General features: G+C 62.6%; 805 protein-coding genes, 5 tRNA genes, 1 other RNA gene, 18 pseudogenes and 1 riboswitch (2 of these 830 cut by a window edge). Of the genes and pseudogenes, 371 read left to right on the top strand and 458 right to left on the bottom strand.

The window, feature by feature from the left end:
* The 9 genes from DBIPINDM_RS09935 to DBIPINDM_RS09975 all read right to left on the bottom strand — a co-directional run.
* Nucleotides 1–422, bottom strand: partial view of an aldehyde dehydrogenase gene (locus tag DBIPINDM_RS09935; RefSeq protein WP_258585552.1) — the 5' portion only. 1084 nt of this gene lie to the left of the window's left edge; the window shows 422 of its 1506 coding nt (coding positions 1–422); it begins with the start codon at nt 420–422; its stop codon lies off the left edge, out of view.
* 59 nt (nt 423–481) lie between these two features.
* A complete protein-coding gene (locus DBIPINDM_RS09940) occupies nt 482–1444 on the bottom strand; it encodes a dihydrodipicolinate synthase family protein (protein ID WP_258585553.1) in 963 nt (320 codons plus the stop codon).
* Nucleotides 1445–1556: 112 nt separating this feature from the next.
* Nucleotides 1557–2672, bottom strand: coding sequence for an ABC transporter ATP-binding protein (locus DBIPINDM_RS09945; protein ID WP_258585554.1), 1116 nt, complete (start codon nt 2670–2672; stop codon nt 1557–1559).
* Nucleotides 2659–3810 (bottom strand): exo-alpha-sialidase, encoded by a 1152-nt coding sequence (locus tag DBIPINDM_RS09950; protein WP_258585555.1) that lies wholly within the window; start codon nt 3808–3810, stop codon nt 2659–2661. The genes DBIPINDM_RS09945 and DBIPINDM_RS09950 overlap by 14 nt, the downstream gene beginning before the upstream one ends.
* A gap of 42 nt (nt 3811–3852) precedes the next feature.
* Nucleotides 3853–5061: a sialidase family protein gene (locus DBIPINDM_RS09955; protein WP_258585556.1), complete on the bottom strand. Its 1209-nt coding sequence runs from the start codon at nt 5059–5061 to the stop codon at nt 3853–3855.
* A 39-nt stretch (nt 5062–5100) separates the two neighbouring features.
* The gene (locus DBIPINDM_RS09960; protein WP_258585557.1) at nt 5101–6570 is read right to left on the bottom strand and encodes an aldehyde dehydrogenase family protein; all 1470 of its coding nucleotides are present in this window, start codon (nt 6568–6570) and stop codon (nt 5101–5103) included.
* Nucleotides 6567–7433, bottom strand: coding sequence for a carbohydrate ABC transporter permease (locus tag DBIPINDM_RS09965; protein WP_258585558.1), 867 nt, complete (start codon nt 7431–7433; stop codon nt 6567–6569). The genes DBIPINDM_RS09960 and DBIPINDM_RS09965 overlap by 4 nt, the downstream gene beginning before the upstream one ends.
* A complete protein-coding gene (locus DBIPINDM_RS09970) occupies nt 7433–8338 on the bottom strand; it encodes a carbohydrate ABC transporter permease (RefSeq protein ID WP_258585559.1) in 906 nt (301 codons plus the stop codon). The genes DBIPINDM_RS09965 and DBIPINDM_RS09970 overlap by 1 nt, the downstream gene beginning before the upstream one ends.
* Nucleotides 8339–8430: 92 nt before the next feature.
* The gene (locus DBIPINDM_RS09975) at nt 8431–9771 is read right to left on the bottom strand and encodes an extracellular solute-binding protein (protein ID WP_258585560.1); all 1341 of its coding nucleotides are present in this window, start codon (nt 9769–9771) and stop codon (nt 8431–8433) included.
* A gap of 282 nt (nt 9772–10053) precedes the next feature.
* Here DBIPINDM_RS09975 and DBIPINDM_RS09980 point away from each other — a divergent pair, with 282 nt between their 5' ends.
* Nucleotides 10054–11043, top strand: coding sequence for a GlxA family transcriptional regulator (locus DBIPINDM_RS09980; RefSeq protein WP_258585561.1), 990 nt, complete (start codon nt 10054–10056; stop codon nt 11041–11043).
* Nucleotides 11044–11463: 420 nt separating this feature from the next.
* Entirely contained in the window at nt 11464–11730 is a 267-nt protein-coding gene (locus DBIPINDM_RS09985; RefSeq protein ID WP_258585562.1) for a helix-turn-helix transcriptional regulator, read from the top strand.
* On the opposite strand, the gene DBIPINDM_RS09990 is transcribed toward DBIPINDM_RS09985, so the two are convergent.
* From DBIPINDM_RS09990 to DBIPINDM_RS10000, 3 genes are all read right to left on the bottom strand, one after another.
* Nucleotides 11714–12970, bottom strand: coding sequence for a tyrosine-type recombinase/integrase (locus DBIPINDM_RS09990; RefSeq protein ID WP_258585563.1), 1257 nt, complete (start codon nt 12968–12970; stop codon nt 11714–11716). The two genes, DBIPINDM_RS09985 and DBIPINDM_RS09990, sit on opposite strands and share 17 nt — an antisense overlap.
* 293 nt (nt 12971–13263) lie before the next feature.
* Nucleotides 13264–14826: a glutamine-hydrolyzing GMP synthase gene (guaA, locus tag DBIPINDM_RS09995; protein WP_258585564.1), complete on the bottom strand. Its 1563-nt coding sequence runs from the start codon at nt 14824–14826 to the stop codon at nt 13264–13266.
* 56 nt (nt 14827–14882) lie between these two features.
* Nucleotides 14883–15365, bottom strand: coding sequence for a MarR family winged helix-turn-helix transcriptional regulator (locus DBIPINDM_RS10000; protein ID WP_258585565.1), 483 nt, complete (start codon nt 15363–15365; stop codon nt 14883–14885).
* 84 nt (nt 15366–15449) lie between these two features.
* On the opposite strand from DBIPINDM_RS10000, the gene DBIPINDM_RS10005 reads away from it, so the two are divergent.
* Nucleotides 15450–15767 (top strand): hypothetical protein, encoded by a 318-nt coding sequence (locus DBIPINDM_RS10005; RefSeq protein ID WP_258585566.1) that lies wholly within the window; start codon nt 15450–15452, stop codon nt 15765–15767.
* A gap of 11 nt (nt 15768–15778) precedes the next feature.
* On the opposite strand, the gene DBIPINDM_RS10010 is transcribed toward DBIPINDM_RS10005, so the two are convergent.
* The 3 genes from DBIPINDM_RS10010 to DBIPINDM_RS10020 form a co-directional block, all read right to left on the bottom strand.
* The gene (locus tag DBIPINDM_RS10010) at nt 15779–16414 is read right to left on the bottom strand and encodes a 5'-methylthioadenosine/S-adenosylhomocysteine nucleosidase (RefSeq protein WP_258585567.1); all 636 of its coding nucleotides are present in this window, start codon (nt 16412–16414) and stop codon (nt 15779–15781) included.
* Nucleotides 16414–16872: a PaaI family thioesterase gene (locus DBIPINDM_RS10015; protein WP_023686843.1), complete on the bottom strand. Its 459-nt coding sequence runs from the start codon at nt 16870–16872 to the stop codon at nt 16414–16416. Before DBIPINDM_RS10015 ends, DBIPINDM_RS10010 begins: the two co-directional genes overlap by 1 nt.
* Before the next feature lie 137 nt (nt 16873–17009).
* On the bottom strand, nt 17010–18299 hold the full coding sequence (locus DBIPINDM_RS10020; RefSeq protein WP_258585568.1) for an RsmB/NOP family class I SAM-dependent RNA methyltransferase: 1290 nt from the start codon (nt 18297–18299) through the stop codon (nt 17010–17012).
* 308 nt (nt 18300–18607) lie between these two features.
* Here DBIPINDM_RS10020 and DBIPINDM_RS10025 point away from each other — a divergent pair, with 308 nt between their 5' ends.
* A complete protein-coding gene (locus tag DBIPINDM_RS10025; protein WP_258585569.1) occupies nt 18608–19285 on the top strand; it encodes an MIP family channel protein in 678 nt (225 codons plus the stop codon).
* 76 nt (nt 19286–19361) lie between these two features.
* Here the strand turns inward: DBIPINDM_RS10025 and katG are convergent, their stop codons facing one another.
* Nucleotides 19362–21551, bottom strand: coding sequence for a catalase/peroxidase HPI (gene katG / locus DBIPINDM_RS10030; RefSeq protein WP_258585570.1), 2190 nt, complete (start codon nt 21549–21551; stop codon nt 19362–19364).
* 163 nt (nt 21552–21714) lie between these two features.
* Here katG and DBIPINDM_RS10035 point away from each other — a divergent pair, with 163 nt between their 5' ends.
* Nucleotides 21715–22623: a hydrogen peroxide-inducible genes activator gene (locus DBIPINDM_RS10035; RefSeq protein WP_258585571.1), complete on the top strand. Its 909-nt coding sequence runs from the start codon at nt 21715–21717 to the stop codon at nt 22621–22623.
* Between the two features lie 81 nt (nt 22624–22704).
* Here DBIPINDM_RS10035 and DBIPINDM_RS10040 read toward each other — a convergent pair whose 3' ends face one another.
* Together DBIPINDM_RS10040 and DBIPINDM_RS10045 are read right to left on the bottom strand one after the other, a co-directional pair.
* The gene (locus DBIPINDM_RS10040) at nt 22705–23229 is read right to left on the bottom strand and encodes a hypothetical protein (RefSeq protein ID WP_258585572.1); all 525 of its coding nucleotides are present in this window, start codon (nt 23227–23229) and stop codon (nt 22705–22707) included.
* Between the two features lie 12 nt (nt 23230–23241).
* Nucleotides 23242–24051 (bottom strand): class I SAM-dependent methyltransferase, encoded by an 810-nt coding sequence (locus tag DBIPINDM_RS10045; RefSeq protein ID WP_258585573.1) that lies wholly within the window; start codon nt 24049–24051, stop codon nt 23242–23244.
* Between the two features lie 96 nt (nt 24052–24147).
* On the opposite strand from DBIPINDM_RS10045, the gene DBIPINDM_RS10050 reads away from it, so the two are divergent.
* The gene (locus DBIPINDM_RS10050) at nt 24148–25056 is read left to right on the top strand and encodes a LysR family transcriptional regulator (RefSeq protein WP_258585574.1); all 909 of its coding nucleotides are present in this window, start codon (nt 24148–24150) and stop codon (nt 25054–25056) included.
* A gap of 230 nt (nt 25057–25286) precedes the next feature.
* Here the strand turns inward: DBIPINDM_RS10050 and DBIPINDM_RS10055 are convergent, their stop codons facing one another.
* The 6 genes from DBIPINDM_RS10055 to DBIPINDM_RS10080 form a co-directional block, all read right to left on the bottom strand.
* On the bottom strand, nt 25287–26390 hold the full coding sequence (locus DBIPINDM_RS10055) for a calcium:proton antiporter (protein ID WP_258585575.1): 1104 nt from the start codon (nt 26388–26390) through the stop codon (nt 25287–25289).
* A gap of 197 nt (nt 26391–26587) precedes the next feature.
* Nucleotides 26588–28360: an AMP-binding protein gene (locus DBIPINDM_RS10060; RefSeq protein WP_258585576.1), complete on the bottom strand. Its 1773-nt coding sequence runs from the start codon at nt 28358–28360 to the stop codon at nt 26588–26590.
* A gap of 317 nt (nt 28361–28677) precedes the next feature.
* Nucleotides 28678–29376 carry an ATP phosphoribosyltransferase gene (gene hisG, locus DBIPINDM_RS10065; protein ID WP_258585577.1) on the bottom strand — a complete coding sequence of 233 codons (699 nt, stop codon included), beginning with the start codon at nt 29374–29376 and terminating at the stop codon, nt 28678–28680.
* Nucleotides 29373–30494 (bottom strand): ATP phosphoribosyltransferase regulatory subunit, encoded by a 1122-nt coding sequence (locus DBIPINDM_RS10070; protein ID WP_258585578.1) that lies wholly within the window; start codon nt 30492–30494, stop codon nt 29373–29375. The genes hisG and DBIPINDM_RS10070 overlap by 4 nt, the downstream gene beginning before the upstream one ends.
* Nucleotides 30495–30672: 178 nt before the next feature.
* Complete coding sequence (gene hisS / locus DBIPINDM_RS10075; RefSeq protein WP_258585579.1) at nt 30673–32178, bottom strand: histidine--tRNA ligase; 1506 nt, start codon at nt 32176–32178, stop codon at nt 30673–30675.
* A 159-nt stretch (nt 32179–32337) separates the two neighbouring features.
* Nucleotides 32338–33273 carry an IS110 family transposase gene (locus DBIPINDM_RS10080; RefSeq protein WP_258581861.1) on the bottom strand — a complete coding sequence of 312 codons (936 nt, stop codon included), beginning with the start codon at nt 33271–33273 and terminating at the stop codon, nt 32338–32340.
* 404 nt (nt 33274–33677) lie between these two features.
* On the opposite strand from DBIPINDM_RS10080, the gene DBIPINDM_RS10085 reads away from it, so the two are divergent.
* Nucleotides 33678–33929: a hypothetical protein gene (locus DBIPINDM_RS10085; protein ID WP_258585580.1), complete on the top strand. Its 252-nt coding sequence runs from the start codon at nt 33678–33680 to the stop codon at nt 33927–33929.
* Nucleotides 33930–33966: 37 nt separating this feature from the next.
* Nucleotides 33967–34356 (top strand): hypothetical protein, encoded by a 390-nt coding sequence (locus DBIPINDM_RS10090; protein WP_258585581.1) that lies wholly within the window; start codon nt 33967–33969, stop codon nt 34354–34356.
* A gap of 85 nt (nt 34357–34441) precedes the next feature.
* Here DBIPINDM_RS10090 and DBIPINDM_RS10095 read toward each other — a convergent pair whose 3' ends face one another.
* Nucleotides 34442–35080, bottom strand: coding sequence for a DNA-3-methyladenine glycosylase I (locus DBIPINDM_RS10095; RefSeq protein ID WP_258585582.1), 639 nt, complete (start codon nt 35078–35080; stop codon nt 34442–34444).
* A 215-nt stretch (nt 35081–35295) separates the two neighbouring features.
* Between DBIPINDM_RS10095 and DBIPINDM_RS10100 the strand changes: the two genes are divergently transcribed.
* On the top strand, nt 35296–36039 hold the full coding sequence (locus DBIPINDM_RS10100) for a L,D-transpeptidase (protein ID WP_258585583.1): 744 nt from the start codon (nt 35296–35298) through the stop codon (nt 36037–36039).
* A gap of 260 nt (nt 36040–36299) precedes the next feature.
* Nucleotides 36300–37220, top strand: coding sequence for a bifunctional 5,10-methylenetetrahydrofolate dehydrogenase/5,10-methenyltetrahydrofolate cyclohydrolase (locus DBIPINDM_RS10105; protein ID WP_258585584.1), 921 nt, complete (start codon nt 36300–36302; stop codon nt 37218–37220).
* Here DBIPINDM_RS10105 and glcF read toward each other — a convergent pair.
* The 6 genes from glcF to DBIPINDM_RS10135 all read right to left on the bottom strand — a co-directional run bounded on the left by glcF (nt 37187) and on the right by DBIPINDM_RS10135 (nt 43920).
* Entirely contained in the window at nt 37187–38557 is a 1371-nt protein-coding gene (gene glcF, locus DBIPINDM_RS10110) for a glycolate oxidase subunit GlcF (protein ID WP_258585585.1), read from the bottom strand. The genes DBIPINDM_RS10105 and glcF overlap by 34 nt on opposite strands.
* Before the next feature lie 10 nt (nt 38558–38567).
* On the bottom strand, nt 38568–39773 hold the full coding sequence (gene glcE, locus DBIPINDM_RS10115) for a glycolate oxidase subunit GlcE (protein WP_258585586.1): 1206 nt from the start codon (nt 39771–39773) through the stop codon (nt 38568–38570).
* Nucleotides 39770–40354 carry an ASCH domain-containing protein gene (locus tag DBIPINDM_RS10120; RefSeq protein ID WP_258585587.1) on the bottom strand — a complete coding sequence of 195 codons (585 nt, stop codon included), beginning with the start codon at nt 40352–40354 and terminating at the stop codon, nt 39770–39772. The genes glcE and DBIPINDM_RS10120 overlap by 4 nt, the downstream gene beginning before the upstream one ends.
* Nucleotides 40355–40456: 102 nt before the next feature.
* Nucleotides 40457–40972, bottom strand: coding sequence for an endonuclease domain-containing protein (locus DBIPINDM_RS10125; RefSeq protein ID WP_258585588.1), 516 nt, complete (start codon nt 40970–40972; stop codon nt 40457–40459).
* A 3-nt stretch (nt 40973–40975) separates the two neighbouring features.
* On the bottom strand, nt 40976–42472 hold the full coding sequence (locus tag DBIPINDM_RS10130; protein ID WP_258585589.1) for an FAD-linked oxidase C-terminal domain-containing protein: 1497 nt from the start codon (nt 42470–42472) through the stop codon (nt 40976–40978).
* 125 nt (nt 42473–42597) lie between these two features.
* Nucleotides 42598–43920: a DUF3422 family protein gene (locus DBIPINDM_RS10135; RefSeq protein ID WP_258585590.1), complete on the bottom strand. Its 1323-nt coding sequence runs from the start codon at nt 43918–43920 to the stop codon at nt 42598–42600.
* Between the two features lie 211 nt (nt 43921–44131).
* Here DBIPINDM_RS10135 and DBIPINDM_RS10140 point away from each other — a divergent pair, with 211 nt between their 5' ends.
* From DBIPINDM_RS10140 to DBIPINDM_RS10150, 3 genes are all read left to right on the top strand, one after another.
* Complete coding sequence (locus tag DBIPINDM_RS10140) at nt 44132–44935, top strand: FadR/GntR family transcriptional regulator (protein ID WP_258585591.1); 804 nt, start codon at nt 44132–44134, stop codon at nt 44933–44935.
* Between the two features lie 139 nt (nt 44936–45074).
* Nucleotides 45075–46211 carry an alpha-hydroxy acid oxidase gene (locus tag DBIPINDM_RS10145; protein WP_258585592.1) on the top strand — a complete coding sequence of 379 codons (1137 nt, stop codon included), beginning with the start codon at nt 45075–45077 and terminating at the stop codon, nt 46209–46211.
* Between the two features lie 37 nt (nt 46212–46248).
* Nucleotides 46249–47016: a metallophosphoesterase family protein gene (locus DBIPINDM_RS10150; protein WP_258585593.1), complete on the top strand. Its 768-nt coding sequence runs from the start codon at nt 46249–46251 to the stop codon at nt 47014–47016.
* 40 nt (nt 47017–47056) lie between these two features.
* Here DBIPINDM_RS10150 and DBIPINDM_RS10155 read toward each other — a convergent pair whose 3' ends face one another.
* Complete coding sequence (locus DBIPINDM_RS10155) at nt 47057–47197, bottom strand: hypothetical protein (RefSeq protein ID WP_162034344.1); 141 nt, start codon at nt 47195–47197, stop codon at nt 47057–47059.
* 280 nt (nt 47198–47477) lie between these two features.
* Nucleotides 47478–48176, bottom strand: coding sequence for a type 1 glutamine amidotransferase (locus DBIPINDM_RS10160; protein ID WP_258585594.1), 699 nt, complete (start codon nt 48174–48176; stop codon nt 47478–47480).
* An 88-nt stretch (nt 48177–48264) separates the two neighbouring features.
* Here DBIPINDM_RS10160 and DBIPINDM_RS10165 point away from each other — a divergent pair, with 88 nt between their 5' ends.
* Nucleotides 48265–48900 carry a hypothetical protein gene (locus DBIPINDM_RS10165; RefSeq protein WP_258585595.1) on the top strand — a complete coding sequence of 212 codons (636 nt, stop codon included), beginning with the start codon at nt 48265–48267 and terminating at the stop codon, nt 48898–48900.
* A 9-nt stretch (nt 48901–48909) separates the two neighbouring features.
* On the opposite strand, the gene DBIPINDM_RS10170 is transcribed toward DBIPINDM_RS10165, so the two are convergent.
* A complete protein-coding gene (locus DBIPINDM_RS10170; RefSeq protein ID WP_258585596.1) occupies nt 48910–49305 on the bottom strand; it encodes a GFA family protein in 396 nt (131 codons plus the stop codon).
* Between the two features lie 150 nt (nt 49306–49455).
* Here DBIPINDM_RS10170 and DBIPINDM_RS10175 point away from each other — a divergent pair, with 150 nt between their 5' ends.
* The 3 genes from DBIPINDM_RS10175 (at nt 49456) to DBIPINDM_RS10185 (ending at nt 52907) form a co-directional block, all read left to right on the top strand.
* Nucleotides 49456–50190, top strand: a complete 735-nt coding sequence (locus DBIPINDM_RS10175; RefSeq protein WP_258589238.1) for a 16S rRNA (uracil(1498)-N(3))-methyltransferase — start codon at nt 49456–49458, stop codon at nt 50188–50190.
* A 246-nt stretch (nt 50191–50436) separates the two neighbouring features.
* Nucleotides 50437–51810: a glutamate--cysteine ligase gene (locus DBIPINDM_RS10180; RefSeq protein WP_258585597.1), complete on the top strand. Its 1374-nt coding sequence runs from the start codon at nt 50437–50439 to the stop codon at nt 51808–51810.
* A 77-nt stretch (nt 51811–51887) separates the two neighbouring features.
* Nucleotides 51888–52907, top strand: coding sequence for a DUF937 domain-containing protein (locus DBIPINDM_RS10185; protein WP_258585598.1), 1020 nt, complete (start codon nt 51888–51890; stop codon nt 52905–52907).
* A gap of 171 nt (nt 52908–53078) precedes the next feature.
* Here DBIPINDM_RS10185 and DBIPINDM_RS10190 read toward each other — a convergent pair whose 3' ends face one another.
* Nucleotides 53079–53369, bottom strand: a complete 291-nt coding sequence (locus DBIPINDM_RS10190; RefSeq protein WP_095198026.1) for a DUF1127 domain-containing protein — start codon at nt 53367–53369, stop codon at nt 53079–53081.
* A gap of 274 nt (nt 53370–53643) precedes the next feature.
* Here DBIPINDM_RS10190 and DBIPINDM_RS10195 point away from each other — a divergent pair, with 274 nt between their 5' ends.
* Complete coding sequence (locus DBIPINDM_RS10195) at nt 53644–54600, top strand: LysR substrate-binding domain-containing protein (RefSeq protein WP_172233601.1); 957 nt, start codon at nt 53644–53646, stop codon at nt 54598–54600.
* Nucleotides 54601–54606: 6 nt separating this feature from the next.
* Here DBIPINDM_RS10195 and DBIPINDM_RS10200 read toward each other — a convergent pair whose 3' ends face one another.
* Nucleotides 54607–56817 carry an EAL domain-containing protein gene (locus tag DBIPINDM_RS10200; protein ID WP_258585599.1) on the bottom strand — a complete coding sequence of 737 codons (2211 nt, stop codon included), beginning with the start codon at nt 56815–56817 and terminating at the stop codon, nt 54607–54609.
* 118 nt (nt 56818–56935) lie between these two features.
* Here DBIPINDM_RS10200 and xseA point away from each other — a divergent pair, with 118 nt between their 5' ends.
* Both xseA and DBIPINDM_RS10210 read left to right on the top strand, forming a co-directional pair.
* Nucleotides 56936–58501, top strand: a complete 1566-nt coding sequence (gene xseA, locus DBIPINDM_RS10205; RefSeq protein WP_258585600.1) for an exodeoxyribonuclease VII large subunit — start codon at nt 56936–56938, stop codon at nt 58499–58501.
* A 2-nt stretch (nt 58502–58503) separates the two neighbouring features.
* Nucleotides 58504–59640 (top strand): P1 family peptidase, encoded by a 1137-nt coding sequence (locus tag DBIPINDM_RS10210; RefSeq protein ID WP_258585601.1) that lies wholly within the window; start codon nt 58504–58506, stop codon nt 59638–59640.
* Nucleotides 59641–59694: 54 nt separating this feature from the next.
* Here DBIPINDM_RS10210 and DBIPINDM_RS10215 read toward each other — a convergent pair whose 3' ends face one another.
* The 10 genes and pseudogenes from DBIPINDM_RS10215 to DBIPINDM_RS10260 all read right to left on the bottom strand — a co-directional run bounded on the left by DBIPINDM_RS10215 (nt 59695) and on the right by DBIPINDM_RS10260 (nt 70131).
* On the bottom strand, nt 59695–59946 hold the full coding sequence (locus tag DBIPINDM_RS10215) for a hypothetical protein (protein ID WP_258585602.1): 252 nt from the start codon (nt 59944–59946) through the stop codon (nt 59695–59697).
* A gap of 398 nt (nt 59947–60344) precedes the next feature.
* A complete protein-coding gene (locus DBIPINDM_RS10220) occupies nt 60345–61034 on the bottom strand; it encodes an SDR family NAD(P)-dependent oxidoreductase (RefSeq protein WP_258585603.1) in 690 nt (229 codons plus the stop codon).
* Nucleotides 61035–61329: 295 nt separating this feature from the next.
* A complete protein-coding gene (locus DBIPINDM_RS10225; protein WP_258585604.1) occupies nt 61330–62349 on the bottom strand; it encodes an isopenicillin N synthase family dioxygenase in 1020 nt (339 codons plus the stop codon).
* Between the two features lie 250 nt (nt 62350–62599).
* Nucleotides 62600–63645 (bottom strand): annotated as a pseudogene (locus tag DBIPINDM_RS10230) (ornithine cyclodeaminase).
* 24 nt (nt 63646–63669) lie between these two features.
* The gene (locus tag DBIPINDM_RS10235; protein WP_258585605.1) at nt 63670–64299 is read right to left on the bottom strand and encodes an FMN-binding negative transcriptional regulator; all 630 of its coding nucleotides are present in this window, start codon (nt 64297–64299) and stop codon (nt 63670–63672) included.
* Nucleotides 64300–64303: 4 nt separating this feature from the next.
* Nucleotides 64304–65185 carry a branched-chain amino acid ABC transporter permease gene (locus DBIPINDM_RS10240; RefSeq protein ID WP_258585606.1) on the bottom strand — a complete coding sequence of 294 codons (882 nt, stop codon included), beginning with the start codon at nt 65183–65185 and terminating at the stop codon, nt 64304–64306.
* Between the two features lie 5 nt (nt 65186–65190).
* Nucleotides 65191–65895 (bottom strand): ABC transporter ATP-binding protein, encoded by a 705-nt coding sequence (locus DBIPINDM_RS10245; protein ID WP_258585607.1) that lies wholly within the window; start codon nt 65893–65895, stop codon nt 65191–65193.
* A 4-nt stretch (nt 65896–65899) separates the two neighbouring features.
* Nucleotides 65900–67066 carry an ABC transporter substrate-binding protein gene (locus DBIPINDM_RS10250; RefSeq protein ID WP_258585608.1) on the bottom strand — a complete coding sequence of 389 codons (1167 nt, stop codon included), beginning with the start codon at nt 67064–67066 and terminating at the stop codon, nt 65900–65902.
* A gap of 48 nt (nt 67067–67114) precedes the next feature.
* Nucleotides 67115–68950, bottom strand: a complete 1836-nt coding sequence (locus tag DBIPINDM_RS10255) for a branched-chain amino acid ABC transporter ATP-binding protein/permease (protein ID WP_258585609.1) — start codon at nt 68948–68950, stop codon at nt 67115–67117.
* 14 nt (nt 68951–68964) lie between these two features.
* The gene (locus DBIPINDM_RS10260; protein ID WP_258585610.1) at nt 68965–70131 is read right to left on the bottom strand and encodes an NAD(P)/FAD-dependent oxidoreductase; all 1167 of its coding nucleotides are present in this window, start codon (nt 70129–70131) and stop codon (nt 68965–68967) included.
* A 145-nt stretch (nt 70132–70276) separates the two neighbouring features.
* On the opposite strand from DBIPINDM_RS10260, the gene DBIPINDM_RS10265 reads away from it, so the two are divergent.
* The 5 genes from DBIPINDM_RS10265 to DBIPINDM_RS10285 are packed head-to-tail and all read left to right on the top strand — an operon-like array spanning nt 70277 to nt 75288.
* On the top strand, nt 70277–71215 hold the full coding sequence (locus DBIPINDM_RS10265) for a MurR/RpiR family transcriptional regulator (RefSeq protein WP_258585611.1): 939 nt from the start codon (nt 70277–70279) through the stop codon (nt 71213–71215).
* Complete coding sequence (locus DBIPINDM_RS10270) at nt 71212–71874, top strand: cysteine hydrolase family protein (RefSeq protein WP_258585612.1); 663 nt, start codon at nt 71212–71214, stop codon at nt 71872–71874. Before DBIPINDM_RS10265 ends, DBIPINDM_RS10270 begins: the two co-directional genes overlap by 4 nt.
* On the top strand, nt 71871–73193 hold the full coding sequence (locus tag DBIPINDM_RS10275) for a glutamine synthetase (protein WP_258585613.1): 1323 nt from the start codon (nt 71871–71873) through the stop codon (nt 73191–73193). Before DBIPINDM_RS10270 ends, DBIPINDM_RS10275 begins: the two co-directional genes overlap by 4 nt.
* Nucleotides 73193–73975, top strand: coding sequence for an N-formylglutamate amidohydrolase (locus DBIPINDM_RS10280; protein WP_258585614.1), 783 nt, complete (start codon nt 73193–73195; stop codon nt 73973–73975). The genes DBIPINDM_RS10275 and DBIPINDM_RS10280 overlap by 1 nt, the downstream gene beginning before the upstream one ends.
* Nucleotides 73972–75288, top strand: coding sequence for an aspartate aminotransferase family protein (locus DBIPINDM_RS10285; protein WP_258585615.1), 1317 nt, complete (start codon nt 73972–73974; stop codon nt 75286–75288). The genes DBIPINDM_RS10280 and DBIPINDM_RS10285 overlap by 4 nt, the downstream gene beginning before the upstream one ends.
* 119 nt (nt 75289–75407) lie before the next feature.
* On the opposite strand, the gene DBIPINDM_RS10290 is transcribed toward DBIPINDM_RS10285, so the two are convergent.
* Entirely contained in the window at nt 75408–76847 is a 1440-nt protein-coding gene (locus tag DBIPINDM_RS10290) for an FAD-binding oxidoreductase (RefSeq protein WP_258585616.1), read from the bottom strand.
* A gap of 282 nt (nt 76848–77129) precedes the next feature.
* Here DBIPINDM_RS10290 and DBIPINDM_RS10295 point away from each other — a divergent pair, with 282 nt between their 5' ends.
* Both DBIPINDM_RS10295 and DBIPINDM_RS10300 read left to right on the top strand, forming a co-directional pair.
* Nucleotides 77130–77606: a carboxymuconolactone decarboxylase family protein gene (locus DBIPINDM_RS10295; protein ID WP_258585617.1), complete on the top strand. Its 477-nt coding sequence runs from the start codon at nt 77130–77132 to the stop codon at nt 77604–77606.
* A complete protein-coding gene (locus DBIPINDM_RS10300; RefSeq protein ID WP_258585618.1) occupies nt 77606–78463 on the top strand; it encodes a sigma-70 family RNA polymerase sigma factor in 858 nt (285 codons plus the stop codon). Before DBIPINDM_RS10295 ends, DBIPINDM_RS10300 begins: the two co-directional genes overlap by 1 nt.
* Nucleotides 78464–78621: 158 nt before the next feature.
* Here the strand turns inward: DBIPINDM_RS10300 and uxuA are convergent, their stop codons facing one another.
* Entirely contained in the window at nt 78622–79806 is a 1185-nt protein-coding gene (uxuA, locus tag DBIPINDM_RS10305) for a mannonate dehydratase (RefSeq protein WP_258585619.1), read from the bottom strand.
* Nucleotides 79807–79909: 103 nt separating this feature from the next.
* Here uxuA and DBIPINDM_RS10310 point away from each other — a divergent pair, with 103 nt between their 5' ends.
* Complete coding sequence (locus DBIPINDM_RS10310; protein WP_258585620.1) at nt 79910–80695, top strand: SDR family NAD(P)-dependent oxidoreductase; 786 nt, start codon at nt 79910–79912, stop codon at nt 80693–80695.
* A 41-nt stretch (nt 80696–80736) separates the two neighbouring features.
* Here DBIPINDM_RS10310 and DBIPINDM_RS10315 read toward each other — a convergent pair whose 3' ends face one another.
* Entirely contained in the window at nt 80737–81351 is a 615-nt protein-coding gene (locus DBIPINDM_RS10315; protein WP_258585621.1) for an alpha-ketoglutarate-dependent dioxygenase AlkB, read from the bottom strand.
* Nucleotides 81352–81487: 136 nt separating this feature from the next.
* Between DBIPINDM_RS10315 and DBIPINDM_RS10320 the strand changes: the two genes are divergently transcribed.
* Nucleotides 81488–81688 (top strand): KTSC domain-containing protein, encoded by a 201-nt coding sequence (locus DBIPINDM_RS10320; RefSeq protein ID WP_258585622.1) that lies wholly within the window; start codon nt 81488–81490, stop codon nt 81686–81688.
* A gap of 21 nt (nt 81689–81709) precedes the next feature.
* On the opposite strand, the gene DBIPINDM_RS10325 is transcribed toward DBIPINDM_RS10320, so the two are convergent.
* From DBIPINDM_RS10325 to cyoA, 8 genes are all read right to left on the bottom strand, one after another.
* Complete coding sequence (locus tag DBIPINDM_RS10325) at nt 81710–82972, bottom strand: DUF763 domain-containing protein (RefSeq protein ID WP_258589239.1); 1263 nt, start codon at nt 82970–82972, stop codon at nt 81710–81712.
* Nucleotides 82973–83072: 100 nt separating this feature from the next.
* Nucleotides 83073–83609, bottom strand: coding sequence for a response regulator transcription factor (locus DBIPINDM_RS10330; RefSeq protein WP_258585623.1), 537 nt, complete (start codon nt 83607–83609; stop codon nt 83073–83075).
* Nucleotides 83599–84948 carry an ATP-binding protein gene (locus tag DBIPINDM_RS10335; protein ID WP_258585624.1) on the bottom strand — a complete coding sequence of 450 codons (1350 nt, stop codon included), beginning with the start codon at nt 84946–84948 and terminating at the stop codon, nt 83599–83601. Before DBIPINDM_RS10335 ends, DBIPINDM_RS10330 begins: the two co-directional genes overlap by 11 nt.
* A complete protein-coding gene (locus DBIPINDM_RS10340) occupies nt 84945–85757 on the bottom strand; it encodes an SURF1 family protein (protein WP_258585625.1) in 813 nt (270 codons plus the stop codon). The genes DBIPINDM_RS10335 and DBIPINDM_RS10340 overlap by 4 nt, the downstream gene beginning before the upstream one ends.
* Entirely contained in the window at nt 85754–86131 is a 378-nt protein-coding gene (gene cyoD / locus DBIPINDM_RS10345) for a cytochrome o ubiquinol oxidase subunit IV (protein ID WP_258585626.1), read from the bottom strand. Before cyoD ends, DBIPINDM_RS10340 begins: the two co-directional genes overlap by 4 nt.
* Complete coding sequence (gene cyoC, locus DBIPINDM_RS10350; RefSeq protein WP_416361748.1) at nt 86128–86754, bottom strand: cytochrome o ubiquinol oxidase subunit III; 627 nt, start codon at nt 86752–86754, stop codon at nt 86128–86130. The genes cyoD and cyoC overlap by 4 nt, the downstream gene beginning before the upstream one ends.
* A gap of 9 nt (nt 86755–86763) precedes the next feature.
* Nucleotides 86764–88761, bottom strand: a complete 1998-nt coding sequence (gene cyoB / locus DBIPINDM_RS10355) for a cytochrome o ubiquinol oxidase subunit I (RefSeq protein WP_258585628.1) — start codon at nt 88759–88761, stop codon at nt 86764–86766.
* A 10-nt stretch (nt 88762–88771) separates the two neighbouring features.
* A complete protein-coding gene (gene cyoA / locus DBIPINDM_RS10360) occupies nt 88772–89953 on the bottom strand; it encodes a ubiquinol oxidase subunit II (protein ID WP_258585629.1) in 1182 nt (393 codons plus the stop codon).
* A 215-nt stretch (nt 89954–90168) separates the two neighbouring features.
* On the opposite strand from cyoA, the gene DBIPINDM_RS10365 reads away from it, so the two are divergent.
* From DBIPINDM_RS10365 to DBIPINDM_RS10380, 4 genes are all read left to right on the top strand, one after another.
* Nucleotides 90169–91491 (top strand): MFS transporter, encoded by a 1323-nt coding sequence (locus DBIPINDM_RS10365; protein ID WP_258585630.1) that lies wholly within the window; start codon nt 90169–90171, stop codon nt 91489–91491.
* A 194-nt stretch (nt 91492–91685) separates the two neighbouring features.
* Entirely contained in the window at nt 91686–91865 is a 180-nt protein-coding gene (locus DBIPINDM_RS10370; protein WP_258585631.1) for a hypothetical protein, read from the top strand.
* Nucleotides 91866–91872: 7 nt separating this feature from the next.
* Nucleotides 91873–92493 (top strand): helix-turn-helix domain-containing protein, encoded by a 621-nt coding sequence (locus tag DBIPINDM_RS10375; protein ID WP_258585632.1) that lies wholly within the window; start codon nt 91873–91875, stop codon nt 92491–92493.
* A 78-nt stretch (nt 92494–92571) separates the two neighbouring features.
* The gene (locus tag DBIPINDM_RS10380) at nt 92572–93081 is read left to right on the top strand and encodes a hypothetical protein (protein WP_258585633.1); all 510 of its coding nucleotides are present in this window, start codon (nt 92572–92574) and stop codon (nt 93079–93081) included.
* 102 nt (nt 93082–93183) lie between these two features.
* On the opposite strand, the gene DBIPINDM_RS10385 is transcribed toward DBIPINDM_RS10380, so the two are convergent.
* The 5 genes from DBIPINDM_RS10385 to DBIPINDM_RS10405 all read right to left on the bottom strand — a co-directional run bounded on the left by DBIPINDM_RS10385 (nt 93184) and on the right by DBIPINDM_RS10405 (nt 98179).
* The gene (locus DBIPINDM_RS10385) at nt 93184–94203 is read right to left on the bottom strand and encodes an NADP-dependent oxidoreductase (RefSeq protein WP_258585634.1); all 1020 of its coding nucleotides are present in this window, start codon (nt 94201–94203) and stop codon (nt 93184–93186) included.
* Nucleotides 94204–94334: 131 nt separating this feature from the next.
* Nucleotides 94335–95258 (bottom strand): acetamidase/formamidase family protein, encoded by a 924-nt coding sequence (locus DBIPINDM_RS10390; protein ID WP_258585635.1) that lies wholly within the window; start codon nt 95256–95258, stop codon nt 94335–94337.
* A gap of 26 nt (nt 95259–95284) precedes the next feature.
* Nucleotides 95285–96238 (bottom strand): ABC transporter permease, encoded by a 954-nt coding sequence (locus DBIPINDM_RS10395; protein WP_258585636.1) that lies wholly within the window; start codon nt 96236–96238, stop codon nt 95285–95287.
* A 4-nt stretch (nt 96239–96242) separates the two neighbouring features.
* A complete protein-coding gene (locus tag DBIPINDM_RS10400) occupies nt 96243–97268 on the bottom strand; it encodes an ABC transporter permease (protein ID WP_258585637.1) in 1026 nt (341 codons plus the stop codon).
* A complete protein-coding gene (locus tag DBIPINDM_RS10405; RefSeq protein ID WP_258585638.1) occupies nt 97268–98179 on the bottom strand; it encodes an ATP-binding cassette domain-containing protein in 912 nt (303 codons plus the stop codon). Before DBIPINDM_RS10405 ends, DBIPINDM_RS10400 begins: the two co-directional genes overlap by 1 nt.
* Here DBIPINDM_RS10405 and DBIPINDM_RS10410 point away from each other — a divergent pair.
* Entirely contained in the window at nt 98139–98624 is a 486-nt protein-coding gene (locus tag DBIPINDM_RS10410; RefSeq protein ID WP_258585639.1) for an SDR family oxidoreductase, read from the top strand. The two genes, DBIPINDM_RS10405 and DBIPINDM_RS10410, sit on opposite strands and share 41 nt — an antisense overlap.
* Nucleotides 98625–98652: 28 nt before the next feature.
* On the opposite strand, the gene DBIPINDM_RS10415 is transcribed toward DBIPINDM_RS10410, so the two are convergent.
* The 4 genes from DBIPINDM_RS10415 to DBIPINDM_RS10430 all read right to left on the bottom strand — a co-directional run bounded on the left by DBIPINDM_RS10415 (nt 98653) and on the right by DBIPINDM_RS10430 (nt 103370).
* Entirely contained in the window at nt 98653–99474 is an 822-nt protein-coding gene (locus tag DBIPINDM_RS10415) for an ATP-binding cassette domain-containing protein (protein ID WP_258585640.1), read from the bottom strand.
* Nucleotides 99474–100460 carry an ABC transporter permease gene (locus DBIPINDM_RS10420; RefSeq protein ID WP_258585641.1) on the bottom strand — a complete coding sequence of 329 codons (987 nt, stop codon included), beginning with the start codon at nt 100458–100460 and terminating at the stop codon, nt 99474–99476. Before DBIPINDM_RS10420 ends, DBIPINDM_RS10415 begins: the two co-directional genes overlap by 1 nt.
* A 132-nt stretch (nt 100461–100592) precedes the next feature.
* Entirely contained in the window at nt 100593–101609 is a 1017-nt protein-coding gene (locus DBIPINDM_RS10425) for a substrate-binding domain-containing protein (protein ID WP_258585642.1), read from the bottom strand.
* A 159-nt stretch (nt 101610–101768) separates the two neighbouring features.
* Nucleotides 101769–103370, bottom strand: a complete 1602-nt coding sequence (locus tag DBIPINDM_RS10430) for an FGGY-family carbohydrate kinase (protein ID WP_258585643.1) — start codon at nt 103368–103370, stop codon at nt 101769–101771.
* 173 nt (nt 103371–103543) lie between these two features.
* On the opposite strand from DBIPINDM_RS10430, the gene DBIPINDM_RS10435 reads away from it, so the two are divergent.
* Nucleotides 103544–104749 (top strand): ROK family transcriptional regulator, encoded by a 1206-nt coding sequence (locus DBIPINDM_RS10435; RefSeq protein WP_258585644.1) that lies wholly within the window; start codon nt 103544–103546, stop codon nt 104747–104749.
* 39 nt (nt 104750–104788) lie between these two features.
* Here DBIPINDM_RS10435 and DBIPINDM_RS10440 read toward each other — a convergent pair whose 3' ends face one another.
* The 5 genes from DBIPINDM_RS10440 to DBIPINDM_RS10460 all read right to left on the bottom strand — a co-directional run bounded on the left by DBIPINDM_RS10440 (nt 104789) and on the right by DBIPINDM_RS10460 (nt 110123).
* Complete coding sequence (locus DBIPINDM_RS10440; protein ID WP_258585645.1) at nt 104789–105577, bottom strand: ATP-binding cassette domain-containing protein; 789 nt, start codon at nt 105575–105577, stop codon at nt 104789–104791.
* The gene (locus DBIPINDM_RS10445) at nt 105574–106605 is read right to left on the bottom strand and encodes an ABC transporter permease (protein WP_258585646.1); all 1032 of its coding nucleotides are present in this window, start codon (nt 106603–106605) and stop codon (nt 105574–105576) included. The genes DBIPINDM_RS10440 and DBIPINDM_RS10445 overlap by 4 nt, the downstream gene beginning before the upstream one ends.
* Nucleotides 106606–106613: 8 nt before the next feature.
* On the bottom strand, nt 106614–107600 hold the full coding sequence (locus DBIPINDM_RS10450; protein ID WP_258585647.1) for a sugar ABC transporter substrate-binding protein: 987 nt from the start codon (nt 107598–107600) through the stop codon (nt 106614–106616).
* 241 nt (nt 107601–107841) lie between these two features.
* Complete coding sequence (locus tag DBIPINDM_RS10455) at nt 107842–108969, bottom strand: serine hydrolase domain-containing protein (protein ID WP_258585648.1); 1128 nt, start codon at nt 108967–108969, stop codon at nt 107842–107844.
* Nucleotides 108970–109082: 113 nt separating this feature from the next.
* Nucleotides 109083–110123 (bottom strand): proline racemase family protein, encoded by a 1041-nt coding sequence (locus tag DBIPINDM_RS10460; RefSeq protein WP_258585649.1) that lies wholly within the window; start codon nt 110121–110123, stop codon nt 109083–109085.
* A gap of 107 nt (nt 110124–110230) precedes the next feature.
* Here DBIPINDM_RS10460 and DBIPINDM_RS10465 point away from each other — a divergent pair, with 107 nt between their 5' ends.
* On the top strand, nt 110231–111193 hold the full coding sequence (locus tag DBIPINDM_RS10465) for a dihydrodipicolinate synthase family protein (RefSeq protein WP_258585650.1): 963 nt from the start codon (nt 110231–110233) through the stop codon (nt 111191–111193).
* Nucleotides 111194–111260: 67 nt separating this feature from the next.
* On the opposite strand, the gene pldH is transcribed toward DBIPINDM_RS10465, so the two are convergent.
* From pldH to DBIPINDM_RS10500, 7 genes are all read right to left on the bottom strand, one after another.
* A complete protein-coding gene (gene pldH / locus DBIPINDM_RS10470; RefSeq protein ID WP_258585651.1) occupies nt 111261–112007 on the bottom strand; it encodes a pyridoxal 4-dehydrogenase, SDR-type in 747 nt (248 codons plus the stop codon).
* Nucleotides 112008–112044: 37 nt separating this feature from the next.
* Nucleotides 112045–113223 carry a pyridoxamine--pyruvate transaminase gene (ppaT, locus tag DBIPINDM_RS10475; RefSeq protein ID WP_318036948.1) on the bottom strand — a complete coding sequence of 393 codons (1179 nt, stop codon included), beginning with the start codon at nt 113221–113223 and terminating at the stop codon, nt 112045–112047.
* A gap of 26 nt (nt 113224–113249) precedes the next feature.
* Complete coding sequence (pldA, locus tag DBIPINDM_RS10480; protein WP_258585653.1) at nt 113250–114056, bottom strand: 4-pyridoxolactonase; 807 nt, start codon at nt 114054–114056, stop codon at nt 113250–113252.
* Nucleotides 114057–114103: 47 nt separating this feature from the next.
* Complete coding sequence (locus DBIPINDM_RS10485; protein WP_258585654.1) at nt 114104–115039, bottom strand: putative B6 ABC transporter permease subunit 1; 936 nt, start codon at nt 115037–115039, stop codon at nt 114104–114106.
* A gap of 3 nt (nt 115040–115042) precedes the next feature.
* On the bottom strand, nt 115043–116140 hold the full coding sequence (locus DBIPINDM_RS10490) for a putative B6 ABC transporter permease subunit 2 (protein ID WP_258585655.1): 1098 nt from the start codon (nt 116138–116140) through the stop codon (nt 115043–115045).
* Nucleotides 116137–117705 (bottom strand): putative B6 ABC transporter ATP-binding protein, encoded by a 1569-nt coding sequence (locus tag DBIPINDM_RS10495; protein ID WP_258585656.1) that lies wholly within the window; start codon nt 117703–117705, stop codon nt 116137–116139. The genes DBIPINDM_RS10490 and DBIPINDM_RS10495 overlap by 4 nt, the downstream gene beginning before the upstream one ends.
* 77 nt (nt 117706–117782) lie before the next feature.
* Nucleotides 117783–118811, bottom strand: coding sequence for a putative B6 ABC transporter substrate-binding protein (locus DBIPINDM_RS10500; RefSeq protein ID WP_258585657.1), 1029 nt, complete (start codon nt 118809–118811; stop codon nt 117783–117785).
* 99 nt (nt 118812–118910) lie between these two features.
* Here DBIPINDM_RS10500 and DBIPINDM_RS10505 point away from each other — a divergent pair, with 99 nt between their 5' ends.
* Nucleotides 118911–119336 carry a hypothetical protein gene (locus tag DBIPINDM_RS10505; protein ID WP_258585658.1) on the top strand — a complete coding sequence of 142 codons (426 nt, stop codon included), beginning with the start codon at nt 118911–118913 and terminating at the stop codon, nt 119334–119336.
* A gap of 38 nt (nt 119337–119374) precedes the next feature.
* Here DBIPINDM_RS10505 and DBIPINDM_RS10510 read toward each other — a convergent pair whose 3' ends face one another.
* From DBIPINDM_RS10510 to DBIPINDM_RS10555, 10 genes are all read right to left on the bottom strand, one after another.
* Nucleotides 119375–120385, bottom strand: a complete 1011-nt coding sequence (locus DBIPINDM_RS10510) for an ABC transporter substrate-binding protein (RefSeq protein ID WP_258585659.1) — start codon at nt 120383–120385, stop codon at nt 119375–119377.
* Nucleotides 120386–120422: 37 nt separating this feature from the next.
* The gene (locus DBIPINDM_RS10515) at nt 120423–121250 is read right to left on the bottom strand and encodes an ABC transporter permease (protein WP_258585660.1); all 828 of its coding nucleotides are present in this window, start codon (nt 121248–121250) and stop codon (nt 120423–120425) included.
* On the bottom strand, nt 121247–122080 hold the full coding sequence (locus DBIPINDM_RS10520; RefSeq protein WP_258585661.1) for an ABC transporter ATP-binding protein: 834 nt from the start codon (nt 122078–122080) through the stop codon (nt 121247–121249). Before DBIPINDM_RS10520 ends, DBIPINDM_RS10515 begins: the two co-directional genes overlap by 4 nt.
* A gap of 2 nt (nt 122081–122082) precedes the next feature.
* Nucleotides 122083–123012, bottom strand: coding sequence for a 5-formyl-3-hydroxy-2-methylpyridine 4-carboxylate 5-dehydrogenase (gene fhmpcd1 / locus DBIPINDM_RS10525; protein WP_258585662.1), 930 nt, complete (start codon nt 123010–123012; stop codon nt 122083–122085).
* Nucleotides 123009–124640, bottom strand: a complete 1632-nt coding sequence (locus tag DBIPINDM_RS10530; protein ID WP_258589240.1) for a GMC family oxidoreductase — start codon at nt 124638–124640, stop codon at nt 123009–123011. Before DBIPINDM_RS10530 ends, fhmpcd1 begins: the two co-directional genes overlap by 4 nt.
* Before the next feature lie 115 nt (nt 124641–124755).
* On the bottom strand, nt 124756–125478 hold the full coding sequence (locus tag DBIPINDM_RS10535) for a class II aldolase/adducin family protein (protein WP_258585663.1): 723 nt from the start codon (nt 125476–125478) through the stop codon (nt 124756–124758).
* A gap of 72 nt (nt 125479–125550) precedes the next feature.
* On the bottom strand, nt 125551–126009 hold the full coding sequence (locus DBIPINDM_RS10540; RefSeq protein ID WP_258585664.1) for a YbhB/YbcL family Raf kinase inhibitor-like protein: 459 nt from the start codon (nt 126007–126009) through the stop codon (nt 125551–125553).
* Between the two features lie 31 nt (nt 126010–126040).
* Complete coding sequence (locus tag DBIPINDM_RS10545) at nt 126041–126631, bottom strand: amino acid synthesis family protein (protein ID WP_258585665.1); 591 nt, start codon at nt 126629–126631, stop codon at nt 126041–126043.
* Between the two features lie 69 nt (nt 126632–126700).
* The gene (locus tag DBIPINDM_RS10550) at nt 126701–127840 is read right to left on the bottom strand and encodes an FAD-dependent oxidoreductase (protein ID WP_258585666.1); all 1140 of its coding nucleotides are present in this window, start codon (nt 127838–127840) and stop codon (nt 126701–126703) included.
* Between the two features lie 43 nt (nt 127841–127883).
* Nucleotides 127884–128720 carry a 2-(acetamidomethylene)succinate hydrolase gene (locus DBIPINDM_RS10555; protein WP_258585667.1) on the bottom strand — a complete coding sequence of 279 codons (837 nt, stop codon included), beginning with the start codon at nt 128718–128720 and terminating at the stop codon, nt 127884–127886.
* A gap of 65 nt (nt 128721–128785) precedes the next feature.
* Here DBIPINDM_RS10555 and DBIPINDM_RS10560 point away from each other — a divergent pair, with 65 nt between their 5' ends.
* Both DBIPINDM_RS10560 and DBIPINDM_RS10565 read left to right on the top strand, forming a co-directional pair.
* Nucleotides 128786–129574 (top strand): GntR family transcriptional regulator, encoded by a 789-nt coding sequence (locus DBIPINDM_RS10560; protein WP_258585668.1) that lies wholly within the window; start codon nt 128786–128788, stop codon nt 129572–129574.
* 158 nt (nt 129575–129732) lie between these two features.
* A complete protein-coding gene (locus DBIPINDM_RS10565) occupies nt 129733–131277 on the top strand; it encodes a GMC family oxidoreductase (protein WP_258585669.1) in 1545 nt (514 codons plus the stop codon).
* Here DBIPINDM_RS10565 and DBIPINDM_RS10570 read toward each other — a convergent pair.
* Nucleotides 131274–132275 carry a bile acid:sodium symporter family protein gene (locus tag DBIPINDM_RS10570; RefSeq protein WP_258585670.1) on the bottom strand — a complete coding sequence of 334 codons (1002 nt, stop codon included), beginning with the start codon at nt 132273–132275 and terminating at the stop codon, nt 131274–131276. The two genes, DBIPINDM_RS10565 and DBIPINDM_RS10570, sit on opposite strands and share 4 nt — an antisense overlap.
* 93 nt (nt 132276–132368) lie before the next feature.
* Here DBIPINDM_RS10570 and DBIPINDM_RS10575 point away from each other — a divergent pair.
* A pseudogene (locus DBIPINDM_RS10575) lies at nt 132369–133206 on the top strand (LysR substrate-binding domain-containing protein).
* 164 nt (nt 133207–133370) lie between these two features.
* On the opposite strand, the gene DBIPINDM_RS10580 reads toward DBIPINDM_RS10575, so the two are convergent.
* The 7 genes from DBIPINDM_RS10580 to DBIPINDM_RS10610 all read right to left on the bottom strand — a co-directional run bounded on the left by DBIPINDM_RS10580 (nt 133371) and on the right by DBIPINDM_RS10610 (nt 141100).
* Entirely contained in the window at nt 133371–134678 is a 1308-nt protein-coding gene (locus DBIPINDM_RS10580) for an acyl-CoA dehydrogenase family protein (protein ID WP_258585671.1), read from the bottom strand.
* 48 nt (nt 134679–134726) lie between these two features.
* Nucleotides 134727–135497, bottom strand: coding sequence for an ABC transporter ATP-binding protein (locus DBIPINDM_RS10585; RefSeq protein ID WP_258585672.1), 771 nt, complete (start codon nt 135495–135497; stop codon nt 134727–134729).
* A 28-nt stretch (nt 135498–135525) separates the two neighbouring features.
* Nucleotides 135526–136866 carry an ABC transporter substrate-binding protein gene (locus tag DBIPINDM_RS10590; RefSeq protein WP_258585673.1) on the bottom strand — a complete coding sequence of 447 codons (1341 nt, stop codon included), beginning with the start codon at nt 136864–136866 and terminating at the stop codon, nt 135526–135528.
* Nucleotides 136867–136961: 95 nt separating this feature from the next.
* A complete protein-coding gene (locus tag DBIPINDM_RS10595; protein ID WP_416361775.1) occupies nt 136962–138011 on the bottom strand; it encodes a branched-chain amino acid ABC transporter permease in 1050 nt (349 codons plus the stop codon).
* An 11-nt stretch (nt 138012–138022) separates the two neighbouring features.
* On the bottom strand, nt 138023–138904 hold the full coding sequence (locus DBIPINDM_RS10600) for a branched-chain amino acid ABC transporter permease (protein ID WP_258585675.1): 882 nt from the start codon (nt 138902–138904) through the stop codon (nt 138023–138025).
* 7 nt (nt 138905–138911) lie between these two features.
* Nucleotides 138912–139679 carry an ABC transporter ATP-binding protein gene (locus DBIPINDM_RS10605; RefSeq protein ID WP_416361749.1) on the bottom strand — a complete coding sequence of 256 codons (768 nt, stop codon included), beginning with the start codon at nt 139677–139679 and terminating at the stop codon, nt 138912–138914.
* The gene (locus DBIPINDM_RS10610; RefSeq protein WP_258585677.1) at nt 139679–141100 is read right to left on the bottom strand and encodes an LLM class flavin-dependent oxidoreductase; all 1422 of its coding nucleotides are present in this window, start codon (nt 141098–141100) and stop codon (nt 139679–139681) included. The genes DBIPINDM_RS10605 and DBIPINDM_RS10610 overlap by 1 nt, the downstream gene beginning before the upstream one ends.
* Nucleotides 141101–141610: 510 nt before the next feature.
* On the opposite strand from DBIPINDM_RS10610, the gene DBIPINDM_RS10615 reads away from it, so the two are divergent.
* From DBIPINDM_RS10615 to DBIPINDM_RS10625, 3 genes and pseudogenes are all read left to right on the top strand, one after another.
* Nucleotides 141611–143284, top strand: a complete 1674-nt coding sequence (locus DBIPINDM_RS10615; protein WP_258585678.1) for an APC family permease — start codon at nt 141611–141613, stop codon at nt 143282–143284.
* Nucleotides 143285–143481: 197 nt separating this feature from the next.
* Nucleotides 143482–144729: an SfnB family sulfur acquisition oxidoreductase gene (locus DBIPINDM_RS10620; RefSeq protein WP_258585679.1), complete on the top strand. Its 1248-nt coding sequence runs from the start codon at nt 143482–143484 to the stop codon at nt 144727–144729.
* A gap of 36 nt (nt 144730–144765) precedes the next feature.
* A pseudogene (locus DBIPINDM_RS10625) lies at nt 144766–145113 on the top strand (type II 3-dehydroquinate dehydratase); the annotation flags it as partial.
* Nucleotides 145114–145526: 413 nt separating this feature from the next.
* Here the strand turns inward: DBIPINDM_RS10625 and DBIPINDM_RS10630 are convergent.
* The 4 genes and pseudogenes from DBIPINDM_RS10630 to DBIPINDM_RS10645 form a co-directional block, all read right to left on the bottom strand.
* Nucleotides 145527–146719 (bottom strand): annotated as a pseudogene (locus DBIPINDM_RS10630) (IS91 family transposase).
* A 3-nt stretch (nt 146720–146722) separates the two neighbouring features.
* On the bottom strand, nt 146723–147628 hold the full coding sequence (locus DBIPINDM_RS10635) for a tyrosine-type recombinase/integrase (protein WP_258582557.1): 906 nt from the start codon (nt 147626–147628) through the stop codon (nt 146723–146725).
* A gap of 205 nt (nt 147629–147833) precedes the next feature.
* A complete protein-coding gene (locus tag DBIPINDM_RS10640; RefSeq protein WP_258585680.1) occupies nt 147834–148184 on the bottom strand; it encodes a RidA family protein in 351 nt (116 codons plus the stop codon).
* A gap of 66 nt (nt 148185–148250) precedes the next feature.
* Nucleotides 148251–149495 carry an NAD(P)/FAD-dependent oxidoreductase gene (locus tag DBIPINDM_RS10645; protein WP_258585681.1) on the bottom strand — a complete coding sequence of 415 codons (1245 nt, stop codon included), beginning with the start codon at nt 149493–149495 and terminating at the stop codon, nt 148251–148253.
* A 297-nt stretch (nt 149496–149792) separates the two neighbouring features.
* On the opposite strand from DBIPINDM_RS10645, the gene DBIPINDM_RS10650 reads away from it, so the two are divergent.
* Nucleotides 149793–150791: an ornithine cyclodeaminase family protein gene (locus tag DBIPINDM_RS10650; RefSeq protein ID WP_258585682.1), complete on the top strand. Its 999-nt coding sequence runs from the start codon at nt 149793–149795 to the stop codon at nt 150789–150791.
* Nucleotides 150792–150860: 69 nt separating this feature from the next.
* Entirely contained in the window at nt 150861–151937 is a 1077-nt protein-coding gene (locus tag DBIPINDM_RS10655; RefSeq protein WP_258585683.1) for an aminotransferase class V-fold PLP-dependent enzyme, read from the top strand.
* A gap of 6 nt (nt 151938–151943) precedes the next feature.
* Here the strand turns inward: DBIPINDM_RS10655 and DBIPINDM_RS10660 are convergent, their stop codons facing one another.
* Both DBIPINDM_RS10660 and DBIPINDM_RS10665 read right to left on the bottom strand, forming a co-directional pair.
* Nucleotides 151944–152948 carry a LysR substrate-binding domain-containing protein gene (locus DBIPINDM_RS10660; RefSeq protein ID WP_258585684.1) on the bottom strand — a complete coding sequence of 335 codons (1005 nt, stop codon included), beginning with the start codon at nt 152946–152948 and terminating at the stop codon, nt 151944–151946.
* A 150-nt stretch (nt 152949–153098) separates the two neighbouring features.
* On the bottom strand, nt 153099–154400 hold the full coding sequence (locus DBIPINDM_RS10665; RefSeq protein WP_258585685.1) for an amidase: 1302 nt from the start codon (nt 154398–154400) through the stop codon (nt 153099–153101).
* 550 nt (nt 154401–154950) lie between these two features.
* Here DBIPINDM_RS10665 and DBIPINDM_RS10670 point away from each other — a divergent pair.
* The 3 genes from DBIPINDM_RS10670 (at nt 154951) to DBIPINDM_RS10680 (ending at nt 157219) form a co-directional block, all read left to right on the top strand.
* Nucleotides 154951–155736 carry a transporter substrate-binding domain-containing protein gene (locus DBIPINDM_RS10670; RefSeq protein WP_258585686.1) on the top strand — a complete coding sequence of 262 codons (786 nt, stop codon included), beginning with the start codon at nt 154951–154953 and terminating at the stop codon, nt 155734–155736.
* 72 nt (nt 155737–155808) lie between these two features.
* A complete protein-coding gene (locus DBIPINDM_RS10675) occupies nt 155809–156531 on the top strand; it encodes an ABC transporter permease (RefSeq protein WP_258585687.1) in 723 nt (240 codons plus the stop codon).
* A 1-nt stretch (nt 156532) separates the two neighbouring features.
* Nucleotides 156533–157219, top strand: coding sequence for an ABC transporter permease (locus DBIPINDM_RS10680; RefSeq protein ID WP_258585688.1), 687 nt, complete (start codon nt 156533–156535; stop codon nt 157217–157219).
* Nucleotides 157220–158328: 1109 nt separating this feature from the next.
* On the opposite strand, the pseudogene DBIPINDM_RS10685 reads toward DBIPINDM_RS10680, so the two are convergent.
* The 3 genes and pseudogenes from DBIPINDM_RS10685 to DBIPINDM_RS10695 all read right to left on the bottom strand — a co-directional run bounded on the left by DBIPINDM_RS10685 (nt 158329) and on the right by DBIPINDM_RS10695 (nt 165497).
* Nucleotides 158329–159523: pseudogene (locus DBIPINDM_RS10685) on the bottom strand (IS91 family transposase).
* 3 nt (nt 159524–159526) lie between these two features.
* The gene (locus DBIPINDM_RS10690) at nt 159527–160432 is read right to left on the bottom strand and encodes a tyrosine-type recombinase/integrase (protein ID WP_258582557.1); all 906 of its coding nucleotides are present in this window, start codon (nt 160430–160432) and stop codon (nt 159527–159529) included.
* A gap of 262 nt (nt 160433–160694) precedes the next feature.
* Nucleotides 160695–165497 (bottom strand): winged helix-turn-helix domain-containing protein, encoded by a 4803-nt coding sequence (locus tag DBIPINDM_RS10695; protein ID WP_258585689.1) that lies wholly within the window; start codon nt 165495–165497, stop codon nt 160695–160697.
* 181 nt (nt 165498–165678) lie between these two features.
* On the opposite strand from DBIPINDM_RS10695, the gene DBIPINDM_RS10700 reads away from it, so the two are divergent.
* Nucleotides 165679–166530, top strand: a complete 852-nt coding sequence (locus tag DBIPINDM_RS10700; protein WP_258585690.1) for a DUF1194 domain-containing protein — start codon at nt 165679–165681, stop codon at nt 166528–166530.
* 282 nt (nt 166531–166812) lie between these two features.
* Entirely contained in the window at nt 166813–167046 is a 234-nt protein-coding gene (locus DBIPINDM_RS43600) for a GcrA family cell cycle regulator (RefSeq protein WP_416361750.1), read from the top strand.
* A 105-nt stretch (nt 167047–167151) separates the two neighbouring features.
* Here DBIPINDM_RS43600 and DBIPINDM_RS10705 read toward each other — a convergent pair.
* Both DBIPINDM_RS10705 and DBIPINDM_RS10710 read right to left on the bottom strand, forming a co-directional pair.
* Nucleotides 167152–167228 (bottom strand) — tRNA-His (locus DBIPINDM_RS10705).
* Between the two features lie 351 nt (nt 167229–167579).
* A complete protein-coding gene (locus tag DBIPINDM_RS10710) occupies nt 167580–168038 on the bottom strand; it encodes a phasin (protein WP_096454195.1) in 459 nt (152 codons plus the stop codon).
* Nucleotides 168039–168288: 250 nt separating this feature from the next.
* Here DBIPINDM_RS10710 and DBIPINDM_RS10715 point away from each other — a divergent pair, with 250 nt between their 5' ends.
* Complete coding sequence (locus DBIPINDM_RS10715; RefSeq protein ID WP_258585691.1) at nt 168289–172383, top strand: PAS domain S-box protein; 4095 nt, start codon at nt 168289–168291, stop codon at nt 172381–172383.
* A 249-nt stretch (nt 172384–172632) separates the two neighbouring features.
* Here DBIPINDM_RS10715 and DBIPINDM_RS10720 read toward each other — a convergent pair whose 3' ends face one another.
* Nucleotides 172633–174591, bottom strand: coding sequence for an acetoacetate--CoA ligase (locus tag DBIPINDM_RS10720; RefSeq protein ID WP_258585692.1), 1959 nt, complete (start codon nt 174589–174591; stop codon nt 172633–172635).
* A gap of 199 nt (nt 174592–174790) precedes the next feature.
* Between DBIPINDM_RS10720 and DBIPINDM_RS10725 the strand changes: the two genes are divergently transcribed.
* Nucleotides 174791–176644 (top strand): AsmA family protein, encoded by a 1854-nt coding sequence (locus DBIPINDM_RS10725; RefSeq protein WP_258585693.1) that lies wholly within the window; start codon nt 174791–174793, stop codon nt 176642–176644.
* Nucleotides 176645–176698: 54 nt separating this feature from the next.
* Here the strand turns inward: DBIPINDM_RS10725 and DBIPINDM_RS10730 are convergent, their stop codons facing one another.
* The 7 genes from DBIPINDM_RS10730 to DBIPINDM_RS10760 all read right to left on the bottom strand — a co-directional run bounded on the left by DBIPINDM_RS10730 (nt 176699) and on the right by DBIPINDM_RS10760 (nt 184766).
* Nucleotides 176699–177517 carry an ABC transporter permease gene (locus DBIPINDM_RS10730; RefSeq protein WP_019860323.1) on the bottom strand — a complete coding sequence of 273 codons (819 nt, stop codon included), beginning with the start codon at nt 177515–177517 and terminating at the stop codon, nt 176699–176701.
* Entirely contained in the window at nt 177514–178482 is a 969-nt protein-coding gene (locus DBIPINDM_RS10735) for an ABC transporter permease subunit (RefSeq protein WP_258585694.1), read from the bottom strand. The genes DBIPINDM_RS10730 and DBIPINDM_RS10735 overlap by 4 nt, the downstream gene beginning before the upstream one ends.
* A 9-nt stretch (nt 178483–178491) precedes the next feature.
* Nucleotides 178492–179637: an ABC transporter ATP-binding protein gene (locus tag DBIPINDM_RS10740; RefSeq protein WP_258585695.1), complete on the bottom strand. Its 1146-nt coding sequence runs from the start codon at nt 179635–179637 to the stop codon at nt 178492–178494.
* An 81-nt stretch (nt 179638–179718) separates the two neighbouring features.
* Entirely contained in the window at nt 179719–180816 is a 1098-nt protein-coding gene (locus DBIPINDM_RS10745) for a polyamine ABC transporter substrate-binding protein (protein ID WP_258585696.1), read from the bottom strand.
* Nucleotides 180817–181142: 326 nt separating this feature from the next.
* Nucleotides 181143–182096 (bottom strand): DMT family transporter, encoded by a 954-nt coding sequence (locus tag DBIPINDM_RS10750; protein ID WP_258585697.1) that lies wholly within the window; start codon nt 182094–182096, stop codon nt 181143–181145.
* Nucleotides 182097–182269: 173 nt separating this feature from the next.
* The gene (locus DBIPINDM_RS10755) at nt 182270–183169 is read right to left on the bottom strand and encodes a DUF2167 domain-containing protein (protein WP_258585698.1); all 900 of its coding nucleotides are present in this window, start codon (nt 183167–183169) and stop codon (nt 182270–182272) included.
* A gap of 148 nt (nt 183170–183317) precedes the next feature.
* Entirely contained in the window at nt 183318–184766 is a 1449-nt protein-coding gene (locus tag DBIPINDM_RS10760) for a helix-turn-helix domain-containing protein (RefSeq protein ID WP_258585699.1), read from the bottom strand.
* A gap of 237 nt (nt 184767–185003) precedes the next feature.
* On the opposite strand from DBIPINDM_RS10760, the gene aceA reads away from it, so the two are divergent.
* From aceA to DBIPINDM_RS10775, 3 genes are all read left to right on the top strand, one after another.
* Entirely contained in the window at nt 185004–186293 is a 1290-nt protein-coding gene (aceA, locus tag DBIPINDM_RS10765; protein WP_258585700.1) for an isocitrate lyase, read from the top strand.
* Nucleotides 186294–186350: 57 nt separating this feature from the next.
* Nucleotides 186351–186593, top strand: coding sequence for a hypothetical protein (locus DBIPINDM_RS10770; RefSeq protein WP_112625246.1), 243 nt, complete (start codon nt 186351–186353; stop codon nt 186591–186593).
* A gap of 280 nt (nt 186594–186873) precedes the next feature.
* A complete protein-coding gene (locus tag DBIPINDM_RS10775; protein ID WP_258585701.1) occupies nt 186874–187278 on the top strand; it encodes a response regulator in 405 nt (134 codons plus the stop codon).
* Nucleotides 187279–187427: 149 nt separating this feature from the next.
* Here DBIPINDM_RS10775 and DBIPINDM_RS10780 read toward each other — a convergent pair whose 3' ends face one another.
* Entirely contained in the window at nt 187428–188144 is a 717-nt protein-coding gene (locus tag DBIPINDM_RS10780) for an HAD family hydrolase (RefSeq protein ID WP_258585702.1), read from the bottom strand.
* A 143-nt stretch (nt 188145–188287) separates the two neighbouring features.
* On the opposite strand from DBIPINDM_RS10780, the gene DBIPINDM_RS10785 reads away from it, so the two are divergent.
* The 4 genes from DBIPINDM_RS10785 to DBIPINDM_RS10800 all read left to right on the top strand — a co-directional run bounded on the left by DBIPINDM_RS10785 (nt 188288) and on the right by DBIPINDM_RS10800 (nt 192700).
* A complete protein-coding gene (locus tag DBIPINDM_RS10785; RefSeq protein WP_258585703.1) occupies nt 188288–189724 on the top strand; it encodes a glutamine synthetase family protein in 1437 nt (478 codons plus the stop codon).
* A 62-nt stretch (nt 189725–189786) separates the two neighbouring features.
* A complete protein-coding gene (locus DBIPINDM_RS10790) occupies nt 189787–190152 on the top strand; it encodes a four helix bundle protein (protein ID WP_258585704.1) in 366 nt (121 codons plus the stop codon).
* A gap of 89 nt (nt 190153–190241) precedes the next feature.
* A complete protein-coding gene (locus DBIPINDM_RS10795; RefSeq protein ID WP_258585705.1) occupies nt 190242–191528 on the top strand; it encodes an NAD(P)/FAD-dependent oxidoreductase in 1287 nt (428 codons plus the stop codon).
* A 290-nt stretch (nt 191529–191818) separates the two neighbouring features.
* Nucleotides 191819–192700 carry an SH3 domain-containing protein gene (locus DBIPINDM_RS10800; protein WP_258585706.1) on the top strand — a complete coding sequence of 294 codons (882 nt, stop codon included), beginning with the start codon at nt 191819–191821 and terminating at the stop codon, nt 192698–192700.
* A 173-nt stretch (nt 192701–192873) separates the two neighbouring features.
* On the opposite strand, the gene DBIPINDM_RS10805 is transcribed toward DBIPINDM_RS10800, so the two are convergent.
* The 4 genes from DBIPINDM_RS10805 to DBIPINDM_RS10820 form a co-directional block, all read right to left on the bottom strand.
* Nucleotides 192874–193200, bottom strand: coding sequence for a hypothetical protein (locus DBIPINDM_RS10805; protein ID WP_258585707.1), 327 nt, complete (start codon nt 193198–193200; stop codon nt 192874–192876).
* A complete protein-coding gene (locus DBIPINDM_RS10810) occupies nt 193197–194303 on the bottom strand; it encodes an IS5 family transposase (protein WP_258584164.1) in 1107 nt (368 codons plus the stop codon). Before DBIPINDM_RS10810 ends, DBIPINDM_RS10805 begins: the two co-directional genes overlap by 4 nt.
* A 399-nt stretch (nt 194304–194702) precedes the next feature.
* Nucleotides 194703–195785 carry a Mur ligase family protein gene (locus DBIPINDM_RS10815; RefSeq protein WP_258585708.1) on the bottom strand — a complete coding sequence of 361 codons (1083 nt, stop codon included), beginning with the start codon at nt 195783–195785 and terminating at the stop codon, nt 194703–194705.
* A 93-nt stretch (nt 195786–195878) separates the two neighbouring features.
* Nucleotides 195879–196625, bottom strand: a complete 747-nt coding sequence (locus DBIPINDM_RS10820) for an SDR family oxidoreductase (RefSeq protein WP_258589241.1) — start codon at nt 196623–196625, stop codon at nt 195879–195881.
* A 309-nt stretch (nt 196626–196934) separates the two neighbouring features.
* Between DBIPINDM_RS10820 and zwf the strand changes: the two genes are divergently transcribed.
* The 3 genes from zwf to edd all read left to right on the top strand — a co-directional run bounded on the left by zwf (nt 196935) and on the right by edd (nt 200996).
* Nucleotides 196935–198404: a glucose-6-phosphate dehydrogenase gene (gene zwf, locus DBIPINDM_RS10825; RefSeq protein WP_258585709.1), complete on the top strand. Its 1470-nt coding sequence runs from the start codon at nt 196935–196937 to the stop codon at nt 198402–198404.
* Nucleotides 198386–199102 (top strand): 6-phosphogluconolactonase, encoded by a 717-nt coding sequence (gene pgl / locus DBIPINDM_RS10830; RefSeq protein WP_258585710.1) that lies wholly within the window; start codon nt 198386–198388, stop codon nt 199100–199102. The genes zwf and pgl overlap by 19 nt, the downstream gene beginning before the upstream one ends.
* Nucleotides 199103–199172: 70 nt before the next feature.
* The gene (gene edd / locus DBIPINDM_RS10835; protein ID WP_258585711.1) at nt 199173–200996 is read left to right on the top strand and encodes a phosphogluconate dehydratase; all 1824 of its coding nucleotides are present in this window, start codon (nt 199173–199175) and stop codon (nt 200994–200996) included.
* A gap of 64 nt (nt 200997–201060) precedes the next feature.
* Here the strand turns inward: edd and DBIPINDM_RS10840 are convergent, their stop codons facing one another.
* The 4 genes from DBIPINDM_RS10840 to DBIPINDM_RS10855 all read right to left on the bottom strand — a co-directional run bounded on the left by DBIPINDM_RS10840 (nt 201061) and on the right by DBIPINDM_RS10855 (nt 207566).
* The gene (locus tag DBIPINDM_RS10840) at nt 201061–202734 is read right to left on the bottom strand and encodes a vWA domain-containing protein (RefSeq protein ID WP_258585712.1); all 1674 of its coding nucleotides are present in this window, start codon (nt 202732–202734) and stop codon (nt 201061–201063) included.
* 160 nt (nt 202735–202894) lie between these two features.
* Nucleotides 202895–203914 carry a GlxA family transcriptional regulator gene (locus DBIPINDM_RS10845; RefSeq protein WP_010914105.1) on the bottom strand — a complete coding sequence of 340 codons (1020 nt, stop codon included), beginning with the start codon at nt 203912–203914 and terminating at the stop codon, nt 202895–202897.
* A 7-nt stretch (nt 203915–203921) separates the two neighbouring features.
* Nucleotides 203922–204815, bottom strand: a complete 894-nt coding sequence (gene folD, locus DBIPINDM_RS10850) for a bifunctional methylenetetrahydrofolate dehydrogenase/methenyltetrahydrofolate cyclohydrolase FolD (protein ID WP_258585713.1) — start codon at nt 204813–204815, stop codon at nt 203922–203924.
* A 183-nt stretch (nt 204816–204998) separates the two neighbouring features.
* Nucleotides 204999–207566 (bottom strand): GumC family protein, encoded by a 2568-nt coding sequence (locus DBIPINDM_RS10855; RefSeq protein ID WP_258585714.1) that lies wholly within the window; start codon nt 207564–207566, stop codon nt 204999–205001.
* 199 nt (nt 207567–207765) lie between these two features.
* Here DBIPINDM_RS10855 and DBIPINDM_RS10860 point away from each other — a divergent pair, with 199 nt between their 5' ends.
* Nucleotides 207766–209061 carry a lipopolysaccharide biosynthesis protein gene (locus tag DBIPINDM_RS10860; protein ID WP_258585715.1) on the top strand — a complete coding sequence of 432 codons (1296 nt, stop codon included), beginning with the start codon at nt 207766–207768 and terminating at the stop codon, nt 209059–209061.
* Nucleotides 209062–209100: 39 nt separating this feature from the next.
* On the opposite strand, the gene DBIPINDM_RS10865 is transcribed toward DBIPINDM_RS10860, so the two are convergent.
* The 3 genes from DBIPINDM_RS10865 to DBIPINDM_RS10875 are packed head-to-tail and all read right to left on the bottom strand — an operon-like array spanning nt 209101 to nt 211984.
* Nucleotides 209101–210024: a DUF6492 family protein gene (locus DBIPINDM_RS10865; RefSeq protein ID WP_258585716.1), complete on the bottom strand. Its 924-nt coding sequence runs from the start codon at nt 210022–210024 to the stop codon at nt 209101–209103.
* A complete protein-coding gene (locus DBIPINDM_RS10870) occupies nt 210021–210815 on the bottom strand; it encodes a WecB/TagA/CpsF family glycosyltransferase (protein WP_258585717.1) in 795 nt (264 codons plus the stop codon). The genes DBIPINDM_RS10865 and DBIPINDM_RS10870 overlap by 4 nt, the downstream gene beginning before the upstream one ends.
* On the bottom strand, nt 210812–211984 hold the full coding sequence (locus tag DBIPINDM_RS10875; RefSeq protein ID WP_258585718.1) for a glycosyltransferase: 1173 nt from the start codon (nt 211982–211984) through the stop codon (nt 210812–210814). The genes DBIPINDM_RS10870 and DBIPINDM_RS10875 overlap by 4 nt, the downstream gene beginning before the upstream one ends.
* 171 nt (nt 211985–212155) lie before the next feature.
* On the opposite strand from DBIPINDM_RS10875, the gene DBIPINDM_RS10880 reads away from it, so the two are divergent.
* Genes DBIPINDM_RS10880 through proC form a run of 3 tightly spaced genes read left to right on the top strand, consistent with a single transcriptional unit; the run spans nt 212156 to nt 215327 of the window.
* The gene (locus DBIPINDM_RS10880; RefSeq protein WP_258585719.1) at nt 212156–213154 is read left to right on the top strand and encodes a glycosyltransferase family 2 protein; all 999 of its coding nucleotides are present in this window, start codon (nt 212156–212158) and stop codon (nt 213152–213154) included.
* Nucleotides 213123–214451 (top strand): O-antigen ligase family protein, encoded by a 1329-nt coding sequence (locus DBIPINDM_RS10885; RefSeq protein WP_258585720.1) that lies wholly within the window; start codon nt 213123–213125, stop codon nt 214449–214451. Before DBIPINDM_RS10880 ends, DBIPINDM_RS10885 begins: the two co-directional genes overlap by 32 nt.
* Nucleotides 214452–214511: 60 nt before the next feature.
* On the top strand, nt 214512–215327 hold the full coding sequence (proC, locus tag DBIPINDM_RS10890; RefSeq protein ID WP_258585721.1) for a pyrroline-5-carboxylate reductase: 816 nt from the start codon (nt 214512–214514) through the stop codon (nt 215325–215327).
* 4 nt (nt 215328–215331) lie between these two features.
* On the opposite strand, the gene DBIPINDM_RS10895 is transcribed toward proC, so the two are convergent.
* From DBIPINDM_RS10895 to DBIPINDM_RS10910, 4 genes are all read right to left on the bottom strand, one after another.
* Nucleotides 215332–216648, bottom strand: coding sequence for an NAD(P)H-dependent oxidoreductase (locus DBIPINDM_RS10895; protein WP_258585722.1), 1317 nt, complete (start codon nt 216646–216648; stop codon nt 215332–215334).
* An 84-nt stretch (nt 216649–216732) separates the two neighbouring features.
* The gene (locus DBIPINDM_RS10900) at nt 216733–218127 is read right to left on the bottom strand and encodes a multicopper oxidase family protein (RefSeq protein WP_258585723.1); all 1395 of its coding nucleotides are present in this window, start codon (nt 218125–218127) and stop codon (nt 216733–216735) included.
* Nucleotides 218128–218265: 138 nt separating this feature from the next.
* Nucleotides 218266–222075 carry a methionine synthase gene (gene metH, locus DBIPINDM_RS10905; RefSeq protein ID WP_258585724.1) on the bottom strand — a complete coding sequence of 1270 codons (3810 nt, stop codon included), beginning with the start codon at nt 222073–222075 and terminating at the stop codon, nt 218266–218268.
* Nucleotides 222076–222247: 172 nt separating this feature from the next.
* Nucleotides 222248–226111, bottom strand: a complete 3864-nt coding sequence (locus DBIPINDM_RS10910; protein WP_258585725.1) for a caspase family protein — start codon at nt 226109–226111, stop codon at nt 222248–222250.
* Nucleotides 226112–226342: 231 nt separating this feature from the next.
* Between DBIPINDM_RS10910 and DBIPINDM_RS10915 the strand changes: the two genes are divergently transcribed.
* Entirely contained in the window at nt 226343–227113 is a 771-nt protein-coding gene (locus DBIPINDM_RS10915) for an SDR family NAD(P)-dependent oxidoreductase (protein WP_258585726.1), read from the top strand.
* A gap of 12 nt (nt 227114–227125) precedes the next feature.
* On the opposite strand, the gene DBIPINDM_RS10920 is transcribed toward DBIPINDM_RS10915, so the two are convergent.
* From DBIPINDM_RS10920 to DBIPINDM_RS10930, 3 genes are all read right to left on the bottom strand, one after another.
* Entirely contained in the window at nt 227126–228763 is a 1638-nt protein-coding gene (locus DBIPINDM_RS10920; RefSeq protein WP_258585727.1) for a DUF882 domain-containing protein, read from the bottom strand.
* Between the two features lie 208 nt (nt 228764–228971).
* Complete coding sequence (locus DBIPINDM_RS10925; RefSeq protein ID WP_258585728.1) at nt 228972–230114, bottom strand: hypothetical protein; 1143 nt, start codon at nt 230112–230114, stop codon at nt 228972–228974.
* Between the two features lie 979 nt (nt 230115–231093).
* Nucleotides 231094–231357, bottom strand: a complete 264-nt coding sequence (locus DBIPINDM_RS10930; RefSeq protein ID WP_258585729.1) for a hypothetical protein — start codon at nt 231355–231357, stop codon at nt 231094–231096.
* A 530-nt stretch (nt 231358–231887) separates the two neighbouring features.
* Between DBIPINDM_RS10930 and DBIPINDM_RS10940 the strand changes: the two genes are divergently transcribed.
* From DBIPINDM_RS10940 to DBIPINDM_RS10980, 9 genes are all read left to right on the top strand, one after another.
* A complete protein-coding gene (locus DBIPINDM_RS10940) occupies nt 231888–232499 on the top strand; it encodes a cupin domain-containing protein (protein ID WP_258585730.1) in 612 nt (203 codons plus the stop codon).
* A gap of 123 nt (nt 232500–232622) precedes the next feature.
* Nucleotides 232623–233561: a substrate-binding domain-containing protein gene (locus DBIPINDM_RS10945; RefSeq protein WP_258585731.1), complete on the top strand. Its 939-nt coding sequence runs from the start codon at nt 232623–232625 to the stop codon at nt 233559–233561.
* 74 nt (nt 233562–233635) lie between these two features.
* Entirely contained in the window at nt 233636–234433 is a 798-nt protein-coding gene (locus DBIPINDM_RS10950) for an ATP-binding cassette domain-containing protein (protein ID WP_258585732.1), read from the top strand.
* Nucleotides 234434–234498: 65 nt separating this feature from the next.
* Nucleotides 234499–235440 carry an ABC transporter permease gene (locus tag DBIPINDM_RS10955; RefSeq protein WP_416361776.1) on the top strand — a complete coding sequence of 314 codons (942 nt, stop codon included), beginning with the start codon at nt 234499–234501 and terminating at the stop codon, nt 235438–235440.
* 4 nt (nt 235441–235444) lie between these two features.
* Nucleotides 235445–236536, top strand: a complete 1092-nt coding sequence (locus DBIPINDM_RS10960) for a phosphotriesterase family protein (RefSeq protein WP_258585734.1) — start codon at nt 235445–235447, stop codon at nt 236534–236536.
* A 27-nt stretch (nt 236537–236563) separates the two neighbouring features.
* Nucleotides 236564–237334, top strand: coding sequence for a glutamine amidotransferase (locus DBIPINDM_RS10965; RefSeq protein WP_258585735.1), 771 nt, complete (start codon nt 236564–236566; stop codon nt 237332–237334).
* 3 nt (nt 237335–237337) lie between these two features.
* Nucleotides 237338–238246, top strand: coding sequence for a PfkB family carbohydrate kinase (locus tag DBIPINDM_RS10970; protein WP_258585736.1), 909 nt, complete (start codon nt 237338–237340; stop codon nt 238244–238246).
* On the top strand, nt 238243–239085 hold the full coding sequence (locus DBIPINDM_RS10975) for a BtpA/SgcQ family protein (protein ID WP_258585737.1): 843 nt from the start codon (nt 238243–238245) through the stop codon (nt 239083–239085). The genes DBIPINDM_RS10970 and DBIPINDM_RS10975 overlap by 4 nt, the downstream gene beginning before the upstream one ends.
* Nucleotides 239086–240056: 971 nt before the next feature.
* On the top strand, nt 240057–240665 hold the full coding sequence (locus DBIPINDM_RS10980) for a DUF1194 domain-containing protein (RefSeq protein WP_258585738.1): 609 nt from the start codon (nt 240057–240059) through the stop codon (nt 240663–240665).
* Nucleotides 240666–240829: 164 nt separating this feature from the next.
* On the opposite strand, the pseudogene DBIPINDM_RS10985 reads toward DBIPINDM_RS10980, so the two are convergent.
* The 3 genes and pseudogenes from DBIPINDM_RS10985 to DBIPINDM_RS10995 form a co-directional block, all read right to left on the bottom strand.
* A pseudogene (locus DBIPINDM_RS10985) lies at nt 240830–242025 on the bottom strand (IS256 family transposase).
* Nucleotides 242026–242376: 351 nt separating this feature from the next.
* Complete coding sequence (locus DBIPINDM_RS10990; protein WP_258585739.1) at nt 242377–244407, bottom strand: sensor histidine kinase; 2031 nt, start codon at nt 244405–244407, stop codon at nt 242377–242379.
* A 96-nt stretch (nt 244408–244503) separates the two neighbouring features.
* Nucleotides 244504–244869, bottom strand: a complete 366-nt coding sequence (locus DBIPINDM_RS10995) for a response regulator (protein ID WP_258585740.1) — start codon at nt 244867–244869, stop codon at nt 244504–244506.
* Between the two features lie 481 nt (nt 244870–245350).
* Here DBIPINDM_RS10995 and DBIPINDM_RS11000 point away from each other — a divergent pair.
* The 4 genes and pseudogenes from DBIPINDM_RS11000 to DBIPINDM_RS11015 all read left to right on the top strand — a co-directional run bounded on the left by DBIPINDM_RS11000 (nt 245351) and on the right by DBIPINDM_RS11015 (nt 249533).
* Nucleotides 245351–246239: pseudogene (locus DBIPINDM_RS11000) on the top strand (transglutaminase family protein).
* A 55-nt stretch (nt 246240–246294) separates the two neighbouring features.
* Nucleotides 246295–247014 (top strand): annotated as a pseudogene (locus tag DBIPINDM_RS11005) (transglutaminase-like domain-containing protein); the annotation flags it as partial.
* Nucleotides 247015–247559: 545 nt separating this feature from the next.
* Nucleotides 247560–248333: a hypothetical protein gene (locus DBIPINDM_RS11010; protein ID WP_258585741.1), complete on the top strand. Its 774-nt coding sequence runs from the start codon at nt 247560–247562 to the stop codon at nt 248331–248333.
* A gap of 510 nt (nt 248334–248843) precedes the next feature.
* Nucleotides 248844–249533 carry an outer membrane protein gene (locus DBIPINDM_RS11015; protein WP_258585742.1) on the top strand — a complete coding sequence of 230 codons (690 nt, stop codon included), beginning with the start codon at nt 248844–248846 and terminating at the stop codon, nt 249531–249533.
* A gap of 151 nt (nt 249534–249684) precedes the next feature.
* Here DBIPINDM_RS11015 and DBIPINDM_RS11020 read toward each other — a convergent pair.
* From DBIPINDM_RS11020 to DBIPINDM_RS11045, 7 genes and pseudogenes are all read right to left on the bottom strand, one after another.
* Nucleotides 249685–250338: pseudogene (locus DBIPINDM_RS11020) on the bottom strand (transposase); the annotation flags it as partial.
* Nucleotides 250339–250391: 53 nt separating this feature from the next.
* Nucleotides 250392–250856 (bottom strand): MucR family transcriptional regulator, encoded by a 465-nt coding sequence (locus DBIPINDM_RS11025; protein WP_258585743.1) that lies wholly within the window; start codon nt 250854–250856, stop codon nt 250392–250394.
* An 89-nt stretch (nt 250857–250945) separates the two neighbouring features.
* Nucleotides 250946–251130: pseudogene (locus DBIPINDM_RS43605) on the bottom strand (hypothetical protein); the annotation flags it as partial.
* Nucleotides 251131–251259: 129 nt separating this feature from the next.
* Nucleotides 251260–251829 (bottom strand): hypothetical protein, encoded by a 570-nt coding sequence (locus tag DBIPINDM_RS11030; protein WP_258585744.1) that lies wholly within the window; start codon nt 251827–251829, stop codon nt 251260–251262.
* A 31-nt stretch (nt 251830–251860) separates the two neighbouring features.
* On the bottom strand, nt 251861–252865 hold the full coding sequence (locus DBIPINDM_RS11035) for a YihY/virulence factor BrkB family protein (RefSeq protein ID WP_258585745.1): 1005 nt from the start codon (nt 252863–252865) through the stop codon (nt 251861–251863).
* A 610-nt stretch (nt 252866–253475) separates the two neighbouring features.
* Entirely contained in the window at nt 253476–254399 is a 924-nt protein-coding gene (locus tag DBIPINDM_RS11040; protein WP_258585746.1) for a substrate-binding domain-containing protein, read from the bottom strand.
* 266 nt (nt 254400–254665) lie between these two features.
* On the bottom strand, nt 254666–256231 hold the full coding sequence (locus DBIPINDM_RS11045) for an ROK family transcriptional regulator (protein WP_258585747.1): 1566 nt from the start codon (nt 256229–256231) through the stop codon (nt 254666–254668).
* Between DBIPINDM_RS11045 and DBIPINDM_RS11050 the strand changes: the two genes are divergently transcribed.
* The 11 genes from DBIPINDM_RS11050 (at nt 256205) to DBIPINDM_RS11100 (ending at nt 268849) form a co-directional block, all read left to right on the top strand.
* Nucleotides 256205–257038 (top strand): sugar phosphate isomerase/epimerase family protein, encoded by an 834-nt coding sequence (locus tag DBIPINDM_RS11050; protein ID WP_258585748.1) that lies wholly within the window; start codon nt 256205–256207, stop codon nt 257036–257038. The genes DBIPINDM_RS11045 and DBIPINDM_RS11050 overlap by 27 nt on opposite strands.
* Before the next feature lie 79 nt (nt 257039–257117).
* Nucleotides 257118–258242 carry a substrate-binding domain-containing protein gene (locus tag DBIPINDM_RS11055; RefSeq protein WP_258585749.1) on the top strand — a complete coding sequence of 375 codons (1125 nt, stop codon included), beginning with the start codon at nt 257118–257120 and terminating at the stop codon, nt 258240–258242.
* A 161-nt stretch (nt 258243–258403) separates the two neighbouring features.
* Nucleotides 258404–259936, top strand: coding sequence for a sugar ABC transporter ATP-binding protein (locus DBIPINDM_RS11060; protein ID WP_258585750.1), 1533 nt, complete (start codon nt 258404–258406; stop codon nt 259934–259936).
* Entirely contained in the window at nt 259933–260895 is a 963-nt protein-coding gene (locus DBIPINDM_RS11065; protein ID WP_258585751.1) for an ABC transporter permease, read from the top strand. The genes DBIPINDM_RS11060 and DBIPINDM_RS11065 overlap by 4 nt, the downstream gene beginning before the upstream one ends.
* A 104-nt stretch (nt 260896–260999) precedes the next feature.
* Nucleotides 261000–261659 carry a gluconate 2-dehydrogenase subunit 3 family protein gene (locus DBIPINDM_RS11070; RefSeq protein WP_258585752.1) on the top strand — a complete coding sequence of 220 codons (660 nt, stop codon included), beginning with the start codon at nt 261000–261002 and terminating at the stop codon, nt 261657–261659.
* Nucleotides 261649–263289: a GMC family oxidoreductase gene (locus DBIPINDM_RS11075; RefSeq protein ID WP_258585753.1), complete on the top strand. Its 1641-nt coding sequence runs from the start codon at nt 261649–261651 to the stop codon at nt 263287–263289. Before DBIPINDM_RS11070 ends, DBIPINDM_RS11075 begins: the two co-directional genes overlap by 11 nt.
* Before the next feature lie 70 nt (nt 263290–263359).
* Nucleotides 263360–264526 (top strand): Gfo/Idh/MocA family protein, encoded by a 1167-nt coding sequence (locus DBIPINDM_RS11080; protein ID WP_258585754.1) that lies wholly within the window; start codon nt 263360–263362, stop codon nt 264524–264526.
* A gap of 137 nt (nt 264527–264663) precedes the next feature.
* Nucleotides 264664–265424 (top strand): IS5 family transposase gene (locus tag DBIPINDM_RS11085; protein ID WP_258585755.1). Its coding sequence is split into 2 segments (ribosomal slippage): nt 264664–264997 and nt 264997–265424, totalling 762 coding nucleotides; the frame shifts between segments, so codons are not numbered across the junction.
* Nucleotides 265425–266180: 756 nt separating this feature from the next.
* Nucleotides 266181–266681: an exonuclease domain-containing protein gene (locus DBIPINDM_RS11090; protein ID WP_258585756.1), complete on the top strand. Its 501-nt coding sequence runs from the start codon at nt 266181–266183 to the stop codon at nt 266679–266681.
* Nucleotides 266682–266912: 231 nt separating this feature from the next.
* A complete protein-coding gene (locus tag DBIPINDM_RS11095; RefSeq protein ID WP_258585757.1) occupies nt 266913–267992 on the top strand; it encodes a type IV toxin-antitoxin system AbiEi family antitoxin in 1080 nt (359 codons plus the stop codon).
* On the top strand, nt 267980–268849 hold the full coding sequence (locus DBIPINDM_RS11100) for a nucleotidyl transferase AbiEii/AbiGii toxin family protein (RefSeq protein ID WP_258585758.1): 870 nt from the start codon (nt 267980–267982) through the stop codon (nt 268847–268849). The genes DBIPINDM_RS11095 and DBIPINDM_RS11100 overlap by 13 nt, the downstream gene beginning before the upstream one ends.
* A gap of 94 nt (nt 268850–268943) precedes the next feature.
* On the opposite strand, the gene DBIPINDM_RS11105 is transcribed toward DBIPINDM_RS11100, so the two are convergent.
* The 4 genes from DBIPINDM_RS11105 to DBIPINDM_RS11120 all read right to left on the bottom strand — a co-directional run bounded on the left by DBIPINDM_RS11105 (nt 268944) and on the right by DBIPINDM_RS11120 (nt 271790).
* On the bottom strand, nt 268944–269267 hold the full coding sequence (locus DBIPINDM_RS11105; protein WP_258585759.1) for a hypothetical protein: 324 nt from the start codon (nt 269265–269267) through the stop codon (nt 268944–268946).
* A gap of 184 nt (nt 269268–269451) precedes the next feature.
* A complete protein-coding gene (locus tag DBIPINDM_RS11110) occupies nt 269452–269865 on the bottom strand; it encodes an XRE family transcriptional regulator (protein ID WP_258585760.1) in 414 nt (137 codons plus the stop codon).
* 187 nt (nt 269866–270052) lie between these two features.
* Nucleotides 270053–271540, bottom strand: a complete 1488-nt coding sequence (locus DBIPINDM_RS11115) for a tyrosine-type recombinase/integrase (protein WP_258585761.1) — start codon at nt 271538–271540, stop codon at nt 270053–270055.
* A gap of 175 nt (nt 271541–271715) precedes the next feature.
* Nucleotides 271716–271790, bottom strand: a tRNA-Thr gene (locus DBIPINDM_RS11120).
* 160 nt (nt 271791–271950) lie between these two features.
* Between DBIPINDM_RS11120 and DBIPINDM_RS11125 the strand changes: the two genes are divergently transcribed.
* The 9 genes from DBIPINDM_RS11125 to yacG all read left to right on the top strand — a co-directional run bounded on the left by DBIPINDM_RS11125 (nt 271951) and on the right by yacG (nt 277660).
* Complete coding sequence (locus tag DBIPINDM_RS11125) at nt 271951–272127, top strand: hypothetical protein (RefSeq protein WP_258585762.1); 177 nt, start codon at nt 271951–271953, stop codon at nt 272125–272127.
* Nucleotides 272128–272256: 129 nt separating this feature from the next.
* Nucleotides 272257–273549 (top strand): UDP-N-acetylglucosamine 1-carboxyvinyltransferase, encoded by a 1293-nt coding sequence (gene murA, locus DBIPINDM_RS11130; RefSeq protein ID WP_258585763.1) that lies wholly within the window; start codon nt 272257–272259, stop codon nt 273547–273549.
* A 169-nt stretch (nt 273550–273718) separates the two neighbouring features.
* The gene (locus DBIPINDM_RS11135; protein WP_258585764.1) at nt 273719–274150 is read left to right on the top strand and encodes a DUF2948 family protein; all 432 of its coding nucleotides are present in this window, start codon (nt 273719–273721) and stop codon (nt 274148–274150) included.
* Nucleotides 274151–274157: 7 nt separating this feature from the next.
* The gene (gene hisD / locus DBIPINDM_RS11140; protein WP_258585765.1) at nt 274158–275450 is read left to right on the top strand and encodes a histidinol dehydrogenase; all 1293 of its coding nucleotides are present in this window, start codon (nt 274158–274160) and stop codon (nt 275448–275450) included.
* Nucleotides 275451–275456: 6 nt separating this feature from the next.
* Nucleotides 275457–275942 (top strand): UPF0262 family protein, encoded by a 486-nt coding sequence (locus tag DBIPINDM_RS11145; RefSeq protein WP_095198256.1) that lies wholly within the window; start codon nt 275457–275459, stop codon nt 275940–275942.
* Between the two features lie 47 nt (nt 275943–275989).
* On the top strand, nt 275990–276400 hold the full coding sequence (locus tag DBIPINDM_RS11150) for a low molecular weight phosphatase family protein (RefSeq protein ID WP_258585766.1): 411 nt from the start codon (nt 275990–275992) through the stop codon (nt 276398–276400).
* Nucleotides 276401–276597: 197 nt separating this feature from the next.
* The gene (gene infA, locus DBIPINDM_RS11155) at nt 276598–276816 is read left to right on the top strand and encodes a translation initiation factor IF-1 (RefSeq protein ID WP_006200926.1); all 219 of its coding nucleotides are present in this window, start codon (nt 276598–276600) and stop codon (nt 276814–276816) included.
* Between the two features lie 23 nt (nt 276817–276839).
* A complete protein-coding gene (locus DBIPINDM_RS11160; RefSeq protein WP_258585767.1) occupies nt 276840–277466 on the top strand; it encodes a Maf-like protein in 627 nt (208 codons plus the stop codon).
* Entirely contained in the window at nt 277463–277660 is a 198-nt protein-coding gene (gene yacG, locus DBIPINDM_RS11165; protein WP_258585768.1) for a DNA gyrase inhibitor YacG, read from the top strand. The genes DBIPINDM_RS11160 and yacG overlap by 4 nt, the downstream gene beginning before the upstream one ends.
* A gap of 15 nt (nt 277661–277675) precedes the next feature.
* Here the strand turns inward: yacG and DBIPINDM_RS11170 are convergent, their stop codons facing one another.
* The 6 genes from DBIPINDM_RS11170 to DBIPINDM_RS11195 all read right to left on the bottom strand — a co-directional run bounded on the left by DBIPINDM_RS11170 (nt 277676) and on the right by DBIPINDM_RS11195 (nt 286657).
* Nucleotides 277676–279046 carry an alpha-glucosidase/alpha-galactosidase gene (locus DBIPINDM_RS11170; protein ID WP_258585769.1) on the bottom strand — a complete coding sequence of 457 codons (1371 nt, stop codon included), beginning with the start codon at nt 279044–279046 and terminating at the stop codon, nt 277676–277678.
* A 19-nt stretch (nt 279047–279065) separates the two neighbouring features.
* Nucleotides 279066–280733, bottom strand: a complete 1668-nt coding sequence (locus DBIPINDM_RS11175; protein ID WP_258585770.1) for an ABC transporter ATP-binding protein — start codon at nt 280731–280733, stop codon at nt 279066–279068.
* A 10-nt stretch (nt 280734–280743) separates the two neighbouring features.
* Nucleotides 280744–281883 (bottom strand): ABC transporter permease, encoded by a 1140-nt coding sequence (locus tag DBIPINDM_RS11180; RefSeq protein ID WP_258585771.1) that lies wholly within the window; start codon nt 281881–281883, stop codon nt 280744–280746.
* Nucleotides 281884–282891, bottom strand: coding sequence for an ABC transporter permease (locus DBIPINDM_RS11185; RefSeq protein WP_258585772.1), 1008 nt, complete (start codon nt 282889–282891; stop codon nt 281884–281886). It abuts the gene before it with no gap.
* A 116-nt stretch (nt 282892–283007) separates the two neighbouring features.
* Nucleotides 283008–285089 carry an ABC transporter substrate-binding protein gene (locus tag DBIPINDM_RS11190; protein ID WP_258585773.1) on the bottom strand — a complete coding sequence of 694 codons (2082 nt, stop codon included), beginning with the start codon at nt 285087–285089 and terminating at the stop codon, nt 283008–283010.
* 101 nt (nt 285090–285190) lie between these two features.
* Complete coding sequence (locus DBIPINDM_RS11195) at nt 285191–286657, bottom strand: alpha-glucosidase/alpha-galactosidase (protein ID WP_258585774.1); 1467 nt, start codon at nt 286655–286657, stop codon at nt 285191–285193.
* Between the two features lie 246 nt (nt 286658–286903).
* Between DBIPINDM_RS11195 and DBIPINDM_RS11200 the strand changes: the two genes are divergently transcribed.
* Nucleotides 286904–287779 carry an AraC family transcriptional regulator gene (locus DBIPINDM_RS11200; RefSeq protein ID WP_258585775.1) on the top strand — a complete coding sequence of 292 codons (876 nt, stop codon included), beginning with the start codon at nt 286904–286906 and terminating at the stop codon, nt 287777–287779.
* 23 nt (nt 287780–287802) lie between these two features.
* On the opposite strand, the pseudogene DBIPINDM_RS11205 reads toward DBIPINDM_RS11200, so the two are convergent.
* The 5 genes and pseudogenes from DBIPINDM_RS11205 to DBIPINDM_RS11225 all read right to left on the bottom strand — a co-directional run bounded on the left by DBIPINDM_RS11205 (nt 287803) and on the right by DBIPINDM_RS11225 (nt 294010).
* Nucleotides 287803–289831 (bottom strand): annotated as a pseudogene (locus tag DBIPINDM_RS11205) (aldo/keto reductase).
* 35 nt (nt 289832–289866) lie between these two features.
* The gene (locus tag DBIPINDM_RS11210; RefSeq protein ID WP_258585776.1) at nt 289867–290946 is read right to left on the bottom strand and encodes an ABC transporter ATP-binding protein; all 1080 of its coding nucleotides are present in this window, start codon (nt 290944–290946) and stop codon (nt 289867–289869) included.
* A gap of 8 nt (nt 290947–290954) precedes the next feature.
* A complete protein-coding gene (locus DBIPINDM_RS11215; RefSeq protein ID WP_258585777.1) occupies nt 290955–291791 on the bottom strand; it encodes a carbohydrate ABC transporter permease in 837 nt (278 codons plus the stop codon).
* Nucleotides 291788–292648 carry a carbohydrate ABC transporter permease gene (locus DBIPINDM_RS11220; RefSeq protein WP_258585778.1) on the bottom strand — a complete coding sequence of 287 codons (861 nt, stop codon included), beginning with the start codon at nt 292646–292648 and terminating at the stop codon, nt 291788–291790. The genes DBIPINDM_RS11215 and DBIPINDM_RS11220 overlap by 4 nt, the downstream gene beginning before the upstream one ends.
* A 90-nt stretch (nt 292649–292738) precedes the next feature.
* The gene (locus tag DBIPINDM_RS11225) at nt 292739–294010 is read right to left on the bottom strand and encodes an ABC transporter substrate-binding protein (RefSeq protein WP_258585779.1); all 1272 of its coding nucleotides are present in this window, start codon (nt 294008–294010) and stop codon (nt 292739–292741) included.
* Nucleotides 294011–294114: 104 nt separating this feature from the next.
* Between DBIPINDM_RS11225 and DBIPINDM_RS11230 the strand changes: the two genes are divergently transcribed.
* Together DBIPINDM_RS11230 and DBIPINDM_RS11235 are read left to right on the top strand one after the other, a co-directional pair.
* Complete coding sequence (locus tag DBIPINDM_RS11230) at nt 294115–294987, top strand: helix-turn-helix domain-containing protein (protein ID WP_258585780.1); 873 nt, start codon at nt 294115–294117, stop codon at nt 294985–294987.
* A gap of 325 nt (nt 294988–295312) precedes the next feature.
* Nucleotides 295313–295388, top strand: a tRNA-Phe gene (locus tag DBIPINDM_RS11235).
* A gap of 697 nt (nt 295389–296085) precedes the next feature.
* On the opposite strand, the gene DBIPINDM_RS11240 is transcribed toward DBIPINDM_RS11235, so the two are convergent.
* From DBIPINDM_RS11240 to DBIPINDM_RS11255, 4 genes are all read right to left on the bottom strand, one after another.
* Entirely contained in the window at nt 296086–297120 is a 1035-nt protein-coding gene (locus tag DBIPINDM_RS11240) for a hypothetical protein (protein ID WP_258585781.1), read from the bottom strand.
* Between the two features lie 188 nt (nt 297121–297308).
* Complete coding sequence (locus tag DBIPINDM_RS11245) at nt 297309–297728, bottom strand: hypothetical protein (protein ID WP_258585782.1); 420 nt, start codon at nt 297726–297728, stop codon at nt 297309–297311.
* Between the two features lie 45 nt (nt 297729–297773).
* Complete coding sequence (locus DBIPINDM_RS11250; protein ID WP_258585783.1) at nt 297774–298433, bottom strand: acyl-homoserine-lactone synthase; 660 nt, start codon at nt 298431–298433, stop codon at nt 297774–297776.
* Between the two features lie 83 nt (nt 298434–298516).
* Nucleotides 298517–299239: a LuxR family transcriptional regulator gene (locus DBIPINDM_RS11255; protein WP_258585784.1), complete on the bottom strand. Its 723-nt coding sequence runs from the start codon at nt 299237–299239 to the stop codon at nt 298517–298519.
* 346 nt (nt 299240–299585) lie between these two features.
* Between DBIPINDM_RS11255 and DBIPINDM_RS11260 the strand changes: the two genes are divergently transcribed.
* Nucleotides 299586–300026, top strand: a complete 441-nt coding sequence (locus tag DBIPINDM_RS11260) for a hypothetical protein (RefSeq protein WP_258585785.1) — start codon at nt 299586–299588, stop codon at nt 300024–300026.
* A gap of 97 nt (nt 300027–300123) precedes the next feature.
* Here DBIPINDM_RS11260 and DBIPINDM_RS11265 read toward each other — a convergent pair whose 3' ends face one another.
* From DBIPINDM_RS11265 to DBIPINDM_RS11285, 5 genes are all read right to left on the bottom strand, one after another.
* The gene (locus DBIPINDM_RS11265; protein ID WP_258585786.1) at nt 300124–300813 is read right to left on the bottom strand and encodes a sulfotransferase; all 690 of its coding nucleotides are present in this window, start codon (nt 300811–300813) and stop codon (nt 300124–300126) included.
* 150 nt (nt 300814–300963) lie between these two features.
* Nucleotides 300964–301098 (bottom strand): hypothetical protein, encoded by a 135-nt coding sequence (locus tag DBIPINDM_RS11270; protein ID WP_258585787.1) that lies wholly within the window; start codon nt 301096–301098, stop codon nt 300964–300966.
* A gap of 13 nt (nt 301099–301111) precedes the next feature.
* A complete protein-coding gene (locus tag DBIPINDM_RS11275) occupies nt 301112–301900 on the bottom strand; it encodes an alpha/beta hydrolase (RefSeq protein WP_258585788.1) in 789 nt (262 codons plus the stop codon).
* A 21-nt stretch (nt 301901–301921) separates the two neighbouring features.
* The gene (gene fhuB, locus DBIPINDM_RS11280; protein WP_258585789.1) at nt 301922–303970 is read right to left on the bottom strand and encodes a Fe(3+)-hydroxamate ABC transporter permease FhuB; all 2049 of its coding nucleotides are present in this window, start codon (nt 303968–303970) and stop codon (nt 301922–301924) included.
* Nucleotides 303963–304838, bottom strand: coding sequence for an ABC transporter substrate-binding protein (locus tag DBIPINDM_RS11285; protein ID WP_258589242.1), 876 nt, complete (start codon nt 304836–304838; stop codon nt 303963–303965). The genes fhuB and DBIPINDM_RS11285 overlap by 8 nt, the downstream gene beginning before the upstream one ends.
* Before the next feature lie 455 nt (nt 304839–305293).
* Here DBIPINDM_RS11285 and DBIPINDM_RS11290 point away from each other — a divergent pair, with 455 nt between their 5' ends.
* On the top strand, nt 305294–305638 hold the full coding sequence (locus DBIPINDM_RS11290; RefSeq protein WP_244661518.1) for a hypothetical protein: 345 nt from the start codon (nt 305294–305296) through the stop codon (nt 305636–305638).
* A 52-nt stretch (nt 305639–305690) separates the two neighbouring features.
* Here DBIPINDM_RS11290 and ggt read toward each other — a convergent pair whose 3' ends face one another.
* The 3 genes from ggt to DBIPINDM_RS11305 all read right to left on the bottom strand — a co-directional run bounded on the left by ggt (nt 305691) and on the right by DBIPINDM_RS11305 (nt 311237).
* Complete coding sequence (gene ggt, locus DBIPINDM_RS11295) at nt 305691–307430, bottom strand: gamma-glutamyltransferase (protein ID WP_258585790.1); 1740 nt, start codon at nt 307428–307430, stop codon at nt 305691–305693.
* A 308-nt stretch (nt 307431–307738) separates the two neighbouring features.
* Nucleotides 307739–309031 (bottom strand): L-rhamnose catabolism isomerase, encoded by a 1293-nt coding sequence (gene rhaI, locus DBIPINDM_RS11300; RefSeq protein WP_258585791.1) that lies wholly within the window; start codon nt 309029–309031, stop codon nt 307739–307741.
* 103 nt (nt 309032–309134) lie between these two features.
* Nucleotides 309135–311237, bottom strand: a complete 2103-nt coding sequence (locus DBIPINDM_RS11305; protein WP_258585792.1) for a bifunctional rhamnulose-1-phosphate aldolase/short-chain dehydrogenase — start codon at nt 311235–311237, stop codon at nt 309135–309137.
* A 184-nt stretch (nt 311238–311421) separates the two neighbouring features.
* On the opposite strand from DBIPINDM_RS11305, the gene DBIPINDM_RS11310 reads away from it, so the two are divergent.
* From DBIPINDM_RS11310 to DBIPINDM_RS11340, 7 genes are all read left to right on the top strand, one after another.
* A complete protein-coding gene (locus DBIPINDM_RS11310; protein ID WP_013897232.1) occupies nt 311422–312225 on the top strand; it encodes a DeoR/GlpR family DNA-binding transcription regulator in 804 nt (267 codons plus the stop codon).
* 55 nt (nt 312226–312280) lie between these two features.
* Nucleotides 312281–313276, top strand: a complete 996-nt coding sequence (rhaS, locus tag DBIPINDM_RS11315; RefSeq protein ID WP_183456234.1) for a rhamnose ABC transporter substrate-binding protein — start codon at nt 312281–312283, stop codon at nt 313274–313276.
* A gap of 84 nt (nt 313277–313360) precedes the next feature.
* On the top strand, nt 313361–314902 hold the full coding sequence (locus tag DBIPINDM_RS11320; RefSeq protein WP_258585793.1) for a sugar ABC transporter ATP-binding protein: 1542 nt from the start codon (nt 313361–313363) through the stop codon (nt 314900–314902).
* Nucleotides 314899–315876, top strand: a complete 978-nt coding sequence (locus DBIPINDM_RS11325) for an ABC transporter permease (RefSeq protein WP_258585794.1) — start codon at nt 314899–314901, stop codon at nt 315874–315876. Before DBIPINDM_RS11320 ends, DBIPINDM_RS11325 begins: the two co-directional genes overlap by 4 nt.
* Nucleotides 315873–316868 (top strand): ABC transporter permease, encoded by a 996-nt coding sequence (locus DBIPINDM_RS11330; RefSeq protein WP_258585795.1) that lies wholly within the window; start codon nt 315873–315875, stop codon nt 316866–316868. Before DBIPINDM_RS11325 ends, DBIPINDM_RS11330 begins: the two co-directional genes overlap by 4 nt.
* Nucleotides 316868–317185 (top strand): L-rhamnose mutarotase, encoded by a 318-nt coding sequence (rhaM, locus tag DBIPINDM_RS11335; protein WP_258585796.1) that lies wholly within the window; start codon nt 316868–316870, stop codon nt 317183–317185. Before DBIPINDM_RS11330 ends, rhaM begins: the two co-directional genes overlap by 1 nt.
* A complete protein-coding gene (locus DBIPINDM_RS11340) occupies nt 317182–318573 on the top strand; it encodes an FGGY-family carbohydrate kinase (RefSeq protein WP_258585797.1) in 1392 nt (463 codons plus the stop codon). The genes rhaM and DBIPINDM_RS11340 overlap by 4 nt, the downstream gene beginning before the upstream one ends.
* A gap of 444 nt (nt 318574–319017) precedes the next feature.
* Here DBIPINDM_RS11340 and DBIPINDM_RS11345 read toward each other — a convergent pair whose 3' ends face one another.
* The 3 genes from DBIPINDM_RS11345 to galE all read right to left on the bottom strand — a co-directional run bounded on the left by DBIPINDM_RS11345 (nt 319018) and on the right by galE (nt 323197).
* The gene (locus DBIPINDM_RS11345) at nt 319018–320844 is read right to left on the bottom strand and encodes an alanine racemase (RefSeq protein WP_258585798.1); all 1827 of its coding nucleotides are present in this window, start codon (nt 320842–320844) and stop codon (nt 319018–319020) included.
* Between the two features lie 2 nt (nt 320845–320846).
* Nucleotides 320847–322097 carry a D-amino acid dehydrogenase gene (locus tag DBIPINDM_RS11350; protein WP_258585799.1) on the bottom strand — a complete coding sequence of 417 codons (1251 nt, stop codon included), beginning with the start codon at nt 322095–322097 and terminating at the stop codon, nt 320847–320849.
* 104 nt (nt 322098–322201) lie between these two features.
* On the bottom strand, nt 322202–323197 hold the full coding sequence (galE, locus tag DBIPINDM_RS11355) for a UDP-glucose 4-epimerase GalE (RefSeq protein ID WP_258585800.1): 996 nt from the start codon (nt 323195–323197) through the stop codon (nt 322202–322204).
* Between the two features lie 278 nt (nt 323198–323475).
* Here galE and hemA point away from each other — a divergent pair, with 278 nt between their 5' ends.
* The gene (gene hemA / locus DBIPINDM_RS11360) at nt 323476–324753 is read left to right on the top strand and encodes a 5-aminolevulinate synthase (RefSeq protein ID WP_258585801.1); all 1278 of its coding nucleotides are present in this window, start codon (nt 323476–323478) and stop codon (nt 324751–324753) included.
* A gap of 86 nt (nt 324754–324839) precedes the next feature.
* Here the strand turns inward: hemA and DBIPINDM_RS11365 are convergent, their stop codons facing one another.
* Together DBIPINDM_RS11365 and mscL are read right to left on the bottom strand one after the other, a co-directional pair.
* Nucleotides 324840–326006, bottom strand: coding sequence for a pyridoxal phosphate-dependent aminotransferase (locus DBIPINDM_RS11365; protein ID WP_258585802.1), 1167 nt, complete (start codon nt 326004–326006; stop codon nt 324840–324842).
* Nucleotides 326007–326111: 105 nt separating this feature from the next.
* Nucleotides 326112–326534 carry a large conductance mechanosensitive channel protein MscL gene (mscL, locus tag DBIPINDM_RS11370; RefSeq protein ID WP_027043436.1) on the bottom strand — a complete coding sequence of 141 codons (423 nt, stop codon included), beginning with the start codon at nt 326532–326534 and terminating at the stop codon, nt 326112–326114.
* A 266-nt stretch (nt 326535–326800) separates the two neighbouring features.
* Between mscL and DBIPINDM_RS11375 the strand changes: the two genes are divergently transcribed.
* Nucleotides 326801–330289, top strand: coding sequence for a PAS domain-containing hybrid sensor histidine kinase/response regulator (locus DBIPINDM_RS11375; protein ID WP_258585803.1), 3489 nt, complete (start codon nt 326801–326803; stop codon nt 330287–330289).
* A gap of 34 nt (nt 330290–330323) precedes the next feature.
* Here DBIPINDM_RS11375 and DBIPINDM_RS11380 read toward each other — a convergent pair whose 3' ends face one another.
* Entirely contained in the window at nt 330324–330959 is a 636-nt protein-coding gene (locus tag DBIPINDM_RS11380; protein WP_258589243.1) for a TetR family transcriptional regulator, read from the bottom strand.
* A gap of 94 nt (nt 330960–331053) precedes the next feature.
* On the opposite strand from DBIPINDM_RS11380, the gene DBIPINDM_RS11385 reads away from it, so the two are divergent.
* On the top strand, nt 331054–331710 hold the full coding sequence (locus DBIPINDM_RS11385) for an O-methyltransferase (protein ID WP_258585804.1): 657 nt from the start codon (nt 331054–331056) through the stop codon (nt 331708–331710).
* 213 nt (nt 331711–331923) lie between these two features.
* A pseudogene (locus DBIPINDM_RS11390) lies at nt 331924–333094 on the top strand (MFS transporter).
* Here DBIPINDM_RS11390 and DBIPINDM_RS11395 read toward each other — a convergent pair.
* Entirely contained in the window at nt 333091–333999 is a 909-nt protein-coding gene (locus DBIPINDM_RS11395) for a LysR family transcriptional regulator (protein WP_258585805.1), read from the bottom strand. The pseudogene DBIPINDM_RS11390 and the gene DBIPINDM_RS11395 sit on opposite strands and share 4 nt — an antisense overlap.
* 144 nt (nt 334000–334143) lie before the next feature.
* On the opposite strand from DBIPINDM_RS11395, the gene DBIPINDM_RS11400 reads away from it, so the two are divergent.
* Nucleotides 334144–335655: an MFS transporter gene (locus DBIPINDM_RS11400; protein WP_258585806.1), complete on the top strand. Its 1512-nt coding sequence runs from the start codon at nt 334144–334146 to the stop codon at nt 335653–335655.
* A gap of 17 nt (nt 335656–335672) precedes the next feature.
* Here the strand turns inward: DBIPINDM_RS11400 and DBIPINDM_RS11405 are convergent, their stop codons facing one another.
* Nucleotides 335673–336332: a response regulator transcription factor gene (locus DBIPINDM_RS11405; protein ID WP_258585807.1), complete on the bottom strand. Its 660-nt coding sequence runs from the start codon at nt 336330–336332 to the stop codon at nt 335673–335675.
* Nucleotides 336333–336458: 126 nt separating this feature from the next.
* Complete coding sequence (locus DBIPINDM_RS11410; RefSeq protein ID WP_258585808.1) at nt 336459–336893, bottom strand: hypothetical protein; 435 nt, start codon at nt 336891–336893, stop codon at nt 336459–336461.
* Nucleotides 336894–337000: 107 nt separating this feature from the next.
* On the opposite strand from DBIPINDM_RS11410, the gene DBIPINDM_RS11415 reads away from it, so the two are divergent.
* Nucleotides 337001–337351 (top strand): DUF952 domain-containing protein, encoded by a 351-nt coding sequence (locus DBIPINDM_RS11415; protein WP_258585809.1) that lies wholly within the window; start codon nt 337001–337003, stop codon nt 337349–337351.
* Nucleotides 337348–338427, top strand: coding sequence for a quinone-dependent dihydroorotate dehydrogenase (locus DBIPINDM_RS11420; protein ID WP_258585810.1), 1080 nt, complete (start codon nt 337348–337350; stop codon nt 338425–338427). Before DBIPINDM_RS11415 ends, DBIPINDM_RS11420 begins: the two co-directional genes overlap by 4 nt.
* Here DBIPINDM_RS11420 and DBIPINDM_RS11425 read toward each other — a convergent pair.
* Entirely contained in the window at nt 338420–339760 is a 1341-nt protein-coding gene (locus tag DBIPINDM_RS11425; protein ID WP_258585811.1) for an MATE family efflux transporter, read from the bottom strand. The genes DBIPINDM_RS11420 and DBIPINDM_RS11425 overlap by 8 nt on opposite strands.
* Nucleotides 339761–339892: 132 nt before the next feature.
* On the opposite strand from DBIPINDM_RS11425, the gene DBIPINDM_RS11430 reads away from it, so the two are divergent.
* Nucleotides 339893–340795, top strand: coding sequence for a histone deacetylase (locus DBIPINDM_RS11430; protein WP_258585812.1), 903 nt, complete (start codon nt 339893–339895; stop codon nt 340793–340795).
* Nucleotides 340796–340838: 43 nt separating this feature from the next.
* Here DBIPINDM_RS11430 and DBIPINDM_RS11435 read toward each other — a convergent pair whose 3' ends face one another.
* Nucleotides 340839–342269: a Dyp-type peroxidase gene (locus DBIPINDM_RS11435; protein ID WP_258585813.1), complete on the bottom strand. Its 1431-nt coding sequence runs from the start codon at nt 342267–342269 to the stop codon at nt 340839–340841.
* 491 nt (nt 342270–342760) lie between these two features.
* On the bottom strand, nt 342761–343024 hold the full coding sequence (locus DBIPINDM_RS11440; RefSeq protein ID WP_137929516.1) for a DUF6460 domain-containing protein: 264 nt from the start codon (nt 343022–343024) through the stop codon (nt 342761–342763).
* A gap of 442 nt (nt 343025–343466) precedes the next feature.
* Between DBIPINDM_RS11440 and DBIPINDM_RS11445 the strand changes: the two genes are divergently transcribed.
* The 10 genes from DBIPINDM_RS11445 (at nt 343467) to DBIPINDM_RS11490 (ending at nt 352875) form a co-directional block, all read left to right on the top strand.
* The gene (locus DBIPINDM_RS11445) at nt 343467–344084 is read left to right on the top strand and encodes an outer membrane protein (RefSeq protein ID WP_258585814.1); all 618 of its coding nucleotides are present in this window, start codon (nt 343467–343469) and stop codon (nt 344082–344084) included.
* Nucleotides 344085–344272: 188 nt separating this feature from the next.
* Nucleotides 344273–344665: a hypothetical protein gene (locus DBIPINDM_RS11450; protein WP_258585815.1), complete on the top strand. Its 393-nt coding sequence runs from the start codon at nt 344273–344275 to the stop codon at nt 344663–344665.
* Between the two features lie 49 nt (nt 344666–344714).
* On the top strand, nt 344715–345389 hold the full coding sequence (locus tag DBIPINDM_RS11455) for a response regulator transcription factor (protein ID WP_258585816.1): 675 nt from the start codon (nt 344715–344717) through the stop codon (nt 345387–345389).
* Nucleotides 345386–346816, top strand: coding sequence for a sensor histidine kinase (locus DBIPINDM_RS11460; protein WP_258585817.1), 1431 nt, complete (start codon nt 345386–345388; stop codon nt 346814–346816). The genes DBIPINDM_RS11455 and DBIPINDM_RS11460 overlap by 4 nt, the downstream gene beginning before the upstream one ends.
* 127 nt (nt 346817–346943) lie before the next feature.
* A complete protein-coding gene (locus DBIPINDM_RS11465) occupies nt 346944–347969 on the top strand; it encodes a glycosyltransferase family 2 protein (RefSeq protein WP_258585818.1) in 1026 nt (341 codons plus the stop codon).
* A gap of 32 nt (nt 347970–348001) precedes the next feature.
* On the top strand, nt 348002–348457 hold the full coding sequence (locus DBIPINDM_RS11470; RefSeq protein ID WP_258585819.1) for a GtrA family protein: 456 nt from the start codon (nt 348002–348004) through the stop codon (nt 348455–348457).
* A 102-nt stretch (nt 348458–348559) separates the two neighbouring features.
* Complete coding sequence (locus DBIPINDM_RS11475; RefSeq protein ID WP_258585820.1) at nt 348560–350050, top strand: hypothetical protein; 1491 nt, start codon at nt 348560–348562, stop codon at nt 350048–350050.
* A 204-nt stretch (nt 350051–350254) separates the two neighbouring features.
* Entirely contained in the window at nt 350255–352141 is a 1887-nt protein-coding gene (locus tag DBIPINDM_RS11480) for an acyltransferase family protein (RefSeq protein ID WP_258585821.1), read from the top strand.
* Between the two features lie 97 nt (nt 352142–352238).
* Nucleotides 352239–352312, top strand: a tRNA-Gly gene (locus DBIPINDM_RS11485).
* A gap of 95 nt (nt 352313–352407) precedes the next feature.
* Entirely contained in the window at nt 352408–352875 is a 468-nt protein-coding gene (locus DBIPINDM_RS11490; RefSeq protein WP_258585822.1) for a thermonuclease family protein, read from the top strand.
* Nucleotides 352876–352928: 53 nt separating this feature from the next.
* Here DBIPINDM_RS11490 and DBIPINDM_RS11495 read toward each other — a convergent pair whose 3' ends face one another.
* Nucleotides 352929–353249, bottom strand: a complete 321-nt coding sequence (locus DBIPINDM_RS11495; RefSeq protein WP_258589244.1) for a YMGG-like glycine zipper-containing protein — start codon at nt 353247–353249, stop codon at nt 352929–352931.
* A gap of 235 nt (nt 353250–353484) precedes the next feature.
* Between DBIPINDM_RS11495 and DBIPINDM_RS11500 the strand changes: the two genes are divergently transcribed.
* Both DBIPINDM_RS11500 and DBIPINDM_RS11505 read left to right on the top strand, forming a co-directional pair.
* Nucleotides 353485–355050, top strand: coding sequence for a recombinase family protein (locus DBIPINDM_RS11500; RefSeq protein ID WP_258585823.1), 1566 nt, complete (start codon nt 353485–353487; stop codon nt 355048–355050).
* Entirely contained in the window at nt 355047–355910 is an 864-nt protein-coding gene (locus DBIPINDM_RS11505) for a plasmid partitioning protein RepB C-terminal domain-containing protein (protein WP_258585824.1), read from the top strand. Before DBIPINDM_RS11500 ends, DBIPINDM_RS11505 begins: the two co-directional genes overlap by 4 nt.
* A gap of 38 nt (nt 355911–355948) precedes the next feature.
* Here DBIPINDM_RS11505 and DBIPINDM_RS11510 read toward each other — a convergent pair whose 3' ends face one another.
* Together DBIPINDM_RS11510 and DBIPINDM_RS11515 are read right to left on the bottom strand one after the other, a co-directional pair.
* Nucleotides 355949–356410 carry a hypothetical protein gene (locus DBIPINDM_RS11510; RefSeq protein WP_258585825.1) on the bottom strand — a complete coding sequence of 154 codons (462 nt, stop codon included), beginning with the start codon at nt 356408–356410 and terminating at the stop codon, nt 355949–355951.
* A complete protein-coding gene (locus DBIPINDM_RS11515; protein ID WP_258585826.1) occupies nt 356411–356620 on the bottom strand; it encodes a hypothetical protein in 210 nt (69 codons plus the stop codon).
* 132 nt (nt 356621–356752) lie between these two features.
* Between DBIPINDM_RS11515 and DBIPINDM_RS11520 the strand changes: the two genes are divergently transcribed.
* The 3 genes from DBIPINDM_RS11520 to DBIPINDM_RS11530 all read left to right on the top strand — a co-directional run bounded on the left by DBIPINDM_RS11520 (nt 356753) and on the right by DBIPINDM_RS11530 (nt 358608).
* Nucleotides 356753–357445 (top strand): SOS response-associated peptidase, encoded by a 693-nt coding sequence (locus DBIPINDM_RS11520; RefSeq protein WP_258585827.1) that lies wholly within the window; start codon nt 356753–356755, stop codon nt 357443–357445.
* Between the two features lie 193 nt (nt 357446–357638).
* The gene (locus tag DBIPINDM_RS11525; RefSeq protein ID WP_258585828.1) at nt 357639–357902 is read left to right on the top strand and encodes a hypothetical protein; all 264 of its coding nucleotides are present in this window, start codon (nt 357639–357641) and stop codon (nt 357900–357902) included.
* A 250-nt stretch (nt 357903–358152) separates the two neighbouring features.
* Nucleotides 358153–358608 carry a MucR family transcriptional regulator gene (locus tag DBIPINDM_RS11530; RefSeq protein ID WP_258585829.1) on the top strand — a complete coding sequence of 152 codons (456 nt, stop codon included), beginning with the start codon at nt 358153–358155 and terminating at the stop codon, nt 358606–358608.
* A gap of 545 nt (nt 358609–359153) precedes the next feature.
* Here DBIPINDM_RS11530 and DBIPINDM_RS11535 read toward each other — a convergent pair.
* Nucleotides 359154–359471, bottom strand: a complete 318-nt coding sequence (locus DBIPINDM_RS11535; protein WP_258585830.1) for a hypothetical protein — start codon at nt 359469–359471, stop codon at nt 359154–359156.
* 352 nt (nt 359472–359823) lie between these two features.
* Here DBIPINDM_RS11535 and DBIPINDM_RS11545 point away from each other — a divergent pair, with 352 nt between their 5' ends.
* Nucleotides 359824–360981, top strand: a complete 1158-nt coding sequence (locus tag DBIPINDM_RS11545) for an IS91 family transposase (RefSeq protein WP_258585831.1) — start codon at nt 359824–359826, stop codon at nt 360979–360981.
* Nucleotides 360982–361397: 416 nt separating this feature from the next.
* Here DBIPINDM_RS11545 and DBIPINDM_RS11550 read toward each other — a convergent pair whose 3' ends face one another.
* From DBIPINDM_RS11550 to DBIPINDM_RS11600, 11 genes are all read right to left on the bottom strand, one after another.
* Nucleotides 361398–362867: an HlyD family type I secretion periplasmic adaptor subunit gene (locus DBIPINDM_RS11550; protein WP_258585832.1), complete on the bottom strand. Its 1470-nt coding sequence runs from the start codon at nt 362865–362867 to the stop codon at nt 361398–361400.
* Between the two features lies 1 nt (nt 362868).
* A complete protein-coding gene (locus DBIPINDM_RS11555; RefSeq protein ID WP_258585833.1) occupies nt 362869–365031 on the bottom strand; it encodes a type I secretion system permease/ATPase in 2163 nt (720 codons plus the stop codon).
* Nucleotides 365032–365043: 12 nt separating this feature from the next.
* Nucleotides 365044–366147: a dienelactone hydrolase family protein gene (locus DBIPINDM_RS11560; protein ID WP_258585834.1), complete on the bottom strand. Its 1104-nt coding sequence runs from the start codon at nt 366145–366147 to the stop codon at nt 365044–365046.
* Nucleotides 366148–366167: 20 nt separating this feature from the next.
* A complete protein-coding gene (locus tag DBIPINDM_RS11565; protein WP_258585835.1) occupies nt 366168–366521 on the bottom strand; it encodes a hypothetical protein in 354 nt (117 codons plus the stop codon).
* Between the two features lie 137 nt (nt 366522–366658).
* The gene (locus DBIPINDM_RS11570) at nt 366659–373087 is read right to left on the bottom strand and encodes a DUF4214 domain-containing protein (protein ID WP_258585836.1); all 6429 of its coding nucleotides are present in this window, start codon (nt 373085–373087) and stop codon (nt 366659–366661) included.
* 496 nt (nt 373088–373583) lie between these two features.
* Nucleotides 373584–374882, bottom strand: a complete 1299-nt coding sequence (locus tag DBIPINDM_RS11575; RefSeq protein WP_258585837.1) for a tetratricopeptide repeat protein — start codon at nt 374880–374882, stop codon at nt 373584–373586.
* Nucleotides 374883–375653: 771 nt separating this feature from the next.
* The gene (locus DBIPINDM_RS11580; RefSeq protein WP_258585838.1) at nt 375654–377027 is read right to left on the bottom strand and encodes a sensor histidine kinase; all 1374 of its coding nucleotides are present in this window, start codon (nt 377025–377027) and stop codon (nt 375654–375656) included.
* On the bottom strand, nt 377017–377856 hold the full coding sequence (locus tag DBIPINDM_RS11585; protein WP_258585839.1) for a response regulator transcription factor: 840 nt from the start codon (nt 377854–377856) through the stop codon (nt 377017–377019). Before DBIPINDM_RS11585 ends, DBIPINDM_RS11580 begins: the two co-directional genes overlap by 11 nt.
* A gap of 842 nt (nt 377857–378698) precedes the next feature.
* A complete protein-coding gene (locus DBIPINDM_RS43315; protein ID WP_318036933.1) occupies nt 378699–379724 on the bottom strand; it encodes a tyrosine-type recombinase/integrase in 1026 nt (341 codons plus the stop codon).
* Between the two features lie 604 nt (nt 379725–380328).
* Complete coding sequence (locus DBIPINDM_RS11595) at nt 380329–381063, bottom strand: hypothetical protein (RefSeq protein ID WP_258585841.1); 735 nt, start codon at nt 381061–381063, stop codon at nt 380329–380331.
* Nucleotides 381064–381658: 595 nt separating this feature from the next.
* Nucleotides 381659–382708 carry a hypothetical protein gene (locus tag DBIPINDM_RS11600; protein WP_258585842.1) on the bottom strand — a complete coding sequence of 350 codons (1050 nt, stop codon included), beginning with the start codon at nt 382706–382708 and terminating at the stop codon, nt 381659–381661.
* 170 nt (nt 382709–382878) lie between these two features.
* Here DBIPINDM_RS11600 and DBIPINDM_RS11605 point away from each other — a divergent pair, with 170 nt between their 5' ends.
* Complete coding sequence (locus tag DBIPINDM_RS11605; RefSeq protein ID WP_258585843.1) at nt 382879–383373, top strand: hypothetical protein; 495 nt, start codon at nt 382879–382881, stop codon at nt 383371–383373.
* 997 nt (nt 383374–384370) lie between these two features.
* Here the strand turns inward: DBIPINDM_RS11605 and DBIPINDM_RS11610 are convergent.
* From DBIPINDM_RS11610 to DBIPINDM_RS11625, 4 genes are all read right to left on the bottom strand, one after another.
* Entirely contained in the window at nt 384371–385096 is a 726-nt protein-coding gene (locus tag DBIPINDM_RS11610; protein ID WP_258585844.1) for an NYN domain-containing protein, read from the bottom strand.
* A 52-nt stretch (nt 385097–385148) separates the two neighbouring features.
* Nucleotides 385149–385538, bottom strand: coding sequence for a hypothetical protein (locus tag DBIPINDM_RS11615; protein ID WP_258585845.1), 390 nt, complete (start codon nt 385536–385538; stop codon nt 385149–385151).
* Between the two features lie 574 nt (nt 385539–386112).
* A complete protein-coding gene (locus DBIPINDM_RS11620) occupies nt 386113–389496 on the bottom strand; it encodes a DEAD/DEAH box helicase (RefSeq protein WP_258585846.1) in 3384 nt (1127 codons plus the stop codon).
* Nucleotides 389497–390200: 704 nt separating this feature from the next.
* Entirely contained in the window at nt 390201–390377 is a 177-nt protein-coding gene (locus tag DBIPINDM_RS11625; protein ID WP_258585847.1) for a hypothetical protein, read from the bottom strand.
* Between the two features lie 308 nt (nt 390378–390685).
* On the opposite strand from DBIPINDM_RS11625, the gene DBIPINDM_RS11630 reads away from it, so the two are divergent.
* On the top strand, nt 390686–391060 hold the full coding sequence (locus DBIPINDM_RS11630) for a response regulator (protein WP_258585848.1): 375 nt from the start codon (nt 390686–390688) through the stop codon (nt 391058–391060).
* A 51-nt stretch (nt 391061–391111) separates the two neighbouring features.
* On the opposite strand, the gene DBIPINDM_RS11635 is transcribed toward DBIPINDM_RS11630, so the two are convergent.
* The gene (locus DBIPINDM_RS11635) at nt 391112–391594 is read right to left on the bottom strand and encodes a DUF982 domain-containing protein (protein ID WP_258585849.1); all 483 of its coding nucleotides are present in this window, start codon (nt 391592–391594) and stop codon (nt 391112–391114) included.
* A 152-nt stretch (nt 391595–391746) separates the two neighbouring features.
* Here DBIPINDM_RS11635 and DBIPINDM_RS11640 point away from each other — a divergent pair, with 152 nt between their 5' ends.
* A complete protein-coding gene (locus tag DBIPINDM_RS11640) occupies nt 391747–391962 on the top strand; it encodes a hypothetical protein (protein WP_258585850.1) in 216 nt (71 codons plus the stop codon).
* A gap of 373 nt (nt 391963–392335) precedes the next feature.
* Here the strand turns inward: DBIPINDM_RS11640 and DBIPINDM_RS11645 are convergent, their stop codons facing one another.
* The 4 genes from DBIPINDM_RS11645 to DBIPINDM_RS11660 form a co-directional block, all read right to left on the bottom strand.
* Entirely contained in the window at nt 392336–392500 is a 165-nt protein-coding gene (locus DBIPINDM_RS11645; RefSeq protein WP_258585851.1) for a hypothetical protein, read from the bottom strand.
* A 1-nt stretch (nt 392501) separates the two neighbouring features.
* Nucleotides 392502–392993 carry a DUF6894 family protein gene (locus DBIPINDM_RS11650; protein ID WP_258585852.1) on the bottom strand — a complete coding sequence of 164 codons (492 nt, stop codon included), beginning with the start codon at nt 392991–392993 and terminating at the stop codon, nt 392502–392504.
* An 81-nt stretch (nt 392994–393074) separates the two neighbouring features.
* Entirely contained in the window at nt 393075–393587 is a 513-nt protein-coding gene (locus tag DBIPINDM_RS11655) for a ferritin-like domain-containing protein (protein WP_258585853.1), read from the bottom strand.
* A 422-nt stretch (nt 393588–394009) separates the two neighbouring features.
* Entirely contained in the window at nt 394010–394465 is a 456-nt protein-coding gene (locus tag DBIPINDM_RS11660; protein WP_258585854.1) for a MucR family transcriptional regulator, read from the bottom strand.
* A 353-nt stretch (nt 394466–394818) separates the two neighbouring features.
* Here DBIPINDM_RS11660 and DBIPINDM_RS11665 point away from each other — a divergent pair, with 353 nt between their 5' ends.
* The 3 genes from DBIPINDM_RS11665 (at nt 394819) to DBIPINDM_RS11675 (ending at nt 397913) form a co-directional block, all read left to right on the top strand.
* Nucleotides 394819–395757 (top strand): cation diffusion facilitator family transporter, encoded by a 939-nt coding sequence (locus DBIPINDM_RS11665; protein WP_258585855.1) that lies wholly within the window; start codon nt 394819–394821, stop codon nt 395755–395757.
* Nucleotides 395750–396358, top strand: a complete 609-nt coding sequence (locus DBIPINDM_RS11670) for a cation transporter (RefSeq protein WP_416361751.1) — start codon at nt 395750–395752, stop codon at nt 396356–396358. The genes DBIPINDM_RS11665 and DBIPINDM_RS11670 overlap by 8 nt, the downstream gene beginning before the upstream one ends.
* Before the next feature lie 265 nt (nt 396359–396623).
* On the top strand, nt 396624–397913 hold the full coding sequence (locus DBIPINDM_RS11675) for an NRAMP family divalent metal transporter (protein WP_258585856.1): 1290 nt from the start codon (nt 396624–396626) through the stop codon (nt 397911–397913).
* A gap of 327 nt (nt 397914–398240) precedes the next feature.
* Here the strand turns inward: DBIPINDM_RS11675 and DBIPINDM_RS11680 are convergent, their stop codons facing one another.
* Nucleotides 398241–398477 carry a hypothetical protein gene (locus DBIPINDM_RS11680; protein WP_258585857.1) on the bottom strand — a complete coding sequence of 79 codons (237 nt, stop codon included), beginning with the start codon at nt 398475–398477 and terminating at the stop codon, nt 398241–398243.
* 122 nt (nt 398478–398599) lie between these two features.
* Between DBIPINDM_RS11680 and DBIPINDM_RS11685 the strand changes: the two are divergent.
* The 4 genes and pseudogenes from DBIPINDM_RS11685 (at nt 398600) to tnpC (DBIPINDM_RS11700) (ending at nt 402429) form a co-directional block, all read left to right on the top strand.
* Nucleotides 398600–399743: pseudogene (locus DBIPINDM_RS11685) on the top strand (IS30 family transposase).
* Between the two features lie 252 nt (nt 399744–399995).
* Complete coding sequence (gene tnpA / locus DBIPINDM_RS11690; RefSeq protein WP_258580855.1) at nt 399996–400469, top strand: IS66-like element accessory protein TnpA; 474 nt, start codon at nt 399996–399998, stop codon at nt 400467–400469.
* Entirely contained in the window at nt 400450–400803 is a 354-nt protein-coding gene (tnpB, locus tag DBIPINDM_RS11695; protein WP_014761846.1) for an IS66 family insertion sequence element accessory protein TnpB, read from the top strand. Before tnpA (DBIPINDM_RS11690) ends, tnpB (DBIPINDM_RS11695) begins: the two co-directional genes overlap by 20 nt.
* Before the next feature lie 54 nt (nt 400804–400857).
* Nucleotides 400858–402429, top strand: coding sequence for an IS66 family transposase (gene tnpC / locus DBIPINDM_RS11700; protein ID WP_258581801.1), 1572 nt, complete (start codon nt 400858–400860; stop codon nt 402427–402429).
* Here the strand turns inward: tnpC (DBIPINDM_RS11700) and DBIPINDM_RS11705 are convergent.
* Genes DBIPINDM_RS11705 through DBIPINDM_RS11715 form a run of 3 tightly spaced genes read right to left on the bottom strand, consistent with a single transcriptional unit; the run spans nt 402360 to nt 406194 of the window.
* Nucleotides 402360–404108, bottom strand: a complete 1749-nt coding sequence (locus DBIPINDM_RS11705; RefSeq protein ID WP_258585858.1) for a type I restriction-modification system subunit M — start codon at nt 404106–404108, stop codon at nt 402360–402362. The genes tnpC (DBIPINDM_RS11700) and DBIPINDM_RS11705 overlap by 70 nt on opposite strands.
* Entirely contained in the window at nt 404105–405334 is a 1230-nt protein-coding gene (locus DBIPINDM_RS11710) for an AAA family ATPase (protein WP_258585859.1), read from the bottom strand. The genes DBIPINDM_RS11705 and DBIPINDM_RS11710 overlap by 4 nt, the downstream gene beginning before the upstream one ends.
* A complete protein-coding gene (locus DBIPINDM_RS11715; protein WP_318036949.1) occupies nt 405331–406194 on the bottom strand; it encodes a restriction endonuclease subunit S in 864 nt (287 codons plus the stop codon). Before DBIPINDM_RS11715 ends, DBIPINDM_RS11710 begins: the two co-directional genes overlap by 4 nt.
* On the opposite strand from DBIPINDM_RS11715, the gene DBIPINDM_RS11720 reads away from it, so the two are divergent.
* From DBIPINDM_RS11720 to DBIPINDM_RS11735, 4 genes are read left to right on the top strand one after another with little or no spacing between them, the layout of a single operon-like run.
* Nucleotides 406171–407124: an IS1595 family transposase gene (locus DBIPINDM_RS11720; protein WP_258585860.1), complete on the top strand. Its 954-nt coding sequence runs from the start codon at nt 406171–406173 to the stop codon at nt 407122–407124. The two genes, DBIPINDM_RS11715 and DBIPINDM_RS11720, sit on opposite strands and share 24 nt — an antisense overlap.
* Nucleotides 407121–407819, top strand: a complete 699-nt coding sequence (locus DBIPINDM_RS11725; protein WP_258585861.1) for a hypothetical protein — start codon at nt 407121–407123, stop codon at nt 407817–407819. Before DBIPINDM_RS11720 ends, DBIPINDM_RS11725 begins: the two co-directional genes overlap by 4 nt.
* Nucleotides 407816–408406, top strand: coding sequence for a hypothetical protein (locus DBIPINDM_RS11730; protein WP_258585862.1), 591 nt, complete (start codon nt 407816–407818; stop codon nt 408404–408406). The genes DBIPINDM_RS11725 and DBIPINDM_RS11730 overlap by 4 nt, the downstream gene beginning before the upstream one ends.
* The gene (locus DBIPINDM_RS11735) at nt 408381–408566 is read left to right on the top strand and encodes a hypothetical protein (protein WP_258585863.1); all 186 of its coding nucleotides are present in this window, start codon (nt 408381–408383) and stop codon (nt 408564–408566) included. The genes DBIPINDM_RS11730 and DBIPINDM_RS11735 overlap by 26 nt, the downstream gene beginning before the upstream one ends.
* An 8-nt stretch (nt 408567–408574) precedes the next feature.
* On the opposite strand, the gene DBIPINDM_RS11740 is transcribed toward DBIPINDM_RS11735, so the two are convergent.
* The 7 genes from DBIPINDM_RS11740 to DBIPINDM_RS11770 all read right to left on the bottom strand — a co-directional run bounded on the left by DBIPINDM_RS11740 (nt 408575) and on the right by DBIPINDM_RS11770 (nt 417279).
* Nucleotides 408575–409231: a hypothetical protein gene (locus DBIPINDM_RS11740; protein WP_258585864.1), complete on the bottom strand. Its 657-nt coding sequence runs from the start codon at nt 409229–409231 to the stop codon at nt 408575–408577.
* Nucleotides 409232–409352: 121 nt separating this feature from the next.
* A complete protein-coding gene (locus DBIPINDM_RS11745) occupies nt 409353–410198 on the bottom strand; it encodes a hypothetical protein (protein ID WP_258585865.1) in 846 nt (281 codons plus the stop codon).
* Nucleotides 410188–413205 (bottom strand): type I restriction endonuclease subunit R, encoded by a 3018-nt coding sequence (locus DBIPINDM_RS11750; protein ID WP_258585866.1) that lies wholly within the window; start codon nt 413203–413205, stop codon nt 410188–410190. Before DBIPINDM_RS11750 ends, DBIPINDM_RS11745 begins: the two co-directional genes overlap by 11 nt.
* A gap of 300 nt (nt 413206–413505) precedes the next feature.
* Entirely contained in the window at nt 413506–414090 is a 585-nt protein-coding gene (locus DBIPINDM_RS11755) for a hypothetical protein (RefSeq protein ID WP_258585867.1), read from the bottom strand.
* 23 nt (nt 414091–414113) lie between these two features.
* Nucleotides 414114–414842 carry a hypothetical protein gene (locus tag DBIPINDM_RS11760; RefSeq protein ID WP_258585868.1) on the bottom strand — a complete coding sequence of 243 codons (729 nt, stop codon included), beginning with the start codon at nt 414840–414842 and terminating at the stop codon, nt 414114–414116.
* Nucleotides 414843–414880: 38 nt separating this feature from the next.
* Entirely contained in the window at nt 414881–415471 is a 591-nt protein-coding gene (locus DBIPINDM_RS11765) for a hypothetical protein (RefSeq protein WP_258585869.1), read from the bottom strand.
* Nucleotides 415381–417279: an SIR2 family protein gene (locus DBIPINDM_RS11770; protein WP_258585870.1), complete on the bottom strand. Its 1899-nt coding sequence runs from the start codon at nt 417277–417279 to the stop codon at nt 415381–415383. The genes DBIPINDM_RS11765 and DBIPINDM_RS11770 overlap by 91 nt, the downstream gene beginning before the upstream one ends.
* A 152-nt stretch (nt 417280–417431) precedes the next feature.
* Between DBIPINDM_RS11770 and DBIPINDM_RS11775 the strand changes: the two genes are divergently transcribed.
* Nucleotides 417432–417629: a hypothetical protein gene (locus tag DBIPINDM_RS11775; RefSeq protein WP_258585871.1), complete on the top strand. Its 198-nt coding sequence runs from the start codon at nt 417432–417434 to the stop codon at nt 417627–417629.
* Nucleotides 417630–417820: 191 nt separating this feature from the next.
* Here the strand turns inward: DBIPINDM_RS11775 and DBIPINDM_RS11780 are convergent, their stop codons facing one another.
* The gene (locus DBIPINDM_RS11780; protein WP_258585872.1) at nt 417821–418582 is read right to left on the bottom strand and encodes a Stf0 family sulfotransferase; all 762 of its coding nucleotides are present in this window, start codon (nt 418580–418582) and stop codon (nt 417821–417823) included.
* A 334-nt stretch (nt 418583–418916) separates the two neighbouring features.
* Here DBIPINDM_RS11780 and DBIPINDM_RS11785 point away from each other — a divergent pair, with 334 nt between their 5' ends.
* Nucleotides 418917–419180, top strand: coding sequence for a hypothetical protein (locus tag DBIPINDM_RS11785; RefSeq protein WP_258585873.1), 264 nt, complete (start codon nt 418917–418919; stop codon nt 419178–419180).
* A gap of 135 nt (nt 419181–419315) precedes the next feature.
* Here DBIPINDM_RS11785 and DBIPINDM_RS11790 read toward each other — a convergent pair whose 3' ends face one another.
* Nucleotides 419316–420305, bottom strand: a complete 990-nt coding sequence (locus DBIPINDM_RS11790; RefSeq protein WP_258585874.1) for a LysR family transcriptional regulator — start codon at nt 420303–420305, stop codon at nt 419316–419318.
* A 313-nt stretch (nt 420306–420618) separates the two neighbouring features.
* On the opposite strand from DBIPINDM_RS11790, the gene chvE reads away from it, so the two are divergent.
* The 5 genes from chvE to DBIPINDM_RS11815 all read left to right on the top strand — a co-directional run bounded on the left by chvE (nt 420619) and on the right by DBIPINDM_RS11815 (nt 426466).
* Entirely contained in the window at nt 420619–421689 is a 1071-nt protein-coding gene (chvE, locus tag DBIPINDM_RS11795; RefSeq protein ID WP_258585875.1) for a multiple monosaccharide ABC transporter substrate-binding protein, read from the top strand.
* Nucleotides 421690–421854: 165 nt separating this feature from the next.
* Entirely contained in the window at nt 421855–423387 is a 1533-nt protein-coding gene (gene mmsA / locus DBIPINDM_RS11800) for a multiple monosaccharide ABC transporter ATP-binding protein (protein WP_258585876.1), read from the top strand.
* The gene (mmsB, locus tag DBIPINDM_RS11805) at nt 423384–424670 is read left to right on the top strand and encodes a multiple monosaccharide ABC transporter permease (protein WP_258585877.1); all 1287 of its coding nucleotides are present in this window, start codon (nt 423384–423386) and stop codon (nt 424668–424670) included. Before mmsA ends, mmsB begins: the two co-directional genes overlap by 4 nt.
* A 304-nt stretch (nt 424671–424974) precedes the next feature.
* Nucleotides 424975–425967: an AraD1 family protein gene (gene araD1, locus DBIPINDM_RS11810; protein ID WP_258585878.1), complete on the top strand. Its 993-nt coding sequence runs from the start codon at nt 424975–424977 to the stop codon at nt 425965–425967.
* Nucleotides 425968–425995: 28 nt separating this feature from the next.
* Nucleotides 425996–426466, top strand: coding sequence for a hypothetical protein (locus tag DBIPINDM_RS11815; RefSeq protein ID WP_258585879.1), 471 nt, complete (start codon nt 425996–425998; stop codon nt 426464–426466).
* 44 nt (nt 426467–426510) lie between these two features.
* On the opposite strand, the gene DBIPINDM_RS11820 is transcribed toward DBIPINDM_RS11815, so the two are convergent.
* Nucleotides 426511–427605, bottom strand: a complete 1095-nt coding sequence (locus tag DBIPINDM_RS11820; protein ID WP_258585880.1) for a 2'-deoxycytidine 5'-triphosphate deaminase — start codon at nt 427603–427605, stop codon at nt 426511–426513.
* Between the two features lie 97 nt (nt 427606–427702).
* Nucleotides 427703–427780: riboswitch (SAM riboswitch) on the top strand.
* Between the two features lie 56 nt (nt 427781–427836).
* On the opposite strand from DBIPINDM_RS11820, the gene DBIPINDM_RS11825 reads away from it, so the two are divergent.
* On the top strand, nt 427837–429024 hold the full coding sequence (locus tag DBIPINDM_RS11825) for an O-succinylhomoserine sulfhydrylase (RefSeq protein ID WP_258585881.1): 1188 nt from the start codon (nt 427837–427839) through the stop codon (nt 429022–429024).
* A gap of 21 nt (nt 429025–429045) precedes the next feature.
* Here the strand turns inward: DBIPINDM_RS11825 and DBIPINDM_RS11830 are convergent, their stop codons facing one another.
* From DBIPINDM_RS11830 to DBIPINDM_RS11840, 3 genes are all read right to left on the bottom strand, one after another.
* Entirely contained in the window at nt 429046–429372 is a 327-nt protein-coding gene (locus tag DBIPINDM_RS11830; protein WP_258585882.1) for a BrnA antitoxin family protein, read from the bottom strand.
* Nucleotides 429356–429631, bottom strand: coding sequence for a BrnT family toxin (locus DBIPINDM_RS11835; protein WP_258585883.1), 276 nt, complete (start codon nt 429629–429631; stop codon nt 429356–429358). Before DBIPINDM_RS11835 ends, DBIPINDM_RS11830 begins: the two co-directional genes overlap by 17 nt.
* 100 nt (nt 429632–429731) lie before the next feature.
* Nucleotides 429732–430883 carry a ceramide glucosyltransferase gene (locus DBIPINDM_RS11840; RefSeq protein ID WP_258585884.1) on the bottom strand — a complete coding sequence of 384 codons (1152 nt, stop codon included), beginning with the start codon at nt 430881–430883 and terminating at the stop codon, nt 429732–429734.
* Nucleotides 430884–431185: 302 nt separating this feature from the next.
* Between DBIPINDM_RS11840 and apaG the strand changes: the two genes are divergently transcribed.
* Nucleotides 431186–431578, top strand: a complete 393-nt coding sequence (apaG, locus tag DBIPINDM_RS11845) for a Co2+/Mg2+ efflux protein ApaG (protein ID WP_027146773.1) — start codon at nt 431186–431188, stop codon at nt 431576–431578.
* 39 nt (nt 431579–431617) lie between these two features.
* On the opposite strand, the gene DBIPINDM_RS11850 is transcribed toward apaG, so the two are convergent.
* From DBIPINDM_RS11850 to DBIPINDM_RS11860, 3 genes are all read right to left on the bottom strand, one after another.
* The gene (locus tag DBIPINDM_RS11850) at nt 431618–432649 is read right to left on the bottom strand and encodes an Hsp33 family molecular chaperone (protein WP_258585885.1); all 1032 of its coding nucleotides are present in this window, start codon (nt 432647–432649) and stop codon (nt 431618–431620) included.
* Nucleotides 432650–432778: 129 nt separating this feature from the next.
* Nucleotides 432779–433690, bottom strand: a complete 912-nt coding sequence (gene argF / locus DBIPINDM_RS11855; RefSeq protein WP_172234523.1) for an ornithine carbamoyltransferase — start codon at nt 433688–433690, stop codon at nt 432779–432781.
* Between the two features lie 16 nt (nt 433691–433706).
* The gene (locus DBIPINDM_RS11860; protein WP_258585886.1) at nt 433707–434906 is read right to left on the bottom strand and encodes an aspartate aminotransferase family protein; all 1200 of its coding nucleotides are present in this window, start codon (nt 434904–434906) and stop codon (nt 433707–433709) included.
* A 357-nt stretch (nt 434907–435263) separates the two neighbouring features.
* Here DBIPINDM_RS11860 and DBIPINDM_RS11865 point away from each other — a divergent pair, with 357 nt between their 5' ends.
* On the top strand, nt 435264–435785 hold the full coding sequence (locus DBIPINDM_RS11865; RefSeq protein WP_258585887.1) for a GcrA family cell cycle regulator: 522 nt from the start codon (nt 435264–435266) through the stop codon (nt 435783–435785).
* A gap of 100 nt (nt 435786–435885) precedes the next feature.
* Here the strand turns inward: DBIPINDM_RS11865 and DBIPINDM_RS11870 are convergent, their stop codons facing one another.
* The 3 genes from DBIPINDM_RS11870 to DBIPINDM_RS11880 all read right to left on the bottom strand — a co-directional run bounded on the left by DBIPINDM_RS11870 (nt 435886) and on the right by DBIPINDM_RS11880 (nt 439094).
* Complete coding sequence (locus DBIPINDM_RS11870; RefSeq protein ID WP_258585888.1) at nt 435886–436893, bottom strand: magnesium and cobalt transport protein CorA; 1008 nt, start codon at nt 436891–436893, stop codon at nt 435886–435888.
* Nucleotides 436894–436989: 96 nt separating this feature from the next.
* Entirely contained in the window at nt 436990–437715 is a 726-nt protein-coding gene (gene phoU / locus DBIPINDM_RS11875) for a phosphate signaling complex protein PhoU (RefSeq protein WP_258585889.1), read from the bottom strand.
* A gap of 113 nt (nt 437716–437828) precedes the next feature.
* A complete protein-coding gene (locus tag DBIPINDM_RS11880) occupies nt 437829–439094 on the bottom strand; it encodes an ATP-binding protein (RefSeq protein ID WP_258585890.1) in 1266 nt (421 codons plus the stop codon).
* 119 nt (nt 439095–439213) lie between these two features.
* On the opposite strand from DBIPINDM_RS11880, the gene ppk2 reads away from it, so the two are divergent.
* Nucleotides 439214–440122 (top strand): polyphosphate kinase 2, encoded by a 909-nt coding sequence (gene ppk2, locus DBIPINDM_RS11885; RefSeq protein WP_258585891.1) that lies wholly within the window; start codon nt 439214–439216, stop codon nt 440120–440122.
* A gap of 57 nt (nt 440123–440179) precedes the next feature.
* Here the strand turns inward: ppk2 and DBIPINDM_RS11890 are convergent, their stop codons facing one another.
* The 3 genes from DBIPINDM_RS11890 to DBIPINDM_RS11900 all read right to left on the bottom strand — a co-directional run bounded on the left by DBIPINDM_RS11890 (nt 440180) and on the right by DBIPINDM_RS11900 (nt 442403).
* A complete protein-coding gene (locus DBIPINDM_RS11890; protein ID WP_258589247.1) occupies nt 440180–440926 on the bottom strand; it encodes an enoyl-CoA hydratase-related protein in 747 nt (248 codons plus the stop codon).
* Between the two features lie 8 nt (nt 440927–440934).
* A complete protein-coding gene (locus DBIPINDM_RS11895; protein WP_318036934.1) occupies nt 440935–441573 on the bottom strand; it encodes an acyl-homoserine-lactone synthase in 639 nt (212 codons plus the stop codon).
* A 98-nt stretch (nt 441574–441671) separates the two neighbouring features.
* Complete coding sequence (locus DBIPINDM_RS11900) at nt 441672–442403, bottom strand: helix-turn-helix transcriptional regulator (RefSeq protein WP_258585893.1); 732 nt, start codon at nt 442401–442403, stop codon at nt 441672–441674.
* A 260-nt stretch (nt 442404–442663) separates the two neighbouring features.
* Between DBIPINDM_RS11900 and DBIPINDM_RS11905 the strand changes: the two genes are divergently transcribed.
* A complete protein-coding gene (locus tag DBIPINDM_RS11905) occupies nt 442664–443515 on the top strand; it encodes a transporter substrate-binding domain-containing protein (protein WP_258585894.1) in 852 nt (283 codons plus the stop codon).
* 12 nt (nt 443516–443527) lie between these two features.
* Here the strand turns inward: DBIPINDM_RS11905 and DBIPINDM_RS11910 are convergent, their stop codons facing one another.
* Complete coding sequence (locus DBIPINDM_RS11910) at nt 443528–443941, bottom strand: tellurite resistance TerB family protein (protein ID WP_258585895.1); 414 nt, start codon at nt 443939–443941, stop codon at nt 443528–443530.
* 173 nt (nt 443942–444114) lie between these two features.
* Here DBIPINDM_RS11910 and DBIPINDM_RS11915 point away from each other — a divergent pair, with 173 nt between their 5' ends.
* Nucleotides 444115–445761: a lysine--tRNA ligase gene (locus tag DBIPINDM_RS11915; protein ID WP_258585896.1), complete on the top strand. Its 1647-nt coding sequence runs from the start codon at nt 444115–444117 to the stop codon at nt 445759–445761.
* Here the strand turns inward: DBIPINDM_RS11915 and DBIPINDM_RS11920 are convergent.
* From DBIPINDM_RS11920 to DBIPINDM_RS11960, 9 genes are all read right to left on the bottom strand, one after another.
* On the bottom strand, nt 445727–446584 hold the full coding sequence (locus DBIPINDM_RS11920; protein ID WP_416361752.1) for a thermonuclease family protein: 858 nt from the start codon (nt 446582–446584) through the stop codon (nt 445727–445729). The two genes, DBIPINDM_RS11915 and DBIPINDM_RS11920, sit on opposite strands and share 35 nt — an antisense overlap.
* A gap of 9 nt (nt 446585–446593) precedes the next feature.
* Nucleotides 446594–447232 (bottom strand): S24 family peptidase, encoded by a 639-nt coding sequence (locus DBIPINDM_RS11925; protein ID WP_258585898.1) that lies wholly within the window; start codon nt 447230–447232, stop codon nt 446594–446596.
* A gap of 144 nt (nt 447233–447376) precedes the next feature.
* A complete protein-coding gene (locus DBIPINDM_RS11930) occupies nt 447377–447682 on the bottom strand; it encodes a hypothetical protein (protein WP_258585899.1) in 306 nt (101 codons plus the stop codon).
* A gap of 97 nt (nt 447683–447779) precedes the next feature.
* Nucleotides 447780–448325, bottom strand: a complete 546-nt coding sequence (locus DBIPINDM_RS11935) for a thioesterase family protein (RefSeq protein ID WP_258585900.1) — start codon at nt 448323–448325, stop codon at nt 447780–447782.
* A 9-nt stretch (nt 448326–448334) separates the two neighbouring features.
* Nucleotides 448335–450554, bottom strand: coding sequence for a 3-hydroxyacyl-CoA dehydrogenase NAD-binding domain-containing protein (locus DBIPINDM_RS11940; protein ID WP_258585901.1), 2220 nt, complete (start codon nt 450552–450554; stop codon nt 448335–448337).
* Nucleotides 450555–450568: 14 nt separating this feature from the next.
* Complete coding sequence (locus tag DBIPINDM_RS11945) at nt 450569–451777, bottom strand: acetyl-CoA C-acetyltransferase (protein WP_258585902.1); 1209 nt, start codon at nt 451775–451777, stop codon at nt 450569–450571.
* A 33-nt stretch (nt 451778–451810) separates the two neighbouring features.
* Entirely contained in the window at nt 451811–452980 is a 1170-nt protein-coding gene (locus DBIPINDM_RS11950; protein WP_258585903.1) for an acyl-CoA dehydrogenase family protein, read from the bottom strand.
* Nucleotides 452981–453082: 102 nt separating this feature from the next.
* Nucleotides 453083–454894 (bottom strand): acyl-CoA dehydrogenase, encoded by a 1812-nt coding sequence (locus tag DBIPINDM_RS11955; RefSeq protein ID WP_258585904.1) that lies wholly within the window; start codon nt 454892–454894, stop codon nt 453083–453085.
* A 289-nt stretch (nt 454895–455183) separates the two neighbouring features.
* Entirely contained in the window at nt 455184–455645 is a 462-nt protein-coding gene (locus DBIPINDM_RS11960; protein WP_258589248.1) for a MerR family transcriptional regulator, read from the bottom strand.
* Between the two features lie 454 nt (nt 455646–456099).
* Between DBIPINDM_RS11960 and DBIPINDM_RS11965 the strand changes: the two genes are divergently transcribed.
* The 4 genes from DBIPINDM_RS11965 (at nt 456100) to DBIPINDM_RS11980 (ending at nt 463522) form a co-directional block, all read left to right on the top strand.
* Nucleotides 456100–460185, top strand: a complete 4086-nt coding sequence (locus DBIPINDM_RS11965; protein ID WP_258585905.1) for a peptidoglycan-binding protein — start codon at nt 456100–456102, stop codon at nt 460183–460185.
* Between the two features lie 191 nt (nt 460186–460376).
* Complete coding sequence (locus tag DBIPINDM_RS11970; protein ID WP_027043492.1) at nt 460377–461300, top strand: sulfite exporter TauE/SafE family protein; 924 nt, start codon at nt 460377–460379, stop codon at nt 461298–461300.
* Nucleotides 461300–462091: a TIGR02186 family protein gene (locus tag DBIPINDM_RS11975; RefSeq protein WP_258585906.1), complete on the top strand. Its 792-nt coding sequence runs from the start codon at nt 461300–461302 to the stop codon at nt 462089–462091. The genes DBIPINDM_RS11970 and DBIPINDM_RS11975 overlap by 1 nt, the downstream gene beginning before the upstream one ends.
* Nucleotides 462092–462265: 174 nt before the next feature.
* The gene (locus DBIPINDM_RS11980; protein WP_258585907.1) at nt 462266–463522 is read left to right on the top strand and encodes an Hsp70 family protein; all 1257 of its coding nucleotides are present in this window, start codon (nt 462266–462268) and stop codon (nt 463520–463522) included.
* Here the strand turns inward: DBIPINDM_RS11980 and DBIPINDM_RS11985 are convergent, their stop codons facing one another.
* A complete protein-coding gene (locus tag DBIPINDM_RS11985) occupies nt 463523–464425 on the bottom strand; it encodes a LysR family transcriptional regulator (protein ID WP_258585908.1) in 903 nt (300 codons plus the stop codon).
* 278 nt (nt 464426–464703) lie between these two features.
* Between DBIPINDM_RS11985 and DBIPINDM_RS11990 the strand changes: the two genes are divergently transcribed.
* Genes DBIPINDM_RS11990 through DBIPINDM_RS12000 form a run of 3 tightly spaced genes read left to right on the top strand, consistent with a single transcriptional unit; the run spans nt 464704 to nt 469304 of the window.
* On the top strand, nt 464704–467634 hold the full coding sequence (locus DBIPINDM_RS11990; protein ID WP_258585909.1) for a molybdopterin oxidoreductase family protein: 2931 nt from the start codon (nt 464704–464706) through the stop codon (nt 467632–467634).
* Nucleotides 467631–468365, top strand: coding sequence for a 4Fe-4S dicluster domain-containing protein (locus tag DBIPINDM_RS11995; RefSeq protein ID WP_258585910.1), 735 nt, complete (start codon nt 467631–467633; stop codon nt 468363–468365). The genes DBIPINDM_RS11990 and DBIPINDM_RS11995 overlap by 4 nt, the downstream gene beginning before the upstream one ends.
* A gap of 3 nt (nt 468366–468368) precedes the next feature.
* Nucleotides 468369–469304, top strand: a complete 936-nt coding sequence (locus tag DBIPINDM_RS12000) for a dimethyl sulfoxide reductase anchor subunit family protein (RefSeq protein ID WP_258585911.1) — start codon at nt 468369–468371, stop codon at nt 469302–469304.
* A gap of 6 nt (nt 469305–469310) precedes the next feature.
* Here DBIPINDM_RS12000 and pdeM read toward each other — a convergent pair whose 3' ends face one another.
* The 5 genes from pdeM to DBIPINDM_RS12025 form a co-directional block, all read right to left on the bottom strand.
* Nucleotides 469311–470027, bottom strand: coding sequence for a ligase-associated DNA damage response endonuclease PdeM (gene pdeM / locus DBIPINDM_RS12005; protein WP_258585912.1), 717 nt, complete (start codon nt 470025–470027; stop codon nt 469311–469313).
* Nucleotides 470028–470040: 13 nt separating this feature from the next.
* Nucleotides 470041–472575 carry a ligase-associated DNA damage response DEXH box helicase gene (locus DBIPINDM_RS12010; protein ID WP_258585913.1) on the bottom strand — a complete coding sequence of 845 codons (2535 nt, stop codon included), beginning with the start codon at nt 472573–472575 and terminating at the stop codon, nt 470041–470043.
* A 283-nt stretch (nt 472576–472858) separates the two neighbouring features.
* Entirely contained in the window at nt 472859–473719 is an 861-nt protein-coding gene (locus DBIPINDM_RS12015; RefSeq protein WP_258585914.1) for an NlpC/P60 family protein, read from the bottom strand.
* A 29-nt stretch (nt 473720–473748) separates the two neighbouring features.
* Nucleotides 473749–474099 (bottom strand): MarR family winged helix-turn-helix transcriptional regulator, encoded by a 351-nt coding sequence (locus DBIPINDM_RS12020; protein ID WP_010913361.1) that lies wholly within the window; start codon nt 474097–474099, stop codon nt 473749–473751.
* A 76-nt stretch (nt 474100–474175) separates the two neighbouring features.
* Nucleotides 474176–475540: a leucyl aminopeptidase family protein gene (locus DBIPINDM_RS12025; protein WP_258585915.1), complete on the bottom strand. Its 1365-nt coding sequence runs from the start codon at nt 475538–475540 to the stop codon at nt 474176–474178.
* Nucleotides 475541–475669: 129 nt separating this feature from the next.
* Here DBIPINDM_RS12025 and DBIPINDM_RS12030 point away from each other — a divergent pair, with 129 nt between their 5' ends.
* Complete coding sequence (locus DBIPINDM_RS12030; protein WP_258585916.1) at nt 475670–476491, top strand: tetratricopeptide repeat protein; 822 nt, start codon at nt 475670–475672, stop codon at nt 476489–476491.
* A gap of 78 nt (nt 476492–476569) precedes the next feature.
* On the opposite strand, the gene DBIPINDM_RS12035 is transcribed toward DBIPINDM_RS12030, so the two are convergent.
* From DBIPINDM_RS12035 to DBIPINDM_RS12075, 9 genes are all read right to left on the bottom strand, one after another.
* Entirely contained in the window at nt 476570–477595 is a 1026-nt protein-coding gene (locus tag DBIPINDM_RS12035) for a type II secretion system F family protein (protein ID WP_258585917.1), read from the bottom strand.
* Between the two features lie 9 nt (nt 477596–477604).
* Nucleotides 477605–478618, bottom strand: coding sequence for a type II secretion system F family protein (locus DBIPINDM_RS12040; RefSeq protein ID WP_258585918.1), 1014 nt, complete (start codon nt 478616–478618; stop codon nt 477605–477607).
* A 29-nt stretch (nt 478619–478647) separates the two neighbouring features.
* Entirely contained in the window at nt 478648–480153 is a 1506-nt protein-coding gene (locus DBIPINDM_RS12045; protein ID WP_258585919.1) for a CpaF family protein, read from the bottom strand.
* A 23-nt stretch (nt 480154–480176) separates the two neighbouring features.
* Nucleotides 480177–481466: an AAA family ATPase gene (locus tag DBIPINDM_RS12050; RefSeq protein WP_258585920.1), complete on the bottom strand. Its 1290-nt coding sequence runs from the start codon at nt 481464–481466 to the stop codon at nt 480177–480179.
* 53 nt (nt 481467–481519) lie between these two features.
* The gene (locus tag DBIPINDM_RS12055; protein WP_258585921.1) at nt 481520–482257 is read right to left on the bottom strand and encodes a CpaD family pilus assembly protein; all 738 of its coding nucleotides are present in this window, start codon (nt 482255–482257) and stop codon (nt 481520–481522) included.
* 14 nt (nt 482258–482271) lie between these two features.
* Nucleotides 482272–483804, bottom strand: coding sequence for a type II and III secretion system protein family protein (locus DBIPINDM_RS12060; RefSeq protein ID WP_258585922.1), 1533 nt, complete (start codon nt 483802–483804; stop codon nt 482272–482274).
* Complete coding sequence (gene cpaB / locus DBIPINDM_RS12065) at nt 483801–484616, bottom strand: Flp pilus assembly protein CpaB (RefSeq protein WP_258585923.1); 816 nt, start codon at nt 484614–484616, stop codon at nt 483801–483803. Before cpaB ends, DBIPINDM_RS12060 begins: the two co-directional genes overlap by 4 nt.
* Nucleotides 484617–484832: 216 nt before the next feature.
* The gene (locus tag DBIPINDM_RS12070; RefSeq protein ID WP_258585924.1) at nt 484833–485351 is read right to left on the bottom strand and encodes an A24 family peptidase; all 519 of its coding nucleotides are present in this window, start codon (nt 485349–485351) and stop codon (nt 484833–484835) included.
* A gap of 185 nt (nt 485352–485536) precedes the next feature.
* Nucleotides 485537–485713, bottom strand: a complete 177-nt coding sequence (locus DBIPINDM_RS12075) for a Flp family type IVb pilin (protein WP_027043512.1) — start codon at nt 485711–485713, stop codon at nt 485537–485539.
* Between the two features lie 357 nt (nt 485714–486070).
* Between DBIPINDM_RS12075 and DBIPINDM_RS12080 the strand changes: the two genes are divergently transcribed.
* The 3 genes from DBIPINDM_RS12080 to DBIPINDM_RS12090 all read left to right on the top strand — a co-directional run bounded on the left by DBIPINDM_RS12080 (nt 486071) and on the right by DBIPINDM_RS12090 (nt 487879).
* Complete coding sequence (locus DBIPINDM_RS12080; protein WP_258585925.1) at nt 486071–486493, top strand: pilus assembly protein N-terminal domain-containing protein; 423 nt, start codon at nt 486071–486073, stop codon at nt 486491–486493.
* 139 nt (nt 486494–486632) lie between these two features.
* Complete coding sequence (locus DBIPINDM_RS12085) at nt 486633–487220, top strand: TadE/TadG family type IV pilus assembly protein (RefSeq protein WP_258585926.1); 588 nt, start codon at nt 486633–486635, stop codon at nt 487218–487220.
* A gap of 35 nt (nt 487221–487255) precedes the next feature.
* Nucleotides 487256–487879, top strand: coding sequence for a TadE/TadG family type IV pilus assembly protein (locus tag DBIPINDM_RS12090; RefSeq protein ID WP_258589249.1), 624 nt, complete (start codon nt 487256–487258; stop codon nt 487877–487879).
* Nucleotides 487880–487884: 5 nt separating this feature from the next.
* Here the strand turns inward: DBIPINDM_RS12090 and DBIPINDM_RS12095 are convergent, their stop codons facing one another.
* Nucleotides 487885–488808, bottom strand: coding sequence for a phosphate/phosphite/phosphonate ABC transporter substrate-binding protein (locus DBIPINDM_RS12095; protein WP_258585927.1), 924 nt, complete (start codon nt 488806–488808; stop codon nt 487885–487887).
* A 231-nt stretch (nt 488809–489039) separates the two neighbouring features.
* On the opposite strand from DBIPINDM_RS12095, the gene DBIPINDM_RS12100 reads away from it, so the two are divergent.
* From DBIPINDM_RS12100 to DBIPINDM_RS12140, 9 genes are all read left to right on the top strand, one after another.
* Nucleotides 489040–490281: a phosphopentomutase gene (locus DBIPINDM_RS12100; protein WP_258585928.1), complete on the top strand. Its 1242-nt coding sequence runs from the start codon at nt 489040–489042 to the stop codon at nt 490279–490281.
* Nucleotides 490274–491164: a bifunctional DNA-formamidopyrimidine glycosylase/DNA-(apurinic or apyrimidinic site) lyase gene (gene mutM, locus DBIPINDM_RS12105; RefSeq protein ID WP_258585929.1), complete on the top strand. Its 891-nt coding sequence runs from the start codon at nt 490274–490276 to the stop codon at nt 491162–491164. The genes DBIPINDM_RS12100 and mutM overlap by 8 nt, the downstream gene beginning before the upstream one ends.
* A gap of 32 nt (nt 491165–491196) precedes the next feature.
* Nucleotides 491197–491970, top strand: coding sequence for an enoyl-CoA hydratase (locus DBIPINDM_RS12110; RefSeq protein ID WP_258585930.1), 774 nt, complete (start codon nt 491197–491199; stop codon nt 491968–491970).
* Nucleotides 491971–492152: 182 nt separating this feature from the next.
* Nucleotides 492153–492419 (top strand): 30S ribosomal protein S20, encoded by a 267-nt coding sequence (gene rpsT / locus DBIPINDM_RS12115; protein ID WP_095198364.1) that lies wholly within the window; start codon nt 492153–492155, stop codon nt 492417–492419.
* Nucleotides 492420–493275: 856 nt separating this feature from the next.
* Nucleotides 493276–494820: a chromosomal replication initiator protein DnaA gene (gene dnaA, locus DBIPINDM_RS12120; RefSeq protein ID WP_258585931.1), complete on the top strand. Its 1545-nt coding sequence runs from the start codon at nt 493276–493278 to the stop codon at nt 494818–494820.
* A 384-nt stretch (nt 494821–495204) separates the two neighbouring features.
* Nucleotides 495205–496323: a DNA polymerase III subunit beta gene (gene dnaN, locus DBIPINDM_RS12125; protein ID WP_172219783.1), complete on the top strand. Its 1119-nt coding sequence runs from the start codon at nt 495205–495207 to the stop codon at nt 496321–496323.
* 78 nt (nt 496324–496401) lie between these two features.
* Nucleotides 496402–497541 (top strand): DNA replication/repair protein RecF, encoded by a 1140-nt coding sequence (recF, locus tag DBIPINDM_RS12130; RefSeq protein WP_258585932.1) that lies wholly within the window; start codon nt 496402–496404, stop codon nt 497539–497541.
* 31 nt (nt 497542–497572) lie between these two features.
* Nucleotides 497573–498325 carry a molybdopterin-synthase adenylyltransferase MoeB gene (locus DBIPINDM_RS12135; RefSeq protein WP_258585933.1) on the top strand — a complete coding sequence of 251 codons (753 nt, stop codon included), beginning with the start codon at nt 497573–497575 and terminating at the stop codon, nt 498323–498325.
* A gap of 14 nt (nt 498326–498339) precedes the next feature.
* Nucleotides 498340–498816 (top strand): GNAT family N-acetyltransferase, encoded by a 477-nt coding sequence (locus DBIPINDM_RS12140; protein WP_258585934.1) that lies wholly within the window; start codon nt 498340–498342, stop codon nt 498814–498816.
* Nucleotides 498817–498847: 31 nt separating this feature from the next.
* Here DBIPINDM_RS12140 and DBIPINDM_RS12145 read toward each other — a convergent pair whose 3' ends face one another.
* On the bottom strand, nt 498848–499849 hold the full coding sequence (locus DBIPINDM_RS12145) for a 2-hydroxyacid dehydrogenase (RefSeq protein WP_258585935.1): 1002 nt from the start codon (nt 499847–499849) through the stop codon (nt 498848–498850).
* Between the two features lie 148 nt (nt 499850–499997).
* On the opposite strand from DBIPINDM_RS12145, the gene DBIPINDM_RS12150 reads away from it, so the two are divergent.
* Nucleotides 499998–500558: an SH3 domain-containing protein gene (locus DBIPINDM_RS12150; RefSeq protein ID WP_258585936.1), complete on the top strand. Its 561-nt coding sequence runs from the start codon at nt 499998–500000 to the stop codon at nt 500556–500558.
* A gap of 12 nt (nt 500559–500570) precedes the next feature.
* Here DBIPINDM_RS12150 and DBIPINDM_RS12155 read toward each other — a convergent pair whose 3' ends face one another.
* Together DBIPINDM_RS12155 and irrA are read right to left on the bottom strand one after the other, a co-directional pair.
* Nucleotides 500571–500930, bottom strand: coding sequence for a DUF4260 domain-containing protein (locus tag DBIPINDM_RS12155; protein WP_258585937.1), 360 nt, complete (start codon nt 500928–500930; stop codon nt 500571–500573).
* A gap of 10 nt (nt 500931–500940) precedes the next feature.
* On the bottom strand, nt 500941–501408 hold the full coding sequence (gene irrA, locus DBIPINDM_RS12160; protein WP_258589250.1) for an iron response transcriptional regulator IrrA: 468 nt from the start codon (nt 501406–501408) through the stop codon (nt 500941–500943).
* A 242-nt stretch (nt 501409–501650) separates the two neighbouring features.
* Here irrA and fabA point away from each other — a divergent pair, with 242 nt between their 5' ends.
* The 4 genes from fabA to DBIPINDM_RS12180 all read left to right on the top strand — a co-directional run bounded on the left by fabA (nt 501651) and on the right by DBIPINDM_RS12180 (nt 505990).
* Nucleotides 501651–502166: a 3-hydroxyacyl-[acyl-carrier-protein] dehydratase FabA gene (gene fabA / locus DBIPINDM_RS12165; RefSeq protein ID WP_258585938.1), complete on the top strand. Its 516-nt coding sequence runs from the start codon at nt 501651–501653 to the stop codon at nt 502164–502166.
* A gap of 49 nt (nt 502167–502215) precedes the next feature.
* Nucleotides 502216–503436 (top strand): beta-ketoacyl-ACP synthase I, encoded by a 1221-nt coding sequence (fabB, locus tag DBIPINDM_RS12170; RefSeq protein WP_258585939.1) that lies wholly within the window; start codon nt 502216–502218, stop codon nt 503434–503436.
* Between the two features lie 30 nt (nt 503437–503466).
* The gene (gene fabI, locus DBIPINDM_RS12175) at nt 503467–504270 is read left to right on the top strand and encodes an enoyl-ACP reductase FabI (RefSeq protein WP_258585940.1); all 804 of its coding nucleotides are present in this window, start codon (nt 503467–503469) and stop codon (nt 504268–504270) included.
* Between the two features lie 175 nt (nt 504271–504445).
* Nucleotides 504446–505990, top strand: coding sequence for a putative bifunctional diguanylate cyclase/phosphodiesterase (locus tag DBIPINDM_RS12180; protein WP_258585941.1), 1545 nt, complete (start codon nt 504446–504448; stop codon nt 505988–505990).
* 17 nt (nt 505991–506007) lie between these two features.
* On the opposite strand, the gene DBIPINDM_RS12185 is transcribed toward DBIPINDM_RS12180, so the two are convergent.
* The 10 genes from DBIPINDM_RS12185 to rimP form a co-directional block, all read right to left on the bottom strand.
* Nucleotides 506008–507018, bottom strand: coding sequence for a class I SAM-dependent methyltransferase (locus DBIPINDM_RS12185; protein WP_258585942.1), 1011 nt, complete (start codon nt 507016–507018; stop codon nt 506008–506010).
* 70 nt (nt 507019–507088) lie between these two features.
* A complete protein-coding gene (pnp, locus tag DBIPINDM_RS12190) occupies nt 507089–509236 on the bottom strand; it encodes a polyribonucleotide nucleotidyltransferase (RefSeq protein ID WP_258585943.1) in 2148 nt (715 codons plus the stop codon).
* Nucleotides 509237–509644: 408 nt separating this feature from the next.
* Nucleotides 509645–510019 carry a 30S ribosomal protein S15 gene (gene rpsO, locus DBIPINDM_RS12195; RefSeq protein WP_272481095.1) on the bottom strand — a complete coding sequence of 125 codons (375 nt, stop codon included), beginning with the start codon at nt 510017–510019 and terminating at the stop codon, nt 509645–509647.
* Nucleotides 510020–510097: 78 nt separating this feature from the next.
* The gene (gene corA / locus DBIPINDM_RS12200) at nt 510098–511192 is read right to left on the bottom strand and encodes a magnesium/cobalt transporter CorA (protein WP_258585944.1); all 1095 of its coding nucleotides are present in this window, start codon (nt 511190–511192) and stop codon (nt 510098–510100) included.
* Between the two features lie 43 nt (nt 511193–511235).
* Nucleotides 511236–512213, bottom strand: coding sequence for a tRNA pseudouridine(55) synthase TruB (gene truB, locus DBIPINDM_RS12205; RefSeq protein WP_258585945.1), 978 nt, complete (start codon nt 512211–512213; stop codon nt 511236–511238).
* Entirely contained in the window at nt 512213–512650 is a 438-nt protein-coding gene (gene rbfA / locus DBIPINDM_RS12210) for a 30S ribosome-binding factor RbfA (RefSeq protein WP_258585946.1), read from the bottom strand. Before rbfA ends, truB begins: the two co-directional genes overlap by 1 nt.
* Nucleotides 512651–512823: 173 nt before the next feature.
* Nucleotides 512824–515412, bottom strand: coding sequence for a translation initiation factor IF-2 (infB, locus tag DBIPINDM_RS12215; protein WP_258585947.1), 2589 nt, complete (start codon nt 515410–515412; stop codon nt 512824–512826).
* Nucleotides 515409–516059 carry an RNA-binding protein gene (locus DBIPINDM_RS12220; RefSeq protein WP_095198382.1) on the bottom strand — a complete coding sequence of 217 codons (651 nt, stop codon included), beginning with the start codon at nt 516057–516059 and terminating at the stop codon, nt 515409–515411. Before DBIPINDM_RS12220 ends, infB begins: the two co-directional genes overlap by 4 nt.
* A 38-nt stretch (nt 516060–516097) precedes the next feature.
* Nucleotides 516098–517693: a transcription termination factor NusA gene (gene nusA / locus DBIPINDM_RS12225; RefSeq protein WP_258585948.1), complete on the bottom strand. Its 1596-nt coding sequence runs from the start codon at nt 517691–517693 to the stop codon at nt 516098–516100.
* 48 nt (nt 517694–517741) lie between these two features.
* Nucleotides 517742–518389, bottom strand: a complete 648-nt coding sequence (gene rimP, locus DBIPINDM_RS12230; protein ID WP_258585949.1) for a ribosome maturation factor RimP — start codon at nt 518387–518389, stop codon at nt 517742–517744.
* A gap of 290 nt (nt 518390–518679) precedes the next feature.
* Between rimP and DBIPINDM_RS12235 the strand changes: the two genes are divergently transcribed.
* Nucleotides 518680–518844: a hypothetical protein gene (locus DBIPINDM_RS12235; protein ID WP_258585950.1), complete on the top strand. Its 165-nt coding sequence runs from the start codon at nt 518680–518682 to the stop codon at nt 518842–518844.
* A gap of 93 nt (nt 518845–518937) precedes the next feature.
* Here DBIPINDM_RS12235 and trmB read toward each other — a convergent pair whose 3' ends face one another.
* From trmB to DBIPINDM_RS12325, 18 genes are all read right to left on the bottom strand, one after another.
* On the bottom strand, nt 518938–519639 hold the full coding sequence (gene trmB, locus DBIPINDM_RS12240) for a tRNA (guanine(46)-N(7))-methyltransferase TrmB (RefSeq protein ID WP_258585951.1): 702 nt from the start codon (nt 519637–519639) through the stop codon (nt 518938–518940).
* Between the two features lie 27 nt (nt 519640–519666).
* The gene (metK, locus tag DBIPINDM_RS12245) at nt 519667–520932 is read right to left on the bottom strand and encodes a methionine adenosyltransferase (protein WP_258585952.1); all 1266 of its coding nucleotides are present in this window, start codon (nt 520930–520932) and stop codon (nt 519667–519669) included.
* Between the two features lie 167 nt (nt 520933–521099).
* Nucleotides 521100–521519: a helix-turn-helix domain-containing protein gene (locus tag DBIPINDM_RS12250; RefSeq protein ID WP_027047724.1), complete on the bottom strand. Its 420-nt coding sequence runs from the start codon at nt 521517–521519 to the stop codon at nt 521100–521102.
* 139 nt (nt 521520–521658) lie between these two features.
* Complete coding sequence (gene lnt, locus DBIPINDM_RS12255) at nt 521659–523248, bottom strand: apolipoprotein N-acyltransferase (protein WP_258585953.1); 1590 nt, start codon at nt 523246–523248, stop codon at nt 521659–521661.
* A 159-nt stretch (nt 523249–523407) separates the two neighbouring features.
* The gene (locus DBIPINDM_RS12260; protein WP_258585954.1) at nt 523408–523878 is read right to left on the bottom strand and encodes a VOC family protein; all 471 of its coding nucleotides are present in this window, start codon (nt 523876–523878) and stop codon (nt 523408–523410) included.
* Between the two features lie 16 nt (nt 523879–523894).
* Nucleotides 523895–524989 (bottom strand): hemolysin family protein, encoded by a 1095-nt coding sequence (locus tag DBIPINDM_RS12265; protein ID WP_258585955.1) that lies wholly within the window; start codon nt 524987–524989, stop codon nt 523895–523897.
* Between the two features lie 27 nt (nt 524990–525016).
* Nucleotides 525017–525517 carry an rRNA maturation RNase YbeY gene (gene ybeY / locus DBIPINDM_RS12270; RefSeq protein ID WP_258585956.1) on the bottom strand — a complete coding sequence of 167 codons (501 nt, stop codon included), beginning with the start codon at nt 525515–525517 and terminating at the stop codon, nt 525017–525019.
* Nucleotides 525518–525535: 18 nt separating this feature from the next.
* Nucleotides 525536–526528 (bottom strand): PhoH family protein, encoded by a 993-nt coding sequence (locus DBIPINDM_RS12275; RefSeq protein WP_258589251.1) that lies wholly within the window; start codon nt 526526–526528, stop codon nt 525536–525538.
* A gap of 83 nt (nt 526529–526611) precedes the next feature.
* Complete coding sequence (gene miaB / locus DBIPINDM_RS12280; RefSeq protein WP_258589252.1) at nt 526612–527913, bottom strand: tRNA (N6-isopentenyl adenosine(37)-C2)-methylthiotransferase MiaB; 1302 nt, start codon at nt 527911–527913, stop codon at nt 526612–526614.
* Between the two features lie 194 nt (nt 527914–528107).
* Nucleotides 528108–528908 (bottom strand): lysophospholipid acyltransferase family protein, encoded by an 801-nt coding sequence (locus DBIPINDM_RS12285; protein WP_258585957.1) that lies wholly within the window; start codon nt 528906–528908, stop codon nt 528108–528110.
* A 129-nt stretch (nt 528909–529037) separates the two neighbouring features.
* Nucleotides 529038–529532, bottom strand: a complete 495-nt coding sequence (rimI, locus tag DBIPINDM_RS12290) for a ribosomal protein S18-alanine N-acetyltransferase (protein ID WP_258585958.1) — start codon at nt 529530–529532, stop codon at nt 529038–529040.
* 82 nt (nt 529533–529614) lie between these two features.
* Nucleotides 529615–530292 (bottom strand): tRNA (adenosine(37)-N6)-threonylcarbamoyltransferase complex dimerization subunit type 1 TsaB, encoded by a 678-nt coding sequence (gene tsaB, locus DBIPINDM_RS12295; protein WP_258585959.1) that lies wholly within the window; start codon nt 530290–530292, stop codon nt 529615–529617.
* Nucleotides 530293–530388: 96 nt separating this feature from the next.
* A complete protein-coding gene (locus DBIPINDM_RS12300) occupies nt 530389–531492 on the bottom strand; it encodes a DUF1513 domain-containing protein (protein WP_258585960.1) in 1104 nt (367 codons plus the stop codon).
* A gap of 2 nt (nt 531493–531494) precedes the next feature.
* Nucleotides 531495–532574 (bottom strand): imelysin family protein, encoded by a 1080-nt coding sequence (locus DBIPINDM_RS12305; RefSeq protein WP_258585961.1) that lies wholly within the window; start codon nt 532572–532574, stop codon nt 531495–531497.
* Entirely contained in the window at nt 532574–534238 is a 1665-nt protein-coding gene (locus tag DBIPINDM_RS12310; protein WP_258585962.1) for a di-heme oxidoredictase family protein, read from the bottom strand. The genes DBIPINDM_RS12305 and DBIPINDM_RS12310 overlap by 1 nt, the downstream gene beginning before the upstream one ends.
* Nucleotides 534239–534250: 12 nt before the next feature.
* Nucleotides 534251–534736, bottom strand: a complete 486-nt coding sequence (gene bfr, locus DBIPINDM_RS12315; RefSeq protein WP_258585963.1) for a bacterioferritin — start codon at nt 534734–534736, stop codon at nt 534251–534253.
* Nucleotides 534702–535013, bottom strand: coding sequence for a (2Fe-2S)-binding protein (locus tag DBIPINDM_RS12320; protein WP_258585964.1), 312 nt, complete (start codon nt 535011–535013; stop codon nt 534702–534704). Before DBIPINDM_RS12320 ends, bfr begins: the two co-directional genes overlap by 35 nt.
* 64 nt (nt 535014–535077) lie before the next feature.
* Nucleotides 535078–536367 carry an imelysin family protein gene (locus DBIPINDM_RS12325; protein ID WP_258585965.1) on the bottom strand — a complete coding sequence of 430 codons (1290 nt, stop codon included), beginning with the start codon at nt 536365–536367 and terminating at the stop codon, nt 535078–535080.
* 433 nt (nt 536368–536800) lie between these two features.
* Between DBIPINDM_RS12325 and DBIPINDM_RS12330 the strand changes: the two genes are divergently transcribed.
* The 3 genes and pseudogenes from DBIPINDM_RS12330 to DBIPINDM_RS12340 form a co-directional block, all read left to right on the top strand.
* The gene (locus DBIPINDM_RS12330; RefSeq protein WP_258585966.1) at nt 536801–538048 is read left to right on the top strand and encodes an NAD(P)/FAD-dependent oxidoreductase; all 1248 of its coding nucleotides are present in this window, start codon (nt 536801–536803) and stop codon (nt 538046–538048) included.
* A 36-nt stretch (nt 538049–538084) separates the two neighbouring features.
* The gene (locus tag DBIPINDM_RS12335) at nt 538085–538315 is read left to right on the top strand and encodes a ribbon-helix-helix domain-containing protein (protein ID WP_258585967.1); all 231 of its coding nucleotides are present in this window, start codon (nt 538085–538087) and stop codon (nt 538313–538315) included.
* Nucleotides 538315–538431: pseudogene (locus DBIPINDM_RS12340) on the top strand (type II toxin-antitoxin system RelE/ParE family toxin); the annotation flags it as partial. The gene DBIPINDM_RS12335 and the pseudogene DBIPINDM_RS12340, both read left to right, overlap by 1 nt.
* Before the next feature lie 114 nt (nt 538432–538545).
* Here the strand turns inward: DBIPINDM_RS12340 and DBIPINDM_RS12345 are convergent.
* Complete coding sequence (locus DBIPINDM_RS12345; protein WP_258585968.1) at nt 538546–539823, bottom strand: 4-aminobutyrate--2-oxoglutarate transaminase; 1278 nt, start codon at nt 539821–539823, stop codon at nt 538546–538548.
* A 237-nt stretch (nt 539824–540060) separates the two neighbouring features.
* On the opposite strand from DBIPINDM_RS12345, the gene DBIPINDM_RS12350 reads away from it, so the two are divergent.
* Genes DBIPINDM_RS12350 through DBIPINDM_RS12360 form a run of 3 tightly spaced genes read left to right on the top strand, consistent with a single transcriptional unit; the run spans nt 540061 to nt 545365 of the window.
* Nucleotides 540061–541194 (top strand): efflux RND transporter periplasmic adaptor subunit, encoded by a 1134-nt coding sequence (locus DBIPINDM_RS12350; protein ID WP_258585969.1) that lies wholly within the window; start codon nt 540061–540063, stop codon nt 541192–541194.
* Entirely contained in the window at nt 541191–542267 is a 1077-nt protein-coding gene (locus DBIPINDM_RS12355) for an efflux RND transporter periplasmic adaptor subunit (RefSeq protein ID WP_258585970.1), read from the top strand. The genes DBIPINDM_RS12350 and DBIPINDM_RS12355 overlap by 4 nt, the downstream gene beginning before the upstream one ends.
* Nucleotides 542267–545365: an efflux RND transporter permease subunit gene (locus DBIPINDM_RS12360; protein ID WP_318036935.1), complete on the top strand. Its 3099-nt coding sequence runs from the start codon at nt 542267–542269 to the stop codon at nt 545363–545365. Before DBIPINDM_RS12355 ends, DBIPINDM_RS12360 begins: the two co-directional genes overlap by 1 nt.
* Nucleotides 545366–545377: 12 nt before the next feature.
* On the opposite strand, the gene DBIPINDM_RS12365 is transcribed toward DBIPINDM_RS12360, so the two are convergent.
* The 13 genes from DBIPINDM_RS12365 to ffs form a co-directional block, all read right to left on the bottom strand.
* A complete protein-coding gene (locus tag DBIPINDM_RS12365; RefSeq protein ID WP_258585971.1) occupies nt 545378–545716 on the bottom strand; it encodes a hypothetical protein in 339 nt (112 codons plus the stop codon).
* A 37-nt stretch (nt 545717–545753) separates the two neighbouring features.
* Nucleotides 545754–546503 carry an ABC transporter ATP-binding protein gene (locus DBIPINDM_RS12370; protein ID WP_258585972.1) on the bottom strand — a complete coding sequence of 250 codons (750 nt, stop codon included), beginning with the start codon at nt 546501–546503 and terminating at the stop codon, nt 545754–545756.
* Complete coding sequence (locus DBIPINDM_RS12375; protein ID WP_258585973.1) at nt 546500–547333, bottom strand: ABC transporter ATP-binding protein; 834 nt, start codon at nt 547331–547333, stop codon at nt 546500–546502. Before DBIPINDM_RS12375 ends, DBIPINDM_RS12370 begins: the two co-directional genes overlap by 4 nt.
* A 10-nt stretch (nt 547334–547343) precedes the next feature.
* Nucleotides 547344–548270: a nickel transporter permease gene (nikC, locus tag DBIPINDM_RS12380; RefSeq protein ID WP_258585974.1), complete on the bottom strand. Its 927-nt coding sequence runs from the start codon at nt 548268–548270 to the stop codon at nt 547344–547346.
* Between the two features lie 154 nt (nt 548271–548424).
* Nucleotides 548425–549486 carry an ABC transporter permease gene (locus DBIPINDM_RS12385; RefSeq protein ID WP_258585975.1) on the bottom strand — a complete coding sequence of 354 codons (1062 nt, stop codon included), beginning with the start codon at nt 549484–549486 and terminating at the stop codon, nt 548425–548427.
* An 18-nt stretch (nt 549487–549504) separates the two neighbouring features.
* A complete protein-coding gene (locus DBIPINDM_RS12390; protein WP_258585976.1) occupies nt 549505–551148 on the bottom strand; it encodes an ABC transporter substrate-binding protein in 1644 nt (547 codons plus the stop codon).
* A 262-nt stretch (nt 551149–551410) separates the two neighbouring features.
* Entirely contained in the window at nt 551411–552664 is a 1254-nt protein-coding gene (locus DBIPINDM_RS12395) for a lytic murein transglycosylase (protein WP_258585977.1), read from the bottom strand.
* Between the two features lie 26 nt (nt 552665–552690).
* On the bottom strand, nt 552691–553296 hold the full coding sequence (gene recR, locus DBIPINDM_RS12400) for a recombination mediator RecR (RefSeq protein WP_183456002.1): 606 nt from the start codon (nt 553294–553296) through the stop codon (nt 552691–552693).
* Between the two features lie 89 nt (nt 553297–553385).
* Nucleotides 553386–554372, bottom strand: coding sequence for a cell wall hydrolase (locus tag DBIPINDM_RS12405; protein WP_258585978.1), 987 nt, complete (start codon nt 554370–554372; stop codon nt 553386–553388).
* Nucleotides 554373–554601: 229 nt separating this feature from the next.
* The gene (locus tag DBIPINDM_RS12410; RefSeq protein WP_258585979.1) at nt 554602–555009 is read right to left on the bottom strand and encodes a hypothetical protein; all 408 of its coding nucleotides are present in this window, start codon (nt 555007–555009) and stop codon (nt 554602–554604) included.
* A 19-nt stretch (nt 555010–555028) separates the two neighbouring features.
* Nucleotides 555029–555352, bottom strand: coding sequence for a YbaB/EbfC family nucleoid-associated protein (locus DBIPINDM_RS12415; protein ID WP_095198412.1), 324 nt, complete (start codon nt 555350–555352; stop codon nt 555029–555031).
* A gap of 23 nt (nt 555353–555375) precedes the next feature.
* Nucleotides 555376–557205, bottom strand: a complete 1830-nt coding sequence (locus DBIPINDM_RS12420) for a DNA polymerase III subunit gamma/tau (protein ID WP_258585980.1) — start codon at nt 557203–557205, stop codon at nt 555376–555378.
* 104 nt (nt 557206–557309) lie between these two features.
* An RNA gene (gene ffs / locus DBIPINDM_RS12425) (signal recognition particle sRNA small type) lies at nt 557310–557406 on the bottom strand.
* Nucleotides 557407–557561: 155 nt separating this feature from the next.
* On the opposite strand from ffs, the gene DBIPINDM_RS12430 reads away from it, so the two are divergent.
* The 3 genes from DBIPINDM_RS12430 to DBIPINDM_RS12440 all read left to right on the top strand — a co-directional run bounded on the left by DBIPINDM_RS12430 (nt 557562) and on the right by DBIPINDM_RS12440 (nt 559333).
* On the top strand, nt 557562–557981 hold the full coding sequence (locus DBIPINDM_RS12430) for an HIT domain-containing protein (protein WP_258585981.1): 420 nt from the start codon (nt 557562–557564) through the stop codon (nt 557979–557981).
* Between the two features lie 70 nt (nt 557982–558051).
* Entirely contained in the window at nt 558052–558996 is a 945-nt protein-coding gene (gene nudC / locus DBIPINDM_RS12435; protein WP_258585982.1) for an NAD(+) diphosphatase, read from the top strand.
* Between the two features lie 31 nt (nt 558997–559027).
* Nucleotides 559028–559333 (top strand): Dabb family protein, encoded by a 306-nt coding sequence (locus DBIPINDM_RS12440; RefSeq protein WP_258585983.1) that lies wholly within the window; start codon nt 559028–559030, stop codon nt 559331–559333.
* Here DBIPINDM_RS12440 and DBIPINDM_RS12445 read toward each other — a convergent pair.
* Nucleotides 559330–560193 (bottom strand): prephenate dehydratase, encoded by an 864-nt coding sequence (locus DBIPINDM_RS12445; protein WP_258585984.1) that lies wholly within the window; start codon nt 560191–560193, stop codon nt 559330–559332. The genes DBIPINDM_RS12440 and DBIPINDM_RS12445 overlap by 4 nt on opposite strands.
* Before the next feature lie 50 nt (nt 560194–560243).
* Nucleotides 560244–560972 carry a 3-deoxy-manno-octulosonate cytidylyltransferase gene (locus DBIPINDM_RS12450; RefSeq protein ID WP_258585985.1) on the bottom strand — a complete coding sequence of 243 codons (729 nt, stop codon included), beginning with the start codon at nt 560970–560972 and terminating at the stop codon, nt 560244–560246.
* A 193-nt stretch (nt 560973–561165) separates the two neighbouring features.
* On the opposite strand from DBIPINDM_RS12450, the gene DBIPINDM_RS12455 reads away from it, so the two are divergent.
* The 7 genes from DBIPINDM_RS12455 (at nt 561166) to DBIPINDM_RS12485 (ending at nt 570657) form a co-directional block, all read left to right on the top strand.
* Nucleotides 561166–561846 (top strand): c-type cytochrome, encoded by a 681-nt coding sequence (locus DBIPINDM_RS12455; RefSeq protein ID WP_258585986.1) that lies wholly within the window; start codon nt 561166–561168, stop codon nt 561844–561846.
* Nucleotides 561847–562012: 166 nt separating this feature from the next.
* On the top strand, nt 562013–563890 hold the full coding sequence (locus DBIPINDM_RS12460) for an extracellular solute-binding protein (protein ID WP_258585987.1): 1878 nt from the start codon (nt 562013–562015) through the stop codon (nt 563888–563890).
* Between the two features lie 29 nt (nt 563891–563919).
* Nucleotides 563920–565788, top strand: a complete 1869-nt coding sequence (locus DBIPINDM_RS12465; RefSeq protein WP_258585988.1) for an extracellular solute-binding protein — start codon at nt 563920–563922, stop codon at nt 565786–565788.
* A gap of 30 nt (nt 565789–565818) precedes the next feature.
* Nucleotides 565819–566913 carry a microcin C ABC transporter permease YejB gene (locus tag DBIPINDM_RS12470; RefSeq protein WP_258585989.1) on the top strand — a complete coding sequence of 365 codons (1095 nt, stop codon included), beginning with the start codon at nt 565819–565821 and terminating at the stop codon, nt 566911–566913.
* The gene (locus DBIPINDM_RS12475; protein ID WP_258585990.1) at nt 566913–568058 is read left to right on the top strand and encodes an ABC transporter permease; all 1146 of its coding nucleotides are present in this window, start codon (nt 566913–566915) and stop codon (nt 568056–568058) included. The genes DBIPINDM_RS12470 and DBIPINDM_RS12475 overlap by 1 nt, the downstream gene beginning before the upstream one ends.
* Nucleotides 568055–569686, top strand: a complete 1632-nt coding sequence (locus DBIPINDM_RS12480) for an ABC transporter ATP-binding protein (RefSeq protein WP_258585991.1) — start codon at nt 568055–568057, stop codon at nt 569684–569686. Before DBIPINDM_RS12475 ends, DBIPINDM_RS12480 begins: the two co-directional genes overlap by 4 nt.
* 29 nt (nt 569687–569715) lie before the next feature.
* Nucleotides 569716–570657: a 2-hydroxyacid dehydrogenase gene (locus DBIPINDM_RS12485; RefSeq protein ID WP_258585992.1), complete on the top strand. Its 942-nt coding sequence runs from the start codon at nt 569716–569718 to the stop codon at nt 570655–570657.
* Nucleotides 570658–570767: 110 nt separating this feature from the next.
* Here DBIPINDM_RS12485 and DBIPINDM_RS12490 read toward each other — a convergent pair whose 3' ends face one another.
* The 3 genes from DBIPINDM_RS12490 to DBIPINDM_RS12500 all read right to left on the bottom strand — a co-directional run bounded on the left by DBIPINDM_RS12490 (nt 570768) and on the right by DBIPINDM_RS12500 (nt 572801).
* The gene (locus DBIPINDM_RS12490; protein ID WP_258585993.1) at nt 570768–571295 is read right to left on the bottom strand and encodes an AAA family ATPase; all 528 of its coding nucleotides are present in this window, start codon (nt 571293–571295) and stop codon (nt 570768–570770) included.
* Nucleotides 571296–571366: 71 nt separating this feature from the next.
* Nucleotides 571367–571729, bottom strand: a complete 363-nt coding sequence (locus tag DBIPINDM_RS12495) for a hypothetical protein (protein WP_258585994.1) — start codon at nt 571727–571729, stop codon at nt 571367–571369.
* Between the two features lie 154 nt (nt 571730–571883).
* Complete coding sequence (locus tag DBIPINDM_RS12500; RefSeq protein ID WP_258585995.1) at nt 571884–572801, bottom strand: class I SAM-dependent DNA methyltransferase; 918 nt, start codon at nt 572799–572801, stop codon at nt 571884–571886.
* A gap of 151 nt (nt 572802–572952) precedes the next feature.
* Between DBIPINDM_RS12500 and DBIPINDM_RS12505 the strand changes: the two genes are divergently transcribed.
* On the top strand, nt 572953–573960 hold the full coding sequence (locus DBIPINDM_RS12505) for a ligase-associated DNA damage response exonuclease (RefSeq protein ID WP_258585996.1): 1008 nt from the start codon (nt 572953–572955) through the stop codon (nt 573958–573960).
* 4 nt (nt 573961–573964) lie between these two features.
* Nucleotides 573965–575566, top strand: a complete 1602-nt coding sequence (locus DBIPINDM_RS12510; RefSeq protein WP_258585997.1) for a cisplatin damage response ATP-dependent DNA ligase — start codon at nt 573965–573967, stop codon at nt 575564–575566.
* 4 nt (nt 575567–575570) lie between these two features.
* Here DBIPINDM_RS12510 and DBIPINDM_RS12515 read toward each other — a convergent pair whose 3' ends face one another.
* Nucleotides 575571–576716, bottom strand: a complete 1146-nt coding sequence (locus DBIPINDM_RS12515) for a hypothetical protein (protein WP_258585998.1) — start codon at nt 576714–576716, stop codon at nt 575571–575573.
* A 289-nt stretch (nt 576717–577005) separates the two neighbouring features.
* Here DBIPINDM_RS12515 and DBIPINDM_RS12520 point away from each other — a divergent pair.
* Nucleotides 577006–577081, top strand: a tRNA-Thr gene (locus tag DBIPINDM_RS12520).
* Nucleotides 577082–577497: 416 nt separating this feature from the next.
* On the opposite strand, the gene DBIPINDM_RS12525 is transcribed toward DBIPINDM_RS12520, so the two are convergent.
* The 3 genes from DBIPINDM_RS12525 to DBIPINDM_RS12535 all read right to left on the bottom strand — a co-directional run bounded on the left by DBIPINDM_RS12525 (nt 577498) and on the right by DBIPINDM_RS12535 (nt 580523).
* Nucleotides 577498–577878: a RidA family protein gene (locus tag DBIPINDM_RS12525; protein ID WP_258585999.1), complete on the bottom strand. Its 381-nt coding sequence runs from the start codon at nt 577876–577878 to the stop codon at nt 577498–577500.
* A 286-nt stretch (nt 577879–578164) separates the two neighbouring features.
* The gene (locus tag DBIPINDM_RS12530) at nt 578165–579226 is read right to left on the bottom strand and encodes a TadE/TadG family type IV pilus assembly protein (protein WP_258586000.1); all 1062 of its coding nucleotides are present in this window, start codon (nt 579224–579226) and stop codon (nt 578165–578167) included.
* A gap of 808 nt (nt 579227–580034) precedes the next feature.
* Nucleotides 580035–580523 (bottom strand): hypothetical protein, encoded by a 489-nt coding sequence (locus DBIPINDM_RS12535; protein WP_258586001.1) that lies wholly within the window; start codon nt 580521–580523, stop codon nt 580035–580037.
* 494 nt (nt 580524–581017) lie between these two features.
* Here DBIPINDM_RS12535 and DBIPINDM_RS12540 point away from each other — a divergent pair, with 494 nt between their 5' ends.
* The 4 genes from DBIPINDM_RS12540 to DBIPINDM_RS12555 all read left to right on the top strand — a co-directional run bounded on the left by DBIPINDM_RS12540 (nt 581018) and on the right by DBIPINDM_RS12555 (nt 582621).
* A complete protein-coding gene (locus DBIPINDM_RS12540; RefSeq protein ID WP_258586002.1) occupies nt 581018–581920 on the top strand; it encodes an ATP-dependent DNA ligase in 903 nt (300 codons plus the stop codon).
* 79 nt (nt 581921–581999) lie between these two features.
* Entirely contained in the window at nt 582000–582176 is a 177-nt protein-coding gene (locus DBIPINDM_RS12545) for a hypothetical protein (RefSeq protein WP_258586003.1), read from the top strand.
* A gap of 5 nt (nt 582177–582181) precedes the next feature.
* Nucleotides 582182–582403, top strand: a complete 222-nt coding sequence (locus tag DBIPINDM_RS12550) for a hypothetical protein (protein WP_258586004.1) — start codon at nt 582182–582184, stop codon at nt 582401–582403.
* A gap of 11 nt (nt 582404–582414) precedes the next feature.
* A complete protein-coding gene (locus DBIPINDM_RS12555) occupies nt 582415–582621 on the top strand; it encodes a hypothetical protein (RefSeq protein WP_258586005.1) in 207 nt (68 codons plus the stop codon).
* Between the two features lie 747 nt (nt 582622–583368).
* Here the strand turns inward: DBIPINDM_RS12555 and DBIPINDM_RS12560 are convergent.
* The 4 genes from DBIPINDM_RS12560 to DBIPINDM_RS12575 form a co-directional block, all read right to left on the bottom strand.
* On the bottom strand, nt 583369–583464 hold the full coding sequence (locus DBIPINDM_RS12560; RefSeq protein ID WP_258586006.1) for a putative RiPP precursor: 96 nt from the start codon (nt 583462–583464) through the stop codon (nt 583369–583371).
* 253 nt (nt 583465–583717) lie between these two features.
* Entirely contained in the window at nt 583718–584383 is a 666-nt protein-coding gene (locus tag DBIPINDM_RS12565; RefSeq protein ID WP_258586007.1) for a hypothetical protein, read from the bottom strand.
* A 102-nt stretch (nt 584384–584485) separates the two neighbouring features.
* Complete coding sequence (locus tag DBIPINDM_RS12570) at nt 584486–584689, bottom strand: hypothetical protein (protein ID WP_258586008.1); 204 nt, start codon at nt 584687–584689, stop codon at nt 584486–584488.
* Between the two features lie 218 nt (nt 584690–584907).
* Complete coding sequence (locus DBIPINDM_RS12575) at nt 584908–585294, bottom strand: hypothetical protein (protein ID WP_258586009.1); 387 nt, start codon at nt 585292–585294, stop codon at nt 584908–584910.
* Between the two features lie 354 nt (nt 585295–585648).
* Between DBIPINDM_RS12575 and DBIPINDM_RS12580 the strand changes: the two genes are divergently transcribed.
* Both DBIPINDM_RS12580 and DBIPINDM_RS12585 read left to right on the top strand, forming a co-directional pair.
* A complete protein-coding gene (locus tag DBIPINDM_RS12580) occupies nt 585649–586161 on the top strand; it encodes a hypothetical protein (RefSeq protein WP_258586010.1) in 513 nt (170 codons plus the stop codon).
* On the top strand, nt 586059–586727 hold the full coding sequence (locus DBIPINDM_RS12585; protein ID WP_258586011.1) for an NYN domain-containing protein: 669 nt from the start codon (nt 586059–586061) through the stop codon (nt 586725–586727). Before DBIPINDM_RS12580 ends, DBIPINDM_RS12585 begins: the two co-directional genes overlap by 103 nt.
* 136 nt (nt 586728–586863) lie before the next feature.
* On the opposite strand, the gene DBIPINDM_RS12590 is transcribed toward DBIPINDM_RS12585, so the two are convergent.
* Together DBIPINDM_RS12590 and DBIPINDM_RS12595 are read right to left on the bottom strand one after the other, a co-directional pair.
* Nucleotides 586864–587241: a hypothetical protein gene (locus tag DBIPINDM_RS12590; protein ID WP_258586012.1), complete on the bottom strand. Its 378-nt coding sequence runs from the start codon at nt 587239–587241 to the stop codon at nt 586864–586866.
* Nucleotides 587238–587480: a helix-turn-helix domain-containing protein gene (locus DBIPINDM_RS12595; RefSeq protein WP_258586013.1), complete on the bottom strand. Its 243-nt coding sequence runs from the start codon at nt 587478–587480 to the stop codon at nt 587238–587240. The genes DBIPINDM_RS12590 and DBIPINDM_RS12595 overlap by 4 nt, the downstream gene beginning before the upstream one ends.
* A 122-nt stretch (nt 587481–587602) precedes the next feature.
* On the opposite strand from DBIPINDM_RS12595, the gene DBIPINDM_RS12600 reads away from it, so the two are divergent.
* The 6 genes from DBIPINDM_RS12600 to DBIPINDM_RS12625 all read left to right on the top strand — a co-directional run bounded on the left by DBIPINDM_RS12600 (nt 587603) and on the right by DBIPINDM_RS12625 (nt 592049).
* Nucleotides 587603–587848, top strand: coding sequence for a hypothetical protein (locus DBIPINDM_RS12600; protein WP_258586014.1), 246 nt, complete (start codon nt 587603–587605; stop codon nt 587846–587848).
* Nucleotides 587849–587874: 26 nt separating this feature from the next.
* Nucleotides 587875–588624: a hypothetical protein gene (locus DBIPINDM_RS12605; RefSeq protein WP_258586015.1), complete on the top strand. Its 750-nt coding sequence runs from the start codon at nt 587875–587877 to the stop codon at nt 588622–588624.
* Nucleotides 588625–588632: 8 nt separating this feature from the next.
* Nucleotides 588633–589094 carry a hypothetical protein gene (locus tag DBIPINDM_RS12610; protein ID WP_258586016.1) on the top strand — a complete coding sequence of 154 codons (462 nt, stop codon included), beginning with the start codon at nt 588633–588635 and terminating at the stop codon, nt 589092–589094.
* 992 nt (nt 589095–590086) lie between these two features.
* The gene (locus tag DBIPINDM_RS12615) at nt 590087–590287 is read left to right on the top strand and encodes a hypothetical protein (protein ID WP_258586017.1); all 201 of its coding nucleotides are present in this window, start codon (nt 590087–590089) and stop codon (nt 590285–590287) included.
* 135 nt (nt 590288–590422) lie between these two features.
* Nucleotides 590423–590584, top strand: coding sequence for a hypothetical protein (locus DBIPINDM_RS12620; RefSeq protein ID WP_258586018.1), 162 nt, complete (start codon nt 590423–590425; stop codon nt 590582–590584).
* 802 nt (nt 590585–591386) lie between these two features.
* A complete protein-coding gene (locus DBIPINDM_RS12625; RefSeq protein ID WP_258586019.1) occupies nt 591387–592049 on the top strand; it encodes an outer membrane protein in 663 nt (220 codons plus the stop codon).
* A 349-nt stretch (nt 592050–592398) separates the two neighbouring features.
* Here the strand turns inward: DBIPINDM_RS12625 and DBIPINDM_RS12630 are convergent, their stop codons facing one another.
* Nucleotides 592399–592626 (bottom strand): hypothetical protein, encoded by a 228-nt coding sequence (locus tag DBIPINDM_RS12630; protein WP_258586020.1) that lies wholly within the window; start codon nt 592624–592626, stop codon nt 592399–592401.
* A 169-nt stretch (nt 592627–592795) separates the two neighbouring features.
* Nucleotides 592796–593581, bottom strand: coding sequence for a Tim44 domain-containing protein (locus DBIPINDM_RS12635; RefSeq protein WP_258586021.1), 786 nt, complete (start codon nt 593579–593581; stop codon nt 592796–592798).
* A 437-nt stretch (nt 593582–594018) separates the two neighbouring features.
* Between DBIPINDM_RS12635 and DBIPINDM_RS12640 the strand changes: the two genes are divergently transcribed.
* On the top strand, nt 594019–594492 hold the full coding sequence (locus DBIPINDM_RS12640; RefSeq protein ID WP_258586022.1) for a hypothetical protein: 474 nt from the start codon (nt 594019–594021) through the stop codon (nt 594490–594492).
* A 255-nt stretch (nt 594493–594747) separates the two neighbouring features.
* On the top strand, nt 594748–595644 hold the full coding sequence (locus DBIPINDM_RS12645) for a glycosyltransferase family 2 protein (RefSeq protein WP_258586023.1): 897 nt from the start codon (nt 594748–594750) through the stop codon (nt 595642–595644).
* A 230-nt stretch (nt 595645–595874) separates the two neighbouring features.
* Here DBIPINDM_RS12645 and DBIPINDM_RS12650 read toward each other — a convergent pair whose 3' ends face one another.
* The 4 genes from DBIPINDM_RS12650 to DBIPINDM_RS12665 all read right to left on the bottom strand — a co-directional run bounded on the left by DBIPINDM_RS12650 (nt 595875) and on the right by DBIPINDM_RS12665 (nt 597840).
* On the bottom strand, nt 595875–596102 hold the full coding sequence (locus DBIPINDM_RS12650) for a hypothetical protein (RefSeq protein WP_258586024.1): 228 nt from the start codon (nt 596100–596102) through the stop codon (nt 595875–595877).
* A 257-nt stretch (nt 596103–596359) separates the two neighbouring features.
* A complete protein-coding gene (locus tag DBIPINDM_RS12655; protein ID WP_258586025.1) occupies nt 596360–597013 on the bottom strand; it encodes a hypothetical protein in 654 nt (217 codons plus the stop codon).
* Between the two features lie 49 nt (nt 597014–597062).
* A complete protein-coding gene (locus DBIPINDM_RS12660) occupies nt 597063–597536 on the bottom strand; it encodes a terminase small subunit protein (RefSeq protein ID WP_258586026.1) in 474 nt (157 codons plus the stop codon).
* Nucleotides 597520–597840, bottom strand: coding sequence for a hypothetical protein (locus DBIPINDM_RS12665; protein ID WP_258586027.1), 321 nt, complete (start codon nt 597838–597840; stop codon nt 597520–597522). Before DBIPINDM_RS12665 ends, DBIPINDM_RS12660 begins: the two co-directional genes overlap by 17 nt.
* Before the next feature lie 325 nt (nt 597841–598165).
* Here DBIPINDM_RS12665 and DBIPINDM_RS12670 point away from each other — a divergent pair, with 325 nt between their 5' ends.
* Nucleotides 598166–598441: a hypothetical protein gene (locus DBIPINDM_RS12670; RefSeq protein ID WP_258586028.1), complete on the top strand. Its 276-nt coding sequence runs from the start codon at nt 598166–598168 to the stop codon at nt 598439–598441.
* Nucleotides 598442–598507: 66 nt separating this feature from the next.
* Here the strand turns inward: DBIPINDM_RS12670 and DBIPINDM_RS12675 are convergent, their stop codons facing one another.
* From DBIPINDM_RS12675 to DBIPINDM_RS12715, 9 genes are all read right to left on the bottom strand, one after another.
* Nucleotides 598508–598765 (bottom strand): hypothetical protein, encoded by a 258-nt coding sequence (locus DBIPINDM_RS12675; RefSeq protein ID WP_258586029.1) that lies wholly within the window; start codon nt 598763–598765, stop codon nt 598508–598510.
* A 123-nt stretch (nt 598766–598888) separates the two neighbouring features.
* Entirely contained in the window at nt 598889–599293 is a 405-nt protein-coding gene (locus DBIPINDM_RS12680) for a hypothetical protein (RefSeq protein ID WP_258586030.1), read from the bottom strand.
* Between the two features lie 134 nt (nt 599294–599427).
* Complete coding sequence (locus tag DBIPINDM_RS12685) at nt 599428–600348, bottom strand: toprim domain-containing protein (RefSeq protein WP_258586031.1); 921 nt, start codon at nt 600346–600348, stop codon at nt 599428–599430.
* Nucleotides 600345–600950 carry a hypothetical protein gene (locus DBIPINDM_RS12690; RefSeq protein WP_258586032.1) on the bottom strand — a complete coding sequence of 202 codons (606 nt, stop codon included), beginning with the start codon at nt 600948–600950 and terminating at the stop codon, nt 600345–600347. Before DBIPINDM_RS12690 ends, DBIPINDM_RS12685 begins: the two co-directional genes overlap by 4 nt.
* A complete protein-coding gene (locus tag DBIPINDM_RS12695) occupies nt 600950–601501 on the bottom strand; it encodes an HNH endonuclease signature motif containing protein (protein WP_258586033.1) in 552 nt (183 codons plus the stop codon). The genes DBIPINDM_RS12690 and DBIPINDM_RS12695 overlap by 1 nt, the downstream gene beginning before the upstream one ends.
* 1 nt (nt 601502) lies before the next feature.
* Nucleotides 601503–601715 (bottom strand): hypothetical protein, encoded by a 213-nt coding sequence (locus DBIPINDM_RS12700; RefSeq protein WP_258586034.1) that lies wholly within the window; start codon nt 601713–601715, stop codon nt 601503–601505.
* Between the two features lie 11 nt (nt 601716–601726).
* Nucleotides 601727–601945, bottom strand: coding sequence for a helix-turn-helix transcriptional regulator (locus DBIPINDM_RS12705; RefSeq protein ID WP_258586035.1), 219 nt, complete (start codon nt 601943–601945; stop codon nt 601727–601729).
* A 134-nt stretch (nt 601946–602079) separates the two neighbouring features.
* Nucleotides 602080–603063, bottom strand: a complete 984-nt coding sequence (locus DBIPINDM_RS12710; protein ID WP_258586036.1) for a hypothetical protein — start codon at nt 603061–603063, stop codon at nt 602080–602082.
* Nucleotides 603064–603136: 73 nt separating this feature from the next.
* A complete protein-coding gene (locus tag DBIPINDM_RS12715; protein WP_258586037.1) occupies nt 603137–604507 on the bottom strand; it encodes a tyrosine-type recombinase/integrase in 1371 nt (456 codons plus the stop codon).
* A 421-nt stretch (nt 604508–604928) separates the two neighbouring features.
* On the opposite strand from DBIPINDM_RS12715, the gene DBIPINDM_RS12720 reads away from it, so the two are divergent.
* The 9 genes from DBIPINDM_RS12720 (at nt 604929) to DBIPINDM_RS12760 (ending at nt 611583) form a co-directional block, all read left to right on the top strand.
* The gene (locus DBIPINDM_RS12720; protein ID WP_258586038.1) at nt 604929–605621 is read left to right on the top strand and encodes a class I SAM-dependent methyltransferase; all 693 of its coding nucleotides are present in this window, start codon (nt 604929–604931) and stop codon (nt 605619–605621) included.
* A gap of 202 nt (nt 605622–605823) precedes the next feature.
* Complete coding sequence (locus tag DBIPINDM_RS12725; RefSeq protein WP_019863018.1) at nt 605824–606012, top strand: YodC family protein; 189 nt, start codon at nt 605824–605826, stop codon at nt 606010–606012.
* A gap of 217 nt (nt 606013–606229) precedes the next feature.
* Nucleotides 606230–606655: an EF-hand domain-containing protein gene (locus DBIPINDM_RS12730; RefSeq protein ID WP_258587584.1), complete on the top strand. Its 426-nt coding sequence runs from the start codon at nt 606230–606232 to the stop codon at nt 606653–606655.
* A 45-nt stretch (nt 606656–606700) separates the two neighbouring features.
* On the top strand, nt 606701–607237 hold the full coding sequence (locus DBIPINDM_RS12735) for an RNA polymerase sigma factor (RefSeq protein WP_258587585.1): 537 nt from the start codon (nt 606701–606703) through the stop codon (nt 607235–607237).
* A 113-nt stretch (nt 607238–607350) separates the two neighbouring features.
* Entirely contained in the window at nt 607351–607797 is a 447-nt protein-coding gene (locus tag DBIPINDM_RS12740; RefSeq protein WP_258587586.1) for a hypothetical protein, read from the top strand.
* The gene (locus DBIPINDM_RS12745; RefSeq protein ID WP_258587587.1) at nt 607794–608249 is read left to right on the top strand and encodes a periplasmic heavy metal sensor; all 456 of its coding nucleotides are present in this window, start codon (nt 607794–607796) and stop codon (nt 608247–608249) included. Before DBIPINDM_RS12740 ends, DBIPINDM_RS12745 begins: the two co-directional genes overlap by 4 nt.
* Nucleotides 608250–608359: 110 nt before the next feature.
* Nucleotides 608360–608638, top strand: coding sequence for a GCG_CRPN prefix-to-repeats domain-containing protein (locus DBIPINDM_RS12750; protein WP_258587588.1), 279 nt, complete (start codon nt 608360–608362; stop codon nt 608636–608638).
* A gap of 115 nt (nt 608639–608753) precedes the next feature.
* A complete protein-coding gene (locus DBIPINDM_RS12755; protein ID WP_258587589.1) occupies nt 608754–610277 on the top strand; it encodes a DUF1800 domain-containing protein in 1524 nt (507 codons plus the stop codon).
* 46 nt (nt 610278–610323) lie between these two features.
* Nucleotides 610324–611583, top strand: a complete 1260-nt coding sequence (locus tag DBIPINDM_RS12760) for a DUF1501 domain-containing protein (protein ID WP_258587590.1) — start codon at nt 610324–610326, stop codon at nt 611581–611583.
* A 90-nt stretch (nt 611584–611673) separates the two neighbouring features.
* Here the strand turns inward: DBIPINDM_RS12760 and DBIPINDM_RS43610 are convergent, their stop codons facing one another.
* The 7 genes from DBIPINDM_RS43610 to DBIPINDM_RS12795 all read right to left on the bottom strand — a co-directional run bounded on the left by DBIPINDM_RS43610 (nt 611674) and on the right by DBIPINDM_RS12795 (nt 622527).
* Nucleotides 611674–611928, bottom strand: a complete 255-nt coding sequence (locus tag DBIPINDM_RS43610) for a GCG_CRPN prefix-to-repeats domain-containing protein (protein WP_416361777.1) — start codon at nt 611926–611928, stop codon at nt 611674–611676.
* A gap of 153 nt (nt 611929–612081) precedes the next feature.
* Nucleotides 612082–615489, bottom strand: a complete 3408-nt coding sequence (locus tag DBIPINDM_RS12770; RefSeq protein WP_258587592.1) for an acyl-[ACP]--phospholipid O-acyltransferase — start codon at nt 615487–615489, stop codon at nt 612082–612084.
* Nucleotides 615490–615757: 268 nt separating this feature from the next.
* Nucleotides 615758–617344 (bottom strand): indolepyruvate oxidoreductase subunit beta family protein, encoded by a 1587-nt coding sequence (locus tag DBIPINDM_RS12775; protein ID WP_258587593.1) that lies wholly within the window; start codon nt 617342–617344, stop codon nt 615758–615760.
* A complete protein-coding gene (locus DBIPINDM_RS12780) occupies nt 617337–619490 on the bottom strand; it encodes an indolepyruvate ferredoxin oxidoreductase subunit alpha (RefSeq protein ID WP_258587594.1) in 2154 nt (717 codons plus the stop codon). Before DBIPINDM_RS12780 ends, DBIPINDM_RS12775 begins: the two co-directional genes overlap by 8 nt.
* 60 nt (nt 619491–619550) lie before the next feature.
* Nucleotides 619551–620033, bottom strand: coding sequence for a MarR family winged helix-turn-helix transcriptional regulator (locus DBIPINDM_RS12785; RefSeq protein ID WP_258587595.1), 483 nt, complete (start codon nt 620031–620033; stop codon nt 619551–619553).
* Nucleotides 620033–621604, bottom strand: coding sequence for a phytoene desaturase family protein (locus DBIPINDM_RS12790; protein WP_258587596.1), 1572 nt, complete (start codon nt 621602–621604; stop codon nt 620033–620035). The genes DBIPINDM_RS12785 and DBIPINDM_RS12790 overlap by 1 nt, the downstream gene beginning before the upstream one ends.
* Before the next feature lie 131 nt (nt 621605–621735).
* On the bottom strand, nt 621736–622527 hold the full coding sequence (locus tag DBIPINDM_RS12795) for a cyclase family protein (RefSeq protein ID WP_258587597.1): 792 nt from the start codon (nt 622525–622527) through the stop codon (nt 621736–621738).
* A 119-nt stretch (nt 622528–622646) separates the two neighbouring features.
* On the opposite strand from DBIPINDM_RS12795, the gene DBIPINDM_RS12800 reads away from it, so the two are divergent.
* From DBIPINDM_RS12800 to DBIPINDM_RS12860, 13 genes and pseudogenes are all read left to right on the top strand, one after another.
* Complete coding sequence (locus DBIPINDM_RS12800; protein ID WP_258587598.1) at nt 622647–624221, top strand: phytoene desaturase family protein; 1575 nt, start codon at nt 622647–622649, stop codon at nt 624219–624221.
* 111 nt (nt 624222–624332) lie between these two features.
* The gene (locus DBIPINDM_RS12805) at nt 624333–625862 is read left to right on the top strand and encodes an ABC transporter substrate-binding protein (RefSeq protein WP_258587599.1); all 1530 of its coding nucleotides are present in this window, start codon (nt 624333–624335) and stop codon (nt 625860–625862) included.
* Nucleotides 625863–626082: 220 nt separating this feature from the next.
* The gene (locus DBIPINDM_RS12810; RefSeq protein WP_258587600.1) at nt 626083–627090 is read left to right on the top strand and encodes an ABC transporter permease; all 1008 of its coding nucleotides are present in this window, start codon (nt 626083–626085) and stop codon (nt 627088–627090) included.
* A complete protein-coding gene (locus DBIPINDM_RS12815; RefSeq protein ID WP_258587601.1) occupies nt 627083–627925 on the top strand; it encodes an ABC transporter permease in 843 nt (280 codons plus the stop codon). Before DBIPINDM_RS12810 ends, DBIPINDM_RS12815 begins: the two co-directional genes overlap by 8 nt.
* Nucleotides 627922–628800 (top strand): ABC transporter ATP-binding protein, encoded by an 879-nt coding sequence (locus DBIPINDM_RS12820; RefSeq protein ID WP_258587602.1) that lies wholly within the window; start codon nt 627922–627924, stop codon nt 628798–628800. The genes DBIPINDM_RS12815 and DBIPINDM_RS12820 overlap by 4 nt, the downstream gene beginning before the upstream one ends.
* Nucleotides 628793–629629: an ATP-binding cassette domain-containing protein gene (locus DBIPINDM_RS12825; RefSeq protein WP_258587603.1), complete on the top strand. Its 837-nt coding sequence runs from the start codon at nt 628793–628795 to the stop codon at nt 629627–629629. Before DBIPINDM_RS12820 ends, DBIPINDM_RS12825 begins: the two co-directional genes overlap by 8 nt.
* 77 nt (nt 629630–629706) lie before the next feature.
* Nucleotides 629707–630305, top strand: a pseudogene (locus DBIPINDM_RS12830) (VOC family protein).
* A gap of 143 nt (nt 630306–630448) precedes the next feature.
* Nucleotides 630449–632743: a bifunctional salicylyl-CoA 5-hydroxylase/oxidoreductase gene (locus DBIPINDM_RS12835; protein ID WP_258587604.1), complete on the top strand. Its 2295-nt coding sequence runs from the start codon at nt 630449–630451 to the stop codon at nt 632741–632743.
* Complete coding sequence (locus tag DBIPINDM_RS12840; RefSeq protein WP_258587605.1) at nt 632740–633513, top strand: SDR family NAD(P)-dependent oxidoreductase; 774 nt, start codon at nt 632740–632742, stop codon at nt 633511–633513. Before DBIPINDM_RS12835 ends, DBIPINDM_RS12840 begins: the two co-directional genes overlap by 4 nt.
* Nucleotides 633507–633977, top strand: coding sequence for a MarR family winged helix-turn-helix transcriptional regulator (locus DBIPINDM_RS12845; protein WP_258587606.1), 471 nt, complete (start codon nt 633507–633509; stop codon nt 633975–633977). The genes DBIPINDM_RS12840 and DBIPINDM_RS12845 overlap by 7 nt, the downstream gene beginning before the upstream one ends.
* A complete protein-coding gene (locus DBIPINDM_RS12850) occupies nt 633974–634786 on the top strand; it encodes an enoyl-CoA hydratase family protein (protein ID WP_258587607.1) in 813 nt (270 codons plus the stop codon). Before DBIPINDM_RS12845 ends, DBIPINDM_RS12850 begins: the two co-directional genes overlap by 4 nt.
* Before the next feature lie 231 nt (nt 634787–635017).
* Nucleotides 635018–636166, top strand: coding sequence for an acyl-CoA dehydrogenase family protein (locus DBIPINDM_RS12855; protein ID WP_258587608.1), 1149 nt, complete (start codon nt 635018–635020; stop codon nt 636164–636166).
* A 65-nt stretch (nt 636167–636231) separates the two neighbouring features.
* Nucleotides 636232–636627: a RidA family protein gene (locus DBIPINDM_RS12860; RefSeq protein ID WP_258587609.1), complete on the top strand. Its 396-nt coding sequence runs from the start codon at nt 636232–636234 to the stop codon at nt 636625–636627.
* Between the two features lie 283 nt (nt 636628–636910).
* Here DBIPINDM_RS12860 and DBIPINDM_RS12865 read toward each other — a convergent pair whose 3' ends face one another.
* Nucleotides 636911–638017, bottom strand: a complete 1107-nt coding sequence (locus tag DBIPINDM_RS12865; RefSeq protein WP_258587610.1) for an LLM class flavin-dependent oxidoreductase — start codon at nt 638015–638017, stop codon at nt 636911–636913.
* Between the two features lie 124 nt (nt 638018–638141).
* Between DBIPINDM_RS12865 and DBIPINDM_RS12870 the strand changes: the two genes are divergently transcribed.
* The 4 genes from DBIPINDM_RS12870 (at nt 638142) to DBIPINDM_RS12885 (ending at nt 642278) form a co-directional block, all read left to right on the top strand.
* Entirely contained in the window at nt 638142–638903 is a 762-nt protein-coding gene (locus DBIPINDM_RS12870; protein ID WP_258587611.1) for an HpcH/HpaI aldolase family protein, read from the top strand.
* A 410-nt stretch (nt 638904–639313) separates the two neighbouring features.
* The gene (locus DBIPINDM_RS12875; RefSeq protein ID WP_258587612.1) at nt 639314–640111 is read left to right on the top strand and encodes an ABC transporter substrate-binding protein; all 798 of its coding nucleotides are present in this window, start codon (nt 639314–639316) and stop codon (nt 640109–640111) included.
* Between the two features lie 169 nt (nt 640112–640280).
* Entirely contained in the window at nt 640281–640955 is a 675-nt protein-coding gene (locus DBIPINDM_RS12880; protein WP_115144620.1) for an amino acid ABC transporter permease, read from the top strand.
* A gap of 48 nt (nt 640956–641003) precedes the next feature.
* Entirely contained in the window at nt 641004–642278 is a 1275-nt protein-coding gene (locus DBIPINDM_RS12885; RefSeq protein WP_258587613.1) for a cysteine desulfurase-like protein, read from the top strand.
* A 157-nt stretch (nt 642279–642435) separates the two neighbouring features.
* Here DBIPINDM_RS12885 and DBIPINDM_RS12890 read toward each other — a convergent pair whose 3' ends face one another.
* The 5 genes from DBIPINDM_RS12890 to DBIPINDM_RS12910 are packed head-to-tail and all read right to left on the bottom strand — an operon-like array spanning nt 642436 to nt 647674.
* A complete protein-coding gene (locus DBIPINDM_RS12890) occupies nt 642436–643266 on the bottom strand; it encodes a dipeptide ABC transporter ATP-binding protein (protein ID WP_258587614.1) in 831 nt (276 codons plus the stop codon).
* Nucleotides 643263–644114 carry an ABC transporter ATP-binding protein gene (locus DBIPINDM_RS12895; RefSeq protein ID WP_258587615.1) on the bottom strand — a complete coding sequence of 284 codons (852 nt, stop codon included), beginning with the start codon at nt 644112–644114 and terminating at the stop codon, nt 643263–643265. The genes DBIPINDM_RS12890 and DBIPINDM_RS12895 overlap by 4 nt, the downstream gene beginning before the upstream one ends.
* The gene (locus tag DBIPINDM_RS12900; protein WP_416361753.1) at nt 644114–645025 is read right to left on the bottom strand and encodes an ABC transporter permease subunit; all 912 of its coding nucleotides are present in this window, start codon (nt 645023–645025) and stop codon (nt 644114–644116) included. Before DBIPINDM_RS12900 ends, DBIPINDM_RS12895 begins: the two co-directional genes overlap by 1 nt.
* A complete protein-coding gene (locus tag DBIPINDM_RS12905; RefSeq protein WP_258587616.1) occupies nt 645025–646032 on the bottom strand; it encodes an ABC transporter permease subunit in 1008 nt (335 codons plus the stop codon). Before DBIPINDM_RS12905 ends, DBIPINDM_RS12900 begins: the two co-directional genes overlap by 1 nt.
* A gap of 43 nt (nt 646033–646075) precedes the next feature.
* Entirely contained in the window at nt 646076–647674 is a 1599-nt protein-coding gene (locus DBIPINDM_RS12910; protein WP_258587617.1) for an ABC transporter substrate-binding protein, read from the bottom strand.
* 466 nt (nt 647675–648140) lie between these two features.
* On the opposite strand from DBIPINDM_RS12910, the gene DBIPINDM_RS12915 reads away from it, so the two are divergent.
* Both DBIPINDM_RS12915 and DBIPINDM_RS12920 read left to right on the top strand, forming a co-directional pair.
* Nucleotides 648141–650144: a long-chain fatty acid--CoA ligase gene (locus DBIPINDM_RS12915; protein WP_318036936.1), complete on the top strand. Its 2004-nt coding sequence runs from the start codon at nt 648141–648143 to the stop codon at nt 650142–650144.
* 92 nt (nt 650145–650236) lie between these two features.
* Nucleotides 650237–650875 carry a class I SAM-dependent methyltransferase gene (locus DBIPINDM_RS12920; protein ID WP_258587618.1) on the top strand — a complete coding sequence of 213 codons (639 nt, stop codon included), beginning with the start codon at nt 650237–650239 and terminating at the stop codon, nt 650873–650875.
* On the opposite strand, the gene DBIPINDM_RS12925 is transcribed toward DBIPINDM_RS12920, so the two are convergent.
* Together DBIPINDM_RS12925 and pgi are read right to left on the bottom strand one after the other, a co-directional pair.
* The gene (locus tag DBIPINDM_RS12925; RefSeq protein ID WP_258587619.1) at nt 650872–651594 is read right to left on the bottom strand and encodes an HAD family hydrolase; all 723 of its coding nucleotides are present in this window, start codon (nt 651592–651594) and stop codon (nt 650872–650874) included. The genes DBIPINDM_RS12920 and DBIPINDM_RS12925 overlap by 4 nt on opposite strands.
* 5 nt (nt 651595–651599) lie before the next feature.
* Entirely contained in the window at nt 651600–653243 is a 1644-nt protein-coding gene (gene pgi / locus DBIPINDM_RS12930) for a glucose-6-phosphate isomerase (RefSeq protein WP_258587620.1), read from the bottom strand.
* Between the two features lie 301 nt (nt 653244–653544).
* On the opposite strand from pgi, the gene DBIPINDM_RS12935 reads away from it, so the two are divergent.
* Together DBIPINDM_RS12935 and DBIPINDM_RS12940 are read left to right on the top strand one after the other, a co-directional pair.
* Entirely contained in the window at nt 653545–655038 is a 1494-nt protein-coding gene (locus DBIPINDM_RS12935; protein ID WP_172220119.1) for a PLP-dependent aminotransferase family protein, read from the top strand.
* A gap of 179 nt (nt 655039–655217) precedes the next feature.
* The gene (locus DBIPINDM_RS12940; protein WP_258587621.1) at nt 655218–656807 is read left to right on the top strand and encodes a trimethylamine methyltransferase family protein; all 1590 of its coding nucleotides are present in this window, start codon (nt 655218–655220) and stop codon (nt 656805–656807) included.
* Nucleotides 656808–656825: 18 nt separating this feature from the next.
* Here the strand turns inward: DBIPINDM_RS12940 and DBIPINDM_RS12945 are convergent, their stop codons facing one another.
* The 4 genes from DBIPINDM_RS12945 to DBIPINDM_RS12960 form a co-directional block, all read right to left on the bottom strand.
* A complete protein-coding gene (locus tag DBIPINDM_RS12945; RefSeq protein WP_258587622.1) occupies nt 656826–657224 on the bottom strand; it encodes a hypothetical protein in 399 nt (132 codons plus the stop codon).
* A gap of 65 nt (nt 657225–657289) precedes the next feature.
* Nucleotides 657290–658681 (bottom strand): chromate efflux transporter, encoded by a 1392-nt coding sequence (gene chrA, locus DBIPINDM_RS12950; RefSeq protein WP_258587623.1) that lies wholly within the window; start codon nt 658679–658681, stop codon nt 657290–657292.
* Nucleotides 658678–659496 (bottom strand): chromate resistance protein ChrB domain-containing protein, encoded by an 819-nt coding sequence (locus DBIPINDM_RS12955; RefSeq protein ID WP_258587624.1) that lies wholly within the window; start codon nt 659494–659496, stop codon nt 658678–658680. Before DBIPINDM_RS12955 ends, chrA begins: the two co-directional genes overlap by 4 nt.
* A 199-nt stretch (nt 659497–659695) precedes the next feature.
* Complete coding sequence (locus DBIPINDM_RS12960) at nt 659696–661501, bottom strand: IlvD/Edd family dehydratase (protein ID WP_258587625.1); 1806 nt, start codon at nt 661499–661501, stop codon at nt 659696–659698.
* Nucleotides 661502–661646: 145 nt separating this feature from the next.
* On the opposite strand from DBIPINDM_RS12960, the gene DBIPINDM_RS12965 reads away from it, so the two are divergent.
* Nucleotides 661647–662096 carry an SRPBCC family protein gene (locus DBIPINDM_RS12965; RefSeq protein ID WP_258587626.1) on the top strand — a complete coding sequence of 150 codons (450 nt, stop codon included), beginning with the start codon at nt 661647–661649 and terminating at the stop codon, nt 662094–662096.
* A gap of 100 nt (nt 662097–662196) precedes the next feature.
* On the opposite strand, the gene DBIPINDM_RS12970 is transcribed toward DBIPINDM_RS12965, so the two are convergent.
* Nucleotides 662197–663372: an Mrp/NBP35 family ATP-binding protein gene (locus tag DBIPINDM_RS12970; RefSeq protein WP_258587627.1), complete on the bottom strand. Its 1176-nt coding sequence runs from the start codon at nt 663370–663372 to the stop codon at nt 662197–662199.
* A gap of 135 nt (nt 663373–663507) precedes the next feature.
* Here DBIPINDM_RS12970 and DBIPINDM_RS12975 point away from each other — a divergent pair, with 135 nt between their 5' ends.
* The 10 genes from DBIPINDM_RS12975 (at nt 663508) to DBIPINDM_RS13020 (ending at nt 673677) form a co-directional block, all read left to right on the top strand.
* Nucleotides 663508–664407: a LysR family transcriptional regulator gene (locus tag DBIPINDM_RS12975; protein WP_027060889.1), complete on the top strand. Its 900-nt coding sequence runs from the start codon at nt 663508–663510 to the stop codon at nt 664405–664407.
* Between the two features lie 135 nt (nt 664408–664542).
* Nucleotides 664543–665022, top strand: a complete 480-nt coding sequence (locus DBIPINDM_RS12980) for a formate dehydrogenase subunit gamma (RefSeq protein WP_123168802.1) — start codon at nt 664543–664545, stop codon at nt 665020–665022.
* Nucleotides 665019–666575, top strand: coding sequence for a formate dehydrogenase beta subunit (locus tag DBIPINDM_RS12985; RefSeq protein WP_258587628.1), 1557 nt, complete (start codon nt 665019–665021; stop codon nt 666573–666575). Before DBIPINDM_RS12980 ends, DBIPINDM_RS12985 begins: the two co-directional genes overlap by 4 nt.
* Before the next feature lie 10 nt (nt 666576–666585).
* Complete coding sequence (fdhF, locus tag DBIPINDM_RS12990; protein ID WP_258587629.1) at nt 666586–669498, top strand: formate dehydrogenase subunit alpha; 2913 nt, start codon at nt 666586–666588, stop codon at nt 669496–669498.
* Between the two features lie 2 nt (nt 669499–669500).
* Nucleotides 669501–670331, top strand: a complete 831-nt coding sequence (fdhD, locus tag DBIPINDM_RS12995) for a formate dehydrogenase accessory sulfurtransferase FdhD (RefSeq protein WP_258587630.1) — start codon at nt 669501–669503, stop codon at nt 670329–670331.
* Nucleotides 670321–670632, top strand: coding sequence for a formate dehydrogenase subunit delta (locus DBIPINDM_RS13000; protein ID WP_258587631.1), 312 nt, complete (start codon nt 670321–670323; stop codon nt 670630–670632). Before fdhD ends, DBIPINDM_RS13000 begins: the two co-directional genes overlap by 11 nt.
* A 112-nt stretch (nt 670633–670744) precedes the next feature.
* Entirely contained in the window at nt 670745–672298 is a 1554-nt protein-coding gene (locus DBIPINDM_RS13005; protein ID WP_258587632.1) for an alpha/beta fold hydrolase, read from the top strand.
* 109 nt (nt 672299–672407) lie between these two features.
* Nucleotides 672408–672887 (top strand): carboxymuconolactone decarboxylase family protein, encoded by a 480-nt coding sequence (locus tag DBIPINDM_RS13010; protein ID WP_258587633.1) that lies wholly within the window; start codon nt 672408–672410, stop codon nt 672885–672887.
* 75 nt (nt 672888–672962) lie between these two features.
* Nucleotides 672963–673325, top strand: a complete 363-nt coding sequence (locus tag DBIPINDM_RS13015) for a nuclear transport factor 2 family protein (protein WP_056570412.1) — start codon at nt 672963–672965, stop codon at nt 673323–673325.
* Nucleotides 673326–673362: 37 nt separating this feature from the next.
* Nucleotides 673363–673677, top strand: a complete 315-nt coding sequence (locus DBIPINDM_RS13020; RefSeq protein WP_258587634.1) for a hypothetical protein — start codon at nt 673363–673365, stop codon at nt 673675–673677.
* A gap of 134 nt (nt 673678–673811) precedes the next feature.
* On the opposite strand, the gene DBIPINDM_RS13025 is transcribed toward DBIPINDM_RS13020, so the two are convergent.
* The 8 genes from DBIPINDM_RS13025 to DBIPINDM_RS13060 all read right to left on the bottom strand — a co-directional run bounded on the left by DBIPINDM_RS13025 (nt 673812) and on the right by DBIPINDM_RS13060 (nt 681890).
* Nucleotides 673812–675239: a gamma-aminobutyraldehyde dehydrogenase gene (locus DBIPINDM_RS13025; protein WP_258587635.1), complete on the bottom strand. Its 1428-nt coding sequence runs from the start codon at nt 675237–675239 to the stop codon at nt 673812–673814.
* Nucleotides 675240–675339: 100 nt separating this feature from the next.
* Complete coding sequence (locus DBIPINDM_RS13030; RefSeq protein ID WP_258587636.1) at nt 675340–676155, bottom strand: ABC transporter permease; 816 nt, start codon at nt 676153–676155, stop codon at nt 675340–675342.
* Nucleotides 676145–677095 carry an ABC transporter permease gene (locus tag DBIPINDM_RS13035; RefSeq protein ID WP_210266367.1) on the bottom strand — a complete coding sequence of 317 codons (951 nt, stop codon included), beginning with the start codon at nt 677093–677095 and terminating at the stop codon, nt 676145–676147. Before DBIPINDM_RS13035 ends, DBIPINDM_RS13030 begins: the two co-directional genes overlap by 11 nt.
* 14 nt (nt 677096–677109) lie before the next feature.
* Nucleotides 677110–678108 carry an ABC transporter ATP-binding protein gene (locus tag DBIPINDM_RS13040; protein ID WP_258587637.1) on the bottom strand — a complete coding sequence of 333 codons (999 nt, stop codon included), beginning with the start codon at nt 678106–678108 and terminating at the stop codon, nt 677110–677112.
* A gap of 207 nt (nt 678109–678315) precedes the next feature.
* Nucleotides 678316–679470, bottom strand: a complete 1155-nt coding sequence (locus DBIPINDM_RS13045; protein WP_258587638.1) for an ABC transporter substrate-binding protein — start codon at nt 679468–679470, stop codon at nt 678316–678318.
* 213 nt (nt 679471–679683) lie between these two features.
* Nucleotides 679684–680595, bottom strand: coding sequence for a LysR family transcriptional regulator (locus DBIPINDM_RS13050; protein ID WP_258587639.1), 912 nt, complete (start codon nt 680593–680595; stop codon nt 679684–679686).
* A gap of 81 nt (nt 680596–680676) precedes the next feature.
* Nucleotides 680677–681294, bottom strand: a complete 618-nt coding sequence (locus tag DBIPINDM_RS13055; protein WP_258587640.1) for a DedA family protein — start codon at nt 681292–681294, stop codon at nt 680677–680679.
* Nucleotides 681291–681890 (bottom strand): class I SAM-dependent methyltransferase, encoded by a 600-nt coding sequence (locus DBIPINDM_RS13060; protein WP_258587641.1) that lies wholly within the window; start codon nt 681888–681890, stop codon nt 681291–681293. Before DBIPINDM_RS13060 ends, DBIPINDM_RS13055 begins: the two co-directional genes overlap by 4 nt.
* A gap of 292 nt (nt 681891–682182) precedes the next feature.
* Between DBIPINDM_RS13060 and DBIPINDM_RS13065 the strand changes: the two genes are divergently transcribed.
* The 4 genes from DBIPINDM_RS13065 (at nt 682183) to DBIPINDM_RS13080 (ending at nt 685635) form a co-directional block, all read left to right on the top strand.
* Nucleotides 682183–682857, top strand: coding sequence for a response regulator transcription factor (locus tag DBIPINDM_RS13065; protein ID WP_258587642.1), 675 nt, complete (start codon nt 682183–682185; stop codon nt 682855–682857).
* Between the two features lie 10 nt (nt 682858–682867).
* Nucleotides 682868–684229, top strand: a complete 1362-nt coding sequence (locus DBIPINDM_RS13070) for a sensor histidine kinase (protein ID WP_258587643.1) — start codon at nt 682868–682870, stop codon at nt 684227–684229.
* Nucleotides 684230–684296: 67 nt separating this feature from the next.
* Entirely contained in the window at nt 684297–684746 is a 450-nt protein-coding gene (locus DBIPINDM_RS13075; protein ID WP_258587644.1) for an RrF2 family transcriptional regulator, read from the top strand.
* Nucleotides 684736–685635, top strand: coding sequence for an NAD(P)/FAD-dependent oxidoreductase (locus tag DBIPINDM_RS13080; protein ID WP_258587645.1), 900 nt, complete (start codon nt 684736–684738; stop codon nt 685633–685635). Before DBIPINDM_RS13075 ends, DBIPINDM_RS13080 begins: the two co-directional genes overlap by 11 nt.
* Here the strand turns inward: DBIPINDM_RS13080 and DBIPINDM_RS13085 are convergent.
* Nucleotides 685632–686408, bottom strand: a complete 777-nt coding sequence (locus DBIPINDM_RS13085; protein ID WP_258587646.1) for a DeoR/GlpR family DNA-binding transcription regulator — start codon at nt 686406–686408, stop codon at nt 685632–685634. The two genes, DBIPINDM_RS13080 and DBIPINDM_RS13085, sit on opposite strands and share 4 nt — an antisense overlap.
* Before the next feature lie 426 nt (nt 686409–686834).
* Here DBIPINDM_RS13085 and DBIPINDM_RS13090 point away from each other — a divergent pair, with 426 nt between their 5' ends.
* Together DBIPINDM_RS13090 and DBIPINDM_RS13095 are read left to right on the top strand one after the other, a co-directional pair.
* Nucleotides 686835–687722: a phosphotransferase family protein gene (locus DBIPINDM_RS13090; protein WP_258587647.1), complete on the top strand. Its 888-nt coding sequence runs from the start codon at nt 686835–686837 to the stop codon at nt 687720–687722.
* Entirely contained in the window at nt 687719–690172 is a 2454-nt protein-coding gene (locus DBIPINDM_RS13095) for a GcvT family protein (protein ID WP_258587648.1), read from the top strand. The genes DBIPINDM_RS13090 and DBIPINDM_RS13095 overlap by 4 nt, the downstream gene beginning before the upstream one ends.
* Nucleotide 690173: 1 nt before the next feature.
* Here DBIPINDM_RS13095 and DBIPINDM_RS13100 read toward each other — a convergent pair.
* Nucleotides 690174–690807, bottom strand: a pseudogene (locus DBIPINDM_RS13100) (class I SAM-dependent DNA methyltransferase).
* A 102-nt stretch (nt 690808–690909) separates the two neighbouring features.
* On the opposite strand from DBIPINDM_RS13100, the gene DBIPINDM_RS13105 reads away from it, so the two are divergent.
* Complete coding sequence (locus DBIPINDM_RS13105) at nt 690910–691812, top strand: phosphotransferase family protein (protein WP_258587650.1); 903 nt, start codon at nt 690910–690912, stop codon at nt 691810–691812.
* On the opposite strand, the gene DBIPINDM_RS13110 is transcribed toward DBIPINDM_RS13105, so the two are convergent.
* From DBIPINDM_RS13110 to DBIPINDM_RS13120, 3 genes are all read right to left on the bottom strand, one after another.
* Nucleotides 691809–692732 carry a DMT family transporter gene (locus DBIPINDM_RS13110; RefSeq protein ID WP_258587651.1) on the bottom strand — a complete coding sequence of 308 codons (924 nt, stop codon included), beginning with the start codon at nt 692730–692732 and terminating at the stop codon, nt 691809–691811. The two genes, DBIPINDM_RS13105 and DBIPINDM_RS13110, sit on opposite strands and share 4 nt — an antisense overlap.
* Nucleotides 692733–692863: 131 nt before the next feature.
* Nucleotides 692864–693556 carry a hypothetical protein gene (locus DBIPINDM_RS13115; RefSeq protein ID WP_258587652.1) on the bottom strand — a complete coding sequence of 231 codons (693 nt, stop codon included), beginning with the start codon at nt 693554–693556 and terminating at the stop codon, nt 692864–692866.
* The gene (locus DBIPINDM_RS13120; protein WP_258587653.1) at nt 693534–694823 is read right to left on the bottom strand and encodes an amidohydrolase family protein; all 1290 of its coding nucleotides are present in this window, start codon (nt 694821–694823) and stop codon (nt 693534–693536) included. The genes DBIPINDM_RS13115 and DBIPINDM_RS13120 overlap by 23 nt, the downstream gene beginning before the upstream one ends.
* Before the next feature lie 203 nt (nt 694824–695026).
* On the opposite strand from DBIPINDM_RS13120, the gene DBIPINDM_RS13125 reads away from it, so the two are divergent.
* Nucleotides 695027–696781, top strand: coding sequence for an ABC transporter ATP-binding protein (locus tag DBIPINDM_RS13125; protein WP_258589256.1), 1755 nt, complete (start codon nt 695027–695029; stop codon nt 696779–696781).
* A gap of 223 nt (nt 696782–697004) precedes the next feature.
* On the opposite strand, the gene ilvD is transcribed toward DBIPINDM_RS13125, so the two are convergent.
* On the bottom strand, nt 697005–698849 hold the full coding sequence (ilvD, locus tag DBIPINDM_RS13130) for a dihydroxy-acid dehydratase (RefSeq protein WP_258587654.1): 1845 nt from the start codon (nt 698847–698849) through the stop codon (nt 697005–697007).
* A gap of 190 nt (nt 698850–699039) precedes the next feature.
* On the opposite strand from ilvD, the gene DBIPINDM_RS13135 reads away from it, so the two are divergent.
* From DBIPINDM_RS13135 to DBIPINDM_RS13145, 3 genes are all read left to right on the top strand, one after another.
* A complete protein-coding gene (locus DBIPINDM_RS13135; protein ID WP_258587655.1) occupies nt 699040–699384 on the top strand; it encodes an ArsR/SmtB family transcription factor in 345 nt (114 codons plus the stop codon).
* Between the two features lie 72 nt (nt 699385–699456).
* A complete protein-coding gene (locus DBIPINDM_RS13140; protein WP_258587656.1) occupies nt 699457–699984 on the top strand; it encodes an SRPBCC family protein in 528 nt (175 codons plus the stop codon).
* Nucleotides 699985–700022: 38 nt separating this feature from the next.
* Nucleotides 700023–700493, top strand: a complete 471-nt coding sequence (locus tag DBIPINDM_RS13145) for a VOC family protein (protein ID WP_258587657.1) — start codon at nt 700023–700025, stop codon at nt 700491–700493.
* Between the two features lie 51 nt (nt 700494–700544).
* Here DBIPINDM_RS13145 and DBIPINDM_RS13150 read toward each other — a convergent pair whose 3' ends face one another.
* From DBIPINDM_RS13150 to DBIPINDM_RS13160, 3 genes are all read right to left on the bottom strand, one after another.
* On the bottom strand, nt 700545–702137 hold the full coding sequence (locus DBIPINDM_RS13150) for a peptide chain release factor 3 (RefSeq protein WP_258587658.1): 1593 nt from the start codon (nt 702135–702137) through the stop codon (nt 700545–700547).
* 100 nt (nt 702138–702237) lie between these two features.
* The gene (locus DBIPINDM_RS13155) at nt 702238–703167 is read right to left on the bottom strand and encodes a haloalkane dehalogenase (RefSeq protein WP_258587659.1); all 930 of its coding nucleotides are present in this window, start codon (nt 703165–703167) and stop codon (nt 702238–702240) included.
* Nucleotides 703164–703760, bottom strand: coding sequence for a TetR/AcrR family transcriptional regulator (locus tag DBIPINDM_RS13160; RefSeq protein WP_258587660.1), 597 nt, complete (start codon nt 703758–703760; stop codon nt 703164–703166). Before DBIPINDM_RS13160 ends, DBIPINDM_RS13155 begins: the two co-directional genes overlap by 4 nt.
* A gap of 126 nt (nt 703761–703886) precedes the next feature.
* On the opposite strand from DBIPINDM_RS13160, the gene DBIPINDM_RS13165 reads away from it, so the two are divergent.
* Nucleotides 703887–704960 (top strand): NAD(P)/FAD-dependent oxidoreductase, encoded by a 1074-nt coding sequence (locus tag DBIPINDM_RS13165; protein WP_258587661.1) that lies wholly within the window; start codon nt 703887–703889, stop codon nt 704958–704960.
* Here DBIPINDM_RS13165 and DBIPINDM_RS13170 read toward each other — a convergent pair.
* From DBIPINDM_RS13170 to DBIPINDM_RS13180, 3 genes are all read right to left on the bottom strand, one after another.
* On the bottom strand, nt 704954–706327 hold the full coding sequence (locus DBIPINDM_RS13170; protein ID WP_258587662.1) for an amidase: 1374 nt from the start codon (nt 706325–706327) through the stop codon (nt 704954–704956). The two genes, DBIPINDM_RS13165 and DBIPINDM_RS13170, sit on opposite strands and share 7 nt — an antisense overlap.
* Nucleotides 706328–706487: 160 nt before the next feature.
* The gene (locus DBIPINDM_RS13175) at nt 706488–707285 is read right to left on the bottom strand and encodes a class II glutamine amidotransferase (RefSeq protein WP_258587663.1); all 798 of its coding nucleotides are present in this window, start codon (nt 707283–707285) and stop codon (nt 706488–706490) included.
* Nucleotides 707286–707300: 15 nt separating this feature from the next.
* Nucleotides 707301–707549 carry a DUF6356 family protein gene (locus tag DBIPINDM_RS13180; RefSeq protein WP_258587664.1) on the bottom strand — a complete coding sequence of 83 codons (249 nt, stop codon included), beginning with the start codon at nt 707547–707549 and terminating at the stop codon, nt 707301–707303.
* Between the two features lie 113 nt (nt 707550–707662).
* Here DBIPINDM_RS13180 and DBIPINDM_RS13185 point away from each other — a divergent pair, with 113 nt between their 5' ends.
* The 5 genes from DBIPINDM_RS13185 (at nt 707663) to DBIPINDM_RS13205 (ending at nt 711154) form a co-directional block, all read left to right on the top strand.
* Nucleotides 707663–708133, top strand: a complete 471-nt coding sequence (locus DBIPINDM_RS13185; protein ID WP_258587665.1) for an Lrp/AsnC family transcriptional regulator — start codon at nt 707663–707665, stop codon at nt 708131–708133.
* Between the two features lie 78 nt (nt 708134–708211).
* Complete coding sequence (dut, locus tag DBIPINDM_RS13190; RefSeq protein WP_258587666.1) at nt 708212–708697, top strand: dUTP diphosphatase; 486 nt, start codon at nt 708212–708214, stop codon at nt 708695–708697.
* Complete coding sequence (locus DBIPINDM_RS13195; RefSeq protein ID WP_258587667.1) at nt 708697–709356, top strand: HAD family hydrolase; 660 nt, start codon at nt 708697–708699, stop codon at nt 709354–709356. The genes dut and DBIPINDM_RS13195 overlap by 1 nt, the downstream gene beginning before the upstream one ends.
* A 70-nt stretch (nt 709357–709426) precedes the next feature.
* On the top strand, nt 709427–710278 hold the full coding sequence (locus DBIPINDM_RS13200) for a hypothetical protein (RefSeq protein WP_258587668.1): 852 nt from the start codon (nt 709427–709429) through the stop codon (nt 710276–710278).
* Nucleotides 710279–710350: 72 nt separating this feature from the next.
* Nucleotides 710351–711154 carry an isocitrate lyase/PEP mutase family protein gene (locus DBIPINDM_RS13205; RefSeq protein ID WP_258587669.1) on the top strand — a complete coding sequence of 268 codons (804 nt, stop codon included), beginning with the start codon at nt 710351–710353 and terminating at the stop codon, nt 711152–711154.
* A gap of 6 nt (nt 711155–711160) precedes the next feature.
* Here DBIPINDM_RS13205 and DBIPINDM_RS13210 read toward each other — a convergent pair whose 3' ends face one another.
* On the bottom strand, nt 711161–711859 hold the full coding sequence (locus DBIPINDM_RS13210; protein ID WP_258587670.1) for a sulfate transporter family protein: 699 nt from the start codon (nt 711857–711859) through the stop codon (nt 711161–711163).
* 90 nt (nt 711860–711949) lie between these two features.
* Nucleotides 711950–712867, bottom strand: a complete 918-nt coding sequence (locus DBIPINDM_RS13215; protein ID WP_258587671.1) for a DMT family transporter — start codon at nt 712865–712867, stop codon at nt 711950–711952.
* Between the two features lie 248 nt (nt 712868–713115).
* On the opposite strand from DBIPINDM_RS13215, the gene DBIPINDM_RS13220 reads away from it, so the two are divergent.
* Together DBIPINDM_RS13220 and DBIPINDM_RS13225 are read left to right on the top strand one after the other, a co-directional pair.
* Nucleotides 713116–714108 carry an adenosine kinase gene (locus DBIPINDM_RS13220; protein ID WP_258587672.1) on the top strand — a complete coding sequence of 331 codons (993 nt, stop codon included), beginning with the start codon at nt 713116–713118 and terminating at the stop codon, nt 714106–714108.
* 483 nt (nt 714109–714591) lie between these two features.
* A complete protein-coding gene (locus DBIPINDM_RS13225; protein WP_258587673.1) occupies nt 714592–715284 on the top strand; it encodes an MbcA/ParS/Xre antitoxin family protein in 693 nt (230 codons plus the stop codon).
* 97 nt (nt 715285–715381) lie between these two features.
* On the opposite strand, the gene speB is transcribed toward DBIPINDM_RS13225, so the two are convergent.
* Both speB and DBIPINDM_RS13235 read right to left on the bottom strand, forming a co-directional pair.
* Nucleotides 715382–716341, bottom strand: a complete 960-nt coding sequence (speB, locus tag DBIPINDM_RS13230) for an agmatinase (protein WP_258587674.1) — start codon at nt 716339–716341, stop codon at nt 715382–715384.
* Nucleotides 716342–716393: 52 nt separating this feature from the next.
* Nucleotides 716394–717494, bottom strand: a complete 1101-nt coding sequence (locus DBIPINDM_RS13235; protein WP_258587675.1) for a polyamine ABC transporter substrate-binding protein — start codon at nt 717492–717494, stop codon at nt 716394–716396.
* Between the two features lie 132 nt (nt 717495–717626).
* Here DBIPINDM_RS13235 and DBIPINDM_RS13240 point away from each other — a divergent pair, with 132 nt between their 5' ends.
* On the top strand, nt 717627–718517 hold the full coding sequence (locus tag DBIPINDM_RS13240) for a LysR substrate-binding domain-containing protein (protein WP_258587676.1): 891 nt from the start codon (nt 717627–717629) through the stop codon (nt 718515–718517).
* A gap of 28 nt (nt 718518–718545) precedes the next feature.
* Here the strand turns inward: DBIPINDM_RS13240 and DBIPINDM_RS13245 are convergent, their stop codons facing one another.
* Nucleotides 718546–719622 carry a sensor domain-containing diguanylate cyclase gene (locus DBIPINDM_RS13245; protein ID WP_258587677.1) on the bottom strand — a complete coding sequence of 359 codons (1077 nt, stop codon included), beginning with the start codon at nt 719620–719622 and terminating at the stop codon, nt 718546–718548.
* 309 nt (nt 719623–719931) lie between these two features.
* On the opposite strand from DBIPINDM_RS13245, the gene DBIPINDM_RS13250 reads away from it, so the two are divergent.
* Nucleotides 719932–720888 carry a toll/interleukin-1 receptor domain-containing protein gene (locus DBIPINDM_RS13250; RefSeq protein ID WP_258587678.1) on the top strand — a complete coding sequence of 319 codons (957 nt, stop codon included), beginning with the start codon at nt 719932–719934 and terminating at the stop codon, nt 720886–720888.
* Complete coding sequence (locus DBIPINDM_RS13255) at nt 720885–721703, top strand: hypothetical protein (RefSeq protein WP_258587679.1); 819 nt, start codon at nt 720885–720887, stop codon at nt 721701–721703. The genes DBIPINDM_RS13250 and DBIPINDM_RS13255 overlap by 4 nt, the downstream gene beginning before the upstream one ends.
* Before the next feature lie 258 nt (nt 721704–721961).
* Here the strand turns inward: DBIPINDM_RS13255 and DBIPINDM_RS13260 are convergent, their stop codons facing one another.
* A complete protein-coding gene (locus tag DBIPINDM_RS13260) occupies nt 721962–724241 on the bottom strand; it encodes an NADP-dependent malic enzyme (RefSeq protein WP_258587680.1) in 2280 nt (759 codons plus the stop codon).
* A 215-nt stretch (nt 724242–724456) separates the two neighbouring features.
* Between DBIPINDM_RS13260 and mutS the strand changes: the two genes are divergently transcribed.
* Nucleotides 724457–727186, top strand: coding sequence for a DNA mismatch repair protein MutS (mutS, locus tag DBIPINDM_RS13265; protein ID WP_258587681.1), 2730 nt, complete (start codon nt 724457–724459; stop codon nt 727184–727186).
* Between the two features lie 79 nt (nt 727187–727265).
* Here the strand turns inward: mutS and DBIPINDM_RS13270 are convergent, their stop codons facing one another.
* The 3 genes from DBIPINDM_RS13270 to DBIPINDM_RS13280 all read right to left on the bottom strand — a co-directional run bounded on the left by DBIPINDM_RS13270 (nt 727266) and on the right by DBIPINDM_RS13280 (nt 731151).
* Nucleotides 727266–728111, bottom strand: a complete 846-nt coding sequence (locus DBIPINDM_RS13270) for an aldo/keto reductase (protein ID WP_258587682.1) — start codon at nt 728109–728111, stop codon at nt 727266–727268.
* Nucleotides 728112–728198: 87 nt separating this feature from the next.
* Complete coding sequence (locus DBIPINDM_RS13275; protein WP_258587683.1) at nt 728199–728588, bottom strand: DUF305 domain-containing protein; 390 nt, start codon at nt 728586–728588, stop codon at nt 728199–728201.
* A 43-nt stretch (nt 728589–728631) separates the two neighbouring features.
* Complete coding sequence (locus DBIPINDM_RS13280) at nt 728632–731151, bottom strand: heavy metal translocating P-type ATPase (protein ID WP_258587684.1); 2520 nt, start codon at nt 731149–731151, stop codon at nt 728632–728634.
* A 504-nt stretch (nt 731152–731655) separates the two neighbouring features.
* Here DBIPINDM_RS13280 and DBIPINDM_RS13285 point away from each other — a divergent pair.
* The 6 genes from DBIPINDM_RS13285 to DBIPINDM_RS13310 all read left to right on the top strand — a co-directional run bounded on the left by DBIPINDM_RS13285 (nt 731656) and on the right by DBIPINDM_RS13310 (nt 739812).
* Nucleotides 731656–732453, top strand: coding sequence for a glycosyltransferase family 25 protein (locus DBIPINDM_RS13285; protein WP_258587685.1), 798 nt, complete (start codon nt 731656–731658; stop codon nt 732451–732453).
* A 90-nt stretch (nt 732454–732543) separates the two neighbouring features.
* The gene (locus DBIPINDM_RS13290; protein WP_258587686.1) at nt 732544–735345 is read left to right on the top strand and encodes a [protein-PII] uridylyltransferase; all 2802 of its coding nucleotides are present in this window, start codon (nt 732544–732546) and stop codon (nt 735343–735345) included.
* 46 nt (nt 735346–735391) lie between these two features.
* Nucleotides 735392–736999 (top strand): murein biosynthesis integral membrane protein MurJ, encoded by a 1608-nt coding sequence (gene murJ, locus DBIPINDM_RS13295; RefSeq protein ID WP_258587687.1) that lies wholly within the window; start codon nt 735392–735394, stop codon nt 736997–736999.
* Nucleotides 737000–737172: 173 nt separating this feature from the next.
* A complete protein-coding gene (gene trpS, locus DBIPINDM_RS13300; protein ID WP_258587688.1) occupies nt 737173–738240 on the top strand; it encodes a tryptophan--tRNA ligase in 1068 nt (355 codons plus the stop codon).
* Nucleotides 738241–738520: 280 nt separating this feature from the next.
* A complete protein-coding gene (locus DBIPINDM_RS13305) occupies nt 738521–739012 on the top strand; it encodes a universal stress protein (protein ID WP_010913128.1) in 492 nt (163 codons plus the stop codon).
* A gap of 230 nt (nt 739013–739242) precedes the next feature.
* Nucleotides 739243–739812 (top strand): NifU family protein, encoded by a 570-nt coding sequence (locus DBIPINDM_RS13310; protein WP_172220273.1) that lies wholly within the window; start codon nt 739243–739245, stop codon nt 739810–739812.
* Nucleotides 739813–739981: 169 nt separating this feature from the next.
* Here DBIPINDM_RS13310 and DBIPINDM_RS13315 read toward each other — a convergent pair whose 3' ends face one another.
* The gene (locus DBIPINDM_RS13315) at nt 739982–740599 is read right to left on the bottom strand and encodes a L,D-transpeptidase (RefSeq protein ID WP_258587689.1); all 618 of its coding nucleotides are present in this window, start codon (nt 740597–740599) and stop codon (nt 739982–739984) included.
* 227 nt (nt 740600–740826) lie between these two features.
* Here DBIPINDM_RS13315 and cueR point away from each other — a divergent pair, with 227 nt between their 5' ends.
* The 4 genes from cueR to DBIPINDM_RS13335 all read left to right on the top strand — a co-directional run bounded on the left by cueR (nt 740827) and on the right by DBIPINDM_RS13335 (nt 742857).
* A complete protein-coding gene (gene cueR, locus DBIPINDM_RS13320) occupies nt 740827–741249 on the top strand; it encodes a Cu(I)-responsive transcriptional regulator (RefSeq protein ID WP_258587690.1) in 423 nt (140 codons plus the stop codon).
* A 93-nt stretch (nt 741250–741342) separates the two neighbouring features.
* Nucleotides 741343–741675, top strand: a complete 333-nt coding sequence (locus DBIPINDM_RS13325; protein WP_416361754.1) for an SMR family transporter — start codon at nt 741343–741345, stop codon at nt 741673–741675.
* 349 nt (nt 741676–742024) lie between these two features.
* Nucleotides 742025–742192, top strand: coding sequence for a hypothetical protein (locus tag DBIPINDM_RS13330; RefSeq protein WP_258587691.1), 168 nt, complete (start codon nt 742025–742027; stop codon nt 742190–742192).
* Between the two features lie 164 nt (nt 742193–742356).
* Nucleotides 742357–742857: an MmcB family DNA repair protein gene (locus tag DBIPINDM_RS13335; protein WP_258587692.1), complete on the top strand. Its 501-nt coding sequence runs from the start codon at nt 742357–742359 to the stop codon at nt 742855–742857.
* A gap of 256 nt (nt 742858–743113) precedes the next feature.
* On the opposite strand, the gene nhaA is transcribed toward DBIPINDM_RS13335, so the two are convergent.
* The 5 genes from nhaA to DBIPINDM_RS13360 all read right to left on the bottom strand — a co-directional run bounded on the left by nhaA (nt 743114) and on the right by DBIPINDM_RS13360 (nt 750101).
* On the bottom strand, nt 743114–744310 hold the full coding sequence (nhaA, locus tag DBIPINDM_RS13340; protein ID WP_258587693.1) for a Na+/H+ antiporter NhaA: 1197 nt from the start codon (nt 744308–744310) through the stop codon (nt 743114–743116).
* Between the two features lie 202 nt (nt 744311–744512).
* Nucleotides 744513–745076 carry an ActR/PrrA/RegA family redox response regulator transcription factor gene (locus DBIPINDM_RS13345; protein WP_010913121.1) on the bottom strand — a complete coding sequence of 188 codons (564 nt, stop codon included), beginning with the start codon at nt 745074–745076 and terminating at the stop codon, nt 744513–744515.
* Between the two features lie 64 nt (nt 745077–745140).
* Complete coding sequence (locus tag DBIPINDM_RS13350) at nt 745141–746466, bottom strand: ActS/PrrB/RegB family redox-sensitive histidine kinase (RefSeq protein WP_258587694.1); 1326 nt, start codon at nt 746464–746466, stop codon at nt 745141–745143.
* 234 nt (nt 746467–746700) lie between these two features.
* The gene (gene hrpB, locus DBIPINDM_RS13355) at nt 746701–749163 is read right to left on the bottom strand and encodes an ATP-dependent helicase HrpB (RefSeq protein ID WP_258587695.1); all 2463 of its coding nucleotides are present in this window, start codon (nt 749161–749163) and stop codon (nt 746701–746703) included.
* Between the two features lie 47 nt (nt 749164–749210).
* A complete protein-coding gene (locus tag DBIPINDM_RS13360; protein WP_258587696.1) occupies nt 749211–750101 on the bottom strand; it encodes a DMT family transporter in 891 nt (296 codons plus the stop codon).
* 25 nt (nt 750102–750126) lie between these two features.
* Between DBIPINDM_RS13360 and DBIPINDM_RS13365 the strand changes: the two genes are divergently transcribed.
* The 15 genes from DBIPINDM_RS13365 to DBIPINDM_RS13435 all read left to right on the top strand — a co-directional run bounded on the left by DBIPINDM_RS13365 (nt 750127) and on the right by DBIPINDM_RS13435 (nt 763998).
* Entirely contained in the window at nt 750127–750825 is a 699-nt protein-coding gene (locus DBIPINDM_RS13365) for a PIG-L deacetylase family protein (RefSeq protein ID WP_258587697.1), read from the top strand.
* Between the two features lie 233 nt (nt 750826–751058).
* Nucleotides 751059–752390: an ABC transporter substrate-binding protein gene (locus tag DBIPINDM_RS13370; protein ID WP_258587698.1), complete on the top strand. Its 1332-nt coding sequence runs from the start codon at nt 751059–751061 to the stop codon at nt 752388–752390.
* A 126-nt stretch (nt 752391–752516) separates the two neighbouring features.
* The gene (locus DBIPINDM_RS13375; RefSeq protein ID WP_027040434.1) at nt 752517–753464 is read left to right on the top strand and encodes a carbohydrate ABC transporter permease; all 948 of its coding nucleotides are present in this window, start codon (nt 752517–752519) and stop codon (nt 753462–753464) included.
* Nucleotides 753461–754411 (top strand): carbohydrate ABC transporter permease, encoded by a 951-nt coding sequence (locus DBIPINDM_RS13380; protein ID WP_258587699.1) that lies wholly within the window; start codon nt 753461–753463, stop codon nt 754409–754411. Before DBIPINDM_RS13375 ends, DBIPINDM_RS13380 begins: the two co-directional genes overlap by 4 nt.
* Nucleotides 754408–754614, top strand: coding sequence for a hypothetical protein (locus DBIPINDM_RS13385; RefSeq protein WP_416361755.1), 207 nt, complete (start codon nt 754408–754410; stop codon nt 754612–754614). Before DBIPINDM_RS13380 ends, DBIPINDM_RS13385 begins: the two co-directional genes overlap by 4 nt.
* A gap of 2 nt (nt 754615–754616) precedes the next feature.
* Nucleotides 754617–755729, top strand: a complete 1113-nt coding sequence (locus tag DBIPINDM_RS13390) for an ABC transporter ATP-binding protein (protein WP_258587701.1) — start codon at nt 754617–754619, stop codon at nt 755727–755729.
* Nucleotides 755722–756735, top strand: a complete 1014-nt coding sequence (locus DBIPINDM_RS13395; RefSeq protein ID WP_258587702.1) for an ABC transporter ATP-binding protein — start codon at nt 755722–755724, stop codon at nt 756733–756735. Before DBIPINDM_RS13390 ends, DBIPINDM_RS13395 begins: the two co-directional genes overlap by 8 nt.
* 72 nt (nt 756736–756807) lie before the next feature.
* The gene (locus DBIPINDM_RS13400) at nt 756808–758451 is read left to right on the top strand and encodes a dihydroxyacetone kinase subunit DhaK (RefSeq protein ID WP_258587703.1); all 1644 of its coding nucleotides are present in this window, start codon (nt 756808–756810) and stop codon (nt 758449–758451) included.
* 72 nt (nt 758452–758523) lie between these two features.
* Complete coding sequence (gene dhaL / locus DBIPINDM_RS13405) at nt 758524–759126, top strand: dihydroxyacetone kinase subunit DhaL (protein ID WP_258587704.1); 603 nt, start codon at nt 758524–758526, stop codon at nt 759124–759126.
* Complete coding sequence (gene dhaM, locus DBIPINDM_RS13410; RefSeq protein ID WP_010913108.1) at nt 759123–759512, top strand: dihydroxyacetone kinase phosphoryl donor subunit DhaM; 390 nt, start codon at nt 759123–759125, stop codon at nt 759510–759512. The genes dhaL and dhaM overlap by 4 nt, the downstream gene beginning before the upstream one ends.
* An 18-nt stretch (nt 759513–759530) precedes the next feature.
* Nucleotides 759531–759833, top strand: a complete 303-nt coding sequence (locus DBIPINDM_RS13415) for an HPr family phosphocarrier protein (RefSeq protein ID WP_183455737.1) — start codon at nt 759531–759533, stop codon at nt 759831–759833.
* A gap of 41 nt (nt 759834–759874) precedes the next feature.
* The gene (gene ptsP / locus DBIPINDM_RS13420; RefSeq protein WP_258587705.1) at nt 759875–761449 is read left to right on the top strand and encodes a phosphoenolpyruvate--protein phosphotransferase; all 1575 of its coding nucleotides are present in this window, start codon (nt 759875–759877) and stop codon (nt 761447–761449) included.
* A gap of 11 nt (nt 761450–761460) precedes the next feature.
* Entirely contained in the window at nt 761461–761886 is a 426-nt protein-coding gene (locus DBIPINDM_RS13425; RefSeq protein ID WP_258587706.1) for a hypothetical protein, read from the top strand.
* Nucleotides 761887–761918: 32 nt separating this feature from the next.
* Complete coding sequence (gene dhaK, locus DBIPINDM_RS13430; RefSeq protein WP_258587707.1) at nt 761919–762905, top strand: dihydroxyacetone kinase subunit DhaK; 987 nt, start codon at nt 761919–761921, stop codon at nt 762903–762905.
* Between the two features lie 64 nt (nt 762906–762969).
* Nucleotides 762970–763998 carry a nucleotidyltransferase family protein gene (locus tag DBIPINDM_RS13435; protein ID WP_258587708.1) on the top strand — a complete coding sequence of 343 codons (1029 nt, stop codon included), beginning with the start codon at nt 762970–762972 and terminating at the stop codon, nt 763996–763998.
* A gap of 79 nt (nt 763999–764077) precedes the next feature.
* Here DBIPINDM_RS13435 and DBIPINDM_RS13440 read toward each other — a convergent pair whose 3' ends face one another.
* The 4 genes from DBIPINDM_RS13440 to DBIPINDM_RS13455 all read right to left on the bottom strand — a co-directional run bounded on the left by DBIPINDM_RS13440 (nt 764078) and on the right by DBIPINDM_RS13455 (nt 767191).
* Complete coding sequence (locus tag DBIPINDM_RS13440) at nt 764078–765064, bottom strand: serine kinase (protein ID WP_258587709.1); 987 nt, start codon at nt 765062–765064, stop codon at nt 764078–764080.
* The gene (locus DBIPINDM_RS13445; RefSeq protein WP_258587710.1) at nt 765061–765495 is read right to left on the bottom strand and encodes a lasso peptide biosynthesis B2 protein; all 435 of its coding nucleotides are present in this window, start codon (nt 765493–765495) and stop codon (nt 765061–765063) included. The genes DBIPINDM_RS13440 and DBIPINDM_RS13445 overlap by 4 nt, the downstream gene beginning before the upstream one ends.
* Before the next feature lie 6 nt (nt 765496–765501).
* Nucleotides 765502–765798 carry a PqqD family protein gene (locus tag DBIPINDM_RS13450; RefSeq protein WP_258587711.1) on the bottom strand — a complete coding sequence of 99 codons (297 nt, stop codon included), beginning with the start codon at nt 765796–765798 and terminating at the stop codon, nt 765502–765504.
* 547 nt (nt 765799–766345) lie between these two features.
* A complete protein-coding gene (locus DBIPINDM_RS13455) occupies nt 766346–767191 on the bottom strand; it encodes a DUF2259 domain-containing protein (RefSeq protein ID WP_258587712.1) in 846 nt (281 codons plus the stop codon).
* A gap of 155 nt (nt 767192–767346) precedes the next feature.
* On the opposite strand from DBIPINDM_RS13455, the gene DBIPINDM_RS13460 reads away from it, so the two are divergent.
* Nucleotides 767347–769254: a propionyl-CoA synthetase gene (locus tag DBIPINDM_RS13460; RefSeq protein ID WP_258587713.1), complete on the top strand. Its 1908-nt coding sequence runs from the start codon at nt 767347–767349 to the stop codon at nt 769252–769254.
* Between the two features lie 133 nt (nt 769255–769387).
* Nucleotides 769388–770470: an acyltransferase family protein gene (locus DBIPINDM_RS13465; protein WP_258587714.1), complete on the top strand. Its 1083-nt coding sequence runs from the start codon at nt 769388–769390 to the stop codon at nt 770468–770470.
* Nucleotides 770471–770529: 59 nt separating this feature from the next.
* Here the strand turns inward: DBIPINDM_RS13465 and DBIPINDM_RS13470 are convergent, their stop codons facing one another.
* The 6 genes from DBIPINDM_RS13470 to DBIPINDM_RS13495 all read right to left on the bottom strand — a co-directional run bounded on the left by DBIPINDM_RS13470 (nt 770530) and on the right by DBIPINDM_RS13495 (nt 778112).
* Nucleotides 770530–772917, bottom strand: coding sequence for a polysaccharide biosynthesis tyrosine autokinase (locus DBIPINDM_RS13470; RefSeq protein WP_258587715.1), 2388 nt, complete (start codon nt 772915–772917; stop codon nt 770530–770532).
* A gap of 138 nt (nt 772918–773055) precedes the next feature.
* Entirely contained in the window at nt 773056–773952 is an 897-nt protein-coding gene (locus tag DBIPINDM_RS13475) for a UTP--glucose-1-phosphate uridylyltransferase (RefSeq protein WP_258587716.1), read from the bottom strand.
* 74 nt (nt 773953–774026) lie between these two features.
* Complete coding sequence (locus DBIPINDM_RS13480; RefSeq protein WP_258587717.1) at nt 774027–774995, bottom strand: glycosyltransferase family 2 protein; 969 nt, start codon at nt 774993–774995, stop codon at nt 774027–774029.
* On the bottom strand, nt 774985–775935 hold the full coding sequence (locus DBIPINDM_RS13485; protein ID WP_258587718.1) for a glycosyltransferase: 951 nt from the start codon (nt 775933–775935) through the stop codon (nt 774985–774987). The genes DBIPINDM_RS13480 and DBIPINDM_RS13485 overlap by 11 nt, the downstream gene beginning before the upstream one ends.
* Nucleotides 775935–776924 (bottom strand): glycosyltransferase family 2 protein, encoded by a 990-nt coding sequence (locus DBIPINDM_RS13490; protein ID WP_258587719.1) that lies wholly within the window; start codon nt 776922–776924, stop codon nt 775935–775937. Before DBIPINDM_RS13490 ends, DBIPINDM_RS13485 begins: the two co-directional genes overlap by 1 nt.
* Before the next feature lie 15 nt (nt 776925–776939).
* Nucleotides 776940–778112 carry a glycosyl transferase family 1 gene (locus DBIPINDM_RS13495; RefSeq protein ID WP_258587720.1) on the bottom strand — a complete coding sequence of 391 codons (1173 nt, stop codon included), beginning with the start codon at nt 778110–778112 and terminating at the stop codon, nt 776940–776942.
* Between the two features lie 487 nt (nt 778113–778599).
* On the opposite strand from DBIPINDM_RS13495, the gene DBIPINDM_RS13500 reads away from it, so the two are divergent.
* From DBIPINDM_RS13500 to DBIPINDM_RS13515, 4 genes are all read left to right on the top strand, one after another.
* Nucleotides 778600–779889, top strand: coding sequence for a glycosyltransferase family 4 protein (locus DBIPINDM_RS13500; RefSeq protein ID WP_258587721.1), 1290 nt, complete (start codon nt 778600–778602; stop codon nt 779887–779889).
* Between the two features lie 287 nt (nt 779890–780176).
* Complete coding sequence (locus DBIPINDM_RS13505; protein ID WP_258587722.1) at nt 780177–780965, top strand: family 16 glycosylhydrolase; 789 nt, start codon at nt 780177–780179, stop codon at nt 780963–780965.
* A gap of 217 nt (nt 780966–781182) precedes the next feature.
* Nucleotides 781183–782679, top strand: coding sequence for a lipopolysaccharide biosynthesis protein (locus DBIPINDM_RS13510; RefSeq protein ID WP_258587723.1), 1497 nt, complete (start codon nt 781183–781185; stop codon nt 782677–782679).
* A gap of 76 nt (nt 782680–782755) precedes the next feature.
* On the top strand, nt 782756–783778 hold the full coding sequence (locus DBIPINDM_RS13515) for a phosphoribosyltransferase family protein (RefSeq protein ID WP_318036937.1): 1023 nt from the start codon (nt 782756–782758) through the stop codon (nt 783776–783778).
* 51 nt (nt 783779–783829) lie between these two features.
* Here DBIPINDM_RS13515 and DBIPINDM_RS13520 read toward each other — a convergent pair whose 3' ends face one another.
* The 8 genes from DBIPINDM_RS13520 to DBIPINDM_RS13555 all read right to left on the bottom strand — a co-directional run bounded on the left by DBIPINDM_RS13520 (nt 783830) and on the right by DBIPINDM_RS13555 (nt 792314).
* Nucleotides 783830–784909, bottom strand: coding sequence for a glycosyltransferase (locus DBIPINDM_RS13520; protein ID WP_258587725.1), 1080 nt, complete (start codon nt 784907–784909; stop codon nt 783830–783832).
* 73 nt (nt 784910–784982) lie between these two features.
* Nucleotides 784983–785432, bottom strand: a complete 450-nt coding sequence (locus DBIPINDM_RS13525) for a hypothetical protein (RefSeq protein WP_258587726.1) — start codon at nt 785430–785432, stop codon at nt 784983–784985.
* A 13-nt stretch (nt 785433–785445) separates the two neighbouring features.
* Nucleotides 785446–786888, bottom strand: coding sequence for a GMC oxidoreductase (locus tag DBIPINDM_RS13530; protein WP_258587727.1), 1443 nt, complete (start codon nt 786886–786888; stop codon nt 785446–785448).
* Between the two features lie 64 nt (nt 786889–786952).
* Nucleotides 786953–788284: a UDP-glucose dehydrogenase family protein gene (locus DBIPINDM_RS13535; RefSeq protein WP_258587728.1), complete on the bottom strand. Its 1332-nt coding sequence runs from the start codon at nt 788282–788284 to the stop codon at nt 786953–786955.
* Between the two features lie 49 nt (nt 788285–788333).
* Entirely contained in the window at nt 788334–789215 is an 882-nt protein-coding gene (locus DBIPINDM_RS13540; RefSeq protein WP_258587729.1) for a family 16 glycosylhydrolase, read from the bottom strand.
* 190 nt (nt 789216–789405) lie between these two features.
* Nucleotides 789406–789807, bottom strand: coding sequence for a hypothetical protein (locus DBIPINDM_RS13545; protein ID WP_258587730.1), 402 nt, complete (start codon nt 789805–789807; stop codon nt 789406–789408).
* 288 nt (nt 789808–790095) lie between these two features.
* Nucleotides 790096–791118: a glycosyltransferase family 2 protein gene (locus DBIPINDM_RS13550; protein WP_258587731.1), complete on the bottom strand. Its 1023-nt coding sequence runs from the start codon at nt 791116–791118 to the stop codon at nt 790096–790098.
* Nucleotides 791119–791183: 65 nt separating this feature from the next.
* Nucleotides 791184–792314, bottom strand: coding sequence for a nucleotidyltransferase family protein (locus tag DBIPINDM_RS13555; protein ID WP_258587732.1), 1131 nt, complete (start codon nt 792312–792314; stop codon nt 791184–791186).
* Between the two features lie 514 nt (nt 792315–792828).
* On the opposite strand from DBIPINDM_RS13555, the gene DBIPINDM_RS13560 reads away from it, so the two are divergent.
* From DBIPINDM_RS13560 to DBIPINDM_RS13590, 7 genes and pseudogenes are all read left to right on the top strand, one after another.
* Nucleotides 792829–792981 carry a lasso peptide gene (locus DBIPINDM_RS13560; protein WP_010913078.1) on the top strand — a complete coding sequence of 51 codons (153 nt, stop codon included), beginning with the start codon at nt 792829–792831 and terminating at the stop codon, nt 792979–792981.
* A 133-nt stretch (nt 792982–793114) separates the two neighbouring features.
* Entirely contained in the window at nt 793115–793414 is a 300-nt protein-coding gene (locus DBIPINDM_RS13565; protein ID WP_258587733.1) for a PqqD family protein, read from the top strand.
* A gap of 43 nt (nt 793415–793457) precedes the next feature.
* Nucleotides 793458–793913 (top strand): lasso peptide biosynthesis B2 protein, encoded by a 456-nt coding sequence (locus DBIPINDM_RS13570; protein ID WP_258587734.1) that lies wholly within the window; start codon nt 793458–793460, stop codon nt 793911–793913.
* On the top strand, nt 793910–795832 hold the full coding sequence (locus tag DBIPINDM_RS13575; RefSeq protein ID WP_258587735.1) for a lasso peptide isopeptide bond-forming cyclase: 1923 nt from the start codon (nt 793910–793912) through the stop codon (nt 795830–795832). Before DBIPINDM_RS13570 ends, DBIPINDM_RS13575 begins: the two co-directional genes overlap by 4 nt.
* Nucleotides 795829–796845 (top strand): serine kinase, encoded by a 1017-nt coding sequence (locus tag DBIPINDM_RS13580; protein WP_258589258.1) that lies wholly within the window; start codon nt 795829–795831, stop codon nt 796843–796845. Before DBIPINDM_RS13575 ends, DBIPINDM_RS13580 begins: the two co-directional genes overlap by 4 nt.
* 8 nt (nt 796846–796853) lie before the next feature.
* A pseudogene (locus DBIPINDM_RS13585) lies at nt 796854–797669 on the top strand (ABC transporter transmembrane domain-containing protein); the annotation flags it as partial.
* Between the two features lie 22 nt (nt 797670–797691).
* A complete protein-coding gene (locus tag DBIPINDM_RS13590) occupies nt 797692–798699 on the top strand; it encodes an ABC transporter ATP-binding protein (RefSeq protein WP_258587736.1) in 1008 nt (335 codons plus the stop codon).
* A 24-nt stretch (nt 798700–798723) separates the two neighbouring features.
* On the opposite strand, the gene DBIPINDM_RS13595 is transcribed toward DBIPINDM_RS13590, so the two are convergent.
* On the bottom strand, nt 798724–798999 hold the full coding sequence (locus DBIPINDM_RS13595) for an exopolysaccharide production repressor exox (protein ID WP_258587737.1): 276 nt from the start codon (nt 798997–798999) through the stop codon (nt 798724–798726).
* A gap of 600 nt (nt 799000–799599) precedes the next feature.
* On the opposite strand from DBIPINDM_RS13595, the gene DBIPINDM_RS13600 reads away from it, so the two are divergent.
* The 5 genes from DBIPINDM_RS13600 (at nt 799600) to DBIPINDM_RS13620 (ending at nt 803997) form a co-directional block, all read left to right on the top strand.
* The gene (locus tag DBIPINDM_RS13600; protein WP_258587738.1) at nt 799600–800277 is read left to right on the top strand and encodes a sugar transferase; all 678 of its coding nucleotides are present in this window, start codon (nt 799600–799602) and stop codon (nt 800275–800277) included.
* 84 nt (nt 800278–800361) lie between these two features.
* Nucleotides 800362–801621: a polysaccharide biosynthesis/export family protein gene (locus DBIPINDM_RS13605; protein ID WP_258587739.1), complete on the top strand. Its 1260-nt coding sequence runs from the start codon at nt 800362–800364 to the stop codon at nt 801619–801621.
* Between the two features lie 165 nt (nt 801622–801786).
* Entirely contained in the window at nt 801787–802344 is a 558-nt protein-coding gene (locus DBIPINDM_RS13610; RefSeq protein ID WP_258587740.1) for an acyltransferase, read from the top strand.
* 223 nt (nt 802345–802567) lie between these two features.
* On the top strand, nt 802568–803674 hold the full coding sequence (locus DBIPINDM_RS13615) for an IS5 family transposase (RefSeq protein ID WP_258587741.1): 1107 nt from the start codon (nt 802568–802570) through the stop codon (nt 803672–803674).
* The gene (locus DBIPINDM_RS13620; RefSeq protein WP_258582457.1) at nt 803671–803997 is read left to right on the top strand and encodes a hypothetical protein; all 327 of its coding nucleotides are present in this window, start codon (nt 803671–803673) and stop codon (nt 803995–803997) included. Before DBIPINDM_RS13615 ends, DBIPINDM_RS13620 begins: the two co-directional genes overlap by 4 nt.
* Before the next feature lie 44 nt (nt 803998–804041).
* On the opposite strand, the gene DBIPINDM_RS13625 is transcribed toward DBIPINDM_RS13620, so the two are convergent.
* The 5 genes from DBIPINDM_RS13625 to DBIPINDM_RS13645 form a co-directional block, all read right to left on the bottom strand.
* Nucleotides 804042–805376 (bottom strand): O-antigen ligase family protein, encoded by a 1335-nt coding sequence (locus tag DBIPINDM_RS13625; RefSeq protein ID WP_258587742.1) that lies wholly within the window; start codon nt 805374–805376, stop codon nt 804042–804044.
* 186 nt (nt 805377–805562) lie between these two features.
* A complete protein-coding gene (locus DBIPINDM_RS13630) occupies nt 805563–807653 on the bottom strand; it encodes an ABC transporter permease (RefSeq protein WP_258587743.1) in 2091 nt (696 codons plus the stop codon).
* Entirely contained in the window at nt 807650–808711 is a 1062-nt protein-coding gene (locus tag DBIPINDM_RS13635) for a quaternary amine ABC transporter ATP-binding protein (RefSeq protein ID WP_258587744.1), read from the bottom strand. Before DBIPINDM_RS13635 ends, DBIPINDM_RS13630 begins: the two co-directional genes overlap by 4 nt.
* Before the next feature lie 112 nt (nt 808712–808823).
* Entirely contained in the window at nt 808824–809762 is a 939-nt protein-coding gene (locus DBIPINDM_RS13640; protein ID WP_258587745.1) for an ABC transporter substrate-binding protein, read from the bottom strand.
* Nucleotides 809763–809973: 211 nt separating this feature from the next.
* Nucleotides 809974–811011, bottom strand: coding sequence for an alcohol dehydrogenase catalytic domain-containing protein (locus DBIPINDM_RS13645; RefSeq protein ID WP_258587746.1), 1038 nt, complete (start codon nt 811009–811011; stop codon nt 809974–809976).
* A 111-nt stretch (nt 811012–811122) separates the two neighbouring features.
* Here DBIPINDM_RS13645 and betI point away from each other — a divergent pair, with 111 nt between their 5' ends.
* Nucleotides 811123–811761 carry a transcriptional regulator BetI gene (gene betI, locus DBIPINDM_RS13650; protein ID WP_258587747.1) on the top strand — a complete coding sequence of 213 codons (639 nt, stop codon included), beginning with the start codon at nt 811123–811125 and terminating at the stop codon, nt 811759–811761.
* Between the two features lie 62 nt (nt 811762–811823).
* Here the strand turns inward: betI and DBIPINDM_RS13655 are convergent, their stop codons facing one another.
* The 5 genes from DBIPINDM_RS13655 to DBIPINDM_RS13675 form a co-directional block, all read right to left on the bottom strand.
* On the bottom strand, nt 811824–812651 hold the full coding sequence (locus tag DBIPINDM_RS13655; RefSeq protein ID WP_318036950.1) for an SDR family NAD(P)-dependent oxidoreductase: 828 nt from the start codon (nt 812649–812651) through the stop codon (nt 811824–811826).
* A gap of 57 nt (nt 812652–812708) precedes the next feature.
* Nucleotides 812709–813479, bottom strand: a complete 771-nt coding sequence (locus DBIPINDM_RS13660) for a glucose 1-dehydrogenase (protein WP_258587749.1) — start codon at nt 813477–813479, stop codon at nt 812709–812711.
* Between the two features lie 76 nt (nt 813480–813555).
* Complete coding sequence (locus DBIPINDM_RS13665; protein WP_258587750.1) at nt 813556–814041, bottom strand: acetone carboxylase subunit gamma; 486 nt, start codon at nt 814039–814041, stop codon at nt 813556–813558.
* Nucleotides 814038–816242 carry a hydantoinase B/oxoprolinase family protein gene (locus DBIPINDM_RS13670; protein ID WP_258587751.1) on the bottom strand — a complete coding sequence of 735 codons (2205 nt, stop codon included), beginning with the start codon at nt 816240–816242 and terminating at the stop codon, nt 814038–814040. Before DBIPINDM_RS13670 ends, DBIPINDM_RS13665 begins: the two co-directional genes overlap by 4 nt.
* Before the next feature lie 12 nt (nt 816243–816254).
* On the bottom strand, nt 816255–818384 hold the full coding sequence (locus DBIPINDM_RS13675) for a hydantoinase/oxoprolinase family protein (protein WP_258589259.1): 2130 nt from the start codon (nt 818382–818384) through the stop codon (nt 816255–816257).
* A 142-nt stretch (nt 818385–818526) separates the two neighbouring features.
* Here DBIPINDM_RS13675 and DBIPINDM_RS13680 point away from each other — a divergent pair, with 142 nt between their 5' ends.
* Nucleotides 818527–819306 (top strand): helix-turn-helix transcriptional regulator, encoded by a 780-nt coding sequence (locus tag DBIPINDM_RS13680; RefSeq protein ID WP_258587752.1) that lies wholly within the window; start codon nt 818527–818529, stop codon nt 819304–819306.
* Nucleotides 819307–819354: 48 nt separating this feature from the next.
* On the opposite strand, the gene DBIPINDM_RS13685 is transcribed toward DBIPINDM_RS13680, so the two are convergent.
* Both DBIPINDM_RS13685 and DBIPINDM_RS13690 read right to left on the bottom strand, forming a co-directional pair.
* Nucleotides 819355–819630 (bottom strand): type II toxin-antitoxin system RelE/ParE family toxin, encoded by a 276-nt coding sequence (locus DBIPINDM_RS13685; RefSeq protein WP_258587753.1) that lies wholly within the window; start codon nt 819628–819630, stop codon nt 819355–819357.
* Nucleotides 819631–819650: 20 nt separating this feature from the next.
* Nucleotides 819651–819932 (bottom strand): type II toxin-antitoxin system ParD family antitoxin, encoded by a 282-nt coding sequence (locus DBIPINDM_RS13690; RefSeq protein WP_258587754.1) that lies wholly within the window; start codon nt 819930–819932, stop codon nt 819651–819653.
* A gap of 335 nt (nt 819933–820267) precedes the next feature.
* Here DBIPINDM_RS13690 and DBIPINDM_RS13695 point away from each other — a divergent pair, with 335 nt between their 5' ends.
* The 3 genes from DBIPINDM_RS13695 to DBIPINDM_RS13705 all read left to right on the top strand — a co-directional run bounded on the left by DBIPINDM_RS13695 (nt 820268) and on the right by DBIPINDM_RS13705 (nt 825439).
* Nucleotides 820268–822442 carry an alpha-ketoacid dehydrogenase subunit alpha/beta gene (locus tag DBIPINDM_RS13695; RefSeq protein WP_258587755.1) on the top strand — a complete coding sequence of 725 codons (2175 nt, stop codon included), beginning with the start codon at nt 820268–820270 and terminating at the stop codon, nt 822440–822442.
* Nucleotides 822443–822526: 84 nt separating this feature from the next.
* Nucleotides 822527–824089, top strand: coding sequence for an ABC transporter substrate-binding protein (locus tag DBIPINDM_RS13700; RefSeq protein ID WP_258589260.1), 1563 nt, complete (start codon nt 822527–822529; stop codon nt 824087–824089).
* Nucleotides 824090–824209: 120 nt separating this feature from the next.
* On the top strand, nt 824210–825439 hold the full coding sequence (locus DBIPINDM_RS13705; RefSeq protein WP_258587756.1) for an aminotransferase class III-fold pyridoxal phosphate-dependent enzyme: 1230 nt from the start codon (nt 824210–824212) through the stop codon (nt 825437–825439).
* A 34-nt stretch (nt 825440–825473) separates the two neighbouring features.
* Here the strand turns inward: DBIPINDM_RS13705 and DBIPINDM_RS13710 are convergent, their stop codons facing one another.
* On the bottom strand, nt 825474–826211 hold the full coding sequence (locus tag DBIPINDM_RS13710) for a GntR family transcriptional regulator (protein ID WP_258587757.1): 738 nt from the start codon (nt 826209–826211) through the stop codon (nt 825474–825476).
* 131 nt (nt 826212–826342) lie between these two features.
* On the opposite strand from DBIPINDM_RS13710, the gene otnK reads away from it, so the two are divergent.
* Nucleotides 826343–827719, top strand: coding sequence for a 3-oxo-tetronate kinase (otnK, locus tag DBIPINDM_RS13715; protein WP_258587758.1), 1377 nt, complete (start codon nt 826343–826345; stop codon nt 827717–827719).
* Nucleotides 827719–828351 (top strand): class II aldolase/adducin family protein, encoded by a 633-nt coding sequence (locus tag DBIPINDM_RS13720; protein ID WP_258587759.1) that lies wholly within the window; start codon nt 827719–827721, stop codon nt 828349–828351. The genes otnK and DBIPINDM_RS13720 overlap by 1 nt, the downstream gene beginning before the upstream one ends.
* Before the next feature lie 9 nt (nt 828352–828360).
* On the opposite strand, the gene DBIPINDM_RS13725 is transcribed toward DBIPINDM_RS13720, so the two are convergent.
* The 6 genes from DBIPINDM_RS13725 to DBIPINDM_RS13750 are packed head-to-tail and all read right to left on the bottom strand — an operon-like array spanning nt 828361 to nt 835071.
* Nucleotides 828361–829797, bottom strand: a complete 1437-nt coding sequence (locus DBIPINDM_RS13725; RefSeq protein ID WP_258587760.1) for an NAD-dependent succinate-semialdehyde dehydrogenase — start codon at nt 829795–829797, stop codon at nt 828361–828363.
* Between the two features lie 19 nt (nt 829798–829816).
* Nucleotides 829817–831088 (bottom strand): CaiB/BaiF CoA transferase family protein, encoded by a 1272-nt coding sequence (locus DBIPINDM_RS13730; protein ID WP_258587761.1) that lies wholly within the window; start codon nt 831086–831088, stop codon nt 829817–829819.
* 43 nt (nt 831089–831131) lie between these two features.
* On the bottom strand, nt 831132–832172 hold the full coding sequence (locus DBIPINDM_RS13735) for an ABC transporter ATP-binding protein (RefSeq protein ID WP_258587762.1): 1041 nt from the start codon (nt 832170–832172) through the stop codon (nt 831132–831134).
* Nucleotides 832169–833245, bottom strand: a complete 1077-nt coding sequence (locus tag DBIPINDM_RS13740; RefSeq protein WP_258587763.1) for an ABC transporter ATP-binding protein — start codon at nt 833243–833245, stop codon at nt 832169–832171. Before DBIPINDM_RS13740 ends, DBIPINDM_RS13735 begins: the two co-directional genes overlap by 4 nt.
* A 3-nt stretch (nt 833246–833248) precedes the next feature.
* On the bottom strand, nt 833249–834091 hold the full coding sequence (locus DBIPINDM_RS13745; protein WP_258587764.1) for an ABC transporter permease: 843 nt from the start codon (nt 834089–834091) through the stop codon (nt 833249–833251).
* Nucleotides 834091–835071 (bottom strand): ABC transporter permease, encoded by a 981-nt coding sequence (locus tag DBIPINDM_RS13750; protein WP_416361778.1) that lies wholly within the window; start codon nt 835069–835071, stop codon nt 834091–834093. The genes DBIPINDM_RS13745 and DBIPINDM_RS13750 overlap by 1 nt, the downstream gene beginning before the upstream one ends.
* A gap of 219 nt (nt 835072–835290) precedes the next feature.
* Between DBIPINDM_RS13750 and DBIPINDM_RS13755 the strand changes: the two genes are divergently transcribed.
* From DBIPINDM_RS13755 to DBIPINDM_RS13780, 6 genes are all read left to right on the top strand, one after another.
* Nucleotides 835291–836100 carry an IclR family transcriptional regulator gene (locus DBIPINDM_RS13755; protein WP_258587766.1) on the top strand — a complete coding sequence of 270 codons (810 nt, stop codon included), beginning with the start codon at nt 835291–835293 and terminating at the stop codon, nt 836098–836100.
* Between the two features lie 116 nt (nt 836101–836216).
* Nucleotides 836217–836969, top strand: a complete 753-nt coding sequence (locus DBIPINDM_RS13760; protein ID WP_258587767.1) for an SDR family NAD(P)-dependent oxidoreductase — start codon at nt 836217–836219, stop codon at nt 836967–836969.
* Nucleotides 836970–837205: 236 nt separating this feature from the next.
* Complete coding sequence (locus DBIPINDM_RS13765) at nt 837206–838555, top strand: glucoamylase family protein (RefSeq protein ID WP_258587768.1); 1350 nt, start codon at nt 837206–837208, stop codon at nt 838553–838555.
* Entirely contained in the window at nt 838545–840074 is a 1530-nt protein-coding gene (locus DBIPINDM_RS13770; protein WP_258587769.1) for a mercuric reductase, read from the top strand. Before DBIPINDM_RS13765 ends, DBIPINDM_RS13770 begins: the two co-directional genes overlap by 11 nt.
* 168 nt (nt 840075–840242) lie before the next feature.
* Entirely contained in the window at nt 840243–841463 is a 1221-nt protein-coding gene (locus tag DBIPINDM_RS13775; protein ID WP_258587770.1) for a glycosyltransferase family 4 protein, read from the top strand.
* A gap of 119 nt (nt 841464–841582) precedes the next feature.
* On the top strand, nt 841583–843034 hold the full coding sequence (locus DBIPINDM_RS13780) for a glycosyltransferase (protein ID WP_258587771.1): 1452 nt from the start codon (nt 841583–841585) through the stop codon (nt 843032–843034).
* Nucleotides 843035–843104: 70 nt separating this feature from the next.
* Here the strand turns inward: DBIPINDM_RS13780 and DBIPINDM_RS13785 are convergent, their stop codons facing one another.
* Together DBIPINDM_RS13785 and DBIPINDM_RS13790 are read right to left on the bottom strand one after the other, a co-directional pair.
* The gene (locus DBIPINDM_RS13785) at nt 843105–843680 is read right to left on the bottom strand and encodes a DUF1349 domain-containing protein (RefSeq protein WP_258587772.1); all 576 of its coding nucleotides are present in this window, start codon (nt 843678–843680) and stop codon (nt 843105–843107) included.
* 54 nt (nt 843681–843734) lie between these two features.
* Nucleotides 843735–845174, bottom strand: coding sequence for an aldehyde dehydrogenase family protein (locus tag DBIPINDM_RS13790; RefSeq protein WP_258587773.1), 1440 nt, complete (start codon nt 845172–845174; stop codon nt 843735–843737).
* Nucleotides 845175–845448: 274 nt separating this feature from the next.
* Here DBIPINDM_RS13790 and DBIPINDM_RS13795 point away from each other — a divergent pair, with 274 nt between their 5' ends.
* From DBIPINDM_RS13795 to DBIPINDM_RS13820, 6 genes are all read left to right on the top strand, one after another.
* Nucleotides 845449–846108: a TetR/AcrR family transcriptional regulator gene (locus DBIPINDM_RS13795; protein WP_258587774.1), complete on the top strand. Its 660-nt coding sequence runs from the start codon at nt 845449–845451 to the stop codon at nt 846106–846108.
* A gap of 141 nt (nt 846109–846249) precedes the next feature.
* Nucleotides 846250–848661 carry a GcvT family protein gene (locus DBIPINDM_RS13800; RefSeq protein ID WP_258587775.1) on the top strand — a complete coding sequence of 804 codons (2412 nt, stop codon included), beginning with the start codon at nt 846250–846252 and terminating at the stop codon, nt 848659–848661.
* A gap of 82 nt (nt 848662–848743) precedes the next feature.
* Entirely contained in the window at nt 848744–849997 is a 1254-nt protein-coding gene (locus tag DBIPINDM_RS13805; protein ID WP_258587776.1) for a sarcosine oxidase subunit beta, read from the top strand.
* Between the two features lie 71 nt (nt 849998–850068).
* On the top strand, nt 850069–850335 hold the full coding sequence (locus DBIPINDM_RS13810; protein ID WP_258587777.1) for a sarcosine oxidase subunit delta: 267 nt from the start codon (nt 850069–850071) through the stop codon (nt 850333–850335).
* A complete protein-coding gene (locus DBIPINDM_RS13815) occupies nt 850332–853217 on the top strand; it encodes a sarcosine oxidase subunit alpha family protein (protein WP_258587778.1) in 2886 nt (961 codons plus the stop codon). Before DBIPINDM_RS13810 ends, DBIPINDM_RS13815 begins: the two co-directional genes overlap by 4 nt.
* The gene (locus tag DBIPINDM_RS13820) at nt 853210–853743 is read left to right on the top strand and encodes a hypothetical protein (protein WP_258587779.1); all 534 of its coding nucleotides are present in this window, start codon (nt 853210–853212) and stop codon (nt 853741–853743) included. Before DBIPINDM_RS13815 ends, DBIPINDM_RS13820 begins: the two co-directional genes overlap by 8 nt.
* A gap of 9 nt (nt 853744–853752) precedes the next feature.
* On the opposite strand, the gene DBIPINDM_RS13825 is transcribed toward DBIPINDM_RS13820, so the two are convergent.
* From DBIPINDM_RS13825 to DBIPINDM_RS13880, 12 genes and pseudogenes are all read right to left on the bottom strand, one after another.
* Complete coding sequence (locus DBIPINDM_RS13825; RefSeq protein ID WP_027040507.1) at nt 853753–854238, bottom strand: hypothetical protein; 486 nt, start codon at nt 854236–854238, stop codon at nt 853753–853755.
* Between the two features lie 99 nt (nt 854239–854337).
* Nucleotides 854338–854898: an FMN reductase gene (gene msuE, locus DBIPINDM_RS13830; protein WP_258587780.1), complete on the bottom strand. Its 561-nt coding sequence runs from the start codon at nt 854896–854898 to the stop codon at nt 854338–854340.
* A gap of 62 nt (nt 854899–854960) precedes the next feature.
* Nucleotides 854961–856208 carry an SfnB family sulfur acquisition oxidoreductase gene (locus DBIPINDM_RS13835; RefSeq protein WP_258587781.1) on the bottom strand — a complete coding sequence of 416 codons (1248 nt, stop codon included), beginning with the start codon at nt 856206–856208 and terminating at the stop codon, nt 854961–854963.
* Between the two features lie 24 nt (nt 856209–856232).
* Nucleotides 856233–857024, bottom strand: coding sequence for an ABC transporter ATP-binding protein (locus DBIPINDM_RS13840; RefSeq protein WP_258587782.1), 792 nt, complete (start codon nt 857022–857024; stop codon nt 856233–856235).
* Nucleotides 857025–857103: 79 nt separating this feature from the next.
* Nucleotides 857104–858441: an ABC transporter substrate-binding protein gene (locus DBIPINDM_RS13845; RefSeq protein WP_258587783.1), complete on the bottom strand. Its 1338-nt coding sequence runs from the start codon at nt 858439–858441 to the stop codon at nt 857104–857106.
* Between the two features lie 70 nt (nt 858442–858511).
* Entirely contained in the window at nt 858512–859552 is a 1041-nt protein-coding gene (locus tag DBIPINDM_RS13850; RefSeq protein WP_258587784.1) for a branched-chain amino acid ABC transporter permease, read from the bottom strand.
* 3 nt (nt 859553–859555) lie between these two features.
* Nucleotides 859556–860455, bottom strand: coding sequence for a branched-chain amino acid ABC transporter permease (locus DBIPINDM_RS13855; protein WP_258587785.1), 900 nt, complete (start codon nt 860453–860455; stop codon nt 859556–859558).
* Nucleotides 860452–861387: an ABC transporter ATP-binding protein gene (locus DBIPINDM_RS13860; protein ID WP_258587786.1), complete on the bottom strand. Its 936-nt coding sequence runs from the start codon at nt 861385–861387 to the stop codon at nt 860452–860454. Before DBIPINDM_RS13860 ends, DBIPINDM_RS13855 begins: the two co-directional genes overlap by 4 nt.
* A gap of 121 nt (nt 861388–861508) precedes the next feature.
* A pseudogene (gene sfnG / locus DBIPINDM_RS13865) lies at nt 861509–862610 on the bottom strand (dimethylsulfone monooxygenase SfnG).
* Between the two features lie 165 nt (nt 862611–862775).
* Complete coding sequence (locus DBIPINDM_RS13870; RefSeq protein ID WP_258587787.1) at nt 862776–864236, bottom strand: FAD/NAD(P)-binding protein; 1461 nt, start codon at nt 864234–864236, stop codon at nt 862776–862778.
* Nucleotides 864233–865405, bottom strand: coding sequence for an FMNH2-dependent alkanesulfonate monooxygenase (gene ssuD, locus DBIPINDM_RS13875; protein ID WP_258587788.1), 1173 nt, complete (start codon nt 865403–865405; stop codon nt 864233–864235). Before ssuD ends, DBIPINDM_RS13870 begins: the two co-directional genes overlap by 4 nt.
* Nucleotides 865406–865606: 201 nt before the next feature.
* Nucleotides 865607–866335: a GntR family transcriptional regulator gene (locus DBIPINDM_RS13880; protein WP_258587789.1), complete on the bottom strand. Its 729-nt coding sequence runs from the start codon at nt 866333–866335 to the stop codon at nt 865607–865609.
* Nucleotides 866336–866394: 59 nt separating this feature from the next.
* Between DBIPINDM_RS13880 and DBIPINDM_RS13885 the strand changes: the two genes are divergently transcribed.
* From DBIPINDM_RS13885 to DBIPINDM_RS13910, 6 genes are all read left to right on the top strand, one after another.
* A complete protein-coding gene (locus DBIPINDM_RS13885) occupies nt 866395–867330 on the top strand; it encodes a substrate-binding domain-containing protein (RefSeq protein WP_258587790.1) in 936 nt (311 codons plus the stop codon).
* A gap of 11 nt (nt 867331–867341) precedes the next feature.
* Complete coding sequence (locus DBIPINDM_RS13890; RefSeq protein WP_258587791.1) at nt 867342–868841, top strand: sugar ABC transporter ATP-binding protein; 1500 nt, start codon at nt 867342–867344, stop codon at nt 868839–868841.
* The gene (locus DBIPINDM_RS13895) at nt 868834–869799 is read left to right on the top strand and encodes an ABC transporter permease (protein WP_258587792.1); all 966 of its coding nucleotides are present in this window, start codon (nt 868834–868836) and stop codon (nt 869797–869799) included. The genes DBIPINDM_RS13890 and DBIPINDM_RS13895 overlap by 8 nt, the downstream gene beginning before the upstream one ends.
* Nucleotides 869796–870737, top strand: a complete 942-nt coding sequence (locus DBIPINDM_RS13900; RefSeq protein ID WP_258587793.1) for an ABC transporter permease — start codon at nt 869796–869798, stop codon at nt 870735–870737. Before DBIPINDM_RS13895 ends, DBIPINDM_RS13900 begins: the two co-directional genes overlap by 4 nt.
* A 124-nt stretch (nt 870738–870861) precedes the next feature.
* Nucleotides 870862–871878, top strand: coding sequence for a Zn-dependent oxidoreductase (locus DBIPINDM_RS13905; RefSeq protein WP_258587794.1), 1017 nt, complete (start codon nt 870862–870864; stop codon nt 871876–871878).
* 162 nt (nt 871879–872040) lie between these two features.
* Nucleotides 872041–872715: a GntR family transcriptional regulator gene (locus DBIPINDM_RS13910; protein WP_258587795.1), complete on the top strand. Its 675-nt coding sequence runs from the start codon at nt 872041–872043 to the stop codon at nt 872713–872715.
* A gap of 21 nt (nt 872716–872736) precedes the next feature.
* Here the strand turns inward: DBIPINDM_RS13910 and DBIPINDM_RS13915 are convergent, their stop codons facing one another.
* From DBIPINDM_RS13915 to DBIPINDM_RS13945, 7 genes are all read right to left on the bottom strand, one after another.
* Complete coding sequence (locus tag DBIPINDM_RS13915) at nt 872737–873435, bottom strand: 4'-phosphopantetheinyl transferase superfamily protein (protein WP_258587796.1); 699 nt, start codon at nt 873433–873435, stop codon at nt 872737–872739.
* Between the two features lie 266 nt (nt 873436–873701).
* Nucleotides 873702–874604, bottom strand: a complete 903-nt coding sequence (locus tag DBIPINDM_RS13920) for a dihydrodipicolinate synthase family protein (RefSeq protein WP_258587797.1) — start codon at nt 874602–874604, stop codon at nt 873702–873704.
* 10 nt (nt 874605–874614) lie between these two features.
* Complete coding sequence (gene araD / locus DBIPINDM_RS13925) at nt 874615–876327, bottom strand: L-arabinonate dehydratase (protein ID WP_258587798.1); 1713 nt, start codon at nt 876325–876327, stop codon at nt 874615–874617.
* Nucleotides 876328–876342: 15 nt separating this feature from the next.
* Nucleotides 876343–877122, bottom strand: coding sequence for an SDR family oxidoreductase (locus DBIPINDM_RS13930; RefSeq protein ID WP_258587799.1), 780 nt, complete (start codon nt 877120–877122; stop codon nt 876343–876345).
* 24 nt (nt 877123–877146) lie between these two features.
* Nucleotides 877147–878097 (bottom strand): L-arabinose ABC transporter permease AraH, encoded by a 951-nt coding sequence (gene araH, locus DBIPINDM_RS13935; protein ID WP_258587800.1) that lies wholly within the window; start codon nt 878095–878097, stop codon nt 877147–877149.
* An 11-nt stretch (nt 878098–878108) separates the two neighbouring features.
* Nucleotides 878109–879620, bottom strand: coding sequence for an L-arabinose ABC transporter ATP-binding protein AraG (gene araG, locus DBIPINDM_RS13940; RefSeq protein WP_258587801.1), 1512 nt, complete (start codon nt 879618–879620; stop codon nt 878109–878111).
* An 85-nt stretch (nt 879621–879705) separates the two neighbouring features.
* Complete coding sequence (locus DBIPINDM_RS13945) at nt 879706–880695, bottom strand: arabinose ABC transporter substrate-binding protein (RefSeq protein WP_258587802.1); 990 nt, start codon at nt 880693–880695, stop codon at nt 879706–879708.
* A 258-nt stretch (nt 880696–880953) separates the two neighbouring features.
* On the opposite strand from DBIPINDM_RS13945, the gene DBIPINDM_RS13950 reads away from it, so the two are divergent.
* The 5 genes from DBIPINDM_RS13950 to DBIPINDM_RS13970 all read left to right on the top strand — a co-directional run bounded on the left by DBIPINDM_RS13950 (nt 880954) and on the right by DBIPINDM_RS13970 (nt 886567).
* A complete protein-coding gene (locus DBIPINDM_RS13950; RefSeq protein ID WP_416361779.1) occupies nt 880954–881694 on the top strand; it encodes a FadR/GntR family transcriptional regulator in 741 nt (246 codons plus the stop codon).
* A 7-nt stretch (nt 881695–881701) separates the two neighbouring features.
* Nucleotides 881702–882850, top strand: coding sequence for a galactonate dehydratase (gene dgoD / locus DBIPINDM_RS13955; protein WP_258587804.1), 1149 nt, complete (start codon nt 881702–881704; stop codon nt 882848–882850).
* A 634-nt stretch (nt 882851–883484) separates the two neighbouring features.
* Entirely contained in the window at nt 883485–884981 is a 1497-nt protein-coding gene (locus DBIPINDM_RS13960; RefSeq protein WP_258587805.1) for a site-specific DNA-methyltransferase, read from the top strand.
* 72 nt (nt 884982–885053) lie between these two features.
* On the top strand, nt 885054–885491 hold the full coding sequence (locus DBIPINDM_RS13965) for a DUF5681 domain-containing protein (RefSeq protein WP_258587806.1): 438 nt from the start codon (nt 885054–885056) through the stop codon (nt 885489–885491).
* A gap of 2 nt (nt 885492–885493) precedes the next feature.
* Nucleotides 885494–886567: a terminase large subunit domain-containing protein gene (locus DBIPINDM_RS13970; RefSeq protein ID WP_258587807.1), complete on the top strand. Its 1074-nt coding sequence runs from the start codon at nt 885494–885496 to the stop codon at nt 886565–886567.
* 66 nt (nt 886568–886633) lie between these two features.
* Here the strand turns inward: DBIPINDM_RS13970 and tnpC (DBIPINDM_RS13975) are convergent, their stop codons facing one another.
* The 3 genes from tnpC (DBIPINDM_RS13975) to tnpA (DBIPINDM_RS13985) are packed head-to-tail and all read right to left on the bottom strand — an operon-like array spanning nt 886634 to nt 889067.
* Nucleotides 886634–888205, bottom strand: coding sequence for an IS66 family transposase (gene tnpC / locus DBIPINDM_RS13975; RefSeq protein ID WP_258581801.1), 1572 nt, complete (start codon nt 888203–888205; stop codon nt 886634–886636).
* A 54-nt stretch (nt 888206–888259) separates the two neighbouring features.
* Nucleotides 888260–888613 carry an IS66 family insertion sequence element accessory protein TnpB gene (gene tnpB, locus DBIPINDM_RS13980; protein WP_014761846.1) on the bottom strand — a complete coding sequence of 118 codons (354 nt, stop codon included), beginning with the start codon at nt 888611–888613 and terminating at the stop codon, nt 888260–888262.
* Complete coding sequence (gene tnpA / locus DBIPINDM_RS13985; RefSeq protein ID WP_258580855.1) at nt 888594–889067, bottom strand: IS66-like element accessory protein TnpA; 474 nt, start codon at nt 889065–889067, stop codon at nt 888594–888596. Before tnpA (DBIPINDM_RS13985) ends, tnpB (DBIPINDM_RS13980) begins: the two co-directional genes overlap by 20 nt.
* A gap of 109 nt (nt 889068–889176) precedes the next feature.
* On the opposite strand from tnpA (DBIPINDM_RS13985), the gene terL reads away from it, so the two are divergent.
* Together terL and DBIPINDM_RS13995 are read left to right on the top strand one after the other, a co-directional pair.
* Nucleotides 889177–889509: a phage terminase large subunit gene (terL, locus tag DBIPINDM_RS13990; RefSeq protein ID WP_258587808.1), complete on the top strand. Its 333-nt coding sequence runs from the start codon at nt 889177–889179 to the stop codon at nt 889507–889509.
* A 148-nt stretch (nt 889510–889657) separates the two neighbouring features.
* Nucleotides 889658–890005, top strand: a complete 348-nt coding sequence (locus DBIPINDM_RS13995; RefSeq protein WP_258587809.1) for a hypothetical protein — start codon at nt 889658–889660, stop codon at nt 890003–890005.
* 35 nt (nt 890006–890040) lie between these two features.
* Here the strand turns inward: DBIPINDM_RS13995 and DBIPINDM_RS14000 are convergent, their stop codons facing one another.
* Both DBIPINDM_RS14000 and DBIPINDM_RS14005 read right to left on the bottom strand, forming a co-directional pair.
* A complete protein-coding gene (locus DBIPINDM_RS14000; protein WP_258587810.1) occupies nt 890041–890349 on the bottom strand; it encodes a hypothetical protein in 309 nt (102 codons plus the stop codon).
* A 173-nt stretch (nt 890350–890522) separates the two neighbouring features.
* Entirely contained in the window at nt 890523–890849 is a 327-nt protein-coding gene (locus DBIPINDM_RS14005) for a hypothetical protein (RefSeq protein ID WP_258587811.1), read from the bottom strand.
* Between the two features lie 200 nt (nt 890850–891049).
* Here DBIPINDM_RS14005 and DBIPINDM_RS14010 point away from each other — a divergent pair, with 200 nt between their 5' ends.
* From DBIPINDM_RS14010 to DBIPINDM_RS14020, 4 genes are all read left to right on the top strand, one after another.
* The gene (locus tag DBIPINDM_RS14010; protein WP_258587812.1) at nt 891050–891316 is read left to right on the top strand and encodes a helix-turn-helix domain-containing protein; all 267 of its coding nucleotides are present in this window, start codon (nt 891050–891052) and stop codon (nt 891314–891316) included.
* A 520-nt stretch (nt 891317–891836) separates the two neighbouring features.
* Nucleotides 891837–893018: a patatin-like phospholipase family protein gene (locus DBIPINDM_RS14015; RefSeq protein ID WP_258587813.1), complete on the top strand. Its 1182-nt coding sequence runs from the start codon at nt 891837–891839 to the stop codon at nt 893016–893018.
* 53 nt (nt 893019–893071) lie between these two features.
* Nucleotides 893072–893290, top strand: coding sequence for a hypothetical protein (locus DBIPINDM_RS43615; RefSeq protein ID WP_416361756.1), 219 nt, complete (start codon nt 893072–893074; stop codon nt 893288–893290).
* Entirely contained in the window at nt 893229–893468 is a 240-nt protein-coding gene (locus DBIPINDM_RS14020; RefSeq protein ID WP_258587814.1) for a hypothetical protein, read from the top strand. Before DBIPINDM_RS43615 ends, DBIPINDM_RS14020 begins: the two co-directional genes overlap by 62 nt.
* On the opposite strand, the gene DBIPINDM_RS14025 is transcribed toward DBIPINDM_RS14020, so the two are convergent.
* Nucleotides 893438–893740 (bottom strand): pYEATS domain-containing protein, encoded by a 303-nt coding sequence (locus DBIPINDM_RS14025; RefSeq protein ID WP_258587815.1) that lies wholly within the window; start codon nt 893738–893740, stop codon nt 893438–893440. The two genes, DBIPINDM_RS14020 and DBIPINDM_RS14025, sit on opposite strands and share 31 nt — an antisense overlap.
* Before the next feature lie 25 nt (nt 893741–893765).
* A complete protein-coding gene (locus DBIPINDM_RS14030) occupies nt 893766–894449 on the bottom strand; it encodes a hypothetical protein (RefSeq protein WP_258587816.1) in 684 nt (227 codons plus the stop codon).
* A 297-nt stretch (nt 894450–894746) separates the two neighbouring features.
* On the opposite strand from DBIPINDM_RS14030, the gene DBIPINDM_RS14035 reads away from it, so the two are divergent.
* From DBIPINDM_RS14035 to DBIPINDM_RS14045, 3 genes are all read left to right on the top strand, one after another.
* Nucleotides 894747–895307 (top strand): murein hydrolase activator EnvC family protein, encoded by a 561-nt coding sequence (locus tag DBIPINDM_RS14035; RefSeq protein ID WP_258587817.1) that lies wholly within the window; start codon nt 894747–894749, stop codon nt 895305–895307.
* Between the two features lie 89 nt (nt 895308–895396).
* Nucleotides 895397–898633, top strand: a complete 3237-nt coding sequence (locus tag DBIPINDM_RS14040) for a TIR domain-containing protein (RefSeq protein ID WP_258587818.1) — start codon at nt 895397–895399, stop codon at nt 898631–898633.
* 362 nt (nt 898634–898995) lie between these two features.
* Entirely contained in the window at nt 898996–900102 is a 1107-nt protein-coding gene (locus DBIPINDM_RS14045) for a toll/interleukin-1 receptor domain-containing protein (RefSeq protein WP_258587819.1), read from the top strand.
* A 78-nt stretch (nt 900103–900180) separates the two neighbouring features.
* Here DBIPINDM_RS14045 and DBIPINDM_RS14050 read toward each other — a convergent pair whose 3' ends face one another.
* Nucleotides 900181–900483 (bottom strand): hypothetical protein, encoded by a 303-nt coding sequence (locus DBIPINDM_RS14050; protein WP_258587820.1) that lies wholly within the window; start codon nt 900481–900483, stop codon nt 900181–900183.
* Between the two features lie 180 nt (nt 900484–900663).
* Here DBIPINDM_RS14050 and DBIPINDM_RS43620 point away from each other — a divergent pair, with 180 nt between their 5' ends.
* On the top strand, nt 900664–901029 hold the full coding sequence (locus DBIPINDM_RS43620) for a tetratricopeptide repeat protein (protein ID WP_416361780.1): 366 nt from the start codon (nt 900664–900666) through the stop codon (nt 901027–901029).
* 57 nt (nt 901030–901086) lie between these two features.
* Nucleotides 901087–901314, top strand: a complete 228-nt coding sequence (locus DBIPINDM_RS43625) for a tetratricopeptide repeat protein (RefSeq protein WP_416361781.1) — start codon at nt 901087–901089, stop codon at nt 901312–901314.
* Between the two features lie 412 nt (nt 901315–901726).
* On the opposite strand, the gene DBIPINDM_RS14055 is transcribed toward DBIPINDM_RS43625, so the two are convergent.
* Together DBIPINDM_RS14055 and DBIPINDM_RS14060 are read right to left on the bottom strand one after the other, a co-directional pair.
* Entirely contained in the window at nt 901727–909547 is a 7821-nt protein-coding gene (locus DBIPINDM_RS14055; RefSeq protein WP_258587821.1) for a hypothetical protein, read from the bottom strand.
* Nucleotides 909538–918900, bottom strand: the 3' portion of a protein-coding gene (locus DBIPINDM_RS14060; protein WP_258587822.1) for a hypothetical protein. Its footprint extends 2808 nt past the window's final position; the window shows 9363 of its 12171 coding nt (coding positions 2809–12171); the start codon falls outside the window, past its right edge — the gene reads right to left on this strand; its stop codon occupies nt 909538–909540. The genes DBIPINDM_RS14055 and DBIPINDM_RS14060 overlap by 10 nt, the downstream gene beginning before the upstream one ends.

Consider the following 918900-nt stretch of genomic DNA (forward strand, 5'->3'; position numbering starts at 1 on the left):
ACCTTGCCGAAGGACTTGTCGGCAAGCTCGCCATACCATTGGAAGAAGGTGGACACCTCGCGGCCGATCTCATGCAGACAGTCGGTCACGGTCTTGCCGCTGTCGATGCTCTCGAGAACGGCGAGTTCTTCACGATGGGTGCGCACCAGATCGGCGAGCCTGAGCATCACCTCCTTGCGGTATTCGGGCACGGCGCGTGACCAGACGCCGCTGTCGAAAGCCTTGCGGGCAGCCTTGACGGCTTCATCAACGTCAGCCGCGCCGCAATGCGCCACATCCGCTATGACCGCCCCCGTCGCAGGGTTGATCGTCTCGAAGGTTGCGCCATCCAACGCCGGCGCGAAGCGGCCGCCGATGAATGCCAGGCCTTTCGGCACAAGCTTTGCCGCGATGTCATGGGCGCTGTCTCTGGTCAGGGTCACGCTGGCCTCCGGTCAGGTTGGTTGCGGGATCAGGTCGGCTTGCGCCGGGTTATGCATGCTCATCGCGCCACCAGGCGGGGCACGCCCGCGGCCTGCATCATCGCCAGGGTCTTGGCGCGATAGTCCTGACGAATGTCGCGTGTCGGCGGCCGGCATCGGCTCGAAGGCAGACCGATCAGTTCCATGCACAATTTGTCGAGATAGCCGTCGCCGCTGGTGAACTCCTTCTCGATCGCAACCCAGAGCTTGTAGAAGGGCATGGCCTCCTCCACCATCATGCGCGCGATCTCGGCGTAGTTCTGTGCCTTGACCTCGTCGATCAGCTTTATTCCCCATTCCGGCCAGTAGTTGCAGAGATGCACCTCGAAGGCCTGCGCGCCTAGCGACGGCATCGCCGAATAGGGAAAGAACAGATTGTTGTCGATGATCGTGAAGCGCTTGGAAAAATTCGAGGTGACGTCCTCGAATTCCATGGCGTCCGTTCGTGGTGTCGCCCATTTCAGGCCGACCACGTTCTCGATCCTGGCCAGACGATCGATCATGCCGAACGACAGGCTCGTCGATGTCCAGAACGTGTTGTAGACGATGATGCCGATGCGCGGCGCCGCCTTGGCCGCGGCCATGACGAACTCCTCGAAGTCAGCCTCCGTGTGGGTGAAGTAGAACGGGCACGAGACCTGCAGGAAGTCGAACCCCATCGACTGCGCCGCCTGCGCCAGCTTCACCAGTTCCAGCGTGCTGGTCGATTGGCCGCCAAAGGCAAGCGGAACACCTCCCTTGGCCTCGTCGACAACGGTTTCGCCGACGCTGATCCGTTCCTGGAACGACATGGTCGAGAAGTCGCCCGCCGCGCCACCCGCCAGGAGTGTGGCATATTCGGTGGTCAGGCCGTTGTCGATCAGGAAGCGGACATAGGCCCTGATCGCCGCATGGTTGACTGGAAAGTCGGCACTGTCCTCGAATGCCGTCGGTATCGTCACATAGCAGCCCGCCAGACGCGATTTCAATTTTTCAAAGTCCACAGTCGTCTCCCTCATGCAGGCCAGCACCGTCGCCGTCGCCCGCGGCTCTGTATGTTTCGCGTTGACCTTCGCTCGCGCCGTCGGGTTGACGAAGCTGAGCCCAGGGCCAGGATCAGTCCCGCCCCTGGAGTTCCCGTGTGAGCGGTATCGTTCTGCCATCCCGAGCAAACAGATGCGCCTTGCGCCAATCAACCCCGATCTCGCATTTTCCCGTCCCGACGCTTCTCGCTTCCTCATCGCCCTGGCGCATGATCAGCGCGCCTGCCGGATGCGCCGGCGCATGCATGAAGCTCTCGCCGCCGAGCCGCTCGACAAATTCGACGTCGGCCTGCAGCCGCGGACCGGCCGCGCGGTGCGTGTTGAAATGCTCCGGCCTGATGCCGATGGTCACGCTACCGGAAAGCGCCATCGGCTGCGCCAGGTCGACTTCCACACTGTCGCCCGTCGTTCCCGGGATTTGCAGCGTCAGATGCGTTCCGTCCTGCGCCTCCACGAACGCTTCGAGGAAACTCATTTTCGGCGATCCCATGAAGCCAGCGACGAACCGGTTGCACGGCGCATCGTAGATCTGTGCCGGCGTTCCGAACTGTTCGATCACGCCATCGCGCAGCACTACGATCCGGTCGGCCAAGGTCATCGCCTCGGTCTGATCGTGCGTGACATAGATCATCGTGGCACCCAGGCTTCTGTGCAGCTTGGCGAGTTCGAGCCGCATCTGGACACGCAGTTCGGCGTCGAGGTTCGACAGCGGCTCGTCGAACAGGAACACTTCTGGTTCGCGCACGATCGCACGGCCGATCGCCACGCGCTGGCGCTGTCCTCCGGAAAGCTCCTTGGGAAGCCGGGCCAGCAACGGGCCAAGCTGGAGCGTGTCAGCGACGGCAGCGACCCGCTTGTCACGTTCGGCCTTCGGCATGCCCTGCATCAGAAGGGAGAAGGCCATGTTCTCGGCGACCGTCTTGTGCGGATAGAGGGCATAGCTCTGGAACACCATGGCCACGCCGCGATTTGCCGGCGGCACGCCTCGCATCGGCTTGCCACCGATGGCAACCGTGCCGCCACTGATCGGCTCCAGGCCGCAGATCATGCGCAGCAACGTCGATTTTCCGCAGCCCGACGGACCGATGAAGACCAGGAATTCACCATGCTCGATCGTCAGATCGATGCCAGGGATAATGATCTTCTCGCCATATTTCTTGGAGACGCCCGAAAGCTCAACCTTGGCCATAAGCAAGTCCTTCCTGGCGCCAGCCATCAGCGTCGGGCGCGAGAACGCTGGCATGGATGCCTGTGATGCCTTGGGAATCCTGCGCGTAGTAGGTGACGTAGAGGCTGCCATCGGCGCGCAGCGCCAGCGATGGATAGCCCAGATCCCGGTTGGGAAGGCCTGAGCGGACCATGTAGGGACTGGCCAAATTCCAGCTGTTTCCCTTGTCTTGGGAGATGTAGAGCGCAATGCCGAAGGGCGCGCGCCGTCTTCCGGCGACGCAGGCGATGCGGCCGTCGTCGAGTTCCACCATATCGGCCGGATAGTCTTCGATCCCGGTCGGCGACGGGGCGCTCCACGAGACACCACCATCCCCCGAACTGACGACATGCAGGATGCGCGAGACATTGTCGCGCAAGAGCATGACGATCCGGCCGTTGCGCAGCAGGATGGGTGCCGGTTCCTCGAAGGCATGCCCTTCGCCCGCAGCCACCAGACGCGGCTCGGACCAGCTTTGGCCGCCATCGCCCGAGCGCACGGTGAACACGGCGGCATAATTCGGCACGTCGCAAAGCGGCAGCATGATTTCGCCGTCGACCTCGATGCCGCCACGCATGCCGTAGCCGCCACTGAAAGGCGTCGTGTCGATGCGCGTCGACGCGGTGAAGGTGTTTGCGCCGTCGACCGAACGATGAACCCATGTTTGCCCGCCGCCGCGCGCCCAAGGATAGCGTTCCGCAAGCGCGGTTTTCTCCGGCGTCCAGTCTTGAAGTTCGGCCGCCATGGCCTCGGCGCCCAACAGCTCCTCCGGCCGCGTATAGGCGCCAGGCGCAAGATGGGCCTGCGCATAGGCGAGCGTATGCCAGTCGAAGCGCCACTGGTTCAGCAGCACGACGCCCGAGCGCAGTAGGGTGAGGCCGGCGCATTCCACGCCTTGCCAGCCGAAACCGGGGACGATGGAAGGAGTCGACCAGCTTCTCCCCTCATCCGCCGATCGCATCAGCATGTTGCAGTACAGAGGATCCTGCGGTGGATGCAGAACCCCGGCACGGCGGCGCGACTGCGTGAATACCAGCAGCCAATTGTCGTTGGCCGCAACAGCGAGATGCGGATGCGCGCTGTATGCGTGCGGATCGCAATGGATCGTCTGATCATCCATTCGAGGTATCAAGGCTGCCGCGCCGGATTTCATCGTCGGGGCTCAGATCCGGAAGCGCGTGCAACGAACATATTGCAGCGGCTTCGGGTCGTCGCTCCATTCGTGGTACGAGCAGACGATCGCGCCATCCTGCGTCTGGACGACGCTGGGGTAGCCTATGTGCTGGTAGACGCCGGGATGGTTCCAGTCGACGTCGCCGCCCTCGATCTTGCCGGAGGCCGGCGTCATACGGCTCGAACCGGGTGTCTCGGTCACCGTCTGGCCGGGCACGCCGCCTTCGCGGATGACGAACTCGTTCTTCACGTCCCAGGTGACGCCGTCATCAGAGATGATCGCGCGCACGCCATAGGGTGGCCGGCGATAGCCGTAGACCATGAGATAGCGGCCATCCTGAAGGGCGATCAGTTCCGGCGGATAGCCCCAGATGTTGGTCCATTTTGGCGGCGTCCAGCTGAAGCCGTCATCCTCGGAGACCGTCATGACCATGTTCTTGGCATCGCTGGTCGGGTTGACATGCGTACGCATGAAGCAAACCAGCCTGCCGTCCGCGAGCCGGACCAAGCCAGGCTCCTCATAGTCGATGATGCTGGCGGGGTCGAAGCCGAGCGTAGAGAAATACTCCCAATTGTCGCCGCCATCGTCCGAGCGCATCAGCGCCGAGCGCGTGCTTTCGCCTTCACCCTCTTCCTCATAGCCATGGATGCGGCCGTAAAGACCCATCAGCAGCGAGCCGTTCGGCAATTCCCAGCAGCCGAGACGGCAACCGCCATGCTTGAGCGGGCGGACATTGACGGGGATCGGCTGGGTCCAGGTTTCGCCGCCGTCCTTCGACTTGACGACGAAAGTGCCGAGCCAGGCCTGCGTCTTATAGGCCCAGGTCCAGTCGCCCCATTCCTTGGTGTTGGGGTGCGAGCTCCACGACGGCTGTTCGGGCTTGATGCCTCGCTTGAAGAAGCCAGTGATGGTCAGGTTGACGATGAGCGTGCCGTCCTGCGTTTCGCAGATGCCGCAGTCCCAGTTGCCCTGCGTTTCAGACCAGGGCAGGACGACCTTCGGCGGGCTCCAGGTTTTGCCGCCATCCTTGGAGCGGGTCATCAGCGTCTGGCCGCTGTCGTGATGGAAGGGGAAGCGCTCTTCGTTGAACACGGCCAATATATCGCCGTTCTTCAGAAGCCGCGTCGCGATCTGGTTGACGCAATGCTCCTGATCCTTGAAGATCGTGAAGTGCTCAACGTCTTTCATAACAGTCATTCCCTGGTTTCCTCTTTTGGGATGTCTTGATTTTCCGGCCTACAGCCGAATTCCGATGTTCTTGATGCTGAGATAGTTGCGGATGCCAGGCAGTCCGCGCTCACGCCCTACTCCGCTGTCCTTGATGCCGCCGGTCGGCGCCTGCACGCCACCGATGAACCAGCCATTGATCCAGACCGAGCCGGCCTCGACGTCGCGGGCGAATGTCAGGGCGCGGGAAATGTCGCGGCTGTAGACGCCGGCCACTAAGCCAAAGCCGAGACCGTTGGCCATTGCGAGAGCCTCCGTGTCAGTGTCGAAGGAGAGTGCGACGGCGATCGGGCCAAATATCTCCTCGCGCGCCAAGGCGCTGGCCGGATCGACGCCTTCGAATATCGTCGGCTCGACGAAATATCCGGCCTCCAGCCCCCGCGGACGATCGCCACCAAGCCGCACTGTCGCTCCCGATGCGCGGCCCCCATCGATGTAGGATCGAACCTTGGCATGTTGCTCCTTCGAGACCAGCGGTCCGAGATCGCAATTGTCGAGGCCTCTGCCGACGGTCATCCGGGCCGCGCCCTCCGCCAGCCGGTCGAGGAATTCCTCGCGGATCGATCGATGCAGCAGGAATCGCGACGACGAGGAACAGACCTGGCCGCTGTTCCCGAACGCACCGTCGAGCGCGTCGAAGGCTGCCCTTTCCAGATCGGCATCCTCGAATACCACCATTGGATTCTTGCCGCCGAGTTCGAGCACCACGGGCTTCAGCCCCTGTGCCGCGCCAGCGTAGATCTTGCGCCCGGTTTCGACCGATCCGGTGAAGGTGATGCCGCGCACCAGGGGATGCGAAACGAGCGCCGCCCCGGCGTCTTCGCCAAAGCCCGCCACGACATTCACCACGCCATCGGGCAATCCGGCCCTCTGGCACAGTTCAGCGAAGGCCAGCGCCGTGAGCGGCGATTGCTCGGCAGGCTTGATGACGACCGTGCAGCCCGCGGCTAGTGCCGGCGCCACCGAGCGCGCGACCATGCCCAGGGGATAGTTCCAAGGCACGATATGGCCCGTCACGCCAACTGGCTCCAGCATGGTGAAGTCGACGAAGTCGCGACCCAGCGGGATCGTCGACCCTTCCATCTTGTCGGCGGCACCGGCGTTGTAACGCAGCGTCGCGCACACGCCTCTGATGTCGCCGAGCGCCTCCTTGACCGGCTTGCCGACATCTAGCGTTTCGAGCAGTGCAAATCGTTCGGCGTCCGCTTCCAGCAAATCCGCCAGCTTGAAGAGCAGCCGTCCGCGCTCGGCCGGGCTCAAGTTGCGCCAGTCGCCATGCAGCGCGCGGTGCGCGGCCCTAACCGCAGCGTCGATATCGCCAGCGTCGCCGCGCGCCACGATTGCCAACACCGCTTCCGTGCTGGGATCGATCGTTTCGAATGTTCGACCGTCGGCGGATCTTCGCCACTTGCCGTCGATGAAATGCTGGCCTGGCAAAGGATCGACAAGATCGGTGCGGGAATAGGTTCGTGCCGTCATTGCTTCACGCTGCCCTGGGAAAGGCCCTGGATGAAATAGCGCTGCAGGAAACAGAACAGCAGCAGGCTGGGGATGCTCAGGATGGTCACCGCCGCCATGGCAACGCTATAGCCCTCGATCTGGGTCTGCGTTCCGACCACGGGCGTGAAGGCTGCCACGCCGACCGGAAGCGTCTTCATCGACTCGTCGAAGGTGACCAGGAGCGGCCACAGGAAGTTGTTCCAGTTCAGGGTGAAGATGATGACGGAAGCCGCGATTGCCGGCGCCCGGGCGAGCGGCAGCGCAATGCGGAAGAACAGGTTGAACGGTCCAGCACCGTCCATTTTCGCGGCCTCCTCCAGCTCCTTGGGGAACGACAGGAAGAACTGGCGGAAGATGTAGACGCTGAACACATTGCCGATCGATGGCAGGATGAGGGCCTGGTAGCTGCTTGCCCAGCCGATTTTCACAAAGCCAAGCAGCAGCGGGATCACCGAAACCTCGGTGGGTATCATCAGCGAAGCGAGGAAGATGTAGAACAGCGTATCCCGGCCGGGAAACCGCATACGCGCCAACGCGTAGCCGGCCATCGCACCGAACAGGACACAGAGGAAAGTCGATACCGTCGCCTGCACGACGCTGTTGAAGCCCCAGCGTATGACAGGATAGTCGAAGACCTTGATATAGTTGTTCAGGGTGATGCGGTGGGGAAGCCATTCGATGTCCTTGGTCATGACATCGCCCGGAAACTTGAAGGACGTCGACACCATCCAGACGAAGGGCAACGCCCAGAGAACGGCGACGGCCATGCCGAGCGGCCAGATGAAAAGATCCGCTCTCTCGAGGCCGCGCGCCTCGAGCTTTTGGTCCAGCCAGGCGGTCATCATGCGCGCTCCCTGAGGAGAAAGCGCTGGACCACGGTGATCGCCAGGATCAACACGAACAGCAAGAGGGAAACCGCGGCGGCGTAGCCGAACAGGTTTCTGACGATGGCGAGATTGTAGATGTAGTGGATCGGCGAGGACGAAGAGCTGGCCGGCCCGCCATTGGTCATGACATAGACCTGGCTGAAGATGCGCAGCGTTGAGATCAGCTGCAGCGTCACGACCATGCTGATGACAGGTCGCAGATGCGGCAGGATCACATGCTTGAAGCGCTGCCAGCGATTGGCACCATCCACCCGCGCCGCGTCGATGATCTCGCCTGGAATATCCTGCAAGGCGGCCAGGAACAGCACGAAGGCAAGGCCCAGATCCCACCAGACCGAGGCAATGCTGACGCCGATCAGCGACCAGCGCGTGGAGGTGAGCCAGGGGATGTCGTCGAAACCGAGAAAGGACAGGTAGTAGTTGACGAGCCCATACTGGGTGTCGAGCATCCAGACCCATACAAGCCCGATCACCGTCGCGGACACGACCGTGGGGGCGAAGAAGAGCGTGCGTGCCAGGCCCGATAGCGGATAACGCTTGTTGACGAAAAGCGCGAACAGCAAGCCGAGCCCGGTGACGCAGGGAACGATGACGAGGCCGTAGAGGAAGACGTTCTTGAAGGCGACCGCGACCCAGTGGTCGGCGAACGCCTTGTGGAAATTGTCGAGCCCCACCCATTTCGGCGTGCCAACGATGCTCCAGCGCGTGAACGAGACATAGACGCCGAACAGCACGGGAAGGATGTTGAACAGGAAGAACGGCAGCGCGAAGAAAGCGACGAGCAGATAGCCCGCGCGATCCGTCTCGTAACGCTCAGCGCCAAGTGCACTGCTCGCGCCTATGTTTGCAGCCATCGTCATCGTGATCTGTCCGTGATCAGAATTGTACAGCGGTCCGTCGCGGTGGAGGTCGCGACGGACTGACTTCCTATTGCCGGAGGAAGTCGGCAGGATCACCCTTCGTCGAGATCAGCCTGCCACTGCGTCTGGATCTGCTGCATTGCAGCGTCGATCGTCGTCTGCCCCGACCATACGCCCTCGAGCGTCTTGGCGAGAAAATTTCCACCTGAGTAGATCGTGAAGTTTGGACCATTCACCACCGGGATCTCGCCGACGGTGGCTATGCTCATTCCATCGACGAAGGCGCCGCGAATATCCCACGGGCTGCCGGCTGTCTTGTAGTCCGGACGCTCCAGGATGGATTTGCGCGGAGAAGCGCCGCGTCCGACCGTCGTCCACAGGAAGCTGTTGTCCGACAGCCATTTGACGGCCGCCATCGTTGCTTCGTGGCGCGCGGGATCAGCCTGTTTGTAGAATTCCAGGCCGCCCATCTCAAAATAGGTGACGTGCTTGGCGCCTATCTTGGGAAACAGCACCGTCTTGAACGGCAGTTTCTGCGCCACGTAGCCGGCAAGTGTCCAAGGGCCGGTCCAGAATACTGAGCCTTGTCCAGTGCCGAACGCCTTATAACGATCGGTGACGTCGCGGGTCGATACCTTGTGCTTGTCAAACAAGTCGAGCACCCATTGCATTGCCGCCTTGCCGGCTTCGGGGTTCACGCAAGCGGTCTTCAGATCATCACTGGCTCGCTGGAAGCCCATCTGTTCGGCGACGATGCCCCAGGTAACGGTGGGCTGTACGCCCGAGCCAGTCATCATGATCCCCGAGCGCGTGACCTTGTCGCCTTCGCGCTTGGTCATCGCCTTCGCCCATTCCAGTAGTGTGTCGCCATCCATCGGCGGCTTGCTGGCGTCGAGGCCGGCTTCCTTGACGTGATCGAGATTGATTTCAGGCTGCAGGCTCATCAGGTCCATGGGGACCATGAAGACCTTGTTGTCATATTTCGGATAGCGAGCGGCAGCGATCGAGCTCGCGCTGAAGTCGGCAAGATCGAGACCCGCGCCCTTGATGAGATCGTCGAGCGGTATGATGACCTCATCGCGCGCCAGCTGGGCCGACTTGCCCGCAGTGCCCCAGCCGAAGTCTGGCGCCTTGCCGGTGGCCGACGCTGCGAGAATCTTGGTAACATATTGCTCTTCTGGAACCACCTCCATGCGGATCTGGACGCCCTTGTCTTTGTGAGCATCGTTGAAAGCGGCAATCATCTTTGCCCACACCTCGCCGTCCGAAGCCGACAGCCAGCTCCAATGCACGATCTCGATCGGGTCAGCGGCCGAGGCGCGGCCGGTCCAGATGTGCGGAACGGCAAGACCTACCCCAGCGGCCGCAGCCGACCTTAGAAGCGTCCTGCGGTTCAGAGCAAAAGTCGATTTGTTCAATGAAGTCAAATCCATGACAATCTCCCACGCGGCATACGCTAGGCGCGTGCCACGCTCTGTTAGAGCTTATTTTTCTATGTTCCCTCGTCGAGGCGGTCCCAGAACGTGCTCTCGGCGTGGTGACAGTGTTGGCCAATCAGCCGCCCAAGAGTTGATCCACAGCGTCACATAATATATCTGGAACGCCATTGGCAATTTTCTCGGACGCTTGTCGTGGTCACAGATACGAATCCCGTCATAGCAGCCGCCTCCAACCGCCGGCCGCGGTTCGCCTTCCTGCTGCAACCCGAATTTCCCATGAATGCTCTCATCCTGGCGACAGAGTCGCTGCGCATCGCCAACCAGAACAGCGGTCAGGATCTTTTCGAATGGATCATGATTTCGGATTCGGGCGACTCGGTACGTGCGAGCAACGGCATGTGGATTGCCGCGAACCACGATCTGGCCAACTTTCCGCGCTGTGACTTTCTGGTCGTCCTGGAAGGCAATCTGCCGACGCAGAACATATCGGCCAACGTGCGCGGAGCCCTGCGCAATGCGTACCGGCATGGATCGATGATCATAGGCGTCGACACGGGCGCCTTCGCCATTGCGGCAGCCGGCCTCACGGGCGATCGCGAGGCGGTGGTGCACTGGGAGGCCGTGTCGTCCTATCTCGAACATTTTCCGGCGGCCGGGACAAAGAACCAGATTTATATCATCGATCGTCAACTCGCCTTTTGCGCCGGCGGAGTGGCGACGCTCGACATGATGCTGGATCTGATTGGAAGGCTGCGCGGGGCGACCCTCGCCAAGGAAGTCGCCAACGCGCTCATCCATACGCCCCGCCAAGGTATTCATCCGCAACGGACGGACGATGACGGCATTGGCGAGGCGCAGCCTTCGCTATCCCGCAGGATCGTGGCGCTGATGGAAGACAACCTCGATTTCCCGCTGTCGCCGAAGAACCTTGCCCGGCATCTCGGTATTTCCGTGCGGACACTGGAGCGCAGTTGCCTTCGGCAATTCAACCAGACCCCGAACCAGCTCTATCTGCGCTCGCGCCTGCAGGCGGCACGCAACCTGCTTTTCTACGAAGAGCGTGAAATCAAGGATGTGGCCGACGCTTGCGGCTTTTCCTACCCCTCGGTTTTCACCCGGGCCTTCAGCGCCCAGTTCGGCCAATCACCACGCGCGTTCCGCCGGGCGTTTCGCGAAACGCAGGTTACAGTCCGGCCAGAGATCGTCAGGATGTCCCGAAGTCGCCCGCCTAGCATGGAATCCACCGCCGACGAGGTGGGCGCATAGAGGGGGAGCAGAACGGCTATGAAGACGAGAGGCTCGTCACCTTGCTCGGCTTCGAACTGCTTACCCCAGATTCGTAGTTAAATGGGCTCAAATCGCTCAGCCGTAGCAGCGAAGCCGGAACTGGCAGTTCGATGGGTATGGGGAAAGGCGGTAGCGCTCTCCCGACTCGAACCCCCGAAAACTTCTGTAATTTGTTGGCGCACCCGACTGGCCCGAATTGTGAACTCTGCCATCGGCCGCCGGCGATTCGATGTCATCGCTGGCGCGTTTCGACTGCTATGTGAAAACCGGCACTCTGAAACGCGTTGGACCTGTCCCTTTCACAGGTCGAAACCGCCGATAACGCGACACCTGCGCTGGGGCTCTTTTCTAATCGAGGACTATCGCCTTCATTTTCGGCTCATTGTTGAGGAGTACGAGATGACCCGATCGAATGAAGAACCCCTGAAACGCACAATCCGCAGGCATCAACTGCGCGAAATGGTGCCGCTTGCAGACAGTACGATCTACGAAATGGAGCAACGAGGCGAATTTCCGCGACGCTTCGCTCTAACCCCGCGATGCGTGGTCTGGGATCTGAGCGAGGTTCAAGCATGGCTCGCAGCCCGCCGCTCAAAGCCGATCCTGCGCGCTCCAAAACCGGATCTGAAGCAGCGCCGAGCCCTGCTGGTCAGAGAGCCGGATTAGGCTCCAGGAGCGGCATCATCGGCGGGATGAGCGTCGGGACGAACTTCTTGCCGCCGACCCAGGCATCGATGATGTCCGACCATTCCTGCATCATGTGGCGGCGTTGCACCTCATATTCGGCCTTGTTGTAGACACCACGCGACGAGCGCCCGTCCTCGTGGGCCAAGCATTTCTCGATCCAATCGCTGTTGAAGCCAAGTTCATTCAACAGGGTCGAGCCCGTTCGCCGCAGATCATGAACCGTAAACGGCTCTAGAGGCAGTCCGTTCGCCTTCGCCCGTTCGACGACTGCGTAAGTGATCCGATTGAACGTAGCGCGCGACATCGGAGCGTCCGCATCATAGCGCGATGGAAGAAGGTATCTGGAATTTCCCGCACAGGTCTTCAGGGCAATCATGATGTCGAGCGCTTGGCGTGACAGGTAGACGTTGTGCGCCTTCGACCGCTTCATGCGTTCCTTCGGGATCGTCCAGACCGCATTTTCAAAATCGACCTCGTCCCACACCGCGTCTTGCAGCTCGCTCTTGCGCACCATAGTGAGCAGATAAAGCCGCATTCCCAAACGGATCGTGGGAAGTGTGGGGATGTGCTCAAGCTGCTTCAGCATCACGCGAATTTCGGAGGGCGAGAGCGAGCGGTCCTTTGGCACGAAAGTCGCAATCGATGCAGGCCCAACTTCGTCAGCCGGATTGGCAACCTTCTCTCCATGTAGGATCGCAAAGCTGTAAATCTGCTTTACGATATCGCGTACGTGAATAGCTGTCGCTGGAGCACCACGATCAACGATCCCGCCGCATAGGGCCCTTAGATCGTCCGGCGTGATCTCCGGCAGAAGGCGATTGCGCCAGACCGGAAGAAGCTCCCGTTCGAAAATGGCGCGCCGCATGGCGCGCGTGCTGTCGGCCATCGGCGCGGCTGTGAGCCATTTCTCGCCGAATTCGCCAAAACTCTTTGCCTCTTTCAGGCGGCGCTTGTTGCGCTGCTTCTCGATCGCCGGCGATCGCCCCTCGCCAATAGCGCGCTTCGCGTCGAGGCACTTCTCTCGGGCTAACGCGAGCGAGATTCCGTCTCTGCCGTATCTGCCTAGATAGACCGTCTCACGGCGTCCATTCAGCCTGTAATCCAGCCGAAACGAGATCGCGCCACTGGGCATGACGCGGACGTACATGCCGTCACGGTCAGCAATCTTATAGATTTCTTCTCTTGGTTTCAGTGCCTTAAGGGCGGCGTCCGTCAGCATACCCATTGTCTCCTGAAAAGTACCGTCAGTACAATTTCGAGGCTCCGCGGCAGGAAATTCCTTTTTTCTTCAATGCCTTAAGGTACAAAAAAGTACCGTCACGAGCCTCATTTGCTCCGACGGTACTCAGAAAAATTCATGCGGGCAATATGGGGAAGGTCCGTCAAGCGGTCCGTCAAAGCCAATCTCTGCGTGCCGATTGTCGCTGATTGTCCCTGCAAGGATATATTTTTGTTTTCAGTATGTTACGTCGCAGATTGGCGTATTTTCGGCGGCGTTTGAGTGGGTCTGAATCATTCCCACTCGATCGTACCCGGCGGCTTGGATGTGACGTCGTAGACGACGCGGTTGATGCCGCGGACTTCGTTGATGATGCGTGTGGCGGCAGCGCCCAGGAAGGCCATGTCGTAGTGGTAGAAATCGGCGGTCATGCCGTCGACCGAGGTGACGGCGCGCAGCGCGCAGACGAATTCGTAGGTGCGGCCATCGCCCATCACGCCGACGGTCTGCACGGGCAGCAGCACGGCGAAGGCCTGCCAGATGGCGTCATAGAGGCCGGCCTTGCGGATCTCGTCGAGATAGATGGCGTCGGCCTCGCGCAGGATCTCCAGCTTTTCGCGGGTGATGCCGCCCGGGCAGCGTATGGCGAGACCCGGTCCCGGGAACGGATGGCGGCCGATGAAGCTTTCGGGCAGGCCGAGTTCCTTGCCGAGCGCCCTCACCTCGTCCTTGAACAATTCGCGCAACGGCTCGACCAGCTGCATGTTCATGCGCTCGGGCAGGCCGCCGACATTGTGGTGCGACTTGATCGTCACCGACGGTCCACCGGTGAAGGAGACGCTCTCGATGACGTCGGGATAGAGCGTGCCTTGCGCCAGGAAATCGGCGCCGCCGAGTTTTTTGGCCTCTTCCTCGAACACTTCGATGAACAGCCGGCCGATGGTCTTGCGCTTCTTCTCCGGGTCAACCTCGCCTTCCAGCGCCGAGATGAATTTTTCGGAGGCATCGACCAGGATCAGCGGCAGATTGTAGTGCTGGCGGAACATCGCCACCACGCCGGCCGCCTCGTCCTTGCGCATCAGGCCATGGTCAACAAGGATGCAGGTGAGCTGGTCGCCGACCGCCTCGTGGATCAGCAGCGCCGCGACCGAAGAATCCACGCCGCCCGACAGCGCGCAGATGACCTTGCCCTTGCCGACCTGCTTGCGGATCGCCTCGACCGCGTGTTCGCGGTAGGCGCGCATCGTCCAGTCGCCCTCGATGCCGGCGATGTTGTGGACGAAGTTCCTGAGCAGCCTGGCGCCATCAGGCGTGTGCACCACCTCGGGGTGGAACATGATGCCGTACATCTTGCGCTCGATGCTGCCGAAGATGGCGAAGGGCGAGCTTTCCGACTTGGCGAACACTTCGAAGCCTGGCGGCAAGGCGATGACGCGGTCGCCATGGCTCATCCAGACCTGGTGCCTCTGGCCGGTCGCCCACAGGCCCTCGAACAGCGGGCTGTCCTTCTCGATCTCGACGAAGGCGCGGCCGAATTCGCGATGATTGGAGCTTTCGGCGACGCCACCCATCTGCACGCACATGGCCATCTGGCCATAGCAGATGCCAAGCACCGGCACGCCGGCGTCGAAAACGATCTGCGGCGCGCGCGGGCTGCCAATGTCAGACGTCGAGGCCGGACCGCCCGACAGGATCACAGCCTTCGGATTGATGCGCTTGAACGCGGCTTCGGCCGACTGAAACGGCACGATCTCGGAAAACACGCCTGCCTCGCGGATGCGGCGGGCGATGAGCTGGGTAAACTGGCTGCCGAAATCGACAATCAGGACGGTGTCGGGATGATTGGCTGTTTTCATGGCGAGCGTTTAGAGAAAGAAATGAGTCGGCGCAATGGGTTACAAAGCCGCGCCGTTCACTGAACGCCAGCCTTTTTATCGCTGGCGTCCGTCTGCCCGGCATCGAGTGTCCGCAAAGCGTCCATCAGCGCCGCGAACCGCTGCTGGCCGATGCGCTCGATGTAGCCACGCTCGATCTGGAGCTTGATGCGGTCGCCATCGCGCAAGGCATCCAGACCCATGCGCGTGTAGTCGACAAGCTTGCCGCGCCCGTCCCGCGGATCGGGCAGACGCTGCACCACGCCCTCCGCTTCCAGACCGTCGAGCAATTGTTGGACCGCCTGCTTGGAGATTGCCGAGCGCTCGATCAGCGCCGCCTGACGAATGCCGCCGCGGGGGATATGTCCCAGCAGCCCGGCGCGCGCTTCGGTGAACCAGCCGTAGCCGGCGGTGCGCATGGCGGCAGCGAATTCGGCCTGCCAGGCACGGCTTGCCTGCCACAGGCGCCAGCCGACATGGTCGGGCAGCGCTTCGGTTTTTTCGTCAAGCTCCTTGACCACTTTATTGCAACTCCATATAGTCAAGATACTTGACGACTTTCCTTGCGTCGAGCGCTTTCGAACTCAAACCTTTGGGCAGGGACAATGACAATTCTGAACAAGGACATGCTGGCCATTATCATGATCGGCACCACGCATGTCGTCGACATGGGCGGCAAGAGCGCCTTCATCCACTACGAAACCGCGGACCGGGCGCATATGCTGCTGCCGGACGGTACCCGTTTCCATGGACTTTGGACGCTGCAAGACGATGGCTACAAGGTCGAATGGCAGGACGGCCCCACCGGCTGCTGGAAACTCGATCACACACCGGGAGCCATCGACTATGTCGATGCGACCGGCATTGTGCGCGGGCGCATCTCGCGCATCGATTTCGGCGATCCTCAGAGCCTCGCGGCTTGACCTGGTTGCGCTCAGGCGCCGAGCAGGCCGTCACTGACCGCCTGTTCGAGCCGCCCGACCGCGTCCGCCAATTTCTCATCTATGACATGCAGATATTCGGTCCAGTCGCCGACATGCCGCAGATCAGCCGCGCCGTCGGAAATGCCGCGCAGCCCGATCAGGGGCACATCGAACAGCTGACAGGCGCGCAGGCAAGCGAAGGTCTCCATGTCGACCATGTCGGCGGCGATTGCATCATAGGCAGCGCCGGTGACGATGGCGCCGCCGGTCGACAAAGTGGCTTGCTTGATTTCAGGAATACGGAACGGCAGCGGCACGGTGACCGGCAGGTCGAGAAACGGTGTCGCGCCTTTCTCGAAACCCAAGGGCGAGGCATCGATATCGCGATAGCTGACGGAGACGGCCTGATAGATTTCCGTCTGTTCCAGGGTCCGGCTGCCGGCTGAACCGAGCGAGACGACGAGATCGGGCAGCGCCTTCTGCGACTTCAACCAGGACAGTTCGGCGCCGAGCCGGACACCGGCCTCGACCGGGCCGACGCCCGTCATCAGCGGCGTGAACAGTTTTTGCAGATGCGGGCCATATTCGGCCTGCGCCGCCATGACGAAGAGGACATCCTTGCCGCCAATTCGCGTAACGTTGGCCATCAGCCAGCGATCCCATCGCGGCCAACCACCGTCATCATCGTCCCCGTCATGGTGGCGATCAGTTTGGCCTCGCCGTCGGCGGCGAAGGCATAGGCCTGGCCGTCGGCGACGATGATGGTGCGGCCGGGCTTGGTCACCGAGCCACGAAACAGGAAGCGCTCGCCCCTGCCCGGCGCCAGAAGGTTGACCTTGAACTCGATGGTCAGCACGCCGGAGTTTTCCGGCATCAGGGAAAAAGCTGCATAACCGCATGCCGAGTCCAGCGCCGTCGAAATGACGCCGGCATGCAGGAAGCCGTGCTGCTGGGTCAGCGCCGCCGAATAGGGCATCTCGATCTCGATGATGCCGGGGGTCACCAATGTCAGCTCGGCACCGATCGTCGCCATCGCCTGCTGGCGCGCGAAAGACGCCCTGACACGATCCTCATAGTCCGGAGCCGGTACGATCTTTGCTGCCATCGCAATTGCCTTCGTTTGTCTGGCAAAGCTTATTGCAGAGGGATCGGCAGCAGGCAATCTCAATTGCTGCACTGCAACAATCCGTCTCGTCGGCCGTCATGGGTTGAGTGGCCGGCGATATTGGGGATCGGGCAGGCTCAGTTGGTCCGGCGCAGCGCGCAGAAATAAAACCCGTCAGTTCCGCTCAGCAATGGCGACAGTGAAATATCGCCGGCGGAGCCGATCCGCGCGGCCGCCTCGTGGCCCGGAAAATGGCGATCCCACAACGCTCGGTGATCGACCGGGGCAAAACCGCCGCTGCGCTCGCGAAACGCGGCGATCTGCTCGCCATTCTCCTCGTCGAATACCGAACAGGTGATGTAGACCAGCAGGCCGCCGGGTTTGACATACACCTTGGCGGCATCGAGGATCGCCGACTGTTCGCCCTTGCGAGCGTCGAGCTGTCTTTGCGTCAGCCGCCATTTGGCGTCGGGACGGCGCCGCCAGGTGCCGCTGCCGGTGCAGGGTGCGTCGACCAGAACGATGTCCATATGATTGGCGAGCGGCGCGAGTTCGGCGGGCTTGGTGACGACCTGCACATTGCGGTTTTCCGAGCGGCGGATGCGGTCGAAGATCGGCGCCAGCCGCGCGTTTTCGGCATCATGGGCAAAGATCTGGCCGCGGTTGTCCATCGCTGCCGACAGCGCCAGTGTCTTGCCGCCAGCGCCGGCGCAGAAGTCGAGCACCTGCATGCTGGCCTCGGCGCCGGCAAGTGTCGCCGCTATTTGCGAGCCCTCGTCCTGGACCTCGAACCAGCCTTTCTGGAAGGCTGGCTCGGACTGCACGTTCGGGTGCCTGCCGTCGCCGTCGATGGGCGGAATGCGGATACCGAGCGGCGCGATCCGCGCGGCCTGCGCCCCGGTGCCGGCCAGTTCCTTGAGCACCTTGGCGCGATCGGCCTGCAGCGTGTTGACCCTGATGTCGAGCGGCGGGCGCGTCGCCAACGCCGCGCCCTCGCCGACCCATGTCTCGCCAAAAGCCCGTTCGAAAAGCGGTTCGCACCAATCGGGTATGTCGGCCCGCACCGCGGCTGGCGCGTCGGCAAGCCGGCGACCGGCGATCGTCTGCAACTCGGTGGCGCTGAGCAGCGGCGGCGCGAACTTGTCGCCATCGAGCGCGTCGTTGAGCGACTGCGCCGTCTGGTTCCATTCGAGCAGCAACGCGCCAAAGCCGATGGCGCGTGGCGTGTCTTCGCCGAGCAACCAGCCGGCGGAACGCTTGTGGCGCAGCGCGTCGTAGACAATGTTGCCGATCGCCGCGCGATCACCGCCGCCGGCGAAGCGATGCGACAGGCCCCAATCCTTCAGCGCATCGGCCACCGGCCGGTGACGCCGGCCTATGTCCTCCAGCACTTCGATGGCCGCAGCCAGCCGTCCGCCCAGTCGCATTGGTCATTCCATCAAATCGAACACAGATCTTTCGGCCTGCTCTTAGAGCCTTTCGCGTCCGGATTGAACCCCGCTCCGTCTCGCGACGAAGAGGCAGCTTGAAATCTGTCCGATCCATAAATATCCCCGGCCGGCAACAGCAGATCGATCAATAGATGATAGGTCTCTAATGTTCGTAACTGGCGACTGCAAGCACGGCCTGTGGCGCAACCGCTCTGCTTTCCAAGTTTTTGCGTTGGGAATACTCTTCACGCCATGATTCGCGGCGCGGAAAACGCGAACCGGCGGATCGCTACGAGGAGAGGGCAATGAAAACTTATCTGGCGGAAGTTCTAGGCACATTTCTGTTGGTGTTCATCGGCACGGCGTCGGTGGTGACGGGCGGCTTCGGCGGCGCGCTGCCGCTCGGCCAGGAAGGCATTGGTCTGGCATTCGGCATCGGCCTTATCGCGGCGGCCTATGCGATCGGCCCGATTTCGGGCGCGCATCTCAATCCGGCGGTGACACTCGGCGTCTTCCTCGCCGGCCGGCTGCCGGCCAAGGATGTCATCCCCTACTGGATCGCGCAGATCATCGGCGCCATCCTGGCTTCGCTGGCACTGTGGATCATCGTTTCCGGCCAGACCGGCGGCCACACTGGCGGCTTCGGCGCCAATGGCTGGGACGAGACGAAATGGGGCGTGAGTTCGGCGTTCCTGTGGGAGCTGATCGGCACTTTCACCTTCGTCACGGTGATCCTCGGCGTTACCGCCGAAAAGCACTCGACGGCGTTTGCCGGTCTGGTCATCGGCCTGACGCTGGCCGGCATTCACTTTGCCATGATCCCGGTCACCGGCACCTCGGTCAATCCGGCCCGCTCCATCGGCCCGGCGCTGTTCACCGGCGGTGCGGCGCTCAGCCAGCTCTGGCTGTTCATCGTCGCGCCGCTGATCGGCGGCGCCATCGCCGGCGTCGTCGCCAAGGCACGCATCTTCGAGAAGGATTGATCTCGAAAGCCCGAATGCAAAAGGCGCGGGCCACGGCCCGCGCCTTTTTTGTTAGGTGGAGAAATCTTCGCCTTGATCAGCCGGCGATGTCGAAGCGGTCGGCGTTCATCACCTTGGTCCAGGCCCCGACGAAGTCTTTCGCAAACTTCGCCTTGGCGTCCGCGGTCGCATAGACTTCGGCGAGCGCGCGCAGCTGCGAGTGCGAACCGAAGATCAGGTCGGCACGGGTGCCGGTCCACTTGACTTCACCGGTCTTGCAGTCACGGCCTTCGAACACGTCCTTGGCATCCGACGTCGCCTTCCATTCCGTACCCATGTCGAGCAGGTTGACGAAGAAGTCGTTGCTCAACGTTTCCGGCTGCCTGGTGAAGACGCCATGCTTCGACTGCCCGGCATTGGCGCCGAGAACGCGCAGGCCACCGACGAGGACCGTCAGCTCAGGCGCGGTCAGCGTCAGCAACTGTGCCCGGTCGACCAAAGCCTCCTCGACCGTCTGGCGCTGCTTGCCGCTGACATAGTTGCGGAAGCCGTCAATCGTCGGCTCCAGCGGCGCGAAGGAGTGGATGTCGGTCTGTTCCTGCGAGGCATCCATGCGGCCCGGCCAGAACGGAACGTCGACGCTGTGGCCGGCGGCCTTCTCGATGGCCGCATTGCCGCCGAGAACGATCAGGTCGGCAAGCGAGACCTTCTTGCTGCCGGTCTGCGCAGCGTTGAAGTCCTTCTGGATCGCTTCGAGCTTGTCGAGCACCTTGCCGAGCTCGGCCGGCTGGTTAACGGCCCAGTCCTTCTGCGGGCTGAGGCGGATGCGCGCGCCATTGGCGCCGCCGCGCTTGTCGGAACCACGGAAGGTCGAGGCCGACGCCCAGGCCGTCGAGACCAGTTGCGACACCGACAGGCCGGAGGCCAGGATCTTGGCCTTGAGGGCGGCCGCATCCTGCTCGTCGATCAGCACATGATCGACCGCCGGGATGATGTCCTGCCAGGGCAGCTCTTCCTTGGGAACCAACGGGCCGAGATAGCGCACGAGCGGGCCCATGTCGCGGTGGGTCAGCTTGTACCAGGCGCGGGCGAAGGCGTCGGCGAACTGATCCGGGTTCTCATGGAAGCGGCGCGAGATCGTCTCGTAGGAGGGATCGAAGCGCAGGGCCAGATCGCTGGTCAGCATGGCGGGCGCATGCCGCTTGGACGGATTGTGCGCGTCCGGCACGGCGCCGGCGCCGGCGCCGCCCTTCGGCGTCCACTGATGCGCGCCGGCCGGGCTCTTGGTCAATTCCCAGTCGAAGCCGAACAGATTGTCGAAGAAGTCGTTGCTCCACTTGGTCGGCGTCGTCGTCCAGGTCACCTCCAGACCACTGCCGATGGCGTCGCCGCCCTTGCCGGTGCCGAACTTGTTGGCCCAGCCGAGGCCCTGCTGTTCGATGTCGGCGCCTTCCGGCTCGACACCGACCAGTGCCGCATCGCCAGCGCCATGGGTCTTGCCGAATGTGTGGCCGCCAGCGATGAGCGCGACCGTCTCCTCGTCGTTCATCGCCATGCGAGCGAAGGTGTCCCTGATATCGCGCGCCGAAGCCAGCGGATCAGGCTTGCCGTTCGGCCCTTCCGGGTTGACGTAGATCAGGCCCATCTGCACGGCGCCGAGGGGGTTCTGCAGGTCACGGTCGCCGCTGTAGCGCTCGTCGGCCAGCCACTTGCCTTCGGGACCCCAGTAGACGTCCTGCTCGGGCTCCCAGACGTCGGCGCGGCCGCCGGCGAAGCCGAAGGTTTTGAAGCCCATCGATTCCAGCGCGACGTTGCCGGTCAGGATCAGAAGGTCGGCCCAGGAGATCTTGCGGCCATATTTCTGCTTGATCGGCCACAAGAGACGGCGGGCCTTGTCGAGGTTGACGTTGTCAGGCCAGCTGTTGAGCGGCGCGAAGCGCTGCTGGCCGGCCCCGGCGCCGCCACGGCCGTCGGCAATGCGGTAGGTGCCGGCGCTGTGCCATGCCATGCGGATGAACAGCGGGCCGTAATGGCCGAAATCGGCCGGCCACCATTCCTGCGAGTCCGTCATCAGCGCATGCAGGTCCTTGATCACGGCGTCGAGGTCGAGGCTCTTGAATTCCTCGGCATAATCGAACGCCTCGCCCATCGGGTCGGACAGGGACGACTGCTGGTGCAGGATCTGCACGTTCAATTGGTTCGGCCACCAGTCACGGTTGGTCCGGCCGGCGGATCCATGCGCCACAGGGCATTTGCCCGCGCTGCTGTCGTCGGTTTTCGCGTCCATCTTACTGCTCCGATTTTGCCGAGGTTTGATTTTGCCGAGGTTGATTTTTTGCCAGGATTTTGGGGCCGGCCAGCGACCGCACCAATCTGGAACGATTCCAGACTAGGCCGCATTTGCGATAAAAACAAATTGCCTTTCCTGTTCATTTCGATAGGATTTTCTTATGATCGGATTGACAGTTCGCCAGATGCATTATTTCGACGCACTGGCGCAGACACTGCATTTTGGGCGTGCGGCAAAACTTGCCGGTGTCAGCCAGCCGGCGCTATCCTCGCAGATCGCGGAAATGGAGGAGCGGCTGAGCTGCCGGCTGTTCGAACGCGGTGGCAAGTCGGTCCGCATGACCGACGAGGCGATCGCCCTGTTGCCACGCATCGAACGCATCCTGGCCGACATACGCGATGTCGAAACGACTGCCCGGCGTGGTCGCACGGCCATGGAGGGACGCTTCCGGCTGGGCATCATCCCGACCGTCGCGCCTTATCTTCTGCCGTGCGCCCTGCCCGAGTTGAAGAAGCACTTTCCAGCCTTGCTGCTCGAATTGCGCGAGGCGGTCACCGCCTCCCTGGTCGAGGACATCGCGTCGCGAAAGCTCGACGCCTTCATCGCAGCCCTTCCGCTCGACCATCCCGGCCTAGTTACCGAGGCGCTGTTTTCCGACCGGTTCTTCCTCGCCGTGCCGGCTGGCGATCCGGCTTTCGCCTCGCCGCCGGTGCCGCCCGAAAGCCCGGCGCTGGAACGGCTGATGCTGCTGGAGGAAGGCCACTGCCTGCGCGAGCAGGCGCTCGCCGTCTGCGGCAATGTGCGGCCGGTGGCAATGGCAAGCTACGGCGCCACCAGCCTGACCACGCTGTTGCAGATGGTGGCGCACGGGCTCGGCGTCACGCTGATCCCCGAAATGGCGACAGGGCCCGCCGGCACCATCCCCGACCTCAAGATCGTGCCGTTCCAGGAACCGATGCCGCAACGCATGATCTGCCTTGCCTGGCGGCGGAACAATGCGAGGCATGGGGAGTGTGTGGAACTGGCGAAGATCATCCGCAGCCTCGGCACCGCGGTGTTGGCCGCGTGAAGCCAGGCGTCAGAGAACCCGGGACAGACAGGTCGGCGGCAATTTCGGGTTGGCGATCATCGCACGCTCCCAGATGATGACCTAGGAAGCCACAGAATTGTCTGTGATGGCGCGTGTCGCGTTCTGGTGCGGACGTAGCAGAAAATAGAATGCGACGACGTGCGTGATCATCAGCAGCGGCACGTAGATGACGGGAATCGCGTAGGTGGCACCAAACAGGCCCGCATGGGCAGGAAGGTCGGCCTGGATGGCGTGGTAATAGTCGACGATGAGGTCGACTGTGCCTGCGACATTGAAGGCGACGACGAATAACCAGAAGAGCTGGCGGATCCGCACCGTGAGCAGCGCCAGCATGGCCAGCACTCCGGTTGCGAAGTCGCCATAGGCGGCAAAGGTGGCGAAGCTGGCGGGCAGATCGGGGCTGACGACGCCTGGAAGGATGAAGACGAGGCCGAAAAAGCGGAAGCTGTGCAGCGTGGCAATGGCGCGCTGCGCCGCGACCCGATCCATCGAGCTCAACCAGGGCCAGATGTACGCGCGCAAGCAAAGCAGCCACGCGACATAGCCCAGAACGAGATGGGTCTGGAAGAGGATCTCCGTCGACATTGTGGTCTCCTGTCAGCTGTTGGTCGACGCGGCCTCGAACACCGCGGTCAGGATGCCGAGCCGGCCTTCCATGAGATTTCGTCCCAGATTGGCTGCAAGCTCGGCGAAGTCCGGTCCCATCACCACGCCGAGATTTGGCGAAGGCGGCGGACCCGACGCACGTAACTGGGCGAACCAGGCCTTGGCGACCTCGGTATCGTCTTGCCATGCCAGCATGCGGAAGCCGGCCGGTTCGATCGCCTCGCGCGTCGCGTCGATCGTCAGCAGGAAGCTCGTCGCCGGCGTTCGCGCCCAGGGAAGCGGATAGTGCGGCTCGCCGCCGCCCGACACGACGTCGAAGGTGGCAAACCTGCCGCCTGATTTCAGCACGCGGCGAATCTCGCGGTAGAGCTGCGCCCGATCGAAGATGTTCATCGCCACATGCTGCAGCAGCACGATGTCGAAACGGCTGTCATCGAACGGAAGCTCCAGGGCGTTGGCGGCCTGGAACGACAGCTGCCCACCCTGCCCCGTGCGCTCGGTCAGATAGCGCGCGGCATCCACGAAAGGCTCGCTGAGGTCCACACCGGTAACCCGGCAGCCATAGGTCGCGGCCAGGAAGCGCGCCGGCCCGCCGATGCCCGAGCCGACGTCCAGAACCGACATTCCCGCAGCGATGCCCACCAGTTGGGCAAGCTCGGCAGTGGCAGCAAGCCCACGGGTGTGAAACTGGTCGAGGGTACCCAATTGCTGCGGCGTGAGAAGCTGATCCTCCGGGCCAAGGGCAGCCAATACCGTCCTCAGCCGCTCCGTCAGGCCGGTCGCGCGATAATGGTCGCGCACCCCATCAAGTCCATCGGTCATAGCAGGTCTCCAAGGTTCAGCCCTTACTTAAACCCGCTTCCTTAGTTCAACTATCCGCTATAATAATAACAAGCCATGAAGCAGAGCTACACAGTCCGGCACGGGGCGCTGGAGGGCGTCGAGGTGTTCCTGGCTGTCGCCAGGCGCCGCAACTTCCGCCGCGCCGCCGCCGATCTCGGCGTGACGCCGTCCGCCGTGAGCCAGGCGGTGCGCGCGCTGGAGGCCCGCATGGGTGCGGCGCTGTTTGTCCGCACGACGCGGAGTGTCGGCCTGACCGAGGCCGGTCAGCGGTTCCTCGACCGCGCCGGCCCAGCCTTCGAGGAGATCGTCGCCGCCGGCGAGGCCGCGCGTGATGTCGGCCAGCGGCCGACCGGCCTGCTGCGCCTGTCAGTGCCCCGCGCCGTCGTGCCGTTGATCCTGGAGCCGGTGATCGCGTCGTTCTGCCAGGCCTATCCCGAAGTCGAACTCGAGATCGCCGCGAGCGACGAGATGGTTGATCTCGCGACCGGCGGGTTCGATGCCGGCATTCGCCTCGGCCAGTTCATCGCCACCGACATGGTCGCGGTGCGGCTGACCCCTTCGTTCTCGTTCGTCGTCGTCGGCAGCCCTGACTATCTCGAGCGCCACGGCCGCCCCGAGCGTGTCGGCGACTTGCGCCATCATGCCTGCTTACGCCTGCGCCGTTCGAACGGCGCCATCGCGCCCTGGACGTTCGTCGACGGCAACGAGGCGATCGAGGCCATGGTGTCTGGCCCGCTGATCGCGCATGACTACCCTACGCTGCTCGGGGCCGCGATGCGTGGGATCGGGCTGGCGCAAATCCCTCGACCCGTCGCCGAAGCTCCGATTGCCCAGGGAAAGCTCGAGCCTGTGCTGGACACGATCGCCGCGACAACGCCGGGCGTCTTCCTCTATCATCCCGGCAAGCGCCAGATCCTGCCGAAGCTGCGCGCCTTCATCGATCACCTCAAATCCGCGGTCTGAGGCAAGGATGCTGCCCCCCTTGGCGCGCGCCTTCCTCAAGCCGTCTTCTGTGCCACCAGCCCCAGTTCCTCGACCATCGTCTGACGCATCAAAAACTTCTGCGGCTTGCCGGTCACCGTCATCGGCAATTCGGTGCGGAAGCGGATGATTGCTCTCTCGGTAACCCGGTCGGTTTCCTGATCAGCGGGTGCCTCATCCCCGCATCTGATCGCTCACTTGCACAAAAGATTTCATGGTATAAATATCAGAAATATATAAGTAAAAAATACTACAAGATGGACCATTCCGGTCAAGAACGTCGTTCTTTCAGTGCTGAAGCTTACATTGCATATGAAAAGCGCCAAGACCAAAAGGACCGCATCAGCAGCCGGCAGCCCCAGGGTCAGTCCTCTCCCCGTCAGCAGGCTGGCGGCTGCGACTCCCGGTATGGTCAGGCCGATCGTGGCGCAAGCCGAACCCATCGCGACATTCAAGCCGCGCTGCAGCTCGTTGTTGAGTGAAGCGCGCACCGCCGAAATGGCCTCCGGCATCAACACCAGCCCCGCGATCATTGCCCCAACAATGCTGTCAGCCTGGGTCACCTGGTAGGCAACGAGCGTATCTTCGACGCTTGCCGCGACGTGCTCGGCGAGCATGACAATTCCGATCAGCCCGGCCATCAGCAGCAGAGCGCTGGCAGAGATATTCTCGTGAGGGGCAGCGCGCACCGAAACGTCGTGTGGTTGTCCCTGGATAAAGTCTTCCCGGTGCCGGACGGTCTGCGCGAACACGAAGCTTGCATAGAGCAGCACTGAAAGGACGCTGACGAAACCAAGTTGGGCTGCCGAAAACGTGCCGGGATCCGTGGTCTGGGTGTATGTCGGCAGGATAAGCGTCATGACGGTCAGCGCGATCAGAACCGCCAGATAGGCACTGGTCCCTTGCCGCACGATGGCCTGCTTGCGATGACGCCAGCCGCCAAGCGCGAGACACATGCCGACAACGCCGGTGGATGTGATCATCACCGTCGAGAAGACGGACTCCCGTGCCAGCGTCGGGTTGTTCTCTCCATGCAGCATCATGGAAACAATGATCGACACTTCGATTGCTGTGACGGCAAACGTCAGCACCAGCGTGCCGTACGGCTCCCCTACCCGCCGAGCTACCGCCTCGGCGTGGTCGAGCACCACGAAAATGGTGACGAACATGATCGCACTCGACAGCGCACCGACAAGGATCCTGGCATTCAGCGAACCCTGGTCCACCGACAGCCCGCTGGCTCTGACCGCGACAGCCATCGCCAGCGCAGCGAGGGGCATTGCGTAGGAAATCGCCGATCGTCCGAAACCAGTCATTCAAGCCCCCATATGTTTCTGCGAACCTTGCGGAAAGCCTGTGGGGAGCGCCTCAGCCAATGTCATCGCAAAGCCGGCAAGCCCATCGCCCGGCGTTCGACTCCGGCAAACGACACCGAACCGCGGCTCCTGAAGATGCCGCAAGGTCGCGCGACCTTGGCATTATTGAGCGCAACGACAAAATCGAGGCGCCCCCCTCACGCCGTCTTCTGCGCCACCAGCCCAAGCTCCTCCACCATCGCCTCGCGCATAAGGTATTTCTGCGGCTTGCCGGTCACCGTCATCGGCAATTCGGTGCGGAAGCGGATGTGGCGGGGGATCTTGTAGTGGGCGATCTGGCCGGCGCAGAAGTTCTTGATCTCCTGCTCGGTGGCTATCTGGTTGGGCTTGAGCACGATCCAGGCGCACAGCTCCTCGCCATACTTTTGGTCGGGAATGCCGAACACTTGCACCTCCCTGACCTTGGGATGGCGGTAGAGGAATTCCTCGACCTCCCTGGGATAGACGTTCTCGCCGCCGCGGATGACCATGTCCTTGACGCGGCCGACGATGTTGCAGTAGCCCTCGGCGTCGATGGTGGCGAGGTCGCCGGTGTGCATCCAGCCGTCGCTGTCGATCGCTTCGCGGGTCTTGTCCTCGTCGTCCCAATAGCCCTTCATCACCGAATAGCCGCGTGTGCAGAGTTCGCCCGGCGCGCCGACGGCAACGGTGACGCCATCGGCATCGATGGCCTTGACCTCGACATGCGGGTGGACGCGGCCGACTGTCGAGACGCGCTTTTCCAGGGGATCGTCGACGCCACTCTGGAACGACACCGGGCTAGTCTCGGTCATGCCGTAGGCGATGGTCACCTCCGACATATGCATCAGCGACACCACCTTCTTCATCACCTCGATCGGGCACGGCGAGCCGGCCATGATGCCGGTGCGCAGGCTGGAGAGGTCGAAGGTCGCGAAATCCGCATGGTCGAGCATGCCGACGAACATGGTCGGCACACCGTAGAGGCCGGTGCAGCGTTCCTGCGCCACGGCCTTCAGCGTTGCACCGGGATCGAACCCCTCGCCCGGGAAAACCATCGTCGCGCCTTTCGACACGCAGCCCATCGTGCCCATCGACATGCCGAAGCAGTGATAGAGCGGCACCGGGATGCAGAGCCGGTCGTCGACGGTGAGCTTGATTGCCGAGGTGACGAAATTGCCGTTGTTGACGATGTTGTGGTGCGTCAGCGTCGCGCCCTTCGGCGCGCCCGTCGTGCCCGAGGTGAACTGGATGTTGATCGCATCATTCGGTTTCAGCCCCTCGGAGATGCGGTCGAGGCTGTCATGCTCGTCGCGGCCGGCCATGGCCAGCACGTCGGCGAAATTGAACATGCCGGGTGAGTTGTCCTCGCCCATGCGGATGACGATCTTCAGATCAGGCAACTTCTTCGCCTTGAGCTTGCCGGGTGTCGCCGTGGCGATCTCGGGCGCCAGCGTCTCGATCATGCCGAGATAGTCCGAGGTCTTGAAGCTGGCCGCGGTGACGAGCGCCTTGCAGCCGACCTTGTTCAGCGCATAGTCGAGCTCAGTCAGCCGGTAGGCCGGATTGATGTTGACCAGGATCAGGCCGATGCGGGCGGTGGCGAACTGCGTCACCAGCCATTCCCAGCGGTTGGGCGACCAGATGCCGACGCGGTCGCCTTTTTCGAGGCCCAGCGCCAGGAAGCCGGCGGCGAGCGCATCCACCGTGTCCGACAGTTCGCTCCAGGTGAAGCGCTTGTCCTGACCGACAAAGACGGCGGCATCTTGCGTGGCGTATCTGCTGGCGGTGTCGGAGAAAAGTGCGGGAATGGTCTTGTCGAGCAGCGGCACCTTGCGCTCGCCCGAGACATGCGCCCTGCCATCGACGGGTGCGATAAAGACGCTGCCGGCGCGCGCACCGCGGCCGCGCAGATTGGTGGCGTTCTTCAGCTCGTCGAGATTGACCGGCATCGCTGTCTCCTCCCAGGCCGCGACGAGTCTATCAGCCCGGCGGGGCAGTGGAAATCCTGTCGATGGTACTGGGAGGTATAGGGGCGCCTCCGTCCCGGATCCGCTTTTCTGCTTTGCCCGAAGGCAATCGCATATGGCAGCGCCAAGCCCCTCTCCGTCTCGGCTTCGCCGAGCCACCTCTCCCCCACGTCCGTGGGGGCGAGGAACCCAAGCTTCCAAAGGGTGCAACCCCGACAGTTAGCGTTTCCTCGCCCCCATGAAATGGGGGAGAGGTGGATCGGGCGAAGCCCGAGACGGAGAGGGGGATAGCGCCGCCGTTAGGCGACTATGGAAGCCATCTTCGCAGCGATATCGCGCACGAGCGCCTCATCCGCCGCCGAACGATCTTTCTTCGACGCCACCAGACAGGCCTGCGATTTCAGCACGACGCCATCGCCCAACACCTTGAGGTGGTTGGCGCGCAGCGTCGAGCCGGTGGTGGTGATGTCGACGATGACGTCGGCAAGTCCCGCCGCCGGCGCGCCTTCGGTGGCGCCTAGGCTCTCGACGATGCGATAGACCTGGATACCGTGCTTTTGCGAAAAGAATTGCTGCGTCAGCCGCCAGTATTTGGTGGCGATGCGCAACCGCCTTCCATGGCGCTGGCGGAAATCGGCGGCGACATCGTCGAGATCGGCCATGGTATCGACGTCGAGCCAGATTTCTGGCACCGCCACCACGACATCGGCATGGCCGAAGCCGAGACGGGCAACGATTTCCGCGCGGGTTTCCCAGTCGGCGAGGTTTTCGCGGACCAGGTCCTCGCCGGTGATGCCGAGATCGACCGCGCCCTGGCCGATTTCGCCCGATATTTCCGAAGCCGACAGGAAGGCCACCTCGACATTGTCCAGGCCCTCGACGCGGGCGTGATATTTGCGCTCGTCGCCGGGCAGGCTGATGGCAAGGCCGGCATTGGCCAGCACCTCCAGCGCCTGCTCCTTCAACCGGCCTTTCGACGGGATCGCCAGCGTGATCATGATGCCGTCTCCCGCAACGCCTCGATGCGGTCGAGCCAGACGGAAAAACCGACGCCGGGAATGGCGGTCTTGGCGCCAAGCAGCGTCAGCAGCCGGTCGTAGCGGCCGCCACCGGCCAGGGGACGCTCGCCATCCTGTGCCGCGATTTCGAAGACCACACCGGTGTAATAATCGAGCGGACGGCCGAAAGCGGCGTCGTAGCGGATTTTTGCCGCCGGCAAGCCATGCGCCTCGATCGCTCTCGCCCGGGCCGCGAACTTCTCCAGTGCCGCGCCCAGCGACAATCCAGCGCCGACAGCGAAGGTTTCCAGCGCCTGCGTCGCGCCGTCGAGCGGCACGTCGATCGCCAGGAAATTCTTCAGCGCCGCGAAGGCCTCGTTCGACAGCCGCACGCTGCGCAACTCGGCCTTTTCGATCAGCCGCCGCGCAATGTCTGTGGGCGAGCGCCCGCCGGACGCCGACAGGCCGGCTTCTTCCATGCCGCCGGCGATGTGTACCGAAAGACCTTCGAGATCGCCGTCGAGGACAAGCGCCGCGACCTCACCGGAAAGCTGGCCGTTGCGCGGCGGGTTGGCGAGATCGGCAAGCGCCGCCTGCAACATCGGCGCCGAGCCGAAGGCACGCGCCAGCCGCATGCGCCAGCCGCGCGGCAGGCCGAGCGCCGCCAGCACCGCTTCGAAGATGCCCTGGTCGCCAAGCGTGATCGTGAGCGCCTGGCCGGGCAGCACCAGCGACAGCAGCGCATGCGCGTCGGCTACCGAGCGGGCATCGGCTTCAGCCGTGTCGCGGTCGCCGAGATCCTCGATGCCGGCCTGGAAGAACTCGTTGCCGCCTTCGCGGCGCTGGCGAAACACCTCGCCGAGATAGGAATAACGGCGCGGCGTGCCGGCCTGCGAACTTATGTGGTCGAGACAGACCGGAATGGTGAATTCCGGCCGCAGGCACAATGTCTGCCCGGTCTCGCTTTCGGTGAGGAAGATGCGGCGCCGCAGATCCTCTCCGGCCATGTCGAGGAACGGGTCCGCCGGCTGCAGGATGGCGACCTCGACCGCGTGGGTGTTGCGCGTGGCGAAGAGGTTGGTGATGTCGGCTGCGATTGCGGGGTAGCGGGAGGTCATGGATAGGATGGGTGCGAGGCACCCCCCTCTGTCCTGCCGGCCATCTCCCCCGCAAGGGGGGAGATCGGCAGCTTTAGACACGGCGCCTTTTTTCCAACGCCGGAGATTGGCGAAAGCATACACGACATCCGATCTCCCCCCTTGCGGGGGAGATGGCCGGCAGGCCAGAGGGGGGTGTTCAAGCGCCACCTTTCGCGCGATCGGCCGCCTGCGCCGCCAGGATCTTTTTCACCTCTCCAACCAGCTCACCTTCAGCCACCGTAACCTGCGCCGGGCGTGCGGCGCGCCATTCGGCGTTGTCGGTGATTTCGGCCGACATGCGCGCGCCTTCGATCAGGTCCTTGATCTGCAACTCGCCCTTGGCGCGTTCATCCCCACCCTGAATGATTGCGACCGGGCAGCCGCGCCGGTCGGCATATTTGAGCTGCGCCTTCATGCCGGCGCCGCCGAGATACATTTCGGAGCGGATGCCGTCGGCACGCAATTCGCTAACCATCTTCTGGTAGCGGCCGAGGCTTTCCGTGTCCTTGTCCATCACCAGCACGACGACCGGCGCGATCACATCGGCGCTGTCGAGCTTGCCGAGGTTCTTCAGCGCCGTCATCAGCCTCGAAACGCCGATGGAGAAGCCGGTCGCCGGCACCGGCTCCCCACGGAAGCGCGAGACCAGGCCATCATAGCGGCCGCCGCCACCAACCGAGCCGAAACGCACGATCTGGCCGTCCTCGTTCGGGATTTCCGCCAGCAGCTCGGCCTCGAGGACCGGGCCGGTGTAATATTCGAGGCCGCGGACGACCGAGCGGTCCATGGTGATGCGGTCTTCGCCATATCCGGCAGCCCGGACCAGGGCTTCGATTGTCGCGAGTTCGCTGACACCTTCCTGGTAGGTCGCGTTCGAACTGACGCTGGCATCCTGGCCGGCCTGTGCATTTCTCGCTGTTGCTTGAAGAACCGCCTCGGCTTGTCCATTGTTCAGCCCGGCGCCCTTGGCGAAGTCCCCTTCGCCTTCCTTGCCGCCATCCCAGCGCCCCGGCCCAAGCAGGAGCTTCACGCCTTCCGGCCCGAGCTTGTCCAGCTTGTCGATGGCGCGCAGCACCGTCAGCCGGCGCCCAGCATTCTCATCACCCCCAAGGCCGATCGCCTCCAGCACGCCGTCCAGCACCTTGCGGTTGTTGACGCGGATGACGTAGTCGCCGCGCTTGATGCCGAGCGCTTCCATGACGTCGGCCATCATCATCGCCATCTCGGCATCCGCCGCGACGCCCGGCGTACCGATCGTATCGGCGTCGAACTGCATGAACTGGCGGAAGCGGCCGGGCCCGGGCTTCTCGTTGCGGAACACCCAGCCGGAGCGGTAGCTGCGATAGGGTTTCGGCAGGCGCTCGTAATTCTCGGCGACAAAGCGCGCCGTTGGCGCGGTCAGGTCGTAGCGCAGCGACAGCCACTGCTCGTCATCGTCCTGGAAGGAGAACACGCCTTCGTTCGGCCGATCCTGGTCGGGCAGGAATTTGCCGAGCGCATCGGTGTATTCGATCAGCGGCTGGTCGGCCGGTTCGAAACCGTAAAGCTCATAGACCGAGCGGATCGTCGCCATCATCTTCTCGACGGCGCGGATGTCCTCGGCGCTGCGGTCGGCAAAACCGCGCGGCAATCGCGCTTTCGTCTTTTCCGATTTGTCGGCCATGAATTGGGTCTTTTTGCTAAGTAAAGGGTGACTTATTTCCGAGTGCGCGTGTCCTAGCCGAAGCTACCGAGAGCGGCAAGGGTTAGCGCCTCTCCCTTCTCCCCTTGCGGGAGAAGGTGGCCTCGCGAAGCGAGGTCGGATGAGCGACTATCTGAGGTGTCAAGTTGCATTTGCGAATTCGTTACGCGCGTCGCGTGCTTTTGCGTTGAGAATGACGAGCAGCTTGCGGGCGAGCGCAATGCGGATGACCATTTTCTCCTTTCCGGCGGTCTGCAACCGTTGCTTGAAAGCTGCCAGATGCGGATCATATTTGGCAACGATGCTGGCGACGAGGAAGAGGACGCCGCGCGGCCCCGCACGACCACCGCGCACTGGTCTTCGACCGCTGCGCTTGCCGCTGTCATTGGCGATCGGCGCCAGACCGGCCAGCTTGGCGATGGCCTTGTTGGAGAGGATGCCGATCTCGGGCAACTGCGCCATCAGCCGCGCCACGGTGCGAGAGGCAACACCCTTGAGCGAGCGGAAGGCCCGGTCGAGGCATGCCCACAGCGGATCGTCATCGATGAGCGTGGCGATCTCACCCTCGAGCCTGCGGCTTTGGCGCGCAAGCAGCGCGATCACCTCATCAAGGCTGGCGATGGTTTCGGCATCGGCAGTGCTCTTGCGCTGCTTTTGAATGGTGAGGTCACCTCCCACTTGGGAAAGCCGCGCAACCAGCGCCTTGAGCCGCTGCTGGGCCGCGCTCGGCGGCGGCGTCGGCTTGAGCCGCTTGACGGCACCATAACGGGCAATCATGGCGGCATCGATCCCGTCGGTCTTCTCCAGGAAACCCATTGCCTCGGCGAAGTAGCGAACGCTCCTCGCATTGGCCATGCCGCAGGGTTGCCCCATCTCCCACAACAGCAAGAAGGCCAACCGTTCGTAGCCGCCACTGGCCTCCATGACGACGAGTTCGACAGCATGGTTCTGACACCAGGCGGCCAGATCGGCGATGCCTGCCGCATCGTTGGCGAAGCGGTTTGCCGCTCCCATCGGCTCGATATGGGCATCGAGCCAGTCTTTCGAAATATCTATTCCACAGAGGGTCGTGTTCACGGTAACCTGCCTTGTGCGTGCGATTGGAGCCAAGCGACTATTCGGTCGTGCGTGACGAAGGCGAAGATCCCAGGCTCATCCACGGTTGTAGCCGCAGGGGTGTCGGGCGACTTCGCCAAGCCTCGAATCGGATGGCCGTCCGGTTCGAGGCTCAGTCGCTTCCATCGCACAAAGTCTCCTCCGTGCAGATACAAGGGGTGTTCCAGCTTGACGCCGACGGCGCTCCGGCACGCACCCCTCAACCGTCTCGGCGCTGCGCGCCGATCCACCTTCTCCCGCAAGGGGAGAAGGAAAGGCCGTTGAAACAAAAACGCACCGATAATGAAACAATCCCGCCATGGGCGCGGCATTGTGCCGACACAATCGCGGCCGATATAGCGCATCGACACGAAGGGGTTCGGGACATGACCAGCGCAACAAAATTCCACGCCAATAGCGATGCCGGCGAATTGCCAGCGCGCCTGCGCCCGGCCGGCATCCATGCGCCGAAACTGGTTGGCCAGGCTGCCGGACCGTTCGACGTACCGACAGACGCCGGCAAGGGACCGTCCATGCGCGACGCGTTTGTGACCGGCCTGCTGGTGATCTATCCAACCGTGGCCACGGTGGTGGCAATCGTCGCCGGGCTGTTCCTGGCCAGCGTCAACGGCACCTGAAACTTCTTTCCATATTTTCTTGATCGGGCGATTGAGCATGCGACTGGGCTACGCATACGCGCTTGGCTGCGCATTTTTACTCGGGATGGCCAATCCGACCAGTGCCGGCGGCTGCAAGGCGGGCGACGCCGGCCTTGCCGGGCATTACTATCTGCGTGGCGTCATGGAGGTCGGCTCCGAACTGCTGCTCCGGAAAGACGGCAGCTTCGAGTTCATGCTGGCCTATGGCGCCAACGACCAGTACGGCAAGGGCTGCTGGGTGAAGAAGGGATCGACCGTCGAGGTCATTCCGGCCGGTCGCAGTTCGGCATCGACGCACCAGACGCCTGACGACAGCGGCTTCAGCGGCCTGGTGCTGACCATCTCCGGCCGCAGCCTGGTGTGGGACATCAATGGCAGCGGGCATAAGGGACGGTTCGAGAAATAGGGAATGGTAGCGCGAGCATTTGCAGGTTCGCGCCGCCCCTCATCCGCCTGCCGGCACCTTCTCTCCGTGAACGGGGCGAAGGAAGCTACTTCGGCCGCTTGAATGCCTTCCGTTCCTTCTCGACCTCCTTGCGGCAGACACAGCCCTCGAGATGGTCGTTGACCAGGCCCATGGCCTGCATGAAGGCGTAGACTGTCGTCGGGCCGACGAAACTCCAGCCGCGCTTCTTCAATTCCTTCGAAATCCGGGTCGAGACCGCCGTCGTCGGGTTGGCGCGCAGATGCGCGAGGTCGACGATCGCAGGCCGCTCCGCCTTGCCGGGTTCGAACTTCCAGAACCAGGCGGCCAGCGAGCCGAACTCGTCGACCATTTCGCGGGCGCGTTTGGCGTTGTTGATGGTCGAGACGATCTTGCCGCGATGACGGATGATGCCGGCATTGCCAAGCAGGCGCCCGACATCCTTGTCGGTGAAGGCGGCGACCTTGTCGAAGTCGAAGCCGGCGAAGGCCTCGCGAAAATTCTCGCGCTTGCGCAGGATGGTCAGCCACGACAGGCCCGACTGAAACCCTTCGAGGCAGATCTTTTCGAACAGCCTGCGGTCGTCGGCCACCGGCCGGCCCCATTCATGATCATGGTAGTGCAGATAGTCGGGCAGATTGCCGTGCCAGAAGCAGCGCGCGACACCGTCGGGACCGGCAAGCAGGCCGGTGTTTTCATTGCTCATTCCGAAAAATCCATCTGTTAACGCGCTTTTGCGCTGCATTTACTGTGGCTTTACCAGATTCCTGAACCCGGCGGTAACCACACCAAAAGGTTTACTGACACTTCCGCATTTTACGCATTCCGATTCATGTTTCGGTTGCTGCTTGCACGCCAAAGATCGCCGAACCGGGGCGCGTTTCCACCCGGTTGTATCAAGACGATCAAGGTGCGTTCCCGATGAAGAGAGTTTTGTTTTCCGTGCTCGGCGCCATGGCTGTGTTTGCCGGCGTCACGCCTGCAGCTGCTGGCGACCGCTACGCAGACAGGCCGCCGGTGATGGTGAGCCCCGATCTTTCCGCCCCCTGGGTGCTGCAGCTTGGCAATGCGCCCGGCATCGTGCGGCAGAACCGCCAAGTCGTGCAGCAGCAGCCGCGCCTGCATTACGCGCAACCGGCGCAGCCAGACCGCGTGCAGACGGCCGCGGTACAGGCACCGGCCAAGCGCATGGTCATGCGTCCGCAGATCAACCCGATCTACCTGCCGCAGGAAGTCGCCTATGATGGCCCGCAGAAGCCGGGCACGATCGTCATCGATACGACGCAGAATTTCCTCTTCCTGGTCGAGAAGAACGGCAAGGCACGGCGCTATGGCGTCGGCACCGGCAAGCCGGGCTTCGAATGGTCAGGCACGCACAAGATCACCAACAAGCGCGAGTGGCCGGACTGGCGTCCGCCGGCGGAGATGATCAAGCGCGAAGCCGCCAAGGGCCGCTATCTGCCGACCTATCTGGCCGGCGGCATCGAGAACCCGCTCGGCGCCCGCGCGCTCTATCTCGGCACGACCGAATACCGCATCCACGGCACCAACCAGCCATGGACGATCGGTGGCGCGGTGTCGTCGGGCTGCATCCGCATGCGCAACGAGGACGTGGTCGACCTCTATGAGCGGGTCAATGTCGGAACCACGGTCGAGGTGATATGATAGCGAATCACCTCACCGGGAAACACTTGGTTTCCTGAGGTCGGAAGGAATAACGGGGGACGGGCCGTATGGGGATGCGGTCGGTCAAGAAGGGCAGCACGGGAAACCGCGCTGCCCTTCTTTTTTGATCGGCGTCCAGTGCCTGCGACATGGCCCCGCGTCGTTGCGTCGCGCAGAAGGCATGGCGGTTCGCTTTCGTGCTGCCATTTTCGACGGTCTTTTGCTATGTCGGCGCCAACGCAAGAAAAAGAGTCCACCCCATGTCCCTGTCAGACGACAGCCGCCATCTCAAAGGCAGCCCGGTTGCCCAGCGTATCATCGCCGCCGTGCGCGAGGATGCGGCAATTGCCAAAGCCGAAGGTTTTCCGCCCAAGCTGATCTCGATCACCGTCGGCGATACCGATGCGGTCGACGTCTATGTGCGCAACCAGCGCGCCAAGGCGCAACTCGCCGGCATCGATTTCGAGGAACGGCGCTTTCCCGCCACCATCACCTCGGGTGAACTGGAAGCAGCCATCCACGGCCTGAACGCCGACCCGCGCGTCACCGGCATCATCATCCAGCGGCCGGTTCCGGCGCACATTCCGATCAGGATGCTGCAGGCAGCGGTGCATCCGCTCAAGGATGTCGAAGGCATGCATCCGGCCTCGATCGGCAACATCGTCTACAACCAGCTTGATCTGGCGCCCTGCACGGCGGCGGCCTCGGTCGAACTGCTCAAGGAGACCGGGCTCGATCTCAAAGGGCTGGAAGTCGTGATCGTCGGCCATTCGGAAATCGTCGGCAAGCCGATCGCCTTCCTGCTGATGAGCGAAGGCGCGACGGTGACGGTTTGCCACCACATGACGCGGTCGGTCGCCGCCCATGCACGCCGTGCTGACGCGCTGTTCGTTGCCGTCGGCAAGCCGCGGCTGATCAAGGCCGACATGGTCAAGCCCGGTGCGGCCGTCATCGACATCGGCATCAATTCCGAGATCGGATCGGATGGGACGAGCCGCATCGTTGGCGATGTCGACACTGAAAGCGTACGCGAGGTCGCCTCCTGGATCACCCCGGTGCCGGGCGGCGTCGGCCCGATCACGGTGGCAATCCTGCTGCGCAACACCATGGTGGCGCTCAGCCGCCAGCGCGCGCTTTACGAGGCGACTTACGGCACTGCGGACAGGCTGGCGGCGGAATAAACGCCGATCCCCTGCTCCGCGGCGACCAGGCTCCCGTCCAGAACGCCATCCGGCTTCGGCCCACCATAGGCCCAGTCGAGCAATTTGATGGTGTGCACCACTGGCATCCTGGCGGCGGACGCGATCTGCGTGATGCAGCCGATATTGCCGGTGGCAACGATTTCAGCGCCCGTCGCCTCGATGTTTTTCACCTTGCGGTCGCGCAGCCTGGCCGAAATCTCGGATTGCAGGATGTTGTAGGTGCCGGCCGAGCCGCAGCACAGATGGCCCTCGCGCGGCTCGCGCACGACGAAGCCGGCCCTGGCCAGCAGTTCCTTCGGCTGGCGCGTGATCTTCTGGCCATGCTGCATGGAACAGGCCGAGTGATAGGCAACGATGGTGCCTGGCTTGCGCACCGGCTCGGGCAGGTCAAAAGCGGCCAGATATTCGGTGATGTCCTTGGCCAGCGCTGACACGCGCGCGGCCTTGTCGGCATAGGCCGGATCAAGCCGCAGCATGAAGCCATAGTCCTTGATCGTCGTGCCGCAGCCGGATGCGGTGATGATGATGGCATCGAGCCCGCCTTGCTCGATGGCGCGCGTCCAGGCATCGACATTCCGCCTGGCCGAGGCAAGTGCGGCTTCTTCGCGGCCCATATGGTGGACCAGCGCGCCGCAGCAGCCCTCGCCCGGCGGCACCACCACCTCGACGCCGAGGCGTGTCAGCAGCGAAATCGTCGTGTCGTTGATGGCGGGATCAAGCACCGATTGCGCGCAGCCGGTGAGGATGGCGACTCGGCCTTTCTTGGCGCCCTGCCCGGCATGGACGCCCGGAGAGCCCATCGGCGAGGCTGCCGGGATCGAGGCCGGCGCGAGCTTGAGCATGGCGCCAAGCGGTTTTAGGGCCGGGACTTTTTCGAGCAGGCCGATGAACGGCTTGCCCAGCTTCGCCAGTTTGAGAGCGGCGCGAAAACGCTGGGGATAGGGCAGGACGAAGGCCAGCATGGCGCGGGTCAGCCGGTCGAGCAGCGGCCGTTTGTAAGTCTCCTGGATGTGAGCGCGGGCATGGTCGACCAGATGCATGTAGTTGACGCCCGACGGGCAGGTGGTCATGCAGGCAAGGCACGACAGACAGCGGTCGATATGGGTGACGATCTCCTTGTCAGCGGGACGGCCATTCTCCAGCATATCCTTGATCAAATAGATGCGCCCGCGCGGCGAATCGAGCTCGTTGCCAAGCGTCACATAGGTCGGGCAGGTGGCGGTGCAGAAGCCGCAATGCACGCATTTGCGCAGGATCTTTTCCGATTCCGCCACATGCGGATCGGCAAGCTGGGCAAGTGAAAAATTGGTCTGCATCGCTGATTTCCTAAGCCATGCGGCCGGGATTGAGGAGGTTCCTCGGGTCGAACTCCTGCTTCAGCCGTTGGCTGAGCGCGGCCAGTGCCGGCGCCTGCGGCTCGAACACCGGCAGGGCGGCGCGATGGGCGGGGGCGGCGCGCACCAGCGTCGCATGGCCGCCGCCATGTTTGCGCAACAGCCCGCGCAGCAAAGCAGCCTCCGGGTCGCCCCCTTCCATGCGCAACCACACCAGCCCGCCCTGCCAGTCGTAGAAGGCACTGACGGCGGCCTGCATGCGCAAGGTCAGAAGCATCTGATGCGCCTGAGAGGGTGCCATCGACACGCGCCAGACCGGTTTCTCGGTGCCGTCGGCGAACGGCCTGATATCGCGCACGTCGCGCCAGATCAGTTGCGAGGCCTCGCCGGCAATCTCCTCCAGCGGCCCGGCCTTGCCGAGCAGCGTCTTCAGCGCGGCGATGCGGTAGGCAACGGACGGACCAAAACCTTCGACACGCAGCAGCGTGGCGGCTTCACTGCCGAGCACGCCATCAGCGACGCGCGCGGCAATGCGCTCCGGCAGATGGGCAGCACTCGACACTTCCGCGCTGGAGCCGAGCGCCAAGGCCATGGCACTTGCAGCGACATCGTCGAGCAGTCCACGGATGGCGAGCGTGACTTCAGTCTCGGCGGCGGGCAGCACCTTGAAGGTGACGTCAGTGAAAACGGCCAATGTGCCCCAGCTGTTTGCCATCAGCTTCGACATGTCATAGCCAGTGACGTTCTTGACCACGCGGCCACCTGACTTGAAGGCCTCGCCGCGGCCGGACACGACATTGATGCCGAGGATATGATCGCGCGCCGCACCCGCCTTCAGCCGGCGCGGACCGGAGAGGTTCGCGGCGAGCACGCCGCCGATGGTGCCTTTACCGGGCTCGCCACCGAACAGCGGGCCGTAGTCCATCGGCTCGAAGGCCAGTTGCTGGCCGTTCTCCGCCAGCAGCGTCTCGATCTCGGCCAGTGGCGTGCCAGCCTTTGCCGAAAGCACCAGTTCGGAGGGTTCGTAAAGCGTGACGCCGGTGAGTTTCGACAAATCAAGCGTGTGCTCCGTCTGCAGCGGACGGCCAACGCCACGCTTGGAGCCGTGACCAAGGATTTCGATCGGCGTCTCTTCCACCACCGCCCACGTAACGGAGGACAGGACTTCGTCTGACGTGGTCGGGGTGAACGTCGTCAAAGCCTGTGCTCCCTGAGTTTTTCGAGCACGGCTTCGCCTCTCGGCGACAGCCGGTAACCGATCTCGAGGCTCTCGGTGAGGCCGAGTTCCTTGAGCTTGCGGACATCCTGCTTGAACTTCAGCGTTTCAACATTGGCCATCGCAGCCAGATCAGCCGCACGTATTTCCGGATGGGCACCAATCGTGCGCAGGATCGACGAGAAGTAGCCGGGCGCGGTCTTGTCCCACCGGGCAAACCTTGCGGTCAGGACATGCCAATCCGTATCGGAAAGCGTGGCGTCGCCACGCAAGGCGACGCGTTCGTCGGGCTCGATGCCTTTGAGTTCGATGCGATAGACTGGTGTGCCGTCATCGGCTCCAAGCATCTCCCGAAGGGCTCCGAGTGTCGGAAAGCCAGCCGCGCTCGCGTCGCTCTCGGTCAATGCGGACATGTCCACGATCGCGATGCCGCCGATCTGCACGACACCCGACGCCGTCCTCTCCCGCCCACCAGCCTTGACCGTCGGCCGCTTCCAGCGGCGAAAGGCGAGCGTCACTTCCTTGCGCGCGATCTTGTCCAGCGAGGATTGTTTGAACAGCAACTCAGACCCCACTGGCGCTAAGGGCTTCAGGACCTGGGTTCCTCGCCCCCGCGAAGCGGGGGAGAGGTGGCTCGGGCGAAGCCCGAGACGGAGCGGGGGCCATCATAGAGCGCCACCTCCGAACTTCTTGGCTGCGAAAACGAACCTCAGATCTGTGGTGACCACGTCTTCTGCCAATCGTCCCTCAAGTGCCGCAAGAATGGTTTCGCAGACACTCCGGGGGCTCCTGAGAACATCGACGTTCCAGAAGCGCAGCACTGAAAACCCCTCGCCGCGCATGAACTCATCGCGTCGCCTGTCATAGGAGCTCACGGCGTGCTGACTTCCATCCAGTTCGACGACCAGCTTTTCGCTGCGACAGGCAAAGTCTGCGAAATACGAGCCAATCGGCATTTGCCGAACGAATTTGTAGCCGCCCAGCCTTTTGGCCTTCAGCTCACTCCAGAGGGTTGCCTCAGCCTGATTGTCCCCGAGGCGAAGTACGCGAGCGCGGGCGATCTTTTCGGGCGAGCGGCGGCTTGGCACGTCGGCCGCAGGCCCCCTCTCCGTCTCGGGCTTCGCCCGAGCCACCTCTCCCCCGCTTTGCGGGGGCGAGGAACCCCCGTTCTGATAAGCCATCCCTCAAAACCTCGGAATGTCGGGAAACGCCACCTGCCCCCGGTGCACGTGCATGCGCCCAAGCTCCACGCAGCGGCGCAGCTGCGGGAACACCTTTCCCGGGTTGAGCAGGTGGTTGGGATCGAAGGCGCATTTGACCCGCATCTGCTGGTCGAGATCGACCTGATTGAACATTTCCGGCATCAGGTCGCGCTTCTCGACCCCAACCCCGTGTTCGCCTGTCAGCACGCCGCCGACCTTGACGCAGAGCCGCAAAATGTCGGCGCCAAAACTTTCGGCCTTGTCGAGCTCGCCCGGCACATTGGCATCATAGAGGATCAGCGGGTGCAGATTGCCGTCGCCGGCGTGAAAGACATTGGCGACGCCGAGCCCGTATTTCTCCGACAACTCGCGCATGCCGGCGAGCACCCGCGGCAATTCCTTGCGCGGGATGGTTCCGTCCATGCAGTAATAATCGGGCGAGATACGACCGACGGCGGGAAACGCCGCCTTGCGCCCGGCCCAGAAGGTCAGCCGCTCTAGCTCGGACTGCGAGATGCGGCAGGTGGTCGAGCCGTTGCGGATGGCGATCGCCTCGACCGCGGTGATGAGATGATCGACCTCGACGCTCGGCCCGTCGAGTTCGACGATCAGCAAAGCCTCGACGTCCAGGGGATAGCCGGCGTGGACAAAATCCTCCGCCGCGTGGATCGCCGGCCGGTCCATCATTTCCATGCCGCCTGGGATGATGCCGGCGCCGATGATGTCGGCGACACACTGGCCGCCCTGCTCGCTGGTCGGAAAGCCGATCAGCAGAGCACGCGCCGTCTCCGGCTTCTTCAGGATGCGGACCGTGACCTCGGTGACGACGCCGAGCAGGCCTTCGGAACCAGTCATGACGCCGAGCAGGTCGTAGCCTTCGGCATCGAGATGGCTGCCGCCGAGCCGCACCACCTCGCCATTCATCAGCACCATCTCGATGCCGAGCACATTGTTGGCGGTGAGGCCGTATTTCAGGCAGTGCACGCCGCCGGAGTTTTCCGCCACGTTGCCGCCGATCGAGCAGGCAATCTGGGAGGATGGATCGGGGGCGTAATAAAAACCCTCCTGTTCGACGGCGGTGGTGATGCCGAGATTGGTGACGCCCGGCTGGGCGACGACGATACGATTGGGGAAATCGATCGTGAGAATGCGGTTGAAGCGGCTCATCACCAGCAGAACCGCGTCCTCGAGCGGCAGCGCGCCGCCCGATAGCGAGGTGCCGGAACCGCGCGGCACGACGCGGATGTTGCGGTCGTTGCAGTATTTCAGCACGCGGGAGACCTGCGCCACGGTTTCGGGCAACACGACGACCAGCGGCAATTGCCGATAGGCGGTCAGCCCATCGCTCTCGAAGGCGCGCATCTGATTGGTCGCGTCGACCACGCCCTCGCCCGGTACGATGATGCGCATGTCGGCGACAATCTCGTCACGCCGGCGCATCGTGGCGTCGTCTGGTTTCGGCATGGCCAGGCCGGACATCAGCAGCCTCACTTTGCTTGACTGGTCAAAATCTTTTACCAGCGAAGCGCGCCAGTTGCAAATGCTGCGGTGGCGGGAGGCTCCCGCGTCAAGCCGAAACAAGCTTCCGCAGCGGCAATCTGCCGCTATTCCCCCGGGTGCTTCGCCGGCTCGGAATGCATCCGGCGCACACGGCGCACGCCCCACCAGACCAGCAGGATGGCGACCGGCACCGAAGCGGCGGTGACCATCTCGGGCGCGAAAGCATGCCCGAAGATCGAGGCTCCCTTGGCGACATAACCGATGAGGCCGACGACGTAGTAGGAGACGGCGGCGACCGAGAGGCCCTCGACGGTCTGCTGCAGGCGCAGTTGCAGGCGGGCGCGGTTGTTCATCGAGGCGAGCAAGTCACGGTTCTGCTTCTCGACCTCGACATCGACCCAGGTGCGCAGCAGTGTCGTGGCGCGGGTCAGTTTGCGCGACAGATTGGCCTGACGTTCCTCGACCGAGCGGCAGGTGCGCATGGCCGGGGCGACACGACGCTGCAAAAAACCGCCCCAAGTGTCGTAGCCGGGCACGGCCTCTTCCTCGAGCGCTTCCAGCCGCTCGACGACGATGCCGTCATAGGCACGGCTGGCGCCGAAGCGGTAGAGGCTGGAAGCAGCGTCGGCTTCCAGTTCGGCGGCGAGCTCGGTCAGGTCGGCCAGCAGCGTCTGGCTGTCACGGGTCTCGGCGACCTTCATTTCCCGCGTGGTCTGGGCCAGCCTGTCCTCGATGCGGCGGGCGCGGCCGGACAAGGTCAGGGCCAGCGGCAGGCCAAGCATGGCCAGCGTGCGGTAGGTTTCGATGTCGATCAGCCGCTGCGACAGCGCCCCGGTGCGCGCCGGCGTCAGGCCGCGATCGAGCACCAGTATGCGGGTCATGCCGTCGCCGTCCTGGCGAAAATCAGTGACGATGGCCGCATTGCCGCGCTCGACCAGCGAGTAGCACAGGCTGGTCGGGTCGAAGGCCGCGATCAGCCGCTCGCTCGCCTGTGTCCATTTGCGGATTTCGAGTCGGATGCCGGAGATGACGGTGCCCGGCGGCGAAAAGCCGTTGCCGAACGGCATATCCTCCTGCGTCCTGCCGCTTTCGGAAAGCGGCCCTTCCCACAGATAGGTCGAGAATTCCGTATGCCGCTCCCAGCGCAGCGAGCCCTTGCCCCATTTCATGGCATGATGGCGGGCCTGGCGATCGGGTGCGGCGATACCGAGACGCCGCGACAGTTCGGAGAGCACGGCGTGGTCGACGCCGGAGCCGCCTTCGGTCATGAAGGCGAGTTGCACCAGGACGCGCGGCTTTTCGATCAGCGGATGCGGCCTGGCATGGACCTCGCCCAGCGCGCCGGGCCGGCCCTCATGCGCGGGAAACCCCATGACGCTGCCCTTGGCGCGCGGCTGGAACTCGAGATTGGACGGGTCGTCTGACACGGCTTGTCCCCCGGGTTTCCTTAGAACCCTCTTGCGTTCGCGTCCCTCTAGGGCCAATCGCCTGACGACGCAAACAGCAAAGTTTAGCTGAAGATGATACAGCACTGAGCGGCGAAACCGACCGGTCTCGACCAATTGGATAAATAATTTGACCAGTTGGCGACGCAGGCTTTATCCTGCGCGGCACCGGTTCAATTCCCAGGCACACCTGTTGAGCGACATTTTTTCCAGGATCGAGCATTCGCGCACCGCCGACGAGGTGGTGCAGCAGATCGAGAGCCTCATCCTCGAAGGCGTGCTGCGCACCGGTGACCGGCTGCCGGGCGAGCGCGAGCTTGCACGCCAGTTCGACGTGTCGCGGCCGATCCTGCGCGATGCGCTGAAGGCGCTGGAAGGCCGCGGGCTGCTGACGACCAAGGCCGGCGGCGGCACGCATGTCGCCGACATTATCGGCCAGTTGTTCACCAAGCCAGTGGCGGACCTGATCTCGATGCATCGCAAGGCGGTGACCGACTATCTGGAATACCGCCGCGAGATCGAAGGCATAGCCGCCGAATATGCGGCGCGGCGCGCCACCCCGGAGGACCTTGCGCTGCTCGACCGCATCATGGCGCGCATGGACGATGCGCACCGCACCGGCGATTTCGACGACGAAGCCGAGATCGATGTCGAGTTTCATCAAGCGATCTGCGAATGCGCGCACAACATCCTGCTGCTGCACACGCTACGCTCCTGCTACCGTCTGCTGTCCGAAGGCGTGTTCCAGAACCGGCTCTTGGTGTTCACCGTGCCCGGCGCGCGCGAGGCGCTGCTGGCGCAGCACAAGGCAATCCACGCCGCGGTCAAGGCCGGCGATCCGGCCGGCGCCCGGCAGGCAGCCATGGACCATATGATCTATGTCGAGCGGTCGATGGCCGAAGCCGAGCGCAGCGGCGACTGGCAACGCGTGTCGCGGCTGAGGTTGCGCCAGCGTTCGGAAGCCGGCGACACCGAACCAGCACGCAGACGCTCCTAGAGCCGGATGATTTCAGGTCGAATCAACCTGAAATCTGAATCCGGCTCTAAATCAAAGGAATAGAGCATGATGTCATCCGAAAACCGCTTCACACTTTTCGGCATCATGCTCTAGTCAATTCGATCAAGCAGGGACCATCATGAGCGACATTCTCACCATCGCAGACCTCAAGGATCTCGCGCGCCGGCGCGTGCCCAAGATGTTCTTCGACTATGCCGATTCCGGCGCCTGGACCGAGAGCACCTACCGGGCGAACGAGGAAGACTTCCAGAAGATCAAGTTCCGCCAGCGCGTGCTGGTCGACATGAGCAACCGCTCGCTGGAATCGACCATGATCGGCCAGAAAGTGTCGATGCCGGTGGCGCTGGCACCGACCGGCCTGACCGGCATGCAGCATGCCGATGGCGAGATGCTGGCGGCGCAGGCGGCCGAGGAATTCGGCGTGCCTTTCACCCTGTCGACGATGAGCATCTGCTCGATCGAGGACGTCGCCTCGGTGACGAAGAAACCGTTCTGGTTCCAGCTCTATGTGCTACGCGACAAGGATTTCGTGCTCGGTCTGATCGACCGCGCCAAGGCGGCGAAATGCTCGGCGCTGGTGCTGACGCTCGACCTGCAGATCCTCGGCCAACGCCACAAGGACGTGCGCAACGGGCTTTCGGCGCCGCCCAAGATGACGCTGGCCAACATCATCGACCTGGCCAGCAAGCCGCGCTGGTGCCTGGGTATCGCCGGCACCAAGCGCCGCACCTTCCGCAACATCGTCGGCCACGCCAAGGGCGTCGGCGACGTCTCTTCGCTGTCGTCCTGGACAAACGAGCAGTTCGATCCACAGCTGTCGTGGAAGGATGTCGCCTGGATCAAGGAGCGCTGGGGCGGCAAGCTGATCCTGAAAGGCATCCTCGACAAGGAGGATGCGCTGATGGCGGCCAAGACCGGCGCCGACGCGATCGTGGTTTCCAACCATGGCGGGCGCCAGCTCGATGGCGCGTCGTCCTCGATCATGGCGCTGGAAGAGATTGCGGACGCGGTCGGCGACAAGATCGAAGTGCACATGGACGGCGGCATCCGCTCCGGCCAGGACGTGCTGAAGGCGCTCTGCCTTGGCGCCAAGGGCACCTATATCGGCCGGCCGTTTCTTTACGGCCTGGGCGCGCTCGGCAAGGAAGGGGTTACCAAAGCGTTGGAAATCATCCGCAAGGAGATGGACATCACGCTGGCGCTGTGCGGAAAGCGTCTGGTCACCGACATGGGCAAGGACCAGCTCCGCCGCTAGTGTCCCGTGACAGCCTGACCACGGAGACCACGAGGCGTTGGCGGAACCCGGCATCCATTTTCTCGACGCGCACGGGCCGGAGGGTGTGCGTCTTTACGCAATCGGCGACGTGCATGGCCGGCTCGACCTGCTGGCCGCCATGCACCAGCGGATCGAGAGCGAACTGGAGTGGAAACCGGTTCGCGACTGGCGGGTGATCCACCTCGGCGACTATGTCGATCGCGGGCCGGACTCCAAGGGGGTCATCGATTTTCTGATCGCGGCGCGAGAACGCGATCCCCGCCATCTGATGCTCGCCGGCAACCACGACATCGGCTTTCTCGACTTTCTGGGAACCCCTGACCCGGAAGGGCTTTTCATGCGCTATGGCGGCGTCCAGACGGCGCTGTCCTATGGCGTGTCCCTCACCGCCGACGCCAGCTGGTTCGGCAAGATGGAGACGATGAGACGGGGACATCAGGCCCTGCTCGAGGCAATGCCATCAGGCCATGTCGACTTCCTGCGATCGCTGCCGTTCTCGGTGACGTCAGGCGATTTCTTCTTCTGCCATGCCGGCATCAGGCCAGGCATTCCGCTGGACAAGCAGAACCCGCAGGACCTGATCTGGATCCGCGACGTTTTCCACGATCACACCGGCCTGTTCCCGAAGATCGTGGTGCATGGCCACACACCCGTCCCCGAGGCGGAAGTGATGGCCAATCGCGTCAATGTCGACACGCTTGCCTGGCAATCAGGCATGCTGACCGCGCTCGTCGTGGACGGAGCCGACAAACGCATCCTGGAAATATCTATAAAGGAAGCTTGAGCCCAGCCGCGCCGCAGGATGCGTCGCGAGCGAGCCGGCTTTAGCGAAGCGAGGCGGTGACGCCGTAGCCGTCGACGGCGTTGTGGTTGTTGGCGGCATCGGCGGAATAAATGCCGAGACCGCACAGCACGATGGCGGACAACATGGCAAAGGACAGAAGCGCTGCTTTCACGGACGTCATCTCTTGTTGAGCTTCCTGCATCTGTGCACCAGGCGGTTACCAATGCGTTGAAACGGAGAATTCGCTTCAAAGTTTCGACGATTTCGCGCTTCTAAGCGCGTTCTGTATCGGCGGTGTGTCGCACGGGTCACACAAAAGGTTCATCCCGGTTGCACAGCCAATGCAGAGCGCGCGCCTTCTAGGATGGCGGGCGGACACAAGCCAAGGATGAAAGGGGTTTTCCCCAACCGGTTTCACGGTTGCGTGCCAATTATGTCACGCGGAGCGCGAGGGCAGGCTCTTAGATCGTGGCCACCCAGGCGCGGGCTATGGCCAGGCCGGCGGCATCGGCATCGGGACCGTTGCGGGCCATTTCGCCATCGAGCTTGCCGGCCCAGTCGGGATGCCGCGCGGCGATGGTTGGCGCGAAGGAGGTGCTCCAGTCCTTCACCATCGGCCGGTCGGCCTCGAAATGGAACTGGAAGCCGTAGACGGCGCGACCGACGCGAAACGCCTGGTTTTCGGCAACGTCATTGCCGGCCAGCCGCACGGCGTTTTGCGGCAGCACGAACGTGTCGTCGTGCCACTGGAAGATCGGAAACTTTTCCGGCAGAGCGCCCAGCACCGGATCGGCCTTGGCGTCCGGCGTCAGCGACACGCCGCGCCAGCCGAATTCATTGGCGCCGCCGATGCGGTTCTCACCGCCGAAGGCGCGGGCGACAAGCTGGCTGCCGAGGCAGATGCCGAGCACGGCGCGGTCCTTGCCGGCGAAATCGCGGGTCAGTTCGAGCAGCGCCGGGAAATAGGGATATTCATCGTCGGCCAGCGCATTCTGGCCACCGCCGAGCACCACCATGGCATCGTGACCGGCCGCGTCCTCCGGCAGCGGATCGCCCTTGTAGGGGAGGCGCACATCGAGATCGGCCCCCGCTTCCGCAAGTGCGGCACCAACCTGGCCGAGGCCGGTATTGTCGTAGTTCTGGACCACCAGCACCCGCATCGCAAAACCCTGCTGACATGAAAATGACGGGACGAGCGATATCATGCCGTCCGTATCGCAGCCAAGAAGCGTGTTCGGAGAGAAAGCTATGCCACTGCAGAACCGGGTCGATCCGTTCGGCGCCATCCACGCCGTGCCCGAGCGCGGGCTGTTCACCGGCAATCGCGGCATCATCCACGATCCCGAGACCAAGACACTGCTCAGGAAACGCTGGGCCCTTCAGGCCTGGATCATCTGCGTGTGCCAATTCCGCGATGTGCGGCGCGAGCCGATGGGTCGCAACAGGCCGGGAGGCAAGGCTGGTTGGACCGAGCTTTTCTTCCTCGACGAGGTGACGGCATTGGCAGCAGGCCACCGCCCCTGCTTCTTTTGCCAGCGCGAGCGGGCCAAGGATTTTGTCGGCCGCTTCGGCGAAGCCTTCGCCATTGTCGAGCCGCGCGCGCCGCAGGTCGACAAAAAACTGCACAAGGAGCGGCTGGCTTCCGGTGGGCAGACAGTCAAGCTCGATAGCGCGTCGCTAGCGACCCTGCCGGACGGCACGATGATCGCGGCCGGCAGCAGGCCCTACGCGCTGCGTGACGGTGCGGCCCTACCCTGGAGTTTCGGTGGTTATGGGCCAGCGATCGGTCTCGATGCGCACGAGCTTGCCGATCCGTTCATGATCACGCCGCCGACGAGCGTGGCCGTGCTTGGCGCCGGGTACCGACCGGCCTGGGCGGACTGACCAGCGGCGCTACTTCAATTCCGATTGTGGAACAATGGGCACCGCCGGCAAGTCGTAGTAGTCGCCCGCGGATTCCGGATACAATTGGCTTTCCATTTTCAGGCCGGTCTTGCCGTCTATGGTCCCCGCCCAGACAGAAATGAACGGGCTGCCAAACCGGCGCCAGAACAGATTTCCACCACATACGGAGCAGAAGCCGCGCTCGGCATGTTCGGACGATCTGAACCAGCGCAGCGTATCGCCGGTGATGGTCGCCTGCTTCTGTTCAACCTGCGTGGCCGCTCCAAAATGGCCGGTTGCCTTTCTGCACTGATTGCAATGGCAAGCAACGATCGGACGCAGTTCACCGGTCAACTCATAGCTGACGGCACCGCACAGACAGCCGCCTCGTGTAATCCTGTCCAACCCACGCCTCCAGACCGCGTTATCCTGCACTCCAGACTGCGCGATGGAGCAACAGACCTGCATCGGTATTCCGACAGCGCCATGTCGTCTTTGCCGCGCAGCCCGCATGCGTGGCTTGACGCCGGCGGCCGGCTCGCCCATTCCTCGGCCATGCGCGCCAATTACAAGATGCAACGCCTGTTCGTGCCTGACGACCTCGGGCCGGATGTCGAGTTCGATGCCGACCAGCAGCAGAGCCATTATCTGATGCATGTGCTGCGGCTTGGCGAAGGTGCCGAGATCCTGCTGTTCAATGGCCGCGACGGCGAATGGTCGGCGGCCATCGCGGCGAAGTCGAAGAAAGCGGTCAAACTCAGGGTTCTGGCATCGCAGCGGCCGCAGCCGCCCCTGCCCGACCTCATCTATTGTTTCGCGCCGCTGAAGCAAGGCCGGCTCGACTATCTCGTGCAGAAGGCGGTCGAGATGGGCGCCGGCATCCTGCAGCCGGTCATCACCCAGCACACGCAAGTGGCCAAGCCGTCCATCGATCGACTGCGTTCCAATGTCGTCGAGGCCGCCGAACAATGCGGCATCCTGGCGGTGCCGGAGGTGCGCGAGGCGGAAAAGTTCGAACGCCTGCTGACCGGCTGGGACAAGGAACGGCGGCTGATTTTCTGCGACGAGGACGCCTCGACCAACAATCCGTTGACCGCGCTGCAGGCGGTAAAGGAGAAGAAGCTCGGGCTGCTGGTTGGGCCGGAGGGCGGCTTTTCCGACGACGAGCGCAAGATGCTGCGCGCCCTGCCCTTCGTCACCGCCATTCCGCTCGGACCACGCATCCTGCGCGCCGACACGGCGGCCGTTGCGGCACTTGCGGTGATCCAGGCAACTGTCGGAGACTGGTAAGACTTGATTTCTTGCAAGAGGCCGCCCGGATCGTGGCCTTCAATTCCTCTTGACCTGTGGCTCAGGATTTTTCGCTTGATCGGCTGCTGACATTTCGTCCATTTACCGCCGGCGGTCGCCCGACCGCCCTACAGCGCCGCGCGTCCTTTCGGACGCGCAAAGGACGCTGTAGGACTTTGATTGGGCACATGATCCTTTCCGAAAATCGAAAGTCGATTTTCGGGGTCATGTGCGGAGGGCTGAACCATGGCGCGCGACACTACCGATTTCCGGCCAATTGAAGACTTTGACGAACTCGTCGAACACCTGGCCGAAGGCAACAAACCGCGCGACAAATGGCGCATCGGCACCGAGCACGAGAAATTCCCCTTCTATGTCGATGGCAATGCGCCTGTGCCCTATGGCGGCGAGCGCGGCATCCGCGCCATCCTCGAAGGCATGCAGTCGAAGCTCGGCTGGGATCCGATCATGGATGACGGCCGCATCATCGGCCTGGTCGAGCCGACCGGCCAGGGCGCGATCTCGCTCGAGCCCGGCGGCCAGTTCGAGCTGTCCGGCGCGCCGCTGGAGACGATCCATCAGACCTGCCGCGAGGGCAATGCGCATCTGGCGCAGGTGCGCGAGATCGCCGAGCCGATGGGCATCCGCTTCCTCGGCCTCGGCGGCAGCCCGAAATGGTCGCTGGCCGAGACGCCGAAAATGCCGAAGTCGCGCTATGAGATCATGACACGCTACATGCCCAAGGTCGGCACCAAGGGCCTCGACATGATGTACCGCACCTGCACGATCCAGGTGAACCTCGACTTCGAGAGCGAGGCCGACATGCGCCGCAAGATGCAGGTGTCGCTGAAGCTGCAGCCGCTGTCGACGGCGCTGTTCGCCAACTCGCCCTTCACCGAGAGCCGGCCAAACGGTTTGCAAAGCTGGCGCGGCGACATCTGGCGCGACACCGACAACCAGCGCTCCGGCCTGCTCGAATTCTGCTTCTCGCCCGATTTCGGCTTCGCCGACTATGTCGAATGGGCGCTCGACGTGCCGATGTATTTCGTCATCCGCGACGGCCACTATCACGACATGACGCATATCACCTTCCGCCAGTTCATGGCCGGTGCCGCGCGCAATGAAGTGCCGGACGGGCTGCCGACCATGGGCGACTGGGCGAACCACCTGTCAACGCTGTTCCCCGACGTGCGGCTGAAGCGGTTTCTGGAAATGCGCGGTGCCGACGGCGGCCCGTGGCGGCGCATCTGCGCGCTGCCGGCCTTCTGGGTCGGCCTGCTCTACGACGAGGCGGCGCTCGACGCGGCCGAGGCGTTGACCGCGAGCTGGACCTACAAGGAAGTGCTGGCCATGCGCAACGCCGTGCCGGAACTCGGCATTGGCGCGCCCTTCCGCAACACCACGCTGCGCGAGATTGCACGCGACGTCATGGCCATTTCGCGCACGGGGCTGAAGAACCGCGGCAAGAAGAACCGCGACGGCTACGACGAAACCTCGTTCCTCAACACTTTGGACGAAGTGGTTGCGCGCGGCACGACCAGCGCCGAGGAGATGCTTTCGGCCTACCACACGCGCTGGGGCGGCTCGATCGAGCCGGTGTTCATGGAATACGCCTATTAACCCAGCGGCAAAAGCCGCTTCAATCAGGCATCGAAACGAATTAGGCTCTCCGCCAGGATTTCCCGGAGGAGAAGCCGATGCCTACCTTGTTCGACATGCTGACGCAGGCCCAGAACGGCAACGGCATGCAGGCGCTTGCCCAACAATATGGGCTTTCGATGCAGCAGACACAGGCGGCGGTGGCAGCACTGCTGCCGGCCTTTTCACAGGGGTTGCAGCGCAACACCGCCGATCCTTACGGGCTCGGCGCCTTCATGACGGCGATGGCAAGCGGCCAGCACGCCAAATATTTCGAGGACGCGACCCGGGCCTTCTCGCCGCAAGGCGTCGATGAAGGCAACGGCATTCTCGGGCATCTGTTCGGTTCCAAGGACCTGTCGCGTGCCGTCGCCAGCCAGGCGGCGCAAGCGAGCGGCGTCAGCCAGCAGATCCTGCAGCAGATGCTGCCCGCGATCGCCTCCATGGTGATGGGCGGACTGTTCAAGCAGACGACAAGTCAGATGCAGGCCGCCGGCGGTTTTGGCGGCGGCAACAATCCGCTGGGCGAGATCATCGAGCAGATGATGCGGCAAGGCGGCGGCATGCAGGCCCCGGCTCCGCAACAGCGCCAGGCGCCGCAACCCCCGATGGACAACCCACTCGGCAAGGTCTTGCAGGACATGTTCGGCGACGGCACACCGCAACCACAAAGCCAGCCGCAGCCGGCACCCAATCCCTATGGCGATAATCCGTTGGGGAAGGTGCTGCAGGACATGTTCGGTGGCGGCACGCCACAGCCGCAAGGCCGGGCGCAGCCGCAACCCCAGCAGACGCAGAGCCCCTATGGCGACAATCCGCTTGGGAAAATCTTCGAAGAGATGCTGCGTGGGGGCGGTGGCTTCGGCCTACCGGGTGGGCAGCCCGCTCCGCAACAACCACAGGCACCGCAGCAGCGCCAGGCTCCGCAGCCGCAGGCCAATCCGAGCGGCAGGCCGAGGAACCCGTTCGACGATTTGTTCGGCAAGATGTTCGAGACCGGCGCCCAGCAGCGTGACGACTACCAGAAGGGCGTGGAAACGATCTTCGACCAGTTCAAGCGGGACATGGACCGGCGGTAGGCGCCAAGTCTACGGCCATACTGAGCAAGCCAGAAAAGAAAAGCCCGGTCCTTGGGAGGACCGGGCAGCGTGCAGGCAGGCCGGCGGGGAACCGGCAGGGAGTGGGGAGCCTGCATAATCCTTGGTCGCGTCGAACCCTGAAAAGGTTCAGCAGGACCGAAATTCAGACGATCAGGCCACCTTGCGGGCGATGTCCTCGACCGTTTCCACGCGATCGCTGGCGATTTCGCGCAGGATGGCCGTCGGGTCGCGGCCGAACGGCACGTCGATGGCGACATGCAGGTCGGCGCGCGTCAGGCCGATATCGGCGAGCTCGGCATCCGACATCTCGCCAAGGCGGTAGAAGGCGCGGCGATTTTTCCAGGCGCGGTAGAAATTGAAGACCGTATTGGCCACGCGCATCGCAACGGCCGGACGCGAGGTGATGCGCGAGGTCTCGGTGGCGAAATCGATCGTGGTCATTGTCGGTCTCCTTCAGACTGCCGCATGACCCCGAACCGTAGGTTCGGAAAAGGATCATGCGCAAAATCAAAGTGCTACAGCGTCCTTTGCGCGTCCAAAGGACGCGCGGCGCTGTAGGGCGGACGAAACCAGCCAAGCGGCGCCGATAACAGCGGCCGCTCCGGTCCCAATTCACATGCCTTCATGTGGACAATGCCAATTTGCCATCGACCGATTGATTAATCCAACGAATGTTTCTAATCTTTAGCATCAACATCAATGATGGATTGGACCGATGAAAGCGCCGCTCGATCTCGATCAGTTGCAAACCTTCATCTCGATCGCCGATACCGGCAGCTTCACGCGGGCTGCCGAAGAAGTGCACCGCACCCAGTCGGCGGTGTCGATGCAGATGCGCCGGCTGGAGGAGCGCATCGGCAAGCCGCTGTTCGAGAAGGAGGGGCGCACCAACAAATTGACGGAGGAAGGCGACAAGCTGCTCTCCTACGCAAGGCGGCTGCTCTATCTCAACCGCGAGACGCTCGCCGCCTTCGACGACCAGCGGCTTGAAGGCACGATCCGCATCGGCACGCCGGACGACTATGCCGACCGCTTCCTGCCGGAGATCATGGCACGCTTCACGCGCTCCAATCCCCGTGTCGAACTGACCGTCATCTGCGAGCCGACGCCAGGGCTGGTCGAACACATCAAGCGCGGCAATCTCGACCTGGCGCTGGTGACGCACAATGATGTGCGCGGCCAATCGGAAGTGGTGCGGCGCGAGCCGCTGCTGTGGGTCAGTTCGGCCAACCACGCGACACATGAACAGGTGACGCTGCCGATGGCCTTTGGCCGGCCCAACTGCATCTGGCGGCGCGCCGCCGTCGATGTGCTGGACCAGCAGAACCGCGACTATCGTATCCTGTTCACCAGTTTCTCGGCGACCGTCATCACCGCCGCCGTGCTTTCGGGCCTGGCGATCTCGGTGCTGCCGGAATGCGCGCTCAGGCCCGGCATGCGGGTGCTGGGCGAGGCCGACGGCTTCGGCGCCCTGCCCGACTGCCGCATCGGCATCATGCGCGGCCAGACGTCGCGGCCGGAGATTGTCGATGCGCTTGCCCGCCACATCTCGGAAAGCCTGGACAACATCTCGGTGCCGCTCGGCGAGGAGACGGGATCATTCGACTTCGCGGCCCTCGCCTTCGCCAAGATGAAGCGGACCAGGCCGAACCAGATCCTGCCGGGCTGGTAGGAAGAATTACGCGCGCATCGACGCTGGTCCGCTCTGAATGGGCGACAGGCCCGGCAAGAGCAGCAACTGGGCAGGCTCGAGCGGCGGCGCGAGCAGATAACCCTGCATCTGATGACAGCCCATGCCGACGAGCAGCGCCTTTTGCTCCTCGGTCTCGACGCCCTCCGCGGTGACTTCGACATCGAGCGCTATCGCCAGATCGATTAACGCCTTGACGATCGCGGCGGAGCTGGAGTCTTGGTCGAGAAGGCGCACGAAGGAACGGTCGATCTTGAGCTTGTCGATGAGATGACGGCGCAGGTAATTCAACGATGAATAGCCGGTGCCGAAATCATCGAGCACCACGCCAACGCCCGATCGGCGCAAGGCTTCCAGAACCATCCTGGTCGTATCGTTATTTTCCAGAAGCACGCTTTCGGTGATCTCGAGCTGCAATCGCGCCGGCGGCAGGCCGGTCTCGGCGAGGATCGACGCGACCTGCTCGGCAAAACCTGCGTCGCGCAGTTGCAGCGGTGAGACGTTGACGGCCACCCACGGCAATTGCGTGCTGGATGCGAAGCGGCAGGCCTCGCGCAGCACCCATTGGCCAAGCTCGCCGATCATGACGCGTTCCTCGGCAATGGCGATGAACTGTTGCGGCGGCAGGGCGCCATGAATCTCATGCGCCCAGCGGATCAGCCCTTCTGCCCCGACGATCGCCCGGCCATCGGCGGCGAAGATCGGCTGATAGGCCAGCTTGATCTCGGTCCCGCCACGGAGGGCGCGGCGGAGCGCGTTCTCGACCTTGCGCTTGCGCAACAACAGGTCGTCCATGTCACCGGCGAAGACCTGATAGCGGCCGCGGCCATTCTTCTTGGCTTCGTAGAGTGCAATATCGGCCTTGCGCAGCAGATCGTCGGCATCGACTTTTGGACCCGACGCCAAGGCTATGCCGATGCTGGCGCTGACGAAGACCTGGTCATCCATCAGCCGGAAAGGCTCCTGCAATTTCCGCAGCAGCCGTTCCGAAATGTCCTCAGCTACCCTGGTCTCGCGAATATCGACCAGGATGATCGCGAACTCGTCGCCGCCGACCCGCGCCACCGTATCGATTTCGCGGATCGTCCTCTGAAGCCTGGCCGCTGTCTGGCGCACGAGTTCGTCGCCGGCGGGATGACCGAGCGTATCGTTGACATGTTTGAACCGATCGATGTCGAGATAGAGCAGCGCCGTCCTTGCCGTATCGCGCCCGGTCGTGAGTAAAGCCCGTCGCAGCCTATCCTCGAAAAGCGCCCGGTTGGGGAGCCCCGTCAGCGTATCATGAAAAGCGAGATACTGTGCGTCCGCCTGACTTGTCTGCAGCGCCAACGATGTCCGTCGCAGGCGGCGCAAGAGAAAAGCCAGCGCACCTGCGGCAAGCAGCATGCCTGCGATCAATGCCGGGCCGGCCTTGCGTATCAGTGTCAAACCCGGGCGCTCCTGATCCCAGCCGATATAGCCGAGAATGACACCGCGCGAATCCATCAGCGGAATGGCAGCCGAGCCGACCGATTGCGACAAAGGCAGCAGGTGGGCGCCGTCGAGCAGGTATTTTTCAGCAATCTTGCCGATGACGGTGGCGTTGATGAACTCCACCGAGACATGCAGATATTCGCTTCCCGGGGCCTGGGTGACCCGATCCGAACTCGGCACCAGCGGCATGACACTGAGAATGGCCGGTTTCCCGTCAAGCGACACAAGGTCCTCGGCGATCATTTTGATCGGGCCGCCGGATGTACTCTCCTTCGGCGGTTGGGCGATCAGCCGGCGCAGCTTTTCGATGGTCGGCAACAAAGCCGGCTCATCCGCACCATAAACGGAAGCCGGCACCACCTTGCCTTCCTGCATGGCGTGGATTGGACGGCTGGCGTCATCCAGCACGTAGACACGGTTGTGCCCATAGTAGGAATACATCCAGACGCTGAGGTTTTCGGCCATCCAGGCCTGGTTGCCTGATTTGGCATTGGTGACGGAATCGTCCCAGACCGAGACACTTTCCTGTTCGCGCTCGACGGCGGCGATCTGGTCCTGCAAGCCGTTGGCGAAGAAGATTTTTTGGCGCTCAAGCGAAACGCGGTCGGCCTGCATTGCGGCGTAGAAGCCGAAGCCTACGACCATAACCAGCGCAAAAGCGGCAAGCGCCAGCACGGTCAGCGTGACCTGATACGTCAATGGGCTGCGATGTGCGCGTGCGCTCATGCGTCCTTGGCCAGCTTCGTTGGGCGCAGTCAACCAAACCAGCCTTAAGATCGCGTTATAACATTTGCGCAGGCACTGGCGCCTTGACGCGGGAGCCCAACCGGCCCCCAATCGGCCGATGAGTGAAGCAGCATCCGAATCACGCACCAACGCCACCGAATACACGGTGAGCGAGATCTCCGGCGCGCTGAAGCGCACGGTCGAGGACGTTTTCGGCAATGTGCGGGTGCGCGGCGAAATCTCCGGCTATCGCGGCCCGCATTCCTCCGGCCATGCCTATTTCGCGCTGAAGGACGACCGCGCCCGGCTCGACGCCGTGGTGTGGAAAGGCACGATGAGCCGGCTGAAATTCCGCCCCGAGGAAGGGATGGAGGTGATCGCCACCGGCAAGCTCACCACCTATCCCGGCAAATCCAACTACCAGATCGTCATCGACAATCTGGAGCCTGCCGGCGCCGGGGCGCTGATGGCGCTGCTGGAAGAGCGCAAGCGCCGGCTGCAGGCGGAAGGGCTTTTCGATGCCGGCCGCAAACGCCGGTTGCCCTTCATGCCGCGCGTCATCGGCGTCGTCACCTCGCCGACAGGGTCCGTCATCCGCGACATCATCCACCGCATCAAGGACCGCTTTCCGCTGCATGTGCTGGTCTGGCCGGTGCGCGTGCAGGGCGAGACATCAGGCGTGGAAGTGACCAACGCCGTCACCGGCTTCAACGCGCTGGCATGGGATGGTTCCATCCAGCGCCCCGATCTCTTGATCGTGGCGCGCGGCGGCGGCAGCCTCGAGGACCTCTGGGGCTTCAACGACGAGGCGTTGGCCCGCGCCGTTGCGGCCTCCGGCATTCCGGTGATCTCGGCGGTCGGCCACGAGACCGACTGGACGCTGATCGATCTTGTCGCCGATGTGCGGGCGCCGACACCGACGGGCGCCGCCGAAATCGCCGTGCCGGTGAAGGCTGACCTCGAAGCGACGCTGGCCAGCCTTGGCGCGCGGCTCAAGGCCGCGGTGCTGCGTAATTTCGAACGCAAGCGGCAGGCCGCCCGCGCGGCGGCGCGCGCGCTGCCCTCGCCCGATCAATTGCTGGCGCTGCCGCGCCGGCGCCTCGACGAGGCGACATCCAGGCTCGGGCGCGGCCTGTCCGTCAGCGTCGATCGCAAGCGGGCACGTCTCCAGGGCCAAAGGCTGACGCCGGCCACGCTGTCGCGGCGCATGAACGAGGCGCGCACGCTGACCGGCCGCGACCTCGCCCGCGCGCAGGCAGCGTTCTTTGCCATCGTGCGCGAACGGCGCGCGCGCTTTGCGCGCACCGCAACGCGGCTCTCGCCGGCACCGATCGCACGCCGGCAGAAACTGCAGGCCGACACATTGGCGGCGCTCGCCAGGCGGCAGGATCGGGTCATCTCGCTGCGGCTCGAGCGCCTGCGCGGCCAGTTGAGCCAGGCCGAACGCCTGCTGACCACGCTGTCGCACAAGGCCGTCCTGGCGCGCGGCTTTGCGCTGGTGAAGGATGCCGATGGCGCCGTCATCAAGCAGGCGGCTGACGTGGCATCGGGGATGGCGCTCTCGCTGGAGTTCGCCGACGGCACGGCGGATGCGGTGGCAACCAGCGGTGCGGCGCGGCCGAAGCCGGTTGCGAGGCCTGCGACCAAGACCAAGGAACCCGGCAATCAGGGATCGTTGTTCTGACCATGACCGACAATCCGCACCATCTGGCCACGCCCAGCGGCAAGCCGCGCGCGCGAAGCTTCGGCATCGGCTTCGACGGGACGCCCGGGCCGTTCAACGCCATCACCGACGTGCCCGGCGTCGCGGTCGGCTATGCGACGCTGATTTCAGGTGACGGGCCGCTCGTCGTCGGCAAGGGACCGGTGCGCACCGGTGTCACCGCGATCCTGCCCAGGCCGCGCGCAGATCTCGCCACGCCGGTCTTCGCCGGCGTTTTCAGCCAGAACGGCAATGGCGAGCTGACCGGCTCGCATATCATCGAGGAAACCGGCGCTTTCAACTTCCCGATCACCATCACCAACACGCATTCCTGCGGTGTTTCGCGTGACGGCACGTTGCGCTGGATGCACCAGGTGCTGCCGGCCGCGCTCGACAGCGCCTGGGGCCTGCCGGTGGCGGCGGAGACCTATGACGGCTTCCTCAACGACATCAATGGCCATCATTTGACCTTTGAGCACGTGGCCCAGGCGCTTGACGGTGCCGCTAGCGGTGCGATCGAGGAAGGCAGCGTCGGCGGCGGCACCGGCATGATCACCTTCGGCTTCAAGGCCGGCTCGGGCACGGCGTCACGCATCGTCGGGTGGCAGGGAAATTCCTACGCGGTCGGCGCCTTCGTGCAGTCGAATTTCGGCAAGCGGCGCAATTTTACGCTTCGCGGCCTGCGTGCCGGGTCCGAACTCGCGGAGCCGGCGATCCGCGAAGGCACGCCACGCGCCGAAAAGGGCTCGATCATCGCCGTCATCGCCACCGACGCGCCATTCCTGCCGCACCAGATGAACCGGCTGGCCCGCCGCGTGCCGCTCGGCGTCGCCATGACCGGCGGCTTCGGCTACCACAGCTCGGGCGACATCTTTCTCGCCTTCTCGACAGCCAATCCTGCCGCCGCACTGGCGCCGTCGGGCCGGCTCGCCAATGCCGATTTCATCCCGGACACCGACATCGATCCGTTTTTCGATGCCGTGATCCAGGCGGTGGAGGAATCGATCCTCAACGCCCTGGTCGCCAATGACGATATGACCGGGCGCGACGGCAATTTCGTGCCGGCGCTGCTGAAGACTTGGCTGAAAGAAAAGTTCGGGCTGAAAGAAAAGTTCGGCTGAGACGAAAACGCGGGCCGAAGGGCCCGCGCGTTTCAGACAGGATCGTCCCTAAAATTATTCCACGGCCTTGCTGGAGGCCTGCTGGTGCTCGTCGGCCTCGGCGGCTTCCTCGAGCCGGGAAGCGATGAGTTCCTGGATATCACCGACTTCTTCCTGGATGTCCTCCAGCGGGATGCCGACCTCCGCCGCCTTGGCGGCGCATTCCCTGGCCAATGTCTCGGCCTGCTTGTCGATCCTGGCCTGGGACTGGCAATGGACCTTTTCGCCGATCCATCCCCGCAAGAACTCGATCGCGTGTTCACTCATACTGCTGTTCCCTGGCGGCAAAGCCGGTTGGTAATCATAAACGTCGGCATCCCGCAAAGGATGCATTCTCCCATTCCAGCCGAGTCGCGGCCAGCCGGCAAGTCAATGCCGTCCAGGGTCCACAGAGCTGAAGGAAATCGAGGGGTGAAGAACATTTTCTGATTCTGAAGGACTGTACCGTTGGCGGGATCTGGCCCGCTCCAAGCAATTGCTTCTACCTTTTGCGGCTTTCAGTCCGTTTCTTAATCTCAATGGCTGTCGCTACAGCCGCCTTTTGACGTTTCGCTTCTAGGCGCGAGCCAGCGAAGCCGCCGCTATATAGTGACATCCTCATGCAATGTCGACTCCTCTCAACCGTGCCCACAGGACGCACCAAAGTCGGACCCCTGCGCACCCCGTCAGAAGGTCTCGACCCAGGGCCTGAGCTCCATTTCCCAGGTCCAGGCGCTGCGGTGCTGGCGATGGATGGAAAGATAGGCCTCGGCGATCGCGTCCGGAGACAGCCGGCGATCCTGCGGCTCGGACTCCTGGCCGGCCGCAACCGAGGCAATCGCGCCGTCTATGATGAAATGCGCGACGTGGATGTTCTTCGGCGCCAGTTCGCGGGCCATGGACTGCGCCAGCCCGCGCAAGCCGAATTTAGGCATCGCAAAACCGGCCGAGCCGGCGAACCCTTTGATGCTTGCCGTCGCCCCGGTGAAGAGGATCGAACCCGAGCCTTGCGCCACCAGCCGTCGGGCCGCCTGCTGGCCGACCAGGAACCCGCCATAGGCGCCAACCAGCAAAGCCTGCCGGACCGCCTCGGGATCGAGCTCCACTATCGGTCCGCGAGCGCGTCCGCTGGCGTTGAAAACCACCAGCGAGAGCGGACCGGCCTTGTCGGCGACATCGAACAGGTGCTCGACCGATGCGGCATCGGAGACATCCGTTGCCACGGCCTGCGCACCGGTCTCAGCCTGCAAGGCACCGAGTTTCTCGATGTTGCGGGCGGCCAGAATGACGCTGAACCCTTCCTTCGCGAGAAGGCGCGCCAGCGAGGCGCTCAGGCCGGAGCCGGCACCGGCGATGACGGCGACATTGGATGTCATGAGACTTCTCCTTCTTTCCACGGGACTGCGGTCGATGGCTGGCGAATGAGCTGTATTGAAACTTGCCGGATCAGCACGGCGACGGCAACGCGCAAGCCAAGAAAAAGGCCGGGCGCGAAGACGGCCCGGCCAAAAAGAAGGTCATAACCTTCAGAGGGGAACACCGCTCGGCGAAATGGGAGGAAAACACCGAACGGATTTTTCTCTTTTGGACCGATTCTCGGCCAGATACGACGAACGATTTTCTAAAAATCGGCCAGGATGGCAAAAATCCTGTCCTTTCTTGGCCCAAGGCTCAGCCAACCCGGCTTTCCCCCTCGAGCAGATCCGCATAATGGCGCCGCGCGACGTCGGGATGCGAGCGCAGCCGGCTTTTCAGCACATTGGTTCCGACATCGCGAAACAGCGGATTGTCCGGATCGCTGGCGGGTCCGCGCGCCTGCGCAGCCAATTCCTCGGAAAGGCCAAGCAGCGGTATCGTCGCATCGAGCCTGGCGCTGAAGAAGAACGGCACCGAAATGCGCTCGACGCCGGCGGGCGGCGTCACGACACGATGCACGGTTGCGCGCAAATAGCCGTTGGAGGCCAGTTCGAGCAATTCGCCGATGTTGACGACGAGCGTGCCGGGAATGGGATCTACATCGACCCAGGTTCCATCATAGTCGACCTGCAGCCCCTTATTGTCATCCTGGAGCAGCAGCGTCAGGAACCCGCCATCCTTGTGCGCGCCGACACCCTGGTCGCCGCCAGTCGCATCGCGCCCGGGGTAGCGCACGATCTTCATGCGATGGTTGGGCTCGCTGCTGTAGATCGGGTCGAAAGCATCCTCGGGCTGATCGAGCGACAGCGCGAAGGCCTTCAGCAGCCGGATCGCCACGGCCGTCACCTTGCCCTGCCATGCAAGCAGCGCCGGCTTGAGATCCGGCAGCGCTGCGGGCCACTGGTTCGGTCCCTGCAGCCGCGTCCAGGCGGGAATTCCCGGCCCTTGTGCTATGGGCTGGCGCTCGACGCCGATGTCGAGCTGTTCGCGCCAGTCCTCCCTGCCCTTGGTCAGTTCACCGCCGGCGCGCGTGTAGCCGCGGAACTGCGAGGACTTGACCATCTCGATCGCCAGCTTGTCGGCCTCAGGCAAGGCAAAGAACTGGCGCGACGCGGTGAGCACCTCGCTGATCTCCGCCCAGGAGATGCCATGTCCGGCGAGATAGAAAAAGCCGATGTCGCGCGAAGCGGAACGCAAGTCCGCCAGAAATGTCCGGCGTGCCGACGCGCCTTGCTCAAGACGGCTCAGATCGAGCACAGGTACTATTCTGGGCATATCAGGCTCCTTTCCTGGCGCGTTCAGGGCGTTGCTTGAAATCTCCGCCCGGAAAACCCAGCCGATTGAACATGCAGGCACTTTTTCGCGGCCGAAGCCGCCATCGACGCGCGCAAGTCTCATCGACTTCAGATTGCCGGGAAAGAAACGATCAGCCTTTCGTTGCGGCCGTGACGAACAATTTTTCCATTCGCACTGGCAAGCGGATGATGATCGCGATCAGACCGGCGCTGGGCGCGCCCAATCACCCTCAACCCGGCTGGGCCGCCCTCAACAGCATGCCGAAGAGGTCGCGCGGCTCGTCGGGGTCGGCCAGCATGTCGAGTTCTTGATAGAGGCCCGTCGACTTCAATTGATGCCTGACATAGCGCAACGCCGAAAAGTCCTCGATGGCGAAGCCGACGGAATCGAACAGCGTGATCTGCGCGGCATCGCGCCTCCCCTGCACGGCGCCTGATATGACCTGCCACAACTCAGTGACCTCGTGATCCGGCGCAAGCTGCTGGATCTCGCCCTCGATGCTGCTCTGCGGCGGATATTCGACGAAAATGTCGGAACGCAGCAGGATGTCGCGGTGTAGCTCTGTCTTGCCCGGGCAGTCGCCGCCGACGGCGTTGATGTGGACGCCGGAGCCGACCATGTTGTCGGTCAGGATGGTGGCATACTGCTTGTCGGCGGTGACGGTGGTGATGATGTCGGCGCCTTCGACCGCCTCCTGCGCGGTGGTGCAGGCGGTCATATCGAAGCCGAGGCCAGTGAGATTGCGGATGCATTTTGCGTGGCTGAGCGATCGATGTCGTAAAGGCGCAGCCTGTCGACGCCGAGCAGCGCCTTGAAGGCCAGCGCCTGGAACTCGGCCTGGGCGCCATTGCCGATCAGCGCCATGCTGCGGGAGCCGGCCGGCGCCAAGTGCTTTGCGGCGAGAGCCGACATCGCCGCCGTGCGCAGCGCGGTCAGGATGGTCATCTCGGACAGCAATACGGGATAGCCATTGTGGACATCGGCCAGCATGCCGAAGGCAGTCACCGTCTGACGGCCCTCGCGCATGTTCTTGGGATGGCCGTTGACATATTTGAAGCCGTAGACCTCGCCGTCGCTGGTCGGCATCAGCTCGATGACGCCCTCCGCGCTGTGCGAGGCGACGCGCGGCGTCTTGTCGAACAACTGCCAGCGGCGGAAGTCGTCCTCGATATAGAAGGCAAGTTCGACGAGGAAGCGCTCGACGCCGATCTTCAGCACCAGCTTCATCATATGGTCGACGCTGACGAACGGCACGATGTTGAGGTTGGGGATCATTTTGCGTCCTTGCCGGCGCGCCGGTCAGTCCTGGCGGTGCGCGTTGTGGGCTTTCATCATCGTCGCCAGCGCCGGGTCTTTTTCCTCCAGAGCGCCGATCGCGCCGGCCGTGTCGTAGAGGCGCTCATCCTGCCCCATCTTGAACTTGGCCTCGAGCCGCTCGATCGGCATGTCGAAGCCGATGATGCCGGGTATGCGCCGCTCCATGCCGCCGGGGCCGAGTTCGCGCATGCGCCAGCGGTCGTCGCGATCCTTTTCCAGGACATCGACCAGTCGCAGCAAATGCCGGGCGGTGCCGTGGTCGTCGAGTGGCACGGGGTGCCCATGGCAATGCACCACGGCAAAATTCCAGGTCGGCGCGCTGTCGCGCACCGGGTTGCGTGGATACCAGGACGGCGAGATGTAGCCGTGCGGACCCTGGAAGATGGCAACCGTCTCCCTGCCCTGCGCAATCAGGGCGCTGTGCGGATTGGCCCTCGCCAAGTGCGAAACCAGCGTGCCGTTTGCGCCGCGCGTGCGATCAAGCACGAACGGCAGATGCGAGACGACGAGCCCCTGCGGCCCCGATGTTACCACCGTGGCGAAGGCGGCCGCATCGATCAGGCCGAACACGTCGTCGCGCGACAAAGGCGCGAATTCCGGCTTGCTGTACATGAGATCAACTACGCTGCACGCGCACCGCCGGGATCAGGCCTTGCGGGCGCAGCAGCAGCACGGCGATGACGCCCGACAGCACGATGGCATCGCGATAGGGCGCGATCGCCGCCGGCAACGTCGCCTGCAGCAGCACCTCGATGATGCCGAGCAGGAAGCCGCCGGCGACAGCACCTGGCAGGCTGCCCAGCCCGCCGACGACGGCGGCGATGAAGGCCTTCAGTACCGGCGTAAAACCCATCAGCGGGTCGACGGAGGCACGCTGCGCCACCCACAGCATGGCAGCCAGCCCGGCGAGCAGGCCGGAAAGCAGGAAGGCTGTGGCGATGATGCGGCTGGCCGGAATGCCCATCAGGCGCACGACATCGAAATCCTCGGCCGCGGCGCGCATCGCCGTGCCGGTCACCGAGCGGCGCAGGAAGACTTCCAGCGCAATCAGCGCCAGCGCCGAGACGACGATGGAAATGCTCGGACCAACGCCGATGGTGAAATCGCCGAAGGAGAAAGCGCCGGTCATCCAGCCAGGCATGGCGACGGCCTGCGGCCGGGCCGAGATGCCGTTCTGGAAGACGACCTTGAGCAGGCTGGACACTGCGAAACTGGTCAGCAGAAGACTGGTGACGCTGGCGCCGCGCATCGGCCGGAAGGCGATGCGCTCCATGACGACGGCGGCAAGCGCGCCGCAGGACACGGCGACAAGCACGGCCACCGGAAAGGGCAAGCCGAGCACCAGCGAGGCCAGAAGCGCATAGCCCGACAGCGTCATCAGCTCGCCATGGGCGAAGTTGATGAGACCGACAATGGAAAAGACGATCGCCAGGCCGAGCGCCAGCAGCGCATAGACGCCACCGAGGCTGACCGCATTGATGATCTGCTGCGCGATCATGCTTCTCAAGCTCCCAGATAGGCCTGGCGGACGAGGTCCGACGAGGCGAGTTCCTTTGCCGTGCCCGACAGCACCACCTCGCCATTGGCGAGCACGACCGCGCGGTCGGCGATTTCGAGCGCCAGCGCCACATTCTGCTCGACCAGAAGGATGGTCAGGCCCTTGCGACGCAGGTCGGCGATCAGGTCGAAGACGGTGTCGATCAGTTGCGGCGCAAGGCCAAGCGAGGGCTCGTCGAGCAGGATCATGCGCGGCTTGCCCATCAGCGCGCGGGCAATCGCCAGCATCTGCTGCTCGCCGCCCGACAGGTTGCCGCCCTTGACGCGGTGGTAGCGGCGCAGGATCGGGAACAGCTCCAGCATCTCTTCCTCGCGCACCCTCGCTTCGGCGGCGGGCTGATGCACCGCACCACCGAGCCGCAGATTGTCGGCCACCGTCAGGCTGGCGAAGATGCGGCGGCCTTCTGGAACCAGCGCGACGCCCTTGCGGGCGATCGCCTCCGGCGCCAGGCCGGTGATGTCGACGCCGTCGAACACCACCTTGCCGGACGCCGCCGGCACCAGCCCGGCAACGGCGCCGAGTGTCGAGCTCTTGCCGGCGCCGTTGGCGCCGACCAGCGCGATGATCTCGCCACTGTCGACGGTGAGGTCGACGCGGCGCACCGCCTCGACTTCGCCGTACCGGATTTTCAGGGCTTCGACGCTCAGCATGACGTCACGGTGCCGGAACGTCGGTGGCGTCGGGGATCAGCGTCTCGACATGCTTGCCCTCACCGCCATCGTAGCGCATCAGCGCCACGGGCCGCAGCGGCATGCGGTTGGTGCCGGCATAGGTGATCTTGCCGGTGATGCCTTCGAAATCCTTGAGGTTGGCGATGGCGTCGCGAACCGCCTTGGGATCGTCGGAGCCGGCGGTCTTCACCGCCTGATCGAGAATCAGGCCGATCTCGTAGCCGTTGACCTCATAGGTCGATTCCGGGGCGTGGCCGGCATATTTGGTGAAGGCGGCGTTGAAGGCCTCGAGCTTGCTGCCTGGCTCGGCATAGCCGGCGGCGGTGTAGACGACGCCGTCGACCAGCTTGCCCAGGGCCTTGATGGTCGGCGTGCCGATGGCATCGGCGCCGTAGACCGGGATGGTGACGCCGGCGCCGCGCAATTGCTGGATGAAGGCGGGGAAGTCCGGCTCATAGGCCGCCGTCATGATCAGGTCCGGCTTGTCGGCCAGGCCCTTGATGTTGGTGATCTCGGCGGAGAAGTCCGGCTGGCCCATGCTGAAGGTACCGCGGCCGACGACGGCGCCGCCCTTCTTCTCGAACACCTTGCCGAAATATTCCGGCAGGTTGGCGGTGTAGGTGGAATCCGGCGAGGTCAGCAGGAACACCTTCTTCTTGCCTTCGGAAACTGCGAAATCAGCAACCGCCGTCGCCTGCACATTGTCGGCCGGATAGGTGCCGAACATGACGTCGCCGACCGCGCCTGTCAGCACGGGAGCGGAACCGCACAGCGTCAGTGTCGGAATGCCGAGCGGCTGGGTGAGCTGGCCGGCGGAAATCGAGGGATCGGCATCGCACGGCGTGATCATGATCTTGGCGCCGGCATCGATCAGTTCCTGGGCGACGGTGGCGGTCTGCGCGGTGTCGGAGCGCGTGTCCTTGATCAGCAGCTTGACGGTGTATTTGCCGCCGAGCCCACCCTTGGCGTTGAGCTCGTCGAGCGACATGCGCAGGCCGGCAAGGGCCGGCTGGTCGTAGGGAGCAAGGCCGCCGGTCTGCGCGGTCGCCGCGCCGATGATGATCTCCTCGGCACTCGCCGTCGAAATGGCGGCGATGCCGAACACCGCCGCGCACAAAGCGGCGCGATGGAGGCGATAGAGGCTTGGCATGTCGGTTCTCCTTCGGGATTTGTTATCGTTGGCTGTTGTCGTTGCGGTCTATGCGGTCTGGCTTTCAGCGGTCTTGGCGCGGGCCGTGCGGCTGCCGAGATAGGCGGCGATGACGGCAGGGTTCTTCTGGACATCGGCCGGCGTGCCGTCGGCGATGACGCGGCCATGATCGATGACGACGATGCGCTCGCACAGATTCATCACCAGCCGCATGTCATGCTCGATCAGCACCACGCCGATGCGGCGCTCGGCGCGCACCGCCGACAGGATGGAGACGAGCTCGGCGGTCTCGACGGCGTTCATGCCGGCGGCCGGCTCGTCGAGCAGCAGGAAGCGCGGCTTCAACGCCAGGGCGCGGGCTACTTCCAGCCGGCGACGCTGGCCGTAAGCGAGCCTGGCAGCAGGCTGATCGGCAAATTTCTCCAGCCCCATGCGGGACAGCTCGCGCATTGCCGCGGCCTCGGCGTGGCCGAGATCAGGTTCGATCTGGCGGGCAGCGACGACGACGTTTTCCAGAACGGTCATATGCGGGAAGACGCGAATGTTCTGGAAGGTGCGGGCGATGCCCGACCGGGCAAAGCGGAAGGCCGAGGCCTGCCGCACCGCGCCGCCGACGGATACGGTTCCGGCACTTGGCTTGATATCACCGGCCAGCATGTTGAGCAGCGTCGTCTTGCCGGCGCCATTGGGACCGATGATGCCGGTGATGCTGTCGGTCTCGAAGCTCAAGCTGACATCATCGACAGCAACGACACCTGCATAGCGGCGCGACAGATGGTCGGCCACCAGCCGGTCGGCGCCAACCTGCTGCGGCGCCGCCGCCGAAGCCGTCACCGCTTGGCGTCCGGGTCGGCGCAGAAGGTTGAGCTCGCGCTCGCCGAAAAGACCGGTCGGACGCCGCCAGATGACCAGGATCATGGCGATGGCCAGCACGCCCTGGGTCAGGCCGAACAGGACAGGCAGATGCACGCCAAGCACTTCGCCGCCGCCTTCGAAGCGGCGCACCACCTCGATCACCACGATGGTGACGATGACGCCGGCGAAGGCGCCGAGCGAGGAGGTCATGCCGCCGACGATCAGCATGGCGAGCATGGTGAAGCCGAGATCGAAATAGAAATCGCGCGGCGAAAACGCGCCAAGGAACTGTGCCATCATGGCGCCGGCGGCCATGGCGGCGACCACGCCCGCCACCCAGGCGACGAGCCGCGCCGTGCGCTGGTCGACGCCAACCGCGGCGGCGCCACGCTCGTCATTGGCGGCGGCGCGGGTGGCGAGGCCGAAGGAGGTTTCGCGGAACAGCCTTGCCGCTATCAGCGCCACGGAGGCGATCGCCGCGGCGGTCCACAGCCCGACCTCACGCGGCACGCCATAGAAAGGCTGGCTGCCACGGGTGATCTCACGGCCGGCGACCAGCAGCGTGTAGACGATGATCAGCATGGCGAGCGTGGCGATCGAGGCGCTCGACCCGGTCAGCCTGAGCAGCGGCATGCCGGTCAACAGGCCAATGACAACGGCCAGAACCAGGACGACAGCCAGCGCCGCGAAGAAGGAGAGTTGATATCCGGCAAGGAAATCCGGCAGGTCACGCAACGCCGTGCGCTGCAGCGCGCTGGGCATGGTGAGGATGCCGGTGGCGTAGGCGCCAAGGCCGACAAAGGCGGCCTGGCCGAAAGAGACGATGCCGCTGTTGCCGGAGAAAATCTGCAGGCCAAGCACGGCCGTCAGCATGATCGCCGCATAGGTGACGACGCGCTGCATGGCGGCGCCACCGAAAATGAAGGTGGCAAGTGCCACCAGCAGCAGCACCGCCACCATGCACAAGGCGTCGGCCGTGGCGTTGCGAAACGCGGCCGGCATGAGACCGCGTGGCTTGCTCTCGCTCATCGTCATCGACGCCATCACGCGGCCTTGAAGCGGCTGGGCGAGAACGGCGCCAGGATCGGCTGGGCGCCCTCGGTGACCAGTTTCGCGATTGCCTCGCCGACGGCTGGCCCGGTCTTGAATCCGTGGCCGGAAGACCCTGCCGAAACGACCAGCCCTTCGACGCCTGATATGGCGCCGATGACGGGCAGATCGTCGGGGCTCATGTCATAGAGCCCGGCATAGCCCGGCCGGATGCCGAGCTCGGCCATGGCCGGCACGCGGGTGGCGAAGGTCTCCAGGATCTCAACCGATTCTTGCTCTTCGACACCTTCCATGTAGCTGTCAGGGTTCTCGACGAAACGCGGCCGGCCGGCATGTTCGTGGCGCAGGCCGGTGCCGCCGCCGGCCCAGGTGCCGGCCAGGATGACGCCGTCATTGTCGGGCCGCGCGTAGTTGCAGGAAATGTCGTCGCACCAGGCGAACGGCATCACATGCCTAGCCTGCCCGGCAGCATCGAGCACGGCCATCGGATGGCGCTCGACATGCAGCGGCAGATCCAAACCGATCGTCGCCAGCAAGCGGCGAGTCCACGGCCCGGCGGCAAGAACAACCGTATCGGCTTCCAGCACCGTTCCATCAGCCAGGGTGACGCCGGTGATGCGGTCGCCCTGCCGCCGCAGGCTTTCGACAAGCGTGTTCTGCAGGATCTTGGCGCCGTTCGCGCGGGCGGCGCGAGCGATGGCGTTGGTGGCGCCGAACGCATCGGCATAGCCATATTCGGGTTCCCACAACGCCAGTGCGACATTGTCCAGCGCAAAACCAGGTGCTGCATCGGCGAAGGCCTGCGGCGACAAGGTCTCGATGCGTGCACCCTCGCCGCGGATGCGTTCGGCCGCCGCCTTCCAGCCCGCCTCATTGTCGTTGCCGCAGACCCACATCATGCCGATCTCGGTGACAAAGGAGCCTTCGCCCGCGATCTCCGGCAGCGACACCAAGATCTCGCGGCCACGGATGGAAAGCTGCGACAGTTCCGGCATCAGGTAGAAGGCATGCAGCAGCGCCGACGACTTGCCGGACGGGCCGCCAGCGGGATGGGTCTGCTCGACCAGCGTGACATTCACACCGGCCTTGGCCAGATGATAGGCGGTGCTCGATCCGACAATTCCAGCACCGACGACGATGACGTCGCTTCCGTTTCGCATGGCTGTTCCCCACAGTCTCTTGGCTGCTTTCCGACAAGGTAAGGCCAGCGAACGCGCAATGTCAATGTCTCTTCATTGTTGACCACGATTTAAATCTCTGTAATAAACTCCACAAAACAAGAGACCATGGATTTCGGGGAGGCCAATGGCGATACGCGATGTTCTGATGCGCGGAGATCTGGCGCTGACGCCGTCGGAAGAGAAGATCGTCCGGCTGCTGTTGACGGACTATCCGACCTCCGGCCTCGGTACCGCCTCGTCGCTCGCCCGGCGGGCCGGCGTCAGCGATCCGACCGTGGTCAGGCTGGTCGTCAAGCTCGGCTATGAAGGCTTTCCGGATTTCCAGGCAAAGCTGCTGGCCGAGGTCGAGGCCCGGCTGCATTCGCCGCTGTTGATGATGGAAGCAAAGCGGCAAGCCGGCTCCAGCGACAGCGCCGTGCTTGCCTATCTCGATTCCGTCACCGCGGCGCTGCAGAAAGCCACGGCCGCGACGCCGGTCCAGACCTACGAGCGGGCCGCCCGCCTTTTGATGGAGGCCAAGGGCGAGATCGTGCTGGTCGGCGGCCGGTTCAGCCGCCACATCGCCGGCATGCTGGCCGGCTATCTCGGGCAGTTCCGCTCCGGGGTCCGCGATCTTGGCGTGCTTTCTCCACAAGCATTCGACACGCTGGCCGACCTCGGCCGCCGCGACGTGCTCGTCGTCTTCGACTATCGCCGCTACCAGCTCGACGTCATGGCCTATGCAAGCCAGGCGGCGGCGCTCGATGTGCGCATCCTGCTTTTCACCGACCAATGGCTGTCGCCGATATCAGATCTCGCCGAAGTCACCATCGTCAGCCCGCTCGAGGTCGCCTCGCCCTACGACACGCTGGCGCCGGCGATCGCCCAGATGGAGGCGCTTACCGCCCACATCGTTTCGACGCTGGGTGACGACGCCCGGGCTCGCATCGAGAGGATCGAGAAAGTGCGGCACGCCAATGCGGTGACGCTCGACAGCGATCCGCAAGCGAACGGCGCGCGCCAGACAGCTGGACCACGCAAGACACCTGGACCCAAATCAGCAAAGCAGGACGACCAAGCATGACCCAAGCCTTATCCAAACAGGCCTTACCCAAGCGAGACGAAGCCTTCCGTGCCGGCGAGACGGCGCTGCTGCTCGTCGACATGCAGCGCATCTGGCTGGAACCGGGCGCCGATCCCTCGCATCCGGAGCGCGGCCCCGACCATTATTTCTACCGGAAGACATCCTCGCAGACGATCCCCAACCAGGAGCGGCTGCTGGCGGCGGCGCGGGCCAATGGCGTCGAAGTGCTGCACACCATCATCCAGAGCCTGACCGAAGACGGCCGCGACCGCTCGCTCGACCACAAGCTGACGCCGATCCATGTCGCGCCGAGCCTCCCCGAGGGCCTGCCGGTTGCATCGCTGGCGCCGGTCGGCGACGAGATCATGCTGCCGAAAACCTCGTCCGGCATCTTCAACTCGACCAATGTCGACTATCTCCTGAAGAACCTCGGCATCCGCTACCTCGTCGTGGTCGGCGTGCTCACCGACCAGTGCGTCGACATGACGGTGCGCGACGGCGCCGACCGCGGCTACCTCGTCACCTGTGTCGCGGACGCCTGCGCGACCATCACCCAGGAGCGCCACGACATCGCGCTGAAGGCCTTCGGCGGCTATTGCTGGGTCGCCGACACCGACACCGTCGTCGACCGTTTCAACGCTCTGGGAAAAACTGCATGACATCGACCGTCGAGCCTCTCGTTGCCGTCGTCACCACGGATCTCTCCGCCGTCACGCGGGGCCGCTTCGTTGTCGAAAGCAGATTGCAGAAGACCGCCACGACCGGTGTCGGCTGGCTGCAGGCCAATCTGTCGATGACGCCGTTCAATTCGATCGTCGTTCCCAATCCCTGGGGCTCGTCGGGCGATCTGCGGCTGATCCCCGATCTCAAGGCACGCTTCCGCACCGAGCGGACCGGATCGGCGACGCCCTTCGACATGGTGGCCGGCGACATTGTCGAGCTCGACGGCAGCCCCTGGCTTGGCTGCACGCGGACCATGCTCAGGGATGCGCTGGCGGAGCTGAAGGCCGCAACTGGGCTCTCCGTCATCGCCGCCTTCGAGCATGAGTTCCACATTGCCGGCGGCAGTTTCGCGCCGGCGCATTCGATGTCCTTCGCCGCGCTGCGCCGCACCGATCCGTTCGCTCCCAATTTGATGGCGGCGCTGGAGGAAGCGGGCGTCGGACCCGAAGTGGTCATCGCCGAATTCGGCGACGAGCAGTTCGAAGTGACGCACGAGCCGGCCGACGCACTGACGGCGGCCGACCGCGCCGTCGCCATCCGCGAGATCACGCGCGAAGTGGCGCGCAATGCCGGCTGGCGCGCGAGCTTCGCGCCCAAGATTGCGCCGAATGCCGTCGGCAACGGCGTGCACATCCATTTCAGCTTCGTTGACGAAGCCGGCAAGCCGGTAACCTACGATGCGGCGCAGCCCGGCGGCCTGTCCGCCAAGGCCGGCGCCTTCTGTGCCGGCGTGTTGCGCCACCTTCCGGCGATCACCGCCATGACGGCGTCGAGCGTCTCGTCCTTCTACCGGCTGAAGCCGCACAGCTGGAGCTCGTCCTACACCTGGCTCGCCGACCGCGATCGCGAAGCATCCTTGCGCATCTGTCCGACGGTGACGATCGGCGGGCGCGATCCGGCACGGCAATACAATGTCGAGTACCGGGCGGCCGACGCCACCGGCAACCCCTATCTGTCGCTGGCGGCGATCATCCGCGCCGGGCTTGAAGGGCTGAAGGCGGACCTGCCATCACCGCCGCTGGTCACCGGCGACCCGACACTGATGAGCGATACGGAACGGGCAAAGCTCGGTCTGGTGCGGTTGCCGGAGACGCTGCCGGCGGCGCTGGACGCGCTTCTGGCCGACAAGACCGTGACGGGATGGTTCGCGCCAATCTTCATCGAGACCTTTGTCGGGCTGAAGCGACATGAGGCCGAGCGTCTGGCTGGCCTCGATCCCGCTGCCATCTGCGATCTCTACCGGACGCTTTATTGATGACTTTGCAGACTGAAAAAGACTTGTTCCCTCAAAAAGACTGGCCCGACGCCGTCGAGGTTCTCAACGAGCACGGCCGTAGCGACATTGTCCTGTTGTGCGAGCACGCGTCCAATCACATGCCGGCGCAGTATCGGCAGCTCGGGCTCGATCCCAGTCATCTGCAACGCCACATTGCCTGGGATATCGGCGCCGCGGAGGTGACGCGGCTCTTGTCAGCGCGGCTCGATGCAGTGGCCTTCCTCAGCGGCTATTCACGGCTGCTGATCGACCTCAACCGGCCACTGGGCACCCCGGGCAGCATCCCGGTTCTGTCGGAAGACACCGACATTCCCGGCAATGTCGGCATCGATACGGCGGAACGGGACCGGCGCGCGGAAATCATGTTTTCACCGTTCCATGAGCGGGTCGCCGCGCATCTCGACCACCGGATAGCCGAAGGCAGGCCGACGCGGATCGTGACGATCCATTCCTTCACGCCGGTCTTCCTGGGTGTCGCCAGGCCATGGCATGCCGGCGTGCTGCATGCGCATGCGGCCGATCTTGCCGAAGCGATCCTTTCGGGCCTGCGCACGGATACGGCACTCAATGTCGCGGTCAACGTACCCTATGTGATCAGCCGCGACGCCGATTACGCCGTGCCCATTCATGGCGATGATCGCGGCATCCCCGCTGTCCTGATCGAGATCCGGCAGGACCTTCTGTCGACAAGGTCTGGCATCGAGGAATGGGCGGATCGGCTGGCGGCAGCGCTGCCGGCGCAGACGGAAACGGTCTCATGAGCAATCTCAGCCTGCGCGAGCGCGATGCCGTGACCATCGCGCAGATCGGCAAGCTGCGCTTCTCGCCACTCAGCGTCGTCGGGGGCAAGGGCAACCGACTGATCGAGGAAGGCGGCCGCTCGCTGCTCGACCTGTCGGGATCGGCCGGCCCGGCAGTGCTTGGCTACGGTCATCCGGCCATCGTCGAGGCGGTCGAGGCCTCGGTCCGCAACATGGCAGGCGCCAGCCTGCTGCTCTACCCGAACGAGCCTGCGGTCTCGCTGGCCGAACGGCTGCTCGCCGTCACGCCGGGGGAAGGCGAGCGGCGCGTCTGGTTTGGCCATTCCGGGTCGGATGCCAATGATTGCGCGGTGCGCGTGCTGCAGGCGGCCACCGGCCGCTCGCGCTTCATCTCCTTCATCGGCTCCTATCATGGTAACCTTTCCGGCTCGATGGGCATCAGCGGCCACACCGCCATGACGCACACGCTGCCGCGACCGGGCGTGCTGTTGCTGCCCTACCCCGATCCGTACCGCCCGAATTTCAGCGGCGAGGAGGTGCTGGCCCTGCTCGACTACCAGTTCGAGACCACCTGCCCGCCGCACCAGGTCGCGGCCGTGTTCATCGAGCCGCTGATGTCGGATGGCGGGCTGATCGTGCCGCCGCCAGGGTTTCTCAAAGCGCTGCAGGAGCGCTGCCGCAAACACGGCATCAAGATCGTCGTCGACGAGGTCAAGGTCGGGCTCGCGCGCAGCGGCCTGATGCACTGCTTCCAGCATGAAGGGCTGACGCCGGACCTCGTCGTCTTCGGCAAGGGTATCGGCGGCGGGCTGCCGCTGTCGGCCGTGGTCGGACCGAAGGCAATCATGGACCATGCGCCGGCCTTCGCCTTGCAGACCACCGCCGGCAATCCGGTGGCGACATCGGCCGGCAACGCGGTGCTGAAGACGATCGAGAGCGAAGGCCTGGTCGAACGCTCGGCGCGGATCGGCAAATTGTTCTCCAACGCACTGCGGACACTCGGTGAAAAACACGAGATCATCGGCGATGTGCGCGGGCGCGGGCTCGCGATCGGCGTCGACCTGGTCAAGGACCGCGCGACGCGCGAGCCAGTGCCTGCCACGACGACGGCCAAGATCATCTATCGCGGCGATGAACTGGGCGCGGCCTTCACCTATGTCGGACTGAAGGCCAATGTGCTCGAATTCATGCCGCCGCTGACGCTGACCGAAGACGAAGTGGCCGAGGGCGTGGCGATCGTCGACCAGGCCATCGCAGACGTGAGTGCCGGCAAGGTGTCGGATGCGGATGTGGCGTCGTACATGATGTGGTGAAGGAGAAACGCGCGCTCCATCAATTTGCTACGGCGGATCGGTCCCGTCTCTCGAAGCATACGCGAAAGCCCGCGCCTCTGGCGGAGGCGCGGGCTTCTTGTCACTGCCACGCGGGCGGCTCAGGCGGCGCGCTGGCTTTGTTTCGGTCGCAAATTCTGGTTCATGCGGAACAGGTTCAACGGGTCATAGCGCTGCTTGATCTCCAGAAGCCGCTGGTAATTGCCGCCATAGGCCGCTTCGACCCGGTCGACCTCGTCCTCAGGCATGAAGTTCACATAGGCCGTGCCGGCAGCATAGGGTTTGGCCGCCTCATAGAGGCTGCGCGCCCAACCGATGCAGGCCCTGTCCATTGCCGGTTCGCGCCAGCGGGCATGGACATTCATGACGAAGTGCGAGCTGCGTTGCGGAAACGCCGTTGCGTTCTGCGCCACACGGCCCGCCGCACCGCCGACATGGCCAATGAATATCTCGCATTCCGGACCAGGAAGCTCACGTATCGCTTCGGTGAGGATCTCGGCCGCCCTGTTGGAAAGCTCGGTCAAGTCATGGCTCTTCCAGTAGTTGCGGGCGCCGGGGGCGAGCAATGGGTCGAATGCCTGCTGCCAGCTGGTGAACGGGTTGGGGCCGACGACATCGGCAATCGGCGAGCCGATGGCGCGAAGCTTCTTCGTCGCCTTTTCACCTGCCTGGAGATCACCGCAATAGCACATGGCCAGCACCAGAACATCCTTGCCATGCCACTCGGCCGGCAGGAAGGGCAGCGGCGGCGCTTGCCGCATGACCACCCAGCAGGTCAGTTCGTCGGGCGCCGTTTCGAGCGCCTTGCGATACTCCCTCAGCACCTTCTCGGCATCGGCGAAAGGGTGGACGACAAGGCCCGACAGAACCTGCGGACCCACCTGGTGGAGCTGAAACTCGAATGCCGTGACAATGCCGAAATTGCCGCCGCCGCCACGCAGCGCCCAGAACAGGTCCGGATTTTCCGTCTCGCTGGCGCGCAGCAACTTGCCGTCGGCGGTGACCACATCGGCGGAGACAAGATTGTCGATGGTCAGGCCGAATTTGCGGGTGATCCAGCCAAAGCCACCGCCCAGGGTCAGGCCTGATATACCGGTGGTCGAATTGATGCCTGTCGGCACCGCCAGCCCAAAGGCCTGCGTTTCGCGGTCGACATCGGCGAGCGTAGCGCCAGGTCCGACCCATGCCCGCCGTGCAACGGGATCGACCCGCACCGACTTCATCGGCGACAGATCGATCATCAGACCGCCATCGCAGACGGCGCTGCCGGCGATGTTATGGCCGCCGCCGCGCACGGAGACGAGAAGCCTGTTTTCTCGGGCGAAATTCACGGCACGGATGACGTCGGAGGCGCCGACGCAACACATAATCAGCCCCGGCCGTCGGTCGACCGTGGCATTCCAGATGGTGCGGGCTTCGTTGTAGGCAGCGTCTCCCTCCTGAAGCAGTGTCCCGCGCAATTGTGCGGAAAGCCCTTCGATGGTTGCGGCGTCGATTGTCGTCTTGCCGCGATCAAGCGTGGTGAGGCTCATGGTGTTCATGGTTTCCTCCCGATTTGCTTTTGAGCCGTTCTCCTTCAAACGCCTTTGACTCTGCTCTTATATTAGACATCGCGCAAGTTATGCAGGCTTTGAGCCAGATGGCGGGCCGCCGCTTGGTGGGCATCAACGGTGCCGAACCGTCGAAGGTGACTTGGCCGACGCCGCGAAGCAGGCTGGAGCAGCTGACGGGAACGGCGCATGGCGGACAAAAGCCTGGCGTGGATGTCACACCAGCATTTCCTCACTCGTCATGGGATCGGCACCAACAGAAGGAAGCCAACCATGACCGCAAAAATCGATCTCTTCGCCGCCGCCCCTTCGCTGATGAAGAACTGGCAGCGCTCCTCGATCGAGCTCTCCGCCGCCGCCAGCCTCGAGTACAGCCTCACCGAACTGGTGAAGCTGCGTGCCTCGCAGATCAATGGCTGTGCCAACTGCATCAATCTCCACGCCACCGAGGCGCGCGAGAACGGTGAGACCGAGCAGCGCATCTACCTTTTGCCGGCCTGGCGAGAGGCGCCGTGCTACAGCGACCGCGAACGCGCGGCACTCAACTGGACAGAGGCCTTGACCCGCCTGTCGGAAGGTGCTGGCCATGCGAGCGCCTATGAAGAGCTGAAGGCTCATTTCACCGAGGAGGAGCAGATCAAGCTCACCTTGACGATCAACATCATCAACGCTTGGAACCGCATCGCTGTCGGTTTCGGCGTGTATGCCGACCCGGCTGCCGTGAAGGCCGCTCGGGCGGCGGCAGCCTGATGACGAGCCCGGCGCCCGGCGATGCCGCAGCGGGCTTCGGCCCGCTACGCCCGAAGCTCATGCGCGTCGCCTACCGCATGCTGGGTTCGGTGTCGGACGCCGAGGATGCCGTGCAGGAGGCCTTCATCCGCTGGATGAAGGCCGATCGCAGCGCGGTGCGCGAACCCGAGGCCTTCCTGCGCCGTACAGTGACGCGGCTGTGCCTCGACCAGCTCAAATCCGCGCGACACAAACGAGAGACCTATGTCGGCCCCTGGCTTCCCGATCCCGTGGTGGAAGAGGATGCGGTGGAAGACGTCACCTTGCCGCTGATGCTGGCGCTGGAACGCCTGTCTCCGCTCGAGCGGGCCGCCTTTCTGCTGCACGATGTGTTCGGCCTGGGATTTGACGAGGTCGCGGCCGCCATCGATCGCGATCCGGCGGCCTGCCGCCAGCTGGCGGCGCGGGCACGCGGCCATGTCCGCGAGGCACGGCCCCGCTTTGCGGTAGAAAGGCAACACGGCCTCGAACTCGCCGAGGCGTTCTTCACGGCGTCGCGCAGCGGCGATATGAAGGCGCTTGGCGCCATGCTGAGCGCCGATGTCATCGCCCACGCCGACGGCGGCGGCAAGCGTCCGGCGGCCACCGAACCGGCTCTGGGCTTCGATGCCGTGATGGCGCAGTACGAGCGCGTGGCGGCCTGGTTGCGCACGCACGGCTCGAAACTTGTCCGCGTCGGTTTCATCAACGGACTGCCGGGGTTCGTCACCCTGGAAGCCGACGGCGAACTCCAGACCACCGCACTCGACATCGAGGACGGGAAGATCGCGGCGATCTATGTGGTGCGCAACCCCGACAAGCTCAGGCACCTGCACTAAGATATGTTGATGTTCAGGTGATGCCGGCCTGCAAACGGCGGCTTTCTGCGCTTCCGGTGCTCACGGACCCGAATGTCCGCTCCGCTCCGGTTCTCGAAAGCCACCATTTTCGGCTCGGCCTGACCTGAATCTCAACACACCTTAGGCACCAAATTCAATCAGGCCAGTCCGAACTGCTCCACGGCGCGCATGATGCCGCGCAGTTCGGCGAGGCCTTTCAGCCGGCCGATCAGCGAGTAGCCGGGATTGATCTTCTTCTTGCCGATATCGTCGGCGAGCACGTGGCCATGGTCCGGCCGCATCGGGATGCGCCAGTCGGCACGGCCCTCTTTGCGGCGCCGCGCCTCCTCCTGCATCAGAGCGAGGATGACATGCGCCATGTCGGTGCCGCCCTCGAGATGCTCGGCTTCGTAGAACGAGCCGTCCTCCTCGATGGTGATGTTGCGCAAATGAACGAAATGGATGCGGCCGGCGAATTCCTTGACCATGGCGACAATGTCGTTGTCGGCGCGGGTGCCGTAGGAGCCGGTGCAGAAGGTCAGGCCATTGGCCGGGCTGTCGACGGCGTTGAGGATGAAACGCGCATCCTCAGCGATCGAAACGACGCGCGGCAAGCCATAGAGCGAAAAGGGCGGGTCGTCGGGATGGATGCACATGCGCACCCCTTCCTCTTGCGCCACCGGGATAATCTCGCGCAGGAACCAGGCGAGGTTGTTGCGCAACTCCTTCGGCCCGATCCCGTCATACTCGGCCAAAGCCTCGCGGAAACTGTCGCGGTCATACTTGCGCTCGGTTGCCGGCAGGCCGGCAATGAGATTGCGCTCGATCTGGTCGATCTGCTCCGCTGTCAGCGCCTTCAGCCGCTTCTCGGCCTCGGCGATCCGCGCCGGCGTATAGCTGGCCGCGCCATTCTTGCGCTGCAGCACGAACAGATCGTAGGCGGCAAAGTCGATGGCATCGAAGCGCAAGGCGTAGCCGGTTGTCGGCAGGCGATACATGAGGTCGGTGCGCGTCCAGTCCACCACCGGCATGAAATTGTAGCAGATCGTCTTGATGCCGGCCCGGGCGAGCGTCCTGATGCTGTCGCGATAGTAGCCGGCATAGCGCTCGCGTTCGGGCGCGCCGATCTTGAAGGAATTGTGGACCGGGATGCTCTCGACGACAGACCATGTCAGGCCGGCGGCCTCGATGATCCGCTTGCGTTCGAGCACATCGGCTTCGGGCCAGGCCCGGCCATCGTAGATGTGGTGAAGTGCTGAAACCACGCCGGTGGCGCCAGCTTGTCTGACATGATCGAGTGTCACCGGATCATCCGGACCATACCAGCGCCAGCACTGTTCCATTGCCACTTTCCTTTTTGCAAGAGACCGGCAACCTATTGTTTGACGACGATGAGTGTCAAACTCAGAACCAGATTTTTCGATAGCGCATGAAGGAGCTCCCGCGATGAAGGATTTCGACGGCAAGGTGGCATTGGTGACGGGGACGACCGGCATCGCGCTCGCCACCGCAAGACGGCTGGCGCAGGGGGGAGCTGCGATCATCGCCTGCGGCATCGACCGGGCCGCCAATGCCGCCATGCAGGACAGCCTTGCCAAGGCCGGAGCGGACGCGCTGGTGCAAACGGTTGACGTCTCCGTTTCCGATCAGGTGCGCGATGCGGTCGCGGCCGGCGTCGCGAAATTCGGCGGCATCGACGTCATCGTCAATTCGGTAGCGGTCCATCCCTACGGAACCGCGACAACGACCGATTGGGAAACCTGGAACCGGGCGATGACGGTCAATGTCGGCTCGATCTACCTGACCGCCCATTTCGGCATCCCGGAAATGATCAAGCGCGGCGGCGGCGCCATCGTCAACGTCGCTTCGGTGCAAGGTTTTGCCTGCCAGCAGAACGTCGCCGCTTATGCCACGACCAAGGGCGCCATCCACACGCTGACCCGCTCGCTGGCGCTCGACTACGCGGCATCAGGCATAAGGGTGAATTCGGTCAGCCCGGGCTCGATCCGCACGCCCATCCTCGAAAAGGCCGCGCGTGGCGACAATGGCAGCGATGCCGATGTCGAAGAGGCCTACAGGCGCTTCGGCGCGGCGCATCCGCTTGGCCGCATCGGCGAGCCGGAGGAAGTGGCGGAGCTCATCGCTTTCCTGTGCTCGTCCAAGGCCGGCTTCTGCACCGGCGCCGACTACAAGATCGATGGCGGCCTGACCGCCGGCATCGGCGTGAAGTAGACGTGTGACGATCGGCATGGCCTTCACCGCCGGCACGATGCTCAGGGGTTTTGGGAGCGCAGTGTCCGCAAGGTTATCGAATAGCGGTGTTCGGCAAGCGGCGGGATGCTGTGCTCCCATTCGGTCCGTGAAGACCCGGTCATGAGATAGGCCGACCTTGGCTCGACGATGATGGTCCGGCGCTCCCATTTGTCGCCGCTCTTTCGCCGCAGCCGAAAGCCGCAAGGCGCCAGCAGCGAAACGCCGGCGACGTCCTCGAAATGCGGCTTGTCGCGATGCCAGCCGATACCGGCGCCAGGCCGGTATTCATTGATCAGCACCTGCGCGAAGGCCTCGGCTGGCCGGCGCGCAAAGGCCGCGACCTTCTCGCGCACAGGCAGCAGGAAATCAGGGATCGGCGCCGCCTCGACGACTTCACGCCGGTCATAATCGTAGCGCAGGCCAAACCCGACGACGCGCCGGTTTGCCAGATGGCCATGGAAATCGAACGCCTCGAACGGCAATCCTTCGAGATGCCGGGCGAGCTCTGCTTCTTCCTGCGGCGTGATCAATCCGGGTTGGTAGGCGAAACCTTCGGGCAACTCCTCAGCATCGCCAAAGAGATCGTGCTGGAATGCCAGAGCGGGGCCGGTGACTTTCGATTTGAGCGGCGACATCCCGCCTAGATGGTGAGGGCCGGACCACAAGGCAATACGGAGCCACGCTTGGTGCGCGACAGATAGTGCGCTGGGTAACGGCAGGGAACCGGACCATGGCTGGCGGATTTATCTGGCTGAGCAGTCAGGTGCCAGCATGCCATCGACCGCGATCCGAAACACCCAATACGATCCCGCGACCAGAACGCTCTCCGTCTGGTTCGTGCCGAGCGGCCATCGCTATGACTATGCGGACGTTGCCCCGGCAACCTATGCGGCTTTCAAGAAGGCTGCCTCGAAAGGCCGCTTCTTCAATGAGTTCATCCGCGATCGCTACAGCTACCGTCGCGTGGCATGATGCGGAAGCAGGGTCAGCCCGTCACGCCTTCTTGTTGAGCTCCGCGGGCGCCTTGTCCGGCGCCGGTTCCCAACCAAAGACGCTGCGGCCGCCAAGCAGATGCGACTGGTCGAATTCGCCGGCGACAATTTCCTTCAGGCTGGGGCCAGTCACATATCGCTCGACCTGTCGCGACTGGTCGTCAAGCCGCTTCAAGGCGCCGATTTCCTCTTCGCGGCCAAGCCTGGCCTTCTGCACGGCGGACTTCAGCACGCCGATCGTCTCGTCATAGACCTTGAGTGGAACAGGAAACGGATGCCTGTCCTTGCCGCCATGGGCGAGTGAGAAACGGCCGGGATCGGAAAAACGGCACGGCGCGCCATGCACCACTTCAGCAACGAGGGCCAATGCGCGCACGGTGCGCGCGCCCACGCCGGGAACCAGCAGAAGCTCGGAAAAGTCCGCCGGGCCACGCTCCGCGGCCGCCGCCATGTTTCCATGCAGGCGACGCATTATGACATCGCTTTCGCGAACATCGTGGTGCGCCGGCATGACCAGATGCGGCAGCAGCGGCTGCTCCGGAGCCAATGCGGCGCCTGGCTCCAGGGCAGCGAACTCCCGCAGGATGCGGTCCGGGCCGAGGTCCTGAAGCAAGTCCAGCTGTCCCTGGCGCGAGGCCTCGGCGCGGCGGTCGGTCAGGTTGACGATCTCGCCCTGGTTGGCACCCTCGATGGCGGCATGCGGCTGATCGACGAAACTCTTCAAACCCTCAGACAGCCAATGGTAGCGGCGTGCCACCTTGCTGTCGCCGTTCATGCCTTGCTGCACCACCACCCAGTCGCCGTCGTCGGTGACGATGAAGCCATGCAGATAGAGGTCGAAGCCATCCTGAACGGCGGCGCTGTCGACCTTGGCGACAAGCCGGCTGACGGTTGCCAGGTGCGCTCCGTCGAAGCCGATGCGCTCGCCGATGGCGGCCAGTTCATGCGGGGTTTTTCGCGAATGCGCGCCACGGCCGCCGCAGACATGAATGCCGAGTTCGCCCGACAGCGGCGTCAGACCGCGTTTCAGGGCGCCAACGACGCTGGTGGTGATGCCAGACGAGTGCCAGTCCATGCCCATGACGGCGCCGAAGGACTGGAACCAGAACGGATGCGCCAGGCGCCGCAGCAGCTCGTTGCGGCCATAGTGATGGATGATCGCCTCGCACATGACGGCGCCAAGACGCGTCATGCGGTCGCCCAGCCATTTCGGCACGCGTCCGCCGTGAAGTGGAAGATCAGCACTGCCCGATCGTTGCGCCAAGTCCGTTGCCTGTTCCGATGCCTGTCCGGACAGATAAGTATCCCAGACCGCGCAGGGAAGCATTGAATACTCCCGCTCAGTGGTCGGCGCAGCGCTCCCGCTATCTCACCACGCGTTTCTCGAGCTTGCGGGCCAAAGTGCGCCGGTGCAGGCCAAGCCGGCGCGCGGTTTCGGAGATGTTGAAGCCGGTCTCGACGAGCGTTTCGTGGATGCGTTCCCATTCGAGGTTCTTGATCGACGTGGGACGGCTGCTCAGCGAGACGGAAACATCGCCCTCGGCCCGGCCGAAAGCGGCTTCGATGTCATCGGTGTTGGCGGGCTTGGCCAGATAGTGACATGCACCGAGTTTGATCGCCTCGACCGCCGTGGCGATGCTGGCAAAGCCGGTCAGCACGACGATCCTCATCGAAGCATCGCGGGCGCTGAGTAGTTTGACGCATTCCAGCCCGGAGCCGCCGGCGCCAAGCTTAAGATCGACGACGGCGTATGCCGGAACCGCTGTTTCGAGGGCGCGAGCCAACTCTTCCCTGCCGTGGCAGACCACAACGTCGTAGTCGCGCTTTTCGAAGGAGCGTTTCAGCGTCTTCGCGAAGGTGGCGTCGTCCTCGACGATAAACAGGGATCGATCAGGTCTCATGATCATCTCCATCGGTCAGTGCCGCCAGCGGCAGCGAGAGCGTAACACAGGCCCCCTGCTCCATGTTGCGCGCCGAAAAGTCGCCTCCCAGCTTTCGAACCACGTTGACGACGAGGAACAGGCCAAGGCCACCGCCCGGCCGTCCCTTGCTCGACATATAGGGCTGGCCGAGTGCCGCCAGAATAGCCTCGTCAAAACCCGGCCCGCGGTCGTGCACGGCAATCACCAGTGTCTCGCCCTGCCGCTCGGCAGTGACGCCGACCCAGTCGGGCGATGCTTCCTGGGCGTTGTCGAATACGTTGAAGATGACCTGCTTCAGCGCCGTGTCGGAGACGATCTGCTCGTCGGGTTCGAAATCGTTCTTGTACTCCAGAGTGAGCGGCTGGCGGCTGCCGCGCCACTCCTGGACCAGATCGTCGATGAAATGGCGGATGCTGGTGCGGATCGTGCCTTCGCCCCGCGCCTGCCCCGAAGACATGAGGATGCCCGACACGATGCTTTTGCAGCGCTCGATCTGCGCCTGCATTTCGGAGACGTCCCCGGCCAACTCGCGGTTGCGGGTGACGCTGCGCGTCTGGCGCCAGTCGGAGAGGATGACGGAGATGGTCGAAAGCGGCGTGCCCAGTTCATGCGCGGCACCCGAGGCGAGCAGGCCCATGCGCACGATGTGGTCCTCCTCGGCCGAGTGTTGGCGCAGATCGGCGAGATAGGCGTCGCGCTCGCGCAGATTGCGGTTGATGCGCGTCATGAAGATGACGATCAGGCCCGCCGCCAGCACGAAGCATATGAACATGCCCCTGATATGCAGGGCCAGCAGGTCGCTGCCGCCGTGATGCGGGATCGCGATCGGCTGGAACTGGAAGGTGAGGAAAACGAAGCAGGCGGAAGCCGCCGCCACCAAGATCCAGGTGGACCAGGGTGTCAGCAGCGCGGCGCCAAGCGTGATCTGCAGCAGATAGAGCGACACGAACGGGTTCGAGGCACCGCCGCTCAGGTAAAGCTGCGTCGTCAGCGCCGCCATGTCGAAGATGAGCGCGACAAACAGCTGCGCGTTGCTGATCGGGCGCCGGCCGCGCGACGCGAGCAGGCTGAAGATGTTCAACCCGACCAGGAAAAGCACCACGCCGGCCATCTCCGCCAGCGGCAGCGGGATGTCGAACCAGTATTCCGTCGTCAGAATGGTGAGCACCTGACCGGCCACCGCCAGCCAACGCAGTTGGATGAGCAGGAGCAGGTTTTTCCTGTTCGCCGCGTCGGGATCCGAGACCGTGCCGCCGTTGCCGGCAAGGGATACCGCGAAGGATTTGTCGTTGCGAAGCGTTTGTGTCGGAGCGCTCATCTTGCTGGTCCTCGCCGCCAGCGGCGGCCGATGATCGGCGCGGCCAGGGCTGCGGCGAGCATCGCAGCGAGCGTGAACCAGGTCAAAGCATAGACAAGGTGGCTGTTGCGGAAAGTCACGACGGTCAAACCACCGCGCGGCCAGTCGCCGGATGCTTCCGCATCGACGAAATAGGGGGCGACGTCCGTCTGGCCGTGCGTGGTGGCGATTGCCGCGACGTCCCGCGAATACCAGCGATTGCCCGCGGCATCGTTGTTGCGCAGGAAGCCGCCGCCGGGCTCGCTCATGCGCAACAGCCCGTCAACGACGGTCGACGAAGCGAAGCCGCCCCTCTCTTGTTCGAACTCGGCCTTGCGCTCCAGGGGGATGAAGCCGCGATTGACCAGCACGACAAAGCCACGGTCGGTTCGCATCGGCGTCAGCACCCAATAGCCGCCGCCAAGCTCCGTCACCGCCTGCACCAGCGTGTTCTCGCCGCCCAGAAATCGACCCGCCAATCGCACATGGCTGTACTCGTAACCGGCGGCGGTCATGCCGGCCCAGTTCTCCCGGCCGGGCGCATCGGCAACCGGAGCGTGGATGCGCTGGTCGACGCGGGCGATCAGGTCGAGCTTCCAGACCCGCCTTTCCAGCTGCCATATGCCAAGCCCGAGAAACACCAGCACGCCGAGGAGCCCGAGCAGTGCGAGGAAAAGCCGCGACGCGGGCGATCTGCCGGCGTCCTTTCGTGGCGCGGCATGCAAGCTGATGCCGGCCTGCCCGATCCGTGCCTTGACAGTGGTCCCCTCCGCGCCCGGCGCCGGGCTCATGGCATCTCGCGCATGTCGTGCAGCCCCGGCATCATGTTGGCGTTGAGGTGGTACATCACCCAGAGCGAACCGGTCAGCACGATGACGACCAGGATCAGCGTGAAGATCAGGGCCAGCATCGACCAGCCGCCCTCGGAAGCGGTGTTCATATGCAGGAAGAAGACCATGTGGACGACGATCTGCACCACCGCGAAGGCCATGATGACGATGGCCGTGACCTGCTTGTTGTCGATGGCGCCGCTCATGACCAGCCAGAACGGGATGGCGGTCAGGATCACCGACAAGATGAAGCCGATCAGATAGCCCCTGAACGATCCGTGCGCGGCTCCACCATGGGCGTGGCCGTGATCGGCAGCGTGATCATGAGTGCTCATCGCAACATCCCCATCAGGTAGACGAAGGTGAAGACGCCGATCCAGACGACGTCGAGGAAATGCCAGAACATGCTGAGGCACATCAGCCGGCGGCGGTTGGCCTCGGTGAGGCCGAACCTGGCGACCTGCGTCATCAGCGTCACCAGCCAGACGATGCCGAAGGTGACATGCAGGCCATGCGTGCCGACCAGGGTGAAGAAGGACGACAGGAAGGCGCTGCGCTGCGGCGTGGCGCCTTCATGGATCATGTGTGAGAACTCGTAGAGTTCGATCGACAGGAAGGCCAGGCCGAACAGGCCGGTCACCGCTAGCCAGGCTTGCGTCGCAGCGACCCGACCCTTGTCCATGGTCAGCATGGCAAAGCCATAGGTGATCGAGGAGAGGAGCAGCATGGTGGTGTTGACCGCCACCAGGTCGAGGTCGAACAGGTCCTTCGGCGCCGGCCCCGCCGCGTAGTTGCCGCCGAGCACGCCATAGGCCGCGAACAGCATGGCGAAGATCAGGCAGTCGCTCATCAGATAGAGCCAGAAGCCAAGCATGGTGCTGCTGCCTTCGGCGTGCGCATGCTCTTCTTCCAGGTGGAAGACCGGTTCGGTGCCGGCCGTGGTTGCTATCGAAGCCATGCTCAAACCCTAGCCCTGGGCGGCGAGGAGCGTCGTCCTCGCCGCCTCCGTCTGCGTGACCTCAACAGCCGGAATGCGGAAGTCGCGGTGATAGTTGAAAGTGTGGCCGATCGCGGTGGCGATGAGGCAGACGAAGCTCAGCGCCGCCAGCCACCAGATGTACCAGATCAGGCCGAAGCCGAGCGCCACGCTGAAGGCCGCCAGGATGACGCCGGTGCCGGTGTTGTTGGGCATATGGATCGGCTTGAAGCCGGAGAGCGGCCTGACGTAGCCGGCCTTCTTCATGTCCCACCAGGCGTCGTTGTCGCGCACGACAGGCGTGAAGGCGAAATTGTAGGCGGGCGGCGGCGAGGAGGTCGACCATTCGAGCGTACGGCCGTCCCAGGGATCGCCGGTCGGATCGGTCAGAGCCTCGCGCTTGCGGATGGAGACGAAGATCTGGATCAGGAAGGCGGCGATGCCGCAAGCGATCAGCACCGCGCCGAAGGCGGCGATGACGAACCATATCTGCAGCGAAGGGTCGTCGAAGACACGCATGCGGCGCGTCACGCCCATCAGACCGAGGATGTAGAGCGGCATGAAGGCGAACCAGAAGCCGACCACCCAGCACCAGAACGACACCTTGCCCCAGAACGGATCGAGCTTGAAGCCGAAGGCCTTGGGCCACCAGTAGGCAATGCCGGCAAACAGGCCGAACAGCACACCGCCGATGATGACGTTGTGGAAGTGCGCGATCAGGAACAGGCTGTTGTGCAGCACGAAATCCGCGGGCGGCACGGCAAGCAGCACGCCGGTCATGCCGCCGACGGTGAAGGTGAGCATGAAGGCCATCGTCCACATCATCGGCAGCTCGAAGCGGATACGGCCGCGATACATCGTGAACAGCCAGTTGAAGATCTTCGCTCCCGTCGGGATCGAGATGATCATCGTGGTGATGCCGAAGAAGGAATTGACGCTGGCGCCGGAACCCATGGTGAAGAAGTGGTGCAGCCAGACGAGGTACGACAGGATGGTGATGACCACCGTGGCGTAGACCATCGAGGTGTAGCCGAACAGGCGCTTGCCGGAAAAGGTCGAGGTGACCTCGGAAAAGACGCCGAACAGCGGCAGGATGAGGATGTAGACCTCAGGGTGACCCCATATCCAGATGAGGTTCACATACATCATCGGGTTGCCGCCGAAATCGTTGGTGAAGAAGTTGGTGCCGACATAGCGGTCGAGCGCCAGCAGCGAGAGCACCGCCGTCAGCACCGGGAAGGACGCCACGATCAGCACGTTGGTGCAAAGCGACGTCCAGGTGAAGACGGGCATGCGCATCATCGTCATGCCGGGCGCGCGCATCTTGATGATGGTGCAGATCAGGTTGATGCCGGACAGCGTTGTGCCGACACCCGCCACCTGCAGCGCCCAGATGTAATAGTCGACGCCGACGTCGGGACTGTAGCCGATGCCGGAGAGCGGCGGATAGGCGAGCCAGCCGGTGCGGGCGAATTCGCCGACGAACAGCGATGCCATGACCAGGATGGCGCCGCCGACCGTCATCCAGAAGCTGAAATTGTTGAGGAATGGGAACGAGACGTCACGCGCGCCGATCTGCAGCGGCACGACGAAGTTCATCAGCCCGGTGACGAAGGGCATCGCCACGAAGAAGATCATGATCACGCCGTGCGCCGTGAAGATCTGGTCGTAGTGATGCGAATTGAGGTAGCCCTCGGAACCATTGAAGGCGATGGCCTGCTGCAGGCGCATCATGATGGCGTCGGAGAAGCCGCGCAGCAGCATGACCAGGCCGAGCACCATGTACATGATGCCGATCTTCTTGTGGTCAACGCTGGTGAACCACTCACGCCAGAGATAGGTCCAGAGCTTGAAATAGGTGATGACGCCAAGAAGGGCGATGCCGCCGAGCGCCACCGCAGCGAAGGTGGCGACGACGATCGGCTCGTGCAGCGGCAGCGAGTCTAAGGTGAGACGGCCGAAGATGAATTTGGTCAGCGTATCGGGCATCTTCTGTCTCTCACAATTCGCGCCGCAGCAGGCCGAGCGACGGCGTATCCGCCTCGGCGCGACGGCTCTCGGTGCCTGGCCTCAGCAGCCCCGCCCCGCGCAGCGGGGAAAGATTCCTGGCCGGCCAATCCGTCGGCGTGGCATCGCTGGCCGCGCGCGTCGCCGCGGCCGCCTCCTCCGCTGTGCAGATGCTGGCGACATAGGACGGTTCGTTGCCGAACACCGCGCCGCGCCGGGCGAGCTTGTCGTATTGCAGCGGCAGCGTGTTGCGCACACCCGCAAGACCGAGGCCGCCCTTGGCGTCGATCGACATCATCTCGTTCATGCACATCTTGCCGCGCTCGACGCACAGATTGAGGATGGCGCCATAGAGGTCGGGATCGACGGAGGCATAGTGGCGGACCGGCTCGTTCTCGCTCGGCTTTTCAAGCTCGAGATAGCTGTCGCGGTCGAGCGCCGCAGACGCGGTCCTGGTCTGCGCCACCCATTGCTCGAAAGCCTGGTCGGACAGGCCGTGGAAGGCGAAGCGCATCCCGGAGAAGCCGGCGCCGCTGTAATTGGCCGAGAAGCCGCTATAGGTGCCCGGGCGATTGATGACGGCGTGCAGCTTCGTCTCCATCGCAGGCATGGCATAGATCTGCCCGGCAAGAGCTGGAATGTAGAAGGAATTCATCACCGCCGACGAGGTGATGCGGAAGTCGATCGGCTGGTTCACCGGCGCCGCCAGTTCGTTGACGGAGGCGATGCCGTAGTCCGGATAGATGAAGAGCCATTTCCAGTCGAGCGCCACGACCTCGACCCGCAGCGGCTTGTGCAGCTCCGTGACCGGCTGGCCGGGCTCGATCCGGTCGATCCGGCGATAGGGGTCGAGCAGATGCGTGCCAAGCCAGGTCAAGGCGCCAAGGCAGATGATGATGAGCAAAGGGGCCGCCCAGATCACCAGTTCCAGTTTGGTCGAATGATCCCAGTCCGGCGCATAGGTCGCCGAGGCATTGGATTGCCGGTAGCGCCAGGCGAAGAAGACGGTCAACGCCATGACCGGCACGATGATGATCAGCATCAGAAGGGTCGAGACCACGAGCAGGTCGCGCTGCTGGGCCGCGACATCGCCGGCGGGCGCGAGCACGACCAGATCGCAGCCGCTGAGCAGCCCGGCCAGGGGAAACAGAAGCAAGGCTCCAAATCGTTTCATCAAACGCTGCCCTCGATGGACCGCGGCAACCGTTAATGTTGCAGTGCGGTATCGATCCAAGGGCTACTGCTCGCGGCGCTGCGGTAACATTGGACAATTTGTCCAATGCCCAGCTGGCATGGCTTTGGCGCAGTGTGCAGTGCACAATGGAACCTTTGGGGAATCCCCAGAATTGGGTCCCGGACACTTCATTCCACGCGGTGGCGACGGATAAGATGGCACAGACTTCGACTGCCGAAACGAACAGCGAGCTGATCGGCTCGCATCATGGCCAGGTCAGCGCCGGCGATATCGCGGTCGGCGTGATCGTCGGCAGGACGTCGGAATTCTTCGACTTCTTCGTCTATGCGATCGCGTCCGTCATCGTGTTCCCCAAGCTCATATTTCCGACGCACGATCCGCTCGTCGGAACACTCTATTCGTTCTCCATCTTCGCGCTGGCCTTCGTCGCGCGCCCTTTCGGCTCCGTGCTGTTCATGGCCGTCGATCGCGCCTATGGCCGCGGCGCGAAACTGACGATCGCGCTGTTCCTGCTCGGCACGTCGACCGTCGCCATCGCGTTTCTGCCGGCCTATGGCGACATCGGTGCGGTCGCGATCTGGCTTTTGGCGCTTGCCCGCATCGGACAGGGGCTGGCGCTCGGCGGAACATGGGACGGACTGCCCTCGCTGCTGGCGCTGAATGCACCTGAGAATCGGCGCGGCTTCTATGCCATGATCCCGCAATTGGGCGCGCCGATCGGCCTCATCGTGGCCAGCGCACTCTTTGCCTTCTTCGTCGCCAATCTGTCGGCCGACGACTTCCTTGCCTGGGGCTGGCGCTATCCCTTCTTCGTCGCCTTCGCGATCAACGTCGTGGCGCTGTTCGCCAGGCTGCGCATTGTCGTCACGCCCGAATTCTCGAAATTGTACGAGAGCGGAGACCTGCAGCCGACGCGCATCAGGGACACGATCCGGGCCGAGGGCCACAACGTCGTCGTCGGCGCCTTCGCACCACTGGCGAGTTTTGCCCTGTTCCATATGGTGACGGTGTTTCCGCTCTCCTGGGTGTTTCTGTTCACCAATGAGGGGCCGGCACGCTTCCTGGCGATCGAGGCAGTGAGCGCGCTGTTCGGCATTGCGGCCATCGTCGCATCGGGGCCACTGGCCGATCGCGTCGGGCGCCGTGCGCTGCTCGGCGGTTCGGCGATCGCCATCGCCACGTTCAGCGGCTTTGCTCCGCAGCTTCTGGATGGCGGCACCGTCGGCGAGGCACTGTTCATGGTGCTGGGCTTCATCCTGCTGGGGCTGAGCTTCGGGCAATCATCGGGCGTCGTCGCCTCGAGCTTTTCCCGCCAGCATCGCTATACCGGCTCAGCGATCACCTCGGATCTGGCCTGGATGTTCGGTGCCGGCTTCGCGCCACTCGCCGCCCTGCTCCTGGCCGGCAATTTCGGCCTCATCGCCGCCGGCGCCTATCTGCTGTCGGGCGCTGCCTGCACATTGCTTGCGCTGTGGATCGACGGGCGCCGTCCGGCGGCGGACCGTCAGCCCGACTGATCTGCCAGTTCGCGACTACGGGTGGTGCGGCCGACGGCACGGGCGACCTGGGCCGCATTGCTATGCTCGCCTGCCTGCCTCATGCGGCATTCGTATTTTCCCTGGCAGCCCAAAAATGGAATGCAGCACCCCGCCGGCCAACCGGCCAGCGGCTAATATCAGACATTATCCCGCGACCATGCAGGAAGCACATAATGTCCGCGCAAGCCGCCAATGTCGTCAGTCTGGATGCCTTCCGGCATGCCCGCAACGCACAGCATTCGACGCGTCCGCCGGAGGCACCCTTCATGATGCCCAGCGTGGCTCCAGTCGCCTGGGTGCCGGTCTGGTTCATGCCGGTCTATTGGGTCGGTGCACCGTCGACGCTGAATTGACATCGCCGTGGCGGACGCCTTCTCGAATGTCATCGAACTTGCCGACAGCGGGGACGTCGCCAGCGAACTGCCGCAGATTCTTGGACGCAACCTGCGCAGGCTGAGAACACGACAAGGCCATTCGCTTGAACGGTTGGCGAAACTGTCGGGCGTCAGCCGCGCCATGCTGGGCCAGATCGAGACCGGCAGAAGCGCTCCCAGCATCAGCCTGCTGTGGAAGATCACGACGGCTTTGGGCGTTCCCTTCGCAACATTGCTCGACAGTCAAAAGGTGCAAGGAACCCTGGTCCTGCGCCGCCAGCATGCGAAAATCCTGACGTCGGTCGACGGCAAGTTCACATCGCGGGCCTTGTTTCCTTTCGACGCGGAACGGAAGGTCGAGTTCTACGAGTTGCGCTTTGCGGCCGGACACACCGAAAACGCCGAGGCGCATGCTGCGGGCACGATCGAGAACATCATCCTGGCGAAAGGCCAGCTCGAAATCCAGGCGGGCCAGGAAGCCGCCCATCTGCTTTCCGAAGGAGACGCCATCCTGTTCGAAGCCGATGTGCCGCACAGCTACAGGAACCCCGGCGACAGCGAGGCCATCGCCTATCTCGTCATGACTTATGTAGAGGCTGTCGGCTGAACGAAAAAAGGGGCCGGCTAGCCGACCCCCTCTAAAAAACAAAGCGGCAGCGCTCAGGCCATCGAGCCCATCATCATCATGCCGCCGCACATCATCATCATCGGCATGCCGGCGCCGTTCATGGCCATCATGCGCTTGCAGCATTCCATGAACATGTCCTTCGAGGCGTCGCTCATCGGGGTCATTTCGCAGACCATGCCGGTGGCGGTCATCTTGCAGGTCATCATGCACATCATCGCAGGCATCATGCCCTGCATCGGCATTGCGCCCATCATCATCGGGTTCATCGGCATGCCGCCCATCATCGGCATCATTCCACCCATCATCGGGTTCATCGGCATCATGTTGTTCATCATCGGCATCGGCTGCATCTGCATTGCGGGATTCATGATCTGCTCCGTCTGGTTGAGAGACGTCCCGCAGCGGCAGGCCGTCGATGGCGGAGCTCTACGCCGCGAAATCGCGCTTCGACAACATCAATTCCAGGCCGCCCGTCGCTTTCCTCCGCTACAACGGAGGAAATGTCCGTCGCATTGGAAAAACGCCCTTCAGCCGACCTTCCCCATGCTCAATATGCCTTCCAAGTGAGCATCGATTACCCGGATTCGCTGCAGAATTGGTACGACATTTTGTCAAAGGAGGCCGCCGTAGAAGCCGCCTCATGACACCTGACTCGCTTGCGCGACGCAGTTATTGCGCAACCCGCACGATGAGCTTGCCGAAGTTCTTGCCGTCGAGAAGGCCGAGGAAGGCTTGTGGCGCATTCTCCAGGCCATCCACGATATCTTCCCTGTAGCGGACCTGCCCGGACGCGATCCACCCGGCCATCTCGCCATAGAAGGCCGGGCGCTGGTCGACAAATTCGCGCTGGATGAAGCCCCTTATCGTCAGGCTGCGGTGGAGCACTTGCTGCATCAGCGTCGGCAGCCGGTCGGTGCCGGAAGTCGCGATGGTGTTGTATTGCGCGATCAACCCGCAGACCGGCACACGCGCGAACTCGTTCAGCAGGGGAAACACCGCATCCCAGACAGCACCGCCGACATTCTCGAAATAGACGTCGATACCATCCGGGCAGGCAGCCTTTAACTGCTCGGCGAAATCGTCGGCCCGGTGATCGACGACCGCGTCGAAGCCGAGCTCCTGCCGCACGAAGGCGCATTTGTCTGCACCGCCTGCGATGCCAACGGCGCGCGCGCCCTTGATGCGAGCGATCTGGCCGACGGCCGAGCCCACCGCGCCGCTGGCCGCTGCCACGACCACCGTCTCGCCAGCCTTTGGCTGTCCGATCGTCAGCAGGCCGGCATAGGCGGTGAAGCCCGGCATGCCGAGCACGCCAAGCGCGGTCGTAACCAGCGCGGCCGCGGGATCGAGCTTGCGCAACCCGACACCGTCGGACAGGGCAAAGCTCTGCCATCCCGAGTGGGACAGCACGATATCGCCTTCAGCGAAATCGGCATGGCGGGATCTGACGACACGCGCGACGGTGCCGCCTTCCATCACGCCGTCGATCTCGACCGGCTTGGCATAGGATCTGGCGGCGTTCATGCGGCCGCGCATATAGGGATCAAGCGACAGATAGAGGATCTGGAGCAGCAATTCGCCCTCGCCCGGCTCGGCGATCCCGACGGACTCGATGCGGAAGTCGCCTGGCTTTGGCCGGCCTTGCGGTCGTGCCGCCAGCACGATGCGAGTGTTCGTCTCAGTCGACATTGGGTGCTCCCTTCAAGCGACGTTCTATGCGAAGAACCGATGGTCGCTATCAGGCCGAGATTCTCGCGCGACGTCGATCCCTTATACCGTCGTCTGAATATGCCGCGCCACTGGGACGCCCTGAACTGGACTCAGGGCAAAGCGCTCCTTGGAATCGAGCAAAGGACGCTGAACGACGGATTGACCAGGTTTCCGATGCGCAATTTGCAGCATTGGCTGACAAGCTGGTGCGCGTCCATCAGATCCAGTTTTGCCCGCCGCGCGACCCACCGGACAAGGCCCGACGCGGCGATCCGGACGGCGTCGTCGACGGGCCGTGCGCAGCCGATGACGCCGATGTGGCTCTCGGTTTCCAGCCTCGGCCAATCGAACCCGTCTTCGGGCGCAAGCCGGTCGATCGACAATGTCGTGTTGAAGGCGCCTTCGATCGCGGTGCCCGCGATCTCGCCGTCGCCCTGCGCATAGTGTCCGTCGCCGATATAGACATGCCCGCCATCGACATTGGCCCTGATGTAGAGCGTGGCGCCGGGGCCGAGATCCGGAATGTCTAGATTGCCGCCGAAGTCACCCGGGACGACGCCGAGGCGGACTTCGCCATGCGCCGGCGCCACCCCCAGAGTGCCATGAAATGGCCGGAAAGGAACTTGCAGCCGCGCCCCGGAACGCGTCGGCGTCACAAGCGAGGCCCGATCGGCGTCCAAGGTCCAGATCCAGACGCGCTCGTCCTGCGGCTGCTGGAGGTTCGGATTGACGCGCGTGCCCGAGAGCAGGCCGAAATCGGGCGAGATCGTCGCGACGCCCCAGTCGCGGGCGGGCTCCAGCGCGATCAGGCGGATGGCGAGAATGTCTCCGGCGACAACGCCGTCGACGGCAATCGGCCCGGTCAGCGGATTGACCTTCGGGTACGGCGCAACCTCACGCGGCCGGCCATTGACATCGGTCAGCCTGCCGGAAAAGCAGTCCTCGGTGAAAACGGTGAAGACCTCCCCGGCACGTACGGTCCTGCGGGGCGCATGGCCGCCGAAATGAAACACGAAATCATCTTCTTGCTGCATGGGTTGGCCGCCTTGCGTCATGGTGGTCAAAGGTTTGAACGTTGCGGATCGGATGACCCGCTCGCCGGCGCTGGTTCGAGAATCCTGGCCGGCCGGTTGCGCAGGTGAAGCCGCCAGCGCGCGAATGTCAGCCCGAGAATGGCCGCGAGATAAGGCAACATCAGGACGAACTGCGAGGGGATGGCGAGCGCCTGAAGGCGGTCGCCCAACGCTCCGAAGAAGCCGAACAGCACCGCCGCTGCAGCCGTTGTCCAGGGCAAGCCGCCACTGAACAGCGTCGCGGCAAGGCCGATGAAACCACGGCCGCTGGTCATCTCCGGGAGGAAGAAGTGCAGCTTGTCCATCGAGATCTGCGCGCCGGCGAGACCTGCCAGGAGGCCGCTGATGGCAAGCGCCAGCGCCTTCATGCGCGCAACATCGATACCGGCGGAGCGCGCCGCATGCTCGTCTTCGCCCGCGGCGCGCAAATAGGAGCCGATCGGCGTCTTGTAGAGGAAGACAAAACAGGCCGGCACAGCCAGGAACGCCAGGACAACGATGACGCTCTGCCCCTCCAGCGCCGGACCGAGCAGCGGCACGAGGGCAAGCGCACCGGCCGGAATGTGCCAGAGATCGGGGAAGGTGATCGGACGCAAGCCACCCGGGCTTCTGTAGAACCATTCCAGCGCAAACAGACTGCCACCGGCGGCCAGAAGGTTGATGCCGAGACCGGCAACGATGAAATCCGCGGAAAACCGCAAGGTCATCAGCGCCAGAAGCTGCGACATCAGGATCGACGCAACCAGCGCGCACAAAAGCGCAAGTGCAGCACTTCCGGATGCGTTGCCGACGGCAATGGCGGTGAACGCGGCCACCAGCATCATCCCCTCCACGGCAACGTTGAGGATGTTGGCGCGCAGCGTGATCATCGCTGCCAGGGCCGCCAGCACGATCGGCGAGGATTGTTCGAGCCCCGAGGCGAGAAACGAGATGTATGCCATCGGCCTAGCCCCGCGCCCGGGCGTTGAGCCGCGCCGTCATCAAGAGCACGAGAAGGCCCGTGAGGAGATTGACCAGCGAACGCGGCACGTCGGTGGAGATCTGCATGTAGGCGGCGCCGTTGATGATCATGGCATAGAACAAGGCCGTCGCCAGCGCGCCGATCGGGTGGATGCGCGCCAGCAAGGCGCATGTGAGGCCGACCAGCCCGTAGTTGGGGGAGAAATTCTGTTCGAAACGATGGCCGATCCCCAGCACGTAGAGCGTACCCGCCAAACCGCCGAACCCGCCGGCCAGCAGCATGGCCATGACAATGCGCCTGTCTGCGGGAACGCCGATGGTCCTGGCAAAGCGCAGATTGGTGCCGGATGCACGCAGCTGCGCGCCCCATTCCGTCCTGAACAGCGCCACCCAACTCACCACCGACAGCAAGGCCGCGACGATGATGCCGCTGGTGGCGCCCGGCACGCCGGGAAACGCCGGCAGCCATATCTTTTGCGGCAGCAACGCGCTGACGGCGCCGTAGCTGGTCGGATCGCGGATCACCTGATTGGCGAGATAGGACGTGAACAACAGCACAATGATGTTCAACATCAGCGTCGTGACGACCTCGTCGACGGCAAGCCTGACCTTGAGGACCGCGGGTATCCAGCCGAGCAACGCGCCGGCCAGGATGCCCCCCACGACCACGAGCGGAAAGAGCACCACCGCCGGAAGGCCGGAAAGGGAGACGCCGATTACGGTCGCCGTGATGGCACCGGCATAGAGCTGGCCCTCGCCGCCGACATTGAAGACGCCGGCTCGGAACGAAAAGATCACGCCGAGCGCGATCAGCGTCAATGGCGTTGCGCGATTGAGGAACAGGGCGAAATTGCCGAGTGAATCGAAATTGGCCAAAAGCAGGTCTCGATACGCGCGAACCGGTTCGTCGGTGATAGCGGCAACCAGCACGAAGCCAATGGCGAGCGTCAGCGCAATCGCGGCGACCGGCGCGCGGATGGCCTTCAGCAGGTCGATGACAGTGCTGCGCATCAGTTGACCGCCCCGAGCGAACCGTTCATCAGCGCACCGACCGTCACTTCATCGGCATCGCCGCGCTCGAGGACGCGCAAGAGCTTGCCTGAATACATCACGCCGATCCTGTCGGAGAGCGCGAATATCTCGGACAGTTCGGACGATATCAGCAGCACGGCGCGGCCGCGATCGGCGGCCGCCATGATGCGCTCGTAGATGAATTCGGCAGCGCCGATGTCGAGGCCCCGCGTCGGCTGGCTGACCACCAGAAGCGTGGGATCGCGGTTCAACTCCCGTGCGATGACGACCTTTTGCATGTTGCCACCCGAAAGGCTGCCGACCGGCGTCGACGGCTGCGCGCCACGAATGTCGAATTCCGCGATCTTGCCTGCCGCGAACGCGTCGACCCTGTCGGTGCGCACCAGTCCGTGCCTGATCAGGCCGGCAAGGCTGTAATTGGTCGCGGCCAGATTCTCGCCGACGCTCATGGTGACGCTGAGGCCGCGATCGAGGCGGTCCTCCGGGACGAAGCCGAGGCCGGCTTGCTGGCGGCCCGGCACGTCGACCGTGGTGACGTCCCGGCCGTCGAATTCGATCGATCCGGCCTGGATATCGGTGAACCCGGCGATGACTTCGGACAGCTCGGTTTGCCCGTTGCCGTCAACGCCGGCGATGCCGACGATCTCGCCGGCGCGGACCTCGAGTGAAATGTCGTCCAGCAGCCGCCTGCCGGCGGCATTGGCCACGGCGACATGGCGAAGCCGGAGCTTGGTGGCGCCGAAGGCGCGTTTGCGCGACTGACCAGCGCGGCCGACAAGAAAAACATCGCGGCCGACCATGTCGCGGGCGATGTCGGCCTCGCTGACGTCGCGCGTCAGATGCGTCGCTATGGTTTTGCCGTGCCGCAGCACCGTCACCCTGTCCGACACCGCCATCTTCGACAAGGTGATCACCGTCAACGCACGCGGCGCGCTGCTGGTCACCAAATATGCGACGCGGCAGATGGTGGCGATCGGCAAGGGCGGCGCGATCGTCAACGTCTCCAGCCAGGCGGCGCTGGTCGCGCTCGACGGCCACATCTCCTATGGATCCTCCAAGGCGGCGTTGGAAAACATCACCCGCTGCTCGGCGCTGGAGCTCGGCAAATACAACATCCGCGTCAACAGCGTGAACCCGACCGTGGTGATGACGCCGATCTCGTCCGGCCATTGGAGCCAGCCGCATGTCGCCGAGCCGTTCCTGAAACAGATGCCGCTCGGCCGCTGGGCGACGGAGGATGAAGTCGCCGGGCCGATCGTGTTCCTGCTCAGTGATGCGGCCTCGATGATCACAGGCATCCACCTTCCCATCGACGGCGGCTACACCTGCCGATGAGGCTTAGGCCAGGGATACGTGTTGCTTTCTAACCGGCTTGAAGTCCTGCCGCCTCTTCGACTTTCGCCGCGCCGGTCATGATGGCGACGACGTCGGCCATGGTGTGGGTTTTCGGACTGACCACGGCCGCGCGTCGGCCGAGGCGCATAATGTGGATACGGTCGGCGATTTCGAAGACGTTCGGCATGTTGTGGCTGATCAGGACCACGGGCAGTCCGCGCTGCCGGATTGCCCGGATCAGGTCGAGGACCTGTCCCGTTTCCCGCACGCCGAGCGCTGCCGTCGGCTCATCCATGATCGCGAGCTTCTTGGCGAACAATGCGGCTCTGGCGACCGCGACGCCCTGACGCTGGCCGCCTGACAAGGATTCGACCGCGGAGCCGATCGACGGCAGGCGGAATTTCAGTTCCGCCATGCTGCGCTCCGCCTCCGCGCGCATACCCTTCTTGTCGAGCATGCGCAGGACATTGCCGAGAAAGCCGGGGCGGCGGCGTTCCCGGCCCAGGAACAGATTGCTGGCGATATCGAGCGCCGCCGCAACGGCGAGATCCTGATAGACCGTCTCGATGCCCAGCTTGCGTGCCTCCAGCGGCCCCTTGAAATGAACGGGTTGGCCGTCCAGCAGGATTTCGCCGCTGTCGGGGATGAGCGCGCCGGTCAATGCCTTGATCAGCGAACTCTTGCCAGCGCCGTTATCGCCGACCACCGCCAGGATTTCGCCGGCGCGCAGTTCGAAATCGACACCGTCGAGGGCGGTGACGTGGCCGTAGCGTTTGACCAAGTTGCGCGCTTCGAGGATGACACTACCTGGGGCGGTCACCACCGGCACTCCGGATGCAGCAGCCACCATCACCGCCTCCCCCTGGTCAACTGGTCGAGCGCGACCGCCACGATCACCAGAATGCCAGTGATCAGATCCTGCCAGAGCGGATCGATGCCCGCGAGCGTCAGCCCGTTGCGCAGCACGCCGACGATCAGCGCACCGATCAGCGTGCCGATCAGTCCGCCCCGGCCGCCGAAGAGGCTGGTGCCGCCGATGACGACGGCGGTGATGGAATCGAGATTGGCGGTCTGCAAGGCATTGGGGTCGGCATTGGGGATTCGGCCCAGCGCCAGCCAGGCCGCGATCCCATAGATGAACGCCGCAAGGACGTAGACCGAGAGCAGGAGCCGTCCGACCGGAATGCCGACAAGCCGGGCGGCTTCGGGATTGTTGCCGACCGCGTAGACATGCCGTCCCCATTGGGTCTGGTTGAGCAGGAACCAGACCAGTCCATAGAGGAGGAGCATGATGATGACGCCGTAGGTCAGGATGAAACCGTTCAGGCGAATGGTGCTTCCGGTCCAACCGAGAAATGCGTCGGTGACGGGAAATGCGCCGCCTGCCGAAATCAGCCTGAGCGCGGCGGTGATGATGCCCAATATGCCGAGGGTGACGATGAAGGGCGGCAGGCGCAGGCCGCTGATCAGGCTTCCCGCCGCGACACCGGCCGCCGTGCAGGCAAGAACGGCCAGGGCCATGGCCAAGACGGGGTCATAGCCGCTGTTCGCCAGCTTCCCGGCAAGAATGGTGCCCAGTACGCATATCGCGCCGACCGCTAGGTCAATGCCGGCGGTCAGGATGATCAAGGTCTGGCCAATGGCCAAGGTGCCGATGATCACCGTCTGCTGCAGAATGATCGACAGATTCTGGGTGGCGAGAAAACGCGGATTGGTCAGCGAAAAGATCACGCCGAAAGCCAGCAGCACCAGCAGCGGACCCACCGACGGCGTGCCGATGAACTTCTTGGCAATGCTGGACGTCCTGCCGAAAGAAAGTGCCAATGACGAATTCATAAGTGCCCTCTGGAACAGTCGCCTCGTTCCCGGCCTCAAGGGTCGGGCCGGAAACGAACGGGACCATGCCGCTACAGATACCGCCTTGTCGACGGCCTGTCCGGCATGGTCCCGCCGGGAGGGTTCTTAAAATCAGTCGCCCCAGCAGTTCTTGAGGCCCCATTCGGTATCCTTGGAATCTATCCCTGCGATCGGCTTGTCGGTGATCAGGAACGAACCGGTATTGACGAACCCGCTCGGCTTCTTGCCGCTGGCCGCATACTCCACGACAGCGTCGACGCCATTGGCCGCCATCTTGTAGGGAAATTGCATGACGGTGGCGGCGATCTGGCCGGCCTTGACGTTGCGAACGCCGGCGCAGCCACCGTCGATCGAGGTCAGCATGACATCGCCTTCCTTGCCGAAGGATTTCAAGGCCGCGTAGGCGCCGGCGGCGGCCGGCTCGTTGATGGTGTAGACTGCGTTGATGTCGCCGTTCTTGGAGAGCAGGTTCTCCATGCCGACCTGGCCCTTGTCCTGCGCTCCATTGGTGATGGCCGAGCCGGCAATGGCCGGATCGCCTTCGGTAAGCCCGAAGCCCTTCAGATATCCATTGTGCCGGAACGTATCGACCGTGCCGCCAGGCGTTCCATCGAGCATCGCCAGCACCGGCTTCTTGTTGCCAAGTGCCTTGCGCGCATAGGCGCCCTGCTGCACGCCGGCCTCGAAATTATCCGTGGCGAAGGTGGCGTCGACGGCATCGGCGGGATCGGTCGCCGTATCGAGCGCGATCACCAGGACCCCTGCATCGCGCGCCTTCTTGATGATACCCAGCATGCCGGTCGAGTTGTTCGGCGTCACCAATATGCCTTTGGCGCCGGCGCTGATCAGATCCTCGATCGCAGTGACCTGGCCTTCATTGTCACCGTCGAACTTGCCGGCACGGGCGATCAGCTTGACGCCCTTGGCCTTGGCCTCCTCTTCGGCGGCCTGACGCATTTTGACGAAGAACGGATTGACCTCCGTCTTGGTGACGAGGCCGACGATGACTTCCTCGGCCGAGGCATGGCCGGTCACCGCAAAGGCGGTTCCGAAGAGCACAAGGCCCGCGGCGGCTGATTTGACGATGGCTCCGGACCTGGCGCCGATTGAAATATGCAAAATGGACATGAACTCCTCCCGAGTTGTTGAACCTTTCTCCTCAAAGGCTCAGCGATTAACGCATAAGTTTTGCATACGGTCAAACATTATGTAGGTAATTATGTATGTTTTTATACATAATTACCTGGGCAAGGCGGCAGACGCCCACAAGGCCCGCAATCGCCTTGCTCAGGCGACCGATTTCGTTTCCTCCCCCGGCTGGTCGAGCAGCGGCGACGCTGCCGTGTTCAGATCGTGCATGGCGTTGCGCACGGTCCGATTGCCGCTGAGCTCCCGATAATTCCTGTAGAGAAGGCGGTAGGCGGCGGCGCTTTCCGGGCGAGGCTGGTAGGGCGTGAAGGTGCGTGCGCCGAACCGGGCCGTGCCTTCGGCGAAGCCGCTCACCAGTTCCGCCGCGACCGCGCCATGAACCGCCGCGCCGACAGCCGTTGCATGGGTAATGCTTGGAACCTCCACGACGCGGCCCAGCACGTCGGCCATGATCTGCACCAGCAATGGATTGTTCTGGGCCAGACCGCTGGTCAGGATGATGCGGTCGATGGCAAAATCGCCGGCCTCGAACAGGTCGACCACCGTGCGCGCGCCGAAACACAGCGACTCGATCAGGGCGCGATAGATGCCGACGCCGGTGGTTTCGGTGGTGAGGCCGAGAAGCAGGCCGCTGAGGTTTGAATCCGCAAGCGGCACGCGGTTGCCGTTCCACCAGTCGAGCGCCACGAGATGGTTGGCGCCGGGTTCGAGTTCGGCTGCCTCGCGGTTGTAGATGCGGAAACTTTCCGCCTCGTCGGCACCACGCGGAAAAGCCTTCACGAACCAGGCGAGCGTGTCGCCGAACCCGGCCTGCCCGGCCTCGTAGCACCAGAGATCACGAACCGATCCATCCTTGGCCACGCCTTCGATGCCGGGCGGCAAAGGGCGGAACTGCTGGCTCAAAAACAGATAGACAGCCGAAGTTCCGAGCGCGCCGACGAGACAGCCGGACGACACGGCGCCAACCGCGGGCAGCACGACGTGGGAATCGATGACCGCCACCGCAACGATCGCGCGGCCGCTGATGCCGGTGCGCGTGCGCCATGCCTCCGACAGGCTTCCACCCGAACTGCCGATACGGTGCGGCACCGACAGCCTTTCGGACAGGCCGGGCACGATCCCCTGCGGATAGCCTTCAGCCTCGGAATACTGGGCCTTGTAGGCCGCGAAACCCAGACTGCGCACTTCGTGGCCGGTCAACTGCCAGACAAGCCAATCACCGGATTCGATGAACCGTCCGGCCACACTCCAGATGTGCGGTGCTTCATCCGCGATCTCAGCCGCCTTCGGCAGCAGCCATTCCCCGGAGAGCTTGCCGCCGAAATTGCGCAGGAAGGCCCCGCCCCGACGGTTGATCGCGTCGGCATAGGGCTGCGCGGCGCGATGCTTCCACAATTTGACATAGGCATGCGGCTCGCCGGGATAAAGCTCGGAAAGGGCGGTGCCGTCGGCGGCGGTCGGCATCGGGGAACTGGCCGAGAAGCCCAGCCCGATCGACTCGATGACCCGACCACGCCCCAGCACATCCAGGATTTCTTCCGCCGCCTCGAGATAGTCGGCGGCGTTCTGCAACGCCCATGAGCGCGGCAAAAGCGTGCCGTCAGGCAGGCTTTGCGTCATGACATCATGGCGATAGGCATGCGTGTGACTGGCGATCTGCTCACCGGTCGCGGCATCGAGCAGGACGCCGCGGGCTGAGCCGGTGCCGTAGTCCAGTCCGATGATATAGGTTGCAGTCATTCTCGCCTGCTGCCTTTCCAAATCGGGCGACGTATTCCTCTTATTCATCGATATATCTATAAGTCAACGCATTATTGCATATTTTTGTACAAAAGATGCGCCGCTTTCTTGTGGACGCGCCTTTATCTCCCTGGCGTTTATGGCTAAATCTCAGGGCGAACGGGGACTGCGGAATGGTCAGGACAAACGGTACGGCGGAGCATCCCGCGCTTGTGAACAGTGGCGAGATTCTCTCGCTGATTGCCACTGGCGCCGCCACGTCCCGGTCAGCGCTGCTCGATGCGTCGGGATTGTCACGCGTGACTGTTACCCAGCGCCTGAATGCACTGATCGAGTCCGGCCTGGTCCGCGAGACGGCCCGCACAATGCCGAGCGGCGGCAGACCGACGCGCGTGCTTGGGATCAACGAGCGGGCGGGCTTCTTTCTCGTTGCCAACATCGGCGAAACCTACATCCACCTTGCCGCCATGGACCTTGAGCCCGCTATCGTCTCGCAAAGCACGATACCGTTCAACGCTTCGGACGGACCGGCGGTTTCGCTCGCGCAGATCGCCGACGGGTTCGACATCCTCGCCGCGAAGGCCCGAACCAGCCACGGCTCGCTTTTTGGCGTCAGCCTCAGCATGCCCACGCCGGTCGATTTCAAGCGCGGCCGCGTTGCCGGTCCTTCGGTCCTTCACGGATGGGACGAGTTCGACATCATCGGTTGGCTGCGCGGTCGTTTCGATGCGCCGATCTATGTCGAAAACGACGTGAACCTGATGGCGATCCACGAGCACCGTCAGAATTTTCCGCATGTGGATGACATGTTCTTCATCAAGGCGGGAACGGGCATCGGCAGCGGCATTGTCGCCGGCGGCAAGATCTTTCGTGGCGCTCAAGGCGCTGCCGGCGACATCGGCCATATCCAGTTCAGCTCCGAGAACGCGCCTCTGTGCCGCTGCGGCAAGCTCGGCTGTGTCGAAGCGCGCGCCGGCGGCTGGGCGATTGCCCGCGATCTCTCGAGCAGGGGCTTCAAGGCGGAGAACGCGCGCGATGTCATTTCGTTGGTTGAAATGCAGAAGCCGGAAGCCCTGATGTTGCTGCGCAGCGCCGGGCGGGTGATCGGCGAAGTCGCTTCCGATGTCGTCAGCATACTCAACCCGAGCCTGATCGTGGTCGGCGGCACGCTGGCCAGGGGCGGAGAGTTTCTGTTGTCGGGAATCCGCGAACTCGTCTACCAGCGATGCCTTCCGCTTGCCACGCGCGAGCTGCAGATCGTCCTCACCAATCCGCAGAAGGACAGCGCCCTTTTCGGCGCCGCCTATCTGGCGCTCGAGGACATCTTCAGCCTCGAAAAGGTGGAGGAACTGATCGACCGGCGGACCACCGATCGATAGAGTCAAACCCTGTTCTATCGGGATGGGACAGGCTCAGGTCTACGTGACGCCCATGATCATGGCGACAAGGTCCTTCTGGACGCCCTGGCGCACTGCCATCTCGCCAACGCTTCTGCCTTGCCGCATGACGACGGCCCGATCCGCCACCCGCACGACGTGGTCCATATTGTGGCTGACGATGATGACCGACAGGCCGCGCTCCGGCAGGCGTCTTACCATCGTCAAGATCTCGTCGGATTCGCGCACGCCAAGTGCCGCCGTGGGTTCATCCAGAATGACCACACGGCGGGCAAACGCCACTGCCCGTGCCACCGCCACGGCCTGACGTTGACCGCCCGACATCAAGCCGATCTCGTGGGATGGCGAGACGTGGCTGACGCTTAGCGCACTCGCATGCTCCCGCCATTGTCTCTGCTCTTGCCCCGCTGAAAGAAAGCCCAGCGGACCCAGCCAGCGTGGCCACGTCTGCTCGCGTCCGATCAGGAAATTGTCGGAGACGGTCAGATTGTCGAAAACGGCAAGATCCTGAAACACGGTCTCGATGCCCGATGCACGCGCATCGGCCGGCGAACGCAGCCGCAGCGGGCGTCCGTCAAGCTCGATGTCCCCCGAATCCAGCGCTACGATGCCGGTGATCGCCTTGATGAGGGTCGACTTGCCCGCGCCATTGTCGCCGAGCAAGGCGACAATCTCGCCCTCGTGAAGATCAAGCGACGCACCGGCCAGCGCGGTTACGAAGCCGTACGCCTTGCGCGCGTCCCGGACCGAGAGAACCAGACGTGGATCGGAGGCCGTGTTCGAAGGGCTGTCAGGCGAGGCGGCACTCATTGGTTGACCTGCCTCGCCCGCAGCGTGCGAATGCGGTTCTCGATGTGTTTGCGCAGGACATCGAGTTCCAGTGCCACCAGGATGCCGATACCGATCGCCACCGATGACCAGAATGGCGAGACGTCGAGCTGCTGCAGGCCGCTGCGGATGGTGGCAATGATGAGCGCGCCGAACAGCACGTTGGTGATGCTGCCGCGACCGCCGAAAAGGCTTGCCCCGCCGACAACCACCGCCGTGATGGCGTCAAGCTCATAGCCGACGCCGGAGAGCGGCGAAGCCGACCCCGTCCGGCCGTGATAGAGCATGCCGGCGATGCCGGCCGTCGTTCCACAGATGGCATAGGCGCTCATGATCAGCCTGTCGCGCGGCAGGCCGACCCATTGCGCGACATCCGGATTGCCGCCCACGGCATAGAGCCAGCGGCCCCATTGCGTACGCCGCAACAGGAGCCAGAACAGCCCGGCAAGAATGAGCACCATCAACGCGCCGGCAGGTATGCCGAGCACCTTGCCGTTTGCCAGCCAGTGCACGGCCGGCGAAACGCCCACGAGCGTGTTGCCGCCGCTGACGAGCAAGGCAACGCCGGCAACAATGCCGAGCATGGCCACGGTGACCACGAGGGGCTGCGGAATGCCGCCCTTGACGATCAGCAGGCCGTTGATCAGTCCGACAACGAGGCCGACAAGTGGATAGATGACCAGGGCCATCGAGCTGGGCTGATCGACACCGGTCAGCGTGGCCACCGTTACGACACTGAGCGCGATGACGCTGCCGACGGAGACATCGACGCCGCGAACCAGAATGACGAGGAATTGCCCCAGGCCCAGGGCGCAGACAATCGCGCTCTGGGCCAGGAGGTTCTGAAGATTGCGCACCGATATGAAATGCGGGGCAAGCAGGCCGAATGCCACGACCAGGGTCACGAGAATTATGACCGGCCCGGCCTGCAGAAGCCACAGCAGGACGGACAGGGAGTCGCGGCGACCCGTCGCCGTGCCGGGCGCCGCAGTGTCGGCATGCGGTTCCATCGCTGGCGCTATTTCACGACGTCATCAACGTTGCCGGCCACCACATCGGAAACCGTCTTCAGCATGCCGGCGGCATTTTCCGAGGTCTGAACAGGCTGCGCCGGCACGACCACGAGCTTTTCGACGCTCTTGCCGCGCACCAGTTCGGCGGTGGTGTCCGTGGCTGTCCTGGCGATCACCTCGAACGGGTAAGGCACCGTGAACTTCCAGTTCTTGTTGCCGGCGGCGATCGACTTCAGCGCATACTCCTGGCCACCCACCGAGCCAACGATGACATTGGACCCGGCTGCCTCCAGCGCCTGCAGGGTTCCCTGCGCCGAGACGTCGAAGATGTCGTAAATGCCGACCAGATTCGGATGCGCGTTCAGCATGCCCTCCGCGATCGTGCGCGATTTCTCCGGATCGCAACGGGCGTCGCCCTCGGCAACGATGTTGAATTTCGTACCTTTCACAGCGTCCTTGAAGGCGTTGATGAACGCGTCGGTGTCAGCCAGGCCGGCGATACAGCGGATGACGCCGATCTCGCCTCCGGCGGGGAGCTGTTTGGTGAATTCCTGCACGACCGCCTTCTCGGCCCCGACCGGATCATAATTCACCTGAGCGGTGAGGTCATCGATCGGCGGTGGCGCGCCGTCGAAGGACAGCACCTTGATGCCTTGCTTGGTCGCATCGTTGAGCGCGCTGACCAGTTCCTTGGAGGTGGCGCCGGTGTTGACGGCGATGACCTTGTAGCCTTCGGCCGGAGCATTGACGATTTCCTGAATGAAGAAATTGACGTCGCCGCGCGAGGCCCCCGATTTGACGTCGATCTGGACGTCTTCGATCTTGCTGGCACGGCCTTTGGCGACATTGTACTGGCGCACATAGGCCTGGTCGCCGAGATAGGAAAACAGCATCAGCCCCTTGGGCTTGTCGCCTGCGAACGCGTTAGAGGCCACGCAGCTTGCCGCAAGCAAGGCAGCTGCGGAAGCACGCAATAACAGCTTCAATTTCATTTTGTCCTCCCTGGGTTTCGAGGCCGCCTCCCAACCCGCAGCCTCAACCGCTTTAATACGCCTTATCGGCTAATATGTCTATCTTCATCTTAATTTGGCGGTAATTTTGTTTATTTTTAAACATAACGTGGCGATAGGAATGGTATGAACCGCCCGGGACTGTGGGGGAAATGCAAGGCCATGCGGTGCATTCCGCGCGACAGCCCAACTGGCATTCGGCCGCCGGTCCTGAACAATCCGGTCAGAGCGAGTCGTAAACGGCGTCGATCAACAGCTTGCGGCGTGGGTCCATGTCGTCAAAACCCAGCATGCGGTTGGTGACGTAGCCGAACCCGACGCCGGCATCCGGATCGGCGAAACCGATGGCGCCACCCCAGCCGGTGTGGCCGAACGTTTGCGATGACGCCCGGCCTGCATAGACCGGATCCTCCATCTGGTAGCCGGCGGCGAAGGCCGTTAGAACCGCGAAGCTGTCATCCATGCCGCGAAAGCGGAGGTGCGTTGCTTCCTGGATCGCCGCGCGGCCGATCAGGGCTTTGCCCTCCCAGATCCTGCCTGCTGCCATCATGCCGTAGATACGCGCCAGTGCGTGCGCCGTCGACTGGCCATTGCCGCCCGGCACTTCGGCGGCACGCCAGACGCGGTCGTTGGGGGCCAATGCACGCGGCGCTGGATTGTCACTTGCGTGGGGAAATGGCGAGGCACGGACAAACTCGACCCAGTCTGAAGCCTTGGGGCCCTCGATCATCTCGGCCACCCTGGAATCCTCGCGGTCCGGCAGACCGACATGAAAGTCGGCTGCAAGCGGGCCTGCGATCTCTTCCGCGATGAAGCGGCCGATGCTTCGCCCATCGACGCGTCGCAGCACTTCGCCCGCAAGATGGCCGTAGATAAGCGCGTGATAGATACAGCGGCTGCCGGGCTCCCATAGTGGCGACATGGCCGCAAGCGCGTCGACAAAAGGCGTCCACGCGAGCAGATCCGCTTCTTCCATCGGCACAGCAAGGCCATTCAGCCCGGCCTGGTGCGACATCACCTGATCTAGCGTGATGTGCTCCTTGCCGCCGGCCGCGAATTCCGGCCAGTAGCGGGCAATGGGCGCGGCATAATCCAGCTTGCCGCGCTCCACCAACATAGCGATCGCCAGCGCCACCACGCCCTTGGTGGAGGACCAGACATTGATCAGCGTGTCCTGCCGCCACGGACGGGTGCGCGCGGCATCCGCATGACCGCCCCACAGGTCAACGACGGTCTTGCCGTGGACGACGACGGATACACCACCACCATGCTCGAGCCTTTGGTCGAAACACGCGGCGAATGCCTCGCGCACAGCGCCAAAGCGCGGATCGCAGATACCCTCTATGTTCATGCGCGAATTCTCACCAAGTGCGAAAGTGACGGATGCCGCCGTTGAGACCATTCTCGCCTGGCGGGAACTCGCCAGTCCAGCGAATTGCAGACTCTCGAGAAGGCCAGCTCTGACTACTGCTTCACCGAAGTGGAGGTACCCCAGGTATCCGACAGCACGTAGCCCTGGGGGTACGGGTCCGTCGGATCGAGATAGTAGCTGTGCTCGCCCGTGATCCAGGCCCGGCCGGTGATCTCCGGGACGATCGCCTTGCGTCCAGCGATTTCCGTCAGCTCCACGATCCTGCCCGTGAAGCGCGAGCCGATAATTGATTCATGGATCAACACGTCGCCAACGCCCATCAAGCCCCGGGCCTGCAGCACGGCCATGCGGGCCGATGTGCCGGTTCCCGTCGGGCTGCGGTCCGAGCGCCCCGGCGAGACGATGCAGGTGGTGCGCGTGACATTGCCCGGCCCCTGGAACGGCATGGCGAACTGCACGATCGACACGCCGCGCACATGGTCGAAGTCCGGATGGACGACATCGAGCTGTTCGCGCGCGGCGCGCCTGATCTTCTCGCCGGCCACCGCCAGCTCGCGAGCCTCGTCGGGGGCGACCGAGAAGCCGAGCGCCTTGGCATCGACGATGGCGTAGAACATGCCGCCATAGGCGATGTCGACGGTGAGCGTGCCCAGCCCCTCGACTTCGATGGCCGCGTCGAGACGTTCGGCAAAGGCGGGCGCGTTGCGGAAGGTGATCGAGACGCATCTGCCGTCGCGACATTCGGCGCGCACCTCGATGACGCCGCCCGGCATGTCGAGCTTGAAGCGCGTCTCGGGCTCCTGCATCGGCACCATGCCGGTCTCGAGCAGCACCGTGGCTATGCATATGGTGTTGGAACCGGACATCGGCGGGTATTCCGTCGGCTCCATGATGATGGCGCCGGCGGCGCAATCCTCGCGCGTCGAGGGAACGAGCAGGTTGACGTGGCGCGCGACGCTGCCGCGCGGCTCGCAGATCAGCATGCGCCTGATATGGTCATGATCACGTTCCATCGTGATCATCTTCTCCATCATCGTGCGACCCGCCGGCGGCAGGACACCGCCGACGATGACGTCGCCGACTTCACCTTCGGCGTGGCAGCCGACGACATGGATGCTGGTTTTGGTGCGCATTGTTGTTCCTGCGTTGGTCTCTGGCGACCACGACTATTTTGCTTGGCAAGCCATGCCGCTCGGGACAAACTGATCAATCTGCGTGCCAGCCTCAAGGAGAATCCGAAATGACCTCTAATGTTTTTTCCGGCTGCATGCCGGCGTTGATGACCCCGTGCACGCAGGACCGCCAGCCCGACTTCGACGCGCTGGTACGCAAGGGACGGGAGTTGATCGCGGCCGGCATGTCGGCCGTCGTCTATTGCGGCTCGATGGGCGACTGGCCGCTGTTGACCGATGAGCAACGCATGGAAGGTGTCGAGCGCCTGGTGAAGGCCGGCGTACCGGTGATCGTCGGCACCGGCGCGGTCAACACCGCCAAGGCCGTGGCCCATGCGGCGCACGCCCAGAAGGTCGGCGCCCGGGGCCTGATGGTGATCCCACGCGTTCTGTCGCGCGGGCCCTCGGTGACGGCGCAGCGCAACCATTTCAAGGCGATCCTGGCGGCCGCGCCCGACCTGCCCGCGGTCATCTACAACAGCCCCTATTACGGCTTTGCAACGCGCGCCGAGCTGTTCTTTGCCCTGCGCGCCGAACATCCGAACCTGGTCGGTTTCAAGGAGTTCGGCGGCCCGTCGGATCTGCGCTACGCGGCGGAAAACATCACCAGCCGCGACGATGAGGTCGCGCTGATGATCGGTGTCGACACCGCCGTCTTCCACGGCTTCGTCAATTGCGGCGCGTCCGGCGCCATCACCGGCATTGGCAACGTCCTGCCGAAGGAAGTGCTACACCTTGTGGGCTTAAGCCAGGCGGCAGCCAGGGGCGACGTCGAGGCCCGCCAGCGCGCGCTGGAACTGGACGCCGCGCTTGGCGTGCTGTCCTCCTTCGACGAGGGCCCCGACCTGGTGCTCTATTTCAAGCATATGATGGTGCTGAAGGGAGCTCCCGAATACGAGCTGCACTTCAACGAGACGGACGTCCTGAGCGACAGCCAGCGCGGTTATGCCGAGGCGCAGCTCAAATTGTTCGACAGCTGGTATGCCCAGTGGTCGAGGCAACCCGGCGTGATTGCCAGATACGCAGCCTGACCCGGCAAGTGCGACAAGGCGGCCATGGTACGGCCGCTGGTCGCATTGCGGGCTGAGCAGCGGCTATCTAGTGCCTGACCATCCCGGCGTCGACATTCAGCGTCTGGCCCGTGATCCAGCGCGCATCGTCGGAGGCCAGGAACGAAACCACATCGGCGATATGTTCCGGCTGGCCCTTGCCCTTCATCGCCTGCAGCATTTCGACGAAGCCGAACGCCTCGTTGTGCGGGCTTGCCTTGACGCCGTCGCTCTCGATCAGGCCGGGCGTCACCGCATTCGCCGTGATGTTGTATTTGCCGAGCTCGGTGGCCAGCGCCCTTGTGAAGCCGATGACGCCACCCTTGGCCGCGACATAGGCAGCCATGTTCGGCGTGCCGGCAAAGAAGGTGTTGGAGGCGATGCTGATCACCCGCCCGGTCTTGCCCGCCGCACGCATCTGGTCCGTGCCGGCGCGGGTGACAATGAAGGTCCCTGTCAGGTTGACGTCGATGATCTTGCGCCAATGGTCGAGGTCGACATCGTCCCAGGCGATGAACGGCACGATGCTGGCATTGTTGAGCAGAACATCGATGCCCCCGGTCAGCGCCTGGATTTCGGCGAAGAGTGCCTTGACCGATGCCGGATCGGAAATGTCGGCGGCGATCGCCCTCGCCTTTCCGCCGATCGCCGCGGCCGCCGCCTTGGCGCCTGCGGCATTGATGTCGCTGACGATGACGGTCGCCCCGTCGGCGGCAAGCCGCGCGGCGATCGCCTTGCCGATACCCTGCGCGGCGCCGGTAACCAGGGCCGTCTTTCCCGCAAGTCGTTCAGTCATGAAAATGCTCCTCAATCCGTGATCCGATGATGTCTGTTCAGGCGTCGGCGTCGATAACGGCCAGCGCCGCCTCTATGCCTCTGCCGATCGCCAGTTTCTGGCCGGCCGCGTTCATGGCGCCGCCAAGTGCCGTCAGCGCCGCGACCGCATAGATCGGCTGGGCGGTTGGCCCCATATGGCCAATGCGCGTCAGCTTCCCCAATGTTTCGCCGCGGCCCGACGAAAACACCACGCCGTAGCGGGTGCGCGCGGCTTGGCGAAGCGCCTTCTCGTCGACACCTTCGGGGGTGCGAACGGCGGTCGTGGTTGGCGACGCGATGCTGTCGCTGGCGGCCCAGATCGACAGGCCCATCGCGGTGACGCCCGCGCGCATGGCCTTGGCGGTGAGCGCATGGCGCGCCCACACCGCCTCCGGCCCCTCATTGAGGTAGAGATCGAGCGCGACGTCGAGCCCGTTGATTTCCGAGACCGACGGCGTGAACGGAAACGGCTTGTCCTTCGACCAGGCATTTTCCCAGTCGACAATGCTCAGCATCGATGCGCGCGGCGCCAGGGGATTGGCCTTCATCTTGGCCCAGGCCCGCTCGCTGACGCCCATCATGGTGAGGCCGGGAGGGGCGCCCAGGCATTTGTTGGGGCCGGTGACATAGATATCGGCCTTGCAATCCTCGGGATGCGTCTTCATGCCGCCAAACGACGAGACTGCGTCGACGATCAGGTAGCCGCCATGCGCCGAAACCAGCGCGCCGATGGCGTCGATCGGATTGATGGTGCCGGACGGCGTGTCGTGGTGACAGACGGACACGACGGTGATTTCCGGATGCGCCTTGAGCATGTCGGCGACCGCATGCGGATCGATCGCCTCGTTGTAGGGCACTTCGATCTCGAGCAGATGCGGCGAATACCGTTTTGCCCAGTAGCCAAAACCCTTGCCGTAGACACCCGAGGCAAGGTTGAGCACGACGTCGTCTGATGTAATCAGCGACGCCGCCGCCGCCTCGAGGCCGAGCACCGGCTCACCATGCAGGATGACCGGCTTGTTCGACAGCCGCATCGCCTTCTGCGCTTTGTCGATCACCTTCTCGTAGAAGAGCTGGAATGCTGGGTCGTAATCATAGAGCACCGTGCGGCCGAGGCCGCGCAGCACTTCTGGATAGGCGTTCACCGGCCCCGCGGTCAGGGTGATGACCGGATCGGCGTGTTCGGGATAGCGCATCATCTTGTCTCCGGATTGGCGGGCGGTCAGCCGTAGAATTGCGTGCCGGTCCTGTAGGTCTTGAAGTTGTCCATGTCGTGCGAGTACATCAGATCGGCGCCGTGGTCCTCGGCCAGCTTCTTCACTTTGCGCATCGAATTGACGCCCGCCACCGGGTCGATGTGGAAAGCCGCCTGGCACAGCGTTTCAAGGCTCTTCTGGGTATAGGCGGCGTCGATGGTGAACATGATCGGCTTGCGCTTGGGGAACTCGACCAGCAGGCTGTAATGGCCGATCGAATGGCCGGGTGTCGAGATCAGCTTGACCCCCTTGGCGAGCTCGATGTCGCCGTCGACGCCTTCGAAGGTCGAGTTGGCGCGCGTCGTGCCTTCCAGCAGTTGCGCGGTCGCGCCACGCGCCTCGGCCGCCTCCGCCGAGAAGCTCAGATCGGAATAGCCGAGATGCTCGAAAGGTTGCGGATTGCAGGCCTGCGGCACTTCGGTCCGGTGACAGATCTTCTTGGCGTGTGGAAAATACTTGTTGCCGCCGCAATGGTCGAAATGGAAATGCGAGTTGACGACGACGTCGATGTCCTTCGGCTCGAGGCCGAGCAGCGCCAGGGCGCCGGGGATGGTCTGGTGCTTTTCCTGGATCGGCTTCTCGAAGGGCAGCACCTTCATGACGTGGTCGTAGTCGTAGCCGGTGTCGATCAGGAAACGGCCCTCGGCATGCTCGACCAGGATCGAATAGACGGGAAAGCGCACTTCGCCGCCAGGACCGCGATTCCAGAACACGTGGTAGCCATCGAGAACGAGCGAGCCGCCGTCGAGCAGGTAGACCTTGGTATCCGACATTCTTGCCTCCTGTTTTGGCGCGGGTCCCTTCCGCGCATGAATTGTGGTCAGCGCGCGCCGCGCTCGTATGGAATGCCAAGTGCCGCCGGCAGGCTGGCCCGCCGACCGAACAGCACCAGCATGATCATCACCGCCAGGAATGGCAGCATCTGGATGATGTCGGTCGGTATGTTGATGCCCGCCACCTGCATGGCCGTTGTCAGCGACAGGCAGACGCCGAACAGCAGAGCGCCGAACAGCACCCAGATCGGGCGGCCGCGCGCCAGCATGGCCAGCACGATGCCGAGAAAGCCCGCACCATTAGTGATGAACGGTATGAACAGCCCGGCCCCGACATTGGCGAGGTAGGCGCCGCCGAGCCCGGCCAGCGCGCCGGTCGTCAGCACAGCGATGGTCCGGGTCCTGATGACGTCGATACCGGCGACGTCGAGCGCGGCCGGCTTGTCGCCCGCTGCCTGCAGGTTGAGGCCGAGCTGCGTGCGCCGGTAGAGGTAGCCCATGCCGAACACCAGCGCGACCGCCAGATAGACGATCAGGTGATGCTTGAAGAAGGCCGGCCCGATGACAGGAATATCCGACAGCAGCGGAATGACGGTGGCGTCCGCCGCCGGCAGGCGGGGATAGCTGCGCGAGAACTGGAAATGGTGGAGCAGCGCCGTCAGGCCTTCGAGACCGAGCGTCAGCGCGATGCCGATGACGATCTGGTTCAACCCGATGCGCACGCAGAGCAGCGCCATGATCAGCGCCACCGCGACGCCGCCGGCCGCGCCAGTGAGGAAGCCCAGCCACAGCGACCCGGAATAGAAGGCGCTGACGAAGCCGAGATAAGCGCCAGCCAGCATCATGCCTTCGATGCCAATGTTGAGCACGCCGGCTTTTTCCGACATTTGCTCGCCGAGGCCGGCCAGCAGCAGCGGGATGGCCGCGGTGACGGCGCCGAACAGCAGCGCGCTGAGAAAGACTTCGCTGAAGAGCCCGGTCATGCCTCAAGCCCTCCGCGACTGGTTGTATCGATGGTCGACATATTCGGCGAGAGCGAGCACGATCAGCACGATGGAAACCAGCACCAGGGTGAAATGATTGGGTACGCCGAGCCGCCGCGCCGCGCTCTCGCCGCCGATCGACAGCACCGAGAGCAGGAACACGAAACCGATGGCTGCAAAGCCGTTCATGCGGGCGAGAAACACCGCGGGAATCACGGCAAGCCCGTAGGCGGGATTCCAGTCGGCGCGGACATTGCCCTGCACGCCGATGATGTCGACGGCGCCGGCAAGGCCGGCGAGCCCGGCCGAAATGGCGAAGACGGCGATGGTCAGGCCAGGCACGCCGAGCCCCGCATGAACCGCCGCGCGCGGATTGGCGCCGACGATCCTCAGTTTCAGCCCGAACGCCGTGCGTGTCATCACCAGATGCACGATGATGATCGCCGCCAGCCCAAGCAGCAGGCCGCTGGTGATGGTCGTTTCAAACAGGCGCGGCAGCCGGTCTTCCACCGGCAGCGTGCGGGTCTGCGGCACGGTCGTGCTGGGATCGCGGAACACCAGCTTGACCAGCACATTGGCGAGCGAGGTGCCGAGGAACGTCATCATCAGCGTGGTGATGATCTCGTTGACGCCCTGATAGGCCCGCAGCAGAGCCGGCACCAGCGACCAGATCATCGCCACCGCCATGGCGATGAGGAACGCGCAGAACAGCGCCAGCCAGGCCGGCATGATCTGAACGAACACGGGAGCGCTGGCCGCCGCCGTTACCGCGCCGAGCAGGAACTGGCCGTCGCCGCCGAGATTCCACATGCCGGCGCGAAAGGCCACGATCAGGCCGGCGGCGAGAAACAGCAGCGGCGCCATGCGCGTCAGTGTCTGCTGGATACCGAGCGGCGAGAACAGGCCCTTTTCCAGCACGTAGCCGTAGTAGGCGAGCGGGTCGACGCCGACGGCAAGCAGGATACAGCCGGCTAAGACGAGAGCGATGAGGATCGGGCCGAGCGTCATCAGCAGCCGATGCAGGATGTCGCGGCGCGTCGCCGCCGCGCTCGTGGCATCGAGTGCGGTGGCATTGCCTGTGGGTGCGGTGTCGATGCTCATGCGGCAAGTCCGATCATCAGGCGACCGACCTTGGTGCGGGCGTCGTCGGTGTTCTCTACGGTGCCGACGAGCGCTCCGTTGGCGATGACGGCGACACGGTCGCACATGCTCAGCAATTCCTCGAGGTCGGTGGAAATGAGCAGCACGGCCAGGCCTCGAGCCGCCGTATCGCGGATGCGCTGGCGCGACGCCAATGTATTGGCGAGATCGAGCCCATAGGTCGGCTTGTTGAAGATCACCACCTTGGCGCCCTCTGCCAGTTCGCGTGCCAGAAGCACCTTCTGGATGTTGCCGCCGGACAGCCGGGCGACCGGGGTCTTCAGGCTTGGCGTGCGCACATCGTATTCGCGCACGAGCTCAGCGGCGCGCTTGTCGATCTCGCCGCGCTGCTCGACGCCGTTGCGCCAGAACGGGGCCGCGCCGACCTGCTTGAGGAAGAAGTTGATCGAGACCGGGAAGGTGCCGACAGTGCCCTCGCCGAGCCGGTCGTCGGTCAGGTAGCGCAGACCGCGCCGACGGCGTTCGCCGACGCTCAGCGCCTCGATGGCAACGCCCTCCAGCCGCACCGAACCGCCGGTCGCCGCGCGCTGGCCGGCCAGCGCTTCCGCCAGTTGCTTCTGGCCGTTGCCGTCGATGCCGGCGATGCCCAGGATCTCGCCCGGGCGGATGTCGAAGGAGATCGACGACAGGCCTGGCGCATTGTCCGTCGGCGCAACCGCGAGATCCGCGACCTGAAGCAGTGGAGCGGCATCCGTGCGGACTGTACGGACCGGACGCTCGGCCGCTTCCGGATCGTCCTTCTGTTTGCCGAACATCAATTCCACGATCTCCGAGATGATCGCCTGTTCGCCCAGCGCGCGAAACCGCTCGGGCGGAATCTCGCCGACCTTGCGGCCGAGCTTCAGCACCGAGATGCGGTCGCCGAAGGCCGCCGCCTCCTTGAGCTTGTGGGTGATGAAGACGATCGCCAGCCCCTGCTCGACAAGGCGGCGCATCAGCGCGCCCAGTTCGTCGATGCCTTTCGGCGTCAGCATCGAGGTGGACTCATCGAGGATCAGCAGCCGGCTGTTGCGCACCATGGCGCGCAGGATTTCGACCTGCTGCTGCTCGCCGAGCGAAAGCTCCGACACCTTGGCATGCAGCTTCACGGTGATGCCGAGGCTGCGGGTGATCTCGGCGACGCGCGCCTCCAGCTCTTCGGTCCTGGGGCGCTGCCACCAGGGTCCGCCAAGCAACAGGTTTTCCGCCACCGTCAGCGTCGGCACCAGCATCATGTGCTGGAAGACGGTGCCGATGCCCAGCGCCAGCGCATGGCGCGGCGAGGTGATCGGGGTCGGCTTGCCGTCTACCAGGATGCGCCCCTCGTCCGGCTGCTGCAGTCCCGACAGCATGCCGATCAATGTCGATTTTCCCGCACCGTTCTCGCCCAGCAGAACATGCACCTCGCCCGGGCGGATCGACAGGTCGACGCTGTCATTGGCGACGATGCCGGGAAACCGTTTGGTCACGCCTTCAAGCGCGACGATGTCGCGCCCGGCAACGGACGATGAAGAAGAACCACTCATGAAAGCCCAACACCAAAAAATGGTAATCGGCCGGAGAGGTGAACGGATCACCCCTCCGGCAGCCGACCGTGATCGCCTTACTGGGCGACGCTGGTCATCAATGCCCTGACAGCGGCCGCGTCATAGACCGGATCGACCTTGATCTTGCCGGAAATGACGTCTTCGCGCAGCGCCTGGATTTCCGTCCAGACATTGTCCGGAATGGCAGCGGTTTTCAGCAGCTTCACCGAGTCGTCCTTGAGGCCGATCGTATAGTGTTTGGTGCCGAACGTGTCGGCCTTGAGATCAGCGATCATCGCCGCATAGACAGGCTCGATGTTCCACACCACCGACGACAGCAGGAAGCCCTTGTCGATCGGCGACTTGTCACCGATGACGTCGATGAAATAGACCTTGCCGCCATCCGCTGCCTTGGTGGTTTCGACCGCCTGCAACATGCCGAAGCTCGAACCGTTGCCCTGGCCGAAGATGATGTCGGCACCCGACGCGATCACGCTTTCGGTGACGCGCTTGCCGCCAGCCGCGTCGCTGTAGGCGGCCGGGCCGATCACCGCATAGGTGATCTTGACGTCCGGGTTCTCCGCCTTCACGCCTTGCGCGAACGCCGCGGACTGCGAGTTCCATGATGGCGGTTCGCCCGAGACGACGATGCCGACCGACTTGGAACGCGACATCTTGGCGGCCAGACGGCCGGCGAGATAGGCGCCCTGGTGACCGCTCAGCGTGTAGTCGGCGACGAGACCCTTCTCCAGGCCGTTCGGCGTATCGACGATTGCCACCGGAACCTTCAATTCCTTGGCGATTTCAGGCGCCGAGGTGTTGTAGCCGCTGGCGTGGGCGATCAGCAGGCTGGCACCATCGGACGCGAGCTCCCGCAGAGTGGGACGAACATCGCCATAGCCGAGCCCCTGGGCCACCACCACTTCGACGCCGGCGGCCTTGCCCGCCGCCTTGGCGGCATCGATGCCCTGCTGATTCCAGCCGTAGTCGGTGCCTTCTTCGGGCGTCAGGATGGCGATCGACTTGACTTCGCCGGCAAACGCGCAGCTAAGCAAGACACCGCTCAGTATAAATGCACTCACACTGCTCTTGAGAATCTTTAACATGTTACCCTCTCTGTTTGATTTGCCAATCAATATTCTTGTTGTTATTGCGCAGAAGCGAGGTAGACTGCCTGATAAATTTACCCTTGGAGCTCAGGCAAAGTGAAGATTCGTTATGTCCTCCCGGTGATGCTGGCGTTCACATCCTTCGCCAACGCGGTTGAGTTGCACCAGGTCATCGTCCGCAAGGGCACCGACGGGCTCGACATGGTGCCGTTGACGATTTCGAATGCGGGCAATGAAGGGCTGTCCTGCAATGCCGACTTCGCCCACTGGTATTCGGCCGGGATCGCGACGGTCGAGCCGGGCAAGAGCGCCCGCCTCGAACTCTGGTTCGACCCCAAGACGGGCACGTTCACGATCCTCAACGACAAGCGCGAGAACCTGCCCGTCGAGCGGCTGTGGTGCGGGCTGTCGGGTCGCGCATATGCCACACGCGCGCAGATCACGCTCGACCGCATCGACGCGGCGAAAGGCGAACGCGCCGTGTCCTGCGTCATGGAGCAGGACAGCCTGGTCTGCCGGTAGGCGCTCATCGACTTGCCCCGCCCAACACCGCGCGCCTCTTACTTCTTTGCCAGGAATTTGTCGGTGAAGACATCGTCCGCCGAGAGGGCCGTTTTGAGCACGCCCTGATCGGTAAGCGTCTTCAGCGTTTCCTCCCACTGTGTCTTCGTCATCCAGCCGAGGCCATGTTCCTTGGTGTCCGGGCTGGTGAAGGTCGACGCGATATCGGCGTTGATCTGCGCCAGCAGCACGTCCTTCTTGTCCGCGTAACCCGGTGCGGCCTTGGCCGTGATCTCGGCCGCCTCTTCGGGGTGCGCCGCGACATAGTCGAATGCCTCGCTGTATGCCTTGACGAAGCGGGCGACGATTTCGGGCTTGTCCTTGATCATCGTCTGCGAGGTGAACAGGCCCGAACCATAAGCCTTCCAGCCATGGTCCGCGCCCATCATGATGCTGAGCGAACCAGGACCGCCCGCCTTGGCCTCCAGTTCGGGAACCTCGGCGTCGACATAGCCGACCACCGTCTGAACACGGCCCAGAAGCAGATAGCTTTCATAGGGCGGCGAGACGCTGTTCAGCGTCATGTCCTTCTCCGTCAGGCCATTGGCCGCCAGGAAGCCCTTGAAGAAGATGTAGGTTGAACCGGCTGGATGAATGCCGATGGTGAGACCCTTGAGATCAGCCGGCTTGGTGAGCTTCACCGTCTTGGCCAGCGAAATGATCGCCAGCGGCGAGTGCTGGTTGACGGCGGCCAGCGCCACGACCGGGACATTCTGCGAGCGCGCGACAGCGAGCGTGGGAAGATCGCCGAAACCGAAATCCGCGTTCTCATTGCCGACCAGCCGCATGGCGTCCGGCGAGCCGGAGCCTTTGCGGATCTCGGCCACGTCGATATCATTCTTGGCGAAGAAGCCCTTTTCCTTGCCGACGAAGAACATGGCGTGGTTGCCGCGCACCACCCAGTCGAGCTGGACGCTGACCTTGTCGGCGGCCAAGGCCGCGTTTGAGAAGCCAAGCACACCGACGGCCGCGGCAACGGCAACTGCCTTGATAAGTGAGCGTCTGAGCATTTTTGTTCCCTTTTTTAAGTTGGTTGATTGAGCGGGCCTAGGCGTGGCTGAATTTCGGTGCCCATGGCACCATGATGCGTTCGAGAATTTCGGCTGCGTAGTAGAAGGCGATACCCAGCACCGAAACGAGGAGCAGGGCCGCGAAGACCAGCGCGGTGTCGAGCTGGGTCGAGGCGAACTGGATGACGTAACCGAGCCCGTCCGAGGCGCCGGCGAATTCGCCGACGATGGCGCCGATGACGCTGAGCGTCGCGGCGATCTTGGTTCCGGCCATCAGGTTCGGCAGCGAATGCGGAACACGTATCCTGAACAGGATCTGGGTGCGGCTGGCGCCGACCGAATTCATCAGCGACAGCAGCGAGCGATCGACCGACTGCATGCCCGCCAGCATCGACAGGGTCACCGGGAAGAAGGCGATGACCAGGATCAGGCCGATCTTGGGCGCGAGCCCGTAGCCGAACCAGAGGATGAAGATCGGCGCCAGTGCCACCTTGGGCACGTTCTGGAACAGCACCACCAGCGGATAGAGCGCTCGCCCCAGCCAGTCGAAGCGCACGATGACCAGCGCAATGGCAATGCCGACCACGACGGAGACGAGGAAGCCGAACAGGATCTCGCCTGCCGTCACCAGTGTCGCCTGCATCAGCGTTGCCCATTGCGCGACCAGCGATTGCGCGATCTCGGACGGGGCGGGAATGATGAAGGCGGATATGGCGAAAATCCGCACCACGGCTTCCCACACCACGATCGTCGCCAGCAGAAGGATGACCGCTGGAAGCCAGCTGCCTGTCGCCGCACCCCAGCTTGAGGCAAGCCGGGACTCGGGCCGCGACTCGGAGAAATTGGTGACGGGTTGATCGCTCACGACGTGCCTCCCGGTTGATGGCTGGCGCGCAGCATCATCCGCAGCTGAACCACCAGCCTGACGAACTCCGGATCTTCCGTCACCGACAGGTCGCGCGGATAGGGCAGACCAATGTCGAGGCTCTCGGTGATCCGCCCGGGCTTGATCCCCAGCACGTGGACATGGCGCGACAGGTGGATGGCCTCGTCTATCGAATGGGTGACGAGGACGATGGTCTTGCCGGTGCGCTGCCAGATCTCCAGCAGCGACTGGCCCATCGAATCGCGGGTAATGGCGTCGAGCGCGCCGAACGGCTCGTCCATCAGCAGCACCGCCGGATCGAGCGCCAGGGCCCGTGCGATAGCAACGCGCTGGCGCATGCCGCCGGACAATTCATTGGGGCGTTTGTGGGCGCTGTCGCCCAACCCCACCAGTTCCAGCATCTCCTGTCCGCGCGCCCGCAAATCGGCGCGCGAAAGCGATCTGTCGGCGATGCCAAGCAGCATCGATGCGTTGTCGACGGCATTCTTCCAGGGAAGCAAATTGGCGTCCTGGAAGACGAGGCCGATCATGCGCTTGCGCGCCGCCTCGACCGGCGGAAGTCCGGCGATCGAAACGCTGCCGCTCGTCGGATTGACAAGCCCGGCCAGAACCTTGAGCAAGGTGCTCTTGCCGCAACCGGAAGGACCGATAAGCGAGACAAACGACCCCTTCGGGATCGACAGATCGATGTTCTGCAGAACCAACTGGCTGGCCATGACCACCGAAACGCCCTTGGCGGAGATCAGGTCGTCATCGTGGCGGATATGGGCTGGCCGACCGCCCGCTGCTCGAATGGGTTCCATGCGCATGGCTACTCCCGGCCCTCCAGGATGCGCCGCACCGCGACGAGTTTGCGCGCCCGTTCGCCCTGCAGCGCCTTGGTCTGCTCGGGTGTGTAGGAGAACATACCCTCGCCCGACTTGATGCCGAGCTTCGACGCGTTCGTCTTTTCCAGCACCATGGGCGCAACATCGTCGCGATTGGAGAGATCCGCATTGAGGAAGGAGGAGACGGACTTGTAGATATCGAGGCCCGCCATATCGAGCAGCGCCATCGGCCCGATGACGGCGATCTTGTAGCCGATGCCCCACGACACGCAGGTGTCGAGATCCTCCGGATCGATGACGCCGCGCTCGACAAGGTCGACCGCCTCACGCAGCAGCGCATAGAGCACGCGGTTCTCGACGAAGCCGGGAACGTCCTTCTTCACCACCACCGGCAGCAAGCCGATCGAGCGGATCAGGTCGCGGATCGTCGTCACGGTTTGCGGCGCGGTCTTCTCGCCGGCGATCACCTCGATCATCGGGATGATGTGCGGCGGGTTCGACCAGTGCATGCCAACCATCCGCTCGGGATGCGAGATGTGCGCCTGCAGCTTGGTGATCGGGATACCCGACGTGTCGGACGCGACGATCGTGTCCGAGCCTATCAGGCCGTCGATCGTGCGATAGACTTCGGCCTTGACCGAAATGTTTTCAGGAACGTTCTCGATGACGAGGTCGGCACCGGATACCGCGTCGCCGATATCATCCGTGAAGCGAACCGTTCCAACGCCGGCCGGCGGTGGCGCAATACCCAAGGCGTCTAGAACGCCCTCGGCCACGCCCAGCATGGATCGCGCGCGCTCGATCGCTGCCGGGGCAACATCGTAGGCGACCACCTGCAGGCCGCCCCTGGCGAGCCGGGCAGCCATGCCCGGTCCCATCGTACCCAGACCGATGATGGCGATATTTCGGATCATTGCACTGCCCCGCTTTCTTTCGAGCTCGCGATGAGGTCGGCGGCTTTCTCGGCAATCATGATCACTGCCGCATTGATGTTTCCGCAGACCAGGTCGGGCATGACGGAAGCGTCCACCACTCTCAGCCCCTGGACGCCGCGAACGCGCAATTGCGGGTCAACGACCGAGGCTGCATCGGCGCCCATCCGGCAGGTCCCGGCCGGATGATGAACGGTGATGGAGGTCTTGCGGATATGCTCGTCGATCTCGTCGTCGCTCTGGCACTTCGGGCCGGGGAAAAACTCCGCCTCGATGAAGGGCTGCATGGAGGGCTGAGACGCGAGATCCCGCGCCACCCGGAAGCCGGCCCGAAGCGACTCCCAATCCTTCGGCGAGGCGAGGAAATTCTGATGGATCAGGGGCGCCGCCGAAGGATCGGCCGACGCCAGTTTCACCGCTCCCCGGCTTTTAGGCTGCGTCGCCACGATCCGCGTTGCGAAGCCGTCCGCAAACGGCGCCTTGAACGGCTTGAAGTACGGCCATGCGGCGAGCGGCGCCGCCGTGAAGAGCAGTTGCACATCCGGCAACGGTCGCGCCGGACCGCTCTTCAGGAAGGCGACGACACCGCCTGGCACATCGCCGGAAAAACCGCGTCCCGTGAAGTAGGTCTTGACGAAATCGAATCCGATCCGATCGGCACGCATGTTGCGCAGGAAAGGGCCGCCCGGAGCCCGGCGCCGGTACATGAGGATGACCGAGACGTGATCCTGCAGGTTCTTGCCGACCGCCGGCAGATTGACCCGCGTCTGGATACCGTGGGCGGCAAGCTCATCCTGCGCCCCTATGCCCGACAGCATCATGAGTTGCGGCGTGTTGATTACGCCGCCGGAAAGCAGCACTTCCCTGCGGGCGACGACCGTGCGTTCGCCGCCGCGATGGTTGATGGTGACGCCGGTGGCGCGCGCACCTTCCAGCACGATCTTCGTAGCGCTCGCTTCCGTCAGGACGGTGAGGTTGGGCCGCTTCAGCACCGGCCGCAGATAGGCTGACGCGGTCGAGGCGCGCCGGCCTTTTGAAATCGTCATCTGGAGGCGGCCGAAACCTTCCTGCCGCTCGCCATTATAGTCGTTCGTCTGCGCATAGCCTGCCTGCACGCTGGCTTGCGCAAAGGCGTCGATCAGCGTGTCCTTGTAGCGGCAGAACTGGGTGCTGACCGGGCCGTTGCCGCCACGGAACTGGTTCCCGCCCCCCTCCCAGCTCTCCTGTTTGCGGAAATACGGCAGGACCTTGTCGTACGACCAGTCACTGAGCCCCGCGGCTGCCCAACGATCATAGTCGCCGCGATTTCCCCGCACATAGGCCATGGCGTTGGTCGACGATGATCCGCCGATGACCTTGCCGCGCGCGCACTCGACCTTGCGTCCGCCGACATTGTCTTCCGGCTCGCAGAAATACATCCAGTCATGGCGACGCTCGGTCAGGATCTTGCCCCAGCCAAGCGGTATATGAATCATGGGATCGCGGTCCCAGCCGCCGGCTTCCAGCAACAGCACCGAACATCTCGGGTCGGCGCTCAGCCGGTTAGCGAGCACGCAACCGGCCGATCCGGCCCCAACAATGATGTAATCGTAGCTTTCAGCGTGCGGCATCGTGCGTTTCATTGCCTTCGTCTGACGCCGTGGCGTCAGGGAACCCATTGAGATCGAGCCTGGAAAACCTGGGCTAGGACCAAGGTCTCCGGGTCTGTTCAAACACCCGCGGCCCCTAGGCCAGGCCCGCTTCCCTGAGGCGCTGCGACCAGTGATCCCATCCACGGTCGATCTGGGCGCCAACGAGATTTCCCGCGGCCTTGATTTCGCCCGGCGACAGATACTTGATCGTGCCGATCCGCAGGCCGACGGTCTGCGCTGCCGCCTCCTGTTCAAGATAGAAAGCCCGGAACACCACCTGCCGGACAGAACTGCCGACATTGACGACGCCATGCCGCGCCATGAGCACGACGGGATAGGTCCCGAGGCTTTCAGCGATGTCCGCACAGACGCTCCGGCTCCCGCCAAAGAGATCGGTATCGTCTCCCTGCTTGTCGCGTATCTCGTAGACCGGGACGGCGTCGCCGAGGAAAGCCCCCATATGGGTCACAGGCCGCAGCGGCTGGTCGGTGAAGCAATAGGGCAGGACAGCCGGCGAATGGCTGTGGAGCACGCACTGGACGTCGGGCCGTGCCTTGTAGATCTCGCTGTGGATGTAGCGTTCCAGATAGGACGGCCTGTTATCCGAGGTCTCGCCATCGAGGTTGAAACGCTGCATGTCACCGGTCGTTATCAGGCTTGGAGCAAGCTTCTGCGCCAGGAAGAAGCTTTCGGGTTCCTCGGGGTCACGGGCGCTGATATGCCCGAACGTATCCAGGATAGCTTCGTTCAGAAGTATCTTCGTTGCCGTGACGAGCTCCTCGAAGACCTTCTGGCGCGCTGGGCTGTTGTCTTTCATTTCCAAATTCTCCCATTGCGCGGCGATGGCGACCATTTTTATTCTTGTTGTCGGTCGCCGGCGCCGCAGATTTCACTTGTTTTCGTAGATGCCGACGATCCGGTTCTGCTCGATGATGTTGCCGGCATATTTCTGCAGGAACTCCTCCCGGGTGGGCGTGCCTTCGACCTTCGTGTCGAGTGCATAGACCCAGAAGTAGTAGTGATGTTCTCCATGGCCCGCAGGCGGCTGAGGCCCGTAATATTGCTTGCCGCCGGCGCCGTTGGGCCCAACGCGGAACTTCTCCTGCGCGTCCGAAAGGTCGGTGGTCGAGGGATCGATGCCGTAGACCACCCAATGCGTGAAACCGTTGGCGAGCGGCGCATCCGGATCGTGGCAGATGACCGCGAGCTCTTTCGTCCCTGCCGGGACGCCACTGACGGTAAGCCTGGGCAATACGTTGCCCTTGTCGCCGGCATGTTCGTCGCGCAGTTTGCCGAGCGGCTGGAAGTCCGCCGAGGTGATCTTGAGGTCCTTGATGTTCAGGGGCATGGAATTCGTCCTTTCAGAAATTTCGATCGACCTAGACACCGGCCTTGAGGTCGGCGACGGACTTGCCTCCGACGCGCTGATGCACGCGCGGACCCGATGCGACGGCGACGCAGATCAAAAGCTCGTCCGGGCGCGGGGCATCCGGCACGGAAAAAGTGACGGCATCATAGTGGGAACGGATGTAGAGCTCGTCCTTGTGGGCAAGCGGGATATCGATGGTGGTGCCGGCGACCGCGACCTTGCTGACCGACGAGATCCAGGCCTTGCCACCGCCCACCTGCTGCCGCAGCGGATCGCCGAATACCGTGGTGATGCAAGCGACGACATGTTCCTGTTCGCCTGATGTACCCGCGATACCGCCCTTGCCATAGCTTTCGACCGGCCTGTTGCCGAGCAGCGCCACGGCGCGCTCGCCGAGCGCATGACCGATCGCTGCACTCGGACTGGTCAGATCGGCCAGTTCGGCGACGAACTTTCCGGCGAAGGGATTGCGTATGACAACGCCAGTCGCGACTTTGACGAGGGTTTCGCCAGGTGTGCCGCCGTCATGCCGGCTTTCCTGGACGGAGGCGTACCATCCCCTGACATCATAGTCTCTTTCGACTTCACTGGAATAGTTCATCTTTATCTCCTGAAGGGTGCGCGCTGTTTCCGCACGCACCGATTAATTCGGTGGCCGGCTTGCCCGACGCTACTGCGGCCATGAGTAGACACGGCGCAGCGCGTCGTAGCGGGCAGCTTCCAGCGCCGCTGGCGTGAACATGTTTCCCTTCGAGAGCGAGCGGTTCGCCGCATAGTCGCCAGACAGGGCCTGGCAGCGATCCGTGATCGGGCGAATGCGCTTCTCCCACGCGACGAGCGCATCTTCGACCGAAGAGCCCTCTTCCAGGTCCTGCGACAGGCTGAAGGCGTTGACCATCGCGCAACCGGCGCCCTGGGCAAGGGCCGGGCACATTGCATGCGCGGCATCCCCCACGAGGGCGACCTTGCCTCTTGTCCAGCTATCCAGCTTGGTCGTTTCGTACTTGTCGTATCTGGCGGTTTTTAGCTTGGCCGCTTCGATCAGGCACGGCTCCAGGAAAGGAAACATCTCGACCCAAACTTCGAGATCGATCGGAACGCTTGAGCCGCGAGGATCGGCGGCCGGAGCCATCAAGCCCAGATAGAGCTCATTCTCATTGCAGGGCGAGTAGAGAATGCGCTGAACACGCGGCCAGAAGTTCCACATGTCGATGGTATTGTCCCACTCGCCATGACCGAGATCTTTCTTCATGCGCGGGACAATCAGTCGGATGAGACCATCTTTCGAAACCCATCGATCCTGTTTGAAACCGATGGAATCCCTGACCTTGGAGCCAACGCCATCGGCGCCGACGATCAGGTCGGCTTCGAGAACCTCACCGGTCTGGAGGGTCACGCGCCCTTCCGGATCGGCGGCGACTGCTTCGGAGTTGACGCGGATGTCGACACCCAGGGCACGGGCCCGATTGACCAGGGCATCGTGCAGGTGGCTGCGCGTCATGATGCGCCAGGGGAGACCGTTGAACGTCTCCTTGGAAACAGACTTGTTATGCATCCAGGTCTCGTAGGTCGGAGGCGTGTGCGAGCCCTGGAGAACATCGTCCAGGGCGCCCAGCCCTTCGAGCACGCGAAGGCCATTGTGCCAGAGATAGATGCCCGCGCCGAATGCCCGCAGTTCCGAGCTCTTTTCGTGCAGCCTGACATCCCAACCATTCTGCCTGAGCGCGATGGCGGCTGTCAGGCCGGCAAAGCCGCCACCGGCGACCTCGGCACGACGCGCTTTGCCTGAAGTTTTGTTTACGTTGGCCATTCTCTGGATCCTGCTGCGTACAAGAAGACGGCGCGCTTGGCCGTCAGGCGTCTATGAAGTTGGTGATGGCTTTCAACGTGATCTCGGGAGAGACCTCGTTGACGTAATGGTCGGCGCCCGGAACGACGACGACAGGCAGATCGGGCCGCAGCCGACTTGTCTTCGCCAGCGCCGCAGCCGACACCAATTTGCTCGTCTCGCCCCGCACGATGAGGACGGGCTTCGTCACGTCGCGGTAGGCTGGCACCAGGTCCGATCGCAGGCCCTTGGCGGTCTGCGCCATGGCCGCCGGCGAGGCCAATGGACGCAATCCGCCATCGACCGCCTGATAGCCGCTCTCAGCCCTGATCTTGATGGCGTCGGCAGGAATATTCGGATAGCGGCCGGCGAGGTATGCTTCGACGGCCTTTACATCCTCGAAAAGCTGGCTCCCCGTATTCACTCGCGCTTCCAACGCGTCCAACGCTGCAGTCTCGATGTACGGCGTAAAGTCGATTGCGATGACCGACCGCACCAGATCCGGGTATTTCGCCGCGGCCGTGACCGAATTTCGAGCACCAAGCGAATGTCCGACGAGGACGGCATGGCCGCGATCGAGCGTGCGTATCAGGCCGGCGATGTCGTCCGCGTAGTCATTCGCCTCGTAGCCGGTTTCCGGCTTGTCGCTGCGGCCATGTCCCCTCTGATCAACCGCTATGGTCGTGAACCGATCCGAGAGCCGGGCCATCAACGGCTCGAAGACGGCAGAGTTGGAGGTGATGCCGTGGAAGAACAGCATCAACGGGCCTTTGCCCTTCTCGCGCACGTTCAAGGTGATGCGGCCAATGTCGACGCGGCGCGAAATGAAGTGGTCGGTAGCTATGTCCGCCGCCATGTCCATGATCCTCGCCTCCGCTGCCCGTCTCCTGCAAAAGGATCATACAGACCGGGGTCGCGTCAAGCCGATTGTCTGACATTCTTGCAATCTTCAGATTTGACAATCTGGCTATCCTGCTGTCAAATTTGCATGGCGTGGCGTATGCTGCTTCAGCTTGCGACTCAAAAGCCCATGAGACGTTATCGATGCCCCCAGATTTGAATTTGCGAATTTCGCCACGGACAGTGCAACGGGAGACCGTCGACAAGTTACGGCTCGCCATCTTCTCCGGATTGTTTCAGCCGGGAAGCCGCCTCATCGAAAGTCAACTGTGCACGCAACTCGGCATCAGCCGCCCCTCGCTAAGGGAGGCTTTGCGCAGTCTTGAGGCCGAACGCCTGATCGAAATCGTACCCAACCGCGGGCCGTCGATACCGGCGCTTTCGTGGGAGGTGGCAACCGCCATCTACGAGGTTCGAGAGCTGTTGGAAGTCGAGGCAGCGGGACGATGCGCACTGAGGATTTCGCCGGAACAGTTGCGTGAACTTGAGAAATCTCTTTCCGCATTCGAAGAGGCGGCATCCAGCAATGACAGCCTGGCGCAGGTCATGACCGCCGCGGACTTCTATTCGATCATACTCGCGAATTGCGGCAATCCGATCCTGGAAGAAGTCCATCGCGGTCTGGTGGCCAGGATAAGTTTCTTTCGAGGACGGTCGATGTCCTTGGAGGGCAGAGCACAAAGCAGCCTGGCGGAGATGAGGGAGATATTCGAATCCATCGCCGCCGGCGACGAGAAGGCCGCCCGCAAAGCCTCGAAGCAGCACGTCTTGAGGGCGAAAGCGGCGGCGAAGATATCCATGGACAACGGGATTTGAGCTCTTCGATGGACTGTCGTTCCGTCTGAAGACTCGACGTCCTTCATGAGGTTTCGGATCAGGTATCTGCCTGATGCAGATCAGTGCGCGGGGGTCTTCACCGTGTCGGTGTCAGAGATGCCGGTTATCGAAGCCAGCAAGTGGCAGATGGAGTGATGATGACCATGGCCAATGTCGAGCGCAAACCGAATTGCGATATCGTCATCGTCGGCGGTGGGTCGGCCGGGACGTTGCTTGCCGCGCGACTGAGTGAAGAGCCGGATCGTCGCGTTCTGCTGATCGAGGCCGGCGAAGAGGCGGCAGACCCCGACATCTGGAACCCCGCTGCCTGGCCGGCGCTTCAGGGCCGCAGCTACGATTGGGACTATCGCACGGAGCCGCAAGCTGGCACCGCGGGCCGGGTGCATCATTGGGCGCGCGGGCGGTTGATCGGCGGCTCGAGTTGCCTGCACGCGATGGGCTACATGCGCGGTCATCCCTCAGACTTCCAGGCCTGGGTCGACGCGACCGGGGACCGCCGATGGAGTTGGGACGCACTGCTGCCGGTCTTCCAGGCCATCGAAGACCATCCGCTTGGTGGCGACGGCATTCACGGCAAGGGCGGGCCGCTGCTAATCCATTTACCGGCGGACGAAGTCAGTCCGGTTGCCCGTGCCTTCATCGAGGCAGGCGCATCGCTGGGCCTGCCCCGCCTCAAGGGCCACAACAGCGGACAGATGATCGGCGTCACCCCGAACTCCCTGAACATTCGCGACGGGCGACGGGTGACGGCGGCGGACGCCTGGCTCACCGGGGCAGTCCGAGACCGCGAGAACCTGACCATCCTTACGGGATCCCGGGTGCGGCGGCTCAATTTGGAGGGCAATCAGGTCCGCAGCCTTGAGGTCACAGGGCGACAGGGTTCGGTCGAAGTGTTTGCGGATCAAGTCGTGCTTTGTGCCGGAGCGCTGGAAAGTCCGGCTTTGCTGATGCGTTCGGGGATCGGTCCGCACGATGTGCTCGATGCCGCGGGCGTTGGCTGCCTGATCGATATGCCTGAAATCGGTCGAAACCTTCAGGACCACCTGCTCGGTGCCGGCAACCTTTACGCTGCCCGCAAGCCGGTGCCGCCATCGCGCCTGCAACATTCGGAGTCGATGGCCTATATGCGCGCTGACGACTTCACCGCTGCCGGGCAGCCTGAAATCGTCGTTGGCTGCGGCATCGCGCCGATCGTGTCCGAATGCTTCCAGGCGCCTGCCGCCGGCACGGCCTACTCGCTGCTGTTCGGCATCACCCATCCGACGAGCCGCGGCAGCGTGCTCATAAGCGGGCCTGAGCTCGGCGATCCCCTGATCATCGACCCGGCATACCTGCAGACCGGCCGCGACCGCGAGATGTTTCGCCGAGCTCTCGAGGCGGCACGGACAATCGGGCATAGGGATGAACTCGCCGGCTGGCGAGAGCGCGAACTCCTGCCAGGCAGCCTGAACAGTGCGGCCGAGATCGACAACTTCATCGCGCGGTCGGTCATCACACACCATCATCCCTGCGGTACCTGCAGGATGGGTAAGGACGCGGACGCCGTCGTCGATGCAAATCTACGGCTGAAGGCGCTCGACAATCTGTTTGTCGTGGACGCGTCGATCATGCCCAACCTCACCGCAGGACCGATTCATGCCGCGGTCCTCGCGATCGCCGAGACCTTCGCTCGACGGCGCTAAGCCACTGAGGCCGTCGGCTCGGCTTGCAGCACGGTGGACCGGTTTGCCGCCTTGGCATATCTCTGGGCGATCATGGCGCAGACCATGAGCTGTATCTGGTGGAAGAGCATCAGCGGCAGAACGATCGCGCCGACGCCCTGGCCGGCAAAGATGACGTTGGCCATCGGCACGCCGCTCGCCAGGCTCTTCTTCGATCCGCAGAAGGTGATCGTGATCTGGTCGGCCCTGTCGAAGCCGAGAAGCCGGCTGCCATATGTCGTGAACAGAAGCACCAGGCCGAGCAGCACCATGTCGGCGACAACGACCACGGCGATGTCACGCAGCGAGAACATGTGCCACAGCCCTTCGGCGACCGCCGTGCTGAAGGCCAGGTAGACGACCATCAGGATCGAGCCGCGATCGACAGGCATCAGCAGTGTCTTGCGAGAGCGTATCCAGTTGCCGATCCGAGGTTCCAGCACCTGTCCGAGTGCAAAGGGCAGGAGCAATTGCACCAGGATCTGGCTCACCACATCCCACGAAAATCCGCCATGCCCGCCCATGGAGAAGAGCAGCCCGACGAGCAAGGCTGTCAGGAACATGCCGAAGATGTTGGAGGCGGAAGCCGAGCAGATGGCCGCGGGGACATTTCCACCGGCCATCGAGGTGAACGCGATTGAGGATTGGACCGTCGACGGCAGGACGCACAGAAACAGAATGCCGAGGTAGAGCGGCTTGGGCAGGATCGAAGCAGGCAGATAGCCAAGCGCCAGACCCAGCAGCGGGAACAGGCCAAAGGTCGTCAGAAGGATCACCAGGTGCAGGCGCCAATGCATCAGGCCGGCAACAACGACATCGCGCGAGAGCCTCGCACCATGCAGGAAGAACAGCAGCGCCACGGCAAGATTGGTCGCGATCGCGAACCATCCCGCAAACGTCCCGGTTGCAGGTGCGACCGACGCAAGCGCGACGGTGCACAACAGGAGGATCAGAAAGGAGTCCGGCAGAAAGCGGCGCATGGCATGTTCGTTCCCGAGTGCGTCCAACGCCGTCTTTTCGTGCATTGCGAAACAGGATACAAGAAATAACAGCTATCGCAATTTGAGATATCCATGCTCGACCTGGCCCAACTTCGCAGCTTCGTCGCCGTCCAGCAGATGGGAAGCTTTACCTTCGCGGCCGAGAGACTTGGGCTCGGGCAATCCACCGTCGCACATCAGCAAGCTCGAGGCGGCGCTTGGCAGGCAGTTGCTGGCCCGTGATACGCACAAGGTGGTGCTGACGCTAGACGGCGAAGCCCTGCTTGCCCATGCCCGAACCATGTTGTCCATAGAGGGACAGGTGCAGGCGCTTTTCACCGCGCAGCGGCTGCGGGGCACCTTGAGGCTCGGCGTATCCGAGGACCTGGTCACCAGCCGCCTGCCGCTGGTGCTGGAGGATTTCGTCCGGTCTCACCCATCCGTTGATCTTGAACTGACCGTCGCGCTGAGCGGCGTGCTCTACCAGATGCAGGACAATGGCGAGCTCGATCTCGTTCTGGCAAAGCGCCGGCTGGGCGACAGCCGTGGTCGGCTCGTCTATCGCGAGCCGCTTGTCTGGCTCGCCCGTGATCCCGAACATGTCCTGTCGCTCGCGGCCTTGCCGCTGATCGCCTTCCCGCCGCCGAGCGTCACGCGCAGCATTGCGCTGGAAGCGCTCGAGCGGCACGGCATGCCATGGCGTATCGTCTGCACCTGCGGCAGCCTGAGCGGGCTGACGGCGGCCGCCCGCGCCGGCATGGGGGTTCTGGTGCAACCGCAAAGCATGTCGCCTTCAGGCTTGAAAGAGATCGGCCGCTTGCCGCAGTTGGAGGATGTGGAATTTGTCCTCATCCCGAGCAAGGGCGCCGACAGGGCACTCGTCTCGGCGCTTTCGGAAGATATTCTGACCAAGGTGAGAGGCCTACGCTGACCATTGCGTAAGGGATGTCGGCCGATGGCACCATTGGCCGGGATCTACACCACAATTAACCTATTGTTCTTATTTACTTTTTCTTATTCCTAGCTCGACAGCGCGTTTGACTAGCCACGCGCACAAACTTTGCCTGTTGGTTGACAGCAAAGTATGTGCGCTTCCTAGGCGAATCCGACGATCGGTCGCAGGTCGATTTGGCCTATTTCGCGGCAGCCCCGAATCACCGGAGCGACCGGAGCCGGCAACGGGCTGCGCCCGATCCGCCATTGATAGGGTGGTGGTGTGCCGTTGACCGCGTAGTCGCCTACGATGCGATCCTTATAGATGCGCGGGTTGTGCGAAGACAGGGTGCGAGCGTTGCGCCAATGGCGATCGAGGCCGATCGGCTTCCTGGTTGAGGATGCACCCAGCGCATCGAAGATAATCGTCGACGCTTCAAGAACCAGATTCGTGACCACCGTCACCGCCTGCGATGTCTCGAGTTCGGCGATCGCGTTGGCCTTTTCCTCTGCATCGGCATCGCTGGCAAAGTGTGCCTGATAAGCGCGTTCGATCGCTTGCGCGACCTGCAAAACAATGGCGCCAGCCGCATAGGCGTTGCTGCGAATACGGCCGACGACCTGGAGCACCTGCGGATCCTGGCTTGAGCGCGGGCCGGCGGCATTGGAGTACGAGCGATTGCGCGCGGCGACGGCGGCAGCAGTCTCGTTGGCTATCGCCCGGCCGATACCGGCAAGGGTGGCAAGATGCACCAGCTGGTAGAAGGCGGCGCCATAGCGGAACTTGTCATCGTCGACGACGACATCGTCCGGGTCGACTGTGGCATCGGTAAAGATCGTGGTGCCGCTGGCCGTGAGCGTCTGGCCAAAACCGTCCCAGTCGTCGATGACATCGACGCCTGGATCGTCGCGACGCACCTGCAAGACGATGCCTTGCCCGTCGAGCCCCGTCGCACCGACATCGATCCAGTCGGCGAACAGCGAGCCTGTGGTGTAGTATTTGGTGCCGTTGAGCACCAGCCTGTCACCCTTGTGCGAGATGCGTGTCGAGAAAACGTCCTGTTTGGCATCGCCGATCTCGGTCCAGGCGTTGCCGGCGATCTCGCCACGCGCAATCCGCTCCGCCCAGCGCTTGCGGCTCTCGCCGGCTGTCTTGTTGACGACATCCTCGACAAAGCCAAAATGACCGCGCAGCGCCTGGGTGATGTTGGAATCGGCCTCCGACAGCTCGATCAGGATGTTGGCGAGTTCGGGCAGCGTCGCGCCAAGACCACCTTCGGCTTCGGGTATGCGCAGTGCGCCCAGGCCCGCCTGCTTCAATTTCGCGATCTCCGCCACCGGCAATTCGCGGCCAAGCTCCCGCTCGACCGCGCCGGCGGTGATCTCAGCAAATATCGGCCTGAACCGTTCGGCCAGTGTCTCATAGCGAGCGCTGGGGCCTGCGCCCCAGGCGTTGTCGATCTGTGTCATTTTGCATTGTCCTGAAATTAGCTACCTCACCCGGCGCGGGCGAGGCGGTCAGTGTGGTTTGGCGACATTGGCACCGCCCAGGTAAAAGTCCTGGACATCCTCACGGGCTCGCAGTTCCTCTGCCGTTCCCGACAGAACAACGCGACCGTTTTCGAGGATGTAGCCGTAGTCGGCATAGCGAAGCGCAAGATTGGCGTTCTGCTCGGCAAGCAGGAAGCTGACGCCCTGCTCACGGTTCAGAATGCGGATGATCTCGAAGATTTCCTGAACGATGATCGGCGCGAGACCCATCGACGGCTCGTCCAGCAGCACCAGGCTCGGCTTGGTCATCAGCGCGCGGCCGATGGCAACCATCTGCTGTTCGCCCCCGGAGGTCAGGCCGGCCTTGACCCTGCGCTTCTCCTTGAGGCGAGGAAACCATGTGTAGATCCGTTCGACGTCGTGCTGCAGGTCTGCCCTGCTCGGCTTGCGGACAAAGCCGCCGGAGAGGATATTTTCCTCGACCGTCAATTGCGCAAAGCAATGACGGCCCTCCAGCACCTGGACGACGCCTTTGGCGACGAGCCGAGAAGCCGAAAGGCCGCTGACCGGCTCGCCCTGCCAGAGGATGCTGCCTCGGCTGACCTTTCCGCGCTCTGGTCCAAGCAGATTGGAAACCGCCTTCAGCGTGGTGGTCTTGCCCGCGCCGTTGGCGCCGAGCAAGGCAACGATCTTGCCCTGCTCGACCTTGAGCGACACGTCGCGCACAGCAAGGATCGCCTGACCATAGAGCGCTTCCATATTCTGGATCTCGAGGAAGCTTTTTGCTGCGATGGTCATGGGTCGATCCTGTCTGTGCGGGTTGGTGTCAGTTCGTTGCAACGCGGGGCTCGATGCCCTTTTCCTTGGCGTAGGCGGCTGCCTTTGCCTTGATGACATCGGCAAACAGCGACGCGTCGGCCTTTATCCAGTCGGTCCTTGTGTCCCAGGACTGACCGTTCCACTGGATGATCTTGGCAGCGATGGTTTCGCCCTTATGGTTATCGATGGAGGTTTTCAGCGGACTGACGAGGCCTTCCGCGCCAAGCTCGGCGATCCGCTTCTGATCGATGTCGAGGTGTTCGAGCGCCCACTGGCCTTCGGCGGCGGTCAGCGGCCTGTTGCCGAACTTCCTGTGCCCAGTGCGCAGCGCCTCGACGAAGGTGATGGCTTCGATCACGCCGTAATTGTAGTAAACCGTGCCGAACTTCGAATTGTCCTTCAGGTCGGACTTGCCCTTGTCGAGGATATCCGCCTTGAGCGTCTTCAAGATGCCGTAGCTGGTGCCCGGCGGGAAGACAGAGACGGCGAGGTAACCGTTGGCGGCAGCACCCGCCGGGCGGGCGTCGTCTTCCGAACCGCTCCAGATATCGCCGATGATGCGATCGGCGGGGAAGCCGACGCGGGCCGCTGTCTTGATCGCCACCGGCGTCATGACGCCCCAGCCGCGCAGAAAGACCCAGTCGGCGTTTGCACGGCGGATTTGCTGCCACTGTGTCTGCTGCTGTTCGCCGGGATGCGGAACCGGGATCTGGATGTCTTCGAAGCCATATTTCTTGGCGAGGATGCCGAGCGGTTCGATCGTATCGCGGCCATAGCCGCTGTCGTGATAGAGCGTCGCGATCTTCAGCCCCTTGAGCTTGTCATAGCCGCCCGCCTGCTGGGCGATGTAATCGACGATGATCTGGGCTTCGCTCCAGTAGTCGAACACCAATGGATACTGGTAGGGAAAGACGCGACCGTCGGTGGCGATGTTCTGGCCACCGCCAGGGCTGACGATCGAGATCTTGTCGATGCGAGCCTTATCGGTGAGTGCGACGTCGAGACCGCTCGAATGCGGATAGATTGCCGCCGTCAGCGCGCCGTTATAGCCGTTCTTGTAGCGCTCGTAGCATTCGATGCCGCGCTCGATCGTGTAGGCCGTCTCGCATTCCTGGACCAGGATCTTGACGCCATCGACGCCGCCCTCGACCTCGTTGATGTAGCGGAGATAATCGATGTTGCCGGCACCAAACGGAATGAACGATGGAGCGTAGGGCCCGGTGCGGTAGGTAAACAGCGGATAGAGCTGTTGGCCGGTGCCGTCTTCGGCGAAGGACGCGCTGCTCAGCAGCGTGACGGCCATCGCGGCAGCGGCCGCCAGCGACATGGTCTTGGTTAGCAATGACATTGTGCAACCCTTGTTTGAGTGGTTTTGAGAAAGTGACGACTGATGCTTGGGAGGAGGCGAAAGACCCGGCGCCGAGGTGTTCCGTCTGTCTGAGTTCAGTTGGATGATCGTGCTCGCGAGCGAAGGGCTTCGACGCCGCGCCTTCCCAGGCTCGACAATCCATCCGGTTCCTTGATCAGCAGCACGATGATGATCGTGCCGAAGATGATGTGCTGCAGGTTTGCTAGCGCGCCCTGATCGCCGAGGAATGACAAATCGATGATCAGCGACAGCCGGTCGAGCAGGATCGGCGTCAGCACGATGAAGGCGGCACCGAGAAAGTTGCCGAAGATGGTTGCCACGCCGCCGATGATGACGATGAACAGGACCTGGAATGATTTATCGAGATTGAACGCATGCGCGTCCGAGGTGCCAAGATATCCGAAGGCCCAGAGCGCGCCGGCGATGCCAAGGAAAAACGAGCTTATCCCGAAGGACAGCAGTTTGCGGCGCGCAACGCGGATGCCAATGACCGAGGCGGCGACATCCATGTCGCGGATCGCCATCCATTCGCGGCCGACACGGCTTTTGACGATGGCGAAGGCCAGCGCGATGAGCAGCACCGTGGTTGCAACCACCAGATAATAGCGGCCGGTGGCCGACTGGAGGTCATAGTCGAGGATCTGCAGTCGAGGCGCCGAGATGGTCAGCGACTGGCTGTCATTCGAAAACCAGCTGAAATTGGTGAACAGCCACTCGAACAAGAACTGGGCGCCGAGGGTCGAAGCGCCAAGATAGAAGCCCTTGATGCGCAGCGACGGCAGCCCGAAGATGACGCCGGCAATCGCCGCGATCAGGCCGGCAAGGATCAGGACGATCGGCAGCGGCAAGAACGGCGCACGCAGCAGCAAATTGTAGGTCGAGAAGGCACCGATCGACATGAAGGCAGCCGAACCGATCGACACAAGCCCCGTATAACCCATCAGCAGGTTCAGGCCGATGCCGGCAAGCCCCATGATCACCGTCGGGATGATGATCGAGCTCAGCCAGTAATCGTCGGCAAGGGCCGGCACCGCAAAGGCGGCGATCAGGCCAGCGACGATGGTGATGGTGGCGACCCCAAAGGCAGGCCGGCGGAGCGGCTTGGACGGGGCGGATTCCTGCAGCGTGGTCACGATCAGACCCTTTCGATTTCGCGGTCGCCGAACAGGCCGGCCGGACGCACCAGCAGGAAGCCGACAGCGAGGATGTAGGCGAACCAGGTGGAAACGCTGCCATTGACCAGCGGGCCGATATAGATGTCGGCCAACGCCTCGGTGGCGCCGACAAGCAGGCCACCGGCGATCGCGCCCGGGATCGAGGAGAAGCCGCCGATGATCAGCACCGGCAGCGCCTTGAGCGTCACCAGCGACAGCGAATACTGCACGCCCTGGCGCGATCCCCAGACAAGGCCGGCAACCAGGGCAACGATGCCGGCGACGCTCCAGACGATGCGCCAGATGACAGGCAGGCGGATGCCGATTGACTGCGCCGCAAGCGTGTCGGCGGCCACCGCCCGAAGCGAGATGCCCATGCGCGTCTTGTTGAACGCGATGGCCAGCGTGGCGACCAGCGTCAGCGCGATCAACGAGGCAATGATGTCGAACTGGCTGACATAGATGCCGCCGACCTGCACGGCGATATCGGGGATACCGAGATCGAGCATGTGAACATCCATGCCCATCAGCAGTTGGGCAAACCCTTCGATGACATAGCTCAATCCCAGAGTGGCCATGAACAGGGTCAACGGATCGCGGTTTCGCAGCGGCCGCAGCACCAGCCACTCGATCAGAATCGCCATCACCACCATGACAAGCGATGTGACGATGAAGGCCAGGGCGAATGGCATGCCTTTCTCGGTCAGGGTGACGAAGGTCAGCGCCGCAAACAGCAGCATCGCCCCTTGCGCGAAATTGAAGACTCCGGATGCCTTGTAGATGAGCACGAAGCCGATCGCGACGAGTGAGTACATCACTCCGGCAAACAGACCGCTGACCAATGTTTCAAGGAAATAGGACATGAGTTCCTCAGTGAACCGTGCCGAGATAGGCGGCGATCACGTCGGGGTTCTTGCGCACCTCGCCGGGTGCCCCGTCCGCGAGCTTGCGGCCGTAGTCGAGCACCACCACATGGCTGGCCAAGTTGAGCACGATGCCGACATCGTGTTCGATCAGCACCACGGTCGAGCCGAAGACACGATTGACCTCGCGGATCACGCGGCTCATCTCCTCCTTCTCTTCCTGATTCATGCCGGCCATCGGTTCGTCGAGCAGCAGCAGCTTCGGGCCGGCGACCAATGCCCGGGCGAGATCGACGCGTTTCTGCAGCCCATAAGGCAGCGTCGAAACTATGCTGTCCGCATGACGGTCGAGCCCGAGGAAAGCCATGGTGCGCTCGGCGCGGGCAAGGAAGCCGCGGCGCTCGGCGCCGTCCCTGCCCAGCCGGAGGATGTTTTCAAAAAAGCTGGCGGTACCATGACGAGAGAGGCCGGCCAGCACGTTCTCGCGCACCGACAGGCGGCGGAACAACGCATTGTGCTGGAAGGTCCGGCCGATGCCGAGATGGGCCGCCTTCTGCGGATGGATCGCCTCGAAGCGCAGGCCGTCGAAGACGATGTCGCCGGCGTCGGCGCGATAGACGCCATTGATGACGTTGAGAAGCGAACTCTTGCCGGCGCCATTCGGACCGATCAGGGCACAGATCTCGCCCTTGGCGACGCTGAAGCTCAGCGCGTTGAGGGCTCGTACACCCTTGAAGGACAGCGACACGTCGTGGAGTTCCAGCAGGCCGGTCATCACGCATTCACGGATTTCAGACGGGCCGCCGCAACATGGTCGTCTTCGCGACGCTTGACGGCCTCGATGTCACGGTACCCGTCGGCGGGATGGGTCCTGGGAAGATAAGGGCCGTCGCCGAACAGCTTTTCGCGCAACGTGCCGGGCTTGTAGGCGGTGGGATAAACGCCGCGCTTCTGCAATTCCGGCACGAGCAGGTCGACGGCGGCCTCGAAGCTTTCAGGCGTCACCGCATAGGCGAGGTTGAAACCGTCGACCCCGGTTTCATCGACCCATTCCTGGAGGATGTCGGCGATCGTGCCGGGCGAGCCGACGAAGACCGGCCCGACACCGCCGATGCCGCCCCACTTCGCCAGTTCCTCGACGGTCCAGGCCTTGTCCTTGCCGGCGAAATGCTCGACCATCGAAACGATGGCATTGGTCTCGACCTTCTTGAGCGCGTCGGTCGGCGCATACTGGCCGAAGTCGATGCCGCTCCAGCCGGACATGAACACCAGCGAGCCGTCATAGGAGGTATAGCTCTGATACTCCTCGAAACGCTTCCGGGCCTTCTCATCCGTTTCATCGATGATCAGTGTGGTGAGGTTGTAGATCAGAACTTTCTTCGGATCGCGGCCGGCAGCGGCGGCTTTTTGGCGGATTTCGGAAACGTAGGCCTTGAGCAGCGATTTGGTCGGCGCGCCGACGAAGACGCACTCGGCATGCGCAGCGGCGAAGGCCTTGCCGGGACCGGAGGCGCCCGCCTGATAGAGAACTGGCGTGCGCTGCGGCGACGGCTCCGACAGATGGTAGCCAGGCACCTCGAAGAACTTGCCCTTGTGGCCGATCTCGTGGACCTTGCTGGGGTCGGTGAAGATGCCGCGGACCGGATCACGCAGCACCGCGCCTTCTTCCCAACTGCCTTCGAACAGCTTGTAGAGCACCTCGACATATTCGGCCGCGACCTCGTACCGGTTGTCATGGCTTTTCAGGCCAGCCTGGCCGACATTCTTGGCGCCGCTTTCCAGATAAGAGGTAACGATGTTCCAGCCGACGCGACCCTTGGTGTGATGGTCGGCAGTCGAAAGACGGCGGGCGAACGTGTAGGGATGTTCGAACGAGGTCGAGGCGGTAATGCCGATGCCGAGATGTTCGGTGGCAAGCGCGATCGGCGCGGCTAGCTGCAGGGGATCATTGACCGGAATCTGCGCCGCTTGCTCGATCGCGTGGTAGTTCGAGCCCTTGTAGACATCGTAATAGCCGATGACATCGGCGATGAATATGCCGTCGAAAATACCGCGCTCGAGCGTCCGGGCCAGATCCTGCCAATAGTCCAGGTCCTTGTATTTCCACGACTTGTCGCGCGGATGCTTCCACAGGCCCGGGGATTGGTGGCCAACGCAATTCATGTCGAAAGCGTTGAAGCGAATATGCCGACCCATCCGTCACTCCTTTGATAGCCCTGTCGGGCGACAGTGGGAGGAAACTAACGGCAAGCCGGTCGTCAACGAAGACAGAATATAATGTCTATGGATTATATAGAGAATTATTATTCTGCGCCGGGCACGCTTCGTGGTTTTCCCCGAGACGCGGCTTGGAACACCGGGTGACTATGGCAGAGGGGGCGGCCTCAACCCGCAAATTCGATAGGGTGGCCCTTGTTGTTCGAGTGCGAGCCATCCCTGGCTCGCCAGCCCAAGTCGATATCCGTTTTTTGGCACAAGCCGTTGAATGGCTACAGACGCGGTCCGCCCCTGTCAGTGACGTCATAGAGCGAGCGGATCGGCCGGCTGCCCTCCTACCTGCTCATGCCTGGCCTTGCGCACAAGTCCCGCCGTCGCGAGCCGCTTCATCGCCTCGTCAACCGCACCGACGGAAGTGCGTGGGTGGGGTAGCGAGAGATTGCAACCTCTGGCGTCGTCCGGACGGCTGATGTCGCGGCCTTCCTCCGCGTGTATGCCCTGGCTAAATATTCGCGGTCGCGTGGTTCGTCCAAATCTATTCGTCCGGCACGCATTTCGGCAAAACGCCAAAAGGCGCAACGCGGTTACAATAAGCGTCACATTTTTAAAATCGCCTTTGTTTACGGACTTAGTAGACTTTCGTACCACCATCAGGCGGTAATCGTACCGCTTGGGGAGACGGTCATGAGTACCATTTCAGCAGGGTCGGATTCAGCAGGACCAGGCGTCGTCGCAGCAGACTCGACACTGGGCGCGGGACTGCGCCGCAACTATCTGAGTTTTCCCGAAGTCGTCGCCCAATCCATCGGCACGATCGCCCCTTCCGGAACGCCTGGCCTTGTCATTCCCGTCGTGTTCGCAACCGCCGGCAACGGCACCTGGCTCGCCTACGTTTTCGCGACGATTGCGCTGCTGATAGTAGGGCTACAGATCAATGTCTTTTCCAAGCGGATCGCCACGCCTGGATCCCTGTATATCTATGCGGCGCATGGACTTGGTCCGCTGGTCGGCGTCGTCGCCGGCTGGTCGCTGCTTATCGGCTACGTCTTCACGGCATCAGCGGTGATACTCGGCACGGTGAGCACGACGCTGGCCTTCGCCCACCAGATCGGCTTTGAGACAAGCGCCGTTGGCGTCGTGCTCGCGCTCAGCATCGTCGCGCTGGTTGTTGCCTGGTGGTTCGCCTACCGCGACATCAAGCTTTCGACCCGCGTTACCCTCGGTATCGAGTTCACCACACTCGTCCTCATCCTGCTTACCGTCGTCATCTTCTTCCTGCACCGTGGATCGATCGTAGATACGGCGCAAACGGCACTTCAGGACGTTCATTTCGATCAATTGCGACTTGGTCTCGTCCTTGCGTTCTTCAGCTTTGTCGGGTTCGAAAGTGCAACCGTGCTGGGGACGGAGTCCCAGCAGCCGCGGCGCTACATTCCGCGGGCCGTGATCACCAGCGTCGTCGGCGTCGGCCTTATCTTCATCATCAGTTCATACGGCCTCGTGGCCGGCTTCCATGGCGTCGACCCGGGCCTCGACAAGTCCGATGCCCCGCTTACCGTCCTGGCGCAGACCTTCGGCGGCGGCTTCGTCGGCATCCTGATTTCCGCTGGTGTGGCCCTCAGTTTCTTTGCCTGTATCCTCGGCAGCATCAATGCCGGCGCGCGCGTGCTCTACACGCTGTCGCACCATGGTCTCTTTCACAATTCGGCACGGGCGACGCACCTGGCGCATGCCTCGCCGCATATCGCTGTGACCGTGGTCGGCATCGTGGCGCTGGCGTTCGCGCTGGCGCTGACGATCGCCGGATATGGGATCCTTGATGCCTACGGAATTCTGGGATCGATCGCCACCTATGGCTTCCTGGTGGCGTATGGGCTTGTGACCATCGGCGCGCCGGTCTTTCTGCGCCGCCGTGGAGAACTTCGGCCCTGGCATATCGTGTCGGCGGCGGTCGCGTTGATCCTCCTGGTCGTCACGCTCGTCGGGACTGTCTATCCGGTGCCGGCATGGCCATACAACGTCCTGCCCTATGTGTTCCTCGTCTTGCTGGCGATCGGCGTCGCGTATTTCCTGGCGCTGCGCCAGTTGGCGCCGGCGAGGCTTGCGCAAATCGAAGCCGACCTCATCGGCTCCGCCGCAAGCCCGGCTGAGCCGGCGAACTGAGCCAAGACAGAGCGGTCTGTGGAGCGCGGTCACCATCGCGCTCCACAACTGTCGGCAAGTGTGTTCAGCGGCGCGGTGGAAATTTCATGCGGTGGGCAACCACTACCTCAATCACCTCAAGCCGCCCCGCCACTCCCGGGCCTGAACCATTCTCAAGCCTGGAAACAAAACAAGAGATGCCAAGGGAGAGCCAGACGATGAGTGCGCCAGCCAAGAAAGTGGAACCGAGCGGCGATGCCTTTCCCGCACCGCTGCGACCGGCATCTCCGGCCCACATTATTCGCACGGATGAAGAGGCAATTGCGGTAGCAACGAAGCTGGCGGTCCAGTTCGCCGAAGATGCCGCCGAGCGCGATCGTGACCGCCGCCTGCCGATCGCGGAACTGGATATATTCTCGCAAAGCGGGCTTTGGGGGATTACGGTGCCGAAAGAATTCGGCGGCGCCGGCGTGTCGCAGGTGACAGTCGCGGACGTGTTCAAGATCATCGCCGCGGCCGATTCATCGCTGGCCCAGATTCCACAGAACCATTTCGAGATTACCGACCTGATCCGTGCGACCGGGTCCGACGCGCAGAAGCAGGCGCTGTTCAGTCTCGTCCTCTCGGGGCTTCGTCTCGGCAATGCCTTCTCCGAGTTCAAGGGCAAGAACGTCGAGGATTTCGAGACGCGCATCACGCGCCAAGGCGCCGACTACATCCTCAATGGCGAGAAATTCTATTCGACCGGGGCCCTCTTCGCCCATCTCGTTCCCATCGTTGCCATCGATGAAGACGGTAAGGTTCGCGTCGCCATCGTCGATCGGGATGCAAGGGGTCTCGAGGTCATCGACGACTGGTCGAGTTTCGGACAGCGCACGACCGCAAGCGGAACGGTCATCATCCGCGACGTCGCGGCTCCCGCCGAACGTGTCCTGCCTGCCTATCTGGCCTACGACCAGGCCAGCCCCGCCGGCCCGCAGAGCCAGCTTGTCCATGCGTCCATCGATGCCGGCATCGCCCGCGGCGCGATCGAGACGACGATCCGGCTGGTGCGCGACCATGCCCGGCCGTGGATCGACAGCGGCAAGGAGCGTGCATCGGACGATCCCTACACGATCGCGCAGATCGGCGAGTTGAAGATCAGGCTGCATGCTGCCGAGGCCCTTCTCGAACGCGCCGCGCGCGAGGTCGACAGGGCCATCGCGAGGCCTGAGATCGACGCCATCGCGCTTGCCAAGGTGGCCGTCGCAGAAGCGAAGGTTCTGACCACCGATATCGCCATCCAGGCCACGAACAAGCTGTTCGAACTGGCGGGCACCCGTTCGACGCTAGCCGCCCACCATCTCGACCGGCTGTGGCGCGACGCGCGCGCACATACGCTGCATGACCCGGTGCGCTGGAAATACCATGCCGTCGGCCACTACTACCTCAACGGCGTCAATCCGCCGCTCCATTCCTGGATCTGAACGTTGCTGTCCCGAGACAATCGGAGGTCAACGCTCCGGAAACTGTGCGAGGAGCTGGGTCACGAATTGCGGTTCCATCAGAGCAATCGTGAGTACGAACTCATCGACTGGATCCATGAAGCGAGGGAGTCGGCGTTCGGTATCGTGATCAATCCCGGCGCGTTCACCCACACATCGATCGCCATTCTCGACGCGCTGAACACTTTCGATGGCAAGGTCATCGAAGTGCACATTTCGAACATTCACAAGCGCGAGGAGTTTCGTCACCTTTCCTACGTATCGCGCCGGGTCGATGGTGTTATCGCAGGCCTTGGCGTGACAGGATACGAACTCGCCATGCGCTATCTCGACGGCTTGCACAGGAAAGCTGAAGGCGTAGTTTAAATGCGACCACGTCATTTTCGTCGGCGATACACCCCTATGGCTCGCGCGTATAGGCGTGTCGCGGCTGCTCCGCAGGTCACGGATACGGTCGGGGACCGTTGGAATGACTGGCATGCTGAAGGGTTTCGGGTGCCGAGAGGCGTACGAAAGCCTCTCATGCAGGAACCCGCGGGCCACAGTTGATGGCTATGGGGATTTTAGTTTGCGGCTGATGTCGGCGACGGCGTGACCGCCCCCGTTAGGCGACGCGGTGGACACGGACGGACCGCTCAGTGAAGCCTCCGCACAGCCTTGTAGCCTCTGCGCGCAGGCGGACGGGGCCCTGCGGGCCTCGCTGAGCACCATGGGCGCGCGTGGGTCCGTCGCCGCAGGTTGAGCGCCTGTGGCTGGAGGCTGAATCAGACCATGCCGGGTCATGGAGCGGTCTCCCGGATCGGTGCCGATGCGTTCGGAGGTCCGCGCGGCTGCCTCCTCCACCGTTCGAACACCTCGATGACGATCATGCGTCCGCCACAGCAGGAGCATGGCGGCCGGAAGTCCTCTGGTTCGGGTGTGTGGTCATCGGACGGGGCAGCGACGCCCAGCAGTTCGCGGGCGCGTGCGAGGCTGGCCTTGTGGGCGGAGCCGGCGAGCAGGCCATAATGTCGGATGCGATGGAAGCCGCGCGGCAGGACGTGGAGCAGGAAGCGGCGGATGAACTCATCTGTGGCGAGCGTCATGACCTGCTGCCGGTCGGTGCCGTCGCGGCGATAATCCTTGTAGCGGAAGGTGACCCCAGCCTCTTCGAAGGCGATCAGGCGGCGGTTCGAGATCGCAACCCGGTGGGTATAGCGCGACAGATAGGCGAGCACCGCCCCGGGACCGGCGAAGGGCGGCTTGGCGTAGACCACCCAGCGCTTCTTCTTGACGGGAGCCGGTGGCGTAGGAAGGCCCGACGATCGGCGAGGTGCGCCGCCGATCCGAAGAAGGCGAGCCGACCGGCGTCGTGCAGCGCGACCAGTCGGGTCAGGAACAGACGGCGGAACAGCTTGCCCAGCACTCTGACTGGGAGAAGGAAGGCCGGCCGCGACGATATCCAGCGTGACGCGTCCGGCGTGATGCCGCCGCCCGGCACGATCATGTGGACATGAGGATGGTGCGTCATTGCCGAGCCCCATGTGTGGAGCACGGCGGTGATGCCGATGCGCGCGCCGAGGTGCTTGGGATCCGCCGCGATCGCCAGCATCGTCTCCGATGCCGCCTTGAACAGCAGGTCATAGACCAGCGCCTTGTTGTGGAACGCGATGACGGCGACCTCGGCGGGCAGCGTGAACACGACGTGGAAGTAGCCGACTGGCAGCAGGTCGGCTTCGCGCTCGGCGAGCCATGTACGCGCGGCCGCGCCCTGGCACCTGGGACAGTGCCGGTTGCGGCAGCTGTTATAGGCGATCCGCCATTGGCCGCAGTCCTCGCAGGCCTCGACGTGACCGCCGAGCGCCGCGGTGCGGCAATGCTCGATCGCCGACATCACCTTGAGCTGGATGAGGCTCAGGTGACCTGCATGGGCGGCCCGATAGGCGGGGCCGGCAGCACGGAAGATGTCGGCGACCTCGACAGAGGTGCGCACGGCTCAGCCGGGCGGCGTCTTGTGTTCCATCAGCGCCATCAGCCGGTCGAGCGGCCCTGCGACCGCATGGATCGTCCGCGTCGAGACCTTGGTGTAGAGCGCGGTGGTATCGAGCTTGCTGTGGCCAAGCAGCACCTGGATGACGCGGATGTCGACATCCTGTTCGAGCAGATGAGTGGCGAAGCTGTGGCGCAGCGTGTGCGGGCTGACGCGCTTGCGGATGCCGGCGACTTCGGCTGCTTCCTGGACCGCGCGATGCAGTTGCCGCGACGAGATCGGCGCCGTGCAGCTGCGCCCTGGGAACAGCCAGCCATGCGGGAGCATCACCCCGCGCCGCCTGCCTTCGCGCCACCACAGCCGCAGCAGTTCCAGAAGTTGCGGCGAGAGCATGGCGTTGCGGTCCCTGCGTCCCTTGCCCTGTTCAACGCGGATCAGCATGCGTGTGCTATCGATGTCGTCGACCTTGAGGTGCGCGACCTCGGACACGCGCAGACCAGCGCCATAGGCGACACCGAGCGCGGCCTTGTACTTGATGCCAGGCGCCGCTTCGAGCAGCCGCGCCGCTTCCTCCACGCTCAGCACGTCGGGCAGCTTGCGCTGATACCTCATAATCACCAGCGCGCGCGCCAGATCCCGCCGCTTCAGCGTCACGAGGAACAGGAACCGCAATGCCGAGACCGCGCCATTGATCGTCGCAGGGCCGACGCCGCTCTCATGCTGATGCAGCTGGAATCGGCGGATGTCCTCAGCCGTCGCAGTGTCCGGCGAGCGGCCAAGGAACACAGCGAAGCGCCGGACGTGACGAACGTAGTCCTGCTGGGTATGGGAGCCCAGGCCACGCATGAGCATGTCGTGCTGCATGCGCTGGCGAAGCGGAGAGATTGGTGCATCGGTCGACAGGGTAGCCATGGCGAGTTCCTCGTTGAAGGGAACTCCATGGTCAGATCGACGCCTCTACCCGCTCAAGTCAAATGCCTGTCGCGCCATCTCAGGTCGAGGCGACCCTCCCGCGAAGCGGGTTCGTGCATGCGGTGCAAAGCCGACGTCCGCTAAAGGTGTAGGAAGGCGTCGGCGGATTTGGATGGACTCGCTGGTCTGGATGTAGCGGGCAGAGTTAAATCGCTGCAGTAAACTGAATTTCGACGCGGATTTCGGGTAGCGCGAAGCTGGCGCCGACCGTCGCGCGTGCCGGTGGCTCGGCGCCATCGAGCCAAGTGACCCAAGCCTTGTTCATCGCGTCGAAGTCCTCGACGTCCCTCAACCAGATCTGAGCGAACAGCAGCTTCGACCTGTCCGCGCCAACGCTCATCAAAAGGGCATCGGCCTTTTCCAATATCTGCTGCGTCTGGTTGGACGTATCGGTTTTCTTGTCGTCGGCCGTCAACCCCGAAAGATAGACCGTGCCGTTGTGAACGACGATCCGGCTAAGCCGCTCGTTCTTGTCAAATCGTTCGATTTTCGTCATGGCGCAAGGCCCCAGATGCATTGGTCAAAAGCAGGCTGCCGCAGGTGATCCCGGGGCCAAGGAAGCTCAAACATGCGCAACGGTGGAGCGCTGAGCGTAAGCTTGAAAGAAACGTTGCGGACGAAACGTCTCCATCTCCTCATGGATCTTGCCGCGCACGATTTCATCGGCGACCACCTTGCCCAGCTGCGGCGCGATCGTCACGCCACTGTGCGTCACCGCCATATAGTGGCCGGCGATGTCCGGCATTGCGCCGGCACAGGTGTAGCCATCTTCTGGGAAAGGTCGGACGGTTGTCCGAATTGCTTCAACGCCTGCCGAGCGAAGCGAAGGCAGGACCCGGCTTGCCGCATCGAGGAGGGTCGCCGCCTCGTCGCCGGTGGGGCTGAGCGTCTCGGGCTTCTTGAACGTCATGTCCACCGAGACCTTGTGAATCATGATACGGCCGGCACCGTCGGGACGGAGGTCCAGATCGTCGGCATGCAGCTGGCTCCGAAGCGTCAACGCGACCGGTGGGGTGAAAGCAAGCACGCCGATCGTCGAGGAAAGTGGAATGCCTTGCGCATCGCCGAGCCTCTCACTCGACCAGCCGCCGGTGCAGTTCACGACAGCATCCGCAGCGTAGTGTTCGCCGTTCGCCGTGCGAACTGCCCGTACACGCCCCCCTTCGGTCTCGATCTCGGTCGCGCGTGAGCCGACTTTGACCTGTGCACCCCAGCGTTCCTTCGCCGCCCGCAAAAGCCAGGCCGAGCAGAGGACAGGATCAACCCACCCTTCCTCCGGATAATATGAGATTGGACAATCGCCGATGGCGGAGACGTCGATATCGGGCTCCATCTCGCCTACGCGCTTCTTGTCCATCCACTCGACGCCGTAACCCCACTCCCTCATCTGCCGGAAGTTCTCGAAATAGTCGTCCATCGTCTCCGGCACCGTCCGCCAATCGAAACTGCCGGTTTGAGTGAACCAGGGAGCGGCGCCAAAGTCGCGCCTGAGTTCAAGGTGGGCACGCATCCCTGCGACGTTCAGATCGAAATACGGCCGAGGCCGTTTGGTCGTTGCATTTGTCCAGGCAAAGCTTACCGCCGACGTGCCTCCCGCTATCCTTCCGGCCTCCAGCACAGTGACGTCCGCTCCCGCCTTTGCGCATTCATAAGCGGCAGAACTGCCGACGATGCCGGAACCGATGACCACTATGCGCATAGAGATGACTCCAATAATTTTCAATACAATCACGCCAGCTGATTGCCTAATATTGGCGTGTTGTAACACTTCTTGAAACTGTGGCGATTTCGGCGAACCGCGTTGCAACAATGCTCTTGAAGTATTCGTACAATTATCTCTTTAACCGTCCCGATTTCTGGCCCGCCGAGCATCCTGAGTTGCCTGAAAATATTGCAGTGGGCGACAACCACCGTCAATTGAACTGGCCGCTGCCGTTTATGGCCAAAAGTTATGAACCGGCGTGCTTCCCGCGCCGGCGCATGATCGCCCACGGGCACCTTCCCGTCAGAAGTTATCAAGTTCGATCGCAATCGGTTCGGAGGGCAATGCTAGGCTTGACGAAGGTCGGCGCATCGGGGGTCGTGGAATGGAAGAGGCAGCAAGGTGAACGGCGAGCCGGAATTCCTGCTGATCGACAAGAGCGCGATCCGGGAGATTTTGACACTCTCTCTCGTGCTTGAGACCACCGAGGCAGCCCTGCGCAAAACATCGACTGGCATGGCTCGCCAGCAGATCAGGCGCACGCTCGAACTTGCGGGTGCCGCCGGGAGCTGTCTGTCGCTTATGTACGCGGTGCTGGACGACCGGCCGCTGTTTGGGGCGAAGGTGCTGTCCGTGTTTCCCGAGAATTTTGCGCACGGCCTTTCGTCCCATCGCGGTGGTGTGTTCCTGTTCGAAAAGGAGAATGGACGGCCGGTAGCCTTGATCGACGGAGGAGAACTAACGGCCTGGCGGACCGCGGCGGCCAGCGCTGTCGCCACGAGGGCGCTTTCACGCTCCGAGAGTTCCACCCTCACCGTGTTGGGATATGGCGAGCAGGCACGTCGACACGTGGCAGCCATCGCGGACGTGCGTCCGATCCGTGCGATCAATGTCTGGGGCCGCGACTTCGAAAAGGCGCAGCGTTTTGCTGAGGAACTGTCCGTTTCCTTCGAGGTGAAGGCGCATCGCGAGGCTCGCGACGCCGTTCGCGAGGCAGACATCATCTGTACGACGACTTCGTCCGAAAAGCCGGTGCTGTACGGCGATTGGCTGCCGCCTGGTGCTCACGTCAACGCAGTCGGCGCAAGCGTTGCCTCATGCCGCGAACTCGACCTCGAATGCGTGCGCAAAGCGCAGATCTGGGTGGACTACCTGCCCATGGCGCTCGCAGCCGCGGGAGAACTGCTCGAGGCGATTAAGAGCGGCCTGATCGGTGCTGACCACATTCGCGGTGAGGTTGGCGAGGTGCTGGCAGGCGCGAAACCCGGCCGATCTGGCGACGGTCAGATTACACTCTTCCGGTCTCTCGGCGTTCCCGCCCAGGACATCGAACTCGCCAATCTCGTCTATACCTCAGCCCTTCATGCCGGGCTGGGCACCTCGATCGATTTCAGGTTGTGAGCCATGCTGAGCTGCCAGAGAGATCTCTTCTCCATCCCCCGCCAGACGGCTTACCTGGACGCCGCGTACATGTCCCCGATCCCGACCGCCGCCGTCGCGGCCGGCGAGGCTGGCGCCAGGGTGAAGGCCGAGCCCTGGAAAATGACCATCGCCTCCTACTATGATGAAGTGGAGGAGGCACGGCACCTCGCCGCCTCGATGGTGGGCGCGGATGCCGACGACATCGCCATTGTCGCCGCCACCAGCTATGGCATGGCTATCGCAGCGGCCAATGTTGCGGTCCCGGCGGGTTCGGCCATTCTTCTCATGGAGAACGAACACACCTCGCATCGATATGTCTGGTACGATCTCGCAAAGCGCGCCGGCGCTTCCGTCGAAATCGTTCCGCAACCGGCCGATGGCGACTGGACCAAAGCGATCGTGTCGGCGATCCGCAACTCGAGCCGTCGCATCGCGGTTGTCGCAGGAACGTTGGTTCACTGGTTCGAGGGCATGGCGATCGACCTGGAGGCAGTGGCAGTCGCCGCACGCGCGGCAGGCGCCAGCCTTGTCGTCGACGGTACCCAATGGGTTGGCGCCGTGCCCTTCGATGTCCGTCGCGTGCGGCCGGATTTTCTCGTCTTTGCTACCTACAAGTTCCTGCTCGGTCCGTATCGCCTCGCATTCCTCTACGCTGATCGCCGGTGGCACGAAACGGGGCGCACGCTCGAACATCATTCGTGGAACCGGGTGGGTGGTGACAGATCCGACTTCTACAAGGTCGCGGTGCCCGACTTTCTTCACGGCGCGCGGCGGTTCGACATGGGGGAACGCTCCGATTTTGCGGTCCTGCCCATCGCCATCGCTGCAATGAAGCTCATCCACGGATGGACCGTCGAGAGCGTGTTTGGACGCCTCCGTCACCTCAACGAACTCGTCTGGTCACAGGCGGAAAGCAGAGGGCTGCCGGTCGCGCGTCCGCGATATCCGACACCACATATCTCGATCCTCGACATCGGCGATCGTCTCGCGGCGAACGCGTCACAGGACCTCAAACGTGCTGGCGTTCACGTCACGCTACGTGGCACGAAGATGCGCGTGTCGCCGCATGTCTACAATGACGAACCGGATATCGATCGCCTATTCGAAAGCCTGCCGCTCCGGTAGAGGCTTTCAACGTTGCATGGCAACAGTTTTGTCGGCCTGGCGGCGAGGACCCAAGGCTGTGATTCCCGCTTCCACGCCATTCATAAAATTTCGCGTCGTCTGGATGAGATGCTCCGTGAAAGCGTCCGCCGCGGTCGACGCAATGACGCCCCACGGCCGGTAGACGCTGAGATTAAGATCGAGATGGGGCCGGAAATCCCTGATCTCGATAGGTAGGTCACGTGCCATCCAGGCGGAAAGCCTGTCGACGACGCTCACACCGGCGCCGGACGCGACGAGCCCGATGCAGGCGCTGGAGAGGCTCGCCTCTACTTTCAGGAGCCGTCCCACGCCGCATTCTTCGCACAGGGCATCGAGTTGCTGGCGCATCGGATCGGCGGAGCCCATCGAGATGAAGTCGAGACCTTCGAGGTCTTCCGCCTGCACGATTTCGAGCTCGGACAAACGGTGACCCGCCGGCATGACACACACTGGTGGGGTTGCTGTCAGCGCACGCCTGACAATTGAAGAGTTGTCGTCCGCTGCCGTGACGCCTATGCCGATGTCGAGCTGATTGCGGCTTGCCCGCTGCACCACTGTCGCGGAGCTGCGGATATCCAGTGAAATCGACACAGATGGATGTAGTTTTGAAAAGCTCGTGATGATGGACGGCAGCAGCGTGGAGCCGAAAGCCGGGAGCGCGCAGATGTTCAGCCTGCCGCTGCGCAATTCGCGGATTTCCCTTGCAGCCCGCGAGATGCCGCGCGCGGACTCGAAAACGCGCTTCACCTCGGCATAAAGCATGTGCGCTTCAGGCGTAGGGATCAGTCGCTGCCGGCTTTTCCTGAAAAGCTGGAAATCCGCCTTCTCGCTGAGGTGCTGAAGCATTTTGCTGACGGCCGGCTGCGTGATGTCGAGCGCGTCGGCCGCCTTGGTGGTTGTTCCATGCAGCATGACCGATGCGAAGACCTCGATCTCGCGCGGCGTAAAATCAGTCCCCTTTGTGACCGTATCCTTTTCGCCGAGGTTCATCACCGCTCGCCTTGCTATGCAGCTAGACCGCTGTACCAAAACAGCGCGCTGCAGAAGCCAAGGTAACGGGAAGGCGCCCATGTTCCAAGAGGCGCGCGAAGGAAGTTTATTCCTGCAGGTTATGAACTTTCAGCGCTTTGGCGACGGGTCTCAGGTGCTTGTCAACATTTCAGCGAGGTCGAGCAAAGCGGCATCCTGGCACGGAAGGGCAGCAAGCTGCACCGATACCGGCAGCCCGTCGGGCACCGCCAAGGGAATGGCCAAGGCTGGCATGCCAAGCATATTTGCCCAGCGACGGAAGCGGCCGCCGGCCATTCCCCACGGCACCATGTCCCCATTCACCTCGGTCAGTTCGTCGGAAAGCCGAGGCGCCGATCCAGGCGCCGTTGGGATTGCGAGAGCGTCGAGGCCTGCAATTCTCTGCAGAAACTGACCTCGCATCTCATTTCGAATTTCGATGGCGCCATCATAGACGTCCGCACTGATGCGAATGCCGTCTTGCAGGAATGAGCGAACCACATCACCCACCATATCCGGCCCCTGCTCGATTATGTCGCGGTAGATTCTCGCGAACTCGCACTGCAGGATTGTCAATCCCGCGGCTACGAAGGCCTCCCTGTCATCGAAGGAGATCTCGATCGTGCGCACCATGGGACGATCGAGCAGAGCAGCCGTCGCAACATCGATGCTTGTGTCGACAGCAACGCCAACCAGCTCGGGACAGATGCCGATCGTGACGCTGGTTCTCGATTCTCTCTCCTTGCTCGCGCCGGCGGGTGGGCTGAGCCGTTTTCCGGCAAGCGCCTCGGTCATCAGGCTAACGTCCCTGACTGAACGTGCAAGAACGCCGACGCAGTCCAGCGAAGGCGCTATGCTCATCACGCCCTCCATGGCGATCAGCCCATTCGTAGGCTTGTAACCGAATAGCCCTGTTGCGGCAGCCGGCGATCGGTTTGACCCGCCACTGTCGGTGCCGACCGCGGCCAGGCAAAAGCCGGCTGCGACCGCTGCGGCCGATCCACTGCTCGTGCCGCCCGTCCCACGGCTTAAATCAAGCGGGTTGGCGACCTTGCCGTACCAGGGGTTGTCATGCCCGCCCACGCACAGCTCGTGCAGGTTCGTCTTGCCGATGATGATGGCGCCGGCGGCCTGAAGATTGGCAATGCAGGTAGCCGTCGCCGGCGCGACATGGTTCGCAAGCAGCCGGGAGCCAGCCGTTGTCGGCCAATGCTTCACGTCGAGGACGTCTTTGACCGCGATCGGCACGCCATGCAGCGGGCCGCGTTTGTGACCAGATCTGATCTCGAGCGTGGCCTGACGTGCGGCATCGAGTGCATCAGCTTCATTGACGGAGATCATCGCCCTGATCTGTTCGTTCAGATCACCGATCCGCTCGAGGCAGTCTTCGACGATTTCCACGGGCGACAAGCCGGCAGAGATTTTGTCGCTCATCTCCTCAATCGATGCGCAAGCACTGCTATTCATTTGACGACCATAGAGCGGAGGAGGCCTGACCGACATCATTGCGGCCGGCTCTCCCTGAGAGCCAGTCGACGATGCCACATCAGAAATTTGGTGGACAGTCGCGAGCCTATTCCAGTGGAAGCGGGGCTATTGCTGAAAACTCATAGTCTGGATCAATGGCGGCGCCGTGAACGGGTCAATCCCCGCGCTCGCCCCACACGCGCATCAAATAGCGTTGATGGTTTGGTGGCCGAGCCTAGTGCCGGACTGCGTCACTCGAAGGTCTGTCACTATCATAACTATTGGTGATGAACCGCGTGGCAAGGGGCATTAGATCGAGGTCATTTGACCTGTTAGCGTTTTCAAACACCGCCCTGAAAGAAGGTCGACTGAGCCGAATGGTCAAGTTCGCATCGCCGAAATTATCTCAACCAGTCCATGACGCTCAATGCTGCGGGCTGGCTCTCGGCATCTGTCCAGATATCGATCTCATTCGACATTGCGGAAGAAATCCACATAAACAAAAAGGGGAACAATCATGAAAAAGCTTGCACTCGCCTTATCATTGATCGTGGCGGTCTTTGGCGCCGCCAAACCATCGTCTGCGGCCGATGACGTCATCCGTTTCGGTGTCGCCGCCGAACCATACGCGCCTTTCTCGGTCAAGGATGCCAGCGGCACTTGGCAAGGCTGGGAAATCGACCTGATGAATGCCGTCTGCAAGGAGATGAAGGCGAAGTGTGAGATCGTCGATATCGCCTGGGACGGCATCATTCCCGCGCTGCTGGCCAAGAAGTTCGACGTCATCTGGAGTTCGATGTCGATCACGGACAAGCGCAAGGAGGTGATCGACTTCACCGACAAGTATTACTTTTCGCCCAACGTGCTTGTCGGCGCCAAGGCGGACACGCGGCAATTTGACGTAACCAAGCCGGAGACCTTCAAGGGTATTGCCGTGGCGGCGCAAAGTGCCAGCCTGCAGGCGACATACATGCAGGACAAGTTCAACGGCATTGCCGAAGTGAAGATCTATCCAACACTCGACGACGAAATCGCCGATATCCAGGCCGGGCGCGTGGACCTCATGGCAGCAGCGGGTATCCAGATCCAGGATTTCCTGAAAAAGCCGGAAGGCCAAGCCTATGAAATCAAGGTGACGCTGCCGCATGAGAAGATGTTTGGATATGGTGACGGCGGTGGCCTGCGCAAGGAAGACACAGCTCTGAGAGATCGCCTCAATGCTGCTCTCAAGGCAGTACGTGCCAGCGGCGAGTATGACACGATCACCAAGCGCTATTTCGATTTCAACATTTACGGCGATTGATCGTCTGTTCCAGGACTGGTGCCGTCCGCCACAGGGGGCCGGCACCATCATCACTCAACTGGAACGCGCTGCATGAACGCGACACTGTCCTGGGCAACCCTGCTCAGCTTCGGGGACAAGGGCTGGGGCGACGAATTGCTTCGCGGCGCTTGCCTGAGCCTTGGAATTTCGATCAGCGCCTATCTTGTCGGCCTGACCCTCGGCCTTATCGGTGCGGTGGCCAAGATCTCGAAGAACCGCGTGGCGATCTCGGCAGCCGTCGCGTACACGACAATCATCCGCTCCGTCCCGGACATCCTTATCATATTTCTCGTCTACTACACCGCGACAGACGCCCTACGCTGGGTCGTGAGCCTGGCGGGACTGACGTCCGAATTCCAGCTCAATGGATTTGTCGCCGCGACTTTGTCGCTTGGGATCGTTCAGGGCGGCTACAGCACGGAAGTCCTGCGTGGTGCGATCGTGGCCATCCCGAAAGGTCAGGTCGAGGCAGCCTATGCACTCGGTTTGACACGGCGCCAGACGTTTTTCCTGGTGACTGTGCCGCAAATGGTTCCACTGGCTTTGCCGGGGCTTGGCAATTTGTGGTTGGTCGTCTTGAAGGAAAGCTCACTGGTCAGCCTGATCGGTTTCACCGAGCTTGTTCTCGCCGGCAAGATGGCCGCCGGCGCCACGCGCGATTACTTTATGTTCTATTGCGCGATCGCGTTCGTATTCCTTGTGATGTCGGGCATATCAGCGCTGCTTTTTCATGCCCTCGAAACAGCCACCGTCCGTGGCGGAAGGCAGAGCTAGCGTGACGGAGTTTGGAGCCTATCTTGCCACGCAGCTTCTGGCCGGGGTCCAGACGACGATAGTCTTGTTCGTGGGCTGCGCCGTCGTCGGCAATTTGCTTGCCATCCCGATTGCCTTGGCCCGCTTGTCCAACAGGAGATGGCTGCGATATCCGGCGGTTGCGTTTATTCTCGCCTTCCGGGGCACGCCACTCCTGGTCCAGCTTTATCTCTGCTACTTCGGCGTCGGCCAGATTCTCGCCGGCGTTCCTTCGATACGCTACAGCCCGCTCTGGCCCATTTTGCGAGGGGCTGACTTCTATGCGTTTTTTACCCTTTCCTTGAACACTGCGGCCTACTGCGGCGAGATATGGAGAGGGGCGATAAAGGCCATCCCGGAGGGGCAGCGTGAGGCCGCCCAGTCGCTTGGCCTGTCGAAAACGCGGATTATGATTTCCGTCCTTCTGCCGCAGGCTTGCAGGTTGGCGCTGCCGGCGATTGGCGGTCAGAATATCCTGCTTTTGAAGGGAACGGCGCTCGCTTCGACGATCACGGTCTTCGAACTCATGGGTGCGGCCAACCTCGTTCGCGCGCAGACTTTTCGGGTCTACCAGCCTTTGTTCGCCGCCGCGTTTGGATATTTCCTGCTAGCGGCATTGATCACAGTTGGTTTCGGTTTTTTCGAGAGACAACTTGCTCGACGGTATTGAGTGGCACCGATTCGGATCACCTGTTTCTTCCATACAGGGTTCACGGAATCCGTTATTCGCTTCGCTCAGCCGCTGCAGCGTAGCCTGAACTGGTGGTTCGATGAGTGGGGGGAAAGGCGGTAGCGCTCTCCCGCTATCAAAATCAAATAAGCCATTGAAATAATTAATAAATCTTGCAAATATGGTAGCGCTATCGGACAAAATTCCTCAATAATTTCAACGCTGCCCGAGTGACGCTACCAACAGGATGCAGACGTCGCTGCTAGTTCAAACTACGACGAAGTTCAGCCCGGAAAATTCCGCGCGCCTGGGAAAAATTACGGAACCCGATATGCGTGATGAAGTGTGGAGGTAGATACGCCGACATTCTTTGCGATCCGGGGAGCGCTTTCGAAGGCCATGAGCTCCGGTTGTGCGAGCACCTTCCTCGCCACGCTTTCAACGCTGTGAGGAAAGGTCACCTGACGCGTTGCGATCGCTCTCCTCAGTTCCTCAAGACTCAAAGGCGGAGTGTCCAAAACGCGCAGCTGTCTTGGCATACGGCCTGTCCGCTGCTGGAGAGCACACCCCTAGCGTCAGAGCCCGCGCGGTGGGGGCCGCACAATCATCGCACGAGCGACACGGCGCCGAGAGCCGCGAGAGCGGTCAGACCCCGTTCTGTCGGCCGCTATGGACGAAGCTCTGGCGCTGCCCGACGCTTCAAATCCATCCGAATTCAAGGCCGGTATATGGCGCGACGGCGACCTCCAGCGTGGTCGCCGGCAATGTCCGCTATAAGGCGGTGGCAAACCTGACTTCAACGGCCGACATGCTGAAGGGTTTCGGGTGCCGAGAGGCGTACGAAAGCCTCTCATGCAGGAACCCGCGGGCCACAGTTGATGGCTATGGGGATTTTAGTTTGCGGCTGATGTCGGCGACGGCGTGACCGCCCCCGTTAGGCGACGCGGTGGACACGGACGGACCGCTCAGTGAAGCCTCCGCACAGCCTTGTAGCCTCTGCGCGCAGGCGGACGGGGCCCTGCGGGCCTCGCTGAGCACCATGGGCGCGCGTGGGTCCGTCGCCGCAGGTTGAGCGCCTGTGGCTGGAGGCTGAATCAGACCATGCCGGGTCATGGAGCGGTCTCCCGGATCGGTGCCGATGCGTTCGGAGGTCCGCGCGGCTGCCTCCTCCACCGTTCGAACACCTCGATGACGATCATGCGTCCGCCACAGCAGGAGCATGGCGGCCGGAAGTCCTCTGGTTCGGGTGTGTGGTCATCGGACGGGGCAGCGACGCCCAGCAGTTCGCGGGCGCGTGCGAGGCTGGCCTTGTGGGCGGAGCCGGCGAGCAGGCCATAATGTCGGATGCGATGGAAGCCGCGCGGCAGGACGTGGAGCAGGAAGCGGCGGATGAACTCATCTGTGGCGAGCGTCATGACCTGCTGCCGGTCGGTGCCGTCGCGGCGATAATCCTTGTAGCGGAAGGTGACCCCAGCCTCTTCGAAGGCGATCAGGCGGCGGTTCGAGATCGCAACCCGGTGGGTATAGCGCGACAGATAGGCGAGCACCGCCCCGGGACCGGCGAAGGGCGGCTTGGCGTAGACCACCCAGCGCTTCTTCTTGACGGGAGCCGTGGTGGCGTAGGAAGGCCCGACGATCGGCGAGGTGCGCCGCCGATCCGAAGAAGGCGAGCCGACCGGCGTCGTGCAGCGCGACCAGTCGGGTCAGGAACAGACGGCGGAACAGCTTGCCCAGCACTCTGACTGGGAGAAGGAAGGCCGGCCGCGACGATATCCAGCGTGACGCGTCCGGCGTGATGCCGCCGCCCGGCACGATCATGTGGACATGAGGATGGTGCGTCATTGCCGAGCCCCATGTGTGGAGCACGGCGGTGATGCCGATGCGCGCGCCGAGGTGCTTGGGATCCGCCGCGATCGCCAGCATCGTCTCCGATGCCGCCTTGAACAGCAGGTCATAGACCAGCGCCTTGTTGTGGAACGCGATGACGGCGACCTCGGCGGGCAGCGTGAACACGACGTGGAAGTAGCCGACTGGCAGCAGGTCGGCTTCGCGCTCGGCGAGCCATGTACGCGCGGCCGCGCCCTGGCACCTGGGACAGTGCCGGTTGCGGCAGCTGTTATAGGCGATCCGCCATTGGCCGCAGTCCTCGCAGGCCTCGACGTGACCGCCGAGCGCCGCGGTGCGGCAATGCTCGATCGCCGACATCACCTTGAGCTGGATGAGGCTCAGGTGACCTGCATGGGCGGCCCGATAGGCGGGGCCGGCAGCACGGAAGATGTCGGCGACCTCGACAGAGGTGCGCACGGCTCAGCCGGGCGGCGTCTTGTGTTCCATCAGCGCCATCAGCCGGTCGAGCGGCCCTGCGACCGCATGGATCGTCCGCGTCGAGACCTTGGTGTAGAGCGCGGTGGTATCGAGCTTGCTGTGGCCAAGCAGCACCTGGATGACGCGGATGTCGACATCCTGTTCGAGCAGATGAGTGGCGAAGCTGTGGCGCAGCGTGTGCGGGCTGACGCGCTTGCGGATGCCGGCGACTTCGGCTGCTTCCTGGACCGCGCGATGCAGTTGCCGCGACGAGATCGGCGCCGTGCAGCTGCGCCCTGGGAACAGCCAGCCATGCGGGAGCATCACCCCGCGCCGCCTGCCTTCGCGCCACCACAGCCGCAGCAGTTCCAGAAGTTGCGGCGAGAGCATGGCGTTGCGGTCCCTGCGTCCCTTGCCCTGTTCAACGCGGATCAGCATGCGTGTGCTATCGATGTCGTCGACCTTGAGGTGCGCGACCTCGGACACGCGCAGACCAGCGCCATAGGCGACACCGAGCGCGGCCTTGTACTTGATGCCCGGCGCCGCTTCGAGCAGCCGCGCCGCTTCCTCCACGCTCAGCACGTCGGGCAGCTTGCGCTGATACCTCATAATCACCAGCGCGCGCGCCAGATCCCGCCGCTTCAGCGTCACGAGGAACAGGAACCGCAATGCCGAGACCGCGCCATTGATCGTCGCAGGGCCGACGCCGCTCTCATGCTGATGCAGCTGGAATCGGCGGATGTCCTCAGCCGTCGCAGTGTCCGGCGAGCGGCCAAGGAACACAGCGAAGCGCCGGACGTGACGAACGTAGTCCTGCTGGGTATGGGAGCCCAGGCCACGCATGAGCATGTCGTGCTGCATGCGCTGGCGAAGCGGAGAGATTGGTGCATCGGTCGACAGGGTAGCCATGGCGAGTTCCTCGTTGAAGGGAACTCCATGGTCAGATCGACGCCTCTACCCGCTCAAGTCAAATGCCTGTCGCGCCATCTCAGGTCGAGGCGACCCTCCCGCGAAGCGGGTTCGTGCATGCGGCGCGAAGCCGACCCGAGAACATGCTAGCCGGAACATCCGCTTCCGGGCTAAGGCAAAGTTTGCCTCTATGGCCGTCATGCGGCGCCAAGTTGCCCGCTCTGCCGGCCGGCTCAAGCGGCAATCTGACCCGTTGCCGACATCAGCCCGGACAAGTACCAGTCGCAGGGTCTTCAGGAAGGAAGAAGCTTCGCCGCTCGCAAGGGGTGAGTTCGCGAGGCACGGTGCGCCGGGCGAAGTCAATGAGGTCGTTGGGTGTCTGGAAGACGCGAACGATACGAACCCTTTCTTCGCCGGAAACAATAGCGACCTGGGTGCCGTCGGAACTGAAATCTGCGCGTGTAAGGCCCGGTCGAACGGTCGCCTCGTCCTGGCTGGCAAGGACGGCAACCTGGCGCCCCGATTGCGTCGCCCACAGCCGGACCGTGCGATCTTCGGAGGACGCGGTCACGACATACAAACCACTGGGACTGAACTGGGCGCTGTCCACCGCGCCACTGTGGCCCCTAAGAGCGGCCGTTTCCAGTCCGCCAGCGACGCTCCAGATTCGGACGGTTCCATCGCGTGAGGCAGTCAGCAGCGACTGGCTGTCGGGGCTGAAGGCGACCACCGTCACCTCGTCGGTATGTCCCTGTAGCGTTGCGACGTTTGCTCCGTCCAAGGTCGACCAAATTCGGGCCGTGTGGTCGCGTGAGCCCGTGGCGACCAGTTGACCGTTCGGATTGAACGCCGCTGCCGTGATGCGATCCCGATGCCCCACAAGAGCCTTAAGCTCAGCCCCATCCGCCTTCAGGAGGTGGCCCGCATTGTCTTCCCTGGCCGCGAAGATCAGACGTCCGTCAGGGCTAAGAACGGCCTGCGGCAGCTTGCTGCTTGTATTGATGACGGCTAGCTCGGTACCGGTCGCCGCGTCCCACAGTTGGGCGGTGCCGTCGATCGATGCCGAAACAAGCGATTTGCCATCGCGACCAAACTGGATCTGGATCAGTCCGCGATGTGATTGGAACCGGGCGGTCTCGAATCCGCTGGCCACCTCCCAAATTCGGACCTGGCCCTCAAGAGATGCCGTCGCGACGTGCCTTCCATCGGGACTGAACGTCGCGCGTTGAACGATCTCATGGGTATCGAGCCGGATTATCTCGCGCCCCCTCACAACATCCCACAGATGCGCCACGCTGTCGCCGCCACCGGTCAGCAGGTGGACATTGTCGGGACTGAAGACCGCGAAAGTCGGCCGATATTCATGAGAGAGCGTGCTCGTCAGTGCGCCGTCGACATCCCACAGCCGAGCGGTGCCATCGTGTGAAGCAGTGAGAAGAATGTTGTTGTCAACCGGGCTGAATTCCAGATGCTCGACCAAAGATTCATGACCGGCGATCGTCGTGACCAATGAGGCGCGTTCAACGTCCCAGATGCGGATCGGCCCATTCACCGAAGCGGTCGCCAGGAAGCGGTCGTCCGGACTGAAAGCGCCGTTCATCTCCTCATCGCGTTCATCCGCACCGATATCAGCCATCTTCAAACCCGAAACCTCCTGGCCGAGCAGGCCATACAGCGTTCCTGACGCTCCATCCCAAATCCGGGCAGCGCCGTCGAGTGATACCGTGGCGATTCGCTGACCCACGTGACTGAAAATCACACCGTTCAATTGCATGTCGCTCTTGTGGCCGGCCAACTTTGCGATCTCCGTTCCTTTCGACACATCGAGAAGGCTGGAAGTGCCGTCGTATGAAAACGGGCCGCACAGCAGCCGGCTTCCGTCCGGGCTGAACGCCAGGCCGTAGGGCCGGGAGTTCACCCGGATTGACCGCGTCAGTGCGCCATCTGCGGTATTCCAGATCGAAACAAGGTGCTTGCGCGCCATCGCGAAGCTGCGGCCGTCCGGGCTGAAGTCGGCCCGCGCATATCCGTCGCTGCTTACACTCAGGACTTTTTTTCCGGTCCGAGCGTCCCAGAGCACTGCATCGCTGTTCTCCCCCGCCGTCAGCACCTGGTTGCCATTCGGGCTGAAGATTGCCGTTGGATAATTACCTACCGGCTGCAGGATGAAGAGCTGTTCCCCCGAGATGGCGTTCCAGAGGCGTGCGTTGCCGTCCCTCGCGGCCGTCAGGATACGGCTCCCGTCCGGGCTGAATTCAGCCCTCTCCACGGCCCCTTCATGACCTTTTAGAACTGCAGTTTCGGCACCGCTGGAGATGTCCCAGACGACTGCAGTTTTATCGTAGGATGCGGTGACGATGTGATCGCCGGCCGGATTGAATGCCGCATCCGCAACGCCGGCGCCATGCCGGAAGATTTTGATCTGGCGGTGCGCCAGCAGAGCCTTGTAGAGGGCTGCCTCCGCTTCAAAGAGATATGGCCGCTCGGACTGGTCTTTCGAGGACAGAGCTTCGAGCGCCAACAGGATCGCAGCCTCGGTGTTGCCTATCGCCGTGGACTGCTCCGAAAGAAACGACAGCGAAAGAAACTGATTGCGCAGCGCCTGGTCGCGCTGCCAGCTTGCTTCCTGCTGCGCCCTGAAGGCGACCAATGCACCTGCGCCCGCCATGAGAGCGAGCACTATCGCCACAATCGCGGCATTGCGCGTGCGTCGGGCAAGCAGGTTTGCCGCGGCAGCCGCTAGGCTCCGGCGCTCGGCCTCGCGCTCCAGCCGCTCGCGTTTTGCCTCTTCCGCGGCCTCGATCAGCGCCAGCTGTGCCTGCCGGTCCTTCTCCTCTTTCTGCCGATGGGCACGCAAGGACGCCTCGATGTATTCAACGACGTCATCGTCGACCTCCTCCCGCCTTGACAGCAGCAGCTCTTCACCCTCCGCAAGACGTTTGCCGGACGGGAGGAGAAGCTCTCGATTCCTGCTCTCCATCTGCCATCGGTGGGCGTCGGCCCTGAGGCGTTCGCGCGTCTCGAGGAAGTTCCGGTTTGCATTCACAATGTCACCGGCGCGCGGCCAACGGCTCAACAGTGCTTCATGTGCAACGCGGACGAAGACATGCCCTCCGGCATCCTCATCGCTGACGAGGAGCCGTGCGTCGATCAGGGCCCTGACGAGGGCCGATCGCGCTGGAGTGCCTGCTACTTCGGTGAGCAAGGCCGGACGCGCCGTGACCGTTTCATCGCCGGGACTCGCTGTGGTGAGTGCGCGCAGCACCGCCGGTAAAGCCTCCTGGATCTCGGGCGCGAGCAAGTCCACGACTTCATCGGCGCGGCGCGCGATTGCGCCCTCGAGCCCGCCGAGCGCGCGATAATGCGCAAAGGTGAGAACTCGGCGCTCGCGGCCGGCCTGGTACAAGGCGTCGAGCACAAACTCGAGAAGCGGCAATGATCCGGGATCGGCAGCTGCTGCCTCCTGCAGCACATCATCGAGCCGCCCCAACTCGGCACTCTCGTCAAAGCGGAGCCCGGCAACGCCCGCCGGTTCGCGGATGATCTGCGCGATCTCTGGGCCAGTCGGCGGCAGGAGTTCGTAGCTGGAGAGGCCGTCCTTGAGCGCCGAGAAACCGGGGATCTCACCACAGCGGTGAAAAAAGTCCGAACGGATCGCCCCGACCACCCAGACCAGCCCGCTCGCGGCTAGCGCCGCCATGAGCCGCACAAGGGCCTCGCGCGTCGCCGGCTGCTTCTCCGTGGTGAATAGCTCCTCCAGCTGATCGATGGCGACAAGCAATCTGATCTGCGAGTGGGCCGACCCGGCGGCCTTCGCAAGTGCCAGTCGGACCATCGCCAGCGCCCGATCCGGCACGCTCCTGCAGAGCAGGGCAAACTGCGCGGCTGTTACTTCGCAGGACAGCTCCGGCACAGCAGCTTCGCTAAGCAATGCCGCAGCCAGCACAGCGAATGTATCCGGTCCTTCGGAGAGGCGGATCAGGCAGCGGCGCCACAAGGTTATGCCCGCCACGGCTCCAGGCCGGGTCAATGACGGCAGCAGGCCAGCGCGCAGGAGGGAAGACTTGCCGCAACCGCTCATTCCGTAGATGAGCAGGAATGCCGTACCGCCGGCTGCCTGCTGCTCCAGTCTAGCAGTGCAGGCAGCAATCGCCCGCGCTCGGCCGAAGAAGAGGTCGGCATCTTCGAATTCGAAGGCATCGAGACCGCGAAATGGCGACCTGACCGGTTGCTCCGAAGCAAGGGGGACGCGGTAGATGCGCAAAGCGCGCGCGACGTTCTTCAGCTTGTGCTCGCCGAGATCAACGAATTCCAGCGAGAGTCGGTCTTGAGCCTGGGCATGGACCGCCTCCGTGACGCAAATCCCGCCCGGTCGTGACAAGGTTTGCAGATGAGCGACGACCTCGACGGCCTCGCCCGCGATGTGGTCGCCCTCGGCGACGACATAACCCAGGTGAACGCCGATGCGGAAGCGCAGGCGCTTTGTCTCGGGAACGTCGAAGTTCCGCCGATCGACCTCATGCTGGATCTCGCTCGCACACCGCATCGCCTCGACAGGGCCAGTGAACTCGGCGACCACGCTCTCTTCGGAGTTCCAGAACCCGCGACCCGCATGTTGAACCAGCAGCCGATCGATAATCTGCCTGTACGCCCGGAAGGTTGCAGCAGAGATCCACTCATCCTTGCCTGTCGGCCGGCCCTCAGCGGCCATTTCGGCGGCCAGGATGGTGGCCATTTTCGGTCCGGCATTTGAGGGAAGGACCAACCTGTAACCGCGCCTCGGCACTGTCTGCACGACGGTCTGCCGATCGTCGTTGAGCGCCGAACGGATCTCGTGAATGCATTGCACCAGGCTGTCATCGGTCACGGCTATTCCGTTCCAGACTGCATTCATCAGGTCGTCTTTGGTGATGACGCGATCTGCGTTCTCCAAAAGGTGACGAAGCACTGCGAAGGTCTGGTGGCGTAGTGCGATTGTCCTGTTGGACTTGTCGCGCAACGTCTCGCTGCTCAGATCGGCGGTGACGCCGTTGAGTACGAACGTCGTGGGGCGCGAGCTATTCAAGCCGGTTCCCTCAAGCACGAAGCCGCAGTCCAATGCTTCGATCTTAGCACGGTTTCGCACTGCGAAGAGTCATCACCAACCAGACCGGCGGGGAGCGCAGATTTCGGCGAAAGATCGGAAGTCGTTCGTGACCCGGGAGACGCCTCGGACCGACAGTTGCTTTGTCAGCGAGAGGCTCGCCATGGACGACTTGGTGCAAATTGCTCGATGTGCGGGTGGAAAATCGGTGCTGCGGCTCACGGGGGCCTGCCTGCTCACTCTGTTGTTCGCGATCGCGTCACCGGCTCACTCGACCCACCGTCCCGTGGACGATCTGGCCGAAGTCGATCTGCAGTTGATCCTTGCCGTGGACGTATCGCCCTCGATGAGCAAGGTTGAGCAAAAAGTGCAACGCGACGGCTACGTCGGGGCCTTCCGCCACGCGGACATCGCGAGGGCACTCAAGTCGGGAGAGCGGGGCAGAATCGCAGTGCTCTATCTGGAGTGGGCAGGGCCACGTCAGCAAACAGTCGTTATGCCGTGGACAATTGTCGAAAGCCTTGACGACGCTCTGATTTTGGCAGACAGGCTCGCGGCGCTGCCGTTGACTGAAGGGCGTGGAACGTCGATTTCCGGCGCATTGTCGGCCGCGCATGCTCTGTTCGCGAAGAGTGGCTTGCGCAGCCCGCGCAGGGTTATTGACGTATCCGGCGACGGACCCAACAATGCCGGTCTACCGCTTCAACTGGTGCACGACGCACTCACAACCGGCGGCGTGACTATCAACGGACTGGCGATCTCACTGCGCGCAGCCGACACGCTCGACAGCTTTGGGCCGCACTTTATCGAACTGTATTACGAGAGTTGCGTCATTGGCGGTTCTAACGCCTTCGTTGTCACCGTCGAGAACACAGCCGGCTTTGCGAACGCCATTCGCAAGAAGCTCGTGAATGAAATTGCCGGTTTGTCCGCTAAGGTGCAGCCTGCAACTTATCGGAGCCACTCACGACCGGTCGTCGATTGCGATACGATCGGAGAGACGCCTGGACGATAGAGAGCTATCAAAAGAATTAGAGTGATTTCACGGCTGCCCCCGGCCGGGCTGGTGCCCGAGGCAACCTACGATGGGTGCATTGCTTGCGAGTTCCTATCCGCCTAGGTGTGGCCCTAAGTCGCAAATTATTGGCTTCAGAAGCAGAGCCTCGGGCTTCATTGACGCTGCGACCAACACCATATGCTGGTTTATAGCCCTCCAAAACGAGAGAAGCTTGCCCGGCGGGGTCGCACCGCGGCCGTCGGCCGGCAAAGGCTATGAACTAGGAACCTGAAAATCATCATGCCTGAAAATATCAGATCAACTTCGAGAGACGTCCCCCTCATTCAGTTGGGTGTCTATCAGTGCCGCTTCCCGGTGAGCGAAGACCCGTCAGTACCCGGCGGTTACCGTTTTTGTGCTGGGCCAACTTCGCCGGATCGCGTCTACTGCGATCACCACCACAACATTGTGACCGCCGTGGACCCGCGTCGGGCCCGTTCGGGTCTCCATGTCCCTCAACGACGCGCCGCTTAGGCTACGTTTTGATGGGATGAGCCCTCCGCGCCCGGGCGGCCGGCGTTGCTCCGCCGTCTATCATGTCGGCCCACAGCAATTTCAATAACTTATGGGAGCAGCCGATGGTACCGTTGGCTGGGATCGAACCAGCGACCTCCGGATCCACAATCCGGCGCTCTAACCATCTGAGCTACAACGGCACATTTGCCTGAGCGGATAGAGGTGGAAAGTCTCCGTGATCCGCTCTGTCGTTCGGCGATGCGTCCTTACGGGCTTATGGATTTTAATTCAAGGCTTTTGCGAAGCAAAGGCCACTTCCCCACATATCGCCGCAACGACGCTGGTTTCGCCGGGCAAAGAAAAAGGCCGGCGGGAGGAGGTGCCGGCCTTTTCCTGTTACGAGCCAGCGGGAGGAGGTGCTGGCTGGTCACCCCGGGGAGCAGAGGGAGGAGGTTCCACTCGCCGGGTATTGCTTGATGGCCACCATCATACGCCTGATCGTTTTTATGAAAATGCGACCTTTTGTTGCATCTTCAGATCATGCGCAAATGTTAGGCAGCCTTGATGTCCTTCACTGCCTTCTCGAAGGCGGTCTTGATCGGCTTGGAGACGTCTTCGGCCGCCTTGGAGGCAACAGCCTGGAAGTCCTTGGCCTGCTCGACGGTCAACTCGATACGCTTGCGCAGGAAGGAGGTCTGCAGCTCGACGACTTCCGACAGCGACTTGGCGCCGATCAGGGCTTCGAGATGCGAGAAGCCGGCTTCGGCATTGGCGCGCAGTGCCGCGATGGTCTTGAGCGACAGGTCGCTGGAAACAGTCTTGGCGGTCTCGTAGGTCGACTCCAGAGCCTTCTGGGTCTCCTCGGCGCCGGTCTTCAGCTTGGCATAGGCCTCTTTCGACTGCTCAACGCCCTTCTCGGCGAAAGCGCGGATCTGGTCGGTGGCCTTGGAAGCGTCGAAGCTCGGGAATTCAACGTTTTCGATCGTCTCGGCAGTTTTGGTCCTGGACATTTTCCATCCTTTTCAGCGGCAGCGGCTTTGACAGAAAGCCGTCTCGTTCATGTATGATGGCAATATAAAGGCAATTTTTGTGCATTGCAATATCTTTGTTGCAGTGCACCATAAATTTCTTTCCGGCCGTTAACCAAAAGCCCAGAAACCAGCCTTTGCACGTTCTGGCTTGTGGACCTTCGCGCGTCCGGCTTTTATTAACAAAGCGTTAACTGCAAATTTCGCCGCTCCGTGAGGGTTCGCCAAGCGCATGCCGTCCGAATATTCCTTCCTCGACGTCGCCGTGCTCGACGCGGTCCGCCAGCGGTTTGCCGCTGGCGACGCGATCGCGATCCTGTCGCTGGACCTGGAGCAGGTGATCTGGGCCAATGGGCCGGGCGCCGCCGTGTTCGGCTATCCCGACATCGAAGCCATCATCGGCGCCTCCGCACAGCTGCCGCTGATCGCCCGCCGCCAGATCATGGCGACCAGCGGTTTTCCCGAAATCGGCAACGATCGTGGCACTACGGTCAGGTTGGCGACCGGCATGACCAGCCGCACCATCGGCTTCCAGGCAAGTGCGGTGACGCTGCCCGACGGCGAGAAGGCGATCATGCTGGCGGTGCCGGCGGCGCAGACAGGCTCGCGCAGTGCTGCCGAGATCGCCAGCCGGGCGATCAGCGGCTTCACCGAAGACGGCCATTTCATCGCCTTCATCGATGCCGGGGGCAATGTCGAGGCCGCGTCGGACGGCTTTTCGAAGCTCGGCATCCAGCCGGCAACGCTGGCCGCCCTGGTGGCCGATGTCGCTGCCGAGGACGAGCGCATCGTCAAGCGCCTCGTTCCGGGCGGCAACACCTCCTATCCCGCCGGCCTCGCACGGCTGACGCCGGAGCGGCATCTCCTGGTGGTGATCGACGAGAATCAGCTTGAGGACAACGCTTCTGCTGCAGAAGCCTTGGCAGACACCCTCCCCGAAGCAACGGAAAGCCCCATCAACGTGATTGGCGGCGCAACGACAGCGGCGGAAAACGCCGCCGCAGAATCCGAGCCTCACCAGGACAATCAGCCGACGGCGGATGTTTCGCAGGCAGAAGCGATCGAGCCGTCCCCCGCCACTGCCGAGCCAGCCACTGCCGAGATTGAGCAGCCTGCCCCTTCCGATCCGGTGGCCACAGATATGCCGGAACGGGCAACACAAGTGATTGCGGAGCCGACCGGGCCGACATCGGTTGCTGCCGACAATGATCAGCCGGCGGCGGGCGGCACGCCGGCACAGCACGACCACTGGTACTTCCATGCCGGCGAGGATGACGCGCGACCCGCGCCTGCCGCACCGGAACCAAAAAACGTGGCCGAAGCGATCGGCACCGTGACTTCGGTGGACAGCGCGGAGCAGGACAAGGCCACCTCCCCGTCCACACCGACCGCAATCCCAGCCCGGACGCTAGACCGCTCGGCGGCGCCACTGCGCTTCGTCTGGCGCACCGACGCCGAGGGCAAGTTCAGCGCGCTGTCGCCGGAATTCGCCGATATCGTCGGCAAACCGGCCGCCGACGTGATCGGCCGGCGCTTCAGGGATGTCGCGGCGGCCTTCGGTCTTGATGCGTCCGGCGAGATCGCCGGCCTCCTGGAGCGGCGCGACACCTGGTCCGGCCGCTCCGTGCTGTGGCCTGTCGTCGGCACCGACCTGAAGATACCCGTCGACCTCGCGGCTTTGCCTGTCTATGGCCGCAGCCGCGCCTTCGAAGGTTTTCGCGGCTTCGGCGTGGCCCGGACCGGCGACGCGATCGTCGATCCGGAAGCGATCGGCATGGCCCTGGTGCCCAATGGCGGGGCCCCAGCAGCGTCGTCCATACCGGAAGCCGTCGAACCTCCCGCTGAAGAGCCGAAGGCCGGGGAGCCGAATGCGGCAGACCCGTTCAAGGGCGAGGTGCCGGCGCTGACCATCGTGCCGAAACAAGAGCGGCGCTTTGCCGACAAGGTCATCCGCCTGGCCGAACACCGGCAGCCGGCCAACGACAAGGGACTATCGACGCTGGAACGCAGCGCCTTCCGCGAGATCGGCGAGCGGCTGAAGAAGGACAGTGCGCCGGCCGAGCCGCCGGAAGCCGACAAGCCCGGCATCGAAAGCCCAACGGAACCGGCGATCGAGACACAGGCTGAGCCAGCGGCGAAAACAGTAGCGGAAGTCCCGACCGCCAAGACGGAAACTCCGATCGAATCCGCTGGCGAGGTTGCCTCGACGCCTGACTCTGCCCCGGATCATGAACCGACAGAGGTCGGCGAAATCCCCGCGACGGAGCCAGAGAACGACGCGGTGCCGGCCGAGCCATCCGAGACGGATGCTGAGGACGAGGCGGATCTCGCAAGGCTTGATGGCGCCCATCCGGACGACGTGGTTCACGAGGAGCATGCTGATACGCCGTCCGGTATGACCGGTTCGCTGCTTAGCTACGCCGACCGCAACAACCAGCCCAGCCCTGTCGCGGGCAATGACGAGTCCACGGCCTCTGAACCGGTGGCTGCGGAACCGGAAGATGCCGAGCCCGCCGCGATTGACGGCGAACCGGCCATTGCGGGCGCCGAACAAGTCGCGGCCGACGACGATGACAGCATGACGTCGGCCGATTTTCGCGATGCCGAAGACAATGAGGATTGGACCGACGGCGCGAAAGCTGCCGCGGTTGATGATCAGACCGTAGAGCATGCGGGGCCATCGACAATCTCCGACGGGCAAGTCACTACGCCAGCCGCTGAGACTGTCGGTGCACAAGGTGCAGCCGAGATCCAGCGTCCACGCCTGCAGGTACCGCCACTCAAGACCGAAGGGTTCGTGCCCTCCGCCTTTTCAGTTGGCGATGAAAGCAAGGCCCCTGATACCTCGCTGCTCGGCAAGCTGCCGGTGCCGTTGCTCATCCATTCCGGCGACCAGCTGCACTATGCCAACGACGAATTCCTCGACCTGACCGGCTACGACACGCTCGAGGATCTCGAGGATGCCGGCGGCCTCGGCGCGCTGTTTGCCGATCCCTATGCCGATGACGGCACTTCCGACGGCAGCGACCGGGCGCTGCGGCTGAAGACGCGTGACGGTCAGGAATTCCCGATCGACGCCATCCTACGCTCAGTTCCCTGGCGCGACGGCAAGGCGCTGATGCTGGTCGTGCGCCGTTCCGGCGAGGATGAAGCACCCGCCGCGCTGCACGCAGTCGGCGAGGAGCCGACACAGCCCGACATTTCCGAGCTCAAGGCACGCATCGCCGAGATGCGCACCATCATCGACACCGCCACAGACGGCGTCGTGCTGATCGGCAGCGACGGCACCATCCGCTCGATCAGCCGCCCGGCCGAAGCGCTGTTCGGTTTCGACAGCGACGAGGTGACCGGCAAGCCATTCGCCTCGCTGTTTGCCATCGAAAGCCAACGCGCGGCGCGCGACTATCTCACCGGCCTGTCCGAGCCCGGCGTGGCGAGCGTCATGAATGACGGCCGCGAGGTGATCGGGCGCGAGGCGCAGGGGCGCTTCATACCGCTGTTCATGACCATCGGCCGGCTGCCCAATGACAGTGGCTTCTGTGCCGTCGTGCGCGACATCACACAGTGGAAGCGAGCTGAGGAAGATCTCACCCAGGCGCGCGCAGTGGCTGAGCGGGCTTCGTCGCAGAAGACCGATTTCCTCGCCCGGATCAGCCACGAGATCCGCACGCCGCTCAACGCCATCATCGGCTTTTCCGAATTGATGGTCGACGAGAAGTTCGGGCCGGTCGCCAATGACCGTTACCGCGACTATCTGCGCGACATCAACCGCTCGGGCAACCATGTGCTCGATCTGGTCAACGACCTGCTCGACATCTCGAAGATCGAGGCCGGCCAGCAGGAGATGGCCTATGAGGCGGTGTCGCTCAACGACACGTTGGCCGAGACCGTGGCGATGATGCAGCCGCAAGCCAACCGCGAACGCGTCATCATCCGCTCCAGCTTCGCCTCGCGGCTGCCGGAGGTGGTGGCCGACCTGCGCTCCGTGCGCCAGATCGCGCTCAACATCCTGTCCAACGCCATCCGCTACACCCAGGCCGGCGGCCAGGTGATCGTCTCGACCGCTTATGAGACCTCGGGCGATGTCGTCATGCGGGTGCGCGACACCGGCATCGGCATGAGCCAGGCAGAGATCGAACAGGCGCTGAAGCCGTTCAAGCAGATCAATGCGCTGAAGCGCGGACGCGGCGACGGCACCGGCCTTGGCCTGCCGCTGACCAAGGCGATGGTGGAGGCAAACCGTGCCCGCTTCACCATCAATTCGACGCCGGGCGAAGGCACGCTGGTGGAGGTCGCTTTTCCCTCGACCCGGGTGCTCGCGGAATAGCAAGCCTAAAAAAGAAAAGGCGCCCAAAGGACGCCTTAAGAGATGGGATTGCTGTCACAACGGGGGCTTGAGCGAATTCAGATCCTCCGGGGGGCTGAGGAACGGGATTTCTCCCTCAAGTTACATGCGACTATCGGGGTCGGGCCTTAACAAGTCCTTACCTGGTCGTCGAAAAATTTACGAATGTGTACCACTCGTGAAATCTAGGTAAATTCCCGCGACATAGTTCGTTAACCATGCCGGTAGGGGTCATTCGGCAAGCTGCGGCAGGTCCCGGAACAGCTCCAGCGCTTCCGGGTTGGCGAGCGCTTCCTTGTTCTTGATGGCGCGACCATGCACGACGTCGCGCACGGCGAGTTCGGTGATCTTGCCCGACTTGGTGCGCGGAATATCGGTGACGGCAACGATCTTTGCCGGCACATGGCGGGGGCTGGCGCCGCTGCGGATCTTGGCTCGGATGCGTTTTTCCAGGTCCTCGTCCAGTTGGACGCCTGCCGCCAGCCGCACGAACAGCACGACGCGCACGTCATTGTCGAAATCCTGGCCGATGCACAGCGCCTCCAGGATTTCCGGCATCTGCTCGACCTGGTTGTAGATCTCCGCCGTGCCGATGCGCACGCCGCCCGGATTGAGCGTGGCGTCGGAGCGGCCATGGATGATCATGCCGCCATGCGCGGTCCATTCGGCGAAATCGCCATGGCACCAGACATTGTCGAAACGCTCGAAATAGGCGGCTTGGTATTTCTTGCCGTCCGGATCGTTCCAGAAGCCGATCGGCATCGACGGAAACGCTTTGGTGCAGACCAGTTCACCCTTCTCCTGCCTGATCGACTTGCCGTCGTCATCCCAGACATCGACGGCCAGCCCGAGGCCGGGTCCCTGGATCTCACCGGTCCAGACAGCTTGCGTCGGCACGCCGAGCACGAAGCAGGAGACGATGTCAGTGCCGCCCGAGACCGAGGCCAGATGCACGTCCTTCTTGATGCCGTCATAGACGAAGCGGAAATCCTCCGGCGATAGCGGCGAGCCGGTGGAGGAGATCGCCCGCACGGTGGACAGATCATGTGTGCGGATCGGCTTGAGGCCGGCCTTGCGCACGGAGTCGATGAACTTGGCCGAGGTGCCGAAGAAGGTCATCTTCTCGGCATCGGCGAAATCGAACAGCACATTGCCGTCGGGGTAGAAGGGCGAGCCATCGTAGAGCAGCAGCGTCGCCCCTGAAGCCAAGCCCGACACCAGCCAGTTCCACATCATCCAGCCGCACGTGGTGAAATAGAAGAAGCGGTCGCCGTCGACGAGGCCGGCATGCAGCCGGTGTTCCTTGACATGCTGGATCAGCGTGGCACCGGCCGAATGGACGATGCATTTGGGAATGCCGGTGGTTCCGGACGAGAACAGGATGTAGAGCGGATGCGAAAACGGCAGCCGCTCGAAGCTGACAGGTTTTGCCGCGAAGGGCGCCAGCGCCTCTTCCATCGCCACCGCCTTGTCGATGGTTGCAGCCACGTCGGCCGAGGTGCCGAGATAGTCGACGAGCAGGACTTTGCGAACTGAACCAAGCTTAGCCGCGACGGCCGCAACCTTGTCGGCGACCTCGATCGCCTTGCCGTTGTACCAGTAGCCATCCGGCGCTATGAAGATGACAGGCTCGATCTGGCCGAAGCGGTCGAGCACGCCCTGTTCGCCGAAATCGGGAGAGCAGGACGACCACACCGCGCCGATCGAGGCTGCTGCCAGCATGGCGGCGACGGTTTCGGGCATATTGGGCATCATCGCCGCAATGCGGTCGCCCTTCTTCACCTTAAGCGACAGAAAAAGCTGCTGCAGGCGCGAGACCAGGCCCTGCAGCTGGTTCCAGGACAGCCGCCGCTCGACCTTGTCTTCACCGCGAAAGACGATCGCCTCGCCCGCGCCGGTCTTCTTCAACAGGTTCTCGGCGAAATTCAGCGACGCGTCGGGGAAGAACAAGGCACCCGGCATCTTGTCGCCATCGGCCAGCATATGCTTGCCCTTTTCGCCGACAATGCCGGAAAAATCCCAGACCAGGCTCCAGAACGCTTCGCGATCCTCGACCGACCAGCGGTGCAACTCGGCGTAGGAAGCGAAGGAGGTGCCGGCTTTCGCCTCCGCGACCTTCATGAAAGCAGTCAATGGCGAAGCGTCGATCCGGTCTTGTGTCGGGGTCCAGAGCGGTACTTCGGCAGCCATGATCGATCCTCCCACGGTCGTCATCGCTTATGCATATCGCAGCGCAGCAGAGCAAGATTTTGTTGGGCCGATACCCTCAGGTGTGCGCAAATGCCATCGCCGGGCCATAAAGACTTGAAATGCCTCAGTCCTAAGTCGTAGTGACGACTGGGGTTATATCTGTCGGGCGATTTATCGGAACGGAAGCATATAGGGCGAGATGCCATCATCCTTGATCCGGCGCGGAGTATGGGCGATCGGCGCTGCCGTGATCGTCATTGCTCTGGTGGTCGCCACGCTGCCGCTGATCGCCTCGACGCGCATCGTGCGCGACCGAATCGCCTGGGAAATGAGCGCGTGGAGCGGCTTCCGGGTCGCCATTGACGGCTCGCCGCGCATCGAGGTCTGGCCGAAATTCCGGGCAATCCTGACCGATGTGACGCTGTCGAAGTGGACGGACACCGACGCGCCACCGGTCGTCGAGGCCGAACGGGTCGAAATCGACCTCTCGGCCATGGCGGCCCTGCAAGGCGATGTGGCGTTTTCCACGGCGCGGCTGGTGCGGCCGACGATCCGGGTCCAGCGCACGGCAGATGGCCTGTTCCTGCCCACCGTGCCGACGGGCGGGCGCATTGCGCGTTCCATCGACACGGCGCGCGGCGTGGTCAGTGCCGATCCCGCCAAGCCCGACCTCGACAAGCTGCCGACAGACGCCTTCGGCACGGTTGAGTTCAGGGACGGCCGCATGGTGGCTTCCGTCAACGGCAAGGACGTGGAAATCCTGAGCAGCCTCAGCGGCCAGGCGAGCTGGGCGGCGATGAACAGCAATGCGACACTGTCGGCAACCGGGATCTGGCGCGGCGAAAGCGTCGCCCTCGACGCTGCCTCGCCGAAGCCGCTGGTGCTGTTTGCCGGTGGCACGGCGCCGCTCACTCTGTCTTTCAAGGCAGCACCCGCCACCTTCTCCTTCGACGGCACGGCCAGCATGTCCGAGAACGCCTATTTCGACGGCCAGGTGAAGTTCGCGGCGCCCTCGCTGCGCCGCGTGTTGGAATGGTCGCAGGCTGGCATCGCGCCGAGTGCGGCGATCGGCTCCGTCAGCATTTCGAGCAAGGTCACGGCATCCGCCGGACGCGTCAAGTTCGAGAACACCGCGCTGGCGCTGGACAACAATCCGGGTATGGGCGCGCTGGACCTATCGCTTGGCGACGCCCAGCCGGTGATCTCGGGCACGCTCGCTTTCGACACGCTCGACCTCAGGTCATTCCTGTCCGCCTTCACGCCGCTGGGGCCGGCGAGCGGGGCTGGGCCAGGTGACGTCGAGGCTAGTTTCGCCGACCGGGTCAATCTCGATCTCAGGCTGTCGGCGGCGCATGCCACGGCCGGCACTATCCAGCTTGCCGATGTCGCCGCCACCGCCCAGGTCAAGGATGGTCTTTCCGTCTTCGATATCTCCGACGCCTCGGCCTTTGGCGGCAACATCCAGACCAGCCTTCGTTTCGACCGCAAGCCCGAGGGCACCCAGGTCGAGATCCGGCTGCTTGCGTCCGATATCGATGGCGGCGCGTTCGGCACGGCAGCCGGTATGACCCGGCTGGTGCCGGTCGGCACGGGCACCGTTTCGGTCATCCTCAAGGGACCGGGCAGGACCTGGGATTCGATCTTTGAAAACGCAGACGGCTCGGTCTCGGCGACCTTCGGCCCCGGCGCGCTCAGCAAATTCAACCTGCCTGCCTTTCTCAAGCATACCGAACAAGGCGGCTTCTTCGCGCTCGACGATGTCTCGGACGGCACGCTGCCGATCGACGGCGCCGAAGTGAAGGCAACCATTTCGAGAGGCGTGGCGAGGCTGGACAAGGCCGAGGCCAATTCGGCGAAATACAAGATCTGGCTTTCCGGCATCGCCTCCTATGCGGGGCGCGGGCTGGCGCTGTCCGGCGGCGTCATCCAGCCGGACCAGGCGGCGGCGCAGAAGACCGGCCAGCAAGGCCCCAACCAGTCGTCCTTCTTCGTCGGCGGAACGTGGAACACGCCGTTCATTTCCCCGATAAGCCGCGGCGTTTCGGGCGAATAGTCGCGCGCTTGTATCTTCGGGTCAGGCCCGAGGGCACGCTTTTCGGGATCATGCTCAGCCGCGCTGCGCCGCCTGTTCGTCGAGCTGGCGCTGCACCTCACGCCTTTTGTTGGCGATCGAAGCGATGATGACGCCGACCGCAACCACGGCGATCAGGATGGTGCAGGCGGCGTTGATCTCCGGCGTCACGCCGAGGCGGACCTGGCTGTAGATTTTCATCGGCAGCGTGGTGGCACCCGGCCCCGAGGTGAAGCTGGCGATGACCAGATCGTCGAGCGACAGCGTAAAGGCCAGCATCCATCCGGACACGATCGCCGGCAGGATGACCGGCAGGGTGATCTGGAAGAAGGTTTTTGCCGGCGTTGCGCCGAGATCCATCGCCGCCTCCTCCAGCGACCGGTCGAAAGACACCAGGCGCGATTGCACGACGACGGCGACGAAGCACATTGTCAGCGTGATGTGGGCGAGCGTCACCGTGAAGAAGCCGCGGTCGAGACCGACGGCGACGAAGAGCAGCAGCAGCGACAGGCCGGTGATGACTTCCGGCATGACGAGCGGCGCAAAGACCATGCCGGAAAACAGCACCCTGCCCCGGAAGCGCGTGTAGCGCGTCAGGGTGAGTGCCGCCAGCGTGCCGAGCACGGTCGCTACCGTCGCCGAAATGACGCCGACACGCGCCGTGACCCAGGTGGCGTCCATCAGGCCCTGATTGTGGAACAGCGACACATACCATTTGGTCGAGAAGCCGCCCCAGACGGTGACGAGCTTGGATTCATTGAAAGAGAAAACGATGAGCAGCACGATCGGCAGGTACAGGAAGGCAAAGCCCAGCACGATCGAGGTGACGTTGAAACGGCTCCAGGTGGCGTTCATTTGCCCTGCTCCTGGGCACGCGCCTGTGCCTGCTGGAAGAGCATGATGGGCACGGTGAGCAACAGCAGCAGGATGACAGCGACGGCCGACGACACCGGCCAGTCGCGGTTGGCGAAGAACTCGTTCCACAGCGTCTTGCCGATCATCAGCGTAGACGAGCCGCCGAGCAGATCGGGGATGACGAACTCACCGACGGCCGGGATGAACACCAGCAGGCAGCCGGCAATGACGCCCGGCAGCGACAGCGGGAAGGTGATCTTCCAGAAGGCTGATGTCGGCGGGCAGCCGAGATCCTTGGCCGCCTCGATCAGCGAGTAATCCATCTTTTCCAACGATGAATAGAGCGGCAACACCATGAACGGCAAATAGGAATAGACGATGCCGATGAAGATCGCCGTATAGGTGTTAAGGATGACCAGCGGCTGGTTGATGATGTGCAGCGACAGCAGCAGCTGGTTGAGCAGGCCCTCGGGCTTGAGGATACCGATCCAGGCATAGACGCGGATCAGGAACGAGGTCCAGAACGGCAGGATGACCAGCATCAGCAAGGTCGGGCGGATGGTGGCCGGCGCACGTGACATGCCATAGGCGATCGGGTAGCCGACGATCAGCGTCAGGACGGTCGAGATGGCAGCAATGATGACGCTCGTCACATAGGCCTTGAAATAGAGCGCGTCCTGCGTCAGCCAGACATAATTGTCGAAGTTGAGGTTGCGGAAGCCGGCGAAGAAGCCGGAGACGCCGTCCCTGAAATCGAGCACCGGCGTGTAGGGCGGCATGGCGATCGCCGTCTGGGACAACGAAATCTTGAAGACGATGACGAAGGGAATGAGGAAGAAGAACAGCAGCCAGAGGTAGGGGACGATGATGACGAGCCGGTTGACGAAGCCGGCACCCAGGCGCGTCAGGAACGGCTTGGCGACGGTCGATGGGGCGGCGGCATCGGCGACGGCGATGTTGGACATATCAGCCCCCTACCGTGCCAGCACGACGCCGGCGTCGGGCCGGAAGGATACCCAGGCGCGGTCGTTCCAGGTCAGCGGATCCTCGGTCACGCGCGCCGCGTTCAAGGCGCTTGCCCGGACCATCTGCCCGTCGTCGAGCCTGATGTGGTAGACGGTCATGTCGCCGAGATAGGCAACGTCATAGACCTCGCCTTCCAGCGCGTTGACGGCATCGGCCGGCTTCTTCGACGAGACCTTGATCTTCTCCGGCCTGATGGCGAAGACGATATCGGCATTGGCCGCGGCGGCGGCACCGCCGCCGTTCTCGACGACGATCTGGGCTCCGCTCGGTCCGGTGATGCGGGTGGTGTTGGCCGACCGCTCGGCGACCTTGCCCTCGAACATGTTCACATTGCCGACGAAATGGGCGACGAAGCGCGAGGCCGGGGCTTCATAGACTTCCGCCGGCGTCGCCACCTGCATCACCTCGCCCTTGTCGATGATGGCGATACGATCGGCCATGGTCATCGCTTCTTCCTGGTCGTGGGTAACGACGACGAAGGTGAGGCCGAGATTTTGCTGCAGGTCCATCAGTTCGAACTGGGTTTCCTCGCGCAGCTTCTTGTCGAGCGCGCCGAGCGGCTCGTCGAGCAGCAGCACCTTCGGCCGCTTTGCGACCGAGCGGGCAAGCGCGACGCGCTGGCGCTGGCCGCCGGAAAGCTGGTGCGGCTTGCGCTTGGCGAACTGCTCGAGCTTGACCAGCTTCAGCATCTCGGCGACGCGCTTTTCAATATCGGGCTTGGGCATGCCTTCCTGCTTGAGGCCGAAGGCGATGTTCTTCTCCACCGTCATATGCGGGAACAGCGCATAGGACTGGAACATCATGTTGACCGGCCGGCGATAGGGCGGGATGCCGCGCAGATCCTGGCCATCGAGCAGGATGCGGCCTGATGTCGGCTCCTCGAAGCCGGCAAGCATCCTCAGCAGCGTCGACTTTCCGCAACCCGAGGCGCCGAGCAGGGCGAAGAACTCGCGCTCGAAGATGGTCAGCGACAAATTGTTGACGGCGGTGAAGTCACCGAACTTCTTGGTGACGTTGTCGAACTGGATGTATGGCTTGGCGTTCGGGTCGTTCCATGGCGCGAAATCCCTGCGGATGCTGCCAAGCGATTTCATATCCCCACTCCGTGCTGTTTCTTGCTTCGTGCCCCAAAATACGCGACCCCGGCAGTTATCTGTCGGGGTCGCTTCAGGTGCTTATTGGCCGGTGACGATCTTGGTCCAGGTGCGCGTGATGACGCGCTGGGTCTTGGGATCGTAAGGAGAGACCGTGTAGAGCTTCTGCAAGGTCGCGTCGTCCGGATAGACGGCCGGGTCGCTCAGCAGTGCCTTGTCGACGAACTGCTGCGATGCCTTGTTGCCGTTGGCGTAGAGCACGGCGTTCGACGATTTGGCGATCACTTCCGGCGTCATCATGTAGTTGAGGAATTCATGCGCTTCGGCGACATGCGGCGCATCGGCCGGGATCGCCATCTGGTCGAACCACATCTGGGCGCCTTCCTTCGGCACGGAATAGCCGATCTCGACCCCCTGCTTGGCGTCGTTGGCACGGTTGCGCGCCTGGAAGACGTCACCCGACCAGCCGACCGCCAGGCAGATGTCGCCATTGGCCAAGGCATTGATGTATTCGGACGAGTGGAATTTCCTGATGAAGGGGCGGACCTTCATCAGGGCTTCCTCGGCCTTGGCAATGTCGTCGGGCGAGGTGCTGTTCGGATCGAGGCCGACATATTTCAGAGCCGCCGGAATGATGTCGGCCGGAGAATCCAGCACGTAGACACCGCAGTCCTTCAGCTTGGCGAGACTTTCGGGATTGAAGAACACATCCCAGCTGTCGATCTTGTCGGTGCCGAGCGCAGCCTTCACCTTCTTGATGTTGTAGCCGATGCCGACCGTGCCCCACATGTAGTTGATCGAATACTCGTTGCCGGGGTCGTATTTGGCGGTCCGCTCCGAAACCGTGTCCCACATGTTGGAGAGGTTCGGCAGTTTCGACTTGTCGAGCTTCTGGAACACGCCGGCCTGGATCTGGCGGGCAAGGAAATTGCCGCTCGGCACGACGACATCATAGCCGCTGCCGCCGGCCAGCAGCTTGGTTTCCAGGATCTCGTTGGAATCGAACGTGTCGTAGACGACCTTGATGCCGGTCTTCTTGGTGAAATCTTCGACGATCGTCGGGTCGATATAATCGGACCAGTTGAAGACATTGACGACGCGGTCCTCGGCATGCCCGGCAGGTGTGAACAATGTCAGAAATACCGAGGTCGCCGAAAGCCAGAGCGCTTTGCGGATCATGCTATTCTCCTTTGGTGAGTGTTCCATCGCCGGCTCGTCGCGACATGCGCGCGACCGGGCATTTGTTTCAGACTATTGAGCTTTCCAGGGGACAACAAGCGCCGATTGGCGCGCCGGTCGCGGCCGCGCAATTGTCCCGGGCTGGAAGGAATCACGGTGCCGTCAGTAGCTTTCGCCGCCGCGCGGACAGAAATACAGAAATATGAAGCGGTCTCGATCGGGCCGCCGGGGAGACTTGGCAAGATACGCCTGTCTTGTTGTTGCCGTGTTCCCAGCCTGCCCGGGCGGCAGCAACGTTGTCAATGGCAAAGCTTCAGCGGCCTGCATCAATTCGGCGACGGCACTCCGGTGACCCCTGCCCGCTGCGGCCGTGCCTGGCGCTTGAACTCGAGCCCGATATGGACGAGCAGCGCCGTGACCACCACCGCACCGCCGATGATGGTGCGCCCGGACGGCACCTCGGAATGGATGAGCCAGACCCATATCGGCCCAAGGATCGGCTCGAATGTGCCGAGCAGTGCCGCGATGGCGGCCGGGATCAGCCGCGCGCCGGTGGCGAAGAAGGCAAGGCCAATGCCGAGATTGACCACGCCGAAAGCGAACAGAAAGCCCGTGTCGCCGGCCGAGACGTTGAAAGTCGACGCCTGCGAGGCGGCAAAGCCCGCGGCCAGGATCGTGCCGAGGCAGGTCGCCGGCGTCATGCGCACGCTAGCGAACCGCCTGGTGATGACGGTGGCGATCGAGAACATGAACGCGATCAGCAGCGCCAGCCCGTCGCCAATGGGCGAGACGGCGCCATCGAGCGATTCCGACACCATGATGGCGACGCCGGCAATGACGGCGGCGATCGCCACCCAGGTCACGACACCAACCCGTTCGCGAAACAGCGCCCAGGCAAACAGCGCCGCCAGAAGCGGCACGCCGGCCTGCATCAAAAGGATGTTGGCGACGGTGGTGTAGGCGAGCGCCACGACGAAGGCGGTCGATGCGATGGCGAAGCAGAACCCGACGGCAAGGCCTGGCAGGCCCATGTCGCGAAACGATCTCAGCATGCCGCGCCAGCCGTCACGCCAGGCCATGAAGGAGAGCAGGAAGGCGGCAGCCCAGACGGAGCGCCAGAAGATAACCGTCCAGCTGTCACCGACGGTGATGAAGCGGGCGATGGTGCCGCCGAAACTCCACATCAGCGCCGACAGGAAGACCAAAAGCATGCCGACACGTTCCTCGCGCGGCGAGGCTGTCGACGTAACAAGACCCGGTGATGATGCTGCGTCTGTCATGGGCGCGACTGTCGAGCTTTTGTTGACGGGACGATGCGCAAGGGACGACAAAAAACTGCTCTGTTCGCGTAACGCAAAGACTTGAGCAGCGGGTGATCCAGCGCGGCGTTCCGCTTGGCGCACCGGCGACAGCATGTCGTCGCGTCTGCGATCGTTGGCGCCGAAACAAGGCCCTAGGAAGTGGTCTTCTTCCCACGGATGAAGCGCCAGAGCCCTGCCAGAGGGACCAGCAGGATCAAGCCGAATTTCTTCAGCGCAATGAGCGCCACAGCAATGAGCCCTGCCTTCGCCGCCAATTTTCCTGCAATGAGGCCGCCAATGCCGACTGCCGCAACTGTGTCGGTGCTTGGTATAAAGTCACTGTACTTCTTGCCTGCAGTGAAGTCGGCGATGCCTAGGACCCCATCCAGACTCTGCTTTATCTCCGGCAGCTGCTCCACCGTTGCTATATAGCTCATCACGAAAACGCCCTCCCTGCCCAGGAAGCGGACGTCATAGTTGAGCGTATGGGTGGCATCGTTGCCAAATTTCAATTCTTTGGCCCAGTGCAAGCGCTTGTTGACTGCGTCGTAGACTGGCGGTGATGCCCAACCGATCAAGGTGATAGGCGGATAGCCGTCCTTTACCCTTTGGTCATTACCCGACAATGTGTCCGACTGCATGCTTTTGAGCAGTTCGTCATAATCGATGGACGCGGCGTCGCCATCATCGACATAGCCTATCTTCTCCCATCGCAATTCTATCCCCCAATTGCCCTCAGCGAGAGGATCGTACTTGGCTGGAAAGATCATGCCGACAGCGTCGGAAGCGGAATTGGGCGGATTGCCCCAAGCTTCGGTCAAGACCGAGACCGTGTCTTTCTTGTCCAGAAAATAAAACTTGTCGCCAAGGTTCAGGTGCACACCCTCGGCAAGGTCAACCGCGCCGATCTTAGGATCGATCTTGTCCAGGAAAGCCTTGCCGGCTTCATTGTACCCTTGATAGGATTTGAAGAAATCCGAGGGTTTTTCTGCCAAAGCAGGCCACGTGGAAAGCGCGAGACCCAAACCGAGCCAAAGACTTGTCCTGCTCATCAATCCCCCCGATCGTTGCACAGCTTGCCGTTTGATATCCTACCGGCAATGCTCAATCAATATTGCGATCCGCAATGTCCGAGGAGATAGCTTGTTGCGCTAAACAGAGAAAGGGACCATTTTGTCTGGCTGACAAGCCGTCACAACTTTACTGGAAGTCGAAGGCGCTCAGGCCGGTCACCATCTCGTCAAGGCCAAGCGGGCGTGTCACCGGCGGTTCGGCGCGCGCCAGGCAGCCGACGCGTTCGCAAAGCCGGCAGGCGGGTCCGACCGGCGTCGCCGCGACGGTGCCTTGTCCCGACTTTCCTGCAGCCGCCGCGCCGGGCAGGGCCGCGCCGTAGACAATGTCGTCGCGAAAGCCGATGTCGCAACCGAGCAGCAGCGCGGTGCGGCGCGGACGCTCCGAGAACGCGCCTTGCGGCCCTTCCAGCGTGCGGGCGATGCAGAGGAACTCGGCGCCATCGGGCATTTCCACCGCTTCGACGAAGATCTGGCCGGGCTGAGAGAAGGCGGCATGGACGGGCAGCTTGGGACAGCCGCCACCGAAGCGGCTGTGCGGAAAGCCCTGGCTGCCGGCCCTGCGAAAGCGGTTCCCCGCATTGTCGACCTCCAGCATGAAGAAGGGCACACCCGGCGCGCCCTGCCGCTGCAACATGGTCAGCCGGTTCGCCGCCTGCTCGAAGGAGACGCCGAAGCGCGAACGCAGGACGTCGATGTCGTAGCGGGCGCGCACGGCGGCAGCATGAAAGGCCTGGTAAGGCATCATCAGCGCATGCGCGGCATAGCGGCCGAGCTCGAAGCGGGCGAGACGGCGGGCCTCGTCGGTGGTCAGCTTGAGCGCCTGGATCTGACCGGCGACCGCAACCGTCATACGGATCAGGCAGGCCTCCATCGCCACTTCGCGCAGCTGGTCGAATGGCGACAGCCGCTCTGAGAGGAACAGGCGTTGGGAATGGCGATCGTAGCGGCGGCGCCAGTTTGGCATGGTAGCGACCGGCAGCACCTTGACGACGATACCGTATTCGCGCTTCAGCCAGGCCTTCAAGGCACCGAACAAATCGTCGCCGGGATCGAGCACCGCGGTGAACGCCTCGGCTTCCTCCTCAAGTGCCATAAAATGGTTTGGCCGCCGCTCGAAGGTCTCGTGCACCTCGTCGATCGGCAGGCGGGCACCGGAAAGCGCTGTCGCCCGCCCCTCGCGCGCCAGAAGCTCGTTGAGGTCTGACAGCCGCTCGGCCTGCTCGCGATAGGCGCGGAACAGTTTTATCACCGCGGCCGACGCATTGGGCGCCGCCTCGGCAAGCTCGATCAGTTCCTGGTCTCCCGGCAATTCGCCGACCAGCAGCGGATCGGTGAAAACCTCCTTCAAGGCCGCGACCGACCCCCTTGCCTCGCCTTGCAGCTCGTGCGGGTCGACCTTGTAGACGGACGCCAGCTTGAGGATCAGTTGCACCGTCAGCGGCCGCTGGTTGCGCTCGATCAGGTTGAGATAGGACGGCGAGATGCCGAGTCCCTCGGCCATCGCCGTCTGGGTCAGGCCCTTGGCGTTGCGGATGCGGCGAATGCGCGGCCCGGCGAAAATCTTCTGGTCAGCCATCGACTGCTCTTGACAGGAATTTACACGACATTCGCGGCAATCCCATTGCCGAACGTTTTACAATTATGACAAATTTACAGCAGCCCTCTGTCAAACACAACACAGGTTTTCTCTTATATCCGGGCATATCGCCTAATTTCTCTAGCTCATTTTGCGCCGCAATGTAAATTCAGTCACATCCCAGTGCGCCAGAAGATTGGCGCGCGGACACAGTGCAGAAATCCTTCGGAGTGACCCATGACTGATTTTTACAACCTCGTCCCCTCGGCGCCGGAAGGCCGCTTTGACGGCATCGAACGTCCCTATTCCCCTGAGGATGTGAAGCGGCTGCGCGGCTCGGTGCAGATCCGCCAGAGCCTAGCCGAAATGGGTGCCAACCGGCTGTGGAAGCTCATCCACGAGGAGGATTTCGTCAACGCGCTCGGCGCCATGTCCGGCAACCAGGCGATGCAGCAGGTGCGCGCCGGGCTGAAGGCAATCTACCTGTCGGGCTGGCAGGTCGCGGCCGACGCCAACACCGCCTCGGCGATGTATCCCGACCAGTCGCTTTATCCGGCCAATGCCGCGCCCGAGCTGGTCAAGCGCATCAACCGCACGCTGCAGCGTGCCGACCAGATCGAGACCTCCGAGGGCAATGGGCTTTCGGTCGAGACCTGGTTCGCGCCAATCGTCGCCGACGCCGAAGCCGGCTTCGGCGGACCACTCAACGCCTTCGAGATCATGAAGGCGTTCATCGAGGCGGGTGCCGCCGGCGTCCATTACGAGGACCAGCTGGCGTCGGAAAAGAAGTGCGGCCATCTCGGCGGCAAGGTGCTGATCCCGACCGCCGCGCATATCCGCAACCTCAACGCCGCGCGCCTGGCAGCGGATGTGATGGGTGCGCCGACGCTCGTCGTGGCGCGCACCGACGCCGAAGCCGCGAAGCTTCTGACATCCGATATCGACGAGCGCGACCAGCCCTTCGTCGACTATGCTGCCGGCCGTACGGTCGAAGGCTTCTACCAGGTCAGGAACGGCATCGAGCCCTGCATCGCGCGGGCTGTCGCCTATGCCCCTCACGCGGACCTGATCTGGTGCGAGACCTCGAAGCCCGACCTGGCACAGGCCAAAAAGTTCGCCGAGGGCGTGCGCAAGCACCATCCGGGCAAGCTGCTGGCCTATAATTGCTCGCCCTCGTTCAACTGGAAGAAGAATCTCGACGACGCGACGATCGCCAAGTTCCAGAGGGAACTCGGCGCCATGGGCTACAAGTTCCAGTTCATCACGCTGGCCGGCTTCCACCAGCTCAACTACGGCATGTTCGAACTGGCGCGCGGCTACAAGGCACGGCAGATGGCAGCCTATTCCGAGCTGCAGGAAGCCGAGTTCGCAGCGGAGGCCAATGGCTACACCGCGACCAAGCACCAGCGCGAAGTCGGCACCGGCTATTTCGACGCCGTGTCGATGGCGATCACCGGCGGCAAGTCGTCGACCACCGCCATGCATGAATCGACCGAGCACGCACAGTTCAAGCCGGCCGCCGAATAGCGGATCAGAAAACACCGAGGAAACGCCCAACAGGGCTTCAGACACAGGAGAAGACCAATGGCATCGATTAGCCGCGTCAAGGAACGGGCCGAAGAACAATCGACCACGATGAGCGTCGACCAGCAGGCGACGATCCGCATGCTCGCCAACGACCTGCACAGGCTGAACCAGTCGGTGATGAAGGCGGTCGAGGCCGGCGTCTCGGTGGAGCTCGTGCGCTCGGCGAGACACCATGGCGGCGACGGCAATTGGGGCGATCTGCTGATCCCGGTGATCGTCACACAGCAGCGCCATGGCTGACCGGAAATCGTTGCAACCGACCGTTCACCTGCGCAGCGTATGCGCAGGTGAATTTTATTTTTACGCAACCAATCCATGGACAGGGCAGTACAGTACTGTTGCTTGACTCCACTGTCGGAGGAGGTGTTTCCAAAGGCCTTTTATTTCAACTTGACATGGGGGGCGATCTCACGCCAATTGTCGGCCAGATTCAACTCTGCATTGAAATAGGGGCGAGCTTCTTGGCCGACTTGGGTGCCCAGTGAGTAGCGAGGGCGAGACCGCAAAACATCCGAATCTGGTGACCCAGGATTCAAGCGCCGAGACGACCCGCAGTCCCTCGCAAGTGCTTGTTGTCGGGAAATCGCCGATCAATCGCGTGGTGGTGTCGAAGATCGTCGAGCGATCAGGGCTCAAGCCAATCTCGGAATCGCCCGATATGGCGGCGAAAACCTTGCGCACGCTGGTGCCAGGCGTGATTGTGCTGGACGGCGGCGCAGACAACAAGGACTGCGACAGCCTGATGTCCGGCATCGAAACGTTGCGGCGGGCTTCGGGCAAATCGCTTCCTCCCGTCATCCTGCTTTCAACCAAGACCGGCACGCCGGAGAGCCTTGGCCTGTCGAGCGTGATTGACGTGGTGGTCGCCAAGCCGATCACGCCCGAGCGGCTGCAACCGGTGATCGATCGCCTGATCAGCCGCTAGGGCAATTCCAGGAAAAGTGTGAGCGGTTTTCCGTCTGGAATTGCGTCAGAACAAAGAGTTAGAGCGGTTCGCCGTTTCCATGAAACGGTGAAACGCTCTAACGGTTTTTTCCGTCCGCAATTACTCGGAATAGAAACTGAAAGCTGCGATCAAGCTGGGTTCTTGATACTTTCGACCAGTTCGGGCAATTGCCCGAGATCGGCTATCTGGCGGAATCGCGGCTCGGCGACTGGCGCCTCGACATGTTCGAGCACCCAGGTCAGTTCGTGCGGCACATGGACACCCCAGCCACCGGCTTCGATGGCCGGCACCACGTCCGACTTCAGCGAATTGCCGACCATCATGCGCTTTGCGGGACCATCGCCGTGGCGGCTGAAGAGGCGCGCATAGGTCGCGGCATTCTTGTCGCTGACGATCTCAACCGCATCGAACAGGTCGCCGAGGCCGGAGCCAGCCAGCTTGCGCTCCTGGTCGAAGAGGTCGCCCTTGGTGATCAGCACAAGGCGGTATGCGCCGGCGAGTTTCTCCACCGTCTCACGCACATGCGGCAGGACCTCGATCGGGTGGCTCAGCATCTCGCGGCCGGCGTCGAGAATCTCCACTATGACCGAAGCCGGCACCCGCCCGTCGGTCACCTCGATCGCCGTCTCGATCATCGACAGCGTAAATCCCTTGATGCCGAAGCCATAGACGGCAAGGTTGCGTCGTTCGGCCTCGAGCAATCGCGCCGAAATCTGTTTCTCCTCGCCATGGTCGGCAAGCATGGCGGCGAAGCGTCTCTCCGTCATGCGGAAGAACTGCTCGTTCTGCCAAAGCGTGTCGTCGGCGTCGAAGCCGATGGTCGTCAGTTCGTTGTTGTTTCGCATCGATGCCTTCCGGGTTGGGAGCCGCCCGAACCTAAGCCGACCGGCGCGATTTTCAACCGCGGCGGCAAATGCCGGCGGCGGCTCCCCTTCCCTTCCACAGGGGGGCACGGCTATACTCCGAAATCCGCAACCCAATCTGGTGAATGATGCCGCCTGCAAAAAAGGAAGTCCGTCCGTCGAGCCGCGGAGGACGGGCGCGCACGCCTGCCTTCGTGAAAAACCTGCGTGGTGTGAAGAACTGGAAGGAAGTCAGCGAATGGCTGCAATGGCGCGGCATCGAGGACATCGAATGCATCACGCCTGATCAGGCTGGCGTGGCACGCGGCAAGATGATGCCGTCGAAGAAATTCACCTCCAACACCTCGCTGGCACTGCCTTCGGCCGTCTTCATGACGACGATTTCCGGCGGCTATCCCGAAGACGGCAACGGCTTCCACTATCCTGAGGACGACGGCGACCTCAAGCTGATGCCGGACCTGTCGACGCTGACGGTGGTGCCCTGGGAAGAAGACCCGACGGCCGCCGTCATCTGCGACCTCGTCCACCAGGACGGCCGCTCGGTCGAGTTCACGCCGCGCAATGTGTTGAAGCGCGTGCTTGCCGCCTATGACAAGCTCGGGCTGAAGCCGGTTGTGGCGCCCGAGATCGAATTCTACCTGGTGCGCAAGAATCCGGACCCGGACTATCCGCTCACCCCGCCTGTCGGCCGCTCGGGGCGCGCAATCGGCGGCGGCGCCGGCTATTCGATCGCCGGCGTCAACGAGTTCGATGAACTGATCGACGACATCTACCATTTCTCCGAAAGCCAGGGCCTGGAGATCGACACGCTCATCCATGAAGAGGGCGCAGGCCAGCTCGAGATCAATCTGCGCCATGGCGACCCGATCGAGCTCGCCGACCAGGTGTTCATGTTCAAGCGCACCATTCGTGAAGCCGCGCTCAAGCATGAGATCTACGCGACCTTCATGGCCAAGCCGATCCAGGGTCAGCCGGGTTCGGCCATGCATATCCATCAGTCGATCGTCGACAAGAAGACAGGCAGGAACATCTTTTCCGCCGAGGACGGCTCGGAGACCGAGGAGTTCTTCCATTTCATCGGTGGCATGCAGAAGCATGTGCCCAACGCCCTGGTAATGTTCGCGCCTTACGTCAATTCCTACCGCAGGCTGACGCAGGCGGCCTCGGCTCCGGTCAACAACAAATGGGGCTATGACAACCGCACCACGGCGTTCCGCGTGCCGCGTTCGGATCCCGCGGCGCGGCGTGTCGAAAACCGCATCCCCTCCTCCGACGCCAATCCCTATCTGGCGCTGGCGGCCTCACTTGCCTGCGGACTGATCGGCATCACCAGGAAGATCAAGGCCGAACCTCCGGTGCTGACGACCGCCAATGCGCACGAGATCGACCTGCCGCGCAGCCTGCTCGAAGCCGTCGACCTGTTCGAGGGCGACGAGGAACTCTGCGCGCTGCTGGGCAAGTCCTTCGCCGCCACCTATGCGGCGATCAAGCGGGCGGAATTCGAGACGTTCATGGAAGTGATCAGTCCGTGGGAGCGGGAGTATTTGTTGCTGAATGTTTAGGGGAATAGGGGAGTAAGGCAGTAGGGCAGTAGGGCAGTAGGGCAGTAGGGGGGCGGCTGACGATGTCGAAGATCGAATCGTACAGAGATTTGATCGTCTGGCAGCAGGCCATGGACCTAGTTGTATCAATCTACGAAGCGACACGAGCCTGGCCGAAAGAAGAGATCTATGGATTGACAGCTCAATTACGCAGGGCAGCCACTTCCGTACCTGCCAACATCGCCGAGGGTTATGGGCGAGAGAGCCGAGCCTCCTATCAACAATTTCTAAGGATCGCGCTGGGATCGCTCAAAGAGTTGGAAACCCATCTGCTGATCGCGCAACGCGTCGGAATTACGTCCCATGAGGTAGCCAAACCATTGATGGCCCAGAGTGAGAGCGTGGGAACGCTCTTGCGGCTTCTGATCCGCAAATTGTCGCCTGAATAGTTCTACCTACTGCCCTACTGCCCTACTGCCCTACTGCCCTACTGCCCTACTGCCCTACTGCCCTACTGCCCTACTGCCCTGTGAGCATCATGCCCTACCAATCCCCCATTTCCCCCGGCCGTTCCTGGTACGAAGACACGGCTGGGCCGCGTCCCGAGTATCCGGCGCTTGACGGCGACAGGACCTGCGACGTCGTCATCATCGGCGGAGGCTTCACCGGGCTGTCGGCGGCAACACATCTGGCCAAGGCTGGAACGAATGTCGTTTTGATCGAGGCGCATCGCTTCGGCGACGGCGCTTCGGGGCGTAATGGCGGGCAGCTTGGCACCGGGCAGCGCGCCTGGGCCGAGGACCTGGAGGCGGAATACGGTCTGTCCCGCGCCAAGGCGCTGTTCGATCTCGCCGAGGAGGCGAAGGCGCATCTCATCGAATTCGCCGCCATCAATCAGATCGATATCGACTATATGCCGGGTCAGCTCTCGGTGGCGCACAAGCCGCGCTATGTCGACGACTACAAGGCGCATGCCGAGATCATGGCCAGCCGTTTCTCCTATCCGCACATCTCCTTCATGGATGCCAAGGAGACGGCGGAGCGGCTGGGCTCGACCGCCTATTTCGGCGGCACGCGCGACACCGGCACCGGCCACATCCATCCGATGAAGCTGGTGATCGGCACGGCGCGCGTGGCGGCGCAGGCCGGCGCGCAGCTGTTTGAAGGAACGCCATCGACGGGCATCATTTCAGCAGGCGGCAAAGTCAAGGTTTCGACGCCAAGAGGCACGGTGACGGCCCAAAAGTGCCTGATCGCGGTCAATGCCTATGGTGGTACGCTTGAGCCGGTGAGTGCGGCGCACATCATGCCGATCGGCTCCTTCATCGGTGCGACGGTGCCTTTGGGGACAGATTCGAAAGTGCTGCCCGGCGGCGAGTCCGTCGATGATTCCCGTTTCGTGGTGCGCTATTTCCGCAAGTCGAGGGACGGCCGGCTGCTGTTCGGCGGACGCGAGGTCTATGGCGTCAATGACCCCAAGGACATCCACATCCATATCCGCCGCCAGATCGTGGAACTCTATCCGGCATTGAAGGATATCGAGATCACCCATGGCTGGGGCGGCTATGTCGGCATCACCGTGCCGAGGAAACCGTTCGTGCGCGAAGTGATGCCGAATGTGATCTCGGCCGGCGGCTATTCCGGCCACGGCGTCATGCTGTCGAACTTCTTCGGCAAGCTTTACGCCGAAACAATTGCCGGCAACCGCTACCGGCTGAAGCTGATCGAGGATTTGAAAATTCCGCCATTTCCCGGCGGCCGCCGCTTCCGCGCGCCGCTGCTATTCCTGGCGCTCAACTGGTTCGCGCTGCGTGACAGGATCTAGGCGACATCGGATCGCCACGATCCCACACCATCACGACCTGATGTAATATTGTAATATCATTGTAACATTTGTTGCCCTAGCGGCACATTGCGGAAATGCCGGCAAAGGCGCAGAATCCCTTATAAAGGCGTACTGATGCCACAATCGCGGGCGAAAGGTTCCCGCTTCTGGGCGATTATTCGGGGATTGCTGCGGGCTGGCCCGCGTTGATTTTGGGACCGATGCCGATCAGACGCCGGACTTCCGGCAGCGATCGAAAGAACATTGGCCCGCTTATGGAGGTGGCAAGAGTGAGAGAGCCCTTCAGTTTCGGTGCGCCGGAACGTCGGCGCTTTGCCATGCAGTTTGGATACGACATGCGGCCGTCCTTCTGGCAGGAAGTCCGTTCGAACTCGCATCTGGTGATTGCCGCGGTCGGTACCGCCGCGCTGCTCGGCGTGGCCGCAGTGGCGCTCTGGCTGGCACTGCCGACGAGCGAGCGGCAGGCAGCCGCCAGCCAGGAACAAAGCATTCCGACCATTCCGGTGAAGACAATGAAGATCGTCCCTGCCGGAACCACGGTGGCCGCGGCGACGGTGCCGCAGCCTGCCCGCAAGTCCAGCCAGGTTTCACCGACCGTGGCGGCAGCGAAAGCAAACATACAAGCGCTTGCGGCCAATGACCCTCGCTGGACCGGGGCACAGCCGAAGGCCGCTTCCGCGGCCCCTGATGCCGATCAAGCAGCAGCACCCAACCAAGTGGCCAACCAGGCTGAGCCGGCGCCGGAAAAACCGGCTACCACGGCGGCATTCGCACAATCGGCGACCGATACCGATGCCACCGCAGAACTTGCCAAGGTTGCCGGGCCGGCGCCGGCGGCCGGCAGCAATCCGGATGGCGCGCAGACCGCGGCCATCCCGGAGGTACAGCCGCAAACACCCGAACAACAGCCGGCGGCGACCGATGATGGCAGCAAGGCCAAGGCCAAGCCGCGCAAAGTGGCGGCGGCCGGCAATGGGCGCATCCTGAGAGCGGTGACAATGCGCAGTGGCCCGAAGAAGAACGCAGCCGCGATCGCCACGGTGCCGGCAAGGACATCGGTGCAGGTGATGAGCTGCAAGCAATGGTGCCAGATCGTCTACAACGGCAAGACCGGCTGGATCTACAAGAGCTACATCAAGACCGGCGCCTGATGTGCCGGAGCATTTGCGGCTGAAGCCGGCCTCGCCGCCGAGACCGGCTTAGAGCAATTCACCGTTTCACGGAAACGGCGAACCGCTCTAACTCTTTGTTTTGACGCAATTCCCTAGGGAAAGCGCTACGCGCTTTTCCCGGGAAAACCGTTCACACTTTTCCTGGAATTGCTCTAGCAGGCTGTTGAAGAAGTGCACTTGCGAGCGACGAAGTCAGCTTCGTCGCCGCCATGGAAGCAGATTTGTCCGTTGATGGAGCCGTCTGGTTGGATTTCAGCCCATCCAGTGCCTTGGGCCTCGTCCATTTCGTCATTGCCTTGCCAGGAGAAGGCGACATTGCTGCCATCGCCCGCGCCGAATATCTGACCAGTGACGCAGCCGAAGGCGAATTCACCGGAGCCATCGGCCGCGAACTCAATGTAGGCGGGCTCCATCATATCGCGATAGTCCTCGACGTAGTCGGGCATCGCGACAATCCGCCAGCGGCCGGTGAGGCTCATGCCGGCGCCGCCAGCAGCTTGGGCAAGCGGATCAGATTGTAAGCCGCCAGGTTCAGGGTGAAGGCCGCGCCCACACGGGCGCATCCTCGCAGCTTGACCTTGGCCATACCCGCCGAGGCCTTGATCCAGCCAAACACTTCTTCGATCCGCTTGCGGCAGCGCTGGCTGACCGCATAGCCGGCATGGGAGCGCGTGCGACCATCGATCGCCGTCACGCGAGGCTTGCCGGTTTTGCTCAGATGGCCGTCGATGGCGATGTGCGGCGTGATCTTGCGCTCGCGCAGATCCCTGATGAAAGCGCGCACGTCATAGGCCTTGTCGGCACCCAGTGTGATGCGCCGCCGCGACGGTCTGCGGTCCAACATGGCGAGCGCGGCATCACGCTCGCTCGTGCCCGTGGCCTGGGTGATGCCGCCATCGACCGCCAGCCCATGGCGGTTCTCCATCAGCGCATGCCCCATGTAGCAGAGCTTCGCCGGCTGCCCGTCGCCCTTCTTGTAGAGCCGCGCCTGCGGGTCGCTCGTGCTCTGGTGTGTGTCGTTGGAGCGCTTCTCCTTATGAAAGCCGCGCTCGGCATTGCGCTCCGCTCCATCTGGACCGTTGTCGTCTCCGTCCTTGCGGCGGAAACTCTTGATCGAAGCCCAGGCCTCGATCAGCGTCCCGTCCACCGAGAAGTGATCCGACGACAAAAGCCGCTTCACCTTTGGCTGCGCCAGCACAGCGCGCAGAAACTTTGCCGCGATCTCACCTTCCAACAGCCGATCCCGGTTCTTGGTGAAGCTCGAATGATCCCAGGCCGGATCGTCAACGCCAAGCCCCACGAACCAGCGAAACAGGAGATCGAACTCCATCCGCTCCATCAACTGGCGCTCCGAGCGAATGCCGTAGAAGGCCTGCAGCAGCATCGCACGCAGCAAACGTTCCGGTGCGATCGACGGACGGCCGAGCCCGGGCGGATAAAGCACCGCAAAATCGCCATCCATCGCGACAAGAGCCGCGTTAACGATCTCCCGTATCACCCGCAACGGATGGTCTCGGCGAACCCGCGCCTCAAGGTCGACATACGAAAACAGAGAACCTGTCCGTTCGTCTAAGCCGCGCATCCACAAATCCCCAAATCATCCGGGGAGAAGTGAATCACGCTCAAATCAACCGCGCCAGTACTTCTTCAACAGCCTGCTAGTGCATGTTGCCCAAAAGTGACCTCGGTTTGGGAGAACGGCATGCAAGAACAAAGACCTGAAGCACGTCGCGTATGAACCCGTTTCGACACGACGCGCTTTATGTCGACCCGCCACCGAACAAGCGCCGCAACCGCTGCCACCTTCTGGCGCGCCTGCGTTGCCTGACATGGTCGCCGTGCTGCTCGAACGGCACTTCATAGAGGCCGCACGTGTCGCAGCCCTCGCGCTTGCCGCAGACGGGAATCCAGCATTTGACGTCATGCGTCCAGGCGAGCGCGATGCGCTCCAAGTGGAAGTTTGAAGAGCTTTTGACGAGTATCAGTTCCCCCGGCACCGCCGTGCGCTTGATGTGGTCGGAGACTTCCTTCGGCGAACGAAGCTCGACAAACAAGCCGCTGTCGCGGTCAGGCTGCCCGGCCCCGAGCGATGTGCATTGTCACCGGTATAGATCACCTGATCGGCGATCGCCCGCGCGGTTTTGTAGGCGTAGGCGTATTTCCTGGTCGAGCCGGAATAGTCCGAGATCTGACCAAGCACGATGCGCTTTCGATCGACAGTGGCCTTGGCCACCACATCCAAGGCAAGGTCAATCGAGTGCCACGGCGCCTTGGCGGCATCGATGATGAAGTGCGGACCACCGTCGGTGACAAGCACGGCGCAGCGATTGGCCAATGGCTGGAAAGTCGCCACCTGGGCGGCAACCTTGTCCGGGGGAACGCCGAGTTCGAGCGCCGTCGCGACCGCAGCGGCGGTCGGCAGCCAGAAATGTTCGCCTGGAAACGGCGTCTTGAGTTCAAGCACGCCGCCACGCCAGTGGATCGAAAGCGTCAGCCGATGCGGATAGGCGGCGTGGATGTCGGTGACACGATAGTCGGCCCGTTCTGCGGTGCCGAAGCTGACGACACGGCATCCGGTGCCGGCAGCCATGCCGGCTACGTGGGGATCGTCGGCATTGAGGACCGCAAGGCCGTCCGGCCGCAGCGCTTCGACCAAGGCGCGTTTTTCCCTGGCAACATTCTCCACGGTCCTGAAACTGGCAAAATGCTCAAGGCGAACCATGGTGACGACAGCCACATGCGGCTGCAGCATTTCCGCCACTGGCCGCAGCGTATCGACGCCGAAGGCCCCGGCTTCGAAAACGACGTAGTCGACCTCACCCGCTTGCTGCATGCGCTTGTAGAGCGTGCTGACCAGCGAGTTGATGGTGTTGGCGAGCACGCGTGCATAGGTTGGCCGATGGGCGGCCAATATGTGTCCAAGCAGCGCCGTGACGGTCGATTTTCCCGAACTGCCGGTGACGCCGATGAAGGTCGCCTTGCTTTTCGCCCGGGCGCGCCTGGCCCTGTAGACCTTGACGCGACGCTGCAGATCTTCGCGAACCTTCCGCACTCTCGCGTTCATCGCGCCCCCTTACCTCAGAAACACTAGGCCATGGGAACCTCAAGTCAAATTGAGTCGTGGTCGAACCGACCGGCGTTACAATGACGATGCGCCTCAGATGCAGCGGCCGCCATCGACCTCCAGCGCCACGCCCGTGATGAAGGCGGCTTCATCCGATGCCAGCCAGAGTGCGGCATTGGCGATATCGAGCGGCGTCGAAAGCCGGCCGAGCGGGATCGAGGCACGGAATGTCTCGCGGATCTCAGGCGTGTCGGCGCCCATGAATTTCTCCAGCATGCCGGTTTCGCCGGCGACCGGGCAGAGGCAGTTGACACGGATGTTCTTCGGCGCGAGCTCCACCGCCATCGACTTGGTGGCGGTGATCGCCCAGCCTTTCGAGGCGTTGTACCAGGTGAGGCCGGGCCGTGGCCTGAGCCCCGCGGTGGAGGCCGTGGTCAGGATGACGCCGCCGCCTTGCCGCTCCATGATCGGCACCACGGCAAGGGCCGCGTGATAGATTGCCTTCATGTTGACAGCGGTGATCAGGTCGAAAGTCTCCTCGTCGACCTTGAGCATGTCGCCGTTGCGATGGGTGAAGCCGGCATTGTTGACAATGATGTCGATGCGGCCGAAGGCGTTTTTTGCGGCATAGACCATCTCGTCGAATTCGGAGCGCAGCGAAACATCCGTCTGCGTCCAGATCGCCGCCTCGCCGATCTCATTCGCGACGCGTTCCGCGCCCTTGGCATTGAGGTCCGCGACCACCACGCGCGCGCCTTCTTCGGCGAAGCGCTTGGCCATGCCTTCACCGAACCCGGATGCCGCGCCGGTGATGATGGCGACCTTGTTTTCCAGACGCATGCTTTTCCCGCTCATTGATGTCTTCCCGGAGCCAACAAGGCAGCTGACCGCCGTGGCCCATGCCGCGACAGACAACGCGCCATTTCTCCCTTAGCTTTCGTCACATTCGCGTTCTATGCTGCAACTGCGAAAGCTTCCGGAGTCTTCGTTCACCGACAAGCCTCCGGCAAGCGCCAGTGTCAAGCGCACAGGTGGACCCAATCAATATCCAGCGATTGGTCCTCGATGTGACACCATGGCACTGGAAAATTTAAATCGATTAGAATATATCAGCCGCGTACTCGCGACCGGCGTCAAAGCGGACAGACCATGACCAGCCAGATCATTCCCGTCGACCCTTTCGACTTCATCATTTTCGGCGGCACCGGCGACCTGTCGGAACGCAAGCTTCTGCCGTCGCTCTACTACCGTCAGCGTGACCATCAATTCTCGGAGCCGACACGCATCATCGGCACGTCGCGCTCGAAGATGAGCGACGAGGAATTCCGGGCCTTCGCCAGCCAGGCGATTTCCGATCACGTCAAGCCGGCCGATATCGACGCCAAGGACCTGAAGACCTTCCTGGCGCGGCTTTCCTATGTCTCGGCCGATGCGACGACCGGCGCCGGCTTCGACAAGCTCAAGAAGGCGATCGGCGAGAGCGAGAGCATCCGCGCCTTCTACCTGGCGGTGGCGCCGGCGCTGTTCGGCGATATCTCGCACAAGCTCAAAGAGCACAAGCTGATCACGCCGAACTCGCGCATCGTGCTGGAGAAGCCGATCGGCCGCGACCTTGCCTCGGCGCGGGCGCTCAACGATCTGGTCGGCGACGATTTCCACGAAAGCCAGATCTTCCGCATCGACCATTATCTCGGCAAGGAGACGGTGCAGAACCTGATGGCGCTGCGCTTTGCCAATGCGCTCTATGAGCCGCTGTGGAACTCCGCCCATATCGACCACGTGCAGATCACGGTCGCCGAGACCGTCGGCCTTGAAGACCGCGTCACCTATTACGACAAGGCAGGCGCGCTGCGCGACATGGTGCAGAACCACATGCTGCAGCTGCTCTGCCTCGTCGCGATGGAGGCGCCGTCGTCGATGGACGCCGACGCCGTGCGCGACGAGAAGCTGAAAGTGCTGCGGGCACTGAAGCGCATCAACGGCAACGAGGCGCCGAAGCACACAGTGCGCGGCCAGTACCGCGCCGGAGCCTCCGCCGGCGGGCCGGTGAAAGGCTATGTCGAGGAGCTCGGCAAGGACAGCAACACCGAGACCTTCGTCGCCATCAAGGCCGAGATCGGCACCTGGCGCTGGGCGGGCGTTCCGTTCTACCTCAGGACCGGCAAGCGGCTGGCGACCCGGGTTTCGGAAATCGTCATCGAGTTCAAGCCGATCCCGCATTCGATCTTCGGCGACAGCGCCGGGCCGATCTTCGCCAACCAGTTGGTCATCCGGCTGCAGCCCGACGAAGGCGTCAAGCAGTTCATCATGATCAAGGATCCGGGCCCGGGCGGCATGCGGCTGCGCCAGATCTCGCTCGACATGAGCTTCGCGCAATCCTTCGACGGCCGTGCGCCCGACGCCTATGAACGGCTGATCATGGATGTCATCCGTGGCAACCAGACGCTGTTCATGCGCCGTGACGAGGTGGAGGCGGCGTGGAAATGGATCGACCCGATCCAGAATGCCTGGGAAGGCGCCAAGCAGGAAGCGCAGGGTTATACGGCAGGCACCTGGGGGCCGTCGGCCTCGATAGCACTGATCGAACGTGACGGGCGGACATGGCACGAGAGCAATTGACCAGCGCCAGCTACAACTGGAACGCTTTCCCCGACCGTCCGCAACTGGCGGCGGCGCTGGCCGCCCGCGTCGCCGATCGCCTGACCAAGGCAATCGCCGAGCGCGGCACGGCCGTGCTGGCCGTCTCCGGCGGCACGACGCCGGCAAAGTTCTTTGCCGCGCTCTCAGCGCTGCCGATTGCCTGGGACAGAGTGATCGTGACGCTGGTCGACGAGCGTTTCGTGCCCGCCTCCTCGCCGCGTTCCAATGCCGGGCTGGTGGCCGCCAATCTGTTGCAGAACGCGGCCAAGGCGGCACGCTTCGTGCCGCTCTACCATGAGGCATCCGGTATCGAGGATGCGGCGGCATCCGACGATGCCGCACTGCGCTCCCTGCCCTGGCCGCTCGATGTCGTGGTGCTCGGCATGGGGCCGGACGGCCACACCGCCTCGTTCTTTCCCGATGCCGACGACCTGGCAAAGCTGCTCGACCCGGCCTCGGACAGGATCATCCTGCCGGTTCATGCGGCCAGCGCGGGCGAGCCACGGCTGACCCTGACGCTGGCGCGCATCATCGATGCCGGCTTCATCGCGCTGCACATAGAGGGCGAGGACAAGCGCACCGCCTTTGACGGTGCGGTTGCGCCCGGGCCGCGAAAGCCGATCCGTGCCGTGCTGGACGCCGCACCCAGGTCCATAGAGGTTTTCTGGGCGCCGTGATTTTACATTTAGTGGTCCCGGCAATTGCGGGAGGATGTTTCCGGGACCTCACCTGAAAGGACCGACCGCCATGACCGCAAGACGCGACATCGAAGCCATCACGGAGCGCATCCGCCAACGCTCGAAGGCGGGCCGCGAACGCTATCTCGGCCGCATCGCCGAAGCGTCGAACCAGACTGCCAACCGCTCGGTGCTGTCCTGCGGCAACCTCGCCCACGGCTTTGCGGTGTGCAGCCCCTCGGAAAAGCTGGCGCTCGGCGCCGACAAGGTGCCCAATCTCGGCATCATCACCTCCTACAACGACATGCTGTCAGCGCATCAGCCGTTCGAGACCTACCCTGCCCTGATCAAGGAGGCCGCCCGCGAAGCCGGCGGCATCGCCCAGGTGGCCGGTGGCGTGCCGGCGATGTGCGACGGCGTCACGCAGGGCCAGCCCGGCATGGAGCTGTCGCTGTTTTCGCGCGACGTGATCGCCATGGCGGCAGCGATCGGCTTGTCGCACAACATGTTCGACGCCGCCGTCTATCTCGGCGTCTGCGACAAGATCGTGCCGGGGCTGGTGATCGCGGCACTCACCTTCGGCCATCTGCCGGCGGTGTTCATCCCTGCCGGGCCGATGACGACAGGCCTGCCCAACGATGAAAAGGCCAAGGTCCGGCAGCTCTATGCCGAGGGCAAGGCAGGGCGCGCCGAACTCTTGGAAGCCGAGTCCAAATCCTACCATGGGCCGGGCACCTGCACCTTCTACGGCACAGCCAACTCCAACCAGATGCTGATGGAGATCATGGGCCTGCACACGCCGGGCGCCTCCTTCGTCAATCCCGGCACGCCGTTGCGCGAAGCCTTGACCCGCGAGGCAACGAAGCAGGCGCTGGCGATCACCGCGCTCGGCAATGCTTATACGCCGGTCGGGCGCATGATCGACGAGCGCTCGATCGTCAACGGCGTCGTCGGCCTGCACGCGACCGGCGGCTCGACCAACCACACCATCCACCTGATCGCCATGGCGGCGGCAGCCGGCATCGCCCTGACCTGGCAGGACATTTCCGACCTGTCGGAAGCCGTGCCGCTCTTGGCGCGCGTCTACCCGAACGGCCTTGCCGACGTGAACCATTTCCATGCCGCCGGCGGGCTCGGCTTCCTGATCCGCGAACTGCTGGACGAAGGCGTCCTGCACGAGGATGTGCAGACGGTGTGGGGCGAAGGCCTGCGGCCTTATGCGGTCGAGGCAAAGCTCGGCGCCGACGGCAGCGTGGTGCGTGAGGCCGTCCCGCTCCAAAGCGGCGACGAAAAGGTGCTGGCGCCGTTCAACAAGGCGTTCCAGCCGACGGGCGGCCTGAAGGTGCTGGCGGGCAATCTCGGCCATGCCGTCATCAAGACCTCGGCCGTCAAACCGGAACGGCGCCTCATCGAGGCACCGGCCAAGGTGTTCGACAGCCAGCAGGGCCTGAACGACGCGTTCAAGGCGGGCACGCTCACCGGTGATTTCATCGCCGTCATCCGCTTCCAGGGTCCGAAGGCCAACGGCATGCCGGAACTGCACAAGCTGACCACCGTGCTCGGCATCCTGCAGGATCGCGGCCAGCGCGTGGCACTTGTCACCGACGGGCGCATGTCTGGCGCCTCCGGCAAGGTGCCGGCGGCGATCCATGTGACGCCGGAAGCGGTCGAGGACGGGCCGATCGCCCGGATCCATGACGGCGACATCATCCGCCTCGACGCCGATGCCGGCACGCTGGAAGTGCTGGTGCCGGGGACGGAGTTCGCGCTGCGCCGCACTGCCGAAGCCGATCTCATCGGCAACGAGTTCGGCTTCGGCCGCGAGCTTTTCGCCGGCTTCCGGCAGTTGGTGGGCCGTGCCGACCATGGCGCCAGCGCCTTCGGAACGGCTTGAGCTTTCTGGTTTCCAAATGAAAAGGGCGGCCTTGAGCCGCCCTCTTCCATTGTCTGGCTGGATTCTACTGGACTTTAAGCTCGCTCCGCTCGCCGGCCTTGACCGTGAAGGGTGTTTCCTTGTCGGCCTTGTCGGTGGTGAAATTGGTCACGAGCACGTAGTCGCCCGCCGCCAGCGTGGTCTGCATCTTCTCTCCATAGGCGTAGGTCACCTGCTTGCGCTCGCCCTGGATGTTCTTCTTGGCTTCAAAGATCTTGAAGCCGTCAGCGCCTGGCGCGTCCACCGCCAGGACACCCGCGTTCAGCGTCACGTTGACATCGGTCATCTGCCCGACCGTCACGCTGAAGGGCTGTTCCGTGGACACGGCCTGCACATCGACGCCCATCACATAGTCGCCCGGAGGCAGATCGAACTGGCTGTCGGGGCCGTAGGCGTAGGTCACCTGATCGCGGGTGCCGTCGAGCTTCTTGGCGGCCTTGTACACCTTCCAACCCACATCGGTTTCGGCCTTCTCCCCGCCCTGGGTGTAGAAGGCGTTGGCCTTGGCCTTGCCGACACCGACGATGATGTCCTTGTCGACGACCTGGCCGGCGACAAGCTGCATGGTTTCGCTCGCCTCACCGGCTCCCAGTTTCACGGTGACCTTGGTCTCGCCGGCCGGGACGACGAACTTGACCTCGCCGTAATTGCTGTCCGACGTGCCGCCGGGATAGGCAATGCTGATCTGCGCATTCCGGTCGACATCGGCGCCGGGCGCCGGCCGCGCGTGGATGGAGAGCTCCGCGGCGTTCAGGTTGAGCGCCAGCTCTGTTGCCTTGTCCGCCGTCAGCGAAACCTTCTGCTCGGCCTTGGCGCCGCCACTGGTGGCAACGACGATGTAGTTGCCAGCGGGAACGTGGAACTTGATAGCGTTGTAACCGTAGTTGACATTGTCTCCACCGACACCCTTTGCATCGTCCTTGAAGACTTCATAGTAGACGTCGATCTTCGGCACCTCGCCGCCCTCTTTCAAGAACGCTTGCGGGATAAGATTGTAGTCGACCTCGGCCGCTTTCGGCGCGGGCGCCGGTGCGGGTTCGGGAGCCGGGGCTGGTGCCGGCGCAGGGGCTGGTGCCGGCGCAGCCACGGTCTCAACCAGCGCTTCCTGCAGCGCCTTCTCGTCTGAGGCCTGTATGTACTTGCCGCCGGTGTTGTCGGCGAGGCAGGCAATCTGCTTGCCTTCGTCAGCGGTCAGGCCGAAGCCGACGACGTCGGCCGTGAAATCGACGCCGGACGCCTCGAGTTCCTTGCCGAGCGCACAGGGGTCGCCACCGCAAGTCTCAAGCCCGTCGGTGATGAGGACGACGGTCGCCTTGTCCTCGGTGTATTTCAGCGCTTCGGCCGCCTGCTTGACGGCCGCCGTCAGCGGCGTCTTGCCGAGGAATTTCAGACTGTCGGCGGCATCGGTGATGGCGCTTGCCGAGCCCGCCTGGGGCGGCACGATCAGCTGGATATCGTCGCAGCTGCCCTTTTCGCGATGACCATAGGCCATGAAGCCGATCTCGTCGTCGGCGGGAACGGATTGAAGCACGGTTCTCAACGACTCCCGGGCGATTTCGAGCTTGGGCTTGCCGTCGATCTGCGCCCACATCGAGCCGGAAGCGTCGAGAATGATGATGACCTTGTTTGCGGCAAAGCCGAACGTCGTCATCGACAAAAGGAGGATCGCCGCAGCGACGCTCCGTGCAAGTCCCACCATCGAAATCTCCTGAGTAGCCGCCCCGCCTGCTGCCCAAAACTATTTGAGCGCGTGTCGGGACACAAGCCCGGACGCAACCCTCTCGCTCAGGCGCCAACCGGTGGAGCAGGCCTGAAGCCTTCGTGCTCGACGATGGCACGGTATCGGGCATCCAAGCGGCTCAGTAGGTGGTGCGGCGCTCTTCCGAGGGCGGCCTGCCAAACTGCAGCCGGTAGCTCTGGGCGAAATAGGAATGCGAGGTGAAGCCGGTCGCGATCGCCACATCGAGGATCGGCATGTTGGTCTGGCGCAGCAATTCGCGCGCCCGCTCCAGCCGCAACCGCATGTAATAGCGGCCAGGCGTGACATTGAGGTGGCGCAGGAACAGGCGCTCCACCTGACGCACCGAAAGGCCGGCCGACTTGGCGAGCTGCACCGCCGACAGCGGTTCGTCGAGATGGTCGGCCATCAGTTCGACGATGCGCCTGAGCTTCTCCGACTTGCCGGTCAGGTCGCGTTCCGGCCCGACGCGCTGGCGGTCGCCCGCCGAGCGGATGCGCTCGTGCTGGAACTGGTTGGCGACACCATTGGCGAGATTCGAGCCGAAATCGCCGCGCACGATCTCCAGCATCAGGTCGATCGAGGTGGTGCCGCCGGCGCAGGTGTAGCGCTTGCGGTCGATCTCGAAGACATTGCCGGTGCAGTTGATGTCGGGGAAGCGCTCCATGAAGCCGGCGCGGTTTTCCCAATGGATGGTGCAGCGGTAGCCGTCGAGTTGCCCCGCCTCGGCCAGCAAGTAGGAACCGACCGACAGCGCACCGAGCGCGTTGCCGCGCCGGCCCCAGCTGCGCAGCGCCGCCAGCACCTTGCTCTTGCCGGGGAATTCCGTCGTCAGGCCGACCGAGACGAAGAGGATGTCGACCGGCGGCAGGTCGGCGACGGCATAGTCGATCTTGAGCGGCAGACCGTTGGACGCCATCACCGGATCGCCATCGGCCGACACCGTGGTCCAGCCATAGAAATCGCGGCCGAGCAGACGGTTCGCCGAACGGAACGTGTCGATGGCGGCGGCCAGCGAGAACATGGAAAACTTGTCGACCAGCAGGAAGGCGAACTGCCGGCCACCTTGGACGGGATCAGTCGTGACCGGCCGTTCCGGGGAAATGGTGGGGTTCGGCAAAACTGGCGCTTTCAGGGTCAACCCAGGCTCAGAAGGAGGGCCGCTTCAATCCGGCCGCAAGGTAGGCAGAAGCTAACGTATTGGCCATCAGCATGGCAATGGTCATCGGCCCGACGCCGCCGGGCACCGGCGTGATGGCGCCGGCTTCCTTGGCCGCCTCGGCATAGGCGACATCGCCGACGAGGCGCGATTTGCCCTCGCCCTTCTCGGGTGCGGGAATGCGGTTGATGCCGACATCGATGACGGTGGCGCCAGGCTTGACCCAATCCCCCTTGATCATTTCCGGCCGGCCGACGGCGGCGACAAGAATGTCGGCGGTGCGGGCAAGCGCCGGCAGGTCTTTTGTACGGCTGTGGGCGATGGTGACGGTGCAGTTGGCGGCAAGCAGCAGGTTGGCCATCGGCTTGCCGACGATGTTGGAGCGGCCGACGACGACGGCGTTGAGGCCGGACAGATCCTTGCCGCGCACGCGCTCGATCAGCAGCATCGAGCCGGCCGGCGTGCAGGGAACAAAGGCGGTGTCGAGTTCGCCGGTACCGAGCTTGCCGACATTGATGAAATGGAACCCGTCGACGTCCTTCTCTGGTGCGATCGTCTGGATGATCTTGCCGGCATCGATATGGGCGGGAAGCGGCAACTGAACCAGAATGCCGTTGATTGCCGGATCGGCGTTAAGGTCGCCGATGATCTTGAGCAGTGCCTCCTCGGAGGTCTCCGCCGGCAGCGTGTGCTGGAGCGAATGAAAGCCGCATTCCTTGGCGGTGCGCGACTTGGAAGCGACATAGACCTGGCTTGCCGGATCCTCGCCGACGATGACGACGGCCAGACCAGGCTTGGCCTTGGCGACCAGCTCGGCGGTCAGGGTCTTGACCGTCCGCACCACATCCTCGGCAACGCTCTTTCCGTCAATCACTTCGGCCATGAACCATCCTCAACACTGTTTCGCCCAACGCCGCTTTCGGGAATAGAATGCCGCGGCGGCGGCACCATGCAGCGCGGCATTGTCACGAAAATTCCAGTACGCAATCCCGCCAAAGCGCCGTCCCATGCCGTTTACGCGAAAACCGGGATGGTTTTGTTCGGCCTCGGCAATGTATCTTGTGGCTCAGAAGTAGCGGCGGCGGGAGCGGCTCTCGGTGAGTTCGCGGACCGCCTCGCGGAATTCGCGCAGGCTGGCGCGAATTTCCTCGATCGGCGCCTGTTCGGCGCTTTCCTCTACCGGCGAAGGCTCACCCGGTGGCTGGGCTGGATAGGCCGATGGTTGCGGCGGAGCGGGCTGCTGATATGGCACATGCCCGGCATAGGGCGCCATGGCCTGTGTATAGGGGGAACCTGCCGGCGGCTGCGGCTGCCAAGGCTGCATCTGCGGATAGCCCGCCTGCTGTGCAGGGGGATAGGGCGGCGGAGCCGGATAAATGGGCGGCGGCATCAGGGGCGACCGCGACGGCGGCCCCATCGGCCCCGAATAAGTGGCATCGAAGGCTGGCGGGAAAGGCGGCCGCGCATAGCCCGACGGCCGAGGCATGAAGGCGGAATCCGGGTTCGGGACGCCGGAGGATATGGCAGCGTCCGCCGGCTGCGTGTTTCCACTAAAGGCGGCGAACTCGTCGTTGTCCGCCTCTGTGGAGGGCTTGCGGGACAAGGCATTGCGCAGCTTCGCCATGAGCACGGCGATACGCCCGGGCCGTTCGACGGGAGCGGCTTCGGCCTGTGCCAAGGGCGGTGGTGATGCAGGCGGCAGCGATGCAGGTGGCGGAGGCGGAGGCACCGGCGCTGCCGGCATTGGTGGCGCAGGCGGCGGCGCGGCACGGAATGCCTGCTCCTCAAGAGGCGCCTTGCGGTCGCGGCGCGAGCGCGAGTTCGCTGTCTCGCGCAGGCTCTCGTAGGCCCCACGCATGGCGCCAAGGCCAACGCCAGAGGCAAAGCCGAGCAGCAGGCCGGCAAGTGCCATCAAGGCTCGCGACGGCCCCTTGGCCTCGAGCGGCGCAAAAGCCTTGGAGATCACGTTCATATTGGCGGTGTTGATGTCTTTCTGCTCGCCGGTCTCCTTGGCGCGCAGCAGATATTGTTCGTAGACGGAGCGCTTGGCGGCGGCCTCGCGCTCCAGTTCACGCATCGACACCAGATCGTTGTTGACGTCGCCGCTGCGGACCTTGAGCTGGGCAAGGCGGGAGGAGAGATCCTGCTCGAGCTGGACAGCGCGTTTCAGATCGACCTGCAGCGAGGAGGCGATGCGGCGCAATTCGCCAGCGATGCGGTCGCGCGCGCCGGCGATCTGTGCGTTGAGCGCCTGGAGTTCAGGATGGCGCGGGCCAAGCCGGATGGCGGCACGGTCGGCCTCCTGCTTGAGCGTGGCATATTGCGAGCGCAGATCGCTCATCGTGTTGGAGTTGATCTCTTCCGGCAAGGTCCCGGAGAGAACTGAATTGACGTCGATCGAGCGCGCCGAAGCCGCCCTCGCATTCAGCTCCAGCGTGCGGGCGCGGGCAACCGAGAGCTGTTCGTTGAGCTTCAGCATCTCGTCGTCGCTGATCAAATGGCCCTGTGCGTCGACAAGATCATGCGAGGCCCTGAACTCCTCGACCTTGCGCTCGGCCACCTCGACGCCCTTGCGCAGTTCATCGAGCCTTGCCGTCAGTTCATCGGTTGCGCGGCCGGCCGTATCCGACTGGATCTGACCAAAGGTCTGCAGGAACACGTCCGTCATCGTGTTGGCGATGAGAGCCGATTTCTCGCCATTCTGCGTGATCGCACTGACGGTGATGACGAAAGTCTTGCCACCGCGCTCGACCGAGAGGCTTTCGGCCAGATTGCCGACGGCAAGCGCGCGCCGGCGAACCTCGTCGGCGCCGCTCGGGCCATCCTGGTGCGGAAGAATCGAGCGAATGAGAGACCGGATGCCGAGGCCGCCGGCACCCTGGCCGTTGAATTCCGGATCGTTGGCCAGGTTGAGCTTGTCGACGACCTTGTTCAAGACCGTGCCGGAGGTCAGCACCCTGACCTGGTTTTCGACGATGGCGAGCGTGGCGTCGGAGGCGACCACATTCTGGGTGAGGTCGCGGTCGGTGAGCTTGAGGTCGCGCGGATCGACGATCAGTTCGGCGGTGGCTTCATATTTTTTCGGCGTCGACAGCGCGATGGCGATGCCGAGTCCGGCACCTATCAGCGTCGTCGTGATGATCAGCAGCTTCGACCTGGCAATGCCGCGCACCACCTGCATCGGATCGATCAGCGGCTTCCACTGCTGATCATCCCTGCGATCGCTAAAGGACGCATTCGCTTCGCCCCCATAGCGGGATCCAGAGGTCTCATGAGACCGAGCACTGCCGGACGGTTCTTCAGCGGCCGACCGTGCGTACGGCGTGGCCGGCGGCAGATCGCTGGTGCCGGTGTCGTCCTGCGAGCGCCAGGCGTCGTCCTGTGTAGCCGCTTCCGGCTGCTCATCCGACTGGAATCGTTCTGTTCCGGCGGCAGCGGATGGCGTTGGGTTCGTCCGCGCCTCACGCCGGGAGCGGGCAAGGCGATGGCGCGTGGCGGCATCCTCGCGCCAGGCCGAATCCGCCCGGTCCCCTATCGAGACCAGGGACGCGTCATCCTCACCGCGCATGGCCTGGCCGAGCGCCAGCAATGAACGCTCGCGCCTCCAGTCTTCACGGTTTTCCCTGTCGACCATTGTCTTGGAGCTTCACTCTTTGGCCGCTTGGCAGCGGCGGTCGGCTATTCGTTAAGTCACGCTAAACAAGCATAGGAAACAAAAGGTTAATTTTGGCAGGCCGGCGTGTAAGCTTTTCATAACCTCAAGTGCTGGAATTTCAGCGCATCCGGGCCTCAAAACGGCACGTTAAGCTTTGCCGCCTATGGCTTCCCCAGACATGACCGAAGCTCGCGGCATACCGCAAAGGCGCACTTTCGCCCGGATCGGCACTTTCGTGGCCGAGCGACGGGGGCTGGTGCGCGACTATTTTTCTGCGATCAGCGGCGCCGGCGGGCGACTGGTGTTTTCACTCGCCTATTTCATCGCGCTCGCCAACACGCTGTCCATCTCCGAATTCGGCATGTTCGCCACCGCTTCGGCGGCCGGCGTGATGCTGTCGCGGATCCTGGCCTTCGGTTTTATCTCGGCGCTCTATCGCACCGCCACCATCCGCCCCAACCTGATCGGCACCTTCACCGCCGGCTTCCTGCTGCTCGGCATCGTCTCGCTGCCGCTGCTGGCCGCGGCCTCGTTCGGCGTCTACCTGATCTTCTTCGCTGGCACCGTGCCGCTGTCGGTGTTTTCGGCGATCGTCTTTGCCGAAGCATTGTTGTGGCGGCCGGTGGAGGTGGCCCTGATCGTCAACAACGGGTTGGGCAAGTTCGGCCGTGCGGCCGTACTGGCGATCCTGGCGACGGCGCTGCGGGCGCTTGGCGCGGTGTTGTTCATGGTCTCGGCGCAGCACAGCATCTGGGTGTGGTCGTGGTTCTATATCGGTGCCAACGCCGCCTCGTTGCTTCTGGCTTTCGGCTGGTTCTATCCGCGCCAAAGGTTGCGGCTGCGCATCGAACTTTATCTCAGGCGGCTTGCCGATTCCCTCTACGTTGCCGGCGCCGAAATCCTGTTCTACCTGCAATCGGAATTCGACAAGCTGCTGGTGCTGGCGATCGGCGGCCCGCATCTGGCCGGTATCTATGCCATCATCATGCGGCTGGTCGACCTGACCGCGATCCCGATCCGCACCTTCTCGATGATGCTGGTGCAGCGCATGATGCGCGCGCCGGACCTGTTGTCGCGGCTGACGGTCAAGAGCGGCATAGAGGGCGGCGTTTTCCTCGTTTCGACGCTGGCGCTGCTGGCACTTGGCATCGTGCTGCATTTCTTCCCCAACGCGCTCGGCAGGAATGTCTCCGAGGCCGCACCGCTGGTGGCGCTGGCGATCTGCGTTCCGGGCTTGCGCAATCTGGTCGAATACCAGGCCGAGCTTCTCTTCGCGCGCGGCCAGACGCTGGTGCGGGCGCTCAATCTCGGTCTGCTCGCCGCATTGAAGGCGCTGCTGCTGACCTATGTGCTGACGACCATCTCCGATACGTCGAAGCTGGTTCTGTCACTCAACATCGTCTTCCTGCTGCTCTATCTCGCCTCGATGCTGCTGACTTATTCGGCAATGCGCAAGCCGGCGAAGGCGATCTGAATTCAGGTGAGGCCGGCCTGACCTGGATTCCTGCGCAGGCTAATCCAGCCCGATCAGGCGGCGGATGCGGCCGATATCGGTGCCGATGAAGGATTGCATGCCGATCGCCACCTGCTCCGGCGCCATGCCGGCAACGAAGCGGCGGAACTCGTCGTCCGACAGCGCTTTGCCCGTCCAGTGGACACGGCAGAATTCTTCCGAACCGTGGAAGTGGCCGGCTCCGTCGAGCAGATCGTCGACATAGCGGCCATAGATCATGCATTCGGAGAATCTGCGCGCCGAGCCGACGACCTCGACCCAGTCGCGGCCATGCACCTTCTCGATCCGGCCGCACATGGCAAGCACGGTGTCGCGGCGCCAGGCGATCAGCGTCGAAATGTAATCGTGGACCGACGTCCGGGACGGGTCGATGCCGAGCGCCGAACCCGCATTGCGCGACCAGATGCGATGCTCGTCATGCCCCTCATCCGCAAGCACGCCGTCGCGGCGGAACAACCGCGCCTTGCCGTCGCGCCAGAAGGCGGCGCAGTCGAACGCCTTCAGGAAAGCAACGTCGGAATCGCAGAAGACCAGAACGTCTTCCCTGGCATGCGCCGCGATGGCGATGCGGCGCAACTGCTGCACGTGCCAGCCGCGCAGTGGTTGGGTCTTCAGGCTGAGCCAGACACGCCGGCGAAACAGGCTGAGGGGATCGTCGAAGGCGCGCAGCCAGCGCGGCAGCAGGTCCCGCTCATCGACAACGGTGCGCCGGTCTGTCTCCAATTGACGGAAGAGCGCGACATCGCGATGTTCGACCAGGATGTAATGGTGCGCCGCGCCTGAGACATGCCGGTCGAGGGTCTCGCACAACAGCCGGCAGCGCTCGAAGTCCGGCGCGTAGCTTGCCGTTACCACCGCGGCCGTCGGCGTCTTCGGCAACAGACCGGGGCCGGCAAGAGCGTCTGGAACGAACCGCTTGTTCAACGAAGCTCTCCGGCGGCTTCGGCTCCACGCGACCATCTCTGTTTGACGACCCGCCACAGGAACACGGGATTACCAACCACGTAGCGGCGCCAGAGCCGGCCCGGCTCGACCGCCAGCCGGAACAGCCATTCCAGGCGCAGGCGGCGCATCCATAGCGGCGCGCGCGGCACCGAGCCGCTCAGGAAATCGAGCAGCGCGCCGACCGCGACCGGCATGGTGCAATGGCGTTCGTCGATATGGCGCGCGATCCACAGTTCCTGGCGCGGCACGCCCATGGCAACCAGCAGCATGTCAGGCCGCAACGATGCTATCCGGCCGATGATCTCCGGCTCCTGCGCGGCGGAGAAATAGCCGTCATGAATGACCACGAAATTGTGCTGCACGGCAAGGGCGGCCAGCTTGACCGACGCCGCCTCGGCGTTGACACGCGTCGCGCCGAGCAGCCCGACGGTCAGCGGCCGCGTCGAGGCCTGCAGGAAGGCCGGGACGAAATCGGTGCCGTTGAGATTGTCCGGAAATGGCGCGCCATAGAGAATCTTGGCGGCGAGATCGACGCCGATGCCGTCCGGCAGGATCAGGAAATCGTCGAGCGCCTTGGCGAAGACCGGGTCGGTACAGGCGATGTTGGCATTGTGGGCGTTGAGAAAACTGACCTTGGTGAAGCGCCGTTCGGCAATCAGCCGGTTCAGCAGAGCGATCGCATCATCCCAGCGGATGGCGAGCACCGAGATGCCGAGGATCGACTTCAGGCTGTCGAGGCCGAAGGCGGCGCGGGCGGTGTGCATATTCATGCAAACACCTCCTGCCTGACCGCCCCGAGCTTTTCGAGGCCGCACACGATGGCGGCATCGAGCGCCTTGATCTGCTGGCGATGGAACGCGCTGCCATCGACGTCCCGGATATCGGCCGCCGCGGTCTCCAGGGCCCTGGCGAAACCGGCTGGATCGTCGGTGACGACGCAATTGTCGGGGCGGTGGTCGATGCCGCGCAGCGAGCGGCTGGTGGCGACGGAAGGCAGGCCAAGCTCGAAGGTCTCGATGGTCTTCAGCTGCACGCCGCTGCCGGCGGTGCTGATCAGCGGGATGACGGCCGCGCCGCACACGAACGCCCTTGCATCCGGGACACGGCCGACAAGCTCGACGCCCGGATGCGTCGAGCTGACGCCGGAGGGCATGTGGCCGGCGATGCGGATGCGGAAATCGGGCCGCAGATGCGGCACCACCTTGCCCAGGAACCAATCGAGGCCGATGCGGTTCGGCTGCCAGGTCCAGGTGCCGATCAAAGCAGCATCGTAGTCGATCTGGCGTGGGCCTTTCCGTGTTGGCGCTTTGGCGCCGGTCACCAGCGGCAACACCGCCGAGCGGTCGCCGGAGGCGGCGCCGAGTGCCGTGCGGTCTTCCTCGGCCAGCGTGAAGACAAAGCGCGCGCGGCGGCAGAGGCGCTCTTCCACGATCTTGAGCAGCCTTGCCTCGCGGCGGAACAACAGGCGCTGGAAGAGGCCGCCAGCGGCAGCAGCGTTCTCCTCCGCCGAGAGATGCTCGACATTATGGGCGACGAAGATCGAAGGCCGGTCTTGGAAGAGCCTTTCAAAGGCGCCGGCGAACTGCACGGAATTCAACACGTAACCATCGAACGGACCGGCCTGTTCGAGAGCGGCCTGGACATCGCGGTCGGACACCGCGCGCAGCTTGACCGAGGCGAAGGTGAGGCCCGACAGCATCGCCTTGCCGACCCAGGCGAGCTTTTGCGGCGCGGAGGCACTTTCGGTGCGGACGTCGATGGAACCCAGCACCACGGTGTTTTCGGGGTCGGCCGCGGCTTTCCCGGGCCAGGTGAAGCCGATCACCGTGACGCGCGCGCCGGCGCGCCGCAAAGCGGCGATGATCGCAGCATTGGCGATCTCGTAGCCCGAGGCGAGAGCACCGTCGGGCACGATCGATGTGGCGAACAGCAGATGCATCTCACCTATCCTGTGGTGTAGCCGGTAGCAAAGCGCGGTGAACCCTTGATTAAGCGAGCACAATCAACGCCCGAAAGCCCGTGCCTGACGGGCTTCTCCGTGCAAGGTGATTAACGAAAGCTTATCACCGTGGTGCTACCAGAACGCGACTCACCATGTGGCTGGACACGGATGATCCCTTTGCCATCGGATAGTTCGGTATCGATCGCTGGACGGTCTCCCCGGCTTGACGTGGAGGCTGTCGAAGCGGTCATCACCTTGCCGACCTTCAAGCGGCCCGAACAGGTGCTGGAAACGCTGGCGTCGCTGCGCGCGCAGCAGACCGGCAGGCGCTTTGCCGTCATCGTCATGGAAAACGAAGCCGAGGCGCGTGACGGCGCCAAGGCGGTGCTGCCGTTGTTCGAGCGCGGCGAGATGCCGGGCATGGTCATCATCGCGCATGAGCGCGGCAATTGCAGCGCCTACAATGCCGGCTGGCAGACGGCGATCCTGCACTTCCCGAACTTTAGGCATCTGCTGGTCATCGACGATGACGAGATCGCCGATCCGCACTGGCTGGAACGCATGTGCGCGGCTGCCGAAACGCTCGGCGTCGATATTGTCGGCGGCCCGCAGGTGCCCGTCTTCGCTGATCCCGCCCATGCGAAATGGGCCGAACATCCTGTCTTCGCGCCGCCCTACCGGGAGACGGGACGCGTGCCGGCGCTCTATTCGTCCGGTAATCTCCTGGTCGGGCGCAACGTGCTGATCGCCATGGGACCGCCCTTCCTCGATCTCAAATTCAATTTCATGGGTGGCGGCGATTCCGACTTTCTCAGCCGGTCGGCACAAAGAGGTTTTGTGCTTGGCTGGTGTGCCGAAGGACAAGTGCGGGAAACCGTTCCGGCGCGGCGTGTCGAGGCCGACTGGATCCGGGCCCGCAGCCTGCGCAACGGCGTGATCTCGACACGGGTCGAAAAGAAGAAGCGCGCGGGCACGCCGCTGGCCGGCGCCAAAGTGTTCGCGAAGAGCCTGGCGCTGCTTGCCGCCGCGCCGCTTCGCGGCCTGATCCGGCTGGTGCGGACCGGATCGCCGGCAATCGCCATCTACCCCGTCCATGTGGCGCTCGGCCGCGTGATGGCCGAATTCGGATATGCCAATGAGCAGTATCGCCAGCCCGAGAAAAACTGAGCGCGCGCCGCTCAGCGACGCGTTCACGCGCGACGGCGTGGCGACCGCCATCGCCGCGCTTCTGTTCACCGTCATCATGGTGTCGTTCCGTCCGTTCCAGCCGGCCGGCGCCGAACTCACCGGCGACGGCGGCGACATCGTCAACCAGCTTGGCTTCGGCTCGCTCGGCGCCGTTTCGATCTTCTCGCTGATGGCCTTTGCCGATCCACGCATCGTGCGCTCGCTGCTCAGCCCGTCCTGGGTGCTGATGCTGGGCTTCTTCTTCCTGTCGGTGGTGCTGGCGACCGACCCGCCCTCGGCAATGCGCGCCGCGTCCTTCACCATGATCGGCATCCTGACGATGGCGACGATCCTGGCGCTGCCGCGCGATGCCGAGTCCTTTTCGAAAGTCATCATCTTTACCGCGGTCGTGGTCATGGGCCTTTCCTATCTCGGCCTCATCGTCTTTCCGCACGAGGCGATGCACACCGCCGATTCGCAGGAGCCCGAACATGCCGGCCTGTGGCGCGGCGTGTTTACCCACAAGAACATCGCCGGCCCGATCATGGCCTGTCTCAGCTTCGCCGGCCTCTACCTCTACCGGCGCGGGCAGCGCTGGTGGGGCGCGGGGATCTTTTGCGCGGCGATGATCTTCATGCTGCACACCGGCTCCAAGACCACCGCCGGCCTGGTGCCGTTCTCGATCCTGATCGTGGTGCTGCCGAGCCTGATGGGCATGCGCCTCGGCACGCCGATCCTGTTTGCGCTGGCGATCATCGCCACCGCGGTCGGCACGCTGGGCATCGTCTTCCTGCCGCCGGTCAAACATCTGGCGGCGATCTATTTCCCCGATATGACCTATACCGGGCGCACCACGCTGTGGGAGTTCGCCGGCTCGATGCTGGCGAAGAAGCCGTGGACCGGCTACGGCTATGAAAGCTTCTGGGGCACGCCGCTGCTGCTCAACCAGGACCAGCCCTTCGACCGGCCCTGGGATATCAGGACCATCGTGCACGGCCATGACGGCTATCTCGATATCGCCGTGCTGATGGGCATCCCGGCCCTTTGTGTCGCGGTCTACACTTTCCTCATCGCGCCGCTGCGCGACTACATGCGCATTCCGCTGCGCCGAGAAAACATCTTTCTCGGCGACTTCTTCATGATGGTGGTGCTGTTCACCGCGCTGAACGCTTTCCTCGAAAGCTTCTTCTTCCATCGCGGCGACCCGGTCTGGCTGTTCTTCGTGCTCGGCGTGCTTGGCCTCAGACAAGTGTCGCTGCGGCCGATCGCAGTGCGTGGCCCTTCGCACCCCGCCTGACAGGGCTTTCCCCCTGAAGCGTGAGCGTCTATGTCAAAGCCATCCTTCGGAGGGCTCTCGATGACGATCAGGCTTGTTCTCGCCGGCTGCGGCAATATGGGTTACGCCATGCTCTCGGGCTGGCTGAAATCCGGCAAGCTCGCGCCATCGGCGGTTTTCGTGGTCGAGCCCAATACCGATCTGCGCCAGCGCGCCGCCGCACTCGGCTGCACCACGGCTGCTGATGCCAGCGATATTCCCGGCGACGCCGTGCCTGATCTCGTCGTCATCGCGGTGAAGCCCCAGGTGATCCGCGACGTGACGGCCGCCTACAAGCGTTTCGGCGACGGCCGCACCACCTTTGTCAGCGTCGCCGCCGGAACGCCGGTGGCGACCTTCGAAGACATCCTCGGCAGCCGCGCGCCGATCGTGCGCTGCATGCCCAACACGCCAGCTTCCATCGGCAAGGGCATGATGGTGGTGTTTTCCAACCCGCTCGTGTCCGATGATACCAAGCGTTTCGTCGCCGACCTGCTGTCGGCCAGCGGCGAAGTGGCCACGATCGACGACGAAGGCCTGATGGATGCGGTGACCGCCGTGTCGGGATCGGGACCGGCCTATATCTTCCACTTCATCGAAGCGCTGACAGTGGCCGCCGAGAAGGCAGGCCTGCCGGCGGCGACCGCCAGGCTGCTCGCCATGCAGACCGTCTACGGCGCTGCCTCGCTCGCCGCCGAAAGCCACGAAGACCCGGGCGTGCTGCGCCAGCAGGTGACCAGCCCCAACGGCACGACGGCAGCCGCGCTTGGCGTGCTGATGGGTGAGGACCGGCTGACCAATCTGCTGACGCAGGCAGTCGAGGCGGCGCGGCTGCGGTCGATTGAGTTGGGAAAGTAAGACCTCAGTTCGCCCCGTACAGCATCTCGTCCTGCAGCCGGCGCAAGGCGAACAGCCTCGTCGTCTGGTCGGGCGCGGCGTTGTCGGCGGTCAGCAATTCGCCTTTCCTGACCGGCCTCAGCACCTTGCCGCCCTCGAGCAGGCCGACCGGCACGGCGCGCTGAGCGCGGGCTTCGCCGACGGTCATGGTCCAGGAGCGGTAGCAGGTCTCGCCGATCGCATCGAAGGTCTCACCGGCAGCGAGGTCGCGCTTGGCGACCGCGCAGACCTCGGCGATCGGCCGTGGCAGCGGCACCATATCGGGCTTGCCGAAAAGCATGATGCGGGCAGCGGTCAGCGGCACTTCCAGCGAGGTCAGATGATAGGGCCGGAACAGGCTGTAATAAGGACCGTGGCCGATATGCAAATCGTCCATGCGCTCGATGATGCGCGGATGCGTCGCCTCGACGATGACGAAGACGCCGGGCGCCACACCCTTGCCGATGGTGTAATCGACGACGCCCTTCTTGGTGAGCACCCCGCCATCCTCACGCGGGATCAGCACCTTGACGAGGTCGTCGCGGTCGGCTTTCGGGCCATGCATGCCGGGCACGTCGGGCACCAGGCCGGTGGCGTTGGCGATGGCGCACATCTCGACCATCGTCTTGGAGCCGTCGACGAACTCGACCAGCATGCGCGGGTTCATGTTGCGGCGGATCGCTTCCTCGCGATAGTCGTCGGGCACGGCATTGTGGTTGAGCGGGTTGTTCTTGCCCTTGCCGGCCGAGACGATGGTCAGGCCGAGCGCGGACGCGAATTCGATCAGCTCCATGCAGCTCGACGGCTCGTCGCCGGCGCCAACCGAATAGACGACACCAAGCCGGTCGGCCTGCTGCTTGAGATAGCAGCCGATGGTGACATCGGCCTCGACATTCATCATCACCAGATGCTTGCCATGCTCCATCGCCATCAGGTCGAAATCGGCGGCGACACCGGGTTTTCCCGTGGCGTCGATGACGACGTCGATCAATGGATTGGTGACCAGCATCTCATTCGAGGTGATAGCGATTTTTCCGACCTCGATTGCCGAGGTGACTTTCGACGCGGTGTCGGCTTCGACCGCCATCGCCTCGTCGCCATAGGCGATGCGGATGGCGTCACGCGCGGTGTGCGGACGTCGGGTGGAAACGGCGCAAACCGAAATGCCCGGCATCAGCATGCCTTGCGTGACCAGGTCGGTGCCCATTTCGCCCGAACCGATAACACCGATGCGAACCGGGCGGCCCTCGGCGGCACGCTTGGCAAGATCGCGGGCAAGCCCGGTCAGGGCGACATTGGTCATACGCGAGCGTCCATGGTTCTTGATTTGGAGGCGGCAATAGCAGGGAACCGCCCTCTCTTGTCAACGAAACCGCCTGATGTGACCTCAAACCACCCTGACGTAACTCGTCATGCCCGATTTCTGGTGCTCGATGATGTGGCAGTGCAGCAGCCAGTCGCCGGGATTGTCGGCGACGAAGCCGAGTTGAACCTTCTCGTTGGGCTGGATGAGGTAGGTGTCGGAAATCAGCGACTGCACCGGCCGCGTCGACGACGACAGCACCTTGAAGCTCATGCCGTGCAGATGCATCGGATGCGATTGCGGCGTCAGGTTCTCCATGTCGATGACATAGCTCTTGCCGAGCTTCAATTCGGCCAGCGGTGCGGTCGGATCGGATGTATCGCCTGGCCACGGCACCTTGTTGATGGCCCAGAAACTGTAGCCAAGCGAACCGCAGATGCCGTCGCTCGGGACGTTTTCCGCCGTGGCGCTGAGCGCCAGCGAAATATGCTGGGCGGCGGTGAGATCCACCTCCGCCACCGGATTCACTTCCAGCGGTGCAACATCGCGAATATCCCGTTTGAGGGAGCTACCCGTCGCCCGCACGGTCGCCAGGATTTTGGGCTTGGTGCCCCTGACGTCCCGCAGGCTCACCACCGCGCCCTCCTGGTCTGGCATGCGGATGGCGAGTTCCATGCGCTGGCCCGGTCCAAGCAGCAAGGCATCGGGCGAAAAGCGCTGCGGTACCGGATTACCATCCAGTGCCATCACGGTCGCCTCGGCACCGTCGACGCGAAAGGCATAGATCCGCGTGACGTCGGTGATCGCGACGCGCAGCCGCACCAGGCCTCCGGCCGGCGCGTCATATTGCGGCTGGTCGAGCCAGTTGGCGGTGCGGACCGTGCCGTAGGTGCCGGTTCTCGCCGCATCGCGCGGCCGGAACTGGTCGATGAACTGGGCGTCGTCGCCAAGACGCCAGTCGCGCAGATTGACGACAAATTCGGCGTCGAACTTCGGATCATTCGGATTCTCGACCACGATCACGCCGGTCAGGCCGTGGCCCATCTGCTCCAGCGTGTTGCAATGCGGGTGATACCAGAAGGTGCCGGCGTCGGGCGGGGTGAAGGCGTAGTCGAAATGGTCGCCGGTGTAGACATAGGGCTGGACCAGGAAGGGCACGCCATCCATCTTGTTTGGAACGCGAATGCCGTGCCAGTGGATGGTCGTCGGATCATCAATGGCATTGACCAGGCGCGCCGCGAACGGTTCGCCCTTCTTCATCCTCAGCACCGGCGGCATGCCGGCATTGCCGTAGGTCAACACGTCTTTGGTCGGGCCGATATCCATCAGCTTGGCCTGGATTTTCGCCGTCTGCAGCACCACCGGTTCCGGACTGCCGGCGGCCCAACTGCCAAGCCTGCCGATGGCCGAGAGCCCAATCCCACCAACGCCTGCAACCGCAGTCGTTTTCAAAAACCTGCGGCGTGTGACTACGGTCATGTGGCGCTCCAACTGCAAAGACGGCTGCCCGGTATATATCGCCGCCTTGAACCATGAGCGAGCAATCCGTGCAAATGCCTACATGGGCACATGGTGTCTTGCCATGGCGACAGGATGAGACGACAGAGCCTCCCGCCCCTACTCCGCCGCCTCGACATACTGCGCGGGCACATAGTTGAGGATTGGCCCGAGCCAGCGCTCGACCTCAGCCAAGGGCATGTCCTTACGAACAGCATAGTCCTCGACCTGATCGCGCTCCACCTTGGCGACGCCGAAGTAATAGCTTTCGGGATGCGCGAGATAGATGCCGGACACGGACGAGCCCGGCCACATCGCGTAGCTTTCGGTCAGGCTGACGCCCGCATTGCGCTCGCCGCCGAGCAGCTGGAACAGCGTTGCCTTCTCGGTATGGTCTGGCTGCGCCGGATAGCCCGGCGCCGGGCGAATGCCGCGATAGGGTTCGCCGATCAGTTCGTCCGGCGCTAACTTCTCGTCGGCAGCATAGCCCCAGAACTCCTTGCGCACCTTCTCGTGCATGCGCTCGGCGAAGGCTTCGGCGAAGCGGTCGGCCAGCGCCTTGACCATGATCGAGGAGTAATCGTCATTGGCCCGCTCGAAACGTTGTGATATCGCCACTTCCTCGATGCCGGCGGTGACGATGAAGCCGCCGATATAGTCAGGCTTGCCGCTCTCGGTCGGCGCCACGAAATCCGAGAGCGCGACGTTGGCCTTGCCGTCGCGCTTGGTCAGTTGCTGGCGCAGTGTGAAGAAAGTCGCCAATTCCTTCGAGCGCCCCTCGTCCGTGAACAGCCTGATGTCGTCACCGACGGCATTGGCTGGCCAGAAACCGATGACGCCGCGCGGCGCGAACCATTTCTCGGCGATGATCTTCTTCAGCATCGCCTGCGCATCCTCGAACAGCTGGCGCGCTGCCGGCCCCTGCACCTCGTCTTCCAGGATCTTGGGATAACGCCCTTTCAGCTCCCAGGTCTGGAAGAACGGCGTCCAGTCGATGTAGCGCGAGAGCTCGGTCAGGTCCCAGTTCTCGAACACCTTTACGCCCGTGAAAGATGGCTTCGGCGGCTCGTAGGCTAACCAGTCGACCTTGTGCGCATTGGCCCTTGCCTTGGCCAGCGGCAGCCGCTGCTTGTCGGCCTCGGAGCGGGCATGTGCGTCGGCCACCTTCTTGTACTCGGTCCGCACCGTCTCGACGTAATCCGCCTTGCTGTCGTTGGACAGCAGCGCCGAGACCACGCCGACCGCCCGGCTGGCATCGGTGACATAGACGGTCTGCCCCCTGGCGTAGCGGGGGTGGATCTTCACCGCCGTGTGCACGCGGCTGGTCGTCGCGCCGCCGATCAGCAGCGGAATGTCGAAGCCTTCGCGCTCCATCTCGGCGGCCATGTGCACCATCTCGTCCAGCGACGGGGTGATCAGGCCGGAGAGGCCAATGATGTCGACATTTTGCTCGCGCGCGGTCTGTAGGATTTTTGCCGCCGGCACCATGACACCGAGATCGATGATCTCGTAATTGTTGCAGGCGAGAACCACGCCGACGATGTTCTTGCCGATGTCGTGGACATCGCCCTTCACCGTCGCCATCAGGATTTTGCCCGCCGTCTGGCGCTCGCCATTGTCGATGCCGTTGGCGGCGTTGGCCAGCTTCTCGGCCTCCATATGCGGCAGCAAACCCGCCACCGCCTGCTTCATCACCCGCGCCGACTTCACCACTTGCGGCAAGAACATTTTTCCGGCGCCGAACAGGTCGCCGACGACATTCATGCCGGCCATCAGCGGACCTTCGATGACATGCAGCGGGCGCTCCGAGGCGAGCCGCGCTTCCTCGGTGTCGGCATCGATGAATTCGGTGATGCCATTGACCAGCGCATACGAAATCCGCTGCTCGACCGTCCATTCGCGCCAGGCGAGATCGCGCTCCTTGGCTTCCTTGCCGGCTATGCCCTTGAAGCGTTCGGCGATCTCCAGCATGCGCTCGGTGGCGGTGCCGCCGGCGCTCGGCACGCGGTTGAGCACGACATCCTCGCAGGCCTCGCGCAGCTCCGGCTCGATCGTGTCATAGACCGCCAACTGACCGGCATTGACGATGCCCATATCCATGCCGCGCTGGATGGCGTGGTAGAGGAACACCGCGTGCATGGCCTCGCGCACCGGCTCGTTGCCGCGAAACGAGAAGGACAGGTTCGAGACGCCTCCGGAAATATGGACATGCGGCAGCGTCGAAGTGATCTCGCCGGTGGCCTCGATGAAGTCGACGCCGTAATTGTCGTGCTCCTCGATGCCGGTGGCGACCGCGAAGACGTTGGGGTCGAAGACGATGTCCTCGGGCGGAAAGCCGGCCTGTTCGGTCAGGAGCTTGTAGGCGCGGGTGCAGATCTCGACCTTGCGCGCCTTGGTGTCGGCCTGGCCGGCTTCGTCGAAGGCCATGACGACCACGGCAGCGCCATAGGCTCGCACCAACCTGGCATGATGCAGGAACGCTTCCTCGCCTTCCTTCATCGAGATCGAATTGACCAGCGGCTTGCCCTGCACGCATTTAAGCCCGGCCTCGATGATCTCCCATTTCGAACTGTCGACCATGACAGGAACACGGGCAATGTCCGGCTCGGCGGCGATCAGGTTGAGATAATCGACCATCGCCTTTTTGGAATCGATCAACCCCTCGTCCATGTTGATGTCGATGATCTGCGCGCCGTTGGCGACCTGATCGCGCGCCACGTCGAGCGCGGGAACATAATCGCCCGCCGTGATCAGCTTCCTGAACTTGGCAGAGCCGGTGACGTTGGTGCGCTCGCCGACATTGACGAAGGGGATCTCGTCCACAAGCGTGAACGGCTCCAGCCCAGACAGGCGCATCTTGCGCTCGATCTCTGGAATGGGTCGTGGCGGATATTTCTTCACCGCCTCGGCGATGGCGCGGATATGGTCCGGCGTCGAGCCACAGCAGCCGCCGACGACATTAACCAGCCCTTCCCTGGCAAAGTCCTCGATCTGCGCGGCCATGAAGTCCGGGCTCTCGTCATACCTGCCGAATTCATTGGGCAGGCCGGCATTCGGATAGGCGCAGACGAAGGTGTCTGCGGCGCCCGATATTTCGGCCAGGTGCGCGCGCATGGCGTTGGCGCCGAGCGCGCAGTTGAGGCCGATGGTGAAGGGATTGGCATGGCGCACCGAATGCCAGAACGCCGTCGGCGTCTGGCCCGACAGCGTGCGGCCGGAAAGGTCGGTGATGGTGCCCGAAATCATCACCGGCAGATGCACGCCCTTCTCGATGAAGATCTCGTTGCAAGCGAAGATCGCCGCCTTGGCGTTCAGCGTGTCGAAGATGGTCTCGATCAGGATGATGTCGGCGCCGCCGTCGATCAGCCCGCGCAACTGTTCGCCATAGGCAAGCCGCAATTCGTCGAAGCTCACCGCGCGATAGCCGGGATTGTTGACGTCGGGCGACATCGAGGCGGTGCGGTTGGTTGGTCCGAGCGCGCCGGCGACGAAGCGGCGCTTGCCGTCTTCCTGCTCAGCCCGCTTCGCCGCCCGGCGCACCAGCCGCGCGCCGTCGCGGTTCAGCGCATAGACGGCATCCTCCATGCCATAATCGGCCTGGGCGATCGAGGTCGACGAGAAGGTGTTGGTCTCGAGAATATCCGCGCCGGCAATCGCGTACTGGTAGTGAATCTCCTCGATCGCCTTCGGCTGCGTCAGGATCAGCAGGTCGTTGTTGCCCTGCTGATGGCAGGCGCAGCCGGCGAAGGCATCGCCGCGGAAATGATCTTCGTCGAAGCCAAGCCCCTGGATCTGCGTGCCCATGGCGCCGTCGAGAATGAGAATGCGCTCACGTGCCGCCGCGGTCAGCGCCGCAAGCACTTCGGAACCGTCGGGCTTGGCCGCGACGGGGCCGAACAAGTCATCCAGCGATGCAGAATTCTGCGACATTTTCTATCCCTTGGGCGACAAGCCTATTCATGTCACATAAGGATATCTTTATGTCAATATACGCCTCTCGCTGAACGGTGTCACGCGCCATTGCAGATGCCAGAGCAACAAACGCCAAAACCTTTGCCGGGGCGTCCTTTGCACGTCTAACTGGACACGCGGCACTCCTGTGTCAGTTCAAACTCGCCAGCAAGGCTTGCGCCTCGGCAAGGTTCTTCTCGGAGCCGGCGGTGAGATCGTCCATCTTGCGATCCCTGAAGATGACCAGCGCCTCCTGGCAAGCGGCGATCGCCTCCCGGGCAAGTGCCTTGTCCTTGCGGGCCGTGCCCAGATCGGTCAGCACGTCGCACAGGCTGTCCTCGGTGAAGGCGACGGCGGGAACCGAATTGATCTTCTTCTGCACGGCGATCGCCTCGCGCAGGATTGGCACCGCCTCCTCGAAACGGGCGACGTTGTTTTCGGAACGGCCAGCCATCGTCAGGGCATAACCAACCTCGTTCTGCAGGCTCGCCCAGCGGTCGGGGTCGCGGTCGCGGCCAACCTCGTCGGCCAGCGCCCGGTTCACGGCGATCGCCTCGTCGAACACATCAGGCGAAGGCTCCTTCGCCCCGATCATGCTCAGCACATTGGCGAGGTTCGCCTGCGTGGTCGCCCAGCGTTCGGGATCGCGGGCCTGCGTGCGCACGGCCTGTATGCTGCGGTAGATGCCGGCCGAGCGTTTCAGCAAGGCGACGTCGTTGCGCCAGTAGCCCAGCGACGACAGGGCGCTCGCCAGATTGGACTGATTGCGGGTCCAGCCATCGGCATCCTTGTCTGGGGTCGTCACCGTCAGCGCCGCCTCATAGGCCTGCACCGACTTCGCCATGACGTCCGGATCGGAAGCCGCACTCGCCTGCATCATGCGCGCATTGCCGAGGTCGCTTTCGACGGAGGCCCACAGCGTGCGGTCCGGCAACGTGGCATAGACGGCAAGGGCTGCCTCATGCGCCGTCGCCGCCTTCTGGTAGAGCGACGGGTCGTTGCTCGTGCCGGCAAGGTAGTAATAGGCGCTGCCGAGATCGTTCTGCAGCTGAGCATGATCCTGCGGCACGGCGGCAAGATCGTAGAAGGGCAAGGCCGCTTCAAGCGCCGTCACCGACTGCTTGAAATCATCGCCGTCCTGCACGCGGTCTCCCAGCACCAGAAGCACATGGCCGAGCCCCCATTGCGTCGCTGCCCAGGCGGCGGGATCGCTGTCGCGGGTCTGCACTTCAAGCGCCGCACGATAGGCTGTCACCGAGCGTTCGAGCGCTTCGGTCGGGCCGTCGCTGGATTTGCCAAGCATGGAAAGCGCCGCGCCCAGCCGGTACTGCGTCTTTGCCCAGTCTTTCGGCGCGCTGCCTTTGGTCCGCACTGTGAGCGCGGCGTCGTAGGCAGCGACCGCCTGTTCGAGCACCGCTTTGTCGCCGGCGCGATCGCCCCAGGTCGACAGCGCACTGCCGAGACCGTGTTCGATGGACGCGAATTCGAGCGGCGCCGCAGACGCGGTGTAGACTTCCGATGCCTTGCTGTAGGCCATTGCCGATTTCTGCAGATAGTCGGTCCCCGTGTCGCGATCGCCGAGCGAGGCATAGGCGGAGCCCAGATTCTGCTGCAGCGAGGCCCAGTCGAGCGGCAGCTTTTCGCGCGGATATTCGGAGAGCGCGGCCTCATAGGCGGAAACCGACTTGAGCAGTGTCGCGGTGTCGTCCTGCTTCACGCCGAGGCGCTGCAAGGCATTGCCGAGCGTCAGCTGGCCGTTGGCCCAGCTTGCCGGCGCATGCTCGCGTGTCCACACGGTGAGCGCGGCCTCCGCCGCTTCGCGCGCATGCTGCAGCGTCGGGATGTCGCCATTGATCTCGCCGATCGTCTCCAGCGCTGAGCTCATATTGTTCTCAATCGTCGCCCATTGCGCCGGCGCGCGCTCCCGGGTCATTTCCTCCGTCGCCGACTGGTAGGCGGCGACGGACTGCCCAAGCGTTGCGACATCCTTCTCGCGCGCACCGAGGCGAAACAGAGCGGCACCGAGATTGACCTGGCTCAACGCCCAGTCGAGCGGCACGCGCTCGCGGCTATATTCGGTCAGGGCAGCGCGATGCGCCTCGATGGCAGCGCGAAAACTGTCGCTGGTCGTCTCGCACTCACCGAGTTCAGACAGCACGATGCCGAGATTGTTCTGCGTTGCCGCCCATTCCAATGGCACCTTCTTCGACCCCTGCACCTCGAGCGCCGCGCGGAAGGTGGCGGCCGCCTTGTCGAGCAGCACGGTGCCGGTCTCGCGCTGGCCGAGCCGCCAATAGACGGTACCGAGATTGCCTGATGTGGACGCCCAATCGTCCGGATAGGTTTCCCGCGTATAAACCGTCAGCGCCTGCTCAAAGGCGGCGGCCGCCTTGTCGAGGTTGTCGCGCCCGGCCTCGCGCTCACCCAAAGTCGACAGCGTCGTGGCGAGATTGTTCTGCGTGGCCGCCCATTGCCGTGGGCTTTTTTCGAGTGACACATAGGTCAGGCTCTTCTCATAGGCCTCGATGGCCTGTGCCAAAAACGCGTTGTCGCCGGAGAAAGTACCTTGCTGGGAAAGCGCGTTGGCCTCAGCCGCCTTGTAGTACCAGGCGTCCTCATCGTCCCATTTCTCGGCCTGCTCATAGGCCTTGCCGTAATCCTGGGCCGCCTCCTGAAACTTGAAGGAGATTTCGTAGGTTTTTGCGCTGTCGCCAAAAACCTCGGCGAATTCCAGCCGGCGCGCCTTGAGATCGGCTTCGGCCTTGTCGACCGTGTTTGACAATTCACCAACGCGTGCCTTGGCCTGTTCGTGGAATTTCCTGGCGGCATCGAGCGCCCCTTCGCGCACCGCCTGATCGGCCAGTTTCGACAGGCGCACGATCTCCGGGTCCTGGCTCTTCAGCGCCGCCTGCTCGGCCAGCACCTGCTTCAGCCGCTCGGTCTGGCCGCGCAGCAATTTGTCGAGCTCGGCCGGGTCCTTCGGTGTGTCGGTGCCGAGCGTCTTCAGCATGGCATAGAGCGCGTCCATCGGCACGCCGCCATCGCGCGAGATGGTTTCGATCTGGCGGCGTTCGGGATCTGGGAGCGCCGCAATGGTGAGCAGCAGCCGGCGGCGCTCGCTGAGGATGTCGCCCTCATCGCCCTTCGGCGCTTCGGCCGGCGTGCCGAAATAGAGCAGCCGGCGCAGGCTCTCATTGACCCATGGCCGCTGCTGGCCGTTGGTCTTGAGATAAACCTCCTCGCCGATCATGCGCAGTACGGTGCCGAATTCCTCGCCGCCCATCGTGTCGATATGGCGCAGGATCGCCGCCGCGTAGGGGCTGTTGCCATCGGCCGGACCATCGAGCGCCACCTTGCCGGGCTCGGCGGCAAAGCCGATGACCTGGCCGAGGCTGTCGTCGGCCGAGCCCTTGGCCGGCGCGTTGCTCTTCAACGCCACGACGCTGCGCGTTTCGCCGAGACCGCCGGCGCCGATCGGCTTGCCCTCTTCATCCGGCGCCAGCTTCAGCAGCGTGCCCGGCGGGAACGGATCGTTGCGGCAGGCGTCGAGCAGCACGATCGTAACCGGCACCTTGGCCTTGAGTTCGGCCACGATCGACGACAGCGGCACCAGCTTCTCACCGGCATCGTCGAGCGCTGAGATATCGGCATCGACGGGGACCAGGAAATTCTCGCCGCCGGCTTCGATGCCGTGACCGGAGTAATAGATGACGGCAACGTCGGCACCCTCGGCGTCGTCGACAAATCCTTCGAGGTCGCGCCGCAATTTGCGCGCGTCGCGGTTGGTCGCCACGGTTGTCTCGAAGCCGAGCTTGCCGAACATTGCCTCGATGGCGCGTGCGTCGTTTTCAGGATTGGGCAGTTTGCCGACATGCTTGTAGTCGGACTGACCGATGATGAGCGCGACGCCTTTCAGCGCCTTCGGCTCCTCGGCGTAGGCCGGAACCAGCACGCACAGGCACAGCACCAGTGCCGCGGCAACCGCCACGCACATGCGCACCCTTTCGACTGTCATTCGCCCAAACCGCATCGCCCACCCCGGAACCCGCAAGGCGCGATCTTACCTTGCGAGATGGCATCATGATGGCCGGCGCATGGCAAGTCCCGGGACGAACGGTGTTCTTGTCGTGAGGTGCAGATGCCGGCTGGTTTTCACGCCGTGAGCAGGTAGTCTTCAACAAAAGCGGCCGTTCCGATGCACGCGCTGGCGACAGGTACGGCCCGAAAAGCTTCAGGGGAGGTTGCGATGACGGACTTCACGCCAAGATTCGATCTGGCCGGCAAGGTGGTGCTGGTCACCGGTGCCTCGCGCGGCATCGGCCGCGCCTGCGCGCTGGCCTGCGCTGGCTCCGGCGCCGACATGATCGTCGGCGTGCGTTCCATGGCCGACAGTGCTGAGCTAGTCGCAGAGATCGAGCGCATCGGCCGGCGGGCGCTTGCCGTGCAGATGGATGCGACCGATCTCGCCACGGTGCGCAAAGGTGTGGCCGACGCGCACGCCGCCTTCGGCCGCATCGACGTCCTGGTCAACAATGTCGGGCTCGGGCCGGAAAACCTGGCGGAGAACGTCACCGAGGAGGATTTCGACCTGACGGTGAACGTCAATCTCAAGGGCACGTTCTTCACCGCGCAGGCGGTCGGCAAACTGATGATCGCGCAGAAGAGCGGGCGCATCATCAACATCAGCTCGCAGGCCGGCACGGTGACGCTGAAGGGTGAAGCGATCTACTGCATGACCAAGGCAGCGATCAACCATCTGACGCGCTGCCTGGCGGCGGAGTGGGCTGAGCACAAGATCGCCGTCAACAGCGTGGCGCCGACCTTCATCTGGACCGACGGGACGCGCCCCTCGCTCGCCGAGCCGGATTTTCATGCGCATGTGCTGGGACACATTCCGCTCGGCCGCATCGGCGACCCGATCGATGTGGCGGGAACCGTCGTGTTCCTCGCCTCGCCGGCGGCGTCGCTGATCACCGGGGCGAACATATTGGTCGATGGCGGCTGGTCGGTGGCGTAGGCCGCGGCCAGCCTATTTGAAGCTGGCGATGGGCAGGAATTTCACCGCAGAGCCGGTGAAGCGGCGGTGATCGGACGTCTGTCCTCGCGGCTGGAATCCGTCGAGATAGACCTGCTCCGGCGCCGTGCGGATGAAATTGGCGGCGATGACGGGCGCCGCTGCTGATCCGGTCCCGCCGGCGATGCCGCGACCCGTCTCAAGTGGCCGGCCAGTCAACGCGACGGGCACAATGACGGCAGTGGTCTCGGGATCGAGATGCGGCTGGACCCGATCGGCCTTGGGGCTGGTCCTGACACGATCTTCGGGCTTCGGTGCAGGGATTGCAATCCGCTGGCCGGCCAACCTATCGAAGCCGTTGTCGGGATGATGCATGGCCAGCAAGGCAGCGACGGCATCTGCAGATTTGGCCGCATCCGGCTGACGTGCCGGGCTTGTCTGGCTTTGCGGCCGCCATGTCGGCAAGGGGACGGTGAGCGCCATCATCTCCGGCGCGACGGCCGCTGGAGCGGCATCCGTCTTGGCCAAGGGAATTTCGGCATTGGCTGCCACCGGCAGTTCGCCCCGCGCCGTGGACGCGCTGGCTATTGCGAACGGCGCGGTTTGCGGGGTCGGAATGCTGGCCGTGGGGACGGCGCGCGGGGCGAAGGCCGGCAACGGCACTGTGTCGGGCGCCATCGCCATGACGATCGCTTCAGGCGTCTTGCTCTCTTGCTCGGCGAGTGGTTCTTCAGCCGCACCGGCAGAAGCCACCTCCGCCCGCTGGGCATCCTGCGGCGGCACGATGGTGATGACCTGCCCGGCCGTCTTGGGTTCAACGGACTTGGCCGGTTTGCGCGGCGCCGGCGCCGCTTCCGCGACATCCTCCGCCTCGTCGGCGCCGCGCCCGCCCAAGAGCGTCGCCAGCAGGCCACGCGACTTGCGCTGGCCGCCGTCGGCGCTTGCCAGTTCGATGTTGGGCGTGCCGGCGCTCTTGCGTGATTTGTAGGCGGCAAGCGCCTGGTCATAGCCGGGCAGCGGCCTGCCGTCGCTCGGCACATGCAGCGTGTTGCCGTTCGGGAAGACCCTGGCGAGTTCCTGGCGGCTGATGCCCGGCCAATGCCGCACATTGCCGACATCCATGTGAATGAAAGGCGAGCCGGAGGTCGGGTAATAGCCGACGCCGCCGCCCTGCATCTTGAGGCCGATGTCGCGCAGCTTCCTCAGCGGCACGTCCGGCAGGAAGAAATCCATCGCGCGGCCGACCATGTGCTGGCTTTCCCGGGCCACGCCCTTCGAGCGGCTGCGCAGCATGGCGTTGGTCGCCGGCGAGCGATAGGCGCTGACCACATGGATATAGGAGGTCGAGCCACTGGCGCGATAGGCCTGCCAGACGAGGTCGAGCAGGCGCGGGTCCATCCTGGTCGGTTCGTTGCGGCGCCAGTCCCGCAGCATGAAATTGATCTTCTTCAATCCCGCCTGATCGTAGCGCCCGTTGCGCTTGAAAACGATCTCGGCCTTCTCGCCCGTATGCAGATGCTGGATCTTCAAGGCGCGCGTCTCGGCGGACGCACTGCCGACGCACAGGCAGAAAAACGCGACGACAATGGCCGGCAACCATGTCCAACGCTGTGAGGCGCCGGGCGCGTTCTGTTCGTTTTCGATCACATTCATGCCTTGCACATTGTTGCTGTTTCGGGCGATTTGACGTCTTCGCCGGATGCGGAGCTTCTTTTCGAAGCGCTCGACCCGACAAGGCATGGGTTTGACCAAGGCAGACGGGCATCCGTCTCACAAACTCGTCCTGTCGATGAACAGCATCTTGGTTAATGAATCGTGATCGTGCCGGGAATGGTCCTTCCCGACAGCGCCGGGTTGCCCTTCAGCGGAACAGATATTTCGAGACTTCCGGATTGCCGCGCCGCCACATCACATTGTCCAGGAAGTAATGGTGCACGTTGATGAAGATCCAGGCGATGAAGAGGAAAAGCGACGAGCCGAGCACCGCCTTGTCGTAGGGAATCAGGTCAATCAGCGCCATCGGCACCAGCCAGAAGCCGAGCGCTCCAAGAATTGCGCCGACCACGATGAAGGCCAGCACGCGCAGCCTGTACCGCGGTCCAAGAATGGACAGGACCTTCAATCCCGGCCTCTCGACGGCATCCGCACGATCGCGCTCGACATTGGTCTGGTAGCGCCAGACCACCGCCAGATACTGCAAGGAATGGAGCGCCGGCACCACGAGCAGCCAGAGCGGGTTCAGCGTCACGAACAGGATCCAGGCATAGAGGGACACGACATAGGCGACGACGCCGTTATAGGGCAGCGCCCCGCCATGCTTGCGCCAGCGATTGATGAACATCACCGCAGTGGCCGCCGAAGAGGCGGCAGCGATCGACATGGCGATGGTGATGAGCCATGGCGGGACCGCGAAGGTGTAGTACTCCAAGCCCCAGAACTGCCGCTCGGTGATCACCACGTTCGTTTGCAGCCATGCGAACAGCCACACGGCATAGCCGTTGAACAGCAACACCTTCTTGTCCTGATCGCTAAAGAATTTGCGCTTCAGCACGGCGTCCACCATCAGCATGCCGTAGCCTTGCTTGACGTAGTGCCAGCCGACGAAAAAGCCCATCGCATTGGTTGCGTTGCCCAGCAGGCGGGCGTTCCCCGTCAGCGAGCCATAGGCAAAGAAGGCAATCATCGCCAGCGGGACGACAATGCCCGCCAAGATATAGCGGATCTGGAGGTTGCGGCCGTAGCCCTCGCCGCTCACCTTGCGCGCGAAATTGCGGTAGAAGATCTGGTACGAATGACCGAAATGCGGCTGGTTTATGAGATGGGAGAGCAAGAACATCGTCAGCGTCACAGCAGCTTCGTACCTCAGAGGCACAAAATACAGGACCGGCAGGATCAGAAGCGCGCTGCCGCCAAGCATGAAAAAGTCGATGAACGGGCCAAAGAGATATTTTTGCGGCGTGGCTGCTGCTGAAGCCGGGGCATCTGCCGAAAGGTGAAGTGCCATAATACCTCCCCTTGTGATCGTTTATCTGGCCATCCCGGATACCGTTCTATGTCGAGTGCGGCGAGGATCTCAGTGTGCGTCCGGCAACGGCCCGTATTATCGGAGTCGCCAGCATCGAAGCATATCCGTCAATCGCGTAATGCCAAGCCAGTTGGACGTCGCGTCGGCGGCCATCCCGCTGTGGCGCCTTGAGGCAATATTCTTCGTGGCACGAAGTAAGCGCTCTCGCTGCCACACAGCGCGGTGAACTCGTCCGTCGCCTGAGGCCATCCCCTAATAAAGTGGTATTGTGAGCGGGCGGACATCGAGCCCCCGCCGCATGAGCCCGCTCTCTGCGTTCAACAATTATAACGCCATGAAACAATACTGGCGCTACCGCCATTCAGGGGTATAATTAGCCGTTGTTTAGCTCAGGCTCGGCAACAGGTAGGAGGAGTAGGCCTATCGCACCCCCCAGTGCAGGCCTGTCCGTCGCCTCCCCCTCCGCGACGCTCCTCCTACTGGCCCTCCGAGCCGGGCCTTGAGGACAGGGGGCCGTCCTCAACCAAGGTTGCGGAGGACTGGGCGATGTCCGTTACCGACCAAGCACTAAAATACGGCATCCTAAGTGCCAAGGAGTTGGCTCTATTGAGTCGTGCGTTCGACACGGCATGTCGTCAACGCCTGGTAGACGACCATTCGTTGGAGGCGGAAATCATAGCGGAGGAAATCGTTGCCGCATACCGACATGGGGTGAGGAGCGAGGACGAATTGATCAAGGCCGCTGGAACCTCATCACACATCGGATAGATCACGCCGCGGTGAGGAGTTTGAAGGTCAGCCGCGCTCGCGCGGAAAAGACTGGTGCTGCGAGAGAGGATTGAACTCTGAACTATGTCAATAAAATCAAATACTTATGTTTCAGTTTGTAACGTTGTGACGGACGAAAAATGACCGGGCAATCGCCTTTGGGATTCGGCTGCTGCGTTGCACCATAGACCTACTTAGCCTTGTCCTTACGAAACTCTCGATTCTGTTTGTTCGCTCCCAAGGCGTTCCCGATCAAGCCTCCAATAGCCACGATGCCGCCAGCCACCCAACCCCAGATTGCGACCGCAGTGCCAGCTACTGCCAACCCCCTGGCCGGGATGAAAAACACAGCCAGGAGCCCAATGAGCAGCCCACCTATGGTCCAGCGCCGTGTCGTGGTGCTGAGCGCAGCGGAGGCCAGCCAGCGCATGATGGCCGAGTAGCGGTCGTTCATAGTGATGCCCCTTGCCGAAACTCTGACTTGGAACGTAGACGACAGTTGGCAGACGCTGTCGAGCTAGATGGGCACCCGGACGGTCTATTTCTTGCCAGCGTTGACCCCGGAGGGGTCGGCCGCACTGGAGGCGGCTTATCACCACAAGCCCGCAAGCAGTCTTTCGCAACTACTACAGCGAAATGCCCAGGTTCTCTACCCAGCGCAGTCCTTCGTCGGTGCCGGCGCGGGGTCTGTATTCGCAGCCGACCCAGCCGGTGTAGCCAAGCTGGTCGAGCGCGGCGAACACGGTTCCACAGGCGATCTCGCCCTCGTCCGGTTCGGCGCGGCTTGGAACGGCGGCGATGACGCTGCGCTTGTATCTGGCATGTGGCGAGTGTTTAACGCTGAGGTTGCGTTATCCGTGTTTATCAAACTGGTCGAGCCACGGCTGCAGCGCCGAATTGACAGATCACCGCTTGCAAATCGGCCGCCGCTGTCTTTTGCTCGCGCGACAGTCGTCCTTTGACTGTTGAATGGTTGGCGAACGGATGAACAAAATCGATCGGCGACGGTCAGAGTCCGAAATGGACGCCACCGTAAATGCCGCGCGGCTTGGAACGCGATTGCGCCTCGCCCGGCAGATGCGAGGCATGACGCTAAAGACACTGGCCGCTGGTGCGAACTGCTCTGAAAGCCTTTTGTCCAAGATCGAGAACGGCAAGGCTTCGCCATCGCTACCCATGCTTCACCGCCTGGTCGAAGTTCTGGACACCAATATCGGCTGGATGTTCGAGGAGGTCGACGATGACGAGGCGATCGTGTTCCGGGAAGGCGCGCGGCCATTGATCACGCTCGACGCGTTGAGGCGCGGCGATGGCATCTCGCTAGAACGTGTTATTCCGTATTCCTCCGGCCACCTGCTGCAGTGCAACATCCATCACATCGAGGCAGACGGCGAGAGTGAAGGTCCCATCCAGCATGTCGGCGAGGAAGTCGGCTATGTGCTGGCGGGCCGGATCGAGTTGATCGTCGACGGGAAGAGCCATGATCTCGCCGCCGGCGATGCGTTCGTGTTCAGGTCGGAGCTGCCGCATCACTACCGCAACATCGGCAAGGAGCGAGCCAGCATTTTCTGGGTCAACACGCCGGCGACTTTCTGATCGACGTTCATGCGTTCAAACTCATTGACAACTATTCAAGTCTCTTGAATGTTTGCCGCGTGCCTGTAGCACCAATGGGACCAGCCGAATGAGGTTTGGCCCGCAAGCAAGGGGAACCGCAAAATGCGTCTGTTCAAACTTTTCGTCGGTTGCGCCGCCGTCGTCGCCATATGCTCGACAGCCATGGGATCAGCGCTCGCCGACACGTTCGCTCTCGTCAACATCAATCAGCAGGCCCTTTTCTTCAACCAGATCAACGAGGGCGCGCAGAAGGCAGCCGATGCCGCCGGCGCCAAGCTGGTCATCTTCAATGCCAACAACGTGCCGAGCGCGCAAAATGACGCGATCGAGACCTACATCACGCAGAAAGTCGACGGCATCATTCTGGTCGCCATCGACGTGAACGGCGTCAAGCCTGCGATCACCGCGGCCAAGGCGGCCGGCATTCCCGTGGTCGCCATCGACGCGCAGATCCCCAACGGCGACAACGTTTCGTTCATCGGTGTCGACAACACCAAGGCCGGCGCGGATATCGGCAAATTCTACGCCGATTATGTGAAGACCGAGATGGGCGGCAAAGCCAAGATCGGCATCGTTGGTGCGCTTAATTCGTTCATCCAGAACCAGCGGCTCGACGGCTTCAAGAAAGCGGTCACCGACAGCGGCGAGGCGATCACCTTCCTCGACACGGTCGACGGCCAGAACGTTCAGGAGACCGCATTGAGCGCTTCGGAGAACCTGATGACTGCCAACCCGGACATGACGACGCTCTATGCGACCGGCGAGCCGGCGTTGCTAGGCGCTGTTTCGGCCGTGACCAGCCAGGGCCGCACAGGCGACGTCAAGGTATTCGGCTGGGACCTGACCAAGCAGGCGGTTCAGGGCATCAGCGATGGTTGGGTGGTGGCAGTCGTCCAGCAGGATCCGGCGGGCGAAGGCAAGGCCGCGGTCGAAGCGCTGGCCAAGCTCAAGAAGGGCGAAAAGGTCGATCCGATCATCAATATTCCGGTGACGATCGTTACCAAGAAGAATGTCGACCAATACCGCGCGATGTTCAAGTAAACTGCGTCGACGACCGATCCGCGGCGCCGCCTCAGGCCACGTCGCGGACCCTATGCAAATCGCGTGGATCCAAGATGAGCAGTAGCGAGACCTATCGGGTGCGGATGAGCGGCATCTCGAAGCACTACAACGCCATCCAGTCGCTCGATGACGTGTCCCTGACGCTGAAGCCTGGGGAGGTTCTTGGGCTGGTCGGCGACAATGGCGCGGGAAAGTCGACATTGAGCAAGGTGCTGTCGGGAGCTGTGATCCCCGACGCCGGCACAATCGAGATTGATGGAATGCCGGTGAGCTTCAGTTCGCCGGCGGACTCGCGTGCAGCGCGCATCGAGATGGTCTATCAGGATCTGTCGCTCTGTGACACGGTTGATGTCGCCGGCAATCTCTTTCTCGGCCGCGAGCCGCGCCGGCGCATCGCCGGCATTTCCTTTCTCGACAAGAAGCGCATGCACGAGCAGACACGCCAGATGCTCGATCAGCTCGGCATCGTTATCGCCGACACGCGGCTCAAGGTCGAAAACCTGTCCGGCGGGCAGCGACAGTCGATCGCGATCGGCCGCGCCGCCTCGTTCGAGCCGTCCGTGCTGATTATGGATGAGCCGACGGCAGCGCTTGCCGTCGCCGAGGTCGAGGCTGTGCTGGACCTGATCCGCACCGTGAGCGCGCGCGGCGTCAGCGTCATTCTGATCACCCACCGCCTCCAGGATCTGTTCCTCGTATGCGACCGCATTCAGGTCATGTATGAAGGACGTAACGTCGCCGAGCGGCTGATCGGCGAAACCAATATCGAGGACGTGGTCAACCTGATCGTGGGCCGCAAGTTCAATGCTCGCTCCGCCACCAGCCGATATCGCGATGGAGCGCCGCCATGAGCGGAGAGACCTCGACCCACTCGGCCCAGTCCCGAAAGGTGCCGAAAAGCGCATGGCGCGATGCGATGCTCGCCAATGGCAGCGTCTTGTCGATCGCGCTGTTCTTTCTTGTCGTTTGCATCATCTTCTCGGTGGCGACCAACGCCTTTTTGACATCGCCCAATCTGTTGAACATCCTGCGGCAGTCGGCGCCGCTGCTGATCGTGGCCGCTGCGATGACCTTCGTCATCACCACGGGCGGCATCGATCTTTCAGTCGGCTCCGTCCTGGCGCTGGTGGCGACACTGTCGGCGACACTTCTGCAGCTTGGCTTGCCGTGGCCGGCGGTCATCCTCGCCATGCTCGCGCTGGGTGCCCTGCTTGGTGCGGTGCAGGGCTATTTCGTGGCTTATGAGGGCATCCCGGCCTTCATCGTGACGCTTGCCGGGCTTTCGGTGATCCGTGGCGTAGCGCTGCTGATCACCGGCGGCTACTCCATCCCCGTCGAGCCGGGAAGCCCTTTCACGGTCATAGGCCGCGCCTGGTTCCTTGGCGTGCCCGTGCCGGCGCTGATCGCGCTGGTGATGCTCGCGATCGCCTATCTGGCCTTCAACGAGACGCCGTTCGGCCGCTATGTGACCGGCATCGGCGCCAACGCCGAAGCGGTGAGACGCGCCGGCGTGAACACGCGGCTGACGACGCTTTTTGTCTATGTGATTTCCGCCGCTGCAGCGGCGCTGGCGGGGATCATCATTGCTGCCCGGCTCGGATCCGGATCCTCGAATGCCGGGCAAGGCTTCGAGCTCGAAGTGATCGCTGCCGTCGTGCTTGGCGGCACCAGTCTGTTCGGCGGCCGCGGAACGGTCATCGGCACAGTGCTCGGTGCGCTTACCGTGGCCGTCATCGGCAACGGCCTGATCCTGGCGCATCTATCACCTTTCCTGACGCCGATCGTGACCGGAACGATCATCCTGATCGCCATCTGGCTGAACTTCCGCCTGTTCCGCGGTGCGGTGCGAAGCCGTTGAGCCCATGAGCAATCTCTTCGATGATGCGCCGCCCACGCAGCGGCTGGAGATCGGGGTCGAAACCGGCCACGTGATGACCGTGCTCGGTTCGGTTCCGGTCGAAGAAATGGGAATTACCATGATGCACGAGCACATCTTGCTCGACGGCGCGCGCACCTGGAAATGTCCCTGTCATCCCGACGACATGGCGCTCGCCGAGCAACCAGTGAACATCGAGATCATCGGCGAACTGCGCATGAACCCTTATGTGAACCGCGACAACGTCTCGCTCGACGACAGTGACCTGGCGCTGTCGGAGTTGCAACGGTATCGCGCGCTGGGTGGTCACACCGTGGTCGACGCGACCAATATCGGTATCGGCCGCGAGCCGGAAAAGCTTGCCCGCATCAGCCGCATGTCTGGCTTGAAGATCGTCATGGGCACTGGCTTCTATCTCGAGCACACCCATCCCGAATGGTTGAAGGTCATGGATGTCGACGCGGTGACCGAGTTCATCGTCAATGACGTCGGCGGCGGCGCGACGCAGCCGCCGATCCTGGCCGGCCTGATCGGCGAGATCGGCGTCAGCAAGGACTTCACCTCCGAGGAACGAAAGTCGTTGAGAGCTTCCGCGCGAGCCTCGCGCATCACGGGCGTGCCGCTGTCAATTCATCTGCCGGGCTGGGAGCGTTTGGCGCATGAGGTGCTCGATGTCGTGGAGGCCGAGGGCGCCGATCTTCGCCACACCGTGCTCTGCCACATGAATCCCAGCCACAACGATCTCGACTATCAGACAAGCCTTGCCCGACGCGGCGCGTTCCTCGAATACGATATGATCGGCATGGACTACTACTATGCCGATCAGGACGCGCAATCGCCCTCCGATGAAGAGAATGCGCGAGCAGTTGCGGCACTTGTCGAAGCGGGCTTCGGCGACCGCCTGCTGCTCTCGCAGGATGTGTTCCTCAAGATCATGCTGACCCGCTTCGGCGGCTTCGGCTACGGCTATATCCTGAAGCATTTCATACCGCGTCTGAAACGGCATGGCGTCGAGCAGCTAGCCATCGATCGCATGCTGATCGCCAATCCGAAGACCGTGTTCGCGCGGCAGACCTAAGCGGCCAAGACTGACGACGGAGTTCAAATGTCGAAGAAAAAGATCCTGCTTGCCGGTGAATCCTGGGTGTCGACCGCGACCCATATCAAGGGTTTCGACCAGTTTCCGACGGTCACTTACCATACCGGCGCGGACGAATTGCTGACGGCGTTGAAGGCAACTGATTTCGACGTGACCTTCATGCCGGCGCATGAGGCTCAGCGCAGCTTTCCTCAAGCAATGGAAGCCCTCTCGGCATATGACGCGGTGGTGCTCTCCGACATCGGCGCCAACACGCTGCTTCTGCATCCGGACACCTGGGTTCACTCGAAGAGAACGCCGAACCGCTTGCGCCTGCTGCGGGACTATGTGAGCGCCGGCGGCGGACTTTTGATGTTCGGCGGCTACTATAGCTTCCAGGGCATCAACGGCGGCGCGCGCTACCATAAGACGCCGGTCGAGGAAGTGCTGCCGGTGAACTGCCTCTCGGTCGACGACCGCATCGAGGTTCCGGAAGGCTTTGCGCCTGTGCCGACAGGCTCGTCGAGTCATCCCATCCTGAAGGGTCTCGGTTCGGACTGGCCGATGCTGCTCGGCTTCAACGAGGTGACCCTGAAAGACGGGGCAGAAGTTCTGGCTACCGTGTCGTCGGAATATGGATCACTGCCGCTGCTTGTCACCGGCCGCTACGGCAAGGGCCGCACTGTAGCTTGGACATCCGATGTCGGGCCGCATTGGCTGCCACCGGAGTTCATCGCCTGGAAAGGCTATAAGACCCTGTTCGAACAGATGCTTAGCTGGGCGACATGTGGGAACTGAGCGATGCACGTCCACGTCGTGGGTAATGCCTGTGTCGACACAACGTTCCACCTCGGCCGCTTCCCTGCCGCGGGCGAGACTTTGAACGCCGTTGCCTGTTCTGAAGGCCTTGGCGGCAAGGGCGCAAACCAGGCGGTCGCGGCCGCGCGCACGGGCGCGGCCGTGACGCTATGGACGGCGCTCGGCAAAGACTCCGCAGGCGCATGGATCCGGAGCCGCCTCGGCAGGGAGCTATCCGACATCCAGGTGAACGAATTCGACCTGCCGAGCGACCGCTCGACCATCGTCATTGATGCTGGCGGCGAGAACTTCATCGTCAGCGGCGTCGCCTGCGGCGAAGCGTTCGATCCGATTGCGCAAACCGCACTTGCGCGCCGGATTGCGCCTGGCGACATCCTTGTCATGCAAGGAAACCTGCGAGGCGCCGCGACAAATGCCTGCCTGCGGGCAGCACAGGAAAATGGCGCGCGCACCGTTCTGAATGCGAGCCCTATCGATGCAGCGGCTCTGCCTGATTTCGGTCTAGCGGAGGTATTGGTGGTGAACCAAAGTGAGGCGAAAGCACTGACCGGCCGGGGTGATATGGCCGCGGCTGCCGACGCGCTAGCGGCCAAAGGCGCCGGGACAGTCGTGATCACGCTCGGCGCCGAGGGTTGTCTTGTGCTCGGCCCGGACCAGGCAGAATCGCTTCGTTTGCCGGCGCCACACGTCGAGGCGCTCGACACCAGCGGTGCCGGCGATGTGTTCTGCGGCTGTCTGGCCGGCGGGTTTGCAAAGAGAATGTCAGTTACATCCGCACTGAAGTTTGCGCTCGCGGCCGCGGCAATCGCAGTGACACGGCCGGGCACACTGGCATCCTGTCCTGTCGCGTCTGAAATGGCGGCGCTCATCGATCAAACGGAGCTCTCATGACCCAGCCCTCACGTCCGATCGGTCAATCAGGCGGCGACGCGCTCGTTCAGCTTTTCGGCCGCACCAAGGTGGTCATCGGCGTCGTTCACCTTGCGCCGCTGCCCGGCGCGCCTCGCTATGACGGCGAGGCGGTGGAGGCGATCTATCAGCGAGGGCTCGACGATGCGAGAGCCTACCTCGATGGCGGATGCGACGGCGTGATCATCGAGAACCATGGCGACATACCATTCGCCAAACCTGACGATATCGGACCGGAGACAGCGGCCTATATGGCGGTCGTCTCCGACCGTATTCGCCGCGAACTCGGCAAGCCGATCGGCATCAATGTGCTCGCAAACGCCGCGATCCCGGCCCTTGCGATCGCCAGTGCCGCAGGCGCCGGCTTCGTGCGCATCAATCAATGGGCGAACGCCTATATCGCTAACGAGGGCTTTGTCGAGGGCGAGTCGGGCCGAGCAGCACGCTATCGCGCTAGGCTGCGCGCCAACGGCATCCGCGTTTTCGCCGATGCTCATGTCAAGCATGGCGCGCACGCGATCGTTGCCGACCGGCCGGTCGAGGAACTGGTCAAGGATTTGGTCTTCTTCGACGCCGACGCCATCATCGCGACGGGCCAGCGCACCGGGCACGCTGCGGATCTGAGCTACATCCGCATGATCAAGGAGGCCGCCGGCCTGCCGACGCTGGTTGGCAGCGGCGTGACGCCCGACAACGCCAACGATATCCTTGGCATCGTCGATGGCGTCATCATCGCCAGCGCACTGAAGCATGACGGCGTCTGGTGGAACCAGGTCGACCCCGCCCGAGTAAAGACTTTCATGGCCGGGCTGAGGCGATGACCGAGCGGAAATCCGAACGCCTGCTGGTTGTGGCGTGAGGGCCAAGGCAAACAGCCGCCCCCAGATGACAGAGGATTGAACTCTAAGTTATCATAATAATTTCAAATACTTACAAGTTGTTTTGTAACGCTGTGACGTGCATCAGAATGAACCGATCCTACTGTCACCTTGGTCCCGCGACTTCTTTTTTGTCAAGCACTCGGGCGAAGGCTGATAGCCATGGCTTCTTCCACCTGGCCACATCATTTTCGGCTTTCTGAGTTTCAGCCAAAGTAAGTTTCAAAAAATCGCCCCGGACAAATCGGTAGAACGTGTCGGGGTAAAAGCCGCGATCCGGGTCAATTGCCTGTATCGAGAGACGAGTGTTGTCACCATCCTCCCACAACCCAGCGAGCCCCGCCTACACCTGCCTTGACTATGCCCCTTCGCTAAAAGCGAGAGAGATGCCGGCCGGCCCGGTTATTGAAATACCGGTTCGCTCCCTGGGAATATCCGCATCCTGGCTTGGCAGTTGGCGGAAGTCCTGAGCGCAATCTGAAGATTCTCTGAAATTTGCAAACCGGAAGGAATGGCGGTGGGCTGCCGTGCAATCATGCCCATTCCAGCGGCCTGGTTCGGCACAAAGCGTTGACTTTGATTGTAAGTTATCCCTAATATGCGCGAAAGCTAATGTTTCCAGGGTGCAGTCGCTCTTGTTGGATTGGACGAGTCTTCGCTCCGGCCTCAAGTAAGCTCGGTTATTGGTCAGAAACGGGGGCGCCATAACGCATTGAGAACTCAGAGGGATGGTGGAAGATGCAAATCTTCTCCGCCGCTGTCTTGATTGCTGGACTGTCAGCAATACTGGCGATTGCAGCCCAGCCTGCTGACAGTTCCGATACCGCTGATCGTTGCACTTGCGAAATTCGTCAGAAGCAACCTCTCAAGGACTCAACCGCAGAATCGGTGTCGCAATCGTTCTTGCAGCCGATATGTCTGGCTCCATTAACCAGACCGAGGCGGCCTTGCAACGGGAGGGCTACGCGGCTGCCTTGGAATCGGCGAGCGTGCTCCAAGTAATCAAAGAAGGCTTGCACGGGAGGATCGCAGTCACCTTCCTCGAATGGTCGAGTTCAGGCTACTTGAAGACTCGGTTGGACTGGACCGTTCTCTCTGACGCAAATGATGCATCTGCAATCGCGGAAGCAATCCGGAAAAAGTCGGAGAGCCGAGGCCTTGATCCGCACGGTGCGAAAACATCGATCTCATACGCCATTGACGCATCAGTTGATGCCTTTGACAAACTTCCGGTCACAACGTCGCGTAGGGTCATCGATATCTCAGGCGACGGAACAAACAATAACGGACCTTCACTTGAGGACAGCCGCCAAAGAGCGCTTCAAAAGGCCATCATCATCAATGGCCTGCCAATCGGCGCTGAAATAGAAGATGGAGAGACAATAGCCGAGTATTATGAGCGACACGTCATCGGAGGGCCAGGCTCGTTTATTATTCCAGCCAACAGCCCGGCAGAATTCCAATGGGCTATAAGGAAGCTAATTCGAGAGGTGAGTTCCATCTCGGACAAGCGACATTCCTAGAATGCTCTTCAAATATAGTGTGACGCGCCGCAGAGGCGCTGCGCCCTGGAGGCGTCGCAGGGGCCACTCTGGCCCTCTTTCGCACTTTGCATAAAGACCGCCGTGCCTCGACCGCGATGGTTGTGTGCGTCAAGTTCTGCAAAAAGGGGCGGCCATAGTGCTGGTCATGCGGCTTGGCGTAGAGCGAGCTTTTTGTGCTCGCGCAGGTCGTCCATGTTGATGTAGCGGTTGGCCTCCATCCAGTTTTCGTTGGTCTCGACAGCCAAGGCCCTGACAAGGCGCAGGCAGCTTTCGGCGTTGGGGAAGATGCGTACGACATAGGTGCGCCGGCGGATTTCCTCGTTGAGGCGCTCGAGCATGTTGGTGGACTTGAGATGCTTGTGGTGCTGTCTCGGCAGCCTGAAGAAGGTCAGAGTTTGTTCGATGGCATCTTCGGCCCAGCCTGTCAGGCGCGGATAGCGAGGTGACCATTTGGCAAGCCATGCGGCGAGATCGGCCCTGGCCTCGGCGAGATCGCGTCGGTCGTAGAGCCAGCGCAGCTCCTGCAGGCAGTCATCGCCGTGCTTGCGCGGCAGATGATCGAGCGCGTTCCTGAGGAAGTGCACGTAGCAGCGTTGCCGGCGGCTTCCGGGATCACCTCGCCGATCGCCGCCACCAGGCCGGCGTGATCGTCGGACACGACCAATTCGACGCCCTTGAGGCCGCGCGCCTTCAGTGAGACGAGAAAGTCTTTCCAGGCCGAACGGCTCTCGCGATTGGCCATCTCCACAGCCAGGATCTGGCGCCGGCCGTCCCAGTCGATGCCGACCGCGATCAGCACCGCCTGGCTCATGACGACGCCGGCTTCACGCACTTTCTCGTAGCGCGCATCGAGGATGAGGTAAGCAAACGGCTCTTGAAGGGGACGCCTGGCAAAGGCAGCGAGGCTCTCGTCCAGCCGCTTGTTGATGGCCGAGATCGACGAGGCCGAGAAAGCATGGCCGCACAGCTCTTCGGTGATCGCCTTCACCTTGCGGGTCGACACGCCCTGCACATACATCTCGGCCAGCGTCGCCACCAAAGCCCGTTCCGAACGCTGATAGCGCTCAAACAACTCGGTCGAGAAGCGCCCCGAGCGGTCCTGCGGAACCCGCAGCTCAAGCTTGCCGACGCGCGTCACAAGGGTGCGGCCATAGTAACCCGAGCGATAGCCAAGCCGCTCGGGCGTGCGTTCGCCCTTCGAAGCACTCAGCGCCTCATCCATCTCGGCCTCGAGCACCTCCTGCATCACCGCACGGATCACTTCGTGAAGTCCGTCCGGGTTCGAAAGCAGAATGTCTTTGACGGAGGCGCTGGCGGTCTTACTTTCAATCTTGGTCATGGTGGCGTTCCTTCGCGGGAATCGGTGACGTGAACAATCACCAGCCTGCCATGACCGCCCCTCTCTCAGCGAATTTGCAGAACTCTCAGCACACTACCACCGCGATGATCTGTAGGCGGAATTCGGGCTGCGTGTGCGCCAAATTCGGCCTTCAGCGCAGAGGTTAGCTTATGGACGACCCTGCGCCGGACCTATTTCCAACCATCCCCGATTCTGCCAAGCGTGATCTGGCCAACCGGGGCTGCGATACTGGCGACGCGAGTTGCGACGAAGCGAATCAGGCTTCGTCGATAGCAGGGCGGCCATTCTCATACGTGATCCGCTGCGTCGGAGGGCGTCCCGCGGCACGACTTAGGGAACCCTAGTAATTTCGCCGGGCGCGCCGAGATTCACCCCAAACACGCAGACGACCCCGGTTGGTTCGAACGTTGTGGTGACGCTACCGCCAGATTCTGGGTCGAGAAGCCTTTCAAGCATGCGGGTGCCGAATCCCTTCCGCTCGGCGGGCGCGACCGGCGGACCGCCCTGCTCGCGCCATTCGATCCGAAGACGCCGCTGCTCCGCTTGTTTGCTTACGGTCCAGGAAATCGAAACCGTTCCGCCCCCGGTCGAAAGCGCGCCGTATTTGATCGCGTTCGTGGTGAGCTCGTGGATGGCCAGTGCGAGCGACAGAGCCAGATTGGGTGGCAGCCAGACCGAGTCACCAGAAAGTTGGAAACGGTCGAGCCCGGCATGGGGCGCAAGTGAAGTGGTGATGAGGTCCTGGAGATTGGCACCGCTCCAATTCTCCTGCGTCAGGATGTCGTGCGCTTTGGCGAGCGACCCAAGCCGGCTAGCAAGGGAGCGTCCCGCCTCCGGCAGGCTCGTGGCGTTGCGCAGGGTTTGGCTGGCGATCGCCTGAACCACAGCGAGGGTGTTTTTAACGCGATGGTTCAGCTCATTGACTAAGAGCTTACGCTGTTCTTCGCCGCGCTTGCGCTCGCTTATGTCAAGGCTGATCTGCACCGCGCCGATAATCTTGTCAGCAGCGTTGCGGATGGGGCGTGCGCTGGAGAGCAGGGTGCGCTCGACGCCGCTCGGCAGAATATAAGCGAATTCTTCGTTGTCGGTTTGCTCGCCGCGCATCGCCCGGCTGAGTGGCCGATCCTCGCGGCTCACCGCGTGGCCGTCCTTCAGCGCGATCGTGTCAATGACAAGATCGGGTGCGCCGAAGGATTTGCGGATATCGGTCGGTAGCCCCATAAGCTCAGCGGCGAAGCGGTTGCGAATAACCTGGCGCGCCTGCGGATCATACGTGAACCAGACCGCTGCGGGGGCTGTCTCCAGCACTGTCTCCAATTCGGAGGCGCGTTCGGCTAGCGCGCGTTCGGCAGCGGCTAGCGCGTCGGCAATTGCCGCGAACTCGGAGACTGTCGTGGACATCGCCGCGACCGGCCGGGCATGTCCGAGCGCATCAGCGCGAATCGCAAGGTCGCCGGCGGCCCTGGCGATGCCTTTGCCAACAACATAGGCGAGCGCGCCCGAGACCAGCATCGCTACCAGAGCAATGGCGCCGATCGCGCCGAGGGAACGCCACAGCGGCGCCTGGACCGCCGAAAGAGGCACGTTGGCGGTATAAAACCAGTCGGAGAACTCCGAGCGGTAATAACCGGCGAGCAGGGTCATGCCCTGGAAATTGCGTGAGGTGAACGTTCCGGCGCGGCCGACTACCTTCTCTAGATATTCGGGCAGGCCCGGCTTACCGGTCATCTTCTCGTGCAGTTGAGATCGCGCCACATAGTTGCCGTTGCGGTCGCCAACGCCGAGCGTCCAGCCGACGGGCACCGCCGGCATCATGACGTCGCGGATATGGGCGGTGGGAACCGTGATGGCGAGAAGCCAGCTTTCTCCGTGTGGTCCACGCACCGGAAGCGCGACGGCAATCCGATATTCATTCGAGACCGGGCTGGCATAGACGTCACTGACGACTGGCTGACTGGCTTTAAGCTTGGCGACTTCGGTTGCCGAAAGCGGAACGGCCGGCGGAAGCTCGGTGCCGTAGGGCAGCTCAGTGTTAACAAACTGGCGGCCGTTAAGATCGCGCAGCAGGATGATGCGGTCTGTCCCCTGAACCAGACGGACGGCCTCCCCATGCAGGGTGTTTAGATCACCACCGGCGAGCGCGGCGGATTTAGACAGGCCCTCAAGCACAGTCACAAGATTGGTGAGTTCGCCCTCGACTACAAGCGACACCTGCCGCGCGACCTGCAGCGCAGCGCTCTCGAACCGCGCCCGCTCGGTGAAGGCGTATTGGGCGAGAAGATAGGCGGCGAAGAGCCATACCGGAACGACTGCGGCGGCGATTAAGCCAAGCAGATGTAATCGAGCTGACAAACGAGCCAAATCCGATCCCCACGCCGCTTCAAGGCGCTGACGTTGGCGCCGACAGGGACTATTCCAATGTCGAACAGCCTACCCGCGCCTTCACTGCGTGATTTTCTATTTAGAAGCAAGAACACTGGAGATTGCATGCTTGAGCTGGTGCAGCTCGAATGGCTTTTGAAGCGTGATAACTTCCTGGAAGCGATCATTCAGCCCTTTCGATCCGTAGGCGGTCGCGAAGATGAACGGGATGCCTCGCTGCTGCAGTGCGCGTGCGACCGGAAAAGATTGCTCGTTCGCCAAATTCACGTCGAGGACGGCGAGATCTAAGCTCTCCTCTTGCGCCATCTTCAGCGCATGCTGAAGCCGCATCGCGGGACCAACCACCGCAAATCCCAGCTCGATCAACATATCTTCGATCAGCATGGCGACGAGTATTTCGTCTTCGACAATGAGCACCCTGCGTGAACTCGCTTCGATCAATTTTCGCTCGCTCTTCTAGGTCAATGAGCAGCAACTGTGAGCACTGCAGCGGGGGCGTCGTTTCTGGCTGCCATGTTCTAGGAACAGAAGCGCTACTACGATCCGCGACACCCCCAAGGCCTGAGGCGAATATATGGAACGGGTTTGGAACATTGGAAGCTCCGTCGTGCCGGTTTCGGTCGAACTTAACCGCCGTGCCTCATAGAAGTTTCCAGTGGCGTCCAAAGCATCGAGATAGGGGCCATCCTGCTACGAAGCGTTTTTCACAAGACGACGATCCCACAACCGGACACGCAACGTAAATGTTGTTTCGCGCGTTACGCCAGTCAGCCGATCGGAGAGCTGTGGGGTTTCATGGATGTCGACAATCGACCGCGTGCGATAATCGCTGATCTCGCAGACTCGCAGACCGGCCGACGCTCAGGTAGAAACCGAGTTTATGGTGACCCTACAGACACGTGAAGAACACTGACGGATTTTGATGCCGATTTTTTCAGTCAAGCACACCACCGTCTATAGCTATAGCCAGCCGGTGAGGTTTGGCGAGCACCGGCTGATGTTCAGGCCGCGGGACAGTTTCGATCAATGGCTTCTGGACCACGATTTGTCTGTGAACCCCGAGCCAAGGGAGGTTCGCTGGATCCATGACGTTTTTGGCAACTGCGTTGCGGTGATCGACTTCGAGTGCACCGGCAAAGAACTGCGTTTTGAAACAGACATTCGGCTCCACCACACGCCGCAGCATGCGCCTGATTTCCGTATCGACGAGGCGGCGCTCAGCTATCCGTTTTCCTACGATCCAGATGAGGCGGCCGACCTCGCAAACCATGGAGCGCCATCATGCCGATGACGGCGACGAGATTGGCAAATGGGCACGGCAGTTCGCCAGTGCCGCGGGACACACCGAGACCGGCAAATTGCTGATGACGCTCTGCTACGCCATCCATGAGAGCTTCGTGTATTCTCGTCGGATCGAAACCGGGACGCAGCCGCCTCTCGTAACGTTGCATCTGCGCAAAGGCACATGCCGGGACTTTGCGCTTTTCATGATGGAGGCGGTGCGGTCGCTCGGCTTCGCAGCCCGGTTTGTTACCGGTTATGTCTATGTGCCAAGCCGCGACAGTGCTGATGTGCGCGGCGGAGGATCGACGCATGCCTGGTGCCAGGTCTATTTGCCTGGTGCCGGTTGGGTCGAGTTCGATCCTACCAATGGCATTGTCGGCAACCGGGATCTGATCAGGGTGGCCGTGGCTCGCCATCCCCGACAAGCCATCCCACTTTCCGGAAGCTACTCCGGAAGCGCGTCGAGTTTTATGGGCATGACCGTTGAGGTAAAGGTGGCGAAGGAAACCGACGGCAACAAAGATTAGCTGCGTCGGATGCATTCCGGAGCTGCTTGGACAATCCGGGGTTTGCCTGGTTCCTGAAGCCCGCGGCTACATTGACGCTTTCGGCAACGCGTGCACGAGAATAGAAGCGCCTGCAGGGCTGACAACGATATCTATGAGTTTCGACATTTACGATACTGGGAGGTCCGATGTCGTCATGCCAGAAGCCATCCAGCACGACGTCAAGGAACTGCCCGACGACGTGCTCAGGTTTCTCCTGGGCAGCCGCTATTGCGACACCGATCGGCTTGGCGACTTCGCTTGGGCGAATTTTGGCAATACCCCACCCGGCTGGGCGCGCGTTCAGGCGATCTGCAATTTCGTTCACAATCACATCGCCTTTGATTACCAGGCCGCGGATTCGCTGCGCACCGCGCATGGGGCCCTTACCGATCGAATGGGCGTCTGTCGCGATTTCGCGCATTTGGCGATCTCGCTGTGCCGATGCATGAACATCCCGGCGCGCTATTGCACCGGTTATCTCGGCGACATTGGCGTGCCGCCAGTGCCAGATCCCATGGATTTCAGCGCATGGTTCCATGCGTATCTAGGCGGTCATTGGTTCACATTCGATGCCCGTCATAATCGCCCTCGCATCGGTAGAATCTTAATGGCGACGGGTTGCGACGCGACTGATGTCGCGCTCTCGACCAGTTTCGGCCCATCGAGACTCGCTCGCTTCGAAGTTCTTACAGAAGAAATCCAGACCGAGTCCTCCCAACATGCACTTATCGAAAATTCCGCGTCTTCGGCTTGACCTGATCGATGTTGGCCCATGGCGGTCGATGATGCTCAGGTCTTCTCGTGGGTCAGGTCCCGGACTGTCGTTGTGGAATTCATCGCCTGCCACAGGGAAGCCAACTTGCAAGCACGGCAAATCACGGTCAGCACCGCGCCAGAAGCAGCCGACGTCCGGTCGCCAAGAGTTGCGCGAACGATTCCAAGGAGAATCTTCGGGCCGCCGTTTCCGGCCTAGTCGGTCGAATGCCAGACGATATCAGACGCCACACTGTGCTGAAGAACCATGTCGACATTGGGCATGTCGTTGCTGCGGACCTTGGCCTCTGCGCCTTTGAATAATCGAGGTTGGTCCACCTTTTCAGCAGCCGGTCTTGGCCGCGTGGCGAAACGTCGTGTTTGATAAAAATAAGGCTCTACTTCATCCGATATAACCGACGATTTACAAGTCACGATCGCAAGGATTTTCTTATATTAGGAACCAATAATCTTCTCGGTAGCTTAGCGGTGAAGTAGCCCAACTCCGATCTGGCTGCTTCAAGGCAACTCCAAGGAGAAAACGTCATGGCCAATATCGTAAGGAATATCGCCAAGACTTTGGCGGGTGGTGCATTTCTTATAGCTCTATCTCTTCCTCTCAACGCGGCTGGAATCGGCGTTGGCGCAGGTGCCTCTGTCGGGGGCAGCGGCGGCGTCAATGCCGGAGTTGGCGCATCTATCGGAGGTAGCGGCGGCGTCAATGCCGGTGTCGGCGCGTCGATCGGCGGCAGCGGCGGTGTTACGACCGGAGCCGGCGCATCTATTGGCGGCACCAGTGGCGTCAACGTTGGTGTCGGTGCAACTATATTGCGCGGCAAGGGTATTGCTGCCGGCGCGGGCACAAATGTGGGCAGGTCTGGCGGCATCAATGCCGGACTTGGCGCATCGGTTGGAGGTAGTGGCGGCGTTAACGTTGGAGCTGGCGCATCGGTTGGCGGCGCAAACGGCGTCAACGCTGGTGCCGGTGCAACAATCGGAGGTAGCAACGGTATTGCTGCGGGTGGAGGGGCGAAGGTCGGCGGCGCTGGCGGGGTTACGGCCGGCCTAGGCGCGACGGTCGGCGGGACTGGTGGTCTCGGTGTTGGTGTCGGCATTGGCGGAGTTCCTGGCACGCCGGGCACCTCAGGAACACCGGGCACACCCGGTGTTCCTGGCACTGCGGGTCTGCCGGGCGTCGTCGCGAACATGTCTAGCGGTCAGGTGACGCGGATGAAAAAGCGCTGCGCTGACGTTCTCAGCAGCTCAGGCGCCTACGACGGCGACTTGCGGGAACTGTGCCTGTTGATCGCACGGCGCTGAGCAGAGACATTACAAGCTTCACGGCTAGCCCGCTACCGAAAGGCAGCGGGCTTTGCTTACACCGCCGCTTCTTCGGGTAGGCGCATTTCGGGTCTGCTTCCCATCGTTTATCCCCTTGTGCCCTCGGCCAGAGAGCCTCGAGGGAGCGGACATTGTCAAGCAGGTGCTAAAACGCGAAAGCCGGCCGGCCGAGGCCAGCGGCGAGGTCTGATAGATGCGTCCAATTGTGGACTGACTCGATAAGAACGCGATTTGCGTAAGGTGATCCGTTCCTCGCGGCAGCCATTTTTTCACCGACGCGTCTATGCTTCAAGCCTTCCGCCCCGGCAGGCAATCAAACGCAAGCCGCCCGGCGCCGCCGAGCGACAATGGTTTGTATTAGCATCTCTGCAGATGTGCCTGTTCTGCAACATTAGGCGACGACTCTATCCGGGATCAGTATCACAACTTCCAATTGCGGAAGCCGGTGTGTATGGACTCCCCGAATTGATGTTTTGCTTGGGGGCTGCCATGAAAACGATTCTTCTTGCGTCTACATTTCTGTTTGCCGTCGCCGGCGGCGCGTTTGCGGCGGATGCGGTTGTCAACGAGCCGGCACCAGAGGCCGCCCCAGCCGGCTTCATCTGGACCGGCGGATACGTGGGCATTGTTGCTGGTGTCAATTTTCTAAAGGGGGACATGACCATCCCGGCCTATGTTCCGCCAGATTACAATACTAACAGCACGTCGGGCGCGATTGGTGGCAAGATCGGATACAACTATCAGTTCGAGAATAACGTCGTAATCGGCGCTGAGGCTTCGCTAGTAGCTGTGTTCAATAAAGGTTCAGATGATACTATAGCTGCTATTGGCGAAACGATACATGCGAGCGCAGATTGGCAGGCCCAGATCGTGGCCAAGGCCGGCTATGCAGCAGGCAGATTTATGCCTTATGTGAAGGGCGGCGTCGCGTTTCTTCATGCGGACGATATCTACTACGATAGCGGCATCTTTGGTCTGTCCGACCCTCTTAGCCGAACCTATACTGGCTGGACCATTGGCGTCGGCGTCGACTATGCGCTGACCGACAATTTGATTTTTGGTGTCGACTATTCGTTTGCGGATTTCGGCAGCCATGATTTTGCGAATAGCCAGATCGGCCCAACCATTCTCAAGCCTAGCACGCACACTGTATCCGCGAGCTTGAGCTACAAATTCTGATCAGCCTTCTCTCGGCTACCACAGACCCCGGCTCGCGAGCCCCGGGGTTTTTGATTCCGGGCACCAAGAGTCCGTTTGACAACTTTTATTGGGTGGTTCGTCTGACGATCAACGCTGCCATTGCGGCGTAGATGAAGGCTTCGGCGACCTAGATGCGGGCCTCGTAGTCGCGCACGGGCCTTCGATAGCGTGTGAGCCAGCAAAGGTCCTCTCGACCACCCAGCGTCTGGGTAGGATCTTGAAGCCTGCGTCGGTGCGGCGGACGATCTCGACGGTGAAGTCGAGAAAGGCGGCCTTGTCCAGGAGTTGTCGACGGTCATAGGCGCCGTCGACGAACAGATCCTTGATCCAGGGCCAGCGCTTGCGAATAGCCTCGAGGATGTTCTGCGCGCCGGCACTGTCGGAGATGTTGGCGGTGGTGAGATTGACCGTCAGCAGCCGTCCGTCCGTATCCACGGCGATGTGGCACTTGCGGCCGACAATCTTCTTGCCGCCGTCGAAGCCGCGCGTGCCGGCCGCCGCTGGCGTCCCGAACAGAAATTGCCGGACGAACCGACGGAACCACCAATACACGGTCTGCCAAGGCGCAAAGTGGATCGGCAGCATCCGCCACTCACAGCACGATCGCACCATGTAGCGGATCGAAAACCTCGCGCAAATCCGTTCGCTGCGGGCTCTCTGTCCCGCTCGATTTCGGCAGAAACGGCTCCATCACAGACCGTTCCTCACCGGTCAGGTCGCTCGAATACCGCTTCGTCTTCTTCTCGATCTTGGCCATTCGGCCTCGGCTTGCTGCTGTCCACATCCAAGCCGTGAATCACACACCAACGCCTATGTCAAAAGTTGTCAAACAGCGTCTTAGGCCTTCGCTGCCTTTGTCGCCGCCTTCTTGGCCGGCGCCTTCTTAGCGGGAGCTTTCGAGATGGACTTTCGGCCCAGCCCGCTAGACTTGGCTAATTCCGATCGCTGGGCGGCGTAGCTTGGGGCCACCATGGGATAGTCCTTCGGCAAACCCCATTTCGCTCGATACTCATCTGGCGTCATGCCCAACAAGCCAAGGTGGCGCTTCATTGACTTGAACTTACGGCCATCTTCCAGCGACACGATATAGTCGGGAAACACCGACCGCTTCGGATTGACCGCTGGTGTCTGTGCTGGTTGCTCAGCAACCCTCGGCTGGCTCAAGCTCGACAGTGCGGAATTCACCGAGGAAATAAGATCCGGCAGACCGGCGACCGGCACCGAGTTGTTTTGGACAAATGCGGCGACAATATCCGCGGTCAAACCCATTAAATTGGCGTTTCGGTCAGCTTCCGCGGACATCTATGTTTTCCCTTTCCGTTGTTGATAGGTCTTCTATTGGGCCGGACCGAACGATGCAAGAAGTCGGATGCAGGAATCTGGCCCAGCGGCTAGAGGAAAAACCACTCCGGTGGCCGGCAGACGATGCGACGACATTTCGTTCCCGCGCCATCGACGCCGCGGACATCTTGATCGATACCCGCTTCAATGAGTGGGTCTTTCAGGTTCGGGCTGAACAAAAGGCAAGACCGGCGTCGCGGGGCCAGCGGTTTCGTATGGAGTCCCAAAAGGTAAAGGCGTTCGTCGCGGTGCTATATTCTGATTGCATCGATCCGGCTTCGGCCGACGAGTCCCTAGACCCGCTGCATTGGCTATCAGATGTGCACCCGGAGTTCATCGCCGCGTTGGTGCGGCGGAAGAAATTCTACGAGCCGGATGGGACTTTCTTCAAATCCGACACCCGCACTAGCCCGTCCTGGCCGGTGAAAGTCAGTGTCGATCCCGAGCTTTGAGCTTGGCTAATACCTGAGATGTGGTGCTCGCCGGTGTCGTAAACAGTATGTTCGCCGTGGTCATCGATCACGAGGCGCCGGGCACTGGAAAAAATCGCGTAGCGCAGATCATTCTGAGCACCCGTCGAGTTCGGTTGACCGAACTCGGCAGGCCACCATGCGGCACTCGTGGGACGCAGAGGAGAGCGATAGCTGACTTCATCGCTTCTAACCAACGCTTCGGGGTTGTCGCTAAGGTGTTCCGCCAGTTCGGTGGCAATCGCATTTAGCTTCGCCTTAAGTGAATCACTGAATATGTCTCCCACCATCGTCATGCCAGATGACCACTGCGCCATACCTCCAAACTCCCTATGACTGAACTGCGCCATCCTCCCGCCGCCTGCCTTAAGGGCCTGCAGGACGGCTTTGACAGCGTCGGTCGAAATCGAGTGCCGGACCGCCAGCTGAGCGATCAACGTTTCTTCAGTGTGGTCGACGGTCACGAGAGTTCCTCCCGATTCGACGAAAAATATCTTACTGCCGGCGAGGACCCAGCATAAGGATGGTCATCATTGCACTCACGCACGCCATCGCTATCAGCGCGACGACGCCAGAAGCGTTGACCTCTTGCTCTGCCCGAAATGGGACGACGTGTTTTGCGGGCAAGGCGTTGTGGATCACAGGATCCAGATCGGACCTGCTGCCCTTTCGAATGGAATAGGCGCGAGTGAATTCCGCGCCGAGAAGGAAAATTTCCGACGAGTAGTAGACCCAGAGTAGCATGACGAGCAGCCCACCGGCGGCCCCATATGAGGACGCGATGGCGCTGGTGCCGATATACCAGCCGATAAGTGATTTTCCGAGCGTGAACAGCGCAGCGGTCATCACGGCACCAATCCCGACATCGCGCCATTCGAGGGTTCGATCGGGCAAGACTTTGTAGATGGCAGCGAACATCAATGAGATCAGGACAAACGAAATAGCCGCGTTGATCACACCGAGAACGACTGTGCCGAACGGCAGGTAAGCGTTGATGATGTTACCCAGCGCCGAGATCACCGCGCTCGCTACGAGAGATACGAGCAGCATGAAACCGAGTGCAGCGACCAAACCCAGACTCGCTGCACGTGCCCGCACCAGACGCGACAACGAACTCCCCTGCGGTTCGACCTTCCATATCGTGTTCAGCGACTGCTGCATTTCGCCAAAGACGCCAGAAGCGGTCACGAACAAGGCAACCATGCCAATGACGGTCGCCCAGGTCCCGGAGGATTTACTGGATGCGCTCTCGAGCGCGGTCTGAAGGAGACCCGCGCTTTCCGGCCCCATCAGACCCGAGATCTGGGCAGACAAAGCCAATTGTGCGGCATCATGACCGAAAGCGAGACCTGCGATTGCGACCACAATCAGCAAGATTGGCGCCAGCGATGTGGTGGCATAAAAAGCCATTGCCGCACCATGACTAAGTGCATTGTCGTTGACAAAGCCAACCACACTTTCTCGAAGCAAGCCCCATGCATCCGTAATCGCGCGTCGCATTTTGAGTCCGCAGGCAGTGAGCCGCAACCGTGTCCACTAGCAATGCGCCAGAACTTCCGATGTTCCGGTTACCGCGTCAGGTCCGTGTCTCATCGCATTGAGGATATGATCAGAGACCCTGGTGCGGACGGTTCAGCCGTGGGCCAGGCGCCTGCGCCAATCACGTGGCATCTATGGCGGAGCCCAGGATTGCCATTTCCTGGGCTCTCACCGTCTAGAGGAGCGGCATGATTTGGTTTCGTGCTTTTCCCGGTCAGGGGCTAGACCATGGGTGGCTTGTCGGATAAGCGGCCGGGGCCAGTTTGGAATGGACGGGGTTGGCCCCCGCCCTTGCATGTGCCCGCAACTATACGCTCGACGATAGTGGCCGGGACGACGCTTTGACGCGAACCCTGGGTTTCTCCCGCCGCAGATGATTGCGAAGGAACCGAAGCTCCCTGTGCGTAGGTATGGATCGGATAGTCGCTGGTGCTGCGAGAAAGGATTGAACTCTAGCTTACATTAATAAAATCAATGACTTATCGGCCATTTTGTAACATTGTGACGACCGCCAGAATGACCGCGCATAACCTTCGAATCGATGGGCATGTTTGCCTCCATGAGGCGCTCTTTAACCTCTAGTAACGTCGGCTGAATAGAAGCTGGGCGCGCCGCCGACGTGCTCGTAGACTTCCGCGACATTGCCAGAGGTCACTGCTACGCCCGGAAGCACAATCCACGGCGGCACAGCATTGCCGGTCAGCCCGACAATCGCGGCCGCGGCAGCGATCTCCCCCTGTTCGAAAGGCCGTTGCGCCGCAACACCCTTGACGATCGTTCCTTCGCGAAGGGCCTCAGCGATCGCGCTACCGAGATCAACCGTGGTCATGACCGGGACCCGGGAGCGGCCAGAAAAAGCCGGCAGCGATGCAACTGCTGGCTCGTCCCAGACGACAAACAGTCCATCAAGATCAGGATTGGCATCAAGGTAGAGACCGACAGCGCTGCCGGCATTTGCTGGCACTTCGAATTTCAGCTGCGTCAGCGTGATGTCCGGGCGCTCGTGCCGCATCCACTTGCCGAATGCGATCTCACGCTGCGCCGTCGCGAAGAAGTCGACATTGTAGGCAGCCACGCAGACTGTGCCGTTCTGCCGGATGTGCGGAGAAATCAGACTGGCGGCGATCTGGCCAAGCCCGAAATTGTCGGACGATATGACGCTTACATAGTCGGTTTCTTGAAGCAGGCCGGAAGGCGCGTTGTCGAGCAGGACGAGCTTGATCCCGGCGACCGCCAGTTTGCGGAAAGCTGCGGCCACGGCCGTGCTTCCGACGGGGATGCTGATCACGGCATCCGGCTTCGATTGCACCAGCCGTTCGATCGCTGCGATCTGGGTGGCCGGGTCGTAGCCGCAATCGACGATGTCGACGACGACGGCGCCCGCCTGCTCCAAGCCTGCCTTGATGCCCGCGATCTGACGCTGCGCCCAGTCCGAAGCGGTCGTGTGCAGAACAATCGCCACGCGGAAGGCTCTTTCCCTGGCGCGCTCCAGCATGTCGGCAGACGGGCGCAGCAATTCGGGAGATGCCGGCCGTTCGCCATGTGGTCCCAGGCCTGCAACCAGCGGACGCGCAACAGACGAAACCGGCAACACACATCCGGGTGGCATTGCCGCATCAGCTCTCTGCATCCCGTTGCTCCTCCCACCCGCCACCTCTGCGGGCAGCTGTATTGAATCAAACCTACCGCAGGGGTTCGGGTTTGCAAGCGCCACGGCTGATCGCGGCGACTGAGCGACAGCCGGTTGGGCGGGCTGCAAGCTCAACCGCCTGTCGTCGCCGTCTTCTCGACAGCAGCCAGCAAGTTGGCAACCCCGGCGTGGGCAAGCGGCGTGCCCGATACGATCCATTCGCTGAGGAACGCGGGGGCGAACAGTTCGGTCACGGCGACAGATGCGGCGCCGACAAGTCCAGCCGACCGCCCCATGCGCGAATGGACAATACTGATATCGCGGCTGATGAGAGGCTGCGCGTGCCCGTAGATGCCCTCGCGGATCGCCGCCAGGCAGATGTCCCCCGTTTGGGACAGTTCCCCGCCGAGAACGATCATCGACGGATTGAGGATATTGGCCAGCGTCGCCAGGACTGTGCCGATCAGCCGTCCGGATTGCGCCAGCAGGTCGGCCGAGAACGGGTCGCCGAGGCGGGCCGCCGTGCCAATGTCGGCCGCCGTCACCGTCCCGGTCGCGGCGAGCGTTTCGCCGAGAAGACGGCTTCGCCCCTGTTCTGCCGCTAGTAGGCCGGCCTGGGCGATGGCATCGCAGCCGGCGACGGTTTGCAGGCAGCCAACATTGCCGCAACCGCAAATGCGCTTGTGCGGCTCGCCGGCGTAAACATGCCCTATCTGTCCCGCTATGCCTTGCGCGCCACGATGCAGGCGGCCGTCGACAACGATGCCGGCGGTGATATCTGAGCCAAGGTCGACATAGAGCAAGTCGCGGCTGGCTTCCGCCGACAGGGCGCTTAGTTCACCCATCGTTTCCATCTGCACGGCGCCCCGCACCCAGACTGGCGCTTGGAAACGATGTATCAAACGCTCCAGAAGCTTCGCCTCGTCCCAAGCAGGCATCGCACTAAGTTTAGGGATCGCCAGGCTTTTCGAGTCCTTCTGCTCGACCGACCCCGGCGCTCCCAGACCAATCGCCCACAGCGGAGCACCATCCTTGCCGAGCGACCAATTGAACAGCGCCTCGAGCCGATCGAACAGCGCCTGCGCTGGGGAAGCGGCGTCGAAATCTTCGTAGTGCTCAAGGATGAGCCGCCCGTCCAGATCGGCGAGACCAAGGCTGATGGTGTCGCCGTCGATGTTGGCAACCAGAATGCGCGCGGCCTCCGATCGAAACCGCACCAGACGCGGCGCACGCCCGCCTATGGAGCGCCCAACACCGCCTTCGTCGACAAGGCCGAAGGCAGCAAGCGTCGAGAGGCGGTCCGTGACCACGGCGCGGCCGAGCCGGGCTTCTCGTTCGAGGTCGAGGCGCGTGCAAGGTTCACTCGATCGCAGAATGTTGAGAAGCGAAACAAGACTCTGGCGTTCGGCTTCGAGGGCTTTGACGCGGTCCGTCGTCGCCGGAGAACCCGTCTCCCCGGATCGATCTGCATCCGCAACTGCGGTGCGTCCCAAGCCAGTCCTAGCCACAGCCGATCGCTCCTTCGTCGTCCAACATGGACGAGCGCTTTCAGAAGACGCAATGCCTAATTTTGTCGCTAACACAGAAAAGTAAATTGACTTTTGATTTTTATCAACTAAAGATCCGTTTCCAGATGCAAAAGCATATCGGGACGTGTCGGAGGAGACGCCATGACTGCTTGGAAGCTGGCCTATCACGCCAATTGCTGGGGTCCACTTGGGGGCGACGCCGTTGGCGTTACCTCAATCAACCGATTGGCCTACCGGACGTTCGGGGACATGGCCGTGGCCGCGCGCGATATTGCAGCAGCGGGCTATGATGGCATCGAGTTCTTCGACGGCAATGTAGTCGAAAGCGCAGGCGACGATTACGCCGCCATCCGCAATATCCTCGCCGACACCGGCCTGTCGCTGGTCTCGGTCTATGCCGGCGGCAACTTCATCTTCAAGGACATCCTTGACGAAGAACTGGCTCGCGTCGCCAAGGCGGCGGACGCAGCCCGTGCGCTCGGCGCCGAGCACCTGGTTGTTGGCGGCGGCGCGCGGCGCCACGACGGGACGCGGCTAAGCGACTACGATGCCTTGGCTTCGGCGCTCGACAAGGTGATGGCAATCGCTGCGGAGCACGGCCTGAAGGCTCACTACCACCCCCACCTGTCCACCATCGTCGAGAACCCCGACGAGGTGCGGACGATCTTCGGCAAGACCGCAATCGGGTTCTGTCCGGACACCGCGCATCTGGCCGCTGCCGGAGGCGACGTGGCAGCTATGGTGCGCGAGCACGCATCACGCATTTCCTATGTCCACCTCAAGGGCTGGCAGCGCGACCCGTTCGCCTTCGTGCCGGTCGGCCGGGGCGATTGCGACAACGGCGCCGTGATCCGGGCCTTGAAGGACATCCGTTACACGGGTTGGATCTGCAACGAACTCGACGCCTGGGCCGATCCTGCCGCCGGCGCGCGGGAAAGCCACGCCTTTGTGCAAGCGGAACTTGCGAAAGTCTGAAGTTACCGACCGGCATAGACGCCGGGAAGCGCCTGTAACTGCAACAACGAAAACCAAACAACATCAGGGAGGAAACACCATGCGCATGAAAACCTTGCTTCGGTCGACGGCAATCTGTCTGACGCTCGGCCTCGGCCTTGTCTCGAACGCCGCCTACGCCACTGACCCCGCCCAGGCGCTGACCGAGATCGGCCAGCATGTGATGAGCCTCGGACCGAACGGCGAGAAGCCGGAAGCCGCCTCGAGCGTCAAGCTTACCGATGAGGAACTGGCAAAGATCAAGGAGATGCATGCCAAGGCCGCCATAGTCATGCACTATGCCGGCAACGACTGGTCGCAGGCGCAGATCGAAGGCCTCAAAGCGCAGTTCGCCACCATGGGGATCGAAGTCGTCGCCGTTACCGACGCAGGCTTCAAGCCCGACAAGCAGGTGTCCGACCTCGAAACCGTAATGGCCCAGAAGCCCAATATCATCGTATCGATTCCGACCGACCCGGTCGCGACCGCAGCGGCCTACAAAGCGGCGGCCGACGCGGGCGCCAAGCTCGTGTTCATGGACAACGTGCCGAAAGGCTTTGTAGCCGGCAAGGACTACGTTAGCTCCGTCTCGGCTGACAACTACGGCAACGGCGTCGCCACAGCGCACCTGCTGGCGCAGGCACTTGGCGGCAAGGGCGATGTCGGACTGATCTTCCATGCAGCCGATTTTTTCGTCACCAAGCAGCGCTACGACGCCGTCAAGAAGACGCTGGCCGAGAACTATCCGGACATCCACGTCGTCGCCGAGCAAGGCATCGGCGGTCCCGACTTCTCAGGCGATGCCGAGAAGGCGGCAGGCGCCCTGCTCGTCGCCCATCCCAGCATCAAGGGCATCTGGGCGGTGTGGGATGTGCCCGCGGAAGGCGTCATCTCCGCCGCCCTCACCAATGGCCGGGACGACCTGGTGATCGTCAATTGCGACCTCGGCGAAAACGTCGCCATCAACATGGCGAGCGACGGTCCGGTAAAGGGCCTGTCAGCGCAGCGGCCCTACGACCAGGGCGTGACCGAGGCAATGCTGGCCGGCTACGGCCTGCTCGGCAAGCAGGCGCCGGCCTATGTCGCGCTGCCGGCACTGCCGGTAACCAAGGCCAATCTCGCCGATGCCTGGCAGCAGGTCTACCACAAGCCGGTCACCGACAAGATCAAGCAAAGCATGCAGTAGACTTCGCACACAGGTCCTCCCGGTGGCGATGGTTCGGCCGAGTTCGAGCAGAAGCGCAGCGTTTCTGTCCGACAGGCCGAACCATTCCCCCCACCCGACGCAACCGTTGTTTTGCCCTAGGTGTTGTCATGAACACTGCCAACGCAGCCGAAGCCGTCCGAATGCGAAATGTCAGCATGCGTTTCGGCGGTGTCCGGGCGCTCGACGACGTTCATCTCGAGGTTAGCCCGGGCGAAGTGCACGCACTGCTCGGTGAGAACGGCGCCGGCAAGTCGACAATCCTGAAAATTCTCCGCGGCGTGCAGCCGCCAACCTCGGGCACGGTTGAGATCGGCGGCGTGCCGCTGGCCACCTTCACCGCTGAGGCCGCGCGCAATGCCGGTGTCGCTATGGCGTTCCAGGAAATGAGCCTGATTCCGACGCTGACGGTGGCGCAGAACGTCTTTCTCAACCGTGAGATCAGGACCAGCGCCGGGCTCATCGACGACAGAGCCGCGGTGGCCGAATCGCGAAAGCTTTTTGCGCGCATGGGCGTCGAGATCGACCCCAGCGCCAAGGTCTCCGACATTCCGGCTGGACACCGACAGCTCACCGAGATCGTCAAGGCGACCTCGCAACCGTGCAAGGTTTTGGTGCTTGACGAGCCAACCACAGCACTGTCGCAGAACGAGGTCGAGCGGCTGTTCGACTATGTGCGCCAGCTTCGCGGCCAGGGCGTCGCCATCGTCTATGTCTCGCACCGTATGGACGAGATCTTCCGCATCGCCGACCGCGCTACCATCTTGCGCGACGGCAAGCACATCATCACCGCGCCGATGTCAGATTTCACGCTGGAATCGATGATCGCCCATATCATCGGCCGACGCTCTCGCGGCTTCTCCGACGTGGTGCGCGAGACGGCGACGATCGGCGAAGTGCTGCTCGAAACACGCGGCCTTTCGGGCTCCGGCAAGCCTATCGGTATCGATCTGACGCTTCGCCGCGGTGAAGTAGTCGGCGTCGCTGGCCTGCTGGGCAGTGGCCGCTCGTCGTTGGCGCGCGTGCTGGCCGGGGTCCAGCCGATGACTAGTGGCGAGATCCGGATCAAAGGCAAGGTGGTTTCGATCGCCAGGCCGCGAGATGCCATCGACGCCGGCATTGCGCTGGTGCCGGAAGATCGCGCACGGCAGGGGTTCGTCGCCTTCCATTCAGTGGAAAGCAACATCGACCTGCCCAACCTTGATCGCCTTTCGACTAAGACATGGGTCGATCGCACCAAGTCGGCGGCACTGGCCGAAAGCTCGATCCAGCGCCTGCGCATCAAGACCGACTCGCGCAAGGCGACCATCAGGACACTGTCGGGCGGGAATGCGCAGAAGGTGGTCATCGCCAAATGGCTGGCGACCGAACCGGAGGTGCTGATCCTCGACGAACCAACCGCCGGCATCGACATCGGTTCGAAATCGGAGATCGTGACACTCATCCGCAACCTCGCCAAATCCGGCAAGGCAATCCTGGTGCTGTCGTCGGAGCTGCAGGAACTGCTCGCCGCTTGCGATCGCATCCTAGTGATGTCGGAAGGCCGCATCGTGCGCGACATCGCCCGTCACGACCTCGATGACGCCACCAAGGCGGACTCGATCGACAGCCTTCAGCACGCCGAACAGAAACTCAACAAATTCATGCAGGAAGCCCGCGGAGGAACCATCCAATGACCGACACGGCCGCATCAGCCAGCAAATTCTCGGCACTGGCCAACTGGCGTGAATACATCATCTATATCGGTTTCCTGGTGATCTTCCTCGTCTTTGCCGCGACGCTGGGCGACAGGGGCTTTCTCGACCCCAACAACCTGTTGAACATTATCCGTCAGACCGCGATCATCGCCGTGGTCTCGGTGACTATGACCTTTGTGCTCAGCACTGGCGAGATCGACCTTTCGGTCGGTGCTGTTGCGGGCCTCGCGTCCGTCGCCACGGCAATGGGCATCGACCAGTTCGGCATCGCCGGCGGCATCCTTTACGGCTTGGGCACCGGCGTTGTCGTCGGCGCCGTCAATGGCTGGCTGACCACCGGCATCGGCATTCCTTCGTTCCTCACCACCCTTGCCATGATGGGCATCGCACGCGGCGTCGCCATGTGGATCAGCGGCACCGCGGCGATCCCCATCCTTAGCAAGCCCTACGCGGCAATCTTCGGCGCCGGTAACCTCGGCCCGATACCTAGCCTGCTGATCTGGGTGGCAATCATCGGCATCGCCGGCCACATCGTGCTTCGCCGCACCACGTTCGGACGACGCGTGCTGGCCACCGGCGGCAACGAGACATCGGCACGCTACTCCGGGGTCAACACCGCCTCTATAAAATTCCGCGTGCTGATGCTGTCGTCCGTGGCGGCCGCCTTGGCCGGCATGCTCTATGCGGGCCGTCTCCATTCCGGCCGCTTCCAGTTCGGCGAAGGCGACGAGCTTTCGGTGATCGCCGCAGCCGTGCTTGGCGGCACCAGCCTGTTCGGTGGTGCCGGCACAGTGGTCGGCTCTATCATGGGCGCGCTGATGATCGGTCTGATCAACAACGGCCTCGTGCTGATGGGACTGGAATTCAGCCAGCAGCTGATCGCTCGCGGCGCCATCATCATCATTGCAGTCGCCATCAGCCAAACGCGCAAGCGTTAGAGGGACCGCAGGAGACCACAGGCTGGGCGTTGCCAGGCATCAGGCTTGTGGTGCGCAGGCCCGACGCGTCGACCCGAAAAGATAGTTGCAGCAAGGGACATGCCATGTCTGACACCTTCTTCAATCCGCATCAGCGCGCCACCGTGGAGGCCGCGATGGCCCGCATCATTCCAACCGACGATACGCCGGGCGCACGCGAAGCCGGCTGCGTGGACTTCCTCGACCGCTATCTCTCCGGTATCGGCTACATCTTCGCCAAGCCCGACGGCTCCGGCTTCGAAGTTCTCGAAGGCGCATCGGCCAAGGCCTGGATGCAGCGCATCGAAATCATGCGCGAACGCTATGTCGCCGGACTGCTCGACCTCGACGCCAGCGCCCACGAGAGATTTTCGGCCGACTTCGTCGCGCTGGCGCCACAGCAGCAGGATGATATCCTCCACGAGTTGGAGCAGGCCGGCACGGGTGCGCCGACGACGCTCGCCGTCAACGACGCGCTCGCCGGTCCGGTTTCGCCCCAACCCGCGCTGCAGCAGACCTCAACGGAGGTCGATCTCGATTTCCTGCCGTTGCTGGTCACCCACACCCGCCAGGGCTTTTATGCCGACCCCGTCTATGGCGGTAACAGGGACCGGATCGGCTGGGAGGTGATCGGTTTTCCCGGCCCCGCCTCGCTGAAGGATGTCCACACCGGCCGCTACACCACGCTGCAGTATTTCGCCGAAGGCGAAGCGGACAAGGTCAGGGAGTTCCACGATGGCCTATAAGATCAAACCCGCGAGAACCGACGTCGTGATCATTGGCGCCGGCGCGTCCGGCGCCGCCGCCGCAAAGGTGCTTTGCGAAGCCGGCATCAAGGTCGTGGCGCTCGAAAAGGGGCCGTGGCGGAAGAAGGAGAGCTTTGGCGGTGACGAGCTCGCCAACATCAATCGCTACAATCTGTGGCCGGACCCGATCCTCAATCCGCGCACATGGCGCGAGACCGCCTCAGACGACGCGCGTTCCGAAATGTTCTGCCCGGTGCCGCAGATGGTTGGCGGCGGCACCGTCCACTGGCAGGGCTGGTTGCCGCGCTTCACCGAGAACGATTTCCGCCTGCGCACCGTGGCCGGCGACCTGCCGGGCACCAGCCTTGCCGACTGGCCGATCACCTACGACGAGCTCGAGCCTTACTATCTCAAGGTTGAATGGGCATTTGGCGTGTCCGGCCAGCCCGGCGCCAACAAATTCGAGTCGCACCGCTCGGGCGGCTATCCGTGTCCGCCAATGCCGATGTCGCGCTATGCACAGAAGTTCATCAAGGGCTGCAACGCGCTTGGTTGGAACGCCTTCCCGACGCCGCAGGCCGCCTTGTCGCGCCCTTTCAACGGTCGCAAGGCGACGGTGGTCAGCGCTTTTGCACAGCAGCACGGGGACCCGACCGGAACGCGCTCGTCGGCGCTCAACGTCTTCATCCCGGACGCCGTTGCAACCGGAAATTTCGAGCTGCGGCCGGACTGCGTGGTTCGCGAACTCACTCTGGACGGCCAAGGCAACATCAAGGCAGCGATTTACCAGGACGCCGACGGCGACACGATAGAGCAGGAGGCTGATCTCTTCATCCTTGCCTGCGGCGCGATGGAAACCGCACGCCTGATGCTGCTGTCGAAGTCCGGACGCTTCCCGACCGGCGTAGCCAATGGCAGCGACATGGTCGGGCGCAACGTCACCTTTCACGAATATTCGGCTGCGGTCGGCACCTATAACGATCCGGTCTATGCCTGGGCCGGCGGCGGCTATGTCAGCGCTTCGACCTTCCAACATTACGAGCACGACGCATCGCGCGGCTTCGTCTCAGGTGGGCACATCGCGGTGGCGGGCGTCGGCATCCCGCTGCCGATCAACTGGCGCATGCCGGGCACGCCATCCTGGGGCGCTGAGGCCAAGAAGAACGACCGCGACCACTTCAGCCATTCGCTGGCGATTGCCATGGTGCTGCACGACATGCCCCAGCACGACAATCGCATAGACCTCGACGAAACGGTGGTCGACGCCTGGGGACTGCCGGTCGCGCGCGTGACACTGAAGCCGCACCAGAACGATCTCGACCAGGGACGCTACCTGATCGATCGCGGTGCAGACATTCTGGAGGCCAGCGGCGCTTTGACCATCCGCAAGGTCTATGCCGACCGCGTCACCGGCAATTGCTCGCACCAGCATGGCACGGCGCGGATGGGCGATGACGGGGCGACCTCGGTGCTCAACAGATGGTGCCGGGCGCACGAAGTCGAGAACCTCTACGCAGTGGACGGATCGCCTTTCCCGACCGGCACAGGCGCCAACCCGACACTGACCATCATGGCCAATGCCTGGCGCGTCGCCGACAAGATCATCGCCGAACGGGGCGCGGCTGCGTGATGGCCGGCGGGAGGCCGCCAAGGTCTGCCGCCCGCCACGTCTCAGGTCGACCGCAGCAATGGAGAGCGCCATGAGCGGCAACCGTTTCGCTGGAAGGCGTGGCCGCATCCGTCTGGGGATGATAGGCGGCGGCGAAGGAGCCTTCATCGGCGCGGTGCATCGCATTGCCGCCCGGCTCGACGACCGCTACGACCTGGTCGCGGGAGCCTTGTCCTCGGACGCGGGGCGCGCGGCACGATCCGCAGCGCTACTCGGTCTCGACCCGACCCGCAGCTATGCCGATTTCACTGACATGGCGCACAGCGAGGCCTCCCGCCCCGACGGCATCGAAGCGGTCTCGATTGTCACCCCCAATCACATGCACGCGCCGGCCATCCGCGCCTTTCTCGATGCCGGTATCCATGTCATTTGTGACAAGCCGCTGACGACGACGCTGGCCGAGGCGCTGTCGTTGCGGGAGGTGGCGCGGGTTTCTGGCCTGGTCGTGGCGCTGACCCACACCTATACCGGTTATCCCATGCTTCGGCAGGCCCGCGCCATGGTCCGAAACGGCGACCTGGGCGACATCCGCATCGTCCAGGTCGAATACGCGCAGGACTGGCTGGCGACGAAACTCGAGGACGGCGGCAGCAAGCAGGCCGAGTGGCGCTCGGATCCAGCACGCTCGGGGGCGGGCGGCTCAATTGGCGACGTTGGCACCCATGCTTTCAATCTTGCCGGTTTCGTCACCGGGCTCGAGCCTGACGCATTATGTGCCGAGCTTACCACCTTCGTGGCAGGACGGCGGCTTGACGACAACGCCCAGATAATGCTGCGCTATGAAAACGGCGCGCGCGGCAGTCTCTGGTGCAGCCAGGTCGCCATCGGCAACGAGAATGAGGTCAGTCTTCGCGTCTATGGCTCGAAGGGTGCGTTGGAATGGACGCAGCGCGACGCGAACCAGCTGGTCTGGTCGCCGCTCGGCCAGAACCGGCAAATCATTACCCGCAACGGCGCCGGCGCGGATGAATCAAACAGACGTGCCTCGCGCGTTCCGGCTGGCCATCCTGAAGGTTACCTGGAAGCTTTCGCCACCCTCTATCAGGAAGTCGCCGAGACGATTGTCGCCTTGCGCCAGGGTAGGCCGCTTGCGCCCGAAACGCTGTTCCCAACCGTCGACGACGGCGTCAAGGGCTTGGCTTTCATCGACGCCGCGATTCGTTCGTCGATTGCAGGAGGCGTCTGGACAAGATTGTGATGATTGCCCTGCGGATCACGGTCGATCAGCGCAGCGATGCAAGAAAGGATTGATCTTTGGCTTAGGCTCAGGACCTATTAAATCGCTTGCGTGGATATCGATCAGTTGATTCAGTGGCGGCGCAAGGAGATGCTGTCATGGGTGATTTGATCTGGCTGTCGGAAGCGCAGATGCGCCGCATCGAGCCATATTTTCCGCTGTCCCACGGAGTGCCTCGTGTCGATGATCGTCGGATCATCAGTGGGATCATCTTCGTGATCAGGAACGGCTTGCGGTGGCGGGACGCGCCTACGGAGTATGGCCCACCAAAAACGATCTACAATCGCTTCATTCGCTGGAGCAGGCTGGGCGTGTTCAACAAGATTTTCGCGGCGCTCGCGGCGAAGGGCGGGAAGCCCGACCATCTGATGATCGATGCGACCCACTTGAAAGCCCACCGGACAGCAGCAAGTCTGCTCAAAAAGGGGCTGTTCCCCGACGTATCGGACGTACCAAAGGCGGCCTGAACTCGAAGCTACATGCCGTCTGCGACGGCAAAGGCAGACCGCTGGTGATGCTGTTGAGCGAGGGGCAGATGAGCGACTACAAAGGCGCTGCCCTCATGATCGATGCTTTGCCCAGGGCCAAAGCCTTGCTCGCAGACAGGGGCTATGACGCCGACTGGTTCCGCGCTGCTCTCGCAGAGCGCAAGATCACCGCCTGCATCCCGTCAAAGGTCAACCGAAAGGTGCCGATCCCCCACGACGCCGCACTCTATGGCCAGCGCCACAAGATTGAGAACATGTTCGGCAGGCTCAAGGATTGGCGGCGCATTCACACCCGCTATGACCGCTGTGCGCACACCTTCATGTCTGCCATCTGCATCGCAGCCACCGTCATTTTCTGGCTCAATCAATGAGTCCTGAGCCTAGTTCGATCAAATCAAATAGTTAGATTTCTCTTTGCAACATTGTGACGGACCGAACAATGACCAGCCAAACATCTCTGATCGAATCCGGTGGAATGCCCGCACGCACTCGTGCGGGCTCGGGGCGAGCTTAAGCGAAACGGAAAACCCGCTCGGCGGCCTCGAGCAGGCCGTCGGCGATTTGGTTCTCCCCCGCCGTAAAGACAAACGCGGGGAACTGTTCCGCGCCGTCCGGCCCGTTTGTCCTTAATACGCGGCTTCGATCTAGATTGAGATGCCACCCGTGCTTCGCAGCGGCCAAAATTACAGCACGCACGCTTCCGAACATTGCGAGTCGGCCTGTGAGAAAGAGCTTGGCTTCGCGAGAACCCCAACCGTGAGGTGGAAGTCGACAGCATCCCATGAGGTTGGGCGCTTCCGTTTCCGGAATCTTGGTGGCGCCAGAAGGCATCCGGATAGATGGACCGCGGTATCCCTAGGACTTCATGTTTGGGGCATTTTGCCCGTGTGAGGATGTTGGTTGGTTCCTGGGGATTCGGATTGGCAGATCCTCAGGATATTAACCCCGCAGGAATTGGAATGCACCATTAGCTTAGAGCGTTCCGGACGCGATCGGTCGTCTGGTAGGCAACCAAGGACAGCCCAGAACACCGGTCTAAAAGGAATCAATGTTCACTCCTGCCGGTGCATTCGCACCTTGCCCCATGTGCGGAACTTCTTGCATGATCTACCAGAAACGGGCGGCTGATGGCTTTTATTTTCTACGACACCGAGACCACCGGCGCTGACAGATGCTTCGATCAGATACTGCAGTTCGCAGCGGCTCTGACCGATGATGATCTGAACGTCATCGACAGTTTCGAGATACGTTGCAGGCTGCTCCCACACATCGTCCCATCGCCAGGCGCCATGGTCGTCGCTGGTGTGCGTGTCGATCAGCTGTTCGATTTGCAGATCCCGTCGCACTACGAGATGTGCAGGCGAATTCATGAGGTCTTGACGGCTTGGTCTCCCGCGACCGTGGTCGGCTATAGCTCGATCAGTTTTGATGATGAGCTGCTTCGGCGGGCCTTCTATTCGAGCCTCCTACCGATCTACCTGACCAACACCGGCGGCAATTCGCGATTGGACATCTTGCCGCTTGCGATTGCTGCGCACACCTTCGCGCCGGAACGCTTCAATTGGCGTGTCAATGAGAGGGACGGACAAGCTCCAAGCCCGATCGCGTTGCGCGGCCAATTGCTTTGAGCACAACATCGCCCATGATCCCTCGGCCGGCGCTCATGCCACCATCCAAATTGCCGGCCTGATCAAGGAGCGAGTGCCTGTTGGCAATCCTTAGCATTCCGATCGAGGACCTAAGCGACCCGGTTCTAGCGAACCGTTTTCATCCCATCTCTCGTTTCAGCGTAATGTTGAAAATTGCTTTTTTGTTGAAATTCCCTTGACGAATTTCAGCTGATAAGGCAATTTCAGCAAATGTTGAAATTGCCAAATTTGGTGAACGACCCTGAAGTCCACGCCATCGAAGCGGTCAGTGCGCTTCTGAAAAACGTGCCCGCCATTCAGGTCGGAAAGGTCGAGAGGGTGTCGCCACGGCATCCGGACTTCGACATCCTTGTCGAATTCACCATCGGCGGACAACAACGTCGGTTGGCCTGCACGGTCAAATCCATCGGACAGCCACGCCATGCTCGAGCCGCCATCCTTCAGTTAAAAAGCGCGGCGGATCAATTCCGCCCGCCAGCCACACCGGTTTTCGTCGCTCCATACCTTTCGCAGGAGACACGGGCGCTTTGCCGTGAGCACGGCGTAGGCTTTCTCGACTTCGTAGGGAATGCGAGGCTCGCATTCGACACCGTCTTCATCGAGCGACAGGTCGATACCAAGCCGGCCGCCGTCCAGCGGGGCCTCAAGTCGGTCTTCAAGCCCAAGTCGGCGCAAATCCTTCGTGCGCTCCTTCGCAACCCCGATCGCGCATGGCGCGTCGCCGATCTCGCGCAGGCGTCTGATGTAAGTATCGGCCTCGTCAGCAACGTTCGCACCGAGCTGGTCGATCGTGAGTGGGCAGAAATCACCGACGATGGCCTACGCTTGTCGCATCCAGGCGCGCTTCTGGACGCTTGGCGCGAGGTCTACGAAGCGCCCGCTGGCGAGCGTCGCAGCTTCTACACGACGCTCCATGGCCAATTCCTCGAGGGGGCGGCGCGCGGAGTTCTGAGTGTGGCGCCAGATGCTCCTCGAGCCGTGTTTGCTTCTTTTTCGGCGGCTCATTGGCTGGCGCCATACGGACGCGTTCCCACCCAGTATTTCTATGCAGACGTCGCGGCGCTTGAGCGTCTGCACGATGCTCTCAAGCTATCTCCCGCTTCGTCAGGGGCCAACGTCGTGATTACGATTCCGAAAGAGGCAGGTGTGTTTCATGACACCGTTGAGCCTTCCTCAGGAGCCATCTGCACTAGCCCCGTGCAAACCTACCTCGATCTTGCTATCGCCGGAGAAAGAGGAGCGGAAGCAGCAGAACATCTAAAAAGGGAGCTCCTCACTTGGCAAAAGTAATCCTGCCGGAGCCGCAATCCGCTGCAGACTACGAAGATCGCACGACGAAAGCCGTGAAGGGTGTGCTTATCGAGATCGGCCAGATCCTCGGCACGTTCAAGGGCAAGTTCGCCGTCATCGGCGGCGCGGTGCCATGGTTGCTTCTCAACAATGAGGACATGCCCCACGTTGGGACGCTCGATGTCGACCTTAGCCTCGATGCAGAAGCCCTCGGCGACGGGGAATATGTGAACCTGGTAGATGCTTTGATGGCGCAAGGCTACAAGCAGCGTGAGGGACTACGGCGCTTCCAGCTCATCCGCGAAGTCCCCGTCGACGATGGAGGCCAGCCCATCGGCATTGTCGTCGATTTCCTGATGCCTCGTCACGCCGAAATCGTGAAGAACGACCCGCCAATCATTAGCGATTTTGCAGTTCAACGAGCGGACGGCGCGGACCTCGCCCTGCGCTTTTATCAGCTCGTCGCTATATCCGGAAACATGCCGGAAGGCGGAACCAATCGTGTCGAGATCGCGGTCTGCTCGATCCCAGCTTTGCTGGCCATGAAAGGCTACGCGCTCAATGGTCGCCACAAGCAGAAGGACGCCTACGACATCTACTATTGCATCCGAAACTATCCTGGAGGGATAGAGGCCTTATCAGAGGCCTGCAGGCCATTGCTCGATCACAAGAGCGGCGCTCAGGGTTATCAATACATCGCCGACAAGTTCGATGCGCTGGATGGTTATGGAGCAACAGGCGTTCGCAAGTTCGTCGCCGAAACCGACATCCTTGATGGCCGTTCAGAAGAGCAGTGGCAACAAGACGCCTTTGGTCAGGTCGACGACTGGCTACGGGCCCTTGGACTGCGAAAATGACGACGTGATCGTGCGGCCTGAAACCTACGTGTCGGACTCTGGTTTCCAATTTGGCTTCCGTGAATGCCCTTATCACCGCCGGCGCTGCGGCTCTTCAGTCCTCCGGTTGTCGCATGCGACGCCGCTTTTCATTCAGCCGCTTCTCAGGCGGCCAAGCCGTGATGATGTGCTTGCCGTCAGATAGAATATAGATCCGTTCTCCTAACCGATCGATTTTAACCGAGTAGATAGATACCCTTTTCGATCGCTTCTCGATTACCTTGGCATAGCCCGTCTTGATGTCCCGAACCATGTCCGAGAACTCTCCGGGCCCAAGAACGATCCCGTAGCGGATGAGTAGCTGACGATGAAAATGCCAGTGCTTTTCCGGGATCGAAGCGCCGAGCCATCGTGGATTGAGATATGGCTTCTTGCTCATCGGCAATTGCTCGATTTCTGGAGCACCTGCCGAAGCAGCTGCACTCGTTCCAACGTCGGAGCTGGGTCGGTTTCGCCGCTCACGATTCTGATGAATTCAATCCATGCGGATTCATTTGGCGTGATGGCGCTCTCTGCAGTGCGCCTTCGGTGGATGACAACGGAGATTTCGCAGTCGGCTTCCGTCATTTGCCGAAGATCCCGCGGAGAGCAGCCCTCGACCTCGATGTCAGGCTCGGATCCGAATAGTCTGACGCTTTGCGGATCTCCTCCAGCCAGGCTGTCTCGTTTTCGGTAACGAGGGTCCCGAAGATCTTACGGATGGCCAACTCCGTCGTGTCTCCGCCTAGCTGCTCGACTGCCATCATGAAAAGCAAGGCGGGATCACACTCAAGTGCTTTTGCCAGGGCCGGGACGCGATCGAGCGGTAGCTTGCTGTTGCCGGCCTTGATGTTGGTGAGCATGTTATGTTGAGCGAAGCCGGCCTCGCTTGAGATTAGCGACTGAGTCTTGCGTGACTTCAGCTCTAGAATTCGTTTCTCGACAAATTTAGCTAGCCTTGTTTCGGAATAGGGCCTACTTATTGACTGCTTTGCCATCGATCTTTCCTTCAAAATCACAACGCAGCGCGCTGATTGATTTGAGTTATAGCGAGAGACTGATGGTTTATGTTGTTGCATGCACGGCGAAATGATTGGGTTTTTCGTTTGCCTCTCTCGTTGCCCTTAGCCGTTGTGCACTGTCGCGCGAGAACTGCAAGCACGAGTCCTCGGCCGTCGATTAGAACTATGACGACAAATCGTAGTGCGGGAATTTTTCCAGCGCGGCCTTCTTTGCGGCGATGCTCACGTCGCCATAGCTATCGCCAGCGGTTCGTCCTGCGTGGCCCTGGATCGCATCCAGCGTCCTACTGGATACTCCATGCTCCAGCCCAACCGTTTTGAAACGATGCCGCCAGCCATGGTTCGGGCTCACGCTTTCGGGGATGACATCCAGGGACTGGAGCCACTGGCTCACGCGGCCAGCGACGGTGCGCGCCGCTGAGATCCCATCTTTGCGGTTTGTATGAAACAGTGGCCCTTCCGGAGCGGCATCGACGAAACCCATGAAGCCCATTTCGATTAACTGCAGGTGCAGCGGCACGTCCCGGTATCCACCTGCCTTTACCGTGCCAGCATCTGGGGTGATCCGCATGACGTAGGTCTCACCTTCCTTGCGGAAGTCTTGCTTTCGGAGCTGGGTGATTTCGGCAATGCGCGCACCGGTGAAAGCACACAACAACGGAGACCATCTCTTCGCCGCCGTTGTCTGTGGCGCTTCAGTGGTTCGGGGGTTGTCAGTTTTGGCTGGAACGTAGTCTAGGGCTTTCCGGAGAATCGCAATCGCTTCGGGCAGCGTAAAACCCTTCTCACGGCTGAGGGGCTTTTTCGGCGCGTCCTGCCGAACCCGCTCGGCGACATTCGATGCCAGGCGGTCGTTATTCACAGCCCAGGACAGGACAGTGCGCACCGACGCCAGGTCAACGTCAGCAACCGTCTTTGCAGACAGTGTCTTCAGCCGCGCATCGCGCCATTCCAAGAGATTCTGCTTTGTGAGGCGTCTGGCATCATCATGGCCGATGAATTTGGCAAGGTTGGCAAACACCGGCGTCCAGCGCCTATCGGCCTCCCTGCCCTTTCCAACTGCCTTGCGTGACTTGATATAATCCACCAGCAATCCCTTCAGCGGAACGGGCGGCAGTTCATCCTCAATCGGGTTCGTCTCGGCGATGAGGGGGTGGGTCGGCTTGCCTGTGAAATCGCCCTCATCCCTTTCGGCGACACGGGATAGGGCCTCGTATTCGGAAATGCAGATTGCACGCCCCAGTGCACGCCATTCATCGGTTCCAAACTCGGCGGTCGTGTTTCCTATTTCCCGAAAACGGTCGATACGATGTTCGACCAGTTCAGCAAGATCCCTGTCGTTTAGTTGGCCGGCCATTCCCCGTCGCAATTGTGCGACAGCGCCATCGTCAATAGAGCTGGAGGCCCATTGCGGACCGGCATTCCTGAGCCTCTCATCTTGCGCGAGGCGATCGTTGTAATTGCGCAGGGCGATCTGGTCCAACGTCAAGGGATAGCGGCCGAGAACCTGGGCCCGATTCCCCGCCGCGGCTGCACGTCGCTCGCCCAGCGCCATTTGATGCTGAAGGGCAGCGACAGCGCCTGGCAGTGCCTTCAGTGCCGTTCTGTAGTCAGGTCCAAGGGCTGTTCGCAGCTCTGTCTTGCCGTTCATGAAAGCCCGAAGGTCCTTCGGGACTACAAGCCGAGCAAAGTAGCGACCGTCTCGATTTAGGAGATTTCGAACACGCCCAGCCATCAATCCTCTCCGTTTGTTACACAATTTGTAACGTCAGAATGGACAGAAAGCCTTCTGTGTCAAGGGTTTGAGCAATTTCAAAGGGATAGACTGGTGCTGCGAGAGAGGATTGAACTCTCGACCTCTCCCTTACCAAGGGAGTGCTCTACCACTGAGCTACCGCAGCCGCCGATGGCGGGGCTTCTGCCATATCGAACCGGCAAGCGCAAGGCCAAGAACGACGCTTCTGTGAAAGCCTTTGCCGGATAGCTTTCAATGACATGGCGGCGCCACAATGTTGGCTATCCCTGAATGGCAGTTGGCCGGTCGCCGGCCGGGGCGGGACGATGAGCGACAAGACAATTCCAGCGAAAAAGGGCGGCACGGACCGCAAGGACCGGCTCGCCGAGCAGTTGCGCGCCAATCTGCAGAAGCGCAAGGCGCAATCGCGCTCGCGCCGTATAGGGGAAGCCGACCAGCGGCCGGACGGGCTCGGTTCGGCCAAGGAAATGCAGAAAGATTAACTCAAATCGGCCATTCTTGGCCCGGATGCTGGGAAATCCTATTTCTTGAACCAGACCGGCCAATGGTCTAGACGGGCCGATACTCAAACGATTGAACCGGCCTTTTTGAGCCGAGAGGGACATTCTCTAATGGATCGCATCAGAATTGTCGGCGGCAACAAGCTTGCCGGAAGCATTCCGATTTCGGGCGCGAAAAACGCCGCTTTGCCGCTGATGATCGCCTCGCTTTTGACCGACGACACGCTGACGCTGGAAAACGTGCCGCATCTGGCCGATGTCGAGCAGCTGATCCGCATCCTCGGCAATCACGGCGTCGACTATTCGGTCAATGGCCGCCGCGAGAAGCAGAATGAGGGCTATTCGCGCACCATCAACTTCTCCGCCCGCAACATCGTCGATACGACGGCGCCCTACGAGCTGGTGTCGAAGATGCGGGCGTCATTCTGGGTGATCGGGCCTCTGCTGGCTCGCATGGGCGAGGCCAAGGTGTCGCTGCCCGGCGGCTGCGCCATCGGCACGCGCCCGGTCGACCTGTTCCTCGAAGGCCTGCAGGCGCTGGGCGCCGATCTCGACGTCGACACCGGCTATGTCATCGCCAAGACCAAGAATGGCCGCCTGATCGGCAACCGCTTTGTGTTCCCCAAGGTCTCGGTCGGCGCCACCCATGTGCTGATGATGGCGGCTTCGCTGGCCAAGGGCGAGACGGTACTGGAAAATGCCGCCTGCGAGCCCGAAATCGTCAACCTCGCCGAATGCCTCAACGCCATGGGCGCCAGGATTTCCGGCGCCGGCACCCCGACCATTACCATCGATGGCGTCGAATCGCTGTCGGGTGCGCGCGTGCGCGTCATCCCCGACCGCATCGAGACCGGCACCTATGCCATGGCTGTCGCCATGACCGGCGGCGACGTCGTGCTGGAAGGTGCGCGTCCCGAGCTGTTGCAGACCGCGCTGGACGTGATTTCGCAGACAGGTGCCGAGATCACGCAGACCAATTCCGGCATCCGCGTGAAGCGCAACGGCGCCGGCATTTCGCCGGTCGATGTGACCACGGCGCCGTTCCCGGCCTTCCCAACCGATCTGCAGGCGCAGTTCATGGGCCTGATGACCATGGCCAAGGGCAAGTCGCGCATCACCGAGACGATCTTCGAGAACCGCTTCATGCACGTCCAGGAACTGGCCCGGCTCGGCGCCCACATCACGCTTTCGGGCCAGACGGCAATCGTCGACGGCGTGGCGAAGCTGAAAGGTGCGCCGGTCATGGCCACCGATCTTCGCGCTTCCGTCTCGCTGGTCATCGCCGGCCTCGCGGCCGAAGGCGAGACCACGGTCAACCGCGTCTACCATCTCGACCGCGGCTTCGAGCGGCTGGAGGAAAAGCTGTCCAACTGCGGCGCTGTGATCGAGCGGATTTCGGCCTGACGATCAGACGGCAGCAGCTTTAGACGGAGAGTGCTCCGTACGGCCTTCATCCCCCTGCCAGTACCGCAAACCCGAGGCAATTGCCTCGGGCGGAAGTCGTGTCGCGGTTGCACCGGCCGGAAAGACCGCCTAACAGAAGGCTGAAACCAACCTTAGGTGCAAATTCCGCATGGCCCTCAAGCTTATCGCGCTCGACGACCAGGATCTGAGCATCGTTTCGGCTCATGTCCAGGACGCTATCCTGAAAGTCAGTGATCTCGAATACCTGCCTGCGGCCAAGCGTTTCGTGCTGACCATGAACCGTTTCGTCTGGGAGGCGAAGTCGGGCCTGTTTCGCCAGCACAATGAGCGGCGGCAGGCCGTGCTGCATTTCGACCGGGTGCTCGGCGCCAAGACCAACGGCATTGCCCGCGACAAGCCGGCCGAGGTGCTGTCCCTGCTGGCGATCAGCTTCATCGAGATCAGCAAGCCGGCCGGCATCGTCGAGCTGATCTTTTCAGGCGGCGGCACCATCATGCTCGATGTCGAGTGCATCGAGGCCCGCCTTGCCGACCTAGGCGGCGCGTGGGAAGCCACGTCGCGTCCCGTCCACAAGGCTTGAGCGCCCCATGGCCATCACGCTTGCCCAGTCCGACACCGATTTCGAGCAGCGTTTCGCCGCTTTCCTCACGACCAAGCGGGAGGTGTCCGCCGATGTCGAGGCCGCGGTGCGCGCGATCATCGCGCGGGTGCGCGCCGAGGGCGATGCAGCACTGATCGACTATTCCAGCCGATTCGACCGCGCCGACCTCAAGAGCGTCGGCATTGCCGTATCGAAGGCCGAAATCGCCCGCGCCTATGACGGCGCCGATGCACAGACGATCAAGGCGCTCGAATTCGCACGCGACCGCATCCGCGCCTATCATCAGCAGCAGCTGCCGAAGGACAATCGCTATACGGATGCCGCCGGGGTCGAGCTCGGCTGGCGCTGGACGGCGATCGAAGCCGTCGGGCTCTACGTGCCGGGCGGTACCGCCAGCTATCCGAGCTCGGTGCTGATGAACGCCATACCGGCCAAGGTCGCCGGCGTCGACCGCATCGCGATCTGCGTGCCCGCCTCCGGCGGCGCCATACCACCGCTGGTGCTGGTGGCGGCCGACATCGCTGGCGTTTCCGAAATTTACCGCGTCGGCGGTGCCCAGGCGATCGCTGCCCTCGCCTATGGCACAGAAACGATAAAGCCGGTGGCCAAGGTCGTCGGCCCGGGTAATGCCTATGTGGCAGCGGCCAAGCGACAGGTGTTCGGCACCGTCGGCATCGATATGATCGCCGGCCCCTCGGAAGTGCTTGTGGTGGCCGACGGCAACAATGATCCCGACTGGATCGCCGCCGATCTGCTCGCCCAGGCCGAACACGATGTGTCGGCGCAATCGATCCTGATCACCGACGATCCGGCCTTCGGCAAAGCGGTCGAACAGGCGGTCGAACGGCAGTTGCAGAGCCTGCCGCGCGGCGAGACGGCCGCGGCGAGCTGGCGTGATTTCGGCGCGGTGATCCTGATCCCCACCATCGATGCCGCGCTGCCGCTGGTCGACCGCATCGCGGCCGAACATGTCGAGCTGGCCATCGACGATGCCGAAGGTTTCCTGGGGCGGATGCGCAATGCCGGTGCCGTCTTTCTCGGCCGCCACACGCCGGAAGCCATCGGCGACTATGTCGGCGGCTCCAACCATGTGCTGCCGACCGCACGCTCGGCGCGTTTCTCGTCAGGCTTGTCCGTCCTCGATTTCGTCAAGCGCACCTCAGTCCTCAAGCTTGGGCCGGAACAGCTGCGCCTTTTGGCGCCGGCAGCGATCGCGCTGGCCAAGGCGGAAGGCCTCGACGCGCACGGACGCTCCGTCGCCATACGGCTGAACATGTAGGCCAATATGTCGGACTACGATCGAACCCGCGCCAGGCTGATCGATGTCGAACTCGACGAATCGATCGGCCGTTCGACACCCGATGTCGAGCACGAACGCGCGGTGGCGATATTCGACCTGATCGAGGAGAACAGCTTTCAACCCGTCAATGACGGAGGCGCCGGTCCCTACCGGCTGAAACTGTCGCTGGCCGAGCAGCGCCTGGTCTTTGCCGTGGCGCGCGAGGATGGTGCCGCCGTGGTCACCCACATCCTGTCGCTGACGCCGCTAAGGCGCATCGTCAAGGATTACTACATGATCTGCGAAAGCTATTACGATGCCATCCGCTCCTCGACGCCGAGCCATATCGAGGCGATCGACATGGGCCGGCGCGGTTTGCACAATGAAGGTTCGCAGACGCTGATGGACCGGCTCTCCGGCAAGATCGACATCGACTTCGACACGGCGCGACGGCTGTTCACGCTGGTCTGCGTGCTGCACTGGCGGGGCTAGCCCTGACACCCGGCGCCCTGCCCCGCTCGATCCTGTTCCTGTGCGGCATGAATGCCGTGCGCTCGCCAATGGCCGAGCAGCTGGCGCGTCGGATGCTGCCCGCCACCATTTTCGTCGCCTCGGCCGGTGTCCGCGCAGGCGAACGCGACCCGTTCGTCGATGCCGTGCTGGCCGAGGATGGCCTGTCGCTGGGCGAACGTCATCCGAGGACGCTGGACGACCTTGAGGACGACTATTTCGACCTGATCGTGACGCTGGCGCCTGAAGCCCACCATGCCGCGCTGGAGCTCACCCGCTCGCTCGCCGTCGAGGTCGAATACTGGCCGACACAGGACCCGACCGGTGCCAGCGGCACGCGCGAGCAGATCATGGCGGCCTACCGCGACGTGCGCGAGCGGCTGAAGTTGCGCATAAGCCGACGTTTTTTGCTTCCAGAAGCAAAAAACGCGACGGATTAAGCGTGTTCACAAGCGGACGATTATCATATAGGTTCCGCCGAAATTCCGGCTAGAGTCGGATGATTTCAGGTCTGTTCGACCTGAAATCATCCGACTCTAAATCAAAGAAGTAGAGCATGATGTCGTCCGAAAACCGCTTCACACTTTTCGGCATCATGCTCTAAGCGCCGGAACTGCAATCCAAGCAAAGGTATCGAATGCCGAAGGAAGAAGTCCTCGAGTTTCCGGGTGTCGTGACGGAATTATTGCCCAACGCGATGTTCCGGGTGAAGCTCGAAAACGAACACGAGATCATCGCCCATACGGCCGGCCGCATGCGCAAGAACCGCATCCGCGTGCTGACCGGCGACAAGGTTCTGGTCGAGATGACGCCATACGACCTGACCAAGGGCCGCATCACCTACCGCTTCAAGTAAGATCAAGGCTCGGCCGGAACGCGATGAGCATTTTGCAGAAGCTGGTGCTTGCCTCGGGTTCGCCGCGCCGCATCGAACTGTTGCAGCAGGCCGGTATCGAGCCGGACCGTATCCTGCCAGGCGATATCGACGAAACGCCGCTGCGTGCCGAACACCCGCGCTCGCTGGCCAAGCGGCTGTCGAAGGAAAAGGCCGAGAAGGCGTTCGCGTCGCTGAAGACCGAGACGGACTATGCGCCAAGCTTCGTGCTGGCCGCCGACACGGTGGTCGCGGTCGGGCGGCGCATCCTGCCCAAGGCCGAGACACTGGACGACGCCGCCAACTGCCTCGGGCTGCTGTCCGGTCGTTCGCACCGTGTCTATTCCGGCATCTGCCTGATCACGCCGGGCGGCAAGCTGCGCCAGCGGCTGGTCGAGACGCGGGTGCGTTTCAAGCGGCTGCCACGCGAGGAGATCGACGCCTATGTCGCCTCGGGCGAGTGGCGCGGCAAGGCCGGCGGCTATGCCGTCCAGGGTCTCGCCGGCTCCTTCGTCGTCAAATTGGTCGGCTCCTACACCAACATCGTCGGCCTGCCGCTCTATGAGACGGTAGCGCTGCTATCGGGCGAAGGCTTCAAGACCCATCAGAGCTGGCTGTCCGCGCGGCCATGAATTCCGATTCCAAAGTTACGCCGCTGCGCCCAAAACGCCCTTGTCCCGAATGCGGCAAGCCGTCGGCGCGCGACACCTTTCCGTTCTGCTCGACGCGCTGCAAGGACATCGACCTCAACCGCTGGCTGAAGGGCGCCTATGTCATCAAGGCCCGCGACGACGAGGAAGAACCGGACACCGACGAGCCGAAATAAGGCCAGCGCCGCCGGTCAGGCCGCGACGGTCTGGCGGTTTGTTCGCGCCCAGGCCGGCAGCCAATCGCCGTGAGCCGCCAAGAGATCACCGACCAGTGACCAGATCTGGTCGAGATCGAGTTCTGCTGCCGTATGCGGGTCCATCATCGCTGCGTGGTAGATGTGCTCGCGGTTCTCGGTCATCAGCGCCCGCACCGTCAGCTCCTGGACGTTGATGTTGGTACGGATCAGCGCTGTCAGTTGCGGCGGCAGCTCGCCTATGTAGGTCGGCTGGATGCCGGAGGCATCGACCAGGCACGGCACTTCGGCGGCGCAATCGTGCGGCAGCGAGGTGATGCAGCCATTGTTGCGGACATTGCCGTAGATCACCGACGGCTCGCCGGTCCAGACCGAATTCATGATCGAGGAGGCATATTCCCGAGACTGCTCGACCTCGATGCGGTCGGCCGAACGATAGGCTTCAGCCTGGCCCTTCCAGCGCTCGATCTGTTCGATGCAGCGCTTGGGATATTCGTCGAGCGGAATGCCGTATTTCTCGATCAGATCGGGGCGGCCTTCCTTGATGAAATAAGGCGTGTATTCGGCGAAATGCTCCGAGCTTTCGGTGACGAAATAGCCGAGCCTGATCAGCATCTCGTAGCGCACCTTGTTGGGGCAGCGCGGGTTCCAGCCGGGTTTTGGCGCGCGGCCTTCGCGATAGGCGCGCACAAGGTCGGGATAGAGGTCGCGATAGGAACCGTCGGGCTGGCGGTGCTCGAAACTGAGATAGAAGGCCATGTGGTTGATGCCGGCCGAGCGATAGCGGATCTCGTCATAGGGAAGGTCGAGATCTTCAGCCAGCTCCATCGCCGTGCCCTGCACCGAATGGCAGAGGCCGACCTGCCTGATGTCAGGGTATTTCTCTGATATCGCCCAGGTGTTGATCGCCATCGGGTTGACGTATTGCAGCATGATCGCTTGCGGGCATACGGCGAGCATGTCCTCGCAGATCTTCCACAGATGCGGCACGGTTCTCAAGCCCCGCATGATGCCGCCAACGCCAAGCGTGTCGGCGATGGTCTGGCGCAGGCCGTATTTTTTCGGCACGTCGAAATCGGTGACGGTGCACGGCTCATAGCCGCCGATCTGGAAGGCGACGACGACGAAATCCGCCCCGGCAAGTGCCTTGCGCTGGTCGGAATAGGTCTCGGCCTTTGCCTTGACGCCGAGCGTCGCGATCAGCTTGTTGACGACGATGGCGCTTTCTTCGAGGCGCTGCGGGTTGATGTCCATCAGCGCGATCGTCGCGCCCGAAAGTGCTGGCCGCTGCAGCACGTCGCCAACAATGTTCTTCATGAACACCGTCGAGCCGGCGCCGATAAAAGTGATCCTGGGATGTCTTGCCATGCTGGTCTCCGGCATATGTTCAGGCCACGTCGAATGCGGCCCTGACGAGCCGTTCGGTGTAGGCGGTCTTGGGATGGGTGAGGACCTCGTCGACGGGGCCCTGCTCGACGATCTTGCCGTGCTGCATGACGATGACGCGGTGGCACAGCGCGCGCACGACCTTGAGGTCGTGCGAGATGAACAGGTAGCTCAGACCGCGTTCGTCCTGCAGCTTGCGCAACAGGTCGATGATCTGCGCCTGGACGGAGAGGTCGAGCGCCGATGTCGGTTCGTCGAGTAGGATGAATTCGGGTTCGAGCGCGATGGCGCGGGCGATGGCGACACGCTGCCGCTGGCCACCGGAGAATTCGTGCGGGAACCGCGAAAGAATATCACCAGGCATGCCGGCGCTGACCAGCGCCTCGCGCACCCGGTCGACCCGCTCGGCCCGCGTCGCGCCGATGCTGTTGACGATCAGCCCTTCCTCGATGATCTGGCCGATCGTCATGCGCGGATTGAGTGAGGAGAACGGATCCTGGAAGACGATCTGCATGCGTGAGCGCAGCGGCCGCATCTCGTTGCGCGACAGGCCGTGGATCGGCTGACCATCGAAACGGATCTCGCCGCGCTTGGCGTCGGTCAATCTCAGCAGTGCCTGGCCGAAGGTGGTCTTGCCGGAGCCGGATTCGCCGACCAGCCCCAGCGTCTCGTGGCGGCAAAGCTTCAGGCCGAGATCGTCGACGGCGACCAGTTCGCGCCAGTCCGGCTTCAGGAAGCTGCCATGCCGCAGCATGAAGCAGACGCGCACGCCATTCGCCTCGAGGATGGTGCCGCTGCCCTCAGGCAGCGGTTGCGGCCGCCCGCGCGGCTCGGAGGCAAGCAGCCGCTGCGTGTAGGGATGCTGTGGATCGGCAAACAGCCGTTCGGTGACGTTGTGCTCGCACATCTCGCCATGCTGCATGACATAGACGTAGTCGGAGAATTTGCGCACCACGGTGAGGTCGTGGGTGATGAGGATCACCGCCATCCGCAGCTCTTTCTGCAGATTGCGGATCAGGTTGAGGATCTGCGCCTGGACGGTGACGTCGAGCGCGGTCGTCGGCTCGTCGGCGATCAAGACGTCGGGATTGTTGGCCAGCGCCATGGCGATCATCACGCGCTGCCGCTGCCCGCCCGAAAGCTGGTGCGGGTATTGCTTGAGCCGTGCCTCGGGCTCGGGGATCTGTACATGCCGCAGCAGCTCGAGCGCCCGTGCCCAGGCCGCCTTGCGGCTTACCTTGCGGTGCACCCGGATCGCCTCGACGATCTGGCTGCCGACCGTATAGATCGGGTTGAGCGAGCTCATCGGCTCCTGGAAGATCATCGAGATGCGGTTGCCGCGCAGTTTGCGCCGCTCGCGCTCCGGGAATTCCAGGATGTTCTGTCCGTCGTAACAGACGCTCGATCGGGGCGACACGGTGGCCCGCCGCGACAATAGCCCCATGACGGCGCGCGCCGTCACCGACTTGCCAGAACCGGATTCGCCGACAATGGCGATCGTTTCGCCGCGATAGAGCTGGAACGAGATGTCCTTGACCGCTTCGACAACGCCGTGTTCGACCTTGAAGGCCACCTCGATGTTGCGGGCATCGATGATGGGCTGGTCCTGGCGCCCGTCATGGTCATGACGAACGATGGGTGCGAACGATTCGGCGAGCGCGACGGTCATCCCAGCCACCTCAATAAGGGTCGACGGCATCGCGCAGGCCGTCGCCCAGCGCGTTGAAGGCGAAAACGGTGATCAGCACAAAACCGACCGGCGACAGGATCCAGGGATAAGTGCCGATGACGGAGTAGGTCGCGGTGTCCTGCAGCATCAGCCCCCACGAGATCAGCGGCGGCTTGACCGCGAAGCCGAGGAAACCGAGGAAGGATTCCAAGAGCACCACCGTCGGGATCGCCAATGTCACGGCGACGATCACATGGCTCATCACATTGGGAAAGATGTGCTGCAAGATGATGCGCCGGTCGGTGGCGCCGACCGCCATGGCGGCGCGCACATATTCGATGCGCGCCAGCGCCAGCGTCTTGCCGCGCACCTCGCGCGACATCTGCGCCCAGCCCAGCGCCGACATGACGATGATGACGAAGGCGAGGAAGACATTGGTCGGCGCGGTGACCGGGATCAGCGTCGTCAGCGCCAGATAGAGCGGCAGCTGCGGGAAGGCGAGCACCAGTTCGACGAAGCGCTGCATCCAGATATCGAACCTGCCGCCGAAATAGCCGGAGACCATGCCGACCGTGGTGCCGATGACGGTGATGATGAAGACGACCGTCAGCGCGATCATCAGCGAGACGCGCGAACCGTGGATGGCGCGCGACAGCACATCGCGGCCGAACTTGTCGGTGCCGAGGAAATGCACCGGCTGGCCGTCCATCGAGGCGAAGAAATGCCGGTCCGCCGGGATCAGTCCGAGGAGCTTGTAGGGCGCGCCCTCGACAAAGAAGCCGAGCAGCCTCGGGTGATCGTAGTCGGGGCCGACGATGGGCTGGAAGGTGACCGGATCGAGGTCGGCCGAATCGGCCAGCGCATAGACCCGCGGCCGCGCGACGAAATTGCCGTCCTTGTCGTGGAAGGACGGCAGTTGCGGCGGCGCGAAGCCGACATCGGTCGCCTTCGGATCCATCGGCGCCAGGAATTCGGCGAACACGGCCATCACCAGCAGCAGCACGACGAGCCAAAGCCCGGCCATGCCGGTCCAGGAGCGCTTCAGCCGGCGCCAGACAAGCGCGATGTAGCTCTCATTGCCGCGCGCCGGTTTGGCTACGATGGGGCCTTCGGCCGGCAGCGGCGGGGGTGATGGATCGCGCGCCAGCATCTAGCTCTCCCCATACTGGCGGATGCGGGGGTCGAGCAGGACGAGCAGCATGTCGGCGATGATGTTGCCGACGATCAGCGTCGCCGACAGCACCATCATGAAGGTGGCGGTGACATAGACGTCGCCGACCGCCATCGAGCCGACGATCGCCGGACCGACGGTCGGCAGCGCGAAGATGATCGCCGTCTCGATCTCGCCGGTGAGCATGTAGGGCAGCACCACGCCCTGATACATGACCAGCGGATGCAGCGCATTGGGCACGGCGTGGCGCATGACGACGGCGGCGCCGGTGAGGCCCTTGGCTCTCGCCGTCTCGACATATTGGGCGTTCAGCGTATCGAGCAGATTGCCGCGCATCACGCGCATATTGTAGGCGAGGCCGCCGAATGTGGCGATCGCCACCACCGGCCAGACATGCTTGACCAGGTCGACGAACTTCGCCCACGACCATGGCGCGCCGCCATATTGCGGCGAGAAGAACGACCCGATCTCCGAGACGTTGAACTGGAAGACCAGCAGATAGACGATGATCAGCGCCATCAGGAAGCGCGGCACCGTCATGCCTAGGAAGGAGATGGCCGACAGCGTCGTGTCGATCCAGGTGTATTGCCTTGTCGCCGCCCATATTCCGAACGTGATACCAAGCACCGAGGCGAGCAAATGGCAGACCAGCGCCAGGAGCAGCGTGCGCGGCAGGCGCTCGCCGACGACGTCGGCCACCGGCTTGTTGTAGTAGAGGCTGTAGCCGAAATCGCCGCGGGTGACGATGCCGCCGATCCAGTTGAGATACTGGACGGGCAGCGGCTTATCGAGGCCGTGTTCGACGCGGTAGGCCTGGGCCTGCGCATCGGCTTCGGCGAAGGACGCGCCGCCCTGGTTGATCAGCTGCGAGCGGATGTAGTCGGCATAGTCGCCGGGTGGCGCCTGGATGATGGCGAAGGTGACGAGGCTCAAGATGGCGAGGACCGGAATTGCCGACGCTATGCGCATAGCCAAGAATCGCAGCATGGACGGTCCGCTTCCTCATCTCGCCGGACGCTCCCATCGAGGGGCGTTCGGAGGGTTGGTCTGTCCCGGCCGCGCCAGCAGCGCGGCCGGGTCTCTCTTGGTCAGGGGAGGTAAACTTACATCGGGCCCTTGTCTCCAGGGTTGCCGGGAAGCTCTTGCGGGAACAGTTCGTATTTCGCCTGCTTGTCGGCCTTGACGAAGACCCTTTCGCGGATGATCGAATCCTCTGCCCAGTTGAACATGAAGATCGGCGTGCCCTGCGGAATGTTCGAGAAGCGCTTGTTGACGATCAGCGCGCCAGGATATTCCGTCAGGCCGACATTGTAGACATGTTCCGTCGAGATCTTCTGGAAGTCTCTCATCAGGCTGGCGCGCTTGTCATTGTCCTCTGACGCGACAAACTTGTTGACGATGTCGACGAGGTCTTTCTCGAAGGGCATCAGGTCGACCTCGCCGCTTTCCGGCGCGCGGTGGTTCCAGCTGGTCTTCGGGCCGACGGGCGCGAGCTGTTCGGTGTTCTGCACGACTGAGGTCAATTCCTGGTCGTTGCGCCTGATCAGCCAGTCGAAACGGCCGGAGTATTGCGAGGCATCGCGCTGGGTGCCGTTGAGACCGTTGAGCACGACCCGAAGCCCGAGCTTTTCCATTTGCGCGACGACGCCTTCGGCGAGGCTCTTGTCCGTGCCGTAGTCATTGTTGACCAGCATCACGATCTCGACGTTCTTGCCGCCGGCGGTGCCAGCTGGAAAATTCACGAAACCGTCGCCGTCTGTATCCTTGAGGCCGGCCTTGGCAAGTTCGGCCTTGGCGCCCGCGAGGTCGAAGGGATAGTAGACGGTCGACTTGCGGTCATAGAAGCTGGTGCCCGAGGAGAAGCCGCCGGGATAGATGGCGGTGAACGGCCCCTTGACCAGCGAGTCGCCGAGCGCCTTGCGGTCGAGCGCCATGGTGACGGCCTTGCGGAAATCCTCGTTGCGGTTCAGCTCACGCACCGCCTGGCTGCGCTCGTCCGGGTTGCCCCAGCCATTGGCGGAATAGTTCAGGCGCAGATTGTAGCCGATGAGCCGCGGGCCGAAGGCCAACCGTGCCGGCGCGTTCGCTTCCGCCGCGCGCTTCAGCGAGGCGACGAAGTTTTCCGGTTGCTCGAGGTTGGAGAAGTCGGCTGAGCCGGCGACCGCCTGGACGTCTCGGTCGGCCCAGGTCGACAGCTTGTACTGCAGCTCGTTGAGGTAAGGCAGCTGGTTGCCCTTCTCGTCGACCTTCCAGTAGTAGGGGTTGCGGCGCATGACGATGATGTCGTCCGCGCGATACTCGACCGGCACCCAGGCGCCCATCACCGGCATGTTCATATATTCCGGCGGGAAGGCGTTCTTGAACTGGTCGTAGGTGTTCTTCGAATATTTCGGATGCTGCGGCTTCAATATGTGCGCGGGGCCGGGGCAGAAGGTGCCGTAGGCCATGGCGTAGAGGTATTGTTTCGGGAAGGCGTCCTTGAAGGTCCACTCGACGGTATAGTCGTCGATCTTCTTCAGCGTCGTGCCGACACCGAAGGTTTCCTGCGTCGCGCCGTTGAGCGGCGAGACGTTCGGGTCGACCACCTCGTCGTCCCAGTAGAACATGACGTCGTCGGCGTTGAAGGCCACGCCATCGGACCATTTGGCGCCCTCGATCAGATGCATGGTCAGCTTGTGGCCGTCCTTCGACCAGTCCCAGCTTTTGGCGAGGTTCGGCAGCGGCTCGGTGTCCTTGGCTTCGACCTGGAACAGCGGTGCCGTGCGTGTCAGGCACTCGGAGAGGCCGATATCGATGCCGCCCCAACCTTGCGTCTGGCCGGCGCCATAATTCCAGCCTTCCGGCCGTCCACCGATGACATGGCGCATCGTGTCGCCATAGACGCCGATGCCATCAGGCATGTTGGCCGTCTTAAAGACCAGCGGCTCCTTCGGCAGCCTGTCCTTCACCGGCGGCAGCTTGCCGGTCTTGACGTATTTTTCAGTCACCCAGTCGGGCTCGTGATATTCCGGCAGCGCCTTGAACTCCAGGATGGAGTCGCGCGCCACGAACTTGATCTTGCCCTCGGCCGGAAATGTCGCCGGCGTCGGCGGGACCGTCGGTTCGGAAGCGAAAGCGTTGAGTGCCGGAACGGAGACGCTCAGCGCCAGTCCGGCGGCAATGCCAATGCTGCGTAGGTTCCTCATTATCTCCTCCCTCGTGTTCAGATATCTGCTGCTGCGCGTCTTCTGCCTGGACGCCGACTGCGGTGGACCTGCCTCCTAAGGTCCGCCGCCGCGCCCGGGCTTCAGCCGGTCTGCTTCAGCGCGGCCTTTTCGGCGCGCAATTCGTCGATCGAGCGCACGTTTCGCCGCGCGGCACCGGCCCATTCGCGGGTCTTGACCGCGGATTTCGACAGCCGCTCTTTTGCCGCCGGAACCGCATGCGCGTATTGCGGCAGCCAGGCGGCCTGGGCGACGACCATTTCGTCGACCATCTGCCAGACTTCCTCCGGCGTCGACACCGCGCCGACCAGCGGGTCATGCAGAACGGCGAGCTTCAAGAGATCGATGTCGCCTGATATCGCGGCATGGACCGACATGCGCTGGACATTGATCGAGGCGATGCAGGTGGCCGCACAGGCTTCCGGCAGCGTAATGCCGGCGGCCATGTTGATGCCGAAACGGTCGACGAAGCCGGGCGACTCGATGATGGCGTCCTGCGGCAAATTGGTGATCACGCCGTCATTCCTGACGTTGAAGTGGCCGCGATAGACGCGGTTGGTCTCCAGCGCCTCCAATATATGGCTGGCATGCTCGTTGGAGCGCTTTGCCGGATCGATCGGCTTCGACGCCGCTTCGAGGAATTGCGGATACTCCGTTTCGAACCAGTTGCGGGTTTCGGTGGAGTAGCGGAGATAGCCACCGGTCTCGCCATGAATCCAGTCCGACATGTCGATCCAGCGCGTGATTTCCTCGGGCCGCTTGCGGTACCAGGGCAGATATTCCGAGAGATGACCGTTGCTCTCGGTCGAATAGACGCCGAAGCGCTTCAAGACATCGATGCGCAGCTTTTCCTGCTGGGAATAGACCGGGTGCGCCTCGAAAGCGGCAATCAGCTCGTCCTTGCCGATCTTGCGGCCGTTCAGCCGCAGATCGATGAACCAGGTCTGGTGATTGATGCCGGAACAGACATAGTCGAGCTCGTGCCTGGATTTCGCACCCAGCACCTCGGCGATCTGCTCGGCGCCGTGCTGGACGCCGTGACAGAGCCCGACCGTGTCGACCTTGCCATACTCGATCGCCGCCCAGGTGTTCATCGCCATCGGGTTGGCGTAGTTGAGGAATTTGGCGTTCGTGTCGGCAACCTCGCGGATATCCTTGCAGAAATCGAGGATCACCGGGATGTTGCGCTGGCCATAGAGGATGCCGCCGGCGCAGATCGTGTCGCCGACGCACTGGTCGATGCCATATTTCAGCGGAATCCTGATGTCGTCGGCATAGGCTTCGAGCCCGCCGACCCGCACGCAGCTGATGACATAGCGCGCGCCTTCGAGTGCCTTGCGGCGATCGGTTGTCGCCGTCACTTTTGTCGGCAATCCGTTCGCCTCGACGATCCTGTCGAGGATCGCCTTGATCATCCCGAGATTGTGCTCGCTGAGGTCGGTCAGCGCGAACTCGACATCCTTGAATTCGGGCACGCACAGTATGTCGGTGAACAGTTTCTTGGTGAATCCGACACTGCCGGCACCGATGATAGCGATTTTGAAACTCATCAGCCGCACCTCATCTTATTCCAATGACAGGCCGGAAATGACAGGGATGGGTTGCAGCCACATGCCGTGACATGTGTGCGAGACAAGCCGGATTCCGGCCTGCCAACCTCCCTGTCCGCTCCTCGCCTGCGGATCTCTCTCGCTTTTCGAGGGGGATTATGCCCTTATTCACGAGCGCGACCAGAGAAGGATTATGCTTTCAAGGGTAATTTTGTGCTACGGGATTTGATCGCCAACGGACAGTCGATGCGGACGATCTCGCTGCCGCGCGGCCGCCAGCGCCTGCATGCCATGCCGACAAGCACCGGCTATGAAGTGCGCGAGGACGAGATCTATGACTGGGACGGACGCAAACGCGGCCAGACGCCGTTCACCGTGCTCCAGCACACGATCAGCGGAACCGGCCAGTTGCGCTACGAGAACCGAAATTATCGCCTGCAAGCGAACGACACGCTGCTGGTGCTGGTGCCGCACAACCACCGCTACTGGCTGGCCCGGGACGAGCGCTGGGAATATTTCTGGATTTCGATGAATGGCGAGGAGGCGCTGCGCATCCACAAGTCGATCCTCAGCGTCTCCGGTCCGGTGTTCCGGCTGAAGCCGACGACGATCGATCATCTTGCCGATTGCAGCCTGCGTCTCGTCAACGGGGCGGCGTCGCCGGGTGCTGCTTCCGCTATCGCCTACGAGGCGGCGATGGCGCTCTATGACGATGTCTTCGGCTCGCACGCCTTTGCCGAGAAACAGAGCGCCATGCAGCCGGTCATCGACCATATCAACGCCAATCTCGACAAGCCGCTGCCGGTGGCGGACCTGGTCCAGATCAGCGGCCTCAGCCGTGCCCACTTCTCGCGCTGCTTCGCCGAGAGCGAAGGCCTGCCGCCGGCCGAGTTCGTGCTGCAGCAGCGCCTGCAACGGGCAGCGAAGCTGTTGACCAAGGCGGACTTCCTGCCGGTGAAGGAAGTCGCCATCCTGTGCGGCTTCGAGGACGCGAACTATTTTTCAAAGGTCTTCCGCCGCCTCTACGGCACCACGCCCAGCCAATTCCGCACCACCGGCATGTATGCCAATCTGCGGACCCCGGCCAGGCGCGGCGTCAGGGTGTCTGACGACGAGACCTGACGCCGCTTTGAGGCCTTGCTTTGTCAGGCCGCGTGCAGACTGCCGCCGTCCAGCCATTCGAGATCGGCCGGTGAAAGCTTGATGTCGAGGGCGCGCAGGCTGTCGTCCAACTCGCCCAGCGTGCGTGGTCCGATCAGCGGAACCGACGGGAAAGGCTGGTTGAGCACATAGGCCAGCGCAATGTGGATCGGGCTCTTGCGCAGTCGCGCGGCGAGCTCGATCGCGCGGTCGCGGCGGCCGAAATTGCGCTCCGAATACCAGACCCGCACCAGTTCCTCGCTGTCGCGCCGATCGCGTCCGGCGCGGTCGGTGAAGAAGCCGCGGCCCTGGCTCGACCAGGCGAAATTCGGCATCTGCCTAGATGTCAGCCAGGCCTTCCAGTCATCGGTGGAGGAGGTGACACAGCCTGCCCAAATCGGCTCCAGCATTTCGGCCAGCGAAAAATTGTTGGAGAGCGCGCCGGGCTTCTGCTTGCCGGTGCGCTCGGCATAGGCAATCGCCTCGTCCATGCGCTGCATCGTCCAGTTCGAGCCGCCGAACGGACCTCGGATGCGGCCGGCCCTCACCTCTTGGTCCATCGCATCGACGAACTCGCCGACCGGCACATCCGGATTGTCGCGATGCATGAAATAGATATCGACATGGTCGGTCTGTAGGCGATCGAGCGACTGGGCAAGCTGCTTGCCAATCACGTCTGGATAGCAGAGCGGCGAATGCGCGCCCTTGGCGATGATCACCGACTGCTCGCGCACGCCACGGTTTTTCAGCCATTCGCCAAGCAGCTTTTCGGTGTAGCCGGCGCCGTAGACAAAGCCGGTGTCGAAGAGGTTGCCGCCGGCCTCGAAGAAGGCATCGAGCAGGATCGAACCCGAGGAGAATGTGCGGAAATCCTCGAAGCCGAGCGCCACGACGGACGCCGGCTTCGCCAGGCCCGGAATGGCGCGCTTGCCGATTGCGGTACCGCCCGACCGCAGTGGTCGGCCGGAGATGGTGTTGGTGCGCAGCGAGGTCTTTTCGATCTGGTATTCCAGCCCGACCGCGGCGCGCCATCTGTCCAGCACGCGCAAGGTGCCGAGACTGTCGGCCCAGCCCATACCCGGCCAGGCGAATTCCTGCCGCCCGGCAAGGATGGCCTCGCCGGCGCCGTCGACCTCGAAGGAATAGACATGGCGCTTTTCGTCGACGCTGATCGTCTCGTGCCCGCCGTCCGCACCGATCACGTCGATCCGGCCGAGGCCGACATCGCGATTTCCGCCGGCGAACCAGAAGTCCGGCACTTCGATGCGGCCCTTGGTGCCGAAGATGCGCAGCACGTTGTCCTGGTTGAGTGAGATGCTGCAGGAGACCTCGGCGACGATGCCGCCGGGAAAATGCAGCAGCGCCGAGGCCCACTCGTCGACGCTGGACTGGCCAAGATGAGCGGTACCAACCACCATTGTCGGGCTCGGCGAAGGGAAGTCCTGCCGCCGCCCCGGCAATCAGCCGCGCCATCGAGACGGTATAGCCCCCGACGTCCAGGATGCCGCCGCCGGCGGAATCGTTGGCGTAGAGCCGGTGCTCCGGCATGAAGCCCGGCATGGCAAAGCCGAAGCTCGACTTGATCATCCTGATCTCGCCGATGACGCCGGACTTGATCAGTTCGACCAGCTTCAGCGTCTGCGGATGCAGCCGGTACATGAAGGCTTCGCCGAGAAAAGTGCTGGCCTTGCGCGCGGCATGGATCATGGCGTCGGCCTCGAAGGCGGTCAGCGCCAGCGGCTTTTCGCACAGCACATGTTTTCCCGCTTCCGCCGCCCTGATCGCCCATTGCGCGTGGCCGGGATGCGGTATCGCAATGTACACGGCATCGATGTCGGGGTCGGCAAGCAGCGCTTCATAACCGTCAACGATGCGGGCGCCTGGAAATTTCTCGGCAAGGCCCGGCTTGGTGGGATTGCGCGCGCCGATGGCGACCAGTTTTCCGGTACGCGAAGCGGCCACACCGCCGGCGAAGGCCTGGGCGATGCTGCCCGGGCCGAGAATGCCCCAGCGAATGGGCGTGGTTGCAGTCATTGTCATTCTCCTTGAAGGCTGGAAGGGACGGCCGGTCAGCGCAGCCGCAGCCCGTTTTCGTCGAACAGGCAGGATTTGCGGATGGAAACAGTGACCTCGGAGGTGGTGGGAACCTTCGCCGCGTCGCGCTGGATCACCACATCTTCGCCGTGCGCCGTTCGGGCGTAGAGAAAGCTCGTGCCGCCGAGATGCTCGATCACGTCGATGGTGACGACAAGGTCGGTGTCGCCTTCTCCCGCACTACCGAAATGTTCGGGCCGCACACCGACGATGACCTTGCTGCCCGCTTCGGGCGCAATGCCGGTCAGCGGCTGGGTAATGCGGGTCTTCTCCTGACCCGCCAGCTCGACCACGACCCCACGCGCATCGTGCCCGACGATTTGCGCCTTGATGAAGTTCATCTTCGGCGAGCCGACAAACCCGGCCACGAACAGATTGTCGGGATTGTCATAGAGATCGAGCGGCCGGCCGATCTGCTCGATGTGGCCGGCGCGCAGCACGACGATCCGGTCGGCGAGCGTCATCGCCTCGGTCTGGTCGTGCGTGACGTAGATCATCGTGGCGCCGAGTTCCTTATGCAGGCGCGATATCTCGACCCGCATCTGGACGCGCAGTTCGGCGTCGAGATTGGAGAGCGGCTCGTCGAACAGGAACACTTGCGGCTCGCGCACGATGGCGCGGCCGATGGCGACGCGCTGGCGCTGGCCGCCGGAGAGCTTTTTCGGACGCCGGTCCATCAATTCGCTGATGCGCAGGATTTCCGCCGCGCGCTTGACCCGCCGGTCGGTGTCGGCCTTGGGATTGCCGGTCATGCGCAGTCCGAAAGAGAGGTTCTGCTCGACGCTCATATGCGGATAGAGCGCGTAGGACTGGAAGACCATGGCGATGCCACGGTCGGCCGGCTCGACATCGTTGACCAGTTTGCCGCCGATGGCGATCTCGCCGCCGCTGATGTCCTCGAGCCCGGCGATCATCCTGAGCAAGGTGGACTTGCCGCAGCCGGACGGGCCGACGAAGACGACGAACTCGCCATCCTTGATGTCGATGTTGGCGCCATGGACGACTTCGAAGGCGCCGAAGCGCTTGACGACATTGTTGAGGGTGACGGTCGCCATGCTGCCTCTTACTTGACTGCGCCGGCGGCGATGCCGGCGATGAAATGGCGCTGCAGGAGCACGAAGACGATGAGCATCGGCACGGTCAGCATCACCGCACCCGCCATGATGCCACCCCACGACACTTTGGTGAGGCCGATCAGCGTGCCGAGCGCCACCGGTGCCGTCATCGAACCGGGCTGGCTGTTGATCAAAAGCGGCCAGAGATAATTGTTCCAGGAGGCGAGGAACAGGATGATGGCGAGTGCGGCCAGCATCGGCCGCGCCAGCGGCAGCGCGACGAAGAGGAAGATGCGCCACTCCTTCACGCCTTCGACGCGGGCGGCGTCAAACAAATCATCCGGCATCATCGAAAAACTCTGGCGCATGAACAGCACGCCGAGCGAATTGAACAGCGGCGGCACGATCAGCGCCACCCAGGTGTTGGCGAGTTGGAAATCGCGCGCCACCATGATGAATTGCGGGATCAGCACCACCGCATAGGGCAGCGTGATGGTGCCGAAGATGATGCCGACGACCACCCCCTTGCCGAAGAACTGGTAGCGCGCCAGCGCCCAGCCGGCCATCGACGTCAACAGCACCGACAGGAAGGTGTAGGTCACCGCCACGGAGACGGAGATGCCGATGGCGCCGACGAAGTTGGTGTCGCGCTGCAGATTGTTGAAATTGTCGACGAAATTGCCGTGCGGCAAAAGCTCGATGCCGGGGCTGAAGATGCCGTTGTCGGGCATCGTCGAGAACACCACCATCATCCACAGCGGGAACAGCCAGATCAGCGCCAGCGGGGTGAGGAAAAGATGCAGTGCGACGCTGCGTCTCAGGCGGGCGGAGGAGAGCGAGCTCATTGCTTTTCCCTCGTCAGCCACAGCTGCACCAACGTGATCGCGATCGCCAGTCCCGCCATGGTGTAGGCAACGGCCGAGGCGTAGCCGAAATTGAGCGACCGGAACCCCTGGCGGTAGAGCAGCAGGCCGAGCGTCTCGGTGCCGCCGCCCGGCCCGCCGCGCTCGGTGATCAGGAACGGCTCGGTGAACAATTGCATGGTGCCGATGATCGACAGCACCAGGCAGAACACGATGACCGGCTTCAACAGCGGCAGCGTGATGTAGAAGAACTGCTTGAGCTTGCTGACGCGGTCGAGCGTCGCGGCCTCGTAGACATCCTCGGGAATGGATTGCATGCCAGCCAGAAGGATGATGGCGTTGTAGCCGGCCCAGCGCCAGGTGACCGCGATCATGATCAGCGCCATGGCGGGCGTGACGTTGGAGAACCAGTCGATCTTGGGCAGCCCGATGCTGTTCAGGAGCTTGTTGATGATGCCGAAATCGAGGCTGAACATCAGCCGGAACACCGCCGAATAGGCGACCTCGCCGACGACGACGGGTGCGAAGAAGGCGAAGCGGTAAAGCCCCCTCGCCTTCAGCAGCGGCGAATTCAAAAGCACCGCCATCACCATGGCCAGCGCGATCATCACCGGCACCTGGATGACGAGGATGAGCAGCGTGTTCTTCAGCGCGTTGAAGAAGGCCGGATCGCCGATCAGCCGGCCCCAGTTGAAGCTCGGCGCGAAGCGCCAGGGCACGGTGCGTGTCGCCTGGAACGAGATCAGGAACGAGCTGATGATCGGCCACACCCAGAAGACGGAGAAGATCAGGAGATAGGGCGCGAGGAAACGATAGGCCGTGGCGTTGCGGTTGCGCATCTTCCTCCTCCTTCATCTCAGCTGTTTCAGACAAGTTTGCAGGCGGAGGGTCCGGGCGGCATGAGCCGTCCCGGACCCCTCCTTGGGAGATTATGATTTGACCGGCAGTCCGGTCGCCGCGGCGATCTGTTTTGCGGCATCGTCGAGTGCTGCCTTGGCGTCGGGATAGCCGCCGCCCAGATATTTGGTCTGCACCGCGCGAACGATGATTTCGGCATCGCTCTGGAACTGCGTGCCGCGGCTGGGGACGACTTTGGGCAAGGTGCCCAGAATATCCTTCCACACCGCCTGGCCACCCCAGTAGGGCAGGCCTTCCGAGACGTAGGGGTCGTTCAGCGCCGAGACCAGCGAGGGGACGAGGCCGAACTCCTTCAGCATGGTGATCTGGCCTTCATTGGTTTCGAGCGTGTATTTCAGGTACTCGTAAGCCGCTTCCTTGTTCTTCGAGGCCGAGGTGATGGCCAGCGATGACCCGCCGAGATTGGCGGCACGCGGGCCGTCTGATGTGAGGCTCGGCATCAGATAGACGCCCCATTTGCCGTTTTCACCGGCCGATTCGGTGCGGATGGTGCCTTCATACCAGCCGCCATAGATTTGGGTGGCGACGGCGCCGGCCGTGTTGTTGGTGATCTTGGTGCCCCAGTCGGCGGACGAGACGATGCCGGCGTCCTTCATCTCCTTGAGCTTGGTCATGGCGTCGACGCATTTGGGCTGGTTAACCGTGATCGACTGGCCGTCCTCGGCGAAATAGGCGCAGCCCTGCTCGTTGGAGATCATGCGGAAGAATTCGCTGTCGCCGTTGAAATCGGCGTTGGTCATCGAGACGCCCGGATTGGCGGCCTGGACCTTCTTGCCGGCGGCGATGAAATCGTCCCAGGTCTTGATCGATGCCGGATCGACGCCGGCCTTTTCGTAGAAGTCGCGGCGATAGAAGGCGGCGACAGGGCCTGAATCCCACGGCATGGCATAGGCCTTGTCGCCGACCTCGAGCTCGGTGCGTTTGAAATCGGGGAATTTCTTCTGGTCCTCGGCTGTGTAGCCCAGCGTGTGCAGGTCGACGAAGCAGTCGGGGAACTGGCTCCAGTAATTCTCGGCCTCGCCGTTCTCGATGGTGACGATGTCGGGCAGGCCGACGCCACCGGCGGCACAACCGGCGATCGACTTGTCATAGGTCGGCTGGTTGCCGAGATCCTGGACCGTGACCTTGATGTCGGGATGCAGCTTGTTGAAGCCGGCAACCGTCGCCTTCAGCGACGAGGCCGCGATGTTCCAGCTCCAGATGGTGATTTCGCCGGACTGCGCAAAGGCCGGGGCTGAGCCCAGGGCAAGCGCGAGCGCGGCGCAGGTCAGTGTGATGCGCATTGAAATCCTCCCATTTCATTTGCTCTCTCTGCGAGCCCGGCTAGACTATGCAGCGCGGAAGGCTTGTCGCCGACAAAGGGAATACGGAATTGGCGGAAAGTAAGATGCCGGATCGGCCGTTTTACCAGCCAGGCGCCAGCAGCGTGGAAGGCCTGCCGCTGCTCCTGCAGATGTTTCACACCGCTCCGCTGGTGATGCTCAAGCCGCATTGGCATGCCCAGGTCGAGGTGAATTTCATCGTGCGCGGCAGCGTGCACTACCGCATGAACGAGCACGAAATTTCGCTTTCGGCCGGCGAGATGTGCTTCTTCTGGGGCGGCCTGCCGCACCAGATGGACGATCTCAGCGACGACGCCATCTATGCCGGCGCGCATCTGCCGCTGGTGCATTTCTTCCGGCTGCACCTGCCGGCGGATGTGCGCCACCGGCTGATGACCGGTGCAACCCTGGTGACCAGCGCCACCGATCAATCCGACAACGACAATTTCGCCCGCTGGAACCGCTACGCCCGCTCGGGCGATCCCGCCAAGGCCGAGCACGCCGTCAACGAACTCCTGCTGCGGCTGGAGCGGGTGCGGTTCGAGCCTTACCGGCTGGTGCCCGAAACGGCAGCCGGGCAGGAAGCCGGCAGTCCCTTCGATCAGCAATCGTCGCGCAATGTCGGGCGCATGTGCGACTTCATCGCCGAGAACTTCCTCTACGACATCGATTGCGTGAACATCGCGGCGGCGGCCGATATCCATCCCAAATACGCCATGAGCCTGTTCAAGAAATCGACGGGCATGACGCTCAACGAATATGTCAACCTGTTGCGGCTGAGCTACGCGCAGGCGTTGCTGATGCATCAGGACGCCAATGTGCTGCGCGTCGCCATGGACTCCGGCTTCGGCTCGCTCAGCGCCTTCAACAAATCCTTCCGCAAGCTGGCCGGCATGACCCCCTCCGATTTTCGCAAGGGTCTGCCAAGCGCCAGGTAGAGGCGACAGCCCGTTGCTGCTGGCCTGTCGATGCGAATGCATTGCAGCATCCTGATCGTCGGCTAAGGACGGATCCCGGGAGTTGCCCTGCGCCATGGCTGCGCCGAGACGGAGGCCAAAGGGCCGGAAGGGCCAGCCTGCGCGCCATTTCGGCGATGAAAGCGCCTGATGAAGCCGCCCTTTCCACAGCTTCTCTTTTCCTGCCGGAAATCGCCACCTAGGCGCTGGACAGGCCGAATTCCCGTGCTATAACCCACGCGCTTTCAAGGGGCGCCCACGGCGCCTTGATGAAATCCGGTCAACGAGTTTTCGTTTGCCGGAACAGGCCCAGATAGCTCAGTTGGTAGAGCAGCGGACTGAAAATCCGCGTGTCGGTGGTTCGAATCCGCCTCTGGGCACCATCACCCTTCTAAGGTGTTGATGCAGCTGAAAAACCAGCAAAATTATATGCTTAGGGCTACCTGAGTGCCACACACGGGTGCTTGCTATGAGCCGTCCCGTCAAACATCGTAAGATCGGCGTTTACTGGTTTCGCAAGCGGGGACCAGCCGACACAGGCGCGTAACGTCGCGAGAGATCAAAGGAATATTAAGGCACTTCAATTCGCAGAACCGGCGAACGCTTGTATCGGGTCGCGTTCTCGCACGGTCGATTCCGACTGTCGAATGCATGACCGCTTAGAAACGACCTGTTATGGCATAGCTAACTTTACCGCGCTTCGGGGTATACCCGGGTGTGTCGCCATTGCTGGCTTGCCCCGGATCGCAGATTCCGGAGGGACGGCATCATCATCGACGCTCTCTCATCCTCCTGCGTGGTGGGGGCGGCGACGCTTGCCCCTACAGTCTAACGCCCGGGAAACGGGCAAAGTGGGCATCCTCCGTCCGACCGGACTTGAATTGAGGAAAGTGTATTCAAGTATTGTATTGCCAGCTGCGCTAGTTCATCGGGAACGGTGAACTCAAGGCCTTTCGCCTGGGATGCCTGCACGAAATTTTGCAAGCTATCGCCTTCCGACTGCAGCAAAGTTATAGCCCTTGCTACAATTTCCACCGAGTACTGTGTTGACATGCGCCGACTCCTTCAAACGGTCGATGTTCATTGACTCTTCTGCGCTAATATTACTGGAAGATTGTGAAAATCATCCTGGAAGTTATTCACCCTTGCCTTGTCGAGATTTTGGGATGCTTGCGCAACCCGCGCAGCCGCCTTGTCTTTTTTCGAAATCAAGCGGCCACTTTCGTCAAATACAGGCAAACCCGTCTTGTCGCCGGGTAGGCTAACATCAATTATTATTGTATGAACGTCTTGCCGGTAGTTGTCTCCGTTCAAGCCGATACTCGCTAACGAAAATCCATGTACTGCTGGCGTGATAGCCGCACTGGGATCCACGTTTCCGACAGATTTTGTCGTGAAGGTAATTGTGTCATTCATATCTGCGGTAGTCCATGACTTTGGATCGGAGTTACTCAGATTTCCAGTTTCATTCTGCAACAAAAAGTCGTGAATCAGAGTTCGTATCTTAAGCATTCCGGTGCTAGGGAAAGCATAATTTGAATCTTTAGTAAAAGATTTATCAGGCAATTTAGAGGTCAAATCCACACGATTAAAATGCTCACAAAATTCTTTTGGCATACCAATAGAAAGTGATTCGAAATTATCAAATATCCTATAATGCCGCTTTACTTCTCTTGTTCGTGTATTTCCAAATTTAAAGGCAAGCGTGTCGGTTTGCTTGGTGAATTTACCTAGAACTCCTGCCTGAAGGCCAAGGTCATTTTGCTCTGTGCCGTCAAGCGTAAAGTCGTAACTCACACTCGTGTCCTTGTAAAAATCAAAGAGCTTTGCAAGCCTCGGCTCGAAGCGGCTCCACTTCAATGTTTGAAATTGGCTTCTGTCTGAGTCCAGCAAATCGGCCTCCTCAGACCCGGTAAGCCCATTGTAGACAACCGTAGAGCGAAGCTGCCTTATTGTGGCGATGATCTCTTGCTGAACGGAGTATCCCGCCTCGCATCGGACTTGAGTCGCTATATCCCTGCTGCTGTAAGCCATCACATCTTCAGGTAGAGGATAGACGGAACAGCCGGATGCCAAAGCCAGCGCCAAAATTATACCGGGCTTCATCATTATCATCAGGAGAGTGCCTCCGTAAGTAAGATTGATGTCTAACGCTGGATGCGCCTATTAGGTACTGGCCAATGAAGCGAGGTCATGGCTCCGCTAGCTGGCGCGAATGTCTCTGTTGCCAGTAGTCATTAGAGCTGGCCTATCGGCGATAACCCCCCTAACGCCTGCTGTAGAATTCTGAAGTGCTGCTCAGGCTAGCGATCTTGTTTTCCCCAAGGGGCCCACCAAGGAAACGGCCAAGGTGCCGGGAGATTGTCGTATTTCATCGACTTTTCGGTCGGCGCTTTGGCGCCGTCGATTCTTGCCTCAACACTATTGGTTGAGCTGTGAACCCGTACCCCAATCACCCATGCGGGAACTGAAAACGCCTTGGTGACGCCAATTTTCGTGAAGACCTGCAGTACCAGACCGGTCGGCTGCGTTGCCACAAAATCGAGGTCGAGGATGCCGTCCTTCGGAGGAACAATGTAAATCCACGGCGTGAGGTCGGGCAAAGACCACCCGCTTGTAGGAACCCACCCGCTGGCGGATACGGCTATCGCCGGCGGATTTTCCGGTATTACCAACAGTCCCTCAACGTGCACCTTGTCGATTGAATGGATACGCGACTGCATAACTCTTCCCTCCCACTTGACGAACTTCTTGGCGGCCGCGCCCCCTTACAACAAGGCGCGCTCCGCCATCAGGTTGTTGTCTATGAATGGCAGCTGCGTTCCACGCCGCACCAGCAACGAGTGATCCACACCGAGTATTTTACGAACACTTTCCAGCGCCGCCTCATTCACCTCGATATAGGCGACGATATACCACTCACCGTTCTGTTCTCTCGCCATGCCCATGGGTTGGGCCCGCCACTTGAGCGCGCCGTGATGCGGCATGAAATAGGTTTCCTGGACGCCGCCCACCGCGGTGAGGCCCTCGTCGAGCGCGTATTCCATCACCGCGCAGCATAGCTGCGTCAGTGTCCCCCGCAGCCCGGTCGAACGTTTGTCGGGAACAACGAATGTGCGTGTCCATTCGGCCCAGTCGGGACGTCTGGGCACACCCGACTTTTCACACATGTGAGAAAAAACCTCCGAGACCATATGCGGCTCGCTCGTTGGGATTAGTCGAGCCGAGGTCACCACGCGACCGTCTTCGATACCGAGCAAATACGTCGCCGCATCCGTATCGAACTGGTCCAGCTCGCGACCGTCTGGACTTGGAGGGCGCCAGTGTTTTTGATGCACGAAAAAGTCGTGCCGGCGGCGCAGAAACTCGTCGAATTCGTCTTCGTAGAGATGCTTGTTCAGCGCATTGACGACATGGACTTTTATCATTGCGCGATCCCCCGATCGATCTCGGAGGAATAGTTGCAGCCGCGCTAAAGTACGTCACCTGTCCGATCGGACAGTTGACGCAGTTAAGGGTGGATCAGTCGCCTGCGCACGGCTTCAACGACAGCCTGCGTTGTGGTCGCGACGCCAAACGCCTCGCGCGCCCTCGTCGAGTGCCATTTGACCGTCCGCTCAGTCAGACCGAGGATCTGGGACGTTTCCGATGAGGTTTTGCCCGCCGCAGCCCATAAAAGCACTTCCTTCTCCCTATCGGTCAGCGGGCCTTCGTCGCCGTCATCGTTGTTCGACAGGGCCTGGATCGACATGCCGGCATAGACCGCCATGGTGACCAGTTGCACCTGCTGGCGTGGCGACAGGCTGCAACTCTTCTGCGAGGAGGCGAAGGACAGGACGGACTGCCAATGGTGGACGCTGAGCATCGGCACCGCAAAACCACTCAAGATACCGAATTCCGTCGCTTCGCCCGCAACGCGTCTAGAGCCTTCCGTATCGGACCATTTCGCTGGGACATCGGCCCAGAGAAAAGGCTTCAGGGTCTTGGCCGAGTAAATGCAAACGCCATCGACAGCGGCATGCTCGGCCGCGACATAGCGCTCGAACCAGCCCGCCGGCCAGCCGTTCAGTTCAACCATCGGCGCCAGCTTCTGCCCGCCAAGGGGAACGCCGCTCAAGATAAGGTGCTCGAAGCCGAGATTCCTGACAGTCTCAAGCAGATCACCCAATAGCGGCCCGGTTGCTGTGTGCCTTCTGCAGCGTTCGACAAAGTCGAATACGTCTGAATCGATCATGCCAGAGACCTCCAGCCTCCATGCCGCGATGCAAGTATAAGGCAATTCAGTAATTCCTAATATCCTAATAGAGCGATCGCTGTTTTGCCAACGGGCAAGGAGGGATCGATTGGCGTTTCTTGACGAACTTGCGGTGATTGCAGTCGACTTGCCTGACCAAGATTCCCGGACGCATGCACGTAGCGAGACGCCCTGCTGTTGATTTCCGAACGTTTCCCGCGATTATCGGCAGGTCCGCGCAACCCGGCCGAAATCACTTTGCTCGCAACGGCCTACATCCGGATTCGATTTGCTTGGCGCCCCCTCAACCTTAGGGCAAACTTCCCGTGGGGCTGCAGGAGGTGAAATGAGAGCACGTGCAGCGACGCTCGGGGATCTCGAGGATGTCTTTCATGGCCTGTCCAAACGGATGTCGGACGAATACGCGGCGGCCGGCAAGGACAGCAAGATTGCCTACGACAATCTGATGATGAATCTGAAGGAGGGCCGGGCGCACGCGCTGATCGAGGGCGAAAAGGCCGTGGCGATCATCGCCTGGCATGAGAACAGCGACGCCGCCGATACGCTGTTTGCCGCGCAGGAGGATTTCTTCCGGGGCTCGACCGTGCGTTTCTGCAAGCGGCACATCAGGCATATCCAGGCGCTCGCCGGCAACCTTCCCATCCACTCGCGCAGCTGGCTGCAGGGGCCTGACGTCGCCAGATGGTTCGGCATTATCGGTTATGTCGAGCGCGGCCAGGAAAACGGCGCCAACCTGTTCGAACTGCCACCAGCCCGCGCTGCATAGAACCGCGGGTGACCTGTTGGTCTGCGCCGGCATTTGGCCTTGAGGCTGTCGCGGAGGCCTCGAGGAGCCGCCCCATCCGCGGTTTTGCGGGTGCAGCCTAGCGCCCGAAAATGGCTTTCATCAGCGGCAGTCTGAAGCGGCCACTCGAGGGGCGTGGTGCGGCTTCTTTCGTAATCCCGCGGCGCTTCTCCTGCGCGATGGACTCCAACTCCCGGAACAATCCAGCGTCATAGAACCGAAAGGCCTCGACTTTTCGGAACGCCTTGACACCGGCATTCGCGGTCCACTCCTCGCCGCCCTGCTTGGTGACAGCGACGTGGGTTTCGTTCTTCACAATGCGTGCCAGACGTTCTTCATCCGGTTTCTCTCCTGGTGCAAAGAACGGGATGACCCTCCTCATGGTCCCTTGCGCGTCGGACACAAAATCCTCGTATCCCACCAACAGGCGCTCGAATTTAATCCGGCTATCCACCCACTTTGCCATAAAGGCAGCCCATCCATCGGTTCGGATGAGTGCGAATTCTTTAAAGCTTTCCTTGGTGTCCTCGCCGCCGTCCAGGAGATACAGTTCAAAGTCCGATACGGTTCCAGGCATGAACGACCGATGCTGGACCAGATAAGGAACATCCGGCAGGATCCGCCCCGATAGATCGAAATCGTGGTTCTTCGAGAATTTGACCCCCGGCCGGATGCACGGGAAGGTGCGACAACAATCAGGATTATCAGTGGGGTAAAACAGGCAGTAATTGAAATCGTTGCCGAAATAGCTCAGGGCAAGCCGATGCATCAGGTGATGTCCACTGCGTGGCCAGCTTATGCCAGCGACGTATCTGATTTTCACTTTGGATGATCCCCGAGTCTGCCCTCTTTTGATATCGATCTAGCTAGCTGGCGAACTTAGAGAAGTCTACCGACTTTGACGGGTACCTCCTGACATTTAGAACCGCCTGACGGCGAACGCCGCCTGCACCGCGCGGTTGACCGTCACCGGCAGGATCGACATGTGGTTTTCGCTGGCATGCAGCTCAAAGCGTGCGCGCACTCCAGGCAGCGCGCCGAGGCACTCGGCCATCTGCCGCGCGAATTCATCGGTGCGTGTCAGCTTTTTCTGCCGGAGGCGCTTTTCCTCGTCCTCCGCGCCGACCTGGAATGGCGCGAGCTTGTCCGTCTCGTACTCGCCGGCCGACAGGATCACGTCCGCCGTCAGGCCATTGGGGACAGCCGTCGAAAGCTTCGAGGAAGCGATCGATGGCGCGATCTTCCCAATAAATGGCGGGGCTTGCCGCGATGAAGGTCCGGAACGAGAGCGGGCGCGTGAACAAGGCGTAGAGTGCGAACAGGCCGCCGAAGGAATGGCCGTAGAGCGCCTGGCGCTTGTCATCGATCCTGGTCCGGCTGGCGACCCAGGGCTTCAGTTCTTCCTCGATGAAGGCGAGAAAATCCCCTGCCCCGCCGGTCCTGACTTCTGATGTGCCCTCGTAGAAGGGCGGATAGGTCTTGCCCGGCGGCGGGCCGAGGTCCCAGGAGCGGCGCAGCGGGTCATAGGCGCCCGCGACGGGATAGCCGATGGCGACGATGACGCCCCAGCCGACATTGGTGCCCAGGGGATAGAAGGCCTGCGCGCGCATGGCGTCGACCGCCGTGCCGATGACGGCGTTGTCGTCGGTCATGTAGAGCACCGGCCAGCCGGCCTCGGGCGCCGGCCCTGACGGCACATGGATGAAGACCCGCCACGGGTCGCCGCCCGCTCTCTGTTCTGACGCAATTCCGGACGAAAAACCGCTACCCACTTTTCCTGGAATTGCTCTGGGACCAAGATCGTGGACGGTGGTGTCGGCGATCAGGGCGGGCGATGCCTTCGGCGGGGCAGACATGGCTTTCTCCACGGGGCAAAATCAGCGGCGGCGCAAGAGCCACATCAGCACCGGGCCGCCGATCAGCGTGGCGACGAGGCCGGCCGGGATCTGGCGCGGAAAGATGGCGGTGCGGCCGATCCAGTCGGCGCAGACCATGATCAGCGCGCCCACGAGCACCGCGCCGATGGCTTGCGGCAGCGCGCGGGACAGGCCGAGGCGGCGTGCCAGGTGCGGCGCCATCAGGCCGATGAAGGTCAGCGGCCCGACGACAAGGGTCGAGGCGGCAGTGAGCGCTGCAACCATCAGAAGCACCAGAAGCCGCGTTGCCCTGAGGTTGACGCCAAGGCTTTGCACTGCGGCCGATCCGAGCGGCAGCATGTCCAGCCAGCGCATGAAGAGCGGGGCTGCCAGGAACAGGCAAAAGGCGATGGTCGAGGTTAAAAACGCCGAGTTCGCGTCGACGCCATAGGTCGAACCGGTGAGCCAGTTGAGCAAAAGCATAGCGCGCGGGTCGCCGGTGGCGGTGAGCACCAGGATCAGCGCGTCGAACAGGGCGGTCAGGGCGACGCCGGCAAGCAGCAGCCGCTCCGGCGCATAGGCGGCGCGACGGCCAATCGCCAGCGTCACCAGCAAAGCGGCGAAGGCACCAATGGTGGCGGCCACGGTCTGGACGGCACGGCCGGCATCGGACAGCGAAAACAGCGCCACCATCATGCCGAGCGCGGCACCGGCGCTGATGCCGAGCACTTCGGGGCTGGCCATCGGATTGCCGGTCAACCGCTGCATCATCAGTCCGGCCAACGCCAGCATGGCGCCGGCCGCCAGCGCGGCGGACACTCTGGGCAGCCGCCAGGACAGCAAGGGGTGCAACCGGTCGCCGGACGCGAATGCCCAGCCATGCGGCCCCGGCGCGTAAAGCAAGGCCAGCCCGAGCAACACAAGCAGGACGCCGCCGATCGCCGCCAGCACGAGGGCGGAGTGACGGGCGCGCGGCAGGCGCTCCGAATCGAGCGCCGGTGTTTCCAGGCCGAGCGAAAGGCGCGGCAGCAGCCAGAGCAGCAGCGGCGCGCCGAGAAGCGCTGTCATCGCGCCGGTCGGCAGCAGGTCGCCTTGCGGGCCTGTCGCGATCTGCACGCCCTGGTCGGCGGCCCAAAGCAAGGCACCGCCGATGAGCGGCGCCATCACCAGCTGCTGGCCAAGCCGCCGGGCGCCGCCGATGCGGGCGAGCGTCGCGGCGACGAAACCGACGAAACCGACGACGCCGACGGCGGCGACGACAAAGGCGATCAGCGCAACCGCCGCCGCCAGTTCGGCGAAGCGATAGGCGCCGAGCGGGACGCCCAGGCTGCGCGCGCCTTCATCGTCGAGGCCAAGCAAGGTCAGCGGCCGCACCATCAGGCCGATCAACAGCGCGGCGGCGCCCAGGCGCGGCAGGAGCCACAGCGTCGTCGACCAATCCTGCTGGCCGAGCGAACCGGCGCCCCAGATGAACAGGCTGGCCAGCCATTCATGCCGCAGCACCACCAGGGCAGCACCAATGGCGCCGGCATAGAGGCTGACGACCAGCCCGGCGAGCACCACCGAGAGCGGCGACAGGCCCTTGTGCCACGACAGCGCGAAGACCGCGGCGAGAGCCGTGAAGGCGCCGGCAAGCGCCACCCATTCGCGGCCGTAGGCAAGCAGGGACGGCGCAAGAAGCGTCGCCAGCGCCAGCGCCAGATGGGCGCCGGCCGAGACGCCGACAGTTTCGGGCGAGGCGAGCGGGTTGCGCAGGACCTGTTGCAGCACCGTCCCGGCCAATCCGAGGGCCGCGCCGCAGAGAAGGCTGACGGCGAGCCTGGGCAGGAAGGCATAGTGGACGAGCACCTGCCGCATGTCGTCGATATCGGGGTTTGCGAGCGCATCGAGCCAGAGCGCCGGCGGCAATTGCACGACGAGGTTCGAGAGGGTCGCTGCGGCTGCAGCGCCAAGAAGCACGACGCAAAGCAGAATCGCGCCCAGGGGATATCTGTCTGATAGGCGAGCCGTCGACCCACGACCGGTGATGAGGCTGGTGTCGTCGGACAGGATTGCTTGCTGCTCAGCCACCGGCGTGCTCCGCCGTCAGCGCCGCGGCCAGCAGCCGGGCAAAGCGGCTCGCCGAAGGCAGCGCGCCGAACATCAGCGCTGGGGCAAGGCGCATGATCGAGCGGTTGCGCACGAAAGGCATGGCGTTCCAGACCGGGCTTTCGGTCAGCGTGCCGCCCGCCCCTTCGGGCAGGGGCTCGAGATAGGCAAGACGCGCATCGCTTGACGTCGCCAGGCCGTCGATGCCGACGGTTGCAAACCCCCAGTAATTGGTCTCGCCGGTCCAGGCGTTGCGGATGCCGATGCGGTCGAACACCGCCTGGAACAGGCTTTTCTCGCCATAGACACGCACATTGCGCGGATCGAGAAAGCTGACGGCGTAGATCGGCCGCGCCGAAAGCGGTTCCAGCCTCTGCCTGACATCGGAGAAACAGGCTTCCGTCGCCGCGATCAGCGTTTCGCCTTCGCTTTCCTTGCCGACCAGTGCTGCAAGTTGCCGGGTCGCCTCGATGGCGCGCCGATAGGGCTGGCCGTCCGGCGTGTAGATGCCAATCGTCGTCACCGGTGCCACGCGTTCGAGCAGCGGCTTGATGCCGTCGAGATAGGGAGTGGAGAGGATGACGTCGGGGCGAAGCTGCTGCAGGAATTCGAGATTCGGCTCCAAGATCGTGCCGATATCGGCAACCTCAGGTGGCAGTTGCGGCTCGACCACCCACTTCTCCCAGACTTCATGGTCAGCGACGGCGACCGGCGTGACGCCGAGCATCAGCAAGGTCTCCGCCAGCCCGTCGTCCAGGCAGACGATGCGCAGCGGCTTCGCCGCGGCCGCCCGTGGCATGAGTGCGGCCAAGGGCAGCCCGAGCAGCGCGAGCGCGCCGCGCCGGGTCATCCGGCCGCGCGTGCGAATGGCTGTCCCGCCGGGCTGGGTTTCCTGGTCTGTTTCCAATTTGGCGTGCCTGTCTGCGGAATCTGGCTTTGAGCGGCCCATGTCGGTTGACTATGAAACATGACTTTCATAGTCAAGATTTAAGTTGCAGCCGGAAGTCAACAATCTGCCGACTTACGTTGGGCGCTGCGACTCCCCGCCGCAGTCGCGTAGCGCATGCCGACGCCGAATTGATCGGCGGCATCATCTTTTCCCCGCGAACAGGGTCTATAGGGAGTGCGATGACGGCGCGCTATCCGAGCGCGGACGCATGTTGCAGGCGAGCCACGTGGCCTAAAAAGCGGTGACAAGCGCCGCCGGAACGTGTTGAAGACGACGGTCAATGCGGTGAGGGACGTTCGATCGGGTTGCACTCGGCAAGTGTTGATGGTTTGTTGCCGGTCAGCGGAGAATGAGTGATGCGAGAATCGATCGGTCAAGACGAATACGGGTCGGCGAACCCCTTCGATCCGGACGACCTGCCGAATCTGAATGCGATCGGGCCAGCCATGGGCGGCGGCAACGATTTCGAGAAGTACGCGGTCGCCGTGATCATCGTGTTCGGCGCCCTGATCATTGGCGGGCTGATGGCCGCGTCAATGACCTTTGGTCATCGCAACGGGTTCCTCTTCGCGCTGGGTGGCGCCACGTCGGCCTGGATCTCCGGAAACGCGCTTCTGCTCGACCGGCCGCGCATCTACGCGCTGTTCGTCGGCATCGCCGCCCTGATGCTGATCGCATCGACCATCACGCTGGTTACCTGACGGCCCTCGCCGGGCCGTGAGCCGGCGCGTACCAAGAATTCACCCGGGTAGATCAATATCCGAGCGCCTCGCCTGAGGCCGCGCGGCTGTCGATGGCGCCATTGTAGCGCGCGCCACCGCCCTTCTCGATTTCCGCCAGGCTCTTGCCGCCGACCAAGATGCCGGCCGCCTGCCCCCAGGTCTGCCCGCCGAGATCAAGGTGGTAACCCATGCCGGCCAGTAGTCTTTCGGTGTCCGGCGACAGGCCGAACGGCTCGACATAGACCGTATCGGGCAGCCATTGATGATGGATGCGCGGCGCGTCGATCGCTTCCTGGATGTTCATGTCATGGTCGATGACGTTGACGATCGCTTCCAGCGTGATGGTGATGATGCGCGAGCCGCCCGGGCTGCCGATGACCATGAACGGCTTGCCGTCCTTCGCGACGATGGTCGGGCTCATCGATGACAGCGGTGTCTTCTTCGGCTGGATGGCGTTGGCCTCGCCCTGGACCAGGCCATAGAGGTTGGGCACGCCGGGCTTCTGGGTGAAGTCATCCATTTCATTGTTGAGCAGGATGCCGGTACCGTCGGCGACGACGCCGGCGCCGAAGGAGCCGTTCAGCGTATAGGTGACCGCGACCGCGTTGCCGTCCTTGTCGATGATCGAATAGTGCGTCGTCTCCTTCGACTCGCCAAAGCCCTTCGGCATCAGATCCTGCGAGACGCCGGCCCGGAACGGGTCGATCTTGTCGCGGATGTCCTTGGCGTAGGCTTTGTCCAACAGCTTCGAGACCGGGTTGTCGACGAAATCGGGATCGCCGAGCGCTGAATTGCGGTCGACATAGGCATGGCGCATCGCCTCGACCATGACATGCACCGTATCGGCCGAACCGGCGCCGAGATAGGACAGCGGATAGCCTTCGAGCACGTTGAGGATTTCGCAGATGATGACGCCGCCAGAGCTTGGCGGCGGCGAGGAGGTGATCTCGTAGCCGCGATAGCTGCAGGTCACCGGCTTGAGTTCACGGACCGCATATTGCTCGAAATCGGCCTTGGCCAGGATGCCGCCCTTGGCGCCGCTCGCCTTGACGATCTCATCGGCGATGGCGCCCTTGTAGAAGGCATCGGGGCCTTTCTCGGAAATCGCCGTGAGCGACGCGGCCAGATCAGGCTGGGTGAGCCGCTCGCCGATCCCATAGGGCTTGTCGTCGGGTTTCAGGAAGGCGGCAGCCGCCGCCGGATCCTTCGCCAGCCGATCCGCGCTGCCGGCGAAAGAGGCGGCATCGCCCTGATTGAGGATGAAGCCGTCCCTGGCATAGGCGATCGCCGGCGCCATCAGGTCCTGTCTTGAAAACGTGCCATATTTCTCGCGCGCCATTTCGAAACCGGCGACCGAACCCGGCACGCCGACGGCGAGATAGCCGTCCAGGCTGGCGCCCTTCACCGGGTTGCCGTCCTTGTCGAGATACATGGTCTTGGTCGCCGCCAGCGGGGCGCGCTCGCGAAAGTCGAGGAAGGTCGATCTGCCATCGGCAAAACGGATGGTCATGAAACCGCCGCCGCCGATATTGCCGGCATTGGGGTAGACGACGGCGAGCGCATAGCCGACGGCGACCGCCGCATCGACGGCGTTGCCGCCCTTCTTCAGCACCTCGACGCCGACCTCCGAGGCCAGATGCTGGGCCGTGACCACCATGCCGTGTTCGCCCTTGGCCGGCGCCGGCGACGCCGCAAAGACGCTGGTCAGTGGCGCCAGGGCAAAGGCGATAGAAAGACTGGCGGCGATCAGTGTCCGACGGGTGAGATGCATGGCGGGTTCTCCGGGCGGGATGCCTAGAAGACCGTGTTGGAGTGATCGAGTCTACTGACAATTGAAGGAGCGTGAGAAAGAGCCCCCTCACCCGGATCGCCATCCGAATTGCGAAGGGCAATTCGGGGCAATCCGACCTCTCCCCGAGGGGAGAGGAGCTTGTCAGCGCCGACGCCAGTCTCTTCTCCCCAGCGGGGGTGAGGCGTGGTCCGCGCAGCGGACGAAAAGCCAATTGCTTGGCTTTTCGAACAACGAACGCCCGGAGGGCGGTGGCCGCGAAGCGGCCGGATGAGGGGGCTGGCTCGGCGTTAGACAATTCCGCCCGAGCCGCCGGCAACCGCCGGGCGTTCGGCTGAGACCTTGGCGCGATAGCCCGCTGCCCGGTAGGCGGCGACGGGATCGATGGCGCCGCCGGTTCTCAGCCGCGCCATGGCCAGGATCGGCTCGACATCGGTGCGGTAGGCCGCCTTCAGCGTTTGCGTCGCCATCAGCGCGTCATTGGCGTCCTGAAAGCCTTCGAGCGCCTTGCGGTCGACCAGCAGCGCCTGCGCATAGGCGCGCTGCACTTCGACCGCCGACAGCATCAAGCTTTCGATCGGATCGGTGACGTTGTGGCTCTGGTCAAGCATGTGGGCGGGGTCGAAACCATCGACGCCGGACAGTTCGGCATCAACCAGTTCGTTGAAGACCAGGAACAGCCGGTAGGGGTCGATCGAGCCGGCGTCGAGATCATCGTCGCCATATTTCGAATCGTTGAAATGGAAGCCACCGAGTTTCCTGAACTGGATGAGCCGCGACACGATCATCTCGATGTTGACGTTGGGCGCATGGTGGCCGAGGTCGACGAGGCAGAAGGCCTTGTCGCCCAATTCCTTGGCGATGAGGTAGTTGGTGCCCCAATCCTGCACGACGGTGGAATAGAAGGCCGGCTCGTACATCTTGTGTTCGGTGAACAGCTTCCAGTCCGCCGGCAGCCCGGCATAGACCTCTTTCATGGCGTCGAGATAGCGCTCGAAAGCCTTGGCGAAATTGACCTGGCCGGGAAAATTCGAGCCGTCGCCGATCCACACCGTCAGCGCCTTGGAGCCAAGCGTCTTGCCGATCTCGATGCATTCGAGATTGTGCTCGACGGCCTGCCGGCGCGTGCCGGCGTCAGCGTGCGACAGCGAGCCGAATTTGTAGGAGAGTTTCTGGTCCCTGGCATCCGAGAAGGTGTTGGAGTTCATGGCGTCGAAGCCGAGACCGAAGCGCGAGGCGGCCTGCTTCAGCCGGTTCGGGTCGGCCTTGTCCCACGGAATGTGCAGCGAAACAGTCGGCGTCGCTTGCGTCAATTGGCTGATCACGGCGCAATCCTCGATCTTGTCGAAGATGTCGCGCGGCTCGCCAGTGCCGGGGAAGCGGGCAAAGCGCGTGCCGCCGGTGCCGACGCCCCAGGAGGGGATGGCCACGGCGAACTTCTCGACCTTGTCGCGGATAGCGTCGATGGCGATGCCGCGACGGTCGAGGCGCTCGCCGAGCGAGGCGTAGTCGCGCTCGATGTCGGCCTTGCGAGCGGCGTTGTAGCCGGCGACGAGATCGGCGGAGATGATCGTTTCGGACAAGTTGGTTCCTCCCAAGAATATGTTCGGCTGGCGCCGCCCCTCATCCGCCCTTCGGGCACCTTCTCCCCGTATAGTGACGGGGAGAAGGGAAGCGCTTCGCAGCCTAGCGCGTAAAGCTTTGTGCGTTGCCGGCGTCGACGTTGATGATGTTGCCGGTCGACTTGGCCGACATGTCGGAAGCGAAGAAATAGATCGCTTCGGCGATGTCTTCCGGGAAGACCGAGCGCTTCAGCATCGAGCGCGAGCGATAGTGTTCTTCGAGGTCGTCGGTCGACATCTTGTAGGCGGCGGCGCGCTGTTCCTTCCACTCGCCGGTCCAGATTTTCGAACCGCGCAGCACCGCGTCCGGATTGACGACGTTGACCCTGATCTGCGCTTCCGCGCCTTCCAGCGCGAGACACCTGGCGAGGTGGATTTCGGCGGCCTTGGCGGTGCAATAGGCGGCGGCGTTGGGCGACGCGGCAAGGCCGTTCTTGGAGGCGACGAAGACGACATTGCCGCCAATTTTTTGGACCCTGAACAGCCGGAATGCTTCCCGCGAGACCAGGAAATAGCCCGTGGACAGGATGTCCATGTTCTTGTTCCACAGTGCCAGCGACGTCTCCTCGATCGGCGCCGAGGAGGCGAGACCCGCGTTGGAGACCAGAATGTCGATGCCGCCGAACTCGACCGCCGTGTCGGCAAAGCCGGCAACAACCTGATCTTCCGAGGTGACGTTGATCACGACCGGGCGGACAAAATCCTTGCCATAGGCCTTGGCCAGTTCCTCATTGGCGCTGGCGAGAGCTGCCTCATCGATATCGGCCAGCACGACGCAGGCGCCCTCACGCAGCAGCCGGTTGGCCGTCGCGCGACCGATGCCGCCGGCACCGCCGGTGACCAGTGCGATCTGGCCGGCGAGCGACTTCGGCTTCGGCATGCGCTGCAGCTTCAGATCCTCGAGCAGCCAGTATTCGATGTCGAAAGCCTCCTGCGCCGGCAGGCCGACATAGGACGAGACGGTCGAGGCGCCGCGCATGACATTGATGGCGTTGACGTAGAATTCGCCGGAGATGCGCGCTGTCGCCTTGTCGCCGGCGAAAGTGAACATGCCGACGCCGGGCATCAGGTAGACCACGGCATTGGGATCGCGGATGGCCGGCGAGTCTGGATGCTTGCAACTGTCGTAATAGGCCTGATAGCCGACACGGTATTCGGCGATGTCGTCGGCGAGGCGGGCGATGACCGCATCGACATCAGGTTTTGCCGGATCGAACTCGATGACCAGCGGGCGGATCTTGGTGCGCAGGAAATGGTCCGGGCATGAGGTGCCGAGCGCCGCCAGCGGGCGCAGATCCCTGGAGTTGACGAATTCGAGCACGGCGGCGGAATCGTCGAAATGGCCAAGCTTGTGGCTCTTTTCCGAAATCAGGCCGCGGATTTTCGGCATCAGTTTCGCCGCGATGGCGCGGCGCTCAGTGGCATCGAGCGGCTTGACCACTTCGCCACCGAAGATCGCGAGGCCCTCGGAGCGGCGCTCGAACCACTCGATCGCCTGGTTGATCACCGAGATTGTCGTCTCGTAGCATTCCTTGGGGGTATCGCCCCAGGTGAACAGGCCGTGGCTTTCGAGGATGACACCTTTGGCGGTGGGGTGTTCGAGGCAGAATTTCTCCAGCCACAGGCCAAGTTCGAAGCCGGGGCGTTTCCATGGCAGCCAGCCGATGGCATCGCCGAAGATTTCCTTGGTCAGCGCCCTGGAATCCTTCGCCGCGGCAATCGCGATGATGGCGTCGGGATGCATGTGGTCGACAAATGGCTTCGGCACATAGGCGTGCAGCGGCGTGTCGATCGAGGCCGCGCGCGGATTGAGGTTGAAGGTGCAGTGGGGCAGATATCCCACCATCTCGTCCTCGTGCTCGACGCCGCGATAAAGGCCCTTCAACGCGCGCAATTTGTCCATGTAGAGCGTGGCGAAGCCATCGAGCTTGATCGAGGCGCTGTCGCCACCGGAGCCCTTGACCCACAGCACTTCGACGGTCTCGCCGCTGAGCGGATCCTTCTGCTGGATCTTCGAGGAGGTGTTGCCGCCGCCATAGTTGGTAACGCGCTTGTCGGAACCGAGCGTGTTCGAGCGATAGACCAGAAGCTCGGGGTCGCTCATCCCCTTGGCCTTCGCATCGTCCCACAGATTGGCAAGGCGCGAGCCGGAGCGCTTGTCGAGCATAGGTATCCTCCCTGGGACGCAAAAAGCCGCAGTCCATTTTGCCGGGAATGTCTACGCAAGCCGGCCGCTTGTCAATCACAAACGATCAACATCAATCATATTGCACTGCACAATGAAATTATATGATCGGAAATGATTGACACTGCTCGTTTTGAGTGCCTAGATGGCCAGGCAGGGAGGAACCATGCACGAAAAAGAGCGCCACAGGATCATTCTGTCCGCCGTCCAGGAAAAACCTGTGGTGACGGTGCAGGAGATGGTCGACCTGACGGAGTCCTCCGAGGCGACGATCCGGCGCGATATCGCGGCTCTTCACGTGCAAAAGCGCCTGCGCCGTGTGCGCGGCGGCGCCGAGGCGATCTCGCCGCCGCAATTCATCGGCCTGGCCGGCCGGCCCTTTTCCGTCAACGAAACGATCAACGCTTCGCAGAAGCGGGCCATCGCCCGCGAAGCGGTCGAATTGTGCGGGGATGGCGAGCCGATCATCATCAATGGCGGCACCACCACCTTCCAGATGGTGCATTTCCTGACCGGCCGCCGTATGCCGATCTTCACCAATTCGTTCCCGATCGCCGAGCATCTCCTCAAGCACTCCAAGAACACGGTGATGCTGTCGGGTGGCACCATCTATCGCGAGCAGAACATCATCCTGTCGCCCTTCGACAATGACGTGACGCGCAACTTCTATGCGCGCCGCATGTTCATGGGCGCTCAAGGGCTGGGACCGCTCGGCCTGATGGAAGGCGACCCGCTGCTGATCCAGGCGGAGCAGAAACTGATCGACCAGGCCGACGAGCTTGTGGTTCTGGTCGACTCCTCGAAGTTTCGCAAACGCTCCAGCCTGATCCTGTGCGGCCTGTCGCGCATCGCCACCGTCATCACCGATGACGGCATTGAGGATCGCGAAGCCAAGATGTTGGAGACCGCAGGCGTGACGCTGATCGTCGCCCGCAAGTCGGCAAAGGAAGAATCTTCACTGCAGGCCTGAGACACCCTCACGCCGGCAGCGACGATGGAATGCAACGCTCAAGGGAGGATATTCGATGAGCTTCTTGAAGAAATTGATGGTTACAGCGGCGTTTTCCGCCGCCATGTTCGTGAATGCCGCCTATGCCGAGAACGTCAAGATCGCACTGGTGGTGAAGTCGCTCGGCAACGGCTTCTTCGACGCCGCCAACAAGGGCGCCGAAGAGGCGGCCAAGGAACTCGGCGATGTCGACATCATCTACACCGGCCCGACCAAGGCGACCGCCGAAGCGCAGATCGAAGTGGTCAACTCGCTGATCGCCCAGAAGGTCAACGCCATCGCCATTTCCGCCAATGACGCCGACGCGCTGGTGCCGGTGCTGAAGAAGGCCATGGAGCGCGGCATCACCGTCATCTCCTGGGATTCGGGCGTCGCCAAGGAAGGCCGCCAGCTTCACCTCAACCCGTCCGACACCGGCCTGATCGGCGAGACCATCATCAAGCTCGCCGCCGACTATCTGCCGGAAGGCGGCGATGTCGCCATCCTGTCGGCCTCCTCGACCGCGACCAACCAGAACGCCTGGATCGACGCGGCCAAGAAAATCCTGCCGGAGAAGTTTCCGAAGATCAAACTGGTCGCCACCGTCTATGGCGATGACGACTCGGCCAAGAGCACCGACGAAGCCAAGGGCCTGTTGAAGTCCTACCCGAACCTCAAGGCGATCATCGCGCCGACCACCGTCGGCGTCGTTGCCGCCGCCCAGGTCGTGACCGACGAGAACCTGATCGGCAAGGTCAACGTCACCGGCCTGGCGCTGCCGTCGGAATTCAAGAAGTTCATCGACAACGGCGCCAGCCAGGCGGTCGCGCTGTGGAACCCGATCGACCTCGGCTACTCGGCCGTCTACCTCGCCCATGATCTGGCGGTGAAGAAGGAAGAGGCGAAGCCCGGCGCGACACTGTCGATCGGCCGCGTCGGCAAGGTGACGCTCGACGACTCGAACTCGGCTGCGATGGCTCCGCCCTTCCAGTTCGACAAGACCAACATCGAGAAGTTCTCCAAGATCTATTGATCTGGAGCTCTCTCAAGCTGTCGCGGCGGGGCTCACGTCCCGCCGCGACTTTAAACGGAACTTGTTTCAGGGCTTGATACGACCATGGACACGACAGCCCAACACGGCACGGTGACGGAGGGGCCCGCGGCCTCCACCTCACGCCTGACGCTGTCCGGCATCTCCAAGAGCTTTCCCGGGGTGCGGGCGCTGCACGATGTCAGCCTGTCGCTCTATCCCGGCCAGGTAACGGCGCTGATCGGCGAAAACGGCGCCGGCAAGTCGACGCTGGTCAAGATCATGACCGGCATCTACCAGCCCGACGCCGGCACGATCAGCATCGACGGCAAGGCCGTCACCCTGCCCAGCGCGCATGCCGCCTTCGGCCATGGCGTCACCGCCATCCATCAGGAAACCGTGCTGTTCGACGATTTGAGCGTTGCCGAAAACATCTTTCTCGGCCATGCGCCACGCACGCGCTTCGGCACCATCGACTGGCGCACCATGCGCAAGAATGCCCGCGAAGTGCTCGACACCATGCATGCCGGCCATATCGACGCCGATGCGCGGCTGAAGGACCTCGGCATCGCCAACAAGCACCTCGTCGCCGTGGCGCGCGCCATGTCGATCGACGCGCAGATCGTCATCATGGATGAGCCGACCGCCGCCCTCTCGATGAAAGAGATCGAGGAGCTGTTTCTGCTCATCGAGTTCCTCAAGAGCGAAGGCAAAGCGGTCCTGTTCATCAGCCACAAGTTCGACGAGATCTACCGCATCGCCGACCGCTACACGGTGTTCCGCGATGGCGAGATGGTCGGCGAAGGCTTGATCAGGGATGCCCGCCAGAGCCAGATTGTGCGCATGATGGTCGGCCGCTCGGTCGACCACATCTTTCCGCAGCGCAAGGCCGAGATCGGCGCGCCGGTGCTGTCCGTCGCCGGCCTGTCGCACCCGACCGAGTTCAACGACATCGGCTTCGAGTTGCACAAGGGCGAGATCCTCGGCTTCTACGGTCTGGTCGGCGCCGGGCGCAGCGAGGTGATGCAAGCGATATCGGGCATCACCCGCACCACGGGTGGCACGATCACGCTGGACGGCAAGGTGATCGCGCCGAAATCGGCGGCGGATTCGATCGAATCCGGCATAGTCTATGTGCCTGAGGAGCGCGGCAAGCAAGGCGTGGTGATCGGCCTGCCGATCTTCCAGAACGTCTCGCTGCCCTCGCTCAAGCGCACCTCCAAATCCGGCCTGCTGCGGCTGGCGGAGGAGTTTTCGCTCGCCCGCTCCTATACCGAGCGGCTTGACCTCAGGGCCTCGTCCCTCAGCCAGGATGTCGGCACGCTGTCGGGCGGCAATCAGCAGAAGATCGTCATCGCCAAATGGCTGGCGACCGCGCCCAAGGTGATCATCCTGGACGAGCCGACCAAGGGCATCGATATCGGCTCCAAGGCTGCCGTGCATGGCTTCATGGCCGAGCTGGTGGCGCAGGGCCTGTCTGTGATCATGGTGTCGTCGGAACTGCCCGAAATCCTCGGCATGTCCGACCGCGTCGTCGTCATGCGCGAAGGCCTGGTCGCGGCGGTCTACGACAACAAGGGACTGGACGCCGAAACGCTTGTCCGGACGGCAGCGGGGATCGCGGCATGAAGGCTTTCCTGAAATACCGCGAAATCTGGCTGGCTGCGGCCATCGTCGTGCTGATCGGGCTGATCTCGACCCGCTTTCCAGCCTTCGCTGACCCCGGCAATCTGCGCCAGGTGTTCAACGACACCTCGATCCTGATGATCCTGGCGCTCGGCCAGATGGTCGTCATCCTGACCCGCTCGATCGACCTGTCCATGGCCTCCAACCTCTGCTTCACCGGCATGGTGGTGGCGATGCTGAACGCCGCGCATCCGGCCATACCGATCCCCCTGCTGATCGTCATCGCATTGGGTGTCGGCCTGGTGCTCGGCGCCATCAACGGCCTTCTGGTATGGCGGTTGAACATTCCTTCGATCGTGGTCACATTGGGCACGCTGACCATCTATCGCGGCGCCACCTTCGTCCTGTCCGGCGGCGCGTGGGTCAATGCCGACAAGATGAGCCCGGACTTCATCGGCTTCCAGCGCGCCGCTTTTCTCGGCATTCCGGTGCTGTCGTGGATCGCCATCCTGGTCATCGCGCTGTTCTTCGTGCTGATGACACGCACCGCGCTTGGCCGCTCGATCTATGCCATCGGCGTCAACCCGACGGCGTCGGTCTATACTGGCATCGATGTCGGCCGGACGAAATTCATCGTCTTCTGCATCTCCGGCATGATCGGCGGGCTTGCCGGTTATCTCTGGATCTCGCGCTACGTCATCGCCTCGGTCGAGGTCGCCAACGGCTATGAGCTCAACATCATTGCCGCTTGCGTCATCGGCGGCATCTCGATCGCCGGCGGCATCGGTTCGGTCGGCGGCGCGGTGCTCGGGGCGCTGTTCCTCGGCATCATCTCCAACGCACTGCCGGTCATCAACATCTCGCCCTTCTGGCAGATGGCGATTTCGGGCAGTGCCATCATCCTGGCCGTCGTGCTCAATGCACGCGGCGAACGCCAGCAGGGCCGCATCATCCTGCGAAAAGTGGAGGCGGCATGACCGACGTCCCTGCCCCGCGCCGTATTCCCGACCGGCTCGACAAGCCGCTCTCTTCAGCGATCTTTTCCTGGGAAGCGCTGCTGGTCGTGGTGGCCGTCGCCATCTTCGCCATCAACAGTTTTGCCTCGCCCTATTTCCTCGACCCCTATTCGCTGTCGGACCTGACCTTCAACTTCACCGAGAAGGGCCTGATCGCCTTCGCCATGGCGCTGCTGATCATTTCGGGCGAGATCGACCTGTCGGTCGCCGCCATCATCGCGCTCGCCTCGACGATGATGGGCATGGCGGTGCAGGCCGGCGCCGGCACGCCGGTGCTGGTGGCGATCGGCATCGTCGTCGGACTCGGCTGCGGCGCCTTCAACGGGCTGCTGGTGACAAGGCTCGGCCTGCCCTCCATCGTCGTCACCATCGGCACGATGAGCCTGTTTCGCGGCATCGCCTTCATCATCCTCGGCGACCAGGCCTATAAGGGCTATCCCGAAAGCTTTGCTTTCTTCGGCCAGGGCTATGTCTGGTGGGTGGTGTCGTTCGAGCTGGTGCTCTTCCTCATCGCGGCTGTCGTCTACTGGTTCCTCCTGCATCGCACGAGTTTCGGCCGCCGCGTCTTCGCCATCGGCAACAATCCGGTGGCGGCGCAGTTTTCCGGTGTCCGCGTCGGCCGCATCAAATTCATCCTGTTTTGCCTGACCGGGCTGATGTCGGGCATCGCCTCGGTGCTGATCACCTCGCGGCTCGGCTCGACAAGGCCGTCGATCGCGCAGGGCTACGAGCTCGAAGTCATCACCATGGTGGTGCTCGGCGGTGTCAGCATCCTGGGCGGCGCAGGCAGCATTGTCGGCGTCGTGCTGGCCGCCTTCATCATGGGGCTGGTGACCTTCGGGCTCGGCCTGCTCAACGTGCCCGGCATCGTCATGTCGATCTTCATCGGCCTGCTGTTGATCATCGTCATCGCGCTGCCGATCGTCTGGCGGCGTCTGCGCGGGGGACGCTGATGCCGGAGAAATATGCGTTCAAGATGAAGCTCAAGCCTGGCATGAAGGCCGAGTACAGGAAGCGCCACGACGAGATATGGCCATCACTGGTCGCGCTGCTGAAGCAGGCCGGCGTGTCCGATTATTCGATCCATCTCGACGAGGAAACCAACATCCTGTTCGGCGTGCTGTGGCGGCGCGACGACCATGGCATGGCCGACCTGCCTAAGCATCCGGTGATGCAGCGCTGGTGGGCCCACATGGCCGACATCATGGAAACCAAACCGGACAACGAGCCGCTGGCCGTGCCCCTGGAAACAATGTTCCATATGGCATGAGTGCTCTGCGCCATATCGCCGTCATCGACATCGGCAAGACCAACGCCAAGGTGGCGCTGGTCGACCTCTCGACCTTGAGCGAGGTGGCGCTGCGCCGCATGGCCAACGCGCCGCTGCGCCAGGCGCCCTATCCACATCACGATGTCGAGGCTTTGTGGACGTTCATCCTCGACAGCCTGGCCAGTCTCAACCGCCAGCAGCGTATCGACGCCATTTCGATCACCACCCATGGCGCAACCGGCACGCTGGTCGATGCTTCGGGCGAACTGGTGCTGCCTGTGCTCGACTACGAGTTCGATGGCCCCGATAGGCTGGCGGCGGACTATGACGCTGTTCGACCACCCTTTGCCGAGACCGGCACGCCGCGCCTGCCGCTCGGCCTCAATCTCGGCGCGCAGTTCTTCTGGCAACAGAAAAACTTCCCGGTGGAATTCGCCAAGGCCACCGCGCTGCTCATGTACCCGCAATATTGGGCCCTGCGCCTGACTGGCGTCGCCGCCAACGAAGTGACCTCGCTTGGTTGCCACACCGATCTGTGGAACCCGTGGACAGCGGATTTTTCGTCGCTGGTCGATCGGTTGGATTGGCGCGGCCTGATGGCACCGGTGCGGCCGGCCAGGGAGCGACTCGGGCCAATCCTGCCGGCGCTTGCCGCGCGCACCGGCCTTGATCCGCAAACCCCGGTGTTCTGCGGCCTGCACGATTCCAACGCCTCGCTGCTGCCGCATCTCCTGTCCGACACGCCGCCCTTCTCGGTCGTCTCGACCGGCACATGGGTGGTATCGATGGCGGTGGGTGGCAGGACGGTCAAGCTAGACCCGGCGCGCGATACGCTGGTCAATGTCAATGCGCTGGGCGACCCCGTCCCCTCGGCCCGCTTCATGGGTGGTCGCGAATTTTCCGTGCTGACGGAAGGGCCGCCGGCGACCTGGACCGAAGACGATATCGGCGCCGTGCTGGCGCGAAAGACGTTGCTGCTGCCGTCGACCCAGCAAGGGTCAGGGCCGTTCCCGCACCATACCGCGACGTGGCTCGATGCCGACGGCATCGACAACGGCCAGCGTTTTGCCGCCATCTCGTTCTATCTGGCGCTGATGACGGCGACCTGTCTCGATCTGATCGGCGCCGACGGCCCGACCACTGTCGAAGGGCCGTTTGCCCGCAATCGGCTGTTTGTGGGCATGCTGGCGGCAGCGACCGCACGCAGCGTCATCGCCTCCGAGGCCGCCACCGGCACCAGCATCGGCGCAGCACTTTTGGCATCCGAAGAGACGCCGGTGCACGGCAAGGGCGAGAGGATAGAACCGCAGACCGACCCGATCTGGGCGGCCTATGTCAGCGCGTGGCGCGCGGCGGTCGAAGCGCGGGATGCGATTATCAGAGCATGACCAATGATAAAAAGGTATGAAGAATACAAAATCGCGATATTACTGGCGGAGAAATAATGCAGGATCGAAAAATTAAATTTACGGAAAACTAACCATATTAGATAAATAACAAGTACCACAACAGCATATAGAATTAACGGAATTATTAAAATATCAAATTGATATTCGCTGGATTGCGAAAATAAATTTATGCCATACTTAATGGACAAATACGACTCACATTCCGATCCGCCGTCTCCATAAGTTATTCCCATCCCGATATAATTACCGCAATTATTAGCTTTATCTATAATGCAAGCAAAAATTCCTACTAAAAATGCCGTTGCTGCGAACAAGATGAAATGAAATCTATCGACGTTCCAATCTAGCGTCATCCAGGCACCCAACTGACGTCAAATTTTCTGAATTGAGGTTACGTTCCGCTCCGATCGCAAGTCAATATAGCTAGAGAATCCGCTTGCCGAAGGCCGACATGACGAAGCTGACGACATCGGTAGCGATCCTCGGCTCCAGATCGGCGGTCAGGCCAGAAACATCCATCGACAGCAGCCCGCCGGAGAGCGCGATCGCCTCCATTGCCTGATGTGTCTCGCGCACGGTCAGCCCGCCAGATCCGGCCGCCCAGCCGGCGAATTCGGTTGCCGTCGGGGAATAGCTGACATGAAAGCCCTGCGTGCCCGAGGTGGCTATGCGGATCGCCTCGTGCATCAGGTCGCGCATGCCCATGGCGTCGATGTCGGTCATAGTGAAGGCCGAGACACGCGAGTCCTTCAGCACCCGCGCCTCGGCCGGATCGGCGTGGCGCAGGCCGACGATGACGACATTTTCCGGCGACAGTTGCGGCTGCAGCGCGCCGGCCTTGTGATCGAGGCCGAGGGTCCGGGCCAGCACCGACGCTTCCGGCAGATCAATGCCCTCTTTGTCTTCCGGCATCAGGGCGGCGATGGAATCAATCCAGATCAGGCCGAAGGAGTGCGTTGCGCGCGCCGTCGCGGTCAGCGCCTTGTGAGCGACGCGGCGGTCGGTGCCCGCAGCCAGCCGGATCAAGCCCGAGGGCGGCCGCTCGATATCGGCCAATTCGACGACATCGAAATTCATCGCTTCCAGCCGGGCTCCAGTTCCCTCCCGAGCGAGGACGCCGGCGGCTTCCTGTTCAGCCGTGATCGACACCATTCTGCGGCCGGAAAAGTCGGCGACGTCATGCATCGGCGCCTTCTCGACATATTCCGAGGTCATCGCCAAAAGCATGGCGCCATAGCTCATGCGGAAGGCGACACGGTCGCCGACAGTGGGTCGCGGATCGGCGTCCTGCACATCGAGCAGCAGATGGTCGCTGGAGGCGCCGAGCACTCGTATCCCTTTGGCGATGGGAGTCAGCCCTTCTACCAGCACGTCCTCGCGGCCGATATTGGCGATGGCACGCAGCCGGTCGCCCTCGTCGGGGAAAACGGGCTGGTTGCCGAAAGCGTCGTAACCGGACTCGCCGATCGGCCGCGACGGCTTCAGCTTGACCTCGATGATGTCGCTGGTCAGGCGGCAGGCATCGGGCTCGAGTTCCGGCCACGGCACATCGCGGAAGGTTTCGACACCGCCTTGCAGGATCGCCTCGCCGACCCTGAGATTGTTGATACCGGCGGGCAGCTTGCCTTCGAGCAACAGCGTCAGTGACGACGAGGCGCCGCCGGAGATCCAGTCGAGGCTTTTGCCGGACAGGCGCTCGGTCTTGTAGGCGTGGGCGACAAGCTGGCCAAGATTTTCCGGCGTCGGCATGATGGCGCCGAAGCAGCCGAGATTGGTGCCGATGCCGGCGATGCGCACGCCCTTGAACTCGAGGATGCGTTCGACGGTGGGGATCAGGTCGTTCGGCCAGATGCCTTCGCGGAGGTCGCCAAGGTCGATCATCAGCATGATGTCGTGGACGCGGCCCATGCGCTCGGCGATGCGCGAGATCTCGCGAATGGTGGCGAGTTCCGATTGCAGGCTGATGTCGACGGTGCGTACCGCCTCTTCGACGCGCGCCATGGGCGGACTGCGCAGGAGCATGATCGGCGCGTTGATGCCGCTGTCGCGCAGTCGGCGGATGTTTTCGAAACGCGATTCGGCAATGCCGGCAACCCCGCCGCGCAGCATGGCGCGCGCAACTTGCGGCATGCCGCACGTGCCCTTGGTGACGCCAAACACCTTGATATCAGACAGCGCGCAACGCTCGACGATGGTGCGAGCGTTGCGCTCGATGCGGCCAAGGTCGATGGCGACTTGCGGTCCGGACATGTCTAGCCCCTGTAGACCAGCCCTTGCGGGTCGATCTCGGGCTTGCGGCCGGCAACCAGATCGGCAAGGAATTTTCCCGAGCCGCAGGCCATGGTCCAGCCGACATGGCCGTGGCCGGTGTCGAGATAGAGGTTTTTGTAACGCGCCTGGCCGATGACCGGGACGGAGCCCGGCATCATCGGCCGCAGGCCTGCCCACAACTCCGCCTTCTTCTCGTCGAAGGCGCCGGGAAACAGATCCCTGGCGGTCCTGAACATGGTGGCAAAGTCGCTGGGTTTATGAGTGCGGTCGAAGCCGGTGAATTCGGCCGTCGAAGCCAACCGCAATCGATTGCCAAGGCGCGAATAGGCCATTAGCTGGTCCTCATCGGCGCCGCCCATGGTCGGGCCCTTGCTCTCGTCCTCCAGCGGAATTGTCGCCGTATAGCCCTTCACCGGGTATACGGGCAGGTCGATGCCGTAGCGGCGGCCAAGTAGGCCGCTTTCCGGCCCCATCGAGATGACCACGGCGTCACCCGTGACCGGTCCGGCCGAAGTCATCACCGCGCGCACCCGGTCGCCCTCGATATCGAGGCCCTCGACCGTCGTTCCGTAGAGAAACTTGACGCCGAGCCTTTCGGCGGCATGGGCGGCAAGCTTTTCCACGAACTGCCGGGAGTCGCCGGTCTGGTCGATCGGCGAATAGACGCCGCCGGCTATCTTTTCCTTCACCCCGGCAAGACCCGGTTCGAGCTCGACCAGACGGTCGCGGCCGACGATCTCGATCGGCAGGCCATGCTCGGCCAGATAGCGGTAATTGTCGGTGCCGGTGTCGAGGCTGTGCTGCGAACGGAAGAAATAGAGGATGCCCTTCTTGCGCTCGTCATAATGGATGCCGGTGTCGGCGGAGATGGCGTTGATGCAGTCGCGCGAATAGAGCGCCAGCCGCAGCTTGACCTGGCTGTTGGCGCGCAGGCGCGCCACCGTGCATTGGCGCAGGAAACGCAGGCTCCAGGCGAGGAAATAGGGATCGAAGCGCAGCCGTACCTTGATGCCGAGATCATGGTTGTAGAGCGCGCGCAGAAACGTCTTCAGAGCCGCTGGCGAGGCCCAGGCGGTAGCATCGCCCGGTGACACCAGGCCGGCATTCGACTGGCTGGTGCCACGCGCCGGCGCCGCATGGCGCTCGATCACGGTGACCTCGTGGCCATCGGCGGCCAGGTAATAGGCGGCCGCCGTACCGACAACACCGGCCCCAAGCACCACTATCTTCATGCCATCCCCCAAAAAGCTCGCCGCGGCCAGCGCCTCCACGCCTTACCGCGAATACCTTCCATAGCGCTTCGCTGAGCGCCTTGCGAGCCCTTGGGGAACCTGGCTCAGCCCCTTGCGGAGTTCTTTCCCGTCAGGATGCGCTCCCAGGCAAGCGCATCGGCAACGATCTGGTCGAGATCGTCGCGTTGCGGCGTCCAGCCGAGCTCCGCCCGGGCAAGGTCCGAATTGGCGACCACGGCTGCCGCATCGCCGGGACGTCGGTCGCCCATCTTCACCTCGAAATCATGGCCGAAGGCACGCCGCACGCTCTCAATGACTTCGAGCACGGAATAGCCATGGCTGTAGCCGCAATTGGCGACGAGGCTTTGTCCCCCAGCGCGCAGCCGTTGCAGGGCCAGGCGATGCGCCGCTGCCAGGTCGCTGACATGGATATAGTCGCGCATACAGGTGCCGTCGGGCGTCGGATAATCGGTGCCGAACACCTGCATGAACGGGCGCTTGCCGAGTGCCGTCTCGCAGGCGACCTTGATCAGATGGGTGGCGCCCGGCGTCGACTGGCCGGTGCGGCCCTTGGGGTCGGCGCCGGCGACGTTGAAATAGCGCAGCGCGGTGTAGCGTATGGGATGCGCTGTCGCCGCGTCGCGCAGCATCCATTCGCTCATCAGCTTGGACAGGCCGTAGGGCGATTCGGGCGCCAGGCGGGCATCCTCGCGCACCGGCTCCAGCCCGGCGCCACCATAAACGGCGGCGGTCGAGGAAAAGATGAAATTGGGCACGCCCTCGCGCACCGCGGTTTCGATCAGCGTGCGGGTCTTCGAGGTGTTGTTCTCGTAGTAGGCAAGCGGGTCGGCGACCGATTCCGGAACCACGATGGAGCCGGCGAAATGGATGATGGCGTCGACATGATTGTCCCGGATGATCGAGCCGACCAATTCCCTGTCGGCGACATCGCCGACAACCAGCTTTGCCTCCGGCGCCACCGCCCATTCGAAGCCGGTGGAAAGACGGTCGAGAACGACCACGCTTTCGCCGGCATCCAGCAATTCCCAGACCATGTGGCTGCCGATATAGCCGGCACCACCTGTCACCAAAACCGTCATCCGCATCCTCGCATCTCAAGATTTATCGGAAACTGTCTCAAACACCGCCATACTGGAAAGCCCGCCGCATGGCCATTAGAACCCTTGGTAACCGGCGTTCACCAAATGTGGCATCGTGCTGAAACAAAAGTGATCCACAGAGCGTGTCGTGGAGTGGGAATAGGCCACGATCCGCCAGCGTTAGGAACAGGTGCGGGGCGTGGCATTTTGACCAAAACGGCCCGGTGGACGACCAATAGGGCAATGATTATGATCCCGCGCAAAATTGGGAAGCCGACATGAACTACCAGCGGTTCTTCGAAGAAGCGATCGACCAGCTCCATGCGGAGCGTCGCTATCGTGTCTTCGCCGACCTCGAGCGCATCGCGGGCAAGTTTCCGCGCGCCATCTGGCGCTCCAACGGCCGCGCCGAGGAAATCACCGTCTGGTGCTCCAACGATTATCTCGGCATGGGCCAGCATCCCGATGTCATCGCCGCGTTCCAGAACGCGGCCGGCAAGATGGGTTCGGGCGCCGGCGGCACCCGCAACATTTCCGGCACTTCCAACCCGCTGGTCGAGCTCGAGCATGAGCTTGCCGACCTGCACGGCAAGGACGCGGCTTTGGTCTTCACTTCCGGCTTCGTCTCCAACGAAGCCTCGATTTCGACCATTGCGCGGCTTTTGCCCAACTGCCTGATCATCTCGGACGAACTGAACCACGCCTCGATGATCGAGGGCGTGCGGCGCTCGGGCGCCGAGAAGAAAATCTTCCGGCACAATGACGTCGCGCATCTGGAAAGCCTGTTGCAGGCGGCGGGGCGCGAGCGCGCGAAGCTGATCGTCTTCGAAAGCGTCTATTCGATGGACGGCGACATCGCGCCGATCAGAGAGATCGTCGAACTCGCCGAGCGCCACAACGCCATGACCTATATCGACGAGGTCCATGCCGTCGGCATGTACGGACCGCGCGGCGGCGGCATCACCGAACGCGAGGGTCTGGCCGACCGCATCGATATCATCGAAGGCACGCTCGCCAAGGCGTTCGGCACGCTGGGCGGCTACATCACCGGCACCAGTGCGGTGATCGACGCGGTGCGCTCCTATGCACCGGGCTTCATCTTCACCACGGCGCTGCCGCCGGCGATTGCGGCCGCGGCGACGACGTCGATCCGCCATCTCAAGCGCTCGCAGGCCGAGCGTGACGCGCAGCAGCAGCAGGCGAGCCGAACCAAGCAGATCCTGTCGGCCGCCGGCCTGCCGGTGATGGAATCGCCGACCCACATCGTGCCGCTGCTGGTGGGGGACCCCGAGCTCTGCAAGATGGCCAGCGACCGCCTGCTTGGCGTTCACGGCATCTACATCCAGCCGATCAACTACCCGACCGTGCCGCGTGGCACCGAACGGCTGCGTATCACGCCGACGCCGTTCCATTCCGACACGCTGATCGCGGGACTGCAGGACGCACTGGTCGAGACCTGGGATGCACTCGGCATTCCCTACGGCTCCGCCGGCCGGCCCACTGTCGCGAAGAGCGATCGGATCGTTCCCCTGCTGGTGCCCAAGTCGGGCGGGTGAGTCAGGGGCTGAGCCCGTTTTGAAACTCTGCTCCGACGGCCATCTGGCTCGCCGGAGCAGTTTTCCATTCGGACTTCGTTAGCGGCTCAAACAGTCTTCATCCACTTTGCCAGCCGGTGCGCGGCTTCCTCGAGCTGGTCGAGGCGGCGGTGGAAGCACAGCCTGAGGAAGGCTTCGCCGCCGGGACCGAAGGCGGTGCCGGGCGCCAGGCCGACATTGGCCTTGTCGACGATGTCGAAGGCCGCCGTGCGGGAATCGGTGATGCCGTCGACGGTGAAGAACAGATAGAAGGCGCCCTGCGGCACGGTAAACCGGGCGCGGCCGGTGGCGCCGAGAATGCCGCAGACCAGGTCGCGCGCTTTCCTCGCCCGCTCCACCTGTTCGGCGACAAACCCATCGCCCTCGTCCAGGGCTGCGACCGCGCCGCGCTGCATGAACTGGGCAACGCCGGAATTCGAATACTGGATCAGGTTCTCGAACACCTGCTGCAGGCTCGGATGCGTCTTGATCCAGCCGACACGCCAGCCGGTCATCGCCCAATTCTTGGAGAACGAGTTGACGAACAGGATGCGGTCTTCCTCCGTGGCGATGTCGAGGAAGGACGGCGCGCGGCCATGGCCGTAGTGGAACAGCGAATAGATCTCGTCGGCAATGATCCAGACATTCTTGGCGCGCGCGAGATCGAGGATCGCCTGCAATGTCTCGTGATCGGCGGTCCAGCCTGTCGGGTTAGACGGCGTGTTGATGAACAGCGCCTTGGTGCGCGGCGTGATCGCCGCGGCGATCTTCTCGACGTCGCAGGACCAGCCATTGCCGGAATGATCGAGCGTGACCGCCACCGGAACAGCTCCCGACAGGGCGGCGGCGGCGTCGAAATTCGGCCAGGCCGGTGACAGATAGATCACCTCGTCGCCAGCACCGGCGAGAGCGGTCAGCGACATCTGGATGGCATGCATGCCCGACCCAGTGACGATGAATTGCTCCTCCGGGAAGGTCTTGCCGAAATGCCTGGCGTAGTAGCGTGACAGCGCCTGCCTCAGATCGGGAATGCCCCTCTGCCAGGTGTAGAACGTCTCGCCGCCGGCCAGCGCCTTAGACGCGGCATCGGTGATGAAGGCCGGCGTCGGCAGGTCACCCTCACCAGCCCAGAGCGGGATCAGACCGTCACGCAGGCGGCCGTAATTGACGACGGCGACAATGCCGCTTTCCGGTGCGGCACGGGCTTCGGCGCGAAAGCTGTCGATCAGGCTCATGTACAAATCCGTTTTCCCTTGGTGTTGCCGCTCTTTACCAGATGCGAGAACAGAAAACCCCGGCCGTGAGCGACCGGGGTTTTGGTCCAGCAAAGGCTGGCTGAATTATCGCTTGGCGAGCAGATCGCGGATTTCGGTGAGCAGCGCGACATCGGCGGGGGGCGGTGCGGCGGGTGCCGCAGGCTTCTCGCGCTCGAGCTTCTTACGCAGATTGTTCACGGCCTTGACCATCAGGAAGATGATGAAGGCGAGGATGAGGAAGTTCAGCACCGCGGTGATGAAGCTGCCATAGGCGAGGACGGCGCCGTGCGCCTTGGCATCAACCAGCGTCGTGGCCTTGTTGTCCAAGGACAGAGGCAGGAAATAATTGTTGAAATCCAGTCCGCCGAAAATCGCACCAACGATCGGCATGATGACGTCGTCGACCAGCGACTTGACGATAGTGCCAAAGGAAGCGCCGATGATGACGCCGACCGCAAGGTCCATCACATTGCCTTTGGAAATGAATTCCTGGAATTCTTTCAGCATTCGACCCTCCTTGCCATGACCGGCCGCGCTGCCGCTCCGTCCTTGCGTCGTCGACCTGAAGGCAAGATAACAAAAACCTGCAGTTGCAACATGGGCAAAAAGGGGAAAACAACCGCTTTCTCCTTCCGTTACGGTACCTTGGGCGGCACCCAGGCTTGCTCTGCACCCGAGATCATGCTGCCAAAGCCGCAATGGACTCCAGCGCCAAGCTGTGATTGCGTTCGGACAAGCCGGATAAAAAGACGGCAAAGGAGGAAATTCCAGGCGTGCAGGGCTTGTTCATCGTCATCATTGCGATCGCCTATGTGACGCTGCTGTTCGCCATCGCCAGCCTGGGCGATCGCCGATCGGCCATCTCGGGGCCGGGTCGGGCACGGCCCTTCATCTACGCGCTCAGCCTGGCCATCTACTGCACCTCCTGGACCTTCTTCGGCTCGGTAGGGCTGTCCTCCGAACGCGGCCTCGAATTCCTCGGCATCTATACCGGCCCGGTGCTGGTGTTCGTGTTCGGTTTCCCGCTGCTCAACCGTATCGTGCGGCTGGCCAAGACGGAGAAGATCACCTCGATCGCCGACTTCCTCGGCGCGCGTTACGGCAAGAGCTTCACCGTCGCCGCGATCGCCACGCTGATCGCCACCATCGGCGCGGTGCCCTATATCGCGTTGCAGCTGAAGGCGATATCGGGTTCGGTCAGCCTGATGGTCGAGCATTATACGGGATCGCCGCCCTCCTTCGATCCGTTCGTCAGCGACATCTCGCTGGTCGTCGCCATGCTGCTGGCGCTGTTTGCGGTGCTGTTCGGCACCCGCCATGCCGATGCCACCGAACATCAGGACGGGCTGGTGCTGGCGGTGGCGGTCGAAACCGTAGTCAAGCTCGCCGCTTTCCTGGCGATCGGCCTGATGGTCACTTTCCTGATCTTCGGCGGCCCGGGCGACATGTTCGCAAAGCTGGCTGAGAATGGGCAGGTGCGTCAGGCGATGGGCTACAACACCTCGCTTGCCACCTGGCTGGTGCTGACGGGCCTCAGCGGCTGTGCCGTCATCATGCTGCCACGTCAGTTCTACGTCACCATCGTCGAGAACCGCGGCGAGGCCGAACTGCGCACCGCGACCTGGGTGTTTCCGCTCTACCTCGTGGCGATCAACCTGTTCGTGCTGCCGATCGCCTTTGCCGGCCTGTCGCTGGTCGGCACCGGCACCAGCAGCGATCTCTACGTGCTGTCGCTGCCCCTGTTCAGCGGCCATGACGTGCTCGCCATGGCGGCCTTCATCGGCGGGCTGTCGGCGGCAACGGCCATGGTGATCGTCGAAAGCGTGGCGCTGTCGATCATGATCTCCAACGACCTCGTCATCCCGTTGTTCGTGCGCCGCCTGCTCAAGACCTCGACCTCCGAGAACGAGGACTGGTCGACGCTGATCCTCAATGTGCGGCGCGGGGCGATCTTCATCCTGTTGTTCATCGCCTTCCTCTACTATCGCGAGAGCACCAACAGCGCGCGGCTGTCTTCGATCGGCCTGATGTCGTTTGCGGCCATCGCGCAGTTCGCACCGGCGCTGATCGGCGGGCTGATCTGGCGCGGCGCCAATGGCAGGGGTGCCGCACTCGGCATGATCGTCGGCATCATCGTCTGGGGCTACACGCTGCTGTTTCCATCGCTTGCCTCCCCCGACACCGGCATCCTTGTGCACGGGCTGTTCGGCTTCGAGGCGCTGCGGCCGCAAGCGCTGTTCGGCACCGTGGCCGAACCGCTGAACCACGGCGTGTTGTGGAGCCTGTCGATCAACACGCTGTTTTTCGTCCTTGGCTCGCTGTCGCGCGCATCGGTGCCGCTGGAGCGCATCCAGGCGTCGATCTTCGTGCCAAGGGATGCCGGCCCGATGCCGAGCCTGCGCCGCTTCCGCACCGCCATCACCGTCAACGACCTCAAGGACACGATCGCACGCTACCTCGGCGTCGAGCGCACCGAGCGCTCTTTCCAGTCGTTCGAGAAGACCAACGGCACCTCGCTTCATGGCAAGGAGCAAGCGAGCATGGACGTCATCCGCTTCTCCGAGCAGCTTTTGGCCAGCGCCGTCGGCTCCTCCTCGGCGCGGCTGATCCTGTCGCTGCTGTTCCGGCGTCATGACCGCGAATCCCGCGATGCCTTCCGCCTGCTCGACGACGCCACCGAGGCGCTGCAGCACAACCGCGACCTCCTGCAGATCGCGCTCGACCAGATGGAACAGGGCATCACCGTCTTCGACCGCGATTTCCGCCTGATCTGCTGGAACCGCCAGTACCGGGCGCTGTTCGACCTGCCCGACGAGATGGGCCAGGTCGGCGTCTCGCTCGACCAGATCCTGCGTCATCTTGCCGAGCGCGGCGACATCCCGGCCGACCAGCGCGTGACGATGCTCAACCGGCTGACCAGCTTCGTCAGCCCCTGGCAGATGGAGCTGAAGACCAGCGGTCGCATCCTGGAGCTGCGCTCCGATCCGATGCCGGATGGCGGCATCGTCGCCACCTATGCCGACATTTCCGGGCGCGTCGAACAAGATCTGGCGCTGAAGCGCGCCAATGAATCGCTGGAACAGCGGGTCAAGACCCGCACCATCGAACTGACCCGCGTCAATGAGGAACTGGCGCAGGCGCAGATGCTGGCCGAGGAGGCCAATCTTGGCAAGACGCGCTTCCTTGCCGCCGCCGGCCACGACATCCTGCAGCCCTTGAACGCCGCCCGGCTCTATTGCTCCTCGCTGATCGAGAAGGCCGGTAAGGGGCCAGCCGGCAAGGCGGCGATCAACATCGAATCCTCGCTGGAATCGGTCGAGACCATCTTGGGCGCCGTGCTCGACATCTCCCGCCTCGACGCCGGCGCGATGAAGCCGGACGATACCGCCTTCAACCTCGACGGATTGCTGCGCCAGATCGGCAATGATTTTCGGCCAATGGCAGCCGAAAAGAAGCTCGGGCTGACCATCATGGCCTCGTCGCTCACCGTGATAACCGACCGCAATTTGTTGCGCCGCCTGATCCAGAACCTGGTCTCCAACGCGATTAAGTATACCCGCCAGGGCCGCATCCTGGTCGGCGTGCGGCGGCGCGGCGAACTGGCGGAAATCCAGGTGATCGACACCGGCATCGGCATCGCCGGCGACAAGCTGAACACGGTCTTCCATGAGTTCACCCGGCTGGACGAAGGCGCGCGGGAAGCCGAGGGCCTCGGCCTCGGCCTCTCCATCGTCGACCGCATCGCTCGCGTGCTCAGGCTCGAAATCCGCATCTTCTCCAATCCGGGCAAGGGCACGCGCTTCTCGGTCATCCTGCCCGTCGCGGCGGTGCAGGAGCCGCGACGCGAGGTCGAAACCAAGGCTCCCGCCCGTGCCGCGGCTTCGCTGGCCGGGCTGCATGTGCTCTGTATCGACAACGACGCCCGCATCCTTGAAGGCATGCGGCTCTTGCTTGAGGGCTGGGGATGCAACGTCGATACGGTGTCCGGCTCACGGGATCTGCAGAGCGCCGCGCTACACCGCCCGGACATCGTGCTTGCCGACTATCATCTCGACGGCGAAACCGGTCTCGACATCATCGCCCGGCTGCGTGCGACCCATGGCGACGACCTGCCGGCCGTGCTGGTCACCGCCGACCGCTCCAACGAGGTGCGGGCGGCGGCAGGCGGGCTCGAGATTCCGGTGATCAACAAGCCGCTGAAACCGGCGGTGCTGCGCTCGATGATGGCCAGGGTCAGGCCGCTGGCATCGGCGGCAGAGTGACGCCAAAGGGGCGGGCCGGACAGAGCCGGCGATCTCAGCTCCTGTGCCCTAGACTTTCGAGGTAAGCGCAGAACATGTCGGCCATGGCGTCGGCATAGGTTTCGATCTCGGCCGGTGTTCTCGGACTTCCCGAAAAGTCCTTTCCCACCGCGCTGAGTGTGGCGATGATCAGCTCGCCCGTCAGGGCACGAACAGTGTCCGTGACCTCAGGCAACTCCTCCCTCAGGAATATCTGGACGGTATGTTCGCCCGACGCCCTTGCCTCGTGAGCCTCGGGCGCGTCGCGATAAAGCGGTGCGGCGTCATTGAGTGCTACGCGCACCGCAGCCTCTTCGCACTCCGAGCGGATGAAGGCGTGGACAAGGCCACGCAACCGTTCAAGAGGCGGGCGTTGGTCGTCCTCGAGTATGGTGCGCAGCAGGCCACCTGTCTGCCGCCATTCATCGCTCTGCAGCCTGAACAGGAGTGCCGCCTTGTTGGGGAAATACTGGTAAAGCGAGCCGACGCTGACCCCTGCCTTTTCCGCCACCCGCGTGGTGGTGAAACGCTGCGCGCCTTCGCTCGCCAAAACCTGAACAGCAGCTTCCAAAATCGCCGCGACAAGGTCCGTGGCGCGAGCCTGTTTGGGCTGTTTTCGTGAGGAAATCGAAGGGCTTGAGCGTCCGGTCATGTCTCGGCTCGGCAATGCGAATTGGAAACCTGAAGGATTATTCGTATTTTTCAACACAACACAAGAACGCCGCCATTTTCGACCGGAGACTTTCATGACGACGCTGACCGACGCCCCGCTGGCACCCCTGCTGGCCCGCCTGTTCAAAGAAGCCAATGCCGCGACCAGCCCGGCGGTGGCTGCGCTCTCACACGAGGAGCGGACGCGCCTGCTCAAGAGCAAGACCGAATATGTCGACTTCTACGGACGGCTGAAGGATCTCTGGCTGGCGATCTCGCCCGAGACCGGCACGCTGCTCTACATGCTGGCGCGCAGCAGCGGCGCGCGCATCATCATCGAGTTTGGCACCTCGTTCGGCATCTCGACGCTCTATCTTGCGGCAGCACTCAGGGACAATGGCGGTGGCCGCCTGATCACCACCGAATTCGAACCGTCCAAGGTGATACGCGCCAAGGCCAATCTGACCGAGGGCGGCCTCATCGACCTGGTGGAGGTCCGAGAAGGCGACGCGCTGCAGACACTGAACGCCGACCTGCCGGAGACGATCGACCTGTTGCTGCTCGACGGCGCCAAGGCGATCTATCCGGAGATCCTCAGCCTGGTCGAGAGCCGCTTGAGGCCAGGCGCACTGATCATTGCCGACAACGCCGATTTCTCGCCCGAATATCTGGAACGGGTGCGTTCGCCGGCATCGGGCTACATCTCCACGCCCTTCGGCGACGACGTTGAACTGTCCGTGCGGCTCGGCTGAAGCCGGTCCCATCGCCGCATGGGATTCAACCACGCGGCTCAAACCTCCATGTCGCTCCAGGGCGGCCGTAGGCGTTTACGTCAACCAACGCGCAATCTTCCGGGCCGTCGACGACAGTCGGGCCTCCATGCGCAGGTGACGTCATGATCAAAACACTCCTTTCCTCCTGGCGCGCTGCCCCGCGCCCAGCCCTGTTGGGACTTCTGCGCATTGATGCCTTTCTTTCCGCTCTGGGCGAGCAGCGAGGCCGGCATTCCTGTCGGCGCGATCGGCCTGCTGTTCGGCTGCTATGCCGGCGGCGAGCTTCTGGCAGCGCCGCTGATCGGCGGCATCGCTGACCGCGTCGGCCGGCGGCCGGTGTTGATTGCCTCGTCTATCGGCGTCGGGGCCGGTTTCCTGACCCTGTTCTTCGTGCATGGCGTCGCCGTTACCGCAATCGTGCTGCTGTTGACCGGCATGTGCGAGTCGGTGCTTCACCCGACGATCCTGACCGCGATCGCCGATGTGACCGCGCCATCCGCCCATCCCCGCTGGTTCAGCCTGGCGCGCGTGAGTTCAAGCGCCGGGCAGATTCTCGGGCCGGCTTGCGGTGCCCTGCTGGCGCTGTTGTCGCTGCGCAGCGTTTCTTGCCGGCGGTTCCATGCTTGTGCTGGGCGGCATCGTGATGCTCTTCGCCCTCAACGAGACGATCGGCGTCGGCCGCACCACCGGCGATGATCGCCATGACGGTGAGGACGATGAAGAGGAGGAAGGCCTGTCCGCGCTGCTGCCGGCGTTCCGCGACGGCCGGTTGGCGAAGCTGCTGCTCTGGGTCGTGCTGTTCGAGGTCGCCGGCAACTGGATCGAGGCGGTGATCCCGCTCTACGCGCATGACGCCGGGACGCTGACACCGTCAGGCGTCGGCGCGCTGTTCGCCTATGCCGCCGCGCTGACGGTCGGCCTGCAGATGCTGGTCAGCCGCATGGTCGAGGCACGGTCCGCCCTGTGGCTGACGGTCGGTGCCGGCCTTGCGACGATACTCGCCTTCGCGCTGCTGGCCGCCTCGCCCGCGATGCTGACGCTGATTGGAGCGGTCAGCCTGTGCTCGATCGCGCAGATGCTGGTCGGGCCGCTGGTGCCGACCGCCGTCAATGCGCTGGCGCCTCCGGCACGACGCGCCTCCTACATGGCGGCTTCGTCGGTGGCGGTCGACCTCAAGGATTCGCTCGGGCCATCGATCGGTACGGCGCTTTACGCGCTGGCACCGCGCCTGCCCTGGATCGCCGGCATACCGCTGGTGGCGATCGCCTCGCTCGGCCTTGGCGCCGCCATCGGCCGGGCGCGGCGGCCTTCGCCCACCGAGGGTGCTACTTCCGAGCAAGTGCCGGCAGCGGCTCGGCTCTAGGTCAGGCTGTCGGTCATTTGCGAGTTGCGGAACCGGGGCCGCGGGGCATTGGCCGTTGCCGGCGGACGATGCTCGCGAAAGGCCATTGCCAGCGTTCGTAGCGCCTCGCGGGACTTGGCGTCCGACAATGTCGAGAGCAGCACAATCTCGGAAGTTGGCAGCGCCGGCAGCCCAAACTTCCGGCTGACCTCGACCGTACCGGGCGGAGCAAGCCGGCAGGAAAAGACCGAGGCCGCGAGGCCGGCCGAGACCGCTTCGGCGACGGCGAAGGAGCCGCAGCCAAGGAAAACCTCCGTCCACGGTATGCCCACGGCATCGAGCGCGCGTGTGGCGATGTTGCGGATGCCACAGGATGGCGATGACGCAGCGAGGCGCAGCGGCTCGTCGGCCCGGTAGACGAAGTCCAGGGCCGCGTACCAGCCGAAATGCTCTGGCGCCAGCACCTCGCCGTCGCGGCGGTCGTCCTCGCGGCGGATGATCGCGGCATCGATCTCGCCGCGATCGAAGGCGTCGAGCAGGTCGCGGGAATCGTCGAGCCGCACCTCGATGGTGAGCGCCGGGTCATGAGCATTGAGCCGCGCCAGCAATGTCGGGACCTCCGCGCCGCCGACATGGGTGGCGATGCCGAGCGCGAAGCGGCGGCGAACCGAAGACAGGCTGGCGATGGCGCGGTCGTGCGCGGCGAGGAAGTCGCGGGCCGGCTGGAGAAACACGGCGCCACGCGCCGAGAGGCGGACCAACCGCGGCGTCCGCTCGATCAGTTTCTCTCCAACCCGGTCCTCCAGCCGCTTCAGCTTGACGCTGATCGCGCCTTGCGTGCTGCCTAGCGCGTCGGCCGCGCGGGTAAAGCTTTGCAAATCGGCGATGGCCACGAACGCCTTCACGGCCTCTACGTCCAGCGTCATGTCAGCTATCCGCAGTTGTTGTCACTGAAATAGCCAACCATGCAATTCCAAAATGATCAAGCCTCGCCTACCTTGGCCACATCAGCACCAGCGAGCCGCCCTTGCGAACCTGCCGGTAGCCGTCACAGCTCGAAAGGTTGAATCATGCCCACTGCCCTGACCCGTCGAGGCATCGTCGTTCTGTCCGCCGCATGCCTGGCGTGCCTGATGTTCGGGCTGGAGATTTCAAGCGTTCCCACCATCCTGCCGACATTGGAGCAGGAGCTGCATGCCGACTTCAGGCAATTGCAATGGGTGATGAATGCTTACACGATCGCGGTCACGACCGTGCTGATGGCGGTCGGCACCATCGCGGACCGCTACGGACGCAAGCGCGTCTTCCTGGTTTCCATCGCCGCCTTCGGCCTGACATCGCTGATCTGCGGCCTGGCGGACGACGTATCGACCTTGATCGCTGCCCGGTTCCTGCAAGGTTTGAGCGGCGGCGCGATGCTGATCTGCCAGCTCGCCGTGCTGTCGCATGAATTCCGGGAAGGGCGCGAACGCGCCGTCGCCTGGGGCTGGTGGGGCGTCATCTTCGGTGTCGGCCTCGGCTTCGGGCCTATCATCGGCGGCGGCATCGTCGCGGTTTCGAGCTGGGAATGGGTGTTCCTCATCCACGTGCCGGCAGCGGTCGTGGCGTTCGTGCTGGCTTTGACGGGCGTCCATGAATCGAAGGACCCGCAGGCGGGCAAGCTCGATCTGGCGGGCATCGTGACGCTGGCGCCATCGGTCTTCTGTCTCGTCTTCTACATCACGCAGGGACCGGATCTCGGTTTCGCCAGTCCGGCCGCGCTGACGATCCTCGGCATCTCGATCGCGAGCTTCATCGCCTTCCTCATCGCCGAGAAGGTTAGCAAGCGCCCCATGTTCGACTTCTCGGTCTTCCGGATCCGACCCTTTTCCGGCGCGATCGTCGGCTCGGCCGCGATGAACCTCTCCTATTGGCCGTTCATGATCTACCTGCCGATCTGGTTTCATGCCGGACTGGGCTATGACAGCGTCGCCACCGGTCTTGCCTTGCTCGCCTACACGCTGCCGACGCTCGTGATGCCACCATTGGCGGAGCGGCTTTCGCTGCGCTACCAGCCCGGCATCATCATTCCGGCGGGGCTCGCCATCATCGGTGTCGGCTTCATCCTGATGAAGTTCGGCAGCGCCGCCGCGCGGCCGGACTGGCTGACGATGCTGCCTGGCTGCCTGATCGCCGGAACCGGCCTCGGGATCACCAACACGCCCGTCACCAACACGACGACGGGTTCCGTTTCGAGCGACCGGGCGGGCATGGCATCGGGCATCGACATGAGCGCCCGCATGGTCTCGCTGGCGGTGAACATAGCGGTGATGGGCTTTATCCTGGCGAGCGGCGTGCTGGCGCATCTGAGCGAAGCCCTACCCGACCTCGACGCCAGCCAGCTGCGTCTCTTCGCCGACGGCATCGCTGCCGGAAATCCCAACCCCGGTCTTGCCGATGCCGTCGTCCACGATGCGCTGCGCGACGGCTTTGGCTGGGTGATGCTCTATGGCGGCATCGGCGTCTGGATCATGGCCGCCATCAGCTTCGCGAGCTTCAACGCCTGGCCGGCGCGGCGGACAGAGGTCCAGTGTTCCGATTGAACGGGCGCCGCAGGCATTCAGCTGTTGGTCTGCAACGGGTCGCTGCCGATCTTGGACAAAAGGATCACCGCCTGGGTGCGGCTGTCGACGCCGAGCTTCTGCAGGATGGCCGAGACATGTGCCTTGATGGTCGCCTCGGAGACGCCGAGCTCATAAGCGATCTGCTTGTTGAGCAAGCCTTCGGCCAGCATGCCGAGAACGCGGGTCTGCTGCGGCGTCAGCGCCTGCAGGCGCTTAATCAGGTCCGATATTTCGGGGTCGCGCTCGACACCGAGATCGACACCGACGGGCGCCGCGATGTCGCCGGCGAGCACCGATTGCACGGCGTTGCGGATCTCCTCCATGCTGGCCGATTTGGAGATGAAGCCGGATGCGCCAAGATCGAGCGCACGCCTGATGGTCGCTGGATCGTCATGCGCCGAGACAACGATCAGCGGCACCGCCGGATGGATGCCGCGCAGCGAAATCAGGCCGGAGAGACCGCTGGCGCCCGGCATCGACAGGTCGAGCAGCACCAGATCGACATCCTCATTGGCCACGACCAGCGCCTTGGCGCTTTCAAAATCGCCGGCCTCGTGGATCGCGGCGACATTACCGATGCCGGCAAGCGCTTCGCGCAGCGCGCCGCGAAACAGCGGGTGATCGTCGGCGATGACGAAAGAATAGCCTGACGGCAAATGTCCCTCCCCGAATCCCGTCGATGATTTTTAAGCTTTTCGGGACCAGTCGGACGATTATGAGAGGCTGCGCGCTGTTTTCAAGCGGCAAAACCAGCGCGCCGCGTTTTCCCTTGCCTATAGCGCTCAGGTCTTCTGCGAATTGAGCTGAGCGCCGTTGCCGTTATCCTTGTCCATATCCTTGACGATGCCCATGAAGCCCTTCAGGAACCGCTCCATGTAGCTCATCGTCTTGTTGAAATCCTCCTCGCTCGGCAGTTTCGATTCCAGCCGAGCGGACAGCGAATTCTCGAGCTTGGTGACGCGCTCGTCCATTGCCTTCATCGAGGTCTGCAGGCGGTCGATTTCGTCCTGGAAAGCGGCGCGTTCGTCGGCCGCCACCTTGCAGACGAGTTGACCGGAGCGTTCCTCGCAGATCGACATCGCACCGGTCTGCGTGTCCATGCGGACATAACCGTTGGCGGATTTTTCCAGCCGGTAGCGGTCGGTTTCTTCCGAGTAGGCGGAGGCCGCGACCAGTGAAACGAGCGCGGCGGGGATCAAGATGTGTTGCAGACGCATGTTGTCCTCCATGGCCAAGGCCTGAAATATCGCATGTTTGCGCCGGAAATGGGGAAGACCCTTGGCGTGGCCTTCCCCACACGACTGGTTCGGACTATAGCGCAACCATGTCTCAGTTTATCTACAAGATAACCCCGCAAGCGCCTTGGCGCGAGGCCGAAGCCAGTGGCCGCTTCACCGGCGCGCCGATCGACGTCGCCGACGGCTTCATCCACTTCTCCACGGCAGCGCAAGTCCGGGAAACCGCGGCAAAGCATTTTTCCGGCCAGACAGACCTTCTGCTGGTCGCCATCGACGACGCCAACCTGGGCGACGCGCTGAAATACGAGGTTTCGCGCGGCGGCGCGCTGTTTCCGCATCTTTACGGCGTACTGGAGCTGGACACCGTGCTGTGGGTCAAACCGTTGCCGCTTGGTGCCGACGGCGCGCACCAGTTCCCGCCGCTGGAGGCCGAATGAGTCTGTTCGACCGGCTTGGCCAAAAACTGCTGTTCACATTCGATCCGGAAACCGCGCATGGCATGTCGATCGCGGCGTTGCGCTGCGGCCTGCCGGTCGGCGCGCGGACGGTGCGCGACATCAGGTTGAAGGTCAGCCTCTGCGGTCTCGATTTCCCCAACCCGCTCGGCATGGCCGCCGGCTACGACAAGAACGCTGAGGTGCCCGACGCGTTGCTTGGCCTCGGTTTCGGCTTTGCCGAAGTCGGCACGGTCACGCCACTGCCGCAGGCCGGCAACCCGAAGCCGCGCATCTTCCGGCTGACCGCGGACGAAGCGGTGATCAACCGGCTGGGTTTCAACAATGAGGGTCATGCGGCGGCCGAAAGGCGTCTTGCCGCACGCAAGGGGCGCACTGGCATCGTCGGCGTCAACATCGGCGCCAACAAGGACAGCACCGACCGCGTCAGTGACTATGAGCGCGGCGTCGCCCGCTTCGCCTCCTATGCCAGTTACCTGACAGTCAACATCTCGTCGCCCAACACGCCCGGCCTGCGCAACATGCAGGCGCGCGAGCAGCTTGGCGAGTTGTTGTCGCGTGTCATGGCCGCGCGTGCTTCAGCCACAGCGCAACCGCCCATTTTCCTGAAGATCGCGCCGGATCTGGTCGAGGCCGAGCTGGAAGACATCGCCGCCGAGGTCGTTGAAAAACGGATCGACGGCGTCATCGTCTCCAACACCACCATTTCGCGGCCGCCGCTGCGCAGCGGCGACACCTCGCGTGAGGCCGGCGGGCTTTCGGGAAAACCGCTGTTCGAACGCTCGACCATCGTGCTGGCGAAGATGCGCAAGCTGCTCGGGCCGGACATCGCCATCGTCGGGGTGGGCGGCGTCGATTCCGCCGAGACCGCGCTGGAGAAGATCCGCGCGGGTGCCGATCTCGTCCAGCTCTACACCAGCATGATCTATGCCGGGCCGGCCCTGCCGGGCCGGATCGTCGCCGGGATGGCAGGCCTAGTGGAAAAAGAGCGGCTGAAATCCATTCGCGAGTTGCGCGATAGCCACCTCGATCAATGGGCGTCCAAGCTGCTCAGCTGAACGCTGTCCGCATCCGCAGCTGCAGGATCGTCAGCAGGCTGAAGCCGCGCACTACCAGGAAAATGTGCAGCGCCGCCCACAGGCCGTGATTGCCGAAGGCCGGCGCCAAGGTCAGCAGCGCAGCCGCGAAGACGAGGAAGGACAGCAACATCATGTTGCGCATGTCGCGCGACCAGGTCGCGCCGATGAAGACGCCGTCCATCTGGAACGCCAGCACACCGCTCAGCGCGGTGAACGCCGCCCAGGGCAAATAGATATCGGCCACCGAGCGGACCTCCTGCGATGTCGTGACGACGGCGACCAGATTGGCGCCGGCCAAGAGCAGCACCAGGGTTGCGGCTCCGGCCAGCCCGAAACCCCAGAACAGGGTCAACCGCACCGCCTGCCGGAAGGGCTGCTCGGCACGCGCGCCGACGGCACGGCCCGCGAGCTGTTCGGCGGCGGTGGCAAAACCGTCGAGGAAATAGCCGGCGACGAGGAAGAAATTCATCAGGACCGCATTGGCAGCCAGCGTCACCGTGCCGAACTGTGCGCCCTGGCGGGTGAACAGCGCGAAGGCGGCGAGCAGCGAGAATGAGCGGATCATGATGTCGCGGTTGAGCGACAGCATGCGCAGGAAGGCGCTCATGTCGAGCAGCCGATGGCGCGGCAAGGACGGGGTCGAGCGGAAGCGCAGCACGACGATGGCGAGACCCAGCAGCATCGCCAGGAATTCGCCCGTAACGGTCGCCCAGGCGACGCCGGCGACGCCCCAGCCGAGCTTCAGGCCAAGCAGGAAGCAGAGCGCGATGTTGATGCCGTTGAGCAACAGCTGCAGCACAAGGCCGAGCCCGCCCTCGCCGCGCCCCAGCACATAGCCGAGGATGGCATAGTTGATCAGCGAGAAGGGCGCGGCAAGCAGCCTGATCCTGATGTAGACGCCCATCGCCTCGCTGACCCGTGGTTCGGCACCCATGAACCACTGGCCACCGACGGCGATCAGCGGGGAAAGCGCCGCCAGCAAAATGCCGGCAACGACCGCGATCAGCACGGCGCGCCAGAACACTGCCTGTTCCTCGAGCGCGTCGCCGCGCCCGAAAGCCTGTGCGACGAGACCAGTGGTGCCGGAGCGCAGGAAATTGAAGGTGGTGAAGACAACACTGAACACCAGCGATCCCGCGGCTAGGCCGCCGAGAAGGGCCGCGTCGCCGAACTGCCCGACAACCGCCGTGTCGACAAGGCCGAGCATCGGCGTGGTCAGATAGGCAAGCGTCATCGGCACCGCAATGGCGAGCACGGAACGGTTGGTGACGACAAAAGATCTGGCGTCGGCTGGGATTGCACCCTTGTCCAAGGGATTGCTGCCTTGCTGATTGCTGCTTGATCGAAGAGCCGATGTGCCCCATTTTCCAACCACCGCGCAATCATTCTTCCCGCGACGGCCAACCGAAATCCCGGTCTGGCGCGAAGCCGCCGGAACCCAGTCATGCCCCTGCAGATCGTCCACCACCCCGACTACGATGCCGGCTTCGCCACCAACCACCGCTTCCCGATGAGCAAGTATCCGCTGCTGATGGAGACCTTGCACGCACGCGGCCTGGCCGGACCCGAGGCACTTAACACAGCCGAACCCGCGCAGGCGTCATGGCTGAAGCTTGCCCATGCGGCCGACTATGTCGATCAGGTCATCAGCTGTTCGGTGCCGGAAAAAATCGAACGCGAGATCGGCTTTCCGGTCGGCCCCCGCGTCTCGCTGCGTGCGCAGCTTGCCACCGGCGGCACGATACTGGCGGCGCGGCTTGCCTTGCGCCATGGCATTGCCTGCAACACCGCCGGCGGCAGCCATCATGCGCGGCGCGCGCATGGCGCCGGCTTTTGCACCTTCAACGACGTCGCCGTCGCCTCGCTGGTGCTGCTCGCCGAGAGTGCCGCACAAAACATCCTGGTCGTCGATCTCGACGTGCATCAGGGTGACGGCACTGCGGACATTCTGAGCGATGAGCCGCGCGTGTTCACCTTTTCCATGCATGGCGAGCGCAACTACCCCGTGCGCAAGATCGCTTCCGATCTCGACATCGCACTGCCCGACGGCACGGGCGATGTCGCCTATCTGGAAAGGCTGGCCGCCATCCTGCCGGAATTGTCGGCGAGGGCGCACTGGGACATCGTTTTCTACAATGCCGGCGTCGACGTCCATGCCGAGGACCGGCTCGGCAGGCTGGCGCTTTCCAATGATGGCCTGCGCGCCCGCGATACGATGGTGATCGATCGTTTCCGCGCGATCGGCATTCCCGTCTGCGGTGTCATCGGCGGCGGTTATTCCACCGATGTGCCTGCGTTGGCGGCACGGCATGCCATCCTGTTCGAGGTGGCTTCCGGCACGGCTTGATACCTTGTGTCTTCGACCTGAAGCTCGAGAGCCGAAGACGTAGCTACAAGCTTCTCAGGAATATCAGGCTGGGAGCAAAAAAGTACTCGCCTCCCTGCATCTTGACGAAACCCTGAAAAGACAGCGTTGCGTCTCCAGCAGCCAGGTTGTCCCACTCTTTTTGCCAATGTTGCCCAGCGACAGGGCCTTGGCCAATGATGGGGTCGAGTTTCGACGGTTGCCCGCTCGCGGGAAAGGTAGGGTTGTTGGCCCAAGTCTGCTGCGTGAATTCGAACTGCGTGGCCAGTTCGCGATTGTAGGCCATGAAGAGAAGCCCCACCTCGCCGGTCGGCAGCAGCGGACCTACCTTCGCATCAAATTCCGCGAGCGACTTGCTGTCAGGAATATCCGAAGGGTGAACCTGCCGGGGAACATCCTCATAGGGGATACCGCGGCGCGGCATCAGATGCTTGCGTTCATTCTCCGGCGTTTCAAAGCCGCCGGTGCCGCGCGGATTGACTTTGCGGATATGAGCCTGGAACGGACACCGTGCGCCTTTGTCGTTGTTATAGTTGAAGTCGTTGGGCGGATTGACCGCCTTTGCTTCGTCCGAGAGTGTCACCGGGGTGCCGTCTTCGAACCGCCCCACCACCATTGCTCCGGCCAATTCACGATCTTCACCGGAGAAGCCGAGTGCGGTTGCCAATTCCTGCTCTCTGCGTTTGAACATGCGCACGTTCTGATCCAGCTTGCGGAAAATAAAGTAACTTCCAAAACTTATTCCGTCAGCGGAACCTGGATCCGGGACCAGAGCAACGTCGAGAGAGGCCTCCGGATCCCATTCAGCGATGCCTGCATCGCGTGCTTCCTTGGCGCTGTCTTCCACAAGCATCAAAGGCTGACTCCGGCCATCCACATAGCCGAAATGCTCAATGCCATCATTGGCCTTGTTGAAAATGGCTCTGCCGTTCTGCTCCTTGACGATTATGGCTCCGGCATCAGTCAGGAGCGTCGCGATCGCATCGCGTTTCAGGCGCAAAGCCGTATCGTTTTCGCTGCCCACAAGAACCATTCCATCGATCTTGCCTCGGAACGGCGTCTCCCAGGAAGCAACAGGAGGATCGCCCAATACGGCCGCTTTCATGCCTGTTCTGAAACCCGGATCGGCTGGAATGGCGCCGGAGGCCACTCCAAGAGCAGAATAGCCGGTGGCAGAAAGGAAAACCGAGACAAACGGCCTACCCGACTTGCCGGTTGCATGAAAATTATCTGCTTCGAGCAATTGCTGATAGGCGCTGGTGGCGTGATAGTTTGCGATCTCACGCAGGGCAGCTCGCATCTCGCGCTTCTTGGCAGCCGTTATCTTGAAAAAGATGTTCACGGTGGCGGGCCGACCATGGCCTTTCAGGATATTTCCCTGCAGCGCAGCAAGCATCCTCTGCTCGTCGTGGCTGGCGCTCTTCCAGGAGAGCGGCTTCGTAAGATCTATCGCCATGATTTCTTCCCTCCGCCCGAGTTGAAAAAACGTGGCGAAAAGCAAGACTTGCCCTATAGCCGATCGCCATCCATCAAATTCTTCCTGCGCATTCTGCGAGTCTGATGGGAAACAATTGTCTCCAATTTTCTGAAAATATCCCGATTAAGCCTACTCCATCTCTATAGGCCTTACCCCATCCGGTCTTTCATGATGCTCCCCGCGGCCCGAAAACACAATAGTACATCAAATAATTATGCATTTTATTCAATCATCTTATCAGAATTAGTAGATATCCTCTTGGAATCTTCCGATTTTCTTCATCAGGACAGATAGTTATAATCTGAACCGATGTGATCACTTTTCAGCCCGCGATCTGGAAGGCGCCTACGGCGATTGCGATGTGCCGCACCAACCCGTCGCGGGCCATGACGGGTCTTGGCCCGGGCGGCGTACGGTGCCCTTCGCGGGCTGTCAGCTTTGAGGATGGATAGAACGCGCGCTTGACAGCGCTACTTCCGGTAGTTGGCGATCCTGAGCAGGATGAAGGCCGGCACCACGATCGCGGCACCCAGCAGGATGTAACCGAGGAAGCGGTCGATGGCGTGGAAGCCCAGGTTCCACAGGTCCATGAAGAATTTCTGGATACCGTAGAACACATCCATCGGCGACCAGCCGAAGGCATTCATGACAAGGCCGACGAGGAACGACACCACCAGCAGCTTCAGGATCACCCTGAGCGGCGAGTCGCCGAGAAAGCGCGTCAGTGCGGACAAGGCCGTCTCCCGATTGAGATGCCCAGACTCACAGGCACGGTCCAGAGATACGTGCTCGGCGGCCATCCATCAAGCCAGCGCGGCTTGTGCGCGGGAAGCCTGGAACAGGTGATCGAGACTCCGGGCTTCCGACGGCCCGCAATTCTTAAATATAGGTAAACAAAATCAGTTTAATTTGTTGAAAATAAAGCACAAAATCGTCATTTTCGAATTTTGCGCAATGTGCGTGCAATTTTCACCTGCGAGACAGTCGGCGTCTTTCAGGTGACTAGTTGCGCGGCGCTCTGACCCCCTACCACAGCTGGCGAACGCCAATTTCAGGACCGTGCAGCCATCCCTGGAAGACACCAAATCGGAGCCTGACCGCCCCAACGGTCATGCTCCCCGGGAATTAACCTGCGTACCGATTTGCCGGATGCGCGTTTGTGTTGGAGTAATGCTCGTGTCCTCTCAAGCAAAGATCGTCCTGACGGCCGGTGTCCTTGGCATCTGCCTTCTCGGGCCGGCGATGGCCGCCGACCTTTCACCGACCTACAATGATCCCCCCGCCTTCCAGTGGAGCGGCGCCTATGTCGGCGTCCATGGTGGCACGGCGTTCACGAAGATGCCCAATCCGTTCGCCGATCGGAACGGCTTCAGCGGCGGCGTTCAGGCCGGCTACAACCAGCAGATGGGTCCCGCCGTTCTTGGCGCCGAGATCGAAGGCTCCTATCTGGGCGGCGCCGAACACGACGTGCATGGCGGCAAGATCAAGGAGAAATGGCGCGGTGCCGCCAAGGCCAAGGCAGGCGTGAGCTTCGACCAGACGCTGCTGTTTGGAACCGGCGGCGTGGCACTGACCAAGTTCGACAAGGGCGACAACGTCAGCAGCACCGACGGATGGAAGGTCGGCTATCTGCTGGGCGCCGGCATCGAGCAGGGCTTTGCCGGCGGGCTGTCCGCCAAGGTCGAGTACGACTATGTCCGCACCCCCGGCGTCGAGACGACATCGGCCCTTGGCACGTCCAAGACGACGATCGGCAGCCATGAGCTGAAGGCCGGCATCAATTACCGGTTCTAGAACAGGTGGATTGGATTGCGCGATGCCCGCTGGCATCGCGCAATCCTGCGTTTCGGTATGCGCCGATGCCCGAGGCGGCGGTCGGCTTTTCCGTAACGGACCCAGTTCCCGCGCCTCTTCGCAATGTCGATGCAATCTTCGCGATCTAGGTCCCGCGCGTAATTTTCATGATGGGAATCTGTTCCGATATGTCCACGCGTGGCACCGGCCTCCTGATACGGGCTCCGAAGATCGTCTTCATCGCAATCGCGCTCGCGCTGGCGGGCTGTGCCTCCGACATCATGAAGAACTATGTCGGACAGCCGGTCGAATCGGTGATTCTGGACTACGGCCCGCCAACCGCTGTCGTCGATCTTGGCCAGGGTGAGCGCGCCTATCAGTGGCGCAAGGTATCGACGTCAGCGGTTTCCGGGACATCGAGCGGCGAGGTTCGCCACACAAAACACGGAACCGTCTATGAAGAGACCGAGACGCCCGGCTATATCGAGCGTCAGGAATGCTTCTACACATTCTACGCCCGCGCCTCCGGCGGTCGCTGGTTCATCACCAATTTCCGCCAGCCCAAGCTGGAATGCGAATGAATTGCCGCGGCCGCGTATCCCGACCGGCCGTGGATAAAGGAGAATACGCATGCGCGTCCTGTTGATCGAGGACGAACCGGAAATGGCCTCCGTGCTGAAGGCCGCTCTCGAGCGTCTGGACATCATCGTCGACCATGCAGCGACATTGGCCGATGCCGAGGCGATGGCGCGTCTGGGCTATCACGACGCGGTGGTGCTGGACCGCCGGCTGCCGGATGGCGACGGCCTCAGCCTCATACCGCGCCTGCGCGCCTTGCACCTGGATGTGCCTGTCATCGCGCTGACGGCGATGAGCGGGTTGGACGACCGCGTCGCCGGGCTCGATGCCGGCGCCGACGATTATATGGTCAAGCCCTTCGCAACGGTGGAACTCGTCGCGCGGCTTCATGCCTTGCACCGGCGCTCGTTCACCTCGCGCGCCAACCAGATGATGGTCGGCCGCCTCACCTATGATTTCCGCCACCGCGAGGCACTGGTCGAGGATCAGACCCTGGATCTGCCACGACGCGAAAGGCTGGTGCTCGAAACGCTGATCCGCCGGCCGGGCCGGACCATCATGCGCAGCGCGCTGGAGGAAGCCGTCTATGCGCTGGATGACGAGATCGGCTCCAATGCGCTCGATGCGCACATTTCGCGGCTGCGCCGCAAGCTCGACGATGTCGCCGCCGGCATCGAGATCCGGGCGATCCGCAACCTTGGCTATCTCTTGCGGGCGGTCTCGTGAAGAAGGTGCGCACGCGCTCGCTGCAATGGATCCTGGTCCGGCGGCTGATCCTGCTGCAGGCAGCGACGCTGCTCATCTTCATCGTGCTTTGCGCGGCAGCACTTTGGATCGCCAATCCGCGCCTGCTGATCGACAACGAGGCTGCCGTCGCGGCCGTCAAGGATGCCGTCGACCGAGACAAGGACGGCAGGCTGATCGTGCGTGAAACGGAAGAACTCACCGCGTTTCGCGAGGGCTTCCCCAATGTCTGGTACATCGTTCGCGATGGCAGCGGCGAGAGCGTCCGCGCCGGCAACATACCCGACATCTACACCAAGAGTTTCGGCGACCTGCTTGGCGGGGCCGATCACGCCACAATCGGATTCTCCGACAAGGACATGCGGCCGGAAGCCTATATCGAGAACGCTTCGACCAGGGCCGGCACGGTGCAGATCATCGCCGCGACGCAGTCGTCGCGCCAACAGACCGACGGCCTCGAAATCAACATTTCGGCCACCGTCGAAGTCGCCCGCAATCCGGATGGCAGCAGGAACTGGGAGCGTGCCCTGCCGGCGCTCGCGCTCGTGATCGCGATCCTGCTGTTGCCCATCATCCTCGTCATGGGCACGACGACCCTGGTGACCACGCCAGCCGTGGTACGCCGCTCCTTTGCCGGCCTTGTCGAAACGGTCCGCCAGGCGGCGCGCATCGACATCGGCACCCGCGCCATGCAACTGCCGGTCAAGCAGGTGCCGCAGGAAATCGCGCCGCTGGTGCACGCCTTCAACGAGGCGCTTGCCCGCCTCGCGCAGGGTTATGACCGGCACAACCGCTTCCTCACCGACGCGGCGCATGAACTGCGCACGCCGATCGCCATCCTGCGCACGCGTGCCGAACTGCTGAAGCAGGAGCCGCAGAGCGTGCGGCTGCTGCATGACATCGAGCGCCTGTCGCATCTTGCCCAGCAACTGCTCGACCATCAGTTGCTCGACCGGCCGTCGGACCAGCGCCAGATCGTCGATCTCGACGACCTCGTCAGCCGGGTCGCCGCCGACTTCGCCCCATTGGCCATCGAGGCCGGTTATGACCTTGCCTTCGAGCCTCCGCCCGGCAAGGCCCAGGTGGAGGTCAATGTCCTGCAGATCGAGCGCGCGCTCGCCAACCTCGTGCGCAATGCAATCGAGCATGGCGGCGGCAGTGGCACGATCACGATCGCCATCGACGGGACCGGTGGCGTCGAGGTGCGCGACGAAGGCCCGGGCATTCCCGCGGAAGAGCACGAGAACGTCTTCGAGCCCTTTTACCGCTTGCAGCCGCAGTCGCGCGGGGCGGGGCTCGGACTGAACCTCGCCCGACAGATCGCGCTGCTGCATGACGGAACGATCCGCATCCTGACGGGCTCATGGCGCGGCGCCCGCATCCGCATGGAGCTGCCGGTGCGTTCGTGATGGTGGCCGCCGATGGCGCCGAACACATGACGGTCAGCTTGGCCGATGACCCCGTGTCGGTCCCTGGCTTATCTGTTTTCTAACCAATTGCCGCTATTGCCATTCCAAGAGCGGGAGCCAGGCTTTGGTGGGAACGGGAAAAATCGGCGCGCACCGCGCAATCACCCTGTCGGTCGTCGTGCCATGCTACAATGAGCGCGACGGCGTGGCCGAGCTTCACCGACGCGTCAGCGCCGTGTGCCTCGAGCAAAGCTCTTCCTATGAGATTGTGCTCGTCATCGACGGAGCGACCGACGGCACCCGCGAGGCCATTTTCGAACTGGCCGAAAAGGACGACCATGTCGTCGCCATCGACCTTGCCCGCAATTACGGCCACCAGATCGCCTTGAGCGCGGGGCTGGAGTTCTGCCGCGGCGAGCGCATTCTCATTCTCGACGCCGACCTCCAGGATCCGCCCGAACTGCTCAGCGCGATGATGGCGAAGATGGATGAAGGCTTCGACGTCGTCTACGGCCAGAGGGTGAAACGCGACGGCGAAAGCTGGTTCAAGCTGGCTTCCGCCTCGATGTTCTACCGCTTGCTCGGCCGGATGGTCGATGTCGAGATCGCGCCGGACTCCGGAGACTTCCGGCTGATGAGCCGCCGTGCGCTCGACCATCTGAATGCGATGCCCGAACGCTACAGGTTCATTCGCGGCATGGTGAGCTGGATCGGGCTCAGGCAGGTCGCCTTCCCCTATGAAAGGCACCGGCGCTTTGCCGGCACCACCCACTACCCGCTGAAGAAGATGGTTCTTCTGGCGGTCGACGCGATGACCAGCTTTTCGATCGTGCCGTTGCGGTTTGCCTCGCTGCTGGGGATGATGTTCGGCCTGCTCGGGCTGGTCGTGCTTGGCTATACGCTGTTCGAATGGTCCCGGGGCAACGTGGTGCCCGGCTGGACGAGCCTTGCCGCGATCATGCTGATCATGGGCAGTGTCCAGCTTCTGGTGCTCGGCATCTTCGGCGAGTATCTCGGCCGCATGTACATGGAGACGAAACGGCGGCCGCTCTACTTCGTCAACGAAATCGTTGCGCGCGACCGGCCAGCCAAGGACAGCGACCTGCCCGTCCATCGCCTGCAGGAGATGGCGAAAAGAGCCGCGCGTGGCTGACGCGAAGGTCGAGCGGATGCAGCGGGAACGGCATGGGCAGGATGCGGTCGGCTCTTCCATCTGATGTCGCGCGGCTGCTGCGCTTTGGCGCCGTCGGGCTTGTCAACACGGCGCTTGGATATACGCTCATCCTGGCCGGCCTGGCGCTGGGCCTCGGCGACATCGTCTCCAATGCGGCAGGCTATATCGCGGGCCTCACGCTTGGCTTCTTCCTTAATCGCCAATGGACGTTCGGACGTGCCGGCGGCTTTCGCCCCGGCGCGGTCGCCCGATACGCGATCACCTTCGTCGTCGCCTATGGCGCCAATCTGGGCGTCGTGATCGCCGCCATGTCCGCCGGCTTCATCGAGAACCCGTTTGTCCATCTGGCGGGAAATTGCCTCTACTCGATCATCTTCTATCTTGGCTCGGCCCGGTTCGTCTTTGTCGGCGGCGCGGATGATCCCGTGGCCGCAACGAACGCAAAATGGCCCGGAGCTGCTACATGAACCAGGCCTCTGCAATCGTGACGGCGACGCCGTCGCTCGGAGCTGCGACATGACCCAGGCCTCTGCAATCGCGACGGCGACGCCGTCGCTCGGAGCTGCGACATGACCCAGGCCTCTGCAATCGCGACGGCGGCGCCGTCGCTCGGGGACGCGCAACGCATCAGGCTGATATTCTGCCTTCTCGGCGCCTGCGTCGTGGCCTCCGTGCTCACCGCCTTTGCCGGCGCGATCCTGCAGGATCCCGACAATTGGTGGCAAGTGAAGGTCGGGCTCGACTTCCTGGAAAACCGGACGTTTCCGGCCGTCGACCCCTATTCCTATACGTTCGCCGGCCAACCCTGGATCGCCAAGGAATGGCTGGGGCAAGTCTTTCTGGCCCTTGCCTACCGTGCGGGCGGCTGGAATGGCGTCGTCACCCTGATCATCGCCACGGTCGGCCTGACGGTCTTCCTGATGAGCTGGTTCCTCAGCGCATGGCTGAAGCCGATACTGGCGATAGCGCTGGCCTTCGCCGCGGCTTTCCTGATCGCCCCGATCTATACCGCGCGCCCCCACGTCTTCACCTTGCCGATCATCGTCGTCTGGACGGCAATGCTGTTTAGTGCCGCGCAGGAAGAGAAGGCCCCGCCTTTGTGGCTGCTCGCACTTGTCATCTTGTGGGCCAACCTGCATGCCACGTTCACCCTGAGCTTCGTCATCGCCGCCTTTGCCGGGCTCGCTCTCCTGGCGCGCTCGGGCCTGTCGAAACCCGTCCTGCTGGCAAAATGGGTCGCTTTCGGCCTGCTCTGCCCGCTGGTCAGCTTACTGCACCCCTATGGGGTGAAGGCCATCCTGGCGACGTTCACCGTGGCCTATGGCAACGAGGCGGTGCCCCTTATCCTGGAATGGCGACCGTTCAATGCCCAGGAGCAGCTCTTCCAGGAAGCGGCGCTGCTGTTGGCGCTTTTCGGGCTTTTGGTATCGAGGCCGCGGATCGGCTGGGCCAAGGCGTTGTTCATCGTCTTCGCCTTGCATGTCTATCTCACCCATCTGCGATTTGTGTATCTGCCCTTCCTGTTGATCCCCTTGGTGGTCGCGGTCGAGGTCGCACAGCAATACCCTTCGCTCTCAGCGACGACCTGGCTGGCGGAAAAGCGTGACGGGCTGGAAAAACTCTTCGCCAGCCGGTTCTACGCGATCTGCGGCGCGATGGCTGTCTTGCTGCTCGGCTCGGTCTTCATCCTCGGCAGTGCCTACCAGGTGGCGCCGAGCCCGAAAACATCCGCCAGCGGCGCCCTCGCATTCGCCAGGGATAACCACCTCACGAGCAACGTGCTGAATTCCTACAATTTCGGCGGCACGCTGATTTTCCACGGCATCAAGACCTATATCGACGGCAGGACGGACCAGCTGTTCCTGGGCGGGTTCACGAAAACCGACGAGGCGACGGGGCACAGCGACGGAAAACCGCTGCTCGAGGCCCAGCTGAAGAAATATGCTATCGGCTGGGCACTCCTTACGGCCGACGACACCCGCATCCCCTTTTTCACGGAGCTGGGCTGGAAGCGGGCCTATGCCGACGACGACGCCGTGATCTACCTGCCCGGCGCCTGATCTACCGCGCTCCTGCGAAACCGGCTTCGCCAGCGTTCAAAGGGCGGCATATGCCTTGACATGCATGTTGCAGTGCAGCAAACTTCTGCTGCAGAGCACAGTCCGTGGGGCTACGAGCCACGACTACGACGGGGATCGCCGTATGAGCAGCATGTCAGGTTCCGCCGCACGACTGCCACGGGCCACGGCGTACGGACCGGCCGAATGAACTACAGACGCGATATCGATGGCCTGCGGGCCGTTGCGGTGCTGCCGGTCGTGCTCTTCCATTTCGGCGTATCCGCCATTCCCGGCGGCTTCACCGGCGTCGACATCTTCTTTGTCATATCGGGCTATCTGATCAGCGGCAGCCTGCTCGACGATCTCGAGCGCGGCCAGTTCTCGATCGGCCGCTTCTACTGGCGCCGTGCGCGGCGCATCCTGCCGGCGCTGACTTTCGTCATCCTGCTCGCCAGCATCGCCGCCTGGTTCATCCTCCTGCCGTCCGACCTTCGCGAATACAGTCTCAGCGTGATCGCGGCCTCGACCTTCTGGTCGAACATCTATTTCTGGAAGACGACGAACTATTTCTCCATCGACGCGGAACTGCGGCCATTGCTGCACACATGGTCGCTTTCGGTCGAGGAGCAGTATTATATCTTCGCGCCGATCCTGGTGTATCTGATCTACCGATACGCCTCGAAGCGCTGGCTGACGATATTGCTGCCGATCGCCATCGGCAGTTTTGTCCTGGCGGTCATGGCAACCACGCTGGCGCCGACCGCCGGCTTCTACCTCTTGCCGACACGCATCTGGGAACTGGCGCTGGGCGCCATTCTGATGCTGAAAAAACCGCCGGCGCTTGCCAGCCGCCCGCTGACGGAACTGATCGGCCTCGCCGGTTTTGGCCTGATCGCCTTCGGCTTTCTGACGATTTCGGAGAGCGACCCGTTTCCGGGCTACAATGCCCTGTTCCCCTGCATCGGAACGGCGCTGCTCATCTTTGCGGGCCAGGCGCATGCCGACAGGCCGGTCCCTGTCGCGACGCGCGTGCTTCAGCTGACCCCACTGGTCTGGGTCGGGCTCATCTCCTATTCGCTCTACCTCGTTCACTGGCCGATCAATTCGTTCGTCCACTATCTCTCGCTGAAAGCCATCGGCGTGCCGACGATCATGGTGATGACGGTGGCGAGCGTCGCGTTGGCAACATTCTCATGGAAGTATGTCGAGCAGCCCTTCCGCCGGAAGGGGGCCTTCACCGCCCCGCTGCCCATCTTCGCCTTCTCGGCCACGGCGATCGCCTTGCTGTGCGTCGGCGGCGTGGCCGGTGCGCTCGGCAAGGGTTTTCCGCAACGGTTCCCGGACTTCTCGACGCAACGGATCCTGGTGGGTGACTGGCGCAACGGCGTCTGTTTCAACGAGGGCGCGAGCCGGATCGAGGACTGGAACCTCGCCGACTGCACCCGCACGCACGGCTTTGCCACCAATGTGCTGCTGTGGGGCGATTCCTTCGCCGCGCATTATGTGTCCGGGCTGGAGGCCAACGCTGAGAAAATCCAGGCCAATGTCATCCAGTATACCTATGCCGGCTGCCCACCCAATCTGAGCTACTTCTCCTATGCCAGGCCGGCCTGCACGCGCTTCAACGAACGGGCGCTGTCGATCATCCGCGAGGCCAATATCCAGGCCGTGATCCTGAGCGGCCGATGGACCGACTACCAGGCCAGGGGCTTCGACGGCCTGCAGAAGACGGTCGACCGGCTGCGCGACATGGGCGTCAAAGTCTATGTCATCGGCCAGTCTCCGGAATTCATCGCCGACGTCCAGAAAATCGCTTTCTTCGCAAGACGGGACCATGTCGCGAACACATCCTGGCCGATGGCCATGGATCCGGACATCAACAAACAGGTGCAGCCATTCGTCAAAGGGGCCGATTTCATCGACCCGCTGGCCTATCTGTGCGACGCGGCCGGCTGTTCCTACGCCGACGCCGGCACCAGGCAATTTCTCTACTTCGACTATGGTCATTTCTCTTCCGCCGGCGCGACGCTCGCCATCTCGAAATACTGGCCTAGCTTTGCCGCCAGCAACAAAGTCGCGAAGGCAAAATAGGAATCCCGGACCAGCGCGGAGGCAACCGCGAAAGCGTTTGTTCAGGGATCGCTTTGCGATTGCCCGAAGGCCGAACCTCATGGTAACGAGGGCACGCGCGGGTATGATGTAATGGTAGCCTGTCAGCTTCCCAAGCTGAACGCGCGGGTTCGATTCCCGCTACCCGCTCCAGCATATACCACAAGGGTTTGCGCCTCATTTCACGACCGATCAAAATGGGCAGTTTTACACCGAGTTTTACACAATCGGTCCCCGGTCTGTTCCTTATGACGGTGCTGGTTTGGGGTCTGTCGGCGTCAGCAAAGGCCGAACCGCTCGCCGGAACGGCCTCAGTCATCGACGGCGACACCATCGAAATCCACGGCCAGCGTGTCCGCTTCAATGGCATCGACGCGCCGGAGAGTGCGCAGCTCTGCCTTGACGCCGCCGGCAAGAAATACCGTTGCGGGCAAAAGGCATCTATCGCCTTGGCGGACTTCCTCGATGCGCACCGCCCGACATCCTGCATTGAGGTCGACCGCGACCGCTTTAAGCGCATGGTCGCCGTCTGCACGGCAGGCGGTGTCGATATCGGCGAATGGATGGTCAGGAATGGCTATGCGGTCGACTGGCCGAAATACAGCGCTGGCTTCTATGCCAAGGCTGAGACGGACGCTAGGAAGGCCAAGCGCGGCCTATGGACTGGATCGTTCGACAGGCCATGGGAATGGCGTAGGCAAATGACGGTCACCTAGGGCTGCCGCTCGACGGTGAGCGCGTCCTCCCTTAGGCGGAAGGACGCATCCCATCAATAATTGCCGTTGTAATAGCGGTCGTCGCAGGGCGCGGTGTAGATGCGGCCGTAGCGGTCCTGGTAGCGGCACATCTGTTCGCCGCGGGGCTGCTGCGGGGTGGTGGCAGAGCCGACGACTGCGCCGAGCAGTGCACCGCCGGCTGCGCCGATGACGGTACTCTTGGTGTTGCCGCCGATCGCCTGGCCGACGAGCGCGCCGCCGGCACCGCCGAGCAAGGCACCGGTGGTGGCCCGCTGCTGGCCTTCAGTCTGCGACTGGCACCCCGCAAGTGCTGCGGTGATCAGCACCGCCAGAATAGCCTTCTTGATGATCATCATTGGAACTCCTTTGAAGCCCCGGGGACTGACGGACAGGGGCGAACGAAGCCGATGCGGTTGCATTGCGGCGGAACGGCGGCGCGGCTTCTCACGAAGTGAGTCAGGGTTTCCCATGAGTTGAAAGCCATGGTTTCCAAAGCGCAAAGCTAGGAGCGAACGCTTCGATTTAATGTTGACTGGAATTGCCATTCGCTGCCCGCTAGAATTGACATTCGTCCGATGGTGCAAGGCGATGGATAAGGTTGCTGCGGCGCGCGAACCTCCTAAGGAGCGGCGAAGGGTTCGCGCGGCTCAATACGTACGAATGTCCACCGAGCACCAGACTTATTCCCTTGAGAATCAGAAGGATGCAATCCGCGGTTATGCCGAGGTCATGGGGTACGACATCGTCGCCACCTATGAAGACCCCGGCCGTAGCGGGCTGCACATAGAAGGCCGGCCCGGCCTCAAGAAGCTGCTGTTCGACATTGAACACGGACTCGCCGATTACGAGACGGTCGTCGTCTACGACGTGAGCAGATGGGGCCGGTTCCAAAGCGTCGATGAAAGCGCTTCCTACGAATATCGATGTCAGATAGCGGGTGTGCGGATCGAGTTTTGCGCCGAGCAATTCGCGAACGATGGCACCGTCGGATCCGATGTACTGAAGGCCATAAAGCGCAGCATGGCCGCAGAGTACAGCAGGATGTTGTCACAGCGGGTCTTTTTGGGCCAGGTGAGGATGGCCCGCATGGGCTTCCACGTGGGCGGGATACAGGGACTCGGACTAAGCCGCCTGATGGTCGACCAGTTCGGACAGCCCAAACTCATCCTCGCCCGCTATGAACACAAGAATTTCCAGACAGACCGTGTGATCATCGTACCGGGGCCACCGGAAGAGATTGCCACTGTTCGATTGATCTTTCGCCTGTTCGTCAGGTCACGCAAAAACGAACCTCAAATCGCAAAATATCTGAATGACCGAGGGATCCTGAACGACTTCGGCCGGCCTTGGAAAAGCTATGGCGTGCGCCGTGTCCTGACCAATGAGAAATATATCGGCAACAACGTCTGGAATAGACGCTGCACCAAGCTGAAAACCAAAGTTGCGTACAATCCCCCGGACCAATGGGTCAGGGCGGACAACGCCTTTGAGCCTATCATCAGCCGCCAATTATTCGACAAAGCACAGCAAATTTTGAAATCGCTTTATCTTCACATGAGCGATGACGAGATGCTGGCAGCCCTACGAAACCTCCACAAACGGCATGGGAAACTGTCGTGTGACATCATCAACGCAGCGCCCGGATGCCCTTCGGCCTATCGCTATAGCGCGCATTTCGGAGGTCTGCTCGGAGCATACAAGCTGATCGGTTGCCTGCCGCTCAGAAAGTCTCATTTCATCGAGATTGACAGGCGCCTCACGGCTATCCGCCATCGCGTTATGGAAGACCTGCTCGTCGCGGTCGACAAGGCAGGCGGCCGCGTTTCCCAGGCCCCTGAAACGGAGATCATCCGCATCAATGGCGAGTTGACCGTAGCGCTCGCAATCGCCAGGTGTCGCGTTTCGCATTGTGCCTATCCCCGCTGGTCTTCGAGGGCCGTGCGAGAGGCCATGGCGGATATTTTCGTCTTGATCCGCATGCAGCCGGGCAATCTGATCATTCGCGATTACCTGATCGCTCCGATGCATGAAATCGTGGGGTTCAAAGGAGATTTCCATGTCAACAATGGAATGAAGCTGGATGCGTTTGTTTTCCGATCGCTTGATCCGCTCGTTGCGCTGGCCGAGCGAACATTCGTCGGGAGTGCCACATGACGGAGCGCCGCACGGTTTTAGGCTTGGAAGCCGCCGACCGCCTTTTGCAGAATAACCGCACAAGGCACGCTGCGCTTTTGGAAAAGATGCAAGAGCCCAACAGGTGGTTCACCGGTCCCTGGCTGTGCAAAACCTATCAGGCTGAATACCAAAGAACGCGGGACATGATCGCAGAAGCGATTATCTCTCGGCATCTTCTGGAGACGATCACCGAGGTATTTCGATATCCGATCAAACAGGAATCGTTCCGTCGTCTGCTATCGGCCGAAAGCCTGGCCTCTGTGCCGAAGGCCCTGACCGAAGGGCCTACTTTGAACCTGCTTGCGGAGAGTTCCGCGCCAAGGCCCTTGGTCAATGGAGTTTCTCCCGAGGTGATCGAGCTTTTGCAGGATTGGAATGTGCCGCCACAGGTCTTCGCGTCCTTGCGCAAGATGGTTCCGGAAAGGCAGCTCAAAGCGGCAAAGCTCATGATCGCCCTGAAGAGAGTGAGCTTCCACTATGCGCAACTCCTCGCAACGCTTACTCCGGCGTCGCAGTTGGTGGATCCCTCCAAGCCGAGGAAGAAGTTTGTCGGGGTGACAGCCGACGAGCTGGCTATCATGGAAGCTGAATTTGATTTGCTGAACGATGAATTTCTCTTCTGCGCCAGCCTTCGTGGCACCTGGGTGCTGGAGTTGATCGCGGCGAGACTCTATCTCGACCGGGTGATGGAAAACGCGCGGGTGGTCAGACACCTTGCGCGGGATTTCCCGGAGCAGCTCGCAAAGTTCCAAACGATACTGGACATTCCAGCGGGTCAGGAAGCTTTGCCGAGCCAACCAGTCAAAACCGGACCAAGGCGCACGCATTTTGTCTTCTGAGGTGGCGCCTTCGGGTCGCAAGCGCTCGGCCATCACCCTCAGTTTCGCGGCATGCTGTGTATCTCCATCCGAACCGGTCCGCCCTTGTTGCAACTCGTGCAGAAAAGAGCGCGCTCAACAGTGCTGAATAGAGCGTATTTGCCATAGCGCCGGATCAGACCTTCGGGCTTCACCTCGGCATGGTGCGAGCAGTTCATACAATGGGCGCGCAAAACGTGCCAGCTGCGCAGGTCGCCCAACGCAACGTCAAGTCCGGCGTGAACGCTTCCGTCTATGATGGTCTGCGGCGGCAGCTTGACCTCGCCCGGGGTAATCATCTTCTCCATGACGTGGCGGCTGTTGTAATGGATCAGCAACATGCCGGGCCGGCGCCGGATCGCAGCGTGCCAGGCCGCCTGGCTTACCACCGCGTCCGGCGATCGACATATGGTCTCGAGATGCGTCTTCTCCTCGCTGTCCCAAACCTCAATGCGGAAATTGTCCTCGGCAGTGTCGACCATCTATGGGCGTGCCTTGTGCCAGCCGCGAGAGAAGCCATTCGAGACCGCAGCGCGCGACAGGGCAAGCTCGCGTTCGAGTGCGGAATTCCTTGCAAGCGCATTGAGCAGGGCTATCACGGCGTCGCCACCGGCAGCAGCAATGGCATGCTGCGCCGCGAACTCCAATTCCGACATAGCTTCGCCGGCCGGCGCGTTTTGGCGCTTTCCCATAGCCCATACCTGCTCAGATACCTGATGGATTAAGGAACATATTCCTGTCAGGTCAAGAGGTATTGACTCTCATGTTCCTATTTTGTTCACTGCTGGCATGATGGCCACAGGAGGCGTAACCAGGAGCAACACATGTGCGGCCGCTACACCCGGTATCTGACATGGTCCGAAATCCACCAGCTTTACCGTCTGACGGCGCCGGCGGAGACCGGCCGCAACGACGAACCGCGCTACAACATCGCTCCGACGCAGGACGTCCCTTTCGTTACCGCCGGCGAGGACGGCAATCACCGTTTGCGCGAGGGGCGCTGGTGGCTCGTTCCGTTCTGGGCAAAGGAGATGCCCAAAGCGGCCATGTTCAACGCCAGGATTGAGGGTATCGACACCGCACCGGCGTTCCGGGACGCCTTCAAATCGAAGCGCTGCCTGATCCCGGCTGACGGTTTCTACGAATGGACCATGTCGCCGGCCGACGGCAAGAAGGATCCCTGGCACATCTATCTGCCAGGTCACGCGCCCTTCTCGTTTGCCGGGCTTTGGGCGCACAACTCCAATCTCGACATCACCAGCTGCACCATCATCACGGAGCCCGCCGGCGAGCCGATGAAGAATTTGCATGACCGGCAGCCGGTCATTCTCGACCACGCTTACTATGACGCATGGCTCGACCCGGCCACGCCGAAGGAGGACCTGAAGGATATCCTCAGCCACGACATTGACGGACAGCTTGAGTTCAACCGTGTTGGCCGCGACGTCAATTCGACCGTCGTCAACAAGCAACCGAACGACCACCCTGCCCTGGTCGGGCCGATCAATCCGCTATGAGCGACGAACCGATCAAGCTTGGCGAGGGCATGACATCGGCGCCACGCGACCTGGCCAAATTGCTCGGCCATACATGCGAGCACAAGGATTGCGGCAAGGTCGCCGGTTGGGGTTTTGCCCGACCGCGGGGAGTATCGCACTGGTTTTGCTTCGAGCATCGCACCGACGGCGATCGATACCTTTAGGAGCGCAAATGTCAGACCATATCTTGCCCGGCCAAAAGAAACCGAAGCTGATCGTGGTCGTTGCGTTCGACCGCGGTGACGACGGGGAGTTGTTCACGGCATACGGGCCGACTGACCAGCAGAGCGAAGAGCGCGCCACCCGCACCGCCAAGGGACTTTCAGGACAACATGTCGGCGTCCTGGCCTGGAGCCGGGACGCCGATCCCCTCCTAGGCGATTACGGACCGCCAACGGTGCTGTTTGTCAGCGGCGAAGTGCCGGATATGGAGTAGCTACTTCCGCGTCGGCGATCGACTTGTGAGTGAGATCGTCAACAGAGAACAAAATCCGCCTTCGCCGTCTCTGGGTCGTTTTTGGCCAGCCTTCGGTCGAGTCCGCGGGGCTCATCACCTGATAGGCTGACGCGTATCCCTTTGCGAGGCGCTCGCCAGGCCGAAGCTGCAGCACCCGCCAACAGACGGCTTGCGCGGTCAGATCGCACAAATTACACAGGCGCAATAGCGATCAGGACGAAATGGAAACATGTCAGAAGAAACAGCTGAAAACGCCATCGAGCTTATCGAACTCACCGCTGATATCGTTTCGGCCTTCGTCAGCAACAACTCAGTGCCAGTCTCAAACTTGGCGGATCTGATATCATCGGTGCACGCGTCCCTCTCCTCGATAGGTCGCGACACGCCTCCTCAAGCCGAGCCGCTCACGCCAGCAGTGAACCCGAAGAAGTCGATATTCCCGGATTACATTGTGAGCCTGGAAGATGGCCGCAAATTCAAGTCGATGAAGCGCCATCTCGGCTTGCTGGGCATGACCCCTGATCATTATCGCGCCAAATGGAATCTGCCTGGCGACTATCCAATGGTGGCACCGAACTATGCCGCAGCTCGGTCGGCGCTGGCCAAGGCCAGTGGGCTCGGCCGCAAGCCTGCCCCGGTCGCGCCGGCCAAGAAGGCACCTGCGAAGCGCAAAGCAAAAGCCTAATCCGCCAACGCGTATGGCACCGTCTGATCTAAGCAAGCGCGCCGGACAATCGATCTCCTGTCCCATATCGGGGCGCATGGTTTGGGCAATTGCTTCGAGCCCTCTGTTGTGGCGTAAGAGCGCTACTTCCTATTTGCGAGGCAACAGGAGTAGGCAATGCGGATACTGGTAGGACCTGCGAAACGAGAAGGCGCTTCTCGGACGATTTTCCATCGACTGTTGGGCGATAGCGATTTCAGATCCGAAACGGATGGGGCGGTCGTCCTTTCGATAGATGCTGCCGGTATCTATGCAAAAGGTTCGCCATACCGATACCAGATTGAGTTCCCGCTTGATGAACTCGAGGCACTTGGGAGCCGGCCGGAGGCCGCAGGACTATGAGAGCGTAACGCGTAGTACATGACCGCCTCGGCCACCCGACGCAACATCACGGCTCAGTTTTAGGCAAGGCGCGGCAGCATTTGAAAAGCAACCGTCCGGCCGGCGCCATTCAGGCAACCTCCCAGCGAGGGCGCCGGCCATCTTTCAGTGCCTTTAATAACTATTCACGGCTCGTTGATCAGCCGCTTGATCTTTTTACCTTGATATCCGTAGTCGTCGATCAGCTTCTGGCAGGCCGGCGAAAGCGGTTCCGGCTTGGGGCCTCCGGGAGGCGGTGTGCCAGCGAAGGCCATGGCCATGTCGCCGTTAGATTTCAGCGCGCCGTTGATGTTGCCCTGATTGTCCAGTTCCGTCTGCAGCATCTGCAGCCTCGGAAGATTGACGGATAGCGTCGGGCAGTCCTTCAGCCCTTCCATCGCCTCCGAAATCTGCTTCCTTACTTTATCGGCTTTGGTTGCGGCCCTGCATGGCGTCACCGTCATGCAGGCTATCAAGGTGGCAGCAAGTGCAGCTTTCATCGCATTTCCCCCTGTCCCAGAAACGATAGTGTCGTAATCTGCCGGGTCGCGTCAACGGGCGCCAAGCTCACCCGGGGATCACTTGCCACCTCGTGGACCACCCGTCGTTAGAAGGCCGTACTGGTCCCTTGGTGTTCCGCCTATGAACGCGACTTCCTCCCGATCACTTCGCGCACAGCCTAGAACAGCACCTCATGCAGAACACGCGTTGACCGGTATTGGTCGCGGTGCGGCGATATGAATGGCTTGATGATTCTTAGATGCAGCGTTTGCGCTGCCGCCAAAAAGCGCTCGATTTCAGCCTGCGACATCTGGCTTGAGGGTTTTGACGTACCGGGCCGTCCATGCAGGTCATCTGAGCCTGCAGCAACTCAAGGTCATGTCGGCGATCGAGCACTGTCGCACCGCGGCCCTCGGCGGGCATGTCGAAGCCTGCGAGGACTGCGGCCAGTGGCGCATCGCCTACAACTCCTGCCGCAACCGGCATTGTCCGAAGTGCCAGGGCGCGGCCGCGCGGACATGGCTCGCCGAGCGAGAGGCCGACCTGCTGCCGGTCGGCTACTTCCATGTCGTGTTCACGCTGCCCGCCGAGGTTGCCGACATCGCCTTCCACAACAAGGCGGCGGTCTACGACCTGCTGTTCCGTGCGGCATCGGAGACGATGCTGACGATCGCGGCGGATCCGAAGCATCTCGGCGCGCGCATCGGCATCACCGCCGTCCTCCACACATGGGGCTCCGCGATGACCCACCATCCGCACGTCCACATGATCGTGCCGGGCGGCGGCATCGCGCCGGACGGAAGCCGGTGGATATCGTCGCGTCCGGGCTTCCTGCTGCCGGTGCGCGTGCTCGGTAAGCTGTTCCGCCGCCTGTTCCTCTCCCGGTTGGTCGCGCTGCACGACGCTGGCCGGCTCGCCTTCTTCGGCGCAATTGCTCATCTCGCGCAACGGCGGGCATTCCTGCGCCACCTGTCGCCGGTCCGGAAGAAGCGCTGGGTGGTCTACGCCAAGGCGCCCTTTGCCGGCCCGGAAGCGGTGCTCGCCTACCTGTCGCGCTACACGCACCGGGTCGCGATTTCGAACAGCCGGCTGATCGCCTTCGACAAGAGCGGCGTCACCTTCCGCTATAAGGACTATCGTCGCAACGGCGCCGACCGGCAGCAGCTCATGACGCTCGCCACCGACGAGTTCATCCGCCGCTTCCTGCTCCACGTGTTGCCAAAGGGATTCCACCGCATCCGGCATTGCGGCCTGCTTGCCGGCTCTGCTCGCAAGGCCAGCCTCGCGCTTGCTCGTGAACTCCTGAACGTCGCCGCAACGTCCGACGATGACACCAGAGACGAACCGGACAACTTCCGCCCGCCATGCCCCTGCTGTGGCGGCCGCATGATCGTGATCGAGGTGTTCGAACGATGGAGGCAGCCGCGCGGACCGCCACACGGCTCCCGGTCGACCGGGAGGAGCACGCCATGACCCGGCATGGAATGGTTCAGCCTTCAGCTGCAGGCACTCAGCCTCCGGCAACGGATCGACGCACGTCTAGGGTGATGATCGACTCCGACAGAGCCGCGCCCAGCCGCCCACCGTCCCGACAACACCGCGCGGAGGCGCAACGAAGCGGTCTGTCCGCATTCACCCCAGAGCTCCCCGACGGCGGTCGCGCCATTGCCGACATCTGCCGAAATCCGAAATCCCCATAGCCATCGCCTGTGGCCCGCGGGTTCCTTCCTCGGGGACTTTCGTACGCCTGCCGGCGCCCGAAACTCTTCACGCAAACGGACGGTCCGGTTTCGGAATATCCGAACAAGAAAGCGGACGATGCACCCAGCACATCGCAGGCCGCATCGCGCTCAAGCAGAGCTTGTCCGATAACAGGTCCGCGTTTCTAACTATCTCTCCTTGAATGCCTCCGATGTCACCTCCACAATCGGCGAGAACACATATCCCAGAATGCGCCTGCTATCGGTCTTGATTTCCACCGTGGCGGCCATGCCTGGCGTGAGGGGCACGTCGTGGCCGTCCGCGCTCATGACCGTCTTGTCCGGCGTGAGTGTGACCGGAAAAACCAGGTTCTGTGTGCGCTCGGCGCCGGCGAAGGTTGCATTGGAAATCTGGGCCGCGGGATTGCCTTCGAGTTGCGTTGCATCGGGCTCGGGAATGGCATCGGTGGCGACACTGGTCACCCTGGCGGTGATGGTGCCGTAGCGCGTGAAGGGGAAGGACTGGATCTTCACCACGGCCTCCTGCCCCGCCTTGACGAAGCCGATATCGGTGTTGAGGACATAGACCCGCAGTTCGAGCTTGGAGTCATCGGGCACGATGCGCATGACTTCCTGGCCCACGGTGACGACCTGGCCGACATTAGTGATCACCGATTCCTCCACAGTGCCCGAGATCGGGCTCACGATGGTCTTGCGTTCACGCTCGGCCGTGGCCCTGGCCAGTTTTTGGGTGAGGTCGTCGATCTGCCTTTCCGCATCGCCGAGTTTCTGCGTGTTGTCGCTGATGAATGCCTCGAGCGTCTTGTCGATCTCGCGCGCCTGCACCACGGCTTCGCCTTCGGCGTTGGCCAGTTGGCCTTGCTGGATGGCCAGTTGCGTGATTTGGTACTTCAGCGTCTCCGTGGCGTCGATCACGCTGGACTTTGTGTCCGCATCCTTGGCCTGGGCAGCGGAGCGCATGGTGACGCGAGCCTGGAGTGTGGAAATCAGGGATTTCTGGGTCTCGATTGTTTGGGCGAATTGATCCTGGTCGGTTAACTTTTCCTGACGCTGAGCCTTAAGCGAATTCAGGTTTGAAGCGAGCTGGCCGAGATCGCCGTTGAGGATGTTCTGCTCGCGGCTGCGCAAGAGATCGGGAACCTCATCGCCCCATGGGATGATCGGCTTGGACGGGAGTTTCTGTTCGCGCGCCGCATCGATGGCGGCACGCCGGCGTATCGCTTCGGCTTGATAGGAGGCAAGATCGCGCTTTAGCCCGGCTTCGTCGGCGATCTCCTCGGTTGCGTCGAGTTCGAGCAGCACATCGCCTTGGCTGACATGCGTGCCTTCCGCTGGCGGCAGCGCTTTGACCCGACCGGTTTCCAGTGGCTGAATGATCTTCACCTTGCCGGTTGGCTCGAACTTGCCCTGGGCCGAGGCGATGATGTCGATGCGGCCCAAATACGCCCAGGCGAGAGTCGTGGCGACAAAGGCGCAGATGATCAGGACCAGCGCCATGCGCACCGGCGATGGCGGTGTTTCCAGGATCTCAAGCGCCGGCGCGAGGAACTCCTGGTCCGAGCGCCTGGGCTTGGGCCTTCTGGAAGGCAGCGATGGTATCGGCTGGCCGGCTGAGGGCGGCGGCGGGCTGGCGTTCATCTCAGGCATCCACCTGATCGTTTTGCAATGCCCATAGCCGGGCATAGACGCCGTTTGGTTGGGCAATCAGTTCCGCATGGCTGCCGATCTCGACGATACGGCCGTCGGCCATGCCGACGATGCGGTGGCAAGGCCGCACGGCGGCGAGGCGGTGGGCGATGATGATGACGGTCCGCCCCTGCACGATATGGCGCATATTGGTCTGGATGACCCGTTCGCTCTCGTAATCGAGCGCCGAGGTGGCTTCGTCGAAGATCAGGATCGGCGGATTTGTGGCCAGCGCCCGGGCAATGGCGATGCGCTGGCGCTGGCCGCCCGAAAGATTGGCACCGCGCTCTTCGATCATGGTGTCGTAGCCCGCCGGCAGCCTGGCGATGAACTCGTCGGCGCCGGCTAACCTGGCGATGGCGATGACGTTGGCCCGGGGCAACGCCGGATTGGCGAACGCGATGTTGTCGTGGATGGTGCGGTTGAACAGCAAATTCTCCTGCAGCACCACGCCGATATGGCTACGCAGCCAGGCCGGGTCGACCTGGGACAGGTCGGCGCCATCCAGCAGCACCTGCCCCTCTTCGGCCGAGTACAGGCGCTGGATCAGCTTGGTCAGTGTCGACTTGCCCGAGCCGGAGGCGCCGACAATGCCGATGACCTCACCGGGTTGGATCGACAGCGACACCGACTTGAGCACCTCGGGAGAGCCCGGCCGATAGCGGAAAGTTACATTGCGCAAGTCAATCGCGCCCCTGGGTGGCGGCAGCACCAGGCTGGTCTGCGGTGCCCGCTCCATGGGCGTGTTGAGGATATCGCCAAGCCGGTCGACGGAGATCTGCACCTGCTGGAAATCCTGCCAGAGCTGCGAGAGCCGCAGCACCGGTTGGACCGTCTGGTTGGCGATCATGTTGAAAGCAACCAGCGCGCCGACGGAGAGTTCACCGTCGATCACCGCCTTTGCCCCGAACAGCAGCAGCAGAGCTGTCGAGAGCTTGGAGACATATTGGATGGCGTTCTGGCCGCCGGCACTCAGCATGGTTGCGTCGAAGGAGGTGCGGACATAGGCGGCTAGGCGCTCAGCCCATTGCGCCTGCATCACCGGCTCGACGGCACCAGCCTTGACCGTCTGGATGCCGACGATGGCCTCGACCAGGAATTGCTGGCTGACGGCCCCGCGGTTGAACTTCTCCTTGATCATCGCACGCAAGGAGGGCCGCACCAGGACGGCGATCAGGATGTAGAGGGGAATGGAGGCGACCACGATCAGGGTCAGCTTCCAGGAATAGGCGTAGAGCACCGCGATGAAGACGAGGGTGAAGGCGAGGTCGATGGCCGAGAACAGCCCTTGTCCTGTCAGAAAGCTGCGGATGGTCTCAAGCTCGCGCACCCGTGCCACTGTCTGGCCGGCCGACCGCGTTTCGAAATAGCCGAGCGGCAGCCGCAACAGATGCTGGAAAAGTTTCTGGCCGAGTTCGACATCGATGCGGTTGGTGGTGTGCGAGAGCGCGTAGCTGCGCAGATATTGCAGCACGATATCGAACAGGCCGATGATGGCAATGCCGGCGACCAGTACGAACAAGGTGGAGTAGCCCTTATGGGTCAGAACCTTGTCGACCACGACCTGGAAGAACAAAGGCGTGACCAAGGCGAAGATCTGCACGAAAAGCGAGGCCAGCAGCACATGGGCGAGCGGTTTCCTGTAGCGCCAGATCGAGGGCAGGAACCAGCCAAGACCGAAGCTGCGCGGATCCGAGCCTTGCCCGCGCAGACGCCGGCCGATCAGCACGATCTGGCCGCCGATCTCCTGCAGCAACGCCTCGAGTGTGAGTTCCCGGTCGATGCGCGTAATGGGATCGACCAGGCGGTACCTGCCGCTGGGGTTCTTGCCGCCGAAGACCTGGAAGGAGCCGTCGGCAATGCGCACGATCGCCGGCACCGGAAGCGTCTCGATACGTTTGGGCGTGAGCCTGGCGACCACACGCGCCTTGAGGCCGACAATGGCGGCAGCGCGGATGAGGTCGCGCTCGTTTGCTAAGCGCCCGGTCAGCGCGAGTTGGTTGGCGAGATGCCTCGGATCGGCGGCGATCCGATAGAAGGCCGCGATGCCGCACAGCGCCCTCAAGCCGGAATCGAGCTGCTCCTGCGGCGCGGCTGTCATCTCGGGGCTATTCATGACAGCGCAAGCTCACTGTGATGCAGGCCCAACCCAGCGGTCGTTTTCCATCACGATGCTGCAGTCTGTGTTTTTCGCTTTCTCGCACAGGGAAATCGCGGCGACGCGGTTAGCTGCAAGACCGAATGTGCCGTCATATTGATAAAAGGCACGTTTCACGCTCGGTGAGAAAGACATTGCTTTCGGCGTTGGTGCGATTAGGTACTGCTGGGCAAACCGCAGTCCGCCACCTCCAAGACCAAGTTGCCTTTGTATTTTAGATGCGTCGTCGTAACTCCACGTCGGTAGATGATTGTACTGGAGGAAGTAATCCAATTTCTCAAGCCACTGCATTCCCCCTGCTAGAAACAGGGCATGGCCTTCCTTCTGAAAAGGGTCAAGTTCCTTTGATGTTAAATTTGCTCCGCCTTCCGTGAATGAAGTTTGCAAACGGTCAACCACCTCCGGCCCAAAATAGCTGTCGTTCTTCGCGTAGAGCCAGAGATTCGGAACGTGGCTGGTGGCGCCAAATGTTCTGTACGCCTCGACCAGCTTGTCCGCCCAACCCGCGCAATTGAGATGCAAGCCACCGGAAACACTGATCACGCCGACCAGGCCGGCTGGATTGCGCGCACCAAGCGCTATGGCGGTAGCCCCGCCTACGGAATCGCCCATGGCAATGATGTGCGATGAATCGACGTCCGTTCGTCTCTTCATCACGTCGATCACCGCCTGGAGATCATCCGCCGCCACGTCGAGATCCCGTTTGACATGCGGTTTTTTGCAGCCATCCGCCGGAAAAGGGCCATCCGACCGGCCATATCCCCTTCGGATCACCACAACCGCCAGCCAGCCTCTTAAGGCCAGATCGCGGGCTCGCGGCCTGAACTTTTCGACGTTCTCGGCCCGGTTCTCCCGGTTGGAGATAGCTGTCCCATGTGTGACTAGCGCAAGCGGCAGCGGCCCCTTTGCTCCCGATTTCTTCACGACAAGACTGTCGAGACGATAGGGCTTCCCGTCGATCACGACATGAAGAAACGCGTGGCTCTCGTCGAAATCCGGGTCGGCGGCATGGGCGGCTTGGGAAACCAGCCACAAGCTGACAACAACTAAGGCGAGGACAAGCTTCCTCGACATGAGCAAACCCGTTACTGCCCTCAACTCCAGCCACCCCTAGTCACCAGCGGGTAGCCGTTCGCGACCAGCATCGTGTTTTCAATATGATCTCCCTGCTGACCGACGGTTGCGGTGCCAGCCTGCGTCCAGCTAGCCAGTGTGTTGATCCAGCCATCGAAGAATTGCTGAACAGCGTCCGCAACCGCGGGGGCAGGCTGAAAGCCGGACGCTCCCGATGAGCTTGCCGAGCCAGGTTCCCAGGCCGGGCTGTAGACGAAGGGCGCGCTGGCCTCGGGATGAAAAACGTCGCCCATCTGGCCGTAGAAATCGGACCACAACCGTAAGGCGGCCTGTACAGATGGCTCACTTTGCTCTGCAGCGAAGGCATCGGTCATCGCGGTACCGTCTGAGGGTCTGATTGGTGGTGGCTTGCAGGAGGGTCTTTTTGGGAGGTCTTATTCTCGAAATTCAAAGTAAACCGCAGACACCACCGGGCTGCATTGTCACCGCCCGGCTATGCTTCCGACCGCCATCAGGTGAAATGGAATGCGCTCTGATCTCTTTGCAAGCTCGCAAGCGTTGTATTCTTCAGCGTGATCGTGTCATTGGCATCAGCCGTGATGATGACATCGCTTCCCGATTGAGTTGAAGCTGCCAGAAGATGGGCCCAATCCGCGAATACAGCATGATTTACGTCGATCTGGTCAAAACTACCACCACCGGAAGGAACGTTGCCCTGAGCGAAGAAATTGGAGACGGTTGAATGGCCAAAATTCGGCTCAAAGATAAACGTGTCAGCTTGGCCTTGTCCCCAAAACGAGCCTGAAGGATCCAATGTCACGTTCTCGTTCGCGTTTATAACAATCGTATTGCCGGTACCACCGATCGTCACCGTGCTCCCGGTGGCCAAATTGATGGTCTCCGACGTTGCACTGAGCGCGGCGCTGGAACTGTTGAAATCGACGACGGTTCCAGTTCCACCGGTCACACTCGCAGAGGCGTTTCCGTTGACATTTATGGTGTTGCCTGTTCCGGAAACTGTTGCCGTCTCCTGACCTGAGGTCACGGTCAGAACGTTGTTGGTGCCATTGATGGTGGCGGTGTCATTCGAGTTCGACTCGGTCGTTGTCGTGCCGTTGCCGGTTACCGTTGTAGTAGACGTCGCCAGTGCACCGGACGAAGCAGGCGGGGTTGTCACGACGGATGATGTTGATTGCCCATCGGCACTGACATAGAGAGCAAGCGTCGAATTCAGTGTACCGTTGGTATTATAGGCAATCTCGGTTTCGGTGATGCTGCCATCGGCATGCGTAGTTGCCGAGGCGTTACCATTCAAGTTGGTGCCGGTCTCTGTTCCTGTTGTTGTTAAGCCGTCGGCACTGATCGTCGCCGTACCTTTGGCCACCACCACGCCACTTGCGTTCACATCCTGGATGGTGCCGATCTGCCAGCCATCGATCTGGGTTTGCCAGGTTTCGGTGTGTTCATAGGTTCCATTGCCATCGTAATCGGCTTGAATCGTCCTTGACAGCCCATCGGCGCTGACGGTTGTGATCATCTTCGAGGGCACGGTCGCGTTATTTGCCATAGCCGAATACCACACCACCTTGCCGGGAAGAGGGGCCACAGCCTTGGCAGCGGCGTCATTGGTCGTGGTCGTCACGATCGAGCCATCAATGGCCGTGACTGCCGTCGATGTTTCATCGGCACTGGTGTCGCTGTTCAACTTGACAGTCGTGGTCTTGGTCCTGCCGTCGGCGCTCACCGTCTCCGTCGTGGTTTTCAACAGGACCGCTGTAATCGCCGCGCCCCAGCCGGTGCTGGTTTTCGTGCTCGTCTGGTAGTCCTTCACGGTTTCGCTGTAGGAGCCGTCGGGGTTGTACGCGCGGGTGTCCGAGCGTGTTCGGTCGACCGTTCCGTCCGCATTGAAATCCCAGCTCGTATTGGTGGTCAGACCGTCAAAGCCTGTAGTCGAGTTCATCGTGTCCGCCGCAGCGCCGCTCGCCAGCAGGTCGGTGATCACGCGCGACAAACTGCCGTCCACGAGATGTGTGTCCGTCTCGGTCTGGTCGACGACGCCATCGCCAGTGGCGTCGCGGCTGATGGTGGTGATGCGGCCATCAGCGCTCGTCTGGGTGATGATTTTATCTCTCAGGCTGCCATCTCCATTGAGATCGCTGACAGTGCGGACGACGGAGCCATCGGCCAGCGCCGCCGTACTGTCGGTCTGGCCCTGGTTGAAGCTTCCCGATCCTGTCGTGTCTTGCTGGATCGAGACAGTGAGGCCATTGGCACTGGTCGTGCGCACCGTCTTTGACAACAGCGAGCCATCGCTCTTGCTGTTGGTCAGCGTCTCCGTCTTCGAGCCATTGGCATTGAGAACCGTCATATCGGTCTCGGTCTCGCTTGGCGTGGTAGCCGCGCCGAAGAACCATTGTTTGGTTACGATGAGGCCATTGCCGCTCGTGGTCGACAGATAGCGGTCGGTCTGCGTGCCGCCGGTCGTTTCGGTCAATGTTTCCGTTTTCGAGCCATCCGCATTGAGCGTCGTTTGATCGGTTCGCGTCTCTGAGTATGTCCCCGCTCCAGTTGGGTCGAACTGCTTTGTCGTCGTCAAACCATTGCCGCTTGTCGTTGTCGAGGAGCGAGCGGTCAAGGTCCCGGCGTAATTGAGCCAGCTAATCGTTTCGGTCGTCGAACCGTCGGAATTCAAAACTGTCGAGTCGCTCACGGTTTCTGGTGCGCATCCGGTCACACTTGTGTTGGCCGACACCCAGTCAAGTTCGGCATTCGCATAGTGCGAATGGGCTTCCGCTGAATCGATGAAGCCTTGGGCGACGGCCGCGCGCGATTCGCCGCCATTGAGCGCGTTGACCCAATTGGTCAGGCCGGCAGAATCCGGCGCCCGGCCGAGGGCATTCTGGTAGAGCAGCGTGACAAACTGTGTGTTGCTGGGCGACCCGTATTTTTGCACGAATTCGGCGGAACTTATAAAGTTACCGATCAAAGTCACTTCCGACGTACCACTTTCCAAAGTGGAAAGCTGATTATGGAAGCCAGTTTGATCCGGATCGCGGCCGAGAATCGTGTGATAAAGTCTGTAAATCGTTCCCTGATTGACGTAGTCAGAGGAATTGCTTTCAAAGACAGTCGCTTTGGTAAGTCCGTTGGCGCTGACAGTGCTTGTGCGCTTGGTCGTATAATCCCCATCTGTTGCGACATCCATCGCAGCAATCGTGGTGGAGCCATCGGCATTGACCTGGCGGATCACCGTCTGATCGACCGTGCCGTCGCCGTTGATGTCACGGGTGGTGGTGACCGTCATCTGGTTGGCGCTGGTGGTCGTCGTTGTCTTGTCATGCAAGCTGCCATCGGCATTGAGATCCGACACGACCTCGGTGGTCGACCCATCGGCATTCAGCGTTTTCACGTCGCTGTTGGTGCGGTGGAACGTGCCGTCCATCTGCGTCGTCACTGACAGACCGTTGGCGCTGGTGGTGATGACGGTCTTGTTTTTCAGCCCGCCGCTCGCATTGAAATTTGAGATGGTCTCGGCCCTCGAGCCATCGGCATTGAGCACCGTGACATCGGTCCTCGACTGATCGACCGCGCCATCGCCGTTGAGGTCGGTGACGATCGTCGTCGACAGGCCGTTGGCGCTCACCGTCTTGGTGGATTTCGAGGCCAGGACACCCGTCGCGTTGTAGGTCGAGGTGACCGCGGTCGCTGAGCCGTCGGCGTTGGCGGTGGCCGTGACCGAGACATCGTTCACGCCATTGCCGTCGAGATCGGCGTTGATGGTGACCGTCTTCTTGTCGGCGCTGGTCGTCGTCACTTTCTTTGAAATCAGTGTGCCGTTGCCGCTGTAGTCGGAGATCGTTTCGACGCGCGAGCCATCCGCGCCGAGGGTTACTACATCCCAGGCAGCGTCCTCGGGCGTGCCGCTGCCGTCGAGATAATGTGTCACCGACCTCCACAAGCCATCGCCGCCAGCTGTGGTCACGGTCTTGCCGATCAACGCGGTGCCGGCGCCGTTATAGGCCGCAACCGTCTCGGTCTTCGAACCGTCGGCATTGAGGACCGTCACATCGTTGACGTCCTTGTCGAGAACACCATCGCCATTGGCATCGGTCTGGGTCGTCAACGACAGGCCGTTGCCGCTCGTGGTGACGATGCGCTTGTCGAGCAAGGTGTTGTTGTTGCTGAAATCGCCGATCGTCTCGGTCTTCGAGCCGTTAGCGTTCAGCACCGTCGCGTCCTGCAAGGTGTCATCGACTTTGCCGTCGATGTTGTGTGAGGTCGACAGCGACAGCCCGTTGGCGTTGGTCGTCGTCACCGTCTGGTCGGTCTGCGCGCCGCTGGCGCTGGTGTCCGTCACCGTCTGCGTCGTCGAGCCGTCGGCATTGAGCACGCTGACCTCGGTCCGATCGACATGGCCGTCGCCATTGCCGTCGATGGTCACCGTCGTCGTCTTGCGGTCGGCGCTGTCCGTCGTCACCGTCCGGGAAAGCAGCGCGCCGGTGTTGCTCACCGTCGACAATGTCTCGGTGCGGCTGCCATCACCGTTGAGCACGATCGCGTCCGTCACCGTGCGGTCAATGGCCCCGTCGCCGTTGAGATCCTGCTGCTTGGTCTGCGTCAGGCCGTTGGCAGTCGTGGTCGTGATGCTCTTGTCGACCAGCGTGCCGTTGGCGCTGGCATCCGTCACCGTCTCGGTCTTTGAGCCATCCGCATTGGTGGTGATGACATCGGTCTCGGTAAGATCATAGGTGCCGTCGCCATTGAGGTCGGTCTTTGTCGTCGTCGACAGGCCGTTGGCGGAGGTCGTTGTCAGCGTGCGGCTGATCAGCGTGCCATTGCTGCTGAAATTGGACAGCGTCGTGGTGGTCGAACCATCGGCATTGATCAGGATGGCCTTGCTCTGATCCGTCGCGCCATCGCCATTGGCATCGATGGTGGTGGTGATAGTCTTCTTGTCTCCGCTGGTGACCGTGACGGTCTTGCTCAGCAACGTATTGTTGGCGCTGTAGTCCGAAGCGGTCTCGGTGCGCGTGCCATCCGTGCCAACAGTGACCACGTCCCAAGCCGTGTCTTCGGGCGTGCTGCTGCCGTCGAGATAATGCGCCACCGACTTCCAAAGGCCATCGCCGCTGATGGTGCTGACGGTGGAATCCCGTGATGAGCCGTCGGCGTTCTTGTCCAAGACCGTCGTCGTCACCGAATTGTCGGAATTGATGACGATGGAGGATGTGGTCACCTCATCGAAGCTGCCCGAACCGGTATGGTCGGTCTGCACTGTCTTGCTGCGCGCATCGGCACTGGTCGTCGTTACCGTCTTGTCCAGCAATGTGCCGTTGTTGCCGGTGTCCGTCACGGTTTCGGTGCGCGAACCATCGGCATTGACAACTGTGCTGTTCGTGGTGATGTGATCGAAGGTGCCGTAGCCTCCATGGTCGATACTGGTCGTTTTGGTCAACCCGTTGGCGCTCGTGGTTACGGCAATCTGGTTGATGGTGGCGCCATTGGCTGCGAGATTCTTCGTGGTAGTCGAGGTTGAACTGTCGACATTGGTGACAAAAATCTCGGACTGATCCCAGATACCGTCGCCATTCTGATCGACCAGGGTTGTTACGGTCTTGGTATCGGCGCTTCTGGTGACCGCAGTAGCATCCTTTTTGGAGCCATCAGCATTGAAGTCTGTGATCGTCTCTGTTGACGAGCCGTCGGCGTTGGTCACCGTGTTGTCGGTCTGTGTTCGGTCGAACACACCATTGCCGGTATCGTCATATTTGGCGGTCTTGTTGAGGCCGTTGGCGCTCACCGTCACCACATTCTCGAAAGCCTTGGACCCGTCGGCATTGTAGCCGAGGATATCCGTGGTCACTGAGCTGTCGGCATTGGTCACCTGGGTCTGATGGATCAGATAGCCATTGCTATCACTCGCCAACACCGCGTCGCCGACCTGTCCGGTCGTGCCATCTGATTTGGTGTAGGTTGTCGTGCCCGTAATGGCTGAGCCGTCATTGAAGGTCTGCCCACTGCCCGTCGGCGTCAGATCGATCGACGTGATGCCAAGCGAGGCCAATGATACCATCTGGCCGTTGACCATCACTTTGAACAGGTTCCAGTCGGCATCGCCGGCGTCGAGTTTTCCATCATGGTTGGTATCAAAGACGTCTTTGAGCGCTGTCAGATCGCCCTTTGCCGACGGATCCCATGCTGTGAAGGCAAATTGGTTCTGCTGATGGATCTGGCCATCGCCATATAGATCCAGAACCAGGACGCCATTGCCAGCACCCGCCCAGGCTGTGCGGTGTTGATAACCGTCACCCTTCAGATCGAGGAACTGCGAGGACAAGGACAGCGAATTGACCGAAAGCCCTTTGCCGGACAAGTCGAGCAAGATCGGCGCGACCGCGTCACCACCGCCGTCGCTGCCTGCACCGTTGTTCTGATCTCCGGTGTCGTTGCCTGTGGTATTGTCGTTGGTCCCGCCATCTTGTGTTGCGCTGCCGTCTCCAGCGTTGTTGTTGCTGCTATCACCAGGGGAAGTGTCGGCGGGCGCGCCGTCAGGGTTGGCGGTGTTATCAGGGGAGTAATTTGACCAGCCGGGTCCATGGTCTTGGCCCGCGTCAGGGCCGGTATTCGCGTTGTTGTCAGGGCTGCCGGTGCTGCCAGGTGAATAACTTTGCCAACCAAACCCATGATCTTGGCCGGCATCGGGGCCGGTAGCCGCGTTGTTGTCAGGGCTGCCGGTGCTGCCAGGTGAATAACTTTGCCAACCAAACCCATGATCTTGACCGGCATCAGGACCGGTTGGCGCATTCGCGTCGCCGCCTGTATTTCTGTCATCGAACGGGTCAGGGTGAACTGGAGCATAGTTGCTCGACCACGGGCTTTGCGAAGTGGGCGGATTATTACCCTCCCACGGATCAGGACTAATCGGAACATCATCAGGCATCAAAATGTCTAATTTATTAGCATTCATGGGTATACCGAATGTCGGGTCATCCGGCCCAACGGTAGAAGGCTCTCTATATGTATGCGTGGTCTCATTAGGATCGGGATAAGGATCGGGAGTGTATTCGACAACGTCATAGGTTTTCAGACTAACTTTGAAGGGGCCGATGGTCTCCTTTGTTTCAGTTCCGCTCTCGACAGTTACTTTATCTTGTTCAACGTCTACGTCAACTCCTGCGTCCTCTAGAGGCTTAGATGGTACAGTTATACTTATAGAAAGTGGTCTTCCCGGCACACCGGACACATTTATCCCGTAGCCATTTACTCCGATGCTAGCCTCTACCGTATGATCTGCATAAGCCTTCTCGTCTGCAGTAACCGAGAATCCACCTGTGGTAATACTCGCTGACGATCCGACGCCACTTTTAGGATCCATAGCTTCCTCCACTTTCTGCGGGGCTCTGAAAACAGAAAAAAAATTGTTGAATAAGACTTCATCACAAAAGACGCTTGAGGGCCTCTTTTGCTTTCATATTGCCGGATGTCGCGGCTTGCTTGTAGTACATAATAGCTGTTGATCGATCTCTTGTTACACCAATACCAAACTCAAATATGGTACCAAGCGCGCTTTGGGCGTCTGCGTCGCCATTTTTGGCACTTTCTTCAAACAATGTTATTGATTTTTCAGTATTCTTTTCAACACCCATGCCATTCATATATATCATAGCCAGATCATATTGCGCCCTAGGATTATTTTGATCTGACGATTTTTCAAGCCAGTGACGAGCAAGGGCATAATCTTGCCCAACGCCTTTGCCGGTTAAATACGCCACTCCGAGATTATACTCACCCTGAGCATCCCCGCTTTGAGCCGCGCTCGAAAACAATTCCGCAGCGCGTCGATAATCTTGCGGCACTCCTTTGCCGGCTGCGTAGAGGGCACCAAGGTTGGCACTGGCCGCGGAAAATCCCTGCGCCGCGGCCTTTGCGTACCAAATGGCGGCCTGTGCGGCATCGGGTGCGACGCCTTTACCGCTGTCATAAAGTCCGCCTAGATTGTTTTCCCCGATAGGGCTGCCTACCGCGGCAGCAGCCCGATACCAGCGCATGGCAGCGGCGAAGTCCTGTGGGACACCCCGGGCATATTCATACAAATAGGCAATTGCCGCCAGCGCCGTGGGATCGTTCTGGGCTGCCGCTTTCTGATACCACATCATCGCTTGCGCATAATCTCGCCCAACGCCTTCGCCGCTTTCATAGGCTGCGCCGAGCTGAAATTGGGCAGGGGCAAACCCTTGGTCCGCCGCCTGGCGGAGGAGTTCGGCGGCCCGGACCGGGTCCTTTGGTGCTCCTTGGCCGATCTGATACATTTTGGCCAGGCTCAATTCCGATTGAGCAAATCCCTTGGCCGCCGCCTTGGTATACCAGACAAAGGCGAGAGCGCTGTTTTGAGCCACGCCGATGCCGCCCTTATCATAGAGGTATCCCAGATTGTGCTCTGCTTGCGCGTCGCCCTTGTCGGCGGCCTGCTCAAAGTACTCCTTTGCGCGCTGGGCGTCGGGCTTCACGCCGCAACCCAATACGTACAGAAAACCGAGATTGTTTAGCGCCGCCGCATTACCTAGGGCAGCGTCATTTTCCCATTCCTGCCGCTCTGAATCGCCGAGCGTTCCACATGTCAGTTGCTCGGTTATAATAAGCTCGCCTGCAAGAGAGCATGACGAAGGGGTGAAAATTGATATTCCGACGCAAGCCGCAGTCAGGATTATTATCTTGTACTTTTCTGGATTAATCATTGTTACGATCCGCGCGAACTCCGAAAACAGTCAACATCATTTCCGCCATTGGCGCGGCATTGATTTGCCTTGCGTCTAGTTTCTTCGTCAGCCGTTCCGCGATCACCCTATGCCGCCAACCTGACGACAACCTGACGAATTCACGGTTGCAACGATTTTATCACTGATGCTCCGGTGAACAAAAAAGCTTCGATGACGGCGCTTGTTTTGGTCATGATTTGACTTGCCGTCGCCTGATATCCGGCTTACGCTGCAACTCCACTGCTATGGCAACACGCCCAACTCGCTAGCTTCCTAGGGCATGACACCGGTCTGCGACCTTAGATCGCCGTCTCGTGACAGGCCGACAGGTGGCCGGCGCCAGATGCGCCGCATACCCAAAAAGGCGCAGGATTGAGAGTTATCATGATGATCGCTACGACGAGGTTCACGCTAAGCCCCTTACTTTAAACATTTGCGACATTTCATTTGAAGTCTGACGTTCATGCTTCAGGTCATGTTCTCCCGGAGTGCAGCTCGCCTTTAATACCGGAGACGACACGCCACACCGCCTACCCTGACTTCCATCTTGCAATTGAATGGGCTCGCCCTTGTAGAGCGTGCCCTCGCCGGGGAGCGACTTTGTTGGGTGTGCATCCTAGCGTTTTACTTCTACAAGACGAATCTGACGACAACCTGACGAACGCTGACCAATACGCACTTATTTCTGTTGGACAACCTGCGGATGACCTATTTAATTGTTACTGATTTTGTCGTCCGGCTATCACATCTCTAGTTTGCCTTGAACCTGAGGCGGAACAGGGTGCCGCCGTCCACACGGCTTTCAATGTCCACGGCGCCGCCATGCTGGCGCATGATTTCGTCGACGATGGCGAGGCCGAGGCCCGAGCCGCCCTTGTCGGCCTGTGTGGTGAAGAACGGCTCCAGCAGACGCTGCCGATGCGCCTCGGCAATGCCGTCTCCCCTGTCGGCGACCGTGATGCTGGCCGGCTCTTCCACCGCTATGTCGACGCAAGTGCCAGGCCCGGTGTGCCGGAGGCCGTTGCGAATGACATTGGCAAGCGCCTCGCCGATAGCCGAAGCGTCCCCGGTCGTCACGCAGGGCGCTTCAGGACCCTGGTAAGAAAGGTTCCTGCCTTCCGTGATGGCGAGAGGGGCCATGGCGGTGACGACCTCCTTGGCGACGGTTCTGAGATCGACCTTCTCCTGAGATGGCGCCACAGCGGCAAGCCGCGACAGGTTGAGCAACTGCCTGACGAGGTTCTGCATGCGCACGAGATCGCCGCGCAAGCCGGGATCGGGATGCGGTACCGCGCTCTGCTCGATCCGGGCCGACAGCAGCGCCAGCGGCGTCAGCAATTGGTGCGCCGTATCGGCGGTGAAGCGGCGCTGGCTGGTGATGGCCTGCTGCAGCCGGCCCGCGGCGGCGTTAGTGGCTTCGGCCAGGCCGCGCAGTTCCGCCGGCAGGTCGGTCACGCCAATACGCGCGTCGGGATCCGCCGGTCCGATCGTGCCCGCCTGCTGCGACAGCCGGCGTATCGGCGCAAAGCCGTAGCGAATGATCGCCAGGCTGGCGCCGAACACCGCAAGGCAGATCGGAATTGCGGCGATGCCAGCATCGCTCAGCAGCCGCCATTCGACGTTGCGCAGCAAGGCGTCCGCCGCCGATGCCTGTTGGCCAACGATGAGCAGGAGCGGCTCATGGTCCGGCGTCTCCATGGGCTCCGACAGGAAATAGAAGGCATTGTCGGGGCCATCCCTCGCCGTCGTGTCGCTTTCGCCGGGTGCGAGTGCCCGGAAGAGCGATGAACCGAAACGATCCTGCAGGGTCTTGGAAGACACTATGACGGGCTGGCCGGCCGCATTGCGCAACGCATAAAACAAGGTCGGCTCTTCCGCCTGGTAAGGGGCCATGCGCTCGGGAGGCAGCTCCAAAGTCGGGGCCGTTCCCGCCGCAAAATGCAGGACCTGCCTGATTTCCTCGGCCTGCCTTTGCAAGCGCAGCGACCGCGCCGTCTCATCTACATTGGAAAGCTGGTAACCGATCAGACCGGCGCAGGCCGCCGCAAAGAGCAGGAACAGCAGCGAGAGCTGGAGGCTGAGACGGATGCCGATTGAACCGAACAGGCGCTCGCTAAGGCGCAAAGCAGTACCCGATGCCGCGAACAGTGTGGATCTGATGGTCGGCCCCCAGATTGCTCAACGCGCTCCGCAGCCGATAGACGCTGGCCTCGATGGCGTTGGGCGAGGCGCCATCCCCGAAGCCGAACAGCTTGGCATCCAGGGCTTCGCGGGTGACGACTTGCCCCGAGCGGACGACCAGTTGCTCCAGGAGCATGCTTTCCCGGCGGGCGATCACCAGCGGCTTGCCGGCGACCATTGCCGAACGCGTTGCCTTGTCCAGGACGATGTTGCCGGCCGTCAGGGTCGAGGCAGCCAACTGTTGCGGGCGACGCAGCAGGGCCGTGACACGCGCAACAAGCTCTGCGGCTTCGAAGGGTTTGCACAGATAATCGTCGGCGCCGCGATTGAGGATGCCGACACGGTCATCGGTGCCGGAACGGGCCGTCAGGAACATCACTGGAATTGCCGACTTCGCCTGACGGACAAAATCCAGGAGTCCTGTCCCGTCGCCGTCGGGCACGTGCCTGTCGAGCACCAGGAGATCATAGCCGGCTGCGCCCAACGCCTGGATGCCGCCGGCAATTGTCTCGACGACATCGACCGCATGCCCCGCCCGCTCAAGCGTTCCTTTGACGTGCCGAGCCAGGACAGATTCGTCCTCAAGAACCAGTAATCGCGCCACAGCCCAAACCTCCCGTCGGATCGAAGGAACGCCCAAGGGACGATCGTATCGAGCCACCCCATGCCATTGTGCTCGTGCTCCAAGCTCGGGGCTTCTGTACCAACTGCCGAAGTCTTCTTCGCCAACTGAAAAGTCGCCAAGCCGAATATTGAGGATGATAAAGCACAATCACAAAGTCAACGACTTGATCGACTGCCTACGATGGCTTGGCGACGAAGTCGTGACACAAATAATTGACTGGCCACTCTCATGGGGCAGGCCAAATCCGGCGGCAGGTCCTCATCCCCAATTGATTGACTGTATTTCAGGAGCACAGGGTGACATCCGATAATATATTCGAAATTGCTAATGCGATTAGGGAAGCCATCATCGGGGCGGGTGGTATGAGCTTCGGCGGAAGGGAAACCGCGATCTGCGAAAGACAGTCGGGCCGAGTGTTCGTTTCCGGGCGGATATTGTTGAAAGGTGTCCGGATCGCGGTCGCGGATGGCGCTTTGGCGTCCCGCAAAGGCCCCAAATTGAATCCTGATTCCATGCAAAGCGCCGGGAGATAGGGTCCTACCATCGACGATTTTGCGATGCGCCGGACTTACTCAACAACAATGGCGATTGTGGCCTCCGGTGCGTTCACGGTAATGTCCGCTTTAGGCAGTGGCACGGCTAACTTTAAATGGCCGAGTTAAGGCGCAAAGCCGACCTTCATCTTCCGCGGCAGCACTCGCCCAATGCGCATGTGGACCCGACATGCACATGTCCAGCAAATGACCGTTTCCCGGACAGTCCGCGCAGGCAACCAAGATAATGGCATTCTCGGGTGTTTGGTGTACGGAAACTGCGCGTGCATTTCTATTGTGTAGATAACGCTTCACTAGCAGTACCTGCCCCTCTCCAACGGTGCGGACAATGTCTGTTTTAGAGCAACCTACTTGTCAGAATTATCTGAAAGGACTCAGTCAGTTTCGCAGTGCGTATCTTGCTGTCCTTCACAAAAGATCAACGCTCCATCCCGTCTATGGTCGGCTCTGGACAGTATCCAGCCTTCGGATTCGGTCCTTGATTGCTGCGGACCGACCAACGTAGCGGCGGATGATGCGCGATACGTTGTCCTCCTCCCATGCCATTATCTCTGCGATTTCACGCTCCGTCAGGCCGTTGATATAGAACTTCGTCGCGGCAGTGCCACGCAGGTCGTGAAAGTGCAAATCGCAACCCTCAGGCCATGCGTCCTTCTTGGCCTTGACGAAGGAACTGCCAAGCCCGTCCTTGTTCCAGGGGCGCCCTTTGCTCGAGGTCAGGATCACGGTCGAAACGCGCGGAATGCGCGCCAGCAGGTCTCTTAGTTCCTGATAGAGGGGGATGATCGCCTCTCGACGATGACTACTCTTGCCCGTAGTAACGACAATTGCGTCCTCTCCAACATGCGACCAGGACAACCTTACAAGATCGCCTGCACGTAGGCCGGTGCATGCTGCAAGCTCAATGGCGTGCTGCACTTCGATGGAGGCGTGCATCTTAACTCGAGCGATGTCTTGTATCGTCCATATGATCTCTGAACGAGAAACGCTGTAGAGATGTTTGATCCCTTCGCAAGGGTTCGAAGCAATCCTGCCGAGCGGATCAACCGCGTAGGAGAGCAAACGGGAGAGAACCTGCATGCCGTAGTCGGCAGATCTGGGTTTCTCGGCGAACGTCGCACGCCATCTGCGTATTACCGGTCTAATCTTCTCAGGTCGGTCGAACTGGGCGATGCGCAATTCCCCAAAGTGATCGGCGATCCGATCAAGCCAAGGACCCCAATTGCGCCGTGTCGAGTCGGCAAGCTTCCTGTATTCGGCGCTAGCCTTATACAGCGCTACGAGAGCACGGAAGCGGCCACTGTCAGTAGATTGTCGGCCGGCAACCGCCTCGTTATACGAGGCTAAAAACTCCGGCGACCCTGGCGTACCCTTGAGTCTCGGACCGCCGCGCCAAGCGTACCAATAGACTCGGCCTTTAGCCCTAACCCTATGAAGCCCCTTTAGCTCAAGCGTGACCATGCTTGGCCTCAAACGCTGTCAATTCGGCGTCAAGATCATTCGCTGATGCGGAGATTAACGGACCGCCCGACATCTCGATGCCCAACTGCAGATCTAAGACATGGTCAAGCGCCCTCCGGTCCCACACCTTTCGACCGAGGAGAACTACCGGTCTCGGCATTTTCCCGATCCGTACCAGCTTGTCGAAGTGCGTGGGGCTAACCCCAACATAGGATGCGGCTTCCTTGCGGTCGTATCCCCGTCGGAAATCAGGCGAGAGAGGATGAATAAGGCGTACAGCGAACATTGGTTGAACCTTCTCCTTCAACACTTGATGCGAAGCCTGCCGCTTGTAAAAAAGCCCGGCGCGCCCAAGGCAGGAGGACGGCCGGGCTCGACACAGAGTGTTTCATCGGCCGATCGAGACCGGCCGACAACAGTGAGTATTATAGCAATCGGTCGTCGGGCTATCGTTGGGTGCGACAGCCTGTCGCAACATTCTCCAGCTTGCCGCGAAGTGGACCTGCGGTTTCGCAACATCCATCTTGCTTGCCCGCGTCTTCAATCCGCCGAGGCATGTAAAGGCCGCCGTTCAGCATAACGATTCTGCGGCGTCCGTATCGACCTATCGGGCGTCACGCGTGCGCGCTTTTTCCTCCTTCTCCGCCCGGATGAGGTCTTTGAGCATGGCCTCGTACCTTTCCTCAACATTCGACCGTTTAGCATGAAGTTCGGCGGCTCGGGCATCCAGCTTAGCCCGGCTTGCGGCCTCTAGCTTCTCCCGCTGGGGTGGCGTCCAAGTCTCGCGTTCTACAATGAATTCTTCCCAAGCCTGGTCTAACTCTTGGTCCATTTTTTGGAGCGCCAAACGTTCGTCGGCAACTGCCTTTCGAGCCGGTGCAGCAAAAGCATCCCACTCAGCCTGACAGCTCGTGCCGCCATCCTCAAGCCAATCTCGAGCTTTCGCCGCGCGTTCAGGGGCGCTCTTGGCCCGCTCAACTCGCTTAATTGCAAGATCCTCACGGGTCGGAACATTAGGATCAGGACCATCAAACTCAAAATTGTGATCTTCCCATTCGTCTCCCGCATAAAATTGATCGCGAACCCCCAGAACGGACTCAGCAACATCTGGATACTCCTGGGCTGCCCATGTCAATATCTGTCGACATGGAACAGTGAGATCGCCGATATTGAATTCAAATCCCGCATCCATTGGGAATTTTATAGTTACACTGCGATGATACCCAACATTTCTGTGCTCTCTTTCATATTTTTTCTGCGCTCTATCCATCCTTTTGTACCAATTTTCGAGCTGCTGCGGCTCAAGATCGGTTAGAGACTTCCCGTATACAGCTTTCAATTTTTCTACTCCAATAGATTAATTGCTCACATGGCCGTTTACTATTCTATCGCAAATGGCTTATCCCCTTATAGCAATTTCTTCTTGGGTTGCTGCGACGGGCTCAATTTTTTTGTCAAAATCATTGGGCAGGTTCTGAGGCTAGCAACGGAACACGTCTGATCATGATTGAGATTGCCGAGGCGAAGCAGTAGCCACCTGGCCTTGGCGCGCTTCGCCCGTCTCGCGACATCGAGGCAACGGCGAGGAAGCAGGGGCGCAATTCGCGCCGAGGCGCCGGCACGACCTGCCCGCCCAAAACCTTGCAGTCGAAACTGGTTGGCCGAGCCCGAACCGAGCGTGTCGCTCTCTTCAGTGTGGGTCAGGATCCATGCCGGCAGGGTTTGCTTGGTGCTTGTGGTTACTAAGACGGACCGCGACTGCTCGCATGACATCTGTAATGCGGAATCGCGAGCGTTATCCGGTAACTCTTCGGCATCGTGCCGCCGGCGCGTGGATTGCCGCAGGGGTGATGTAAGCGTTTCCTATGTGTCTGTTTATTAAAAAGTAGTAGATAAAATAGGGAACGCTTACACCAAACAACCATAGGAAGCGCTTACAAGGACGCTCCCGGCTTGCAACTCTCCTCCGGACAAAAGGAGCTATGGTCACTCAACGAAGGCCGCCTTGACTTGAGTTTCTGTCGCGCGCGAAATGCCGCCACGTTCCTTCGGTTGCGTTCCTGATCTGCGTTGACCACCGGAGACGACGAGCCCGTGTTCAGTATTACCGCGTCGACAGTGCCCGCGGCCACGACCATGCATTTTTGAACGAGTGGACAGGACGCACAAGGATCGGAGTTGCGGTCGATACTCTCCTGGACGCCGAAACAGCTCAAAGAGAAATCCTCGTCGTCGAGCGGCTCTCTAGGCGCGGGCGTCCAACGAGCCCTCAAGTAGTCGTTCCTGACGCTGTCACGAACCTCGGTCCGGCAGTCGGAGGGCACCAACTCCATTGCGTCACGCACACATAGATGCCGCCTCGCCACGACCATCTCGCCAATCCAGTCGACCCAAGATTTTGAGCTCACGTTTAGCTCTGCGGCCATGATCTCCCGAAACTCGTGCTGCGCCGCCAGACCACGATCATGTTCTAGCCGATACTGAGGCAGCTCATTCAGCCTATGCATGTAGGTGGGTAGGTGATTTTCAACAAAAGAATGAAAAGTCGCCCACCATGCCTCGTTGTTGTTCTCGGATGCATGAACTTGGTTGGGCAGCATCGACCATCGCCGCTTCCGCCCCGCCGCGAAGTCAAAGGCAAAGGCGAGTTGTAGATCGTAAGGGATGGGAAACTCGTCAGCCCGTTGCCTAGCAGCCCAGAGCTGTGTGAACCAGCGAGCACGCTGTTTGGGAATCCCAGACTTAATGCCCCTTACTTTCTGGGCAAGGTCCCTTTCGATGTGCTGTCGAACGTATCCACGCAAAGCCCTCACATACATATCGCCAAACAACATGGTTGCCTCTAGCGGTGACAGGAAGCGGTAGTTGAACCACTTCGTTGTCATCAGTTTCGCCTCTTTGCCCAGATAATCAGGATGGATCAGGGTCCGCGCAACAATGAGATCGTTAAAGCGCTTTTGGGCTTTTTCTTTATTTTCAGGCATGGCATCTCCCTCGGGCGGCAGCCCGTCAAATGTTGGTGGTCATGGCCAGGACAGAGTTTTCTCGGAGCTGGACGTGCCGATTTGAGCGGCGCGCGCAGGCCGTTATAGCAAGAAGCTCGCGGGTTGTTCGTCAGCCTATGAAATCACGGGGGCGATGGGATCAAGTCAGGATGCCGAAGCTACAGAAGCGGGACAGAGACTATTTCGAGCGCAGGTTGCGCGACGAATTCCCTACGATTTATGCAGGCCTCAAAGCTGGCAAGTACAAGACCGTCAACGAGGCGGCGAAGGTGGCTGGGCTTGTGAAGCCAGCGCGCCCACTGAATACCCTTAAGAGTGTCTGGACAAAGGCAAGCCCGACGGAACGGCGCGAGTTTCTTGCCTGGGTTAGCAGCCGGACCGCGCCCGCCAGAAAAACCTCACCCAAGATCCCCTCGAAGGCGGTGGTGAACGCCGACTTCTACGTCATGGAATGGGTAAAGGCACGCGTCGTAGAGATCATGGGTGAACGCAGCATCAACGAAACCCGCGTGATGCAGGAGCTCGGTTTTTCATCTTTGGACGCGTCCTTGTGGAGGGCGATGCGTCGCTCGCCACCATCACGAATAAGGCCCGACTTGGCGAACGCGCTTCGAGCGTGGCTCCATGACCATCGGCATATCTAAGTTGGTTTGGTAGAGCACTCTACGTTTTGGTAGAGCGCTCTACGGTTTGTGTCTGCCGCCAGGAGAGGCGCTCCGCGGAAATCCTGGCTTAAGTGAGCACTGGCGCAACGCTGAAAATTCCCAGAAAGGCTTTGATCATGCATTCCTGGCCGAGATTTCGAAGAACGACGAGAACGTGCTGATCGAGGTCCGATTGCGGCGATCAACGGCCCTCCCCGGGGTCACCCAAACAGCCTTTCGAAGGGTTACATCTGCGCTAAGCGACGCCAAACAAATACCTATTTCACCTTTGCGTACAAAGGCCAGGGACGCTGACATGTCTTCGACTTTACCAGGTCAGCCCATGAGGGTTCGCAAGCTATTCCACTCGCTATGTCGGGGTTTGCCATCCGTTTTATGGAAGACCTGTGGCAATATAGAGCGGCCAAAAATGTGTCACTCCGCAGTGGTTTACGTTGCAGTCATTTTTTATTTCGAGCGACGGTTTTGCAACTTAGTGGAAACTTAGGGTAAACCAGTTGTCATGTTGAGGATGATGACTTTACAGGATTGGCGTGGGTTAGGTTGCATAGCCGTCAACCAGATTTGGCCGGAAGTAGACAATGCCTGTGTGCAATCCGCCCAGTGGTTGACGGTGTAGCCGTGAGATTGGATCTGAGACCAAGTCATCAGGTCGGCCACAAGCGTTGAAGCTCGAGTGCATCCCATTAGGAGAGGCGCTTCCAGATTTCCGGAGCTCTGTGGCGCCAGAAGGCATCCGGGTCAGAGTCGATGGGGAAACCTAGGACTTCGCTTTTGGGGCGTTTTACCCATCTAAAAACGACGATTGGTTCCCCAACTATGCTGATTCGTCCAGCAGCAGTTCGGGCTGCGGCCAACCTTCGCAACACAGCTTGCTACGAAAGGTCTCATCGAGCTGTCGGCTGCAGGAAATGATGGGCCGCCAGTGAGAGGCCCATCGACGGCGCGCGTGAGTGGGAGTCAGGGTTTAGTTGAACTACATCCGTTGCTTCCGCCTGGGCCTAATGCGGGGTCCGCCGTCGTTTTGCAGGTCGATCGCAAACTCTTTCATGCGTGAGACAAGACTAAGCAGACTGTTGTGGCCATACGTCCGCGGATCGAAATCGGGTCTCAGTCTAAGCAGCGTCTGCTCGACGTGCGTGAGTTGTGCCCACCCCTCTTGGCTTTGTGCATGTACCAGCGCACGTCGGAGCAGACCATATGCGGTGGCGTCAGGCTTCGAGACGTTGGTGTGAGCTACCGGCATCGTCACAGCACTCTCCGGTAGAAGACTCTCGAGATAGACGAAGCGTCTACACGCCAGTCTTAGACGCTCGGGGGTATCAGACCTTCCGAACCCGTACAGTGGCACGCCCTTCTCTCGGATCCGAAACGCGAGCGGGCAAAAGTCACTATCACCTGAAACCAGGCAGATCGCATCCAATCCACCGTCATTTAATAAATCCATTGCGTCCACTGTAAGGGCAATGTCGGCAGAGTTCTTGCCTCTGCCGACACTGAAGTGTTGCCGTGGAACGACCGCATGTCGCGCGAATGCCGATGCCCAGGCAGCAGACCATAGTCCGGTGAAGTCGCCGTAACCTCGCCTTACCCTCGCATAACCTATAGCCGCAACTTCTTCAAAGAGCCGGTCTGCAAAGCGTGCAGGAACGTTCTCGGCATCAATGAGGATCGCAAGGTTGTGAACTTGGCTAACACTCATAAAATAAGCTTGTTGGTCGGGTGGATATCGGCGACGTTCGAGAACATGCGGTTCAGTCCAGCAGGAGTTTTTCGAGCCGCGTCAGTCTTTCGGGCGTTAATTCAGGATCTGCATTGCCCGAAAAATTGCGTATGGCCTTAATCCAAGCCCGCTCGTTTGGCGTACGTTCGATGCTTAGCTCTTGGATCTTGAGGAAATCACTAGGATTGAAGAACTGCTGGAGCGCGAGCGTCCAAAGCTGATTAGCGTCGCACCCAAGCGCTCCCGCGAGCCCTGGAACACGGTCCAGCGGAACTTTGGCTTCTCCGCTCATAAATAAATAGATTATATCTGCCTTAGAGAACCCAGCGATGATAGCGATGTCTTCATAATTGTATTTTGAGGCATCAGCCCATTTTCTGATGAATTCAGCAATGGGGGTATTTTTCGTTTCGCCTAACATTTTCAAGTCTCCTCAAATAAATCTAACTGATTCGACAATTTTATATCATATTTTGATTGGTATACGCACTGGATAATTACGTTAGCCTTATGGCTAAACAGCTAAATGGCTATTTATATATTTAGGTGTTCTGGCGTTTCAAACTGATATTTACTTCGACCTGCCACCTGAGTTAACGTTTGCTCTAAAGCAATTCCTCGATTCATGGCATATGCGCCTTCTGCTGGCTTGTGTGCCAAACGGCGCTCTAGGGCATATAGTGAGCGTGCCGGCTGCCTTTCCGCTCTGACGTTGAACGCCACATCGACCGCAAAGGAAGCGGCTGGCGACCCGAATTGGCCTGAAATTGCCGTGACCCGGGCGGCAGCATTGCGCCCAATTCCGGACGTACAATTAGTCGGCTCCAATTTCCAAAAGCAGACATCCGTCGTATGGATCACGATAGTCCGCGCACGTGATCGATTTTGAACCGCATCCGATATCGATGAGGTTAGCCGCTTTTTCTATCCGAATGAGGTGGCAGATGTTCTCGCTCCGATGCGCACAGTTCACATGGAGCGCCGGTCAGCGACAGCTAATGCGCGAAGATGCGCAGCCTCGCGTTTGCGCGGCTGCACACCGTCGTCAGGCTGTCGATATACATGATTAGCTGCCGGGTTCGATTGGAGAGCGTGCTTGCGAGCGCGAGGTCGCGAGCACGCTCTACATCAAGCAGTCGCCCCGCGACCAGCCAGACCTCTTTGTTGATCCGGCGATCGCGAAGCGCCGCGCGGACCGTGGGTGCAATCTTATCCTCCGCGATGCCGTCGGCATTTTTGAATATCCGAATATTGCCGCCAGTTGGCACAGGAATAGCCGTGCTGTTCGCGGTATAGCCGCGTTGCCAGCGATCATCCTCGATCTGCGGTGACGAGGTGATGAAGAACCCAAGTGAGGCGGCTACCTGTCGTCCAACCTCCTGGATCGCAGTGACGGAGGCCTTATTATCGCTTCCATCGTTGCCCAAGGCCTTGGCGTGCAGCAGCACTACCTTAGTCTTGGAAACAAGGATGAAATCGGCAAGCTCTTGTCCATCATCATCGAGCAGGATCAGCGGGAATTCCCGAAGCGCGTCAGCGTAGGCGTCAGGTCCAGGTCCAGTCAGGCCGATATAGCGGCTGGTAAGCCCGAATATGGATTCCTTTTCCCATTTCGCGGTGTCGCCTGCCGCCCATGCCACCTCCCCTTTCTCGACAAAGGTCTTTTCGAGCGCGGGGATCGCCTCGGCGACATCAAGCGCTGGTACCCGATTGTCGATCACCAGATCGCGGGCTTTGACCCAGTTCCCATGCATGTAGACCTTATCGGTCTCGGCGGTGAGAATGCGGAAGGCTTGGTCGGTATTGATCCGCTCGGTGAGAGTCGTGACGGTGCCCGATGCCGAAAGCCCCTGGCCGAATTCGGCATTTAAGGCGTCGCTGGCGAGCATGTAGCGATCGGACTTGCTGTTGTAACTGATCGCGCAATCGAGTTTGCGGCCGTCGATCATGGTCACCTGGAACTTGCCGTCGACGATGTCGGCACACAGGTCGAGCACGGCGGGCGTCCTCGGCGTTGACGGTTGTCCTTCCTTGTCGGCGATGAAAACACCGAAATCGTCGAGTGGCTGAAGATCGAGTAGGATGTTCGTCGGCTCCTTGGCCTTATCCGGATCCGGGACGGCAAGCTGGGCGAATCGCTCGAAAACCCGATTGCTTGCAGTGGCCGTTGTGAGTTCCTTGTCGATGGCGGTCGCCCAGCGCACATAATCGTCGATGCTAACCCGCCGGACGCTGGCATCGGTGAGCTTGGAGCGGCTGAGACCCAGATAGCGCGCAGTGTTGTTGACGTAGCCGGCGACATTGGTCGGCAGCAGAACGGCATCTAGAAGGTCGGTGAAGGTGTCTTCAAACGATGCTGTACTGGTCGTCATCGTTCGGATCGCGCGATCGGCCATTTCCAAGGACGCGGTCGCGAGCTTTGTGATCCGGACCTTTTGTGCCGTGCTGCTCGGACCGAACAGCCGGACCAGCTCTTCCCGGTCGAGCCGCGCGACGCCAATCTTACCGGCATCAAACGGCACGCCATCTGTGTCGAAGGCGAACAGGCGATTATTCACCCGCACCAAGAGGGTCAGTCCGAACTGCCATTCGGTGACGAAATGGCGGCTCAGATAAGGGCTTTCATCGACCGTAAAGAAGGTCCATCCCCAGACATTCTCGGGCAGACGCGCGATCGGGCGCACAACGAACCGATTGCGCGCGAGGATGCCTTCATAGGCTTCCGTTTCGACGAGCTTGTCGTGAAAACCGGCGCCGATTGAGAAGATGGCGGCGCGGCGCGGTACGAGGAGATCGTCGCGATCAAGCGATTCCAAAACCGGCAGTCGCTCGCGGAAACGCCCATCGACATATTGCTGCTCGGGCATCTGCGGAACGATCTTCTCGGGCAGGTAGGCCTCACCCGGGATGATGCTGGCGAGGCTGGTTTCGCCAGCGGCTTCGAAGGCGAGATATTGGTCCCAGCTTGTCCTGAGCCGCGAAAGCTGATCCGGGTTGCGCGCGATTACCGTCGCGGTCTGTATTTCTCGGCGCTTGGCATCGGTCGAGCGAAGCACGCGGCCGATTTGCTGGACGAGCTGTCGGTCATTGGTGAAATCATCGAGAAGGGCTACCGCCACGAAGGTTGCATCGTCGATGCCTTCGAGCAATTTCGTCTGGTGCAGCCAGAAGGTCGCACCGCCGGATGTGGCCTGGGCCTGCTTGACGGTCACGAAGCGTCCCGGATGAGCCTGGCGGTTCTCGTCCTTGCGCACCTGATCGTGGATCAGCACGGCGTTGGACTGTTCGTCTCCAGCCAGGAGAGGCTGGAGCGCTGCCAGCGCGCTCCAGGATGCGGCCCGCACGATGATCTTGGATCCGGCAGGCTTTTCCGCGAGCAGCGATGGCGTGATCGCAAGCAGCTGCTCGGCGAAAGTTTTGATCGCAGTCTTGTCCGCTGCGGTCAAGTCCTGGTCTGTATCGTAGAGGGCGGAATCGATTGCTGGCAAACTGCCATCGCGGGTTGCGAGATCGGCAAATTCTACGACGCGCACGATCCTAGCTTCGGCGGCCTTCGGGAAGGGGAAATTGTAGGCGTAGGCGCCCCGCACCGAGAAGAGTTTATAATCGTTGCGGAACGGCGTAGCACTCAAGAGAAGTGTCGGGCGCGAAAGCGAGCGTACACTTCGGCTCCAGGATGCTGCGGGCTCATAGTGTCCTTCGTCGACGACGACAAGATCGAAAGTTGTGAGCAGGGCGAGAATTTGGTCGAGCCGCAAGAGCTCGGACGACTGTTTCTTCTCCAACGGGCCGATACTCGCCTTTCGCGCAAGCCGATCCCGATCGATCCGTATCTTGTCGAGAGCCTGTAGGGTGCCGACCAGGATAACACGCTCACGTGTCTCGGCCTCATGGCAGATCCGCTGAGTGCGGCCGGCATTGGGAAGGAGTATCCGGATCAATGCCGGATCGACGCCCGGTCCGGTCCAATCATCACCTGCTGCGTCGGCAACGCCCATATTTGCCCAAAAGCGCCGGCGGATATCACCATACATTTGCTGGACTAGCCCCTCACGCGGCGTCAACACGAGCGCCCGGCGGAGATTGGGAAGACAGCGGGTCAGTACAGCGATGACGCCAGACTTGCCGCTACCCGTCGGCATCTTGATGAGCCCTGCTTCGGCGCGTCCATCCGGCTGCCTGAGCCGGGCATACGCTGCGCCAAATGCTATGGCCTGCTTCTGATTACCCCACAGAGAGAGGCCGGTCGGGCTTCCCGTCCAAACCGGCAGCGCCTCAAGCGCTGTGATATCCTTTCCGTAGCCTGCCTTGTCGAAACCGTCGCTAGGTGGGATTTCGAACGTCGTGTGCCTGTCATGATAGGCAAGCTTAAGAAGCATCCAGTTTCCCCCGTCTTGGCGACCTCGGAGATAGAGAGGCAGACTACAGTCATTTGTCTACTCGTTTTCGCGCAACTGCTGCTAAAGCGCCTCGATTATCTTTGCCTGGCTGCTCACCGAGAAGTACGGCTTTGGCAATGCAGTGATCATGCACGTAACCCACTTCGATCCATATGGGCACGCCTTCTGGGTTGTGGCGAACAGCGACGTTACGGCGCATTAGTTTCCGGGGCAGCATCCCATCATCGGCGAGGAGTGGCACTGGCCGCTCTCCGCTGGGCGCGGCAGAAACCCGACAGTCGTCTATCGGCCAAACCCGGTCATCCGTTGCGCTTACCTATTTGGCAAAGGCAGGGAGTGAGGTTCAGTTAAAGTACGATTTCACACTGATGCGGTGTCCTGGCTCAAGTGTTATTCCGGTCGAAGTTCAGCTGCACCCGACGTCCGAGCGTCGCCAAGCTCGAAATAAAGCGAATGGAGTATGACATAAAGGACATTATGTCATATAGAGACGCGAGCTTTTCGATGCGGCAGCACGCCTCGATGTTGTCGACCTCTGCTTCGCCTTCTCAGGCTGGGAAGGGGGGCGTTATCTGCACAATAGAAATCCGCTCCCAGTTTCCGTACACCATACGAGCCCAAAAACTGCTTCTTTGCCGCATGGGTTAGCAATGCGGAAAACGGTCGTTTTCAGGACACACTCGCTACCGGGATTGCTGACGTAGGACCCGTGCCTCCCGGAGCAGGGAATTGCGGTCGGTGCCCAGCATGCTGATGAGGCCCCGCGCCTGCTCCTCGGTGATACCGGTTTCCTCGGCCAGATGAATTGCAAGCTTATCGCGCTCCGTCATGCGCGAGCCGTCGCCTTTGTCGTCGCCCATGGTGAGTTGTCCCTTCTCACTTGGCATCTATCCCTCAAGCTCAAGCGCAACGGCGGGCACTGTATTTCGTTCCGCACCCTTCGTGATTGAAAGGGTGCCCCTGCACCCCTGCCTGACCGGCGAGGCTGCCAGAGGGGTTGGGTGCGGCCGCAGGCGAAGCCGAGGCTCGGCCTTCTTGCGGACACGAGGGGCGGGAGCCCCTTAGAACCGAAAAACCACTTGATTCACCCCTTGCGTGGGATAGCGTATCGACCTACCTACCGCCAAAAAAGCGCCCTTCGTTTGTCCCAAATTTCGGGGATAATTCCATGGACACCGAAACCGCTATCTCTGTCGTTCTTTTGGAAGATGAGCCGCTTATCGCGATCGACATTGAAGACCAGCTTCAAAGCGCGGGCTTCAACATCGTGAAAGTGCTGTCGACCTGCGCCGACGCTTTGGAGTGGCTGCAAAACCACTCGCCCGACATCGCCATCCTCGATCTCGAACTGCGCGACGGAGCCTGCGAAGCGGTTGCTCATATGCTCATGGATCGCAAGATCCCGTTCATCATCCATTCGGGCATTTTACCCCAGCTCCATGACCCGATTTTCCTCAGTGGTCAGTGGGTGATGAAACCCAGCGCACCGGAGGAGCTTGCCAAAGCCATTCACGCCGCCCTAGGGCAGCCAGCCTCGTTTTGAGCAGCGCGACAGTCGATTCTCTTGCGCTCGTGAACCTGCACCGCGAGGACCTCAATGCTGAGCTTTCAGACTCCTTGCCTCTTTCAGCAGGGACGCCCGGTCGATGCCGATCATATGGATAAGCTCCCGGGCCTGCGCCTCTGTGATGCCCGTTTCGCGTGCCAGGAATCGAACCAGGAACTCCTCTTCCTCCTCCATCCGCCCACGCTCCCGCCGCTTCTGATCCTTGAGGGACGGGGGCTTGATCTCAGCGTCACGCTGTGAGTCCAGGTCGGCGTCCTCATCCTCGTCCTTCACGACCAGGCCTGCTTCCTTAGCTGCTGCAAGGAAGGCGCGTCGCGCATTGTCGACATCGTCCTTTGATGTCAGGCGCCCGGTGCAGGCGCGGAGGGCAGCCCGGTAAGCCGGGCCATGTTCTTCGGGCCACCGCTCCATCATGAACACAGCCGCCTGTGCGACACTGGCCAACCTCCGGAACTCGCCTGGCTTTGACGTCTCAACCACGATCGCAACGTCAAAAAAGGCATCGTTCATGCACAGCCCTCGTCCGGATTGGCATGCGAACGAAGGAGAAAGGTATTCGTTCCGTTAACCGGAAACTCGCAACGTCTCAATCCTATTCTGTAAGTGACTGGACGGACATTGTTGCGGAGGCTAGACCCCATGCCAGGAAGGGTGAAAACCCAATGGATGCCAACCGGCTCGACCACAAACTCGATTGCAAGACGTGCGGGACGATCCAGATGGATATCCCCGACAACGCCACTGAGAACACGCCTATCCATTGTAGCAGCTGCGGCGGCTACCTCGGCGAGTGGGGCGAACTTCAGGACGATTTTCACAGGCAGGCCGGCGACACCCAGGCCTTCGACCTGAACCACGGCAACATCACCAAGAAATAGCAATGGGCGGGCGGACGCACGGCTGCCATGCAAAATTGTGCGTTGCACAATATTGGGCAAACGACGACTTTTATCGCGTCGGCCATCTACTCCTCCCAGATGCGATGCCGACACAAGGCGAGCCACACCTCCTCCCGTGGCGAGCTTCAGATCGAACCCGCTGCCACCTCCTCCCGGCAGCGGGTTTTTTCATGGGCCGATGGTTCGCCTAGATCAAAGATGCGCTCGACCTCGTCATGCCGACGGTCATAGAGCTTGGGTCGGACATTATCATCGATAGGAGGATCTGGCGTAGACGTATTTGTCTAAGGGCCAGCGGGACCCGCCACCCTCGCTTCAGCAGTTGGGATGGCCGGCAGGAATTTGCGCAATTCTATTTCTTTTTTACCGCTGCTGCTGGGTTCTGTCCCGTTGCCGCCTTGGTCTTTGCATCCTTCGAATGCGCAGCGATGGCAGGGCCGGCACCGGTTTTCTTGCGCATATCACCTGACTTTTCTGGAGCGGCTTTTTTGCCAAATAGTTTCGTGAAGAATCCCATGTCATCCTCCGATGGCGTCGTCAGACGCGGATTGCAATTCCGAATAATCTACCGATGCTACAATCGTACCCTGGGCATTGCGCGCTCGCACGGCCCAACCGGTTGGTGCTCGGTTATTGTCCAGGGCGTCACGCCATAAATCCTCGGCCGACCTGCGGACTTCCGCTTCAACCGCCCCAAGGTGAGGCAGCTTAATACCGGGCAACTGGCGGACCACTCCGTCGTCCTCATATTCCAGACTGTAGCTGTCGGCGTCGACTGGCGCATCGTAGTTCTGCCCAACAGGTTCCGGGTTGTCCGCTGGCGTTGCCGTGTCCGAGCCAAAGGTCGCTATCTGGACCAGTACGACCTTGGCCGCATCCACAAGCTGTTCGTCGGTTCGGGCAGTTTCGCCGGCCGCAAGCGTGACGCGCACCTGTTCACCCCCTTCGCCTTGGAATTCAACCAGATGGGCATCCTGGCCTTGCAGCACGCGGGTGTCGACAACCTCCATAATCTTCTCCTGTTGGCTGGGATCAACTTGAGCCCCGGCGATCGCCAGGGCTCGGGAAGCTACGAAATTGATTACTCTCCGCTAAGCGGCCTCGGCGGCCAGGTTCACGGCCGACTCGGCGAGCGCCGTCAATGCCTCGTCGGTGGCCTTTTCTTCGCCAAGCGTGAGGTTGAGAATCGACACCGCTTCGTCGAGGCCGAGTTCGGAAGCCCAAGTCTTCATGGTGCCGTAGCGCGAGATCTCGTAGTGCTCGACAGCCTGCGCAACGGCCAGAAGGCCGGCATCCAGGGCAGGAGTGCCCTTGTATTCTTCCATGATCTCGGCACCTTCGTCGGTGATGCCGACGATGGCGGCGCAGGTCTTGGCCTGCGGCTTCTTGCCGATCACTTCGAAAACCTCTTCCAGACGCGCAACGTGCTCCTGGGTTTCACCGTGGTGCTTCTCGAACGCAGCCTTCAGATCGGGGCTTTGCGCCGCCTTGGCCATTTTCGGCAGCGTCGCGATTATCTTCTTCTCGGCGAAATAGATGTCCTTCAGCGTGTCGTGGAACAGTTCGCTTAGGCCCTTGTTGGAGGCCGCTTTGGTCGTTGCCATAGTTGTGTCTCCCTTGTTGAGCCTCGACGCGAGGCGCACAGGAAACTTCGATCAACGCAAGTGGTTCCAGCTCTGGGTGAGACGGCCGGAGCGAGCACTCCGGAGCCCTTGATCAGTCGATCTTAAGCCGGTCGGACAGGCACTTTGCTGCCTTCTGGCCAAGCGCCTCCTTGAATGCGGCAGCCGCGGCATCGCAGCGCTCTCTTGAAGGCCCGTTGATCATCAAGATGATTTGCGCGGATTTGGCGGTAAGTCCGTGCCTGGCCACAAATTCCGTGACGTCGTATCGGCCGTCTCCTTCCGTGGGTTTGCGACCTTGCATCATCCCTCTATGCAGCGGCACGTCGTGATAGGTGTTATTATCGGATGCGCGATTTTCGCGCCGGCTGGAGCTGAGCTCCGCGGATGACTCGCTATCGGAGCTAGGCTTTCGCCTTTCGCTTGGCGGGAGCCTTCTTGGCTGGCGTCGCAGGAGCCGCCTTACGCCCAAGGCCTATCGACTTCGCGAGGGCTGAACGCGCCGCAGCATAGTTTGGTGCTACCATCGGATAATCAGCCGGCAGGCCCCACTTTGCGCGATACTGGTCTGGCGTCAGCCCCAGCAGGCCCAAATGCCGTTTCATCGACTTGAATTTGCGGCCGTCCTCTAGGCTGAAAATGTGATCCGGAAACACCGACTTCTTGGGATTAACGGCGGGCACCGGGGGTTCAGTGGCTGGCGCTACCGGCTGGCTCAACCCTGACAAAGACCGGTGCACTGAGGCAATCAGATCAGGGAGGCCTGCAACCGGCACCGCATTATTGCTTACAAACGCCGATACAACATCGGCGGTCAGCGCAGCCAATTCAATTGCATGAGCGTCGGTTTTATCAATCATTTGTCGATCTCCATCAGTGAGCTCGATCTGCTTTTACAGATGATGGCAGACAACGCAACTCGGCCAACAATCTCGGTCGTCGACTGCCCCTGCCGGCACCCTTCGCAACGAGTCTTATATAGAGCCTGTAGCTTGCCGTGCCTGAGACAATCCGTTGAAAACTCGATCCGCATCCCACGGTTTCCCGACGGCTAAGCAAATCGGCCCAACCAGTCGCGATCCTGCGGCTGGGCAACGTCGTGGCGGCGGTGATATGGCCAGATAATAATTGCCACCACCCTGTGACTAGCATCAGAGTGTCATCGAACGGGCGTCAAAACCTATAACGCAACATTGGTCTCGGGCACGCTGCAATGGCACACGACCACGATCACGGACATGACCACCACGAGCACGGGGTGGGGCACGGCCATGCTCCCGCCAATTTCGGCAAGGCCTTCGCGATAGGCGTCGCCCTCAATGCCGCGTTCGTCGTGCTGGAGGTGGTCTATGGGCTGGCCAGCAACTCCGTGGCGCTGCTGGCCGATGCCGGACACAACCTTTCTGACGCGCTTGGTCTAGGGGTCGCATGGGCCGCCGTCATCCTGGCGAAGCGCAGGCCTACCAGCCGGTTCACCTACGGCCTTGGCGGTTCATCGATTCTGGCGGCCCTCTTCAACGCTGTTTTCCTGCTGATCGTGACCGGCGGCCTGACATGGGAAGCGGTCCAAAGGTTTTACGAGCCGCAGGTGGTCGGCGGTAAAACCGTGATGATCGTCGCAGCCTGCGGCATCGTCCTGAACGGCGTTTGCGCGTGGCTGTTCGCCTCGGGCAGCAAGAACGACCTCAATGTCCGGGGTGCTTTCCTGCACATGGCGGCCGACGCCCTGGTGTCGCTCGGCGTCGTGGTCGCGGGATTCATTATCCTGATGACCGGCTGGCACTGGATTGACCCGGTCATGAGCCTCATTATCAACGCGGTGATCGTCTGGGGAACCTGGAGCCTCTTGACCGGCTCTGTCACTATGTCCCTGAACGCGGCACCGCCCCAGGTCGATCTTGCCAAGGTAAGAACCTTGCTGCTGGGGCTGCCAGGCGTCACTGGGCTGCACGACCTGCATGTCTGGTCACTAAGCACCACCGAGGTTGCCCTGACCTGCCATCTGGTTACGCCGGACGCTCCCTGTTCCGATGAAACGCTGTTTCATGCGGCGGCGGAGTTGAAGGAACATTTCGGGATCGGCCATGTGACCCTTCAGCCAGAGAGGGCGCCGTCGAGCGCCCATCTGAAGGCGATGCACGATCATGGATGAGAAAGTTCCGGGCATGAAATCTAACGATGCTCTCCGTCGCGTCGTCCTGCTCGTCGCGCTGCTGAATCTCGGCTATTTCGGCGTTGAGTTCACTGTTGCGCTCGCCATCGGCTCGGTGTCGCTCTTCGCCGACAGCATCGACTTTCTGGAAGATGCCTCGGTGAACCTCCTCATTCTGCTCGCGCTGGGCTGGTCGATGCGCGCCCGCTCGCGGGTCGGCATGGCGCTGGCGCTCATCTTGCTCGTGCCCGGCTTGGCGACTCTTTGGACAGCGTGGGAAAAGTTCAACTCGCCGGTGCCACCGCAACCTCTCGCTCTGATGCTCACCGGCTTGGGCGCGCTCGTCGTCAATCTCTCCTGCGCCTACATGCTCGCCGCCTACCGGCATCATAGTGGCAGCCTGACGCGCGCGGCGTTCCTGTCAGCCCGCAATGATGCGTTTGCCAACATCGCCATCATTGCGGCCGGTCTAGTGACTGCGTTTCTCTGGCGCTCGGCATGGCCAGATTTGGTGGTAGGCTTAGGGATTGCGGCGTTGAATGCCGACGCCGCCCGTGAGGTATGGGAAGCCGCCCGAGAGGAACACCGAGTGGCCGCCTGATGGGCGCCGAGGAGGCCCGCCCTGACCCCCCTGCAAAAAGTCATCTTCCTGCTCGGCGCGGCTGCCGCGATTTCGCTGGGCAGCACCGTGAGTGTGCTGCTCTTGGAACGAGCGTTCCCAGATTCTCCCATGCTGACGATCGCCGGGCCGCTGCTCTGTGCCGGTTCTGCGCTGATTTTCTGCAAATGGTATTATGGCAGGCTGTGAGGGAGCTTTTGTCAATATGGCGAGTTAATACCGCGATTGGGGCAGGGGAGGCGTCAACATGAATACCAAATCGGCAAATCCAGTGGTTGGAACATCAAAGCCACGGCTGCTCGACGTGCTCGGCCCGGGGCTGATCACGGGCGCTTCCGACGATGATCCGAGCGGCATCGCCACCTATTCGCAGACCGGCGCGCAGTTTGGCTTCGGGCTCACCTGGACCATGCTCTTCAGCTATCCGCTGATGTCGGTCGTCCAGGAAATCAGCGCCCGCATCGGCCGCACCACCGGGCGCGGCATCGCCGGCAACATGCGGGAGTATTACCCGAATTGGCTGCTGCAGGCCGTGGTGGTGCTGCTGCTTGTTGCCAACACCATCAACATTGGCGCAGATCTCGGTGCCATGGGCGATGCCCTGAAGCTCATTATCGGCGGCCCGGAGCTCCTTTACGTCGTGCTTTTCGGCGCCGTCTCGGTCGCACTGCAGATCTTCCTCAAATACAGCCGTTACGTTTCGGTCCTGAAGTGGCTGACACTGTCCCTGTTCGCCTATTTCGGCACGGTTCTGTTTGTTCACGTGCCGTGGGGCGAGGTGGCCAAAGGCCTTTTCATTCCCCGGTTCTCGCTCGATGCGCAGTTCTGGACAGCGGTCGTCGCAATATTCGGCACGACCATCAGCCCCTACCTGTTCTTCTGGCAGGCTTCACAGGAGGTTGAAGACCAGAAGGCCAAGCCCAAGCGCGAGCCTTTAAAGCAAGCACCGGAACAGGCCGAAAACGCGATCCAGCGCATCCGGCTGGACACTTACGTCGGTATGGCGTTTTCCAACATTGTCGCCCTCGCGATCATGATCACGGCCGGCGCCACCCTTCATGCCAATGGCACCACGGATATCGAATCCACCAGCCAGGCTGCTGAAGCACTCCGGCCGGTCGCCGGCGTGTTCGCCTTCGCCATCTTCGCCCTCGGCGTTATTGGGACCGGGCTACTGGCCATCCCGGTCCTCGCCGGTTCGGCCGGGTACGCGCTCGGCGAGGCCCGCAAGTGGCCGGTCGGCCTTGAACGCAAGCCGCTACAGGCAAAGGCGTTCTACGCCACGATCGCCATCGCCACGCTGATCGGCGCGTGCCTCAACTTCACGCCCATCAATCCCATCAAGGCACTTTACTGGAGCGCCGTGGTCAACGGCGTCGTCGCTGTGCCGGTGATGGCGGTGATGATGCTGATGACGGCGCGCAGCGACGTCATGGGTGAAGTGACCGTGCCGCTGGCGATGCGCCTGATCGGCTGGCTTGCGACTGCCGTGATGGCAGCGGCGGCAGTGGTCATGATTGTCCAGATCGTCCTGTAGCCACCCCTCTTGCAGTCTTAGAGGGTGCCGGTGGCCAGTGTCACATCGCCGTCGAAACATGGCGATACTGAAGCCGCAACGCCAAAACGCGTCGTCCTCCCACAACTATGGCCCCCGTCGCGCCCTGCCGGCGGGACACCCTCATGAGGGTGGTGACGCCGGACGGGTCTCCCAAGCAGCTTTTTAAGGCTACTAGGAAGGAGCACCCAAAGGTCTCGAAGAAGGATATCGCCAGGGCGGCCTTTTTCTCGATTATTTCCAACGCGGATCAGGACAGGTTCGGAACCTGCAGGCGTTCGCCATCGCCGAGCGCACCCAACCCGCGGACTAGGCACGCTCCCCGTTAGGTTCATTTGCCGACAGCATCGAACGGATCGCGTCGATGGTATTGACGACCGCATCCGCTGCCTGACGGCCGAGGGCGATATCCAGCCGACCTTCGGTCTCTGGATTGTTAGGATTCCGAGCTTGCAGCGCTCGTCTGATTGTTGCCACGTGGATTTCAGTCGGTACGTAGGGCCGTTTTTCCATCTGGTTCATCGTGCAAAAGCTTGGCAGCCACATCAGGGTATACCCCCAGGCGACGTAACTAAGCCGGCGCGGTCTACGCGAACGTCCGCTATGCGCCGGTGGGTTCAACCGGTCATCGCAACACGCTTTAATCTGAGAGGATTAAGAGGTGTTGCATGGTGACGTCACGGATCTGGTTTACGTCAGCGCAGAAGGCCGAGCTTTGGGAGCGATGGAAGCGAGGTCAGAGCATTTCGTCGATCTCGCGGGCACTTGACCGCCGGAACAAGACCGGCGTTCAGCGGATCGTATCCTTACGCGGCGGCATTGCTCCGTCAGCTAGGCGTAGAGCGGCCTTGGCGCTCGGGCTGGCGGAGCGCGAAGAGATCTCTCGCGGGATCGCGGCGGGTCTTGCGATCCGCGCTATTGCACGAAGTCTCGGGCGATCCCCATCGACAATATGTCGCGAGATCTCGCGCAATGGCGGCGCACAAGCGTATCGTGCAACCCGGGCCGACAAGCATGCTTGGGAGAGAGCGCTGCGCCCGAAGCAGTGTCGGCTGGCATGCTCCGGGCGGCTACGATGGCGGGTGGCGCAAAAGCTGGCGTTGCAATGGTCCCCGGAGCAGATAGCGGGCTGGCTGAGGCGAGAGTACCCAGGCGATCCAAGCATGCGGATATCTCATGAAGTGATCTATCGCAGTCTATTCATCCAGTCGCGAGGGGTGCTCAAGAAGGAACTAACAGCGCACCTGCGTACCAAACGACAGATGCGGCTCGCCAAAGGCGCACAGAGCCGGACGGGGCAAGGACAAATACTCGATATGATCTCCATCCGCGAGCGCCCCGCCGAGGCTGAGGATCGCGCCCTCCCAGGCCATTGGGAGGGTGATCTGCTCACCGGGGCGAACGACACGCACATCGCCACCCTCGTCGAGCGACACAACCGGTATGCTTGTAAAGGTGGCGAGGAGGGACTCGGCCACCGTCGTGGCGGCCCTTGCCCAGACGATCGGCACATTGCCCGAAGAGTTGCGGCGCTCGCTAACTTGGGACCAGGGCAAGGAGATGGCTCGGCACAAGAGCTTCACCGTTGCAACCGATCTACAGGTCTACTTCTGCGATCCGCGAAGTCCCTGGCAGCACGGCAGCAACGAAAATACCAACGGTCTGCTCAGGCAGTACTTCCCGAGAGAAACCAACCTCTCCCATGTCTCGCAGGCCCAACTCAACGCCGTCGCCCTGCGGCTCAATGAGCGACCCCGAAAAACCTTGGACTTCGAAACGCCGGCCGATAGGCTACAGAAGGTGTTGCGATGACCGGTTGAACCCACCGCCTCATTCCCGCCATTCGGGCGAACGTCAATGTTGACCGAAAGCGGACGTTGAAATTGGCCGTTTCTCAAAGTGCGCCCGGGGCGCCGCCGGTTAGTTGGCTACAAGCCCCACATCATCCTTCTGAGAGCGGCAAAACTGGAAGCCCAAGTTCTGTAAGCGCGAATTTCCCCGCACCTTTTGCTGTTGAGTGCTCTGATGCATGAGGTGTCCACCCAAATAGGTGGACACCTTGTGATGGAAGAAGATGATCAGAAATTGCAGGTAAGGCTTGTTGGTCGGAACGGGCGACGCCGATACGACCCTGCATCGAAGGACCGTCTTGTCTCGGCCTGCCTTGAGCCTGGCGTGTCGGTATCGAGGCTTGCGCTCGAACATGGGGTCAATGCGAACCTTCTTCGGAAGTGGATAAAGAAGCGCACTGAGACCCAGTCCCTCCCGCCGTCCTCATCACCGGCGTTCATCCCGGTTCAGATTGAAAGCACTTCCGATCGGGTCTTGCTGCGACAGAGCAGCATGGCTGCGGTGGATTTGCCGGCGACCTGTGATGAAGTGCATGGGTCGGAAGCCAAAAGGGCTGCGCTTTTTTCCTCTCCAGCCAAGGTGAGCGCGTCACTGCCGAACGGCGTGAAGTTGACGCTGGAATGCGGTGATGTGGATGCATTGACGGCGACCATCGGAGCACTGGGTCATGTTCAGACTGGGCGCTGACCTGAAAGTCTACCTGCACCGCGAGCCGATCGACTTCCGGGCCGGCATCAACAGCCTTGCGGTTCTGGTCCAAGAGACGATGGCGCTCGATCCGTTTGCTCCAGCGGTTTTTGCCTTCTGCAATCGCCGTCGCGACCGGATGAAGCTCTTGTTCTTTGACCGGTCCGGCTTCGTGCTGGTCCTGAAGCGGCTGACCGAGGACAAGTTCCGGTGGCCGCGCCGGGAGGCAGCGGTGGTCACGCTTACGACCGAGCAATTGCACTGGATCCTCGACGGCATCGATATCGATGCGATGGTCCGCCATCCGGTGCGGCAATATCAGGTTGCCGGTTGAGGGCTCTCGAATTGAGCGATTGACGCGCCGGCATGCTTTCGATTCAAGAATCTGATGAATCGACCCGGCGAACCGACTGTTGAAGAGTTGATGGCGCGTATTGCTGCGCTTCGGGCGGAGAACCGTCAACTCACCGAACGCGTCGTCAAACTCGAGGAAGAGCTGGCGCTTGCACGACTGCATCGTTTTGCGCCGCGCAGTGAAAAACACATTGACCGCCTCTTCAATGAAGCCGAACAGGCCGCGGATGAGGACGCCGCCGACAACGAAGATGGCGATGTCGTTGTCCTGCCGGACACGGGCTTGCCGGCGAGCGAAGGGGCGACGGGAAAGAAGCGCGGCCGCAAGGCCTTGCCGGAAAACCTGCCGCGCGAGCGTGTCGAGTATGACCTTCCCGACGCCCAGAAGGCTTGTCCTTGCTGCCGTCACCAGATGCATCGCATGGGCGAGACCGTTACCGAGCAACTTCATATCGAGGTGAAGGCGAAGGTCCTGCAGAATGTGCGGTTCAAATATGCTTGCCGTCATTGCGACCGCACCGGGATCAGCACGCCGGTCGTGACCGCGCCGATGCCCACGCAACCTTTGCCGGGCAGCATCGCTACGGCCTCGACGCTGGCCTTCGCGCTCGTTCATAAGTATGTCGACGGCACACCGCTCTACCGCCTGGCGCAGGCATTCGAGCGCGCCGGCGTTCCTGTCAGCCGAGGCGCTCTGGGCCACTGGGTGATCGGCTCGAGCGAAAAGCATCTCTCCCGCATCTATGACGCGCTGAAGCTGCGGCTCAGATCGCAGCCCCTCATCCATGGTGACGAGACCACGGTCCAGGTGCTGAAGGAAATGGACAGAGAGGCCGCCAGCACCTCGTACATGTGGGCATACCGGAGCGGCCAGGACAGTGACGAGCCGATCGTGCTGCTCGAATATCAGCCGGGCCGCGGCCAGATACACCCGCAGGCCTTCCTCGGCGATTACCGCGGCATCGTGATGAGCGACGGCTATTCCGCCTGGCGCACGCTGGAAGGGGCAACGCATCTTGGATGCATGGCCCATTCCAGGCGGCGCTTCGTCGATGCCCTAAAGGCGAGGAAGAAAGGCGGCGGGCCGCCGGAACAGGCACTCCGGTTCTTCGAACAGCTCTACCGAGTTGAAAGGCAGGCGCGGAACGAAATCCCCGATGACGGCGAAACGCGAGATCACTGCATTCGCCGCTTCCGCCAGCAACATAGTGTCCCCATCCTCCATGCTCTCAAGGCATGGCTCGACGACATCGCCCCAAAAGTCTTGCCGGACAGCAAGCTCGGCGACGCCGTCTCCTACACCCTGAACCAATGGGGATATCTGACGCGTTACACCGAGGACGGCAGCATGCCGATCGACAACAATCTTCTGGAGCGCGACATCAGGATTTTTGCAACTGGCAGGAAGAGTTGGTTGTTCAGCGATACTGTCGACGGAGCCAAGGCCAGCGCCATCGTCTACAGCCTGATGTTAACCTGCCGCGCCTGTGGCGTCGAGCCGTTAGCGTGGTTGCGCCACGTCCTCACTGAACTGCCTCAGCGCCCCGAGAACGTGGCTATCGACGATCTCCTGCCCTTCAACTTCCTCAAAGCCGCCGCAGCCTGACCCGACGCGTCCGTCTGAAAGCGATCAGTTGTTGCAAGGGCCGTCAATGTGCGGGGAAATGAGCGCTTACCAAGTTCCCGCAAGAATGCATTGTGCTTCGCTGTCGCTTCGCGAATCCGCTTCTCGACAGCGACCAACTCTTCATGAGTAGCCAGCAGATCAATATCGAGCTCCTGCTCGGTCGTGCTGATGTATCGGGAGATATTGAGGTTGTAGCCTTCCTCGGCGATCCGCTCCATGCTGACGCGCTTGGAGTAGCGGTCCTCTTCCTTCCGGAACTGGTACGTTTCGACGATCTTATTGATGTGCTTCTCTGCAAGTTGGTTCTGACGCTTCCCCTTGTCAAAATGCTCAAGTCCGGCTGCGTTGATGAAGAGCACGTCGTCGGGCTTCTTGCACTTCTTGAGCACAAGGATGCAGACCGGGATGCCAGTCGAATAAAACAGGTTCGCGGGCAAGCCGATGACGGTGTCGATATGGCCATCCTTCAGCAGCTTCGTGCGGATTCGCTCTTCTGCCCCACCTCTGAATAGCACTCCGTGAGGAAGGATGATGGCCATCACGCCCTCATCCTTCAGATAGTGGAAGCCGTGCAAGAGGAAAGAGAAGTCGGCCGCCGACTTGGGCGCGAGCCCATAATTCTTGAATCGCACATCGTCGCCCATCGCGTCGGTGGGCTCCCACCGCAAGCTGAAGGGCGGATTTGCCACGATGGCATCGAACGCGGGCTTCTTCGCGGGGTTCATCTCCCGCAGCATGTCCCAGTCATTGGCTAGGGTGTCGCCGTGAAATATCTCGAACTCGGTGTCCTTCACCCCATGCAGCAGCATGTTCATGCGGGCCAGATTGTAGGTCGTGATGTTGCTCTCTTGCCCGTAAATCTTGCCGATGCCATGGGGCCCCATGCGCTTCCGAACGTTGAGCAACAGCGACCCAGATCCGCAGGCAAAGTCCAGAACGCTGGCGAGCCGGTCCTTCTTGCCCGTCGCCGGTTCATGGCTGTCCAAGGTCACGATCGACGACAGAATGTCCGAAATCTGCTGCGGGGTGTAGAACTCGCCGGCCTTCTTGCCGGAACCGGCGGCAAACTGGCCGATGAGATATTCATAGGCATCGCCTAGGTTATCGACTTCGGAGGAGAATTTCGCCAGCCCCCTCGCAATCTCGGCGATGATGGCACAGAGCTTCTTGTTCTTCTCGGTTTGGGTCTTGCCCAGCTTTTCCGAGTAAAGGTTGATTTCCGAGAACAAGCCGCTGAAAGTGCTCTGGAAGGACTCGTTTTCGATGTACTTGAAGCCTTCGTACAGCGTCAGCAGCAGTTCATCGCTCTGAGTGCGGGCCAGATTGGCGATATTGTTCCACAGATAGGGCGGCTGGATCACGTAATGCACCTTGCGGCGCATCTGCTTTTCGAACTCCGTCACGTCGTTCGGATTCTCCTCGTACCATGCCTGCAAGGGGGTGCTGGCACCAGAGCGCTTCAGCACGTCGTCCGGCAGATCGGGGTAGTCCGATCCCAGTTCCCTCTTCGCGGCCGCCTCGTAGTTATAGGAGAGGTAGCGGAGGAAGAGAAAGGACAGCATGTAGTCGCGAAAATCGTCCGCATTCATAGCGCCGCGCAACTGGTCGGCGATGTTCCAGAGCGTCTTGCCCAGTTGCTTTTGGAGTTGGTCGTTCATTGTGCGGGTACTTCCTGGGGAGTGGGCGCTGGGACTCTTGCCGCAGGCGGGGCGGGTACAACATCAGGCAGGGCGAAATCAAATCGTGTGATGAATTGCCTTAGGATGCGGCGGAAAAGTTCCTTGTTGTCCTCGCCCATTTCTGTCGGCTCATGGATGGCATAGGCGCCGTGGCTCAGCAGATTAAGAGCCCGGTTGAAGAGCACCCTGTCTTCCTCGTTGTCTAGCGACTTCAGGCAGAAGGCCATGCTCGAATGCCCGAAGAAGGAAGCCGTCTTCTCCATGATGCTGCGCAGGGCGTTGAAGTGAAAGGTGTAGAGCTTTCCCTTGATCGGATCGGCGGCGCGCTGCAGTTCGGCGAGCGTCGCGACATGGTGGAAAAAGGGCGTATCCGTTGTCGCTTGAAGCGTGTAGGTGCTGTCGCCGCTTGGGCGGTGCAGGAAATAGCGTCTGTGCTCAATTGTCGGCGAGTCATCGACCTTCCGGCCAAATTCGTTGCACATGACGTTGAAGAACAGCGCGTGGTGGGAAGAGAAAATCACCTTGATCGGGGCGGGCGCACCGGTGCCGTCCTTCCGCGTGGCCGCCCGACGGAGGAGCTTGGCCAGGTCGCAGGCGACGGAGATTGCGTTGTTGTCATCCAGTGACGAGATGGGGTCATCTATGTAGAGGTATTTCTTCCCCTGATAGGATTCATGCCCATCAAGCATCCGTTCGCAGATAGCCATGAAGACGCACCAGATGAAGATGTTCTGCTCACCCCGTGAAACCTTGATGTTGGTCTGATCGCCCTTTCGGAAGCTCACGAAATCCGGCTTGAAGAGCTTCTCCTCGCCCTGCTCAACCTCCTTGTAGGTGAAGTCGAAATCGAAGTCGGCGTATCGGGACAGATACTGGGCAATCGTCTCGTCCAGCGCGAGCTCGGTCATCGCATTGAAGAAAGAAGACTTCTCGTTCAGCTGAAGACGGCGAACGCTGTCACCTTCCAGGTCGTTCTCCCAGACGAACAGATCTTCGGTGAAGGCGTTGAAATAGATGGTGTCGGGCGTCCCGGTCGGGTTCTTCTTGTTCTTGCGCTTCCCCGCATTCTTGAACTCCATCGACAAACGTGTCTTGCCGGTGCGGTTGTAGGCGTAAATCATGACCAGCGACACTGGCTTCGTTGGATTGTTCAAATCGTCACGAAGTCTGGCCACCAGAGTCTTCAGGGTTTTATAAGCAGTCATGCGTCAGCCTCCGCGACCGACGGGAAAAGCTGCTGCATTAGCCCCTTCTTGTGGGTCTTGAGGGCTCCGAGCTTTTGGCTCTCGGTGGCGATTAGGTCGTCTAGGGAGGTGAGGCAGTCTGCGATACGCTGTTGCTCGGCATAGTCATTGGGGAATGAAAACTGAAGCCCCTTAATCAGCCCCTGGCTCAAGTTCTCTTGACCGCCACTATTACTCAAACCACGCAATTCTTCATAGCGGCTGCCCAAGTTCAGGAAGACGAAATTCGGATCGATACCTTTTCGCGGTAAGATAGCGGCACAAGCCTGATTAGTGGCCGCCTTGACTCCTAACATTGCAACTTGGCCGCGCGTCTTTCCTTGACCATACATAGCCATCAATATTGTTTGTTTAGAGAAAACTTTCGCAGAGGAGTTCCTTAGCCCGTCATCGGAGATGTACTCCTCAGCCTCAGTGATGATGTTGAAGTTTACTAGGGACGTAGTAATCCAAGGGATAGACCCATTCCAATACTCTTTATTTGTACGGTCCGGAGTGCCGCCTGAGGAGGTATCGAATAGGTTTCCCAGAGCATCAAAACTCCATTCCCTCGCGCCCCGGAACTCGGGGAAGCGGAGACGGGGCTGTGTTTCGCCTTTCAGGGGGAAAATCTGCCGCATCAGCCCCTTCTTGTGGGCCTTCAGCGACTCCACTTTCCACCCCTGCACCTCAATCAGCGCGTCCGCAGAGGCCAGACAGTCTGCGATCTTCTGTTGTTCTAACAAGGAGGAGGCGATTATGTACTTTACAAACACGGCGAAGTTTGATACCTTGAATCCACAATAGGATTCCGGGTTATGAGCGTCCTTTCCGAACCACATTTCCACAACGAAGAAGCTGCTTTCGAGCGGCTGGAGGCGATTGTTTGGCCGGAAGGTCCGGTTTGCCCCAAGTGCGGAAACTGCGAGCAGACGCGCATTACCCGTGTCACTGGCGCAACCGCTCGCACCGGCCTTCGTCGCTGCTTGGAGTGCAAGAAGCAATTCACGGTCAAGGTTGGAACGGTGTTCGAGTCCAGCCATGTGCCGCTGCATAAGTGGTGGCAGGCTGCGCACCTGCTCGCGTCCAGCAAGAAGGGTATCAGCGCCCATCAATTGCACCGGACTTTGCAGGTCCAGTACAAGACGGCATGGTTCATGTTCCATCGCTTGCGCGAGGCTATGCGCGACGGCGTGCTGTCCCCAATGGGTGGTGAAGGCAAGACCGTCGAAGTTGACGAAACCTACATTGGGCGCCTGAAGGGTCAGCCCGTCCGCACTGGCGGTGGCAGTCACAAGAACACCGTTCTGACTCTGGTAGAGCGCGGCGGCACCGCTCGTTCCTTCCATGTGGACAGCGCGACCGTTGCCCGGGTCATCCCGATTGTTCGGGTCAACATCGACAAGCAAACGGGATTGATGACCGACGAAGCAAATCATTTCACCCGTGTTGGGCGTGAGTTTGCGTCCCATAAAGTGGTGAAGCACGTTGATCGGGAATACGTTCGCAACGAAACCAATGCCGCTGGCGAAAACATCAAGGTCACGACCAACACCGTTGAAGGCTTCTACAGCATCTTCAAGCGCGGCATGAAGGGCATCTATCAGCATTGCGGTGAGCAGCACTTGCACCGCTATCTGGCAGAGTTCGATTTCCGCTACAGCAACCGCATCGCGCTTGGCGTTGATGACAATAACAGGACGATGAAGGCCATGGCTGGCATCGTTGGAAAGCGTCTGAAATACCGGGACTCGTCGGCAGGCGTCTCGTGACGTTCGATCCTCGCAAACCCGACCTGCTAGGCGGCGGCATATTCACGGTTCCTGAAACCGCAGAATTAGTCGAGGCGCCGCAAGCGGACGTGCGGATTTGGGTGAACGGCAAGAAGGGGCGCCAGCAGCCAGTCATCGAAAACCAGCTTGGGCTGGTGAATGGCAAGGTTGCAGTCAATTTCACCAATTTGATGGAACTTCGCTTTGTCGCGAAGTTTGCCAACGGTGGAGTTCGCCTGAATGAAATCCGTTCCATCTTGCAAGAGGTAAAGGTCACTCTTGCTCATCCGCATCCGTTCGCGAACAACATTGTGTTTCATACCGATGGTAGGAAAATCGTAGCGGCCATAACCCGAAGGCACGGTATCGAACTCATTTATGAGGATCTGAAAACCAAGAACTTCGAGATGCCGATTATCGTTATGCCGTCCCTAAAAGAGGACGTTGTATTCGATCCTGCGGGCAACATGGTCGCTTGGTACCCTCGAAAGGAAATCGCACCGAACGTCATCGTTCATCCTCGCTTCTCTTTTGGCCGGCCAATTCTTCAGGAAAGCCATATACCGACAGAGAGACTTGCCCATGCCGTCAAGGTAGAGGGAAGCGTAAGCGTGGTGGCGGATCAGTTCGAAGTGCCCGAAAAGCAAGTTAGCGAGGCCGTGCGCTTCGAAGCTGACTTGCGGCAGGCGGCTTGAAGGTCGCCTTTGATGAAAATATGCCAGCCGCCATGGTGCGGGTCTTCACGCTTTTCCACAAAGAACGCAGCCTGAAACACCTAGTGCAAGGCGTGGAAATCAAGAGCGTAAAGGACTACACGCCAAAGCCTGAAGACCCAGATTATCGGCGCAAGAGCGACGTCCCTTGGATTAGGCGATACGCGGCGGCAGGTGGGCGCATTATCATATCGGGTGACGTCAAGATGTCCTCCGTCCCCCACGAGCGTCTGGCGCTCGTGGACGAAGGAATGGTTGTCGTTTTCTTCGCGCCCAAGTGGGATAATTGGCAACTGTGTCGGAAGGCAGCTTTGTTGCTGCATTGGTGGCCGACGATCCTGGCACATGTTCGGACGGCAGGCCCCGGTTTCTTTGTGGTTCCGACCACATGGCCCGAAGAGGGCAAGGGCGAGCTACGTGAGATTTCGACAGACGACGCGAAGCTGATTAAGATGCAGCAGCAAATCGCTGAGACAGCGCCAAAGAGAGAAGCGCGCAAACTGAAGCGAGAAGCCGCCGCTGCGGGCCAAATAGGTATGTTTGATGAAAGCCAAGATGAAGCAAGCTGACCAATCCGCAGAGTTCATCCGTGTTGCACGCGAGATAGGCGCGGACGAAGACAAGTCCGCTGCCGACGCACTCTTGGGCAAGCTCGCGCACATGCCGCCTGCTCCGAAACCAAAGTCGAAGACGAAAGGCAAAGCGAAGGCCAAGAGGCCCGCCAAGTGAGCGTCCGTCTATCTCCCGCGAGGAAAGTCTTTCCGTTCCGCGATCAGCTTGCGCCTACGTTCTTTGTTGACTTGGTGCCGGCGCTTAGATGGGCCTTTAACCGTCACCGGCTTTTTGTCGGCTTTTGCCTTGGCTGGTGCCTCGCCTTTGGGCTCAATACGATTGCTGCGCTCTACCTCTTTTGAAGTCTTTTCAGCCGCCTCCGCTTGCCGGGTGAGAACTTCAAGTGCGGCTTTGTAGAATTGGGCAGAGGCCTTGCTGTCCTCTCGCTGGATGTACAATGCGATAAGAGGGACTAAGAAGGCGAGGGCTGACAATCCCAAGCGGAGGAACCGGCTCATAAGCTGACCCAGCGCCGGATCAATTTGAGCCGCCCTATGAACCGCTTCTTGAGGGGTTATTTCTTCTGCTTGCGCTTGTCTGGCGATGTCTTGAAGTTGTTCTAAGATTGCCCGGGTAAGCGGCGGTCCAGAAACCAAACTGACATCATCGGCATTTATGTTGAATTCACCGTCGGCGAGACGAGCCGGCTTCCCGCACCTGGGATTCGGGCATGTGGTCACGTTCCCAATCATCGTAATGCGTGCGTTTCCACCGCCGCCAACAATATTGGACGCTGCGAAAATCGTACCGCATGATGGACAATAGCCCGGCATATTGGCCATCGCATAATTCCCCTAAGCCATAGGTCTCAATCGCCAATGAAAACAGTGTCTGAATGCGCGGGGCGTCCTGCTGCGTCGATGACGGTCAGTGAGTGCGCCGGCTATCGCCCCGTGACTGAAACTATCGGCGAGTTGAAATCGCTACCAGAATTTTACTTAGAAGGTCGTTCTGCAGCTTGGCATGGTGGGCAAGCGCTTCAATGTTGTGGTCGATGCCTGAAAGCGCTCTGGCGATATGGTCGAGCGCCTCGACCTTCTGAAACTCAGGGTCATCAGTCCCCATACCGGGCGCGAATGGCCTCACTGCTTTCTCTGGGCCGCCCCTTCGGATTGTAGCCATCGAATCGCTCCGGTTGCACCGTTGCATTTTGCTACCGGAGATAGGCATGTTTGTAAAGTACATAATCGCCAAGGAGGACGCACCGCCTGGGATCGGTACCGGTAAGGCTAATAGGTCAAGATCGTTGATGCTCAGCGAACCATGAGCGCGAGCGCCAACTTCGATGAACTTCCGCAGCCATTGTCCATGCAGGTTACCGCGAAACAGGTGGTTCAAGTACTTCGGCGACAGAGACTCGCCTTTGATACGAAAGCATGTGAAAATACTATTCGGGACAGCGGCGAGCTCTTCTCCAGTGTAGAGAGCAATAAATCCCTCAGGGTATTCTTTGGTGGCGCTCTTGTTGTAGGCAAATTCATCCTTCTGCAGCAGCAGGTAGTTCTTGTAGGACTCTCCGGCGATTATCCGCCCGAATTTTTCTATCTGACTCACAAGGCCAACGCCAGAAGTGACGGTCATTGGGATACAGTTATTATCCCCGACTTTCTTCTTGCTGATTGAAGCCGCCGAGCCGAGGGAGATAGTTTTCCATGCCCCAGCCTCCTGAAACTCTGGAAAGCGCCGCTCGGGCGTCAAGTTCTGGTTTTCGCCTCTCATAGCGGCTTCAGGCGTCGACTTACTGTTCATAGGCACTGAGCCCCGAGATTTCGCGGTCACCGGCGCGCTTCAGAAGAAGCGGCATCAGGTCAGCCATCAGTTCCAACTCCTTCATCCGCCGGGCTTTCCAGTTTAGGCTGAGGGGTTCCATCAGTTCCGTCAGCGCCTCGCCATCAAAGATCATTCTTTGCAGGATGGTGTCGACAAAGCCCTGGAGCGCGTCGGTGGTCAGCCCGTGCCCTCCCGCGATTTCCGCCAGCTCTGCCGCGTTCTTCTCCGCCTTAAAGCGACTGTAGCCGTCGCGAATGGCCTTCTCACTCAGACCCTCACCCGCCTTCAGCGTGGCGATATAGGCGGCGATATCCTCACGCTCGTCCATGAACTTGGCATCGGACTGGATCAGGCCGATAAGCTGCTCGCGGCTCATAGTCTGCTTGCCGGGGGCTGCCTCGGAATAGCGGGCGATCAGACCCATGATGTAGTCGTAGTCGATGACAGCAGACGCAAAGAGGACAAACTCGAAATCGAGCTGGTCGGCGTCCTGCGTCGGCTTGTCCGCGCCCTTGTGGCCCCTGAGGCGCTGGGCCGTTTCAAGGTAGGCACCACGGAAGCCCAGAAGGTTGTCGCGCGGCAAGACCTGTTCGATCGCTGCGGCGTTTTCCGGGGTTAAGTCGGTGTACTGATCAAGCTGGGTCTTGAGGCGCTGGACCTCTTTGAAATGCTCGATGAACGCCGCGCGCGCCGCGTCGCCCTTGAGGTTGGGCACGGCTTCCGGGGCGCAGTCGAGGCCCTGCGACTTCATGAAGGCGTCGAGCTTTTGCACCGCGGTTTCCAGTTTCTGGATGACCACCGGGGCCTTGTCGACCAGCCAGATTTCGCGGGCCTTTTCGGCAGCCGCCTCGCCCGAGAAGAGCGCGATAGCGGCATCGACGGCTTCCTGCTGCTGCCGGAAGTCGAGGATATTGCCGTAAGGCTTGGTCGCGTTCAGCACCCGGTTGGTGCGTGAGAAGGCTTGGATCAGACCGTGATGCTTGAGTTTCTTGTCGACGTAGAGCGTGTTCAGGAACTTGGAGTCGAACCCAGTGAGCAGCATGTCTACCACGATCGTGATGTCGATCTTATGGTGAGGCACATCGGGATAAGCCTTCCTCAGATCGGCATCCGTCCATTGCTGGTCTTTGATCCGCTTCTGCACATCTTGGTAGTAAAGGTCGAACTCGCCAATCTTGTGGTTGGTGCCGTAATGGACATTGTAATCAGTGAGGATCGCCTTCAGGGCCTCCTTCTTCCTCTCCGGCTCGACAGCGTTGTCTTCCTTTTCCTGTGGCAGATCCTCCTGGATCTGCTTCACGTCTGGATTGCCCTCGGCGGGCGGGGAGAAGACGCAGGCGATGTTCAACGGCTGGAAGTCGGGATTAGCAGCCTTCCTCGCTGCCTGCATGGTCTTGAACAGCGCGTGATATTCGATGGCGTCATTGATTGACGCCGCGGCGAGCAAGGCATTGAACCGACGCTGACCGGTAGCCGCGTCGTGCTTGTTTAGGATCGCATCAATGACCGCTCGCTTCGTCAGCGGTTCGCCAGGCTTGGGCACGGCTTTGCCCTGCGGCTTGAAGTAGTCGACACGGAATCGGAGGACGTTCCCATCTTCGATGGCGTGCGTGATCGTGTAGGTGTGAAGACGCTGCTGGAAGAGGTCTTCCGTTGTCTGCATGCTGGCCTGAGTATCCTCGATCTTCTGCTGGGCGGAATTCTGGTCGAAGATGGGCGTGCCAGTGAAGCCAAAGAGCTGGGCTCGAGGGAAGAACTCCTTGATGGCCTTGTGGTTTTCGCCGAACTGCGACCGATGGCACTCGTCGAAGATCAGGGCAATGCGCTTGTCGCGAAGTGGCTCGAGCTGCTCCTTGAAGCTCTTCTTGCCGCCCTTCTTCTGCTGGTTGTTGCGCTTGCTGTTCTCATCAAGCGCGAGGCCGAGTTTCTGGATGGTACAGACGATGACCTTGTCGGCATAGTCGTCTGAGAGGAGTCGGCGTACGAGGGATGCGGTGTTGGTGTTTTCCTCAACGCAGCCTTCTTGGAACTTATTGAACTCCTCGCGCGTCTGCCGGTCCAAATCCTTGCGGTCTACCACGAACAGGCATTTCTCGATGTCAGGGTTGTCCTTCAACAGGGTTGAAGCCTTGAAGGAGGTTAGCGTCTTGCCGCTGCCGGTGGTGTGCCAAACATAGCCATTCCCACAGTCTTGAGCGATAGAGTCCACAATCGCCTTCACTGCGTAGACCTGATATGGCCGCATCATCAGAAGCTTTTGCTCGCTCGCGACCAAAACCATGTAGCGACTGATGGTCTGACCAAGGGTACACTTGGCAAGGAAGCTTTCGGCAAAGCTGTCGAGATGGACGATCTTGTTGTTGTCTACGTCGGCGAATTCATAGACGGGGAGAAAGCGCTCCTCGGCATTGAAGGAGAAATGTCGGGAGTTGTTATTCGCAAAATAAAAAGTGCGGTCTCGGTTGCTGACAATGTAAAGCTGAAGGTAGCACAGGAGCGTCTTGGTATAGCCGTTGCCCGGGTCGTTCTTGTATTCGACAATCTGCTCCATAGCTCGGCGCGGGCTGATGCCGAAGGTTTTTAGCTCGACTTGAACAGCGGGGACACCATTGATCAGGATTATGACGTCATAGCGATGATGGCTGTTGTCTGTATTGATACGTAGCTGATTGACGACTTCGAAGGTGTTCTTGCACCAGTTCTTGACGTTGACGAGGGTGTAGTTGAGCGGCGTGCCGTCATCGCGAGCGAAGCTGTTGCGCTCCCGCAAGGTGCGAGCGGCTGTGAAGACATCGGGCGTGACGATCTCGTCGAGAAGCCGAGAGAACTCCGCGTCCGTAAGGCGAACGCGATTTAGCTCTTCGAACTTCTTCCGGAAATTCTGCTCCAGCGAGGCGCGGTCGCGGATGTCCGGGCGATACTCATATTTTAGGTCCTGCAGCCTTGTAACAAGTGAATTCTCAAGGCCGCTTTCTGTTGTGTTCATAGTGAGAATGCCACTCCACCGTCACAAAGGCATACAGCGCCCTTTCGAGGATTCGATACTTGTAGCGGTAGATCGACAAGAAGTGGAGCCTGCCATTGGACAGCCAGCGGTTTGGTATTCCATCTCCAGCCATGCCGAAGATGGAATTGTCAGCTATTTCCAGCCCCTGATTGACAAGCGGACAGGCCGCATACGGCCAAAATCTGCCGGTCAGCAATGCGCCTCAACCGAAGCAGACGTTAGACTGAGCGCCGCCAAGTGACGTTGAAGCCATACGCCCGAGAACTGAGTGCCGCCGCGTTACCCAGCCCGCCGCCGACGGAGCTCTGACAGGCGCGGGTCGCCTTGGGTTTCAGGCGCATTCGCGAGGACGTCCACAAGCTCTTCGATCTTATACGGCCAAAGTGTTGCGTCTTCTGCCAGGATTGCCCAAAGAAGGTCGAGGACGGCGGCGGGATAGATCAGCGCCGGATGATTCCCGGCGTCGGAGCGGAGCATGAAACCACGGAGCATGCCGTCGCGCACCGGCACCAAACGCGGCAGAATTGCTTGCACGACTTGAGGGAACACGTCTCCGCTCGCCAAGGCGAGGTCGACGAGGCGGGCCGACATGTCAGGCGTTCGCACTGCACGGTGATTCGGCCAGACATCTTTAAGGAACGGGACTAGGCGCGGCCGCCACTTGCCTTCGAGACCCTCCGACCAATGTTCAAGATGCCACAAGATCTGGCCACGCAGGTCGTCGTCGCATTCGACAAGGATCTGGCGAAGCTCGACGCTTGAGACCAACTGCTCGGGTGGATCAGCATCGGGGTCGTCGCCCCACCCGATCAGTAGGAACCGGGCGATGACGTTTGCCTCGGCCCGACGACGCATCGGCGACATGGCACGGGAGAGAAGCCCCGGCTTCAGGTGCTCGTAAAGAGCCCGGCTCGGCGCCCGCGCCGCCCACAATATGCCGTCCCACAGCGCGTCGCCGTCGTCGCCTTCCTCGTTACCACAGGCAGCAGATGGGCCGTGGTCCACTCGGGTGCAATCGCGACCAGCCAGGTTATCTGAAATCCCAGCATGACCAAGGCATGGCGTCGCATGTCACCGGGCAATGCGAGCAGTTCCTCGTGCCTATTCGTCCATGCGTTCGGAAAGCCTTGTCCGAGTTCGCAACCCTTGCTTGCGGGGTCATTCATGAGCAGGCTGGCGAGCTTGCCTACTGGTGCGTTCAGCGCGTCGTTCGCCCAGCTGCTGTCCACGCGGCGCTTGCGATCATCGTCGCGCAGCGGGAGTGCGGCAATTAATGGATCCCAAAGCCGATCGAATACCGGCGCGAGTTCGCCGAATAGACGCTCGTCCAGCCCCTGCAGCCACTCGGCAACTGGATACGCGATGCTACTGAGCGCGACGGGCGGCAAGGACGCGAGCCGCCCGCCGATCGCTCGGAGGAGGCGCGCCGGATCCGTCTTGCGTTTTTCGGCGCGGAGGAAGGTGGACCAAAAGGAGACCGGGACGTCACCCTTGCGCGCTGCATCGCGGAGGGCGGCTAACGCTAGCGCGGGCTTCTCCTCGGCAAGACCGTCGAAAGGCCGATGCTCGACGAAATCGAAGATTATCGGATTGGCCGGCTTGGCGTGCGCGTTCAAGAATTTCGCCGATTGGCACTTGGTCGAGCACGCGCGGATCAGCCACTTTGTCGATGCTTCGCACCACGGGTGCGTGCGATGCCGCCGCTTCCGCGCCCGAGCGTTCGGACCAGTCCTTTGCGACGGAGCGCAGCGCCGACATTTCCGACTCGACGTCGAACGAGAACACGAGGCCTTGGCTTGTGAGCCAGTGCAGACGATCGAGGCGGTAATGCGCTTTTTCTTGCCTTCACGCCCGGCGCGCTATCGGACCAAGGGTAAGTGGTGGTGCGGAGCCGCAACTCGACGCGGGTCTTGTCCTCGGCCGAGAAGTCATCCCAGCGATCGCGGAGCGCGTACAGAAGGTCGCGCTGATGCTCCGAGCCCCAGAATATTTCATCGGGGAAGCCGAGCAGAATATTAGCTGACTCGCCGGGCGTCACGATTGGCTGTCCCACCGCCCAAATGCGCAGTCGGCCGAAAATATGGTGGTCGTCGGCCGGCCAGTTTGCAATCTCTGTCCGCGCATGATTGGGCGCGACCTCGGCGAGCCTGTCCATCAATTGCAGGAAAAGCGCAATCGGACCGGTGAGCCCGTAACTGTCATAGGCAATCGGAGCGGCGCCATCCTCGGGCCGCGTCGTTTCCATGTAGACATAGTCGTAGCCAGATATTTCGGTTTCCAGCGAACGGGCGAGGTCGAGATTTTCGCGGAAACGCGTGATGGCGCATGCGGATGCGGATACTCGATGTCGTAGGAAACGAGAGGATTGGGACGGGCGGTTTCGGTCCACGATAGCGGATGCGGCGCGCCGAATTTCCGATCTACCTTGAGCCGTGGTCGAAACAGCTCCGCATATTCGCGCACGCGCGATTCCGACCAGCCCTCGAGCGTGACCCGGTTCCCGAGTTCGTAATAGCCTCGGTTTGGCTCCTCACGGCGGTCGGACCAGCTCGCGATCAGAAATCGCCATCCGCCTCGTATGTCATCCGGCCAGCGACTCGGGTCCTGGCGAAGCCAAGCTTCGATCATATCAATGATGCGCGGATGGAGCGGGCCGCGTGCCGCAGCCCACCACAACGCGATTGGCTGATGTGCGACACGCTGGAACCAGACCCCGAGATGGCCGAGGCGCGCGCAATGTGGCCCTGTCAGATCCGTCCGGTCGCCGCAGAACTGGCCGAAGCTCATCTCCCGCGCATCTTCCTGGTCATAACGGGTTTGCGCAAAAGCGTTCCATGAGCCTTCGGGGATCACGCGTTCACGGAGATAATTTTCGTCTTCTAAAGGCTGCGGCGGAGTGTCGAAGTCAAGCGCCAAGCTCTCATAGGGGTCAATTCGCTCACTGGATTCGCCATAGGGACTGAGTGGACCCGGCACCTCGAAACGCTGACGCGGGTCGAGTGCCAGCAACCACGACGCCTGGAGCGGTTTTTCGGCGACGCTGACTCGCCGAGCGCCCTCCCGCGTCGATAGCACATGCGAGACTTGCCCGCGCATATGCGGATCGAGCGCGGCTGGTCCAGCGGATGCGGTGTCGAGTAGCTTGGCGTACCAGCCATCGACATCGCGGGCCCGTTCAGCCCAAGCCGCAAGACTATCCCATAACGGATCGAAACCCTGGCTGTTGTCGAATGGGATCGCTCGCACGCCGCGATGTTCCCACAGTGCTGCATCGTCGGCGTTGCTGCCAGGCTGGAATGCGAACAGACGGCTGCGATTGCCGGCGTTCAGGTTCAGCGCCTCAAGCAGATACTGAATCGGCGGATCGTCCGCGCCGTAGCCTATAAACACGATCTGGAAGCGCGCCATAAGCGATTGCATGAAGCGCGTCGCCCAGCCGTCCGACAGATAGGCTCGGCCGAAGTCGGCGCTGGATACGATAAACTCGTCATCGCCGGGCCCCGAATAGTCGTTATTTACTCGACCATGGAGGTGAATTATCCCGTTGAAGCCGGCGCTCTGGGGATCAGGCACCAAAGGCGGTCTGGAGCAGGCGATGCCGGGAGCACTGGCCTCGAACAGAAGGTCGAAGTTGGTTGTAACCAGCCGGACTGTGCCGTCTCGGCCCCGCGAAAGTTCGACCAGGGCCTTGTGCGCGATCAGGTCTGCATCGTCGGCCGGCTTGATGGCGCGCGCCACCGCGGTATGGACGTCGTGTTGTTCGAATTCGCGCTCGAGCAGGCTGAAGATGCGATCCGTGGCGATGAGCCCGCCAACGCCCTCGATCGGCTCGAGCTCCTTGATCCGACGGAACAGTTTGCGAGCGAGGCTCTTCTCGCCGGCGCCAAGGAGATCGATCACGTCGCCGCCGAGCTTGAGGAAGTCGGGCAGGCCGGCGCGGTGGCGAGAGACGCCGGCGCCGCAGAAGAAAATGACATCGCCTGAATCGCGCGCGATCAGAAGATCATCTGGGATTGATTGACGGGCCGTTCGCGAGAAAGCGCATGCGCGCACTATTAGCTTGGATCAGGCGCCCATGCATCCGCCACGGGCCACCGATCGTTTGCGGCCGTGGGACACGCAGTCCTCGCCCACATGGGCGCCGGACGGGCGCAGAGCGTCGCTCGAACGATCATTGCCGCGTAGAGGCCACGGGAGCACCGACGATGAACTATGACCGCTTTGGTCTTGTGTTTCCCGAAAGCAATCAGGCTGCAATCGGCGCCAATCAAGACGTTGATGCACTTGGCGCATCAGCACTAAAGGATCAACAGGGAGGAGGGAAAGGACTTAGGAGTGGCTCGGACGGCGCTGGATGGTGCACCTCTGGTTTTACAGTCTCATTGATCTCGTTACGAAATTAACGACAGCTAAAGGGCTTGTTTTACACTTAAAACGCTGAAATTATTGAGAGACATTGAGCTTCCCAAGCTGAACGCGCGGGTTCGATTCCCGCTACCCGCTCCAGCTCGTCGCCGGAGATTTTGCTCCTGATTTGATCGGTGCTGGAAACCTGTCCGGATAGCAGAACCGGCACGGGATTGGTCAGGCATATCTAAGCCTGGCCAACGCGCATCTGCTTCTTGAGGAGGAACCGGGCGAGGTTGCTGATATTTCGCGGCGCCACCTTCTTGGGGAGATGTGCCAGCAGGTCCCCGGACCTGGCGTCGCTCTGGAACCGCTCGGCCCACTCTTCGGTGCGGCTGTCTCGCTGTAACCGCAAATTCGTCTCAAGCTCGCAGCTGGGCATTTCAACCGACAACTGCCGGGCAACCGATGCGACGTAAGGGTGGGGGTCGTCCAGCAGATCTTCATAGAAGAAATGGTCGTAAGGCAGGTCGGCCAGACGCAAGTAGGCCTCCCAGAAGGCATAACTCTGTTCGATCAGGAAATAGGCCTGGCAGATACCGGCGAAGTCGTATTGCGGAACCAGATCCGCGCCGTCCATCGTGCTTCTCCAACGGCCCGACGTCTTCGCCCGGCAATAGGAGATCGCCTGGCGAAGACGGTCCCGCCGCTCCAGCAGGACGAGACCCATGTCATGGCGCCGGACGCATTCCGCGAGGAAGTCGGCTCCATATTTCGCCTGCGACCAGTGAAGATGCCGCGGAAACAGCTTTACAGCGAACCTGCCATTTGCGGTCCCGCCCCGATGGATCACCGCGGACAGGAGTTCGTCGAAGGATTTCGGCTTGCGGCCCAACGTGTCCGTATCGAGCCATTCGGCCGAATGGCCCAATGTCCCGGTGCTGTTTGCCAGACTGCCAAGCCATTCGGAGCCGCTGCGAGCTTCGGTCAGTATCGCCACACCTTTCATGCGTGCCGATCGCCCCTGGTCTGTAAACGTGTCGCCGGTGATGGTTCTGCTCCTTGATGGGCCCTCGGCATGGTCACACCTCTGCCTGACAGCGATTCAATTAGTGGCGCCTAATATGATTCCGTCGATTCGATCTTAGGCTAAGTGGGGCGGACGATTCCGTCACGGTTGGGTGATCGGTGCCAACCCGGGCACCGATTGTAAGACGCAAGCCTTCAACCCTGCCCATCTGTGCAGAGACGACACCGGCCACGCTGCGGTGGCCGGCCTTTCGTCAGCTAGAATCCGATTACAGCCACACGCCGAGCCAAACCCGCTCGCGCCAGCAGCGGACATGGCGGCGGCCATGGCGCCAGTAGCTACGGCAAACTCGTCTCCAGCCGCGGCGCCGTCTTCCTCCGTGATGGCCGTGATGGCGGCGATGCCAGCGACGATGGGAGACCTGCTCTACCTCTACCTCGACCCCGTCATCCCCTTTGAAGACAGCCGGATCCGGCTTGTCCAGTTCATCGAGAATTCCATTGCCCTGGGGAATACCGGCAACCGCGCGGCCGGGTCCGGCTACTCCAGCAAACGCCACAGCCCCCGCAACGCCTAGCATTCCAGTGAGAAACAACCGACGTTCCATCAAAAACCTCCCGAGTTGTTGACATCGGCGCCTCGTTCCCTCGCCCAAAACGGGCTCCAGCGAGATGCCGATTGGCCTGAACGCGGGACTGCACTTCTTGTTCCATCACCCCACTTCGCGCAGGATGAAGTCGTGCAGCATCTTGGCGGCCGGCGACAGCACGCGATTCCTGACCGTGATCAGGCTGTAAGGCCTGACCTCGATGTCGAATTCGGTCTGGACGACGTCGATGGCGCCGGCGAGTCCGTCGGGATTCTGGATGAATTTCGCCACCTGCACCGAGACCGGCGCGATGGCGTCGGATTGCGCGACCATGACCAGCGTCAGCAGCAGCGAGCTGGTATTGAGGATCCGGTCCGGCAGCGCGATGTTGCGGTTGAGGAAATTGCTCTCCATCGCCTGGCGCAAGGGCGAGCCGCCCGATTGGAAGACCCAGTCATAGGCGGCGGTGTCTTCCAGCCGCACCACGCTGCCCCTGGTGAGCGGGTGGCCACGGCGCACGATCAGGCAGGCTTTCTCGACGCCGATGACACGTGATTCGAACAGCCGCGGATTGAGGTCGTCGGGGATGCGCGCGATGATGAAATCATGGCGCGTTGCGATCAGTTCGCGCGCCAGCACATTGGAGGTCTCGACTTGCATGGTGATCTCGATGCGCGGGTAGATGCGGCGGATTTCGCGTATCGCCGGCACCGCCAGCTCGATCGCCGGCGCCGTCACGGCACCGAGAAACACGGACCCGCCCTTGCCCGCCTTGAGCTCGGAAATCTCGCGATCGACCTCGCGCATCTCCAGCAGGATCGAGCGTGCGCGCCTGGCCAGCGCCTTGCCATAGGGCGTCAGCGTGATGCCGCGCGGCAGCCGCTCGCACAGCTTGACCTCGAGCACTGCCTCCATCTCGGCGATCATGCGCGATGCCGCCGGCTGCGAAATGTTCATGACCTGCGCCGCCGCGCTCACCCGGCCGTGGTCATCGAGCGCGACGATCATGCGCATGTGACGCAGGCTGAGACCACTGCGCAGCAGGGTTTCGCCATCGCCCGGAGTCTCACTGTAACCATTTGAAACTCCAGTCGGATTCCGCAACGCCGCCATGGTTTTTCTCCACCTCCGCTCGCGACCCTCTGGCATTTGCCAGCAACCTGCCACGGCTCATAACATATACCACTTGCGGTATAGCAACCATCAAAGATCGCATTTGACAGTTATGGCAAAAGGGTCGCAACGTCAGCGCGTTCCGAGACGCAACGATCGCCGACGATAAAAATCGTATCGATTGAAATCAGCGCCTTGGGGCCATGGGAGGATACCGGAGATCGATATGACGGCAGCAGTGCCTTGGCGCTTCTGCACGATTGCGCGGCCCGCGACCCCCGGGGTGCCGCGTCCATCAACCAGGGAGAGTTACGTGAAAATCATCAAGACACTGGCCGCAGTCGCGGCGCTTGGCATCGCTGCCATGACCTATTCGGCGCACGCAGCCGACAAGGGTCTTGTCGGCGTGCTGATGCCGACCAAGACTTCGCAGCGCTGGATCAATGACGGCGATGCCGTCAAGTCCCAGCTCGAGGCTCTCGGCTACACCGTTGACCTGCAGTATGCGCAGGACGACATCCCCAACCAGCTCAGCCAGCTGGAAAACGAAATCACCAAGGGCCCGAAGGCGCTGATCATCGCCTCGATCGACGGCACCACTTTGTCGGATGCGCTGCAGAAGGCCGCTGACGCGGGCGTCGTCGTCGTCGCCTATGACCGCCTGATCAAGAAAACCGCCAATGTCGACTATTACACCACCTTCGACAATTTCGGCGTTGGCGTGATCCAGGCGAATTCGCTGGTCAAGGGCCTCAAGGGGCGCTTCCCGAACACCAAGCCGTGGAACGTCGAACTGTTCGGCGGCTCGCCCGACGACAACAACGCGTTCTTCTTCTACAATGGTGCGATTTCCGTCCTGCAGCCGCTGATCGACGACGGCTCGATCAAGATCAAGTCCGGCCAGATGGGTATGGACAAGGTCGGCACGCTGCGCTGGCTCGCCGCCACCGCCCAGGCTCGCATGGACAACCTGTTGTCGGCCAACTACTCGGACGGCAGCCGCGTCGATGGCGTTCTGTCGCCCTATGACGGCCTGTCGCGCGGCATCACCGCCTCGCTGCGCGCCGTGGGCTACGGCACGGCCGCTCAGCCCTGGCCTGTTGTGACCGGCCAGGACGCCGAGACCGCCTCGGTCAAGCTGATCATCACGGGCGAGCAGTACTCGACCGTGTTCAAGGACACCCGCGACCTGGCCAAGGCCACTGTCGGTCTGGTTGACAAGGTGCTCTCGGGCGGCAAGCCGGATGGCCTCGACACCAAGACCTACAACAACGACGTCAAGGTCGTTCCCTCGATCCTGTTGACGCCGCATGAGGTCGACAAGTCGAACTACCAGAAGCTGGTCGTCGACTCCGGCTACATCAAGGCCGAAGACCTGAAGTAATCTCGGTTATAAAATCAGGGGTCCTGCGCAACGCAGGGCCCCTTTTCGTTCACAAGCGACCCCGGTATTGTTTCTGCCGGCCTAGAGCAATTCCAGGAAAAGTGCGTAGCGGTTTTTCGTCCGGAATTGCGTAAAAACAAGAACGTCTAGGAGGAGCTTGACCTGATGACCTCGACGATTTTGGAGATGCGCGACATCACCAAGACGTTCCCCGGCGTAAAGGCGCTGTCGAACGTCAACCTCAGCGTCGAGGAAGGCGAGATCCACGCCGTGGTCGGCGAAAACGGCGCCGGCAAATCGACGCTGATGAAGGTGCTGTCGGGCGTCTATCCCTCCGGCACCTATGACGGCCAGATCATTTTTCAAGGCCAGGAATGCCAGTTCAAGGGCATCCATGACAGTGAACACAAGGGCATCGTCATCATCCACCAGGAGCTTGCTCTGGTGCCGATGCTGTCGATCGCCGAAAACATCTTCCTCGGCAACGAACACGCCAAATACGGTGTGATCGACTGGGACGCCAACGAGGCGCGCACCAGCGCTTTGTTGAAGAAGGTGGGCCTCAAGGAGGACCCCAAGACGCTGATCACCAATATCGGCGTCGGCAAGCAGCAGCTGGTCGAGATCGCCAAGGCGCTGAGCAAGGAAGTCAAGCTCCTGATCCTCGACGAGCCGACCGCATCGCTCAGCGAAAAGGACAGTCAGGCGCTGCTCGACCTTTTGCTCGAATTCAAGCGGCAAGGCATGACCTCGATCCTGATCTCGCACAAGCTCAACGAAGTGAACCGGGTCGCCGACAAGGTTACCGTCATCCGTGACGGGCGCACCATCGAGACGCTGGCCAAGAAGGACATTTCGGAGGACCGCATCATCACCTCGATGGTTGGCCGCTCGCTCGACGACCGCTACCCGCCGCGCGAGCCAAAGATCGGCGAGGTCGTGTTCGAAGTGAAGAACTGGTCGGTCTATCACCCGATCCATGCCGAGCGGCAGGTGATCAAGGGCATCGACATCAATGTGCGCAAGGGCGAGGTGGTCGGCATCGCCGGGCTGATGGGTGCCGGCCGCACCGAATTCGCCATGAGCCTGTTCGGCCGCTCCTACGGCCGCCGCATCACCGGCGAGGTGCTGCTCAAGGGCACGCCGGTCGATGTCTCCTCGGTGAGCAAGGCCGTTCAACACGGCATCGCCTACGTGACCGAGGATCGCAAGACCTACGGTCTCAACCTCATTGACCATATCAAGCACAACATCACGCTCGCCAATCTCGGCGGCGTGTCGCGCCACAGCGTGATCGACGATTTGCGCGAGCTCGCCGTTGCCAACGACTATCGCAAGAAGACGAATATCCGCGCTTCCAGCGTCTATCAGTTGACCGGCAATCTTTCGGGCGGCAACCAGCAGAAGGTGGTGCTGTCGAAATGGCTGTTCGCCGACCCGGAAGTGCTGATCCTCGACGAGCCGACACGCGGCATCGATGTCGGCGCCAAGTATGAAATCTACACGATCATCGCGCGTCTTGCCTCGGAGGGTAAGGCGATCGTGGTCATCTCGTCGGAAATGCCGGAATTGCTCGGCATCACCGACCGCATCTACGTCATGAACGAAGGGCGCATCGTGGGCGAAATGCCGGCGGCGGACGCGAGCCAGGAAAAAATAATGCGCGCCATCGTTCGCGGAGAAGGAAAAGCAGCATGAGCACCGAAAGCGCCCCCGCCCCGCAGGGCAACATCGCCGAAGAACAGCGTCCACGCATCGCCGTCTCCGCGCTGACGACGAACCTGCGCGAATACGGCCTGATCATCGCGCTGATCGTCATCATGCTGTTCTTCCAGTTCACCACGTCCGGAACGCTGTTCAAGCCGGTCAACCTCAGCAACCTGGTGCAGCAGAACTCCTTCATCATCGTGATGGCGCTGGGCATGCTGCTGGTCATCGTTTCCGGCTATATCGACCTCAGCGTCGGGTCGGTCGCCGGTTTCATCGGCGCGCTGGCGGCGAACATGATGGTCATCTGGCAGCTCGGACCGCTCAGCAATCCGCTGGTGGTTTCGATCGTCTGCCTGATCGTGGGCGGCCTGATCGGCGCGGCACAAGGCTATTGGATCGCCTATCACCGAATACCGAGCTTCATCGTGACGCTGGCGGGCATGCTGATCTTCCGCGGCATCTGCCAGGCGCTGCTGGGCGGCGGCTCCTCGGTCGGGCCACTTCCCGACGACTTCAAAATGCTCAGCTCCGGCTTCATCCCTGACGTGATCGGCCCGCTGACGCTGATCCCGCCGACGGTGAATGCAGCCGGCAAGACCATCATGGGCAGCGGCCTGACGCTGCACATGACGACGATTGTGCTCGGCCTGATCGCCGTCGTGGCCTATGCCTATTTCGGGGTGAGGACGCGACGCAAGCGCGAGCGCCATGGCTACGAGGCCGAGCCCTTCCCCCTGTTCGTCATCAAGACGCTGGTCGCCAGCGCGCTGGCGCTGTTCCTGGTCTATGAGTTCGCCAGCTACAGGGGCCTGCCGGTGGTGCTGCTCGTCATGGGCGTGCTGATCTCGCTGTTCGTCTTTGTCACCAAGCGCATGACCATCGGCCGCCGCATCTACGCCATGGGCGGCAATCCCAAGGCGGCGCAGCTGTCGGGCATCAACACCGAGCGGCTGACGTTGATGGTGTTCATCAACATGGGCGTGCTGTCGGCGCTCGGCGGCCTGATCATCGCGGCTCGCCTCGGCCAGGCGGTGCCGGCGGCGGGTCTGGGCTCAGAGCTCGACGTCATCGCCGCCGTCTTCATCGGCGGCGCCTCGGCGATGGGCGGCGTCGGCCAGGTCATCGGTGCCGTGGTCGGCGGCTTCATCATGGGCGTGATGAACAACGGCATGTCGATCATGGGCGTCAATGTCGACTGGCAACAGGTGGTCAAAGGCCTGGTTCTGCTCGGCGCCGTGATTTTCGACGTCTACAACAAGAACAAGGCCTGACAGGAGCAATTTCAGGAAAAGTGCATCGCGGTTTTCCCACAGGAATTGCGTAGAAACAAAATACTGGGAGCCGGCCAGCTACTCAAAGCTGAACCGCTCCGGCGAGGCAACAAGGAAGGCATACGGGTCACATCGCGGCGCTGCCGGCAACGAGCCGGCACGAAGAAGTTCCGTCAAGGAGCCAGGCCCCGCGAGCGCAATCCGAACGGAGAATTTCACCCGTGGCATGGGCGACGTCCCGGCCGCGCTTGGGAAGGTTTGCCGCGGCGGCAGCCATGCCAAGGCACATGAGAGAGGATTGATCATGCTGATCTCGCAGATTCTCGACGACGCCGAGACCATCCGTGTCGTTGCCCGCAATGGCGGCAAGACCCGGGTCATCAACGGCGCCCGCAGCGTGTACTCGCTGGCGATGGAGGCTGCCCGCACCGGCGTCGGCCTTGCCACCCTGATCGAGCGCAAGGGGCTCGGCGAGACGGTCGATCTCGATGCCGCCTACAAGAAGGGGCGGCTGTTGTCGCCGATCAATCACCCCGATCCGGCGCACCTGCATCTCACCGGCACCGGACTGACGCATCTCGGTTCGGCGGCGACGCGCGATTCCATGCACAAGAAGCTCAGCACCGATGGCGAGGAGCAGCTCACCGATTCCATGAAGATGTTCCGCATGGGTCTGGAGGGTGGCAAGCCCGCCAAGGGCCAGGTCGGCGTGCAGCCGGAATGGTTCTACAAAGGCAACGGCACGATGGCCGTGGCGCCGGGTGCCGCACTCCTGTCACCGGCCTTCGCCAAGGACGCCGGCGAGGAACCGGAGGTCGCCGGCATCTATGTCATCGGCGATGACGGCGCCCCCTTCCGCGTCGGCTTCACTCTGTCGAACGAATTCTCAGATCATGTGACCGAGCGCGTGAACTATCTCTTCCTCGCCCATTCCAAGCTGCGCAATGCCTCGTTCGGACCTGAGATCCTGATCGGCGACCTGCCTTCCGACATCCGCGGCACGTCGCGCATCGTGCGCGACGGCAAGACGCTGTGGGAAAAGCCGTTCCTGTCGGGCGAAGCGAACATGTCGCACAACATCGCCAATCTCGAACACCATCACTTCAAATATTCGGCGTTCCGCCAGCCTGGCGACGTGCATGTGCATATGTTCGGTACGGCGACACTGTCGTTCGCCGACGGCGTCAAGACCGAGGCCGGTGATGTGTTCGAGATCGAGGCCGGGGATTTCGGCCTACCGCTGCGCAACCCGCTCGAGATTGAAAAGCCGGTGAAGGTGGCGGTGAAGGCGCTTTGAAACTCCGGGCGAACGCCTTCGATCGTCCATGACAGGTTTCGACACCATGGTCCTAAGCCATCTGCCGGGCGTCATGCGAAGCCTTGTTTTCGCACTCTTGTTCATGCACGTCTCATCCGTGGCTCACGGCGCCGCGCAGTGCAGTTCCAGATCCTATGGCGAGACTTTCAGCCTGATGAGAAACCGGCTTTTGACGTCCGGCTATTCGACCCTTCAGGCCGATTTCCTGATGCGGAATGCGGACCAGCGGATATCCGCTCTTAGCAGTGCGAAACTGAACGATGCGGCCAAGCCATGCGGAATAGAATCAGCCAGAGCCCGTGTCCTAGCCTGCGCGGAAAAGGTACTGTTCCCCTTGCAGGGATCAAAGGCCTCGCTCGACGTCACAGGACAAACCTCTGCCTGGGGAAAAACGCAGCTAGCGCGGCGAGAACTGCTTTTCATCGGCTCCTTCGGGGCGTGTCTTGAGACCGCGAAAAAGCACATGTTTCACGGCTAGGGAAGGTCGGCGCCCCCCTCCAGCGCGGTGTCATGGCCAAAAGCTCAGCGTGCGGCGCGGAAATGCTTGGAGAGCTTCAGGCCCTGCGCCTGGTAGTTGGAGCCGAGATCGGTTCCGTAGAGCGCCTGCGGCCGCTTCAGCATGTGCTCGTAGACCAGCCGGCCGACGATCTGGCCATGGTCGAGGATGAACGGCACTTCGTGGCTGCGCACTTCAAGCACCGCCCGGCTGCCGGTGCCGCCGGCCGCCGAATGGCCGAAGCCCGGATCGAAAAACCCGGCATAGTGGACACGGAATTCGCCGACCAGCGGATCGAAGGGCGTCATCTCAGCGGCATAGAGCGGCGGCACATGCACCGCCTCCTGGCTGACAAGGATATAGAATTCATCCGGGTCGAGCACCAGTTCGCCGGCGCCGCTCTTGTGGATCGGTTCCCAGAAATCGACGACATCTTGCGCGGCACGCTTGTCGACATCGACGAGGCCGGTGTGATGCTTGCCGCGATAGCCGACCAGCCCGTCACTGTCGCCATTGAGGTCGATCGACAGCGCGATGCCGCCGCCCGAAATATTCGGTGGCTCGGTGGCGACCAGCATTTCGGCGCGGTGCAGCTCATGCAATTCGGCTTCCGAGAGCAGTGCATTGCCGGTGCGGAAGCGGATCTGCGACAGGCGCGAGCCGGTGCGCACGACGATCGGGAAGGTGCGCGGGCTGACTTCCAGATAGAGCGGACCATTGTAACCAGCGGCGATCTTGTCGAACTCGTGGCCACGGTCGGTCATAACCCGGGTGAAGATGTCGAGCCGCCCGGTCGAGCTTTTCGGATTGGCGGAAGCGGACACGGTCGAGGGCAGCGCAAGGCTTTCCAGCAGCGGCACGATGTAAACACAGCCCGTTTCCAGCACGGCGCCGTCGGCGAGGCTGAACTCATGCAGCTTCAGCCGATCGAGTTTGTCAGCAACCCGATGATCTGGACCCGGCAGGAAGGACGCCCGCACCCGCCAGGCCTTGTCGCCGAGCCTGAGATCGAGGCTGGCCGGCTGGATCTGGTCGGCATCGAGCGCACGTGGCGACTTCAGCGCGCCGGACTGGAACAGCGCTGAAATGTCCTGATCGGGAAGAATGCCCGTCTCTCGCAAGGCTTCGCTCCTAGAGGCAGGCTTTGTCGGAGCCTGCTTGGTACAAACCTCTTAATGAAGCCGGCAATTGACGCAAGCGCGGCGCGGGTCTAAAGGGTCGTTATCCCGTGGTGATTTGGCCGGTCGGCTTGCAGCCACGTTAAACAAGTCGCTAAAGGACCGTTGGCCGCGAGGCCGTATGGACCGGTTGCGACTTTCGCGGCCGGTTTTTTTGTGTCTGGAACAAAAGCAATGAGCAGCAAGAAGCGCAACTGGAAGCCTCAGACAGCCCTCGTGCACAGCGGAACCTTGCGTTCTGGCTTCGGCGAGACCTCCGAGGCGATGTACCTGACCCAGGGCTATGTCTATCAAACAGCCCAGGCCGCCGAAGCCCGTTTCAAGGGCGAGGAACCCGGCTTCATCTATTCGCGCTACGCCAATCCGACCGTCGACATGTTCGAAAAGCGCATGTGCGCGCTGGAGGGTGCGGAGGACGCGCGCGCCACGGCGTCGGGCATGGCGGCGGTGACGGCGGCCCTTCTGTGCAGCGTCAAGGCCGGTGACCATATCGTGGCGGCGCGCGCGCTGTTCGGCTCCTGCCGCTGGGTGGTCGAGACGCTGGCGCCGCGATACGGCATCGAGGCGACGCTGGTCGACGGCACCGACATCGCCAACTGGGAAAAGGCGGTGAAGCCCAACACCAAGCTGTTTTTCCTGGAAAGCCCAACCAACCCGACGCTGGAAGTGGTCGACATCGCCGCCGTCGCCTCGCTCGCCAACTCGATCGGCGCGCGGCTTGTCGTCGACAATGTCTTCGCCACGCCGCTGCAGCAGAAGCCGTTGCAGCTCGGCGCCCACATCGTCGTCTATTCGGCCACCAAGCACATCGATGGCCAGGGCCGTTGTCTCGGCGGAGTGATCCTGTCGGACAAGAAGTGGATCGACGAGAATTTGCACGACTATTTCCGCCACACCGGCCCCAGCCTGTCGCCGTTCAATGCCTGGACGCTGCTCAAGGGTCTTGAAACACTGCCGTTGCGCGTGCGCCAGCAGACGGAGAGTGCCGGCAAGATCGCCGATTTCCTGGCCGGGCAGCCGCAGATTGCTCGCATCATCTATCCCGGCCGCGCCGACCACCCGCAGGCCGATATCGTCAAGAAGCAGATGTCGGGCGGCTCGACGCTGATCTGCCTTGACGTCAAGGGCGGCAAGCAGGCGGCCTTCGCCTTGCAGAACGCGCTCGACATCGTGCTGATCTCGAACAATCTCGGCGATGCCAAGAGCCTGATCACCCATCCGGCGACGACGACGCACAAGAATTTGAGCGACGAGGCCCGCGCCGAACTCGGCATCGGGCCAGGTACGCTCAGGCTGTCGGTCGGCCTGGAGGACACGGACGACCTTCTGGAAGACATCGCGCAGGCGCTGAAGGCCGGATAGCGGCAAGCGGCAGACCGAGGGTTACAGACCCACCGCCTTGCGCAGCGCTTCGTTCATGCGCGTCTGCCAGCCGTCACCATCGGCCTTGAAGCGGTCGAGAACATCGGCGTCGAGACGCAACTGTATGGCGCGCTTGGGTCGCGCAAGCGGCGGCCGGCCAACCTTGCGGCGCGAAACGGCATCGGCCGGTTGCGCATCCGGATCGGCCTCGGCGGCAGCGGTGATCGCAGCATCTTCTTCATCGGTCATCGCGGCGAGCGCCTTGCTGGCAAGCGCCAAAGCATCAGCACGTGACTGCTTTGGCGGGCTAGCCTCGCGGTGCACGATTGTCTTAGAGGTTTTCGACATAGTCCGTAATTTCCTGCCTTGTGGCCTTGCGCAGCGAAATAACACGGATGGCATGGCGTCGCTCGACATAGACCATCACATAGACGCTAGCCTCGATCAGACCGATGGCAACAAGACGATCCTCACCAAAGTCCTCGCTGTCATCGAGCCTGATAACGGCATTGGCGAAATCGAAGGATGGAGCGATCGCAAAATCCACGCCATGCTTGGCCCTGTTCGTCCTTGCCTTGTTCTCATCCCACTCGAACAGCATCGCCATCGGTGCGTTCCATAAATTATGTATACACAAAAATAGCGTCTAATCCAATAATTTTTGTATATACGATAACTACTCCTAGAATCAAGCTGAGCCGCCGCGATCAGGCGCGCGACGGCGTCTCTTCCAGTTCGGCCGCCTTGGTGCCGATGGTCATCGCATTGCCGCGCCAGTCGACGGCGCCGCCGAGCCAGCCGCGTGCCCACATGCTTGGAAGTATCAAGTCCCGCGCAATCATCGCCGCGACCATGCGCGGCGACAGATACCAGCCCTTGGACCAGGCCAGGGCACATTCCGGAAGATAGAAGGCCGCCAGCACGGCGATGGCCGTCAGCGGCAGGCTGAAGCCGGCGCTTGCCGCCGCAACCAGCGCAAGCACCAGCGGCACCACCGCGCCGGTCAGGATTTCGGGCGCGAAGAACAGCGGGAAGGTGACGCGGCGCAGGCGCGCCCAGCGGGCCTGGCGCGACCAGATCTCGCCAAGCCTGCGCCGGCCGAGCGGCTGCTCGAAGGGGGCGGCGACGAGATTGACGCACAGGCCGAGGCTGTTCACCAACTTGGTCGCGGCGGCGTCCTCGGCGATTTCGGCGGCCAGCGCACGGATGCCGCCATTGGCATCCAGCATCGGCTTGTTCCACAACATGCTCTTGCCCTGGGCAAAGCCGAGGCCGAGCGCCTCGCCGGCATACTGCCAGCGCGCCTGCAGCGTGTTGAGGAAGGCGCATTCGACCTCGGCCCAGAAGCCATCCGGCCGCGAACCGATCGGCGTCGAGCAGACAAGACCGGTCTCCGTCCGCCACGCCGCCATCAGATGCTGGATGTAGTCTCTCGGCATCAGCACGTTGGAGTCGGCCAGGACGACCCAGTTGTGCCGTGCGGCTTCCCAGCCCTTGACGCAATTGTTGAGCTTGGGATTGGCGCTGACGCGGTCGTCACCGATCAATAGCCGGGCCGGCACTTTTGGCAAGCGGCCTATGGCAGCGCGGATCAACTTGACCACCGGGTCGTCGGCATGGGCAACGCAGAAGATCAGCTCGTAGCGTGGCCAGTCGAGCGAGAAGGCGCGCTCCAGCGTCTCCTGCGTGAACGGCTCGACGCCGCGCGACGGTACAACAATCGACACCGGTGGCGATTTGCCGGCTGGCCGTGCAATCGTGGTGCGCCGTTTCAGTTGTGAAGCCGCGAGCACAATGCTGGCAGCGTTTGAAAGGATAAGAGCAGTCGAAAGCGAGGCGGCTATGAGAGTGAGTTCCATCGAGATCTGGTCACTCCAGAAAAGACGGCCCGCATCGTGGCCGTTTTCAACAGTTCGACAGAGCGCCGAGTCGCCCGGTTCGTGCACACCACCATTGTCGTGTGTCACTTAAATGACATTCTTTGCCGGCACCTGCGTTTCAAAGTCAGGCGCGACAAGACGCGCACGTTGACCTGCTCGCCGGGAGCGCCGAAAGGTTCTGTTTGTTTGAGCATGATCTCTGGACAAACGGAAACCCGTTTGTCCGAGAAAACCGGTTCCCACTTTTCGGGATCATGCTTGAGATTGTTTTGGAGCCGCTTATGTACCGCGCCGTCACGCGCAACATCGAAGTGCAGGTCAGGCCCTTCTACCTCGAGGACCGTTCGGATCCTTCCGAGAACCGTTATGTCTGGGGCTATCAGATAACGATCGACAACCAGTCGGACGAATTCGTGCAGCTTCTGTCGCGTTATTGGCACATCACCGACGGTGCCGGCCGGGTCGAGGAAGTGCGCGGTCCCGGCGTCGTCGGCGACCAGCCCGAACTCAATCCCGGCGACAGCTATCAATACACATCCGGCTGCCCGCTCTCGACGCCGTCAGGCATCATGGTCGGGCGCTATACGATGCGCAACAAGCGTGGCGAGACCTTCGACATCGCCATCCCGGCGTTTTCGCTGGATCTGCCGGGGACGAGGCGGACGGTGAATTAGCGTCTTTCTCCCCGTGAAACGGGGAGAAAGATGCTCCCTTTACTGCGCCGCGAATTCCGCCGGGTCGAAGTCGTACTGCTTCGAGCAGAATTCGCAGGCGACGTGGATGCCGCCATCCTCGGTGCTGTCCTTGATCTCCTGCGCGGAGAAACCCTCGAGGATGCCGCGGATCTTGTCCCTGGAGCACGAGCACTGGTCGGCGACGGGGACGCCACCGAAGACGCGCACGCCATGCTCGTGGAACAGGCGATAGAGCAGCCGTTCGGCGCCGATGGTCGGATCGATCAGTTCGGTCGGCTCGATGGTGCCGAGCAGCGCCAGCAACTCCTGCCAGGAATTGTCCGTGGGATCGTGGATCTCCTCACGCGGATCGCCATCGCCGCCCGGCAGGTCCGGAACGCGCATGCGCTCAGGTGACTGCGGCAGGAACTGCGCCAGGATGCCACCGGCACGCCACTGTTCGCGCGCACCGCCAGGGCCGGGCGTCAACAGCTTGGCGACCGAGAGCCTGATATCCGTCGGGATCTGTTCCGACTGACGGAAATAGGTGCGCGCCGCGTCCTCCAGCGTCTCGCCGTCGAGCTGGACGATGCCCTGATAGCGTTGCGTATGGGCGCCCTGGTCGATGGTCAGCGCCAGCACGCCGCTGCCGAGCAGCGTCTGCTGGGACGTTTCGCCGGCCGCGACCAGCGCCTCGAGCCGATCCGCATCGAAGCGCGCATAGGCACGCAGCGCCGAGGGCGTGGAGAAATCCGCCACCAGCATGTCGACCGGCCCGTCGGTGCGGGTCTGCAGGATGAATTTGCCCTCGAATTTGAGCGAGGTGCCGAGCAGCACCGTCAGCACACAGGCTTCCGCCAGCAGGCGGGCAACCGGTTCGGGATAATCGTGGCGGCTGAGGATGGCGTCGAGCATCGGCCCGAGCTGCACGGTGCGGCCGCGCACGTCGAGCGGGCCGACCTCGAACGGCACGACATGGTCGTCGCCGGCGTAGCCGAACTCGCCGAGTTTGGGGTGATGTTCAGTCACTTGATGCGTTTCCAACATGACAAAGCTCCAGGGCGCGGCCATGCGACCCGGAGAGGCACATGCGTCCAAACGCGCTTGATTTGCGTGATGCGGCGCAGATAGGCATCGCGCCCCCGCAGATCAAGCGCCCCGACACTTCAAGCGTCCCGACACGTCAAGCACCAAGACACGTCAAGCACCAAGACACCAGGCGAGCACCGCCTTCTGGGCGTGGAGCCGGTTCTCGGCTTCGTCGAAGACCACCGAATGCGGGCCGTCGATAACCTCGTCGGTCACTTCCTCGCCGCGATGCGCCGGCAGGCAGTGCATGAACAGCGCGTCCGGCTTGGCATGCGCCATCAGCTTGGCATTGACCTGGTAGGGCGAGAACACGTTGTGACCGCGGGCGCGATGCTCCTGGCCCATCGATACCCAGCAGTCGGTCACGATGCAGTCGGCCTGGTCGACGGCTTCCTCGGGCGAGCGGGTGAAATGCAGCTTGCCGCCATGCGCCTTGGACCAGTCAATATGCTTCTGCGCCGGCTCGCTGCCTTCGGGCACGGCGACGTTGAGGTTGAAGCGGAACCGCGCCGAGGCTTCGAGCAGCGAGTGCAGCACATTGTTGCCATCGCCGGTCCAGGCAATGGTTTTGCCGGCCACCGGACCACGATGCTCTTCGAAGGTCATGATGTCGGCCATCAGCTGGCAGGGATGGGTGTCGTCCGTCAGTCCGTTGATCACCGGAACCGTGGCGTTCTCGGTCAGTTCCAGCAGCCGCTCATGCGAGGTGGTGCGGATCATGATCGCGTCGACATACCGCGACAGCACCTTGGCGGTGTCGGCGATGGTTTCGGAGCGGCCGAGCTGCATTTCGGTGCCGGTCAGCATGATGGTCTCGCCGCCAAGCTGGCGCATGCCGACGTCGAAGGAGACGCGTGTTCGCGTCGACGGCTTGTCGAAGATCATCGCCAGCACCTTGCCTTCGAGCGGCCTGGTCCGCTCGCCGGCCTTGAGGCGCGCCTTTCGCACCACCGCGTCGTCCAGCATGAAGCGCAGGTCGCCCTCGGAAACGGTGGAAAGATCGGTGAAATGGCGAACTGACATCAGCAATATTCCGGAATTACTTCGCGGCGGCCACGGCGATGGCATCCGCCAGGCCTTTGGCACCGGCGCGGATGCGGTTGAGCGCTTCGTGGATCTCGGCGTCGGTGACGGTGAGCGGCGGCAACAGGCGGATGACGTTGTCGCCGGCCGGAACCGCCAGCAAGTGCTGGTCGCGCAGCGCCATGTTCACCTTGGTGTTGGGCATGGCGCATTTGAGGCCAAGCATCAGGCCGGTGCCCCTGATGCCTTCGATGACATCGGGAAACTCGTCGGCGACCGCCGCCAGACCTTGCTTCATCAGCAATGCCTTGCGCTGGACGTCTTCGAGGAAACCGTCTTCCAGCACCACGTCGAGCACGGCATTGCCGACCGCCATCGCCAGCGGGTTGCCGCCGAACGTCGTGCCGTGCACGCCCGCCGTCATGCCGACAGCCGCCTCGTCGGTTGCAAGGCAGGCGCCCATCGGGAAGCCGCCGCCAATACCCTTGGCGATCGCCATGATGTCAGGCGTGACACCTGACCATTCATGCGCGAACAGCTTGCCGGTACGACCAATGCCGCACTGGACTTCGTCATAGATCAACAGCAGGCCGTGCTGGTCGCAGAGCTGGCGCAGCCGCTTCAACGATTGTGTCGGCACCGGGCGGATGCCGCCCTCGCCCTGCACCGGTTCGATCAGGATCGCGGCGGTCTCCGGCGTGATCGCCTTCTCGGCGGCATCGATGTCGTCGAAGCCGACCTGGTCGAAGCCTTCGACCTTGGGACCGAAGCCTTCGAGGTATTTGTACTGGCCGCCGGCCGCGATGGTCGCCAGCGTGCGGCCATGGAAGGCGCCTTCGAAGGTGATGACGCGGAAGCGCTCGGGATGGCCCTTGACGAAGTGGTAGCGCCGCGCCGTCTTGATCGCGCATTCCAGCGCCTCGGCGCCGGAATTGGTGAAGAACACCTTGTCGGCGAAGGTGGCATCGGCCAGACGCTCGCCAAGCCGGCTCTGCCCCGGAATCTCGTAGAGATTGGAGACGTGCCAGAGTTTTGCCGCCTGCTCGGTGAGAGCCGCGACCAGATGCGGATGGCTGTGGCCGAGCGAATTGACCGCGATACCGCCGGCGAAATCGAGATATCGCTCGCCCTTGTCGGTAACCAGCCAGGTGCCTTCCCCGTGGTCGAAGGCCAGGGGTGCGCGAGCAAAGGTCTCGTAAAGCGCCGAACCGCTCATTATATGCGTCTCCGGTACCGGAAAATCAAAAAAGCCGCCAAAGCGGCGGCCTTGTGCGGCTTATCGTGTTTTTCGGCCATGAAGTCAACGAAAACGTCGCGTAGTGGCGCGCGATAAGCCCCCTAACTCGACGCCGGCTCATGAGCGACCGGGCAAGTTGGGGAAAACCGAAAAAACCGATTCGTGTTGCCCCTGGGACTCTTGTCACCGAGTCAGCGCATAAGGTAATTGTAGTCGAGAAATAACTAGATTTCGTGCGGCGGACCTAATCACCAGATATATGTGGTGTCTGCCCCAGCAAGGTTGCTGGGTCGGGAAGGGATTCCGATTGCGCACGGTTAGCAGGAGCGCGGTCTCATGAACTGGACTGACGAGCGGGTTGAACTTCTCAGGAAACTCTGGTCGGAGGGTCTGAGCGCAAGCCAGATTGCTGCCCAGCTTGGAGGGGTGAGCCGCAATGCCGTCATCGGCAAGGTGCACCGGCTGAAGCTGTCGGGCCGTGGCCGTGCAACGGCGACGCCGGCACGCCAGAAGAAGACGGCTCAGGGATCGACCGTCCAGAAATCGGTGGCGCGCGCCGCAAGCACGGCACGCCACGTCACGACTTCGATCGGCGCGACGGCCTTGCAAACGCAGTTCGACACCGAACCGGTGACACGCCATCATTACATCCGCCCGGTCGAGAACGTCGTGGTGCCGATCTCACGGCATCTGCAGCTCGTCGAGCTGACCGAGCGCACCTGCAAATGGCCGAACGGCGATCCGCTGTCGGAGGACTTCAATTTCTGCGGCAACGAGGCCGCCGAAACCGGTCCGTATTGCAAATATCACGCCCGCGTGGCCTTCCAGCCGGCAGCGGAGCGGAGGCGGAATCGCTGAAGGGAATAGGGCAGTAGGGCAGTATGTTTTGAACTGCGCTGGTGAGTGCCCCATCTTGCCCTACTGCCCTACTGCCCTACTGCCCTACTGCCCTACTGCTTCACAGCCACCCATTCTTGCGGAACCGCCAGTAGAGAAACGTGCAGATCGCCGCGATGGTGGCCAGCACAATCGGGTAGCCGTATTCCATCTTCAGTTCCGGCATGTCGGTGAAGTTCATGCCGTAAATGCCTGCGAATGCCGTCGGCACGGCCAAAATGGCCGCCCAGGAGGCGAGTTTCTTCGAGATCGCCGTTTCCTGGCTCTGGCCGACCAGCAGGCTGGCCTCGAACGCGAACGCCAGAACCTCGCGCAAACTGTCGATCTTTTCCTGGACGGTGCGGATGTGGTCGGTCACGTCGCGGAACAGCGGATGCATGGCTGAATGAATTTGCGGCAGGTCGGCGCTGGTCAGCCGGCGGCAGACCTCCACCAGCGGAAGTGCTGCATTGCGCAGGCGCAGGAGATCGCGGCGCAGCATGTAGAGCCGCTCGATATCGGGGCCGGTCATCGGCTTCAAAAGGACCTTGTCCTCGATCGCCTCGACCTCGTCCTCGATCTGTTCGAGCACGGGCATGTAGTTGTCGACGATGAAGTCGAGAATGGCATAGAGGACGAAATCCTCACCCTTGGCCAGCGAATGCGGGCAGCTTTCCCAGTGCTGACGCACGGCGGCGTAGGAGGTCGACGGGCCATGCCTGACGCTGACGATGTAGCCCGAGCCGACGAACAGATGCGTTTCGCCGAAAGTGACGCGGCCCTCGATCAGCTGCGCGGTGCGGGCGACGATGAACAGCGCGTCGCCATATTGCTCGATCTTCGGCCGCTGGTGCGGATGCTCGGCATCCTCGATTGCCAACTCATGCAGATGGAACTGCGCCTTGACGCGCAGCAGGAGGTCACGGTCAGGTTCGAGCAGCCCGATCCAGACGACGTGACCCGATTTCTTGGCCCATTCGCCGGCTTCCTCGATCGGAATGTCGGCAATACGCCGCCCCGCCGTGTAGACACTGGAGGCGATGATGCCTGATGTCGGCGCCGCGGGCTTGAACTCTCGAACATATTCCATCGCAGCCTCCTGAACGCAGGACCTTTTCAAGGCCTGAGAAGCTTAACGCCGGGATAGTTTAGCGCAATATGATCTAGCGTTCGAGAGGACGAACGTTCATTTCACCGGAAGCGGCGCCGAAAGGCTGATCTTGTCCGTCTTGTCGCCCTTCGGCCGGTCGGCCGGCATCTGGTCACCGGTGACGATGTAGTAGATGGTCTCGGCGATGTTGGTGGCATGATCGCCGATGCGCTCGATGTTCTTGGCGCAGAACAGCAGATGCGTGCAGGGCGTGATGTTGCGCGGATCTTCCATCATGTAGGTCAGCAATTCGCGAAACAGCGACGTGTACATGGCATCGATCTGGTCGTCGCGGTCGCGCACGAAGCCGATCTTGTCGACCGAACGCGACGCGTAGACGTCGAGAACTTCCTTGAGCTGGGTCAGCGCCAAATTGGCCAGGGCCTCCAGGCCGCGGAACAGGCTGGTCGGCTGGCGGCCGTCGGTGACGGCGACCACCCGCTTGGCGACGTTCTTGCCGAGGTCGCCGACCCGTTCGAGGTCGGCGGAAATACGGATGGCGCCGACGATCTCGCGCAGATCCGTCGCCATTGGCTGGCGCTTGGCAATGATGATGATCGCCTTGTCGTCGATCTCGCGCTGCCCTTCATCAAGCACGGCGTCGTCGCGAATGACCTTCTGGGCAAGTCCCGGATCGGCATTGACGAGAGCGGCGACCGCCTGCTCGACCATGCGCTCGGCATGGCCGCCCATCGCGGCGATGCGCTTCGACAGATATTTCAGCTCCTCGTCATAGGCGCTCATTATGTGCACGGACTGCATGGATGAATGCCTTCCCACGGGTTCTTGATCTTGAGTCGTTTCCTCGAATCCCCGCTGATACGCTAGCCGGATGACAGAAAAAAGAAACGGTCCCGTGGAAAACTAGGGCGTTATCAGTGCGTCGGCAAATGAACCGAGAAGGCGGCGCCCTTGCCGACCTCGGACCAGATCGTCAGCCTGGCATTGTGACGCGTCAGGATGTGCTTGACGATCGACAGGCCAAGGCCGGTGCCTTTCTGGGTCCGGCTGGTCTCGACGTCGATGCGATAGAAGCGCTCGGTGATGCGCGGAATGTGCTCCTCGGGAATGCCGGGGCCGAAATCCCTGATGGTCACGTCGATGCCGGGTTCGGAACCGTCGTCGGCGTGCGCGATCGACACCAGGACGCGGCCGCCCGACTGGCCGTATTTACAGGCGTTTTCCAGGAGATTCTCGAAAACCTGGAACAGCTCGTCGCGATCGCCCGGCACATCGAGAGGCCCCTTGGCGAAATCGCGCTCGATGGCAACGCTGTTTTCGCGGGCAAGCGGGGCCAGCGAATCGATGACGCTGTCGACGGTCTGGCGCAGATCGACCTCTGTCCCGGGCTTCAGATAGGGCTTCATCTCCAGCCGCGACAGCGACAGCAGATCGTCGATCAGGCGTGCCATGCGGCCGGTCTGGTTCTGCATGATCTGCAGGAATTGCTCGCGCGCCGCCGGATCGTTGCGGGCCGGTCCGCGCAGCGTTTCGATGAAGCCGGCGATCGAGGCGAGCGGGGTGCGCAATTCGTGGCTGGCGTTGGCGATGAAGTCGGCGCGCATGCGGTCGATGCGCCGCGCCTCGCTCTGGTCCTTGAACACCAGCACATAGAGGTCGGTGCCGTGCCCGACCGAGGACGCGCTGACCCGGTAGGCCCGTTCGACCGGTAGCTTCTCGGTATAGTCGACGACATCCGAGGCGATCATGCCAGACAGCACGCTGTCGAGCAGGGTCTGCATTTCCGGCGCCCGGAATTTCAGCGGCAGCGACAGGCCCGGTGCGATCCCGCCAAAGGCGGCAAAGGCGGCGGCGTTGGCATGGACGATGGTGGCGGCATGATCGAAGATGATGAGCGGGTCGGCAACAGCCGCCGCCAGATATTCGCCCGACAGGCGCTGCAGGCCGATCGCCTCGATCGCGGCAGCACTCTCGGCGGACTGGCGCAGGCCCGCGGCCGGCAGCATCGCAGCCGCAAACAAAAGGAGTAGCGCCGGCACCAGCACGTAGGCGGAAATACCCGCAAAGGCAAAAGCGATCAGAACCGCGACGACACCGGCGGCTAGCACCCAGCGGCTGTTCCACAGCCGGGTGGTAACGGCTTGTGCCATGCCATTCTGTTCTGCGTCGAGGTTGGTCATTCGCTCGTGCGCCCGCGTCCCATGCCTTCGCATCCGCCGCACGGCAACGGAAACTTCCGCTGGACCGGTCCGGAGGCTCCCAATAGCATGAGTCCGCAAGCTGAAAAGGGTTCGTCTCGATGAAAAAAGCCAAGGAAAGTTCCGCCGCGCCGGCTTCGGGCCCGCTGAAGATCAGGATCGACGGCAAGGAGCGGGAGTTCGACATCGAGAATCCCGAGCTTCCCGACTGGGTCGAGGACAACAAGCTGACCGCCGGCGGCTACCCCTACGACAAGAAGATGAAAAGCGACGAGTATGACGAGACGCTCGAGAAATTGCAGATCGAGCTGGTCAAGGCGCAGGCGTGGCTGCAGGCGAGCGGCAAGCGGGTGATGGCGCTGTTCGAGGGTCGCGACGCCGCCGGCAAGGGCGGCACGATCTTCGTGCTGCGCCAGTACCTCAACCCGCGCACGGCCCGCAACGTGGCGCTGACCAAGCCGACCCCGACTGAGCTGGGACAATGGTACTACCAGCGCTATGTCGACCATTTCCCGACATCAGGCGAATTCGTCACCTTCGACCGTTCCTGGTACAACCGCGCCGGCGTCGAGCCGGTGATGGGCTTCTGCACGCCCGAACAGCATGAGAAGTTTCTCGACGAGACGCCGCATTTCGAACGGATGATCGTCAATGACGACATCCACTTCTTCAAATTCTGGCTGAACATCGGCCGGGAAACGCAGCTCGAGCGTTTTCACGATCGCCGCTACAGTCCGCTGAAGAGCTGGAAGTTCTCGCCGATCGACGTCGCCGGCATCACCAAATGGGATGATTACACCAAGGTGCGCGACACCATGTTCGAGCGCACCCACAAGGAGTTCGCGCCGTGGATCATCGTGCGGGCCAATGACAAGCGCCGCGCCCGGCTGGCGGTGATGCGGCGCATCCTGTTGTCGCTGCCCTATGAGGGGCGCGATCTCGATATCGTCGGCAAGGAAGACAAGAAGATCGTCGGCGAAGGGCCGTCATTCCTCGGCAAGGAAGGCTGATGCTTCCGCGCCGCGCGGCCATTGGGCAGCGCGGCGCGTAGTTCTTGACGTGGTTGCTCAGGCCGCCAGCCTGGCAATGCGCTGCAGGCGGCGCAGCGTGGTGTCATCCTGTAGCGCCTGCTGGAACAGCGATATCTCCTGGTCGATGCGGTCGCACAGCGCGCCGGTGTTCCCCTTGAGCAGGCCGCGGGTCTGCAGCAAGGCGGCGACCGGCTTCTTGGTGAGCTGCCTGGCCCGGCCAAGCGTCGCCTCCTCGACGCCGTCATGCACGATCTCGGCGACGAGGCCGAGCGCCCTGGCGTCCTCGGCGTGGAGCGTGTCGCCGAGGCAGAAGAAGCGGAAAGCACCGGCATAGCCGAGCTTCTGCGGTGCCAGGATGCTGGTCGCCGCATCCGGCACAAGGCCGAAATCGACGAACGGCACCCGGAACGTGCTTTCATTCGAGGCTATCACCATGTCGCAGTGGAACAGGATGGTGCAGCCGACACCGACGGCATCGCCATCGACGCAGGCGAGGATGGGCTTGGGGAACGTCGCCAGCGTGCGGAACATGTCGGTGACGGCGGCGATCAGCTTCTGATGCTTGGTGGCGTCGAGGAATTCGGAAAAGTCGCCGCCAAGGCAGAAGCAGCCTGCCAGGCCACGCAGCACGACGACGCGCACTTCGTCATTGTCGGCGGCTTCATGGAAGGTCCTGGCAAGGCTTTCATAGGCCCTCCTGTCAAGCACCGGCCGGCCGTCATTCGACGACACGGTGACGATCAGCGTGTGGTTGCGCAGTTCGGGTTGCGGGTGCGCGCCCATCTGCGATGTCATGACGCCCTCCTTTGGCCGAACATGTCGGGATATCCCCTGGCCAGAACGGGAGCATGATGATTGCGGCGCGAACGCACCACGTCCAGCGTGTGCTCGTTGAAGGAGAGCAGCGTCGCCACGACCTGCTGATTGCCGTAGGTGCGCTGATAACCCAGCGGCGTCGCCAGGAAATGCAGCTGCAAGGCGCGCAACACCCACATCGGCTCGAACTCGATGATCACCTTGTCGACGCCGCGCTTCAGCCCCCACTCGACGAAGCCGGCGATCAATTCGGTGCCGACGGTCGAGACGCCGCGACGACCATCGCGAAAACCGGGAGCCACCGCATAGCGGGTCAATTCCCAGATGTTTGGGCCCGATGGCGGCGTTCCTTCGGAAAGGTCGGTCAAAACCTCGGTCAGCAGATGCGGCCGCGTGGTCGGCAACATCCGTTGATAGCCCGCGACTTCGTTGCCTCTGATGACGATCTGATGCACCGCCTGGTCATGGTCGAACTGGTCGACTTCATAGCCGTCCGGGCGCCGCAGGTCCTCCCACCCCATCTCCTCGACAAATATCTGGTAGCGCAGACGATGGACGGCCTCCCAAAGGTCGGGACGTTCCATCAATTCTTGAGTTGTAAGACAAAAAAGCATGCCGTCGTCTCCTGGGTTTAAGAGGAAGATACGGCCGTGCTTCAACGAGAAAATTGCGTGATCACGTAGGCAAGAAGTTCTAGGTCGGCACGGCCGACCTAACTAATGTAGCCGCGCCTTATCGCTTCGGCGACCGCCTGGACCCGGTTGACGGCACCGAGTTTGCTTTTGGCGTTAAGAAGATGTTTCTCCGACGTGTGCTCGGAGATGCCGAGGATTTGCGAAATCTCCCATTCCGATTTGCCGACGGCGGCCCATTGCAGGCATTCGCGTTCGCGCGGCGTCAACTCGATATGGTCGATGGTCTTGGTCGCCATGGTGTGGAGTTGCATGGCGCGGCCAACGGCATAGGTCGAGACCAGCGACACCAGGCCGAACTCGGCTGCCGACAATTGCACAGCCTCGCCACCCAGCGACACCATGACGATCTGGCCATCGAGCGTTATCAGTGGGAAGGCCAGCCCATCGCGCAGCTTGAAAGCGCCGGCGTCGCCCATCACTTCACCGCTGCTCTTGTCGATGCGAACGCCCTGCGCGGCCTCGCGCCACTGGAAAGGCGCCTGCAGTTGCTTCATGTGGCTGACCACCGGATCGTGATCGACATAGTTACGCGCCACGTAGCGCTCCAGCCATTCGACAGGCCAGTCGCAAAGCAGCACATGCTCCTTTTGCTGCCCGGTCGGCGTGCCTGGCTGCGGAACGGTTCCGGCCATCAGCGCGGTCAGACCGAAATCCGACGTTATTCCCAACAGTTTCTCGCAAACTGCCGCCGCCGTTCCGGCGTGCTGCAGTTGGTCTATGTATTCCAGCGTACGATCAAATTGACCCATCGCAACATTAACCCCATGTTGCCTCATGCATTGAGATCGATGGTCCATGCCTTGTCTGCATTTGGCCACCGACCACGGATTGCAACGCGCACATTTCCGGTTGTGGTTCTCGACCCTGGTCCCCCAACCAGGGCAGCCACCGCTGTTTGCAAACGCGCTAAAGCATATCCTGAAATCGGCGCGTTGAAATCAAAAACCATTGTGCCTGTACCATTTTCGTACCAAAACCGGTGTGAACACGAGTGTGGCGGAGTTCTATCGTGGCGTTCCAATGGAGGTCCCTGGTGCTGGTGTCGCTGCTGATCGCGGCACTGCCATTGGCTTCTGGGGCGCGCGCGGCGGAGCCGCAGGTGCCGGTGTTATGGGACGCCAAGGAACGGTTGCCGAAGCCCGACCTTTCGGCACTGCCGCGGCTGCGATTCCTGACGACCACGGATTTTCCGCCGTTCAATTTCCTCGATGGCGCGGGAAAACTGTCCGGTTTCCACATCGACCTGGCACGCGCCATCTGCGCCGAACTCGGCATCGTCGACAAATGCCAGATCCAGGCGTTGCCCTGGGGCGAGCTCGAAGGGGCACTCGAGAAAGGCGAAGGCGAAGCCATCATCGCCGGCATCGCCGCGACGCCGCAATCGCGCCAGACATACGCCTTTTCGCGCTCCTATCTGCAGTTTCCGGCGCGCTTCATCATGCCGAAGAGCAAGGCGTTTGCGGAACCGATTTTCGACAAGCTACGCAGCAAGCGCGTCGGCGTGCTCGCCGGCTCGGCGCATGAGCGCATGCTGCGCGACTATTTCAACACGGTCCAGATCGTCTCCTTCGACGGACCGGAAGCCCTCTACAGCGACCTCAAGGCGGGCAAGATCGACGCCGCCTTCGGTGACGGCATGCGCTTCGCCTTCTGGCTGGGCGGCTCGGATGCGGCCGGCTGCTGCCGCTTTGCCGGCGGTCCCTATCTGGCTCCCGAATATCTGGGCACGGGCATGGCCATCGCCACACGGGCGGACAATCCGGCGCTGGCCGCCGCGATCGATTACGCGCTGCAGGAGATTTCGATGAAGGGCACCTTCGCCGAATTCTACCTGCGCTACTTTCCGGTGAGTTTTTTCTAGGGCTGCTGATATTCAGGTCAGCGTACGCAGCCGCGCCTTGGCCGCGCGGCCGATGGCGGCGACGGTCAGCGTGTCGAGATCGAGCTGGCGGCGGATCAACTGCAGCACCCGCACTTCCTCCAGGCGCATTTCGAGATCGACGGCGGCCACTTCGAAGGCGGCGGCATAGGCGGTGTCGCGCAGGCGCTCCGGCAGGGCCTCGGCAATTTGGGCCAGGACACCCTCCAGGCCATCCTTCTCATGCAACAGCTTCTGACAAGCCTGGGCGACGGGAACCAGCCGGTCCTGCTTGAAATCCTCGAACACCGGCCATGAGCGGACAACGTCGCCGATCCGGGCCAGTTCGACATCGGTCATGTCGCGGTCGGAGGCCGAGGTGATGACCATCAGGTAGATCAGGGCTTCATGCGGGGTCGGCGACGGCATTCTTTACTCCTTGAACGGGCTCCGAAGGTAGGTAGGCGCCATCTGCGTCGCAAGGAAAAAGCGCCCCACTCGTTGACGCTCCGGCCATGCACGCCTAGAGGACCGGTTGAAAATCGACACTGCGGCCATACCAGCGAATAATCTGGCCGGCGAATAATTTGGAAAACAGGACCATGGCGGGATCAAACATCATCGATCTCAACCCCGAACTGCTGGCGGCCGCGGCCGAGAGCAAGGCGTGGCCGTTCGAGGAAGCCAAAAAGATCATCGAGCGCTACAAGGGCGCCGACTTTCCCGAAACGATCCTGTTCGAGACCGGCTATGGTCCGTCGGGCCTGCCGCATATCGGCACGTTCGGCGAGGTGGCGCGCACCTCGATGGTGCGCCATGCGTTCCGCGTGCTCACACAGGACAAGGTCGCCACCAAGCTGCTCTGCTTTTCCGACGACATGGACGGCATGCGCAAGATCCCCGACAGCGTGCCGGATCGCGCCGCGCTCGAGCCGCATCTGCACAAGCCGCTGTCTTCGGTTCCCAATCCGTTCGGCGGAGACTATGCGAGCTTCGCCGACCACAACAACGCGATGCTCTGCCGCTTCCTCGACACGTTCGGCTTCGACTACGAATTCGCCAGTGCGACGCAGTACTACAAGTCGGGTCGCTTCGACGCAATGCTGTTGCGCGCCGCCGAACGCTACGACAAGATCATGGCGGTGATGCTGCCGACGCTCGGGCCTGAGCGGCAGGCGACCTACAGCCCGTTCCTGCCGATTTCCCCGAAAAGCGGCCGCGTGCTTTACGTGCCGATGAAGCATGTCGACGCCAAGGCCGGCACCATCACCTTCGACGACGAAGGCACCGAGACCACGCTTTCGATCACCGGCGGCCGGGTGAAGCTGCAGTGGAAGCCGGATTTCGGCATGCGCTGGGCAGCGCTTGGCGTCGATTTCGAGATGTTCGGCAAGGACCACCAGACCAATGCGGTGGTCTATGACCGCATCTGCAACATCCTGGGCGGACGCGCGCCGGAGCATTTCGTCTATGAGCTGTTCCTCGACGAAAACGGCCAGAAGATCTCGAAGTCGAAAGGCAATGGCCTGACCATCGACGAATGGCTGACCTATGCGCCGACCGAAAGCCTCGGGCTCTACATGTACCAGCGGCCGCGGCAGGCCAAAAAACTCTATTTCGACGTCATTCCGAGAGCGGTGGACGAATATTACACCTTCCTCGCCGCCTATCCGCGGCAGGACTGGAAGGAGCGGCTGGGCAACCCGGTCTGGCACATGCATGACGGCAATCCGCCCGCCATCGACATGCCGGTACCGTTCTCGCTGCTGCTCAATCTGGTCAGCGCCTCCAATGCGCAGAACAAGGATGTGCTGTGGGGCTTCATTTCACGCCACGCGACTGATGTGACGCCGAAGACGCACCCGGAACTCGACCAGCTGGTCGGCCATGCGATCCGCTATTTCGACGATTTCGTGAGGCCGACGAAAACCTTCCGCCCGGCCGACGAGGTCGAGCGCGAGGCGCTCGAGGCCCTGGACGCAGCACTTGGCACGCTGCCGGCGGACGCCAGCGGCGAAGCGATCCAGAACGCTTCGCTCAACGTGGCGCGCAAGATCGAACGCTATCAGGATCACTCCAAGCAGAGCCCTGAAGGCGGTCCGGGCGTTTCGGGTGCCTTCTTCCAGATGATCTACCAGGTGCTCATCGGCCAGGAGCGCGGCCCGCGCTTCGGCTCGTTCGCCGCGCTCTACGGCGTCGCCGAGACCCGCGCGCTCATTCAGCAGGCGCTGGCTGGTCAGCTGGTTTAAGGGTGCCGTCGACCTCTTCCAGGATCGAGCCCGGCGCCTGAGGCGCCGGGGCGGGCGCAGCCGGCACCGCTGAGATGCCGGCCAGGTTCGGCGCCGATCCGAAAATGCCCTTCTTGGCGCTTTGTGCCTTTTCGCCGGCCTCGACATAGGGTCCACCCTTGGCGGCACGCGCCCAGCCGTTGTCGACCAGCCATTGACCGACATCCTGCTTGCCGATCCGGCATTCCGCAGCGATCCGGTCGCGTCCGCCTTCGGGCGGCACCGTGCAGACCACCGCGCGGCCGCGCAGGAAAGCGCGGAATGCCGTGCGCGCACGAATGCCGCATGGCCAGGATTTGCCGTCGGTGGTGCAGGTCTCGCCCTGTGGCACGACGTCTATGCCGGAAACCGCGACCGAATAGCCTTTCGCCTCGATCAGACCGGCGGCCGTCGCGACCGGCTGGAACAGCTTCGTGCCGTTCCAGTCGTCGGGCATCTTCGGCTTGGGCGGCATGGCGAGCGCCAGCTTGCTCAGCGGTTCGCGCGGCTCGACCCGCTCGAGCTCTCCGGTGGGCAGTTCCGGCGGCGCGACGACGTCGGGATCGATCGCCCGCGAATGCACCACCGTCTTTGGCTGCGCGGCGGCAGGCGCGGGAATGGCTGACGTGGCCGGCTCGTCAGACCCGGCATCGGTGCCCGCTTGAGAGATCGTGTCGGCGCCGGGATCGATCTGGTCCACGGTCACGGTGCTTTCGCTTCCTTTCAGTGCGCGGCCACCAGCGACGACCAAGGCCGCCATCACCGGGACCATCACAACCGCCAGGGCAAGATGAGGAAACCGCACCAGCCCGACCTACTGGCTTGCCCAGACAATCCGCGCCACCCATTCGACATCGCGCATGGGGATATCGCGGTCGGGATGATCGGGATTGAGCGAGACCAGCGCGATCGACTTGACGGTCTGGCGCTCGAGCACCTTGGCCATCACTTCGCCTGATGTGGTTTTGACGACGACGCGATCGCCCTTGCGGGTGACCGCGCTGGGCTCGACGATGAGGACGTCGCCATTGCGGTAGAGCGGCAGCATGGAATCGCCCTGCACCTGCAGTGCATAGGAGCTCTCGGTCGATTGCGCCGGCAGTTCGACCAGATCCCAGCCCTGCCCGGCCGGAAAACCGGCATCGTCGAAAAAACCGCCGGCGCCAGCCTGGGCAAAGCCAAGCAGTGGCACGGAGCGCCGGTGAGCGGGCGCGGCGCCCATGCGGCCTTCGATCAGTCCGGTGAATTCGTCGAGCGACGCGCCCGTGGCCTCGATGATCTTGGCCAGCGATTCGGTCGAGGGCCAGCGCGGCCGGCCGTCCGACGACAGACGTTTCGACTTGTTGAAAGCAGTCGAATCGAGCCCAGCGCGCCTTGCCAGACCTGACGCCGAAAGCGAATAACGCTCGGCAAGAGCATCGATGGCAGCCCAGACGCGGTCGTGCGAGAGCATGTCATGCTCTCCTTCGAGACAGGAAAAAATGCCTTTCCTGTCTAACCCGCAACCACCTGGATGTCCACCGCGCAGCCAACAGCTCACGAACAAAACTGTGCGGCAACGACCGCGCAGTTCGGACGTCAATAGGCGGAGATGAGATTATCCAGCCATAGCAGCCATCGCCCTTGGTAACCCCTTCCTGAGTTCCTCGGCGTTCATTACCGGGATGAAATCGACGGCGGCATTGAAGGCGAAGAAGAACCGCTCACCGACATAGGGCATTTCCGAACTGTCCTTTATCTCAACGAAGAGATAGGCCGTCCGGTGGCCGCTCTCGGCGGTGAAATACGCGGCCTCCGGCTTGAGATCGGCCAGGGTGTGCTCGATGAACTTGCCCATGCTGCCGTCCTTGATCGCCTTGTTGCCTTCCTCGGCCGGGATGGAAACTCTCAGCATCATACGCATGACGAAACTCCCTCCACTAGCATACATTAGCAAATACTAACTTAACATCCGCGGCCCATATGGGGAAGCGGCTGCGGCCGTGCTCCGGAAAGGTTGATCAAACAGATCCTTTGGCCTGGCGGCGCAAAGCCTGGTGCGACGCCATGAACAGCCGCTCAGCCTCGGTCGGCGGACGCGGCCGGACTGAGCGGCCAAGGGCCATGACCACCTCATCGATGTCGAGAAAGCGGCGCGCCTTGCGGTCGTAGACGCCAGCCGTCGTCAGGATCAAAGCGGCCGTCTCGCCATTGTCGAGAACGAAACGGTGCTTGCCGATGACCTGGCTGCCTTCCCAGGTTTCGATCGAGGACACCACTTCGAAGCGGCGCCACAGCCTGATCTCGCGCGCATAGACCGCCTGCAACCCGCCCATCATCGGCGCCCAGCCGTTCTTGCGCGCCAGCGTGATCAGCCCGGCGCGGACGAACAGGTCGATGCGGCCAAGGTCGGCCAGCATCATGTAGCGCGCATTGTTGAGATGGATGTTGAAATCAATGTCGGTCGGCAGGCAGCGAAAGGCCAACCGGCTTTCACCGCCCATCATATAAGGGCCACGGCTTCGCGCCGTGGCCAGCATGCGCGCCATGCGCGCCCAGACATACATAACCTTGCGTCAGGCGGCCTGTTTCACGTCGCCCTTGGCGTAGGGGTCGAAGCGCTGGTAGAAGGTTTCGCCCTTCTCGGCCATGTCGATGAGCAGCTTGGGCGCCTTGAACTCGGCACCGTACTTCTTCTGCAAATCCCTAGCGATCTTGACGAAACGCTTGGCGCCGATGCCGTCGATATAAGACAGCGCGCCGCCGGTGTAGGGCGCGAAGCCGAAGGCCAGGATCGAGCCGACATCGGCCTCGCGCGGGTCGGTGACGATGCCCTCTTCCATCACGCGTGCCGCTTCCAGCGCAATGGTGACGAGCAGCCGCTGCTGCAGCTCTTCATAGTCGACCTTCTCGGCCGCTAGCTGCGGATAGAGGTCCTTCAGTCCCGGCCAGAGCTTCTTCTTGGCGGGCTTGGCCGGATAGTCGTAAAAACCCTTGCCGTTCTTGCGGCCGAAGCGACCATGCTCGTCGACCATGGTGTTGATCAGCGCCATCTGTTTGGGATCGACGGCCTTGTCGCCGAGATCCCTGATGGTCTGCTTCATGATCTTCTGGGCAAGGTCGATGGCCGTCTCGTCGGTCAGCGCCAAGGGTCCGACCGGCATGCCGGCGGCCTTGGCCGCATTCTCGATCATCGGTGCCGGGACGCCCTCGATCAGCATCTTGTAGGCTTCCGACATGTAACGCAGCACGCAGCGGTTGACGTAGAAGCCGCGTGTGTCGTTGACGACGATCGGCGTCTTCTTGATGGCACGGACGAAATCGATGGCGGTCGCCAGCGCCTTGTCGCCGGTCTTCTTGCCCAAAATGATCTCGACCAGCATCATCTTGTCGACCGGCGAGAAGAAGTGGATGCCGATGAAGTTCTTCGGTCGCGTCGAATTCTTGGCGAGACCGGTGATCGGGATGGTCGAGGTGTTCGACGCGAAGATCGCCGACGACTTCAGCACGGCCTCCGCCTGTTCGGTGGCGGCCTTCTTGACGGCCGAATCCTCAAACACCGCCTCGACCACAAGGTCGCATCCGGCGAGATCGGCATAATCGGCCGTCGGCGTGATCAGCGACAGGAGCTTGTCCTTCTCCTCAGGCTTGGCGCGGCCCTTCTTGACCTGATCCGAGACCAGGCTGTCGGAATGCGCCTTGCCCTTGGTGGCGGACTCGATATCGCGGTCAAGCAGAACCACCGGGATACCGGCCTTGGCCGTGACATAGGCGATGCCGGCGCCCATGAAGCCGGCGCCGAGAATGCCGATCTTCTTGAACTTGGTTTCCGGCACGCCGGCCGGACGGCGGGCGCCCTTGTTGAGCTCCTGCAGCGACACGAACAGCGAGCGGATCATCGCCGCCGCTTCCCTGGTCTGCATGATCTCGGTGAAATAGCGCTGTTCGATCCTGAGCGCGGTGTCGAACGGCACCAGCAGGCCTTCATAGACACATTTCAGAATCGCGGCAGCGGCCGGATAGTTGCCATAGGTCTCGCGACGCAGGATGGCGATGGCCGGTGGCCACAGGTTGAAGCCGGCCGGCGAATAGATCTGGCCACCGGGCAGCTTGAAACCCTTCTCATCCCAGGGCTGGACAGCTTTCAGACCGTTCCTGATCATCGCCTTTGCAGTCTCGATCAGCTTGGCCGGCTCGGCGATCTCATGGATCAGGCCCATCGACTTCGCCTTCTGCGGCGACAAATTCTGGCCCGAGGTCAGCATCTGCAGCGCCTGCTGCTGATCGGTGAGCCGCGGCACACGTTGAGTGCCGCCGGCGCCGGGGAAGATGCCGACCTTGACTTCCGGCAAGGCCATCTTGACCTTGTCTGAATCAGCGGCGACGCGACCATGGCAGGCCAGCGACAGTTCGAAAGCGCCGCCCATGCAGGTGCCGTTGATCGCCGAAACCCAAGGCTTGCCCGATGTTTCGAGCTTGCGCCACAGACCGCCCATGCGGCCGGCATTGTCGAACAAAAGCTTTGCCGCCTTCTCCGGATCCTTGGTCTTTTCCCTGGCGAAGACGGCAAGCATCTTCTGCAGCATGGTCAGATCGGCGCCGCCGGAGAAGCTGTCCTTGCCCGAGGTGATCACCGCACCCTTGATGCCGGCGTCGGCCACCACCTGATCGATGATCTTGTCGAGTTCGTTCATCACCTCTTCGGTGAAGACGTTCATCGAGCGGTCCGGCATGTTCCAGGTGACGAGCGCAATGCCGTCGGCGTCGGTGTCGAGGGTGAAATTGGTGTAGCTCATAGGTTTCTCTCCCGTCAGACGCGTTCGATGATCGTTGCGGTACCCATGCCGGCGCCGATGCAGAGCGTGACCAGCGCGGTGTTGAGGTCGCGGCGCTCGAGTTCGTCCAACACCGTGCCGAAGATCATCGCGCCGGTGGCGCCGAGCGGATGACCCATGGCGATGGCGCCGCCATTGACGTTGATCTTGTCGTGATCGATGTCGAAGGCCTGCATGTAGCGCAGCACCACCGAGGCGAAGGCCTCGTTGAGCTCGAACAGATCGATGTCCGAAAGCTTCATCTTGGCGCGCTTCAACAGCTTTTCGGTGACGTCGACCGGACCGGTCAGCATCAGCACCGGCTCGGAGCCGATGTTGGCGAAGGTGCGGATGCGGGCGCGTGGCTTGAGGCCCATTGCCTTGCCGGCCTTCTTGGAGCCGAGCAGAACGGCCGCCGCTCCATCGACGATGCCGGAAGAATTGCCGGCATGGTGGACGTGGTTGACCTCTTCGACCTCAGGATGCTTCTGCACCGCGACGGCGTCGAAGCCGCCCATTTCGCCGGGCATGATGAAGGACGGGTTGAGCGAGGCGAGCGACTGCATGTCGGTCGAGGGCCGCATGTGTTCGTCATGGTCGAGGATGGTCAGGCCGTTCTGGTCCTTGATCGGAATAACCGAGTTCTTGAAGCGGCCGTCCGCCCACGATTTGGCCGCGCGCTTCTGGCTCTCGACCGCATAGGCGTCGACGTCGTCGCGGGAGAAGCCGTATTTGGTGGCGATCAGGTCAGCCGAGATGCCTTGCGGCACGAACCAGCCGGGCAGGCCGACCGAAGGGTCCATGAACCAGGCGCCGCCCGAGGCGCCCATGCCGACGCGCGACATGGATTCGACGCCACCGGCGATGACGATCTCGTCGGCGCCCTGCGCGATCTTGGCGGCGCCGAGATTGATGGCGTCTAGACCGGAAGCGCAGAAGCGCGAGATCTGCATGCCGGGCGCCTTGGTATCGTAGCCGGCCTCGAAGGCGGCGGCGCGCGGAATGACCGAACCCGCCTCGCCGACCGGATCGACGCAGCCGAAGATGATGTCGTCGACAGTGCCGGTATCCAGACCATTGCGGTCGCGCAGCGCTTCGAGCGTCTTGGCGGCAAGCCGCACCGCCGGCACCTCGTGCAGCGATCCGTCCTTCTTGCCCTTGCCGCGCGGCGTGCGTACGGCGTCGTAGACATAAGCCTCAGCCATTTTCTTGCTCCTTGGGTTTGCCTGATGTCGCTCTCAAAGAGAGCGGCCGATCAGCAATTTCATGATCTCGTTGGTGCCGCCGTAGATGCGCTGGACGCGGGCGTCGCGGAACATGCGGGCGATCGGATATTCATTCATGTAGCCATAGCCGCCATGCAATTGAAGGCATTCGTCGACGACTTTTCCCTGCAAGTCGCTGAGCCAGTATTTGGCCATCGAGGCCGTGACCGGATCGAGGCCACCATTGATGTGGCGGGTGACGCAATCATTGTAGAAGACGCGGCCGATGGTGGCCTCGGTCTTCAACTCGGCCAGCTTGAACTGGGTGTTCTGGAAATCGATGATCGCCTTGCCGAAGGCCTTGCGTTCCTTGACGTAGTCGATGGTCAGCGCCAGCGCCCGCTCGATCATGGCGATCGCCCCGGCGCCGATCTGCAGCCGCTCCTGCGGCAGTTGCTGCATCAGCTGGATGAAGCCCTGCCCTTCTTCGTGGCCGAGCAGGTTGGAGGTCGGCACGCGCACGTCGTTGAAGAACAATTCCGACGTGTCGTTGGCCTTCAGGCCGATCTTGTCGAGGTTGCGGCCGCGCTCAAAACCTTCGACCTCGTCAGTCTCGATGACGATCAGCGAGGTGCCCTTGGCGCCCTTTTCCGGATCGGTCTTGGTGACGACGATGATGAAGTTGGCCAGCTGACCGTTGGTGATGAAGGTCTTGGAGCCGTTGATCTTGTATTGGTTGCCATCCTTCTGCGCCCGCGTCTTGACGCCCTGCAGGTCGGAGCCGGCGCCCGGCTCGGTCATGGCGATGGCGCCGATCAGCTCGCCGGTGGCGAGTTTCGGCAGCCACTTCTTCTTCTGCTCCTCGGAGCCGTAATGCAGGACGTAAGGCGCGACGATCGAATTGTGCAGGCCGATGCCAAAACCGTCGACGCCGACATGGCCGATGGCTTCGATGATGGCACTCTCATGCGCGAAGGTGCCGCCGGAGCCGCCATATTCCTCCGGCATCGAGGCACAGAGCAGGCCGGCGGCACCGGCCTTCAGCCAGCTCTCGCGGTCGACCATCTCGTTCTTCTCGAACTCGTCGTAGCGCGGCGCGATCTCCTCCGACATGAACCGGGTTGCCATGTCGTAGAGCATGCCGACCTCGTCCGCCGCCCAGGCGGGCTTGGGAAGGCCAAGGATTTCGGCGGGGTTGGTCATGTTGGTATGATACTCCTCCCACAGCGCATCGTCAGAGGTGAGGTCGGCGCACGTCACACAGACCCCACCCGACCCTCCCCTCAAGGGGGAGGGAAACCATCTTTAGAACGCTTCCGCAGGCAGGGCCATTAGCGTGTCCGCACCACTCGAAATACGGGCAAGGTGCGCCGAGGTCTCCGGCATGATCCGCTCCATGAAGAAGCGCGCCGTCACCACCTTGTTGTCGTAGAAGGCCCCGTTGTTTTCGTGGAAAGATTGGGAACCGTTGGCGCCGGTCTTGCCTTGTGCCGCCTTGGCCATCTGCGCCCACATGTAGCCCAGCGCCACAAGGCCGAAGAGATGCATGTAGTCGGTCGATGCGGCCCCGGCATTGTCGGGCTTGGCCATGCCGTTCTGCACCAGCCACATCGTTGCCGCCTGCAGATCGTTGAGGCCCTTCTTCAATCCCTTGGTGAAGGGCGCCATCTTCTCGTCGGCGCGGTTCTCCTCGCAGAATTCGCCGACCTCCTTGAAGAAGGCCTGGATGGCGCGGCCGCCATTCAGGCCGAGCTTGCGGCCGACGAGGTCGAGCGCCTGGATGCCGTTGGCGCCTTCATAGATCATGGCGATGCGGGCATCGCGCACGAACTGGCTCATGCCGTGCTCTTCAATGTAGCCATGGCCGCCGAACACCTGCTGCGCCATGACGGCGTGATCAAAACCCTTGTCGGTGAGCACGCCCTTGACCACCGGCGTCATCAGCCCGGTGTAGTCGTCGGCCGCCTGGCGATCCTTGTCGTCGGCGGAGCGGTGGGCAATGTCGGACTTGATCGCTGTCCACAGCGCCAGCGCGCGGCCAGCCTCGTTGAAGGCCTTCATGGTCATCAGCGAGCGGCGGATGTCGGGATGGACGATGATCGGATCGGCCTTCTTGTCCGGCGCCTTCGCGCCCGAGAGCGAGCGGCCCTGCAAGCGGTCCTTGGCGTAGGCGACGGCATTCTGGTAGGCGATCTCCGACAGCGAAAGCCCCTGCAGGCCGACGCCGAGGCGGGCCTCGTTCATCATCGTGAACATCGCCTTGAGGCCGCCATTGGCCTCGCCGAGCAGCGTGCCTTCGGCCTCGTCATAATTCATGACGCAGGTCGAATTGCCGTGGATGCCCATCTTCTCCTCGATCGAACCGCAGGAGAGCGTGTTTCTTGTCCCCGGATTGCCCGATGCATCGAGCTTGAGTTTCGGCACGATGAACAGCGAGATGCCCTTGACGCCTTCCGGCGCGCCCTCGATGCGGGCCAGCACCAGATGCACGATGTTGTCCGACATGTCGTGCTCGCCGGCCGAGATGAAGATCTTCTGACCTGAGATTTTGTAGGTGCCATTGCCGTTCGGCACCGCCTTGGTGCGCAGCAGGCCGAGATCGGTGCCGCAATGCGGCTCGGTCAGGTTCATGGTGCCGGTCCAGGCGCCTTCGACCATCTTCGGCAGCCATTTGGCCTTCTGCTCGTCGGTGCCGTGGGTGATGATCGCCGCGATCGCGCCCTGGGTCAGGCCCGGATACATCATCAGCGACATGTTGGCCGAGACCATGTATTCGGCGACGGCGGTGTGCACGGCATAGGGCAGGCCCTGGCCGCCGAACTCGACCGGTGCGGCGAGCCCCATCCAGCCGCCCTCGCGATACTGATCGAAGGCTTCCTTGAAGCCTTTCGGCGTCGTCACCGAGCCGTCGTCGTGGCGCACGCAGCCTTCCATGTCGCCGACCCGGTTGAGCGGATGCATGACGTTCTCGGCAAGCTTGGCGCCCTCGGCGAGGATCGCCTCCAGCACATCAGGCGTGGCGTCGGCAAATCCGGGAAGGTTCGAATAGCGCTGATAGCCCAGCACCTCGTTGAGGACGAACAGCGTATCCTGGACCGGAGCCCTGTATGTCGGCATGCTTTTTCTCCACCCCGCGGACCTGGTCCGAAAGCCCCCGAATTCATGTCAGGGCAGCATGCGGACCCGTGTTGAAGTCGAGATAGCAAAAATTGACGTTTGCGTAAACGTCAATTTTTTCGATACGACAAGATTTCCGCCCCGCCCATGCTTGAGGAGTCTATTGGCGCAACGTCGTGCAGGCCAGTGCCAAGGGACCAATTGGGCAGATGAAGGACAACGAAAAAGCCGCGCGGCAGAGCCACGCGGCTTAGATGGTCAAAAATCCGACAGAGTTGGAACCGGCAGTTTAGCCCGCGACGCTCGCCTGCGGCGCCGTGCGATCGGTCAACATCTGGCGCACCGCCGACATCGAGCCGGAGAGCTCGTTGATGGCGTCGTCGATCAGCGCCCGCTGCTTCTGCAGGCGGGCAAGCTGCTTCTCCGACTTGTCCAGCGCCAGCCGCAGCTGCTTGGTGTTGGAACCGGTCGGATCGTAGAGATCCATCATCTGCTTGACGTCGCGCAACGAGAACCCGACCTTGCGGCCGAGCAGGATCAGCTTCAGCCGGGCCTTGTCGCGACGCGTGTAGAGACGGGTCGAACCGTCGCGTTGCGGGTTGAGCAGGCCCTTGTCTTCATAGAAACGCAGCGTGCGCAGCGTCACGCCGTATTTCTTGGCCATTTCGCCGATGCGGACGAGATCCTCACCGGCTTCGACAGATAGATTATTGGTATTGGCCGCGGTCTCGCCGGCCGAGATAAGCTTCATGGTCACTGGCTTTCCCCGTCTGGTGGCGTCGCGGTCCTGGACCATGCGTCGCCTGACTGGAAGCGGGGGCGTGCTTCCGGCCGTGGTTTCGACAAACAAAATCGCAAACAGCACACTCAAATGCGCCTTTTACGTTTACGTCAATTCTATACCGATAGCCGCCTCATGACGCAAGGGGCGTTCTGTGAAGGTGCTTTATGCCGCACCGTGGGCAGCGACAGCCAACTTCCTTGCAACTTCTTAAGCTTGGTTAACGCGTTGTTTACCACGTTGGGGGAAATGTGGGCGCGTCGGCTACCCGTGTTTATCCTGTATCGAATTTTTCACGGTTTTTCGGAGCGCGGGTGAAACCCCGGGAAGCTTGTCTTCCACCGTGGCAGCGCGGTCGCCTTCGTTCCGGCAGGGACTTGGGGAGCTGGTCGCAAGCCGGCCAATCTGAAAGACGGACGCACCGATGAACAGCAAGCGGTCCTATCTCGATACACTCAACGCCGGCAGGCAGCGCAGGCCGCAGACCACGCTCGAGCAACTGAACCGCTCGCTGGAGACGCTGGAACAGCGACTGGGGCAGACCCGCGAGGAGGTGACGGCACGTCTGGCTCCCCGCCAATACGGCGACGACCCGCGCTATCCAGCCACCGATCCGCGCTCTCCCACTGCGGAGCCGCGGTATCCCGCCGCCCAGCCAACCGGCCAGCAGCGCTGGTACGAGGATCCGCAGCCGGCACCGCGTCCGCAGAACCCGGCGCCAGCTCCTGCCTTCGACCAGAACTACCAGGCCATCGCCCGCGACATCGACCGCGTGCGCGGCCAGGAAGACAGCGTCGCCATGGTCGGCAAGATCGCCGGCGAACTGCGCGGCATGCGCGAGGAGCTGCGCCACCAGATGACAGCAGGCCTGCAGCGCGAATTCGACGCGCTGCGCAAGGATATCGACCGCGCCTTCCAGGCGAACGCCAAGCCCGGCGCAGCAGGCAAGGGCAGCGCCGAACTCGGCGTCGAATTCGAGCGGCTTTCCGGCGCCATCAAGTCGCTGTCGGAGAAGAGCGACGACAGAAGCGTCAACCTGCTGCGGCTGGAGCTCGAGCAGGTCAAGGCCGCACTCGACACGCTGGCGCGCGAGGAGAGCGTGCAGAAGGTCGACCGCCGCTGGGACGACTTCGACCGCCGCTGGACGGCTTTCGAGGACCGCGTCGACGCCGACCAGCGCAAACGTTCCGACGATCCCGCCCTTGCGGCCCTGACCGACCGGCTGGAGCAAATCAGCAACGCCGTCAACAATCTGCCGGAATCGCTGTCGCTGCGCTCGCTCGAGGAAAAGGTCCGTACGCTGGCCGGTGCCGTCGAACACTTCGCGGGCCAGCAGGACAATCGCGGCAGCGACACGCTTGCCATGATCGACGAGCGGCTGGACGAGATTTCCCGCGCCATCGTTGCCTCGACCGTCGCGGCACAGGCCAATTCAGTCGACCACGAAGCCTTTGACCGCATCGAGAAGCGGATCGACTCGCTCGCCCGGCAGATCGAGGAGGTAGCGCAGGACCACCCCGGCAACGCGGTCATGGATCGCCTGAGCACGCTGTCGAGCCGGGTCGACGAACTCGCCGGCCGCGCCAATTTGCCCGAACAGGCGATGGAACGGCTGGCCAAGCAGATCACCCTCATCGCCGACAAGATCGACCAGGCGCCGGCCATGCCCGACGCCGACTACATCTTCCACGGGCTTGAGCAGCGCTTCGACGTGCTGTCCGGTATGATGGAACGCCGCCAGGGCGATGCCATCGAACAGGGCAACATGCTGTTCCGCGATCTCGAGCGCCGTCTCGACGAGGTTGCCGACCGGCTCGACCAGCGCATCGCGCCGCAAGTCGACAGCGCCGGCATCATGGAAGCCATCGACGCCCGCTTCACCGCGCTCGCCACGCGCATAGAGACGCGCGCTCCCGATCCTGCCGGCGAAGCAGCGATCCGTGGACTGGAAAGCCGGCTCGAGGACATTTCCGGCCGGCTCGACGCATCGGCGGCCCAGGTGGCCGGCATCGATCCGACGCTGATCCGCAGCCTGGAGGCGCAAGTCGCCGGCCTGTCCGCCCATTTGTCCAGGCCCAGCACGCCGTTGCCGGAATTCGAAGACATCAGCCCGCGCCTCAACGATATCGAGAAGACACTGGCCGGGACCCGCGATTCCATCCTCGGCGCGGCACGCGAAGCGGCCGAGAACGCGGTGCGTTCGCTGGCCGGGTCGAACGCCAACGCGTCGGCAGTTTCCGGGCTCGCCCAGGACCTGAAGACGCTGGAAACGCTGACGCGGCGTTCCGACGAGCGCAATTCGCGAACTTTCGAGGCCATCCACGACACGCTGCTCAAGATCGTCGACAGGCTGGGTTCGCTGGAGACCAGCGAACCGTCCGAGGCGGTAAGCGAGCTGTTGGACACGCGCCAGGACGAGGCCGTTGGCAAGCGCCGTACACGGACCGCCAAGATGGCTGTCGAGGCGCCTTCCCTGGATATCGACGAGCCGATGCCGCTGACCGGCGACATGGCCGACCTCGACGGCCGGGCCGCCGCCATAATGCGCAACGAACAGGGCGCACGCAGTGACCTGGGTACGCGCTCGCCGGCGGAAGCCGCCGCTGCAGCCGCCATCGCCGCCCTCGGGTCCGACACCATCGCCGAGAAAGATCAGCCGGCAGGCCGCAAGTCGATGTTCGGTGGGCTGGCACGCGCCTTCAAGGGCAAGAAGGCGGCGGACGTTCCGCCGCTGGCCGGCTCGGCGCCAAGCGCCGATATACCGAGTGTCGATCTCGACGAGCCGCTCGATCCGAAAGTGGCCAACCGACCGCTGGAACCCGGCTCCGGCGCGCCTGACCTCAATGCCATCATGAAGCGGGTGCGCGACGAGCGCGGGCAACCGGCCAAGCCCAGCGAAAGCGACGCCGCGAAATCGGATTTCATCGCTGCCGCGCGGCGCGCGGCGCAGGCCGCCGCCGCGGAGGCCGACGCCTTGAAGCGCCAGTCGACGGTGAAAGGCCCGGTGAAGGCGCTCAGGATCGGCGACCTGCTCAAGGCGCGGCGCAAGCCGATCCTGATGGCGGCGGCGGCGATCATGCTGGCGCTTGCCGGACTGCAGCTCGGCAAGGCGTTTCTCTCGGATCCCGCCCAGGTGGCCAGCAACGACGCGGCACCGATCGTTGCCGCTCAGCCGGTGCAAACGGCATCCGTCGACACGGCTAGCCGGCCGAAGGCGGAAGCCCAGCCGGCGGCGACGGACAGCGCGCCGGCCCGTGCCGTCAGGCAGGCCGAATCGTCCGTACCAGCAAGCAAGGACGACATGGTGGCGCAGACCGCCCTGGCGATGCCGTCGGACACGGACGCGATGGCGAATACAGCGCCGGTTGCAGAGCCCGCAGCGGCGCCTGCGGCTTCGGCCACGTCTTCTGGCATTGGCGATGCTGCCTCCAACGCGATGGCTTCGGTCGCTCCGGCGCCAGCTGCGCCCATTGCTACGACCCCGGTGGATGCGACGGCTTCAGAGCCGGCCGCTGTCACCGGCGGTGCGCAAGCAACGGATGCGGATGCCCAGCCGGCCACGGCCGCGCCAACGGCGGCCAACGAGACCACCGCCAAGGACACAACCGGCGCCGTTGCGCCGACGGATGCGCCGGCAGCGGCAGCCGCGGCCAAGTTCGACATTCCGGCCGATGCCGGCCCGGCCGCGCTGCGCGATGCCGCCGCTGGTGGCGACGCCAAGGCGCTGTTCGAGATCGGCTCGCGCTACGCCGAGTCGCGCGGCGTCAAGGAAGACATGGCGGCAGCCGCCAAATGGTACGAAAAATCAGCGGAACTCGGCTTTGCGCCGGCCGAATACCGCATCGGCAATTTCTACGAGAAGGGCATCGGCGTCGCGCGCGACATCAAGAAGTCGAAGACCTGGTACCAGCTCGCCGCCGAGCAGGGCAACGCCAGCGCCATGCACAATCTGGCCGTGCTGTTCGCCATGGCAGCGGATGGCGTGACCGACAATGAATCGGCCGCGCACTGGTTCCAGGAAGCCGCCGACCTCGGCGTCAAGGACAGCCAGTTCAATCTCGGCATCCTCGCCGCCAAGGGCGTCGGCATGAAGCAGAACCTCGAGGAATCCTACAAATGGTTCGCGCTCGTCGCCAAGACCGGCGACAAGGATGCGGCCGCCAAGCGCGACGAGATCGCCAACGCCTTGCGGCCCGAGCAGCTCGAGCGGGCGCGCGCCGCGACCGAATTGTGGAAGGCCAAGCCGCTCAACGCGGCGACCAATTCGGCCGACATTCCCGAATCCTGGCAGGAGGGCACGCCGCAGACGACCGCCGGCATCGACATGAAGAAGGCGGTCAAGAACATCCAGCTCATCCTCAACAAGAACGGCTATGATGCCGGCGGCGCCGATGGCGTCATGGGCGAGAAGACCAAGAACGCGATCATCGCTTTCCAGACCGACAACAAGCTGCCGGCGACCGGCGCCGTCGATGAAAAACTGGTCCGGGCGCTGCTGGCGCGCAAATAACAGAGAAGCGTCGTTTCCACGACGCTCTTGCCACACATTTGCCTGTTAACTGATTGAGATATTTTTTGTTTCGGCGCGGCGACGGGGTTTGACCCCGCCGCCGCGTCGGCGCAAGGAAAAATTGGCTTTTCGGTGCGAGACTGCCGACAACGGCTGTATTCGCCGACAGGCAAACTGATCGAGACTGACGGGTGGGCATCTATCTCCCGATTGCGGAAATTTCCGTCAACGTCTTCGTGCTGCTGGCCATGGGTGCGGCGGTGGGCTTCCTGTCGGGCATGTTCGGCGTCGGCGGCGGCTTCCTCATCACGCCGCTCTTGATCTTCTACAACATCCCCCCGGCGATCGCGGTTGCCACCGGCGCCAACCAGGTTATCGCCTCTTCCGTCTCCGGCGTGCTTTCGCACATGAAGCGAGGCACGCTCGACTTCAAGCTCGGCGGCGTGCTTCTGGCCGGCGGCATCGTCGGCTCCACCGCCGGCATCTATGTCTTCGCCTTCCTGCGCCGGCTCGGCCAGCTCGACCTGTTCATCTCGCTGCTTTATGTCGTGCTGCTCGGCACGGTCGGCGGGCTGATGCTGGTCGAAAGCATCAATGCACTGCGTGCCACACGCAGCGGTGCCGCCCCGGTGCTGAAGAAATCCGGCCAGCACAACTGGATCCACCGCCTGCCGCTGAAGATGCGCTTCAGGGCGTCAAAACTGTTCGTCAGCGTCATCCCGGTGCTGGGCCTTGGCGCCGGCATCGGCTTCCTGTCGTCGATCATGGGCGTCGGCGGTGGCTTCATCATGGTGCCGGCGCTGATCTACCTGCTCAAGGTGCCGACCAATGTCGTTATCGGCACCTCGCTGTTCCAGATCATCTTCACGTCCGCCTACACCACGCTGGTCCACGCCACCACCAACCAGACAGTTGATGTCGTGCTGGCCTTCATTTTGATGGCGGGTGGCGTGGCCGGCGCGCAATATGGCGCCAAGGCTGGCCAGAGGCTGCGCGGCGAGCAGCTCAGGGCATTGCTGGCCCTGCTGGTGCTGGCGGTAGCGATCAGGCTCGCCATCGATCTTTTCGTCACCCCGCCCAATCTCTATTCGCTGTCTGCCTTGGGCCTCAACTGATGATGGGCCCAAAAGCGTTCGTAGCCGCCATTGTCCTGTCACTGCTTGCGGCCGCCGCGCCGGCGAGGGCACAGACGCCGCTGACGGAAGGCATCCAGATCGGTCTCTCCACCGACAATGTCTCGATCACCGCCGGCTTTTCCGGCGCCGACCTGACCATCTTCGGCTCGCTGGAAAATCCCGACCCGCTGGTCGCCCGCCAGAACCGCTATGATGTCATCGTCGTGCTCGAAGGTCCGCCGCGACCGGTGGTGGTGCGCCGCAAGGACCGGGTGCTCGGCGTCTGGGTCAATCTCGATTCCGAAACCTTCGAGAACGTGCCGATGTCCTATTCGGTGGCGACGACGCGGCCACTGCAGGACATCACCGAACCGAACAGCTACAAGCAGCTGTCGCTCGGCGCCTCCAACCTCTACATGCAGCCGGCTGACGCTGGCGACAACCCGGCGACGATCGAGGAGTTCACGACCGCCTTGCGCGAACGCAAGGCCGCCACCGGCCTCTACAGCGAGAACGTCGGCGGCGTGCAGTTCCTGTCACAGAACCTTTTCCGCGCCACTGTCAGGCTGGCGCCGAATGTGCCAGTTGGAACCCATAAAGCCCGCGCGTTCCTGTTCAAGAGCGGCCTGTTCATCAAGGAGAGTTCGGCCCAACTCGAAATCCGCAAATCCGGTTTCGAACAGTCGATCTTCCGGGTCGCCCACAACTACTCCTTCCTCTATGGCGTCTTCGCCATATCGCTGGCCATGCTGACGGGCTGGCTCGGCAGGCTGATCTTCCGCAAGGACTGAGGCGCCCAAAAGGGGTTTCCCTTTCCCGCGTCATGCTATAGACCGCACCTCCCCGCCCAACGGGCAAGCACGCACAATTCAATTCGGCAGAGCGGTCCGGTCGCCCGGAACCACAGCGCACGCTTCTCCCGCGAGCGCCGATCCGCTACCTGCCGCCAATGACAGGAGGCTGCTTTGCGACCAGCATTCGCCGGTATCGATTTCGGCACTTCGAACTCCACGGTCGGCGTGGTCCGCAACGGGCAACCCCACCTCGTCGCGCTTGAAGACGGCCAGGTCACGCTGCCCAGTGCGGTATTTTTCAACTTCGAGGATGGCCGCATCTGTTTTGGCCGCCAGGCCATCGCCAACTACACCGATAGCGTCGAGGGCCGGCTGATGCGTTCGCTGAAGAGCGTGCTCGGCAGTTCGCTGGCGCATGAAAAGACGCGCATCAAGGCGCGCTCGATCGGCTTCATGGAGATCATCGGCCTGTTCCTCGGGCATCTCAGGAAAAAGCTAGAGGAAGACGGCGGCGATCTGGTCGAGACCGTGGTGCTCGGCCGCCCGGTGCAGTTCGTCGATGACGATGCGCAAGCCGACGCCAACGCGCAGAGCGACCTGGAAAAGGCCGCGCATGCCCAGGGCTTCAAGCACATCGCTTTCCAATTCGAGCCGATCGCGGCGGCGCTCGACTACGAGCAGAGGGTGACGCGCGAGGAGTTGGCGCTGATCATCGACATGGGCGGCGGCACTTCGGATTTTTCGGTCGTGCGTGTCTCGCCGGAGCGTGCCCGATCCCTGGACCGCAAGGACGACATCCTGGCCAGCCAGGGTGTCCATATCGGCGGCACCGATTTCGATCGGCTGCTCAGCATCGCCCATGTCATGCCGCAGCTCGGCTATTTGACACCTACCAAGGACGGCAAGCGCAATCTGCCGGCCAGCTATTTCATCGATCTCGCGACATGGCAGCGCATCAACCTGGTCTATACCGCCAAGGCGATGACGCATCTGCGCCAGATCCGCTACGAGGCCGCGCGCGCCGATCTGGTCGATCGGTTCATCCACATCGTCGAGCACCGTTATGGGCACGCGCTGGCGGCATTGGTCGAAAAGGCCAAGATCGAGCTGACCGACCTATCATCGGCCGAAGTCGCGGTGAGGCTAGCTGACGTGGAGTTCGCCGCCGGGATCACGCGCGACGGGCTGGACGCCACCATCGCCAGGGACATTGAACGGGTCACCGAAACTGTCGGGCAGACCATCCGCGACGCTGAGGTCAAGCCGTCCGACATCACCGCGGTGTTCCTGACCGGCGGCTCGACCGCTATTCCGCTGGCCAGACGGGAAATCCTGTCGCTGGTGCCGCAGGCATCCGTCATCGACGGCGACATGTTCGGCTCGGTCGGGCTTGGCCTGGCGCTGGATGCCCAGCGGAAGTTCGCCTAACTACGCTGAGCCGCTCCCTGCGGATTCGGTACCCAGATGCGCCTTGAGCGCCATCTGGGCCAGGCTTGCCTGGCGATCGCGGTGCGTGATCATGGCGAAGTCACGCTTCGGCAGTTCGATCGGCACGGACCGCAGACTGCCTTCGGCGACGGCGCGCCCGACGACGAGTTCCGAAATGATGGTGGCGCCGGCGCCCGCCTCGACCGCCTGGCGGACCGCCTCGTTGCTCGGCAGCACCAGGAACACCTGCAGGTCGGCAAGCGAAATCCCCTCACGCCGCGCCAGATCCTCCAACACCTCGCGCGTGCCCGATCCGCCCTCGCGGATGATCCAGCGCAGGCCTCTGATATCTGGCCGGCCCGGCGAAACTTCGGCGATCTCGGGATGGGAGCTGGCAACGACCAGCATCAACCGGTCGGTGTCGACCTTGGCGCGGCGCAATATGTCGGATTCGGTGCGCCCCTCGACCAGGCCGAGATCGGCGGTTCCATCCAGCACGCTGGCCTCGACCTGCCTTGTGTTGCCGATGCTGACGCTCAGCCGCACCGCGGGGTAGGCCTCGTGGAAGGACGCCAGCCGGCGCGGCAGCCAGTAGCTGGCGATGGTCAGGCTGGCGGCAATGGAGAGGCTGCCGGCGACCGTCTGGGAAACGTGTTCCAGCACATTGCGGGCGGCGGCGGCTCGCTCCAGCACGGCCTTGGCCTCCGGCAGGAACCGGTGGCCGGTCTGGGCAAGCTCGATATTGCGGCCGACACGGTTGAACAGATGGACGCCGTGCTGCTCTTCAAGCGCGCGGATGGCGGCCGACGCCGCCGACTGGGAAATGCCCAAAAGCTCCGCCGCCTTGGTCATGTGGCCGCGCTCGGCGACGGCAACGAAAATGCGCAACTGATCCAGGGTCATGCGTGCATTAAGAACCAATATCGATCGAATTTACAAGAACAACTGATTAGACGGATCGATAGCTTTATTCTACTTTTTCAGGCGAAGTTAGAAAAAATTGGCCATCAGGTCGCAACGAATAAAATGATCGGGCGGTTCAGATCCCTGCTTGCCCATTGGGCCCGTGGCTTAAGGCGGCGGCTGGCCGGCGATCGCTATCACCCTGAGGAGCATTACATGCGCGGCCCCGGGCCGAAGACCCGGGCCAAGTCCGCCGGCCGCGCGGGCACAACCAGTCCATGATCCACGGACCGCGCCGGGGCGCAAATTCGGCACCATCGCAACGCCCGCTAGCCGACACGCGCGCGCCCGACGAAGGTGACGGCGTCGACACCTCGCCTGATATTTCCGACAGCATCGCAAAGACGACTTGCTACATGTGCGCCTGCCGTTGCGGCATCGACGTGCACATCAAGGACGGCAAGATCCGCTACATCAACGGCAACAAGGACCATCCGGTCAATCGTGGCGTGATCTGCGGCAAGGGCAGTTCCGGCATCATGCAGCACTACAGCCCGGCCCGGCTGAAGAAGCCATTGCTGCGCACCGGCCCGCGCGGCTCCGGCGAGTTCCGCGAGATCGAGTGGGAAGAGGCGTTCGCGATCGCCACCGAACGGCTCACGGCCATCCGCCGGACCGATCCCAAGAAACTCGCCTTCTTCACCGGGCGCGACCAGTCGCAATCGCTTACCGGCTGGTGGGCGAGCCAGTTCGGCACGCCGAATTTCGCCGCCCATGGCGGCTTCTGCTCGGTCAACATGGCTGCCGGCGGGCTCTACTCGATCGGCGGCTCGTTCTGGGAGTTCGGCGAGCCCGACTGGGACAACACAAGATACTTCATGCTGTTCGGCGTCGCCGAGGACCACGATTCCAACCCGATCAAGATCGGGCTGGGCAAACTCAAGGCGCGCGGCGCCAAGGTGGTATCGATCAATCCATGCCGCACCGGTTACAACGCCATTGCCGACGACTGGATCGGCATCCGGCCGGGCACCGACGGCCTGTTCGTCTTCGCGCTCATCCACGAACTGCTGAAAGCCGGCCGCGTCGATCTCGATTATTTGCTCCGCTACACCAACGCCCATGTCCTGGTCGTGCAGGAGCCCGGCGCGTCCGACGATGGGCTGTTCGTGCGCGACGCCGACGGCAATCCGCTGGCCTGGGATAGGGTGGCGAAGACGTCCATCAAGGCAACCGACCCGGACGCAAAGCCGGCGCTGACCGGCAGCTTTGAAGTCGGCGGGCGCCGCTGCACGCCGGTGTTCCAGCTGATCGCCGACCGCTACCTCGATGACAGCTACGCGCCGGATGCGGTCGCGGAGCGCTGCGGCATTGCCGCCGATACGATCCGTCGGATCGCCGCCGAACTCGCCCATGTCGCCTTCGAACAGACGATCGAGCTGCCTATCGCCTGGACCGACTGGGCCGGACGGCGACACGAGACGATCAAGGGCCGGCCGGTTTCGATGCACGCCATGCGCGGTATATCAGCCCATTCGAACGGTTTTCACACCTGCCGGGCCATCCATCTGCTGCAAGTGCTTTTGGGTACGGTGGATGTTCCCGGCGGCTTCCGCTTCAAGCCACCCTATCCCAGATCGGCGCCGCCGGGCCCGAAACCCTCAGGCAAGACCGTCGAGCCAATGACGCCGCTGGACGGCATGCCGCTCGGCTTCGTCTGCGGGCCTGACGATCTGATGGTCGATGAAGCCGGAACGCCGACCCGCATCGACAAAGCCTATTCCTGGGAGGCGCCGCTGGCCGCGCACGGCCTGATGCACACCGTCATCCGCAATGCCTGGGCCGGCGATCCTTACCCGATCGACACGCTGATGATGTACATGTCGAACATGGCCTGGAATTCCTCGATGAACACCGTCGAGACGATTCGTATGCTGACCGACCATGACGAGGAGGGCCGCTACAAGATCCCCTTCATCATCTATTCCGACGCCTATTATTCCGAGACCGTGCCGTTCGCCGACCTCGTGCTGCCCGACACCACCTATCTCGAGCGCCACGATTGCATCAGCCTGCTCGACCGGCCGATCAGCCATGCCGACGGGCCGGGCGATGCCATCCGCCATCCCGTGGTCGAGCCGGACCGTGACGTCCGGCCGTTCCAGTCGGTGCTGATCGAACTGGGCGCGCGGCTTGGCCTGCCCGGCTTCGTCAAGGACGATGGATCGGCCAAATATACCGACTATGCCGATTATATCGTCAACCACGAGCGCACACCGGGCATCGGACCGCTCGCCGGCTGGCGCGGCAAGGATGGCACCGCGATCGGCAACGGTGAGGTCAATCCGGACCAGTTGCAGCGCTACATCGACAATGGCGGCTTCTGGCATCACGACTTTGCCGCCGACCAGCGCTACTACAAGATGGCCAACCGCTCCTATCTCGACTTCGCCGAGAGCATGGGCTTCATCCCCAAGGCGGAACCGATCGTCTTTCAGCTCTATTCCGAGCCATTGCAGCGCTTTCGGCTTGCCGCGCGCGGTCATGGCCGGGCGGTGCCGCCCGAGAGCGAACGCCAGCGCATCGAGACCTACATGGACCCGCTGCCGTTCTGGTACGTGCCCTTCGAGGAAGCCGCCGTCGACCTGCAAAAATACCCACTGCACGCGCTGACGCAGCGGCCGATGCACATGTATCATTCCTGGGGCTCGCAGAATGCGTGGCTGCGGCAGATCACCAGCCAGAACCGGCTGTTCGTGCATCACCGCACCGGCGCCGGTCTCGGCCTCGTCGACGACGACTGGGTCTGGATCGAGAGCATCAACGGCAAGGTCAAGGGGCAGATCAAGCTGGTCGACGGGGTGAACGAAAGCACGGTCTGGACCTGGAACGCGATCGGCAAAAGGCGCGGCAGCTGGGGGCTGAAGGACGATGCCGCCGAGAGCAATCGCGGCTTCCTGCTCAACCACGTCATCGGCGACCAGACCTCGGCCGACGCGCAGGGCAAACGCTATTCGAACTCCGATCCGGTGACCGGCCAGGCGGCATGGTTCGACCTGCGCGTGCGTATCGTCAAATGCGCTGATGAGGAAGCCGGTTTCACCGAGCCGCAATTCGAGCGTTTCCACCAGCCGCCACATTTCGAGCCCGCGCCCGACATCCTTCGCTTCGGCGCCGAATTCCGCATCAACCGGGAAGCCGCCGAATGACCTGCCTTCCCGCCCGCACCGACAAGAAACTCGGTCTCGTCATCGATCTCGACACCTGCGTTGGCTGCCAGGCCTGCGTCACCGCCTGCAAGGAGTGGAACACCGGCGGTCACATGGCGCCACTGACCGACATCGACCCCTATGGCGGCCATGTCGACGGCGTCTGGTTCAACCGCGTGCACAGTTACGAGCACACGACAGAGATGGGCGGGCGCACGGTCAACTTCCCGCGCTCCTGCCTGCATTGCGAGACGCCGGCCTGCGTCACCGTCTGCCCGACCGGTGCCTCCTACAAGCGAGCCTCGGACGGCATCGTGCTGGTCGACGAGGACAAGTGCATCGGCTGCAAATTGTGCAGCTGGGCCTGTCCTTATGGGGCGCGTGAATTCGATACCGATGTCGGCGTGATGAAGAAATGCACGCTTTGCGTCGACCGCATCTACAATGACAACCTGGCCGAGGAGGACCGCGTGCCTGCCTGCGTCGCCGCTTGCCCGACCAGCGCGCGGCATTTCGGCGATCTTGGTGACCCCCAGTCAGCTGTCTCGCAACTGGTGGCGGAACGCGGCGGCGTCGACCTGATGCCTGAGATGGGCTACCACCCGACCAACAAATATCTGCCGCCGCGCGCCCACACGCAACGCGCCGCATCGGTGCCTGCGAAGGCGCTGGAGTCGGTGCGAGCCGAGGGCGGTTTCCTCGGCTGGGTCGACCGCATGCTTTCGAACTAGCCCATGCATCCCGCCTTCTCTGTCGTCTTCTTCACCACCGCCACCGGTGCCGGCTACGGCCTGCTGGCGCTGCTGGGCGTGCTCGGTGCAGCCGGCCTCATCGCGCCGGACTTCTGGCTGGGCTTCGCCGGCATGGGACTGGCACTCGGCCTGATCAGCGCCGGCCTGTTGTCCTCTACCGGCCATCTCGGCCGGCCGGAGCGGGCCTGGCGGGCCTTTTCGCAGTGGCGCAGTTCCTGGCTTTCACGTGAAGGCGTTGCCTCGGTCGCCACCTTCATCCCCGCCGGGCTGTTCGGTCTTGGCTGGGTCGTCCTTGGACGCCTCGACGGCTGGGTGACCGCCGCCGGGCTCCTGGCCACCGTTGGGGCTGTCGTCACGGTCTGCATGACCGGCATGATCTATGCCTCGCTCAAGCCCATAGCCCAATGGCACAGTCCCTACACCTTGCCCGGCTATCTCATCTTCTCGGCGATGAGTGGGACCGTGCTTCTGAACGCACTATGCCAAGGTTTTGCGATCGGCTCGAAAATGCTTCTGGCGGCTTGCGTGCTGCTCACGGCGCTGGGCTGGGGCTGGAAACTCGCGACCTGGCGGCACAATGACCGGCTCGAGATCCCGACCACCGCCAACACAGCTACTGGTTTGGCGGGCGGCACGGTGCGGTCGCTGGAATGGCCGCATACCGAGGAGAACTATCTGCTCAAGGAAATGGGCTTTCGCATCGCGCGCAAGCACAGCGCGCGCCTGCGCCAGATCACGCAGGTGCTGGCCTTTGCCCTGCCCGTCCTGCTTCTCGCCATCACCTTTGTCTCGCCCTGGCCCTTTGCGGCGGTGCCGTCAGTGCTCGCCGCGATCGTCCAGTTCGCCGGCACGCTGGTCGAGCGCTGGCTGTTCTTCGCCGAGGCGAAGCACACGGTTACCCTGTATTACGGCAGATAGGGCTGCTCAGCCGGGCCGCAGCATCGAGCGGGAGATGGCGAAGATGCGGTCGCTGCCAAGCATATAGGCCATCAGCGTTTCAAGGCGGAACAGCCCGGCATAGGCGCGGTCGAGCACGTTGAGCGAACCGGTATAGGCGCCGAAGGCCGGCATGATCATGCGCCCGCCATCGCCGGCAAAGCAGCGCCGCCGCACCGAACGGCCGCGCTGGACGATGCGGGCGCAAGGATGGAGATGGCCTGCGATCTCGCCTTCGACGCGCACCTTGGATGGCTCATGCCGGAACAGCAGTGAGCCCATGGCGAGTTCCCGCACGGTCTCACCAGGCAGATCCGCCGGCGCTTCCGGATCATGGTTGCCGGCGACCCAGAACCAGTCGCGGCCTGTCATCAGCGTTTCAAGCCGCTCGCGAAAACTCGCATGCATGCGCTCGGCGCCGCCGCCATCGTGAAAGCTGTCACCCAGGCTGATGACGATCGATGGCTGGTAGTCTGATATGACGGCCTGGAGCCGCAGCAAGGTCGCGCCGGTGTCGTAGGGCGGGATCAGCGTGCCGCGCCTTGCCAGCGACGAGCCTTTTTCCAAATGCAGGTCGGATACAGCCAGAAGCCTGAGCTCCGGAAAATAGAGCACGCCGCACGGATCGCAGACCGCACGTTCGCCGGCGATGCCTATCATGTCGGCCTCGGCAATCAGCGATGTGCGCGCCAGCGAAAAATTCATCGGGAAATCAGACTCATCTTTGGCCCATGGCTTCCTCAACCAGATCGGCGGCTTCCATCAAGAGCGACTCGTTGGCGCCGCCATTCACCGATTCCCTGCCGATCTCCAGCATGATCGGCACAGCCAGCGGCGAAATCTGCTCAAGATGCTTATGCATGATTCGACCGCGGACACGCGAGAGCATCTCGGCAAGTCTGCTGACATCGAGCAGTCCGGCCGATGCATCGGTGCGTGTCGCCTGCAGCAGGATGTGGTCCGGCTCGTGGCTGCGCAGCACGTCGTAGATCAGATCGGCCGACACCGTCACCTGGCGGCCGCTCTTCTCCTGACCCGGAAAGCGTTTCTCGATCAGCCCGGCGATGACGGCGCAGGTGCGGAAGGTGCGCTTCAGCATCCAGCTGTCGTTCAGCCAGGCTTCGAGATCATCCCCCAGCATGTCCTCGTCGAACAGGGCCGCCAGCGACGGCTTCTTCGCCTTGAACAGGGCGGCCATGTCGTCCAGCGCCCAGACGGCCAGCGAATAGTCGGTGGCGACGAAGCCGAGCGGCCGGGCGTTCGCCCGCTCCAGCCGCCGCGTCAGCAGCATACCGAGCGTCTGGTGTGCCAGCCTGCCTTCAAAGGGATAGGCGACCATGTAGTGGCGGTTGCCGCGCGGAAAGGTCTCGACCAGCAGGTCGCCGCGCTTGGGCAGCACCGACTTTTCCTTCTGCAGCCGCAGCCAGTCGGCGACTTGTTCGGGCAGAGCCTGCCAGCGGTCGCTGTCGGCCAGCATGCCGCGCACCTGGTCCGCCAGATAGGTCGAGAGCGGAAACTTGCCGCCGGCATAGGACGGCACGATGATGTTGGCGCCAGCACCGTTGGAGACGACGCATTCGTTCTCGCGGATGCCTTCGAAGCGCAGCACCTTGCCGGCGAAGAGAAAGTTGTCGCCGGGGCGCAGCGTCTCGGCGAAATACTCCTCGATCTTGCCCAGCACCGGCCCGCCGCGCCCGGCCATGCCGCGGCCCTGCCTGACATAGCGGACGTTGAGCTCCGGCATCTCGACGATGGTGCCGACGTTCAGGCGATACTGCTGCGCGATGCGCGGATGCGAGACGCGCCACAGACCATCCTTGGTCTTGCGGATACGCGCGTAACGCTCGTAGTTTTTCAGGGCATAGCCACCGGTGGCGACGAAATCGACGACGCGGTCGAAGGTTTCGCGCGCCAGCGCGGCATAGGGGGCGGCACTTCGCACCTCCTCGAACAGATGGTCGGCATCGAAAGGCGCGCCGCAGGCGACGCCGAGCACATGCTGTGACAACACATCGAGCGCGCCGGTGATCAATGGCGGTGTGTCCTGCGCACCGAGATAGTTGGCGTCGAGTGCCGCCCGGCATTCCAGCACCTCGAAACGGTTGGCCGGGATGAGGATCGCCTTGGACGGCTCGTCCATGCGGTGGTTGGCGCGGCCGATGCGCTGCGCCAGCCGGCTGGCGCCCTTCGGCGCACCGACATGCACGACCAGGTCGACATCGCCCCAGTCGATGCCGAGATCGAGCGTCGAGGTCGCGACAATGGCGCGCAGTGCATTCTCACCCATCGCCTTTTCGACCCGTCGTCGCTGGCCGACATCGAGCGAGCCGTGATGCAGCGCGATCGGCAGCGAATCCTCATTCGCCCGCCACAATTCCTGGAACAGCAGTTCGGCCTGGCTGCGGGTGTTGACAAACAGCAGCGTCATCCGATGCCGTTTGATCGCCTCGTAAATTTCGGGAATGGCGTAGCGAGCGGAATGGCCGGACCACGGGACGCGTTCACGCGAGTCGAGGATCGAAATGTCCGGTTTCGCCCCGCCAGCAACGGTGATCAGCCCAGCCATCGCGGGCCTCTTGGACCCTGGGGGCGGATTCTGGCTGACCAGCCAGCGCCGCAATTCGTCCGGCTCGGCCACTGTCGCCGACAGGCCGATCGTTTGCAGGCCGGGCCTGTAGTCACGCAGCCGCGCCAGCCCGAGTGCCAAGAGATGGCCGCGCTTCGACGTCACCAGCGAATGCAATTCGTCGAGCACGACATAGCGCAGATCCTCGAAGAACCGCCTGCCATCGGGGGCGGCGATCAGCAGCGCCAGTTGCTCGGGTGTAGTCAGCAGGATGTCGGGCGGCACCAGCTTCTGCCGCTGGCGCTTGTGGGAAGGCGTGTCGCCGGTGCGCGTCTCGATGGTCACGGGCAGACCGATCTCTTCGACCGGCTTGCCGAGATTGCGCTCGATGTCGACGGCCAATGCCTTGAGCGGCGAGATATAGAGCGTATGGATGCCGCGATGCGCCTGCCCCGGCTTTCGCCTCGGCCTGACCGCCAGTTCGGTCAGCGAAGGCAGGAAGCCGGCCAGCGTCTTCCCGGCCCCGGTCGGTGCGATCAAAAGCACCGATTGGCCGCTTTGAGCCTTCGCCAACAATTCGATCTGATGGGCGCGCGGCGACCAGCCTTTCTCGCCGAACCATCTGAGGAATGGCTCGGGCAGGGCAATGGCGGCATTCTGCTCGGCAAGGCGCGGCTCAACTGTCACGCGCCAGAGGTAGCGCGGCCGTGGGCAATCGCCAAGGAAAATCGGAACAAAAGGGGATCGCAGCGTTCCTCGCCCCGTCACTATACGGGGAGAGGATGCCGGCAGGCAGGTGAGGGGCAGTGCTGACGATCACAAATTGGGTGTTGGCGCGATCACTCGCAGGCTCGCGCTGCCCCTCATCCGCCCTTCGGGGGTTCGTCGTTCGAAAAGCCAAGCAATTGGCTTTTCGTCCGCTGCGCGGACCACTCCTCACCTCCCCGTGAAACGGGGAGAAGGAAGAAGCTTACGGCCTTCTGAATCCCGTCGGCCCGCCATAGAGATAACCTATCCGGGCGATGGCCTCCTTCAGCCCTTCGCAAGAGACCAGCATGGTGTGGCCATTGGCGTGGACCATGGTCTCGGCGTCGGTCATGACCGCGACATGGCCTTTCCAGAAGACCAGGTCGCCCCGGCGCAATTCGGCATAGTCCGGGCCAGGCTCAAGGGGCTCGCCGATGCTTGCCGCCTGCATGTCGGAATCGCGCAGCACGTCCCTGCCGGCCATGCGCATCGCCAGTTGCACCAGGCCCGAACAGTCGATGCCGAAGCCGGACGTGCCTCCCCACAGATAAGGTGTGCCAAGAAACGTCTCGGCAACCGCGACATAGTCGGCGGCAACTTCGCCGATTGGCCTGAGGTGACCAGCGATGATCGCTTCGCCTGACGGCAGGACGGCATAATGCGTGCCGCGCGTCTCGGCGGCACCCGTCACCGTCACCGTCGATCCCATCGACAGCTGTCCTGCGACCGGAAAGCGCAGATCCGGACCGGGATAGAGGAAGGTGCGCGGTACGGAAACAATATGGGTGGGCGCATGGTCTCGTCCGCCCAGCATGGTGTCGGCGACATAGCCGACATAGCCGTCGCGTTCGGCCTGGATCCAGGCCCAGCCTTCGGCGACCTCGAAAACGAGGACATCGTCGCCGTACAGGAGCTGCGTGTTGACACCGGCATCAGGCCGCGGCGCCTTGCGGACATCGGCGACCGACGCGGTGATCCGCGCCGATCGACCGCTGACAAAACGGTCGGCGGTAACCTCACCTTTCAATCGTGCATCGGCAAGATCGGAACGAAAGGCGTGAAGGCGGGCATCCCTGGCGGTCAAATCACTAACTCGGTCTAATGGCTAATTGGTCAGATGGGCAGTTCGTGGGCTCTGGCAATGATACCATCGCCGAAGCGCTCGACAAAGAGCGCGCCCTCGACCGTGCGCTTGATCAGCACGTTGCGCTTGTCGAGTTCGTCGCGATGGCGCGACACCAGCTTCAGCGCGCCCATCGTGTCGAGCGCGCGCGTGATGACCGGCTTGGTGACGTTGAGGCGGGCGGCGAGCCCGCGCACGGTATGCGGCGGCGGGTCGAGATAGATGGTGAACAGGATCGCCGTCTGGCGCATGGTCAGGTCGGGCGCGTCATCGCGGACCTGCGACAGCATCACTTGCTGCCACAGTCGCAAGGCCTGGCTCGGGCGCATCGCAATCGACATCGCGCCAGCATGACGGCAAATTGTTTCGGTTCCGTTTCAGTTTCACCGATTTGCCGGCTCTACTTGCGGCCCCAAATCAGCCGAAGCGTGTCGAGATGATCCGCTCCAACGCCCGAATGCCTTGCGCTTCGCCGCCAGCAGGACCATGCGGACGGTCGGCGGGGTTCCAGGCGAAGATGTCGAAATGCGCCCAGCTCGCCGTCTTCTCGACAAAGCGCCTGAGGAACAGCGCCGCCGTGATCGAACCGGCGAAACCGTCCGTGGTGACGTTGTTGATGTCGGCGATCTTTGACGACAGTTTCGCATCGTAGGGCCGCCACAGCGGCATGCGCCACAGCGGATCCTCGACCGCCAGCGATGCCGCCGCCAGCTCCGAGGCCAGTGCATCGTCACCGGTGTAGAAGGGCGGCAGATCGGGGCCAAGCGCGACGCGGGCGGCTCCGGTCAGCGTTGCCATGTCGATCAGCAGCTGCGGCTCCTCGTCGTCGGCCAGTGCCAGCGCATCGCCGAGCACGAGCCTCCCTTCGGCGTCCGTGTTGCCGATCTCGACAGTGATGCCCTTGCGGCTCGCCAGCACGTCACCCGGCCTGAAGGCATTGCCGGCAATCGAGTTCTCGACCGCGGGGATCAGCACGCGCAGCCGTACGTTCAGCCCGGCGGTCATGATCATCGAGGCCAGGCCGAGCACATTGGCCGCGCCGCCCATGTCCTTCTTCATCAACAGCATGCCGGACGACGGCTTGATGTCGAGACCGCCGGTGTCGAAGCAGACGCCCTTGCCAACCAGCGTCACCTTCGGCGCGCCCGGTTGCCCCCAAATCATGTCGATCAGCCGCGGCGCGCCTGATGAGGCACGGCCGACGGCATGGATCATCGGGAAATTCTGCGTCAGCAGATCGTCGCCCTTGATGACGGAGATTTCGGCCTTGTGAGCCGCGGCCAAAGTCCGCACCGCCTTCTCCAGATCGTCCGGCCCCATGTCGCTGGTCGGCGTGTTGACCAGGTCGCGTGTCAGGAAGACGCCATCGGCGATGCGGCGAACGCGCGCCGCGTCGACACCGGCCGGCAGGTCGAAGCGCAGCGCCTTGCCTGACTTCTTGCCGTAACGGGTAAAGACATAGCCGCCGAGCACCAACGCGATTGCCGCGAGTTCCGGCTCGGCAGGCGCCGAGGCGAAATGCCAGTCACCTTCCGGCAGGGCTTTTGACAATGCGCCGAGAGCAAGCGCGCCCTCGCCGTCACCAATACCGAACAGCGCGCCGGCAAGCGCACCGTTTTCGCCGGGCACGGCCAGCGTCCTGCCTGCCTCGCCGGAAAAGCCGTTGGCCCTGGCCCAGCTGACAACAGATGGTGCAAGGCCCGTGGCCTCCAGACCGTCACGGGCCACCAGATGCACCGGCAACGCGCCTTGCAATTTCGTTTCGACGAGTTCGACAGGCATTCCATGTTCTCCTGCCGACCCTTCGTGAGTCGGCGCTTCTTAACTCTCCGTTAGGGTTAACAGAATATTTCTGCGGGAGGGAAGATGGCCACGCAATGGCCGCGCGCATGAATGGAGGCTTAGGGTGTGATGCCGACCAACCGGACAGTGAATTCCAGGGGAAAACGGCTTGTCACCACGGCCCTCATGCTGGCGCTGGCGGCGGGCGTCGCCGGTTGCGGAACCAGCAGAATGACCACCGGCTCGATCGGCCGCAGCGGCGGCCAGCCGCTGGAGACGATGTCGGCGGGAGAACTGCACAATGCCACGGCCGCCCTTGGCCAGTCCTATGCCAAGAACCCCAACGACAAGCGTATAGCGACCAACTTCGCGGCCGCGCTGCAGATGGACGGCGATGCCGACCAGTCGCTTGCCGTGATGCGCAAGCTGGCGATCGCCTACCCCAAGGATCGCGACGTGCTCGCCGCCTATGGCAAGGCACTGGCCGCCAATGGCCAATTCGAGGCAGCCCTCGACGCCGTGCGCCGTGCGCAGACGCCGGAATATCCCGACTGGAAGCTGGTGTCGGCGGAAGCGGCCATCCTTGATCAGATCGGCCAGAAGGACGACGCGCGCCAGCTTTACCGCAAGGCCCTCGAACTCAAGCCGAACGAGCCCTCGGTTCTTTCCAATCTCGGCATGTCCTATGTGCTGGAAGGGGATCTGCGCACCGCCGAGACCTATATGCGTTCGGCCGCGCAGCAGCCCGGCGCCGACAGCCGTGTGCGCCAGAACCTGGCATTGGTCGTCGGCCTGCAGGGACGCTTCGACGAAGCCGAGAAGATCGCCTCGCAGGAACTCTCGCCCGAACAGGCACAAGCCAATGTCGCCTATCTCAGGCAGATGCTGGCCCAGCAGAATGCCTGGAGCCAGCTCAAGGATCAGGACAAGTCGAAGCCGGCAACCAACTGACACAGCGATTTCGCCAACAGACGAAAGCCGCGCTGCATGCAGCGCGGCTTTCGCATTTGTGCAAGGATTGCCGTGCCCTTACTGGCTGGCTGGCGCCGCCGCCCCGGAATGATCGCCGAAGATGCCGCGCTGGCTGACCTGGATGCCGGCAGGGCCTAGGATGATGGCGAAAAGCACCGGCAGGAAGAACAGGATCATCGGCACGGTGAGCTTGGGCGGCAAGGCGGCGGCCTTCTTCTCGGCGGCGTTCATGCGCATGTCGCGGCTTTCGGCGGCGAGCACGCGCAGCGCGTGCGCCACGGGCGTGCCGTAGCGCTCGGCCTGGACGAGCGCCTGCGACACCGACTTGACCGATTCCAGACCGGTACGGCTTGCAAGATTCTCATAGGCCTGCTTGCGTTCCTGCAGATAGGAGAGCTCGGCATTGGTCAGGATGAATTCTTCCGCCAGAGCCACCGACTGCGCGCCGATCTCGTCGGCGACCTTGCGCAGTGCTGCCTCTACCGACATGCCTGACTCCACGCAGATCAGCATCAGGTCGAGCGCATCCGGCCAGGCCATCTGGATCGACTGCTTGCGCTTGGTGGCACGGTTGTTGACATAGACGACCGGTGCGTAGAAGCCGCCATAGGCAACGAGGACGCAGACGAACAGCCGGATGACCAATGGTTTGTCCGGCAACCCTCCGAGCACGAATATGTAGACCAGACCCAGTGCGAAGCCGACAAAAGGCAGCACCAGACGGAAGAAGAGAAACCGCGTCAGCGGGTTCTGTCCCCGGAAGCCGGCGACCTTGAGCTTCTGCAAGGTGTTCTCGTCGGCCAGGGCGCGCCGCAGGTCGAGCCGGTCGACGATGTTGCGCATACCTTCCGACTGTTGCTCGCGCAGACCCTTGCGGCGGCGATCGGCTTCGGTCGCAAGCCGCGCACGCTGCTTGGCGCGAAGCTCATCGCGCTCCAGCGCGACCGACTTCATGCGCGCCTTGAGTTGATTGCCGCCAAGCGCCGGCAGCAGTGTAAAGACGGTCGCGAACACGGCAATGCCGACCAGCAGTGCGATCAGAAACGCCGGATCCGTCAATGACTTGATGACTTGTTCGCTCATGCCGCGACCCTAGACTTCGAAGTTCATCATCTTGCGCATCACGAGAATGCCGATCGACATCCAAACGCCAGCGCAACCGAGAATGAGGTTGCCGACACTCGTGTTGAACAGTGGCAACATGTAATTCGGGCTTGAGAGATAGACGAGAAAAGCGACGATGAAGGGCAACGCACCGATGATGGCGGCGGACGCCTTCGCCTCCATCGACAGCGCCTGGACCTTGGCTTTCATCTTCTTGCGGTCGCGAAGCACGCGCGAAAGGTTGCCCAGCGCCTCGGACAGATTGCCGCCGGCCTGCGCCTGGATCTGGATGACGATGCCGAAGAAACTTGCCTCGGTGCACGGCATGGTTTCGGGCATGCGCAAGGTCGCATCGGGGATCGACAGGCCCATCTGCTGCGAATCGACGATGCGGCGAAACTCGGTCTTCACCGGCTCGGGGGATTCGTTGGCGATCAGGCGTATGGCATCGTTCAGCGGCAGGCCGGACTTGACCGCGCGCACGATGATGTCGAGGGCGTTTGGAAATTCGTTGAGGAATGCCTTGACCCGGCGCGTGCGCCGAAACGAGACGAACCAGCGCGGCAGGCCGAGTCCGCCGGCCAACAGCACGCCTGGCACGACAAGCAGCGGCGCCCCGGCCACGAAGGCGACCATCGCCAGCGCGAGGCCGCATATGGCGGAATAAATGTAGAAGCGCTCGATCGAAACCTTCATGCCGGCCTGCCTGAGCTGCGCCTTCAGCGGTGGTTTCTTGACGGCGGTGTCCTTGGTTTTCTGCTTCTCGTCGAGTTCCTTCAGCGAATCCTGCACCGATTTACGGCGCTTGGCCGCATCCGCCGCGCGGTCGCGCGTGGCCTTGACGATGGAACGGTCCGTCTCCGCGGCCTTGATCGTTTCAAGCCGCTTGCCTGCCTGTTTCTCATTGCTGATCTGGTTGAACAGGAATGCATAGGCGACCGCGCCGGCGCTGAAGCCGGCGAGCACGACAAACGCCAATACGGTGCCGTCAATTCCAAACATCGACCAGAACCTTCATGCCTGCGGATACCTCAGTCAGCACGTTTCTCCATCGCCTCGAGCGCGGTGGCGAGGCGCTGTTCCTCGCCGTAGTAGCGAGCCCGGTCCCAGAAATGCGGGCGGCCGATGCCAGTCGAAACGTGTTCGCCCAGCAGCCTGCCATTGGCGTCCTCGCCCTTGATGTTGTAGAGGACAAGATCCTGGGTGATGACGACGTCGCCTTCCATCCCGATGACCTCGGTGATGTGGGTGATGCGGCGCGATCCATCGCGCAGACGCGCCGCCTGGATGATCACGTCGATGGAGCCGACGACGATTTCGCGCACGGTTTTCTGCGGCAGCGAATAACCGCCCATGGCGATCATGGATTCAATACGGTTCAGGCATTCGCGCGGACTGTTCGAGTGGATCGTTCCCATCGAGCCGTCATGGCCGGTGTTCATCGCCTGCAGAAGATCGAACACTTCGGGTCCGCGCACTTCGCCGACGATGATGCGCTCGGGCCGCATGCGCAGGCAGTTCTTGACCAGGTCGCGCATCGTCACTTCGCCTTCGCCTTCGAGGTTGGGCGGGCGGGTTTCCAGGCGCACGACATGCGGCTGCTGCAGCTGCAGTTCGGCCGAGTCCTCGCAGGTGATGACGCGCTCGTCGCGGTCGATGTAGTTGGTCAGGCAGTTGAGCAGCGTCGTCTTGCCCGAGCCGGTGCCGCCCGAGATGACGATGTTGCAGCGAACGCGGCTGATGATCTTGAGGACCTCGGCTCCCTGCGGCGAAATGGCGCCGAACTTGACCAGCTGATCGAGCGTCAGCTTGTCCTTCTTGAATTTTCGGATGGTAAGCGCGGCCCCATCGATGGCGAGCGGAGGGGCGATGACGTTGACGCGGGAGCCGTCGGGAAGGCGTGCGTCGCAGATCGGGCTGGATTCATCGACACGGCGGCCGACCTGGCTGACGATGCGCTGGCAGATGTTGAGAAGCTGCTGGTTGTCGCGAAAGCGAATGCCTGTCTGTTCGACCTTGCCATTGACTTCGATATAGACGTTCTTCGACCCGTTGACCATGATGTCGGCGATGTCGTCGCGGGCTAGCAATGGCTCGAGCGGCCCATAACCAAGCACATCGTTGCAGATGTCATCGAGCAGCTCCTCCTGCTCGGCAATCGACATCGCGAAATTCTTGATCGCGATGATGTCGTTGACGATGTCGCGGATTTCCTCGCGCGCGCTTTCGGGTTCGAGCTTGGCGAGCTGCGAAAGGTCGATCGTGTCGATGAGCGCCGAGAAAACCTGGCTCTTGGTGTCGTAGTAGGTCTCGCTCTTTTCGCGGCTCCGCCTCGCCTCCGGCGCGATGGGCGGCGCCTCGACCGCGCGGCGAGCCGGCGGCGCGACAGGTGCGCTTGGCTGCGGCGGTACCGCGGGCCGGGCCAGAACCGCCGTATCCGCCGAACCCGCGGGCGGCGGGGGGGCCGGCGCCGGTGCTGGCTGGCGGAATTCCGGCGTGAACCGGTTGCCGTCGTCGTTGCCTCTTTTACCGAACATGATCGACTACCGGTTCCAAAACGTCACTTCTTGTTGCGCGAGAGCTTGCCGAGCAGGCTGCCCAGGCCGGCCTTCTTTTTTGTCCGGATTTCGCTTCGCCCGGTCAGCACATGGGCAATCTCGTTGATCGTCGCCACAACCGGGTTCTTGGCATCCATCTCGCCGAGCATGCGCCCGTTGTTGGCGGCATTGCCGAACAGCAACGGATCGAAGCCGATGACCGACATCGGCGTCAGGCCGAGTGGCTCGGCGAAATCGGACGGCGAAATTTCCGGCCGCTTGGGGACGCCGGCCTGGTTGATGATCAGCTTCGGCGGCGGGTCGTTGGGGCGAAGCCGCTTGAACATGTCGACCAGGTTCTTGGTGTTGCGCAGATTGGCCAGTTCCGGCGTCGCCGTGATGACGATCTCGTCGGCCTTGACCAGCGTGTTCTTGGCCCAGCCCGTCCAGATATGGGGAACGTCCAGCACCAGAAGCGGCACGCTGCGCTGCGCGGTATCGACAAGTTGCGCAAAGGCATCGGGATCGAAGTCGTAGACGCGTTCCAGCGTCGATGGCGCCGCGAGCAACGACAGGTGCTCGGCGCATTGGGTCAGCAGCCGGTCGAGATACACTTCGTCGACGCGTTCAGGCGAGAACACCGCTTCAGCGATGCCCTGTGCCGGATCCTGGTCGAAATTGATGTTGGCCGTGCCGAAGGCGAGGTCGAGGTCGGCAACGACGACCTCGGACTTGAACAGGGAGGACATTGCCCAGGCTACATTGTGGGCGATTGTGGAAGAGCCGACGCCGCCCTTGGCGCCAACGAAGGCGACCGAACGGCCGAGCGGTTCGGCCTCCGGATCGACGAAAATCGACGACACGACACTGACGATGTCGGCCATCGACACCGGCGCGATGACATATTCAGAGATGCCGGAGCGGATGAGCTCGCGATAAAGACCGACATCATTATAGTGGCCGATCACCACCACTTTCGAGGATGGATCGCAGTATTCCGAGAGGTGGGCGAGCTGCTCCAGCAATTGCTTGGGTTCGCTGCGTGACTCCAGCAGGATCAGGTTCGGCGTCGGCGCCGACTGATAGAACTCGATGGCCGTGGGAACGCCGCCCATATGGACCTTGAGATGCGCCTTGGTCATGCGGCGGTCCTCGCCGGCGCGCTCGACCGGATTGGCAACGCCTTCGGTCTCGCAGAATGCCTGGATCGAGATGCGCGGAACCGGGCGCAACGCCTGCATCGCGGCGATGTCCTGCGGCGATGTATCACCGCCATCCACGGTGGCGTCATAGGCAAGATTGCTCATGGTCATGCTCTTTCCGTGGCCTGTTCTTTCCCTGGCTTCTCTTTCCTCGAGGGCGCGGCTCAGTACGTCACTTCCGAATTGCCGAGGAATTCACCCGAAATGCCTCTTGCACGATAGACATCGATCACCGTGCCACGATTTTCCGCGTCGATGGTGGTCTGCTTGCGCGGCCCGAGCAGATCGGCCGGGTTTGCCATCTGGGCGGCGAGATTGTTCTGATAGGAGCAGCCGAAGTCGGCATAATGCTTGTTTTCCGACGTCTCGGTGAGATCGTCGGGCCAGCGTCCACATTTGTCGGTCTGAGCTCTCACCGCGATAAAGGAGACGCGGATCGGGGCGGATGTCTCGCTCGAGCCGGCCTGGTAGGAGACCACGACAATGCGGTTGCGCTTGATGCCGCTGGCGACCGCGAGCCTGGCGAAGTCACGGCCGGCCGCCGTCGCCGCGACCTCATTGGCCGATCCGCTGGGAATCTGGATCGTCAATGTCGGCGCGGCACTCTTGTCATAGCCGTCGAGGAAACCCATGAGCGTGTCGCGCTGCGAACCGGTCATGCCGCGGTCGCCGGCGCCGACAGGCAGGTCGATCTTCTGGTTCTTCTCGGCGATGACGATCGGATGGTTGGTGCGATAGTCGTCCGGAATGGCGCCAACGGTGATGCTGTCGCGCTGGGCGCAGCCGGCCAGCAAAGCCGTCACCGCCACCGCCAGGACCGGCAGCACCCGCAGGCCGGCTCGCGAACGGCTGGTGCGCATCGTCGTGGCGATGGTCCTTGTCTTCAACGCTGACTGAGACATGTCCGCTTCCCCATTCACTTGTAGATATAGCCGACAACGCCGTGGTACCGGCCGTTGGGCTTGTCGGTCTGCATGGTGCCGTAGACGCGATTGACCTTGCCAAGGAACATGGCGGCACCATCGCTGGCAGGGTTGAAATTGTCGTCCGGCTTGGCGAGATCATTGCGTGCCACAGGCTTCGCCAGATAGGGCGTGATGATGATGACGAGCTCGCTTTCGTTGCGCACGAAATCCCTGCTGCGGAAGAGCGCGCCGAGCACTGGTATTTTGGTGAGGCCGGGCAATCCCGCAACAGCTTGGCGAACGTCATCGCGGACAAGACCAGCGATCATCATTGAACCGCCCGACGGCAACTCAACGGTCGTGTCGGCAAGTCGCTTACGGAGTGACAATATCGACATTCCCTGCAGGTTCAGCGCCGACTTGCCTCCCGCTTCCAGCGTGCCGGCACCTTCCATGGTTGGCTCCGACACGGAAGTTCTGACCTTCAGACTGATCCGACCCGCCGACAGCACCACCGGTTGGAACTCGAGGCCGATGCCGTACTCGATTTTGTCAAAGGTATATGTCGTTTGGCCAGTCTGATTGCCGGTCGATACGTTGCTCGAGCGTCCGGAGACCATATTGTATTCGCCGCCAACCTTGAACGTTGCCTTCTCGCCCGAAACAGCAGTGAGAGTCGGTTCGGCAAGTGTCTTCATGACGCCGCTTTGTTCCATCGCGTTGATGTAGGCCTGCAGACTTGAGGTCGCGAAGCCCAGGCCCGAGGTCTGCGAAAGCGGCTTGCCCAACCCGTAGTTGGGCGAACTCAATGCGCCCCAGCTGATGCCGTTGCTGTCGCCGCTGCCGACCATGTTCACACCGAGCTGCTTCATCACGGAGCGGCTGACTTCGGCGACCGTCACCTTCAGCGTGACCTGGTCGTCACCGACGATCTGCAGCAGGTTGACGATCTTTGAGACGCGGCGTTGCGTGTCGGGGTTGTTGATGTCGACACCGCTCTGGGCCGAACCGCCGGCCGCGGTCTGCGAATATTGTCCGGTCGTCGCTTCACCGCCCGAGACGAAGATCGTCGCAAGGTCGACCGCTCGTTTCGCGTCCAGCGGCGTATCGACCATTCCGGTCAAGACGACGTTGTCGTTCAGCAGTTCCACCTTGACGTCCGAGGTCGGAATAAAGCGCTTGATGTAATCCTCCAGGCCGGCGACGTCGCGTTCGACGGCCAGGTCCAGGCTGGCGATCTGTTCGCCGTTCGGACCGAAGACGAAGATGTTGGTCTCACCGACCGCCTTGCCGAACAGGTAGATACGCCTTGCGGTGCGGGTCACCGCATCGGCAACGGTCGGGTTGGCGACAAGAATGTCGTAGGCATCGCTCGGCAGGTCTATGACCACCGACTTGTTGAGGCCAAGCTTGACGCGCTGCGTGGCTGTCGTAGCCGTCACCTGCGTACTCTTCGCCTCGACAACGCCCTGCACATTCGTTCCGACGAGCAGCAGGCCGAATGCCGTGGCTGCGATTGCCGGCAGTTTACCGCTTAGCCTCATTTCCTTGCCCCTACTTCGGAAACTTCACCCGACTTGATCAGTCTCACCGTTCCCTTGCGGCCATTGCCGGAAACGAGATAGTCGGCCTCACCGAGGTTCTTTTCCTGGGTGTCCGTGATCGCCCGCAGCGCCAGGGTCAGGCGATCCGCCATCTGCTGGGCGACGGTGATGATCTCCGCCTGTTTGGGCGTGAGCTCCAGCGTGGCGGTCTGGCCAACCCTGGTCTTCTTGCCCTGCTCGTCCTCCTGGATGGTCTGGTCGATCGCCAGGACGCGGATGTTCTTGAGGATGGTTTCAGTGTTGAAACCGGTGCCGCCGCCGCTGGCATCCGCCCTGCGGGTCATGATGACGTCGACGAAATCGTTTGGAAGGATGAAGCCGCCGGCCGAAGTGTCGGCCGATATGGCTGTGGCGACCGCCCGCATCCCGGAAGGCAGGATGGACGACATGAAGCTTTGCCCCTCGCCGATCAGCTTGGACCGTCGCACGGGCTCGCCCGCGTACATCGGCACACGGGCGATCGACCCCTTCAGTTTCTCCAGGGCGTCGGGAGCGTTCACCTTGGTGATGAAATTCGCGTTGACGCCGTCGGCCGGCCAGGATTGCCAGGAGATGCTGTTCTGAAGCGCGTTGCCCATCGCGACATCGCCCGAGAGCACAAGCACGTCCTGCAGTGGTACGGCGGGAGCCTGGGGGCCGGAATCGACGACGACCTGCGGCGGCGGGGCGGCGACCATATTTTTTGCGACATAGCCAGCGCCACCCGCCGCGGCCACCGCCACGCTCAGAATAATCAGTCGGGATGCTGGCATCTGTCCGAACCCTCGCCCTTGGCAAACCACGTAGCCAGGCCGGACTTTGCAGCGGCAATCGTCAAAACAAGGTTAATGTAATGCTTACGATCGTGATTAATTTAAGGTTTACATAAATTAGCTCTATCCCGCCGCCACGAATGCAAAGAGCCCGGCCACGGCTCTTTCAAAGCAGGTCGGGCAACGCGGTCTGGGGTAACGGAAATCAGATCGTTTTCAGCTCGCAAGCCTTGCCAGCGCCCATACCATCAAAGGCGAATCCGGATAGGTCAGCAGGCCGCCGAGGCCAAGCGCGATCCCATAGGGAACCCCGGTCGTGTCGTCCGCGAAATGACGCAGGAAGGGATTGCGGCCGGTAATAACCGCCAGTGGCGACTTCCGGTAAAGCAGGATGGCGAGCGTCAGCAGGCCGCCGATCATTGTCGAGATAACAAGGTATTCGACGAGATGGATGTTCAACCCCATCCACACGGCCGTTGCTGCCAGCAGCTTGGCGTCGCCTCCACCCATGCCGCCCATCGCGAACAGGCCGAACGTCACCGCCAGGACCAGGGCACCGGCGGCGAAATGCCAACCATAGGCTGCCCATTCCATACCCGTCAGCGGCGCAACCAGCGCGAAGACGACGACAAGCAGCACCGACACGCGGTTGGCAATTGTCATCGACAGCATGTCGGAGATCGCGGCAAACAGCATGCAGAACGGAAAGACGACGAAGATCAGGGCTTCAAGCATCGGCGCTCATGCCTTTTGTGCGAATTCCAAGGGGCTCAATCTAGACCGGTTCGATTAACGATTGATGAGGCCCGCAACGAAAAGACGACTGGTATTGGCGGTGACATAACAAGCAGAATGAAACAGGGGCCGCCACGTGGCGGCCCCTGTCTAGAACATTAGCTGAGCGTTCAGCAATAAGCAGATCAGCTGCCGCTGGAGTTCAGGGTGGTTCCGATAGAGGTGAACTTGGCGTTGATTGCGTTGCCGAGGGCGCCGGCGCCGGTGATGATGGCGAGCGCGATGAGAGCGGCGATCAGACCATATTCAATAGCGGTCGCGCCGGATTCGTCCTTCACGAAACGTGCAAAAAGGTTAGACATTCGAGAGCTCCTACTCCACGTGTTACAGCACTTCCGTCAACTTCTGTGATGGTTGATCGGATACTGCCAATCTAGGGAGAAGCTCTTTCGATCGGCTTAATAAACAGCCTTACCGATTCCTTTCCCGGCTCGAACAGAGTGCGTGGTTAACTCCATGCTAAGCGCTGGCTAAAGTACCGTTTCCCAGGCCAACGCCGCAAAAGGCAAGGGCTTACGGAAGCTTGCGACCCGGTGCGGATTCGGCCATGTGAGCAGCCATGCCGGTCACGGCATCCGGCGGCGGCAAGCCGACTTAACCGTTGGTTCACCAATCTCGTTCATGTTCCGTTGAACAGTTTGCTTGCGTGGAGCGCCTCGATGGCCGTGCAGAGATCCTCAATGCTGATTGCCGTGCTTCTTGCCGCCACAAGCTTGATCACGCCAGCCAGGGCCGGCGCCGATATCGAAGTCACCATGAATCAGGCCAAGATCGTGAAATTGTCGCGCCCCGCCGACACGGTCGTCGTCGGCAACCCGGCAATCGCCGATGCCTCCGTCCAGGACGCCTCGACGATCGTGCTCACCGGCAAGGGTTTCGGTGTCACCAATCTCGTCGTTCTCGACCAGGAAGGCAGCCCGATCGTCGACACCCAGGTTACCGTCGTGCGGCAGGCAGCCTCGTCGGTTCGCATTTACCGACGTGCCGAGGTCCAGACCATGTCCTGCACGCCCTATTGCGAAAGCTCCTACAAGAGCGAGGCTGAAAAATCCTCCGAAGCCGAGATGAACGTCAGCAGATAGACTGCGCGGGGCCGGCAGCCGTCCAGGTTACCGGCCGGTTAAGACGCCGGCGCCGACTTTAACAATCATTCAAACCGGACCTCAATTGGTTTGCGCTAATACACCTGTCGGAACCGTCCAGGGGTGGCAGGAACAAGGTATGGGCAACGAATTCGGCTCGTCAGGTCAGCACAAGGTGGAGCGCGCCGGGTTTTTGAAGCGCTTCGTTCGCAACCGCCGTGGCAGCACGGCCATCGAATTCGCAATTCTTGCATTGCCGTTCGCGCTTCTTGTCTTTGGCATCCTTGAAAGCTGCATCTCTTTTGCCGGCCAGGAAGTGATGGCCAACATCACTGACGATATCGCGCGCCAGTTGCGCACGGGCCAGTTGAGACCGGCCGATGTCGCCGGGACCAAATTGACGACCCTGATCTGCGGCAGGCTGGAGATCATCGTCTCGACGGATTGTCCCGATCAGCTGCTCGTGGACCTTCGCGAGTATCCGACTTTCGCAGACGCGGCCACTGCGGGCTTCAAGATCCAGAACGGCGATGTCGTGCTGATGCAAGGCACGAACTCACAGGCTTTCGCAAACACGCCTGGCCTGGCGGAATCGAAGAACATGCTGCGGGTCTTCTACAAATGGCCTGTCGTGACCGATCTGATGGCCAAGTCGATGGCCAATCTGAGCGGTGGCAGGACGCTGCACTTTGCGTCAGTGACCTGGCAGAACGAGCCGTTCAATTGAGTTTCGGAAGCACCAACAAGAAAAAAGGCAATGCCATGATGCGTGCGGGGGCACATCTGAAAATTGCAGGACTCTGGAGCAAGGCAGTCGGGTTCTGCTCCAATCGCCGTGGGGTGGCGGCGGTCGAGTTCGCTCTTATCGTTCCTATCCTGCTGGTCATGTACTTCATGACCATGGAGGCTTCGCAGGCCATCGAGACCAGCAAGAAGGTCAGCCGCATCGGCAGCATGGTTGCCGACCTCGTCACGCAGCAGCCGACCATCGTCAAGGCGGATCTCGACGCCATCATGAAAATCGGTACCTCGACCATTCAGCCCTACAACCGCTCGACGCCGAACATCACCATCACGGCAATACAGGTCACCACCGATACGCCGCCCAAAGTGAACGTGGTGTGGTCGCGCAAGGTGGCCAATGGCGTCTACAGTATCGCCACCGCCCTGCCGGCGACCACCACGGTTCCGGCAACGCTCAAGGTCGCCGGCACCTTCCTTATCCGCGTCGAAAGCAATCTGAGCTACTCGCCGATTATCAACTGGCAGTCGGACACCCAGCAAAAGCTCGGATTGACACAATCCCTCACCACGACGATCCCGATGGGCGAGACCTACTATCTGCGCCCGCGCAGAAGCCTGACGATCCCCTGCAGCGATTGCTGAAGACTTTACTGCTGCCCACCATCTGTTGACACCAGGCGCACGATGGCTTCCGCCGTCGCATAATCCTTTGGGGCCACGGTCAGAAAGCCGCCGGAGTGTTTCGATTCCAGGAGATCGTAAACATCCGGCGTCGTCGATTTGAGGTTGGTCAGGAACACGGTCAGCCGACGCTTGGCTTCCGGGTCGAGATCAGTGCGTACGGCATGGGGACCGTATCTCAGCAGGCCCGACATCCACACGACCTGGAGAGCCGACGGCGAAAGGCCGGCTGCTTCGAGCCTTGCCTGCGTGCCATCAGATAGCAGCGGCTGGCCGTCGGCTGCCGCCCTCACCCAGCCGAACGAGGCGTCGGCCTGGCCGTCGACAAGCATGGTTTCCGCCGCGGACGTCGAATTGGCATGGATCAGAAACGGGGCATCCTCAGTGATCTTGACGTGTTCGGCGGCCAGTTCCGCCAGCGGCAAAAGCGAGCCTCCGACGCTGTCCGGCGGCGGCATGGCGATCCGGTGCGTCTGCATCGCCGCCAGGCCGGACAGCTTGCCGTCCCTGGTCAGCAGCACGGAGCGGATGCCGGCCGCACCGTCGGAATCGACCGGAGCCACAAGCGGCTCGATGCATCCACAACGCTGCAGCGCCGTGGCGTAAGCCGTCGCCGAATAGATGGCGTACTCGATCCGGGCGTTGGCCTGCGCCTCGATCAGCGCCGCATAATCGCGCGCAACGACGAACTCCACCTTCATGCCAAGCGCGTTGGTAAAGGATTGCGTCAACAGCGCCAGCCCCGGAACGGTGTTGCCGGCGCCAGGCTCGGCGACAATGCCGATGCGAAATGTGCCGATATCATCGCGCCAGTCGGCCCGCGCCGGACCACACCAGAGCGCGCCGTGCACGACCACAAGGGCAGCGCATGCCTTCAGCGCTGCATTCATGACAAGACCGTCCCGCGTTTTCTTCGATCCATGCCCAAGCCCGGCGCGCCCTGACACTTTATATCCTGGAACATCCTGGATTGTACCTGTCGTCGTTATCCCAAAACCGCTGCGCACTTTTGGGCGACATGCACTGGACTGTCGCGCCAAGCCGTTGCCGTTTGGTTTCCGAATTGCCAATGCCGCCGTAGAACCCTATGTCTGGGCGTCCACACTGGCAACAATGACCCGATGGCGCGCGCTTTCCTCTTCGTCCTGGATTCCTTCGGCATTGGCGGCGCCGCCGATGCCGAACGCTATGGCGATGCCGGCGCCAACACGCTCGCGCACATAGCCGAAGCTTGCGCCGAAGGGCGCGCGGATCGCGAGCGGCTTCGACAAGGGCCGCTGTTTGTCCCGCACATGGCATCACTCGGGCTTGGCAAGGCAGCCGAGACGGCGACAGGATTGGGCTTTGCCCATTTCGGGACGGATCTGATCGCCAATGCCTTCCATGGCGCGGCGCAGGAAGTTTCGAGCGGCAAGGACACACCCTCCGGTCACTGGGAGATCGCGGCCCTGCCGGTGCGTTTCGACTGGGGTTATTTCCCGGATACGGTTCCCGCCTTTCCGGCTGATCTGACCGCGGCGATGATCCGTGAGGGCGAGGTTTCGGGCATTCTCGGCAACTGCCATGCGCCCGGCACCGAGATCATCGAACGGTTCGGCGAGAAACACATCCGCACCGGCAAGCCGATCTGTTACACCTCCGTCGACTCGGTCCTGCAGATCGCCGCGCATGAAGTCCATTTCGGGTTGGAGCGGCTTTATGAATTCTGTCAGGTGGTGCGCCGGCTGGTTGATCCGCTCAGAATCGGGCGCGTGATCGCGCGGCCATTCGTCGGCGAGACCGCCGGCACCTTCCAGCGGACCTACAATCGCCATGACTACGCCGTGCCGCCGCCGGAGCCGACCTTGCTTGACCGGCTGACGGCGCGGGGAAGCCGCGTTATCGCCGTCGGCAAGATCGGCGACATCTTCGCCCATCGCGGCATTTCGGAAGTGCGCAAGGCCGCCGGCAACATGGCCATGTTCGACAAGGCGCTCGGTGCGATGGATGATGCCGGTGACGGCGCTCTCGTTTTCGCCAATTTCGTCGATTTCGACACCGAATTCGGCCATCGCCGCGATGTCGCCGGCTATGCCGCCGCGCTCGAGGCCTTCGACCGGCGGCTGCCGGAAGCACTCGCAAAGCTGCGGCAGGGCGACCTTCTCATCCTGACGGCCGACCATGGCAATGATCCGACCTGGCGAGGGACAGATCATACGCGTGAACGCATCCCTGTGATCGGCACGGGACCCGGTTTGAGAGGTGGCGACATCGGACTGAGAACGACATTCGCCGATATCGGCGAAACCGTCGCCGAACATCTGGGGCTGGCGCCCGGCCGCCACGGCACTTCTTTCCATGCGATGATTGGCGGCCATGCCTGAATTGCCCGAAGTCGAAACAGTCCGGCGTGGCCTGCAGCCGGTCCTGGAAGGTGCCCGTCTGGCCAAGGTCGAAGCGCGACGGCCAGATCTGCGGTTTCCCTTTCCCGAACGGTTTTCGGAACGGCTGACCGGCAGGACAATCACCGCGCTCGGCCGCCGGGCCAAATATCTGACCATGCATGTGCAGGACGGCCCGGTGCTGATCTGCCATCTCGGCATGTCGGGCTCCTTTCGCATCGAGACCGACGACGACGGCGAAACACCCGGCGTGTTCCACCACGAGCGCTCGAAAAGCACGGCGCACGACCATGTCGTGTTCGATGTCGTCGCCGCCAACGGCGCCCGGTCCCGCGTGATCTTCAACGACCCGCGCCGCTTCGGTTTCATGCTGTTTGCTGAAGGACCGCCGGAGACGCATCCGATGCTGGCCGGATTGGGCGTCGAGCCCACGGGCAATGCGCTGGACGGCGTGCTGCTCGCCTCGTTGCTGAAAGGCCGCAGATCGCCGCTTAAGGCAGCACTTCTTGACCAGAAGCTGATCGCGGGACTTGGCAATATTTACGTCTCGGAGGCGCTCTGGCGTGCCGGCCTGTCGCCCTTGCGCGAGGCGGGCACCATCGCCAAGCCGGGCAAGAAGGCCGGGGAACAAAGCGAACGCCTGGCCCAGGCGATCCGCTCGGTCATATCAGATGCCATCGCCGCTGGCGGGTCGTCGCTGCGCGACTATGTGCACACCGACGGATCGCTGGGCTATTTCCAGCATTCCTTCGCCGTCTACGACCGCGAGGGTGAGCCTTGCCCGAAGCCCGGCTGCGGCGGCCATATCGAGCGTATCGTGCAGAGCGGACGTTCGACCTTCTATTGCCGGACGTGTCAGAGCTGAGTTAGACCGGGGTCTAGCGAGGAGAAGCAGCCATGGCCTACGAAACGATCATCACCGAGACGCGCGGCAAGGTCGGACTGATCACACTGAACCGGCCAAAGGCGCTGAATGCGCTGAATTCCCAGATCCTTGCTGAACTCGTCGCGGCTGTGAACGGTTTCGGCGCCGATCCTGGCATCGGCGCGATGGTTCTTACAGGTTCCGACAAAGCCTTTGCCGCCGGTGCCGACATCAAGGAGATGCAGGCGATCTCCTATGTGGACGCCTATAGCCAGGACTTCTTCGTCGGTTGGGAAGAGTTCACGCGGGCGCGCAAGCCGATCATTGCGGCAGTGGCCGGCTATGCGCTCGGCGGCGGATGCGAGCTGGCAATGATGTGCGACTTCATCATTGCCGCCGACACCGCCAAATTCGGCCAGCCCGAAATCACGCTCGGCGTCATTCCCGGCATGGGCGGGTCGCAACGCCTGACCCGGTTCGTCGGCAAGTCGAAGGCGATGGACATGTGCCTGACCGGACGGATGATGGATGCAGCGGAAGCCGAGCGCTCAGGCCTGGTGTCGCGGGTCGTGCCCGCAGCCGAGCTTGTCGAGGAGGCGGTCAAGGCGGCGGCCAAGATCGCCGATTTCTCGCTGCCGTCGGTGATGATGGCGAAGGAAGCCGTCAATCGTTCCTATGAAACGACGCTGGCCGAGGGATTGCGGTTCGAACGCCGCCTGTTCCACTCGCTTTTCGCGCTCGAAGACCAGAAGGAAGGCATGGCGGCCTTCGCCGAAAAGCGGAAGCCGAATTTCACCAATCGGTAGAGCGTTGCCGGCCCGCGATCGAAACCCTGTGGCCTCGGCCAAAAAGAACGCCAGGCAGCGTTGACGCGCCGGAAAAGCTGAACTATAAGCCGCACCAACCGAGGCGGCCCTGTGGCTGCCCGTTTGTTTTTTGCGCCCTGCGGCATGCCGCGTTGCGCCGACCAGATCAGAAGAGAGGCATCATGGCCAACACATCCTCGGCCAAAAAGGCAACGCGCAAGATCGTCCGCCGCGCGGCGATCAACAAGAACCGCCGCTCGCGCGTGCGCACCTATGTCCGCCAGGTCGAGGAGGCACTCGCCTCCGGTGACAAGGCCGCCGCACAGGCCGCCTTCAAGGCCGCCGAGCCAGAATTGATGCGTGCCGCGACCAAGGGCGTCATCCACAAGAATACCGCGTCCCGCAAGGTGTCGCGTCTGGCCGCGCGCCTCAAGGTACTGTCGGCCTGACATCGCCTTTACAGATTAAGCTTCTTTGAAACCCGGCCGATCGTGCCGGGTTTTTTTCGTTTGCCGGCAAGTACTTAAAAAGAATGCTCGGAAACGGTGCCCAAAGCGGATTCCAGTCTTCGAAATGCTTTGCCGGCACATGCATGCCTGCTGATGGTTGACATGCTTGAAAAGTGGCGGCCTACAAATTCCTAACCATCAAAAATAAGCGATATTTTTCATATAGTTACCCATGGTCGTCCACAGCTTGTCCACAACGTCCCAAAGGGACGGGAGGACAACTGGCTGTCAAGCAAATTATTTCAGAATATTTCGCACCGGCCCGGCTTTTTCATATTCGCCGGAAAAGGGTTTGAATCACAATGGCTTTGTCAAAATATGCCGCCACGGCATGGCGCCCCAAGGCGCCTGAGGTAACCAGATTCCTTAAAAATCCGTTAGACGTGGCCTTGCCCTATCCACAGCGATTTCGGTAATGTCGATCCATCGAAAGGGACGGGCCTCTGGCCCTTAACCCAGCCTGACGCAGCCAGCTTAAATTGGCGGGATTTGCGACGCGGATCAAGTCCGCGGACGGTTTGGTTTGCTCTTTTTTCGATACGGTAGGGGACTGGCGTAACTAGACATGGCAGGTAGACGGCGCGCCGGCGTTTTTCGCCGGACGGTGTTGTATTGCGCTGACATACCCAACGCGGACTGGCTTCCATGGGCCGGCACCGGTTCCCCTCGAATAGTGGGCGACGTTCATTGCCGGCGGCGGCAACGGGCATCGTAGCGAAGACATGGTCGCTGGAAAAAGGATGCAGGAGGCGCATCCCCAGCGGAAAACAGGTACAGAAAGGCAAGGAACTCGATCATGCAGAGCGGCATCGAAAGGGAGCTTACGGGCGACCTCCCATTTCCTGGAACTTTGATCGGAGCAAACGAGATGGCGGTCTCCAGCGACGCGGAACAGAAATTCGACCGGGTCAAGACCCAGTTGAAGGCGCGCCTGGGGGCTGAAGTCTATTCGAGCTGGTTCGGCCGCATGAAGGTCGCGGAGGCGTCCAAGGGCATTGTCCGCATCTCGGTGCCCACCGCGTTCCTGCGCTCGTGGATCAACGGCCACTATCTCGACCTGATCTCCGAACTGTGGAAGCAGGAGGATGCCGATCTCCTCAAGATCGAGATCGTGGTGCGCACGGCCACCCGCCAGGGGCGCAGCCATGCCGAACCGGAATTGGCACCGGCGCGCAAGATGACACGGCAGACACAGACGGCGCTGGCCGCCGGCACCGTGAGCCCCGGCAGGGTGGAACGGCCTCCCGTGCCGCGCCCGGGTGCTGCGGTCGAGAGCGAGTTCCGCCACAACGTTCTGGGATCCCCGCTTGATCCGCGTTACACGTTCGGCTCCTTCATCGAAGGCCCGTCGAACCGGGTGGCCTTCGCCGCCGCCAAGGCCGTGGCGGAATCGCAGTCGAGCGCGGTGCGCTTCAACCCGCTTTTCCTGCACGCGACCGTCGGGCTCGGCAAAACTCACCTGCTGCAGGCCATCGCGGCGGAATCGCTGAAGCAGAACCCGAAATCCCGCGTCGTCTATCTCACCGCGGAATATTTCATGTGGCGCTTCGCCACCGCGATCCGCGACAACAATGCGCTGACGCTCAAGGAGCAGCTGCGCGACATCGACCTCTTGATCATCGACGACATGCAGTTCCTGCAGGGCAAGTCGATCCAGCATGAATTCTGCCATTTGATCAACATGCTGCTCGACAGCGCCAAGCAAGTCGTTGTCGCCGCCGACCGGCCGCCGTCCGAGCTGGAATCGCTCGAACCGCGCGTCCGCTCGCGCCTCAATGGCGGCGTCGCGCTTGAAATGTCGGCGCCTGATTTCGCCATGCGCCTCGGCATGCTCAAACTGCGCCTGGCCACGGCCAGGGTCGACGACGCATCGCTCGATATTTCCGACGAAATCCTCAATCACGTCGCCCGCACCGTGACCGGCAGCGGACGCGAACTGGAGGGCGCGTTTAATCAGCTGCTGTTTCGCCAGTCGTTCGAGCCGCAGATCACCATCGACCGCATCGATGAGATCCTCGGCCACATCTATCGCACCGGCGAGCCGAAGCGGGTCCGCATCGAGGATATCCAGCGCATCGTGGCGCGCCACTACAACGTGTCGAAGACCGAATTGTTGTCCAATCGGCGTACCCGCACCATCGTCAAGCCACGGCAGGTCGCCATGTACCTGTCCAAGGTGATGACGCCCCGCTCCCTGCCCGAAATCGGACGGCGCTTCGGTGGCCGCGATCACACCACGGTGCTGCACGCCGTGCGCAAGATCGAGGACCTTTCCGGCAACGACAACACGCTGGCCCAGGAACTCGAGTTGCTGCGACGGTTGATCAACGACCAGGCCTGACCGGTCCGGAACAGGCAAGCCGGAACTGCGCTGGAATTCAACGACTTGCCTGCCCGGCCATGAGCTCGAAATGGGCTCGCGGCGCAGAGCAATTCCAGGAAAAGTGTGAACGGTTTTCCCGGGAAAAGCGCGTAGCGCTTCCCTTGGGAATTGTGTCAAAACAAAGCCTGGCCGCGATCCGGATTCCGGATTCAGTACACTGGCTGGCGGTCTTCGTGGCCTTTATCCCCAGAAAGCCCGCGCAGCCGGCCCGAACCGGTGGCGCGGGCTTGCGTTTGCTGGCTTTTTCCTGTCAGTTTACACAGATTCTGAGCCTGTTCAGACCTTTCGCGGGGCGCCGCCAGCCGGAGACCCGCTCATCCTTTCAAGCGAGCCTGTTTCGTCATGCGTGTTATCCTGGAACGGTCAAATCTCCTGAAGTCGCTCAACCACGTCCACCGTGTGGTCGAACGGCGCAACACGATACCGATCCTGTCCAATGTGCTGCTCAGCGCCGAGGGCGCCAGCCTCGAAATGAAGGCCACCGACCTCGACCTGGAGGTGACGGAAGCGACGCCCGCCAAGGTGGAGCGCGGCGGGGCGACGACGGTTCCGGCGCATCTGCTCTACGATATCGTGCGCAAGCTCGCCGACGGCGCCGAGGTGATGCTGAAGACGGACGAAGACGGCAACGCCATGACGGTGACGTCGGGCCGCTCGAGCTTCCGCCTGCAGTGCCTGCCGCAATCCGACTTCCCCGAGCTTTCGGCCGGATCCTTCTCGCATATCTTCCGGCTCGACTCGGTTGCCCTGAAGGGTCTGATCGAGAAGACGCAGTTCGCCATTTCCACCGAGGAGACGCGCTACTATCTCAACGGCATCTACCTGCACACGCATGAGGTCGGCGGCAAGCTGAAGCTGCGCTCGGTGGCCACCGACGGCCACCGCCTGGCGCGCGCCGAAATCGACGCGCCGGCGGGTTCCGAGGGCATGCCGGGCATCATCATTCCGCGCAAGACGGTGAGCGAGCTGCAGAAGCTGGTCGACGATCCGGATGTCGCCGTGACCACCGAGCTGTCGGACACCAAGATCCGCTTCACCATCGGCAGCGTGGTCCTGACCTCGAAGCTGATCGACGGCACCTTCCCGGACTATCAGCGGGTCATTCCGACCGGCAATGACAAGAAGCTGATCCTCGACCGCCAGAGCTTTGCCGCCGCGGTCGATCGCGTCTCGACCATTTCCTCCGAACGCGGCCGTGCGGTGAAGCTTTCGATCAGCGAAGGCCAGGTGACGCTTGCGGTCAACAACCCGGATTCGGGCAGCGCCACCGAGGAACTGGCGGCCGACTATTCGTCCGACCCGATCGAAATCGGCTTCAACGCCAAGTATCTGCTCGATGTCGCGGCCCAGCTGACCGGAACGGAAGCCAAATTCATGCTGGCCGATGCCGGTTCGCCGACGCTGATCCACGACATGGCCGACGAGACCGCGCTTTACGTGCTGATGCCGATGCGGGTATAGCCGGCACTGCTTCATCGATCCGGCTCTGCGACGGGACCGGCAGCGGAAACAATGGCGACTTCTACAGGCGGATAGCGGTTGCCGGCACAAACCCACATAAGTAAGCTTACACTTACCAATTTCCGCAACTATGCGACACTGACGATCGATCTCGCCCCGGGTGCCGTGGTGTTTTCCGGTGACAACGGTGCCGGCAAGACCAACCTCCTCGAAGCGATTTCCTTTCTGACACCCGGGCGTGGCCTTCGCCGTGCCCCTTACGCCGATGTCGCGCGCGAGGGCGGCGATGGCGGCTTTGCGCTGCACGCTCGGCTCGACGGGCCCGATGGCCAGATCGAGATCGGCACGGGCATTTCGGTTGGCGAGGGTGAAGGCGGCAGGCGGGTTCGCATCAACGGCGCGACGGCCCGATCGGCCGAGGACATGCTGGAATGGCTGCGCGTCGTATGGCTAACGCCGGCCATGGATGCGCTGTTCACCGGACCGGCCGCGGATCGCCGGCGCTTTCTCGACCGGCTGGTGCTGGCGATCGATCCCGGCCACGGCCAGCGCGCCCTCGACTACGAAAAGGCGATGCGGGGCCGTAATCGTCTGCTTACCGAGGGTTCGCGGGATGATCGCTGGTTCGAGGCGATCGAGACACAGATGGCCGAAACCGGCGTCGCCATTGCGGCGGCGCGCGCCGAACTGGTGCGCCTGCTCGCCGCCATGATCGACAAGCTGCCCGACACGGGGCCGTTCCCGCAAGCCGATATCAGCCTTTCGGGCGATCTGGAGACCGAGGTTTCCACCGCGCCGGCGGTCGATGTCGAGGAGCGGTTCCGCCGGACGCTTGCCGGTGGCCGTGATCGGGATCGTGCCGCGGGACGAACGCTCGAAGGCCCGCACCGTTCCGATCTGCTGGTGAGGCACAGGCCCAAGGCGATGCCGGCAGAGCTGTGTTCGACCGGCGAGCAGAAGGCATTGCTGGTCGGCATCGTCCTGTCGCATGCCCGGCTGACCGGCGAGATGTCCGGCATGACGCCGATCCTGCTGCTGGATGAGATCGCAGCACACCTTGATGGCGGACGGCGGGCGGCACTGTTTTCGATCCTGGAGGAGTTAAACTGCCAGGCTTTCATGACGGGAACCGATGCTGCGCTGTTTTCCAGTCTCAAGGGGCGCGCGCAGTTCCTGACGGTCGACCACGGCGCGGTTGGGCCAACCGAAGACGCCTGACAAGGTTTTTCAGCCGCTATATGGTCCTGATATGACCACCGTGCTCACCGCCGACGAGATCGAACGCTATGCCCGCCACATCGTGCTGCCCGAAGTCGGCGGCGCGGGCCAGCAGAAGCTCAAGCAGGCGCGGGTCCTGGTAATCGGCGCCGGCGGACTGGGCGCGCCGGTGCTCGAATATCTTGCGGCGGCCGGCGTCGGCACGCTCGGCATCGTCGACGACGACACCGTGTCGCTCTCCAATTTGCAACGCCAGGTCATCCACGGCACCGATACGGTCGGCATGCTGAAAACCCTCAGTGCCAAGGCAGCAATCGCCCGTATCAATCCCAACACCGCGGTCGAGACGCACACAGTCCGGCTGAACACGGACAACGCCCCTGCCCTCATCGCCGGCTATGACATCACCGTCGACGGTTCCGACAATTTCGAGACCCGTTATACAGTGGCCGACGCTTGCGCGAGCGAGCACAAACCGCTGGTGCATGCCGCCGTCGGCCGCTTCGATGGTTCAGTGACGGTGCTGAAGCCTTTCGAGGACGGCAAGGATGGCAAGCCGAACCCTGGCTATCGCGATCTCTTTCCCGAAGCCCCACCGCCCGGCCTGGTGCCATCCTGCGCCGAGGCCGGTGTGCTTGGCGCGCTGACCGGTGTCGTCGGCACGCTGCAGGCAATGGAGGCGATCAAGCTGATCACCGGCATCGGCGAGCCGCTGGTCGGCCGGCTGCTGCTCTACGATGCGCTCTCCGCGCGCTTCGAAACGATCCGCTACGCCAGGCGCTGATCTTGGAGCGAACCATGCCCCTCTCCATCGACCGCATCCCGGCCGATTTCGGCCGCTGGGATGAGGTGCTTGCCCTGATCATGCGTGCTTTCGCCTTCATGGACGGCGTCATCGACCCGCCGTCCTCGGCCCACCTGCTCACCCTCGATGGACTGCGCGACAAGGCCGGGCGGGAGACCGGTTTCGTGGCCCTCGACGGCGACAGGATCGTCGGCTGCGTCTTTGCCCTCGAAAGAGCCGACGATCTTTATGTCGGCAAGCTCGCCGTCGCGCCGGACTGCCAAGGGCAAGGCACCGGCCGGCGGCTGATGCGGGCGGTCGAAGGTCTCGCGCTCGACCGCGGCAAGGCGGCGCTCGAGCTTCAGACGCGCATCGAGCTCACCGCCAATCATGCCGCCTTTGCCCGCCTCGGCTTTCACGAAACCGACCGGACGGCGCATGAGGGCTACGCCAGGCCGACATCGATCACCATGCGCAAGGCTCTTTCGTAAGCCTTTACTTACATATTAAGACAGCGGATCGTCAGGTTCTGAGCGGCAGCACACGATCCGGTGGGCGGTGACCGTCAACGAATGCCCGGATGTTGATGATGACCTTCTCGCCCATGTCGATGCGGCCCTCGAGCGTCGCCGAGCCCATATGCGGCAAAAGCACGACCTTGTGCCTGGCGGCGAGCTTGAGCAGCTTGGCATTGAGCGCCGGCTCATGCTCGTAGACGTCGAGGCCGGCGCCGGCGATCTTGCCGTCCTGGATCAGCTTGACCAGCGCTTCCTCGTCGATGATGTCGCCGCGCGCGGTGTTGACGACATAGGCCGTGGGCTGCAGCAGCGCCAGCCGCCGCGCCGACAAGAGATGGAAGGTCGCGGGCGTCGACGGACAATTGACCGAGATGATGTCCATGCGGGCCAGCATCTGGTCGAGGCTCTCCCAATAGGTCGCCTCCAACTCGTCCTCGACCGCCGGCAATACGCGATGGCGGTTGTGGTAGTGGATGGAAAGGCCAAAGGCCTTGGCCCGCCTGGCAACGGCGGTGCCGATGCGGCCCATGCCGACAATGCCGAGCCGCTTGCCCCAGATGCGCCGGCCAAGCATCCAGGTCGGCGACCAGCCGGCCCATTTCTTGTCGCCGGTGAGCACGTTGGCGCCTTCCGCCAGCCGGCGCGGCACTGCCAGCATCAGCGCCATGGTCATGTCGGCGGTGTCTTCGGTCAGCACATTGGGCGTGTTGGTGACGGTGATGCCCCTCTTGGCGGCCGCCGCCACGTCGATCTTGTCGACGCCATTGCCGAAATTGGCGATCAGCTTGAGGTTGTCGCCGGCCTGGGCGATCAGCGCCGCGTCGATGTGATCGGTCACCGTCGGCACCAGCACGTCGGCTTCCTTGACCGCCGCGACCAGTTCCGGCTGGGTCATCGGCCGGTCCTCGACATTCAGCCTGGCGTCGAACAGCTCGCGCATACGGGTCTCGACCGGGTCGGGCAGCTTTCGCGTGATGACCACGAGAGGCTTCTTTTTGCCTGCCATTGTTTCCCTCGTTGAGACCTCTTTAACCAAGACCGGCGAAACTGAAAGCCGGTCGCGGTAGCCGATTTACCCATGTAACAAGCGGTGCCGCCGAAGACAAAGAAAAAGGGGCGCCGAGGCCACCGAGCCGGCACCGAAAGGAACGAAAGTGTCTGGTTTCGCGTCGCTTCGCCTGACCCTCAGCGCAGCATTTCTCGGCGCTCTCCTCTATTCCTCGCTTGCCGCGGCACAGAGCGCGGCCGCACCCGCCCAGAGCGCCGTCACGCTCGGGCCGAGCGGCCTGCCGCTGCCGCGATTCGTCAGCCTGAAATCCGGCCGCGTCAACTCGCGCGTCGGCCCGGGCGCCAATTATTCGGTCGACTGGATGTATATGAAGGCCGGCCTGCCGATGGAGATCATCCAGGAATTCGACACGTGGCGCCGCGTGCGCGATGCCGACGGTTCGGAAGGCTGGATCAACCAGTCGCTGCTGTCGGGCCGGCGCACCGCGATCATCGCGCCATGGCAGCGCGGCAAAGGCGCCCAGATCAATATGCTCAGAAGCCCCGACAAGGATGCCAGCGTGGTGGCGATCGTCGAGCCGGGCGTCATGGGCACGATCAAGTCCTGCGACGGCCAGTGGTGCGAAATGACGCTTGACGGCCACACCGGCTGGCTCGCGCAGGCGGCGGTCTGGGGCGCCTATCCCGGCGAGCGGGTCAAGGACTGAGGTCGCCCCGCTCTATCGCCCGATACGGCCAAGGTGGGTGTCCTGAAAACCGGTTGACAGTTTCAGGCCGTAGCCCAGCGCACGGTCGATGGCGATGTGGGCGATCCAGATCAGCGCGACCGCGATTGCCGCCGCATGACCGGACAGGTACCCGACGAGCAGCAGCAGCACCGGTACTATGAGGATGTGAAGGGCGTTGTAGGCGATGGCGCCGATCTGCGGCCCGCCGAGGTAGCCAAACATCGACAGGTCCGGCGCCAGGATGAGCACTGCGAAGAGCCACCAGGAAACGCCTGACCAAGCGTAGAAGACAACGGCGGCGGCCGCCACAGCAGCCCATTCGAGCCTGATTATCAGGTCGAGGGGTTTCATTTCTGGCCGATTATTCTGGCTCCGCCGATTGTTCTGGCCTCGCCGGCCCTTCCTGGCGCTTGGGGCGCAGCCTCACCACGATGTCGACATTGGCGATTTCCATGCCCTCGGGCGGCTCCGGCAGGTTGGTGACCGTCACAGGGCCATTGGCGATGTCGAAAATCCGGTTTTCGCCTTCAATGTAGAAATGGTGGTGGTCGGAAGTGTTGGTGTCGAAATAAGTTTTTGCACCCTCGACGGCGAGGATGCGCAGCAGCCCCGCCTGGGTGAATTGGTGGAGCGCGTTGTAGACGGTGGCCAGCGACACCGGCACGCCGGCGGCCAGCGCTTCCTCGTGCAGTTCCTCGGCCGAGAGATGGCGATCGCCCTTGGCGAAAAGCAGGTCGGCCAGCGCGATACGCTGGCGTGTCGGCCTCAGGCCGGCTTCACGTACCCGCTTGTCCACAGCGACATTTTCCTTCCGGCAGCCCCGGTCCATCTGGTCTTCCAAGCTCACAGTCCCGCTTCAAGACACGCCCAGAATGGCAAAAAAATGAACGTCTGCCGAAACCGGACCCCTGTTGACATATATTCTGTCGTCCGAACGCGATCAATAGCGCGCATTGACCCGGGCAGACTGGCGGGTTAAGCGCAAACGCCGGTTTCCGGCCTGAAACAGATTGTGTTAGGACACCAACGACAAGGGCGCGCTACCGCCCGGACGATATGGGGACGAGATTGATGGCGGGTAAATCCAGCTACGACTACGAAGAATTGCTGGCCTGCGCCCGCGGCGAGCTGTTCGGAGAGGGCAATGCCCAGCTGCCCTACCCGCCCATGCTGATGTTCGACCGTATCACCGAGATCAGCGAGACCGGCGGCGCTTTCGACAAGGGCTTCATCCGCGCGGAGTTCGACATCAAGCCGGACCTGTGGTTCTTTGCCTGCCATTTCATCGGCAATCCGATCATGCCAGGATGCCTCGGTCTGGACGCCTTGTGGCAGTTGACCGGCTTCTACCTCGGCTGGCTCGGCGAACCCGGCAAGGGAATGGCGTTGTCTACCAGTGAGGTCAAGTTCAAGGGCATGGTCACACCATCGGTCAAGAAGGTCGAGTATGGCGTGGATTTCAAGCGCGTGATGCGCGGCCGGCTGGTTCTGGGCATCGCCGATGGCTGGATGAAGGCGGATGGCGAGCCCATATATGCGGCGACGGACCTGAAGGTCGGTCTGTCCAAGCAGTCGGCGGTCGCTTGACCGCAGCCCTGGCCGACCCACTGGCCAGAATCCCTGGAAGGAGTTGCGAATGAGACGTGTCGTAGTCACAGGCCTCGGCATCGTGTCGTCGATCGGCAACAATGCCAACGAGGTGCAGACCTCGCTGCATGACGCCAGATCCGGCATCAGCTTTTCCAATTCCTTCGCCGAGCACGGCTTCCGTTGCCAGGTCTGGGGAGCTCCGACGCTCGACCCGTCCGCCATGATCGATCGCCGCGCGATGCGCTTCCTGTCGCAGGGCGCGGCCTGGAACCACGTCGCCATGGATCAGGCGATCGCCGATGCGGGTCTCGGCGAAAGTGACATCACCAATGAGCGCACCGGCATCGTCATGGGCTCGGGCGGCCCTTCCACCCGCACCATCGTCGAGGCGGCCGAAACGACGCTGAAGAACGGCAGCCCCAAGCGTATCGGCCCCTTTGCCGTGCCGAAGGCGATGTCGTCGACGGCCTCGGCGACGCTGGCCACGTGGTTCAAGATCCACGGCGTCAACTATTCGATCTCATCGGCCTGCTCGACCTCGGCGCATTGCATCGGCAACGGCTATGAGCTGATCCAGTGGGGCAAGCAGGACATGGTCTTTGCCGGCGGCCATGAGGATCTCGACTGGACGATGTCGGACCTGTTCGACGCCATGGGCGCCATGTCATCCAAGTTCAACGACCGGGCATCGGCAGCTTCCCGCGCCTATGACGTCAATCGCGACGGCTTCGTCATTGCCGGCGGTGCCGGCGTGCTGGTGCTGGAAGAGCTGGAGCATGCCAAGGCGCGCGGCGCCAAGATCTACGCCGAGATCGTCGGCTACGGCGCGACCTCGGACGGCTACGACATGGTCGCGCCTTCGGGCGAAGGCGCGGTCCGCTGCATGCGCCAGGCGCTGGCGACGGTCTCCACGCCGGTCGACTACATCAACACCCACGGCACCTCGACGCCAGTGGGGGATTCCAAGGAAATGGGCGCCATCCGCGAGGTGTTCGGCGAGAAGATGCCGTTCATCACCTCGACGAAATCGCTGACCGGCCATTCGCTGGGCGCGGCCGGCGTGCAGGAATCCATCTATTCGATCCTGATGATGCAAGGCGGCTTCATCGGCGAAAGCGCCCATATCGAGACCCTCGACCCCGAATTCGAGGGCATGCCGATCGTACGCAAGCGCATCGACAACGCCAAGATCGACACCGTCCTGTCAAATTCCTTCGGTTTCGGTGGCACCAACGCGACGCTCGTTTTCCAGCGCTATTCCGCATAAGGCCAGCGTTTTTCCAAAAGGATTGCCAACATGGACGGATTGATGAAGGGCAAGCGCGGGCTTGTCATGGGTGTCGCCAACGATCATTCGATCGCGTGGGGCATCGCCCAGAAATTGTCCGAACATGGGGCGGAGCTCGCCTTCACCTACCAGGGCGAGGCCTTCGGCCGCCGGGTCAAGCCGCTCGCCGACAGACTGGGCGCCTCGCTGGTCGTTCCCTGCGATGTCGAGGACAGCGCTTCGGTCGCCGCCACGTTCGAGACGCTTGGGCAGGCCTGGGGCGGGCTGGACTTCGTCGTCCATGCCATCGGCTTTTCCGACAAGAATGAGTTGAAAGGCCTTTACGCCGACACCAGCCGGGACAATTTCGTCCGCACCATGGTGATCTCCTGCTACTCCTTCACCGAAGTGGCCCGCAATGCGGCGGCACTGATGACGGAGGGCGGCTCGATGATCACGCTGACCTATGCCGGTTCGGTCCGCGTCATGCCGAACTACAATGTCATGGGCGTCGCCAAGGCCGGCCTCGAAGCCAGCGTGCGCTACCTTGCCAACGACTACGGTCCGCGCGGCATCCGGGTGAACGGCATCTCGGCGGGGCCGGTGCGCACGCTCGCCGGTGCCGGCATTTCGGACGCCCGCCACATGTTCTCCTACCAGCAGCGCAACTCGCCGCTGCGCCGTACCGTGACCATCGACGAGGTCGGCGGCTCGGCGCTTTATTTGCTGTCCGACCTCGCCTCCGGCGTCACCGGCGAAATCCACTATGTCGATTCCGGCTATCACATCGTCTCGATGCCGACGCTCGACGAGTTGAAGCAGACGGATGGCTGACGAGCCCCGGAACGGGTCAAGGCGACGCGCTTTGAGCAACATGCTTGGGAGCGTTGCAGAGAAATGGCCGTTTTCCAGTAAAGAAATGATCCTCTCCAGTAAAATTGGATGCATTCGCGGAAACTCATTTTAAGAAGATTTCCGCTATAGAGTCCCGCAATCTGGGGACCTTTGAATGTCTGCCGTCAGCAACCCGAAGCGAACACCGGTGTTCCGACTGCTCACGATAGCAAGCTCGGGCATTGGCAGTTTCATCCTCGGCATCTGGGGCCTGAAACACGGTCTCGGCGACGGGTTTGCCGGCATATCCGTGGACATGATGGTCGCGATCATGGCTGCGCTTTGCGCGCTGGCGGCGTCGGTGGCGGCAATGTCCTTCTTCGCCGGCATCGATGAATCGGCGGATTTTGTGTTCAACGAAACCCATTTCGACAAGCTGACCGGACTGCTGGCGCGCCCGGCGATGGTCGGCAAGATCGCCGAGGCGGCGTGCGCGACAAGCCGAACCGGGGAACCGATGTTCCTGATCGACATCGACATCGACCGTTTCAAGCACATCAACGACGCGATCGGTTACAGCCAGGGCGACGAGCTGATCCGCGCCTTCACCAAGCGGCTGCAAAGCTGTGTGCCCCCACGCGCCCTGATCGGGCGCATCGGCGCCGGCGAGTTCGCCGTGCTGCTCCCGGATCATCAGATCCAGGGAACGATGGAAAGCATGGTCGAAAGGCTCATCGACGAGATGATGGAGCCCTATGAACTCAGCAGCCATCAGCAATCGGTGGGTCTGTCGGTGGGTATCGTGGCCATGCCCAAGGATGGCGTCGATCCGGTCCTTATCCTGCGCCGCTCCAACCTGGCGCTGCAGAATGCGCGCGCCAGCGGCGTCGGCAACTGGTCGGTGTTCGACAGCGAGATGGGGCGTGTCGCCGATCATCGCCAATGGGTCGAATCCGAACTGCACACCGCTTTCGAGCGCGGAGACTTCGACCTGCACTATCAGCCGCAGCTCGACCTGCCGACCGGCCGTATCATCGGCTACGAGGCGCTGATCCGCTGGAACCATCCCGAACGCGGCATGATCCCGCCCATGGAGTTCATCCAGATCGCCGAGGAAACCGGGATGATCAACCCGATCGGCGAATGGGTTCTGCGCAAGGCCTGCAGCGACGCCCGCCATCTGCCCGACGACTGTTTCGTCGCCGTCAACATCTCGCCGGTCCAGTTCATGACCAAGGACTTCGTCGGCATCGTGCGTGACACGATGCGGACCACCGGCATCAAGCCGTCGCGGCTGGAGCTGGAAGTCACCGAGACGGCGATGATGCAGGACCGCGACCGCGCGGCCGCTATCCTGAAAGAGCTTGCCGAGATGGGCATCTCCGTCGCCGTAGACGATTTCGGCACCGGCTATTCCAATCTGAGCTACCTGATCGATTTCTCGTTCGGCAAGCTGAAGATCGACCGCTCCTTCGTCAGCCGCATCGATACCGATTCCAGCTCCGGCGCCGTCGTGTCGACCATTGTCGGGCTTTCGCGTGCACTCGGCGTCAGCATCATTGCCGAAGGCGTCGAGACCGAGAACCAGGCGACTTTGCTGCGCGCCGCCGGCTGCGAGGTGGTGCAGGGCTACCTGTTCGGCCGTCCGGCGCCACTCAAGTTCAGGGTTGGCGACCAGCACGTCACCGACGAGGTCCGGCGCGTCGCCAACCTGCACTGAATGCGATACGCATCGTTTCACCGACGCGCGACAAACACCTTGAACATGCCATCGCGGGCGAGTTCCGCGTGGCTGGCAAAGACGGCCGACAGCACGGGCTCGTAGGGAAGCTGGCGATTGGCGACCATGAACAGCCTGCCACCGGGCTTCAATGCCTTGGCTGCCGCGCGGATCATGCCGGCGCCGATCTCCGGCTCCGCCGCACGGCTGCGGTGAAAGGGTGGGTTCATGGCGATGACGTCATAGCGGCGCTCGACCGGCTCCGCGAGCAGATCCGTCCAGAAGAAGCCTTGCGCCACGGTGCCACCGAGGTTGCCCTTGGCTGCCTCCAGCGCATCGAAATCGGCCTCGTAGAGATCAAGGGCCGACAGGCCTGACGAACCGGCAGCCATCTCAGCCGCCACATAGCCCCAGCCGGCGCAGAAATCGGCCGCACTGCCGCGCAGGTCATCGGGCAGGTTGTCGACCAGCAGTTTCGACCCTGCATCGACGCGATCGAAGGAGAACATGCCGGGTGCGGTGTGGAACCGGCCCTCTATCAGTTGCGCCGGGTTGGCGGCGCGAAGTGCCGCAGCAGCCTGCATATCCGCCGGGCGGCGCAGCCAGAAGGCGATGCCGTGATATTTCGGCATATGGCCGTCGAGCGACACAAGCTCGTCGACGCGCTTGCGCAAGCTGGCAATGCCATCGTCCTTGCCGCCGGCGATGACAACCAGCCCGCCTGGCGCCACACGCTCGAGGGCCTCGGCGATGCCCAGTTCGTTCTGGCCACGATGACGGCCAGCGAGCACCAGCGCGGCATCAAAACCGTCGCCCTCGGTTTTCGGTGTGACCGCGAAGCCCGCTGCCTGCAAGGCGCGGAAATGCGGCCGAAAGCCCTGTACGAGATGAAGCGTAGCCTCGAAACCCGACGGCAAGCGCAGGCCTGGCTCGGCGCCGAGGAAAAGGATGCGCTCGCCCTTTCGCGGCAAAGCAAGAGCCTCGGCCTCGAACGGATGGAAAAGCGTCTTCAGCGCTTCAGCGGACATTCCCTCTACCTTCCAAACGAAAACGGGCGCGACCTAAGCCGCGCCCGCTCCGATTTTCCTGTCAGACCGATCAGGCGGCGTCTTCTTCGCCTTCGGCCTTCTTGTCGCGCACGATTTCCTTGCCGGTGGCTTGGTCGACGACCTTCATCGACAGGCGGACCTTGCCGCGCTCGTCGAAGCCCATCAGCTTGACCCAGACCTTGTCGCCTTCCTTGACGACGTCCGAGGTCTTGGCGACGCGCTCATTGGCGAGCTGCGAGATGTGGACGAGACCGTCACGCGGACCGAAGAAATTGACGAAAGCACCGAAGTCAGCGGTCTTGACGACCGTGCCTTCGTAGATTTCGCCGACTTCCGGCTCGGCGACGATGGTGTGGATCCACTTCTTCGCCGCCTCGATCTCCTTGGCGTTCGACGAAGCGATCTTCACCGTGCCGTCGTCCTCGATGTTGATCTTGGCGCCGGTCTTCTCGACGATCTCGCGGATGACCTTGCCGCCGGAGCCGATGACGTCGCGGATCTTGTCGGTCGGGATGTGCATGACCTCGATGCGCGGCGCGAACTCGCCGAGTTCGGGGCGGGCGCCGGTCAGGGCATGCGCCATTTCGCCGAGGATATGCTGGCGGCCATCCTTGGCCTGGTCCAGCGCGATCTTCATGATCTCCTCGGTGATGCCTTCGATCTTGATGTCCATCTGCAGCGAGGTGATGCCGTTGGCGGTGCCGGCGACCTTGAAGTCCATGTCGCCGAGGTGATCTTCGTCACCCAGAATGTCGGACAGAATCGCGAAGCGCTCGCCTTCCTTGATCAGGCCCATGGCGATACCGGCAACCGGCTTGGCCAGCGGCACGCCGGCATCCATCAGCGCCAGCGAGGTGCCGCAGACAGTGGCCATCGACGACGAACCGTTGGACTCGGTGATCTCCGAGACGACGCGCAGCGTGTAGGGGAACTGGTCAGCGCTCGGCAGCATCGGGCGGATGGCGCGCCAGGCGAGCTTGCCGTGGCCGATTTCGCGGCGGCCCGGCGAACCCATGCGGCCGGTCTCACCGACGGAGTAGGGAGGGAAGTTGTAGTGAAGGAGGAACTTCTCCTTGTACATGCCGGTCAGCGAATCGACATACTGCTCGTCTTCGCCGGTGCCGAGTGTGGCAACGACCAGCGCCTGGGTCTCGCCGCGGGTAAACAGCGCCGAACCATGGGTGCGCGGCAGGACGCCGACTTCGGAGACGATCTTGCGAACGGTCTTCAGGTCACGACCATCGATGCGCGAACCGGTGTCGAGGATGTTCCAGCGCACGACCTTGGCCTGGAGTTCCTTGAACACCGAACCGATCTGCTCGGAGGTGTACTTGGCCTCTTCGCCTTCGGCCGGAGCATAGGCTGCCTTGACCTTCGCCTTGACGGCGTCGACGGCGGCATAGCGCTTCTGCTTGTCGGTGATCTTGTAGGCTTCACGAAGCTCGTCGCCGACGATCTTCAGCATCTCGGCTTCAAGCGCGGAATAGTCCGGCGCGGTGAAGTCGCGCGGCTCCTTGGCGGCAACTTCGGCCAGCTTGATGATGGCGTCGATGACCGGCTGGAAGCCCTTGTGACCGAACATGACGGCGCCGAGCATCAGCTCTTCGCCAAGTTCCTTGGCTTCGGACTCAACCATCAGCACGGCGTCGGCGGTGCCGGCGACGACGAGGTCGAGCTTGGATTCCTGCATCTCGTCGATGTGCGGGTTGAGCACGTATTCGCCGTTGATGTAGCCGACGCGGGCGCCGCCGACCGGGCCCATGAAGGGGACGCCCGACAGGGTCAGCGCGGCCGAGGTGGCGACGATCGACAGAATGTCCGGATCGTTCTCGAGGTCATGCTGGACAACGGTGACGACGATCTGGGTGTCGTTCTTGTAGCCGTCAGCGAAGAGCGGACGGATCGGGCGGTCGATGAGACGGGAAACCAGCGTTTCCTTTTCGCTCGGACGGCCTTCGCGCTTGAAATAGCCGCCCGGGATCTTGCCGGCGGCATAGGTCTTTTCCTGGTAGTTGACGGTCAGCGGAAAGAAATCGAGGCCGGGCTTGGGCTCCTTCATCGAAACGACGGTGGCCAGAACCTTGGTCTCGCCGTAGGTGGCGAGCACAGCGCCGTCAGCCTGACGCGCGATCTTACCGGTTTCGAGGATGAGCGGGCGGCCGCCCCATTCGATTTCCACTTTGTGCTGATTGAACATGTCTTGTCCTTTATATGAGGAAGGGCCGCGCCGTTTCAGCGTGCGCGGGTGCCCTTTCCTCTGGCTTCCTTTCTCGGGCAGCCACGGGCAAGACAACGGGAGGCTCGGGTTTTATTGGCACTACGGCCATACGAGCGTCCTGCAATCCTGCCCCATGACCGTCCATGGGTGGCTTCGAGTGGCCCTCTGCACGCTCTAAGCCGGATATGGCCAATCGATCGACTGGCCTGCGCACGACCCCGAAAACCATTGCTTGCGGAACGCGTCATGCGCAAATTCACTTGTTGAAGCGTCCGTCCGGCATCCGGATGGGTGCGCGGCGCTCCAGTCCTGCATTCGAGATCGGGTTGGCCCGGGGCTCGAATGCGCGACCGGCGGACTCCCTGTGGGAGCCCGCCGGTCAATTCGTCAACGGCGCAGACCGAGCTTCTCGATCAGTGTCTGATAGCGCGCGTCGTCCTTGCGCTTGAGGTAATCAAGCAGGCTGCGGCGCTGGGACACGAGGGCGAGCAGACCACGGCGGGAATGGTTATCCTTCTTGTGGTCCTTGAAATGGTCGGTCAGGTTCTTGATGCGCTCGGAAAGGATGGCCACCTGGACTTCCGGAGACCCGGTATCGCCCTTGGCGGTTGCGAATTCACCCATCAATTCCTGTTTGCGCTCGGCAGTAATCGACATCGTGTTTTTCCTTATCTGTTTGAGGAAACGGGTCGCCCTCAGCCGGGATGTCGTCCAGCAGGGGCCGGTGCAAGCAAAGCGTCGTGGCGCTATGCTGCGGCGCATATAGGGCAATTCCCTGGAAAACACCAGCCCAATTCATAAAGCCGGCTTTTCAGCCCCAAATGGCCAGTTTTACCGCCGTCAAAGCCATTTCTTCCATTTGAAGAAGGCAATCAAGCCGATCGCGACAACAGCCATGAACAGGAGCGATGCGGGATAACCGTAATAGGACCGCAGCTCCGGCATGTTCCATGGCGAGGCGTCGGGACTGAAGTTCATGCCCCAGACGCCGACCAGGAAGGTGAGCGGCATGAAGATGACCGAGACGATGGTGAGATAGCTGATGACGTCGTTGGTGCGCGCCTGGCTCAGCGACAGATGCATCTCAATCAGCCCGGTCAGCATGTCGCGCTGGGTCTCGACCAGTTCGATCAGCCTCAGCGTGTGGTCGAGCGTGTCGTTGAGGAAGATTTTGGTCTCGGCCTTTACATAGGGCACATCGTTGCGGATCAGCGTCGCCACGGCATCGCGCATCGGCCACAGCACGCCCTTCAGCACATTGGCGTCGCGCCGCAATTCGTGCAGTTGCCGCATCTGATGCTTGTGCGTTGAATGCAGCATCTCATCCTCGATACCGTCGACCTGGTCGCCTGCCGCCTCGACGGGCGGAAAATAGCTGTCGACGATGGCGTCGATCAGCGCGTAGGCCAGATAGTCGGCGCCGCGGGCCCGCAACCGGTTGGGCGCGGAACTCTCGATGCGCTTGCGCACGGGATCGAAGGGATCTCCCTCGCGCTCCTGGAAGGTGACGACGAAATTCTTGCCGAAGAACACGGCGATCTGCTCGTAGCGATGGGCCGTGACATCGTCGATCATCCGCACGACCACGAAGGCGTGGTCCTCGAAGAAATCGACCTTCGGCCGCTGGCCGGTGTTGACGACATCTTCCAGCGCCAGCGGATGCAGGTTGAAGATCCGGCCGATCTCCTCGATCAGCTGAATGTTGGCGAGGCCCGTGCAGTCCAGCCAGACGACCGGCCAGTTGTCGCAATGGGTGTTGAGGTCATCGATGCTGGCATTGTCGATGGTTTCGAATTTTTCCGGCGAGATCAGCGTCAGCCTGAGCTCGCTGCGCCGCGCCGCCGGATCGGCGATCAGCGTACCCGGCGAGGCGCCGACCGGCGGCCGCCGCGTCTTCACCGGCGCCCGCTTTTTCACCGCCTCGGCCTTTGCCATGTGCCCCTCGAGCGTAAAATCAACTGAAGTTAGACGAGAGCTGTCACCCGGCAAAGACCCGCTTGGGCTTGAACATGCCTTGTTCGATCGCGCCGATGGCAACCAGCTTGCCGCGTGCCGTCGCGCAGGCTTCTTCCGCCTCCACGGGCGCATCGCGGCCACGGATGATCACCGGATTGCCGAGGCGGATCTTTGTCGCCGCGTCGTCGCTGATGGCGATCTGCGGCAGGCAGTCGAGAGCCGCTGACGTGTCGACCAGAAGCGCGTCGATCGCGCCGAAGTCTACCGGCACGTCAATCGCATCAGCATCGTCGGCAGGCTCCGGCTTGGCCTCGCCTTGCACGCCGAAGCGAGCCGCCTCGAGCTCGGCGATGGTGACGAAATCCTCAGGCGTGAACGGCTCGACCTCGACCCGGCGCAGGTCGGAAATATGACCAAAGCAGCCAAGGTCGCGGCCCATGTCGCGGGCCAGCGAGCGCACATAGGTGCCCTTGCCGCATTCGACCTCGAAAACGGTGTCGTCAGCGTGATGCTCGATGACATCCAAACGCCCGATCTCGATCTCCCGCGCGGGAATGTCGACCGTCTCGCCTTCGCGGGCGAGGTCATAGGCGCGTTCGCCCGCAATCTTGATGGCCGAGAATTGCGGCGGCGTCTGCATGATGACGCCAGTGTATTTCGGCAGCAGCGCCTTAACCTCGGCTTCCGATGGCCGCAGGTCGGAACTCTTCGTCACCGGGCCTTCAAGATCGTCGGTGGAGCGCTCCTGGCCCCAGGCAACGGTGAAGCGATAGATCTTGGCGCCGTCCTGCACGTAAGGCACGGTCTTGGTCGCTTCGCCGAGCGCGATCGGCAGCATGCCGGAAGCCAACGGATCGAGCGTTCCGGCATGGCCGGCCTTTTCCGCCTGGAACAGCCATTTGATCTTGGACACGGCCTCGGTCGAACCCATGCCGACCGGCTTGTCCAGCACCACCCAGCCGGAGATCGGCCGGCCCTTTTTCTTGCCGCGGCGCCCCATTATTCCCCGTCCTTGATGTCTTTGGCCTTGTCGTCTTTGTCTTGGCCTTCGACACTCAGATCACGCGCCACCTCGGGCGACTTCAGGAGATCGTTGATCCTGGCGAAATTGTCGAAGGAGGTGTCGAGCTTGAAGCGGAACTCCGGCATGAACTTCATCTGCCGCAGAGCGCCGGAGACACGGCCACGCACGAATTTCGCGTGTTTATTCAACGCCTCGACCACCGCATCGGTATCCTTGGCGCCGAGCGGCGAGACGAAAGCGGTGGCGACCCTTAGGTCGGGCGACATACGCACCTCCGAGACCGAAACCACGGTGTTCTCGATCAGCGGATCGATGATCTCACCGCGCTGCAAGGTTTCGGAGAGCGCATGGCGCACCTGTTCGGCGACGCGCAGCATACGCTGGGACGGACTGGATGTGGTTGGACGGGGCATTTTTCTCAATCCTGAAAGCGTGAGGCGCGGGATAGGACCGTGCCGCATGTCTCACATGTCAACGCATCGGCCCGAAATCGAATTCGGTTTCGAAAAGCACGATGCGTAGTTTCACAATAAACTCCAGGCGGCGGTCATTTGACCACCGCCTGGCATGGACAAGTCACTCGAACTCAGAGCGTGCGGGTGACCATCTCGACGCGGAAGCACTCGATGACGTCGCCGACGCGCATATCCTCGTAGTTCTGGAAGGCCATGCCACACTCCTGGCCGCCCGGGACTTCCGAAACTTCGTCCTTGAAGCGCTTCAGCGTCTTCAGCGTGCCTTCGTGGATGACGACATTGTCGCGGATCAGGCGCACGCCCGCACCGCGCTCGACCTTGCCTTCGGTGACGCGGCAGCCGGCGATCTTGCCGACCTTTGTGATGTCGAAGATCTCGAGGATCTCGGCATTGCCGATGAAGGTCTCGCGACGCTCCGGCGATAGCAGGCCCGACAGAGCCGCCTTCACATCATCCACGAGGTTGTAGATGATCGAGTAATAGCGGATTTCGATGCCCGCGGCCGCGGCCGCGGCACGTGCCTGCACGTTGGCGCGAACGTTGAAGCCGATGATCGCCGCACCAGACGTTTCCGCCAGGGAGACATCGCTTTCGGTGATGGCGCCGGCGCCGGCATGGACGATGCGCGCACGCACCTCGTCGGTGCCGAGCTTGTCCAACGCGGCGTTGATGGCCTCGATCGAGCCCTGCACGTCGCCCTTGATGACCAGCGGGAATTCCTTCAGTCCGCTCGTCTGCAACTGCGACATCATCTGTTCGAGCGAGCCGCGCTGGCCGGCATGCTTGGCCACCGCCTTCTCGCGCGCCAGACGCTGGCGATATTCGGTGATCTCGCGGGCGCGGGCCTCGTTGTTGACCACGGCGAAGCGGTCGCCGGCCTGCGGGGTTCCCTGAAGGCCGAGCACCTCGACCGGCATCGCCGGCGGCGCTTCCTTGATCTGTTCGCCGCGATCGTTGACCAGCGCGCGCACCCGGCCCCATTCGTTGCCGGCAACGAGGATGTCGCCGGGCATCAAGGTACCGGTCTGCACCAGCACGGTGGCAACGGGGCCACGGCCCTTGTCGAGCTGCGCCTCAATGACGACGCCCTCGGCGGTACGGTCCGGATTGGCCTTCAGGTCGAGGATTTCGGCCTGCAGCAGGATCGCCTCGAGCAGCTTGTCGAGGTTGGTGCCCTTGGTCGCAGATACTTCGACGTCCAGCACCTCGCCGCCCATGGATTCGACGAAGACCTCATGGCGCAGCAGTTCGGAGCGCACCTTCTGCGGATCGGCGTCATGCTTGTCGATCTTGTTGATCGCCACGATGATCGGAACGCCGGCCGCCTTGGCGTGGCTGATCGATTCGATCGTCTGCGGCATGACGCTGTCATCGGCCGCCACCACCAGAATGGCGATGTCGGTGGCCTGGGCGCCGCGAGCACGCATCGCCGTGAAGGCGGCGTGGCCGGGCGTGTCGATGAAGGTGATCTTCTGACCGTTCTTCTCGACCTGATAGGCACCGATATGCTGGGTGATGCCGCCAGCCTCGCCGGAGACGACATTGGCGTTGCGGATCGCATCGAGCAGCGACGTCTTGCCGTGGTCGACGTGGCCCATGATGGTCACGACGGGCGGACGCGACACCAGGTCCTCGGCATTGTCGGCGATGTTGAATAGGCCTTCCTCGATGTCGGACTCGGCAACGCGGCGGACCGTGTGGCCGAATTCGGTGGCGACCAGTTCGGCCGTGTCGGCGTCGATGACGTCGCCCGGCTTCAGGATCTGGCCCTGCTTCATGAAGAACTTGACCACATCGACCGCACGTTCGGACATGCGCTGCGCCAGTTCCTGGATGGTGATGGTCTCGGGCAGGATCACTTCGCGCATGACTTTCTCGCGCGGCTCATTGTGCATCGCGCGCTTGAACTTCTCCTGGCGGCGACGCATCGACGACAGCGAACGGGCCCGCGCATCCTCGTCGGAAAGCGCGGAATTCAGTGTCAGCTTGCCACGGCGACGATCCTCCTCGCCCTTGGTCGGCTTGGCCGGACGCGCCACTTCAGGCGTGACCAGGCGACGCACCGGCGCGCCGGCGCCTGCCCGCTTCGGCTTGACCTCTTCCTCTTCGTCCGCCGTTGCCAGCTCCACGGCTTGCGGTGCGCGACGGCGTGCCTCTTCCTCGGCGCGGCGGCGCGATTCGGCCTCGGTCTGCAACCGCGCCTCTTCCTCGGCCTGGCGGCGCGCGGATTCTTCGCGCTCACGCTTGCGGCGCTCTTCGTCCTCGGCCCGGCGCTTGGCCTCTTCGGCGGCGCGCTGACGGTCTTCGACCTCGCGGACCTTCGAGCCCTCAAGCGCCCTGCGGCGTGCTTCCATTTCGCTGCGCGACAGTTCGTTCAGCACCATGCCGCTGCGCTCGACCGGAGGCGGCGGGGGAGGCGGAGGCGGCGCCGCCTTGGGCGCTTCCTGCACTACAGGTGCCGCGGCGGCGACCGGCGGCTTCGGCGTGAAGACAGGCACAGGGGCAGCGGCAACCGGCTCCGGCTTGTCGCCGGGCAGGGAGAATTTGCGCTTCTTGGTCTCGACCACGACCGACTTGGTACGGCCATGCGAGAAGTTCTGGCGCACGGTGCCCTGTTCCATGCCGGGGCGCTTCAGCGTCAAGGTCTTCTTCGGTGTAACACTCAACGTCTTGTCGTCGCCCGATTTCGTATCGCTCATTCCATATCCTCTGCGGGCTCATCTTCGTCAGCAACGGCCGCAAGCATTGCCAGATCGTCCGGGGTACCGCCCCGATATCGGTCGAGCGCAACCATGCGCTTCTGGACCGCCTTACCCGCGTCTCCCGCGAGGACGGCAGCATGTATCACATTTGTGCCCCCCAATGCCAAGCTCAACTCGGCCTCGGAGAAAAGTTTGTAGGCAAGGATGGAAGGGCCGCCAATATGGACGGTCGCCCGCCGCGCCTGGCTGATCTTGCGCACGCCATCGTCGGACGCTTCGGTCGCGTGGAGCACGAAAAGCGCCAGCCCACCGCGCACGGCACTCTCGACCTTGGTGGCACCAAGAGAAATCGCGCCTGCCTTGCGGGCGAGACCCAGCATGCCCAGAGCGGATCTGGAAAGCAGCCCATCGACCATGCCGCCAAGATCCGGCGGCACAACCACCTGTGCCTTGAAGGCGCGGGCAAAAAGGTTCTTGGCCGCCGCCTTGTCGATATGTAGGCGGTCGGCGCTCACCCAGCAACCACGGCCGGGCAGATTTCTCTTGAGATCGGGAACGACGGCCGAATCCGGGCCGACGACGAACCGGATCAGTTCATCCGGTTCGGCCTGCTTGCGGGTGACGATGCAGGTGCGATCGTTCATCTCGTCCAAGGGCGGGTTCTGTGCGATGCGGTTTCACCTCACGCACCAACGGCTTCGTCAGCCGGGACTTCTTCGGCTGCAAGCTCGTCTTCGGTGATCCAGCCGGCCTTGAGGCGGGCATTGAGAACCATCTGCTCGGCATCGGCTCGCGACACGCCGTGATTGGCGAGCACGCCCGGGAATACCTTGGTCTCGCCGTCCTTGCGTTCCTTCCAGCCGGTCAGGTCGTCGGCGGCATAGCCGGCGAAATCCTCGATGGTCTTCACGCCGTCCTCGCCGAGCGTCACCATCATGGCGGTGGTGACACCGGGGATCTCGCGCAATTCGTCCGTCACGCCCAGTGCCTTGCGCTTCTCGTCATGCTCGGCCTCGATCTTCTCCAGATACTCGCGGGCGCGGGTCTGGATTTCCGAAGCTGTGTCTTCATCGAAGCCGTCGATCGAGGCGATTTCGCCAGAGTCGACATAGGCGACTTCCTCGACGCTGGTGAAGCCTTCGGAGGCCAGCACCTGGCCGACCATCTCGTCGACATCGAGGGCTTCCATGAACAGCGCGGAGCGCTCGACGAATTCCTTCTGGCGGCGCTCGGATTCCTCGGCCTCGGTCAGGATGTCGATGTCCCAGCCGGTGAGCTGCGAGGCGAGACGCACGTTCTGGCCGCGGCGGCCGATGGCCAGCGACAGCTGATCGTCGGGAACCACAACTTCGATGCGCTCGGCGTCCTCGTCGAGCACGACCTTGGCGACTTCCGCCGGCTGCAGCGCATTGACGATGAAGGAGGCAGCCGAAGGCGACCACGGAATGATGTCGATCTTCTCGCCCTGCAATTCGCCGACGACGGCCTGGACGCGGCTGCCGCGCATACCGACGCAGGCGCCGACCGGATCGATCGAGCTGTCGCGCGAGATGACGGCGATCTTGGCGCGCGAGCCCGGGTCGCGGGCGACCGACTTGATCTCGATGATGCCGTCATAGATCTCCGGCACTTCCATGGTGAAGAGCTTGGCCATGAACTGCGGATGGGTGCGCGACAGGAAGATCTGCGGGCCGCGCTGCTCGCGGCGCACGTCGTAGACATAGGCGCGGACGCGGTCGCCATATTTGTAATTCTCGCGCGGAATCAGCTCGTCGCGGCGGATGATGGCCTCGCCACGGCCGAGATCGACGATGACATTGCCATATTCGACGCGCTTGACGGTGCCGTTGACGATCTCGCCGATGCGGTCCTTGTATTCGTCGTACTGGCGGTCACGCTCGGCCTCGCGCACCTTCTGCACGATGACCTGCTTGGCCGACTGGGCGGCAATGCGGCCGAAATCCATCGGCGGCAGCTGTTCGGCGATGAAGTCGCCGAGCTGGGCGTCGGGATTGCGCTCGCGGGCCGAGGAAATGGCGATCTGCGTGGCGTAGTCGTCGACCTTTTCGACCACTTCCATCAGCCGCTGCAGCTTCATCTCGCCGGTGTTCGGGTTGATGTCGGCGCGGATGTTGGTTTCCTGGCCATAACGCGAGCGCGCCGCCTTCTGGATCGCATCGGCCATGGCGGCGATGACGATCGACTTGTCGATCGACTTTTCACGCGCGACGGCGTCGGCAATCTGCAGCAGTTCAAGTCTGTTGGCGCTTACAACCATGTTTTTTCTCCCGAGCCTGTTTGCCGGACTTTACGCCCGGCAGCTCAATCAACTTTCCTGTTCGTGTTCTTCCGTGGCGTCCGCTTCCGTACCCTCGGGCACGTCGTCGTCCGGCTCGCCGCGACGTTTCTTGGCTTCCTTGCGCGCCCTGTTGTCCTTCGACAACGCATCGCGGATGAGGTCGTCGGTCAGGATCAGCCGGGTTTCGGCAATGGCGTCGTAGGGCACGCGCACCGTCGGCTCCTCGCCATAGGCAGCCTTGTCGCGCTCGATCAGCACGTCGTTCTCGCCGGCCTCGGCGATCTTGCCCTTGAAGCGCTTGCGATCGGCGACGATGACCGATGTTTCCATCTTCACCAGATGACCGGTCCAGGTCACGAAATCCGATTTGCGCACCAGCGGCCGGTCGATGCCCGGCGAAGACACTTCGAGATGATACGCCTTTTCGATCGGATCATCGACGTCGAGCGCCGGCGACACCGCGCGGCTGACCTCTTCGCAATCCTCGACGGTCATGGTGCCGTCCTCGCGCTCGGCCATGATCTGCAGCGTCAGCCCATTCTGGCCGGACAGATGCACGCGCACGAGGCGAAAGCCGATGCCGCGCAGCACCGGTTGGACGATCAGCGCAATGCGCGCATCGATGCCGCTTTCGCGGATGATGCGGTCGTCACCTTCGCTTGCCGTTGCAGTCATCAAGTACCTGTCGTTCGTTTCGGACCTATCGGCAGGTAATAAAAAAGAGCGGGACCGGGTGGACCCACTCTTCGTCATACCGACCAAGAATTTGAGGTTGATATAAACGAACATGGCCGGTGTTTCAAGCCCGCCGTGGCGGGCCGGCAAAAGCCCTGACAGCGTCAGCATTGCTCCAGGCGCATGGCCGCCATGCGGCAATCCCCCTGTGAGAGCCGGCAGGGCGCTCTTATTTGTTAGCCACGACACGAACAGAAGCGGCGCGCGGTGGCGCGCGAAAGGACAAGATCATGAGCAACCGCAGAATATTTTCCGCCTTGGGCAATCTCTTCACCACATTCGGCAGCGCGGTCGCAGCGTCGCGCGCCGTGGAAGCCGGCCGCAAGCCGCGCGCCGACGATCTGCACAAACTCGGCATGGATCCGGCTATTTTCAACAGGATCGGCCGTTTCTGAAAATCCGGCGAGAGGCGCCGTAGACTCTTTGTTCTGACGCAATTCCGGGCGGAAAACCGTTACACACTTTTCCTGGAACTGCTCTAGGGGCGCTTACGTCCTGACAAAGGTCAGATAGGTGGGCCGCCGGCCCTCGCGAATGGCCTTCGCCTCGTAACGCGTGCCCGGCCAGCCATAGTAAGGACGGTGCCAGTCCGCCGCTTCGGCGGCCTGCCATGCGAAGGCGCCATGCGCCCGGCAATGCAGCAAGGTCCAGTTCACATAGGTGTCGATATCGGACGCGAAGCGGAATTTTGAACCCGCCTTCAGGACGCGCGCGAAGCGATCGAGATTGACCGGGCTGACGAAACGCCGCTTCCAGTGCTTCTTCTTCGGCCAGGGATCCGGGTAGAGAAGGTCAATGCCGTCAAGCGAGGCTGGCGGCAGCCAATCGAGCAGCCGGGTGGCGTCGTCGTCATGGACCCTGAGATTGGCCAGCGGCCTTGCCCGCACCGCCATCATCATCTTGGCCATGCCGTTGACGAAGGGCTCGACGCCGATGAAGCCTGTTGTCGGCGCCTCGATGGCCCGGTGCAGAAGATGCTCGCCGCCGCCAAAGCCGATCTCGAGCCGGACAGTCGAAACATCAGTTTCAAACAAAGTGCGCAGATCCGACGGCGCTTCGGCCGTCAGATCGAGTCGGTAGGCGCCAAGCCCGCTTTCCAGGGCCGCTGCCTGCTGCGGGCGAACGGGCTTGCCGCGCCGGCGACCGAAAAAGGCTTCGGTCGCACGGCTTGGCCTGTCTTGCGGGCTCATCTGGTGGCGCAGGGTCTGTCGTGGCGCTCAGGCCGCGACAGCATCCTTGAGCGCCTTGGCGAGATCGGTCTTTTCCCAGGAGAAAGACCCGTCACGGCCAGCCTTGCGGCCGAAATGGCCGTAAGACGAGGTCTTGGCGTAGATCGGCTTGTTGAGGTCGAGATGACGGCGAATGCCCGACGGCGACAGGTCCATCACGGTGCGCAGCGCGTCCTCGAGCTTTGCCTCGTCGACCTTGCCGGTGCCGTGCAGGTCGACATAGACCGACAAAGGCTGGGCGACGCCGATGGCGTAGGAAAGCTGGATGGTGCAGCGGTCGGCAAGCTTCGCCGCCACGACATTCTTGGCCAGATAGCGCGCCGCATAGGCCGCAGAACGGTCGACCTTGGTGGTGTCCTTGCCCGAGAAGGCGCCGCCGCCGTGGGGAGCAGCGCCACCATAGGTGTCGACGATGATCTTGCGGCCGGTGAGGCCGGCATCGCCGTCCGGGCCGCCGATGACGAACTTGCCGGTCGGATTGATGTACCACATGCAATCGTCGGCAATCTTGAGGTCGCCCAATGCCTCGCGGATGTAGGGTTCCACGACCTTGCGCACCTTCTTCGAATCCCAGGTCGCGTCGAGATGCTGGGTCGACAGCACGATCTGCGTTGCCTCGGCGGCCTTGCCGTCGATGTAGCGGACGGTGACCTGGCTCTTGGCGTCCGGCCCGAGCTTGCCGGCCTCGCCGTTGTTTTCGTGGCGAGCGGCGGCCAGAAGTTCGAGGATCTTGTGGCTGTAGTAGATCGGCGCCGGCATCAGGTCAGGCGTCTCGCGACAGGCGTAGCCGAACATGATGCCCTGGTCGCCGGCCCCTTCCTCGCCCTGGCGGTCGGCGGCGTTGTCGACGCCCTGGCCGATGTCGGGCGACTGGCCATGCAGGAGAACCTCGATCTTGGCGGTCTTCCAGTGGAAGCCGGCCTGCTCGTAGCCGATCTCGCGGATCGCCTTGCGGGCGACCGATTTGAACTTGGCTGGGTTGATGATCGAATGTCCGGCGGCATCCTTGAGGATATTGCCGGCCTTGTCCTTCTTCAGCAGCGTCTCCGGGACGCGCACTTCGCCGGCGATGACGACGCGGTTGGTGGTCGCCAAGGTCTCGCAGGCGACACGGACTTTCCACGGGTCCATGCCGGTCTTCTTGGCTTCACGGTAGACCAGATCGACAATCTCGTCGGAGATCCGGTCACAGACTTTGTCGGGATGGCCCTCGGCAACGGATTCCGAGGTAAAGAAGTAGTTCTGCCGCGTCACGGGTGTCCCCTCTTGAAAAACGATCGGCAGGCTGCCGATTTTGGCGCGCCACGTGTTAGCGGGGCAAAGCGTCGCTCGTCAAGCGTTGCCGCCATTCTGGCACGACTGTCGATGTCGATATCTTGTGCCACCGGCGGCGAATGCCGCCGGTTGGCAGCGCATTGAGGTCAGTCGAGATCGTCCGCGGCGAGCGACTTCACCAGGTCGATGATCCTGCGGCGCACCTTGACGTCGGCGATCTTGACGAAGGCCCGGTTGAGCTGAAGGCCTTCGGGACTGCCGCAGAATTCGACAGCGAAAGCCATCGACGCATCCTCGGAAAAGCCACGGCCGGCCACAGCTTCCTGGCCCGGCGCATCCTCGAAAAAGAAGGCGACGGGCACGCCGAGTATGGAGGCTATCGCCTGCAGCCGGCTGGCGCCGACGCGGTTGGTGCCCTTTTCATATTTCTGGATCTGTTGAAATGTGATGCCGAGATTCTCGCCCAGCTTTTCCTGGCTCATCCCGAGCATGTTGCGCCGAAGCCGGATGCGACTTCCAACATGGATGTCGATGGGATTCGGTTTCTTCTTGTTTTCTTCTGTCATTTTTTCCTCGCCGAATTTTTTCGGCTTTGTGATTTTTTTCCCGCCCAAACAAAGCCGGAGGCGACTGCCCCAACAGAACGATCCACCGGCTTCGAGAAATTTTCAGGCGATACAGTATGAGTTTCTAATGTGTCGACTGTCAATTCACCCGTAGCCTTTGCCTTACGTTCAACAGCGCTCCCACCAGCGCAAACAGCAACATGATCAGCATTCCGTTAATGCGCCGCTGGCCCGAGGAAACGACTGTCTGTCCGGAAATCGGCACCTTCACATCGATGGCTCCGCGCGCGTCGATCGCCAACGCATCGACGATGCGTCCGTGTGGATCGACAACGGCCGAGATGCCGTTGTTGGCAGCACGCAGCAAGGGCAATCCGTTCTCCACCGCGCGAATCTGGGCCTGCCTGAAATGCTGATACGGTCCCGGCGTGTCCCCGAACCACGCATCATTGGTAACGTTCACAATAAGCTGCGCTGACGTAGCGTCAACTGCCACAAGATCGGGAAAGATCACCTCATAACAGATAAATGGCAGGGCACGGATGCCGCCCGGCAGCCTGATCGCGTGGCGTTCGTTGCCAGCGGCGAACGTCACCGGCCCGGCGACAAGCTGTGCGATGCCGAAACGGTTGAACAGGTCGGCGAAAGGCAGGTATTCGCCGAACGGCACCAGATGGACCTTGTCGACGGCGTCAGCGATTTCGCCCTTGTCGTTGATCGCCACCACGGAATTGTAATACCGGCTGTCGGCGGCCGCAGACCCGCCTTCCTCGCGAACGACGCCGGCGATCAGCATCTGGCCGTCGGCTAGCATGTCGCCCAACGCCGTCAACGCGTCCGGGCGCTCGGTGAAGAGGAACGGCACCGAGGTTTCCGGCCAGAGAATGAGTTGTGGCTTGCCGTGACCGGGGTCCGGCGCCTTGGCGGACAGGCCGAGCAAAGTGGCGAAGATGCGGTCGCGCACCGAGGCATCCCATTTTTCACTGAGGTCGACGGCCGGCTGGACGATGCGGACATCCAGGCTGCGCTCTGCCGGCTTTTCAGGAGCGGTAAGCCTGACATAGCCGAAGCCGACATGGGCTGATGCAAGCAGGACGAACAGAGCGGCGCCCAGGCGAAGATGCCGGCGCGCCGCCAGCAGCGCCGGCAGTGAAAAAAGGAACACGGCAAGCACGTTCATGCCGATCATGCCGGTCACCGACACGCTCTGCATGAGGAGAGGCACCGGCATCGCCGCGTAGCCGATGGCATTCCAGGGAAAACCGGTGAACAGGAAGCCGCGCAGCCACTCGGTCAGCCCGAAGCCGAAGGCAAGGGCGGCGATGCGGCCGATATCGCTGCTCCACAGGAGCCGGGCGACCATCGTTGCGAAGCCGTAGAAAAAGGCAAGCGCGAAGGGAATGCCGATCACGGCGAAGGGAAGCGCCCAGGCAAAGTCGTCGGCCTCGACCAGCAGCGCGGAGCCGATCCACCAGAGACCGGCGAGAAAATAGCCGAAACCGAACCACCAGCCGACGGCGAAGGCCGGCCGCAGGCGCCGGAACAGGCTGCCGGAGGCCTCGCCGGTCGCGCCGTCGAGCAGCCAGACCAGCAGCGGAAACGAGATGAAGCAGGCGGCGAAAAAATCGTAGGGCGCCTGGCCAAGTACCGCCAGCGCCCCGGCAAGAAAGGCCACGAGCGCGCGCCGCCAACCCCAAAGCAGAATTATCCGGCCGGCCAGGCGCTCCATGCATACTTCCGAGTCGCGCGAATCAGGACGCAAGATTTATCAGGCCGTGGCCCGCGCTCCAAACGCCGGGCTGTCAGCCGCGATGACCCGATCGCCGCTCTATCTTTTTTGGACGCAATTCCGGACGGAAAACCGTTTCACACTTTTCCTGGAATTGCTCTACCGGTGCCAGCCGTCAATGCGCAGACCGCTTAACCGCTCGGCCTCTTCGCGGGACACGGAACGGATGGGCTGGGTGAAGGTCCAGACATGGCCTTCGGGGTCGCGGGCCCGGTACTGGCGTTCGCCGTAGAACTGGTCCGCCGGCTCCTGGATTATGTCAGCGCCCGCCGCTCGCGCCTGTTCGCAATGCGCATCCAGGCCGTCCTTGAGCCTGACATAGACCGATTGCGTATTCTTGCCCGAGACCGAAGCCGGGCTCGCGACATAATCACTCCATTCGGAATCGACGATGATATAGCAATCGCCAAACCGCATCTCGGCATGGACGAGCTTTCCCTCGGCATCGCTGACCACCATGCTGCGCTCGAAGCCGAAAGCCGCCTCGAGCCACGCCAGCGCGGCACGAGGATCCCTGTAGAAGACACCGGACCCCAGGCTTGCGTGCTTGAACGGGTCGTCGATCGTCATCGGGCGAGCGGAAATCTCACGCCTGTTCGGTGCGGACGGTAGCGCGCCGGCGGCGTTCGCCCTTCTGGCTCTGCACGATGCGCACGCGCTTGACGCGGCGCGGGTCGGCATCGAGGACATGGAATTCGAAGCCCGGAATGGCCTGCACCACCTCGCCCCGCGCCGGCACGCGGCCGAGCGTGTTGAAGATCATGCCGCCGATGGTATCGACATATTCGCCATGTTCGCCGGCGGCGAAATCCTCGCCGATCATCTTGGCGACCTCGTCGATCTCGGCCTTGCCGTCGACAATGAAGACACCGTCGCCGGCCTGGGTGATCAGCGGCTCGTCGTCGTCATGCTCGTCCTCGATGTCGCCGACGACCATCTCGACAATGTCCTCGAGCGAGACAAGCCCATCCGTGCCGCCATATTCATCGATGACCAGCGCCATCTGCGTGCGCGTCGTCTGCATGCGGCCCATCAGGTCGGAAGCAAGCATCGAGGGCGGCACGAACAGAACCTGGCGGATCAGATTGAGTTCGCCGATGGTGCGCGCAAGGTCGACCTGGGCGAGATCCAGCTGCGTGGCGACAGGGGTTTTCCTTGTCGTGCGGCCCTTCTTGACGCGCGCGAGCTTGGTGATGTGGGCCAGCACGTCGCGGATATGAACCATGCCGCGCGGGTCGTCGAGCGTCTCGGAATAGACCGGCATGCGGGAATGACCGGACTGTTCGAAGGTGCCCAGGAGATCGCCGAGCGTCGTGGTGATCTCGACCGCCTCGATGTCGGCGCGCGGCACCATGACGTCCTCGACGCGCACCTCGCGCAGCCGCAGGATGTTGTTGAGCATGGCGCGCTCGCCAGGCGAGAAGGATTCGGCGTCACTGGCCGTCTCGGCCAGCGCGCCGGCGATTTCCTCACGCAGGCTGGTGCCGTTGCGTTGCCTGAACAGGCCCAAAACACGGTCGAACAGGGAAGGTCCGGCAGGCGAATGCTCGCTGGCAGCGCTGCCGGTGTTGGCAACACCAGTGGTAACGGTACTCGGACTTGATCCCTCTTCCGACGTATCGGAAGCCTTGGGCGCACTGCCGGCGTCGGGGCGGGCGGCAGTTTCGGGTTTGTCGTTCATCGTCGTCCGGTCAATTGTCAGATGTAGTTACGCGTAGGGATCGGGAATGGCAAGCCTTGCGAGCGCTGCGCGTTCGATGGCCTCCATCTCCTCGGCCTCCGTGTCGGTCTCGTGATCGTAGCCCAGCAAATGCAGCAGGCCGTGAATGACGAGATGGGTGATATGGTTCTGAACCGGCTTGTCTTCCAGTGCCGCTTCGCGTGAAACCGTTTCGGCGGCGAGCACGATGTCGCCCAGCATCGGCGGCAGTGGGCCACCTTGTACAAACGGAAAAGCCGGGAAAGACAAGACGTTGGTGGGTTTGTCCTTGCCGCGCCAGTCGGCGTTGAGGGTCCGGATATGGGCGTCGTCGGAAAAAACGATGCTGAGTTCGGAAGAGCCCGTCACACCCGCCTCGGCAAAAGCAGCGCCAACCGCGCGATCGACCAGCCGCGTCAGGCTGGCCTCATCTGGCCAGTCGCCCGCTTCGACCGATATATCGATGTCGACGGGGGGATTCCCGTCGCCGGATATTTTTTCCTCAGGCATGAAGCCGCATCGTCAAGATCAATTTTCGGCACCCAGGCCGCGCGCCAGCTTGGCGTCCCGGTCATAGGCCCTGACGATTTCCGCCACCAGCGGATGGCGAACGACGTCGATATCGTTGAAGCGCACGGTGACCGCGCCGGCCACGCCGTCGAGGACACGCAAGGCTTCGACCAGGCCCGATTTGGTGCTCGGAGGAAGGTCGATCTGGGTCGGATCGCCGGTGACGATCATGCGCGAGTTCTCGCCAAGACGCGTCAGGAACATCTTCATCTGCATCGGCGTGGTGTTCTGCGCCTCGTCGAGGATGACCGCGGCATGCGCCAGCGTGCGGCCGCGCATGAAGGCGAGCGGCGCGATTTCGATCACTTCGGCGGCAATGGCGCGCTCGACCTTGTCGGCGGGCATCATGTCGTAGAGCGCATCGTAGAGCGGCCGCAGATAGGGATCGACCTTCTCCTTCATGTCGCCAGGCAGGAAGCCCAGCCGCTCGCCGGCCTCGACGGCCGGCCGCGACAGGATGATGCGTTCGACCATGCCGCGTTCAAGCAGCATCGCCGCATGCGCCACCGCCAGATAGGTCTTGCCGGTGCCGGCCGGACCGATGCCGAACACCAGTTCCGACCGCTCCAGCGCCCGCATATAGGCGTCCTGGTTGAGCGACCGGGCATAGATCGTCTTCTTGCGGGTGGCGATCTGGGCGGCGGAGACCTTGCCCTTGCGCTCCAGCGTCGGCAGCGTCAGCTGATCGTCGGCGGCGACCGCCATCCGCACGGCGCCATCGACATCGGATTGGCCGATATCGACGCCTTTCTGCAAAATCCCGTAGAGGTTGTCGAGCGCCCGGCGCGCCTGTTCGGCGGCAGAAGCGGACCCCTTGATGGTCAGCTGGTTGCCGCGCGAGCGGATGTCGACGTCGAGCTTCTGCTCGAGCCGGGCGAGATTCTCGTCGAACTGACCGTAAAGGGCGCTGGCAAGCTTGTTGTTGTCGAAAGTCAGAACGATGTGCGCCATGTCAGAAGCCCCAGATGCCGGTACCGGGGGCAGGTTCTTCAGCTCTGCTGCGCTCAACCGTCTCTCCTCATCTGCCGAGACCATCAGGCCAATTCGGCGAACAGGCTGTTGTAGCCCGTCTTCGTGATTCGCACCTGGATAATGTCACCGATTTCGCCGGCCTTTTCATCAACAATAACCGGCTGCAGCCAAGGTGAGCGGCCGACCTTCTGGCCGGCCTGCCGGCCGGGCTTCTCGATCAGCGTGTCGATGGTGCTGCCGACCAGGCTCAAGCCGAAGTCCTGCTGCTGTTTCAACAGCAGCGCCTGCAGGCGCTGCAGCCGCTCATCCTTGACCGTTTCGGGCACATGGTCAGGCATGTCGGCGCCCGGCGTACCGGGGCGCGGCGAATATTTGAACGAGAAGGCCGAGGCATAGTTCACCTGGCGCACCAATTCCATGGTCGCTTCGAAATCGGCTTCCGTCTCGCCGGGGAAGCCGACGATGAAGTCACCGGACAGAGCGATATCTGGCCGCGCGGCACGAATGCGGTCGAGCAGCGCCAGATAGTCCCTGGCCGTATGCCTGCGGTTCATCGCCTTGAGGATGCGGTCGGACCCGGATTGCACCGGCAGATGCAGGTATGGCATCAGCGCCGGCAGATCGCGGTGGGCAGCGATCAGTTCGTCGTCCATGTCACGCGGATGACTGGTGGTGTAGCGCAGTCGCGCCAGTCCGGGGATTTCAGCCAGCCGGAACAGCAGGCGGCCAAGGCCCCATTCCTCGCCGTTTTCGCCCTGGCCATGCCAGGCGTTGACGTTCTGGCCAAGCAGCGTCACCTCGCGCACGCCGGCATCGGCCAGGCGCTCGGCCTCGGCGACGATCTGCGCCACCGGTCGCGACACTTCCGAACCCCTGGTATAGGGCACCACACAGAAGGTGCAGAACTTGTCGCAGCCTTCCTGAACGGTGAGGAAGGCAGTGACGCCGCGTTTGATCACCTCGGCGCGCTTCGGCTGCGGCAGATGGTCGAACTTGTCCTCGATGGCGTAGTCGGTCTCGACGATCTTTTCGCCGCCGCGCACTCGGGCCAGCACATCGGGCAAACGGTGATAGGTCTGTGGCCCGATGACCAGGTCCACGGCCGGCGAACGCCTGATGATCTCGGCACCCTCGGCCTGCGCCACGCAGCCGGCGACGCCGATCAGCAGTTCGCGGCCGGCAATGGCGCGTTCCGCCTTCATGTCGCGGATGCGGCCGAGTTCGGAATAGACCTTTTCCGCCGCCTTTTCCCTGATGTGGCAGGTGTTGAGCAGCACCAGATCGGCCTCGTCGATGGCATCGGTCGCGGTATAGCCGTCGGCTGCCAGCGCATCGCCCATGCGCTGTGAATCATAGACGTTCATCTGGCAGCCATAGGTCTTGATGAAGACCTTTTTCGCTGCCGTGACGCGCACTGCCGGCTGCCCGGCCACGGTGCCGATGTCGTCGCTTTCAATCGTGTTCAAGTCCATCCGGCGGCTTCTAACGCCTTTCCGCGACAAAAAACAGACGATTCTCCGCTACGGCGGTCATGCGCCCGGTAGCCACTTGGCCCACACTAGCGGCTCGGGCGCGGATCGGCGAGTGCTGCCTGCATCATCTCGCGCACCTGGCTTTCCATCAGCCTGGCCGTTTCCTTGCGGTTCGAGCCCTTGGCAAAGGCGATCGGTTCGCCGAAATGCACCTCGACGTCGAGCGCGCCTTCCGCCATCAGCACCTTGAGATGCGGCATCAAATCCTCGTCGCCGATCCAGGCCGAGATCGGCCGATGGCGGCGACCGAGCGGCACGCCGTGCAGGCGCGTATAGGCGATCGCCACCGGCTGGATGAAGACCTGCTCGGCAGCACCCTCCGAAATCGCCATCGAGGCGGCGCCGAACAGCGTGCTTTTGAACGGCAGGACGGCATTACCGTCACCGGTCGAGCCCTCGGCAAACAGCACCATGGCATCGCCCTTGGCCATGCGATTGGCGATCTCGCTGGCCTGGTCGCCCGAGGAACGCTTGCGTTCGCGCTCGATGAAAACGGTGCGCTGCAGTTTGGACAGCATGCCGATCAGCGGCCAGCCTTCCATATCGGCCCTGGCGATGAATTTCACATCGGCAAAAGAGCCCAGCACCATGATGTCGGTCCAGGAGATATGATTCGAGGCAACCAGCAGAGGCCGTTTGTCGGACAACGCCCCTTTGACATGGACGCGCATGCCGAGCGCCCTGAGGATCAGCCTATGCCAGATCTTGAGAATGACGGTTTCCGGCCACCAGCCGGTCTTCATCGACAGTATCTGCAATGGCACCAGGACCAGCGAGCCGGCGACGACAAGGCCCAAGGCCAGGAAAATCCTGATTTTTCCGATCATACTGTCCTGGCCTTATCATTACAGCGCCGCGCGTCCTCTTGGACGCGCAAAGGACGCTGTAACACTTTAGTCTGGCGCATGATCCTTTCCGAAAATCGGAACCGATTTTCGGGTTCATGCGGCGTCTGGCTAGCGAAGATCACGGCGCATGACAAGCGCACCGGTCGGGCCGCGATCGGGCGACTTGTAGTAATCCGGGCGCTTGCCGACCTCGCGAAACCCCAGCCGACGGTAGAGGGCGATCGCGGCGACATTGGTCTCGTCGACCTCCAGGAACAGCGCTTCGGCGCGCTGCACATGCAGCTCGCGCAGTACCGCATCCATCAACTGCCAGCCCAGCCCCTGGCGGCGATGCGATCGCGCCACCGCGACGGTCAGGATCTCGCCTTCGCCCGCCGCCAGCCTCGCCAGCACGAAGCCGACCGGCGGCTTGGCGCCCTGCCCGGTTTCGCGCGCGGCGTAACCGAACACAGTGTCCTGCTCGAGCAGGGCGGCGAACTCGCCATCGGTCCACGGGCGGACAAAGTCCTCGCGATGCAGCACCGACACAGCGGGGCTGTCGGTGATCCTGAGCGGCTCGAGCGCGTAGTCCCGGCGGCGCGGCTGGAGAAACGGTATGCGCATTAATTTTCGTTTTCTTGTTTGACCATGATCTCTGGACAAACGGGACCGTTTGTCCGCGAAAACCGGCCTCCACTTTTCGGGATCATGGTCTCAGCCTTGATAAAATGAACCCGGCTTGCGGCTTGGCGTCCGCGCCGCGCAGATAAAGTGGTTTCGGCCTTTCGCCCTCGCCTTTGGCGGTGGCCAGACGTGCATATGTGGCAATGTCGGCTGTGGCCGTCTGAGGCCCGATATCGAAACCACGCTTGGCCAAGGCCGCGATCTGTGCTGCCGCGGTACCGGCCAGCACCGCAGAGTTCTCCATCGCCAAGGCAGTGGCTTCAGGCAATGTGGTCACCGCCGGACCGTAAGTCAAAGCCAACGCTTTGTCGTACAGCGCGGCATGGATCTCCTCGCGACCGGCATCGAGTGCCACCAGCACGGCACGACCCGGAAATGCCGCTGCGGCCTCGGCAGCCAGCGCCTCGAGCGTCGTCACACCGATCGCCGGAATTTTCAACGCCAGCGCCAGGCCACGCGCCGTCGATACGCCGACGCGCAGGCCGGTGAAGGAGCCGGGACCGACAGAAACGGCAACGGCGCCAAGGCCGGGATAGTCGGTCGCGCCGGCCTTCAACGCATCGGCGATGACGGCCATCAGGTGTTCGGCATGGCCCTTGCCGAGATCGAGCACCGAGCGGCCAAGCTCCCGCCCAGCCGCCGCGTCGTAGACGCAGGCGGCGCAGAGGCTGGCGGCACAGTCGATGGCAAGCACTTTCATGAAACGGCCGGTTCCGACAAACACTTCCCTGTGCCCGCCACGGCGCGCCACCGCAAGCATAATTTGTTAAGCGGCTTCGGTTCCGCCAGCGCGCTATCAGACCTGTTCGATGCGCAACATGTGGTTGTCCCAGACATAATCCGGTTCTACCCGTGTCGCGCCGCTGCCCTCGATGATCTCGCCGGCGCCCGTGGTGGCCATGAAGCCTGGTCCGTCCGGCGCCAGGCCGCAGACCTCGACCAGCGCGCTCGACGAGACGACCTTGCCGCTGGCGGCATCGATCACCACAAGCGAATTGCCTTCCGGCGACGAGACGGCGACGGTGCCGGCTAAAGAATTGGCGGCAACCGAGCCGATGTAGTTTCGGAAGCTGGACAATACGTCCTGCGGCATGTCGAGCAGCTGCAATTCCTTGCCGCGTTCGGCGCGGCCGACCAGCAGCGGACGGTCGCTGCCCGGACCCCGGTACTGGCAGCCGAACCAGACGGTGCCGGATGGGTCTGAGTCCATGTGGCGGATCGACAGCTGGTGCAGTGCGGCCGGCAATTCATGCTTTTCGATCAAGTCGCCAGAGACGCGGTCGATCAGCACATAGGACGGTTTCATGGTCGCGATGTTGAGCTCTGCGCGGCCGTAGTCCGGATGGGTCTCGATGCCGCCATTGGCTACCGCGATCGTCTTGCCATCGCCCATGAGCAGGAGCTCGTGCGGCCCCATGCCATAGGTCGGGAATTCGCCGATACGACTGAATTTCGCCCGCGCATCGTAGACGCCGACGACGCCGGCGGCCTTGTCGAAATCGTTCTCGGTGGCATAGAGCAGCGCCCCGTCCGGCGAGAACACGCCATGGCCGAAGAAATGCCGGCCGGTGATACTGGCGATGGTCAGCGGGGCGTCGCGACCCGCATGATCGAAGACAACGGCGAAGGTGCCGGGCTGGCGGGCGAAGACCACAGAACGCTTCGATATGGGATCGAAGGTGACGTCGTGGCCGCGATCGGGCAGGTCGATCGCATGCAGCACCTTGCCGGCCTCGGACAGGATGGCGGCGCCAAAACTGCCGTCGCGCTTGACGAAAGCGGTGGCGAAAACGGCGTCGGCAGCAAGCGTCTTCGCCCAGGCTGATGGCGCCATTGCGGCGGCAAAGCCAATGCCTGCGGCCCGGAGGAAATCGCGACGATCAAGCAGCGGCGTACGCATGCTCAATCTCCATCCAGCGAGGAGAACCCAGCGGTCAGGCCGAATTCGGCGGTCAGCTTGGTGCCGATCAAAGTCGACAGGCTGGAGGTGATCAGGGCCAAATGCTTGAGCTTTTCGCGTAGCGCCGGGTCGGCGAGCGCCTTGTCGATCGGGCCACTAATGGACTTCGCGGTGGCGGCGCCGTTGGCCAGCTGGATATGGATCGATTCAGCCACCCAGCGCGCATCGGGCGGCAAGGCATCGCCAAGCTTCGAGACCTGGAACAGCGCGTCGATGCCGGCGAGATTTCCGGCTAGGGAATTCGTGGTGTTTTGCGACCGCCAGTAGATCGCCTGTTTCGGCTTGTCCGCGCCGGGCTTGCCGCCGAAGAAACCTTTCAGGCGGACATCCCTCACCATTTCCAACTCTTTGATGAAGACCCCGACCAGTTCGGTCACCGCTTCGTTGCCGTCGCGGTAGAGCGCGTTCTGCGGCCCCGGATTGGCCCAAAGCGCTGCAAAGCCGTCGGGCTTGTTCCAAGCTGCACTAACCTCGCTGGCCATGGTTTCGATATTGCCGGCAATCGCCGCGCCATAGGCGCAGCGATAGGGATCATCCTTACCCGTCAGCGTATCTGAGCCATCGCCGTAAAGCACGAATTCCAGCGCGCCGAGCCCCTGCAGGGCAATGCTCTTGCCGGCCAGCTGCGCCGAATCGGTGGCGGTCGGGTCCTTGGCGGACAGTGCCGTCTGCACCTGTTTCAGGCCGAGGCTCTTGCGATCCGGCCAGTAGAGTATGCGCTCCAGCCGGTTGTTCTCCTTGATCGGCCCAAAACCGATGATCTCGGCCGATGACCAGGCATGGACTGTGGCGGAAAATTCGGCCCGCGCCGCGTCGAGTTCTCCTTGGGAAGGCGCTTCGCAGAGCTTGTGCATCGCCTTCGTCAGGGTTTCGGCATGCTCGTGCAGGCTGACGTAAGCCGGGCGGACAAAGCCGTCGATCGCCCGCTGGATGATGTCGGAGGCTTTCACCGCCGCCGATGCCGGGAAAACACCCAGCAGAGCTAGAGGCAGAATGAGAACCAGGGCAGAGCGTTTCAGCATCACAGTGACTCCAGGAATTTGACCAGTGCATCGCGCTCGGCCGCGTTGGCGGCGGCAAAGCGGTCGCGCGCCTTTTGCGCCTCGCCACCATGCCACAGGATCGCCTCGGTCAGGCTGCGCGCGCGGCCATCGTGCAGGAAGAACGAGTTGCCGTTGACGGTCTCGGTGAGGCCGATACCCCACAGCGGCGGGGTGCGCCATTCGCTGCCCGTCGCATCGCCCACCGCCTGGCCGTCAGCCAGATCAGGCCCCATGTCGTGCAGCAGGAAGTCGGAGTAGGGCCAGATCAGCTGGAAGGCCTGCGCCTTGCTGGGCGCATCGCGACGGGTGACGAATTTCGGCGTGTGGCAGGCAACGCAGCCGATTTCATAGAAGACCTTCTTGCCCCTGAGCACATCAAGCGCGGCGAGATCGCGGCGTGCCGGCACGGCCAGGTTCTGCGAATAGAAGGTGACAAGATCCATCACCGGCGGCGGTGCCTCGACCTGGCCGAGGCGCGCCTGCACGCCATTCGGCATGGCGAGGCATTTTGCCTGCGCGGCGGTGCAATCGCCCCAGTGCTTTGGTTCTTCCGGTGTCGAGATGCCGATGTCACCGGCAAAGGCGTCCGCCGCCTGCTGACGGATTGATGCTGTCTGCGCCTTCCAGCCGAAGCGGCCAAGCGTCAGCTCGCCACTCAGGCCGTCACGCACGATATTCGGCTTGCCGGAAATGCCGTCACCGTCCAGGTCGTCCGGGTCGGCACGGACCAGAATGTCAGCCGGCGCGATCTGCTCGATCAGGCCAAGGCCGATCATCGGCGGCGTCAGGCGCGGCGACAGCGTGGTGTGCGGATCGAGCGGTCCATAGGCGAGATCGGCGACGGAGTAACTGGGCTTGCGCAGGGAAACCACGGTGCCGTCCGTCAGCTTCACCTTACGTTCCTGATAGGCGACACGCATCCTGCCTTCGCCGTGCAGGCCGGGCACGGCTAGTTCCTGCAATTGCGTGCCATAGACCGGGTCGGGAAAGTTGAGCAGCTGGTGATCGGCGAGAGCTGATTTCTCCTCGGCGCTGCTGGCATCGCGCGCCAGCCGCAGGAACATCGAGGTGGTGCCGGTGTCGCCTTGCGGCGGACGGCCGCGACCATCCCTGAGATGGCAGTTCTGGCAGGCGCGTTCGTTGAACAGCGGGCCAAGCCCGTCGGACGCCTGCGTCGAGGATGGCGACGAGACCCAGTTCTTGCGGAACAGGGCATTGCCGAGTTTGAAAGTGCCCTCTTCCTCGAAGGTGATGTTGGCCGAGGATTGCGAGAAGGCGTCGCGGTCGACGTCCTTCTCCGAGGTGCCGGCGCCACCTTGCATCAGCTCGAACGGCTCGGGTTTGGAGAAATCCGTGGTCGGCCTGGTGACGGCGATGACGCGCGCCTGATCCCCGGCATTGAGGTCGCTGCGCGTGGTGGCGAGCCCAGCTGGCTGAAGGTCGCCGGCGATCGCGGACGATGTCAGTGCCAACACAAGAGCAATTCCAGGAAAAGTGTGAAACGGTTTTCCGTCAGGAATTGCGTCAAAACAAGAAGTTAGAATGGCGCAGCGCCGACGAGCCAGTCCGGCTGGTCTTTTCAGGAGAAGCGGCGAGCCGGCGGCCCGCCGCGAGCGGCGCAAGAATTCTAGCAGGCGCCGCATTCCCGCATGCCTTTACTCCGCCTCGTTGGCCGCGTCGGCGTTGAGCTGGCCGTACTTCTCCTCGCCGATCGAGGCGAGCAGGTCGAGCTGCGTCTCGAGGAAGTCGATGTGACCTTCCTCGTCAGCCAGCAGATCCTCGAACAGTTTCATCGTCACGTAATCACCAATCTCGTGGCAGATCTCGCGCGAACGCTTGTAGGCAGTGCGAGCGTCATATTCGCCGGCAAGGTCGGATTCGAGCACTTCCTTGACGTTCTGCCCGATGCGCAGCGGCGCCACGGACTGCAGGTTCGGATGGCCCTCAAGGAAGATGATGCGGGCGATGAGCTTGTCGGCGTGGTGCATCTCCTCGATCGATTCGGCCCGCTCCTTCTTGGCCAGCTTGGTGTAGCCCCAGTCCTCGAGCAGACGGAAATGCACCCAATATTGATTGACGGCTCCAAGCTCCAGGAAAAGAGCCTCGTTAAGCCGCTCGATGATCTGACTTTCGCCTTTCATGGGTTCTGCTCCCGTATCGGACGCGCAGGCCTCTGACGCGATCCAGATGTGAAACGATATCCACGCCACTCGCCTCCGAGCGGGCGTGATAATTTTCGGTGACCCGAATGATCGTTTCGACCACATTTGGGAAGCAGCCGCAACAGCGACCGCGCTTCTGCATCGTGTGATAGACCTTGGCCGGCACGATAAGTTGCCAGGGGTCCTGGTCCAGCAGCCCGACGATCGTCTGCTCGATCTCCCTCTCGGTGATGATGTTGCAATGGCAGATCAGCATACGTTTGCTCAGATGGCTGACGGCGCCTCCCGCGCCGTTTGGCTGGTATTTACCCTGACGGCGCTTACTTGAACACCTTGTCGGGTGCGTCGAGGCTGTCGGAGCCCTCGAAGGCGATGGCGTTAAGCTTGAGGGTGCCAACGGCGCGTTCGATCGACTTGGTCTGGTCGATCAAGGCGTCGATCGCCGCCTGCACAGTGGCGTTGCCTGCCGCGTTGCCCTCGGCGATCTGCTGGTCATAGGCCTCGCCGGCGAGGGCCCGCGCCTTGATCGCCTCCATCTTGGCGACGGTGACATCGAGCTTGTCAGACAGCTCCTTGTCGATCGCCGGATCGGCCGCCTTGACCATATCGTGCACCGAAGGTCCAGAAACGACGGTGCCGTCGAGGCGCGTGTAGCTGGCGAGGTAGGCGGCGCGGATGCCGATCGCATCATAGAGATGCGAATTGTAGGTGTTGTCGGAGAAGCAGTCCTGCTCTTCTTCCGGATCGTGCAGCAGGAGGCCGAGCTTCATGCGCTCGCCGGCGAGCTCGCCGTAGGACAGCGAGCCCATGCCGGTGAAGATGATCGAGATGGCCGTGTTCGGCTCGCCATCGATCAGGTTCTTGCGTGCGGCGCCGTCTTCCTTCCAGTCGTTGACCATCTTCTGCAGGTCCGAAACCAGAAGGGTGGTGGCGGACTTCAGATATTCGGCACGGCGGTCGCAATTGCCGCCGGTGCAGTTCTTCAGATCATAGTCGGTGTAGGGGCGCTCGCCGGCGCCTGGGCCGGTGCCGTGCAGATCCTGGCCCCAGAGCAGGAATTCGATGGCGTGATAGCCGGTGGCGACATTGGCCTCGATGCCGTCGGCTTGCTGCAACGTGCCGGAGAGGAATTCAGGCGAAAGCTTCGAAGCGTCGACCTTCTTGCCGTTGATCTCGATCTCCCTGTTGGCGATCACATTGGCCGTATAGAGCGAATTCGTGTCCGATTCCGTACCATAACTCTTGGCGACATAGTCGATCAGGCCTTCATCCAGCGGCCAGGAATTCACCTCGCCTTCCCAATCGTCGACGACCTTGTTGCCGAAGCGATAGACCTCGGTCTGCTGGTAGGATACGCGCGCGGCCTTCCAGGCGTCGCGGGTGGCATCGAGCGTTTCCGCCGAAGGCTTGGCCAGCAGCGCGTCGACCGCCTTGTCGAGGGCCTGTGCCGTGGTCAGCGAATCCTCGTATTTGGCGAGCCCGATGTCGGCATAGGTCTTGATAACGGCCTTTGCATCGGTTTCCGCCTTGGCAGGCAGCACAAACACCGCTGCCGTCAGCAGCGCCGTGGCACCAATTGCCGCAAGCCTGCCGCCGTATCGTGCTGTCATTATCGCTCTCCAGTTTCTCGGAAATTCTATAAACGCCGCGCGCGGCGGCCGGCGCCAGGCCATGTCGATGCCAAATGCAACAAGACTTGCCGCGCCATCGCGCGGTTCGCGGAAGAAAGACACCAAAATGCCTCCAATCGAACGGGTTCAAGGCCCAGACATCAAAGGGATGCGCCAACGCGCAGGTTCCCATAAAGCTTCGACGCCGGTGGAAGTCAATGAAAATCGACGGGAAAAGCCAATTGAAACAATAGTTTAGAATTATTCTAAACTGCAATGCTCAACTTTACACCCTTGCTGCACCGACCTCGCTGCGGAACTGTACGATTGACAGCCACCATTCCGGGTGCGACCCGCAAACGCCGTCTTGCGGCGGCGTCAGACAATTGCCACCTGGCGAGGCATCCTAGAATCGAATCAGGATTGGAATGCGATGAAGAACGGCGTGGTCATTGTCGGTGCGGGTCATGCGGGCGTGCAGGCGGCCGCCAGTCTGCGCGAGGACGGCTATGACGGGCCGGTGATCCTCATCAGTGACGAGAACGAACTGCCCTACCACAAGCCGCCTCTGTCGAAGACCTTCATCAAGGATGCCGAGGCCAAGCCGCAACCCTTGCGTGGCGAGGCTTTTTATACCGGCAGCGCCATCGACTACCGGCCGGGCATCCGGATTGACCGCATCGATGCCGGCCGCCTCGACATCGCCGGCGGCGGCGCGCTTGCCTTCGACCATCTGATCCTGGCGACCGGGTCGCGCCCGCGCACCCTGCCGCTGCCGGGCTCGGACCTCTCGGGCGTTCTGTCGCTGCGCTCGCTGGCCGATGCGCGGCGGATCCGGGACCTGAGCGCCCAGAGCGAGGATGTCGTCATCCTCGGCGGCGGCTTCATCGGGCTGGAGATCGCCGCGACACTGCGCGCGGCCGGCCGAACGGTAACCGTTGTCGAGGCGGTCGACCGGCTGCTCGGCCGCGCCGTTGCCCCTGTGGTGGCAAGCCATGTCCGGCAAAGGCTGGAAGCGACCGGCGTGCGCATCCTGACTGGCACCTCGATTTCAAAGCTCGAAGGCGAAAACGGCCATGTCGTGGCTGCGATTACCTCGTCAGGCGAAAGGCTGCCGGCGCGCATGGTCATTGTCGGCATCGGCGCCGTGCCGAATGTCGAACTGGCGCAGGGCGCCGGCCTCACCATCGCCAACGGCATCCGCGTCGACCACCAGATGCGCAGCTCGGTGCCGGAAATCCTGGCCATCGGCGACGCCGCCTCCTACCGGCACTGGTTCACCGGCGGCGATGTGCGGCTGGAATCGGTGCAGAACGCCACCGACCAGGCGCGGCTTGCCGCCCGCACCATCACGGGCCATGCCGATGCCTATTCGGCGGTGCCATGGTTCTGGTCCGACATTGGCGACATGAAGCTGCAGATGGTCGGACTGACCGCCGGCGGCGACAGCCATGTCGTGCTGGGCGACCTGCCCGACAACAAGTTCTCGATCTACCACTATGCCGGCGACCGGCTGCTCGGCATCGAATCCGTCAACCGCCCCGGCGACCACATGCTTGGCCGCAAGATGCTCGGCGCCGGCTTCTCGCCGACGCCGGAAACGGTGGCCATAGGTCCCGAAGGGCTAAAGGCGGCGCTGGCCGAGTTTCAGACCATGGAGCCAGCCAAGGTCAGAGCGTAGGGTTGCAGTTTCTGCCATACACGACAAAATGCCTGAATGAGCACCATCAATATCTCACTGCCCGACAGCTTGATGCACTTTGTCGATCAACAAGTGACGGATCGAGGCTATGGCACGAGCAGCGAATATGTGTGTGAATTGATCCGCCACGATCAGGACCGTCAACGTCTGCGCGGTCTCCTCCTTGAGGGCGCATCATCGGCGCCGGGTGCTCCCGTTGATGATGACTATTTCGACGCGCTGAGAAAACGAGCGCAGGGCCAATAATCAAGCGCTATCCATATCTGATTTTCTATCTTGAGCAGCCCGACCATATCGATGTGTGGCGGGTGCTGCATGCCAAGCGGGACATTCCCGCCTGGCTTCAGAATCCAGGCTCCTGACGGCACATTTTACCCTCCCTTGTGGGGAGGGTCGCTGCAAAGCAGCGGGGGGTCAGCGCCAAGCCCCCCACCCGGACCTGCGGTCCGACCTCCCCACAAGGGGGAGGTAGAATGCTAGGCAGCGCAGACTTCGCGGATCGAACTTTCCAGGATGTCGAGCGCCTCGTTCATGACCTCGTCCTGGATGGTGATCGGCGCCAGGAAGCGGATGACGTTGCCGTAGACGCCGCAGGTCAGCAGGATCAGGCCCTTGTCGAGCGCCTTCAAGCGGATCGCATTGGCGATCTCGGCCGACGGCAGGCCCTTCTTGACGTCGTTGAACTCGACCGCGTTCATGAAGCCGAGGCCACGGATGTCGACGATCTCGGGCACATCGTCGCGGATCGACTGTAGGCGCTGTTTCAGCCGCGCACCCAGCGTGTTGGCGCGGTCGCACAGCTTTTCGTCCTCGATCACGTCGAGCACCGCGTGTGCTGCGGCGACGCCGATCGGGCTGCCGCCATAGGTGCCGCCGAGGCCGCCGGGGCCGGGCGCATCCATGATCTCGGCGCGGCCGGTGACCGCCGCCAGCGGGAAGCCGCCGGCCAGGCTCTTGGCCATGGTGGTGATGTCGGCCGCGACCTCATGATGATCCATCGCGAACATCTTGCCGGTGCGGGCAAAGCCAGTCTGCACTTCATCAGCGATCAGCAGCATGCCGTGTTGGTCACAGAGCTTGCGCAGTGCCGTCAGGAATTCACGCGGTGCGTCGTAGAAGCCGCCCTCGCCCTGTACCGGCTCGATGATGATGGCGGCGACGCGGGCCGGATCGACATCGGCTTTGAACAGCCGATCGAGTGCGGCCAGCGAATCGGCAACCGACACGCCGTGCAGCGGCACCGGGAACGGCGCATGGTAGACGTCGCCCGGCATGGCGCCGAAACCGACCTTGTAGGGCACGACCTTGCCGGTCAGCGCCATGCCCATGAAGGTGCGGCCGTGGAAGCCGCCAGCGAAGGCGATGACGGCCTGGCGCCCGGTGGCGTTGCGGGCGATCTTGACGGCGTTCTCGACCGCCTCGGCGCCGGTGGTGACGAAGATCGTCTTCTTCTCGAACTTGCCGGGCAGCATGGCGTTCAGCCGTTCGGCCAATCGCACATAGCTCTCATAGGGCACCACCTGGTGGCAGGTGTGAGTGAAACGGTCGAGCTGCGCCTTGACCGCCTCGATTACCCTGGGATGGCGGTGGCCGGTGTTGACGACGGCGATGCCGGAGGAGAAGTCGATGTAGCGGCGGCCTTCAACATCCCAGATTTCCGAATTTTCAGCCCGGTCGGCATAAATCTGCGTGGTCATGCCGACGCCGCGCGAGATCGACTGGTTCTTGCGTTCGGAAATGGCTGAATTCTTCATGATATCCCTCATCGGGCCGGCGCCCGTTCTCGTTGATCAGATGTCTTCTGACCTTATTTCACGTTTTCCTCAAGTCGGCACCATCGGCTGGCGATTGGGCCTGCGACGGGCAGGTCCCACCCTTAACCAGTCGGGCGATACGCGTACGAGACCGGTTTCCTTTTTCCGGAGATCGATTATCTTCCAGATATCCGCGAGGCATCGCGATCAGCGAGCGACCCGCGGCTGGGGGAGCCCATGAGCAGGAACGTGACATCGTCCGTCTCGCCGCCATCCGTCAAAACCTCCAGCCTTTTGTCTTTTCCCTCGGCAGTGTGCGTCTGCACAGCCGTATTGCTGCTGGCCGGCTGCCAGAAGCAGGAAGCGGCGGACAAGAAACTGCCGGTCATGGTGCGCACCGAAACGGTGGCGATGGCCGACTATGCGCCGAGAACCTCGCTGACCGGGGTGATCGCGGCGCGCACGCTGAACAATTTGTCGTTCCGGGTCGGCGGCCGCGTCGCCGAGCGGCTTGTCGATGTCGGCCAGCATGTCGACCAGGGCGCGGTGCTTGCCCGCATCGATCCGCAGGAGCAGCAATCCGATTTGCGATCGGCGCAGGCCGATCTCGATGCCGCGCAGGCGCAGTTGACCCAGTCCGCCGCCGCCTTCGAGCGGCAGAAGACGCTGCTTGCCCAGGGCTTCACCACGAGGCGCGACTATGACGCCGCCGACCAGGCGCTGAAGGTGGCGCAAGGCAGCGTCGATGCCGCGCAGAGCGCATTCGCCAACGCCCAGCAGAACCTGTCCTTCACCGAGCTCAAGGCGGGTGCCCCCGGCGTCATCACCGCCCGCCAGGTCGAAACCGGCCAGGTGGTGCAAGCGGCGCAAACCGTCTTCACCGTTGCCGAGGACGGCGACCGCGACGCCGTGTTCAACGTGCAGGAGACGCTGGTCGCCAGGACGCCGGCCTCACCGGCGGTGACGATCACGCTGCTGTCCGACCCGCAGGTCCGGGCAACAGGCAAGGTGCGCGAAATCGCGCCGGCGGTCGACCAGGCCTCCGGTTCGATCCGGGTCAAGATCGGCATTCCCGATACACCGGCCGGCATGCCGCTCGGGGCGGCCGTCATCGGCTCGGTCAGCGCCAAACCGGCGAAGGCGATCCTGTTGCCCTGGCAGGCGCTGACGTCCACCGCCGGCAAACCGGCGGTCTGGATCGTCGACCCCTCGACCAAGGCGGTGGCGACGACGCCGGTCGAGGTGCTGGCCTACGATTCGGGCACGGTCGTCATCGCCAGCGGGTTGAACGAAGGGCAAAGCGTCGTTACCGCAGGCGGGCAGTTGCTTAGCCCCGGGCAGACGGTCGAGATATCGGGGGCGGGCCAATGAACCAGCTGCCGCGGATCGTGCTTGGCCTGTTTGCGCTTGGCGCGCTCGCCGCCTGCTCGAAATCGGAGGAGAAGCCGCCGGAAATCATCCGACCCGTGCTGTCGGTCGTGGTCGAGCCGCGCACCACGCAAACCTTTGGCTTTGCCGGCTCGGTCGAGCCGCAGGTCAGCGCCGACCTCGCCTTCCGCCTGCTCGGTCGGGTCGTCTCGCGCGACGTCAAGGTCGGCGACATCGTCAGCAAGGGCACGACGATTGCCGCACTCGACCCGACCGCGCTGGAGCTGGCGGTGCAAGCGGCCACGGCCGAGCTCTCCAATGCCGAGGCACAGTTCGCCAACGCCGCCGCAAGCGAGGAGCGCCAGCGCCAGCTGCTTGCCTCCACCAACACCACGCAGGCCGTCTTCGATGCCGCGCAGCAGACACGCAAAGCGGCTGAAGCGAGTGTCGAGCGGGCCAAGGCCGCGCTTGCCAAATCGCAGGAGCAGCTCGGCTATGCCAGGCTGTTCTCGGACTTCGACGGCGTCGTCACCGCGGTCGGCGCCGAGGTCGGACAGACAGTCTCGGCCGGGCAGACGGTGGTCACCGTGGCGCGCTCGGATCTGCGCGAGGCGGTGGTCGATATTCCCGATCAGTTGACCAGCGATCTCACGGCCGGCACGCCGTTCCAGGTCATCCTGCAATCGCTGCCGACGATCCAGACCGAGGCCAAGCTGCGCGAGATCGCGCCGCAGGCCGAGGGCTCGACGCGCACGCGGCGCGTCAAGCTGACGCTCACCGACCCGCCGCAGGCCTTCAGACTCGGCTCGACGGTGACGGCGACCCGCGTGACCAAGGTGGCGCCGACGATCGAACTGCCCATCTCCGCGCTGCTGGAAAAGAACGGTGCCGACAAGGTGTGGATCGTCGACCCACAGACATCGAGCGTGAGCGCGAAAGAGATCAAGGTGGCCGCCAAGGGTGCCGCCACCTTCACCGTCACCGAGGGGCTGGAGGCCGGCATGCGCGTCGTCACCGCGGGCGTCCACAGCCTGAGCGAAGGCCAGAAGGTCAAAGTGCCGGAGGGCGGCGTCTGATGAAGGGCTTCAATCTCTCCGACTGGGCGCTCAGCCACCGCTCCATGGTCTGGTATTTCATGCTGGTCTTCGTGGTGGCTGGCATCTTCTCCTACCTCAATCTCGGCCGTGAGGAAGACCCAAACTTCACCATCAAGACGATGATCATCCAGGCCAACTGGCCGGGCGCGTCGGTCAAGGAGACATTGCAACAGGTCACCGACCGCATCGAGAAGAAGCTCGAGGAGCTCGACAGTCTCGACTACACCAAATCCGTCACCACCGCCGGCCAGACCGTCATCTTCGTCAACCTGAAGGACACCACCAAGGCGCGCGATGTCGTGCCGAACTGGATTCAGGTGCGCAACATGGTCAACGACATCAAGGCGCAGTTTCCGCAAGGCGTGCAGGGGCCGTTCTTCAATGACCGCTTCGGCGATGTCTACGGCAACATCTACGCCTTCACATCGGACGGGCTGACGCCGCGCCAATTGCGCGACTATGTCGAGGATGTCCGCACCAAGATCCTGACCGTGCCCAATGCCGGCAAGGTCGATCTCGTCGGCGCGCAGGACGAAGCGATCTATCTCGAATTCTCGACCCGCCAGATCGCGGCGCTCGGCCTCAACCAGCAAGCGATCGTGGCAAGCCTGCAGGCGCAGAACGCGATCACGCCGTCCGGTGTCGTCCAGTCCGGACCGGAGCGCATCAGCGTGCGCGTCGGTGGCCAGTTCACCTCCGAGGACAGCCTGCGCGCCATCAATCTGCGCGTCAACGACCGCTTCTTCCGGCTGAGCGACGTGGCGACGATCACGCGCGGCTATGTCGATCCGCCGGCGGCGCTGTTCCGTTTCAACGGCCAGGACGCGATCGGGCTCGCCATCGGCATGAAGCCCAACGCCAATCTGCTGCAGTTCGGCGAGGCGCTGCATGAGGAGATGAACAAGGTGCTGGCCGACCTGCCGGTCGGTGTCGGCGTGCATCTGGTCGCCGACCAGCCCGTCATCGTCGAGGAGGCCGTCTCGGGCTTTACGCGCGCCTTGTTCGAGGCGGTGGCCATCGTGCTCGCGGTATCGTTCATCAGCCTTGGCATGCGCGCCGGCTTCGTCGTGGCGCTGTCGATCCCGCTGGTGCTGGCCATCACCTTCACGGTCATGGAGTATCTCGGCATTTCGCTGCAGCGCATTTCGCTCGGCGCGCTGATCATCGCGCTCGGGCTGCTGGTCGACGACGCGATGATCGCGGTCGAGATGATGGTGGCGCGGCTGGAGGTCGGCGACAATCTGCGCAAGGCGGCGACCTATGTCTACACATCGACTGCCTTTCCGATGCTGACCGGCACGCTGGTGACAGTCGCCGGCTTCATCCCGATCGGCCTCAACTCGAGTGCGGCCGGCGAATACACCTTCACGCTGTTCGTCGTCATCGCCGTGTCGCTGCTGGTGTCATGGATCGTAGCGGTGCTGTTTGCGCCTCTTCTCGGCGTCACCATCCTGCCGGCAACGATGAAAGCGAAGCATCACGACAAGCCCGGCCGCTTCACCGCGCTGTTCCGGCGCGTGCTTGTCGGCTCGGTGCGTCATCACTGGCTGACCATCATCGTCACGGTTTTGTTGTTTGCCGGCTCGATCGCCGGCTTCGGCCTGGTGCAACAGCAGTTCTTCCCACCGTCGGACCGGCCGGAGCTGATCGTCGACTGGAACCTGCCGCAGAATTCCTCGATCGCCGACACGCGCGACCAGATGGAGCGGTTCGAGCAGCGGGCGCTGGTCGGCAATCCCGACATCGACCATTTCTCGTCCTATATCGGCCAGGGCGCGGTGCGCTTCGTGCTCGCCTATGACGTGCAGCCGGCCAACCCCTATTTCGGCCAGACGGTCATCGTCACCAAGAGCATCGAGGCCCGCAATCGGGTGAAGCCGGCTTTGGAAAAGCTGCTGCGCGCGGAGTTCGTCGGCACCGACGCTTTCGTCAAGCCGCTGGAACTCGGGCCGCCGGTCGGCCGCCCGGTGCAGTACCGCGTCGGCGGACCCGACATCCAGACGGTGCGCGAACTGGCGCAGCAATTCGCTGGCGTCATCTCGGTCAATCCGAAGCTCGCCGCGCCAACCTTCGACTGGAACGAGCCGCAGCGCGTGCTGAGGGTCGACGTGCTGCAGGACAAGGCGCGCCAGCTCGGCATCACCTCCTCCGACATCGCCAGCGCGCTGAACAGCACGGTCGGCGGCGCCACCATCACGCAGGTGCGCGACGCCACCTATCTGATCAATGTCGTGGCGCGTTCACGCGAGGCCGAGCGCGGTTCGATCGGGACGCTGCAGAACATGCAGCTGCCGACCAGCACCGGCGAGGCGATCCCGCTCGCGGCGGTGGCCAACTTCCGCTACGACCTCGAGCAGCCGACAGTGTGGCGGCGCGACCGCATTCCGACGATCACCGTGCGCGCCGGACTGGTCGGTGACGTGCTGCCAGCCACGGTCGTCAACGAGTTGAAGCAATCGGTCGGTGCCTTCATCGCCAAGCTGCCGCCGGGCTATTCGGTCGAGACCGCCGGCTCGGTCGAGGAAAGCGCCAAAAGCCAGGGTCCGATCGCAGCCGTGGTGCCGCTGATGCTGTTCATCATGGCGACGATCCTGATGGTGCAGTTGCAAAGCTTCCAGCGCCTGTTCCTGGTCGTGGCGGTGGCACCGCTCGGGCTGATCGGCGTGGTGGCCGCCCTGGTGCCGAGCAGGGCGCCGCTTGGGTTCGTCGCCATCCTTGGCGTGCTGGCGCTGATCGGCATCCTGATCCGCAACTCGGTCATCCTGATCGTGCAGATCGAGGATCTCGTCAGGGAGGGCAAGGACCGCTGGGCTGCGGTCATCGAGGCAACCGAACACCGCATGCGGCCGATCGCGCTGACAGCGGCCGCCGCCAGCCTGGCGCTCATCCCGATCGCCCGCGAAGTGTTCTGGGGACCGATGGCCTATGCCATGATGGGCGGCATCATCGCCGGTACGGCAATCACGCTGCTGTTCCTGCCGGCGCTTTATGTGACGTGGTTCCGCATCAAGGAGCCGAAGCAAGGGGACAAATCATCCGTTCCGGAGAACGGCGAACTGGCGCAAAGTTCGACTTAAGACCCTGCTGTATCACTCGTTATCGTTGGAGGGTACAGGGAGTGATTTGGCGCGCTGCCACGGCGACGATTTTGAGGTACGCCAAGCATGCCAGCCTTTTGGCAAATCGGCCAAGGCAAGGATGCTCTCATCGAGCCGAACCACCTGTTCCAGGCCGACGAGCATTATCTCGCCCTCTTCGGCTGGTCCTGGCTCGCTGTTGTGAAATTGCCAACTGCCACCTTCATCGTTGTAGTTATCGTCGTCATCAGCTTCGTGCACAACGTATGCAATCCAGTCGCCACGTTTGAATATGCTCTTGTCCGATAGCACCGCGACATTGGGTGGATCTGCAAACTTCCATTCCTTCATGGAATTCCCCGAAGACGGTTGGTTTGCGCACAGGAATTCAAGCGGTTCTCACAAACCCCTCGCTGGCGCGTAACAGATTGCGCGTATAATCCTCTGTCACGCGGTGCGCGACAAGTTGGGCCGCCGTCAGATTCTCCACCGCCTCGCCGCTTTGCATCACCATCAGCCGCTCGCACATATGGGTGATGATGGCGAGGTCGTGGCTGACCATCAGAAAGGTCAGCTTGCGTCGCCGGCGGACCTCTTCCAGCAGATTGAGCACTTCGGCCTGCACCGAGGCATCGAGCGCCGAGGTCGGCTCGTCGAGCAGCAGGATCGACGGTTCGAGGATCAGGGCACGCGCGATCGCCACACGTTGGCGCTGGCCGCCCGACAGCTGATGCGAGTAACGGAAGCGGAAACCGTTGCCGAGGCCAACCTCGTCGAGCGCCTGCTGGATGCGCTTTTCGCCGTCGGCAAAACCATGGATGGCAAGCGGTTCCTGCAGCAGGCGGTCGACGGTCTGGCGCGGATGCAGCGAGCCATACGGATCCTGGAAGACCATCTGCACCTCGCGATAAAAGGCCTTGTCGCGGCGCGCGCCAAGCCTCTTGCCGTTGACGGCGATGCTGCCCGAGGCGACCGGCGCAAGGCCGGCGATTGCCCTGAGCAGCGTCGATTTGCCGGAGCCGCTCTCGCCGACCAGGCCGAAGGATTCGCCTGACCTGACTTCGAGGCTGACGCCTTTCAGCGCGCGAAACCGGTCGAAGATCACTTCCAGCCCGTCGACGGCAATCGCTGCTGTCATGCCGCCCACTCCGGCTTGCGGTCGAGCACCGGCAGCGGGTGGCGCTCGAAGCCGATCCTGGGCATGCAGTTGAGCAGACCGCGGGTGTAGGGATGCTGGGCCTGGCCGAGTTCGGAGGCCTTGAGCTGCTCGACCACCTTGCCGGCATACATAACGATGACGCGGTCACAGAAGGACGAGACCAGGCGCAGATCGTGCGAGATGAAGATCAGCCCCATGCCGCGCTCGCTGACCAGCCGGTCGAGGATGCCGAGCACGTCGAGCTGCACCGTGACGTCGAGCGCCGAGGTCGGCTCGTCGGCAATCATCATCTCCGGCCCGGCGATCAGCATCATGGCGATCATGGCGCGTTGGCCCATGCCGCCGGACACTTCGTGCGGATGCAGGTCGTAGACACGCTTGGGGTCGCGGATCTGCACCGCTTCCAGCATGGCCAGCGCGCGCTCGCGTGCCTCTGCCTTGGAGACTTTCTCATGGGTGCGCAGCGTCTCGACGATCTGCCGGCCGATGCTCATCACCGGGTCGAGCGAGTATTTCGGATCCTGCAGGATCATGGCGATGCGGTTGCCCCGCAACGCCCGGCGTTGTCGTGGCGAGATGCCGAGCAGGTCGATGCCGTCGAAGGCCAATTTCCTGGCCGATATCCTGGCCTGCGGCGGCGTCAGGCCCATGATGGCGCGGCCCGTCTGCGACTTGCCCGAGCCGGACTCGCCGACGATGCCGAGCCGCTCGCGGCCGAGCGAGAAGGAGACGCCGCGCACCGCCTCGATCAGCCCGGTGCGGGTCGGGAAGGTGACGCGCAGATCGTCGACGTCGAGAAGCGTGCTCATTGGTCACCACTCATTGGTCACCGCTACGGGGATCGAGCGCGTCGCGCAGGCCATCACCAAGCAGGTTGAAGCCAAGGCTGACGATCAGGATGGCGAAGCCCGGCGCGCCGGCCACCCACCACTGATCGAGGATGAAGCGGCGGCCGGATGCGATCATGGTGCCCCATTCGGGCAGCGGCGGCTGCGCGCCGAGACCGAGGAAACCGAGGCCGGCGGCGGTGAGGATGATACCGGCCATGTCGAGCGTCACGCGGACGATCAGCGAGGAGATGCAGAGCGGCATGATGTGGCGCAGCACGATGCGGAAGGGCGACGCGCCCATCAGTTGCACCGCCTTGATGTAATCGGAATTGCGCACCGTCAGCGTTTCGGCGCGCGCGATGCGGGCATAGGGGGGCCAGGAGGTGATGGCTATCGCCAGCACCGCGTTTTCAATGCCGGGGCCGAGCGCCGCGACGAAGGCCAGCGCCAGAACCAGCTTCGGGAAAGCGAGGAAGATGTCGGTGATGCGCATCAGAATGGCATCGGTCCAGCCGCCGGCATAGCCGGCGACAGTGCCGACCAGCAGACCGATGGGTGCCGCGATAATGGCAACCAGGATGACGACATAGAGCGTCCAACGCGAGCCGTAGAGGATGCGCGAAAGGATATCGCGGCCAAGGTCGTCTGTGCCGAACCAGTGCTCAGCGCTCGGCGCCAACAGCCGGGCGTTCTTCAGATCGCCGAAGGTCGGCGAATAGGGTGCCAGCACGCCGGCAAGGGCAGCAATGACCAGCAGGGCTATGATGATGAGCAAGCCGACAAAGGCCAGCCGATTGGCGGAAAAGCGCCGCCACGCGACATAGGCGCGGCCGAGCCTCGCCTGCATGCGCGAGGCCGGCCGCTCGCTGAGCAGCCAATCGCGCCGAGAGAGAGGGCGGGCATCGGAGGCGGTCATGACGATGCCTCTTGAGGCTGTCGACCCCCACTCCGGTCTGCTTCGCAGACCACCTCTCCCCCGTTTGACGGGGGAGAGGAAAGGCGCCAAGCGTGCGGCCGGCCGGAGTGGGGGTGATTGGCCGCAGCCGAGCCCGAAAGTGGGATACCTCTGCTCATCTTACCTTCGTCCTCGGATCGAGCACGCGGTAAAGCAGGTCGGACAGAAGATTGATGCCGATGAACACCGAGCCGATGACGATGGTGCCGCCGAGCACGGCGTTCATGTCGGCGTTCTGCAGCGAGTTGGTGATGTAGAGGCCGATACCAGGCCAGGAGAAGACGGTCTCGGTCAACACCGAACCTTCGAGCAGCCCGGCATAGGAGAGCGCGATCACGGTGACCATCGGCACGGCGGCGTTGCGCAGCGCGTGGCCCCAGATGATGCGGGTTTCCGACAGGCCCTTGGCGCGCGCGGCGACGATGTATTCCTGGGCCAATTCGTTGAGCATGAACGAGCGCGTCATGCGGCTGATATAGGCGAGCGAGAAATAGCCGAGCAGCGAGGCCGGCAGGATGATGTGCCGGAAGGCGTCCCAGAAGACGTCCCACTGTCCCTGCATCGCAGAGTCGAGCAGATAGAAGCCGGTGATCGGCGTGAAGGTGTATTCGTAGACGACGTCGAGCCGGGCCGGGAAAGCCACCCATTTCAGCTTGGCATAGAACAGCACAAGGCCAAGCAGGCCGAGCCAGAAGATCGGCACGGAATAGCCGATCAGACCGATGACGCGCACGATCTGGTCGATGAGGCTGCCGCGCTTGACCGCGGCCAGCACGCCAAGTGGTACGCCAAACAGTGCGCCGATCAGTGTCCCCAGTGTCGCCAGTTCCGTCGTTGCCGGAAGTGCGCGGCGGATGTCGGTCATGACCGGATTGGTGGTCAGCACCGAGGTGCCGAAATCACCGTTCAGGGCATTTTTCACATAGATGTAGAACTGCTCGACCAGTGGCAGGTCGAGACCCATTTCGCGGCGCGTGCGCTCGACGACATTGAGGGGCGCCCGATCACCGAGCACCGCCAGCACCGGATCGATCGGAATGACACGGCCGATGAAGAAGGTCACCGCGAGCAGACCGAGATAGGTCGTGACCGCGATGACCAGGAATCGGCCGACCGCCGAGAGAATAACGACTGCGCGGGCGCTGCCGCGCCCGCCCTCGTTTTCAACCGCGCTCATGCGGCGCGTCCGTGGGCGTTACTCTTTCGAGACCGGCCCGACGAAGTTGGTGTCGAAGCTCGGGCCGAGTGCAAAGCTCTTGAGGTTCTTGTGCAGGCCAGCCACTTCCAGCTGCTGATGGATGATGACGAAGGGGCTGGTGTCGAGAATCTTCTTCTGCAGATCCTTGTACATATCGGCGCGCTTGCCCGAATCCTTCTCCAGCAGTGCTGCTTCTGTTTCCTTGGTCAGATCCGGAATATCCCAGCTGTTGCGCCAGGCGAGCGTGTGGGATTTGCCGGCATCCGAATTGTCCGGGTTCGAGGCAAAGGTCTGGGCGTTGGAGTTGGGGTCGAAATAGTCCTGGCCCCAATTGCCGATATAGATGTCATGGTTGCGGGCGCGGTACTTGGTCAGCGTCTGCTTGCCATCGCCGGGGATGATCTCCAGCTTGATGCCGGCCTGACCCAGTGTCTGCTGGATCGATTCCGCCATGCCGGTGGTCGGCTGGCCGGTGCGCACGTCCATGGTCACGCTGAAGCCGTCCGGCAGGCCGGCCTTGGCCAGAAGTTCCTTGGCCTTGGCGACATCGAGCTTGAACGGGTTGTCGTCCACGGCGCCAAGGTCGCCCTTGGGCAGGAAGGATTGGTGGATTTCGCCAATGCCCTTGAGGATGGTCGAGCTCAACGCATCGTAGTCGACGAGATATTTGAAGGCTTGGCGGACCTCGGGTTTCGCCAGATTCGGATTCTTCTGGTTGAGGCTGATGTAATAGACCGTGCCCTTCGGCGCGCTGGTGGTGGTGAGGTCGGCGTTCTTGGCGATGGCGTCGAGATCGTTCGGCTCGAGGTTGCGGGCAACGTCGATGTCGCCGGCTTCCAGCGCCAGGCGCTGGGCCGAGCTTTCCTTCATGTTGCGGTAGATGACGCGGGCAAGCTTGGCCTTTTCGCCGTGATAATTGTCGTTGCGCTCCATGACGACGGCTTCGTTGGCCCGCCATTCACGCAGCTTGTAGGCGCCCGAGCCGGCATAGCCGGTCTTCAGCCAGGCATTGCCGAAGTCATTGTCCCATTTGTAGTCGGCGGTGGGCGCTGCCTTGACGACATGCTCCTTGACCAGCTTGGCATCGACGACCGAGGCGACGGTGGCCGAGAGACAGTTCAGCACGAAGCTCGGCGCATAGGCCTTGTCGACAGTGAACTGGAATGTGGTGTCGTCGACGGCCTTGGCCTTTTCGGCGACGTTGTCGCCGCTGATGCCGAACTGGTCGATGATGAAGGCCGGGCTCTTGTCCAGCTTGACGGCGCGCTCGAACGAATAGGCGACATCGGCCGCGGTGATCGGATTGCCCGAGGCGAATTTGAGGCCGGGCTTGAGCTTGAAGGTATAGGTCAGGCCATCGTCGGAGACGGTCCAGCTTTCGGCGAGATCGGGCTTGACCTTGGAGGTGTCGCTGAGGTCGAGGCGGACAAGCAGGTCGTAGGTGTTGCCGGTGACTTCGGCGGTCGACAGCTCGAACGCTTCGCCCGGATCCATGGTGATGATGTCGTCGATGGCGAAACCTTCGACCAGCGTGTCGGCCGGCGTGACGGCGAAGGCAGGCGCTGCGCCAATGAGCAGCGCGGACATCGCCGCGCCCGCAAGCAAGGTACGCGAGCGAAGAGCAAACTTTTCCATCATCATGGTGATTGTTCCCTGTTTTGTTGGTTTGTTGACCTGAGTTCCCGGCTCAGGATTGCGGTGTTCTTTTCAAGACCGATAACGGCCATTTGACCGCTTACCGTCGTGGTTTTTGTCCAATTGGTCAACAGCATATCCGGCGGCCTCGTGGCGGGCAACGAGCATTTTATACGCGGACCCATTGGACCAGAATGGCGGGCAGCGCGTCGACGCATAGGCCGGCCAATCGAGGCAGTCGAACGAGAAAAATCTGCTAGTTTTCGAGCTATTTCAGAGCGGCAACGAGCCCGGCATCGGGAAAGCAGGTCTCTGCCTGGCCGTTCTTGGCCTGCCACTTGCCGATCGAGCGGCGGGTCTTGAAGCCGGGCAGGCCGTCGGCGCTGCCGACATCATAGCCCTTGGCTTCCAGCGCCCTTTGCAGGGCGGCGATATCGGAGCGGTGGAGATCGCCGACCGGGCCCCAGCTGCCGGAAAAATTCTGATCGCCATGCGCGATGCGGTCGGCGCCATGGCCGATGAACAGCGCATAGAGGTCGCTGGTGTTGTATTCCTTCAGCACGTAGAAATTGGGGGTTGCGATGAAAGCCGGCCCGCTGCGGCCGGCCGGCATCAGCAGGAAGCCCTCCGCTTTCAGCTCACTCGCGGGAAATGCTTTTCCGCCGACGCGCTTGATGCCCATGTCGGCCCACTCGGAAATCTTCTTGCCCTGATCGGGGCCTTCCAGCGAGCACGAGACGCTTTCGGGCACGGTCACCTCGAAACCCCAGCCGCGCCCCCGCACCCAGCCATAATGGACGAGATAATTGGCGATCGAGGCGAGCACGTCGGGCGTCGAATTCCAGATGTCGACGCGGCCGTCGCCATCGAAATCCATGGCATGCTTGAGGAAGGAGGTCGGCATGAATTGCGGCTGGCCGAGCGCACCGGCCCAGGACGATTTCATCGCGCCGACCGGCGCCAATCCGCGTTGGACGATTTCAAGCGCGGCCAGAAGCTCGGTGCGGAAGAAATCCTTCTTGGTCGACATGAACGCCTTGGTGCCAAGCACCTCGAAGGCATCGTAGGGCATCTTCGCCGCGCCGAAGCCGGTCTCGCGGCCCCAGATCGCCAGAAGGATCTCGCCGGGCACGCCATAGCGTTTTTCGATTGCGGCAAGCGTCCTGGCGTTGGTGGCTTCGCGCGCGCGTCCGCCTGATGTCACTGCACGAACCGTCTTCTCGGCGAAATAGGCGCCGGGCGAGCCGAACTCGGCCTGATGCTGCTTCTGCGGCGTTTTCGGCTTCTCGCCGGGCATGACGAGGTCGGGAAGCTTCAGATTGGGCTTTATGCCGTCGAAGGCGGCATCGAAAGTCTGCTTGGATATGCCTTTGGCCTTGGCCTCGGGCCAGAGGTCGTTCTGCAGCCAGGCGCGGAACTGGTCGTCGATCTTGGCGGCGGAGGCGGGGGCGATGAGGAAAACAGTGAGGAGAGCTGCAAGAAAGGAAAGCAGAGCCAACCTGAGAGGACGCGCAACAATCATGATCCGCACCCTCTCCGCCAATCTTGTCAAAACGCCGTCCGCGAGCGCAGCGCGGCGGCGAGCGTGCCCTCGTCGAGATAGTCGAGCTCACCGCCGACCGGCACGCCATGCGCCAGCCTTGTCACCTTGATGTCGAAGCCGGACAGCTGGTCGGTAAGATAGTGCGCGGTGGTCTGGCCCTCGACGGTGGCGTTGACGGCGATGATGATCTCCTTGACCTCGCCGCCGGCGACCCGGTCGATCAGCGAGCGGATGTTGAGCTGATCGGGGCCGATGCCGTCGAGCGGCGACAGCGTGCCGCCGAGCACATGGTAGCGCACGTTCATCGCCGCCGCCCGCTCCAGCGCCCAGAGATCGGAGACGTCCTCGACGACGATGAGGGTGGCAGCGTCGCGGCGCGGGTCGGTGCAGATCATGCAAGGGTCGGATGTATCGACATTGCCGCAGGTGGAACAGATGCGCACCTTGTCGGCCGCCTCGCCCATGGCGGCGGCGAGCGGCGACAGGAGCTGCTCCTTTTTCTTGATCAGATGCAGCGCCGCGCGCCTGGCCGAACGGGGCCCAAGCCCCGGCACCTTGGCCAGGAGCTGGATCAGGCGTTCGATCTCGGGACCGGCGATTCGCTTGGACATCGCCTTGATCTAGGATTTTTCGGAGCGCTTTGGAACATCCCGCATCCGCATGGCTCACCATATTACCCTGGTGGGCCGTGGAGTGCAGATCAGTTGACCTCGAGCGGTCGGCTCTGGCTGGCGATCATCGCACCGATGGCGTCGGTGTTCTCAGGCGTCGACTGGAACCCCATCGCCGCCTCTTGCGGCGCACCCTGAACCGAGGAGATGACGCGCGTGTTCAAGGCTCCGCCGAACCGGGCGGCATCCGGTTCTTCCATCGGCTCCTGCATGGCGACCATCGTCTGCTTCATGGTCACGCGCGCCGACTTTGCCGTGGGCGCCGCGGCCGCGGTCACATAGGTCTGCTGGGCAGGGGCGATCTTGGTCTTGGGCTGAGGGGCCGGCTCCACAGCGGCGGTCATAAAGACCTGTTGTGCCGGAGCGGTGCGGGAGGTTTTGGCCGGACGCGCGGGCTCCGCCGAGGCAACCATCGTCACCGGCGCGGCCGGCTTGACCATTTCGGGCGCCGCCGAGGCAACCATTGGTTCGTCAGGCAGCGGCTGCCAGTTGCGGCCGCGCTTTTCGTAGAAGGCATTGCCGCCGGCGACCATGGTGTAGTGCATGTTCTTGTAGGGGAAATGCAGGCCGGCAGTGTGGAAATACATCGTGTTCTTCAGCTTGGCCTTGCGCTCGCCCTTGAGCACGGCGTCGGCGGCTTCCTCGACATCGGGCAATGCGCGCGAATTCATCGGCCTGGTCATGACGCCCGGCGCGAACTGCCCGGGTTCACCCACCACGTCACAGATGGTGCTGCCGTGGTTGCCGGAGCGCAGCCGATTCATCACCACGGTGCCCACCGCGATCATGCCGTCGCGGCTCGAGCGGTTGGATTCGAAGAACATCGCCCTTTCCAGGCATTCCCTGTCCTTCGGCGAGTGGCTGGAGGCGCGCGACGTCAGGAAACTCGGCGTGATGGCATCGGTCAGGCTTGCAACGGACATGCCGTGCGAAGTGGTCTGGCTGCAGGCAGCCAAAAACAGGGGAGACGTAATGACGCCGAGCAACAGCGGCGTCTTCCATCGCGTGACGATCAACAGGTTACCCTCTCACTTCGATGCCCGCCCCCAGGCTGCGGCAAGAATGAGACACTTTCAGGCAAAATGATGGCCAAAACGTTATTAACCGGTCACTGTTGCCGAAATGGCACAATTTCGAGGCTTTCCAGATAGATCGAGCCGTCATTTCACAAAAGCGATGACCGCTCTCTCTTGGTTTCGCCGCAATTGCTGGAGGGAAAACCGCGTCAGGTTTTTCCGGGAATCGCTACCGCCCGGCCGCAATCGCCGCCGGCTGACCAGGATCGAGCTCTTCGACCTTCTCCGAAAACAAGCCGCGCCTGAGGAACAGCGCCCGAGCGGCCCTGGCAGCTGGCGCAATCTTTCCCGGCCAGTCGCTGTCGATGAATTCGGCCTTGGTGAAATCGGGATTTGTTTCGGAGGCCGCCTCAAGGAATTCGGCGATTTCCAGCACGACCGCGCGCTCCTCCTTCGAAAGCGCTGACGTGCCGGCCTCGATCGACGGGCGGTGCACGAAATCCTCGAACAGATAGAAGTAGCCCTTGATGCCGACGATATCGACGCCGGCATCGCAATCGGCAAGGATTTCCAGAATCTCGTAGATCCTGTTGCGGATACGCTGCTCGATCAGTCTTTCGGACGGCTCTTCGGTCATGGCGCATCGCCGCTGAAGGCTAGAAGGGCAGTTTCATTCCGGGCGGGATCGGCAGGCCGGCGGTCAGCGCCTTGGTCTTTTCCTGCATGATCTGCTCGACCTTGGCCTTGGCGTCATTGTGAGCGGCGAGGATCAGGTCCTCGAGGATCTCGACATCGTCCTCCTTGAACAGAGACGGGTCGATCTTCAGCACCTTCATCTCGAACTTGCCGCTCAAGGTGACGCTGACCAGGCCGCCGCCGGCCTGGCCGACGGATTCGACCGTGGCGATCTCGTCCTGCATGGCCTGGAATTTGGCCTGCATTTCCTTCGCCTTGCCCATCAGGCCGAGAAGATCTTTCATGATCCGATCCTTGTCTTGTTTCGTCAGGTCTCGTCGTCATCCGCCGGTGGCTCGACCGGCACTTCGGCCTCGGTCGTGTCTGCCTCCGGCGCGTCGGGGATGCGCACGTCGATGATCTTGGCACCGGGAAAGCGCGCCAGGATGGCGGCAACCGTCGGATCGCTCTTGGCATCGAGGAAGGCGTTTTCGCGCTTGGTCGATTCCATTTCGGCCAGCGTCTGGCCGCCCTCTTCCTTCGACAGCGACACCAGCCAGTTGCGGCCGGTCCAGGCGCGCAGTTTCGTCGTCAGCTCGTTGAGCAGCAGCTTGGGCGCATCGTCGGTCAGGCTGACATCGATGCGGCCGGGCTCGAAGCGCACGGGACGGATGCAGCGCTTGACCAGCACCTTGAAGGCGATGTCGCGCTGCGCGTCGGCAAGGGCAACAATGTCGGCCAGTGACCTGACCGGCACCTGCTGCGGCTCGGACACCGGCGCAGGAGGAGCAACGAAGGCGGCCGGCGCGGGCGTGGCCTCGACCAAACGCATGGTCTGCGCGCCACTGGACCCGGATGGCATGCGCGTCTGCGCCACCGCGCTGGCCCCACCGCCATTGCCATTGCCGTTGCCGGAACCCGCAGGCGCGCCATTCGGGCGCGATGCGCCATTTTGTGCCGGTGCTGCGCCTTCAAGCGATCGCAGCGCCTCGTCCAGCGTCGGCAGGTCGGCGGCATGCGCCAGCCGGATCAGCACCATTTCGGCGGCACTGACGGGCCGGTTGGAGGACTGCACTTCGGGAATGCCCTTGAGCAGCATCTGCCAGGTCCGCGACAGCACCCTGACCGACAGCGCCCTGGCGAAATCGGCGCCGCGCTCGCGCTCGTCCTGCGACAGCGAAGCGTCGTCCATGGCGGTCGGCACGAAACGCAGCCGGGTGACGAGGTGGTTGAACTCGGCAAGATCGGTCAGCACGGCGGCCGGATCGGCGCCGGTGTCGTATTGCGTGCGGAATTCGGCGAGTGCTGCCGCCACATCGCCCTTCATCACATGTTCGAACAGATCGACGATGCGGGCACGGTCGGCCAGGCCCAGCATGGCCCGCACCGCCTCGGCGCTGACGGAGCCGGCGCCGTGCGCAATCGCCTGGTCGAGGATGGAGAGCGAATCGCGGGCGGAGCCTTCGGCGGCGCGGGCGATCATCGCCAGCGCGTCGTCGTCGACCGAAATGCCTTCCTTGCCGGCAATCGAGGAAAGATGCGCGACCAGCGCGCCGGCATCGATGCGCCTCAGGTCAAAACGCTGGCAGCGCGATAGGACAGTGATCGGAACCTTGCGGATTTCGGTGGTGGCGAAGATGAATTTGACGTGCGGCGGCGGCTCTTCCAGCGTTTTCAGCAGGCCATTGAAGGCCTGCGTCGACAGCATGTGCACTTCGTCGATGATGTAGACCTTGTAGCGGGCCGAGACCGGCGCATAGCGCACGCGCTCGATGATGTCCCTGATGTCGTCGATGCCGGTGTGCGAGGCGGCATCCATCTCGATGACGTCGACATGGCGGCCTTCCATGATCGCCTGGCAATGCTCGCCGAGCACGGCAAGGTCGACCGAAGGCTGGTCCACGGTCGATGTCTTGTAGTTCAGCGCCCGCGCCAGGATGCGCGCGGTGGTGGTCTTGCCGACGCCGCGCACGCCGGTCAGCATCCAGGCCTGGGCGATGCGGCCGGTGGCAAAGGCATTGGTGAGGGTACGCACCATCGGCTCCTGGCCGACCAGCTCGGAAAAATTCGACGGACGGTATTTGCGCGCCAGCACGCGATAGGCAGCGGCCTTTCCATTCTCCAGGCTTTTTGGCCCCGAATTTCCGGCTTCGCTCATTCGCCCGTTAAGCTCCAAAAGGCCGCGCCCAAAGGCGCCGATTCCTGCGCATAGTCTCGCCCGCGCTGCAATGCGTCGTCAATGTCGCGAGGAGGGCCGATGAGGTGGGAGGCTGGAACAATGACCCGTTCCGGGCTCGTTAGGGCTGCTTCCTTCCGGACCTGACCCGGTTGGCGAGTGGATCGTCCACCACCAACCTCCCGATGTCCATATCGGCAATTGCGCGATGAAATGCAAGTGCGCAGGCGATTTGGCGCACCAAACCGTGAGAGGAACAATGATTCGCTTGCAGCCCCCGGGCCACCGCTCTAGCGTTCATGAGTTTGAGGAAACCAAGAAAAGCAAGGGAAACGCCGATGCTGCCGGGCCTGAAGGCCGGATTCACGCTGGATGCCCGGCTGGAGGCGGACAGCGAGCAGTTGATGTGGCTTGGCCTGTGCGAATTGCGGGTGATGAACGACCGCCGCTGGCCATGGCTGCTTTTGGTGCCGCAGCGGCCGGGCGCGGAAGAAATCCACGACATGACGCCGCTCGACCAGGCGATGCTGACCTTCGAGACCAATATGGTGGCGCAAGCGCTGAAGAAAGTGAGCGGCTGCACCAAGATCAACACCGGCGCGCTTGGCAACATCGTGCGCCAATTGCATATCCATGTCATCGCACGGTCCGAAGGCGATCCCGGCTGGCCCGGGCCGGTGTGGGGGTACGGCCTGCGCGAGCCCTACCAGCGTTCCGATCTGCGCCGGTTTGCCGAAACGATAAGGGCGGCGCTATAAGCCTTCCCCAGTGTTCATCTTAAAACACGTTCATCCCCAGACATGTCCATCCCAAAGCATCAGAGTCCGCATGAGCTTCCGCCTGTTTGACGCGCCCCTGCGCGAGCCGAGCCAGTTCGTCGGCTTTGCCGGCAACACGATCGATCGGCAATCCGAGAACCGCGCCGACGATTCGGTCGACAAGGCGCTGGCCGATCCGACGACGCGGCTGCTGTTGATGAATGGCGGCCGGCTCCTCCTGAAGCTCGACGGGAGCGGCGGCCTCGACCCGTGGTTCGGCGCCGGCGAGAGCGAGCCCTTCAACCCTTCCTTCGCCCAAGGTGTCCTGCTCGGCTTTTCTGAACACGGGCCGGTGCTGGCAATGCCCGTCGGCATCGACGCCGAACAACTGCCCGAGACCGTCAAGGCGATCGACTACCGGTCGGTCTATATGCAAGGGCTGATCGACGAGGCGGCCGCCGGTGCAATGGCGCAAGGGGCGGCCCTGCTTGCCTGGCATGCCAGCCACCGTTTCTGCAGCAAATGCGGCGCCGAATCGCAGATGCGGGCCGGCGGTTACAAGCGACACTGCCCGAATTGCGGCACCGAGCATTTTCCGCGCACCGACCCGGTGGCGATCATGCTGACGGCGACGCGGGAGAAATGCCTGCTTGGGCGCGGCCGGCATTTTGCGCCGGGCATGTATTCGGCGCTTGCCGGCTTCATCGAGCCGGGCGAAACGATCGAGGCGGCGGTGCGCCGCGAAACTCTGGAGGAAGCCGGCATCAGGCTCGGCCGCGTCGTCTACCATGCCAGCCAGCCCTGGCCGTTCCCCTATTCGCTGATGATCGGCTGTTTCGGCGAGCCGCTCAACGAAGATATCCAGGCCGACCTCAACGAGCTGGAAGACTGCCGCTGGTTTGGCCGCGACGAAGTGCGCCTGATGCTGGCCAGGGAGCATGCCGACAATCTGATCACGCCGCCGAAAGGGGCTATCGCGCATCACCTCATCCGCGCCTGGGTCGACAGCGAATAGCCAATACTGAAAGTCATCGCAGGAGAGACAAATGATCCGTCACACCGTCGTCTTCACGCTGAAGCATGCACCGCACTCGCTCGACGAAAAGCGATTCCTTGTCGACGCCAAGAAAATCCTCTCGGCGATCCGCGGCGTCACGCATTTCGAACAGCTGCGGCAGATCAGCCCCAAGAACGACTATCAGTTCGGCTTCTCGATGGAGTTCGCAGACCAGGCCGCCTATACGAGGTACAACGACCATCCCGACCATGTCGCCTTCGTGCGCGACCGCTGGGTGCCGGAGGTCGAGAAATTTCTCGAGATCGACTACGTGCCGCTGGGCTCGGTCGTTTAGTCCGCCACCTTCCACTGCTCACGCGACTCGCTGGCCGGATAGACGCCCAAAATCCGCACTTCGCGGGAGAAGAAGCGAAGCTCGTCCAGTGCCAGCTTGACCAGCGGATCGTCGGGATGACCCTCGATGTCTGCGTAGAACAACGTCGCCGTGAAAGCCCCCAGCTGGTAGCTCTCCAGCTTGGTCATGTTGATGCCGTTGGTGGCGAAGCCGCCCATCGCCTTGTAGAGCGCGGCCGGCACGTTGCGGACGCGGAAGATGAAGGTCGTCATCATCTTGACGTCCGGTGACGGACGCTCGGCCCATTGCTTGCTCTTGGTCAGGACGACGAAGCGGGTGACGTTGGAATCGGTGTCCTCGACATTCTCCTCGATGATGTCGAGCCCATAGAGCGTCGCGGCCAGCGCCGGCGACAGCGCCGCCATGGTGCGGTCCTTGACCTCGGAGATCATCTTGGCCGCACCCGCCGTATCGCCGGCGACGACCGCCTTCCAGCCGTTCTTGCGGATGTATTTCCGGCACTGGCCAAGCGCATGGATATGGCTGTGCACGGTCTTGATCTCGTCGCGCCTGACGCCGGGCAGCACCATCAGCTGGAAATGGATCGGCAGGAAATATTCGCCGATGATGTGCATCCTCGATTCCGGCAGCAGATGGTGGATGTCGGCGACACGTCCGGCAATGGTGTTTTCGATCGGGATCATGGCGAGATCGGCCTTGCCGGTCTCGACCGCGTTGAACGCGTCCTCGAAGGTCGGGCACGGCAACGGCTCCATCGAGGGATAGGCGTTGCGGCAGGCAGTGTCGGAATTGGCACCCGGCTCGCCCTGGAAGGATATTCTGTTGGTCTTTTCAGGCATGGCAGGGTCTCGATTCAAGGGGTCGAAGAAATCTCGGTTTACGGGGATGGTCAGTTTGCCAGGATCATCCTGGCGCGCTCAAGGTCTTCCGGCGTGTCGACACCGAGCGGCAGCGACTGGACGATCTCGGCGTCGATGCGCATGCCGGCTTCGAGCGCCCGCAATTGTTCAAGCCGTTCGCGGCGTTCCAGAGGCGACGGCTTCAGCGCGACGAAGCGTTCAAGTGCCGAGCGGCGATAGGCATAGAGGCCAACATGGTGATAGAGCGGCCCCTCGCCCCAAGGGGCTGTGGCGCGGGTGAAATAGAGCGCCCGCAGCCGCGTCGCCGACAGTGGCGACCCGACGATCTTGACGACGTTGGAATTGGTCTTTTCCTCCTCGCGGACGATCTCGACGCCGAGCGTGGCGATATCCACCGCCCCGTCTTCGAACGGCCTGAGCGAGGCAGCGATGATGCCGGGATCGATGGTCGGCAGGTCGCCCTGCACATTGACGATCGTTTCGACCTCGTGTCGGGGATCGAGCGCGACCAGCGCCTCGTGGATGCGATCGGAGCCCGACTCGTGGTCGATGCGGGTCATCACCGCCTCGAACCCATGCGCGCGCGCAGCTTCAGCGACGCTTTGCGTGTCGGTCGCCACCACCACCCGGCCGAGGCCGGCTTCGGCCGCGCGGCGGGCGACATGGACGATCATCGGGGCGCCGGCGATGTCGGCCAGCGGCTTGCCCGGCAGGCGGGTCGAGGCCATGCGGGCCGGTATCAGGATCAAGGTGGACATCGCTATGGCAAGGCGTTCGAAAAGAGGAGGGGAAAAGTGGCAAAAGGTCTCACTGGCAGCGCCCTTATAGGTGTTGCAACGCCCGAGCAAAAGACCTAGTTTCCGCCCGATTTGACCGGCTCTGGAGGGCAGGTCTCGATACCGACGGACGGAGTGGACGGTTCGGTCCGCCGGAAAAGGGAGCAAGGGGCGTATGGATTCCAACGAAGTCAACAAACTGCTCGCCGGATTGCTTGGAACCGTATTCGTCGTTTTCTCGGTCGGCCTGGTGTCGGACGCGCTGTTTGCCTCGCCGGCTCCTGAAAAGCCCGGCTTCGCCATCGAGGCCACGGAGCCCGCCGAAGGCGGCCCGGCCGCGCCCGCCGCCGAAGCCAAGCCGATCGCCGATCTGCTGCAGACCGCCAATGTCGAGGCCGGCGCTGCCGTGTTCAAGAAATGCCAGGCCTGCCATTCCGGCGAAAAGGGCGGCCCCAACAAGGTCGGCCCCGATCTGTGGGACCTCGTCGACCGTCCGGTCGCCGAACATGAGGGCTTTGCCTATTCGGCCGGCATGAAGGAATTTTCCAAGGGCGGCACCGAGAAGTGGACCTATGACAACATCAACCACTTCATCACCTCGCCGAAGAAGTTCGTGAAGGGCACGGCGATGGGCTTCGCCGGCCTGCCCAAGGACGAGGATCGCGCCAACGTCATCGCCTATCTGCGCACGCTGTCGGACAATCCCAAGCCGCTGCCGGCACCGGGTGCCGCCGCTGACGCCTCCGCGCCCGCCAAACCGGCCGATGCAGCCGCTCCGGCAAAGCCGGCTGACGGCGCAGCGCCCGCTAAGCCTGCGGCTCCCGCTGCACCAGCTCCGGCCGCGCCCGCCAAATAACCAATAGCTTCTCGATGACCTTGAAAAAGCCGGGTTCAGCCCGGCTTTTTTGTTGGGAAAATGCCGGGTGCGGCGACAAAGCCGGCGCATTGCGGTTTTCACCAGCGTCAAATCATCTAGGATCGCGTTCTGGATGATCAGGCACACATCGCGAAGAGGATAGTGCATGACGGTTGGCCGAACGCTTCTCAAGTCGCTGCTGGCGGCGGGCCTGCTGGCGGCGGGATTGCAGACGACCCGGGCCGACGAGTGGCGCACCACCTCATCTCTGATCGGCCCTTCCAAATACGGCGACAATTTTCAGCACTACGACTACGTCAACCCGAACGCGCCCAAGGGCGGTACCTTGAATTCGGTGCTGCTCGGCACCTATGACAGCTTCAACCCCTATATCGTGCAGGGATCGCCGGGGGCGGGCCTGGTCGGCTTCGGCGGCGGCCTGCTCTACGACACGCTGATGGAGCAGGCGACCGACGAAGGCAGCACCAGCCATCCGCTGATCGCCAATGCCTACAAATATCCTGCCGACTATTCCTCGGCGACCTACCGGCTCGACCCGCGCGCGAAATGGCATGACGGCCAGCCGATCACCGTCGATGACGTGATCTGGTCGTTCCAGGTGCTGAAGGCAAACAGCCCGCAATACAGCCGCTATTTCGAGAACGTCACCGATGCGGTGGCGATCTCCGACCGCGAGGTCGAATTCCATTTCAACCAGAAAGGCAACCGCGAGCTGCCGAAGATCATCGGCGACCTCGCCGTGCTGCCGAAACACTGGTGGGAAGGCATCGATGCCAGCGGCAAGAAGCGCGACATCACCAAGCCGACGCTGGAAATCCCGCTGGGATCGGCGGCCTACAAGATCGCCAGCTTCAAGCCGGGCTCGGAAATCGTCTGGCAGCGCGTGCCGGACTATTGGGCAGCCAAGCTGCCGGTGAAGATCGGCCGCGAGAATTTCGACACGCAGCGTTTCACCTATATCCTCGACGACAATGCCGCATGGCTGGCTTTCACCAAGGGCGGACTGGAAGATCTCAACCGCGAATACAGTTCGCGCAAATGGGCGACGGCCTATACTTTCCCGGCCATCAAGGCTGGCGACGTCATCAAGAAGAGTTTCGAGAGCCACTCGCCGCAGCCGATGCAGGGCTTTGTCCTCAATCAGCGGCGGCCACTGTTCCAGGACCGGCTGGTGCGTGAGGCGCTGACCATTCCGTTCGATTTCGAGTCGATGAACCGCACCTTGTTTTTCGGCTTCAATACCCGCACGTCTAGCTATTTCCAGGGCACGGACCTGGCTTCCAGTGGATTGCCGCAAGGCAAGGAACTGGAAATCCTGGAAAAGTATCGTGACAAGCTGCCGCCAGAGCTCTTCACGCAGGAGTTCAAGCTGCCGGTCTACGATTCGCCGCAAGCGGAACGGAAGTATCTGAAACAGGCAGTCGATCTCTTCGCCAAGGCCGGCTGGGTGATCAAGGGCGGCAAGATGGTCAATGCCAAGACCGGCGAACCGTTCAAGTTCGAGATCCTCGGCTGGAACGACACCGACCAAGTGATCGCCAGTCCCTACATCGCCAATCTGCGCAAGATCGGGGTCGACGCTTCACTGCGCATCATCGACCAGACGCAGTACATCAACCGCGTCACCCATTTCGATTTCGACGTTGTGACGGGCCTGTTCGGCCAGTCGGACTCGGCCGGCAACGAGCAGCGCGATTTCTGGGGCTCGAAGGCCGCGGACACGCCCGGCTCGCGTAATCTGATGGGCATCAAGGATCCGACCGTCGACGCGCTGGTCGACCGCGTCATTTTCGCCACCGACCGCGAGGATCTCGTCGCCGCCACCCATGCGCTCGACCGGGTGCTTTTGTGGAACTTCTACGTCGTGCCGCAATATTATCGCTCGGCGATCTGGCTGGCTTACTGGGACAAGTTCGGCATCCCCGAGAAGCAGCCGGCCTATGCAGGCTATGACCCCGACTCCTGGTGGATCGACCTCGACAAGGAAAAGGCGCTGGCGACCAAATACAAGGGCGGCAATTGATGGGGCGGCAATTGATGGGGCGGCGATCGATGGCAATGCTGCCCCGCCGCGATTTCCTGGCGTTGGGTGGTGCCGCAGCCGCCACCGCGCTGCTGCCGGGCAAGGCCTTTGCCGACATTGCGACCGGCGTGAAATTGCACGGCCTGTCGGCCTTCGGTAACCTCAAATACAAGCCGGATTTTGCGCATTTCGACTATGTCAATCCGGACGCCCCCAAGGGCGGCCAGATGAATTTCGCACCGCCCAACGCAACCCTCAATCAGAGCTTCCTGACTTTCAACACGCTGAATTTCCTGGTGTTGAAGGGGGAGGCGCCGCCGCGCGCCGAACTGTGTTTCGATTCCCTGATGGCAAGTGCGCTCGATGAGCCGGATGCGGTCTACGGCTTGCTTGCCGAGTCCGTCACCTTGTCGCCCGATCGCAACGGTTTCCGCTTCGCGCTTCGGCCGCAGGCGCGCTTCCACGACGGCTCGCCGCTGACCGCTGAAGACGTAGTCTTCGCGTTGAAGCTCTACAAAGACAAGGGTCACCCGAACCTTTCCAAGGCATTGCGGTACATGACCGACGCGGTCGCAGCCGATCCCGTCACCCTTGACCTGACCTTCAATGGCGAACAGTCGGCGCAAAATATCCTGGCGGTCGTGGGAATGCCGATCGTGTCCAAGGCCTTTTATACGGCCAATGAGTTCGATGCCTCGACGATGACGCCACCGCTTGGCTCGGGACCCTACAAGATTGGGCGCGTGTCCGCCGGACAGACCGTCGAATATGAACGCGTCGCTGACTATTGGGGCCGCGATCTCGCGGTGAACCGCGGCCAGTACAATTTCGACCGTATCCGCATCGACTTCTATCTCGACCGGCAGGCCGCATTCGAGGCCTTCAAGAAAGGCGATACGCATTTTCGCGAGGAATTCACCTCGCGGGTATGGGCGACCGGATACGACTTTCCGGCGTTGAATGATGGCAAGGTCGTCAAACGGGAATTTCCCGGCGAGAAGACGCCGGACATGCAGGGCGTCGCGCTGAACCAGCGCCGCCCGCAATTCCGCGATGAGCGTGTGCGACGGGCGATCGCCAACTGCTTCGATTTCGAATGGATGAAGCGCGCTCTGTTTTACGGCTCTTACGAGCGCTCGCAATCGAACTTCGAACGGTCGGACTACAAGGCCGAGGGCCTGCCCTCGCCAGGGGAATTGGCCCTGCTGGAGCCATTACGGGCCGAGTTGCCGCCAGAGGTCTTTGGTGAAGCGGTAACGCAGCCTCTCTCGGACGGTTCAGGCCATGACCGCAAGCTGCTGAGCGCGGCTTCGAAACTGCTTGCCGAAGCCGGCTGGAAGCGCGCGGGCAGTTTTGTCGTCAACGACAAGGGCGAACGGCTGCGGGTGGAAATGCTGGCGGAGGACGATGGCATCGTTCGCATTTTCACCCCGTGGTCCGAGAACATGAAGGCGATCGGGATCGACGCCTCGATCCGGCAGGTCGATTCGGCGCAATATGAACAACGGCAGAGTGATTTCGATTTCGACCTCAACGTCCTCCATTGGTCGATCGGAGCAACGCCCACGGCCGACAGCCTGGAGATGCTCTACGATTCCCGGATGGCGAACACGCCGGGGCAGCGCAACTATCCAGGCACCGAAAGCAAGGCTATCGACGCCTTGATCGTGGCAGCCGGCAAGGCGCGCAGCCGGACAGAACTCGTCACCGCGCTCAGAGCGCTCGACCGGGTCTTGCGCGCGCGGCTAGACTGGATTCCAACATACTATCTGGCGAATCACCGCGTCGCCTATTGGGACATGTTCGGCTTTGTCGAGCAAAAGCCCGATTTCGGCTTTCCGGTCGAGGCGCTGTGGTGGTTTGATAAGGGCAAGGCGGCAAAAATTGGCAAAGGCTGAGATATCAGTCCAACGAGGGCAGGACGCCTGATGGGCGCCTATATCCTGCGCCGCATCCTTTTGATGATCCCGACCCTGTTCGGCATCATGGCGATCTCCTTCGCCGTCATCCAGTTCGCGCCCGGCGGCCCGGTCGAGCAGATCATCGCCAAGCTGACCAACCAGGGCGGCAGCGACCGCCTCGGCGGTGGCGGCGGCGATGCAGGTGGTTCCAATTTCGACGTCGCCGGCGACGTCAGCTCGAAATATCGCGGCGCGCAGGGGCTCGACCCGGAATTCATCAAGAAGCTGGAGAAGCAGTTCGGCTTCGACAAGCCGCCACTCGAGCGCTTCGGCATGATGCTGTGGAATTATATCCGGTTCGACTTCGGCAACAGCTACTTCCGCGATATCTCGGTGCTCGACCTGATCCTCGAGAAAATGCCGGTGTCGATCTCGATCGGGCTTTGGATCACGCTGCTGTCCTACCTGATCTCCATCCCGCTCGGCATCCGCAAGGCGGTGAAGGACGGTACACCCTTCGACATCTGGACGAGCGGCGTCGTCATCGTCGGCTATGCCATTCCGGGCTTCCTGTTCGGCATCATGCTGATGGTGCTGTTCGCCGGCGGCTCGTTCTGGGACTGGTTCCCGTTGCGCGGCATCGTCTCGGACAATTGGGACCAGTTGTCCTGGCCGGCCAAGATCGTCGACTATTTCTGGCACATGACCTTGCCGCTGACCGCGCTGGTGCTGTCGGCCTTCGCCACGACGACGCTCTTGACCAAGAACTCGTTCCTGGAAGAGATCCGCAAGCAGTATGTGGTGACGGCGCGCGCCAAGGGCCTTTCGGAGCGGCAGGTGCTTTACGGCCATGTCTTCCGCAATGCCATGCTGATCGTCATTGCCGGTTTCCCCGGTGCCTTCATCTCGGCCTTCTTCACCGGCTCGCTGCTGATCGAGAACATTTTCTCGCTCGATGGCCTCGGCTTGCTCGGCTTCCGCTCGGTGGTCGAGCGCGACTATCCCGTCGTGTTCGCCAACCTCTACATCTTCTCGCTGCTTGGGTTGTTTGTCGGATTGCTGTCCGACCTCATCTACACCTGGGTCGATCCGCGCATCGATTTCGAGCGGAGAGACATTTGATGTCGGAGGCAAGCGTTACTGCCGGCGTGGTGCCGGCGCGGATGCCACGGCCGTTTTTGTCGCCGCTCAACAAGCGTCGCCTGCAGAATTTCAAGGCCAACCGGCGCGGCTACTGGTCGTTGTGGATTTTCCTCGTCCTGTTCGTGCTGTCACTGTTTGCCGAATTCATCGCCAACGACAAGCCGATCATTGCTTCCTACAAGGGCGAGATCCTGTTTCCGGTGCTGGTCGCCTACCCCGAGGAAAAATTCGGCGGCTTCTACGCCGTCACCGATTATCGCGACCCGGTGATCCAGGACGAGATCAACGCCAATGGCTGGATGATCTGGCCGCTGATCCGCTATTCCTACCAGACCGTCAACAACGCCATTCCGGAAGCCGCACCCGCCAAGCCGTCGTGGGAATATGACGCCAAGATGCGCTGCAACCAGTATCCGCAAGGGGCCACCGATCCGGCCTGTATTGTCGGCAACTGGAACTGGCTCGGCACCGACGACCAGGCGCGCGACGTCTTGGCGCGCGTCATCTACGGCTTCCGCATTTCGGTGCTGTTCGGCCTGATCCTGACCGCCGGCTCGGCCCTGATCGGCGTCGGCGCCGGCGCCTTGCAGGGCTATTTCGGTGGCTGGACGGACCTACTGTTTCAGCGCTTCATCGAAATCTGGTCGGCGATCCCGGTGCTTTATCTCCTGCTCATCGTCGCCGCCATCCTGCCGCCGGGCTTCTTCATCCTGCTCGGCCTGATGCTTTTGTTTTCCTGGGTGGCGCTGGTCGGCGTGGTGCGGGCGGAGTTTCTGCGCGCCCGCAACTTCGAATATGTCAACGCCGCCCGGGCGCTCGGCGTGCCCAACCGCACCATCATGTTCCGGCATTTGTTGCCCAACGCCATGGTGGCGACATTGACCTTCCTGCCCTTCCTGCTCTCAGGCTCGATCTCGACGCTGACCTCGCTCGATTATCTCGGCTTCGGCCTGCCGCCGGGCTCGGCCTCGCTCGGCGAATTGCTGAAGCAGGCGCAGCGCAACCTCAATGCGCCGTGGCTCGGTATTTCCGGCTTCGTCGTCATCTCGCTGATGCTGTCGCTGCTGGTCTTTGTCGGCGAGGCGACGCGCGACGCCTTCGATCCGCGCAAGACGTTCAAATGAGCGAAGCGCCTCTGCTCAGCGTACAGGACCTCAGCGTCGCCTTCAGCCAGGGCGGCGGCCAGTCTGTCGCCGTCGACCACATATCGTTCGACATCGCCAAGGGCGAGACGGTGGCGCTGGTCGGCGAATCCGGCTCCGGCAAATCGGTGTCGGCCTTGTCGGTGCTGAAGCTCCTGCCCTATCCGACGGCGAGCCACCCCTCGGGAAAGATCCTGTTCCAAGGCGCTGACCTGCTGGCCATGAACGAGAAGCAGTTGCGGCAGGTGCGCGGCAACAAGATCACCATGATCTTCCAGGAGCCGATGACCTCGCTCAATCCGCTGCATACGATCGAGCAGCAGATCGTCGAGATCCTGAAGCTGCATCAGGGCATGGCCGACCGCCCGGCCAAGGCACGCACGCTTGCGCTGCTCAAGGAAGTGGGTATCCGCGAACCGGAAAAACGCCTCGACGCCTATCCGCACCAGCTCTCCGGCGGTCAGCGCCAGCGCGTCATGATTGCCATGGCGCTGGCCAACGAGCCGGAACTCCTGATCGCCGACGAGCCGACGACGGCGCTCGACGTCACCGTGCAGGCACAAATCCTCGAACTGCTGGCGGGGTTGAAGAGCCGCAAGGGCATGTCGATGCTGTTCATCACCCATGATCTCGGCATCGTCAGGAAGATTGCCGACCGGGTCTGCGTGATGACCAAAGGCAAGATCGTCGAGACCGGACCGACCAAGGACATCTTCGCCAACCCGCAGCACGCCTACACCAAGCATTTGCTGGCGGCCGAACCGAAGGGCAAGCCGCCGGCCGCCAACGATGCCGCCAAGCCTGTCATGACCGGCAAGGACATCAAGGTCTGGTTCCCGATCAAGAAGGGGTTTTTCCGAACCACCGTCGACCATGTGAAGGCGGTCGACGGCATCGATGTCACCGTGCGCGCCGGCCAGACGCTGGGCGTGGTCGGCGAATCCGGCTCCGGCAAGACGACGTTAGGGCTGGCACTGGCGCGGATGATCTCGTCGACCGGAACCATCCAGTTCAACGGCCGCGACATCAACCAGCTCACCTTCAACGCCATGCGGCCGCTCAGGCGCGAATTGCAGATCGTATTCCAGGATCCGTTCGGCTCGCTCAGCCCGCGCATGTCGATCGCCGAGATCATCGAGGAAGGCCTGAAGATCCACGAGCCGAAGCTGTCGCCCGATGAGCGTGACGACAAGGTGGCCGCCGTGCTGAAGGAGGTCGGCCTCGATCCGGCAACCCGCAACCGCTATCCACACGAGTTTTCCGGCGGCCAGCGCCAGCGTGTCGCGATCGCGCGCGCCATGGTGCTCAACCCGCGCTTCGTCATGCTGGACGAGCCGACATCGGCGCTCGACATGAGCGTGCAGGCGCAGGTCGTCGACCTCCTGCGCAATCTGCAGGCCAAACACGACCTCGCCTATCTCTTCATCAGCCATGACCTCAAGGTCATCAGGGCGCTTGCCAACGACGTCATCGTCATGCGCAACGGCCAGATCATCGAAGCCGGTCCCTCTCAGCAGATTTTTGAAAATCCGCAAACCGACTATACTCGGGCACTGATCTCGGCCGCCTTCAAGATAGAGACGGCGCCGGTCGGCATCGTCAGCGAGTGATTTGCATAAAAAAGGACTAGAATACCGCAATGGAAAAAGGCCGCATCCTGCTTGCCGTCACCGGCTTTCATCCGCAGCGCTGGCGCGACCTGTTGTCGGCCGAGCGTGAAGTGGTGCTGGAGCCGGACGGCGCCAAGGATCCGTCGATCACCTATGCGGTGGTGTGGAAGCAGAAGCCCAACCTGTTGTCGTCGCTGCCCAATCTACGCGCCATCTTCTCGATCGGCGCCGGCGTCGATCATATCTTCGCCGATCCCGGCCTGCCCGACGTGCCGATCGTCAAGGTGGTCGCCGACAACCTCACCCAATACATGACCGAATATGTCGTCTGGCGGGTGCTCGATCATCATCGCCAGGGCCTGCTCTACCGGCAGCAACAGCCGAAGAAGATCTGGCACGATCCGCCGCAAAGGCCAGCCGGCGACATTTCCGTCGGCATTATGGGGCTCGGCAATCTTGGCCGTGCCGCGGCCTCGGTGCTGCTGTCGCTCGGCTTCGCTGTCAATGGCTGGTCGCGCAACGACCGGCCGATGCAAGGGGTGGCGACCTATTCCGGCGAGGCCGGGTTGATCCCCTTCCTCAAGGCGACCGATATCCTCGTGGTGCTGTTGCCGCTGACGCCGGATACGCAAGGCATCATCAATTACGGCGTGCTGAAGGAATTGCGCAAGCGTAACGGCCTCGGCGGCTCGGTGCTGATCAATGCCGGACGCGGCCGCCTGCAGAAGGACGCCGACATCGTGCGGGCGCTGGATGATGGCACGCTGAAGGAGGCGAGCCTCGACGTGTTCGAGGTCGAACCGCTGCCGAAGACCAGTCCGTTGTGGAACCATCCGAAGGTGTTCGTGACGCCGCATTCCGCGGCGACCTCCGATCCCATGCATCTGGCGCCGATCATGCTGCGCCAGATGGACGCCTTCGAGCGCGGCGAAAAGCTCGACAATCTGGTGGACCGCAAGGCGGGATATTAGAGCAATTCCAGGAAAAGTGTGAAACGGTTTCCGTCCGAAATTGCGTCAAAACAAAGAGTTAGAGCAGCTCGCCGTTTCCGTGAAACGGTGAACTGCTCTAACCAGGATTCTTACCTGGCCAGGTCCCACTGCCGGAAGCATTGCTTGATTGCTCTCACGGAGGATAGCTGCAGCTTTGGCAGGTCGAGCTGCTCGAACATCGCCTGGTATCTCCGGCGGTTTTTCGGCGTGGTCACGGCAATATGGTGGATCATGTCCCATTTGACGCTGTCGCGCCCGCCCTCCAAGGCACCGCGCCTCTCGTTCTCGAACAAGGTTCGCCTGAAATAGCGCAGCAAACTTGCCGGCGTGGAGATATCCAGCAGGATCAATCCCGTCGCCCGCTGAAAGCGTTGCGGCATGCCGACCGAGTAATTTCCATCCATCACCCAACGCTCACCGGCAATCGCAGCGTCATGCAAGGCGATGAATTCGCCCTTTGGACGCGGATCCCAGTCGGTGTTGGGCAGATGATGAAGCAGATCGAGGTGAATAGGCTCCAGGCCACGCTTGCGGGCAATCGCGTCGGCCAGGGTCGACTTGCCACTGTTGGACGGCCCCAGGATGCAGATGCGGTCACCAAGGTCCGCGAGTTTCATCCGATAGTGCCCTCGCGAGGACATAGCCTGCTGCCTGCGACCAATTTTCGACCAGTAGCTATGCCGTATCCTTAACTCGGCAGAGCGAACTTCTTCTTCTGATTGTCCGGCTTGCCGCAGTCGCGGCGGTCGATGGAGCGGTTCATGGCGTCGATCTCGCCTGCCGCCTTGTCGCTGTCGCGCTGGGCCTTGGAGCGCATATCGGGCGTGAACGGGCCGAAACCCATCGCGGGATTGTAGAAGGTCGGCTTCGCGGTCACCGGAAGGTTGTTCTGCTGCGCCAACCCATTGCGCTGTGCCAGCAACTGATCGCATGGCACGGTGTCATATTGCAGGGAGGACTCGATGTTGGCGTCCTGCCGCTCGGACATCGAATTGCCGACGCAGCCAGCCGTTGCCAGGCAAGATGCCAAGATCATCATGTTCCAGCGCATCGAATATGCTCCCTCCTGATATTCCGCGCGCGCGCCCCGTGTTACCCGCGCACGCGATTCGGGCTTTTTCGCAGCAGAAGCTTCACAGAGACAAGTGGGGCAGTACCCCTTTGGGGTTGGGAAGGATCGCCGCATTGGCCCGATTATGAACGCTTCAGGCTGCGTGGATTTTCCCGGCCACAACGACCAGGCCGTCGACCGGTTCCCGACGATCCTGCCGGATCACGGTTGTTTCCAAGGATAGGATCGAAAATCCGTTGGCGGCCAGGATTTCACGCACATAGGTTTCAGAGTGCGCGTAGCGGCGCGATGGCTGCAACACGAAACCGCCACTGCCGCTCAACCTCTCTACGGAAAAGGCGAAGAGGCCATCCCCGGCCAGCAAGCCGGCGATCGTCTTCAGCATGCCGTCGAGCGCGCCGACATAGATGAAGACGTCGGCCACTGCCACCAGCTCGGCTTTCGGGCCGGCATAGGAAAAATCCCGCAGATCGGCCTTGCCCAGGAAATCGTAGACGCCCTTGGCCCGCGCCCGTTTCAGCATTCCAGTCGAAATGTCATAGCCCTCCAACCGGTCGGCAATCGGCCGCAGTCTCTGTCCCATCAGGCCGGTGCCGCAGCCGAGATCGAGCGCCAGCGGGAAGCGACCCGGCCTTGCCGTTCGAATGGCTTGGTCCAGCAGCTCAGGCAGCCGGTAACCCAGCCTATCGACCAGCGATTCATCGAAGCTCTCGGCGTAGTGGTCGAACAGTGTCTCGACGAAAGCGCTGGGGAGCGCGTCGGACGCCGGCGCCTTGCCTATCAATTGCAGGTTCAGCGCAGCACCCTGACGATCCGTCGGATCGAGTTGCAGCGACACCGTCCATGCCTGCGCGGCCAGATCCGATGCGCCCGCCGCCTGCTGCATTTCGCCGAGACGAAACCAGCCCATCGCCCATTGCGGTGTCAGTTCCAGTGCATCAAGCAGCAATTCCGCCGCCGCCGCGTGATCGCCATCCGCATGAAGCATCTCGGCATAGTCGGCGCGGCGATCGGCGTTCAAGTCGCCGGATGAGGTCTGGAGCGGTTTCATATCGATGGGTCCTGCCTGCAACTGAGCCGGCGTGCGTGTATGTAGAGCAAAGGATGCTGAAACTGAACCAAATTGAGCATCCTTTGCTCAGGAGTCAGCAGTCATTTACAACAGGCTTCCCGCGGCGGAATTATATCCTATCTTGGGGACCATGCGCGCCAGCGACCTGCTTCATCCCCGGCCCGAGGGCCTTTATTGCCCGCCGGGCGACTTCTTCATCGACCCGGTGCGACCGGTGAACCGGGCGCTGATCACGCATGGCCATTCCGACCATGCGCGTTCCGGCCACAGCTCGGTGCTGGCGACGCAGCAGACGCTCGACATTATGGGCCTGCGCTACGGCGAGGATTTTGCCGGAACGACCCAAGCGGCTCGGCTTGGCGAGACGATTGCCCTCGGCGGCGTCAACGTCAGCTTCCATCCGGCCGGCCATGTGCTGGGTTCGGCGCAGATATCGGTCGAACATCAGGGCATGCGCATCGTCGCCTCCGGCGACTACAAAAGGCGGAAGGATGCGACCTGCGCGCCGTTCGAGCCGATCCGCTGCGACGTGTTCATCACCGAGGCGACTTTCGGCCTGCCGGTGTTTCGTCATCCACCCGACACCGAAGAGATCGCCCGCCTGCTGAAATCGGCGGCGCAGTTTCCCGAACGCTCGCATCTGGTCGGCGCCTATGCGCTGGGCAAGGCGCAGCGGGTGATGCGGCTGTTGCGCGATGCCGGCTATGACAAGCCGCTCTACATCCACGGCGCGCTGGCCAGGCTCAGCGAGTACTATCAGAGCCAGGGCATCGATCTGGGGACACTCGAACCGGCGACGGTGGAAGGCGGCAGGCAAGATTTCGCCGGCGCCATCGTCGTCGGCCCGCCATCGGCCTTCGCCGACCGCTGGGCGCGGCGCTTTCCCGATCCGATCTCGTGCTTTGCCTCCGGCTGGATGCGCATCCGCCAGCGTGCCAAGCAAGGCGGCGTCGAGCTGCCGCTGATCATCTCGGACCATGCCGACTGGGACGAGTTGATCGCCACCATCAAGGAGACTGGAGCCGAGGAAATCTGGGTCACGCATGGCCGCGAGGAAGCGCTGGTGCGCTGGTGCGAGCTGGAAGGCATCGCCGCAAAGCCACTGCATCTGGTGGGCTACGAGGACGAGGGCGATTGAGGGCATGAACCGCTTCGCCGAACTTCTCGACCGCCTGGTGCTGACGCCATCGCGCAATGGCAAGCTGACGCTGCTGGTCGACTATTTCCGCACCGTCGAGGATCCGGATCGCGGGCTGGCGCTGGCCGCCATCACCGGCGATCTCAGCATTGCCGCGGTCAAGCCGGCTATGCTGCGCACGCTGGTCACCGAACGCATGGACCCGGTGCTGTTCGGCTATTCCTACGACTATGTCGGCGATCTCGCCGAGACGGTGTCGCTGGTCTGGCCGCAGACGCCTGGCAAGATCCCCAACCGCGAGCCGACGCTTGGCGAGGTCGTGGCAAAACTGCAGGCGGCAAGCCGCTCCGACGGGCCGAAGGTGCTGACGGGGCTGCTCGACAGCGCCAGCATCTCGGCGCGCTTCGCCATCATCAAGCTGGTCACCGGCGGACTGCGCATCGGCGTGTCGGCGCGGCTCGCCAAACAGGCGCTGTCGGATTTCGGCAAGGTCGAGGTCGCCGAGATCGAGGAGCTCTGGCACGGGCTGTCGCCGCCTTACACGGCGCTGTTCGCGTGGCTGGAAGGCAAGGCCGAAAAACCACGCAACACAGCGATGGCGCTGTTCCGCCCGGTGATGCTGTCGAACCCGGTTGGCGACGGCGATCTCGAAAAGCTCGATCCGGCGGACTATGCCGCCGAATGGAAATGGGACGGCATCCGCGTCCAGGCGGTGGCGGAAGGCGGCATCCGCCGGCTCTATTCGCGCACCGGCGACGATGTCTCCGGCGCCTTTCCCGACCTTGCCGACGCCATGCATTTTTCCGCGACGCTCGACGGCGAGTTGCTTGTCGGCGATCCGCGAGAGGCGACGGGAACCTTCTCGGATTTGCAGCAGCGGCTGAACCGCAAGACGGTGACACTGAGGATGCAGCAGCAATATCCCGCCTTCATGCGCTGCTACGATTTGCTGCAGATCGGCGATGAAGACCTCCGCACATTGTCGTTCCGCGAACGGCGTGGCCGCCTCGAAGCCTTCGTGAAAACGCTCGACCCGAGCCGTTTCGACCTGTCGCCCTTCGTCGACTTCGCGGACTGGCAGGCGCTCGAAGACCTGCGCCGGGCGCCGCCGCACCCGATCATCGAAGGCGTGATGCTGAAGCGCTGGGATTCGCCCTACGTCGCCGGCCGGCCGAAAGGCCCCTGGTTCAAATGGAAGCGCGATCCGCACACGGTGGACGCGGTGCTGATGTATGCCCAGCGCGGCCACGGCAAGCGCTCGAGTTTTTACTCCGACTACACGTTCGGCGTCTGGTCCGGGGCCGAGGGCGAGGAGGAACTGGTGCCGGTCGGCAAGGCCTATTTCGGCTTCACCGACGAGGAGCTGAAGCAGATCGACAAATATGTCAGGGACAACACGGTCGAGCGCTTTGGGCCGGTGCGTTCGGTGCGGGCGGACCGCGACAATGGCCTGGTGCTGGAAGTCGCTTTCGAGGGGCTCAACCGCTCGACCCGGCACAAATCCGGCGTCGCCATGCGCTTCCCCCGCATTTCACGGCTGCGCTGGGACAAGCCGGCCAACGAGGCCGACCGCATCGAGACGTTGCAGGCGCTGCTCGACCGCTAAAGTCCTACGGCTCGATCGAGACGCGGATCTCGTAGATGTTGACCGCCTTGCCTTGCTTGTCGAAATCGGAATTGACGGCGATGGTCCCGGCCGAGCCGGGATGCTTGTCGGGGAACTGCACGTCGAACAGATATTCGTTGCGCTGCTGGCCGACCGCGTAGCGCTTGCGGCCGCAGTCGCCAAGCTCGCCGAAATTGCAGTCGACGGAGATCTGCGTGTCCTTGCCGTCCTCCGCGCGCGCGATGATGTCGAAGACGGCGTGCTTGCCGGCGAGTTTCTCCAGCACGCCCTGCCCGACATCGAAGGCGACCGCCGAACCGGAAGGGCCGGACTGGATGCGCAGGAACGGACCGGTGTCGTCCTTCATCACCGAGGCCTTGGCGTCCGACGGAGCGGCGACATGCGTCGGGTCCGTCGGCGAGAACACATTGATCCAGTTGCGCGACTGGTCCGCGGCACCAGGCTTTGCCGGCGCGTTGGCGCCGCCGGCCGGGGTGAAATCGTCACCTTCGACGGTTGGTGGCGCCTCCGGCGGCGCGGTGTTGAGCTGTGCCGCCGTCTTGAACACACCGGTCTGGATGGCGAAGAACACGCCGATGCCGACCGCCGCAAGCAGGGTCACCGTGAAGAAGATGGCGGTCAGCGGCAGGCGGCGCCCGCGAATGCGCCGCTCATCGCGATCGGGCGCCACTTCCGTCGCGGCACCGGAAGTGGCGGGAACGGACATATCGATGGCCGGCGCACCGGGGAGGGTCGCGTCCGGCATGATGTCGGGAACGACCGGCAGCACGCGCGAGCGCGGCGTATCGGACGCTGGCTGCACAGGCCCGTCGACGGTGACGGCGGGCGATGGCGTCTTGTCGCCGATCTCGATCGCGGGCGCAGCAGTGGCCGCGGGCTCGCCCGCGGGGGCGTCGACCTCCAGGCCAACATCCGGCACTGCCGGCAGGAATTCGGATTCGATTTCGGTGATCGTCGCCTGGATCGCCTTGCGGCGCTTGATGGCGACTTCCACGGTCACGCCGGGATTGGCCTGGAGCGCACGGTCGAGCGCGGCAAAGGCCGACCGATAGACCCTCTCGCGGAACGCGCGGTCCTCGGCATTGCCCTTTTCCAAGGCGTTCCGGATCGCTTTTTCGATCGCGTCCAAGCGGGATCCCTCTGCAAATTGCCCCAATCTTCCCTGATGGTTAGCCGTAGGCGACCAATCAATCAACGGGCGAGCGGCCGCATTCTGCCTCGACGGGCCGTCCAAAGTCCATCTTGGCGATGTTCCGGCAAACAAAATCGGCATGTGCCGGCGATTCTCGCACAAACGGAGGCGCGAACCCCTGGTTTCGGTGGCGGCGGGCGCTCGTGCATGATTTGGCAAGTCGCATCTTGAATTCGCCGCCGGTTGAGTCTATCACCCCCGCATCTTGGAGGCCCTGGCCTCCCGGGCCGCTTTAGCTCAGTTGGTAGAGCACATCATTCGTAATGATGGGGTCAGGTGTTCGAGTCACCTAAGCGGCACCATTTTTCTCTTATTAATTCAATATCTTAATTTTTGAATCCCCAACCTTGATAGGCAGTGACGTTGCCGGGGCACCCCCCGGGCACCCCCGGAAGCAGTTTCGCCCCCTTGGCCACACCCTTTTGGGGCTCACGCTGAATGCGGTCCTCCCTTTCTCCCGGATGGGCGGGCTCTTTGATGTTGGCTCGCCCATCCTGGCAACGCTTCCATTTCTCCGTCCTTGCCTTCGCGCCGGCCGGTTTCGCCGCGCGGGTTGGGGAGATGCGGATGACCCTACTGTGGCTGAGCGATGACTGGGTCCAGCACTGAAATGGGATCGATCCATTCCTCCGATTATTCTCTGGCTGGTCAATCGGTAGCGGGATACTCGACCACTTCATCCATCCGACCAGCAAACCCATGCGGCAGATTGCAGGAGCTATGCCAATGCAATTGCGGCGATGGAAATTTTCATTCCGGGAATGCGGACGGGCAGTTTGGCAGCCTGGCGTGCGGGAGGGCTATCAGGAAACCACTTGACCCATTCTTCGTTCATGCCGGTGAAATCGGCTTCTTCGAGCAGTATGACCGTCGCGCTAGCGACTTGAGAAAGCGACGATCCCGCTGCCGCAAGAATGGCGGAAATGTTCTTTAGGCACTGTCGAGTCTGTTCTTGGATTGTGACGCCAGTGACTGCGCCTGTCACTGGATCATACGGACCCGTACCTGATACGAAAATCAACCCGGCCGCCTTCACAGCTTGGCTATAAGTGGATGGCGACTTTGGCGCGTCGGTTGTGCGGATGATTTCAATAGGCATAGGAGCAGCGAGCCTCAATGGCACTGAGCGGACGCGAGGTGAGTAGTATCTGCCATATGCAGTCTTGGCAACGTTGCCCGCTTTAGGAGCGCCCGGAGGCCCATTTCTCTCAGCGGTAGCGGCCGCAATTCAGAGTAGTGTCGCGATGTTCTCCGAAATGATGGCGCAATGACGCGCTGGCCGCCCGCCGCCGCTATCCGCCGTTGAATGCAACTCGTGACTGTGAGGTCGTGTTTGATGGCTGGACTGCTCTTGTGGCGTTCGCCGCTGATCATGCAATAGCGCTCTATTGCGTCAGCGCCGTCAGCGAGGGGCGCTGGTTGAAGTCGCATTTGCCGGTGACGGTGTAGAAGAAGTCGGCACTAGTGATGGGTTCCGGCAAGGGGAGGGAACCGCCGTCCTCCCAGGCCTGCGTGCTGGTCTGGCCACAAGGCACCGCGGTGAAGATGTCGATAGCCTGCCCGAGCGGCATTTCGACAGCAGTCGTGTCGGTTGCACCAATGAACATGTAGTTCGACGTGGTTGGATCGTTCGATTTCAGCACCTTTCGCGAAGCGGACGGAACGTCCATCTCCAGGTAAAGGTCATTCATCTGGCTGACGTCGATGACCGCTCCAGAGCCGTTCGCCGGCGTGGTGACGCAGGTGGTCAGATATTTCTTGTTGCCGCTTGTCTGCTGGATCGACCCGGCCGGGGCATTGTTGAAGTTGGGCACCGTGGCGGTGGTGCACACCTGTTGCTGCACCTGCGTCAGGTTGGTGCCGCTGACAGTCGACACGGTAGTTGTGCCATAGCCCTTAGGATCGCCGAAGCCATTGTAGGTATAGGTGATCTGCAACAGCTTCTGCGCCGTGGTGGCGCCGAACTGCGTGCCGTAGAGATAGATGGTCTTGTTCCACCAGCCCGAGGCTTTGTCGACCTTGAAGGTGGCCTGCACCAGGGCCGGCGCCTTGCTGACCCCTGAATTGACCGCGACCGGCACGGTGTTGATCCTGGCGATGGTCATGAAATTGGTCGGCATGGCGAAGCTCGCCGAGGTCTGCGCGGTGGAGGTGCCATCAGCGGCGACGTTGAAGCTCACCAGCGTGGCGGCGCCTTGTCCGTTGTTGGCGACGAAATTGTCCTGTAGCGCCTGCTGGCGGGCGGCCGTTGTCGTGGTCGTCGGCAGCGTGGTGATCGCCAGCGTCGCGGCATCCAGCGCTTCCTGCATGTTGGACCGGGTCTGGACGGCATCGGTATAGTCGACCGAGAAGCCGATGGCGGTGATCAATGGCACCAGGCTCAGGAAGAACAGCGGCATGATAGAACCACTGCGGGAACGGGCAAACCCGCCTGCAACTTCCAGCATTTCTTTACCCCCAAAGACATTAGCAACCGCGCAAATACCACGCAGCCGGCAAACCAAGGTCTAATGGGATCGATCAAAGTTTAAACATCTCTAGCCGCCGGGCAGGTATTTTTGGCTTTTTGGCCCTGCCCGCCGATTTGTGATCGCCGGGGCGGCCCTTGCGCCGCAAGCCTTGCCGCCGCTTGCCAAGCGGTTACCGTGCTGTCCGGCACCGACTTGCGCCTGTTCAGCATCAAGCGCCCAGCAATATAATTAGCTCCTGGCAGGCCGACCCTTTCCCACCCGCCACGCTGTAGAGCAGCTCGGCCTCCTCCATGGCGAAGCCGTCGAACGCGGCACGAAATTGATCGACAGGATGAACCGTCCCTTGATGGTGCGGGGGCCTCGTGCCAACTGTTCTTGCGCGGCGGCTTTCTAGGTTTCTGGCTTTCCCGCCTTCCGGCCCCGCCATTTCCCGCTGAACCCTACGATTTCCGGGTTTTTCCAGCCGCGCCCAACTAATCCAGCCTAATTCCGGCTATTCCCGCCAACTGCCATCCGTTCTTGCGGGTTACACTTTTCTGCCCGTCTCGGCGTCGCGCCGGGGTGGGCTCTTTCCGTGAGGTTGACAATGTGCACCAGCACGTTGCATCTGAGTTGAGGGAAAGTCTGCAACACAGGGGTCATTATGAAGAAGTACGAAAAGCCGACACTCGTCAAGCGCGAGTGCCTGTCTAAGGTTGTCGCCGCGACGGTGACGTCCAAGCCCGTCGCCTGACGGTTAAGGCTGCAGCCACCAAGCCCGTCTCGGCTCACGCCGGGGCGGGCTCTATCGGGCCGTCTTTATCAGGCGCTCCAAAACGGGAAAGTCGTCAAGGTCCCTATACGGCGTCAGATCCAAATCGCCAGGCACACGCTTGAGCGTCTCTTCGTCGATTTGTTTCTCGTGAGCCTTCATCACTGCTTGGTAATCTCTCCACGTGAGGCCGGCACCCCTCACAGCATCTCGCTCGGCCCGAAGGGCGATCTGGTGGGCGTGGAGGTAATGCAACCTGAGCTCGTCCAGAAGCGCTTTCTCGACGACCTCGTGCGTGACCAGGAATGGCGCAAGTCTGACGTCCACGCCCTCCCGTCCGATAGTTCGTGGCAGGTGCCGGTCGATATAGATGGTCTTCGCATCCACGCTGTAGCCGGCAATGTAGGGGATATCGAATTCGTGGCTAACCGTGACGCGCCGTTCAAGAGCCGTTACCACATCGGCCAGTACGTCATCGTCAACGTCTTCGGATTTGTGACGGACCTCATTTTCAAGCTTCAAGACAATGCTCCATAGGCCCGTGCAGAATTTTTGCCGTTAGTCCTTGGCTTTCTTCCCTGCCGCCGCTGGATTTTGGCCAGTTGGGGCCGTCGTCTTCGCGTCTTTCGAGTGGGCAGCCAAGGCCGGACCTGCGCCAGTTGCCTTGCGCATATCACCGCTTCGCTTTTCTGGCTTTGAACGCTTGCTAAAAATGGCCTGAGAAATACTTGCCGAAGAATCCCATGCTTTCCTCCTGTTTGGCTGGCCTGGTATAAGCTAGGAATTTGAGCGGGCCGAATTCGTTCCGCCACGGGTTGCGTCCATTACCTCACATGCCAGCCTGACCTCGGCCCTGGTGCGACACGACAGTTTTTAGGCGAACCGTCCATCTCCCACACTATCATGCCGGGCCGGACAATTTCTATCATTCGTAGACCCTGCCCGCATCTCGCTCAAAACGCTTCCGGAACCATTTCCGCGCAAGCTAATTGAATCGCGGCTTGCGAGTCCTGTGCATGCGTTTGAAGTTCGTCGCGCCCCTGATGCCGACCCTTGTCGAGCAGCCTCCCGAAGGCGACGGATGGATTCACGAGGTCAAGTTCGACGGCTACCGCTCGCAGCTCATCATCGATGAAGACGGCACGCGGATCTACACGCGCAACGGCCACGACTGGACGGCGAAATATCGGGACCTGATAGAGGAGGCAAAAAGCCTACGCGCGGAGAGCGTGATCATCGACGGCGAAATCATCGTCTTGAATGAAGCCGGGCTTTCGGACTTCGGCGAGTTGCGGAAGGCGATCACCCGCCGGCAGCATGACCTATATTTCGTCGCGTTCGATCTGCTCCATCTCAATGGCCATGATTTGCGCGACATGGCGCTGGAGGAACGTCGCGAAATCCTGGCCAGCATGATCGAGCCGGGCTGGCGTATCCAGTTCAGCGAGCCGCTGCCGGGCGAAGCCAAGGCCATCTTTCATCTGCTCGACCAAGCAGGATTGGAGGGGATGGTTTCAAAGCGGCGAGACAGCAAATATCGCAGCGGTCCCTCAACGAACTGGCTGAAAGCCAAATGCTACTCCATCGACGAATATGAATTGCTGGGTGTCGAGCGCGAGGCTGGCAAGCCGGCCTTCGCGCTGATGGCAGAACGAGCGACCGGCCGCTATGTCGGCAGCGCCTTCATCACCTTGAACCGGGAGGTGCGTGAACGCCTCTGGCAACGTGTCCAGGAGCGCCCAGGCACGACGCCGAAGGGGATGAAGCGGCCGGCGACGCAATGGGTTAAGCCGGGGCTAATTGGCCGTGTGAAGCATCTGCGTAGCGAGGACGACCTGCGGCACGCATCGCTGCAGGATTTTCGGGAGGAAGAAGACGATGGCCTCGAACTTGGCGCGGCATCGCTCAATAACAAATGATGTAAAAAGCGGAAAATTTCGTCGGGAACAATTTAAAAAGTCAGCCATTTTTAGCCCGTCAGGCCAAGGGAGGCTGCAGATGAAGCGTCGCAAGGTTGATCGTGAAAGGATCAAGAGAGCGGATCGAGAAAGCAGGCTCGTTCTTGATGCGGAGCGGCAGGCCCGTGAAGCAAAGACCGCCCGGTTGAGGGAACAGCGGCTCAAAAAAGCGACTGAGACGTCGCTGGCGGAACTCAACCGGCTGGGCGAGCTTTAAGCTCAATGAGCACGCGCGGGATCAATTTCCTGGATCAATGGATTGCCAACAACGTCCCCGAGACGTCTAGGGCTGATGTAATTTCTATCGATGAATTGACGCACAAGTTGATTGCCGATGCGAACGCGCTTGGGATTAGGCGGGTCGAGATCGACGAAGAGGTCGACAGCCTCTATCGCACCATCCTCGATGCTATCGTCCACTACGACCCGGGACTGCCCGAATGAGCGCCCGTGGGATGGACTTCCTCAACAATTGGGTGGCGGAACATTTGCCGATTGCCAGCACAGGCGACCCAATCGCCGCCAGCGACTTGGCAGATCAAATGATGAAAGCCGCCCAGGAAGCAGGGATCAAGGCTGACGAGATCAATGAGGAGGTCTGGAGCGTTTTCGAAGTCATCTTCGAGGCGTTGCATCGAAGAGACGGCAGCCGAACGGGTTGACTCGATCCCAGTCCGTTCCGAGATGTGATGGTTTATGCACAGATTCGATGCACCCCCCTAAAGTCTCGCTCAAGGACCAAGCGCATCATCGCCATGTGGCCATCTCGATGGCCCTGTCCCTACGCTTTAGCCCGACGCCAAACCCTCGGCGGCGGGCTTTTTTATGGACTGGCGTATTCCCGGGCGCCTTCCGGTATGAGCGCGGCGCGCTGGCACTAGAAGGAATGTCGCTTCTTGCAGGCTATCGACCCGGCCGACTTCCTAAATTGCTTGGACAGAGGACGGCGATCCTCATGAACCTCGACGACTTCGCGCTTCGGCTGCTTTTGGGTCATGAACCCCACCCCTGATTGCGACCAATTTAGCGCAAGCGATATTTCGTCGACCACAAATAACGAAGCGGCCCGGCAGTCGTCGTTGGGGTGTTGTGTTGACTGGCCGCCGGGCCTGGCCGACTCATCCGCGGCGAGCCGACCAGCGCGACCGTAATATTAGCAAGTCTGCAACATAACCCTGCGCTGGCGTTTTCCCCCGGTATCGTCCCATTTTGGGACGGGCGTTCTGGCATTGCTCTTGCGTCAGACAGTGTGCCGGTTGATCCCGGCCCTGATCGCGTACCTGATCAGGTAGTAGGCTCGCCGGGCTTGAGGTGGTTGGGGTCTTCGCCCGGCGGGTTTTCCCTATTTGGCCTTTTGTTTTGCGGCCCTGTATTCAGAAGGCCGCCCCGGCGTCACCCGAGACTGGCTTTCAGATCTGCGACTGTCCGGAGGCGACCGTAATGGCCGTAACCGCCGACAGCTTCTCTCGCTTGGTCAGGATCGGCTTTTCGTAGGTTTTCTTCATTTGTCGTCCCCTATTTCGCCCTGAAGGCTAAGGATTGCCTCGCGACGAGGCGACCTGTCAAGGATCGAGGGCAAAACGAAGGGCCGGGTCGCCAGATCAGGCGTTGCGAAACGTGCGATGCCCTAGCGCCTGAAATCACCGCGTGCTCGCCGTGCTCTCTCCAAGGAGTGTAGGAAGTCGAGGAACGGCGCCTCCCTGCCGATGACTACGACGATCGATTGCAACGGCAAAACCCAGTCCTGACTTGCCTTGGCTAACGCGGCCCCGTCGCCTTCTTCGCGGCAGGGTTGGCCTTCGCCGCCGCACGGCCCTTCGGCTGATGTGTGTGGGTCATGACCGTCTTAAGTTGGGCCTTGATCTTGGCGTGCAATTTAGCCTTGTCGACGCCTGCGGGGTAAATGCCCTTCTCAATACTAGTCGCCATGCGCTCCAGCAGATCGGTATCGTGTTCGTCGCGGTAGGGTTTTAGGTCGAGGTCTGCCGGCACTTTGGTAAGCCGTTCATCGTCCATCGTCTTCACGTACTTCTGCATGAAGCGGTCATAGTCACGCCAGGAGATGCCGGCCGCTCGCACTGCGGCTTCTTCCGCCCGAGTGGCGATTTGGTGGGCGTGCAGATAGTGCAGGTCCAATTGGTCGATCAAAGACTTCTCGACCTCCTCGTGCAACAATAGGAAACGGTCGGTGTTGATCTTGCGGCCCTTATATTCCCATTCGCTGGGCATATGCCGGTCGATATAGATCGTCTTTCCATCTTTCGAATAGCCGGCGAGATAGGGGATGTCGTGCTTGCGGTCGAGAGTCTTGACCTTGCGCACCACAGCATCGAGCGCCCTATCCATCATAAGGCTGGAAACATACCAGTTGGGCAAGCGCAGCTTTTTGTGCGGCGCGGTCGGATGGCAATAGTCGAACGCCATGGGTATTCTCCCCCCTGCAAAGCGTTCGAATGATAATTGCACGTCATTCCATGTCGGGCAATTCGCATGCGTTGGATAGGCAGCCGGAAAGCGACATCGCAGTTATTCGGCTGATCCATTGTCAGTGAAGGGCGACGCGCCGGGGACGCATTGCAACGACCAACCAGTCGGCGCCGGCTGCTTCTGATATTCGGCGATGGCAGCAGTGCACTGATCGCGCTTGTCGAACGTGCTGGGCAGCACGACCATTCCGCCCTGCGGGCCGGCGATTACCAGATACCAGACCAAAACTGCGGTAGCAGCCATGTGAACTCCTTTGTACTCAGTAGAACACGTGGAGGGCTATGAACGCGCTTCGGGTGGCGGAAGAAAGGCCACGCCGCACGATATAGCTACCCGGACCCGCGTTGTCGCCGACTTGAAAAACAATTCTTCGTTGTCATTGTCATAAACAGTCATTTCCCATTGCATGCTTTTCGGCGGCATAGGACGGCGGCCAGCCGAAACGCGCGCTGGTGAGCAGTTCAGAGATAGCGCAGACCGAGGCTGTCGAGCCGCTTCTTCTGACGTCGTAGCCGGCGGAGCAAAAAGCCGCAATGGACGCGAAGGGCGGTTAGGATCACAACGGCCAGGACACAGCCGGCGCCCAATGCCGCAGTCCCTGCAGAAGGAGCCTCCGTCCGGTAGATGGCATATACGACGATCCCGATCGCCCAGGCAGCGGCTATCACTGCGTAGGCGACGAATCCGTCGCATTGATCCTCAAGGTGAAGTTCCTCGTACATCATATGGCGGGAAACCTGCTCGATCGCGTAGTCATCCCAAGGGTCGCGCTTCGGCGGCCCTGTAGGCCTCGCTGGCATCGGAGCATTCAACTGAGCCTCGACATCGTCCCAATTTGGCTCGTCCATACTATTTTAGGCCCTCCCTGTTCATTTCGGGCAACGTGTCCCAGGTAGTGTCTCAGTTTGAAATTTGACGCCATGCTTGTCGTGATCTCGGCCAATCTCCTATATGCTTACCGCAAAGCATCCGGGAGAAAATCTGTTGCGCGTTCCCTGCATAATAGAGATTGAAGACGTAGCGTATAAGCCACGCAAGCCGTACGAATTTTCGGTCGTGCCGCGCATCGGCGAGCATCTATCGCTTGAATGGGATGGCGAGAGATACCCTAAGTTCGTGGTCTACGACATCGTGCATGTCCCGGACGAAGTTCAAGAGATGCCGGCATTCGTGGTATTGTACGTAAGAAGGGTCAAACGCTAATGCCCACCGGACCAAAAGGCCAAAAGCGCCCCGCCGATGCATCCGCAGATGATCCATCGCTGCCCCTAGCCACCCATCAAGGGAAGATGACGGTCGGATCCCTCGATCTCGATTGCTATGTTCTGGAAGATGGTCGCCGTCTTTTCCATAAGCGTGGCATGGCCCGCGCACTGGACATGAAGTCGGGCGGCGGGAATGTCTTTATGCGCGCTTTGGCATCGCAGGCGAGGATCCTTCTCGCTCTGGTCAATGGACGATCTTTGCGAGAAGATGGACGCCGTTGCGCCGAAGCCGGGCAAGCGGGGGCCATACAAAAAGACGGCCTAAAAAAGGAAAACCCCAGACACCGGGGCGCTGGGGTGGTTGCGTTGAGAGCAACGCAACGATGTGGGCATAAGGTAATCAAGGCTTGGGTAAAAATCAAGAACCGCCTGAAGGAAAACGTGCCGCGCTATATGTTGACGGCTTCAACCTCTACCATCCAATCCATGAGCGAAACGAGCCGTTTTTGAAATGGGCGAGCCTGTGGAAGCTGGGCGAAATCTTCTGCCGACCTAAGGGTTTGGACCTCGTAAAGGTCTGTTTCTGCACCGCAGTTCCGCAGGACGACACCGGCAAACGCGACCGTCACAACACGTTCAACGCAGCTCAACTGGCAAGTGGCGTGACCATCTACAAGGGCCATCACGTCATCGATGACACAGGGAAGCGTTCAGAAAAACAATCTGATATCAATTTGGCCCTATCGTTGATGATGGACGCGGAAGACGATCTCTTTGATTGGGCTTTCTTGTTAAGCGCCGATTCGGATCAAGGCGCTACTGCACGGTTCTTTTCCGAACGCCATCCAAAGAAAGCCTTGGTAGGCGTAGCGCCGTTTACCAAGGCCGTCCCGGACAAAGTAATCCCCTATTGCATATCTCATTTCGTTATGACGTTGGACCAGCTTGAGGAAGCGGTAATGCCGGCGTTCGTGCCGGGTTTGACGGGCAATCTGATCCGGCGTCCCGCTGAATATGGGCGGCCTGATGGCTGGGTCCACCCAGATGACCGGCCAAAGAAAAAGCCAAAGGCCTAATTTCAAACTGAGACACTACCGTGTCCACGATCCCTATCCGAAGCCAGCAAAGGATGGAGTATTCGCAGTATGCGCGCAAGCTTCGCCCCGGAAGGGCGCAGATCATGCTGCGTAATGTTACGCGGCCGCTAGAACATCACTCAATTGCCCCGTTCCCATCGTCAGGATTTATCACGTCTACTCGACCAGAGGATCCTAAAGAGATTTCGCAGACGATATGCGCCCGATCGCTTGAGAATAAAGCATTCAAAATCAGCGCTGTGCCGGTTGGCAGTTCTCGATAGCTGACATACCCTCCAGCATTTCGGTAGGAGGTTTCGTCAATACCTTCCTCGGTCATGGCGGCTCGGCATCTTCCCTCATTCTCTGAACGTGCGGCGTCGAGGAGAGCATGCTCGATAGCAGACCTTTTACGGGCCTCAGGAACAGCAATTCCAAAGTACATTCCCGCAACAGCAAGACCAGCTGCAAGCGTAGAGATCGAGATCACCATCGGCACCGTGACCTCCTTCATTTCTTAAGCCTCACCCCGGCGCCGCCGCCGTTTTCTGGGATGAAGACGACGCCAGCCGTCTCCAGCGCGCTCTGTACTTTTGAAACGGTGTCGAGCCCGCTCACAAGAATCTCGGCGCCTCGCGCTTCCATATTGCGGATCGTATTCACGTTGACGCCGGATCGGACTGCAAGCTGTTCCTGATTGAGAGACGCCAGCGCCCGCGCCGCCTTCAACTGATTGCCCGTTCGAAGGCCCATTGTGTTTTTTACCTATTCCAGTGTTGACGTCACCTAATAGCGATGGTACATAATGCATTAGGTGAAATACACAAGCAATAGGTGCCGCCTTGGTTAATCGCTCGGAGATCATGAAAGCAGCCTTGGCCAAATGGAACGCGCATTTCTCCGCGCGCCCTCACCTGATTCGCAAGTTCGATCGAGCGGATTTTGGATTTTACCTCGCCAGCGCATGGCACGAAGCGAAGTCCGGCCAGATGACCGCTGAGGCCCGTCGGGTCGACACCATTCGGGCAGAGATCGACGGCCTCAAATTCAAGTCGCTTCGGGTCAACATCGAGCCGCGCCGCCGCATTCTTGAAGCCGAACTTTCCAGCATCGCAGCCTAACCAACATCAACAATTAGGAGCTTACAATGTCGAACGTTCACGTTCCGGCAGCCGCCGAAGGTATGCCCACTCTCAACCGCCGCACCGCCCTTGCCGTCACCAGCGCAGGGTTCGTCTCTGCGATCACCGTTCTTTCGACGCCTGCCAAGGCTGTGCCTGTCGAGGCCACCCCAGTGTCAACCGAGTTGCTGGCGCTGATTGATGCCAAGCATGCCGCTTACGCCCGCTTCGAAGAGGCGATCGAACGCGCCACCCCCTTGGAAGAGGAATACCTGCCGAAGACAGCCGAGCTTTATGTTCCGCTGTCCATCGGGGGCGGGCAATCGCACAGCCTTCGCTATTCGGAACTGGAGCGCGTGGAAGACGATCTGCGCGACGACATCAAGCGCCGCTACCGTGAGCAGGCGCAGAAATTGATTGCGCTGCACAAGGTCGCCCCCGATCTGGGGAAGCAGTCGGCAGCCGCGCTACGCAAGGCGGAGCAGGCCGACCTGCGGACATTGAAGCGCATCGTCAAGCAAGAGCGCGCAAGGCGTAGCGCTGTGGGCCTTGAACAGGCGATCAACGAACGCAACGAGGCATCCGACGCCGAGCGCTCCGCACTGAATGCCGTGTGCGCCTATCGCTGCACCACCATGGAGGAACACCGCGTCAAGGCCGAGTTCTTAAAGGAGTTCGCCACCGGCAAATATGGCGACCTTCAGCCCGAAGACGTTGACGCGTTGCTTTGGTCGTTCCTCCCGTCTGACGTTGCCGAGGAAGGCGGTGCCGCATGAGGGCCGTCTTGAAGCCCCTCGGGATGCCGAAGGGGATGGACCCTCGCCAGTGGCGCCAGTCGGTCGAGAAGCGCCTGAACGACCTCTTGGACCGCGCCATGAGCCTCATTACAGCGCTCGACGTGATGGAAGCCGAGAGCATGGATCTGGAGGAAGTGGGCGACGACGAACCGTCAATCGGCTGGACGGCTCGCGGCCCGCAAGCTGGCGGGCTGAACGATGATTGCGAATTGGACGATGCTGATAGAGAGGACAGCGGGGACGAGCACGAACCGTCTCTTGGCTGGTCTGCCGCAACCGATCAGCATCTAGCCTTGGCTGACTACGGTACGGCGCGCGATGTCTGCTTCTTCGATGGCGAGCAGGACACAGCTGACGAGCCGACAATGGGAACAGCCGAGGCGTGGGGCCAAGGACCGATCGTTGGCGTGAACTGCCACGCATTAGAAATCATCGGCAACGAGGATTGATCAATTGCCCTTGGGACACTTGATAGCCCGCTGCCTCACGGTGGCGGGCCACTCAGCGGTAGAGTCCGCGCCCTAGCTGGTCCCTTGCGGGGTGTAGCTGAACCCTATCGTCCTGCCTTTGCAATTTGGGCAGCGAACTTTCGGCGAAAGGTAAGACGCCATGGCCGACGCGTCGGCACCGTGCGTGTCGCGCCATTGAACGAGGTCAAGCTTCACTGTGTGGCCACAACGCGCGCAATGCGCCGTTATTCCCATGCCCGCATCAATCAGGCGCCTAAAAGTCCAATTCATCCGGCTCAAACTCTTTGATCGTTCGATTTCCTACGTTTTCATATCCAGGCGGGTTTCGGGTGAGGACGCGGACAGACTGTCGCAGGAGTTCGGAAGAAAATCATTCGCCGGCCCCGGCGACATGCCCACGTTTACCCGTCCGGCTGGTCATACTTGTAATTGGCGCGAGCGCCGCTACGTCCAGATGGAATAAAAAAGCCCGCTGCCGGCCTGAGGGGAGCGGCAGCGGGCTTTAAGCGAGGGCGGGTCCGGGGCCTAGGGGGGCTTTGGTTTTGGACCCATCCGAACGATGCGCCGCAATGATGACCGAGTCCTTAACGAGATCGCGACCGTTTTGTCGGCCTGAGCAATCCTGTGGGAAACCTTTGATCGAACTCAAGCTGAATGGGCCAAGACCTGGGACGAAGGTCACAAAGCCCACGAGAGGAGAAGCAGACCAACTGCGACAGGCAGCACGGCCGCCAGAACGCCCTCGATCATCAGCAATTCGTTACGATTGAACACTTGGAACCTCGCTCTAGTGGAACCTGGATAGAATTTCCAAATCCCCAGAGAGTTCCGTACTCCTCCGAAAGTCTTGCAGCCCGAACTTCGGACAGCAGTTCGATCAGCGCAGGCAAAACAGCCAATTCAAGTCAACAATGGGTCTGGGACGAGTACAGGCTCGTTAGTTCAGCCAGACGGGTCCAAGCGCCCACAAATTGTCGTTCAGCCCTCCCATCGAACCGGACGACAATAGCCAGGGCCTGGTGGCAGCCGAAGCGCTGCATCTGAGCATCGTCAAGCCGTTCATATCGCCACATTGCGACCACTACCGGGCTACACGTGTCTTGCATGATGTGATGTTGAAGGCCGTACGGGATGACACCACAGGACCGGTGCGACCGCCTGCGGCACCTTGACGGAATATTAGCGACCTCTAAAAGTTTGTGCTGCGGCAGGCGATGTCTCAGCAACACCCCTGCCGAAGATCGGCCCTCCGATCGGCCCGCGCTTGCCCGCAAGCGGCGCGGGCTTTTGTGACCTGGAGAGAAGAGATGACCGACGAGCCGGAAACGACCTACGTCGTGAGCGTCTACGAGGCGCCGCATTGGCGCACAGTGCTTACCACCAAGGATAAGGCCAAAGCACTCGCCTGGGCGAGAGAGATCGGCGACAAGGTGCGGATCGAGGAGATCACGCCGAAGGTGAAGCGCTAGAGCCTTACCCTTTTGAAGCGCCCCTTGGTGGTGGCGCTAACCGCGCGGTCTGGATTTCGGTGCTGGCAAACTCTCACACGGATTAGCGGCCAATCTGGCGGATCGCCGATGATCTCTTAGCCACAGGAACTTCATTCTTCTAGCCAGCCTCTTATCGCGATCGCCATCACCAGCGGTCGCTCGGCCATGCGTTGCAGCGATCACATAGTCGGCTCTGTTCGTTCGGTAGTCTTCTTTTTGTACAGACATCGTTTCCTCCCAGTCCGCGCGGCCTTTTTCCCTCCTTTTGGCCTGGAGGAGACACTAGCTGCCGATGTGTCGCAGGAGTCAACCAATTGGGGATTGTATTAAAATGATACACTCTGCCGTCGCGCCTAGGCGACAAAGGTGCGGAGCAGGGCAAGGACGGCGCCGGCCGTGCAGCCTTTGGGCAAGCCACGAGCTAATGACAGCAGTGCCGGCAGGTCGGCAGGCAGCCATGGCGTGATCGCGGAAGCCAGGGCGCGCGTCCTATGCCCTTCGCAGCTCACGACGATTGCTCATCGGACTCCCCGCTGGCCAGCTTCAGTCAGGATTAAAAACTCGACGCTTTCGGGATGCCCTTTTGCTGCCCTGGACCGTAGTGAAATTTTTCGTGCGAACTCTTTCAGAGGGTTTTGGCGGCTCTTTTGAGTGCGGGAGCGGAACCGCGACTGGAAGCGGACTTTCAATCGTTGAATATTCCGCCCTGTTGCAAAAGTAGCGCAGACTCTTCGTGAGAAAATGAGCAAAGCTAGAAGTTGATGAATTTGGAGACGAAGGCATGAAACTCGCGCTCATCTGTTCCGCTGCGTTTCTGGCAGCATCGTCGCCTGTTCTGGCTGCTGACCTCGTCGAGCCTGTTGCTGCCGCGCCTTTTTCATGGACCGGCTTTTACATCGGCGCCCAGGCGGGCGGCGGGTGGAACGACAGTCGCTGGTCGCAAACGGGCAGTCCTACCTTCAACACCAACGGCTCAGGCGGTGTTTTCGGCGGCCAGATTGGCTACAACTACCAGATCAACCAGTTTGTCATCGGCATTGAAGGCGACCTTGCGGGCTCGACTGTAAAGGGTGACGCCCAATGTTCGACCACCGCAGGTTCCGTCTGCGAGACCAAGCAGGATTATCTGGGTTCCGTGCGCGGACGTCTCGGATACGCGTTCGACCGGTTCCTTGTTTATGGCGACGGTGGTGTTGCATTCACGAAGTATAAATTCGCCGAAACCCAGCTTTTCCTGCAATCGTTTGACGGCGGGTCCCGGGTTGGCTGGACCGCTGGTCTGGGCGTCGAATATGCATTCACTGACCATTGGACCGCAGGTGCCGAATGGAACTATTACGACTTTGGCTCGAAAAGTGGTGCGAGCAGCGTAAATCCAGGCTTCTCGGTCGACAATCGCGACACGGAGAATGTTGTTGTAGGCAAGATCAACTACAAGTTCTGAGATAGTCCGCGCGGTGGTCGAGGACGGAGTGAGGGCGCGGATCGAGGAGTTCGTGCCGAGGGTTAATAGGCGCTAAAGTCCTAAGCGGTGCCGCCCGCGCCACCGCCGCCGGATTCAATTATCCTAACGAGCGCGCGTCCACTGGTCGCCGGCCCTGAGCTGCACGAAAGCAAAATCATCACTGCCGCAGTTGCCGGGTCCTCCCGATATTGGACGACCATCAACGCCGGGCATGGAGCTTTGTTTCCTTCGCGGAGCAACCAACCCAGCACTTCAGTCCGGCTGCTTCAAAAGCCCGTCCCAGGTCGACCCGGGACGGGTATGAAATTGCGCCAGAAACGCTACCGAATTATTTGCAATCAGCCAGAAGCTTCAACGCTTTGTCGGCGTCGCCCTTAGTGGCGTAGGTTTTCTTGCCGGCATCGATCAACTTCGTGCCGTCCGGCTTTTTCATAACGACTTCACACTTCTTCGTGGCGGCATCCTTTGCCACCCAGTATTCCGTGGCAGCGAAAGCGGGCATGCTGCAAACGGTTACGAGTGCAGCGGCAACGGCTACTTTGCGAAACATCTTCATTCCTCCATTCAGAACTTGTCCCTCCATTCCCAAGTTCGTGCACGACTTTGACGCCAGCGTGGCGGTAAGTTTACAAAACCGTATGGAACTGGACCGCAGAGCCCTGCCGTGGCGGATAAAAGCGCCCGGCAGGCAATTGAAGCGCAGATCCAGCGGTTGACGGTGCCCTTCAATTGGCATTCTCCTGGATCGCAGAAAGCAGCCATGGTTGCCCAGTCTCGCGAGTGAAGGTCCACAACTCGGTTGTTTCGACAGGATTGTAGGGATCTCCCTTCTCGATCGCGCCTGTTTGACGGTTGCGCATCACATCGATAGCAGACCAACGCATAGCCACGGTCGCGTAGTCGCGCATGCCCTCGCGCCACGCTTCGGAGACCTCACCGTTCAAAAACTGAAGCTTTGATACGTCGTTCTTCAGGCCTTTGGTGGCGTTATCCGCCAACTCCTCTGAGAGGTAGGAAACCATTTCGGGAGTGGTCAGCCGGCGTAGCGCTTGGTGGTCTTCGCGGGTGAACGCCGCTTGCAAGTCCGCGAGAATGCGCTCGAAAGCAGAACGATCGGCGTCGGTAATCCCGATTTCGTCTGCGCTGGTTGCGCCACTTGCCCCCGTGCCGGCGGCTGGTGGGCTGTAAGTTTGCGCGTCGGTTCCAAAACCCTGCCGGCCAAACGGAAAGCCAAGACTTCTCGCCTCGGCCGGAGCCGTATTGTTGCGGTTGAAAAACCGCATTGCCAACATGACGACACCGCCGATCAGCAACAACTGGATTATGAAGCTGAGGCCGCCACCGATGCCGCCAAATCCGTGGCCGAACATCATGCCAAAAATGCCATTGAAGAGCAGCCCTCCGACCAACCCGCCAACCAGCCCTCCGCCGAAACCGCTCCAAAAACTTGGCCGTGGCTGAGCAAGCGACGGCTGCGACGGCGACACCGGCTGGGCGGGAGCCGGCGTCATCGAGCGCTTTACGGGCGCGGTATACGGTACAGTAGTCGTCGGGGCTGGTGCTTGGAAAGTCCGGCTGCCGCGACTGCCAAAACTGCCGCCCCTGCGTGCTTCTGCCGGGTTGAGCGATATGCTCCCAAGTGCCGTCGAGAGTATCAACAGTATCGACGCTACTTGGATCAGCCGTGACTTAGACATCCTAAAATCCTTCGGTAGGTACCGGTTATCCGCCTCGTAGGCTAGATATGGTGCGGCAGCCCTTACCGTTGAATCTCTCCCGCCATACAATTTGGTAAGCCTTCGCCCTCTTATGAGCCCAGCGAGGATGAAGAATATCCCGATATGGTGATGCTCAAGGGCGGCTATTCCCGCTGGTGATCCACCCCAAGCCGTGGTGTGCCTTGCACATTGTCGAATCGTACGCGATTGTCTCGGTGCCTTGGGAGGGCTTGGAATTAAACGACATAGATGGGCGGCGCGAATATATGATCAAGCGAAGCCTCGCTTTGCTGGCTTTCCTATCGGCATGTGATGCTGGCGGCAGTAATTCGGCTTCGCGCATAGTCGCGGAATGCCTGCTCCCATTCTCGCAGACGGCAATCTGCGGCGACAACACCGAATATTCCGTCGAAAAATTCACGGTCAACCCTGCCGGGAATGTCGTCCATCGAGAATGGCGGACTGTGACGGGCCCTAATGCAGGAAACAATGGCGCCTATTTTCTGGACGGGTGCAAGGTTCTCGACACAACCAACTGGCGCTGCGAGAAGCCTGTTCCGAATGGCCTTGATGTCTGGAAAATGGAAGACGGGATTTATTCAGAAACCTATATCGGAACTGGGATCTCGCTTAGCTCGTCTGATCTCGAATATTACCTCTATGAGATCGGATTTCATTCGGCAGCAGACGGCTTTAAGCCCTAACGCGTTAAGCGGGGAGGCTATTGCGCGCTCGAATGTCCAACGCTATCAGCCGGTTATCAAGCTGACTTGTCTATTTCGCCCTACTTTAGGTGCGCCGCGCGCGTCGCACCGCGCCCTGAGTTGGAAGCGCGTTCCATCAACAACAAAAATGCCCGCCTGTCGGATACCGGTAAGACTGCTTCTCAATCCCCAATGAAGCAACTATCCTGCCTGTCGGTCTTGCAGGAACAATCGCGCACTGGCCTGGGGTAAGAATTGAAAACGGAGAGCGTCGCCAGCCAGCAGGCCAACCCATACTTGGCGGTTGTTGTAATTGGGTACCGAGCGCCGGCAAGTATCATCGGTTCAGTCAAATCTCTTATCGATCAGGGCATGCCCCTCGAAATCTTGGTGGTCAACTCTGGCGGAGGGGATGCAAAGTCGCTTCTGGGCGACGCCGGTATCAATGTACCGGTGATTGAAATTGCCAGGCGAGTCTTCGTTGGTGCTGCGCGCAATGTCGGGATTGCCTCCACGGAGGCGCCTTTCGTTGCTTTCCTTGCAGACGATTGCCTTGCTTGCCCAGGTTGGGCAGAGGCACGACTTCGCTGGCACCTTTCGGGGGCAGCCACGGTTTCGAGTGCGATTGCGAACAGCCATCCCCGCAATCCGTTTGCCTGTGCCGCATATCTTGCGCTGTTCCCGCGCCGCCTTCCAGGCCTTCCCGCAGAACTGGCGCTGCGCTACGGCGTCTCCTTCGATCGCCGGTTGTTTGGGGAATACGGTCTGTTCGACGAAACGATGCGAGTCGCCGAGGACACGGAATTTCTCGAAAGGTTGCCGCCCGCGCTTAAGCCCATCTGGGAGCCTGAGGTCAAAACCATCCACCGCAACGAAACGCGGTTACGTGGTTTGCTGGTAGACCAGTACAGGCGTGGCTATCGCAGCGGCGCCTATTATTCCGGGGCACCAGCGATGAGCCCTTTTCGACTTGCTCGCAACAATTTTAAGGATCGCCGACAGATCCGCAAACTGGCAAGGATTGGACTATCGGAACCGGAGTTGAGCTTCGCCATCCGTTCGATGCCGATTGTTCTGTTAGCTCTGTCTGTAAGGTCTCTAGGCATTTATTTCGGCGCTCGCTATCGCTTAAAACAGAAAATCGAAAACTGATTAGCAGCCATATCAAGCCAGTTGATGGGTAACCGCGCGCCTCGGTCCGAACTTGCATTTGCATTTGTGACTGCCGGTCGCCACCCGAGATTTAGCTTATCATCAATTCACCGCCGGTCCCGACCCGGTGAATGTTTCGGCCCGAAGCCCGGAGATGCCCTCCAAGGTCTCAATAGTCCGATCAATTAGGTGGCGGACGCACTCTGTTTCCATGCGCTCGCCGGCATCATTCACAGATGCGAATGCCAACGGTAGCAAGGTGCGGGCTGTGGCCGCCAATGCCAGTGCGTCGGCCGGAGTTTCAGATCGTGACCAATCAGGCTGACCAGCAATTTCAGCAGGTGATCGCCATGCGTCGGCGCACCCAGCGAATTTAGCCGAACCGCCGAAGCCATCTCCTGCGCCACACTGGTTGCCCGCCGAAGATCTTCGCTGGCAGTCGGAAGCTCGTCATTCATAAGCGCCTCCGGTAATGTGACGGATCGTTTCGTTTGCGCAGGCCACGAGATCGGCAATGGAACGCCGTGTGGCCACGGCCTCGCATGTGAACCGACCGTGACGATAAAGGCCGTGCAAAGGCCCTTTAGGCGCTCCACCACCGGCTCCATGAAACCGGCAAACTCGATGCCCGCGCTTGGCCGGTGCCTTGCATCCGATCCCGCTCCGCTTGCTGCGAGCTTGGCACCGTGGCGCCGCGTGCGCCTTGTCCATGGGGTTACCGATCATTTTCTTGACCCACCCCACCCCCGTGGGCGACGTTGCCGACGATCGCCTGGCCGCCCTTCTCGACGGTGACGCGCTCCACAATGACCCGCTGCTCGCCCTTGCTGCGATAGCGCTTCAGCGCCTCCACCTGGGCCGCAAAGGTACGCGCAAGCTTGTTGAAGGTCTTCTCGGCACTGTCCTGCTGCGGAATGGTGTCGACGTTCGCGAGCCGCCTCGCAAAGGTCATCGTAGCTATGTGCACTGCGGCCATCTGAGCGGCCAACATCGCCTCAACCTGGTCCTGGGGGGCGATGCCGCCAACGATTGCAAGGGCGAAGTTGGTGCCGGATTCGTCCACTACCTGACCTTGGCTGCCGATGTTGACCAGTTGCCCGATCATGCCTTTTGCGAAATCGTCACTGGTGGTTCCCATTGCCTCCATCAGCAGGGCACAGCCGACACTGTGGTCAGTATGGTCGTTTGTTATCTGGATGCCGGAAACCTTGATCCGAGGTACGACAGGCGCCTTTTTGCGACGAGCATAGTGCTTGGCTAGTGTCGCCTCTTCGCGCTCGGCCTTCTCAGGCGAGATAGCCGGCACAAATTTTCCGGCATCATGCAGCGGCGGAGCGTCAGGCTGTTTCTTAATCGGTACGACAGTCAAAGGCGTCTCTCCTGGTGAGGTCCAATCAATATCTGAACGTGAGGATGCGTCACTTCCCACTCGGGATGCCTCTTGTGGCTCCGTCCACGGCTGCGAGCAGGCTGGCAATTGAAGTTTCAACCGTACCTGACAGCTCGGTCATTACCCTGTTGCCGTATTTCTTCGGCCGCATGCGCTCCGCGATCCATTTGCGAGTATCGACACGCAGGCGCGACCGCTGGATATGCTCGCTGTTGACCTGCTGGTAGGTCGATCCGTCCGCATTTTCCTTGGTGCTGAAATCGTTGCTACCATCGTCGGCGATATCCACCATGTCATCGACGTGAATATCGGCCTGGATCTCACGCGCACGCGTGTACTGGTCACAAAATTCGGAGCGATCTGGATCAAGTAGCCAGCGCAGCACGGTTGTCTTCGAGGGCATGTCATCCGTAAGGCAGATCGAACGAAGGCTTTTACCATCCGCCAACCTTTCGCAGATTGCGGACGCCACCTGTTCAGTGAATTCACTTGGTCTGGCCATTGGTCGTCTCATCGCTGTTTGACGGTTTATAGAAACTCGCCGTCTCGACTCTTCCAAAGACTGACGGCATCATCCTTTTAGTTTCTCGAAAGGAACCGAAATGGCCGACACTCCCGATGCACCTATCCCAACCTTCCATAACCCTGGCACAGCTCCAGTCCGTGTCGTCGGTTTCTTCCTCACCCGTATGAGCACAAAGATAGATTTCCTCATCAGTGCTCAAGTCCTCCACGGCGATGAAACCTGTAGCGAGCAAGCCGGCCCGTAGTGCCTCGATGATTTCAGTGCGCGTCATGCGGATCATTCGTCCCGTTCAGGCGGCCGGTGTAATTACGGGCACCCTATACGAAAACAGCTTGTCGCGCAAATTTAGCTAATCATTTCAATGGCTTGTCCTAGTGTATCCCTAGGTGCCCCGGTGTATCCCCGGGTATCCATTTTGGACGGCAGCCTTGAGTGCATGGGGTCAAAAAAGCACAATAATTCCTCAAATTCCGCGCAATCAAAACCGATTTTCTACAGGACACGGCAAAGATGGCGTACACGTCTCGCCATCAGCTCGTAATATTGACATGTTTTAGAATCTACTGTCGGCCGGAAGGGCAAAAATAGTAGGGAAGGATAATTTCATGAACTTCAAAACTGCCTGTTTCGGCGCACTTGCTTTCACCATTGTCGGCGGCGCGGCGCTAGCCGGCGCGCTGGACGAACCCAAGATGATGGCGCCGTTCTTCACCGACGCGAGCATGAAGACGATGAAGTCGGACGCCGATATGAAAAAGGCCTGGGCGGGACTGGCCAAGGCTGATCAGGATAAGATGATGAAGGAATGCAACGATGCGGCGATGAGCAAGCCGCATGCGCAATTCTGCGTGAAATTGAAGGCCCTCGGCGGCTCGAAGTAACCTCAGCTGCATAGACCGGTGGCGGGACACGTGCCCGCCACCCCATTATTTTAGGCGCAAGCCTAGTTAAGCGTCTATTTCGCCAGCTTTCCCTGTGTTCCCACTGAGAACCCCTAGGCCTTTGAACAGGCGTTCAATCAAATCGCCCAAGGTCGAAGCCTCGTCGGCGTCGAGGAAGATCGAGACGCTGCTCTCGTGTTGTGTGTCATGGAAATCTATTGAGAGACCCTTTCTGGAGGGTTGGCCACGATTGTCTAAGCGGCAACGCATCTGAGAGCCGTTTTCGGCCGTGAAGACAACGAACTCGTCTTCGTTGACGATCATTTCGGTTCCTCGGGCTATTGAATCCGCCAAGCCTGCCTCGTAATGGACGATTGCGGCAAGAATCGTTTGCCAGCTATTCGCCCACCAAATGATCCCTCGCCGCCGGCTGCGATCATTTTCAGGCTATTTGCCGATCGGCGGCACATCGACCCCTAAACTGGCGCAGCGCTTTATCAGATCGTCGGTTTCCGATTGATTTTCAGGCATTGTGATAATGTCGAAGGCTGGCAGGTATTTTGTCCCGGTGTCAGCGCTATCGAACTGGCCCCTATAGGCCGTCTCGCCGGAATACCCTGCAAAGCCGCTCTTCGCATTGTACCTGCCGCAAACGATGATTGACCCGGTTGGAGATGTAGTAGCGGCGGGCTTGCCGAACAATACGTTCGTTCGGTCTTGCAGCAGGTATCTTATGGTCTGTTCGATGACTCCGATTTGATCGGCGGTCAGTTGAACCGGCTTCGCCTCGGCAGCAATGATACCCAGAGCGAGCGTGCCTATCGTCAAGATGCTGACGTGCAAACGGTTCATTCCCAATCTAACCGTCTTTTCCCCATACTCACAAGGCTACCCGCAATGCCAGCAGCCTGATGAAGGGTGACGGGCTCGCCTGTCGAGTTCGCTCCCCTCCTATGTTTGTCGGGCCAGCCGCTTATAGAGTTCGTTCACGCCACCCTCCCGTGTTTGAGCAATACGTCATTCCAGTCGTCGCCGATCATTGGGGGGATCTCGACGCGCACGACGAGGCCCTTGACGGCCAGGCGGTGCGCGAGTGCGAAGGCTGCGGCTTGCCCGCCGAATTTCGGGTCGTTGTCGCCGAAAATGACGACTTCAGAGACGCCAGCCGGCGAAACCCATTTCTCGAGCCCGGTGGAATTGACCGCCGACCAGCACGGCACCCCGAACAGGATGGTCGCCGCCAGAGATGTTTCGATCCCTTCAGCTATGCCGAGGATATGGCGATGGCTCGCCAGATGGATCGCCGCGCCGTCGGGGAACGCTCCAGGCATCATCCGCCGAGGCTCGCCAACTTCGGCCTTGCGGCCGTCGAGGGTCAGAAACGTCCGGTGGATGTTGATCGGTTTCCCATCGATGTCGACGAGGGCTGCCAGCATCGCAGGGCGGAATGATCCATCGTCGGAAAACTTGGTTCGCGCCGAGTAGCGAAGCGCGTCTGGATACCGGTCGCCCAGGCCTCGCATCGCGAGGAAGCGCGCAACCGGATCATCTTTGCTGATCTCAACCGACCCCCGCCATAGCCGATCGAGGGCAGCTTGCTTTGCGTCGCCAGTCAGTTCCTTTTTTTTCGTCGCCTCGACCGATGCAGCGCCAATCACGTTTTCAATCTCGACCGCAGCCTCTTTGAATTCGAGGCCAAGGAACTTCATGGCGAACTGGACGCCGTCGCCGGCACCACACTGTGAGCAATAGAACGTGCCCTTGCCATCCTTGTTGTCGAAGCGGAAGCGATCCTTGCCGCCGCACATAGGGCATGGGCCGTGCTTGCCGGTCAGATGAGAGGAAGGCACCCCGAGTGCCCCCAGGATGCCGTGCCAGCGCCTTTGTGCTCTTTCGCGAAGGCTCATGCGACACCCCCAAAGGCTTCCTGACCAAGGGAAAAGGCGGGCATGTTTGCAGTGCGAATAGCCTTTGATGTTTTCGCCTGTTGGATAGGTCTTTTATGCTCCTGTTCTAGCTCCTGCTCCTGTTCTTGGCTTCGAAGGGCCTCCGAAGGGGCTTGTAAGGCCCTTTCGTATTCAGCCAGATCGAGGCGAGCCTTCAAGTGAAAGTCTTCACGGTAGCGAAGAAAGAAACAATTTGAAATCATGCACTTAGGCATCGCCGAAAATGCCTTCTGCACGGCGATCACCTGCTTATCGTTGATCTTCAGGGCGCTCCCGATCTGGTAGCGAGCCATCTCATGCACCCATACCAGGTCATGCTCCTCGTCAAACGAACACCACCCCTCCTCGCATAGCCTTCGAAGTCCCTTCGAAGCCCCTTCGAAGGGTATGCCCACATCGTTCGAAATGTAGGCGATCGGGCAATAGAAGACGCCGCACATAGAGGCGCCTGGAGCCGTCAACAGGTAGAGGGCAACGAGTTGGGCATCAGCATCGCCGCGAATGCTGCGCCCGGTCGTTCCTGTCCAGAAAGAGGATGAGACCTTGCCATAGTCGCGGGCCATCAGGTCGCGACTCCCATGCTCTCCTGCATCGGAGCAAACTCGCCATAGTGTTGGCGCTCTGCCTCCTGCCGAGCTGATATCGCGTCGGTTTTATCTTCGAAGTGGCCAAGTTTTACGATCTGGTTGTCGAGGCCGATATACGCCTGCCATTTCTTCCGGCTCGCGATGAAGGAAACGCCAACCGTTCCGCTGGAATTCGATTTTCCCGGTTTGCGATTCCTGGCGTTTTGTAGCGGCGTAGCTTCCCGAAGATTCTTCCACCGGTTGTCGGCTCGCATGCCGTTTCGATGGTCGACAAGATGCTTTGGCCACTTGCCCGTCATCATCAGCCAGATTACGCGGTGAGCCCGGTATAGCCGGTAGTCGATTTCGACCTGGGTATAGCCGTCAGCGGTCCTCGTTCCTGCCAGGGCGCCGCTTGCGACGCCTCGCGGGACGCGCCACCGGAGCGCGCCAGTTTCGGGATCGTAGATCAGCAATTCACGAGCGCGTTCGGCAGTGAGTGCCGGCATTCTCTTCCGATATTCGGCAATGCTTGTTTTCCTGGCCATCTCAGCGCACTCCCAACCCTGCCATCCGGCAGACTTCAAAAGCGGTGGCCGGAGGAACCTGAAAACGGCTTGAAATCTTGGCAACGGCGTAGGAGCCGTCATCAATCGCGATTGCCATTTCAGAGTTGGTGCGGTAGAAATGTGCCGTCACAGCATGATTATCTACCGAGCCGCCGAGCCTAGCCGGGCCGGCGGCTTTGTCGTGCATGATCATCTCTCTGCACCTCACGCCGCGACCGAAGTGGATTTGCGACGGTTGGACTCGATCCATGCATCAAGATCGTGCGCGCGATAGACAACTGCGCGTCCAAGCTTGATGTATGCTGGCCCGTAGCCGGTAAGCCTAAGTTTTTCGAGGGTGGAGATCGAGAGCCCGACGTACGACGCGGCCCCTTCGGTGCGCAGCATCTTGCGCGCATCTTCCTTGACTACTGCATCCGACATTATGTCGCCTCATGAACCGCCAGGACAATCCCGTGGCGTAGAGGCAACTTGCGGCAACAGCGGCGAGTAGTCATTTTGCAACTAAGGCAATGCCTTAAATGCCTTAGTTGCTCAAAATGCGCAAAATATCCGACCTATCTGCGGCCAGCAGCTCTTAGAATGCTGTCGCGTTTAGGAACTGCGCCCTTCGGCAATTTTGCTTCCATGTCAGCGGAAATTACTTTCACGAGTATGCCATCCGTCATCTCGGCAACGCTCGGGATGCCGTCACGGAACCGTTCCGTTAGAAACGGCTTTACAATCTCCTGTTGTTGGGAACGGCGGTTGCGCTTTTGCTTCGCTTGTGCGGGCGGGGATGGGGATGGGGATATCCCAACAGCAGCAGATACCTGATCGGTCGGCCAAATGCGGCAAAGGTCAGCGCTCCGAAACGTGACATCACGATACTCAACTTCCAGCGGCGTCTCCTTGAGGCACAGTTGATCATCGATGGTGCGGTCCAGATATGGCCATTCGTGGCTTGGGATCTGGACGGGCCGGCCGCCAGAAGAGCCCTTGAGCGCGGTTGCTGTGAGTGCTTCCCCCGCCAACCTTTGCCAAAGTTGTTCCAAAGCCGCTTCGATACTAGGTGACTTTTCCAGCATCTCCGAATCTTGGGACAGCCCGGAAAACCATGCGGTCGTCGGGTTTTGCGGATTTGCGTAGAGCTGATCGGTGATGACGTGCCTTATGGCCAGCCCTTCAAGCGTCATCCGATTTCGTGGCGCAAGCGCCCATCCCTTAATCAACTCTGGCTCGCCTGTTTCAGAAGGTATTTTCCAATCGTGCTGGGACCAGTCGGCGAATTTCCCGCGATAGTCATTCCAGCACTCGCGAACCGCCGCCGGCGTTCGCCACGATATCCATGCAACGGCCATGACCAACGTCCAAGTCGGCAGGGACATCGGGTCAAATTGAGCTGGATCTGGAAAGGTTTTGAGATTTATCTGGAGGCGTGCAGCTTCAACCTCCGCATCCTTTGGTTTCATTCTGCCGTGGTAAACCTCTTCTAAGAGGTGTTCTCGATTTTCGTCCGATGTTGAATCAGCCTGCATCGCAGCACCTTGCGAATGCACCATGTAGGGCCGCAGGGAAGTCGGGAGGTGCAACCCCGGCTTGTCGGCTGGCCGGCCTATCCCTACGGGTTTGTTTTCACGCCTTGTCAGCGCGAATCGGTATTACGTTGTTGGCCGGCGCCGCACCCTCACCCATGGCTGCGGCGATGGACGCGCCGATTGTATTTGACGCGCGCCGCAACGGGTCGGCATCGAGATGAGCATAGCGCTGCGTCGTTGCAGCCTGGGTATGCCCCAGCAGTTTTCCGATGATGGGGAGACCCATGCCGCCGCCAGCGCCGAAGCTGGCGAAGCTATGCCGCAAATCGTGAATACGGAGCCCTTCGAGTTCGGCACGACGGATTAACATCGCCCATGGTCGCTTCAGGTCCGCGCGCGGTTTCTCGTTCTCGGTGCCTGCACTCTCCCCGGCCACGACGTAGATGCCTACCCGCGAGACGTTATTGAGGACCGCAAGCGCAGGCGCGTTCAAGACGATTGTCTTGCGGCCTGTCTTGGAATCGGGGAGCAGCAACAGGCCACGTTCAAAGTCGACGTGCTCCCATTTCAGATGCAGGATTTCGCGCAGGCGTGCGCCCGTCAGCAGAAGCAGGCGAACGGCGGCTGTGACCGGCGCGTCAATCTTGACCAATCGATTTTCGGGCTTCTTGGCGTGCTTGGTCTTCTTTTCGGGATCTGGCTCCCAGGGTATCCCGACGGTCTCGGCCTCCTGCACGGCTGCCGCAAGTCGGCTGATCTCTTCGGTCTTCAGGAACCGCTCGCGCCTCTTTTCCTGATAGCGATCGATGCTGGCGGCGGGGTTTTCCATCTTCGGCAGAAGCTTGCCCTTGATCCCCCATGAGTACATGGAGCTGATAATGGCCCTTACCCGATTTGCCGCCGCTGGCTTTTCCGAGAGTTTGAGGTGTAGCGTCGCAACGTCCTCCACGGAGACGGCGGCGGCCTTCCGCTTGCCAAGGACCGGCTTTGCGTGGAGGTCAAGGAGTTGGCGATAATGGGTCGCAGTGCTTGGCTTCCGCTTCGCCTTAATGTGTTTCAGAAATTTCTCTGACAATTCGGCAAAGGTAAGGGCCTTGCGCTCCGTGGCTTTTTCCTTTGCCGGATCAGCGCCCATTACGACCGACGCAAGGGCGCTCTTCGCCGCCTCACGGGCCTGATCGGGTGTTACCTTCCCCACCTTTGCAATGGTGACGCGCCGCACAGGAGCAGTGCGCCCCGTCCCGGCGCGATAGCGAACGATGTAGGACATGCCACCGGTCTTGCGCACCCGAATGCCGAAGCCAATCAGCTCGGTATCGAACACGTAATAGTCGGTCCCATCCGCCTCCAGGGCGTCGACGAGTCGCTTCGTGATTCTGACTGGTTTACCCTCGTCTGCCACCTTCGCCTCTTTTTGCGTCGGGGCACCCCCGGGGCACCCCCGAAAATCAAATGCCGCGAAATCCACGGCAACAGCCTACAAGAAACCCGTTGAAAACGCTAGGGTTACGGATACAGCAGGAAACGAACGGAAACAGAACGAAAATTGTGCCACATCATTCGTAATGATGGGGTCAGGTGTTCGAGTCACCTAAGCGGCACCAATATTTCCCAAGGGTTTGCGGGTTCCCGAGGCGTAGAGCGAAAAACGCCGTGGTAGCACTCTGGTAGCACTTCCTGGCGGCGCTTTTTGCCCTTTTGTTCTTGGTGTGAGGTCGCCTTGCATCGGGTTTTAAAGCGCCGATCTGCTGATAAAGCTGGGAAGCGCACCGGGTACGTTCGTGCAGCCCGATAGCATGACTGGTCGGCGATCAATTGTAGGTCCCACTTGCGGGGTTGCATTGAGGCGGACAGTGGCGCTAGACAATCCGGGAATAGAGGAGTTAGCAGTGGTCGATTTTGCTAAGTGGTACGAAGGGAAAGAATTTTCTTCCGATTGGGCGTCTAATAATTTCCATGTCTGGAGCGCTTGCCTTGCAAGTATGCGGGATCGACCTCTCAACATCTTGGAAATCGGATCTTGGGAAGGACGTTCCGCGATCTTTTTTCTTGAGTACTGCCATCGGTCGCGGATTACGTGCATCGATCCGTTCGCTGGAGGGCAGAACGAATACGTAACTTTGGCCGGCGGATTTGCCCAAATAGAACGGCGCTTCGATGCCAACACGGCCTCGTATGCCGGGCGCGTCACAAAGCTGAAGTCGATTTCCAGCAAGGCATTGATCGACCTGCAGGACCAAAAAAGATCTTACGACCTGATCTATATCGATGGTGCCCACGACCGGGACGCGGTTCACGTCGATTCCCTTCTGGCGTGGCCTCTACTCAAGAATGGCGGGACCATTATCTGGGACGACTACGCTTGGGAACGGCAACAACCGATCGAAACGAGGCCGGAAGAAGCCATCAATGTTTTCGTGGCTTCCAGACGCAAGGAAATTAAAGTTCTCCATGTCGGGCACCAACTCGTGGCTCAGAAAGTCGATAGCGGAAGGTTTGGTATCGGCTCCGCTATCAACTCTGTCATTTTGAGCACGCTCAGGATGCGACGGCGTCCGCGCTTCGCCAAAGAGGCTCTATAGCGAACGAAGGATCACGGTGGGTCGAGGCCAAGGGATTACGCATCGGATTGGCCCAAGAACTTAGCTGAGCGCTATGCGACTACAATGACGAAGGGCCTGCGAGCGGGGTGCTGTGGACCGCGACGCCAGCGACCCATATCCGCCATTGTCGAGACTCAGCTTTGGTGGGAAACTCGTCGGCCTCAGCATGGGAGGTCCAAAAATGCCCAACACTTTCAAGACCGGAGACGTCGTCAAGCTGAAGTCGGGAGGGCCGAAGATGACGGTCAGCGACGGTGCCGCTTCCGGCATGTATCTCTGCCACTGGTTCAACCGTGAGGGCGATGTTTGGATCCCGCAACATGCGGGTTTCAAACCGGACCAGCTGGTGGCCGCCGACCCGTCGGCGTAGCTCCTGCCCGTTCGCCAAGGGCGGTGGCCGCCCGGCGTGATTTCGGACGCCGGATGAGGTGTCACGTCGTTCTGGAGACCAATATCCGAGTCGGCATCGCCGATAATCGAAGTATCCGCTCTGGCGACCGACGGATTTCCGCTGTCGCGGCGTTTAACGGTTGAAGCGTGACCATGGCATGGGCCGTGGCCGACGCGCCAACCGGAGACGCCCAAGCATGATACGCCGTTCGATCCTTGCCGCTGCCTTGAGCCTGCTGACCGTTGCGGCTCTCGCCCAAACGGCGACGCAGCCCCCTGCTACGCCGCCGGCCGCCGCCCCTGCGGCGCCAAAGGCCAGGTCCGACATCACGCTGGCCAAGTTCCAGAAGCGGCGGGAGAAGGCGATCATGGCCGCCGACACGGATGGCGACGGCAAGATCAGCCTCCTGGAGTGGGAGGCCTTTCAGGCCAAGCGCAACATCAAGGGCGACGCCGCCAAATCCTTCGCGCGCATCGATTCCAACCATGACGGCTTCATCGATCGCGCCGAGCTCGATGCGTTCTTCGCCAAGCGCTTTGCCAGACTGGACAAGAATGGCGACGGCGTTCTGACGGCCGACGAGATGCCAGGCCACAAATCCGCTCCCAAGCCGGAGCAATGACCAAGAGGCCATGACGCGTGATGGATATCGGGAGTGCGCCAGCCGATGAGCGTCGATCCGGACGAGGAGCTGGTTCGTCGAGTCGGCGCTGGCGATCCCGCGGCGGTGCAGACGCTCGTCGCGCGCAAATTGCCGCGCATCCTTTCGCTTGCCGTGCGCATGCTGGGCGACGCGGCGGAGGCCGAGGACGTCGCGCAGGAAACCTTCGTGCGCATCTGGCGTCATGCCTCGAGCTGGCGGCGCGGCAATGCACGCTTCGACAGCTGGATCCACCGGGTGACGCTCAACCTTTGCTACGACCGGCTGCGCCGGCGCCGCGAGTTGGTGACCGACGATTTGCCGGATATGGCAGACCCTGCCCCGCTTCCCGACGCTCGCGAAGAGCCGCAGGGGATCGAGCAGGCGTTGCAGGCAATCGCGCCACGCCAGCGCGAGGCGATCATCCTGGTCTACTATCAGGAGATGTCCAACATAGAGGCGGCCGCGACGCTGGAGATCAGCGTCGATGCGCTGGAGAGCCTGCTCTCGCGCGGCCGGCGGGCCTTGCAGATAATATTGGCCAGGGATGGCGTCTATGATTGAGAAGAGCGCGACCATGAATGGCGCACAGTCATCGCGCCTAGCGGGCGTCCAGTGGGGCTGCCTCGTTTCCAACCCGCGTGGGCACGCGGCACCAAGGGGCAAGGGGAAAACACATGGCTGAAGATATCGAGGACGGCCCGGCAATGGATGCCAGGCGTTTCGCGGCGCTCGCCGAAGCCTATGGCGGCGATTTGCGGCGCTGGCCGCAAGCGGAGCGCGAAGCCGCCACCACCTTTGCTTCGAGCGAGACAGGGCAGGCCATTTCGCGAAAGGCCGGCACGCTTGACGCCCTGCTTGACAGCTACAGCGTCCAGCACCCCGGCAAGGCACTGCATGACACGATCCTGCGGACCGCCGATCGGCACATCGTCCGGCGCCGGCGTCAGCGGGTCTGGTGGCTGGGGCTGGGGCTTGCCGGTATTGGGCTCGCCGGCGCCATCGCCGGATTGGCCCTGGTGACCGTCGTCACGCCCGAGGTTCAACCCGACCATTATGTGCTCGATGCCAATGCGACGGCGTTCGGCGATGCCGGACCCGACACGATCGAGGAAGACCTATGAGCACCGGCCGCAACCTTCTCATCGTGTCGGTGGTGCTGAACGTCTTCCTGGCCGGTGCGCTTGCCGGCGGGGCCGTCTGGATAAGAAGCGGCAAGCCGGGCCAGGGCACTTCGCTGGAGGCGGCCGGCGGCCGGCTTCCCGACCAGCAGCGGACGCTGTTCCGCAAGGCGCTGCGCGAAGTCCGCCGCGAGTCGCGCGACATCATTCTCGACGGCCAGCAGGCCAGGCGCGCGGCGGCGGATTTGCTGCGGCAGCCTGTCCTCGACACCGCCGCCCTGTCGGCCGCTCTCGAGCGGGCCCGCAATGCCGACGTCACCGTGCGGACACGGCTGGAGCAACGTATCATCGAGTTCGCGGCGGCGGGTTCCGCCGAGGATCGCAACGTGCTGGCGGAGGGCCTCGCGAGACGCAGCGGGACACAGCCGTCGACAGCGCCAAAAAAATCGCCGTGACGACCGACGGAAAATGCCGACGGCGCCCGTTTAACGAAATGAAGGGCAGGACCTGCCGGACCCGTGTGGTGCGACAGGTTTTCAACCTCGGACAACTTCGGAGCATGGTCATGAACTATCTGACAAAATACGCGATTACCGCCGCTCTTGCGGTGACCGGAACGGTGGCGACGGTTGCGGCATCCTCGGCGATGCCGCTGGCGCCGCTTGCCGCCCCGGCGCTGGTCGAGCACGTCGCCTGGGGTTGCGGCCCTGGCTGGCATCCCAATCCCTGGGGCCGCTGCGTCCCCAACCGCGTGGTGGTCTACCCGCGCTATTACTACGGGCCCGGCCCCGCCTTCTACGTCTGGCATCCGCACCACCACTGGCACCGCTGGCATCGCTGGTAAGGACTTCCGGGGCCAGCCGCCGCGCTGGCCCCACGACGTCAGTTGAACAGGCACGAAACGGCTCGAACGGGATTCAGGCGCCGCGCGCGGGAAGCCCAAGCAATGGAGAGCTGACTTGGCTACCCCTGCGCCCAATTCCCAGCCAGATCCAGCCCCAGATCCAGCCCTCGTCGCTTTCAACCGCTTCGGGCTCGGGGCAAGGCCCGGCGACCGCGACAGGGTCGCCCGCGACCCGCGCGGCTATCTGAAGGCGGAACTACGGCAATCCGACATCGCCATGATCTCGCTTGACGATCCGGCCTATGCGAGCCTGCTGGGCAGCACGTCAGCCATCGAGGCCAGCATGGCGGCAAATTTCCAGCGCAAGCTCGACCGCGAGCATATGGCCGCAGCTGTAGCGCAGCCAGTGATGGCGAGCGCCCAGACCATGCCTGCCCAGAATATGCCCGCGAAGGCCACGCCGGCCCCGATCACGCCTGCCCAACCCGTGCCGCCGCCCGCGGCTCCGGCCAAACCCGCGCCGCCAATCGAGGCCACGCTGTTCCGCGCCGAAGCCCAGGCGCGCTTCGACAAGGCGCTGCGGGCCGAGGCCGGCTTTGTCGAACGTCTCGTCTATTTCTGGTCGAACCATTTCTGCGTTTCCGTGGCGAAGGACAACATCGTGCGGGCGAGCGCTGGTGCCTTCGAACGGGAAGCCATCCGGCCCTTCGTGCTCGGCCGCTTCGCCGACATGCTGATGGCGGTGGAGCGGCATCCGGCGATGCTGTTCTATCTCGACAACCAGCAGTCGATCGGCCCGGACTCCCGCGCCGGCAAGAACCGCCAGCGCGGCCTCAACGAGAACCTCGCCCGCGAGATCATGGAACTGCATACGCTGGGCGTCGGCAGCGGCTATAGCCAGGCCGATGTCACCAGCTTCGCGCGCATCCTGACCGGCTGGACGATGGCCGGGCGCGAAGGTCGGCTGGGCGAACCCGGCAGTTCCGTCTTCAACGCCAATGCCCATGAGCCGGGCGATGCGGTGCTGCTGGGCAAGACCTATCCGGCCGGCGGCATGAGCCAGGCCGAGGCGGCACTCAACGACATCGCCAACCATCCGGCGACGGCGCAGCACATCGCCACCGAGCTCGCCCGCCATTTCATAGCGGACGACCCGCCGCCCGCAGCGGTCGCGCGCCTGGCCAAGGTTTTCGCCAAGAGCGACGGCAATCTCAGGGCACTGGCGGCGGCCCTCATCGACATGCCGGAGGCCTGGTCGACGCCCTTGGCCAAGATGCGATCGCCCTTCGACTACATCGCCGCCATCCGACGGGCAGCCGGCCCGGGTCCGGCGAACGATCCCGGCCAGTCGCTCAACTGGCTCAACGCGCTGGGCGAGCCGCTCTGGCAGCCGCCGGGACCGAACGGCTTTTCCGACCAGGCGGACAGCTGGGCATCGGCGGAAGGCATGAAGATCCGCCTCGACATCGCCTGGCAGGCGGCCCGCCAGGTCAAGGATATCGGCAATCCCAACGACATGCTCGACGCCGTCATCGGACCTTCCGCCTCGCCGGAGACGCGGCAAGCGATCGCCCGCGCCGAGTCCAAGCAGCAAGGCCTGGCACTGTTGCTGATGGCGCCCGAATTCCAGAGACGATAGGTCGAGCGATAGGTCCGGCGCCGACAACTCCCATGGAGACCAAGTCATGAGCCTGCTGTGTGAAACACCTCATCCATCCCGCCGCGCCGTGCTGATGACAGGCGGCGCGCTGTTTGCCTGGGCCTATCTTCCGCGTTTCGCCCGCGCCGCCGACAATCGCGATCCGCGCCTGATCGTCATCGTCCTGCGCGGCGCGCTCGACGGCCTGTCGGCGGTCGGTCCGGTCGGCGATCCCGACTATGCCAGCCTGCATGGCGACATCGCTCTCTCGCTCGCCGGCCCGCACGTAGCGCTGCCACTCGATGGTTTCTTCGCGGTCAATCCGGCGATGCCGGTCTTCGCGCGGCTGTTCAAGGCAAACCAGGCGGCGGTGGTGCATGCCGCCGCGACGGGCTATCGCGAACGCTCGCATTTCGACGGCCAGGATGTGCTGGAAAGCGGTTTCGCCGGCCCCGGCCATGTCGCCACCGGATGGCTCAACCGGGCGCTGGGGAACCTGCCGGCGGGTGACCGCGTGGCGACGCTTGGCGGGCTGGCTGTCGGACCATCGACGCCGCTGGTGATCCGCGGCGCGGCTCCCGTGCTCGGCTGGGCGCCGCAATCGCTGCCGGCTCCGGCCGGCGACCTCGCGGCGCGGGTTCTCGACCTCTACCAGCATCGCGATCCGGTGCTGGCGGTGGCCCTGCAAAAGGGCCTCGATGCCGATCGCATGGCGCTCGACGACCAGATGGGCGGCAATGCGATGAAGCCGAAGGGCGGGGCGATGAAGCCGAAGGGCGGCCTCGACAGTGCCGCCGGCATGCGGCAGGCCGCACAAGGTGCGGCCAAGCTGATCGCGGCCGATGACGGGCCGCGCGTTGCCGCACTCGCCTTCGATGGCTGGGACACGCATGTCAATGAAGGCGGCGCGACAGGCCGGCTCGCCACGCTGCTCGGCGGCCTCGACGGCGCCTTCGAGGAATTCGAGAAAGGGCTCGGTGAACGCTGGAAGGACACCGCGATCGTCGCCATCACCGAATTCGGGCGCACCGCCCAGATCAACGGCACGGTCGGCACCGATCACGGCACCGGCACGGTGGTGCTGCTCGCCGGCGGCGCGATCAAGGGCGGCCGCGTCATCGCCGACTGGCCAGGCTTGAAGCCGGCTCAGCTCTACGAACAGCGCGACCTGGCGCCAACCAGCGATGTCAGGGCGGTGCTGAAAGGCCTGCTCGCCGACCAGTTCGGACTCTCGGCCGCCGTGCTCGGCGACAAGGTGTTTCCGGAGTCCACGGCGGTGAAGCCGATGCGGGATCTCGTCGCATGAGGAAACCAGGTGGCATCACAGGGGGACGCCACCTCTAGCGGAAACGCCCACACTGCTTCGGAGCGGGTGCCGCGTCGTTCCGCTCCGTGATCACCAGCGGTGGTGCCAGCGGTGGTGGTGATGGTACCGCCAATGTCCCGGCCGGACTATTATTACGCGACGACGGTTGGGCACGCAATTTCCCCACCGGTTCATGTGCCAGCCAGGGCCGCATCTCCAGCCGACGCTTTCGATTGGCAACGAACCGGCGCTGGGCTTTGCTATGGGCAAGGCCTGCGAGCCGACGCTCGACAGCATCAATGTGCCTGCGGCGATAGCAATCGGCAGAATGTATCTGGTGAGCATGATCGTGTCCTCCATGGGTGACATTCCCGGGAACAGCATACCACTCACCCGGCTGAATGCCGGGTGAGTGGTCCGATCACATATTCGTTAGCGGCAGAGCGCCCGCCAAGCGACGCCACGGTCTTCAGCGGCGTCGTCTTGTCATCACCTTGATCAGGCGGCCTCGACCTTGGCGACTGGCGCATCCTCCCCACGCACCAGTTTGGTCACGCCGGCGAAGTCGAGCTTGCCAGAGCCAAGCACCGGCACTTTCGGGACGACGCGCACTTCGGCTGGCACCATCAGATCCATGGCGCCGTTGGCCTTGGCGAAGGCCAGGAAATCCGCGCGTGTGGCGCCGGGAGCCTCGGTGATGAGAATGAGCTTCTCGCCCTTGCGCGGATCCGACACGGAAGCGACGGCCGACAACGAGCCTTTCCACAGCTCACCCGCCAGCGCCTCGACGGCGGCAAGCGAAATCATCTCGCCACCGATCTTGGCGAAACGCTTGGCGCGACCGCGAATGGTGATGAAGCCGCCCTCGTCGACCGAGACGACATCGCCGGTGTCATGCCAGCCATCCGGCAGCGGCTCGAGCACGCCCGGCTTCTCGGCGCGCAGATAGCCCGCCATGACATTGGGTCCGCGGACATGCAGCCGCCCGCCATCGTCGACACCGGGCACCGGATCGAGACGATATTCCATGCCGGGCATAATTTTGCCGACACTGCCGGAACGGTTGTACATCGGCGTGTTGATGGAGATCACCGGCGCGGTCTCGGTGACGCCATAGCCTTCCAGGATGCGCACGCCGAACTTTTCCATATAGGTCATGCGCGTCGACGCTTTGACCGGTTCTGCGCCGGCAAAGCAATAGCGTATCGAGCGGAAGTCGTACGGGTGCGCGGTGCGCGCATAGCCGCTGAGGAACGTATCGGTGCCGAAGATGATGGTCGCGTTGGATGCGTAGATCAGTTCCGGCACGATGCGGTAGTGCAGCGGCGACGGGTAGAAATAGACCGGCACGCCCGAGATCAGCGGCAGCACCGTGCCAGCCGTCATGCCGAAGGAATGGAAGATCGGCAATACGTTGAACACCTTGTCGCCCGAGTGGAAGTCGATGCGCGAGGCCGCCTGCGCGGCATTGGCCAGGATGTTGCGGTGGGTGAGCACCACGCCCTTCGGCGTGCCTTCCGAGCCCGAGGTGAACAGGATCACCGCCGGGTCGGTGGCCTTGCGCGGCGCGCGCGGCGTCGACTTGCGCAGCAGGCCGAGCAGCTTGTCCTTGAGACCGACGGTTTTGCGCAGATCGTCGAGCCAGACGATGTCGACCGAGCGGCCGATTTCCTCGACCACCGCGCCGAGCTTTGCCTGCTCAACGAAGGCGCGCGAGGTGAGCACGGTCCGGACTTGGGCGGCCTTGCAGGCTGACAGGATGTTGGCCGCGCCAGCCGTGAAATTGATCATCGCCGGCACCTTGCCCGCCGACATCACGCCAAGCAGCGTCGCGCAAGAGCCGTTGGCGTTGGGCAACATGATGCCGAGCGTCTGCTGACCGGCATAAAGGTTCTGGAATTTTTCACCGAGTACGGCGGCCGCCGTGAGCAGCTTGCCATAGCTCAACGAACCGGTGACCGGATCCTGCACGGCAAGCTCTCCCATGCCGCGTTCGTTCGCCGTCTGGATGATCTTTTCCAGGACCGTCTTGTCGATGTCCTGCGTGCGGAAGACGAGGTCCGACATCACCTGATAGAGAGCAGCCCCCGCTGCGGCGCGGCGTTTGCGGCCCTTCAATTCCGGCGGCACTTCGAGCTTGAGGGGTTCCAGGATGGTCACCTTGACCTTCGGGAACAGCCGGCGGCGGACATGTTGCGAGGTCAGCCGCGAAAAGTAGCTTTTCTCCAGCCCGTCGATGCGCACCGGCACGACCATCGAGCCGGTCTTGTCAGCGACCATGGCGGCGCCGTCATAGACCTTCATCAGGCCGCCGGTGACGGTGATGCGGCCTTCGGGAAAGATGACCAGTGGATCGCCGCCCTGCACGACCTTGATCAGCGTGCGGGTCGACATCGGCTTGGCCGGATTGAGCGGCAGAGCGCGGGCGAGCTTCATGAACGGCTTCATCCACCAGGCCTGGGCGATGGTGTAGTCGATGGCGAAGACGGGCTCTTCATCAGTCAGCGTCAGTGCCAGCGGGCCGTCGAGAAAGCTGACATGGTTGAGTGCCAGGATTGGCGCCTTGCCGGCCGCCTTGAGGTTCTCCATGCCTTCCACTTCCAGGCGATGGAAGGCGCGGAACAGGATGGAGACGAAATCACGGAAAGCGTTGGTCGGCAGGAATTTCAGCATCAACCAGGCGGCAATCGCATTGGCCACGGCGAGCCCGAACAGAATGCCGCCGGTCGAGATTTTCGTCTGGATCACGGCGACGACAATGCCGCCGACGGTCATGAAGCCGGCATTGACGATGCTGACGGCAGCGACGACACGGGCGCGGCGCGCTTCGGGCGACCAGGCCTGCACGGCGGCGAAGGTCGGCACCACGAGGAAGGCGCTGGCTATGGCCATGCCGGCGAGGTCGATCGCGACGCGGATCGTGTTTGGCCCGGCGAAAAACAGGCCAAGGGTTTCGGCCCTGGGCGACGGCTGCATGCTCCAGATGGTCCAGGCCAAATGCAGGCCGAACAGCGCCAGCAGCGCCGTGCCGACCGGTGCGGGCAGAAGCACGATGCGCCCCTGCGACATCCATGCGGCAATCGCCGAGCCAATTGCGATCGAGACAGCGAACACCGCGAGATAGACGGTGACGGCGATCTCGTTGCCGCCGAGCGAATCCTTGATCAGGGTCGGCAGGATCGAAAGCACGATGGCGCCGATCAGCCAGAACCAGGACGTCATCAGTCCGGCACGCCAGATGCGCGTGTCGGTGCGCAATTCGCTGACCTGGCGCCAGGTCGAACGGAAGATGTTCCTGTCGATAACAAGGTCGGGCGCCGCCGAACCCGTTGGCGGAATGTAGCGGCTGACGAACCAGCAGCCGACGGCCAGGGCCATCATGATCGGCCCGAACACTGTGACGCCGATGCCATCGGCGGAAACGATGCCGCCGGCAATGGTGCCGCCGAGGATGGCGGCAAACGTGGCCGACTCGATCCAGGCGTTGGCCTTGGGCAGTTCCTTGCGCTCGAGGTGATCGGGCAGGATGCCGTATTTGATCGGTCCGAACAGCGCCGAGATAATGCCGAACATCAGAAGGGCCGTCATCAACACGGGAATAGACGACAGCGCGATGCCGGCGACAGAGACGGCCGCGGCGGCGATCTCGGCGAATTTCAGCCGCTGGGCGATCAAGGCTTTGTCGAAGCGGTCGGCAATCTCGCCGCCAAGAGCTGATAACAACAGGAAGGGGGCCATGAAGACGGCCCCGGCAAGCGTGACCAGCGACGCCGCCTGGCCGGCGGCGAGCGTAAACAGGATCAGGAACACCAGTGTGTTCTTGAGGAAATTGTCATTGAAGGCGGACAGGAACTGCGTCCAGAACAGAGGCGCAAAGCGCCGGGACAACATCAGATGCGTGTTCATGGCGATTTCCATTTGGCGGGACCCTAGGACTGTGCCGGTAGGCCCTGCGGGTTGCAGGCGCTGTTTCAATCTCAGTGATAGTCTTGAGCTGGTTAAACTTCCTTACTGCGCTTGATGTCCATCCGTGGCTTTTGGTCTGCCAGAAATGAACATCGTTCATAAGCGCCCTCTATCACGTTTTGAACATTGTTCAAGAGAAAAATGAACGGCGTTCACCGCGCCTGAAAACGCAACCGCGGCTGGTGAGGTCTGTCAGGGTCAGGGCGGCTCAGTTGCCGGTTGCCGGACCTGGTCCGAGCGTTGCCACTGTCTTCAGCGCGCCGTCGAGCATGTCGCCCTTCTCGTCCTTCAGCGCCGCCTCGCGCAGGCGGCGGATCCAGTCGGCGGCATCGTCGCGACCCTTGAGCAGGTCGAGAGCTGAGAGTACGCGGTCGAATTTCGACTGGGCGCGGACATGGGTGTCGCTATAACCCTTGATCAGCCGGCGGCAGTTGAGGATTTCGACGGCGAGCGCGTAGTCTGCCGGCACATGGCCGAGCGCCAGCGCGTACCAGCGATCGAGATGGGTCATCTCGACCTTGTGGCGCAGCAGGCTGCGGCGCCAGCGGCGCAGGCCGCCGATGAACCAGAGTGCTGCGAAACCGGCAAAGCTGTCGGTGCGGATGCGGCGGCCATGGTTGATGCGACGGTCGAGGAAGGCGGCGAGTTTCGGCCGGTTCTCGATGTAGCTGCCGAGCCCCGCCGGCAACGTGCCGCAGAATTCCTCGATGCGGGGGTGGAAATATTCGGTCACCTGCAGGATCGAGCCGTCCTTGACGCCGACCTCCTTGCGGACACGCCTGTCTCGCGTCGAGCGTGTCTTCAAATCGGCAACGCGGATCATGTCGTCATAGCACAGGGCGTTGGCGAGATGCTTGGCGGCGGCGATGGACAGCGCATGGGCATGGTCGGCGCTGTCCAGCGCGACGGCCTTGTCCAGGCGGTCGAGATACTCCCGCCCATAGGCGATATCCTGATAGTCGACGACCTTTCTCAGGCCCCGCAGCGCCATGTCACGCACCGCCATCGGCATCAGGTCGATGCGGGCGGCGAGCGCCTGCCAGCCTTGCAGCAGGTTTTGCGGGCCGGTGACGCGCCCTGCGCCCAGGGCGGATTCGACAATCGCCGGCTCCGCCGGCTTTGGCGACGGCACCGCCGTGCCGCGCGCGCGGTCAAACGCAGCACCAAAGGCGGCGAGGCTGGCTTTCACGCCGCGACGGCCGGCACCGATCGCCTGCTCGTAGCTTTCGCGCGTGAACGGCAGCGCATCGGATCCGGCCAGCGCGCCAAGCAGGCTGGCCGAGATCATCGAACCATTATCGGCGGCGATCTTCTCCATGTCGAAAGCGATGAAGCGTTTGGACGCCGCTTCCGCCGTCGCATGCACCTTGGAGGATGAGGCTCGGCCATCGCCCGGCTCGATCTTTTCCGACACGGCGGCGATGCGGTGCGACGAAGCGATCAGCGTGGTGCGCTCCGGCGTGACGAAACCACGGATGATGGCGCGGCCGGCTTCCATCAATTCGGCGGCGATCAATATATCGACGTCGCCTTGCGAGGGCGACAGCGCGAAGACCGGCAAGCGGCCGGTGTCGCGGGCCATCTCGACATAGTAGATCGTCGCGCCGGTGCGTTGCGCCACGCCGGCGACAGAGGTCGACTGCGCGACGTAGCCATTGCGCTCGGCGACATCGGTGATCCAGTCGGCCAGCACGCCGCCGCCCTGGCCGCCGACCGCCAGCACGGCGAGCTTGATGACCCGCTCATCATCCTGGGCGCCAGCCTTGGCACGAAAGGGCGGGACGGCGTCAAGCATCTGCGAAGGTCAGGCGCCGGCTCTCGCGGCGGCGCTGCAACAGGCCAATGGTGGCGCGGCGCGCGGATTCCAGGAAGCGATCCCAGCGGCTCGGATTGTGCACGACATCGGCGCGGTAGAAGGATGGGCACAGCACGGCGGCGTCCGCCACCTCGCCGCAATTGCCGCAGCCGACGCAGCTCTGGTCGATGCTCGCCACCGGATCGTCGCGCAGCGGGTCGTCGAGCGACTTCACCGACAGCGACGGGCAGCCGGACAGTCGCATGCAGGCATGGTCGCCGGTGCAGATGTCCTCGTCGACGCCGAACTTCGGTTTGACGACCCTTGTCCCCCCCTTGATCGCCTGGTCGACCAGAGGCTTTTCGCGGCGCTGGCGGTTCAGCATGCATTCGGACGAGGCGACGATGACCTTCGGCCCCTTCTCGTCCGTCGTCAGCGCCTCGCGCAGCGTGTCCTGCATCTTGGTCACGTCATAGGTGCGGTCGACATGGCGGAGCCATTTGACTCCCATGCCTTTCACCGCCTCGGTGATCGGATGCTTTGTCGACTTGGTCTTGTTGCCGGCGCGGGACGACAGGATGTCCTGCCCGCCGGTGGCGGCCGAGTAGAAATTGTCGACGATGACGATGACGCCGTCATTCTTGTTGAACACCGCATTGCCGATCGAGGAGGTCAGGCCGTTGTGCCAGAAGCCGCCATCGCCGACGAAGGAGATCGAGCGGCGCTTGGCGTCCGGCGAATTGAACGCAGAGGCCGAGGCTGGCCCAAGCCCATAGCCCATGGTGGTGGCGCCGAGTTCGAAGGGCGGCATGATCGAGAACAGATGGCAGCCGATATCGGAAGCGATGTGGTGCTTGCCGAGTTCCTGCTCGACCAGTTTCGTCGCGGCAAAGATCGGCCGCTCCGGGCAGCCGATGCAGAAGCCCGGCGGACGGCCGGGCACGACATTGATCAAATCGGCGGTGTCGACGCCGTCGCCGACTTTGTTGGGCGCGCGCACCTCGCCCGGGAGCAGGTGCGGCGCCTCGGCGCGCAGGAAAGTGCCGATGCCGTCGAGCATGACCTGGCCGGTGTATTCGCCGGCCATCGGCAGATATTCCTTGCCGACCAGCCTGGTGCCACGCCCGGCCTTGTGCAGCATCGAGGCAAAGGCCTGTTCGATGTAGTTGGGCTGGCCTTCCTCGACGACGAGCACCGCCTGCTTGCCCTCGCAGAAGGACAGGAATTCGTCGTCGATCAAGGGATAGACGACGTTGAGCACATAGAGCGGCACGTCCGTGTCGCCATAGGTGTCGGCGAGGCCGAGACGCTGCAGCGCGCGGATGACCGAATTGTACATGCCGCCCTGCATGACGATGCCGACCGAGCCATGGTCCGAGCCGAAGAATTCGTTGATCTTGTTCTTGGCGATGAAGTCCACCGCCGCCGGCCAGCGCTTCTGCACCTTCTCCTTCTCATGCAGGAAGGAGGCGGGTGGCAGCACGATGCGGCCGGTGTCGCGGCGTGGCGCGTCGAGCGCGTCGGCCACCGTCATTGGCGGCCGCTTGTTGTCCTTGGCGATGAAATGGCCGTGGACGTGGCAGCAGCGGATGCGCACCTGCAGCATGACGGGCGTGTTGGAAATCTCGGACAGCTCGAAGCCGTCTTCCACCGCCTTGACGATAGACGGCAGGTTGGGGCGCGGGTCGAGCAGCCAGACCTGGCTCTTCATGGCGAAGGCATGGCTGCGCTCCTGCATGATCGAGGAGCCCTCGCCATAATCCTCGCCGACAATGATCAGCGCGCCGCCGGTGACGCCGCCGGAGGCGAGGTTGGCAAGCGCATCTGAGGCGACATTGGTGCCGACGGTTGACTTGAAGGTCGCCGCGCCGCGAATGGGATAATGCACCGAGGCGGCGAGCATGGCGGTGGCGGTGGCTTCCGAGGCGCTGGCCTCGAAATGCACGCCGAGCTCGCCCAGAATGTCCTGCGCGTCGGCCAGCACGTCCATCAGATGGCTGATCGGCGCGCCCTGGTAGCCGCCAACATAGCCGACGCCGCATTGCAGCAGCGCCTTGGTGATGGCGAGAATGCCCTCGCCGGCAAACTCCTCGCCGGCGCCGAGCCGGAGCTTTTCGACTTCCTTGGCAAAAGACCGTTCGGCCATTTTTTCAATCCTTCCGTTACCGCCCAGCCCGTTATCGCCAGGCATTGGCGGCGCGTAGGTCTAGATGTCGTGCTTGCGAATGTTCTTCAGCATTTTCAAAAGCGTCGCGATCAGTGCTGCATATTCGGCGTCGTCGATATCGTCGAACATCGCCTCGAAGGCGTCATGCATGGCCGGCCAGGCGCGGGTGAATTCGGCGCGGCCATCGTCGGTCAGGAAGACATGGCGGATGCGGCTGTCGGTGACGCCCTGCTCGCGCCGCACGAAGCCTTGCCCCTCCAGCGTGTCGAGCGTGCGGCTCAAGGTCGACTGCTCGATCACCGTAAAGACCGAGAGGTCGTTGACGGTGACGCCGTCGGTGACCGAGAGCACGGCAAGCGTGCGCACCTGCGGAATGGTCAGCCCCTGCTTGCGGAAATCGTCGCGCAAGGTGGCGTTGTAACGGCCCATGATGCGGTTCATCAGATAGGGCGCGAATTGCTGCAGGCCGATCTGCCCCAGGGTCGAAATGCGCTGGCGTTTTTCCGCGACCTTCTGTTCCATCACAGCCTCCCCGCCAGGAGAAAGCCGGAGCCGCCGCCGAGGCCCGCACCCGGATGGGTCGAGGCGCCGATATGGTAGAGGTTTTTGATGCCGGTCTGGTGGTTGCGGCTGGTCTTGAACGGCCGCCACAGGAAGGACTGGTCGATGGTGGACGAGCCGCCATAGGGGTCGCCGCCGACCAGATTGATGTTCATCGCTTCGAGATCGGCCGGCGAATAGGCGCGGCGCGCAATGACACTGTCCTTGAAGCCGTCGATGTGGCTGGCGAGGATTGCTTCGACGCGGTCGGCATAGGCCTCGCGCAGCGCGTCGGTCCATTGTCCGTCGGCCGGCGCCTGCAGTTTGCCGGCGGCATCGCCCTTGATGTGGCGCGGTGCCTCGGGCAGTTGCAGCCACAGGATCGCCTTGCCCTGCGGACAGCGCGACGGGTCAAGCGCATGCGGCTGGCCGACGCAGATGGTCGGCACCTCCGGCAGCATGCCGCGCGCCGCCTCGTTGCAGGCTTTCGAGACGCCATCGAGCCCCGGGGTCAGATGCAGCAGCGCGACCTTGTCCAGCCCTTCGCCGCGCCATGCCGGCGGCTTGTCGAGGGCATAATGGATCTGGAAATTGCCCTTGCCGTAGCGGTATTTCCGCGTTGCCTCGATATCGGGTTTGGGCGCATCCGCGCCAAGCAGTCGGCCGTAGAGCTGCGTCGGCGTGACCGAACAGATGACGCTCTTGCTGGCATGAACCGTTTCGCCCGAGGCCAGCCCCACGCCAGTGGCGCGGCCTCCAGCCAGGATGATCGAGGCAACATCGGCTTCGGTGGAGATGACACCGCCGCGCTCGGTGATCAGCGCCTCGAAAGCCGCTAGCAGGTTCTTCGCCCCGCCCTTGACGATCGGGGCGCCGGCCGCTTCGAGCGCGAAGGCGATGACCTTGGCGATCTGGCCGGAGAAGGCATCTTCCGGCCCCAGCCCGGCATGCAGCACCCAGGGCGCCCAAAGCGCGCGGATGGTCTCGGACTGGTAGGTGCTTTCCAGCCAGTTGCGCGCCGGCACCAGCGCTTCGCCAAGAAAGGCGGCAAGGCCGCGCGGGCTACGCCGCCAGGCATCGCCAGCGAGCAGTTTCGCGGTGGGATAAGACCACAGGCTGCCGCCGAGCAGGCCGAACAGCAGGCCGGCATTGCGCTCGATGCCGCCGACATCCTCCGCATGCCGATCGCCGTCGCCAGCCGTGATCGCGTTGAGGGCGGCGACATTGGCGGTGCGGTCGGTGCCGAGCACGGCATGGCTGCCGTCCGGCCGCAGCACGCCGGTCGGCGTGCCGGTGTGGCAGAACTCCAGCCCATGCCGAGCGAGGTCGCCGCCCAATGCGGCAAAGGCCGGCGAGGTGATGAACAGCACGAAGGTCGTCGCCATCACATCGTGGATGAAGCCGGGCGCGGTGATCTCCTCGGTGCGCATGCAACCGCCGATGCGGTCGTTGCGCTCAAGAACAAGCACCTTGGCGCCCTTGGCGCCGAGCATCGCCGCGCAGACCAGCGCATTGATGCCGCTGCCGACGATGATGTGATCGGGCGCCTTCATTGGCGATTTCCTGTAGGCAGCGGGTAGGCTTGCGAGGTCAGCGCTCTACGCCGTAAAGCGCGACCGCCGCCAACGTGCCTCCCTATCGCCTCGCCAACCTGCATGATCTTCTCCCGAAGACCCACCTCGCTCTATTTTCCCGACACCAGCGCCAGCGCGCGGATCGGGCTGCCGGTGCCGTGCTCGATCTTCAGCGGTGCCGCGATCAGGATCGCGCCTTTCGGTGGCAACTGGTCGAGGTTGCAGAGGCTGGCCAGCCCGTAGCGGTTGGCCTTGTGCATCAGCGTGTGCGCCGGGAATGGCGGTTCCATGCCACCGGCCTTGCCGGCATCGGTGCCGATCGTCTCTGAGCCCCAGCCCTTGATGTCCTTGCTGATCAGATACTGGATGGCCTCCGCCGTCGGGCCAGGCGTATGCGGGCCGGTCTCGTTGGCGTTGAGGAACTCGGCTTCCGAGCCGTTGCGCTTGTACCAGTCGGTGCGCATCACCACCCATTCGCCGGCGTTGATGGCGCCGTGCTTGGCTTCCCACGCCTTGATGTGGTCGACGGTGAGCAGGAAATCGTGATCGGCTGCGGCTTCCTTGGAGCAGTCGATGACATTGACCGGGCCGACAAAGTTCTGCGCCGGAATGGTGTCGGTGGCGCCGTCCGGATAGTCCTTGCCGGTGATCCAGTGCTGCGGCGCATCGAAATGCGTGCCCGAGTGCTCGCCGAGCTTCAGCCAGTTCCACGCCCACCACGGACCGTTCTTGTCGTAGCGGGAGATCGAATGGATCTCGACCTTCGGCGTGTCGACGGCGAGCTCTGGCGGCAGCTTGATCAGCGGCGTGTCCGGCCCGAGTTGCGCCGAGAGGTCGACCACCTTGATGGCGCCTGACAGCAGCTGGCCGGCGACTTCGCCGAGGAGTTTTTGGGTGTCCATGGTCTCTGTTCCCTCTTTGATGGTGATGATCAAGGCTCGTCTCGGCCCTTAATATCCTACTAGACGAAAACATATGCATCTGCAATTATCTTTAAGCATAAAGGAAATGGGAACGGGGCGTGAGCGAGTTCGACGCCATCTTTGTCGGGGCGGGCCACAACAGTCTGGCATGCGCCGCGCATCTGGCGCTCAAAGGCTGGAAAACCGGGATTTTTGAGCGCAGTGCAACAATCGGCGGCGCCGTCCAGACCCGCGAGTTCACCCTTCCCGGCTTCCGTCACGATTTCGGCGCGATGAATCTGAGCCTGTTTGCCGGCTCAGCCTTCCACCGGAAATATGCAAATGAATTGAAAGCACAGGGACTGGAGTTCGCGCCGGTCGCCGACTGTTTCGCCAGCGCCTTTCCCGACGGACGCTGGTTCGGCGTCAGCAACGATCTGGAAAGGACGGCCACGCGCATGGCCGCCTTCTCCACCGCCGATGCCGCGATATGGCGCAAGCTGGTTGCGGCGTTTCCGGCGGAGGCCGAGCATCTGTTCCGGCTTCTGGGTTCGCCGATGAGCGCCCGCGCGCTGGCCGGCACCGCCTGGAACCTGTGGCGCAAGAAGGGTGTGGCGGGTGCGCTCGATACCGGCCGGCTGCTGTTGTCCTCACCCCGCGCCTGGCTGGAGGAGACTTTCGAGTCACCTTATGTGCGCGCGACGCTCGCGACCTGGGGCATGCATCTCGACTTCGCGCCCGACATCGCCGGCGGCGCCGTGTTTCCCTATCTGGAATCGATGACCAACCAGAGCTTTGGCATGGTGCTGGGCAAGGGCGGCGCCGATACCATCATCCGGGCGCTGTCGGGCATGGTGACGTCGGCCGGCGGCATGATCGTCACCGGTGCCGAAGTTGCCGAGATCACGGTTTCCGCCGGCAAGGCGACGGGCGTACGGCTCGCATCCGGCGAGACGCATACCGCCACCAAGGCGGTCATCGCCGGCGTCGCACCCAAGGCGCTGACCGGCAAGCTCCTGCCCAACGGTTCCGGCAATGCCGGTTTCGATACGGCGATGCAAAAATTCCGCTACGCGCCGGGCACGATGATGATCCATCTGGCGCTGAACGATCTGCCGGACTGGCGCGCCGGCGCCGAGTTGCGCCAGTTCGCCTATGTGCATCTGTCGCCGTCGCTCGATGCGATGTCGCGCACCTATCAGCAGGCGATGGCGGGCATGCTGCCGGACGAGCCGGTGCTGGTCGTCGGCCAGCCCTCAGCGATCGATCCGTCGCGCGCGCCTGAGGGCAAGCATGTTCTGTGGGTACAGGTGCGCATGCTGCCTGCGGAAATCCTGGGCGATGCGGCAGGCAAGATCGCGTCCGCGCATTGGGATCGGGTCAAAGAGGCCTACGCCGAGCGGGTGCTCGACATCATCGAGACCTATGCGCCGGGCCTGCGCGCGAAAATCCTCGGCCGTTCGGTGTTCTCGCCCATTGACCTCGAGCGCGAGAATCCGAACCTCGTCGGTGGCGACCAGGTCTGCGGCAGCCATCATCTGGCGCAGAACTTTTTGTTCCGCCCGGCGCGCGGCTATGCCGGCTGGAACACGCCGGTCGGCAATCTGCATCTCACGGGAGCCGCGACATGGCCGGGCGCCGGCACCGGTGCGGCCTCGGGCTTCATGCTCGCGCAACAGCTTGGCGGGAGGTAGGCTCCGACGATTTTATCGAGGCGACGAGAGGCAAGGCGCTGCTGCCCACGAAGCCTGAACCAATGAACGGACATTGCCGCGCAAAGACAATAACCAACAAGGGGAACGACCATGACAATCAACAGACGCGAATTGCTCGGATACAGTGCCGCGGCACTCGGCGTGGCCGCCATCGGCCTGCCACAGGTCGCCAAGGCAGCCGCCGGCGAACTGACCATCGCCTACAACGTCAACCTGCCGTCCTGGGATCCGACCACCGGACCTTCCGCTGTCAACCCGACGATCCAGGGTCTCTACCAGTCGGTGTTCGACCAGTTCATCCCGCAGAAGCCGGACCTGTCCTTTGCGCCGGGCCTGCTCACCGAATGGGGCTGGAACGACGACCGCACCAAGGTGACGATGACGGTGCGCGAAGGCGTGAAATGGCATGACGGCTCGCCCTTCACGCCCGAGGACGTCGTCTGGTCGCTGCAGCGGGCGGGCGACGAGAAGACCGGCAACCCGATCCAGTTCGTCTGGAAGAACGTCAACAACTTCAAGATCGACGGCAACAAGATATCAGGCGACGTGGTGCAGTTCGACCCTGTCTATTTCAAATGGATGTCGTTCCTGACCGGCTACATCCTGCCGAAGGCCTACTATGAGAAGGTCGGCGCCGAAGGTTTCGAGAAGGCGCCGATCGGCACTGGCCCCTACATGGTCGAAAAATTCGAGCGCAATGCCTTCCTGAGGCTCAAGGCCAATCCGAACTATTGGGGCGGCAAGCCGGCCTTCGAGAATGTGACGATCAAGTTCGTCACCGATGCGGCGAGCCGTGTCGCCGAAATCGAGTCCGGCTCCTCGCAGGTGACACTCGAAATCCCCTATGAGGAGTATGACCGGCTGATCGCCAAGGACGGGCTCGCCGGCTCATGCAAGAACGTCTCCGACATCGGCATGATCTTCTTCAACAACAAGGACGCCATGCTGGACAAGAACGTCCGCCAGGCAGCGGTGATGTCGGTGGACAAGGAGCTTCTGGTCAAGCGGTTGCTGCGCGGCTACGGCCAGCCGATCGCGACGCTGGAAACGCCGGAATATGCCGCCTACGATGCATCGATCAAGGTCGAGCACAATCCGGAGAAGGCCAAGGAATTGCTGGCCGCCTCCGGCTACTCGCCGGAGAAGCCCGCCAAAATCACCATCCAGACCACCAAGGGTTTCAAGCCCAAGGACTACGAGATGGTGCAGGCAATCGTCGGCATGTGGCGCAAGGTCGGCATCGAGGCGACGATCGAGGTCTACGAGATCGCCAAGCACTATGAACTGCGCGCCGCGCACAAGCTGGCGCCGGCCGCCTTCTACAACTGGGGCAACGCCATCGGTGATCCGACCACCTCGACCGGTTTCGCCATGTTCGGCCCCTCGCCGCACTCGTCCTGGAAGACCGACGACCTCGACGCCAAGATCGGTCCGCTCTGGGGCGAGAAGGATGAGGCCAAGCGCATCGCCGGCTGGAAAGCGGTCGACAAATACATCGCAGAGCAGGCCTATGTGCTGCCGCTGCTGCAGTTCGCGCAGCCGATCGTGCACTCGAAGAAGGTCAATGTCGTGCAGCACATTTCCGGCGCGCTGCTGCCGGCTTTGATGACCCCGGCCTGAGACTGACGAAAAGGCACGCTGTCGCAAGACGGCGTGCCTTCTCCAACTTACGCAGGCCCCCTCATCCGGCCCTTCGGGCCACCTTCTCCCCAATGGGGAGAAGAGACTGGCTCAGCCGTCCGCGACCTCTTCTCCCCTCGGGGAGAAGGTGGCCGCGAAGCGGCCGGATGAGGGGGCCGTTCGTTCCATCAGTGACTGAACGCACTGGGCTTACGCCGGCATGCTCCTGCAACGATTCCTGATCCGCCTTCTGACGATGCTGATCACGCTGTTCGGCGTGGCCGTCGTCGTCTTCGTCGTGATCCGCGTCGCGCCCGGCGATCCGATCGCCATGATGCTGCCGCCCGGCGCGACGGATGCCGACATCGCCCGGTTGCGGGCGCTCTACGGCCTCGACAAGACCATCGTCCAGCAGTTCTTCATCTGGCTGTCCGGCGTCGTCAGGGGCGATTTCGGCACCTCGATTTCGCTCAGGCAAGACGTGCTCGGCCTTGTCTTCAATCGGCTGCCGGCGACGCTGGAACTGGCCATCGTCGCGCTCATCATGGCGGTGTCGCTAGGCGGCACCACGGCGGTCCTCGGTGCGCGCGAGCGCGGCACGGCGGTGGAGGCCGGCATCGACATCGCAAGCGGTGCGGCACTTTCCATTCCCGATTTCCTGTGGGGCCTGGTGCTGATCCTTTTGTTCGGCGTGCTGGTGCCGATCTTCGACATTTCCGGCCGCGTGTCGCCGCAGCTCGACCTGCCGTTCGTTACCCAGTTCTACCTGTTCGAGAGCATTTTACGCCTGCGCCTCGACCTGACCTGGGATCTGCTGAAGCACATGCTGATGCCGGCGGTAGCGCTGGCGCTGCCGCTGGCGGCGATCATCTCGCAGCTGCTGAAACAGTCGCTGAAGGAAGTGCTCGACCTCGACTATGTCGTGCTGGCGCGGGTCAAAGGGTTTTCGGAAACGCAGGTCATCCTGCGCGAGGCGCTGAAGAACGCGGCACTGCCGACGCTGACGCTGGTCGGCGTGCAGTTCACCTTCCTCATCGGCGGCACCGTCATCGTCGAGCGGCTGTTTTCCTATGAAGGCCTCGGCAACATGGCGATCGATGCCGTCATCAACCGCGACCTGCCGCTGATCCAGGGCATCGTGCTGGTCTTCGCGCTGCTGTTCGTGCTGATCAACCTCGCCGTCGACATGATGTATGCGCTGCTCAATCCGAGGCTGCGCCATGGATAAGGCCTCAAGACGTGGATTGAGCCCGAGGCTATGGCTGGCCGGCGGCTGGCTGCTGCTGGCGCTGCTGGGGGCGATCTTCGCGCCGCTGGTCGCGCCGCAGGATCCGCTGGCGCAGGATTTGATGCTGGAGCGGCTGCCGCCGTTCTGGATTGATGGCGCCGAGCCCGGCTATTGGCTGGGCACCGACAGCCTCGGCCGCGATCTCTTGTCCCGGCTGATCTTCGGCGGCCGCATCGCCTTCATCGTCGCCTTTGCCGCGGCCATCGCCGCCTGCCTCGTCGGCTCGACGCTCGGTCTGATCGCCGGCTATTTCGGTGGCTGGGCCGACCGCATCATCTCGCGCATCGTTGACATCTGGATGGCGTTCCCGCCGGTGCTGTTCGCCATCCTGCTGGTCGCGGTGCTGGGCACGGGCTTGAGCTCCGTCATCCTTGCGATTGCGATCATCGACTGGACGCGCTTCTGCCGGGTGATCCGCGCCGAGGCGATGGGTCAGTCGCGCATGGACTATGTCGAGAATGCCCGCATCGCCGGCTATGGCCGCATCGGCATCATGCTGCGCGAAGTGCTGCCCAATGTGGTGCCGTCGATCGTCGCACTCCTGTCGCTGGAAATGGGCATCGCCGTCATCGTCGAGGCGATCCTGTCCTTCGTCAATCTGTCGATCTCGACCGACGATCCGACCTGGGGAAGCATCATCGCCGAGGGCCGGCTGTCGATCCACCAGGCATGGTGGGTGCTGGTGTTTCCGCTGGTCACGCTGATCCTGACCGTGCTGTCGTTCAGCCAGTTCGGCGAGGCGCTGAAGACGCGCTTTGATCCGGTGCTGCGATGAGCGCCTGTCTCGACATCGCCAATCTGAGCGCCGTGCTGCCGAACGGCCAGCGCGTGCTGCGCTCGGTGTCGCTCTCCGTGCAGCCCGGCGAAGTCCGCGCGCTGGTCGGCGAGAGCGGCGCCGGCAAGACGATGATCGGCAAGGCGGTGCTTGGTGTCCTGCCGTCGAGCGTGCGCATTGTCGAAGGCGATATGAGGCTCGAAGGCGAAGACCTCGGCAGGCTTCAGCCGAAGGCACGGCGCACGCTGATCGGCGCACGCACCGCGCTGATCCCGCAGGATCCGCTGACCGCGCTCAACCCGTCGCGCCGCATCGGCCCGCAGATGACCGACAGGCTGGTGCGCATCCTCGGCTGGAGCGGCGAGAGGGCCGACACCCGCATCCGCCAGTTGCTGGACGAGGTGCAGATCCGCGACCCCGAGCGTGTGCTGAAGAGCTATCCGCACGAGCTCTCCGGCGGCATGCGCCAGCGCGTGCTGATCGCCGCCGCCTTCGCCGCCGAGCCACGGCTGATCGTCGCCGACGAGCCGACGACGGCGCTCGACGTCACCGTGCAGAAGCAGATCCTGCGCCTGATCGCTGCGTTGCAGCGCGAGCACGGCACGGCGATCCTGTTCGTCACCCACGATCTCGGCGTCGTCGCCAAGATCAGCCAGAAGGTCTCTGTGCTCTATGCCGGCAAGGTGGTGGAGGAGGCCGAGACGGCTGCTCTCTTCGCCGCGCCGCAACACCCCTATACGCGCGCGCTGATGGCGGCGACGCCACGCTACACCGACCCGTTCGCTTCGTTGAAGCCTGTAGACGATGCCGTGCTGGCCGGACTTGCCGCCGAGATCGCGGCGGCAGACCAGGCATGGAGGCGGCCATATGGCTGAGCCGCTCATCTCAGTGCGCGGGCTGAAGGTCGCGCTGCCCGACATGACGCGCAAGCCGCTGATCGGCCGCGCGCCTTTGGCCCAGATTCTGAAGGGTCTCGATTTCGACCTGCCGAGGGGCTCGGTGACCGGCATTGTCGGCGAATCCGGTTCGGGCAAGTCGACGCTCGGCCGTGCCTTGGTGCGCCTGCTGGAGCCGAGCGCCGGCAACATCACATTCGATGGCCGCGATATCACCCATCTGTCGGAGGCGGAGCTGCGGCCGTTGCGCCGCAATCTGCAGATGATTTTCCAGGATCCGATGTCGTCGCTCAACCCGCGCCGCACCATTGCCAGCATCATCGCAGCGCCGCTGAAGCAGAACGGCCTTGGCGACAATCTGAAGGGCCGCGTCGCCGAGGCGCTGCAACGGGTCGGGCTGCCGCAGAGCTTCGCCAGCCGCTACCGCCACGAACTGTCGGGCGGCCAGCGCCAACGGGTCGGCATTGCGCGCGCCCTGGCGCTGTCGCCGAAATTCGTGCTGGCCGACGAGATCGTTTCCGGCCTCGACGTGTCGACGCAGGCGCAGATCCTGACCCTGCTGGAAAAGCTGGCGGCCGAGATGGGCCTGACGGTCGCCTTCATCAGCCACGATTTGTCTGTCATCCGGCGGCTCTGCAAGCAAGTGATTGTCATGCGCGAAGGCGTCATCGTCGAGGCCAGCGCCACGGACGCCTTGTTCGCCAACCCGCAGCAAAGCTACACGCGCGATCTCATCGCAGCCATTCCACTGCCTGAAATCGACGCCGGCTGGCTGGACATCCCTTCCGCAGCCAAGCCGCCGACATGAATGCATACGCACGCCGAAAAGCGGGTTTCGGACATGCGACCGCAAAGACCCAGGTCCCGCCAATGGAGAGGACTGACATGAAGACGATACTTCGCAATGCAACGCTCGCCGCCGCCATCCTTGGCAGTGTTGGCATGGCCTCGGCGGATTCGATCCCAGGCATGCGCGGGCACGATCACACCGGCATCACCGTCCCCGACATGAAGCAGGCGGTCGACTTCTTCACCGAGGTGGTCGGCTGCAAGAAGGCGATGTCGTTCGGCCCGTTCGCCGACGACAAGGGCACCTTCATGCAGGATCTTCTGGGCGTCGATCCCAAGGCTGTCATCGAACAGGTCACCATGGTTCGCTGCGGCTATGGATCGAACATCGAACTGTTCAAATACACCGCGCTCGACCAGAAAGACCTGACGCCGAAGAACAGCGACATTGGCGGCTTCCACATCGCCCTCTATGTCGACGACGTCGCCGCTGCCAAAGCCTATCTCGACGGCAAGGGCGTCAAAACCAGGATGGGGCCTCTGCCGGTCAAGGAAGGCCCGCCGCTGGCCAGACGATTCTCTATTTCCAGGCGCCTTGGGGACTGCAACTGGAAGCGATCAGCTATCCCGACGGCATGGCCTATGAGAAGGGTGCCGAGACGGTGCTGTGGAGCCCGAAGAACCCGGAAAAGTAACCCTTGGCGCGCGCTTGCGGGACGACACGCAAGCGCGCCGCCCGATGTCCGTATAATGATTTCGACATAAAACTTTAAGCTTGAAATATCTGGCCACCGGCGCGATACTTAACGATGCAGCAAGCGAAGAGGAGATCGCACAGATGAAGGTTGCGGTTCTCGGCGGCGGACCAGCCGGCCTCTACTTTGCCATTTCGATGAAGCTCCGGGACGCCGTGCACGATGTGACGGTGTTCGAGCGCAACCGCGCCGACGACACGTTCGGCTGGGGCGTCGTTCTGTCGGCCGAAACACTCGACAATTTGTCGAAGAACGACCCCGTCAGCGCCGTCTGGATCAAGAAGCATTTTGCCTATTGGGACGACATCGCCGTCATCCATGACGGCGTGCGCACGGTCTCGTCAGGCCACGGCTTCTGCGGCATCGGCCGCAAGCGGCTGCTGATCCTGCTGCAGCGCCGCGCCCGCGAACTCGGCGTCAAGTTGATGTTCGAGACCGACATCGCCGACCCCCGCCCGTACATGGAGACGCATGATCTGGTCGTCGCCGCCGACGGGTTGAACTCCCGGGCGCGCAACACCTTCGTCGACATCTTCAAACCCGACATCGACACCCGCAAATGCAAGTTTGTCTGGCTCGGCACCAACCAGAAATTCGACGACGCCTTCACCTTCATCTTCGAAAAGACCGAGCATGGCTGGGTGTGGGCGCATGCCTACCAGTTCGACAGCGAGACCGCGACCTTCATCGTTGAGTGCAGCGAACAGACCTGGGCTGCCTTCGGCTTCGGCGCGATGTCGCAGCAGGAATCGATCGCCGTCTGCGAGAGGATCTTTGCCAAGCATCTCGGCGGCCATGCGCTGATGACCAACGCCAACCACATCCGTGGTTCGGCCTGGATCAACTTCCCGCGCGTGCTGTGCGAACGCTGGTCGTACAAGAATTTGGCGCTGATGGGCGACGCGGCGGCTTCGGCGCATTTCTCGATCGGCTCCGGCACCAAGCTGGCCCTGGAAAGTGCGGTGGCGCTGGCCGAGTATGTCGAGACCGAGCCGGACCTCGAAGCCGCCTTCAGCAAGTATGAGGATGCCCGCCGCACCGAGGTGCTGAAGCTGCAATCGGCGGCGCGCAATTCACTCGAATGGTTCGAGGAGGTCGAGCGCTATCTCGGCCTTGAACCGGTGCAGTTCAACTATTCGCTTTTGACCCGCTCGCAGCGCATCAGCCACGAGAATCTGCGGCTGCGCGATGCCGAATGGCTGGGCGGCGCGGAAGAATGGTTCCAGCGCCAGGCGGGCGCGGGCGGCAACCGGCTGCGCCGCGCGCCGATGTTCGCCCCGTTCAAGCTGCGCGACCTCAGGCTCAACAACCGCGTCGTCGTCTCGCCGATGGCGCAGTACAAGGCCGTCGACGGATGCCCGACCGACTGGCATTTCACCCATTATGCCGAGCGCGCCAAGGGTGGCGCTGGGCTCATCTATATCGAGATGACCTGCGTCAGCCCCGAAGGGCGCATCACGCCCGGCTGTCCAGGCTTCTATGCACCCGAACATGAGGTGGCGTGGAAGCGGCTGGTCGATTTTGTTCACGCCGAGACCGAGGCGAAGATCTGCGCCCAGATCGGCCATTCCGGGGCCAAGGGCTCGACCAGACTCGGCTGGGAAGGCACCGACGTGCCGCTCGTCTCCGGCAACTGGCCTGTCATGGCGGCATCGGCGGTCGCGTGGTCGCCGCAGAATCAGGTGCCGAAGGCTATGGACCGCGCCGACATGGATCTGGTGCGCGACCAATTTGTGGCCTCGGCGGAAATGGCCGACCGTTGCGGCTTCGACATGCTGGAGATCCATGCCGCGCATGGCTATCTCCTGTCGTCCTTCATCACGCCGGTCACCAACCGGCGCACGGATGAATATGGCGGTTCCCTTGAAAATCGCATGCGCTATCCCCTCGAAATCTTCCACGCGGTGCGCGCCGCCTGGCCGGCACAAAAGCCGATCTCGATGCGCATTTCGGCCAATGACTGGGTCGGCATCGAAGGCGTGACGCCCGCCGACGCGGTCGAGATCGCACGGCTGCTGCATGAAGCCGGCGTCGACATATGCGACGTCTCGGCCGGGCAAACATCGGCGCTGGCGAAGCCGGTCTACGGCCGCATGTTCCAGACGCCGTTTTCCGACCGCATCCGCAACGAGGTCGGCATGGCGACGATGGCGGTCGGCAACATCTATGAGCCGGACCATGTCAATTCGATCCTGATGGCCGGCCGCGCCGATCTGGTGGCGCTGGCCAGGCCGCATCTTGCCGATCCCTACTGGACGCTGCATGCGGCGGTGACGCTCGGCGACCGTGGCGTCAAATGGCCGGATCCCTATCTGCCCGGGCGCGACCAGCTCTACCGGCTGGCCGAGCGTGATGCCGCCGCGGGGCTGAAAGTATGACGGCCGCAACAGCGATCTCCGGCAAGCATGCGCTGGTTACCGGCGGCGGTTCCGGTGTCGGCAGGGCCATCGCGCTGGCGCTGGCTGGCGCCGGCATAAAGGTCACCATTTGCGGCCGGCGCGATGCCGAGCTCGCCAAGGTGGCCGGCGAAAGCGAAGGCATTTTCGGCATCGTCGCCGATGTCACCAATGAGGCGGCGATGGCGTCGCTCTACGAGACGGCGGAAGCCGCGCGCGGGCCGTTCGACATCGTCGTCGCCAATGCCGGCATGGCCGGCAGCACGCCGGCGCACAAGACCACGCTCGCCGACTGGCAAAAGACGCTCGACGTCAATTTGACCGGCGCCTTCCTGACGGTGAAGCCGGCGCTGGCCGGCATGGCCGCGCGGAAATCGGGGCGGATCGTGTTCGTCGCATCAACCGCGGGGTTGAAAGGCTACGCCTATGTCGCGCCTTATGTGGCAGCCAAGCATGGCGTCGTCGGACTGATGCGGGCGCTGGCGGCCGAGGCAGCAAAATCGGGCGTCACCGTCAACGCGGTGTGCCCGGGGTTTGTGGAAACCGACATGCTGGAGGAGTCCATCCAGCGCATCGTCGAAAAGACCGGCCGCTCGGCCGGCGAGGCGCGGGCGAGCCTTGCCTCGACCAACCCGCAAGGCCGCTTCATCCAGCCGCAGGAAGTTGCCGCCGCCGTGCTGTGGCTATGCGGCGATGCGGCGGCATCGATCACCGGACAAGCAATTTCCATTTCAGGAGGCGAAACATGGTAGCCGGCCCCCTGCCCGCACCCTCGGGACCCGGCAAGGACCGGCTGCGCCTGTGGATCAGATTGCTGCGTGCCTCGCGCACGATCGAGGCTGAACTGCGCGAGCGCCTGAAGAAGGAATTCGATACGACGCTGCCGCGCTTCGACGTGATGGCAGCACTCTACCGCGTGCCGGAAGGCATGCTGATGAGTGATCTGTCGCGCTTCCTGCTGGTGTCCAACGGCAATGTCACCGGCATTGTCGACCGGCTCGTGTCGGAGGGACTGGTCGCTCGCGCCCGCCGCAATGGCGACCGCCGTACCTCGATGGTGCGGCTGACGGATGAAGGCTCGAAGTCCTTTGCCACCATTGCCGCGGCGCATGAGGGCTGGATCGGTGAATTGCTGGGCAAGGTGAGCGAGGAGGATGCCCGCCGGCTGACCGGCATGCTGACCTCGTTCCGCAGCAACTGGGAGGGACGCGAATGACTGGGATGGCCGAGCTCAAGCCGAAGCATTTCCTGTGGGAGGTCGAGGGCAGGATCGCCAAGGTCCGGCTCGATCGGCCGGAGCGCAAGAACCCGCTGACCTTCGACAGCTATGCGGAACTCCGCGACACGTTCCGCGACCTTGTCTATGCCGACGATGTCGATGCCGTGGTGTTCCTCTCCAATGGCGGCAATTTCTGTTCCGGCGGCGATGTCCACGACATCATCGGCCCGCTGGTCAAGATGGACATGAAGCAGCTCTTGGCTTTCACCCGCATGACCGGCGATTTCGTCAAGGCGATGCTGAATTGCGGCAAGCCGATCATTGCGGCGGTCGATGGCGTGGCGGTCGGCGCCGGCGCCATCATCGCCATGAGCTCCGACATCCGCATCGCCACGCCGGAAGCCAAGACCGCCTTCCTGTTCACCCGCGTTGGTCTTGCAGGCTGCGACATGGGCGCCTGCGCGATACTGCCGCGCATCATCGGCCAGGGCCGCACCGCCGAACTGCTCTACACCGGCCGCACGATGACGGCGGCGGAAGGCGAGCGCTGGGGGTTCTACAACAGGCTGGTCGATGCGGCAGCGCTCGAGGCCGACGCGCTCGACATGGCGGCGCGCATCGTCTCCGGCCCGACCTTCGCGCACGGCATCACCAAGACACAGCTCAACCAGGAATGGTCGATGGGCCTCGACCAGGCGATCGAGGCGGAAGCGCAGGCGCAGGCGATCTGCATGCAGACACGCGACTTCGAGCGCGCCTACAAGGCGTTCGTGGCCAAGGAAAAGCCGGTGTTCGAGGGGGATTGAGGATGGGCGCTTTACTGGAAATGTTGGCGGGACAGCACCCCCCTCTGTCCTGCCGGACATCTCCCCCTCAAGGGGGGAGATTGGCAGTTTGGGCGCCGGCTCCCACCTTGCGGCGCTGGCGATTGGCGAAAGCAGCAACAACAGCCGATCTCCCCCCTAGAGGGGGAGATGTCCGGCAGGACAGAGGGGGGCGCCGTAGAGCGCGACGCGCGAAGCGCTGCGGAGGCATCCATGCCTGACCGTTCCTTCCTCAACTGGCCGTTCTTCGAAGACCGGCATCGCGAACTGGCCGAGCGCCTGGAAGCATGGTGCGCGAAAAACCTCCCCGTCGACCACCATGACGTCGATGCGGCCTGCCGCGAACTGGTGCAAAAACTCGGTAGGGATGGCTGGCTGAGACCGACAGCACTCGACACCGACAATCCTGGCCCTCTCGATGTCCGCACTCTGTGCATCACGCGCGAGACGCTGGCGCGCCATGATGGGCTCGCCGACTTCGCCTTCGCCATGCAGGGGCTGGGCACCGGCGCGCTCAGCCTGTTCGGCACGCCGGAGCAGCAGCAGTGGCTGGCGAAGACGCGCGCCGGCAAGGCGATCTCGGCCTTCGCTTTGTCGGAGCCGCGCTCGGGATCGGATGTCGCCAACACCGAGATGACGGCGACCCGCGACGGCGACGCTTATGTTCTCGCTGGCGAAAAGACCTGGATTTCCAATGGCGGCATCGCCGATCTCTACATCGTCTTTGCCCGCACCGGCGAGGCGCCGGGCGCCAAGGGGCTTTCCGCCTTTATCGTGCCGGGTGACGCCATGGGCCTTGGCATAGCCGAGCGTCTGGAAGTGATCGCGCCGCATCCGCTGGCGCGGCTTTCCTTCGACCAGGTCCGCCTGCCTGCCGCCGCACTGATCGGCAAGCCCGGCGACGGTTTTCGTATCGCCATGTCGGTGCTCGACGTGTTCCGCTCGACCGTTGGTGCGGCAGCCCTTGGCTTTGCCCGCCGCGCGCTCGATGAAAGCATCAGCAGAGTGGCCGAGCGCAAGCTGTTCGGCGCGCCGATGGCCGAATTGCAGATGGTGCAGGGTCATATCGCCGACATGGCGCTCGACGTCGACGCGGCAGCCCTTCTGGTCTACCGCGCCGCCTGGACCAAGGATATGGGCGCCGCACGCGTCACCCGCGAGGCGGCGATGGCCAAGCTGTTCGCCACCGACAAGGCGCAAGAGGTGATCGATAAGGCGGTGCAGTTGCATGGCGGCGACGGCGTCCGCAAAGGCCATATCGTCGAGAGCCTGTATCGCGAAATCCGCGCGCTGCGCATCTACGAGGGTGCGTCCGACGTGCAGAAGGTGGTCATCGCCAGGCAAGTGATGGGCGCGGCCTGACGGCGAGAAATTGACGGGCATTCGATTTTGAGACTTTGGTTTTTAGAAATACCGGGAGGCTAGAAATGCACGAGATTCTTCAGCCGGAAGGCTGGGCCAGGCCGGTCGGCTACGCCAATGGCGTCGCAGCGCGTGGGCGGCTCATCTTCGTCGGCGGACAGGTCGGCTGGAACGGGCAGTGCCAGTTCGAGACAGACGACTTCGTCGGTCAGGTCCGGCAAACGCTCGAGAACATCGTGGCGGTGCTGGCCGAGGCCGGCGCCACGCCGCAGCACATCACCTCGATGACCTGGTATTTCGCCGACAAGGCCGAATATCTGGCCAACCTCAGGGGGATCGGCGAAGCCTATCGCGAAGTGATCGGCCGGCATTTCCCGGCGATGGCCGCCATGCAGGTGGTAGCGCTGGTCGAGGACCGCGCCAAGGTGGAGATCCAGGCCACCGCCGTCATTCCGGAATGAACGCCCACCGCTTCGTCATCCACGGGCGGAGCAAGGAGCGAAGCGACGCGGCGCAGACCCGAGGATCCATGCCGGGACTCTTATGCGCCGCAACGGTGCAGAATTCTGCTCCGCTGTACCCTCGATCAAGGTCACGGAATGGATCCCAGGGTCTCCGCGACGCCGCTGCGCGGCTGCTTCGCCCTAGGATGACGAAGGTGGGAGGGCTTCGGCTAATTCCGAATGCGCCGCCAAATATCCTTCGAAACCGACGATGAATCCTGGCTACCAACAGGCAGCCTGATCACTTCCCCGAGCAACGCGACCCGCGAAGTCCCGCTTTCCTCAAAATCGGCAGCACGTGGTCGCAGAAATAGGGCAACTCCCTGGTGTAGTTGACGAAGGAGAGCGCAATGCCCTGGTAGCCATGTCCGGCAATGGCGGCCATATCGGCGGCGATGGTTTCCGGTGTACCGATCAGCGGATAGGTGCCGGCGCCGCCGGCGAAGCGCTGGCGATAGCGGTCATAGGCGTGCGGGTCGTGCGACTGCGAGAATTCCTTCTTGCCGGCCATGTGGGCGTCGACCGCATCATGGTCAGCCATCGTGACCGCATAGCGCGTGTAGTAAGCCTGCGCCTCTTCCATCGTCGGGCGGCAGACGACATGCGCCACGGTGTAGACGCCGACATCCCGGCCGACCTTGTCGGCGCGCTCTTGTATATCGGCGACATGCTTGCCGGCATCGCTCATCTCGGAAAAGGTCGTGAACAGATAATCGCAGCGGGCGGCGGCGAAATCGCGACCCGGGCCGCCGAATGCGGCGTTCATGGTCACCGGACGCGGAACCTGCAGGCTGGCCGGCCGGCTGACGGCTTCCTTGAGGCGATAGTAGGCGCCTTCATAGTCGAGAGGTTCGGCCGACGCATAAAGCTTTTCGAGGATCTCGATCCACTCGGCTGCCTGGTCATAGCCCTTCTCGACCAGCGGCGTGCCGAACATGCCGAATTCCTTCGGGTTCCAGCCGCAGACGATGTTGAGGCCGGCGCGGCCCTGGCTGATGTGGTCGACCGTCGCCAGCGCCTTTGCGGCATAGAGCGGATGCACCAGCGGGACGTGCACGGTCATGAACAGGCCGATCTGTTCGGTGGCAACCGCTAGAGCCGCTGCCCAGGTGAAGGTTTCGAACGACCATTCGCGCACCTTGTTGCGGCCGCCAAAGCCGCGCCAGCGCGCAATCGGCAGCATGAACTCCAGGCCGGCGCGGTCGGCGATTTGCGCCGCCATCAGATTGTCCTGCCAGCTTGCCGTCCAGCGCTCCGGAACATCGGTGATGGCAAGCCCGCCATCGGCGTTGGTCGAAAAGACGCCGAGCTTCAGTTTATTGGAGCCGTGCAAAGGATGTGGTTTCATCGTGTCTCAAGCTCGCGGCGGATGATCACACGCTACGGCTCCGCGAAAATATTTCAAGCATGAAATAGCTTCGCCTTGCGATGGTTTGCCGATATGAATTCGGCGGAATGAGAAAGGGATCGGCATGAGTGAGTTTCGTCAGAAATGCATCGGCAAGACGAACCTCGTCGGTTCCTTCGCCGCCATTCCGCATCCCGTCGCGGTCGAAGTGATGGCGCAGGCCGGCCTCGATTTCCTCTGCATCGACTGGGAACATGCCCAGATCTCGCGCGACATAATCGAGACCATGGTGCGGGCGGCCGACGTCCATCGCGTGCCGGCGATGGTGCGCGTTCCCGGCCATGCGCCGGAAGCGATCCAGGCGGCTTTGGACAGCGGCGCGCAAGGCGTGCTGGTGCCGCGCGTCTCGACCGCCGCACAGGCGGCGATGGCGGTCAAAGCCTCGCGCTACCCGCCACAGGGCGAGCGCGGCGTCGGACCCGGCCGGGCCGCCGGCTACGGCTATCGCATTCCCGAATATCTTGCCGGCGCCAACGACAGAACCGTCGTCGCGGTCCAGGTCGAGACATCGGAGGGGCTCGCCAACATCGACGCGATCGCGGCGGTCGACGGCGTCGACGTGATCTTCGTCGGCCCCGGCGACCTTTCGGTGTCGATCGATGCGATCGGACCGCAAGGCGCCGACAAGCTCAATGCGGCGATCGCGACAATCATCGGCGCAACGATCGCACATGGAAAAACTGCAGGCATATTTTGCGCCAGCCCACAGACCATCAGCCGCTGGGCAGCCATCGGCGCGAGTTTCTTCGTGCTGGCCAGCGACACGATGTTTCTTGGCGCCGGCGCCGCGGCCAACTGCGCCGCCGCACGCGACGAATTGGCATGAGACGGGCGCAGCGGGGCAAAAAGGGGCGTATCGCCGGAGCAACAGGTCGGCCAAGCTTTTTAAGCTTAAAACTTTCGCCTTGAAAAGCGGCCCACTTTGGATAAGCATTCAAAATCGATGGCGACTGCCGTGCCGGAAGGGGTTGCCGGCCAGTCCATCGTTGTGCTTCGGGTGGGAGGGGTTCAGTCCTTGTCGTTCATGCTGCCCCAGTCGTCATCCAGCGCGCGCTATGCTTTCGATGGCGTGCGCGCCCAGATCCGCGACCTGCATACAGAGACCACCGCCAGCCCCGCGCGCGCATGGTCGCCGCCATGAATTGACGCCCCGCTGGGAGGTGGGACGGCAAGAAACCGTGCGGGGTCAGCCCCGCCCGATCAACAACCAGAGGGAATACCCCAGAGGGAACTCCAATGAAGCTCAACCGTCGCAATCTCATCCTGTTTGCCGCTGCCATCGGCATCGCCGCCGGCCCTGCCACGGCTCACGCCGCTGATGTGCTCAATGTCGGCGCCTATCCGACCAATCCGCCCTTCGAATACAAGAACGAGAGCGGCACTTTCGAAGGCTTTGAAGTCGACATCGTCAATGAGGCGGCCAAGCGCATCGGCATGACCACCGATATCGCCGATCTCGGCTTCCAGGCGCTGTTTGCCGCCACGACATCGAAGCGCATCGACGTCGCCATATCCTCGATCACCATCACGGCGGAGCGGCTGAAGTCGCAGTCCTTCACGCAGCCCTATTACGATTCCGATATGGGCATCGCGACGAAGACCGACAGCGCTGTTAACACCGAGGCCGATCTCAAGGGCAAGATCGTCGGCGTGCTCTCCGGCTCGACCGGTGAGACCTGGGTCAAGGCACATCAGGAAGCCGATGGCTTCAGCGACGTCAAGGGCTATGACACGCAGCAGAACCTTTTGCTCGACCTCAGCGCCGGCCGCGTCGATGCCGCCGTCAGCGACATTCCGGGCATGGAATACTCCTTCACCAAGATGAAGGATCTGAAGGTCAAGCAGCGCATCAAGACCGGCGAACAGTACGGCCTGATGATGACCAAGGACCACCCGCTGCTTGGCAAGCTCAACGACGCGCTGACCGCGATGAAGAAGGACGGCACGCTGGCCGCGATCCACAAGAAGTGGTTCGGCAGCGACGCGCCGGCCGATTCCTCGACGGTGAAGGAAATGCCGCTGCCGAAGGCCTGAGTGGCAATGCACTGAAATCGTGCCGGCTTTTCCAGGCCGGCACGATTCATTTCACGCTCTAGCGCCTGCTTGCCGCACAGACCGCCTCACCGTAGGCGACGTCGTTTGGTTTTAACTGGAGCACCCTTTGCTCTGGCGTCGCGGGACATAACAGTTCGGGAACGCTCCCATGTCGCTGATCGACACCTTCTTCAATCCCGATGTCATCATGTCGAGCCTGCCGGCGCTGCTGCGCGGCTTCCTGAACACGCTGCTGCTCGGCATACTGAGCATCGGCATCGGTATCCCCATCGGCCTGGTAATCAGCCTGCTGCGGCTCTATGCGCCGAAGCCGGTACGCTGGCTCGCTGTCGGCTACACCGACATCTTCCGCGCGCTGCCGGTGCTGGTCGTGCTGATCCTGATCTATTACGCGCTGCCCTTCCTCGGCATCCGCCTGTCCTCCTGGGCCTCCGCCGTGACGGCGTTTGCCTTCATCATGTCGGCCTATTCGGCCGAAGTGTTCCGCTCCGGCATAGAGAGCATTCCGAAAGGCCAGTTCGAGGCGTCGCAGGCGCTTGGCCTGCCGTTCCTTTTGACCTTGCGCAAGGTGGTGCTGCCGCAGGCGATCCGCGTGGTCATCCCGCCGATGACCAGCAACTGCGTGTCGATGTTCAAGGACACCTCGCTCGCCTCGACCGTGGCGCTGCCGGAACTGTTGAAGGAAGCGACCAATGCGCAGTCACTCTACGCCAACCCCTCGCCGCTGATCGGCGCAGCACTGGTCTATCTCATCTTCCTCTGGCCGATGGTCCGCCTCGTCAGCCTGCTCGAAGACCGCTTCAAGACCGAGAAGACGCGCTGACCGCGCCAACCAATCCACTCGCCCAAGTCCTTTGTAGGAGCCTACCCCGTGAACAAGCATCAAACCGACACAGCGAACGCCTCAGCGTTCCCCGTCGACACCATCCGCGCCATGTTTCCCGCCCTGCAGCGGGCCGGCGATTTCATCTTCATGGACAATGCCGCCGGCGCGCAGATCCCGCAGAGCGTGCTCGACGCGGTGACCAGCCATCTGGTTTCGCACAATGTGCAACGCGGCGGCCGCTATGGCCGCAGCGTCACCGTCGACCAGTCGGTCGCCGACGCCCGGACAAGCGTAGCGCTGCTGATCAACGCCTATAGCCCGGCGGAAATCTGCTTCGGCATGAACGCCACCTCGTTCATCCGCCTGGTCAGCCTCGGCATCGGCCAGATGCTTGGAGAACGCGACGAGATCGTCATCACCGACATGGACCATGACGCCAACATCGCGACCTGGCTGGCGCTGGAATCCGCCGGCGCCAAGTTCAAGTGGTGGCGCATGCGGGAGGACGGCAATCTGCATGTCGACGATCTGCGCCCGCTGGTTTCCGACCGCACCCGCCTTGTCGCCTGCACGGTGACGGCACACTCGATCGGCTCGATCGTCGATGTCGCCTCGGTGGCTGCGATCGCGCATGCGGCTGGCGCGGAAGTGTTCCTCGACTGCGTGCACTATGGGCCGCACGGACTGATCGACGTCCAGGCCTGGGACTGCGATTATCTGGTCTGCTCCGGCTACAAGAATTTCTCACCGCATATGGGTTTTCTCTGGGGCCGCTTCGACACGCTGAAGCGGCTGCCGACTTTTCGGGAGGATTTCATCCCCGATGAGCCGCCCTACAAGGTCGAGGCCGGCACCTTCATCTACGAGAATGTCTCGGGCATGGATGCGGCCGTGCAGTATCTGGAGCTGATCGGCCGCAATCTCGCGCCCTCCAACAACCGCTCGCGGCGTGAAAACATTGTCGCCGGCATGGGCGCCATTCGCGACTACGAGCTGCTGCTGGCGCGCGAGATGCTTGGCGTGCTGAAAGGTTGCGGGGCAACCATCTATGGCGTCGCCGACGAGGCCCGCATCACCGAACGCGTGCCGACCTTCTGCTTCAACATCGGCACGCTGTCGCCGCAGCGCATCGTCGAGGAAATGGCCGAGTTGCAGATCGGCATCCGCGACGGCCACATGTACGCGCCACGGCTGATGAAGCGCCTCAACCTGTCGATGGACAGCGGCGCCATCCGCGCCTCGCTGGTCCATTACAACACGGTCGAGGAAATCCACCGCTTCGGCGAGGCGCTGCGGGTGATTATCGCGAAGTTGTCCTGAGCGGCTTGGCCAGATGTGTTGAGATTCAGGTCAGGCCGAGCCGAGAATGGTGGGGTCCGAGAACCGGAGCGGAGCGTACTTCAGGTACGTGAGCACCGGAAGAGCAGGCCCCCGCCATTCGCAGGCCGGCCTCACCTGAATATCGACACACCTGGAGTCAGGCTGCCGCCTTCTTCTTCGCCAACCTCGCCTTGATCGAGGCGACGTCGGCGCGCGGTGTCGCGGCGAACAATGTCCTGGTGTAGCTGTGTTTGGGGTCTGAAAAGACCTCCTCGCGCGAGCCGTATTCGACCGCCTCGCCGAAATACATCACCATCACATCGTCGGCGATGTAGCGCACCACGGACAGATCGTGGCTGATGAAGACATAGGTCAGCTGGAACTCGTCCTGCAGGTCGGCGAGCAGATTGAGCACCTGCGCCTGCACCGACAGGTCAAGTGCGGAGACCGGCTCGTCCAGCACCAGCAGGCTCGGATTGAGCATCAGCGCACGGGCGATGGCGATGCGCTGGCGCTGGCCGCCCGAGAACATATGCGGGTAGCGGTTGTAGTGCTCGGGACCGAGGCCGACCTTCTTCAGCATCTTCATGGCGAGGTCGCGCCGCTCCTCGGCCGGCTTGCCAGTGTTGATGAGCAGCGGTTCGCCCAGTACGTCGCCGATCTTCTGGCGCGGATTGAGCGAACCGTACGGGTTCTGGAAAACGATCTGCACCTTGCGGCGCATCTCCTTGCTCAACCCGTCCTTGGCGATGTCGACCTTGTTGCCATCGATGAACAGTTCACCTGACGTCGCGGGATCGATCAGTGTGATGATGCGGGCAAGTGTCGACTTGCCGCAACCGCTCTCACCGACGATGGCCAGCGTCTTGCCCTTGTCGACGCTGAACGAGACACCCTTGACCGCATGCACGGTGCGCTGCGCGCGAAACAGCCCGCCGCCGACATGGTAGTCGCGCACGATATTCTTGCCTTCGACAACCTTGGTCATGCGGCGGCTCCCGAGGGCGCCGGCTCGAACAGCATGTCGGAGACGGTCGGCAGCCGGTCGCCGACGGCATTCTCCGGCAGTGCCGACAAAAGCGCGCGGGTGTAATTGCTCTTCGGCGATTCAAACAGCGACAGCACGTCGGCCTCTTCCATCTTGCGGCCCTTGTACTGGACGATGACGCGGTCGGCTGTCTCAGCCACCACGCCCATATTGTGAGTGATCATGATCAGGCCCATGCCGTATTTGGCCTGCAGCGAGACCAGGAGATCGAGGATCTGCTTCTGGATGGTGACGTCGAGCGCGGTGGTCGGCTCGTCGGCGATCAGAAGCTTCGGATTGCAGGCGATGGCAATGGCGATCATCACGCGCTGGCACTGGCCGCCCGACATCTGGTGCGGGAACGAGTTCAGCCGTTCCGCCGGCTCGGCAATGCCGACCTGCGTGAGGAGTTCGATGGCGCGCTCCCGGCGCTGCGCACCGTCCATGCCCATGTGGAAACGCAGCACCTCCTCGATCTGGAAGCCGACGGTGAAGCAGGGATTGAGGCTGGCCATCGGCTCCTGGAAGATCATCGACATGTCCTTGCCGACGATCTTGCGCCGTTCGGCAGGGCTCAGCTTCAGGAGATCGCGGCCATTGAAGCTCATGCGATCAGCGGTGACCTTTGCCGTCCAGGGCAAAAGGCCCATCACCGCCAGCATCGAGACCGATTTGCCGGAACCGGATTCGCCGACGATCGCCAGCACTTCGCGCTCGTCGACATGCAACGACACGCCGTCGACCGCCCTGAACGGACCTGACACGGTCTGGAATTCAACGACGAGGTTCTGGATGTCGAGCAGCGCCATCACGACCTCCTCAGTTTCGGATCGAGCGCGTCGCGCAGGCCGTCGCCGATCAGATTGATGGCAAGCACGGTGATCAGGATAGCCAGGCCGGGGAAGGTCACCACCCACCAGGCGCGCAGGATGAATTCGCGCGCCGAAGCGAGCATCGTGCCCCATTCGGGCGTCGGCGGCTGGGCGCCAAGGCCGAGGAAGCCAAGAGCGGCCGCCTCGAGGATGGCGTTGGAAAACGACAGCGTGCCCTGGACGATCAGCGGCCCCAGGCAATTGGGCAGGATGGTGCGAAGCATCAGCCTGATATGGCCTGCGCCGGCGACCTTCGCGGCCACGACATATTCGCGGCTTTTCTCGGCCATCACGGCAGCGCGCACCAGCCGCGCGAAATGCGGCTGCAGGACGAGCGCGATGGCCAGCATCGCGTTGAACAGACCAGGGCCGAGGATGGTGACCATCACCAGCGCCAGCAACAGCGACGGGAACGCCAGGATGAGGTCCATCACGCGCATGATCGCGACGTCGACCCAGCCGCGGAAATAGCCGGCCAGCAGGCCGAGCGTAATGCCGCCGGTGAGAGCCAGCGTGACCACGACCGCGCCGATGAGCAGCGAAAAGCGCGCGCCATAGAGCAAGCGCGAAAGGATGTCGCGGCCGACGGGATCGGTGCCCAGCAGATATTGCGTGCTGCCGCCGGCCTGCCAGGCTGGAGGCCGCAAGAAAGCGGTCTTGTCCTGAATGTCGGGTGCATAGGGAGCCAGCAGCGGCGCAAACAGCGCCGCCAGTACCAGCAGGATGAAGACGAACAGGCCGATGACGGCGCCGCGGTTCACCGAGAAATAATACCAGAAGGTCCTGAGACCGGTGAGGCGATCCGGGTTGCCGGCGGCCATCGGAGCGATTTCGGTCGACTGGCTCATCACGCCGCCCTTATGCGTGGGTTGATAACGGCATAGAGTAGATCGACGATCAGGTTCACGGCCATGACGATAAGGGCGATCAAGAGCAGGCCAGACTGCACGACAACATAGTCGCGCTTGGATATGGATTCGACCATCCACCTGCCGATGCCCGGCCAGGAGAAGATCGTTTCGGTAAGGATGGCGCCGGCGAGCAGCGTGCTAACCTGCAGACCGATGGTGGTGACCACCGGGATGAGCGCATTGCGCAAAGCATGCACGCCGATGACTCGAGCCGACGAAAGCCCTTTGGCTCGGGCAGTCCGCACGTAGTCCTCGCCCAGCACCTCGAGCATGGCTGAGCGCGTCTGGCGCGCTATCACAGCCAGCGGAATGGTGCCGAGCACAATTGTCGGTAGCACCAGATGGCGCAGCACCGAGCGAAATGCATCCCATTTGCCGTAGAGCAAGGTGTCGATGGTCATGAAGCCGGTGATCGGCTTGAAGAAGAACTGCAGGTCGATGCGGCCGTTAACCGGTGTCCAGCCGAGATAACCGGAGAAAAAGATGATCAGCAGCAGGCCCCACCAGAAGATCGGCATGGAGTAGCCGACGAGCGCCGTGCCCATCAGCGACTGGTCGAACCACGAACCACGCTTGATCGCCGCGAAGATTCCGGCCGGAATGCCGAGCACCATGGCGAAAATCATGGCGAAGAATGACAGTTCCAGCGTCGCCGGGAAGAGCGTCTTGAACTCTTCGAGCACCGGGCGTTTGGACGAAATCGAGACGCCGAAATCGCCGGTCACGACCTCACCGACATAGCGCGCATATTGCTGCCAGATCGGCAGATTGTAGCCGAACTGCTCCTTGAGCTCTTCGTAGCGCGCCGGCGCCACGCCGTGTTCGCCGGCCATGGCAAGAATAGGATCGCCGGGCAGCAGCCTGACGAAGGCGAAGGCACAGATAGTGATGCCGACTAGCGTCGGGATCAAAAGTGCAATTCTGTGAAGAATATATTTGAGCATGGCGAAGGGGGCGGCGCTCTAGAGCGCCGCCCCACTCAATCTCTTATTCGGCTTTGTCGACGCCGTCGAAGCGGTGAATGCCGAGCGGGTCCATCATGAAACCGCTGACATTCTTGCGCACGACTGCGTAGACTTGGCTATGCGCCAGCAGGAAGGCCGGAGCCTGCTTCTGGAAGACGACCTGCGCCTCTCCATAGAGCTTGGTGCGCTCGGCCTGGTCGCTGGTCTTCTTGGCCTTCTGTATCAGGTCTTCGAAGTCCTTGTCGCACCAGCTGGAGTAGTTCGAGACGCCGATGGCGGAGCAGGCAAACAGGGTGGCGAAGAAGTTGTCCGGATCGCCATTGTCGCCGGTCCAGCCAATCTGGAACGCGCCGGGACGGTCCTTCTTCTTGCCCTCCGAGCGATACTTGGTCCACTCGTAGTTGACGATCTCGGCCTTGACGCCGACCTTGGCCCAGTCGGCCTGGATCAGTTCGGCGGCGCGCTGGAAGTTCGGGTTATAGGGACGAACGCGATCGGAAGCCCAGAGCTGGATTTCCTTAAGCCCGGCAGCCTCAAGCACCTTCTTGGCCGCATCCGGATTATAGGCGTCGGCCTTCACATCCTTGTTCCACGACCACATGGTCGGCGGGATCAGGTTTTCGGCAGGCGTGGCGCCGGCATCCTGGAACAGCGACTTGATCAGCGCTTCCCGATCGATCGCCTGGTTGAGCGCATGGCGCACCTCAGGCTTGTCGAGCGGCGGGATGGTGGTGTTGTAGCTCATATAGCCGATGTTCAGGCCGGCCTGATCCATCAGGGTCACGTCGTTGTTGGCCTTGATCGTGCCGATGTCGGCAGGATTCGGATAGGGAGCGATATCGCACTCGCCGGCAAGCACCTTCTGGATGCGCGCGGTCGCGTCAGGCGTGATGGCGAAGACGAGATCGTCGATCTTCTCCTTGCCCTTGAAATAGTCCGGGTGGGCCGCGTAGCGGATGACCGAATCCAGCTGGTAGTCGACAAACTGGAACGGACCGGTGCCGATCGGCTTGGTCGAGAAATCGGCCATCTTGCCGTCCTTCGCCAGCTGGTCGGCATATTCCTTCGAGACGATCGAGGCGAAGTCCATGCCGAGATTGGCCAGCATCGGCGCGTTCGGCTCGGTCAGCGTCAGCTTGACGGTCAGGTCATCGACCTTTTCCCATTTGGCGACGTATTTCGGCATGTCCATGCCGGTGTAGTAGTCCCAAGTCAGGTTGGGCAGATACTTGTCGCCGTTCCAGGGGTTCGCCTTGTTGAACTGGCGGTCGAAGGAGAAGACGACGTCGTCGGCGTTGAGGTCACGCGTCGGCTTGAAATAGTCGGTGGTCTGGAACTTCACGCCCGGATGCAGGTGGAAAGTATAGACCAGGCCGTCGTCCGAGATTTCCCACTTGTCGGCGAGGCCGGGCTCGACCTCGGTGCCGCCATGCTTGAATTCGACCAGACGCGAATAGACGGTGCGCGACGAGGCATCGAAATCGTTGCCGCCGGTGGTCGTACCCGGATCAAAATTGGCCGGCGACGCTTCCGAGCAATAGACCAGCGTCTTCGCATTGGCCATGCCGCTCAGGACGCTTGCAGCCAGCAACGCGGCCGCAAAAGCGAGTTTCTTTTTCATTGAGCACTCCCTGATGTTCTTCCAAGCCCCTCTATCAGGCTCGCGAAGCGCGCATATAAGCACCGTTTTTCCGGCTTTGAAACACCCCGTTTGCTTACCCCGCGGGAAGCAGGAAAAAAATCCGCGATTTTGCTAAACGGCAGAAAAAATTAGCAGTTTTTTCCATTCACGAGATTATTAACGACCGCATTTTTTTATTGATCTGGCATCTGGCGACATCGATGCCGCGTCCGCCTTCATCCGATCGTCGATGTGGAAAGATGCCGGTTCCAAGTGTTGCCGACGGGGAAGATTTTCGACGGCAAATCTTTCGGCGCCTTGCCGCAGGGGCAAGACTTGCACCGCCGCCGATAGAGGCAATACATAGATGGATATGCTGGCGGCAGCGGAGGACGTCTCTGACATCTGGAGGCGGGCGCGGCACAGGCGACCAAACGGGCGAACAAGAATTGCTAGGGAGGAACGGGTGGCAAAAGCATCGAAGGCGCCGGTAAAAGCGTCGGCCAAGGCAGTCTCGAAACCAGCCGCCGCCGACGGGCAAGATAAAACTGCTGCCAAGGCCGCGACCGCCAAGACAGACGCAAAGCCTGCCAAGACGGCACCTGCGGCAAAGGCAGTGGCCACAGCCAAGGCCGCTGCGAAGCCGGTGAAAGCCACCCCGGCAAAGGCTTCTCCCACGAAGGCTGGGGCGAACAAGACCGGGACGACGAAGGCCGCGCCGCCAGCGAAGGCGGCATCGACACCGGCGCCGACCGCAAGCCAGCGGCTGCCAAAGGCGCTCACCGAGCTCGCCGCCGGCCTGCCGGAAAAACCATGGCTGAAAAGTTATCCCAAGAACATGCCGGCCGAGATCGGCCCCCTTCCCTACAGCTCCATCGGCGATTTCCTTGTCGGCGCCTGCAAGCAGTTTGCCGGCCAGCCGGCTTTCACCTGCATGGGCAAGTCGATCACCTATGCGGAGCTCGAGCGGCTGTCGGCAGCATTCGGCGCCTATCTGCAATCGACGGGACTGCAGAAGGGTGCACGCGTCGCGCTGATGATGCCGAATGTGCTGCAGTATCCGGTGGCGATGATGGCGGTGGCCCGCGCTGGCTACACGGTGGTGAACATCAACCCGCTCTACACGCCGCGCGAGCTGGAACATCAGCTCAAGGATTCCGGGGCGCAGGCCATCGTCATCCTCGAAAACTTCGCCAACACGTTGCAGGCCGTGGTCGCCAGGACCTTGGTCAAGCATGTCGTCGTCGCCGCCATGGGCGACATGCTCGGCGGGCTGAAAGGCACGATCGTCAATCTGGTCGTGCGGCGCGTCAAGAAGATGGTGCCGGCCTGGTCATTGCCCGGCCATGTCAAGTTCAACGCCGCCCTGAAGGCCGGCAGCGGCATGAATTTCAAGCCGGCCACGGTGGCCGCCAATGATGTCGCCTTCCTGCAATATACCGGCGGCACCACGGGGATTTCGAAGGGTGCCACGCTGTTGCACAGCAATGTGCTGGCCAATGTCGCGCAGAATTCGCTGTGGGTCGAAGATGCCTACACGATCAAGCCGAAGCCCGCGCATCTCAACTTCGTCTGCGCGCTGCCGCTCTACCATATCTTCGCGCTGACGGTGAACGCGCTGATGGGCATGCAGCAAGGCGCCCAGAACATCCTCATTCCCAACCCGCGCGACATTCCAGGCTTCGTCAAGGAACTCGGCAAATATCCGGTCCATATCTTCCCGGGCCTCAACACGCTGTTCAACGCGCTGCTCAACAATGAGGATTTCCGCAAGCTCGACTTCAAGCCGCTGATCCTGACGCTGGGCGGCGGCATGGCGGTGCAGAAGGGCGTCGCCGAGCGCTGGAAGGCGCTGACCGGCTGCCCTGTCTCGGAAGGCTACGGCCTGTCGGAGACCTCGCCGGTGGCGACCGCCAACAAGTTCACGTCGGGTGACTTCACCGGCACGATCGGCCTGCCGCTGCCCTCGACTGAAATCGCCATCCGCGACGATGACGGCAACAACGTGCCGCTGGGCGAGGTCGGCGAGATCTGCATCCGGGGACCGCAGGTGATGGCCGGCTACTGGAACCGGCCTGATGAGACCGCCAAGGTGATGACCAAGGACGGCTTCTTCAAGTCGGGCGACATGGGCTTCATGGACGATCGCGGCTACACCAAGATCGTCGACCGCAAGAAGGACATGATCCTGGTCTCCGGCTTCAACGTCTATCCGACGGAACTCGAGGAGGTCGTGGCCATGCATCCCGGCGTGCTCGAAGTGGCGGCGATCGGCGTGCCGGACGAGCATTCCGGCGAAGTGCCGAAGCTGTTCATCGTCAAGAAGGATCCAGCCCTGACCGCTGAAGCCATCACCGCTTTTTGCCGCGAGAACCTGACCGGCTACAAACGGCCCAAATATATCGAGTTCAGGACCGAATTGCCGAAGACGCCGGTCGGCAAGATCCTGCGGCGGGCGCTGCGCGCCTAGTGGGTAACGGTACTGTCCGCGACGAGGCGCCGGGCAACGTTTTGCCCGGCCGTCGTCTGCGCCTCGACCCCACGGAATTCATCAAGGCTAACATGCGCCTTGTCCCGGTGCCGGCGCTTCCCGAAATCCGGTTTTACACCGCTCACCCGGGCAGCGGGTTGAGGCGCCTCGTCGACCCTGAAGACGATGCCAGCGGGGGCACGCCGGAACCACAGCCGCCCTACTGGGCCTATGCCTGGGCCGGCGGTGCCGTGCTGGCGCGCTATATCCTCGACCATCCGATGACGGTGGCCGGCCGCCGCGTACTCGACCTCGGAGCAGGGTCGGGCATTGTCGGCATCGCCGCCGCGAAGGCCGGCGCGCGTGAGGTGATTGCCGCCGAAATCGACCGCAACGGCGTCGCCGCGATCGGCCTCAATGCCGCGGCGAACGGTGTCGCCATCACCATTGTCGACAAGGATATCACCATAGGCCTGCCACCGGCGGTCGATCTCGTGCTTGCCGGTGATGTCTTCTACGGCCAGGACGTCGCCGACCGCGCCATGCCTTTTCTCGATCGATGCCTCGCCGCCGGCATTGACGTGCTGGTCGGCGATCCGGGCCGGGCCCATCTGCCGCGGTCGCGGTTGCACCTGCTAGCCGAATACACGGTGCCGGATTTCGGCGACGCGAAAGACGCAACCCCAAGGCCGAGCGGCGTCTTTCGCTTCGAGACCGAACCTGGCAGTTAGACTGTCTCCCTGACCCGCGCCGAGAGGAAATCGGGCAGGTCGGCAACCGAATCCAGGATGACGTCGGCGATCTCGGCCAGCGATTCGCGCGTGCCGGTGCCGGAGAGCACGCCCACCGCCAGACCACAGCCACCGGCGCGCGCCATTTCGAGATCGTGGCGGTTGTCACCGACCATGGCGATCTCCGACGGCTTCAGCCCGGTAAGGTCGCAGAAGGCCTGGATGGTGTCGGGCGCGGGCTTGGGATTGGCCACAGCGTCGTAACCATAGGCGGCGTCGAACAGTTGGGCGACGCCCAACGTGACCAAGGTTTTTTCCGCACCGCTGGTCGAATCATTGGTGGCGACGCCAAGCCGGTAAGATCTTTTGTGCAGCGTTGCCAGAGTGTCGGCGATGCCCGGCAGTGCCACCGCCATCGTCGAGCCCTGCACCGAGGTGATCTCGTTGAAGCGGGCGACGGCCAGCATCTGGTCTTCGTCGGACAGACGCGGGAACCACAGTTCGACGACGTCCATGTTGGTGCCCGAGGCAAAGATCGAATCGGGCTTGAAGCGGCGGTTGGCGAAATCGAAGCCGGCGGCCGCGAGCAGCCTGTCGGCCTTCCAGCGATCGCCCTCGGCGGCATCCATGGCCATGAAGTCGGCGACGCCGAGCCAGGTCGCGTTGAAGTCGACAAGTGTGCCGTCCTTGTCGAACAATATACCCTTGATGTCTGCCAAACTTTTCACTCCGAACCACGCAATTGGTGAATGCGTTCCACAAGGCCCCTGGTCGAGGCGTCCCGATTTGCGGCGCTTTCCTTGCCTTCCACGACAGGCAGCAGGCCCGTCGCCAGTTCCTTGCCCAACTCGACGCCCCACTGGTCGAAGGAATTGATGTTGAACAGCGTGCCCTCGACGAAGACGCGGTGCTCGTAGAGCGCGATCAGCCGGCCGAAGGTGCGCGGGTCGAGCTTGCGATAGAGGATGGTCACCGAAGGCCGGTTGCCGGAGAAGACACGATGCGGCGCTATTTTGTCGACATCGACCGGCTTCATGCCCTTGGCCAGCATCTGCGCGCGCGCCTCGTCCAGCGTGCGGCCCTTCATCAGAGCTTCCGATTGCGCCAGGCAATTGGCGAGCAGCAGGTCATGCTGGTGCTTGAGCTCCGGCTCATGGCCGACGGCCGCTGCCAGGAATTCGACCGGGATCAAGTCGGTGCCCTGGTGCAGGAGCTGGAAGAAGGCGTGCTGGCCATTGGTGCCCGGCTCGCCCCAGACCAGCGGCCCGGTCGGCGTCGTCACGGGTGTACCGTCAAGAGTGACGCCCTTGCCGTTCGATTCCATATCGAGCTGCTGCAGATAGGCCGGCAATCGGGACAGGCGCTGGTCATAGGGGATGACCGCGCGGGCCGGGTAGCCGCAGATCACGCGATGCCACCAGCCGACCAGCCCGAGCAGCGCCGGCAGATTCTTGGCGAGCGGTGCGGTGCGGAAATGCTCGTCCATTTCGTGCGCGCCATCGAGGAAGGCGCGAAAATTCCTTGGGCCGACGGCGATCATGACCGGCAGGCCGATCGCGCCCCAGACCGAATAGCGGCCGCCGACCCAGTCCCAAAAGCCGAAGACGCGATCCGGCTCGATGCCGAACTTGGCCACCAGGTCGAGCGCGGTCGAGACAGCGGCGAAATGCTTGCCGACCGCTTGCTTGCCAAGTGCCTTCTGCACCCAGTCGCGCGCCGTCTGCGCATTGGTCATCGTCTCGACCGTGGTGAAGGTCTTGGAGGCGATGATGAACAGCGTGGTTTCGGGTGACAGGCCCTTCAGCGTGTCGTGGATATGGGCGCCGTCGATGTTGGAGACATAGTGCGCGCGCGGCCCGTCATGATAGGGGGCGAGCGCCAGCGTCGCCATGGCCGGGCCGAGGTCGGAGCCGCCAATGCCGATGTTGACGATGTCGGTGATCTTCTTGCCGGTGGCACCTAGCGCCTTGCCGGAGCGGATCGCATCGGCAAAGGCGCCCATCGCGTCGAGCACGGAAATGACATCCGCCTTGACGTCCTGGCCATCGACCGTGACACCCTTGCCGCTGAGGTTGCGCAGCGCCGTGTGCAGCACGGCGCGGTCCTCGGTGATGTTGATCTTCTTGCCGGCGAACATGGCGGCGCGTCGGCCCTCGAGATCGGCGGCGCCAGCCAGCTTTTGCAGCAAGTCCATGGTGGTCGCGTCGACGGCGCATTTCGACCAGTCGAGCAACAGGTCGCCGTCGGTGGCGGAGAACGTCTGGAACCGCTGCGGATCGTCGGCGAAGGCCTGGCGCATGCTGGCAGGTGCCGCGGCGCGATGGTCGCGCAAGGCGGCAAGCTGTTTCTGGAAGGCTGACTTATCCACTGGCGGGGACTCCTGGCTTTTTCGACGCACTCTATCAGACCGGATGTTTCCGGCGCGTGTCGTCGCGACAAACCTATTGAGCCGAATTCCGTGCGGTCAATACGCGGCGGTGACGCAGCGCGTCACGAAGTGATGACACAATGTGTCGCTCCAAGAGGCTGCTGAGCCCGATTTCGGCTGGAAGGATCACTGGCATAAATCCCAAAGATCAGAAAAATTGATTGGCGCAACCCCTTGTGCCACCGTTACATTCGACTGGTCCAGCCAAGCGAAAAAAGCTGGCCATCGAGGAACATCTTCCATGCCACAGAGAAACGACACGGCGATATGGTCCGGCCTGTTCCGGATTTCGGCTGAATCCGGCCAGACCCTGCAGGCGCAGATCCGCCAAGCCATCGTGGCCGCCATTCTCGACCGCCAGATCGCCGCTTCGATGCCACTTCCCTCCTGCCGGATCCTGGCCGAAAAACTCGGCGTGGCGCGCGGCACGGTGGTGCTGGCCTTCCAGCAACTCGTCGACCAGGGTTTCCTGGTGGCGCGCGAGCGGCGTGGCCATTTCGTCAATCCCGACGTGCTGGCGACACCGGCCAAGCCGCACCAGAAGGCGCCCGACCAGGCCAACGAGATCGACTGGAAGGCACGCCGGCAGATCGCCGCCAGCGACATGCCGCCGCCGGCCAAGCATGAGAACTGGATCAAGTCGTCCTACCCCTTCGTCTACGGCCAGTTCGACCCGGCGCTGTTCCCGACCGCCGAGTGGCGCGAGTGCAACCGCATGGCGCTGGCCGTGCTCGAGATCCGCAACTGGGCGTCCGACATGGTCGACCGCGACGATCCGCTCTTGATCGAGCAGATCCAGGCGCGGCTGTTGCCGCGGCGCGGCATCTTCGCCAATCCCGACGAGATCATCGTCACGCTTGGCGCCCAGAACGCGCTCTACATGCTGGCGACGCTGCTGATGACCAAGGGCTCGAAGGTGGCGATGGAAGATCCCGGTTATCCCGATGCACGCAGCATTTTCCGGCTTGCGGGCGCCGAGATCCAGCCGGTGCCGGTCGACCAGTCCGGCATCGTAACCTCTTCTATCCCCAATGATTCCGGCTTCGTCTTCGTCACGCCCAGCCATCATTGCCCGACCATGGTGCCGTTGTCGGCGGAGCGGCGGCAGGATCTTCTGGCGCGCGCCAACCGGCACAACCAGATCATCATCGAGGACGGCTATGACAGCCAGCTTCTCGACGAGGCGCCGCAGCAGGCGCTGAAGAGCCTCGATCGCTCCGGCCGTGTCGTCTATGTCGGCTCGATGTCGAAGACGCTGGCTCCCGGCCTGCGGCTTGGCTACATCGTGGCCTCTGCTGGACTAATCTCCGAGCTCAGGGCACTGCGCCGTTTCATGTTGCGCCATCCGCCGGCCAACAACCAGCGCGCCGTTGCATTGTTCCTGTCGCTAGGCCATCACGAGGCACTGGTGCGGCGTCTGTCGAGCGCCTTCGACGAGCGGCGCAAGCGTCTGGTCCATGCGATTTCGGCTTTCCTGCCGGAATGGCGCTCGACCGATTCTGCCGGCGGCACATCGCTCTGGCTCGAGGGACCACGCGGCACCGATTCCCGCGGCTTGGCCGAGGCCGCCGCCTCGCGCAGCGTGATCATCGAGCCGGGAGACCGCTTCTTCGACCGCACCGAAAAGCCTTCGCGTTTCATGCGGTTGGGCATTTCCTCGATCGCACTGCAGCACATCGAGCCCGGCATCCGCGAACTGGCCACGGCTGCCGGACGCAGGCCCGCCGCCGCCTGATCCCTTTCACCGGAGCCACCAGCGGTGGCTCCGGCTCCTTTAGCTCTGGCACATGCAACCGAACAGGCTGGCCCATAGGCTGTGCCAATGCCGGCGGCATAGTCGTGGCACAAAGGGGAAGAAGCAGCCGATGGTGGACCAACCGCCGCCCTGTTTCCGAGAAAAGGTGGAGTGTCTCCATGTCAGTGGTTCTTGAAAAGCAGGAAGCGGCGGCGGATCAGCGCTCGCGCCGCTCCGGTGGACGCGAAGCGCGTCGCGCCATGCGGGCAGCGCCCTTGGCCGACGACATCAAGCCGGTGCGCGCCGGCCTCGAGGGCGGCAGTTACGGACCGCTGAAGCGCAACGATCAGGAACGCATCCACGAGGCGGTGCTGACGCTCCTGGAGACCGTCGGCTTCGCCAATGCCATCCCCTCCTGCATCGAGGCGCTGGCCAAGGCCGGCGCCACCTATGGCGATGACGGCCGCATCCGTTTCCCGCGCGCACTGGTGCTCGATACGATCAGGAAGGCGGCACGCAATTTCACCCTGCACGGCCAGGACTCGAAACACGACATGTTGATCCAGGGCAAGCGCGTGCATTACGGCACGGCGGGTGCCGCGGTCCATCTGGTCGACGTCGAGAAGCGCGAATACCGCGAATCGCTGCTGCAGGACATCTATGACGCGGCCCGCATCGTCGAGGGGCTCGACAACATCCATTTCTTCCAGCGGCCGATGGTGCCGCGCGACATCCCCGATCCGCTCGAAATGGACTTCAACACGCTCTACGCCTGCGTGATGGGCACGTCCAAGCATGTCGGCACCTCGTTCACGGTGCGCGAGAACGTGCAGCCGGCGCTGGAAATGCTCTATGCCATCGCCGGCGGCGAGGAGAATTTCCGCGCCCGGCCGTTCGTGTCGAACTCGAACTGCTTCGTCGTGCCGCCGATGAAATTCGCCGAGGACGCCTGCGGCGTGCTCGAGGCCTGTGTCGAGGGCGGCATCCCGATCCTGCTTTTGTCGGCCGGCCAGGCCGGCGCGACCGCTCCGGCGGCGATTGCCGGCGCTGTGGTGCAGGCCGTGGCCGAGGTGCTGGCCGGTCTGGTCTATGTCAATGCCATCAAGCCGGGACATCCGGCGATCTTCGGCACCTGGCCGTTCGTGTCGGATCTCAGGACCGGCGCCATGTCGGGCGGCTCGGCCGAGCAGGCGGTGCTGACCGCTGCCTGCGCGCAGATGGCGCAATTCTACGACCTGCCAGGCGGTTCGGCCGCCGGCATGACGGATTCGAAACTGCCCGACATCCAGTCCGGCTACGAAAAAGGCATCACCGACGTGATGGCCGGCCTTGCCGGGCTCAACCTCGTCTATGAATCGGCCGGCATGCATGCCTCGCTGCTCGGCTTCTGCCTGGAAAGCTTGATTATCGACAATGACATGCTCGGCCACTGCCTGCGCTGCGTGCGCGGCATCGAGGTGACCGACGAAGCGCTGTCGATCGACACCATCGCCGATGTCTGCCTCCGTGGGCCTGGCCACTATCTCGGCAACGAGCAGACTTTGCGGCTGATGCAGACCGAATACTTCTACCCGGCCGTTGGCGACCGGTTTTCGCCGAAGGAATGGAACGAGAAGGGCCGGCCCGACATATTGCAGCGCGCGATCATCGAGAAGAAGCGCGTGCTTGCCGAGCGTTTTCCGCGCCATGTGCCAAAACTGCTCGACGACAAATTGCGCGCCCGCTTCGGCGACATGATCAAACTGCCGCGCGCCAATATGGGCGGCTGAGGCGCTCGTCGGAACAAGTTATTCGGCGGCCAACCCGAAACGCTCGACGACCTCGGCATTGATCAGCTTGGCGTGCAGCGCCATCAGCACGATTTGCGCATCGAAACTGTCGCCGGCCTCGACCGCGGCCTCGATCCGGCGCTCCACGTCCTGCCGATGCTGCAAGCCATGCGATCGTTCGAAGGTTTCCGGTCCGGCAATGCAATAGCTGAACAGCCGCGCCACGTCCGGATAGGCCTGGCTGGGCGGCTCGTCGGGCCAGTGATCCTTCATCAGATTGACAATGGTGAGTTTTACCCCCTCCGGCACAAGGGCGGGATGCAGGTCGGCGCCGCGCAATGCGGTATCGAGCTGCCTCAGATCACCCGAGCGGCCGAACATGCCGAGAAAGCCGAGGGAAGAGCGTCGTTGCGCCATGATGTTCCAATCCGTTTTTCAACCACTTAAGTGGTCGGCAAGCGGAATACAAAGGCAGCGGAACCCTAGCCACTCGCCGACAACAGCAAGACCCCAGCCAGAGCCGACCCGGCAAGCGTCGGCAGCATGCCGATCTTCAGCTTCAGGATGGCGATCATCGCGGCACAGGAAAGCAGTGCCGCACGCCAGTCGATCGACGAGAGCACCGGCACATTCATGCCGAGGCTCATTGCGTGCACCTCACGAAAAACGACGTGCAAGGCAAACCACAGAGCGAGATTCATGATGACGCCGACGACAGCGGCGGTGATCGCGCCGAGCGCCGCCGACAAGGCCCTGTTGCCGCGCAGGGCCTCGATATAGGGCGCGCCGAGGAATATCCAGAAGAAGCACGGCGTGAACGTCACCCACAAGGTCAACAGCGCACCAAGCGATCCGGCCAGCAACGGGTTCAGTGACCCGGAGTGGCGAAACGCGGCGATGAAGCCGACAAACTGCAACACCAGGATGAGCGGACCAGGCGTGGTCTCTGCAAGCCCGAGACCATCGACCATTTCACCGGGGGCCAACCAGCCGAAGGACTGGACGGCCGCCTGCGCGACATAGGCCAGCACCGCGTAGGCGCCGCCGAAGGTGACGACCGCCATCAGACTGAAGAACCGGCCTATCTCGGTCCATACACTGGCAGAGCCGGTGAACCACCAGACCACGAGAACCGGTCCGAGCCAGATCGGCAGCCAGATCGCGACAGTGCGCGGCGCATGCCATCTGGCCGGTTTGACATGGGTCAGCTCGCCGCGCTCGAACATCAGGTCGACTGCTCCCTTGATGTCGACGACATCGGCCTTGCCATGCGCGGAGCCTGAAAACAGGCCGGGAACCATACGGTCCCCCAGCCATCCTGTCAGGCCCGCGAGCAGGATGATGAGCGGAAACGGCACATTCAACGCATAGATGGCGATGAAGGCCGCAACCGCGATCAACACCATGGCTGGGTTCTTCAGAGCACGCCGTCCGATGCGGATCACCGCCTCGATGACGATGGCAAGCACCGCCGCCTTCACCCCGAGGAAAAGCGCCTCGACGAGCGGCATGTCGCCATAGAGCATATAGAGGCTGCTCAAGATCAGCATGACGAGCGCGCCGGGCACGACGAACAGGATGCCGGCGACAAGGCCGCCGATCGTCCTATGCAGCAGCCAGCCGATATAGATAGCGAGTTGCTGGGCTTCCGGGCCGGGCAGCAGCATGCAATAGTTCAGCGCATGCAGGAAACGCTGTTCGCCGATCCAGCGCCGCTCCTCGACCAATTCCCTGTGCATCAAGGCGATCTGCCCGGCCGGCCCGCCGAAGCTGAGCAGTCCTATCTTCGCCCAGACCTTCACGGCTTCGGCAAAGGTCGGCGCAGCCGGCGCCTCGACGTTCCCCGACCTATGTGCAGGCACAACAGCGCTCATGACGGTTTACTTGCGCTGGGCCAGTTGTGTGTTTCCTCGGTAGCGTCGCGACACCAGCGGAAGAACGCATCGTAGAGCAACATGCCTGCTTCCAGTTGCTCCAGATCGTCGCGAAACATCCGCGACAGGCCAAGCGAGGCAGCCAGAAAGCCGGCGGCCTGGGGTACCAGGTCGAGATTTGCCGTGTCGGCCGCGCGCACGATCACGGCAAGGCGATCGAGCGCCTCCGATTCCAGCCCGAATTCCTCGATCATCGTGTCGAAGGTGCAGCGCTCGCCACGATGGCTCCAGAACACATTGTCGATGTCGAAAGGCACGGCCTGAAAGCGGTCGGCCACAGCAGGCACTTCGGCTGTCTCGACAAACAGGAAGACCGCGCGAGGATCGACGAAACGCCGGATCAGCCAGGGGCAAGCGATGCGATCGACCTTCGGTCGGGTCCGCGTCACCCACACGGTGCGGCCCTTTTCATCACACGGAGGTAACTTTTCGGTGCGGACCAGAAGCCCATTTGCGTCGCGCCAGGCTTCGAAGCCGCCTTCGAGGGTTTCGGCGGGAATCCCTTCGTGCCGCAGCCATGCGGCTACACCTTGCGAGAGTTTCCGGCCTTTCTGGCAGACGACCACCACCGGCTTGCCGGCAAAATCGGGCGCCCAGGTCGAAACGGTTTTGAAATCGCGCCGGCTCGCGGCCGGCAGCAGGCGCGGATCGGCGTCGAAATCCTCATCGATGCGAACATCGACGATTGCAGGCGCACCCGGCAGACCGACCAGACGGGACAGTTGCGATACGGTGATAGCGGTTGTTGACGGCATGGCGTCCACCTCCTGATAGAGAAGCCTGGACGCGAACGTTGGGCTGACGCCTCACGGGGTCGTCGCGATACACCCCTTGCCATGATCGTGGATATGTTGGGGGCGCTTGTCAAGGATGACAAACGGCGGCTTGATCCGGATCAAGCCGCCGTTTGTCGTTAATGTAAGAACTTGCGAACAGGTGCTGTCCCCGGAGCAATCAGTGATTGTCCCTGGGAACGCCGCTGGTGTGAGCGACATCCTGGTATTTCACCGCCGGCTTCAGCACCATTCCCTGGTCGAACTGGTCGACCATGCCGCGCTGGATTTCCTGCCATGGCGTCTGGTGCTTGGGATAGTGATAGCCGCCATTGTTCTGCAGTTCGGCGCGCCGCCGGGTGATCTCGTCATCGGTGACGAGGATGTCGGCGGTGCCTTTGCGTAAGTCGATGCGCACGCGGTCGCCGGTCTTGAGCAGCGCCAGGCCACCGCCGATGGCGGCTTCCGGCGAGGCGTTGAGGATCGACGGCGAGCCCGACGTGCCCGACTGGCGTCCATCGCCGATGCAGGCCAGCGCGTGGATGCCCTTCTTGATGAGGTAGGCCGGCGGCTGCATGTTGACGACCTCGGCACCGCCGGGATAGCCGACCGGGCCAGCGCCGCGCATGAACAGGATGGTGTGCTCGTCGATACCTTGCGCCGGATCGTCGATGCGGGCGTGGTAATCCTCGGGGCCATCGAAGACCATGGCGTTGCCTTCGAAAGCTTCCGGGTCCTTCGGGTTGGACAGATAGCGCTCGCGGAATTCCGGCGAGATGCCGCTCATCTTCATGATCGCCGAATCGAACAGATTGCCCTTGAAATTGATGAAGCCGGCATTGGCCTTCAGCGGCTCGGCAACGGTGCGGATGACATCGGTATTCTCGTTGGCGACCCCCTTGCAATTGTCGCCGATCGACTTGCCATTGACGGTCATGGCTTCGGGATAAGGCAGCAGTCCCGCCTTCATCAGTTCGGCAACCACGGCGGGTACGCCGCCGGCATGATGGTAATCTTCGCCAAGATATTCGCCCGACGGCTGCAGATTGACGATCAGCGGCACCTTGAGGCCGATCGCCTGCCAGTCGTCATTGTCGAGCGGCACGCCGAGATGGCGGGCAATGGCGTTGAGATGGATCGGCGCGTTGGTCGAGCCGCCGATCGCCGAATTGACGACGATGGCGTTCTCGAAGGCCTTGCGCGTCATGATGTCGGAGGGCTTCAGATCCTCATGCACCATGTCGACGATGCGCTTGCCGGTTTCGTAGGCGATCTGGCCGCGCTCGCGGTAGGGTGCCGGGATGGCGGCCGAACCGGGCAGCTGCATGCCGAGCGCCTCGGCCAGCGAATTCATCGTGGTGGCGGTGCCCATGGTGTTGCAGTAGCCGGTGGAGGGCGCCGAAGAGGCGACGATGTCCATGAACTCGTCATAGTCGATCTCGCCGGCCGACAGGCGCTGGCGCGATTCCCAGACGATGGTGCCGGAGCCGGTGCGCTTGCCCTTGTGCCAGCCATTGAGCATCGGGCCGACCGACAGCGCGATGGCCGGAATGTTGACGGTGGCCGCCGCCATCAGCAGCGCCGGCGTCGTCTTGTCGCAACCGATGGTCAGCACGACGCCGTCGAGCGGATAGCCATAGAGCACCTCGACCAGGCTGAGATAGGCAAGGTTGCGGTCAAGTGCGGCGGTCGGGCGCTTGCCGGTCTCCTGGATCGGATGGCAGGGGAATTCGAAGGGGATGCCGCCCATCGAGACGATGCCCTCGCGCACGCGCTTGGCGAGCTCGATGTGGTGCCGGTTGCAAGGCGACAGATCCGAGCCGGTCTGGGCGATGCCGATCAGCGGCTTGCCCGACATCAGTTCGGCGCGCGTCAGCCCGTAGTTCAGATAGCGCTCCAGATAAAGCGCCGTCATGCCCGGATTGTCGGGATTGTCGAACCACTCCTGCGAGCGAAATTTCTTTTTTCTGGTGGGGGCGCCTGCCATCGTGGTCTCCGTATTTGTAAGACAAATCGATATGGCAACGCGCGAGAGCAGGCAAGAGGGCGCGCGGTCGCAACCGGACTTTGGTGCGATAGACACGCATCCGGCCGTGCGTTACGGCTTCGATCAGTCTTTCCGGGAGGTTTTCATGGCTTTGGTGATCGAAGGCGAGGAGCGCATTGCCGCACCCCTGCAAAAAGTCTGGGAAGCGCTGAACGATCCCGAGGTTTTGAAGGCAACCATTCCCGGCTGCCAGAGCCTGGAAATGAAGTCACCGACCGAGATGGCCGCGACGGTGGTGGTGAAGATCGGGCCGATCAAGGCGACCTTCAACGGCGAAGTGACGCTGAAGAACCTGAAGCCGCCGCATTCCTACACCATCCAGGGCGAAGGCAAGGGCGGCATTGCCGGCTTTGCCAAGGGCGGCGCCGACGTGACGCTGACCGAGGATGGGTCGGATGCCACTGTGTTGAAATATGCGGCCAAGGCCGAGGTCGGCGGCAAGATCGCCCAACTCGGCAGCCGGCTGATCGAGTCGACTTCGAAAAAACTGGCCGGGCAGTTCTTTTCAAGCTTCGGCGAGAAGGTCGGCGGCTGACCGTCCCGGTAGAGCAATTCCAGGAAAAGTGTGAAACGGTTTTCCCGGGAAAAGCGCGTAGCGCTTTCCCTTGGGAATTGCGTCAAAAACAAATAAGACGTCACTCGAAGACGATGCTCGGCACCGCCGCTTCGGCCGCGCCGCGTTCCTCATTGACCCTGTCCCAGACCTTGGCGGCGATGTCGCGATAGGTTTTCGCCGTGGCGCTGTCGGGCTTCGAGACAACAACCGGCTCACCGGCATCCGAGCTTTCGCGGATGCCCATTTCCAGCGGCACTTCGCCAAGGAAAGTAACCCCGAGGCGCTCGGCCTCGCGGCGCGCGCCGCCATGGCCGAAAATATCATAGCGTTTGCCGGTGTCCGGCGCGATGAAATAGCTCATGTTCTCGACAATGCCGAGTAGCGGCACGTCGACCTTCTTGAACATATTGAGGCCCTTGCGGGCATCGATCAGCGCCAGGTCCTGCGGCGTCGAGACGATGACGGCGCCGGCGAGCGGCACCTGCTGCGCCATCGTCAACTGGGCGTCGCCGGTGCCGGGCGGCATGTCGACGACGAGCACGTCGAGTCGACCCCATTCGACCTCGCGCAGCATCTGCGTCAGCGCCGACATCACCATCGGGCCGCGCCAGATCATCGGCGTCTCCTCATCGACGAGGAAGCCCATCGACATCACCTTGAGGCCGTAATTCTCCATCGGTTTCAGGATTTTGCCGTCAACCGTCTGCGGCCGGCCATGGATGTTGAGCAGCTTCGGCATGGACGGGCCGTAGATGTCGGCGTCAAGCACACCGACCCGCAAACCATTGGCGGCAAGGCCAAGCGCGATGTTGACGGCGGTGGTCGACTTGCCGACGCCGCCCTTGCCGGAAGCAACCGCGATGATCGCCTCGATGCCGGGCACGCCGCGCTTGCCCTGGCTGTGCGATGCAGGGGCATGCGGAGCAGCGCGCGAGGCGGCGGGGGGAGCCGGCGGTGCCGGCCTGGGTGCGGGGCGCACTGGCACCGGCGCCTCCATGCCGCCGCCCTTCTTTTCCGCCGTCAGCGCGACAACCGCGCCGGCAACACCGGGGATCGCCTTGACGACACGCTCGGCGGCGGCGCGCAACGGTTCCATCTCCTGCGCGCGTGCCGCAGGAACAGTGATCGAGAAGAACACTTTGGAATCGGCGATGAAAATCTCGGAAACCATGCCGAGGTCGACGATGTTGCCGGTGAAGTCCGGCCCGTTGACCGTCTTCAGACGCTCGGTGACGATTTCCTTGGTGACGGACATGACGGCATTTCCTCAGACGGTGGCATGGCGGCTGGCCTGAGATAATGCAGTTCCCGCGCAGAACCAAGTGATCGCTTTGATGCTGACAGGCGCCTACAGCTGTGGCAGCCTCGCAACTATGATCGATAGACCGGCATGATCGACAAACTCGAATTCTTCATCGCGCTGGCCAAGGAGGAGCATTTCGGCCGGGCGGCCGAGGCGTGTGGCGTCACCCAGCCGACCCTGTCGGCCGGCATCAAGCAGCTGGAGGGCCAGCTCGGCGTCATGCTGGTCAATCGCGGGTCGCGGTTCCAGGGGCTGACGCCGGAGGGCAAGCAGGTGCTGGTGTGGGCGCGGCGCATCGTCGGCGATACCAGGACCATGCGCGAGGAGATGCGCGCGGCGCGCCATGGTCTTTCCGGCCGCATCCGCATTGCCGCCATCCCGACCGCACTTGCCATGGTGGCGCGGCTGACGACGCCGTTTCGCGAAAAGCATCCGGGCGTCACCTTCTCGGTGCTGTCGCGCACCTCGATCGAGGTCTTGTCGCTGCTCGGCAATTTCGACATCGATGCCGGCATCACCTACCTCGACAACGAACCGCTTGGACGGGTAACCAGCGTGCCGCTCTATGACGAGCGCTATCAGCTGATCACGGCGGTCGGAAACCCCTATTCCGACCGCGACAAAGTGACATGGGCCGAGATCAGCCAGTTGCCGCTCTGCCTGCTGACGCCTGACATGCAGAACCGCCGCATCATCGACCAGCATCTGGCCGAGGCCGGCGTGCAGGTGCGGCCGACGCTCGAATCCAACTCGATGATCGTGCTGTTCTCGCATATCCGCACCGGCAAATGGTCGTCGATCATGCCGCTCAACCTCGCGGAAACGTTCGGCTTTTCGGAGCCGATCCGAGCCATTCCGATCGTCGAGCCCGATGCCAGCCACACGGTCGGCCTGGTGGCCACGCCGCGTGAGCCGCACACGCCGCTGGTGCAGGCGCTGCTGGACGAGGCAATGGCGCTGGCAGACGATTTCCGTAGCCATCGCTAGGGTAGAGACTGGGGGCTGAACGCTCTTGATAGAAGATTTCTATCAAGCGACGGATCAGCTTTATTGATTTCGCGGGTTTCCTCTGTTTTTGTAACGACTTAGCGCTAGAACGCTACCGACCAGGGAGGGCGCTGCATGACGATGCAGCCTGCAAGTACCGAGATCGCATCGCGCACGGCGGCGATTATCCAAGAGCTGAAGGGCCTCGAAGGCCCGTTGCTGCCGATCCTGCACGAGATCCAGGAAGAATTCGGCCATGTGCCACAGGCAGCGCTGCCGGTTATCGCCGACGGGCTGAACCTCTCCAGGGCCGAGGTGCACGGCGTCGTCACCTTCTATCATGATTTCCGTGCCCGGCCGGCCGGGCGACATGTGCTCAAGCTCTGCCAGGCGGAGGCCTGCCAGTCGATGGGCTCGGACGCCGTTGCCGCCAAGATCAAGCAGTTGTTGGGCATCGGTTTCCACGAGACCACCCGCGACGGATCGGTTACACTCGAGCCGGTCTATTGCCTCGGGCTTTGCGCCTGTTCGCCGTCGGCGATGCTCGACGGCGAGGTGATCGGGCGGCTCGATGACGACAAGATCGACGAGATCCTCGCCGAGGTGCGCTCATGATTCCCCGCATCTACATTCCCGGCGATTCCGGCGCGCTGGCGCTCGGTGCCGAAAAGGTCGCCAAGGCTGTTCGCGCGGAACTCGCCGAGCGCGGCATCGAGGCCAAAATCGTGCGCAACGGTTCGCGCGGCGCCTATTTCCTCGAGCCGATGGTCGAGGTGGCAACCGCCAAGGGCCGTGTCGCCTACGGGCCGGTCAAGCCGTCCGACGTCAAGAGCCTGTTCGACAGCGGTTTCCTCACAGGTGGCCACCACAAGCGCTGGCTCGGCGCGCCCGACAATATCCCGTTCCTAGCCAAACAGACCCGGCTGACCTTCGCCCGCTGCGGCATCAACGATCCGCTGTCGCTCGACGCCTACAAGTCGCTCGGCGGGCTGAAGGGCTTGCAGAACGCGGTCGCGATGGCGCCGGCCGATATCGTCAAGCAGGTCACCGAGTCGGGCCTGCGCGGCCGTGGCGGCGCCGGCTTCCCGACCGGCATCAAGTGGAAGACGGTGCTGGATACGACGTCCGACCGCAAATACATCGTCTGCAACGCCGACGAAGGCGACAGCGCCACCTTCGCCGACCGCATGATCATGGAAGGCGACCCCTTCGTGTTGATCGAAGGCATGGCGATCGCCGGTGTCGCGACCGGCGCGACCAAGGGCTTCGTCTATATCCGCTCGGAATATCCGCATGCGGTGGCAACAATGAACAAGGCCGTCGAGATCGCCCGCAAGGCCGGCGTGCTCGGCGTCAATGTGCTGGGTTCGCCCAATGCCTTCGACATGGAAATCCGCGTCGGCGCTGGCGCCTATGTCTGCGGCGAGGAAACCTCGCTGTTGAACAGCCTGGAAGGCAAGCGCGGTGTGGTGCGCGCCAAGCCGCCGCTGCCGGCCATCCAGGGCCTGTTCGGCAAGCCGACGGTGATCAACAACGTCATCAGCCTAGCCTCTGTACCCATCATCATGGACAAGGGTGCCGCCTTCTACAAGGATTTCGGCATGGGCCGCTCGCGCGGCACCATCCCGATCCAGATCGCCGGCAATGTCAGGAATGGCGGCCTGTTCGAAACCGCTTTCGGCCTGACCCTGGGCGAAATCGTCGATGACATTGGCGGTGGTACTGCCACGGGTCGGCCAGTCAAGGCGGTGCAGGTCGGCGGGCCGCTCGGCGCCTACTTCCCGCGCGCTTTGTTCGATACGCCGTTCGACTACGAAGAATTCGCCAAGCGCGATGGACTGATCGGCCATGCCGGCATTACGTTGTTCGACGACACGGCCGACATGCTGAAGCAGGCGCGCTTCGCCATGGAATTCTGCGCCATCGAAAGCTGCGGCAAGTGCACGCCCTGCCGTATCGGCTCGACGCGCGGCATCGAGACCATCGACAGGCTTGCCGCCGGCATCGAGCCGGAAAAGAACCTCGCTCTGGTCACCGACCTCTGCAACACGATGAAGTTTGGATCGCTGTGCGCGCTGGGCGGCTTCACGCCCTACCCGGTGATGAGTTCGATCACGCATTTCCCCGAGGATTTCAGGCCCGCGCCGGCGCGCGTCGCTGCTGAATAGGAGCTGGCAGATGAACATCAAGGCCGACTTCCCATCGCTGGTCGAAGAGATCGACTACGGAACCCCGGAGTCGCGGGCGCAAAAGCAAGTCACGCTGAGCGTCGACGGCCGCAACATCACGGTGCCGGAACGCACCTCGATCATGCGCGCGGCGATGGAAGGCGGGGTCGAGATCCCGAAACTCTGCGCCACCGACATGCTGGATTCGTTCGGCTCCTGCCGCGTCTGCCTGGTCGAGATCGAAGGCCGTGGCGGCACGCCGGCGTCCTGCACGACACCAGTGGGCGAAGGCATGGTGGTGCGCACGCAGTCCGACCGGCTCGACGCTATCCGCCGCGGCGTCATGGAGCTTTACGTCTCTGACCATCCGACCGGCTGGAACGAGAAGGCCGGCACCGGCGCCAGCGAATTCGACACGGTGGCGAAGTCGGTGGGCCTCACCGAGAACCGCTACGGTGTGGAGGGCCGCAACCACGTCAAGCAGGAAGATGGCGTGGCGCCCGGCCATGGCTCGCTGGCGGTCGACTACATCGCCCGCGACGAATCCAATCCCTATTTCACCTATGATCCGGCGCAGTGCATCGTCTGCTCGCGCTGCGTGCGGGCGTGCGAGGAGGTGCAGGGCACCTTCGCGCTGACCATCGAGGGCCGCGGTTTCGAATCGCGCATGGTCGCCGGCATGCATGAGGATTTCATCGCTTCCGAATGCGTGTCCTGCGGCGCCTGCGTGCAGGCCTGCCCGACCGATGCGCTGCGCGAGAAGACGGTGCTCGAAAAGGGCATGCCGGAACGCTCGGCCGTCACCACCTGCGCCTATTGCGGTGTCGGCTGCTCGTTCAAGGCCGAGGTGAAGGATGACGAAGTCATTCGCATGATGCCCTACAAGGACGGCAAGGCGAACCACGGCCACTCCTGCGTCAAGGGCCGTTTCGCCTATGGCTACGCCACCCACAAGGACCGCATCCTGTCGCCGATGATCCGCGAGAAGATCAGCGACCCGTGGCGCGAGGTGAGCTGGGAAGAGGCGATCGCCCACACGGCCAAGGAATTCCGCCGGATCCAGTATCAGTACGGCCGCACCTCGATCGGCGGCATCACCTCCTCGCGCTGCACGAACGAGGAGACCTATCTCGTCCAGAAGCTGGTGCGGCAGGGTTTCCGCAACAACAATGTCGACACCTGCGCCCGCGTCTGCCACTCGCCGACCGGCTATGGGCTCGGCCAGACCTATGGCACGTCGGCCGGCACGCAGGATTTCGACTCGGTCGAATTCACCGACGTCGCCGTCGTCATCGGCGCCAATCCGGTTTCCGCCCATCCGGTGTTCGCCTCGCGGCTGAAGAAGCGGCTGCGCCAGGGCGCCAAGCTGATCGTCCTCGATCCGCGCCGCACCGAGATGGTCAAATCGGCGCATATCGAGGCCGACTATCACCTGCCGCTGAAGCCTGGCACCAACGTGGCGGTGTTGACGTCGCTGGCGCATGTCATCGTCACAGAAGGGCTTTTCGACGAAGCCTTCATCCGCGAACGCTGCGACTGGACGGAGTTCCAGGACTGGGCCTCCTTCGTCGCTTTGCCGGAAAACCGCCCCGAGACCGTCGGCAAGCTTTCCGGCGTCGACCCGGAGCTGATCCGGGGTGCTGCGCGGCTCTACGCCAAGGGCGGCAATGGCGCGATCTACTACGGCCTTGGCGTGACGGAACACAGCCAGGGTTCGACGACGGTGATGGCGATTGCCAACCTCGCCATGGCCACGGGCAATATCGGCCGCCCGGGCGTCGGCGTGAATCCGCTGCGCGGCCAGAACAACGTGCAGGGCTCGTGCGACATGGGCTCCTTCCCGCACGAACTGCCCGGCTATCGCCACATCTCCGGCGAAGCCGTGCGTGACATCTATGAGAGCCTTTGGGGCGTGAAGCTGGACGACGAACCCGGCTTGCGCATCCCCAACATGCTCGATGCCGCCGTCGACGGCTCCTTCAAAGGCATCTACATCCAGGGCGAGGACATCCTGCAGTCCGATCCCGACACCAAGCATGTCGCCGGCGGTCTCGCCGCCATGGAATGCGTCGTCGTGCACGATCTCTTCCTCAACGAAACGGCGAACTACGCGCATGTCTTCCTGCCGGGTTCGACCTTCCTGGAAAAGGACGGCACCTTCACCAATGCCGAGCGCCGCATCAACATGGTGCGCAAGGTGCTGGAACCGAAGGCGCGCTATGCCGACTGGCAAGCGACGCAAGAGCTTGCCCGAGCGATCGGACTCGATTGGAACTATCAGCATCCCTCCGAGATCATGGACGAGATCGCCAAGACGACGCCGAGCTTCGCCAATGTCTCCTTCGAGCTGCTCGACCGGGTCGGATCCGTGCAGTGGCCCTGCAACGAGAAGGCCCCGCTCGGCACGCCGATCATGCATATTGACAGTTTCGTGCGCGGCAAGGGCAAGTTCATCCGCACCGAATATGTGGCAACCGACGAGAGGACCGGGCCGCGCTTCCCGCTGCTTTTGACCACCGGCCGTATCCTCAGCCAGTACAATGTCGGCGCGCAGACACGGCGCACCGACAACGTCATGTGGCACTCGGAAGACCGGCTGGAGATCCATCCGCACGATGCCGAGAATCGCGGCCTACGCGATGGCGACTGGGTGCGGCTGACCAGCCGCTCCGGCGAGACGACGCTGCGGGCGCTGATCACCGACCGGGTGTCGCCGGGCGTGGTCTACACGACCTTCCACCATCCGGACACGCAGGCCAACGTCATCACCACCGACTTCTCGGACTGGGCGACCAACTGTCCGGAGTACAAGGTGACGGCGGTGCAGGTCGGCGCCTCCAATGGCCCGTCGGACTGGCAGCGCGAGTACGACGAGCAGGCCAGGAACAGCCGCCGTATCGCCTCGCTGCAGGCAGCGGAGTAGTCTTGGCCGCGCGCCGCAAAGCAACGACCGAGACATCGCGGCTGGCGCACCGCGCCAGCGGTACGGCTGTTGCTAACCGCATGGTGCCGGAGGAGACGCCGGTGGCGTTCTCCTTCGCCGGAACCACGCATGCGGTGATGATGGCGAGCCCGGCCGACTTCGAGGATTTCGCGCTCGGCTTCTCGCTGACCGAAGGCATCATTGCTTCTTCCGAAGAGATCGAGGCGATCGACGTCGAGGATCATGGTGCAGGCATCGACATCCAAATCCGGCTGAAGGACCAGGCCAATACACGCTTCGAGGCGCGGCGGCGCAGGCTGGCCGGGCCGGTCGGTTGCGGGCTCTGCGGCATCGAATCCATCGAGGAAGCGATGCGCTCTGTCGATGCGGTTGGTGCGTCAAAACTTACGCTTGGTGCCGACGACATCGTCCGCTCCGTCAAGCTGTTGTCGAAGGTGCAGCCGCTGCACGCGGAAACCGGAGCCGTGCATGCCGCCGGCTTCTATATCCCCGGCAAGGGCGTGGTCATGGCGCGCGAGGATGTCGGCCGCCACAATGCGCTGGACAAGCTGGCCGGCGCGCTGGCCAAGGCCGGCATCGACGGCGCATCGGGCGCTGTCGTGGTGACGTCGCGCGTGTCGGTCGAGATGGTGCAGAAGACGGCGGCGATCGGTTCCGCCTTCATCATTGCCGTCTCGGCACCGACAGCGCTTGCCATCCGTACGGCTGATGAGGCCGGCATGACACTGGTGGCGCTGGTGCGCGGCGATGATTTTGATGTTTTCACCCACCCCGACCGGGTGGTCTTGGGAGTTGCCCAGCATGTCGCATGACGAAGATCACATCACCAGCACCAGGGAGAAGCTGGTGCGCATGGCCAACCAGATCGCGGCCTTCTTCCACTCCAGGCCGCGCGAGGAAGGTGTTGCCGGCGTCGCCGAGCACATCAACAAGTTCTGGGAACCCAGGATGCGGCGGCAGTTCTTCGAGATGCTGGACAGCGGCGGCGAAGGTTTTGACGAACTCGTCGTCGTGGCCTCGGCCAGGATCAAGCGGCCGATCACGCCGGCCGAGGCCGATATCAAGCTCGGGCTCACGCCCTCCCCGGCCGACGCCGCCGCGTCGCAAAAGTAGCCGCGGGGCCTCGTAGGCTTATATTTCCTTTCGCTAAAGTTTGAGCTGCCGCAACCGGTGCGGCTCTGCTATGGTCGACGATCAGAAATCGTCAGGCCGGGCGGAAGAACTCGTGAGGCCGATCGAGACCCGATATGCCCTCAGTGGCGAGGTGCGGATTGCCTATCAGGTGGTCGGCCAGGGGTCGCTTGATCTCGTCTTCGTCCCGGGCTTCATTTCCAATCTCGACCTGCATTGGGAGGACGAGGGCTATACCAGACTCTTGAGGCGGCTGTCGGCATTCTCACGGCTGATCCTGTTCGACAAGCGCGGCACGGGTCTTTCCGATCGTGTCGATGCCCATCACTTGCCCAGCCTCGAGACCCGCATGGACGATGTGCGTGCGGTGATGGATGCGGCCGGCAGCGGCCGGGCGGCACTGCTCGGCGCTTCCGAAGGCGCGCCGATGGCAATGCTGTTCGCCGCCACCTATCCGGAGCGGACGCGGGCGCTGGCGCTCTATGGCGGCTATGCGCATTTCCACAAATGGGTGATGCCGCCCGAACGCCTCGATGCGTTCATCGCAACGGCCGAAACGGCCTGGGGCACCGGCGCCACCTTGCCCAATTTCGCACCGGGTCGGGTCGATGACACCCGGTTTTCAACCTGGTGGGCACGCTTCGAGCGCCTGTCGGCGAGCCCGACAGCGGCGGCGGCACTGGCGCGGATGAACGCGGAAATCGATGTGCGCGGCGTGCTGGCGGCGATCAGCGCGCCGACGCTGCTGATCCATCGCCGCAACGATGCCCGGGTCGATCCCGACGCCAGCCGCTTCCTGGCCAGGAAGATCCCGAATGCGCGGCTGGTCGAAATCCCGGGGCGCGACCATCCGATCTGGACCGGCGATGTCGACCGGGTGGCCGACCTGATCGAGGAATTCCTGACCGGCGAATGCGCCGTGGCCGAAGCCGAACGCGTTCTGGCCGCACTTCTGGTGACGCGCATCTACGATACGGCGCGGCTTGGCGACCGGATGTGGAGCGAACGCAGCCAGCGTTTCCAGGAGACATGGCGAACACTCGTCGGGCGCCATGGCGGGCGCTGCGTCGACATGCATGGCGAAATGATGATTTCACGCTTCGATGGGCCGGGGCGTGCCTTGCGTTGCGCGGCGGCGCTGCGCGAGGCGGCGCAGCAAATCGGCGTGGCGAGCGCACAGGGGGCGCATGTCGGCGAGATCGAATTGCGCGGGCCGCCAAGCGGATTGACAGGCCGCGTGACGATGCACCTCGCCACGCATGCCGGGCGCGGCGACATATTGGCGTCGCGGCTGGTCGCTGACCTCGCGGCCGGCTCGGGGCTTCATTTCACCGACGCCGGCCGCATCGGCATCGACGAGCTCGACGAGCCGCTGGCGCTTGTCCTGGCGATGTCCGAACAGCATCTGGAACCGGCTTGCCGCCCCAAGGCCAGGGCAACCGAGCCGGCCTGCCTGACGGTGCGCGAGAGCGCGGTGGTGAATTTGATCGCCGACGGCAAGAGCAATGCCGCGATCGCCGCCGATCTCAGGCTGAGCGAGCACACGGTCAAGCGCCACGTCGCCAACATACTGCTCAAGCTCGACCTGCCATCGCGAGCAGCAGCTGCGGCATTCTCCGCCAGGCACACTGGCCCGGACGGGCCATGAGCGCCATGGCGCTTTCGGGCGAAGCGGGCACGCCGATGTAAGCGCTATCAATTCCCCCATGCAGGCCAGCCGGATATCGCCGGGAAAGGCGCTGCGAACGGAGGATGAAATGCTCAAGTCAAAACTGAATGTCAGATCATTTGTGATCGCGGCAGGCATTGGCGCGCTGTTCACGATCTCTCCCGCAAAGGCCGAGGATGCATCGGCGACAGCCGCCTACAAGGACATCCAGGCGACGCTTGGCTCGGTGCCGGACATGTTCAAGACACTGCCTGACGTCGCCATCGCCGGCGCCTGGGCCGAGATCAAGGGAGTGCAGCTCAACCCCAAGACCGCGCTTGACGGCAAGACCAAGGAGCTGATGGGCCTCGCCGTAGCGTCGCAAATCCCATGCCAGTACTGCATCTATTTCCACACCCAGGCGGCCAAGCTCAACGGCGCAAGCGACGAGGAGATCAAGGAAACGATCGCGATGGCGGCAATCGTTCGCCATTGGTCGACGATGCTCAATGGCAGCCAGGTCGATCTCGCCACTTTCAAGAAGCAGACCGATGACGTCTTCGCGGCCGTCAAGGCGAAGTCGCAATGAAAGGCACTGCCCGTCGATAAGCGCCGGGCAGACTTCCGAACGTCAACCGCCCGAAGACGGGCCATGGAGGATGAAATGCTGACCAAAACCCAAGCCGTGGATGGCGCGGCCATCAAGAAGGCGATCGAAACCCGCGACGGCAAGATGCTGTCGAGCTTCTATGCCGATGACGCGCTGGTGCGCGTGATCGACCGCAACAACCCGCCGAGCAAGCCGCGCGAGATCCGCGGGCGCGCCGCGATCACCACCTTCTGGGACGACATCTGCAGCCGGGCGATGACCCACAAGGTCGATACCACGATCGCCGACGGCAACAGCCTGGCCTTCACCCAGGCCTGCGCCTATCCGGACGGCACCAAGGTGTTCGCCGCCGCGATGCTGGAACTGAAGAACGGGCAGATCGCACGGCAGACTGTCGTGCAGGCCTGGGACGAATAGGCAAACAGCCGCCAACTCAACCTTGGGAGGAACCAACATGTTCAGCGCCAGATGGCAGATCGACGCCAAATTCGGCCACAAGCAGACCGTGCTCGAATTGCTGAAGAAATGGGAGCGCGAGATCGGCTCGCAGGTCGGTCTCGCCGAGCTGAAGTTCCAGATCATGACCGGATCGATCGGTGCTCGGGAAGCGACGGTCGAGTCGCACCATCAGGTTGAAAGCCTGGCCCAGTTGGAGGCGATGTTCGCCAAGATCGGCAAGATCGACGCGCACGCCAAATGGGGCAAGGAGATGGAGCCCTTTGTCGTGTCAGGCACCAGCCTGTGGAACATCTATCGCATCGTCGAATAGTGTTCTTCTCCCCGTTTACGGGGAGAAGATGCCGGCAGGCAGATGAGGGCGGAGCCAGCCTCCACAAGGTTTGCGCCGCCCCTCATCCGGCCCTTCGGGCCACCTTCTCCCCGTGAACGGGGAGAAGGAAGGCGTTATGCGTGGGCCACCATCACATGCCGCACGGCGGTATAGTCTTCCAGCGCGTAGAGCGACATGTCCTTGCCGTAGCCGGACTGCTTCAGCCCGCCATGCGGCATCTCGTTGGTCAGCATGAAATGGGTGTTGATCCAGGTACAGCCATATTGCAGGCGGGCAGCGGTCGCCATGGCGCGCGAGACATCCTTGGTCCACACCGATGACGCCAGGCCATAATCGCTGTCATTGGCCCAGTTCACCGCCTCGTCGACTTCGGTGAAGCGGGTGATCGACACGACCGGGCCGAAGACTTCGCGGCGCACGATCTCGTCCTCCTGCAGCGCACCGGCGACGACGGTCGGCTGGTAGTAGAAGCCGGTGCCCTCGCCCGGCTTGCCGCCGGTGGTGATCTCGATGTGCTTCAACTCGGAGGCACGTTCGACGAAGCTCGACACCCGGTCGCGCTGGCGGCGCGAGATCAGCGGGCCGATCTCGTTTTCGGTATCGTCCGGCTGGTTGTACTTGATGGTCGACACGGCCGAGGACAGATCGGCGACCAGCTTGTCGTAGATCTTCTTGCCGGCATAGATGCGGCAGGCGGCGGTGCAATCCTGGCCGGCATTGTAGTAGCCGAAGGCGCGCAGGCCCTTGACGACGGCACCGAGATCGGCGTCGTCGAAGACGATGACCGGCGCCTTGCCGCCGAGTTCGAGATGCGTGCGCTTGACCGACTTGGCGGCCGCCTGCAGCACCTTCTTGCCGGTGGCGACATCACCGGTGATCGAGATCATGTTGACCTTGGGATGGTTGATCAGCGTGTTGCCGACACTGTCGCCGCGGCCGAGCACGACATTGACGACACCTTCCGGCAGGATTTCGGCGAGTATCTTCGCCAGCTTCAGCGCCGTCAGCGGCGTCTGCTCCGACGGCTTGAAGACGACGGTGTTGCCGCCGGCGATCGCCGGCGCCAGCTTCCAGGCCATCATCATCAGCGGATAGTTCCACGGCGCGATCGAGGCGACGATGCCGATCGGGTCACGCCGGACCATCGAGGTGTGGCCAGGCAGATATTCGCCGGCGACGACGCCCGGCATCGAACGCACCGCACCGGCGAAGAAGCGGTAGCAGTCGACAATCGCCGGGATTTCGTCATTGAGCACGGCATTGATCGGCTTGCCGCAGTTCAGCGCCTCGAGAGCGGCGAAGTCCTTGGCCTCGGTTTCGATGCGGTCGGCGATCTTCAGGAGATAACCAGAGCGCTGCGCCGGCGTGGTGCGCGACCACAAGACGAACGCTTGTTCGGCGGCAGTGACTGCCGCCTCGATCTGCGCCTGGCTCGCCTCGGGCAGGTTGAGAATGGTCGCCCCGGTCTTTGGATTGAGGATCGGCTCCTCGGCTTCTGTGCCCTTCTCGAATTTCGGGCCGATCAGCATCTGGGTGTCCATTGGATTTCTCCCTTGTCAGGAGCGAGTAGCGAATAGCGAATAGCGAGTAGGGTTGGTCGTCGATTCCCTATTCGCTATTGGCTACTCCCTATTCGCTGTTTCATTTTCCACTGCCAGCGATCTGGTCGCCGTCGCGGGTCAGGTAATAGGCAAGCAGGATCGGCAGCAGCGTCACCAGCACGACGACCATGGCCACGACATTGGTGACCGGGCGCTGGCGCGGACGGATCAGTTCCTCCAGCATCCAGATCGGCACCGTCTGCTGCTGGCCGGCGGTGAAGGTGGTGACGATGACCTCGTCGAACGACAAGGCGAAGGCGAGCATGCCGCCGGCGAGCAGTGCCGTGGCAATGTTGGGCAGCACGACATGCCGGAAGGTCTGGAAGCCGTCGGCGCCGAGATCCATCGAGGCCTCGATCATCGACCCAGAGGTGCGGCGGAAGCGGGCCACCGCGTTGTTGTAGACGACGACGACGCAGAAGGTGGCGTGGCCGAGCACGATCGTCCAGAACGAGAACGGGATCTCGGCGAGCGCGAAAGCCGAGCGCAGCGCGATGCCGGTGATGATGCCGGGCAGCGCGATGGGCAGGATGACCAGCAGCGAGATGGTTTCGCGGCCGAAGAATTTCGTGCGCGAGTCCGCAGCGGCACAAAGCGTGCCGAGCGCCAGCGCAATCGCGGTCGAGATGGCGGCGACGCGCACCGACAGCGACAGCGCTTCCCAGACATCGGGCCGATTCCAGGTGACGGCGAACCATTGCGTGGTCAGCCCTGGCGGCGGCCAGACAAAGCTCTTCTCCTCCGTGGTGAAGGCGTAGACGAAGATCAGCAGGATCGGCAGATGCAGGAACAGCAGGCCGCAGGCTGCAGCGATCTTCAGGCCGAGTGGAGCCGATTGACCACGGTCAGAGCGCATCGAAGGCCCCCATACGCTTGGCGCCCCAGAGGTAGAAGCCCATTATGACGATCGGCACCACAGTGAAGGCGGCGGCGAGCGGGATGTTGCCGGCGGTGCCTTGCTGGGAATAGACCGCCTGGCCGATGAACAGGCGCGACGTGCCGATGATCTGCGGGATGATGTAGTCGCCCAATGTCAGCGAGAAGGTGAAGATCGAGCCGGCGACAATGCCAGGCAGCGCCAGCGGGAACAGCACGTTGCGGAACGTCTGGCCGGGCGAAGCGCCAAGATCGGACGATGCCTCGACCAGGTTGCCGGGCACGCGTTCGAGCGCCGCCTGGACCGGCAGGATCATGAAGGGCAGCCAGACATAGACGAAGACAATGAAGGTGCCGGTGAACGACACCGACAGCGAGTTGCCGCCGACGACCGGCAGCGACAGCCAGGCATCGAGCAGCCACAGCAGATGCAGCTTGGCGAGCAGCCAGGTCAAAATGCCTTCCTTGGCCAGGATCAGCTTCCAGGCGTAGATCTTGACCAGGTAGCTCGACCACAGCGGCAGCATGACGCCGAGATAGAACAGCGCCTTCCAGCGCCCGCGCGCATAACGCGCCGCATAATAGGCGATCGGGAAGGCGACGATGGCCGAGGCCAGCGTGACCAGAGCCGCCATCGTCACCGTGCGCAGGATGATGTCGAGATTGGCGGCCTGGAGCAGGTCGCCATAGGTCTTGAGCGTGAACTGGCGGTTGATGAGGCCGGAATACTCGTCGATGGAGAAAAAGCTCTGCGCCAAAAGGGCGAACAGCGAGCCAATATAGACGATGCCGAGCCACAGGACCGGCGGCAAAAGCATGAGCAGGAGCAGGAGTTGCGGCCGGCGCCAGAACAGATCCGACAGCGCGCCACGCATGCCGCCGCTGCCGGGCAGGATCGCGGGCGCCGTGGCGCGCGGCATGGTGGCGTCGAGGCTCATGCCGGCTCGTCCATCAGATGCAGGTGCTCGCGGTTGAAGGTGAGCACCACCGCCTCGCCTTCCGCCGGCAGGGCCGTGCCGGCCGGCACGATGGCGTGCAGCTTCAATCCGTTGGCATCGAGCGCCAGCCTGGTGGTGGCGCCGAGATAATTGGTCGAGACGAGGCGCGCGGCGACGCCTTCGCCGCTTGCGGCGCGGCCGACACGAATGGATTCGGGACGCAGGCTGCCCCAGCGATGCTGGCCCGAATAGCGCTGGACGAAGTCCGGCGGCAGGACGTTGGAAGAGCCGACGAAATCGGCGACGAAGCGCGTACGGGGCCGCTGGTAGATGTCCTCCGGCGTGCCGATCTGCATGATCCTGCCGTCGTTGAAGACGGCGACGCGGTCCGCCATCGACAGCGCCTCGCCCTGGTCGTGGGTGACGAAGACGAAGGTGATGCCAAGCGCCTTCTGCAGCGACTTCAGCTCTTCTTGCATGTTCTCACGCAGTTTCAGATCAAGCGCCCCAAGCGGCTCGTCGAGCAACAGCACCTTGGGCTGGTTGACCAGCGCACGGGCGAGCGCGACGCGCTGGCGCTGGCCGCCGGAAAGCTGGCCGGGGCGGCGGGCGCCATAGCCGGGCAATCGCACCAGCGACAGCGCCTCCTCAGCCGCGTTGTGCCGCTCGGCCTTGCCGACGCCCTTGACCATCAGCCCATAGGCGACGTTGTCGAGCACGTTGAGGTGCGGGAACAGCGCATAGTCCTGGAACACGGTGTTGACGTTGCGGCGATAGGGCGGCACGCCCTCGGCACGCTCACCGAAAATCGAGATCGAACCCGCCGTCGGCTGCTCGAAACCGGCGATGAGGCGCAGGCATGTCGTCTTGCCGGAACCGGACGGCCCGAGCATGGCGAAGAACTCACCTGGCGCAATGTCGAGATCGACCGCGTCGACGGCGCGGACGCTGCCGAAATGGCGCGAGACTTTCTGGAAGGATACGGCAGAGGTCATGGGCTGTCAGTCTGTTGCCGGTTTATCAAAATCATCCTCAGCTACAAATCTGGCTAGGATCGCGAAATTCGCACACCGCTTCACCTCCCCCCTCGATGGGGGAGGTCGCGGCGAAGCCGCGGGTGGGGTGATAGCGCGGAGCTAGCGGATAGGCCCCACCCCGACGCTGCGCGTCGACCCTCCCCACAAGGGGGAGGGTGAAGAAAATCACCGTCCGCCGATGACGCCGATATAGTCCGACACCCAGCGGTAGTACGGCACGCATTGGTCGTTCTGGGTGACGCATTTCGAGACCGGCGTCTTCCAGAACTTGATCTTGTCGAAATTGTCGTAGCCGTTGGTCTTGCAGCCTTCCTCGCCGAGCAGTTCGTTGCCCTTGCAGGCGGCGGGCACCACCGGCAGCGAGCCGAACCAGGCCGAGACATCGCCCTGCACCTTCGGCGACAGCGAATGCTCGAGCCACATATAGGCGCAGTTCGGATGGGCCGCGTCGGCTTCCATCATGGTGGTGTCGGCCCAGCCGGTGACGCCTTCTTCCGGCACGGTCGAGGCGACCGGCTTCTTGGCGGCAACCAGCGTGTTGACCTGATACGGCCACGAGCCGGAGGCGACGACGCCTTCATTCTGGAAGTCGTCGACCTGGATGGCAGCGTCATGCCAGTAGCGGCCGACCAGCGTGCGCTGGACGCGCAGCAGGTCGAGTGCTGCCTTGTACTGGTCCTCGTTCAGCTCGTAGGGGTCCTTGATGCCGAGTTCCGGCTTGTGGAACATCAGATAGTTGGCGGCGTCGGCGATGTGGATCGGCCCGTCATAGGCCTGGACGCGGCCCTTGTTGGACTTGCCGTCCGGCAGCTTCATCTCCTCGAAGACGACGTTCCAGCTCTTCGGCGCGTCCTTGAACACCTCGGTGTTGTACATCAGGATGTTGGGGCCCCACTGATAGGGAACGCCATAGTGGACCTTGTCGACAGTGAACCAGGGCGCGTCCTTAAGCCGGTCGTCGACCGCCTTCCAGCTCGGGATGAGATCGGTGTTGATCGGCTGCACGCGCTTGCCGGCGACGAGGCGCAGCGAGGCATCGCCCGAAGCCGTGACGAGGTCGAAGCCGCCCTCGTTCATCAGCGAGACCATCTCGTCCGAGGTGTTGGCGGTCTTGACGTTGACCTTGCAGCCGCTGTCCTTCTCGAAGGCGGTGACCCAGTCATAGCCCTTGTCGGTCTCGCCACGTTCGATATAGCCCGGCCAGGCAACGATGTTGACCTGGCCTTCGCCCTTGCCGAGTTCCTTGACCTGGGCGATGGCCTGACCGGAGAAGGTCAGCGCGACCGTCAGCGCAGTGCACGACTTCAGGAATGAATTCATCATCGATCTCCCATTTTGGCGCATGGCCCCGAAACCGCTCCGGTTTTCGCCAGATCACGCGCGGACTGAAAAACTGCCGGTTCGTCCTGTGGACTTGATGTCGCTCTGCTGGCGGCTTTGGTCCCTGAAACCGAAGGTGCTTGGAAAATTCCGGTTTCGCAAATTCATTTATCAGAAAGGCGATATCGGTTTTTCCGATAGATTGGTATTTCTTCAGAGGCGCTGGCGGACCGTCCGCTGCGACTGGGCAAGGCCGATGAAATCGCGCGCCGCCTGCGGCAGGCCGGAGCCGCGGCGCCAGACCATGCCGACCTGTACCACCGGCAAGGAGCCGGAAATATCGCGCGATTCGATGCGGTCGCCTTCCAGCGACCATGGCCGGTAGACAAGGTCGGGCAGCAGCGCCACGCCGGCGCCGGTGGCGACCAGGCTGCGCACCGCTTCGACCGAGCGGGTGCGGAAGGCGACATGCGGCTTGGCGCCGATCGCCGTCAGCAGTTTGCCGGTGTTCTCCTCGATCTCGTCGACAGTCAGCATGATCAGCGGCTCGCCAGCAATGTCGCCAATGCTGATGATGTCGGCGCCGGCGAGCGAATGGCCGAGCGGCAGCCACAGCCGGTAGGCCGAGACCTCGAGGATTTCCGATTGCAGCGCGGTGCGGTCCCGCAGATTGGAGGTGACCATGACGGCGATGTCGAGCTTGCCACCGATCAGCAGATGTTCGAGGTAGTCGCCATTGTCCTCGATGGCCGAAACCTCGACGCCCGGATAGGCGCGGCGGTAGCGGGAAAGCAGGTCCGACAGCACATAGCCGGCGACCAGCGAGGTGACACCGAGCTGCAGCCGCCCGCCCGCCACCGCCTGTTCGCCGGAAAAAGAGCGACGCGCGTCGGACACATCGGCGAGGATCTTCGTCGCATGGCGCAGGAACTGATGGCCCTTGTGGGTGATGTTGAGGCCGCGCGGATGGCGCTCGAACAGTTCGACGCCGAGATCGCTTTCGAGTTCCTTGATCGCTTCGGTGACCGACGATTGCGAAATGGAGAGGTTCTGCGCAGCACCTGACACCGTGCCTTGCTCGGCGACGGCGATGAAGAATTGCAACTGGCGGATGGTGAAGGCCATGGCCGGACTAAACACCGGCGGCCGAGCGAAGGAAAGCCGACGGTGGAGCTTATCCCATGACTGGAGACTGGTGCCGTGCGCTCAGCCGAGCGCCAGCTTGATACGCCGCCGGCATGCGGGGCCATAACGCAGTGCCAGCATGAAGGCTGTCTCCAGCGCCACGACGATGACAATGATGCGCAAGCCCACCGTGAAGGAGTCCTGGCCGCTGCCACGCAAGAGATAGCCGGTCAGGAGAAACCCCGCATTCCAGATGGTGGCGCCGACCAGCGTCGCGATCGCAAAGGGCAATGCAGGCAGACAAAGCGCGCCCGCCGCGATCGGCAGGTAGTTGCGCACCGTCGGGATGAACTGCGCCAGCAGGGACACCCGGACATGATTGCGGCGATAGGCCTGGCCAAGCTTGCGATAGGTTGCGGGGCGCAGGAAGACATATCTGCCGACTCGTTCGATCAGCCGGTCGGCACGATCAAATCCGATCCGGCGGCCAACCCCATACCAGACAAGGCAGCCGGCGAAGGAGGCGAGTGTCGTCACCATCAGCAGGATCGCCAGTATGAAACCATCCGGTGCCGCCGTCATGCCGAGGAACAGCAGCAGCACATGCGAGGGTGGAATCGGCAGGATTTTCTCGGTGAAGGCGAGGCAGAAGACGCCGAACAGGCTGAAGCCGAGAATGGCCGACAATGGACCTGTCATGCGAAGCGCCAATCATAGGTTCCCAGCGTCTTGATCCTGGCGACGCGATAGACCGTCGCCGGCGGGAAATTGCGAAAGGTATGGCCGACCCGCGTCACCTCGAGATCGAGCCGGTCGAGCAGCGACTGGTCGAACGGGCAGCGCCGGCCGAGCGTGAACTGATAGAGCGCCCCGCCGGGGCGAAGGTTTGCGAAAACACCTTCGAGAATGGCAAGCGTCTTGCGCGGCGAAATCAGGCGGAAGGGCAGCCCGCTGACGGCGGCACCAACCACCGGCTGCTGGAATAGCAACAGATGGCGCAGACCGACGGCATCCATTTCAAAAATACGGGCGGCGGGAAAGCGCCGCATGAGAAGTGCCGCAAAATCCGGATCGGATTCGATCAGCGTCAGATCCTCTTCCCTCACCCCGCGTGACAGCAGTGCCCGTGTGAACGGGCCGGTTCCGGGACCGAGCTCCAGCACGGGGCCCGTCTCGGGGCCGATGTCGCGCGTCATCAAGGCCGCCAGGCTGGAACTGGACGGCGTGACGGAGCCGACCCTGAACGGCGCAACGGTCCACGCCATGAGAAAAGACAGAGCATCATGTGCAGGCATAACCAACCTCAATTCCGGACGACAGCACGCCAACCGGTTTGGTGTGGCGCTTGATTTCGTTTCGGCGTCGGACCCGAACCTGTTGCTGCATAGTCGGGCCCGACGCCTTGATGCCGGCATGGGCGGTTCCTGCCGACTGGCGCTGTTTGCCGTGGCTGGATTGCATAGACATTGCGCAACATCGCGGGCGCAAAGAAAGAACTTGCCGGGCTCGGTCCGTTCGGCTTTGCCATGTTTGCGCAATGTTGGCGCGGTAGCGCCCGATGAAGAGTTCGTTGCCGGGGGAGTGTGGATGCGTATCTTGCTGGTCGAGGACGAGCCCGAGATGGTCTCGGCGCTGCGTGCAGCGCTGAAACGTCACGACATGGTGGTCGATCACGCCGGCACATTGCTGGAGGCGGAGGGCTTCGTTGCCGTCGACAGCTACGACGCCATCCTGCTCGACCGCCAGTTGCCTGACGGTGACGGGCTGTCGCTGGTGCCGAGATTGCGCTCGGCGAAGAACACCACGCCCGTGCTGGTGCTGACGGCGAAGGGCGACACGTCTGACAAGGTCGACGGGCTGGACATGGGCGCGGACGACTATCTGGCAAAGCCGTTCGCCTTCGAGGAACTGCTGGCCCGCTTGCGCGCTTTGCTTAGACGGCCGGCGCCGCTGCAGTCGCAATTTATCCGCGCCGGCCATCTGGTGCTCGATGTCGGACATCGCGAGGCTGCGATCCGCGGCGAGCCGCTCAGCCTGCCGCGGCGCGAACTCCTGGTGCTGGAGGCGCTGATGCGGCGTACCGGCCGCATGGTGCAGCGCGAGGCGCTGATGGAAGCGGTGTTCGGCCTTGACGACGAGATCCAGTCCAACGCGCTCGACACCCATGTCTCGCGCCTGCGCCGAAAGCTGGCCGACGCCGATGCCGGGGTGACGATCAACGGCATTCGCGGCGTCGGCTATCTCCTGCGCGAAACGACATGAGCGCCGAGCGATGAGCCTCAAACGCCCGCGTTCGCTCAAATGGAGCCTGGTGCTGCGCATCGCCTTGCTGCAATGCGCGATGCTGACTCTGATCATCGTCGGCATTCTCGGCGCGTTGCTCGCCACAGGCCTCATTCCACACGACTATGAGGACGGCACGATGGACGTGCTGGCGGACGCCGTTGCGCGCGACGCGGGCGGCAAACTCATGCTGCGTGAGACCTCGGATCTGACAAAGCTGCGATCCGATGTCCCCGACCTCTGGTTCATCATCCGCGACAAGCAGGGGCAGCGGCTGCAGGAGGGCACGGTGCCGGCCATCTTCCAGCCCTTTGTCGGGCTGCTGGACACCATCAGCGATGCGCGTATCGACCATACAATCGGGCAAAGCGCGCCGCCGGAGGGGAAGATCCGCTGGACCGACACCGCGGCCGGCAACGTCCAGATCTTCACCGGCACCAAGGGCGGGCTTTCGCTGCTGCGCCTGCTCGGACAGGCGCCGCAGTTCTTCCTGCAGGGGATATTGCCGCTGGCCGGACTGATGGCGCTGGCCACGCTGTTCGCGACGCCCTGGGTGGTGCGCGGCGCGCTGTCGGGCCTTGGCCATGCGGCCGCCGAGGCCGAACGCATCGACATCGACCAGCGCGGCGTACAGCTGCCGCTGAAGGACGTGCCGATGGAGGTGACGCCGCTGGTGAAGGCGGTGAACGCCGCCCTTGCGCGGCTCGACAAAGGCTATGAACGCCACAAGCGTTTCCTGACCGACGCCGCCCATGAGTTGAGGACACCGGTCGCCATCCTCAACACACGCCTGGCCTCGCTGCCGGCGACACCCGAGCGGGCCCGGCTGCTGCAGGACGCGGCGCGGCTTTCGACGCTGACCGACCAACTGCTCGACCTGCAACGCCTCGACCGGCAAGCCGCATCCTTCGAGAAGGTCGATCTGGTGGCGATCGCGCGCGGCGTCATCCTCGACCTCGCGCCGATGGCCTTCTCGGCAGGATACGAGATGTCGTTCGAGCCGGAACGGGAAATAGTCTTCGCCAGCGGCGACCGCACCGCGATCGAACGTGCCGTGACCAACATCGTCCAGAATGCCATCGAGCATGGCGGCCGCGCGGGCAAGATCACCGTCAGCGTCACAGCGCCCGCTGTCATCGAGGTGCGGGACGAAGGCGACGGCGTGCCGCAAGCCGAGCGCGAACGCATCTTCGAGCCCTTCTATCGGCTGCGTCCCCAGGATCATGGTGCCGGGCTCGGCCTCAACCTGGTGCAGGAAATCATGCAATTGCATGGCGGGCGCATCGAGATTTTCGACGGCAAGCCGAGCGGCGCCTGCTTCAGGATGAGTTTTCGCGCCTTGCCCGCATAGGCTTGCCTCAAACGGCCACGATCCGTGCGCGTTTGACATCGCGGCAAATCGTAACTAATTTAGTTACATGAAACGCAACAGCCGACTGTCCTCCACCTTGCACATCCTCGTCCACATGGCCGAGAAGCCCGGGCACGCGCTGACCTCCGAGCAGCTTGCCACCTTCATCCACACCAATCCGGTGGTGGTGCGCCGCACGATCGCCGGATTGCGCGATGCCGGCATCGTCACCTCGTCGCGCGGACATGGCGGCGGCTGGCTGCTCGGGCGCTCGCCCGAAACCATCTCGCTGGCCGAGATCAGCGCAGCGCTTGGCGAGACGCTGCTGCCGTTCAGCACCGAGCCGGAAAGCCCGGGCTGCCTTGTCGAGCAAGCGGTGATCGCCGTGCTCGACGATTTTCGCATCGCGGCCGAAAAGCTGCTGGCGGAGAAGCTCAGCCGCATCACGCTGGCCGACCTGACCGCCGATTTCCGCCGCCGCTACGACCTCATTGGAGTCTCCAGCCATGCAGTATGATCTTGCCGTCGTCGGCGGCAGCTTTGCCGGCCTGTCCGCCGCCATCCAGGCGGCGCGGGCGCGGCGCAACGTGCTGGTGATCGACGCCGGCCAGCCGCGCAACCGCTTTGCCGCGCACTCGCATGGCTTCCTTGGCCAGGACGGGCGCACGCCCGGCGCGATCCTCGACGACGCAAGGCGGCAATTGCTCGCCTATCCGACAGCCAGGATCGTCAAGGCGCGTGCCGACAAAGCCGTTGCCAACAGCAGCAGCGATTTCGAGATCACCACCGACGCCGGCGAGACATTCGGCGCCGCGCGGCTGGTGCTGGCCACCGGCGTGCGCGACATCCTGCCGGAGGTTCCCGGGCTTGTCGAGCAATGGGGCAAGACCGTGCTGCACTGCCCCTATTGCCACGGCTACGAGGTTTCCGGCGGGCCGCTTGGCGTGCTCGCGACCGGCCCGATGTCCATGCATCAGGCGCAGTTGATCGCCGACTGGGGCGACGTCACACTGTTCGGCAACGGCCAGATCGAGCCCGATGCCGAGCAGATGCTCGCCCTGGAAAGCAAGACTATCAGGTTTGAGCCCGCGACAGTCAGCGAACTCAGGGAAGACGGCTCCGGCGGCTTGATCGTCCACCTCGACGGCGGCCGAAAGGCTGGCCTCAGGGCGATGTTCACCGCGCCACGCAACACGATGGCGAGCCCGCTAGCCGAACAGCTCGGCTGCGGCCTCAAGGACGGCCTCCTCGGCCCGGTGATTACTGTCGATGACAGGCAGCAGACGACGGTTCCAGGCGTCTACGCCGCCGGCGACGCGGCACGCGCGATGCACAACATCGCCTTCGCCGTATCGGGCGGCACCTTCGCGGGCGTGTGCGCCCATCAATCGCTCGTCTTCGGTTAAAATCCGGCATCGCCGCCGGCGATGCTGAGCCGCGCACCGGCCTGCGCCAGGGCGGCGGCGATGTCATGCGGCGGCGAGCGGTCGGTGGCGAGTTCGGAAAAGCCGTCGAAGCCGCAGACCTGGACCAGGCCCTGGCGGCCGAATTTGGTGTGGTCGGTGATGACAAGCGAGCGCTGGCCGCGCGACAGCACCATGCGGGCGAACTCCGCCTCTTCCAGATCATAGTCCATGACACCGGTCAACGCATCGACGGCGCCGGTGGAGATGATGGCATGGCTGACCGAGAAGCGGCTGACAAACTCGATGGCCGAGGTCCCGAACGCAGCGCCGGAATCGCTGCGCAGTTCGCCACCGGCCATATAGACCTTGTTGCCGTTGATGGTGGCCAGCGTGCGGGCGATGTCTGACGAATTGGTGACGACCGTCAGCCGCCGGTGGCCGAGCAGTTCCCGCGCCAGGAACGAGGTCGTGGTGCCGGTGTCGAGCATGACCGATTCGCCGTCGCGGATGGTGGCGGCGACCATGCGGGCAATGACGCGCTTGGCATCGGCATTCTCGCGCATGCGCCGTTCGAACGGCGCTTCGCCGATCATCGACGGCAGGCCGATGGCGCCATGCATCTTCAGAACCGAGCCATCGCTGGTGAGCGGCTTGACGTCGCGGCGCACGGTTTCCAGCGAGACACCCAGCCGGTCGGCCAGACTGGCGATGGTGACGGTTCCCTCTTCCTGCAGCAGCCGCAGGATTTCGCCGTGGCGTTTGGAATGGGCCATTTGGTTTTCCCGGACTTAGCCTTTTGACCGGTTTTAAGGTAATTCAAGTGCTTTTAAAGGGATTGATCCTTGCTTTCGGGCAAAACACCCAAAAAAAGTCACATGTTTTTGTTGACAACCGAGCAACCCTGGCGTGAAATCCAGACATCAACAGGGGTTCGGAGCTGCAAACGGGAGGGTGATGGCAGAGCCGCAACTCACTGACCAGGCAGTCTTGAACGTGCCTGGCGCAAGGAATCTAGAGATCCGCGGGGGCGGATGCCGGGATCAAAAACCTGGCCAAGGGGCTCGTCGGTGCGGTGCGGGATACCTATCCTGGCGTCCCGCACCGACGAGATTATTTGCGTTTCTCCCCGCCGTCGTTGCGCTGTCCATGGCGCCTTGTCGAAGCCCAGCAAACCAGGCCAGCAAACCAGGGATGATTTTGTGATTGCCGAAGATCGCATCCGCGCCCTGCCCTGCTGGACCGGCGCCATCGAGATCGCCCCCCTGCCCGGCGGCCTGAGCAACGCCAATTATGTGGTCAGTGACACTGCCGGACGGCATGTCGTGCGCTTCGGCCAGGACTATCCCTTCCACCATGTCTTCCGCGAGCGCGAGGTGATGACCGCGCGGGCGGCCCACGCCGCCGGTTTCGCGCCGGCTGTGCACTATGCCGAATCGGGCATCATGGTGACGGCGTTCCTTGGCGCCAGGACCTATCTGGCCGAGGACGTGCGCGCCAATCTTGGCCGCGTCGCGGCGCTGATGCGCGGCTTCCACCGGGAGATGCCCAACCATATTTCTGGCGCCGGCTTCATGTTCTGGGTGTTCCATGTCATCCGCGACTATGCACGCACGCTTGAAGAGGGCGGCAGCCGCAAGCGCAGCGACTTGCCGCGTCTGCTGACGCTGGCCGACGAGCTGGAGCGGGCGCAGAAACTGCTGCCGATCGTCTTTGGCCACAATGATCTTTTGCCGGCCAATATCCTCGATGACGGCAGCAGGTTGTGGCTCATCGATTTCGAATATGCCGGCTTCAACACGGCGATGTTCGACCTTGCCGGCGTGGCATCCAACGCCGGCATGAGCGACGCGGAATCCTTCGCCTTCCTGACCGCCTATTTCATGAAGGAGCCGGACGAGGCGATCCGTCGCTCGCACGCGGCCATGCAATGCGCGTCGCTGCTGCGCGAGGCGATGTGGAGCATGGTGTCGGAACTCTATCTCGACGCACCTGGCATCGACTACGTCGCCTACACCGAGGAAAACCTGGTGCGGCTCGACGCGGCGCTGGACAACTACCGGACAAAATACGGGATCCTGAAATCATGACCTTGCCCAGCCAGGCCGCCATCGTCGTCATTGGCGGCGGCATCATCGGCTGCTCGACGGCCTATCATCTGGCGCGCGACCACAAGGCCGACGTCGTGCTGCTGGAACAGGGCAAGCTGACCTCCGGCTCGACCTGGCATGCCGCCGGCCTGGTCGGGCAATTGCGCTCGTCTGCCTCGATCACCCGCGTGCTCAAATACTCGGTCGACCTCTACAAGGGGCTGGAGGCTGAAACCGGCCTTGCCACCGGCTGGAAGATGACCGGCTGCCTGCGGCTCGCCACCAATGCCGACCGCTGGACCGAGTACAAAAGGCTGGCGACGACGGCAAAAAGCTTCGGCATGGACATGCGTCTTTTGTCCCCGGCCGAGGTCAAGGCGATGTGGCCGCTGATGGAGACCGGCGACCTCGTCGGCGCTTCCTGGTTGCCGACCGACGGCCAGGCCAGCCCCTCCGACATCACCCAGTCGCTGGCCAAGGGCGCGCGCATGCATGGCGCCAAGCTTTACGAGGATGTCCGCGTCACCGGCTTCGAGATCAAGGGCGGCCGCATCACGGTCGTGAAGACCAATCAAGGCGACATCGCCTGCGACAAGGTGGTCAACTGCGCCGGGCAATGGGCGCGGCAGGTCGGCGCCATGGCCGGCATCAACGTGCCGCTGCAGCCGGTAAAGCACCAATACATCATCACCGAGAAGATCGATGGCCTGGCGACCGATGCGCCGACGCTGCGCGACCCCGACCGACGCACCTACTTCAAGGAGGAGGTCGGCGGGCTGGTGATGGGCGGCTATGAGCCGAACCCGCAGGCGTGGGCGACCGGTCTCCCCGGCGGCGACGTGCCTAACGACTGGGAATTCCGGCTGTTCGACGACGACTACGACCATTTCGAACAGCATATGAGCCAGGCGATCGCGCGCGTGCCGGCGCTGGAAACTGTCGGCGTCAAGCAGATGATCAACGGGCCGGAAAGCTTCACACCGGACGGCAATTTCATTCTCGGCACAGCGCCCGAATGCGCCAACATGTTCGTCGGCGCCGGCTTCAACGCCTTCGGCATCGCCTCGGGCGGCGGCGCCGGCTGGGTTCTGGCGCAATGGGTGGTCGATGGCGAGGCGCCGCTCGACCTGTGGGTGGTCGACATCAGGCGCTTCTCCAACCTGCACCGCGACCGGCAATGGGTGTGCGAGCGCACGCTGGAAGCCTATGGCAAGCATTACACGATCGGCTTCCCGCATGAGGAGTATGCCTCAGGCAGGCCGCGCATCGTCTCGCCGCTCTACAACAGGCTGAAACAGCAGCGCGCCGTGTTCGGCTCCAAGCTCGGCTGGGAGCGGCCGAACTGGTTCGCACCCGAAGGCGTCGAGCCGCAGGACATCTATTCGATGGGCCGGCAGAACTGGTTCGCGGCGGTTGGCGACGAACACCGGCATGTGCGCGAGCATGTCGGCATCTTCGACCAGTCGTCCTTCGCCAAATATGAATTGAGCGGCCCCGACGCGGCCAAGGCGCTGGACTGGATCTGCGCCAACGATGTCAGCAAGCCGGTGGGAAGGCTGACCTATACGCAGCTTCTCAACACGCGCGGCGGCATCGAAGCCGACCTGACCGTGGCGCGGCTGGCCGAGGAGAAATTCTACATCGTCACCGGTACCGGCTTCCGCACGCATGATGCCTCGTGGATCAGCGACCATATCGGCGAAGGCCTCGATGCCGGACTGACCGACGTCACCGAGGATTTCGGCACACTGTCGCTGATGGGTCCCCGGGCGCGCGACGTGCTCTCTGATGTGACCGATGCGGATGTGTCGAATGCCGGATTCCCGTTCGGCCATGTCCGCGAGATCACCATCGCCGGTCACACAATTCGGGCGCTGCGCGTCACCTATGTCGGCGAACTCGGCTGGGAGCTGCACGTTCCGATCGCGGCAACAGGCGAAGTCTTCGACACGCTGATGGCGGCGGGCAAGAAGCACTGCATCCGCCCGGTCGGCTACCGGGCGCTGGAATCGCTGCGGCTGGAAAAGGGTTATCGCGCCTGGGGCTCCGACATCACGCCCAACGACACGCCGCAGGAGGCTGGGCTCGGCTGGGCGGTCAAGCTGCGCAAGAACACTGATTTCGTCGGACGGCGCGCGCTCGAACAGATCGGCGGCACGGCATTGAAGAAACGCTTTGCCGGCTTCACGGTCGACAACCCCGAAATCGTGCTGCTCGGCCGCGAAACCATCCTGCGCAATGGCGAGCCGGTCGGCTATCTGACCAGCGGCGGCTACGGCTACACGGTGGGCAAGAATATCGGCTATGGCTATGTGCGCAATGGCGATGGGGTGAGCGACGATTTTCTCGCCGCGGGCGATTATGAGCTGGTGGTCGCGATGGAGCGGACGCCGGCCGAAATCCATCTCGAGCCGATGTACGATCCGGCTGGCACCAGGGTCAAAGCGTAGATCAGTTTACCCGCAGGGCGAGACCACGGCTGGGCACGGTGTCGGCCTCGCCCGGCATCGAGACGTAAGGGCGCGTTTCCTCGACGCGGGTAACGACGCCTTGCGCTTCGAGTTCGGCGATGCGGGCGGCAAAGCCCTGATGCCACAACGTGTTCTTGACTGTCAGCACGATCACCCCGCCCGGCCGGCAGATGCGGATCAGCTCGTCCAGCCCCTCGGCGCCGACATGGCCAGAGGTGAAGACGCCGGCCGAAACGATTCCGGCATAGGCGTCATTTGCAAAGGGCAATGGCCCGCCCATCGCCAAGCAATGCAGCGCGGAATAGACGCCCTTGCGGGCAGCCTGATCCAGCATGCCTTGCGAGATGTCCAGCGCCTCGACTTCGGGGTAACCCGCAATGTTCAACCATTCACCGATGAGTCCGGTGCCGGCGCCGGCATCGAGCAGCGGTGCCGCGCCGCGCGGCAGATGGCGAGCCAGCAAAGCAAGGCAGATCGTCGGATGACGATAACCGGCGGCCGACATGTCGGCATCGTAGGTTTTGCGACCAGCGGTCATACAGTGCCGCCACTTCCTCGGGCCGCGTCGCAGCATAGGCCGCGCTGAGCGCGCCCAGGTGTTTACCGTCCGTCATCGCTGTTTTGTCGCCTGATCAAGTTGCTTTCGATCGGATGATAGCCAAATGGCGAAAATTGTGGAACCGTTGCGGTGAGAAATAACGGCGTGGGGCGCGGGCATGGTGACAGACGAGGCGCGGGCAAAACTGGCCGCCATTCCGATGCTGGCCGGCTACACCGGGCCACTGGACCGGCTTGGCGGCCTCACCAACCTCGTGTTCAGGGCCGGCGATCTCTGCCTGCGCATTCCAGGCAAAGGCACCGAGGAATACATCAACCGCGCCAACGAAACGGTGGCGGCGCGCGAGGCGGCAAAAGCCGGCGTCAGCCCGGAAGTGCTGCATGCCGACGCCGGCACCGGTGTGATGGTGACGCGCTTCATCGCCGGTGCCGTGACGATGTCACCGGAGAAATTCAGGGAACGGCCGGGCAGTCCCGCCCGTGCCGGCGAAGCCTTCCGCAAGCTTCACAATTCCGGCGCGGTGTTCCCCTTCCGCTTCGAACTGTTCGCGATGATCGACGACTATCTCAAGGTGCTGTCGACCAAGGACGTCAGCCTGCCCGCCGGCTATCACGACGTGGTACGCGAGGCCGGCAGCGTGCGCTCCGCCCTGGCCATCCATCCCTTGCCTCTCGTCGCCTGCCATTGCGACCCGCTGTGTGAAAATTTCCTCGATACGGGCGAGCGGATGTGGATCGTCGACTGGGAATATTCGGGGATGAACGACCCGCTCTGGGATCTCGGCGACCTCAGCGTGGAGGGCAAATTCGATGCGGACCAGGACGAGGAGCTGATGCGTGCCTATTTCGTCGGCGAGGCGAGGCCGGCCGAGCGTGGCCGCGTCGTCATCTACAAGGCAATGTGCGACCTGTTGTGGACGCTATGGGGACTGATCCAGCTCGCCAACAACAACCCCGTCGACGATTTCCGCGCCTATGCCGATGGGCGGTTCGCCCGCTGCAAGGCGCTAATGGAGACGCCGGAGTTTTCCCGGCATCTCGCCTCGATACGCCAAGGCTAATTGACGCCCTTCGGCACGTTTTCGGGCGGCACCGTGGTGTCGACCACCTTCTGACGGTGGAAAATGAACAGGCCGGCGAGAACAATGATGCCGGAGCCGACCAGGATACGTGGACCGGGAACGTCGCCGAAGAACACCAGCCCGAACACAACGGCCCACAGGAGCAGCGTGTAATGCAGCGGCGCCAGCGTCGAGGCCGGCGCCAGCTTGAGCGCCCGCGTGATCATCAGATGGGCGCTGCAGGAGACGATGCCGAGCAGCAGCATGGCGCCGAAATCGAGTGCCGAAGGCGTCTGCCAGGCGCCGATGGTCAAGACGCCGCCGACCAGCAGCGTGCCAATCGTCTGCCATGTCACCAGATTGGTGTCGCTGGTGCCGCGCAGCCGCCGGTTGAGGATGATGGCGAAGGCAAAGGCGAGGCTGCCAACGAGCGCGAAGCTCGACGACAGCGAGAATGCGGCCGATGAGGGTTTTAGCATGATCACCACGCCGCAGAAGCCGAGCAGGATCGCCACCCAGCGGCGCCAGCCGACCTTTTCGCCAAGCAGGAAATGCGATAGCGCCGCCACATAGATCGGCCCGGCCATGTAGAAGCTCATCACATCGGCGAGCGGCAGATAGACGACGGCTGCGTAGAACAAAGCGGTGTCCAGCGTCGTCGCCACGACGCGCAGGATCTGCAGCCCGGGCCGCTCCATCTGGAACAGTCTGCCGGCGCCCTGGTTAGCGATCATCGGACCGAGCACGATAAAGGCGCCAATCGAGCGGATCAGCACGACCTGGCCGACGGAGAAGCTGGCGACCAGCCACTTGCCCATCGCATCGTTCAGCGCAAACAGGAAGTCGCCGGCCAGCATCAGCAGGATGCCGGCCAGAAGCACGTTCCTGATTGTGGAATTATGGATGGCAGGCTGCGCCATGGCCGGTGTCAAATCCTCCCCGAGGGTGGCTCGGGTTGTGCGCGTGTTAAAGGGCAATCATTCGTTTGACGAGGAGATTTACCGCCAGAACTGAGGCCACATTCGTAAATTCGCTGTACCTAACGCATTGCCTAGGTCTCTCGCCGGGTTGGTGGCGACCCATCATACGAGGGCGCAAGCTCGCGAATGCGCCATTGCTGGTAGATGAAAAACAGCGCGAACAGGGCAATCGCAACGGCAATCCCAATTGTCAGGGCGCCGACAATTCCGATCCCCATCCATCGACTCATCAAGGTAATGCCGGCGCCGGCAACCATGGCGTTTACCGTAGCGATCATCATGGCTGCGGTCGTAAGATAGCCGGCAAGCGCACCGATCCTCAGCGCAGGCTCTGCTTTGCCCTCTGGCCAGCGTCCGTGTTGGGCAGCGAAATAGGCGTCTGCTTGCGGGCCAAGCGTTCGATAGAAGGAGCGGATCCGGGCGATTGCGATGTGCGCCTGCATGTTCTCCACGGCAATGTCGACCATCCTCAGCGTGGTGAGGACTCCAAGCAGGAAAATGACCGGCAGAACCGTCGCCACGAACGGCAGGAACGCCAGCGTCGAATTGGCGGCAAAGCCCATCGCCACCAGCGAACTGGACAGCGCCATGACATAGATGGTGGCGCGCGACCCGGCTTCGTTGATTGTCGTGCTGATAGCCGTCTGCATCACGAAGTGCTCGGTCGTTATCGCCGACATGAGTGCCGGGTTTGGTTCCCTCACATTCTTCTCGTCGCTCACGACCACACCTCGAAGGCAGTTATCGGACTCGCGGCGCGACATGCCGGCGGTTGACGGAGGCGGGTCGGCCATCGATGGACAGCCTCGTATCCTGCCTCGTCCGTTCCGCCACCACCTTGCCCCTGGCGATGACGCAGATGCGCTCGGCGCGCAGGCGCAGGGCCTCGATCGGATTGCCGGCGTCGAGGATGACAAGGCTGGCGCGCTTGCCGACCGCAAGGCCCAGATGATCGAGCCCCATGATGGCGGCGTTGACATTGGTGACCATGTCGAAGCAACGCGCCATGTCGGCCGGGCTCGACATCTGGGCGACGTGCAGGCCCATGAAGGCGACATCGAGCATGTCCGCGGTTCCCAGCGAATACCAGGGATCGAGCACGCAATCCTGGCCCCAGCCGACGCGGATGCCGAGCGCCTGCATCTCCTTGACCCGGGTCAAGCCGCGACGCTTCGGGAAGCTGTCATGACGGCCTTGCAGCATGATGTTGATCAGCGGGTTGGGAATGGCGGAGACACCGGCCTCGGCGATCAGCGGCAGCAGTTTCGAGACATAGTAATTGTCCATAGAATGCATCGAAGTGAGGTGCGAGCCGGCCACCTTGCCCTGCAGCCCCAGGCGCTGCGTCTCATAGGCCAGCTGCTCGATCTGGCGCGACAGCGGGTCGTCGGTCTCGTCGCAATGCAGGTCGACCATCAGGCCGCGTTTTGCCGCGATTTCGCAGAGCTCGGTCACCGAACGCGTGCCATCGGCCATGGTACGCTCGAAATGCGGAATGCCGCCGACGATGTCGACGCCCATGTCCAGCGCGCGAATGGTGTTTTCACGCGCCTTCGGCGAGCGGTAGAAGCCGTCCTGGGGGAAGGCGACCAGTTGCAAGTCGATGTAGGGGGCGATCGTTTTCTTGACGTCGAGCAGAGCCTCGACCGCCAGCAAACGGTCATCGCAGACATCGACATGGGTGCGGATGGCGAGCAGTCCCATCGACACCGCCCAGTCGCAATAGGCGAGCGCGCGATCGCGCACCGCCTCATGCGTCAAGAGCGGCTTCAGTTCACCCCATAGCGCAATGCCTTCGAGCAGCGTGCCCGAGGCGTTGATGCGCGGAATGCCGTAGGACAGCGTTGCATCCATATGGAAATGCGGATCGACGAAGGGCGGCGAGACCAGATTGCCGCGGGCATCGACCTCAGTCCGCGCGGAACCCTGCAGTTTGGGCTCGATCGCCGCGATTCTCTCGCCGCTGATGCCGATATCGGCAATCCTGCCATCCGGCAGCGTACCACCACGAACGATAAGGTCGAAATCCATCTGTCGTCATCCCTGAAGAATCACCCAGCCATGGTGGCGCAAAAGACAGCTTGCCGCAGCCGTTTCTTTAGGTGGCCGCGAAAGGTTCCCTCTGGCGGTAACTCGCTCTATAAGCCGCCTTTCGTCCACGCAGCGATCGGCTTCGGACTCAAGGCCTCATTCGCAAACCATGGAAGTCCCGTGTGAAGTTGAACTTGCCGTTCCTGAAACGCGACAAACGCTCGATGGAGAACCAGCGCCTCGTCGCGAGGCTGGTCAGGGAATCCTTCCGGCAGCATATGTTCGGATATGCTGCCGCCATTGTGTCGATGCTGGTGGTGGCCGGCATGACGGCTGCCAGTGCGTGGATCCTGCGCGAAATCACCAATGAATTCGTGATCGACAAACGGCTCGACCGCGTCAACATGATTGCCGGGGCGGTCGCGGGGATCTTCGTCGTCAAGGGCCTCGCCAATTTCGTCCAAGCGTATTTCATGAGCCGGGTCGGCAACGCCATCATCGCCGAGCGGCAGCGCAAGATCTACGACCGCATCCTGGCGCAAGGCATCGAATTCTACCATTCGACCTCGTCGTCCGACCTGATCACCCGCATGACCAACAATGCCCAGGCGGCACGTAACGTGCTCGACCTGATCGTCACCTCCTATGTGCGCGACCTGGTGACACTGGTTGCCCTGATTGGGGTCATGGTCTGGCAGCAGCCGGCGCTTTCGCTGATCTGCTTCGTCGTCGGTCCGCTGGCCATCTATGGCGTCAACCGGATTCTGAAGCGTGTGCGCAAGTTCGCCGCGATGGAATTCCGCTCGGTCGGCCAGATCATTCAGGTCATGCAGGAAACCGCGATCGGCGTGCGCGTGGTCAAATCCTTCAACCTCGAAGGCCTGATGCGCAAGCGCATGTACAAAGCGGTGGCGGACGTCGAGGATCGGGCCAACAACATCGCTGCGCTGGAGGCGGTAACCAGCCCGGTGATGGAGACACTGGCCGGTCTGGCGATCGCCGGTGCCGTGATGGTCAGCGGCTTCCTGGTCCTGCAGGGCGGCCAGATGCCGGGCAACATCATGGCCTTCATCGCAGCGCTGCTGCTCGCCTATGAACCGGCCAAGCGCCTGGCGCGCGTCCGTATCTCATTGGAAAGCGGCATTGTCGGCGTGCGCATGATGTTTCAGCTCGCCGACGAGCCGCTGACGCTGGCCGAGAAGCCGAATGCGACGCCGCTTCTCGCCGGACCGGGCGAGATTCGGTTCGACGCCGTCAGCTTCGCCTATCAGAACGGTCCGCCGGTGCTGGACCAGTTCGACCTCACCCTTGCGCCCGGCAAGATGACGGCACTGGTCGGGCCTTCCGGCGGCGGCAAGTCGACCATCCTGAACCTGATCATGCGCATGTATGATCCGAAGAGCGGCAAGGTGCTGCTTGACGGCCAGGACATTTCCCATGCGACGCTCGCCTCGCTCAGGGAAAAGATCGCCTATGTCAGCCAGGACACGTTCCTGTTTGCCGGCACGATCATGCACAACATCCGGCTTGGGCGCGAGGGCGCGACGGACCAGGAGGTGATCGCCGCCGCCAAGGCCGCCAACGCGCATGACTTCATCATCGCGCAAGCGAAAGGCTATGAGACCGATGTCGGCGAGAATGGCGGCCTGCTGTCGGGCGGCCAGCGCCAACGCATCTCGATCGCGCGCGCCATGCTGCGCGACGCCGAAATCCTGCTTCTTGACGAGGCGACCAGCGCGCTTGACGCCGAATCCGAAGCGCTGTTCCGCGACGCGTTGCAGCAGCTGACGGAAGGCCGCACGACGATCGTCATCGCCCACCGCCTGTCGACCGTGCACCAGGCCGACACGATCGTGGTGCTGGAGGGCGGCAAGGTTGTGGAGAGCGGGCCGCACAAGGCGCTGCTCAAGCAGGGCGGGCTTTACCAGAAGCTTTATGAGTACCAGCTGATGCCGTGAGGGTGCGCCGGATGTCGGAGCCAAGCCCCCTCATCCGGCCCTTCGGGCCACCTTCTCCCCGAGGGGAGAAGAGGTCGTCAACGCCAGCGCCAGCCTCTTCTCCCCAGCGGGGGTGAGGCGTGGTCCGCGAAGCGGACGAAAAGCCAATTGCTTGGCTTTTCGAACAACAAACGCCCGGAGGGCGGTGGCCGCAAAGCGGCCGGATGAGGGGGCGGCGCGAACGTTACTCCGGAACATGCCTTACCGCGCCCTTGTCGGCGCTGGTGGCGAAGGCGGCGTAGGCGCGCAGTGCCGTTGTCACCTTGCGCTTGCGCCTTTCCTCGGGCTTCCAGGCCAAGGCGCCCTTGGCTTCCATTGCCGCACGGCGCGCTTCAAGCTCGGCGTCACTGACGGCGAGGCGGATGGTGCGGTTGGGAATGTCGATCTCGATCGTGTCGCCCTCCTGCACCAGCCCGATCGTGCCGCCTTCGGCGGCTTCCGGCGACGCATGGCCGATCGACAGGCCCGACGTGCCGCCGGAGAAGCGGCCATCTGTCACCAGCGCGCAGGCCTTGCCCAGGCCCTTCGACTTCAAATAGCTGGTCGGATAGAGCATTTCCTGCATACCGGGGCCGCCGCGCGGGCCTTCATAGCGGATGACGACAACGTCGCCGGCCTTGATCTCGTTGGAGAGGATTGCTTTGACCGAGGCGTCCTGGCTTTCGAACACACGGGCCGGGCCGGTGAATTTCAGGATCGACTCATCGACGCCCGCCGTCTTCACGATGCAGCCGTCGAGCGCCAGATTGCCTTTCAGCACGGCCAGGCCACCGTCCTTCGAGAACGGCGTCTCCGCCGAGCGGATGACGCCTTTCTCGCGGTCGAGGTCGAGATCGTCCCAGCGACGATCCTGGCTGAAGGCGACCTGTGTCGGCACACCGCCGGGCGCGGCGAGGAAGAAGTCGCGGACGTTCTGGCTCGAGGTCCGGGAAATATCCCAATGGTCGAGCGCCTCGCCGAGGCTTGATGTATGCACCGTCGGCAGGTCGCGGTTGAGCAGCCCGGCATTGTCGAGTTGGCCGAGGATGGCCATGATGCCGCCGGCGCGGTGGACGTCTTCCATGTGCACGTCCGACTTGGCCGGGGCCACCTTGCAGAGCACGGGAACACGCCGCGACAGCCGGTCGATGTCCTCCATGGTGAAGTCGACCTCGCCCTCATGCGCGGCGGCCAGGATGTGCAGCACCGTGTTGGTCGAACCGCCCATGGCGATGTCGAGCGTCATGGCATTCTCGAAGGCGCCTTTCGAGGCGATGCTGCGCGGCAGCGCTGTCTCGTCATCCTGCTCGTAATAGCGCTGGGCGAGATCGACGATGAGATGGCCGGCTTCGACGAACAGCCGCTTGCGGTCGGCATGCGTGGCCAGCGTCGAGCCGTTGCCCGGCAGCGACAGGCCCAGCGCCTCGGTCAGGCAATTCATCGAGTTGGCGGTGAACATGCCCGAGCAGGAACCGCAGGTCGGGCAGGCGGAGCGCTCGATGACCTTGACGTCCTCGTCGGAAATCTTGTCGTCGGCGGCCGCGACCATGGCGTCGACCAGGTCGAGCGCCTGCGTCTTGCCGGCCAGCACCACCTTGCCGGCCTCCATCGGCCCGCCGGAAACGAACACGGTCGGGATGTTGAGGCGCAACGAGGCCATCAGCATGCCGGGGGTGATCTTGTCGCAATTGGAGATGCAGACCATGGCGTCGGCGCAGTGGGCGTTGACCATGTATTCGACGGAATCGGCGATCAGCTCGCGCGACGGCAGCGAATAGAGCATGCCGTCATGGCCCATGGCGATGCCGTCATCGACGGCGATGGTGTTGAATTCCTTGGCGACGCCGCCGGCCTTTTCGATCTCGCGCGCCACCAGTTGGCCAAGGTCCTTCAAATGGACATGGCCCGGCACGAACTGGGTGAAGGAGTTGACCACGGCGATGATCGGCTTGCCGAAATCCGAATCCTTCATGCCGGTGGCGCGCCAAAGGCCGCGGGCGCCGGCCATGTTGCGGCCGTGGGTAGTGGTGCGGGAGCGATAGGCAGGCATGTTTTTTCCTTGGTGGCTGGCCGCAGCCCGGGAATGGCGCGGCGGAGCTGAATTCAGATCGCTGGCTTTATAGACGCGCAAGTATGGTCTGGCCACATTTTTGCAATGCGCCAGAAGCAAGCCGATTGACGATCGGCATCAGGGTATATATAGCCAAATGGGTATATACCTTATTGGCTATGGATGTCAGATGAACCAGCTGGACGCCACCTTTGCCGCGCTCGCCGATCCAACACGGCGCGCCATCCTTGCACGGCTCATCCAGGGCGAAGCTTCGGTCATGGAACTCGCCGAACCCTTCGCGATGAGCCAACCCTCGATTTCCAAGCATCTCAAGGTGCTGGAAAACGCCGGACTGATCTCTCGTGGCCGCGACGCGCAGCGCCGACCATGCCGGCTGGAAGCCCAGCCGCTGGCCGAGGCCAATGGCTGGCTGGAGCGGTATCGCAATATCTGGGAAGGCAATTTCCAGCGCCTCGACGTCTTGCTGGGCGCCATGCAAGCCGAAAAGGCTCCCGGCGACGCAGACCAATAGGCGGAAAAATCTAGACCGGTGTCGGATCGCCGGCCGGCCGAACGTCCTTGGGCAAACATGAGGAGGATCATCGTGAGCACCACAACCTTGCCTGGCTCGACTGTCGCCACCTTGACGGTGACCACGCCCAGCGACCGTGAGATCCAGGTCACCCGCCTCTTCGCGGCGCCACGGCCGATGGTCTTCGACTGCTGGACGGTGCCGGAACTGCTGAAGGGCTGGCTGCACGGCCCGGACGGCTGGCGTCTGACGGTCTGCGAGATCGACCTCAGGGTCGGCGGCGCCACGCGCTATGTCTGGCAGCACCGTGATGGCCGCAGCATGGGCATGAGCGGCGCCTATCGCGAAATCGTGCGCCCAAGCCGCCTTGTCGCCACCGAACTGTTCGACGAGGACTGGACCGGCGGTGAGACGGTTGGAACCGTGATCTTCACCGAACAGACCGGAAAGACGCTGCTGACACAGACCGTGCTCTACGCCTCGCAAGCGGCGCGTGACGGCGCGCTCGGCACCGGCATGACCAACGGCATGGCCGAGAGCTACGCCCAGCTCGACGCCTATCTCACTTCCCTGCAGGACGCCGCCAAGGGTGCCGCCTGACCCTTCCATCACCCCCAAGAGAAAACGAGGAGAGACGCATGCAAAAGATCACCACCTTTCTGTGGTTTGACGGCCAGGCCGAAGAGGCGATGAACCACTATGTTTCGATCTTCAAGAATTCGAAGGTGCTGAGCGTCACGCGCTGGCCCAAGGGCCACGCTCTTGAAGGCAAGGTACTGGTGACCTCGTTCGAGCTCGACGGCGTGCAGTTCCAGGCGCTCAACGGCGGACCGCAATACAAGTTCACCGAGGCCATCTCGCTCTCCATCGACTGCAAGACACAGGAGGAGGTAGACCATTTCTGGACCAGGCTCACGGATGGCGGCGGCGAGCCCGGCCCCTGCGGCTGGTTGAAAGACAAGTTCGGCGTTTCCTGGCAGGTCGTGCCGGAGCAGTTGCCGCGACTGCTCGGGGATGCGGATCGGGCCAAGGCCGGCCGGGTGATGAATGCGATGATGCAAATGAAGAAGATCGAGATCGCCAAGCTCGAAGAGGCGGCCAAAGGGTGAGCACTGCGCGATCTTCCCTTCTCCCACAGTGGGAGAAGGGAAAAACGCCGCCTACGCCGCCTTGTCGCGGACCTGATAGTCCTTGATCGTGGCGAACCGGATCGCCTTCCAGCGTTCCGCCTCGTAGTTCAGCGAGAAAGCGTGCTGGGCCAAAAACACCGGGTCGTTGTCGAGATCCCTGGCGATGTCGCCGCGATGCGCTTCGATGAAGCGAAGCTTCTCGGCCTTGTCGTCGGCCGATATCCAGCGGCAGACGGAAAAGCGCGACATCTCGAACTCGACCGGCAGCGTGTATTCGAAGTTCAGCCGCTCCTTCAACACGTCGAGCTGCAGGGCGCCGACGACGCCGACGATGGCCGGTGAGCCGTCTTCGGGCGAGAACAACTGCACGACACCTTCCTCGGCCATCTGGTGCAGCGCTTCCTTGAGTTTTTTCGCCTTCATCGCGTCGCCGAGGCGCACACGGCGCAGGATTTCCGGGGCGAAGTTCGGCACACCCCTGAAAAGAATCTCCTCGCCCTCGGTCAGCGTGTCGCCGATGCGCAGCGTGCCGTGGTTGGGGATGCCGACGACGTCGCCGGCGAACGCCTCGTCCGCCGTGACGCGGGTGCGGGCAAAGAAGAATTGCGGCGCCGACAGGCTCATCGGCTTGCCTGTGCGCACCAGCTTGGCCTTCATGCCGCGCTCGAGCTTGCCCGAGCAGACGCGGACGAAAGCGATACGGTCGCGGTGGTTGGGATCCATGTTGGCCTGGATCTTGAAGACGAAGGAGGTCATCTTGTCCTCCGTCGCCTCGACCTTGCGGGTGTCGGCCTCCTGCGCGCGCGGCGGCGGCCCGAAGGCGCCGAGCGCCTCGATCAGGTCGCGCACGCCATAATTGCGCAGCGCCGAGCCGAAATGGACCGGCGTCAGGTGACCTTCGCGGAAGGCGTCGATGTCGAGCGGCCGGCAGGCTTCGCGCGCGAGTTCCAGTTCCTGGATGAAGGCCTCGCGCTCGTTTTCCGGCAGCAGCCCGGCGACGCGGTTGGAATCGGGACCGTTGACCGGCGTGCGCTCCTTCTCGTCGTCGCCCTTGCGCACCGCGTTCAGCGCCAGGTGATAGGTGCCGGAAAATGTCCTGCCACGGCCGATCGGCCAGGTAATGGGGGCGGTGTCCAGCGCCAGCTTCTGCTCGATCTCGTCCAAAATCTCGAACGGATCGCGGCTTTCGCGGTCCATCTTGTTGACGAAGGTGATGATTGGGATGTCGCGCAGGCGGCAGACCTCGAACAGTTTCAGCGTGCGCGGTTCGATGCCCTTGGCGGCGTCGATGACCATGACGGCCGAGTCGACCGCCGACAGCGTGCGATAGGTATCGTCGGCGAAATCCTCGTGGCCGGGTGTGTCGAGCAGGTTGAAGACATTGTCCTCATACTCGAAGGTCATCACCGAGGTGACGACCGAAATGCCGCGCTCGCGCTCGATCTTCATCCAGTCGGAGCGGGTCTGGATACGGTCCTTCTTGGCCTTGACCTCGCCGGCAAGCTGGATGGCGCCGCCGAACAGCAGCAGCTTTTCGGTGAGCGTGGTCTTGCCGGCGTCCGGGTGCGCGATGATCGCGAAGGTGCGGCGGCGCGCCACTTCCTCTGGTATTGTTTCGGGCATTCTCTGGGATTTCCGTGTGACAGGCCGGGCTTCTAGCAGCGTACTGCCGGGCTGTCGACCGCTCCGGCAGCGCGGACGCCGCCGGATGCCATGGCCCACCTCAGGCCAACTCGCTCATGCGGTTCGCCCGGACGACCTCCGGAAGCCAGCCGGCAATGGCGCTGCCGATGGCGTCGGCATGGTCTTCCTGCAGATAATGCGCGCCGGGCCCGAGATTGATGAACCGGCAGTTCTTCAGCCCGGCCGCGAATTCCTCTGCGGCCTGCGGCGAAATCAGCGCTCCGGGGTCACCCGCGAAGAGCAGTTTTGGAAAGGTGGAGAGCCGCAGAGCGCGATGATCATGTTGGCTGATGGCGGCGACGTCGGCGGGCTGGCCCTCAATCGGCAATTCCCTGGGCAGGCGCAGCACCGGCTTGCGCGATTGCGGCGTCGGGAACGGCGCCCGGTAAACGGCCATCTCCTCGTCGCTCATTGTGCGCAGCACCGAGGCCGGCAGCACCTTTTCGACGAAGACATTGTCTTCCAGGACCAGCTTTTCGCCGACACCTGGCGTGCGCAGCGCCTTGAGCATTTCACGGGCCTGCGGGCGCTGGTGAAAATCTTCCCAGCGCTCGAAGGGCCGGATGAATTCCATGAAGGCAAGGCCAAGAATGCGTTGCGGCCGCCGCGCTGCCAGATGAAACGCAAGGGCCGTTCCCCAATCCTGCGCGACCACCACCACATCCCTGATGTCGAGCGCGTCGAGGAAGGTGTCGAGATAGCGGACGTGATCGAAGAAGCGATAGTCGATATCGGGCTTGCCGGACTGGCCGTAGCCGATCAGGTCGGGTGCAATGCAGCGGCCAAACGGCGCGACATGCGGGATGATGTTGCGCCAGATATGGGACGAGGTCGGGTTGCCGTGCAGGAACAAAACGGTCGGGCCTGACGTTCCGGCCTCGACATAGGACATGGTGGAATCGAGCACGGCGATCTGCGAGCGCCTCGACACGGCAGCGCCGGCCTGAGGCATGTCGGCTTTCGAACTCATGAGGTCGTCTCCTTTGCGAACACTGTGCTGAAGATGATTTTCTTGAACCGGTCGAGCGGTGCGGGGCTGCGCTCGACCTTCATGCGCAGCATGGCGCCTTGCCAGGACGACAGCAGGAAATCGGCGAGGTCATCGGCCTCGAAGGTCTTAGTGATGTCGCCGGCCGCCTGGCCTTCGGCGATGCAGGCGGCGAATGGCCGGCGCCAGCGCTCGAAGATGGCGACGAGCTGCAAGCGCAATGGCTCGCTGTGCACCGCGGTCTCAAGACTGAGATTGCCGATCATGCAGCCGCGCGCCCAGTCATGCGCTTCAAGCTTCGAGGTGATGACATCGAGATAACGGCGCAGCCTGCCGATGGGCGGCGTGCCGTCCTTCGCCAGCGCTGCCTCGACTAGCCCGCTGACATAGGCGAAGTAGCGGTTCAGCACCTCGCCGGCGAACGCCTCCTTGGAAGCAAAGTGGTTGGTGAAGGAGCCCGGCCGTGCATCGGCGAAGGCAACGATGTCACGCACGCCGGCGGCGGCATAGCCTGAATTCCAGATCGTCTGGAAGCCGGCATTGAGGAGGTTCTCGCGGAGTGATTGTCTAGCCATGGCGAAATAATACGTACGTACGTATTATTGTCAAGTGACACATTTCGCGCAGCCCGATATTGGCAAGGGGGCATAGGAATGGCACTGGAGTGAACATCCCTCAGGGGCATGAGTTGAGGAGCGACCATGGCTGCGGCGAAACAAGTGATCGTCATCGGCGCCGGCATCATCGGCGCCTCTGTTGCCTGGCATCTGACCAAGGCTGGCGCTCAGGTGACGGTCATAGCCGATAGCGCGCCTGGCGGCGTCGCCACGCCGAACTCCTTTGCCTGGATCAACGCCAGCTGGGGTAACCCCGAGATCTATTTCCGGCTGCGCAGCCGCGCGATGGCCGAGTGGAGACGGCTGGCAGATGCGCTGCCTGGGCTGCCGCTCGCCTGGTGCGGCGGGCTGTGCTGGGACCTGCCGGCCGACCGGCTCGAAGCCTACGCGGCCGAACACTCTTCATGGGGCTACGGCATCGAACGCGTTGGCCGCGAGCGGGCGGCGCAAATCGAGCCCAACCTCGTAGAGCCCCCCGATTTCGCTGTTTATGTCGCGGAGGAAGGCGTGGCCGAGCCAGTTGCGACGGCCAAGACCTTGCTGGCGGATGCCGAACGGCATGGCGCGCGGGTCATTGCCAGCACGGTCTCGGCGCTGGCAATCACAAACGGCAGCATTACCGGCGTGGACACGTCGCATGGGCTGATTGCCGCCGATGAGGTGGTGATCGCCGCTGGCGTCGGCGCCCCGGCCATTGCTGCGACGGCCGGCATCAAGCTGCCGATCGAGACGCCGCCGGGTCTGATCGTCCATTCGCGGCCATACAAAAAGCTGCTCAATGGGCTGGTGCACGCCGAGAGTCTGCACATGCGCCAGACCGCCGAGGGCCGCATCATCGCCGGCTCGGATTTCGCCGGCGGCGATCCAGGCGATGACCCTGAAGCGACGGCGCGCGACTTGTTCGCCGTAGCAAAGGCAGCGTTGCGCGGCGCGGCGGGGCTGCAACTCGATTTCCACACCATCGGCTACCGCCCCAATCCGATCGACGGCTTTCCGATCATCGGCCGCGCCGAAGGCATGGACGGCCTCTATATCACCGTCATGCATTCCGGCATCACGCTGGCGCCGGCGGTCGGCCTGTTCGCCACACGGGAAATCCTTGACGGCGGGCGTGATCCGTTGCTGGCACCCTATTGGCTCGGGCGTTTCGCTCAATAGCCCGGCGGACGGCGGAAGCCGCCGGTGAACGCCTCGATCGCCGCCGCAATACCAAGCAGCCGTGATTCCGACCAGCGCTTGCCGACCAGTTGCAGGCCGATCGGCAGACCGTCGCGATCTTCTCCGCACGGCATCGCAAGCGCGGGGTGACCGCTATAGTTGAAGACGGCGCCGTAGGCCGGCAGCATCCAGTAGCTCTGTTCCTTGCCGTCGACCTTGATCGGCGCGCCCGGCTCGCAATGCGGAAAGGCGGTGGTCATGGCGACCGGGCAGAGCAGGGCATCCCAGTCGTTGAAGAACTGGTCCCAGGCGAGAATGGATTTGTCGCGGCGGGCGAGCGCCTCAAACCAGCGCGAGACTGACGTCGGCTGCTCCGGCGGCTCCGGCTGCGCGGCTTCCATCATCATGCCGATCAGCGCGCCGCCCTGGGCGAGATCGTCGTGCAGATCGAGCTTGGGCAGTTTCGCTTCCTCGACGATCGCACCAGCGCCTTGCAACTGCCTTGCCAGATTTTCGACCGCGGCGCTGATGTCGCAGGCCACCGGGAAGCCGGGGAAGGACGGGGCGAAGGCGATGCGCAGTGCCTTGAGGTCGAGCTTCGGCATGGCTTCGACCGGCACCGGCGCGAGATCGGTGTCGCGTCCGTCCGGCCCGGCGATGATCTGATAGATCAACGCCAGATCGTCCACGCTGCGCGCCAGTGGCCCAAGGCAAGACATCAGCCGCACGCTACGCGCAGCGCCGCCCGGGTTAGGGAAAGCGCCGGCCAGCGAGACGCGATGCTCCGTCGGCTTCAACCCATAGACACCGCAGAAGGCTGCCGGCAGGCGGATCGAATCCTGCAAGTCGGTGCCGACATCGAACGGCGTCATCCCGGCCGCGACCGCCGCCGCAGCACCGCCGCTCGAGCCACCGGCAGTGCGCTGGAGATTCCAGGGATTCCCGGTGCGGCCGAACAGCGGGTTGTTCGATTGCCAGTCCGACAACATGGTCGCGACATTGGTCTTGGCCATCAGCACGCCGCCAGCCGCCTTCAGCCGGACGACGACCGGACTGTCGTGGCTGGCGACATAGCCGGCGAAGGGCGGAAAACCGACCGTGGTTTTCATGCCAGCGGTTTCGTGCGTGTCCTTCAGCGTGAAGGGAACGCCGTGCAGCGGTCCGGGTGTGGCGCCGCGCGCAAGTGCCGCGTCAGCCTTCTTGGCTTGGCTGCGAGCCTCTTCCCGGTCGAGCGAGACGACGGCGTTCATCGCCTCGTTGTGGCTGTCGATCTGCGCCAGATGGGCGTCGAGTGCTTCGACGGCGGAGATTTTGCGTTGGGCGATGGCGGTGGCGAGATCGGTTGTCGAGGAGAAGACGAGGTTCATGATCAAGGCTCCGGCTTGGCGGCGCTTGTCCGATCAAGATGGCGGAGAGCGGCGCGACTTCAAGCGGAGTTGAGCATTCGGAGCTTGGCAGTACTTGATCGAAATTGCGCAGACAGTCGGTGAGGGGCGCGCTGGCCCGCGGCGTCGCCGCAATTTGCAATTAGACTGCCAGCGCCAGCTTCGCCGCGGCCGGCGCGAAAGGCCGAATAGCAATGCCGTCCCGGGTCATGGTGACGAAACTCGATGGCGGGATCGCCTGCCAGTCGCCACCCTCGCGATCGAACGGCTCCGAAACGATGCAGCGGCCGCCATTGCGGAAAACCGCGGTGTAGAGCGTCGGCGCGTGGGCATCGGTGGCGTAGCGCACCGCGTGCAGCGCCTGTCCGTCCGAAAACGCGGCGGTGAGCTTCAGCGCCGGTTCGAGACCGGCGCTGCGCGAGGCTTCAAGCACGCGAGCGGTGGCGCGCGACACCGCACCTTGCGGGTCGCCAGCCAATCCCTCGTCGATCATCAGGAGAAAAAACAATTCGGAATCGGTGGTGCCTTCGCGCTGGTCGAAGACGGCGTCGGACAGCGAATTCTCCAGCGCGCGGCGAATCTTTTCGAAGCCGCCGATCTGGCCGTTGTGCATGAACGACCAGCGCCCCGAGATAAACGGATGGCAGTTCATGCGGCTGGTGGCGCCGCCGGTCGAGGCCCGCACATGGGCAAGGAACAGGCCGGATTTGATCTGCCGGCACAGGCTCTTCAGATTGGGATCGGACCAGGCCGGCAGGATATCGCGATAGAGGCCAGGCTCGGGTCGGTCGCCATACCAGGCAAGGCCAAAACCGTCGCCATTGGTCGGCGACTTGGCTTCCTGGGCGCAATGGCTCTGGGCGATCAGCGAGTGGCAGGGCGCGGTCAGAATGTCTTCGAGAAAGACCGCTTCACCGAGATAGGCCGCCCATCGGCACATCGCTTCTGTCGTCCTCTAGGCGCGATCCAGAAGAGCCGCCGGCTCCTTGGTCGCGTGTGTGCCTCTGTTGTGCGTCCGTTCGTAAAGCTCGCGGACGATTCGGCTGGCGGTAGTCTCGAAGAGAAATGGCAAGAAAGCGTGAACAAGCGCGGCGGCGGCCGCCATCAGCAAACGCGAGGAAAACCAGGCGGCGAAGGCCATATGGCCGAAATAGGTCTCGCCAACCTTGGCCGGGTGAGAAGTGAAGATCCTTGCGACCGACATGCTAGTCCCCTTCAGCGCTTGCGTTCCAATATGAGTATCCTGACACGCTTCGCCGGTTCATCGGTCTCAAAATGTCCTTGTGTTTTGCCATTTCATGGGACAAACATCCCAATATGATGCTGGATATCGATGAAATAGACCGAAAACTGCTTGTCGAATTGCAACGCGACGGCACCTTGTCGGTCGACCAGCTGTCGGAACGCGTGGCCTTGTCGCGCAATGCCTGCTGGCGGCGCGTCAAGCGGCTGGAGGAGGATGGCGTCATTACCGGCCGCGTGGCGCTGGTCGATGCCGAAAAGCTCGGGCTTGGCCTGTCGGTGTTCATCCTGATCCGCACGTCCAACCATGATCCGGACTGGCTGCAGAAATTCCGGGCCGCGGTGACCGGCTTTCCCGAGATCACCGGCGTTTACCGCATGTCCGGCGACCTCGACTATGTCTTGCGCGCCCGCGTCGCCGACGTGAAGGCCTATGACCGGCTCTACCAGCGGCTGATCGCCAAGGTGGCGCTGTCCGACGTGTCCGCCTCTTTCGTGATGGAGGAGATCAAGGAGACGACGGTGGTTCCGATGGCCAGGTCATAGTGATGCCCGAAAGAAAGCCGTTGATACCCTTGCGGGCGAATTGACCGAATCGGCAATCGCGCCGATAGGATCGATTTTATGCGCGCTGCCCTCCAAAACTCCTCCGTCATCGGTCCGACTGTCGGCTTCGTCAGATTGCCGCACGCCGAAGGACTACCCCTCCCCGCCTATGAAAGCGCCGGCGCCGCCGGCATGGATCTGCGCGCGGCCGTGCCCGACGACCGGCCGCTGCTGATCCTGCCGGGCAAACGCGCTTTGGTGCCGACCGGGCTGATCCTGGAAATCCCCGAAGGCATGGAAGGCCAGGTGCGGCCACGCTCCGGCCTGGCTTTCAAGCATGGCCTCACCGTCCTCAATTCGCCCGGCACGGTCGACAGCGACTATCGCGGCGAGGTGAAGGTGCTGCTGATCAATCACGGCGACGAGGATTTTGCGGTGACGCGCGGCATGCGCATCGCCCAGATCGTTTTCGCTGTTGTGACGCAGGCGGCCGTCGAAGAGCGTTCGCTGGCCGGCGGCACGGCGCGTGGGTCAGGCGGGTTCGGATCGACTGGCACGGCCTGATGCAAATACCCAAACTTGTTATCTTCGACTGCGACGGCATTCTCGTCGACACTGAGAATTTGGCCAATCGACGCCTTGCCGAATGGCTGAGCGCGGCTGGCTATTCAACGAACTTCGAATATTGCCGCAAGAATTTCTCCGGCCGCAGCATGCTCTCGGTGCAGAAGGAGATCGAGGAGACGACCGAGGTTCGGCTCGGCGCCGATTTTGTCGATCGCTGGAATGCCGGCCTGCCGGACCTGTTTTCCCATGGCGTCGAGGCGATCCCCTATGTGCGGGAGTTCATCGAGGCGATCCGCGCCGCCGGCATTCCCTATTGTGTCGCCACTTCGGCCAGGGTGTCGAAGATGCACATCACGCTCGGCCAGACCGGGCTGTTGCCACTGTTCGAACACGCGATGTTTTCAGCCACCATGGTCGGGCGCGGCAAGCCGTTCCCGGACCTGTTCCTGCACGCGGCCAAGACCATGGGCTTCGCGCCGGCCGATTGCATCGTCATCGAGGACAGCGTCGCTGGCACACAGGCCGGTATTGCCGCCGGCATGCGGGTGTTTTCCTATCATGGCGACCCCTATTCCGACCGCGATGGCCTGATCCAGGCCGGCGGCATCCTGTTCGACGACATGCGCGAACTGGCCGGGCTGGTGCCGATCCACTGATCCGTTCCGGCACGGCTGCACGATGCTGGAACCCGTGCTACCGTGAGTGGCCTGATCCTGGGGGCACTTCATGCCAACGAACCTTTTCCGCGTCCTCGCCTTGATCCTGCTGCCGTTTCTGTGGTCCGCGGCCGGCGCGCAAGCGGTGAGCTTTCCCGAACTCAACAGCACCCTGCCCGGCCACACCGATGTGGCCTATCTCGACCTGGCCAAAATGGTCATTCCCGATCTCACCGCGAACGGGGACGGCTTCTACAAGGGTGGATTGCCGATCGAGATGCGCCACATCGCGGGACCGGATGGCGGCGGTTCGCCGCCCGAGACATCCAGTTTCCCCAATGCCGCTGTGCTGCCCATCAGGGCCGGCGGCAAGGACCGGCTGGCGATGCTGTTCGACCTCGGCGATTCTCCCGACAGCGCCGAGGGCTATGCGGTGCTGGCGCTCTACGACGTCACGGCCAAGCCGAAGCTGCTCGATGCGGCCAATGTCGCGGTAGACCGCAGCACCTATTTCCGCGAACCGAACAAGCTTTCGATCGGCGCCGGCGACGACATGCTCATCACCATGAGCACGCATTTCAATTCGAGCCAGGGCTATGTGATCACGCCGCTGATCATGGTCCGCGACGACAGATTCGAGTTGATCGACATGATCTACACGTTCGACGAAAGGCTTTGCGCCTACAGCCGCAAGCAGGATGTGGCTTTCCAGGCCATCGCGGACGGCCAGCCCTATGCAGCCGTCAAGGTGACGGTGACCGACAGCACCGTGCCGAGCGATGAAAGCTGCGACGACGCGCCGCCCGAGGCGTCGTCGCGCGACATCTCGGTCACATACCACTGGGACAAAAAGACATCGCGCTACGTCGCGGATTCCGACGCACTCGCCAAATTGTCAGCAGAGAACGAGAAACGCTTCTGAACCAGGCGCATTCGTTTGCCCGACCCGAGACAGCGCGATAGCATCCGCCGACACTCGTCATGGGGAGCATTCATGGACAAGGGCAAGATCTTTCGCGACCTGCATGCCTCGACCTTCGTCATGCCAAATCCCTGGGATCCGGGCACGACCAAACTGCTCGGATCCTTCGGTTTCAAGGCGCTGGCGACGACCAGCGCCGGCTTTGCCTTTTCGCGCGGCCTGCCGGACGGCGCCGTGACCTTCGAGCAGATGATCCATCACTGCCGCGAGGTGACGGCGGCGACCGACCTGCCGGTCTCGGCCGATCTCGAGAAAGGCAAGGGCGACAGCGCCGAGCAAGCCGCCGAAACCATCTTCGCGGCGGAGGCGGCCGGCCTTGCCGGCTGCTCGATCGAGGACCACACCGGAGACCCCGACAAGCCGATCTATGATTTTGCGCATGCGGTCGAGCGCGTCGCGGCGGCGGTGGAGGCGGCGCGGGCGCTGAAACGCGATTTCGTCTTCACGGCGCGCGCAGAGAATTTTCTCTGGGGCAAGTCCGACCTCGACGACACGATCAAGCGCCTGCAGGCCTTCGAGAAGGCCGGCGCCGACGTGCTCTATGCGCCGGGCATCGGCAACGTCGAGATGGTGCGCACGCTCTGCTCGGCAGTCGGCAAGCCGGTCAATGTCATGGCGAAGCCTGGCTTCACCATCGCCGATCTCGCAATGGCCGGCGTCAAGCGCATTTCGCTCGGGCCGTGGCTGACCAATTTCGCTTACGGCATGCTGGAGACGGCGGCGCGCGAGATCCAGCAGGACGGCACCTTCGGCTTCACCCGCGCCGCCATGCCGTTCGGCAAATTGCAGGCGCTGTTCGACAAATCTCTGGATTAAAAGGGCTCACCGGCGGCTTTCCCGCGCCGAAACCGCCTTGTGCAGATGCACCGTCATGGCGGCGGCGAAGAGCGGCGTCAGCAAATTGAGCAGCGGCACGGCAAGGAAGGCCGCGATGACCAGCCCGGCGAGAAAGACCGTGCCGGCATATTGCCGGCGCAAGGCCCTGGCTTCGTCCTCCGGGCGAAAGCGCATGGCGGCGAATTCGAAGAACTCGCGGCCGAGCAGATAACCGTTGACGATGAAGAAGGCGGCGATGTTGATGCCCGGCACCAGCAGAAGCATGAGCGCCACGATGTTGCCGAGAATGACGACGCCGAGGAATTTTATCGCCAGTACCAGCGAGCGCAGCGCCGGCATGGCACGTCCGATCGGGTCGCGTGGATAGTCGGTGCGCTCGACCACTTCGGCGACATCGTCGAGGAACAGGCCGGCGATCACCGCCGTGACCGGCGCGACGAGCAGCGCCATGCCGAAGGCAAGCGCTATGGCCGCGATGATGCCGCCCAGCCAGCCGGCCCAGGACGGTATGCCGGGCACCAAGGCCTGGAGCCATGGCAGGGCCAGCCACTCGACAAGGCTGGTCAGGCCGAACCACAAGGCGACCAGCGCCAGCACGGTCAGGCCCAGCGTCTTGATGAACACGGCACGAAACGGCGGCGAGAGCAGCTCGAGGGCCGCGGTGCGGGCAGCGTCGAAAATCACCGTGCTTCAACCCCCAGGTCAGCGGACACCGCCGGAAGGCGGGACGCCCCCGAGATAAGCAGCGCGGGTCGCGAGCACAAGCGCGTATCGCTATCGGGCAAACACTGGCTTTCTAACCGGGATCGTCATGGCCGCAACGCCGACCACGACAAAGGCCATGCCCAGCCATGCCGTTGGCCCCAGGCTTTCGCCGAGGAAGATGGCGCCGATGCCAACGCCGATCGGCACGCGCAGATAGGCCTGCGACGTCGTGCCGACCGAGCCCAGCGTGTGGATGAGGCGGAAATAGATGACGAAGGCCAGCGCCGTCGAGAACACCGACAGGCCGAGCAGGGCCAGGATCGACGCCGTCGATGGCGCGAGCCGCCAGGGCTGGTCGACCACCAGGCTTAGCGGCACCAGCATGACCGCGCCGCAGAGCATCGACCCGGCCGCCGGCAGCATCGGATCGAGGCCCTTGAAGCCACGGCCGAAGATCGCGGCACCGGCATAGCAGATCGTTGCCACGACGATGGCGACCTGCGCCCGCAGTTCGTGACCGAGACCACCCAGCGCCTCGGTGCCGACGATGAGGCAGATGCCGGCTATGCCGGCGCCGACACCGATCAGTTTGCGCACCGTCACCGGCTCATGGCGGGTGATGAGCGCGGTGAAGAGGAAGGTGAAGATCGGCGAAGTTGCGTTGAGGATGGTGGCCAGGCCAGCATCCACCGAGCGCTCGGCAGCGGCGATCAGCGTGAACGGTATGACGCTGTTGAGGCAGGCCTGGAAGGCGAAGCGGCGCCAGGTGGCCGCGTCGCGCGGCATGGCAAGCCCGCGCCAGCGGATGATGGCGAACAGGATGCCGCCGGCGATCAAGGTGCGGGCGGCGATGAAGGTGACCGGCGGGATCGTTTCGACACCGATCTTGATGAAGGTGTAGGAGGCGCCCCACAGCACAGCTAGCACGCCAAGCAACGCCAGGTCGGTTGTGGTATCGTTTTTGGTCGGCCCGTTCTTTGTAGACATGGAGACTGGCTCGCCTTCGAGAAGTGATCGGCAGAGCCAGCTTGTAAGCGACACCCAGACGAAATGTTTCGGCCACGGTCGAATTGTCGTAGCGCCTGGCATGTGGCGCTCCCAGGGTGTGTTGCAATTCAGGTCGGGCCGGCATCAGCTGAATCTCAACATACCCTAGGCAAAGCCGTCGCGAATCGCTAAACCCGCGCCCGGCCAGCGTGGCAAGAAGCCGGCTCGGGTTTTTGGCGGAGACATTGATGCCGGATTATGACGTGCTTTGCATCGGCAATGCCATTGTCGACATCATCGCCCAGTGCGAGGAAGACTTCCTCGAGACCAACGGCATCATCAAGGGCGCGATGAACCTCATCGACACGCAACGCGCCGAACTGCTCTACAGCCGCATGGGCCCGGCGATCGAGGCCTCCGGCGGCAGCGCCGGCAACACGGCGGCCGGCGTCGCCTCCTTCGGCGGACGCGCCGCCTTCTTCGGCAAGGTTTCCAACGATGCGCTGGGCGAAATCTACGCGCATGACATCCATGCGCAAGGCGTCGCCTTCGACACCAAGCCGCTCACCGGCGAGCCGCCGACCGCGCGCTCGATGATCTTCGTCACCCCCGACGGCGAACGCTCGATGAATACCTATCTCGGCGCCTGCGTCGAACTCGGACCGGAAGATGTCGAGGCCGACAAGGCCTCGGGCGCCAAGGTCACCTATTTCGAAGGCTATCTGTGGGATCCGCCGCGCGCCAAGGAGGCGATCCGGCAGACGGCCAGGCTGGCCCACGCGGCAGGCCGCGAAGTCTCCATGACGCTGTCGGATTCGTTCTGCGTCGACCGTTACCGCGACGAATTCCTCGACCTGATGCGCTCGGGCACGGTCGACATCGTCTTTGCCAACAGCCACGAGATCAAATCGCTCTACCAGACCTCGTCCTTCGACGAGGCGCTGGCCAAGATCCGCAAGGACTGCAGAATAGCCGCCGTGACGCGCTCGGAAAAAGGCTCGGTCATCGTGCGCGGCGACGAGACCGTGGTCATCAAGGCGACCGCGATCCGGGAGCTGGTCGACACGACGGGCGCCGGCGACCTCTACGCCGCCGGTTTCCTGCATGGCTACACGCAAGGCCGCGACCTCAAAACCTGCGGCGACCTCGGCTCACTGGCGGCCGGACTGGTGATCCAGCAGATCGGCCCAAGGCCAAGGCAGAATCTGCGCCGCGAGGCGGAACTGGCTGGGTTGTTGTAACAGGCGATCTCCCCCCTCGTGGGGGTTGAGGAGTGGTCCGCGAAGCGGGCGGAAAGCCAATTGCTTGGCTTTCCGAACGACGAACGCCGGCAGGCCAGAGGGGGGCGCTGTCCCGCCGGCATTTCCAATGCTTACTTCATGGCTTCAGGGTGCGACGCCTGCCGAGAGTGCGGGGCACGGCGCAGGCATCGCTACGTAGCGATCCTTCGCGCCCCCCTCTGCCCTTCCGGGCATCTCCCCCACAAGGGGGAGATTGGCAACTTCACCGTCGCGTGATTGTCACATATCGCTCCTACACGAAATCGAGAGCGTCCCGTGACTGACATTTCGGGATGCCCGAGTCAGATGGGGTGTTGAAAGATGCAAGACAGCAAGCTGTCGGGCGGCGCGATCTGTTGCCGCCATGATTTCCGTTTTCCGCACTAGACATTCAGCAATCGGCCGCGGCTGAGGGAGGAGCGCGCGCGGCCGGAAGACAGATGCATGAGCAGATTTCAGACTACCGGTCTCGGACAGGACGACTTCGCGGAGATGGTCGCGGAGGACGTCGAACGCGCGCTTGCCCATTATGACGAGGCGATCAACCAGTCCACCGTGGTCTCGGTCGGCAAGATCGCCGGCAGCATAGCATCCGCCGTCACCTTGCTGTCGCCAAAGCACCAGCGCGCCATCGACGCCATCCATGCCGATCTTCCCGGCCTTGCCTCGAAATTCGTGCGCGCGCTGGCGGCGGAAGCCGCGCGCCGCAGCGAAGCCGGGACCACAAACCTGCCGACGGCTTTGCTGGCCGATGAGGCGCTTCCTGTATCGCCGCAGCCCGATGACCTCGAATCGATGCTGATCGAGGACTGGGCCGGCCGGGTCGCCGGCTCGACCTATCTGGAAGGGAATTTGCGCATCGCCCGCTCGACCCTGCATCGCTGGCAAAGGCGCGGCGACGTCATCGCTTTGCGCAAGGGCGGCCGCAAACACGTCTTCCCGCTGGCGCAGTTCGTCGACGGCAGGCCGGTGGCGGGCATTAGCGACGTCCAGTCCCTGATCGGCAATCCGAGGCTCGCCTGGCTGTGGCTGACACGCCCGGCGGCGCAACTCGACGGCCGCATTCCGATCGACCTGCTGCGTCAGGACCAGATCGATGAAGTGGTCGAAGCGGCGCGGGTGTTCGCGCCGGGCTAGAGCAGTTCACCGTTTCACGGAAACGGCGAACCGCTCTAACTCTTTGTTTTCACGCAATTCCGGACGGAAAACCGCTTCACACTTTTCCTGGAATTGCTTAGCTTTTCTTCTCCGCAAGCAGGCCAAGATAGTGCTGCAGCACGGCGGCGCCGGCGATCGAGGTGACGTCGGCGTGGTCATAGGCCGGCGCCACTTCGACGACATCGGCGCCGACGATATCGAGCGAGCCGAGCCGCCGCAGGATCATCAGCGCCTCGCGTGACGAAAGACCACCCGCGACCGGCGTGCCGGTGCCCGGGGCAAAGGCCGGGTCGAGACAGTCGATGTCGAAGGTCAGATAGGTTCCGGCATCGCCGACACGCGCCTTGATGCGCTCGACAACGCCGGCCACGCCGAGCTCGGCAACATCTTCGCCGTGCAGGATTTCAAGGCCGCAGCTGTCCGGCGCGTGGGTGCGGATGCCGACCTGGATCGAACGCTCCGGCAGGATCAGGCCCTCGGCAACCGCCCTGGCGACGAACGAGCCATGGTCGATGCGCTTTTCCTCGTCGAGCCATGTATCCTGGTGGGCGTCGAACTGGACCAGCGCCAGCGGCCCATGCTTCTTCGCATGCGCCCTGAGCAGCGGCCAGGTGACGTAGTGGTCGCCGCCGATCGACAGCAGCGTCACGCCGGCATCGACGACCTCGCTTGCCTGCGCCTCGATCTGCCACGGCGTTTCGTCATGCCGGCCGAAATCGAGGCCGCAATCGCCATAATCGATGACCGCCAGCTTTTCGAACGGGTCGGCGCGGAAAGGATATTGCGGGTCGCCTTCCAGGATGGCCGAGGCGCGCCGCACGCCTTGCGGGCCGAAGCGGGCGCCCGGACGGTTGGACACGGCCGCATCGAAGGGGATGCCCCAGACGGCGACATCGACACCGTCGAGGTTGCGGGTCAGCCTCCGGCGCATGAAGGACAGCACGCCGCCATAGACCGGCTCGTGCGAGCCGCCATAGATATTCTTGCCGAAAACGGCATCGTCGGTCTGGCGCGAACGCGGCAGGGATTCAAGCATATCGATCACTTCTTTTGCTGGGGGGAGGTGTTGAGCCTGAACAGGCCGGGGATCAGTTCGTTCCGGTGGTGAATCCGGTCCACAGCCGCGTGACCAGGCGCAGCGATTTCTGGTCGCGCGGCTGGGCGGCGAACAGATGCTTCATCGTCTCTTTGGAGAGATAGATGTCGGGATTGTCGCGAACGGTCTCGTCGATCATCGGCGCCGCCGCCTCGACCGCGTTCGGGTAGAGCGTCGCATTGGTGAAGCGGGCGGCAATTTGCGGCTTCATCAGGAAATCCACGAACGCCGCGGCGTTTTCGGGGTGCGGCGCATCGACCGGGATGGTGATGACGTCGAAGAAGATTTCCGTGCCTTCCCTGGGGATGGAATAGCCGATATCGGCACCGCTTTTGGCATCCACCGCCTTGGTCGCCGCGCCGATCGCATCGCCGCTCCAGCCAAGCGCCAGGCAGAGGTCGCCGGCCGCCATCTCGCCCATGATCGAACCGGATTTGAAATGCCTGATGTAAGGCTTGATCGCGGTCAGCAGATCGGCTGCCTTCCTGATCTCGCTCTCGTCGGTCGAGAACGGATCGAAGCCAAGATAGTTGAGCGCGATCGACATCACGCCCTCGGGGGAATCGACCATGGCGATGCCGCAATCCTGGAATTTTTTCGCCACCTCCGGCTTGAAGATCATGTCGAGGCTGTTGACCGGGGCGTCCTTCATCCGCTCGGCGATCTCCGCCTTGTTGTAGATGATGCCTGTCGTGCCATAGGCGTAAGGCACCGCATAGGCGTTGCCCGGATCCTGCCTGGCCAGGAAGGCCATGATGTCGGGATTGAGACCCCCGGCGTTGGGAAGCTGTGCCTTGTCGAGTTTCTGGATGGCTCCGGCCTTGATGTACTGGCCGACGATCGCCGCGCCCGGCATGATCAAATCGTAGCCGGAGCCGCCGGTCAGCGCCTTGGTCGTCAGCATCTCGACGGCATCGAATGTGTCGTAGACTACCTTGATGCCGGTCTGTTTCTCGAATTCAGCGATCGTGTCGGCCGGCACGTAATCGTACCAGAAGTAGATGTTGACGGTCTTATCCTCGCCGGCCAGGACACCGCCCGTCAGGGCGCAGAGGGCGAACATCGATGCGGCAAGGGTGGCAAGATGGCGCATGGCGCGGTCTCCCAGGGGTTCGGATCGCGCGAGAATTGCCCGTTCGGCGGGACCCGACAAACGGCATTTTTGTCCGTCATACTTGACAAAAACTCATCTCAAGTTTTGTCTTTGCCGATGAAGCTGCCTTCGTTGAATGCGATCCGGGCTTTCGAAGCGGCGGCGCGCCTGCACAGCTTCAAGGAGGCCGCCGACGAGTTGCGGCTGACGCCCTCGGCGGTGAGCCGGCATATCCGATCCCTGGAACAGGCGCTGGGCATCGAGCTGTTCGAGCGCGGCATCCGGCAGGTGACGCTGGTGCCGAAAGCCACCCACTTTGCCCGCCGGCTCTCCACTGCCTTCAGGTCGATCGAGAATGCCACCGAAGAGATGGGCAGCCATGGCCGGCCCGTTGCCGCCAAGCGCGCCTCGCTGTCGATCAACGCCACCTTCATGAACCTGTGGCTCGCCGACCGGCTGCCGCGTTTTCGCGCGGCGAACCCGGATTTCGAACTCGACGTATCGATCCATGACGACCAGAACCGGGGCGGCAATCCAAGCGCCGACCTGCGTGTGCTATTCACCGCCGATGCCGGCAATGCGGACTACATCCAGCTTGTGTCACTGGTGATCTTCCCTGTCTGCGCGCCGACCCTGCTTGCCGGTCCGAACGCGCCAAGGACGCCAGCCGATCTCGCCGGACAGAGGCTGCTGCACGAAAACACCACCGCCTGGTGGGAGGAATGGTTCGAGACGGAAGGCCTGAAGGTCGACGCGAAATCGGGTCCGATCTTCCACGACCCGGCGCTGGCCGTGCGCGAGGCGGTCAATGGCGGCGGCGTCGCGCTGGTCGACAACGTCATGGCGCAGGACCTGCTGGCCAGCGGCCAACTGGTGGCGCCGTTTCCAGTGCGGCACGCAATTCCAGAAAGCTATTGCCTGCAGCAAAAGCCGGGCCATCGCGGCTCGGCTGGCATCAAGCGGTTCCGCGAGTGGCTGTTGCTGGAGATCGCCAGCCACAAGCAGGCGATGGGGATGGTCTGAGGGCTTCTGCGCGCGCCCTTGATGGCGCTCAGGCGGTCTTGCGAAGGTCAGACCCGGACGGCGGCGCCATTTCCGTGGCGGTGACCAACCGGTTGCGGCCGCTCTTTTTGCCGATGTACATCAGCCGGTCGGCGAGTGCGATCAGTGCTTCGGAATCGGCGGCTTCCGCCGGATACATGGCCACGCCAACGGTGCAGCCGACCTGGATGGCGCCATTCGGCGTCGGAACCTTGATCCGCAACCTTTCCAGGATGCGTTCGGCGACGCGCACCGCCTTCTGCTGTGCCAGTTCGGTGTCGGCCGAGAACAGGAAGGCGAACTCGTCGCCGCCAAGCCGGGCGACGAAATCGGCGCTGCGCAGGATCGAGCGAAGCTGGCTCGACACGCGCTGCAGCAGCGCATCGCCGGCCTCGTGGCCGAGCGTGTCATTGACTTCCTTGAACCGGTCGAGGTCGATGAACAGAAGCCCGGCTGCCTCGCCGGTGGCGCCGCAGCGTGCGACCACCGATTTGAGCTCGTTGTGGAAGGCACGCCGGTTGGGCAGGTCGGTCAAGGCATCATGGTTGGCCGAATGGTCGCTCTGCTGCTTCGCCACCTCGATCTCGCGCTTTTGCGCGGACAGTTCCTCGTTGGCGGTCTTCAGATCCAGGACCAGCTGGGCGTTGAGGTCCTCGACGACCTTGCGATCGCTGATGTCGACGACGAAACCCTCCAGAAATTCGAGTTCGCCGGCTTCGTCCCAGACGCCGCCGCCGATCTCGCGGACCCAGAGCGGTTCGCCGACCCTGGGCACGATGCGGTAGTCGACGTTCCAGTTGCAGCGCGCCTCGAGCGCGGCGTCGACGGCGGCATAGACCGACGGCAGGTCATCCGGGTGGATGGCCGAGACATAGTCGCGCACCGCGTTGTGGATGAAATCGCTCGGCCGATAGCCGCTGACGGTGAAAATGCCGTCGCTGATATAGAGCATGGTGTAGGACGCATCGTTGCGGCAACGGTAGAGATAACCGTCCATGCGGCCGGTGATGCTGAGCAAGGCGTCCAGCCGCTCGTCGTGGTAGGCTCCCTGGCCGACCACGGATACAGAAACTCCGTCATGCTGCATGGCCGCACCCCCATTTAGCGGTCTGAGCGCGCCGTGGATGCCGTCACGGCATGTCGGCAAGAGCTTTCCTATATCAGCTGAATCTTATCAATCTCTTATGGGTTTCGGCGATTTAACCCGCAAATTCGGCGGGAAGATTGCAGGCTGCTAGCCGCCGTTTTTCGCGACCGATGACTATCAGATACAATTCGCAGAGAGGAGCAGTGCTTCTTATCTGCGTATTGCGGCACTGAGAGTGATGCCTGTAAGATACTGATGGGGCGCCGTCATTCTACCATACTAAAATTTAGACGGTGCGGGGAAAAACCAATGGCGAGTAGCGCGTCTAAGAGAACTATTTCGAAGAAATCTCATCCGAGAAAACGTTCGACATCTGCAAATTCGCAACGGTTTGAGCCAGCGAAGCTTGATTCACTTTTTTCTGCTCTAGACGCAGTTGCTTGGCTGGAAACACCCTCCAACGGGCAGGTCGCCCAGTTTGCGGGGATCGATCCTCGAACAGCAGGAAAGCTCTTGAAGAACGCTATTCAGATCGGCTTGGTTGACAGTGTTGGCAATAGCTATGCCTTGTTGCTTCCTTATCCCTACAAGGGGTCGAAAGAACAGAAAGAAGCCGTAGTTAAGGAGGCGCTCGTCCGACTGCCACTCTTGACCGGGATTCGTCAATTTCTGAGATTAGGCGACAGATCAGATGTTGCGCTTCGTAAAGCTGCTACGATTGCAGGAATCGCACCATTTGTCCCCGCTGATTTAAATCCATTAATTGAATGGGCTCAATCACTTGGGGCGCTTCAGCCAGATCTGCTCGCCGAAGACCTCGTAGACCAAGCAGAGAACAAGAAAGAGCTGCGTCATAGAGAAGATAGCAGCCGTCGCATAGCGTTTTTATCTCACAGTTCAGCGGACAAGCCTTTTATTCGGCAACTCGCCGCCGACCTTACGGCGAATGGAATTGACGTGTGGCTTGATGAGCAACGAATACGAGTTGGGGACTCTATACCCGAGAAGATCGCGCAGGGTCTAGCAGGCGCTGATTTTTTCCTGATTGGAATGAGCAATCACTCTGCAAATTCACCATGGGTCCAAAAGGAACTGAACAACGCGCTTGTAAATGAAGTCCAGAGGCGAAAAGTCCACATTTTGCCGTTGAAACTCGACGACTCGCCAATTCCTCAGATCATTGCGGATAAGAAATACGCAGATTTCTCTAAATCCTACAAAGCAGGGCTTGAAGACCTACTCACGTCGCTAAGGGGTGACCTATGACCGCCGAAGAAACAAAGAAGCGACAAATGCCAAAAGGCGGACGAAAGGGCGGCTCTGTCTTTCCCCGAATAGCGCTGCAGGATGCACTCGGGTATGCACGAAAATTGGTCAGTAAGACTCATACAAGTGCACAACCAATGGACATTATCTTTTCCGGAGTTGTGGGCGCCAAGAGCGGCAAGGGGCGTGTTCGCATTTCCGCACTAAGGCAGTATGGGCTCCTTAAGGGAGATGTGAAGTCCAGTTTCATCGCTGGTGATTTGGCTAAGAAAATTTCCGCCGCGCCGGAGGAAGAACTTATACCTCTGTATCAAGAGGCGATATTAAAGCCGACCGTCTTCAAAACGCTTTTTGACACTTTTCATGGGGATATAGTAACAAAATCAAAGCTTAAGCAACGTGCCGCAGATTTGAAAATCCATCCAGATGAGACCGAAACATGTGTTGAACTGTACATTTCTGGCATGCAGCTTGCTCGCTTGGTAACGGTTGACGGTGACCGTGTCACCCATGTTGCATCAAACGGCATTGGGGCAACATCAGACGATGGCCGCCCTGCGGATGATAACCTCGGATTGCAAGATGGGGCAGCAGCAGATGAGGCCCCTGATGCAAACCTTGACACGAAAACTGACTTTGAAAATGCCAACGGAGGCCAAGACACTAATACAGGCCGCGAAGCTGCTTTGCCGGCTGAGACGGCGCACGCCATACCGCGCGCCATCTTTAACGTAAATGTTACGCTCGACTCCAGTTTGGATACGGAGAAGCTGAAAAAACAGCTCGAACTCTTAAAGCAGTTTGGAGCAATTTGAGTGCCAGCGCTTCACAATTAATGCTCAATGCCCACCCAAGTACAGGGCTACGACTGCAGCAATGTAGGACGCCGAGATCATCAAGTATGAGAACTGAAGGAAGGTCATAGGAGAAAATCCTCGTGCTGGAGAGGATTCTCCTAATAGTCGCCGATTTTCGTTCCCGCAAAGGGAAAATTTTGACAATGGGTCTAGACCCATCGTCAGAAAAATTGATTCACGCTGACTCGAACGAACCAGTCGCAATATTTTATGCCCTCAAGTCCCCGCCGTATAAGCCGCGATCGCCGCCATGTTGACGATGTCTGAGTCCTTCGCGTTCAGCGAAACGATCTGCACCGGCTTGTTCAGTCCGACCAGCAGCGGGCCGATCACCGTCGAGCCGCCGAGTTCCTGCAGCATCTTGGTCGAGATCGAGGCCGAGTGGAAGGCCGGCATGATCAGCACATTGGCCGGGCCGGTCAGCCTTATGAACGGATATTGCGCCATGGCGCGGGCATTGAGCGCGACGTCGGCGGCCATTTCGCCATCATATTCGAAATCGACGCGGCGCTTGTCGAGGATGCGCACCGCTTCCTGGACCCGCTCTGAGCGTTCGCCCTGGGGATGGCCGAAGGTGGAGTAGGCAAGCATGGCGAGCCTCGGCTCGTAGCCCATGCGGCGGGCGAAGCCTGCCGCTTCCTCGGCGATGTCGGCGATCTGCTCGGCATTCGGCATGTCGTGCACGGCGGTGTCGGCGACGAGCACGGTCTTGCCTCGCGCCAGCACGATCGACACGCCGATGACGCGGTGGCCGGGCTTGGCGTCGATGACGCGGCGGATGTCGTCGAGCGCTGTCGAATAGTTGCGGGTCACACCGGTGACGATGCCGTCGGCGTCGCCCAGCGCCACCATGCAGGCGGCGAAGTGGTTGCGGTCGTTGTTGATCAGGCGCTGGCAATCACGGAACAGGAAGCCTTTGCGCTGCATGCGCTCGTACAGATAGTCGGTGTAGATGCCGTTGCGGCGCGACAACCGGGCATTGATGATCTCGATGCCTTGCTTGTTGAGGTCTATGCCGGCGTGCTTGGCGTTTTCCTTGATGACGTCGTCGCGGCCAAGCAGGATGGCGGTGCCGAGCTTCTGGTTCACATAGGAGACGGCGGCGCGCATCACCTGCTCCTCCTCGCCCTCGGCGAAGACGATGCGCTTTGGCTGGCGGCGCACGCGGTCGTAGATACGCTGCAAGGTGGAGGCGATCGGGTCGCGGCGAGCGGACAGTTCCTGCGCATAGCGGTCGAGATCGAGGATCGGCTTGCGGGCGACGCCCGACTCCATCGCCGCTTTGGCCACGGCAAGAGGAATTGCCGAGATCAGGCGCGGGTCGAACGGTACCGGGATGATGTAGTTGGGGCCGAATTTCGGCCGGTTGCCCTGATAAGCGGCAGCGACATCGTCGGGTACGTCCTTGCGCGCCAGTTCGGCGAGCGCTCTGGCCGCCGCGATCTTCATGTCGTCGTTGATGGTGGTGGCCCTGACATCCAGCGCGCCGCGGAAGATGTAGGGGAAGCCGAGCACGTTGTTGACCTGGTTCGGATAGTCCGAACGGCCGGTCGCCATGATGGCATCGGTGCGGATTTCGGCCACTTCCTCCGGCGTGATTTCCGGGTCGGGATTGGCCATGGCGAAGATGATCGGGTTCTTGGCCATCGACTGCACCATGGCGGTGGTCAGTGCGCCCTTGGCCGAGAGGCCGAGGAAGACGTCGGCGCCATCGAGCGCCTCGGCGAGGCTGCGCGTGTCGGTCTTGACCGCATGCGCCGACTTCCACTGATTCATGCCTTCGGTGCGGCCCTGGAAGACGACGCCCTTGGTGTCGCACAGGATGATGTTTTCGGGCGCGAAGCCCATCGCCTTCATCAGCTCGATGCAGGCGATGCCGGCGGCACCGGCTCCATTGCAGACCATTTTCGTGGTCTTCATGTCGCGGCCGGTGATTTCCAGCGCGTTGATCAGGCCGGCGGCCGAGATGATGGCGGTGCCGTGCTGATCGTCGTGGAAGACCGGAATGTCCATCAATTCGCGCAGCCGCTGCTCGATGATGAAGCACTCCGGCGCCTTGATGTCTTCCAGGTTGATGCCGCCGAAGGACGGCCCGAGGAAGCGCACGCAGTTGATGAACTCGTCGGCGTCCTCGGTGTCGACCTCGAGGTCGATGGAATCGACATCGGCGAAGCGCTTGAACAGCACCGCCTTGCCTTCCATCACCGGCTTGGAGGCCAGCGCACCGAGATTGCCGAGGCCAAGGATGGCGGTGCCGTTGGAGATGACGGCAACCATGTTGCCGCGCGTCGTGTAGTCGAAGGCGCGGCTGGGATCCTCGGCGATGGCGCGCACCGGAACGGCGACCCCTGGCGAGTAAGCGAGGCTGAGGTCGCGCTGCGTGGCCATCGGCTTGGTGGCGACGATTTCCAGCTTGCCGGGCCGGCCCATAGCATGGAATTCGAGCGCTTCCTGCGCGCTGACGGACGGACCGCTGTTCTCGGTTTTCCTGGCCATGATGCTTTTGATTTCCTCGCCGGTGCAGCACCTCCTTGAAGCGGGTGCTTTGTTTCGGTCCGAATTAAGACCACGCGCCGCCGCGTGTAAACCGCCAGCGCGCCGGAATCGCGGATCGGACGGGAAAATGCGGGTACTTGGTCGTCTCCGTCGTCCCCTGCTTTTCGAAGCCCCGGCATTAAACCCGGCCACCACATCTGCTAGCGTGCCCAGCCATGAACATGCACAGCCCGAACGAGCCCGACGCCCCCGAGGTGATGACGCCGCCACAGCCCGGCGCTGCCGCCGTCACGCCGATGATGGAGCAGTTCATCGAGATCAAGGCGGCGAACCCGGATTCGCTGCTGTTCTACCGCATGGGCGATTTCTACGAGCTGTTCTTCGACGATGCCGAAAAGGCGAGCCGGGCGCTCGGCATCGTGCTGACCAAGCGCGGCAAGCACCAGGGCCATGACATCCCGATGTGCGGCGTGCCGGTGCATGCCGCGGACGACTATCTGCAGAAGCTGATCGGCCAGGGGTTCCGCGTCGCCGTCTGCGAGCAGATCGAGGATCCGGCCGAAGCCAAGAAGCGCGGCTCCAAATCGGTGGTGCGTCGCGATGTGGTGCGGCTGGTGACGCCGGGCACCATCACCGAGGACAAATTGCTGGCACCGTCGGAATCGAGCTTCCTGATGGCGCTGGGTCGGGTGAAGGGCGGCAGCGACCACAGCTTTGCCTTGGCCTGGATCGATATCTCGACTGGCGCCTTCCGCGTTGCCGAGACCACCGCCGACCGGCTGCTCGCCGACATCTTCCGTGTCGATCCGCGCGAGATGATCGTCGCCGAGCCGGTGTTTCACGATCCGGAGCTGAAGCCGGTGTTCGACATGCTCGGCCGTGTCGCCAATCCGCAGCCGCCGTCGCTGTTCGATTCGGCCTCGGCCACCGGGCGCATCGCCCGTTTCTTCGATGTGGCGACGCCGGACAGCTTCGGTACGTTTTCGCGCGCCGAACTGTCGGCGATCTCGGGCGCCATCGCCTATGTCGAGAAGACGCAGAAAGCCGAGCGGCCGCCACTGTCGCGGCCCGAGCGCGAGGAGCAGGGCTCGACGCTGTTCATCGATCCGGCGACGCGCGGCAATCTCGAGCTCTTGCGCACATTGTCCGGCAGCCGCGACGGTTCGCTGTTCAAGGCGATCGACCGCACGGTGACCGGTGGCGGCGCAAGGCTGCTCGCCGACCGGCTGATGGCGCCGCTGACCGATCCGTCAGCGATCGGTGCGCGCCTCGATTCGGTGTCGTTCTTCCGCTCCGAAACCCGGCTTTGCCAGGCAGTGCGGACGAGCCTGAAGAGCGTCGCCGACATGCCGCGCGCGCTGTCCAGGCTGGCGCTCAACCGCGGCGGCCCGCGCGATCTCGGCGCGCTGCGTGCCGGCTTCGAGGCGGCCGGTGCCATCGCCGAGATTTTTGCCGCGACTGCCCTGCCCCAGGAATTGGCTGGCGCAATGGCCGCTATTCAAGCGCTGCCCCAGGCGCTTGCCCGGCATCTGATGCAGGCGCTGAGTGAGGAACTGCCGCTGTTGAAGCGCGACGGTGGCTTCCTTCGCGGCAGTTACCACCCGGAACTCGACGAGATGCGGGCGCTGCGCGACGAGTCGCGAAAAGTGATCGCCGGGCTGGAACGCTCGCTGATCGAGGAGACCGGCATCCGTTCGCTAAAAATCCGGCACAACAATGTGCTCGGCTACTATATCGAGGTGACCGCCAACCACCATGCGATCATGACCGGCAGCGATGGCGCCAAGGCGCGCTTCATCCACCGCCAGACCATGGCCAATGCCATGCGCTTCACCACGACCGAGCTTGCCGAACTCGAGACCAAGATCGCCAATGCCGCCGACCGGGCGCTGAGCATCGAGCTGGCGGCATTCGATGCGCTGATGGCGGAAGCCGTCGGCGAAGCAGAAAAAATCCGTGCCGGCGCCGACGCGCTCGCCGTGATCGATGTGTCGGCGGCGCTTGCGCTACTTTCGGAAAGCGAGGCCTGGTGCCGGCCGGTGGTGGATTCCAGCCTTGCCTTCGAGATTGCCGGCGGCCGGCATCCGGTGGTCGAGCAGGCACTGCGCCGCTCCGGCGAAGGCCCGTTCGTGGCCAATGATTGCGACCTGTCACCGGAGGGTAGCGCCAAGAACGGTGCCATTTGGCTTCTGACCGGCCCCAACATGGGCGGTAAATCGACGTTCCTGCGGCAAAACGCGCTGATCGCCATCCTGGCCCAGACTGGCTCCTTCGTGCCGGCGACATCGGCCCATATCGGCGTCGTCGACCGGCTGTTCTCGCGCGTCGGCGCTTCCGACGATCTGGCGCGCGGCCGTTCGACCTTCATGGTCGAGATGGTCGAGACGGCGGCAATCCTCAACCAGGCCGGCGAACGGGCGCTGGTGATCCTCGACGAGATCGGCCGCGGCACCGCCACCTTCGACGGCCTGTCGATCGCCTGGGCGGCGGTGGAATACCTGCATGAGAAGAACCGCTGCCGGGCAATCTTTGCCACCCATTTCCACGAAATGACCTCGCTCGCCGGCAAGCTGACGCGGCTCCATAACGTCACCATGCGGGTCAAGGAATGGGAAAACGACGTCGTCTTCCTGCACGAGGTCGGCAGAGGTGCGGCCGACCGCTCCTACGGCGTGCAGGTGGCGCGGCTCGCCGGCCTGCCCGAAGCGGTGGTCGACCGAGCCAAACAGGTGCTGCACCAATTGGAGGAAGGCGAGGTTTCGGGCAAGACCAACCGGCTGGTCGACGACCTGCCGCTGTTTTCGGTGGCCATGAAGCGCGAAGCGCCGAAGCCGGTAAAGAGCGATGCGCTGGGTGCCGCGCTCGGCGATATCAATCCCGACGAGATGACGCCACGGGAGGCGCTGGAGGCGCTCTACCGGCTGAAAGGGCTGGCGGGGAAGTAGGCACCTCTGCCATCCGGGCGGCGGCACAGGAACCGCCAATCTCCCCCCTCGTGGGGGAGATTGGCAACTTCATCGCCGCTCAGATCATCTCCAGCCCGCGCTTGCGCGTTGGTGGCCGGAAAGCGCGGTCGAGATCGGCGAGATCCTGCGGCGTAAGCTCGATGTCGAGCGCGGCAAAATTCTGGCGGACATGCTGCTGGCTGCTGGCTTTCGGAATGGCGATGACGCCCTCCTGCTGCATCACCCAAGCCAAGGCGATTTGTGCAGGGGTCGCACCGTGGCGGGCGGCGACGGCTTCAAGTCTGCTGTTGCGCGCCAACGCGCCCTGCTCGACCGGCGAATAGGCCATCAGCGGAATGCCGCGCTGTCGGCTCCAGGGCGCCAGATCGAACTCGAGGCCGCGACGGACCAGATTGTAAAGCACCTGGTTGGTCTGGACGTTGCCGCCATCGGGCAAGCCGGTGAGCTCTTCCATCTCCTCGGTGTCGAAATTGCTGACGCCCCAATGGCGGATCTTGCCGGCCTTCTTCAAGGCCTCGAAGGCTTCGACCGTCTCCGCCAAAGGCACGCTGCCCGGCCAATGCAAGAGATAGAGGTCGATGCGGTCGGTGCGCAGGCGCTTCAGGCTGTTCTCGCAGGCGCGCTGCACGCCCGCGCGCGACGCGTTTGATGGCAGCACTTTCGAGACCACGAAGACCTCGGCGCGGCGCCCGGCAATGGCTTCGGCCACCACCTCCTCGGCGCCGCCGCTGGCATACATTTCGGCGGTGTCGATCAGCGTGATGCCAAGGTCGAGGCCAAGCTTGAGCGCGCTGACCTCATCGGCACGGCGCCGCGAATCCTCGCCCATTTTCCACGTGCCCTGGCCAAGAACGGCAATGGCTTCGCCGGAGGGCAGCGTAGTGGTTCTGACGATCGATGGCATGGCGGGCTCCAGTTGGGGCCGGATCGCAGCACAGGCCGGGCGAGAAATCCAGAGGGCCTTCTCGCCGCCTTCGCGATTGCAGGAAGCCTACTTCACCGGATGAGCGGCAAGCCAGTCCTGCATCTGCTTGATCTCGGCTTCCTGCGCGGCGATGACGCCTTCGGCCAGCTTGCGGATTTCCGGGTCCTTGCCATTGGCAAGCTCGACTTTGGCCATGTCGATCGCACCCTGATGGTGCGGAATCATGCCGCGGACGAAGTCGACATCGGCATTGCCGGTGTATTTGACCATCATGTCCTTGTGCATCTTGTCCATCGCCTTCTTGTAGCCAACGGTGGCAGGGCTTTGCGCACCCATCGCCATACCGGCCATGTTATGTTTCATCTCTTCGCTCTGCGCCGGAACGCTTTCGAGGAAGACGGCGAGCAGCATTCCGGCCGCCATCAGCAAAAGCACGAGTTTCTTGGCCAAGGTCATTCATGGTCTCCTGTTGCTTGGTTTTCGTATTTGGGGGTTTCGATCAGAGTTTCAACGTCCGCAGACGCAATGCGTTGGCGATGACAGAAACGGAGGACAGGCTCATCGCCGCCGCCGCCAGCATCGGCGACAAGAGCATGCCGGTGAGCGGATAGAGCACGCCGGCGGCGACCGGCACGCCAAGCACATTGTAGAGGAAGGCGAAGAACAGGTTCTGGCGGATGTTGCCGATCGTCGCCTGGGCGAGCTTACGTGCCCGGACTATGCCATTAAGGTCGCCCTTGACCAGGGTGATGCCGGCGCTTTCGACCGCGACATCGGCGCCAGTGCCCATGGCGATGCCGACATCGGCGCTGGCCAAGGCCGGCGCATCGTTGACGCCGTCGCCGGCCATGGCGACACCTTTGCCCTTGCCGCGTAGCTCGTCGACAAGGGCTGCCTTCTGTTCCGGCAACAGACCGGCGCGAACCTCATCGATACCGAGGCTTTTGGCGATCGCCTTGGCGGTGCGCTCATTGTCACCGGTCGCCATGATGATCCTCAAGCCGCTGTCATGCAGCGCCCGGATTGCCTCGGCAGTGGTCGCCTTGATGGGATCGGCAACGGCGACGATGCCGGCCAGCTTGCCGCCGACGGCGACGAACATCGCCGTCTTGCCATCGCCCTGCAGCGCTTCGGCACTGGCCGAAACGGCGGAAACGTCGACGCCGAGGTCGCGCATCATCGCGGCATTGCCGAGCGCGACAGTCTTGCCCGACACCGTGCCGGAAACGCCCTTGCCGGTGACCGCCTCGAAATCAATGGCATCGGCGACGGTTACACTGCGCGCGACGGCACCTTCGACGATGGCCTCGGCCAACGGATGCTCCGAGCCCTTCTCGAGGCTCGCGGCGAGCCCCAGCAATTCGTCTTCGGAAAAGCCGTTTGCTGCGACAACATCCGTCAGTTTCGGCCGGCCCTCGGTCAGCGTGCCGGTCTTGTCGACGATCAGCGTGTCGACGGAGGCGAAGCGTTCGAGCGCGGCGGCTTCCTTGATCAGCACACCGGCATGCGCGCCGCGCCCGGTGGCGGTCATGATCGACATCGGCGTGGCGAGACCGAGCGCACAGGGACAAGCGATGATCAGCACCGAGACGGCCGAGACGACGGCGAAGATCAGGCTGGGCTCGGGGCCGAAGACGGCCCAGGCGATGAAAGCCACGACGGCGACAAGGACGACGGCCGGAACAAAGTAGAAGGAAACGCGATCGGCCAGGCCCTGGATCGGCGCGCGCGATCGCTGTGCCTTGGCGACGAGTTCGACGATGCGCGCAAGCGTGGTCTCGGCTCCGATCCGCTCGGCGCGCATGATCAGCGAGCCGTTCTTATTCAGCGTGCCGCCGGTGAGGGCGTCGCCTTCGGCCTTTTCGACCGGCAGCGGCTCGCCCGTGATCATGGATTCGTCGATGGAAGAACGGCCTTCCAGCACCGTGCCGTCGACCGGGATGGCGTCGCCTGGCCGGATGCGCAAGCGATCGCCGGCCTTGACGCTGTCCAGCGGCACGTCGGTCTCCGAACCGTCTTCGGCGATACGCCGCGCGGTCTTGGGCGCCAGATCGAGCAGAGCGCGGATCGCCGATCCGGTCTTTTCGCGGGCACGCAATTCCAGCACCTGGCCGAGGAAGACCAGCGCGACAATGACGGCGGCAGCCTCGAAATAGACCGGCACCGCACCGCCATGGCTGCGGAACTGATGCGGGAAGATGTCCGGAAACAGGGTGGCGACGACGCTGTAGAGGTAGGCCGCGCCGACGCCCAGCGAAATCAGTGTCCACATGTTGGGGCTGCGGTTGAGGACCGACTCCCAGCCACGGTGGAAGAAAGGAAAGGCAGCCCAGAGCACCACCGGACTTGCCAGGACCAGCCCGATCCAGACCTTCGTGCGATCATCGACAAGACTATCAAGCGACAGGCCGGCCATCGGCGTCATGGCGATGATCAGAAGCGGGATCGACAGGACCGCGCTGACCCAGAACCGCCTGGTGAAATCGACCAGCTCGGGATTTGGTCTTTCATCGCCTGATGGCACGCCCATCGGTTCCAGCGCCATGCCACAGATCGGGCAGGAGCCGGGCTTGTCGCGGATGATCTCTGGATGCATCGGACACGTATATTGCGTGCCCTTGGGCGCCGGCACCGGCGCCGGCCTGTCGCTGAGATAGGCTTGCGGTGCCGCAGCGAATTTCGCCTTGCAGCCGGCGGAACAGAAATAGAAGCCCTGGCCTTCATGGCGGACAAAGTGCCTGGCGGTGGCACGGTCGACACTCATGCCGCAGACGGGGTCGGTGGCCGTCAGATATTGTTCCGGCTCGGCCTGGAATTTCGAACGGCAACCTTCACTGCAGAAATGATAGAGGCGGCCGCCATGCTCCGATGTCGACTTGCCGGCGGCCGGATCCACGGTCATGCCACAAACCGGATCGCGCAGAACCGCATCCACGGCTGCGCCTTTCGGCGCGCAACAGCTGCCATGGGTGTCGTGTGTGTGGTGGCCGCCGTGGTGATCATGGTCTGAATGCGTCATTCCAAATGCCTCTGTGCCTGTGCTTCGGCGCTGAGGTAGTGCTTCCAGTAACTGGAAGGTCAAGGGCTGTGCCGATTTTTCGCATTTTGGGGGCCCGACCGGGCTGTTCGCCCAGAAAAAGCCCACATTCCGTAGCGCAGGGCCTGATACCCGGCGCGGCCGCAACGCGCATAGACATCCGTGAAAACCAGCCTATCCGACACCCACGGTCGGAAACTGCTTGAGCTACCGAGGAAAATCTTGGGCTCCGGACGAATTCCGTCTTGCCGCCAGTGACCTTGAATAGAAAATTCCCCCTGCCGCCCGCAACATGTAATCCCCCGGTAATCCTGGGAAGATGGCCGGGTTTAAAAGCTTGTTTTTCTGATTGTGGCATAATATCCACTTCAGAGACGATCAACAAACCACAACGTCACCTGTGCCAGAAGGCTCCCGCGGTGCTTGGCGGTTCCTGTGAACGTTACGATTTCGTACAAAAAGTTTTCATACAAAATAGCTCGTAAAATGAAACGCTTGGTTATCAATCTCGATCGATCTCCCTCTCGGCTTGCCCATATGACAGCGGAGTTCGCCCGTATTGGCATCGGATTCGAGCGGGTCGCGGCAATCGATAGCAAGGAACATCCCGAGCTGGTGCTGCAGCCACAGCACGCAATACACGCCATTCGGCCGCTTTCCGGCAGCGAGATCGCCTGCCTGCATAGCCATCGTGCCTGCTGGACGATCATCGCCGAGGACGACGCCCCTTATGGCGCCGTGTTCGAGGACGATATGGTCTTCTCCGGCAAGGCCGGTATGTTGTTGGATGATACGGACTGGGTGCCGGCAGACGCGGACGTCGTGAAGCTCGAGACGTTCTTCTCCACAACCGTGATCCAGAGGAGAAGGGCCTCTGCCGGACATGGCTTTTCCATGGTCCGGCTCCGCAAGGGCCATCCGGGGGCCGGGGGTTATCTGCTCTCGCGGCGAACGGCGCGCGACTTTCTGGAGGCAACGGCGCAGGTCAGCATTGCTGTCGATGATCTCATCTTCAACCCCATCATGTCGGCCGGCAAGACCATCTACCAACTTGTTCCGGCGCTGTGCGCACAGGATCAGTTCGTCGGCGGAAAGCTGCCAAGCCTGCTTGACCAGGAACGCGATGCTGCGCGGACCGCGAGCGGGCTTATGGCAAGGCAGAGGAAGCCGATGGCCGTGAGAATCAGCAGAGAGGCCGGGCGAACCGCACGGTGGATCGCCGATTTCTGCAGATTCCGGCAACGGATCGTCGTTCCCCTCGATCCGATCGAGGCAACGGACTAGGCCGCTTGCCGGGCCACCGGCAGGCCCCATACCCAGCGCCGCGAAAACGCGCTATAGACGCCGCCCAAAAGGCAAGGCCAACCGGTACCTATGGCGAAAATCTCCCTGAAGCTCGATGAACTGATCGACGGCGAAGCCTTGCGCCGCGAGATGACCGCGCTGACGACGGCCACCGACGGCGACGGTTCCGGAGCGGCCGCCCGCGCCGGCGTTCTGCAGCTTCTCAAGGCCCGGCTTGCCGAAGGCCGAAAGATCGCCGAGGCCATGCTGAAAGAGGATGGCGGCGGTAACGCCTGTGCCGAGCGGCTGTCACATCTGATGGACGAGCTGATCCGGGCGCTCTACGATTTCGCGGCGACGCACGTCTACCGGGTGAAGAACCGTTCGTCGGCCGAACGCATGGCCGTCGTCGCGGTCGGCGGCTATGGCCGCGGCACGCTGGCGCCGGGATCCGACATCGACCTGCTGTTCCTCTTGCCCTACAAGCAGACGCCATGGGGCGAACAAACCGTCGAATACATGCTCTACATGCTGTGGGATCTGGGCTTAAAGGTCGGCCACGCCACCCGCAACATCGATGAGTGCCTGCGGCTGTCACGCACCGACATCACCATCCGCACCTCGATCCTGGAAGCGCGCTTCCTGTGGGGCGAACGCAAGCTCTATGACGAACTGATGCTGCGCTTCGACCACGAGGTGGTGCGCACGACCGGCCCGGAATATGTCCAGGCCAAGCTCGCCGAACGCGACGAGCGCCACGCCAAGGCCGGCGAGAGCCGCTATCTGGTCGAGCCCAATGTCAAGGACGGCAAGGGTGGCCTGCGCGACCTGCAGACGCTGTTCTGGATCGGCAAGTATTTCTACCGGGTGCGCACCGGCGAGGAACTGGTCGAGAAGGGCGTCTTCACCGAGGCCGAGTACCGCGAGTTCCAGAAGGCCGAAGACTTCCTGTGGGCGGTGCGCTGCCACATGCATTTCCTCACCGGCAAGGCCGAGGAGCGGCTGCATTTCGACATCCAGCGCGAGATCGCCGAGCGGCTGGGTTACACCACCCATCCCGGCCTGTCGGCAGTCGAACGCTTCATGAAGCACTACTTCCTCGTCGCCAAGGATGTCGGCGACCTGACCCGCATCTTCTGCGCCGCGCTCGAGGAGGAGCAGGCCAAGCACGTGCCGGGCTTCAACCGCATCTTCCTCACCTTCCAGCGCCGCAAGCGCAAGCTCGCCGGCACTTCCGATTTCATTGTCGACAACCACCGCATCAACATTGCCGACGACCAGGTGTTCGAGCGCGATCCGGTCAATCTGCTCAGGCTGTTCTGGTTCGCCGACAAACATGGGCTGGAGTTCCACCCCGATGCGCTGAAGCTGCTCACCCGCTCGCTCGGCCTGGTCAACAAGTCGCTGCGGCGCGACGAGGAGGCCAACCGGCTGTTCCTCGACATCTTGACCTCGGACCGCAATGCCGAGCTCAATCTGCGGCGCATGAACGAGGCCGGACTGCTGGGCCGGCTGATCCCCGATTTCGGCAAGATCGTCGCCATGATGCAGTTCTCGATGTACCACCACTACACGGTCGACGAGCACCTGATCCGCTGCATCGGCGTGCTGGCCGAGATCGAGCGCGGCGATGGCGAGAAGGTGCATCCGCTGTCGCATTCGCTGATGCCCGGGCTGAAGAAGAGCCGCGAGGCGCTTTATGTCGCCGTGCTGCTGCACGATATCGCCAAGGGCAGGCCGGAAGATCATTCCGAGGCCGGCGCCCGTATCGCACGGCGCATCTGCCCGCATATGGGGCTGTCAGCGGCTGACACCGAAACCGTCGCCTGGCTGGTCGAGAACCACCTCGTCATGTCGATGACGGCGCAGACCCGCGACCTCAACGACCGCAAGACGATCGAGGATTTCGCCGCGATCGTGCAGTCGGTCGAGCGGCTGAAGATGCTTTTGATCCTCACCGTCTGCGACATCAGGGGCGTCGGGCCGGGTGTGTGGAATGGCTGGAAGGGCCAGTTGCTGCGCACGCTCTACTACGAGACCGAACTGCTGCTGACCGGCGGTTTCTCGGAAGTGTCACGCGCGCAGCGGACCGCGGCGGCGCGCGAGCGCCTGGCCGAGGCGCTCGCCGACTGGCCCGACAAGGACCGCAAGCGCTATGTCGGACTGCATTACGAGAACTACCTGCTGGCCGTGGACCTGCCAGACCAGATTCGCCACGCCGAATTCGTCCGCGAGGCGGACGCGTCGGGCAACAAGCTCGCCACCATGGTCAAGACGCACCAGTTCGAGGCGGTGACCGAAATCACCGTTTTGGCGCAGGACCATCCCCGTCTTCTCTCGGTCGTTGCCGGGGCATGCGCCGGCGCCGGCGGCAACATTGTCGACGCGCAGATCTTCACCACGTCTGATGGCCGCGCCCTGGACACGATCCTGATATCGCGGGAATTCGACCGCGACGAGGACGAGCGCCGGCGCGCCGAGCGCGTCGGCCGGCTGATCGAAGACGTGCTGTCAGGCAAGAGCTGGCTGCCAGAGATGATCGAGAAGCGCACCAAGCCAAGGCGCGGGTCCAAGGTGTTCAAGATCCCGCCACGCGCCGAGATCCGCAACACGCTGTCGAACCGGTTTTCGGTCATCGAGGTCGAAGGGCTCGACCGCCCGGGCCTGCTGTCGGAGATCACCGGCACGCTGTCCGACCTGTCGCTCGACATTGCCTCGGCGCATATCACCACTTTCGGCGAAAAGGTCATCGACACCTTCTATGTCACCGACCTCACCGGCCAGAAGATCGACAGCCCGGCTCGCATCGCCACCATCCGCAACCGGCTGATGGCGACGCTCGAAGGCATCACGCCCGAGCGCAATGGCAAGACCAAGGCCGCCGCCGAGTGACGGCCATCATTCCTTTGTTCTAATCCCGCAGGCAGTTTCCAAACGCATGAGCCTCGTCAAGAAATTCGCTACCGTCGCTTCCGGCACGCTCATGAGCCGCGCGCTCGGCTTCGGCCGCGAGATGCTGATGGCGGCAGCGCTCGGCACCGGACCGGTGGCCGATGCCTTCAACGCCGCCTTCCAGTTTCCCAACACCTTTCGCCGGCTGTTCGCCGAAGGCGCCTTCAACGCCGCCTTCGTGCCGCTGTTTGCCAAGGAGATCGAGACGCATGGCACCGACGGCGCCAAGCGCTTTTCGGAGGAAGTGTTCGGGGTGCTGTTCTCGGCGCTTCTGGCGCTGACCATTGTCATGGAACTGGCGATGCCGCTGATCGTGCGCTACCTGGTGGCGCCGGGCTTTGCCGACACGCCGGGCAAGTTTGAGACGACCGTCGCACTGGCGACGATCATGTTCCCGTATCTCATCTGCATGTCGCTCGCCGCCATGATGGCGGGCATGCTGAACTCGCTGCGCCGCTATTTCGCGGCGGCGATCGCGCCGGCGTTCCTCAACATCATCCTGATCAGCGTGCTTGGCTATGCCTGGTACCATGGGCTGGATGCACGCGCTGTCGGCTTCAGCCTGTCCTGGGGCGTGCTGGCGGCGGGGCTCGTGCAACTCGCCATCGTCTGGGTGGCGGTGCGCAATGCCGGCATCTCGATCGGCTTCCGCCGGCCGAAGATGACGCCGAACGTCAAGCGTCTGCTGATCCTGGCGCTGCCGGCGGCGATCACCGGCGGCATCACCCAGATCAACCAGCTGATCGGCACGGCGATCGCGTCGGCGCAGGACAGCGCGGTGTCCTCGCTCGCCTATGCCGACCGCGTCTATCAGCTGCCGCTCGGTGTCGTCGGCGTCGCGGTGGCAATCGTGCTGTTGCCGGAACTGTCGCGGGCGCTGAAATCGGGCAATCTCATCGAGGCCGCCAATCTGCAGAACCGCTCGGTCGAATTCACCTTGTTCATGACCTTGCCGGCGGCGGCAGCGCTCTGGGTGATGGCGGAGCCGATCGTGCGGCTGGTCTATGAGCGCGGCGCGTTTGCCGCCAACCATTCGACGCCGACGGTGGCGGCGATCCTGGCGATCTTCGGTCTTGGCCTGCCGGCCTTCGTGCTGATCAAGGCCTTCACCCCCGGCTATTTCGCCCGCGAGGATACCCGCACGCCGATGATCTTCGCCGCCATCTCGGTGGCGGTGAACGTCGCCACCGCGCTGACGCTGTTTCCCAGGATGGGTGCACCCGGCATCGCGGTCGCCTCAGCCGTGGCCGGCTGGGTCAACGCGCTGATGCTGCTTGCCGTGCTGATCCGGAGCGGCCATTGGGGCCGCGATGTGCCGCTCCTGAAACGCATTCCCCGGCTGGTCCTGTCGGCGGCGGTAATGGCGGTGGCGCTGTATTTCGCCGAGCACTGGCTCGCCGTCAGGCTCGGTCCCGGCTCGCCGCTGGTCGTCAAGGCGACGACACTGCTGGCGCTGGTGGCCGGCGGGGCGTTGCTTTACTTCGTCACCGCGTTTGCCACCGGTGGCGCCGATTTCGGCATGATCCGACGCAATATCGGGCGTAAGGGATCGAAGGCCGGCCCATCCGTGGCAAAATCGGAACTTGACGAATAAATCACCTGGCCGGCGAACCTCGCCGGTCTTGATCCCGCCGCCCCCTTCGTCCATAAGCGCGCCGTCGCAAGACTTTCGCCGCGCGCGGTTTCCAGCCGCATGATTGGCTCCAAAAAGTCTGCAACTTTTTGGAATCATGCTTATACGGCCCTCCACAAGCCATGAGGAAAACCATGTCCGCCTTCAAGCCCCTCGTCTTCTCCGGCGTCCAGCCGACCGGCAATCTGCATCTCGGCAATTATCTCGGCGCCATCAAGAAATTCGTCGCCCTGCAGGACACCTCCGACTGCATCTATTGCGTCGTCGACCTGCATTCGCTGACCGCGCAGCTGGTCCATGACGACCTTGCCGACCAGACGCGCTCGATCACTGCGGCGTTCCTCGCCTCCGGCATCGACCCGAAGAAGCATATCGTCTTCAACCAGTCGCGGGTGATGCAGCACGCCGAGCTCGCCTGGATCTTCAACTGCGTCGCGCGCATCGGCTGGATGAACAAGATGACGCAATTCAAGGACAAGGCTGGCAAGGACCGCGAAAATGCCTCGCTGGGCCTGCTCGCCTATCCCTCCCTGATGGCTGCCGACATCCTGCTCTACCGCGCCACCCATGTGCCGGTGGGCGAGGACCAGAAGCAGCATCTGGAACTGACCCGCGACATCGCGCAGAAATTCAACAATGATTTTTCCGACCGCATCGCCCGCCTTGGCGTCGGCGTCGAGATGCAGGTCGGCGAGGAGACGGTGAACGGCTTCTTCCCGATCACCGAACCGGTCATCGGCGGCCCGGCGGCGCGCATCATGAGCCTGCGCGACGGGTCGAAGAAGATGTCGAAGTCGGACCCGTCGGACCTGTCGCGCATCAATCTGACGGATGATGCCGACACCATCTCGAAGAAGATCCGCAAGGCCAAAACCGATCCGGAAGCCTTGCCGAGCGAAGTCGGCGGGCTGGAAAGCCGGCCCGAGGCGGAAAACCTGGTCGGCATCTATGCCGGGCTGGCCGAGATGTCCAAGGCCGACGTGCTGAAGGAATTCGGCGGCCAGCAGTTTTCGGTGTTCAAGCCAGCGCTCGCCGACCTTGCGGTGGAGAAGCTGGCACCGATCGCCGGCGAGATGCGCCGCATCGAAGGCGACCGCACCTATGTCGACGCGGTGCTCAGGGATGGCGGCGAACGCGCCGGCGTGCTCGCCGAAACGACGATGAAGACGGTGCGCGATATTGTCGGCCTGCTGCAGGGCTGATCGCGACGGCCGCGCACTGCACCAACATTGGCCCAGGACATACTGGCCCAAGGCCGGCGGCTTGCCGCCGGTCGGCGGCGGTGGCAGATTGCGGCCGAAACGCACTCGCGTCTCTGATTTTGAAATTCGCCAGAGTTGGATATCAAGGGCAATGCGAATTTCAAAATCAGGGACACGAGCAAACTATTGATTTCTAGTGTCGTTTTTGATTTCGAAGTTCGCTCGGAGCGCGATATCGAAAGCAGGCGAACTTCGAAATCACGACACTAGGTAGATAGACATGGTCTCCAAACGCCTCAGCCGCGAAGCCGGTCATCGCAGGAAATTCCTGACGATCATCGACGATACGCCCGAGTGCGAGCGCGCCGTCGCCTACGCCTCGAAGCGGGCGCAGAGCACCAGCGGCACACTCGTGCTGCTCTATGTCATCGTACCGGACGATTTCCAGCACTGGCTGGGCGTCGAGAAGATCATGCGCGAAGAGGCGAACGCCACGGCGCGCGCGGCTCTCGACGGCTACGCCAACAAGGTGCGCCAGAAGCTCGGCATCGAGCCGGAGATGGTGGTGCGCGAAGGCAAGCCGACGGAAGAGATCCACAAGCTGATCGAGGAAGACCAGGACATCGCCATCCTGGTGCTGGCGGCCGGCGCCGGCAAGGAAGGCCCCGGACCGCTGGTCGGCGCGGTGGCCGGCAAGGGCGCCGCCTTCCCCATTCCGGTCACGGTCGTGCCGCAGAATCTGTCGGATGAGGAGATCGACAGCCTCGCCTAGAGCATGATGCCGAAAAGTGTGGAGCGGTTTCTCGAACAAACGGGTACCGTTTGTCCAGACATCATGCTCTGCTTCTCTAATCTAGAGCCCGCCCGGGATTCTGCTCCCCAGCCAGCAAAAACATTCCGCCAGCCAGCCGTTCGGGCGATGCGTTTCGCTTGAATGTCCAGCCGATAGAGCCTATTTAGAACTATTCCAAACTAGTTGCCCGAACGGGCACGGAGGCGGCCATGTTCATCCAGACCGAATCGACGCCCAATCCGGCGACGCTGAAATTCCTGCCCGGCAAGGAAGTGCTGCTCGAAGGCACTGCCGATTTCCGCGATGCAGACAGTGCGGCAACCGCCTCGCCGCTGGCTGGCCGGCTGTTCGAGATTCCCGGCGTCACCGGCGTTTTCTTCGGCTACGATTTCATCACCGTGACCAAGGACGGCCCCGACTGGCAGCACCTGAAGCCGGCGATCCTCGGCGCCATCATGGAGCATTTCATGTCCGGCGCGCCTGTCATGGCCAAGGCCGGCCCGGCCGCCGAGACCAGCCAGACCGGCGAATTCTACGACAAGGCGGATGAGGAACTCGTCATCACCATCAAGGAACTGCTCGACACACGGGTGCGCCCGGCGGTGGCCCAGGATGGCGGCGACATCACCTTCCGCGGCTTCGAGAACGGCACCGTGTTCCTGCACATGAAGGGCGCCTGCGCCGGTTGCCCGTCATCGACGGCAACGCTGAAGCACGGCATCCAGAACCTGCTCCGCCATTTCGTGCCTGAAGTGCAGCAGGTCGAACAGGTTTCCTGATTCTTCCGCGCCGCTGGCCGCCTGTCGGTCTGCCAGCGCGGCCTTAAATATTCCTATCCGCAAACAACAAAAAACCGGGCCGAATTGCCCGGTTTTCTGTTTGGGACGTCCATTGTTGCCTAGACGGTCCGCGTACGAACAGCTTTAACCCTGATCCCTGCGATCACGGTCAGAGGACGATGACCTTGGCGCCGACCTCGGCGCGATCATAGAGGTCGATGACGTCCTGATTCATCAGCCGGATGCAGCCCGACGACATCGCCTTGCCGATCGAGTTCCATTCCGGGCTGCCGTGCAGGCGGTAGCCCATGTCGCCGCCCTTGTTGAACAGATACATGGCGCGCGCGCCAAGCGGGTTCTTCAGGCCCGGTTCCATGCCGTCGGCGAACTTGGCGAGCTCCGGCTGGCGCTTGATCATCTGCGAGGGCGGCGTCCAGGTCGGCCATTCGCGCTTGATGGCGATATGGGCGGTGCCGTGCCACTCAAAACCCTCGCGGCCGACGCCGATGCCGTAGCGGATCGCCCGGCCGTCGCCCTCGACGAAGTAGAGGAACTTGTTCTGCGTGTCGACGATGATGGTGCCCGGCTTTTCCTTGGTGTCGTAGTTCACTTCCTGCCGGTGATATTGCCTCGGCACTTTTTCGATCGGGATGCGCGGCAGTTGGTAGCCAGCATCGGTCACCGCGCCGTAGTCGTTGGAGAAGATCTGCCCGCCAATGGTGCTGCAACCGGCGATGGCAGTGGACAGCGCCAATGCGGCAATTATTGCAAGCGACTTCATGCGCATGAGATGATCCGGAGCCCCGCCCAAACGTCAGCGGCACGAGTCGGCCGCTTTCTCTCCATCATTCATGCTGGCATTTGCTTTGCTTGCCAAGCGCACGATGCCTATATGCGTGGCCTTACCCGCTGGTAAGCATATCACTATGGCATTTCGGCAACAGCACTCACCGGATTGTGAAGGAAATTCAATGGGGGCGACATCAAACGGTCACCTGGAATCGAGGATCAGTCATGAATGTCGGCGACGCTGCCCACCGTTCAGGCCTGCCGGCCAAGACCATCCGTTACTATGAAGAGATCGGCCTGATCGCGCCGGCGCGTGCCGCCAACGGCTACCGCGATTATTCCGGTGACGACATCCACCGGCTGACCTTCCTGCGCCGCGCGCGCAATCTCGGCTTTTCCATCGACGATTGCCGCCAGTTGATGGCGCTCTACCAGGATCGCGGCCGCGCCAGCCACGATGTGCGGGCGATCGCGGCCTCGCATGTCACGGCGATCGAGGAGAAGGTGCGCGAACTGCAATCCATGCGCTCGACCCTGCAGAAACTGATCCATGCCTGCCATGGTGATGAGCGGCCGGATTGCCCGATTTTGGATGATATGGCGGGGGCGGCGGCGCCTGGCAGTGGAGCCGCTGCACTGTCCGCCTGAAGGCCGTGCCCAGAACAGGGATCACGAGAAAGTGAACGTGACGGCGCCATTGGCTTCTGATCATTAGATGCCTCCTATCGATGGAGGTTCGCCGTGCCTGCTTATGCCATTCTTGCCCTGGCCATTGTCGCCGAAGTCATCGCAACGAGCGCGATGAAGGCCTCGGAAGGATTCACCAGGTTTGGTCCATCGGTGGTGGTGCTGCTCGGTTACGCGGCGGCGTTCTTCTTCCTCGCGCAGGTTTTGGACCGGATACCGATCGGCATCGCATACGCTGTGTGGGCGGGCGGCGGCATCGTCCTTGTCGCGCTGGTCGCCTGGATTGTCTATGGGCAAAGGCCGGATGCTGCGGGCCTCATTGGCATGAGCCTGATCCTGGCTGGCGTGCTGGTTCTAAACCTGTTGTCCAGGACCAACGCCCATTGATCTAGACCATATCTGTCAAACATAGACCTCGAAAAGCCGGGGACTGCGGACAATCGACTTGTTCAACTGCCTGCTCGACGCAGCCATATCCGGTGAAACAGGGACTTCAGTCTTATTTGCGCAATTTCTAATATATATAGATTAATCGGCGCGGGGAATCACACCCAAAAGCAAACCCGCAATGGCCGGTGCAGCTCCCTATAAACCCAAAGCCTACGGGTCTCCATTTGGTCACCTATCGAAGGCGATTGTATATTTGACAGACCCGATACACCCAAAAGAAGTCAGGACCGGTTCTTGAAGTCTTGATTTGGGGGGCATACCGTCGGTTGAATGGGCTGGTGACGCAATGTTGAACGACGACAAAGGCGAGCGGCTTTGGGCTTTAGACCTTGACGCTCTGCGCAAGGCTTTCGAAACATACGTTCAAGAGCACAAAACAACGGCTGCTGAATGGGGGGAACACGCCAAGCGGTTCCTCGAAAAACAAAGGGTTCGCCAGGGTGAATCGCGCTGATTCCCAGCCGTGGGGGCCGCACCGGTCCCGTGGTGTTCCACCGGATAGACTCGACCTCCCTCCTGCTGGCTCCCTACGGGCCTCCATTAGGTCGTAGGTCCGCCGAATAATCGCCAGTCGCAAAAGGGTTCAAACCGTGAACAAAATCTGGCATGGTGCCTGCCATGCCGATCATCTCCCCTGTCGCAATTAATCCTCTCATCGACGGCCGCCAGTCCGACCGCGCCATGCTGGTGCGGCGCGGCGTGCAGCGGCTGCTCATGGAAATGGGCGCACATGTGCTGCCTGAATTGTCGCTGGCCACCGGCCGCCGCGCCGACCTCGTGGCGCTGACCCGCCAGGGCGACATCTGGATCATCGAGATCAAATCCTCGATCGAGGATTTCAGGGTCGACCGCAAATGGCCCGACTACCGGCTGAATTCCGACCGCTTCTTCTTCGCCACCCATCCCGGCGTGCCCTCGGAGATTTTTCCCGAGGAATGCGGCTTCATCCTGTCCGACGGCTACGGCGCCGAGATCCTGCGCGACGCGCCGGAGCATCGCATGGCGGCGGCAACGCGCAAGGCGCTGATGCTGCGGATTGCGCGGGCCGGTGCGGCGCGGTTGCTGGCGGCGGAACTGGCTGGTGTGTCGGTGCCGGCGCTGGAGGGGGAGAGCGAGTAGCGGAGGTTCCCGCAGGACCGCCAATAGATATCCTCCAACGGTCGGCGCTGCCCCTCATCTGCCTGCCGGCATCTTCTCCCCGTAAACGGGGCGAAGGACGCACTCATCGCCGATTTCGCCAATTTTCAACGCTGCAGAAAGGGCGCCCGCGTTGCGGCCAGCTTTCTTTCTCCCCGTTTACGGGGAGAAATGCCCGGCAGGGCAATGAGGGGCGGCGCGACATTGAAAAGAGAGCATCGAAGTCGCTGACAAGCCTCTACTCCTCACCCTCTTCCACCCCACCAGCAGCCGGCGCCATCAAAAGCACGGCGGCGCCGAGGATGGCGGCGATGAAGGAGCCGGCGAGGATGCCGACCTTGACCGCGTCCTGCAGGGCCACATCACTGGCGAAGGCGAGCAGGCCGATGAACAGGCTCATGGTGAAGCCGATGCCGCACAGCAGCGAGATGCCGATCATGTGCGACCAGCCGGCATGGGCCGGCAGATCGGCGAGGCCAAGCCGGATGGCAAGCGCTGAAGAGCCGAACACGCCGACCAGCTTGCCGACCACGAGGCCGGCGGCGACACCCAGTGTCAACGGCTCGATCAGCGCACCAAAACTGAGGCCGGCGAGCGAAACGCCGGCATTGGCAAAGCCGAAGATCGGAATGACGACGAAGGGCACGATCTTGTGCAGGCCGTGCTCGAGCCGGTGCAGCGGCGAATGGTCGAGGTCGTGGCCGATCCCGGCGGAGCGTTCGAGCGGAATGGTCAGCGCCAGGGCGACGCCGGCAAGCGTGGCGTGGACGCCCGATTTCAGCACCAGCACCCACAGGATTGCGCCGAGCACGAGATAGGGCACCAGCGTCATCACCCGCATGCGGTTGAGCACGATAAGCACGGCGATGACGGCGAAGGCGGCGCCGAGATAAGCCAATGACAGGCCGCTTGTGTAGAATATGGCGATGATGATGACGGCGCCGAGGTCGTCGATGATGGCGAGCGCGGTCAGGAAGACTTTCAGCGAAGCCGGCACACGACTGCCGAGCAGCGACAGAACGCCAAGCGCGAAGGCGATGTCGGTGGCGGTCGGGATCGCCCAGCCGGAGAGCGCGGCCGAATTGTTGCGGTTGATCAAGACATAGACCAGCGCCGGAACCAGCATGCCGCCGGCCGCCGCGATGCCGGGCAGGACGCGGCGTGGCCAGGTCGACAGCTGGCCGTCCAGCATCTCGCGCTTGATCTCCAGCCCGACAAGCAGGAAGAACACCGCCATCAGCCCGTCATTGACCCAATGCGAGACGCTGAGCGGGCCGAGATAGGCATGGAGAACGGAGAAATAGGTTTCCGCAAGCGGCGAGTTGGCGACGATCAGCGCAAGCGCCGCCGCCGCCATCAGGATGATGCCGCCGGCCGCCTCGCCATCGAGAAATTCGCGGAAGACGGAAACCGGCCGCTGTTTTAGATCCTGCATGTCGCCTCCGCTGTCACCCGACCTGTCGGCCAGAACCTATAACCTAATCATGCGAAACGTCACTGACGAAGCAACACGTACGAAGTCATCCAGGCAGATCCTATGCCTTGGAAATTGGCCGAAACGCTCATCGCGTCGTCATGCTATGGCGGAGCAAGGAGCGAAGAGACTCGGCGAAGACCCAAGGATGACGAAGCTCGGTTTAGCGCGGTGCGCGCTTGGCCAGTATGCGCTGCAGCGTGCGGCGGTGCATGTTGAGCCGGCGCGCGGTCTCGGAGACGTTGCGCTCGCACATTTCATAGACGCGCTGGATATGCTCCCAGCGCACACGGTCGGCCGACATCGGATTTTCCGGCGGCGCGGCGCGCTCGCCAGAGGTGCGGGTGAGCGCGGCGAAGATGTCGTCGGCATCGGCGGGCTTCGACAGATAGTCGACGGCGCCGAGCTTCACCGCGGTCACCGCGGTGGCGATGTTGCCGTAGCCGGTCAGGATGATGGTGCGGGAATCCTCGCGCTTCTCGCGGATGGCGGCGACGACGTCGAGGCCGTTGCCGTCGCCAAGCCGCATGTCGACCACGGCATAGGCCGGCGGATTGGCGCGCGCCTTGCCCACGGCCTCCTCGACGCTCTCGGCGGTCTCGACCACAAAACCCCTGGTTTCCATGGCGCGGGCCAGACGGGTGAGGAACGGCTTGTCGTCATCGACGATCAGAAGCGAGGTGTCCTCGCCTTCAACCATTGCGCCAATATTTTCATCGCCTGTCATCGTCTTGAAAATTCCTGCTGCCTTAATTTTACGCAGATATAGTTTTGCGCCGCTATTGTCCAATTTACGCAGTGTCAAACATGGTGGCCGGGGCCGATTCCGGGTTCAGGAAGACCGTCCTCGGCCACGAAATCTGCACTACCGCGCCCTCGCCCAGGCCGCTCGAATTGCGGAAATCGAGCGTGGCGCCCGAGCGTTCGAGCAGCGTCTTGGCAATGAACAGGCCGAGCCCCAGGCCACCGCCGGCTTCCGTACCCTGGCGCGTCGACATGTAGGGCTCGCCGATGCGGTCGATGATTTCGGGTGGGAAGCCGGGGCCGTCGTCGATGATCGAGAAGGTCACGGCAGCCTCATCCCAGCTCCAGCGCACGGTGACGCTCTTGCGGGCGAAATCGACGGCGTTCTCGACCAGATTGCCAAGGCCGTAGATGACGCCTGGATTGCGGCGCCCGACCGGCTCCGGGCCGGTGCGCTCGCCCGGGCGCAGCTTGATCGAGATACCGAAGTCGCGATGCGGCGCGGTGACCTCCTCGACCAGCGAGGTCAGCGGCAAGCGGGACAGATGCGCCTCGCCCTCGGACGACAGGCTGGTCAGGCGTTTGAGGATTTCGCGGCAGCGCTCGCTCTGCGAACGCAGCAGCTTCACGTCTTCCCCGTATTTGGGGTCGCTGCCGAGCGCCTTTTCCATTTCCTTGGCGACGAGCGCGATGGTGGCGAGCGGCGTGCCAAGCTCATGCGCGGCGGCCGCCGCCAGGCCGTCGAGCGCCGAAAGGTGCTGTTCGCGCTGCAGCACCAGTTCGGTGGCGGCAAGCGCATTGGCCAGAAGCCGCGCTTCGGCAGCCACCCGAAAGGCATAGATGGCGGTGAAGGCGATCGAGGACAGCACTGCCATCCACATGCCGGCGACATAGATGAAGGGCATGGCCAGCGGCGCGCCTTCATACCAGGGCAAGGGCAGATGGAAGAACACCAGCAAGGTGGCCGCAATCATCACCAGCCCGCCGAGGATGGCGGTGAGGCGCAGAGGCAGCGACGTCGCCGAAATGACGACAGGCACGGTCATCAGCAGCGAGAACGGATTGGTCAGACCACCGGTCATGTAGAGCAGGCCGGCAAGCTGCAGACTGTCGAAGATCAGGATGCCGAAGGCGGCGAACGGGGTGAGCCGGTGCGCCGCCGGAAAGCGGAAGGCCAGGAAGAGATTCATCCACGCCGAACAGGCGATCAGCGCGAAACACAGGCTGACCGGGAGCGGGAATTTCAAGCCATAGGCGACGACGAGCACCGCCACGCTCTGCCCGACAATGGCCAGCCAGCGCAGCCGGATCAGCGTGTTGAGGCGCAGCCGCTGGCTCTGCTGAAAATCGGGCGAACGCAAAACGTTGATCATGGAAATGGATTACAGCCGCGGGAGGGCAAGCGCTAGTAGCGCTGTGCCAAGGGACTCTCGGGCTGAGACCGTTGATCGGACTGGCCTAAGCCTCGCGATTTCGTCATCCTATGGTCTGCGCTGCGTCGCTGCGCTCCTTGCTCCGCCCGTGGATGACGAAGAGATTGATGTCTTCGCCAATCACCGACGTGTGCCATTCGCCAACACAAACGGCGCGCCGATGCTTTGCCAAACTTAGGTCCCGCGCGGCTTGGCGCGGGCGGTGGCGGCGGCGAGCAGCGGGTTTTCCGGCCAGACATGTTTGGGATAACGGCCGCGCATGTCGGCGCGCACGTCGGCCCAGGAGCCGCGCCAGAAGCCGGGCAGGTCGCGCGTCGTCTGGATCGGCCGATGCGCCGGCGACAACAGTTCGAGCGTCAGCGGTACGGTGCCATTGGCGATCGAGGGGTGGCGGTCGAGGCCGAACAGTTCCTGCACACGGACCGCCAGAACCGGCCATTCGCCGTCGTAGCGGATCGGCACGTGGCTGCCCGATGGCGCGTCGAAATGGGTTGGCGCCAGCGCCTCGACCTTGCGCTGCAGCTCGTGCGGCACGAGCGAGGCCAGGCCGGCCGAGACAACACCGGGATCGATGGCGGCCAGGGAAGCCGCACCCGACAGGAAGGGCAGCAGCCAGTCGTCGAGGCGCTCGATGAGGACGGCATCCGACATATCGGGCCAGGGTGCGCCGAGACCACGATGCAGCCAGGACAACCTATGGCGCAGCGTCTCGGCCTCCTTGCTCCAGCTCAGTAGCGATAGGCCGTGCTCGCGCAAGGCGTCTGCTATGGCGCGGTCGGCCTCGGCGCCGGCCGGCGCCGGCAGCATGCGTTCGGCGAGCGTGATGGCGCCGAGACGAACCGTCTCGCGCACGCGCACGGCGCGGCGCTCGCGATCGAAGCTTGTCTGCCGGCGTGTTTCGATTCGGTCGGCCAGCGTGGCGCGGACGTCGTCCTCGCCGATTGCGGCGGCGGCCGCTATGCGCGCATTCTGCGCCTTGCCCTGCAGGTCGGCGACGATCAGAAACGGCTCGCCCGCCAGCGGGTCGGCGGCATCGAGCATGGCGCCGGAGCCATTGGCCAGCACGAAGCGCCCGCGTTCGCCGCGCGCCTTGGCGACGCGGTCCGGCCAGGCATGGATAAGCAAAGGACCGGCAGGCACAGCTTCGCTGTTTTTTGTGCCGCCCACCTGCTTCGCCAGCCGCTCGGCGAGTTGCCGCGCGGCCGTAGCGCGCGGCGATCTTTCCCCGCGAAAGCGCATCAGCCGCCGCTCAAGATCGGCGCCATCACCGCCAAGGCCGCGTTCGGTGAGCAATACGGCGAGCATGGCTGCCTCGCCGGCATGGCCGCTGCCGGCAGCCTCGGCGACCATATGCGCCAGCCGCACCGGCAGAGCGAGCTTGCGCATCGAAGCGCCTGCTTCCGTCAAGCGCCCCACTTCGTCGATGGCATGGAGCGCGCGCAGCAGCACCCTTGCCTCGTTGAGTGCCGGGGCCGGCGGCGGATCGAGGAAGGCGAGCGCCGTCGGATCGGCGACGCCGAAGGCGGCGCAGTCGAGCAGCAGGCCGGAGAGATCCGCTTCGAGGATTTCCGGCGGCGTGAAGGCGGGAAGTGCTGATGTCTGCTCGGCGCGCCACAGCCGGATGGTGACGCCCGGTTGCGTGCGTCCGGCGCGACCGGCACGCTGGTCGGCCGAGGCCCTGCTGACGCGCACGGTTTCCAGCCGGGTGAGGCCGCTCGCAGGCTCATAGCGCGGCAGGCGCGACAGGCCGGAATCGATGACGACGCGTACCCCGTCGATGGTGATGGAGGTCTCGGCAATCGAGGTCGCCAGCACCACCTTGCGGCGGCCCACCGGCGCCGGCTTGATCGCGGCGTCCTGCGCCTTGCCATCAAGCTGGCCATAGAGCGGCACGATGTCGGTGTCGGCGCCAACCTTGCCGGCCAGCCGCTCGGCGGTGCGTTCGATTTCGCGCTGGCCGGGCAGGAAGGCAAGCACGCTGCCGCTCTCATCGGCGAGGGCGGCGCGGATCGCCTTGGCCATGGCGTCCTCGATCGGAACACCGGCGGGCCGTTCGTCGTAACGGATGTCGACCGGAAAGGCGCGGCCCTCGCTTTCGATCACCGGCGCGCCCGACAGGAGTTTGGCGACACGGGCGCCGTCAAGCGTCGCCGACATCACCAGCAGACGCAGATCCGGACGCAGCGCACCTTGCACGTCGAGCGCCAGGGCCAGGCCGAAATCGCCGTCGAGCGAACGTTCGTGGAATTCGTCAAAGATCACCGCCGAAACACCGGGCAGGTCGGGATCATCGAGGATCATCCGCGCCAGCACGCCCTCGGTGACGACCAATATCCTGGTTTTCGCCGAAGTGCGGTTTTCCATGCGCATGGCGTAACCGACCGTGGCACCCGGCTCCTCATCAAGCAATTGCGCCATGCGGCGGGCGGCGGCGCGGGCGGCGAGCCGGCGCGGCTCGAGCAGCACGATCTTGCCCGAACCCAGCCAGGACGCATCGAGCAGCGCCAGCGGCACCAGCGTCGTCTTGCCGGCGCCGGGCGGCGCCACCAGCACCGCGCTGTTGCCGGCGCCAAGCGCTTCGCCCAGCGCTGGCAGCACGGCGGATACCGGAAGCTCCGGCAGGGATCTTGTCGTCATCGCGTCCGCATATCAGCGGTCACGGTCACCGTGCAACCGCGCGAGCACTAAAGCCGGGTCCGCGAAAACGGGTTCCAGCGCACCGTGCCGAGTCGCACTTCTTCGCGCACCATGGTCAGCAGGCCGGCCCCACCGACGATCGCGAGGCCGACGAGCGACAGCCAGTCGGGGTATTCCCGGAAGAACAGTGCCCCGAGGATCACCGCCCAGACGATCTGCGAATAATGCGTCGGCGCGATCCGGTTGGCGGGCGCATATTTGGCGGCAAGCAGTTGCATGAATTGTCCGCCCGCGGTGAAGGCGCCCGCCATCGCCAGCCAGACAAGCTGCATGGCATTGGGCAAGGTGAACGAGGTGGCGGCGGCGCCGACCCCGTTGAACAGCAGGCCATAGCCGACAAGCACGCCGAGCATCGACGTGCGCTTCTCCTGTTGGGCGAGCGACCGCAGCAGGATGACGCTGGTCGCGGCGAGGAAAGCGTTCACGAAGGCGGCCAGATGGCCGAGGTTCAATTCACGAAAACCCGGCCGCACCACCAGCATCACCCCGGCAAAGCCGGCAAACACGGCCAGCCACCGCCAGGGGCCAACCTTTTCCTTCAGGATGACGGTCGACAGGATGGTGACCAGCAAGGGCGCCAGGAAGATCAGGGCGTAGACCTCGGCCAGAGGAATGTGCGTGAAGGCATAGACGCTGAGCACGCCCGAGGCGATGCCGGCCCAGGCCCGGGCCTGCACGGCCCATGGCCGCTTCATGTGCCAGAAATCGCGCCAGCGTTCACCCGCCGGGCGGGTGAAGAACAGGAAAAAACCGGCAAACAAGGTGGCGAAGAAGCCGATCTCGAAGACGGTGAACTGTCCGCCCAGGCTCTTGATAACGGCATCGCTGCCCGAATAGCTTGCATAGGCGATCAGGGCGAGCAGGATTCCGTTCGTCACGTTTCCATTTCCGGGGAGAGAGTGGTTGAAAATATTGGCGCTCGGTGCGCATCCGGACGACATCGAGATCTTCATGTTCGGTACGCTGGCCGCCTATGCGGCGCAAGGCGCAGAACTCACTTTTGCCGTGGCCACGGATGGTGCCAAGGGCGGCAGGAGTGATGCCACGGTCCTCGCCCGTGTCCGTCGTGAGGAAGCCACGGCCGCGGCGGCGCTGCTAGGCGCGACCCCGCGCTTCCTCGACTTTCCCGACGGCGAGCTGGTGGCCGATGCCGCGCTGATCGGCGCGCTGAAAACGCTGATACGCGAGACCGGACCGGACCTGGTGATCACGCACGCGCCCAACGACTATCACGCCGACCACCGCGCGCTGTCGGACGGCGTGCGCATCGCGGCCTCGTTCGCGGTTCCGGTGCTGCATGCCGATACGATGGGCGGCACCGGGTTTTCGCCGACGCACTATGTCGATGTTTCCGCCTACCGGGATATCAAAACACAGGCGATCCGCGCGCACCGGTCGCAGCGGCCGGAGCAATATGTCGACAGGGCGCGCATCCAGAATGAATTTCGCGCTGGCCAATGCAACGACATCCCCGGGTCACTGGCCGAGGCCTTTCGCTTTGAGCCGACATTTCCCTTCGCCGACATACGTGCCTTGTTGCCGCCCGCGCCACCTGTGCGGCCGGTGACGCCAAACACGAACGCCGTCAGCGAAGCCGGCTGAGCGACTGCCGGAGGAGCCATCCGGCGGTCATTTCCCAACGATTTCAATCACCCGTTTCGTCATGCTGCGGCGCAGCAACGAATTCGCTTGCGTTGTTTAGTAAAAATTGCATTACTAAACAAATTACTAAACATCTGCCGCGCTCCGGCGCCGCCATGTTTGGGCCTCTGAGGAGAGAGGTTGAGGGCTCTTGAAACCGTCATCCGGGCGCGTTTCGCAAATGGGAGGAAGGCATGAAATCGAGCTTGAAACTGGCGTTGGGACTGGCCTCGGCAATGGTTGCGTCGACAGCTGTCTCGAACGCCGCGCACGCTGAAGACCTGACGCTTTGCTGGGCCGCCTGGGACCCGGCCAACGCACTCGTCGAACTGTCCAAGGATTTTACCAAGGAAACCGGCATCGGCATGAAATTCGAGTTCGTGCCGTGGACCAACTATGCCGACCGCTTCCTCAACGAGCTGAACTCGCACGGCAAATTGTGCGACCTGATCATCGGCGATAGCCAGTGGATCGGCGGCGCCGCCGAGAACAGTCACTACGTCAAGCTGAACGACTTCTTCGACAAGGAGAAGATCAGCATGGACGACTTCGTGCCGGCGACCGTGGTCGGCTATTCGGAATGGCCGAAGAACACGCCCAACTACTGGGCGCTGCCGGCCATGGGCGACGTCGTCGGGTGGACCTATCGCAAGGACTGGTTCTCCAAGCCCGAGCTGCAGAAGGAATTCAAGGAGAAGTACGGCTGGGATCTCGGCCCGCCGGCGACCTTCGACCAGTTGAAGCAGATCGCCGAATTCTTCCAGAAGCGGCAGATCGACGGCAAGACCGTCTATGGCGCCTCGATCTACACCGAGCGTGGATCCGAAGGCATCACCATGGGCGCCATGGACGTGCTCTACAGCTATGGCTTCCAATACGAGAACCCCAAGAAGCCCTACGAGATGGAAGGCTTCGTCAATTCGCCCGACGCGGTCAAAGGCCTGGAGTTCTACAAGGCGCTCTATGATTGCTGCACCCCTCCAGGCGCATCGAACAGCTACATGGGTGAAGGCGTCGATGCTTTCAAATCCGGACAGGTGGCGATGCACATGAACTTCGCCTTCACCTGGCCGGGCCTGCAGAAGGACGAAAATGTCGGTGGTGACAAGATCGGCTACTTCGTCAATCCAAAGGGTCCCGGCGGCGCCCAGTTCGCCCAGCTCGGCGGCCAGGGCATCTCGGTGGTGTCCTATTCCGACAAGCACGAATCGGCGCTGAAATACATCAAGTGGTTCGCCAACAAGGACGTCCAGGCCAAGTGGTGGTCGCTCGGTGGCTATTCCTGCCTGAACGCGGTCGTCAAGGATCCGAAGTTCCCGGCCAGCCAGCCCTACGCCCAGGCCTTCCTCGACTCGATGGCCATCGTGAAGGACTTCTGGGCGGAACCGAGCTACGCGCCGCTGCTGCAGGCGTCGCAGAAGCGCTTCCATGACTATGTCGTCGCCGGCCAGGGTTCTGCCAAGGATGCGCTCGACGGCCTGGTCAAGGACTGGACCCAGGTCTTCCAGGACGATGGCAAGATGTAACCGGGGCAAGATGTAACCGGCTCCTCCCGAGCCAGGCCGAAGCGTCCCGTGCCGCCCTTGGCACGGGACGCAGTTCAGATAAATTCCATCACAGAGACGACCCAAGTGACCGAAGCAGGACTGACCATGCTCAATCGGACCGCGGAGAACGTTGCCCGGGCGACCCCGGAACCGTTGGCCCGCAAGGTCCGTGGCATCAGCGACAAGGGCCTCGCCTGGCTGTTCATCTCGCCGACGATCCTGTTGCTGCTCGCCATCAACATCTTCCCGCTGTTCTGGGCGATCTATCTCTCCTTCACCAATTACCGGGCCAACCGGCCGAACGAAGTGGTGAAGAATCTCGGCTTTGCCAACTACCAGCGCATCCTCGGCGACCAGGACATCTGGATCGCCATGCAGACGACGGCGCATTTCGTGTTCTGGACCATCCTGTTGCAGACGCTGATCGGCTTCACGCTGGCCTGGCTGATCGACCGGAAATTCCGCGGCCATGCCTTCTGGACGACGCTGATCCTGGTGCCGATGATGCTGTCGCCGGCAGTGGTCGGCAATTTCTGGCGCTTCCTCTACGAGCCGCAGATCGGCCTGTTCTCCTATGTCATCTCGTTCGTCAGCGGCATTCCACCGACAAGCATCCAGATGTTGTCCAACGTGTCGCTGGCGCCGTGGTCGATCATCATCGTCGATACCTGGATGTGGACGCCCTACGTGATGCTGATCTGCCTCGCCGGCCTGCGCTCCATCCCCGAATACATCTATGAGGCGGCCGAGGTCGACCGCGCCTCCAACTGGCGGCAGTTCTGGTCGATCACGCTGCCGATGGCGCTGCCCTTCATCATGCTGGCGGTGCTGTTTCGCGGCATCGAAAACTTCAAGATGTTCGACATGGTCAACCTGCTCACCGGCGGCGGGCCAGGCTCGACCACCGAGGTCGCCTCGATCACGCTGAAGCGGCAGGCGTTCGAGAGCTGGCGCACCGGCTATTCCTCGGCCTTCGCCATCATCCTGTTCGTCGCGGTGTTCGGCCTCGCCAACATCTACGTCAAGGCGCTCAACAAGGTGAAGCAGAGATGAGCCTGACAACAGCCCATTCGGTCGTCGCCCCTTCGGCCAACTCGAAGCGCATCGCCGGCGCGATCATCATCGCCTATGCGCTGGTCTCGATCGTGCCGCTCTTGTGGATCTTCGCCACCAGCTTCAAGACGCCGCCGGATTCGATCGCCTATCCGCCCAAGATCGTCTTCCAGCCGAGTATCGAGGGCTACTGCAATCTGTTCACGACGCGGACGCGGCAGACGCCGGAATACATCAACTCGCTGGGGCCGGCGACCGGCTTCTGCGACGAGACCGTGCGCAAGCGCAACATGGTGATTGCCGGCTCGTCCAACTTCCTGCCTCGCTTCGTCAATTCGCTGATCATCGCCTTCGGCTCGACCTTCTGCGCCGTCTTTCTCGGCACGCTGTCGGCGTACGGTTTCTCGCGCTTCAAGGTGCCGCTGGCCGACGACCTTCTGTTCTTCATCCTGTCGACGCGCTTCATGCCGCCGATCGCGGTCGCGATTCCCATCTACCTTATGTACCGCGAGCTTGGCCTGTCGGACACAGCGCTCGGCATGATCCTGCTCTACACGGCGGTCAACGTCTCGCTGGCGGTGTGGCTGCTGAAAGGCTTCATCGACGAGATCCCGCGCGAATATGAAGAAGCAGCGATGATCGACGGCTACACGCGGCTGCAAGCCTTCTGGCGCACCGTGCTGCCGCAAGCCACGACCGGCATTGCCGCGACCGCGATCTTCTGCCTGATCTTCGCCTGGAACGAATACGCCTTCGCGGCGCTGCTGACCTCCGGCACGGCGCAGACCGCGCCGCCCTTCATCCCGACGATCATCGGCGAAGGCGGCCAGGACTGGCCGGCGGTTGCGGCCGGCACGACGATCTTCCTGGTGCCGATCCTGGTTTTCACCATCCTGCTTCGCAAGCAATTGCTGCGCGGCATCACCTTCGGTGCGGTGCGCAAATGAGCATGACCAATCCCGTTAAACGCAAATCGCGCTGGCCGGCCTGGGCCAGGCGCGGCCTGATGGAAAACATCGCGACGGCGCTGATCGCCATCGGCTTCCTGATGCTGTTCCAGCCCTTCGCGCTGTCGCTCTACACCTATTCCTTCATCACGATGCTTACCGGCACCGTGATGTTCATCATCGTCTCGAAGTTCCCGGAATAATCATGGCCGAGATCCGCGTCCAGCACCTGAGAAAAGCCTTCGGCGATTTCGTCGCCGTGCAGGATTCCAACTTTGTCGTCGAGGATGGCGAATTCTTCGTCATGCTGGGGCCATCCGGCTGCGGCAAGACGACGACCTTGCGCATGATCGCCGGGCTCGAACTGCCGACCGGCGGCGAGATCCTGCTCGGCGGCGACGACGTCACCATGCTGCGGGCCCGCGAGCGCGACATCGCTTTCGTCTTCCAGCTGTTCGCGCTCTATCCGCACATGAATGTGCGCAAGAACATCGGCTTTCCCCTTTTGGCGCAAGGCATGCCCTCGGCCGAAATCCGCACACGGGTGGAGGAGACGGCGAAACTCCTGCGCATCGACCATCTGCTCAACAAATCCGTCTCCGGCCTTGCCGGCGGCGACCGCCAGCGCGTGGCGCTCGGCCGCGCGATCGTGCGGCGGCCAAAGTGCTTCCTGATGGACGAGCCGCTCGGCACGCTCGATACAGAATTCCGCGATCTGATGGTCCACGAACTGCGCGAGCTGCACAACCGCATCCACGCCACCACGGTCTATGTCACGCATGACCAGATGGAAGCGATGTCGATGGCCGACAAGATCGCTGTGATGAACCATGGCGTGATCGAACAGTTCGGCAGCCCACGTGAGATCTATGACCGTCCCGCAACCATGTTCGTCGCCGACTTCATCGGCTCGCCGCCGATGAATTTTCTGGGCTTTGGCGGCGGGCTCGCCAAGGGTGCGAAGGAGATTGTCGTCCAGGGCGCGAAAGTCGCGGTGCCCGAGGTGCGCGAGGATATCGCCCCGGCCGACATGGCGCTTGGCATAAGGCCCGAACACATCCGCTTCGACGACGCCTCGAAGCTGCGCGGCGCCATCTATGGCACCGAATATCTCGGCACCACGCAGATCGTCGCGGTGGAGACGGCCGACGGCATCATCAAGGCGCGCGTGCCGGCCGAGATCCGGCTCAATGCCGGCGACCATGTCGGCCTCGCCCTGAACAGCGCCCGGCTGTCGCTGTTCGACAAGGGGTCTGGCCGCGCGGTGAGAACCGCGGTCCACGATACCGCCTCTCAGGGGAGAGCGCAGCATGGCTGACGTGCACATCAAGAACGTGACCAAGAGTTTTGGCGAGCATGTCGCCGTCGACGGTCTCGACCTGCATATAGCCGACGGCGAGTTCGTCGTGCTGCTCGGGCCGACAGGCGCCGGCAAGACGACGACGCTGCGGCTGATTGCCGGGCTGGAGCGGCCGGATAGCGGCACGATCGAGATCGGCGGCCACAATGCCACGATGCTGTCGCCGGCAGAGCGCGACACCGCTTTCGTGTTCCAGCAATATTCGCTCTATCCGCATCTGTCGGTGTTCGACAATCTCGCCTTCCCGCTGCGCTCGCCGGCACGCAAAATCCCGGAAGACCAGATCCGACGCAGGGTCGAAGAGGTGGCGAAGATGGTGCGCATCCATCACAAGCTCGCCAACCGCTCGACCAAGCTGTCGGGCGGCGAAATGCAGCGCGTCGCCATCGGCCGTGCGCTGGTGCGCAAGCCCGCCATCTATCTGATGGACGAGCCGCTGTCGTCGCTCGACGCCAAGCTGCGGGCGGATCTGCGGCTCGAACTGAAGCGTATCCAGTCCGAACTCGGCGCCACCATGCTGTATGTCACGCACGACCAGATCGAGGCGATGACCATGGCCGACCGCATCGGCATCCTTGCCGATGGCGTGCTGGTGCAGATCGGCTCGCCGCGAACCATCTATTCCGAGCCGGCAAACCTGCATGTCGCGGCCAGGCTCGGCCAGCCGGCGATCAATCTTCTGCCGACTGGGTTGCTGCCTGATGCTGACGCACCGACTGGCACCAAGACGATTGGCGCGCGTACCGAACATCTGACGATCGAAAAAACCATGAATGGCCATGCCGACGGCGTCGTCAACTGGGTCGAGCATCTCGGCGACCAGAACCATCTGCATGTGACGGTGGGGCCGAAGAAACTGGTGACGCTGACCGATCCGGACACCGATCTGGCGCAGGGCGACAAGGTGGTGATCCGCTACCGCTCGCCACTCTATTTCGGCGCCGATGGACAACGATTGATGTGAATGGGTTTCGGCGTTCCCGCCAAGGGGGCAACGCCACTTCTGATTGACGATCGCGAATACGGGACGAATTCGATGAAGCACTTTTTCAACCGCAGGGAAACGATCGTCACCGAGGCGCTGGACGGCCTGTTGCGCACGATTGGCTCAGGCGATCTCGCGCGCCTCGACGGCTATCCCGAGATCAAGGTCGTGCTGCGCGCCGACTGGGACAAGTCGAAGGTCAGCGTCGTTTCCGGCGGTGGTGCGGGGCACGAACCCTCGCATGCCGGCTTTGTCGGCAAGGGCATGCTGACGGCGGCGGTTTCGGGTGAGATCTTTGCCTCGCCGAGCGTCGAAGCGGTGCTGGCGGCCATTCGCGCCGTCACCGGCCCGGCCGGCTGCCTGCTGATCGTCAAGAACTACACCGGCGACCGGCTCAATTTCGGCCTGGCCGCCGAGAAGGCGCGCGCCGAGGGCTTTCGCGTCGAAATGGTGATCGTCGCCGACGATATCGCGCTGCCCGACATCACCCAGCCGCGCGGTGTTGCCGGCACCCTGTTCGTGCACAAGATCGCGGGGCATCTGTCGGAGGCCGGCCTCGATCTGACCGATATCGCTGCGGCGGCGCGGGCGGCGGCGAAGGACATTGTTTCGCTCGGCATGTCGCTGTCGTCCTGCTCGATCCCCGGCCAGCCGCATGAGGACAGGTTCGGCGAAAATGATGGCGAGCTCGGTCTCGGCATCCATGGCGAGCCCGGCGTCGAACGCATCGCGGTGCAAAGCGCTGACCGACTGGTCGCGATCATGGCGGAGCGCCTGGCGGCGCGGCTCGATCCGAAGGCCAGCCATGCCTTGCTGATCAACAATCTCGGCGCGGTGCCGCCGCTCGAAATGTCGCTGGTTGCCAATGCGGTGCTGGCCTCGCCGCTGGCCAAGACCGTCAAGCTGACGATCGGTCCCGGCCCGCTGATGACGGCACTCAATATGAACGGCTTTTCGCTGTCGCTGATCCGGCTCGATGCGGCGCGCGAGGCGGCCCTGCTGGCGCCAGTCGGCCCGCATGCCTGGATGCCGGCAAAGCCGGTCGTGGCACCAGCCATCGTACCGATGGCGAAAGCAGCCGGACAGAGCGCTGCACGCAAGGCCAGCCAGGATGCCGGCACCAGGCGCCTGATCGTCACGGTCTGCGAAAGACTGATCTCGCTCGAAGCGACATTGAACGGGCTCGACGCCAAGGCGGGCGACGGCGACACCGGCTCGACGGTGGCGACCGGTGCGCGCAGCATCCTGGAACGGCTTGATGCCCTGGCATTGGCCAGCCCCACGGCAACCCTTGGCGCGATAGGCGACATATTGAGCGCGTCGATGGGCGGCTCGAGCGGCGTGCTGCTGTCGATCTTCTTCACTGCGGCGGCACAGGCCCTCGGCGGAGGGGCCAGCTTGTCCGGGGCACTGCTTGCCGGACTTGAGCGGATGACTTTCTACGGCGGCGCCAAACCGGGTGATCGCACCATGGTCGATGCCCTGGAGCCAGCGTTGAAAGCGCTCGACGCCAACGGGCTGGAAGAAGCAGCGGCGGCCGCCCGGCGCGGTGCCGAGGCGACGGCCGCCATGGAGAAGGCAAAGGCCGGACGATCCGCCTATGTCGGCACCAAATTGCAAGGCGTGGTCGACCCCGGCGCCCATGCGGTGGCTGAAGTGTTCGCGGCCGCCGCCACGCTGCTCGTTACGGCCTGACGCATGCACCAGTTGTCGAATGACCATTCTTTCGCTACTGCCGGCAAAGTGGAAACCGGGACTTTGGGCGATATGGCGGCGTTGAACCTTGCCGGGCTGATCGCGGCCACCGCCGATACAATTGCCGCTCACGCCGAGGAATTGACGGCGCTCGACCAGGCAATCGGTGACGGCGACCATGGGCTGAACATGAAGCGCGGCTTCGAGGCCGTGCGGGCGGAGGCTGACGCGTTCGCCGCAAAGCCGTTGCCAGACGCCCTGAAGGCGATCGGCACCAAATTGGTGATGACGGTGGGCGGCGCTTCCGGCCCGCTGTTCGGCACATTGTTCATGGCGCTCGGCAAGGAGATTTCGGCAGACCCCGATCGCGCCAATTTGACGGCTGCCTTCGGCAAGGCGATCGAAGCGGTGGCCGCGCGCGGCAAGTCACAGGTCGGCCAAAAAACCATGCTCGATGTGCTGCAGCCGGTGCATGACGCCTTGGCCGGCGGCAAGACGGCGGCGGAAATCGCCGACATAGCCGACGCTGCCGCCAAGGCGACTGTGCCGATGAAAGCGCTGCGCGGCCGCGCCTCGTTCCTTGGCGACCGCTCTATCGGCCATATGGATGCCGGCGCGCGCTCGACAGCGCTGCTGGTGCGCACATTGGGGCAAGCGATCGGGGAAAGCGCATGAGCAATGTCGGGATCGTGATCGTGTCGCATTCGCCGCTGGTCGCGGAGGGCACGGCCGACATGGTACGCCAGATGGTGGGCGACGAAGTGCCGCTTGCATGGTGCGGCGGAAACGGCCATGGCGGGCTCGGCACCAATGTCGAGGCGATCATGGGCGCCATCGACAAGGCCTGGTCGGAAGCCGGTGTTGCCATCCTGGTCGATCTCGGCGGCGCCGAGACCAACTCGGAAATGGCGGTGGAGATGATCGGCGAGCCGCGTGCGCAGAAGATCATTGTCTGCAACGCGCCGATCGTCGAGGGCGCGGTGATGGCCGCGACCGAATCCTCCGGCGGCGCCTCGCTGAAGGAAGTGGTGGCGACGGCGCACGAATTGTCGCCGTCGTGAGTGAACGGGATTTCTGAAATGTCCGCAGCCGCCGAAGCGACCGTCCTGATCACCCACGATGTGGGCCTGCATGCGCGTCCCTCGGTGAAGTTCACCAAGCTGGCCAAGACCTTTGCCGCCGACGTGGAGATCGCGCTTGCCGCCAACGGCCCCTGGTTCGACGCCAAGAGCATCGTCAAGGTGATGGCGGCCAAGGCGCCGAAGGGCACGGTGCTGCACATCAGGGCCAGCGGCAATGGCGCCGATGATGCCGTGCGCGCACTGATCGACCTGGTGCAGCGCGATTTCGATGAGGACGCCGGTCATGTCCGCTCGGCTTGAAGCTGGCGCGCTTCTTCGCCGGCCCGCAAGGAATGCGGGCCATGCGGATTGAGGGTGTTCCGGCCTCGGCCGGCTATGCAGAGGGACCGCTGTTCGACCTCGACCGGCCGCCGACCGTCTACGCAAGCAAGGCCACATCAGCGGAAGAGAAGACATCGCTGCAAGCCGCGATCGGCAAGGCCGTGAACCGGCTTTCGGCTATGGTCGAAACCGCCGACAGCGACGCCGCCGGCATACTCGAATTCCACATCGCCATGCTGGAGGACGACGCACTGAGCGGACCCGCCTTCGCGTCGATCGCGTCCGGGCGGGCCGCCGACGCGGCCTGGCGGCAGGTACTCGATGCCGAAATCGCCGGCTACGAGGCCTCGGACCAGGACTATTTTCGTGCCCGCGCCACGGATTTGCGCGATATCAGGGACCAGGTGCTGCGCGCCCTGACCGAGGACGGTGGCAGCACAGCACCTTCCGGTGCCATCCTCTGCGGCGAGGACATCGCGCCGACGCGCTTTCTCGAAACCGACTGGAGCAATGGCGGCGGCATCGCGCTGAAGGCGGGCAGCACGGCCAGCCATGTGGCCATGCTGGCGCGCTCACGTGGTGTGCCGATGGTGGTGGGGCTGCGCGAACCACCTGCCAGTCTTGCCGGCATGGCGCTGCTCGACGCCGAGCACGGCAGTATCGTTCTGGCCCCCTCGCCGGCGGAGATCGGTTCTTTCCGGCAGTCGTCCTCTTCCTTCGCCGCCCGCCAGGGCAAGGCGCGGAGTTTTCTGGCGCGGCCGGCGGTGACCAAGGCCGGCACGGCGGTGCGCGTGCAGGTCAACATCGCCGACCCGTCCGACGTCGACAGCATCGACATCGCGACCTGCGACGGTGTCGGCCTGATGCGCACCGAATTCCTGTTCGGCAAGACATTGCCGGATGAGGAGACGCAGTACCGCGCCTATCGCAAGGTGCTGGAATGGGCCGGCGACAAACCGGTGACGATCCGCACCGTCGATGCCGGCGGCGACAAGCCGGTGCCGGGCTTCACCATCGAGGAAGGCAATCCGTTCCTCGGGCTGCGCGGCATCAGGCTGTCGCTGGCGCGGCTCGACATTTTTCGCGTCCAGATCAGGGCATTGCTGCGCGCCTCGCCACACGGCAATCTCAGGGTCATGTTTCCGATGATCGCCATGGCCGAGGAGTATGAGCGCGCGGCCGCTCTGTTCGCTGAAGAACAGGCAGCCCTTGCCGCGCGCGGCATCGCACAAGAGATGCCGCCGCTCGGCATCATGGTCGAGGTGCCGTCGGTGGCGATCGCGCCGGAGGCATTCACCGGCGTCGCCTTCTTCTCGATCGGCTCCAACGACCTGACGCAATATGTGATGGCGGCCGCGCGGGACAACGCTACTGTCGCCCATTTAAATTCAGTTCGCCATCCGGCGGTGCTGCGGTTGATCGGCTCGGTCACGGCCTTTGGACGGGAAAACGGCATTCCTGTCAGCCTGTGCGGCGATGCCGGCGGCGATCCCACTGCGATCCCGGCGCTGCTCGACGCCGGCTTGCGCGATCTGTCCGTCGCACCGGCGCAACTCGCCATGGCCAAGGCGGCCATCGCAGACGTTTCGGTTTAGGCGCGGCTGGCATGGTTGACATCAAACCCGTACCCGGTTCCGAAGAGGCGATCCGCGCTTACAAGACGATCCTGTCGCAGGTCATCGATCAGCGCCCGTCCGGTATGCGCCAGCGCCTTGCCGACGCGCTCGGCAAGCACCGCAGTTTCGTGACGCAGATTTCGAGCCCTGCCTATACGATCCCTATCCCCTCGAAACATCTGCCTTCGATCTTTTCCGTCTGCCATTTCAGCCCGGCCGAGCGGGATCAGTTCCTCGCCGCCTACCACCAGGCACATCCGGGAAAAATGTCGATCGCGGCAGGCATGCGCAAGACGCGGCATGTTTCGCTTGTCGTGCCGGATTTCGGCGACGACAAGCAGAACGCAGCGCTCGACCGGGCGATCAACGAATTCATCCAGAAGATCACCAGCATCGCCGGCAAGGGTGGCGGCTGACCACTTGTTGCCGGGCTGTTTGGGAGGACGCCATGAAGAAATTTATGAACGCGGTGGACACGGTGCTGACCGAGAGCCTCGACGGTTTCGTGGCCGCCCATGCCGATATCCTGGTGCTTGGCGAGGAGCACAAATTCGTCCGCCGCAAGACCTTGCGGCCGGGCAAGGTGGCGCTGATCTCCGGCGGTGGCTCCGGCCATGAGCCGCTGCATGGCGGCTTTGTCGGCCACGGCATGCTGGACGCCGCCTGCCCGGGCCAGGTGTTCACCTCGCCGACGCCGGACCAGATGCTGGCGGCGGCTCAGGCCGTCGACACCGGCGCAGGCTGCCTGTTCATCGTCAAGAATTACGAGGGCGATGTGATGAACTTCGACATGGCGGCGGAAATGTCTGATGGCGTCCTGCAGGTGGTGACCAATGACGACGTCGCCGTCGAGAATTCATCCTATACGACCGGCCGACGTGGCGTCGCCGGCACGCTGGTGGTGGAAAAGATCGTCGGAGCGGCGGCCGAGCATGGCCTGGTGCTGAAGCCGTTGAAGGCGCTGGGCGAACGCGTCAACGCTGCCACCCGCTCGATGGGTGTGGCGCTGACCAGTGGCACTGTACCGGCCGCCGGCAAGCCGACCTTTGACATCGGTGACGGTGAAATGGAATTCGGCGTCGGTATCCATGGCGAACCCGGTCGCCGCCGCGACGCCTTGAAGAGCGCTGACGCGATTGCCGAGGAGATCTGCGCCGCGATCCTGGGCGATCTCGGTGACAGGGCGAAGGGTCCGGCGCTGCTGTTCGTCAACGGCTTCGGCGGCACGCCGCTGATGGAGCTCTATCTGATGTACAACAGCGCGCGAAGAATTTTAGAGAAGCACGGCGTGACGGTAACCCGCTCGCTGGTCGGTAGCTATGTCACCTCACTCGACATGGCCGGCTGCTCGATCACGCTGACCATGCTCGATGACGAGATGACCGGGTGGTGGGACGCGCCTGTCCACACGGCGGCATTGCGCTGGGGCATGTGAGGCTGGCTTCGTCCACGCTTTTCTGCAACCATTCCGGACAATCCACGCAACATTTGTCCGGTTGATGCTGCAATCCCTCACCTCCGCTGAAGAAAGACTGCTGCTGCGCTTTGCCGATCCGGAGGCTGCGGCAGTCGGCGAAGAATTGTCGGCAAAGGCTCTGTCGGCGCTGCTCGACAATGCCGAATTCCACGGCATCCTGCCGATCATGCTGCGCAAATTGCAGGAGCGTGGCGACGTGCATCTGCCGCCGGACGCCGGCTTGCGGGAGAAGCTATACGAGCTGCGCCAGAAAGCGACGATCGCGACCGGCCAGTCGATGCTGCTGCAATATCATGGCGACCGGATCATGAAGGGGATGGCGGCGCAAGGCATTCCGGCACGGATCGTCAAGGGACCGGTCTTCGCGCGAAAGCTCTATCGAAACGTATCCGACCGGCCGTTCACCGATATCGACATCCTGGTCGAGCCCGCCAATCTGGCGCGGGCAAACCAGGTGATCGCGGCATGCGGTTTCGAGCTCGGCAGCAATGAGGCCGAATCCTACCAGCTGCAGGAATTCAAATGGCTGGAAAAGGAGAATTCCAGCCTGCTGGTCGAGTTGCATGGCGACCTGGTGCATGACACGGGCATGCGGCGGCGCCTGTCTCTGGGATTCCGCGAACTGGGCATTGTCGACGGCGATGCGACGGACACGCCGGCAGCGCTTCTGACGATCGCCATCGTGCACGCCGCCGGTGGCCACAAATTCCACCGGCTGCAGCTTTGCGTCGATGTGCTGCAAGGGGTGCGGGCGCTGCAATCAGCCGAATCGGAAACCCGCCTGCTCGACGCCGCCCGCATGACCGGTATCGAGCTCGAACTGGCGATCGTGCTCAATGTGACCGGCGAGTTGTTCGGCGAGGACCGCTCGCTTGAACTCGCCGGCCGGATCAAGCCGGACCTGTCGATACGGCTGGCCAAACGGCTGATCACGACGAACACGCTGCTCCGGGTCAATTCCCGGGAGAAGATCGGCTCGCGCCTGCGCCGCGATGCCTTCCGCTGGATCCAGCGGCTGGCGAAGGCGAGAGCAATTCCAGGAAAAGTGTGAAACGGTTTTCCGTCCGGAATTGCGTCTAACTCCGGAATTGCGTCTAACAAGGAAGACGTACGCCGCCTGAACCTCCGGTTCAGCCCTGCTCGGTCAATGTAGCGATGATCAGCGCTGCCGCGTCGGCAGGGCGTACGCCCACTTCCAGCGTGAGGGTCGGCACAGAGGAGACCAGTCTGCCGATCGTCGCCAGCCGGCGCTTCTGCAGCGGCAGCAGGCCGGTCATGCCGGTGCGGACATTGTCCATCGCCAGCGCCACCATCGCGTCGGTCCGGGCCATGGGCACGAGCCGGGTTTCCCTGTCGGCGGAGCGCGCCAGGTGCAGCAAGGCCGCCACCGGCCGGGCGATCGGGCTTTCGATGCGGACGATCTCGCTCAACCGCTCCAGCGAAACGGCCTGTTCGCCATTCCTGTCCCATGACGGGCCAAGGCAGGGCGACACTTGCGGGATCATTTCGGCGGTCTTCTGGTGGATCTTGACGTGGCGCGGCAGACCCCAGGCCAGGGGCTTGTCCGAGGCCGGGTTCAGGATCATGGCATCGTCGGAGCATAGGCCAAAGCCTTGTGTTGCCAGCGCCAGCGAGGTCGTGGTCTTGCCGGTGCCGCTCGGCGCATGGATCAGCACGACGGCATCGTGGCCCGGCAACGTCAGCCCGGCCGTGTGCAGCATATGCTGGCCGCCGGCGTCGAGTGCGGCGTCCAGCACCAGCATCGACGGCGTCCAGGCGGTTTTGGCACCAGGGCGAACCCGCAATTCAGCCCAACCTTCCTCGTCATTGATGGCAACGGTCTGGCGCCCGGGAAAGACGAGATGGGTGGTGCTGCCGTCGGTCACCATCCGGCAATAGCCGTCTTCCGGTATCTCGCCGTCGAAGACGAGCAATCCGCCGGGTGCCTCGTCCAGAACATCCGCCTCGGTGATATCGAGGCGAAAGCCCGGCTTGACGGCGCCTTCGATGCGCAGGATGCCCAGCATCCTGTCGAAATCCTGCCACAGCTCGGGGCGTTCGGCTGATATGCCGAGGACCTGGCCGTTGAGGCCATAGCATGCTGAAGGCCTGGTCAAGCTGGGCGCGCCTTTGAGGCATCGGCATGATGGCGATAGATCTCGACCATGCCAGGAAGGCTGTCACTGACCACCGGCCTGCCGTCGAGGCAGACCCAGCAATGCGCCGAGACGCGTGGCGTCTGCAGCGACTTCGGATCGACGCCGAAACGCAGTTCCGGATCGAAGCCGGCGAGGCGCAGGAAACGATGGCCGAGCAGGCCTTCGCGCAGGCATCTGCGGTCACGCATCAGCCAGGGGTGGCGCACGGCTCGGTTGACGCGGGCGACTATGTAGGCGGCGGGCAGGCCGCGATAGGGTGTCGAGGAGGCGAGCGGAGCCCATTTCAGCACGTCCTCGAAGCTGCGCTTGGCAATGAGGGCCGGCATCAGCCGCGCGCTTGCCCAGAGATGGCAGCGAAACAGGGCACGCAGGAGCGGACCGTCAGCCATCAAGCCTTACCTTTGGCCATCAAGCGCCTGGGCGGCCAGGATGCCTTCCAAGACCAGATCGGCGGCCAGTGCCGACATGTCCTCATCGAGCGTATCCTTGTCGACCTCGAACTCCGCGCAAAGCAGGCCGACGATCTGATCGAGGCTGCGCGCGCCATCCACCTTGTCGAGAAAGGCTTCGGTCGTGCCGTTGCAGGTATAAAGCTGGCCGCTGCGCGCCAGAAGCACGACGGCGCCGTCGCCAACATGCTGGACCGAGGCGTCGTCCGCCAGCCGCAAAATCGTTCCAGAGACAATTTCCATCACCAACCCCAACAAGCCTGCAAGAACCCCGAAATGAGATAGCGCGGTGGTGCGGCGCTGTCTATCGGCCGGCCGGGAGATGGCCCACGCTGCTTTGCCTTTGCGACGGAGTCCTGCCGATCGCAGAAAGCAGCCTCAACTGCTCCCGGCCGAAAACCGTCCCAGAAATAGTCGTCGCGATGACGCCCTAGGCAAGTGTGTTGACGGGCCGGACAGTTGCATTTCTTCCCCTAAGTAAGGTAAGGACTCCCGGGGTTTTGGGGAGATAGCGTATGCGTTACAACTGGGAGCGGGCTCCGACGACTTTCGGACGTCATCGGAAAACCCTGGCGGCAGCCATTTTGATCTTTGGCGGCGTAGGCCTCATGCTTGTGGCCCTGCCGATCTAGCGCGATCGACATTTATCCAATGAATACCGTTCGTCAGAGCAATTCCAGGAAAAGTGGGGACCGGTTTTCCGTCCGGAATTGCGTAAAAACAAAGAGTTAGAGAGGGTCGCCGTTTCCGTGAAACGGTGAACCTCTCTTGACGGCTATCGACCGGCCTCTCAGCGGGGCTGGCCGGTCACGGCAAGGAAGCGGCGGTCGCGCCCTTCAAAGCCCTGGCTGAAGCGCTGTACCAGCACGACAATCACCGCCGGTTTGCCGGATGGTGTGTATTCATAGGATTCCGACAGGCTGTAAGAGGTCGGGCAATTTCTCGAGCCCGGCACGGCCTTGTCTTCATGCAGGGTCCTGAACGGCTTGCCGTCCTGTCCCTGCAGCGTCAGCCGGAAGCCGAGCGCCTTGCCAGTCTTGTCCCCCTGAAGTGTCTTGTTACCCTGTGCCTGGTCGCCTTGCTGCGCTTCTTCGAAACTCGCTGAACAATCGGTCGTGCTGGCGGCCAGGATCTGGTCCAGCTGGATCATCGAAACCTCGGTCTCGTCGTAGAGCGGCGAAAGCCATTTCTGCGACACCTGTTCGAGACGGGAAATGTCGGCGTAGGCAACCATCTCGCCCGGAAAGGTGAACTTGTCGGAAGCCGTCTGCTTGCCGCGCGATGCGATGGCATATTTGGCAAGGATGGGTTTTGCCTTCGCGGCCGCTTGCGCCCTCGCCTGTTCAAGCGTCAGCGTCGTCTCCTCGGATTCGTCGACAACCAGGATCGGCTTGCCGCCGACGAATTCGTCGGTGCGCGTGTCGATGATATCGATCTCAGAATAGCCGGAAGCCGAGGCGCCGGCATCGAGCTGGCCATATTGCTCGAAGGCGAAAGTGCTGCCATCGGGCGAGAAGCCGATGATGCGCCTTGCCGCGGCGTCTCCGGCCAGAGCGGTTGCGGTGGAGATCGCGAACACTGTGCCGATCGTCAGCGCAAACACCGGTTTTGCCATGATCGACACTGGCTGGCGCATTGTTCAGATCCTCCCCCGAGAAGACTTCACTTCACGACACGGCGCGCCAGGGGTCAAGCCGGGACCGGTTCAGACGAAAATCAGGGAAGACAGCGCCGGAAAAAACAGCATAGGCTGTTGGCAAAGACGGCAAATGGTTCCTGGGGAGGTTACGGATGGCTTCACGCTATCACGAGGTCTATGACGGCTGGAAACGCGACCCGGAACAATTCTGGGCGGACGCGGCCGTCGCCATCGACTGGTATTCGCCCTGGGACAAGGTGTTCGATGCCACCGCCGGCGTCTACGGGCGCTGGTTCGCAGGTGCGACCTGCAACACCTGCTACAACGCGATCGACCGGCATGTCGCCGGCGGGCGCGCCGACCAGATCGCGCTGATTTATGACAGCGCCATCACCGGAACGGTGAAAAAATTCACCTATGCCGAGCTGAAGCGCGAGGTGGTGGCGCTGACTTCGGTGCTGAAGAACCGTGGCGTCGGCAAGGGCGACCGCGTCATCATCTACATGCCGATGGTGGCGGAGGCGGCCATCGCCATGCTCGCCTGCGCCCGCATCGGCGCGGTGCATTCGGTCGTCTTCGGCGGCTTTGCCTCGCATGAATTGGCCACCCGCATCGATGACGCAAAACCGAAGCTGATCATCTCGGCATCCTGCGGCCTCGAGCCGGGCCGGATCGTTGCCTACAAGCCGCTGCTCGACAGAGCGATCGAGATGTCCCGCCACAAGCCTGACGCCTGCCTGATCCTGCAGCGCGACCAGCTGCGCTGCGACCTGAAAGACCATTTCGACATCGACTATGCCGATGCCGTTGCGCGCGAGCGGGCGGCCGGCGCCAATGTCGACTGCGTGCCGGTGCTGGCCACCGATCCGCTCTACATCATCTATACGTCAGGCACGACCGGCCAGCCCAAGGGCATCGTGCGCGACAATGGCGGCCACATGGTCGCGCTGAAATGGACGATGGAAAACGAGTTCGGCGTCAAACCGGGCGAAGTGTTCTGGGCGGCGTCCGATGTCGGCTGGGTGGTCGGCCATTCCTACATTGTCTACGGCCCGCTGCTGCATGGCTGCACCAGCATCCTGTTCGAAGGCAAGCCGATCGGCACGCCGGATGCCGGCACCTACTGGCGGGTCATCTCGGACCATGGCGTGGTCGCGCTGTTCACCGCGCCGACGGCCTTTCGCGCCATCAAGGGGCAGGATCCCAAGGGGGAATTCGTTCCCACATATGATTTGTCGAAATTCCGCACGCTGTTCCTCGCCGGCGAGCGCGCCGACCCCGAAACCATCAAATGGGCGGAGCAGAAGCTGGATGTGCCGGTGGTCGACCATTGGTGGCAGACCGAGACCGGTTCGCCGATGACCATCAATCCCGCCGGGCTTGGCCTGCTGCCGGTGAAGTACGGCTCGCCCGGCGTGCCGATGCCCGGCTACGACATCCGCGTGCTCGACGATGCCGGCCACGAGGTGCCGCGCGGGACACTGGGCAATGTGGTGGTGAAATTGCCGCTACCGGCCGGCTGTCTGCCGACGCTGTGGAACGCCGACCAACGGTTCCGCCAAGCTTATCTCGATGAGTTTCCCGGCTTCTACAAGACCGCCGATGCCGGCATGATCGACGAGGATGGCTATCTCTATGTGATGGCGCGCACCGACGACATCATCAATGTCGCCGGCCACCGGCTGTCGACCGGCGCCATGGAAGAGGTGCTGGCCGCCCATCCCGATGTCGCCGAATGCGCTGTCGTCGGCATCGCCGATGCGATGAAAGGCCAAATTCCGCTTGGCTTCGTGGTGCTGAACGCCGGTGTCACGCGCGACGGCAGCGCCATCGAGAAGGAGGTCGTCGCGCTGGTGCGCGAGCGCATCGGGCCCGTCGCGGCCTTCAAGACTGTGGTGACGATCAAGCGCCTGCCCAAGACGCGGTCGGGAAAGATCCTGCGCGGCACCATGCAGAAGATCGCCGACAAGGAAGAGTGGACGATGCCGGCGACCATCGACGACCCGGCCATCCTCGACGAGATTACCGCGGCGATGAAGGCGCGCGGGATCGGCGTTTGAGGTCAATGCGGCGAGTGGTTCCGAGCAGTCTTTCCTCGCCGGTTGGCCAATCTTGACCGGCAAGCAATACTTTTATTGTGCAATGCAGCAAGCCACCCTACAGTGAGGGCGGGGGGCCATCCGACGGTGCGGTATGGCTCAGCAGAAAATTACGTTTGGCGGCGTCGACATCCTTCGCTTTCTCGCCGCCGTGCTTGTGATGGTCTACCACTATGGCTTCTGGGTGTGGGCCTATCCCGATGGCATCTCGGCGCAGGCCACGGGTGGTGTTCCCCCGCAACCTGATATAGGCGCCTGGGTCGGGTCAGGCTGGGTTGGCGTCGAGATATTCTTCGTCATCAGCGGTTTCGTCATCGCCTTCAGCGCCGAAAAATCGACGCCGCTGCGGTTCTTCGAAGCCAGGGGGAAGCGACTGGCGCCAGCCGTCTGGATCTGCGCGCCGGTGACCGCTGTGCTTTTGCTGCTCATCGGCCTGAGCTGGCCGACCGATGCAGTGGTCAGGCTGGTCCGGACCGGCCTGTTCGCGCCCTATGGTCCCTGGGTGGACAGCGTCTACTGGACACTCGGCATCGAGATCGCCTTCTACGCCATCGTCTGGATCCTGCTGCAGCTTGGCCGCTTCCATCTGATGGAAGCGGTTGCCATCGCCATCGGCCTGGTCAGCACGCTGTTCTGGTGCCTCTATTATCCGCTCGGCTGGGCCGACTTCGCCGAAACGCGCTGGCTGCAGCTCACTTTGGTGCATCATGGCTGCTTCTTTGCGGTCGGCGTGCTGCTCTGGCTGATGCGGTTCAAGGCGCTGACGGTGCCTCGCCTTGGCTTCTGCCTGCTGTTCCTCGGCGGCGGCGTGCTGCAGATCGCCAGTTCGGTCGACGTCCACAGCATCAAGGTCGATGCCGTGATGCCCTATGCGCCGCCGATCCTGATCTTCCTCGGCGCCATCGCGCTCATGACATGGTCGCTGCGGCTCGACCTCAGCTGGAGCGGCTGGCGCCGGATCGGCTTGATGACCTATCCGCTCTACCTGATCCACGACGTCGTCGGCGCGGCAATGCTCGGGTCAATGGTCGGGGCCGGACTGCCTTATCTCCTGTCGATGGCAGTGATCGGCGCGACCATGATCGCGGCGAGCTGGCTGGTGGCGACGGAAGTCGAACCGCGCATCCGGCTGCTGCTCGACCACACCGTCTTCCGCTACCGGCTCAAGGTAGCGTAAACAATGCCATCGCCAGCCGCGATGATGCGGCTGGCCTCACCAGAAGACGGCGGGATCAATCAGACCGGTGCCTTGCTGCGCACTTCCGACTTGTCGAGATAGTAGCTCGAGTATTTGTCGAAGAATTTCTCCGACGCGCCGAACGATCCGTATCTGGCGAGCTTCTTCAGGTCGACCTTGTTCAGCACCGCGCCAACGATCTTGTTGGCGACATAAGGTTCCGATTCCAGCATCGACCTCACCATGGCGCGTGGCGTGCGGCCCCATTCGGTGACCAGCACGAAGCCGTCGACCAACGGCGCGAAGGCCTTGGCGTCGACCACCGGACCGAGCGGCGGCAGATCGACGACGATGTATTCGAACGTCTCCTTGGCGTTCTCGATGAAGCGCCGCATTCCGGCTGAGGACAAGAGTTCGCTGGTGTGCGAGAAGTTGCCGCGCAGCACGGCGGGGATGATGGCGAGCTTGGTCTGCCGGTCGATCTTGCCGACCGATTGCCAGGTCTGGCCGTTGACCACGGCCTCCATCAGGCCCTGCTCGGCCTCCATGCCGAGGCTGCGGCTGAGGCCCGGATTGCGCAAGTCACCGTCGATGAGCAGCGTCCTGGCGCCGTTGGCGGCAAGCAGCCCGGCGAGATTGGCCGCGACCGTCGACTTGCCTTCGCCGGGAAGGACCGAGATGACGCCGATGACGCGGCTGCTCTGTCCCTCCAGCACGACATCGAAGGCGATCTTGGCGCTGCGCAGCGTTTCGGCGAACATCGATGCCGGAGCGTCGATGCTGACCCGCATGCGCGCGCGCCTTTCAACGGCCGCCGGCGACCTGGCTGTCTTGGCATCCGGCTGAGTCTCGGCCTGCTTGTCCTCCTTGGCGGGCCTGCTGCCGACAGTCGGCAGGTAGCCGAGGAATTTGAGGCCGACGCGGTCGCGTACCTCCTCGCCGGTCCGGAAGAACCGCTCGTTGAATTCGTTGAGGCCGCCGAAGCCGGCACCCATCAGCACACCAAGCACGAGCGAAAGTCCGAGCACGACGATGGTGCGCGGGCTCGAGGCGGACATCGGCGTCGAGGCGTCCGAGATGATGCGGATCTTGCCGACCGGGAAGGATCGCTGCTGCGCGGCTTCCTCGTAGCGGCCGAGGAACGTCTGATAGAGCGTGGTGAGCGCCGTCGCCTTCTGGTCGAGGTCGCGCAACTGGACCTGCGACTGGTTGTCGATGGAGCTCTTGCCCTGTGCGGAGGCGACATTGGCCCTGAGCGCGGTCTCGCGCGCCAGCGCCACTTCATATTCGTTGCGATAGCTTTCGGTGAGCTGCTTCAACTCGCCGAAAATCTGCGCCGATATGTCGGCCTTTTCCTTGGCCAGCGCCACGGCTTGGGGATGATCGGGGCCGAAATTCGCCTCGACATCCTGCTGCCGCTTGGCGACCGTGAGGTAGCGGGTCTTGAGCGCCGAAATGACCGAGCTGCTCGGCTGGTCCGCCGATATGGCGGCGTCCTTGAACGCATTGTCGGAGCCGCCGTCGACGATCGACTTGTATTGCTGGTAGCGGGCGCTGGCGCGCGCGGTGTCGGCCTGCGCCACGATGAGCTGGGCGTTGAGGTCGGCAAGCTGCTTGTCGCTCATCAGCTGGCCGTCGCTGTTGGCGGACAGGCCGTGTTCGGCCCTGAATTTCTCGACCGCAAGCGATGCCTGCTGCGAGCTTTCGCGCAGTTCCGTCAGGCGGCCCTGCAACCAGACCGCCGCGCGCTCGGTGGCGTCGAAGCTGGCATCGAGCTGATCGGCAAGATAGGCGTCGGCATAGGCCTTGGTGATGGCTTTCGCCAGTCCCGGATCCGTCGCCTGATAGCCAAGCGCGATGACGTAGCTTCGTCCGACACGATCCGCCCGGATCTCGTTCTGCAGCTTGAGGATCGCGTAGTCGCGGCGAGACGCGGCGATCAGCGCATCGCGGGTGGCGGGGTCGAGCTTGCTGATGTCACCCATGCCCGGCATGGGCGCGCTGGGGTGGGCGTACTGGATCAGGCCGCGGATCAGGCCGACGCCCTGGGCAAGGGCGGACTGCGGCGGGTTCATGAACGCATCGCTCTGGTCGAGCTTGAGCTTGTCGACAACCACCGCGGCAAGCCGCGTCGAAGTCAGGATCTCGATCTGGCTCAGAATGGCGGAATCGGTCTGCATGGTCGTCGACGCCGCCGAGATGTCGTCGACGATCTTGTTCAGGCCTTCGTCGATCAGCACGCTTGAGATCGACACATATTTGGGCGGCGTTGTCTGCAGATAGAGCATGCCCAGGAAGAGACCGATGGCGGCGCACACGGCAACCACCTTGGCCTGCCGCGCAGCCATGCCAAGCAGCCGCTCGATATCGATGAAGTCTTCGCCGTTTCCTGCGTCCGAATTCGGCAATGGCATCCTCTTGTCGAGAGGAAAGTTGGCATAATTCATCGTCGGTCCAATTCTAGCTTACAGGCGCCTCGAAGATCGGGAGCATTGCCAAGAAACAATGCAAGCTTCGTGCCAGACGGCGGGGACCTGTCGGCCCCTCGCCGCCAGCCATCCAGCAATACTCCCGAAAGATGGGCATTATGCGGCTTCTTCCTGGCGTTCATGCGACCGGACGAACTCCTGAAGCATCTCGAAAACCGGGCCCTTCATGTCGTTGCGCGCCAGCGCAAAGGCGATGTTGGCCTGGATGAAGCCTTCCTTGGAGCCGCAGTCGAACATGCGGCCCAGGAAAGGCTGGGCGAAGAATGGCTGGTCCTTCGACAGGCGGACCATGGCGTCCGTCAGCTGGATCTCATTGCCGGCGCCACGCTGCTGATTGCCCAGCAGCGCGAAGATCTCGGGCTGGAGGATGTAGCGGCCGTTGATATAGAAATTCGACGGCGCGTTTGCCGGGGCCGGCTTTTCGACCATGGCCGTGACCTCGAAACCGCCACCAATATCGGCGCCGCGGCCGACAATGCCGTATTTGTTGGTCTCGCTCGGATCGCAACGCTCGACGGCGATGACGTTGCCACCGGTCTCGGCGTAGAGGTCGGTGATCTCGGCCAGGCAGCCGCGCCCGCCGAAGGAGACCATATCAGGCAAAAGCAAGGCGAAAGGCTCGTCGCCGATGACCTCGCGGGCGCACCAGACGGCGTGGCCGAGGCCCTGCGGCGACTGCTGGCGAATGAAGGAGGTGGCGCCGGCCACCGGCAGCATGCTTTCGAGCGCCTCCAGCTGGGTCTTCTTGCCAGTCTGCTCCAGGGTGCCGATCAATTCCGGATGCAGGTCGAAATAGTCCTCGATGACCGCCTTGTTGCGGCCGGTCACGAACACGATGTGCTCGATGCCGGCTTCGAAGGCCTCGTCCACCGCATATTGCACGACAGGCCTGTCGACGACGGGAAGCATTTCCTTCGGCATCGACTTGGTCGCCGGCAGGAACCGTGTTCCAAGCCCCGCCACCGGTATCACGGCCTTCCTGATTTTCTTCATCGCAAATTCCTTCTGAGGAGATCGACTGCAGTTCCTTCACAGGCCACGAAAAATCCCTCCATGTGCCTGCATCTTCACCTCCCCACCCCCACGGCAAACTGTGCCGCTACTCGTCGCAACCGCACGGCGATCGGCATGCCCATATGCCTGACCGCCGCCGGGTCGCTGAGCGCTGTCCGGATCGCCTTGAGCGGGGACCGCGCCTTGATGTGCTGGACCATCGCCAGGAAGGAAGCCGCCTTGCGCAGGCTGCGGCCGCGCCGGGCAAAGGCCGCCTGGGCTGCCTCATCCATCCGATGGGTTTGAGCGAATACGGCATCCGCCTTGCGCATCGCTTCGACATGGTGAAGCTCGAGCACACGCGAGATGGAGCCGCTGCGGATATGATAGGCGTAGCCGATCTCCGGCTCGACCACGCATCTGCCGCCCTTGGCGAGCGCGTCGGCAAACAGGATGTAGTCCTCGCCGATCCTCAGTTTCTCATCATAGCGAAGCCGGTTCTCGTCCAGGAACCGGCGCTGGAAGATCGGCTTGAGGTAGCCAAGGTTGAATTTCGATTCGAAGACGATGTTGCCGGCGATGTAGGTGGCCAGCGAAATCTCGCGCAGACCTTCCAGATACTGCCGCGGGAACATCGCATCCTCGACCACGCCGTCCTCGCGGACGACCTGGAGGTTGTCGACGGCGATCTGGGCATCCGCGCTCTCAGCACGATCGATCATGGCGGCGATGCGGCCGGGAAAGACGGCGTCGTCGGAATCGAGAACCGCGATCCACCTGCCGCGGGCGACGTCGAGCCCGGCATTCCTGGCGCCGCCGGGACCACGATTCTTGGCCAGGGCGACGACACGCACAACGTCCTGCGGATAGGCCCGCGCCACATCGAGCGTGGCGTCGCGCGACTGGTCGTCGACGACGATGATCTCGACGCTGACACCCTTCTGCGCGATGGCGCTGGCGATCGCCCGATCGAGCGTCGCCTCGGCATTGTAGGCGGCAATGACAAAGGAAACATCGGGGACCAAGGAGACGTCAGGCTGCACGCTTGCCTCCTACCTGCGGTGAGGATTGGCCGTAGAGGCGGATTTCGCGGATGCCGACAAGACCGCTGACGACGCCGACATGCATGATGCCGCGCAGCACGCTGCGGTTCCTGCGCACCGGGCTGGCGACGACGGGAAGGGCCGCGGCGAAACAAAAGGCTGCCTTCGCCGAGGCCAGGCCAACATGCGTGATCAGCCCGATGCCACGCGCATTGCTGCCTAAGAGGTGACCATGCGTCTGACCGACGCGAAAACGGCGGCGGCCGAGCCAGTCGAACGCCGCCCTTGAGCGCGGCACCACCTCGTCCACCCAGGCCTCTTGAGCGAAGGCAATGCGACCGCCGGCCTTGACCATCTGATCGAAGAACTCGGTGTCCTCGCCGCCGGTCTGGCCGCGCGCCAGGCTGAAGCGGCGGCCGCGCAGGCTGTCCGATCCCATGCGCAGCAGCACGTTGCAGGTGTAGCCGGTGCGGATCTCGCCGCCCACCCAGACCGGCAAGGTCGAGTGGAAATCGCCGCGCCGCATCCATTCGGGTGCATCCGGACGGTAGAGCGCCCGGACCGGGCCGAGCACGGCTGTTGCGCCACTGTCCTCAGCCGTCGCCACCAGTTCGGCCAGCCAACGGGCGGAGGCAGTCTCGTCGTCGTCGATGAAAGCGAGGAAATCCGCCTCGCTGGCATCGAGGCACGCGTTGCGGGCGACCGAGATGTTGCGCGCGGGCGCATGCCGGTAGCGGACCGGCAATTTCAACTCCTGCGACAGCGCCGTCACCAGCGCCTGGGCGCTTGGCGTGTCGTCATTGTCGGCGACAATGACGCTGATATCAAACCCTGCCGGCATCTCCATGGCGGCAAGCGAGCGCAGCGTGTCGGCCAGCTCCGACCGGCGGAACGTGCAGACGCCGATATCGATGCTGCGGTTCTTGGTCTGAACCGCCATCACGCCACCCCGCGTCGCGCGCCGAGGCCGAGAAGCTGCAGCCAGAAGCCGACGGACCAGCCGAAATGCATGACCATGGCCGAGACGCCGGCCAGCGCGATACCGGCATTGCGCTGGCGAATGGCCGTCACCAGGCCGTAGCCCAGGCATACTGCCGCCCAGATCAGCAACGGCACCGCCGCGATCCAGTGCACGAAGGAGAAGGCCGCGAGCAGAACCACCGGGAAGACCGCGAGCGGCACCATCTGCCTAACCTTCGGGATGACGCGGTGTTTCAGCACATTCTTGGCGCGGCCGCGGCCATAGCCGAGATACTGGAAATAGAGACCTTTGAGCGAGGCGCGCGGATAGTAGACCATCTGCGTCTTGCCGCTCATCCAGACCTTGTAGCCGGCCTGCCGCAGCCGGTAGTCGAGCTCGGCATCCTCATTATGGCTGAAGGTTTCGTCATAGCCACCGACTGCGCCGAAGGCCGATATCCGCATCAGCGCGTGATGGCCATGGTCGACCCATTCACCAGAGGAGAGGTGACGATGCTTGGAGCCACCGGTGCCGAGTTTCGAATTCTGCGCCGCCGCAACCGATTTCTGCACCGCGCCGTTGCCGCTGGTCAGCATCGAAACGACGACCGAATCGGCTGATGTGGCCATTGCTTCCTCAAGCAGCCGGTCGCAATAATCGTCGGGATAGCCGCCATGCGCGTCGATGCGGATGAGATAGTCCGCGCCTTCACCGTACGTGCCGACGGCGAGATTGATCGCCGCGCTCTGGATGCGCCGCTTGTTGTGAAGCAGGATAACGCGCGCATCCTTCGCGGCGATCTGCTCGACAATGGCCAGCGTGCCGTCGGTGCTGCCGCCATCGGCGACGATAATCCTGGCGCCAAGCCTTTCAGCAGCGGGCCGCAATTGATCGAGCAGCGTACCGATATGGGCTGCCTCGTTCAGGCAAGGGATCACGATCAGGCTGGAGGGAAGCGCTTGCGTCATCGGGCGGTGTCCATCCTATGCCAGCGCTTCGGCCGCGAGGGGTTCGCGCACGGTGGTCAGGCGGCGCAGTTTTTCGACCAGTGCGCTGCAGTCGCTGCGATCGTAGCTCCACGTCCTCGGATTGTGGGCAAACACGCGCGCCTTCAGCCTGCCGAAACGGTGCTCCTCCATCTTGCCGAGTGCTGTTTCGAGCGCGTCTGATGAAGCCTGCGGCAACAGGATGCCGATGTCCTGCTGGCTGAGGAACCGTCCCGTTTCCGTATGGCCCATCGAAATCGGCACCGCCCCGAAGCGGCAGCCTTCATAGAGGCGGTTGGGCAGCAGCCATTCCGAATTCTGCCCCTCTTCGAAGAAATCGATCGCCCAGGAGAAATGGACATCCTGGTAGATCGCCGCCATGTCCTCCGGGTTGCGGTAGGGTCCACGAAACGACAGATAGGGCTCGGCATCTACGAAGGCATGGAAATCCGGGAATTCGGAGAGCGCCGGACGGCCGCGCAGCACGACCTCGAAACGTCCATCCATGCGGCGCGTGAAATCGGCCAGCAGCTCGAGCGAGCGGCGGCAGCGCAGCGCCCCGAACCAGCCGATCCGCCATGGCGGGGCGGCCGGCCCCTCCACTTCCTCACGTTCGCCGGGCAAGATCGCTGCTGCCTCGAAATATTTGTTCTCGACCAGTTCGACGGGTGCCGCGACCTGGCGGAAGGGTTTGAAATAATTGGCGATGAAGGCGGGCGAACTGGTCACCAGCAGCTTCACGTCGCGCGCCAGATGGCGTTCGGTGGCGCGCAGCGCCTTGCCGAGGACATCGTCGCGGAGCACCAGGCGGTGGATGTCGAGGCATTCATAGACGATCGGCACCGTGGCGCCGAAAGCCGACCTGGCGCGGCGGGCCAGCGCCAGCATTTCCAGATTGCGCGCGATGATGAGATCGGGCCGCGGCGTGCCCCTCAGCTTCGAGCCTATCGAAACCGCCGCTTTCGCCACCGCCGCCAGGCGCTGGGCGAATCGGCCATCACGCGTTGCGCCAAGGTCGATCGGCTGCAATCCTTCTATATCGGCAATCGGGGTCGCGGCGCGGCGGAAGCCCGCCAGGGAAACCCGGGCGCCGCCTGTCCTGAGCATTGTGATCCGGCGGCGAACCGCCGGATCGGAAACATCGTGCACCAGGTACAAGACATGCAGCATGAAAACTCGATCGCTGTTTGACCCCACCCAAGGGGAGCCTAGTACAGCTCTTGCTGCATCGCAACATTTTTGGTGCAGTGTAGCAAAATTAGTCACCTCTACCGCGCCGCACAAACATATCGCCTGCGGTCCACAACTCTTAAGAATGACCACGCAGTTGCGCCTCGCAAAAGCAATATGGCCCGCTGCGCAAGCAATTTCGGGCAGTTTCACCCATCTCGCGGCAACATGGCGATCTCACCGGGCGAGTCGCGAAGCCCCCAGCAGCGGAGATGGTGGTTAATCAATTCCTAAATAATGTATTGCAGTGCAACAAAAAATGATGTTGAATTCTTGTCAGGAAAGTTGGGTTTTGGAAGTTGGCTAGGGGATTCGCGCCTGCATTGTGTTGCAGCGCGGTATGATGGTTGATTGCAGCGCTGCTGCAGCTTTGGAATGGCTTGCGAATACCCCCCTGATGCCACTGTGTTGATACGGGTGGTGCTGTATGAGCAAGGCTCTTCGTATTGCTGTCTATGACGACAAGTATCCGACCAGCTTCGTTACACCGCGAACATCCAGGCATACGATCTTGCGACAGCGATTTCTGCCGCTGAACCTGGTCTCGTCGAAGCTGGAAGGCGTGACGCTGATCGAACCTGCCCTGTCTGTCGACATGGTGCATGCGTTCAACCGGATACCGGTCAATTCCTCCAAATACATCATGTCGTTCGAATCCCATTTGCCCCGGCAATTCGCCCTTCGCAAACGCGGGCTGGTGGCGCGCTACCTGATGTCGCGGATCACCAACCCCGGCTGCCGCCGCATCATCGCCCTGTCGCATTTTGCCCGCAGAAGTTTGCTTGCCCAGCACTCCGACCATCCAGAACTGGACCTGCTGACGAAAAAGCTGCTGGTCCGCCACCCGAACATCGTGGTGCCGGCAACGAAAGACGCGATGGCGCAAGACGTTGCCGAGGAGTTGGTGCTGACATTTATCGGCGCCCACTTTGGCCGCAAGGGCGGATGCGTGGCGGTCAAGATCGCGGAAAAGGCAGCCGAGCAAAATTTGCCAATTCGAGTGAACATCGTGTCCAGTCTCCAGGTTGGCGGCCATATATATACGGATCCGACGAGCCCGGGCTTCTTCGACCCCTACATCAAGCTGCTCGAACTGCCGAACGTCCGGCATCACGGTGTGTTGCCAAACCAGGAGGTGCGACAATTGCTGCGCAACTCGCATTTCGGCATCCTCGCCACCTTTGGCGACACTTTCGGTTACTCGGCGCTGGAATCGATGTCCGAGCACACGCCGGTTCTTGGAACGAAGGTCTGTGCCTTGCCGGAATTCCTGGAGGATGGCGTCAACGGGATCTCATTGCCTGTAGAGCTCGACGATACCGGCGACTGGTCCAGCCCGGGATACGACGCGCGCGGGGAGGCGAAATATGCACAGTATTTCCGCGATGAGGTCGAACGGCTCGCCAGCCTGGCCATCGAACGGCTGAAGCCGTATATCGGGCAACCGGCCTTGATGGCGCCGCTGCGACGCGAAGCCCGCAGGACCGCGGAGGTCATGTTCGCGGCAGAGCCGGCAGGCGCGTTCTTTGATGCGCTCTACGATCGTGTCGCAGTGGAAAAGGCCCGCCAGCCGGCACAAATCGATCCTGCCCTCGACGTTTCGTCTCCCCAGTCCCTGCCGCTTGTACCCCTTGAGCCCGTATCATTGCCGTTTGCCCCTGATCTGCAGAATGCAATGGGGCAAGTTCACAGCATTCCGACAGCCTCCGCGGCCTGAGCACCGCTGCGAGCATCGCAACAGAGGCTCCTTTTGCCCGGGCGTTGGCCCACCGATCGAGAGGGACCACCCCGCCTATTCTCACTGCCCGGATCGCGCCGAAACCCGGAAGGAAGTTTTTTGTTGCATCGCAACATTTTAATGCGGCGTAGCAAAAAACCGCCTCACCGGGGTGTAAGGCTCTTCAAGATGGCGCATGCCCACCGCCACGGCGCCAGGGGCCGCATCGAACGGCCGGATCGAGTACGTCGCCGCCGACAAGGGCAAGGCGGCCAATGGAGGCACCGATGAATTACACACGCAGAAAACTCCTGGCGCTTCTGGCCGCCTCCACGGCGGTACAATCGGTCGCCAGCCAGGCACTGGCCGAGAGCGTCGTGGCGGGAAGCGGGGACGTCGCCCTCGATAAGCTTCCCGACTGGGCTGATGTGAAGCTCCAGCTTTGGAAATACTCCAATCCTTTCGCACCCTCGCAGTGGAGCGAGCCCAAGCTCGGAGGCTATGACTGGAAGGCCGCCAACGTAAAAATCGTCGACGGCGCACTTCAGCTTACCGTCAGCGAGAAAGCCTCCGCCGAGGTGATCTCAGGCAGCAACTCCGCATCCGCATCGGCGAAATGGGAGGTGGACGTAACGCTGCCGACGATGAAGCCAGGGCTGATTGCGGCGCCGCTCTGGATCTTTAACGACAAGGCCCATGAGGAGGTCGATTTCGAGATCGTCGGCACCAGGGGATTGCAACTCACCGTCTGGGCGAACGTCGACAACCAGCACAAGGCGGTCTGGGTAAAATGGATTCTGGTTGGCGATCTCTCGGGCAAACGATATCGTCTCGGCCTGCAATATGAGGCCGGAAAACGGGTTATCTTTTCCATCGATGGCAAGGAAGCTGCGGTCGTCACGCCGGCCGACACTACCGGTGGTGCCTTTCCGAACAAGCCCATGCAGCCGTATTTCGACCTGTGGGTAGCAGCAGGTGCCATCATGGATCCGCGCTGGGCCGGCAAATGGGAGCCGATGGCTCCGTCGGAGAGATTGGTCATGACCGTTCACGGATACAGGCGGACCGACATTTAGCCATGAGGTAACTTCTTGCACGGGATGCTATCGTGCATAGCCTCGAGGAAGGGCGCAAGCGCCAATCCGGATATGCTGCATTGCAGCATTTTTGGTGCAGTGTAGCAAAAATCCATGTTTTCTGTTGCACTGCAAAATTATTGCCGTAGTTTGGGGTTGGCGGCGGGCGTGGATTTTCAAGGTTCGGAAATCCGCGCAAAAATCAGGAATCCTGAATTTGGAAGCCAACCCATTCGATCCGCCAGAAGGCTCGCTGCGCAAATCGGTCGGGCGCGGCGCGGTGGTGACCGCCATGTCGCAATCGGTGCGGGTCGCGACACAGATCATATCCGTCATCGTGCTGTCGCGGCTCCTGTCGCCACAGGATTTCGGTGTCGTGGCGATGTGCGCGCCGGTGCTGGCCTTTATCGCGCTGTTCCAGGATTTCGGCCTGACCCAGGCGACGATCCAGAAATCAGGCATCCGGCATGAGGAGGTGAACTATCTCTTCTGGATCAATGTCGCGGTCAGCGCCATCCTGGCCTGCGTGCTCGCGGGCGCCGCCCCCCTGGTCGCCGCCTTCTATGGCGAGCCGCGCGTGGCCGGGCTGGTGGCCGCGTTCGGGCTGCAGATCATGGCCTACGGGCTTGGCGCCCAGCATCTGGCGCTTTTGACGCGGCGCATGCAGTTCGGACGCCTGGCGATCATCGATGTCGCCAGTGCGGTTGCCGGGCTGGCCGTCTCGATCGCCTGGACCTTCATCGACCGCTCCTATTGGGCGCTGTTTGCCGGCACGCTGACCGGCGCCGTGCTGCCGACGCTGTGCTACTGGGCAAGCTCGCGCTGGCGGCCCGGCCTGCCGCGCAAGGTCGCGGGCATCGGCGAACTGATCAATTTCGGCGCCGGCATCACCGGCTTCAACTTTGCCAATTTCTTCGCCCGCAACCTCGACAATGTGCTGATCGGCAAATACTGGGGCGAGGCGCAGCTCGGCCTTTATGACCGCGCCTACAAGCTGCTTCTGTTCCCGCTCAGCCAGATCACCAATCCGCTGTCGAAGGTCATGGTGCCGGCACTGTCCAGGCTGAAGGACGAACCGGACCGCTATCGCAGCGCCTATCTGCGGGTGATGCCGCTGATCCTTCTGGTGGCGCTGCCCGGTGTCGCCTTCGCCACCGCCATGTCGGATGTGCTGATCCCCTTCGTGCTCGGCGAGCAGTGGCGCGCAAGCGCCTCGATCTTCCTGGCGCTCGGCTTTGCCGGCCTTTTGCAGCCGCTCAACAACCCGGCAGGCTGGCTTTTCGTCAGCCAGGGCCGCTCCGGCGACTTCATGCGCTGGGGCATCATTACGGCCGTGACGTCGGTGCTCGCCTTCGCGATCGGCCTGCCCTATGGCGCGCTCGGCGTCGCGATCGCCTATGCGGTCAGCGAATATCTGCGCACGCCGTTCCTGTGGCTCTATGTCGGCAAGAGCGGGCCGCTGCAGGCCAGCCACGTTCTGCGCGCCGCAACGCCGTTCGTGCTCGGCGCCCATCTGGCGCTGGCGGCGGTCTGGCTGATCAAGCCGCTGCTGCCGCAGCAGCATGTTATCGCCTTGGCCAGCGGCGCCATTCTTGCCTATCTCATCACCATCGTCGTCGCGCTGGCCTTCGCATCCGGCCGCGAAGCCTTGCGCGAGGCCCTGAAAATGCTGCCGGCAAGACAGCCGGCGGCAACGCCGCGCGAGGCGCAATAATTTCGACCGCGCGAGGCGCAATAATTTCGGCGCCTTTTTGAGATACCCATATCCACACGAGCATCAGGTCTGATTTATGCACTACCGATCGATTTCCGACATGAACGACACGATCGTCAGCAACCTTCACCGGCTGCCGCGCGACATCGACCTGGTGGTCGGCGTTCCCAGAAGCGGCGTGCTGGCGGCAACGCTGGTCAGCCTTGCGGCGAACATTCCGATGACCGACCTCGATAGCTTCCTGGAAGGCCGGGTCTACACGTCAGGCATCACCAAGCGCCGCGCCGCGCTCGACCGCAAGGTGTCGGACATGCGCAAGGTGCTGGTGATCGACGACAGCGTTGCCGGCGGCAATGCCATGCGCGACGCCCGCGCCCGCATTCAAGCTGCCGGCATCGAGGCCGATTTCACCTTTGCCGCCGTGTTCGGCCTGCAGCCGCAGCATCGGGAGATCGACGTCGTCTTCGAGGTCGTGCCGCATCCGCGCATGTTCCAGTGGAATTTCATGCATCACAAATTCCTGGCGCAGTGCTGCGTCGACATAGACGGGGTGCTGTGCCTCGATCCGACCGAGGCGGAAAACGACGATGGCCCGGCCTACGAGAAATTCCTCAGCGAGGCGCGGCCGCTCCATGCCCCGACGCACAGGATCGGCTGGCTGGTCACCAGCCGGCTGGAGAAATACCGTGCGCTGACCGAGGCATGGCTGGCCAAGCACGAGATCAAGTATGACAAGCTGATCATGCTCGACCTGCCGAGCATGGCCGAGCGCCGGCGGCTCGGCGCGCATGGCAGTTTCAAGGCCGATTTCTACCGCAAGTCCGATGCCATCCTGTTCATCGAAAGCGAGCATGCGCAGGCGCTGAAGATCACGGAGCTATCAGGCAAGCCGGTGCTGTGCGTCGAAACGCACATGGTCAGCTTCCCCGACACGCTGTCGCTGCCGGCGCTCGGCCAGGCGGCGCGCAACCTGCCGGCCAGGCTGCGGCAGATCAACTCGCAGGAAGGCCGCAAAGGCGCCGCCAAGGCCCTGGCCCGCGCCCTGCTCGGTGCCCGTGGCTACGAGACGCTGAAAAGCCGGGTCAAGCGCCCGGCCTGATTTCTTTGTTTCGACGCAACTCCGGACGGAAACCCGTTTCCGGGAATTGCCCTATGCAGCCTGGCGCGCGCGTTGCTGCACCGCCCTGTCCAATATCGAGAAGAAGGTGACGAACTGGCGGTCCGGATCGAGCTCCGGGCGCGCCGCGAAGCTGCGCGCGAGGCTGGAAACCCGCTCGTATTCCTTGTTGTCGTTCCACAGCTGCCTGACGGTCGCGACCCAGTCGGCGAGCGGAGCGTCATAGTCGAGCACCGCGCCGCCAGGGCCGATCGCTTCGGGCAGGCCGCCGCGCCGCGAGCCGACGACCGGGATGCCGCTGCAATGGGCCTCCGAGGCCACACGGCCCCAGGCCTCCTCCCATTTCGAGGGCGCGAGCAGTATCCTGGTGCGGCCATAGATCGTCTTCATGTCGTTGGTGCGGCTCTCGAGCGTGACATTGCCGAGCGGTGCGATCGTTTCCTCGATGCGTGCGCGATGGTCGTCCTCCAGCTTCCAGCTTTCGACGAACAGGAACGGGATTTCGGGGCAGGCGCCGGCAATGCGCACCGCCAGCTCGAAGCCCTTTTCCTCATAGGGGTTGATCAAGGTGACGAACTGGCCCGTGGTCGGCGTGCTGTACAGCGTCGGGTTGATGGTCGGCGGGATCACCGTCGCCTCAATGCCGAATTCCCTGCTGTAGGTACGCGCGGTGAATTCCGAATTGGCAATGTAGAGCGCGGAGCGCAACTCGCGCAGATCGCCGCCTAGCTCATGGAACTCGACATTTCTGAGATAGACGACCAGCGGCACGCCCTCGGCCTGCAACGCCTTGCCCAGCGGAACCGATTTGTGGCACTGGACCACGGTTACATCAGGCTTCAGTTTCTTGACGGCAAAACCTGCTGCTTCCCAGGGAAACCATGTCCTGATCACCGGGTAACCAGGAAAGCTGTCGACGACCGCGGGTTGCCGCAAGAGCTTCATCTTAGCGCGCGCCTTGAGGCCGAACATTCCGTCGCCGAACAGAGCGGCGAGCACCGATGCTTCATGCCCGTGTTCGATCAACTGCTCCGCCAGATGATGCGTGCTGGATTGGACGCCGCCACCGAACTCGGGCGGATAGCCGTTGCCACTGGCAAAGAGGACTTTCATGGAACCGGCTCCTTGTCTGATATTCTGGCTCGTCTCTTCTGCGAAGCGACCTAACCAGGGGGCCACTTGCGCCTCACGCGCTCTGTGGCGGGTCAAGCGTCGCGAACGGGTTGGTGCATGAGTGCCATCCGGTGAACCGGATCGGATCATCGGGCGAACTGCGCCAGGCGTAGTCCGTCAGCATATGGAACTCGGCGACGACCCAGCGATCGAAATGCCTGAGATCGCGCTGCTTCTGCCTCGGCAGCAACCCGCGTGCCTGCCCGAGCTTCGTCGTTTCAAGCAAGGTGATGGCGTCGCCCAGTCTTTCACTGGGAAACAGCCACGGATTGCGGTTTTGAAATTCCAGCACGAACTGCTGCAGATGTTCGATGCGCATGTTCAGCCTACCGAGATATTTTTCCAGCGTGACGCGAACCAGATCCTCATCCGAAAACGAGGAGACGGCTGCATAGGCTACGCCCGTCGAGGCAACGCCTCCCGCCAGGATGGCCAGTGCCGAGCGCCGTGTGACTTCGATCATCGGCCCGCTCCTCTCACGCGATCCGGCTCGCCGCCCGCAGGGACAACGCCGCCGCGGTCAGGCTCGGGTTGGCGCAGGAGCAGCTCGGATAGGTGCTGGTGCCGACGACAACCAGATTTCTCAACCGGTGATGGACCATGTTGCTGTCAACAACCGAATCGGCTGGGCCGGTGCCCATCCTCAGCGTGCCCTGGACATGCGATTCCGTTGGCCGGATGCCACGGTCGAAGAGCCGTTCGACCGGCAGCGGGGCAAGCAGCCCAGGCAATTTGTCCAGCGCTCGGGCCATGCCCTTGACCGCGTAGTCCGACGGTGCCTTGAAGGAAACAAAGGCATTGTCGTCCTCGTCGAGGGTGACGAAATTCTCGTGATCGAGCAGGTTTTCAGTGACCACGACAAGCGGCAGCGTCTGGCGCAACCGCCCCTTTTCGGCCCGCATCCCGTGCTGCCAGCGGTTTTCGAAATAGACCAGTGCCGCCGCGTGCTCGGACCGGTGCGGACCGTCATAGAGGCCGAAATTCAGGCCGGTGGTGATGGTGCTGCCGTCGAAATTGTCGACGCCGTCGAGATAGACCTCGAAATTCCAGCCATAGGATTCATGCAGGCCCCGCCCGACGAATTCGTCTCCCAGGCCGGATCGCAGCATGATCGCGGCGCTCTGGATGGCATTGGCGCCGAGGATGAAGAGATCGCCGCTGACCTGATATTCCTTGTCGTCATGGACGAAAATCACCGAACGGACCGTGCCGCCGACATGATCGAGCCGCCGCACTTCCGCGCCGAGGCAGACCGAAACGTCGGGATGCTCGAAGACATGCATCAGGCCATTGTTGACGGTGAATTTCGCGTCGACGGGACAGAGCCAGCAGCGCAGATTGGCACAGCACGAAGTGCGTTGTGACGTTGGCACGCGGGCGCGGGCGGTCGGCATGACGAAGTGCTGGTCGGGCTGGGCCGCCTTCATCATCTTGTCCGGCGTCGACATGCGATGCGGCGGTTGCGGAAACGGCTTCGAGCGCGGCAGCATCGCCGCCATGTCGGGATCGCCGGAGATCGACATGATCTCTTCGGCATCACAATAGAACGGCTCGACGTCGTCATAACTGATCGGCCAGTCATTGCCGATGCCATAGGTGCTTTTCAGCCTGAAGTCGTTGGGATGGAACCTTGGCGTCTGCGCGAACCAGCAGTTGGTCCCGCCACCCAGCCCGATCGTGTAATTCCACGGCTTGTCGGAATTGGTCTTGTAGGTCGTCTCGTCGCCGATATCGGTGTTGGCGTTCTGGCCGAGCTGCCATTCATGCGTGTTGTGCCGGCCCCACTCCAGCACCAGGACGCGCGCCTTACGCCGCTTGGCGAACTCGTGCAGGAAGAAGGCCGAACCGAAACCGGAACCGATCGCGACAACATCGAAATGATCCCTGGTGATTTGCTCGGGCTTTACGTCGAGCACCATCAGCCAAAACTCCTTTCCGCGCCGGGCGCGCCTGCCAGATCCTGCTTGCTCTGAGCGCCCGCTCTCATGCCGCCATTCTGCCGATCGAGTGATATTCGATGCCGTGGCGCGCCACGACCTTGGGGTCATAGAGGTTGCGGCCGTCGAAGATGACCGGCGTGGTCAGCGCGTCCTTCAACGCGTCGAAGGATGGGGCTCGAAAACTCTTCCATTCGGTGGCAATGAGCAGCGCATCGGCGCCGCGCAAAGCCGCTTCCTTGGTGCCGCACAGAAGCAGGTCGTCGCGCAGGCCATAGATGGCCTGGCATTCCTGCATCGCCTCGGGATCATAGGCCTGCACGGTCGCGCCGGCCTTCCACAGCGCTTCCATCAGAACGCGCGCCGGCGCTTCGCGCATGTCGTCGGTGTTGGGCTTGAAGGCCAGGCCCCAAAGCGCAAAGGTCTTGCCCTTGAGACTGCCCTTGAAATAGCGGTTCACCTTGTCGAACAGCACGGATTTCTGGTCGTTGTTGCGCTCCTCGACGGCGCGCAGCAGCTTGGCGTCGAATTTGACGCCCTCGGCGGTCTTGATCAGGGCGCGGACGTCCTTGGGAAAGCACGAGCCGCCATAGCCAAGACCCGGATAGATGAAGTGGTAGCCGATGCGCGGATCGCTGCCGATGCCCTTGCGCACCTCCTCGATGTCGGCGCCGAGCTGCTCGGCCAGATTGGCCATCTCGTTCATGAAGCTGATCTTGGTCGCCAGCATGCAGTTGGCGGCGTATTTCGTGAATTCGGCGCTGCGCACGTCCATCACGATCATCTTTTCGTGGTTGCGGTTGAAGGGCGCATAGAGCTCGCGCATCACCGCCTCGGTCTCCTCGCTGGATGTGCCGACGATGATGCGGTCAGGCTTCATGCAGTCGGCGACGGCCGAGCCTTCCTTGAGGAATTCGGGATTGGAGGCGACGTCGAAGCTCAGGTCCTCGCGCCCTCTCTTCTTCAGCGTTTCGGCGATCCTGGCCTTCACCTTTTCGCAGGTGCCGACCGGCACGGTCGACTTGCCGACGACGATCTTGGCACTGTCCATTTCGCGGCCGATGGTCTCGGCGACCGCCAGCACATATTTGAGGTCGGCCGAACCGTCCTCGCCGGGCGGCGTGCCGACCGCGATCATCTGGATTTCACCATGCCGGACGGCGGCTGCGGCATCGGTGGTGAATTTGATGCGGCCGGCGGCGTGATTCTCCCGGACGATGCTTTCGAGGCCTGGTTCGAAGATCGGAACGAAGCCCTGGTTGAGCCGCTCCACCTTGTTCTCGTCGATGTCGACGCAAACAACCTGGTGGCCAACCTCGGCAAGCACCGCCGCCTGCACGAGGCCGACGTAGCCAATTCCAAACACCGTCAAGTTCATTCGGTTTCATTCCCATCCATGGCCGCGAACCGTTTTCAGTCCGGCCGGTTCAATTCGTCTTTCCCAACTCTTTTACACTGCATACGAGCGATTCAGGAAACTGACATGGCTCGCCGAGCGCGGTGAAGGCGACACGCTCGACCCGCAGCGAAAGCTTGCGGCCGGGGTCCGCGAACGCGCCCATCCAGCCCTTCATGGTGTCGCTGCCCCAAAGACTGAAGAAGATCTTCTGCGCATGGCTGGGCAGCTTGGCCGGATCGGTGATGGTGTTCACCAGCTGGCCGTTGACGTACCAGCGCAAACTGTCCTTCTCCCAGACGAAGGCGTAATCGTTGAAGGCCTTGTCAGTGCCGCCCGGCACCTCGACCAGCTTCTCGTTCTTGCCCTTGCCGTCGATATAGGCGTTGACCTGCACCTTGGAGGTGTCCTTGGTCAGGATTTCGAAGTCGATCTCGTCCCAGGGTTGCTTGTCGGACGGACCGATATAGGAAAAGAAGGCTGCGTTGAGGCCAGAGCCGGTGTCGGTCTTCAGCCGCGCCTCATAGGTGCCGTAACCAAAGCGCTGCTTGGTCTGGATCTCACCACAGGCGAACTCGCGATCCTTCAGCTTCTGCTTTTCGAAGCCGAGCGACAGCACTCCGTCGGAAAGCGCGACCAGTCCCTTCGACCAGGTGCAATTTTGATGACTGCCGTTGTTCCAGCCGTCGGACACATACCAGCGCGACCGATCGAAGCTTTTGAAATCATCGACGAAAGAGGGGGCGGACTGGATATCCTGTGCATGGGCGGGAGCCGCAAAGAGGCTGCCGAGAGCAGCCAGCAACAGCCCGCCGATCAAGCCCAGCCGCCTGAGGTCGGCTTGCCGGGTCTCATGCGCGAAGGACGTTACGTCAATTGCTGTCGTGGACGTGGTTTTCGGATCCGAATTCATACCAAACTCACCTTTGTGCTGTGCGTCCCCAACCCAAAGTCGACGTTTGAACCGCTTCCAAACGGGCCAACCTTGATCTCCTCTTCGACCCTCCCGAATTCCCTCTCCTGTCCTGCATCATACCTTTGACGCTTGCATCATACCTTCGAAGCTTGCGTCATGCCTTTGAATCAGTCTCACGCCCCCATCGTCACGCCCGGCCGGCGCCGGCGGGCCTGGCGAAATCGACCGCGGCGGCCGAATCGGACGCCCCACCCTCGTCGAAAACCAGATCCAGCGAATGGCGGAGCTCCTTCATCATGCCGTTCTGGCGCGACAACGCCGCGATGCGGCGCTCGCAATTCAGGATCGACTGCGTCAGCGCGCTAACCTCGGATGAGCGCCTGTCGGAAGCGGAGCCGTTTTCCATGGCTTCGACGAGAAAGGCCGCGTTGGTCGCCGTCTTGCGGTAACGGCTCTCCAGGCCGGTTTTCTCGGCCTCGATCTCGGCGGCAATCTGCTCGAACAGTTTCGCCAGCCGGTCGAGGCGCGCAATGTCGGTCTGCCGGTCGCGGGCCGGGTCCCTTGATCTGAAGCCGAATATCGAGGCCATGAGCTTAAATTCCTGTCACCGCCGGCTTGCGAGCCGGGCATCTGGCCGATCCCCGCAAGCGGGGCTGAAAAACGCGTACCGCATTGTCCAACTCCACCGATGGGAGAGACTTCGGACCAATCCGATCGGGGGCCAGTTCGGTTGGTCGTCGATTTGCTGCACCGCAACATAGACTGCCATCCCCGGAGCGATGAGGCAACCACCCAATTCGTAAACTCATAAATCCGGCGGAAATGGTTTGCGCGGTGAGCGTGCTTCTGGTGGCAAAAACCAGGAATTTCCCGTGCCTTACCGTTCCTTGCCCGCATTGGTCCCGGCCATCAGGAAACGCAGCGGCGGCACCTGCTTTTGCCCGGAGACAAGGCCAACGCGACGAAACAGCGCCTCGAGCTTGTCGGACGCCACGCCCTGGACGATGGGGACCAGGTTGGATTGACTTGCGAAGGCATAGGCCGCGGCCGAAGCGAGCCCGCGCTCGGCCTTCACGTCGAGGAAATTGCGCAGCCGGTATTTGTCGCGCACATGCCGCTCGTGCCGCCGCAGCACCGCCTTGGAGCCTTCCGGCAGGCTGTCGATCGCCAGCAGTGCCAGATCCGCATCGGCCAGCCGCTTCAGATCCTGCGTCTTGTGGCGGCCGCTGAGCGAATCGGCGCGCACGAAAGCGCCGTAACCGCAGGAGCGGATGATCTTGAACCGTGCGCCGAGGGCGACCGCGCGGGCGTAGAGCTCGTAATCCTCGCCCAGGCGCAGGCTCTCGTCGTAGCGCAATCGGTGCCGGTCAAGGAAAGCGCGGCTGATCACGGGCTTCAGGAAGCCAAGCTCGCCTCGCTGCACGCGACGCCTGGAGATGTTGCCTTCGACGAAGCGCTCGAAGTCGAGGAATTCCGGATCGGCGGCAAAATCGGGGGCGACGATTTTGGTTGCGTCACTCGTCGCGTCATCCCTGATGAGCATGATGTTGTCGGCCGCGAAATCCCAATCGGCGGCGGCAAACAGGTTGCGGAACCGGCCCTTGAGGAAAAAGTCGTCGGCATCCAGAATGCTGATGAACGGCGCTTTTGAGCCGGCGATGGCGGCATTGCGGGCGAAGGACGGGCCGCGATTGACGTCAAGGCGCATGACCTTGAGCCGGGCACTGCCGTCGTCGGCGGAGCGGGCGATGTCGGCCGTATTGTCGGTGGAGCCGTCGTCGACGACGACGACCTCGGCCACCTCAGGTTCGCGCAACGCGGATGCGATGGCGACCGCGATCGTGCGCCCCGCATTTTTGGCCGCGATGATCACGCAGACCTCGGATTTCGTCATCGACATGGGTTTTGCCTCTTGCACAGGTTCCGATATGCCCTCGCCCTGTACGTATTGCGACGCCACCGCCATCACGGACTGGCGGGCCGCTCGAAGATGCGGCGGCTGATGTCCGCCGACGCTGCCCAGCCGGCCTCGGCCAGGTAGCGGACGGGAGCCCTGCCGCACAATTCCCACAACACCGTTCGCCGCTGCGGCCATCGCAAGGATGACAGCCATGGCGCGATGACCATGTTGAGCAGGTCCTCATTGCCGATGCGCGACAGGATCGGCTTGGCCCGCTCCGACAAAAGCGTGCCGGTGCCGCCCAGCAGCACATCGGCGGCGCGCAGGCCGAGCAGCAGCGTATCGTCCAGCCCCTGGCTCACCGCCGCATCGAGAACACGGCGCTGATCGGCCTCGTCGAGACGGTTGGCGCTGGCCCTGATGTCGCAGACATAACCGGCGCAGGGTTCGCGGTTGAACAGTGCCTTGGCGACGCTGATGCAGGAGAGCATCAGCGTGTCGGCGACCGACGTGAACGGCACTTCAGTGCCGGTGATCTCGACCAGCCGTTTGCGCCGCAGGAAGCCGTCGGCATCGCGCGGACTGGGCGAGCCGGGCTGCTGGAGGCGATAGTGAAGGTCGACCGTGGACGATTTCGGCCCGTTGCCGCGGATCATGTGCTGTTCGCCAAGGAAACGAACCCACCAGACCGAGCGCGACTTGCCAGCGACCTCATAGCCGATCGAGCGTAGTGCATCGCGCGCTTTTGAGAACCCGGCAGGGGAAACCAGGATGTCGACATCGCCCGAAGGCTTCATGAAATGGTCGTCGTAGAGCAGATGCTGCTGGAACGGACCTTTGAGAAAGACGAAATCGATCTGCCTGTCGCGCAGCGCCTGGTGGATCGCCATCGAATCCATCAGGCAGGCGGCGTTCATCGAAACCGTCTGCCGGCGATAGGTGCCGAGCCATTGGAAAAGCTCAGCCGGCCTGTCACCCGCCGGGAGGCGCGACAGCGCCTTCAGAACGAAGGTGGCGACCTTGTTCAGCCTGGCGATATCGGCGACGGCGGCGGCGGAAAGGCTCGGTGTCGACACCTCGCCGGCCGAGGCCGTCGGTCCAGCGAAATACAACCGCAGGCAGGCCTTCACATAGGCAATCTCGTCGCCGCAATCAGCGGCGCGCAGTCGTTCATAGGAACTTTCCGGCAAGGCCATTAAGCGCATTGTCTCCAAAAAGCGGTTTGCGCGACGCGTATGCTGCAAGTGCGAAGCAAAGCATCCTCAAAAACCTCGACGCCGTAAAGTCTTTCCTTTCGCAGTGCGAAATTTTGCAACCAGAGCGTTTGCCGACCTTCCGAGGATCGCGCAATATACGACTGAATTCCGGCTCTATCGAGGCGTTTTGGCCGGTCACAACCACGGGTCGGCTAACAGAAATCCATCTTTTTAGCGGCGCCTAAAAAAGCATCAACGCTACGAATTTTTTATGCAAGCAAAATCAATTGCTTAAAGAATCATCAGCGCAACGCCCGACCGCACATGGTTTCAGCCCGAAAGAGGCGGAATTTTGAGCACTCCGCACACGCATGGTGACGCCCGCAACCCGTAATTGATTAACCGCAGGTAAATCAGGCTTGACTCATAAATGTTGCCATGCAGCTATTGCATCGCAGCATGAAAGTGCTGACGGCACTCGACAGGCCGTTTCCAGTCCTCATTGGAGAGTAAAATGGAACAGAATGTTGAAAAGCACGAGTACGAAACGCCAAGCCTGACGGTACATGGTTCCATTGAAACCATCACCCAGGGCGGCGGTGGCAGCACGGCAATCGACGCGTCGTTTCCCGCGCACACCCCAATTGGCGACCTGACGTTCTCCTGAGACTAGCCTGATCCTGGAGGAGTGACGTTGGGCCTCCGGGATCCAAGAAAAAATGGAGCCGGGGATGAAAATCCCCGACTTTCCTTCTTCGACTGACGACGCGTAGACCGTGTGTTGCAAATGAGGTTTTGGGATGAACTGGAACCCATCCGAGCACGATATCGTAAATGCCACGAAGGACGCCGTGGCTTGCGAATTCGGCGATGGCCTCGCGCTGCTCAACCTGAAATCCAACATCTATTACAGCCTCAACGGCGTCGGTGCGTTCATCTGGGAGCTGATCCAGGAGCCGAAGTCGATCGCCAATATCCGCGGCGCCGTGCTTGAGCGCTACAATGTCGACGCCGAGCGCTGCAAGGCCGACGTCGACGCCTTGCTGAAAGGCCTGACTGAGAACGGACTTGTGAGGCTGCAGCATGAGGCACTTGTCTAGGCAGGCTGCGCAAAAGGCCATGATCTCGCGGCAAAGACCTGCGATGGACCAAAGACCGAGGCCTGCGAAACGCCGGCCCAGCCGGAGCCTGGCCAGGGTTCTGTCCCTGAGCGGCTCGGAAGCACTTTTCCTCTGCCATTGCCTGCTGGTGGTCGCCTCCATCCGGCTGGGGCTGACCTTGTTCTCCTACAACCGTGTTCGCGGCATGGTGACCCGGCTCAACGCCCGCCAGTGCGCCAGCATGGGCGAGCTGCGGCTCGTCGCCTGGGGGGTTGCCGCGGCTGCGCGGTTCGTGCCGCGCGCCACCTGCCTTACCCAGGCGCTTTCGGGTCAATACATTCTCGCGCGCCAGGGCAATGCCTCCAACATCCGCATCGGCATCGAACGTGGCACGGGCGAGCAATTGAAGGCGCATGCCTGGCTGGTCAGCGACAACCATGTCGTGCTTGGCGGCTCCGTCGATGGTTTCGCGCATCTGGTCGACCACGGCAGCAGATGAGCGGCGTGGCCGGAATCCTGCTGCGACAGGGCCCCGCGCCGGCGGATGCGGCGGCCGACATCCAGCAGATGCTGGCCCGCATGCGCCATCGCGGCCCCGACGGAAATTCATGGTGGCTGGATGCCGGCGTAGCCCTTGGCCACGCCTGGCTCAACACCACGGATGAAGCCGGCCCCGGCCCACTGACCATGGCCGGAGGCAAGCTCGCCATCACCGCCGATTGCCGGCTGGACAATCGCGACGAGCTGATGGCGCGGCTCGGCATACGCGACAGGTCGGTTGCGGACGCGACATTGCTGATGCGGGCCTATCTGCGCTGGGGCGAAGCCAGCCCCGTGCATCTGCAAGGCGATTTCGCCTTTGCCATCTGGGACGCCGAGCGGCAGCTGTTGTTCTGTGCGCGCGACCATTTCGGGGTCAAACCGTTCTACTACCATGCGGCGGACCGGTGTTTTGCCTTTGCCTCCGAGATCGGGCCGATGCTTGGCCTCGACGGGGTCGGTGCGCGCATCAGCGAGCGCCGCATTTCGGGATTCCTGGCCGGACTTCCCGACGACCCGCAATCCACCCCCTACAGCGATGTCTTCAGCCTGCCGGCGCGTCACAGCCTCACTGTCACCGCGCAACAGGTGGTGCTGCGCCGATACTGGCAGATCGAGCCGTCGGCGCGACCGCTGCGGTCGGATGCGGCGGAGGAATTCACCCATCTGTTTTCGCAATCGGTGCGCAACCGCATGCGCGGAAGTCAGTCGATCGGCGCGATGCTGAGTGGCGGCCTCGATTCCTCGTCGATCGCCTGTGTCGCCAGCCTGCAGAACGCCGCCGAGCGGAAACCGAAGCTGCCGACCTTCTCGCTGATTTTCGAGAAGGGTTCGTCGATGGACGAGCGGCCCTTCATCGATGCCGTGCTGGATCAGCAAAAAACCGATCCGACGCTGATCCCCGTCGGCAATTATGCGCCCTTTGCTGAATTCGAACGCGTGCTGGAGGAGCAGGAAGGCACCTTCCTGGCGCCGGGCCTGACGCTGACCCGCGGCATCTACCGGACGGCGGGCGCCAAAGGAATCAAGGTGCTGCTCGACGGCCATGGCGGCGACGAGGTCGTTTCGCAGGGACATGGCCATCTGCACGAGCTTGCCAATGGCGGCAGGTGGCTGGACCTTTGGCGCGAGGTCCGCAGCGCCTCCAACACCTATGGCGACAGCACGCTCGGCCTCTATTTCCAGTTCCTGACCCTCTACGGGCCGGCCTGGCGGATCGCCAAGGCGAGACAGCTGGCGACCCGGGCTCTCAACAGGATACGCAAGCCCGCGCAAACACAGCGCGGCCGCAGCTGGCGCGACCTGATCAATCCGGACCTGGCCAGGCGGACCGAACTTATCGACCGCTTCCACCGGGCCGGCTATATGCCGCCCGGCGTCCAGGCCAGCGACGCGCTCAGCCATCGCTGGATCCTGTCCAACGGCTATGTGCCGCACTCTTTCGAGGTGCTCGACAAGGCGGCGGCCAATTTCGGCGTCGAGCCGCGTTATCCCTTCTGGGACAAGCCGCTGGTCGAATTCTGCCTGGCGCTGCCGGGCGAGGAGAAACTCAGCCACGGCTTTGGCCGCTATGTGTTGCGTCGGGCCATGGAGGGCATCCTGCCGGCGGCGGTGCAGTGGCGACGCACCAAGATCGATTTCACCGCCAATCTCGTCAACGGCATGGTACGCAACCATCGCGACCTCCTGGAACAGCTGCTGGTTTCGGATGCCGGCCGCATCGCGCCCTATGTCAACCTGCCACAGGTGAGCGCCGCCTATGCGCGGCTGCTCAGCCAACCCGATCAGGCAGCACCGCTCGATGTCCAATATGTCTGGCGTTCGGCTTCGCTGTCGCTGTGGCTGCGGCAGGTCCAGCACGCCGGGAGCCCCGCATAATGCCCCGCAACCAGCCGCTCGCCACATATCCTGGTGATCCTGCTCCTCATGCCGGGATGATGCGGGAGCGGCGATACTACCGGGCCTATGGTCTGACCATCGCGTCCGACGTAGCGCTGCCCGAACTGGAGCCGGCGGAGCCGGCGCCAGCGGATATACTGATCGCGATCGGCACGATCGACATGCCGAAGCCTTCGCCCGAGACCGCGACAATCTTCCGCTTCGAGCACGACCGGCAATATCTGGCATGGCATGCCGTCGGCGCCTTCCTGATCAGCGATTTCGGCCGCATCGACATCGAGCCCGCGCCCGGCGTCGACGACGCGCTGCTGGCCTTCCCACTGCTCGGGCCGGTGATGGCGCTGCTGCTGCACCGGCGCGGCCTGCTCGTCCTGCATGCCAGCGCCGTTGCGGTGGCCGGCAGGGGCGCCATCTTCATGGGTGACAAGGGCGCCGGCAAATCGACGACGGCAAGCGCGCTGATCCGGGCCGGTCATGAATTGCTTACCGACGATGTCGTGGCGCTGGATCTCGCCAAACCCGAGACGCCGATGATCGTTGCGGGCTTTCCCCAGATCAAGCTTGCCGCCGACGCCGCGGCCGCGATTTCGCTTGGCCGGGCAGAGGTGCGGCCGCAAGTACATCCGCAGATCGAGAAGATGCAGCATCGCCTGCACGGCGCCTTCTCCAACGGCACGGTGCCGGCGACCAGGATCTATGTCCTCGAGCGCGGCCAAAGGGCCGGGATCACGGCCTTGCCCGGCATCGCCGCCCTGCCGGCGATCATCAAATTCTCCTATGTGACGCGGTTCGGCCGGGCGGCGCTGTCCGGCGATTTCGCAGCGCTGCATTTTCGCCAATGTTCAGCAATCGCTAACCATGTCGGTGTGTTCCGGCTGGAAGTTCCGACCGGCCTCGACAGGATTGGCGAGGCGGTGGAGCTGATCGAAACCGATCTGGCGGCCCAGGATCCGGTGGCCGGGGATCTGGCAGCTGGCCGCCGGAAACGGTGAGCGCCATCATGTCGAAGTCCTCAATCCTTCGCCTGTCGCTGTTTCGCGATGTCGCCGCGTTCGGCGCCGTCATCGCCCAGATCGGCGGGCGGCGGACCTGGACGGCACTGCTGTTCCTGATCCTCGGCAGCCTGACGGAAGGCATCTCGATCCTGCTGCTTGTGCCGCTGCTGCACCTGGTCGGCCGCGCCGACCAGGATTTCGCGGTGCGGTTGCCGAACAATGATTTCGTACGCTGGCTGGTGCCGGACGGAACGCTGCAGCTGACGACGGTGTTGTGCGCGCTGGTCGGGCTCGTTGCCGTGCAGGCAGCGTTCAACCGCTTCAAGTCGGTCTACATGGCCAGGCTTCTCTTCGATTTCATCAACCGCTTGCGCATGAACCTGTTCGAGAGCATCGGCAAGGCGCGCTGGGGCGTGTTCTCGCGCATGCGCAGCTCGGATCTCGACCACGCCCTGACTGGCGACATCGATCGCGTCCAGGGCGCCGCCTTCTCGCTGCTGATGCTGGTGCAGATATCAGTGCTTTTGGTGGGCTATCTCGTGATCTCCATGTTCATCTCGCCGGTCATGACGGCGTTTGCGATCGTCATCGGCATCGTGATGTTTATAGCGCTGCAGCCGTTTCGCGCACGCGCCACCGCTTTCGGGCGTGTCCTCACCAGCAATCGCCAGGATCAGTACCGGACGGTCTCGGAATTTCTCGGCGGCATCAAGGTGGCCAAGAGCCTGAATGTCGAGGCCAGCTATTTCGCGCAGTTGCAGGCGACGCTGGAAAAGATGAAGGCCGACAACATCGACTATGTCAGCAACAGCTCGATCGGCACCGCCGTGTTCCAGGTGGCGAGTGTCGTGGGCCTCAGCCTGTTCATTCTATGTGGCGCTGGTCCGCTTCAACCTGTCACTGGCCGAGATTGTCGTGCTGCTGCTGGTTTTCATGCGCATCGCGCCGCGCTTCATGGACATGCAGACGCAGGCCCAGCAGGTGCTGATCAACCTGCCCGCCTATACGGCCATGCGCAGCCTGCAAGCGCGTTTCGACGCCGAGCACGAACCGGGCCATGCCGAAGCTGGGGATGCCAAAAAACTGTCGCTCGATACCGGGCTGAATATTCGCGGTGTTTCCTTCGGCTACGACGACGGCACCGGCAAGACGGTGGTGAACGACATCACCTTCGGGCTTCCGGCCGGCAAGGTCACCGCCCTGATCGGCCCCTCGGGATCGGGCAAGAGCACGATCGCCGACATGCTGCTCGGCCTGCTCGAACCGACTGCCGGCAAGATCCTCGTCGACGGCGTCGAGATCGATGCCAGCAATCGCCGGCGCTGGCGCGACCAGGTGGCCTATGTGCCGCAGGACGTGTTCCTGCTGCATGACACGATCGCGGCGAACCTGCGCCTAGCCGCGCCGCAAGCCGGCGACGACGATCTGTGGACCGCGTTGCGCGCCGCTCACGCCGGCGAATTCGTCGAACGGCTCGATCAGCGGCTCGACACGATCGTCGGCGACCGCGGCGTGCGCCTCTCCGGCGGCGAGCGTCAGCGCATCGCGCTTGCGCGCGCGCTGCTGCGCAAGCCGTCGCTGCTCATCCTCGACGAGGCGACCAGCGCGCTCGACTGGCAGAACCAGTCGCTGATCGCCCGCTCGATCGACGGATTGCGCGGTGCGATGACCATCCTGACCATCGCGCACCGGCCATCGATGATCGCCTTCGCTGACTGGGTGGTGGCGATGGAAGACGGCCGTGTCGTGGAAGTCGGACAGTATCAGCGGCTGAAGGCGAAGCCGGCGAGCCGGCTGTCCAGGATGCTGTCGGGAGAACAGTCGGAAACCGAACCTGCCAATGTGGCTTGAGGTCAGGCCCTTTCTGACGAAGACCTAATGCAGGCTGCGGCGGGCGCTGCCCAGCTTCTCACCTTCGGCCACGTCGGGCGTGCTCAGCTGTCTCTCGGCTTCACGCAGCCTGTCAGCCGGCGTCGGCGCACTCCTGGCGATCATGGTATAGACGAGCACGAAATAGCCGGCCTGGATGATCACGGCGCATATGATGACGCGCAACAGTGTCGTGCCCAGCGAAGCGCCGCCGAGCCAGGACCAGGCAACAACGATTGCGAGAGCGAAAATCATCCCAACGATGAATTTTGGAAGCGACATACCCAACAGCCCATAAACCGGCCCGGGTTATATCAAACGATAGCCCCACCCGAGCGCCGTCCCTTGTTCTGCGGGCTTGTAAAGGTGCCCGCTATCGACCGGTTGCTTCCGGCCTTTCAACCTGTCGCCACTCTGACAGGTATAATTTGCAATTCTATTAAGGCGAGCAGGAGGCGGCAAGGGCAACCGCACATATTTTTGATTGAGCTTGCGCGATCGACTCTATCATGCTGCAACGCACACCACCGCAATTCACTCAACCTGCAGCCACCGGCCCTTTTCAGTACAACTAACAATATTATGTAGTATTTTATGTTAATAGTCGCGAACTTCGCCCCTTCCTAAAGCACTAATATGTACCGTTCCCGGCCATTGAGAACGGCCTGCCCAAAAATCGCCCCAAAAAGGTCCGCATTTTTTTCCGCTTGCCCATTTCTTGTCACAAATGTGCTAACCATCCTGAAAAATGTGCATTGCTAGCTTATTATTTAGTCAATTCATGACGCGACTATTTCAGTGGCCCGGGAAATTGTGTGTTGCGCTGCAACATTTTTTTGGTATCGTGTGGTGAACCATTCGTTCAACGCATGGAGTTTCCGCATGAGGGATATTGCCAAGTCGGCCACGGCGGGCTTTTCGCAGGCTGACACCGATTTTCCGCCGCCAATCGGCGGCCTCATCAAGCGCAGCTTCGATATTGCCGGCTCACTGGTTGGTCTGATCGCTCTTAGCCCGCTGTTCATCATGATAGCGTTGCTGGTCAAGTTTTCCGACGGCGGATCGATTTTCTACGGTCATCGGCGAATCGGTCGCGGCGGACGGATTTTTCCGTGCCTGAAATTCCGCACCATGGTTCCGAACGGCGACAAGGTGCTGGCCGCCTATCTCGCCACCAACCCGGACGCCAATGCGGAATGGATAGCGACCCGCAAGCTGAAGAACGATCCGCGCGTCACCCGTGTCGGCGCGGTGTTGCGGAAGCTCAGCCTCGATGAACTGCCGCAGATCATCAACATCCTGCAGGGCGACATGAGCCTCGTCGGGCCTCGCCCGGTGGTGCGCGACGAACTGGAAATCTACGGCAGCGCCGCCGTCTACTATCTGAAGTCGCGGCCCGGCCTGACCGGCCTGTGGCAGGTCAGCGGCCGCAACGACGTCTCCTACGACAGCCGCGTCGCCTTCGACCGCCACTATGTCGAGAACTGGTCGCTGTTCGGCGACGTGCGCATCATCATCAAGACCGTGCCGGCCGTCTGGATGTCACGCGGCTCTTACTGACCGGCCGCCGGCACAAGACATCCGGCGGCAAGCTCATCGGGCGATGGGGCTAAAACGGATCGGAACGTTCAGTTGAAAACAGATATGTTCGAAGCCTTTGGCAGCGGCCGCTTTTCCGGCCGCTCTCGGCTCATGGCCACCTGCCTTGCGGTGTCGCTCGCTTTTCTTCCCCGGATCGCCGCAGCCGACGACTACCACCTGGGCTCGCAGGACAAGCTCACCATCCGCATCGCCGAATGGCAGACCGTGGAAGGCACCTTCCGCGACTGGACGGCGGTGAACGGCCAATACACGGTCGGCCCGGGCGGAACGCTGTCGGTGCCTTTCGTCGGCGAGTTGCCGGCGGCTGGCAAGACCACTGCGGAAGTCGCGGCGGCAATCGGCGAGGCACTGCAGCGCAAGCTCGCTCTGTCGGACAAGCCCGAGGCCTCGGTCGAGATGGCGCAGTTCCGGCCCTTCTATATCGCGGGCGAAGTGCAGAACCCCGGCCAGTTTCCCTATGTGCCCGATCTGACCGTGCTGAAGGCGATCAGCGTCGCCGGCGGCATCAGGCGCAGCACCGATTACGGTCCCCAGCTCGGCAAAGACCTGGTCACCGCCAAGGGCAATTTCGATATCTCCGATGACCAGCGCGTCCGGCTGCTCGTCAGGCGTGCCCGCATCGATGCCGATCTGGCCGGCAAGACGAGCTTTGAGGCGCCGAAGGAGGTCGAGGCCGACCCAAGGCTGCCGACCATCGTCGCCGACGAGATGACGATCCTGACGGCAGACCAGAAGGCGCTGAAGCTGAAGCTAGAGGCGCTCGACGATCTCAAGGGGGTTCTGCAGGCCGAAATCGAATCGCTGCAGAAGAAGATCGTCAACCAGCAGAAGCAGGTCGACCTGGCGCAGCAGCAGCTCGACAGCATCGGTCCGCTGGCGCAGAAGGGCCTGGTCGCCAATTCGCGGCTCCTGGATTCGCAGCAGTCCGTCACCGACCTGCAGGGCAAGATCCTGGACTATGAGACAGCCATCCTCACTGCCAAGCAGGCGATCAGCAAGGCGACACAGGACGCCATCGATGCCCAGAACACGTTGAGCTCGACCCTCGCCGCCGACCGCCAGCAGACCGAAGCCGACCTGAACGAGGCTGCGCTGAAGGTGAATATGCAAAGAGGCCTGATCGCCCAGGCCAGCGATCCCGCGACAACGGCCGCCATCACCAGCGACCAGCAGCCCACCTTGCTCTATTCGCTGGTGCGCAATGTCGACGGCAAGACCAGCGAAATCGCGGCGAAGGAAGAAACACCGGTTCTGCCCGGCGACGTGATCAAGGTCAAGCTGGCACCGCTGGCCAGCCAGTAGGATTTCGACAAAGAGCATCGGAGCGTTTCAGGCGTTTTTTAAAGGCAGTTCTCGCGGGCGCAAGCCGACTGTCCATCGAAGCAATCCCAGGCCACGCCTATTACCCTCGACTCACAAACCTGCCCGCGTGACGATACCGCCGCGGTCGAACGAAGAGAGGGCGTCGTGAACGTCTACCGCATTCGAAGATTTGTGAAGGGTTCGCTCTTCACGCTCGTCTGGAGGGCGAGAGGCATAAAAATTGCCGATCGGGTTTCCGTGCTGGGAAAGCCGCCTCACATCGCCGGAAGAGGCGGAATAGAGTTTGGCTCGCTTGTTTCATTTCGCGGTTTCGGATCGCGGTCCTGGTTTCATGTGTCGGGTAAGGGCAAGCTGTCTATTGGTGCGAGATCGTTCGTCAACAGCGGCGTCATGATCGATGCCGCGCTGTGCGTAAGCATCGGGAAAAACTGCCTCATTGGCGATTGCGTCGTCATCCAGGATTCGAACTATCACGAGATCGACGAAGGCTCAGGCGTCAAGACCAAAGCCGTTCTCATCGGCGATAATGTCTGGATCGGTCGAAATTCCATAATTCTGCCCGGCGTCGAGCTTGGCGACCATAGCGTCATCGGTGCCGGATCGGTCGTCACAAAGAGCGTTCCCCCGCGAAGCCTGGTGGCCGGAAATCCGGCCCGGATCCTGCGCGAGGTCGTGGCGTCCCAAGACTATATTCGATCCTGACGGGGCGTTCGGCCGATCTCCACGGGCAAGCTTCGTCTTGCCTAGAGCATTTCACCGTTTCACGGAAACGGCGAATTGCTCTATCTCTTTGTTTTGAAGCAATTCCGGACGGAAAACCGCTTCACACTTTTCCTGGAATTGCTCTAGCAGGCTGTTGAAGAAGTGCTGGCGCGGTTGTTTGGAGCGTGATTCACTTCTCCCCGGATGATTTGGGGATTTGTGGATGCGCGGCTCGGACGAACGGACAGGCTCTCTGTTTTCGTATGTCGATCTTGAGGCGCGGGTTCGACGTGATCATCCGCTGCGGGTGATACGGGAGATCGTTAACGCGGCTCTTGTCGCGATGGATGGCGATTTTGCGGTGCTTTATCCACCCGGGCTCGGCCGCCCGTCGATCGCCCCGGAACGGTTGCTGCGTGCGATGCTGTTGCAGGCCTTCTACGGCATTCGTTCGGAGCGCCAGTTGATGGAGCGGATGGAGTTCGATCTCCTGTTTCGCTGGTTCGTGGGGCTTGGCGTTGACGATCCGGCCTGGGATCATTCGAGCTTCACCAAGAACCGGGATCGGCTGTTGGAAGGTGAGATCGCGGCAAAGTTTCTGCGCGCTGTGCTGGCGCAGCCAAAGGTGAAGCGGCTTTTGTCGTCGGATCACTTCTCGGTGGACGGGACGCTGATCGAGGCCTGGGCTTCGATCAAGAGTTTCCGCCGCAAGGACGGAGACGACAACGGTCCAGATGGAGCGGAGCGCAATGCCGAGCGCGGCTTTCATAAGGAGAAGCGCTCCAACGACACACACCAGAGCACGAGCGACCCGCAGGCGCGGCTCTACAAGAAGGGCGACGGGCAGCCGGCGAAGCTCTGCTACATGGGGCATGCGCTGATGGAGAACCGCCATGGGCTGGCGGTCGATGGCGGCATCACCCAGGCCACGGGCACGAGCGAGCGTGATGCCGCGCTCGCCATGTTGGACCGCAGACCGTCGCGGCGGCGCATCACACTGGGTGCCGACAAGGCCTATGACGTGCGCGCTTTCATCAGGGATCTGCGCGAGCGCAAGATCACGCCGCACATCGCCATCGACGGCCATCTGAGCAAAACCGGCAAGCCTCGCGTGACGGCGATCGATGGTCGCACGCGCTCCCATGCCGGCTATGCGGTCAGCCAGCGCTGCCGCAAGCGGATCGAAGAAGTGTTTGGCTGGATCAAGGCCTCGGCCGGCATGGCCAAGGTCAAGCTGCGAGGATGCGCCCGTGTGGGCGCGGCCTTCACCTTGAACCTGGCGGCCTACAATCTGGTCCGCTTGCCCAAGCTGCTGGCAGCGCCGGTATGAGCCTCACCGGCCGCTGGCGGATTGTCGCGATGCCCGACTATGTCGAGGACTATCGCGACATGATGGAGCCCGCCTACATTGAGTTCGCGGCCGATGGCTCCGGGGAATTCGCCTTCGGCTGCGTCACCGGGCAGATCATCGGCGCGGGCGACGGCAACGATGTCGCCTTCTCCTGGCAAGGCAATGACGAAATGGACGAAGCCCAGGGCAATGGCTGGGCTGAAATCCAACCAGACGGCTCCATCAACGGACAAATCTGCTTCCATGGCGGCGACGAAGCTGACTTCGTCGCTCGCAAGTGCACTTCTTCAACAGCCTGCTAGGTGCCTACCCCACCCTGACAGGATGAGTGCGGGTCAGGACAGGACTATTTGTTTGTTTGGGCATGACCTTTTACGAACGCCGGATTCCATCTTTCGGGATCCCGCTCCAGGCCCATGCGATTCGGGTTCGGTGGTTCCGCAAAGCTGACCGCGGACCGCCGCGGATTGGTGGCTGGCACTTTCGCCAGCTTGAAAAAGCTGTAGTACATGAGAAAGGAGCCGGTCACGTAGGGGTTGAGAATGTCGACCTCCACGAAGGAGCGTATGAGCAGCAGCACCATCACGCCGATGAGAATCACCGGCCCCGCTTGCCACGTCCTGAAGATTACCGTCGAGACGTGGCCGTAAAGCGTGCGCAGCATGATCAGGGACAGCATCGCCGCACCGGTGAAGCCGAGCTCGACAAGCGCCTCGATATAGGTGTTGTGGAAATGGAAGCCTGTGCGGCTCGTGATGTAGAATTCGTTCCATAGCCGCTCGGCCTCGGCAAAGCCTTGCACCCAATAGGCGGCGTAGCCGATGCCAAGGATCGGCGAGCGTTGCGCGGCGTTCCAGCCCTGTTCCCACAGATATGTCCGCCCGGTGAGCGTCGAATCCTTGCCGAAGATGCCAAGCACGAAGTCCATGAGCCCGAGATTGAGCGAAACAAGGGCCACCACCACGATCAGGCCGACACCGACCAGGAAAATCACTCGGCGATAGCGTCGCGACAAAAGCTTGCTCATGGCAAGGAGCGCGATCAGCGCCAGGACCGCCGGTATGGAGGCTATCGAGGTGGCGGAATGCGAGACGGCCAGCACATAGGCCGACAACAGCACGACTGGCACCGTCAGCATGAAGCTCAGCCGGCCACGCCGCAGAAAGACAAGGAACACCACGGAGAAATAGATGCCGAGCGAGCCGACGAAGCCGATCTGGTTCTTGGAGGCAAAGGCGCCGACGAAGTTATAGCTGCCGTCGAGGACGTCCTCGGAATAGGCTCCGACCTTGAGCGAGTAGAGCAGGACGAAGAATATCCCGATCAGGGCACCAAGCGTCAGGGTGCGCACGCTGACGGTGCGCGCGGCGACGTAGGCGCAGAGGATGTGAGAGAAGTACTGGACCGCCGTTCTCGCGGTGATGCCGGGTGCCTGCGACCAGAAGATGGTGAAGCAGATATAGGCCGCGAACAGCAGCGGCAGCCAGGCGCTGGAGAGTTGCCGCAGGAAGCGCCGGTAGTCGACCAGGATGAGCGGAAGCCAGACGGCATAGTAAGCCAGGATCAGCATCTGGCCGAAAATGACGGAATAGGAGAACGCCCAGATCGAGACGGCCACGGCAAAGGCGCCATAGACTGAGTTCTTCTCGGGATCGACCAGCAGGGACTTTGGAATTTTCATCTCAGAGTCCCGTTGACGCGACCAAAGGCCAGGAAGCCCGGCAGGCTGCAAGCCGGCCGGCATATCCGCAAACAGGGGCGTGCAATAAACGGCATCTCCATTGTGCAGTGCAATATAACCTATCGCACCCCGGGCTCAATGGCAAATCCGGTCACCTTGTCTTACATGGGCGCGAATAGGGAGAGATCAGCCGGTAGCCCGCCCCGCCACGGCCGCCTGGATCAGGCGGTCGGCGAGGATCGCCAGAAAGGCGATCGACAGGCCGGCGATCAGGCCCATGCCGGCATCGGCCTTGCCCAACGCGACATAGACCGCCTGGCCGAGATCGCGTGTGCCGACCAACGCCGCGATCGCCAGCATGGAGAGTGCGGCCATGATGGTCTGGTTGAGGCCCAGCATTACCACCGGCAGCGCCAGCGGCAGCTTGGCCTGGAACAGCGTCTGCGCAGGTGTCGCACCCATCTGTTCGACCGCCTCGACAATATCGGCGCGCACATGCCGCAAACCGTGCTCGACATAGCGGATCGGCGGCACGATGGCGTAGAGCATGATGGCGATCAGCGCGGTGAACTCGCCGACCTTGAAGAACATCAGCGCCGGAATGAGGAAAACGAATTGCGGCACGGTCTGCAGCGCGTCGCAGACCGACCTGAGTGCGCGGGAGGCGCGTTCGCTGTAAGCCGCCCAGACGCCGAGCGCGCCGCCGATCACCAGACAAAGCAGCACCGCCAGTGTGCAGAGATAGAGCGACTGGATCAGCGCACCCCACAGACCGTTGACGAGGATGAGGAGGAATCCCGCCGCGGCAAAAAGCGCGAGCCGCAGGCCGGCGACCTGGAAGGCGAGCAGCGCAATGCCAAGGATGAAGACCGGCCAGGGAAAGCCGAGAAAACCGGTGTAAAGCAAGGTCCCGGCGACCAGCACTGCCAGCGCCTGCCGCCAGCCGAGGCGATGCAGCAGCAATGCGATGGCGAGCAGAACGGCAACGAAGTAGGCCGCATTCGCGGCCGGCGAGAGCGAAAAACCCCAGATGGCAGGAACGGCGGCACCCGATATGCCGATCCTGAGTGGCAGCAGCAGGCAATACAGCACGCCGTTGCGCAGGCCGTCGAAGAACCAGGCATAGTCGCGCACGAGGCCGAGCAGCCATTGATTGATGCCGCCGACCTGCATGCGCAGCCCGCTCGCCGGCAGCCATGGATCATCCGGCCATATCAAGCGGATGGCTATCGCTAGCAAGGCCGCGAGCAGCAAGGCCATGACGAGCCGGCGGCCGGTCATCCAGGCCATGGCCGCCGTCGGTCCGCTCGGGCGCTCCTTGGCGAAGCCGATGGTCAGCCGGTCGATGAGGATGGCGAGCAGCGCGATCACCAGACCCGACAGGATGCTCTGGCCGAACTCGGCCTTGCGCATCGACGACAGCACCTCCCAGCCGATATCCTCGAAGCCGCCGATGATGGCGGCGACGATCACCATGGAGAGCGCCGCCATCGTCGTCTGGTTGAAGCCGACAAGGATCTGCGGCAGAGCGGTCGGCACCTCGACCTGCCAGAATTGCTGGCGTCGCGTGCAGCCGCTCATCAGCCCGGCCTCGCCGATGTCGGAGGGCACGCGGTCCAGCCCGAGCATGGTGTTGCGCACCATTGGCGGCGTTGTATAGATGGCGCTGGCGATCAGCCCGACCACCGGCCCGAAGCCGAACAGCAGAAGCAGCGGAATGAGATAGGCGAAGGCCGGCACGGTCTGCATCAGGTCGAGCGCGCCGAGCAGTGCCGGGCGCAGGCGCCGACTGCCATGGCCAAGCACGCCAAGCGTAAAGCCGAGCCCGGTGGAGATCGGCACGGCGAGCAGCACCAGCGACAGCGTGCTCATGCTTTGCGGCCAATAGCCGGCGATCAGAATGTAGCCGAGCGCAAGCAGCGCGAACGCCGCCAGCCGGATGCCACTCGATTTGAGCGCCAGCACCGCCACCGCCAGCATCACCGCTGGCCATGGCAGCCAGACCAACACCAGGCGCGCGCCACGCATCGGCGCGTCGAGTATGGCGGACAGAGCACGAAATGCCGGCTGGACGACGGTCACGACGGCGTCAGTGACCGCGTTGATGGCCGGCGCCAGCGGCAAGGTCCACTCCTTCGGGAACGTCACCAGCCAGGGGAGATCGGTCTTCAGGACAAGACACAGTGCGCTCAGCACGATGAACACGCACCACGGTAGAAGCGCCGGCTCGATCGCCACCCTCGGCGAGGATCGAAATGATGCGGCCGGCGCGGTCACGAGCGCGTGCGCCTTTTCTGTTCGCGCTCCAGCACGGCCAGCACGGAACCGGCGGTCAGCAGTGCCGGCGGTGCGGCGCCCTCGCCCGCGACGCGGAAGGCGCGAACGCCAGACGCTAGGCGCGGGATGAGCTCCTCCAGGCTGGTGTCGGCAGCGATGGTCTCATCGGGCGCGGCTGTTGCCTCCAGCGGCGTCGCGAGATCACCTGCCGTGATGACGCGCAGCAGCGGCATGTCCTCGGTGAACTGCGCGACATAATCATCGGCCGGGTTGAGCACGATGTCGGCCGGGCGACCGATCTGGACGATCTTGCCGGCGCGCATGATGGCGAGCCGGTCGGCCAGGCGGAAGGCTTCGGCCATGTCATGGGTGATGAAGACGATGGTCTTCTTCAGCATCCTTTGGAGCCGCAGGAACTCGTCCTGCATCTGGCGGCGGATCAGCGGATCGAGCGCGGAGAACGGCTCATCGAGGAACCACAGTTCCGGCCCGACGGCGAGCGAGCGGGCAATGCCGACGCGCTGCTGCTGACCACCGGAAAGCTGGTGCGGAAAGGACGCCTCGCGGCCTTCCAGCCCGACCAGCGCGATCATCTCGCGGGCACGGGCTTCGCGGTCCTTGATAGGTTTGCCCTGGATCTTCAGCGGGAAGGCGACATTGCCCAGAATGGTGAGATGCGGCAGCAGGCCGAAATTCTGGAACACCATGCCCATGGCGTGGCGGCGCAGCTCTATCAGCTCCTTGCCGCTGGCCTTCAGCAGATCCTGGCCGTCGAGCAGGATTTCGCCGGCGCTCGGCTCGACCAGCCGTGACAGGCAGCGCACCAGCGTCGACTTGCCGGAACCGGAGAGCCCCATGATGACGAAGATCTCGCCGGTCGCGACTTCGAAGGTGGCATCGACCACGGCCGGGAGATGCGCCTCCGCGCGCAGCCGTTCGGCCAGCGCGTCCGGCTCGATGACGTAGCCGCGGGAATCGAAGTAATAGGCGGGACGACGCCCATAGACCTTCCACACATTGCGGCAGGCGAGCTTGATCGAAGGTGTGGCGGCATTCATCGCTTCAGGCCCTCACACGAGCCGAACCCGGCTCCGCAAAATGCGAAGCCGGGCCGGCAAACCGGCCGCCGCACGAGCGGGGAGACATGGACGCTTGTCACTTGGCCGCTTGTCACTTGGCCGCATCGACCCAGGGCTTCCAGACGGTCTCGTTCTTGTCGACCCATTCCTTGACGACGGCGTCGAGATCCTTGCCCTGCTTGTCGACGGCCAGCATCAGCTTCTGCTGTTCGGTGGCGTCCATCTTGAACGTCTTGAGGAAGGCGTAGGCCGCGGGCCATTTGGCGCCGAAGCCTGACCAGACGATCTTGTCGACATCGGGCGGGGTGATGCAGTGGTCGTTGCTCTGGACCTTGCAGGGCGGCATGGTGATCCAGCCGACTTCGTTTTCGGCAAGCGCGTAGTGCGGCCCCCAGAACATCATGACCAAGGGCGACTTGGCGGCCTCGGAGGCTTCAAGCTCGGCGACAAGCGCGCCTTCCGATCCCGCCGGCACGGCGGTGTATTGCATGGTGTTGTCGGCGAGAATGGTCGCCGCGCGCGAACCCCAATCGGCGGGATAGTCGAGGAAGCGGCCGTTGGGCGCGGTCTCGGGCGTCGACAGCGCCTGGATGCATTCCGGCTTGTTCAGTGCGGTCCAGTCGGGAAGACCGGGGCAGATTTTTTCCATGAATTTCGGATAGATCCAACCTTCCTGCGTCTTCAGATCGAGCTTGCCGATGTCCTCGATCTGCTTGGCGGCAAGCGTCTTGGGATAGATGTCGCCGACATTGTTCATCCAGACTTCGACCGAGGCGCTCAGCGTGCCGTCGGCAAGGCCGGAGAATTGCGGGAAATTGCCGGCGGTGACGTATTCGACCTTGTAGCCGAGCTTCTCCAGCAACTGCCCGGCGATGTGGGTGGAGACATGCGCGCCGGTCCATTCGAGCATTGCGAGCTTGATCGGCTCGTCCTTGGCGCCGAGTTCGGCGCTCAGGCCCGACGTCGTGGCGGCAAGCACCAGCGCCAGGCCAATTCCGGCATTTCTCAGTCTGTTCCTTGAATTCGGCATGATCATTCCCCTGTTTTGGATGTTATGGTTCGAGCTGAATTTCATCCTTGATGGCGAGGCTGCCGCTAGAGCGGTTCACCGTTTCACGGAAACGGCGAACCGCTCTAACTCTTTGCTTTGACGCAATTCCGGACGGAAAACCGCTTCACACTTTTCCTGGAATTGCTTTAGCCCCGCGCGCCACTCCCCCGGCGGCGGGCATTCCGGTCGACTACCCCGTGAAGTCGATGACGAACCTGCCTTTCGACTGGCCGCTTTCCAGCGTGGCGAGCGCGTCCGAGACCTGGTCCAGGCTGATGGTCTCGACGGTGGTTTCGAGCGGTTGCTCTGCGTGCATGGCGACCAGTTCGCGCATCTCCTGCCTTGTGCCGACGCTGGTGCCGGTGATGACGACGCCGGTGGCCGTCAGCCACTCCTGAATGAGTGGCACCGGCTGGAACACCATGGCGGCGGCAATGATCCTGCCGCGCGGGCGGATGCCCGCGACCATGGCGTCCCAGGTCGCGGTGGTGGGCGCGAAGTTGATGCAGGCGTGATATTTTTCGCTCCTCGCCGCGAGCCTCGACGGCAGGCCGCTGTCGGCGATCTCGGTTTCGACAGCGCCATAGCGGCGAGCGATTTCCAGCTTCGCCGGATCGCGATCGACCGCCAGCACCTTGACGCCGAGCCGGCTGGCGATCTGCACCGCATAGAGGCCAAGCCCGCCGCAGCCGAAGACGATGGCGCTCTCGCCTGCCTTCAACCCGGCCCGCTTCACCGCGCCATAGGCGGTGATGCCGGCGCACATCACCGGGGCGGTGGTCACCGGGTCGATGGTCTCGGGCAGCGTGACCGCGAAGCTGGCGTCGCAGACCACATATTCGGCAAAGGCGCCAGGTACGTTCAGACCATGCGCGCGATGGTGCTGGCAGAAGGATTCGTCGCCATCCAGGCATTCGTCGCAATGGCGGCAGGTGTCGTGGATCCAGGGCACGCCTGCCCGGTCACCGAGCGCCCAGCCGCTCACGCCCTCGCCGATCGCCTCGACGCGACCGACGCCCTCATGGCCCATGACGAAGGGGGAAGGCGCATGCGGCGGGACGCTCTCGCCGCGCCAGATATGCACATCGGTGTGGCAGACGCCGCAGGCTTGCAGCCGCACCAGGATCTGGCCGGGACCGGCGACGGGGCGAGGCACGCTGGTGACATCGAGCGGCTCACCATACCTGCCGAGGACCGCGGCCCGCATCGTTTGGGTGTGCGACGTCATCGATAGCCTGCCTGACCAATGCTTGCCTTTGCAGCCTAGGTCGGCGAAAATTATATGACAACAGAAAAATTTGTTAGAGCGTACAAAAATTTCGTCGGATATACGAAACCCATGACGACCAGGACAAAGAAACAACGGACCCGTATCGAGGACATCAGGCGGGTCGAGCTGATCGAGGCGGCGCATCGCATCTTCCTGCGCGATGGCCTGAAAGGTCTGACGACCACCCGCATCTGCCACGAAGCCGGCATGTCGCAAGGCATCCTGACCTACTATTTCAAGGACAAGGATCAGGTGCTGTTCGAGATGGTGCGGTACGCCAACCGCGTTCTGATGGATGCCGTCGTGGTCAATCTGCGCCAGGCGGAAACAAGGTGGGATCGCCTGACGGCGATCGTCGACGGCAATTTTCCGGAGGAGAAGTTCGAGCGCAACACCGCCAACGCCTGGGTTTCCTTCTACGCGGAAGCCGCTCACAACCCCCGCTATGCAAGGCTGCAGGATCTTTTCTACAAGCGCCTGCGCTCGAACATAGGTTCGGCGCTGTCGCCGCTGTGGTCGAAGAGCGAGATCGACCACTTCGTGCGCGGCTTTGCCGCCATGCTTGACGGCTTCTGGCTGCGGCGCGGCCACTCCGATGGCGACATCTCGCATCTGGAGGCGAGAGCGCTGCTCATCGAATATTCGGAAAAGATGCTTGGCGCGGGCACGGTGTCGAAACTGAAAAGGCTTCAGCTGCGGGCGGCGTGACGTTCCCGCTCGTCCCCTCGCTGGCGGCGAGGGGTTGGGAACGCTCCTTGCCGGCCGGGTTACTACCATAAGGCTCCACCCGTTATCTGGATGTTCTCCATGGTGATCCCCTTGGCCAGATCCGAGCACAGGAAGACCGCGAGGGCTGCGATCTCTTCCGGCTGCAGCATGCGCCCCTGGGGATTGCCCTTCCTGAATTCGTCCATCACCGCCTCGGCGCTGCGGCCCTTGCCCTCGCGCTCGACGACCTGCGCCACATTGCGGCGCATCAGTTCTGTCTCGACCCAGGTCGGGCTGATCATGACGCAGGTAACGCCGTGTGCGGCGCCCTCCAGCGCCACGCAACGAGTCAGGCCGAGAAGGCCGGCCTTGGAGGCGCAGTAGGCCGGATTGTCCTTCCAGCCGACGGAGGCGGCGGTCGAGCCGATGTTGACGATGCGGCCCCAACGTCGCTCGATCATGCCGGGCAGCACGGCGCGTGTGGCTCTGAAGGCACCGGTCAGATTGGTGTCGACAATCTTGTCCCACAGCGCGTCGGAATGGCCGCAAACCGGCTGCTCGGCGGTGGTGCCGGCGGCGTTGACCAGGATGTCGGCCTGACCAATGGCCGCCTGGGCTTCGGCGGCGAAAAGGTTGGTCACCTCGCTGTCGCGGACATCGAGATGGGCGGCATGAACCCTTGTGCCATATGCAGACAGGGCCGAGCGCACGCGCTCGATCTCATCGGCGCCGGGATAGTAAGCGGCATCGGATTTGTCGCTGCCGGCGGGCGCGATGTAGGAGCCGACGGCGACATTGGCGCCGGCCTGCGCCAGAGCCGTGGCGATGGCGAAACCCATGCCGGAAAACCCGCCGGTGACGATCGCGCTGCGGCCGGAAAGGTTTGTCATCATGCGTGTTCTCCGGACAGTTCAGTGCGGGCAATCAGGCCCAACGAGGTTTGAAATTCAGACGGCAAGATAGCCTCCATCGACGACCATTTCGGAGCCGGTGACGAATTTGGATTCATCCGAGGCGAGGTAGAGGACCATGTAGGCGATGTCGTTCGGTTCGCCGAGAAAACCTATGGGATGGCGGGCCAAGGCCTTGGCCTTCTCCTGCTCGAGCTTGCCGAGATCGCGCAGATAATTTTCGGTCTGCGGCGTCCAGATGTAGCCGGGGTGAATCGAGTTGCAGCGGATGCCGTAGCGCTGTTCGGCGCAGTGCACGGCGACAGCCTTGGTCAGCGTGCGCACACCGCCCTTGGACGCGCAGTAGGCGGCGAGGTCGGCCTCGCCGATGATGCCGTCGATGGACGACAAATTGATGATCGAGCCGCCGCCCGACTGCTTCATCAAGGCGATGCCCTGCTGGCAGCCGAAGAACACACCGTCGAGATTGACGGCCATGGTGCGCCGCCAATCCTCAAGCGAGGTGTCCTCGATGTTCTTGGCAATGGCGATGCCGGCATTGTTGACCAGCACGTCGAGCCGGCCGAATCTTTTCGCCGTCGCTTCCATCACCCACGGCCAATCTTCAGGGTTGGAAACGTCGTGACGATGGAAAAGACTTTCACCGCCGTCCTTACCGATCAGGTCGGCCGTCTCCCGGGCGGCTGCCTCATCGATGTCGGTGACGACAAGCTTGGCGCCCTCGGCCGCCAGCAGCAACGCAGCCGCCCGCCCGAGGCCCATGCCGGCCCCGGTGACGAGCGCTACCTTGCCTGCGACGCGGTTCACAAGATCAATATCCCCCAAGCAATTCCAGGAAAAGTGTCGAACAGTTTTCCGTCCGGAATTGCGTTAAGCCAAGACTCTAGAGTGGTTTGCCCAACCATTCGCGATAGAAACCTTCGAGGTCGGGTTCGAAATCATGCACGATGGGATAGCCGGGGGCGGCCGCCTCGACCTCGTGCATGGTGCCGCATTGCGGGCAGATGAATTCGCGGATTTCCATCCACTGCGGATCGGGGATATCGCTGTTCGGATAGATCTCGCGCAACGATTCCTCGGTGTTGCGCACGATGATCGCGGCCTTGAGCTTCCAGTTCTTGCGGTAGTCGCCGAAGGAGTGGCCGCATTCGCAGCGGGTGATCCGCTCGTCGCCACTCTGGCAGATGAACAAATGATCCGAGACCGGCAGCAGGATCGGGTCCTTCCAGGCGACGCGGTCCTGGTAGACGGCGACCATCTTGAAGAAGCGGTCATCGTCCTTGTAGGCGCTCATGATGCGCCGCGTCTGCGGCCAGGGCAGCTGGCCGGCGGCCAGATCGCGGAGGACTTCCTTGCTGTACGCGGTCATGGCTTTGCTCCCGGCATGAAGATCGATCTGGCGTCGACGTTCCAGAAATCGCTGAATTCCCTGGTGAAGCGCGAGGAAAGCTTGATCGCGCTCGCGTACATTTTCTTCACTTCGGGGGCGAAGTCGGCCTTCTCAACGCGGCCACGCTCGGCAGCGATCCAGTCCGAAACGGGAATTGCCTTGGCCAGCCGCTCCTTGCGCATGGCAGCACGGCGTTCGACCGTGGCGTCGATGTCGGCAACCGGATAGCCCTCGGCGTCGTCTTTCAACACGATGCCGAAGATCTGGTCGGCCGCCTGGCGGGTGAGGAACCCGTTTTCGACATCCCAGGCCGTCTTGATCGGATCACGCTCCAGCACGTCGCCATAGCCGCCGCCGCCATTGTAGGAATGGCTGAAGATGTCGCCTTCCTTGTGCGGCGCGGTGATGTAGGGGCCCTCGACCACGACATGGTCGCCGCCGATGTTCTTCTCGTAGTCGGAGACATGCGGGTCGATGCCGGGCGCATGCGCCAGCGGTTCGCCTTTGGCCGCCAGTTCATGGATGTTGGAGTTGCGCACGGCGCGATGCTTCTGGCAGGTCGGCGCCGGATAACCGCCGCACATGCCGCCATTGTCGAACACGCGCGAGGAGTGCTCCGAGGTGTGGAGCCGCAGATGCGAGGTCTTGTTGATCAGCCAGGTCGAGACGAAGGAACAGCCGCCGCGATATTTACCGGCGCCGCCCGAATTGGGGACGATCGAGCGGCCGATATAGACCATCGGCATCGACTGTTCCCAGACCTCGATGTTGCCCATGTCGGATTCCGGGTTCCAGCCGACATAGGCGGTGTCGAGACCGTCGGCGATGGCCAGCGCGCCGGAGCCAGCGGCAGCGCATTCGAAATGCGCCATGCCGAACGGCGTGCCGTACTGGCTCTCGCCACCCATCTCGATCATCGGGCTGTTGACCTGGCCGACGAAGGCCTCCTCGACGAACCCGCGCGCCACGAAGCCGCGCGACAAAAGCCGCTGGAACACGCCGTAGGCTGGCAGCAGCAGCGCCCATGAGGTGGCGGTCGCCACCATCTCGTTGTCGGGGTTGGTCCAGGTGCCGTGCGGCAGTTTCAGTTCGGTCGCCATCCAGGCGCCGTCATTGACCAGGCCTTCGAAATTCATGTGCTGGGTCAAGGTGACGAACATGCCGCCATCCATGCCGGCCGGCGTGCAGTTCATCGAATGGTAGCCCCAGGGCTGGGTGCCCTCGAAGTCCATGGTGATCTTGCCGTCGGTGGTGATCTCCATCTCGATCGGGATGTTGTAGAGCCAGTCGGGATCGCCGAGCAGCTGGAAGCCGGGCTTGCCCGCCGTCACGTGGCCATAGAAGGTATGGCCGCGATAGATGCCTGGCACGGTGAGTTGGCGGGTGCGGGCGAGCTGGGCGCGGCGGCCCTCCTCGATGAACTCCTTCGATACCTTCATCCAGTAGTCGAGGCCGATCTCGGAGATCAGCTGCTTGACGCTTTCGCGCATGTCGATGCAGGAGGCGACCTTGGCCTTCTCGTCGAGCACCCAATAGATCGGCATGCGCAGATTGCGCTCGCAGCGGATGACGTAGTCGCGGCGGATCTCGTCATTCTCGCCGATCTTCTCGGCGCAGACGAACAGCCCTTCGGTGAAGCGCTCCTGCGCCAGGCAGACGTCGCCGCCAGGGGTGATGCCGCCGGCCTCCAGCTCGTGGCAGACAGCGCCGGCCCAGCCGACCAGCGTGCCCTCATGGAAGATCGGCACCACGTCCATGACATCGGGCACCTGCACGGTGCCGATGAAGGCATCGTTGTTAGCGAAGATATCGCCCTCGCGGATCTTCGGGTTTTCCTCGTAATTGTTCTTGATCATCCATTTGATGAAGCGGCTCATCGTGTGGACATGCACCATGATGCCGTTGGAGAGCGCGATGGCGTCACCTTCGGGGGTGTAGATGGCTACCACCATCTCGCCGACCTCGCGCACGCCCGGCGAAGCCGAGATGCGGCGGGCCATTTCGCGGGCCGAGACGCAATAGGCGCGCAGCTTGGTGTGCAGTGTCTCGAATTTCAGCGGATCCTGGTTGCGCAGGGTGAGTTCGGTGATGCCGTCATAGCAGCCGGTCTCTTCCATCAGCCGCTCGGAATCGAGCAGTCTTTCGCGAAGGCGCAGGGCCGAAGCAGGTTTGTCCAACATGGCGGTGCCCTCTCAAGCGTGGGTGTAGTGCAGCAGCGTCCATTCATCGACATGGACGCGGTCCTGCGGATGAACGACGAGCGTGGTGGCGGGATGTTCGATGATGGCTGGGCCGATGACTTCATGGCCGGGCTGCAGAAGGTCCATCTCGTAGAGATTGGCCTTGTGCCAGCGTCCGCCAATGTAAGCCTCGCGCACGCCCTTATGGGCGGCTGCCGGGTCGGACTTGCCGAGCGGCCGCTTGAGCAGCACCGGCTTGACCTTGTCGGCTGTGGCGATCAGCCCGAGTTCGGTGATGGTGAAGCCGGCTTCGCCATAGCGCGAGACGCGATGGTTGACCTTGGCATAGACCGCCTCGAATTCGTCGATGACCCTGCGCATGTCGTCAGCCGAATTGACCTCGGCAAGCGGCGCCATGACTTCGACGTCCTCGAGCTGGCCGGTGTAGCGCATCATCAGGAACGGCACCGTCTTGATCTTCTCGCGGGCGTGGCCGTCGGTGATCATCTCGTCGACCGTGGCCTTGGTCAGATCATTCCAGACATTGGTGACCTTGGCCCCGAAAGCAGCCAGCGTTGCCTCGTCGGCACGGGCGGGAATGTCGTGCTGTGTCGACACCGAATGGCGGCGCATGAAATCGGCCGTGGTGCAACCGAAGGCGGAGAAGGCGGCAGCGAACTGGAAGGTGATGATGTCCTTGAAACCGATGCCCCTTGAGCAGCCGGCGAGATGCAGCGGACCGGAGCCACCATAGGAAAGCAGGGTGAATTCCGAGGGGTGGATGCCCTGGCCGGAGATGACGCGGCGCAATGCGTTGTTGGCGTCGGCCTCCAGCATGTCGATCATGCCCTCTGCGGCCTCCTCGACCCCAACGCCAAGCACGCTGGAGCATTTTTCCTCGAACGCCTTGCGCGCCTTTTCGACCTGCAGCACGACCTTGCCGCCGAGGAAATAATACGGATTGAGGCGACCAAGAATGGCGTCGCAATCGGCGATGGTTGGTTCGGTGCCGCCCTTGGCGAAGCAGATCGGGCCGGGATCGGAGCCCGCACTTTCCGGCCCGAGCGAGACCTTCTTGGTCAGCGGATCGACCTTGAGGATCATGCCGGCGCCGGCGCCGATCGTGTCGAGATGCAGCGTCGGCACGTTGAGCTTGAAACGGTCCATCAGCGGCTCGTTCTCGATCCGGGTCTGGCCGCGCGAGATGACGCCCATGTCGAACGAGGTGCCGCCCATGTCAGAGCAAATGAGCGAATCATTGCCGATCAGCTTGCCGACATAGGCCGCCCCCAGGATGCCGCCGATCGGGCCGGAGATCATGGTTTCGTGCAGGCGCGGGTGGTTGATCGAGGTCAGGCCGCCGAAGGAAAGCAGCGTCTGCACGCCATATTTGAAGCCGTATTTTTTCGAGACGTCCTCGATGCCCTTGAGCTGCTTGCGGCCGCGCGAGGTGGCATAGGCCTCGATCAGCACCGAGTTCAGCCGCGACTGTTCGCGGATGACCGGCCGAACCTCGTGGCTGGTGTAGACGGTGATGTCGGCGCCGGCTTTGTCGATCTCCTCGCGGCAGATCTCGGCAATGCGCTTCTCGTGCACCGGATTGACGTGCGAGAAGATCGTCATGATGCAGATCCCCTCGACCTTGTCGGCGATCAGCTTTTTGGCCGCAGCAGCGACTTCGTGCTCGTAGAGCGCCAGCACGATGTCGCCGAACTGGTCGATGCGCTCGGTGACGCCATGGGTGCGGCGGCGCGGCACCAGCGGATCTGGATGGTGGTGAGTCACCGCATGCAGCCGGTCGGCATAGGAATAGTCGGCCCAGGCCTGCAGCCCACGGCCCATCAGGATCATGTCTTCCAGGCCCTTGGTGGTGATCAGGCCGAGCCGGCGGCCGGTGCGCGACAACAGCGTGTTGAGCATGCCGGTGCCGGAATAGAGCACGACGTTGACGCCGGAAAACAGCTGCTCCAGTGAGATGCCCCAGGCATCCGCCGCGTCCTCGGCAGAGGCCAGGAAGCCTTCCGCCTCGTTCTTCGGCGTCGTCGCCGACTTGCCGATCTTGAAGTGGCCGTCCTGATCGACAAGGATCGTGTCGGTCATGGTGCCGCCGGCGTCGATACCAATGACGATCGGGTTGCCGATTATCGGGGCAGAGGGATGGGGTTGGGTCACGGTCGCCTCGAGATTGGGTCTAGGATGACGCAAGGCTAGATTCGAGAGGCGGCCTTGCGCCATATGCCTAAAGACACAATGACGGTCGGACCGGGATCGCCGAGAAAAGGGCATGCGCATGGGCAACATCTGGGCGCCGCTCGCCAAGGCGATCGCCGCCACCGGCACGGACAGACATGTCGACTGCCTGATCGACCTGATCGGCGCTGATATCGACCATGACCTGGTGACGGTGACGCGCTATTCGACGACGCAGACACCGGAATTCGTCAAGCACCGGCGCTTTTCCGACGAGATGGTCCAGCGCTATCTCGCCAGCTACTACGTGTTCGACCCGTTCTATGCCTCGTGGCGGCGCGAGCGCCGATTGGGCATCATGCCGCTGAAGCGGCTTGCCGACGAGGAAGCCAAGCGCGGCCAATACATAGCCGGCTTCCTGGCGCAATCGGAGATCTGCGACGAGGTCGGCATCATGCTGGCCGATGGCGGCGACTGGTGCCTCGGCATCTTCCTTGATCGCTCGACCAGTGCGTTCAAGGACAGCGAGATCGCCCTGCTGGACGAGCGGCTGCCGGTGTTCGAGGCGCTGCATGCGCTCGACATCAAGGCGCGCGGACGCGACTTCTTCCGCACGACGGCGCCGACCGGCCCAGGCGCTTCGCCGCGGCAGGAGCCGACCATCCCGATGGGCCTGTGGCCGGAACTGTCGCTGCGCGAGCGCGAGCTAGTGCAACTGATCCTCGCCGGCCATCCGACCGCCAACATCGCCGAGCGCCTCGGCATCACCGTCGGCACGGTCAAGAACCACCGCCGGCGCATCTATGAAAAGCTCGACATCACCACCGAGAGGGAGCTGTTCCTGCAGTTTTTTCAGCACCGGGCCGATCGATAGCCTGGGTTCGGACAGTTCAAGCAATTTGCTGCTCTTTCCCGCTGCAGATTAGAGCTCATCCTCCCAATTGGCGCCGCCATAGAACACACGCAAAATCACCACTTGGTCGGGTTCCACGGTAAAGGTCACTGTCACACGGCGCTCGAAACCGATGACCCGAAGCCCCCGCCGCAGATCGTCACGGCGTGTCCCTCGCTCCGAAGCGTAGTCAAGCCCCCGGCAATGGACTTCGATCCGCTCTATATAGCGCATGGCCGTGGCGTTGCCGGCGGCCGACGCGATGGTATCGTATATCCACCGCAAGTCCGCTTGGGCTTCCGGCATCAGAACAACATGTCGGTGCTTCACTCGTCCCCCTTGAGGCGGGTAGCGTGATGCGCACGGATGCTGTCAAAACCTTGGTCGGCCGGGATGACTCGGGAAGGGTCTGCCTTCCATTTGTCATAGGTCGGCACGACTTCCTCGCGCAGCCAGCGCTCTACGGCAGCGTCGCGCTCCTGCAGGGCGCGAAGCCCTGCGCGGATCACTTCGCTGCTGGTCGCATAGGTTCCTGATTCAACGAGGCGGTCGATGAAGGCAGCCTGCTCCGTCGGCAGGCTGAAGGTGCGTTTTTCGGTGGCGGCCATGATCGCTCCTATAAGATTGGTGTGATAATATCATACCAAAGAAGGATCGCACCTGAAATCTGAGGGGATGTCGACATACTCGCCGCGGTCAAGGACATAGCGCGCTTTCGTCCGGCGTTCGGTTCAAGACCGGAATGACCGGCCGACCACCTCAAAATTCCTCTTGCGGAACCACGCCATCCCAGCTTAGTCTTGGCTTCGCGCGGAAAATGAAATTTAATTCCATTTATCTGCCGACCCCCCGTAAGCTAGTGTGTCATGCCCAGAAAAAAGACCTGACACAATCGACTGAGAAAATATTTGATATATCATCTACCAGAATGGAACTAGCCTGAATGGTCCAACAGACATCGATCCAGCCATCGGCGCCCTGGTTGCGGCTCGACGTCGACGATTCGGACTGGAACGCCGCCGAGGTGTCGAGCCTGGTGCGCTGGTATCACCAGATGCTGCTGATCCGCCGGTTCGAGGAAAAGGTGCTCGACCTCGCCAATGCCGGGCTGGTGCACGGGCCCGCACACGCAAGCATCGGCCAGGAGGCGACGGCGGTCGGCGCCATGTCGATGCTCGGCACCGGCGACCGCATCAACGGCACCCACCGCGCCCACCACCAGGTGCTGGCGAAGCTCGTCAACGCGCAGACCCCTGGAGGATTCGATCCGCTGCACGACGCTTTCAATCCGGACATGCAGGGGTCGGTGCGCGGCCTGATGGCCGAGATCATGGGTCTCAACGCGGGCTATTGCGGCGGGCGTGGCGGCTCGATGCATATGCGTGACGACGCCTCCGGCATTCCGGGCACCAGCGCCATCATCGGCGGCAACCTGCCGCATGCGGCTGGCTATGCGCTGGCCGACAAGCTGCTTGCCACCGGCAATATCTCGGTCGCCTTCTTCGGTGACGGCACGATGATGGCCGGACCGGCCTATGAAGCGATGAACATCGCTGCCCTCTACCGGCTGCCGGTGATCTTCTTCGCCGAAAATAATTTTTATGCCGTCTCTACCCATGTCAGCGAACAGACGCGCGAGACGCGGCTCGCCTCGCGCGGCCCGATGCTGGGGTTTCGCGGCATAGAATGCGACGGCATGGATGTGGTGGCGGTGCATCACGCCATGCGCGAGGCGCGCCGGGTGATTGAGGACGAGGGCGGCCCGGTGCTGATTGAAGCGCTCTGCTACCGCTTTCTGCACCAGAGCGGTGCGCGCCCAGGCAGCGAATTCGGCTACCGCACGCGGGCCGAGGAGGATGCCTGGAAGGCACGCGATCCGCTCACCACAATGGCGGCACGGCTGAAGACCATGGGCATTCTCGGTGCCGCCGACCTCGCCACGCTCGAGCAGCGGGTCATGGACGTGGTCAACACCGCCGCGGACTCGCTGACCGAAATGAGCGGCAATGCGCTGCGCATTCCCGACCATCTGTGGCCAGACGCCGGCGAAGTCGACAACCAGATCCGCGGCGACCTGTCGGAACTCATGGACGAGCGTTTCCTTGAGATCGAGGACGTGCCGCCGGCCGAGACCAGGCCTGTCAAGTTCATGGTTGCCGCATCCGAGGTGATCGCACGCGCCATGGAGCGGGACCCGCGCATTATCATCATGGGCGAAGACGTGCACCGGCTGCGCGGCGGCGTCTCCGGCGCCACCAAGGGCGCACTGGAGCGCTGGCCAGAACGCGTGCTGGCGATGCCGATCGCCGAGAACGGCTTTGTCGGCGTGGCGCTGGGCGCGGCACTGTGCGGCCTTCGGCCGATCGTCGAAATCATGTTCGGCGATTTCTGCCTGGTCGCCGCCGACCAGCTTTTCAATGCGGTGAGCAAGGTGCGCCACATGTTCGGCGGCGGCTTTCCGGTGCCGATCGTGGTGCGGGTTCGTGTCTCGCCGCACACCGGCTACGGCTCGCAGCATTCGGGCGATCCGTCAGGCCTGTTCGCGCTCTATCCCGGCTGGCGTATCGTCGCGCCGACGACGCCCTTCGACTATGTCGGCCTGATGAATTCGGCCTTGAAATGCGACGACCCGGTGGTCGTCATCGAGCATGTCGAATTGTTCCCGAACGAAGGCCCTGTTCCGACCGATGACCGCGATTATTACGTGCGGTTGGGTAAGGCGAAGATCGTCAGGCCGGGCAGCGCCTGCACGCTGCTCACCAGCGCCAGCATGGTGTCCGTCGCCACACAAGTGGTCGAGGAGACCGGCGTCGATGCCGAGATCATCGACCTGCGCAGCCTCGACCCGACCGGGCTCGACTGGCCACTGGTGGAAACCTCGATCCGCAAGACCAACCGCGTCGCCGTCGTCGAGCAGGTACAGCGCGGGTTGTCGCTTGGCGGACGGCTGACACAGGAGATTCAGGACCGCGTGTTCGACTATCTCGACCACGAGATCCTGCATGTGACGGGCAGCCTCTCGGCTCCCGTCGTATCGGCCCCGCTCAACCGGGCCGCACTGGGCGGCGCTGACAAGCTCAAGGCCGCGCTTCGATCCCTCACCAGCGTGGGCGGATAAAGCGAACGCATTGCCAAAACGATCCGACAAGAAAATGGGAGAAATGACATGAATATCCTACCAAAAACCAAGACCAGGGCCACGATGCTGGCGGCCGCGCTTATGGCCACCAGTGCCTTCTGGGCGCCAGCGACGTTTGCACAGGACAGCAAGCCGCTGGTCATCGCGCGCAACATCGACCTCAACTCGCTCGATCCGCACCGCGCCTTCTGCGACACCTGCCAGATCTACAATTCCAGCGTCTATGAATCGCTCTTGACGCTGGACAAGGACAACAAGCTGATCCCGCTCTTGGCTTCCAAGTGGGAAGGCAATGCGGATCAGACTAGCTTCACCTTCACGCTCGACCCGGCCGCCAAATTCTCCGACGGCTCGCCGGTCGAGGCCAAGGACGTGAAATGGTCGTGGGAGCGGCTGAAGAACCTCAAGGGCAGTGCTTCGTTCCTGATGGACAATGTCGCCTCAATCGAGACCCCGGACGCGCATACGGTCGTGGTCAAGATGGTGGCGCCGAGTTCGGAATTCCTCAACATCGCGGCAGCGCCCTATACGGCCGTCGTCAACAGCAAGGTCGCTTCCGAAGCCGGCGCCAAGGCCGGTGCGGATGCCTCGACGACGGACAATGCCGAGGCCTGGTTCCTGGCGCATTCGGCCGGCAGCGCGCCGTTCGTGCTGAAATCCTATGAGCCGAATTCGGAAGTGCGCCTGGTGCGCAACGACAAGTACTGGCGCACCGCGCCGGCGCTGAGCGAAGTCGTCATCCGCCAGACCAAGGACGCGGTGGCGCAGGCACAGATGCTGCAGAGCGGCACCGCCGACATCGCCATGCAGATCGACCCGGATACCGCCAAGACGATGACGGGCAGCGACGTCAAGATCGAGACGGTGCCGTCCTACAACTTCATCTATGTCGCGCTGTCGCCCGGCGCCAAGGCCAACAAGGTGCCGCTGACGCCTGAGGTGCGCGAGGCGATCTCGCTTGCGCTTGACCGTCCGAGCATCCTCGACTTCACCATCGGCTCCGAGGGCCAGCTGATCAGCGCGCCGATCCCGCTCGGTTTCCCCGGCGGTTCGGGTTTCGAGGCACAGCCCTATGACCTCGCCAAGGCAAAGGAATCGCTTGCCAAGGCCGGCCATGCCGACGGCTTCGAGATGGAAGCGGCCTTTCCGGGCATGAACGTCTATGGCGTCGATCTCTCGCTGTTGATGCAGAAGGTCCAGCAGGATCTGGCCAAGGTCAACATCAAGCTCGACCTGCAGCCGATCCCCTTCGCCAACTGGCGCGAGCGCATCAATGGCGACGGCATCCCGATGACGGCGGTGTTCTACGCGCCGGACTATTACGGCACCTCGCAGTACATCGAGTATTTCGCCATGACCAAGGGCAGCCCGTGGTCGCGCCGCGCAGGCGCGGAACGCGAGCCGTCGGTGCTCAACCCGAAGGAGTCCGAGATCTACAAGGCGGCCCTTGCAGCGAGCGGTGACGAGGCCGCCAAGCTCTGGCACCAGGCTGGCGAGGAAATGATCAAGGACAGGATCATCCTGCCGCTGGTCAGCCCGAACCTGATCCTGGCCTACAAGTCCGACGTAAAAGGCGTGCGCTACAGCGCCTGCTGCAACCTGCCGCTGGCCGAACTCAGCCACTAGGCGAACAGATTGCGGGAGGCGGCCAACCGCCTCCCGTTTTCCCACTTTGGAAGACTGGAAAATCCTGTTCTTCCAGCATTCAAAATAATATATGATATATCAATGAGCGGAGACGTCGTCATGCCTGCCCTGATCAACTCCAAGGACCAATTGCTGCGCGAACGCGCGGCCTCGGTCATTCCGGGCAGCATGTGGGGCCATATGGCTACCCGCTATCTCGGCTCCGCCTATCCGCAGTTCTTCGAACGCGCCGATGGCTGCCGGGTCTGGGATGTCGACGGCCGCGAATACATCGACCTGATGTGCAGTTGGGGCCCGAATATCCTTGGCCATCACCATCAGGCGGTCGAGGAAGCGGCGGCGCGGCAGCGCAGCCTCGGTGATGCGATGAACGGTCCCGGTGAGGTGCTGGTCGAACTGGCCGAGCTGCTGGTCAAGACCGTCGCCCATGCCGACTGGGCGATGCTGCAGAAGAACGGCACCGACGCCACCACGGCCTGCGTGACCATCGCGCGCGCCGGCACTGGCCGGCGCAAGGTGCTGGTGGCGCGCGGCTCCTATCATGGCGCGGTGCCGTGGTGCACACCCTCGCTCGCCGGCGTCACCGCCGAGGACCGCGCCCATTTGATCCATTTCGACTACAATGACGTTGCCAGCCTGGAGGCAGCGGTCGAGCAGGCGGGCAATGATCTCGCCGCTGTCGTCGTCACCGCCTTCCGCCACGACATTGCCCGCGACCAGGAACTGCCGATCGCCGCCTTCGCCAGGCGCGCGCGGGAACTCGCCACTGCTGCTGACGCAGCACTGATCGTCGACGATGTGCGGGCCGGTTTCCGCATCGATCTCGCCGGCAGCTGGGAGCCGCTCGGCGTACGGCCCGACCTTTCCGCCTTCTCGAAAGCGATCGCCAATGGCTATCCCCTTGCCGCCATCACCGGCACCGACCGTTTTCGCGAAGCGGCGACCAAGGTCTATGTGACGGGATCATTCTGGTATGGCGCCGTTGCCATGGCCGCCGCGATCGCCACCATCAAGACGCTGCGCGACACCAATGCGATCGCCAGCATGAATGCGGCTGGCGAGAGATTGCGCTCGGGGCTCGATGCGGCGGCGAAGAAGCATGGCCTTTCGCTTCGCCAGACCGGACCGGTGTCGATGCCGATGGTGCTGTTCGACGGCGATGGCGAGTTCAAAAAGGCCGATGCCTTCTGCTCGGCCGCCTTGCGCGAGGGCGCCTATTTCCATCCCCGGCACAACATGTTCCTGAGCGCCGCGCACACCGCGAAGGACGTGGATTTGGCGCTGCAGGCCGCCGATGCCGGCATGGCCGCGGCGGCGCAGGTGGCGTGAGCCAACGCCTGTGCGTTTGGAGAGAAAAGATCGCTTAGCTGGCCGCCGACACCAGGCGGCCGTTCTGTGCCGCGCGGCGCAGTTCCTCAGGGGTGACCGAGCCGTCGTTCAGCCTTTCCAAAACCTTGACCAGCAAACGTCCGCCTTCGATCATGTCCTGCTGGATGCCCTTGCGCACGCCGTTCTCGTCGCGGGCGCGCAGCGCGTCGAGAATGTCGAGATGACGGTGGCGTCCGTCATAGGTCGGCCTGGCGTTCGGGTACTGGTAGTTGACCAGCGGGCCATTGCGCAGCCAGATGCCCTCGATGATGGCAAGCAACTCCGGCATGCCAGCCGCCTGGTAGATCGAGTGGTGGAATTCCCAATTGTCGCGGACGGCTTCGAACCAGCGGCCATTGTCCTCGTCGGCGATCAGCCTCTCATGCACCGCCGCAAGACGGTCGATCTCGCGCGGCTCGATGCGCGTCGTCGCCGCAGCACCCGCCATGCCTTCGAGATGCAGGCGAATGCTGCGCAGCTCCAGATACTGGGCGAGCGACAGCTGGGCGACGGTGATCGAACGCCCCGCCTCCATCTCCAGGCCCTTTTCACGGACCAACTGCATCAGCGCCTCACGCACCGGCGTTTCGGACACCTGAAGGCTGGCGGCAAGATCGCGGATCTTGAAGCGATGGCCCGGCCAGAAGCGGCCTTCCATCATGGCGCGGCGCAGCTCTTCGTAGACGCGGGTCGTCAGATTGTCGCGCGCGATCGGCGCGATGGAAGCAGTCACATCCAGTCTCCGTCCTTGCGGTGGCGCAGGCGTCGCTTGCGTCGAGCGGGCTGTGTATATGATATCACGACCTGCCTGGCCATCGACATCAAACAAGCCATCGACAGCAAAAAGGCAGGGAAACGAGCCGCATGACCGCGTCGAAGCCCTCCCTTCTATTCGGCGCCATTGCCGATGATCTGACCGGCGGCACCGAACTGGCATCAATGCTGGTGGCGCGCGGCATTGCCACGGGATGCACGGTCGGGCTGGAGGCACCGGTCGCGTCTGGCAATCTCGCCCATGTGATCCTGCTGAAGACCCGCGTCATCGCGGCCGGCGATGCGGTGCGCCAGGTGCTCGCGGCCGCTGATCGGCTGGTCGAGGCGGGCGCGCGGCAGATCTTCTTCAAATACTGCGCCACCTTCGATTCGACGCCTGCCGGCAATATCGGCCCCTGCGCGGAAGCGCTGCTCGAGCGGCTTGGCGGCGGCGTGACGCTGCTCACGCCGGCGCTGTGCGAGACCGGCCGCACTGTCTATCAGGGGCATATGTTCGGGGGTGCGCAACTGCTGGCCGAATCGCCCAAGCGTTTCGATCCGCTGACGCCGATGACCGATTCCAATCTGGTCCGCGTGCTGCAGGCGCAAAGCAAGGGCAAGGCAGGCCTGGTGCCGTACCTCACCGTCGATGCCGGCGCCGAGGCCATCCGCGCCGCCGTGCGGGAAAAGAGCGCACGCGGTGAGACGTTGCTGGTCACCGACACGCTCCGCGAGCGCGATCTGGCAGTGATCGCGGAAGCGGCCTTCGACCTGCCACTGATGACCGGCAATTCCTCTGTTGTGGCGCACCTGCCGCCGGCCTGGCTGGCGCATGGGCTCGTGACGTCAACCGATCTCCTTGCCGCCAGCCTGCCGGCTGTGGACGGCCCGGCCGCGGTGCTGGCCGGCAGCGTCGCCGACCGTACCATCGAACAGCTCGACCGCTTCGCGCATAAAAATCCGTTGCTGACCATCGACCTTGCTGGCGCCTTCGCCGGCAAGGATGTCATCGCCGAAGCGCACGCCTTTGCCGAGCGCCATTTGCCCGACGCAATGATCGCCATAGCGACGACTGCACCGCAGGCCACGGTCGAGGCGCTGCAGCAGGCGCATGGCCGTGACGCCGTAGCGGCACGGGCGGAAGAGATACTGGCCAGGATTGCGCAAATCCTGGTGCGCGATCTCGGCGTGCGGCGGCTGGTCGTCGCCGGCGGCGAGACCGCCGGCTCGGTGGTCAAGGCGCTCGGCATCACCCGGATCGCCATGGGCGCCTATGAGGGTCCTGGTCTGTCGCGCGCCATCGCCCACCTGCCCGGCCTGCCCTCCGATCCATTGGCGCTGATGCTGAAATCCGGAAAGCTCGGCGGCCCCGACATCTTCGCCGATGTTCTGCAAGACATGACGCGGGCAACCACCATCGCCCCGGCAATCGACACATGGCCGCCGACAAAGTCGATCATGGGGCCAACTACAGGGAAAGCATCGTAATGGATACCGCACGCGCCAGTCTGATCGCCGCGACCGAGACGCTGGACGCCAGCGGCATGAATGTCGGCACGACAGGCAACATCAGCGTGCGGACGGCAACCGGCATGCTGATCACGCCGACGGGAATAGCCACGAGCGCGCTGCGGCCGGAGCAGATGGTGGCGATGCAGCTCGACGGGTCCTGGGACGGTGCATTCAAGCCGTCGAGCGAATGGGAAATGCATGCCGAGATCTACAAGGCATTCCCGGGAGCCGGCGCCGTGGTGCATGCCCATCCCGACCATTGCGTGGCGCTGTCGTGCCTGCGCGAAGGACTGCCGCTGTTTCACTACATGGTCGCCGGCTTCGGCGGCGACGATGTGCGCTGCTCGGACTATGCGCTGTTTGCCTCAAGCGAGCTGGCCAAGGTGGCTGTTGTGGCGCTCAAGGACCGCACAGCCTGCCTGCTCGCCAATCACGGCATGATCGCCTTTGGCGGCGATCTCGACACGGCGCTCCTCCGCACCATCAAGCTCGAAACCCTGGCGCGGCAATATCTGCTGGCGCGCAGCGCCGGCACGCCGGTGCTGATCGGCGAGACCGAACTCGCCGCCATTCGCGGGCGCTACAAGACTTACGGCCAGCAGAAGTAACTGGACCGGTCAGTCGACCTGCAGGTGCGAGACGAACTTCGAGTTGAGATAGCTTTCCAGCGCGTCGGCGCCGCCCTCGGTGCCGTTGCCGGAATCGTTGATACCGCCAAACGGCACCTCCGGCAGCGCCAGGCCGTAGTGGTTGATCGACACCATGCCGCTGGCGATGCCGGACGACATTTTTGCAGCACTTGCCGCCGAGCGGGTGAAGCCATAGGCGGCGAGGCCGTAATTCAGGCGGTTGGCTTCGGCGAGCGCCTCGTCCAGCCCGTCCACCGGGGTCATCAGCGCCAGCGGGCCAAACGGCTCCTCGTTCATGGCGCGGGCATCGGTGCCGACGTTCGACAGGATGGTTGGTTCGAAGAAATAGCCTGAATTGCCGATGCGCTTGCCGCCGGTGATGAGCTCGGCGCCTTTCTGCACGGCGTCGTGGACCAGCTCCTCCATCGCCTGCACGCGGCGCGGATTGGCGAGCGGCCCCATGGTCGTGCCTTCGGCAAGGCCATCGCCGATCTTGATCCGGCTTGTTGCCTCGGCGAAGCGGCCGACGAAATCGTCATAGACGGCATGGTCGACAAGGAACCGCGTCGGCGCCACGCAGATCTGGCCGGCATTGCGGAATTTCGACGCGACCATCGAGCGCGCGGCACGGTCGAGATCGGCATCGGGCAGGACAATGACCGGCGCATGGCCGCCGAGCTCCATAGTCGCCCGCTTCATGTGCAGGCCGGCAAGGGACGCCAGTTGCTTGCCGACTGGCGTCGAGCCGGTGAAAGAAATCTTGCGGATCACCGGATGCGGAATGAGATAGGCCGAGATTTCCCACGGCGTGCCGTAGACCAGATTCAAGACGCCGTCGGGCAGGCCGGCATCGACAAAGGCGCGCACCAGTTCGGCGGGTGAAGCCGGCGTTTCCTCCGGCCTCTTGATGATGATCGAGCAGCCGGCGGCGAGCGCCGCCGACAGTTTGCGCACCGCCTGATTGAGCGGGAAATTCCACGGCGTGAAGGCGGCCACCGGGCCAACGGGTTCCTTGACCACCGACTGGCTGACGCCATCGAGGCGTGCCGGCACGATGCGGCCATAGCTGCGCCGGGCCTCCTCGGCGAACCAGTCGATGATGTCGACGGCTGCGAAGGCCTCCATGCGCGATTCGGCGATCGGCTTTCCCTGCTCCAGCGTCATCAGTGTCGCGATGTGCTCGTTGCGCTCGCGCAGGATGTTGGCGGCCTTGCGCATCAGCTTCGAGCGGTCGAAGGGCGAGACGCGCCGCCAGGTTTCGAAGCCTTTCGCGGCGGCGGCGAGCGCCTCATTGAGATCGTCGATGCCGGCATGGGCGAGCGCGCCAAGGACGGCCTCCGTGGCCGGATTGACAATGGGCATCGTGCGTCCGCCCCGCGCCGGGCGCCACGAGCCGTCGATGTGCAGGTGGACGTCGGGATACATGTCAGGCTCCGTAAAAAAGTCAGGCGGAAACAGGCTCAGCGGCAGGCGTGAAAACGCCAATGGCGCCGGCGCCGATCAGTTGGTCGATGGTCTCGGGGCTGTAGCCGAGGGTGTCGGTCAATACAGCGGCCGTGTCCTGGCCGAGCATCGGCGGAGCGGTGAAGTCGGCGGTCAGCTGCGCGGCGAGCCCCTGCGCCGGGCGCACCATGGCGACGGAACCGAGATGCGGATGCGGCAAGGTGTGGACGAGGCCGCGCTCACGGACATTCGGGCTATCGAAGACTTCCGGGATCGACTTCACCGTGCCGGCCGGCACGCTGGCCGCGGCACAAGCCGTCATCCAGTGACCACGCGTCTGCGTCCGGAAGACGGCGGCGAGTTGCGGGATCAACGCCTCGCGATTGGTGGCGCGAGCGCCTGCCCTGATGAAACGCTGGTCCTTCGCCAGATGCGGCAGGCCGACGACCTTTTCGCACAGCGCCGCGAATTGCTTGTCATTACCGACGGCGAGCGCAAATCCGCCATCGGCGGCTTCGAATATTTGATAGGGAACGACCGTCGGATGCGCGTTGCCGTAGCGGGCAACCTCGCGGCCGGTGTTGAGGTAGCCGCTGCCGACATTGATCAGAAGGCTTAACGCACAGTCGATCAGCGACAGGTCGAGGAACTGGCCCTTGCCGGTCGTCGCGCGCTCGTAAAGGGCGGCCAGGATCGATTGGGTGGCGACCATGCCGCAGACGATATCGGTGATGGCGACGCCGACACGCATCGGCTCGCCGTCGGTCTCGCCTGTGATGGCCATCAGGCCGCTTTCGGCCTGCATGACGAAATCATAGCCGGGGCGGCCGGCATCGGGGCCGGTCTGGCCATAGCCGGAGATCGAGCAGTAGATCAGGCGCGGATTGGCGGCGCTGAGCTCCTTGTAACCGACGCCAAGACGGTCGGCGGTGCCGGAGCGGAAATTCTCGACGACGATGTCGGCCTTCGCGGCCAGTTCGCGCACGATAGCCAGGCCTTGCGGGCTTTTCATGTCGAGCGCGATGCTCTGCTTGCCGCGATTGGCGCAGAGATAATAGGTCGAGACGCCCTTGTAGCTCGGCACCGACCAGGCGCGGGTGTCGTCGCCGCCATCGATGTTCTCGATCTTCCAAACCTCGGCGCCAAGATCGGCAAGGCTCATCGTTGCCCAAGGACCGGCGAGCACACGCGAGAGATCGAGCACCTTGATGCCTTCGAGCGGCAGGCGCGCGCGGTCCGTTATCGCGGCATCGTTGGTTTGGGCTTCAGTCACATCGCAATCCTTCGGTAGATTCGGTAGCTGCCTGGCCAAGCGGTCAGACAGTCCTGAAGGCATTGACGGGTTCCGGGAAATGGCAGGCGACACGGTGCTTTTCGCCGGATGGTCCGAGCGGCGGCTCGACGGAGGCGCAGATCGCCTGCGCCTTGAAGCAGCGTGTGCGGAAGCGGCAGCCCGACGGCGGATTGAGCGGGCTCGGCACGTCCCCGGTCAGCACGATCCGCTCGCGCTTGCGCTCCTTCTCGGGGTTGGCGAGCGGCACGGCCGACAGCAGCGCCTGCGTGTAAGGATGCAGCGCCTTGGAATAGAGCTCGGCTGCCGGCGCGATCTCGACGATCTTGCCGAGATACATCACCGCGACCTGATGCGAGATGTGGCGCACGACCGAGAGATCATGGGCGATGAACAGGTAGGATGTGCCGAAGGACTGCTGGATGTCCTTGAGCAAATTGAGCACGCCGGCCTGCACCGAGACATCGAGCGCAGAGACCGGCTCGTCGAGGATCACCACTTGCGGGTTGAGCGCGAGCGCGCGGGCGATGACGACGCGCTGGCGCTGGCCGCCGGAGAGTTCATGCGGGTAGCGCTTGCCGTGCTCGGGATTGAGCCGCACCAGTTCGAGCAGTTCGGCGACGCGCGCGCGGCGGTCGGCCTTCGACATGTCGCTCATGCGCAGCGGTTCGGCGATGTTGTCGGCGATGCGCATGCGCGGATGCAGCGACCCGTAGGGGTCCTGGAAGACGAGCTGGATGTAGCGCCGCATCAGGCGCATGTCTTCGTGATTGAGCGCGAGCAGGTTCTGGCCGCGGAACCAGCTTTCGCCGCTGGTCGGCTCGATCAACCGCATCAGGCAGCGCCCGAGGGTCGACTTGCCGCAGCCGGATTCACCGACAAGGCCGAGCGTCTCACCTGGTGCCACGTCGAAGGAGACATCGGCAACCGCACGGACATGGGCAACCGCGCGGTCGAAGACGAGGCCGCCGCGAACCGGGAAATCCTTGACCAGATGACGAACCGACAGCGCTGCTTCCGGCGCTGGCCTGGTTTCCGCTTGAATCTGCTCCGCTGCTGCGCTCATCGGGTCACGCTTCCAGTCTCCAGGCTTGCCGCTGCCAGCGCAGCGCTGTGGAAGGGCGGCAAGGTCGTCGCGAAATGGCAGGCTGAGAAGCGGCCACCAATGTCATGCAGCGGCGGATCGTCAACCCGGCAGCGCGCCTCGGCATGGATACAGCGCGGATGGAAAGCGCAGCCGCCCGGCAGCCGGCCAAGTGCAGGCGGCGAGCCGTCGATCGAGAACAACCGGTCGCGGCTTTCCTCGAGGTTCGGGATCGAGGCGATGAGGCCGCGCGTATAGGGATGGCGCGGGTCCGCGAACAGGTCCGACACGGTGGCCTGCTCGACGACACGGCCGGAATAGACGACGGCGACGCGGTCGGCATGGCCGGCGACGACGCCGAGGTCATGGGTGATCAGCACCAGGCCGAGGCCGAGTCGCTCCTGCAGCGAGCGCAGCACGGTCAGGATCTGCGCCTGCACCGTCACGTCGAGCGCCGTGGTCGGCTCGTCGGCGATCAACAGGTCTGGGTCGTTGGCGACGGCCATGGCGATGACCGCGCGCTGGCGCATGCCGCCGGAGAATTCATGCGGATACTGGCTGACGCGGCGCTCCGGCTGCGGGATCGCCACCAGGGCGAGCAGTTCGACCGCACGCGCCATGGCCTGCTTGCAGGTGACACGCTGATGCAGCCTGACCGCCTCGGCGATCTGGGCGCCGACGGTCATCACTGGATTGAGCGAGGACAGCGGATCCTGAAAGATCATGGCGATGCGCGCGCCCCTGATCTTGCGCATTTCGCGCGACGATTTGCCAACCAGTTCCTCGCCCTTGAAGCGGACCGAGCCGGTGACCACCGCGTTCTTCGAGGTCAGGCCGAGTGCCGCAAGCATGCCGACCGACTTGCCCGAACCGGATTCGCCAACAATGCCGACCACCTCGCCCTTGGCGACGTCGAGGTCGATGCCGCGCACGGCCTCGAACTGGCTGCCGGCCTTGCGGAACCCGACCCGCAACCCGCGTATGGACAGCAGCGGCTCGCGCTCGCCTGGCCTGTCGATCGCGCCGGAGCGCGCTGAAGATAGCTGTGCGCTCATCGCCTAGTCCGACCTTGGATCGAGAATGTCGCGCAGGCCGTCGCCGATGAAGTTGAAGCCGAGCACGATGGTGAGGATGGCGACGCCGGGGCCGAAGGCGATCCACCATTGGTAGAAATGCACGGCGCCGTCGGAGATCATCGAGCCCCATTCGGGCGTCGGCGGCGTGGCGCCAAGGCCGATGAAGCTGAGCGATGCGGCAAGCAGCACGACCTGGCCGAGATCCATGGTGGCGCTGATCAGCACCGGGGTCCAGCAGAGCGGCAATATGTGCGTGAACAGGACGCGGCTTGGCCGGGCGCCGGCGGCGATCGCCGCCTCGACATGCTCGCGCTCCTTCACCTCCAGCACCTGCGCGCGCATCAGCCGGGCGTAGACCGGCCACCAGACCAGCACCATGGCGATGGCCGCATTGCCGAGGCCTGGCCCGAGTGAGGCTGCGACAGCCATGGCCAGCAGCATCGGCGGGAAGGAGAGAGTGATGTCGACCAGCCGCATGATCGCCGCACCCGTCAGGCCGCCGACGAAGCCGGAGATCGCGCCGAGCAGCGAACCGATGACGACGGCCGAAACGACGACCAGAACCGCGATCGGCAGCGAATGCGCCGCCCCGTGCAAGGTGCGGGCCAGCACGTCGCGGCCGAGTGCGTCCGTGCCCAGCCAATGCGCCCAGCTCGGCGGCTGCAGGCGGCGCGCCACCATTTCCAGCGGATCGAACTGCACCACCAGATTGGCGAACACGGTCATGAACAGCCAGAACAGGATGACGACCGTGCCGATGACGAGCGGCGCGGTCAGCCATTCGGGGATGGCGGCGGAGCGGGATTTGGTGACGATTGCCGACATCAGCTCAACCTCACGCGCGGATTGGCGACGACATAGAGGATGTCGGTAATGAGGTTGGTGACCAGGAAGGCGAGGCCGCCGACGATGGTGACGCCGATGATCGCCGGGAAGTCGAGCGCGCGCGCCGCCTCGACCGCATAGGAGCCCATGCCTGGCCAGGAAAAGATGGTCTCGGTCAGCACCGCGCCGGTGATCAGATAGGCGAAGGAATAGCCGATGACGGTCAAGGTCGGCACCATGGTGTTGCGCAGCGCATGCACGGTGACGACGCGGAATTCGCTCGCCCCCTTGGCGCGCGCGGTGAGCACGAATTCGCGGCTCATCACGTCAAGCATGTTGGCGCGCACCAGCCGCGATATGGTTCCCGATACCGTCCAGCCGAGCACGAAAGCCGGCAACAACAGATGCCACACAGCATCCTTGAAGACGGTGAGGTCGCCGGCCAGCAGCGAATCGATGGTCAGGAATCCGGTGATGCCGGGCGGCAGCGGCAGCCTGGCATCGAGCCGGCCCGGTCCCGGCAGCCAGTTCAGCATGACGGAGAAAATGAAGAGCAGGCCAAGGCCGGACCAGAACACCGGCAGCGACGAGCCGAACAGAGCGAACAGCCGCGCGCCGTGGTCGATCAGGCTGTTGCGGAAATAGGCGGCCAGCACGCCAAGCACGATGCCAAGCGTGGTGCCGAAGATCATCGCGGCGAAGACCAGCTCGAGCGTTGCCGGCAAGCGGTAGAGGATGTCGGTGCCGACATTGCGCTTGGTGATGAAGGACGTGCCGAGGTCGCCACTCAACAGATTGCCAAGATATATCATATAGCGTTCCGGCAGGGAACGATCCAAACCCCAGCGGGCCTTGGCGGCGGCCACCACTTCGGGATTGCTCATCTGCTGCTCGGCGACGATTGCCGTCAGGGGATCGCCCTTGGTCACCGTGGTGATCAGAAAAGCAATGGTGACGATGCCAAGCACCAGGAACGGCATCGCGATAAGCCGGCGCAAAATATAGCGGGACACGTGGCTACCTTCACAAGGACGGGCTTCGTAAGATGGCACAGGGCGCTTGAAGATGCCATCGAGGGGACATATTGACAGGCTGCAAAAGCTGCTGTCAATATAAATGGAATTTAATTTCATTTTTTACTGCACCGCGCCGGCGAGACCGGCCCGACAGGCGGACACTCCGCCAGAAAGATCGCCAGCGTGCGCAAGCGAGCGACAAGGGACGAGACGGAACTCGACGGCGATGGCGCACAGCTTTCCTCATCGCTGGTGCGCGGGCTCGGCATCCTGCGCGCCTTCCGGCCGGGCGACACCTCGCTCGGCAACCAGGACATCATCGCGCGCACCGGCCTGCCCAAGGCCACGGTTTCGCGCATCACCTACACGCTGAGCGCTCTCGGCTACCTCCTCTACGACAAGGACCTCGGCCGCTACAGCCTGGGGCCGGCGACGGTGGCGCTCGGCTATTCGGCGCTGAGCTCCAGTGCCGTCGTCCACATCGCCAGGCCGCTGATGCAGCCGCTGGCCGACCTGACAGGGGCGGCGGTGGCGATCGGCACGCGCGACAGCCTCAACATGGTCTATCTCGCCAATTGCCGGTCGGAGAGCCTGGTGACGCTGCGGCTCAACCCAGGCTCCTATTTGCCGATCTGGAAGACTTCGATGGGGCTGGCCTATGCGGCGGGACTTCTGCCGGAAGAACGCGCCAGTCTTGTGCGTACACTGCAAGAGGCAGAGCCCGATAAGGCAGCAATGATCGCGGCGGCGATCGAGGACGCGATCGCCCAGCATGCGCGGATCGGCTATGTCACCTCGTTCGGCGCCTGGCACAGCTATATCCACGCGGTCGGCGTGCCGTTCCGCCCGCGTGACGGCTCGCCGCTGGTCGCCATCACCTGCGGCGGCATCGGCGAGATCATCACCGAGCAACGCGCGCATGCCGAGATTGGCCCCGCGCTGGTGGCGATGGTGGAAGCCCTGCGCCAGCAGCTCGAGGGGACTGCGGCATAGGCTGCCCCGGGCATTGGCCCAGACGATCGGCCTGCATGCCGGCTTGAACTTGCCTGGTCGTGACCTCACAGTCTCCGCCGATGGCCTTCAGCCAACATAGACAGGGGGAGACTCAGATGCCGATGAACTTCGCGGGACGCTTCGCCGGCCGGTCGGCCGTCATCACCGGCGGCGCCTCGGGCATCGGCCTGGCAGTTGCGCAAAGGATCGTCGACGAGGGTGGGCGCGTTTGCGTCTGGGATCGCGATCCGGCCCAGATCGAACAGGCAAAGGCTATCGTCCCTGGCCTGCACGGTGTTGCCATCGACGTCGCCGATGCCGCCGGCGTTGAAGGCGCCGCCGCACGGACGATCGAAGCCCTTGGCGGCGTCGACATCCTGGTTACCAGTGCGGCGATCACCGGGCCGAACATGACGACCTGGGCGTATTCGGTCGAGGATTGGCAGAGGGTCATCGACATCAACATCAACGGCGTCTTCTACTGCAACAAGGCGCTGGTGCCGCATATGCTCGAGCGCAATTACGGCCGCATCGTCAACATCGCCTCGATCGCCGGCAAGGAAGGCAATCCCAACGCTTCCGCCTACAGCACCTCGAAGGCGGCGGTGATCGGCCTGACCAAGTCGCTCGGCAAGGAACTGGCCAAGACCAAGGTGACGGTGAATTGCGTGACACCGGCGGCCGTGCGCACCGCAATCTTCAAGCAGATGAGCCAGGAGCATATCGACTTCATGCTGTCCAAGATACCAATGGCGCGCTTCGGCGAGGTCGAGGAAGTGGCGGCGCTGATCTGCTGGATCGCCTCGGAAGAATGCTCGTTCACGACCGCCGCCGTCTTCGACGTCTCCGGCGGGCGCGCCACGTATTGAGCCTGATCGAAACATCCCCGCATTGGCCGATGCAACTACAATTCCGCGTGACGAGGCAACGATCGGAACCGGACAGGCGTATAGTAGCTGACGTCTGTATGGGCAGTGACAGAACAGGATTTGCGGGAAAGCGATGACACGACGAGACAGTTTGGCAGGGCCGATGATCCATGGCTGCCATACCGGCACCGCGCGATCGACGGGAGCATTGACCATCAGGCTGGGGTTTGCATCGTTTGCCTGAAGCAGATCCCGCCGCGCTATCCGACGACGAGCTCCTGGACCGCTATCAGCGCGCGGCCTTCGGCTATTTCCTGGAGACTGTGAACCCCGACAACGGGTTGGTCGCCGATACGTCGCGGCCGAACTCCCCGGCCAGCATCGCCGTCGTCGGTTTCGCCCTCTCCTGCTATCCGATCGGCGTCGAGCGCGGCTGGATGACGCGCGCGGCGGCGGCGGAGCTGACGCTTGCGGCGTTGCGCTTCTTCTCCACCAGCCCGCAAGGCGGGGGTGATGATGTCACCGGCCACAAGGGCTTTTACTACCATTTCCTCGACATGCGCACCGGCCTGCGCGTCTGGCGCTGTGAGCTGTCGATGGTGGACACCGCCTTGCTGATGGCCGGCATACTGGTGGCCGGCGCCTATTTCTCCGGCGAGGACGAGAGGGAGGCCGAAATCCGGCAATTGGCCGAAGCGCTCTACCGCCGCGTCGATTGGCGGTGGGCGCAAGGCAGCACGCCGACCTTGCGGCAAGGCTGGAAGCCGAAGAGCGGTTTTCTGCACTATGGCTGGGAAGGCTACAACGAAGCGACCATCCTCTACGTGCTGTCGATGGCCTCGCCCGACAGCCCGACCTCCGACGACAGCTACAAGGCCTGGACGGCGACCTACCAGTGGGAAAACATCTACGGTCATGACGTGCTCTATGGCGGGCCGCTGTTCATGCACCAGTTCTCGCATGCCTGGATCGATTTCGCCGGCATCCGCGACGCCTTCATGCGCGAGAAGAATTCCGACTATTTCGAAAACAGCCGCCGCTCGACCTACCTCCAACGCGACTATGCCCGCCACAACCCCTATGGCTTTGACGGCTATGGCGCGAACCTTTGGGGCCTTTCGGCAGGAGACGGACCAGGCGGCTTCCGCGCCAGTGTCGAGCGACGGCGGCACCGGTTTTCCGGCTATGCCGCGCGCGGCGCTCCCTTCGGGCCGGATGACGGGACGATCGCGCCATGGTCCTATCCGGCGTCGCTGCCCTTCGCCCCCGATATCTGCCTCGCCGCCATACGCCATCTCGGTGACCGCTATCCCCAGGTGATCGACAATTTCCGGCTGCCGAGCGGCTTCAATCCGACCTTGGCCAACCGGCGAAAATTCGGCCGCAACGGCTGGGTGTCGGAAGGCCATTACGGGCTGGACCAGGGCATCGTGGTGATGATGATCGAGAACCACCGCTCGCGCCTGATCTGGGAGCTGATGCGATCCAATCCTCACATCCGCCGTGGCCTGGGGAAGGCCGGCTTCACCGGCGGCTGGCTGTCGCAGCCGGCAGGCCCCGCTTCAGGGGGCCGCGATGGCGCGTGAACGGACAAAGGCCGCCACTTTCCCTGTCGACCGCAACGACGTCGAACTGATCCGGGACGCGCATCCGCCGCACTGGAAGAACCCTACCCCAGACGGCCCCTACAATCTCGTCGTCATCGGCGCCGGGTCGGCCGGACTGACCGCGGCGCGTGACGCCGCAAGCCTTGGCGCGAAGGTTGCGCTGATCGAGCGCAGGTTGATCGGCGGTGCCTGCGTCAATGTCGGCGGCGTCCCGTCGAAGTCGATCATCCGCACGGCCAGGCTCTATGCCGACATGCGCGATGCCGAGAATTTCGGCGGCGACACGCCGGAGCGTCTCCACGTCGACTTCGAGCGGGCCATGATGCGGATGCGGCAGATCCGGCAGCGGCTCAGCCGCGCCGATTCGGCCGCGACCATCGCTTCGGAAGGCATCGACCTCTATTTCGGCGAAGCGCGCTTCGCCGGACCGGATTGCGTGGCGGTCGCGGACAAGGTCCTGCATTTCAAAAAGGCATTGGTTGCGACGGGCGCGCATCCGAGCGGGCCGGCGATCCCGGGACTTGCCGAAGCCGGTTACCTCGACAACGAAAGCATGTTCAACCTCACGGAATGTCCCCAGCGGCTCCTGGTCATCGGTGGCGGGCCGCTTGGCTGCGAGACGGCGCAGGCCTTCTGTCTGCTTGGCGCGAAGGTCATCCTGGCGCAGAGCGATCCGATGTTCCTGCCTGGCGAGGAACGCGACGCCGCGCAGATCCTTTCGGACGCGCTGGCGCGCGAGGGCGTCGAGGTGCGCCTGAACACCGAAGTGGTGGCGGTGCGGACGGAGGGCGGCAAGAAGCTCGCCGACCTGATGCGGGACGGCGACACGACGACGATTTCCGTCGATGAGATCATCACCGGCGTCGGCCGTTCGCCCAATGTCGATGGTCTCGGCCTGGAAGACGCCGGGGTGGCGTATGACGCCAACGGCATCAAGGTGGACGATCATTTGAGAACCACAAATCCGCACATCTACGCGGCGGGCGATGTGTGTCTCGAATACAAGTTCACCCATACCGCCGAGGCCACGGCGCGCATCGTCGTGCGCAATGCCCTGTTTCGCGGGCGCGAAAGGCTCAGTGAACTCGTCGTTCCCTGGTGCACCTATACCGATCCGGAGATCGCCCATGTCGGGCTCTATCCGATCGAGGCGCGGCGGAACGGCATTCCGGTCAAGACCTATACGGTGCTGATGCACGATGTCGCCCGTGCCGTGATGGACGGCGAGGAGGAAGGGTTCGTCAAAATCCATGTCCGGGAGGGATCCGACCGTATCCTCGGGGCGACGGTCGTCGCCAGCCATGCCGGCGAGATGATCAATGCGGTGACGCTCGCCATTCGGTCGGGCATGGGATTGCATGCCCTGGCCGATGTCATCCATCCCTTCCCGACGCAGGCCCAAGGCATCAAGATGGCGGGCGACGCCTACAGGCGAACCCGGTTCACCTCCTTGCGCAGGCGTCTGGCGGCGCGCTGGCTGGCATGGTCCAGGCGATAAGCCGTGCAGCCGGCCGAGGGCTCGGACGGAAATATTCAAAAATAGACACTGCTTGACGAAAGCCTTGTTCAGCTAAACAAGGTGGCTCCGATGTTTGTGATCACGGAATCGTTATCAATGCCATCTGAATCGGACCCCCTGCCTGACACAACGCCTCCGGCGCCCGCATTGAACGGCACAGGCGCGCAACCGGCTGTCGCCACCCCCGCGCGGGTGGCGCAGAAGCGTACGCTGATCGTGTCGTACGATCCGGGCTTTCCGCCGGCTTCGGGCTCGGATCTGAGAAACTACCGCAACGCCGAAGCGGCTGCCAGGTTCGGACCGGTCTGCCTGGTTTCGGTGCGGCCGAAGATAGCCATGGATGCTCCCGGTCCGTTAATCCGCGTCGAGGGGCTGTCGATCGCGGGAGAGCCCCGCACGGCCTCGATCGGCTGGTGGCGCTCAAGGGTGGAGAATCGCATACCGCGTTCCGCCCTGACGCGGCTTGAGACGCTCGCCCGTGAATTCCGCCCTGACACCATCATTGTCGAGGGCATCGGCCTGTTCAAGCTGCTGCGGCCCCTGCGGCCGCTGGCCGAGCAGCTCATTCTCGACATGCACAATGTCGAGTCCGACCTGGCCGGACAGATCAGGCGTCTCAGTGCCAAGCGAACCGCGGCGGCATTCGGCGTCAGGTTCCTCGAGAGGAAGGCACTATCCCTTGTAGACAGAGTATGGGTTTGCTCGAACCTGGATCGCCAGAAGCTGATGACGCTTTCCCGGCACAAGATCCCGATCGACGTCGTTCCGAACGGAATTCCGCAAGCCGGGGATGGTCCCGCGCGCCTGCCTGCCGAGCCGTCGACCGGCAACGGCTTTCCGGTGATCGTGTTCATCGGCCATCTCGCCTATCCGCCAAACGTCGATGCCGCGCAGCGATTGGCCAGTGTCATATTGCCCCCCATCCGAAACGCCCTGCCGGATGCCAGGCTTGTCCTGGCGGGACGCACGCCGAGACCGGAGGTGCAGGCATTGGCCAGATTGCCTGGTGTGGAGCTCATCGAAGATCCCGCGGATGTGGCGCCATTCTTGTCCAGCGCGCATCTCACCATCGTCCCGCTGACGGCGGGCGGCGGCACGCGCATCAAGATCCTGGAAGCAATGGCCGCGGGCGTGCCGGTGATCGCCACGCCGATCGCGGCCGAAGGCCTGGACCTGGTCGAAAATGACGAGGTGCTGCTGTCTCACTCCGACGAAACGCTTGCCGAGATGGCCATCGGACTCTGTCTCGATCCCGAACGCAGGGCGCGGCAACGCCTTCGCGCGCATCAGGCGGTATGGGCAAGGTTCGGCCCGCAAGCGATCCGCGACGCCGTTCGTGACGGGCTTGGACTAAACGGTGCCGCATGATCCCAGCCATCCTGCACCAGACATGGAAGAGCGACACCATTCCCGCACGCTTCCAGGCATATGCCGACAGCTGGAAACGGCATAATCCGCGCTGGACGGTGATGTTCTAGAGCGACCGGATGTTGCTCGAATTCGTGGCCGGGCACTACCCTGATTTCCTGCCGATGTTTTGCAGCTATACGAATGGCGTGCAGCGGTCGGATGCTGCCCGCTATATGCTCCTGCATCATTTTGGCGGGGTCTACGCCGACATCGATTGCGAATGCGTCGCCGCCTTCGATCCGATCATGGACGAAACCCGGATCGTGCTGTGCAAGGAGCCGGCTTCGCATGCGGCCGTCCAGGCGGATTTCCGGGGTCTGCCCTACCTCCTGTTCAACGGAACAATCGCGAGCCCGCCTCGCCATCCATTCTGGCTGCATCTCCTGTCCATGATGCCGGGGCTCGCCGGCGCCAAGGACGTGCTCGACGCGACCGGTCCCTGTCTGTTGACCTCCGCGCAGCGCGGCTACAGCGATCAGGCGGCCTTCGCCATTCACCCTTCCGGCCTGTTCGCGCCGGTGACATCGGACGGCAGCACGGAGCGTGAGACTGGCGACGATACGGCAGCACTTTCGATCCACCACTGGGCCGCCACATGGTGGATCCCGGAGCCGCCACCGAAATGGACGACCAAGCTTCGCAACCGAGCCTATCGGCTCCGGTACCACCTGACGCGCGGCGCGTATCTGGATGAGGCTGTGGCGAAAGCCAGCGTCGACAAGGCGGTTCTGGCGGCACCGCCGCCTTCAGGCCAAAACATCGCCGTCCTGGTGCCGCTTCGCGACGCCGCCGACCTCATCCAACCGTTTCTCGATGCGCTGGACGGGCTCGACTATCCCAAGGACAGGATCAAACTGGTCTTCTGCGAAGGCGACAGCCTGGACGGAAGCTGGGAGCGGCTGCATGCGGTGACGGCGGGATTAGCCGGCAAATATCGTGACATTGTCCTGCTGCAAAGACAGGTCGGCACCCGGCTCGACAGGGTAAAGCGGGCAAAGCCTCGCATGCAACGCGTAAGGCGCGGCGCGATTGCCAAGGTGCGCAATCACCTGATCGATCACGGGTTGAAAGAAGACGACGACTGGGCGCTGTGGATCGACATCGACGTCTGGCGCTTCCCCCATGATGTGCTGAACCGGCTGATCGCCACGCGACATCGCATCGCGGTGCCCAACTGCGTGAAGATCGCCGGCGGCGGCAGCTTCGACCTCAACAGCTTTATCATCAGACGGCAGACCAGGGATTATCGCTACTACCGCGAGATACGCGGCGGTCTCCACCAGCCTCCGGCACAGACACCAAATCGATATCATCTGAGCGATGTCAGGCATCTCCACATCATCGGCCTCGATGCGGTCGGCGGGACCATGCTGCTGGTCGATGCCGCCTTGCATCGCGGCGGCCTTCGCTTCCCCGAAATTCCCTACCGCGACCTGATCGAGACCGAAGCCTTTGGCATGCTCGCCAACGATCTCGGCATCAGGCCGGTCGGTTTGCCGAAGCTGGAAATCCTACACGTCCCCTGGTGAAGCGGCAGCCAGCCGAAGTTCTTGCCTGAGGGGCTCCAGACAGACCTGTGGCCGCAGATGTCGCCAGGCGTCAGTCGTGCAACTCCCGTGAAATCGGCGGACCGACCGAAAATCCGGAGAACGTGACCTCGAAACCCTCGCGCTGCGGCGAACAGCACATCATGCCGAGATCGACCGTCTTCGAGACCGGGAAATAGGCAAGCCGCACCGGTTTCCAGTGGCCGTCCGAAGCATCGAGATACTGGACGCGGATCGCCTCACCATGGCGGGTGAGGCGGATCCTGACGCCGTTCGGATCGGCGTGAATGGCGACCAGCGACCAGTCCGATGTGTCGTTGGTGACGACGACTGAGAAATAGGCGAGGCCGTCGGTGTATTCGATACCGGCCTTGATCCAATGCGTTTCGCTCAGCCGGACCATCAGTCCAGCCTGGTCATAGAGCACCTTGTAGTCGCCCTTGACGGTGACTTCGGCAGTGAAGTCGCCCTCGACCGGCCGATGCAGGAAGTGGCCATTGTCACGCCAGAAACCATAGAAGGTCTCGCGCCAGAAATCGGTCTCCCTGCCGGTGCGCACGCGGACGGCATCACCGTCGATGACGTGGTGCGGCGGCGGGTTGAGCCAGGTCAGGTCCTGCAATGTCATTGCCTCATGCCGTTTCCGCGGTGAAAGCTCGCCGGCCGATGAGCCGGCGCCCGGTCAGCCTGCAAAGGTATAGGCGGTCTTCACCGTGGTGTAGAACTCCATGGCGTAGCGGCCCTGTTCGCGCGGGCCGTAGCTCGAGCCCTTGCGGCCGCCGAAGGGAACATGGAAGTCGACGCCCGCCGTCGGCAGATTGACCATCACCATGCCGGCCTCCGAATTGCGCTTGAAGTGGGTGGCGTGCTTCAGGCTCGTGGTGCAGATGCCCGAGGTCAGCCCGAAGGGCGTGTCGTTGGCAACGGAAAGCGCCTCGTCATAATCCTTGACGCGGATGACGCTGGCGACAGGGCCAAAAATCTCCTCGCGCGAGCTGCGCATGGCATTGGTGGCCTCGGTCAGCAGCGCCGGCCTGAGATAGAAGCCCGGCGTCTTGCGGTCGAGCCGTTCGCCGCCGAAGGCGAGCGTGGCGCCCTCCCTGACGCCGATGGCGATGTAGTCCTCGTCCTGCTTCAACTGTGTCGCGTCGACCACCGGGCCGATCTGCGTCTGCGCGTCGAGCGCATCGCCGATCACCAGCTTGCCCATGCGATCCTTGAGCGCGTCGACGAAACGGTCGTGAATGCCGTCCGTCACGATCAGTCGGGACGAAGCGGTGCAGCGCTGGCCGGTCGAGAAGAAAGCACCGTTGAGCGCACAATCGACAGCGACCGCAAGATCGGCGTCGTCGAGCACGACCAGCGGGTTCTTGCCGCCCATTTCGAGCTGAAACTTGCGCATGTGCTCGACGCTTGCGGCGGCGACGCGTTTTCCCGTGCCGACCGAGCCGGTGAAGGTGATGGCGTTGACGTCAGGGCTGTCGAGCATCGCCTGGCCGACCACCGAACCCTTGCCCATGACGAGGTTGAGCACGCCCTTCGGCAGGCCGGCGCGATGCAGGATATCGACGATGGACCAGGCGCTTTCGGGAACGAGTTCGGCCGGCTTGAAGACGATGGTGTTGCCATGTGCCAGCGCCGGAGCGATCTTCCAGGCCGGAATGGCAATGGGGAAATTCCACGGCGTGATGATGCCGACCACGCCGACCGCTTCGCGCGTGATTTCGACGCCGACACCCGGCCGCACGCTTGGCACCATCTCTCCGGCCAGACGCAATGTTTCGCCGGCAAAGAAATCGAATATCTGGGCGGCGCGAATGGTTTCGCCAATGCCCTCGGCCAGCGTCTTGCCTTCCTCACGTGCCAGATTGCGGCCGATCTCGTCCTTGCGCGCCATGATCTCGTCCGAGGCCTTTTTCAGCACCGCGTGGCGCGCCAGCGGACCGGAGCGCGACCATGCCGGAAACGCCGCCTTGGCCGCCGCGATGGCCTGCTTGGCCTGTTCGACACCTGCCGAGGCATATTCGCCGACGACGTCGCCTGTATCCGAAGGGTTGATGTTGCGGGAGCCGGCGTCGCCGACCCATTCGCCATCGATGAGGTTCTTTCGAAACTGCGCCATGTCCTGGTCTTTCCTGCTGGTTGGCCGCGCGGCGGCATCTGTCTGAATTGGTATTTGCCAGACAAATGCCTGGCGGGAAAGCAAACACTGGCCGAGCAGCCGCGACAAAAATCCCCAAGCCTGTCCTTGCGCCGATCGTGCGGCGGCGCCAGCGCCCCATCGACGGCAACCCGGCTAATATCCGCGGGGCGCCATCCAGGCTCAAGCGAATTGCTCTGTACAGTCATGTCCATAGCCTTGATTTGCCTGACCCGGCGTGTCATGCGTCGTGCTGATGGCAGCTCTCGAAACGACGATCCAGCGCGCCGGCGCCACCGGCAACATCAAGGCCACGCGTGAAGACTGGCTGAAGCTGGCGCTTGAAACACTGATCTCGGATGGCGTCGAACGCGTCCGCGTGCTGACGCTTGGCCAGCAACTCGACGTCTCGCGTTCCAGCTTCTACTGGTATTTCAAGAGCCGCCAGGATCTGCTCGACCAGTTGCTGGACTATTGGCGGCAGACCAACACCAGGTTCATCGTCGAACGCGCCTCGCGGCCTTCCGCGACCGTCATCCGCGGGGTGATGAGCATTTTCGAATGCTGGGTCGACGAAAGGCTGTTCGATCCCCGGCTGGATTTCGCCATCAGGGCCTGGGCCCGCCGCTCCCCCGCAATCCGGCGCGCACTCGACGAGGCCGACGAAGAACGCGTCAATGCCATACGCGACATGTTCAAGCGTCATGGCTATGAGGAAGAAGATGCGTTCGTGCGCGCCCGCGTGCTCTATTTCATGCAGATCGGCTATTACTCGCTCGAACTCAACGAACCGATGAGCACCCGCCTGGCCCAGGTCGCCTCGTATCTGCGCAGCTTCACCGGCCAGGAGCCTCCGGCCGAGGATGTCGAGGACTTCGCGCGCTACGTCGAGAAGACGATTTCCGGCAAACGGTAGACGCGGACACCGGCCGCCTCGACTATACCGCTTTTCTTAAATCCCATAGCCAGCTTGCTCCGCGTCAGCTTCGCAATACACTAGACACATGTGTACAATGCCGGTAGGATGCGCCGCCATGGCTTGACGGAGTGCGGCGGAATGAAATCGCAATACAGGGCGGTCGTTATCGGCGGCGGCGTGGTTGGGGCCTCGGTGCTCTATCACCTGGCGAAATTCGGCTGGAGCGATGTCGCACTGATCGAACGCGAAGTGCTGACCGCTGGGTCGAGCTGGCATGCGGCCGGCGGCTTCCATGCGCTGAATGCCGATCCCAACATCGCCGCGCTGCAGGCCTATACGATCGACCTGCTGTCGGAGGTCGAGAAGGAATCGGGCCAGAACATCGGCATGCACATGACCGGCGGCATCTCGGTTGCCTCAGCACCGGAGCGCTGGGAATGGCTGAAGGCTTCCTTCCGCATTTTTCAGACCATGGGCATAGACGACGTCCATCTGGTCGGCGTCGACGAGATCAAGCAGCGCTGCCCGATCCTCAACACCGACGGCATGCTGGGCGGCCTTTATGCCGCGCGGGAAGGCCATATCGACCCCTCGGGCGTCGTGCACGCCTATGCCAAGGCGGCACGAAAGCGCGGCGCCGATATCATCGAGCACAATCGCGTTCTGGAGCTCAATCGTCGCGCCGATGGCAGCTGGGACGTGGTCACCGAGAAGGGCACTGTCATTGCCGAGCACGTCGTCAATGCCGGCGGGTTGTGGGCCAAGCAGGTCGGCAGGATGGCCGGCATCGACCTGCCGGTGTCGCCGATGGAGCACCACTATCTCGTCACCGAGGCGCTGCCCGAGATCCAGGCGCTCGACCGCGAACTGCCGCTGATCGTCGACCTCGAAGGCTTCACCTATATGCGCCAGGAGCAGAAAGGCCTGCTGCTCGGCATCTATGAGATCAACCACAAGCACTGGAACATGGACGGTGCGCCGTGGAACTACGGCATCGAGCTGATCCAGGAGGACACCGACCGCATCGCCAACGAGTTGGCGCTCGGCTTCAGCCGTTACCCCTGCCTGGAGACGGCCGGCATCAAGCGCTGGGTCAACGGCGCCTTCACCTTCTCGCCGGACGGCAATCCACTGGTCGGCCCGGTGCGCGGCGTTCCCAATTACTGGGTGGCCTGCGGCGTCATGGCCGGCTTCCTGCAAGGCGGCGGCGTCGGCAAGTCGCTGGCCGAATGGATGATCCATGGCGAACCGGAAGCCGATGTCTACGGCATGGATATCGCCCGCTACGGCGACTTCGCCTCCAATCGCGAATACATCAAGCAGACGACCGGGCAGTTCTATTCGCGCCGCTTCGTCATGAGTTACCCCAACGAGCAATTGCCGGCGGGACGGCCGTTGAAGACGGCCGGCGCGCATGACGCCATGGATGCCGCCGGCGCCCGCTGGGGCAATTCCTGGGGCATGGAAGTGCCGCTCTATTTCGCCCCACAAGGCTTCGTCGAAACCCCGACGCTGAAACGCTCCAACGCCTTCGACATCGTCGCCCGGGAATGCCGCGAGGTGCGCGAAGGTGTCGGCCTGCTCGATATCACCGCCTTCTCGCGCTATGAGGTCTCCGGGCCGCAGGCGGAAGCCTGGCTCGACCGGCTGCTTGCCTGCGCGCTGCCGAAGCCCGGCCGGGCGAAACTCGCGCCGATGCTGGGCGAGAACGGCAAGCTCAAGGGCGATCTCACCGTCTTCAACTGGGGCGACGGCTGCTGGTGGATCATGGGGTCGTACTATCTGCGGCAATGGCATATGCGCTGGTTCGAGCAGCATCTCGCCGAGGGCGTCACCGTGCGCGACATTTCGGACGCGGTCGTCGGCTTCTCGCTGGCCGGCCCCAACGCCCGCCGTCTGCTCGAACGGCTGACGCACCAGGATGTCTCGCACCAGGCCTTCGGCTTCCTCGCCTGCAAGACGCTGGATGTCGGCCTGGTGCGGGCCAAGGTCGGGCGGCTGTCGGTCATCGGCGAGCTCGGCTACGAAATCCATTGCCAGGCCAATGAGCACGCTGGGCTGCGCCGTGCGCTGCTTTCGGCAGGAAGCGACCTCGGCGTCACCGAATACGGCTTCGGCGCCGTCAATTCGCTGCGGCTCGAAAAGAGTTTTGGGATCTGGTCGCGCGAGTTCACGCAAGATTACACGCCGGCCGAGACCGGCATGGACCGCTGGATCGCTTTCGAGAAGGGCGACTTCATCGGTCGCGAAGCAGCACTGAAGGAGCAGCAGACCGGCCCCAGGCGAACGTTGGTGACGCTCGAAATCGACGCTGCGGACGCCGATGCCAGCGGCTACGAACCGGTCTGGAGCAGAGGCAAGCTTGCCGGCTTCGTCACTTCCGGCGGCTATGGCCACACGGTCGGCAAGAGCCTCGCCATGGCGCTGGTCGATCGCGATGCGGCCGGTATCGATACTGAGTTGACAATCCACATCGTCGGCGTCGAAAGAGGTGCGCGCGTCATCGCTTCGTCGCCCTACGATCCGCTGGGCAAGGCGATGCGGGCATGACCGAAAGAACCGCTGCCATCCCTGCGGAAGACCATGCGATGGTCCACGCTCTTTTCCTAAAATCAGGCCTGTCCGGCACGCTATGACCCGACGCTATTCCGCTCTGTCGCTGTTCAAGGAGGGCTTGGCCGGCCAGACCGGCTGGAAGCCGGCCTGGCGCTCGCCCGAGCCGAAACCCGCCTACGACGCGATCGTCATCGGCGGCGGCGGCCATGGGCTGGCGACGGCCTATTACCTGGCGAAGAACCACGGCATTGCCAGAGTGGCAGTGCTGGAAAAGGGCTGGATCGGCGGCGGCAACACCGGCCGCAACACCACGGTGGTACGCTCCAATTACTATTATCCCGAAAGCGTCGAACTCTACGGGCTGGCGCATCGGCTCTATGAAGGCCTGTCCAAAGACCTGAACTACAACGTCATGCTGTCGCAGCGCGGCATGGTCAATCTCTGTCACTCGACCGCCGAAATGGAGATCGGCGCGCGCACTGTCAACGCCATGCAGATCAACGGCATCGATGCCGAGCTGTTTTCATCAGAGGATATGCGGCGCGTGGCGCCGATCTACAATTTCTCACCGGATGCACGCTTTCCGGTGTTCGGCGGCATCTGGCAAGGCCGGGCCGGCACTGCACGCCACGACGCGGTTGCCTGGGGCTATGCGCGGGCGGCGAGCCGGCTCGGCGTCGACATCATCCAGAACTGCGAAATCACCGATTTCGTCATCGAGGGCGGCCGCTGCCGCGGCGTCCAGACGACGCGCGGCGCGATCCGCGCCGAGCGCATCGGCATGACGGTGGCCGGACATTCCTCGGTGCTGGCGGCCAAGGCCGGTTTCCGGCTGCCGATCAATTCCTATGCGCTGCAGGCCTGCGTTTCCGAACCGGTCAAGCCGATCCTCGACACAGTGGTGCTGTCGCCTGGCTGCGGCGTCTATGTCAGCCAGTCGGACAAGGGCGAGATCGTCATCGGCGGCGGGCTCGACCGTATTCCTTCATACGCGCAGCGCGGCAATCTACCGACGCTGGAGACGGTGATTGCAGGGCTGCTGGAGATGTTCCCGATATTCGGCCAGCTGAAGCTGATGCGGCAATGGGCCGGCATTGTCGATGTCGTGCCGGATTCTTCACCGATCATCGGCGAATCGCCGCTGCCCAATTTGTTCCTCAACTGCGGCTGGGGCACCGGCGGCTTCAAGGCCATTCCCGCCGGCGGCACGCTGCTGGCAAACCTGCTGGCGACCGGCGAGCACAACGACATCAGCCGTCCCTTCGATCTCGACCGTTTCGCCAGCGGGCGGCTGATCGACGAAGCGGCCGGTTCCGGCATCGCGCACTAATGCATGTCGCCCAAAAGTGTGCAGCGGTTTTGGGGCAACGACATGCATAAAGACAAAGACCAGAGGCAATCATGCAGCTTTTTCCTTGCCCGTTCTGCGGCCCGCGCGACGAGACCGAATTCCACTATGGCGGCGATGCCGGCAATGCCAGGCCGGACGGCCCTGATGTGCCGATCGAGCGGTGGGCCGGATATCTCTACCTGCGCGGCAACCCGAAGGGCGCGGCGCGCGAGATCTGGGTGCACATGAACTGCGGCGAGTTCTTCGTCATGGAGCGCGACACCGTTACGCATAAGGTGCTGTCCGCGACAGCGCTTGGCGGGGAGCACGCGGCGTGACCGCCTCGCGTCTTACCACCGGCGGCAGCGCCATCGACCGCTCGCGCCCGATCCGCTTCAGCTTCGATGGCACAACCGTGGACGGCTTTGCCGGCGACACCATCGCCTCGGCGCTGCTGGCTGGCGATGTCGCGATCGTCGGCCGCAGCTTCAAATATCACCGGCCGCGCGGCATCTGGGGTGCCGGCGTCGAGGAACCGAACGCACTGGTCGATGTCGGCGGCCCGCAGGCGACGCCGAACACACGGGCGACGACCGAGCCGGCGCGCGACGGGCTGGTGGTGAAAAGCGTCAACGCGACGCCCAGCGCGCTGGCCGACCGCAACGCCTTCCTCGACCGCTTCTCGCGCTTCATTCCGGCGGCGTTCTACTACAAGACCTTCATGTGGCCGGACTGGCATATGTTCGAGCCACGCATCCGCGCCATGGCCGGGCTGGGGAAGGTCGATGCCGACTGGACCTCGCCGGGTACTGCGGACCAGATCAATCATCATTGCGATGTGCTTGTGATTGGAGCCGGGCCGGCTGGACTGGCTGAGGCAAGGTTGGCTGCCGGCGTAGGTCTGTCCGTCACGCTGGTCGACGACCAGCAGAAGCCGGGCGGATCGCTCGGCCACCGCGCGGGTGAGATCGACGGCAAGCCGGCGGCCGTCTGGATCGACGAAACGGTTGCGGCGCTTGCCGCCGGCGGTCACCTGATCCTGCCTTCGACCACCGCCTTTGGCATCTACGACCACAATCTGGTCGGGCTGAACCAGCGTCATTTCGACGGCCGGCGCGACACGCTGTGGCGCGTCAGGCCACGCCAGATCGTGCTGGCGACCGGCGCCATCGAGCGGCCGCTGCCCTTCGCCAACAACGACCTGCCGGGCATCCTGTCGGCGGATGCGGCGCTCCTCTATCTCAGGCGCCATGCGGTGCTGGTCGGCCGCCGCGTCGTCGTCGCCACCAACAATGACAGCGCCTATGAAGTGGCGGAGGCGGTCGCCGAAGCCGGCGCCGAAGTCACGCTTGTCGACATCAGGCAGAACGAAATGCCTGCCACGCCGGTCAATGTGCGGCTCATCAAAGGACGCGCCATCGCCTCCGCGATTGGCAAGCCGCGCGTCGAGGGCGTGACGCTGGATGACGGCACCAGGCTCGATGCGGACTGTGTGCTGGTTTCCGGCGGCTGGACGCCGACCATCCATCTGTTCGGCCAGGCCAAGGGCAAGTTAGCCTGGAGCGAGGCACGCGCCGCCTTCCTGCCGGGCGATCCGGTCGACGGCATTTCCGTGGCTGGCGCCGCCGCAGGCGCGATCTCCTTGTCGGAGGTGTTTTCGGGCGCGCAGCAAGCTGTTGCGTCGCTCGGCGAGACGAAGGCAGCCGTGCCTCGCAGCACGGGGCCGGAGGCAACGGGTGGCATAATAGCGGCGTGGCCGATGCCAGGCTCGAAGGGACGCATCTGGATCGACTACCAGAACGATGTGACGGTGAAGGATGTCGAGCTCGCGGCACGGGAAAACTTCGTCTCGGTCGAACACCTGAAGCGCTACACCACGCTCGGCATGGCGACCGACCAGGGCAAGACCTCCAACCTGCCCGGCCTGGCGCTGATGGCCGGGATTACCGGCCGCACGGTGCCGGAGGTCGGCACCACGACTTACCGTCCGCCCTTCACGCCGGTACCGCTGGCGAGCTTTGCCGGCGCGCGCGCCGGTGAGTTGATGGCGCCGGTGCGGCGGCTGCCACTGGAAAACGTGCATCGCGCCAGCGGCGCCGTGTTCCAGGAATATGGCGGCTGGCTGCGTCCGGCTCACTATGGCGGTCGCGATGCCGATGCGGATCGCGCCATCCAGGAAGAGGCGTTGCGCGCCCGCCAGTCGGTGGCGCTGTTCGACGGTTCGACGCTGGGCAAGATCGAGGTGATCGGCCCGAAGGCCGCCGAATTCGTCGATTTCCTCTACTACAACACCATGTCGACGCTGAAGCCGGGCCGCTGCCGCTATGGCTTCATGCTGTCGGAGAACGGCGTGGTCTTCGATGACGGCGTGCTGGTGCGGCTGGACGAGCATCGCTTCGTCGTGTCGTGCTCGTCCTCTCATGTCGCCGCCGTGCACGCGCGGCTGGAGGAATGGCGCCAGGACCGTTTTGGCCGCGAGGCCGTCTATATCCACAACGCCACAGCGGAAATGGCGACGCTGACCGTCTCCGGCCCGAATGCCCGAAAACTGCTCGAAACACTCGACCTCGGCCTCTCGCTCGACGATGCCGACCTGCCGCATATGGCGATCGGCCATGGCAGCTATGGCGGTGACGAGGTCCGCATCGCCCGCGTCAGCTTCACCGGCGACAGGAGCTATGAAATCTCGATCCGGGCCGATCGCGCCGAGCCCTTGTGGGCACATCTGCGTCAGGCCGGCCAGGCGTTCGATGCCGTTCTCATCGGCCTCGAAGCGCTGATGATCCTGCGTGCCGAGAAAGGTTTTATCGTCATCGGCAAGGACACGGACGGTACCACGCTGCCGCATGATCTCGGCAGCGACGGACCCCGCGCCAAACGCCAGACCGAGTATGTCGGCCGCCGCTCGCTGTTCACCGACGAGGCCTCGCGTGGCAACCGCCTGCAGCTTGTCGGACTGACGGTGCCGCAAGGCGAAGCGCCGCTGCCGACTGGCGCACACGGCATCAAGCGGAGCGACGGCAGTCTACACAGCCAGGGCTTTGTCACGTCGAGCTACCAGAGCCCGACGCTTGGCCGGCCGATCGCACTCGGCCTGATCGAGCGTGGCGCGACCCGCCACGGCGAGACGATCGAAATCCAGCACCTCGGCAAGGTCCGCACGGCAACAATTGCCGCGCCTTGCGCCCTCGACCCGGCAGGAGACCGGCTGCATGCGTGATCTCGCGGAAAAATGGTCGGTTGCACCGGACTGGCAGAACGCCGCGATCGAAGTGCCGGGGCTAAAGATAGGCTCTGTCGCCGGGCTGCACCAACGTCTGGTCAGCGGCGATCTGGCCGCATGGGCCGAGGCTTCCGGCTTCGATGGAACGGCCGTCGGGGCATTCGGCCTAGCCGAGGGCATACGCTATTCGGTCAGTCTGGCACGCGACCGATTGCTTGCCGTGTCCACCACGCCCATCGGCATGGCGACGGGATGGTTCACCCAAGGTTTTGCGGTGACGGAGATCAGCGCCGGGCTGCAGGTGTTCGAGGTCGAAGGTCCCGCGCTCGATGCTTTTATCGCACGTGGAACAACGCTTGATCCCAGACAGCCGAGCCCCAGTGCAGCGCTTGCCTTCGCCGGTATCAGCGCCATCGTCTATCGTCACGAAGACAGACTGCGCATCCATGTCGACCGCGGTCTTGCTGCCTATCTCTGGACATGGATGGAGCAGGCTGCCGGCCACATCGCGGCCGGAAAATAGCCAGCAAGCTCAGAGCGTGAACGACCAGAACAGGCAGGCGAGCGTCGCGGCGGCGAAGATCACGAAGAACAGGCTGCGCAACAGCACGTTGCGGCGCAGTTCGTTCATGACAAAGTGGCAGCCGACGACGGCCACGGCAAACAGGAACCGCCAGTTCAGCAACGCGAGCAAAGCGCTGCCCTGACCGAAGGCCCATCGCGCGAGAAGGCCGCCAACAATGGTGGCAAACAGCACGATCACCGTCCAGAAGATCGCATCGGCGGCATGGGTGAGGACGATGCTGGCCGCGCGGATCGGCAGGATCATCATCAACAGCGCGCTGAAGAAAAAGACGGCGGCCAGCGGAATGAAGGTTCCGGCATCGGCAATGCCGTCGAGGCGCCTGACGCCGATCGCGCCATAGGGGTAGCCGTGCCGGGCCACCGCAAGGCTCAGCGCCATGAGCAAGGCGGTCAGCACGGCGACGAGTGCGAAGGTCGTGAGGGCTTTGCTCATGGTGTTCCTGTCCCGGACGAATCAGACAGGAACTTTGTAGCGGGCGGTCGTAAATTGCACGTAAGCGAGGGTGCCGCCCGTGCGGATTTCGATCGGCTGCTATTCGGCGGCGACCCTGCCTGAGGAGCGGTTGGCCAGCACGAAGCCGACCTCGTCCACCGCCTGCGCCGCGCGCTTGAGGATCGCTTCGGAGCGCAGCACGCCGTCGGTGAAATCCTTGTCGGTGGCATAGACGGCGGTCGGCAGGGCAAAAGCCTCGAAGAAGCCGAACAGCGGCCGAAGCTGATGCTCGACGATCAAAGCGTGGCGCTCGCCGCCACCAGTCGCGGTCAGCACGATGGGCTTGCCCCGCAACGCTGCCGGATCGATCAGGTCGAAGAAATGCTTGAACAGGCCGGTATAGCTGCCCTTGTAGGTCGGCGAGCCAACCACCAGCACGTCAGCCGCGAGGATCTGGGCCAGAATCGGTTGAGCCTGGCTATCGAGGTCGCGCGCCCACCTTGCCGCGCCCAGCGATGGGCCGACATCCTCGATGTCATAGGTAACAGCCGACAGGCCGTGGCGCGCGGCGATGTCCCTGGTGACGAGTTCGACGAAGGCGCGCGTCTTTGACGGCCGGGTGATGTTGCCGGAAAAGCCGACGACTGTGGGGTTTGACATGGCAGTGGGCCTCTTGGATGTCGAAGTTTTATTGGGGCGAACCTCCGCTCGCCAGTGGAAAATCAGCTCCAGGCGTGCAGCGGCGGGTTCTCGCCGTTGAGGAAATACTTGCCGAGGATCGAATACTTCCAGCGCACCGGATCGTGCAGCGTGTGCGTGCGGGCATTGCGCCAATGCCTGTCGAGATTGTGCTCGGCCAGCGTCGAACGCGTGCCGGCCAGTTCGAACAGCTTGTTCGTCGCGGCGATGGCGATCTCGGTCGACAGGATTTTCGCCTCTGCGGTGACGATCTGCGCATGCGCCACCGTCTCGGCGGTCGGCTCGGCCACGGCCTTGTCGATTGCCAGGCCGGCCTTTTCCAGCAGTGCCTGCGCGGCGTGCAGGCGCAGCGTCAGGTCGCCGACCGCCTGGATGGTGTAGGGATCGTCCCAGGCATTGTCCACGCCACTGTCGATCCAGGCGCGGCTCCTGGTCCTAACGAAGCTCACCGTCTCGTCGATTGCCGCCTGGGCGATGCCGGTGTCGACGGCCACCTGGATGATCTGGAAGATGGCGCCGTCGGCGGTCGGTTTGTCATAGCCCTTGTAGCCGGGCACCAGATGCGTCTTCGGCACCTTGACGTTGTCGATGATGACGGTGCCCGACAGCGTCGTACGCTGGCCGAAGCTCGACCAGTCGTCGATGACGGTCAGGCCAGGCGCACCACGGTCGGCGATCGCATACCAGGCGCGGCCCTCGTCATCGAGCGCCACGATCGGCACCAGATGGGCGAGCAGCGCGCCGGAGGAATAGAATTTGCGGCCGTTGACGATGACATGGTCGCCGGCATCGGTGAAGCGGGTCTCGAAATCGGCGGCGCGCTTGGAGCCGAACTCGGAAAAGGCATTGCCGAACCGCGTGCCCTTCAGTGCTTCGGCAAACAGCAATTTCTGCTGATCCGCGTCGGAAACGGTGCGGATCGCGGCGATGACGCCGAGATGGTTCTGCGCGATCTGGCCGATGGAGGAATCCGCCGCCGAGATGATCTCGACCACCTTGGCCAGCGTGACGTAGGACACTTCCGGCCCGCCGAATGCCTTGGGCACATTGATCGACCACAGGCCGCTTTGCGAGAAGGCGTCGAGCTCGGCGACCGGCCAGATCCGCTCGCGGTCGCGTTTGGAGGAGTCCTTGACGAATTCAGAGGCGAGCGCGTGGGCGACCGCGATCGCCTCGGCGTCGTCCTTGATGATGTGTGCCGGCGCCGACGGCCTTGCGACTGGCGGCACGGCGGCGGAAGCGTGGTCTGTCTTGACGGTCGAGACGGTCATTTCACTGCTCCTTCGAATTTCGTTTCAGGCAACGGCATGGAGATGGGCTGGCTTTGCAGCCGGCGATGGCTGCTGCCCGAGATAGAAGGCGCGCACGTCCTCGCGCTGGCGAAGATCGGCAGCCGCGCCGGAGAGAACGGAGACGCCGTTTTCGAGCACCGTGGCGTGGTCGGCATAGCGCAGAGCGACCGCCGAATTCTGTTCGGCGACCAGAATCGACAGGCCGGTCTCGCGGTTCAGTTTTCTCAGCGTCTGGAAAATGTCCTGGACGATGAGCGGGGCCAGCCCCATCGACGGTTCGTCGAGGACCAGCAAGCGCGGGCGAGACATCAGCGCCCGGCCGATCGCGGTCATCTGCTGTTCGCCGCCGGAGGTCAGGCCGGACAATGTCCGGCGCTTTTCCCTGAGTCGGGGGAAATAGCCGTAGATACGTTCGAGATCCGCATTGATCTCGGCCCGGCGGCCGCTGCGGCCGATGCCGCCGGCGATCAGGTTTTCCTCGACGGTGAGGCTCTTGAAGCAGTGGCGGCCTTCCAGCACCGGCACCAGGCCGGCGCGCACGAGGTCACCGGGCTTGCGGCGCGAGACATCCGAGCCATCATAGCGGATGGTGCCAGCGTTGACCTGGCCGCGCTCGGCCGGCAGCAGATTGGAGACGGCCTTCAGCGTGGTGGTCTTGCCGGCGCCATTGGCGCCGAGCAGCGCCAGGATCTCGCCGCGCCTGATCTCGAAGGAGACGCCATGCAGCGCCGTGATGGCGTGGTTGTAGGTGGCATGGATCGTGTCCACCGCTAGGATGACGTCATTGTCCGGCATGGGCTCTTCTTCCGCGGTTCGAGAAACCCTGGAGGCCGGGCGCCACGGAAAGCTCTCCGTGGCGCCCGGTATTGGCTGATCAGTTGGTGGTCACGGCGTTGGCATCGTCGGCGGTGCGCAGCTTGATGCCCTTCTCGGCGGCATAGGCCTCGGCCGACTTTTCGATGATCGGCCGCAGCAGCGCCCAGTCCGGCGCGATCCAGTCGGAGACGACGTTCCACTTCTTGCCGTCCCACTGCTGGAAGGTCACGTAGCCTTCGCCCTCGTGATTGTCCCAGCTGACGTTGATCGAATGGAACAGGTCCTTGGCGCCGAGCGCCTCGACCTTGGCCGGATCGAGCTTGAGGTGTTCGAAGCCCCAGCGGACTTCGTCGCCGGTCAGCGTGCGGTGGCCAAACTTCTCCTGCGCGACGCGGATCGCCTCGACATTGAGGATGCCGTTGACGATGCCGAGATTGTGGTAGACGGAGCCGATGCGTGACTTGTCTTCCAGATTGCCCTTGTCGGCGCCGTAAACCGTCTTCACGATCTCCTGCACCACCGGATAGGTGTTGCCGGAGGCCTGGGTGGTGATGGCGGTGTAACCCTTGGCGGCGTCGCCGGCCGGGATGACATCCTCTTCGGAATTCGACCAGACATTGCCAACGATGTGGTCGACGGGATAGCCAACCTTGACCGCCGTCTTCAGCGCCACCGGATTCATCACGCCCCAGCCGCGCAGGACGACGAAGTCGGGCTTGGCGCGGCGGATGGTCAGCCACTGCGACTGCTGCTCGTTGCCGGGATGCGGCACTTCGATCTGCTGCACGGTGAAGCCGTATTTCTGCGCCAGCAATTCATAGATCGGGATGGTCTCCTTGCCGTAGGGCGAGCCGTGATAAAGCACGACGATCTTCTTGCCCTTGAGCTTGTCGATGCCGCCTTCCTTGGCGGCGATGTAGTTCACGATGCCCGACGTCTCGCTGTAGGGGTTGAGCAGCAGCGGGAAGACATAAGGGAAGACGCGGCCGTCGGTGGAGTCGGTGCGGCCGTGGTTGACGGTGATCAGCGGCACCTTGTCGGCGGTGATGCGGTCGATCATGGCATAGGCGATGCCGACCGAGAGCGGGTTCCAGGCGGCAGCGCCGGCATGGCTCTTCTGCCGCTCATAGCATTCGACGCCGCGCTCGACCTCGTACTGGGTCTCGCACTCGTCCCAGGTCAGCTTGACGCCGTTGACGCCACCATCGCGGATGTTGATGAGGTTGAGATAATCGATGAAGCCGCCGAAGAAGCCGGTGCCGCCGGCCGCATAGGGGCCGACGCGATAGCTCTGCAGTGGGAAATATTGTTCGTCGGCGTGGGCGGCGGGCAAGGCCACCGACACGATCATCGCCGCGGACAGTGCCGCGGCCTTGATGGTGCTGAGGAAGGTCATCGTCAGGGTACTCCCGGTATGGGCCGTCTTGGTTCGGCCTCTGGTTCATTTTCAAATGCGAATGCGGGGCTCAGGTCGACTGCCAGGCGAACAGGAGCCGTCTTCGGACCCTGTCCCACAGGGCCACCAGCCCGTCCGGTTCAAGGATCAGAAACAGGATGATGAGGGCGCCGAGCACGATACGCTGGCTCATGTCGAGCACGCCCGAGTCGAAGACATCGCCGAGCAGGAAGCCGCCGAGACGAGACAGGGCGAGCGGAAACACAACGATCAAGGCGGCGCCGAAGAATGCGCCGCGGATCGAGGCGAGGCCGCCGATGATGATGATGAACAGGATCTGGAACGAGCGATCGAGATCGAAGCCGTCCGGCTCGACGGTTCGCAGATACGCGAAGGCCCAGATGACACCGGCGATGCCGATAATGAAGGACGAGATGGCGAAGGCCAGAAGCTTGGTTTTCAGCACCGGGATGCCGATGATGCGGGCCGCCGTTTCATTGTCGCGGATGGCGATGAAGTTGCGCCCGGTCTGCGACGACACCAGCCGATAGGCGAGGAAGGTGAGGATGCTGACGATGGTGAGCGCGAACAGATAACGCCCGACGGCGCCGTCGAGAGCGAAGCCTGAAATCGACAGCTTCGGCGCGTCGATGACACCGGACGCCGAGTCGTTGGAGAACCAGCTGAACTTGGTCAATGCCCATTGCACGAAGAACTGCGCGGCGAGCGTCGAAACGGCGAGATAAAAACCCTTCAGCCGCAGGCTGGGCAGGCCGAAGACGATGCCAATCGCGGCGGCGACGATGCCGGCCAGAAAGATGCTGCCGACCAGCGGCAGGCCCTCGACGCGCAGGTTGAAATTGTAGGCGGCGAAGGCGCCTGCCGCCATGAAGGCCGCACTCCCAAGTGAAACCTGGCCGGCATAGCCGGTGAGGATGTTCAAGCCCACGCCGGCGAGGCTGAGCGCCAGGAACGGCAGCAGGATGGCCTCGAACAGATAGCTCGAGCCGATCAGCGGCACGACGCCATAGGCGAAGGCGAGCAGCAGCACCGGCACGATCCATTTCGGCAGGACCGGCGCTGAGGAGAAATCGCTTGTGATCGCGGCCATGGCTCAGACCCTTTCCACAAGCTTCTGGCCGAACAGGCCGGAGGGACGGATCAAGAGGAAGACGAGCGCGACGACATAGGCGAACCAGCTCTCGATGCCGCCGCCGAAATAGTCGCCGATATAGACCTCGGCGAGCTTCTCGCTGGCGCCGATCAACAGCCCGCCGACGATGGCGCCAAGGATGGAATCGAAGCCGCCGAGCACCAGCACCGGCAGCGCCTTGAGCACCACCAGCGACAGCGAGAACTGCACGCCGAGGCGAGCGCCCCAGAGCAGCCCGGCGACAAGCGCGACCAGCCCGGCGGCGGCCCAGACGGTGCCCCAGATCAGCGGCAGCCTGAGGCCAACCGCCAGTGCTGCGAACTGGTCGTCGGCGACGGCGCGGAAGGAGAGGCCGATGCGGGTGTAGCGGAAGAACAGCGACAAAAGGAGAACCATGCCGGCGGCCACCACCGCGGCGAAAATGTCGAACTGGCTGATCAGCACGCCGCCGACTTCGAGCGGCACGTCCTCGATGCCAAGGTCGAGGCCGTGGACCTGCGTGCCCCAGATCAGCTGGGCGGCGCCCTCGATGATGTAGGAGAGGCCGAGCGTCGCCATGAACAAAGTGATCGGCGGCTTGTTGGTCAGGGGCCTGAGCACCGTGCGCTCGATCGCAAGCCCCATCGCCACCATGATGGCGAAGGTGATCACCAGCGCCAGCGCGAACGGAATGCCGCGCTCGACAAGGCTGACGAAGGTGAGTGCGGCGAACAGCAGCATCGCGCCTTGCGCGAAATTGAGCACGCCCGAGGTCTTGTAGATCAGCACGAAGCCGATCGCGACCAGCGAATACATGACGCCGGAGAGCAGGCCGCCGACGAGCACTTCGATGAAGAACTGGTAGTCGAAATCGGCGATCATATGCCTGCCCCGTCCTCATTGTCGGAGGCGACGCCGAGATAGGCATCGATGACGCGCTGGTCGTTCCTGACTTCGTCTGGTGTGGCGTCGGCGATCTTGCGGCCATAGTCGAGAACGGCGATGCGGTCGGACAGGCCCATGACGACGCCGACATCATGCTCGATCAGCACGACGGTGGTGGCGAAGCGGTCGCGCGCGGCGCGGACGAAACTTGCCATCTCGCTCTTCTCGCTTGCAGTCATGCCGGCCATCGGTTCGTCGAGCAAAAGCAAGCGCGGCTCAGCAACCAGGGCGCGGGCCAGTTCGACCCGCTTCTGCAGCCCGTAGGGCAGCGTGCCGGCGAGACGATCGCGGACTGCGGTGAGATCGAGGAATTCGAGAATCTGGTCGGCGCGGCTCAGCGAGTCGCGCTGCTCGCTACGCGAGCGGCCGATGCCAAGCACCTGGCCGGCAAAATTGGAGCGAACCTTGTAAGCGAGGCCGGACGCGACATTGTCGAGGACGCTGAGGCCCTTGAACAAAGCAAGGTTCTGAAAGGTCCTGGCGACGCCGAGATGCGCTAGCCGCTGTGTCGGCACCTGGGCATAGCTGGCGCCATCGAGCAGGACATGGCCGCGATCCGGTTGGTAGACGCCGCTGATGACATTGATCAGCGAACTTTTGCCGGCACCGTTCGGGCCGATGATGGCGCGGATTTCGCCGGGGTGCACCGACAAGTCGATATCGGCCAGTGCGACGACGCCGCCAAACGACAGGCCGATACCTTGCAGCGAGAGCAGCGGTGCGGCGGCGGTCGTGACAGCCTCCGTGAGCTCGGCGTGGCCTTCGGATGACTGCGCAGGGCGGCGTGCCGACGGCAAGCCACGCCCAAAGACTTCCGGCGCATAGACCGAGGCCTCCATCATTCCAAGGGCATAACTGGCCAACGGCATTCCAATCGTCCTCGATTGCTTCAGCAGGCGCGCAAAACCTCGTTGACGCTCGATGGATCGAGCGCCTGGGAACCTTCATCGGTTGCAGGCCGGACTGCCCGGCCTGCCTTTTTGAAAATGGCTATTCCGCTGCCAGTGACGCCGCCTGTTCGGCGTCTTCCAACTCGCGAACGAGCGGGATGACGTGCTTGCCGAAATATTCGACCTCTTCCTGGAAATGCAGGAAGCCGAGCAGGATGAGATCGGCGCCGGCACGCTTCAGGTCGACGATGCGCTCGGCGACCTGTCTCGGCGTGCCGATCAGGTTCGAGCGGAAGCCGTCATTGTACTTGGACCAGATCCTCGAAGGAGGATTTCGCCCAGTTGCCCTCGCCTTCGGGCGAAGCCTTGCCGGCATTCTTGACCTCGTGGCCGAAAGCGTTGACGGCCTCGGGATTGGCCTTGCCGATGATCTCGGCAAGCACCGCCTTGGCCTCGTCCTCGGTCTCGCGGACGATGGCGAAGGCATTGACGCCGACCTTGACCGAATGGTTGTTGGCCTTGGCCTTCGACTTGAGGTCGTCGACCTGCTTGGCGATCTCGGCCGGCGTGTTGCCGTTGGTGAAGTACCAGTCCGAAACGCGCGATGCCATGTCGCGTGCGGCGCGCGAGGAACCGCCCTGGAAGATTTCGGGCAGCTGCGGCGGTTTCGGCTTCAGCGAATACTCATTGAAGCGGTAGAAATCGCCGCGGAAGGTGAAACTATCTTCCGTCCATATTCCGCGCAGCGCCCGGATGAATTCCTCCGAACGGCGATAGCGCTCGTCATGGTCGAGCCAGTGCTCGCCGATGGCGTGGAACTCGCCGCGGAACCAGCCGGAGACGAGGTTGATGGCGACGCGGCCATTGGTCAGATAGCTGATGGTGGCGAGCTGCTTGGCCGCCAGCGCCGGATTCCACGGGCCGGGCAGGATCGCCGCGATCACCTTCAGCGTTGTGGTCGCCGCCAGCAGGTCGTGGCTGAAGGCCACCGATTCATGCTGCTCGTCGGCGCCGTAGCCGGCGGTGAACCGGATCTGGCTCAGCGCATAGTCGAAGCCGGCCTTCTCGGCGATCTGCGCCAGCTTGCGATTGTACTCGGCCGAATGGTTGGTGCGTTGCTCGATGTTGGAAATCACCAGGCCGCCCGAAACATTCGGCACCCAGTAGGCGAACTTGACCGCGTCGGTTCCTGCGTGTGCCATGAACTGTCTCCCATTCAGGCCGTGTCGTTGATCGGTCCGGCGTGGCCGGATTTCGCCAACATTTATTATGTCTACTGATTATATATACAAAGTAGGATTTTCTGTTTTTGGCGTCCTCTTGGGACGGAAATACCAATTTTGCCCGCCCATGCCGGGTTCGGCTTGTCAGCGCGCGGCTGCAACGTCCCCGGCATTGGCGCCGAAAGCCTCCGCGGACGGGAGCCGGTCGATCAGCCTTGCAATCTCTCCCGCGACCATTTGGGCATGGCGAGCAACCTCCGGCAGGCCCATGAGTTCGCCAAAGGTGCCCCGCGCCAGCGGCCCGGCAACGAAAAGCGCGGTGACCGCTCTGTCATCCCGGCCGATGGCACGGCTATCAAGACTGGTCGCGATGCCGAGCCCGTAGGCGTCGACCTTGATCAGCCCGACTTCAGCCAGGGAGCGCAGCGCCGGATTGAGCTGAAGGGCCTGCCCGTGAGCGGGCCCAGTCGTGTTGATGACGGCGTCGAAGCGGGCTGTCTCGATCCGCGTCTGGCCGCGCCGTTGAAAGCTGACCGCGAGGTTCTCGCCCTCATCATTTGACGCGACAAGCCTGGCGGCAATTGTGTCGAACGTTCCGGCGGCGTGACGACGGTCCAACACCGCCGCGACCTGCGGTGCGATCCTGAAGCGATGGACATCCCAGAACACGCGCAGCTGGCGGACCAGCTTTGCCCGTTCGGGCGGGGTAAGGGCGGCCCACAGCGCCGGCCCCTGCAGGCGCAGCTGATCGAAGACGGACTGCCAGTTGACGTTGGCCTCGCGCGCCGCCGCGAGCGTGGCACGGATGATCTTCAGCAGGCCAAGCGCCGATTTGGCCGGCGCCGATGCAAAATCGCCAAACGGTTCGCCCCTGACATCGGGATGGCCGCGCGAGCGTAGGCCGCGGCGCGACAGCGCCAGGATGTGGCCGCGATGGCCGCGGCGATCAAGCTCGGCCACCATGTCGGCCGAGGTCAGCCCGGAGCCGACGATCAGCACCGATGCTTCCGGCCCGATACCGGCAAGTGCCGACGCTGCGTAGGGATCGGCGACAAAACCCGGCGCTTCGGCCAGGGAGGCAAGCGCTACCGGGATTGCGGGCGTTGGATGCGTCGCCGCGAGGACGACAATGTCGGCGGCGCCGGGTCCGGTGGACGTCTGCACGGTCCAGCCGGCGCCATTGGCTTCGCGTATCACCTGCGTGGCCTGGCCTTCGACATGGCGGACCGTGCCTGAATCGAGGTGGGGCGCGAGCTGTTCGGCGACATAGCGGCCGAACACGCGGCGGCGCGGATAGGCGTCGCCATTCTTCCAGATGGCATCCCTGTCGTGTTCGAGTTCGCCGCTGTCAGCCAACCAGCGCGCAAAATGCTGCGGGTCGTCAGGAGCCATGCTCATTCTGACAGCCGGGACATTGACCCGGTGCGATGGCTCTTCGCTGGAATAGGCAAGGCCGCCACCGAGCGCCGGGCGCGGCTCGATCACGGAGACCGACAGGCGCTCCGGCCGATGCGCCTGCGCCAGATGCCAGGCTAGGGCAGCACCGGAAAAGCCGCCGCCGATGATGGCGACGCGCAAACGGCGGGCCGGAGGCAGCGCGTTCACGAGGCGCTGGCGAGCGACTTCGGCCGGTGGTCGCCGGCGATGGTCTCGCCGAACGGTCCGGTGTTGACCGATGAGCCGGCGGCCTTGACCGGATGATCGGTCGGCAGTTTCGGCAGCACAAGTTCGCCGAAACGATAGGCTTCTTCCAGATGCGGGTAGCCGGACAGGATGAAGGTGTCGATGCCGAGGCGCCGGTACTCATCGATCCGCTCCGCGACCGTGTCGGGGTCGCCGACGAGGGCCGTGCCCGCACCGCCGCGCACCAGGCCGACGCCGGCCCAGAGGTTGGGCGCGATCTCGAGCTTGTCACGGCCGCCGCCATGCAGCGCGCTCATGCGCGCCTGGCCGACCGAATCCATGCGGGCAAAGACTTTCTGGGCCGAAGCGATCGTCGCGTCGTCGAGCCGGCTGATCAGGCTGTCCGCTGCCGCCCAGGCCTGCTCGGTGGTTTCGCGCGCAATGACATGCAGGCGAATGCCGAAGGAGAGTTTGCGGCCGGCCTTTTCGGCCAGTTCACGCACGGTATCCAGCTTGCGCTCGACGTCGGCTGGCGGTTCGCCCCAGGTCAGGTACTTGTCGATCTCCTGCGCCGCCACCACCGATCCGACATCGGACGAGCCGCCGAAATAGAGCGGCGGATAGGGCGTCTGCACCGGCGGGAACAGCAGCCTGCCGTCCTCGATGTGGAAATGCTTGCCCTGGTGCTCGACCGTCTCGCCGCTCAGCACGCGCTTGTAGATTTGCAGGAATTCCTGGGTCACCTCGTAGCGCTCGGCATGCGAGAGGAAAATGCCGTCGCCCTTGTTCTCCAGCGGATCGCCGCCGGTGACGACATTGATCAGCAGGCGGCCATTGGAGATGCGGTCGAGCGTCGCGGTCATGCGCGCGGCGAGCGTCGGCGACTGCAGGCCGGGCCGCACGGCGACGAGGAAGCGCAGCCGCTCGGTCAGCGGCGCCAGCGCCGAGGCGATCACCCAGGAATCCTCGCAGGCGCGGCCGGTCGGCAGCAGAACGCCGTAATAGCCCAGCGTGTCGGCGGCCTTGGCCACCTGTGTCAGATAGGGCAGGTCGACAGCCCTGCCGCCTTCCGTCGTGCCGAGATAGCGACTGTCGCCATGGGTCGGCAGGAACCAGAGAACCTTGATGCGGTCGGGAACGTCTTTGGTCATGGCTGGCCTCCCGCAGTTCGGCGGCGGCCTGACAGGGTTGAAAGCGGGCGCAAAGGGGCGGGCATGGCGGAGTCCTGTCCGGGAAAACCAGATCGCCAGCGCACTTTGCTTATTCTACAAACTCTGTAGAGTTAGTTTATTCCAAATCCGTCGCTGAAATTGGAAATTATCTCCGCCCGCTCAAACCGATGCGGGTTGCGGTCAACTCCTGAAAAGATCGGGCCGTTCGACACTTAGCCGCCGGACGGTGCGCAGCACTTCCTGCAGATGGGTGGCCATATGCGCTCCGGCCTCGTCGGACAGGCCCTGTTCGATGGCATCGAGAATGGCGGTGTGCTGCGCGAGAAGTGTTTCAAGGTGGCCCTGCTCCGGCAGGCTGAGATAGCGCACGCGATCCATCTGCAGCTTGACCACCTGGATGACGCGCCAACTCTTCGGCAATCCGGCCGCCTCGCAGAAATTGCGGTGAAACGCCTCGTCGAGCTCCAGGAACAGCTCCCGGTCCTTGCCGGCCACCGCCAGTTTCTGACGGGCCAGGTTTGCCCGTCCGGCTTCGAGGAAACCGGGCGAAGGTTTTTTCGCCAGGCGGGATACGACGGAGACCTCGAGGGCTTCTCGGATGAACTGTGCTTCTTCCACATCCTCGAGCCGGATCGGGGCGACGAAGCTTCCGCGTTGCGGCAGGATGTCGATCAATCCCTCGTCGGCGAGACGGATCAAGGCTTCCCGGACCGGCGTGCGACTGACGCCAAGCTGTTGGGCGAGGTCCTTTTCGCTCAGACCCTCCGACGGCAATATCGCAAGCGTGGTGATGGCGCGCCGCAGCAGTTCGTAGATCTGCGGCGAGATCGGCAGCCGGTTGTTGACGGAGCCGAGAAGCTTCGCCGTTTCGCGCGGCTCAGCACCGCGGGACTTCGCTTCGGTGTTCAAGAGCCTCGGCCTCTCCTACGGATTCGTTTCGTTGTAACGCCTAGCATGCATACACGCAAATGCAATTGACATGGTACCATACCAGTTGTAAATCGACTGTCGGCGCGCAAGCGGTCAAGGACGGACTGGTCGCCGGGGTCACGGCCGTCAGCTCGAACAATTCGGTCACCGAACAGGCGGCGCAGATCCAGAACCTGATCCTGCAGGGCTACAACGCCATCATCGTGCTGGCCGGCTCCGACACCGCGCTCAACGGTGCGGTCAAGGATGCCTGCAACGCCGGCATCGTTGTGGTCGCCTTCGCCAGCGGCGTCACCGAGCCTTGCGCCTACCGGGTCGATTACGATCTCGATTCCTACGCCAAGGCGGAACTCGACTACATCCAGAGCAAGCTGGGCGACAAGCCGGCAAACATCTTCGAAATCCGCGGCATGGCCGGCGACGGCTTCGACAAGCGGCTTCATGAAGGCGTCGAAAAGGCGATGAAGGCACATCCGAGCTACAAGGCCGTCGGCGAGGTCTATGGCCAGTGGACGGCTACGGTTGCGCAGAAGGAAGTGTCGGGCGTGCTGCCGTCACTGCCGCAGATCGACGCGGTGCTGACCCAGGGTGGCGACGGCTATGGCGCCGCCATGGCCTTCAAGGATGCCGGCCGCAAGCTGCCGATCATCATCATGGGCAATCGCGAGGACGAACTCGGGCTCTGGAAGCAGGAGCACGACGCCAATGGCTACGAGACCTTCTCGCTCGGCGCCACGCCAAGCGTATCGCAGGTGGCCTTCTGGGTGGCGCAGCAGATCCTGGCCGGCAAGGAGGTGCCGAAATTCGTCGAGGTGCCGCTCTTGCAGATCAACCAGCCCGACCTTGGCGCCTGGCTCGCCACCGTGCCGAAAGGCGGCGTGGTGAATGCCGAGTATCCGCAGGCCCTGGTGGCGGATATCATCGACGCCAATGTGAACAAGAAGCCGCTGCCGGGCGTGCCCGCCCCCAAATGAGAGCCTGAGCCTTGAACAGCGCCGCGACGTCCGACCCGCCTGTCGCCTCGGCGGACGTCGCGCGCCCCTATCTGGCGGTGCGCGACGTCCGCAAGAGCTACGGCGCGGTGCATGCTTTGGGCGGTGTCGACTTCAGCATCCTGCCCGGCGAGGTCGTCGGCCTCGTCGGCCATAATGGCGCCGGCAAATCGACGCTGATGAACGTGCTTGCCGGCACCGTAGAGCGAAGCAGCGGCGCCTTCGACCTCGATGGTGTGCCGGTCGGCAAGTGGAGCGCGTTCGCTGCCCAGACCGGCGGACTGCGCTGCGTCTTCCAGGAATTGTCGCTCTGCGCCAATCTTTCGCTGGCCGAGAACACACGCATCGTCCATCGCCGCTTGCGCGGCCCCGGCTGGCGCAAGCGTGCCCGCGCGGTGATCGGGAAAACATTGGACGAGATTTTCCCGGGCCACGGCATCGACCCCGAAACCAGGGTGGCCGAGCTGGCGATCGGGCCAAGGCAGATGGTGGAGATCGCGCGCGCCTTCTCGGAAACCGACACGCCGGTGCGCTGCGTCATCCTCGACGAACCGACATCGGCGCTCGGACATGAGGCCACGCAACAGCTGCTCGACCATATCCGCCGCGCGGCGGCGCGCGGCATCGCCTGCATCCTGATCACCCACCGCCTCAACGAGATTCTCGCGGTCTGCGACCGGGCCGTGGTCATGGTCGACGGCAAAGTGGTGGCCGCGCGCCCGACGGCCGGGCTGAGACGCTCGGCGCTGGTCGAACTGATGGGCAGTATCGAGGCGCCGCGCGACCGCTCCAGCCGCACCATCGCTGCGTCGGGAAAGCCGCTGGTGGTGGACCATCCCGGGAACGGTGGCGACGACCTGTCGATCCAGGCGGCGGCGGGCGAGATCATCGGCTTTGCCGGCCTTGACGGCCACGGCCAGCGCGAGCGGCTGCGGGCGCTGTTTTCGGTCGCGCGCAAGCAGAACCGCCGGAGCAGCCCGGCCACGCCCGTTGCCTATGTGGCCGGCGACCGGCAAGGCGAGGGCGTCTTCACGCTGTGGTCGATCGCGGAAAACCTGACCATCCGCAGCCTCAAGGCGTTGCGGCGAAACGGGCTGATCTCGACCAGGGCCGCCCGCGACCTGGCGCAGACATGGTCGACGCGCCTGAAGGTCAAGGCGCCTTCCATCGACACGCCGATCCTCAGCCTGAGCGGCGGCAACCAGCAGAAGGTGCTGTTCGCCCGCGCGCTGGCGTCCGACGCGCGGGTGATCTTCCTCGACGATCCGATGCGCGGCGTCGATGTCGGCACCAAGCATGAGGTCTACCAGCTGATCCGAAGCGAGGCCGAGAACGGGCGCTGCTTCATCTGGTACACGACCGAACTCGAGGAGCTCAGCAATTGCGACCGGCTCTACGTCTTTCGCGAAGGCCGGGCGGAGGTGCAGCTCGACGGCAACGACATCGAGCCCTCCCGCATCCTGCAGGCCTCTTTCGGAGGCGCGCATGGTTGACGCGGTCCTCTCCTCCCGCCGCCCTGCCCGGCCGGCATGGCTTGGCGGTGCCGTGCAGATCGGCCTGCCGGCGGTGGCGCTGCTGGTGATGCTGGCCGTCATCTTCTGGATCCGCCCGGCGGCGATGAGCTATTTCGGCTTCACGCTGCTGTTCAAGCTCGCCGTGCCGCTGGTGTTCGCAGCCCTAGCGCAGATGATGGTCATTATGCTGGGCGACATCGACCTGTCCAACGGCGCCTTTGTCGGTCTGATCACCTGCGTCACCGCGCTTTATCTCGGGGATTTTCCGGCGCTCGCTGTGCTGATCTACCTGGCGACGATCGCCGCCTATGCCGGCTTCGGGCTGCTGATCCATGTCAGGCAGCTGCCTTCGATCATCGTGACGCTCGGCATGTCCTTCATCTGGCTCGGCACCGCGATCCTGCTGCTTCCCGCACCTGGCGGCACGGCGCCGGACTGGCTGGTCGGCTTCATGAGCTGGCAGCCGCCTCTGCTGCCGCTGCCGGTGTGGCTGGCGGCCTTCGCCGCGGCCATCGGGCACCTTGTCATCACACGCTCGTCCTATGGCGCGGTGCTGCGCGGCGCCGGCGCCAACCCGCGCGCGGTCGAGCGCGCCGGATGGTCCGTTGTCGGTCTTCGTGTCGCCACCTATACCGGCGCCGGACTGCTCGCTTGCCTGGCCGGAATAGCACTCACCGGCCTTACCACCTCCGGCGACCCCAATGTCGCGCCAGCCTACACACTGCTGGGTGTCGGCGCGGTCATCCTCGGCGGCGGCACCTTCACCGGCGGTATCGTGTCGCCGGTGGGAACGGTCATCGGCGCGCTTACGCTATCGCTGGCAGGGTCGCTGCTCTCCTTTCTCGCCGTGCCGCCGACCTGGCAGATCGGCGCGCAGGGCGTGATCCTGTTCCTGGTGTTGGCCGGACGCGTTCTGCTGGCGGAGCGGGTTTCATGATCCGTCGCCGGCTGTTTCTCGCACCCTGGACCTACGGCTTCATCGTCGCGCTGGCGATGTGGCTGGCAACCACGGCCTATTCCGGCTGGGGCAGTGCCGGCGCCACGATTTCCGCAGCACTGGCCTTTGGCGCCTTCAGCGTCGTCGTCGGCACCGGACAGATGCTGGTGGTGGCCTCGGGGCCAGGCAACATCGATCTCTCCGTGCCGTCGGTGCTGACGCTCGCGGCCTATGTCTCGATGGCGGTGATGAACGGCAACGATGCGATGATCCTGCCCGGATTGATGGTGGCGCTCGGCGTCGGCGCGGTCGCCGGCGCGCTCAATTTCCTTGCCATCAAGGCCTTGCGGCTGCCGCCGATCATCGCGACGCTGGCCTGGAGCTTCGTCTTCCAGTCGCTCGCCTTCAATCTCGGCGGCGAGGCCACGCTGAAGCCGCCGGCGATGCTGTCCTTGTTCACCTCGTGGCGGGTCGCGGGCGTCCAGTTCATGCCAATCTTCGTGATGGCGCTGACGCTGTTGACCGCGCTCATCCTGCAACGCAGCGTCTGGGGCCGCCACCTGCTGGCCAGCGGACAGAGCGAACCGGCCGCGAAGCTGGCGGGCATCGAGGTCTGGCGGGTGCGGCTGGCGGCCTACATGCTGTGCGGAACGGCAGCGGCGCTGGCCGGGTTCCTGCTGTCGGGCTTCACCGGCGGCGCGGCGCTCAACATGGGCGACGCCTATCTGATGGAATCGATCGCTGTCGTGGTGCTCGGGGGCACCAGCGTCGCCGGCGGGCAGGCCAATGCGATCGGCATCTGGGGCGCGGCGCTGTTCTTCAACCTGATGGCCACCATGCTGAACACGTTTCGCATCGAGGCCGGTGTACGTTTTCTCCTGACGGGCGTGCTGATCATCCTCATCGTGGCGATCGTGCCGCGCCGAAGCGCAGCCTGAGGGGTGGGATCCACAATGCTGTTCGACGATGACCTCGGCCCTATCGATCTCACGCACCGCATGCGCGCCGGCATGCCGGTCTGGCCGTCGCCCTCGTCTCAAGGTCCTGAAAAGGTGAGCTGCCGTGGTTGATATCGTCGTCCGCAAACCGGGGGCACTCGCCGTTCAGGCTGGCACGGAGCCCCGGCCTGATGCTGGAGAAGTTGTCGTGCGCGTGCAGCGCGCCGGCATTTGCGGGTCGGACATCCATATCCTGCACGGATCGAACCCGTTTGCCGTCTATCCGCGCATCATCGGCCATGAGTTTGCCGGCGTCGTCACCGCGCTTGGCACGGGTGTTTCCTCGGTGCGCGCGGGCGACCATGTCGTGGTCGATCCGGTGGTTTCATGCGGCCATTGCTATCCCTGCCGCGTCGGGCGGCCGAATGTCTGCGCCAATCTCGAGGTCATGGGTGTTCATCGTGACGGTGGCTTCCGCAATCTCGTGGCCGTGCCGGCCCGCAATGTCGTTGCCGTTCCCGCCGATATGCCGTTCGGCCTGGCGGCGCTCGCCGAACCGTTCTCGATCGCCGCCAATGTGCTGGACAGAACCGGCTGCGGGCCGCAGGACACGGTGCTGGTCTACGGCGCCGGCACCGTCGGCGTCACCGTGCTGCAGGTGGCCAAGCTGCTTGGCGCGCGCTGCATCGTCGCCGACATCGATGAGGCCCGCCTCGAGCGCGCATCGGGCTTTGGCGCGGATGCGGTCATCCATTCGCGGCGCCAGCCGGTCGCTGAGGCCGTCAGGGACGAAAATGATGGCCTTGGCCCCACGGTGATCATCGACGGCGCCGGCGTGCCGGCGCTTCTCGACGAGGCATGCCGCATCGCCAGCCCGGCCGGTCGCATCGGCCTGCTTGGATTCTCGGCGACACCGTCCAGCCTCAGCCAGCAAGAGGTGGTGCGCAAGGAACTGACTGTTGTCGGCTCGCGCCTCAACCGTCAACTGTTGCCCAAGGTGGTGGAATGGCTGGCGAGCAAGCGCCTCACCCCGGAGGCGATGATCACCCAGGTCTTTGCCGCGGCGGACGCCAAGGCAGCCTTCGACCTGATCGAAAGGGAACCGCAGCGGACGCTGAAGGTCCAGCTCGATTTCTCCTGAATCTTCTCGTGGCAATAGTTGCCAGCGGTCTACCGGATCCGACAGGACCGTGTCACGAGGCAGCCGGATCAGCCGACTTGATCACCATTGAGCCGGCCTATCGAACACGCGGCATTCCAATATAATCTGACCACTTCTGGTGAACGAAGACGTGGATTTGCCATGGACCTGGATCCTTCGACGCTCAATCGGGCGCTGCCGCTGCGCGATCAGATCTATCACAAGATCCGCAATCTGATCGTCGTCGGACAGATGAAGCCGGGGGAAGTCATCAACGAGGTGGCCATCGCTGAAGCCCTCGGCGTCTCGCGCACACCGGTGCGCGAGGCGGTCAAGCGCATCAGTGACGAGGGCCTCGTCACGATCCTGGCGCAGACCGGCACCTATGTCGCCCCGATCAACCGCGTCGACCTGGAAGAAGCCTATGTCATCCGCCGCGCCCTGGAGATGGAGAGCGCCAGGCGCGCGGCCGCCAAATTCACGCCATCAGCCGGCGAACTTCTGGAGGACAATATGGCGGCGCATCGGCTCGCCATATCGCGCGGCCGATATGCCACCGCGATCCAGCTCGACGATGTCTTCCACCGCACCATCGCCGAGATCTGCGGCCTGCCGAAAATCTGGCGCGCCGTCGACATCTCCAAGGCGCAGATGGATCGGGGCCGCTACCTCGTCATCCCGAAGCCCGGCTATGGCGAACAGACGATCGAGCAGCACGGGGCTATCCTGGAGGCACTGAGGCGCCACGACGCCGAGGGCGCCGCGCAGGCGATGGAGAACCACCTCGAAACGTCGTTCCGCAACACGCTCGAAGTCGCCGCCGAGCTTCTCGGCTGAAGCCGGCCGCACTGGATACGATCAGGCATTCAAAGGCGGATTGATGGCGCGTGTCTGCCTCGGCACGATCTTGAGTTCGCCATCGGGCACTGCGGCCGCGATGCCGACAATGTGCCGGCCCGTCAGATGCAGGCTGCGGAACGCCCAACGCGAGGCATCGTCATCGATCTCGTCGCCGAAATGGGCGATGGGCGGAGAGACCTGCAGGTCCAGCTCAACGTTCTTCACCGGCAAGGAGAGGCCAATGCCGCGCGCTTTCACGTAGGCTTCCTTGAGCGTCCACAGAGTGAAAAAGAAATCCTGTCTCGCCTGCCCGCTCATCGCCTCGAAGCGCGCGCGTTCCCGGGGCGAAAATACCGCCGGCGCCAGTTCGGCGAGACCGACATCGCGGTCGCGAGGCTCGACGTCGACGCCGATCTCCGCGAAAGTGGCAACCGCGCAGGCCACCAGGCCACGGGTGTGAGACAGGCTGAAGTGGAGGCCGCTGACGTCCAGGCTGTCGTCGATGAACGGGCGGCCATACCGATTGGTGTCAAAGCGCCAGTGTTCCGGGGTGATATCGCGATAGCGCGACAGGGTGGTCCTGACCAGGCCGCGGACAGCGAGATGCTGAAGCCGGGCCGGTTCGGACTTGAAGGCGTCATGCCGATGGCGTTCGGGCCCGCTCAGAAGCCGCAGGCAGGCGGCCTGATCGTCCAGGCCGAAGTCGTCGAGCGGCACGTACCATAGATCGACCTGGCCTCGCGGTGGATCGCCTTCTTTCATGGCCGGAGCCGGTCTGGCGCGGGTGACGACATCACGATTGTTCCAGGCAAATCCGCCGCGCCACGTTCGATCGCGGCCCGATGACGATCCAGGAGCAGAGGAATGCGATGCGCGTCTTCATGTTTCGGGGACAGGGATCACAGTTCACCGGCATGGGCAAGAACCTGTTCGATGAGGTCGGCGCGGCAGTGAGGTGGTGACGCCCGCGTCAAGACCCGGCCCTATCCCTGCAATCGCCCGAGATTGTCGGCGAAGCGCTGGACCATTGCGAGGCCAATCTCATTGGGCCGCATCGCTGGCGCCCGATCCTGTATGGCGATGCCGGCGCGGGCGCCGAACAGCCGCTTGCCGTAGCAGATCAGGTTCTCGATGCCTTGCATGACGAAGACCGCTGCCGGCAGCATTTTGGCATACTCGGCCTCGGCTGCAGCTTCGTCTCCGGCGCGAAACGCCTCATAGGCGCGCACGGCATGGTCGATGCAGTCCGGCGCCAGGATCATGCCGCGGCAGCCGATGCGGAAATTGTCGACCAATTCCAGCCCGCCGCGCCCGTTGAAGACGGGAAGCCGGCCTTCGGTGCGTTCGATCAGGCCGGCAATGTCGGTGACCGGACCCTCGCCCTTGATCAACCTGATGTTGGTGTGAAGCGTATCGAGGTCGCGGATTTCGTCAGATGTCAGGCCACGGCCGAAAAAGGCCGGCGCATTCTGGATCGCCACCGGCAGGTCGGTGGCTTCGGCGACGCGGCCGAAGAAGCGCATGTATTCTGACGCCCCGTAGGATCCCCCAGGCGGCTGCAGGATCACCCAGTCGGCGCCGACGCTTTCGGCGTGGCGCACCTGTGCGACCTGCTCGGCAACCGAAGACCCAAAGATAGTGAAGGCGAGCGGCACCTTGCCGGCAGTGTCCTCCGCCGTCCAGTCCATGATTGTTCGGCGCTCGGCCTCGGTCAACTTGGCAACTTCCGTGGCGAGGCCAAGTGCCGCCATGCCATGCACGCCGCTCGCCAGGCAAATCCCGCCCTGCCTGCGCATTGCCGCGCGGTCGAGTTTTTCCTGGCCGTCGAACAGGGCGTAGAGGATGGCGTGGATGCCGTGGAAATCATCGGGCCGGAACTTTGGCATCCATTCGCCCTCAATGGCTTTCGCGCGGAATGGCGTGGCCGCGGCTGCCGACGAGGAAATCGAGGTCGGCGCCACGGTCCGCCTGCAGCACATGCTCGGTGTAGAGACCCTGATAGCCACCGCGCATCGCCGGCTCCGGTGCAACCCAGCACGTCCGCCGTTTCGCGAGGTCCTGCTCAGATACGTCGAGATGCAGCCTGCGGGCCTCGACATCGAGTTCGATGATATCGCCGCTTTTGACCAGCGCCAGCGGACCACCGATTGCGGCTTCGGGCGCGGCATGCAGCACGACCGTGCCGAAGGCGGTGCCGGACATGCGGGCGTCGGAAATGCGGATCATGTCGCGGACGCCCTGCTTCAGGAGCTTTTGCGGCAGCGCCATGTTGCCGACCTCGGCCATGCCGGGATAGCCCTTGGGGCCGCAATTTTTCAGCACCATGATCGACGTCTCGTCGACGTCGAGCGCGGGATCGTCGACGCGCGCCTTGTAGTCGTCGATGTCCTCGAAGACGACGGCACGGCCGCGGTGCTTCATCAGAGCCGGCGAAGCGGCCGACGGTTTGATGATGGCGCCATCAGGCGCCAGGTTGCCGCGCAGCAACGCGATGCCGCCATGCGGCGTTAGCGCCTTGTCGCGCGGGCGGATCACCTCTGGATTGTAGTTTTGGGCTTCGGCGATGTTCTTGCCCACGCTCTTGCCGGTCACCGTCAGCGCGTCGAGATCGAGCATATCGGCGATCTCTTTCATAACGGCGGGAATGCCGCCGGCATAGCAAAAGTCCTCCATCAGGAAGCGGCCTGAGGGCATCAGGTCGAGGATGGTCGGTACGTTGCGGCCATACTGGTCCCAGTCGTCCAATGTCAGTTCGGTGCCGACACGGCCGGCAATCGCCAGCAGATGAACGACCGCATTGGTGGAGCCGCCGATCGCGCCATTGACACGTATCGCGTTGGCGAAGGCTTTTCTCGTGAGGATAGCCGACGGGCAGAGATTCTCATTGACCATTTCGACGATACGCCGCCCCGTCATGCGGGCGATGCGGCTGCGGCGTGCGTCGACCGCCGGATAGGCGGCATTGCCGGGCAGTGCCAGACCGAGCGCCTCGACCATCGAGGCCATGGTCGAGGCCGTGCCCATGGTCATGCAGTGGCCGGGCGAGCGCGACATGGCGCTCTCGGCATTGGCGAAATCCTGTTCGCTCATCACACCGGCGCGGACATCCTCGGAGAATTTCCAGACATCGGTGCCGGAGCCGATCTCGCGACCTTGGAAGCGGCCGTTGAGCATCGGCCCGCCGGAGATGACGATCGACGGCAGGTCGCAGGAGGCGGCACCCATGACCAGCGACGGCGTGGTCTTGTCGCAGCCGGCCATCAGCACGACACCGTCCATCGGGTTGCCGCGGATCGCTTCCTCGACATCCATGGAGGCGAGGTTGCGGAACAGCATCGCCGTCGGCCGCAGATTGGATTCGCCGCAGGAGAAGACCGGAAATTCCAGTGGCAGGCCGCCGGCCTCGAGCACGCCGGCCTTGATGTGCTCGATCAGGCCGCGAAAATGGACATGGCACGGCGTGAATTCGGAGAAGGTGTTGCAGATGCCGATCACCGGGCGGCCGTCGAAAGCGTCGTCGGGCAAGCCGTTGTTCTTCATCCAGCTGCGGTGGATGAAGGCATCCTTGCCGAGGCCGCCGAACCAGTGCTGCGATCGTCTCTTGGTCATGGTTTTTTCCGAAATTCAGGCGGGATGCTGCAGCTGGCTCAGCCCGCCATCGACGACGAGCGTGGCCGCGTTCATGAACGGGCACTCGTCGGAAATCATGAAGACAGCGGCGAGCGCGATCTCGCGCGCCGAGGCGATGCGGCCGCCTGGATGCAGCGCCATGGTGTTGGCGCGCGCCAATGCCGGATCGGCAAAGCTATTCCAGTAGTCGATCGCCTTCTGCGTCTCGACATAGCCGGGCGCCAGCGCATTCACGCGCACGCCCTGCCCCGCATATTCGAGCGCCAGCGACTTGGTCAGGCCGAGCAGCGCGTGCTTGGCGACGGGATAGGGGAAGGTATGCGGGATGATGGTGAAGCTGTGCGTCGAGGCAATGTTGAGGATGGCGCCGCCGCCGCTGGCGATCATGCCTGGCAGCACCGCCTTGCTGCAATTCCAGGCGCCCTTGACGTTGACGTCGAAATTGCGGTTCCATTCTTCCTCGGTCGCCTCGAGCGGCGTCGAGAATACGTTCATGCCGGCATTGTTGATCAGCGCGTTGATCGGCCCGATCTCGGCGGTTGCCTGCTGAACGGCAGCATGGATCGCGGCCCCGTCGCTGATGTCGGCTGTTGCATGGCCGACATCACCCTTCGATGCGGCCAGGCCGGCAACGGTCTTGTTCAGAAGCTCACCGTCCTGATCAACCAGAAACAGCCTTGCCCCTTCGGCCAGACAGGCCTCGGCGATGGCCAGCCCGATGCCTTGCGCGGCACCCGTGAGGAAGATGCGTTTGCCGGACAGGCGCTCAGCCATCGCTGTCACTCCAGGGAAAACGGATCAACGCCGGCCCAATGCCGACGAGCGCAGATTGTCGAGCAGCACGGCAAGCAGCAAGATCACGCCACGCACAATGTACTGATAGAAGGCCGGAATGTTGAGCAGGTTCATGGCGTTCTCGGCAATGCCCATGATCAGCACGCCGACGATGACGCCCGACATGGTGGCGCGGCCGCCAGCGAGCGAAACGCCGCCGAGCACGCAGGCCGAGATGACCGAAAGCTCGAGCCCGACCGCCGCATTGGGCTGACCCGAAGTGATGCGCGACGCCAACAAGATGCCGGCGATGCCGCAGACGACGCCCTGCAGCGCGAAGATCCAGATGCGTGTCCTGTCGACATTGACGCCGGCCAGCCGCGAAGCTTCCGGATTGCCGCCAATGGCGAGCGTGTTCTTGCCGAAGACGGTGCGGTTCAAGACGAAGCCGAAGATGCCGAAGAGCACGGCCAGCACCCAGATCGGCGTCGGGATGCCGAGCAATTTCGACAGCGCCAGCTGGTAGAAATCCGGGCTGTTGATGCCGACGGCGCGGCCGTCGGATGCAATCAACGCCAGGCCGCGCACGATCTGCATGGTGGCGAGCGTCGTGATCAGCGCGTTGATGCGGAATTTGGCGATGACGACGCCGTTGATGAAGCCGACGAAAGCGCCGCAAGCGATCGCCGCAAGCAAGCCGAGCAGGATCGAGCCTGTGTAGTTCGACGCCATCACCGCGACCATGCCGGCAAAGGCGACGATCGAGCCGACCGACAGGTCGAAGTCGCGCGCGGCGAGGCAGAACATCATGGTGCAGGCGACGATGCCGACGGTGACCACCGACTGCAGCAGGCCAAGCATGTTGCGGTCGGTGAGGAAGTTCGGCACCAGAGCCGACACCAGCGCGAAGGCGACGATGAAGATGACGACGAGCCCCTGTTCGCCGAGCAGGATTTTCTTCAACTGGTCGGTCATGCCAAAAGTCCTCAGGAAGCGATCGCGTCGGGGGTTTTCGTGTCTGGGAGGGCGGCGGCCAGGATCGCCTTCTCGGCGAACTGGTCCCGCGTAAGTTCGGCGCTGACGCGTCCGCCGCACATCACCAGGACGCGATCGCAAATGCCCATCACCTCCGGCAGTTCGGACGAGACGACGACGATCGCCATGCCGTCTTCGGCAAGCTGGTAGAGCAGTTCGTAGATTTCCGCTTTGGCGCCGACGTCGATGCCGCGCGTCGGCTCGTCGACGATGAGCACCCGCACGCCCTGCTCCGACAGCCAGCGGCCGAGGATGACTTTCTGCTGGTTGCCACCGGAGAGGTTGATGATGTCCTGCTTGCGCGAGGGCGTGCGCACCTTGAGCTTCTTGATAAAGGTCTCGGCGGTGGTGATCTCGCTGGCGCGGTTGAGCACGCCGAAGCGCGTGTGATGCCGCCGCGAGGAGATGTTGATGTTTTCCTCGATCGAGCGGCCCTGGATGATGCCGTCATGCTTGCGGTCTTCCGAACACAGCACGATGCCGGCGCGGATCGCGTCATGCGGATCGGTGGCGCGGGCAATCTTGCCGTCCACGCTGGTCGTACCGCCCGAGCGCGGGTCGGCGCCAAAGACCAGCCGCATCAGTTCGGAGCGCCCGGCGCCGATCAACCCGAAGAAGCCGACGATCTCGCCGGCACGGGCTTCGAAGCTGGCCGGCGTCATCAGTTTGGGGCCGCTGAGATTGTCGACCTTTAGGCGGACGTCTCCCGCCTTGCGTGGACGAAAACCCCAGATGTCGGAGATTTCGCGGCCGACCATTTCGGCGACGACCTGGTCGCGCGTGACACCTTTCAGCGAAGCGTGGTGCGCCGCGAGCTTGCCGTCGCGCAGCACGGTCAGGCTGTCGCAGAGGCGAAACACCTCGTCCAGCCGATGCGAGACATAGATGATAACCTTGCCCTCGCCTCGCAGTCGGTTGATCAGGGCAAACAGGATTTCGCTTTCGCGCGACGACAGCGACGAGGTCGGCTCGTCCAGCGCGATGACGCGCGCGTCGAGCATAACCGCCTTGGCGATCTCCACCATCTGGCGCTCGCCGATGGACAGCGTCTTGACCTTGCGGCGCATGTCGATGTCGATGCCCGCCGATCTCAGCTTGGCGCCGACATCGTCCAGCATCCGGCGGCCGGCGATGATACCGGCGCTGGCGGGGAAGCGGCCGAGGCTGAGGTTTTCGGCAACGGTCAACTCGGGGACGAGTTGCAGTTCCTGGTGGATGACGATGACGCCATTGTCGAAGGCATCCCTTGTCGATGAATAGGCCTGGACCTTGCCGTCGATGCGGATCTCGCCTTCGTCGGCATGCTGGTCGCCGGACAAGATCTTGATCAGGGTGGATTTGCCGGCGCCATTCTCGCCCATCAGCCCATGCACGGCGCCCTTGTCGACGCCGAAGGAGACGTCCGACAGCGCCTTGACGCCCGGATAGGTCTTGGTGATGCGCGAGAAGTCGAGAAAGGACACGGACGTCGATCCTTCTGGTGTGGCCCTTGTTGAGCCATGACAAACAGACGGCGGGATGGGCCGCCGCCTGTTTGTACAGGGAGGATTATTCGATGCCGAGGCCCTGGCGGACCTTCTGGTAGTCGTCGCGCTTGGCCAGCGCACCGGAGGTCAAGGTCAGCTTCGCCGGTTCCTTGTTGTTGGCGACCCAGTCATACATGTTGAGCGCCGTCTCGTAGCCATGGCGCTTCGGCGAGATGATCACCGTGCCGACAAAGCCGGTGGCGGTCGGCTTCTTGAACTCGTTGATCGCCGAATCCGCGCCGCCGATGCCGACGCCGATCATGCCGTCAGCCGGAATGCCGACGCTTTCGGAAGCGCGCACTGCGCCCAGAACCGCCTCGTCATTGAGGCCGAAGGAAACCCACTTCTTGATGTCGGCATGGGCGTTGAGCACGACCGTTGCGGCATTGAGTGCGGCTTCGGTGTCGGTCTTGGCCTGCGGCGCGTCGAAGATGTTCCCGGCCTTGAAGCCGTTCGCCTTGAGCACCGAGATGGCGCCTTCGACACGGTCGACGGCGGTCGGCAACTGATCGTAGGAGACGCGAATGGCGCCGACCTCGTCGACCTTCCAGCCGCGCGCCTTCATTTCATCGACGATCGCCTGGCCGACGGCCTCACCGATCTTGGTCGCCGAGATGCCCATATGCGGCACGTCTTCCAGCGCCTTGCCGTCGGCACCGACCAGGCGGTCGTCGACGGTCATCAGCTTGAGATTGTTGGCGGCGGCCTTGGCGACGATGCCGGGGCCGAGCTTCACATCAGGCGTGCAGACGATGAAACCCTGGGCGCCCTGAGCGCCGAGATTGTCGATCGCCGACATCAGCTTCTCACCGTCCTCGGCGCCGATCTTGACCAGGGTAAAGCCCTTTTCCTTGGCGGCCTGGTCGGCGAACTTCCATTCGTCCTGGAACCACGGCTCCTCGGGCTGTTTGACGATGAAACCGATCTTGGTGTCCTGAGCATATGCAGCGATGGTCGTGACGGACAGCACGGCAAGCGCGCCCGCGACGAGCGCGGTCTTCAAAAGTCGCATGATTACCTCCCAGCGATAGGCCGGGCGCTCGGCCCGGGTGTTGGAGTCTCTAATTGTTTTTATCATACTCGTCAATTGATCTGGTATGATAATTAAGCTACATGCTCTGACCAGGGATCGCTGGCGCAAATCATCCGCATCCGGTAAGGCCGGGCCGGTTGTGCGAAATCAGCGGGTTCGCCGCCTTGGAGGAGGGCTGAGGTGACCGAAACTTCTAAGAAGGCTTCACGCGACACGGCCACCCGCCGCCCGCGCGTCATGCCCGATGTGACCAAGGCGCTTGCCTCCGACATCTTTTCCGGACGCTATCCGGCGGGAGCGTCCCTGCCGACCGAAAACGAACTCGGCGTCGAATATGGCGTCAGCCGCACGGTCATTCGCGAAGCCCTGAAGGTGCTGGCCGCGAAAGGGCTGGTGCTGTCGCGGCCGCGCATCGGCACGGTTGTATGTGAACAGGACAACTGGAACATCATCGACCCGCAAGTACTGGCCTGGCACGCGCCGCATGCGCTCGACGACAAGCTGTTCGACGCCATCCTGGAAACGCGCCGGGCCATCGAGCCCCTGGTCGCCGAGCTTGCCGCCACGCGCGCGACGCTGCAGGAGATCGCCGACCTCGAAGCCGCCTGGCGCGGCATGGCGGGCGCCGGTGAGGATCTCGTTGCCTTCTCGCGCTCCGACATCGCTTTCCACCAGATCGTCTATGCGGCGAGCCACAACCCGATCTTCCGCCAGATCGGCAATCTGATCGACACAGGATTGAAATTCTCGCTGGAAGCGACGGCAACGATTTCGCTCGACCGGCGCATGGAAGCCGTGGCGGCGCATCGCGAGGTGGTGGAGGCGCTGCGCATGCGCGACGCCGAGGCGGCGCGAGGTGCTGCAGACCGGATCCTCGACCTTGCGGCGCGCGACCTCGTCAGCGCCAAGAAACTCAAGAACAACCTCGACCTTGCGGCGCGCGACCTCGTCAGCGCCAAGAAACTCAAGAACAACTGAGACCAGCATGAAAATCACCGCGCTCACCACCTACATCGTCCCGCCACGCTGGCTGTTCCTGAAGATCGAGACCGATGCCGGCGTCACCGGTTGGGGCGAGCCGGTGGTCGAAGGCCGGGCGCTGACCGTCGAGGCGGCGGTCAAGGAGCTTGGCGACTATCTCATCGGCAAGGACCCTCGCCTGATCGAAGACCACTGGACGGTGATGCATCGCGGCGGCTTCTATCGCGGCGGGCCGATCCTGATGAGCGCCATTGCCGGCATCGACCAGGCGCTGTGGGACATCAAGGGCAGGGCGCTCGGCGTGCCCGTGCACGAACTGCTCGGCGGAAAGCTGCGCGACAGTATCAAGGTCTATTCCTGGATCGGCGGCGACCGGCCGGCCGAAGTGGCGGCGGGCGCCAAGGAAGTGGTTTCGCGAGGCTTCCTGGCGCTGAAGATGAACGGCACCGAGGAGCTGCAGATCGTCGACAGCCACGACAAGATCGATGCCGCCGTGGAACGGGTCGCCATGGTGCGCGAGGCTGTCGGCCCCAATATCGGCATCGCCGTCGATTTCCACGGCCGCGTGCACCGGCCGATGGCGCGCATCCTGGTCAAGGAACTGGAGCCCTACCGGCTGATGTTCATCGAGGAGCCGGTGCTCAGCGAAAATCGCGAGGCGCTGAAGGAGATCGCCGCCCTCGGCTCGACGCCGATCGCGCTCGGCGAACGGCTCTACAGTCGCTGGGACTTCAAGTCGGTGTTCGAGGAAGGCGTCGTCGACATCATCCAACCCGACCTGTCGCATGCCGGCGGCATCACCGAATGCCGCAAGATCGCGGCGATGGCGGAAGCCTATGACGTGGCCGTCGCGCCGCACTGCCCGCTTGGGCCGATCGCGCTCGCCGCCTGCCTGCAGCTCGATGCGGTCAGCTACAACTGCTTCATCCAGGAGCAGAGCCTCGGCATCCACTACAACGCCGCCAACGACCTGCTCGACTACGCCGCCAACAAGGACGTTTTCCGCTACGAGGATGGCTATGTCGCCATCCCCGATGGTCCGGGCCTGGGTGTCGAGATCGACGAGGAGTATGTCAAGGAACGCGCCAAGGAGGGCCACCGCTGGCGCAACCCGATCTGGCGCCACAAGGACGGCTCCTTCGCCGAGTGGTGATGGGGTGTTGGTCTAGCAAGCGGAGCGTGTAGGGCTGCCGCCGAAACCGCCCGAGACGAGCGCGAACGGTGGACCGAGCGACCCATTCACCGGCTGTGGTTGGCTGAGAGACTGTTTGGTGGTGGAGGCAGTCAGGAGCGAACGAGTCTCGGCTGGGATTTTCCCTGATATAGTCCAAAAACAGGGAAAACCCAGCGAATCCGGCTTCTCTTGGACTTTTCGACCCCAAATATCGACGCAATATCGTGGACTTAGGCTCCTTTTCCCTAAGCAGTTAACAGGGTGACTTTTAGGATTTAACAGGGACCGTTAATCCTCCCAGGGGGCTCCGCAGCCATTTTGTCGTGTAGTGAAATCGTCCTATTCCAGACCTCAGTGGACTAGCGTCAAGGACAACCCTCTTGACGAGCGGCAGTAACTAGAGTTTCCATAATCCAGGCCGTGTGTGGATTGGGAAGATCTGCCGTACCGAATGGCCGCGCCTTAGGGTGGAATGTTCTGAGACTGACGAGACTTCTACAGGAAACTGTGTCGGCATAGCTTCCCAGCTTCTGTGCCGAAAGGAAGCCTCCGAGCGCGCGGCGCCGGAGGCTATTTTTACGCCTTCGACGCCTCCAATTGGCTGGAGGCACCAATGGCAGTTATACGAACCAAGAAGCAAGTTGACCGGCTTGAAGCGATTAACGCGAAGGCCGATCGAAGGCTCGCTTCATTGAGCGACATCGCTCGACATTCGCCCTCATCACAACCTGGCGAAAAACCCTCCCTTTCCCCTGCGACCCATTCACCGGTGATCGAGCAGATCCCGCCGGCCAGGCTCAAGCCGCATCCTTCGAACGCAAAAACGCATTCCAAAAAACAAATCGGGCAGATCGCCAGGAGTGTGAAGCGGTTCGGGTTTCAGAGCCCGGTGATCATCAATGCCGACAATGTCGTCCTTGCCGGTCACGGCCGGATCGAGGCTGCAAAGTTACTTGGCTTGGCTCTCATTCCCTGCCTTCGGGTCACTGGCCTCTCCGATGCCGAGGAACGCGCCTTCGTCATCGCCGACAACAAGATCGCGGCGAATGGAGGTTGGGACCGGGGCATCCTTGCAGAAAGCTTGCATGCCCTAATGCTTGACTTGCCGCAACTGGAGATTCCGGACGACTTATCGATCACGGGATTTGAGAGCGGCGAGATCGAGGCAATCCTGTCCGATCATGAGCTTTCCGCAGCCGACCCCGCAGATGATATCGGCGTCGCTCCAGCAGGCAGCCCTATCGTCACTCGCCGTGGAGATCTTTGGCTGCTCGGCGACCATCGCCTGGTCTGCGGCGACGCTCGGGACCCTGCTTCGGTGGACAAACTTATGGCCGGCAAATGTGCCGATGTCGCGATAATCGACCCACCCTGGAATGTCGAGGTCACCGGACATATCGGTGGCCGGGGAAAAACGCGGCATGCCGAGTTCGCCTTTGCTTCCGGCGAGATGAACGGTCGCCAGTATCGCCGCTTCCTGGCAGCCTCGCTGAAACGACTGATGGCGGCCTGCAAGGACGGTGCGCTCATTTATGTCTTCATCGATTGGAGACATATCGAGGTTCTGTGCGAAGTTGGGCGCACCGCCGGTCTCGTGCTGCGCAATATCTGCATTTGGAACAAGACCACTCCGGGACAAGGATCGTTCTATCGATCTGCGCATGAACTGGTCGTTGTGTTCCAAAAACCTGGGGCGGCGGCGGTCAACAACATCGCACTGGGCAAGTTCGGCAGGTCCAGAACCAACGTTTGGACATTTGCCTCTCCTAACAAATTCAAGGATACCAACGACCCGCTCAGTGGGCATCCGACTCCGAAACCGGTCACGATGATCGCCGAAGCGATCAAGGACGCATCACACCGCCGCGGCATCGTTCTCGATAGTTTTTTGGGATCGGGCACCACCATCCTGGCCGCCGAGAAGGTCGGTCGGCTCGGCTACGGCATCGAGTACGAGCCGGTCTACTGCGATCTGTCCATTCGGCGATGGCAGGCATTCACCGGCAAAGACGCCGTCCTGTCGACGACCGGCCAGACGTTCGATGAGATCGCAGCGGCAGCTCAACCGAATGGGCCGCCAGCAATACTCAAAGCGCCTTTTTCTGTCTGAACGAGCAGTCGCTTGATGACGCCGCTGAAGGCGGTCTGCTGCACAAACCCAATTCGAAAATAGAGTACGTTCATGACAAAATCCCGCAAAAACCCTGATGCCGAGATCGGGTATGGCAAACCTCCGCGTGAATATCGATACCCGAAGGGGGTCAGTGGCAATCCGCGTGGCCGGCCTAAAAAGCACCAAACCGTCGGCGAGAAGTTTGAAGCCGCACTCAACCGGATGATGACCATCCACGAAGCTGATGGGCCACGGCAGATCAGCGTCTTCGACGGCGTTGTCCACGCAGCATTTGCTGCGGCCTTGAGAGGCAACTTGCGTGCTATCGACCTGGTCCTTCGGCTTTACGAGCGCTACCGGGACGACGCAGCAACGACGATCGATCCGAAGGATCTTAGCGCCGCTGACCGAAAAATCCTCGACAACTATATGCGCCGCGTTCAGACCCGCGCTGCGTCCAGCAGTTCACCAGTGCCTTCGAATTCCGATGAGGAAGAGAAGGATTGATCATGACGCACTCAAGCGGGAGGTTCGACCGCAACCTGCTCGATGCAGCGCTGCGGACCGATTTTGCGGCTTTCATCGAGGCAGCTTTCCACCTGCTGAATCCAGGCACCGACTACGCGCCGAACTGGCATATCGATGCGATTGCTCATCATCTGGAGCTCGTGAGGCTCGGCACGGTTCGAAGGCTAATCATCACCATGCCGCCGCGAAGTCTGAAATCGCTTTCGGCGTCAATCGCGCTTCCGGCCTTCATCCATGGGCATGATCCGACCCGCAGCGTTATTGGCGTCACCTATGCGCAAGACCTCTCGAACAAACTCAGCAGGGAGTACCGCTCGCTCATAGCCTCGCCGTTTTACCGACGGCTGTTTCCTCAGACGCGCACCGATGCTCGAAAGGATTCAGAATCTGAGGTCACGTTGACTGCAAAGGGGGGCCGCCTGTCTACATCGGTTGGCGGCACACTGACCGGCCGCGGCGCCGACTTTATAATCCTGGACGATCCGTTGAAGGCCCAGGATGCGTCGTCTTCCGCAAAGCGCGATGCCTTGAACAACTGGTATGGATCGACCTTGGTATCGCGCCTAAACGACAAGGAAACCGGCGCCATCGTCATCGTCACTCAGCGTCTGCACAGCGACGATCTGATCGGATACATTTTGGCGCAGTCCGAAAGCTGGACAGTGCTTGATCTGCCGGCAATCGCCGACCAGACTGTCAAGATCAGTATCGGCGGCGGCGCATATCACATGTTCCGAAAGGATGAGCTTCTCCATCCGGCCCGAGAATCTCGGACTGTCCTGGACGACTTGCGAAAAGAACTCGGCAGCGAAGCTTTCGCCGCCCAGTATCTCCAGCAGCCGGTGCCGCCCGGTGGCGCAATGTTCCAACGGGCTTGGATCCAGCGCTATTCTAACGCGCCAAGCTTTACCTTCGGTGACGAAATCATCCAGTCTTGGGACACTGCAGCCAAAACCTCACCCGATAATGATTGGTCCGTTTGCACAACTTGGCTGCGACGGGAGGGCAATCACTATCTGCTCCACGTCCATCGTGAGCGCCTCAATTATCCGTAAGCGCTCATTTCCCCGCACATTGACGGCCCTTGCAACAACTGATCGCTTTCAGACGGACGCGTCGGGTCAGGCTGCGGCGGCTTTGAGGAAGTTGAAGGGCAGGAGATCGTCGATAGCCACGTTCTCGGGGCGCTGAGGCAGTTCAGTGAGGACGTGGCGCAACCACGCTAACGGCTCGACGCCACAGGCGCGGCAGGTTAACATCAGGCTGTAGACGATGGCGCTGGCCTTGGCTCCGTCGACAGTATCGCTGAACAACCAACTCTTCCTGCCAGTTGCAAAAATCCTGATGTCGCGCTCCAGAAGATTGTTGTCGATCGGCATGCTGCCGTCCTCGGTGTAACGCGTCAGATATCCCCATTGGTTCAGGGTGTAGGAGACGGCGTCGCCGAGCTTGCTGTCCGGCAAGACTTTTGGGGCGATGTCGTCGAGCCATGCCTTGAGAGCATGGAGGATGGGGACACTATGTTGCTGGCGGAAGCGGCGAATGCAGTGATCTCGCGTTTCGCCGTCATCGGGGATTTCGTTCCGCGCCTGCCTTTCAACTCGGTAGAGCTGTTCGAAGAACCGGAGTGCCTGTTCCGGCGGCCCGCCGCCTTTCTTCCTCGCCTTTAGGGCATCGACGAAGCGCCGCCTGGAATGGGCCATGCATCCAAGATGCGTTGCCCCTTCCAGCGTGCGCCAGGCGGAATAGCCGTCGCTCATCACGATGCCGCGGTAATCGCCGAGGAAGGCCTGCGGGTGTATCTGGCCGCGGCCCGGCTGATATTCGAGCAGCACGATCGGCTCGTCACTGTCCTGGCCGCTCCGGTATGCCCACATGTACGAGGTGCTGGCGGCCTCTCTGTCCATTTCCTTCAGCACCTGGACCGTGGTCTCGTCACCATGGATGAGGGGCTGCGATCTGAGCCGCAGCTTCAGCGCGTCATAGATGCGGGAGAGATGCTTTTCGCTCGAGCCGATCACCCAGTGGCCCAGAGCGCCTCGGCTGACAGGAACGCCGGCGCGCTCGAATGCCTGCGCCAGGCGGTAGAGCGGTGTGCCGTCGACATACTTATGAACGAGCGCGAAGGCCAGCGTCGAGGCCGTAGCGATGCTGCCCGGCAAAGGTTGCGTGGGCATCGGCGCGGTCACGACCGGCGTGCTGATCCCGGTGCGGTCGCAATGACGGCAAGCATATTTGAACCGCACATTCTGCAGGACCTTCGCCTTCACCTCGATATGAAGTTGCTCGGTAACGGTCTCGCCCATGCGATGCATCTGGTGACGGCAGCAAGGACAAGCCTTCTGGGCGTCGGGAAGGTCATACTCGACACGCTCGCGCGGCAGGTTTTCCGGCAAGGCCTTGCGGCCGCGCTTCTTTCCCGTCGCCCCTTCGCTCGCCGGCAAGCCCGTGTCCGGCAGGACAACGACATCGCCATCTTCGTTGTCGGCGGCGTCCTCATCCGCGGCCTGTTCGGCTTCATTGAAGAGGCGGTCAATGTGTTTTTCACTGCGCGGCGCAAAACGATGCAGTCGTGCAAGCGCCAGCTCTTCCTCGAGTTTGACGACGCGTTCGGTGAGTTGACGGTTCTCCGCCCGAAGCGCAGCAATACGCGCCATCAACTCTTCAACAGTCGGTTCGCCGGGTCGATTCATCAGATTCTTGAATCGAAAGCATGCCGGCGCGTCAATCGCTCAATTCGAGAGCCCTCAACCGGCAACCTGATATTGCCGCACCGGATGGCGGACCATCGCATCGATATCGATGCCGTCGAGGATCCAGTGCAATTGCTCGGTCGTAAGCGTGACCACCGCTGCCTCCCGGCGCGGCCACCGGAACTTGTCCTCGGTCAGCCGCTTCAGGACCAGCACGAAGCCGGACCGGTCAAAGAACAAGAGCTTCATCCGGTCGCGACGGCGATTGCAGAAGGCAAAAACCGCTGGAGCAAACGGATCGAGCGCCATCGTCTCTTGGACCAGAACCGCAAGGCTGTTGATGCCGGCCCGGAAGTCGATCGGCTCGCGGTGCAGGTAGACTTTCAGGTCAGCGCCCAGTCTGAACATGACCCAGTGCTCCGATGGTCGCCGTCAATGCATCCACATCACCGCATTCCAGCGTCAACTTCACGCCGTTCGGCAGTGACGCGCTCACCTTGGCTGGAGAGGAAAAAAGCGCAGCCCTTTTGGCTTCCGACCCATGCACTTCATCACAGGTCGCCGGCAAATCCACCGCAGCCATGCTGCTCTGTCGCAGCAAGACCCGATCGGAAGTGCTTTCAATCTGAACCGGGATGAACGCCGGTGATGAGGACGGCGGGAGGGACTGGGTCTCAGTGCGCTTCTTTATCCACTTCCGAAGAAGGTTCGCATTGACCCCATGTTCGAGCGCAAGCCTCGATACCGACACGCCAGGCTCAAGGCAGGCCGAGACAAGACGGTCCTTCGATGCAGGGTCGTATCGGCGTCGCCCGTTCCGACCAACAAGCCTTACCTGCAATTTCTGATCATCTTCTTCCATCACAAGGTGTCCACCTATTTGGGTGGACACCTCATGCATCAGAGCACTCAACAGCAAAAGGTGCGGGGAAATTCGCGCTTACAATTATCCCGACTTGAAGTCAAAAGCTTTGGAACTCGCACGTCGCTATGAACCGCTGATGGTACTGGTCGAGGACACCGGCGTGGGCATCGGGCTCGTTCCGGAACTCCGAAATGAAGGCGTCAATGTCTGGCCGGTCAAAGCGGTCGATTCAAAGGAAGTCCGTGCTTCACTCCAGACTGCGATGTTCGAGGGCGGGCGCGTCTATTTTCCAAAGCAGGCGACCTGGCTCGATGCATTTGAGGCCGAGCTGTTCGCGTTTCCGGGCGGCAGACACGATGATCAAGTCGATTCCGTCGTTCAGGCCTTGGCCTACAAGCCCATAGGATCGGTGACCAGAACGATTGCAATACCAATGTGACTAATGGCTAGTTATGAGCAGCGATCGGGCCAGGACTGCGACTGTCTGGTATTGTCCGCTGCACGTAAGGCGATCCTCTCATCAATTGGTATCTCTCGAGCGACGCCAATGTCGATCTCGATACGGTCAAGCCGAATTCGGGTTCAGATTGAAGTCCCTCGAAATCTCGCGATACGAATGGTGCCTGTGGCTGGCACCAGGCCACCGATGGAATGAAGAAGATATCCGGGTCAGCCTGACCCTCCTGGAGCACTACCAAAGCAAGGTAGCGATTGGGCCCGATTGCAAAATGCTTTTTGCGCATAAAAACGTAATTTGGCTTGGAAAGTCGGACGGTTTTGACCTGAACTTCAGCAAACTGCACTGGATCGCCCTCGATCCGCACTACGAGATCAACCGCACGGTCATCGACCGCAGGCAAATAAACGTCAAAGCTTCTCTGTGTCAGAGCCATCGTTGTCAGCTGTTCGCCCCAACGCACACTTGCCTCATCTGAGCGGGACCAGCGCTCTCCGAATTCAGGCCGAATGATCATTTCGGAATGATAGTGTGGCCGCGCACATGATAGATGTGCTCCCCGGTCTCGATAGAAATGTTGCCTGTGATGTTGCAGCCAGATCCTGAGAGAGTCACCGTAAAGGCCTCATTTGAAAGATCTTTGGCGAAGTAGCTGGCTCCCGCGGCGCCTCCCAGCAAGAGCACAAGTGGAACGGCCAAAGGTTGGCGCAGGCGGCCATGCCGCCATGGGTTCGAAATCGCCGAATTGGATGTCCGTCTCGATGGACCCATTTCATCAAAATAGAGCTTGTCGATTTCCAGCATAAAAATAGGAATGCTCATATTTTCACGACGGCCACTATGCGTGTCCGTCAGTGTTCCTCGGCACGCCGATGGCTAGTTGCGAGCAGCGATCGGGTCAGGACTGCCACTGTCTGGTCTTATCTTCGGCACGAAAGGCGAGCCTCTCATCAATCGGTATTTCTCAAGCAATTGCAAAGTCGACCTCGATACAGTTAAGCCGAATTCAGGGTCGGATTGAAGCCCTCAAAATCTCGCGATACGAATGGTGCCTTCGGCTCGCCCCAGGACATTGATGGTATGAAGAAGATATCCGGATCAGCCTGCCCCTCCTGGAGCACTACCAGAGCCAGGTAGCGATTGGGCCCGATCGCAAAATGCTTTTTGCGCATGAAAATATAACTCGGCTTTGCCAGCCTGATCGTTTTGACCTGGACTTCCGCAAACTGGACCGGATCGCTTCCGATCCGCACTATGAGATCAACCGCCCGGTCATCGACACAAGGTGTATAAACGTCAAAACCTCTCTGTGTCAGGGCCATCGTAGTGAGTTGTTCGCCCCAACGCCCACTCGTAGCTTGTCCAGTCCAGACCAAGATCCACCATCGAATCCAACCATAGTCGCCGCCTCCATACAGTCGCGCAAACAGGCTCGCGCCTGTCACGAAACATAGCGCCGATAGCTTAAATCATGGTGTCATAGAACGTGGTTTCTTGAACGACCCGCCGGCCTTCTCCTCCCATGGACGTTCGCCAACTCGTCGCTTGGAACCTTCGCCGGCTGCGCGTGGCAAACAACATTTCGCAGGACGAGTTGGCGTTACGAGCCGAAGTCGAGAGCGCCTATGTCGGACATCTCGAACGTGCGACAAAGAACCCGACGATCGAAACTCTCGAGCGCCTTGCAGACGCTTTAAAGGCCCCTATCTCTGAATTGTTTGTCGAGCCGTCGCATGACCAAAAGCGACCGGAGCCTCTGCGCGCCGGCCGAAGGAGGGGTGAGCGATAGCGACGAGAGGTAAGGAACTGTCGCCTCGCTATGAAGTGGCTAGCTTCACACCCGAGCTTCGCCCGGCTTTCAGACAAAGTTGGCACGGTCGCCCGTCGAAGTGTGACGCGTTAGTTCAACATATAGATGAAGATCGGCAGTTACACGGCACTTAGCTTGCCCGTGAGGCGCGCTGAGAACAGTTCGTCATATGGCGACCCAGCGGTAACGAATGCAGACGGTTCCACTTAATCTCGTAAACCGCTTCAACTGACTCTCGACTAGTCAGCGCCTGAGCTGATCGCAAGCCTCCTGTCAACTTCGACCTTCCCTTTGATGCTAGACTGGATCCAGGAGCACTTTGATAGCAAATTCTTGCCTCTGCATCCGTGAGGCACCGTTGAGCCGGGCTCTCGACTCGGAAAGGTACAAACCGAAGGCTACGAACAGCTTGCTATTATGCCATCAAGATTGAGACAATCAGACTGCGGCACGACCATTTTTGCTATAAAGAAAGATAGAAATTGCACGGGGGGTCATCATGTCGCTGATCGAAAGAATCGAAAGTCCGGGCCAGAAGAGGATGCTCGCGATCGACGGCGGCGGAATCCGCGGCGTGCTTGCACTTTCGATATTGCAAAGGATCGAGGACATACTGAAGGCTCAATCGGGTCGCGAGGAATTTCGACTGGCGGACTATTTCGACTATATCGCGGGCACCAGCACTGGCGGCATTATCGCGGCCGGCCTATCGATTGGCATGTCCGTCCGCGATGTGTTGCAGTTCTATCTGAAGAATGGCGCACAAATGTTCGAAAGGGCTAGCCTGCTGCAGCGCCTGCGCTACAAATTTGAAAGCGAGCCGCTCGCCAGACAGCTGAAGAGTGTTTTCAGGGCAGACACGCAATTGGGCTCCGACAGGCTTCAGACTTTGCTGTTGCTGGTGATGCGCAACGCTTCAACGGATTCGCCATGGCCACTGTCGAACAACCCCTACGCCAAGTACAATGACCCCGGCCGGCCGGACTGCAATCTTCAACTACCGCTGTGGCAGCTTGTGCGGGCCAGCTCTGCCGCGCCTAGCTATTTTCCGCCCGAAGTGATCTCGCTGCCCTCCCAGAACAATGCGCCGGGCCGGCAATTCATTTTCGTGGACGGCGGCGTTACCATGTACAATAATCCCGCCTTTCAGATGTTTCTAATGGCGACGGTCGACCGGTACTGGTTGCGAAAGCCCGAGGCTCGGTGGAATGCTGGTGCAGACAACATGCTCTTGGTTTCGGTGGGCACTGGAACCAGCGCTGATGTGCGCACGGGTCTCAATCCTGACCAGATGAATTTGCTGTTCGACGCGACCACGATTCCATCTGCACTGATGTTTGCGGCGCTGAACGAGCAGGATCTGCTCTGCCGCGTTTTCGGAAGATGTCTTGCAGGGGACCCGATAGACCGCGAGACCGGTGACCTGATCGGCAGCGGGGGGCCACTGGCGACGACACAGAAGCTGTTCACCTACCTCCGATACAATGCGGAATTGACGCGTTGCGGACTTGATGATCTCGGCTGCAACGATGTCAATCCCGCCACCGTCCAGAAACTCGATTCCATCAGTGGGATTCCGGATCTTCAGAAAGTGGGCGAGCAGGTCGCGAAGTTGAGGGTCAGTCCGGCCCATTTCGCGGGCTTCCCCGCAAAATCCCGTAGCCGTCCAGTTTTCCAGTGAGTGTCCGTGCCAGGAGGTGGCTCGTCACAGGCTCGTCTGACGGGACAGGCCGCGTGTGTCGTGCTGCAATAGCGGCTTCTCTCTTGGAGCTGTTGAAACATAGAAGCTTCGTCGATTCCGTCGCGATATCGCCCGATGGCAAACGCATCTTGACTGTGAGCTTCGATAACAAAAACTGGATTGCACAGATCTTTCAGGTACCGGTCGAATATGGCGATCTTCAAGGCTTTGCCATGCGATCTTGTCGAGGTGGAGAAAGAATATGGACTTGAGGACCTGAAGCCAATCCGTGGCGAAAACGTACCGATGCCGTTCGATAAGTCAAAGGTTGAATTGAGCGTTGAGTGTCGCTTCAACGCGAACTGGATCTGGAACGCGGCCTCACTCGCCGAACAACAACCTTTCTGCAAGCCGGGCGTTCACTTCTCCGACCGTTTATTATTCGGGTAAAACAGCTCGAGAGAGTGCTGCAGTTTTTGTGAACTTCCGTCCCGTTGGAAGACTTGCGCAAAAATGTCAAATTCACCCCAGCCAAACGAGCGCAGGCTGAATTTGGATGCGCGGTCATTAATGGTACGCACGGGATTGGCAAAGGTCGGATGCAGCGTGTAGACGACTTTTTCGATGTCATCGAGTTCCCTGGAAGCTCCCTCGATCCACACCGACCAGCGCCACCAGTCATCTCCCTGATATTCGCTCTTCTGCCTGATGCGGACGGTCACTTCTTACCTCTTAGATGAACGCCAATTATCCTCTTAGATGAACGCCAATGGCATTTGTGCTTTCATACGCTGAGACCCAGCTGCGCCCCTGATGTTCGATCACTACCTGTATGAGAGCATCCTTTGGAACGCGTTTGGCCTCCACGAAGAGCCCCTGCCCGATCGGGGCTACAGACGCCGGTTGAAGAGGAAGCTCGTCTCCGTTCAGGCGGACCCTGTAGAAGCATCTGAATTCGGGTTTGCGATGGATCGGCCAGATCTCCTGGACGCGTTCGTCAGGCATGAGTTGCAAGGTGACGCTGATATCCCGGTGCCATTCATGCAGAAACTCTGCAATCCTCACCAAACATTCGTCACGTCTGGCTTCCTCGTAACTGATGCGCTGGTGACCGCCGGCGATTCCCTCCTGGGGATCGACACCTTGTTCACGAATTTCGACTGCCGGGATTGGCACTGCAAGGGCGGTCGCAATTTCATCTAGAACCCAACGATGGGTTGTCCACATCCCCCGAGCACCCTTGGCCCTTTGCGTAGCGAATCCAAGCAGGGCGGACGAAGTGCGGATGCTGTTTCTCACACCCTCCGTGATCATTCCGTCAATGATTTCGCCACTAACGACCTCGTCGCCGAATGAGCGAATCAGACGATAAACAAGGTCTGGAATCCACTTGTCTCGCTCGTTAAAGCCATGCGCGACGAAAATCCGCATCTCAATTCTCTCTGATGCTTCGTCCAATTGAGGGAAAGCAATTACAGGATACCGGTTTTCTTCCGTCTCACAATCCTTGCCCGTGTTTTTAGCCGGATCGCTCGATTAGGGCAAACGAACTGTCTGCATTCGCCGCCTGGTCCTGGCCAAACAAATATTGGCGCCACGACGGATGAATCCAGAATGCCAGTTTGGACCGTGTGAACGACGTCCGCAGATTAAAATACTGCCTAGACGCAATTCACCGTTTCGTTTCGTTATAGTATGCTGATCCCGGTCGTCCATCAGGAGAGAATAATGGCCAGCATCGATGACGTCATTAGCATCCCCCCGACGCTTCTCGGTTCGAGTCTGCTCCGTGGCGAGGAAGGAACATTCGGGTCGTCCCGTGACGGGGGCAAAACACATCAAGGGATAGACATTGTCGCGAACCAGAGCTCAGCTGACAAGAGCATCTACCAAGTTCGTGCGACTGCGGCCGGACAGATAGCTTATGCGCGAACAAACGGTTCAGTAGCAAAACCTGGATATGGTTACACGGTCGTCGTCGACCATCTGAATGGGTTTTATACGCTGTATGCGCATTTGGCCATCAATGCGAGTGCTGGCCTGGCAACTGTTGGCCAGAGCGTGCAGGCTGGAGATATTATCGGATATCTGGCGGATTTGACCAACGGCGAAATGTCTTCCGGAAATGCACGTGCTGTAGCGCCTTATGACAGGATACAGCTCCACTTCGAGTGTTTTGAAGCACCTTCCGGACGCAGTTCGACGGGTGGCCTGGGTGCAATCAAAGATGGATGCACTCTGGATGATCCGACCCTGCGGTTAGCGGCTCTGGGATATGGTTCATTTTAGGATAAGATTCCCGGAAAGGCTAGATATTGCACTAGTATTACGCTGCCATTTCAATGTGCACTTCCATTACCCTTCTCCGGGGTTCCGAGATGAGCGGCATATTCCAGGGTGAGGAAAATTCCCGCGATGGCGACCGGCTAACTGTTTTCATATCGTATTCCCGCTCCGACCAGGCATTTGCAGACCGGCTTGTCCTGGCACTGGAGGCGAGAGCTTTTACAGTGTTAATCGATCGTCGGGATTTGCCATTCGGCGAAAAGATTAAGGCCGAGCTGCTGGATTTTGTCCGGCGCGCGCACGCGGTGATCTTCATAGTAAGCCCGGCGTCAATTGGTTCCCTCTGGTGCAAATGGGAAATCGCGCAGGTCACAGCGGAGTCAAAGAGGCTTGTTCCGATAGTTCTCGAACCCGTTCAGGACGACCAGCTGCCGGCTCAGATTGGCGAACTTAATCTCCTGCCGTTTGAAGATTCTGCAGTATTTGAATCGCAGATTGGCATCCTGACCAACGTGCTGTCGGGAGATAGCAAGTGGATCAAGGAGCACACCCGCCTGTCCCTGCTTGGCCGGCGGTGGAGCGACAATCTGGAAACGGACCCTCTCAAGGCGAGGGACAGCCTGCTCCGCGGTGGAGAGTTGGATGAAGCCGAGCTATGGATCCTGAGGCGCCCTCGCCACGCGCCAGAACCAACGGCACTTCATCACGCATTTATACTTGAAAGCCGTCGCGCCGAGCACGAGAGAGTCGGTCTGGAGAAGCAGCAGGTTGATAAAACTCGTCGCTTTCAAAGGCGAGCATCATGGGCTTTGGGAGCGGTAATATTGCTTGTTGCGGCAGCGATTCTCGCGACTCTGCAGCAGTCGAGATCGACATTTCAGCGCGAAAGCAATGTCTTCCTGCAGCTGTCGTCCGATGCTGCCAACAATCGTTTTTATGATCGAGCACTTCGCTACGCGGTGGCTGGACTACCGCCGCAGAAAGGAGCCTGGTCTTTGCTCATGCCCTGGTCAAGCAAGCTGGAAGCGCAGATAACATCCAGCGCATTGCAGAGTCAGCTTGAATCGCAGCTTGTTGGCCACACTTCAAATCTTAACAGTGCTGAATTTAGCCCGGACGGGCGTTTCGTTGTAACCGCGGGTGATCAGACTGCGCGCATCTGGCTGTCGTCCAATGGCAAGCAGATCGCAGTGCTATCGGGCCACACAGATCGGGTCAGAAGCGCCTCCTTCAACCCGACTGCTACGCGCATCCTGACAGCCTCCGACGACGGAACAGTCAGAATATGGGATGGGATCACAGGGCATCAGTTCATGGCCCTGATAGCCGGGAAGGGTTTTCCAGTCCATTCAGCGCACTTTAGCAAAGATGGCTCACGGGTTGTAACGGCCGCAGGAAAAACAGCGCGGGTTTGGGATGCAAACACCGGTGCACTCGTCAGCGAATTTTCGAGCCACGAGGATGAAGTCTGGAACGCAGAATTCAGCCCCGACGGTAGGCGTGTGGTAACCTCCTGTGCCAGCATGGCGTTGCTGATGGACTTCAACGTTCGTGTCTGGGATGTTGAAACTGGCAAGCTCGTGTCAAGCGTATCGAACAGGTCGACCACCAACAGCGTGACATTCAGCCCCGACGGATCGAAGGTCCTGACGGCGTCAGCGGACGAGGCTGCGCGAATCTGGGATGCAAATACCGGTGTTCTTGTAGCCGAGCTGCTGGGACACAGCGGACCCGTGCGGACTGCCCTGTTCAGTCCCGATGGCACTCGTGTCGTCACCGCATCCAGCGATGGTACCGCCCGCTTGTGGGATGTTAAAGGCGGTCCGGCCTTGATGGTTTTCCGGGGACATGCCGGTGCAGTGCTGAAAGCAAAATTCGCGTACGGTGGCGAGGTCGTCGCAACAGCATCCGAAGACGGAACTGCAAGGGTCTGGAGCGTTGCTTCGGGCTCGTCGGTGGCGGACCTCGTGGGTCACACTGGCATGGTTACAGACGTGTCATTCAATGCGGACGGGTCAAGCGTAGTAACAGCATCCGACGATGCTACTGCCCGGATATGGCGGTCAAGACCGGTGACACTCGCCGCTGTCATGCCCGGACATGAAGATGGCGCCCGATCGGCCACTTTCAGCCCGGATGGAACCAGGGCGCTAACGATTGCCGGCGATAATACCGTGCGCCTCTGGAATGCCCAGACCGGCGTTCTCCTTATCGCTATCAAGGGCGTTGCCGGTCCGAGAAAGAGTTTTGCTTCCTTCAATTTCGACGGCTCTTTATTTATTTATGGATCCCCCGACGGCACTGCACGCGTTGTGTCCGTGGCGGGAGGGAAGAACATTCTGACGATCGAAGCCCGCGAACGCTCTGCGACCGCGGCAAATGTCCCAGTGACCAGTGCAGTGTTTGGCCCAAACGACAATCAGATTCTTACAACGTCCGCTGATGGTGTCGCGCGAATCTGGCAGGGTGAGACTGGTGCGCTCTTACTGGAGTTGCTTCATGAAACCGGGCCCATAGTCGACGCAGGCTTTAGTCCGGATGGATCCCGGATTGTCACGATCTCTTCTGACAATACGGCTGCGTGCTGGGATGCAGCCGATGGCAAGCTCATCGCTCTATTCAGAGGACATACCGACATAATACGCAGCGCCGTCTTTAGTCCGGACGGAACACGCGTCGCGACGGCTTCAGTAGATGGCACAGCCCGCATCTGGGACGCGCGAAGCGGGAATGTCTTATTCGTTCTCTCTCCCAATCGCGGCTGGGTGACGGCCGCGGCATTCAGCCCAGATGGCTCACACTTGGCCATAGTCTCCCAAAACGAGACTGCCGGGATCTGGAACGCGCTTACGGGAGCACTTTTGGTGGAATTGGACGACGACCGTGGCGGACTAGTGGTGGACGCTGCTTTCAGTCCCGACGGCCGAACGGTGGTAACCGCGGTCTTCGATCCGACGAACCTGACCGGTCCCGGACGGGATGAAGTCCGACTGTGGGATGTCAATTCGGGCAATCTCGTTGGCCAGCTCAAAGGGCACGCGCGCACGGTCAGAAGCGCCGTGTTCAACGCTGCCGGTTCCCAGCTTCTGACGGCGTCCGATGACGGCTCCGTTCGCGTATGGAACGTCGACGCCACAAGATTTCACGGGCAAGAGCTGCTCGAAAATGTCTGTCGCGGCAAACTGATTGGCGCGCAGGCATTTCGCATGCAGGAACTGAAGATGCCGGTTTTGACGGGATTCAATAACGCCAACGTTTGTCAACGAAATGGTCCCTTCTCACTGGGTTACTGGACAGCTTTCGCTGCCGACCTGGGACTATTGCCATAATCGAGAGCTACAGCATAGCAATTCCTTCGAGCGCACAATGCGGACGATCATACGCATGGTTGCGGCGCAACGACGATGGCACAACTCTTCAGGCCCCGCGCTCAGGCGCGTAACAATGTCCCAACCACGGAGCTTGATCGCGATGCCTATTGATCAGAAAAACACCCGAGGCGCGAATAATCGACTGGCAAACTCGGATTTCGGGATCTCGCCGCACTTGCCGAACAAACTGCGCGACATGAGCTGCTCCGACAAAGTGCGCCAGCTCCTGATGCGACCCGGTGATGGATCGAATCGAGACTTCATGAATGCATGTTCAAAGGCTCAGAGGCCTGTCTACGGAGCCGCTGACGGTTAAGTCGATGGCCGACATCTTCATCAGCTACACGTCTTCCGACAGCGACTCGGCCAGATGGCTGCACACCGAGCTGACAGCGCTCGGTCATGTGCCGCATATCCATGAGTGGGAGAGCGCTGCCGGCGAAGACATCTATGGCTGGATGGTGAAGCGCCATGATGCGGCCGACCACGTGCTCTGCGTGATCTCTGATGAATACCTAAAAGCGCCCTATTCGACACTGGAGCGTAACGCAGCGCTATGGCAAGCGGCGAGCAAGCGGCCTGGTTTCGTACTGTTCGTGACGGTAAAGCCCTGCAAGCTCCCGACCCTTTCCGACCACATCCCGGGCTGCGAGCTCTTCGGAGTGCCAGAAGAAGCGGCGCGCCAGCGTCTCAAGGATTTCATGGCGAGACCACGCGACCAACTGACTCCGGCCTTTTTCGGCAAAGTGTTTGCGCTTACCAACGTTCCTATTCGTGTTCCGCAACACTTTTTCGGTCGAGGTGACGCGCTCCGGGCAATTGATCAGGGCCTTTCACGCCACGAGGGCCGTGTTGCAATTACCGCGCTGCATGGACTTCGCGGCGTGGGCAAGACAACGCTGGCGGCGGCTTACGCAGAGCGCAGGCGCGCCGACTATCGCGCGACCTGGTGGATAAGGTCAGAGACGCCCGAAGGCATGCGCACTGACCTCGCTGGGCTTGGGGCACGACTCGGATGGATCTCTGCCGATGCGCAGCACGAAGGGGCTGTGCTGGCAACGGTTCTGGAGCGGCTTGTCGATGAAGGCGGAGGCATTCTTCTCATTCACGACAATGCCATTGATGCGGCGGCACTCAGACATTTTCTGCCCAAGGGGGGCAAGGTGCGGATTCTGGTCACGTCGAACTTTCATGCCTGGCGAGGGTTAGCAGAGCCGGTCGAAATTGCTGTGTGGCCGATCGAGATCGGCGCTGACTATCTACTTGCCAGAACTGGCCGTTCAGACGAACGTGCCGCAGCCGAGGCGCTGACGCTTTGGGTGGATTGCCACTCGCGCACGAGCAGGCGGCCGCATACTGTGAGCGGCTGGGATCGTCCCTTTCGGAGTACGCCAAACGATTTCAGAAGGCGCCCGGACAACTGCTGACTGCACGCGCCATCCGACTACAATGATGGGCGGACCGTAGCAAAGACTTTTGCCCTTGCCGTGAAGGAGGCGACAAATCTAGATCCGGCGGCCGGGCAGCTTCTCAACTACATCGCCGTGCTGCCGCCCGACCCAATTCCGCTGTTCCTGCTCACCGAAGCCCTCCAGGGGACCGATGAACCGGCTTTTACGGACGAAGCGCTCGACAAGGCAATCGCGACCCTGCGTGCTTTTGCCCTCGTGGATCGAGGACTGATCGTCGACGAGCATGACATTTCGATCGCTACGGACACTATGCGCCTGCATCGGCTGATAAAGGAGGTAGCCACTGCGCGCCAGCCAGTCCGGCTGAGGAACGATATAAGCGGAAATCTTCTTCAAGCAATGGTGAAATTGTATCCAGAGGCTAGCGGCACATCTTACAGTAAGCCAGAGGTCTGGCCACGATGTCGACGCCTGTATTCTTTAGCGCTTGCGTTGGTTTAAGGTGAATCCGCACAGGATCGCCCTACGGCAACAGCACTTGTCCTGAAGAAACTGGCTAGATACAGACAACACTGGCTGCGGGAACCTACACAGGCCCAAGCGCTATTGGAGCGAGCCTTGGAACTGGTTGAGCGCTTGGCCGGGCCAAACAGTCGTGGCGCTGCTTATACACTCACTGAGCTCGCAATGGCTCTTCGAGATCAAAACAATAGGCACAGGGCTCGTGAACTGGTTGAGCACTCCCTAGCGATTCTGGAAAAGATTAGCGGGCCCAATAGTCAGGACGCAGCTGCAAGCCTTACCAATCTCGCTGTGTTGTTGACGGAGATGGGATACCTATCGGAAGCGCGACCCCTTCTGGAGCGAGCCGTGTGGATCTGGGCGCGCCTTGGTGATGACAACCCGGATAAATCAGCTTGCTATATGCATTTTGCCTCATAGTATGAGGCGCAGGAAAATCTCGGCAAAGCCCGTGCTCTTGTTGAACATGCACTCGCGATTCGAAAGAAATTCCTTTGGCCAGATCGTCCAAACACTGCGGATAGTCTCATAAGCCTCGCATCAATACATAGAAGACAAGGTGATGTCCAGATAGCGCGTCCTTTTTATGAGCGCGCGCTGGATATCCAGGAGAAATTCTTTGGCCTACACCATCGCGAAACCAAAGCGACGCTATTGGAGCTCGAAGCGATGCTTCAGGGCAAGGAACCTATCCCTGACCAGTGAAGACGCATCCGCCCGCCGCTGAGCGCAAGTTGCATTCGCGAGCGGTCTGGCACAGAAACCGGCCCTTGCTTCAACGCTGGCTCCGTATTCGTTGGCGTCAACGCTGGTTCCCAGGCGATGTCCCGAATCTACCTACCCGCTGGAAGAGCTTGATCGCCGGGACTGCAAAAACCTTGGTGATTGGCCGGACCCCAGGGTCACTTCCAATTGAGCAGACGCCAAGTGGTCAGGCCGTCGGTGGAACGGCAGGCGTAGAAGCCGCCATGACCGAATCTCCAACAGCTATCCGCTGAGCCGGCTCGATGATCTGCGGCCCTCCACCGCGTAGCGCGACCATTGTCCGGGATAGTCTGTTACCGCGGAGTGGAGGAACCTGAGGATATGCGCCGTTGTCTTGTCGCAAAAATACTCCTCACTCGCTCTCATAACTGACGAAATCCGACCGCGAATCCGGCTGCTGGCCGCCTCCGGTCCGGTCGGCCTTCACCAGCGATGCGAACGGGGTGGCGGCAGCGGGAAGATACGAGCTGACGAATCGCCACAGGAACAGCCCGCGCCGGCGCACATGCCCGGCGATGAGATCCTCCAGCAGCTGCGGAAAATCGATCACCTGCGGTAACGGCGCGGTGGCGAAAAGGGCGGCACCTAAAGCGACCCCGCCGTCGTGCAGCGTTGCGAGGCCATAGGATGCGGCCGGTGGCGGCAGCACAGGTTCCGGCACAATGCCGAGGTCAACGCTGAGCGAAGGCTGCGTGGGGCTGTCCGGTATCTTCGAGACAACGATACGCAGCCGGTCACCCGGCGAGATGTTCGCTGGCGTATCGGCCAGCAGCGCCTGGTCGCGAACCTCGCGCAACCCCGGAATGGGAATTGCGTACGGCCTTTTGCCTCGCACGAAATAGCGAATTCCACTGGTGTTCGTGGCCGCGATGCCCAGCGTCCGTTCCGGCCCGCCGTCGCGCGGCACCACCTTGATGCTCAGCGCCCATGCTCCCTCCGGAGGCGCGGGGTTGGGGTCCGGCGTCTTCTCCTGTTTCCAGAATGCGAAATGGATCGTAGCGCCAGTGTCGTATTCGGCGCGATCGATCGCCAGCACGTGCGGCACATCCGCGATCGCGAGCTGGCCAGTTCTTGTAGGGCTGCCCAGCTCACGGTCGTAGGCGGGATCTCCAAAGCAGAGCGTGAACGGCATGAGGGGCAGCCAGCGCCGCTGCGCTGGAATATGGGGAAGATCGAAAACGATCGTCTTCGGCGGCCCGGAAATCAAGTCTTCGCGCTCCTCGTCCACGGGAGCCTCAGGGCGCCCGATCTCATCCGGAGCAAGTTCCTGGCCTCCGGAGGGCGCCGGATCGAACCTGGAATCAGCGTCTTTCGGCTCGAGCGGCACACCACAGCGAACGGCGAAACGGATTTGCGTGTCTGCGGATGCCTCACCCAGTGCCGTGGCAATCGCACGACGTGCCGCTTCGCGCGAAGTGGGCTCGGATATGATGAACTCCACGAGCAGGCGCCTGGCGTCTCCCTTTCCGGGCGATCCGCCCTGATCACCGATGGTCTCGCCCCAGATCATCCGGTTGAACCTCACCACAGTGCCCGCAACCTGCAGCGTGGCGACTGCCATGTGCTCGGTGACCGGATCTCTCTGTGGCGGTAGCAAGCCAACGCGTGCGAGTGCGATTCGCGCCGGTATGTCGCCAGGCACAGTGGCGGCGAGGCGGATCCTGCCGTCCCATGCTGACGAGAGCCAGCCAAAGCCTGGCGAGACGATGCTGAACGTCACACTGCGGGGATTGTACTGCCCGTCATCCGGATCTGACGTGCGGTCGAACCGCAAGACAATGGCCGGACCACTAACGAGTTTGAACGGCCTTAGATTTTTGCCATCCTTCTGGTCCCCGGCGATGAATGTCCGCCTTCGCAATGCGAGGTCCGGATCGTCCGGAAGCGCGGACGAACGCGGCGCACGCAGTTGTCGCACTATAAGCGGGCCGCGCGCGGCCGGACGTCCGAAGCGGGCAAATTCGGGATCGAACGCATTCTGCCGCCAGGTCAGCAGAATACCCTCGTGCTGCGTCATCGTCGCGCCCGGGCGTTGACCGGTCGTCGTGACCTCGATCTGGCCAGGTAGCAGAGGTGCAAGATGCGAAAACTCCAGATCGCCCTCGCCGTGGGGGATCCGCGACTGGTCGAACGCCTCTGCCAGCGACTCCGGCGTAGGCGCGCGCGCCCGGGGCGGCGCCAGAACGGCAAGCCGGTCCGGCGGCGAACGGAAATTGCTGGCCGCGCGTCGCCGGAAGGCAGTGCGCTGGCCCATTGCGATGAACGCGGCCTCGTCCATTTCCTCACGCAACTGCTGCTCCACCGGCGTGCCGTCTGCAGGTCCCCACGCCTGAGCGGACCAGGCGATACTGCGCACCCGGCCGGCCCAGGCGCGATCGTTGCGGCGGACTTCCTCGTCGCCGAGTCGGGCATGGGCGCGGGCGAGCTCTTCTGTGCGTTTCTCGTTAGGCCAGCCCAGCGCCGGCGAAGCGTGGATCGTGACCGCGCGCTCGCGCAGCACGATGGAAGGCTGCCCGACAAGACCCGGCGCGGCAGTTCTTGCGAACTCCCAGTCGACATGCGGTAACAGCGTCAGCGCATCGGTGATCGACATGCGTTCCACCTCATCGCCGGGGGCGGACTTCGCTTCGTGGATCGCTAGGTAGGACTGGTCAACACGCGCCAGCATCACGGCTCGCGGCGCGGCGCTGAGACTGAATGCACGCACCGCCGCCTCGGCGCGCTGGGGGCCTTGCACCGCGAGCGCCTCACTTGCCGGGTCAGACAGCCCGCTTGCCAGCGCAGAGGGAAGGATCTCGGCAGTGATCGTGTCCTCGTCCGCTACCAGAAGCGTGACAGCCGGCGGCAGAGATTCGACCGGTGCGCCGTCGGGTGGCCATGCGCTTACCGTGAACCGGATCTCCCGGCGCGGCAGATCATGGCTCGGCGCGACACAGCGCAGGCCTTGTCCGAACCGGCGCGGATCGGGCGCCTTCGCGAAGGATTTCGCGACCGTGGCGAGCGCCAGAAGCGTGCGCGGAAACAGCGGCCGTGCAAGCGGATTCGGAGGTTCGCTGGCGCTTCCCAGAAACGCCTGGTCGACCGCCATGGTAGCGGCCGCTTCTTCCCCGGGCTGAACGCCGATTGTTGCGGCGAAGCGTGCATCTACGAGGCTCTGTGTCCCGTCCTGCGCAGAGAAGGATCCGGGTGCCGGGCCGTCGAGCCGGCGCGGCGTCGCTGCCGCCGCGTCGTAGGCTGCAATTGTGTAATACCGGCTTGTCGTGTCGTCGACCTGCGGACATGCTGCAAGCGAACCGATGTCCGGCAGGTCATCAGCATTCGACTGCGCCCAGGGAAGAATCCACTGCGGCACAAACGAGACCCCGATCTCCGCGATGCGCAAGCCCGCCTGCTGCCTGTCGGTGACAGCCTCGGTCAGGCATGACCCGGTTAGGACAAGCGACTCCGGAACCTTGTCGGGGCTTCTGTCGTAGTCGTTGAAAATCTTCTGGAGGATAGGACGGGTCGGAAATCCTGCCTGGGCGAGCGCCCGGCGCACGACGCCAGCTATGCGTATGTCAGGTCCGTTGCCACCGTCGCGGTAACGCGACATGAACGCATAGGCCGCAGACTCGTCGGGCGCCCTGAATTCGTCCCCGGCCTCACGCACCAGCGCCTGCATGTCCATCAGGCAAAGCTGGTCGACCGACGTCCAGGCGAGCGGCGCGCGCGAGTCGCTTCCCGGCCATGTCTGGCTCTCGGCCGGCGTCAGCGCATGTTTGACCACAGCGCGGAAAAGCCACGGCTCGCGCAATGCGATCACACCCGCTTCGTCCAGCGCCAGAAGCGCAAGGGGCAGCTCATGAGCGCAGAGCCGCGGCTGCACCTCGTGAACAAGATCGAACATCTTCGTCCGCGTCATCGTAAGCGTGGTGGTCCAGTCTGGCTTTTTGCCGGGATCCGGATCAAATATCGCGTTGCCCACGATTGCGTCGCCGACCGGCCATGCGATTGTGCTCGTCTTCAACGCGCTGAAATCTGCATCGAGCCGCAGCGACGAACACCAGACCGGATCGCTGCCGGAACGCCCGACATGCCTGTGGCGGATCGCCTGGATCCGCTGTGCGGTCGCCGGGCCGGCAGCATCGAACGCGAACTCGATGAATGCCGAGCCGAGTTTTGCTACCGGCCATCCTGTCACCGCACCCGACGGCGTGCGCTTCAGAACGAACGCTATCGCGCCGCGCAGGCGGCCCGGCGGCAGCAGGAAGCCACGAAACAGGGTGGCACTCGCGGTCGTGTGGTCGAAATCCATCCGCATTACGATTACGCCTGCGTCATGGTCGATCTCTTCGGTCGCGAGCCCCTCCGTCGAGGACAACCCGAGCCAATCAATCGAACGCGACCCATAGTTGCGCACGAAAGCGAAAGGACTTGAGGCATCGTTCGCTCGCAACGGCGCGCGCAGCCGCGCGTCGTCCAGCGTTAGCTCCGGGGCGCCCACCTTAGGCCAGCGCAGCGAAAATTCCTTCATCTGTAGCGGACTGTCGCCCGGGTCACCCCTGCAGCTTGCGGCAATCGCGTCGGCAGCAAACGCCGCGTCGCGCAGGTCGAACTTGCAGGCCTGTCCGAACAGACGGGCCGTTAGGCTAGCAGACGAAATGTAAACGGCGCCGTTTTTTGCCGCCAGGACAAGGCCAAGCGTGATCGGCGCCGTCGAAGCGGGTACGATCTGCGCGTCGGCGCGGAACACGAGTTCGGCAGGCGACTGGAGGAACGGCTCGTCGGCATTATCGCCTATCGTCACCTGCACGATTGACCGGAAGCCGAATGTCCCCGCGGAATCGTCGAAAGACAGCAACACAAGATTCCCGGACGCGTAGGCATCTTCGGCTGCGAAGACCATCTCCCCGGGCTGTTCGGGAGTTGGCTCGGCGAGCTTCACCGAGGCCACCACCTGAAGCAGTACCGGCGTGCCGTCAGCGTTCATCTCGAACGCGACGAGGCGCAACGGGCGCGCCACCAGTGGTCCGGCGAGCGGGAATTCGAATTTGCCGAGGGCATCGGCGTCGACCGCACCGGCGTCAACCTTTGGATAGAAGCGCCATTCGTAGAGCGACTTTGCAATCCGGTTGCGGCTGATGGCTTCCGGATCGGAACCGAGCCCGGTTTCGATGCCGCCCGAGCGATCAAAAACGAGCCTGTCCCCGCCGGTGATCGGCAGGTCGCGGAACCAGAACCCGAGGCGGTTCGGCCCGACGGCGACTTCAATCGGTGTGCGCAACGTGGCGAGCGACAGACGCTGGTCACCGGGCGCCTTGCGGATCGAGATATCGCGCGAGGTGAACGCATCCGACGATGTGTTCGGATCAAGGGCGAGCGACAGGCCACGCGCGTCATGCAACTGGTCGGGCGCTGTTTCGCTTTCAGCAAGGGGTCTCGGCTGTGCCTTGAAGGACGACGGCGCGAAACCGTCGACCTTGATGTCCGGTTCCCCGCCCGTACCGGGGCGCAGACTGTCCCCGTCAATGACGAAGTTCGCCGTCAGGCCGCCAAGCGCCCTGCCGCCCGCATACCACTCCGAATCTCTGGTGGTGGTGCCAAGACAGTAAGCACCGAGATTGACGCCCTGGTCCGGCCGCGTAACCCTGAACGCAAATGTATCGGGCTTCCAGACATAGGGTTCGACCAGCCCATGTACCGAGGCTGTTGTCAGCTCTGTACCAGGGTCGTGCCACAGGGAGATCTTTCCGTCCTTGCTCTCGTCGAGCACGACGCGATCGGCTTCTGTGCGCGCGCGTGCGATGCGCCTCGCATTCTCGAACCAGAAGTCGGACAGCCGGCGCAGATCCAGCGCAGTCGGAGGCCGGTCCTGCGCCGGTGCGGCGTCCTGCTTTCTGGCCGGCACCACCTTCGGCTCGGGCGCCCTGGCGTTGGCGAACAGCTCATCGAGAAGTGGCAGGTCGAAGCGCAGCGATACGAGCATGCTGCTCGTGTCCAGCATCGAGGCGTTTGCCCGGAGCGTGAATTCAACACCCGGAAGCGTCAGCGACGCAAGCGCCACGCCGGCCTGCTCGCGCGGCGAGGACGGATAGGGATCGGCACCTGCCGCCAGCTGTGGTGGCCACGGCCAGCGCCAGCTCCCGTCGCCATTCACGCTTGTGCCCGCCGGAAGCGTCGCGCGCGGCAGGCGCTTGCCGTTGTCGAAACTCATGCCGAGCTGGCCAGTGCGCGCCACCTGTGTCGGCACCAGTTCGCGCGTCGCCGAAGGGTGCAGGGCGCTTTCAGCCGTGCGGGTCATTGCCACCGACGACACCAGCGCGAGTGCATCGTGCGCACCCCACACCAGAAGTGGCGGTCCCCCGTCAGGCCTCGCCACGACCGGCAGCGAAAACGTTACATTGCCAAGCATGCCTGCATCAACTCTGTCAACGTCGACGCTCCAGCCGGGCGTGTCGCGTCCTCCGAATATGATAGGAATGCTGTCGAGCGCCGCCGGACCCGCGTCGCGGGGAGGAAGAATCTCGATCGGAGACGGGCTGGCTTCACCGGCCCACAACAGGCCATCAAGCACGCCGAACGCATCCGTGATGTTCACCGCAATGGTGCGCGGCGTCGCACTGTCCTGCGGCTTCGTCCATCTGACTACGATCGATACGCCGGAAGCCGCGGCGATCAGCAGGCCGGGCAGATCGGTGCCATCGGGTTGTGTGCCGGTCTTGAGCGGCACGTCGATACGCAGGAAGCCGGCGAATGCTGACAGATTCGTCGAGGCCCGGGACGGTTTCGGAGCGTCCGGCATCGGCGCATCGGGAAGGGGGATCTGCACCCAGCCGCGGTCAAGTGCAATGAAAGCATAGGGAGGCCGCGCCTTTTCGGCGATCGCGCCCGAACTTCCCCAGACCGCGGACAGTCGCTCAACGAGCGCTTCCACCGCTGCTGTGCCTGCAAACGGCTGCAGCGTCACGGCATCGGGATTGCCACCCGGAATCCGGGCCGCAGGCGGCGGTTCGCTCCATGACAGAGCGACAGCCGGCCCGGTCGCCGGTGCGGCTGTATCGTTCGGCATCGACATGATGGTCAATTCGGCCGGCGCGCCCGGCGCGCGGGCGGACAGCCGCGCGATGTGTCGAACCATTTCCGCGACGCCCGGCTCGCCTCCCGTCGGGTCGGTGCGTGTGAGCACCTTCACCCCGATGCCTTCCTCGCGCAGCAGCACTTCGGGGATGACATCGGCCGTGCCGCAGCTGTAGCTCCTCAGACCCTTGTCGAACGCGAGCGGCCAGGACAGCGGCGGGACACCGCGAGAGTCAATCTGCAGAACGATACTTCCGCCGCGCGCCACAAGATCACGCGACATCCACGCGAGCCCTCCTGCCAGGATGCCGAGGCTTTTCTCCGATCCTCCGACGAGATCAAGTCGCATCTCGGTCTGGTTCACGCGCTGCACCGCTACGAGCCGCAGGCGCACGTCGAGCAGCGACTTTTCGGTCGCGAACGGATCCGGCACCCAGGCATCGAACTCCACACCCTCGGGTACCAGTTCGAAAATGACGGCCCGCGCCTTCTTCGGCGGTGAGCCGAAACCGTCGCGCGTCTCCGTCGTGTCGATCTGCAGACAGCCGAAGACAGTCACGCGCCGCCCTTCGAGCGGCGTCCAGTCCATCGATAGCCTGGTCGAGAGCTCGCCGGTACCGTGGAGAGCCGGATCCGCACAGGCGACGGGTATTGCGCCTGCGGTAGCGCGCAAATTCGGAGCGTCCAGCTGGAAAACGTTGTCTTTGCCGGTTCTCCGGAAAGCATTGTCGGGCCAGGCTGCGCCCGGCGCGACGTGTAATTCGCAATAGCGGCTCTCGCCGTCGAGCGCCACCGGGTTGAATTCGGCCGAGAGAATCCCGACGACCGGCTCGCTGTCGGAATCGCCAAGTTTGTGCGCAGTCGCAGCAGCTGTCAGCAGCAGCGGCTCGTGAAACCGTGCAGTCGTTCTGTTACCTGGCGCCGTCTCGCCTACGATCGTGGCGTCGGACGGTTGCGCAGTCTGTGCGAGCAGCCGGATCGAGTGATTGCGAATGAGCGGACCTTCGCCGCCTGCCTGGAACGGATGCCCGAGATTGAGCTGTGCCTGCCAGACCCGCGACGCGCTGCCGATATCGGGGCCTTCGACTACAATGCGCCGGAAGGAAATCATTGGCATGGCAAAGCCTCTCCCTGCGCGCGAACGATTGCATCCTCGTCGGGATTCGCGGTCCCGCGGAACACCTTGAGGCCGGGGGTGCGTCCGGCTCCGAATATCTGCCCGCTCATCGCATCGTCTGCGAAGGCCAGCAGTGCACTGCGCATCGTTTCGTCCGTAACGGCTGTCGAGATCGCCGCCATGATGGTTTCGCGTTCTGCGTCAACAGGCGGCAAGCGCAGCAGCAGCGAGATCGCCTGCCACGTGGATTCGTCGTTCGCCCCGACGGCTGCGAGCGCAGTTGTCACCGTGCTGCTGACCAGCGCATCACACGGGAAGTGCACCAGCGCGCTCGCGCCGCCGTCCTCGAGTGCACCGAGATCGGCGGTCGTTGCGGCGGTAAAGGGCGCTGCCTCCACGGCGGCGATGAGCGCGGTTACCGCGCCCCAAGGTGTTTTCCCGGTCGTGTTGATCGGGACCGCGGCGATCACGTCGGCACATGGAGGGAGCAGTCGCGCGGCCTGTTGGGCAAGGCCAACCTTCAGGGCCTCGGGCGCCAGATCCTTGCGCACCGGACTCGCGTAAGGCGGGAAATCGAGGAAGCGGTTTCCCGGCTCGGCTTCTTTGTGCGCCGCCGTGAGGCGACGCATTTCACGGCGGAGCGCACCGCACACGCCGCTTGCGAATAGCTCCTGCGGATACCCGGTCGCGGTTTTCACCGTGACCAGCGCTCGCAGCTTCTCGCGCTCCGCAATACCGGCATCCACGGGGACAAGCCAGTCGCCGATCGCGGTATGCTCGAACGTTACCGCAGCTGGCCGTCCCTCCGCGATGCGCGGAAGCCCCCATTGGAACGTCGCAACCGACAGGCTCGCCGGCGGCAGTGATTTCCCGTCGGTGTCGACCCACTTCTGCAGAAAATCCAGGATTTCCCTGGCAGCAGGATCTGCCGCATAGGGTGCATAGGCATCGCGCCACACCGTGACATCGGTCTTGAACTGTGCGAAGGCCGCCGCTTTGGTGCTGGCAACCGGCGTCACCGTCACTGTCACGGCGGTCCGCGGTGCGAGCTTGGTCCAGAACGCATCCACGGCGAAAGCATCCTGATGCAGTTCGAAAAGCGTCAGCGGACTGACACCGTTCACCTGATCAATTGCCGGCACAAAGGATTCCGCCTGCAGGGCATCATGCTGCTGCACCCGTGCCGCGACACCAAGCTGCCACCACACGTTCTGCTTTTCACAGCGGGTGGGGTTCCCGGTCGTGGCCGTGCCCGATTCGAACAGCGGCCCGATGATGTTCGCAAGATAACCGGAACGCGATGTGGCAGGATCGGCACCTTCGTCGCGCTGCTGGCCAATCAGGTCGAGCTCCGGGGAGGCTGACGACAGGCCAGCGCTGTCGGCCGCGACTGCCCTGATTTCGTAACGGACGAGCGGATCGGGCAGCGTGAAAACTTCCGGCACCGCATCCCTGGCCAGCCAGACCGGCAGCGTCTCCGGTGGCATTTCGTCGACAAAGCGCACCAGTGGCAACCGGAATGTCGCGAAGATGCCGCTCTCCTTTCCGTCCTGCACATCCTTGCGCAGCACCGACCAGGTGGGAGGCGGCGTCTTTTCATCAAACAGGGGCTGTTTCCACGGTAAATGGAGGTCGTAGTGGCCTTCCTCGACAGTCGCGATCACCGGTTCCGACACCACGACGCCCGCGGAAGCGAACGCTGCTGCATGGACGCGGAAGAAGAACGGCAGCGCCTCGGTGCGCAGCGCGAGCGTACCCTGCCAGCCGTCAGCATGGCGCCCGGGATCCGCAGCCAGTCCGCCGAAACTGTCACCGCCCGTGATCAGTGCGACCGGTGCCGGTCGCCAGTCCCAATTGCCGAATGCCGCGAGAGGGTTGATCCCCGGATACAGATCGTTTGCCCAACGCTGCATGCCGAATTCGCGCCAGAAGCCGACCGACACTGTCTCGAACGACAGGGCGCCCTCAACGGTGACGTTGGCCTCCGAAAGGATCTCTTCCGGGTGCCGCTTGTAGATGAACTCCAGCACGCGCCGGGGTAACTGGCCAGGCTGCCGGATCTCGATACGCCTGGCGGCAACCAGCACGGGCGGTGCCACCGGCTCCGTGCGAGGAATGACAACGTCGAACAGACGCTGGCTCCAGCTCTCTTCGAAGCGCTTCTGGACATCATCGAAACTTGCAAGCCCGTCGCTCCATGCGCCGGACAACTGCGGCACGCGGGGGCTGCCTTCCGCGTCCGCCCCCCGCAGCGCGTCGACGAAGCCCTCATACCGGCCGAACGGCCTCACTGCGTAACGCTTCAGCCGACGCCTGCGGTCGTCATGTGTGAAAAGCACATCCATCGTGCCATCGTCCTGCACGGCGACCCGCCATGGGTCGGGCCGGGTCACCTCGGCAAGCGAGAAGTGAATATCACGCGGAGGCTGCTGCCCAGGCCCGTGATCGATGAAGCGCCGCGTCCAGTCCGGAATACGCGCCATCAGCGCGGCTTCGGCCTCGCGGTCCGGCCAGCCATCGGGCCAGCGCCGCTTCGCATAACGGCCCAGCGTTGTAGTCGCTTCCCTGATCGACGCGTGCGAACCCGCCAGCGCAACCCAGCGCTCGCCCGCCATGTCGCCGAACCGGCCGAATGGCTCCGCATCGACCATGCTGGCAGGATGCGAAATTATCTCCACTTCCCGTGAACCGTCGCCGGCGACCCACGCCTCGCCAATAGCTTCCGCGTCTCCATCCGACAGGGTCACACGCACCAGCGCCACCACCTCGCCGGGGCGCGCATGAGTGATATCGATCGTGAGCGTCGACTGATCGCCCCCGTGATCCGTCAATTTGCCGTTCAGCTCTTTTCTGCCGTCATTGTCATCCGGAACGTAGTTCGACAGCGTCGCCGACGGCGGCCTGGCAAGCCGCGTCGTCAGATCGAGGACGTCGGCGATCGCTATCGCACCACCCGTGACTGCAGATTTGACATCGATCTCGAGATTGGCCGCCGTGTTTTCCTTCCTGCTCTTGCGGATAGCGAAATACGCAACCGCCTTTTTGACTGCGGTACCCTCGCCTGCGTATGTCCGCCACCGGTCCACCACCGGGCGCAGTGAAATCTGCGTCAGCGCCAGGGCGTCGTGCAGCAGCACGTCGCCCACATCTTGATCCGACACGCCGGGGGTTCCGCCGTCGAACGAGGAAAGCTTCATGGTGCCGCCAGCGCGCGTAACCACATCGACGAATGGCGCACCGAGTGGCAAGTCCTCGTACCACGCGAGCGCCTTCGCCAGCGCCGCCTTCATGAGCATCAGCGTGTCCGCCGGCTTCGCGTAGTCGCGCGTCTCGGTGTCGTAAAGCCGCAATCCCATGCCAAGGCCGAGCGTGCGCAGGATGCCCCATCCGTACGGGTCGCGTTCCGCCGGGGTCTCGTCGAACCACGCGACGACGTCGGCAGCACCAGTCTTCGGCAATGGCTCGAGCACCGGTTCGTAGCGGCGATAGAGCGAAGCATCGAGATCAAGCGCAATCGAGCGGATTTCGATGGCCAGCAAGACCTGAATTGGTTCCGGCTGGACGGGCGGAATACCGGTTGATGCCAGATCGCAGCGCAACCGCAGCCGCACGCTATCGTACCTGGCTGGCGTCTCGCTGAAATCCGTCTCCAGATCCTTGCGCGCCTTCGCCGCGAGCGTGGTGGTGAGCCGCTCCTTAGCGGTTTTTAACATCTCGAACTGCTTTTGCCCCTTCTGGATCGCCTGCGGGAATTCCAGTCGCAGGGATGTCTGCTTCTCGCCGCCGGCCCGGAATTCGAGCACAGGCTGCGGCAACCCGGCGGGCCACCCTTCAAGCGCGAACTCGATGGCGGTGCATTGCGCGAGTTTGTCTGCGTCGAGCGCAGCATCAAACGCGTCCTGCCTGGGGATTATCAGCCGTGGGAACGCGCTCCCTGACATGGTTTCGTACCGTGCCCAGTCAATGGCGTCGGCAAGAACCGGATGTAGCACAGGATCGAGGTCGACCTGCCACTCGGCGTTCGCAAGCATGGCACCGGGAGGGGCGCCGCCGTCCGGAATCATTCGTGCCGCGACGGAAACGCGAGCGGTGCGGAATGCTGCCGGATTCGCTTCGAACTGCATTCTGGTCTTGTCGCCGTTGAAGTCCCAGGTCAGATCCTGCAGCAGCGCGCGCAGGTCTTTTACGTTCCACTTTCTGTCGCCGGCTAACTTGAATAGGTTGGCTGAACTGTCCTGATTTCTCGAAATCTCATACGGACCTTCCTGCAGAGGTCTGACATCGTGCAGCGTTTCACCGACGCTCAGGCTCGCCTCGATGTGTGTGGGCCGTCCATTTGACAGGAGTTCGGTGAGGATCGACTCGTCGACATTGATCGACAGCGAGCTCCGCAACACTCGCTCGGGCCAGACCACATAGGACTCGGCGGGAGAATACCAGGCGGCGCGCCGTCCGGTAAGCTTCCCCTGCAGCCTGCGCGTCTCGCTCGGATAATGTGCTTCGACCTTGGCGAAGTCAGCAATTTCGGCGGGATCAAGTTTCGCCAGTGAAGCCGGCATCGCCTGAACGCGTGCAATATGCCTGGCCGGCAGCCGCGCGAAGAGAAGGACGATGGGATCGTTATTGGCGAAAGGCCTGAGCCCGCTCGCGTCGGTGCACACAAGGACAAGCTTGCGATAGCCCTGGGCCCTGACAGCCGAGGTGAGGTCGAAAGCCATCCATCGCGACGCATCGGTGGCCTTGACGAGGCGAAGCTGCCCTTTCAGCCGCTCGGATGACTCATCGAGCTGGTCCAGCATCAATGAGCAGTCGGTCCCAGCGGTGTCGCGCACGTCGACATAGAGTTCGGTGGCCAGCGACTGATCTGCGTTGTTCAGCCTGAGCATTCCGCTACCGGGACCTGCATCCGCCGGCGAGCCGCTGAACTTGTAGGCTATCGCCACAGCGACCGGGGCCGTGGTTGCGCCTTCGACCTCACCGGCGGCATCGACCTCAAACAGGTCAAACCCGCCGAAGAACCTTGCGAGGCGTTTTGCGCCCTTCTTTCCCGCGTTCGGATCATCCGCTGCCGGTCGCCCGTTCCAGCGCACGCGGGTGGCGACGCGTCGCGCGCCGTCGCGCAGCAGCACGAGACCGGGTTTGCCGGCGGCTGGTGCAATCAGCGTGTCAAGCAGCCCCTCTACCGGCGGATGCCACACCAGCACGCGTCCGGCCTCGCCGCCGAGATCATCGAAAACGAGCGGCGCAGCATCGATGGTGACCGGGTGCTCGAAAATCTCGACCGGGGCTGCGATCGGCGGCAGCTTGATGAAGGTCGGCACATTCGGCTCGCGCGGATCGACCATCAGTGTAATGTCGACCGGGCACCAGGGCGCGGATGTCTCGCGACGCCCGGAATCTGGCTTCGGCCGGATCGCGAACCGCACGCCAACCGCGCCGGTGGCGGCGCGCTGGTCCCCGGACACATCGACTCCGATTGCCCGGAAAAAGCTGGCGATGTCTGCCGCAGAGGGATTCAGCCCGGTGGCACTCAGACGATAGGCGGTGCCATCAGCAAGCGGCAGCGCGTCATCGAATGCCGGAATCCTGTTCTTTGTCCCGGGCCCGTCCGGTCTCGTCCTGGGGAGCGTGAGTTCAAAGTCGACGTCCGACACCTGCCGCACCGCGAAATCGCCGGCAGACGGGCGCGCACGCGCGTCGGTGACCGCATCGCTTCCATAGAGCCCGGTCGGCACGCTCCGTTCCGTTCTCACCCGCAGGTAATAGACCCGGTCACCCTCGATATCCGGACGGTCTGCCGTTGGCAGGTTGCTCGCGGGATCTTTTCCGTCGTCGAGGCCGAGCATCACCGACGGTATCGCGGCGCTCGCGTCCATGTCGCGGATCTGGCCATTCGGCCACCTGTATTCAAAATGCAGTACGGCGCGACGCACGCCGGCGCGCGGCTTACCCGACTTTGTGACAACGAGTTCCAGCGGCGCCGGAGCCCCGTCGGTACCGGCAGTGTCGACTGGCACGACAACGTACCGCACGCTTCCGATGACCGTGCTGGACCCCTCACCCGGCAGGATCGCGGCACGCACATCGGGCGGCAGATCAGACAGATCATCGACGAACTGTGCGTTCGGCCGCAGGAAGCGCCACACGAACTGAGCGCTGACCGGGTCGCGGACGAGGCGCATCGGCGCTGCGGCCTTCACCGTGACCCGCCGGGCCGGATAAGGCGCCAGGATGGCACCTGGCATCGTCACGAGCCGTTCAATACGGTAGTGCTTCAGATCGAACTCCGGATCGTTCCAGATGCCGTTTGAACGGCCGAACGCTGGCTCGAGATCCCAGTCCAGCCGGATGCCGGTACGCGTCGCCTCGACCACTGGCTCGGCGAGCTTCGGTCCGCTCTCGCGGAACATGCGCTCGGGCGCGTTGAAGAGATGAACTGGCTGAGCGACGGAATCCGGCGTGGCCAGTTCGAATCTTGCCGGGTGCGGCAGGTTCAGATCGCCATTTGCGTCATAGTCAAACAGGTCTTTCACCTGTGTCCTTGTGACGACAAAGGCGACACCGAGCGCCCGAATGTCGAGTCCGGGTTCGGCCACCTCGACACCCCATGCCGCCTCGCCGCCCGCCGCCAGTCTGGCGGCGGATTCGCAAAGCGATGCGATCACCGATGAACGTCGCTCCTCGATGTCATTCGCGGCGCGGTCCTCCGGTTTCAGCGCGATCTGGTCCCGACCCGCCTCGGCCAGGATCTGGGCAGCTGCTTCGCGCACTTCCGGCAGACGCTCGGACCCGGCTTTGACCTCCCTTGCAACAGGCTCGCGCAAGTCGCTGATCTTGTCCCCGAGGCGCACGAAGCATTGACCAAGGAGCCGGCCCAGTGAAAGCGACTCCTTTCCGGACTGAACCGCGACGCACCCGACATCGTAGGAAATATCGACCGGCGTGCTGTCGCCGAACAGCACGTCGCGAAACGTCAGATTGTCGGTACCTCTGCGCGACTCGAGCTTCTTGACCGCGACTGTAGCGGTCAGGGCTCCCTTCCTGACACTCAACGACGGGGGTACAGGACCACCTGGTTCGAACACGGAGGGCGGCGCAAAGAATGTACCGAGCGGCTGGCCATCCGCTCCGTATCTGGGAAGAACGCCGTCAGTCTCTGAATAGTCGCGCGGCACAAACACCATCAGGAACCGTTCGGCATCTCCCTTCGCGGCTTCGCCTGCGACCGGGAACAGCATCGCCCAGTAGCCGCTTGGCTGCAGCTGACGGCCCCGCACAACCGTGGGCGGAGCACCGGGTTGCGTTACTTCGGATACGTCATCGTGCCTGTCGAGCGAGTGGTCGAGAACCCGGTCGGCGTCGCGGGACGCCGGGCCGCGTGGCTGTTCCGGTGCCGGTGGCGCGACACCCTGCTCGGCATCAGGTGTGGCAACCGTCAGCCCAAGCGACAGGAAGCGCTCGACGCGGCTGCGCGCCGTATTGAGCGCGCTCTCGTTGAATCCGAAGCCGATGCCGAGACGAACAGACCGGCCGAAAGCCCCGACCCCGACCGACGCAGAGGCGCGTCCGGCGAGAGAGTTCGGCGACACAGCAACCTCGAGCGCAATCGAGATGGTGAGCGAGAGCGAGAAGCCTACCTCGAGATGGATGTCGGTGAAGCCGACCGAGAATTCGAGCCAGACCCTCACCTGCAGGGAAATTGAAACGTCAAACGCGAGCGATCCGTAGAAAAGCGTGTCACTGAACCGCTTGATCGACAGATAGGCGATGAACTTCGCGTCGATCGAGAAATCTGCGCGTGCCACGATCGAGGCGCCGAACGAGCGCCCGCCGATCGAGCCGCCGATCTGCGCAAAGCCCTTGGCGCGGAACGCAATGCCATAGAGGATCGCCTGATCCTCTATGCGGTTGACCAGGCCGCCCTGGCAGACGATCCGGAAGTTGCTACCGCGCTCGAACGTGAAGCCAAGTTCGTAGGGCCAGCCGAATTCCTGATGGAACAGTCCGGGCCGGATGTATGTGGTTGCCGACCAGCGCACCGCCTTCATCGCCTGCACAAGCGGCGCCGGCAATTCGGGGTGTTTGCCTTCAACGTCACCGGTGCCATCGGCGATCAGCCGGCCGAGGAATTCCTTGCGCGGCACCGACAGGTACACATAACCGCGCAGGGTCGGATTGGTGCGCCATGCGTCTGCGGTGGCGCTCGAATCGTGCCAGTCGGCGTAGTTGCGCGCGATCCATACGCGCGCGTTCATGAAGAACGTCATGTCGCTGCGCAGTGCCGCAACGATGTCAAACAGGACCGGATTGGCGAGATCCTTCTCGCCGCTAGCATTGTAGTCGGTCTCACCTGACGCGCTCGAAATGCTGATCAGCCCGCGAAGCGCGAGAGTGAGGCGGTTGCCCTCTGCTTCCGGCTCCCACGCCGTGACTGTCGCAAGCTCACCCTGGTATTTCGAGATGTCGTCGAGAACCTGGATCAGCTCCTTGACGTTGTGCACCTGATCCGCGCGGTTGAATGCGGCGAGCGTGTAGCGGAAGCCGAAGCCGAAGCCGACTTCGCGCAGGTAGATCGGCCCGAGCGGCGTGGGGATCTCGATCGATAGCTCTCCCGCCTGGCCGTACAGGAAAAACGCCTGACGCACCTCCCCGCCCGGCTTCTTCTGAAGCTCGAGGAAGCCCATGGAGGCGGCCATCTGGCCCCAGCCCTTGATGGTGAGTTTGCCTGAAGCCAGGAAGCCGTGTGCGGTGACGTCCGCCGGCAATGCGCCGGGCTTGAACAGGGTGGGCAGCTTATCGTCGACTGCGATCGCCGTGCCTTCGATCGACGCGGCGCCGCCGAAGCGCACCCCGACCGTCAGACCATCGAAGCGCACCTGCGGGCGCCAGTCGCCGTCTGGCGGCGGCGCGATCCAGAGCTTGTGGAAGTCGAACCGTGGACTGACAATGTCGCCTGCCTCGACGAAGTTGACCTGGCCCGATATCGACATTGCCGGCTTGCCGCCAAAGGCGGGCGACGCCGGATGGAAACCGATGCCGCGCAGCTCGAACGTGAACAGGTTGAAAAAGTTGATCCGCTTTTTCGGCTCTACCGCGACCTGGAATTCGATCGCCCGCATCAGCATTGATGCGTCCCGCGCGAGCGGAGCCTTGTCGAGGGTGATCGTAAGGCCACCGAAATTTTTCAGCAGGCCATCGGTAAACTCGCCGGAGCGTGGCCTGAATTCCGCTGTGCCGGTCAGCGTGAAATAGAAGTGATATCCGGCACCTTCGACCGAAAAATCATGAAACTGGAACCCGATCGCCGAGAGCGTCAGGGTGAAGCGCGTGCCGTGGCAGACGATCGGATCGCT

The organism is Mesorhizobium sp. AR02, assembly GCF_024746835.1.
GTDB lineage: Bacteria > Pseudomonadota > Alphaproteobacteria > Rhizobiales > Rhizobiaceae > Mesorhizobium.

Coding starts and splice junctions, on each gene's coding strand:
- DBIPINDM_RS09945 (WP_258585554.1), bottom strand. CDS start 2,672: ATGGCCAAGGTTGAGCTTTCGGGCGTCTCCAAGAAATATGGCGAGAAG.
- DBIPINDM_RS09950 (WP_258585555.1), bottom strand. CDS start 3,810: ATGGATGATCAGACGATCCATTGCGATCCGCACGCATACAGCGCGCAT.
- DBIPINDM_RS09955 (WP_258585556.1), bottom strand. CDS start 5,061: ATGACTGTTATGAAAGACGTTGAGCACTTCACGATCTTCAAGGATCAG.
- DBIPINDM_RS09960 (WP_258585557.1), bottom strand. CDS start 6,570: ATGACGGCACGAACCTATTCCCGCACCGATCTTGTCGATCCTTTGCCA.
- DBIPINDM_RS09965 (WP_258585558.1), bottom strand. CDS start 7,433: ATGACCGCCTGGCTGGACCAAAAGCTCGAGGCGCGCGGCCTCGAGAGA.
- DBIPINDM_RS09970 (WP_258585559.1), bottom strand. CDS start 8,338: ATGACGATGGCTGCAAACATAGGCGCGAGCAGTGCACTTGGCGCTGAG.
- DBIPINDM_RS09975 (WP_258585560.1), bottom strand. CDS start 9,771: ATGGATTTGACTTCATTGAACAAATCGACTTTTGCTCTGAACCGCAGG.
- DBIPINDM_RS09980 (WP_258585561.1), top strand. CDS start 10,054: ATGAATGCTCTCATCCTGGCGACAGAGTCGCTGCGCATCGCCAACCAG.
- DBIPINDM_RS09985 (WP_258585562.1), top strand. CDS start 11,464: ATGACCCGATCGAATGAAGAACCCCTGAAACGCACAATCCGCAGGCAT.
- DBIPINDM_RS09990 (WP_258585563.1), bottom strand. CDS start 12,970: ATGCTGACGGACGCCGCCCTTAAGGCACTGAAACCAAGAGAAGAAATC.
- guaA (WP_258585564.1), bottom strand. CDS start 14,826: ATGAAAACAGCCAATCATCCCGACACCGTCCTGATTGTCGATTTCGGC.
- DBIPINDM_RS10005 (WP_258585566.1), top strand. CDS start 15,450: ATGACAATTCTGAACAAGGACATGCTGGCCATTATCATGATCGGCACC.
- DBIPINDM_RS10010 (WP_258585567.1), bottom strand. CDS start 16,414: ATGGCCAACGTTACGCGAATTGGCGGCAAGGATGTCCTCTTCGTCATG.
- DBIPINDM_RS10015 (WP_023686843.1), bottom strand. CDS start 16,872: ATGGCAGCAAAGATCGTACCGGCTCCGGACTATGAGGATCGTGTCAGG.
- DBIPINDM_RS10020 (WP_258585568.1), bottom strand. CDS start 18,299: ATGCGACTGGGCGGACGGCTGGCTGCGGCCATCGAAGTGCTGGAGGAC.
- DBIPINDM_RS10025 (WP_258585569.1), top strand. CDS start 18,608: ATGAAAACTTATCTGGCGGAAGTTCTAGGCACATTTCTGTTGGTGTTC.
- katG (WP_258585570.1), bottom strand. CDS start 21,551: ATGGACGCGAAAACCGACGACAGCAGCGCGGGCAAATGCCCTGTGGCG.
- DBIPINDM_RS10035 (WP_258585571.1), top strand. CDS start 21,715: ATGATCGGATTGACAGTTCGCCAGATGCATTATTTCGACGCACTGGCG.
- DBIPINDM_RS10040 (WP_258585572.1), bottom strand. CDS start 23,229: ATGTCGACGGAGATCCTCTTCCAGACCCATCTCGTTCTGGGCTATGTC.
- DBIPINDM_RS10050 (WP_258585574.1), top strand. CDS start 24,148: ATGAAGCAGAGCTACACAGTCCGGCACGGGGCGCTGGAGGGCGTCGAG.
- DBIPINDM_RS10055 (WP_258585575.1), bottom strand. CDS start 26,390: ATGACTGGTTTCGGACGATCGGCGATTTCCTACGCAATGCCCCTCGCT.
- DBIPINDM_RS10060 (WP_258585576.1), bottom strand. CDS start 28,360: ATGCCGGTCAATCTCGACGAGCTGAAGAACGCCACCAATCTGCGCGGC.
- hisG (WP_258585577.1), bottom strand. CDS start 29,376: ATGATCACGCTGGCGATCCCGTCGAAAGGCCGGTTGAAGGAGCAGGCG.
- DBIPINDM_RS10070 (WP_258585578.1), bottom strand. CDS start 30,494: ATGACCTCCCGCTACCCCGCAATCGCAGCCGACATCACCAACCTCTTC.
- hisS (WP_258585579.1), bottom strand. CDS start 32,178: ATGGCCGACAAATCGGAAAAGACGAAAGCGCGATTGCCGCGCGGTTTT.
- DBIPINDM_RS10085 (WP_258585580.1), top strand. CDS start 33,678: ATGACCAGCGCAACAAAATTCCACGCCAATAGCGATGCCGGCGAATTG.
- DBIPINDM_RS10090 (WP_258585581.1), top strand. CDS start 33,967: ATGCGACTGGGCTACGCATACGCGCTTGGCTGCGCATTTTTACTCGGG.
- DBIPINDM_RS10095 (WP_258585582.1), bottom strand. CDS start 35,080: ATGAGCAATGAAAACACCGGCCTGCTTGCCGGTCCCGACGGTGTCGCG.
- DBIPINDM_RS10100 (WP_258585583.1), top strand. CDS start 35,296: ATGAAGAGAGTTTTGTTTTCCGTGCTCGGCGCCATGGCTGTGTTTGCC.
- DBIPINDM_RS10105 (WP_258585584.1), top strand. CDS start 36,300: ATGTCCCTGTCAGACGACAGCCGCCATCTCAAAGGCAGCCCGGTTGCC.
- glcF (WP_258585585.1), bottom strand. CDS start 38,557: ATGCAGACCAATTTTTCACTTGCCCAGCTTGCCGATCCGCATGTGGCG.
- DBIPINDM_RS10125 (WP_258585588.1), bottom strand. CDS start 40,972: ATGGCTTATCAGAACGGGGGTTCCTCGCCCCCGCAAAGCGGGGGAGAG.
- DBIPINDM_RS10130 (WP_258585589.1), bottom strand. CDS start 42,472: ATGTCCGGCCTGGCCATGCCGAAACCAGACGACGCCACGATGCGCCGG.
- DBIPINDM_RS10145 (WP_258585592.1), top strand. CDS start 45,075: ATGAGCGACATTCTCACCATCGCAGACCTCAAGGATCTCGCGCGCCGG.
- DBIPINDM_RS10155 (WP_162034344.1), bottom strand. CDS start 47,197: ATGACGTCCGTGAAAGCAGCGCTTCTGTCCTTTGCCATGTTGTCCGCC.
- DBIPINDM_RS10160 (WP_258585594.1), bottom strand. CDS start 48,176: ATGCGGGTGCTGGTGGTCCAGAACTACGACAATACCGGCCTCGGCCAG.
- DBIPINDM_RS10165 (WP_258585595.1), top strand. CDS start 48,265: ATGCCACTGCAGAACCGGGTCGATCCGTTCGGCGCCATCCACGCCGTG.
- DBIPINDM_RS10175 (WP_258589238.1), top strand. CDS start 49,456: ATGCGCGCCAATTACAAGATGCAACGCCTGTTCGTGCCTGACGACCTC.
- DBIPINDM_RS10180 (WP_258585597.1), top strand. CDS start 50,437: ATGGCGCGCGACACTACCGATTTCCGGCCAATTGAAGACTTTGACGAA.
- DBIPINDM_RS10185 (WP_258585598.1), top strand. CDS start 51,888: ATGCCTACCTTGTTCGACATGCTGACGCAGGCCCAGAACGGCAACGGC.
- DBIPINDM_RS10190 (WP_095198026.1), bottom strand. CDS start 53,369: ATGACCACGATCGATTTCGCCACCGAGACCTCGCGCATCACCTCGCGT.
- DBIPINDM_RS10195 (WP_172233601.1), top strand. CDS start 53,644: ATGAAAGCGCCGCTCGATCTCGATCAGTTGCAAACCTTCATCTCGATC.
- DBIPINDM_RS10200 (WP_258585599.1), bottom strand. CDS start 56,817: ATGAGCGCACGCGCACATCGCAGCCCATTGACGTATCAGGTCACGCTG.
- xseA (WP_258585600.1), top strand. CDS start 56,936: ATGAGTGAAGCAGCATCCGAATCACGCACCAACGCCACCGAATACACG.
- DBIPINDM_RS10210 (WP_258585601.1), top strand. CDS start 58,504: ATGACCGACAATCCGCACCATCTGGCCACGCCCAGCGGCAAGCCGCGC.
- DBIPINDM_RS10215 (WP_258585602.1), bottom strand. CDS start 59,946: ATGAGTGAACACGCGATCGAGTTCTTGCGGGGATGGATCGGCGAAAAG.
- DBIPINDM_RS10220 (WP_258585603.1), bottom strand. CDS start 61,034: ATGACATCCAATGTCGCCGTCATCGCCGGTGCCGGCTCCGGCCTGAGC.
- DBIPINDM_RS10225 (WP_258585604.1), bottom strand. CDS start 62,349: ATGCCCAGAATAGTACCTGTGCTCGATCTGAGCCGTCTTGAGCAAGGC.
- DBIPINDM_RS10235 (WP_258585605.1), bottom strand. CDS start 64,299: ATGTACAGCAAGCCGGAATTCGCGCCTTTGTCGCGCGACGACGTGTTC.
- DBIPINDM_RS10240 (WP_258585606.1), bottom strand. CDS start 65,185: ATGATCGCGCAGCAGATCATCAATGCGGTCAGCCTCGGTGGCGTCTAT.
- DBIPINDM_RS10245 (WP_258585607.1), bottom strand. CDS start 65,895: ATGCTGAGCGTCGAAGCCCTGAAAATCCGGTACGGCGAAGTCGAGGCG.
- DBIPINDM_RS10250 (WP_258585608.1), bottom strand. CDS start 67,066: ATGCCAAGCCTCTATCGCCTCCATCGCGCCGCTTTGTGCGCGGCGGTG.
- DBIPINDM_RS10255 (WP_258585609.1), bottom strand. CDS start 68,950: ATGAGCGAGAGCAAGCCACGCGGTCTCATGCCGGCCGCGTTTCGCAAC.
- DBIPINDM_RS10260 (WP_258585610.1), bottom strand. CDS start 70,131: ATGCGAAACGGAAGCGACGTCATCGTCGTCGGTGCTGGAATTGTCGGA.
- DBIPINDM_RS10265 (WP_258585611.1), top strand. CDS start 70,277: ATGGCGATACGCGATGTTCTGATGCGCGGAGATCTGGCGCTGACGCCG.
- DBIPINDM_RS10270 (WP_258585612.1), top strand. CDS start 71,212: ATGACCCAAGCCTTATCCAAACAGGCCTTACCCAAGCGAGACGAAGCC.
- DBIPINDM_RS10275 (WP_258585613.1), top strand. CDS start 71,871: ATGACATCGACCGTCGAGCCTCTCGTTGCCGTCGTCACCACGGATCTC.
- DBIPINDM_RS10280 (WP_258585614.1), top strand. CDS start 73,193: ATGACTTTGCAGACTGAAAAAGACTTGTTCCCTCAAAAAGACTGGCCC.
- DBIPINDM_RS10285 (WP_258585615.1), top strand. CDS start 73,972: ATGAGCAATCTCAGCCTGCGCGAGCGCGATGCCGTGACCATCGCGCAG.
- DBIPINDM_RS10290 (WP_258585616.1), bottom strand. CDS start 76,847: ATGAACACCATGAGCCTCACCACGCTTGATCGCGGCAAGACGACAATC.
- DBIPINDM_RS10295 (WP_258585617.1), top strand. CDS start 77,130: ATGACCGCAAAAATCGATCTCTTCGCCGCCGCCCCTTCGCTGATGAAG.
- DBIPINDM_RS10300 (WP_258585618.1), top strand. CDS start 77,606: ATGACGAGCCCGGCGCCCGGCGATGCCGCAGCGGGCTTCGGCCCGCTA.
- uxuA (WP_258585619.1), bottom strand. CDS start 79,806: ATGGAACAGTGCTGGCGCTGGTATGGTCCGGATGATCCGGTGACACTC.
- DBIPINDM_RS10310 (WP_258585620.1), top strand. CDS start 79,910: ATGAAGGATTTCGACGGCAAGGTGGCATTGGTGACGGGGACGACCGGC.
- DBIPINDM_RS10315 (WP_258585621.1), bottom strand. CDS start 81,351: ATGTCGCCGCTCAAATCGAAAGTCACCGGCCCCGCTCTGGCATTCCAG.
- DBIPINDM_RS10320 (WP_258585622.1), top strand. CDS start 81,488: ATGCCATCGACCGCGATCCGAAACACCCAATACGATCCCGCGACCAGA.
- DBIPINDM_RS10330 (WP_258585623.1), bottom strand. CDS start 83,609: ATGAGACCTGATCGATCCCTGTTTATCGTCGAGGACGACGCCACCTTC.
- DBIPINDM_RS10335 (WP_258585624.1), bottom strand. CDS start 84,948: ATGAGCGCTCCGACACAAACGCTTCGCAACGACAAATCCTTCGCGGTA.
- DBIPINDM_RS10340 (WP_258585625.1), bottom strand. CDS start 85,757: ATGAGCCCGGCGCCGGGCGCGGAGGGGACCACTGTCAAGGCACGGATC.
- cyoD (WP_258585626.1), bottom strand. CDS start 86,131: ATGAGCACTCATGATCACGCTGCCGATCACGGCCACGCCCATGGTGGA.
- cyoC (WP_416361748.1), bottom strand. CDS start 86,754: ATGGCTTCGATAGCAACCACGGCCGGCACCGAACCGGTCTTCCACCTG.
- cyoB (WP_258585628.1), bottom strand. CDS start 88,761: ATGCCCGATACGCTGACCAAATTCATCTTCGGCCGTCTCACCTTAGAC.
- cyoA (WP_258585629.1), bottom strand. CDS start 89,953: ATGAAACGATTTGGAGCCTTGCTTCTGTTTCCCCTGGCCGGGCTGCTC.
- DBIPINDM_RS10365 (WP_258585630.1), top strand. CDS start 90,169: ATGGCACAGACTTCGACTGCCGAAACGAACAGCGAGCTGATCGGCTCG.
- DBIPINDM_RS10370 (WP_258585631.1), top strand. CDS start 91,686: ATGTCCGCGCAAGCCGCCAATGTCGTCAGTCTGGATGCCTTCCGGCAT.
- DBIPINDM_RS10380 (WP_258585633.1), top strand. CDS start 92,572: ATGCCGCCGCACATCATCATCATCGGCATGCCGGCGCCGTTCATGGCC.
- DBIPINDM_RS10385 (WP_258585634.1), bottom strand. CDS start 94,203: ATGTCGACTGAGACGAACACTCGCATCGTGCTGGCGGCACGACCGCAA.
- DBIPINDM_RS10390 (WP_258585635.1), bottom strand. CDS start 95,258: ATGCAGCAAGAAGATGATTTCGTGTTTCATTTCGGCGGCCATGCGCCC.
- DBIPINDM_RS10395 (WP_258585636.1), bottom strand. CDS start 96,238: ATGGCATACATCTCGTTTCTCGCCTCGGGGCTCGAACAATCCTCGCCG.
- DBIPINDM_RS10400 (WP_258585637.1), bottom strand. CDS start 97,268: ATGCGCAGCACTGTCATCGACCTGCTGAAGGCCATCCGCGCGCCGGTC.
- DBIPINDM_RS10410 (WP_258585639.1), top strand. CDS start 98,139: ATGGTTTTGCCGTGCCGCAGCACCGTCACCCTGTCCGACACCGCCATC.
- DBIPINDM_RS10415 (WP_258585640.1), bottom strand. CDS start 99,474: ATGGTGGCTGCTGCATCCGGAGTGCCGGTGGTGACCGCCCCAGGTAGT.
- DBIPINDM_RS10420 (WP_258585641.1), bottom strand. CDS start 100,460: ATGAATTCGTCATTGGCACTTTCTTTCGGCAGGACGTCCAGCATTGCC.
- DBIPINDM_RS10425 (WP_258585642.1), bottom strand. CDS start 101,609: ATGTCCATTTTGCATATTTCAATCGGCGCCAGGTCCGGAGCCATCGTC.
- DBIPINDM_RS10430 (WP_258585643.1), bottom strand. CDS start 103,370: ATGACTGCAACCTATATCATCGGACTGGACTACGGCACCGGCTCAGCC.
- DBIPINDM_RS10435 (WP_258585644.1), top strand. CDS start 103,544: ATGGTCAGGACAAACGGTACGGCGGAGCATCCCGCGCTTGTGAACAGT.
- DBIPINDM_RS10440 (WP_258585645.1), bottom strand. CDS start 105,577: ATGAGTGCCGCCTCGCCTGACAGCCCTTCGAACACGGCCTCCGATCCA.
- DBIPINDM_RS10445 (WP_258585646.1), bottom strand. CDS start 106,605: ATGGAACCGCATGCCGACACTGCGGCGCCCGGCACGGCGACGGGTCGC.
- DBIPINDM_RS10450 (WP_258585647.1), bottom strand. CDS start 107,600: ATGAAATTGAAGCTGTTATTGCGTGCTTCCGCAGCTGCCTTGCTTGCG.
- DBIPINDM_RS10455 (WP_258585648.1), bottom strand. CDS start 108,969: ATGAACATAGAGGGTATCTGCGATCCGCGCTTTGGCGCTGTGCGCGAG.
- DBIPINDM_RS10460 (WP_258585649.1), bottom strand. CDS start 110,123: ATGCGCACCAAAACCAGCATCCATGTCGTCGGCTGCCACGCCGAAGGT.
- DBIPINDM_RS10465 (WP_258585650.1), top strand. CDS start 110,231: ATGACCTCTAATGTTTTTTCCGGCTGCATGCCGGCGTTGATGACCCCG.
- pldH (WP_258585651.1), bottom strand. CDS start 112,007: ATGACTGAACGACTTGCGGGAAAGACGGCCCTGGTTACCGGCGCCGCG.
- ppaT (WP_318036948.1), bottom strand. CDS start 113,223: ATGCGCTATCCCGAACACGCCGATCCGGTCATCACCCTGACCGCGGGG.
- pldA (WP_258585653.1), bottom strand. CDS start 114,056: ATGTCGGATACCAAGGTCTACCTGCTCGACGGCGGCTCGCTCGTTCTC.
- DBIPINDM_RS10485 (WP_258585654.1), bottom strand. CDS start 115,039: ATGACCGGGCTCTTCAGCGAAGTCTTTCTCAGCGCGCTGCTGTTCGGC.
- DBIPINDM_RS10490 (WP_258585655.1), bottom strand. CDS start 116,140: ATGAGCATCGACACCGCACCCACAGGCAATGCCACCGCACTCGATGCC.
- DBIPINDM_RS10495 (WP_258585656.1), bottom strand. CDS start 117,705: ATGAGTGGTTCTTCTTCATCGTCCGTTGCCGGGCGCGACATCGTCGCG.
- DBIPINDM_RS10500 (WP_258585657.1), bottom strand. CDS start 118,811: ATGTTAAAGATTCTCAAGAGCAGTGTGAGTGCATTTATACTGAGCGGT.
- DBIPINDM_RS10510 (WP_258585659.1), bottom strand. CDS start 120,385: ATGCTCAGACGCTCACTTATCAAGGCAGTTGCCGTTGCCGCGGCCGTC.
- DBIPINDM_RS10520 (WP_258585661.1), bottom strand. CDS start 122,080: ATGCGCATGGAACCCATTCGAGCAGCGGGCGGTCGGCCAGCCCATATC.
- fhmpcd1 (WP_258585662.1), bottom strand. CDS start 123,012: ATGATCCGAAATATCGCCATCATCGGTCTGGGTACGATGGGACCGGGC.
- DBIPINDM_RS10530 (WP_258589240.1), bottom strand. CDS start 124,640: ATGCCGCACGCTGAAAGCTACGATTACATCATTGTTGGGGCCGGATCG.
- DBIPINDM_RS10535 (WP_258585663.1), bottom strand. CDS start 125,478: ATGAAAGACAACAGCCCAGCGCGCCAGAAGGTCTTCGAGGAGCTCGTC.
- DBIPINDM_RS10540 (WP_258585664.1), bottom strand. CDS start 126,009: ATGCCCCTGAACATCAAGGACCTCAAGATCACCTCGGCGGACTTCCAG.
- DBIPINDM_RS10545 (WP_258585665.1), bottom strand. CDS start 126,631: ATGAACTATTCCAGTGAAGTCGAAAGAGACTATGATGTCAGGGGATGG.
- DBIPINDM_RS10550 (WP_258585666.1), bottom strand. CDS start 127,840: ATGGCCAACGTAAACAAAACTTCAGGCAAAGCGCGTCGTGCCGAGGTC.
- DBIPINDM_RS10555 (WP_258585667.1), bottom strand. CDS start 128,720: ATGGACATGGCGGCGGACATAGCTACCGACCACTTCATTTCGCGCCGC.
- DBIPINDM_RS10565 (WP_258585669.1), top strand. CDS start 129,733: ATGACCATGGCCAATGTCGAGCGCAAACCGAATTGCGATATCGTCATC.
- DBIPINDM_RS10570 (WP_258585670.1), bottom strand. CDS start 132,275: ATGCGCCGCTTTCTGCCGGACTCCTTTCTGATCCTCCTGTTGTGCACC.
- DBIPINDM_RS10580 (WP_258585671.1), bottom strand. CDS start 134,678: ATGACACAGATCGACAACGCCTGGGGCGCAGGCCCCAGCGCTCGCTAT.
- DBIPINDM_RS10585 (WP_258585672.1), bottom strand. CDS start 135,497: ATGACCATCGCAGCAAAAAGCTTCCTCGAGATCCAGAATATGGAAGCG.
- DBIPINDM_RS10590 (WP_258585673.1), bottom strand. CDS start 136,866: ATGTCATTGCTAACCAAGACCATGTCGCTGGCGGCCGCTGCCGCGATG.
- DBIPINDM_RS10600 (WP_258585675.1), bottom strand. CDS start 138,904: ATGTCCTATTTCCTTGAAACATTGGTCAGCGGTCTGTTTGCCGGAGTG.
- DBIPINDM_RS10605 (WP_416361749.1), bottom strand. CDS start 139,679: ATGACCGGCCTGCTGGAACTCCACGACGTGTCGCTGTCCTTCAAGGGT.
- DBIPINDM_RS10610 (WP_258585677.1), bottom strand. CDS start 141,100: ATGGGTCGGCATATTCGCTTCAACGCTTTCGACATGAATTGCGTTGGC.
- DBIPINDM_RS10620 (WP_258585679.1), top strand. CDS start 143,482: ATGAGTGCGCCAGCCAAGAAAGTGGAACCGAGCGGCGATGCCTTTCCC.
- DBIPINDM_RS10635 (WP_258582557.1), bottom strand. CDS start 147,628: ATGGCTACCCTGTCGACCGATGCACCAATCTCTCCGCTTCGCCAGCGC.
- DBIPINDM_RS10640 (WP_258585680.1), bottom strand. CDS start 148,184: ATGACGAAAATCGAACGATTTGACAAGAACGAGCGGCTTAGCCGGATC.
- DBIPINDM_RS10655 (WP_258585683.1), top strand. CDS start 150,861: ATGTCCCCGATCCCGACCGCCGCCGTCGCGGCCGGCGAGGCTGGCGCC.
- DBIPINDM_RS10660 (WP_258585684.1), bottom strand. CDS start 152,948: ATGAACCTCGGCGAAAAGGATACGGTCACAAAGGGGACTGATTTTACG.
- DBIPINDM_RS10665 (WP_258585685.1), bottom strand. CDS start 154,400: ATGAGCGACAAAATCTCTGCCGGCTTGTCGCCCGTGGAAATCGTCGAA.
- DBIPINDM_RS10670 (WP_258585686.1), top strand. CDS start 154,951: ATGAAAAAGCTTGCACTCGCCTTATCATTGATCGTGGCGGTCTTTGGC.
- DBIPINDM_RS10675 (WP_258585687.1), top strand. CDS start 155,809: ATGAACGCGACACTGTCCTGGGCAACCCTGCTCAGCTTCGGGGACAAG.
- DBIPINDM_RS10690 (WP_258582557.1), bottom strand. CDS start 160,432: ATGGCTACCCTGTCGACCGATGCACCAATCTCTCCGCTTCGCCAGCGC.
- DBIPINDM_RS10700 (WP_258585690.1), top strand. CDS start 165,679: ATGGACGACTTGGTGCAAATTGCTCGATGTGCGGGTGGAAAATCGGTG.
- DBIPINDM_RS43600 (WP_416361750.1), top strand. CDS start 166,813: ATGCCTGAAAATATCAGATCAACTTCGAGAGACGTCCCCCTCATTCAG.
- DBIPINDM_RS10710 (WP_096454195.1), bottom strand. CDS start 168,038: ATGTCCAGGACCAAAACTGCCGAGACGATCGAAAACGTTGAATTCCCG.
- DBIPINDM_RS10715 (WP_258585691.1), top strand. CDS start 168,289: ATGCCGTCCGAATATTCCTTCCTCGACGTCGCCGTGCTCGACGCGGTC.
- DBIPINDM_RS10720 (WP_258585692.1), bottom strand. CDS start 174,591: ATGGCTGCCGAAGTACCGCTCTGGACCCCGACACAAGACCGGATCGAC.
- DBIPINDM_RS10725 (WP_258585693.1), top strand. CDS start 174,791: ATGCCATCATCCTTGATCCGGCGCGGAGTATGGGCGATCGGCGCTGCC.
- DBIPINDM_RS10730 (WP_019860323.1), bottom strand. CDS start 177,517: ATGAACGCCACCTGGAGCCGTTTCAACGTCACCTCGATCGTGCTGGGC.
- DBIPINDM_RS10735 (WP_258585694.1), bottom strand. CDS start 178,482: ATGTCCAACATCGCCGTCGCCGATGCCGCCGCCCCATCGACCGTCGCC.
- DBIPINDM_RS10740 (WP_258585695.1), bottom strand. CDS start 179,637: ATGAAATCGCTTGGCAGCATCCGCAGGGATTTCGCGCCATGGAACGAC.
- DBIPINDM_RS10745 (WP_258585696.1), bottom strand. CDS start 180,816: ATGATCCGCAAAGCGCTCTGGCTTTCGGCGACCTCGGTATTTCTGACA.
- DBIPINDM_RS10750 (WP_258585697.1), bottom strand. CDS start 182,096: ATGACAGACGCAGCATCATCACCGGGTCTTGTTACGTCGACAGCCTCG.
- DBIPINDM_RS10755 (WP_258585698.1), bottom strand. CDS start 183,169: ATGAGCAGGACAAGTCTTTGGCTCGGTTTGGGTCTCGCGCTTTCCACG.
- DBIPINDM_RS10760 (WP_258585699.1), bottom strand. CDS start 184,766: ATGGCTGACCAGAAGATTTTCGCCGGGCCGCGCATTCGCCGCATCCGC.
- aceA (WP_258585700.1), top strand. CDS start 185,004: ATGACTGATTTTTACAACCTCGTCCCCTCGGCGCCGGAAGGCCGCTTT.
- DBIPINDM_RS10770 (WP_112625246.1), top strand. CDS start 186,351: ATGGCATCGATTAGCCGCGTCAAGGAACGGGCCGAAGAACAATCGACC.
- DBIPINDM_RS10780 (WP_258585702.1), bottom strand. CDS start 188,144: ATGCGAAACAACAACGAACTGACGACCATCGGCTTCGACGCCGACGAC.
- DBIPINDM_RS10785 (WP_258585703.1), top strand. CDS start 188,288: ATGATGCCGCCTGCAAAAAAGGAAGTCCGTCCGTCGAGCCGCGGAGGA.
- DBIPINDM_RS10790 (WP_258585704.1), top strand. CDS start 189,787: ATGTCGAAGATCGAATCGTACAGAGATTTGATCGTCTGGCAGCAGGCC.
- DBIPINDM_RS10795 (WP_258585705.1), top strand. CDS start 190,242: ATGCCCTACCAATCCCCCATTTCCCCCGGCCGTTCCTGGTACGAAGAC.
- DBIPINDM_RS10805 (WP_258585707.1), bottom strand. CDS start 193,200: ATGAGCCTCACCGGCCGCTGGCGGATTGTCGCGATGCCCGACTACGTC.
- DBIPINDM_RS10810 (WP_258584164.1), bottom strand. CDS start 194,303: ATGCGCGGCTTAGACGAACGGACAGGTTCTCTGTTTTCGTATGTCGAC.
- DBIPINDM_RS10815 (WP_258585708.1), bottom strand. CDS start 195,785: ATGAACGCGAGAGTGCGGAAGGTTCGCGAAGATCTGCAGCGTCGCGTC.
- DBIPINDM_RS10820 (WP_258589241.1), bottom strand. CDS start 196,625: ATGCGTCTGGAAAACAAGGTCGCCATCATCACCGGCGCGGCATCCGGG.
- zwf (WP_258585709.1), top strand. CDS start 196,935: ATGACCAGCCAGATCATTCCCGTCGACCCTTTCGACTTCATCATTTTC.
- pgl (WP_258585710.1), top strand. CDS start 198,386: ATGGCACGAGAGCAATTGACCAGCGCCAGCTACAACTGGAACGCTTTC.
- edd (WP_258585711.1), top strand. CDS start 199,173: ATGACCGCAAGACGCGACATCGAAGCCATCACGGAGCGCATCCGCCAA.
- DBIPINDM_RS10840 (WP_258585712.1), bottom strand. CDS start 202,734: ATGGTGGGACTTGCACGGAGCGTCGCTGCGGCGATCCTCCTTTTGTCG.
- folD (WP_258585713.1), bottom strand. CDS start 204,815: ATGGCCGAAGTGATTGACGGAAAGAGCGTTGCCGAGGATGTGGTGCGG.
- DBIPINDM_RS10855 (WP_258585714.1), bottom strand. CDS start 207,566: ATGGTCGACAGGGAAAACCGTGAAGACTGGAGGCGCGAGCGTTCATTG.
- DBIPINDM_RS10860 (WP_258585715.1), top strand. CDS start 207,766: ATGACCGAAGCTCGCGGCATACCGCAAAGGCGCACTTTCGCCCGGATC.
- DBIPINDM_RS10870 (WP_258585717.1), bottom strand. CDS start 210,815: ATGAATATGCACACCGCCCGCGCCGCCTTCGGCCTCGACAGCCTGAAG.
- DBIPINDM_RS10875 (WP_258585718.1), bottom strand. CDS start 211,984: ATGCATCTGCTGTTCGCCACATCGATCGTGCCCGACGGTGCTCTCGCC.
- DBIPINDM_RS10880 (WP_258585719.1), top strand. CDS start 212,156: ATGATCCCTTTGCCATCGGATAGTTCGGTATCGATCGCTGGACGGTCT.
- DBIPINDM_RS10885 (WP_258585720.1), top strand. CDS start 213,123: ATGAGCAGTATCGCCAGCCCGAGAAAAACTGAGCGCGCGCCGCTCAGC.
- proC (WP_258585721.1), top strand. CDS start 214,512: ATGACGATCAGGCTTGTTCTCGCCGGCTGCGGCAATATGGGTTACGCC.
- DBIPINDM_RS10895 (WP_258585722.1), bottom strand. CDS start 216,648: ATGACCAATGTCGCCCTGACCGGGCTTGCCCGCGATCTTGCCAAGCGT.
- DBIPINDM_RS10900 (WP_258585723.1), bottom strand. CDS start 218,127: ATGACCGTAGTCACACGCCGCAGGTTTTTGAAAACGACTGCGGTTGCA.
- metH (WP_258585724.1), bottom strand. CDS start 222,075: ATGTCGCAGAATTCTGCATCGCTGGATGACTTGTTCGGCCCCGTCGCG.
- DBIPINDM_RS10910 (WP_258585725.1), bottom strand. CDS start 226,111: ATGACAGTCGAAAGGGTGCGCATGTGCGTGGCGGTTGCCGCGGCACTG.
- DBIPINDM_RS10915 (WP_258585726.1), top strand. CDS start 226,343: ATGACGGACTTCACGCCAAGATTCGATCTGGCCGGCAAGGTGGTGCTG.
- DBIPINDM_RS10920 (WP_258585727.1), bottom strand. CDS start 228,763: ATGAATGTGATCGAAAACGAACAGAACGCGCCCGGCGCCTCACAGCGT.
- DBIPINDM_RS10925 (WP_258585728.1), bottom strand. CDS start 230,114: ATGGCACTTCACCTTTCGGCAGATGCCCCGGCTTCAGCAGCAGCCACG.
- DBIPINDM_RS10930 (WP_258585729.1), bottom strand. CDS start 231,357: ATGAACGACCGCTACTCGGCCATCATGCGCTGGCTGGCCTCCGCTGCG.
- DBIPINDM_RS10940 (WP_258585730.1), top strand. CDS start 231,888: ATGAACAAAATCGATCGGCGACGGTCAGAGTCCGAAATGGACGCCACC.
- DBIPINDM_RS10945 (WP_258585731.1), top strand. CDS start 232,623: ATGCGTCTGTTCAAACTTTTCGTCGGTTGCGCCGCCGTCGTCGCCATA.
- DBIPINDM_RS10950 (WP_258585732.1), top strand. CDS start 233,636: ATGAGCAGTAGCGAGACCTATCGGGTGCGGATGAGCGGCATCTCGAAG.
- DBIPINDM_RS10955 (WP_416361776.1), top strand. CDS start 234,499: ATGCTCGCCAATGGCAGCGTCTTGTCGATCGCGCTGTTCTTTCTTGTC.
- DBIPINDM_RS10960 (WP_258585734.1), top strand. CDS start 235,445: ATGAGCAATCTCTTCGATGATGCGCCGCCCACGCAGCGGCTGGAGATC.
- DBIPINDM_RS10965 (WP_258585735.1), top strand. CDS start 236,564: ATGTCGAAGAAAAAGATCCTGCTTGCCGGTGAATCCTGGGTGTCGACC.
- DBIPINDM_RS10970 (WP_258585736.1), top strand. CDS start 237,338: ATGCACGTCCACGTCGTGGGTAATGCCTGTGTCGACACAACGTTCCAC.
- DBIPINDM_RS10975 (WP_258585737.1), top strand. CDS start 238,243: ATGACCCAGCCCTCACGTCCGATCGGTCAATCAGGCGGCGACGCGCTC.
- DBIPINDM_RS10980 (WP_258585738.1), top strand. CDS start 240,057: ATGTCTGGCTCCATTAACCAGACCGAGGCGGCCTTGCAACGGGAGGGC.
- DBIPINDM_RS11010 (WP_258585741.1), top strand. CDS start 247,560: ATGGCCAATATCGTAAGGAATATCGCCAAGACTTTGGCGGGTGGTGCA.
- DBIPINDM_RS11015 (WP_258585742.1), top strand. CDS start 248,844: ATGAAAACGATTCTTCTTGCGTCTACATTTCTGTTTGCCGTCGCCGGC.
- DBIPINDM_RS11025 (WP_258585743.1), bottom strand. CDS start 250,856: ATGTCCGCGGAAGCTGACCGAAACGCCAATTTAATGGGTTTGACCGCG.
- DBIPINDM_RS11035 (WP_258585745.1), bottom strand. CDS start 252,865: ATGCGACGCGCGATTACGGATGCATGGGGCTTGCTTCGAGAAAGTGTG.
- DBIPINDM_RS11040 (WP_258585746.1), bottom strand. CDS start 254,399: ATGCTGGAGCGCGCCAGGGAAAGAGCCTTCCGCGTGGCGATTGTTCTG.
- DBIPINDM_RS11050 (WP_258585748.1), top strand. CDS start 256,205: ATGACTGCTTGGAAGCTGGCCTATCACGCCAATTGCTGGGGTCCACTT.
- DBIPINDM_RS11055 (WP_258585749.1), top strand. CDS start 257,118: ATGCGCATGAAAACCTTGCTTCGGTCGACGGCAATCTGTCTGACGCTC.
- DBIPINDM_RS11060 (WP_258585750.1), top strand. CDS start 258,404: ATGCGAAATGTCAGCATGCGTTTCGGCGGTGTCCGGGCGCTCGACGAC.
- DBIPINDM_RS11065 (WP_258585751.1), top strand. CDS start 259,933: ATGACCGACACGGCCGCATCAGCCAGCAAATTCTCGGCACTGGCCAAC.
- DBIPINDM_RS11070 (WP_258585752.1), top strand. CDS start 261,000: ATGTCTGACACCTTCTTCAATCCGCATCAGCGCGCCACCGTGGAGGCC.
- DBIPINDM_RS11075 (WP_258585753.1), top strand. CDS start 261,649: ATGGCCTATAAGATCAAACCCGCGAGAACCGACGTCGTGATCATTGGC.
- DBIPINDM_RS11080 (WP_258585754.1), top strand. CDS start 263,360: ATGAGCGGCAACCGTTTCGCTGGAAGGCGTGGCCGCATCCGTCTGGGG.
- DBIPINDM_RS11090 (WP_258585756.1), top strand. CDS start 266,181: ATGGCTTTTATTTTCTACGACACCGAGACCACCGGCGCTGACAGATGC.
- DBIPINDM_RS11095 (WP_258585757.1), top strand. CDS start 266,913: ATGTTGAAATTGCCAAATTTGGTGAACGACCCTGAAGTCCACGCCATC.
- DBIPINDM_RS11105 (WP_258585759.1), bottom strand. CDS start 269,267: ATGAGCAAGAAGCCATATCTCAATCCACGATGGCTCGGCGCTTCGATC.
- DBIPINDM_RS11110 (WP_258585760.1), bottom strand. CDS start 269,865: ATGGCAAAGCAGTCAATAAGTAGGCCCTATTCCGAAACAAGGCTAGCT.
- DBIPINDM_RS11115 (WP_258585761.1), bottom strand. CDS start 271,540: ATGAACGGCAAGACAGAGCTGCGAACAGCCCTTGGACCTGACTACAGA.
- DBIPINDM_RS11125 (WP_258585762.1), top strand. CDS start 271,951: ATGAGCGACAAGACAATTCCAGCGAAAAAGGGCGGCACGGACCGCAAG.
- murA (WP_258585763.1), top strand. CDS start 272,257: ATGGATCGCATCAGAATTGTCGGCGGCAACAAGCTTGCCGGAAGCATT.
- DBIPINDM_RS11135 (WP_258585764.1), top strand. CDS start 273,719: ATGGCCCTCAAGCTTATCGCGCTCGACGACCAGGATCTGAGCATCGTT.
- hisD (WP_258585765.1), top strand. CDS start 274,158: ATGGCCATCACGCTTGCCCAGTCCGACACCGATTTCGAGCAGCGTTTC.
- DBIPINDM_RS11145 (WP_095198256.1), top strand. CDS start 275,457: ATGTCGGACTACGATCGAACCCGCGCCAGGCTGATCGATGTCGAACTC.
- DBIPINDM_RS11150 (WP_258585766.1), top strand. CDS start 275,990: ATGAATGCCGTGCGCTCGCCAATGGCCGAGCAGCTGGCGCGTCGGATG.
- infA (WP_006200926.1), top strand. CDS start 276,598: ATGCCGAAGGAAGAAGTCCTCGAGTTTCCGGGTGTCGTGACGGAATTA.
- DBIPINDM_RS11160 (WP_258585767.1), top strand. CDS start 276,840: ATGAGCATTTTGCAGAAGCTGGTGCTTGCCTCGGGTTCGCCGCGCCGC.
- yacG (WP_258585768.1), top strand. CDS start 277,463: ATGAATTCCGATTCCAAAGTTACGCCGCTGCGCCCAAAACGCCCTTGT.
- DBIPINDM_RS11170 (WP_258585769.1), bottom strand. CDS start 279,046: ATGGCAAGACATCCCAGGATCACTTTTATCGGCGCCGGCTCGACGGTG.
- DBIPINDM_RS11175 (WP_258585770.1), bottom strand. CDS start 280,733: ATGACCGTCGCGCTCGCCGAATCGTTCGCACCCATCGTTCGTCATGAC.
- DBIPINDM_RS11180 (WP_258585771.1), bottom strand. CDS start 281,883: ATGCTGGCGCGCGATCCATCACCCCCGCCGCTGCCGGCCGAAGGCCCC.
- DBIPINDM_RS11185 (WP_258585772.1), bottom strand. CDS start 282,891: ATGCTGCGATTCTTGGCTATGCGCATAGCGTCGGCAATTCCGGTCCTC.
- DBIPINDM_RS11190 (WP_258585773.1), bottom strand. CDS start 285,089: ATGAGGAACCTACGCAGCATTGGCATTGCCGCCGGACTGGCGCTGAGC.
- DBIPINDM_RS11195 (WP_258585774.1), bottom strand. CDS start 286,657: ATGAGTTTCAAAATCGCTATCATCGGTGCCGGCAGTGTCGGATTCACC.
- DBIPINDM_RS11200 (WP_258585775.1), top strand. CDS start 286,904: ATGCGGACGATCTCGCTGCCGCGCGGCCGCCAGCGCCTGCATGCCATG.
- DBIPINDM_RS11210 (WP_258585776.1), bottom strand. CDS start 290,946: ATGGCGACCGTCACCCTCAACAATGTCGTCAAGCGCTTCGGCGCCTTC.
- DBIPINDM_RS11215 (WP_258585777.1), bottom strand. CDS start 291,791: ATGAGCTCGCTCTCCTCCGCCCGCCTGAGACGCAGCGTCGCACTGCAT.
- DBIPINDM_RS11220 (WP_258585778.1), bottom strand. CDS start 292,648: ATGCGCAACCGCAACGCCACGGCCTATCGTTTCCTCGCGCCCTATCTC.
- DBIPINDM_RS11225 (WP_258585779.1), bottom strand. CDS start 294,010: ATGCGCATCACACTGACCTGCGCCGCGCTCGCGCTTGCCCTGGGCTCA.
- DBIPINDM_RS11230 (WP_258585780.1), top strand. CDS start 294,115: ATGCCGGATCGGCCGTTTTACCAGCCAGGCGCCAGCAGCGTGGAAGGC.
- DBIPINDM_RS11240 (WP_258585781.1), bottom strand. CDS start 297,120: ATGATAATGATGAAGCCCGGTATAATTTTGGCGCTGGCTTTGGCATCC.
- DBIPINDM_RS11245 (WP_258585782.1), bottom strand. CDS start 297,728: ATGCAGTCGCGTATCCATTCAATCGACAAGGTGCACGTTGAGGGACTG.
- DBIPINDM_RS11250 (WP_258585783.1), bottom strand. CDS start 298,433: ATGATAAAAGTCCATGTCGTCAATGCGCTGAACAAGCATCTCTACGAA.
- DBIPINDM_RS11255 (WP_258585784.1), bottom strand. CDS start 299,239: ATGATCGATTCAGACGTATTCGACTTTGTCGAACGCTGCAGAAGGCAC.
- DBIPINDM_RS11260 (WP_258585785.1), top strand. CDS start 299,586: ATGAGAGCACGTGCAGCGACGCTCGGGGATCTCGAGGATGTCTTTCAT.
- DBIPINDM_RS11265 (WP_258585786.1), bottom strand. CDS start 300,813: ATGCATCGGCTTGCCCTGAGCTATTTCGGCAACGATTTCAATTACTGC.
- DBIPINDM_RS11270 (WP_258585787.1), bottom strand. CDS start 301,098: ATGGCCGAGTGCCTCGGCGCGCTGCCTGGAGTGCGCGCACGCTTTGAG.
- DBIPINDM_RS11275 (WP_258585788.1), bottom strand. CDS start 301,900: ATGTCTGCCCCGCCGAAGGCATCGCCCGCCCTGATCGCCGACACCACC.
- DBIPINDM_RS11285 (WP_258589242.1), bottom strand. CDS start 304,838: ATGACCCGGCGCGGCGCGCTCGCGCTGCTCGGGCTGCCCTTGGCCGCA.
- DBIPINDM_RS11290 (WP_244661518.1), top strand. CDS start 305,294: ATGCGAGAATCGATCGGTCAAGACGAATACGGGTCGGCGAACCCCTTC.
- ggt (WP_258585790.1), bottom strand. CDS start 307,430: ATGCATCTCACCCGTCGGACACTGATCGCCGCCAGTCTTTCTATCGCC.
- DBIPINDM_RS11305 (WP_258585792.1), bottom strand. CDS start 311,237: ATGCTCGACAAGCGCTCCGGCTCGCGCCTTGCCAATCTGTGGGACGAT.
- DBIPINDM_RS11310 (WP_013897232.1), top strand. CDS start 311,422: ATGCACGAAAAAGAGCGCCACAGGATCATTCTGTCCGCCGTCCAGGAA.
- rhaS (WP_183456234.1), top strand. CDS start 312,281: ATGAGCTTCTTGAAGAAATTGATGGTTACAGCGGCGTTTTCCGCCGCC.
- DBIPINDM_RS11320 (WP_258585793.1), top strand. CDS start 313,361: ATGGACACGACAGCCCAACACGGCACGGTGACGGAGGGGCCCGCGGCC.
- DBIPINDM_RS11325 (WP_258585794.1), top strand. CDS start 314,899: ATGAAGGCTTTCCTGAAATACCGCGAAATCTGGCTGGCTGCGGCCATC.
- DBIPINDM_RS11330 (WP_258585795.1), top strand. CDS start 315,873: ATGACCGACGTCCCTGCCCCGCGCCGTATTCCCGACCGGCTCGACAAG.
- rhaM (WP_258585796.1), top strand. CDS start 316,868: ATGCCGGAGAAATATGCGTTCAAGATGAAGCTCAAGCCTGGCATGAAG.
- DBIPINDM_RS11340 (WP_258585797.1), top strand. CDS start 317,182: ATGAGTGCTCTGCGCCATATCGCCGTCATCGACATCGGCAAGACCAAC.
- DBIPINDM_RS11345 (WP_258585798.1), bottom strand. CDS start 320,844: ATGTCCGGACCGCAAGTCGCCATCGACCTTGGCCGCATCGAGCGCAAC.
- DBIPINDM_RS11350 (WP_258585799.1), bottom strand. CDS start 322,097: ATGAAGATAGTGGTGCTTGGGGCCGGTGTTGTCGGTACGGCGGCCGCC.
- galE (WP_258585800.1), bottom strand. CDS start 323,197: ATGACGGTTTTGGTGACAGGTGGTGCCGGCTATATCGGCAGCCACATG.
- hemA (WP_258585801.1), top strand. CDS start 323,476: ATGAACTACCAGCGGTTCTTCGAAGAAGCGATCGACCAGCTCCATGCG.
- DBIPINDM_RS11365 (WP_258585802.1), bottom strand. CDS start 326,006: ATGAGCCTGATCGACAGCTTTCGCGCCGAAGCCCGTGCCGCACCGGAA.
- mscL (WP_027043436.1), bottom strand. CDS start 326,534: ATGCTGAAAGAATTCCAGGAATTCATTTCCAAAGGCAATGTGATGGAC.
- DBIPINDM_RS11380 (WP_258589243.1), bottom strand. CDS start 330,959: ATGACCGGACGCTCAAGCCCTTCGATTTCCTCACGAAAACAGCCCAAA.
- DBIPINDM_RS11385 (WP_258585804.1), top strand. CDS start 331,054: ATGACGACGCTGACCGACGCCCCGCTGGCACCCCTGCTGGCCCGCCTG.
- DBIPINDM_RS11395 (WP_258585805.1), bottom strand. CDS start 333,999: ATGACGCTGGACGTAGAGGCCGTGAAGGCGTTCGTGGCCATCGCCGAT.
- DBIPINDM_RS11400 (WP_258585806.1), top strand. CDS start 334,144: ATGCCCACTGCCCTGACCCGTCGAGGCATCGTCGTTCTGTCCGCCGCA.
- DBIPINDM_RS11410 (WP_258585808.1), bottom strand. CDS start 336,893: ATGCGTCTGCAACACATCTTGATCCCCGCCGCGCTCGTTTCACTGGTC.
- DBIPINDM_RS11415 (WP_258585809.1), top strand. CDS start 337,001: ATGTCTCAGTTTATCTACAAGATAACCCCGCAAGCGCCTTGGCGCGAG.
- DBIPINDM_RS11420 (WP_258585810.1), top strand. CDS start 337,348: ATGAGTCTGTTCGACCGGCTTGGCCAAAAACTGCTGTTCACATTCGAT.
- DBIPINDM_RS11430 (WP_258585812.1), top strand. CDS start 339,893: ATGCCCCTGCAGATCGTCCACCACCCCGACTACGATGCCGGCTTCGCC.
- DBIPINDM_RS11435 (WP_258585813.1), bottom strand. CDS start 342,269: ATGGCGATAGATCTTACGAAGCCGCTCTCCTGGAAGAGCGCCAGCCAC.
- DBIPINDM_RS11450 (WP_258585815.1), top strand. CDS start 344,273: ATGTCCACGCGTGGCACCGGCCTCCTGATACGGGCTCCGAAGATCGTC.
- DBIPINDM_RS11455 (WP_258585816.1), top strand. CDS start 344,715: ATGCGCGTCCTGTTGATCGAGGACGAACCGGAAATGGCCTCCGTGCTG.
- DBIPINDM_RS11470 (WP_258585819.1), top strand. CDS start 348,002: ATGGGCAGGATGCGGTCGGCTCTTCCATCTGATGTCGCGCGGCTGCTG.
- DBIPINDM_RS11475 (WP_258585820.1), top strand. CDS start 348,560: ATGACCCAGGCCTCTGCAATCGCGACGGCGGCGCCGTCGCTCGGGGAC.
- DBIPINDM_RS11480 (WP_258585821.1), top strand. CDS start 350,255: ATGAACTACAGACGCGATATCGATGGCCTGCGGGCCGTTGCGGTGCTG.
- DBIPINDM_RS11490 (WP_258585822.1), top strand. CDS start 352,408: ATGACGGTGCTGGTTTGGGGTCTGTCGGCGTCAGCAAAGGCCGAACCG.
- DBIPINDM_RS11495 (WP_258589244.1), bottom strand. CDS start 353,249: ATGATCATCAAGAAGGCTATTCTGGCGGTGCTGATCACCGCAGCACTT.
- DBIPINDM_RS11500 (WP_258585823.1), top strand. CDS start 353,485: ATGGATAAGGTTGCTGCGGCGCGCGAACCTCCTAAGGAGCGGCGAAGG.
- DBIPINDM_RS11505 (WP_258585824.1), top strand. CDS start 355,047: ATGACGGAGCGCCGCACGGTTTTAGGCTTGGAAGCCGCCGACCGCCTT.
- DBIPINDM_RS11510 (WP_258585825.1), bottom strand. CDS start 356,410: ATGGTCGACACTGCCGAGGACAATTTCCGCATTGAGGTTTGGGACAGC.
- DBIPINDM_RS11515 (WP_258585826.1), bottom strand. CDS start 356,620: ATGGGAAAGCGCCAAAACGCGCCGGCCGGCGAAGCTATGTCGGAATTG.
- DBIPINDM_RS11520 (WP_258585827.1), top strand. CDS start 356,753: ATGTGCGGCCGCTACACCCGGTATCTGACATGGTCCGAAATCCACCAG.
- DBIPINDM_RS11525 (WP_258585828.1), top strand. CDS start 357,639: ATGTCAGACCATATCTTGCCCGGCCAAAAGAAACCGAAGCTGATCGTG.
- DBIPINDM_RS11530 (WP_258585829.1), top strand. CDS start 358,153: ATGTCAGAAGAAACAGCTGAAAACGCCATCGAGCTTATCGAACTCACC.
- DBIPINDM_RS11535 (WP_258585830.1), bottom strand. CDS start 359,471: ATGACGGTGACGCCATGCAGGGCCGCAACCAAAGCCGATAAAGTAAGG.
- DBIPINDM_RS11550 (WP_258585832.1), bottom strand. CDS start 362,867: ATGAACGCCAGCCCGCCGCCGCCCTCAGCCGGCCAGCCGATACCATCG.
- DBIPINDM_RS11555 (WP_258585833.1), bottom strand. CDS start 365,031: ATGAATAGCCCCGAGATGACAGCCGCGCCGCAGGAGCAGCTCGATTCC.
- DBIPINDM_RS11560 (WP_258585834.1), bottom strand. CDS start 366,147: ATGTCGAGGAAGCTTGTCCTCGCCTTAGTTGTTGTCAGCTTGTGGCTG.
- DBIPINDM_RS11565 (WP_258585835.1), bottom strand. CDS start 366,521: ATGACCGATGCCTTCGCTGCAGAGCAAAGTGAGCCATCTGTACAGGCC.
- DBIPINDM_RS11570 (WP_258585836.1), bottom strand. CDS start 373,087: ATGCCTGATGATGTTCCGATTAGTCCTGATCCGTGGGAGGGTAATAAT.
- DBIPINDM_RS11575 (WP_258585837.1), bottom strand. CDS start 374,882: ATGATTAATCCAGAAAAGTACAAGATAATAATCCTGACTGCGGCTTGC.
- DBIPINDM_RS43315 (WP_318036933.1), bottom strand. CDS start 379,724: ATGGTCACGCTTGAGCTAAAGGGGCTTCATAGGGTTAGGGCTAAAGGC.
- DBIPINDM_RS11600 (WP_258585842.1), bottom strand. CDS start 382,708: ATGCCTGAAAATAAAGAAAAAGCCCAAAAGCGCTTTAACGATCTCATT.
- DBIPINDM_RS11605 (WP_258585843.1), top strand. CDS start 382,879: ATGCCGAAGCTACAGAAGCGGGACAGAGACTATTTCGAGCGCAGGTTG.
- DBIPINDM_RS11610 (WP_258585844.1), bottom strand. CDS start 385,096: ATGAGTGTTAGCCAAGTTCACAACCTTGCGATCCTCATTGATGCCGAG.
- DBIPINDM_RS11615 (WP_258585845.1), bottom strand. CDS start 385,538: ATGTTAGGCGAAACGAAAAATACCCCCATTGCTGAATTCATCAGAAAA.
- DBIPINDM_RS11620 (WP_258585846.1), bottom strand. CDS start 389,496: ATGCTTCTTAAGCTTGCCTATCATGACAGGCACACGACGTTCGAAATC.
- DBIPINDM_RS11625 (WP_258585847.1), bottom strand. CDS start 390,377: ATGGGCGACGACAAAGGCGACGGCTCGCGCATGACGGAGCGCGATAAG.
- DBIPINDM_RS11630 (WP_258585848.1), top strand. CDS start 390,686: ATGGACACCGAAACCGCTATCTCTGTCGTTCTTTTGGAAGATGAGCCG.
- DBIPINDM_RS11635 (WP_258585849.1), bottom strand. CDS start 391,594: ATGAACGATGCCTTTTTTGACGTTGCGATCGTGGTTGAGACGTCAAAG.
- DBIPINDM_RS11640 (WP_258585850.1), top strand. CDS start 391,747: ATGGATGCCAACCGGCTCGACCACAAACTCGATTGCAAGACGTGCGGG.
- DBIPINDM_RS11645 (WP_258585851.1), bottom strand. CDS start 392,500: ATGGGATTCTTCACGAAACTATTTGGCAAAAAAGCCGCTCCAGAAAAG.
- DBIPINDM_RS11650 (WP_258585852.1), bottom strand. CDS start 392,993: ATGGAGGTTGTCGACACCCGCGTGCTGCAAGGCCAGGATGCCCATCTG.
- DBIPINDM_RS11655 (WP_258585853.1), bottom strand. CDS start 393,587: ATGGCAACGACCAAAGCGGCCTCCAACAAGGGCCTAAGCGAACTGTTC.
- DBIPINDM_RS11660 (WP_258585854.1), bottom strand. CDS start 394,465: ATGATTGATAAAACCGACGCTCATGCAATTGAATTGGCTGCGCTGACC.
- DBIPINDM_RS11665 (WP_258585855.1), top strand. CDS start 394,819: ATGGCACACGACCACGATCACGGACATGACCACCACGAGCACGGGGTG.
- DBIPINDM_RS11670 (WP_416361751.1), top strand. CDS start 395,750: ATGGATGAGAAAGTTCCGGGCATGAAATCTAACGATGCTCTCCGTCGC.
- DBIPINDM_RS11675 (WP_258585856.1), top strand. CDS start 396,624: ATGAATACCAAATCGGCAAATCCAGTGGTTGGAACATCAAAGCCACGG.
- DBIPINDM_RS11680 (WP_258585857.1), bottom strand. CDS start 398,477: ATGTGGCTGCCAAGCTTTTGCACGATGAACCAGATGGAAAAACGGCCC.
- tnpA (WP_258580855.1), top strand. CDS start 399,996: ATGGAAGAAGATGATCAGAAATTGCAGGTAAGGCTTGTTGGTCGGAAC.
- tnpB (WP_014761846.1), top strand. CDS start 400,450: ATGTTCAGACTGGGCGCTGACCTGAAAGTCTACCTGCACCGCGAGCCG.
- tnpC (WP_258581801.1), top strand. CDS start 400,858: ATGAATCGACCCGGCGAACCGACTGTTGAAGAGTTGATGGCGCGTATT.
- DBIPINDM_RS11705 (WP_258585858.1), bottom strand. CDS start 404,108: ATGAACGACCAACTCCAAAAGCAACTGGGCAAGACGCTCTGGAACATC.
- DBIPINDM_RS11710 (WP_258585859.1), bottom strand. CDS start 405,334: ATGACTGCTTATAAAACCCTGAAGACTCTGGTGGCCAGACTTCGTGAC.
- DBIPINDM_RS11720 (WP_258585860.1), top strand. CDS start 406,171: ATGAGCGTCCTTTCCGAACCACATTTCCACAACGAAGAAGCTGCTTTC.
- DBIPINDM_RS11715 (WP_318036949.1), bottom strand. CDS start 406,194: ATGTGGTTCGGAAAGGACGCTCATAACCCGGAATCCTATTGTGGATTC.
- DBIPINDM_RS11735 (WP_258585863.1), top strand. CDS start 408,381: ATGAAAGCCAAGATGAAGCAAGCTGACCAATCCGCAGAGTTCATCCGT.
- DBIPINDM_RS11740 (WP_258585864.1), bottom strand. CDS start 409,231: ATGGCCAATATGCCGGGCTATTGTCCATCATGCGGTACGATTTTCGCA.
- DBIPINDM_RS11745 (WP_258585865.1), bottom strand. CDS start 410,198: ATGAACAGTAAGTCGACGCCTGAAGCCGCTATGAGAGGCGAAAACCAG.
- DBIPINDM_RS11750 (WP_258585866.1), bottom strand. CDS start 413,205: ATGAACACAACAGAAAGCGGCCTTGAGAATTCACTTGTTACAAGGCTG.
- DBIPINDM_RS11755 (WP_258585867.1), bottom strand. CDS start 414,090: ATGTCGCCGATGCGTCGTCGGGCCGAGGCAAACGTCATCGCCCGGTTC.
- DBIPINDM_RS11765 (WP_258585869.1), bottom strand. CDS start 415,471: ATGGAAACGACGCGGCCCGAGGATGGCGCCGCTCCGATTGCCTATGAC.
- DBIPINDM_RS11775 (WP_258585871.1), top strand. CDS start 417,432: ATGAACTATGACCGCTTTGGTCTTGTGTTTCCCGAAAGCAATCAGGCT.
- DBIPINDM_RS11780 (WP_258585872.1), bottom strand. CDS start 418,582: ATGAAAGGTGTGGCGATACTGACCGAAGCTCGCAGCGGCTCCGAATGG.
- DBIPINDM_RS11785 (WP_258585873.1), top strand. CDS start 418,917: ATGGCGGCGGCCATGGCGCCAGTAGCTACGGCAAACTCGTCTCCAGCC.
- DBIPINDM_RS11790 (WP_258585874.1), bottom strand. CDS start 420,305: ATGGCGGCGTTGCGGAATCCGACTGGAGTTTCAAATGGTTACAGTGAG.
- mmsA (WP_258585876.1), top strand. CDS start 421,855: ATGACCTCGACGATTTTGGAGATGCGCGACATCACCAAGACGTTCCCC.
- mmsB (WP_258585877.1), top strand. CDS start 423,384: ATGAGCACCGAAAGCGCCCCCGCCCCGCAGGGCAACATCGCCGAAGAA.
- araD1 (WP_258585878.1), top strand. CDS start 424,975: ATGCTGATCTCGCAGATTCTCGACGACGCCGAGACCATCCGTGTCGTT.
- DBIPINDM_RS11815 (WP_258585879.1), top strand. CDS start 425,996: ATGACAGGTTTCGACACCATGGTCCTAAGCCATCTGCCGGGCGTCATG.
- DBIPINDM_RS11825 (WP_258585881.1), top strand. CDS start 427,837: ATGAGCAGCAAGAAGCGCAACTGGAAGCCTCAGACAGCCCTCGTGCAC.
- DBIPINDM_RS11830 (WP_258585882.1), bottom strand. CDS start 429,372: ATGTCGAAAACCTCTAAGACAATCGTGCACCGCGAGGCTAGCCCGCCA.
- DBIPINDM_RS11835 (WP_258585883.1), bottom strand. CDS start 429,631: ATGGCGATGCTGTTCGAGTGGGATGAGAACAAGGCAAGGACGAACAGG.
- DBIPINDM_RS11840 (WP_258585884.1), bottom strand. CDS start 430,883: ATGGAACTCACTCTCATAGCCGCCTCGCTTTCGACTGCTCTTATCCTT.
- apaG (WP_027146773.1), top strand. CDS start 431,186: ATGTACCGCGCCGTCACGCGCAACATCGAAGTGCAGGTCAGGCCCTTC.
- DBIPINDM_RS11850 (WP_258585885.1), bottom strand. CDS start 432,649: ATGGCCGCGCCCTGGAGCTTTGTCATGTTGGAAACGCATCAAGTGACT.
- argF (WP_172234523.1), bottom strand. CDS start 433,690: ATGTCAGTTCGCCATTTCACCGATCTTTCCACCGTTTCCGAGGGCGAC.
- DBIPINDM_RS11860 (WP_258585886.1), bottom strand. CDS start 434,906: ATGAGCGGTTCGGCGCTTTACGAGACCTTTGCTCGCGCACCCCTGGCC.
- DBIPINDM_RS11865 (WP_258585887.1), top strand. CDS start 435,264: ATGAACTGGACTGACGAGCGGGTTGAACTTCTCAGGAAACTCTGGTCG.
- DBIPINDM_RS11870 (WP_258585888.1), bottom strand. CDS start 436,893: ATGGAATATGTTCGAGAGTTCAAGCCCGCGGCGCCGACATCAGGCATC.
- phoU (WP_258585889.1), bottom strand. CDS start 437,715: ATGCAGTCCGTGCACATAATGAGCGCCTATGACGAGGAGCTGAAATAT.
- DBIPINDM_RS11880 (WP_258585890.1), bottom strand. CDS start 439,094: ATGACCAACCTCGACGCAGAACAGAATGGCATGGCACAAGCCGTTACC.
- ppk2 (WP_258585891.1), top strand. CDS start 439,214: ATGAAAAAAGCCAAGGAAAGTTCCGCCGCGCCGGCTTCGGGCCCGCTG.
- DBIPINDM_RS11890 (WP_258589247.1), bottom strand. CDS start 440,926: ATGGGCGCGCACCCGCAACCCGAACTGCGCAACCACACGCTGATCGTC.
- DBIPINDM_RS11895 (WP_318036934.1), bottom strand. CDS start 441,573: ATGCTTTTTTGTCTTACAACTCAAGAATTGATGGAACGTCCCGACCTT.
- DBIPINDM_RS11900 (WP_258585893.1), bottom strand. CDS start 442,403: ATGGGTCAATTTGATCGTACGCTGGAATACATAGACCAACTGCAGCAC.
- DBIPINDM_RS11910 (WP_258585895.1), bottom strand. CDS start 443,941: ATGCCGTCGCCGACCCCGCATGAAGCCCTGATCTACCTGATGGTCATC.
- DBIPINDM_RS11915 (WP_258585896.1), top strand. CDS start 444,115: ATGGCGGGATCAAACATCATCGATCTCAACCCCGAACTGCTGGCGGCC.
- DBIPINDM_RS11925 (WP_258585898.1), bottom strand. CDS start 447,232: ATGCTCTCGCACGACCGCGTCTGGGCTGCCATCGATGCTCTTGCCGAG.
- DBIPINDM_RS11930 (WP_258585899.1), bottom strand. CDS start 447,682: ATGCGTATGATGCTGAGAGTTTCCATCCCGGCCGAGGAAGGCAACAAG.
- DBIPINDM_RS11935 (WP_258585900.1), bottom strand. CDS start 448,325: ATGTATGTCTGGGCGCGCATGGCGCGCATGCTGGCCACGGCGCGAAGC.
- DBIPINDM_RS11940 (WP_258585901.1), bottom strand. CDS start 450,554: ATGAGCTACACCAATTTCACCCTCGACACCGACGCCGACGGCATTGCG.
- DBIPINDM_RS11945 (WP_258585902.1), bottom strand. CDS start 451,777: ATGGCTGAGGCTTATGTCTACGACGCCGTACGCACGCCGCGCGGCAAG.
- DBIPINDM_RS11950 (WP_258585903.1), bottom strand. CDS start 452,980: ATGACCAACCCCGCCGAAATCCTTGGCCTTCCCAAGCCCGCCTGGGCG.
- DBIPINDM_RS11955 (WP_258585904.1), bottom strand. CDS start 454,894: ATGCCGACATACAGGGCTCCGGTCCAGGATACGCTGTTCGTCCTCAAC.
- DBIPINDM_RS11960 (WP_258589248.1), bottom strand. CDS start 455,645: ATGAAGCTTATCTCGGCCGGCGAGACCGCGGCCAATACCAATAATCTA.
- DBIPINDM_RS11965 (WP_258585905.1), top strand. CDS start 456,100: ATGAACAGCAAGCGGTCCTATCTCGATACACTCAACGCCGGCAGGCAG.
- DBIPINDM_RS11975 (WP_258585906.1), top strand. CDS start 461,300: ATGATGGGCCCAAAAGCGTTCGTAGCCGCCATTGTCCTGTCACTGCTT.
- DBIPINDM_RS11985 (WP_258585908.1), bottom strand. CDS start 464,425: ATGACCCTGGATCAGTTGCGCATTTTCGTTGCCGTCGCCGAGCGCGGC.
- DBIPINDM_RS11990 (WP_258585909.1), top strand. CDS start 464,704: ATGATCCACGGACCGCGCCGGGGCGCAAATTCGGCACCATCGCAACGC.
- DBIPINDM_RS11995 (WP_258585910.1), top strand. CDS start 467,631: ATGACCTGCCTTCCCGCCCGCACCGACAAGAAACTCGGTCTCGTCATC.
- DBIPINDM_RS12000 (WP_258585911.1), top strand. CDS start 468,369: ATGCATCCCGCCTTCTCTGTCGTCTTCTTCACCACCGCCACCGGTGCC.
- pdeM (WP_258585912.1), bottom strand. CDS start 470,027: ATGAATTTTTCGCTGGCGCGCACATCGCTGATTGCCGAGGCCGACATG.
- DBIPINDM_RS12020 (WP_010913361.1), bottom strand. CDS start 474,099: ATGTCGATTGCGATGCGCCCGAGCCAGGCCTTGCGACTGTGGCAGCAA.
- DBIPINDM_RS12025 (WP_258585915.1), bottom strand. CDS start 475,540: ATGCCTGTCGAACTCGTCGAAACGAAATTGCAAGGCGCGTTGCCGGTG.
- DBIPINDM_RS12030 (WP_258585916.1), top strand. CDS start 475,670: ATGCCGACCAACCGGACAGTGAATTCCAGGGGAAAACGGCTTGTCACC.
- DBIPINDM_RS12035 (WP_258585917.1), bottom strand. CDS start 477,595: ATGAGCGAACAAGTCATCAAGTCATTGACGGATCCGGCGTTTCTGATC.
- DBIPINDM_RS12040 (WP_258585918.1), bottom strand. CDS start 478,618: ATGTTTGGAATTGACGGCACCGTATTGGCGTTTGTCGTGCTCGCCGGC.
- DBIPINDM_RS12045 (WP_258585919.1), bottom strand. CDS start 480,153: ATGTTCGGTAAAAGAGGCAACGACGACGGCAACCGGTTCACGCCGGAA.
- DBIPINDM_RS12050 (WP_258585920.1), bottom strand. CDS start 481,466: ATGACCATGAGCAATCTTGCCTATGACGCCACCGTGGATGGCGGTGAT.
- DBIPINDM_RS12055 (WP_258585921.1), bottom strand. CDS start 482,257: ATGTCTCAGTCAGCGTTGAAGACAAGGACCATCGCCACGACGATGCGC.
- DBIPINDM_RS12060 (WP_258585922.1), bottom strand. CDS start 483,804: ATGAGGCTAAGCGGTAAACTGCCGGCAATCGCAGCCACGGCATTCGGC.
- cpaB (WP_258585923.1), bottom strand. CDS start 484,616: ATGCCAGCATCCCGACTGATTATTCTGAGCGTGGCGGTGGCCGCGGCG.
- DBIPINDM_RS12070 (WP_258585924.1), bottom strand. CDS start 485,351: ATGCTTGAAGCCCTGATCTTCGTCGTCTTTCCGTTCTGCATGCTGTTT.
- DBIPINDM_RS12075 (WP_027043512.1), bottom strand. CDS start 485,713: ATGTCTAACCTTTTTGCACGTTTCGTGAAGGACGAATCCGGCGCGACC.
- DBIPINDM_RS12080 (WP_258585925.1), top strand. CDS start 486,071: ATGGCCGTGCAGAGATCCTCAATGCTGATTGCCGTGCTTCTTGCCGCC.
- DBIPINDM_RS12085 (WP_258585926.1), top strand. CDS start 486,633: ATGGGCAACGAATTCGGCTCGTCAGGTCAGCACAAGGTGGAGCGCGCC.
- DBIPINDM_RS12090 (WP_258589249.1), top strand. CDS start 487,256: ATGATGCGTGCGGGGGCACATCTGAAAATTGCAGGACTCTGGAGCAAG.
- DBIPINDM_RS12095 (WP_258585927.1), bottom strand. CDS start 488,808: ATGAATGCAGCGCTGAAGGCATGCGCTGCCCTTGTGGTCGTGCACGGC.
- DBIPINDM_RS12100 (WP_258585928.1), top strand. CDS start 489,040: ATGGCGCGCGCTTTCCTCTTCGTCCTGGATTCCTTCGGCATTGGCGGC.
- mutM (WP_258585929.1), top strand. CDS start 490,274: ATGCCTGAATTGCCCGAAGTCGAAACAGTCCGGCGTGGCCTGCAGCCG.
- DBIPINDM_RS12110 (WP_258585930.1), top strand. CDS start 491,197: ATGGCCTACGAAACGATCATCACCGAGACGCGCGGCAAGGTCGGACTG.
- rpsT (WP_095198364.1), top strand. CDS start 492,153: ATGGCCAACACATCCTCGGCCAAAAAGGCAACGCGCAAGATCGTCCGC.
- dnaA (WP_258585931.1), top strand. CDS start 493,276: ATGCAGAGCGGCATCGAAAGGGAGCTTACGGGCGACCTCCCATTTCCT.
- dnaN (WP_172219783.1), top strand. CDS start 495,205: ATGCGTGTTATCCTGGAACGGTCAAATCTCCTGAAGTCGCTCAACCAC.
- DBIPINDM_RS12135 (WP_258585933.1), top strand. CDS start 497,573: ATGACCACCGTGCTCACCGCCGACGAGATCGAACGCTATGCCCGCCAC.
- DBIPINDM_RS12140 (WP_258585934.1), top strand. CDS start 498,340: ATGCCCCTCTCCATCGACCGCATCCCGGCCGATTTCGGCCGCTGGGAT.
- DBIPINDM_RS12145 (WP_258585935.1), bottom strand. CDS start 499,849: ATGGCAGGCAAAAAGAAGCCTCTCGTGGTCATCACGCGAAAGCTGCCC.
- DBIPINDM_RS12155 (WP_258585937.1), bottom strand. CDS start 500,930: ATGAAACCCCTCGACCTGATAATCAGGCTCGAATGGGCTGCTGTGGCG.
- irrA (WP_258589250.1), bottom strand. CDS start 501,408: ATGGACCGGGGCTGCCGGAAGGAAAATGTCGCTGTGGACAAGCGGGTA.
- fabA (WP_258585938.1), top strand. CDS start 501,651: ATGGCGGGTAAATCCAGCTACGACTACGAAGAATTGCTGGCCTGCGCC.
- fabB (WP_258585939.1), top strand. CDS start 502,216: ATGAGACGTGTCGTAGTCACAGGCCTCGGCATCGTGTCGTCGATCGGC.
- fabI (WP_258585940.1), top strand. CDS start 503,467: ATGGACGGATTGATGAAGGGCAAGCGCGGGCTTGTCATGGGTGTCGCC.
- DBIPINDM_RS12180 (WP_258585941.1), top strand. CDS start 504,446: ATGTCTGCCGTCAGCAACCCGAAGCGAACACCGGTGTTCCGACTGCTC.
- DBIPINDM_RS12185 (WP_258585942.1), bottom strand. CDS start 507,018: ATGTCCGCTGAAGCGCTGAAGACGCTTTTCCATCCGTTCGAGGCCGAG.
- pnp (WP_258585943.1), bottom strand. CDS start 509,236: ATGTTCAATCAGCACAAAGTGGAAATCGAATGGGGCGGCCGCCCGCTC.
- rpsO (WP_272481095.1), bottom strand. CDS start 510,019: ATGCGCCGCAGCATAGCGCCACGACGCTTTGCTTGCACCGGCCCCTGC.
- corA (WP_258585944.1), bottom strand. CDS start 511,192: ATGGCAAAGGCCGAGGCGGTGAAAAAGCGGGCGCCGGTGAAGACGCGG.
- truB (WP_258585945.1), bottom strand. CDS start 512,213: ATGGGGCGCCGCGGCAAGAAAAAGGGCCGGCCGATCTCCGGCTGGGTG.
- rbfA (WP_258585946.1), bottom strand. CDS start 512,650: ATGCCCCGTCCAACCACATCCAGTCCGTCCCAGCGTATGCTGCGCGTC.
- infB (WP_258585947.1), bottom strand. CDS start 515,412: ATGAGCGATACGAAATCGGGCGACGACAAGACGTTGAGTGTTACACCG.
- DBIPINDM_RS12220 (WP_095198382.1), bottom strand. CDS start 516,059: ATGAACGATCGCACCTGCATCGTCACCCGCAAGCAGGCCGAACCGGAT.
- nusA (WP_258585948.1), bottom strand. CDS start 517,693: ATGGTTGTAAGCGCCAACAGACTTGAACTGCTGCAGATTGCCGACGCC.
- rimP (WP_258585949.1), bottom strand. CDS start 518,389: ATGACTGCAACGGCAAGCGAAGGTGACGACCGCATCATCCGCGAAAGC.
- DBIPINDM_RS12235 (WP_258585950.1), top strand. CDS start 518,680: ATGAGCAACCGCAGAATATTTTCCGCCTTGGGCAATCTCTTCACCACA.
- trmB (WP_258585951.1), bottom strand. CDS start 519,639: ATGAGCCCGCAAGACAGGCCAAGCCGTGCGACCGAAGCCTTTTTCGGT.
- DBIPINDM_RS12250 (WP_027047724.1), bottom strand. CDS start 521,519: ATGACAGAAGAAAACAAGAAGAAACCGAATCCCATCGACATCCATGTT.
- lnt (WP_258585953.1), bottom strand. CDS start 523,248: ATGGAGCGCCTGGCCGGCCGGATAATTCTGCTTTGGGGTTGGCGGCGC.
- DBIPINDM_RS12260 (WP_258585954.1), bottom strand. CDS start 523,878: ATGACGATCGACGACCCGTTCAAGCACGCAAGCCTGGGGTCCGGTGTC.
- DBIPINDM_RS12265 (WP_258585955.1), bottom strand. CDS start 524,989: ATGAACGACAAACCCGAAACTGCCGCCCGCCCCGACGCCGGCAGTGCG.
- ybeY (WP_258585956.1), bottom strand. CDS start 525,517: ATGCCTGAGGAAAAAATATCCGGCGACGGGAATCCCCCCGTCGACATC.
- DBIPINDM_RS12275 (WP_258589251.1), bottom strand. CDS start 526,528: ATGGCGCACATCGTTCTGACTTTCGACAACAACAAGCTTGCCAGCGCC.
- miaB (WP_258589252.1), bottom strand. CDS start 527,913: ATGAACGTCTATGATTCACAGCGCATGGGCGATGCGCTGGCAGCCGAC.
- DBIPINDM_RS12285 (WP_258585957.1), bottom strand. CDS start 528,908: ATGATCGGAAAAATCAGGATTTTCCTGGCCTTGGGCCTTGTCGTCGCC.
- rimI (WP_258585958.1), bottom strand. CDS start 529,532: ATGCGCATACCGTTTCTCCAGCCGCGCCGCCGGGACTACGCGCTCGAG.
- tsaB (WP_258585959.1), bottom strand. CDS start 530,292: ATGAAAGTGCTTGCCATCGACTGTGCCGCCAGCCTCTGCGCCGCCTGC.
- DBIPINDM_RS12300 (WP_258585960.1), bottom strand. CDS start 531,492: ATGCGTACGCCGCTGCTTGATCGTCGCGATTTCCTCCGGGCCGCAGGC.
- DBIPINDM_RS12305 (WP_258585961.1), bottom strand. CDS start 532,574: ATGCTGAAACGCTCTGCCCTGGTTCTCATTCTGCCTCTAGCTCTGCTG.
- DBIPINDM_RS12310 (WP_258585962.1), bottom strand. CDS start 534,238: ATGCGGCGCCTGCTAGAATTCTTGCGCCGCTCGCGGCGGGCCGCCGGC.
- bfr (WP_258585963.1), bottom strand. CDS start 534,736: ATGAAAGGCGAAAGTCAGATCATCGAGCGGCTTAACGAGGCTCTTTTC.
- DBIPINDM_RS12320 (WP_258585964.1), bottom strand. CDS start 535,013: ATGCTGATCTGCCATTGCAACATCATCACCGAGAGGGAGATCGAGCAG.
- DBIPINDM_RS12325 (WP_258585965.1), bottom strand. CDS start 536,367: ATGACAGCACGATACGGCGGCAGGCTTGCGGCAATTGGTGCCACGGCG.
- DBIPINDM_RS12330 (WP_258585966.1), top strand. CDS start 536,801: ATGAAGAACGGCGTGGTCATTGTCGGTGCGGGTCATGCGGGCGTGCAG.
- DBIPINDM_RS12335 (WP_258585967.1), top strand. CDS start 538,085: ATGAGCACCATCAATATCTCACTGCCCGACAGCTTGATGCACTTTGTC.
- DBIPINDM_RS12345 (WP_258585968.1), bottom strand. CDS start 539,823: ATGAAGAATTCAGCCATTTCCGAACGCAAGAACCAGTCGATCTCGCGC.
- DBIPINDM_RS12350 (WP_258585969.1), top strand. CDS start 540,061: ATGAGCAGGAACGTGACATCGTCCGTCTCGCCGCCATCCGTCAAAACC.
- DBIPINDM_RS12355 (WP_258585970.1), top strand. CDS start 541,191: ATGAACCAGCTGCCGCGGATCGTGCTTGGCCTGTTTGCGCTTGGCGCG.
- DBIPINDM_RS12360 (WP_318036935.1), top strand. CDS start 542,267: ATGAAGGGCTTCAATCTCTCCGACTGGGCGCTCAGCCACCGCTCCATG.
- DBIPINDM_RS12365 (WP_258585971.1), bottom strand. CDS start 545,716: ATGAAGGAATGGAAGTTTGCAGATCCACCCAATGTCGCGGTGCTATCG.
- DBIPINDM_RS12370 (WP_258585972.1), bottom strand. CDS start 546,503: ATGACAGCAGCGATTGCCGTCGACGGGCTGGAAGTGATCTTCGACCGG.
- DBIPINDM_RS12375 (WP_258585973.1), bottom strand. CDS start 547,333: ATGAGCACGCTTCTCGACGTCGACGATCTGCGCGTCACCTTCCCGACC.
- nikC (WP_258585974.1), bottom strand. CDS start 548,270: ATGACCGCCTCCGATGCCCGCCCTCTCTCTCGGCGCGATTGGCTGCTC.
- DBIPINDM_RS12385 (WP_258585975.1), bottom strand. CDS start 549,486: ATGAGCGCGGTTGAAAACGAGGGCGGGCGCGGCAGCGCCCGCGCAGTC.
- DBIPINDM_RS12390 (WP_258585976.1), bottom strand. CDS start 551,148: ATGATGATGGAAAAGTTTGCTCTTCGCTCGCGTACCTTGCTTGCGGGC.
- DBIPINDM_RS12395 (WP_258585977.1), bottom strand. CDS start 552,664: ATGATTGTTGCGCGTCCTCTCAGGTTGGCTCTGCTTTCCTTTCTTGCA.
- recR (WP_183456002.1), bottom strand. CDS start 553,296: ATGTCCAAGCGAATCGCCGGTCCCGAGATCGAACGCCTGATCCAGCTC.
- DBIPINDM_RS12410 (WP_258585979.1), bottom strand. CDS start 555,009: ATGACCGAAGAGCCGTCCGAAAGACTGATCGAGCAGCGTATCCGCAAC.
- DBIPINDM_RS12415 (WP_095198412.1), bottom strand. CDS start 555,352: ATGAAAGATCTTCTCGGCCTGATGGGCAAGGCGAAGGAAATGCAGGCC.
- DBIPINDM_RS12420 (WP_258585980.1), bottom strand. CDS start 557,205: ATGAGCGAAGCCGGAAATTCGGGGCCAAAAAGCCTGGAGAATGGAAAG.
- DBIPINDM_RS12430 (WP_258585981.1), top strand. CDS start 557,562: ATGCTGCCGGGCCTGAAGGCCGGATTCACGCTGGATGCCCGGCTGGAG.
- nudC (WP_258585982.1), top strand. CDS start 558,052: ATGAGCTTCCGCCTGTTTGACGCGCCCCTGCGCGAGCCGAGCCAGTTC.
- DBIPINDM_RS12440 (WP_258585983.1), top strand. CDS start 559,028: ATGATCCGTCACACCGTCGTCTTCACGCTGAAGCATGCACCGCACTCG.
- DBIPINDM_RS12445 (WP_258585984.1), bottom strand. CDS start 560,193: ATGCCTGAAAAGACCAACAGAATATCCTTCCAGGGCGAGCCGGGTGCC.
- DBIPINDM_RS12450 (WP_258585985.1), bottom strand. CDS start 560,972: ATGTCCACCTTGATCCTGATACCGGCCCGCATGGCCTCGACCCGCCTG.
- DBIPINDM_RS12455 (WP_258585986.1), top strand. CDS start 561,166: ATGGATTCCAACGAAGTCAACAAACTGCTCGCCGGATTGCTTGGAACC.
- DBIPINDM_RS12460 (WP_258585987.1), top strand. CDS start 562,013: ATGACGGTTGGCCGAACGCTTCTCAAGTCGCTGCTGGCGGCGGGCCTG.
- DBIPINDM_RS12465 (WP_258585988.1), top strand. CDS start 563,920: ATGGCAATGCTGCCCCGCCGCGATTTCCTGGCGTTGGGTGGTGCCGCA.
- DBIPINDM_RS12470 (WP_258585989.1), top strand. CDS start 565,819: ATGGGCGCCTATATCCTGCGCCGCATCCTTTTGATGATCCCGACCCTG.
- DBIPINDM_RS12475 (WP_258585990.1), top strand. CDS start 566,913: ATGTCGGAGGCAAGCGTTACTGCCGGCGTGGTGCCGGCGCGGATGCCA.
- DBIPINDM_RS12480 (WP_258585991.1), top strand. CDS start 568,055: ATGAGCGAAGCGCCTCTGCTCAGCGTACAGGACCTCAGCGTCGCCTTC.
- DBIPINDM_RS12485 (WP_258585992.1), top strand. CDS start 569,716: ATGGAAAAAGGCCGCATCCTGCTTGCCGTCACCGGCTTTCATCCGCAG.
- DBIPINDM_RS12490 (WP_258585993.1), bottom strand. CDS start 571,295: ATGAAACTCGCGGACCTTGGTGACCGCATCTGCATCCTGGGGCCGTCC.
- DBIPINDM_RS12495 (WP_258585994.1), bottom strand. CDS start 571,729: ATGCGCTGGAACATGATGATCTTGGCATCTTGCCTGGCAACGGCTGGC.
- DBIPINDM_RS12500 (WP_258585995.1), bottom strand. CDS start 572,801: ATGAAACCGCTCCAGACCTCATCCGGCGACTTGAACGCCGATCGCCGC.
- DBIPINDM_RS12505 (WP_258585996.1), top strand. CDS start 572,953: ATGCGCGCCAGCGACCTGCTTCATCCCCGGCCCGAGGGCCTTTATTGC.
- DBIPINDM_RS12510 (WP_258585997.1), top strand. CDS start 573,965: ATGAACCGCTTCGCCGAACTTCTCGACCGCCTGGTGCTGACGCCATCG.
- DBIPINDM_RS12525 (WP_258585999.1), bottom strand. CDS start 577,878: ATGCCTATTGAAATCATCCGCACAACCGACGCGCCAAAGTCGCCATCC.
- DBIPINDM_RS12530 (WP_258586000.1), bottom strand. CDS start 579,226: ATGCTGGAAGTTGCAGGCGGGTTTGCCCGTTCCCGCAGTGGTTCTATC.
- DBIPINDM_RS12540 (WP_258586002.1), top strand. CDS start 581,018: ATGCGTTTGAAGTTCGTCGCGCCCCTGATGCCGACCCTTGTCGAGCAG.
- DBIPINDM_RS12545 (WP_258586003.1), top strand. CDS start 582,000: ATGAAGCGTCGCAAGGTTGATCGTGAAAGGATCAAGAGAGCGGATCGA.
- DBIPINDM_RS12550 (WP_258586004.1), top strand. CDS start 582,182: ATGAGCACGCGCGGGATCAATTTCCTGGATCAATGGATTGCCAACAAC.
- DBIPINDM_RS12555 (WP_258586005.1), top strand. CDS start 582,415: ATGGACTTCCTCAACAATTGGGTGGCGGAACATTTGCCGATTGCCAGC.
- DBIPINDM_RS12560 (WP_258586006.1), bottom strand. CDS start 583,464: ATGAAGAAAACCTACGAAAAGCCGATCCTGACCAAGCGAGAGAAGCTG.
- DBIPINDM_RS12565 (WP_258586007.1), bottom strand. CDS start 584,383: ATGGCGTTCGACTATTGCCATCCGACCGCGCCGCACAAAAAGCTGCGC.
- DBIPINDM_RS12570 (WP_258586008.1), bottom strand. CDS start 584,689: ATGGCTGCTACCGCAGTTTTGGTCTGGTATCTGGTAATCGCCGGCCCG.
- DBIPINDM_RS12575 (WP_258586009.1), bottom strand. CDS start 585,294: ATGGACGAGCCAAATTGGGACGATGTCGAGGCTCAGTTGAATGCTCCG.
- DBIPINDM_RS12580 (WP_258586010.1), top strand. CDS start 585,649: ATGCCCACCGGACCAAAAGGCCAAAAGCGCCCCGCCGATGCATCCGCA.
- DBIPINDM_RS12590 (WP_258586012.1), bottom strand. CDS start 587,241: ATGAAGGAGGTCACGGTGCCGATGGTGATCTCGATCTCTACGCTTGCA.
- DBIPINDM_RS12595 (WP_258586013.1), bottom strand. CDS start 587,480: ATGGGCCTTCGAACGGGCAATCAGTTGAAGGCGGCGCGGGCGCTGGCG.
- DBIPINDM_RS12605 (WP_258586015.1), top strand. CDS start 587,875: ATGTCGAACGTTCACGTTCCGGCAGCCGCCGAAGGTATGCCCACTCTC.
- DBIPINDM_RS12620 (WP_258586018.1), top strand. CDS start 590,423: ATGACCGACGAGCCGGAAACGACCTACGTCGTGAGCGTCTACGAGGCG.
- DBIPINDM_RS12625 (WP_258586019.1), top strand. CDS start 591,387: ATGAAACTCGCGCTCATCTGTTCCGCTGCGTTTCTGGCAGCATCGTCG.
- DBIPINDM_RS12630 (WP_258586020.1), bottom strand. CDS start 592,626: ATGAAGATGTTTCGCAAAGTAGCCGTTGCCGCTGCACTCGTAACCGTT.
- DBIPINDM_RS12635 (WP_258586021.1), bottom strand. CDS start 593,581: ATGACGCCGGCTCCCGCCCAGCCGGTGTCGCCGTCGCAGCCGTCGCTT.
- DBIPINDM_RS12650 (WP_258586024.1), bottom strand. CDS start 596,102: ATGAATGACGAGCTTCCGACTGCCAGCGAAGATCTTCGGCGGGCAACC.
- DBIPINDM_RS12660 (WP_258586026.1), bottom strand. CDS start 597,536: ATGGCCAGACCAAGTGAATTCACTGAACAGGTGGCGTCCGCAATCTGC.
- DBIPINDM_RS12665 (WP_258586027.1), bottom strand. CDS start 597,840: ATGATCCGCATGACGCGCACTGAAATCATCGAGGCACTACGGGCCGGC.
- DBIPINDM_RS12670 (WP_258586028.1), top strand. CDS start 598,166: ATGAACTTCAAAACTGCCTGTTTCGGCGCACTTGCTTTCACCATTGTC.
- DBIPINDM_RS12675 (WP_258586029.1), bottom strand. CDS start 598,765: ATGATCGTCAACGAAGACGAGTTCGTTGTCTTCACGGCCGAAAACGGC.
- DBIPINDM_RS12680 (WP_258586030.1), bottom strand. CDS start 599,293: ATGAACCGTTTGCACGTCAGCATCTTGACGATAGGCACGCTCGCTCTG.
- DBIPINDM_RS12685 (WP_258586031.1), bottom strand. CDS start 600,348: ATGAGCCTTCGCGAAAGAGCACAAAGGCGCTGGCACGGCATCCTGGGG.
- DBIPINDM_RS12690 (WP_258586032.1), bottom strand. CDS start 600,950: ATGGCCCGCGACTATGGCAAGGTCTCATCCTCTTTCTGGACAGGAACG.
- DBIPINDM_RS12695 (WP_258586033.1), bottom strand. CDS start 601,501: ATGGCCAGGAAAACAAGCATTGCCGAATATCGGAAGAGAATGCCGGCA.
- DBIPINDM_RS12700 (WP_258586034.1), bottom strand. CDS start 601,715: ATGATCATGCACGACAAAGCCGCCGGCCCGGCTAGGCTCGGCGGCTCG.
- DBIPINDM_RS12705 (WP_258586035.1), bottom strand. CDS start 601,945: ATGTCGGATGCAGTAGTCAAGGAAGATGCGCGCAAGATGCTGCGCACC.
- DBIPINDM_RS12710 (WP_258586036.1), bottom strand. CDS start 603,063: ATGGTGCATTCGCAAGGTGCTGCGATGCAGGCTGATTCAACATCGGAC.
- DBIPINDM_RS12725 (WP_019863018.1), top strand. CDS start 605,824: ATGCCCAACACTTTCAAGACCGGAGACGTCGTCAAGCTGAAGTCGGGA.
- DBIPINDM_RS12730 (WP_258587584.1), top strand. CDS start 606,230: ATGATACGCCGTTCGATCCTTGCCGCTGCCTTGAGCCTGCTGACCGTT.
- DBIPINDM_RS12735 (WP_258587585.1), top strand. CDS start 606,701: ATGAGCGTCGATCCGGACGAGGAGCTGGTTCGTCGAGTCGGCGCTGGC.
- DBIPINDM_RS12740 (WP_258587586.1), top strand. CDS start 607,351: ATGGCTGAAGATATCGAGGACGGCCCGGCAATGGATGCCAGGCGTTTC.
- DBIPINDM_RS12745 (WP_258587587.1), top strand. CDS start 607,794: ATGAGCACCGGCCGCAACCTTCTCATCGTGTCGGTGGTGCTGAACGTC.
- DBIPINDM_RS12750 (WP_258587588.1), top strand. CDS start 608,360: ATGAACTATCTGACAAAATACGCGATTACCGCCGCTCTTGCGGTGACC.
- DBIPINDM_RS12760 (WP_258587590.1), top strand. CDS start 610,324: ATGAGCCTGCTGTGTGAAACACCTCATCCATCCCGCCGCGCCGTGCTG.
- DBIPINDM_RS43610 (WP_416361777.1), bottom strand. CDS start 611,928: ATGCTCACCAGATACATTCTGCCGATTGCTATCGCCGCAGGCACATTG.
- DBIPINDM_RS12770 (WP_258587592.1), bottom strand. CDS start 615,489: ATGAACACGCATCTGATGTTGTCCCGGCGCTTTGCGCCTCTGTTCTGG.
- DBIPINDM_RS12775 (WP_258587593.1), bottom strand. CDS start 617,344: ATGCTTGACGCCGTCCCGCCCTTTCGTGCCAAGGCTGGCGCCCAGGAT.
- DBIPINDM_RS12780 (WP_258587594.1), bottom strand. CDS start 619,490: ATGGCCGAACGGTCTTTTGCCAAGGAAGTCGAAAAGCTCCGGCTCGGC.
- DBIPINDM_RS12785 (WP_258587595.1), bottom strand. CDS start 620,033: ATGGAACAGAAGGTCGCGGAAAAACGCCAGCGCATTTCGACCCTGGGG.
- DBIPINDM_RS12790 (WP_258587596.1), bottom strand. CDS start 621,604: ATGAAGGCGCCCGATCACATCATCGTCGGCAGCGGCATCAATGCGCTG.
- DBIPINDM_RS12795 (WP_258587597.1), bottom strand. CDS start 622,527: ATGGACACCCAAAAACTCCTCGGCGAAGTCGCCGGCCAGCTGCTGTCA.
- DBIPINDM_RS12805 (WP_258587599.1), top strand. CDS start 624,333: ATGACAATCAACAGACGCGAATTGCTCGGATACAGTGCCGCGGCACTC.
- DBIPINDM_RS12810 (WP_258587600.1), top strand. CDS start 626,083: ATGCTCCTGCAACGATTCCTGATCCGCCTTCTGACGATGCTGATCACG.
- DBIPINDM_RS12815 (WP_258587601.1), top strand. CDS start 627,083: ATGGATAAGGCCTCAAGACGTGGATTGAGCCCGAGGCTATGGCTGGCC.
- DBIPINDM_RS12820 (WP_258587602.1), top strand. CDS start 627,922: ATGAGCGCCTGTCTCGACATCGCCAATCTGAGCGCCGTGCTGCCGAAC.
- DBIPINDM_RS12825 (WP_258587603.1), top strand. CDS start 628,793: ATGGCTGAGCCGCTCATCTCAGTGCGCGGGCTGAAGGTCGCGCTGCCC.
- DBIPINDM_RS12835 (WP_258587604.1), top strand. CDS start 630,449: ATGAAGGTTGCGGTTCTCGGCGGCGGACCAGCCGGCCTCTACTTTGCC.
- DBIPINDM_RS12840 (WP_258587605.1), top strand. CDS start 632,740: ATGACGGCCGCAACAGCGATCTCCGGCAAGCATGCGCTGGTTACCGGC.
- DBIPINDM_RS12845 (WP_258587606.1), top strand. CDS start 633,507: ATGGTAGCCGGCCCCCTGCCCGCACCCTCGGGACCCGGCAAGGACCGG.
- DBIPINDM_RS12850 (WP_258587607.1), top strand. CDS start 633,974: ATGACTGGGATGGCCGAGCTCAAGCCGAAGCATTTCCTGTGGGAGGTC.
- DBIPINDM_RS12855 (WP_258587608.1), top strand. CDS start 635,018: ATGCCTGACCGTTCCTTCCTCAACTGGCCGTTCTTCGAAGACCGGCAT.
- DBIPINDM_RS12860 (WP_258587609.1), top strand. CDS start 636,232: ATGCACGAGATTCTTCAGCCGGAAGGCTGGGCCAGGCCGGTCGGCTAC.
- DBIPINDM_RS12865 (WP_258587610.1), bottom strand. CDS start 638,017: ATGAAACCACATCCTTTGCACGGCTCCAATAAACTGAAGCTCGGCGTC.
- DBIPINDM_RS12870 (WP_258587611.1), top strand. CDS start 638,142: ATGAGTGAGTTTCGTCAGAAATGCATCGGCAAGACGAACCTCGTCGGT.
- DBIPINDM_RS12875 (WP_258587612.1), top strand. CDS start 639,314: ATGAAGCTCAACCGTCGCAATCTCATCCTGTTTGCCGCTGCCATCGGC.
- DBIPINDM_RS12880 (WP_115144620.1), top strand. CDS start 640,281: ATGTCGCTGATCGACACCTTCTTCAATCCCGATGTCATCATGTCGAGC.
- DBIPINDM_RS12890 (WP_258587614.1), bottom strand. CDS start 643,266: ATGACCAAGGTTGTCGAAGGCAAGAATATCGTGCGCGACTACCATGTC.
- DBIPINDM_RS12895 (WP_258587615.1), bottom strand. CDS start 644,114: ATGGCGCTGCTCGACATCCAGAACCTCGTCGTTGAATTCCAGACCGTG.
- DBIPINDM_RS12900 (WP_416361753.1), bottom strand. CDS start 645,025: ATGAGCCAGTCGACCGAAATCGCTCCGATGGCCGCCGGCAACCCGGAT.
- DBIPINDM_RS12905 (WP_258587616.1), bottom strand. CDS start 646,032: ATGCTCAAATATATTCTTCACAGAATTGCACTTTTGATCCCGACGCTA.
- DBIPINDM_RS12910 (WP_258587617.1), bottom strand. CDS start 647,674: ATGAAAAAGAAACTCGCTTTTGCGGCCGCGTTGCTGGCTGCAAGCGTC.
- DBIPINDM_RS12920 (WP_258587618.1), top strand. CDS start 650,237: ATGCGCCTTGTCCCGGTGCCGGCGCTTCCCGAAATCCGGTTTTACACC.
- DBIPINDM_RS12935 (WP_172220119.1), top strand. CDS start 653,545: ATGCCACAGAGAAACGACACGGCGATATGGTCCGGCCTGTTCCGGATT.
- DBIPINDM_RS12940 (WP_258587621.1), top strand. CDS start 655,218: ATGTCAGTGGTTCTTGAAAAGCAGGAAGCGGCGGCGGATCAGCGCTCG.
- DBIPINDM_RS12945 (WP_258587622.1), bottom strand. CDS start 657,224: ATGGCGCAACGACGCTCTTCCCTCGGCTTTCTCGGCATGTTCGGCCGC.
- chrA (WP_258587623.1), bottom strand. CDS start 658,681: ATGAGCGCTGTTGTGCCTGCACATAGGTCGGGGAACGTCGAGGCGCCG.
- DBIPINDM_RS12955 (WP_258587624.1), bottom strand. CDS start 659,496: ATGCCGTCAACAACCGCTATCACCGTATCGCAACTGTCCCGTCTGGTC.
- DBIPINDM_RS12960 (WP_258587625.1), bottom strand. CDS start 661,501: ATGGCAGGCGCCCCCACCAGAAAAAAGAAATTTCGCTCGCAGGAGTGG.
- DBIPINDM_RS12965 (WP_258587626.1), top strand. CDS start 661,647: ATGGCTTTGGTGATCGAAGGCGAGGAGCGCATTGCCGCACCCCTGCAA.
- DBIPINDM_RS12970 (WP_258587627.1), bottom strand. CDS start 663,372: ATGTCCGTCACCAAGGAAATCGTCACCGAGCGTCTGAAGACGGTCAAC.
- DBIPINDM_RS12975 (WP_027060889.1), top strand. CDS start 663,508: ATGATCGACAAACTCGAATTCTTCATCGCGCTGGCCAAGGAGGAGCAT.
- DBIPINDM_RS12980 (WP_123168802.1), top strand. CDS start 664,543: ATGACGATGCAGCCTGCAAGTACCGAGATCGCATCGCGCACGGCGGCG.
- DBIPINDM_RS12985 (WP_258587628.1), top strand. CDS start 665,019: ATGATTCCCCGCATCTACATTCCCGGCGATTCCGGCGCGCTGGCGCTC.
- fdhF (WP_258587629.1), top strand. CDS start 666,586: ATGAACATCAAGGCCGACTTCCCATCGCTGGTCGAAGAGATCGACTAC.
- DBIPINDM_RS13000 (WP_258587631.1), top strand. CDS start 670,321: ATGTCGCATGACGAAGATCACATCACCAGCACCAGGGAGAAGCTGGTG.
- DBIPINDM_RS13010 (WP_258587633.1), top strand. CDS start 672,408: ATGCTCAAGTCAAAACTGAATGTCAGATCATTTGTGATCGCGGCAGGC.
- DBIPINDM_RS13015 (WP_056570412.1), top strand. CDS start 672,963: ATGCTGACCAAAACCCAAGCCGTGGATGGCGCGGCCATCAAGAAGGCG.
- DBIPINDM_RS13020 (WP_258587634.1), top strand. CDS start 673,363: ATGTTCAGCGCCAGATGGCAGATCGACGCCAAATTCGGCCACAAGCAG.
- DBIPINDM_RS13025 (WP_258587635.1), bottom strand. CDS start 675,239: ATGGACACCCAGATGCTGATCGGCCCGAAATTCGAGAAGGGCACAGAA.
- DBIPINDM_RS13030 (WP_258587636.1), bottom strand. CDS start 676,155: ATGCGCTCTGACCGTGGTCAATCGGCTCCACTCGGCCTGAAGATCGCT.
- DBIPINDM_RS13035 (WP_210266367.1), bottom strand. CDS start 677,095: ATGCCGCGCGCCACGGCGCCCGCGATCCTGCCCGGCAGCGGCGGCATG.
- DBIPINDM_RS13040 (WP_258587637.1), bottom strand. CDS start 678,108: ATGACCTCTGCCGTATCCTTCCAGAAAGTCTCGCGCCATTTCGGCAGC.
- DBIPINDM_RS13045 (WP_258587638.1), bottom strand. CDS start 679,470: ATGAATTCATTCCTGAAGTCGTGCACTGCGCTGACGGTCGCGCTGACC.
- DBIPINDM_RS13050 (WP_258587639.1), bottom strand. CDS start 680,595: ATGGCCTTCACCATCCGCCAGTTGCAATTCTTCATCGCCGTCGCCGAG.
- DBIPINDM_RS13055 (WP_258587640.1), bottom strand. CDS start 681,294: ATGACAGGTCCATTGTCGGCCATTCTCGGCTTCAGCCTGTTCGGCGTC.
- DBIPINDM_RS13060 (WP_258587641.1), bottom strand. CDS start 681,890: ATGCCTGCACATGATGCTCTGTCTTTTCTCATGGCGTGGACCGTTGCG.
- DBIPINDM_RS13065 (WP_258587642.1), top strand. CDS start 682,183: ATGCGTATCTTGCTGGTCGAGGACGAGCCCGAGATGGTCTCGGCGCTG.
- DBIPINDM_RS13070 (WP_258587643.1), top strand. CDS start 682,868: ATGAGCCTCAAACGCCCGCGTTCGCTCAAATGGAGCCTGGTGCTGCGC.
- DBIPINDM_RS13075 (WP_258587644.1), top strand. CDS start 684,297: ATGAAACGCAACAGCCGACTGTCCTCCACCTTGCACATCCTCGTCCAC.
- DBIPINDM_RS13080 (WP_258587645.1), top strand. CDS start 684,736: ATGCAGTATGATCTTGCCGTCGTCGGCGGCAGCTTTGCCGGCCTGTCC.
- DBIPINDM_RS13085 (WP_258587646.1), bottom strand. CDS start 686,408: ATGGCCCATTCCAAACGCCACGGCGAAATCCTGCGGCTGCTGCAGGAA.
- DBIPINDM_RS13095 (WP_258587648.1), top strand. CDS start 687,719: ATGACCTTGCCCAGCCAGGCCGCCATCGTCGTCATTGGCGGCGGCATC.
- DBIPINDM_RS13105 (WP_258587650.1), top strand. CDS start 690,910: ATGGTGACAGACGAGGCGCGGGCAAAACTGGCCGCCATTCCGATGCTG.
- DBIPINDM_RS13110 (WP_258587651.1), bottom strand. CDS start 692,732: ATGGCGCAGCCTGCCATCCATAATTCCACAATCAGGAACGTGCTTCTG.
- DBIPINDM_RS13115 (WP_258587652.1), bottom strand. CDS start 693,556: ATGTCGCGCCGCGAGTCCGATAACTGCCTTCGAGGTGTGGTCGTGAGC.
- DBIPINDM_RS13120 (WP_258587653.1), bottom strand. CDS start 694,823: ATGGATTTCGACCTTATCGTTCGTGGTGGTACGCTGCCGGATGGCAGG.
- ilvD (WP_258587654.1), bottom strand. CDS start 698,849: ATGCCTGCCTATCGCTCCCGCACCACTACCCACGGCCGCAACATGGCC.
- DBIPINDM_RS13135 (WP_258587655.1), top strand. CDS start 699,040: ATGAACCAGCTGGACGCCACCTTTGCCGCGCTCGCCGATCCAACACGG.
- DBIPINDM_RS13145 (WP_258587657.1), top strand. CDS start 700,023: ATGCAAAAGATCACCACCTTTCTGTGGTTTGACGGCCAGGCCGAAGAG.
- DBIPINDM_RS13150 (WP_258587658.1), bottom strand. CDS start 702,137: ATGCCCGAAACAATACCAGAGGAAGTGGCGCGCCGCCGCACCTTCGCG.
- DBIPINDM_RS13155 (WP_258587659.1), bottom strand. CDS start 703,167: ATGAGTTCGAAAGCCGACATGCCTCAGGCCGGCGCTGCCGTGTCGAGG.
- DBIPINDM_RS13160 (WP_258587660.1), bottom strand. CDS start 703,760: ATGGCTAGACAATCACTCCGCGAGAACCTCCTCAATGCCGGCTTCCAG.
- DBIPINDM_RS13165 (WP_258587661.1), top strand. CDS start 703,887: ATGGCTGCGGCGAAACAAGTGATCGTCATCGGCGCCGGCATCATCGGC.
- DBIPINDM_RS13170 (WP_258587662.1), bottom strand. CDS start 706,327: ATGAACCTCGTCTTCTCCTCGACAACCGATCTCGCCACCGCCATCGCC.
- DBIPINDM_RS13175 (WP_258587663.1), bottom strand. CDS start 707,285: ATGTGCCGATGGGCGGCCTATCTCGGTGAAGCGGTCTTTCTCGAAGAC.
- DBIPINDM_RS13180 (WP_258587664.1), bottom strand. CDS start 707,549: ATGTCGGTCGCAAGGATCTTCACTTCTCACCCGGCCAAGGTTGGCGAG.
- DBIPINDM_RS13185 (WP_258587665.1), top strand. CDS start 707,663: ATGATGCTGGATATCGATGAAATAGACCGAAAACTGCTTGTCGAATTG.
- dut (WP_258587666.1), top strand. CDS start 708,212: ATGCGCGCTGCCCTCCAAAACTCCTCCGTCATCGGTCCGACTGTCGGC.
- DBIPINDM_RS13195 (WP_258587667.1), top strand. CDS start 708,697: ATGCAAATACCCAAACTTGTTATCTTCGACTGCGACGGCATTCTCGTC.
- DBIPINDM_RS13200 (WP_258587668.1), top strand. CDS start 709,427: ATGCCAACGAACCTTTTCCGCGTCCTCGCCTTGATCCTGCTGCCGTTT.
- DBIPINDM_RS13205 (WP_258587669.1), top strand. CDS start 710,351: ATGGACAAGGGCAAGATCTTTCGCGACCTGCATGCCTCGACCTTCGTC.
- DBIPINDM_RS13215 (WP_258587671.1), bottom strand. CDS start 712,867: ATGTCTACAAAGAACGGGCCGACCAAAAACGATACCACAACCGACCTG.
- DBIPINDM_RS13220 (WP_258587672.1), top strand. CDS start 713,116: ATGCCGGATTATGACGTGCTTTGCATCGGCAATGCCATTGTCGACATC.
- DBIPINDM_RS13225 (WP_258587673.1), top strand. CDS start 714,592: ATGAGCAGATTTCAGACTACCGGTCTCGGACAGGACGACTTCGCGGAG.
- speB (WP_258587674.1), bottom strand. CDS start 716,341: ATGCTTGAATCCCTGCCGCGTTCGCGCCAGACCGACGATGCCGTTTTC.
- DBIPINDM_RS13235 (WP_258587675.1), bottom strand. CDS start 717,494: ATGCGCCATCTTGCCACCCTTGCCGCATCGATGTTCGCCCTCTGCGCC.
- DBIPINDM_RS13245 (WP_258587677.1), bottom strand. CDS start 719,622: ATGCAGCATGACGGAGTTTCTGTATCCGTGGTCGGCCAGGGAGCCTAC.
- DBIPINDM_RS13250 (WP_258587678.1), top strand. CDS start 719,932: ATGGCGAGTAGCGCGTCTAAGAGAACTATTTCGAAGAAATCTCATCCG.
- DBIPINDM_RS13255 (WP_258587679.1), top strand. CDS start 720,885: ATGACCGCCGAAGAAACAAAGAAGCGACAAATGCCAAAAGGCGGACGA.
- DBIPINDM_RS13260 (WP_258587680.1), bottom strand. CDS start 724,241: ATGGCCAGGAAAACCGAGAACAGCGGTCCGTCCGTCAGCGCGCAGGAA.
- mutS (WP_258587681.1), top strand. CDS start 724,457: ATGAACATGCACAGCCCGAACGAGCCCGACGCCCCCGAGGTGATGACG.
- DBIPINDM_RS13270 (WP_258587682.1), bottom strand. CDS start 728,111: ATGCCATCGATCGTCAGAACCACTACGCTGCCCTCCGGCGAAGCCATT.
- DBIPINDM_RS13275 (WP_258587683.1), bottom strand. CDS start 728,588: ATGACCTTGGCCAAGAAACTCGTGCTTTTGCTGATGGCGGCCGGAATG.
- DBIPINDM_RS13280 (WP_258587684.1), bottom strand. CDS start 731,151: ATGACGCATTCAGACCATGATCACCACGGCGGCCACCACACACACGAC.
- DBIPINDM_RS13285 (WP_258587685.1), top strand. CDS start 731,656: ATGAAACGCTTGGTTATCAATCTCGATCGATCTCCCTCTCGGCTTGCC.
- DBIPINDM_RS13290 (WP_258587686.1), top strand. CDS start 732,544: ATGGCGAAAATCTCCCTGAAGCTCGATGAACTGATCGACGGCGAAGCC.
- murJ (WP_258587687.1), top strand. CDS start 735,392: ATGAGCCTCGTCAAGAAATTCGCTACCGTCGCTTCCGGCACGCTCATG.
- trpS (WP_258587688.1), top strand. CDS start 737,173: ATGTCCGCCTTCAAGCCCCTCGTCTTCTCCGGCGTCCAGCCGACCGGC.
- DBIPINDM_RS13305 (WP_010913128.1), top strand. CDS start 738,521: ATGGTCTCCAAACGCCTCAGCCGCGAAGCCGGTCATCGCAGGAAATTC.
- DBIPINDM_RS13310 (WP_172220273.1), top strand. CDS start 739,243: ATGTTCATCCAGACCGAATCGACGCCCAATCCGGCGACGCTGAAATTC.
- DBIPINDM_RS13315 (WP_258587689.1), bottom strand. CDS start 740,599: ATGCGCATGAAGTCGCTTGCAATAATTGCCGCATTGGCGCTGTCCACT.
- cueR (WP_258587690.1), top strand. CDS start 740,827: ATGAATGTCGGCGACGCTGCCCACCGTTCAGGCCTGCCGGCCAAGACC.
- DBIPINDM_RS13330 (WP_258587691.1), top strand. CDS start 742,025: ATGTTGAACGACGACAAAGGCGAGCGGCTTTGGGCTTTAGACCTTGAC.
- DBIPINDM_RS13335 (WP_258587692.1), top strand. CDS start 742,357: ATGCCGATCATCTCCCCTGTCGCAATTAATCCTCTCATCGACGGCCGC.
- nhaA (WP_258587693.1), bottom strand. CDS start 744,310: ATGCAGGATCTAAAACAGCGGCCGGTTTCCGTCTTCCGCGAATTTCTC.
- DBIPINDM_RS13345 (WP_010913121.1), bottom strand. CDS start 745,076: ATGACAGGCGATGAAAATATTGGCGCAATGGTTGAAGGCGAGGACACC.
- DBIPINDM_RS13350 (WP_258587694.1), bottom strand. CDS start 746,466: ATGATCAACGTTTTGCGTTCGCCCGATTTTCAGCAGAGCCAGCGGCTG.
- hrpB (WP_258587695.1), bottom strand. CDS start 749,163: ATGACGACAAGATCCCTGCCGGAGCTTCCGGTATCCGCCGTGCTGCCA.
- DBIPINDM_RS13370 (WP_258587698.1), top strand. CDS start 751,059: ATGAAATCGAGCTTGAAACTGGCGTTGGGACTGGCCTCGGCAATGGTT.
- DBIPINDM_RS13375 (WP_027040434.1), top strand. CDS start 752,517: ATGCTCAATCGGACCGCGGAGAACGTTGCCCGGGCGACCCCGGAACCG.
- DBIPINDM_RS13380 (WP_258587699.1), top strand. CDS start 753,461: ATGAGCCTGACAACAGCCCATTCGGTCGTCGCCCCTTCGGCCAACTCG.
- DBIPINDM_RS13385 (WP_416361755.1), top strand. CDS start 754,408: ATGAGCATGACCAATCCCGTTAAACGCAAATCGCGCTGGCCGGCCTGG.
- DBIPINDM_RS13390 (WP_258587701.1), top strand. CDS start 754,617: ATGGCCGAGATCCGCGTCCAGCACCTGAGAAAAGCCTTCGGCGATTTC.
- DBIPINDM_RS13395 (WP_258587702.1), top strand. CDS start 755,722: ATGGCTGACGTGCACATCAAGAACGTGACCAAGAGTTTTGGCGAGCAT.
- DBIPINDM_RS13400 (WP_258587703.1), top strand. CDS start 756,808: ATGAAGCACTTTTTCAACCGCAGGGAAACGATCGTCACCGAGGCGCTG.
- dhaL (WP_258587704.1), top strand. CDS start 758,524: ATGGCGGCGTTGAACCTTGCCGGGCTGATCGCGGCCACCGCCGATACA.
- dhaM (WP_010913108.1), top strand. CDS start 759,123: ATGAGCAATGTCGGGATCGTGATCGTGTCGCATTCGCCGCTGGTCGCG.
- DBIPINDM_RS13415 (WP_183455737.1), top strand. CDS start 759,531: ATGTCCGCAGCCGCCGAAGCGACCGTCCTGATCACCCACGATGTGGGC.
- ptsP (WP_258587705.1), top strand. CDS start 759,875: ATGCGGATTGAGGGTGTTCCGGCCTCGGCCGGCTATGCAGAGGGACCG.
- DBIPINDM_RS13425 (WP_258587706.1), top strand. CDS start 761,461: ATGGTTGACATCAAACCCGTACCCGGTTCCGAAGAGGCGATCCGCGCT.
- dhaK (WP_258587707.1), top strand. CDS start 761,919: ATGAAGAAATTTATGAACGCGGTGGACACGGTGCTGACCGAGAGCCTC.
- DBIPINDM_RS13435 (WP_258587708.1), top strand. CDS start 762,970: ATGCTGCAATCCCTCACCTCCGCTGAAGAAAGACTGCTGCTGCGCTTT.
- DBIPINDM_RS13445 (WP_258587710.1), bottom strand. CDS start 765,495: ATGGCTGACGGTCCGCTCCTGCGTGCCCTGTTTCGCTGCCATCTCTGG.
- DBIPINDM_RS13450 (WP_258587711.1), bottom strand. CDS start 765,798: ATGGAAATTGTCTCTGGAACGATTTTGCGGCTGGCGGACGACGCCTCG.
- DBIPINDM_RS13455 (WP_258587712.1), bottom strand. CDS start 767,191: ATGCGCCAGCCAGTGTCGATCATGGCAAAACCGGTGTTTGCGCTGACG.
- DBIPINDM_RS13460 (WP_258587713.1), top strand. CDS start 767,347: ATGGCTTCACGCTATCACGAGGTCTATGACGGCTGGAAACGCGACCCG.
- DBIPINDM_RS13465 (WP_258587714.1), top strand. CDS start 769,388: ATGGCTCAGCAGAAAATTACGTTTGGCGGCGTCGACATCCTTCGCTTT.
- DBIPINDM_RS13470 (WP_258587715.1), bottom strand. CDS start 772,917: ATGAATTATGCCAACTTTCCTCTCGACAAGAGGATGCCATTGCCGAAT.
- DBIPINDM_RS13475 (WP_258587716.1), bottom strand. CDS start 773,952: ATGAAGAAAATCAGGAAGGCCGTGATACCGGTGGCGGGGCTTGGAACA.
- DBIPINDM_RS13485 (WP_258587718.1), bottom strand. CDS start 775,935: ATGGCGGTTCAGACCAAGAACCGCAGCATCGATATCGGCGTCTGCACG.
- DBIPINDM_RS13490 (WP_258587719.1), bottom strand. CDS start 776,924: ATGACGCAAGCGCTTCCCTCCAGCCTGATCGTGATCCCTTGCCTGAAC.
- DBIPINDM_RS13495 (WP_258587720.1), bottom strand. CDS start 778,112: ATGCTGCATGTCTTGTACCTGGTGCACGATGTTTCCGATCCGGCGGTT.
- DBIPINDM_RS13500 (WP_258587721.1), top strand. CDS start 778,600: ATGAGCAAGGCTCTTCGTATTGCTGTCTATGACGACAAGTATCCGACC.
- DBIPINDM_RS13505 (WP_258587722.1), top strand. CDS start 780,177: ATGAATTACACACGCAGAAAACTCCTGGCGCTTCTGGCCGCCTCCACG.
- DBIPINDM_RS13515 (WP_318036937.1), top strand. CDS start 782,756: ATGCACTACCGATCGATTTCCGACATGAACGACACGATCGTCAGCAAC.
- DBIPINDM_RS13520 (WP_258587725.1), bottom strand. CDS start 784,909: ATGAAAGTCCTCTTTGCCAGTGGCAACGGCTATCCGCCCGAGTTCGGT.
- DBIPINDM_RS13525 (WP_258587726.1), bottom strand. CDS start 785,432: ATGATCGAAGTCACACGGCGCTCGGCACTGGCCATCCTGGCGGGAGGC.
- DBIPINDM_RS13530 (WP_258587727.1), bottom strand. CDS start 786,888: ATGGTGCTCGACGTAAAGCCCGAGCAAATCACCAGGGATCATTTCGAT.
- DBIPINDM_RS13535 (WP_258587728.1), bottom strand. CDS start 788,284: ATGAACTTGACGGTGTTTGGAATTGGCTACGTCGGCCTCGTGCAGGCG.
- DBIPINDM_RS13540 (WP_258587729.1), bottom strand. CDS start 789,215: ATGAATTCGGATCCGAAAACCACGTCCACGACAGCAATTGACGTAACG.
- DBIPINDM_RS13545 (WP_258587730.1), bottom strand. CDS start 789,807: ATGGCCTCGATATTCGGCTTCAGATCAAGGGACCCGGCCCGCGACCGG.
- DBIPINDM_RS13550 (WP_258587731.1), bottom strand. CDS start 791,118: ATGTCGATGACGAAATCCGAGGTCTGCGTGATCATCGCGGCCAAAAAT.
- DBIPINDM_RS13555 (WP_258587732.1), bottom strand. CDS start 792,314: ATGGCCTTGCCGGAAAGTTCCTATGAACGACTGCGCGCCGCTGATTGC.
- DBIPINDM_RS13560 (WP_010913078.1), top strand. CDS start 792,829: ATGGAACAGAATGTTGAAAAGCACGAGTACGAAACGCCAAGCCTGACG.
- DBIPINDM_RS13565 (WP_258587733.1), top strand. CDS start 793,115: ATGAACTGGAACCCATCCGAGCACGATATCGTAAATGCCACGAAGGAC.
- DBIPINDM_RS13570 (WP_258587734.1), top strand. CDS start 793,458: ATGGACCAAAGACCGAGGCCTGCGAAACGCCGGCCCAGCCGGAGCCTG.
- DBIPINDM_RS13575 (WP_258587735.1), top strand. CDS start 793,910: ATGAGCGGCGTGGCCGGAATCCTGCTGCGACAGGGCCCCGCGCCGGCG.
- DBIPINDM_RS13595 (WP_258587737.1), bottom strand. CDS start 798,999: ATGTCGCTTCCAAAATTCATCGTTGGGATGATTTTCGCTCTCGCAATC.
- DBIPINDM_RS13600 (WP_258587738.1), top strand. CDS start 799,600: ATGAGGGATATTGCCAAGTCGGCCACGGCGGGCTTTTCGCAGGCTGAC.
- DBIPINDM_RS13605 (WP_258587739.1), top strand. CDS start 800,362: ATGTTCGAAGCCTTTGGCAGCGGCCGCTTTTCCGGCCGCTCTCGGCTC.
- DBIPINDM_RS13615 (WP_258587741.1), top strand. CDS start 802,568: ATGCGCGGCTCGGACGAACGGACAGGCTCTCTGTTTTCGTATGTCGAT.
- DBIPINDM_RS13620 (WP_258582457.1), top strand. CDS start 803,671: ATGAGCCTCACCGGCCGCTGGCGGATTGTCGCGATGCCCGACTATGTC.
- DBIPINDM_RS13625 (WP_258587742.1), bottom strand. CDS start 805,376: ATGAAAATTCCAAAGTCCCTGCTGGTCGATCCCGAGAAGAACTCAGTC.
- DBIPINDM_RS13635 (WP_258587744.1), bottom strand. CDS start 808,711: ATGAATGCCGCCACACCTTCGATCAAGCTCGCCTGCCGCAATGTGTGG.
- DBIPINDM_RS13640 (WP_258587745.1), bottom strand. CDS start 809,762: ATGCCGAATTCAAGGAACAGACTGAGAAATGCCGGAATTGGCCTGGCG.
- DBIPINDM_RS13645 (WP_258587746.1), bottom strand. CDS start 811,011: ATGACGTCGCACACCCAAACGATGCGGGCCGCGGTCCTCGGCAGGTAT.
- betI (WP_258587747.1), top strand. CDS start 811,123: ATGACGACCAGGACAAAGAAACAACGGACCCGTATCGAGGACATCAGG.
- DBIPINDM_RS13655 (WP_318036950.1), bottom strand. CDS start 812,651: ATGACAAACCTTTCCGGCCGCAGCGCGATCGTCACCGGCGGGTTTTCC.
- DBIPINDM_RS13665 (WP_258587750.1), bottom strand. CDS start 814,041: ATGACCGCGTACAGCAAGGAAGTCCTCCGCGATCTGGCCGCCGGCCAG.
- DBIPINDM_RS13670 (WP_258587751.1), bottom strand. CDS start 816,242: ATGTTGGACAAACCTGCTTCGGCCCTGCGCCTTCGCGAAAGACTGCTC.
- DBIPINDM_RS13680 (WP_258587752.1), top strand. CDS start 818,527: ATGCGCATGGGCAACATCTGGGCGCCGCTCGCCAAGGCGATCGCCGCC.
- DBIPINDM_RS13685 (WP_258587753.1), bottom strand. CDS start 819,630: ATGCCGGAAGCCCAAGCGGACTTGCGGTGGATATACGATACCATCGCG.
- DBIPINDM_RS13690 (WP_258587754.1), bottom strand. CDS start 819,932: ATGGCCGCCACCGAAAAACGCACCTTCAGCCTGCCGACGGAGCAGGCT.
- DBIPINDM_RS13695 (WP_258587755.1), top strand. CDS start 820,268: ATGGTCCAACAGACATCGATCCAGCCATCGGCGCCCTGGTTGCGGCTC.
- DBIPINDM_RS13700 (WP_258589260.1), top strand. CDS start 822,527: ATGCTGGCGGCCGCGCTTATGGCCACCAGTGCCTTCTGGGCGCCAGCG.
- DBIPINDM_RS13705 (WP_258587756.1), top strand. CDS start 824,210: ATGCCTGCCCTGATCAACTCCAAGGACCAATTGCTGCGCGAACGCGCG.
- otnK (WP_258587758.1), top strand. CDS start 826,343: ATGACCGCGTCGAAGCCCTCCCTTCTATTCGGCGCCATTGCCGATGAT.
- DBIPINDM_RS13720 (WP_258587759.1), top strand. CDS start 827,719: ATGGATACCGCACGCGCCAGTCTGATCGCCGCGACCGAGACGCTGGAC.
- DBIPINDM_RS13725 (WP_258587760.1), bottom strand. CDS start 829,797: ATGTATCCCGACGTCCACCTGCACATCGACGGCTCGTGGCGCCCGGCG.
- DBIPINDM_RS13735 (WP_258587762.1), bottom strand. CDS start 832,172: ATGAGCGCAGCAGCGGAGCAGATTCAAGCGGAAACCAGGCCAGCGCCG.
- DBIPINDM_RS13740 (WP_258587763.1), bottom strand. CDS start 833,245: ATGAGCGCACAGCTATCTTCAGCGCGCTCCGGCGCGATCGACAGGCCA.
- DBIPINDM_RS13745 (WP_258587764.1), bottom strand. CDS start 834,091: ATGTCGGCAATCGTCACCAAATCCCGCTCCGCCGCCATCCCCGAATGG.
- DBIPINDM_RS13750 (WP_416361778.1), bottom strand. CDS start 835,071: ATGCCGTTCCTGGTGCTTGGCATCGTCACCATTGCTTTTCTGATCACC.
- DBIPINDM_RS13760 (WP_258587767.1), top strand. CDS start 836,217: ATGCCGATGAACTTCGCGGGACGCTTCGCCGGCCGGTCGGCCGTCATC.
- DBIPINDM_RS13770 (WP_258587769.1), top strand. CDS start 838,545: ATGGCGCGTGAACGGACAAAGGCCGCCACTTTCCCTGTCGACCGCAAC.
- DBIPINDM_RS13780 (WP_258587771.1), top strand. CDS start 841,583: ATGTTGCTCGAATTCGTGGCCGGGCACTACCCTGATTTCCTGCCGATG.
- DBIPINDM_RS13785 (WP_258587772.1), bottom strand. CDS start 843,680: ATGACATTGCAGGACCTGACCTGGCTCAACCCGCCGCCGCACCACGTC.
- DBIPINDM_RS13790 (WP_258587773.1), bottom strand. CDS start 845,174: ATGGCGCAGTTTCGAAAGAACCTCATCGATGGCGAATGGGTCGGCGAC.
- DBIPINDM_RS13795 (WP_258587774.1), top strand. CDS start 845,449: ATGGCAGCTCTCGAAACGACGATCCAGCGCGCCGGCGCCACCGGCAAC.
- DBIPINDM_RS13800 (WP_258587775.1), top strand. CDS start 846,250: ATGAAATCGCAATACAGGGCGGTCGTTATCGGCGGCGGCGTGGTTGGG.
- DBIPINDM_RS13805 (WP_258587776.1), top strand. CDS start 848,744: ATGACCCGACGCTATTCCGCTCTGTCGCTGTTCAAGGAGGGCTTGGCC.
- DBIPINDM_RS13810 (WP_258587777.1), top strand. CDS start 850,069: ATGCAGCTTTTTCCTTGCCCGTTCTGCGGCCCGCGCGACGAGACCGAA.
- DBIPINDM_RS13820 (WP_258587779.1), top strand. CDS start 853,210: ATGCGTGATCTCGCGGAAAAATGGTCGGTTGCACCGGACTGGCAGAAC.
- DBIPINDM_RS13825 (WP_027040507.1), bottom strand. CDS start 854,238: ATGAGCAAAGCCCTCACGACCTTCGCACTCGTCGCCGTGCTGACCGCC.
- msuE (WP_258587780.1), bottom strand. CDS start 854,898: ATGTCAAACCCCACAGTCGTCGGCTTTTCCGGCAACATCACCCGGCCG.
- DBIPINDM_RS13835 (WP_258587781.1), bottom strand. CDS start 856,208: ATGACCGTCTCGACCGTCAAGACAGACCACGCTTCCGCCGCCGTGCCG.
- DBIPINDM_RS13840 (WP_258587782.1), bottom strand. CDS start 857,024: ATGCCGGACAATGACGTCATCCTAGCGGTGGACACGATCCATGCCACC.
- DBIPINDM_RS13845 (WP_258587783.1), bottom strand. CDS start 858,441: ATGACCTTCCTCAGCACCATCAAGGCCGCGGCACTGTCCGCGGCGATG.
- DBIPINDM_RS13850 (WP_258587784.1), bottom strand. CDS start 859,552: ATGGCCGCGATCACAAGCGATTTCTCCTCAGCGCCGGTCCTGCCGAAA.
- DBIPINDM_RS13855 (WP_258587785.1), bottom strand. CDS start 860,455: ATGATCGCCGATTTCGACTACCAGTTCTTCATCGAAGTGCTCGTCGGC.
- DBIPINDM_RS13860 (WP_258587786.1), bottom strand. CDS start 861,387: ATGCCGTTGGCCAGTTATGCCCTTGGAATGATGGAGGCCTCGGTCTAT.
- ssuD (WP_258587788.1), bottom strand. CDS start 865,405: ATGACCAAAGACGTTCCCGACCGCATCAAGGTTCTCTGGTTCCTGCCG.
- DBIPINDM_RS13885 (WP_258587790.1), top strand. CDS start 866,395: ATGCAATTGACATGGTACCATACCAGTTGTAAATCGACTGTCGGCGCG.
- DBIPINDM_RS13895 (WP_258587792.1), top strand. CDS start 868,834: ATGGTTGACGCGGTCCTCTCCTCCCGCCGCCCTGCCCGGCCGGCATGG.
- DBIPINDM_RS13900 (WP_258587793.1), top strand. CDS start 869,796: ATGATCCGTCGCCGGCTGTTTCTCGCACCCTGGACCTACGGCTTCATC.
- DBIPINDM_RS13910 (WP_258587795.1), top strand. CDS start 872,041: ATGGACCTGGATCCTTCGACGCTCAATCGGGCGCTGCCGCTGCGCGAT.
- DBIPINDM_RS13920 (WP_258587797.1), bottom strand. CDS start 874,604: ATGCCAAAGTTCCGGCCCGATGATTTCCACGGCATCCACGCCATCCTC.
- araD (WP_258587798.1), bottom strand. CDS start 876,327: ATGACCAAGAGACGATCGCAGCACTGGTTCGGCGGCCTCGGCAAGGAT.
- DBIPINDM_RS13930 (WP_258587799.1), bottom strand. CDS start 877,122: ATGGCTGAGCGCCTGTCCGGCAAACGCATCTTCCTCACGGGTGCCGCG.
- araH (WP_258587800.1), bottom strand. CDS start 878,097: ATGACCGACCAGTTGAAGAAAATCCTGCTCGGCGAACAGGGGCTCGTC.
- DBIPINDM_RS13945 (WP_258587802.1), bottom strand. CDS start 880,695: ATGCGACTTTTGAAGACCGCGCTCGTCGCGGGCGCGCTTGCCGTGCTG.
- DBIPINDM_RS13950 (WP_416361779.1), top strand. CDS start 880,954: ATGCCCGATGTGACCAAGGCGCTTGCCTCCGACATCTTTTCCGGACGC.
- dgoD (WP_258587804.1), top strand. CDS start 881,702: ATGAAAATCACCGCGCTCACCACCTACATCGTCCCGCCACGCTGGCTG.
- DBIPINDM_RS13960 (WP_258587805.1), top strand. CDS start 883,485: ATGGCAGTTATACGAACCAAGAAGCAAGTTGACCGGCTTGAAGCGATT.
- DBIPINDM_RS13965 (WP_258587806.1), top strand. CDS start 885,054: ATGACAAAATCCCGCAAAAACCCTGATGCCGAGATCGGGTATGGCAAA.
- DBIPINDM_RS13970 (WP_258587807.1), top strand. CDS start 885,494: ATGACGCACTCAAGCGGGAGGTTCGACCGCAACCTGCTCGATGCAGCG.
- tnpC (WP_258581801.1), bottom strand. CDS start 888,205: ATGAATCGACCCGGCGAACCGACTGTTGAAGAGTTGATGGCGCGTATT.
- tnpB (WP_014761846.1), bottom strand. CDS start 888,613: ATGTTCAGACTGGGCGCTGACCTGAAAGTCTACCTGCACCGCGAGCCG.
- tnpA (WP_258580855.1), bottom strand. CDS start 889,067: ATGGAAGAAGATGATCAGAAATTGCAGGTAAGGCTTGTTGGTCGGAAC.
- DBIPINDM_RS14000 (WP_258587810.1), bottom strand. CDS start 890,349: ATGAGCATTCCTATTTTTATGCTGGAAATCGACAAGCTCTATTTTGAT.
- DBIPINDM_RS14005 (WP_258587811.1), bottom strand. CDS start 890,849: ATGGCCCTGACACAGAGAGGTTTTGACGTTTATACACCTTGTGTCGAT.
- DBIPINDM_RS14010 (WP_258587812.1), top strand. CDS start 891,050: ATGGACGTTCGCCAACTCGTCGCTTGGAACCTTCGCCGGCTGCGCGTG.
- DBIPINDM_RS14015 (WP_258587813.1), top strand. CDS start 891,837: ATGTCGCTGATCGAAAGAATCGAAAGTCCGGGCCAGAAGAGGATGCTC.
- DBIPINDM_RS14020 (WP_258587814.1), top strand. CDS start 893,229: ATGGCGATCTTCAAGGCTTTGCCATGCGATCTTGTCGAGGTGGAGAAA.
- DBIPINDM_RS14030 (WP_258587816.1), bottom strand. CDS start 894,449: ATGCGGATTTTCGTCGCGCATGGCTTTAACGAGCGAGACAAGTGGATT.
- DBIPINDM_RS14035 (WP_258587817.1), top strand. CDS start 894,747: ATGGCCAGCATCGATGACGTCATTAGCATCCCCCCGACGCTTCTCGGT.
- DBIPINDM_RS14040 (WP_258587818.1), top strand. CDS start 895,397: ATGAGCGGCATATTCCAGGGTGAGGAAAATTCCCGCGATGGCGACCGG.
- DBIPINDM_RS14045 (WP_258587819.1), top strand. CDS start 898,996: ATGGCCGACATCTTCATCAGCTACACGTCTTCCGACAGCGACTCGGCC.
- DBIPINDM_RS14055 (WP_258587821.1), bottom strand. CDS start 909,547: ATGCCAATGATTTCCTTCCGGCGCATTGTAGTCGAAGGCCCCGATATC.